Source organism: Pseudomonas sp. B21-019, assembly GCF_024749225.1.
In the GTDB taxonomy this organism is placed as follows: Bacteria; Pseudomonadota; Gammaproteobacteria; order Pseudomonadales; family Pseudomonadaceae; genus Aquipseudomonas.
This window is the reverse complement of the sequence record NZ_CP087193.1, coordinates 1,139,885-2,062,630: the sequence shown is the minus strand read 5'-3', so window position 1 is coordinate 2,062,630 and position 922,746 is coordinate 1,139,885. Positions and strand designations below refer to the sequence as shown.

Sequence of the window (922,746 nt, the reverse complement as noted above, 5' to 3'; positions counted from 1 at the left end):
GCGAGATCATTGACCGTCACCACCCGCTCAGCGGCGAACACCTGGCCGGCCGCGTGCTGGCCATTCCCAGCGGTCGCGGCTCGTGCACCGGCAGCAGCGTGTTGATGGAACTGATCAGCAACGGCCACGCACCGGCAGCACTGGTGCTGGCCGAACCCGATGAGATCCTGACCTTGGGCGTGCTGGTGGCGCAGACGATTTTCGAGCGTTCCCTGCCAGTGCTGTGCATCGGCCGGGAGGCCTTCGCCGCGTTGCGCGGCAAGGCCTTCGCTCGGGTCGACGGCGCCTCGGTAAGCGTGTTCGAACACCTGCCGGGCGATGCCTGGCAGGCACTCGACAGCACATTGCAAACGCAAGACCCAAGCGCCCCGATCGAACTCACCGAACACGATCGGGCGCTGCTCGACGGCCAGCATGGCAAGGCTGCACAAGTGGCCATGCAGATTGTTCTGCGCATGGCCGAGCTGCAAGGTGCCCGCCGCCTGGTGGATGTCACCCAGGCGCACATCGACGGCTGCATCTACACCGGACCTGCGAGCCTGCGCTTTGCCGAACAACTGGTGCAATGGGGCGCCAAAGTGCGGGTGCCCACCACCCTCAATTCAATTTCCGTGGACCAGCGTCGCTGGCGCGAATTGGGTATTGACCCGGCGCTCGGCGAACCGGCCAGTGCCTTGGGCGATGCCTATATGGCGATGGGCGCGCAACTCAGTTTCACCTGCGCGCCCTACCTGCTCGACAGCGCACCCAAGGCGGGCGAGCAGATCGTCTGGGCCGAATCCAACGCGGTGGTCTACGCCAACAGCGTGCTGGGGGCACGCACCCTGAAGTACCCGGACTATCTGGATATCTGCATCGCCCTGACCGGCCGCGCCCCGTTGATCGGCTGCCACCTGGACGCACAACGCAAGGCCCGACTGCAGGTCGAGGTGCCCACCCTGGGTGAACTGGATGATGCCTTCTACCCGCTGCTCGGTTACCACATCGGCGCGCTGGCGGGCAGCCGGATTCCACTGGTGTACGGGCTGGAAAACCGCAAGCCGAGCCTGGACGACCTCAAGGCGTTCGGCGCAGCGTTTGCCACCACGTCCGCCGCCCCCTTGTTCCATATCGCCGGGATCACCCCGGAGGCCATCGACCCGGCGCAGGTGCTGGCGGGAGATGTAGCCCTACCCGTGGAAACAATCCGCCTGAAGGATCTATTGGTCAGTTGGCGCGAACTCAACAGTGCCCGCGACAGCCGGGTAGATGTGGTCTCGCTGGGCAACCCGCATTTCTCCCTCAGCGAGTTCGCTCACCTGGCGCGACTGTGCCTCGGTCGGCACAAACACCCCGACGTGGTCCTCGCCATTACTTGCGGCCGCGCCGTGCTGGAGCAGGCTCGCGAAGCCGGGCATATCGCCGTGATCGAAGCCTTCGGCGCGACCCTGGTCACCGATACTTGCTGGTGCATGCTCGGCGAACCGGTGATCCCGCCGGGTGCAAAAACCTTGATGACCAACTCGGGCAAATACGCCCATTACGCACCCGGCCTGGTGGGCCGCAAGGTGCATTTCGCCAGCCTGGCTGAATGTGTCGATACCGCTTGCAGTGCCACGGCCAGCGGTCGTCTGCCGGCCTGGCTGCAAACCGCCGCCCCTCTGGAGACTCTCGCGCATGTTTGATTACACCTTCCAATGGCGCGCCACCCTGCGCGCCCTGCCGGACATGCTCGCTGGCGCCTGGGTCACCTTCGAGACCGCCGCGCTGTCGATGATCTTCGGCGTGCTGATCGCCCTGGCCCTGACGGTGATGCGCGAAAGCAAAACCCCGCTGCTGCGTGGTATCGGCAACGGCTGGGTATCGATCGCGCGCAACACCCCGTCGCTGTTCCAGATCTACGTCCTCTACTTCGGCCTCGGCTCGTTGGGCCTGCATGTCAGCTCGTGGTTCGCGCTGCTGGCCGGGATCACCTTCAACAATGCCGGGTATCTGGCGGAGAACTTTCGCGGCGGCCTCAAGGCCGTACCCGACACGCAAGTGCGCGCCGCGCGTTCGCTGGGCATGAGTGCCTTCCAGGCCTACCGCATGATCATCGTCCCGCAGCTGCTGCGGATCGTCTTCTACCCGCTGACCAATCAGATGGTCTGGGCGGTGCTGATGACGTCGCTGGGGGTGATCGTCGGGCTGAACAATGACCTGACCGGGGTGACCCAGGACTACAACGTCAAAACGTTCCGCACCTTCGAATACTTCGCTATCGCCGCCGCGCTGTATTACCTGATTGCCAAGGCGATCGTCGCGTCAGCCCGGCTGATGGCCTGGCGGTTGTTCCGTTACTGAGGGCTTGACCATGTTTTCCACCAGTTTTTCCTGGAATGACCTGCTGTTCCTGCTCGACGGCGCCTGGGTCACCCTGCAACTGACGTTCTGGTCGATCATCCTCGGCTCCTTCGCCGGGCTGTTGTTTGGCCTGCTGCGAGCGCTGTTGCCCCGCGCCAGCCTGCCCCTGGCCTGGGTGCTGGACGTGTTTCGCAGCGTGCCGCTGTTGATCCAGTTCGTGCTGTTCAACTCGCTCAAAAGCATCGTCGGCTTGAACATCAGTGCCTTCAGCGTCGGCTGCATTGTGCTGGGGGTCTACACCGCCGCGTACTTCACCGAGATCGTGCGCAGCGGCGTGCTGTCGGTGCCGTTCACCCTGCGGCGGGCCAGTCGTTCGCTGGGCCTGAGTTTTTTGCAGGACCTGCGCTGGATCGTCCTGCCAATGGCCACCCGCGTGGCCTTCCCCGGCTGGCTGAACCTGGTGCTCGGGGTGATGAAAGACACCGCGCTGGTGATGTGGATCGGCATCGTCGAACTGCTGCGCGCCTCGCAAACCATCGTCACCCGCATTCAGGAACCGTTGCTGGTGCTGTGCGTCGCGGGCCTTATCTATTACGTCATGAGCCTGGTGGTTGCACGCCTGGGCGCTCGTCTGGAAAGAAGGTGGCAAGAAAATGATTGAGATCGACAACGTACATAAATCCTTCGGCGATCTGGCCGTGGTCAAGGGTGTCAGCCTGACGGTGGACAAGGGCGAAGTGGTGTCGATCATCGGCGGCTCGGGCTCCGGCAAATCGACCCTGCTGATGTGCATCAACGGCCTGGAACCGATCCAGAAAGGCAACATCCGCGTCGACGGCGTCGAGGTTCATCACAGCGCCACCGACCTCAACCGCCTGCGGCAGAAAATCGGCATCGTGTTCCAGCAATGGAATGCCTTCCCGCACCTGACCGTGCTGGAAAACGTGATGCTGGCGCCGCGCAAGGTCTTGGGCAAAAGCAAGGCCGACGCCGAGGCGCTGGCGGTGCAGCAACTGACCCACGTGGGCCTTGGCGACAAGCTCAAGACCTTCCCCGGCAAGTTGTCCGGAGGCCAGCAGCAACGCATGGCCATCGCCCGCGCCCTGGCCATGTCACCGGACTACATGCTGTTCGACGAAGCCACCTCGGCCCTCGACCCGCAACTGGTCGGCGAGGTGCTGGACACCATGCGCATGCTCGCCGAAGACGGCATGACCATGGTGCTGGTGACCCACGAAATCCGCTTTGCCCGCGATGTGTCCGACCGTGTGGCGTTCTTTCGCAATGGCCTGGTGCACGAGATCGGCTCGCCGGATCAGGTGATTGGCAATCCGATACATGCGGAAACGGCGGCGTTTCTCAAATCAGTGAAATAACGACCGGCGATAAAAGGAGTCAGCCATGCGCTCATCGAAAGTCATTCATGTGGTCAGTTGCCACGCCGAAGGCGAAGTCGGCGATGTGATCGTCGGCGGTGTCGCCCCACCGCCCGGCGCCACCGTGTGGGAGCAATCGCGCTGGATCGCCAAGGATGAAACCCTGCGCAATTTCGTCCTCAACGAACCCCGTGGTGGCGTGTTCCGCCACGTCAACCTGCTGGTGCCGGCCAAGGACCCTCGGGCGCAAATGGCCTGGATCATCATGGAACCGGCCGACACGCCACCGATGTCCGGCTCCAACTCGCTGTGCGTCGCCACGGTGCTGCTCGACAGCGGCATCCTGCCGATGACCGAACCGCAAACCCGGCTGGTGCTCGAAGCGCCCGGTGGCTTGATCGAGGCCGTGGCCGACTGCCGTGACGGCAAGGTCGAACGGGTGGAAATCAAGAACGTGCCCTCCTTCGCTGATCGCCTCGACGCCTGGATCGAAGTCGAAGGCCTCGGCTCGTTGCAGGTCGACACTGCGTACGGCGGCGACAGTTTTGTCATCGCCGACGCCAAACGCCTGGGCTTTGCCATCCGCCCTGACGAGGCCGCTGAACTGGTCGAGGTCGGGTTGAAAATCACTCGCGCAGCCAACGAACAGCTGGGCTTCGTCCATCCGCTGAACCCCGAGTGGTCGCATATTTCCTTCTGCCAGATTGCCGCGCCCATCGTCGTTGAAAACGGCATCGCCACCGGGGCCAACGCAGTGGTAATTCAACCCGGCAAGATCGACCGCTCCCCCACCGGCACTGGTTGTTCGGCGCGTATGGCAGTGTTGCAGGCCAAGGGATTGATGCAGGTGGGCGAGCGCTTTATCGGCCGTTCGATCCTCGGTTCCGAATTCCATTGCCGCATCGATTCGATGACCGAAGTGGCCGGCCGCCCGGCGATCTACCCGTGCATTTCCGGCCGGGCCTGGATCACCGGCACCCACCAATTGCTGCTCGACCCCAGCGATCCCTGGCCACAGGGCTATCGCCTGTCAGACACCTGGCCCGGTGCCTGACACTGAACCGGAGCTTGTGTGGAGAGGAGAGTTTTTGTGGCTAAGCAGCTTTTGTGGCGAGGGAGCTTGCTCCCGCTGGGTTGCGCAGCAGCCCCAATGCTGTAATCGCGGTTTGTCTGAAACAATCGGTGGTCTGGTTTCACGACTGCTGCGCAGCCGAACGGGAGCAAGCTCCCTCGCCACAAAAGCTCCCTCGCCACAGGAATTTCACCAGTAGCAAAAAACCCTGATTGATTGAAAAAACCACTGGCCGAGTATCGGCATTTAAAATATCGTATACGAAATACAAAAACGAACCGGAGGCAACAATGAGCAAGCGCATTAACTGGAGTGGCGTCTTCCCCGCGGTGACCACTCAATTCAACGATGACTTCTCCATCAACCTGGAAAAAACCCACCAGGTGATTTCCAACGTGATCCGTGACGGCGTATCGGGCCTGGTGGTGTGTGGTTCGGTGGGGGAAAACACCTCATTGACCGCCGAAGAAAAAATCGCCGTGACCGAAGTTGCGGTCGACGCTTCCCGCGGCCGCGTGCCGGTGATTTGCGGTGTGGCCGAGTTCACCAGTGTGCAAGCGGCCAAGGTGGCCAACGCGGTGCGCAGGGTCGGTGTCGACGGCGTGATGCTGATGCCGGCGCTGGTCTACGGTTCCAAGCCGTTCGAGACCGCCGAGCATTACCGCTACGTGGCGAAGAACGCCGACGTACCGTTGATGGTTTACAACAACCCGCCGATCTACAAAAACGACGTCACCCCGGACATCCTGATTTCCCTGGCCGACTGCGACAACGTGGTGTGCTTCAAGGATTCCTCCGGCGATACCCGCCGTTTCATCGACGTGCGCAATGAAGTCGGTGACCGTTTCGTGCTGTTCGCAGGTCTCGATGACGTGGTGCTGGAAAGCATCGCGGTGGGCGCCGAAGGCTGGGTCTCGGGCATGTCGAACGTATTCCCGAAAGAAGGCGAGACCATCTTCCGCCTGGCCAAGGCCGGTCGCTTCGCCGAAGCCATGCCGATCTACGAATGGCTGATGCCGATCCTGCACCTCGATGCCCGTGCCGACCTGGTGCAGTGCATCAAACTCTGCGAAGCCATCGCCGGTCGCGGCAGCGCCCTGACCCGTCCGCCACGCCTGGCACTGCCGCAAGCTGATCGGGAGTTCGTCGAACAGATCATGGCCAAGGCCATGGCCAATCGTCCGGAGTTGCCGGACGTCGGTCTCTGAGTGATTGCCGGGCGGATCCTCGCGGGTCCGGCCCGGCTACCTGTTTTCGCGCCTCTACAGGAAACGTCAGCATGTCCAATCCTCACAGCACCTCCAGCGCAACCACACCCTCGGGACTCAAACGCGTGGTGGCCGCCGCCATGGCCGGCACTGTCGCCGAGTGGTATGAATTCTTTCTCTACGGCACCGCTTCGGCATTGGTCTTCGGCCAGCTGTTCTTCCGTCAGACCGACAGTCCGATCGACGGCATCATCGCCGCCTTCGCCCTGTACGCCGTCGGCTTCCTCGCCCGTCCGTTGGGCGGTCTGGTGTTCGGTCACTACGGTGACAAATTCGGCCGCAAGCGCCTGCTGCAACTGAGCCTGGTTGTGGTCGGCATCACCACGTTCCTGATGGGTTGCCTGCCCGGCTTCGACAGCATCGGCTATGCCGCGCCAGTGTTATTGGTGCTGCTGCGGCTGATTCAGGGCTTTGCCTTCGGGGGTGAATGGGGTGGCGCGATTCTGCTGGTGTCCGAGCACTGCCCGGACAATCGACGAGGCTTCTGGGCCAGTTGGCCGCAAGCCGGGGTGCCGGCCGGCAATCTGGTGGCGACCGTCGCCCTGCTGCTGTTGTCGTCAAACCTGTCGGAACAACAATTCCTCGCCTGGGGCTGGCGCGTGGCGTTCTGGTTCTCGGCGGTGGTGGTGCTGATCGGCTACTGGATTCGCACCAGCGTCGATGACGCGCCGATTTTCAAGGAGGCCCAGGCCCGGCAAGCGCAGACCAAGCAGCAACAACTGGGCGTGGTAGAAGTGCTGCGTCATCACTGGCGCTCGGTGCTGGTGGGGATCGGCGCGCGGTTTGCCGAGAACATCCTCTATTACACGGTGGTCACCTTTTCGATCACCTACCTGAAACTGGTGGTGCACAAGGACACTTCGGAAATTCTTTTGCTGATGTTCGGCGCGCACCTGCTGCACTTTTTCCTGATCCCGTTGATGGGCTATCTGTCGGATATCGTGGGGCGCAAACCGGTGTACCTGATCGGCGCGGTGCTCACTGCGTTCTGGGGCTTCATCGGCTTCCCGATGATGGACACCGGCAACAATTGGCTGATCATCAGCGCCATCACCCTGGGCCTGGCCATCGAGTCGATGACCTATGCGCCCTACTCGGCGCTGATGGCCGAAATGTTCCCGACCCATGTGCGCTACACCGCCCTTTCGCTGTGCTACCAGGTGGCGCCGATCTTCGCCGGATCCCTCGCGCCGCTGATCGCCATCACCCTGCTCAACAAGTACCACAGCTCGACACCGATCGCCTGGTACCTGGTGGGCGCCGCGCTGATCTCCATCGTGGCCGTCGGCCTGACCCGGGAAACCCGTGGCAAGTCGTTGCACCAGGTGGATGCCGAATCCGCTGCGCGCATTGCTGCTCTGGACAACACCGTGCCGGCCGCTGCGCGCCGGGGTGATTCGCTGGCTTGAACCTGACACACCCCACACCCTGTGGCGAGGGAGCTTGCTCCCGCTCGAGTGCGCAGCACTCGCAAAAGAGGCAACGGTTGCCACTATTTTGGGGCCGCTACGCAGCCCAACGCGAGCAAGCTCGCTCGCCACAAGACAGCGCACGACTCAGCACCTTGATTGACCTGCAAGGGTTCTGCCTCACCTTTTTCGACAGGAGTTTTTATGCCCGAGATCATCGGCCACAACTACATCGGCGGTGCCCGCAGCGCCGCTGGCAACATCGCGATGCAGAGCCATGACGCCAGCACCGGCGCAGCGCTGCCCTATTCGTTCATGCAAGCCACCGTCGAGGAAGTGCACGCCGCAGCCCAAGCCGCCGCTGCCGCTTACCCGACCTTTCGCAATCTGCCGGCGACGCGCCGTGCAGAATTTCTCGAGGCCATCGCCGCGCAACTGGATGCCCTGGATGACGAATTTGTCGCCCTGGTCACTCGCGAAACAGCTTTGCCGACTGGACGAATTCAAGGCGAACGCAGCCGTACCAGCGGCCAGATGCGTCTGTTCGCCCAGGTGCTGCGCCGGGGCGATTTCTATGGGGCGCGCATCGACCGCGCGTTGCCCGAACGTCAGCCTCTGCCACGGGGTGACCTGCGCCAATACCGAATCGGCGTCGGCCCGGTGGCCGTGTTCGGCGCCAGTAACTTCCCGCTGGCCTTTTCCACCGCTGGCGGGGACACCGCCGCCGCCCTGGCCGCCGGTTGCCCGGTGGTGTTCAAGGCCCACAGCGGACACATGGCGACCGCCGAGTGCGTGGCCGACGCAATCATCCGCGCCGCCGAGCAGACCGACATGCCTGAAGGCGTGTTCAACATGATCTACGGCGCGGGCGTCGGTGAAACGCTGGTCAAGCATCCGGCGATCCAGGCCGTTGGTTTCACCGGCTCGCTCAAAGGCGGTCGCGCCCTCTGTGACATGGCCGCCGCACGGCCACAACCGATTCCCGTATTCGCCGAAATGAGCAGCATCAACCCGGTGCTGGTATTGCCTGAAGCCCTGCGCGCACGGGGCGAGAAAATCGCCGGTGAACTGGTGGCGTCGGTGGTTCAGGGGTGCGGTCAGTTCTGTACCAATCCGGGGTTGGTGATCGGTATCCGCTCACCGCAGTTCAGCGCGTTCACCGCGCGGCTCAGCGCCTTGATGGCCGAACAACCGGCGCAAACCATGCTCAACGCCGGCACCCTCGCCAGCTACGAAAAAGGTGTGCAGGCGTTAGTCGACCATCCAGGGATAAGCCATCTGGCAGGCCAGGACCAGCACGGCAATCAAGCCCGGCCGCAACTGTTCAAGGCCGACGTCAGCCTGCTGCTCAAGGGTGATCCGCTGTTGCAGGAAGAAGTGTTCGGCCCGACCACCCTCGTCGTCGAAGTGGCCGACAAGGCGCAGCTGCAACAGGCACTGCACAGCCTGCACGGGCAACTCACCACCACCCTGATCGGCGAACCACAGGATCTGCACGAACACGCCGACCTGCTGGTGCTGCTGGAACAAAAGGCCGGCCGGGTGCTGTTCAATGGCTACCCGACCGGCGTTGAAGTGTGCGATGCGATGGTGCATGGCGGTCCTTACCCTGCGACCTCCGACGCCCGCGGCACGTCGGTCGGCAGCCTGGCCATCGAGCGTTTCCTGCGCCCGGTGTGCTACCAGAACTGCCCGGATGCCTTGCTGCCCGACGCCCTGAAAAACGCCAACCCGCTGGGCATTGCCCGCCTGGTTGATGGCGCCAGCCACCGCGAACCGGTCTGACAACACAACGCTCCTGTGTGGCGAGGGGGCTTACCCCCGTTCGGCTGCGTAGCAGTCGTAAAAACATTACATGCGGTGTACCTGACACAGCGCGATTGCTGGTTTTGGGGCCGCTTCGCAACCCAACGGGGGCAAGCCCCCTCACCACACAAGCCCCCTCGCCACACAGGCTCGCTTCCACAGGAGTTCGGATTATCAAGTCAGCAGCGCTTTCAGATCGTTGTACAGCGCCTCGGGAATCTGCACGCCCTCCACCAAACTGTGCGCCCGCGCCGTATAACGCCGCTGCGACGGCAAGCGCGCGCCCTGCCCTTCAATTCCTTGAAACAACACCTCGGCCCGGGCCAAGTGCTCTTCAGTGGCCGCTCCCAGAAAACGCCGCGGATCCAGCGCGATGATCAACTCGCCATGGTACGGCGACGACTTGCTGCCCGCGTCGTAAGCCAGCGACTCTGCACTGGTCAGGTCACCGATCAACGGCCCGGCAATCAACTCCACCATCGCCGCCAGCGCCGAACCCTTATGCCCACCGAACGTCAGCATCGCGCCGCTATCGAGCACCACGTTGGCATCGGTGCTCGGCCGCCCCTCGGCGTCCACGCCCCAGCCCTCGGGAATCGCCTTGCCGGCACGCCGATGCAACTCGATATCGCCACGGGCAATTGCACTGGTGGCGAAGTCGAACACAAACGGATCCTGCCCCGCACGCGGCCAGCCAAAGGCAATGGGATTGGTGCCGAACACCGGCACCCGTCCCCCGGCCGGCGCTACCCAGGCATGACTCGGATTACACGCCAGCGCCACCAGCCCGGCGGCGGTCAACTGCTCGATCTCCACCCACAGCGCCGAGAAATGCACGCAGCGATTGATCGCCAACGCCGCAACCCCGTTGGCCCGGGTTTTCTCCGCCAGTAGCGGCAAACCTGCCTGGAACGCCAACTGCGAAAAACCACCCCCGGCATCCACCCGCACAATCGACGGCGCCTGGTCGATCACCCGTGGCTCGGCATCCGCCGACACCTTGCCGGCCCGCAGGGAATTCACGCAGCCCAGAATCCGGTACAAACCGTGGGAGGCACAGCCATCGCGCTCGCCGGCGATCACCGTCGCCGCCACCGCTTGCGCATGGGCCAGGTTAAAACCGTTGTGCAGCAAGATCGATTCGGCCAATTCACGGGCTTCGATCAGGGTCAGTCGAATCATGGTCATCTCCTTGGACAGACCGTTCAGACTGGCCAAGTCCAAGGCTCACGGCTTGATCGCTTTAGTTCGGGTTGATGACGAATTCGGCATATCGCTGAAACGGCCGACCGCGTGTTGCCCGGCCACTCGTCGGGCGACGCAACCCGACTGATTGACAGCGATAGGTGCCTGCGCAATTATTATTACATCGCATGCGATACAAACGCATACGACACACAAATCACATCATTCGAAACACTGAGGATCCACCCCATGAGCAAGATCGAAAAAGTCCTGATGACCGGCAAGACTCACACCACCGCCAGCGCCGCTGGCAACACGTCGCGTGGTCATAACGGCAGCCTCGACATTACGCTGTCGTCGCCTGGAAGTGCGAAACCGGCGCACGTGTTCACCGCCATTCAGCCACACCCGACCGCCGAGCAACTGTTCGCCGGTGCATGGTCGGCCTGTTACACCGCCGCCGTCGGGCTGGTGGCCAATGACATGAACGTGGTGCTGCCGTCTGATCTCTCCGTCGACATCGAAGTCGATCTGGGCCAGACCGGTGCGGCCTACTTCCTTCAGGCTCGATTGACGCTCCGCGTGCCGGGGCTGACGCACGACGTTGCGACGACACTGGCGCACACCGCCGATCAGATTTGCCCGTACTCGAAGGCGACGCGCGGCAATATCGACGTTGCCCTGAACGTCCTCACGGTTTGACGCACAGCGATTGCATTTTTTCTCCAAATACATCGCATACGCTTTAAGCGCATGCGAATCACAAACCCATGCGTGCGGCCGGTCAGACGTTGCTGTCAGACCGGCCACCGTCAACAAATCAGAGCTGTTCCGACACAATCGTATACGAGGTATATTTTGCCTTTGCGAGCCTTCTACTTTGGCCAACGAGGAAGCACATGAAACGCACTGACAAGACCGTCCCCGCTGATCTGAAGCTCTCCGACTTCCTGTGTTTTGCGGTCTATTCCACGAACCTGGCCTTCGGCAAGGCCTACAAGCCGATACTCGAGCACTTGGGGCTCACCTATACGCAATACATCACCATCGTTGCGCTATGGGAGGAAGACCACCAAACCGTGGGCAGCCTGGGCGAGAAGCTGTTTCTCGAATCGAACACGCTCACACCGATCCTGAAGAAACTGGAAGCGATGGGCTATCTGCAGAGGCAACGTGATCCCGAGGACGAACGGCAGGTGCGGATCAGCCTGACGAAAAGCGGTCGCCAGCTACGCGAAGACCGCCCCGAGAAGGGCCTTTCCCACGCAACGGGTCTGGAACCGGAAGAGTTCGCACAGTTGCAGAACGCGATCGTGAAACTGCGCAACAACCTCATCAAATCGACGAAAGCCGAAGGATGAGCGGCTGCTTCCCCTGCGCCCTACTGACTCTTCAAGCCCAGGTCGCCAGACCTGGTTTTTACGCTGACCTTTTTTGACATTTTTTTGCCAATCTCACCCGTAGAGTGGCTTGTCTGGCCCTATAGGTAACTGTCAATGAAAGCCCCCAGCCCTTGCGAGATGGACGAAGAAATTCTCACTCAAGCCGCGCATTGGTGCATGCGTTTGCAGGATGATACCTGTACGACCGAAGAGCGTCTGGCCTTCCAGCACTGGATCCAGATCGATCCACGCCATGCATTTGAGTACGCCAAAATGCTTGAGATCTGGGAACTCAGTGATGGATCGCCGAACAATAAAAGCACGTCGAAAAAACTGCTGACCGACACGTCGCCCCTGCATGACGGCGTCCGCAAAATGTAACTTGAGGGCTGCAGCACCCGCACCATCGGCAATCGTTCCCTGATCCCGACAAAATGGGCTTGCCGGTCCCTATCGGCAAGCTCCTGGACATCGACGGATCATTAACGCGCGGGGTGCTCGTTGATCATGCTGGCTGCCTGGAACAGGATTTGCGCGACGAAATCGATTTCCTGTTCGGTGATGATCAGCGGCGGCAAAAAGCGCACGGTCGCGCCAAAGCGTCCACCCAGCTCGACGATCAGGCCGCGCTTCAAGCATGCCTGCTGGAAGGCTTTTGCCCGTGCGGTGTCCACCGGCGGATGCCCCTGTACGTCGAGAGCGCCCTGCGGGTCGACGATTTCCATGCCGAGCATCAGACCGCGACCACGTACATCGCCAATCCAGGTGAACTCGCTTTGCAGCATCTGCAACTGTTTGCGCAGGTGTGCGCCAGCGGTCTCGGCGTGGGCCACCAGGCCTTCATCGCGGATGAAGCGCAAGGTCGCGGTGCCGGCCGCCATCGCCAGCTGATTGCCACGGAAGGTGCCGGCGTGGGCACCCGGCTGCCAGACATCCAGCGAATCGTTATAGACCATGACCGACAGCGGCAGACCACCACCGATGGCTTTGGACAAGGTGATGACGTCAGGCGTGATGCCCGATTGCTCGAAGCCGAACATCCGGCCGCTGCGGGCGATGCCGCACTGGATCTCGTCGACGATCAGCGGAATGCCGTGAGCCTGGGTCAATCGGCGAAGTTCCTGAAGCCAGCGGTCCGGCGCGGCAATCACCCCGCCCTCCCCTTGAATCGGTTCCAGGATCATTGCCGCCGGCGCGGTGACGCCGCTTTCCGGATCGTTGAGCAAATGCTCGAGGTAACGCACATTCAGCGTTACCCCCTGATCGCCGGCCACACCGAACGGGCAACGGTAATCGTGGGGGAACGGCAAGCGTTGTACGCCTGGCATCAACGCACCGAGGGCATTTTTCGGCGACAGGTTGCCACTGATGGCCAACGTCCCCAGGGTCATCCCGTGGTAAGCCCCTTCAAACGCCAGCACCGAGTGCCGCCCGGTGGCTGTGCGGGTGAGTTTGAGCGCCGCTTCGACCGCGTCGGCACCGCTTGGGCCGCAAAACTGGATGCGCGCATTGCGAGCGAATTCGCTGGGCAGGCAAGCAAAAATCTCTTGTACGAAGGCGTCCTTCACCGGGGTCATGAGGTCCAGGGTATGCATCGGCACACCGGCCGCCATGACTTGGGTGATGGCTTCGATAATCACCGGATGGTTGTGGCCCAGCGCCAGGGTTCCGGCACCGGCCAGACAATCGACAAACACTTGCCCCCGACTGTCCTGCACATAAATGCCATGGGCTCGTTCGAGCACCAGTGGAATGCGTCGCGGGTAACTGCGGGCATTGGATTCCTGCTGTTGCTGGCGTTCCAGCAGCGGCGTGGAATCCAGGCAGTAAGAGCTCGACAGACCGGTATGCAACAGACGTAGCTGTTGCGCGCCACCCGCCGTGACATTCGAAAAAGCACTCATGATTTCCTCCATGGAGACTGGGTTTGGAAGGGAACGGGGCTGCCTGAATACGAACGTCTCAGGCAGCGACAACCTTGAAACCGAACGCGGGGAGCCTGCCTCCCCGCGCTTATGGGTTTACATGTCGTAGCGCAGAACCATACCCACCGTGCGCGGCGCGCCGACGTCGATGATGTCGCCGCTGCGGTTGTTGGTGACGTATTCCTTGTCGAAGGCGTTTTTCACGAAACCGGACACCGCGACGTTCTTGGTGACCTTGTATTCGGTGTTGAAGTTGACCAGCCAGTAGTTGTCGCTCTTGCGCTCGCCGGTGACCTTGCCGTCCGCGCCGAACTTGTATTCCGACGGGGTGGTGCTCTGGTAGGTGACGTCCGTGTTGAAGGTCAGGCGGTCGTCGAAGCGATAGGTGCCGCCCACCGACATCTTGTACTTGGGCGAATAGAGGAACGATTCGCCGCTCATGTCCCGGCCATCGCCCGTGACGAAGTCCTTGTACTTGCCATCGGTGATGGCGCCACCGGCGGTCAGCGTCAGCTGTTCAGTGAGGTCTTTTTCAACAAAGACTTCCAGACCCTTGATGTCGCTGCGGCCGGCGTTGAAGACGCGAGCGAACTGAGTGTCCGGGTCCTGCACACTGACCTGCTGGTCTTTCCAGTCGGTGTAGTACAGGTTGGCGCGGGTACGCAGGGTCTCGTCGAAGAATGAACCGCGGTACGACAGTTCGTAGTTGGTGGTGTATTCAGGGTCGTAGGCCTCGTGACCGCCTCCGGCGCGGACGTTGACGCCGCCGCCGCGATAGCCTTTCTGCACCATGAATCCAAGGTACTGCCCGGTCGCCAACTCGTAGTTAATACCGAGTTTCGGCAGCACGGCATCAAACGACTTGCTGACTTTCCCGGGACTGGAGAAGTCATCCTGATTGACGTCGGTATCGTTCGTCTCGTGGTCGTAGCGAAGACCGGTAATCAACGTCCAGCGCGGGGCGAAGGTCCAGTTGATTTCACCGAAAACCGCCTTGTTTTCAATCGTCGTGTCGCCCTTGACGGTCGCAAACAGTTCGTTATCGAACAACAACTTGTCGTGGAAGTTGTTGGTGTTGTGGCCATAGTAGGCACCGACAAAGCTCTTGACCGTGTCCGAGGCGTAATTCAGACGCAGCTCTTGACTGAACAGGTCGCCGTCCTGCTTGCGCAGAATGACTTCGTTGGCATCAGCGGTCTGGTCGAAGTCCAGACGATTGCTGTAGTCCGAACGGGTGTTGGCGGTAAGGCTGGTCAGGGACCATGCATCGTTCAGGCGATAGTCTACCTTGGCGCTGACGGTGTCTTGCTTGAGGTTATCGAAGGCCTTGGTGTTGGAAGCAACCTTGTAATAGCGGACCTTGTCGTTGACGCGCATCACCGAGTTGTCGCCCTGACGGTGTTCACTGTGGGCGTAGGTCAGCAATACATCAGTGTCGTCATTAGGCAGGATCAGCAATTTACCGCGGGCATTGCTCGTACGGTGCGGGTTGGCATCGTCTTGGGTGGTGACGTTATCGATGTAACCGTCGCCGTCCTGATAATCCACGGCGATACGCCCGGCGATCTTGTCGTCGACGATCGAACCGCCGCCCGCAACAGCTGCTCCGCGCTCACCATAGTTCCCCACATTGGTTTGCGCCGAGAAGCTCGGTTGGAAGGTTGGATTTTTGGTCTGGATCACCACCGCGCCAGCCAGAGAGTTACGTCCCTGAGTGGTCGACTGCGGGCCGAGGAACACTTCGACCTGTTCCGCATCCCACAGCGGGATCGGGCTGAGGGTCAGTGCGCGGTTCGGTTGCACGGCGCCGTCGACATACACCGAGACCGCACCGTTGAGAGTCGCCGGGCCCTGGTCATCGAAACCTGACACCGGCACACCACGAATACCCCAGTTCTCGTTACCGGCCTGGCTGTACACGCCCGGCGTGCGGGCGAACACATCGACCAGGCTGTGGTCGGCCTTCTCGCGTAATTGCTGTTCGGTGACGACCACGACGCTGGACTGGGTTTGCTCTAGGGTGCGGTTGATTTTTTCACCCGTCACGGTGATCGGAGCGATCTCCATTGTGTTCGACTGTTCAGCCGCCCATGCGCTGTTAATCAGGCATACCGCCGACCCCACAGCCAACGCAATCGTATTCTTTTTGAAATTCACGCCCCGCTCCCATGCGACAGATACTTGTTGTTTTTTCAACTGGCTGAATGCTGTTCGGCGCCAGCGGGGCGGAGTCTAATCGAAAAAAAAATTTAAAGGAATAAGATTGATAATCCATCTCATTTGTAACTAAGATGCCGCCGTGTATCTGAGCGAATACATTTCAGTCGAGCTCTGCGCCGGCGACCTCTGCCCTGTTTTCAAGGTCTGCCCAAGCCGCTCCGACTGGTCGAAAAAGATAAAAAGGATGTGTAAAGGATGACCTCAATCGAACACCTGAGCGGGCGTTCCGAGCCTTTTTCCATTGCTCCGGCGGATGGCAGCGAGCTGTCGTTACCCGTGCTGGTGCAGGCGGTGCCGGGACAGTCGATTCATGATCTCGACGCATCGATCCGCGACAGCCTGCCCCATGCACTGACCACCGTTGGCGGGGTGCTGTTTCGCGGGTTTACCGTCGCCACTCCCATCGACTTCAAGCGCTTCGCCGCCAGTTTCGGCGCACCGCTGGCCAGCTACGAATTCGGCTCCACGCCACGCAGCAAAGTCTTCGCCGGGGTGTATAGCTCCACCGAATACCCGGCCCATCAATTCATCCCCTTGCACAACGAGCAGGCCTATACCCGGCCATGGCCTTCGCGCATCTGGTTCCACTGCATCAAGGCCAGTGAAACCGGTGGCGAAACGCCGATTGCCGACAGCCGCCTGATCTACCAGCGCATGCCCGCCGAGATTCGCGAGTTGTTCGCCAGCCGCGAGCTTCTCTATGTGCGCAATTACAGCGGCGCCCTCGACCTGCCCTGGCAGAAAGTCTTCAACACTGAAGACCGTGCCCAGGTTGAACGCTACTGCCAGGACAACGACATCGAGTGGGAATGGAAAGCCGATGGCGACCTGCGCACCCGTCAGCGTTGCGCCGCCGTGCAGCAGCACCCCGATACCGGTGAGTGGGTCTGGTTCAATCAGGCGCACCTGTTTCACGTATCGGCCATCGAACCCAGCGTACGCGCCAGCCTGCTGGCGGCGGTGGGTGAAGAGAACCTGCCGCGCCACGTCTACTTCGGCGACGGCTCGGCCATTCCCGACGACGTGCTCGACACTGTGCGCGAGGTCTATCGCCAGACCGCCATCAGCTTCCCCTGGCAGCCCGGCGACATCCTGATGCTCGACAATCGACTGGTCGCACACGGCCGCAATCCTTACACCGGTGACCGCAAAGTCATCGTTGCCATGGCGTGAATTGCACATGTTTTCATTCAATCACTGGATCGAAGTGCTGGAGGCCAACGCGCTGCACTTCCCGCAGCGTGCTGCCCTGCACTTTTTGCCGGACGGCGTCGAGATCGGCGAAACCCTGACCTTTGCCCAGTTGCACGAGCAGTCCCGCTCCCTGGCGGCCGCCCTGCAATCGCGCTACGCGCCCGGCGATCGCGTGTTGTTGATGCTGCCCAGCAGCCTCGACTACGCCCGTGCGTTTTGTGCCTGTCTATATGCCGGCCTGATCGCCGTGCCGTTGTTTTCACCGCCGTCACGCAAGCCGCGCCACCTCGACCGCGTGCGCAATGTGGTGGTGGATGCCGAACCGGCACTGATCCTCGCACCGGCGGATCATTGCCAGGGCTTGCTGGAACTGGTGCAAGACCGGGCCGATGTGTTGACGGTCCAGGACCTCGGCACACCGCTGGCCAGTGAGTGGCAACGTCCGGATGTCGACGGTGCGACCGTGGCCTTCCTGCAATACACCTCGGGCTCCACCGGCACGCCAAAAGGCGTGGAAGTGCGTCAGCGCAACCTGATTGCCAACGTCGAACTGATGCGTCAGGCCTACGGTTTCAATGAGCATGGCGCCATGGTCAACTGGCTGCCGCTGTACCATGACATGGGGTTGATCGGCGGCATGCTGGCCCCGCTTTACAGCGGCATGCCCTGCTACCTGATGGCTTCGCAGACCTTCGTCAATGCGCCATCGACCTGGCTGCAGGCGTTGAGTCGTTATCGCGCCACCGCCAGTTTTGCCCCCAACTTCGCCTATGCCCTGTGCAACCGGGTGGTCAGCGACAACCTGATCGCGCAACTCGACTTGAGCGCCTGGCAACACGCAATCAACGGCGCCGAACCGATCCACCCCGGCACTCTCGACGCTTTCGCCAGACGCTTCGCCGCTTGTGGCCTCAATCCTTTGGCGATCAGCCCCGGTTATGGCCAGGCCGAAGCGACGCTGTGTGTCAGCGCCACGCCGGCCGACGCGCTGCCACTGGTGCTGAGCCTGGACAAGGCCGTACTGGAAACCGGGCGTGTGGCCCTGGCTACAACCGATGACGCCGCCGTGGAGTTCGTCGCCTGCGGCTATCCGCAAGCCTTGCACAGCATCGCCATCGTCGACCCGCAGAGCCATGAACGCTGCGCCGCCGATCGCATCGGCGAAGTCTGGCTGAGGGGCCCGAGCAACGCCGAAGCCTATTGGAAAAACCCCGAGGCCAGTCGCGAAGCCTTTGAGGCACGGATTGTCGGCGAAGCCGACAACTACCTGCGCTCCGGCGACCTGGGTTTCATGCACTATGGCCAGGTGGTGATCTGCGGACGGCTCAAGGATCTGCTGATTCTCAACGGGCGCAATCTGTACCCTCACGACATCGAATTCGCCATTACCGATGCCGAGCCGGGCATTCGCACCGGGCGCATTGCCGCGTTCTCGGAAATGGACCCGGCACTGGGTCGCGAGAAACTGGTGATCGTCGCCGAGCCGCAACGCAAATTCGTCGACCCGGCGCATCACCCGACGCTGTTTGCGTCGATGCAAAACGCCGTGCGCGAAGCCGCCGACTGCGGCATCGATCAGATTGTGCTGGTGGAAGCCGGCACCATCCCGATGACCACCAGCGGCAAGATCGCCCGTCAAGGCGCGCGCAAGCAACTGGCCGCGGGGACGTTAAGCATCATTGCCCAGAGCGGTGGGCAGATCGCGCCGAACAGCGAAACCATTGACCTCATTCAACTGAAGCACCGCGTAAGCAATGCGCCGCAACTCGCGCAAACCGCTTGCCGCCAATGGCTTGAGCAAACCCTGCGCGAGGTCAATCCGTATCTCGTGGCAGACTTCGAACTCAGCCTGATCGGCCTGGGCCTGGACTCCATCAGCGTGGCCGACTTCGCCGCTCGCCTGCACAAGGATCTGGGCTGGAGCCTCGACACCCAACGTCTGTTTGGTGAACAAACGCTGGCTGAATGGGCGCTGGCCTTGCAGGTGTTCTTGAGCGAGCCATCGCCGAAAACCAGCGCATCCACCGAACGCACAAGCGTCAGCCAAAGTCGTCAATCATTTGCGCAAAATCGCCTGTGGTTCTTGCGCCAATTGAACCCGGACGACACGCGGCACAACCTGGTGTTGCACCTGAGCCTGCAAGGCCCACTGGACATTGAAACCCTGGCGCTGCGGCTGAACAATCTGGTCATGCGCCACAGCGTATTGCGCACGGTGTATCGCGACAGTATCGATGGCCCTCGGCAACAGGTTTTGCCGGCCACGGACGTACCGCTGACCTGGCATGACCTGCGTGATCAGAGCGAGTCGCAGCAGCAACAAGCACTCAGCGACAGCCTGGCCAACGAACACGCCACACCGGTCGAACTCGAAACCGGACCGCTGCTGCGCGCGCAACTGCTCAGCCGCAATGACCAGCAGCATGACCTGCTGCTGACCCTGCACCACATCGCTTTCGACGGGCGCTCGGCGCAAGTGTTGCTGGCGGAGCTGGCAGGCGCCACCGACGCCAAACCGCCGGTGCAGTACCTGGATTTCGCCCAATGCGAAGCCGATCACTGGAGCGAACAGCGGATCGCCGCCGAACAAGGCTTCTGGCGAGAGCATCTGGCAAGCATGCCGCAAACCCTCGAACTGGGTGGCAGCGGGCAGACCCCGGGCGAGCACAGCCTGAACTTCACGGTGCCGCAAACCACTTGCGAACACCTTGCAACCGTGGCCCGCGAGCAAGGCATGACCCTGTTCATGCTGCTACTGGCCAGCTATCAACTGGTGCTCAAGCAACTCGGCGGGCAGCAACAGTTTCTGCTGGGCACCGATGTCAGTGGCCGGCCGTTGGCAGAACACAACGACGTCATCGGTTTTTTCGTCAATCAGCTGACCCTGCGCTGTGACCTGCACGGCGAACCGCCCCTGGCCGGCTTTCTCGAACGGGTTCGTGACGAAGCACGACTGGCCTACGCCCATCAGGGCCTGCCGTTCGATCTGGTGGTGTCGGCGCTGGCGCCGGAACGCCGTCCCGGTCACTCACCGCTGTTCCAGGTCAAGCTCAACTATCAACCGACCCGGGTCACACCGACCGCCATCGCCGGCGCGCGCATGACTGCGCTGGACGTGGCGCAGGCGCCGGGAGATTTCCATCTGGTGCTCGATCTGGTGCACGGCGCCGAAGGCATCGACGCCACCCTCAAGTACCGCGGCGAATATTTCGATCAGGACCGCGCCCTGCGCCTGCAACACCTGTGGACGCGCCTGCTGGACGAGACCCAAAACCTGCTGGACGAACCGCTGCCGGCACTGGCCGAACGGCTCGCCGCCTGGGACCAGACCTTCCAGCGTGAACGCCAACAGGCCCAGGCGCTGGCCGGTCGCAGCCAGATGATGCAAACCAAACGTCGCTCATTGACCCTTTAACCGAGTTGGATGCCTTTATGTCTATCGTGCCCCCATCGTCTCGCGCCCTCGGCGCCGTGCGCCGCAAAGCCATGAACGTCTCGGAACAGCAACTGGTCAGCGAGCGCCTGCTCAGCCCGGACCACGCCTTGCCACTGGTGATCGAGCCGGCGGTCAGCGGCGTCGACCTGGTCGCCTGGGCGGCCAGGGAACGCGAATCCCTGGAGCAGAAACTGCTGCAATACGGCGCCCTGCTGTTTCGCGGGTTCTCGGTGCTGTCCGTGGAGCAATTCGACCAGGTCATCGCCGCGCTCTCCCCCGGTGCACTGGAATACATGTTCCGCGCCTCGCCCCGCACCCGGGTCGGCGGCAACATCTACACCTCGACCGACTACCCAGCCGATCAGATGATTTTCCCGCACAACGAACATTCCTATTCGCCGCGCTTTCCACTGCGACTGTTCTTCTACTGCCACATTCCATCCGAGACCGGTGGCGAAACACCGATCGGTTCGACCCGCGCGGTGAAGGCCGGCATCAGCCCCGAAATCGAAGCACGGTTCCGTGAAAAAGGCGTGCTGTACGTGCGCAACTACGGCGATGGTTTCGGACTGCCGTGGCAGACCGTGTTCCAGTCCGAAGACCGCAGCGAAGTGGAAGCCTACTGCGCCAGTGTCGGCATCGAAGTGGAATGGAAAGACAACAACCGCCTGCGCACCCGCCAGCGCGGGCCGGCCGTGGTGCGCCACCCGCGTACCGGCGAAGAAGTCTGGTTCAACCATGCGACCTTCTTCCACATCAGCACCCTGCCCCCGGCGATCCGCGATTCGCTGCAAAGCAACTTCAACGACCTCGACCTGCCCACCAACACCTTTTACGGCGACGGCGAACCGATCGAGCCGCAGGTACTGGAGTCGCTACGCGCGGCCTACCTCGACTCGCTGGTGCGGTTCAGCTGGCAGCAGGGCGACGTGTTGTTCATCGACAACATGCTCGCGGTTCACGGGCGCGAACCCTTCACCGGCAAGCGCGCAATCATGACCGGCATGGCCGAAGCCCTGCTGTCGAGCGACGTCGCCGTCTGACCTTCAACGGGCGCAACCGCTGTTCGCAAGAGGCTTGACTGACACTCGGTCAGCGAGCCTCGGCGCCTGCGCCATGGCCCAGATTCACGCCCAATTTTTAGTCGAGTTGAACATGAACGGACTCCAAGGTTTTCGTATTTCGCCGCAACAGGCATCGGTGTACCCGCACCTCAACGGCGCGGCTGAACACCCGTTCAGTTGCCATTTGCAATGGTCATTGTCCCGATCGGTGGACGTTGAGGCGCTGAACAGTCGTCTACTGGCGCTGCTGGCCGACAGTGAAATCCTGCGCACACGCCTGATGCCGGTGCCGGGTTTGCGTCACCCGGTACAGGTGATCCACGAAACCTGCACCCTGCCCATGACGGTGCAGGACTTGCGTCAGCACAGCCTCGCCGATCAGGACGCCGCACTGGCCAACCTCGCCGCGCAGCCCCGTGACTGGACGAACCCACTGTCCGTGACCTTGGTGCGCCTGTCGGATGAACACTCGGTGCTGGACCTGGCCGCCGCCAGCAGCCACTTCGACCTCGCCAGCCTGAAACTGCTGGCCGGCGCGCTGCTGCAAGGCGTCACCCCGGACCTGTCCGAAGCACTGCAATACGCCGACTACGCCGAGTGGCGCTGGAGCCTGACAGAAGATGAGCCGGACCATCCGGGCGTGAACTTCTGGAGACCTTTGGCTGAGAGCGAGCAGCCGACGTTGCAACTATCGCTTGAATCGACCACCAGCAACGGGTTTGCACCAGCGCGGGTGGATCTGGCATTACCGGCCGACCTCGCCCGCCACCCGGCCCTGACTTCGAACCTGATGTTGACGGCGTGGGTCGTGGTACTCGGACGCCTGGCCGGCCAACAGCAAGTGCCGATCACCTTGATCCACGAAAGCCGTGGCCCGGAACTGGAAAATGCCCTGGGGCTGTTCGAACAGTGCCTGCCGGTGCGCATCGAACTGGATGCCCGCACGACCCTGCTGGAGCAAAGCACACACGTCGCCGCCATGATCGAACGGACGGTTGGCTGGCAGGACTATTACACCCAGGATCTCAACGGCGGTTACGCCTTTGCCTGGCGTTCGGGCGATGCCCAGGAACGTTATGCCGGCGCGGTGATGAACCCGGTGAAAGCCTGCCTGAACGTGCGCCAGTTGCCTGGCAGCTTGCAGGCCCACATGGTTTACGACCGCCATACGTTGAGCAGTGAAGCGGCGACCTGCCTCGCCGAGCAATGGCTGCAACTGCTGCTGGGCACACTGGCCGACCTGCGGCAAGCCTGGGCGCAACTGCCGTTGAGCGGGCCGCTTCAAGCCAACATGCTCGATGCCCGACCCGACCTGCCATTGATCGAACCGGTGACCCTGGTCGAGCTGATTGCCCGTCAGGTTCAGCAACAGCCGAACGCCATCGCCCTCAGCGACAAGGACAGCGACCTGAGCTACGCCCGCCTCGACGCCTGCGCGACCCATCTGGCCCATCAACTCGTGGCGGCCGGAATTGGTCCGGGGGTGCCCGTAGGCATTCTGTTCGCCCGCAGCAACGCCGCCATCGTCGCCATGCTCGCGGTGTTGAAGGCCGGTGGCGCTTATGTGCCGGTTGATCCGACCTACCCGGCGGATCGCCGCGCCTACATGCTCGCCGACAGCGCCATCGCGCACATCGTGGTCAGCGCCGAACTGGCCGACAGCGTGCCTGCCAGCCTGCAATGCTTCGTGCTTGACGGTCTGACAATTGAAAAAACCAGCGACTTGCCGCCACTGCCGTTGCCCGACGCAGACGACCTTGCGTATCTGATCTACACCTCTGGCTCCACTGGCGCGCCGAAAGCCGTGGAAATCAGCCACGGTGCACTGAGTTTCTCGACCCAGGTGCGCATGGCCGCTTATGAGGCGCCGGTGCGCGCCTACCTGCTGCTGTCATCGTTTGCCTTCGACAGCTCGGTCGCGGGGATTTTCTGGACCCTGGCCCAGGGCGGGCGTCTGGTGCTACCGGCCACCGGCGAAGAGCTGGAGATGTCCCGTCTGGCGCGGTTGATTGCCCAGCATCGGGTCAGCCACGGTCTGTCGCTGCCCTCGTTGTATCAGGCGTTGCTCGATCAATTACAGCGCACCGGTGGTGCTGACAGCCTAGAGTGCTGGATCGTCGCCGGCGAGGCGTGCCCGCCGTCGTTGATCGCACAGCACAGCAAGACCTTGCCGCAAGCTCGACTGGTCAATGAATACGGCCCCACCGAAGCCACGGTCTGGGCCACCTATGAAGTGCTGGACCCAAGCCGGGCGTTGACCATTGGCCGCCCAATCGCCGGCATGGACCTGCGCGTGCTGAACGAACACGGCCTTGCCAGCGGCATCGGCGAACCGGGGGAAATCGTCCTCGCCGGCCCGACCCTGGCCCGCGGTTACCGCAACAAAACCGAAGAAACCGCCAAAGCCTTCGTCACCCTGGCCGATGGCACCCGCGCCTACCGCACGGGCGACCTGGCCTGCTGGCTGGCGGACGGGCGCCTGGCGTTCCTCGGCCGCAAGGACCATCAGGTCAAGTTGCGCGGCTACCGCATCGAGCTCGGCGAAATCGAACGTCAACTGTGCAGCCACAGTGACGTGCGCGAAGCCGCGGTGATTGTGCAAGAACACGCCGCCGGCAAGCGTCTGCTGGCCTATATCCTGGCCGCTCACGGCTACGCGCCAGACTCGGAAGCGATCAAGCGCTTCCTCGGCGAACGCCTGCCGTCATACATGGTGCCGGCCCGGGTGCTGACCCTGGCGACCTTCCCGCGTACCCCTAACGGCAAACTCGATACCCGTCAGCTGCCCGACCCGGACCAGTTCGACGAAGGCGCCCATGTGGCACCGCGCAACGCGATGGAAACCACCCTGCAAGCGATCGTGGCCAAGGTCTTGAAGCTCTCGACCGTCAGCGTCACCGAGAACTTTTTCGCCATTGGCGGCGACTCGATCCTGAGCTTGCAAGTGGTGGCGCAGGCCCACGAGCAAGGTATTGCGCTCTCGGCCAAGCATGTCTTCGAACGCCAGACCATCGCGGGCATGGCCGAGGTCGCGCAACCGCTGGCCGCAGGCACTGTAGAGCCGCAAGCCGACAGCGCCGAGTTCAGCGCCTCGGGACTGTCCGACGACGAAATGCAAGCGCTGATGGCCGAACTGAACGAGGCCGACCTGTGACCGGTTTCCCTCGCCACCACGCCCTCACCGTTGCCCCATTTTTTGCAGGACGCTTTCAATGACCACCGAAAAAACCACCCGCAATCCGATCGAAGACATCTACCCGCTGTCGCCGCTGCAGCAGGGGATGCTGTTCCACTCCCTGCTGCACGAAGACTCCGGTGTGTACCTGATGCAGGATCGCTACCGCATCGGCGGTGCCATCGATGAAGTGGCGTTCCTTGAGTCCTGGCGCCAGGTGGTGGCGCTGCACCCTTCCCTGCGTGCCAGTTTTCAATGGAAAACCCAGAAGCAACCGGTGCAGGTGATCCATCGCGAAGTCAAAGTGCCGCTGGACACCCTTGACCTGCGCGGGCTCACCCCGCATGAGCAAGAAGTGCGGATCCGCACGCTGTTGGAGGATGAACAGAAAGTCGGTTTCAACCTGTCGAAGCCGCCGTTGATTCGCTTCCGGCTGGTGCGGCTGGCCGACGAGTCCTATGAGTTCATTCGCAGCTTTCACCACATCCTGATGGATGCCTGGTGCATTTCACTGGTGACCGTGGACTTCCTCAAAGTCTATGAAGCGCTGTGCAACGACCGCAAGCCGGAGCTCAAGAGCCCGCGCCCGTTCCGCGATTACATTCAGTGGCTGCAACGCCAGGACGCGGGCAAGGCCGAGCAGTTCTGGCGCGGCCAGTTGCAAGGGCTCAATGCCCCTACGCCGCTGACCGTGGACAACGGCGTGGCCCGCGACCGCTACACCGACGCGGTGCTGGTGGACGATCAACTGATTCACCTGACGGAGCAGGAAACCCAGGCGCTGGCGGCGTTCTGTCGTAGCCGCAGGATCACGCCAAACACGTTTTTCCAGGGTGTCTGGTCGTTGCTGCTGTCGCGCTACAGCGGTCAACGGGACGTACTGTTCGGCGTCACCGTGGCCGGTCGACCGGCAGAACTGACCGGCGTGGCGGAGATGATCGGCCTGTTCATCAACACCTTGCCGCTGCGAGTGTCGGTGGATCCCCAAGCGTCGTTGGGCAATTGGCTCAGTGCCCTGCAAGGGCTGAACGTCGACATGCGCGACTTTGAGCACACACCCTTGACCGACATTCAGGGCTGGAGTGACTTCCCACGGGGCGAAACCCTGTTCGACAGCATCCTGGTGTTCGAAAACGCCCCGATCGACGAACAGATCCTGGAAGGCGGCTTCCAGTTCAGCCTCGAAGGCATGGATCACAGCGTGCACACCCATTACGGCTTGACCGTGGTGATCCTGCCCGGCGAGCAACTGGGCATTCGGGTGTCCTATGACCGCGAACGTTTCGAGGCGCCGACCGTGCAACGCTTGCTCGGCCACATCGCCAGCCTGGTGCGCGGGATGCTCGCCGCGCCGGACGCACCGCTGGGCAGTTTCGAACTGCTGGCCGTTGATGAGCGCCAGCAACTGTTGGGCGAGTGGGCGGTCAACCCGCACGACTTCCCACTGGATCAAAGCTACGCCGAACTGTTCGCCGCGCAGGTCGCCCAACGTGGCGAGCAGATTGCGGCGATCTGCGACGGTGAGTCCCTGACCTACGCCGAACTGGATCAGCGAGCCACTCGCCTGGCGCACGTCTTGCGCGACGCCGGTATCGATAAAGATCAATTGGTCGCGCTGGTTGCGCCCCGGGGTCTGGCGTTGTTGACCATGATGATTGCCGTGTTCAAGGCTGGCGCGGCGATGCTGCCCCTTGAAGTCAATCATCCGCCCGAACGCCTGCGGGAAATCCTCAGCCTGTCCCGTGCACCGTTGCTGGTGGCCAGCGAAGACTGCAGTAGCCTGCTCGATCAGTTGCTCAGCGGCCTCGATCAGGCGCCCAAAGCGCTGTTCGCCGAAGCCTGCTGGACATCCGGCAACGATTCGCCGCTGCCGCTGCTCGGCGGCCCGGACAGCCTTGCCTACGTGCTGTTCACCTCGGGTTCGACCGGTACGCCCAAAGGCGTGATGATCGAACAACGGGGCATGCTCAATAACATTTTCGGCAAAGTGCCGGCCCTGGGGCTGAACGCCGAAGACCGGATTCCACAAACCGCTTCGGTGGCGTTCGACATTTCTGTGTGGCAATTCCTCGCCGCGCCGGTACTCGGCGCCACGGTGCAGATCCTGCCGGACGAAGTCGCGCACGACCCGCAACGCCTGCTGCAAGTGATCGCCAGCGACTGTCTGAGCGTGCTGGAAATTGTCCCGAGCCTGATGCGCACGCTGCTCGCGCTGTGCCCGTGCGACCTGCAATTACCAGGCCTGCGATGGGTGCTGCCCACCGGTGAAGCCCTGCCGCCAACCGTGGCGCGGGACTGGTTTGCGCGCTTCCCCGACATCGCCTTGATGAACGCCTATGGTCCGGCCGAATGCGCCGACGACGTGGCCTTCCAGCCAATCTTCGAAGCGCCGCACGCCAACGTCAGCCACATGCCGATCGGCCAGCCCACCGCCAACAACCGCTTGTACGTGCTGGACGAATCCCTGCGGCCAGTGCCGGTTGGCGTTGCCGGGGAAATCTGTGTCGGTGGCGTCGGCGTCGGTCGTGGCTACCTGCACGATCCGCAGCGCACCGCTGACGCGTTCATCGACCACCCGCAGCTTGAAGGTCGCGTGTACCGCACCGGTGACCTCGGACGCTGGCGTGACGATGGCGTGATCGAATACCTCGGCCGCCGCGACCAGCAGGTGAAATTGCGCGGACACCGGATCGAACTGACCGAAATCGAACACCGTCTGGCGCAGCACCCGAACGTGCGCGAAGCCGCCGTACTGCTGCGGCAAAACAGCGTGGGCGAAGCCTGGCTGGTGGCGTACTGGTCGGCCCATGACGACACACTGGGCAGCGACGGACTCAACGAACACCTGCGCGCGCAATTGCCGCCGTACATGGTGCCGGCTGCCTTCGTGTGCCTGGAGCGCTTGCCGCTGAACAACAACGGCAAGGTCGATCGCAAGACCCTGGCCGCCCAGGAACTGAACTGGCAGGCCGACACCCAGCAAAGCATCGCGCCGCGCAACGAGCTGGAAACCGCCGTGGCGACCATCTGGGCCGAGGTGCTGGGTCGCGACACTGTAGGGGTGGAAGACAACTTCTTCACCCTTGGCGGGCACTCGCTGCTGGCCACCCAGATCGTTGCGCGCCTGCGCACGCATTTCAAACTCGACCTGCCGTTGCGGGTGCTGTTCGAACAACCAACGGTGGCGCTGCTGGCCGTGGCCATCGCCGCTCGCCAGGCCGACGCCGCCGCACCGCAGGCCGCCACGATCAGCGCGCCGAAAGCCCAGGCGCGACCGGCGCTGCTGCCACTGTCGTTCTCGCAACAGCGCCTGTGGTTCATCGAACAACTGACGCCGGGCACGACGTTGTTCAACATCCCGTTCGCCCTGCACCTCAAAGGTGAACTCAACGTCGAAGCCTTGCACGCCAGCCTGAACGACCTGCTGGTGCGCCATGAAATCCTGCGCACTGGCATCCGCAGCACCGACGGCGTGCCCTGCCAGCACATCAGCGATTCGCTGAACATCGAACTGCCATTCGAAGACCTGTCGGACCTCGGCGCCACCGCTCGCGCCGGTGCACAATTCAACGCCCTGCAAGAAACCTTCGAGCAGCCGTTCGACCTGACCCAGCCGCCGTTGCTGCGTGCGCGCCTGCTGCGCCTGGCACCGGGTGAACACGTACTGGGCATCGCCTTGCATCACCTGGTCTCGGACGCCTGGTCTGCGACCATTGCCCTGCGGGAACTGGCCCTGGGGTATGAAGCCCGTTGCAACGGCGCCGCCGCCGAACTGCCGGCCCTGCCGGTGCAATACGCCGACTTCGCCCTGTGGCAACGCGAACACCTGCAAGGCGCCGAACTCAAGCGCCAACTCGACTATTGGACCACCACGCTGGATCGTCGCGACAGCGAAGGCAGTCCGCTGCTGGCGCTGCCCACCGACCATCCGCGGCCCTCGATGCAAACCTACCGCGCCGGGATCGTGCAGCGTGAACTCAGCGCCGACCTCAGTGCCCGTGTGCAAGCCTTCGCCAGCCGCCTGGGCACCACACCGTTCACCGTGTTGTTCGCCGGGTTCGCCGTGCTGATGCACCGTTTGAGCGGCGACGCCACGGTGCTGATCGGCACCCCGGTCACCCACCGTGAACAACCGGGCACCGAAGGCCTGCTCGGCATTCTGCTGAACAACCTGGCGATCCGCGCTGACTTCGATCAGCAAGCGGATTTCACTGCCCTGGTGAGCCAGGTGGCCAAACGACTGCGCGATGGCCTGCTGCATCAGGACCTGCCATTCGAGCAACTGGTGGACAGCCTGCAACTGCCGCGCAGCCTCAGTCATGCGCCGCTGTATCAAGTGATGGTCGCGCAGCAATTGGCCATGGAATCGCGGCTGCGCTTCCCGGGGCTGGAGTTTGAAGCCCTGGACACGCCGCTCAAGCACTCCGAATGCGATCTGGATTTGCATGTGCTGTGCCCGGCCAACGCGCCGATTCAACTGGAGCTGATGTTCGCGCTGGACCTGTTCGTCGCCGACAGCGCCCGTCAGACCCTCGCCCGCCTGGAGCACTTGCTCGAGCAAATGCTCGCCGAACCGCAACGCCCGGTAGCCGCCCTGCCGCTGCTGATGGCGGCGGAATGGCAGCGCACCGTGGTCGAGTGGAACCGCACCGAGATGGACGTGCCGCAGCACCTGACCTTCGCCCAGTTGTTTGAACAGCAGGCCGAGCGCACCCCGGATCGCGATGCGTTGTGCTTCGAAGGCCGCAGCCTGAGCTACGGCGAACTGAACCGTCGGGCCAACCAGGTGGCGCATTACCTGCGCAGCCGCGGCGTGATCGCCAATCGCCCGGTGGCGCTGTGCGTCGAGCGCTCGCTGGAGTTGTTGATCGGCCTGCTGGGCATTCTCAAGTCCGGCGGTGCCTATGTGCCGCTGGACCCGACCTACCCGGTGGATCGTCTGGCGTACATGCTTGAAGATTCGCAACCGGCGCTGTTCCTCGGCCAGCAGGGCTTGCTGGAGCAGTTGGGCGCCGAACTGCCGCGCCTGCGCCTGGACAGCGACGCCGCCCTGTTCGCCGATCAACCGGACTGCAACCTCACGCCACTCGCCGGTCCCGACGACCTCGCCTACATCATGTACACCTCCGGCTCGACCGGTAAGCCCAAGGGCACCCTGGTCACCAACGGCTCGGTGGTCAACCTGGCCTGGGCGCGGATCCATGGCCTGTATCGGCGCTACGCCGATCAGCCGATGCGCAGCAGTTTCAACTACTCGTTTGCCTTCGACAGTTCGGTGGCCGAACTCATCCTGCTGCTCGACGGCCACAGCTTGTACCTGACCCCGGAAGACGTGCGCTACGACCCCGACGCCCTGGCGCAGTTCTTCCGCGAAACCCGTCTGGAAGCCTTCGAGTGCACCCCGGCGCAGCTCAAAGCCCTGCTCGAAAGTGACGGCGTGCGTCGTGGCGAGGTGTACCTGCCGCGCTTCATCCTGTTCGGCGGCGATGCGGTGGACGCGCAACTCTGGCAGCGACTGCCGTCGATTGCCGGCAGCCGTTTCTTCAACACTTACGGCCCGACCGAATGCACCGTGGACGCTACAGGGTGTGCGGTCGACGACTTCCCGCAGCGCCCGATCATCGGGCGGCCGATCGCCAACGTGCGCACTTACGTGCTCGATGCTTTTCTCAATCCGATGCCGGTCGGCGTTCCAGGGGAACTGCACATCGGCGGTGCCGGCGTGACCCAGGGTTACCTCAACCGCGCCGAACAGACCGCCAAGGTATTCATCGACGATCCGTTCTCGCCGCTGGCCGGTGCGCGGATGTACAAGTCCGGCGACCTGGTGCGCTGGCTGCCCGACGGCCAGCTCGAATACCTGGGGCGCATGGATCATCAGGTAAAAATCCGTGGTTTCCGTGTCGAACTGGGGGAAATCGAAGCCTTGATCGGCGCCCAGCCGGGTGTGCGTCAGGCGGTGGTGCTGGCCCGTGAAGACGTGCCCGGCGACAAGCGCCTGGTGGCCTACGTCACCTGCGACCAGCAGGCCGATATCAACGCTTGGCGCAAAACCATCGGCGCCGCCCTGCCCGACTACATGGTGCCGTCGGCATTTGTGCTGCTCGATGAGTTGCCGCTGACCGACAACGGCAAACTCAACCGCAAGGCGTTGCCCGCGCCGGACATCCAGGCTGAACCGGACGCCCAGGACCCGCCGCGGACCATCGCCGAACAACAACTCGCCGCCCTGTGGTCCGAGCTGCTGAACGTGCCGCTGACGCAGATCGGTCGCGACAGTCACTTCTTCTACCTTGGTGGTCATTCGTTGCTGGCGGCTGTGCTGTTTGCCCGACTGCGCCAACAGTTCGCCACGGTTCCGCCGCTGCGCGCGGTGTTCGAACACCCAACCCTCGACGCCCTGGCCGCATTGCTCGGCGATCCCCTGCATACCCCGGCGGCGACCTTCGTCCCGACGGCACGCCCGGCGCGCCTGCCGTTGTCGTTTGAACAGCAACGCTTGTGGTTCCTTGAACAACTGAGTGTTGGCGGTGGTGAATACAACGTGGTCAGCGCCGTGCAGTTCGACGGTGAACTCAACACGCTGGCCTTGCAGTCCGCACTGAACAGCGTGGTTCAACGCCACGAAATCCTGCGCAGCCGCATCGTGCGCGATGGCGACGGCGAGTTGGCATTGGTCATCGAGCCACAGGTCAACATCACCTTGCCCGTGGCAGCACTGAACGCGACCACCGACGACATCTGGCAACAGCTGACCTTTGATGCCATCCACGCCGAAACCGGACACCGTTTCGACCTCGCCAGCCAAGTGCCGATCCGCGCCACGCTGATTCAACGCAACGGTTTCGCCCAGGCGTTGCTGTTGCTGACCGTGCACCACTGCGCCACTGACGATGCCTCCAGCCAGACCCTGCTGGATGAACTGGCACAGTTCTACACCGCTCAATGCCAAGGCACCGTCGCTGCATTGCCGGAGCTGGCCCTGCAATACCCGGATTACGCACTCTGGCAGCGCGAGCCCGGTCAACAAACTGTGTTCCGCAGCCAACTCGAATACTGGCGCGCCCAACTGGGAGACGGTAATTACCTGTTGGACCTGCCCACCGAGCAGGGTCGCCCAAGCCTGCTCGAACCGGGCGCCGGCGCGGTGCAACTGCAACTGCCACCAGAACTGGCGGGACGCTTGCGTCAGTTCGCCCAGCAACGCGGCGCCACCCTGTACATGCTGATGCTCAGCGCGGCGCAGTTGTTGCTGGGGCGCTATGCCAACCAGCGCGACGTGCGTTTCGGCAGCCCGGTGGCCCAGCGTCCGCTGGCCGAGCTGCAGCCGCTGATCGGTTGCTTCGTCAATACCCTGGTAATGCGTGCCGACCTCGATCCGGCGCTGGACTTCGAAGGCTTGTTGAGCCAGGTGCGCAACCGCGTGCTGGATGCCCAGCAGCACCAGGACGTGCCGTTCGATCAGGTCGTTGAACACCTGGCACCGGAACGCAACCTCGGCCAGACGCCGCTGTTCCAGGTGTTGTTCGTGATGCAGAACGCCGATTCGTCGGCCAGCCACTGGCCGCAATTGCAGGTGCGTGAACGGGCAGTGACCGCTCAGGCCACCAAGTACGACCTGAACTGGGAAGTGCATGACGGCGAGGTGTTGTCGGTGTTGCTGGAATACCGCGCCGCGCTGTTCAGTGAAACCACGGCCAAGCGTTGGCTGGCGCAATGGCAACAACTGCTCGAAGCCATGCTCGACGCACCACAGACCCGCCTCGGCGACTGGTCACCGTTGGCGGCGTCTGAGCGTCAACAGCAACTGGTCGAGTGGAACGCCACCGAACGCGACTACAGCGGCCCGACCAACCTGCACACCGCCCTGAGCCAACAGGCCGCGCTGAGCCCGAATGCCCCGGCGCTGGTGTTCGAAGGCCAGCGCCTGACCTACGCCGAACTGGATCAACGCGCGCAAACCGTCGCCCGGGCCTTGCGCGCTGCCGGTATCGGCAGCGGCGCCATCGTGCCGGTGTGCATGGAACGTTCCGTGGAGATGGTGGTGGCCTTGCTCGGCATCGTGCATGCCGGCGCCGCGTGGTTACCGCTGGACCCGGAACTGCCTGCCGCGCGCCTGGCCTTCCTCATCGAGGACGCCGACGCCCGGGTCACCCTGACTCAGCCGCAGTGGCTGGCGCGTCTGCCGGCCGGGCACACCGCCTGGACCCTCGACACCCTGCCGCAAGCGCCAGCGTTCGAGCCGATCAGCGTCCGCGCCAATGATTTGGCCTACGTGCTCTACACCTCCGGCTCCACCGGCCAACCGAAAGGCGTGATGAACGAACACGGCGCCTTGATGAACCGTCTGTACTGGATGCAGGACGCCTTCCCGATTGGCCCGAATGATCGTGTGCTGCAAAAAACCCCGTACAGCTTCGACGTGTCGGTGTGGGAGTTCTTCTGGCCTCTGATCACCGGCGCCACATTGGTGGTGGCGCGTCCGGACGGCCATCGCGACCCGGCCTATCTCAGCCAGTTGATCCAGCAGCAACAGGTCACCACCCTGCACTTCGTGCCGTCGATGCTGCGCGCCTTTGTCGAAGAACCGAGCCTGGCCGACTGCCGCAGCCTGCGTCAGGTGTTCGCCAGCGGCGAGGCGCTGCCGGTGGATCTGGTGCGGCGTTTCATGAGCCAACACCCGGCCGCCCTGGTCAACCTCTACGGCCCGACCGAAGCGGCGATCGACGTCTCGGTATGGCGTTGTTCGGTGAACGACGCGATCGTGCCGATCGGCAAACCGATCGCCAACCTGCGCCTGTACATCCTCGACGAAGCTCAACAACCGCTGCCGATCGGCAGCATCGGCGAGTTGTACATCGGCGGGGTCGGCGTTGCGCGTGGTTACCTGAAACGTCCGGACCTGACCGAGGAACGTTTCCTCGCCAGCCCGTTCATCGACGGTGATCGCCTGTACCGCACCGGCGACCGTTGCCGCTTCCTCGCCGATGGCAACATCGAGTACCTGGGGCGTCTTGACCATCAGGTGAAACTGCGTGGCCAGCGGATCGAACTGGGAGAAATCGACGCTCAATTGCTCGCGCAACCGGGCGTTCGCGATGCGACCACCTTGTTGCTCGATCAGCGTCTGGTGAGTTTCTGGTGCGGTGACGCCGATGAATCCGCAGTACGAAACGCATTGAGCGACGACCTGCCCTCGCACATGCTGCCAAGCCTTTTTGTGCAACTCGCCAGCCTGCCACTCAACAGCAACGGCAAGCTCGACCGCAAGGCGCTTGCCGCCACTGCATTGCCAGATGCCGGCGAAGGCCAACCTCATGTGGCGCCGCGCAATGCCACTGAAACAGTGCTCTGTGAGTTGTTCAGCGAAGTGCTGGAATGTTCCTCGGTAGGAATCGACGATCACTTCTTCCATCTCGGCGGCCACTCCTTGCTGGCCACCCGCCTGGTCGCTCGGGTCCGTGAGCGCCTGGGCGCCACCCTGCCGCTGGCACTGGTGTTCGCCCAACCGACGGTGGCGGCATTGGCCGGTCATCTGCGCGCGGCGATGCCGGGCGAGCTGATCACCGCGCAACCGCGTCCGGCACAATTACCGCTGGGCCTGGCTCAGCAACGGTTCTGGATGCTCAGCCGTCTGGTACCGGATTCACGCGAGTACCACATGCCGTTCGCTCTGACCTTGCGTGGCGACCTTCAGGTCCTGGCCTTGCGTGAGGCCTTCGAGCAGGTCAGCCAGCGCCATCTGGTGCTGCGCAGCCGCATTGTCGAAGTCCAGGGCGAGCCGCAGTTGCTGATCGACGATCATGGCCCGGTGCTCGCGGTTACTTCGGTCGCCGCTCAGGACTGGACAGCGTCTTGCGCCAGTGCCCGGACCGAGCTGATGACACCGTTCAATCTGGCCACCGCCGCACCTTGGCGTGCGCATCTGCTGCAACGTCAGGGCAGCGACGAAAGCCTGTTGCTGGTTTGCCTGCACCACAGCGCCACCGACGGCTGGGCGATGCAATTGTTGATCGACGAACTGGCCCAGGCCTACAGCGCCGGTCTGAAGGGGCAGTCACCCGCCTGGAAGGCGCTGGACGTCGACTATGTCGATTTCGCCCTGTGGCAACAGCACCCGGACACTCAAGCCCGACGCGCTGACAGTCTGGATTACTGGAAAAATCACCTCGGCCAAGACGACTACCAACTCGATCTGCCCATCGACCATCCACGCGCCGCCGAAGCGGATCCTCGTGCCCGGCAACTGACCGTGCGCCTCGGTGCCCAGCGGGCTGAAGCGATCCGCCAGTTCGCCCGTCAACGTGGCACCACCACGTATGTGGTGCTGGCCAGTGCCCTGAGTGCATTGCTTGCGCGTTACAGCGGTCAGCGGGACATTCGCCTCGGCACCCCGGCGGACCAACGCGACCAGCCGCAATCTCAAGCGCTGTTGGCCTGCCTGGTGAACACGCTGGTGATCCGCAGCGAAGTCGATCAACAGGCCCCGGCCGAGCAATTACTGGCCAGCCTTGAAGCTGATCTGCGCGCGGCCCAGGCCCATGCCGACCTGCCGTTTGCAACGCTGGTCGGCGCCATTGCCCAGCGCCGCGACCTGAATCGCACACCGCTGTTCCAGGTGATGTTCTCCCTCAACCACGGCCGCATGGACAGCAGCCAATGGCCGGGGCTGAACATCGAAGAGCAGACGCTGCCGGTAATCGACGCCAAGTTCGAACAGAGCTGGGAAGTCCAGGACGACGGCAGCGACATGACCCTCGCGCTGGAATACCAATCGGCGCTGTTTGACGAGTCGACGATGCAGCGCTGGAGCGCGCAATGGTGCGCGCTGCTGGATGCACTGGTGGCCACGCCGGAGCTAGCGCTGGTCGAGTTGTTCCCGCAACAACAGGACCAACAGCAACTGGACCTGTGGAACGCCACCGAACGTCACTACAGCGGCCCGACCAACCTGCATACCGCCCTGAGCCAACAAGCCGCGCTCAGTCCGAATGCCCCGGCGCTGGTGTTCGAAGGCCAGCGCCTGACCTACGCCGAACTGGATCAACGCGCGAAAACCGTCGCCCGGGCCTTGCGCGCTGCCGGTATCGGCAGCGGCGCCATCGTGCCGGTGTGCATGGAACGTTCCGTGGAGATGGTGGTGGCCTTGCTCGGCATCGTGCATTCCGGCGCCGCGTGGCTGCCGCTGGACCCGGAACTGCCTGCCGCGCGCCTGGCCTTCCTCATCGAGGACGCCGACGCCCGGGTCACCTTGACCCAAGCGCAGTGGCTGGCGCGTCTGCCGGTCGGGCACACCGCCTGGACCCTCGACGCCCTGCCGCAAGTTGAAATCGGTGAACCGATCAGCGTCAGTGCCAGCGATCTGGCCTACGTGCTCTACACCTCCGGCTCCACCGGCCAACCGAAAGGCGTGATGAACGAACACGGCGCCTTGATGAACCGTCTGTACTGGATGCAGGACGCCTTCCCGATTGGCCCGAATGATCGTGTGCTGCAAAAAACCCCGTACAGCTTCGACGTGTCGGTGTGGGAGTTCTTCTGGCCGCTGATCACCGGCGCCACATTGGTGGTGGCGCGTCCGGACGGCCATCGCGACCCGGCCTATCTCAGCCAGTTGATCCAGCAGCAACAGGTCACCACCCTGCACTTCGTGCCGTCGATGCTGCGCGCCTTTGTCGAAGAACCGAGCCTGGCCGACTGCCACAGCCTGCGTCAGGTGTTCGCCAGCGGTGAAGCGCTGCCGGTGGATCTGGTGCGGCGTTTCATGAGTCAACACCCGGCCGCCCTGGTCAACCTGTACGGCCCGACCGAAGCGGCGATCGACGTCTCGGTGTGGCGTTGTTCGGTGAACGACGCGATCGTGCCGATCGGCAAACCGATCGCCAACCTGCGCTTGTACATCCTCGACGAAGCCATGCAGCCGCTGCCAATCGGCAGTATCGGCGAGCTGTACATCGGCGGTGTCGGCGTGGCGCGCGGTTACCTGAAACGACCGGACCTGACGCAGGAACGTTTCCTCGCCAGCCCGTTCATCGACGGTGATCGCCTGTACCGCACCGGCGACCGTTGCCGCTTCCTCGCCGATGGCAACATCGAGTACCTGGGGCGTCTTGACCACCAGGTGAAACTGCGCGGGCAGCGGATCGAACTGGGGGAAATCGATGCCGCGCTGCTGAATCAACCTGCAATCACCGGTGCCTGCACCCTGGTGATCGACAACCGGTTGGTCGCGTTCTATAGCAGCAGTGCAGCGCAAGCGGGACTCGAAACCCTGCTCGCCGCCCAACTCAAAAACCAGCTGCCGGCGTACATGGTACCGGCGGTGTGGGTCGAAGTGCCGACCTTGCCGCTGACCAGCAATGGCAAGATCGACCGCAAGGCCTTGACCGCCCTGCCATTGCCGCAAACCCAGGAAGACTACGCCGCGCCGCGCAACGACCTGGAAACCCTGCTCTGCCAGTTGTTCGGCGAACTGCTCGGCGAGACTTTGACCGGTGGCCGCGAAGTCGGCACCTCGGACAGTTTCTTCGCGTTGGGCGGCGATTCGATTCTCGGTTTGAAGCTGATCTCCCGATTGCGCGAACAGGGCTACTCGCTCACGCCAAAAGACCTGTTCCGCTCGCCGACTCCGGCAGCACTGGCTCAGGTGGCCAGCCCATTGCTGACATTGGCCGAACAAGGGGAAATCACCGGCGTAATGCCATTGATGCCGTTGCATCAGTGGTTCTTCGACCAACAACAACCGCAAGCAGCGTACTGGAACCAGTCGGTGCTGGCCGACAGCGACCGTCGTCTGCAGCCGGCTATCATTCAGGCCGTGCTGGATCGGCTGGTCGCCCACCACGACGCCTTGCGTCTGCGTTTCACCGAGGTTGATGGGCAATGGCAAGCGCACTTTGCGCAGGCCGAGCCTGTGCAATTGACCTGCTGCGACCATCCGGAGCAACTGGCACACGTCGCGCAAAGCCTGGACCTGCAACACGGCCCGCTGTTCGCCGCTGCGTTGCTGGAAGGCGAACCGCAACGTCTGTATCTGGTCGCGCATCACCTGGTGATTGACGCGGTGTCGTGGACGCCGTTGCTGGAAGATTTCCAGCAGCTGTATCAAGGGCTGGAACGTGGCGAGAACCCGAGCCTGCCGGCGAAAACCACGTCCTATCGTCAGTGGGCCGAACACCTGCACGCCCATGCCGGCACGGTCAGCAACGAACACCGCTACTGGAGCACCCAGACAGTCGCGAGCGCCAGGCCGGTGGCCACGCTCGCCGAACGGCAAACGCTGTCAGCCCGCTGGGATGCCACCCGCACCCACCAATGGCTGACCGAGTCCCATGCCGCTTACCGCACACAACCGGAAGAACTGTTGATCACCGCCCTCGCCGCCACGCTGGCAGAAGCCGAAAGCCGCGCCGAGATCGTGGTGGACCTGGAACGCCACGGTCGCGATGCGCCGTTCGAAGGCCTGGATGTCAGCCGCACCGTCGGCTGGTTCACCACCCTGTACCCGCTACGCGTGAATTCCAGCGGAGCCCCCGGCGATCGGGTGCGCAACGCCAAGGAAGCCTTGCGCGCCGTACCGGGCCAGGGCCTTGGCCACGGTCTGCTGCGCCAGCGCGGCGAGTTGCCGCCGGGCCGTGGCGATGTGCTGTTCAACTACCTCGGGCATGAGCAATCGACCGGCGGATGGTTGCGCGCCAGCAGCCTGACCCCTCCGCCGGAAGTGGCGCTGGCCAACCGGGTCACCCATGGCCGCGAAGTGGTGGCCTGGCTGGAAGGCGGCGTACTGCGTGTCGAGTGGCACAGCGTCACGCCGAGCGCCGACAGCCGCTTGCCCGGCCGCCTGCTGGAGCATCTGCAAGCGCTGGTCGGGCATTGCCTCGACCCGCAAGCCGGAACGCTGATGCCGTCAGACTTCCCGCTGGCCAAAGGCATGAACCAGGCGACCCTCGACACCCTGCTCAAACGCCTGGGGCCGAAGAAGTGAGCCCCGGCATCGACCTGTTTTTGACTTCGGAGTGCGCCGTCCGCGGCGCACATGCCTCCTCGTTTTTCTGGATTGAACACTGCCGCCATGCATGACCAAATCGAAAACATCTATTCGCTGACGCCCCTGCAAAAAGGCCTGCTGTACCACGAGGCCTATGCGCCCGAGTCCCGGGTCTACTACCAGCAGATGAACATCGGGCTGGCCGGCGACCTCGACCTCAATGCTTTCCGCCAGGCCTGGCTGGCCTTGATGCAACGCCACGCGGTGTTGCGCACGGCCTTCCTCTGGGAAGAGCTGGACGACGCCTATCAGGTCATCCTCAAGGAAGTCGACTTGCCGCTGCGCGAAGTCGACTTGCGCGGCAACCCGCAAGGGCTGGCAACCCTGGCGGCTGAAGATCACGCACAGGCATTCGAACTCGGCGCCGCGCCGCTGATGCGCTTGACCCTGGCGCGTCTGGACGATGTGAACGGACAAGCGCAGTGGTCGCTGGTGTGGACGCACCATCACCTGTTGCTCGACGGCTGGAGCGTCGGTTCGTTGCTGGCGGACTGGCGCGATCTGTATCGCGCGGCCCGTCGCGGGCAAAACGCCGCGCTGGAGACCGTGCGTCCGTTCCAGGATTACGTGGCGTACCTCAGCGAACGGCCCTCGGCCGATCAATTCTGGCGCAACCGCCTGGCAGACTTCGCCCACACCACGCGCATACCCGAGTCGGACCCACGCGGTCTGCTCATCGACCACGTGGAAGCGCACCTGCCCTGCACCGAACATCAGTGTGTGCTGGATGCCGCCACCACCGCTCGCCTGTCCGGCTTCGCCCGCGATAACAACCTGACCATCAACACCTTGCTGCAAGCGGCTTACGCTTACCTGCTGGGCCGCCACAACGGCAGCGACGAAGCCCTGATCGGCGTCACCGTGGCCGGGCGTCCACAGCGCCTCAGCGGTGTCGAGCGGATGGTCGGTCTGTTCATCAACACCTTGCCGTTGCGGGTGCGTTGGAACGATGCGCCGACCGTTGGCCAATGGCTGGCGGGCATCCAGGACTGGAACGCCGAGATGCGCGAGCACGAACACACACCGCTGAGCAGTCTGCGGGCATTGACCGCGCTGCCGCCCGGTGGTGAGTTGTTCGAAGCGATCATGGTGTTCGAAAACTTCCCGTTCCCCCGCGAGCTGGACCAGATCGACGATGGCCTTGTCGGATTGCCGGAGACCGAACATACCGCGCCGTTGCGCCACACCGGTGGACGCAACAACTATCCGATGTCGCTGATCGCTTCGATGGAAGGTGAAAGGCTGCATCTGCACCTGGTGCATCAGCGCAAACGCTTGTCCGATGCCGCCGGTGCGCGTCTGCTGCAGCAATTGGTGACGCTGATCGAGGAACTGAGCCGCGACGCCCATCGACCACTGGCCGATGTGCCATTGTGCCCGCCGCAGGAACTGAGCCTGACTCGCACCTGGGGCAACGGTGCGCCCCTCGAATTGCCTGATGCTGCGCTGCATGAACTGATCGCCACCCAGGCCCGTCGCCACCCCGAGCGTGAAGCCGTGCGCGACGCCAACGGCGCCTTGAGTTACGACGAACTGCTTGAAGCCTCGACCGGACTGGCCAGCGCCTTGCGCCAGCGCGGTCTGCAACCGGGTGATCGCGTAGCGCTGGCCCTGCCCCGTTGCAACGATGCGGTGATCTCGCTGCTGGCCGTGATGCAGGCCGGCGGTTGCTTTCTGCCGCTGGACCTGGGCCAACCGGCCTCGCGCCTGAGTGCGCTGATGGCCAGTGCCGACGTGGATTTCATCATCGGTGCGCCGACCTTCGACACCGCCTCCGCACAAGTGATCGACGCCTCGGCCCGCGCCGCCGGCATCGACCTGCCGACGGTGGATCAACTGGCCTGCGCGTATGTGATCTACACCTCCGGCTCCACCGGTACGCCGAAAGGCGTACGCCTGTCCCATCGCGCCATCGTCGCCTATGTCATGGGCATTCTCGCTGAACTGGGTTGCGCCGAGGCTGAACAACCGTGGCGCCATGCGCTGCTCTCGACCCTGGCGGCGGACCTCGGTTACACCCAATTGTTCGGCGCGCTGGTCAGCGGTGGCAGCCTGTTGCTGGTGGACGACGACACCCGTGCCGACCCGAATGCCCTGGCGCAGTGCTTTGCCGAATTCGTCCCGGATCTGGTCAAACTCACCCCCAACCATCTGCACGGTTTGCTCGCCGCTCACCCTGACGCCGGCCTGCTGCCGCGCCGCGCGTTATTGCTCGGCGGCGAAGCACTGCAAGGTGCATTGCTGGACACGATCCGGGCGCTGCGCCCGGAGCTCGCGGTCTACAACCACTACGGCCCGACCGAAAGCGCCGTGGGCATTTGCCTGTCGCGCATCGACCAGCCATTGGCCGGTGTGCAACCGCTGGGCCATCCGCAACCGAACCGACAACTGCGGATCCTCGACAGCCACGGCCACGCCGTGCCGGTCGGCGTGCCGGGCGAACTGTGGGTGGGCGGCGAAGGCCTGGCCATCGACTACCTGGGCGATCCAACGCAAACCACCGCACGCTTCACCGCCGTCGCCGACCTGCCCCGCGCCTACCGCACCGGCGACCGTGTGCGTTGGCTGGAATCGGGTGAACTGGCGTTCCTCGGGCGCGTCGACAACCAGATCAAGCTGCGCGGCTATCGCATCGAACTGGGCGAAGTCGAAGCACAGATCAAACGCCTGTCGAGCAACCTCCAGCAAGTGCTGGTGCGCGTGGTGCAATCGGCCAACGAGGCGCCCCGCCTGGTCGCCTGGCTGGTGGCAAGCACCTCGATGTCCGTCGACAAACTGCGCCATGACCTGGCGCTGCGCGTGCCGGATTACATGGTGCCGTCGGATTTCATCGCGCTGGATGCGATCCCGCTGAACGCCAATGGCAAACCGGACATCGCACGCCTGCCATTGCCCGATGCCCCCGCCAGTCAGGACAACTACGAGGCCCCACGCGATGCGGTGGAAATCGCCTTCGCCGAGATCTGGCAGGATGTGTTGCGGGTCGAGCGCGTGGGCATTCACGACAATTTCTTTGCCTTGGGCGGCGACTCGATTCTCAACCTGCAGATCATTGCCCGCGCCCACCAGCGCGGTATGAAGCTGACGCCCAAGCAGTTGTTCGAAAACCGCACCATCGCTGAAATCTCCGCGGTGATCAGCCAAGGCGCGAACTACAGCCGCGACACCAGCAGCGCTGCGCGAAATGTAGCGCTGACCGCCGGTCAACACGCCCGTCTCGAAGCCGGGCCGTTGGCGGCGGACTGGCGCTGCGTGGCGCTGAATGCGCCGGTCAGCGTCGAGGTGTTGAACCGCGCGGTGCTGGCCCTGCAACAGCAACACCGTGCGCTGCAACTGGGCCTCATCCAGCAGGCTGACGGCACTTGGGTGCAAACCCTGCCCGCCGCGCCTAAACCGGTCAGTGCCAGCCGTCAGCCACTGAACATTGACGACTCGAACGCACTGAACGCTCTGGCCGAAACCACCCTGGCCACGCTGGATCACGCGGCGGGCGAAGGCTGGCACGCTTGTCTTTCGAAACAGGGTGACGCCGTGCTGCTGGTGAGCCATGCACTACGCCTGGATGCTGCCTCCTGGGCGTTGCTGATGACCGACCTGGCGCTGGCCGTGGCTCAAGCGCAATACGATCGTGCGATCGAACTGCCGCGTCACGGTGGGCACCTGGATGAATGGGCCGAGCATCAGAATAATTACGCCAGCGATGAAGACGGTCTGGAATCGGCCTGGGAATACTGGCTGCAATACGCCGGTGAAACCCTGCCATCGACCACGCCGCAAGACTCGGTGGTGACTGAATCCCGCGTGCAGATTTCGACGTCACTCAGCGCTCGCCTGAACCTGCTGCAACGGCGCAGCCATGCGCCCTGGGCCTCGTTGGTCGCCACGGCGGTCGCCGCGGAACTGGCGCAGCAAAGTGCCGGGCAAGACGTTTGGCTGAGCCTGGACCGCGGCCGCTGCGAACGCACACGCCTGCCGCTCACCAGCCCCCTGAGCCGCACCGATTTCAACCCGGCCACGGTGATCGGCGCCCTGAGCCACGCCGTTCCCCTGCGCCTGACCGTGACACAGACCGCCAGCGCTGCGCAGTTGCTCGCACAGATTGACGCGCAACTGGCCGCCGCACCGCACGCCGGTGACGATTACGGTGTGCTGCGTTACCTCGCCGACAACGACTACCTGCGTGAGCCACTGCTGAGCCTGCCGCAACCGACTGTGCATATCGTCATGGCTGGCGAATGGCAGGCATATGAAGGGCCGCTGAGCGAGGTCATCGCCGCCAGCGCGCCAATCGATGCCACCGGGCTGACCCTGTCTGTCAGCCTGCAACAAGGTCAATTGCAGATCGACTGCCGTGGCGCCAACGCCGAACACTGGGCCCAGGCGTTGGAGCAGCGCTTGAGCCTGCTCGCCGCCGACGCCGGGCAAGCCATTCCCGGTGCGCATGCTTTCCCGTTGTGCCGCGCCGCCGGCCACGACCTCACGGCCCTGGGCGCGAACTTCGACTGGGCCGGCATCGACGACTTGCTGCCCCTGTCGCCGATGCAGGAAGGCATGCTGCTGCACACTCTGCTGCGTCCCAACAGCGGCATTTATTTGATGCAGCAACGTTATCGCTGGGACGGCGAACTGGACCGTAGCGCCATCGAATACGCCTGGGCACAACAACTGGCCCGGCACCCGATGCTGCGCACCGGTTTCTGGTGGCAAGACGGTAAGGCTGCGCTGCAATGTGTCTACCACGACACCGACCCGGCATTCGCCTGGTACGACTGGCGCAACCTCGATGAAGCGACCCGCCAGCGCCAACTGGATGCCGTACTGGACGCCGAATGCCGTCAGGGTTTCGACATGCGCCGCCCGCCGCTGACGTTCCTGCGGGTGTTCCAGGTGGCCGATCAGGAATTCCTGATCGTGCGCAGTTTCCATCACATTCTGACCGATGCCTGGTGCTTCGGCCTATTGATGGCCGACCTGTTTGCCCACTACCAGGCTCGGGTGCTCGGCCAGCCGGCCGCCCGTCCATTGCTGCCATCGTTCAGCAACTACATCCATTGGCTGCAATGTCAGGACAGCTCTATCACCGAACAATTCTGGACCCGCGAACTGGCCGGGTTCAGCGCGCCGACGCCGTTGGTGGTGGATCGCCCGGTCGTGACCGAACAGGCGGTCGAAGTGGTGGCTAACCTGGATGTCACCCTGTCGATTGCCGACACCCGCGCATTGACCGCGTTGTGCCAACAGCACCAACTCACACCCAACACCTGGATTCAGGGCGCCTGGGCTTTGCTGCTGTCCCGTTACAGCGGCAGCGACGACGTGCTGTTCGGCGTCACGGTGTCGGGCCGGCCGACCGATTTGCCGGGTGTCGAGGACATTGTCGGGCTGTTCATCAACAGCCTGCCGCTGCGGGTGAAAGTTGACGACTCGCAAACCGTGGTGCCGTGGCTGCAAGCGCTGTTCGCGCACAACTTCGAGTTGCGTGCCTACGAACATGCACCGTTGGTGGACATTCAGCGCTGGAGTGAAATCGAGCACGGTCGTTCGCTGTTCGACAGCCTGGTGGTGTTTGAAAACGCGCCGTTCGACGCCGGCCTGTCGGATCGTCAGGTCGACTTCAACGTCGACATCTATGAAGACCGCGTGCACACCAACTACCCGATGACCGTGGTGCTTTACCCCGGCGATCGCCTGGGCATTCGCCTGACTTACGATGCCGCGCGTTTCGACGCCGATACCGTGCAGCGCATGCTCGGCCACCTGCGCCAGTTGCTGACGCAAATGGTCGCCCAGCCTGACGCACCACTGGCTTCACTGTCGCTGTTGACGCCGGATGAACGCCAGACCCTGCTGGTGGACTGGAACCGCAGTGAGCTCGACTTCCCGTTGGATCAAACCTACGCCGAGCTGTTCGCCCGACAGGTGGCGGAGCATCCGCAGCGCATCGCTGCCGTGTGTGGTGCCGACAGCCTGAGCTACGCCGAACTGGATCAGCGCTCGAACCGCCTGGCGCGAGCACTGATTGAAACGGGCGCCGGGCGCGACACCCTGGTGGCTTTGGCCGCCGAACGTGGCCTGCCGCTGCTGAGCATGATGATCGCCGTGCTCAAGGCCGGCGCGGCCTACCTGCCACTGGATATCAAGCATCCGCCGCAGCGCCTGAGCGAGATTCTCGAACTGTCCGGAGCAACGATTCTGTTGACCAGTGAAAGTGCCGACTCGGTGATCGAACCGGCGCTGGCCGCAAGCGCTGCGACACCGCAACGCCTGCGCACCGAAACCCTGTGGCTGGCAGGCGACGCAGCCCCCTTGGACGTCGCCGCCAGCCCTGACGATCTGGCCTACGTGATCTTCACCTCGGGTTCGACCGGCACGCCCAAAGGCGCGATGGTCGAACAACGGGGCATGCTCAACAACATCTTCGGCAAAGTACCGACGCTGGGCCTGTCGAGTGCGGACCGAATTGCCCAGACCGCCTCGCCGGCGTTCGACATTTCGGTCTGGCAATTCCTTGCCGCACCGATCCTCGGCGCCACCGTGCACATCCTGCCAGACGTGATCGCCCACGATCCCGAGCGCCTGCTGGAAGCACTGGAGAACCAACAATTGTCGGTCCTCGAAGCTGTACCGACGATGATCCGCGCCCTGCTCGACCTGGCCCGCACCGACACACAACTGTCGGCCCTGCGCTGGCTGCTGCCGACCGGCGAAGCCCTGCCGCCGGCATTGGCTCAAGCCTGGCTGAGTCGCTTTGCCCATGTGCCGCTGATGAATGCCTACGGCCCGGCGGAGTGCTCGGACGACGTGGCGTTCCATTCGCTGACCAGCGTGCCGAGCGAAGTCGGCAATGCCATGCCGATTGGCCGGCCGACCGCCAACAACCACCTGTATCTGGTGGATGCGGCACTGCGCCCGGTGCCGGTGGGCGTACCGGGAGAAATCTGCGTCGGTGGTGTCGGCGTCGGTCGTGGCTACCTCAACGATCCGCAGAAAACCCAAGCGGCGTTCGTGGCGCACCCGTTCGAACCCGGCGCGCGTTTCTACCGCACCGGTGACTTGGGGCGCTGGCGTGCGGACGGGGTGATCGAATTCCTCGGTCGCCGCGATCAGCAAGTAAAAATCCGTGGTCACCGGATCGAACTGGGTGAAATCGAAGATCACGTGGGCCGTCATCCCGCCGTGCAAGCGGTGGCCGTGATCGTCAACGCTGACCAGCGTGGCGACCTGCAACTGGTCGCCTACTGGACCGGCGGCGACACACCGGTGGCCGAACTGCGCGAATGGCTGAGCCAACGCCTACCGTCGTACATGGTGCCAACACATTGGCAACAGCTGGAGGCATTGCCGCAGAACGCCAACGGCAAGGTCGACCGCAAACTGCTGACTGCACGTGCGCTGGACCACAGCGACCTGAACCAGCAACGACCTCTGAGCAGCGACACCGAACAGCAGCTGGGCGCGATCTGGGCACAGATTCTCAACGTGACGGCGGTCGGCGCCGACGACAACTTCTTTGCCCTCGGCGGGCACTCGTTGCTGGCAACGCTGGTGGTCTCGCGGATTCGCAGCCAGCTCTCGGTGGACTTGCCACTGCGTGCGGTGTTCGATCACCCGGTACTGGAAAACCTGGCCCGCGCCATCGACAGCGCGCGCTTGCAGGCGGCGCCTCTGGCCCTGCCCGCGATCACCGCGACCGACCGTTCGCAACCGTTACCGTTGTCGTTTGCCCAACAGCGTTTATGGTTCATTGAGCAGTTGAACCCTGGCTCCAGCGGTTTCAATATTCCGTTCGCCCTGACCCTGACCGGAGCGCTGAATGTCGAAGCCCTGCGCCTGGCGTTCGAACAACTGATCGCCCGTCATGAAGTGCTGCGCAGCACCGTGCACAGCGATCATGGTGAACCCTGGCAGCGGATCGAAACAGCGCAGGCGTTTGCCTTGCCGGTCACCGATCTGCAACAGGTCCCGGCGCACGAACAGGAGCCGGCCATCCAGGTGCAATTGACCGATGTCTTTGGCCGGCCGTTCGACTTGACCCAAGCGCCGTTGATGCGTGCGCGGTTATTGCAGCTGGATGCGCAGACCCATGTGCTGGCCATTGCCATGCACCATATTGCCGTGGACGCTTGGTCCATTGCCCAACTGGTGGAGCAATTGGCCGCGGACTACGTCGGTTTCGGCACCGCGGCTGCCCGCATCGAAACCCCGGCCCTGCAATACGCCGACTTTGCCGTGTGGCAACGCACGCACCTGCCGGGCCCGGTCTGGCAGCAACAACTGGCCTACTGGCGCCAGCAGTTGCAAGCCAGTCCGGCGCCGCTGCTATTGCCGGGTGCGCAAACCCGCGAGCACGGCGGTTGTGCACGTCATCGCAGCCGCCTGCCCGCGTCGCTGGCCCGGGCCATCGGCGAGTTGGCGACGGCCCGCGAGGCTTCGCCGTTCATGGTGCTGCACAGTGCGCTGAACGTGTTGCTGCATCAGCAGACCGGGCGCGAAGACCTGCTGGTCGGCACCGACATCGCCAACCGGCATCAGCAACAGACCGAAGACATGATCGGCTTCTTCGTCAACCAATTGGTCCTGCGTTGCCGCGTGACGCCCGAGCAGACATTCGATGAGCTGCTGAGCGATGCCCGGCGCGTGGCGCTGGATGCCTTTGCCCATCAGGACTTGCCGTTCGACGCCCTGGTCGCCGACCTGCTGCCGCAGCGTGACGCACGGTATACGCCATTCTTCCAGGTCAAACTGGTGGTGCAGAACACCCGCCAACAGGACCTGCATTTGCCAGGCCTGGCAATCAGCGAGCGGGCGCTGGAGCCACAAGCTGCGGACGTGGACCTGCTGATCAACGTCGTGGATGACGGCGAGAGCCTGCTGGTGGTGTACGACTACGACACCGGGCGTTACGCCAGTGCCTACATCGAACTGCTCGACAGCCTGTTCGTCTGTCTGCTGGAGCAACTTGTGCTGAACGCCGACACCCGAGTCGCCCAGTTGCTGCTGCCACTCAATCAACTGCAACAGTCCCGCCGCGACCAGGCGCAAGCCGCGCTGCGTGAAGCCGGCAATGCGCGTCAAAGCACCCTGGGCCAGGCCCGTCGTCGCAGTGTCGTGAAGGAGGCCGAACAATGATGGTCATCGGCCAATCGCCCCGCTCGCTCATGTCCAACTTTTTTGTACAGGTCTCAGCATGACTCAGACTCACCAAGACACGCCGTTCGAAGGCTTCGAACTGTCGCCGCAACAGGCTCATCTGTGGCGCCTGCAACAAACCCGCCTGGCGCCGTCAGCCCAGCGGGCGACACTGCGCATTCGCAGTGAACAACCGCTGGACGGCGCACGACTGAAAAACAGTTTGCTGGCGCTGATGCAACGCCACGAAATTCTGCGCACCCGTTACCAGCAACTGCCGGGCCTGTCGCTGCCGATGCAGGTGATCGACGATTCGGCCACTGATTGGCAGGCGCTGGGAATTGAACTGCAGGTGGACGCCCAGTCAGCGACGCTGCACCTGCCGGCGTTGCATCTGGACAGCACCAGCCTGAGCTACCTCGGTGAAGAATGGGCGCTAGGCTACTTGCAAGCGGCGCCGCAAGACCCGCCCCTGCAATACGCCGACTACGCGGCCTGGCGCCTGGAGTCGGTAGACGACGCGGGTCGCCAGTTCTGGGAGCAGCAGTTCAACGCAGTGGTCACGGACGTGCCTTTGCCCTGGCAGCGCCAGAACCCGGCAACCTCCGGGCTGGTGGAGCCGGGCCGGGTACAACTGCCGCTCGACGACTCAACCCAGCAACGCCTCGATCAGCAAGCGACCCGCCTCGGTGTCAGCAGCGGCACTGTCGTGCTCGCCGCCTGGGTCACCTTGTGGCAACGCTACAGCGAAGCCGAGCGCCTGACGCTCGCCTACGAAAACCAGGCACGCCCGGACGTACTGGGCGATGCCCTCGGGCTGTTTTCCGAACCGTTGCCGCTGACCCTCGACACCGCGCCCGAGCTATCGTTTGCCGCGCTGTGCCAGCAACTGAGCGAGCGTGTCGGCCTGCTCAACGATGCGCGGGACAGCTACCCGAGCCACTTGAGCAATGTACCGCCATTGTCGGGCGTGGGTTTTCGAGAACTCTCGCTGGCGCCGCACAGTGCCCTGAACGATGCCGGTTGGCAGCTCGAACAGGCCGACAGTGTCAGCGCCGGTAGCGCATTGCTGTTGCAGTATCAGCCGCGCTCGGCCAGTGGTTTGTCGCTACATTTTGATGCCGCGCTTTACATGCCCGCCCATGTCGAGATCCTCGCCGAACAACTGCTGAGCGTGATCGAACACAGTTTGCACGAGCCGTCCGCCAGCCTGAGTCGCCTAGCGACTTGCAGCGCCGCCGAGCAACAACGGGTGACCGGCGTACTGGCCACTGCACCGACCCTGAACCCGGCGCAAGAACGCCTTTATGCAGCCACCTTCGCCCTGCCAAACCTGGCCGCCTGCTTCTCCAGGGGTTCGGCCCCCCATGCCGGACGCCCGGCGGTGACCGGCCCGAGCGGCACCTTGAGCCACGCCGAGCTTGATCAGCGTGTCAGTGCCCTCACCCAACAACTGCTCGCCCAAGACCTGGAACCCGGTACGCGGATCGCGCATTTCCTGCCGCGCGACATCGATGCGGTCGTGGCGCTGGTCGCCATTCTGCGCGCCGGTGCCTGCTACGTACCGATCGATCCGGCCTACCCCACCGAGCGCATCGAACATATTCTGCGCGACAGCCAGGCACGTCTGGTACTGACCCATCACGCTCGCGTGCAAGACCTGCCGGCGGACTGGCAGCCAAGTGCGCTGGCGATTGATCAAGCGATGCCGACAGTGCCGTTACAGGACGAACCGAACATCTCCCGAGACCAACCGGCCTATCTGATCTACACCTCCGGCAGTACCGGTCAGCCCAAGGGCGTGGTCATCAGCCATGCCAACGCTTTGCATTCGCTGGCGGCGCGGCTGGCGGGGTATCCGCAACCGGTGCAACGCTTTCTGCTGTTGTCATCGTTCGCCTTCGACAGCTCCATCGCCGGGCTGTTCTGGAGCCTCGCCCAGGGCGGGTGCCTGCACTTGGCCAGCGAAGCCGAACAAAAAGACCCGCTGCAACTGGCCCGGTTGATCCGCGGCCACGGCGTGTCGCACCTGCTGGCGCTGCCTTCGCTGTACGCGTTGTTGCTGGACGAATTGGGCGACAGCCCGAGCCCGCTGAACACCGCGATTGTCGCCGGTGAAAGCTGCCCGCCAGCGCTGGTCGACAGCCACTATCACCGCCAGCCCGACGCGCAGTTGTACAACGAATACGGACCGACGGAAGCCTCGGTGTGGAGCACCGTCGCGCTCTGCCGGCCGGATCAGCGCACAGCATCCGTACCCATCGGCCGCGCCATTGCCCACACTCGGGTGTATGTGCTCGACAGCGACGGCGCCCCCGTGGCCCGGGGGCTCAAGGGTGAAATCCATATAGCCGGGCCTGGCGTGTCCGAAGGTTATCTGGGCCTGCCGCAGATGACCGCCGAGAAATTCATCCAGGCCTGTCATCCCTCTCTCGACGGCCAACGGCTGTACCGCACCGGCGATTTCGCCTGGCAGGATCTGGACGGGCAACTGGTGTTCCTCGGGCGCACCGATTCGCAGATCAAACTGCGCGGTTACCGCATCGAGCTGGGCGAAATCGAAACCGCGCTGTGCAGCGTCAGCGGCGCCAGACTGGCCGTCGTCCTGCTGGACACCATCCAGGCCGAACCGAGCTTGCGTGCCTTCGTTGAATCGGCCTCTGAGCTTCAAGCCAACGCCGTGCGTGAGTCCCTGGCGACCCTATTGCCAGCGCACATGATTCCCGCGGACATCCAATGGCTGGCGCAACTGCCGCGCACCGCCAACGGCAAGATCGATCATCGTGCCTTGCTGGCCCGGGTGCCGAACCGCAGCCTGGCGGCTTACGCGGCGCCCGAAGGTCATGTCGAACAGGTACTCGCGGCGGTGTGGCAAGAACTGCTGGAGGCCAAGGTGATCGGTCGTCACGACGACTTTTTCGCCCTTGGTGGCCATTCGTTGCTGGTGGTGCGCATGACCGCAAGGCTGCGTGCCACGCTGGGCATCGAGGTGCCGGTCAACATCATCTTCCAGCACCCGACGCTGATGGGGCTCGCCGAGCAGATTACCCGGCCGCACGACCACGCGGCTGTCATCACCTTGCAGGCCGGCGAAGCAGGACAGACGCCGTTGTTCTGCCTGCACCAACCTGCGGGGGGAGTTCACCACTATTTACCGATGGTCGCCGGGTTACCGCAGGCGATGCCGGTGTACGGCATTGCATTGCCCGAGTCGCTGCGCAACCAGGACCTCGTCGCATTGGCCAGCGAATACTTGCCGCTGATCCAGCAGACTCAGACGCAAGGTCCGTATCGCCTGGGCGGTTGGTCCATGGGTGGATTACTCGCGCTGGAACTGACTCGACAACTGGAGGCGCTAGGGCAAACGGTTGAGTGGCTGGGCCTGTTCGACAGCACGTTCCACGCCGAGAACGAAACACTGGCGTGGGAGGCGTTGTACTCAGTCGTGCAGCAAGAATTGAGCAGCGACAGTCGCCAGCGACTGGCCACGCTCGACCCGGAGCGTTTGACCCAACTGCGTACAGCCACCGCTGAATTGGGCCGCATGGAGCAATTGCGTTTCGCCTTGCTGCAATGGACGAGCGCCAACGGCCTGGACCTCAATGCACCGCTGGCATACATCGAACAGACCTTGAATGTGATGGCCGACGCACGTCGTTGGGTCAGCGGCTACTCAGTGCCCGCCGTACGCGCCTCCCTGCATCTGTGGTGGGCCGAACAGACTCTTGTCGAGCGCCCGACCCTGCCTGCGCAGTGGGACGCGATCAGCCAGCGAACCTGTCATCATCAGGTCGCTGCCGATCACGACACGATCCTCGAGCAGCCTGTCTTCCATGAACAACTCAACAAGTCGCTGGCCGTGGCCTCGACGGAAGCCGTCGCATGAACCTGATTCTTTATCTCTACCGCCAATCGGCACGCCTGCTGGCACTGGCCTCGATCACCGGCGCACTGGGCGGGCTGGCCAGTGCGGGGCTGGTGATGCTGATCAACCGCGGGCTGGCCAACCCGCAGCAATTGCCGGAACTGGCCCTGGGGTTTTTCGGGCTGTGCGTCGGCATGCTGCTGAGCAAACTCTGCTCGGAACTGTCGCTGCTGCACCTGACCCAAAGCGCGATTTTCCAGATGCGCATCGACCTCTCGCGCAAACTGCTCGCCACCCCGCTCAAACGCCTGCAAGGCATGGGCAAACACCGTTTGCTGGTGATCCTTACCGAAGACGTGCACACCTTTACCGCGGCGTTCGAGTGGGTGCCGCTGTTGTTCGTCAACGCCGTGGTGACGTTGGCGTGCTTCGCCTACCTGGCGTGGTTGTCATGGTCGTTGCTGTTGATTCTGGCATTGTTCCTGCTGGTCGGCCTGATCGCGTTTCACCTGGCCGAACGCGGGCCGTTAAGCCATCTGGAGCGGGTACGCCAACAAAAGGATGTGCTTTATCAGCACTTTCGCAGCCTGATAGAAGGCAGCAAGGAATTGCAGCTGAGCAACGCCCGTGGCGAAGCCTTCGTCGAGCGGGTCATCCGTCCGGGCGCCGATGAATTTCGCGTGCGGTTCCTGCGCGGCATGGCCGGGTATTCGGTGGTGGCCAACCTCGGCACGCTGCTGTTCTACCTCAACCTTGGCGTGCTGCTGTTTGTCGTACCGTTCTGGCTGCCGCAATCGATTACCGTGCTGACCAGCTTCACCGTGACGTTGCTGTATCTGGTGCGACCGATTTCCGATCTGATGATCGCCCTGCCCTCGCTGCGGCAGGCCAGTATCGCCCTGAATCGCATTCGCCAACTGGACGCCGAACTGAGTGCTGAAGCCCAGGCGGCCGCGCCGGTCGGTAACGTGTTCGCCAGTAAAGGCCCGATGCGCCTGTTGCTCAACGGTGTGTGCCATCGCTATCCCGGCGAACATGAGGATCATCCCTTCATGCTCGGGCCGGTGGACCTGACGCTGGAACAGGGTGAACTGGTGTTTGTGGTCGGCGGTAACGGCAGTGGCAAGACCACGCTTTCCATGCTGCTGCTCGGGCTGTATGCGCCGGAAAGCGGCTGTATGGTGCTCAACGGTGTGGAGGTGGACGACGACAACCGTGAGCAATACCGTCAGCACTTTGCCGCCGTGTTCGCTGACTTCCATCTGTTCGAACATCTGCTGGGCGACGACGGACCGGGCGCAGAACAGCGCACCGCCGAGGCGACGCGCTATGTAAAAGCCTTGGGATTGGGGCACAAGGTCAGCATCGTCGACGATCGTTTTTCCACCGTGGATCTGTCCACGGGTCAACGCAAGCGGCTGGCGCTGGTGTCGGCGTATCTGGACGACAAGCCGTTTTATCTGTTCGACGAATGGGCCGCCGACCAGGACCCGACCTTCAAGCGAGTGTTCTATATGGAGTTGTTGCCGGAGTTAAAAGCCCGGGGCAAAACCGTGATTGTGATCACCCACGACGACGCCTATTTCCAACAAGCCGACCGAGTATTGAAAGTCGAAAATGGCCGCCTCACCCAGGTCGAGGCCCATGCGGCTTATGCCTGATAAGGCTGCGTGATGTCAGCGCCCGGCACCAGCGGACAGTTGTCGCAGTACGGGCGCGCATCACCCAACTGGTGGTGCAGGCAGCATACCTTGCGCATCAGCAACGGCACGCCACTCGGGCCGGGAGCCAGTTGCAGGAAGCCGTACAGTGGATTGCGCGTACCGTCGGCCCAGTGCCGCTCCCGGAACAGGTGATCGCGCCACTGTGACGCTTGCGGCATCTGGAAGTAGTCGAGCGCAACATCGATGGCGGCCGCCACGTTATTCCACAGCAAGCGCTGGGCCACACGCCCGGCACTGGCCAATGCCTGGACCAAATGCGCCATATCTTCAACCAGCAGTTGTTGCATGAAGGCCAGCGGGTCACTCAAGGGCACCACTTCGCCTGCTGCAAACAGCTGGGCCACGGGCATGCCTCCTTCCAGCACCACGTGAGGATCACGCACGGTGCAGCGCAGATTCTGCGCAGCGGCGGCCAGCGGCAAGGCCAGCGTCACGCAAATCAAATCCATCGACCATTGCGACACCAGCGCGGCACGCGGCGCGGCGGGATAGTAGTGGGCGTACAAACCCAACAGCTCAGTGCAGGTTTGCGGGTCGCGAAACTCAATCAATCCACGACCTTCGACCTGGTTGCTCATTCGGCACGTACTGCGCAAAAAGGCGCCCTCGAAACGAAACAACTGATCGAGCAGGGTTTCGTCGAGCATGCGGGCAGTGGTTTGAAGAGACGTCATGAGGTTTCGTAACTGAGTTTGAGAACTGTTAACCTACCACGTTTTTTGAATTCCGAAGACTCTACACGGCGGGTCATCCCCCGAGTTTGCCAGGCAGGACGCTCTGATGTTCATCCATGATATGAAATTGCTGGCCGCGCCTTACTGGTCGGCTGAAGGCCGCCGTCGCGCCTGGCTGACTCTCACCATGGCCATGCTGGCGGTGGCCGGCATTATTGCGATCCAGGTGCGCTGGAACGAGTGGAGCCTGGGTTTTTACAACTCGTTGCAAAGCCTGGATGCCGCCGCGTTCGGGTATCACGTCGTGGAACTACTGGTGCTGGACGTCGCCTTCATCGCCTGCACCATGGCCAAGTTCCAGGTGCAGCAGCGCTTGCTGATCAACTGGCGAGAAAAACTCACCCAGGCCTTTCTCGCCAAATGGCTCGACAGCCAGCGTTACTACCGCAGCCGCTTTCACAGCGTGACCTACGACAACCCCGACCAGCGCATAGCCGAAGACTGCAAAATCTTCGTCGAGCAGACCCTGGACCTGGGCCTGAACCTGCTGCAGGCGATCATTCTGGTGGTACTGTTCTGCCTTATCATGTGGCGCATTTCCGGCACGCTGGAGTTCGAAGTCGCCGGGCATGCCGTCGCCATCCCCGGCTACATGTTGTGGCTCGCCTTGATCTACGCCGTGATTGGCAGCGGCATTGCGCACTGGATCGGCAAACCTCTGATCGGGCTCAACTTCCTGCAACAACGCCGTGAGGCGGATTTCCGTTTCGGCCTGACGCGCTTGCGTGAAGACGCCGAAAACGTCGCCCTTTCCCGTGGCCACGGCTGGGAAAGCAAGCAGTTACTGGGGCAGTTGGGACTGCTGCTGAGCAATTACGCCAAGCTGGTTCGCTCGAAAAAACACCTGCTGGGCATTAACGCGGCCTATGAGCGGTTCGCTTTCACCCTCCCCTTGCTGCTGGTGTCGCCGCGCTTCTTCTCGCGGGAGATTCAATTGGGGCAACTGACCCAGATCGCTTCAGCGTTTGGCGAAATACAGGCGTCGCTGTCGTTTCTGATTCGCAGCTACCCGCAGATCGCCGAATGGCGCGCGACCAAGACGCGCTTGTGCAGTTTCTGGCGTGAACTCGAAGCGCTGCCCGCTCCGGTTGACCCCGTCACCGGTCGTACTGCCGGCTTGCGGCTACATGACTTTGCACCGCTGAACGAGCACGGTTTACCGCTGTTCGAACCGCTGACGCTGATATTGGCACCCGGCGAACGGCTGCTGCTGCGCGGTCCTTCGGGCGTGGGCAAGACCACCCTGCTGCGCTCACTGGCCGGATTGTGGCCACGGCACCAGGGCAGTGCCGAACTGGACCGGGAGGGCCTGCTCATTCTGCCTCAAAGGCCTTATCTGCCAAGCGGTTCGCTGCATGAGCTGCTGCATCGAACTGGCGAGGCCAGCGCTGTCGACATCGATGAAACGCGCCTGGAAGAGGTACTCAAACTGGCAGAGTTGCAGCACCTTCCGCTGCACAGCACCGATGACTGGAGCCGACGTCTGAGCCCCGGTGAGCAACAGCGCATGGCCATGGCCCGCGCCTTGCTGATACAGCCACCGTTGCTGTTTCTTGACGAAGCCACTTCGGGGCTGGACGACATTGCAGAACGACGTTTGTACAAGGCGCTGGCGGCCACCGACATTACGGTGGTCAGCATCGGCCATCGTGAAAGCCTCGGTGGCTACCACACCCGTGTGGTCGATGTGGTGCCAGCCGCGTCGCCATCCTTGCCCAAGCCAATCCCGTCCACCACGCTGGAATTCTGAGGGCAAGACGCTGGATAACGTCGAACCGGCTTTAGGGGCTTGCCCCGGTCGGGTCTAAGGCAGTCAACCTGAACGGGCGACTGCCTTTTTTCTTTCAATGTCGCCTTCACCCCGCAGCCAAACCTGTCTTGCAGCGGTTAGCTGCCGCCCCATTTTGATATGTTTATTTTCACACAGTTGATTTGTGAAATATTTTATGTCATTTATAGCCTCGTAAATCATCAGGACAGTCCACCTCGCCAGACCGGACGGCAGCCCCGTATCACCAACGCCCCATCCAAGGAGTCAACAATATGAACAAGACAGAACTTCTAGGTGCTCTGGCACTGTGCGCCGCAAGCTTGCTGGCGCACGCCGACGAGGACAGCCTGCGTATCGGCATCGAAGCCGCCTACCCGCCCTTCTCCTTCAAGACGCCGGAGGGCAATGTCAGTGGTTTCGATTACGACATCGGCAACGCGCTGTGCGCAGAGATGAAGGTCAAATGCGAGTGGGTCATCCAGGAATTCGACGGCATGATCCCGTCGCTCAAAGTGCGCAAGATCGACGCAGTGCTGTCGTCGATGTCGATCACTGAAGACCGGATGAAGTCGGTCGACTTCAGCAAAAAGTACTACCACACGCCGGGCAAGTTCGCGATGAAGAGCGGCAGCGTGATCAACGACCCGCTGGTCGATCTCAAAGGCAAGAAAGTCGGCGTGCAACGCGCCTCGACCTACGACCGTTTCGCCACCGAGCAGCTGGCGCAAGCCGGCGTCGAAGTGGTCCGCTACGGCTCACAAAATGAAGCCTTTCTCGATCTGGCATCAGGTCGCCTGGACGCCACCCTCGCCGACATCGTCAACACCGATGAGAGCTTCATCAAAACCCCCATAGGTAAAGGTTTCGCTCTGGTTGGGCCGGACATCAACGACCCGAAATACTTCGGCAGAGGCGCCGGGATCGCGGTGCGTAAAGGCGACAGTGCGAACGTTGCACGCCTGAGCGCAGCGATTGACGCCATCCGCGCCAATGGCAAGTACCAGCAAGTGATGGCCAAGTACTTCGCCTTCGATATCTACGGCGAATAAGCCGTTACCCGAAACCCTGGCGCCGGCGTTTGCGGGTGCCACTTCTGGCTTGTCTCGCGCGCCTCCCGGCGCTCGCTTGAGGAACTTCATCATGCTTCACGGCTACGGATCGAGCATTCTCGATGGCGCCTGGCTGACCATTAATCTGGCCCTGACCTCCATGACCATGGCGATTGCCCTGGGTCTGATCGGCGCCGCCTTTCGTTTGTCACCGTTCAAATGGCTGGCGATGCTGGGCGAAGGCTATACCACCCTGATTCGCGGTATTCCCGACCTGGTGTTGATCCTGCTGATTTTCTACGGCGGCCAGGACCTAGTGAACCGCATTGCCCTCGCGCTCGGTTACACCCGCTACATCGACATCAACCCCTTTATCGCCGGCGTCTGCACCATGGGCTTCATTTTCGGTGCCTATCTCTCGGAAACCTTTCGCGGCGCCTTTATGGCGATCCCCAAAGGCCAGGGCGAGGCCGGCGTGGCTTATGGCATGAGCGGCGCTCAGGTGTTCTGGCGGATTCTGGTGCCGCAGATGATTCGTTTCGCCATTCCGGGGTTCACCAACAACTGGTTGGTGCTGACCAAATCCACCGCGCTGATCTCGGTGATCGGGTTGCAGGACATGATGTTCAAAGCCAAAAACGCAGCGGACGCCACCCATGAGCCGTTCACGTTTTTCCTCGCGGTGGCCGCGCTCTACCTGATGCTGACCAGCGTGTCATTGCTGGTGCTGCGCTATCTGGAAAACCACTACTCGGTCGGCGTCAAAGCCGCCGAACTGTGACGGGGAGCACAGCCATGATTCTCGACTACAACCTGATCTGGGAAAACCTGCCGCTGTACCTCAATGGCGCCTTGTTGACCCTCAAAGTTCTGCTGATTTCCCTGGCCGTTGGCCTGGTGCTGGCGATTCCTTTAGCGCTGATGCGCGTCTCCCGATCGCCGTTGATCAGCTTCCCGGCCTGGCTCTACACCTATGTGATTCGCGGCACCCCGATGCTGGTGCAATTGTTCCTGATCTATTACGGCTTGGCGCAGTTCGAAGCGGTACGCCAAAGCGTGCTCTGGCCTTACCTGTCCAGCGCAACCTTTTGTGCCTGCCTGGCCTTCGCGATCAATACCAGTGCCTATAGCGCGGAACTGCTGGCCGGCAGTTTGAAGGCCACGGCCCACGGCGAGATCGAAGCCGCCAAGGCCATGGGCATGTCGCGCTTTACCTTGTACCGCCGCGTGCTCCTGCCGTCCGCCTTGCGCCGGGCACTGCCGCAATACAGCAACGAAGTGCTGATGATGCTGCAAACCACCAGCCTGGCGTCGATCGTCACCCTGGTCGACATCACCGGAGCCGCTCGTACGGTCAGTTCGCGGTTCTATCTGCCATTCGAGGCGTTCATCACCGCTGGCCTTATCTACCTGGCCCTGACCTTCATCCTGGTTCGTCTGTTCAAGCTGGCCGAGCGCCGCTGGCTGGCGTATCTGGCACCGCGCAAGCACTAAGGAGCTGTTATGGAGCACATTGAATACCTGTTGCCGTGGGGTGCCTCGGGCACAGAACGACGGCTGTCGCTGTTTCGTTTTGGCAGCGGGCCACGCAAGGCCTACATCCAGGCCTCCCTGCATGCCGACGAGCTGCCGGGGATGCGCGTGGCGGTTGAACTTAAGCAGCGTCTGCGTGTGCTGGAAGAACAAGGTCGCCTGAATGGGGTCGTCGAGTTGGTGCCGATGGCCAACCCGATTGGCATCGCCCAGATGTTCCAGGCCACCCATCAAGGCCGTTTCGAGTTCTCCAGCGGGAAGAACTTCAATCGTGATTTTCCAGAGCTGGCCGAAGCTGTGGCGGCGCTGGTGAAAGGTCAACTGGGCACCCACGCCGACGTCAACACCGGGCGGATCCGCCGCGCCATGGCCGATGTTCTCGCCGACATGCCACCGCCGACCTCGGAACTCGATGGCCTGCGCCGCCTGTTGCTTTCACATGCCTGTGACGCCGATGTGGTGCTGGACCTGCACTGCGATTTCGAGTCGATCATGCTGCTTTACGCCATGCCGCAACACTGGCCGCGCCTGCGCTCATTGGCCGCTCGACTGGGTGCCGGCGCCGCATTGTTGGCCGAGGATGCGGGCGGCAGTGCCTTTGATGAAGCCTGCGCGATTCCCTGGTTGCGTCTGGCCGAACTCTTCCCTGAAGCCGATATTTCTTTGGCCTGTGTGGCGACCACCATTGAACTGCGCGGCATGGCCGATACCGAACGCGAGCCCTGCATCGACAGCGCGCAGGCCATTCTCGGCTATCTCGCCGAGCAAGGCCTGATCAGCGGTGACTGGCCGGCCGCGCCACCGACCGAGTGTGAAGCGACACCCTTCGCCGGCGCGCAGTACGCCTATGCGCCGCACCCCGGCGTGGTGAGTTTTCTGCAACCGCTGGGTGCCCGGGTCAGGGTCGGCGACCCGCTGTTCGAAGTGATTGATCCGCTGACCGATCGCCACAGCATCGTGCGCGCCAGCACCGACGGCATCCTCTATGCCCGTGAACGTCTGCGCTTTGCCCAGCCCGGTTTGTGGCTGGCCAAAGTGGCCGGTACTCGCCCTATTCGCCAAGGCCGCTTGCTCAGCGACTGATTCCAGAGAGTTGAAACCATGTACAAACTTGAAATTCAGGATCTTCACAAAAGCTACGGCACCCACGAAGTGCTCAAGGGCGTGTCCCTGGAGGCGAAGGCCGGTGACGTGATCAGCATCATCGGCTCCAGCGGCTCCGGCAAAAGCACCTTCCTGCGTTGCATCAACCTGCTGGAGCAGCCCAACGCCGGCAACATCGTGCTCAATGGCGAACCGCTCAAGCTGGTGACCAACAAACTCGGCGGGCTCAAGGCTGCCGAGCCCAAACAGCTACAACGCATGCGTTCGCGACTGTCGATGGTGTTTCAGCACTTCAACCTCTGGTCGCACATGAGTGCCCTTGAAAACGTCATGGAGGCCCCGGTGCATGTGTTGGGCATCAACAAGAAAGAAGCACGGGAAAAGGCCGAGCATTACCTGAACAAAGTTGGCGTGGCGCACCGCATGGACGCCTGGCCGGCGCACATGTCGGGTGGTGAGCAGCAGCGGGTAGCGATTGCCCGGGCGCTGGCCATGGAGCCGGAAGTGATGCTGTTCGATGAACCGACTTCAGCCCTCGACCCCGAGCTGGTCGGCGAAGTGCTGAAAGTCATGCAGGACCTCGCACTCGAAGGCCGCACCATGGTAGTCGTGACCCACGAAATGGGCTTTGCCCGCGAGGTCTCGAACCAGCTGGTGTTCCTGCACAAGGGCCTGGTCGAGGAGCGCGGCAATCCGCGTGAAGTGCTGGTCAATCCACAGTCCGAGCGGCTTCGGCAGTTTCTGGCCGGCAGCTTGAAATAACCACCGGCTCGCTCACCGCTCCCTGGCTTGGCGATGCACAACGAGGTTTGGCATGCGATACACTCCAGCCAACCTCGAACCAAGCCTTCTCCAACCCTTCAGGAACTGTAGAGCCGGACATGCCGACCCCTTCGAAAGACACCACGGTCTATGCCGCGCCGGTGATGCGTAAACTGGCGGAAATCGTTTCCGATCTACAGCCGTCACTGCGCAAGGTGGCGGATTTTATCCTGCGTCACCCGCTAAGGGCCGCGACGCTGACCATCGAAGAAATGGCCCATGAAACCTCCACCTCGCCGGCCGCGGTCAATCGTCTGGCCAAGGCACTGAACCTGGGTGGCTACACCGGCATGAAGGCCGAGCTGGTCGCAACGTTGCAGCAGATGGTGTCGCCGGTCGACAAACTGCGCAACGAACTGGCGCATCGTCCCGGCGGTGCGTTTGGCCTGCATGAACAAATCCAGAGCGCCACCAGCAACCTCGCCACGGCAGCCACCAACAACCACGCCGACACCTTTGAAGCGTTCGTCACCCGCCTGATCGAAGCGCGCAAAATTTACATCCTGGGCTTTGGCAACAGCGTCTACTTCGCAGGCCTCGCCGCCTCGACCCTGATGCCCTTCTGTGCAGACGCCACCGCCATCAGCATGGAGGGCGGCAACGAAAACGCCGCTTACCGCCTGGCCGCCATCACCGATCAGGATGTGTTGCTGGCGATCTCCCTGCCGCGCTATTCCCTCGATACCCTGCAACTCGCCCGCTTCGCCAATGAGCGCGGCGCCTCGGTGCTGGCGATCACCGACTCACCCGCATCGCCGCTCACCAGCATTGCCGAACACGTGCTGTTTGCCCCCGCCGACCATCCGGTGATGACCAGCTCCAACATCGCCGTACTCGCCTTGATTGAAGGTTTGGTGGCGGGTGTGATGGCGCGCAATAAAGAAGCGGTCAAGCTGGCGACCGAGCTGACCGAGAGCGTGATGTCTTATTTGCATATTCCTGCCAGCAGCAAATCGTCGAAGAAGTGATATCTGACAGGGCTTGCCCCATGGGCAATCTGGAAACCCAAAACCGCCCGGCTTTCGTGGACCGGGCGGTCTTGGGGCTGTCTTGCGACAACTCGTTCAGGACTGTGCCTCAACCTCCCGGGTACAGCCATTGCGCAACTCTGACGCCAACGTCTGTTCGTCCAGCGCCCCTTCCCACTTGGCGATGAACAGCGTGGCGACACCGTTGCCGATGACGTTGATCAACGCCCCGCCTTCGGAAATAAACCGGTAGACCCCAAGCACCAACACCAACCCGGCCGCCGGAATCACATCCAGGCTGCCAAGGGTGGCCGCGAGGGTAATGAACGCACCGCCGGTGACGCTGGCCGCGCCCTTGGAGGTCAGCAACAGAATCAACAACAGGGTGACCTGGTGCCACAGGTCGAGCGGGATATCCAGCGCTTGGGCGATGAAAATCGCCAACACTGTCATGTTGATGCAGCTGCCATCGAGGTTAAAACAGTATCCCGAAGGCACCACCAATCCCACCACCGACTTCTCGCACCCCAGACGCTCGAGCTTGCCCATCAACCGAGGCAAGGCTGACTCCGAAGATGAGGTGCCCAACACCAGAAACAGCTCATCGCGGATGTACTTGAGAAACTGCCACAGGCTGAAACCGGCCAGGCGCGCGACCAGGTTGAGAATCACGAACACAAAAAACAGCGCCGTCACGTAATAGCAGATCAGCAAGTTGCCATACGCCCCCAGGGAGCCGACACCGTACTTGCCGATCGTAAAGGCCATGCCGCCGAAGGCCCCCAGCGGCGAGACATACATCACGATCTTGACCATGCGGAAGAACGCCTGGGCTACCAGATCGATCAGGCTCAGCAACGGCTTGCCGGCAGCACCGAGCATCTGCAAGGCGAAGGCAAACAGAATGGAAATGAACAACACCTGGAGAATATCGCCCTCAGCAAAGGCACCGAACACGGTACTGGGCACGATATGGGTGAGAAAGCCCACCACACTCTGTTCATGGGCCAACTTGCTGTAGCTGTCGATGGCATGGCCGTCGAGGGTCGCCGGGTTGATGTGCATGCCCGTACCAGGCTGCATCAGGTTGACCCCGATCAGCCCGATCACCAGCGCCAGGGTGGTCAGCACTTCAAAGTACAGCAACGACTTGAAGCCGACCCGGCCGATGCGCTTGAGGCTCTGCATGCTGGCAATGCCACTGACCACGGTGCAGAAGATGATCGGTGCAATCAGCATCTTGATCAGCTTGATGAACGTATCGCCCAGGGGCTTCATTTCTTCGCCGAGACTGGGATAGAAATGACCGAAGATGATGCCCAGCACAATCGCCAGCAGCACCTGCACATACAGGTGGCGGAACACTCGGCGCAGGCGTGAATGGCTCGGCTTTTTTTCGGCAATCGAGGGTGTAATTGTTGTTGTCATGATGGCTTCCTCGCAGGCGTGATGCATTTCCCCAGGTAGCCGACCGCCACATCGGTGCACGACCGATCGCCTGGGAAAGAGTGTTCGGGGGAATGATTACTTCTGGATGTACTCGGAAATCTCGATCAGGTTGAGATCGGGATCGCGCAGGTACACCGAGCGAATGGGCCCCCGGGCCCCGGTTCGGGTCACCGGACCTTCCACCAGCGGCCAGTTCACCGTTTTGAGGTGGGCGATGACTTCGTCCAGTGGCGCGCTGGCGATAAAGCACAGGTCCAGGGCCCCTGGCACGGGCACGTGGGCCTTGGGTTCGATTTCATGACCGCGCACGTGCATGTTGATTTTCTGGTTGCCGAACGTGAAAGCCACCCGGCCCTCGCCGAATTTCTCCAGGTGCATGCCCATCACCTCGGTGTAGAAATGAATGGTCGCTTGCGGGTCGGTGGCAGTCAGGACGATGTGGTCGACGTGGTCGATCATCCCAACCACCGGAGCACCTGGCGGCACGATGACGGCGGCCACGGCAGGCGTTACCTGCAGCAATGCGCCCAGGGACAGCGCGGCAATGAACAACGAGACAAACTGACGGACCGGTGTGATTGTTATTGTTTTCATGAGTGGACCTTCTTGTTGGGTGGTGGAGCCTTCACGACACGAGGTTGATCAGGTTCCCCGAGTGGTAGCCCAGCAGGTTGCCAAGGATGCCGTCGGCCAGCCGTTGCAGGCTGCTCTGGCTGGCCCAGGCCACGTGGGGCGTGACGATCAGGTTGGCGTGGCGGCTATTGAGCAAAAGGTGGTCGGCCGGTGGTGGCTCCTGGCAAAGCACATCGAGGGCCGCGCCACCGAGGCGGCCGCTGTCCAGCGCATCGAGCACCGCCGCTTCGTCCACCAGCGGTCCGCGAGCGGTATTGATCAGCAACGCGCCGGGTTTCATCTGCGCCAGTTCCAGGGCCCCGATCAGGTGTCGGGTACGCTCGGTCAATGGACAGTGCAGAGAAATCACGTCGCTTTGCGCCAGCACCGTTTCAAAGGACTGGTACCCCTTGCGCACCGGGACCACGCCACGGTGTTCGGCAAACAGCAACTGCATGCCCAGGGCGCTCGCCAGACGCGCCGTAGTCAAGCCGATACCACCTCGGCCGATGATGCCCAACACGCTGCCCTGAACATCGCGGATCGGCGCGCGATGGACGCAGAAATGCCGCGAATCCGGCCAGTCCCGCAGCGCCGCAGCCTGGTAAGCAAACAGCTGTCGACGCAGGGCGAAGATTGACGCGATCACCGACTCGGCGACGCTTTGTGCCGAGTAGGCCGGGACGTTACACACCGTCACGGCAAAATCACGGCAGGCCGCCAGATCAATGCAGTCGTAACCGGTGGCCGCGACGCAGATGAAGCGCAGGTTCGGCAGTTGCTCAAGTTCGGCCCGGCCGATGCGCACCTTGTTGGTGATCACTGCATCGGCACCCCGTGCAGCGTCCACCACCTGGTCCGGCGCCGTGTCGGGGCGGTCCTGCCAGTCGGTGACCCAGGCTGGGCGAGCGATACTTACGGGCAGGCTATCGCTATCAAGAAATACCACTTTCATGCTGCACGCTCCGGCTGGACGGGTTCGGAAATCTCGATCAGGTTCAAGTCCGGATCACGCACATATACCGAACGTATCGGCCCGGTGGCACCGGTACGCAACACCGGGCCTTCGATGATGGGCCAGTCGACACGGGCCAGGTGCGCAATCACTTGGTCCAGTGGGATCGAGGCGATAAAACACAGGTCCAGCGCTCCCGGCACCGGCAAATGCGCCTTGGGCTCGAACTCGTGGCCACGCACGTGCAGGTTGATTTTCTGCTGACCGAAAGCGAACGCCTTGCGCCCACCGGCAAAGGTTTGCACCTGCATGCCCATGACCCGCACGTAAAAATCCTCGGCAGCCACGGGGTCGATGGTGGTCAGCACTAGATGGTCGAGATGATCGATCATGAGTGCAGCTCCTGGGCTCGGGCCGACGGCACCTGTTTTTCCAGGCTGGCGACATGGGCGGGTATCGGGTGCAAGTCCAGGCGTTTGCCGGCCTTGAGGATCTGGCTGGGAATGTCGTGGCCGACCAGACCCGGCAACTGCGCGGCAACTGCCAGCACCCGGTCCAGATCAACCCCGGTGTTGAAGCCCATCAACTGCAGCATGTGCAACAGGTCTTCGGTGCACACATTGCCGCTGGCCCCCGGCGCATAAGGGCAACCGCCCAGGCCGCCAAGGGACGAATCGAAACGATCGACCCCGGCCTCGATGGCCGCCAGCGCATTGGCCAGGGCCATACCACGGGTATTGTGAAAATGCAGGGTCAGCTGCAGCGCCGGAAAACGCTCACGGACGGCCCGGGACAGCATCTCGACCTGACTCGGGTACGCCATGCCGGTGGTGTCACACAGGGTCACGCCGCGAGCTCCCAGCTCAGCGAAGCGCTCGACCCAGTGCAACACCTCCCCCACCGGAACATCGCCCTGCATCGGGCAGCCGAATACTGTCGACAACGACACGTTGATCGCCACCGGCCCCTGACCGATCACGCTGACCACTTCGCTGAGCTGGGCAAACGACTGCTCGCGGCTCATGCGCAGATTGGAACGGTTGTGCGGCTCGCTGACCGACATCACCAGGTTGGCTTCATCGATGTTGCACGCCAGGGCTCGTTCGGCACCGCGCACGTTAGGCACCAGCACGGTGTATTCCACCGCCGGGTTGCGGCGGATCCCCTGCATCACTGCCTCGGCGTCGCGCAGTGCGGTAATGGCCTTGGGCGAGGTGAACGAGGTGACCTCGATCTTGGCGAAACCACACTGGCTGAGGGCGTCGATCATGGCGATCTTGTCGACGGTTTCAATAAAGCGCGCTTCATTCTGGAAGCCGTCACGGGTCGCGACTTCCTGCAAGAAAAGACGTTGCATGTTGATTCTCCGGTTCAAATGATGCCGCGTTGGCGCCAGTCGGCTTGCTGCGCAGCGTCGATGCCGAGCTCGCCAAGAATCTCGGCGGTGTGCTGACCCAGGGTCGGCGCCGAGCGAGTCACGCTGCCAGGCGTGGTACCCAGCTTGGGGACGATGCCGGGCAAGGTCACCGGCGTGCCGTCGTCCAGCTGGCTGTCGAGCAACATGTCGCGCGCCCGGTAATGCGGGTCCTGGGCAATGTCGGCAGCGTTGTAAATCCGGCCGGCCGGGATGCGCGCCTCGGTCAGGATCGACAAGACTTCGTCGAGGCTGAGCCGCGCGGTCCATTCGGAGATGGCGGCATCGATGCGCTCAACCTGCAACACTCGGCCGTGGTTCTGCGCGAGCGCTGGATCAGCCCCCAGATCACGGCGACCAATCACCTCCATCAGGCGTTGATAGATGCTGTCGCCATTGCCGGCGATCAAGGCAAAACCACCGTCACGGCAGCGATAGGCATTGGTCGGCGCGATACCCGGCAAACTGCTGCCGGCGGGCTCACGAACGGCATTGAACACCGAGTACTCGGGCAACAGGCTTTCCATCATGTTGAACACCGACTCGTACAGCGCCACGTCGATCTGCTGGCCGTCACCGCCGTTCTGCTCGCGATGACGCAGGGCAAGCAGAATCCCGATCACCCCGTGCAAGGCCGACAACGAGTCGCCGATGGAAACGCCAACCCTGACCGGGGTCCGCCCGGGCTCGCCGGATAGATGCCGCAACCCGCCCATCGCTTCACCGATCACGCCAAAGCCGGGACGGTCACGGTAAGGCCCGGTCTGGCCGTAACCGGAGACCCGGAGCATGACGAGTTTCGGATTCAGCACATGCAGCGTGTCCCAACCCAGCCCCCAGTTTTCCAGAGTCCCTGGGCGAAAGTTCTCTATCAGTACATCCGCGTCGGCCAGCAACTGGCGCACCACCTGTTGGGCTTCAGCCTGGCGCAAATCAAGGGTCAGCGAGCGTTTGTTGCGCGATTGCGCGGCCCACCAGACGGAAGTACCGTCATGCAGCAAGCGCCATTTGCGCAATGGGTCACCGGTGACCGGAGGCTCGATCTTGATCACGTCGGCGCCAAATTCACCGAGCATTTTCGCCGCAAATGGCCCGGCAATCAGTTGACCGAGCTCCACGACCTTGACACCTTGCAGAGGTAACCTCATGACGTTTCCCGTTCTTGTTGAGTACTTGTGGCATGGATAATCGACACAAACCGGGCAGATGAAAATTTCATATTTCGCCACTACTCTTTCCAGAATGGAAAACCTTGGATCCTCTTGATGATCAATCCCCTGCATTTCGATCTGCTGTCATTGCGCCTGCTGATCTTCGCCGCCGAATCCGGCAACCTGACCCGTGCCGCCGAAAAGGCCAACATGACGGTCTCGGCGGCCAGCAAACGGTTAGCCGAGCTGGAGCGAACCACCCAGTGCCCACTGTTCGTGCGCCTGCCAAGGGGGCTCGAACTGACCGCCGCGGGACAAGGGATCGTTGAACATGCCAGAACGATTCTGGAAGGCGTGAACCGGATGGCGTGCGACGCCAGCGATTACGCGGTCGGGGTGCGCGGGCATGTGCGGCTGTTCGCCAACACTTCCGCCGTCGTCCAGTTTCTGCCGGACGACCTCGCGTCTTTCCTGCGCGCCAACCCGAACGTGCGTATCGGGCTGGAAGAAGCACTCAGCGAACCGATTATTCAAGCCGTGGAGAACGGGCGCGCCGACATCGGCATTTTTGCCGACAACGTACCGGCCGAGGGCCTGTACAAACTGCCCTATCGTGACGACCGACTCGTGCTCCTGGTGCCGGTCGGCCATGAACTGGCGAATGAGCGCAGCGTGTCCTTTGCCGACACGCTTGGCTTCGATTATGTCGCGCTCAACCAGGGCAGCTCGTTGCTGCGCAGAATCACCGATGCCGCCGTGAGTGCGGGCAAGATCCTCAAGGTCCGGATTCAGGTCAGCAGCTTCGACGGCATCTGTCGCATGATCGAAGCCGGCTTGGGCATCGGGATTTTACCGTTGTCATCCGTGCGTGCCGAATTGCTCGGCAGCCGTCTGATTGCTGTCGACTTGAGCGATGACTGGGCGCACCGCACGTTGTTCGTGGGGGTTGCGAGTCAGGCGCAACTGACCCCGGAAGCGGCCAAGTTGTTCGAGTATCTGAGCAGCGTGCATGGCTGACCTTGCCGCAGGGTCGGCACTGTTCTTTTCACACCAGCCGAATGAGCAGCAAGACCAACAGCACATTCAATACGGCCAACGAACTCAAGCCCGCAAGCACTCCGCCAGCGCCCCAGGTCTGCAACAGATAACCGCCCGCGAGGGGAGTCAAGGCTTGTCCAATGAGCGAAGGCCGAGCCATGCGCCCCATCAGCAAAACATAATGGGTGGGCGACATCAGGGTCAGTGGCAGCAGGCCTCGAACGATCGCCCGCAAACCATTACCCGCGCCGTAGATCACCAGGCCCACTGCGGTCATTGCCGGCGCCATGGTCACCAACAACAGGCCGATTGCCACGAATACCATGCAGATCAATGTCGTCCAGATAGGATGTCTCTTTCGCGAAAACACCTGTAGAACACGTGAACCCACCTGGCTTGGCCCCAGCAAGGCGCTCAGTCCGATGGCGGCTGCAAGTGAGTAGCCCTGCCCCTGCAACAATGAAATCAGCTGGACAGACATCGCCGTCATGATCACTGCACCCAACGCAAAAATCAGTGTGAGCAGCAAGTAGATCCGCCGGTCGATCGAGAGGCTTTCATCACTCATGGCATGGCTTTTTGCGAGTGGCCCCGCGCCCCGCGCCAGCACCCAGAGATAAAGCGGTGCCACGGCAATGACCAATAACGCCCCGTAAGCCAAGCACGTCGTGCGCCAGCCAACGTGCTCGATGACCAACGCAACCGCTGGCCATGACAGCGTTGTCGCAAACCCTGAAATAAGCGTGATCCCGGTAATCGCACTGCCCGCCCGCTCCCCGTACAGAGAACCTAAAGCGGCGAACAACGCTTCATACAGCCCCAGCGCCATACCGACGCCAATTACTGCCCAAGACAAAAGAAACATCGGCAACGAGGTCGAGCTCGCCATCAGAAACAACCCGATGGCGACGCCCAGGCCGCTACTGGCAAGGATGGGGCGGCCGCCGTAGCGGGCGATAAGCCGGCTGGTCAATGGCGCCAGCATTGCAGAAACCAGAATGCTCAGAGACAGCGCGCCATACACCCATTGGCTGGCCCAGCCGGTCTCTTTCATGATTGGATCAGCCATGACGGCCATCAAGAAGAACGAACCTCCCCAGACCAGAACTTGCAGCATCCCCAATATAAAAATGCCGAATACGCCAGGCAGTCGCGTTTGATGGTTCAAGACAGTGTCATCAGTGGTGAGAAAAAAGCAGAAGTCGTGAGCAGCTGCGCAACAACGGGTAGGGGCTAATAGATTGGCCGATGGCTCAAAGCATGTGCCCGGCCCAGATTTTGCGATTGACCAGATCGGCTGCAATTTCGATAAAGGCATCCCCGACAAATTTCGCGGCCGGGCTGACGCGCCTGTCCGCGGGAAAGACCAGGACCAATTTACGCATGGGAGCGGGGTCGACCAACGGTGCCGCACTGAGCACGCCCGCTTCGATTTGCGCGTAAATCGAGGCCAACGGCAAAGCGGTCAAACCGAAGCCATTGCGAACCAGGTCGATCATCGCGCCGAAGGAATCGGCTTCAACGCTGGTCTTGAGCTTGATCCCGACTTCACGCGCACAGTTATCCAGAATCACCCGAAGGCCATGTCGCGCGCTGGGCAATACCAACTGTTGCTCGGCCAGCGACGCGAACGACACCGGCGTATCAAGCCGCAGGTTGGCGTTGGCAGGGCCGACCAGCAGCAGGTTTTCCATCATCACCGGCACGATACGCAGCGTGTGCAGGGGTTGCGGATCGTAGGAAATCGCCAGTTCCAACTCGCCACGCTGAACCCAATCCAGCAGGTAGCCGCTGAAGGCCGAGGAAAACCTGATGCCGAGATTCGGATGCGCCTCTTTGATCTTGCGCACCAGAGGGACGGTGACGATTTCCGCGACCGTCGGCGTTGTCCCGATGACCACCGTTCCCCGAAAAGAGGTTTTTCCGCCCACCACTGAGCTTCGGATGGATTCCATTTCTTCCATGATTCGGGTGGCATGGGCCAGCACTTCGCGGCCGGCCTCGGTAATTTCCATGCCTCGCCCATGTCGGTCGAACAGGTAGGTGCCGAGTTCCTTTTCCAGTAACCGGATTTGCCGGCTCAGGGCCGGCTGCGCGATGTGAAGACGATCCGAGGCCTTGCTGAGACTGCCCAGCTCGGCCACATGAATCAGGGTCTTGAGTTGAACGACATCCATTACCAGGCCAGTCAGCATCGGGCTCGGCGCGATATGCGTCGAAAGTGTTGTGAGTGTAATCGCATTTGCGCACCTTGGAATGCCTCGCCAACCGTGTATCGCGAGGCCTCAAGACTTGCGAGTCGGCTGTATCCCCCAGCGCGCCGGGGCTGCATGCCAAGCTATAGAATTCAGGTATATCAGTTAGGCCTGCCTGACGGCTTATTAGCCTCCTGACTCTGCGGTAGCGTGCAATCAACGTCGGCGCCAAAGAGCGTCCGACTCACTACAAGAATAAGATTCGAGGGCTCGCGCCATGATGTTCAATGCTTCGTCTTACCTGACCTGTCCGGCTTCCCCGGGCCACGTACAGCTCGCCATGCTCGTGCATCCTCCCTCCCCTTTCTCTTCAGTAAACCCGGCCATGAACGGGTTCACGCCTCTTCGTTAAACCCGACAACCCATCGAGCCCGTCACGTCGGACACGCATCAGCGTGCTCCTCGTATCGCCTCGCCTTGAAGAAAGGGTGAACAGCATGTCCGCATCAAACACAGACGCCAAAGACCACGCTGGCGAAGCCGCTCCGATGAGAGCGCCGAACCGCGTCAAAGCCATCATGGGTGCCTGCTCGGGCAATCTGGTGGAGTGGTACGACTTTTTCATTTACGCCTACACCGCCATCTATTTTGCCGCTTCGTTTTTCCCCAAGGGGGACACCACCAGCCAGTTATTGTCGACTGCGGGTGTCTTCGCCGTCGGCTTTTTCATGCGCCCGCTCGGCGGCTGGATCTTCGGCTGGATTGCCGACACCCGTGGCCGCAAGGTGTCGATGATTATCTCGGTGTTCATGATGTGCGCCGGCTCACTGCTGATCGCCGTCATGCCCACCTACGCAACCATAGGCGTCGCGGCACCGATTCTGCTGGTGGTGGCCAGGCTGATTCAGGGCCTGTCCGTCGGCGCGGAGTACGGCACCGGCGCCACCTACATCAGCGAAATCGCGACACCGGGACGCCGCTGTTTCTATGGATCGTTTCAGTACTTCACCATCATTGCCGGGCAGCTGCTGGCCTTGATGACCGTGGTCATTCTCCAGCAAACCCTGACCGGCGAAGAGTTGCGCGAATGGGGCTGGAGGATTCCGTTCTTCATCGGCGCCGTGAGCTCGATCGTGGTGGTGTATCTGCGGCGGGCCATGCATGAAACCGCGACCAAAAAAGACATGAACCGCAAAGATGCCGGCTCTCTGCGCGGCATGTTCAAACACAAACGGGCGGTCGCCCTGGTAGTGGCGTTCACCATAGGTGGCTCGCTGTACTTCTATACCTTCACCACCTACATGCAGAAATTCCTGGTGATCTCCGCAGGCTTCAGCCCGGAAACGGTGAGCTTCATCATGACCGCCGCCCTGGTCGGCTTCATGCTCTGCCAACCGCTCTTTGGCCTGCTCGCTGACCGTATCGGGATCAAGGCGCACATGCTGATGTTTTCCGGGTTCGCCATGTTGCTGGTGATCCCCCTGCTCTATTCATTGCAGTCGGTCAGCAGTCCGTTCATGGCGTTTCTACTGGTGTTTGGCGGGCTGGCCATCGCATCGCTCTACACCCCGATCGCCGGGATCGTCAAAGCCGAACTGTTTCCACCTGCCGTACGCGCGTTGGGCGTGGGCTTTCCGTATGCCGTCGGCAATGCGGCATTCGGTGGCACTGCCGAGTACGTCGCCTTGTCGCTGCGATCCCAGGGGATCGAGGAGTATTTTTTCTTCTATGTCGCAGCGGTAGTGACCATCACCTTCATCGCCGCGATGTTGATGCCGAATCTGTCTCGCTACGGGTACATCAGCGGTTCGGGTGAAGTCGAAGAGCGCACCGGGCTCAAGGGTTATTCAAAACCGAGCGCTGCCGGGGTCTGACCAAGAAATTTGAGCGCCAAAAGTCCTGTGGGAGCGCGCGGTGCCGCGATCCCACAGGTTCTGCGCCCTGTTTTGTTATTGCGCAGTGCTCGCCTGGAAATCGGCGATCTGTTGCCACATCGCGATCGGGTTGGAATACATCGGGAAATGCCCACACTCGGGAATGGGCGCCAGCCGCACACCTTCAGCCTGGATGTGTGGCAAGTAGGACAATGACGCGTTCTGTTCGCCGTACATGAGCATGCGCGGGCACTTCAACCCGAGGAATTTGCCCATCAGGTCGGCGTTATCGGAGAGGTCGACCATCGACTGGAAAATGCCTCGCACCGCACCGGCACGCACCTTGTGCCGCAAGCTCGCGGAATAGAGTGCGCTGGCATACGCCGGAGCGTGTCGGGCACGCTCGATGAAAGCGGCGAAAAACGCCTCGGGATCGTCGCTCGGGTAGTCAACGATCTGCCGGCTGAGGAAGCAGTCTTCCGGGGCGATATTGCCCTCGATATCGACAAAGCTGAGCACCCGATCCGGGAACTGATGGGCCAGCATCAGCGCGGTCAGCCCGCCCATCGAGTGGCCGACCAGATGGAAGCGCTCGATACCGAAATGCGCCAGCACCTGCAGCGCCGTCTGCAACAAAAAGGGAATGGAAATCCTGGAAAGGTCACTGCACTGGCTTTCACCGCAACCCGGTGCGTCGTAAGCGATGAAAGGGTGACCGGCAAACGCGGGCTGATGCACGATATCGGCGTAGTCCTCCTTGGTCGAACCAAACCCATGCAGGAACACAATCGGCGCCAGCACGCCGTCGCGATGGATGGCGGCCACGTTCAGTTGGACACCCTCCACCGTCAGAGGGAGTTGCACGTGAGTGAACGTTTCTGGTGAGGGCACGATATTGGACTCCTTGAGCGAAAAGGTTGCGCCGAGCCTGGGTTGCCGGCGGCCAGGCTCGCAATTTCAAGGGAATCGGGTGTTCTGTAAAATCCTGATTGAGGAAGGCTTTCATAGGCCAATCCTATCAATCGGTGTTCACACACAATCCCTGGGCCAACTCACGCCTTGGCCCGGAACCGGGCAACGACGTCCTCCACCACCGGGTTGGGTCGATCGGCATTCCAGGCCACTGCGGTGGTCACGACATTGAGCTTCTGGCTCAGCGCTCGAAACACAACGTTGTCCGGCGCCAGTTTTTTCAGTGACGCCGGCACCAGTGCGATGCCTTGGCCATAGCTGACAAAGGCAATTTGCGAAGCGACGGAACGCACTTCATGCAGCACCCTAGGGGAAAACCCGCTGGCCCGGCAGGTTGCGATCAGATTGTCGAAGTACACCGGGCTGACCTTTCGGGAAAACATCACCAACGGCTCGTTGGACAGACTGGACAGACTGATGCGTGTGCGCGAAGCCAAGGGGTGATCACTGGGCAGCGCCACCACCAGGCGATCCTCCAACAGCGGCAGTGAATGGATCGAAGCGCCAAGATCACCGTCCAGCCGGGCGAAGGCCAAATCGATGTCGCCGGCCTCCAGCGCCGGGACGGCTTCGACGCTGTCGATTTCGCGCACGGACACGGTGAGGTGCGGGTAATCGTTCTTCAGCTGCTCGATCAGCCCCGGCAACACATCGAACATCGCCGTGGAAATTGCACCAATGGTCAACATCCCCGACTGCCCCGCCACCGCCTCCTCCACGGCGAGTTCCAGACGCTCCAGTTGGTCGGCGAACTTGCGCACCGCCGGCAGGATCGCGGCGCCAACAGGGGTCAGTTTCGCCCCGCGTCGCGAACGGTCGAACAGCTTGACCTTGAGCGCCTGCTCCAGCACCTGGATCTGCTCGCTCAGCGGTGGCTGGGACATGCCCAGCCGTTTGGCCGCGCGGCCGAAATTCTGTTCTTCGGCCACCGCGAGGAACAGCCAGAGATGACGAATCAGACGAAAATTGATCATGATTAATCCATAGGTTTAGCGTATCCAACGCTTCTGTGATTCGTAATATACCTATCAAATGCTCTCGCTGACACTGGGCGCCTCCGTCACCACTGGGGCTTTTCCAATGATTAACAAGAGCATGATCCACAAGAGTTTGCTGGATCGCTTGGCGGCGCTGGATACCAACACGGTTTCCGATGCGCTCGACTTCCTCGGCCTGCCGGGTGCCACCGTTGGGCTGCGCCCGTTGTGGAACTGCCCAAGGATCGTCGGCCGCGCCAGTACGGTGCTGCTGGCGCCAAAATCCGACAGTGCGCCCACAGTGCACCTGATTACCCCGGTGGTTGAACAGATCGACAGCGACGATCGCGTGCTGGTGATCGCCGGTGGTATCGAAGGCATCTCCTGCTGGGGTGACATCCTCGCCAACGCAGCGGCCGGCAAGAAAGTGCGCGGCACGGTGATCGACGGTTTCAGTCGTGACATCGACGGTAGCGAAGCCATCGGTTACCCGGTTTACGGCCGTGGCGTGACCATGATCAGCGCGCGCAATCGGGTGGTGCAGATCGATGCTGGCGTGACGATCAACGTCGCCGGCGTCGATGTCAGCGAGAACGACTATGTCATCGCCGATACCTGCGGCACGGTGTTCGTGCCCTCAACCCATATCGAGAAAGTGGTCGACCTTGGCGAGCGTATCGCCCACCGCCAGGACGGCATGGTCGAGGCGGTCCGCAGCGGTCGCTCGGTAGCCGAAGTGATGCATGACACCCAATTCGAAGCGATCCACGTGGAGCATGCCTGATGAATATCGAAGACAAAGAACTGGTCGCCTTGTTCGAAGGCCTGGACACCCCGGGCGTCTCCGATGCCCTGGACAAACTCGGCCTGCCCGGCCAATGCCTCGGTGTGGCGCCACTGGACAACTACAGCAAGGTCATCGTCGGTCCGGCGTTCACCGTGCAATACGTCTCGGCCAGCGTACCGCCTGGCACCGTGGGCGATTTCATCGAAGACGTGGCGCCCGGCGACGTGGTGGTCATCGACAACAGCGGTCGCACCGACTGCACCGTCTGGGGCGACATCATGACCCAGTACGCCGGCACCCGGCAGATCGCCGCCACCGTTATCGACGGTGTTTGCCGTGACGTGAACAAGGCGCTGGGCGATGGCTATCCGATCTTCAGCAAGGGCCGCTTCATGCGCACCGGCAAGGACCGCGTACAGGTGCAGTCGGTCAACCAGCCAGTGTCGATCGGCACGGTGCGGGTCTGTGCCCGTGACATCGTGGTCGCCGACGCCAACGGCGTGGTGATCGTGCCTCGCGCGCGTGCGGCGGAAGTGGCGGCGTGTGCCCGTCAGATCGAATCGGTTGAAGCCGACATTCGCGCCCTGATCGCTCAGGGCAAAACCCTTAAAGAAGCCCGGGCCGCCCTGGGTTACCACAGCCTGCAGAGGAAAGCCTGATGAGCACGCTCCCCTTCCCCACGGATTTTCACCAACGGGCAAAAGTACTGGGCAGTTCGACGCTGTATGAAGCGTCCCATCTGCCCTGCGCGGTCGACAGTGCGATCCGCCCGATCTGGGACGGCGCCTTCATCGCCGCCCCCGCCTACCCTCTGGAATGTTCGCCGGGCGACAACCTGGCCCTGCACCTGGCGATGGAACGAGTGCCCCGTGGCAGCGTACTGGTCGTGGGCACGGGTGGTTTCATCGCCGGTTATTGGGGCGAAGTGCTCACCGTGGCAGCCGAGGCGGCTGGCGTGGTCGGTCTGGTGATCGATGGCGGCGTACGCGATATCGCGGCCCTGAAGAAACGCCGGTTCCCGGTATTTGCCCGTGGCATCTCGGTCAAAGGCACGGTCAAGGCCAGCGCCCCTTCGGTGGGGCAACCGTTCAATTTCAACGGTGCCTTGGTGGCTCAGGGTGATCTGGTGGTGGCCGACGATGACGGCGTAATCATCATCCCCAAGGCGGATGCGGCACGTACCCTGGCCGAAGGCGAGGCGCGCGCGAACAAGGAAGCGCAGATGATGCAGGCGCTGACCGAAGGCCGCTCGACCCTGGAGCTGATGAACCTGACCGAGTGGAGAACCCGCGCATGAGCCTTGATATCCAACGACTGAACCAGCGCCTGGCCAGCGCGCAACCTTCCGCGACCTACCGGATCATGGACCGGGTGGCGGAACGCCGGGCACAAGGCGCGAAGATCATTTCGCTGTGCGCTGGCGAGCCCGACTTCGATACGCCCAAGCATGTGCGCGAAGCGGCCATTAATGCCATTGAACACGGCCATACCCGCTACACCCAGGTCGCCGGGGTCCGTTCACTGCGAGAAGCGGTGGCCGCCAAATTCCGCCGCGAGAATGGCCTGGACGTCACCTGGCAAGACACCCTCGTCTGCAACGGCGGCAAACAGGTGATTTACAACGCCCTGGCCGCGACCCTCAACGAGGGCGACCAGGTGATCGTGCCGGCGCCGTACTGGGTCAGTTACCCGGAGATGGTGCAACTGTGCGGCGGTGAAGCGCGGATCGTTACCTGCGATGCCGACACCGGTTTCAAACTGACGCCCGCGGCACTGGCCGCCGCGATCACCCCGCAAACCCGTTGGTTGATCCTCAATTCACCGTCCAATCCCACCGGCGCGGTGTACAGCGAGGCTGAACTTCACGCACTGGCGGCGGTGTTGCTCGATCATCCCCATGTACTGATCCTGGCCGATGACATCTATGAACACCTGATCTTCGACGATCAAGCGTTCCACACCCTGGCTCAGGTTGAACCACGGCTGGCTCCACGAACCCTGACCATGAACGGTGTCTCCAAGGCCTACGCCATGACCGGCTGGCGCATCGGTTTTGCCACCGGGCCGCGCTGGTTGCTGGAGGCCATGGAAAAACTGCAAGGGCAGCAAACCTCTGGCGCCAGTTCGATCTCGCAACAGGCGGCACTCTCAGCACTGGAGGGGCCTAAGGATTTCATCCACGAAAGCCGTGTCGTGTTCCAGCGCCGCCGAGATTTGATGGTGACGCTGCTAAACGACATTCCAGGACTCGAATGCGCGGCTCCAGCAGGTGCGTTCTATGCATTCGCCTCCTGCGCCGGACTGATTGGCCGAACATCCCCAGGCGGGCGAGTTCTGCACACCGATGAAGATGTCGCCCACGCGCTGCTCGACGAAGCGGATGTAGCCGTGGTGCATGGCAGCGCTTTTGGCCTTGGCCCCTATATTCGCATTGCCTATGCTCTGGATGACGCTTCATTGTGTCAGGCTTGCGAGGCCATCCGGGCGTTCTGTAGCGCCCTGCGTTAACCCGTAGGTGAAGAACGTGCAACATTTCGCACTCGATTACACTTGCAGCGATCGGCAGATTCCCGCTGAGAATGGCGGCTTCGAGGCTTCTAGATGAATATGATCGAGGCGATGGAGATATTCGTTGCTGTTGTTGAGCAACGTAGCTACACGCGCGCAGCGGAAGCTCTCCAGTTGCACCGCCCTGCACTCTCGAAGGCTATCCAGAACCTTGAGAGTGAGTTGAACGTCCAGCTGCTTCATAGAACCACTCGACGGGTCAACGTCACTCCGGAGGGTGAGGAGTTTTACAACCGATGTAAGCAATTGTTGGGCGATCTTGCAGATACCTTCGACTGGTTTTCGCCCACACGCCCACCGCGAGGCAAGCTACGGGTGGACGTTCCTGTCGTACTGGCAAAAGCGATCATCATTCCTGCGCTTCCCGGATTTCGAGACCTCTACCCACAAGTCGAACTGACGCTGGGATCGACTGATCATCAAATTGATCTCATTGCTGAGGGCATAGATTGCGCCGTCCGCCTGGGTGAGCTGGACGACTCGAGTTTGATAGCGCGCCGTATCGGGTTGGTGCCTATGGTGACCTGTGCCGCGCCTTCTTATCTTGAGCGATTCGGTACGCCTAAATCCCTGGATGAACTGGATAACCACCTGGCAGTCAACTTCCTCATTGAGCATCGACGAAAGATCATGCCGTGGAAATTTCAGGATGGAGATGGCGTCATTTCCGTCAAAGTCCAAAGCGGGATCGTGGTCGACGACTCCGAAGCTTTTCTCTCTTGCGGCCTGGCCGGGCTCGGATTGCTTCAAGGATTGCGGCCCTCGCTACAGAGGCATATCGACTCGGGAGAACTGATTGAAGTCCTTCCGCAACTGCGTACAGTCGCAAAGCCCGTATCAATGCTCCTGACCGACCGTCGTCACCTTTCACCAAAAGTTCGTGTGTTCATGGAGTGGTTGATGGAACTGTTCTCCGAGGCAGGTCTTAAGTGAGAGCGATTGGTAACGACACAGTACTAATCAAGTTCTAATCGGGCCGTTTATCCCCCATTCAGCAAGGCCTAAATTGCTCCTCGAATCAGGGCGAACACTCAGTTCGTCCCCACTGTATTTTTCAATCTGTCTATTCGAGGACTCGCCATGGATATGCAACTTGCTGGAAAAACTGCTTTGGTAACCGGTGCTAGCCAAGGGCTCGGACGAGCCATTGTCAAAAGCCTGGCCGCTGAAGGTGTGAAGGTATTTGCTACTGCGCGAAACGAAGAGCTGTTGGTCAGTTTGGCAGGCGAAATCACCGATGCGGGTGGTATAGCACCGATCACGTTCGTTCAGGATTTTGTCGCAGCTGACGGCCCAGAAAGAATTGCAAGTGCTGCTCTGGCCGCTATGGGTCACATCGACATCCTGGTCAACAACGCGGGCGGCAGCCGTCCGATGGACATTGATGCTCCTGAAGAACAATGGATCGAAGGCATGACGCTGAACTTTGACCGTCATCGTCAGCTGACCCAAAAACTGTTGCCAAACTTCCTTCAGCGTAAGTCCGGAGCAATCATCAGCCTCTCCGGCAATCTTGAGCCGGAAGTCGTCAACGCGGCAATGGTGGCTAAAGCCGGTATCGTCGTATGGTCAAAAGGTCTTTCTGAACAGCTTGGCCAGCACGGTATCACGGTGAACTGTGTACAGCCTGGGCTGATCGATACGGCTCAGATCCGCCGTATGTATCCGGGCGAAGAGCGTAAAAAATTCGCCGACCGAGAGATTGCACTGCGTGACTTTGGCCAGCCTGACGATGTGGCTAACGCAGTCACCTTCCTTGCTTCCCCTCGCGCAAGCTACATCACCGGCACCGTATTGCTGGTGGATGGCGGTATGCGTCGCTACTCGTTCTAACTCACCCGTCTCAGGGCTCGGGCCACCGCCACGATCGGATGGTTCCCTGCCCTTGAGCAGAGGGAGAAATGCAGATGAAAACGGCTCTTCACGTTGGCGCTCCCACAAATCGATCAACGCATTGCGACCTGCGTGTAATCCACGACCTGTGCGTAATGGCGCATTCGGGCCCTCCAGTGGTCCGTAAAAGGCGCTCTCGTGGATGGGAAAGCTCCCGGATAGCCCTCTAGTGGTGCAATCAATCCGAAGGTAAGCGCACCCGGTCGAAAAACTTTGGCCATTCGGCCACGCTTTTTCATCAATAAAAGTGATCTGTTGAGCGGAATATTTGTCGCTTTTTTTGCAGATTCACACTCATTACTTTGGCCGGACAACACCGACAAAAACAAGGTCCACCCCATGTCTATGCCTGAAGTCATAAAACCTGCTGTGCGCAGCAATTACCGCTGGGTGGTTGCGGCCCTGATTTTTCTGATTTACACCATCGCAGCCGCCGACCGGGCCAACCTGGGTGTCGCGCTGCCGTTTATTCGTAAAGAGTTTGAAATGAGCAATGCCGAGGCCGGTGGCTTGATGAGCCTGTTTCTGCTGGCCTATGCCCTGGCACAAATCCCTTCCGGGTTTGCCTTCGGCCGTTACGGCGTCAGCAGGATCCTGCCTGGCGCCATGGTGCTGACCTCATTGCTGACCGGCCTGGTGGGTACTGCCAGCTCACTGTTGGCATTGAAACTGTATCGCCTGGGACTTGGCGTCGCTGAAGGCCCACTGCCGATCAGCATGACCACGACCATCAACAACTGGTTTCCAGCGCGGGAAAAAGGCACCGCGTCAGGGATATTTCTGTCCGCCGTCAAGTTCGGGCCAGTGATCGTGCCACCGCTCTGTGCAGTGATCATTTCGGTATGGGGCTGGCGAGAGATCTTCTACTTTTTCGCCCTGCCCGGCATCGTACTGGCGGTGATCTGGTACTTCATGGTCACCGATCACCCTTCCCGGAGCCGGTTCGTCAACGCAGCCGAGCTCAACCACATCATCGAAGAAACCGGCAGTACTGAGGCTACTCAGCAAGCCCGCCCACGGAAGATTCCAGCCTGGGTGGGCAAACTTGATCGAGTCATACGTGCCCGCCATGAAACGCCCCTGGAAACCAACCGGCAGGTGTTCAAGTCCTGGAATATCTGGGGCTGCGCCACCAGTTATTGCTTCCAACTGGGCGTATCGAGCGTACTGCTGGCCTGGATTCCGACCTACCTGATGACGGTCAAACAGTTCTCGATCATGAACATGGGGCTGGTGTCGGCTGCGCCATGGGTGGGCGCCGTGCTCGGCAACCTGCTGGGTGGTTTCTGCTCGGACCGGCTAATGGGCGGGCGGCGCAAACCCGGCATGCTGCTGTCTGCGCTCGGCACGTCGCTGATGATGTATCTGCTGATCAATTCGCCCGCCGAACCCCTGCCCTATGGCTTGTTGCTGATGCTGACCGGCGTTGTGCTGAGCCTGGGCTTCTCCTCCTACATGGTTTACCCAATGGGGCTGACCACCAAAAAGACGTTCCCCATCTCCAACGCCATCGTGAACATGGTCGGTCAGTTGGGCGCCGCAGCGACGCCGTTCATTACTGGGCTGCTGCTGGACAACTATGGCTGGAACTATGTGTTCGCCTGGTTGGCAGTCGGCTCATTTATCAGCTTCATCCTCTTGCTGACCATTTCCGAGCCTCGGGCGAGATTGAACGCCCCGGTTTGAAGTGCATTGCGAACAAAGCCCAGCCGCTCATGTGAGCGGCTTTTGTCTGAACGATTCTGTCATCACTGCGAGGTGTTACACATGTCCCCCCAAGACAAAGAATTGGTTGCCCTGTTTGAAGGCCTGGATACGCCGGGTGTGTCCGATGCCCTGGATAAACTGGGCCTGCCTGGCCAGTGCCTGGGCATCATGCCACTGGATAACTATCGGCAAGTGGTGGTCGGGCCGGCCTTCACCGTGCGCTACGTCAGCGCCAGTTGCCCGCCGGGAACGGTCGGAGATTTCATCGACGATGTGGCCGAAGGCGACGTGGTGGTGATCGACAACGACGGACGCACCGATTGCACCGTCTGGGGCGACATCATGACCCAATATGCAGGGAGCCAACGGATTGCAGCGACCGTTATCGACGGTGTCTGCCGAGATGTCAGCAAGGCACTCGGTGATGGCTATCCACTGTTCAGCAAAGGCCGGTTCATGCGTACCGGGAAAGATCGGGTCGAAGTAGCGTCGGTCAATCAGCCGGTGTCCATCGGCCAGGCCCGCGTGTGCGCCAGAGACATTGTGGTCGCCGATGCCAACGGCGTGGTCATCGTGCCTCGGGAGCGTGCCAGTGAAGTGGCCGCCTGCGCCCGCTCGATCGAAGCAGTGGAAGCCCGTATCCGCGCCCTGATCGCTGAAGGCAAATCCCTCAGGGAAGCCAGGTCAGAGCTGGGTTATCACACCCTGCAACGCAAGTCCTGATCATGACAAAGGGCGAGCACCCACCTCTGTGAATGCTCCCCCTTTGATCTTGAAGATGCACCGATAACAGGTCAGACCGTCAGCGGTTTTTCTCCTGTATCACCCTGAACATCCAGCGCAGTTGCATGACGCTCGGCCTCATCCTCACTCACCAACTCGCCCTCCCATTTGGCCACCACCGCTGTTGCGATGGAATTGCCCACCGCGTTAGTCGCCGAGCGGCCCATGTCCAGAAAGGTATCGATCCCTAGAATCAGCAGCAGACCGGCTTCGGGGATATCGAACTGAGTCAGGGTCGCTGCAATGACCACCAGCGAAGCACGCGGCACGCCGGCCATGCCTTTGGAGGTCAGCATCAGCGTCAACAGCATGGTGATCTGCGTACCGATAGACATCTCGATGCCATACGCCTGAGCGATGAACAGCACGGCAAAGGTGCAGTACATCATCGAGCCATCCAGATTGAAGGAATAGCCCATGGGCATGACGAAACTGGAGATTCTGCGTTTGACTCCAAAACGATCCAGCGCGTGAAGAATCTTCGGGTAAGCCGACTCGGAACTGGCAGTGGCAAAAGACAGAAGGAACGCTTCTCTGATCAACACCACCAGTTTGAACACACGCCGTCCGAGGAACATCCAGCCGGCAAACACCAACATGCCCCAGAGCACGATCAGCCCGAGATAGAAGTCGCGCATGAACACGGCGAACTTGACCAGAATGGACAGGCCATTGATTGCAACGGTCGCTGCCATGGCCGCCATCACCGCCAGTGGTGCAAGCTTCATCACATAACCGGTGACCTTCAACATTGCGTGGGACAGGTCTTCGATGACATTCACCAGGCCGGCGGCTTTCTTGCCCAAGGAGGCCAACGCGACGCCGAAAAATATCGAGAACACCACGATTTGCAGAATTTCGTTGGTGGCCATGGCCTCCGCGAAGGATTTGGGCACCAGATGGGTCATGAAATCCTTGAGGGTGAATACCGACGTTTGCAAGTTGGTCGTACTGGTCACGTCTGGCAGCGGCAATCCCAGGTTGTGCCCGGGCTGCAACATGTTCGCCATGACCAACCCCACCGACAGCGAGATCAATGAGGCTGTCACGAACCAGCCCAGTGCCTTGCCGAATACCCGGCCGATAGCGCTTGCATCCCCCATATGAGCGATGCCCACCACCAGGGTCGAGAACACCAGAGGAGCGATGAGCATTTTGATCAGGCGTAGAAAAATGTCAGAGATGATCGAGATATAACCGGCGATCCTGGTTGCCATCGCTTTGTCCGGGAAGTTCAGGAAAATCATGTAACCGATAAGAACCCCCAATAGCATGGCGATCAGAATGCCTGCCGCAGCCGGTAGCCTGTTTTTCATTAGGTGTAACCCCTTCTTATTGTTGTTGCGTCGGTTACGCGCTGTAACCACGTAGCCGGAAAACTACCCTAGCCCCACCTCCTCAATAAGAGCGGATCACGCTCTAGCTGATATGCCCAAATGCTATGACCCGGCGCCCAGGCTCAGCACCTTTGCGCAAGGCTGCTGCTCGGCTTTGCCCTTCCCATAATGTGCGGTTATCGCCGTTCCCTGCTGCGCCACGCGTTCGCCGCCAAGCTATACAAAACAGGCATATCTCAAAGACAAAAACGGTAGTCGTCGGCAGCAATCAGCACTCCCAGAATGTGTGAAAACACAAAAGCAGCACTGCTTGGGAGACTGGCATGTCAACAGAAGCTGAACAAACCGTGGGACAGGATTGGCAGGAGGACGTGTTCCGCGTGCTCAAGGCCCACGACGTCAAACATGTGGTCTTCGTACCGGATGCAGGCCACTCGGCGGCCATCCGCATGTCGTATGCCGACCCGGACATCAAGGCCGTCGTCCTCACCACCGAAGAAGAAGGCATCGGCTACCTCGCCGGCGCCTGGCTGGGCGGTGAACGCGGTGCCCTGTTGATGCAGTCCAGCGGTGTCGGTAACTGCATCAACACCCTCGCGCTCCAAGTCTGCGCCGGTTTCCCACTGTTGATGGTGGTGACCATGCGCGGTGACTGGGCCGAATTCAACGCGTGGCAGAACCCGATGGGCCAGGCCACCGAAGCCTCCCTGAACCTGATGAAAGTCATGACCTGGCGCGCGGACGTTCCCGAAGACGTCGCCCCGCTGCTGCACGGTGCTGCGACCATGGCCTTCAACGGTGATTCGTCCACTGCCCTGCTGCTCGGCCAGCGCCTGATTGGAGAAAAGAAATGGGTCAAGTAAGCGCCAACCACACCCTGTGTCGCCGCGAAGTGGTCAAGGCCTTGCTGGCCGACCGTAAAGACGTACTGGTCGTGACCGGCCTGGGCTCAGCGTCCTATGACGTCATGGCCGCCGGCGACCATGATCTGAATTACTACCTCTGGGCTGCCATGGGCAGCGCCATCACGGTCGGCCTGGGCCTGGCGAATGCCCAGCCGGACAAGTCGGTGGTGGTGGTCACCGGCGACGGCGAATTGCTCATGGGCTTCGGCGCACTGGCCACCGTCGCGCTGCAAAAACCCGCCAACCTGACCATCGCCGTGCTGGATAACGGCCACTTTGGCGAAACCGGGATGCAAGTCAGCCACGCCGGTTTCGGTATTTCCCTGGACCAGGTGGCGAAGACCTGCAGCTTCAGCTGGACCGACGAAATCCGCGACATGCAAGGCGTGCATGACCTGCGCGAGCGCTTCGCCACCCGCGACGGCGTCAAGCTCGCAACGATCAAGATCAAAGCGGAAAACCCGCCACGGGTGCTGCCACCGCGTGATGGTCACTACATCAAGAATCGCTTTCGTGCTGCGCTGGGTTTCAACCCGATCTGATTGCGCCCTACCCGGACCGAGTCACGCCGGGCTGATGCCAGGCGTGGCACGTTGAGGAGAATAATAATGACTGATCGCAACGCTGAAGAACTCAATGCCATCCGCGAGGGCGTACGCGCTCTTTGCGCAGAATTCGATGCCGCTTACTGGCGCAAAATCGACGAAGAAAAAGGCTTTCCGGAAACCTTCGTAAAGGCCCTGACCGATGCCGGCTGGTTGGCCGCGATGATCCCGGTTGAATACGGCGGCTCCGGCCTGGGGCTGGCCGAGGCCTCGGTGATCCTCGAAGAGGTGAACCGCTGCGGCGGCAACTCCGGGACCGTGCACGGGCAGATGTACAACATGTTCACCCTGCTGCGACACGGCAGCGAGGCGCAGAAAAGTTACTACCTGCCGAAGCTGGCCAACGGTGAATTGCGCCTGCAATCGATGGGCGTGACCGAGCCCACCACCGGTACCGACACCACCAAGATCAAGACCACTGCCGTACGCAAAGGCGACAAGTACGTGATCAACGGGCAGAAGGTGTGGATCTCGCGGATCCAGCATTCCGACCTGATGATCCTGCTGGCGCGCACCACGCCGTTGGCCGACGTGAAGAAAAAGTCCGAAGGCATGTCGATCTTCCTCGTCGACCTGCGCGAGGCCATCGGCAATGGCATGACCGTGCAGCCCATCGCCAACATGGTCAACCACGAGACCAACGAGTTGTTCTTCGACAACCTGGAAATCCCCGCTGACAGCCTGATTGGCGAAGAAGGCAAAGGCTTCCGGTACATCCTCGACGGACTGAATGCCGAACGCACCCTGATCGCCGCCGAGTGCATCGGTGACGGTCGCTGGTTTATCAAAAAGGCCAGTGCCTATGCCCGCGACCGCGTGGTGTTCGGGCGCCCGATCGGGCAGAACCAGGGTGTGCAGTTCCCCATCGCCGAAGCCCACATCGAAATCGAAGCAGCCGACCTGATGCGCTGGCGTGCCTGCGAGGAATACGACAGCGGCCTCAACGCCGGAGCCAGCGCCAACATGGCCAAGTACCTGGCAGCGAAAGCCTCCTGGGAGGCAGCCAATGCTTGCCTGCAAACCCACGGCGGATTCGGCTTCGCCTGCGAATACGACGTCGAGCGCAAGTTCCGCGAAACCCGTCTGTATCAGGTCGCCCCCATCTCCACCAACCTGATCCTGTCGTACGTTGCCGAACACCTGCTCGAACTGCCGCGCTCTTTCTAATAACAAGAGAGATAAACATCATGAGCCAGCCCAAAGGCCTCCGCCCGCTCGATGGCCTTACCGTCGTCAGCCTTGAGCATGCCATTGCAGCGCCCTTCTGCACCCGCCAACTGGCCGACCTCGGCGCCCGGGTGATCAAGGTCGAACGTCCAGGCACAGGTGATTTCGCCCGGGGCTACGACCAACGCGTCAACGGCCTGGCTTCGCACTTCGTCTGGACCAACCGTTCGAAAGAAAGCCTGACCCTCGACCTGAAACAGGACTCGGCCACCGAGGTGCTGGACAGTTTGCTCGCCACTGCCGACGTGCTCGTGCAGAACCTGGCGCCCGGTGCCGCTGCGCGGATGGGATTGTCATTTGAGGCGTTGCACCAGCGCTTTCCGCGCCTGATTGTCTGTGACATTTCAGGCTATGGCGTCGGTGGTCCCTACGAGAAGAAGAAAGCCTACGACCTGTTGATCCAGAGTGAAGGCGGCTTTCTGTCGGTCACCGGCAGCCCGGGCGAGGACGAAATGGCCAAGGCCGGTTGCTCCATCGCCGACATCGCGGCCGGCATGTACGCCTACACCGGGATTCTGTCTGCCCTGCTGCTGCGCGAACGGACCGGCGAAGGCAGCCACCTCGATGTGTCGATGCTCGAAAGCCTGGTCGAGTGGATGAACTACCCGCTGTACTACGCCTACGACGGTGCGCCTCCACCCCCTCGCGCCGGTGCAGCGCACGCCACCATTTACCCCTATGGCCCCTTCCCCATCGGTGACGGCACCACCGTGATGCTGGGTTTGCAGAACGAGCGTGAATGGCAGCTGTTTTGCGAGAAGGTGCTGCTTGCCCCCGAGCTGGCAAAAGACCCGCGTTTCTCGGCCAACTTCAAACGCGTCGAGAACCGCAACGCCCTACGGGAACTGATCATCGAATCGTTCTCCACGCTCAACTTCGATGCGGTGATCGATCGCCTCGACCATGCGCAAATTGCCAACGCCCGGGTGAATGACATGCAAGGTGTCTGGGACCACCCGCAACTTCAGGCCCGTGACCGTTGGCGAGCCGTTGAAACCTCCGCCGGCCCCGTTCCAAGCCTGATCCCGCCCGGCAGCAACAGCGCATTCGAGCCACGCATGGATGCCGTACCGGGCCTTGGTCAACACACCGAACAGTTGCTCAGGGAACTGGGGCTGGGCGCGGAACGCATTGAAGAAATGCGCGCCGCCGGGGCCATCTGACTGCAACGATAAAAGATTTTCGAGAGAACACTGCCCAATGAAGATCCTCGTAGCTGTGAAACGCGTGGTCGATTACAACGTGAAAGTTCGTGTGAAAGCGGACCATTCCGGCGTCGACCTCGCTAACGTCAAGATGTCGATGAACCCGTTCTGCGAAATCGCCGTGGAAGAAGCGGTACGTCTGAAAGAGAGCGGTATTGCGACTGAAATCGTCGTTGTTTCCATCGGCCCGTCCACCGCTCAAGAGCAACTGCGCACCGCGCTGGCTCTGGGCGCCGACCGCGCCATCCTCGTCGAATCCGCTGAAGACCTGACTTCCCTGGCCGTGGCCAAGCTGCTCAAGGCCGTGGTCGACAAGGAGCAGCCACAGCTGGTGATCCTCGGCAAACAAGCCATCGACAGCGACAACAACCAGACTGGCCAGATGCTCGCGGCATTGAGCGGCTACGGTCAGGGCACGTTCGCATCCAAAGTCGAAGTCAGCGGAGCCAGCGTTGCCGTGACCCGCGAAATCGACGGCGGCGCGCAGACCGTTTCCCTGAAACTGCCGGCCATCGTCACTACCGACCTGCGTTTGAACGAGCCGCGCTACGCGTCCCTGCCAAACATCATGAAAGCCAAGAAGAAGCCTCTCGAAGTAGTGACTGCGGACGCTTTGGGCGTTTCCACCGCCTCCACCAACACAACCTTGAAAGTCGAAGCGCCAGCTGCACGCAGCGCGGGGATCAAGGTCAAGTCGGTGGCTGAGCTGGTGGAGAAATTGAAGAACGAAGCGAAGGTGATCTGAATGACGATCCTGGTAATTGCTGACTATTCAAATGACCAGCAGGACAACAACGTGCTGGCCCCGGCCACGCTGAACACCGTGGCGGCCGCCGCGAAAATCGGTGGCGACATCCACGTTCTGGTGGCCGGCGCAGGTGTTGGTGCCGTGGCTGAAGCCGCGGCGAAAATTGCCGGTGTGGCGAAAGTGTTGGTGGCCGACAACGCCGCCTACGCGCATCAACTGCCGGAAAACGTTGCCCCGTTAGTGGCAGGTCTGGTGATAGAGCAGCGCACGATTTACAGCCATGTGCTGGCCTCGGCCACTTCCAACGGCAAAAACACCCTGCCACGCGTAGCCGCTCAGCTGGACGTTGATCAGATTTCCGAGATCATCTCGGTCGAAAGCGCCGACACCTTCAAGCGCCCGATCTACGCCGGTAACGCCATCGCCACTGTGCAATCGAACGCTGCGGTCAAAGTAATCACCGTGCGGGCTACCGGTTTCGACCCGGTGGCGGCTGAAGGTGGTTCGGCGGTCGTCGAAGCGGTCGCCACCGTTTTCGACGAGGGGAAATCCAGCTTCGTCAGTGAAGAACTGGCCAAGTCCGATCGTCCGGAACTGACCGCCGCCAGGGTCGTCGTTTCCGGCGGGCGCGGCATGCAGAACGGCGACAACTTCAAACACCTGTACGCCCTGGCCGACAAGCTCGGTGCTGCTGTCGGTGCTTCGCGCGCCGCGGTCGACGCAGGTTTCGTACCCAACGACATGCAGGTCGGTCAGACCGGCAAGATCGTTGCGCCACAGCTGTACATCGCCGTCGGTATCTCCGGCGCGATCCAGCACCTGGCCGGCATGAAAGACTCCAAAGTGATCGTGGCGATCAACAAGGACGAAGAAGCGCCGATCTTCCAGGTGGCCGATTACGGCCTGGTGGCGGATTTGTTCGAAGCGATTCCAGAAATGGCCGCCCTGGCCTGATCACCGACCGACAGGAGCGACATGTATGAGCAATATCGATTTTTCAGCGTGGATCGGACGTCATCAGGAAAGCCAGGACCGGATCAGCTTCAACCTGGTCAAACGCATTGCCGCCACCTTGAGCGAAGTGGCGCCACTGCCTGGCGAAGCGCTGCCGCCGCTGTGGCACTGGGCGTTCTTTCAGGAGCCGGTTGCCGCCAGCGAACTGGGCCCGGACGGCCATACCGCGCTCGGCGGCTTCCTGCCACCAGCCCGCAACCGCAATCGCATGTGGGCCGGTAGCCGAATCGAGTTCTACCAGCCTCTGAAGGTAGAGGCGGATGTGACCTGCGTATCGACCATTCTCAACGTCGAAGAGAAGCACGGTCGCACCGGATCGTTGCTGTTCGTCACGGTACGCCATGAGTATTTCCAGGACGGCCAACGCGCCCTGCAAGATGAGCAGGACATCGTCTACCGGGAACCGACACCGCCCAAACTGAGCGGCACCGAAGCGCTCCCTGAAGGCCAATGGCAAGACCAGGTCGAACCCTCACCGACCCTGCTGTTCCGCTATTCCGCAGTCACCTTCAATGGCCACCGGATTCACTATGACTGGCCCTACGTCACAGAGACCGAAGGCTATCCGGGGTTGGTAGTGCATGGCCCTTTGATCGCCACCCTCAACTTGCGTGCCTTCACCAGAGCGCACCCGACCGCGCGCTTGAAGCGCTTCGCGTTCCGGGGTGTCAGGCCGCTGATTTCACCGCAACCCTTCGAAGTGGGCGGGCGTCTGATCGACAGCGGCAAGGCGCAGGTTTGGGCGGGCAATCAGGACGGCACCGCACAAATCGGTGAAGTCGAGTTCAGCGCGGGAGAAACCCCATGAATCCATCGATCGTTCGCACCGCCCTGTTTGTCCCGGCCACGCGTCCAGAGCGCATCCCCAAAGCCATCGCCACCGGCGCGGACCGGGTGATTGTCGACCTGGAAGATGCCGTACAGGAAAACCTCAAGGAACAGGCCAGGGATAATCTGCAGCGCTTCTTGAGTGACCACCCGGACGCCCGGATTCTGGTTCGCGTGAATGCCCCGGATCACTGGGCACACGCTGCAGACCTGGATCTTTGCCGACGCCATGCCGGTGTGACCGCCATTCTGCTGCCCAAGGCTGAAACCTGTGCGCAAGTGCACACTGCAGGCAGCACCGGCAAACCGGTCTGGCCGATCATCGAAAGCGCCAAAGGCTTGGCTGCACTTGGCTCGATTGCCATCGCCCAAGGTGTCGAGAGGCTGTCGTTCGGCAGTCTCGATCTGGGCCTGGACCTGAACCTGACCACCGGCAGCCGCGCCGCCGATGAAGTGCTCAGCCACGCCCGTTATGCCGTATTGCTCTGGACCCGGGTTGCCGGACTGGCGCCTGCGCTGGATGGTGTTTTTCCCTCGATCGAGGACACCACCGGCCTGCACGCCGCCGTTGAATTTGCCCGCGACATGGGCTTCGGCGGCGCACTGTGCATCCATCCGAGCCAAGTGGCGATCATCCATCAGGCATTACAACCCACCGCTGAAGAATTGCACTGGGCGCGACGCATCATCGATGCCGCCAGCTCCGGGGAAGGCGTGTTCGTGATGGATGGGCAAATGGTCGATGCACCGGTCATTGGTCGTGCCCAAGCCATTCTGGCGCGCGCGAACCAGCCATTTTGATTCTCACCCTGCAGGACGGTGTCATGACCCCAATTTCCAGTCTCACCCATGCCATTTCGATCAACCCCGCCACTGGCGAGCAGATCGGCCACTACCCTTTCGAATCCCCATCGACCCTGGACGCCGCATTGTCGCGCGCCGCTGCCGGCTTCCGCGTCTGGCGCAGCAAACCCGTTGATCAACGCTCGCAGTTGTTGATCACCCTGGCTCAGGTATTGCGCGACAACGCCGCCACGATGGCGAACATGATCACCCAGGAAATGGGCAAGCCCATCACTCAGGCACGCGGTGAAATCGAAAAGTGCGCGCAGCTTTGCCAGTGGTACGCCGAACACGGCCCTGCCATGCTGAGTGCCGAACCGACAATGGTCGAGGGTGGCAAGGCACGCATTGAATACCGCCCGCTCGGCCCGATTCTCGCCGTGATGCCGTGGAACTTCCCGATCTGGCAAGTCCTGCGCGGCGCCGTTCCAGCACTGATCGCCGGTAATACCTACGTCCTCAAACATGCCCCCAACGTGATGGGCTGCGCCTGGCTGTTGCGGGATGCCTTCAAGCACGCGGACTTTCCCGAAGGTGTTTTCGAAGTCATCAATGTCACGCCGGACGGCGTCTCCACGGCCATCGCCGACCCACGCATCGCCGCGGTGACGCTCACCGGCAGCGTACGGGCCGGCATTGCCATTGGCGCACAGGCCGGTGCGGCCTTGAAAAAGTGTGTGCTGGAACTGGGCGGCTCCGATCCGTTCATTGTGCTCAACGATGCCGACCTTGACGAGGCAGTCAAAGCCGCCGTCATTGGCCGCTATCAGAACACCGGACAAGTCTGCGCAGCCGCCAAGCGCCTGATCGTCGAGCAAGGCATTGCCCAGGCATTCACCCGCAAGTTCGTCGAAGCCACCCGCCAACTGGTCGTCGGCGATCCACTGGCCCCAGACACCTATATTGGCCCCATGGCCCGCTTCGACCTGCGTGATGAACTGGATCGCCAGGTTCGCAACACCCTGGAAGAAGGCGCGACATTGCTGATGGGCGGCAAGAAAGCTGAAGGCCCCGGCAACTTTTACGAGCCCACCGTCTTCGCTGACGTCACTGACCAAATGACCTCATTCAAACAGGAACTGTTCGGCCCGGTAGCCTCGATCATCACCGCACGCGACGCCGCCCATGCGCTGGAATTGGCCAACAACAGCGAATTCGGACTCGCCTCAACCATCTACACAGGCAATGCTCAGCTGGCGGAGCAGATGGCTGGTGAACTGGAAACTGGTGGTGTGTTCATCAATGGATATTGCGCGACGGACCCGCGTGTCACGTTTGGTGGTGTGAAGAAAAGCGGTTTTGGCCGGGAACTGTCGCATTTTGGGGTGCGAGAGTTTTGCAATGCGCAGACGGTTTGGTTGGATCGGCGCTGATTGCATCAATAGTAAAACTGAGACAAATAAAAAGGGTCGCGAGGTAAAATCTCGCGACCCTTTTTAATTAATTCTCGTCCTCCCTGGGTACTCATGTTGAAGAAGCAACCGGAAAGCAAAGCGGCGACTGCTGCTGAAATTGAGCGCTCCATCCAGGCCCTGAACAAAATGGCAGAACGCCTTTGGGGTGATGGCCGGGAAGCTGAGGCGAAAGCCCTCCTGGATGCGTTGGATGCACTAAACCGGGCGCTTGATCGGATCAGGATTGGAGAGAGTCGAAGGATTTCGACTCTGCATTAAGACGCATGAGTCAAACGGCGGTTGAGGTGAAGGCTGGGCGAATAACCCAGGTGCAAATTTTTTGGATGCTTTCCCCGTCCTCATAGCGCTATCAAAGTCATCTATCGAAGCCCTTTTGAACCCGAATGCCAACTATTTCAGCAAAGCTGGCCATTTTCCAGGTACCTGCTCTCGCTCCATACGGTTTGGATATTCATTACTTCACCGTCACATGGGATGAGCAATCGCTTAGCAACTTCCGCGTGCTCTGCCGCCATTGCTAGCGGGCCTTGCCCTTGGCTATGCAATTTGAGTTGACGAACGTGGCAGTGTGCTGCAATGACTGACGTATATCCGGCTTGGCTATTCCATGCCTGTTGGCAAATTGCTCGACCGCCGCTGTATCAAAACGAGTGGTCTGGATAAAGTCCAAGGCTTCAGGTTTTGTATTCAAAAACCGCGCGACGGGAGGAATACTCAGTAGCAACTTCAGCAATCGGAGCGAAATGTAATACTTGGGAGACTTTAAGCCAACGGGCTGTGCCACCTGTACCAGGAGTTCTCGCAAGTTGGGAGTTTGGTCATCAAGCGCCAGCAGTTCCTGGCCCACCATGGCAGGATCAAAAGCACAAACCGCCACCAGCTCAACCAGGTAATCCACGGTAACCAGTGGCAGCCAGTGCTCGGCAGTACCGGGCACTGCAGTCAGCTTTCCCTGCACAAGGTTGCGTATCAGCTCCACCAGCGGCTGACCGTCAAGGATATGCCCCGTGCGGCTGTGGCCACAAACCGTCGCGGGGTGGACAACGGTCATCTCCCCGCCCTTGGCGGACATGACCTCCAGGGTCGCAAAATGCGCCTCCAGCTTGCTCCCCTCGTAACCACCGACATGTCGGTAGACGGCAGGCCAATTCGTCAGCTCCGGATAACGAGGATCAATTCCGATGCGCTGCAGATGTTCATGATTTTTCAGCATGTAGCCGCCGATCATCACTAACCGGCTTTTTTGCTCAGCCGCCAACAGCGCCACGCGCTTTGCCCCTTCCACATTCACCGCACGAGAATGCTCCACTGAAAGCCCCCAAGCGAAATGGGCGCCCAGGTGGAATACGACTCTGGCGTGCCTTAGCACTTCTCGGTCAGCAAGACTCAACCCGAGGTTGTCCCGTTCCAGATCGCCAGCTACGGCAAATACCCGGGTTGCGTTCCCTCCCAAATTGTCGACTTGCTCGCGCAGTGCATCTAGTCGCTCCGGGCGACGCATCAACACCCGAATGGTGTGACCTTTTGCACTCAGGTACGCCACCAAATGTTGACCGATGAAGCCGGTCCCCCCCGTGACAAAGCACTCCACACTCATTTCCCTGCTCCTTGTTTAAGGTGAGAAATCAAGCGTAAACTATCGACCCAACTCTACAGTCAAGCGGTGTTTTCATGAAAATCGGCGAACTCGAAGCCCGCAGTGGCGCCAGCCGCCATACGCTGCGTTACTACGAGCAAATCGGCCTGATCTCATCGCTGCGGCAAACTAACAACTATCGCGTTTACACAGCGCAAACTCTGCAGGATCTGGACTTTATCCAGCGCGCGCAAAGCATGGGGTTTTCCCTGGGGGAAATAGGCGAGATTCTGGATGCGCAGCGGAACAAGCTGATCGACTGTGCTGACGGCGCTAAGCTAATTGAAAAGAAGATGGCAGAAATCAAACAGAAAATCGCCAACCTCCAAAGCATTTATCGGTATCTGGATGAAGAGCGTGCAAACCTCGAAGCCAGTGCTGCCAAGCAACTTGAGCTTCAGCAGCTGCACAACTCTTCCAACTGAACTGTCAGCATCTAGAAGACGGAAGCTGCAGCCTGCTTAGAGTTTCAAGCCCCCTAACGCACTTTCTAAAACCTTCTGGCCAGCCCTGGACAGTAAGCGTCCGCCCAACAGACCTTGCGTGGTTAAATGGCCGTCAAGCCGTGCCGACTGGTTCAAACTCATAATCGCAGCCGCACGTTAGCCGCTGCGTAACAAGCCCGCGAATAGGCTCTTCAAACACATATTCTCAAATGAAGTGGCTTTGACTTTGCAGCCTGGTACGAGCACATTCTGGTGCTACGTGAGGATGGATGCCTCGGTGAGGCTTAAGGAGAATGCCGTGTTTCCGATCAATATCTGGCTTGCCTATACTGCCGCGTGCTTGCTATTGGTGCTCGCACCAGGCCCGGACAATCTGCTGGCCGTAGGCCGAGGACTCAGCCAGGGCAAGATCGCCGCTATCGTGTCGGGGATGGCATCTGGGGCGGGAATTCTCTTTCATGTGGCAACCGCTTCGCTAGGACTGACTTTGCTGATGCAGACGTCCGCCGTTGCCTTCTGGGTCATCAAGCTTATCGGCGCCGGCTATTTGCTTTGGCTTGGCATAAAAGTCCTGCGCTCCCGTAGCCTGATCAGCTTCCAGCCAGCGACTCGGCAATCACTGCCGAGTATTTTCCTCACTGGATTACTCTCGGCGGCACTCAATCCGAAGCCTGGGTTTTTCGTCCTTGCGTTCATCCCGCAGTTCGTCGACCCACAACGCGGCTCAGTGAGCGTGCAGATGCTGGTGTACGGCATATGGTTCGCCGCACTTACGGCAGTGGGATTCGCACTTATGGGCGTATTTGCCACTGTACTGTCCCGATTTTTGCGTCAGAGCCCACGGCTGGTAAATGGCCTGAACGTAGGGGCAGGACTCACCTTCGTCGCTTCGGGAGTATCGATAGCGGCGCTCAGCCAAAAATAGGATCAATGTCTTGGCGCTGCGGGGCTGGAATTCCAGCCTCGCTGGGTTTCTGTGATTATGACGCTGACGACTTTAAGGCTTCGCGCCAGACTGCTTGAAATCGAGGCGCGGGGTGATCGGTTCTGGCCCGACAACCATCGATTGCATTGGACCTGCCTAGCTGGCTCTCTGTAGACTCGCCCACAAAAAATGAGGCAGCAATGAACGACTTCCTGCAATACATCATTCAGGTGTTTCAAGGCAACTCGAAGGAAGTGATGGTCGCAGTCATGATGACGGGTGGCGTTTGGTTATTTGAATGGTGCAGACCAGCTGTAACCGATTCGGGCCTAAGCGGTAGGTGGCACAACGTCAAAGTCTTCATTCTATTGCTAGTCGGCTTAGCCCTTGCCGCACCGCTATTGAATCGATGCGCGCAACTTTTACCCAGCATATCTCTGCTTGAACGCATCGTACCGGACTGGCAATCAAAAGGCATATTAGGTGGCATCCTTGCCACTCTTGTATATGCATTCATTTGGGACTTTTTCCAATACTGGACCCATCGACTTGAGCACAAGTATGTAGCTCTATGGGCATTCCATAGGGTGCATCACAGCGATACGCATATGAATGCCTCAACCTCTCTACGCCAGAGCGTAGGAGGTGCATTAATCGGCTTTTTTCTTGCCCACATACCGACCGCAATAATATGCGGAGGTAACATGGTTCCCTATCTAGGCTCATTGATACTGTTCAGTGGCTGGGGCTACTTCAATCACGCAAATGTCCGCTTCTCATTAGGACCCTTCACCCGAATAATATCGGGCCCACAATGGCACAGACTGCATCACGGGAAGGAAGCTCAATATCACAACTCAAACTATGCAGCGTTCTTTCCGATTTTAGACTTGGTGTTTGGCACACTACGACTGCCGAAAAAAGCAGAATGGGTGGAAACGGGCCTTCTCAATGATGTCTCGCCTCAGAAACCATTCAAGCAAGCATTTTTGTCTTGGCGCAATGACAGTGCATCTACCGCAAGCACACCTCGCGCACATACTGCTGCAGCGTCCTCAGAGCTGCTTGATCGGCAATAATCCCGGCGCGGATATCGAAAGCAGTTGATCCAGAAGCGGCAGAGAGTTCGATGGTTCCTGCATCGCCCAAGCGGGCGATGCTAGCGGTACCGGGCACCATACCCACCACTGGCACTTCCCTTATTGCACAGCCGGCGAGCAGAGTCAGCAGCATCGCGGCGAAGCTTTTCATTTTCGGTAAGGCCATCGGTCTTTTCCTTCTGGGCTTTCTGGTTGAGCTCGGTATCACTTTTCTCCGGTCAAAATAAACTCGCTCAATGGCGGGTATGCATGATTGCTTCAGCTCTATTTCAGGATGACTGCCACGTCAGGATTGCCCATCAGAAACGCATTCAGCGTGATGGCTTCCGGTGGTCGGCTGATAAATGCCATATACCGCTGAACATCGCGCTTCCGCGGATCATTCGGGTCTTGAACCTGTATGCCAGGAAGTGTCGGCAAACTTCGGTAGAGTTGGGGGGAATGCAGTGCCGGAGTCAGCTTGATAAAAGCCCTAGCTCGCTTGGAAAGTCACTGGGGCAGAAATAACAAAGCCACCAAAAGGTGGCTAAGTCATTGAAAAATATGGTCGGGACGGAGTGATTCGAACACTCGACCCCTAGCACCCCATGCTAGTGCGCTACCGGACTGCGCTACGCCCCGACTAGGCGTTGATTCTGTCCCTCATCTCGAGGAACGTTCAAGAATATATCGCAAGCTTTTGAAAACTGGAAGTATTTAAAAGCAGGAATTTATTTCTTGAGGACCACCAGAACATCTTCCAGCTCGGCGATCATCTGGCGGATCATTTGTTTGTATTGGGTGGTGTCGTCTTTGGCTTCATCGCCGGACAAACGCAAGCGTGCGCCGCCGATGGTGAACCCCTGATCGTAAAGAAGCGCGCGGATCTGCCGGATCATCAGCACGTCCTGGCGCTGATAATACCGGCGGTTTCCGCGGCGTTTGACGGGGTTGAGTTGAGGAAACTCCTGCTCCCAGTAGCGCAGCACGTGTGGTTTTACCGCACACAGCTCGCTGACTTCACCAATGGTGAAGTAGCGTTTGCCCGGGATGACGGGTAGTTCGTCGTTATGACTTGGTTCCAGCATAAGCCTCAACTCGGGCCTTCAACTTCTGCCCTGGACGAAAGGTGACCACACGGCGAGCCGTGATCGGGATTTCTTCTCCCGTTTTCGGATTGCGGCCAGGCCGCTGGCGTTTGTCCCGAAGGTCGAAATTGCCGAAACCGGACAATTTGACTTGTTCGTTGTCTTCGAGCGCGTGCCTGATTTCTTCGAAAAACAGTTCGACCAATTCCTTGGCCTCCCGCTTGTTCAGGCCCAGCTCTTCGTACAGACGTTCCGCCATCTCAGCTTTCGTCAAAGCCCCCATACGTCACTTCCTTAACGTGGCGTTCAACCTTTGTTCGAGCGAGGTGAGGATGTTTTGCGTTGCGGTATTCACCTCATCGTCATTAAGAGTGCGCGATGGATGCTGCCAGGTCAAGCCAACCGCAAGGCTTTTTCTATCAGGATCAATGCCTTTACCCTGATACACGTCAAATAGCCTGAGGTCCGTGAGCCATTCGCCTGCATTTTCACGGATTACATCCAGCACAGCACTTGCTGCCACGTCCGTGGCCGCAATCAATGCCAAGTCACGACGCACTTCAGGAAAGCGCGACAACTCGCTGAATTTTGGCATTTTGCCCGAAGCCACTTCGGCCAAAACCAGCTCGAAAACGAAGACCGGACGGTCGAGACCGAGGGTTTTCGACAATTCAGGGTGGATAGCACCGACATAGCCGACCAGGCGACCATCACGCTCGACGCGCGCGGTTTGACCCGGGTGCAACGCAGGGTGTTTACCCGGCACAAACGTGAACGCATCCAGTGCACCGGCGAAGCCCAGCACCGCTTCCACATCGGCTTTGACGTCGAAGAAATCCACGACATCGCGACCTTGCGCCCAGCCTTCCGGCAGACGGCTACCGCACACCACACCGGCCAGCATCGGCTCTTGCTTGAGGCCTTCCAGCTGACCGACAAAACGCAGACCGCTTTCGAACAGGCGGACACGATCCTGCTGGCGGTTCAGGTTGTGCTGAAGCGCCTTGACCAGGCCCGGCCACAGGGACGAACGCATGGCAGCCATGTCGTTGGAAATCGGGTTGGCCAGCAACAGCGGCTCGACACCCGGATTAAACAACTCGAACTGTTTCGGATCGATGAAGCTGTAGGTGATCGCTTCCTGATAACCACGGGCCACCAGCAGACGACGCAGCTCAGGCAGATCGCTGCGCGCTTCAGCCTTGGCTTGTGGTGCCAGACGGGCTTGCGGGTAGCGAACCGGCAGACGGTTGTAGCCGTACAGACGGGCCAGCTCTTCGATCAGGTCAACTTCCAGGCTGATATCGAAACGGAAGCTTGGCACTTCAACGCGCCACTGCCCTGCCCCATCGGCAGTAATGGTCAGGCCCAAAGCGCTGAGCAGACGCTCGACTTCGGCCGAATCCATTTCCATACCCAGCATCTGGGTGATGCGCTGGGCACGCAGGGTGATCGGCGCGATCGACGGCAAATGCTGTTCGCTGACGGTTTCAACAATCGGGCCGGCTTCGCCACCGGTGATGTCCAGCAGCAGGCCAGTGGCGCGCTCCATGGCTTCACGGGCCAGCTTCCAGTCCACGCCACGCTCGTAGCGGTGCGAAGCGTCGGTGTGCAGGCCGTAGGAACGCGCCTTGCCAGCGACGGCAATCTGGTCGAAGAACGCGCTTTCCAGGAAAATATCACGGGTGGTCGCGGTGTTGACGCCGCTGTGCTCGCCACCCATGACGCCGGCGATAGCCAAGGCGCGGGTGTGGTCGGCGATCACCAGCGTATCGCTACGCAGGCTGACTTCCTGGCCGTCGAGCAGCACCAGCTTCTCGCCATCTTTGGCCATGCGCACGCGGATGCCGCCATTGATTTCGGCGAGATCGAATGCGTGCAGCGGCTGGCCCAGTTCCAGCATCACGTAGTTGGTGATGTCGACGGCGGCGTCGATGCTGCGCACGTCGGCGCGACGCAGGCGCTCGACCATCCACAGTGGCGTAGGCTTGGACAGGTCAACGTTACGGATCACGCGACCCAGGTAACGCGGGCAAGCGTTCGGCGCCAGTACTTCGATCGAACGCACTTCGTCGTGCACGGCAGGAACGCTGGCAATGGCCGGGCGCACCACCGGGGCAGCATAAAGCGCACCGACTTCACGGGCCAGACCGGCCAGAGACAGGCAGTCACCGCGGTTCGGGGTCAGGTCGACCTCGATGCTGGCGTCTTCCAGGTTCAGGTATTCACGAATGTCCTGACCGACCGGCGCATCGGCCGGCAATTCCATCAGGCCGTCGTTGCCTTCGCCAATTTGCAGCTCAGCCTGGGAGCACAGCATGCCGTTGGATTCAACGCCACGCAGCTTGGCTTTCTTGATTTTAAAATCGCCTGGCAGTTCGGCACCGATCATGGCGAACGGGATCTTCAGGCCCGGGCGCACGTTTGGCGCACCGCACACAACCTGGAAGGTCTGCGCGCCACTGCTGACCTGGCAAACGCGCAGCTTGTCGGCGTCCGGGTGCTGCTCGGTGCTCAGCACCTCGCCCACTACCACACCACTGAATTCACCGGCGGCCGGCGTAACGCTATCGACCTCAAGACCGGCCATCGACAGACGAGCAACCAGCTCGTCGCGATTTACCTGCGGGCTTACCCAGCCACGCAGCCATTGTTCACTGAATTTCATCCTGCTCTCCTAAGAATTCGTTACGACTAGCGAAATTGCGCGAGGAACCGCAAGTCGTTGTCGAAGAACAGACGCAAGTCGTTCACGCCGTAACGCAGCATGGCCAGACGCTCAACGCCCATGCCGAAGGCAAAGCCCGAAAACTCTTCCGGGTCGATCCCGGACATACGCAGCACGTTCGGGTGAACCATGCCGCAGCCCATGACTTCCAGCCAGCCAGTCTGCTTGCAGACACGGCAGCCTTTACCGCTGCACATCACGCATTCCATGTCGACTTCGGCGGATGGCTCGGTGAACGGGAAGTACGAAGGACGGAAACGCACGGCCAGTTCTTTTTCGAAGAACACGCGCAGGAACTCTTCGATGGTCCCTTTCAGGTCGGCGAAGTTGATATCGCGGTCGACCAGCAGGCCTTCGACCTGGTGGAACATCGGCGAGTGGGTGATATCGGAGTCGCTACGGTACACACGGCCTGGGCAGACGATGCGGATCGGCGGCTGTTTCGATTCCATGGTGCGGACCTGTACCGGCGAGGTATGGGTGCGCAGCAACATGTTGGCATTGAAATAGAAGGTGTCATGCATCGACCGGGCCGGGTGATGGCCTGGGATGTTGAGCGCTTCGAAGTTGTGGTAATCGTCTTCGACCTCAGGGCCTTCGGCGATGCCGTAGCCGATGTGGGTAAAGAACTGCTCGATACGTTCCAGAGTCCGGGTAACCGGATGCAGACCGCCTGAGGTCTGGCCGCGGCCAGGCAGGGTCACGTCAATGGATTCGGCGGCGAGCTTGGCCGCAAGATCGGCCTCCTCGAACAACGCCTTGCGCGCATTGAGAACCTCTGTGACACGCTCCTTGGCAACGTTGATCAGCGCACCGACTTGCGGACGCTCTTCTGCCGGCAAATTCCCCAGGGTCTTCATCACCTGAGTCAATTCACCCTTTTTACCAAGGTAGTGAACCCGGATTTGCTCCAGGGCATTGATATCTTCAGCGCTTTGCACAGCCTCTAGTGCTTGAGAGACGAGCGCATCCAGGTTTTCCATGTACAGACTCCAGATACAAAATAGGGGAAGAGCTTGAAGGCTCTTCCCCTATTTATGACGTTTAACACCTGGCCCCACAGAGGTGAGGCCGGGTGACTGTCGGGGGTACTTAAGCCAAGGTGGCTTTAGCTTTCTCGACAATCGCAGCAAACGCCGCTTTTTCGTTCACTGCCAGATCAGCCAGAACCTTACGGTCGATCTCGATGGACGCTTTTTTCAGGCCGGCGATGAAACGGCTGTAGGACAGACCGTTGATACGTGCACCAGCGTTGATACGAGCGATCCACAGAGCGCGGAACTGACGTTTTTTCTGACGACGGTCACGGTAGGCGTATTGGCCTGCCTTGATTACCGCTTGCTTGGCAACACGGAATACGCGCGAGCGAGCGCCGTAGTAGCCTTTAGCAAGTTTCAGAATTTTTTTGTGACGTTTACGGGCAATGACGCCACGCTTTACACGAGCCATGAGTTACTTCCTCTATTCTTGACTAAAATTAACGAAGGCGCAGCATGCGCTCGACTTTTGCCACGTCAGACGGATGCAGCAAGCTGCTACCGCGCAGTTGACGCTTACGCTTGGTCGACATTTTAGTCAGGATGTGGCTCTTGAAAGCGTGCTTGTGCTTGATACCGTTAGCAGTTTTCAAAAACCGCTTAGCAGCACCACTTTTCGTTTTCATTTTTGGCATGTTCGGATACTCCGCATTCAGTTGATAAACATAATCAGAAGGCCTGCCGTGCCCTGTTGATTACTTCTTCTTTTTCGGGGCGATGACCATGATCAGCTGGCGTCCTTCCATCTTAGGATGCTGTTCGACCGAACCGTACTCGAGCAAGTCACCTTCAACTCGCTTGAGGAGTTCCATCCCCAGCTCCTGGTGGGCCATCTCACGGCCGCGGAATCGCAAGGATACCTTGGCCCTGTCCCCGTCACTCAGGAAACGTACCAGGTTGCGCAGTTTTACCTGGTAATCCCCTTCCTCCGTCCCTGGACGAAACTTGATTTCTTTAACCTGAATCTGCTTCTGGTTTTTCTTGGCCGCGGCAATCTGCTTCTTCTTTTCGAAGATCGATTTGCCGTAGTCCATCAGTTTGCAAACAGGGGGTACTGCATCGGCGGAAATTTCCACCAGATCCAGTTTGGCCTCTTCAGCCTTAAGAAGCGCGTCTTCAATTGACACAATCCCAAGCTGTTCACCTTCAGCCCCAATTAACCGAACCTCGCGTGCCGAGATATTCTCGTTGATCGGGGCTTTCGGTGCAGCTCGTTTATCTTGTCTCATTTCACGCTTAATAATAATTACTCCGAATCTGGGCGACCACGCCGGGAAACCGCTTGCGCGAGAAACTCAGCGAACTGGGCGACGGGCATCGAGCCCAGGTCAGCACCTTCACGAGTACGCACAGCGACAGTCTGCATCTCGACTTCCCGATCTCCGATAACCAAGAGATAGGGAACCTTGAGCAAAGTATGCTCGCGGATTTTAAAGCCGATCTTTTCATTTCTCAAGTCAGACTTGGCACGAAATCCGCTTTCGTTGAGAGTTTTTTCAACCTCGGCGGCAAAATCGGCTTGTTTATCAGTGATATTCATAATCACTGCCTGGGTCGGCGCCAGCCACGCAGGGAATGCACCCTCGTAGTGCTCGATCAGAATTCCGACGAAGCGCTCGAAGGAACCCAGGATCGCCCGGTGCAACATCACCGGGTGCTTGCGACTGTTGTCTTCAGAGACGTATTCGGCTCCCAGACGGACAGGCAGGTTAAAATCGAGCTGAAGGGTACCACACTGCCAGACGCGACCGAGGCAATCTTTCAGCGAGAACTCGATCTTCGGACCGTAGAACGCACCCTCGCCCGGCTGCAGATCGTACGGCAGGCCCGCGCTATCAAGGGCTGCGGCCAATGCCGCTTCGGCGCGATCCCACAACTCGTCGGAACCGACGCGTTTTTCCGGACGAGTGGACAGTTTCATTTCGACTTCTTTAAAGCCGAAGTCGGCATAGACGTCCATGGTCAGCTTGATGAACGCGGCGGATTCGGCCTGCATCTGCTCTTCAGTACAGAAGATGTGAGCATCGTCCTGAGTGAAGGCGCGAACGCGCATGATGCCGTGCAGCGCACCCGACGGCTCGTTACGGTGGCAGGCACCGAACTCGGCCAGACGCATTGGCAGCTCGCGGTAGCTTTTCAGGCCCTGATTGAACACCTGCACGTGGCACGGGCAGTTCATCGGCTTGATGGCGTAGTCGCGGTTTTCCGACTGAGTGGTAAACATGTTGTCGGCGTAGTTGGCCCAGTGCCCGGATTTCTCCCACAGGCTGCGGTCAACGACTTGTGGAGTCTTGATCTCCAGGTAACCGTTGTCGCGCTGAACCTTGCGCATGTACTGCTCGAGCACCTGGTACAGAGTCCAGCCGTTCGGGTGCCAGAACACCATGCCCGGCGACTCTTCCTGGGTGTGGAACAGGCCCAGACGCTTGCCGATCTTGCGGTGATCGCGCTTTTCAGCTTCTTCGATGCGCTGGATGTAAGCCGCCAGCTGCTTCTTGTCCGCCCATGCGGTGCCGTAAACGCGCTGCAATTGCTCGTTCTTGGCATCGCCACGCCAGTAGGCGCCGGACAGCTTGGTCAGCTTGAAGGATTTCAGGAAGCGCGTGTTCGGCACGTGCGGACCACGGCACATGTCAACGTATTCTTCGTGATAGTACAGGCCCATGGCCTGCTCGTTCGGCATGTCTTCGACCAGGCGCAGTTTGTAGTCTTCGCCGCGAGCCTTGAACACTTCGATCACTTCGGCGCGCGGAGTGACTTTCTTGATCACGTCGTAATCTTTTTCGATCAGCTGCTGCATGCGCTGTTCGATGGCGGCCAGGTCGTCGGGCGTGAAAGGACGCTCGAAGGCGATATCGTAATAGAAGCCTTCTTCGATGACCGGACCGATGACCATCTTGGCCGTCGGGTACAGCTGCTTGACCGCGTGGCCAACCAGGTGGGCGCAAGAGTGGCGAATGATCTCCAGCCCCTCTTCATCCTTTGGCGTAATGATTTGCAGCGAAGAGTCGCTGTCGATGATGTCGCTGGCGTCGACCAGCTTGCCATTGACCTTGCCGGCTACGGTGGCCTTGGCCAGGCCTGCACCGATGGATGCGGCGACCTCGGCTACGGAAACCGGGTGATCGAATGAACGTTGACTGCCGTCGGGAAGAGTAATAGTTGGCATGGCGCCTCCTCTCCTAGTGGTGACCCCTACCAAAGGTCACGTGGGTTGGGATGAGCCAGTACAAGATCCGATCCAGGCCATTCAATGACGAACGCCTGCCTTACAGCGGCAGGAGCCTTGCGGCCAACCGGAAAACCGAACCAGAGTGACTGGGATTCAAATCAGGGTTATTCGCGCATTTGCCGCTGCCGGGACGGAAGGTCATCCGGAGCCTGCAAACACCCGAGCCAGGCATGCTAGCACAGATGAACGGTCATCGATGCACTGAGGTTTTCTGCTGGGGCAAATCAGGCTTTTTTGTGCCAGAGTGCTGAACTTGAACCCCGTGTCACCCCTCAGATAAAAGACATTGACCCGAAAGGAGCATCTCAGCATGCGTCTGAATCGTTTATTCGCAGTAGTCGCACCCGTCGTCCTGTTGCTGCCGCTGGCGGCCCACGCCGACTGGCCAAAGGGTGAGCGCGAGAAGTACATGGCTCAGTGCACACAGGCGGCCTCCCCTCAGATTGGCGCTGCTGCGGCAAAATCCCACTGCGCTTGTGGCGCCGACGCGATCAAATCCTACCCGGCCAGCGATATCCAGTCGCTGATGGACAACAAGGCCACCCCGGAACTGCAACAGAAGGCACTGGGCGAGATCGCCAAATGCAAGGCCAATGCACCGGCGAAAAAGTGAGGAAAAAGTCCTTTTGACTCGGCCCAACGCTGATAAAAAGTGATGGATTTCAGCTTTTTCGTACGATTTATGCAGGTTTTACAGCTTTTTTTATTGTCTTTACTTTCGGCTGAAAGCCTTTTAAAACGGGGCTTTCAGCCATACAGAGCAACAAAGAGAACGCGACTGTAGGGCAAACAGCACGTCCGGGGGGCTCCCAAAGCGAACATTTCGACTATGATACTCCGGTGTGCCCAGTTGGCCTGAGCAGCACAGTACTACTGAAAATATATGTTTCTTGGAGATACACCATGTCTAATCGCCAAACCGGCACCGTTAAATGGTTCAACGATGAAAAAGGCTTCGGCTTCATCACTCCTCAAGGTGGCGGTGACGACCTGTTCGTACACTTCAAAGCTATCGAAAGCGACGGTTTCAAAAGCCTGAAAGAAGGCCAAACCGTTTCCTTCGTGGCTGAGAAAGGCCAAAAGGGTATGCAAGCTGCACAAGTTCGCCCAGAGTAATTTTCTGGCGCACTAAAAAAACCCCGTCCATGTGACGGGGTTTTTTATGGGTGAAACAAAAACCTGAAGCAATCAGCCGCAGTTGACGCGGGTAACCACCAGATTGCTGTCGGTGTTCAGGTTCAGGCGATCGGAGCGGTACTCCAGAGTCACCATGTCGTCAGGCTTGAGGAACCGGGCATTCTGCGCGCCTGCGCGGGTACGTGCCTGCTCCAGCAATTGGGGCGAAGCCTTTTTGCCAATGGTGAATTCGGCAGACTTTGCTTCACAACGGCTGTGGCCGGTATCGGTCGCCACAGGGTCCTTTGCCGACTCGGTGGACGTACTGCTGCAACCGGCCAGCAGAGTGGCGGCCAACAACGTACCCAATGACGCGAGCTTCCAAGGCATGACGCCTCCTTTTTTCAAAAATTAAGCAGAGATCGTGCGACCGCCATTTTGGCGTTTGGTTTCAAGGCGGGCGCTATCACCCTGCCCTCAGTCTGGACGAGTGGCGAGTTTGCCTGAGCATCGCCCTACCGTTCATCCCGCAATCGTGACTGAATATGAACAGCGTTCAATAGACGTCGATGTAATCGAACGGCGGATTCGGCCAGTTGTCTTTCAACGCGTTGAAGATCTGCATGACCCAGACCTCGTCGCTGGCTGCGACTAATCCGACATAGCCCGAGCCCTTGGCCCAGGTTTCCAGGCGAAACCGCAGCCCGTCGATATCAGTACCGCCCACGACACCCGACGAAATGTAGGCGATGCCGCCCTTGGTGACCCGCAACTGGGTGTGCTCATCGTCGCTGGCAGAGGCCAGTAGCTGACGCACTGCTTCGAGGGTCAAGCCGTCAGGAGTGTTCAAATCGATCTGCACAGCACAATCCTTGAAAATTCGTCAAAGACCAAGTGTCGCATAGCCCTCCCCTGATGCCTAAGTCGGAGTGCCAAACGTCCTGCAAAATGGTTAACTCGACACTCAGACTTTCCCGACTTCACGAGCGCCATCATGACCACCGTAAGCATCGACGCCAATATCACAATCAAGTGGCCACAGGGTCACAGCTCTTACAGCCCGGGCACTCCGGAAGAGCTGGCAATCATTGGTATCGATTTGCTGGTCAAGGAACTGGGGACGCAGGCCGCCCAGACCTTCATTACCCAGGTTCTCGAGAGATACCCTGCCGACTACATGGGCGTAACGGATACCGAGTAGCGGAAAAACCCGCAGGCTGGCACCTGCGGGTCTTTGGATTACTTCAAGCGAGCCAGGCGCTGGGTCAGCAGGTCGAAGAAGCCCTGGGCGTCGCCATTTTCAACCCAGAAGGCATTCTTCGGCGCCTTCAGGCCGTCATACCAGTCGACAATGGTCTGACCGAAGGTCGGCCCTTCACGACTGTCGACCACCACGTTTACCGAACGACCGGTAAACAGTTCCGGCTTGAGCAGATAAGCGATGACCGTGGCGTCATGCACCGGGCCACCCGGAATGCCGTAGTGCTCCATGTCGCCCTTGACGTACTCGTTGAGAATATCGCCCACCAGCTTGCTGGCATTGTTGTTCAGTGCAGCGATCTGCTTCAGGCGCGCTTCACTGGTGAGGATCTTGTGGGTCACGTCCAGCGGGAGATACGTCAGCTTGACGCCACTCTTCAGCACCACTTCCGCCGCCTGTGGGTCGGCGAACAGGTTGAACTCGGCCACCGGGGTGATGTTGCCGCCGTTGAAGTGCGCACCGCCCATGATCACCACTTCCTTGATGCCCTGAACGATTTCAGGTTCCTGGATCAGCGCCAGGGCCAGGTTGGTCTGCGGGCCGAGCATGGCGATGGTGATGCTGTGGGGCTTGGCGGCTTTCAGGGTATCGATCAGGTAGTTGACCGCATTGCCTTTGGCCAGGCCTTTCTTCGGCTCGTGCACGGTGACACCCGACAGACCTTCCTTGCCGTGGATGTTCTCGGCATAGATCGGCGTGCGCATCAGCGGTTTCGGTGCACCCGCGTAAACAGGCACTTCTTCGCGGCCCGCCCATTCGCGGGCCAGTCGCGCATTACGCGAGGTTTTGTCCAGACGCACGTTGCCAGCGACGGTGGTCAGCGCACGAATGTTCAGCTCTTCCGGCGAGGCCAGGGCAAACAGCAAGGCGACCACGTCATCGGCCCCCGGATCGGTGTCGATGATCAAGTCGATTTTTTCCGCCGCGTGGGCGCTTGTTGCGGTAATCAGGGACAAAAGCAGCAGACTCCGAAGCAGGTGATGCAGTTTCTGAGCATAGCGGTGCATAGCGCACTCCTTGTGCGTGGGAAGAACGGAAAGTTAGAACGTTACGCCAGCCACCAGAATGATGTTGCAGTACGGCTGACATTCGCCTGTACGAACAATCGCCCGTGCCTGTCGGCTGAGCGCTTTGAATTGGTCATGACTGAGCAGTTCGCGCCGACCAAGCGCACCGTCGGCATTCAGTTCATCCAGGGTGCTCAAGGCCGACGGCTTTTTGTCCAGAATCTCATGGGCCAGCACATGGCTTTCGACCTGCATTTCGCTGAGCACGACCTTCAAGGTACTGATGAAATCCGGAATGCCGTGGGTCAATGCCAGGTCAATCAACTCGACGCCAGGCGGTACCGGCAGGCCGGCATCGCCGATCACAACGGTGTCGCCATGACCCAGGGATGCGATCAGCCGCGATAACGCGACGTTGAGCAAAGGAGTCTTTTTCATGGTGCTTTAAACGCCTGTACGTCGGACAAGGTAGGAATCGAAGGTTGCGCGCCAGCCCGGGTGACCGACAGCGCAGCCGCGACCTGACCGAAACGAATCGCCTCGGCCTCGCTTTTGCCGGCCGCCAGCGCCGCAGCGAAACCACCGACAAACGTGTCGCCGGCCGCGGTGGTATCGACCGCCTTCACTGTCGGTGCCGGGAAATGCTCGAAGCGTGTGCCATTGGCGAACAGCGATCCCTGAGCACCAAGGGTGATGATCACCTTACCGGCGCCCATGGCGATCAAGCGGGTCGCGGCAGCTTCGGCAGTACTCAGGGAATCCACCGGCAAACCGCTCAAGGCCGAGGCTTCGCTTTCGTTGGGAATCAGGTAATCGATGGCCGCATACCAATCCGCCGGTAGCGGGCGACTGGCCGGTGCCGGATTGAGGATCACGGTCTTGCCCAGCTCACGACCGCGTTTCAAAGCATGGCCGACCGTGGCATCCGGCACTTCCAGCTGACAGATGATGACATCTGCCGTCTGCAATACATTGTCGAAACGGTCGACCACTTCGGGGGTCAACGCACCGTTGGCACCGGCAACAATCACGATCGCGTTCTGACTGTTGTCATCGACCACGATCAACGCCACGCCGCTGGAATCCTCGACCGTACTGACGGCCTGGCAATCGATCCGCTCGGCCAACAGCGCTCCACGCAGCGCTTCGCCATAAGCATCGCTGCCGACACAACCGACCATCGACACCTGCGCTCCCAGCCGCGCCGCGGCCACGGCCTGGTTCGCACCCTTGCCGCCGGAAACCGTGGCAAATGACTGGCCGATCAGCGTTTCACCACCACGGGGCAGCCGTGGCGCCCGGGTCACCAGGTCCATGTTCAGGCTGCCTATTACCACTACTTTTGCTGGCATACATCTTTACTCATCAATTCGATTTCAGCGGTGCTTTTTTGTTTAGCGGTGCTTTCGGCTCAGCGATATTGGGCAAACACACCGGCCAGCGGCGCTGGTCGATTCCCGCAGGACAATACTGGGCGTCACGATGCGCTGATCGGTCGCCAGATCCGGCGCGGCGATCCGGCGCAGCAACACCTCGGCCGCCATCTCGCCAAGTTGCAGGATTGACTGGCCCACGGTGGTCAGCGCCGGATAGACGTAACGGCTCATCTGGATATCGTCGAAACCGATCACCGACAGCTCGGTGGGCACACGAATATTGCGCTCGGCAGCGGCACGCAACACACCGATGCCGATCATGTCGTTGCCGGCGAAGATCGCGCTGGGCGGGTTCTTTTCCAGCAGGATCGCGGCGGCGTTGTAACCGCCGGTGCTGGTGAAGTCGCTTTCCAGCATGCGCTCGCGCGGCACCTCGACGCCCGCCTCTTTCAACGCCCGGCAATAACCGGCCAGACGCATCTGCGCCACGCTGGTACTTGCCGGGCCGCCAATCGTGGCGATGTCCCGATGCCCCAACTCCAGTAAGTGCCGGGTCGCCAGATAGGCGCCGTATTCGTGATCGATGCGCACCAGGTCCGCATCGACACCCTCCAGGTCACGGTCGACGATCACCATCGGCGTACGCACGCCCGTCAGGCCTTCGGCCAAGCTGCTGTCACCACCGGCAGAGGCTACAATCAAGCCGTCGATGCGTTTTTCCAGCAGCACGCGAAGGTAGCTGCGCTGCTTGTCCAGGTTGTCATCGGAATTGCAGAGAATGACGCAATAGCCATTGCGCTCGCAGTAATCCTCGATGCCACGGGCCAACTCGGCGAAGTACGGGTTGAGGCTGTTGGGCACCAGCAGCCCGATGGTCGCGGTGGTTTTCGCCTTCAACGAGCGAGCCACGGCGCTGGGCACGTAGTCGAGGCTTTTGATTGCCGCCTCGACCTTGATCCGCACTTCCTCACTGACTGGCCGCGTCTTGTTCACCACATGGGAAACCGTGGTGTAGGAAATGCCCGCGAGCGCCGCTACATCCTTGATCGTTGCCATGACTCAGGTCCGCCGGCTTGCGCGCTGACTGCGATAGGTATCGAGCACCACCGCCACCACGATAACCGCACCGGTAATGATGCGTTTGGTTGGCTCGGTCGCGCCGATCTGCGCCAGACCCGCCGCCAGTACCGAGATGATCAGTACGCCGAAGAAGGTGCTGATCACCGAACCGCGCCCGCCCATCAGGCTGGTGCCGCCGATCACCACCGCGGCGATCACTTGCAGCTCCAGACCGGAGCCGGCATTCGGGTCCGCCGCTTCCAGGCGAGAAATCTGAAACAACGCAGCGATACCGGCCAACAGCCCCATCAGGCTGAACACCAGAATCTTGTAGGGCTTCGGATTGATCCCCGCCAGACGTACCGCCTCCTCGTTGGTGCCGATGCCGATCAGGTAACGACCGAACACCGTGCGCGTCAGCACAGCCTGGGCGATGAAGATAATCAGCAAGGCAATGATGAACGACGGCGAGATGCCGAAAGCGATCGGGTTGGACAGCCAGGCGAAGGCATCACCGATATAAGCGGTGCGCGAACCGGTCATCTGGTATGCCAGACCCCGCGCCATTTCCAGCACACCGAGGGACACGATGAATGACGGAATCCGCCAGGCCACGGTAATCGAACCGGTGATGGTACCCGCCAGTGCCGCGGCGCCCATTCCCAGCAACGCCGCCGGAAGCACGCTCCAGCCCCAGCCGAGAATCGCCACGCTGACTGTCGACGCCGCCAGCGCCAGCACCGAACCCACCGACAAATCGATTCCGCCGATGATCAATACGAAGGTCATGCCGACCGCCAGCACCATCAGATCGGGAATCTGGTTGGCCAGGGTGCTGAAGGTGTCGTAAGACAGGAAATGGCTGCTCAACACAGAGAACAGCGCGACCATCGCCAGCAAGGCACCGGCCAGGCCCAGGTAAGTGCCGAGGCCGTAAAAATTGCCACTACGTTTGCCGACCAGAGTTGCAGTATTCATGGAAGATCCCTAGGCGCTGCTTCGTTGAGCAACGCATCACGTTTTTGATAGCCGGCGAACGCGGCGGCAAGCAAATCATCCTGGGTCCAGCTGTCACGCTCGAAGGTGTCGATCAGACGCCCTGCCGACAGCACGCCAATGCGGTCACAGATCAGCATCAGTTCGCGCAGGTCACTGGACACCACCACCAGTGCTTTGCCCTGACGGGTCAACTCACCGAGCAATGTATAGATGTCGAACTTGGCGCCGACGTCGATGCCTCGGGTCGGCTCGTCGAACAGCATTACCGTGCATTCGCGTTCGAGCCAACGGCCGATCACCACTTTCTGCTGATTGCCGCCGGACAATTCCGAGACCAATTGCGTCGGGCTGGAACTGCGAATGCGCATGGCGTCGATCTGACGCTGGGCCAGCGACATCTCGTCACCGTTGTTGACGAAGCCGCCGCTGGAAATCACCGGCATATTGCCCAGGGCAATATTGGCGCTGATCGATTGCGTCAACAGCAGGCCCTCGCCCTTGCGATCTTCGGTGATCAGCGCGATGCCATGACCGACTGCGTCGGCCGGTGAACGAATATCCACCACCTGAGCCGGCGAACCCAGCGCAACGGTGCCGCTGTCGGCTGTATCGGCACCGAAGATCAGGCGCAGCAATTCGGTGCGCCCTGCCCCGATCAAACCGGAGATCCCGAAGATCTCGCCGGCGCGCACTTCGAAGGACACATCGCGAACCTTGTCGGAACGGGTCAGCCCTTTGACCGTCAGCGCCGGGGCACCGATATTGCGCGGGCCCATGTCGATGTGCTCGCCCAGCTCACGGCCGACCATCAGGGTGACCAGTTGCTCGCTGTTGTAATTGGCCATCGGCTCGACACAGACCAGGTTGCCGTCGCGCAATACCGCGATGCGCTGGGCCACCCGTGCCAGTTCTTCGAGGCGGTGGGAAATGTAGATGATCGCCACGCCGCGCGCCTGCAGGCGAGTGATCTGCTCGAAGAGCATTTCAACTTCACGGGCCGTCAGCATCGCGGTCGGCTCGTCGAGGATCAGCACATGGCAATCGCCGATCAGGTTGCGGGCGATTTCCACCATTTGCTGGTGACCGATACCCAGCTCACCGACCAGGGTGTCCGGATCGATGGCGTCGAGGCCGACCTGAGCCATGGCCTCGATCGCCGCCCTGCGCAGTTGTTTGCGGCTGATCCAGCCACCGAGGCTGGGCAGGTTGTCGAGGAACAGGTTTTCCGCCACCGACAATGTCGGCAACAGATTGAGTTCTTGCATGACCATGCGCACGCCCAGCTTTTCGGCCTGGCTGCGGCTGCCGGGGCAGTAATCCTGACCCTGGAATCGCATCTGGCCGGTGGTCGGCGTGACCAGCCCGCCAATGATTTTCGACAGCGTACTTTTGCCGGCACCATTCTCGCCGGTCAGCGCCAGCACTTCGCCGCGCATCAGCGTCAGGTCGATGCTGGTCAGGACAGGTTGAGCGTAGGTCTTACCGATACCGCTGACCGAGAGGACAGCGTTCGGGGCGGAAACTGACATAAAAACTCTCCATGCGCCCGCCCCAAGGGGCGAGCACCGTTGTGTCGCCAGAAAGACTACTTGGTAACCAGCTCTACCGGAGTTTCGATGACGCCGTTGGCGCCGCTATCGACTTTCTCGCCTTTGATGATTTTCAGCGCGGTCTCGATGCCGAACACTGCTTGCCGGGCAGCAAACTGGTCGGCGGTGGCCAGGACGCGACCGTCCTTGAGCATTGGCTTGATCGCATTGATGTTGTCGTAACCGACCACTTGCACCTTGCCGGCCTTACCGGCGGCACGCACGGCAGAGACCGCGCCGACCGCCATGCTGTCGTTGCCGGCCAGCAGGGCCTTGATGTTCGGGTATTCGCTGAGCATCGACGAGGCCACTTTGCCGCCCTTGTCTATTTCCCAATCGCCGGACTGCAGGGACACGACTTTGATCTGCGCCGCTTCCATCGCATCCTTGAAGCCGGCAGTGCGCTGCTGGGCGTTGGTGGTGGTGGAAACGCCTTCGATGATGCCGACTTCGTCACCAGCCTTCAGTTGCTTGGCCAGGTATTCACCCACCAAACGCGCGCCTTTGCGGTTGTCCGGGCCTACGAATGGAACGGTGATGTTTTTGCTTTTGACGACAGCCGGGTCCAGCTGGTTATCGATGTTGATCACGGTGATACCGGCATCGACTGCCTTCTTGATGACCGGGACCATGGCCTTGGAGTCTGCCGGAGCGATGACCAGTGCGTTGACCTTGGACAGGATCATTTGTTCGACGATGCGCGTCTGGCCGGCCGTGTCCGTTTCGTCCTTGATGCCGTTGGAGATCAGCTCGAAGTCGCCGGAGTGGTCTTTCTGGTAGGCCTTGGCGCCGTCTTCCATGGTCAGGAAGAACTCGTTGGCCAGAGATTTCATGACCAGCGCGACTTTAGGTTTTTCAGGGGTTGCGGCGAATGCCGAAGAGACAGGCAACGCGGCGGATGCGGCAGCCAGCATAGCGACAGCGAGAAGACGTCCAGCGAATGGCAGCTTCATGGGTTCACTCCGATCTTATGATTATTCTTAGCAACGCTTGCGCTGGATCATCAATGGATCAACCCATCGACGGCGACCGCGCAAACGTTTGCGTAGACCGAACTATGCGAACCCTGCCGAGATTTGTCAACGCCCCGTTCCGCGTCTCGGTTGGCAAAAGCCAACCCGTTTTGCCTCACGCCGTGGTGTTGACCAGACCGCCGCCGCTGGAATCCTTGGCCAGCTCCTTGACCAGATTGCCGGTCACTTGCGCCAGCGCAGCGCTGGTATTGGCGATTTGCCCCTGGATTGTCATGACTGCGCTGGACTTGGCTTCCGGGGTCGAATAATTCGCCGCCTGAGCGGCCGCCAATTGTTGCTGCTGTTCGCGCAGTTGCTGCTGCAGTTCCTGCATGCGCTTGAGCAATATCTGCACCGCAATACTCTGACTGCTGGTTTTCTCGGATTTGCTTTCGCTCTGAGCCGCCGCGCCGCCACCGGTTCTGACCTGCTTGTCGTCGCCCTGCTCTTTGCCCAGCGCCTGGGTCGAGGCGTCGGATGTTGCTTCACTCAAGTCGTTGATGGTCGCCGGGGATTTACCCCCGATAGTGATTGCGCCTGCATTTGCAAAACCGACAGTAAACGACATGTGAACTCCTGAAAAAATAGATCCTTTAAAGGAGCATCGACCTGTGCGGGGTTTTCTTTAGCACCGATTTTCGATTATGCAAGGCGACCTTCTCAATGAAGGTCGGTGAGCCGAACATAAAAGCTGAACATATTCGGAAACCCGGACAGCCAGGCGCGAAGTATCGCCAGCCACGACAACAATATTGATAAAAATCATCAGGTTAAAAGATCACCTTCTCCAGCGTCCGACTGGTACAGATCCTGCTCTTCCTCTCCACCCCCGGCGTTCAGATCTGCTTGGGGCGCTTCTAGATGAACCTGCATCTGCACCGTCTCACTACTAGAGAAAACAATAATGAAATCTGCCTTCAACACTTTTATTCCGGGCGCCTTGGCCCTGCTTATGCTTCTGCCCACAGCCCTTCAAGCAAAAGAAGTCGAAACCCGACAGAAACTGGCGAACGTGGTGATCCTGGCCACCGGGGGCACCATTGCCGGCGCGGGCGCCAGCGCCGCCAACAGCGCCACCTACCAAGCGGCGAAAGTCGGCATCGAACAATTGATCGCAGGAGTTCCGGAACTGAGCCAATTGGCCAACGTTCGCGGCGAACAAGTCATGCAGATCGCATCCGAAAGCATCACCAACGACAACCTGCTGCAACTGGGACGTCGCGTGGCTGAACTGGCCGACAGCAAAGACGTCGATGGCATTGTCATCACCCACGGCACCGACACCCTGGAAGAAACCGCTTACTTCCTGAACCTGGTGGAGAAAACCGACAAGCCGATTATCGTCGTCGGCTCCATGCGCCCTGGCACCGCCATGTCGGCCGACGGCATGCTGAACCTGTACAACGCCGTCGCCGTGGCCAGTAGCAAGGACGCGCGTGGCAAAGGCGTGTTGGTGACCATGAACGATGAAATCCAGTCGGGTCGCGATGTCAGCAAAATGATCAACATCAAGACCGAGGCGTTCAAAAGTGCCTGGGGCCCGTTGGGCATGGTGGTCGAAGGCAAATCCTACTGGTTCCGTCTACCGGCCAAGCGCCACACCATGGACTCGGAATTCGACATCAAAACCATCAAGAGTCTGCCTGACGTCGAAATTGCCTACTCCTATGGCAACGTCAGTGACACCGCCTACAAAGCCCTGGCTCAATCGGGCGCCAAAGCCATCATCCACGCCGGCACCGGCAATGGCTCGGTGTCGTCCCGCGTGGTTCCCGCCCTGCAGGCTCTGCGCAAGGACGGCGTACAAATCATTCGCTCCTCCCACGTCAACGCTGGCGGTTTCGTTCTGCGTAACGCCGAACAACCTGACGACAAGTACGACTGGGTTGTGGCCAACGACCTGAACCCGCAAAAAGCCCGCATCCTGGCCATGGTCGCACTGACCAAGACCAACGACAGCAAAGAGCTGCAACGGATGTTCTGGGAGTACTGATACGCCCTCGCCCGACCCGTTCGCGGTCGGGCACCGCTGTCACCACTCGCCAGTCCTGGCGAGTGGTTCACGACCTCTTTCCGATAAAAAATCTCCCTTCGCCCTACACCAAACGGAAAAAACCACTGTCAGAGGATTTTCTTGAATTTTAAGCAGTTGCGAAAATGCCTACAGTTAAATACTGTATGCACGTACAGCTCAATAAGGATAACTCCGTGGCCACTACCTCCGCCTCTCCTGACGCTTACGAACGCCTGGGTATGCGCGTTCAGAAAATCATCAATTCCCCCACCGCCCAGAAAGCCAAAGCCGCACTGATCTTCCGTCTTCCGGACGAGCCCGTGAATGAGTGGGAGCGCTTGCTCGAAGAAATCGACGAGAACGACAACGTCACCCTCGCCCATCGCGACGATGGCGGCGTGCAGATTTTCTGGGTTGTGCCGAAGGAAGATTGAGTCAATGAGCGTCCGCTGGCTTGCTTTGCTGTTTCTGCTCATCACCCTTGGTGCCCAAGCTGGCGCCCCACGCACCTTCAACGAAGCCAAGAAAGTCGCCTGGAAGTTGTACGCTCCGCAATCCACCGAGTTTTATTGCGGCTGCAAATACACCGGCAACCGCGTGAACCTCGCCGCCTGTGGTTATATACCACGCAAAAACGCCAAGCGCGCCTCGCGCATCGAGTGGGAACACATTGTCCCGGCCTGGCAGATCGGCCATCAGCGTCAGTGCTGGCAACAGGGAGGTCGCAAGAACTGCACGCATTACGACCCAACCTATCAAAAAGCTGAGGCCGACCTGCACAATCTGGTGCCCAGCATCGGCGAAGTGAATGGCGATCGGAGCAATTTCAGTTTCGGCTGGCTACCCGTGCAATCGGGTCAATATGGCTCGTGCCTGACTCAGGTCGACTTCAAGGCGAAGAAGGTCATGCCCCGGCCTTCCATTCGCGGCATGATCGCCCGAACGTATTTCTACATGAGCAAACAGTACGGCTTGCGCCTGTCGAAACAGGATCGGCAATTGTACGAAGCCTGGAACAAGACCTACCCGGTTCAGGCCTGGGAACGTCAGCGCAATCAGAGCGTGGCGTGCGTGATGGGCCGCGGCAATGAGTTTGTCGGGCCAGTAGACATGAAGGCCTGCGGCTAACCGGCTGCCAGGACTTTCCCCGGCAGATTGCGCCCTCGCCGGTCGCCCAAACAAAAACGCCCCGACCGAAGTCGGGGCGTTTTCATGTGCGGCTAAGGCTTAGCGCGGGAATGCTGGCGGGTTTACACCGGCCATGTCTTCCATCACGCGAACTACCTGGCAGCTGTAACCGAACTCGTTGTCGTACCAAACGTACAGAACAACGCGGTTGTCGTTGCAGATGGTCGCTTCAGCGTCCACTACGCCTGCGTGGCGCGAGCCCACGAAGTCGGTGGAAACCACTTCCTGCGAGTTGACGAAGTCGATTTGCTTATGCAGATCGGAGTGCAGCGCCATGTAGCGCAGGTACTCGTTCATCTCTTCACGGGTGGTGGCTTTCTCAAGGTTCAGGTTGAGAATGGCCATCGACACGTTTGGCGTCGGAACGCGAATCGCGTTACCGGTCAGCTTGCCGGCCAGTTCAGGCAGCGCCTTGGCGGCAGCAGTGGCAGCACCGGTCTCGGTGATCACCATGTTCAACGCGGCGCTACGGCCACGACGATCGCCTTTGTGGAAGTTGTCGATCAGGTTCTGGTCGTTGGTGTACGAGTGAACCGTTTCAACGTGACCGTTGACGATGCCGAACTTGTCGTTGACAGCTTTCAGCACCGGCACGATGGCGTTGGTGGTGCAGGAAGCGGCGGAAACGATCTTGTCGTCAGCGGTGATTTCACCGTGGTTGATGCCGTGAACGATGTTCTTCAGCTTGCCTTTGCCAGGCGCGGTCAGAACAACGCGGTCGATACCCGGGCAGGCCAGGTGCTGGCCCAGGCCGTCGGCGTCACGCCATACACCGGTGTTGTCCACCAGCAGCGCGTTTTTGATGCCGTACTGGGTGTAGTCCACTTCAGTCGGGTTCTTCGCGTAGATAACCTGGATCAGGTTGCCGTTGGCGGTGATGGTGTTGCTGGCTTCATCAATGGTGATGGTGCCATTGAACGAACCGTGCACCGAGTCGCGACGCAGCAGGCTGGCACGTTTGACCAGATCGTTCTCGGCGCCCTTGCGGACAACGATGGCGCGCAGACGCAGGCCGTCGCCACCACCGGTTTTCTCGATCAGGATGCGCGCCAGCAGACGACCGATACGACCGAAGCCGTACAGCACAACGTCGGTGCCGGTACGACCGGAACCATTCTGCTTGCCGACCACATCAGCCAGTTCGTCACGGACGAACGCTTCGGCGGTACGGCCATTGCCTTCGGCTTTGAATTTGACAGCCAGCTTGCCCAGATCTACCGAAGCAGCGCCGAGCTTGAGCTCGCTCATTGCCTTGAGCAGCGGGAATGTTTCGTGGACGGACAATTCGCTGTCATCGGACTGGCGATGGCGAGCAAAGCGGTGAGCTTTGAGAATCGCGATGACAGACTGGTTGATCAGACTGCGGCCATAGATCGAGCTCACCACGTTGTTATTGCGGTAGAGCTGACCGATAAGCGGAATCATCGCTTCTGCGAGTGCTTCACGGTCGATCCATTCACCAAGACACTGGTCGGGCTTCTGAGTCACGGGAACCTTCCACATGTAGGGGCAGAAAAAAGGGGCTACATTATGCCGCCGAGAGCCTCCCGTAGCAATGCGCGCCTGTCGCACGAGCGGTAACAAAATTCCGTTCAAAAAAATCACGCCCCGCGCCAGCCCAGTAAATACGGGGCTTTCAGCACAGTCAATTTTTCGACGACAACGCCACAGTGTCCGTAACCCTCCGTAACACTGGGCGGTTTTGGCACTACATTTTCAGTATTAAATCGCCAGTTTTTGTCATTACCACTACATTTTGCTCAACCTGTGTATATAGACACAGTCTGCAACTGACAGCCGGCACTCGAGACCGTTACAATTACCGACTTTGTCGCAACGCTTGGAGCTCAACCTTCCGTGCCCGTTCTGCGTCTACCGCTTCTCCCTGCCGCGGCAGGTAAACAGCACTGGGGCAACCTGCCCGGTGCCGCCCTGAGCCTGGCCATCGCCGAGGCCGCCAGCGCTGCCAAGCGCTTTACCTTGCTACTGACCGCCGACAGCCAGAGTGCCGAACGGCTGGAACAGGAGCTGAGTTTCTTCGCCCCGGATTTGCCTGTCCTGCACTTCCCCGACTGGGAAACCCTGCCCTACGACCTGTTCTCGCCACACCAGGACATCATCTCGCAGCGTATCGCCAGCCTGTATCGGTTGCCGGAGCTGGTGCACGGCGTGCTGGTGGTGCCGATCACCACTGCCCTGCATCGCCTGGCGCCGACCAAATTCCTGCTCGGCAGCAGCCTGGTGCTGGATGTCGGCCAGAAACTCGATGTCGAGCAGATGCGCACCCGGCTTGAAGCCACCGGTTATCGCTACGTCGATACCGTGTACGAGCATGGCGAATTCACCGTGCGCGGCTCGCTGATCGACCTGTTCCCGATGGGCAGCAAGCTGCCTTATCGCATTGACCTGTTCGACGACGAAATCGAAACCCTGCGCACTTTCGACCCGGAAAACCAGCGTTCCATCGACAAGGTCGACTCGGTCAAGCTGTTACCGGCCAAGGAATTCCCGCTGCAGAAAGAAGCCGTGACCCGCTTCAAGGCGCGGTTTCGCGAGCGCTTCGATGTCGACTTCCGTCGCTGCCCGATTTTCCAGGATTTGAGCAGCGGGATTACGCCGGCGGGCATCGAGTACTACCTGCCGCTGTTCTTCGAGGAAACCTCCACCCTGTTCGATTACCTGCCCCAGGACACGCAAGTGTTTTCCCTGCCGGGCATCGAACAGGCCGCGGAGAATTTCTGGAACGATGTGCGCAACCGCTATGAAGAGCGCCGCGTCGATCCGTCCCGTCCTTTATTGCCACCGGCCGAGTTGTTCCTGCCGGTGGAAGACTGCTTTGCGCGCCTGAAGAGCTGGCCCCGTGTGGTGGCCAGTCAACAAGACGTCGAAACTGGTGTCGGCCGCGAGCGCTTCCCGGCTCAGCCTCTGCCGAACCTGGCCATCGAAGCCAAGGCCACTCAGCCGTTGGCGGCGCTGGCCAGTTTCCTCGACGAATTCCCCGGCCGCGTGCTGTTTACCGCCGAGTCCGCGGGCCGTCGTGAAGTGCTGCTGGAATTGCTCGAACGCTTGAAGCTGCGACCGAAAACCGTCGACAGCTGGCCGGACTTTGTCGCCAGCAAAGAGCGCTTGGCGATCACCATTGCACCACTCGACGAAGGCCTGTTGCTGGACGACCCAGCGCTGGCCCTGGTTGCCGAAAGCCCATTGTTCGGTCAGCGCGTAATGCAGCGCCGTCGCCGCGAGAAACGCGCCGACGCCAACAACGATGCGGTGATCAAAAACCTCACCGAGCTGCGCGAAGGTGCGCCGGTGGTGCACATCGATCATGGTGTCGGCCGCTATCTGGGGCTGACGATCCTGGAAATCGACAACCAGGCCGCCGAGTTCCTGACCCTCGAATACGCCGAAGGCGCCAAGCTGTATGTGCCGGTGGCCAACCTGCACCTGATCGCTCGCTACACCGGCAGTGACGACGCCCTCGCGCCGCTGCACCGCCTCGGCTCCGAGACCTGGCAGAAAGCCAAGCGCAAAGCCGCCGAACAGGTGCGCGATGTGGCCGCCGAGTTGCTCGACATCTATGCCCGCCGCGCCGCTCGCGAGGGTTATGCCTTCGCAGACCCGAAAGCCGATTACGCGACCTTCAGCGCCGGTTTCCCGTTCGAAGAAACCCCGGACCAGCAAACCACCATCGAAGCGGTGCGCGAAGACATGCTCGCGCCGAAACCGATGGATCGCCTGGTCTGCGGCGACGTCGGTTTCGGCAAGACCGAAGTGGCCATGCGTGCGGCGTTCATCGCGGTACACGGCGGTCGTCAGGTGGCGATTCTGGTGCCGACCACCCTGCTCGCCCAGCAACACTACAACAGCTTCCGCGACCGCTTTGCCGACTGGCCGGTGACCGTGGAAGTGATGAGCCGCTTCAAGTCGGCCAAGGAAGTGAACGCCGCGGTTGCGGACCTGGCCGAAGGCAAGATCGACATCGTCATCGGCACACACAAGCTGCTGCAAGATGACGTAAAAATCAAAAACCTGGGGCTGGTGATCATCGACGAAGAGCACCGTTTCGGTGTCCGTCAGAAAGAACAGCTCAAGGCACTGCGCAGTGAAGTCGACATCCTGACACTGACCGCAACGCCAATACCGCGCACGCTGAACATGGCGGTGTCGGGCATGCGCGACCTGTCGATCATCGCCACACCGCCGGCCCGTCGCTTGTCGGTGCGCACCTTCGTCATGGAACAGAACAAGAGCACGGTCAAAGAGGCCCTGCTGCGTGAGCTGCTGCGTGGCGGCCAGGTCTACTACCTGCACAACGACGTGAAGACCATCGAGAAATGCGCCGCAGACCTCGCTGAACTGGTGCCGGAAGCGCGGATCGGCATCGGCCACGGGCAGATGCGCGAACGTGAACTCGAACAGGTGATGAGCGACTTCTATCACAAGCGCTTCAACGTGCTGATCGCCTCGACCATCATCGAGACTGGCATCGACGTGCCGAGCGCCAACACCATCATCATCGAACGCGCGGACAAGTTCGGCCTGGCCCAGTTGCACCAGTTACGTGGCCGGGTCGGTCGCAGTCACCACCAGGCGTATGCTTACCTGCTGACACCACCGCGCCAGCAAATCACTCCCGATGCGGAAAAACGTCTGGAAGCGATCGCCAATACCCAGGACCTCGGCGCGGGCTTCGTGCTCGCCACCAACGACCTGGAAATCCGTGGCGCCGGCGAACTGCTGGGCGACGGCCAGAGCGGGCAGATCCAGGCCGTGGGTTTCACGCTGTACATGGAAATGCTCGAGCGTGCAGTGAAGTCGATCCGCAAGGGCGAACAGCCGAACCTCGATCAACCGCTGGGCGGCGGTCCGGAAGTCAATCTGCGTGTACCGGCGTTGATTCCCGAAGACTACCTGCCGGACGTTCATGCCCGACTGATTCTCTACAAACGCATTGCCTCGGCCACCGATGAGGAAGGCCTCAAGGACCTGCAAGTGGAGATGATCGACCGCTTCGGCCTGTTGCCGGAACCGACCAAGAACCTGGTGCGGATCACGGCGCTGAAATTGCAAGCCGAACAGCTGGGCATCAAGAAAGTCGACGGCGGCCCGCAAGGCGGTCGGATCGAGTTCGCGGCACAGACCCCGGTCGACCCGCTGACACTGATCAAACTGATTCAGAGCCAACCCAAACGCTACAAGTTCGAAGGCGCCACAATGTTCAAATTCCTCGTACCGATGGAACGCCCGGAAGAACGCTTTAATACTGTAGAGGCGCTATTCGAGCGCCTCATTCCGACCACTGCTTGAAGGACGCCGCATGCGCCTGTTTCGCTCACTGACCTTGTTGATGACGTTGTTGATGTCGCTGCTTGCCTCGACCGCGTTTGCCGATGATCTGTATCAGGTTGAAATGATTCTGGTACGGCAAAACGCCGTGCCTGCCATCGTCAGCCGCGCCGCGCCAGAAGACTGGGCTGCCGGTGCCCAACGCATCAGCCCCGACAGCTTTCGTACACCAAGCCTGAATGCCGAAGTGGAAAAGCTCACCGCCAGCAACGAGTACACGGTGTTGCTGCACAAGGCCTGGCAACAGAACCTGGGTGAAGAAGCCAGCAAAATCGCGATCAGCGAAGGCAAGGAACAGTTTGGCCAATTCCCTATCGAGGGCACGTTGAACCTGAAACTGGGGCGTTTCACTGACGTCGACGCCGACTTCTGGGTCAATCAGATTGACGCCAATGGCATGGTCACCGCCAGCGAACGCCTGAAGCAGGAAAGCCACACCAAGAACGGCCTGCTGAACTTCCTCGACAATGGCCACCTGGGCCTGCTGATCAAGATCACCTCGCTGACCGCCCCTGCGCCTCGGCCAGTCCCTGATGAAATTCCGGACTGATTGATGCCCTCGCCCCTGAGCAAACCCCTGGCAACATCCTGGGTCAGCCGATTCAAGGAACAGAGCCTGGAGAGGGGCCGCCGCTACGCACTGGAGAACCGCGTCAGGATCGTCGAAGTCGGCGACGCCACCATCACCGCCAGTTGCGAAGGCTCTGGCGGCAACGTTTACCGTCAGACCATTCGCCTGCGCGAGTCGGCCAAAGGCACCTTGCTGATGATCGACGCCACATGCACCTGCCCGGTTCACAGCAACTGTAAACATTGCGCGGCGGTGCTACTGCAAGTGCAGGAAACCCTCGCGTATCCGGCCGCCGCGAAAGACGCCGAACTGCTGGAAAAACTTCAGGCCGTATTGGAAAACCGTAACCCGAAAGCGCCGCCGCAAGTGCTGGTGGACAACGTGCAACCGGTGCCGCGCCTGTGGCTGGCGAGCATCGAATTCAGTGCCTTCGAACCGCGCAACGGCAAGATGCAGCGCTACATTCAGCATCGCGCGGCGCTGTCCTTCAGCTATCTGGACGAGTACGTCAGCGGACAGAAAAACGCTGACATCCTGATTCGTCAGGAAACACAGACGCTGCGGATAAAACGTCACCCGGAAGTCGAACAGACCTACAGGGAACAGCTGCGGATCCTCGGTTTCAAAGTCGCCACCCGACAAAGTAAAGCCTTGCCGGAAAGTGCCGGCGAACTCTACGAGATGGTCAACGACAGCGCCTGGCTGACCTTCACCCTCAATGAGCTGCCGAAGTTGCGCACCCAGGGTTGGGAGTTGCAGATCGACGAGGATTTCGGCTTCGACCTGACCGCCGTGGACGACTGGTACGCCACCGTCGAACAGACGCCGGAACGCGACTGGTTCGACCTGGAACTGGGGATCATCGTCAACGGCGAACGCCTGAGCCTGCTGCCGATCCTGTTGAACCTGATGCGCTCCCACACCGAAATCCTCAACCCGGAACGGCTCGCCCGACGTCGTGACGACGAACTGATCCTGGTGAACATTCCGCAACGCCGCAGCACCGACCAGGGCCCGCTGCAGGTCGCGCTGCCCTTCGGCCGCCTGAAACCGGTGCTGGCCACCCTCGGCGAGTTTTACCTGCAAGAGCCCGGCGAAACCAAGCTGCGCCTGAGCAAGGCCGACGCCACGCGACTGAACCCGCTGGAAGGCCTGCCACTGCTCTGGGAAGGTGGCGAGCAGATCCGCACCTTTGCCCAGCGCCTGCGCGACATCAAGGACCACACCGCCGCCGCGCCCGAAGGCCTGAATGCCACCTTGCGCCCGTATCAGCTGGAAGGCCTGAGCTGGATGCAGTCGCTGCGACAACTGGAAGTCGGCGGGATTCTCGCGGACGACATGGGCCTGGGCAAAACCCTACAAACCCTGGCGCACATTCTCAGCGAGAAGAATGCCGGGCGCCTCGATCGGCCGTGCATGGTGGTCATGCCCACCAGCCTGATTCCGAACTGGCTCGATGAAGCAGCGCACTTCACGCCACAGCTTAAAGTGCTGGCGTTGTACGGCATCAGCCGCAAAAAGCATTTCGACAATCTGGCTGATTACGACCTGATCCTGACCACTTATGCACTGCTGCCCAAAGACGTCGAACGCCTGGCCGCGCAGCCGTTGCACGTACTGGTGCTGGATGAAGCGCAGTACATCAAGAACCCCAACAGCAAGGCCGCCCATGCGGCCCGTGAGCTGAATGCTCGCCAGCGTTTGTGCCTGAGTGGCACGCCGCTGGAAAATCACTTGGGCGAGCTGTGGTCGCTGTTCCACTTCCTGCTGCCGGGCTGGCTCGGTGACGTGAAAAGCTTCAACCGCGATTACCGCGTGCCGATAGAAAAGCGTGCCAGTGAAGTACGACTTCAACACCTGAACGGTCGGATCAAACCGTTCCTGCTGCGCCGGACCAAGGAACAAGTAGCCACCGAACTGCCGCCGAAAACCGAGATCGTCCATTGGGTCGAACTCAACGAAGCCCAGCGCGACGTGTACGAAACCATGCGCCTGGCGATGGACAAAAAAGTCCGCGACGAGATCACCCGCAAAGGCGTGGCGCGCAGCCAGATCATCATTCTTGAGGCGCTGTTGAAGCTGCGTCAGGTGTGCTGTGATTTGCGCCTGGTCAACGATGCCGCCCTGCCCGCTCGCGGCAGCACCTCCGGCAAACTCGATAGCCTGATGGAAATGCTTGAAGAGCTGTTCGAGGAAGGGCGGCGGATTTTGCTGTTCTCGCAGTTCACTTCAATGCTGTCGCTGATCGAGGACGAACTGAACAAACGCGGCGTGGCGTATGCGATCCTGACCGGCCAGACCCGTGACCGACGCACGCCGGTGAAGGAGTTCCAGAGCGGCAAGCGCCAGATCTTTCTGATCAGTTTGAAGGCTGGCGGTGTGGGCCTGAACCTGACCGAAGCCGATACGGTGATTCACTACGACCCTTGGTGGAACCCTGCGACGGAAAATCAGGCGACGGATCGTGCGTATCGCATTGGTCAGGAGAAGCCGGTGTTCGTCTACAAGATGATTGCCAGGGGCACGGTGGAAGAGAAGATTCAGCATCTGCAGAAGGAAAAATCCGATCTGGCCGCAGGCGTGCTGGATGGACGCAAGACCGGGGACTGGAAGTTGCAGAGCGATGATATCGAGGCGTTGTTTGCGCCGTTGCCGGAAAAAATTGATAAGTAGCAGGGACAGTCAGATCGCCATTGCGAGCAAGCTTGCCCCCACAGGGTGAACATCCATCCTGCGGGAACTTGCTCGCGAAAGCGGCCTTCTGAAATCGGACATGTCCTCCTGCAGGAGCGAGGCTTGCCCGCGAAGGCTGTGTGTCAGTCAACGTCGATATTGAATGTGCTGACGCCTTCGCGGGACAGCAAAACAATGCTGTTGATGACAGAGTTTACGATAAGTAGGACTCGCGCTGGGATTCGATCAGGGTCAGAGCAGCCTCCCAGGCCAGGTCGATGATGTTGTCCTGTTCATCGCGGTCAAACTGTTCGGCGGTGTGCGCACAGACTTCCGGAGACGGGTAATGCAGCGCCGAACCACCGGCCAGCGCTTGAACCTGTGCCTGACAGGCACGCTCCAGGAAGTGAATTTCCTGAAATGCCTGGGCCACGCCGGAGCCACCGACCAGCAGTCCGTGATTACGTAGGATCATCGCCCGATGCGGCCCCAGATCGGCAATCAGACGCTCGCGCTCATCCAGCGAAAGGGCAATGCCTTCATAGGTGTGATACGCCAACTTGCCGTAAAACTTCAACGCATGCTGACTGATCGGCAACAAGCCGTGCTTCTGCGCGGCGACGGCCATGCCGGCGGCGGTGTGGGTATGGATCACACAATTCAGGTCAGGGCGAGCCATGTGGATTGCCGAGTGGATCACAAAGCCTGCTGCATTGACTCGATGACCTTCATAGGCCGGATCGACCACTCGCCCTTCCTGATCGATGCGCACCAGATCCGAGGCGCGCATGCGGTCGAAAATAACCCCGTAGCGGTTGATCAGAAAGTGATGCTCAGGCCCTGGAATCCGCAGGGTAATGTGGGTGTCGATCAGGTCGGTCATGCGAAAGTGCGCGACCAGGCGATACAGCGCGGCCAGTTCGCAACGGGCTTGCCATTCAACCGTGCCGATGTGTTCAGGTTTACTCACGAATACACCTCTTTAGCAGCGCACTCTGTGGCGCTTGTGGGCTTTATCGCTGCCATGACAGGATTAGTCAATTTTCATAATCTTATATTTACTATTAGTACTGCTACTACATGGAATCCTTATGCCCTCCACTTCGAACCCGTGGGTTGGTCGCCGCTTTCTGAATGACCGTCTCGACTGGAACCTGCTGCGCACTTATCTGGTGATCGGTCAGGAAGGCAGCATGAGTCGGGCTGCCGCGCGACTGCACATCACTCAGTCGGCGGTCAGCCAGGCTTTGAAGCGCCTGGAAGAGCAACTGGAATGTGTGTTGATCGCCCGCAGTGGGCGACGGTTCGATCTGACGGAAACCGGGGAAGAAGTCCTGCGCATCGCGACGGACATTTACGGCGATATTTCGCGCCTGGGAACTGTGCTGGAGAGTCGGCACGACGACGTGGTCGGCAAGATTCGCATCCTCACCGTCAGCGGCGTGCAAGCACGACACTACGATGAGTTCCTCGCCGATTTCCATGAAACCCACCCGAAAGTCGAGCTGGAAGTCGAGGTGATGGGCAGTTCGAACATCATCAGTTCGTTGCTGCAAAAGACCGCGACCATTGGCGTCGGATTGTGCCGTTTACCGCAACCGAGACTGGAACAGCGGGTATTGTTTCGCGAGCGCTATGCGTACTTTTGCGGGCAACGTCATCGACTTTTTGGACAAGAGAATCTGACCCTGGAACAGCTCGCTGCAGAGAATTTCGTCAGCTTCACCAGCGATCAGCTCGGCGGCAACCTTTCACCCCTGACCCTGTTTCGCGACCAGCAAGGTTTTACCGGCAAGATCGTTGCTTCATCCACCAGTTTCGAAGAGATTTACCGCTTGATCTGCGCAGGGTTTGGTATCGGGTGTTTGCCGACTCATCTGGTGCGCAGGGATGTCGAGCAAGGTTTGCTGTGGCGTTTGCCGCCGGAAGATGGCGTGGTGGATTTCGATATCCAGCTGTTGTGGAATCGCGAGCAGAAGATGAGTCAGGCCGAAACCGTGTTCCTGGAAAGCTTCCAGCACATGCTCAGCATTCGTGAGCCTGTGCTGTGAAGCCTTGATCCTTAAACGTGAGGGTCGCCCGGGGCTTTGCTCGGCGCGGCGTATTGCGGCTTCAGGTGGCCGCCCTGATCGAGTAGCCAGGCATCCATGATCTGCCGCACCACAGGGCCGGCGACGCGACCACCGGCCTCGCCGTTTTCGATCATCACCGAGATGACAATCTGCGGATGTTCAGCCGGGGCGAAACCGACGAACAAGGCGTTGTCGCGGTTGCGCTCAAGGGTTTTCGCCCGGTTGTAGCGCTCACCCTGCTTGATCGCCACCACTTGCGCGGTGCCACTTTTGCCGGCGATGCGGTACTGCGCGCCCTCCGCCGCCGCCCGGGCAATCCCGCGGGCGTCGTGCATCACCATCTGCATGCCGTGGTTGACCTGCTCCCAGTCACGCGGATCCTTGAGCAGGATGTTTGGCATCGGATGTTCGTCCACCGGCGCGACACCGTCCACGGTCTTGGCCAGGTGCGGCCGGTTCCATACACCTTTGTTGGCGATCAGCGCGGTGGCCTGTGCCAGCTGCAGAGGAGTGACCTGCATGTAGCCCTGGCCAATGCCGAGAATCACTGTCTCGCCGGGGAACCATGCCTGCCGACGCGTGGCGCGCTTCCAGGCCTGAGACGGCATCAGACCGGGAGACTCTTCGAACATGTCCAGCGAGACCTTCTCGCCAAGGCCGAACATCGCCATGTAGTCGTGCAGACGATCGATTCCCAGCTTGTGGGCCAGATCGTAGAAGTAGGTGTCGTTGGAGCGCATGATCGCCGTGTCCATGTTCACCCAGCCATCACCACTGTGATTCCAGTTACGGTATTTATGATCAAAATCCGGTAACTGGTAATAGCCCGGATCGAAGACGCGGGTCTGCGGGGTTACGACTCCGGCGTCAAGGCCGGCGATCGCCACTTCCGGCTTGATGGTCGAGCCAGGTGCGTAGAGCCCGCGCAGCACGCGGTTGAACAGCGGCCGGTCGATGGAGTCGTGCAGTGCCGCGTATTCCTTGTAGCTGATGCCCGTCACAAACAAGTTCGGGTCGAAGCTTGGCTTGCTGACCATGGCCAATACTTCGCCGGTCGACGGATCGAGAGCGACCACCGAGCCACGCCGATCGCCCAATGCCTCCTCGGCGGCTTCCTGAAGTTTGACGTCGAGGCTCAGGACGATGTTTTTGCCGGGGATCGGGTCGGTGTGCTTGAGCACTCGCAGCACGCGGCCCTGGGCATTGGTTTCGACTTCTTCGTAACCCACATGGCCGTGCAATTCTGATTCGTAGAATTTCTCGATACCGGTTTTGCCAATGGATTGGGTGCCACGGTATTCCACCGTGTCCAGGGCTTTGGATTCTTTTTCGTTAATGCGACCGACGTAGCCGATCGAATGCGCAAAGTGCGCGCCCATGGGGTAGTGGCGAACGAACTGCGGCTCTACATCGATTCCGGGCAGACGGAACTCGTTGACCGCGAGTACGGCTATCTGTTCTTCGCTGAGCTCATAGAACAGCGTGACCGGGACGAAGGGGTGCCTGGCCTGCTTCATCGCCTTGTCGAACAGCGTACGGTCCTCGGCCGGCAGGTGCAGGAGGTTGACCACTTCATCCAGCTCGCGTTTGACATCGGAAGCGCGTTCGCGGGTGATGGTCAGGTTGAAGCTGGGCCGGTTGTCTGCCAGGACCACACCATTGCGGTCGTAGATCAGCCCACGAGTTGGAGTGATCGGCAGGACATGGACGCGGTTGTTTTCGGAGATTGTCGAGTGATAGTCGAACTCGACAACCTGCAGGACGTACATGCGCACCACCAGCGCGCAAGTAATGGCGGCGACGAACAAGGCGCAGGCCATCAGTCTTTTGTTGACCAGGAGCGTCTCTTTCTCGTGGTCCTTGATTGGTATCGGTTCGGGCATTTCTGCAGCAACTCTTTGACTATAAACGGGAGTACCGATCCGTAGGCTTGCAGTCAGTCCGTTGAAACGAGCTGCACCATACCAAAAACGGCGTGGTTTTTAGCGCGCTCTGCCGAAGTTTCACGAACGATGCGACCGTTACCAGGGATGGCCATCCGCTAGCCCTCTACTGCCAAAGCACTTTCCTGCGGACAAAACAAAACCCCTACCTGCATACGCAGATAGGGGTTTCGGAATTTAATCTTGACGATGACCTACTCTCACATGGGGAAACCCCACACTACCATCGGCGATGCATCGTTTCACTGCTGAGTTCGGGATGGGATCAGGTGGTTCCAATGCTCTATGGTCGTCAAGAAATTCGGGTACCGAACCGTCTTTCGACGCTTCAGCAAATTGGGTATGCGATAGTTTGTGCGGCTTTTGTGAATGGTTGCGAACTTTCGGTTCATTGCGTCTTCACACACCGCAATCTGGCCTCTTTCGAGTTCACAAATTGCTTGGGTGTTATATGGTCAAGCCTCACGGGCAATTAGTATTGGTTAGCTCAACGCCTCACAGCGCTTACACACCCAACCTATCAACGTCGTAGTCTTCGACGGCCCTTCAGGGGACTCAAGGTCCCAGTGAGATCTCATCTTGAGGCTAGTTTCCCGCTTAGATGCTTTCAGCGGTTATCTATTCCGAACATAGCTACCCGGCAATGCCACTGGCGTGACAACCGGAACACCAGAGGTTCGTCCACTCCGGTCCTCTCGTACTAGGAGCAGCCCCTCTCAAATCTCAAACGTCCACGGCAGATAGGGACCGAACTGTCTCACGACGTTCTAAACCCAGCTCGCGTACCACTTTAAATGGCGAACAGCCATACCCTTGGGACCGGCTTCAGCCCCAGGATGTGATGAGCCGACATCGAGGTGCCAAACACCGCCGTCGATATGAACTCTTGGGCGGTATCAGCCTGTTATCCCCGGAGTACCTTTTATCCGTTGAGCGATGGCCCTTCCATACAGAACCACCGGATCACTAAGACCTACTTTCGTACCTGCTCGACGTGTCTGTCTCGCAGTCAAGCGCGCTTTTGCCTTTATACTCTACGACCGATTTCCGACCGGTCTGAGCGCACCTTCGTACTCCTCCGTTACTCTTTAGGAGGAGACCGCCCCAGTCAAACTACCCACCATACACTGTCCTCGATCCGGATAACGGACCTGAGTTAGAACCTCAAAGTTGCCAGGGTGGTATTTCAAGGATGGCTCCACGCGAACTGGCGTCCACGCTTCAAAGCCTCCCACCTATCCTACACAAGCAAATTCAAAGTCCAGTGCAAAGCTATAGTAAAGGTTCACGGGGTCTTTCCGTCTAGCCGCGGATACACTGCATCTTCACAGCGATTTCAATTTCACTGAGTCTCGGGTGGAGACAGCGCCGCCATCGTTACGCCATTCGTGCAGGTCGGAACTTACCCGACAAGGAATTTCGCTACCTTAGGACCGTTATAGTTACGGCCGCCGTTTACCGGGGCTTCGATCAAGAGCTTCGCGTTAGCTAACCCCATCAATTAACCTTCCGGCACCGGGCAGGCGTCACACCCTATACGTCCACTTTCGTGTTTGCAGAGTGCTGTGTTTTTAATAAACAGTCGCAGCGGCCTGGTATCTTCGACCGGCGTGGGCTTACGCAGCAAGTGCTTCACCCTCACCGGCGCACCTTCTCCCGAAGTTACGGTGCCATTTTGCCTAGTTCCTTCACCCGAGTTCTCTCAAGCGCCTTGGTATTCTCTACCCAACCACCTGTGTCGGTTTGGGGTACGGTTCCTGGTTACCTGAAGCTTAGAAGCTTTTCTTGGAAGCATGGCATCAACCACTTCGTGTTCTAAAAGAACACTCGTCATCAGCTCTCGGCCTTGAGATCCCGGATTTACCTAAGATCTCAGCCTACCACCTTAAACTTGGACAACCAACGCCAAGCTGGCCTAGCCTTCTCCGTCCCTCCATCGCAATAACCAGAAGTACAGGAATATTAACCTGTTTTCCATCGACTACGCTTTTCAGCCTCGCCTTAGGGACCGACTAACCCTGCGTCGATTAACGTTGCGCAGGAAACCTTGGTCTTTCGGCGTGGGTGTTTTTCACACCCATTGTCGTTACTCATGTCAGCATTCGCACTTCTGATACCTCCAGCAAGCTTCTCAACTCACCTTCACAGGCTTACAGAACGCTCCTCTACCGCATCACCTAAGTGATACCCGTAGCTTCGGTGTATGGTTTGAGCCCCGTTACATCTTCCGCGCAGGCCGACTCGACTAGTGAGCTATTACGCTTTCTTTAAAGGGTGGCTGCTTCTAAGCCAACCTCCTAGCTGTCTAAGCCTTCCCACATCGTTTCCCACTTAACCATAACTTTGGGACCTTAGCTGACGGTCTGGGTTGTTTCCCTTTTCACGACGGACGTTAGCACCCGCCGTGTGTCTCCCATGCTCGGCACTTGTAGGTATTCGGAGTTTGCATCGGTTTGGTAAGTCGGGATGACCCCCTAGCCGAAACAGTGCTCTACCCCCTACAGTGATACATGAGGCGCTACCTAAATAGCTTTCGAGGAGAACCAGCTATCTCCGAGCTTGATTAGCCTTTCACTCCGATCCACAGGTCATCCGCTAACTTTTCAACGGTAGTCGGTTCGGTCCTCCAGTCAGTGTTACCTAACCTTCAACCTGCCCATGGATAGATCGCCCGGTTTCGGGTCTATTCCCAGCGACTAGACGCCCTATTAAGACTCGCTTTCGCTACGCCTCCCCTATTCGGTTAAGCTCGCCACTGAAAATAAGTCGCTGACCCATTATACAAAAGGTACGCAGTCACCCAACAAAGTGGGCTCCCACTGCTTGTACGCATACGGTTTCAGGATCTATTTCACTCCCCTCTCCGGGGTTCTTTTCGCCTTTCCCTCACGGTACTAGTTCACTATCGGTCAGTCAGTAGTATTTAGCCTTGGAGGATGGTCCCCCCATATTCAGACAAAGTTTCTCGTGCTCCGTCCTACTCGATTTCATGACTAAGAGATTTTCGCGTACAGGGCTATCACCCACTATGGCCGCACTTTCCAGAGCGTTCCGCTAATCTCAAAGCCACTTAAGGGCTAGTCCCCGTTCGCTCGCCACTACTAAGGGAATCTCGGTTGATTTCTTTTCCTCAGGGTACTTAGATGTTTCAGTTCCCCTGGTTCGCCTCTTGCACCTATGTATTCAGTACAAGATAACCATCTTATGATGGCTGGGTTCCCCCATTCAGACATCTCCGGATCAAAGTCTGTTTGCCGACTCCCCGAAGCTTTTCGCAGGCTACCACGTCTTTCATCGCCTCTGACTGCCAAGGCATCCACCGTATGCGCTTCTTCACTTGACCATATAACCCCAAGCAATCTGGTTATACTGTGAAGACGACATTCGCCGAAAATTCGCATGCTCAATTAAGAGCAACTCACAAATTTTACCTTAGCCTGATCCGTTACCAGTGAAAGTAACGTTCAGTCTATCTTTCTATCACATACCCAAATTTTTAAAGAACGATCTAGCCAAAGACTAGAAATCAACATTCACCATCATCACGATGGAATGCTCATTTCTAAGCTTTCAACAACAGAAGCAGTAGTGGTGGAGCCAAACGGGATCGAACCGTTGACCTCCTGCGTGCAAGGCAGGCGCTCTCCCAGCTGAGCTATGGCCCCGTATTTCTACAGGTATTCCCACACAAAATTGGTGGGTCTGGGCAGATTCGAACTGCCGACCTCACCCTTATCAGGGGTGCGCTCTAACCAACTGAGCTACAGACCCAATTTCGAGCTACTAAGGCCGACCTCACCCTGCTCTTTACCACACAGCATGGGGTGCGCTCTAACCAACACAGCTACAACCTGATACAGGCTGCTTCATATCGTCTTCTTCAATGAATCAAGCAATTCGTGTGGGAACTTATGGAGCAGCTGATGTCGTCGATTAAGGAGGTGATCCAGCCGCAGGTTCCCCTACGGCTACCTTGTTACGACTTCACCCCAGTCATGAATCACACCGTGGTAACCGTCCCCCCGAAGGTTAGACTAGCTACTTCTGGTGCAACCCACTCCCATGGTGTGACGGGCGGTGTGTACAAGGCCCGGGAACGTATTCACCGCGACATTCTGATTCGCGATTACTAGCGATTCCGACTTCACGCAGTCGAGTTGCAGACTGCGATCCGGACTACGATCGGTTTTATGGGATTAGCTCCACCTCGCGGCTTGGCAACCCTCTGTACCGACCATTGTAGCACGTGTGTAGCCCAGGCCGTAAGGGCCATGATGACTTGACGTCATCCCCACCTTCCTCCGGTTTGTCACCGGCAGTCTCCTTAGAGTGCCCACCATTACGTGCTGGTAACTAAGGACAAGGGTTGCGCTCGTTACGGGACTTAACCCAACATCTCACGACACGAGCTGACGACAGCCATGCAGCACCTGTCTCAATGTTCCCGAAGGCACCAATCCATCTCTGGAAAGTTCATTGGATGTCAAGGCCTGGTAAGGTTCTTCGCGTTGCTTCGAATTAAACCACATGCTCCACCGCTTGTGCGGGCCCCCGTCAATTCATTTGAGTTTTAACCTTGCGGCCGTACTCCCCAGGCGGTCAACTTAATGCGTTAGCTGCGCCACTAAGAGCTCAAGGCTCCCAACGGCTAGTTGACATCGTTTACGGCGTGGACTACCAGGGTATCTAATCCTGTTTGCTCCCCACGCTTTCGCACCTCAGTGTCAGTATCAGTCCAGGTGGTCGCCTTCGCCACTGGTGTTCCTTCCTATATCTACGCATTTCACCGCTACACAGGAAATTCCACCACCCTCTACCATACTCTAGCTCGACAGTTTTGAATGCAGTTCCCAGGTTGAGCCCGGGGATTTCACATCCAACTTAACGAACCACCTACGCGCGCTTTACGCCCAGTAATTCCGATTAACGCTTGCACCCTCTGTATTACCGCGGCTGCTGGCACAGAGTTAGCCGGTGCTTATTCTGTCGGTAACGTCAAAACAATTACGTATTAGGCAACTGCCCTTCCTCCCAACTTAAAGTGCTTTACAATCCGAAGACCTTCTTCACACACGCGGCATGGCTGGATCAGGCTTTCGCCCATTGTCCAATATTCCCCACTGCTGCCTCCCGTAGGAGTCTGGACCGTGTCTCAGTTCCAGTGTGACTGATCATCCTCTCAGACCAGTTACGGATCGTCGCCTTGGTGAGCCATTACCTCACCAACTAGCTAATCCGACCTAGGCTCATCTGATAGCGCAAGGCCCGAAGGTCCCCTGCTTTCTCCCGTAGGACGTATGCGGTATTAGCGTTCGTTTCCGAACGTTATCCCCCACTACCAGGCAGATTCCTAGGCATTACTCACCCGTCCGCCGCTCGCCACCAGGTACAAGTACCCGTGCTGCCGCTCGACTTGCATGTGTTAGGCCTGCCGCCAGCGTTCAATCTGAGCCATGATCAAACTCTTCAGTTCAAACATCTTTGGGTTTTTAAGAAACCCTAAACTTGGCTCAGCAATCGTTGGTTACATCTTTGATTTCTCGCGGAGTAACTTGTGATGCTGATAATCTTGTTGACTATCAGTCTGACTCCACAAGCACCCACACGAATTGCTTGATTCAGTTGTTAAAGAGCGGTTGGTTAAGATCTTTCGTCTCAACCGAGGCGCGCATTCTACAGCAGCCTCTGTTGCTGTCAAGCGGTTATTTTCAGAAGTTTTCAAAGTTTCCTTTGCAACTTCAACCACTTGCGCTTCCGATCTCTCGTTAGCGGGAGGCGAATTCTACAGCGTTAGTCGCTGCTGTCAACACCTCTTTTTCTCCGCTTTCGACCGAGAAGATCGAATCGCTAATAAGGCGACAACACCCTGCCTTATCAACTCCTTCTGGCTTCGATGAACTGAAGCGTAACCGCTGTCGAAAACTGCATAACTCGTTGTTTACCAAGGAGTTTTCCGTTTCGACTGCGCCGGAAGTGGGGCGAATTATAGACGTCCAGAATCTGCCGTCAACCCCTGATTACGCTTTTCTATCAGGATGTTCAAAATCCCTGCTTATATATAGACGCAACCGTAACGAATGCGCAGTATATTGCCCAACACATAACACACTACTCTCGTTTCTCACCTCGGACGATGCCACGCAATGAATGACCACCCCCGCAGCCTTGCCTCGACCCTGTTCTCGGTAGGCCTGCTCTTGATAGCCATGGCATCGATCCAGTCCGGAGCCTCCCTGGCCAAAAGCATGTTCCCGGTCATCGGCGCTCAAGGGACCACCACCCTGCGGCTGATCTTCGCCAGCGTGATCATGCTGCTGCTATTACGCCCATGGCGCGCGAAGCTCACCGCAAAGTCCCTGCGCACGGTAATTGTCTATGGGATGGCGCTGGGCGGCATGAACTTCCTCTTCTATATGTCCTTGAACACTGTCCCTCTGGGTATCGCGGTAGCCCTGGAGTTCACTGGCCCATTAGCGGTCGCTATTTATGCCTCACGTCGGGCGATCGACTTTCTCTGGATCGCTCTGGCAGCCGTGGGTTTACTGCTGTTGATTCCGACTGGCGCCACGAGTGCAGGTATTGATCTGGTTGGCGCAGGTTATGCCCTTGGCGCCGGTGTCTGCTGGGCGTTGTACATTCTGTTCGGCCAGAAGGCCGGTGCCGACAATGGCGTGCAGACCGCCGCATTGGGCGTGATGATTGCTGCACTGTTCGTAGCCCCCATCGGTATCGTCCATGCTGGTGCTGCACTGCTGACCCCCTCGCTGATTCCCGTGGCCATCGGGGTCGCGATTCTGTCCACTGCCCTGCCCTACACCCTGGAGATGGTCGCCCTCACACGGATGCCGGCCCGGACCTTCGGCACATTGATGAGCATCGAACCCGCGTTCGGTGCGCTGTCCGGCCTGTTGTTCCTCCATGAATACCTTTCCCTGTCACAGTGGATGGCAATCCTGTGCATCATTCTGGCGTCCATCGGCGCAACCATGACCATGGGGAGCACCGCCAAGCCCGCAGTTGCGGCGGATTGATACGAGATTTGACGAAGGTCTGGTATTTACCGCTCAATTAGGCCATGTTTAGGTCACGTAACTCAGTGTCAGACATGGACTTTTTCAGATAGGGATATCAGAACGCTTCAAGCAAAAGCGAATGCAGGCAGACCCGGGCACAAAGATTCGGAGCCTCAATAAGGACAGCAATGAAACGAATTTTGATACTGATCGCCGTGCTTGCAGTTGCGGGCTGCGCGGCGACCTCGAAAACCCAGATCAAACACGGCAAGAAAGGGCTGCATATCAACTGTTCCGGGCTGTCGTCCTCCTGGGACCAGTGCTACACCAGCGCTGCCAACTCGTGCGCACCCAAGGGTTACAAGGTGATTGCCAAGTCAGGGGATGCGGTCGAAGAACCCGGGGATTATCCGTTTGGCCTTAACCCGGCCGGCTATACCAGCCGCAGTATGATCGTCATCTGCAAGTAATCCTCCAACCCTGTTGGGCTTGCATAGCCCGATAGGCGCCTCGCCCGGGATGCTGCTAACGTTCGTCAGTCACTGACCGTTCAGCAAAGGGCGACATCCATGACCACCGCTATCAATAACAAGAAAATCGTATTGGTCGTCGGCGCAGGCGATGCCACCGGCGGCGCCATCGCCAAGCGTTTTGCCCGGGAAGGCTACGTCGCCTGCGTCACACGTCGCAGCGCAGACAAACTTCAGCCACTGGTAGATGCCATCACGATCAGCGGCGGCGAGGCTCATGGCTTTGCCTGCGATGCGCGCAAAGAAGAGGACGTGATTGCGCTCATCGAGCAGATCGAAACCGAGATCGGCCCCATCGAAGCGTTCGTCTTCAATATCGGCGCCAATGTGCCGTGCAGTATTCTCGAAGAAACCGCTCGCAAGTATTTCAAGATCTGGGAAATGGCCTGTTTCTCAGGGTTTCTCAATGCTCGCGAAGTGGCCAAGCGCATGGTCACCCGCCAACGGGGCACGATCCTGTTCACCGGGGCCACCGCCGGCTTGCGCGGTGCCGCAGGGTTTGCAGCCTTCGCTGGCGCCAAGCACGGGATTCGCGCCCTGGCCCAAAGCATGGCCCGCGAACTGGGGCCGATGAACATCCACGTCGCCCATGTGGTGGTCGATGGTGCCATCGACACCGACTTTATCCGCGACAGATTTCCGGAAAAATACGCGACCAAGGATCAGGACGGCATCCTCAATCCCGAGCACATCGCCGAAAACTATTGGTACTTACACAGCCAGCCACGGGACGCCTGGACGTTCGAGCTGGATCTGCGCCCCTGGAACGAACGCTGGTAAGCCTTCCCCTACGACAAAAAGAAGAGCACATCGACCATGAGCAAAACCGTGGAGTTCTTTTTCGACCTCGGCAGCCCCGCCACCTACCTGGCCTACACCCAACTGCCGAAAATCTGCGCGCAGACCGATAGTCAGCTGATCTACAAACCGATGCTACTGGGCGGCGTCTTCAAAGCCACCGGCAACGCCTCCCCGGTGACCATTCCGGCCAAGGGTCGCTACATGTTTCAGGATCTGGACCGCTATGCCAAGCGTTACGGTGTGCCGCTGAAGTTCAACCCGCACTTCCCCATCAATACCCTGATGTTGATGCGCGCGGTCACGGGTATGCAATTACGTCATCCCGAACGCTTTCAGGCGTTTATCGATTGCCTGTTTCACGCCCTGTGGGTGGAAGGGTGCAGCCTCGATGATCCCGCGACCGTTGCCGCCGTGCTGACGCAAAACGGTTTCGACCCGAACGAGGTGCTGTCGCTAGCAGCAGATGAGAACGTCAAAGCCGCCCTCAAGAAAAACACCGAGGAAGCGGTACAACGCGGTGTATTCGGCGCACCGAGCATGTTTGTCGGGGATCAGCTGTTCTTTGGCCAGGATCGGCTGGACTTCGTCCTTGAAGCCCTGCGTGCGCAATAGCCGGACATAACTCAGGCGCTGGAAACAGCGCCTGAATTCAAGCCGATCAAATAGCCGCGGTCCGGGTGTTCAACCACTCAAGGGCCGCGCCATCGAGCAACGGGCTCAGGCGCTCGCGCACTTCGGCATGGTAGCCGTTGAACCACTGCTTTTCGTCTTCGGTCAGCAACGACGGTTCCAGGCAGCGGGTGTCGATCGGGCACAGGGTCAGGGTTTCGAACTTCAGGAATTCACCGAACTCGCTCTTGCCCGCCTCGCGGTTCAACACCAGGTTCTCGATCCGCACGCCCCAGCGGCCCGGACGGTAGGTGCCCGGTTCTATGGAAGTGATCATCCCTGGCTGCATTGCAGTTTGCGGCGCGGCTGCCGCCTGATAGGCGATCACTTGCGGGCCTTCGTGAACGTTGAGGAAGTAGCCGACGCCGTGACCGGTGCCATGACCGTAGTCGACACTTTCGGCCCAGATCGGTGCGCGGGCAATGGCGTCCAGCAACGGCGACAGAATTCCCCGCGGGAACTGCGCGCGGGAGAGCGCAATCACGCCTTTGAGTACGCGAGTGCAATCGCGCTTCTGCTCGTCAGTCGGCGTCCCCACCGGCACCATCCGCGTAATGTCGGTAGTGCCGCCCAGGTATTGGCCGCCGGAGTCGATCAGCAACAGGCCGTCACCCTCGATGACCGCATGCTCTTCTTCGGTGGCGTGGTAATGCGGCATCGCACCGTTGGCGTTAAACGCAGCAATGGTGTTGAAGCTCAGCGACACATAATCCGGGCGCCGGGTGCGGGCCGCGGTCAGGTGTTCGTCGATGGTCAGTTCGGTGATGCGCTCACGCCCCCATGCTGCCTCCAGCCAGGCGAAGAATTCGCACAGCGCCGCGCCATCCTGCTCCATGGCCCGACGGATGTGCTCGGCATCGGCCAGGCTTTTTTGTGACTTGGCCAGAGTGGTCGGGTTCAGGCCTTCGACCAGTTTCACATCACTGTTCAAGTTATCCAGCAGACCCGCCGTGACCCGCGCCGGATCGACTTGCAGGCTCGCGCCGCTTGGTATGGCGCGCAAGGCGGCGGCCACTTCGCTGTAATCGCGCAGGGTCACGCCGTCCTGTTCAAGGATGGCACGCAGCTCGGCGCTGACTTTACTCAGGGCGACGAACAAGGTGGCCTGTTGCTGGCTAATGAGCGCAAAGGACACAAACACCGGGTTGAACGAAACATCGCCGCCGCGCAAGTTGAACAGCCAGGCGATGTCATCGAGGGTGGCAATGAAATGCCAGTCGGCACCGCGCTCTTTCAACACGTCACGCAGCTGGGCGAGTTTTTCGCCACGGCTGACGGTCGCCTGAGGCGGTAAGTGTTGATAAATCGGCTCGTTCGGCAAGCTTGGGCGATCACTCCAGACTTCGCTCAGCAAATCGATGTCCGTGCGCAGACGTGCGCCGCGTTCTTGGAGTTTGCTGCTCAGGGTACGCGCCGACGCCACGGCCATCACCGCGCCATCGACTGCAACGACACCGCCTTCAGGCGTTTGCTCGGCCAGCCAATCAAGGGGGCCGGGTTGACCCGGTTGCAGCTTGACCAGCTCGATACCGCTGCCCTTGAGTTCCTTGCTCGCTTGTTCCCAATAGCGGCTGTCGGCCCAGACGCCGGCGAAATCCGGCGTGACGATCAGCGTGCCGACCGAGCCATGGAAACCCGACAGCCACTGCCGCCCCTGCCAATAGCCCGGCAGGTATTCCGACAGGTGCGGGTCGGCCGACGGCACCAGCAGAGCATGAATGCCCTCCCGGCTCATCAGCTCGCGGGTTTGCGCCAGGCGCCGGGGTACCAATCCATTGATCGAAGGCTGCGTACTCATCGTGTCTCCTGCTAACCACTTCATCATTATTGTTGGGTGCCGATCAGAGTCGGCGCTTAAGGACCTGTCGCCCAGAATGCCGGAGCACTGGCGGTGGCCGTTTTGATCAGGTGCGCAGCCTGGTCGATATCTTGCTCGGTGGTGAAACGCCCCAGGCTCAGGCGAATGGTGCGACTGGCCGAGCGCGCGTCATGCCCCAGCGCCAGCAGCACATGAGATGGCGCATTACTGGCGGAGTTGCAGGCCGACGTCGCGGAAAACGCGATCGAGGTGCTCAACGCCGCGGAATTGAACTCGCCTTCGTTGAAGGTCAGGCTCAGGGTATGGGGAATGCGTTGGGTCGGACTGCCATTGACGCGAATACCGGAAATGCTCAGCAGCTGATCGAGCAAGCGTTCACGCAGGCGCACGATGGTGGCTTTTTCTTCATCGAACAAAGCGGCCGCCAAGGCGAAAGCGGCGCCCATGGCTGCGATCTGGTGCGTCGCCAGAGTACCGGAACGCAACCCGCCCTCATGGCCGCCACCGTGGATCTGCGCCTGCAGGCGCTGTTGCGCACGAGGCCCGACGTACAGCGCGCCGATGCCTTTGGGGCCATAGACCTTGTGCGCCGAGAATGACATCAAATCCACCGGCCATTGGGCCAGGTCGATCGCCACTTTGCCCACGCCCTGAGCCGCATCGACGTGAAACAACGCATCGCGATCACGCACCACCTGGCCGATGGCAGGGATATCGTTGACGGTGCCCAGTTCGTTGTTGACCAGCATCAGCGACACCAGAAAGGTGTCTTCGCGCATCGCCTCGCTGACTGCTTGCGGGGTAATCAGGCCTTCGGCATCGGGCACCAGATACGTCACGGCAATGCCGGCATCCTGCAATTGTTTGGCGGTGTCGAGAATTGCCTTGTGTTCAATCTGGCTGGTGATTATATGGCCGCCGGACACACCGCGGGCCTGGGTAACGCCCTTGAGTGCCAGGTTGTTGGATTCGGTGGCGCCGGAGGTCCAGACGATCTGCTCGGCCTGGGCGCCCACCAGTTCGGCGACCTGGCGCCGTGCGTGCTCGACCGATTGCCGGGCCTGTTGACCGAAGGCATGGGAGCTGGACGCTGGATTGCCGAAGTTACCCGTGAAGCCCAGACACTCAACCATCACCTTGATGACCCGCTCATCCACCGGCGTGGTGGCGGCGTAGTCGAAATACAACGGACGTTTATTCATAGAAGACTCGCAGAGCGTGTTCCGGGATCAGGAAGCTCGTCACTGGAAATATCAAAGCGCCGCCTTATGAGCGGTGCCGAATTTGCAGAACGATAGCAATACCTGATCGGAGGCCGTTAAAGAAGAACAACTTCATTTAAAAGTGCGTAGGAACGCTCCTGAAGTCGAGCTTAACAGGCATCGGGTAACCGGTTGAAGCAATGCGTCAGCTAAAACTTTCAAGCAACAACGGATACATGGAAGCCACCAGCAACAAGGCCATGCCCCAGTTGAACAGGCGTAGCCAGCGGCGATCGCGCAGCACATTGCGCAACAGCGTGCCACAACCAGCCCACACACCGACGCTCGGCAGGTTGATCAGAGCGAAGACCGCGGCAATCACAATCACATTGGTGAAATAGCCCTGCATTGGCGTGTAGGTGCTGATGGCACCGATGGCCATGATCCAGGCCTTGGGGTTGACCCATTGAAACGCCGCCGCGCCCAAATAGCTGATCGGCTTGCCCTCGCCCTGCTCACCCTCGACGACCGGCCCGGAATGCGCAATCTTCCAGGCCAGGTACAGCAAATACGCCGCGCCGAGATAACGCAACACGGTGTAAAGCAATGGATAGGTTTGAAACACAGTGCCCAGGCCGAAACCGACGGCCACCACCAACACGAAGAAGCCGCAGGTAATGCCCAGCATGTGAGGGATGGTGCGGCTAAAGCCGAAATTCACGCCCGAGGCCAGCAACATGGTGTTGTTCGGGCCGGGGGTGATCGAGGTGACAAGGGCGAACAGGGCAAAGCCCAGCAGCAGGTCGAGCGAGAGCATGGGGGGCAGTCCATCAGAGTCAGTCAGGTGTTGACCCTATCGCACGCCTTGAGGGAAACCCATGGACAGTTGCGTGAAAGTTCGAGCAGTACAGTTGTCGCTCAACTTTGGCGACCGTGCAGCTGTACTGTGCGCTCGGCGTTCATCTCGCCCTGCTTGTCAAAACTGATCGATTTGGTCGGCTGGCCGAGCAATTCGGCTTTCTTCGCGTGGTACTCCTCGAAGGACAAGCCCCGACGATTCAAGGCTTCCAGCGCCAGTTCCCGGGTTTCTTCAGCGGTGTAGGGGCGTAGTTCCGGTGAAACATGACTGGCGCATCCGGCGAGGACGGAAACGGCGAGCAACAGGAAAGTGGCGAGTAGAGTTTTCATTTCGAGCGTCCGGATAGCTGGGTTCGGGGCAATGAACACAGGCTACCGACGCGCCCCAACGGGCAGAAATCAATGCTCTCGATAGTGGGTATCGGGAATTGGTGAACTGGCAGTGAACAAGCGTCGCGCCACAGAGAACCTGTCGATCCAGGTTCTTACCGCTGATGCACCAAAATTACAGTGCAGCGTGTTGTCGTGACTGCGGCTACTCGTCGGGCACTCGGTTGTAGCGAAGGGGCTGACCTATAGTTATCCGACCGGAAAACGGCGAAGGAACACCTTAACTCCACAACAATAAAGGGAGAACCGTCATGAGCGTCAAACCTATTCCAGAGGGTTATCACAGCATCACCCCTTATCTGGGCATTCAGAAAGCTGCCGAAGCCATCGACTTCTACAAGAAAGCCTTTGGCGCCACCGAAGTCATGCGCCTGGCCATGCCCGACGGCGGCATCGGGCACGCCGAACTGCGTATCGGCGATAGCCCGATCATGCTGGGCACACCCTGTGACCAGGGGCCCTTGAGCAACCCGGACAAATCGCCGTCCGTGGGCCTGCATTTGTATGTGAACGATGTGGACAAGTCCTATAAACAGGCCATCGATGCCGGTGCCACGGTGGTGTCCGAGGTCAAGGATCAGTTTTATGGCGACCGCACGGGGACCTTGAAGGATCCCTATGGGCATGTGTGGTTTCTGGCCACGCGCAAGGAGGATCTGACGCAGGAACAGATCGAACAGCGGGCGAAGGAGATGTTCAAGCAGGGTTGATAGCTTCGGTATGTGATCAGCCCCCATCGCGAGCAGGCTCGCGATGGGGGCATCACATTCAACATCAATATTGGCCGTTCCCACACAGCGCAGAAACACGAAACATTTACTTTCATATCCTCTTTCGGGATTTCCGATGCTCATACGTCTTATTTAGATGCAGCCGGTCGCGTAGGCAAAAGCCACGACCGGGCCTTTCATGGACCTCAACGCTGGGAAGCCCGCAGCAGAGGTCCTCTCATCGAAACAAGACCTTTAATCATGTCGAAGAAATCCCGCTCAAAACTCTGGTTTCTGGTCCATAGCTGGCTGGCCCTGCCCATCTGGTTCTTTGTATTGATCGTCTGTGTGACCGGCACATTGGCGGTGGTCAGTCAGGAAATCGTCTGGCTGGCCAACCCGCAAATGCGCGCCAGCCCGCCTTCGGACGACGCGCCGCTGCTCAGCTATGACCAGATCATCGCCGCCATCAAAAAGGCCGAGCCGCAAACGCTGGTCGAAAGTATCAACCGTCCCGACGAGTCGCATTTCGCCCTGGACGTGAAGGTCAGCTACCCGGATGGACGCTCGGTGACGGTCTATGTGAACCCCTACAGCGGGGCGATTCAGGGCACCGCTCCACCCTTCAACTTCCAGGCCTTCACTCGCGCGCTGCATGGCTGGTGGCTGGTGCCATTCACCAACGGCTACAGCTGGGGCTGGTATCTGGTGTCGTTCCTCGGCTTGCCGATGCTGGCGTCGTTGGTGACGGGGCTTGTGGTCTACAAACGGTTCTGGAAAGGCTTCTTGCGACCGACCCTGCGCATTCGTCATGGCGCGCGGATTTTCTGGGGCGACTTTCACCGGCTCAGCGGCATCTGGTCGATCTGGTTCATTGCGGTGATTTCCGTCACCAGTACCTGGTTCATGATTGAAGCGATCCTGTCCGATAACCATATTTCGATTTCCACCGCGCCGGTCGCCCCCGTCGTCCCGCGTGAGAGCGTGCCGCTCACCGCCGATGGCGCACCAGCGCCGATGATCAGCCTGGAAAGCGCGATCCACGAGGCCAAGGAGCGCATTCCCGGCCTGGAAGACAGCTCAGTCAGCCTGCCCGCCAATGCCTATAGCCACCTTTCGGTGAGCGGACGCAGCTGGTACCCGTTGATCTACCAGAGCGCCGAGGTCAACCCTTACACCGGTGACATTTCCACCACGCGCCTGCTGTCGGATCGTTCGGGTCTGGAGCTGGTGACCGAATCCATGCGTCCGCTGCACACCGGCGATTTCGGCGGTATCTGGATCAAGCTGATCTGGTTCTTCTTCGGCCTGATCCTGAGCATGATGGTCCTCAGCGGCCTGTTGATCTGGACCAAACGCACCGCCCTGGCCACGGCCAATGCGCTCAAGCGCAGCAACAAGCGTCCACGGGCTGCGCTGACCGGTCAGCCGGCCATGAGCCGCGAAGCCACGGAGGGCAGCCGATGAGCCAGGTCGCAGCAGAAAAACCGCGCTCGCCGCTAAGCCGCTTCTGGCACACATGGCGTTTCCACATCAATGTGCTGCTGTTGCTGGTGCCGCTGGGGTTCATGCCCAAATACTTCGCCGACGCCGCGCTGTTTCGCGGTGACACCGGCCTGGGTGAGCGTGAGGTCGGTGAAGTTCAGGTCGGCCCCTGGAGCCTGCGCCTGGCCGAATTGCGCGACGCAGCCCCGGTATCCGATGGGCCGGCCGGCTACTTGAAGCTCTTCAATGCTGCGCTCTGCGACAGCTGTCGCGATCAGGTCAAGGCGACTTACCTGCGCATTGGCAAACCACGCAGCCTGCGCGCGGCCGGGGTGATTTTCTTCGGCACGCCCTACCACATGGGCACCGCGCTGCCGGTACCTGAAAAGACCAAAAACGACGCCGAGCTGTGGATCACCATGGAAGGCTGGGACGGTGCCATGCATCAAGCCTCCATTCCCCTGAGCCAGGCATCCCCGGCCACCGTCGCATGGCTGAACAGACAAGGAGGCAAACCATGATCAGCGCTTTTCGCCCCGTTTTACTGGTGCTCTGCGCCGCCTTCAGCGCCAGCGCCCTGGCCCACAACCCGATGTGCGAATGCAAGGCCATCGACGCCGAACAGATCCGTTGCACTGGCGGTTTTTCCGACGGCAGCGGCGCACCGGGCGTGACCCTGGATGTGATCGGCTACGACGAAACCATTCTGGTGCCAGGCAAGCTCGGCGCCGATTCGACCCTGACGTTCAAGAAGCCCGGCGCCGAATTCTACGTGCTGTTCGACGCCGGTCCCGGCCACGTGGTCGAGATCGACCAAGCCGACATCGAGGCGCCCTGAGCATGACCACGCCAACCACCCAAGTGGTGCGCCCGGCCGGAGCCGGCCATGAAACCCTCTATGTGTTGCTGTTGTGCCTGATGATCCTGGCGGTGGCCGGCTCGGTAGTCGCCTGGCGCGGCGAGTCCCGGGAAGTGAGCAGCGTCGGCAGCCATCAACTGGATGCCCGCCGCGACCTGAGCGCATCCGAGCAAGGTATTTACGCAGACCTACGGGTCACGCTGGATGAAATCCATCTGTTGCGCGAGGAACAACAAGCACTGCCCACCCCCACTACCCTCGCCGATGAAGGTTTCGCGCCGTTTGCCCAGGACGCCAGCTCCGTCAGCCGCGGCGGTCATGCCTGGCAGTTGCTGGACGCCAAGGCGTACTTCGGCCAGAGCCAGACACCCACCGTGGCCGGCTCGTTCCTGATGCGTTTGACTGCTGACGACGATGCGCCAGACGTCTGGCTCAACCGCTCCAAAGCCCTCGCGCCCCCAGCTGATCTGACTGACGCCGCACTCGAAAGCGCCGGCTGGCAGCAGATCGTCGCGCAATTCGATGCCGGGGTCACCCGCCAGCATCGGCACTGAACCCTCGCCCTCACCCGAGAGAAGACCGCTTTCCATGCCTAGTTCATCTCAACGTCGTTTTTTGCGCCTGCTGTTGGTCGGCCTGCTTGCCTGTTTGTTGACGCCGCTGGCCAGTGCCGACGAAGCCAAGCGCCTGCGCATCGGCATCACCCTGCACCCTTATTACAGCTACGTGGCCAATATTGTCGGCGACAAGGCCGAAGTGGTGCCGCTGATCCCGGCCGGTTTCAACCCGCACGCCTACGAGCCTCGCGCCGAAGACATCAAGCGCATCAGCGGGCTCGACGTGATCGTGCTCAACGGCGTGGGCCATGACGACTTCGCCGACCGCATGATCGCCGCCAGCGAAACCCCGAATATCAAAGTAATCGAAGCCAACGAAAACGTGCCCCTGCTGGCCGCCACCGGCGTCGCCGCTCGCGGTGCCGGCAAAGTGGTGAACCCGCACACATTCCTTTCGATCAGCGCCTCGATTGCCCAGGTCAACAACATCGCCCGTGAGTTGGGCAAGCTCGACCCGGCCAACGCCAAGACCTACACCCAGAATGCCCGCGCCTACGGTAAGCGCCTGCGGCAGATGCGCGCCGATGCCCTGGCCAAACTGACCCAGGCGCCGAACGCCGAGCTGCGCGTGGCCACGGTCCATGCCGCCTACGACTATCTGCTGCGCGAGTTCGGCCTGGAAGTCACCGCCGTGGTCGAGCCGGCCCACGGCATCGAACCCAGCCCCAGCCAACTGAAAAAGACCATCGATCAACTGCGGGAGCTGGACGTGAAAGTGATCTTCTCGGAGATGGATTTCCCCTCCACCTACGTCGAGACCATCCAGCGTGAGTCCGGGGTGAAGCTGTATCCGCTGTCGCACATTTCCTATGGCGAATACACCGCCGACAAGTACGAAAAGGAAATGACCGGCAACCTCAACACCGTGGTTCGGGCGATTCAGGAGTCAGGCGCATGACCGCTCAAGAAACCCTGACCGTACAAAGCGCCGGCCCGACGCTGGATTTCGCCGAAGTCAGCCTGACACTGGGGCGCACGACAATCCTCGACAACGTGACCTTTCAGGTCCGGCCCGGCAGCGTGCATGCCCTGGTCGGCCCCAACGGTGGCGGCAAGAGTTCGCTGATCAAGACCCTGCTCGGGCAGATGCCGCATCAGGGCCGTTTGAGCCTGCAATGGCCCGGCGAACCAGGGACGATCGGCTACGTGCCGCAAGCGCTGGAGTTTGATCGCGGTTTGCCAATGACCGTCGACGACTTCATGGCGGCCATGTGTCAGCGGCGCCCGGCATTTCTCGGCTTGAGCAAGCATTACGCCGCAGCGATTGGCGAAGCGCTGGAACGGGTCGGCATGCAGGACAAACGTAATCGGCGCATGGGCGCGCTGTCCGGTGGCGAGCGCCAGCGGGTTTTGTTGGCGCAAGGGCTGATTCCGGCGCCACAGTTGCTGGTGCTCGATGAACCGATGTCGGCGCTTGATGAGGCCGGTATCCAAGTATTCGAACGGCTGCTGGGCGATTGGCGCCAGAGCGGCATCACCGTGCTGTGGGTCGAGCATGATCTTGAAGCCGTCGCACGTCTGGCAGACCGAGTCACCGGACTCAATCGCCGGGTGTTGTTCGATGCCACGCCGAAACAGGCGCTGACCCCGGAGCGACTGCTGACCCTGTTCTCGACCCATCCCCGGAGCGCTGCCTGATGAGTTACGAAGCCTTTCGTTTGATGGTCCAGGGTTGGGCCTCGTCGGGTTACCTGCCGGAAGCGCTGGCCTATGGATTTGTGGTCAACGCCCTGCTCGCCGGATTGCTGATCGGCCCGGTGCTGGGCGGCTTGGGCACGCTGGTGGTGGTCAAGCGTTTCGCGTTTTTTTCCGAAGCGGTGGGTCACGCGGCGTTGACTGGCGTGGCCATCGGCATTCTGCTCGGCGAACCTTACACCGGGCCTTATGGCAGCCTGTTCGGTTACTGCCTGCTGTTCGGGATCTTGCTGAACTACCTGCGCAACCGCACGGGTCTGGCACCGGATACGTTGATCGGCGTGTTTCTGTCGGTATCGTTGGCGCTGGGCGCGAGCCTGCTGTTGATTCTGGCGGGCAAGATCAACGTACACATTCTGGAAAACGTGCTGTTCGGCTCGGTACTGACGGTCAACGGCAACGACCTGCTGGTATTGGCCATCGTCGGTTCACTGGTCATGGCACTGGCCCTGCCGCTGTACAACCGCATCATGCTCGCCAGTTTCAACCCGCAACTGGCGGCGGTACGCGGTGTGGCGGTGAAAACCCTGGACTACCTGTTCGTGATCCTGGTGACGCTGATCACGGTGGCAGCGGTGAAAGTCATCGGCGCGATTCTGGTCGGCGCCCTGCTGGTGATTCCAGCGGCGGCCGCGCGGTTGCTCAGCCAGTCGTTGAAGGGTTTTTTCTGGTGTTCGGTGCTGATTGCCACGGTGAGCACCTTGTGCGGAATTCTCGCGCCGATTGTCTTTGACCTGCCCATCCCGTCCGGTGCCGCGATCATTCTGGTGGCCGGTATCGCCTTCGCTCTGGCCGCGATCGCTCGCGGCATCGTCCCAAGTCTGAAAGGGAACCTCGGATAAATGTGTTTTTCTCTGCGTCAACTGACCCTGGCATTGACCTTCACATTGCCCCTGTGCGGTCTGGCCAATACTTGCGCTGCGGCGGACAGCGCCAAACCGCTGCACGTGCTGGCGTCCTTGCCGATCACCTATGGTCTGGGCGAAGTGTTGCTCAAAGGCACCGAAATCAAACTGGAACGGGCCGCTCCAGACAATCTGCCCGGCAGCCGACAGACCGCCTATTTCACCGGTCGTGGCGCTCCGGCGCTGGCCAAGCTGGCGACCGACGCCGATGCCGTGATTGGTCTGCGTTCCCTGTGGGCGGATGATCCGCTGTACCCGATATCCCGGCGCAGCAATATTCGTATCGTCGAAGTCGACGCCGCCCGCCCGGTGGACGGCGCCCTTCCCGGCATCGCCGTGCAGCCCGGCAGCAAGGTCGACGGTTTGAACAGCCAGCCGTGGCTTTCCAGCAACAACATGGGGCGCATGGCAGACGTGATGGCGGCGGACCTGGTGCGCCTGGCGCCGGCGGCCAAACCGACCATCGAGGCCAATCTGGCAGCGCTCAAGCAGCGCCTGCTCAAGCTCAGTGCCGACAGCGAAGCGCGGCTGGCCAGTGCCGATAACCTGAGCGTGATGAGCCTGAGCGATCATTTCGGCTACCTGATCGGCGGCCTCAACCTGGAGCTGATCGGCCTCGATGCACGGCCGGATGCCGAGTGGACACCTGAAGCGTTGAAGCAGTTGAGTGTGACGCTCAAGGACCATGACGTGGCGGTGGTGTTGCATCATCGGCAGCCTTCGGAGGCGGTGAAAGCGGCGATCTCGCAGGCAGGCAGTCGGTTGGTGGTGTTGAGTGTCGATGCGGCGGATCCAGTGGCCGAGTTGGAGGAGAATGTGGATTTGGTGATCACCGAGTTGAGCGGTAAACCTGCCACCTAAGATCAAAAGATCGCAGCCTTCGGCAGCTCCTACAGAATTTGTGTCCAGCCGATGTTTCACGGTTGTACGCGATTCCCATGTAGGAGCTGCCGAAGGCTGCGATCTTTTGATGTTAAAAAACCCGCTGACTGTCACCAGTTCAGCGGGTTTCTTTTTGCGTGACTCAGTGAGCCACGGCCGCCTGCTCTTCCATTTTCTGACGCAGGCTCAATGGACGCATGTCGGTCCAGACCTCTTCGATGTAGGCCAGGCATTCCTTTTTCAGGCCGCTCTTGCCCACGGTGCGCCAGCCTTGTGGCACGGCTTTGTAGTCGGGCCAGATCGAGTATTGCTCTTCGTGGTTGACCACGACCTGAAAGAGGATGTCCTCGCGGTCGAATACTGACGTCATGCTGTCTCTCCATCGCTATAGGGTGAGCTGCGCGACGTGCGCAGCCGTTATGTAGAAAGAACGTTAAAGGCGCTGAAAAATTTAGAGGCTGGCGATGGCTGCGGCCATGGCCCGGCCGAAAATCTCAGCCACCCGATCGATTTCCGCGGCGGTGATCACCAGTGGCGGCAGGAAACGCACGACACCGCCGTGACGCCCGCCCAGTTCGAGGATCAATCCGCGCTTGAGGCATTCACGCTGCACCAGCGGCGCCAGACGACCGAAGATCGGTGGATGGCCTTGAGCGTCCAGTGCGCCAGTCGGGTCGACCAGTTCGACGCCCAGCATCAAGCCACGTCCGCGAATGTCGCCCAGCTGCGGGAAGTCCCGCTGCAGGATGTGCAGGTGTTCGCTCAAGCGCTCGCCCATGGTGGCGGCGTGCTCGCAAACCTTGTGTTCGGTCAGGTAGCGCATCACCGCAGAGCCTGCGGCCATGGCCATCTGATTGCCGCGGAAGGTTCCGGCATGGGCGCCCGGCAGCCAGGTGTCGAGCCAGTCGCGATAGACCACCACCGCCAGCGGCAGGCTGCCGCCGATGGCCTTGGACATCACCACCACGTCCGGAATGATTCCGGCGTGCTCGAAGGCGAACATCTTGCCGGTGCGGGCAAAGCCGCTCTGAATCTCATCGACGATCAGCGCCACGCCGGCCTGCTCGGTGATGCGCCGCAAACCGCGCAGCCAGTCGAGATCGGCCGGAATCACCCCGCCCTCGCCCTGCACCACTTCGACGATCACCGCAGCCGGCAATTGCACGCCAGCCTCTGGATCGTTCAGCAGGTTCTCCAGGTAATTCAGGTTGACCTGCACTCCCTGCACGCCACCGAGCCCGAACGGGCAACGGTAATCGTAGGGATACGGCATGAACTGCACGCCATTGCCGAGCAAGGCACCCAACGGCTTTTTCGGTCCCAGACTGCCCATCAGGCTCAATGCGCCCTGACTCATGCCGTGGTAACCGCCCTGGAACGACAAGACGGTGCTGCGCCCGGTGGCGGTGCGCACCAGCTTCAGCGCGGCTTCCACGGCATCGGTGCCGGTGGGGCCACAGAACTGAATCTTCGCTTCAGCGGCCAATGCCGGCGGCAGCAGGCCGAACAGGTCCTGGACAAACCGGTCCTTGACCGGCGTGGTCAGGTCGAGGGTGTGCAGCGGCAGTTCATCGCTCAGCACTTGCTGGATCGCTTCGATCACCACCGGATGGTTGTGCCCCAGGGCCAGGGTTCCGGCACCGGCCAGGCAATCGATGAAACAGCGGCCTTCGACGTCTTCGACATAAATGCCCTTGGCACGCTTGAGTGCCAGGGGTATGCGTCGCGGGTAGCTGCGGGCGTTCGATTCCTGTTGGCTCTGACGGGCCAACAGCGGCGATTCGTTGAACTGATAAAGCGTCTCGGCAGGCGTCGGGACAATCCTGGCCGGCTGATCTTCGATAAGGCTGGTAGCGACTGACATCTCTCGACCCCTGTTGATAGTGACCAAAACTGCACACCGGGCAGGTGCGCATTCCGTTCACCGGGCGCACTTGCAGGTTTTCCTGTTCTGGAAACGCACCAAGGGCTCGAGGATTTAGACCCTCGATCAGCTTTCTATGACGGTGGCGGCAGCGCCTTGTGCATGGGAATGGCGTGGAGCCCCGCCACCGTGAAAGCTTCGGCGCAAACCCGGTAACCCAAGTGGAGATAAAACGCTTCGCCGGTGCGCGTGCTGTTGAGACGTGCCTGGGGCAAACCCTGAGTGATCAACCACGTCTCCAGATCATGCACCAGCGCTTGTCCGGCGCCGCGTCGAAACCATTCCGGCTGCACGTAACAAAACGCAACCTTGCCGCTGATCGCCGCCATGGCGACGCCGACCGGTTTGTCTTGCAACAGAGCGATGTTCAGGTACAACCGCGGGTCGTTCAGCCAGGGCTGCACGTGTTCGATGGTTTTGTTGTGGGTCCAGGTGGCGACCGTTCGTGGATCATTGCGGTGGTCGAGCGCGCAGCCGACGCGAATGGAGCGCTCGACGATCCGGCTGATGATGCCGGCGTCGGCAGACGTTGCCTTGCAGATGTGTATCGATGCAGTCATGGCGCTGTTACCTCAATCCATTGAGTCAAAGCTGCCGAGGACGATAACGCCGTGAGGACCGGGAGGCCAACGGAGAGACGTTACATTTGGTGTGCGACGACATAGACACCCTGTGGGAGCGGTGTCTGTTAGACAGGTTGCAACGGCATCGTCAATTCAACCCGCAACCCATCCGCCCGGCTGTCGAAATGCAGGGTGCAACCGCAGCGCTGGACGATGGCCTGGACAATCGCCAGGCCGAGGCCGCAACCGGTGCTCTGGCCGTTACGCCAGAAGCGTTGGGTCAGGTATTGCAAGTCGTCTTCGGCAATTCCCGGGCCGTGGTCGCGAACCAAAAAGTGCACACGATTGCCATTGGTTTCCAGGCTCAGCTCCACCGCCCTATCGCCCGGCGTATGGCGCAGGGCGTTGTCGAGCAAGTTGCGCAATGCAGCAATCGACAGCACTGCGGGCATTTGCAGCGGCGCATCGGAGAATCTGGCCGGCACCTGAAACTTGATCCGCTGACGATCGCCGCTGGCGGCATCCTGAATCGCCAGTTTCGCCACCTGCTCAGCGCTGCACTGCACGCCATCATCGAACGACAAGCTGCCCTCGACACGCGCCAGCAGCAGCAATTGTTCAAGGGTACGGTGCAGGCGGTCGGCGCCCTCTTCAGCCCGGGCCAGGGACTGATCCCGCGCGGCACCGTCGGTCATGCGCGCCACTTGCAAGTGGGTTTTGATCGCAGTCAGCGGGCTACGCAATTCGTGCGCAGCATCACCGGTCAGGCGCCGCTCGCGCTCGATGGTCTTGCCGATGCGCTGGAACAACTGATTCTGGGTTTCCAGCAGCGGTTGCAATTCGCTGGGCAACGGCTGGATCTGCAATGGCTCCAGAGAATCGGCGCTACGCCGCATCAACGCATCGCGCATACGATTGAGCGGTGCCAGCCCCTGACCGATGCCGAGCCACAACAGGCACAGGCAGCCAAGCAGCGCCACGCCGACCGGCACCGAGGCCGCCAGCAGAATGGACATGTTCAGCGCTTCACGCTCGATCTGCCGGTCGGCGGTGGTGATGCGCACATCGCCCCGCGCCAGGGTGAAACTGCGCCATGGCGCGCCGTCGATAATCTGATCGTGGAAACCCATTTTCTCGGCTTCCAGCGCTTGCTCGGGGTTGCTGTGGCTGCGGGCCAGAATCTCGCCGCGCAACGAGCTGACCTGACAGGCCATGCCGCCGGGGATATTCAGTTGTTCAGCGCTGAAATGGGTACCCTCGCCCTTGCTCGGCAATGCCGGCAGTTGCTCCAGTAACCCGGCGACCATCCGCGCCGAGGCAACCAGCCGCTGGTCGAGGGAAAACATCATCTGGTTGCGCAGATCGCTGAGCATCCAGGCGGCGGCCAGGGCCCAGATCAGCGCAAATGCGGCGCCGAGGGTCAGGCTCAGACGCAAACGCAGGCTCATCACTTCGATTCTTCTCCGCCATCGGCCGGCCCCAGGCGATAGCCCAGGCCACGCACTGTCTCGACAATGCCATTGCCGAGTTTACGCCGCAGGTGATGGATATGGACGTTAAGGGCGTTGCTTTCCAGCTCATCGTTGAAACCGTAGACGCTGTCTTTCAGTTGCTCGGTTGAGAGTACGCGACCACGGTTGTGCAGCAAGGCTTGCAACAGCGATTGCTCGCGACGGGAAAGATCCACGGGCTGGCCGCCCAGCATGGTTTCGCGGCTGCTCGGATCGTAGGTCAAACGACCGTGCTCGATCAGGTTGACGCTGCGCCCCGCCACTCGTCGCAGCAAGGTGTGCAGGCGCGCTGCCAGTTCGCGCAGGTCAAAAGGCTTGAGCAAGTAATCGTCGGCCCCGGCCTGCAAACCGTCGACGCGATCGGTGACCGAATCCCGCGCCGTGAGAATCAACACCGGAATCTCCAGGCCACTGTGACGCAACTGCTGTAACAACTTCAGGCCATCCTCATCGGGAAGGCCAAGGTCGAGCACCATGACATCGAACTCAGCCACCTTGAGCATCGCCCGGGCAGCCGACGCGGTGGCGACGTGCTCGACGGTCAGGCCTTGCGCGGTCAGGCCGGCAACAATACCGCTGGCGATCAGCTCATCGTCTTCGCAAACCAGTACATGCATGGGAGCCCCCAGGACAAAAAAGCGAGTGAAGCAGCTGAGGATTAAGCCGCAATTATGGCAAGGCTCGCCGCTGACGAGAAGCAGCGCTTCCCACACAGGCGTCGCGACCGCTAATCGACGAAGTTGAAAGTGAAGTTCGCTGTTAATGCATGGCGGACGCCTGCGAGCATGTCGTTTCAAACCGAAACACATTCCATCCTGAAAACATGACAACAGCGTAAAACATCACGCTACCCTAGCACGGCTCCACTCCAGGCCAATAATTACCTGGAAGAAAGTCATTTAAGACCCGAACCATAATTAATTATCTGAAAGGAATCAGATCATGCCGACACTTAAAAATATCGTGACCGTCGATTGGCGTTCAGGAAAAGACAAGATCTACTTCATCTTCAAAGACACCGATACTTATTCCCGCTTTGATATTCCCGATAACAAGGTCTCTGATGGATACCCCTGGCCGATTAAAGGAAACTGGGGGACGCTGGAAAACCACATGCAAAACCTGCGGTTTGGATTTACGACCACGGGCATAACGCTTGATCGTCCCATGGACTTTTCTGACCTCGATATCCTTTGGCTTTTCTATTACGAGCGCACTACGCCGATGGTCTGCGCCTACAATCAGGATACCGATGCGGTGATGCAGACCCGCAAGGTTGAAGACACTAAATGGAAGCTGCTGTTGCCTTATTTCGACCGAATCATTACCGGCACATGGTGGCAGGTAAATCGCAGTTCATTATTTCGATTTATCTTGAACGACGGAAACTCTCTTTATCTGGACTGGGATGAGGTCCCCCAAAATCCGCAAATCGATTATGCCGACGACAAATATGACGACAACCTCTTTAACACGGTGGTGGCGCCCATCCAAACGATTAGACTCGAAGCCATCACAGAGACCACTTGGCCAGGCCTGACCGCCTACAAAGACAGAATTATCACCGGGGTGCAGAAAGATCGCACGTTTGCCGACAACTATTACTATATTTTTCTGACTGACAATCAATACCTGACATACAACATCCCGAAAAACCGTCTGGAGTCTGGTCCGCACTCGGTGAACAACGAGTCCTGGCCAGGGCTGTTGCGCAACTGAGGATTGAAGCTGATGACTGTCCATGAGCGACTTCGTAGACAGCCCGGCGGCGGTTAATCATCGGTTAATCGCCGCCACCCATTGTGCACCTCACTTGCACAGGGATAAGGCTTACCCATGCGTCGACTGTTTCTATTTTTCGTTCTCTTGATCTCGGGTGTAGCCCAGGCAGGGACTAATCCGTTCGAAACCAAACCTGATTTTCTGCCGGTGGAAAAGGCATTCGTCTTCACCTCCGAACGTCTTGATTCAGGTGAAACACAGCTCTATTGGCAGATTACCGACGGTTATTACCTCTATCAGAAGCGTCTGAAATTCGATGGCTTGCCTGGGGAGCAGCATCCTGTATTACCCGAAGGCGAAGTACACAGTGACGAGTTCTTCGGAGAACAACCGGTTTATCGTCAAGGTCTGGAGCTGAAGATTCCGGCCGGTGCCACCGGTCAGATCAAGGTAGGTTTCCAGGGTTGTGCCGATGCCGGCTTGTGTTATCCACCACAGACTCAGGTCGTGGACCTGGGCGGCAACGTTGCCACTGCTGTGGTCAACGAAGCACCGGATCAAGCCCTGGCCAGTGACCTGCAACAACGGGCGCTGGGCTGGAGCTTGCTGGTGTTCTTTGGCCTGGGCCTGTTGCTGGCCTTCACCCCTTGCTCGTTGCCGATGCTGCCGATTCTGGCAGGGTTAATCGTTGGCAGTGGCGCCACGCCCAAACGCGGTTTTGCCCTGGCCGGCAGTTATGTGATCAGCATGGCACTGGTGTATGCGGCGATGGGCGTTCTGGCTGCATCGCTCGGGGCGAACCTTCAAGCGCTGCTGCAGAATCCATGGCTGTTGGGCAGCTTTGCGGCGGTGTTCGTGCTGCTGGCCTTGCCGATGTTCGGTTTTTTTGAACTGCAATTGCCGGTGGCCATACGGGATCGGCTGGAACATGTTTCACGCAGCCAGCGCGGTGGCAACCTGATGGGCGCCGGTGTGCTGGGGGCCTTGTCCGGTCTGTTGGTGGGACCGTGCATGACTGCCCCATTGGCCGGCGCCCTGCTCTATATCGCCCAGAGCGGCAATGCGCTGCACGGCGGGTTGATTCTGTTCGCCCTGGGCATCGGCATCGGTGTGCCGCTGTTGCTGCTGGTGACCGTCGGCAATCGCTTCCTGCCTAAACCTGGCGCCTGGATGAACCTGCTCAAGGGTGTGTTCGGTTTCCTGTTTCTCGCCACGGCTTTGCTGATGCTGCGTCCGGTGCTGGATGAATCGCTGTGGCTCGGTTTGTGCGGTGGTTTGCTGCTGATCGCCGCCTACAGCGCCTGGAAGCAGTCCCAGGGGTTTGGCCGCGTTGCCCACCTGTTCGGCGCCAGTTCGCTGCTGTTGGGTTTATGGGGCAGCCTGCTGGTGGTCGGTGCGGCGGGCGGCAGCGACGATCCGTATCAGCCGTTGCAGGTGTACAGCGCCGGCCGTACCGGCGTTGTCGCGCCGAGCGCTCATGATGCATTCACTACGATCAAGGAGCCCGCCGCCCTGCAACGCGAACTCGACGCCGCCAAGGCCCAGGGCCAATGGGTGCTGCTGGACTACTACGCCGACTGGTGTGTGTCGTGCAAAGTCATGGAAAAACAGGTCTTCGGCAAACCCCAGGTACTGGATGCGCTGAGCGATGTGCGCTTGCTACGGCTGGACGTCACCGCCGACAATGCCGCCAGCCGCGAACTGCTCGGCCGTTATAAAGTGCCGGGGCCGCCGAGCCTGTTGTGGATCGGCACCGACGGCGAAGAGCGTCGCAGCCAGCGCATCACCGGCGAGGTCGATGCCGGCACTTTCCTGCAACGCTGGACCACCACCCGAGACGCTCGTTAATGCTGACCTTTACCCTCGGCACCTTTGCCATCGCGCTTAATCACCTGCTGCTGATCAGTGCCCTGGCGCTGGCGACCTTTGTCGGCTGGCGGGTGGCCAAGCGTGGCGGCGAGAACCCGGAATCGGTGCTGTTCAGCCTGTTCCTGCTGGGCATGCTGGCGGCCCGGGTCGGCTTCGTGATTGCCTACTGGGCACATTATCGCAACGACCCGTGGCAGATCATCGACCTGCGCGATGGTGGTTTTCTCGCCTGGCCAGGGGTGGTCGTGCTCTTGCTGGCGGCGTTGTACCGCGGCTGGCGTCAACCGGGCCTGCGTCGGCCGTTGGGCTTTGGCGTGGCCAGCGGCCTGGTGTTCTGGCTGCTGGCGAGTTTCTCCCTGAGTATTTACGAACAAGGCACGCGCCTGCCGCAGATCACCCTGCGCAATGCCGCTGGCCAGACCCTACAACTCAGCGACTACCAGGGCGGCCCGTTGGTCATCAACCTCTGGGCCACCTGGTGCCCGCCCTGCCGTCGGGAAATGCCGGTGCTGGAAAACGCCCAGCAACAGCGCCCGGACCTGACCTTCCTGTTCGTCAACCAGAGCGAAAGCATGCAGAGCGTCGCCACCTTCCTCGAAACCCAGGGCCTGAGCCTGACCAACGTGCTGTTCGATGGCAGCGGTCGATTGAGCCAGGCCGTGGGTTCCATGGCATTGCCGACTACGCTGTTCTATAGCCCCGACGGGTATCTGTTGGGCAGTCACCTGGGTGAGATGTCGGAAGCCAGCCTGGCCCGCGCCCTGGAACACTTTGACACCCCGAACCCGGCCACCCCGGCCACGCCTTCAAGGAAATTGCCATGCTCCGCCTCCGCCACCTGCTGACACTGACCCTGGGTGCCGCCCTGCTGCACCTGCCGTCGGTACAGGCCGAAGAACTGCCTGAAGCGATCAAGAAGATCGAAGCCAAGGGCGCCAAAATCGTCGGCACCTTCGACGCGCCCGACGGCCTGCGCGGTTATGCGGCGCAGTACCAGAACCGCGGCATGACGCTATACCTGACCCCGGACGGCAAACATGTGCTGCTCGGCAATCTGTACGACGCCGACGGCAATGACCTCAGCAGCGCACCGTTGCAGAAACTGGTCTACGCGCCGATGGCCAAGGAAGTCTGGGGCAAGATGGAAGCAAGCAGCTGGATCGGTGACGGCAATAAGGACGCACCACGGGTCGTCTACCTGTTCAGCGACCCGAACTGCCCGTACTGCAACATGTTCTGGGAACAGGCACGGCCGTGGGTCCAGGCCGGCAAGGTGCAGCTGCGGCACATCATGGTCGGCATCATTCGCGAAGACAGCCCCGGCAAATCCGCCGCACTGCTGGCCGCCAAGGACCCGCAGAAAGCCCTGGAAGAACACGAGAAATCCGGCAAGGGCAGCTCGCTCAAGGCCTTGAAGGACGTACCACCGGCGGTTCAGGCGAAACTGGCAGCGAACATGAAGTTGATGGAAGACCTGGAGTTGGCCGCCACCCCGGCGATTTTCTACATGGATGAAAAGGGCCAGTTGCAACAACAGCAAGGCGCGCCGTCGCCGGACAAGTTGCTGAAGATTCTCGGGCCTAAATAAGATCAAAAGATCGCAGCCTTCGGCAGTTCCTACATGAGACCGGTGTAGGAGCTGCCGAAGGCTGCGATCTTTTTTATCAAGCGCTACACGGATTTCTGCCAGCCAGAAACTTCAGCAGGGCCTCAGTGACGAACTCGGGGTTCTCCAGACTGGAAATATGCCCCGCCTCCGGCACCAGCACATACGGGCAACCGATCAACTCGGCCATCTCTTGGGTTTCCGATGGCGGCCGAGGTTTGTCCTGGTCGCCGCACATCAACAGCGTGGTTTCAGGGTTCAGCTGAGCCAGGCGCGGCAACAAATCATCACGACTAAACGTAATTCGCCCCATCGGCACGACGCTTTCACGCAGCCGGTTGACTGGCAACGCAGCCAGCCTGGCGCGGAAATCCTGATACAGCGCCGACTGCGGATCGATGCCCGGGCGGAAGAAGATCGGCACAATAATGTCGAGCAGTTGCGGCGCGATCTCACCGCTGTCTTCGATCTGTTTGAACAGCGAGAAGTAATACTGACGAGTCGGCTCCGGTTCGACACCAACGTAAGTATCCATCAGCACCAGCCCGTTGAGCCGCTGCGGCGCCGACAGTGCCAGGCGAACGCCCCACATGCCACCGACCGAAAGACCGACCAGCGTGACGCGATCGATGTCCAGATGATCGAGCAATGCCAGTGCCTGACGCGCCACGTCATCCAGCGACGTCATGCCCTCGGGCATCCGCCCGGACTCGCCATGGCCCCAGAGGTCCAGGGCAATGACCCGATAGTACTGCGACAGCGCCGCAATCTGCGGTGCCCACATGGCCTGGTCCCACAGGTAGCTCCCGGCCAGCAATACCGCCGGGCCCGTGCCTTGATCTATGTAGTGAAGCGCTTGTCCATCAACCGTTACGAAGGGCATCGACTGTCTCCCTGGTGACATAGGATCCATTTAAAAGAGCACGGGAAGACTGAGCCGCATGGGATCGACAGTCAACCCGGGTTGAAGATCAAAAGATCGCAGGCTTCGCCAGCTCCTACAGGGCTCGGCGTATACCCACACGAACCAAATAGGCCCGGCGTACACCTGTAGGAGCTGCCGCAGGCTGCGATCTTTTGACTTTAAAGGCCCTCCAGCTCCGCCATCAGGTCATTCAACCGATCCACCTTCTCCTCGGTGATGTCGCTCACCGCCAACCCGTCGATGTACTCGGCCAACTCCGCCACCGTGCTGCACTCGAACATCGCCCTTAGCGGCACGTTGCGTTGCAGGGCTTTTTGTACCCGCGAGGCGATCTGCGTGGCCAACAGCGAATGCCCGCCCAGTTCGAAGAAATTGTCACGCACACCGACCTTCTCGACCTTCAACACCTCGGCCCAGATATCCGCCAGGGTCTGCTCCAGCTCATTTCCCGGCGCCTGATAGTCCTGGCTCTGCAACTGGCCGATCTCCAGTGCCGGCAAGGCCTTGCGATCGAGTTTGCCGTTGGCGTTGAGCGGCAGCTTGTCGAGCCACAACCAGTGCAGCGGCACCATGTATTCCGGCAACTCGGCACGCAGGCGCTGCTTGATCCGCTCCAGTCGTTCGTTCGGATTGAGCGCCGAATCCGCTGCCACCAAATAGCCGACCAGATGCTTGCCGTTGACGCCCTCCTGCACCCCGACCGCCGCATCGCGGACTTCCGGCTGTTCATGCAGACGCGCTTCGATTTCACCCAGTTCTATGCGGTAACCGCGAATCTTCACCTGATGGTCGATACGTCCGACGTATTCCAGCACACCGTCACTGCGACGTCGGGCCAGGTCACCCGTGCGATACAAACGATCGCCCGGTGCGCCGAACGGGTTCGGCACAAACACCTGCGCGGTGCGCAACGGATCGCTCACATAACCGCGCCCCACCCCGGTGCCGGCCACGCACAACTCACCCACCGCCCCCAACGGCACCAGCTCCAGCGCGCCATCGAGCAGGTACAAACGGTTGTTGTCGGTCGGCGTACCAATCGGCAGATAACTGCCACGCGTCGAGGCCATGTCGACCCGGAAGAACGCCACATCGTCCGAGCATTCCGCCGGGCCATAAGCGTTCACCAGCCCCATCTGCGGGTAACGCAGCAACCATTGATGCGCCAGTTCCGGCGGCATCGCTTCACCGGTCGGCAACATCCAGCGCAGGCCATCGAGGCTCATGCAGTCCTGGGCGAGCATGCCTTGAATCAGCGACGGCACGCTTTCCAGCACGCTAATGCCCTGGCTCTGGACGTGAGCCAGCAAGCCTTGCGGATCATGGGCGATGCTGTTCGGCACGATGTCCACCCGAGCGCCGAACAACGGCGCCGCGAGGAACTGCCAGACCGAAATGTCGAAGCTTTGCGAGGCAGTCTGGGCGATCACATCGGCGTCACTCAGTTTCAGGTACGGCACCTTGCTCAACTGGTTATTGAGCATGCCGCGCTGCTCGACCATCACGCCCTTCGGCAGGCCGGTGGAGCCTGAGGTGTAAATCACGTAGGCGAGGTTGTCCGGACCGCTGTAAATACCCGGATTGGCCACCGAAACATCACTCGCCTGCACGTCTTCCCAGACCAGCAATCGAGGCCGGTTGGCACATCCGAATTCCTCCAGCAACACAACGGCTTGGTCACGGCACGCCTGAGTGCAGACCAGCAACGGCGTGCGGCTCAGGTCGATGATCCGGCTCAGACGCTGACTTGGCAGACCAGGGTCCAGCGGCAGGTAACCGGCACCGGCCTTGAAGCTGCCGACGATCATGCCCAGCAGATCGAGATTACGCTCGGCGAGCAGCGCCACCGGTTGATCGAGGCCGACGCCTGCAGCGATCAAGGCATGGCCGAGACGGTTGCTGCGCTGGTTCAGCTCAACATAGCTGTGTTGCTGATCGAGGCAACTGGCGGCGATCCGCTGCGGATGCCGGGCAACCTGCGCTTCGAACAATGAGACATAGCTCTGCTCCAGCGGATAGTCGTGTTCGCTCTGATTGCAGCCGTGGATCAGGAAGTCCTGTTCCTCTGCGCCCAACAGCGGCAGATCAGCCATGTCACCATGGAATCCTTCGACCAGCGCCAGCAACAGGCGCTTGAACTCACCGAGCATGCGCTCGACCGTGGATTCGTCGAAATAACGCTGGTCGTAGGAGAGGTGCAAACCCAGGTCATCCCCCGGATAGCAGACCGCCGTCAACGGAAAGTTGGTGTGGGTGCGGCCCGAATCCGAAGTGGCGTTGAGGCTCTGCGCACGGTCCAGCACCGAGACTTCCACCGGGGCGTTTTCGAACACGAACAGGCTGTCGAACAGCGGCTGGCCCTTCGGCAGTTCGCTGTTTTCCTGGATGCTCACCAGCGGCAGGTATTCGTACTCACGCAGTTGCATATTGCTGTCGAGCAGACCGCTGAGCCACTGACGAACGCTGCAACGCTGATCGTCCTCGGGCATTTTCACCCGCAGGGCGATGCTGTTGATGAACAGGCCGACCGTGCGTTGCATCTCTGGCATCTCCACCGGACGCCCGGCCACCGTGACACCGAACAGCACATCGCGATCGCCACTCAGGCGGCGCAATACCAACGCCCACGCCGCTTGGGCAAAGGTGTTGATAGTCAGCTGATGGGCCTGGGCCAGTTCGCGCAGTTGCGCGCCATCCCGGGCATCGAGCCTTGTGTAGCGGTCGCCGACGATCATGCCGCCGCTGTCGCCGGCATGTTCACGCAGGAACGGCCGGTCGCTCGGAATCGGCGTGGTGCGCTCGAAACCTTGCAGGTTCCGCCGCCACCACTGCCGCGCTTCAGCCAGGCTCTGGCGTTGCAGCCAGCCGATGTAATCGCGATAACGCGGCGGCATGGCCAGTTGCGCTTCGCGGCCTTCGCCGAGGGCGGTGTAGATTTCAAAGAAGTCGTTCATCAGCAGCGAACGGCACCAGGCATCGATGAGGATGTGGTGGTTGCTCATCATGAACCAGTAGCGAGCCGCGCCCACGCGGATCAAGCGCAGGTGGAACGGCGCCTGATTGAGCAGATCGAACCCGGCCTCGCGCTCGCTTTTCAGCAGCGCCTGCAGCTTCGGCTCTTGCTCGGCTTCGGCCACCGCGCTCCAGTCCAGATACTCGATCGGCGTGCTGCCCGGTTTATGGATCACTTGCAGCATGTCTTCGCCGACGTTCCAGCAGAACGACGCGCGCAGGGCTTCGTGACGGGCGATCACCGCTTGCCAGGCGTGGGCGAAGCGCTCGGGGTCGAGCTCGCTGTTGATGCGGTAGCGGTCCTGCATGTAATAGAGGCCGGTGCCCGGTTCGAGCAAGGTGTGCAGCAGCATGCCTTCCTGCATCGGGGTCAGCGGGTAGACGTCTTCGATCATCGCCGCCGGGACTGGCAGTGCGTCGAGTTGCGGCTGAGTCAGTCCGGCCAACGGGAAGTCCGACGGTGTCAGGCCGCCCGCGTTGTCGCTCAGGCAGTGCTGGATCAGGCTGTGCAATTCGCCCAGATACGCCTGCGCCAGGTCGGTAATGGTTTGCCGGTCGTGGCGTTCGGCGCTGAAAGTCCAGCGCAGCACCAGTTCACCGCCGTACACCTGACTGTCGACGCTCAGTTCGTTGGGCAGCGGCGCATACGGATCATGGGCAGCGCCGACCGGCTCATCGAGCGGACGGAACAGTGCATCGCTGCCGAAGCTCTGGTCGAACTGGCCAAGGTAGTTGAAGGTGATCGGCGCCACCGGCAGCGCGGCCATGGTCTGCCGGCACAGGCCATCGGCCAGGTAACGCAGCACGCCATACCCCAGACCTTTATGCGGCACCGCGCGCAGTTGCTCCTTGATTGCCTTGATCGACGCCCCCGGCTCATCCGCCGGTGTGAGGCGCAGCGGATACGCGCTGGTGAACCAGCCGACGGTGCGGGTCAGGTCGATCTCGTCGAACAGGGTTTCGCGGCCGTGACCTTCGAGTTGAACCAACGCTGACTCATGACCGCTCCAGCGGCACAACACACGGGCCAACGCAGTCAGCAGCAAGTCGTTGACCTGGGTGCGATAGGCCGTCGGTGCCTGTTGCAACAGTTGACGGGTCCGCTCGCTGTCGAGGCGCACGCTGACGGTTTGCGCGTGACGATTCTGCTGCCCGCCCTGAGGCCGATCACACGGCAACTCAGCGCTTGGGCCGGCCAGTTGCGACTGCCACCAGAGCAATTCTTCCCGCAAGGATTCGCTGCCGGCGTAAGCCTGCAATCGTGCGGCCCAGTCCCTGAAGGCACTGGTTTTCGCCGGCAGTTTTACTGACTGCTCTGCGTCCAGTTGACGATAAACCGTTTGCAGATCGTCCAGCAGCACCCGCCACGACACCCCATCCACCACCAAGTGGTGAATGGCAATGAACAGCCGTTGTTGTCCCTCGGGATCATCGACCAGCAGCGCCCGCAGCAGCGGCCCTTGCTCAAGGTCGAGGCTGCGCTGGGCCTCGGCGAACAGCGCCGCACATGTGTCCAGGCTCGGCACTTGCACCTGCCACAGTACGGCGGCGTCGCAAACCGCCTGATGCTCGGCCTGCCAACGGCCAGCGACCTTGGTGAAACGCAAACGCAAGGCGTCGTGCTGTTCGATCACCGCCAGCAGCGCTTGCTCCAGGCGATGCGGCTCCAGCGCCACGGTCGGCTCCAGCAGCAACGCCTGGTTCCAGTGTTGACGCTGCGGGATTTCAGTGTCGAAGAACCAGTGCTGAATCGGCGTCAAACGCGATTCCCCCGTGAGCAAACCTTGCTCGGCGGTGACCTGCTCGGTGCGGGTCGCCACCGCAGCCAGCGTCTGCACGGTCTGGTGCTGGAACAGGTCGCGCGGGCTGAAGTGAATGCCCTGCTGCCGCGCACGGCTGACCACCTGGATCGACAGAATTGAATCGCCGCCCAGTTCGAAGAAGTTGTCGTTGAGGCCAACCTGCTGCACGTTGAGCACTTCGCACCAGATGCCGGCCAGGGCCAGCTCAAGTTCGTTGCTCGGCGCCACATATTGCTGACGATTCAACTCCGGGTCCGGTGCCGGCAGTGCGCGACGGTCGAGTTTGCCGTTGGCGGTCAATGGCATGCTCGCCAGCAGGATCAGGTGCGTGGGCACCATGTAGTCCGGCAGCTGAGCCTTCAAGTAAGCCTTGAGGGCGTCGCGCAATTCGGTTTGTTGCGCTTCGTCCTGCTCGGCCACGTCAGTGACCAGATAACCCACCAGTTGTTTGCCGCTCGGTGCATCGAGCGCCAGCACGACCGCCTCACGGATCGATTCATGTTCCAGCAGACGGGTTTCGATCTCGCCCAGTTCGATGCGGAAACCACGGATCTTCACTTGATGGTCGATCCGGCCGAGATACTCCACCAGACCATCGGCGCGCTGACGGACAAGGTCGCCGGTGCGGTACAAGCGTCCGCCGTTCGCGGCAAAAGGATCAGCGACAAACCGTTCGGCGGTCATGCCCGGACGTTGGTGATAACCCTGCGCCAGACCGGCACCGCCAACATACAACTCCCCCGTCGCACCTTGCGGCACCAACGCCAGATCGGCGTCGAGAATGTACGCCACACGCGCGCCAATTACGCTGCCGATCGGCACGCTGCCCAGCCCTTCTTCCAATTGCTCGGGCGCCAGGCTGGCGAGCGGCATGACCACGGTTTCGGTCGGGCCGTACGCGTTGAAAAACAGGCTCGGCTTGAACGCCGCGCGAATCCGCTGCAAGTGTTCGCCAGTCAGGGCTTCGCCACCGGTGATGCACATGCGCACCGGCAGGGTTTCGCCCTGGGTCGCCAGCCATTGCGCCAACTGGCTGCCGTAGCTTGGGGTGAAGCCGAGGATGTTGATGTTGTGGCGACGAATCAGCCCGCAGATTTCCTGCGCATCCCACTGGCCTTGGGCGCGAAGGACCACCTGCGCACCGCTCAACAGCGGCACCAGCAGACGCTCGGTCGCGGCATCGAAGTTGATCGAATAGAAGTGCAACTCGCAATCATCGGGGCGCATGCCGAAACGCTCGATCACCGCGCGGCAATGCATGGCGATTTCACCGTGGGACACCACCACGCCTTTCGGTTTGCCGGTGGAGCCCGATGTGTAAATCAGATAGGCCTGATGTTGCGGCAAGCTGATGAACGGCAGCTCGCTGGCCGGGTAATTGGCCAGGTCCGCGGCATCGTCTTCCAGGCACCAGCGACCGACGCTGGCCGGCAATTCACCGAGCGCCGTGAACATCGCCGCATCGCTGAGCAGCAGACCGATGCCGCTGTCTTCGATCATGTAGTGCAGGCGATCCAGCGGGTATTCCGGGTCCAGCGGCACATAGGCGCCGCCCGCCTTGAGGATCGCCAGCAAGCCGACGACCATCTCCAGCGAACGTTCCAACGCCAAGCCGACCCGCACCTGCGGCCCAACACCGCGCTCACGGAGCATCCAGGCTAGACGATTGGCGCGGCTGTCGAGCTCGGCGTAGCTCAGGGTTTGCCCGGCGAACGTCAGGGCCGGCGCATCCTTGCGCACCAATGCCTGTTCGGCGAACAGCTGATGAATGCATTGATCGAGGCGATGTTCACCCGGCTCGATGCCGAGGCTGTCGAGCAGGTTTTGCTGTTCAGTGGCGTCGAGCAACGGTAGCTCACTCAAGCGTTGTTGCGGGTCGGCCAGCAACGCTTCCAGCAGATTGCGCCAGTGCCCGGCCATGCGCGCAATGCGCGGCTCATCGAACAGATCGGTGCTGTAAGTCAGGCAGCAACCGAGGCGATGGTCGAGGTCGGTGACTTCCAGGTTGAGGTCGAACTTGGTCGCTCGCGCATCGTTGGCCAGGTACTCGACGGTCATACCAGACAGGGTGCGGCTCTGCTGGAATTCCCAGCGCTGCACGTTGCACATCACCTGGAACAGCGGGTTGTACGCGGCGCTGCGCGGTGGCTGCAAGGCTTCGACCAAGTGATCGAACGGTAGGTCCTGATGGGACTGGCCTTCGATCACCGTGTGGCGAACCTGCTCGAACAACTCGCCGACGGACATCTGCCCGTCGAGCTGGCAACGCAGCACTTGGGTGTTGAGGAACGCGCCGATCAGCCCTTCGCTTTCCGGGCGGATGCGGTTGGCCACCGGCGCACCGATGCGCAGGTCGGTCTGGCCGCTGTAGCGGTAAAGCAGCACGGCCAGGGCGGCGGTCATGGTCATGAACAGGGTCAGACCGTTGTCTGCGTTGAAGGCACGAACCCGTGCGGCGAGGTCATCGCTGAGGTCGAAGCGGAACAGTTCGCCCTGATGACTTTGCACCGGCGGACGCGGACGATCGGCCGGCAATTCCAGCAGCGGATGTTCGCGGCCCAGTTGCGCGGTCCAGTAATCGAGCTGGCGCTGACGTTCGCCGGATTCCAGCCACTGACGCTGCCACACGCTGTAATCCAGGTACTGCACCGGCAAGGGTTGCAGCGGTGATTCGCGGTCATCGACGAATGCTTCATAGAGCGCGCTGAGTTCCCGGGCGAAGATGTCCATCGCCCAGCCTTCGGTGACGATGTGGTGCAGGGTCAGCACCAGGTAATGTTCCTGCTCGGCGGTCTTGACCAGGCAGGCGCGCAGCAACGGTCCGGTTTCCAGATCAAAAGGTTTATGCGCCTCGCTGTCGGCCAGTTGCTGGACACGCTGCTCACGGGTATCGACCGCCAGCGCGGAGAAATCCTTCCAGTCCATGCGCAGACCGGTGTCCGGATGCACCTGCTGCCGGGCCACGCCGTCGATGCTCGGGAACGTCGTGCGCAGGGTTTCGTGACGCATGATCAGCGCTTGCAACGCCGCCTCGAAACGCCCGACATCCAGCACGCCGCGCAACCGCGCCATGCCGCCGACGTTGTAGGCTGGGCTGTCCGGTTCCATCTGCCAGAGGAACCACATGCGTTGCTGGGAATAGGACAACGGCACCGGTTGGCGGCGGTCGACCTTCTCGATCGGTGGCTGCTGGTTGGTTCTGCCGCTGACCTGGATCAAGCGAACCTGTTCGGCAAACGCGCCCAGTTCACTGGCCTCGAACAGCGCCCGCAGCGGCAACTCGACGTCGCAGGCCTGACGGGTACGGGAGATGATTTGCGTGGCCAGCAAGGAATGACCGCCAAGGGCGAAGAAGTCGTCGCGCAGACCGATCTGCGCTTGGCCCAGCACTTCGCGCCAGATGCCGGCGATTTGTTGCTCAAGCGCCGTGACCGGTTCAACGTGTTCGCGGACTTGCCACTGCGGTTCCGGCAAGGCGCGGCGATCGAGTTTGCCGCTCGGGCTCAGGGGCATTTGGTCCAGACGCATCAGTTGCGCCGGGACCATGTATTCCGGCAACTCGGCGGCCAGCGCGGCTTTCAGGCGTAGGCTTTGAGCGTCGACATCTTCAGTGGAATCAGTGGCGGTGTAGTAACCGATCAACTGCCCGCCGGCCGATGTTTCACGCACCAGCACCACCGCTTGGGCGACGCCGGATTGTGCCAACAGCCGCGCTTCGATCTCTTGCGGCTCGACACGAAAACCACGCAGTTTGACCTGTTGATCGAGGCGACCGAGGTATTCGATCACGCCGTCGGTGGTCCAGCGCGCACGGTCGCCGGTGCGGTACAGACGCGCGCCCTGCTCGCCCAGTGGATCGACCACGAAACGTTCGGCGGTCAGCCCCGGACGGCCCAGATAACCTCGGGCCAAACCGATACCGCTGATGCACAGTTCACCCGGCACGCCGGCCGGAACCGGGTTGAGGTCACTGTCGAACACCCGGCACAGCACGTTGCCCAATGGCCGGCCAATCGGCGAGCGCTCGCCATCAGCCGTTGTGCAATGCCAGTGGGTGACGTTGATCGCGGTTTCGGTCGGGCCATAACGGTTGTGCAGTTGCACCGCCGGCAATTGCGCCAGCACGCGATTGCGCAGTTCGGCGGGCAAGGTTTCGCCGCCGGAGAATACTCGGCGCAGGCTGGTGCATTTGGCGGTCAGCGGTTCATCTATGAACAGCGAAAGCAGCGGCGGCACAAAGTGCAGCGTGGTCACGCCATACTGCTGAACCAGTTGTGCGATGCGGTGCGGATCACGATGTTCACCGGGGCCGGCGATCAGCAAGCGGCACCCGGTGATCAACGGCCAGAAACACTCCCACACCGACACGTCGAAGCTGATCGGCGCTTTTTGCATCAGCACGTCGGTTTCATTCAGGCGATAGGTGTTCTGCATCCATTGCAGCCGTTCAGCGAGCGCCGCGTGAGTGTTGCCAACGCCCTTGGGCTGGCCGGTGGAACCGGAGGTATAAATCACGTAGGCCAGGTTGTCGCCGTGCAGGTGCAGACCCGGCGCATGGCTTGGCCAGTTCTCCAGGTGCAGGGCGTCCATGGCGATCACGCAGACGCCATCAGTGGCCGGCAAGCGGTCGAGCAATTCGGTTTGGGTCAGCAACAACTCGACGCCACTGTCGCGGAGCATGTAGGCCAGGCGCTCGGCCGGGTAATCCGGGTCCAGCGGCACATAAGCGCCGCCGGCCTTGATGATCGCCAGCAAACCGATCAGCAACTGCGGCGAACGTTCGGCGGCGATCGCCACGCACACGTCCGGGCCGACGCCTTTGTCGCGCAGGTAATGCGCCAGGCGGTTGGCCTGGGTGTGCAGTTCGGCGAAGTCCAGGCTGCCGCCGTCCCACAGCAACGCGGTGCGCTCCGGGGTCTGGCGCACTTGTTCGTTGAGCAGTTCCGGCAACCACTGCTGTGCCGGGTTGCAGGGGGCAACGCTCCAGTCATTTTGCTGAGTGTGTTCGGCGGTAGTCAGTAGTTGCAGGTCACCGATCGCTTGTTGCGGACGTTCGCAGATGGCTCGCAGCAAATTGCTGAAATGCTCGGCCAGACGCTCGATGGTCGGCGCGTCAAACAGTTCGCTGGCGTAGTCGAACGACAGGCTCAAACGTCCGTTGCGGTCTTCCTCACTGTGCAGTTGCAAGTCGAACTTGGCTTCGCGGCTGTGCCACGGCAGCTCTTCGGCGAGCAGCCCCGGCAGACGACGCAGAGCGCTGAGATCCCGTTGCTGATGGTTGAACATGACCTGGAACAGACCTTGTTCGCGGGCCTGCGGGAAAGCTTCGAGCAGTTGTTCGAACGGCAGGTCCTGATGCGCTTGCGCACCCAAAGCGGCTTGACGGGTTTGCGCCAGCAACTCCACGAATGGCTGTCGCGAATCCACTTCGGCACGCAGCACCTGGGTGTTGATGAAGAAGCCGATCAGCCCTTGGGTTTCCAGGCGTGGACGGTTGGCATTCGGCACGCCGATGCGGATGTCGCGCTGGCCGCTGTAGCGATGCAACAGGCTCTGGAAGGCAGCGAGCAACAGCATGAACGGTGTCGACTCATGGGCCTGGGCGGTCTGGCGAATGGCGTTGCTCAGGCTCGCATCCAAACACAGCGTGTGACGTTCGGCGCAGTGCGTGTGTTGCGCCGAACGTGGGTGGTCGGTGGCCAGACTCAGGGTCGGATGTTCATCACCCAACTGCTCTTTCCAGTAAGCGAGTTGCCGTTCGCCCTCCCCTTGCGCCAGCCACTGGCGCTGCCAACTGCCGTAGTCGGCATATTGCGTCACCAAGGCTGGAAGGCTGACGGTCTGGCCTTGAGAGGCTGCCGCATACAGGCGCGAGAATTCGTCGATCACCACGTTCAGCGACCAGCCGTCGGCGATGATGTGGTGCATCGTCACCAGCAGTTGATGATCCTCATCATCGAGGCGCACCAGGGTCACCCACAGCAGCGGACCGTTCTCCAGGTCGAACCGGGTGCGGGCTTCGTCCTCGCGGATTTGTTGCGCGCGGGCTTCTCGCTCAGCGGCTGGCACGTCGCTAATGTCGATCACTTGAAGATTGAATTCAGCGGCAGCATCGACCCGTTGCAGGGCCACACCGTCGCGCTCGAAAAACCGTGTGCGCAGGGATTCGTGACGTTCGATCAGTTGCTGGAAACTGGCGCGCAAGGCGTCTTCGTCCAGTTCGCCGCGCAGGCGCAGGGCGCCGGGAATGTTGTAGGCGCTGCTCTGCGGGTCGAGCTGCCAGGTGATCCACAAACGGTTTTGCGCCAGGGATTGCGGCATGGCTTCACTGCGCGACAGCTGAGTGATTGCGCCTTGGGCGAGGCCGCCATCCTGTTGTTGCCGGGCGACTGCGGCGGCGAATGCGCCGAGGGTTGGCGCTTCGAACAACAGACGCAGATTCAGCTCCAGACCCAACGTTTCACGCAGGCGTGCAACCACTTGAGTGGCGGCGATGGAGTTGCCGCCGAGCAGGAAGAAATGGTCATCGGCGTTGACTTGCTTGACCTGCAACTGCTCGCACCAGATCTGGCCGATCAGGGTTTGCAGTTCGGAACCCGACTCGGTGCTGCCTTCACTTTCGTTCGCTGCCGACGGGAAAACCGCATAGCTGTCGAGGCTGCCATCGGCCAGGCGATTGCGGCAGGCCGAGCGTTGCAACTTGCCACTGGAGGTCTTGGGCAGCGCCCCCGGATTGAGTAACAGCACCACGCTCGGCGTTTCCTGATACGCCTCGGCCACTGCCTGGCGGATCGCTTTGATCAACGCCTCGGGTGGCAGGATTTTCTGCACGCTGCGGCTGATTTCCGCGGCAATGCCGATGCCTTCCTGCCCCTCGAGGTTGACCGCGAACGCGGCCACGCGACCTTTGCGCACCACCTCCACTTCGCGCTCGATGGTCTGCTCGATGTCCTGCGGATAGAGGTTGTGACCACGAACGATCAGCATGTCTTTCAGGCGCCCGGTGATGAACAGTTCACCGTCACGCAAAAAGCCCAGGTCGCCGGTGCGCAGCCAAGTGCGGCCCGCATGCTGGACGAAGGTCTTGGCCGTGGCCTCGGGGTTGCGCCAGTAGCCATGGGCGATGCTCGGCCCGGCGGCCCAGACTTCACCGACTGCGTTGTCGGCGAGTTCTTCAAGCGATACCGAATCGACAATCAGCACCGCATGATCCGGCTGGCTAATACCGCAACTCATGATCGGACTACCATCGCCCGGTTCGGCGCGGTTTTGCGCCAAGGCCTGATCGTCCACGCGCAACGCCGGAATACCCTGACCGCGCGGAGTGCCGGCAACGAACAGTGTCGCCTCCGCGAGGCCGTAAGAAGCCATGAAACTGTCCGACGTAAAACCACAGGCCGAGAACTTCTCGGCGAAGCGTTCCAGGGTGTCGAGGCGAATCGGTTCAGAACCGGAATACGCCACGCGCCAGCCGCTCAAATCAAGACGTTCCAGAGCCGATTCGCTGACGCGCTCGCTGCACAGTCGATAGGCGAAGTCCGGCCCGCCGCTGATGGTGCCGCCGTATTCGCTGATCGCTTCCAGCCAGCGCAACGGGCGGCCGAGGAAGTACGCCGGCGACATCAACACGCACGGCACGCCACTGAAAATCGGTTGCAGCAGGCCGCCGATCAGGCCCATGTCGTGATACAGCGGCAGCCAGCTGACGATCACGTCGTCAGGATTGAGATCGATGCCAAAGCCGTGACGAATCAATAGTTCGTTGGCCACCAGGTTGCCGTGGCTGACTTGCACACCTTTAGGCAACGCGGTGGAGCCGGAGGTGTATTGCAGGAAAGCGATGTGCGCGCCTTGCAGGTCCGGCGCAACCCAGCGTTCGGCCAGGGCGTTGTCGAGGGTGTCGACACACAGCAGCGGCGGCGCCCCGTTGATTTGCAGCAAGGCGTCACGCTGGTCGGCGCTGGTCAATAGCAGGCGCGGCTCGGCATCGCTAATGATCGACAGCAGGCGTTCCTGATGATGACGACGGGTCGACTCCGGCGGATAGGCCGGCACCGCAATCACCCCGGCGTACAGGCAGCCAAAGAACGCCGCAACGTAATCCGGGCCGCTGGGAAACAGCAGCACCGCGCGATCGCCGAACGACGCCTGGGCCTGCAACGCGCCGGCAATGGTTCGCGCCCGTTGGTCCAGCTCACGATAACTGAGCACCACAGCCTGATCCTGGGTTTCGGCAAGAAAACGCAAGGCCACCCGGTCCGGCGTCAGGGCCGCGCGGCGCTGGAGGGCTTGGACCAGTGTGCTGGGGAGTTCGAACGCGTCGGTCATGAGGTTTCCTGCCTGAATTCGGCTTGCAAGTGGAATCGGTTTTCGTACGTCACGCCCGTTCACGGGCATGCAGGACGCGGTCTTCGCCGACCGCGCAAGGCATTGGGAATGCTGTTCTGGCCGGGGGCTTGCGCCCGTAACCAGTCACCAATGAGAACGGATGAGGTCTTGAAATAATTAGTCGCCGGGCTTGAGCGCCGGCAGGCTTGCAGCCAGTGGGTGAGTCAGCGTGTCGCCGTTCTCACTGCGCACCCTCACGGAGCATTAATTCTCTTTCTCAATTGACAATCATTATCATTCAACATAATTTGTCGCTCGATATGTAGGACGGCTCCGACCCCCTTGTCGTCCCACAACCCTATTTGCAGCAAGGTGATTTCCAATGACGGAACAAGTATCCACAAGCAGGTGCGATTCACCGCTACTTCAGGCCTTCGTCGACAACCGACTGATTCTGGTCAAGATTGCCGCCCGTATTACCGGCTGCCGATCCCGCGCCGAAGACGTGGTGCAGGATGCGTTCTTCCGGTTGCAATCAGCGCCGCAGATCACCTCGTCCATCAAGGCGCAGCTCAGTTACCTGTTCCAGATCGTGCGCAACCTGGCGATCGATCACTACCGCAAGCAGGCGCTGGAGCAGAAGTATTCGGGCCCGGAAGAAGAAGGCCTGAACGTGGTGATCCAGGGCGCTTCGCCGGAAACCTCGCATATGAATTTCTCGACCCTGGAAAACATTGCCGATGCACTGACAGAGCTGCCCAGCCGCACCCGTTACGCCTTCGAGATGTACCGCCTGCACGGCGTGCCGCAAAAAGACATCGCCAAGGAACTTGGCGTCTCGCCCACCTTGGTGAACTTCATGATTCGTGATGCGCTGGTGCATTGCCGCAAAGTGTCGGGCAATCGTGCGGATAGCTTCGCTCGTCGTTAAGACGGCGTCTTGTCGATAAAAAAGATCGCAGCCTTCGGCAGCTCCTACATTGACCGTGTTTGCCGCGATATTTGCGGATGAACACGCACCCGTAGGAGCTGCCGAAGGCTGCGATCTTTTTTTCAGGCCAACGAACACCGATCAAAAAAACGCTCACGCCCCAGCATCATCAACGCCGCGCGCTTATGCGGGAAGTCGAACTCTTTTTCGCAGTGAAAACACTGATTGTGCAGATGCCCGATCATCTTCGCATTGTCGGCGCGAGGTTCGGCGACCACCCGTTGAGTGCGCGGATCATCGAGGAACAGGTAATGCACCAGCGCCGATAACCAGCTCGCCACCTTGTGCGGGCCACGGTGATCTTCCTCACCCACCAGCATGTGAATGCCACGGTCGTAATCGGCGGCGTCATAGAACGGCGCAATGCGATCTTCCTTGGCCCAGTAGGCTTCAAAGTAGGCAAACGGCTGATCATCGAAGCAACCGATCAGCGTCAAGGTGTGCGGGTCGGCTTCAAGCTTGCTCAGGTATTCCCGATGCTGCTCGAGGCTACCCTCCTCCTGCCAGAAACTCGCGACCCGTGGACTGTTCTGCCAGCGGTTGAAACGCGCTAGGTCATGCTCGATTTCTACCGTACGCAGTGAGACCCACGCACCGAGCCGCGCATCGAAGCGCCGATAGACCTCACCACGGGGTTTCACCGCTCGCAGGGGATGGCGCTTGCCGCCACTGACGACCATCTGCTGTGGATAACTGCCGGTCAACGACTCGCCCAGCCAAGGCTGAGGCAATTGCCAGAACAGCGTGCGTTCACAGCGATACTGACCGTTGACGTCGGTGGCGGTCAGCAACCCACTGAGCAAGGCTTCGGTAGGCGCTTCATCGAGGTGCCAGGTCAGACGCTGACACTCTGCATCACGGGCAAACAGCCAATAACAGGCCGCCCAAAATGCTTGACCGTCAGGACGGCCGAAACGCTCCTCCAACCGCAGATTCAGCTCGGGCTCGCGGGTCAGCCGCAGTTCGATCAGCGGCTGCCCTTCCAGGCTGAGGCTCAGGCGACTTGCGGTTTCATCGGCTACAAGACGGTTGCCTGACGGCAAGGCCAGGGCGGTCAGGTCATTCAGATTGGACATGGATCGGGCTCACGGTAATCGTCGACAGTTAACTGAGGTGACGTGAGCCGGGCATGGAAATTTAACGAAAAACACCGCGAACCTTAATCAGCATTCGCGGTGGCATGCACAGCCTGGATCAGTTCCAGGCCATTGACGTTACGCAGGTGCTAGATCGACCTGACCCAGATTTCGCGGAAGGCATAGTCATTGCCGTTTCCGGTGGCGACATGGTTAACGATCTGCAACTCCATCTGTGATGCACTCGCGGTAAACGTGCCTTTGAGCGGCACCCAGGCCATTGATGGAATTTCCGTCGCGGGGGCAATGACTTGCGCTCCGCTGTTGAGTGACAGCACTGGAACTGAATATTTGTCATTCCACCTGCGCACGGTCAGCCCGAACTCATAGGATCGACCCACTTCCAGCCCCTGAAAGGTCTTTTTCAGCACTATCCCAGCAGAGTTGTTGGTGTAGGTGTTGTCGAATAATACGTAGATATTCCCGTCTCTCGTGATGGTGAGATCCCGTGGATCAGCCGCAGCCTCCCCCCTCATCCAGCCATTCCAGTTATTGGTACCGTCTTTTTCCGAGAAGGTCGTTGTATTGTCAAAAGGCGCCTGAACCTCAAGACACAATGTCGGGAACAGCACCGGACTAGCACAACTGCCTCCATCCAGTGCCGCCTGAAAAACAAACGCGAGATGGCTCCCGTCTTTCAGATTTTGCAAAGACGCCCAGGCAATATTGCGACGCCAGCCCTCTTGGAACTCTTGTTGCGTGACGGGCTCGGCGTCGGCCACTCGCAGCATCACTGGCGAGCCGTCGGCTTGTTGACCGCAGACATGCAGCGTTGTCTTTTGATTGACCACCATGAACGGCCAACGCGCCACCTCGACCGTGACACCGGCCGAATCATCAGGTTTTTTCAGAGTGAGTACATGGTTGACGGCTTGTGGCACTACAGGAGAGGGTACACAGGAGAGAGAAACCGACGAAGGGTTTGTCATGACAGAAATCCTTTCTGAATGAGCGCCAACCCCTCCATGGGGTCGGACACAGGAAAGGAGCTAAGACCACGTTAAGCAAAGCGTCTACTGTCAATTCGAACATTCGAACAGCAGAACACAAATACTGGATGAATGGTCGTCCGCCCCCCCCTGCCCCCCGGAAACTCTATCTGTCAGTGCTTGCCCACCGGCACCAGGGCAATTTTGTAGGGATCGAAAATCTTCAGCATCTGGCCGTTGTTTCGCAGGCCTTGCAGCAATTTGCCGAAGGCTTCGCCCGTAATCGGCGCCTCTGGACGAATCAGCGCGTAATGGTGATAGACCTGATCGATGCGTTGCGACACCAGCAACTGCTCGCCAACTTTTGCGTTGCGCAGCAGGTAATCGCTCAGATAGGAGCGTGTCACCAGGGCAATGTCCGCTCGCCCGCGCAGCACCATCAGCAGGTTGCTGTCGTGGGAATAGGTCAGCGTGGCGTTGTAGGTGTCGGCCAAAAATTTGGGATCGGCATTGAAATTGGCAAACTCGTAGTGATAGCCGCTGTACAGCGCCAGGCGCTTGCCCGTCAGGTCCTTGAAGTAACTCTCATCGCGACCGGGTTGCTTCTGCGCGACAAAGATTTCTGCATCTTCCAGGTCCATGTCAACGAGGGTATGCGGGATGTCCTTCCAGCCCCAGTCCGGGTTCTCGAAAATCGCCATATCGACCCGGCCTTCCTTGAAGTCATTGAAACGCCGGGGAATCGAGGTGGGCACCAGCACAAACTGATAATCGGTTTGCAGCTGATTCAACGCTTCCACCAGTTGCGGCAGCAGACCGGTGTCGGCACCGGACTCCGGGCGCACGGTATAGGGGGGAAAATGGGCGGCCCCGACCCGCACCTGTTGCGCGGCCTGAGATGGCAACACCCAGCACACTACAAGCGCCGCCAGCAAAAGCCGCGACGCAATTCGAATTGGCGAAGACATCAAAACAGCACACTCCCCAAAAAAATTTTCATCAATGCATACAAACTAGGCGGTTTCGTCAACTTAGCCAGTTTCTTGCCGAGATAGACGGCTCTTACCGTTCTTCAAGCACCAAAATCAGCGCTTCATCGGCCAATTGATCGAGGTTCATACTGCCATCGGCGCGAAACCAGGTGGTGGTCCAGGAGAGCGCGCCCGTCAGGAAGCGGCGGGTGATGAACACGTCGCCACGGATAAAACCGGCGTCCTTGGCTTCTCCCAGCACCTGCAACCAGATGGCTTCATAAATATCGCGCAGCGCCAGAACCTGCGCCTGGCCTTCCTCAGACAGCGAACGCCACTCATACACCAGCACCGCCATGGCCTCGCCACTGCCGCCCATGATCGACTGCAATTCGCAGCGAATCAGCGCCAGCACCCGCTCGCGCACGCTGCCGGCCTCGGCCAGCGCTGCGCGCATCAACGCGGTGTTGTAGCGAATGGTCTCCTCCATCACTGCTCGCAGGATCTCGTCCTTGCTTTTGAAGTGATGAAAAATGCTGCCTGACTGAATGCCCACCGCACCGGCCAGATCGCGCACGGTGGTGCGTTCATAACCTTTGTTGCGAAACAGGTGAGCGGCCACCTGCAGCAGTTTGCCGCGGGCGCTGTCGGGATCGGTCAATTGGCCGCTGTCGACCAATTCGCGCATCACCCTCAGGGCTTTTTGCTCGTCCACCCGTTCTCTCCTACAGTCGATCAATCAAATGCGCCGCTGCCCGTTAAAACAGCAGGGTTGCGCGGGCAATTTAAGCTGGCGGGGGCGACCAAGCAAGCGCTCGGGAAGAAGATAATCAAGGCGTTTACAAACCAAGCGCTTGCTTGGTAGTCTCGAAGCACTTCTGTCGCAGGTGGCTATGGAGTTGACTGTGCCTAAAACAATTCGCATCGGTTGTGCCAGTGCATTCTGGGGCGACACCTCGACCGCCGCCGCGCAACTGGTGGAGGGCGGGCGACTGGACTATTTGGTGTTCGATTATCTGGCCGAAATAACAATGTCGATCATGGCCGGGGCGCGGATGAAAGATCCCGCCACCGGCTACGCCAGCGACTTCATCGAAGTCCTCAGCCCCCTCCTCGAGCAGCTCGCGAAACAACAGATCCGGGTGATCAGCAACGCCGGCGGGGTTAATCCACAGGCCTGCGCCGCTGCCCTGCAAGCCGCCTGCGACAAGGCCGGGGTGGCGCTGAAAATCGCCGTGCTGTCGGGTGACGACCTGCAACCGCAGTTCAAACACCTGAGCAACCTGGGTATCCATGAGATGTTCAGTGGCGCGCCCCTGCCGCCGATGTGCGTGTCGACCAATGCCTACCTCGGCGCACCGGGTATCGTCGAAGCCCTGCGCCTGGGCGCCGACATTGTGATTACCGGGCGCGTGGTCGACAGCGCCGTGGTCAGCGCCGCGCTGGTGCATGAGTTCGGCTGGTCGTGGCACGACTACGACAAACTCGCCCAAGCCGCATTGGCCGGGCATCTGATCGAATGCGGCGCCCAGTGCACCGGAGGCAATTTCACCGATTGGCATGACGTGCCCGATTACGAACACATCGGCTTTCCGATCGTCGAAGTCGGTGCCGACAGCCAGTTCATCGTCAGCAAATCCGACGGCTCCGGCGGCCTGGTCACACCGCTGACGGTTGGCGAGCAGATGCTCTATGAGATCGGCGACCCACAGGCCTATTTGCTGCCCGATGTAGTGTGCGATTTCAGCCAGGTCAAACTCGTGCAACAAGGCAAAAACGCGGTTCAGGTGCATGGCGCGAAAGGCTTGCCGCCGACCGCTCAGTACAAGGTCAGCGCAACGTACCCGGACGGTTTCCGCTGCACCGCCAGTTGCCTGATCGCCGGGATCGATGCCGTGGCCAAGGCCCGACGGGTCAGCCAGGCGATCATCAACAAGACCTCGGAAATGTTTAGCCAGCGCGGCTGGGCGCCCTACAGCGAAGTGAACATCGAACTGCTGGGCAGCGAAGCCACTTACGGCCCCCACGGCCAGCGCCAGGACAGCCGCGAAGTGGTGATCAAACTCGCCGTGCGCCATCCGGGCAAACAGGCCTTGATTCTGTTCTCCCGGGAAATCGCTCAGGCTGCCACCGCCATGACGCCTGGGCTGACGGGAATCGTCGGCGGGCGGCCGACGGTGTATCCGTTAATCCGGCTGTTTTCGTTCCTGATCGACAAAACCGCCTGCACCTTGGAGATCGACCTTGCCGGCGAGCGCCATCCGTGTGCCCTGCCCGCCCTCGATGCGCTCGACCCAGCTGACTTGCCGCTGCCGTTCGACCCACCCAAAACCACAGAGCGTGCCGACGCCAGCGTGGCCTTGATCAAACTCGCCGTGGCGCGCTCCGGCGATAAGGGTAACCACAGCAACATCGGCGTCATGGCCCGCCACCCCGACTACCTGCCGTGGATCGCCGAAGCACTGACACCCGAGGTGATGGTCGACTGGATGAGCCATGTCCTCGACCCGATCCACGGACGCGTCGAACGCTGGTATTTACCCGGCACTCAGAGCTTTAATTTTCTTCTGGAAAACGCACTCGGCGGCGGTGGCGTGGCCAGCCTGCGGATCGATCCGCAGGGCAAGGCGTTCGCCCAACAACTGTTGGAAATCCAGATTCCGGTGCCCCAGCGCATCGCCGATCAGTTCAACTAGAGGACTGTCGCCATGGCTTACGACTCGATTTTCAAACCCGACCTGTTCGCCGGCCAAACCATCATTGTCACCGGTGGCGGCAGCGGCATCGGTCGTTGCACCGCCCATGAGCTCGCGGCCCTCGGCGCGCAGGTGCTGCTGGTGGGGCGCAATGCCGACAAATTGAAAAAGGTCAGCGCCGAAATCACCGAAGACGGCGGTAAAGCCAGTTGGCAGGTCTGCGATATCCGCAACGAAGACGCCGTCACGCAACTGGTCAGCGAGCTGATCCGCGAACACGGGCCGATTCATGGGTTGGTCAACAATGCCGGCGGGCAGTACCCGTCGCCGCTGGCGTCGATCAATCAGAAAGGTTTCGAAACCATCCTGCGCACCAACCTGGTGGGTGGTTTTCTGATGGCCCGGGAGGTGTTCAATCAGTCCATGAGCAAGCACGGCGGCGCCATCGTCAACATGCTCGCCGACATGTGGGGCGGCATGCCCGGCATGGGCCATTCGGGCGCGGCGCGCTCGGGCATGGACAACTTTACCAAGACCGCCGCGTTCGAATGGGGCTACGCCGGCGTGCGGGTCAACGCCGTCGCGCCGGGCTGGGTCGCGTCCAGCGGCATGGACACCTACGAAGGCGCGTTCCGCGCGGTGATTCCGACGCTGTGCGAACACGTGCCGCTCAAGCGCATCGGCACCGAATCGGAAATCAGCGCGGCGATTGTGTTCCTGCTCAGCCCGGCAGCGGCGTTTGTCAGCGGCAGCACGTTGCGCATCGACGGTGCCGCCAGCCTCGGCGGGCGAGCCTGGCCAATGCACAAGGCGCAGAACAGTCACTCGTACAACGGTTTTCACCGCGCCTATTTACCTGAAGTACTCAGGCCGGACGCCTCCAAACCAGACGAACCGAAGGACAAGGAATAACCATGCCGGTCATCCAGTCCCAGATAGACCCGTTCAGCGAACCGTTCGCCCGCAACCGTGCGGCCATGCTGGCCGGCATTGAGCAGGTCCGCCAGCTCGAACAGAACCTGTTGAGTAAAGCCGCTGAAGCCAAACCGCGGTTCGACAAGCGCGGGCAATTGCTGCCCCGGGAGCGGCTGAACCTGCTGCTTGATCCCGGCGCGCCGTTCCTCGAACTGGCGAGCCTGGCCGGCTACAAGCTGCACGACGACAAGGACGGCAGCGCGGCCGGCGGCGGTTTGATCGCCGGGATCGGTTACGTATCCGGCGTGCGGGTGCTGGTGGTGGCGAACAACAGCGCGATCAAGGGCGGCACCATTTCCCCCAGCGGCCTGAAAAAGTCCCTGCGCCTGCAACAGATCGCCATGGAAAACAAACTGCCGGTGATCACCCTCGCCGAGAGCGGTGGCGCCAACCTCAATTATGCGGCGGAGATTTTCGTCGAAGGCGCGCGCAGCTTTGCCAATCAGGCGCGGATGTCAGCGATGGGCTTGCCGCAGATCACCGTGGTCCACGGCTCGGCCACGGCGGGCGGTGCTTACCAGCCAGGGTTGTCGGATTACGTGGTGGTGGTGCGCGGCAAGGCCAAGCTGTTTCTCGCCGGGCCGCCGTTGCTCAAAGCCGCCACCGGTGAAGTCGCCACCGACGAAGAACTGGGCGGCGCCGAGATGCACGCGCAAACCGCCGGCACCGCCGAATACCTGGCCGAGAACGATGCCGATGGCGTGCGCCAGGTGCGCGAGATTGTCAGTCTGTTGCCGTGGAACGATCAGTTGCCGTGGTTACCGGAACGTCGGTGGGAAGAGCCGCTCTACCCCATCGACGAACTGCTGGGGCTGATTCCGGATGACCCGAAAAAACCTTACGACGTGCGTGAAATCATCGCGCGGATTGCCGACGCGTCGAACTTCCTTGAATTCAAAAGCGAGTTCGATCAGCAGACGGTGTGCGGGCATTTGCAGATCCAGGGTCGAGCCTGCGGTTTCATCGGCAACAACGGCCCGATCACGCCCAAAGGCGCGAGCAAGGCCGCTCAATTCATTCAACTCTGCGACCAGAGCCAGACGCCGCTGCTGTTTTTCCACAACACCACCGGCTTCATGGTCGGCACCGAATCGGAACAGCAAGGCGTGATCAAGCACGGCGCGAAAATGATTCAAGCGGTGGCCAATGCCCGGGTGCCTAAACTGACAATCGTCGTCGGCGGTTCCTACGGTGCCGGCAATTACGCGATGTGCGGCCGCGGTCTCGACCCACGCTTCATCTTCGCCTGGCCCAACAGCCGCACCGCGGTGATGGGCGGCGCCCAGGCCGGCAAAGTGCTGCGGATCGTCACCGAAGCCAAACAGCTCAAGGACGGGTTGGTACCCGACCCGAAAATGCTCGACATGCTGGAACAGGTCACCGCACAGAAACTCGACAGCCAGTCCACCGCGCTGTATGGCAGCGCCAACCTGTGGGACGACGGGCTGATCGATCCACGGGATACCCGCACGTTGCTTGGATACTTGCTGGACATCTGCCATGAGGCCGAGGTTCGGGCGCTGCAACCCAACAGCTTTGGTGTAGCCCGCTTCTAAGGGCGATCAGGAGAACAATAAAAATGATCTTCACCCAGGAACACGAAGCACTGCGCCGCACCGTCCGCCAATTCGTCGATCATGAAATCAATCCCCACGTCGAGGAATGGGAAAAGGCCGGGCGCTTTCCGATCCATGAGATCTTCCGCAAGGCTGGCGACCTCGGTCTGTTGGGAATCTCCAAACCGGAAAAATTCGGCGGCATGGGCCTCGATTACAGTTACTCGATTGTGGCGGCCGAAGAGTTCGGCAGCATTCATTGCGGCGGCATTCCGATGTCCATCGGCGTGCAGACCGACATGTGCACCCCGGCCCTGGCGCGTTTCGGCTCCGATGAACTGCGCGAAGAATTCCTGCGGCCGGCGATCACCGGCGAGCAGGTCGGCTGCATCGGTGTTTCCGAAGTCGGCGCGGGCTCAGACGTCGCCGGGCTGAAAACCACGGCCCGCAAGGACGGCGACGACTACGTGATCAACGGCAGCAAGATGTGGATCACCAACTCGCCGAGCGCCGATTTCATTTGCCTGCTGGCCAACACCTCGGACGACAAACCGCACATCAACAAGTCGCTGATCATGGTGCCGATGAACAGCCCCGGGATCAGCCTCAGCTCGCACCTGGACAAGCTCGGCATGCGCAGCTCGGAAACTGCCCAGGTGTTTTTCGATAACGTGCGCGTGCCGCAACGCAACCGCATCGGCCACGAAGGCGCGGGGTTCATGATGCAGATGCTGCAATTCCAGGAAGAACGGCTGTTCGGCGCGGCGAACATGATCAAAGGCCTGGAGTACTGCGTCGACAGCACCATCGAGTACTGCAAGGAGCGCAAAACCTTCGGCAACGCGCTGATCGACAACCAGGTCATCCACTTTCGCCTGGCCGAATTGCAAACCGAAATCGAATGCCTGCGGGCGCTGGTCTACCAGGCCACCGAGCAATACATCAAAGGCCAGGACGTCACCCGTCTGGCCTCCATGGCCAAACTCAAGGCCGGGCGACTCGGTCGGGAGGTCAGCGACAGTTGCCTGCAATATTGGGGCGGCATGGGCTTCATGTGGGACAACCCGGTGGCCCGGGCTTACCGCGATGTGCGGCTGGTATCGATCGGCGGCGGTGCCGACGAAATCATGCTGGGGATCATCTGCAAACTCATGGGCATCCTGCCGGGGAAAAACAAATGAGCACCCTCCCCACCTGTCAAACCCTGCTGCTCGGCCTGCATGACAGCGTGCTGCACATCACCCTCAATCGTCCCGAAAGCCGTAATGCCATGAGCTTGCAGATGGTTGCCGAACTGCGTGCGGTGCTGGCGGCGGTACGCGATGACCGGCAGATTCGCGCGTTGGTGATCGGCGGTGCCGGCGGGCATTTTTGTGCCGGTGCCGACATCAAGGACATGGCCAACGCCCGCGCTCAAGGCCAGCCCGCCTACCGCGATCTGAACCGTGCGTTCGGTGCGCTACTGCAAGAGGTGCAACACGCGCCGCAAGTGGTGATTACGGTGCTGCAAGGTGCGGTGCTTGGCGGCGGCTTCGGCCTGGCTTGTGTCAGTGACATCGCGATGGCCGATCATCAGGCGCAGTTCGGCCTGCCGGAAACCAGCCTCGGCCTGTTGCCGGCGCAGATCGCGCCGTACGTGGTGCAGCGCATCGGCCTGACCCAGGCCCGCCGACTGGCCCTGACCGCCGCACGCTTCGATGGCACCCAGGCGCGGCGCATGGGGCTGGTGCATTTTGTCGAGCATGACCCACAAGCCTTGGCCGAACGCCTCGATGAGGTGCTGGCCCATGTGTTGTGTTGTGCGCCGGGGGCGAATGCGGCGACCAAAAAACTGTTGCTGGCGAGTGCCGGACACCCCTCGGATGATCTGCTGGATCAGGCAGCCGAGTGGTTCAGCGAAGCAGTGACCGGGGCTGAAGGGGTCGAGGGGACGATGGCTTTTGTGCAGAAGCGTAAACCAGGGTGGGCCGTTTAAAGAGCTTCGCGGGCAAGCGCGCGATGAGCCTTTACATTCACCGCAAAAACCAAGGAAATACCTCATGCCGGCCCTCAAGAAAATCCTGATCGCCAACCGCGGTGAAATCGCCTGCCGCGTCCAACGCACCGCGCAAAACCTGGGCTACCGCACCGTCACCGTATTCAGCGACGCCGACGCCAATGCGCTGCATGTGCAGACGGCCGACGAAGCCGTGAACATCGGCCCGGCCCCGGTGCAGCAGTCTTATCTGAACATCCCGGCCATCATCGATGCCGCCCGGCGCACCGGTGCCGATGCAATCCATCCCGGTTACGGCTTCCTCTCGGAAAACTCAGGCTTCGCCCTCGCTTGCCAACAGGCCGGCATCATCTTCATCGGTCCCAGCCCCGAAGCCATAGAGCTGATGGGCAGTAAACGGCTGTCGAAACTCGCCATGATCAACGCCGGCGTGCCTTGCATCAAAGGCTATCAGGGCAGCGAACAGGACGACGCCAGCCTGCGTCGCGAAGCCGAACGCATTGGCTACCCGCTGATGATCAAGGCCAGTGCCGGCGGTGGCGGTCGCGGCATGCGCCTGGTGCACAGCGCCGCCGAATTGCTGGAACAGCTCCGCACCGCACGCTCCGAAGCCCTGCACGGGTTTGGCAGTGACGAATTGATCCTCGAACAAGCCTTGATCGATCCGCGTCATGTCGAAGTTCAGGTGTTCGGCGACCAGCACGGCAACCTGATCTACCTCGGCGAGCGCGACTGTTCGATCCAGCGTCGCCACCAGAAAATCATCGAAGAAGCGCCCTGCCCGGTGATGACCGCCGAGTTGCGCCAGGCCATGGGCGAGGCGGCGCTCAAGGCGGGTCGCGCGGTGAATTACGTGGGGGCTGGCACCGTGGAATTCCTGCTGGATGCTCACGGCCGGTTTTACTTCCTGGAGATGAACACCCGGTTGCAAGTGGAACACCCGGTGACTGAACTGATCACCGGCCTCGATCTGGTGGCCTGGCAATTACACATCGCCGAAGGGCAACCGCTGCCGCTACGACAGGAACAAGTGCAGCTCAACGGGCATGCCATGGAGGTGCGCCTGTATGCCGAAGATCCGGCCCAGGGATTTCTGCCGCAAACCGGGCGAATTGTGGCTTGGGAGCCAGCGATCCAGGGCAGTGTACGGATCGACCATGGCCTGATCGAAGGCCAGTCTGTCAGCCCGTTCTATGACCCGCTGCTGGGCAAGCTCATCGCCCACGGTGCCACCCGTGAAGAAGCCCGGCGCAGGTTGCTGCGGGCGGTACAGGACAGTGTGCTGCTGGGCGTGCAGAGCAATCAGCGCTTGCTCGCCAATCTGCTGGAACACCCCCAGTTCATCAGTGGCGAGTTCAGCACCGGGTTCATCCCCACGAACTTCGCCGACCATCCCTGCCTGCACCCTCATGCGCCGAGCGCCGACGAGCTGGCCATCGCCGCGGTGCTTTTTTATCAAGCATCAGCGCAGGCTCACCCCGCCCCGCTGGCCGGTTGGCGCAACAACGCCAGCGTGCCTCTGCACTATCGGATCGGCCTGGAGGATCAGGCCTGGCCGGTCGAACTGCACGCTGAACCTGGCGAAACCTACCGCGTGCAGGTCGGCGCCCGAACCCTCGAACTGAAGGTCATCCAGTGCGACGGACGCTGGGCCACCCTGCAAATCGACGGCATCCGCCAACGCCATGCCTACCGCCTCGAAGCCGGGCAACTCTGGTTGTTCACGCGCCCCGGCAGCCTGCTGCTGGCCGACCGGACCCGGGCGCTGGTCAGCGGCCAGGCCAGTGTCAGCTCCGGCACGCTCAAGGCGCCGATGGACGGGGCGATCGTCGACGTATTGGTCAGTGAGGGCAGCCCGGTCAGCAAAGGGCAGCTGCTGGTGGTGCTTGAAGCGATGAAAATGGAGCATCCGCTCAAATCGGGTATCGACGGCGTGCTCAAGCGCTTGCAGGTCAGGGTCGGTGACCAGGTAAAAAATCGTCAGATTTTGTTGGAGGTCGAATAAGCCGCTAGGCGGATCCGCCGGGTTTGGCTACGCTCAAGCCCTATCAGGATGCGGATACCAGGAAACCTGCAATGCCTCACTGGCTGGTCATTGATCTGGAAGCCACCACCGATGAGGGCGGCTGGCCAGTAACAGAAATGGAAATCATCGAAATCGGTGCCACCCTCGTGGACCGTAAAGGCCGGGAACTGGATCACTTCCAGTGCTTCGTGCGCCCGTTGCGTCGGCCCCTGTTGACCCCGTTTTGCCGAGAACTGACCCACATCACCCAGGCCAATGTCGATGCTGCCCAGCCTCTGAGCGACGTCTGGGTTTCGTTCGAACACTGGCTCGACCAACATCTCTCGAATCTGGAAGGCTGGGCCAGTTGGGGTGATTACGACCGCAAACAGCTGCTTCAGGAATGGCAGCGGCTGCAACTCGACAGCGCCCTGAACCGGGTGCCGCACATGAATCTCAAGCAACGTTTCGCCAAGGCCTGTCGACTGGAGCGCCCGCTGGGGCTTAATGGCGCCCTGCAACTGGCGGGCCTGCAGTTCAACGGTCAGCAGCATCGGGCGCTGGAGGATGCGCGCAATACCGCGCGCCTGTTACCGCTGATTTTCCCGGCTAATCCTTGAGTGCAAGTGGTGACGCCTATCGACACCTTGTGCATACTGGCCGGCCCTTTTTAGCCCTTTTCGAGGAATCGCCCATGTTTAAAGTCAACGAGTACTTCGACGGCACCGTCAAGTCGATCGCCTTTGGCACCGCTGAAGGTCCGGCAACCATCGGCGTCATGGCACCGGGCGAATACGAATTCGGCACCAGCCAGCGTGAAATCATGCACGTAGTGTCCGGCGCCCTGACCGTCAAACTGCCTGACAGCAGCGACTGGCAAACCTTCGCCGCCGGCAGCCAGTTCAACGTGCCCGCCAACAGCAAGTTCCAGCTGAAAGTGGCCGTCGACACCGCTTACCTGTGCGAATATCGCGGCTAACCCCCTAGGGTTTCACAGCGAAAAAAAATGCCCGTGTCCAAGGACACGGGCATTTTTTATTGAGGGCTGCTATTCGAGGATCGTCACTGGCATACCGACTTCGAGCCGGCCATTACCGTCATTGACCAGGTTCTGCCCGAACATCGCGCCGTCCTCTTGAGCCCGATATTGCTGCAAGGTCGCCAGAGGTTCGCGGTCGTCGCTGCGTTCACCGGTCTGCGGGTCGATGGTGGTCAGAATACAACGTGAGCAGGACTTGACCACGCGGAACTCGACATCGCCAATGCGGATGCGCTTCCAGCCATCTTCGGCGAACGCCTCGCTGCCCTCGATCACCAGATTGGGCCGAAAGCGCAGCATCTCCAGCGGTCGCCCGACCCGTTGCGACAAGTCTTCCAGCGACGCCTGGCCAATCAGCAACAACGGGAAACCGTCGGCAAAAGCCACCTGATCGTCGTCCTTGCCGTAGCCGGCCTGGGTGGTCCGCGCACGATCGAGCGGCACATGCACCAGACGCGTCGGCTTGCCGATGAATTCACTGACCCAGGCAGCCGCAGCAATGCCGGCATCGGGCACGCGCAAGGTGTCGCGCCAGATGGTCACGCCACGCAACTCTGCATCGCTGGCGGGCAAGGCGATATCGATCGGTGAATAGCCTTGGGCACTGAGAGTCAAGCCACCGCTTGCGTTCCACAACGCCGACAGCTGACTCATTTTCGCCACCGCGCGCTGGGTCAGAAAACGCCCGCTGGCCTCGTCCACCAGCATCCAGCGTCGATCGCCGTCCAGCCCCAGTTTGTCCAGGCTGACCTGATTCAAGGTCTCGCCCTTGCCGGATTTCAACGGAAAACGATAAAGCGCGCTCAGATGCATGGCCACAGCTCCCTGGTGGGCAAAAACGCCACCCTATACGAGCTTGATCGCCGAATCAAAGACCCTGTGGCGAGGGGGCTTGCCCCCGTTGGGCTGCGCAGTAGCCCCAAACCCTGCCACCGCGCTTTTCCAGATCGTTATCAGGCCGGCACTTCGTCGAGCATCAGGCGCTGACGCACCACGTCGACGAGTTTGTCGGGCTGGAATTTGGAGAGGAAGTTGTCGCAGCCGACCTTCTTGACCATCGAGTCATTGAAACTACCCGACAGCGAGGTGTGCAAGACCACATAAAGGCCGCGCAAACGGGGGTCGTTGCGGATCTCGGTGGTCAGGCGATAGCCGTCCATCTCCGGCATTTCCGCATCGGTGAAGATCATCAACAGTTTGTCAGTCATGTTCACACCGGTATCAGCCCAGGCCTTGAGCATGTTCAGCGCCTTCAAGCCATCACTGGCGATATGCATTTTCACGCCCAACTGACCCAAGGTGTCGCGCAATTGCGACAGAGCCACGTTCGAGTCATCCACCAGCAGCACTTCACGGCCACGGGCGCGCTCCAGAACCGGATCGTCGAGTTTGTCGCGAGAGACCTTGGCGTTGTACGGCACGATTTCGGCCAGGACTTTTTCGACGTCGATGATTTCCACCAGTTGATCGTCGACTTTGCTGATGGCGGTCAGGTAATGCTGGCGACCGGCGCTGGTCGGCGGCGGCAGGATGGCTTCCCAGTTCATGTTGACGATGCGGTCCACGCCACCGACCAGGAACGCCTGCACCGAGCGGTTGTACTCAGTGACGATGATCGTACTGGTGGGGCTTGGCACCAGCGGACGCATGCCGATGGCCTGGGACAGGTCGATCACCGGCAGCGTCTGGCCACGCAGGTTGACCACGCCACAAACAAAGGGGTGGCGCTGCGGCATCAGGGTCAGCTTCGGCAGCTGCAGCACTTCCTGGACCTTGAAGACGTTGATCGCGAACAATTGCCGTCCGGCCAGCCGGAACATGAGAATTTCCAGGCGATTCTCACCCACCAGTTGCGTGCGTTGGTCTACCGTGTCGAGAATGCCGGCCATTAATGACTCCTGGGCTTGTTCTGATGAATTCACTAAAGAGAGTTATCGGCAGTTTTTGCCGAATCTTGACCCCCGGACAAAATGCCATGCCCAAGCATTGATGTCACATTAACATCATGCTTTACTGACCCCTTGATTCCATCTGCTTCATCCCTTGCGGCGCGACCTCGGTTTGCACGTTAGGTTCCCCTGTGTAAGGGATTCCCCTAGGCACAATCAGGCCCAACCTGATGTTCGCAATATCCAATAGCCATTAATGTGACGCCATTCTCATTGCATGAACGGAGTCAGGCTTTTGTGTGCGATCGCAGGTCAGTGGCCATCCACCCTCTCGAGTTCCCCAGTCGGTGCCCAAGCCTGCCAGAGCGCGATCTCACCAAGGCATGGCAGCGCCGGGACACGTAAGGTTCTCGTCGACACACACGACATTCCCTCATCTGACATGACGTTGTGGAGATAAGCATGGCGAACAACCCTAAAGAGTGGGCCCAGCGAATTCCGGAGTTTCTCGTCGAGGCTGAAACACTCCTGGCCAAGTCCGAGGAGTGCCTGAGTCATTTGCAGTTGATCAGCAATGACAAGGACGCCATCGATTGCATGCTCAGTACCCTTCTCAAGCTGGCAAGCAAGGCCGATGCCTTGGCACTGGCAACGGTTTCGGAATTCTCGCTGCACATTCATGGATTGCTGAGCCACGCCCAGAATCACATGGACCTGCACGATCAGGCCCTGGATGCGCTCAAGGATTGCTTCACGTTAATGGCCTGGCAACTCGAACTCATCGACCAGACCACCGGCCAACTCGGCCTCGATGACAGTGAACAGACGTCCCTGATCGAAGCGTTTGCATTTCAAGTGGGACAAAGTCAGTTTCAGCCGCCCAGCCACTCCAAGCAGTTCAGGCTCGTTTCGTTCTCTGAACGACAGGCTTGAATTCATCAACCCCGTGTTGCACATTTTTTATTGTAATGATGTCGCCCTGTTACTTGAGTGTGCGCATACCGCAATTGAATACTTCATACCCGTCGATGGCAGCTCGAAACAAATAGATACCCCGGCCCCGACTTCAGATAGTGCCTGCCAATAAAAACTAAACGCCTGGCACACTCGATATTTTTCGAAGATAAAAATCAAAAAGTTTTTCCATTGTGGAACTATCGTCCAAAAACGTTATTTCCTGAAGGTGCCTACCTATATGCCGAACGCGACCAACGGTATCTTAAGTGGTATTATGCCGCCCATTCGTTGACGTCAATTAATGACAGAGTGACCCTTGGCGCGAACAAGCTCATAACATTGAAGGCTTTATTTCGAGCATTGCACTGCCGTCATTAAAGGCGACTCATACAACCTATTTTCAAACAGAGACCCGTCAGCCCTTATGACCGGTCTGCCCGCAGCGAACATCCATTGGCTCCATCCGCTATGTACGCCAGCCTCAAGTCAATCGCCCTGTGGCCACCCTCCCGAAAAAGCGCGCGCCGGTTCACGCTTTTCGTGTGCACCTGCTCGGCGCTTGGCAGCCTGTTGGTCTACAGCTTGTCGATGCCTCTGCCGGTGAGTCTGCTGGTGCTCAATATTGCGGCGCTGACCTGCGTCTGGGTGGGGCATCGCCTCTCGCTCAAATCGATAAAGTTTCAGCCTCAAGAATTGGCCGACCGTCTGCTGGAAGTTCAGGAAAATGAACGTCACCGGCTCAGTCGGGAACTGCATGATGATATTGGCCAATTGCTGACCGCCGCAAAACTTCAGAGTGAATGGCTCAAACGTCGATTGCCTGAAGAACTGCAGGGTCAATGTTCGGTCCTCTGCGATACGCTGGACGAAACCCTGACCAAAGTTCGTGATGTATCAGCCATCCTGAACCCACGACAGTTGACCAGTCTCGGGCTGGAAGCCAGTCTGCGTGCGCATTTACTCAGAACCCTGGCCAATACGTCCGTGAACTGGAGCCTGGAATGCCATCAACGTTTGACTGGCATACCGGAAGAAATGGCGGTGGCGGCCTTTCGCATCACTCAAGAAGCGGTTACCAATATGCTGCGCCATGCCGAAGCCAGGAATCTGTTGGTCCGCCTGCAACGTCTGCCCCAAGGCCTGACGTTGTTAATCAGTGACGACGGCCTGGGGTTCGAGCCAGTGGCAGACCCTGCTCGCGAGGGGCAACGCGGAATGGCTGGAATGTCGGAACGGATCGATCAGTTGGGCGGTACGCTGACCGTGACCAGCGAGCCGGGCAAAGGCACTCAAATCGAAGCACTCTTCCCCTGGGCGCCCCGTGCGCTGGAACGGGCCAGTACGAATAAGGTTATGCGTTGACTTGTAACTTACTTCTGGTGGACGACCACTCGCTTATCAGGGCTGGCGTGCGCGCTCTGGTGCTGGATATTCCCGGCTATGCGGTCATTGGGGAGGCCAGTGACGGCTCGCAGTTACTCGAGATGGTCGAGCAACTGTCCCCGGACATCATCCTGCTGGATATCTCCATGAGGAAAACCGGTGGCCTTGAAGCCTTGCAGCGACTCAAACGAGTACGTCCGCAGTGCAAAGTGCTCATCCTGTCGATGCACACCGACCCGGCGCTCATCATGCAAGCACTCGAATCCGGGGCTCATGGCTACCTGCTCAAAGACACCACGGCCACCGAGCTCGAACATGCCCTGGATGCCTTGCGCAATAACGAACGCTACCTGAGCCCGGCCATTGCCCACACCGTCATCAACCAGGCGCTGACCCGAACCCAGAAAAATCAGGCGCCAACCCAGGACTCGCACAACCTGACGGCACGCCAGCTGGAAATCCTGCGATTGATTGTTCGCGGAAAATCCACCCGGGAAATTGCCAACGGCTTGGGCCTGAGCATCAAGACTGTCGAAACCCACCGCTCGCAGATCATGAAACGCTTGCAGATCTACGATGTGGCCGGCCTGGTGTTGTTCGCCGTACGCGAGCAAATCATCAGTCTGGACGATTAGCCGGATTCGAGCCGCTCAGCAGCGGCGAGCCCTCGGGCAAATGCACCGGCAATGCCGCCGGCCGTGCCGAAAAACGCAGGCTATCGCCCTCCAGAGGCTCACCATCAAGGTTGATATAAAGGCCCTCCGATACTTTGATCTCGACCCACGGCAAGCGGGCTCGCACAAACATGCTGTCGATTCCGAAACCATCGGTCAGCAGGTCTTTCAAGGTACCGACCACTTCCTGGGGCGCGGGCAAAATGCTGATATCCAGCAGACCATCGTCAGCCAGCGCCTGCGGGCACAACATATGACCACCACCAGCCTGTCGGCCATTGCCGATGCCTAATGCCAACAACTCACCGGCCCAGTGAAAATCCGGCCCCTGCAACTCGCCATAGGCGGCATGCAACTCACTGAAGCGCGATAAACCGGTGAAGAGATAAGCCGCGCCGCCAAGAATTTTTTTCAGATCCTCGGAAGTATTGGCCGTGACCTGACTGCCAAAACCGCCCGTGGCCATGTTCAGAAAAACCTGCCCGCCGACCTCCCCCAGATCAATGGCATGCGGGACGGCCTCCAAAAGCTCCAGCGCTTGAGCGGGCTCCAGGGGCACACCCGCGGCGCGTGCAAAATCGTTGGCGGTGCCCAAGGGCAAAAGCACCAGGCTGGCCTGCGTCGAATGCGCCGCCATGGCTTCGGCGATATCACGCAAGGTGCCATCGCCGCCGCCGGCAATCAGCTGCGTATAGCCCGCCGCCAATGCTTCCCCCACCAGCCGTTGCGCATCACCGGCCTCCCAGGTCAATCGAACAGCCAGTTCCCAGCCTTGTTGGCGCTTGCCTTCGACAGCTGAACGGACCTGCTCATTGAGTGCCTGCTTGCCATGCAGAATCAACAGCGCCTTGCGCTCGCTCATTTTGATCAGCCCCCTTTCCGAATCCGTATGGGAGATGTTGACCTCGCAGCCCCTCATAAAAGTCGCAAGGATTTCAATTATTTCCAGGGGAAGGACACTTGAGTCCTACAGAGCGGTATTTTTTCTTACAAAACCTGAGGAATCGGCTCAATTGACCCATCAGGGTAATTGGTACACCGTTGTGTCAGCGGTTATCAGTCATCACCAATAAATCACACAGGGACGTGCAAACAATGAATGGAACCTCTTTAAGGTCCTTAAAAATCGTAAGTAATAAAAGTATCGGCCACCTGAATGGTTTTAACGCAAGGAGCCAATTATTCCGTGCAAAGCCATGACCTCAGACTACCGGTAACTCCGGTCACGCCGTTCTCAGACAATCACGCCAATCAGCAGGCTGAATTCAAAAGCAGCGCAAAGCCCATCGGAGAAGTTGATATGGAACCTCGCGTCACTGAACTGGAGACACATCTCAAGTACATCCGCAGAGACCTGGATGAAGTCCGCGGCGACGTCAAATCCATCAAGCACAGGCTTGCCTATTCAGCTGGCGGAACAGCTGTGGTCCTGGGGCTTTTGAGCTGGATCTCCAACAGTCGCTTCGACCAGGTCGTGACCCTTCTGGCAAATTAAGGAACGGTCATGCACGCAAGCCCCAACGCTTTCGACCGGGCTTGCGTGGCAGAACCAGGACCTGCATCAGCCCAGGACTTCACTCAACGGGATGAAGCTCACACTATCACCCTCGATCAGCGTACGGTCCTCCAGCACTTCAACCAGACCATCCGCCCAGGCGGCACTGCGCAGTACGCCAGAGCTCTGATTCTTGTAGATGATTGCCCGGCCATTTTCCAGACGTCCGCGCAAGTACTCACGTCGGTTACCAGCCTTTGGCCAGACAAACCCTGCCGGTACCTGAAACTTCAGGGGTTCGATCTCTTTTACGCCTTGGCGGCGCAAGAGGTAGGGCCTCGCCAACAGAGCAAAAGTCACCAGCGTTGACGCCGGATTGCCGGGCAAACCAATGACAGGCACACCGCGAAAATGCCCGAACGTCAGCGGCTTGCCTGGCTTGATGGCAAGCTTCCACAGGGTCAACTCGCCCTCTTCCCGCAAGGCAATGCCCAGAAAGTCGGCTTCTCCCACCGATACGCCACCGGTGGAGAGAATCAGGTCGACATCCTTCAACTCGCCGAGACGGGCACGAGTGGTCGCTAAATCATCGGGAAGAATGCCAGCATCGATCACCTCACAGCCCAAGCGCTGCAACCAGCTGCAAAGCAACACTCGATTGCTGTTGTAGATCTGTCCCGGTCCAAGGGCCTGGCCCGGCTCAATCAGCTCATCCCCGGTAGACAAAACCGCAACACGAACCTTGCGAACCACATCCAGTTCAGCACATCCCAACGATGCCGCCAGCCCCTGCTCGATGGGCCCCAGGCGTGTACCGGCGGGCAAGATCAACTCACCGGCGGTGGTTTCCTGGCCTTGTGGACGGATGTTCTGTCCCGGGGTCATGGTCTCGGTGAAACGTACCCGCTCATCCGCCTGAACCTCGGCGTTCTCCTGCATCTCGACACAGTCGGCACCCGCGGGCACAGGCGCGCCGGTGAAGATCCGCGCACAGGTCCCAGGCTTCAAGGGCTCCGGAGCCTGACCCGCAAAAATCTTCTGGCTGACCGGCAACGGTTCTCCCGTCCAGTCGGCGACGCGCAAGGCATACCCATCCATGGCACTGTTGGGCCAAGGCGGCAGATCAAGTGTCGAGACCAGATCAGCAGCCAGTACACGCCCCTGAACCTGCGCCAACGGCAAGCGTTGGTGCTCATGAATTCTTGAGGCGTCGGCCATTTCCAGTAACCGCGCGAGCGCCACCTCGACGGCCATCAGGCTGCCAGTCTTGCCTGGCTTACCCGCGGGATTCACAGGGTGCCGCCTGTTTCAGATGGGTCACGAAATTGCACGGGCGGTGCCGGGAATCCAGTTGTTCGGCGAGAATGCCGTCCCAACCGGTGCGCACAGCATTGGTCGAACCCGGCAAGCAGCAAACCAGCGTGCCATTGGCCAGACCGGCCAAGGCCCGGGACTGAACCGTGGAAGTACCGATATCCGCCACCGATATCTGCCGGAACAGTTCACCAAAACCATCGACCTGCTTATCCAGCAAGCAACTCACCGCTTCGGGCGTGCTGTCACGACCGGTAAACCCGGTACCGCCAGTGATCAGCACCACTTGCACGACTTCATCGGCAATCCAGTTGGCCACTTGCGCACGAATTTTGTAGAGATCATCTTTGAGCAATACACGGGCCGCCAGGTTATGACCGGCAGCGCTCAAGCGGTCAACGAAGACCTGGCCTGAGGTATCGGTTTCCAGGGTACGGGTATCGCTGACAGTCAGCACCGCGATGTTGAGCGGTGCGAAAGGTACATCAGCCTTGGCTTTCATAGGCTCGTCCAGTTGTAGGAGAAACAGCCCGGTGTTATATCACAGCGCCTCATTTTTTCGCCGCCCCCATGGAGAAGTGCAATGACCTCGGATACACCTTTGGCGCCGTGCTCCATTTTGCTCCTGGCGGGCGGGCGTGGCCAACGCATGGGCGGTCGGGACAAAGGTTTGCTGGAATGGCACGGCGAGCCCCTGATCGCGCATCTGCACCGCAAGACCCGTCTGCTGAGCGATGATCTGATCATCTCCTGCAACAGAAACCTGGAGAAATATGCGCCTTATGCGGATCAACTGGTCCATGACGATGAAGGCGACTTTCCGGGGCCATTGGCGGGTATTCGCGCAGGCCTGAAGGCCGCCCGCCACACGCACCTGCTGGTATTGCCCTGCGATGTGCCACGCATCGATGCGGTGCTGCTCCAGAACATGCGTGAAACTGCCGCGCAGCATCCGGACAAACCGTTGATGCTGCGCCATGGAGAACACTGGGAACCTTTGCTATGCATGATTCCCGTCGTTCTTTCAGGGGCTTTCGAGACGGCCTGGAACGAAGGCGAGCGCAGCCCGGGCCGACTGATGCGCACATTGGGCGCCATGGCCCTGCAGTGCCCCGACAACGACCCTCGCCTGGCCAACCTCAATACGCCGGAACTGTTAAGCACGCATCACACTGTGTCAGACTGACGCTCGAAGGAACTTGCACGCGCTGCATACGTCTCAAGCTCAGTATTCAAAAGATTTTCCATTCGGAGACACACCCATGACCCAACGGACCCTCGCCACTTTCATGCTCGCACTGGGCCTTGCGACCCTCGCCGGTTGTGCATCGCCTTCAGTGATCACCTTGAATGACGGTCGAGAAATCCAGGCCGTCGACGCGCCTAAGTACGATCAAGAGTCGGGCTTTTACGAGTTCGAACAGCTGGATGGCAAACACATCCGTATCAACAAGGATCAGGTTCGTACCGTTAAAGAGTTGTAATCTTTGCGGCGACCATCGGATACAGAAAAGCCCGCTTTTAAAGCGGGCTTTTTCGTGGCTGAAGCAAAGCAGGTTTGCCTGTAATCACCACTCCAGGGTGATTGTGCTTTCGAACTCTCTTTCCTGCCCCGTAACCGGATCAACAAATCGCAATCCCTGGGCCAACAGCTTCAAGGGGTTGGCATAGTCGTCTTCTACGTCCTTGAGCACCCGCGGATAGAACGGGTCATTGCAGATGCCAGCCCCCAGGGCCGCCATGTGCACTCGCAACTGATGTTTCTTGCCCGTTACCGGGTAAAGCGCATAGCGCCAGAATTCACCGTTTTTTTCCCTGACCTCGACAGCCGTCTCGGTATTGCTGACGCCCGGACCTTCCTGCATGCGAAAGAACGGCTCGCCATCGATGAGTCGACTTTTATGAACCATCGGAAAGGTCAGTTCAGGCAATGCCCGGGCGATTGCTTCGTAGCGTTTTTCGATCTGGCGTGTAGGAAACAATGACTGATACGCTGACCGACTCTGAGGATTGGCTGAGAACAGCACCAGCCCTGCCGTATGCCGGTCAATACGATGCAAAGGCACCAGATGCGGGTTATCCAGTCGCCGGATCAGTCGTCGCAGCAATGTCTGCTCCACATACTCCCCAGCCGGCGTCACCGGCAGGAAGTGCGGTTTGTCCGCCACCACCAGATGCTCGTCGGCATAGAGGATCGACTCCACCACCGGGATCGGTTTTTCGTCCGGTACTTCACGAAAATAATGAATCCGCAGACCTTCCTTGTAAGGCAGATCCAGGGCAATCGGCATGCCTTGCCCATCGAGGACACGACCGCGAGCAATTCTGTCCAGCCATTGCTCACGACCGATGGCGCTGAAGTGTTCGCACAGGCAATCGAATACGGTCTGCCACGGACCAGGCGGCAGATAGAGCGTGCTGGCCTGGTTGTGCGCAGCAGAAAAAGATGAAGTGGACATACGAAAAGCTCTAACCCTCAATGCAGGGCAGCATTATCCAACAGTGGCCGGAACGAACCTAGAAGAGAATCCTCAGGCCGGTATCGACTGGGTTCGAGCGGCCGCTTCGGTGAACTCCTTGAGCCAGCGCAGCACATCGACCGCTTCCCAGCGACCCGGATCATAAAGCGCATACAACAACCCCTGATAGCCCACGACATCGAGCTGCCGGTGATAACCCGCACGCTGGAACAAGGCTTCGATTTCGGCGAAACAGGTATTGAAATGCAGTTTGTTGAAAGGCGTTTTTCCTTCCGTGACCAGACCATCCAGACGCAATTCGAGAACCGCCTCGCGCACCACGTCCGCCGACATCCGGTTCACGCTGTTCTTCAATTGTTCGACATTGACCACATTTCATCCCTCTGACGTCCGGGATCATCTGCCCAAACCCGAACAGGGAGAAGCATGGCAGGCAATCCGAATAACTGTATGCACATACAGTAACCGAATAACCAACCTTTCGCCAACGAATGAAACGAGGATCGCGACAGATGGGGGCATCGCCAGCAGTGTCAGGATTCGCGCAGGAACGCCACCACCTGCTCGGCACTAAACGGCCAGCCCAGTTCAGCGCCGGTATCGACCCGACGCAACACCGGAATACGCAGGCTGTAGGCTTCGAACCAGGTTTCATCGTCAGCGATATCCACCAGCTCCACCAACAGACCACGCTCGACAAACTCCATCAGCATGGCTTCGGCGACTTCACAAAGATGGCAACCAACGGTGCCGAACAGCTGACATTCAGGAGGCATGACGACAAGACCAAACGAGTAAGCGCTCATTCTAGGCCCACCATCAAACGCAGTCGAGCCGACGTCCGAGCAACGGTGATTTGAAGAGTTTTCGGCAAAATTCTGACGCAAATCATTTGCGTCGCCGGTCATTTGCGCGATGCTCGCGTCTTTTTTGCCTCTACGCTTGAGTAGCCATAACCCTCACCGGAGTTTTTTGTGTTTGCCAACTTGTTGATCATCCTCGCCTCCTCCCTGGTGGTGATTGCACTGTTCCAGCGCCTGCGTTTGCCACCGGTGTTGGGCTACTTGTGCGTAGGGCTGATGATCGGGCCGACAGCGTTCAACTGGGTGAATGAAAACGAAGACTTGCCCGATCTGGCTGAATTGGGCGTGGTGTTCCTGCTGTTCTCCCTGGGGCTTGAGTTTTCCCTGTCGAAGATGCTCGCACTGCGCCAGGTGGTGTTTGGCCTGGGCAGCCTGCAAGTGCTGGGGTCCGGGATCTTGCTGGGGGCATTGCTGATGCTGTTCGGCATGCCGATCACACCGGCCCTTTTACTCGGTGCTGGCCTGGCGCTGTCGTCTACCGCCATTGTCAGCAAGGAATTGAGCAGCCTCGGCGAAATATTCAGCCGTCACGGCCAGAATGCCATCGCCGTGCTGTTGTTCCAGGACGTGATTGCGGTGTTGCTGCTGACGCTTGTGCCGGTGTTCGCCGGCAGCAGCGACCAGGCCTGGTATTGGGCACTGCCGCTGACGCTGGCCAAGACCCTGGTGCTGTTCGTCGGTTTGCTGCTGGTCAGTCGCTGGTTTCTGCCACGGCTGTTCCATGAAGTCGCCGCGGCCCGGTCCGCGGAGCTGTTCGTGCTGTTGGCACTGGTGATTGTTCTGCTGACGGCCTGGCTGACTCACCTGCTCGGCCTCTCCCCTGCCCTGGGCGCCTTTCTCGCTGGCATGCTGCTGGGCGAAAGCCACTACCGACATCAGATCGAGGCCGACATCCGTCCATTCCGCGACATCCTGCTCGGAGTGTTCTTCGTCAGTATCGGCATGCTGATCGACTTGCGCCTGTTTGCCAGCCACGGCCTGTTGATTCTCGGTCTGACGTTGGGGTTGCTGCTGATCAAGGGCACCCTGGTCGCACTGCTGGTCAAATGGCGCGGCAGCGATGGCGAAACCGCCTGGCGCAGCGGCCTGGCATTGGCCCAAGGGGGTGAGTTCTGTTTTGCCCTGATGGCGCAGATGCAACAGAACAAATTGATGCCCGCCGACCTCGGCGGCCTGCTGCTGGCCGCCACGTTCTGCTCGATGCTGGTAACGCCTGTACTCCTGCGCGCCGCTCCCCGCATCGCCATGCGTCTGCACCGCAAACCCAACAAAGCAGCCGAACTCGAAGAAATCAGCGCGCTCAACGCCGGCCTGCACAATCACGTGGTGATCTGTGGCTACGGCCGCGTCGGTCAATCCATCGGGCGTTTCCTGCGTCATGTTCAGCAACCGTACATCGCGTTGGACACCGATCCGGTGCGGGTCCAGGAAGCCGTGGTCAATGAAAGCAGTGTGCACTACGGCGACTCACGCCGCGGCGAGCTGCTGATCGCGATAGGGCTGGAGCGCGCAAGACTGTTGGTGGTTGCCGTGGACAAGACGGACATCGCCCTGCTGATTCTCAAGGAAGCACGGCGGTTCAACCCGACCGTGCCGATCCTGGTGCGCACCCGGGATGACAGTCAGTTGGCCGAGTTGAAGGCGGCCGGCGCCAGCGAAGTCGTACCCGAGTTGCTGGAGTCCAGCCTGATGCTCGCCTCCCACGCGCTGATCATGCTAGGCATACCCGGCCAGCAGGTGCAGGACCGGGTCGACCAGGTACGGCATGACCGCTATCGCCTGCTGCACGACTTTTACCCCGGCGCCGACGATGAAGAACGCTGATTCAATCCTGGCTCACGGCGCCGATCTTGTGCACCGACAAGTCCGCGCCGTAATACTCTTCTTCCTGGCTCAGGCGCAGGCCATGGACCGCCTTGATCGCGCCATACACGGCAAAACCACCGGCCAGCGCCACGACTACCCCCAAAGAAGTGCCGATCAACTGACTGATCAGGCTCACGCCCCCCAAACCACCCAAAGCGATTTGCCCGAAGATGCCGCAAGCGATCCCGCCCCAGACACCACACAGCCCATGCAAAGGCCAGACACCCAGCACATCGTCGATACGCCATTTGCCTTGAGCTGCGGTAAAGCACCAGACAAACAGTGCTCCGGCGATGGCGCCGGTCACCAATGCGCCCACCGGGTGCATCAGATCCGAACCGGCGCAGATCGCCACCAATCCGGCCAACGGGCCGTTATGCAGGAAGCCCGGGTCATTGCGCCCGACGATCAACGCCGCCACCGTGCCGCCGACCATGGCCATCAACGAATTCACCGCCACCAGCCCGCTGACTCCTTGCAGGGTCTGGGCGCTCATCACGTTGAAACCGAACCAGCCGACGATCAGGATCCACGACCCCAACGCCAGGAAGGGAATGCTCGACGGCGCGAATGCCACCAGTCGCCCGTCGCGATAACGACCTTGCCTCGGCCCCAGCAGCAACACCGCCGCGAGTGCCAGCCAGCCGCCCATGGCGTGAACCACCACGGAGCCGGCGAAGTCATGGAAACTGGCGCCAAAACGTGCCAGCAACCAGGCTTGCAGACCGAAGTTGCCGTTCCAGACCACGCCCTCGAAGAAGGGGTAGATAAACGCCACGATCAGCGCCGTCGCGCACAACTGCGGGACGAACCGGGCGCGTTCGGCGATGCCTCCGGAAATAATCGCCGGTATCGCCGCGGCAAAGGTCAGCAGAAAGAAAAACTTCACCAGCCCATAGCCATGATCGGCGGTGATCACCGCCGCCGGTTGCATGAAACTGACCCCATAGGAAATCCAATAGCCTATAAAGAAGTAGGCCAGGGTCGAAATGGCGAAGTCGCTGAGGATCTTCGACAAGGCGTTGACCTGATTTTTTTGGCGAACCGTACCGACCTCAAGAAAGGCGAAACCGGCGTGCATGGCAAGAACCATGACCGCACCGATAAGTATGAACAACGTGTTGGAGCTATGGACCAGACTGTCCACAGCACTTTGCAGATTTTCCATGGATTGGCAGACCTGAAGGCTGAAAAAAAGCACCAAAGCAGTTCGCACAGATGGTCGACGCACCAAGTTGCAGCTCATCCAGACCGCAACGCTGATCCGGATGAACCGCTTTGGCGCACAAGACCGCCGCCTCTGCGCGAGTTTTGATTGTTTGAGTCAGGGGTTTCCTGAAATCATGCCCGGCAACAGCGCAATAGCGCCGGCTGACGCACCACGACGTAGCAAAAGATGTACCAGTCATTTGTACTGAACCTTCGCGCAAGGCTCATACTCGAACGCTTCAGAAGCCACTTACGGAGATCACCAATGGCACGCACCAAGGCAAAGACTGCTCAAGAAATTCTGATGGAAGATTTTCAGACACTGGTCAGCGACACCGAGCGGTTGCTGGAACACACCGCCTCCCTGGCCGGTGATCAGGCCGATGAGCTGCGCGAGCAGATTCGCGACAGCCTGCTGCGTGCCCGGGAAACCCTGAAGCTGACCGAAGACGCCCTGCACGAGCGCGGCAAAGCGGCTGTCGCCGCCACGGAAGATTACGTCCAGGCCAACCCATGGCAATCTGTCGGGATCGCAGCCGGCGTGGGTTTCCTGATTGGTCTGCTGGCCACTCGGCGCTGATATGGCGATCGATGAATCCGGCTCGTCCGCGACGGGCACCCGCTCTTCATCGCGGCGCCTGGGTGCCGCATTTCTTGGATTGCTGCACAGCCATGTCGAACTGTTCGGCATCGAGCTACAGGAGCAAAAAGCACGCACCGTAAGCCTGTTGCTGTTTGCCGGCCTGACGCTGGTCTTTGCCTTGTTGTTGCTGGTGGGGTTGTCGACGCTGGTGTTGATCCTGTTTTGGGACACCTATCGCCTGGCGGCAATCATCGGGCTCTGTGTGTTCTACACCCTCGCAGCGTTGTTCTGCGCAATGCGCTTGAGGGCGGCGATTTTCGATGAGTCCTCGCCCTTCCATGGCACTCTGGAAGAACTGGCCAACGATCGGGAGCGCCTGTTGCCATGAACCTGCCTGAACTTCCCCGTAACAGCTCGCGCACGGAAATGCGCAAGGCGCTGATCCGCCTGCGCATGGAAATGCATCGCCAGGAAATTCGCCACGAATCCCAACAACTGCTGCAGCCCCTGCAACGGGTGCGTGGCATGACGCAGAACTTGCAAGACGGTTTCGGCATCAAACACGCCCCGCTCTGGGGCATCGCGGCCGTGATCGGGTTGGGCTTTCTGACCGGCAAGGGTGCCAAGGGCGGAGGTATCGGCAGCCTGACCAAGCTGGTTAGCCTGGGCGCTGCATTGGGGCCACTGATCAAGTTGGTCATGCAGAGCGCTTCGCGCAAAAACTAATCAGTTTTGTCTGGCTGCATTCTTGCAATACCACCGGGATTAACCTCTTTATCGAGAGGTTGATCCTGCGTGCCTACCTGGCGACCAGGTTTTATCCAGAACAACACCTTACTAAGGAGGCCTCGTGATCGACGGGCAACCGCTCGCCTGTTTTCAGCCATTCATCGATACCGCCACAGGCCGTATCGCGGGTGTCGAAGCGCTGGGCCGACTGCGCCAGGCCGATGGTCAACTGACCTCGGTAGGTGCGCTGTTCGCCGATCCGCGAACCCCGGCCATCGCCCTGCGACGTCTCGATCGCCAGATTCGCGACAACGCCCTGAGCCGTCTGCATGAAGCGCCCGCGGACTGGTTTCTCAGCCTGAACATCTCACCCCGCTGGATCAGCCGCTTGCGCCGGGACCAGGCACTGCCTAGCCTCAAGCAACTGAGCAGGCATGGTGTCGACGCACAGCGAATCGTCTTCGAGATCACCGAACTGGGCGGCGACAGCCAGCGTCTGGCTGAAGTCGTGGCCCGCTACCGGCAAGCCGGGGCGCGGATCGCCATCGATGATTTCGGTGCCGGTTACTCTCAACTCGATCGCGTGCTGGCCCTGCAACCGGACATTCTCAAGCTCGACATGCGGCTGTTCCAGGCCGCCGCGTTGGGCGGTCCCAGCAGCGATGTGGTCAAGGCACTGGCGCAAATGGCGGAAAAAACCGGGTGCTGGATCATCGCCGAAGGCGTGGAAACCGAAGCGCAACTGAATTTTGCCCTGGAGTGCGGCTCACGCTACGTACAGGGCTTTCTGTTCGCCCGAGCGCAAGCGGATTTCTTCGCCACCGACGCCTTTGTCGAGCGCTTCGCGCAACTGCGCCAGCGTTACGTTCAGCAAAAGCTGACTGAACGCGCTCGCCTGATGATCATGCGCCAGCAACTCAGCGAACTAATGGCCATCCTGCAAGCCTGGGCTCAAGCCGGCGCGCCCCTAAGCGCCTTGCCGCAACTCCAGGCGTTTCCCTGGCTGCTGCGTTTTTATCAGTGCGACCGCCACGGCACGCAACTAACCCCCAACCTGGAATGGCGCAACAACGGCTGGGAAGCTGATAACCGCTACCTGGGCCATAACTGGTCATGGCGCCCCTATTTCTATCACTTGCTGGCTGAGGGTTGGGATGAGCGCCGTCTGACGCTTTCCAACACTTACCGCGACGCCACCAGCAATCAGTACTGCCTCACTGCGGGGCAGTTTTTCGATAACGGCGAACGGCTACTGCTCATCGATATCGACGCCGCGGGGTTGTAGTTCTCCTTGCAGGTACCGGCGCGAAACGGGAAGCTAGGGGTTCAGTCACCTGACGGAGAAACCAGCCTTGGATTGGCACACCCTGCTTACCCGCGAACGCCTCGGAAAACCTGTGCACAGCCCGGAAGAACTCGGCCGCAGTCCTTTCCATAAAGACCACGACCGGATCATTTTCTCGGGCGCGTTTCGCCGTCTCGGGCGCAAGACCCAGGTTCACCCGGTCTCCAGTAACGATCACATTCACACGCGCCTGACCCACTCGCTGGAAGTCAGCTGCGTCGGCCGTTCGCTGGGCATGCGCGTCGGTGAAACCATCCGCAGCGCCCTGCCCGACTGGTGCGAACCGAGCGACCTGGGGATGGTGGTGCAATCGGCTTGCCTGGCCCATGACATCGGCAATCCGCCCTTCGGCCACTCCGGCGAAGACGCGATCCGCCACTGGTTCCAGCAGGCCGCCGGCCGTGGCTGGCTGGATGCCATGAGCGAAGCCGAACGCAACGACTTCCTCAACTTCGAGGGCAATGCCCAAGGTTTCCGGGTGCTCACCCAGCTTGAATACCATCAGTTCGAAGGAGGCACCCGGCTGACCTATGCCACCCTGGGCACCTACCTGAAATACCCGTGGACGGCCCGGCACGCCGACTCACTGGGCTACAAGAAGCACAAGTTCGGCTGCTACCAGAGTGAACTGCCGCTGCTGGAACAGATCGCTCATAAACTCGGCCTGCCCCAACTGGAAGAACAGCGCTGGGCGCGCCATCCGCTGGTGTATCTGATGGAGGCCGCCGACGACATCTGCTACGCGCTGATCGATCTGGAAGATGGCTTGGAGATGGAGCTGCTGGAGTACGCCGAAGTCGAGTCCCTGCTGCTGGACCTGGTGGGCGACGATCTCCCGGAAACCTATCGCCAGCTCGGTCCACAGGATTCGCGGCGGCGCAAACTGGCGATTCTGCGGGGTAAAGCCATCGAACACCTGACCAACGCAGCAGCCCGAGCCTTTGTCGAGCAACAGGACGCACTGCTGGCCGGCACGCTGCCGGGCGACCTTGTCGAACACATGCATGGCCCGGCCAAACGCTGCGTCTTGAATGCCAAGGACATGGCACGCAAAAAAATCTTCCAGGACAAGCGCAAGACGCTCCACGAAATCGGCGCCTACACCACCCTGGAAATCCTGCTCAATGCTTTTTGCGGCGCAGCATTGGAGCAGCACAACGGTCGTACGCCCTCCTTCAAGAACCGGCGCATACTCGACCTGTTGGGCAACAATGCACCCGATCCCCATGGCCCGTTGCACACCTCGTTCTTGCGCATGATTGATTTCATCGCCGGCATGACCGACAGCTATGCCGGTGAAATGGCGCTGGAAATGACCGGTCGTTCAAGCCACGGATAACAGCGCATCGATCAGCCGCGTCAGCGACGTCTGAACGGCTGATCGAGTGTCTAGACATTCATCTGTATTTCAACATCGACAGAATCGCCCTACACCTTGTGCAGAGCTGACTGATCGATTGTTCGGCCATCTCGCGAAACAATTGCACACCCACTGCTCGACAGATGACGCATGAAAACTCCTACGTTCAAACACGATTGGCACATATTGCTGGTGGAAGATCATCCGTTTCAGCTGAGAGCGACTCAATACCTGCTCGAGAGTTACGGCTTCACCCAACTGACCACCACTGACAGTGCCGAAGGCGCCTTGCAACAAATGCTCAAGGCTGCGCAACCGTTCGATATTCTTCTGTGCGACCAATGCCTGCCCGACCTTCCCGGTCTTGATTTGATCGAGCTCGCCAGTCACCGGGGAATGATCAGACAGGCAATACTGCTGAGCAGCCTGACATCCGCCGAACTGGAAAAACTTAAAACAGTAGCCTACGAACACGGACTTCCCTTGCTGGGTTACTTGATCAAGCCATTGAAACAATCAGACTTTAGAAGCTTGTTGACCTTAGCCTCACAATAAAACAGGCCAATCCCCACACACTAAAACCACATCCAAAACACAGATTAAAACTTATAACCCAACGCTTTCACCCTCTTGACTACATCATCCAAACTTTACCCCTTCCTCATTCAAAACCTAGTTGGTACGTAGTCCGTTTCTTTTTCAATTGTAGGACTTTTCCTATATTGCTGCTATCGACTTGTCAGTCCATGCGCCCCCTCAACTACTGAGCTAAGGTGCGCGCTTTATTTGTGCACGTATGGGATTTGATTATGAACTCCGTTTTTATTGTCGACGATCACCCTGTCATCCGCCTTGCCGTTCGAATGCTGCTGGAACATGAAGGTTACAAAGTCGTCGGTGAAACTGACAATGGTGTCGATGCCATGCAGATGGTGCGCGAATGCATGCCCGATCTGATCATCCTCGACATCAGCATTCCCAAACTGGATGGGCTGGAAGTGCTCTCCCGTTTCAACGCAATGAGCACGCCATTAAAAACACTGGTGTTAACTGCACAATGCCCGAAACTTTTTGGTATTCGCTGCATGCAGTCAGGTGCATCAGGGTATGTATGCAAACAGGAAGAGCTCAGTGAACTGGTGAGTGCGATCAAAGCAGTATTATCAGGTTACAACTACTTCCCCAGCGAGGCCTTGAACCCGGTTCGTTGTGACGACGCACAGTGGGCGGACCTGGACTTGTTCAAATCCGTAAATGATCGAGAGTTGATGGTATTACAACTTTTTGCCCAAGGTCGCACCAACAAGGAAATTGCCAAGGGCATGTTCCTCAGCAACAAGACTGTCAGCACCTATAAAAAACGACTTATGCAGAAACTCAAAGCCAAATCTCTGGTTGAACTCATCGATATGGCAAAACGTAACGCGTTAGTGTGAGGAACAGGATGCCCAGTCGTTTGAAGGATTTTCCAAGACTCATGATCGCGGCTTTATGCCTGAGTACCCCGGTGCTCGCGGCGCAGACGCCCAGTGAAAACTACACACTGCTCAGTCGCTCAACGACCGGGCACATGGAAGTCCAGCTGGATACCTCACAACGACAATGGGTCAAAGACAAACGTGAATTGATCCTGGGCACGTCAGGCCCGGATTATCCGCCTTTCGACCTGACACTCAGCGGCCACGACTACGAAGGTTTCACCGCCGACTACGCCGGCATCCTCGGCAAGGTTACGGGGTTGCCCGTCAAGGTTCAGCGCTTCGCGTCCCGAGGGGCTGCGATCGAGGCGCTGGAAAAGGGTCAGGTCGACATACTCGGCACCGCCAATGGGTTCGAGGCCGACAATGCCGACATTGCGCTGTCCACACCTTACGCCGTGGATCAACCCGTGCTGGTGACACGGGAAGGAGAAACCAGGTCTCTGACCGATGGTCTTGCCGGCCTGCGGCTTAGCATGGTGTATCACTATCTGCCTCTGGACGAAGTCAGGGCGCTGTACCCCAAGGCAATCATCACCTCCTACCCGTCCTACCAAAATGCAATCAACGCGGTTGCCTTCGACCAGGCCGATGTTTTTCTCGGTGACACCATTTCAACTCATTACATGATCAACAAGGGGTATCTGAACAACATCCGCATGGCCAACTTCGGTAAACACGAAGCCCATGGTTTCAGCTTTGCCGTACAGAAGGGCAACCCGGACCTGCTCGGGATCATCAACGCGGTACTCAAGGCCATCCCCACCAGCGAACGGGAAAACATCGCCAAACGCTGGAGTGCCGGCAGCGACATTCTTCTCACCGATCAAAAACTGCAACTCACCCACCACGAAGAACGCTGGCTGGCGCAACATCCGGTTGTGCGGGTGGTGGTTAATGAAGCGTTTGCGCCGCTGACGTTTTTTGACAGCGACGGCAACTTTCGGGGTGTCACGGCTGACCTGCTCGAACTGATCAGATTGCGCACCGGTTTGCGCTTCGAGATCCAGCGCAGCCGAAGCGATGACGAGATGGTCGAGCAGATCGCTAACCAGCAGGCCGACCTGATCGCCGCCCTGCTCCCCAGCGCACAGCGTGAAACGATGTTGAACTTCAGCCGCCCGTATCTGGAAAACTCCTTTGTCCTGCTGACACGCAAAGCGGCCGACAGCCCGACCAACCTCAACCAGCTGCAGGACAAACGCCTGGCCATTGCCCAGGGCAATCCACTGGTGGATTACCTGCGCAGAGAGTTTCCGCGGATCAACCTGGTTGAAACTCCAGACACCTTCAGTGCCGTGGAGTTGCTCGCCGAGGGTAAGGCAGAAGGTGCGGTGAACTCATTGGTGATCGCCAACTACTTCATCTCATCGCGGATCTTCGAGCGGACACTTCAGATCACCACCACCATCGGCACCCAACAGGCGGCATTTTCCCTGGCGACCGGGCGCGACGCCAAAGAACTGAATGCCATCCTCGACAAGGCGCTGTTGAGCATCACACCGGAAGAGCTGGGCATCATCAACAACCGCTGGCGTGGCTATTCGGCGGCCTCGCAAAGTACCTGGCGCAACTATCACCGAGTGTTCTATCAGATCGTTACCGGCGCGGGTGTACTGCTGCTGATATCCGTTGCCTGGAATGCCTATATGAGACGCCAGATAAAACAGCGGCAGGCGGCGAAAGAACGTGCCGATGAAGCCAACCGGGCTAAAAGCACCTTTCTGGCAACCATGAGCCATGAGATCCGCACGCCGATGAACGCGATCATCGGCATGCTGGAGCTGACACTCAAACGTATTGATCCTGACCATCCGGATCGACCGGCCATCGACGTCGCGTATCACTCGGCAAAAGACCTGTTGGAACTGATCGGGGACATTCTCGACATTGCGCGCATCGAATCCGGACGTCTGAGCCTGAGCCCGGAGCGTGTCAATCTGGCTGAAACCGTAGCCTCGGTGATGCGGATCTTCGACGGGCTGGCCCGGCAAAAAAATCTCGGACTGCACCTGGCATTCAACCCTGCCAAACCTGCGACCGATGTCCTGTTGGACCCGATGCGTTTCAAACAGGTGCTGTCCAACCTGGTCAGCAATGCAATCAAGTTTACGCAACAGGGTCAGGTCAGGATCAGCCTCGAGTTGCAACCGACCGACGGACCCGACCGCGTGCAGCTGCAGTTGCTGGTTGAGGACAGTGGCGCCGGGATCAGCGAGCAGGATCAGCAGCGACTGTTCGAGCCTTTCGTCCAGGCCAATAACTCCAGCCAGTTAGCCAGGGGCGGTGCGGGGCTGGGCCTGGTGATCAGCCGCAATCTGTGCGAAATGATGGGCGGCAACCTGCAATTGAGCAGCCAGCCCGGGGTCGGCACTCAAGTTCGGGTTTCGCTGAATCTGGCAACCCTGCCGCCTGTACAGATGCCGGAAATTGCCGAGCCACCGATTCACCAGAGCGCAGCCCCCTTGAACGTTCTGGTGGTCGACGATCACCCGGCCAATCGCTTGCTCATGTGCCAGCAACTGGAGTTTCTGGGGCATCGGTTCAAGGTCGCAGCGGATGGCGAGGCGGGATTGCAGACGTGGAAAGATCAGCCATTCGACCTGGTGATTGCCGATTGCAACATGCCGATCATGAATGGATATGAGATGGCTCGTGCCATTCGCCAACATGAACAGCGCATGCAGCGCCCTGCCTGTACCGTTCTGGGTTTCACCGCTAATGCGCAACCGGAGGAAAGACAACGCTGCAAACAAGCCGGGATGGACGATTGCCTGTTCAAACCTCTCAGCCTGACAGCCTTGAGCCAATGGATCGAAGGCATTGCACCGACGGTCCGCGACCCGGCGTTCAGTCTGGAGGGGCTGCACCTGTTGACCGGTGGCAATCCGGCACTGAACCGGCGATTGTTGACCGAGCTGCTGAATAGCAACCACCTGGATCGGCAAACGCTGCTGACGTTGTCCCGGTCAAACGACCGGCAGTCACTCCTCGACATTGCCCACAAAATCAAGGGAGCGGCGCGAATCGTCCAGGCCTCCCGACTGATCGACAGTTGCGAGGCGCTCGAAAAGGCCTGCAATAACAGGCCCCACCACGATCAAGTGGCTGATTGCAGCAAGTCCATGGAGCGCGCCATGCTCGAACTGGATCAAGCGTTGCAACAACAGCTCGCACGACACGACAAACAGCAGAATGACGGAGCGTTAACTATGCTGGAAGGCTGAGCAGTGTGTTCATTGTCATGGAGAAAGCTGCAATGCCCAGCCCACTGCGCCCGGACCAGCGCCGGTTTCCCCTGCACATCCATATCAGCGTGATGTTCACGTTCCTGCTGTTGCTGACCGGGGTGGTGCTGGGCATTTTCAACTATCGGCAAACCACCCGGATCATTCTTTCCAGCAGTGAAAAGCTCTTCAACCGCATCGAGCAGGATGTCCGTCTGGACCTGCATCGCACCTATGAGCCGATTCGTCATCTGCTGAGCCTGCTGGCGGACAATCCGGCAACCCAGGCACCCGACCTTGAGCAACGCCTGGCGTTGCTCAAGCCCTTCAGTCAATCGCTCACGGACAACCCCGATCTGGCCTCGCTGTACCTGGGCTACAGCAATGGTGACTTCTTCATGGTTCGCCCCCTGCGCAGCGTCGCCCTGAAAACGCAGCTCAAGGCACCGGACACCGCGGCGTATCAGGTATGGAGCATCGAGCATCCAGGCGGCGGTCAGGTCCGCTCCCAATCCTTGTTTTTCGATCAGAAGCTGGCCCTCGTCAGCCGCCTGGACAACCCCGACGAAATCTACGATCCACGCACCCGCGCCTGGTTCTCCAGCGCCCGCAGCGACCGTGATCAGATCACCACCGAGCCCTACCTGTTTTTCTCCACCCACAATGTCGGCACAACCCTGGCGCGGCGCAGTGGTGAGCAAGCGGTGATGGGTGCCGACCTTACACTGGCGGAACTGTCGGCTACCCTGGCCAAACATGTGGTGACGCCCGGCACCGAAATTGTGCTGCTCGATGCCGAGGGCAATGCCGTCGCCTACCCCGACAGCAGCAAACTGATCGTCGACGACCAGACAGCCCGGCTGATCAAAGCCGCCGACCTGAGCCCCAGCCTCGCGGCCCTGCTCACCAGTCCCCCTGAGATCAATCGCCTGAACGCCGCGGGTCGTCAATGGATCGTGGCGCGCAGCAGCATGCAGGAGGGTGGGCCCCAGGGGCTGCAACTGGCGCTGCTGGTGCCAGAGGACGAATTGCTCGTCGATGCCTACCGCATGCGCTGGCAAGGCGCGCTGATTACCCTGGCAACGCTGCTGTTGTGCCTGCCCATGGGTTGGCTGACCTCGAGGGTCCTGGTCACCCCCCTGCGCGCGCTGGTGCGGGAAGCCGATGCGATTCGTAGTTTCGATTTCAATTTTCCGGCCAGCCGTCGCTCGCCGGTGCTGGAAGTCGACCAACTGAGCGTCTCGATGGCGCGCATGAAAGACACCCTGGCGAGTTTTTTCCGGATCACCGACAGCCTGAGCGCCGAAACCCGTTTCGCCCCCTTGCTGCAACGGGTGTTGTTTGAAACCGTGCAGATCGGCCAGGCCCAGGCCGGTCTGATCTACCTGCGCGAAGGTGATGAAAATCGCGTGGAGCCTCATGCGCTGGTCATCAACGGCAGTTCACAGGCCTTGCCGTCATTCGACATTCAAGGACACGTACCCCAGGATCCGCAGAGCCCTCAGTGGATGCAAACACTGTCGACCGCCGACAATGTCGTCACCTCCCTGGGCTTCGAACAGGCGGGGGATCTGCAGAAAGTCTTGCTCGCGCTGGAGTGCCCGCGGGTTCATCTGGTCGGTATTCGACTACACAATCGCCATAACGAAACCGTGGGGCTGCTGGTCCTGCTGCTGGCCGACAGCGGCACACAAGACGACCTGGAAAAACTGCGCCCGGATCGCATCGCGTTTCTCCAGGCGGTGTCTGGCGCGGCCGCCGTGAGTATCGAAAGTCAGCGCCTGCAAGCCAGGCAAAAACAGCTGCTGGACTCATTCATTCAGCTGCTGGCCGGCGCAATCGATGCCAAGAGTCCCTACACCGGCGGGCACTGCCAGCGAGTACCGGTACTGACGCTGATGCTGGCACAGGCGGCCGCTGCCAGTCAGGCCCCGGCCTTCCGTAGCTATCAGCCCAGCGAAGATGAATGGGAGGCGTTGCACATCGCCGCCTGGCTGCATGATTGCGGCAAGGTCACCACCCCTGAATACGTGGTCGACAAAGCCACGAAACTTGAGACCCTGTACGACCGCATCCACGAAATCCGCACCCGTTTCGAAGTCCTCAAGCGTGATACCTGGATCAATTATTGGCAGGCCATCGCCCTGGGGGGTGACGAGTCGCATCTGGCGCAATTGCGCAATGCGAGCCTGGCGGCGCTGGATGATGATTTCGCGTTCGTGGCGCGCTGCAACCTGGGCAGCGAGGCCATGGCCGAGGCCGATCTGCAGCGGCTGAACACCATCGCCCAACGTACCTGGAGCCGAACCCTGGATGATCGGCTTGGCGCTTCGTGGGAAGAGAACCGTCGCCAGGCCCGGACTCCGGCGCCGACCCTGCCGGTCAGCGAGCCGCTGTTGGCGGATAAACCCGAGCATCTGCTCGAGCGCGCCGACAGCGAACTGATCCCGGACGACAATCCCTGGGGATTCAAGCTCGACGTGCCGCGATACAAGTACAACCGGGGCGAACTTTACAACCTGAGCATCGTCCGAGGCACCCTGACCCGCGAGGAGCGTTACATCATCAATCACCACATGGTGCAGACGATCCTGATGCTCAGTCACCTGCCCTTCCCCGGTCACCTCAATAACGTCGCGGAAATCGCCGGCGGCCACCACGAAAAAATGGACGGCACCGGTTATCCCAAACGCTTGAAGCGCGAAGACATGAGTCTGCCGGCGCGGATGATGGCGATTGCCGACATTTTCGAAGCGCTGACCGCCGCCGATCGCCCCTACAAGAAAGCCAAGTCCTTGAGCGAAGCGCTGGGCATCATGGCCACCATGTGCCGTGACGCCCACATCGACGCTGAATTGTTCGGGCTGTTCATCAACGACGAAATCTACTTGCAGTACGCCAGCCAATTCCTGGAGCCACAACAGATCGATGCCGTTGACCCGACAAGCCTGCTGATCAAGGCCGGCTTGAAAGCCTGATCAGCAGTCGGTCAGACGCAGGAAAATCGCCGCCAGTTGCTCGATACCGGCCTGATCGTCAACGGTAAAACGCGCCAGTTTCGGACTGTCGAGGTCCAGCACGCCGATCAGTCGACCGTCCTTGACCAACGGCACGACGAGTTCACTGTTCGATGCGCTGTCGCAAGCGATGTGGCCGGGAAATGCGTGTACGTCTTCGACCCGCTGGGTCTGCAAGGTGGCGGCGGCAGCCCCGCACACGCCGCGACCGAATGGAATCCGTACGCAGGCGATCTGCCCCTGAAACGGGCCAAGCACCAGTTCTTCGTTGCGATTAAGGTAGAAACCGGCCCAGTTCAGGTCATCGAGCTGGTTGAACAGAAACGCGGAAAATTGCGCGGCGTTGGCGATAAAATCACGCTCGTCCGCCAGCAACGATTCCAGCTGTGCCCATAGCATGCCGTAGCCTTCAAGGCCCTGGCCGCTCTTTTGTAAATCGATCATGCCTTTTGCTCCAACAGCTTCAGCCCGACCCAATAGCGGGCAAATTGATACGCGCAACGTCCGTTGCGATTACCCCGGCCCGTGGCCCAGCGCACCGCGAGGATGTCCAACTCTTCGTCACGCTGCCACTTGAGACCGGCCTTGTCGGCCAATTGGCCGATCCAGTGCTCGACGACGTTGAGGAAATGTTCCTGAGTAAACGGATAGAACGACAGCCACAGGCCAAAACGGTCCGACAGTGCGATCTTGTCTTCCACCGCCTCATTGGGATGGAGCTCGCCATCGACCCTTTTCCAGTTTTCGTTATCGCTTTCCTTTTCCGGCACCAGATGGCGACGGTTGGAGGTGGCGTACAGCAGAACGTTGTCTGGCGCCTGCTCGAGAGAGCCATCGAGTACGCTCTTGAGCACGCGATAATCGCCCTCGCCCGACTCGAACGACAGGTCATCGCAGAACAGCACAAACCGTTGAGGCAGCTTGGCAATCTGCTCGACCACTCGCGGCAAGTCCGCCAGGTGATCGCGCTCGATCTCGATCAGCCGCAGGCCGTTCCTGGCGTGTTCGGCCAGCAAGGCGCGCACCAGCGACGATTTACCGGTGCCCCGCGAACCCCAGAGCAAGGCGTGATTGGCAGGCATGCCGTCGAGGAACTGTTGAGTATTGCGGCCCAATTGCTCAAGTTGCCGGTCAACGCCGATCAGGTCGGACAGGCGCATGTCGAGGCTGACTTGCAGCGGCAACAGAAAACCGTTGCGACCCTCGCGTTGCCAGCGTGCGGCCAGGCAATGTGTCCAGTCGACCGTTTGCCGAGGCGCCGGCAGCAGCGGTTCGATACGGGCCAGAACGGCATCGGCGCGTTCAAGAAAAGCATTCAATCGGGAATCCACGTCTTCTCCTCGGGCACGTTCACAGTGATGATGGCGGTACAGCGACGAAACACAGCATCCGATGCCCGGCCAACACCCCGTACAGGTGTTTTGCGAGAACATCGGTATCCATTGATGATCGACTATGCTTGAGCAGCGAAGGGAAACGGAAGTGGTTCAACATCCCATGGATATCAAGTTCAGCCAGCGGCTGTCGTACAAGCAAGCCAAGCTTACGGTGCTGGTCGGTTTCATTCTGGGCACGCTGCTCAGCCTTGTGCAAATAGGCATCGATTATGCCAGCGAAGACGCCTCCATCAACCGCGAAATCCTGTCGTTGCTGGAAATCAGCCATAACCCCGCGTCTCGCATCGCCTACAACATCGACGCCGAACTCGCCCAGGAACTGATCCTGGGCCTGCTGCGCTCCCCGGCGATCATCGGCGCGAAATTGACCGACAACAACAATACCGTGCTGGCCAGCGTCAAACGCCCGGGCCTGGAAAACAATTACCGGATGCTCAGCGACTTCCTGTTCGGCGCCAACCGACAGTTTGAAGACCGTCTTTACCTCGACCACTTGCCGGACGAGTCCCTCGGGACCTTGCACCTGGATGTCGATACCTACACCTTCGGCAGTCGTTTCCTGCGCCGGGCCGAAGTGACCCTGCTCAACGGCTTCGCGCGCAGCCTGATCCTCACGGGCATTCTGTTGGCGCTGTTTTACGTGATGCTGACCAAACCGCTGGTGCGGGTCATCCGCGAACTCAGTGGTCGGGATCCACGCAGCGCGGAGCCGACCTGGCTGGAGTATCCGGCGGGGCATGAAAACGATGAAATCGGCGTCCTGGTCAAGGTCGCCAATCAACAGTTCGATAACATTGCCACCGAGATCCAGCAGCGGCGCAATGCCGAAAACCGCCTGACCGACTACCTCTCGCAACTGGAAAATATCGTCTCGGCCCGTACGGCGGAACTCAAGGCCATCAACTCGCGGCTCAGCCTGTCCAACGAGGAACTGGAAGTCGCCCGCCGCACCGCCCTGGACATGGCCGAGGCACGCTCGGTGTTCCTGGCCAACATGAGCCATGAAATCCGCACGCCTCTCAACGGCCTGCTGGGGATGATCGCGCTCTCGCTGGACGGCCCGCTCAATGCCGAGCAGCAGCAACAGCTGTCCATCGCCCATGACTCGGGCAAAGTGCTGGTGGAACTGCTCAACGATATTCTCGACCTGTCGAAATTCGATGCCGGCCAGCTGGAACTCGAACACATTCCATTCGACCTCGGCTCGCTGATCGAAGACACCGCCAACCTGCTGTCCCAGAACGCCGCGCCGAGCGTCGAGCTGACGTGCCTGATCGACCCGCAATTTCCCGCGCTGGTACTCGGCGATCCGACCCGGGTCCGGCAGATCGTCAGCAACCTGTTGTCCAACGCCCTCAAGTTCACCCGCTTCGGGCGGGTCGATGTGCGTCTTTCAACGTTCGAAGACGGCGTGCGAATCGAGGTCTGTGACACTGGCATCGGTATCGCCCAGGATGCGCAGGTCAAAATCTTCCAGCCGTTTACCCAGGCTGGTGCCGGCATTACCCGGCAATTCGGCGGTACCGGGCTGGGCCTGGCGCTGACTTATAACCTCTGCGAAGCCATGCAGGGGCGCCTGACGATCAGCTCGGAAGCAGGCTTCGGCAGTCAGTTCTGCGCCGACCTGCCGCTGCCCTGCCACACTCGCGCCATCCCGCCAGCAGCTCTGCAAGGCAACATCGTCGCGATCACGGCCGCCAGCAGCGGACTGGCGGAACTGCTACAGAATCTGTTGCCCGAATGGGGGCTCGGCTATCAACAGCGTTCCATCGATGACCGATTGATCGGCCTGAAACCGGATGTGTTGATCACCGACTGCCCCGAATGCCTGTTTGGCCTGCGCCCTACTTTAACCGCACCGATTCTGTTGGTGACCGCTTACGGCAGTTTCCTGCCCAGCGAGCAAGCCAGCGCCCTGGCACCTTTGCAGCAACAGGCGCGACCGTTGGCACGCAATGCGCTTTACCAGACATTGCGACGGATCCTGCAGCCCGAACTCAACACGATCAACGGTGCCCGGGTCGAAGTCCTCTCACCCCAGCGACGCGGGCGCATCCTGCTGGTGGAGGACAACCCGGTCAATCAGTTGGTGGCCAAGGGCATGCTCGGCAAACTCGGCTGCGAAGTGAGCGTCGCGGCCCATGGCGCCGAAGCCCTGGATCAGCTCGAGCACAGCGAATTCGATCTGGTGCTGATGGACTGCAACATGCCGGTGATGGACGGCTATGAAGCCAGCCGGCAGATCCGTCGTAGCGGGCGCTGGCCACAACTGCCCATCGTCGCCCTGACCGCCAACGCCATGTCCGAAGAACGCGAGCGTTGCCGTGCGGCGGGCATGAGCGACTACCTGGCCAAACCCTTCCGCCGGGAAGAACTGGCGGCCCTGCTCGACTTGTGGATACCCACTACGACAGCAATTTGATGTGCCCCAACAGGTGATCGAGACCATCGCGCAGCTCATTCAGGCGATCCAGATCGACACCGCTATCGCACAACAGACGGGCCTTGAGTGGCCCGACCTGATCGCGCAAGGCCTTGCCGGTGGGCGATAGGCTCAAGTGCACCTCGCGCTCATCGCGCGCCGAACGCTGGCGCTGCACCAGTTGCAGTTGCTCAAGACGCTTGAGCAGCGGCGTCAGGGTCCCGGAATCCAGCGCCAGGCGCTCACCCAGCGCCTTGACCGTTGGCTGCTCCGGCGCCGCCTCCTGCCATTCCCACAGCACCAGCATCGCCAGGTATTGCGGGTAGGTCAGGCCCAGTTGATCGAGCATCGGCTTGTAGGCACGGATCACCGCCCGAGAAGCGGCGTACAGCTTGAAGCAGAGCTGACTGTCAAGCTTCAGCGAATCGACTGACAACGTGTTCATTTGAGCAGGGCTTCGATCTCGCGGCGCAGCGCTTGCGGCTTGGTGGCCGGAGCAAAGCGCTTGACCAGCTGACCGTCCTTGCCGATCAGGAACTTGGTGAAGTTCCATTTGATGCCCTGGGAACCCAATACGCCTGGCGCGCGTTTTTTCAGCTGAACGAACAGCGGATGAGCGCCGGCACCGTTGACTTCGATCTTCTTGAACAGCGGGAAACTCACCCCGTAATTCAACTCGCAGAACTCGGTAATCGCCCCTTCGTTGCCCGGCTCCTGTTGGCCGAACTGATTGCAGGGAAACCCGAGCACCACCAGGCCTTGATCCTTGTAGGTCTTCCACAGTTCTTCGAGGCCTTTGTACTGCGGGGTGAAACCGCATTTGCTGGCGGTGTTGACCACCAGCACCGCTTTACCGGCGAAATCGGCCAGGGTCTTTTGCTCCCCCTTGATGGTGGTGCAAGGGATGCTCAGCAGGTTGTCGCTCATGGCACGAACTCCGAATGAAGGAATATCAAACATAGCGAGCAATTGAATTGTGTGCAATTTAATAAATCAATAACCACCCCCACACGAACACCCCTGTAGGAGCTGCCGAAGGCTGCGATCTTTTGACTTTAGTTTTTAAAAGACAAGATCAAAAGATCGCAGCCTTCGGCAGCTCCTACGCACGCAAATTACATGCGCGACATCAGCAGATTATTCGCGGGGAACGAGGTCCAGGCACACCGAGTTGATGCAATAACGCAAACCGGTTGGCGGCGGACCGTCCGGGAACACATGCCCAAGGTGCGCATCGCATTTGGCGCAGACCACTTCGGTGCGGATCATGCCGTGGCTGATATCACGGATCTCGACCATCGCACTGTCGCCGATCGGCGCATAGAAGCTCGGCCAGCCGCAGCCGGAATCGAACTTGGTTTTGGAGTCGAACAGCGGTGCGTTGCAGCAGATGCAGTGGTAAACACCGTCGGTTTTGGTGCCGTTGTATTTACCGGAGAACGGCCGTTCGGTGCCCTTGAGGCGGCAAACGTTGTACTGCTCCGGATCAAGCATGGCCCGCCATTCTTCCAGGGTTTTTTCCAACTTTTCCATTGATACACCTCAGCAGCTGAAAAAGCCCGATCTGTACCTTTTCCACGGATCGGGCGGCACGTATGATTGCGCCTCGTCAAACGCCAGTCTGGCAGCCAGACCACGCGCATTCAAACGGATTTATGAGTGCCGCCACTCAAGGCGTCAGGCCTGTGTGAATACGCAGGATTCCCAGCACGGTCGTTCACACGCCGCCTGGATCGTTCATTTTCGGGAACACATCGCCATGCAGGTCAGCAAATCGAACAAGCTCGCCAACGTCTGCTACGACATTCGCGGCCCAGTGCTCAAGCACGCCAAACGCCTGGAAGAGGAAGGTCATCGCATCCTCAAGCTGAACATCGGCAACCCGGCGCCCTTTGGTTTCGAAGCGCCGGACGAAATCCTTCAGGACGTGATCCGCAACCTGCCGACCGCCCAAGGCTACAGCGACTCCAAAGGCCTGTTCAGCGCCCGTAAAGCCGTGATGCAGTACTACCAGCAAAAGCAGGTGGAAGGCGTCGGCATTGAAGACATCTATCTGGGCAACGGCGTTTCCGAGCTGATCGTGATGTCGATGCAGGCCCTGCTCAACAACGGCGACGAAGTGCTGGTGCCGGCCCCCGACTATCCACTGTGGACCGCCGCAGTGAGCCTGGCGGGCGGCAACCCGGTGCATTACCTGTGCGATGAGCAGGCCAACTGGTGGCCGGACCTGGCCGACATCAAGGCCAAGATCACCCCGAACACCAAGGCCCTGGTGATCATCAACCCGAACAACCCGACTGGCGCGGTGTATTCGAAAGAAGTCCTGCTGGGCATGTTGGAGCTGGCCCGTCAGCACAATCTGGTGGTGTTCTCCGACGAGATCTACGACAAGATCCTGTACGACGACGCCGTGCACATCTGCACCGCCTCGCTGGCACCGGACCTGCTGTGCCTGACCTTCAACGGCCTGTCCAAGTCCTATCGCGTGGCCGGCTTCCGCTCCGGCTGGATCGCCATTTCCGGCCCGAAACACCACGCCCAGAGCTACATCGAAGGCATCGACATGCTGGCTAATATGCGCCTGTGTGCCAACGTGCCGAGCCAGCACGCGATCCAGACCGCACTCGGTGGTTATCAGAGCATCAACGATCTGGTATTGCCCCAAGGGCGTCTGCTGGAACAGCGTAATCGTACCTGGGAACTGCTCAACGACATTCCGGGCGTGAGCTGCGTCAAGCCGATGGGTGCGCTGTATGCGTTCCCGCGGATCGATCCGAAAGTCTGCCCGATCCACAACGACGAGAAATTCGTGCTCGACCTGCTGCTCTCGGAAAAGCTGCTGGTGGTACAAGGCACGGCCTTCAACTGGCCATGGCCAGACCATTTCCGCGTGGTCACCCTGCCACGGCTCGACGACCTGGATCAGGCCATTGGCCGGATCGGCAACTTCCTCAAGTCCTATCGCCAGTAAATGGCCTGTCACCGTGCGACGCGGATAAAAGTCGCACGGTGATTAATTCAGCAACACTTCTGTGCGCCCTGCCCTGCCTCGTTGTTTCAAGCGCTGACTGACGACACGCTTCATGCCCACGCCCAATAACGGCGGGGGCCTGTGAAGCTAATCGGCTGACAACCGTTTCCCATGTCGACGTCGGAAATGCCCTTCAAGCAGCTAGACTGTTGCCGTAGGACACAGTTTGAAATAGTCACCCGGTTGAATAGCCCGGTGCAGCACCTTATATACCCCGCAGTACGCTACATCTTTAGCACGAGGAGATTTCTACAACCATGATGCGCATTTTGCTGTTTTTGGCCACTAACCTGGCGGTCGTGCTGATTGCCAGCATCACCCTGAGCCTTTTCGGCTTCAACGGGTTCATGGCGGCCAACGGGGTTGATCTCAACCTCAATCAGCTGCTGATTTTCTGTGCGGTCTTTGGTTTCGCCGGTTCCCTGTTCTCGCTGTTCATCTCCAAGTGGATGGCGAAAATGAGCACCAGCACCCAGATCATCAGCCAGCCGCGCACCCGGCATGAGCAATGGCTGCTGCAAACCGTCGAGCAACTGTCCCGCGAAGCCGGGATCAAGATGCCCGAAGTCGGGATTTTCCCGGCCTATGAAGCCAACGCCTTCGCCACCGGCTGGAACAAGAACGACGCACTGGTCGCGGTCAGCCAGGGCTTGCTCGAGCGTTTCTCGCCGGATGAAGTGAAAGCCGTTCTGGCCCACGAAATCGGTCACGTGGCCAATGGCGACATGGTCACGCTGGCGCTGATCCAGGGCGTGGTGAACACCTTCGTGATGTTCTTCGCCCGGATCATCGGCAACTTTGTCGACAAGGTGATCTTCAAGAACGAAGAAGGCCAGGGTATCGCCTACTACGTGGCGACCATCTTCGCTGAACTGGTCCTGGGCATCCTGGCCAGCGCCATCGTCATGTGGTTCTCGCGCAAGCGCGAATTCCGCGCCGACGACGCCGGCGCACGCCTGGCCGGTACCAGCGCAATGATCGGTGCCCTGCAGCGCCTGCGTGCGGAACAAGGGCTGCCGGTGCACATGCCGGATACCCTGAATGCCTTCGGCATCAACGGTGGTCTCAAACAAGGGTTCGCCCGCATGTTCATGAGCCACCCGCCGCTGGAAGAACGCATCGACGCACTGCGTCGCCGGGGCTGACAGGTTCCGCAGCACTAAAAGAAAAGGCCCGCAGTGTATGCGGGCCTTTTTTTGTCTGCGAAGTGGTGTGGTGCTCTTCAGGGCCTCATCGCGGGCAAGCCCGCGATGAGGCCAGCATAATCAGCAGCTTTTATCGGCTTGAAACCCGATACACACGCTCCTCAAGCCGCGTGACACCAGCCTCGAGAAACTTCCAGCTCTCACCCAGGACGTCCTGGTCTTCCAGGATCTTCAGCTCCCAAGACGCGCCCAGCAACCTTTGCACTTCGTCATCAAGCACCGCAAACGGCGGCCCGGCCATTTGTTCCTGGTCGTAATCCAGCGTGATCAGAAGCCCTAAAGAATCCTTCGGCAAAATTCGAATCAGATGAGCCGCGTATTGCTCACGCATCGCTGGCGGCAACGCGATCAGCGCCGCACGGTCGTAAAGCGCGCTGCAATCGGCAACATCGCCTGCCGTCAACTCGAAGAAATCGCCGCACCACAGCTCGATCGACCCGGCCCGATAGACGTTGAAAGGCCCCTGCTCGCTGATTGCCGGGTCCAGTTGATGCTCATTGAAAAAGTCCTCGATGGCCTTTTCCGACAGCTCGATACCCAGCACCTCATGACCGCAGTGCGCCAGCCACAACAGGTCCAGGCTCTTGCCACACAACGGCACCAGTACGCGAGAACCTTCATCAAGGCCCAGTTGCGGCCAGAACCGTTGCAGATAGGGATTTACTTCCGGCAGATGAAAGCCGATCTGATTCGACGCCCACCGTTTGTGCCAAAACTCCGGCTGCATAATTAACCCCGAAAAATTCGATCAAAAGACTCTAAAACTTATATTAGATTTAGATCAATGATCTGACTGAAGATGCTGCCATCTTACTCCCAGGAGCTCAATTATGTTCCCCAGCCTGTATATCTCTCATGGCTCCCCCATGCTGGCCCTGGAACCTGGCGCCAGTGGGCCGGCCCTCGCGAATCTGGCCGCGACAATGCCGAAGCCCAAGGCCATCGTGATCGTTTCCGCGCACTGGGAAAGCAGCGAATTGCTGGTCAGCGGCAACCCCCAACCCGAAACCTGGCACGACTTCGGCGGTTTTCCGCGGGCCTTGTTCGAGGTGCAGTACCCGGCACCCGGCAGCCCGCAGCTGGCGACAGAGGTTGTCGAGCTGCTGAAGGGCGATGGCCTGCCTGCGCGCATCGACACCAAGCGCCCCTTCGACCACGGCGTTTGGGTGCCCTTGTCGTTGATGTACCCGCAGGCCGATATCCCGGTGGTGCAGGTCTCGCTGCCCACCCGTGGCGGCCCGGCGCTGCAAACCCGCATCGGCCATGCCCTGGCCAGCCTGCGTGAACACGGCGTGCTGTTGATCGGCTCTGGCAGCATCACCCACAACCTGCGCGAGCTGGACTGGCACGCCGGCCCGGAAAGCGTCGAACCCTGGGCCAAGGCGTTCCGCGACTGGATGATCGAGAAGCTCGAAGCGAACGATGAAGCCGCGCTGCACGACTATCGCCAGCAAGCGCCGAACGCGGTGCGCAACCATCCGAGTGACGAACATCTGTTACCGCTGTACTTCGCCCGCTCGGCCGGGGGTGAGTTCAGCGTTGTGCACCAGGGATTCACCATGGGGGCGCTGGGCATGGATATTTATCGCTTCGGATAACGTCAGGATCAAAAGATCGTCCGAACGCGGCCCGAGCCTTCGGCAGCTCCTACATCGACCGCGTTCGACGAGACTACTGTAGGAGCTGTCGAGTGAAACGAGGCTGCGATCTTTTCTCAGGCAAAAAAAATCCCCGAACCAGTCGGGGATTTTTTATGTGCGATCAATCAGCCCGGGGGCGGATCAATCTTCGCGGTAGCGACGCAGCTTCAACTGCTTACCGGCAACGCGAGTGTCCTTCAGCTTGGTCAGCAGACGCTCCAGACCATCTTCCGGCAGCTCGACGAGGCTGAAGCTGTCACGCACCTGAATGCGACCGATGGCTTCACGCGCCAGACCACCTTCGTTGAGGATGGCGCCCAGCAGGTTCTTGGCAGCGATACCGTCACGCGCGCCCAGCGCGGTACGGCAACGAGCACGGCCTTCGGCCAGCGGGATCGGAGCACGACGCTCGCGGTCACCACGGTCCGGACGATCACCGGAACGCTCTGGACGATCGCCACGTGGTGCATTGTTCGGCACCAGTGGACGCTCTTTCTCGATTGCGGCCAGGGTCAGCGCTTGACCGTTGGTAGCCTTGCGCAGCAGGGCTGCGGCCAGGGCACGCGGGCTGCAACCGATGTCGGCAGTCAGACGATCCAGCAGATCACCGTGAGTCGACTCGGCATCACCTACCAGCGGCGACAGGCTGTTGGTCAGTTTCTTGATGCGGGCATCGAGAACAGCTTGAGCGTCCGGCAGGCGAACTTCGGCAACTTTCTGACCGGTAACACGCTCGATCACTTGCAGCATGCGGCGCTCACGAGGAGTGACCAGCAGCAGCGCGCGACCTTCGCGACCGGCACGGCCGGTACGGCCGATACGGTGAACGTAGGATTCCGGGTCGTACGGCATATCAACGTTGAACACGTGAGTGATACGCGGAACGTCCAGGCCACGAGCGGCAACGTCGGTCGCCACAACGATGTCCAGACGGCCATCCTTGAGGGATTCGATTACGCGCTCACGCTGGTTCTGAGCAATGTCACCGTTCAGCGCAGCAGCTTTGTAGCCTTTGGCTTCCAGGGCACTGGCCAGGTCCAGGGTCGCTTGCTTGGTGCGCACGAACATGATCAGGGCGTCGAAATCTTCCACTTCCAGCAAGCTGAGAACGGCAGAAGTCTTCTGGTCAGCGTGAACCAACAGGTGAGCCTGTTCGATCGCGGTAACGGTCTGAGTCTTGCTCTGGATCTTCACGTGCTTCGGATCGCGCAGGTGGCGTTCGGCGATGGCACGGATCGATTGCGGCAGGGTGGCCGAGAACAATACGGTCTGACGGGTTTCCGGCATGGCCTTGAAGATAACTTCCAGGTCGTCCATGAAGCCCAGTTTGAGCATTTCGTCCGCTTCGTCGAGAACCAGGTGGTTCACGGTAGTCAGGACTTTTTCGTCGCGACGCAGGTGGTCGCACAGACGACCCGGAGTGGCGACAACAATCTGTGCGCCATTACGGATTGCTTTCAATTGTGGGCCCATCGGCGCGCCGCCGTAGACAGCCACAACAGTTACGCCCGGCATTTGCTTGGCGTAGGTTTCGAAAGCGGTTGCAACTTGTAGCGCCAACTCACGAGTTGGGGCCAGGATCAGAGCTTGCGGCTCGCGCTTGGACGGATCAATGCGGTGCAGGATCGGCAGGGCAAAGGCAGCGGTTTTACCGGTACCGGTTTGCGCCTGGCCAATCATATCGTGACCGGCGAGAATGATCGGGATCGACTGCTGCTGAATGGCCGAAGGCTCTTCATAGCCGGTAGCGACTACTGCAGCGACAATATTAGGGTGAAGTTCAAGAGCGGCGAAGCCGCCGATTTCCTGGGTCATGGGTCTGCCTCTAAGTGCATCCGCAAAGACCCATGCTCCAAAGCTGCGCATGCCGTGTTGAGACTCAAGAGTCGCCCTGGCAGCTTTGTCGGCGGGGATTTGCGAAAACGAATGAATGAAAAGAATCGTCAAGGAAGAGTCCGCGGGGCGGACGTGCAGCCGAAGCTGGCTTCGGGGAATTGCGCTACCTAAACGCGGCCCGGTTAAAGGCCGGCGCGCACTATACCGGAATTCGGCAAAAAAGGGAGCTTTTTTTATCGGAAAAAACCGGCATACGCCGTTGTGTCACGGGCTTTGCGGATAATCGTACAACCGTCTATTTTGCAAAGGCCCGGCCCTGCTGACGATGGCGCTAAAACGGTTCACCCTTGCGACGCAGACCTTTGGTCTGACGCACCCTTCCCGCCCGAGGAAATGCTCCATGAATCAGCCCAGCCCCAGTCGTGTAACCCGTGAAAGACACGGTCATGTCCTGATGATCGGCCTGGATCGGGTGGCCAAGCGCAATGCCTTCGACCTCGACCTGCTCAACGCACTCAGCCTGGCCTATGGCGAATTCGAAGCCGACAGTGAGGCGCGGGTCGCGGTGGTGTTCGGCCATGGCGAGCATTTCACTGCCGGGCTCGACCTGGTCAGCGCCGGCGCAGCCCTGGCCGAAGGCTGGCAGGCACCGCCCGGCGGCTGCGATCCCTGGGGCGTGTTCGGCGGCCCCCGCGTCAGCAAACCGGTGATTGTCGCGGCGCAAGGCTACTGCCTGACCGCGGGCATCGAATTGATGCTGGCCGCCGACATCAACCTGTGCGCCAGCAATACCCGTTTTGCCCAAAAGGAAGTGCAGCGCGGACTCCTCCCGTTCGGCGGCGCCACCTTGCGCCTGCATCAGGTCGCCGGTTGGGGCAACGCCATGCGCTGGCTGCTCACCGGCGATGAATTCGATGCACATGACGCCTTGCATCTGGGCCTGGTGCAGGAAGTCATGGCCAGCGAGGACTTGCTGCCACGGGCGATCGAGTTGGCTGAGAGGATTGCGAGGCAGGCACCGCTGGGGGTTCAGGCGACGTTGATGTCTGCGCGACAGGCGCGCTACGAGGGTGAAATTGCTGCGGCCAAGGCATTGCCGGCGCTGGTGAAGAAACTGCTCAACAGCGAGGACGCCAAGGAGGGTGTGCGGTCGATGATCGAGAAGCGGCCGGGCGTCTTCAAAGGCTGCTGACAGATCGGCTTTTTGTGGCGAGGGAGCAAGCTCCCTTGCCACAGATGACCTCATCGCATTAAGTCGCTGGCCGAATATCCTTGATCAACGATTGCAACGAATACCCCAACCGCGGCGCCAAGCCTTCCGCGCGGGCGATCAGCCCTTCCATGTCCAGCTCCTGATCCAGCTCCGATGGCACGATCAGAATCACGTTGCCCTCCTTCACCGGCAGTTCCCAGTAATGCCGGTGATAGAGACCGCGCAACAACGCTGCGCCCAACGGCTTGCCGTCGTCGGTGGCCCACTGGTTGATCACCAGCCAGCCACCCGGATTCAAGCGTTTCTGACAGTTTTCCAGAAAGCTCCAGGCCAGATGCCCGACACCCGGCCCGACATCGGTATACAGGTCGACGAAAATCAGATCGGCCGGTTCAGCCGTATCGAGCAACTCCAGCGCATCGCCGACGCGGATGTACAGCCGCGGATCGTCATCCAGGCCCAGGTATTCGATAGCCAGGCGCGGTACGTCAGGGCGCAGCTCGATGGCTTCGACATCTTCCAGTGGCAGGAACTTCAAGCAAGCCTGGGTCAGTGTCCCGGCGCCAAGGCCGAGGAACAGCGCGCTTTCCGGCTGCTCGTGGCACAGCGCGCCAATCAGCATCGCGCGGGTGTAATCGTACTCGAGCCAGCTAGGGTCGGCGGTGAACACGCAGCTCTGTTCGATGGCGTCACCGAACTCCAGAAAACGGTAATCGGCCACTTCCAGCACGCGAATCACGCCGAACTCATCCTGCACCTCGGCGAGCAGATGCTCGACGCGCTCCTCAGTCATTTCGTCTCCTGATCGTTACCGGCCCCGGCAACACGATAAACCGCAACATAAAGCGGCAAAGGCGCGATTGTCCGCGAAGCGACGGGAGCAGGTCACGCACTAATTGCTGATAACATAACCGTCCGAGCGTAAAACACTAGAGACTGCGATGAGCCAACCCTGGAGCCCTGACAGCTGGCGCGCCCTGCCGATCCAGCAACAACCTCAATACCCCGACGCGACGCATTTGCTGCACGTCGAGCAAACCCTGGCGAGCTATCCGCCACTGGTGTTTGCCGGTGAAGCGCGGGAGTTGCGCCGTCAGTTTGCCGAAGTCACCCAGGGCCGGGCGTTTCTGTTGCAGGGCGGCGATTGCGCCGAAAGCTTCGCCGAATTCTCCGCCGCGAAAATTCGCGACACCTTTAAAGTGTTGCTGCAAATGGCGATCGTCATGACTTTCGCCGCCGGTTGCCCGGTAGTCAAAGTCGGACGCATGGCCGGTCAGTTCGCCAAACCCCGTTCGGCCAACGATGAAACCATCAATGGCGTGACGCTGCCGGCCTACCGTGGCGACATCGTCAACGGCATCGGTTTCGACGAAAAAAGCCGCGTGCCGGACCCGGATCGCCTGCTGCAGTCCTACCACCAGTCCACCGCGACCCTGAACCTGCTGCGCGCCTTTGCCCAGGGCGGCTTTGCCGACCTGCATCAGGTGCACAAATGGAACCTGGACTTCATCGCCAACTCGGCACTGGCCGAGAAATACAGCCACCTGGCCGATCGCATCGATGAAACCCTGGCCTTCATGCGCGCCTGCGGCATGGACAGCTCGCCGCAACTGCGCGAAACCAGCTTCTTCACCGCCCACGAAGCGCTGCTGCTGAACTACGAAGAAGCCTTCGTGCGTCGCGACAGCCTGACCAACGACTACTACGACTGCTCGGCCCACATGCTGTGGATCGGTGACCGTACCCGTCAACTGGACGGCGCTCACGTCGAATTCCTGCGTGGGGTGCATAACCCGATCGGGGTCAAGGTCGGCCCGAGCATGAACCCTGAAGACCTGATTCGCCTGATCGATGTGCTCAACCCAGACAACGACCCGGGTCGCCTGAACCTGATTGCGCGGATGGGCGCGAACAAAGTCGGCGATCACCTGCCACAGCTGATTCGCGCAGTGCAGCGCGAAGGCAAGCAAGTGCTTTGGAGCTCCGATCCGATGCACGGCAACACCATCAAGGCCAGCAGCGGCTACAAGACCCGCGACTTCGCACAGATCCTGGGCGAGGTGAAGCAGTTCTTCCAGGTTCACGAAGCGGAAGGCAGTTATGCCGGCGGCATCCACATCGAAATGACCGGGCAGAACGTCACCGAATGCATCGGCGGCGCGCGGCCGATTACCGAAGATGGGTTGTCGGATCGTTATCACACCCATTGCGACCCGCGGATGAATGCCGATCAGTCGCTGGAACTGGCGTTTTTGATTGCCGAGACCCTGAAACAGGTTCGGCGGTGAGTGCAGGAGCTGCCGCAGGCTGCGATCTTTTGATCTTGATCTTGTTTTGACTCAAGACCGCTAAAAGATCGCAGCCTGCGGCAGCTCCTACACGAAGGCGTCAGCTCAATCACCACCCATTTGAGCCAACGCCCCCCGCAACCTCGCCGCACTCGCCCGCGGGCAATTCAGCTGAAGCCGCTCAAGCCCCAACCAGCCCGCCATCCGCCGCAGATTGACCGCCAACGCCAGCATCCCTTCATCATCCAGCCCCGGCTCTTCCTCATGCACGGCATGCACCGCCAACCGGCCCGACGCTCGTTCGGCTCGCAAGTCGACCCGCGCAGCAATCCGCTCATTGTGCAAAAACGGCAAGACGTAATAGCCGTAGACGCGTTTGTGCTGCGGCGTATAAATCTCCAACCGATAACGGAAATCGAACAATCGCTCGGTACGGCTGCGTTCCCAGATCAGCGAATCGAATGGTGAAAGCAGCGCACTGGCCTCGACCTTGCGCGGCACCTTCGACTCAGCCAGGCAATAGGCCGGTTGCCGCCAGCCTTCAACCTCACAGACCAGCAGATCACCGCCCTCGACCAGTTCCGCCAGACGCGGCCGGCTGTCTGCCGGGTTCAAGCGAAAATAGTCCCGCAAGTCCTTTTCCGTGCCGACGCCCAACGCCGTGGCCGCATGCAGCAATAACCCGCGCTGGGCTTCGGCTTCACTGAGCAAGGGCTGCTGCAGAACCGTCGCAGGAAGCACCCGCTCCGGCAAATCATATAGCCGTTCGAACCCGCGCCGACTGGCCACGGTCACTTCACCGGCGGCGAACAACCATTCCAGCGCATGCTTTTCAGCGCTCCAGTCCCACCACGGCCCTGCCCGTTCCTGACGGGTCGACAGGCTGCCCGCCCCCAGCGCACCAAGCTCCTGGACCGACGCTAAAACACGGCGAATCGTGTCCTGCTGCTCACGACCGAAACGCGCCAGTTGCTGGTAGATATCTTCGCCACGGGCTGCGCGCTGCATGCGCCAGCGCATCAAGGGGTACATCGACAACGGTAATAACGAAGCTTCGTGGCCCCAATACTCGAATAACGTGCGCCGGCGGCCCTGACTCCAGGCAGCCTGATCGAGCAAGTCGGTTGAATAATTGCCAAGTCGGGAAAACACGGGAAGGTAGTGCGAACGCACCAATGCATTGACCGAATCGATCTGCAGAATGCCGAGCCGTTCGATCAGCCGGTTGAGCTGAACCGGTTTGATCGCCGCCGGCGGCTGGCGCCCGTTGAACCCTTGGGCAGCCAGCGCCAGACGCCGAGCCTGTTTGAGGGAAAAGGACAGTGTGGCGGGCATGAGCATCTCCTTGTCTGCTCGCAACCTACCTCACCCGAAAGTGGTTTGTGTAGCGATGGCATCATCATTTGTGCATCGGATCATCCCAGAACGGTCTTACTGCCTCATGCTCCACATCTGCGCGGCTCACGCCGATATCCTTCAGTGCTTCGTCGCTCAAGCTCGCCAGTAATTCACGTTCACGGTGAAGTTCGTACCAGCGACTAAACTTGTGCAGCAGATCGGATACCGCGTGGATTGAGAATTTTTGTTCCGTTACATGCTCGTTGTGACCTTTCATCGTGTAGCCCTCCTTTAGGGATGGATCCAGTCTCGCTGCAGCGCTAAGATCAATCCAACGAATGTTTCTGATGGCATACATCTCGGAGATTGATGAATGTCCGCCTACCCCAGTATCGACACCGATGTACTGCGCACCTTCGTCGCGATCGCCGATCAGGGCGGCTTTACCCGCGCAGGGGAAATGGTCAACCGCACCCAGTCGGCGGTGAGCATGCAGATGAAACGTCTGGAAGAGGACGTGTTGCAGCGCCAGCTGTTCGAACGCGACGGGCGCCAGGTCAAGCTGACCGCAGAAGGCCAGGTGTTGCTCGGCTATGCGCGGCGCATACTCAAACTCCACAGCGAAGTCTTCAATACCCTGCGCGAGCCGCACATGGTCGGCACGGTGCGCATCGGCACGCCCGACGATTACGTGATGCGCTTTCTGCCGGGCATCCTGTCGCGCTTCGCGCAGTTCTACCCGCTGATCCAGATCGAGGTTCATTGCGAATCGACCCGGCAACTGTTGCAGCGCCAGGACCTGGACCTGTCCATCGTCACCCGCGAGCCGGGTAACGAGATCGGCCAGTTGTTGCGCAAGGAGCGTTTTGTCTGGGCCGAAGCCCAATGCTTCAACGCCCACGAGCAGACGCCGCTGCCGCTGGCGATGTTCAACAGTGATTGTTTCTGCCGCGTCTGGGCGTGCAATGCGCTGGACGCCATGGGCCGCGATTACCGCATTGCCTACAACAGCTCCAGCCTGTCGGCATTGATGGCAGTGGTCAGCGCAGGGCTAGCGATCACCGCGCAACTGGAAAGCCTGATCACGCCGGACATGCGCATCCTCGGCGCCGACCAGGACCTGCCCCTGCTGCCGGAAGCCAGCATCATGCTGATCCGCAACCTGAACAACCCTTCACCGATCACCGAATGCCTGGCCGAACACATCATCGAAGGCTTCAAACTTTAAAGGCGAGCATCACCGCGCAGCACACCAGAAACCCACAGAACAGCCCGCGCAACAGCCGCTCCGGCAGTGCGTGGGCGATTCTCACGCCCCAACTGATGCTCATCAATCCACCGACCGCCAACGGTATACCGATCGCCCAGTGCACCTGATGGTGCACCGCATAAGTCGCCAACGTGACGCCCGTGCTCGGCAATGCCAGCGCCAGCGACAAGCCCTGGGCAACCACCTGGCTAGTACCGAACAGACTGGTCAACACCGGCGTGGCCACCACCGCCCCACCCACGCCAAACAACCCGCCCATGGTCCCGGAAGCCGCGCCGAGCACACCCAGCCACGGCCATGAATAATGCATCTGTGAAGACGCCGGCGCGGTGGCGGTGAACATTCGCATCAGGTTGTAGGCCGACAGCGCGACCAGGAACGCGACAAAACCCACGCGCATGGTTTGCGCATCGATGCCCACCGCCCAGATCGAACCGATCCAGGCGAAGCAGAATCCCATCGAAGCCAATGGCAGCGCATGACGCAATTCGATGCGATTGCGTTGGTGATAGCGCCATAGCGCCAGCATCACGTTCGGCACCACCATCACCAGCGCCGTGCCTTGGGCGACCTGCTGATCGAGACCGCACCACACGCCCAGCAGCGGAATCGCCACCAACCCGCCACCAATGCCGAATAGCCCGCCAAGGGTGCCCAGGGCAGCGCCAAAAACCAGGTACATCACGAACTCAATCACAGGCGGTATTCCTCTTGTCAGGCTGTTCATCCTACGCAGTCGGCTCTGGCGGGGAAACGCACAGCAACGCACAATGGCTATGCCAAATTCGCACAAGCGTTGACGAAGCCATGAACCCCAACCAATTGACCGAACAACTCGGACTGTTTCTGGATGTGCTGGAGACCGGCAGTTTTTCCGCTGCATCCCGCCGTCATCCCCTGACACCATCAGCCGTCGCGCGACGCATCGACAGCCTGGAAAGCGCCGTCGGCAGTCAGCTGTTCATTCGCAGCACCCACGCGGTGCGGGCTACCCCGGCAGGTTTGGCCTTTGCCGAGCGCGCGCGGCGGATCGTCGCGGAGCTGCGGCTGGCGCGGGCAGAAGCGGTGTCCCTGAGCAATGCGCCGGAAGGCTTGATTCGGGTCGATGCGCCGGCAGCGTTCGGACGACGCCATCTGGCGCCGGTGATTGCCGACTTCCTGACCCTTTACCCCGGCCTCGACGTGCAATTGCACCTGATCGACAGCTTTGTCGACATGCAGGGTTCGAACCTGGGCAAGGTCGACCTGGTGCTGCGTGCCGGGCAAATGGCCGATACCCGGCTGGTGGCCACGCCGCTGGCGAGCATGGTGCGCATCGCCTGCGCCAGCCCCGATTACCTGCAACGCCGTGGCGTGCCGACCGAGCCGGCGCAATTGGTCGACCACGACGGCCTGGATTGGGACGGCCTGGCTCCGCCGTTCGCCTGGCGCTTCGAGCGGGATGGGCAGATGCACTTGCACCGGCCTACGCGAATCCGCATGAGCGCCAACAACGCCGAGGCGCTGGTCTGCGGCGCACTGGCCGGGCTGGGTGTCGCGCATCTGCCGACCTGGCTGGCCAGTGAATATTTATTGCGCGGCGAACTGCTGCCGCTGTTCTGCGAAAAAGGTCTGCCAAAACCGGAAACCACCGGAATTTATGCGTTACGCCTGGAGCAGCAGCCCAGTTCGCGTAGCCGCTTGCTGCTGGAATACCTGAAGACCCGTTTCAGCCCCATCCCACCGTGGGATCTGGCGCTGCAAACCAACCTGGACCGCCACTAGTCCATAATTATCTGGCGCATTAAAGATTCGCCCGCTAGATTCATGACGATCACTGATCAAGGCGTTGAAATGAACACCGAGCGCGACACCCCGGACAACTGCGATAACCTGCTGCTGGATAATCAGGTCTGCTTCGCCCTGCATTCCACTTCATTGCTGATGACCAAGGTTTACAAGCCGCTGTTGCAAGCGCTGGGCCTGACGTATCCGCAGTACCTGGCAATGATGGTGTTGTGGGAAAAGGACGGGCTGACGGTCGGCGAAATCAGCAGCCGACTGCTGACCGATCCCGGCTCCCTCACCCCGCTGCTCAAACGCCTGGAAGCCGAAGGCCTGCTGAGCCGCACCCGCAGCCGCGAAGACGAACGGGTGGTGATTGTCGAACTCACCGAGCAAGGCCATGCGCTGCGAGACAAAGCGCGCGATATTCCGCAGTGCATCCTCGGCGCCAGCGGGCAGACGCTGGAGCAGTTGAAGAAGCTGCAAGCGGATCTCCAGGAGCTGCGCAGCCACCTGCAAGACAGCCTTTAGACCGCGTTATCGTTCTTCGCGGGCAAGTCGGATCGCCCGCGAAGGCGTCCTCCCCGTCGCAAAAAATTCACTTCGCATAAATCCCGCACGAAAGCCTCTATCTCAAGCATCTCCCGCCTGATCGAATCTCCAGGTGATGGGCAGGGTCAGTTTTTTTCAAAAATTTATATTGCGCGCTAAATATTAGCGAGCTACATTCACTTCGCACTTACTTAGCGCGCAAACATTTAGCGCGAAACACCCAATCCAAAGCGAGGCTCACACCATGCAAACTCTCTACACCGCAATCGCAACCTCCACCGGCGGCCGTGACGGTCGTTCGATCTCCAGCGACAACGTCCTCGACGTCAAACTCGCGACCCCGAAAGAACTCGGTGGCGCCGGCGGTGCGGCAACCAACCCTGAACAACTGTTCGCCGCCGGCTATTCCGCCTGCTTCATCGGCGCGCTGAAATTCGTCGCCAGCCAGACCAAACGCAAAATCCCCGACGACGCATCGATCACCGCCCATGTCGGCATCGGCCAGATCCCTGGCGGTTTCGGTCTGGACATCGACCTGCACATCAGCCTGCCGGGCCTTGAACAAGCCGATGCACAAAGCCTGGTCGACGCCGCCCACCAGGTATGTCCGTACTCCAACGCCACCCGTGGCAACGTCGATGTACGCCTGCACGTTGCCGTTTAATCACTGAGTAGAAGATCGCAGCCTCGTTTCACTCGACAGCTCCTACAGGGAATCAATCAAACCCTTGTAGGAGCTGTCGAGTGAAACGAGGCTGCGATCTGTTGATCTTGATCATTCGCCCACAAAAAAGCCCGACTCAATGGTCGGGCTTTTTCATTCCTCAAGCGGTGCTTATTTAGCACGGCCTTTGTAGGAACCGCCTTCGCGGGTATCGATCTCGATCATGTCGCCGATTTCGATGAAGTCAGCAACCGACAGCTCGGTACCGTTCTTCAGTTTGGCAGGCTTCATCACCTTGCCGGAAGTATCACCGCGAGCGGAGCCTTCGGTGTAGTCAACCTGACGCACGATAGTGGTCGGCAGTTCTACGGAAACCAGACGCTCTTCGAAGAAGATCGCTTCGCAAACATCGGTCATGCCTTCTTCAACGAAAGGCAGAACGGCTTCGATGTCTTCAGCGTTCAGCTCGTACATGGTGTAGTCAGTGGTGTCCATGAACGTGTAGGAGTCGCCGCTGATGAAGGACAGGGTCGCTTCTTTGCGGTCGAGGATCACGTCGTCCAGTTTGTCGTCGGCGCTGTAAACGGTTTCGGTCTTGTAACCGGTCAACAGGTTTTTCAGCTTGGTCTTCATGATCGCGCTGTTACGACCCGACTTGGTGAATTCAGCTTTCTGAACCAGCCAAGGATCGTTGTCGATACGGATCACCATACCGGGTTTCAGTTCTTTACCAGTTTTCATTGCGAATATCCGAATTTGGATGGGATTTACAAAAATCTAGGCCGCGTATCATATCCAATTTAGGTAAAACTGTACCAGCGCTGCGGCAAGATCTGCCTGCAAGGCTTGTTCCAGACACCACGCCTCGGCATGTTTTTCCAGTTCCGGCCAATGTTTGCGGGTTGATTTCCAGTACTCGCCCATTGTCTCACCTGCATTCCATGCCCGCCATAGACCGCTGATCGCCTCGCCAGCCGGTTTGGACAGGCCTTGGGTGTACAGGGTCAGGAAGGCGTCGAGCTTGTCCAGGTGGATATCTTCGTCCTGCCGATAGATGTGCCAGAGCAGTGGCCGGCCTGCCCATTGCGCGCGAACAAAGGAATCTTCGCCGCGCACGGCGTTGAAATCGCAGCTCCACAGCAACAGGTCATATTGATCCTGCCGGACGAACGGCAGCACTTGCACGGTCAGGGCATCGCGCACATGCACCGCGCCGGCCGTCAGCCCGTCCACTGCGAGCCAGCGTTCGACGTCGCCGAGAATCCGCCCCTCGGGCACCAACAGATGAGTGGGCGTCGAGTCGGCAGCCATGGCGTCGAGCCAACTGGCCAACCCGTTGTTCTCGTAGGCGAACAGCGAGATCAGCTGTGCATTCGGGGCGCGTTCAACCCCCAGGCCTTGCAGGAATTCTCGCTGAGCCTCGGGACTTTGCTGAAACTGCCGACGCCGCTCGAGCAATCCCCTCTCACGCAGCAAGCCACCGGTACCCTTGCGAAAACCCGGGAAGAAAAAGAACTTCTGCACGTTCTTGTACTTCACCGACGGCAAGCCGTGACAACCGACGACCCAGTCTTCGGCGCTCAGATAATCGAGGTTCATCCACAGCGGCGGCTTTTCCCGCTCGGCCATCGCCTCCATATAAGCACTCGGCAACTGGCAGGCGAACGCGGCGATAACGACATCCGCGGCTTCGGTGGGTTGCCAGTGCGCTGACCACTGCCGCACCTCGACACCCTGCTGCCACTGCTGCGTAGCGTGGATGTCGATTTCCGGACACAACCGCTCGAAGGCCCGCAGGTCATCGACCCACAAGCGCACCGTCACTGAATGTTCGGCCACCAGTTGGCGGGCCAGACGCCAGGTCACACCGATGTCGCCGAAATTGTCGACCACGGTGCAAAAAATATCCCAGCGGGTTTTCATTTCAGGCATTCCAGGTTCCCGTTGGCAAAAGCGCCGATTGTCCGCATAAATTACCCCGCGCAGAAGAGCCGACGACGATTAATCTTCGTGCGACAATCGCCACTCGCCCGCGACCACCCGCCAGGAGGCAGTCATGCCCTACCGTCCCCACCCGCGCCGCTCCATGCCGATCCAGCTCAATGCGCTGCAACTGACCGGCAGCATCGCCCTCGGTTTGTGGCTGGGATTTATCGCGATCGCACTGACTTGCTGGCTCGCCTGGCGCCTGTTGTTCAACGAGCAATTGGCACCCTTGGCCCAGGCGGTGGAGCAACTGGCCAAGCCGCCGGTGATTGAACAACCCGCTGCGCAAAACCCGATGTTCGAACAGTACGAGGAACACCTGCGCAGGAACGATCAGCAGCAAATGGTGGAACAGGCCAGAAGCAGCAAACACAATCTGGCCAATCCAAAATGTCAGTTCTGGCTGCAACAGGACCAGACCGCGCCGAGCGAAAAAAGCCGCGCCAACGTCCTGCAATTCTGTGATTGATCATGAAGCTCTCTATGCACAAGCCGACCGTCCACCAACTGATTATCGACAAGCTGCGGATTGATCTCGACATCGCCGAGCGTGCCGCGCAAACCGCTTACGAAACCGCGACCCACGAAGAAAACATAGCCGAAAACAAGTACGACACCCTGGGGCTGGAGGCGTCTTATCTGGCGGCCGGACAGGCCAGGCGGGTGGAGGAAATCAGGCTGTCATTGACCCTTTGCCAGAACCTGACACTGCGGCCTTATGACGAGCGGCGCGGCATCGAAGTCGGCGCCCTGCTCGGCCTGGAGGATGAAAAAGGTCGCGAACAATGGCTGTTCCTGGCCCCCGACGCAGCCGGGTTGAAGGTTGATCTGGTGGGGCAACTGATTACCGTCATCACCCCTCGCTCGCCGCTGGGCAAAAGCCTGCTGGGCAAGTTCGAAGGGGATGAAGTGGAGATTCTGGTGGCGGGCGCTCGGCAACAGTTTGCTGTCACCGAGGTGGTCTAGCGTCTGTTGACGCTTAATGGACCGGCAGTTCGACGCCGTCGAACAGCTCTTCCAGTTCCTGTTTGTTGTGGCACTGAATGGCCTTGGCCATCACTTCGCGGGTCAGGTGCGGAGCGAACTTCTCGATAAAGTCGCACATGAAGCCACGCAGGAAAGTGCCGCGACGGAAACCGATTTTGGTAATGCTGGATTCGAATAACTCGCTGGCATCGAGCACCACCAGGTCGCTATCGAGCTTGGTATCGACTGCCATTTTCGCCACGATACCCACGCCCAGCCCCAGGCGAACGTACGTCTTGATCACGTCGGCGTCAGCGGCGGTGAACACCACTTTCGGTGTCAGGCCACGGTGGCTGAAGGCTTCGTCGAGTTTCGAACGGCCGGTGAAACCGAATACGTACGTCACGATCGGGTATTCGGCCAGGGCTTCGAGGGTCAGCTTCGACAGCTTGGTCAACGGATGGCCTTGAGGTACGACCACGCAGCGGTTCCAGCGATAGCACGGCATCATCACCAGGTCACCGAACAGCTCCAGGGCTTCGGTGGCGATGGCAAAATCGACGGTGCCGTCCGCAGCCATCTCGGCGATCTGCATCGGCGAACCCTGGTGCATGTGCAGGGCAACGTCCGGGTATTGCTTGATGAAATTGCTGATCACCGGCGGCAATGCATAACGCGCCTGGGTGTGGGTGGTGGCGATCGACAGGGTGCCTTTTTTCTCGTTGGAGAATTCCTGGGCGATCTGTTTGATGCTTTCAACTTTGCGCAGGATCTCACCGGCGGTGGTGATGATGCGCTCGCCGGCCGGGGTAACGCGGGTCAGATGCTTGCCGCTGCGGGCGAAAACCTCGACCCCCAATTCGTCTTCCAGCAGACGAATCTGTTTGCTGATGCCCGGTTGCGAGGTGTAGAGGCTTTGGGCTGTAGCAGAAACGTTGAGGTCGTGGTGCGCCACTTCCCAGATGTAGCGCAGTTGTTGAAGCTTCATATGAATCCCTCAAAGCAGGTAGACGCCACGGGCATCAGCGACGGTATATAACTATATTAATGGTTAGACCAATAAATCTAGAACTTTTTTGTCAAAATGCCATTATTCGTGTTCTAGCGATCCTCTTTGCGGCGACGCTCTACCAGCGGCACCAAATAGACCGGTACCCTGGCCAGTTGCAACACGCGCGCAGCGGTTCGACCCAACGGCGTTTCCGCGCCAGCACCATGGCTGTGACTCCCTACGATCAGCAAATCGACAGAGAGTTTCTGCGCCTGGTCGAGAATCACCTGCGACGGATCGCCCTGCAGCACCCGCACAGCCTGAATCCGCTGCAAATCCTGCTCTCCTTCATCCCCCAGCTCTTCGCGAAAGTTGTCGAGCACCCGTTGCTGAATATTGGCGATCACATTGTTCAGACCCTGACTGTGAAATTCGTTCAAGGCCTTCTCGTCGAGATAGCTCTGCAACACGGATTCGGCAAACAGCCCCATGGGCTCTACCGCGTGCACCACATACAAGTCGGCATTGAATGTTCGAGCCAGTTCCAAGGCATGCTGCATCACCAATGGTGCGTACAGACCCAAGTCAGTGGCATACAGCATCGAACGAATCATATGACCTCCTCGAATGCCAACATGGCGGAGATTGATTCAGCTTAGCAGTGCCGTGGCGAGTGCGGCGTCCGGCGCAACGCATTGAACCGCCGGGTTTTAAACCGACGGCTCGTTACTGATGCCATGGGGCACATGCCCGGTGGCGACCACTTCACGGGCCAGCTCGCAATGGCCTGCCTGATCGTCGAAAAATACGTCGGCGGCAAAGGCTTCGAGAAAAGCCGATTTGGTCAGGCCGCCAAGAAACAGCGATTCATCCAGACGAATGTCCCATTCGCGCAAGGTGCGGATCACCCGTTCATGGGCCGGTGCCGATCGCGCGGTCACCAGAGCGGTGCGGATCGGACAGGCATCATCGGGGAACTCACGCTGCAACAGATTGAGCGCCGCGAGGAAGCCTTTGAACGGCCCGCCACGCAAAGGCTCGCGGGCCGCCTCACGCTCGCTGGCCTGAAACGCCGCCAGGCCTCCCGACTGATAGACCCGCTCCGACTCGTCGGAAAACAGCACCGCGTCACCGTCGAAAGCAATGCGCAATTCATCGCTGGCAGCGCGACTGGCACCGCCCGATAGAATAGTCGCTGCGGCGAATCCGGCCTCCAGCGCATTGCGCACATCTTCGGCATGGGTCGAAAGAAACAGGTCGCAACCAAAAGCCTTGAGGTACGGATAAGGACTGCGCCCGCCGACGAACGCCGCACGCGAGATCGACAGGCCATAGTGATGAATCGAGTTGAAAACCCGCAGGCCGGTGTCGGCGCTGTTGCGCGACACCAGGATCACCTCGACCCGGGCACGGCCGAGACGGGTATTCAGGTTCAGGAGTTTTTCCACCAACGGGAATGCATCGCCGGGCTCGAGAATTTCGTCTTCGTGTTCGATCTGGTACTGCCGATAAGCCTCGACGCCGCTCGACAGATAGACCTTGTGGCTCTCGCTCAAGTCGAACAGCGCTCGCGAAGAAATCGCCAGCACCAGTTTGTCGTCTATGACATTTGCCATGCCCTTCCCCCTTCTTGACCGACTCAGTGGTTACGTCGGTCGATAAAACTCAAGCTGCGATACAAGGCCTCGATTCGCGGCAACTCACATCCCGCCGCCTTCGCCGCTGCCAGTGGCCGAGTGTAGATGGCGTCCAGTTCCAGTGGCCGCTTGTGCAGAAAATCGTGATGCATGCTCGGCCAGTAGTCGGGCATTTTCTCGGTCATCATGAACAGATAATCGGCGTAACCCGGCGGCATGTCATGACCGCAGGCCTTGGCCCCCTGAACAACTTCGGCCATCAAGGCCTGAATCAGCGCGCGGCTGTCGGCATCTGCCATCAACGGTGTGGTGCTGGCCCCAAGCAGCACCGACAGGCCGTTGTAGGGAATATTCCAGACCAGCTTCTGCCAGCGCGCCTGTTGCAGATTCGGCATGGCCTGGGCGTCGATACCGGCCGTGCGGAACAATCCGGCGCCCTCCTCGACGATGTTCATGCGTGCCTGTGCATCGGCGGCGGGGCCACTGTGGTAGCCGACATTCACCGCCCCCAGCGCTTGATGGGTGATGACCCCGGGGCTGGCGCGATGGACGCAGATCAGACAAAGCCCGCCCAGCAGGTGCAGCGAACCGGGGAGCAACTCGCGCAGATGGTCTTCGACGTCCAGGCCATTTTGCAGCAACAGCACTTTGGCATCAGGTGCGGCTGCTTGAATAATGGCCGGTGCCAGGTCCGCGTTGCTGGTGGTCTTGGCGCCCACCAGCAGCCAGTCACAGGGCGGCATGTCGGCAGCCGACGAATAGGCCTGGACCGGGTTCAGGGTCAGCGGGCCCAACGACGCATGGTCAAGATGCAAGCCGCGTTCGGCCACCGCTGAAAACTCGCTGCGCAACAGAAAATGCACGTCGAAGCCGGCACGCGCCAGCATCAGCCCGTAGAAACCACCGATCGCGCCGGTCCCGATAATGCCGATTGTCGGCTTGGCCACAGTGCCTGTCATGGCAGCTCCTCTGCTGGTCGACTCAACGCCTGGTCCACAGCCTCGTTGAGCGCTGTGCGGGTCAGGCGCGACTGTAGCGCCCCGAAATACTCACCGTCGCGCACCACAAACAGTGCCGGCAAATGAAAGACCCGATAACGCTCGACCACCCCGCCATTGCTCCCGGCATCGATCCAGCACAGCCGATCGACCGCCAGTTCGAGGCTGGGCAACTGCTCGCGGGCAAAACGGCAACTGGCGCAGCCAACGCTGGTAAAAATCACCAGTGAAATGCCGCTCATCGCCAGCAACCGTTGGTCGGCGTCGAAATCGGTCAGTTCCGATTCGACCACTATACTGGGAGAAACAGTGTCAAGTGGCCGACACAGGGAGTCCGTGTTCATGAGACGTTATCTTCCTCATCCTGACGATGTGCCCGTCGAATTAACGTTGCTCAAACATGAGTGTATTTCGCGGCAAGAGCTGCACACTATCAGCCTCGGCGGCATGGCTTGCAATTACCACCGCGCGTGGCGCCACGGTACGGCGCTGGAAATACGCATGCCGACCCTGAACCCGGACTTGCGTTTCCTGGGTTATGTGGCGTGGTGCCTGCGACGAAAACGCGGCTATCTGGTGGGGATCGCCTTCGTTGACGAACAGACGCTGTTTTGCGCGCGGATGGGTGAGCAGATCTGCCAGATCGAACGTTACTGCCGTCAGCATGAACCCCAAAGCCAACAGCAGAGCAATGAGACCCTGGCCCTCGAATGGGTCCAGCAGCACGCCGACGAGTTCTCCCACGATACAGTCAGCAAGGCATTTGCGCAGCCAATGGCCGGTTAGGATGCATTCCCCATCAGTTTCCCCGCCACGGTGGGGGAAACTGATGGGGAATGCCCATTAAACCGGTGTCTGCCCATTGTCGAGCCACGGTGTAACGCGCTAAGGTTCTGCTCCCCGACGCGCTTAATTTGCTGTGCTCCGCCGCGCGGGTTCGCTGGCGGCCGGCACCCGTGACCTGACGAGTAAACGATGGCTGATTTACCGATCAACGACCTAAACGTCGCCTCCAACGAGACCCTGATCACTCCCGATCAGCTCAAGCGTGATATCCCTCTGAGCGACGCTGCCCTGCGCACCGTCACCAAGGGCCGCGAAGTCATTCGCAACATTCTTGATGGCACCGACCACCGCCTGTTCGTCGTGATCGGGCCGTGCTCGATCCATGACATCAAGGCTGCCCACGAATACGCCGAGCGCCTGAAAGTGCTCGCGGCCGAAGTGTCCGATACCCTGTATCTGGTCATGCGCGTGTATTTCGAGAAGCCACGCACCACCGTTGGCTGGAAAGGCTTGATCAACGATCCGTACCTGGACGACTCGTTCAAGATTCAGGATGGCCTGCACATCGGTCGTCAGTTGCTGCTGGACCTGGCCGAGATGGGCCTGCCGACCGCAACCGAAGCCCTCGACCCGATCTCCCCGCAATACTTGCAGGACCTGATCAGCTGGTCGGCGATCGGCGCACGCACCACCGAATCCCAGACGCACCGTGAAATGGCTTCCGGCCTGTCCTCGGCCGTCGGCTTCAAGAACGGCACCGATGGCGGCCTGACGGTAGCCATCAACGCCCTGCAATCGGTTTCCAGCCCGCACCGTTTCCTGGGCATCAACCAGGAAGGTGGCGTGTCGATCGTCACCACCAAGGGCAACGCCTACGGTCACGTGGTACTGCGCGGTGGCAACGGCAAGCCGAACTACGATTCGGTCAGCGTCGCGCTCTGCGAGCAAGCGCTGAAAAAGGCCAACATCAAGCCGAACATCATGGTCGATTGCAGCCACGCCAACTCCAACAAGGACCCGGCCCTGCAACCGCTGGTGATGGAGAACGTCGCCAACCAGATCCTCGAAGGCAACCAGTCAATCATCGGCCTGATGGTCGAAAGCCACCTGAACTGGGGCTGCCAGGCAATCCCGAAAGACCTCGCCGACCTGCAATACGGCGTGTCGATCACCGATGCCTGCATCGATTGGACTGCCACTGAAAACACCTTGCGCAGCATGCATGCCAAGCTCAAGGACGTGCTGCCTAAACGCAATCGCAGCTGATCGCCGTTTCGCGCATAAAAAAACGCCAGGTTTGAACCTGGCGTTTTTTTATGCGTTGGTTTTGCTCACAGCTTGGCGGCATGCCGCTGATGACGCTCCATGTAGCGCTCCACGTAGGAGCACGATGGAATCACCGTGTAGCCCATTTCATCAGCATATTGCAGCGCCTGCTCGGTCAAAGCCGCCGCGATGCCGCGGCCACGCAACGCGTTGGGCACAAAAGTGCGATAGATATCCAGGGTCTGTTTTCCCAGATCCATATAGGTCAGGTAGGCACGATAACCGTCCACAGTGGTCTCGAACTGATGACCAGCCTGGTCATGGTGGATGGACAACGCCTCGCTCATCACTACTCCTCGCGGGTCTTTAATTCTGACCCCTACCTTACCGATGTTTTTCCGGCGAAGGAACAACTACGCCACCCCGTGCCTGAATGGACACCGAGAGAGCCGCACCAATCTCGCGCAACCGAGCACGTATCAAATAGTAGGCACCATTGGCAAAAATGCTCAAGGGACGCTCGTCATTGTGCATCGGGTGGCGGGTGTTGCCGCGGATTACGCAGGAACGGCTCGACCGAACGGGTCAAAGCCTGAACATTGCCGGATATTGAGACTTAAGACGAGCGCCCTTTGTTTAAGTCACCTCAACATGGATAAAGATATGCGAGCGGCTGCGCAAAATTCGAACACAAGTGTAGACAAACCCATCTAGACGGACTTTGGGCAAGACCAAAAAACAGCTGCCGAGCCAGGGAACTTTTTCCCGACGGATCGCTCAGTTAGGGCCTCGTAGCTGGATATTTTTTATACAACGCAGTTAAAAGTTGCTCGAAAAAGAATCAACGCCTACAATTTTTTTTGCTTCTTGCGCTACGTCAGTTTACTTACTACAAGTAATGGGTAGTATGTACGCCGGCTATTTCCTCACTCTGAGGAGACAGCTACTTAATAGAAAGTCCTTGAAGGGGAACACGATGAACAACGTTCTGAAATTCTCTGCTCTGGCTCTGGCCGCAGTTCTGGCTACCGGTTGCAGCAGCGTATCGAAAGAAACTGAAGCACGTCTGACTGCTACTGAAGACGCAGCAGCTCGCTCCCAAGCTCGTGCAGACGAAGCTTACCGTAAAGCTGATGAAGCTCTGGCTGCTGCTCAAAAAGCACAACAGACTGCTGACGAAGCTAACGAGCGCGCTCTGCGCATGCTGGAAAAAGCTAGCCGCAAGTAATAATCCTTCGGGGTTGTTATCAAGCCGATCCATTTTTTGGGTCGGCTTTTTTATTGCCTGAGGTTTCTGCAGGCCATAAAAAACCCGCCGACGCGGCCTGCATCGGCGGGTTGCTTTAACGCGTTACTGCTGCAGATCGATCGGCGCACTCGAAACCATCGGTGCCGACGTATTCGGCACGGCGATTTCCACCGGCAGGCCATCCTCAGCGGCGACTACGTCGCGCACCACATCCCAGTTCATGCGCAAGTTGTTGGTGATGTCCTCACGCTTGAGCATCGCATTGATCACGGCGGTGTGCTTGTCGACCACCGAAGGGTTGCCCTTGTCATCCAGCGGCGTGTGCGCTTCCAGATAAACCTTGCCGCCACTGAGGCCGAACTTGTACGGATCGTTGAGGATGCGTACCGACGTCCCTACCGGCACCATGCCGGCCATTTCCAGCACGTTGTTGTTGAACATGCGGAAGCAACCGTGGCTGGTGCGCATGCCAATGCCGAACTTCTTGTTCGAACCGTGGATAAGGTACCCCGGAGTGCCCAGGGTGAATTTGAAAGGCCCCAGCGGGTTATCCGGGCCGGCCGGCACTACGTTCGGCAGTGGGTCGCCATCGGCGGCGTGCTCGGCCTTGATCGACGCTGGAGGGGTCCAGGTCGGGTTCGGCGTCTTGGCGACGATGCTGGTGTGGGCAATCGGCGAACCCCAGCCTTCACGGCCGATACCCAGCGGGAAGGTGTACACCACGTTCCGGCCTTTCGGGTAGTAGTAGAGGCGGTATTCAGCCAGGTTGATGACGATGCCTTCACGCGGGCCAGGCGGCAGGATGAAGCGCGTCGGCAGGACGACTTCGGTACCGGCGCCCGGCAGCCATGGATCGACGCCAGGGTTGGCCGCGACCATTTCCAGATAGCCCAGGTCGTAGGTGGTGCCAAGGTCGGCGAAGGTGTCTTCGTATTTGGCCTTGATCACTTGCACCTGGCCGACAATGTCTTCACCGGGTGGTGGCAGGGGCAACTCCAATGCTGCAACGGGACCCGCCACGCAGAGCGCAGCAAGAGACAGGCAGCGGGTGACGGCGGGAAAGCGCGGCAACATCCGGAAAATCCTTCGCATGATCGACAAGGGTATAAAAACCCGATTGTACACCGCCGCCCGTTATTTCGGGGAGATGCAAGACCTGTGGCGAGGGGGGATTGCCTGTGGTGGAAGCTTTCCTGTGGCGAGCCCCCTCGCCACGGGGCTATAGCTCGAACCGCAACTCAGGCCAGATCGGCGAGGTGCCGCGTTTTTGCGATTCCAGAATGGCCCGGCACAGCGAGCACAGGCGCTGGTCCTGGAACACCGTGCGATCGACGCTCGACCAGCGTGGTTGCGCCGGCAACAGGCTGCCGCACAAGGTTCGATCGGCCGAGCCGCCCAGCTCCAGCTGACGGGTCACCAGATGCACCCGCACTTCCTGGCAGGCGAACAGATCCAGCTGTTCGTCAGGCTCGATCAGTTGATAGGCAAAAAGGGACCAGGCGGGACGCGGCATCGGGGCCTCCAAATCGGGGGCGCCACCTTAGCCGAAACGCCGCCGCTAGAAAAGCGTCAAAGCAGCGGTTTCAGTGTCGGCCAGACATTTTCCAGCAACTTGCCCTGAGCCCCCGCCGCCGGGTGCAGGCCGTCGGATTGCATCAGGTCTGGATGACCGCCCACGCCGTCGAGAAAAAACGGCACCAGCGGGATTTTTTTCTCGTCGGCCACCTTGGTGAAGACCTCGGCGAATGCCTGGGTGTAACGCACGCCATAGTTGGGTGGCAATTGCATACCCAGCAACAGCACCTTGGCGCCACTGACGCGGGAGCTGTCGATCATTGACGCAAGATTTTGTTGCAATTGTGTTGGCGGCATTCCGCGCAAGCCGTCATTGCCTCCCAACTCGAGGATGACGAGCTCAGGCTTATGCTCTGCAAGCAGCGCCGGCAGGCGTGCCCGGCCTCCGGCACTGGTGTCGCCGCTGATGGACGCATTGACCACCTTATCGTCGAAACCTTCGCGCTTGAGCCGTTGCTCGAGCAACGACACCCACCCCATCCGGGTATCCAGGCCGAAACCGGCGCTGATACTATCGCCAACGATCAGGACTGTACCCGCCGCTGCGTTCTGGGCCATGCACATCAAGGCCAGGCCAGCACTCAAAAACCACACACGCATCGGATTCTCCATGGGCGCAAGCATTCTCACCGCGAAGAACCTCAGCAAAGTGGTTCCCAGCGCGGAAGGTGAACTGACTATCCTGCACGAACTCAGCCTGGAACTGAACAAGGGCGATAGCCTGGCCATTGTCGGCGCCTCCGGTTCCGGCAAATCCACCCTCCTCGGCCTGCTTGCCGGCCTCGACCTGCCGAGCAGCGGCGAAGTCACTCTCGCTGGCCAAGGCCTGAGCAATCTCGACGAAGACCAGCGCGCGCGCATTCGCGCCGAGCACGTGGGGTTTGTCTTCCAGTCCTTTCAACTGCTCGACAGCCTCAACGCCCTGGAAAACGTCATGCTGCCGCTGGAACTCGATGGCCGCAAAGACGCCCGTGAGCGCGCCACCGAGCTGTTGCAACGGGTCGGCCTGGGCCAACGCCTGACCCACTCGCCGCGCCAGCTTTCCGGTGGCGAACAGCAGCGCGTGGCGATTGCCCGCGCCTTCGCCGCCGAGCCCGACGTGCTGTTCGCCGATGAACCCACCGGCAACCTCGACAGCCACACCGGCGAGCGCATCAGCGATCTGCTATTCGAACTCAACAAGGAACGCGGCACCACCCTGGTGCTGGTAACTCATGACGAACGCCTGGCACATCGCTGCCGGCGCCTGATCCGCCTTGAAGCCGGCCTGCTGGTCGCCCCTCTGGAGCCTTGATGGCACGCCTGCCGCTGTTGCGCCTGTTCAGTCTCGCTATCCGTCAACTGCTGCGCGATGCCCGCGCCGGTGAGTTGCGTGTGTTGTTCTTCGCCTTGCTGGTGGCCGTGGCGGCGAGTACCGCCATCGGTTACTTCGGTGCCCGCCTGAACGGCGCCATGATGCTGCGCGCCACAGAGTTTCTCGGCGCCGACCTGTTGCTGGAAGGCAGTTCGCCGGCGCGGCCGGAACAGATCAACAGTGGCATCGAGCTGGGCCTTGAACATGCTCAGGTGGTGGAATTTTCCAGTGTCATTGCCACCGACAACGGCATTCAGCTGTCCAGCATCAAAGCCGCCGATGACGTCTACCCGTTGCGCGGCGAACTGAAAAGCGCCCCTGCGCCGTTCGCGCAAGAAGCACCCGGTGGCGGTCCGAAACCCGGCGAAGCCTGGGTTGAAGCGCGACTGCTGACTGCACTGGACTTGAAGATCGGCGACAGCATCGATGTCGGCATGAAAAACCTGAAACTGGCGCGGGTGCTGACCTACGAACCGGATCGCGCAGGTAACTTCTACAGCCTGACGCCACGGGTGCTGATCAATCTCAGCGACCTTGAGGCCACCGGCGTGGTGCAACCCGGCAGCCGGGTCAGTTACCGCGAACTCTGGCGCGGCAACGCCCAGGCGCTGGAAACCTATCGTCAATTGATCAAGCCAGGCCTGGCCGCCAACCAGCGCATCCAGGATGCCCGCGATGGCAATCGGCAGATCGGCGGTGCCTTGGGCAAGGCCGAACGTTACTTGAACATGGCCAGCCTGGTGGCGGTGCTGCTGTCCGGCGTGGCGGTGGCGTTGTCGGCGACACGCTTCGCCACCCGCCGATTCGATGCCAGTGCCTTGCTGCGCTGCCTGGGCCTGTCCCGCCGGGAAACCATGGTGCTGTTCAGTCTGCAACTGACGGTGCTCGGACTGCTCGCCAGCATCAGCGGCGCCCTGCTCGGCTGGCTGGCTCAGCTCGGGCTGTTCGCGCTGCTGCATGATTTACTGCCGACAGACGTTCCACCGGGAGGCCTGTTGCCGGCCATCGCCGGGATCGGTACCGGGCTGGTCGCGCTGGCCGGTTTCGCCCTGCCGCCATTGGCCGCGCTGGGTCGAGTCCCACCGCTGCGGGTATTGCGCCGGGACATGCTGCCGATTCCGTCCAGCACCTGGATGGTTTATGGCGCGGCATTGGGCGCCCTCGGCCTGATCATGTGGCGCCTGAGCCTCGACCTGGTGCTGACCTTCGCCCTGCTCGGCGGCGGTGTGATCGCGGCACTGGTGCTTGGCGGTTTGCTCTTGCTGCTGCTCAAGAGCCTGCGCCGGATGCTGGCGCGCGCCTCATTGCCATGGCGCCTGGGGTTGGGCCAACTGTTGCGCCATCCACTGGCGGCAGCGGGTCAATCCCTGGCCTTCGGCTTGATTCTGCTGTCCATGACGCTGATCGCTTTGCTGCGTGGCGAGTTGCTCGACACCTGGCAAAACCAGTTGCCAAAAAACGCCCCGAATTATTTCGCCCTGAACATTTTGCCGGCGGACAAACAGGCCTTTAGCGATCGGCTGATGGAGCTGTCGGCGCAATCGGCGCCGCTGTACCCGGTGGTGCCGGGACGGCTGATCAGCATTAATGGCGAACCGGTGCAGCAAATCGTCAGCAAGGATTCGGCCGGTGACCGAGCCATCCAACGCGACCTGAGCCTGACCTGGGCGGCAGACCTGCCGACGGGCAACAAGCTCACCGCCGGCAACTGGTGGGATCAGCAACCGGCGGATGAAGTACCCGGTGTTTCGGTGGAAGGTAAAGTCGCCGAAAGCCTCAAGCTCAAGCTCGGCGATCACATGGTGTTTAGCGTTGGGGGGGTCAATCGGGAGGCGAAAGTCACCAGCCTGCGGGAGATCAACTGGGACAACTTCCAGCCGAACTTTTTCATGATCTTCCAGCCCGGCACCCTGAAGGACTTACCGGCGACCTACCTGACCAGTTTCTATCTGGCGCCCGGTCACGATCAGCAGATCGTCGACCTGTCCCGCAGCTTTCCGGCAGTGACCATTCTGCAAGTCGAAGCCCTGCTGGAGCAGTTGCGCAGCATCCTCGCGCAAGTGACCCTGGCGGTCGAATACGTGCTGTTGTTCGTGTTGGCGGCGGGGATGGCGGTGTTGTTCTCCGGCTTGCAGGCAACCCTCGATGAACGTATTCGCCAAGGCGCGTTGCTGCGAGCGCTGGGCGCCGAACGGCAGTTGCTGGTCAGGGCGCGGCGGATCGAGTTCGGCTTGCTCGGCGCGGTCAGCGGGCTGTTGGCGGCATTGGGCTCGGAACTGGTGAGCCTGGTGCTCTACCGCTACGCCTTCGACCTGCCCTGGCATCCGCATCCATGGCTGCTGGTAATGCCGCTGATCGGCGCGCTGCTGATCGGCGGTGCCGGTGTATTCGGCACGCGCCGCGCCTTGAACGCCAGCCCGCTGACAGTCTTGCGCGAGGGTTGATAGCTCATCAAGTATTAGTCACCACGAGCCGTTATCGCCCTCCCCCGCAGGGCGATCGCTCGGAAAGCGCCGAGTACACCCTATGCCCCTACTTTCATACTATTTCGAGTATGTGATCTCGTTTATCCACCACAACATTTCTCCGCTCGGAGTCTGCACAATGACCTCATCCCCCACCTCTTTCTTCAAAAGCGCACGCGCCATCGGTGAATCGATGGAGATGTAATCGTTGCGTCCGTATATTTCGTCATACCCCACAACTCTGAACTTCTTGATTTCACCTGCCTCGTTTTCGATCTCGACCCAAGCCCCAAAAAAGACCCTGCCCTCCTGCTCAGGTGAGTACGCAACCACCCGGACATCTTCGAGGCGCTTGCGAAGGTACCGAACACGCCGGTCGATTTCCCGGAGCAGCTTCTTGTTGTATTGGTAATCCGCGTTTTCGCTACGGTCGCCAAGCGACGCCGCCCAAGTGACCTTGCGCGTGGTGTCAGGGCGCTTCTCCCGCCAAAGGTAGTCGAGCTCTTGCTTCAGAGCCTCATGACCTTCCTGTGTGATGATGTTCGTACTCAAGATGGATTTCTCATTAACGATTTATCTCCTCGAAGCGCACCCTTGCATCACTGAGAACCCGGTGAATTGCAGCCCCCGCAGACTTAGGGATTTTTAGTGTTCCGAGCACACGATCCCAGTCATCAAGCGCGGCGAGGGTTTGGTCGATGTATTCATCAGGCTTGAGGTATTTGTAATCCTTGCACATATCTCTGATGACCTTTCGTGTCGGCTTGCCATGACCTGAAAATGCAGTGGAGTGCTCGCCCATCCCATTGGAGAAAGTAAGGTCGTACGCTGGAGACAGCCTCCAGACTCCCTGCCCATTTTTGTCCTGAGGTTCGTGATACAGGAACGCAAAGTTTTTGGTGTGATCGTCGTAGTTGTGGAACACCGCATTGAAGATCATGAGTCTTGCCATTTTCTCAACCTCGGCAGCGCTTTTCGTCAGCGCGCTTGTCACCTTGAGTATCTGGCTGTAATCCATGGTCGGTGCCCGGAAGTCTGCGTAGACCAACGCTGAGAGGGAAATCATATGAATCCTGCGATCGCCATCACGGTCGAAACGTTGGGCTGCGAAAAATCGCTCAAGTCCGCCCTGACGCATCTGCACCTCCAGCAGTGCCGTATGCGCCATATTCACCCCGGCCTTTCTGGCCATCACCGCATACGCTTGCTCGATCCCGCCAGTCTCCAAAGGCTCATTCAGAGACCTGAACTTCACAATCCAGTGAGCGTATCCAGGTGGAAGCTGGCCAAAAGCTGAAGTCGCAGTCTCAAGATCGTGTGACAGTGCTGCGATTGCTTTGGGGCGGGCACCACCGGGGGAGCCACCCGCCAAGCGTAGCCCCTTGAGCACTTTGGAGGTGCCTCCTTGTTGTACCTCGACAGATGCCTCGAATAGGTGAGCAAGATTCACTGACTCTGCGGCGACCTTTTCTGTTTTGGGATGATACTCAAAGATTCCCATGGCTCGATCACCCATATAGGCCAGCCGATCCAGCGGACTGAGCGTCAGTGAGGTGCCTGCTCCGAAGGTCGCGTCGAAGAACCTATCCATCAGCAGAAGCCCCCAACGGTCCGGCAAGGAATCTGCAAACGGGCCATGCAGGCCTTTGAACAAACGACTGTCACGAGCGAGCTGTGGCTTGTCATCGAATGTCATTGTCAAGGGAGAAAGGTCGAACCCCTTGGCCAGCCATTCTTTGTCGTACACAAAGTAGATGCCTTTCCCCTCGACACGGTTCAATTCGCCCACCATTACGCCATTGGCGGTAACGCTGAGCGATTCGGTGGGTTTGAACCTGGGGATAGGCGAGCTCATTTGGTGCCTCGTTTACGCTTAAGATTTTTTAGCTCGTCGATTGAGCCTGGATGCGAGGGTTTGAAGAGACTCATCACCGGCGTCAGCTCATCGAGCGCCGTGGCCAGGAGAATCATGGACTCAAGGGTGATCGAGCCTGAGCGCTCGAACCGCTTGATGGAGGACTCAGACACTCCAGATTGCTCAGCCAGGGTTTTGCGAGAAAGGTTCTTGGACAAGCGCAACGATTCGGCATTTTTCCCCAGTTCGCGTGCGATTTCCGCTGGGCTGTACAAAAAATGCATAAGTGACATAGCTTACTCCGAGCGCACTATTGGTCATAACTGACCCATTGTTATCAATAATATCAAACAAATGGACTATTCTGACCAATTGTATCAATAACAGTGCATGTCATTTATTATATTAAATGGTCACATTTGACCAATTGATATAATAAAACACGAAGAAAAGGTCAGGTACGACCAATAGCATAAAAAACTGGCCAGTTAATACAGGCTTGAAAGATGAGTTGGACTTGCCAGCGCCCTGAGCCTCAGCAGCGGGCAATCAGCCCTTGGCGCGCAACGCGGGTCAGTTGCCTGATCACTTCAGGCGCGTCCTCGGCGCTGGGCGCCTGAATCACCGCCAGATCGAAACTGTCAGTCGCGAAGCGCTCCAGCGACTCGCCATCTTCGACAAACTGGATCAGGAATGCTGCCGGACCGCCGGTGCGACGTGGCCAGCCATCGAGGTAACGCAACAGCGTCGGCTGATGTTTACCGCCAAGCAGGATTTTTGGATTGCGCTGGGTGAGATGTGCCGTGATCGGCGCGGGGCGTACAACGGGGTTCAATGCATTCATTGTGTCGTGTCTCTGCCTCAAAAGTCTGCATGGCAGGTGAGAGGCAACACCGAACCAGCGCTTTAGCGGTATTTCGAAGCCTGTTTCAAGCTTCTATCGGCAACTGAATGAGTCACCTGGCGCCCCGCAAGTAGCTGTTTAAATCGGCGCATGAGCAGCATCCTAGAGAAGCTGACCGGACAGTGTCAAGAATCACCAGCAACAAAAAAAGGCCCGCACAGTGCATCACACTGTGCGGGCCTTTTCGTTGAGCCAGAGCGGTCAGTCGGCGATGGCGCGGTCGACCGAGAGCTTGCCTGCGCCTTCGATCAGCACTGCGAGGCTGCCACCGAGCAAGGCCAGGGCGAATTCATAACCGTTGTTGGCCATGAACAGACCGTTGCTGATGTGCACCGAGAAAATCGCAACCAGCGAGAGGAAGGTCAGCCCCAACGCCGCCGGGCGTGCCAGCAGGCCAATGATCAGCGCCAGACCGCCAAAGAACTCAGTACCACCGGCCAGGATCGCCATCAGGTGACCGGGCGCCAATCCAATGCTTTCCATGTACTGCGCGGTGCCGGCAATGCCGTAGCCGCCGAATGCCCCGAAGAGTTTCTGTGAGCCGTGGGCCGCGAAGATGATGCCGACGAAAATCCGCAGAATCGTCAGGCCGTAACCAGCGCGGGTAGACAGTACCTTGTTGATCAGTGTGCTCATGCTGTGTCATCCATTGTGAGAGTGTGTTGGTTGGTCGCCATATTAATCGGTTTATCTCATGTTAAAAGCGCAAAAAACGCACCATAACAATCAGATTAGTCGATCATTTACGTAAGGCAACTTTCTGCCCCTGAGGCTCCAACGATTCCCGCTCCCGATCGAACGCCAGGTAATACTTGTTCACGCTATTAACATAGCTGACAGCCCCCATTCCCACCTGCTCCATGGCGATGCGCTCAACCTGGAAAAACCACTGATTAGGATTCAGGCCGCGCCGCCGAGCCTCGGCCCGCATGCCCTGGACCCGCTCCGGCCCCATGTTGTAGGCCGCCAGCACGAACGCCATGCGCTCGCGCTCGTTGAGTTTGGGGCTGGCAAAGAATTTGCGGCGGATCATCGCCAGGTACTTGGCGCCGGCCTGCACATTGGCATCGAGATTCTGAATGTCACTGACGCCAACCCGTTGGGCGGCCGATGGTGTTATTTGCATCAGGCCGGTGGGGCCGCCTCCACTTCTGGCAGTGGGTTGCAGCGCCGATTCCTTGAACGCCAGCGCTGCCAGGTTCAGCCAGTCCATGTCCTGGGCTTGCGCGTGTTTTTGCAGCACCGGTCGAAGTTTTTCCAGACGCTGACGATCGGCTTTGGCCAAGGGATAGTGCACTTGATACAGGCGCCGGTAGATCCGCAGGAACGCCGCATCCTGGTCCGACGGTTGCTTGTAGGTGGTCAGGAAACGGTCGATGCTCGCCCGCAGCATCGAGGCGTCGCGACGCACGAACCAGTATTCCTCGCCCGGCTCATTGATGAGCACCTGCCGATCGAAGCGCAACTTGGGCAGGATCTTGCCCCAACGCTCGGCGATCGGTTGCTCGACGATGGTCAAATGGAAGATCCCGCCCTGGACCATTTCCAGCACGTCCTCGACGGCCAGGCTTGGGTCGACCCACTCGATCTTCACCGGGGGCAGTTTGTGCAGCGCGAGCTTCTGATTGATCTGGCTGACCGCATCCCCGGCAGCACTGCCGGTGGGCAGCGCGAGGGTTTTACCCGAGAGTTGTTCAAGGTGGGTGTAACGTCGTTCGCCTTTGATCCCCACCAGCAGCAACGGCACGTTGCTGGCAATCGGTTCACTGGTGCTGACCGCGTGCCCCGATTGCGGATCAAGCAATTCCCCCGGCGCGACCAGATCACCCTCCCCGCGCTGCAACGCGCCGAGCAGTTGATCCTTTGCTTTGGGAATGATCTTGAGGGTGATTTCCTGGCCGTCACGGGCGTGGCCATTAAGGTATTGCTCGAAAGCCCGCAGGCGGTGGTATTCGACGCCAATGGCCTGGCCCTGGACTTCGCCGGAGCTGTTGCGGCTCTGGTTGACCAGCACCCGCAGCACACGGCTGCTGCGAATCTCCGTCAGGTCGCGGACCTTGGCTGCCGGTACGGCTTGCAACGGCCCGGCCAGACGTGCAACCGCCGGCATCGGCAGCAGCAACGAACAACACAGCAGTAACAAAACCGAGGGACGTGTCATCCACTCTCCGGAAAGAATACTGGCCAACCTCATGAGTGATTTCATGACATCGGGCAACAGAAACAGAGCGCTTGAAGCGCTGATAAAGTGCGAGAGAGTGGCACAGTGATGGCAAATCTACCAACCCCGACCTGCCTCGCGGCCTCAACAGACAGCTTTAACTCGTTGTAGTTCTTGGTTTTTCTTATAAATCTACAGCTCTGATATGCTTTCCGGCCTTTGGTCCGAGGTAGCACCATGCAACTCATCGATATCGGCGTCAACCTGACCAACCCCAGTTTTGCCGACAAACACCAGGCTGTACTCGACCGTGCCTACGCTGCCGGGGTCTGCCAACTGGTGCTTACCGGGACCAGCGTCGAGGGCAGCGAACAGGCGCTGGAACTGTGCCGGCAACTGGACGAAAGCGCTCAAAGACTGTTCGCTACCGCCGGCATTCACCCGCATTCAGCCAGCGACTGGAACGCCGACAGCGCCCAGCGTCTGCGCAGTTTGCTCAAGGAGCCGAACGTAGTGGCCGTGGGTGAATGCGGCCTCGATTTCAATCGTGACTTCTCACCCCGCCCGCAGCAGGAAAAGGTCCTCGAAGAACATCTGGCAATGGCGGTCGAACTGCAACTACCGGTGTTCCTGCATGAACGTGACGCCAGCCAACGATTACTGGAGATCCTGCACGATTACCGCGATCAATTGCCGGCTGCTGTGGTGCACTGCTTCACTGGGGAAAAGAAGGCGCTGTTCAGCTATCTCGATCTGGACTTGCACATCGGCATCACTGGCTGGATCTGCGACGAACGCCGGGGCACGCACCTGCATCCGTTGGTCAAGGAGATTAAACGCGGGCGCTTGATGCTGGAGAGCGACGCGCCGTATCTGCTGCCCCGCAGCTTGCGCCCCAAGCCGAAGAACGGTCGCAACGAGCCGGCGTATCTGACTGAAGTGTTGCGTGAAGTGGCGTTGCATCGCGGGGAAAGCATGGAAGACCTCGCCGCCCACAGCACCGCCAGCGCCCGCGCGTTTTTCGGGTTGCCTGAGTTCGCGTGAAGCCTGAAAAGATCGCAGCCTTCGGCAGCTCCTACAGAGGACCGCGATCGGCGTAGGAGCTGCCGCAGGCTGCGATCTTTTTCATGCAGCAAAGAATCTGTTGACCCACATCAAATTCAGTCTCCCTGAGTAGCGGCACAATAATGGCACCTTGCCAAAACTGTTTCCGCTATCAGAGAAGACCTCCATGGGTGCCTGGCTTAGCAATATTTCGCTGAAATACAAATTCTGGGCGGTCAACGCAGTCGCCTTTGTCACCACCTTGTTGCTGGTGCTGTACGCCGTGCAGCTCGAACAACAGGCCCGCAGTCACGCCGCGCAAGTATCGGCCCAGGCCCAGGCACGATTGCTCAATGCCTGGCCTGTCGGGCAGCCGCTGCCCAAGGCCGACAACCTGCTGACCTTCAATCGTGGGCAGGCGCCTTTACTGAACGGGCAACCGCTGCTGGAACTGACCGATACCCTCGGTTGGGTCCAGATCAATGCCATGCCGCTGTTCGGGGAAAATCCGTTGATGGGTGCCGAGGTGTTCGCTCGTCCCGACGGTCAACAGGTCGCGGTCGTTGCCTACAGCCCGAGCCTGAGCCAGGTGTTCGGCGAGCGCTTCACTCACTACGCGGTAGCGGTGTTCATCCTGATGCTGGCGATGCTCGGCGCGTCGCAACTGTTGATCCGCTTCCTGCTCAGCCAGCTCAACACCTTGAAAGACGTGATGCTCCACGTCGAGAAAAGCGGCGACCTGTCGGCCCGTGTGCCACTGGCCTGCAAGGACGAAGTCGGGCAGATGGCCAATGCCTTCAATGCCATGCAGGCCGGCTACCAGCGGGTGGTCAACACTGTCGCCAGCACCGCCCGGCAACTGGACGTCGGTGCCGCGCAACTGGCCGCGAGCATGAACGAGGTGCGTCACGGCATGCTCGGCCAGCAAAGCGAAACCGATCAGGCCGCTACGGCGATCAACGAAATGACCGCCACGGTCCATCACATTGCCCAACACGCCGGCGCCACCCGCGACCTCTCGCAAACCGCCGACACCCTGGCTGGCAGCGGTCAGGAAGTGGTGACTCGGGTACAGAAATCGATTGGCGGATTGTCCACTGGCGTGCAGCAAACCGCCGAGATGATTCAGCGCCTGGCCGAGGACAGCCAGAAGATCAACGGCGTGGTCAACGTGATTCACAGCATCGCTGAACAAACCAACCTGCTGGCCCTGAACGCGGCCATCGAAGCGGCCCGGGCCGGTGAGATGGGACGCGGGTTTGCGGTGGTCGCCGATGAAGTGCGCAACCTGGCCAAACGGGTCCAGACGTCCACCGACGAGATCACCACCATGGTTTCCGCGCTGCAGGCCGGGACTCGGGACGCGGTGGATTTCATGCAGGAAAGTTCATACAAGGCGGACGACTGCATGCAACAGGCCCAGGAAGCCAGTGTGGCCCTGGCTGAAATCACCGGTGCGGTGGCGCAAATGCGTGAAAGCAATACGCAGATCGCGGTGGCGGCCGAGCAGCAGAGTCATGTGGCGGAGGAGATGAATCGGGCCGTGGTGAGCATTCGCGACGTGACCGAGAACACCGTGAAGCAGACCGTGAACTCGGCGATTACCAGCAATGAATTGGCGATGTTGGCCGGGGAATTGAGCAAGGCCATCGGGCAGCTCAAGCTTTAAGGGCCCGCGAAGGCAGTCAACATGAATATCGACCATGACCCCTATCGCGCCGATAGCCAGCCTTGATTCGCCGACGTCTTTCGCCCGACCTATTCTTTGTTCATGAGCCTCAACGAACCAAGGATAAGCATCATGGGCAAACGTCATCCCAACCTTCCCGCCTGGCAATGGCGCCTGTACCCGCACAATCACCAGCACCCGACCAATCTGGTGTTGCACCTGATTGCCGTGCCGCTGTTCATCGTGGCGTTTTTGCTGATGGTCTCGGGGGTGTTCAGCCTGGATCTGGCGAGCTTCGCAATTGGCGTCATCGGCCTGATTGCCGCCCTGGGCCTGCAGCGTCACGGTCATAGCCTGGAGGCGCAAGCCTCCGAGCCGTTCAGTGATCGCAAAGACGCGGTATCACGCTTGCTGGTCGAGCAGTTCCTGACCTTCCCCCGGTTTTTCTTCAGTGGCGGCTGGTGGCGCGCCTGGCGCGAACGCCACCGTCGCCATCGCTGATCAGGCGAAAATCGTGACGGTCTGCCGACTCATGGCGATCAGCTGACCGTCTTCGCTCCAGAGATTGGCGGCGGCGTGCCCATAGCCGTCAGCGGCATGTTCGATGTCCACCAGGTACTTGCACCAGTCCAGCGTACTCAACGCCAGCAACGGCTGGACGAATTCGATGGTCCAGGTGAGCGTGCTGCCTGCCGCCGGTTTCTTCAGATGCGACAACAAGGACGGCGGCCAGGCGTCGACCAGCGCCAGGATATGGGCTTCGCTGATCGACTCGCCCTCCCCATCCCCGCGCAAGCGTACCCAACCACCCATGTCCCGCGATTTGTTACCGGTGAACGGCATGCCACCGACACTCCAGCGCATGGCCAGGTAACGCATGAATTCCGGGGTCACGCCTTTGATGTACGGCAGTTCCTGACAGTCGTCCCAATGCTTCATCTCAGGAGCCGGGTTGGCCGCGACCACCACTTCGGAAGTTCGCGAAGCGCCGAAGCTGCCCTGGACCAATGTCACCACTTGCCCCTTCTGCATCGCCCGGCCCAGCACCTGGCTGACGGCTTTGCCTTCGCGCAATACGTCGACTTCAAAACTGACCGGTACATCGGGTTCGACCGGGCCGACAAAGGTGATTGCCAGCGAGCGTACCGGACGATCCGCCGGGACTTTTGCGCGCATGGCTTCGTATTGCAAGGCAGCGATCAGACCACCAAAACTCGCCCGCCCCTGGCCCCATTCAGGTGGAATAGACACTTCCTGCGGCTGGCTGCGAACAGCGTCGAGCAGATCGGAAAAGCGCATGGGAACCTCAGGGACTGGGAAATGGATGGAGCGATCTTAACCAGCTCGCAAGGCCGACACAGCGCTTATTCCGGCCAAAGAGCCCGACAGATAAGCCGGATAGCACCACCACCCCGTAGGAGCTGCCGAAGGCTGCGATCTTTTGATCTTTAGCGTCATCAATTACGCCGAAAGTCAAAAGATCGCAGCCTTCGGCAGCTCCTACGAGGACGGTGGTGGTTTCAGGATTTGAAGCAGGCTCTGCTGAGTTTGTCGAGAACACGGTCGGCGCGCTCTTCGGCCTGGGCCATGGTGGTTTTCCAGACTTCGACACACGGCTGCAAATCGGGCTCTTCCTTGGCGCGGGCCAGCCATTGCCAGCTGTCGTGCCAATCCCCCAAGGCAGCCTGAGCCGACTTCAGCCTGGGCATGGCCGCTTCCGGCAAACGATCCAGTTCGGGATAAGCTTCGATACCATAACGCGCACGCTTGATCAGCAGGCGCAGACGATGGCGGTCATGGGCGGGATCGTGCAGGGCCTGGTCGAGTTTCTTCCATTGTTTGGCCAGGCGTTTTTCGATGCGCTGGCGCAAGCCCTTGAGCAAACCCTGGCGCTGGGAGGCCCGCAGGAAACGCGGAAAGGCGTCGAGGATCATCAGCAACTGCGTCAGCTCCGGGCTCATCGCCACGGCTGGATAAGCCTCAGCCATCCGCGCCATGCGCCGGTGCGCGGCCTCGGGTTGATTGTGCTGGAGCAAGTACGCCGCCAGCACTTCACGATCACGCAACGGTGTGGTCAGTTGGCCGACCCGGGACGACGCTGCTTCCAGTTGTTCGACCCCGGGCAAACCGCGCAAGGGACGAAGCAGGCTGCGCAATCTGCGCACGGTGGTGCGCAGATCGTGCAGCGCTTCGGGATCGGTGCGGGCACTCAAGCGAGCCTGACAGGCCAGCAAACGGACTTCCAGGCCCAGTACTTGAGCCACCAACCGATCAACCACGGCAGACATCGCGTACTCCCTGAATCGAATTACCCTGAGTACGCTCCATCATGCCTCAACGGCCGGCGCGGGACTCACGAATGTAGAAACGTGCCTTCTCGGCCTTTCTGGTACAACCCTCGTACGCTTCGAATTGTTGCTGGGTCTTGGCACCGGTCAGCAACGACAGCGCCTTGGAGTAGCTGACAGTCCCGGCTAAACCCTCGGCCTTGGCCAGATCCAGTTCGTGCCAGGCGGCGTCGAGCTGGCTACCGCAGCTGTCACGGTAAGCGGTTTTACCGGCACAACCGGCAAGCGCCAACGCAATCAAAGGTACACAAATCCAGGCTTTCATTACTCACACCTCAAAGATAATAGACAGTCGTGCAGGTAAGACCGCTCTGGCGCGCGAAAAGTGCCTTGGACCCGCAGTGGAAACTATAGCGCTCGCGAGGATACCTACTCGCCTTCGTTGAGTGTCAAAAAACGACGCCCGCTCCCGTCGAACGACCATAGCGATTGAAGCGTGCCCCTCGATAGGTGCATTGTTGAACCTTGTCAGAGAGGTCGATTCATGAAAAAGCGTGTCGCACTGGTGTTGGGCTCGGGCGGTGCCCGGGGCTACGCCCATATCGGCGTCATTGAAGAGATCGAACGGCGTGGCTACGACATCGCCTGCATCGCCGGTTGCTCCATGGGCGCGGTGGTCGGCGGGATCTATGCCGCCGGCAAACTCGATGATTATCGCGACTGGATCGAGAGCCTGGATTACCTCGACGTGTTGCGCCTGGTGGATGTCAGCTTCCGCCTGGGCGCGATTCGTGGGGAGAAGGTCTTCGGGCAGATCCGCAAGATCGTCGGCGAGATCAATATCGAAGACCTGCGCATCCCCTACACAGCCGTGGCCACGGACCTCACAAACCAGCAGGAAATCTGGTTCCAGGAAGGCTGTCTGCACCAGGCCATGCGTGCGTCGGCGGCGATCCCCAGCCTGTTCACCCCCGTAATGCAGGGCAACCGCATGCTGGTGGACGGCGGCATCCTCAACCCGTTGCCGATCGTGCCGGTGGTGTCAAGCCATTGCGACCTGATCATCGCGGTCAACCTCAACTCCACCAACCAGCGTCACTATCAACTGCCGGTGATCCAGCGCCCGGCGGCATTCAAGACCCGCTTCGACAGCCTGATCAGCTCGCTGGGCTCGAAATTGCCTTTCCGCCGTAAACAGGCGGAGCAATTGCTGCTTCTCGAAAAGGAAGCGCTGATGGCAGAGGCGGCCGAAATCAACCCGTGGATCGAATCCGCCCAGCCCGAAGCCCAGCAACCGGCGGCGGCCCCGGAAAGCGACGGCGCACCGAAATCCGCCACCGGGTCGTTCATCATCGACAACGTCGGGCCGGCGTCTTTGCTGGACCTGATCAACCAGAGTTTCGAGGTGATGCAGACCTCATTGGCGCAGTACAAGATTGCCGGGTATCCACCGGATATCCTGATCAACGTACCCAAGCGGGTGTGCCGTTTTTTCGAGTTCTACAAGGCGCCGGAGTTGATCGCACTGGGGCGCGAGATTGCCCGCGATACGATGGATCGGTATGAGAACGATCGGAATGAGGATTGGCGGTAGAGCGTACCGATCAAAAGATCAAAAGATCAAAAGATCAAAAGATCGCAGCCTGCGGCAGCTCCTACAGAATTTGTGTCCGTCTGACATTTCACGGGTGTATGCGATTCCAATGTAGGAGCTGCCGAAGGCTGCGATCTTTTCAGCAGGCACCACCTAACTCAACGATTCAATCAACCGATACCCCACCCCCGCCTCGGTGACAATGAACCGCGGCTGAGTCGGATCATCCGCCAGTTTCTGCCGCAGGTGCCCGACCACGATCCGCAGATAGTGGCTGTCCTCGGTGTGGGTCGGGCCCCAGATGTCCTTGAGCAATTGCTGCTGGGTGATGACCCGCCCCGGATGCCGCGCCAGTTGCGCCAGCACCGCATACTCCTTGCGAGTCAGCGCCACTTCGGCGCCGTCCAACAGCACCCGGCGATAAGCCAGGTCGACAGTGAGCGGACCGAAATTGAGCGCCGCTTCCTGGGCCTCACCCGTTGGCGCCTGACGCAACAAGGCGCGCACCCTGGCGAGAAACTCCTGGATGCCGAACGGCTTGGTCACGTAGTCATTGGCGCCGCCATCCAGCGCCTGGACTTTCTGCCCTTCGCTGGCGCGCACCGAGAGCACCAGTACCGGCACCGTCGACCACTCGCGAAACTCGCGCAGCACCTGCTGGCCGTCCATGTCCGGCAGGCCGAGGTCGAGCACCAACAGGTCGGGTTTGTTCAATGCGGCCTGGGCCAGGCCTTCCGTGCCGGTGCCGGCCTCCAGCACTTTGTAGCCTTGGGAGGCGAGGCTGATGCGCAGGAACTTACGGATCTGCGGTTCGTCGTCAATGACCAAAATGGTCGCGGTCTGGCTCATGAATTCACATCAACACAAAGAGGTGGCAAGAGAGTAGCGCAGGCGAGATCAGGCTTCACTGTCCAATCCCGGCTGAGTCTGCAACGGCAAGTGCAGCGTGATGCAGGTGCCGCGCCCTTCGATGCCGTCGGCGACGCTGATCCGCCCGCCATGGGCACCGACCATACCCTGACAGATCGCCAGCCCCAACCCCGTACCCTGCCCACCGCGATCACCACGAGCGGCGGTGTAGAACATGTCGAAAATTTTCGCCCGATCCTCCTCCGGAATCCCCGGTCCCTCATCACTCACCGAAAAAAACAGCTCGATGTCAGTGGCGCCCGCGCGCAATTCAAGACGTCCGTGGGGCGGTGAGAAACGCGCGGCGTTTTCCAGCACATTGACCAGTGCTTGCTCGATCAACGCGGCATGCACATAGAGCAGCGGCAGTTCGGTCGGCACTTCGGTCACGACGTGCAACGACGCCAGCACCGCGCGCAGACGATTAAGTGCACTGCCGACGATGTCTGCCGGCGATACCCAGTCCCGCGCCAGCTTCAGGGCGCCGTGACCGAGGCGGGTCATGTCCAGCAGGTTCTGGATGTAGCGATCCAGCCGTTCGGCTTCATCGCGGGTGCCTTCGAGCAGTTCGCGACGGTCCGCAAGCGGAATCGCCTCGCCCAGCGCCAACAGGCTGTCGATGCTGCCGCGCATGGAGGTCAACGGCGTGCGCAAATCGTGGGACACCGACGCCAGCAGCGCGCTGCGCAACTGTTCGGTTTCGCCATGCAAGCGCGCGGCCTCAAGATCATCGGCCAGTTGCGCCCGGGCCAACGCCTGGGCCAACGGTTGGCTCAGCGCGGTCAGCAAGCGCCGACGCTGGCCGCTCAGGGTCTGGCCTTCTTTGGCACACACGCCGAGCAGTGCCAGCGGCCCGTCGTCCACCGACAACGGCCACCACCACCAGCGCCCGAACGGCAAGGTACCGGTGCCCGCGCCTGCCGGTTGATCGTGTTGCCAGGCCCAATCGGCGGCGGCGCGCTCGGCTTCAGAAAACTCCAGCGGCCCGCCGGTTTCGACTTTCCAGCCGCTCTGGCCATCGCGATTGAGCAGGCACAGTTTCAGGTCGTTCCAGCCGTTGAGATGCTGGGCGGCAGCGCTGACCACGGCCTGACGGTCGGTGGCGGCGGTGAGTTTGCGCGACAGGTCGAGCAACTCAGTGGTCTCTTCCTGAGTGTCGCGCAAGGCTTGCAATTGTCGTCGCTGCAGCGCTGCAAGGTTACCGGTCAGGGCCGCCATCAGCAGGAAGAACAGCAAGGTCAGCACGTCTTCTTCGCGCTGGATGGCAAATGAGAAATTCGGCGGAATGAACAGAAAGTCATAGGTAAGAAACGACAGCGCCGCACAAGCCAGCGCCGGGCCAAGACTGCTGCGCACCGCCACCAGCAACACCGCCGCAAGGAACACCAGCGAAATGTTGGGCAGCGGCAAGACACTCGACACCGCCCAGGCCAGGGCACTGGCGAGCACCGTCGCCACCAGCGCCAAGGCGTAGTCGAACCAGACCAGCGACTGCGCCGAACGCTGACGTGGCTGATGCTGTTCGTGATCGCTGTCGAGCACGTTGATTTCCAGCCCGCGAGCATCGCGCAGCAAACGCGACGCCAGACCGCCACCGAACAACCGTCGACGCAAACGCTGGCGTGACTGGCCCACCAGCACCAGGCTGGCACGACGTTCAGCGGCGTGCTGAATCAAGGTTTTCGCCACCTCACCGGCGCGCAGCAACACCACTTCACCGCCGAGGCGTTCGGCCAGTTGCTGGGCACTTTGCAGGCGCAGGCGCGACTGCTCGTCACGCACCCGGCCGTTGTCCACATGTACCAGGCTCCACGGCAGATGCCGCCGCTGGGCGACGCGACTGGCGTGACGCACCAGACGCTCGGCCTGCGCATCGCCATCGACGCCCACCAACAAACGACCACGCACCGCCGGCGCTGCTTGCCCCAACTGGCGATACCCCTGCGCCAGATCGTTATCGACTTGAGCGGCGGCGGTTTGCATCGCCAGTTCGCGCAGGGCGGTGAGGTTGGTCTGGGTGAAGAACGCATCGATGGCCGCCCGCGCCTGCTCCGGCACGTAGACTTTGCCGTCGCGCAGACGCTCCAGCAACTCACGCGGCGGCAGGTCGATCAGTAGCAGTTCGTAGGCTTCTTGCAACACCCAGTCCGGCAGGGTTTCACGCACCTGTACGCCGGTGATGCCGCGCACCTGATCGTTGAGGCTTTCCAGATGTTGGACGTTGACCGTGGTGAACACGTCGATGCCGGCGGCCAGCAATTCCTGGATGTCTTGCCAGCGTTTAGTGTGACGGCTGCCGGGGGCATTGCTGTGAGCCAGTTCGTCGACCAGCACCAGTTTCGGCTTGGCGGCGAGTAAGCCATCGAGGTCCATTTCTTCGAGCATTACGCCACGGTATTCCGAGCGCACCAATGGCTGCTGCGGTAAACCGGCGAGGAGTGCTTCGGTTTCGGCGCGGCCGTGGGTTTCGACCACCCCGGCCAGGACTTTCACGCCCTGGCGCAGTTGAGTGTGGGCGGCCTGGAGCATGGCGTAGGTCTTGCCGACCCCCGGAGCGGCGCCAAGGAACACCTTGAGCCGGCCGCGGCCATCGCGGGGCAGGTCTGCTAACAGCGCATCGGCGCGGCCGGAGTCACTCATCTGTCATTGCCTTGTTCGACTTGGGATTGGGGTGTTGCCATAAAAGATCGCAGCCTTCGGCAGCTCCTACAGAGGTCGCGGTGTCGACACGGTCAATGTAGGAGCTGGCGAAGCCTGCGATCTTTTGATCTACAGCTTCTGCAGTGCCAGGTTCAACTCAAGCACATTCACCACCGGCGGCCCCACCAGCGGCTGTTCGATGTGCGCATCCAGCAGTTGCTCAAGCGTAGACACCGGCAGGTTGCGCGCTGCCGCGACACGCGCCAGTTGATAGGCAATCGACGCTGGTGGCAAGTGCGGATCGAGGCCGCTGCCGGAGGTGGTCAGCATGGCCAACGGCACCGGTCCCTGCCCGGCCACCTGCAGCTTATTGGCCTCCTCGATCACCCGAGTGGCCAGCGCCGGATTACTCGGCGAAAGGTTGCTGGCGCTGCTCGACACAGTGGCAAAGGCACCGGCCGATGGCCGTGGGTGGAACCAGGCGTCGCCGACGAAATCCTGGGCAATCAGCGACGAGCCACGGACCTTGCCGTCGGCGTCGCGCACCAGGCTGCCATTGGCCTGGTCCGGGAAGGCAACCTGGGCAACGCCAGTCACCACCAAGGGATAAGCGACGCCGGTGATCAGGGTCATCAGCACCAGCAGGCTCAGGGCCGGACGTATCAGTGTGGACATTTCAAAATCCTCGATTCGATAAAAAACTCAGGTCTGGATGCAACTGCTCAGGCAATAGTGCTTCTTGTGGTGAGGGGGCTTGCCCCCGTTGGGTTGCGCAGCAGCCCCAATACGGCAACCGCGAGCTGTCTGGCCCAACGAGTTGGCTGGTTTCAGGACTGCTACGCAGTCCAACGGGGGCAAGCCCCCTCACCACAAAAGCCCCCTCACCACAAAAGCCCCCTCGCCACAAAAGCCCCTGCCTCAAACAACAACCGCTAAACCAGATGCAACGCCGTCAACAGCATGTCGATCGCCTTGATGCCCACGAACGGCACCAGAATCCCGCCCAGTCCATAGATCAGCAGATTGCGTCGCAACAACGCCGCCGCACTCGCCGCCTGCACCCGCACACCGCGCAGCGCCAGTGGAATCAGCACCACAATGATCAGGGCGTTGAACACGATCGCCGAGAGAATCGCGCTCTGCGGACTGCTCAGGTGCATGACGTTGAGCACACCCAATTGCGGGTAGATCGAGGCGAACAGCGCCGGCAGGATCGCGAAGTACTTGGCCACGTCGTTGGCGATGGAAAAGGTGGTCAGTGCACCACGGGTCACCAGCAATTCCTTGCCGATCTGCACCACGTCCAACAGCTTGGTCGGGTCGCTGTCGAGGTCGACCATGTTCGCCGCCTCGCGCGCGGCTTGCGTGCCGTCGTTCATCGCCATGCCCACGTCCGCCTGGGCCAGGGCCGGGGCGTCGTTGGCGCCGTCGCCGCACATGGCGACCAGCCGACCGTCGTTCTGCTCATGGCGAATGCGCGCCAGTTTCTTCTCCGGCGTGGCTTCGGCCAACACATCATCCACGCCCGCTTCGGCAGCAATCGCAGCAGCGGTCAACGGGTTGTCGCCGGTGACCATGACGGTGCGAATCCCCAGTTTGCGCAGCTCGGCGAAACGCTCGCGAATGCCGGGCTTGACCACGTCCTTGAGGTGGATGACACCGAGCAATTTGCCGTCGGCGCACACCAACAGAGGCGTACCACCGCTCTGGGCGATCTTGTCGATTTCCCGGGACAGGGCGGGAGCCAGATCAGCGCGTTTCAGACCAACGAAATTCAGCAGCGAATCCACCGCGCCCTTGCGATAGACCCGGCCCTGATAGTCGACACCGGACAGGCGGGTTTCAGCGCTGAACGGCACGGCGGTCAGTACTTCGGGGGACGGTTCGGGGTGCGAGTGAAGACCGCGCAGGTACTCGACGATGGATTTGCCTTCAGCGGTGTCATCGGCCAGAGAGGCGAACAACGCGCCTTCGGCCAGTTCCTTGGCGCTGACGCCTGGTGCGGCATAAACCGCGCTGCAGCGACGGTTGCCGAAGGTGATGGTGCCGGTCTTGTCCAGCAGCAGGACGTGCACGTCCCCCGCCGCTTCCACGGCACGACCGGATTTGGCGATCACGTTCAGGCGCACCAGACGGTCCATCCCGGCGATACCGATGGCCGACAGCAAGCCACCAATGGTGGTCGGAATCAGCGTGACCAACAGCGCCACGAGGAACACCAGCGGCAGGTTACCGTTGGCGAAGTGGGCGAACGGTTGCAGGGTCACCACCACCAGCAGGAAGATCAGGGTCAGGCCGATCAGCAGGATATCCAGCGCCACTTCGTTCGGGGTTTTCTGGCGTTTGGCGCCTTCGACCAGCGCAATCATGCGATCCAGAGTCGACTCGCCGGGGTTGGCGGTGATGCGCACCAGCAGCCAGTCCGACACCAGTCGAGTGTTGCCGGTGACGGCCGAACGGTCGCCGCCGGACTCGCGAATCACGGGCGCCGATTCACCGGTAATCGCCGCTTCGTTGACCGCCGCGATACCTTCGATCACCTCGCCGTCGCCGGGAATCATCTCCCCCGCTTCGACGCGCACCACGTCGCCCTTGCGCAGGCTACTGGCGGGCACTACCTGAAAGCTGCCATTGGCACTTTTGCGCCGGGCGCTCAAGCCAACACTGCCGGCCTTGAGACTGTCGGCGCGGGCCTTGCCGCGACCTTCGGCCAACGCTTCGGCGAAGTTGGCGAACAGTACGGTGAACCACAGCCACAACGCGATTTGCGCGGCAACGAAGGTTGGCACGGCGCTGTCGGGAATGAAGCACAGCACGGTGGTGAGGATGGCGGTCAGTTCCACCACCAGCATCACCGGCGCACGCTGCAATTGCCGTGGGTCGAGCTTGACGAACGATTGCACCAGCGCCGGGCGCCAGAGGGCCGAGATCGCGGTTTTCGGTTGTTCCGGCGCTTTGGCGGCGACGGTTTTGGTAACGGGCATATTCATCATTAGATCCTCAGAAGCCCATGCTCAGGTGTTCAGCGATAGGACCCAGCGCCAATGTCGGCAGGAAGGTCAAACCACCCACCAGCAAAATGGTCACGGTCAGCAAGGTCACGAACAGCGGGCCATGGGTGGGGAAGCTGTTCTGGCCAATCGGCGCGGTTTTCTTCATCGCCAGGCTGCCGGCCAGGGCCAGCACCGGAAGGATGTAACCGAAGCGCCCGATCAACATGCCCAGCCCCAGCATCAGGTTGTGGAACGCGGTGTTGGCACCAAAGCCGCCGAAGGCAGAACCGTTGTTGGCACTGGCCGAGGTGTAGGCGTAGAGCAACTGGCTGAAGCCGTGAGCGCCGGGGTTACTCACCGCCGCGACCGGGCCAGGCAGGCTGGCGGCAATCGCGCCGAGCACCAGCACGCCCACCGGCATCACCAGCAAGGTCACCACCAACAGCTGAACTTCCCGGGCTTGCAGTTTCTTGCCGAGGTATTCCGGCGTGCGGCCGATCATCAGCCCGGCGAGGAACACCGCAATCAACACGTTGAGCAACATGCCGTAGAGCCCGGCACCGACACCGCCGAAGATCACCTCGCCGACCATCATGTTGACCATCGCGACCATGCCGCTCAGCGGGTTGAGGCTGTCGTGCATGCCGTTGACCGAACCGTTCGACGCTGCGGTGGTGGTCACCGACCACAGCACGGTGGCGGTGGTGCCGAAGCGTGCTTCCTTGCCTTCCAGCGGCGCGGTCTGTTCGACGGCGACGTTGGCCAGGGTTGGATTGGGTTGGTATTCAGCCCACAGCGACGTCGCGCCGCCGATCAAAAACAGCGCCAGCATGCAGGCGATGATCGCGCGGCTCTGACGCAGGTCTTTCACGTAATGGCCGAAGGTGAACACCAACGCTACCGGGATCAGAATGATCGAGGCGACTTCGAACAGGTTGCTCCAGGCCGTCGGGTTCTCGAACGGATGCGCCGAGTTGACGCCGAAGAAGCCACCGCCGTTAGTGCCCAGTTGCTTGATCGCAATCTGGCTGGCGGCCGGGCCGAGCGGGATCACCTGATCGACGCCCTGCATCGTCACGGCATTCACATATTGCGCGAAGGTTTGCGGCACGCCCTGCCACACCAGGTACAGCGCCAGCAGCAAGCACAGAGGCAGCAGGCCGTAGAGGGTGGCGCGGGTCATGTCGACCCAGAAGTTGCCGAGGGTTTTGGTCGACTTGCGACCAATGCCGCGACACAGTGCAACCAGAACCGCCAGACCGGTGGCGGCGCTGACGAAGTTCTGCACGGTGAGGCCAACCATCTGGCTCAAGTAGCTCAGGGATGCTTCGCCACTGTAGGACTGCCAGTTGGTATTGGTCATGAAGCTGACAGCGGTATTGAACGCTTGCGTCCACTCCTGGCCTGGCAGGTTTTGCGGGTTCAGCGGCAAGTGATCCTGGAACAACAGGATCGCGAACAACAGCAAAAAGCCCGCGAGGTTGAAGGCGAGCAAGGCCAGGGTGTATTTCTGCCAGCTCTGTTCGGCCTGCGGATCGACGCCGGCCACCCGATAGCAGCCACGCTCCACCGGGCCGAGAATCGGCGAAAGCCAGGTACGCTGCCCTTCCATCACCTTGTAGTAGAAGCGCCCCAGAAACGGTGCCGGAATCAGCACCACGGCGAAGAAGGCGAGGATCAGCCAATAGTCATAACTGTGCATAGCCGCTCCTAGTTCCGGTCCGCGCGCAACAGCGCAACCAACAGATAAATGAACAGCCCCACTGCCAATAGCAGTGACACTCCGTCCAGAACGCTCATGGAAGTTCTCCGTGTTACGGCGTATTGCCGCGTGTGGAGTGATTGTCGGCAGGGAGGCTGTAAAGGAGCGAGATCGAGGGGTGCGGCGGGGCATAAAGAATGCGTAAAAAGTGGGGTTATGGCGTTGTTACGGTGGTGCCCGCGAAGGCGGCGGAACAGCCGACAACGCCCCCAACTGGCGCACAAATAGCGCCCATCCAGCGGCGAACATCCCCGATACGACACCTTTTGGCGCTTTACGACTGCCATCACAACACTGGCACGCCCGCTGCACACGCCCTCCCCCGAGCTTTCCAAACCGTTCAGGGGGCAACACATGAACACACAACTCAAACCCACGCTGGGCACGCTGCACCTGTGGGGAATCGCGGTCGGGCTGGTGATTTCCGGTGAGTACTTCGGCTGGAGTTACGGCTGGGGCGTGGCCGGTACGCTGGGCTTTCTGGTGACCTCATTCATGGTCGCCACGATGTACACCTGCTTCATCTTCAGTTTCACCGAGCTGACCACCGCGATTCCCCATGCCGGCGGTCCCTTTGCCTACAGCCGCCGTGCCTTTGGAGAGAAAGGCGGATTGATTGCCGGACTGGCAACCCTGATCGAATTCGTCTTCGCGCCACCGGCGATTGCCCTGGCGATCGGCGCCTATCTGAACGTGCAGTTTCCCGCGCTCGACCCGAAACACGCAGCAGTCGGGGCGTACATCGTGTTCATGGGCCTGAACATTCTCGGCGTGAAACTGGCCGCCACCTTCGAACTGGTGGTCTGCGTATTGGCGGTCGCCGAACTGCTGGTGTTCATGGGCGTGGTCGCCCCGGCGTTCAGTTTCAGCAACTTCGCCCTCAACGGCTGGGCCGGCTCTGATGTGTTCGGTGCACCGGCGATTGCCGGGATGTTCGCGGCGATCCCGTTTGCCATCTGGTTCTTCCTGGCCATCGAAGGCGCGGCCATGGCCGCCGAAGAAGCCAAAGACCCGAAGCGCACGATTCCCAAGGCCTACATCAGCGGCATCCTGACCCTGGTGCTGCTGGCGATGGGTGTGATGTTCTTTGCCGGGGGTGTCGGCGACTGGCGCACCCTGTCGAACATCAACGATCCGCTGCCGCAAGCGATGAAAGCCGTGGTCGGCGAAAGCTCCGGCTGGTTGCACATGCTGGTGTGGATTGGCCTGTTCGGCCTGGTGGCGAGTTTCCACGGGATCATCCTCGGCTACTCGCGGCAGTTCTTCGCCCTCGCCCGAGCCGGTTACTTGCCGGCATCGCTGGCCAAACTGTCGCGCTTCCAGACCCCGCACCGGGCAATCATCGCTGGTGGCGTGATCGGCATCGCGGCGATCTACAGCGACGGTTTGATCAACCTCGGCGGCATGACGCTGACGGCGGCGATGATCACCATGGCGGTATTCGGCGCGATCGTGATGTACATCATGAGCATGCTCAGCCTGTTCAAACTGCGCAAAACCGAACCGAACCTGGAACGCACTTTCCGCGCGCCTTGCTACCCGTTGCTGCCATTCATTGCGCTGGTGTTGGCGGTGGTTTGCCTGGTGGCGATGGCCTGGTTCAACACCTTGATCGGGTTGATCTTCCTCGGCTTCATGGCAGTGGGTTTCGTGTACTTCATGCTGACCGCGCAACTGCGTGCCGATGCGCCGGCGGATGCGATGTTGACCGGGCTCTAAACAGCCGCAGTGCTGCTGTCGGATCAGGCATAGAATGGAACCACTGCGAAATTCCATCGCTCAAAAGTGGTATGCAAGATCGGTTGGCGAAACCCTTGTCCACCGGTCTGCCCTTAAGGAGAACGCCTATGCCCTGGTATGCCTGGTTGATTCTGATCGTTGCCATCGGCTCGATCGTTGGCGGTTTGATGATGCTGCGCGACACCGCCAACAAGGTCGAATTGACTGAAGAGCAACGTAAGCGCGTCGCCGAACGCAATGCTGAAGCGGATGCCAAGGATGCGCAGGACCGCTAGATCAAAGATCAAAAGATCGCAGCCTTCGGCAGCTCCTACGCGGGATATGCGTTCCCCCTGTAGGAGCTGCCGAAGGCTGCGATCTTTTTGCTTTTGCCCTTACTTTTCCCAAGCCGCCTTGGCAATGTGTAAGCCATGCAACCCTTTGTAAGCCGCACGCTCCGGCGAGCTCCAGCCCTCAAGCAACGAATCCTCCAACCGATAAATCTCCACTCCCAGCGGGCGACAGACGCTCAACGGATCCTGCGCATCCGGCCCCCACATGGCCAGCGACAGATCGCCACCCGGGCAGGTCGATAGCGCACACAAAAGATCAATCTCGGCAAAGAACTCCAGATAGTCGCCCTTCTGCGCCGGGCAGGCTTTCATGAAATACAGGTCGTCGTGGTTCAGGCCGGTGCACTGGAAAATGTTCAACACGTCATGCACATCGAACTCGGTCAGGCCATGGGGCAATACGGCGCGAGTCAGGTTGGAGTGGCAGTGATGATGGAAGTCTTCGCCGGTAAGCATTTTGTTCACATAAGGATCGCAGCGCGTTCCCAGCAGATCGTGCAGACGCCCGCCGTGTTCGTCGATGCCATAACCGGCCAGGCTGTCGTCGGTAATGGTCACCAGCGGCCGTAAAAATGGCAGGTTCGACCAGAGCCGGTCATGGGTGCTGACATGGGCGCCTTGCAACTGCCGGGTTCGCGCCGCCCACAAGCGCTCGCGTGGATCGTGGGCATTCCAGACGTTGAAATCCCCGACTTGCGGGCCGACAGGGGTCGTGACCCTGAACACATGCCCGGCCGGCACATTCCAGGCGCGACCGGTGCGGATCGGCACTTCGAACTGCTCGATCAGCGTGCGCCCCTCTTTCTGGTCGCGGATCCGTTCATAGAAGGCTGTGTCCACCTGCAAGGCCGAGCCTTTGCTGACTTGATAGGCCGCCGGATAGTCTTTGTACATGGCACAAAATCCTCGATCAGTGATGGGAAGAAGGGGCAAGCATCTGCAACAGGAGGTGTTCGGAATCGTCGAGATAACGGCTCATGGCGTCGCCGGCCGCGCGTTTGTCGCCGTCGGCCAGCAACTCATGTATCTGCCGGTCACGCGCCAGCCAGGGCGCCTGAAAACGTGATTCATCGGGGGCGGTGCAAAACACCAGGCGCAGTTGCGCGACGACGTTGGTGAAGAACTCATCGAACAACGGACTGCGCAGCAATCCGACGATGTGTTGATGAAAGGCCAGGCTGTGGGTGCCGACGGCGCGCCAGTCCTCACGCTCCCGGGCCAGTTCGGTGGCCTCCAGGGCTTCGAGCATCCGGTCGGATTGATACTCACGCAATGGCTGGCTGGCGCTGATGGCTTGCAGTTCCAGGGTACGCCGAACCTTGAACAGATCGCGCACATCGTCGACACCCAGCCTGCGCACCATCACGCCCTTGTTGCGGACATAGCGGGTCAGCCCTTCTTGCCCCAGACGGTGCAACGCCTCGCGAATGGTGTTGCGCGAGGCGTTGTAAGCCGACACCAGATCGTTTTCCACCAGCGCCATGCCGGGCAGCAAACGACCGCCGATGATGTCAGCGCGCAATTCCAATGTGATGTGATCGGCCAGGGACAGTCCGCTGCTCATACTCAACGCCTCGTGATTGTTCAACAATCGTCAGCGAATGAGTAATCACTATTCGTGCCATCACCTGCCTGTCGTGAACTAATCCTCCCAGTATTTGAACAACACGCTGGCGTTCACCCCGCCAAATCCAAAGCCGTTGGACATCGCGTAGTCGATGGTCCATGGCCGTGCCTGGCCATGGACGATGTCCACGCCTTCGGTAGCCGGATCCGGGTTATCGAAGTTGAGCGTGGCCGGCACCACCTGATCGCGCAGTGCCAACAGGGTAAAGATCGCCTCGACTCCGCCTGCGGCGCCGAGCAGATGCCCGGTGGCGGACTTGGTCGACGTCACCGCGATCTTGTTGTCCGAGCCGAACAACGACTTGATGGCCGCCAACTCTCCCAAATCGCCAACCGGTGTCGAGGTGGCGTGCGCGTTCAGATGCTGCACCTGTGCCGGCGAAATGCCTGCCTGAGCCAACGCCAGCGACATTGCCCGACGCGCACCGCTGCCATCCTCCGGCCCCGCAGTCAGATGATAGGCATCGGCGCTGGTGCCGTAACCAACCAGCTCGGCCAATGGTTGAGCGCCGCGTGCCAGGGCATGTTCCAGGGATTCGATCACCAGCAGGCCCGAACCCTCGCCCATCACGAAGCCATCGCGACCACTGTCGAACGGCCGCGAGGCGCGCTCCGGGGTGTCGTTATAACCGCTGGACAAGGCCCGCGCCGCGGCGAACCCGGCGAGGCTGACGCGATCGATCGCCGCCTCCGCGCCGCCACACACCGCAATGTCCGCCTCACCGCAGCGAATCAGCCGCGCCGCGTCACCAATCGCCTGAACCCCGGCCGCGCACGCTGTTACCGGAGCCCCCAAAGGCCCCTTGAAACCGTGCTGGATCGACACATGGCCCGCGGCGAGGTTGACCAGAAACGAAGGAATGGTGAACGGCGACAACCGTCGCGGACCACGGCTGTCGGTGGTGCGCACCGCATCGGCAATCGCGCCGAAACCACCCACGCCCGAGCCGATAATAGTAGCCGTGCGCTCCTGGGCATTGGCGTCGAGCGCTTGCCAACCGGCCTGCTCCACTGCCTGACGCGCCGCCTCCATGGCGAACACAATGAAGCGGTCCATCTTCTTCTGCTCTTTGGGCGGCGTCGCCCGCTCCGGGTCAAAACCCGCCTCGGGATCTTCCGCCAAGGTCGGCACCGCGCCACCGACCGTGGTCGACAGACCGGCAACCACCTCATCCGGCAACGTCCGCAACCCGGAGCGCCCGGCCAACAAACGCGCCCAAACCGCTTCGACACCGCTACCCAACGGAGACACCAGGCCCATGCCCGTGACTACCACCCGACGATTACTCATAGCGCAAATACCTCAGTCGATTCATGGCGCCTCACTTGTAACGCGCGGCGGCAATGCTTCTGGACAGATTCGGCGCCATCGCATGACGCGCCGCCACAAAGGATTCCCACTCCGAGAGATTCGGCAAGGAAGGAATGGTGATGAGCTCACCCTGATCCAGACCCGACAACGCCGCGTCGACCATCTCTCCCGCGTCCATGATCATGTCCTCCGGAATCTGGGACGCATCAATACCTGAGCGCTCCAAAATCTCGGTGCGTGTCACTCCCGGCAATACCGCTTGCACCTGAACCCCGGTGCCTTGCAGCTCAGTACTCAACGACTGAGTCAGGCTCAATACATAAGCCTTGCTCGCGCTGTACGTCGCGTTGAACCGCTCAGGAAACAACGCCACCACCGACGCAATATTGATAATCGTCCCACGACCGGCCTTGATAAAACCGGCTGCCGCCGCCGAAGCCAACCGCGTCACCGTGGTGACGTTCAACTGAATCAAGCGCTCCATCTGATCCATGTCGGCGTTGGCCAACAAACCATCCGCCGCGATACCGGCGTTGTTCAACAATAGGCTGATGCTTGAATCGCTGCGCAGACGCTGCTCAATCTTCAAAACATCATCCTTTTGCGTCAGATCCGCCTTGAGCACCTCAACCTGAACACCATGCTCCGCGCGCAATTTGCTCGCGGCAGCCTCGAGTCGTTCCTGATCACGGGCGACCAGCAATAAATCAAAACCACGCGCCGCCAGCCGTTGCGCGTAAACCGCACCGATGCCGGAAGAAGCGCCGGTGACAAGGGCCGTACCTTGGGTCTGGACAGAATTCATGACAGTGCTCCTGGGTGGATGCTTAAGGGAAGACGAACGTTTCAGCGAACGACGGATTTATTATAGGCATAATTTTATCGCCATATGATAGCCGTAATTTTTTGCATCCCGATAAAAGGTGCCAGATAGCCCTCTGCAGCAATAAGCAAAAAAGGCCGGTCAATGACCGGCCTCCTGGTGTGGATTTACAAGCTTAGTTCACTTCCAGCTTCTCGCGATTCCTGTCCAGAATGGCTTTGCCGATACCCTTCACTTCCAGCAGTTCGTCTACCGACGAAAATGGCCCATTACTCTCACGATAAGCAACAATCGCCTTGGCCTTCGCCTCACCGATCCCGGACAACTCCCGTTGCAGGGTTGGCGCATCGGCCCCATTCAGATCGACCTTAGCGGTTTGAGGCTTGGCGGCAGCGTCCAGCATCAACGGTGCCTTGGCAGCCTCTGGCGCAGCCATCGGCGCAGCGATGGCCGCAATAGAGGCGCTGGTGAGCAGGGCAAAAACCAGAGAGTAGAAATAGCCAGTACGCATAAATGAAGCTCCATGACATCGATTGGAAGAAGCAGCTTTTCCGAAGCTGCCTCCCAAACTTAGGCGATGTGATGGAGCTGTCAAAAGTGTGTCCGTTACAGGATGTGAAACAATCAGGGCTCGAGGCGGCGTTGCTGGTGAATCCAGTCGACGATCTCGCCGTCGGGCGTGTAGCCGCTGACCGTTTCGCGTAGAAGTTGACGGACGCGGGAGTAATCATCCTGTTCGACGGCAAGCAGCAACTCGCTCAAACGCCCCTTGAGCACGTCCCAGGGCAAATGGTCTTCGTTGGCGGTCATGATCATCGGATGTGGCGTCGCGGCAACGTTATCGCCGATCAGCAACTCTTCGTAGAGCTTCTCCCCCGGACGCAGGCCCGTAAACTCGATCGAGATATCGCCCTGGGGATTTCGCTCGGAACGGATGCTCAAGCCGGACAAGTGAATCATCTTCTCCGCCAACTCGACGATTTTTACCGGTTCGCCCATGTCCAGCACGAACACATCGCCGCCCTGCCCCATGGAGCCGGCCTGAATCACCAATTGCGCGGCTTCGGGGATCGTCATGAAGTAGCGGGTGATTTTCGGGTGCGTGACGGTCAGCGGGCCGCCGGATTTGATCTGGCTGTGGAACAGCGGGATCACCGAACCGGAAGAGCCCAATACATTACCGAAGCGCACCATGGTGAAACGGGTCTTGTTAACGCGCGATACATTGGCTTTATCGCCGAACAGCACAGGGGCAATTTCACGGCTCAGGGCTTGAAGCGTCAACTCAGCCAAACGCTTGGTGCTGCCCATGATGTTGGTCGGACGTACGGCCTTGTCAGTGGAGATCAGCACGAAGTTGGCGACCCCCGACTGCAACGCAGCCTGAGCCGTATTCAGGGTTCCGATTACGTTATTCAGCACGCCCTCGGCAATGTTGTGCTCGACCATTGGCACATGCTTGTAGGCAGCGGCGTGATAGACGGTGTCCACCCCCCAGGTCTTCATCACATCGAGCAGTTTGTGCGGGTGACGGATGGAACCAAGGATCGGTAGCAATTTGACCGAGACCGACTCACGGCAGGCGCGCTGCTCCAATTCCGACAGGATGCTGTAAAGATTGAATTCACTGTGTTCAAAAAGCAGAAGCGTGGTCGGGCCGAGCGAGAAAATCTGTCGGCACAGCTCCGATCCGATCGAGCCACCGGCGCCCGTGACCATCACGGTCTTGCCTTTGATACAGCGCTCCAGCAAATCGGCCTGGGCTGGCACGGCATCACGGCCCAGCAAGTCAGCGATATCCACTTCCTGAATGTCTTCAACCTTGACCCGACCGCTGGCCAGATCGGTGAAGTTCGGGACGCTTCGCACATGGAGGGGGTAGGCTTCCAGCAGATTGAGAATTTCCCTGCGTCGTGCGCGGGTGGATGACGGTAGGGCCAGGAGAATTTCCTGCGCTCCTGTTTCATCGATCATCTGTTGAATGTGTTTGGGTTTGTAGACCTGGAGGCCGGCGATCGATCGATCCGCAATACTTGGGTCATCATCGATGAACGCCACGGGACGCATGACCCGGCCCATGCGAAGTGCGGCAACAAGCTGATTGCCGGCTACGCCGGCGCCGTAGATCGCGACTTTGGTGAGACCGTTATCGCGATTGGTAAACGGCACATGGTGAGCGCCAGCGAACCAGTCGCCCATGAAATATTGGCGCATACACAGGCGCAGGCCGCCTATGATCACGAGGCTGAGCCACCAGTAGTTGAAGACGATTGAGCGCGGTACTACTGTTTCGTGATTGCTGTACCAATACACAGCGACAGCGAGAATAAGCGATGAAAGGCTGACCGCCTTGATAATGGCGATAAGCGCGTCATTACCGAAATAACGCATGACGGCACGGTACATGCCGAAACGTATGAACAAGGGAATAGCGATGACGGGCGCGCAGACAAAAAGCCAAAAGTGGACCCGCAAGGGGTTGTACATATCGTCAAGGCCCAGACGCACGATAAATGCCAACCACAAGGCAATCCAGACCAGCAGGATGTCCGTAGCGACCTGTATCAACCTTTTTCGACGCCGGGGCAGCCCAACCAGGTACGCTCTGATTTTATCCATCAACCCTTCAAACACCTTAGTTTCCTCCTCTCAGCAGCCCCTTCACCGTGGTGAAACCTCAAAGGTGCGTCGCGATCACTCTAGACTCAAATGACAGAGTAGATACTGCTTAGTTCTATACCGCTGGATCTTCCAGATTTCCGGCGCGAAATTTCATTGCCAGCGCGATCAATGGCACATAAGCCAAAATGACTCCCAAAGCGCCATCCAGACCAAAACGTGTCACGCACAAGGCTATCGGCAACAGCCAGAACAAATTGATCACGCCAACAGCGATGGTTACCGGTAAATGCTTGCGAAAACGACGTGAGGCGAACTGGTAGGCGTGGCTGCGGTGGGCTTCATAGACTTTGTCTCCTCTTAACAGGCGGCGAAACAGAGTGAATGTTGCATCAACGATGAACACCCCTAGCAAAATGAGCCAAGCCCATAGCATCGGCGCACTCACCCATGCTGCCTGCAGAGACAGCCCACCCAGCACAATGCCGAGAAATCCACTGCCGGCATCGCCCATGAAAATCTTCGCGGGTGGGAAATTCCAATAAAGGAAACCTGCCACAGAAGCGGCGAGAAACAATGTTCCCCACATCAGACTTTCCAGACCTGCCAACCAATACAGCAGACAGGCCCCCAGGCAGGCACTAATGGCTTCTACGCTGGCAATGCCATCGATTCCGTCCATGAAATTGTAGAGATTGAGTAACCACACCAGATAAAAAGCGGCCAGCACATGACCTGCCCAGCCCATATCGACATGGGCGCCAAACAATTCGACGGGGGGTAGCCCCCCCATCCAGCCCAGCAGCCAGACTGCCGCTGCAAAATGCCCCAACAAACGCCAACGTGCGGCGATATGTCCGTGGTCGTCCATAAAGCCAATCAACGCTACCGAGAGCCCTGCCCCTGCACTCGCGACAAAGGCAGATGGTGTAATCAGTCCTGCGGCGTACAGAAACATCAACGACACAATGAAAGCGACGACAATTGCGACGCCACCACCACGCGGTGTTGCAACAACGTGAGAGCTACGGGCGTTCGGAACATCCATCAAACTTCGAGAAATCGCGTACTTGCGTAACGCCGCCGTCAGCAAAAAGGAAATACAGACAGCCACCGGAATAAACCACGCATAACTCATTTTTGGCGAGACTCCAGAAAATGCTGTGCCGTCAATTTCAATCCATCATCCAGACTTGCTGGTGGACACCAGCCCAGCAACTCCTTGTTTTTCTGGATATCAACCTGCAATGAGCCGAAAAGCCGTTGAGCCACCGCGCGCCGTCCCAATAAGCCAGCCAGGAACACCAACGCCCCTGAAGGAATGGGGACAAGCCAGGTTCTCGCCCCCAAACAGGTGACAAGGCGCCGCATCAGCTGGGTCGTCGAAACATCACTATCATCGCTTGCCAGAAAGACCTGATTCGCTGCGCGGGGATGATCGACACACGTATTGATCAGATCAACGACATTCTCCAGTGACACAAGGCTTCGGTGATTGTTCACTGCCCCGAATGGTAGTGGAATGCCTTTGATCAACCATCGCATCATTTGCTGAAAGTTCGCACCTACACCTGCACCGTAAATAAGTACTGGACGGATAATTACAACTTCAATGGCTCCTGCATTGGCCAGTTGCATGAGTTGTTGTTCTGCTTCGCACTTGGAAATCGCATAGGAATCCAAAGGCAATGGAATATCATCTGCCGAGAACGCACGTCCTGGCGCAGTACTTTCCCCATTAACCTTGATAGAACTGATAAAGATAAATCTTTTAACACCAGACTGTATGGCCTGGCGCGCCAGATTTAGTGTCCCTTCTACATTGATCGCACGAAACTTTTCCAGTGATTGTTCCGGGTCCTCATGCATCACGTGCACCCGGGCCGCCGAATGCACAACCACATCCACACCAGAGAGAGACTGAGCCCAGTTGGTGGCTCGATCTATATTCGATATATAAATTTTTTCTACTTCGTCAGGTAACTTGCTATTCAAATTTCTGAGCGGAGCCACAACCGATGTTTCCGGCAAAGTGCAGAAACGCCTCACCAGCGCGCCTCCCAGAAACCCTGTCGCACCGGTCACGAGTATTTTTTTTGACATTTCAAACCGATTCAAAAAATTGATAGCAATGGAATAATCTACCACGAAAATGCTTCATTTTGAGCGTTGAATTGGCGTGTTAGAGCCCTGCCCTCCTTCTGACCGCTTGGCCTCTGGTCCGTAGATGAGGAAATACAATCGGATTCAAGGCGAATTTCCATCACACAGGTTGGAGCAAACACCCGAGAGAGATAGAATCCCACCAATTTTGACCAAAAGCTCTATGAGTAGAGCCCGAGGCGCCTCGCCAAGATGAATGGCGTCAGCAAGCGATTCAAAATAAACACTAAATTCAACAGGCTAGGCCTCGAAGGGAGCACATCGATGCAGCAAATCAATAATCTCAGCGCGAAAATCGCCAAATACCGAGATCAGATCGATGCATCCATCCAACGCGTGGTGTCCAGCGGATGGGTTGTGCTGGGGCCCGAGGTCAAACGCTTTGAAGCGTCCTTTGCCCAATACCTGGGCGCCGACCACTGCATAACCGTCGCCAATGGCACCGATGCAATCGAATTGGCCCTCAAGGCTCTGGGTGTAGAAAAAGGTGACGTTGTCGCCACGGTTGCCAATGCCGGCATGTATACAACCACTTCTGTTCTGTCCATCGGTGCCGTACCCACCTTCATGGACGTCGATCTCGAAACCCAGGTCGTGACCCTCGCGGAAGTGAAACGCGCCGTGGAATCGGGAGCCAAAGCTGTCGTCGTGACGCATCTTTATGGCCTGGCCATCCCGGAGATCCAGGAGATTGCAGTTTTCTGTGCAAACAAAGGCATTGTGCTCCTGGAAGATTGCGCACAAGCACACGGTGCCAGCATGCATGGCAAACGCGTAGGTACATTCGGGGACGCCTCGAGCTTCAGTTTCTACCCGACAAAAAACCTCGGAGCCCTGGGCGACGGTGGCGCAGTCGTCACCAACTCGGCTGAGATTGCGCAACGAGTCGCACAGTTGCGTCAATACGGATGGTCCTCCAAATATTGCGTAGAGTTGGGCGGAGCCAGAAACAGTCGCCTGGACGAAATGCAAGCAGCCATTCTCTCCGAGTTTCTGCCCCATCTTGATCAGGGCAATGCGCGACGTCATGAGATTGCCGAACGTTATCGCAACGAAATCAATCAACCCGACATTGTTCATCCGCAAGGAACAAGTGATGCCTGGGTTGCTCACCTGTATGTCATCAAGAGCCAGAAACGTGATGCGCTGCAGCAACATCTGCGTAGCCTGGAAATCGCGTCTGAGGTTCACTACCCGATTCCTGACTACAAACAACCTGTATTCAAGAATGTGAACGCTGACTGCCACCTGGCCAACACCGAGCGTTTGGCAAAAGAGATTCTGACACTGCCATGCTACCCAGAAATGGAAGAGCATGAAGTCAGTGCCGTGATCACAGCCGTCAATGGATGGGCGGCATGACCTACTCGATCATCATCCCGGTTTACAAAAACGCAGAATCCATTCCACGCTTGATTCAGGCACTCAGTGAAATCAACGAGAGCCTGAACAACGAGGTAGAGGCGGTTTTTGTCGTCGATGGCAGCCCGGATGCATCGTTTGAGTTGATTCAAAAAGAACTGCCAAACCTGCCTTTTGCAGCGCAGCTATTGGCCCATTCGAGGAATTTCGGTTCATTCCCAGCGATTCGAACGGGCCTCATGGCAGCAACCGGAAAATACTTCGGTGTCATGGCTGCCGACCTTCAGGAACCACCGGAGTTGCTGATCAGCTTCTTTCACTCACTTTCAAATAATGAGTGTGACGTTGCCATCGGTACCCGCAACGCCCGTAAAGACCCGCTTTTTAGCCGAATGGCCTCTTCAATGTTCTGGGGGCTTTACAGAAAGCTGGTCGTCCACGATATGCCCAAGGGCGGCGTAGATATCTTTGGCTGCAATAACGCGTTCAAAGAGCAACTTCTGAAGCTTGAAGAATCTCGCTCGTCATTGATCGCATTAATATTCTGGCTCGGTTTCAGAAGAAAATTCGTCGACTACGATCGCCAGGTTCGCCAGGAAGGCAAGTCAGCCTGGACGTTCAAGAAGAAGCTCGAATACATGATGGACAGCGTCTTCGCTTTCACTGACTACCCTATTCGTTTATTGGTCAAAATGGGCGCGATAGGCTCATTAGTGTCAGCGGCAATAGGCCTGATGGTCATCATTGCAAAAATTCACGGCACCATCGCAGTACCAGGCTACGCCGCCACTATGGTCGTGGTCCTGCTGCTGGGCACCTTGAATCTTCTGGGTCTGGGTCTTGTAGGTACCTATGCCTGGCGAGCGTATGAGAACACCAAACAGCGACCGTTGGCAGTCGTGAGCATACAGTTGAACAACCGAGAGCAAATCCGTCATGTCTAACCCGACGATCCACCCTAGCGCAGATGTCAAAAGTAACAACATCGGCCAAAACACACGTGTTTGGCAGTATGTTGTAGTTTTTCCTGAAGCGGTGATCGGCACGGATGTGAACATCTGCTCTCACTGCCTGATTGAAAATGATGTTGTTATCGGCGACAGAACGACGATCAAGTCGGGTGTTTATCTTTGGGATGGCCTGAGGGTTGGTAATGATGTGTTCATTGGCCCAAACGTCACCTTCACCAATGACAAGTTTCCACGCTCCAAGGTCTACCCGGAAGCATTTCTGCCAACCGTGATACACGACAAGGCCTCGATCGGCGGCGGCGCCGTCATCCTCCCTGGCGTCACCATCGGTATGGGGGCAATGGTTGGAGCGGGCGCAGTGGTCACCAAATCCGTGCCTCCGTATGCGATCGTGACAGGGTCACCGGCGCGGATTACCGGATATGTAGAGAATTCAGCGGCAAGCGACAACAGCGAAAAACCGAAACTCGTTGAAAATGCAAAGTCGCAAGAAGGAATTACAAGAGTTGGTGTGGGCGACGTCACCATACACAACTTCAAATACGTTGCGGACATGCGGGGCGATTTGTCAGTAGGCGAATTCGAAAAGGAAATCCCTTTTATTCCGAAGCGCTATTTCCTGGTGTTCAATGTACCCAACCAAAAAACCCGCGGTGAGCATGCTCATCACAACTGCCATCAGTTCCTCATCTGCGTGAAAGGGAGTTGCGCCGTCGTGGTAGATGATGGTCAAAACCGCGCGGAAGTAATGCTCGACGCACCGAACAAAGGGATTTATTTGCCACCTTTGATCTGGGGCATTCAGTACAAATATTCCGAAGATGCAGTACTGCTGGTATTCACTTCAGACTACTACGATTCGGCCGACTACATTCGAGACTATTCTGATTTTGTTAAAATAACGGGCTCAAAAAACTAGTGAGCATTACCATCTCTAAAGAAAATATACGTCGATGGGTATCGTTCCTGGCAGGAGGTTGTTTGAACACCCTCCTGACCTATGGAATCTATTTACTACTGAACATGCATATAAGCTATCAAAAATCTTACGTCATCGCTTACATAACCGGGATCCTATTCTCGTACCTGTTTAACGCACACATTGTTTTCAATGTGAAAAAATCATGGAAAGGCTTGATGGCCTATCCAATTGTGTATTTGCTCCAGTATATGTTATCCGCCTTAATGCTTAGCCTTATGGTGGAAAGGCTAGGAATACCCAAAGAAATAGCACCGCTTTTGATAATTGTACTGCTTCTGCCTGTAACCTACTTGCTTAGCAAAACAATACTTAAAGCTACAGATCAGCCCAAGGCAGGAATGGATCAGTAAAGCAAATGACAAACCTGACAAAGCAAAGCTTATCCCAAAATTTTTCCCCGTCGCGCTCTTGTATCGGGATAAAGTCTTGGATGGCGCACATCTTACCAGTTGCTATTTTGGTCTTGGCGTTGTGGGTACCGTACGGATTTTCGCTGATCGGCTTGATAGAAGAGTGGGGATTGCTAGGGTCGTTTACAACTCATGGACTGTTCTTTGTAACTGACACTACCAGCCCACTGGCTGCACATGCGCTACGCCCACTAACGATTCTTCCTCAAGCCATCGCTTACTATTTAGACCCCTATTCTTTCAAGTATTGGAATGTGCTCCTTGCACTCTCACTCTGCGTAAAAGGCTCAAGCCTGAGTTACATAATAAGCCATATTACCGGCTCATTAAAATGGGGAGTGATTGCAGGCCTGCTGATCATAATTTATCCAGCCGACACTATGCAATTATCGTTCAGAGCGCTCCACATAAACTGGGCGCTTAGTTCGGTACTGCTTGGAACCTCGATATTCATAGCCGCTTTGCAAGCGACATCGAGAATCACATCGTATTTATTGAGTATCGCGTCAGCAATACTATTACTGGCTTCCTGCGCGATGTATGAAGCGTCACTATTACTGACTGCACTACCACTTTTAACAATATTCATAAAATCAGATTTAAAATCAGTTATCCTCCAAGTACGCCAACACATATGGAAGCATCTGATTTGGTTTGTGGGTGCATTTTCGTACATTGCTTACGCTATCCATACGGCACCACTCGTTAACAGTTATCAGAGTGGTATCGCTGGCAGCACCAGTATTATTACCACGATCAGGCATGCACTTCCAAACCTGTTCTCGATAGGCTTGCTGAGAACAACCCTGGGGGGATGGTATGATGCAACAAGAATAACTGCCGCGGAGTTCAGCTCCTACTGGTATGCCATAAGCATAGTGCTTATATTATTTATCGCGTCTTTTCTTTTACTTTCCAATTACAGAAAAAGCCAGCCCGCAGAAGCCGATATTTACTCGCCAGTCATTATCCGCATGTTAATTGCTGGCGTCACTTTGGTACTGCTAGGGTATGCCCCTTTTCTACTCTCGGTATCACATCAAGCGATAAGCCAACGTACGTTCTTGTTCGCGACACCAGGCGGTGTGTTTGTGACGCTCGCCATACTTATTGGCATTGGCAAAGCCAGCAAAAATCTGGCAGCACTTGGCGTAGCCCTATTCGTTTTTATCGGCCTCTCAAGCCAACTATATCAATTCCACCACTATGTAAAAATATCGGATAGACAGCGCAATATTCTAAAGAATATCGTCGAAAATTTTGACGGTGAAACCAACAACAAAACACTAGTAATCGTCGACAAAACAAACCAGCTCAATAACACCTGGATGTTTATAAACGAAAACTTACAGGCCACTCTTAATTATATTTACGGGCATCCATTTAATTCAATGGAGGTATGCCGCGAAAATGGCAATGAGTGGCAGCATACCGACAGTGTTGGCCGAAAGGGAACCTGTGAAGAAACCGCTAATGAATGGACTTTTCATTACCCAACACCTATAAGTGGTCCAGGTTTCGAACCCACCAAAAGTTTGGAAGACAAAAAGTTAGCCAAATCTCAAGCCGTTACAATCATTGTAAATCCAGATGAAAACTCCGAGGCCAATACAAACCGCGCGAAAATGTTACGCAGTGACCAAAGCCGCACTGGCGCGATCTATCGTGGATTTATCGACAAACCTGACTATCATAATCGCCTGATTGGTTTCACCGACCAGAAATCCGATGAGCATTACTTTTGGGGATTTGGTAACTGGTGGAGTATGGAACTGCCAATAGCGGGCTCTGGTTGGCGCGAAGCTGAATGGAGTGTTAACAAATTTCAGCATAACGCCTCAGCATGGAAAACAAATAAACAGGCATTCCTCGATTTTAAGTTTTCACCTTCATCAGACCGTTATCAGCTGCGCGGAATGTTCGATGTAATCGTCAACCCGGCAATAAAAAAGAGCATGAAAATTGAAGTGAATGGTATCAACATCCCCTTTGAATGGAAGGACGACAACAGCTTTCAGGCTGAACTCGTCAAGAGCCAAATTCGAGACGGAATGAATACAGTCACTTTCATTAGTGACGTTGATGACAATTACTATGGGTTTTCGGGAAGACTTGACTGGATTGAGATAAAAAAATAGCACTAGACCAATACACTTCAGCCTCCTGCCCATCGTAAGTGATGCGCAGGAAGCATCGCGCTGTATTAACGCGACTCTCCTGCAGTATCTGGCTCGCCATCAGCGAGGCACAAAACTTTGGACAAAAGTTTCACAGGAGTCCAGTCTTCACACAGCAGTGGATGCAGATAATCAATCACGCCGGCCAAGTTGCCGGCGTTTTTAGTTACGTGCTAAATGAACACCGCCCCACAAGGGTTCGTCGCATAGCGCCCCATACGCCCCGACCCTCACCTACCAGATCACCGGCAATCTGGAGGATGCTTACCTGGTAATGTCGGGGTAAGAAGCTGCTCACTCATTAGTGAACATGAACAGCTTCCTTTCAATGCGCGTGCATCGCCATAAATTATTCCGCAGTAGTCACGCTACTGCTACGGTCGATTTCTTTTTGCTAAACAATTGCTTGATCGACTTCTGAAGCGGTCTCTCAATAGACAAATGCAACCCAATAGAAATACATGTAACAATCAGCAGAAAAATTGCCAAATGCAGTACTTGATAAATAAGCGATCCCGAAGGATGCGCAGTATATAGTGGGCGCAAGATGGCATGTATTAGATAGAACGCAAATGATGACTCCCCCAACAGTATCATTCTTTTGCCAGAAAACGCCGCCGACACTTTAGATTTTTGATCTATCGCAACTCCCAGGATCACGATAGTGAACAGCGCCGCATAAGCTGCATCCCAGCTAAACGCGGACAAAAAGTTCTTGCTCCATCCCATAAGCACCAGTATCAATAACAATGACGCCGCAACCGCCCTGCTCCAGGTCCGTTGTACTTTGTTGGTCGCTACAAAATGACGCTTGTAATAGATGGCTGCGGCGATACCTAAACAGAAGTCAAATATCCTGGTAGCCGGCATGCGGTATAACCATCTGTGCGCGGAGTCAGGGTTTATTGACGTCAGCTCCGCTCGCCCCGGCATGGAGAAATAGGCTGCAAGACAAAGTTGAGCAGCAAAAGAAAACAGTGCAAAAATCAATAACCTGTTGCGCGACTTTATAACATTTAACTTACTCAGCACCGGTATAAGCAATGGAAATGTTAGATAGAGGAATACTTCAACACTAACACTCCATGCCGGCCCGTTGATCCCAAACGAAAAATAAACATCACTACTCCAGGCTTGCACCCCGACAAGATATGGGAGCAAAGGCGTTTCTAGTCCCGAGTTCATCCAGGGATAAATTATGCAGAGCGCATAAAGAGGATAAATCCGGGCAAACCTGGACACAATGTATTGGTAAGTATTTTTTATAGGATCCGATTCAAATCTATCAAGATAGTTATAAGCAATAATAAAACCAGAAAGTACAAAGAAAAACGTCACACCGCTATAACCTGAGCCTTGGACCCGTAAAGCCCATCCGTTAAGACCCGGAATATTATAGTGTGAAAAAAATACCATTAAGGCTGCAGCAAACCTAAGTCCGGTTAGGGCAGGTATCGCACCTGAACGGTCGGATGAAATCGGCATCATGCACTCCCAAATTTTGAAAAATCTCATCAGAAGTCTGGGCAACAGAATGTAATCGAGTTGCCCACTACTCCTTCCTCTTGCTTACCGTAGCCTCGCAGTTTCACTAGGAGAGCGGTTTTGTATACCGGCGCACTGAGCGACCACCTTAGTTAATAGCTCATCAGTCTTCCGAAAACCCCGACCACGCGTTAATTCAATCTGCTTTCGTTCAACGGCTCAGATGTTTTTGAAAAGGCTGTACGCAACGAAGAATCGCGGTACTTACTCAAGAATATTTTTCCTGCACGCAGCCCATACCGCTCCACACTTTTATGCATAGCGAAACAGACTAAAAACAATACAACCAAAATCTGGGCTTTTGCGGGAATAAAAACCAGACCTAAATAATCCACCAAGGAGGATATATAACCCCAAAGCCAATTATGAAATAAGTAAACCGCGAATGTCATGTTGGAAATCATACGTATCAAGGGCCCATCTTCAATTCTCAGTCGCAAGCTCCATCCTAATAGAAAAATCATGACAGCATAGAGCCCATAATTAAACTCTTTCCAGTTAGGTTGATACTTGGCGACCATAAAGAGGAAACAGCCAAACAAAACACAAAACGCACCGATGCATAGATTTTTTTTGGCGCTTCCGGTTTCCCAAAGATAAACACAAGCGCCCATAAACAGAAACGTTGAGTAAATCGTTTGGTAGGCCAAGGGAAGATTTGCGGCACTAGGAAAAGGCGGTAGTAAAACAATCGCAGCAACAAGAGCAATAAAAACAATAGGTAAATAGTTCTGGCGTCTGAACAGGCCTAATGCCTTGACGATGGCCATAACTATATAGAAAGCAATCTCTAGCCTGAGAGTCCACTCGACCCCGCCAAGAGCCAAAGGAGTTCCAAAAAAATCGCCGATCAAAAGAAGTCGTGGCACCCATACTGAAAAAGGGGGAAATGCGACGCCTCTAAGGTAGTGATCGAATAAACCCTCCATTAATACCGCTACGATAAAAAGCGGATAGATCCTGAAAAATCTTTTTAGCAAGAACTCAAGCGTCGATTCCGATTGCAGCACGTGAGTGATGATATATCCAGATGTCAGAAAAAAAACAACGACACCAGCACCACCGCCATAGCACAACGGAAGGATTGCCTGTGCGAAATACCGGACAGTTACATGCAACGCCTCATTAGTAGAAGCAAAAGCCAGTGAGTCATACATCTTGTGAGCAATAAGCACACTGATAAATGCAAATATTCGCATTACATCGAGAAAAACGATTCTATCGATGATTCTGTTAGCCATTTTTTGACCGCACATAAAGGAATTGAAGACCGATGACCGAGGGAGTCATTGCGACAACGGGCATTCTACAAGCCTTGATTGTCACTGTCAGGTTTCGTACACACCGATTTGAAAGAAACCACCAGCAATGGCACCTCGTTCATCGGCGACGATTTCGACAGCCTAAAAATCAATTGTCGATAGCTGATCATCCCCTTAAGATGCCTGCCTGATCGGGATCGGTTACGCCTGTACTTTGTCGCAGTCCCCGAAAAATGAGCTTGCTCAGGTCTTCTACCAACACTATGAAGCATGGACACCGAAGGGATTATATTTCCAGAATGTTACGCATCGATAAAAGCTCTTCAGTGAGTACATCACCCCCACAGAGTTATCATCCTGTCTACCGACCCGATATCGATGGCTTAAGAGCTTTTGCGATCCTCGCCGTAGTCATTTTCCATGCCTTCCCTACCCTTCTTACAGGTGGATTTGTTGGAGTCGACGTTTTTTTTGTAATTTCCGGCTATCTTATCTCAAGCATTATTTTCAAGAATCTGGAAAGCGGTACGTTCAGTTTTTATGACTTTTACAGACGTCGAGTACGCCGAATATTTCCTGCGTTGCTTCTAGTATTAGCTACGACATTCGCGTTTGGCTGGATAATACTGCTGGCAACTGAGTTCCAACAGCTAAACAAACATATAGCCGCCGGACTTGGTTTCGTCCAGAACATTATTTTATTTCAAGAGTCCGGCTATTTTGACGTCAGCTCTGAGCTAAAACCGCTCACGCACTTGTGGTCGCTTGGCGTAGAGGAACAGTTTTATCTAGCTTTTCCAATTATCTCGCTATTCATATGGCGCTGGAACCTAAACGCTCTGATAATTATTGCGCTGATGCTACTGGCATCTCTGTACTGCAATATCGTCGAAGTTACAACTAATTCCTCTGCCGCGTTTTTCTTACCGCAATACCGTTTCTGGGAACTGCTATGCGGCAGCGTGCTAGCCTACATCATTGTAGTAAGAAAGCCCGCCCCTTCATCTTTAATAATTCCTCATTTCACCTCGATTTCCGGCCTTGGGCTATTGATAGCATCCGTTGTATTAATTAATAAAGGCCTTCAGTTTCCAGGGTATTGGGCAATCCCTCCAGTGTTGGGATCTGTGCTAATCATCGCCTCAGGCCCTAAGGCCGTGATCAACAAGTATATTTTTAACAACCGAATTGCTGTTTGGATCGGCCTTATCAGTTACCCGCTATATCTGTGGCATTGGCCGCTGCTTACCTTCGCTAGAATTATCGAATCTGAAGTACCAAGTCCACAAACAAGAACAGTCGTTATTCTGGCAAGCGTAGGACTTGCATGGGCGACCTATCGATTCGTCGAAAAGCCGTTCAGAGCAAAATCCAACCCGAGAGTAGTTTTTAATGGACTAATAGTTACCGCAATTGCTTTCGCTTCTATTGCCACATTAACCGTTGTCAACGGTGGCTTTCCATTCCGACAAAAAGACCGCGAAGAATTTGCGCAATCATTCGCAAACACAGCCCCTGACTGGAATTACTTCACAAACAACGAGACGGCTGCCCGCTTCCGGATGGACTGCGACTTTTATGATACAAAGAGTTTTTTTAAAGGAAAAGCCACCAATATTCCCGCAAGTAGTATAGCCCCGAGTTGTTACACACCTACTGCGAACAAAAAAATTCTCTTATGGGGCGACTCACATGTTCAGCAACTTAACTATGGTCTTCAGCATACACTACCGGACAGCGTTTCGATTCTCCAGGTAGCCAGTTCAGGATGTTTCCCCAATCTTCCGGACAAGTTCCAAACTGAAGCCGAGTACTGCCGAGTATCCAACCAGACAGCACTCGACGTTATAAAGAGAGAAGCGCCCCAAGTAGTTATTATTGCGCAGATCACAGGGCATGATACCGTGAACGACTATACCGCGATGACAAAACTACTGAAAAGTTATGGCGTGTCCCACATTGTTATCGCAGGTCCGGTTCCCAAGTATCAGGCGAGCCTCTATCAGATCATTACAAGGAAGTATTGGTTGTACACTCCAAGGCGTATCATTGACGATGTGGACAGCTCCGTATTCGAAGTGGATGCATCCCTTAAAGCAAAGTACGGAAATGGTCAAGGTGGCTTTGAATACTTTTCAATGACTGATCTATTTTGCAATAAAGACGGATGCATCACCTATTTAGGAAACGATCGCAAGAGCGGATTGGTAACCTTCGATGCAACACACTTGACCTCAATTGCATCGGTCTACGTCGCTAAAACCGCGCTGACAGAGGTTATTCTTAAAGATCTCAAGATGAATCCATAAAGAAAATGTAACTTCGGCCAAATCCAGGCTGATAAATAAAAATGCTTTTGGAGCCGACATAACAAGATTAATCGGCTCCATAAGTAAAATCATTCACACTTCCCAAAAACCGGGTATCAGCAGTCAGGGCAACTCATATGAAATGCAAGCCATTGCTGCGCTTGTGATCCCCAGAGACACCGAAGAGAGAAACAGAAAGACCAACGAAAGGATCAGCCAATGCTGGCAGATTGTGGCTTTGAATGCTCCCCATTCGAACCGGGTAATAACCGCGCCAAACAACACCAGGTAAACCGGCATAAAGAATCGTGTCTCTACCGCTCCAGGCAAGATAGCCAACACCGGCAGAAGAATGGGGGCTAGGTAAGCCGCCTCAATCCATCGTTTTTCCTTACGCAACCAATAAATCAACACACAGAAAAACAACAGACAAAAGCAAAGAAACGATACAACACTTTTGTTTGTGGATGACTTCTCGGCATAAACAATGCCATCACGCACATCCAAACCATTAACAAGGTGCCGGCCATAAATACCTAAAAATTGCATCGGATGTCTTAGAACCATGGAAAGATAGCCGCGCATATTAGGCTCAGAGAACGATGACGCATCAAGATCCCGAAGGGCGACACCTGCAGGATCACGATAATAAAGACTCGGCGCTGGACTGTCTTTACCTGCATAGGTCTCATAACGCTGGACTACGACTCCCCAATAGAGCTGCTGGGCCATCAGTGGTTTTCCTTTCACCATGGCAATCACTAATGGTGTAGCAGTCCCATGTATACGCTTGTTAATCAACATCTGGGGCGTAGCAACGATTACTGCGCCGAATAAGAAAACAAGCATTCCAAAGACGCGCAAACGCCAAGGTTTACCTCGCATAAACACGAATAAAACAACGAAAAAAAGCGCCATTGCTGCGAACAAATAAATTGTCCGAACATTATAGGCTGCGCTGACAGCGGCTCCGGATAGAAATAACCAGCCTAACCAATATTTTGAGTTCGCGCGGCTCGCCAGTATCACACTAATGATGAGTATAAGTAGTGCGGGCAAATCAGACAATGGAAACAAGAATAAACCAGGAAACAGCAAGAATGTGAGCAATGCAAAGGCTGTCCGTCGCGCGAAGGACAGTTTACCGCCAAAGGTCTTCAAGAAAAAATCAGCAATAGGGCCTGTTAGCAAATAAGCATAAACAGCAGAAGATACGAACTGAAAAACCACTCTACCGTTATCACCGACCATATCAGCAAGTGCGTGAACCGGCATCAGTACAAGTGGATAAAAATATCCACGAGCCACTTCGGGAAAATTGACTATAACTGAAGGCGAACTAAGCCCCCAGTACAAACTCGAATCAAAAGGATAGAAGGAGATATCCATGACCCGATGAACTAAAAAAGTCAGCAAGAACACGGTAAAGCAAGAAAAGACCCGCTGCCGGCGCTGAAGCAACCCCAATAAATCCATAATATTCTCTACGCCTGGTTTTTAACGCGCTATTTTTGTCATTTTCCGAGCACAACATAGACGCTACGTTCTAAGTTATATCTCGGCTTTCAATATTCATTACTTCAAAAGCGAGTGATATATTTCACTGTAGGACTTAACCATATCATCGGCCTTGAAATACTCTTCATAACGTTTTAGAGCATTCTCTCCCATTTTGGCGGCCCCATAGGGGTCATCCCACAACTTCTTCATAGCGCTTGCGAGAGACACACTGTCTCCCGGGAGTGCCACACAGCCCGTTTGACCTTCGATATTGATGTACGTCGTACCTGTTCCGATTTCACAGGAAATCAGTGGTTTTCCATACATCGCTCCTTCGAGAAGGGTAATCCCGAAAGCTTCGGACCTGAGGTGAGAGGGAAATACCAACGCGAAACACAGACTCATCAATGCAGCCTTATCGCTGTCAGGTAAGGCACCGACAAAAAAGACATTCTCCAGCTTTGCATCTTTAGCCTTCTGTTTCAGTGCCGCTTCCATGGGACCTTTACCCATGATCACGACAGGCAGCTTTGTCTGCTGTGCCGCCTCCAGAAGAAAATCAAGGCCCTTGTAATAACGAAGCGCGCCTACGAAAAGGAAGAAGCGCTCACCCAACGCCTCACGCCAATGAGCCTTCGATGCATCAGTAACCTCAGGGTATGTATTGCGATCTATACCAATGGGGATGACCTTAACCTTATCTACATACTTCCCCAGCGTTTCGCTGCTTGCAACATAGTTAGGTGACGAAGCAACGATTACGTCCACATTTCGAAGAAACGCGTGCAGGAGCGGATTATAGAGTCGAAGCAACGACTGCTGTTTCACGATATCCGAGTGATAAGTGACAACGGTTGGCTTCTTGATTCTGGTTAGAAAGTGCACCATATCCATAAATGGCCACGGAAAGTGGTAGTGGATAATATCTGCCTGTTTTGCCAGCTCGAAGAAATCCTTGATCGCCCCGATTGAAAACCCGGTTGAGGCCACTTGAAAATTCTCATACGACCGGTGGGTCATATGATGTCCGAGCCGTTCATTGCGCATCGCGCCACGTGGACTAAGATAAAGGACTTCAGACTCGATACCGTGCTGTCTCCCCCTTCAGCGAGCTGAAAGATAACCTGCTCTACACCACCCATGGTATCGGGGTAGTAAGTCTTGAAAAAATGCAGGATTTTCAATGTTTGCGCCCCAGAAACTTCGCGGGAACTCCAACATAGGTACCGGCCTGCTCCAGATTACGATGAGCGCACGCACCGGCGCCCAGCATGACATCGTCTGTTATCTGCAGTCCATCGATCACCGTTGAGCCAGCCCCCAGGAAGCAGCGATCACCAACACGACTGCGACCCGCAACTACAGCACCGACGGAAATGTGGTTGTAGTCACCCACTGTGCAGTCATGCTCAACGATCGCGCCGGTGTTTATAATACAGCCGCGTCCCACCGATGCCATCGGTCCAACATGTGCGTGATGAGCAATAAAACTACCTTCACCGATTTGGGCCCCGACGCCTATCGTGGCCCTGGAGGAGATGAGTGTCGCTAACCGCCATCCTTGCTGAATGACCCATTCACACTGCTCTATTCTTTTTCTGTTGTCGCCTGCCGCCGGCATGACTGACCAATCTGCGGGCAGCTCAAAGTCCACTGACGCTTTCACTGGAAACGAACAAAACGATTCGCCTTGTTTAGCCTTAGCGTCGATAAAACACAATTGTGTTATTCCCGATGCAAGCGCGACGTCAGCCACACTCCGGGCATGACCACCGAACCCCAGAATCAGCATCCCTGTGATTGGACTCATTATTGGCCCTCCGAAGGGCTACCGCCGCCTTCAGAAATAGCTTCAAGAACGGTGATATGCTCATTCACCACATCTGTCCAGGTACGCTGAATCAGGCCCTGATAGATATTTTTCTGTAGTGTAAGAAGCTCTTCTCGATGAGAAAGAGCCCATTCAATACGATGAGCCATATCTTCCCAATCAAACGGGTCAAAAAATGTCGTATCTTGCAGTTCTGGCTGATCAAGTATCTCCTCGGTAACCGCGATTCGAGCCATAACCACAGGAGTGTCTACCGACAGCGCCTCGGTGAATGTGAACGGGCACCCACCTTCGCTAAGGCTAGGGTTTACTGCCAGATCCGCTAACTTGTAACAAGCCGCAAGTTCCTGCACCGTCAAACCGTGCAAGCATAGAACATCGTTCTCCAAACCGTGTTCGGCAATAAATTTTTTGACAGCTGGATACCGCTCGGGATCACCGGTCAGAACCAGTTTGTGGCTGACATATTTTTTTCTTAAAAGAAACTCGTACGTCCGCAACAACATCAACAGGTTTTTGTTCGGTCTAAACTGACTCGCATAAAATATGAACTTGAACGAAGTATTTGCAAAGCCTACCGTGTAATTCTTATTTGAGGATTTTCGCATCGCACTAGCGAGAAGTGTTTGAGAGTAATGAAGCGAGGTGGCTTCCAGATCTGCAAACCCACGGGTTGTCACCCACTGGTTTAGCATATTCGGCGCATGATGAATCACCGCTACATTAGAAGCGCGTATCGAATACTGATCGACCAATGTCTCCCACTTGATCGCGTTGCTATAGGTAACGTAATGCTGCCCTGTCTGGATCGATCTACGGACATCCTCATAGGTCTGCAAAAAGCGTTCGCCTCCCACATTTGAGAACCCGACAGGGAAGTCCGATAGCACCACATCCGGCACACACATCAAGCGTGGACGATTTATTTTGTTGAAGGCTGGCCAGAATGCAGTAGGACTGTACCAGGCTTTCACATCAGCCAGGTTATCAATCAAGCGAAGCATCCGCTCCGACTCAATCCGCTCCATTCGCTTATAAAGCCGGAATATGAAAGCGTCGTCTTTCGGCTCCCCTACAGCCCCTTGAGCACGTGATACATAACGCCGAAACGGTCGCATCAGTCGTTTAAAAACAAACTTGAATTTTATGAAAAAAAGAACGATTAACGCCAACACAATGATTGGACTAAACAGGAGCAGAAGGCTGGCAAGAAAAGCGCCCTCTATCAACAGCAATATCAGCCCTGAGTAAGAATCGGTCGTCACCAATTGATGCTCAACGTGGTCAATGGCAGCTCTTTTAATCGCGGCAAAACCATTGGAAATTCTTTTAAGTATTCCCGGCTTCCGCTTTCGTTTCTTTCTAGCGATGTAGGCTTCGTAGACGCGCAACACCATCGGCTTTTTCGAGGGTGAGACTAATTCGAAGCGCTCTTTAGAGACACCTTCGCTGTGAAATAGATCTTCAAGCCCCTCTTTTGACCAACTGGGGCATACAAGTACAAAACGGATATCTTCTCGGTCCCCTGCCCCTTTCAAGAAGGCAGCCAGGTATCTACCCAATCCTTCGTGACGAAGATCTAAACCTGGTGCGTACGCCAGGTAGATACCATATTTTTTTATAGACACTCTCGTATGACTCCCCAATATTGTGCCGCCAACTTCTCAACGCCTTGTTCTGCCAATACCTCAGGCGATGGAAGCAGGGCCTTCTTGGACAAGTAAGTCAATTCCATTTCTTTCAGCTTATGTGCCATCTCTTTATAATCGGCAGCATTCATCCACGACAACTGCAGTGAAAATTGAACATCCATCTCATGCATAGCTGGATAATTACTACTCAAAGCTGGCACGCCTAAGCTAGCCGCTTCAACAACACTGAAGGTGCCGTTATCAATTTTACCTGCATGCCATAAAAACGTAGCATTTGCCAAAGCACAGCGATACTCAAAGTCCGGGAGTTCGCCGAGCCATTTAACTTTTTCCTTTAACGCAGCGCTTGTACCAACGAGTGTAGACAGGGACTTAAGATGCGGCAAACCACGCTCTAGCAGATTCTCTGTATTCACACCCGTCACATGACAGAAAAACTGCCCACCCAGAGTTTCATAGTAAAACTTAAGAGCTTTCAATGCATTTTCATGATTTTTATGCGCACCAGCATTTGTTGTCCACAAGAAATACGGATGATCAGGTGTCGATACTATTTCTGGCTCAACTTTTGAAAAATCGGGAGCAAGCATAGGCACTTTGGCGATTCGATTTACTTCCACACCGGCATACTGAATGGCGTCCTGCTTTGTAAATTCAGTCGTAACAAGAACTTTCTGTGCCCTGCGCACGGCACTAATAAAGTTTTGATCGCCGTTTTTGGAAAGTACCTTTTCATATCGTTGAAGATAATCATAAACCATGAATATGCATGGTCGCAGAGGTACCAAGGGAGCCTGCACCCGATCAGAGACAACGATCCATGCATCACAATCCAAAAGCTGTTTGATACCATCATCCGGGACAATATATTTTACGCTGTCAGGTTCCCAGCCTTCGTGACCGGCATACCGCATAGCCCTACGTGCTGTTTGCGCATCGAGGGTTTTCCATTTAAATGTGCGCTGCTGAACCCTCTCATTCTTATCTGAAGGATCTTCCGACTGGTCGTCAGCAGACTTCAAATGCAAGAGCACTACGTCGACATCTTCTCCCCATTGCCTGCTCCCTTCATGCAAAGCTTCCGCCAATAACTTGGCTCCACGAAGGCTCCCCCCTCGATATTCGACAGGGACTACAACAGCAATTTTCTTACGTTTTATTGGCCGCTGGCTTTGTTCTAAACGGCTGACTTCCAACTCTTGCAGGATTTCTCTGAAACCGTTTATCCAAGCAGCTTCGCAGTTCTCTGCACGCATGGGCTCCAGCAACACTGCCTGGCTGCTGCGGACTTGCTCAATGAACGCTGAGTCATCATTCAAGATGCGACGGATTTTCTCTCTGGCTTCTTTGACAGACTCGCATCGGCCAGGAAGGGTCGCTCCCCCCATGCGATCGAGGATGCCACCACTCATGAAGATCAATGGCATACCGACACGAATAGCTTCGAAAGGATGATAATGAATATGGTTAGGCTCGCTTGAATGATAAAACATCACTCGCGACTCTCTCATATTACTTTCGTGCTCTTCGTTGGTGACAAACCCCAACACATTCGGATCATCCACTTCTATCGGTTGAGAGCCACCGATCTTGTATGGAAAACCTTGCATATCTGAGACAAATTTCTCATATACTTTTTTATAGTAGCTACTAAAACCAATATCCGGACATACAAAAAAAATGTGTTTCTGACTGCCATTCCAAACATCATTGATCCGGCAATCACTCAAACCCAGCGGTAAAAATGCCTTTCGTTTTTGCAGATACATGGACTCAGAATCTGCAAGATGCTCGTAGGCGATGCCTAACCAAAGGCGTCGCCCAAGTTTCTTTACTGACTGTGTACCCAAGGTCAGGATCTTGACGACTTCGGAGTAACTTAATGTTTTATCCAAACCATAAGCACGCCAGATTGCTGCACCACTGAATGATCGAGCAACCTCATTCATAAAGCCTTTTGAATGACAGATGAAAAAACACACATCAAAATATTTATTAGCGATTTCCCACGCCTCTTTCGAAGGTGAGACAAACCAATTTTGCGCGTTCAACACCGCCAGATCTTCGGCCGGAATAGTCAGATTGGCATCCTCTGAATAGTCTATGCTTGCCGAACGAAAACCGATTTCCTGTGGAAATGACTTAGGGAGAAAAAACTCTGTGACTCCCAAGGTTTTGAGCATCTGCAACTCGAAACGACGAGCCGCACCATGATTCAGCAACCACATGACACGAAACGGCTTAGTTTGCATCAGAAAGTCCATTTATCTTTTTGTATTCCGCTATAGCGTCTGTTATCTCACCATCGAACAACAACTCACCATGATGGAACACCAAACCCCGGGTGCAGATGGATTGCAAGGCACCAAAGTCATGAGAAGCCAGAACGAGTATTTCGGCCTTTTCGATCAAACTGGTAATACGTACTTTAGCCTTTGCCATAAAGTTGGCATCGCCAGCACCGATCACCTCATCCAGCAACAAAATGTCGCCACCAACCGTAGTAGAGATAGCAAAAGCCAGTCGTACCTGCATCCCGGCAGAGTACGTTTTAATCGGGTAATCAATAAACTCGCCCAGATCGGCAAACGCCACAATCTCGTCGATCTTCTCTCGCATGAACTTTGGCGACAAACCAAGCAGTAAACCACGGTAGAGAATGTTCTCACGCCCCGTGGCATCCGGTTCAAAGCCCAAGCTCAGATCAAACAGCGAACGAACCTGGCCTTGTACCACCAGTTCACCGCTGGAGATTGGATACAAGCCGGCGACCGTCTTGAGGAATGTGCTTTTGCCCGCGCCATTATGCCCAAGAAGCCCCACGCGTTCGCCGCTGACAATTTGAACATTTATGTTCTTGAGCGCATGAATATCAGCGACGTGATTGTTGGCATCTTTTTTTGAGAAGATATTGGCCAGCAAGGATTTTAATGAACGTTCCTTATAAGCCGCGGCCGCGTAATGAAGGTTGACGTTCTTTACATTGATCTGATTGATTCTATTCATTCTCATAGGTAAAAAATCACCTTCCGCTCTGCTTTGTAACCAACATACATTGCAATTAGCCCAAAGAACAAAGCAGTACCTAAACTAAATGTATAATTTGCAAGTGTTGGCCACTCCCCTTGCAGTAGCGGCGCCCTAAACAACTGTAGAATGTGATAAATCGGGTTGTAATCAACCAGCGCATGCAGCCCGCCGTTTTGAAACATTTTCGCTTCAAAGTACACCGGAGACACAAACCATAATGATTGCATCACAAGCCCAAGCGCATGGGGAACATCGCGAAAACGGGTGCTGATGTAGGATAGAAGTGTGGATACAGGCCACGCTATCAAGGCAACGACAGGGAATATCGTTAGCGTCGCCAACCAGCTCCATCCGAAATTCTGAGGCATCATGATTGCCACCCAGAGATAGAGCGAAACGCTGGCCAGCATGAGCACAATTGAACTACCGAGCACTGTTCGCAAGGTATAAATGGCCAAGGGATGATTACATTGTTTAATGTAGGCATCCGCCTGAACGAAAGACAATGACCCGCCAATTGTATTAGCGGAAATAAACTCCCAAACTACGATTCCTGATAGAACATAGGGTGCGTAGGTTAATACGTCCGTATTGAACAGCCGGCTGAACACCAGCGTCAGGAGTATCGTCATACCCAATGGCTGGATAATTGACCACGTTACGCCAAAAAAAGATCGGCGCCAGCGAGAACGCAAATCAGCTAGAGCAAGATGCACCCAAAAGTATCGAGCAGCCCACACGCGAGAAAAATACGAAAACATTACTTCCCCTGAATAATTAAATTCGAAAGCCTGGACATTATTCGTCCTCTTTGAATTTTATGAGAATTGAGACTGTTACCAGCCTCAATCCCAACGCAACATCAGCTGGCAAAGTAAGCCCGAATTTCATCTACTACTTGCTGCACCTGTTCACGGCTCAGCGTCGGATAACTTGGAAGGTTCACCCCTCGCAAGCTGAGGTCCTGCGCTACCGGGAAGGACTCATCCGTCTTGCAATGTGGCATATGGTGAGCAGGAGCGAACAGAGGACGTGTCTCAATGCCCTTGTTCTTCAGATGATCACGCAATGCCTGACGCTGACTCTGATCATCCAACAGTATCGAGCACATCCAGTAGGAGTGACGAGTACCTGGCTGCTCTGCGTGCATCTGCAGCGGAAGCCCTTCGAGCGCTTCGCGATACCAGTCTGCAACCTGACGCTTAAGAGCGATGATCTCGTCTGCACGCTCCAACTGGGCAAGGCCAATGGCTGCGCAGATGTTGGTCATCCGATAGTTGAATGCCAACTCATCGTGCCAATACTCGCGGGTCTTGGACACACCCTGGCTTTTAAGATGACAGGCTCTCTCGTGGATGTCCTTGTTCTTGGACACCACCATTCCACCCTCACCGGTGGTAATGGTCTTGTTGCCAAAAAAGCTGAACGTGGCGACATCGCCAAAAGTCCCTACGTGCTGACCTTTGTACAGAGAGCCGAAAGCTTCTGCACAGTCTTCGATCAGCAGCAGATTATGCTCTTTACACAGCGCGACGACTTCATCCATGTCACACGCCAGACCGTACAAGTGCACCACCATGACGGCTTTGGTTTTCGGCGTTATGCGGCTTCGGATGTCTGGAACGCTGACGTTCCAGGTATCAGCCAGGGACTCAGCGTACACGACGCTGGCCCCGGTTTGCATAATGGTGTTGACCGACGCCACGTAAGTGAGCGTTGGGACAATCACCTCATCGCCAGGCCCAAGCCCCAGAGCGGCCATTGCCAAGTGCAGGGCTACCGTGCCATTGCTCACCGTGGTCGCATGTTCGGCACCGATGTATCGGGCAAACTCGCTCTCAAAGCGGGAGATGAATTCTCCGCGAGAAGAAATCCAGGTCGAATCAAGACACTGGTTTACATATTCCTTTTCGCGGCCGCCCAGAAAGGGCTGATATACCGGTATCATCCCAGTCCCCTTATTCCTGACCCTTGAAGTATTTAAAGCCGTGTTCAGCGACCAGCTTGTCGCGTTTGGCTTCACTCAGATCTTCACGCATCATTTCTTCTACCAGCTCAGCGAAGGTAGTACGTGGTACCCAGCCCAGTTTGGCTTTGGCTTTGCTTGGGTCACCCAACAGCGTCTCAACTTCGGCAGGACGGAAATAACGTGGGTCGACGGCAACGATGCATTTGTTGGTTGCGACGTCGTAACCTTTCTCGTCTACACCCTGGCCTTCCCAACGAATCTTGATATCTGCTTCTTTCGCTGCAACTTCAACAAACTCCCGAACGGAATGCTGTTCACCGGTAGCGATCACAAAGTCGTCTGGTGTTTCTTGTTGCAGCATAAGCCATTGCATTTCCACGTAATCACGGGCATGACCCCAGTCACGCAGGGCGTCCATGTTACCGAGGTACAGGCAGTCTTGCAGACCGACCTTGATACGTGCCAAGGCGCGCGTGATCTTACGGGTTACGAAGGTTTCGCCGCGGATCGGAGATTCATGATTAAAGAGAATACCGTTGCAGGCATACATGCCGTAAGACTCACGGTAGTTCACGGTGATCCAATAGGCGTACATCTTGGCGACGGCATATGGGGAGCGGGGATAGAAAGGCGTGGTTTCTTTCTGAGGAATTTCCTGCACCAGACCATAAAGCTCGGAGGTGGATGCTTGATAGAACTTGGTTTTCTTCTCAAGACCGGCGATCCGGATTGCTTCAAGGATGCGCAGTGTACCCATGGCATCAGTGTCAGCTGTATATTCTGGTGATTCGAAGGAAACGGCTACGTGGCTTTGTGCCCCGAGATTGTAAACTTCATCTGGTTGTACTTCCTGCACGATGCGAATCAAGCTGCTCGAATCGGTCAGGTCGCCGTAGTGCAGTTTCAGATCATAGCCTTTCTTATGCGGGTCGTGGTAAAGATGGTCAATACGGTGAGTATTGAACAAGGAGGCACGGCGCTTGATACCGTGTACCGAATAACCTTTCTTGAGCAAGAACTCAGCAAGGTAAGCACCATCTTGACCAGTAATACCCGTAATCAACGCTACTTTCTTGTCGCTCATTTTTTCACCAATTTAAATTAATCAATCGAACAGTAAGTCTCTATCGGAGAGCCAACTTATCGCTGCCCCTCACCTTCCCTCTGGAAGTGAGAACCGTTTTTTCATTCCATATTTCTACTGTTCAGCAGTCCCTCAATTTCTTTAACTTTCAACGCCACCAGCGCTGGGTCTCCTTTACTTTCCACATTCAATCTCAACAGAGGTTCTGTATTTGAGCCTCGGAGATTAAATCGCCAGTCAGAAAATTCCAGACTGACTCCATCGGTTTGATCAAGGTGAGGCCCGTGAGGTAAATAATGTGCCAGGACCTCTTCCAGCGCCGCTGACACATCGTTCACTCGATAATTGATTTCACCACTGCATGGATAGGCGGCAATGCGCTCATCGACAAGCTGGGCCAGATTTTTTCCCGACGCAGACATTAATTCGGTCACCAATAACCAGGGAATCATGCCGCTGTCACAGTAGGCGAAATCCCGGAAATAATGGTGAGCACTCATCTCGCCGCCGTAGATCGCATTCTCCAGACGCATGCGCTCCTTGATAAAGGCATGCCCGGTTTTGCATTGTACTGAAACACCGCCCGCCAATCGAACCTGATCGATCGTGCTCCAGGTCAGTCTGGGATCATGGATGATTTTGGAGCCTGGGTTCTTCTTGAGCAGCATTTCCGCCAGCAGACCAACCAGGTAATAGCCCTCGACGAAGCGGCCATCCTGGTCGAAGAAGAAGCAGCGATCAAAGTCACCATCCCACGCAATTGCCAAGTCGCAGCCGTTTGCCAGCAACGATTGCCGTGTCAGCGTGCGGTTCTCTGGCAGAAGCGGATTGGGCACACCGTTGGGAAAGTTGCCATCGGGCTCGGCGTTGATGACCACCCATTCGAAGGGTAGCTTTTGGGCCAACTGCCGCAACACTGGCCCGGCAGCGCCATTGCCCGGATCGGCAAGTATTTTCAGCGGTTTGAGATTCGCAACGTTGACGTAACTGAGAAGGTGCTCAATGTAGGTCGTCTTATCCAGTTCGAATCGAACTTCGCCGGGGCTTGCAGCCAAGGCTCCCAAATCACCACTTTCCACACGGTCGCGTATGGCATTTAGCCCGGTGTCGCCACTGATAGGCCGAGATTCGGACTTCACAAGCTTCATCCCGTTGTAACCCTTGGGATTGTGACTTGCGGTGATCATCACTCCACCATCCGCCTTGAACGAGCTAGTGGCAAAGTAGACTTCTTCGGTGCCACACAAGCCGATATCGATGACGTTGGCACCTGCCTCGAGCAAACCACGTGTCATCGCCTCTGCCAGCATCGGGCTTTCGAGCCGCATGTCCCGCCCCAGCACAATGTTTTTGCCCTGTAGCTCGACAACCATGGCCCGGCCAATCCGGTAAGCAACCTCTTCATTGAGATCAGATGGCACTTGGCCGCGAATGTCATAGGCTTTGAAACACTGGGTTTTGATCGGGGTATTCATACCGCTCTCTTGCTGAGGTATGTGGAAGCGAAGCCGATTAACGGCTCTGCTTTCTCGTCAGGATGGAAATGCATCAGGACCAGCCCAGATGCAAAAAAGCCTGACCGGTGGAAATCCACCGATCCGGCTTGTAACTGCGACGGTACTCTTACTTATCGACGCGGCCGTAATTATCTTCAAAACGAACAATATCGTCCTCGCCGAGATAGTCACCACTTTGTACTTCAATCATCACCAGGTCTATGACCCCAGGATTCATCAAACGGTGCTGATGACCAGCACGAATAAACGTGGACTCGTTGGTGTTCAACATCAGCTCCTGCTGATCGTTGATGACCTTAGCCATCCCGCTGACAACGATCCAGTGTTCGCTTCTGTGATGGTGCATCTGCAAGGACAACGAAGCCTTGGGCTTCACCACAATGCGCTTGATCTTGAAGCGCTCGCCGTTTTCCAGGGTTGTGTAGGTCCCCCAAGGGCGATGAACGGTACGATGGAGCAAATGCACCGTGTGGCTGGCCGCCTTGAGCTGATTGACAATATGCTTTACGTCTTGGGCGTGATCTTTGTGGGCGATCATCACCGCGTCCGGGGTATCGATGACCAGCAGGTCCTCAACCCCGACCAGCGCAGTCAGTCGATCTTCACTGTTTACATAATTGTTACGGGAATTGTGGGACAACACCTCGCCTTCAAAACGATTGCCATCTTCATCAGGCTCGGTCAGTTCACTGACCGCGTTCCAGGAACCGATGTCACTCCAACCAATATCACAAGGGATGGTCGCTACCTTGGAGGAGCGCTCCATCAATGCGTAATCGATGGAGATGTCTGGAACCTCTGCGAATGCATCGGCATCGAGTGCCAGGCAACGATACTTGTCAGAGATGGTAAGGCGCGAGCTTTCAATGGTTTTACTGACAGCTTCCACCACGTCCGGGGCATGCTGACGAAGCTCTTCCAACACAGTGCCAACCCGGAAGCAGAACATCCCGGAGTTCCAATAGTAGTTGCCCGCGCTGACGTAGCCTTCAGCCGTTTCAAGATTGGGCTTTTCGACGAAGCGCGCAACTTTCAGACCACCCTTCAGGGGCGCATCTTTTTGAGCTTCAATGTACCCGAACCCTGTTTCAGGATAGGTCGGCTGAATACCAAAGGTGACCAGCCAGCCTTCGGAGGCAAGCGCAACTGCACTGGCTACCGCCGCCGCAAATGCTTTTTCGTCTTTGATCAGGTGGTCTGCCGCCAACACCAACATTTGGGCGTCGGGACCATGCGAAGCTTCCAGTTGAAGCGCCGCAGCAGCGACGGCGGCAGCTGTATTACGCCCGAAAGGCTCAAGGATGAAACCTTGCGAGTGCTTGTGCGTGTTGACCGCACCGTACTCGTCTTCGGTCTTGAACAGGAGCTCACGGTTGGTCACCGTAAGAACTTCCACAACACCTTCCAGACGCGAAGCACGAAGGAACGTTTTCTGGATTAGATTCTGGCCATCTGGCAGATCCATGAACGGCTTTGGATGGGCCTCCCGGGAAACAGGCCATAACCGGCTGCCTACTCCGCCAGACAAAATTACGGGAATCAGTTCCATGCTCTAAATCCTTAATCCCCTTCCGGCAGATTCATCCAGAAAGTGGGCTCAGTTATGTTTCTGGTCATCCTTGCATCGTATGCAATGCAAGTTTTTTGCTCGAGTCGACCGAGGGTGACAGCCAAGCATCAATCCAAACCGGTTGATTTTACACCGAGTACGCCTCCCCCTCACTCGCTAGCTCGACCACTTATCCGTATTCCCGCCTCAATTTTTTGAGGCGATCTCGATAAGTCGGAGCCAGGAGTGCGGGCCCAATAAGCCTGAGGCATGCAGCACTGAATGGGGTCAGATAGTTCTGCCGGCCATTCTACAGCTAGTACCGGGAATAAATAACTCATGCGAAGGGCAGATACGAAAATCATTTGAAAACAAACGATTTCTTCAAATCGACATCAAAATAATATCAATCGTCAGCCACGATCAATTCTCACTCAAGCCTCGACAATCCTGCGCCTTCAAAAGCTTTTCCAGATAGGAACCATAACCAGTCTTACTGAGACGCACTGCCTGAGCCGACAGCTCAGCGGCGGAAATCCAGCCACTGCTGTAAGCAATCTCCTCCAGACAGGCAACTTTCAAACCCTGCCGCTTCTCAATGGTATGCACGAAGTGGCTCGCCTCCAGCAACGAATCATGTGTACCGGTATCCAGCCAGGCAAAGCCGCGACCAAGCATTTCGACTTTGAGGGTCTTCTGCTCGAGGTACGCACGGTTGACATCAGTGATCTCCAACTCACCACGCGCGGATGGCTTGATATTCTTGGCGATCTCGACAACCTGGTTGTCGTAGAAGTACAGCCCCGTCACCGCATAGCTCGATTTTGGCTTCAGTGGCTTTTCTTCGATACTCAAAGCGTGGCCGGCAGCGTCGAACTCCACTACACCAAAACGCTCCGGGTCCGATACGTGATAGCCGAATACCGTCGCTCCATGCTCTTGAGCGCTGGCCGAACGCAGATTGTCCGAGAAGTGTTGACCGTAAAAGATGTTGTCGCCCAGGATCAGACAGCAAGGATCCTTGCCGATGAACTCTTCACCAATGATGAACGCCTGCGCCAGACCGTCCGGGCTTGGCTGCTCAGCGTAAGTCAGCTTGATGCCGTACAGACTGCCGTCACCCAGCAATTTACGGAAGCACGGCAGGTCTTCAGGGGTGGAGATAATCAGGATTTCGCGTATACCGGCGAGCATCAACACCGACAGCGGATAGAAGATCATCGGCTTGTCGTAGATCGGCAGCATCTGCTTGGACACGCCGAGGGTCAACGGGTGCAGACGAGTACCCGAGCCACCAGCGAGGATGATGCCTTTACGATTTGTCGTGGTCATTTGTTCAGGACTTCCATAAGCATTCGGGTGACACCACTTTGCCAATCCGGCAAGTGCAAAGAAAAATTGTCGCGCAGCTTCTGAGTATTCAATCGGGAATTCAGAGGGCGGCGCGCCGGTGTCGGGTAGGCGGTCGTTTCGATCGGATTGATCGCTGTGACAGCAAGCTCTTCACCGTTGGCCTTGGCAAAACCGATCACATGGCTGGCATAGCCGTGCCAGGACACTTCGCCGGCGGCCGCCAAGTGATAAAGACCCGCCAGCTCAGGACGCTGCAACACTTGCTGAATAGCCAGCGCCGTCACGTCAGCGATCAGGTCTGCGCCGGTAGGGGCGCCGATCTGGTCGGCGATGACGCTCAGGGTTTCGCGATCCTTGGCCAGGCGCAGCATGGTCTTGGCGAAGTTGTTACCGCGAGCACCATAGACCCAACTGGTGCGGAAGATCAGGTACTTGCATCCCGAGGCAATAATCGCCTGCTCGCCGGCCAGTTTGCTGGCACCGTAGTGATTCACCGGTGCGACGGCATTGGTTTCTTGCCACGGCGTCAGACCTTCACCGCTGAACACGTAGTCGGTCGAGTAGTGAATCAGCCAAGCCCCTAGAGATGCGGCTTCTTCAGCCATAACCTGACTCGCCTGACCGTTCACACGATCGGCCAGCTCAGTCTCGGATTCAGCTTTATCGACCGCAGTGTAGGCCGCTGCGTTGACGATGACGTCGGGTTTAACCTGACGGATCGTCGCGCGCAGTGCATTGAGGTCAGACAGGTCGCCGCTCAAACCATCGACCGGATGACGGTCCAGGGCGATCAGTTCGCCAAGAGGCGCAAGAGAGCGCTGCAGCTCCCAGCCGACCTGGCCGTTTTTTCCCAACAGGAGAATTTTCATGCTTTGTCCGAACGGTCCGTGTAGTTCTGGTCGATCCATTGCTGGTAGCTGCCGCTCTTCACGTGAGCCACCCACTCAGTGTTGTTCAGGTACCACTCGACAGTCTTGCGTATACCGGTTTCAAAGGTTTCTTCCGGTGTCCAACCCAGCTCGCGCTGGATTTTGCTGGCGTCGATCGCGTAACGCTGGTCGTGGCCCGGGCGATCCTGAACGTAGGTGATCAGGCTGGCGTGTGGACGATGAGCAGAGTCTGGACGCAGTTCATCAAGCAGTGCGCAAAGGGTATGCACCACTTCGATGTTTTGCTTCTCGTTATGGCCGCCGATGTTGTAGGTCTCGCCGATCACGCCTTCGGTCACGACTTTGTACAGTGCGCGGGCGTGGTCTTCGACGTAGAGCCAGTCACGAACCTGATTGCCTTTGCCGTAGACCGGCAGCGGCTTGCCTTCCAGTGCGTTGAGAATGATCAGCGGGATCAATTTCTCAGGGAAGTGGAACGGACCATAGTTGTTCGAACAGTTGGTAACCAGGGTCGGCAGGCCGTAGGTACGGCTCCAGGCGCGAACCAGGTGATCGGAACTGGCCTTGCTGGCCGAGTACGGCGAACTTGGCTGATAAGGCGTGGTTTCGGTGAAGAGGTCTTCCGGACCTTCAAGGTCTCCGTAGACTTCGTCGGTGGAAATATGGTGGAAGCGGAAGTTGGCTTTACGCGCATCGTCCAGTGCCGCCCAATAGTGGCGTGCAGCTTCCAGCAAGGTGTAAGTGCCGATGATGTTGGTCTGGATGAATTCAGACGGACCGGAGATCGAGCGATCAACGTGGGATTCTGCGGCCAGATGCATGATGGCATCCGGTTGATGTTCACGCAGGACACGATCCACCTGATCACGGTCGCAGATGTCGACGCGCTCGAACACGTAACGCGAGTTCTGGCTGACTTCGGCCAGCGACTCAAGGTTACCGGCATAAGTCAGTTTATCGACGTTAACGACAGAGTCGGCAGTGTTGGAGATGATATGACGAATGACTGCTGAACCGATGAACCCGGCGCCGCCAGTTACTAGAATTTTCACGCGAAACCATACCCTTGAGTTGCTGACAGGGCCGCCAACCGCGCACCGTCTAATCCATGAATGCAAAAGCCATCAAGTCAGCCATGGCTTCTGACAGAGTCAGTCTGAACCGATGCGGGAATCCCCCCTAATCGGCCAAGCGCAGCATTTTACAGCTTAATGAAGGTTTTACTAATGGATATGGACAAGCTGTGACGTCAACCCAACTCGCACGACGGGATTGTCACATCAGACAAGACGCTTGCGTGAGGCTCTGGACGCACGCCCCAGAAACCACCCCAGAATCGGTCCTATTATCATGCCGACCAGCAGCGCAATCACCATGATCAACGACACAGGTAACTGTGGGCCCGCCCAACCGAAGAACAGCAGGGACACGCGTTGCTGGTTCTCAAGAACGAACGCCAGGATCACCAGAACGAGCAACAGGACAAATACAGCGAGGAGTACGCGCTTGAGGTTACGCATCAGCGGCTCCTTGAAGTGCGGAAGCCGTCAAAGCCCTTCCTCCTCATCTTCGTTCACACGATCGCGCAGTTCCTTGCCTGGCTTGAAATGCGGAACAAACTTGCCGTCGAGGCTGACGGACTGACCTGTTTTTGGATTACGCCCCACGCGCGGCGCGCGATAGTGCAGTGAAAAGCTGCCAAAACCACGGATCTCGATTCGATCACCAGTGGCCAGACATTGGGACATTTGCTCAAGCATGGTCTTGATGGCCAGCTCTACATCTTTGGATGAGAGTAGCCCTTGATGGGTGACAATTCGTTCGATCAACTCCGACTTCGTCATATTTTTCCCTTCTTTTTCAAGCAGCTAGATCAGCGCTTCAAAGGTTTTAGCATGCCCCGAGTAATTTGAACAGCCCGAGTGTTGACATATTGTTCCTAGCAGCGAGATGCCCAATTTCAAGGCACCGGAACTCTGATTGAACCCACACACTCACCTGCAGATAACCAGCATGGTGCGTGTCAGATAGCCCGCGGGATTGAAACCGAAAGGGAATATATCTTCCTCCTTGGCGTCATCAGACCTCACAATGACTTTATAACCTGCCCCTTTACACTCCTTGGCCGCTCGCTTGTGACACCTCTCCCATCCTGAGCCCAATCCCGAACAATCGACCTCTATACCACTGACGCCGCGCACCACATGAGTCTTGGCGCTGGTGGTACAACCTGCCAATGTCATTACTGCTATCACGACAATGAGCTTGTTCATTCACTTCCTTATGCCGGATGCGCAACCCGGCGGTCGTTCACTTCAGACTAAGCCTAGCCTTGAATAGACGATTGACCTGTATGAAGTTACAGACAACTTATGTAGATCATTGGTTTCACGAAAGAAATATTGCAGCGTCAGCACGCTTGGGATTCACCAAATCGCAGACACAAAAAAGGGCGACCGAAGTCGCCCTTTTTCTATGGTCTGACAGAACTCAGTTCTGTTTTTCCATTTGTGCACGCAACAGGTCGCCCAGAGTGGTAGGACCAGCAGCGATGTCAGCAGCAGGCTTGTCTTTCAAGCTCTGGATTGCTTCTTTCTCTTCAGCATCATCTTTCGACTTGATGGAGAGCTGGATTACGCGGCTCTTGCGATCAACGCTGATGATCTTGGCTTCTACTTCCTGGCCTTCTTTCAGAACGTTGCGCGCGTCTTCAACGCGGTCACGGCTGATTTCGGAGGCTTTCAGAGTCGCTTCGATATCGTCGGCCAGAGTGATGATGGCGCCTTTAGCGTCAACTTCCTTCACGATGCCTTTAACGATGGCGCCTTTGTCGTTCTCTTGAACGTACTCGGAGAACGGATCGCTTTCCAGTTGCTTGATACCCAGGGAGATGCGCTCACGCTCTGGGTCAACCGACAGGATAACGGTGTCCAGCTCGTCGCCTTTCTTGAAGCGGCGTACGGCTTCTTCGCCCACTTCGTTCCAGGAGATGTCGGACAGGTGAACCAGACCGTCGATGCCGCCGTCCAGACCAATGAAGATACCGAAATCGGTGATCGACTTGATGGTGCCGGAGATCTTATCGCCCTTGTTGAACTGGCCAGAGAAATCTTCCCATGGGTTAGATTTGCACTGCTTGATGCCGAGGGAGATACGACGACGCTCTTCGTCGATGTCCAGAACCATAACTTCCACTTCGTCGCCGACTTGTACGACTTTCGAAGGGTGGATGTTCTTGTTGGTCCAGTCCATTTCGGAAACGTGTACCAGACCTTCAACGCCTTCTTCCAGCTCAGCGAAGCAGCCGTAGTCGGTCAGGTTGGTTACACGAGCGGTAACGCGAGTGCTTTCTGGGTAACGGGCTTTGATAGCAACCCATGGATCTTCGCCCAGTTGCTTGAGGCCCAGGGAAACACGATTGCGCTCGCGATCGTACTTCAGAACCTTGACATCGATCTCGTCGCCAACGTTGACGATTTCGGAAGGATGCTTGATACGCTTCCAAGCCATGTCGGTAATGTGCAGCAGGCCATCGACGCCACCCAGATCGACGAATGCGCCGTAATCGGTGAGGTTCTTGACGATACCTTTGACTTGTTGGCCTTCCTGCAGGGATTCCAGCAGAGCTTCACGCTCGGCGGAGTTCTCGGCTTCGAGGACGCTGCGACGGGAAACGACAACGTTGTTGCGTTTCTGGTCGAGTTTGATGACCTTGAATTCCAGCTCTTTGCCTTCCAGGTGCGTGGTGTCGCGCACTGGACGGACGTCAACCAGAGAACCTGGCAGGAACGCACGGATGCCGTTAACGTCGACAGTGAAGCCGCCTTTAACCTTACCGTTGATAACGCCCTTGACCACTTCTTCGGCTGCGAAGGCTGCTTCCAGAACAATCCAGCATTCAGCGCGCTTGGCTTTTTCACGGGACAGCTTGGTTTCACCAAAGCCGTCTTCAACCGAGTCCAGAGCAACGTGAACTTCGTCACCGACGTTGATGTTCAGTTCGCCAGCGTCGTTGTAGAACTGCTCAAGCGGGATGAGTGCTTCAGACTTCAGGCCAGCGTGAACGGTTACCCAGCGAGCTTGGTAATCGATATCAACGATAACACCGGTGATGATGGAGCCTGCCTGAAGGTTCAGGGTTTTTAGGCTTTCTTCAAAGAGTTCCGCAAAGCTTTCGCTCATTTTAATTCCTGTTGATAAGGGCGAAGAATACGCCCATCTCCACATCCCAGACGATGTGGGTTAGTTTCATTTAAAAGAAGCTCCGCAGGACTATGACTGGTCCCCTGCGGCCCTCTTGGTCACCCGGCGATATCGCGAATGGCGATCTCGCTCATGATGCGTTCCAGCACCTGATCGATGGATAATTCCGTGGAATCCAGCTGTATGGCGTCAGCCGCCGGTTTGAGCGGGGCTACCGCTCGCTGGGTGTCACGCTCATCGCGCGCACGTATCTCATCTAGCAGACTCGACAGACTAACACCATCGACTTTGCCCTTCAACTGCAAGTAACGTCGGCGCGCACGCTCTTCGGCACTGGCAGTGAGGAAAATCTTCAAGGGCGCGCCGGGAAATACCACCGTACCCATGTCGCGACCATCGGCCACCAGACCCGGCGCCTCCTGAAAAGCCCGCTGACGCTGCAGCAACGCCTCGCGAACCGCAGGCAAGGCGGCGACCTGCGAGGCACCCGAGCCGACACTCTCGGTACGGATCACATCGCTGACTTCATCGCCTTCCAGAATAATGCGCTGCAACTGACCGTCGGTCGCCGCAATGAACTGCACATCCAGATGAGCGGCGAGCTTCTTGAGCAATTCCTCATTGGTCAGGTCGACGCCATGGTTATGCGCGGCGAAAGCCAGCAATCGATAAAGTGCACCGGAATCCAGCAGGTTCCAGCCCAGGCGCTTGGCCAGAATCCCGGCGACAGTACCTTTGCCAGAGCCGCTTGGCCCATCAATAGTGATGACCGGTGCAATGCTGATCACGACTGAGCCTCTTGTGCAACACGGATACCGACCTGCGCGCACAGCGCGAGGAAGTTCGGGAACGAGGTCGCGACGTTGGCGCAATCATGGATGCGGATCGGCGCAGTGGCGCGCAGTGAAGCCACGCTGAAGGCCATGGCAATCCGGTGATCGCCGTGACCGTGCACTTCGCCGCCGCCGATCTGGCCGCCGTCGATGATGAGGCCGTCCGGAGTGGGCTCGCACTTGACGCCCAGCGCCAGCAGACCGTCCGCCATGACCTGGATCCGGTCCGATTCCTTCACGCGCAACTCTTCGGCACCACGCAGCACAGTGCGACCTTCGGCACATGCAGCCGCCACGAACAGCACCGGAAACTCGTCGATAGCCAGTGGAACCAGCGCTTCGGGAATCTCGATACCTTTGAGTTTAGCTGCCCGTACGCGCAGGTCGGCTACCGGCTCGCCACCGACTTCACGCTGGTTTTCCAGAGTGATGTCAGCGCCCATCAGACGCAGGATGTCGATTACGCCGGTACGGGTCGGATTGATACCGACGTGTTCGAGCACCAACTCCGAACCTTCGGCAATCGACGCCGCCACCAGGAAGAACGCCGACGACGAGATATCGCCCGGCACCTCAATGTGGGTCGCGGTCAGATTGTGGCCGGACTCGACCGAGGCCGTCGCCCCGTTAACGGTCACCGGGTAGCCGAAGCCACGCAGCATGCGTTCGGTGTGGTCGCGAGTCGGTGCCGGCTCGGTGACCGTGGTCTTGCCTTCGGCATACAGACCCGCCAGCAGCAGGCAGGATTTAACCTGGGCACTGGCCATCGGCATGGTGTAAGTCAGGCCCTTGAGCTTGTTGCCGCCACGAATGGTCATCGGTGGACGACCGTCAGCGGCGGTCTCGATCACGGCGCCCATTTCACGCAGCGGATTGGCCACGCGATTCATCGGACGCTTGGACAACGAAGCGTCGCCGGTCAAGGTGCTGTCGAAGTTCTGCGCAGCCAACAGGCCAGACAGCAGACGCATCGAAGTGCCGGAGTTACCCAGATAGATCGGGCCTGGCGCAGGCTTCAGGCCATGCAGGCCGACGCCGTGAATGGTCACACGACCATGGTGCGGACCTTCGATGACGACACCCATGTCGCGGAAAGCTTGCAGGGTCGCCAGGGCGTCTTCGCCCTCGAGGAAACCTTCCACTTCGGTGACGCCTTCAGCCAGGGAACCGAGCATGATCGAGCGGTGGGAAATCGATTTGTCGCCCGGTACACGAATCCGCCCAGTCAGGCGGCCACCAGGTTGTGCCAGGAAAATCAGATCGTTGGAATTCATAGCGTCCACATAGGCCCGGCGGGCCAGGATTTTACTGAAATGCTCGCGGGCAACCCGGGCGCGAGTGAACACGCCCAACAATTGGTGCCCATCCCCTGCATCGACCGCGTCGCGCAAGGCGTCGAGGTCGCTGCGAAATGTATCGAGTGTGCGCAGGACAGCTTCGCGGTTGGCGAGGAAGATGTCGTGCCACATGACCGGGTCGCTACCGGCGATTCTTGTGAAATCGCGGAAACCGCCCGCAGCGTAACGGAAGATCTCAAGATTTTCATTGCGTTTGGCCAATGAATCGACCAAACCGAACGCCAGCAAGTGCGGCAAATGGCTGGTTGCCGCCAACACTTCGTCATGACGCTCGACTTGCATGTGCTCGACGTCGGCGCCCAATTCGCGCCACAACCGATCGACCACTGCCAGCGCGGCCGGATCGGTCTGATCCAGCGGCGTCAGAATCACTTTATGGCGACGGAACAGGTCGGCATTGGAGGCCTCCACCCCGCTCTGCTCGGAACCGGCAATCGGATGCCCCGGCACGAAACGCGCCGGCATGCCGCCAAACGCCTCGGTCGCCGCACGCACCACATTGCCCTTGGCACTGCCGACGTCAGTCAGAATCGCCAGCCCCAGATCCATGCCCGCCAACAGCGCGAGCAGTTTCTCCATGGCCAGGATCGGCACCGCCAACTGAATCACGTCCGCGCCCTGGCAAGCCACCACCAGGTCTTCTTCGCAGCGATCCACCACACCCAACTCGACCGCCAGCTTGCGCGACTGCGGGTCGAGATCGACCCCGACCACTTCGCGACACAGACCGCTTTCACGCAGGCCTTTGGCAAACGAACCGCCGATCAACCCCAGACCGACCACCACCAGGCGACCGATCATAGGTTCAGCAGATTGCAGTGCAGTGACATCAACCACGAGCCATAACCTTGGTCAGCGCCTCGAGGAAGCGGCTGTTTTCCGCTGGCAAACCGATGGTGATGCGCAGGTGATTCGGCATGCCGTAGTTGGCCACCGGACGCACGATCACGCCTTCGCGCAGCAACCCCTGGAACACCGGGGCAGCAACGCGACCCAGATCGACACAGATGAAGTTGCCTTTGGATGGAATCCAGCTCAGCCCCAACTCACGGAAACCTGCCTCTAGCTGCTGCATGCCGGACTGGTTGAGGCGACGGCTTTCAGCCAGGTACTCGACGTCTTGCAGCGCAGCACAAGCGGCGGCCAGTGCGAGGCTGTTGACGTTGAACGGCTGACGCACGCGATTGAGCACATCGGCGACGATGGCCGAGGACAAACCGTAGCCGACCCGCAGCGACGCCAGGCCATAGGCCTTGGAGAAGGTGCGCGAGACCAGCAGGTTCGGATAGGCCGCCAGATAGTCCAGGCCATCCGGCAAGTCGCTGCCTTCGGCGTACTCGATGTAGGCCTCGTCCAGCACCACCAGTACATGGGCCGGAACGTCCTGCAGGAATTCATCCAGCGCCTCGGCGTCGAACCAGGTCCCGGTCGGGTTGTTCGGGTTGGCGATGAACACCACGCGGGTGTCGGCATCGATCGCGGCCAGCATGGCCGGCAGATCATGACCCCAATCTTTGGCCGGGATCACTTTTGCCTGGGCGCCAACGGCCTGGGTCACGATCGGATAGACCGCAAACGCATGCTCGCTGAACACCGCGTTCAGGCCCGGTGCCAGATAGGCACGCGCCACCAGCTCCAGAATGTCGTTGGAGCCGTTGCCCAGCGTCACTTGGTTCAGCTCGACGCGGCACTGGTCGGCCAACAGGGTTTTGAGCGCAAAACCATTGCCGTCCGGATAGCGGGTCAGCTCGGCCAGCGCTTCGCGAATCGCCGCCAGCGCCTTGGGACTGGCGCCCAGCGGGTTTTCGTTACTCGCCAGCTTGACGATGCTGGCCGGATCGAGGTTCAGCTCACGGGCCAGTTCGTCCACAGGCTTGCCCGGAACGTAAGGCGAAAGTTGTTGCACGCCCGGCTGTGCCAGAGCGAGGAAGTTGCCACTCATTTGCTACCGCCCTTAGAGAACTGCTTTCGGGTAGGAACCCAGCACTTTGAGTGCCACCGCTTCCTGACTGATCTTTTCCAGCACACCTTTGACCAGCGGGTCGCGGTGATGGCCGACGAAGTCGATGAAGAACACGTAGGTCCATTTACCGCTGCGCGACGGACGGGTCTCGATCCGTGTCAGATCGATGCCATTGTCGTGGAACGGCACCAGCAATTCGTGGAGCGCGCCGGGTTTGTTGCTCATGGAAACAATGATCGAGGTCTTGTCGTCGCCGGTCGGCGGCACTTCCTGGTTGCCGATCATCAGGAATCGCGTGGAGTTGTCCGGGCGATCCTCGATTTTCTCGGCCAGACGGGTCAACCCGTAGAGGCCGGCAGCCATGTCGCCGGCAATCGCCGCCGAGTTCCACTCACCCTTGACCCGCTTGGCCGCTTCGGCGTTGCTGGACACCGCCACGCGCTCGACATTCGGGTAATGGGCGTCCAGCCACTTGCGGCACTGGGCCAGGGATTGGGCATGGGAATAGATGCGGCTGATGCTGTCGGTCTTGGTGTTTTCGCCAACCAACAGGTGATGGTGAATGCGCAGCTCGACTTCGCCACAGATCACCATGTCGTGTTCGAGGAAGCTGTCGAGGGTGTGGTTGACCGCGCCTTCGGTGGAGTTTTCCACCGGGACCACGCCAAAGTTCACCGCACCGGCCGCCACTTCACGGAACACTTCGTCGATCGCCGCCATTGGCTTGCTGATCACCGCGTGACCGAAGTGCTTCATGGCCGCAGCCTGAGTAAAGGTACCTTCAGGGCCGAGGTAAGCCACTTTCAGCGGCTGCTCAAGGGCCAGGCACGAGGACATGATTTCGCGGAACAGCCGCGCCATCTCTTCGTTACCCAGCGGCCCCTGGTTACGCTCCATCACGCGCTTGAGCACCTGAGCTTCGCGCTCAGGACGATAGAACACCGGCACTTCGCCTTCGGCCAGCGAGGCCATCTTTACTCGCGCAACTTCCTGGGCGCAGCGTGCGCGCTCACTGATCAGTTCCAGGACCTTTTCGTCCAGAGCATCAATGCGCAGGCGCAGTGCCTTGAGTTCTTGCTCAGACATTAGCCGTGTTCCTTCTCGAACTCTGCCATGTACGAAACCAGTGCGTTGACCGCAACGATATCGACGGCGTTATAGATGGAGGCACGCATGCCGCCCACGGAACGGTGACCCTTGAGGTTCAGCAGGCCACGTTCGTCGGCACCGGCCAGGAACGGCTTGTCGAGACGATCGTCGGCCAGACGGAACGGCACGTTCATCCACGAGCGGTCAGGCTTGTTGATCGGGTTGCTGTACAAGCCGCTGGCGTCGATGAAGTCGTACAGCGTGCGCTGCTTCACTTCATTGAGCTTGCCGATGGCTTCGACGCCGCCCTGCTCTTTCAGCCACTCGAACACCAGACCGGACAAGTACCAGGCCAGGGTCGGCGGCGTGTTGTACATCGAGCCGTTGTCGGCCGCGACCTTGTAGTTGAGCATGGTCGGGCAGATGGAACGGGCGTTGCCCAGCAGGTCTTCGCGAACGATGTTCACGACGATGCCGCTCGGGCCGATGTTTTTCTGGGCGCCGGCGTAGATCATGCCGAAACGCGAGACATCCACCGGGCGCGAAAGAATGTCCGAGGACATGTCGGCGACCAGCGGCACATCACCGGTTTCCGGGATCCACTGGAATTCCAGGCCGCCAATGGTTTCGTTCGGCGCGTAGTGAACGTAGGCCGCATCTTTCGACAGGTTCCATTCGTTCTGACCAGGCACAGCGAAATAGTCGTAAGGCTTGGCGGTCGCGGCAACGTTGACGTGGCCGTAGCGCGAGGCTTCTTCGATCGCTTTCTGCGACCAGATACCGGTGTCGATATAGTCGGCGGTGCCGTTTTCCGGCAACAGGTTCAGCGGAATCTGAGCAAATTGCTGGCTCGCGCCACCTTGCAGAAACAGCACTTTATAGTTCGAGGGGATATTCAGCAGATCACGCAGATCCTGCTCGGCCTTGGTGGCAATGGACACGAACTCATCGCTGCGATGGCTCATTTCCATGACCGACAGGCCCTTGCCGTGCCAATCAAGGAGTTCAGCCTGGGCGCGCTTCAGGACAGCTTCGGGAAGCGCCGCAGGACCGGCACAGAAGTTATAGGCTCTCTTGCTCACATCCAATCTCGCTCTGATTTGGTGGTATCACGCAATAAATCTGTAGGAGCTGTCGAGCAGAGCGAGGCTGCGATCTTTTAGTGCTGAGCGAAAGCAAGAGCCAGATCAAGAGATCGCAGCCTCGCTTCGCTCGACAGCTCCTACATTAAAAACAATTCCACAGTTCCCTGAGGACAAACAACAAGGGGGCGAATCTTCATCCGCCCCCTGCTTGCCCGCTTACTCCTGCGGCTCTTCGTCGGCGGCGGCGTCGAGCTGCTGGTCGTCGGCAACATCGTCGATCACGACTTCACCGTCGAACACTGCACCCTCTTCACCTTCAAGCCCTTCGCCTTCCAGCTCTTCGCCTTCGACTTCCGACGGTTCCTGAACCCGCTCCAGGCCCACCAGCGTTTCATCGCTGGCCAGCTTGATCAGGGTCACGCCCTGGGTGTTACGACCCAGGCTGGACACTTCGTCGACGCGAGTACGAACCAATGTACCCTGGTCGGAAATCAGCATGATTTCCTCGCCATCAAGCACCTGGACCGCGCCGACCAGACGGCCGTTACGCTCGTTGCTGACCATCGCGATAACACCCTGACCGCCACGCTTGTACTCAGGGAACTCGGTGATCGCGGTGCGCTTGCCGAAACCACGCGCCGAAGCGGTAAGGATCTGGCTGCCTTCTTCCGGGATCAGCATGGAAATCAGCTTCTGGCCTTCCGGCAGACGCATGCCGCGGACACCACGAGCGGTACGGCCCATGGCGCGAACGTCGGTTTCCTTGAAGCGAGTCACCTTGCCGCCATCGGAGAACAGCATGACTTCGCGATCGCCATCGGTAATGGCCGCAGAGATCAGCACGTCGCCTTCATCCAGCTCCAGCGCGATCAGACCGACGCTGCGTTGACGACTGAAGGACTCCAGCGGGGTCTTCTTCACGGTGCCTTTGGCAGTGGCCATGAAGATGAAGTGACCTTCGGTGTATTCCTCGACCGGCAGCATGGTGGTGATGTATTCATCACTGTCCAGCGGCAGCAGGTTGACCAGCGGACGACCACGGGCAGCGCGGGACGCTTCCGGAATTTCATAGGTTTTCAGCCAGTACACTTTGCCTTTGCTGGAGAACAGCAGCAGCGTGGTGTGGCTGTTGGCGACCAGCAGGTGAGCGATGTAGTCCTCATCCTTCACGCCGGTAGCCGATTTACCTTTACCACCACGACGCTGAGCCTGGTACGCCGCCAGCGGCTGGGTCTTGGCGTAGCCACCGTGGGAAATGGTCACGACGCGCTCTTCTTCCGGGATCATGTCACCCAGGGTCAGGTCGAGACGGGCATCGAGAATCTCGGTGCGACGCACGTCGCCGTATTCGGCGCGGATCACTTCCAGCTCTTCGCGGATCACTTCCATCAGGCGCGTGGCGCTGTTGAGGATGCGGATCAGCTCGCCGATCTGGTTGAGGATCTCTTGATACTCGGCCAGCAGCTTCTCGTGTTCCAGACCGGTCAGGCGGTGCAGACGCAGTTCCAGAATGGCTTGCGCCTGTTCCGGTGACAGGAAGTACTTGCCATCGCGCAGACCGTATTGCGGATCGAGGTTTTCCGGACGGCACGAATCGGCACCGGCACGTTCGACCATCGCGACCACGGCGGAGGATTCCCAAGGCGTGCTGATCAGCGCTTCCTTGGCTTCCGACGGGGTCGGCGAAGCCTTGATCAGGGCGATGACCGGGTCGATGTTCGACAGGGCAACCGCCTGACCTTCCAGGATGTGGCCACGTTCGCGCGCTTTACGCAGCTCGAACACGGTACGACGGGTCACGACTTCGCGACGGTGACGAACGAAGGCTTCCAGCAGATCCTTGAGGTTGAGGATCCGCGGACGACCGTCGATCAGCGCGACGATGTTGATGCCGAACACGCTTTGCAGCTGAGTCTGGGCGTAGAGGTTGTTGAGGATCACCTCAGGCACTTCGCCGCGACGCAGCTCGATCACGACGCGCATACCGTCCTTGTCGGACTCGTCGCGCAGCTCGGTGATGCCTTCGAGCTTCTTCTCTTTGACCAGCTCGGCGATCTTCTCGATCAGACGGGCCTTGTTCAGCTGGTAAGGGAGTTCGGTGATGACGATCTGCTGACGGCCACCGACCTTGTCGATGTCTTCGATGATCGAGCGGGCACGCATGTAAATGCGCCCGCGACCGGTGCGGTAGGCTTCGATGATGCCGGCGCGACCGTTGATGATCGCGGCAGTCGGGAAGTCCGGACCGGGGATGTATTGCATCAACTCATCGACAGTCAGCTCCGGATTGTCGATGAGTGCCAGGCAACCGTCGATGACTTCACCGAGGTTGTGCGGCGGAATGTTGGTCGCCATGCCCACGGCGATACCGCTGGAGCCGTTGACCAGCAGGTTGGGGATCTTGGTCGGCATGACCGCGGGGATCATTTCGGTGCCGTCGTAGTTCGGCACCCAGTCCACGGTTTCTTTATGCAGGTCGGCCAGCAGCTCGTGCGCCAGTTTGGTCATGCGCACTTCGGTGTATCGCATGGCCGCGGCGTTGTCGCCGTCCACCGAACCGAAGTTGCCCTGGCCGTCCACCAGCAGGTAACGCAGCGAGAATGGCTGCGCCATCCGAACGATGGTGTCGTACACCGCGGTATCACCGTGCGGGTGATACTTACCGATCACGTCACCGACAACACGGGCAGATTTCTTGTACGGCTTGTTGAAGTCGTTGCCCAGCTCGCTCATCGCGAACAGCACACGCCGGTGCACGGGCTTCAAGCCATCGCGCGCATCCGGCAGTGCCCGCCCGACAATTACGCTCATCGCGTAGTCGAGGTAGGACTGCTTCAGCTCGTCTTCGATATTGACCGGGAGGATTTCTTTGGCCAGTTCGCCCATGAGAAGCCTGATTCCTTTTTCTGGTGAAACTTCGTCACATCCATATGGGACGAACGAAGCTCGCCGATGCAGACTGAGTGCCATGCACCGACTTACGACAAATCAACGAGTTATGCCATGGATCTGCGCAGTAAAGGCAGCCACATCAGGCTACCCTGGAAACCGCCGGATGTTATCACAAGAGCCGCCACGCACCTATCCCCCAGATGCGCATGGAGCATAGTTAGTTGACCGGTGACAGGCTTGAAGGAGACGAGAGGGGCTTAGAGGCGTGATCAACCGGCATTCAACCGTATTTTTCACTTGTAAACACCGATTTCGTACTGCCTGAATGATTTAATGCAGACGCTTGCGGCACATCAACTGGGCCATTTTCGCGGTGTCCGGGCGCTCGACGATGCCTTTTTCGGTGACGATCGCATCGATCAGGTCGGCCGGGGTCACGTCGAACACCGGGTTGAACGCTTCCACATCCGCCCCCACCCGCTTGCCGCCAACTTCCAGCAACTCGCGGCCATCACGCTCCTCGATAGGAATCTCGTCGCCACTGGCCAGGTTCATGTCGATGGTCGAACTCGGCGCCACCACCATGAAGCGCACGCCGTGGTGCATGGCGTTGACCGCTAACTGGTAGGTACCGATCTTGTTCGCCACATCGCCATTGGCGGTAATCCGGTCGGCGCCGACGATCACCCAGGTCACACCCTTGGTTTTCATGATGTGCGCGGCAGCGGAGTCGACATTGAGGGTCACGGGAATGCCTTCATTGGCCAATTCCCATGCAGTCAATCGCGAACCTTGCAACCATGGCCGGGTTTCGTCGGCGTAGACGCGCTCGACCATGCCTTCGATGAACGCCCCGCGAATCACCCCCAGCGCCGTGCCGAAACCACCGGTGGCCAGTGCACCGGTGTTGCAATGCGTGAGGATCGCCTGGGCGTTGCCTTGATGTTTGCGGATCAGGTCGACGCCCAACTGGGCCATGGTCAGGTTGGCTTCGCGATCACTTTCGTGGATGGCGATGGCTTCGGCTTCCAGCACCGACAGCGGATCGGCGTGCTCCTTCAGGCGCTCAAGCCGCTCACGCATGCGACCCAAGGCCCAGAACAGATTGACCGCGGTCGGACGGGAGTCAGCCAGCAGCGCAAAATCCTCTTCCAGCGCCGCTTGCCAGTCGCCCCCTTCGGCAAAACGGGTACGGGCCGCCAGCACCACGCCATAGGCCGCACTGATGCCAATAGCCGGCGCACCGCGCACCACCATCGAGCGAATGGCTTCGGCCACACCCGCAGCGCTGGTGTAGGCGATCCAGGTTTCCTCGAACGGCAAAATACGCTGATCCAGCAGGTACAGTGCGCCATCACGCCAATCGATGGCCTTCACCTTCTCCGCAGCCAACAGTCGATCGCGCATCCCACACCCCGCACTCATGAACAAAAGCCGCCGATTATAGCGATCCCCCCGCGAAGACGCTCGGGTATACTTCGCCATCCTTTACAAAAGCACTGGAACCGACTCTCGATGCCGACCCCCACCGCTGCGCTCGACCTATTATTGCTGCCGACCTGGCTGGTACCCGTCGAACCGGCTGGCGTGGTCCTTAAAGAGCATGCCTTGGGTATCCGCGACGGTCGTATCGTGTTTATCGGCCCACGCGCAGCAGCCTTGAAGCTTAACGCAAGCGAAGTGCGCGAATTGCCGGGCATGCTGCTCAGCCCCGGCCTGATCAATGCCCACGGGCACGCGGCAATGACGCTGTTCCGCGGCCTGGCCGACGATCTGCCGCTGATGACCTGGCTGGAAAAACACATCTGGCCGGCCGAAGCCAAATGGGTCGACGAGGCTTTCGTACGCGACGGCACGGACCTGGCCATCGCCGAGCAGATCAAAGGTGGCATCACCTGCTTCTCTGACATGTATTTCTTCCCGAAGGTCGCCAGCGAACGCGTACATAACAGCGGCATTCGCGCCCAGATCGCCATTCCGATCCTCGATTTCCCGATTCCAGGCGCCAGCACCGCGGATGAAGCCATTCGTCAGGGCGTCGAATTATTCGGCGATCTCAAGCATCACGAACGGATCAAAGTCACCTTCGGCCCCCATGCCCCGTACACCGTGGGCGACGAAAACCTGGAAAAAATCCGGGTGATCGCCGAAGAGCTGGACGCCTCGATTCACATGCATGTCCACGAAACCGCCTTCGAAGTGCAGCAGTCGGTGGAACAGCGCGGCGAACGCCCGCTGGCCCGCCTCGGCCGCCTGGGCCTACTCGGGCCGCGCTTCCAGGCCGTTCACATGACCCAAATCAGCGATGAAGACCTGGCGCTGCTGGTAGAAAGTAACACCAATGTGATTCATTGCCCCGAGTCGAACCTGAAGCTGGCCAGTGGCTTCTGCCCGGTCGAGCGCTTGTGGCTGGCCGGGGTGAATGTGGCGGTCGGCACCGATGGCGCGGCCAGTAATAATGACCTGGACCTGCTCGGTGAAACCCGCACCGCCGCTTTGCTGGCCAAGGCTGTCGCCGGCTCGGCCACCGCGCTGGACGCCCATCGCGCCCTGCGCATGGCCACGCTCAATGGCGCCCGTGCGCTGGGGATCGAAGCGCAAACCGGTTCGCTGGAAGTCGGCAAGGCGGCGGACATCGTCGCGTTCGACCTGTCGGGCCTGGCGCAGCAACCGGTCTACGACCCGGTTTCGCAACTTATATATGCCACTGGCCGCGACTGCGTGAAACACCTTTGGGTCGCCGGCAAGCAACTGCTTGACGACCGCCGCCTGACCCGCCTGGATGAAGCGCAACTGTGCGCCACCGCCAAGGCCTGGGGCCAGCGCATCAGCGGCCACACCGAATCATAAGCACCCTGGACCAAAACCGGGGCAACAGAATTTTTCAAGTTTTAGAGGACTGACACCATGAGCAACGTCGACCACGCCGAAATCGCCAAGTTCGAAGCCCTGGCCCATCGCTGGTGGGACCGCGAAAGCGAGTTCAAACCGCTGCACGACATCAACCCGCTGCGGGTCAACTGGATCGACGAGCGCGTCAATCTGGCCGGCAAGAAAGTCCTCGACGTCGGTTGTGGCGGCGGCATCCTCAGCGAAGCCATGGCTCAACGCGGCGCCACCGTCATGGGCATCGACATGGGCGAAGCGCCGCTGGCGGTCGCGCAATTGCATCAGCTGGAATCCGGCGTGAATGTCGAGTACCGGCAAATCACCGCCGAAGCGCTGGCTGAAGAAATGCCCGAGCAATTCGACGTGGTCACCTGCCTGGAAATGCTCGAACACGTGCCGGATCCGTCCTCGGTGATCCGCGCCTGCTTCCGCATGGTCAAACCTGGCGGCCAGGTGTTCTTCTCCACCATCAACCGCAACCCGAAGGCCTATCTGTTCGCCATCGTCGGCGCCGAATACATCATGAAGCTGCTGCCGCGTGGCACTCATGACTTCAAGAAATTCATCCGCCCTTCCGAGCTCGGCGCCTGGAGCCGCATGGCCGGCCTGACCGTCAAGGACATCATCGGCCTGACCTACAACCCGCTGACCAAGCACTACAAACTGGCAGCCGATGTCGACGTCAACTACATGATCCAGACCCTGCGCGAGGAGTAAGCCGATGCGTATCAGAGCAGTTCTTTTCGACATGGACGGCACTCTGCTCGACACCGCGCCGGACTTCATCGCCATCTGCCAGGCGATGCGTACTGACCGTGGTTTGCCGCCGATGAACGACAAGCACATCCGTGACGAGATCTCCGGCGGCGCCAGGGCGATGGTCGCGGTGACTTTCTCGATGGACCCGGAATCGCCGGGCTTCGAGGCGCTGCGCCTGGAGTTTCTGGAGCGCTATGTCAAAGGTTGCGCGGTGCACAGCAAGCTTTTCGACGGCATGGGCGAATTGCTGGCCGACATCGAGAAGGCCAACCTGATCTGGGGCGTGGTCACCAACAAACCGCTGCGCTTCGCCGAGCCGATCATGCAGCAATTGGGGCTGGCCGAGCGTTCGGCGCTGCTGATCTGCCCGGATCACGTGAAGAACAGCAAACCGGACCCGGAGCCGTTGATCCTGGCGTGCAAGATGCTCGACCTCGATCCGGCCAGCGTGCTGTTCGTCGGCGACGACCTGCGCGATATCGAGTCCGGCCGCGATGCCGGCACCAAGACAGCCGCCGTGACCTATGGCTATATTCACCCGGACGATAACCCGCGGCATTGGGGCGCGGATGTGGTGGTCGATCATCCGCTGGAGTTGCGTCAGGTGCTGGATAGCGCTTTGTGCAGTTGCTGATCTGACTGACAACAGGAAGCATTTGTGGCGAGGGGGCTTGCCCCCGTTCGGCTGCGAAGCAGTCGTAAATCCAGAGAACACGGTCTGGCTGAAGGTAGCGAATGGAGGGCCGCTTTGCGACCCAACGGGGGCAAGCCCCCTCGCCACAATAAGCGCTCTTGCCACAGATGCGATGCATGCCTACGTTGAATTGTTGTGAGGTTTTTTATGTTTGATTATTCCGCCCGTCCTGAATTGCTCAAGGACCGGGTCATCCTGGTCACCGGCGCTGGCCGAGGCATCGGTGCTGCCGCTGCGAAAACCTACGCCGCGCATGGCGCCACCGTATTGCTGTTGGGCAAGACCGAAGCCAACCTGACTCAGGTCTACGACGAAATCGAAGCGGCCGGGCATCCACAACCGGTAGTGATCCCGTTCAACCTGGAAACCGCCCTGCCCCACCAATACGATGAACTGGCGGCCATGATCGAAACCGAATTCGGCCACCTCGACGGTTTGCTGCATAACGCGTCGATCATCGGTCCACGCACACCGATCGAGCAGTTGTCCGGCGAGAACTTCATGCGCGTCATGCAGGTCAACGTCAACGCCATGTTCATGCTGACCAGCACCCTGCTGCCGCTGCTCAAGCTGTCGCAGGACGCCTCGGTGGTGTTCACCTCCAGCAGCGTCGGTCGCAAGGGTCGTGCGTATTGGGGCGCTTACGGCGTGTCCAAGTTCGCGACCGAAGGCCTGATGCAAACCCTGGCCGACGAAGTAGACACCGTCGCCCCCGTGCGCTCCAACAGCATCAACCCCGGCGCCACCCGTACCAGCATGCGCGCTCAGGCCTACCCTGGGGAAAATCCGCTGAACAACCCGACACCCGAGGAGATCATGCCGGTCTACCTTTACTTGATGGGGCCGGACAGTACCGGCATCAACGGTCAGGCGTTCGACGCTCAGTAATGCCCGTGCGTCGCTTTTGTGCCGCGACGACTTTCCGTCGCGGCACGCAAAGCCGGTGATAACTGCTGCTGTTTCAAGTCAAATAAATGCCAACATCCCCGACACCATCCTTCGCAACCTCCCAAACCTTGTTGATTTAGAACGCTTTTTAGCCGACTGAACCGAATGGCACGACTTTCGCTCTAATTTTGCTCAGACAACGCCGTGTGAAAGCAGACGGGGCAGAGCTTGAGTCGAGAGGTTACTAATCTTCGGCAAAGCGGACTAAACTCGTGCCAAATGTCCTACGGGACTGATGGACCAGTATGACGCGCAGCCCAAAGCCGCTCTCACCCAGCCTGTAAGACAGTCTTACTGTTTAGGGGCTCACGCCATATGAAATCACCTTCCCAGACCAACGCAATTGACTTCGACAGCGCCAAATTGCAACGCCTGGGCTTTGGTCAGCAGCCTCCCCTCCTGGAGCGGCCCGTCAGTCTTGCGCAGTTGCGTCAGGCGCTGGGCCTGCAACTGCAAACCAGTCTTGAGCCGCAACGCATTCTCGGACTTTTCTTCCGTGAAATTCAGCGCCTTGTGCCGCTGGATGCCTTGAATTATGAGCATCAGCCCAGCGACTTGCGCCTGCAGTTCGGCCAGCGAGGTCATCATTCGATCAGCTACAGCCTCAGTCATGAAGGCGAGCAATTGGGTGAACTGGTGTTCCGTCGCAATCAGCGTTTCAGCGATGAAGAGCAAGGCCATCTGGAGTCGCTGTTATCAGCGCTTCTCTATCCGATGCGCAATGCCCTGCTCTACCGTGCCGCCACCCAAAGCGCCTTGCGCGACCCGCTGACCGACACGGGCAATCGCATCGCGATGGATCAGACGCTGCAACGGGAAATCGAGATGTCGCGCCGACACTCACAGCCCCTGTCGCTGCTGATGCTGGACATCGATCACTTCAAACAGATCAACGACACCTACGGGCACAGCGCCGGCGATGAAGTGCTCAAGGCCGTCGCAGCTTCGATCAAAAGCCAGTTGCGTAACGTGGACATGGTGTTCCGGTTTGGAGGCGAAGAATTCATGATCCTGCTGTCCAACACCAGCCGGGAAGCCGCGGCCATGGTCGGCGAACGACTGCGGTTTGCTGCGCAAGCTCAGGACTATGTGGCCGAAGGCAAGACTATCGAACTGACGGTCAGCCTGGGTTGCTCGACCCTGCTGCCCGGCGAGTCTGCCGAGAGCCTGTTGCGACGAGCCGACAGTGCGCTGTATGTGGCCAAGCGCGAGGGGCGTAACCGGTTGGCGATGGCGGGCTGAGTCAGTTCCCGATAATCAAATGTGTGGCGAGGGGGCTTGTCCCCTCGCCACACAGGCTAGCTCCTACAGTTGTTTCGTGTAGTCTTCAGATCAGCTCTCGGCCAACGCCATCCGCTCACGGACTACCGGGGCTTTTGCTGCCAGTTCCAACTGCATGCATCGCTCCAGGAACAGGTACATGTAGTCGTAACTTTTGCAGACCGCCTGACGCAATTCCATTTGCAGGGATTTGCTCGGGTTCAGCCCCGCCAGGGTGCAGATGATTTCCAGCGCTTCCCAAGGATGGGCATCGTCGTACTGGGCGTGCATCTTCAACCATTTCATGGCCCGCTTGCGATCTTCCTCTGGGAACGATGCCGCGTAGACGCCACTGGAACAAACCAGCGCCGACCACTCTCCGGTTGCACCCTCGATCGCGTAGTTGGTGGCGGCGATAGCCACGATCAGCGAGTCCGACGAACTGGTGTGCCAGCACCAGTGACTCAAGGCGTGAAGCTCAGGCGCAACCTGTTGCGCCTGCAGATCTTCCAGGCTGATACCGTGAGCACGGCTCCAGTGCACCCAGTAATCGGCATGGTTCAGTTCGACGCGAATATTGCGCATCAGCCAGCGACGCGCCATGTCTTCGCCAGGGTGGCGTGCAAAACGGGTCTTGGCCAGGTTCTGTGCCATGTATAAGGCGAACTGTTCGACCACCGGCCAGCCACCAATGAGGTACTGACGCATGGTTTTTGCGCTGAGCTTGTTATCGCGCATCCGCTGGTACAGTTCATGTTCGACGACGCGGCGCTTGCTCTCACTGCAATCCTGAATCAATTGCTGAGCCCAGGCGGGGTAACTTGCAGCTTCCATGAGGGGTCCGGTTCTGTTGAATGTGTCGATCACTGTCGCGCTCCTTTTGATTGTGATTTCAAGATCGACAGGAGCTTTCAACGGAATGTGCCGGGCGCCTTGAATAACAAAGGCCGGGGTCTGGCAGGACGACTTTGTAAACTGTCGCAGGTAAACAGATGCGGGCGTTCAATCAGATACCCTTGAGCGTAATCCACCCCGATCTCCAGCAATGCCTGCTCGATCTGAGGTGTTTCAACGAACTCGGCAATCGTGCGCTTACCCATGACATGCCCGATGTGATTGATCACTTCGACCATGGCGCGGTTAATCGGGTCGTCCAGCATATCCTTTACGAAACTCCCGTCGATCTTCAGGAAGTCTACAGGTAAATGTTTCAGGTAAGCGAATGAGGACATACCGGCACAGAAGTCATCTAATGAGAAGTGGCAACCTAAGCCTTTGAGTTCATTAATAAATCTAATTGCGCTAGGCAAATTGGAAATCGCGCTGGTTTCTGTAATTTCAAAACAAATCATTTCAGGCGGAATTGAATATGCAACAAACTGTTCACGAAGGAAGTCCAGAAACGCCTCATCTCCGATAGTAATACCTGACAGATTTATCGCACACATGGCCAGCGGCTCTTCGCCCTCTTGGGCGATGGCCTGGGCAATGACCTTGAAAACGTTCTCCACCACCCAGCGGTCAAGCGACGTCATCAAACCATAACGTTCGGCGGCCGGAATGAAACTGTCCGGCAGAATCATGCGCCCGGCTTCGTCATGCAGGCGTAGCAGGATTTCGATATGTCCGCCGTCCCGCTCGCCAAGACCCAGAGGCGCGATTTCCTGGGAGTACAGGCAAAAGCGGTCCTCCTCCAACGCCATGTGCAGGCGCTGCACCCAGGCCATCTCGCCATAGCGCAGGGACAGCTCCGAATCGTCGGCGTGATAGACCTGAACCCGGTTGCGGCCCTTTTCCTTGGCCATGTAACAGGCCATATCAGCGGCTCGCAGCGAGGCCTCGAGGGTGGCCGGACTCTGAGTGACGTGCACCAGGCCAATGCTCACCGTGGTCACGAACGGCCGGCCTTTCCAGACAAAGTGCAGGTTCTGCACGGTCTGGCGCAGGACTTCGGCGATTTTCTCGGCGGCTTCCGGCGCACAGTTTTCCAACAGAATGCCGAACTCGTCGCCACCCAATCGGGCCAAGGTGTCGCCTTCGCGCAAACCTGACTGCAGCAACGCACAAATATGCCGCAACAGCTCATCGCCGGCAGCGTGACCGCAGGTGTCGTTGACCAGTTTGAATTGATCCAGATCGAGGAACATCAAGGCATGACGCCCCGCTTGTCGCGTCAGGCCGTGCAGGGCCTGTTCCAGGCGATATTCAAACTCGCGGCGGTTGGCCAGCCCGGTCAAGGCGTCATGGGTCGCCTGCCAGGACAGATTGGCGATGTACTGCCGCTCCTGGGTCATGTCATGCAGCACCAGCACGGTGCCACTGACCTTGCCCGCGTTGCGGATCGGCGCACCGACCAGGGTCACCGAAACCGTGCTGCCATCCAGTCGCTGGATCAGTTTGGAATGTTCGCTGCCGCCGCTGAGCTGGCCGCTCAAAATGTGCTCGATCAAGGTAAAACCGTCGGCCTGGGCGTTCTCGTCCAGCAGATTGAACAGCGCCGCCAATGGCAACCCCGTTGCCTGCTCGGCTTTCCAGTGAGTCAAGGCCTCGGCGGCCGGGTTCATGTAGGCAATCGCGCCCTCGACGTCGGTGGTGATCACCCCGTCGCCAATCGATTGCAGGGTGATCTGCGCCCGATCTTTCTCCAACTGCAAGGCATCGGCGAAGGCATGGCGCTGCTCGAGCAGCTTTTGGGTACGCAGCAAGGCCAGCACGATCAGGCCCAGCGCGGTCGCGAGGTTCGTCGCCAGCAGCAACCGGAGAATCATGCGCGAGCCCTCGCCCAAGGCATCGCTGAACGCTTTGGCAGGGGGCGTCACGCCATCGTTGATGGCCAAAATCTGCGCCTTCCAGCGCTTGATGTCGGCATCGGAGGCCTGGCTATCGACGATACCCTGATGCATTTCCTGCGCGACGTCATCGAGCCGCACCAGGTACGCGTCACCGATCGTCCAGAGCTCGATGGCTTTTTCCAGGTAACTGATGTGCCGGAAATTGAGGTACAGCCAAATCAGGCTGGGGACGTCGTCCGGGTGATTGCCGCCCTTGAGGATCGCGAGCCGCGCGGCCTCGATATTCGGTGGCTGATGATCCAGCGCCATACGCAACTCATGGCCGCCCTGAGGCACGGCAATCGCGGTCTGGTATTTGAGAAAAATCGTCTCGTCGCGACTGTCGGCGTAGAGATTAAGGTAATAGATGGCGTCTTTCTGGCCCTTGGACCACAGGCTCTCACCGCCGACGTAGCCACGAACCGCCGAAAGAACGTAAAGACTGACGCCGCCCAACAGTGCCTGAAACAACACAACGGCGATAAATGGCCAGACGATGCCCAACAGCCGTGGCGTTCCGAGAGTCCGCGCTTGATTCATGAGGTCCCTTGTTTTAGCACTGCCAGATCATCATCCAACGTGATCGCTACAGCTAGACTAGGGTGCGTTCTCGAAACCGGCAAGCAGAGGATCGACCTCAACGCCGTACACGTGCGCCCCATATAGATATATACCGCCAAGGCCAGTCTGGAGATCTGTTTACTGGGCACTTCGGGCTCCCCCTATCCGTTACGGGATCCCTTTCAAAGGAGTGCAACATGACAGAGACGTCTTCACCTTCACCTGATCAACCGGCCCTGTCACCGGCAGACGAAGAATTTCGCGCCAGACACGCTCTGGGGCTCGACGACGGCCCGGATATCGAAAACTTCAGCCTTCGCACCACCGCCCAGGATCGACGAGGGTTCAAGGCTATTCAACGCGCGGCCCCCAGCCTCGCGCAACACATGACCATCGACACTTACAAGGCAAAACGCAACGATGCTCAAATCACCGACATCGTGAAAGCTTTCCTGAACGGCAAGCGTTCGTTAATCGGTCATCTCGGCGCCTCTGTACTGGCTTCCGCCTCCATGGATCAACTGCGAGCGACGCCGTCTGTGTTCCTCCAGCGAATACTGAACACAGTCGAAGCAAAAGAGCTGGGGGACAGACTGCTCAGGATGCTCAGGTGGTATGGCGCAGGCCCTGGCGAACAAACTTCGGCGTCCGTGCGCCATCAGCTGGTATGCAAAGCCATATGCCTTTACTTGCGAGCCCCGTCAGCGGATGAGCCGCAGGAAGTCGCCGGATTCCGCTGGCAAGACACGGCTCACTGGGGCAAAAGCTACCAGGCCCTGCGCAGCGATTTTGAACTGCACTTGCTACGCACCAACCGGGTGACTGATGCAAAAGAGGCGGCCTTTCTCGCACGGGTGTTCGAGACCCGCCTCTCAAAGGACTTCGCTGTGCGCGATACTCCGCCCGACCTTCCTTACAAAAGTTCGGTGGTGTGGGTGAACTTCATGCACGGCGTGCTGCTGGCAGATGAATTTGGCCTTGATCGATTGCAACCGCTGTCCTTTCAACAACTCGTCGACTTGCCCCTGACCCGGAGCGCCGACGCCTCACCCGAGCAACTTGAGCAGATTACTCGACTGAGGATGGGGCCGGCACTGGAATGGGCGGTTTGCTGCGGCATCGTTCAATCACGAAGAAAATCCGATTACGACGAGGACGATATGAAGCGGGCGATGGCGGCTCTGGAAAGCCACAGCAAGAGCCTGAACAACGCCGTTATGACACTGGATTTGCCGCCCCCTGAAAGACTGAAGATGGCCAAACGGGTAAAGGATGATCTGTTTGGCCAGGCAATGTTCGAATCGGACGGGCGCAAGTTGCTGCGCGATGATCCACCGAGCGGCGGCCCCAGAGACACGCCCTCATTGAAACTGCCAGGCTATGCATTCCTGGATGTCTATGCCGACGGCCAATTCGATGACAAGAGAAAATGGTTTGTAACCCGGCCCGACGGGAAAACACGAACCAGCCAGTGGATCAAGATCGACGACAAGCGAACCCTGCGTCATGAGGAATTATTTCGCAAGGATCATGAGGGGAAAGAAAGGCGTGACTTCAATAGATACGAAGGCAAGACGTTGCCTGATATCAACACGCAGTTTGAAACAGACTTCACAAACTACCTCTCGAAAATCAGGACGGCCTATCAAACCCTGATTACCAGTCTGCTGACCTCACTGCCACTGACCGACCGCCAGGCCCTTGAACGGGGTGACGTCCGCTTGCTGAGCCTGCACCTGGACGAAAAACACATCAAGGCAAGGGGAGACATCCGGCCAAGAAAAGGTTTCGTTCTACAGGTGACCCACAATCATGAAATTACCTATTACGAACTGATCCCGAGTGCTGGCGTCATTCGTTGTCGACCCCATCTGAGAGTTTCAACAATCAACGGGGTTCGCACCATGTTTGCGTTGCACGCCTCGATCCCCGGACAAACATATACCGCTGAACTCAGCACTACGCTGCTTCTCGATTGGGCCGCTCACTTAAAGGGCACACAGCCTGCTGACAGAGAGTACTGCATAGCGATCCTCGGCGTGGTAGGTGACGTGCCCGCAGCTGTATCGCCGATCGCAGACGATAGCGATAGCGATAGCGATAGCGATAGCGATAGCGATAGCGATAGCGATAGCGATAGCGATAGCGATAGCAAAGTAACAGCGCCGGCATCCTCCCGTTTGAATGCAGTGGCCCACTCCATTGCAACGAATTTTCTGTACGTCGACGAACAGCAGTTGCGTACCCAGGCCCGCGGCATGACGGCATTCGACACCCTCAGGGCCAGAAGCGAACAACGGATCAATACGACCCTGGAAGTAGCCAAAGGGTTCGTGCCCTTCTGGGGAAGCATCGAGGACATTTTGTCGGGCAAAGTTGGCCAAATACTCATAGGCGTGGCCGGACTCGTGCTGGACCTGGCTTCATTCCTCACCCCTGTCGGGAAATTCATGTCGGGTTCAGTGCGGTTGATCAGGGCCGGGGCAACTGCCTCGCGAATGACCGTCAAAGCAAGTCTGCCTTCCTTTTCAACGTTGAGCCGAAAACTCCTGACCGCCTCCCTGAGCAACCTCAATCCGCTGGACAGGGTCCCGACACTGCTCAAGTCAATGAGAAGCGGTGCCTGGAAAGGACTGCACATGGCGGGACGCGTTAGTGTTAGCGGGTTCAGGAAACTGGCAGGACGCGCCGACAGCTACCGACTGGTGCACAACCTGCCCCAGACAACCGATCCGGGGCGCTGGAAGCCGCTGGCAAGCAGTGATCGACTGGCTACGGTCAATGGCGTCGATGACGTACTCGTGCGCAATACCAGCCCATCGGACCTGACCCGATTCCACCCCGTCGACCCGGTAACGTCCTTGCCCTATGGCCCCCGCCTGCACAATCACAGCAACAACCTCATACAGGGCCGGTCAACCTTCAAAACGTTATCTCCTGCCGAATCCCACGTCCTGGTAGAACTCCCGAAAGACGCCCATGTCCGTGAAGTACTTGAGGTCGATGGTCGAACTACGCTGTTCGTTGATGACGTTCCCTATCGTCTGGACGGCAACCAACTGCGGCGTGCCGACTTGATTGATGATCAGGCGATGTTCAAATCCTTGCCTTGCCGGGTACGACGTAGCCCGGGTGCCGATGTATGCACCACCACATTCGTCACCCGTGATCCGGCACCGACGCCGCCCGTCGGCAGTTTCGACGACAACAAAGGCTGGGCGCCGTGGTTCGGAGACAGTATCTATACACCGGCTACTGAGAACAGGGCGATGCTGCTTAAAACCCTGAAGAGTAAAAACCGGCTCCCGGCTACGATGGAGTTCCAAAAAGGGATTTGTGGGAGGATCAAGGTGAGTATTCCCTACGGGCCCCAGAATCAATTTGATACCTTCGAGGCGGGTGCCATCCTCATCCCGGCCATGGACGGTTCGAAGCACTATGTGTTCACCCGGCTGGATGCTGGAGCTTTTTACATCGCCGAACTGGCACAAGGCCAAAGCATAAGAGACACGCTCAATTTCAAGAAAGCCTCCACATTGCCGGAAGATCTCAAAACAGAATTGCTGAAGGTCTACACCGGATCGTTGAATGCCAACAACATGGCAAGGATTTACGGCACAGAAGCGGTGGAGCGTGCGTTGAAAACCATGGAGGAAATTGCCATTCCGATTGGCGGCCACGTGAACCCGCCCGATACGCTCAAATTGCTCAAGGTCGATACCAGTCCGGGAGAAGCGGTGCTGTTCGACCACTCGACCCGAATGATTGTCACCCGACTGCCAGACGGTGCGAAAAACTGGTCACGCAGCAAGGAGGCACCGGAAGTGCTCCGCCAGAGGACGATGGAAATTTTCAATACGTTATTTCTTGAACCGACCTTCAAACCGAAGAATGTCGACAGCGCCCTGCGGATCGACAGCGCGATGCAAAAGCTCCAGAACCTGATCCCTCGAAGCCAGCGCACTCGCAACCCGAGAAACATCGCGTACGCCGAAGTCACCACCGCGGCGGGAAAGCGAGAGGTTTACGTGAGCGTTTCAGGTGCACAGGGGACAACCGGACATCTGCCATTGTTCAAGCAAAACCTGGGGGCAGATCATGTGAAAGTCGGAGAAACGACGTACTTCAATATTGATCTCAATCCACCACTCCCCGGCATGTCTCTGAGCGTGACACCCGAGGGCAAACTGCTGGCCGTGCCGCACACCATAAAAAACATCGACACCTATACACCGCCATTGACCAGTGCACCGACCTCACTGGACAGCGAGAGCAAGCTGATTGGTGTAATCCGCGAGAAATACTCCGATCCCCAATCGATCAAATCAGTTGACGTTGCCACCACCATGCCGCCTTGTGACTCGTGCTCGGTAGTGATGAAGCAATTTGCTTACGACGGCGGGGAAAATGCCCTGAACGTTATGTGGCACTAATTTAGTGCTGCTGCAAATGCCCATAAAGCTTGGCGTACAAACCACCATCGGCAATCAATTGCTGATGGTCGCCATCCTCGGCAACCTGCCCGCCATCAAACACCAGCACCCGATCGGCCTGCTTCACGGCCGACAATCGGTGCGCAATGATCAACGTGGTACGGTGGCTCAAGAAGCGCGCCAGTGCCTGGTGCAGGTTGTACTCAGTGGCCGCGTCCAGTGCGGACGTGGCTTCGTCGAGGATCACCACTTTGGGCTCGGCCAACACCATTCGGGCAATCGCCAGGCGTTGACGCTGCCCGCCGGATAAACGCACGCCGGATCGCCCGACGATACTGTCCAGGCCATTGGGCAGTTCACGTACCGTGTGTTGCAGCTGAGCAATTTCCAGTGCCTGCCAGCAGGCCTCGTCACTGCGTTCGCGGCCCATGGTCAGGTTGGCGCGCACGGTGTCGTTGAACAGCGCGGGGTGTTGCAGGACCACCGCAACATTTTCCCGGACGGTTTCCAGGCCGATCTCTTGCTGAGTCGAACCACCGAAACGGATGGTCCCGGCCAGCGGCGTGTACAAACCCAGCAGCAACTGCACCAGGGTACTTTTGCCACCCCCGCTGGCACCGACAATCGCGACTTTTTCACCGGGGGCAATCGACAGGTTCATTTGGTTCAGCACCAACTCGTCGCCGTAGCCGAAACTCAGCCCCTGCACTTCGATGCCCACCGTGTCGCGCCCTTGGAACGGATCAACACTGCCGGTGTATTGCGGCTCGTCGGCACGGGCCAGCAACTCGTTGATCCGCGACAGCGCACCGCCGGCGGCGTAAAAGGCGTACTGCAAATTGAGCAGCTGTTCCACCGGACCGATCATGAACCACAGGTAACTGAACACCGCCAGCATCTGGCCGATGGACAGGTCGGAAAACAGCACGGTGAGCATGGCCGCGGCGCGGAAAATATCGATGCCGAACTGGAACAGCAAACCGCTGGCCCGGTTCGATGCATCGGTTTTCCACTGCGAGCTCACCGCGTAATCGCGCACTTCCCGCGCTCGCTGCCCCAACCGTCCGAGGAAAAACCCCTGACGATTACCGGCACGCACTTCCTGGATGGCGTCCAGGGTTTCGGTCAAGGCTTGGGTGAAGCGTGAGGTGCTGTCGTTCTCGAGCTTCTTCAGATGTTTGACCCGCTTGCCCAACTGCACCGTGGCGTAGATCACCAGCGGGTTGAACAGCAGAATCAGCAGCGCGAGTTTCCAGTGCATCCACATCAGGATCGATGCGGTGCCCACCAGTGTCAGCATCGCCACGAGGAAACGACTGAGGGTTTCGCCGACGAATTTGTCCAGCGTGTCCAGGTCGGTGACCAGGTGCGTGGTCACCGTGCCGCTGCCCAGGCTTTCGTATTCGCCCAGCGAGATGCGCTTGAGCCGGTCGATCAACCGCACCCGAATCCGATACACGATGTCCTTGGCCAGCGCCGCAAACAATTTCGCCTGCACCACGTTGAACAACAACGCGGCGCAACGCAGCGCCAGGGTCACCAGCAGCATCAGGCCGATATAACCCGCGGCTTTCTGCCAGACGTCGGGCAGCACGTGGTTCATGATTTTCAGCGCAACATCACCGTGGCCCAGCAGCACTTCATCCACCAGCAACGGCAACAGCAACGGGATCGGCACACTGCACAGCGTTGCCAATACCGCAACGCCGTTGGCGATCCACAGGGATTTTTTATGGTGAAGGGCCAGGCGGCGGATTTCCGCCCAGCTCAGCCGATCGACACGTTTGGGAGCCGCTGCATCATCGGGCAGATCATGCACAGGCAGCGCGCTCCAGCCAGCGGCCGAGCAACGGTGACAACTCGCTCAGGGGCTGATAGCCATTGGTCAGCAGCGCCAATTGACCATTGCGCTCTGCCAGCAAGGTCGGGAAACCGGCAATGCCCAAGTCCTGGACCCAAGTGAAATCGGCGGCGGTCGCAGCGTGCTGATCGGCACGGTCGAACGCTGCGGCAAATTCGATGCGCGGCAAACCGGCCTTCTCCGCCAGCTCCACCAACACGCTGGCACGGGTAACGTCACGACCTTCAGCATAGAACGCATGCTGGATCAGCCCGAGCAGTGTCCAGGCGCAATCCGGCGCCAGGCTGCGCGCGGTCACCAGCGCCCGACAGGCAGGCTCGGTGTCGTAGACAAACCCGTCGGGCAACGCGCCTTCAAATTTGAACGGCTGGCCGGTGGCCTCGTGAACCGCCTGCCAGTGCTCAAGGATGTAGCGCCGGGTGGTCGGCTCCAGCGCCGCGCCACTGCCGGTGCGCAAACCACCCACCACCAGATGCAACTCCACACCCGCCGCCTGCGCCTGCTCGACCAGCGCTTTGGCCACCGGAGCGAAGCCCCAGCACCAGGAACACATCGGATCCATCACATAGAGCAGGCGTGCAGACATGGTTCAAGCCTCGGAAGCGGATTGCTTGTAGTTGTAACCGATCGGGTGCGGCATGTTGCGCGCCTTGGCCAGTTCGATCTGCTTTTGCCGGTCGATGGCACTGCGACGGGTTTTCTCGCTCAGCTTATCCCAGCAATGCGGGCAACTGATGCCGGCCACATAGTGCTCGGATGCGCGGTCTTCAACACTGACGGGCGTCCGACAGGCATGACATTGATCGTAGTCGCCTTCGCTGAGATCGTGACGAACGGTCACGCGGTTATCGAACACGAAGCAGTCGCCCTGCCATTTGGTTTCTTCCTGCGGCACCTCTTCGAGGTACTTCAGGATGCCGCCCTTGAGGTGATAGACCTCGTCGAAACCCTGGCTGAGCATGTAGCTCGACGCCTTCTCGCAGCGAATGCCGCCGGTGCAGAACATCGCGACTTTCTTGTGCACGGCCGGGTCGAAGTTGGCTTTGATGTAGTCGGGGAATTCGCGAAAACTGGTGGTCTTCGGATCGATGGCGCCTTCGAAGGTGCCGATCGAGACTTCGTAGTCATTGCGGGTATCGATCAACAACACTTCCGGATCGCTGATCAGCGCGTTCCAGTTCTGCGGATCCACATAGGTGCCGACCTTTTTGTTCGGGTCCACGCCCTCAACGCCCAAGGTGACGATTTCTTTCTTGAGTTTGACTTTGGTGCGGTAGAACGGCTGTTCGTCGCAGTACGACTCTTTGTGGTCGATGTCGTCCATGCGCGGGTCGTTCTTGAGCCAGGCCATCAGCCCGTCAATGCCTTCGCGGCTGCCGGACACGGTGCCGTTGATGCCTTCTTCGGCGATCAGCAGCGTGCCTTTGATGCCGTTGTCGATCATCGCTTGCAGCAGTGGTTCGCGCAGGTCGACGTAATTTTCCAGGGTGACGAACTTATACAGTGCCGCCACGACAATCTGTTGTGTCATGGGTAATTCTCCAGGTGGCTACCCTCGTAAGGGGTGAACCGGATGCGAAAAAAAACGCGCCGGGTGAGCGGCGCGTTGCGGATTCTAGCAAAAACCGTATGGCTTTAGGACTGTGAGATACCTTTGTGGCGAGGGAGCTTGCTCCCGCTGGACCGCGAAGCGGTCCCAAAACCTGCAACGGTGTTCTGTTTGAAAGAGCTCAGTTGCCGGCATTACGACTGCTTCGCAGCCGAGCGGGAGCAAGCTCCCTCGCCACAACAGCCCCGGGCCATCAGATCAATGACTGCCGCCAGCACAGGTCGGCGAGGCCGGAGCCGCGTCGATCTGCACCCATTCCTCCGGCGTGTAGGTATGCAGCGCCAACGCATGGAACTCGCCCATCAGTTCGCCCAAAGTGCCGTACACCTTCTGGTGACGCTTGACGCGATTGAGCCCTTCGAACTGCCGGCTGACCACCACTGCCTTGAAGTGGGTCTGCAACCCACGGCTGTGCATGTGGCTTTCATCCAGCACTTGCAGGTGCTCGGGCTGTAGCAGCCCCAGCGTCGATTCGATGCGTTGTTGCATGGTCATCCTGAACTCCGCTTAAGGCTTTTTCTTGGCTGGAGCTGGAGCGGCCGCATCTTTCGGCGTCAGCTCGGCCGTCATGTCAGCCAGCAGTTTGTTGACCACAGGCACCGCGCTTTCCAGCTTGGCTTGAGTCATCTGGGCCGATTGCTGAGTCAGCTGCGGCATTTTTTCCAGGACTTTCTTGCCCAGTGGCGACTGGTAGAACGCCACCAGATCCTTGAGCTCGGATTCGCTGAAGTTGGTGGTGTAGAGCTTGACCATGTCCGGCTTCAGCTTGTTCCAGCCAATGGCTGCGTCCAGCGCTGCGTTGGCTTTGGCCTGGTAAGTTTCCAACAAGGCTTTTTTCGACTCAGGTGCTTTGGTCTGTTCAAAGCGCTGAGCGAACATTTGCTGCACTTGCATGTACACCGGAGTGCCCAGTTTGTCAGCGTGCGCCAGGGTCAGGAAAGCTTCGGCACTGGCGTTGTGGCTGGCGGTATCGGCAAAAACCTGGCCGCTGGCGCAAACCAGTGCAACCGCGGTACAGATGGCACGAAGACGAGTCATCGAGTTTCCTTTTCTAGCAGGCGAGGTATAACCCCAAGGGCGACCATTCTGCGCCTAAAAAAGTGTGTCGCTCAACCCCAAGCCTTGTCGCGACTGATTTAGAGGGGTTGAACGGTCAAATTCCAGACTGATGGAACCACGACCGGCGATCACAGCCTAAACTGCGCTATCAGACCTACAGGAGTGTGCATGATGAGCCGTATCGAAACCGACAGCCTGGGCCAGGTGGAAGTCCCGGATGACGCTTACTGGGGCGCTCAGACGCAACGCTCGCTGATTAATTTCGCCATTGGCAACGAACGCATGCCGCTGGCTGTGTTGCATGCCCTGGCCCTGATCAAGAAAGCCGCGGCACGCGTCAACGATCGTAATGGCGACCTGCCTGCCGACATCGCCCGCCTGATCGAACAAGCGGCCGACGAAGTGCTCGACGGCCAACATGACGACCAGTTCCCGCTGGTGGTCTGGCAGACCGGCAGCGGCACCCAGAGCAACATGAACGTCAACGAAGTGATCGCCGGTCGCGCCAACGAACTGGCCGGCAACCCGCGGGGCGGCAAGTCTCCGGTGCACCCCAACGATCACGTCAATCGCTCCCAGAGCTCCAACGACTGCTTCCCCACGGCCATGCACATCGCGACGGTTCAGGCGGTGCAACAGCATTTGCTGCCGGCGATCGCTGAGTTGTCCGGCGGCTTGGCGGAGCTGTCCGCGCGGCACATGAAACTGGTCAAGACCGGTCGTACCCACATGATGGACGCCACGCCGATTACCTTCGGTCAGGAACTCTCGGCGTTCATCGCACAACTGGATTACGCCGAACGGGCGATCCGCAACGCGTTGCCGGCGGTCTGTGAACTGGCCCAGGGCGGCACCGCGGTCGGCACCGGGTTGAACTCACCCCACGGTTTTGGCGAAGCGATCGCCGCCGAACTGGCCGCCCTCTCCGGCCTGCCGTTCGTCACCGCGCCGAACAAATTCGCCGCACTGGCCGGTCATGAGCCACTGACCACGCTGTCCGGCGCCCTGAAAACCCTCGCCGTGACCCTGATGAAAATCGCCAACGACCTGCGCGTGCTGGGCTCCGGACCACGAGCCGGATTTGCCGAGGTGAAACTGCCGGCCAACGAGCCGGGCAGCTCGATCATGCCCGGCAAGGTCAACCCGACCCAGTGCGAAGCGTTGTCGATGCTGGCCTGTCAGGTGTTGGGCAACGACGTCGCCATCGGTTTTGCCGCCAGTCAGGGGCACCTGCAATTGAACGTGTTCAAACCGGTGATCATCCACAACCTGCTGCAATCGATCCGCTTGCTGGGCGACGGCTGCAGCAACTTCCAGCAGCATTGCATCGCCGGCCTGGAACCGGATGCCGAGAAAATGGCCGAGCATCTGGAACGAGGCTTGATGCTGGTGACGGCGCTGAACCCGCACATCGGCTATGACAAATCAGCCGAGATTGCCAAGAAGGCCTACAGCGAGGGGCTGACACTGCGTGAGGCGGCGTTGAAGTTGGGGTATCTGACCAATGAAGAGTTCGATGCGTGGGTGCGGCCGGAGAATATGCTGGAGGCAGGTGCCAAGGGCTGAGTTCTCTAGCGCCCGACAGTCAGTCATCGCGGGCAAGCCACGCTCCCACAGGATTTGTGTCAATCACAACACCCGTGAGCGACCCAAAACCTGTGGGAGCGTGGCTTGCCCGCGATGAGCGATAACGCGGTCTAACTGGCTGCCATCCGCACCCGCCGAGCCCTGAGCCCGGCGATCAACGATGGCCCCAACGCCACCAGCGCCGACCCGAGCACCACCAGCACCGCCCCGCCATAACCCAGACCGTTGATCGTTTCGGCATGCACAAAATCAGGCCATAACCAGGCCGCCACGGCCACCGCGGCAAAGGTCACCAGCGGCGTGATCGCCAGCGTCGCGCTGACTCGCGAAGCTTCCCAATGGGCCAGGGCTTCGGCGAAGGCGCCATACGCGATCAGGGTGTTCAAGCAGCACGCCAGCAGCAGCCAGCCTTGCAGCGGGCTCAGTTGCAGTGCTTCCTGCGGATGCACCCAGGGCGTCAGCAACAGCGCGCAGAACAGGTAAATCACCATCATCACCTGCAACGAATTCCACACCGTGAGCAACTGCTTCTGGCCCAAGGCATAGAAGGTCCAGACCGTCGACGCCAACAGCACCATCAGCACACCCGCGGTGTAATCGGTCAGGGAGGTGAGCAACTCGCCCAGGCGCTGATTGAAGAACAGTGCAAAGCCGATCAGCAGCACCAGCAGGCCAATCCCCTGCCCCACGCTGAAACGCTCCTTGAACACGAACAGGCTGGCGATCAGCAACATGATCGGGCCCATCTGCACCACCAGTTGTGCGGTGCCGGCGCTGAGCAGGTTCAGGCCCATCAGGTACAGCACGTAGTTGCCGACCAGTCCGAGTACCGCCATCAACACCAACCAGCCACCGCGCGGGCCGAGGACTTTGCGACTCGGCAAGCGTCTGGTCGCCGCCAGATATATGAACAGGCACCCGCCAGACACCATCAGGCGAAACCAGGTCACTGTCACTGGGTCCATCACCAGCAGCACTTGCTTGAGTTTGATCGGCAGAATTCCCCACAACAACGCGGTCAGCAAGGCCAGGAATAAACCGTACACCCAGCGACCCGATGAAATATGCATGCTGACCCCGAAGCCCGTTGACGAGAACGGTCATTCTAGGCTCAGACCGGGGCGCGACACAGGGACAGTTGCCCACGGGCCGCAAATGAAACTGTGCAGGTCGTACCATGACATTGACGGGATGCCGTCGATCAGCTCGCCAGGCGTTGCAAAGGGTTCATGCATAAGCTCATTGAAACCGCCCTCTGCAGGAGATCACCCATGTACGGCATGCGCGCCCAGGACACCGCCCCCGCCACGCACTTTCGCTGTGACCGGTTGTGTCGTGTCAATGGGGAGTTGTATTTCACCACCCGGGAACAGACCCTGGAGGGGCCGTTCGATAATGCGGCGACGGCCGAGAAGGAGATTCAGGCTTATATCGAGCGGATGCAGGTTTTGAGCATGAACATGTCATCGAGGTGACAACACCCGCGAGCATAACTGCTCTCGCGGGGGTGTAAGCGCAACATACAAGGAGCGAGGCTTGCCCGCGAAGGCGACCTCACGGAATTACCGCACCGCCTCAAACAACCCCGTAGCCCCCATCCCGCCCCCCACGCACATGGTGACGATGCCGTAACGCAGGTTACGCCGCTGCAACTCGCGCACGATGTGCCCGACCTGACGCGAACCGGTCATGCCGAACGGGTGGCCGATGGAAATCGAGCCGCCATTGACGTTGTATTTGTCGTTGTCGATCTCCAGCCGGTCGCGGCTGTACAGGCATTGCGAGGCGAACGCTTCGTTGAGCTCCCACAAATCAATGTCGGCAATCTGCAACCCCTTGGCCTTGAGCAACTTCGGCACCGAGAACACCGGGCCGATGCCCATCTCGTCCGGCTGGCACCCGGCCACGGTGAAACCGCGAAAGAAGGCTTTGGGCTTGAGCCCCAGCGCCAGGGCTTTTTCCAGGCTCATCACCAGCGTCATCGAAGCACCGTCAGACAGCTGCGACGAGTTGCCGGCGGTCACCGAGCCGTCTTCGGCAAACACCGGTTTCAACCCGGCCAGGCTTTGCAGGGTGGTGTCGGGGCGGTTGCAGTCGTCGTGATCGACAATGCCGTCGAGGATCTGCACCTGGCCGGTGGCCTTGTCTTCAACGCGATACTTCACCGCCATCGGCACGATTTCATCGTTGAACAACCCGGCGGCCTGCGCCAGAGCGGTACGTTGCTGGCTTTGCAGCGCGTACAGATCCTGCTCCTCGCGGCTGACGCTGTAACGACGCGCGACGATCTCGGCGGTCTGGCCCATGGGGAAATAGATACCTGGCACCTGCTCTTTCAGCAGCGGGTTGATCAGGTTGTCGGTGTTGACGCTTTTCATGGTCAGGCTGATCGACTCGACACCACCGGCGACGATGATGTCGCTGCAACCGGAAGCGATCTGATTGGCGGCAATCGCGATGGCCTGCAAGCCCGACGAACAGAAGCGGTTAAGGGTCATGCCACCCGTGCCAATGCCCAAGTGCGACAGCACCGCGACGTTGCGACCGATGTTGTAGCCCTGGGCGCCTTCGTTGGAACCGGCGCCAACGATGCAATCCTCGACGCTGGCCGGGTCAACGTCATTGCGCGTGAGCAGCGCGTTGACACAGTGCGCCGCCATGTCGTCGGGACGGGTCATGTTGAACTTGCCGCGAAAGGATTTGGCCAGGCCGGTCCGCACGCTGTCGACGATCACCACTTCACGCATGGCATACACCTCATTGTTGTTGTCAGTCGGGAGTTGGACCGAGCATAAGTCCCACTCATGACTGACCGCGACAATCATTCACCCCGCGTATGCGTAACCATCGGTTCAGCGCTTGCGCTTTTGCAGTTTCTTCTCCCGTTTGTCGGACTTTTCGAATGCTGTTTCCAGCGCCTCATTGAGGGTGCGCAATACCTTGACCCGCGCCCAGCGCTTGTCGTTGGCTTCCACCAGGGTCCAGGGCGATACCTCGGTGCTGGTGCGGTCGACCATATCGCCGACCGCGGCGCGGTAATCGTCCCACTTGTCGCGGTTACGCCAGTCGTCTTCAGTGATCTTGAAACGCTTGAAGGGGATCTCTTCGCGCTCCTGGAAGCGCTCCATCTGAGTCTGTTTGTCGATGGTCAGCCAGAACTTGACCACGATCACCCCGGCATCGTCGAGCTGCTCTTCGAAGTCGTTGATCTCGCCGTAGGCACGCAACCAATCCGCCTCGCTGCAAAAACCCTCGATGCGCTCCACCAGCACCCGGCCATACCAGGAACGATCGAACACAGTGAATTTTCCTCGCGCCGGAATATGCCGCCAGAACCGCCAGAGATACGGCTGCGCCCGTTCTTCTTCGGTAGGCGCGGCGATCGGCACGATGTTGTACTGACGTGGGTCGAGTGCCGCGGCCACCCGACGGATCGCCCCGCCCTTGCCTGCCGCGTCGTTGCCCTCGAACACTGCGATCAGCGCGTGACGACGCATGCGTTTGTCGCGCATCAGCCCGGAAAACCGTGCCTGCTCGGTAATCAGTTGCTCTTCGTAATCGTCCTTGTCCAGGTTCAGGGTCAGGTCCAGGCTGTCGAGCAGATTCACCTGATCGACGCTGGGAGACAAGGGCGCGGCACTGACTTTGTGCGGGTGAATCCTGGGTCTCTTGAGCGCGCTCTGCAGGCCTTCGAGCAGAATCTTGCCGACCGCCAGGCTGCGATAACGAGCATCCAGGCCAGCAATCACGTGCCACGGCGCGTAGTCGCGGCTGGTGCGGCGTAGTACCCGTTCGCCGTACTTCACGAACTTGTCGTAGGTCGCGGATTGTTGCCAGTCCAGCGGGCTGATGCGCCAACTGTGCAGCGGGTCATCGGCCAGCGCCTTGAGCCGCGCTTTCATTTGCTTCTTGGAGAGGTGAAACCAGAACTTGAAGATCAGCGCGCCTTCGTCGCACAACATCTTCTCCAGCCGTTCGGCGCCGTTGATGGCTTGATCGAGTCGCGGATCCTTGAACAAACCATGAACCCGCCCTTGCAGCATCTGGCTGTACCAGTTACCGAAGAAAATCCCCATGCGCCCCTTGGCCGGGAGCATCCGCCAGTAGCGCCAGACGGGTGGTCGAGCCAGCTCTTCGTCGGTCTGCTGGTCGAAGGTGCGGACCTCGATCAGGCGCGGGTCCATCCACTCGTTGAGTAATTTGACCGTCTCGCCCTTGCCGGCCCCTTCGATGCCGTTGATCAAAATGATCACTGGAAAACGGTGTTGCTGCCGAAGTTCGAACTGCGCTTCGAGCAAGGCTTCACGCAGGGCCGGCACTTCGGCTTCATAGGTTTCTTTGTCAATGGCATGACCGATTTCGGCGGATTCGAACATGAGCGCGCTCCTTCCAGGATTGAGCAAGACTAGCGGAGTTTGAGGTGTGCGGTGATGCAAAAATGGCCAAAAGATCGCAGCCTTCGGCAGCTCCTACAGGTGTACGCCGAGCCCTTGTAGGAGCTGCCGAAGGCTGCGATCTTTTGTAGCGACCACCCTTTTGAGCAGCCGGGCTAGAATGGCCACCTTGCCGTTGCCGAGCCTGCCATGAAACCTGTATTGCCCCACGCCCAGCTCGACTGGGACGACCAAGGTCGCCCGCGCTCGCGGGTGTTCGATGATGTGTATTTTTCCGACCAGTCGGGCCTTGAAGAAACCCGTTACGTGTTTCTGGAGCAAAACGAATTGCGCGACCGCTTCGCCGCATTGCCGGCGGGCGGTCGACTGGTGATTGGCGAAACCGGTTTCGGTACCGGGCTGAATTTTCTCTGTGCCTGGCAGTTGTTCGAACAGCACGCAGTGGCCGGTGCGCGGCTGCATTTTGTCAGTGTCGAAAAGTACCCGCTGAGCACCGCCGATCTGCAACGGGCCCTGGCGTTATGGCCGGATCTCAAGCCGTTCGCCGATCAATTGCTGGCGCAATACGTGGCGATCCATCAGGGCTTTCAGCGGCTGGTGCTGGACAGTGGCCGCGTCACCCTGACCTTGCTGATCGGCGATGTGCTGGAGCAGTTGCCGCAACTGGACGCGCAGATCGACGCCTGGTTTCTCGACGGGTTTGCCCCGGCGAAAAACCCCGACATGTGGACTGCCGAGCTGTTTGCTGAACTGGCGCGTCTGGCGGCACCCGGCTCTACCATCAGCACGTTTACCAGCACCGGCTGGGTACGCCGCCTGTTGAACGCCGCAGGCTTCAAGATGAAACGCACGCCAGGCATCGGCCACAAATGGGAGATCCTGCGGGGCACCTTTCTTGGCTGGCCTGAAGAGACCGCACCACCTGCCGCGACTAAACCCTGGTTCGCTCGCCCAACCCCGCCGACCGGCGAGCGCCGCGCCCTGGTGATCGGTGCCGGGCTGGCCGGTTGCGCCAGCGCCGCCAGTCTCGCCGCGCGGGGTTGGCAAGTGAGCCTGTTGGAGCGCCACGAAGCACTGGCGCAGGAAGCCTCGGGCAACCCTCAGGGTGTGCTGTACCTCAAGCTTTCGGCCCACGGCACCGCGCTGTCGCAATTGATCGTCAGCGGTTTTGGTTACACCCGGCGCCTGCTGGAACAGTTGCAGCGCGGCGTCGACTGGGACGATTGCGGGGTCTTGCAACTGGCCTTCAATGCCAAGGAAGCCGAACGTCAGGCGCAATTGGCCGCGGCTTTTTCGCCAGGCTTGGTACACCTGCTCGATCAACCGCAAGCACAGGCCCGGGCCGGCATCGAACTGGAGCACGGCGGCCTGTTCTTCCCCGAAGGCGGCTGGGTTCATCCTCCTGCGTTGTGCCAGTGGCAGGCGTCTTCAACGAACATCCAGTGGCTGCCCCATCGCGAGGTGCTGGAACTGCGCAAGGTGGAGGATCAATGGCAGGCCTGGGACGGCGAGACACTGCTGGCCAGCGCGCCTGTGGTGATTCTGGCCGGCGCCGCCGAGATCAAGCGTTTTCCCCAGAGCGCCGAGCTGCCCCTCAAACGCATTCGCGGCCAGATCACCCGACTGGCGCAAACCCCTGAAAGCCAGAGCCTGGCGACCGTCGTCTGCGCCGAAGGCTATGTGGCACCGGCACGTCTGGGCGAACACACGCTTGGCGCCAGCTTCGACTTCAAGAGTGACGATCTGACCCCGACCGTCGCCGAGCACCTCGGCAACCTGGCGTTGCTCGAAGAAATCTCCACCGACCTGGTCACCCGCCTGCATGTTCAAGACCTGGACCCGCAGCAGCTTGAAGGGCGCGCGGCGTTCCGCTGCACCAGTCCCGATTACCTGCCGATCGTCGGACCACTGGCCGATCAGGCCAGCTTCGCCAATGCCTATGCCGCGCTGAGCAAAGATGCCCGACAAGTGCCCGATGTGCCCTGCCCGTGGCTTGATGGGTTTTACGTCAACAGCGGTCATGGCTCTCGCGGTTTGATCACCGCGCCATTGTCCGGCGAGCTGCTGGCGGCATGGCTTGAGAACGAGCCTTTGCCCTTGCCCAAAACCGTGGCCGAAGCCTGCCACCCCAACCGTTTTGCCTTGCGCCAGTTGATCCGCGGAAAAGTCTGACACGCAGACTTATAACTTATCGGTCTAAAACTCCAGGGATTCAGCCGGGTCAGTTTCCGGGTACCCGCCGTTTTTTGGCGGGTATCGATTGACCCTCCCCAACGGAAAAACCGGTAAGGACTTATGTGCGGATTAGCTGGAGAATTACGTTTCGACCATCAACCTGCGGACCTCGCAGCCATTGAACGAATCACCCATCACCTGGCCCCTCGCGGCCCTGATGCGTGGGGCTTCCACAGCCAAGGCCCGATTGCCCTGGGCCATCGGCGCCTGAAAATCATGGACCTGTCGGACGGCTCGGCGCAGCCGATGATCGATAACCAACTGGGCCTGTCCCTGGCCTTCAACGGCGCTATCTACAACTTCCCGGAACTACGCACCGAGCTGGAAAGCCTCGGTTATGCCTTCTACTCCGGTGGCGACACCGAAGTGCTGCTCAAGGGCTATCACGCCTGGGGTGAAGCGCTGTTGCCCAAGCTCAACGGCATGTTCGCCTTCGCCATTTGGGAACGTGACGCCCAGCGTCTGTTCCTCGCCCGCGACCGTCTCGGTGTAAAGCCGCTGTACCTGTCGCGCACCGGCCAGCGCCTGCGCTTTGCCTCGGCATTGCCGGCATTGCTCAAGGGCGGCGACATCAACCCGATCCTCGATCCGGTGGCGCTCAATCATTACCTGAACTTCCACGCGGTGGTCCCGGCCCCGCGCACCTTGCTGGCGGGCATCGAAAAACTGCCCCCGGCCAGCTGGATGCGTATCAAAGCCGATGGCACCACCGAGCAGAAAACCTGGTGGACCCTGCCCTACGGCCCACATGCCGACGAACTGAATCTGACCCTCGAAGACTGGCGCGATCGAGTGCTCGACAGCACCCGTGAAGCGGTGGCGATCCGTCAACGGGCGGCGGTGGATGTCGGTGTGCTGCTGTCAGGTGGCGTCGATTCGAGTCTGTTGGTGGGGCTGTTGCGCGAAGTCGGGGTCGAAGACTTGTCGACCTTTTCCATCGGTTTCCAGGATGCCGGCGGCGAGCGCGGTGATGAATTTCAGTATTCGGACCTGATCGCCAAACACTACGGCACCCGGCATCACCAACTGCGTATCGACGAACAAGAGATCATCGAGCAACTGCCGGCAGCGTTCCGCGCCATGAGCGAGCCGATGGTCAGCCATGACTGCATTGCCTTCTACCTGCTGTCCCGGGAAGTGGCCAAGCATTGCAAAGTGGTGCAGAGCGGCCAGGGCGCGGACGAGTTGTTCGCCGGGTATCACTGGTATCCGCAGGTGGACGGCGCGAGCGATCCGTATGCGGCGTATCGCGATGCGTTTTTCGACCGCAGCTACGCCGATTACGCCGCCACGGTGCAGCCGAAATGGCTGACAGCCAACGATGCCGCCGGCGACTTCGTGAAGGAACATTTCGCCCAACCCGGTGCCGACGCGGCGGTGGACAAAGCCCTGCGCCTGGACAGCACGGTGATGCTGGTGGACGACCCGGTCAAACGGGTCGACAACATGACCATGGCCTGGGGCCTGGAAGCACGCACGCCGTTTCTTGACTATCGCCTGGTGGAGTTGTCGGCGCGGGTGCCGGGCAAATTCAAACTGCCGGATGGCGGCAAGCAAGTCCTGAAGGAAGCGGCGCGGCTGGTCATTCCAAGCGAAGTGATCGACCGCAAAAAGGGTTACTTCCCGGTGCCCGGTCTCAAGCATTTGCAGGGCGACACGCTGAACTGGGTGCGGGAACTGCTGCTCGATCCGAGTCAGGATCGCGGCCTGTTCAACCCCGCCATGCTCGACCGCCTGCTGACCGATCCGCAAGGTCAACTGACCCCGTTGCGCGGCTCCAAGCTGTGGCAATTGGCGGCCCTGAACCTGTGGCTCAGTGAACAAGGAATCTGATCGATGAAACCCCACGCCACGGCTTACAGCCAACGCTTGTTGCGCGGTCAGGCACCCTCCTACGAACGCTTGCAGGCGCGCCTGGCCGAAGACCGCAGTGAATTGAGTGCCGCACCCATCGCCGTGCATTGCGGTTGGGGCCGGTTGCTGATCGGCCACACCTTTCCCGATGCGGCGAGCCTCGCCCAAGAGTTGCTCAATGAGCAGCCCGGTGAGCGGGACATCGCCTTGTACGTCGCCGCCCCCCAGCAAGTGCTGGGGCTGGAACCGGCGCAACTGTTTCTCGACCCGTCCGATACTTTGCGCCTGTGGTTCAGCGATTACCGTCAGGCCACCCGGGTGTTTCGCGGTTTTCGCATTCGTCGGGTGCAAAGCGAGGCGGACTGGCAGGCGATCAATCAGCTGTATCAGGCCCGCGGCATGCTGCCGATCGATGCAGGTTTACTGACGCCCCATCATCAGGGCGGCCCGGTTTACTGGCTGGCCGAAGACGAGGACAGCGGCGCGATCATCGGCAGCGTCATGGGCCTCAATCACCACAAGGCATTCAACGATCCGGAAAACGGCAGCAGCCTGTGGTGCCTGGCGGTGGATCCGCAATGTTCCCGCCCAGGTGTCGGTGAAGTGCTGGTGCGGCACTTGATCGAACACTTCATGAGCCGTGGGCTGAGTTACCTGGACCTGTCGGTGCTGCACAACAACCGTCAGGCGAAGAGTCTTTACGCCAAGCTCGGTTTTCGCAACTTGTCGACGTTTGCGATCAAGCGCAAGAACGGCATCAACCAGCCGTTGTTTCTCGGCCCCGGCCCCGAAGCCGAGTTCAATCCGTATGCGCGGATCATCGTCGAAGAGGCTCATCGGCGCGGCATTGAGGTGCAGGTGGATGACGCGCAAGCCGGTCTGTTCACCTTGATCCACGGCAGTCGCCGGGTGCGTTGCCGCGAATCCCTGAGCGATCTGACCAGCGCCATCAGCATGACCTTGTGCCAGGACAAAAGCCTGACCCACAAAGTGCTGAAAAACGCCGGCCTCAAACTGCCCGCCCAACAACTGGCGGGAAGCGCGGACGACAATCTGGCGTTTCTCGACGAGCACGAACGGGTGGTGGTCAAACCGCTGGACGGTGAACAGGGTCAAGGGGTGGCGGTGGATTTGCGCAGCATTGAGGAGGTCCAGCAAGCCATCGAAAACGCCCGTGCATTCGACAGTCGAGTGCTGCTGGAAAGTTTTCACGAAGGCCTCGATTTGCGGATTCTGGTGATCGGCTTCGAGGTGGTCGCGGCTGCCATTCGCCGGCCGGCGGAAGTGGTGGGCGATGGTCAGCATTCCATCGGTGCGCTGATCGAAGCCCAGAGTCGTCGCCGTCAGGCGGCAACCAGCGGCGAAAGCAAAATCCCGCTGGATCAGGAGACCCAACGCACCTTGCAGGCGGCGGGTTATGACTACGCCAGCATTCTGCCGGCCGGCGAGCACTTGTTCGTACGGCGCACGGCGAATCTTCATACCGGCGGCATCCTTGAAGACGTCACGGCGATTCTGCATCCAACCCTGGTGGATGCGGCGGTGCGCGCGGCGCGAGCGCTGGATATTCCGATGGTCGGGCTCGACCTGATGGTGCCTGCCGCCGACCAGCCGCAGTACGTGTTTATCGAAGCCAATGAACGCGCCGGCCTGGCCAACCATGAACCGCAGCCGACGGCCGAGCGGTTTGTGGATTTGTTGTTTGCGCATAGTCAGCCGGCAGTCCCTTAGTGATGTGTTGTTTGTACCAACACCATCAGGAGTTTCCATGACCAGCAAAATTCCCGAACCGGATCTCGATTACCTGCAAAAAGTCCTGCTGGAAATGCTCGCCATTCCCAGCCCCACCGGGTTCACCGACACCATCGTGCGGTACGTCGCCGAGCGCCTCGAAGAGCTGGGCATTCCCTTTGAAATGACCCGTCGAGGCACCATCCGCGCGACTCTTAAGGGCAAGAAGAACAGTCCGGACCGAGCAGTCTCCGCTCACCTGGATACCATTGGCGCGGCGGTTCGCGCGATCAAGGACAACGGGCGCCTGACCCTGGCGCCCGTCGGCTGCTGGTCCAGCCGTTTTGCCGAGGGCAGCCGCGTCAGCCTGTTCACCGACAACGGCGTGATCCGCGGCAGCGTGTTGCCGCTGATGGCTTCCGGACACGCGTTCAACACCGCCGTGGATGAAATGCCGATCAGCTGGGATCACATCGAATTGCGCCTGGACGCCTATTGCACCACCCGCGCCGATTGCGATTCGCTGGGGATCAGCGTCGGCGATTTCGTCGCCTTCGACCCGTTGCCGGAATTCACCGAAAGCGGCCACATCAGCGCCCGTCACCTCGATGACAAGGCCGGCGTTGCCGCACTGCTGGCGGCCCTGAAAGCAATTGTCGACAGCGGCGAAGAGTTGATGATCGACTGCCATCCGCTGTTCACCATCACCGAGGAAACCGGCAGTGGTGCGGCGGCTGCCCTGCCCTGGGATGTCAGCGAATTCGTCGGCATCGACATCGCGCCGGTCGCGCCCGGCCAGCACTCCAGTGAACACGCAGTGAGCGTGGCGATGCAGGATTCCGGCGGGCCGTATGACTATCATCTGTCGCGGCATCTGCTACGCCTGGCCGCTGACAACGAACTGCCGGCACGTCGGGACCTGTTCCGCTATTACTTCAGCGATGCTCACTCGGCCGTCACCGCCGGCCATGACATTCGCACCGCACTGCTGGCCTTCGGTTGCGACGCCACTCACGGCTACGAACGCACCCACATCGACAGCCTCGCCGCCCTCAGCCGTTTGCTCGGCGCCTACATCCTCAGCCCCCCGGTATTCGCCAGCGATGCACAACCAGCCACAGGATCGCTGGAGCGGTTCAGTCACCAGATCGAGCACGAGACGCAGATGGAAAGCGATACCCGGGTGCCATCGGTGGATAGCCTGCTGGGACAGCGCACAGAAAGCTGAGGCGAACACTGGTGATGTGTTCATATCCGCCGTAGCATCGCGCCAATGTTTAACCGAGGTGCCTTATGCTGATCCCCCACGACCAACTTGAAGTCGACACCCTGACCCGCCTGATCGAGGATTTCGTGACCCGTGACGGCACGGACAACGGCGATGACACGCCGCTGGAAACCCGTGTATTGCGTGTCCGTCAGGCATTGACCAAGGGCCAGGCGCTGATCGTCTTCGATCCGGAAAGCGAGCAATGCCAGTTGATGCTCAAGCACGACGTGCCCAAGCACCTGTTCGACTGAGTCAACGACCTTTGGCTTTTGCCTGTTTGATCTGGATGCGCTCGTAGACTTCGGCGCGGTGTACGTTGACCTGCTGTGGCGCTTCAACACCGAAGCGCACACTGCTTCCGTTGACGGCGAGCACCCGCACGGAAATGTTGTCACCAATGGATATCAATTCGCCCACAACGCGACTGAGTACAAGCATGGCATTCATCCTTCAGGGTTACCGGCCCCTGAAGATGCCCGGCGCAGAGCGGGTCTTCAATGCAACGACCGCAAAACAGTCCCGCCCTACAATGCAGGCTGCATCACCCTGACGGACGTGTCTGACAAACCGCTTGAATGAAGGACCGATCCGTCAGGAAGCGGTAAGGCGCGGGCCAAACAAAATGACACTCGCCCCGAGTACACACAGCGCCACGCCGATCCAGTCCGAGCCCAATGGTCGAATCCGCTCGACCACCGCCAGCCAACCAACCGACGCGATGATGTAGATGCCACCGTAGGCGGCATAGGCGCGACCGGCGTAGTTCGCTTCGACCCGGGTCAGCAGTAGCGCGAATAACGTCAGGCTGAGCAAGGCCGGGATGACCCACCACACGCTTTTACCCTGGCGCAGCCACATCCAGAAAGCGAAGCAGCCGGCGATTTCGAACAGCGCGGCGAGGAAAAACCACAGGTAATTGAGCATGCAAACGTCTCGTGAGGATGACCGATTGCGGCCACCCTAACGACGGTGTTGCGCACGGGCAAGTTCAGCCTGCGTTTTGTTTGGCCTTGGCGCGCATTTTGTCGGCCATCACAGTCATTTCGTTGTAGAGCAGTTGCGGGTCTTTCTGTTTGATTGCCCAGGCCATGCGCCCCTGTTCATGGGGCAGGATCAAGAATTCGCCGGCGGCGACCTGCTGATAGATGTAGTCGGCAATGTCGGCAGCGGTGATCGGCGAGCTTTCCAGCAATTTGCCGACCTGGGCTTTCATGGCCGGGGTCGGGCCACGGAAGGAGTCCAGTAGATTGGTCTGGAAGAACGACGGGCAAACTACATGCACGCTGACTTCCTCGTGGGCCAGTTCAATCAGCAAACTTTCGGACAACGCCACCACACCCGCCTTGGCCACGTTGTAGTTGCTCATGGCCGGGCCTTGCATCAGCGCCGCCATCGAGGCGATGTTGATGATCTTGCCTTTGCTTTTCTCCAGCAGCGGCAGGAAGGCCTTGCAGCCCTTGACCACGCCCATCAGGTTGATCGCGATTTGCCAGTCCCAGTCCTCAAGCGACAACTCACTGAAGAACCCGCCCGAAGCCACACCGGCGTTGTTGACGATGACATCGATGCCGCCGAGCTTCTCTTCGCAGGCCTGGGCGAAGGCGGTCAACTGACTGTAGTCACGCACATCGCAGCGCTGAATGAAGCCGTCACCGCCGGCTTCGCGCACCAACTTGAGGGTTTCCTGCAGACCGGGCTCACTGACATCCGACAAGGCCAGCTGCCAGCCTTCACGCGCCCAGCGCAGCGCGATTTCGCGACCCAGGCCTGAGCCCGCGCCAGTGATCATCATGCGATTTTGCATAGCAAACAGCCTTGTTGTTCCGGGGAAGATGCACCGAGTGTAGCGAAGGATAATGCGCGACCCACGCTCCATCAGAGTGCTGAATGGCCAGCGATGAACCACGGCGCGGTCCGGTTGTTTCAACTTCGAAACGCCGTCAAAGAAATAAGCGCCCCTTCCAAAAACATTAAAAAAACTTGGAATTATTTTTCATTGCCGCGAGTCGGATTTTGTAAGCAGCGCGGATTAATACAGTCCAGCTGAACGGCTGAAACGCCAAGTCAAATCCACAATGCTTCCAGCAAGGAAATAGACATGGGCACAATTCTTATCGTTATTCTTATCCTGTTGCTGATAGGTGGTTTGCCGGTCTTCCCGCACTCCAGAAGTTGGGGTTACGGCCCGTCCGGTATTATCGGCACGGTGTTGGTGGTGCTGTTGATCCTGCTGTTGCTTGGCAAGATATAAAGATTTTACCGGCAAAAAAAAGAGGCCCTGCGAAGGGCCTCTTTTCCATGTCCGGAAAACTTAGTCCGGTTTGCCGTCAACCACACCGGCGGTGTTGTCCAACAGGCTCTTGGTAGCCGTCTGGATGAACGACTCGAGCTTCTGCTTGAGCGCCGCTTCATCAGCCGATGCCGGGATCACTTCACCTTTCGGGTTAGCGCCCAGTTCGTATTGATACAACCTTGGCGGCATCTCTTTAGGCAGTACCAGCACGCGGTCCGCGGTGAGCAAGGCGACCGTCTGATCGCTGCCCGACGGCTTGATCATGCCGAAACCCTTGTCACCTTCCGGCAGGTTCAGCAAGTCACGCCCCCAGCATTGATGAACCACGTCGCCACCCACGCGACCCATGATGGTCGGCACGATGTCGATCTGGGTGCCCACAGTGTGGTCGACCTGACCGAATTTTTCCTGTATGCCCGGCCCGATCATCAGCATCGGCACGTTGAAGCGGCCCAGGTCCATTTCGGTGATCTGTTGTTCATTGCCAAAACCGTGGTCACCGACGATCACGAACAGGGTTTCCTTGAAGTACGGCTCTTTGCGAGCCTTTTCAAAGAACTGACCCAATGCCCAGTCGGAGTAGCGCATGGCGGTCAAGTGTTCGTTGAGGCTGCCACGATCGGTCACGCGCTCCACCGGCAATGGCGTCGGCAAGGCGTATGGCGTGTGGTTGGACAGGGTTTGCAGCAAGGCATAGAACGGTTTCTTGTCCTTGCCGTCGCGGGCTTTCAACTCTTCCAGGCCACGGTTGAACATGTCCTGGTCAGACACGCCCCAGGTCGGGTCGGAGAACACCGGGTTGACGAAGTCATTGCGCCCGATGAAGTTGGTCATGCCCTGGTTGCTGAAGAAGCCCGACTGGTTGTCCCAGGCGAAGTCGCCGTTATAAACATACACATCGTCGTAGCCACGAGTGCTGAGCAACTGTGGCAGGCCGGACAGTTTGTGGCTGCCTTCCGGGGTCTGCATCAGGTATTCGAAACCTGGCAGGTTCGGGAAGCAGGCCATGGTGGCGAACATACCCTGGTGGGTATGGGTGCCGTTGGAGAAGAAACGGTCGAACAACAGACCTTCTTTCGACAGTTTGTCGAAGGAAGGCGTGATCTGGCCCGGACGTCCCAGAGCGCCCACCGAGTGACCGGCGAAGCTTTCCATCAGGATCACCACAACGTTCTTGATCGGCAGTGTCTTGTTGGCGTCGGGGGTGTAGTTGCGGCGCACCGCGGCGCTCTCCGGGTTCACCAGTTTGTCGCTCGGAGTCAGCAGCATATCGCGCACGGTCTGCTGGGCCAGAGGTTGTTCCAGTGTGGCTTTCCAGATGTTGTCGCGCTCTTCGGACATCCGGCTCTTGGCCGCGGCGATCAGCGACAGCGTGCCGTTGAGGCCCAACTGGTTGGCGAAATTGGAGTCGGTGGTGTAAACGTCACCCCAACGCAGCGGCGGGCCTTGACGCAGAGTGCCCCGTGCCGCGACCACGCAGATCATCAGACAGACCACAAACACCACGCCGCGCACATACCACGGAGCGACCTGGCGCGTGCCGATGCTGCCACCACTGAACGGCCCGCGAGGACGTGTGGCGCGGTCGGCGCCCTTGAACGCGAGGGTCAGAATCAACGTGCCCACACCCCAGGCCAACAGGTAGCGAACTACCGGAAAACCGTACCAGAGCATGCTCATCACGGTTTTCGGGTCTTCTTTCACATACTGGAAGACCAGGCCGTTTAGGCGCTGGTGGAACTCGCGGTAAAAGTCCATCTCCATCAGGCCGAGGAACAACGCGATACTCGAGGCAATGGTCAACCAGAGCCGGAAGAACCCGCGGGCCGCCATGGCCCGGGCGCTGAACAGGGCCAGCAGCAGCGGAACGCTGAGGTAAACCACCAGGCGCAAGTCGAAACGCAGGCCATTGGCGAACGCTTCCAGGAAGGTCGAAGCCGGTGTGTCGAGGATCATCGAGCGGTTGTAGACCAGCAGCGCGACGCGCAGCAGGCTGAACATGACCATCATGATCAGGGCGCACAACAGTGTGTAGGCCAGATGCGATTTGACGGTCGGTTGCAGCAGGCGACTAGTAGCTCGCTGCTGATTCAGGGCGTCCGGGTTTGCCATGTCGTTTTAGGACCCATTGGAAGTTGAAGTTACAAAAATACAGTGGCGCCTTGCCCTCTGTTGGCCATCCTCGGCCCCGGGGCGTGCGCGGTGCGCAAATGTTGCACGATCAACAGCTGCATTGCCATTGATTACTGCCCGACAGCCCAACTGTCGCTTGTAGCGCTCTGGGACAAGAGGCGTGGCGCAAAGTTGCGGGGTTGACTCGTTGAGGCGAGAGCGAATTGTCTTGGAGACTTTGTGAAAATTTTGTTCAACGCATATCCGGAAACAAAATAAAGCCAGCCCTTGGTAAAAAACGCAAACGCCCCGATCAAGTCGGGGCGTTGTTCAACAGGTCGTATCAACTGGATACGCGGTTACTTCTCGGCGCGTTCTTTCAGGGCTTTGAGAGTATTGAATGGCGCATCGACCACGAACTTGTTGGCCAACCACGACGGCACGCTGCCACCTGGATCAGTGTGGACCTGATACGTCACTTCGACTTGATCGCCTTTGGGCACGAACTTCCAGAAACCCTTGACCTGGGCAACCCGTACAAAACCTTTTTCTTCCGGAAGGTACTTCGGCTGCCCTTCCAGCTCGCGGGTCAGGCTGCCATCGGCGCCGTCAACGGTGGTGACATGCAATACCGAATCGCGAGAAGTCACCGGCCACGGTGTATTGAACTGAGTGTAGGTCCAGCTCTGGTTGCCTTCATGCTTGAGCAGCTTCTGGACCTTGCACTCGTGAATCCAGGCGCAGGCTCCCGGAACATCTTCCTGCAGTGCACGCAGTTTGGCCATGGTGGTCTTCATGATCGTTACACCACGGTAAGCCTTGTATTGGGAACCGGCCACCTCACTCAAGGACACCTTGATGCCATCTTCGTCCTTGGCGGTTTTCCAGTCTTCGGCCTGGGCCGTGGAGGCCAGCAAAACCGTCAAACCACACAGCACAGCGATACGATGCAGCGAACCCATAGTCTTATTCCTTATTGTTGAAGTTCCGTTCGTTGAACACATCACGCGGCCGTCATTTGCTCCCACCAGCCCAGCAATTTGATCGCTTCGTCGCGGCTGCTTCCGCAAACCTCGACATCGGCCTCAAACGCCGAACACACCGCGGGACGTTCCGGCTTGCCGAAAATGCTGCACAGGTTATCGGCAGACAGTTGTACGCATCGTTCTCCGGCGGCTTTGCCATTGGGCATGCCGGGAATCGGCGAACTGATGGAAGGGGCAATGCAACAGGCGCCACAGCCTTCACGGCATCTCATGACGACAAGCTCCTCGCGACGAGCAATGTGTTAAAGGGACGTGGCACAGAGTAACGGCTAAAACAGTTGTTTTAAATTACCCGGGCCCGGGTTTTTACGCTCAAACGAACGTGACTGACCAGTCTCCGACAAAGCGTCTGTTTCGCGGGTCACGAACAGGGGGAAATTTACTGCTTGAACTCGAATTCCAGCGCCGCGCCTTCAACGTCCCGGCGCTCTTCATTGCGCCGTTGCAGCTGCATTTCGTTGCTGATCAGGCGACCGTTCAGCTGAAACGGACTGCTTTTGCCGCCGAACATTTGCGGCAACACCGCATCGTGTCGAGGCAACGGTACCGTGCCGACCGGTTTCAATTCATCGACCTTATCCTTGGGCAAGCTCAAGTCGAGATTGGCGGGAGGGAGTTTGGTCTTCAGCGCTTCACTGGCTGGTTTTGACTTGGAAGCAATGGGAGAACGCTTTTTGACCGGTGCAGCCTTCTTTGTGGCCGGAGTGGTTTTTATGACAGTCGCCGGTTTTTTCGCGGTTGCAGCGGCTGTCGGTTTTTCCTGGACGGAAGCCGCCATGACACCTTCCGCATGACAAGTCATCAACAGGCAGATCAATAACCAGGCAGAAGGAAAAATCGGCTTCATGGACCCAACGACGCGAACGGCAGAAGGTTATATGCTCGCCTGTTGGAGGCGACAAGACAAGCGGGCAGTTCATAACTGCCCGGCAGGTTAAAAACCGCTCGTCGTCTCTTGGCAAAGTTGCGTTGCCAGCAACCCCAGCGTCATCAATGCACGCTCGGCCTCGCGGTTCCAGGGGATGCCACAGTTCAGGCGAATGCAGTGATTGAACTGTTCGGTGTTACTGAAAATCAGCCCCGGCGCAATGCTGATGCCCTGCTGCAGCGCACGCACATGCAACTCTTGCGTATTGACCCGCCCCGGCAGACTGACCCACAGAATGAAACCGCCGGTAGGCCGGGTCATCTGTGTGCCTTCCGGAAAGTATTGCTGCACTGCCAGTTGGAAAGCGCTGAGGTTCTTGCGGTACTCCTGACGGATGTAACGCAAATGCCGGTCGTACCCGCCGTTCTCCAGATAGGCCGCAATGCCCATTTGCGTGACACTGCAGGCCGAATGCGTGCTGAAGGTCTGCAAGCGCTGGATTTCCGACTGGTACTTGCCGGCAATCATCCAGCCGATGCGCACGCCGGGCGACAGGGTTTTGGAGAAGCTGGAGCAATAAATCACCCGATCCAGCCGGTCATAGGCCTTGAGCGATTTGGTGCGGCCCTGCTCGAACATCAGCTCGCCGTAAATATCGTCTTCGACGATCTGGATATCGAAATCCGAAGCCAGGCGCAGCAGTTGTTTCTGCCGCTCTTCAGGCATGGTGCCGCCCAAGGGATTGCTCAGGCGCGTGGTCAGCACCAGTGCCTTGATCGACCACTGGTTGGCCGCCAATTGCAAGGCTTCGAGGCTCATGCCGGTGGCCGGATCGCTGGGGATCTCGATGACTTTCAGCCCCAGCAGGTCGGCCAGTTGCAGCAAACCGTAATAGGTCGGCGACTCGGCGGCGATCAGATCGCCCGGCCGGGTCAATACACGCAGAGACATCTGCAACGCATCGACGCAGCCGTGGGTGATTACCACTTCCGACGGATCAACCACCACGCCGGCATCGCGCATGCGGATCGCCACTTGCCGACGCAACGGCTCGAAACCAGGGCTGAACATGTAGCTGAACGCCCGCGGACTATGGAAACGGGTGACTTTGGCCAGTTGCTGATGCAGTGCCCGCACCGGCAGATAATCGACACTCGGTACAGCCGCGCCCAACGGGAACACGCCTTCGCGGCGGGATTCGACCAGGACTTGCTGAATGATGCTGCTGCGGGTGACCAGGCCTGGGCGCTCGACCCGGGCGATGTCCGGGGTCGGTGCCGTCAGGGCGGGCGTCTGGTGCACGTAGTAACCGGATTGCGGCCGGGCACGGATCAGCCCTTGATCTTCAAGGTTGGCGTAGGCCTGCAACACCGTCGCATGGCTGACGTTGAGCTGCGAGCTCATCTTGCGCACTGAAGGCACGCGCTCTCCCGGCTGATAGACGCCGCGGCGGATGTCTTCGGCCAGTTGCTGAGCAATACGTTGATAGAGCAAGAGATTGGTCATGACGCAGCACTCGATTTCACGGGCATTTTATTCTTGTGTGAAACAATACCGGAACAGTTTAGAAGTGTACTGGGACAGTTAATACAATAGTCGACCATACAGTGCGGTGTCAGCAAAAACTGTACTGTTTTAACGACGCATTTGACGGGCGCAAAAAAACCCGGCGCTGCTGAGCAGGCCGGGTCGTAGGAGCTGTCGAGTGAAACGAGGCTGCGATCTTTCCAGGCCCACTTGAGTCCCAAGCGAAAGATCAAAAGATCGCAGGCTTCGCCAGCTCCTACAGGATTTCTGGCAGTCCTTAACGAGCCGCGCCGAGCTGGCCTTTTTCGTCGGAGAACACAATTTCCACCCGACGGTTCTGTGCACGACCGCGCTCGGAAGCGTTGGCGTCCACCGGGTACTCATCGCCGTACCCTTCAACCTGGATGCGTTTGTCGTCGATGCCCAGGTCCGTCAATACGTCAGCCACCGACTGCGCCCGGTCGCGGGACAGCTTGAGGTTTTCCTGTTTACCGCCAGTGCTGTCGGTGTAGCCCTCGATCCGCACCACACGCCTGGGGTTGAGCTGCAGGAACTGGACGATCTTCAACACCACGCGGTTCGCCGAGCTCTTCAGCTCCGCCTCACCGGTATCGAACAGCACATCACCCAGGGTCATCACCAGACCACGGTCAGTCTGGGTGGTCGCCAGCGCCACGATCTGCTCTTCGAGCCACTTGCCCTGTTGCTGCACGCTGAGCAACTTGGACTCACGCAGCGCCAATTGCAGGCGCTGACGCTCGAGTTCGAGCTTCGCTGCGCGCTCTTCGTTGAGCACTTGATTGGTGTGTTCCCGGGCGATTTCGCTGTAGCGCTGGCTCAGGTAGGCGTAATGCGCCACGTCCGAACCGCTGCCCCAGTAGCTGGACAGTCGATCGGCGCGGGCCAGGGACTCGCCGGCACGGATCACGTCCTTGGGCGCGATACGCAACACGTTGGAGTCTTCCTTGACCTTCTGGAAGTCGGCACCGGCCTGCTGCAACGCAGCTTCGCTGTGTTGACCGGCGCAGCCATAAAGGCTTGCGCAGCCGGCCAGGATCAAGCCGCCGAGTGCTTTGGTCTTCAGGTTCATTGGGCATCTCCCAGTTGCTTGCGCAGGCGGGTGATGCGGGTATTGAGCACGTTCAACTGCTCCTCGCTCTTGTGGGTCAGGACCCGGGCTTCGGCCAGGCGCGCGTCCAGCTCGGCCTGCTCGGCCCGCATGCGCGCATTCTTGAAGGACTGGTCGGCCATGTTGCCCTTGGCACGGTTGAACTTGTCCTGGGCCAGTTTCAGCTCCGGCACTTCCTCGGCGGTAGCGCCCACGGCCTTGGCTTGTTCGAGGGCCTGTTCGGTCAGGCGTATTTGTTCATTCGGCGCCGGATCGGCTGCACAACCCGCCAGAGCCAGAACGGCCAGGGCAGCGAAAAGAGGTCGAATACTCACTAAAAATCCCTACTGTTTTGGGGTACTGACAGGTTGTGGCTGCGGTTGTGAGCCTTGCGCTTTCCAACGCTCGATATTGCGCAGCAACGCAGCTTCCGTCAGTCCGGACGCGGGCAATTCTGTCATCTTTTTGGCCAGCTGTCCGCGCAACCAAGGATCGTTACAGGCGGAGTTATGGGAAACCGCGAGGTACAGGCCGGGTTTGTCGATGGGTTGTGGGTGGGCCATCAAGTCATTGGCCATCCCCAGCGTTTGCACCATGGCCATGCCCGAGTAGCGACCGGCGAGGACAAACTCCACCTCGCCCAGCAGCAATTTCTGAAAGGCCTGAGTCAGATTGGGTGTGCGCACGAGGGTCAATTGCTGCTCGGCGAAAGTGCCGAATGAAGGGCTCACTCGAGCCTTTTCCGACAACGCGCCGGGATGACCGTGGAGGTCCTGCGCTTCGTTGTAAACCAATAACGAGTCGTTGCGAGTCCAGACCAGATAATCGTTTTCCAGCAGCGCAGGATGGATGTAATCCAGATTTTCCAGCTCTGTGACCATCAACGGCGCATCGGCCAACATGTCCATGCGCCCGCTACGCACTTCATCCAGGGCCTGGGAGCGTTTACCGGCATAGAGCAGCTCGACCTTGATGCCCAACTCCCCCGCCACTTGTTGCAATAAATCAGCACTGGCGCCAATCAGGTGCTTAGGGTTTTGCGGGTCTTGCCACAGGTACGGCGGCGCGTCGGGACTGCCGGTCACGATCAGGCGCTCGCACTTGCCCGCGGCAAACGACAGCCCTGGCAATAGCGATAATCCCAGCAAGCCCCATACAAGGCGCAGATCCATGGCCAAACACTCCTCTCAATCCCGGATATGCCAACAAAAGCACAAAAAAAGCCCGACCAAAAGGCCGGGCTCTTTATAAGTCAAGCCGCCGGATTAGACCAGCTTCTCGAACTCAGGGATGGCTTCGAACAGGTCTGCCACCAGGCCGTAATCGGCCACCTGGAAGATCGGCGCTTCTTCGTCCTTGTTGATCGCCACGATCACCTTGGAGTCTTTCATGCCGGCCAGGTGCTGGATCGCGCCGGAGATACCGACGGCGATGTACAGCTGTGGCGCAACGATCTTGCCGGTCTGACCGACCTGCATGTCGTTGGGTACGAAACCTGCGTCAACCGCAGCGCGCGAAGCACCAACGGCGGCGCCCAGCTTGTCGGCCAGGGCGTACAGGTGTTTGAAGTTGTCACCGTTCTGCATGCCACGACCACCGGAAACGACGATCTTGGCAGCGGTCAGTTCCGGACGATCGGACTTGGCCAGTTCTTCGTTGACGAAGCTGGAAGTGCCGGCGTTGTGAATAGCGGCAACAGCTTCAACAGCGGCCGAACCACCTTCGGCAGCCACCGGGTCGAAACCGGTAGCCCGCACGGTGATCACTTTCACTGCAGCATTCGATTGCACAGTAGCGATGGCGTTACCGGCGTAGATCGGACGCTTGAAGGTATCGGCGCTTTCTACCGAGATGATCTCGGAGATCTGGTCAACGTCCAGCTGGGCGGCGACGCGCGGCAGGATGTTTTTGCCGTTGGAAGTGGCGGCAGCCAGGATGTGGCTGTAGCCCTTGCCCAACTCGGCTACCAGTGGAGCAACATTTTCCGGCAGCTGATGCGCGTAAGCAGCATTGTCAGCGTTCAGGACTTTGCTCACGCCAGCGATTTTCGCAGCGGCTTCAACCACGGCGCCAGCGCCCTGGCCTGCAACCAGAACGTGGATGTCGCCACCGATCTTGGCGGCAGCAGCAACGGTGTTCAGCGTGGCCGGGGCCAGCACTTTGTTGTCGTGTTCGGCGATTACCAAGATAGTCATGATTAGATTACCTTCGCTTCGTTTTTCAGTTTCTCGACCAGTTCAGCCACCGACTTGACCTTGATACCCGCGCTGCGTGCAGCTGGCGCTTCGACTTTCAGGGTCTTGTTGGTGGAGGCGGTGGAAACGCCCAAAGCGTCCGGAGTCAGCACTTCGAGAGGCTTCTTCTTGGCTTTCATGATGTTTGGCAGGGACGCGTAGCGCGGCTCGTTCAAACGCAGGTCGGTGGTGACGATGGCCGGCAGTTTCAGGGAAACCGTCTGCGCGCCGCCGTCGATTTCGCGGGTCACGGCAACTGTATCGCCGGACACTTCGACTTTCGACGCGAACGTGCCCTGACCGTAGCCGCTCAATGCCGCGAGCATCTGGCCAGTCTGGTTGTTGTCGCTGTCGATGGCTTGTTTACCGAGGATCACCAGCTGTGGCTGCTCCTTGTCGACCACGGCCTTGAGCAGCTTGGCCACGGCCAGGGAAGTCAGATCTTCAGCGGATTCGACGAGGATGGCGCGGTCGGCACCCAGAGCCAGCGCGGTGCGCAGTTGCTCTTGAGCGGTGGATGGGCCGATGGAGACGACGACGATTTCAGTCGCCACGCCTTTCTCTTTCAGACGTACGGCTTCTTCCACTGCGATTTCGCAGAACGGGTTCATCGACATCTTGACGTTGGCGAGGTCGACGCCGGAATTGTCCGCCTTGACGCGAACCTTGACGTTGTAATCCACAACGCGTTTGACAGCTACAAGAACCTTCATGGATTCCTCGTTACTCTCCGGTGAAAAGAAAGTCGCCTAGGCGAACCTGGCGGTTGATGCTCATCGGCGCAAGGGCACCTCTAAAAACGCTGGCAGATGTATCGGGTGAACCTTGCTCACGAGGCTGATGACCGTTCGTCAGTGGTGACCGACAAGTCATTCATTACCGTGGCGTGTAAACTGCGCGCGATACCTGCGCGGCGCTTCACCTTGTACTGCCATCGCCCTGTCTTTAGAGGTGCTCTTGAAACCTGTATTCAGCCTACGGCGAGCGCAAAACCGCCCGTATCTTGACCGGAACACCTATTCCGGTCAATACGGCAAAATGGCCAGTCATAAGCCGCGTGACTTTGATTTATCTGGCTTTGAGCCGATTCAAACAAACGTTTGTATTGGACGCTAAGAGTGGTGTAGATATAATGCGCCACCCAAAGAGAAAGGTGGTTCATCGATTGTCCTCTGTGCCGCACTATGGGGAATTCATGAATGCGACACCCAACCTCCAATTAGAAAAAAAACTGTTGAGCCTTGAGTAGGAGATAGCCTGTGGAACGCGAATACATGGAATTCGACGTGGTCATCGTCGGTGCCGGCCCCGCTGGCCTGTCCGCCGCCTGCCGTTTGAAGCAGAAGGCCGCCGAAGCCGGTAAGGAAATCAGCGTCTGCGTGGTCGAAAAAGGCTCCGAAGTCGGCGCTCATATCCTGTCCGGTGCCGTGTTCGAACCACGGGCCCTGAATGAACTGTTCCCGGACTGGAAAGAGCTCGGCGCGCCGCTGAACACGCCAGTCACCCGCGATGACATCTTCGTTCTGAAAAACGCTGACAGCGCGCAGAAGATTCCAGACCTCTTTGTGCCCAAGACCATGCACAACGAAGGTAACTACATCATCTCCCTGGGCAACCTGTGCCGCTGGCTGGCCCAGCAGGCCGAGAACCTGGGCGTGGAAATCTACCCGGGCTTCGCCGCTCAGGAAGCGCTGTTCGACGAGAACGGCGTGGTTCGCGGGATCATCACCGGCGATCTGGGCGTTGACCGCGAAGGCAATCCGAAGGAAGGCCTGTACACCCCAGGCATGGAACTGCGCGCCAAGTACACGCTGTTCGCCGAAGGTTGCCGCGGCCACATCGGCAAGCAGCTGATCAAGCGTTTCAACCTCGACAGCGAAGCCGATGCCCAGCATTACGGCATCGGCCTGAAAGAAATCTGGGAAATCGACCCGGCCAAACACCAGCCAGGCCTGGTGGTCCACACCGCCGGCTGGCCGCTGGACATCATGGGCACCGAGAACACCGGTGGCTCGTTCCTCTATCACCTGGAAAACAACCAGGTGGTGGTCGGTCTGATCGTCGATCTTTCCTACAGCAACACCTTCCTGTCGCCGTTCGACGAGTTCCAGCGCCTCAAGCATCACCCGGTGCTCAAGCAATACCTGGAAGGCGGCAAGCGCGTCAGCTACGGCGCTCGCGCCATCTGCAAAGGCGGCCTGAACTCGCTGCCGAAAATGGTCTTCAAGGGCGGCGCTCTGATCGGTTGCGACCTCGGCACCCTGAACTTCGCCAAGATCAAGGGCAGCCACACGGCGATGAAGTCCGGCATGCTCGCCGCTGACGCCGTGGCCGATGCGCTGTTCGCTGATCTGGACGGCACGCAAGAGCTGACTACTTACGTCGACGCCTTCAAGAAGAGCTGGCTCTACGACGAACTGTTCGCCAGCCGCAACTTCGGCCCGGCGATCCACAAGTTCGGCGCCATTGTCGGCGGTGGTTTCAACTGGATCGACCAGAACATCTTCGGCGGCAAACTGCCGTTCACTTTGCACGACACCAAGCCGGATTATGCGTGCCTGAAACTGGCGGCCGACTGCAAGAAGATCGACTACCCGAAACCGGACGGCAAGCTCAGCTTCGACAAGCTCAGCTCGGTGTTCATCTCCGGTACCAACCACGAAGAAGAGCAGCCGTGCCACCTGAAGCTGGCCGACGCGAGCATCCCGATCAGCAAGAACCTGCCGCTGTACGATGAACCTGCCCAACGTTACTGCCCGGCCGGCGTGTACGAAGTGGTCACCCAGGAAGACGGCGAGAAGCGCTTCCAGATCAACGCCCAGAACTGTGTTCACTGCAAGACCTGCGACATCAAGGACCCTGCACAGAACATCACCTGGGTGGCACCGGAAGGCGCCGGCGGCCCGACTTACCCGAACATGTAAGTCGATCGCTTGAACAACAAGGCTCCCTGAACGGGGGCCTTTTTGTTGCCCGCAATTCAAACGTCACCACAAGAACCTGTGGATCAGGCAGCGCGCTCATCCCCCGGATTACGCTCGAAGTAGCGCTTGTACTCACGGCTGAACTGCGACGTGCTCTGATACCCCACCCGATGCGCCACCTGGGCCACGCCCAATCCTTCGCCCTGCAGCAAGCGCTGGGCCTTGAGCAAGCGCAAACGCTTCAGATACTGCACTGGCGACAACAAAGTGCAGCGTTTGAAATGCTCATGAAACGTCGACGCGCTCATGTTCGCGCAACTGGCCAGGGCGTCGACGTTCAGCGGCTCGGTGTAATGGGCATGCAGATGGCTCAGGGAGGCCGCGATCCGGGCGAACTGCCCCTGTTGCTCCACCAGCGCCCGCAATACATCGGCTTGCGGCCCACGCAAGGCGACGAACAACAACTCACGCAATCGCGCCTGTCCCATAACCTGGCTCTCCAGCGGGTCGTGCAGACAGCGCAACAGCCGTTCAACACAACCACGCATCGCATCATCGAGCACCGCCGAAGTCATGGACTCTGGCGTCTGCGCCGCGATACAGCGCCCCGACGCCAGCCCCATGGCCAGCACCAACTCACCGAGCAACACCCGGTCAATGGCGATGGAAATGCCCAGCATCGGGCCATCGGGCGCGGAAAACGTCTCGCACTCGAACGGCACCGGCAGCGCTTGAATCAAATAATGCCCGGCGCCGTACTCCAGAGTACGCGACCCCAGATACGCCAACTTGCTGCCCTGGGCGATGATGACCAGGCTTGGCTCGTAGATTTGCGGGCCACGGGCCAAATCACAACTGGCCCGCAAAATCTGCACGCCCGGCAACGCGGTAGGCGTGAAACCATCGCGGGTGGTCAGCGGCTGGATCAGCGAAACCAGCGTGGCATTGGCATCGAGATGACGGGTCAACAACATGGAGAGCTCTTCACAAAAAAGTCGCGAAAAAAGGGATGAAAACATCATCGCAGGTCTGAACGCCAATGCGGCCAATCAACGGCGCATACCGGAGGATTAGGCATGACACCCGGAGGAATCGCCATGGCCGGTCACCCGTGCGGTGCCCAGAATGGCTCGCCTCACCTGTCACTGCTTTTGCGAGGTTCACTATGTACACCGCCATCGGATACGCCGCTCAGTCGCCCACCACTCCCCTCGCCCCGATGAAATTCGAACGCCGCAGTCAACGGCCCGACGACGTCGCAATCGAGATTCTCTACTGCGGCGTCTGCCATTCCGACATCCACCAGGCGCGCAACGAGTGGGGCATTGCGGTTTACCCGCTGATGCCCGGCCATGAGATCGTCGGCAAAGTGACCGCCGTCGGCGCGAACGTTACTAAACACAAAGTCGGCGATCTGGTCGGCGTCGGTTGCATGGTCGACTCGTGCCGCCATTGCGAAGCCTGCCAGGCCGATCTGGAGCAATACTGCCTCGAAGGCCCGACCATGACGTACGCCACCCCGGACCGGGTCGATGGCAGCAACACGATGGGCGGTTACTCCGACAGCATCGTGGTCAGCGAGCACTTTGTCGTGCGCATCCCCGAGAAGCTCGACCTGGCCAGCGCCGCGCCGATTCTATGTGCCGGCATCACCACCTACTCGCCGCTCAAGCACTACGGCGTGAAGGCCGGTGACAAGGTCGGGATTCTTGGCATGGGCGGTCTCGGTCACATGGGGATCAAGTTCGCCAAGGCGATGGGCGCTGAGGTGACCTTGTTCACCCGCTCGGCGAGCAAAGCTGAAGAAGGTCGTCGCCAAGGTGCGGACCACGTGATCGTGTCCACCGATGCCGAACAGATGAAGGCCGCCGCCGGACAATTCGACTTCCTGCTGGACACCATTCCGGTGCAACACGACCTCAACCCCTACCTCGATACCCTGCGTTTCGACGGCGTGCACATTCTGGTGGGCTTGATCGAGCCGATCGATCCGCCGGTGCATGCTGCCAAACTGGTATTGGGTCGTCGCATACTGGCCGGCTCACTGATCGGCGGCATCGCCGAAACCCAGGAAGTACTGGACTTCTGCGCCGAGCACGGCATCTCCTGCGACATCGAAATGCTCGACATCCGTCAGATCAACGAGGCTTACACCCGCATGATCGCCGGTGACGTGAAATACCGCTTCGTGATCGACATGGCGACGCTGAAACTCTAAACCTTCAGGCCCAATTCCGCCGACAGCCGGGCTGTGACCCCTTTGATCAGGGGAATCAGCTCGGCCATTTTTTCCAGTGGCATGTACGGCACGGTGCTGGCGATGCTGATGCCGGCGACAATGCGCTTGCTGGCATCGCGGATCGGCGCCGCCACGCAGCGAATCGACGGTTCGTTGTCCTCCAGGTCGAAGGCGTAGCCGCCGGCCACGTACTCGATCATGCGCTGCTGAAACTGTTCCCAGGATTGCTCCGGGTGCTGCGGCCAGAACTGATTTTTCCCACCCACCGGCAAGCTGATTTCATACAGCCGTTGCCATTCTTCCTGCGAGTCATCAAGCATCAGCGCCTTACCGATCCCGGTACGCGCCAACGGCATGCGATGGCCGACCCGCGAACGCATTTCCGGGCCATTGCGCCCCGGATTCTTGAGCAGGTACAGCACCTCGTCGCCTTCACGAATCGCCAGGTGAATGGTGTCGCCGGTCAACGCCGACAACTCATCCAGATACGGCCCGGCCAACGTCACCAGCGGCAGCTCTTCGCGCGCCTGAAAACCCAGCTCGATCAGTTTCGGCCCCAACAGATAGCCGACCTGCGGCACTACCCGCAGATAACGCTCGTCCACCAGGCAACTGGCCAGACGATGGGTGGTGCTGCGCGTCGTGCCGATCAGTCGGGCGATTTCCTTGAGATCGCGGGCGCCACTGGCCACCGCCTGCACCACACCCAGGCCACGAAGCAGTGTCTGGGTGCCGGTCGGCGCGGCGTCCTTGGCGATTTTTGGGGCGTCTTCCTGCATATCCAGCCTTTACCGTTGAGCGAGGGAACGGGCGGCATTATGGTCGCCGGACAGCTGCGACTACAACTTGATACGCTCGACCTTGCCCACCAGCAACACGTAGGACAACGCACCCAGCAACGCCAGAACAGAGATATAGGTGATCGCCGGGGCAAACGAATCACCGGAGGCAAGGAAACCGATGACGATCGGCGTGGTAATCGCCGCCAGGTTGCCGATGAAATTGAACACCCCACCGGTCAGTCCGAGCAAGCGCGCCGGGGCCAGGGTCGACACCAGCGACCAGGTGATCGAGGCCAGACCGTTACCGAAGAAGGCCAGCGCGAGAAAGGCGATCACCAGCGGCGTCGACTCGACGAAGTTGGCGCCGATGATCGAGGTGGAAATCAGCAGTCCGCCAATGATCGGTAACTTGCGAGCAAAGCCTACGGTGTAGCCGCGACGGATCAAAAAGTCCGAGAAGAACCCCGAACACAGCACGCCGACAAACGCTGCGAGAAACGGCAGTGACGCCAGCAAGCCAGACTTGATGAAGTCCATGCCGCGATATTTCACCAGGTAAGTCGGGAACCATGTCAGGAAGAACCATAAAGTCGAATTGAGGCAGAACTGGCCGAGGTAAATGCCCCACAACTTGCGCTTGCTCAGGACAACTCCGAGGTCGATCCAGCTGAATTTCGCCTTGGCCCTGGCGGCTTCGGCCTGAATATCCACCAACCCGCCGCCCTCGCGGATCAGCTCGATTTCCGCGTCATTGGCGCCCTTGAAATCCCGTGGTTCGCGATACACCGCGTACCAGATCACTGCCCAAAGGATGCCCACCACACCGGTGCTGACAAACACCATGTGCCAGCCATATTGGTGTTGCAGCCAGGCAAGCACCGGCGTCAGGAACGCCAGGCCGACGAACTGCCCGGAGGTGTAGAAACCGATGGCCGTGGCGCGTTCGCGCTCGGGGAACCAGGTTGTCACCACGCGGCTGTTGATCGGGTACGCCGGCGCTTCCAGGGCACCGACCGCCATGCGCAAAACGAACAATGCAATGAAACTGGCGGCGAAGCCGAGCATCACCGTGGCCAGCGACCACAGCAGTAATGCGACGCTATAGAGAATGCGCGGCGGCACCCGGTCCACCAGCCAGCCACCTGGGATCTGCATGGCGGCGTAGGTCCAGCCAAACGCGGAAAAAATCAACCCGACGTGGATCGGATCGATGCCTAGGTCGCTGGTCAGCGCCGGGGCGGCAATCGACAGGTTGCTGCGGTCCAGGTAGTTGATCACCACCGTGATGAACAACAGGACCATGATGAAAAAGCGCTTGCGACTGGGCGTCACCAACGACGCCTGCCCGGTGAGGATTTGCGGTTGCATGGGGGTGCCTCTTCTTATGTTTATTGAGGTCATGGTGTTTGATCGCTCCTACGCCCTGCGTGGGAACGATCACCGCGTGAGTATCACCACTCGGCAAAACTGCCATCGGCATGGCGCCAGATCGGATTGCGCCAGCGGTGGCCGACGGCGGCGCGTTCGATCACGTATTCCTCGTTGATCTCGATGCCCAGGCCCGGCCCATTGGGGATCTTCACGAAGCCTTTGTCGTAGTCGAACACCCGCGGGTCTTTCACGTAATCGAGCAGGTCATTGCTCTCGTTGTAATGGATGCCCAGGCTCTGTTCCTGAATGAACGCGTTGTAGCAAACCGCGTCCAGTTGCAGGCACGCCGCCAGGGCAATCGGCCCCAATGGGCAATGCAGCGCCAGCGCCACGTCGTAGGCTTCGGCCATGTTGGCGATCTTGCGGGTTTCGGTGATACCGCCCGCGTGGGACGCATCGGGCTGGATGATGTCGACGTAACCTTCGCTGAGCACACGCTTGAAATCCCAGCGCGAGAACAACCGCTCGCCAAGGGCAATCGGCGTGCTGGTCAGCGGCGCCAGTTCTTTCAGCGCTTCGTAGTTCTCACTGAGCACCGGCTCTTCGATGAACATCAGTTTGTACGGGTCGAGTTCCTTCATCAGCACCTTGGCCATCGGCTTGTGCACCCGACCATGGAAGTCCACACCGATGCCGACATTCGGGCCGACCGCATCGCGCACGGCGGCAACGTTGGCCAGCGCCTGGTCGACTTTCTCGAAGGAATCGAGGAATTGCAGCTCTTCGGTGCCGTTCATTTTCACCGCGGTGAAACCACGGCTGACCGCTTCTTTCGCGGCGCGAGCAGTGTCCGCCGGGCGATCACCACCGATCCACGAATAAACCCGGATCTTGTCCCGCACCTGGCCGCCCAGCAAATCGCTGACCGACACCCCCAGTGCCTTGCCCTTGATGTCCCACAACGCCTGGTCGATACCGGCCAGCGCGCTCATGTGGATCGCCCCGCCCCGGTAGAAGCCGCCACGGTAGAGCACGGTCCAGATGTCTTCGATGTTGCGTGGATCTTTACCGATCAGGTAGTCGGACAACTCCTCGACCGCAGCAGCGACGGTGTGCGCGCGGCCTTCGACCACGGGCTCGCCCCAACCGGTCACGCCCTCGTCGGTCTCGACCTTGAGGAAGCACCAGCGCGGCGGAACGATGAAGGTGGTGAGTTTGGTGATTTTCATCTCTATTGTCTCTCTTGTAGATGCAGCGCTCACAGCGCCAGAAAGTCTTAACGCAGAGCGTTCCATGCAGCGACATATGCCTTGGCGCGCACCGCTACTTCGTCAGCCGTCATGCCCGGTTTGAACAACCCGGAGCCGAGACCGAAACCTTTGACGCCGGCCTCGACAAACACCTGCATGTTGTCTGGCGTAATCCCGCCCACCGGCACCAGCACCGTCCCCGCCGGCAACACCGCCAGCCAGGCTTTCACTACGGCTGGGCCCATCTGCTCGGCCGGGAACATCTTCAGCACATCCGCCCCTTCGGCCAGGGCTGCAAAGGCTTCGGTCGGCGTCGCCACGCCCGGCGACAGGAACAGCCCTGCTGCCTTCGCCGCGCGCAACACCTTGGCATCGCTGTGGGGCATGACGATCACCTGCCCGCCCGCCGCTTTCACTTGCTCGACCTGTTCCGGCGTCAGCACCGTGCCCGCGCCGATCAGGCAATCGGCGGGTAATGTGCTGCGCAGGATGCGGATACTTTCGTACGGCTCGGGGGAATTAAGCGGCACTTCGATGACGCGAAATCCGGCTGAATACAGGACTTCGCCGACCGCTGCCGCCTCTTGCGGACGCAGGCCACGCAAGATCGCGATCAGACCGTTTTGTGCCAATGCTTGCTTGAGCATGTCAGACCTCCAGTCAGGTTTAACGGGATGGGTTTGCAGTGACCAGTCCGGCGGCGACCGCCAACTGCCACAAGCCGCGTTCGGTGGCCTGCTCGGCCAGGGTCACCCGGGCAAAACCGCAGGCGTCGAGCGCCCGGCTGTAGCGAGCACAGAGTTGGGCGTTGCCGATAAGGATGATCGAGGGCAGGTGCACGCTGTTGCGTCGACGCCGCTGAACATTGGCCAGGGCCGACAGTTCATGGCCGATCAGCAGGCCGGACAGATAGTCCGGCTGAGCGCTGGCGCTCAGCTCGCCGGTCAGCCCCAGACTGCGGGCACTGAACAATGTCGACAGCGGCCCGATCTCGCCATCCGCCGACAGCGCCACTTGCACGCCACGGTCAAACGCCTCGCCATCAAAAGACCCGCCGCGCTGCTGAGTGCGCCCCAGAATGCTGTGTTCGCTGAGCACGGCGAAGACTTCGCCGGTCATGAAGGTATCGAAATGCACGATGCAGCCGTCGGCCACTTGCACCCATTTCGAATGACTGCCCGGCAGGCCGATCAACAGATCCCTACCCGCCTCGCCCGGCAGATTCTGCAATACGCCGAGGACCTGGGTTTCCTCGCCACGCATGACGTTGGGCAAGTGCGAACGCTGAATCACACCCGGCACGATGTGCACATCGACACCGCGAAGACTGCGAACGGTTTGTAGGGAAGTTCCGAGATTGGCGACGTTCGCCGGCGTGTCGCAGTAAGCCGCTTCGCACCAGCCCTGAGCACTGCCAACCATGCCACAGGCAATCACCGGCACATCGGGCTGCACGTCGAGCCAGTCACCGCAAGCCTCATCGAAGGCCAGTTCAAAGCCGTCGGCGCATGCCTGACCGGCGATGGTTCGCGGCGTCCTGGGCAGCTGCATGATCCCGGACGACAGCGCACGCTGTTCCAGCACCTGGCCACCGAAGCCGAGTTTGTAAGCACGTAATGAGGTTGTCCCCCAATCGAGCGCGATCAATTGCGCCAGCATCGCTTCACCTGTTTTGTTTTTTGGACAGTGAGTGAACTGGACTATAAACCTGGACGTAGAAAAATCTCAATATATAAATATCAATCCCATATTATGGGATTTACAAATATAACTAGATTTTCTTCGCCAAAGCTCTGCAACGCAGTCTCACCCACCGCGTGGGTGAGACCGCCGAGATTGCGGATTTCAATCAGGGGTATACGTACTGGAAATCGGCCTTCGATGAGGGAAAGGCCGGGGTTTTCAAGATCACCGTGAGGCAGGCACTTGATGGTTTGATGAGCGGTAACTGGGAAGCGAGTGTGCAATAAGGCTGCTTGCTTTCTGACAAGAAGCCTAACCGTTCGCTATTACTCTTTAGCAGCTGCCTTCAACAGATCTGCTGTCGGCACGCGCATAACATTTGAGAAGTATGTTTTGTAACGAGTGGTATGAACTCTGAACGTGCACAACATGAACTCACGCTTATCGAGAATCTCACGCAGTGCTTGACCGGTGAGAATAGTCTCTTTCCCTTGCAGTTCCTCAGCCTCGCGGAAGAGGATCATTGAAATATAATGCTCACCTGAAGAGTCTTTCACAAATTCGACAGTCCCTCTTCCAGAGCGTTTTATGTAATGCCCGACGGAAAAGTCAAGATCATCTTCCAGCGCACATACCAATCCCTCACCGATCTTGGACTTGAACAAACCCAAAAGCTCTGTATCACTGGTAAACCTTATCTGATAGGAATTACCACTCGGTGAAGTTTCCACCTTCTCGTAATGAAGCGTCGCGATGGGTCTTCCGTGATTTGAAGAGCACGAAGCACACAACGCCATAAAAAGACAAAAAACAAAATTGCGCATAGTTATTTCTCTTTAAAGTAGCTGAGTATGGACTCCGCCAACAACTGGCGAGCAGACTTTCCACCGTCTAACGGCTTCGCGAACATAATGTTCGCATCTGCATGATTGACATCCACCCTGCCACTTACATTCGGACCCGACGTAATCTCCCATTGCTCACCGAAGTCCGCAACAAAGTCAGACACGTTCCGGTCTTTTACTTTTGCAGCTCGGACATTGATCCAGAATTCTGCTTTGGGTTTAGGAGTCAACCTGTAAATATTGGAAATGCCGTAGACAATTTTCCCTTCGCCCACCGGGTCCAGAGTAATCAACATCCTTATTTTGTACCCCTTATCCGTCAACACACTGGAGAGGTGTGCACCGTTCCAGCCACCCAGACTGTGTCCAACAATATAAACCGCTGTGGAGGTGTCAGGAATTTCACTCAGAACATTTTTTGCCAAATCTTCATCAGTTATAAATTTATTGTAGGCCATTGCCCGTACAGGGCACCGACAGAGATAGTTCAGAGCATCAGCATCCGCCAACACGTCGTCACGAACATAACTGACGTTCCAGTTAGGACCACTCAAGTAGTAACTTTCCTGATCCCCAGCCCCACCGATAAAAAAGATAAATATTTTCTTTACCGTAATGGCAACCTGCTTCACCGAAGTGTCTTTTGGGTCTGTCAGTGGATGATCGCAAACCTGTCTTTTCGGCAACGCTTCCTTCACTGCCGCGTTTTCACCTGGCATCCCCAATTACTCCACAAACAATTTAATGGTTTCAGCCAAATGCGAACTGACAGTATGGGTAAACCCGGACGCATCCGTGATGCCATGCTCTTCGCTGCCGTCCCCACGCTGAATGGTGTAGGGGTGATAGGGAACCGGCTCTCCAGTTGCCTCATTGACCACTTGCAACCTGTCCGTGAAATGCACCGGCATCGGCAACAACCCACTGAACGTGGCGCCTCCCCCGCTTTGCCCAATAATGACGGTGCCGGAGCCGCCAACCACCACGTTGCCATGCCCGCCCGTACTATCGAGCGTTGCAGCGTTGAGGCCATTGATAAATACCGTGCTGGAGACCGCGCCGGTGATCGGGCTGCCGCAGGCGGATTTATCGGTCATTCGGGCAGCGCCGAGGCCGTCGAAGAACACGTCCGGGGAGCCGGACACGATCGGGTTGGTGCCATGGCCCGGCAACGGGCACGCGGTCGGGTCGGTGACGCGCGCAGCGGGTTTTCCACTCAAGTCAAAGCTCCTTGCTTCTGAGGTTCAGGGTGAGGCTGATAGACATCAATGTCGGCCGCGGCGAAGCGCCAGCGGTTATCGACCGGGTCGAATAGCGCGTGACAATCGTCATGGCTGTCGGGAGATGAAACGTTGTGAAGGGTTTGCCAGGCCTCGGCGACTTGCCATTCCATATCCGCATCCGAGACGCTGTCGAAGTCATTGAGCCAAGCGTTGTAGTCGCGCAAGCCGATCCGGTTATAGGACGTTTGCAGCAGGCTGGTCATCTGCGGGCCGAAGTCGATGTAATGCTCTGCGGTCCATTGACCGACGTCGGAATAGACATACCAGCCCATGGGCAACAATGTGCCATCGTTCAATAACGATTGATCCGCCAGGACAACGAAGCCACAGCAGACGTGCAGCGTCAGCCAGCCCTGATGATCCTGGATCAACTGATTTGGATCGAATGTGCGAAGCGGGACAACGCGGTACTCCTCAAGACCGCGACTGCGCGCCATCAACTCGGCATCCAGACGCGAGACGAACGCCCGGATCGCCTTACCGCCCGTGCGATTGAGGGTGCAAAGGATGTCCACCGGCTGGCGATGGCGGTCGTCCGTGGAGCCGAGTTTTTTCACCAGGCCATACAAACGCATCGTCGCCCGAAGTCCGCTCATCGCCAGTCACTCATTGACGCGGCGAAGGCTCCACGGGCGTGGAGAAAGGGTGCCAAAGGCATTGCAAGTGTCGTCCGTGAGCGCGCAAAAGGCGCACAGAATGCCGGACTAGGGCGGTGCGGACAACCGATCCGTGTCAGATTGCCATCAATCGATCAGCCGCCCTCGGCAAACTCGCGTAACACCGACCCATCCATCCGGTAGCGCACCCACTCTTCCTGCGGTTGTGCGCCGAGGGATTTGTAGAATTCAATCGCCGGTTTATTCCAGTCCAGCACGCTCCATTCGAAACGGCCGCAGTCGTTGGCACAGGCGATTTTTGCCAGGTGGCGCAGCAAGGTTTTACCGGCGCCGCCGCCCCGTTGTTCAGGGGTGATGTAGAGGTCTTCGAGGTACAGGCAATTACTGCCCAGCCAGGTGGAATAGCTGAAGAAGAACACCGCGAAGCCGATCGGCAGGCCATCGCGCAGGCAGATCAGGCCATGGGCGGTGGCGCCTTCGCTGAACAGGCTGCGCTCGATGTCGGCGACGCTGGCGATGACTTCGTGGCGGGCACGTTCGAAGTCGGCCAGTTCAGTGATGAACGCGAGGATTTGCGGAGCATCGCTGGGGGTTGCCGGGCGGATTTCGATCGTCATGGACGTGCCTTGTCAAAAGTTGAAAACGCCATACTAAGTCCGCGCGCGGCGCTCGTCACATTTGAAATGATGGAGGGGGCCTTTGTGGCTAATGTCGATTCGCTAAGTAATCTCAGCCGTAACACACTCTCCGTAGCAGCTGCCGAGCCTGCGAGGCTGCGTTCGGCTGCAAAGCAGTCGTCAAACCAGAACTTGCGGTGCGTCAGGCAGACCGCGTCAGCCGGATTCACGACTGCTGCGCAGCCGAACGCAGCCTCGCAGGCTCGGCAGCTGCTACGGATTGCATTTACGGTTTAACTTACTGGCATTGGAGCAAGCTCCCTCGCCACAAAAGCGTTTTCATACTTAGGACATTTATGAGCACCGCTGCTTTCGCACCTCTGCAGAGTCTGGCTTCTGAACTGCTGCCCCATGCGCTGGAACCTGGCGAGGATGGCGCCCACGATTTGTCGCACTTGCAACGGGTATGGCACAACGTGCGCACGCTTCATGCTGAAGAAAGCGGTGATCTTGAAGTGCTGCTGGCCGCCGTGCTGTTGCACGATTGCGTGGCGGTGGAGAAGAACTCGCCGCTGCGTTCCCAGGCGTCACGGCTGGCGGCGCAGAAAGCGTCGACAGTGCTGACAGCCATGGATTGGCCTGACGCAAAAATCACCGCGGTCGTCCATGCCATTGAGGCCCATAGCTTCAGCGCCAACATCACACCCACGACCCTCGAAGCCCGAATCATCCAGGACGCCGACCGCCTCGACTCCCTTGGCATGCTCGGCGTGGCGCGTACTTTCTACATTGCCGGGAGCATGGGCAGCGCGCTGTACGACCCTGTGGACCCGGAGGCAAACGAGCGGGACTACGATGACAAACGCTTTTGCCTCGATCATTTCCAGACCAAATTGCTGCACCTGGCGGACGGCTTCCAAACGACCACCGGCCAGCGTCTGGCACAGGTTCGCCATCAACGCTTGAAGGGATTCATGGAGCTGTTCAAGGAAGAAATCGGCGTCGGCTGAGGAGCCAGAGCCACACCGCTCGTCGTTCATCAGGCACCAATCCCGGTCGGGGACGGACCAATATCGAGTAAGGGCTCGCCAATGCGAGCGAGGAGCAACACTCGTCCATCCCAACCAAGAGGTCACCATGAACGTCGATAAAAACCTGGAAAAAGAAGTCCTGACCCGCCTGCTGCATGCCCATCCAAGTGGCTTGGGCAAGGAGGTTCTGGACAATTACCGGGGGGAGAAAGTCGTGGCCAGCACCCTTGCGACGCTGCAGGAGCGTGGGCTGATCCAGCACGGTCATGTGATCTGCAACGAAGCCGGCGAGCACTCGCTGAACCTGCCGATCAAACTCAGCGCCGCTGGGGTTGAGGCGGCGCGCAAACTGGATAACTAACCGAGCAGGAGCTGGCGAAGCCTGCGCCAGCTCCTATCGCCAGGAGAAATCCCATGCCTCGTGGAAGCAAAGACAAATACACCGCCGAGCAGAAACGCAAGGCCGAACACATCGAAGAAAGCTACGAACGCAAAGGCGTGTCGAAAGATGAAGCCGAGGCCCGCGCCTGGGCGACGGTAAACAAGCAGTCGGGTGGCGGTGAGCGCGCCGGCGGCTCGGGACGCAAGAAACCGGCCGCTGCCAAGTCTGCCGATCGCAAGGAATCAGCCCGCCGTGCAGTCGCCACCCGTGAGGGCAAACCGCGCAACAGCAAGGCGTCACGCGATACCCAGACGGTGGACAGCCTGATGAGGGAAGCCCGGGCGAAGAAGATTCCGGGGCGCTCGAGCATGCGCAAGCAAGAGTTGATCGAGGCGTTGCGCAAGGCGGGTTGAAAGTCAGGATTAAGGGTGAATTTGAGGGCCGATGGCGGCTGATCAGGCGCTGAAAGTTTCGCGGATCAACGCGTCCACCTCCACCGCCCCCGGCGAAGTCGCCGGCCCCCAACGAGTGACCGCCAACGCCGCTGCCGCGTTCGCCCGCCGTGCCGCTTCAGCCGCCGACAAGCCCTGCGCCAACCCGGCCACAAACACCCCGGCATGGGCATCCCCCGCACCGTTGCTGTCGACGGCCGAGACCTTGAATCCCGGCACCTGCTGACGGTCGCCATGCTGGCTGATCCAGCAACCCTGCGGCCCATCGCGAACCACCATCAGGGCGTCCGTCGGCAACTGATCCGCCAAAATATTCAACGCCTCGGCAGTGTCCGACGCCCCGGTAAACCGAAGCGCCTCGACACGGTTGCTGGTCCACAGATCGATGCGCGGCAGCAAGGCCTTCATCAGCGGTGCGTCCGGCGAATCCACCAACGGTCCCGGATCGAATACCACTTTGATCCCGTCCGGCAACTCCAGCACCCAATCCACCAGCACCTGAGCCTTGCCGGCATGCAGCAGGCTGTAGCCGCTGACATAGACAAAGTCGCCCGCCTCGGCCGGCACACTCGCCAGGTCTTCGGCGGTCAATTCGCCTTCGGCACCGATGTAGGAAATGAACGTGCGTTCGGCCGAGGCTTCAGTCAGTGCGACACACAACCCGGTGTCGCGCTCAGCACGGTGAGCGATGCCGATCCGAATGCCTTCTGCCGTCATCGCCTCCCGGGCCAGATCACCAAAACGGCCATTGCCATGGCGCCCGAGGTAGACCACCGACAAGCCGTTCCGTCGGGCCGCGGCCATCACATTGAAACCGCCGCCAGCCTCGAAACGGGCGGATTGCGCCAGCGCGTCACCGCCCGAATGAGGCAATTTGTCCACGGCCATGACCAGGTCGATGATGACCTGGCCGGTGTGCAGCAGCCTAGACATGCGCAGGCTCGAGCAACGCGGTACGACGGTCCTTGGCGCCGCCGAGCACCCAGTAAATCCCGCCAGCCACCACGAACGTCACGATCCAGCCCAAGCCGTTGTGGCCCAGCCATGAGTCGGACAGGAAGCCCCGGAACCAGACATCTTGTTCAGTGGTGCCAATGGTGGTGAAGCTGAAACCCAACACAATCGCCACCGCCCACGCACCGAATGCACGCCACTCGACGCCGCCGCGATACCAGTAGGCGCTGCTCGGGCTGACGTCCAGCAGGTCCTTGGGGCTGTAGTAATGACGATGGATCAGGTCGACCACGAAGATCCCGACCCACGCCGTGATGGGCACCGCCAGCAAGGAAATGAAGGTAATGAACGGACCGTAGAAGCTCTCGGCGATCAGCATGAAATAGATCGAGCCGGCGAAGATCGCCACGATATCGACCACCACCGCGTACACGCGCTTGACCTTCAGGCCGAGGGTCAAGGTGGTCAGCCCGGCGGAGTACACCGACAGGTTGTTCGACAGCAGTAGCCCGCCGAACGCGGTGATCAGGTACGGCACCGCCATCCAGCTCGGCAGCATGTCGCGGATCGCGACAATCGGGTCAGTGGCCGAGGCCAGATCGTTGTTACCCACCGACAGCAGACCGCCAAGGGTGATCAGCAGCACCAGCGGAATCCCCGCACCGAACGCCGCCGACGCCACCAGGCGCACCGCTTTGACGCTGCGGTGCTGGTAGCGCGACATGTCTGCGCCGGCGTTGGCCCAGCCGATCCCGGTGCCGGCGGCCATGGTGCCGATGCCGATGATCATCGCGCTCAGCGGTGCTGGCGTGGCATTGAATACGGCGCTCCAATCGATGGTCGCGCAGAGGAAACCGCCGACCAGGATGTTCAGCGCACCGAACACATAGGTTGCCCATTTCTGGATCACCAGCAATGTGGCGTGGCCGAGGCCGGACACCGACAACGTCAGCAGCACGAAAATCGCGATGAACACCAGGGTCAGCAGCGGCGCGCTTTTGGCTTCCACCGGCGAGCCGAACAGTATCGAGCACAGCGACAGCAAGACGAACGCGGCGGTGGTGGTGTTGACGGTTTCCCAGCCCAGACGCGACATCAGCGAGACCAGCGTCGGGCCGATATTGCCGCGTACGCCGAAGATCGCTCGCGACAGCGTCAGGCTCGGTGCGCGACCACGACGACCGGCAATGGAGATGATCCCGACCACCGCGAAAGAGCCGGCGGCACCAAGGATCGCGACGATGATCGCTTGCCAGATCGCCAGGCCGCGAAAGGCCACCAGCGTGGCACCCAACGGCAAGCCGAGAATGGAAATGTTGGCCGCAAACCAGACCCAGAACAGTTGCAGCGGATGACCGTTGCACTCCCCCTCCGGCACCGGTTCGATGCCACGGGTTTCCAGTTGTCCGGCACTTTGCCCGGCGCTCGATGAACTCATGAAAAATGCTCCTTGCAATTATTTTGGTTGCGGGCGACTACCTTGTAGGAGCTGCCGAAGGCTGCGATCTTTTGATCTTCAGCGGTCATCAAGTCGCCGCAGATCAAGATCAAAAGATCGCAGCCTTCGGCAGCTCCTACGGGGGTTGTGCGTTCCTCAGCGTAGCGTGAGGAGTCCTTGCACCAACGGTTCCAACTCCAACGAGTTAACCGCTTTAACCTGCTCGATCATCGCCACCGGCCAACTCTCAAGCCCCAGACAGGCCCCGAGCATCGCGCCGAGCATGGCCGCGATAGTGTCGGTGTCACCGCCCAGGCTCGCGGCCATGCACAGCGCTTCGAAGGCCGTCATCTCGCCGATTGCCACTTGCTGGGCCAGCGCAAAAGACACCACCACCGATTCCTGTGAGGCCACCGAAGTGCCGATCACGTCGTACAGCAAATCCGCCAGCAACGCCTTGTCGCTGTCGATGCTCCGCGCCCAACTGATGCGCGAGGCAATCCGCCCGCCGGCGACCCAGTGGCCGTGACTTTCTGCCTGCTGCGCGAACTGCTGGCCAAGGTTCAACGCCTCGCCCAGGTCCATGCCGTTGATCCCGGCGGAAACTACTGCCGCCACCGCCGCCGCACTGGCAATCCCCAGCGTGGTGTTGTGGGTCACCTGACAGGCCTGCACCACGGCACGGATGAAACGCTCGGGATCGGCGACATCGGCCGCAATCCCCACCGGGGTGATGCGCATCGCCGCGCCATTGGTGGTGCCGTAGCGCCCGGCCTCTTCCAGCGAGTGGCCGGCGAGGATCATTTCGATCGCGCGTTTGGTCGAAGGGCCAAGCAAGTCTTGCGAGCCCTTGGCCTGCATCCCGGCTTCCCATTCGATCAATCGTTGGGCCAGTACCGCCGGTTCGATCCGGCCCTCGCTCTCGATCAACAACCGAGCGACCAGAATCGCCTGCTCGGTATCGTCGGTGATCGAACCTTTGGGCAAGTTCGCGGCAATCGGTTGATCGGGGCCGGCGTCTTGCAGATCGGTGATTTCAACGAAACGCGCCTTGATTTCGGCGCGGCTCAGGGATTGGGTCGGCATGCCCAGCGCATCGCCCAGGGCCAGTCCATAGAACGCGCCGAGGGCACGGTTGAGCGCGGTCATTTTGGAGTTCCAAACTGCAAATGCAGACGAAAGTGCACCGGATCGAGCAGGCTTTCGACCTGCTCCATAAAACGGTTCTGACGGTCGTAGGTGGTGCGCAGGGCCTTGAGAAATACCGTGCCGACCGGGCGCCCGAGCAGTTCGGCGTCTTCGGCGTTCAAGGGTTCAGCACCGATCCACTGATCGCCGTGCTCGCCGACATAGCCGTAGGCAGCCAACGTGATGGTCAGGGAGTTATCGATCAGCCCCACTCGCGGCAGGCCTTCCAGGCCTCCGGTCGCGGGCATCAACGCGCGTTCCAGAGACACCAGCGTGCCGTCGGTGGCGCGCCGGCGGCGGTCGAGGGTAACAAATTGATCGGTGCCGAAACGCGACAGCAGGTCAGGCCGAGTCACCGCCTCCAGCCGCAGCACTTCGGTATTGATCAACGCCCCGCTGTCCGCCAGCGCCTGGGCCCAGCCGCTGCTCTGATCGAGCACTACGCCGTCGTAAGTAACGATGGAACCGACTCCGCTTTGCGTGGCGATGTAGTGACGCCGTTTCAGTTCGGCCAGGGCTTCACGCAGCGTGCCGCGGCTGACCTTGAATTCTTGAGCCAACTGATGTTCACCCGGCAATAGCAAGCCGTCCTCCATGAGGCCGCTTTCGATGCGCCGGACAAGCTCATCGACTATCTGTTGTTTCTTGTCAAATCGTACCGGTCTAATCATGTACACCTCGGGTGTACTGTCATAGCTGAAACGGGTTAAGACGAGCAAGGAATTTTTTGTGGGGCGCGAAGATCGTTCCCATGCTCCGCGTGGGAATGCCTCATTGGACGCTCTGCGTCCGCTTCTGGGACGCTGAGCGTCCCGGGCTGCGTTCCCACGCAGAGCGTAGGAACGATCGGTGAAGGGAGGGCGTCAGCGTTGTTTCAGTCGGTCGATCACAACCGCCAGCAACAGGATCGAACCGCGAATCACGTACTGGTAAAACGTATCGATGTTCTTCAGGTTCATCGCATTCTCGATGATCGCCAGAATCAGCACCCCGGCAATCACATGCCGAATCATCCCGATCCCGCCGCTCAGCGACACCCCGCCCAACACGCAGGCCGAGATCACTGTCAGCTCGAAACCCTGGCCAATCATCGGCTGACCCGAGGTCATGCGCGACGCCAGAATCACCCCGGCCAATGCACCAATCACCCCGTGCACGGCGAAGATAATGATCTTGGTCCGGTCAACGTTGACCCCGGCCAGCAACGCCGCTTCCTGATTGCCGCCGATGGCCATGGTGTTGCGCCCGTAGGTGGTGTAATTCAACAACCAGCCGAAAAACAGGAAGCAAACGATGGTGATCAGAATCGGCACCGGCACACCGAACAACTGGCCATTACCGAAGACGAAAAACGACTCCTGGGACACGCCCACCGCTTTGCCGTTGGCAAAAATGTAAGCCAGACCACGAACGATCTGCATGGTCGCCAGCGTGGTAATCAACGCATTGACCCGCAGCTTGGCGATCACGATCCCGTTGATCAGCCCGACAATCAGCCCCATCACCAGCGCCGCACTGACGCCGAGGAACACGCTGTTGGTGTCGCGCATCACCACCGCCGCGACCACGCCGGCGCAGGCAATCACCGAGCCCACCGACAAGTCGAAGTGCCCCGACGCCAGGCAATACAACATGGTGCAGGCGGCAATTCCGGTGGTGGAAATCGCCAGGCCCAGACCGCGCATGTTCAGCGGCGACAGGAAGTTGTCGATCAGCAAGGTGCAGAGCACGAAGATCCCGACGGCCGCCAGCAGCATTACCCAGTCATCGAGAAAGCGTCGCAGGTCCAGCGGTTTACGCGGGGTTGGCAGAGCATTGTTTTGGATGGTCATAGTCACCTCTCAGTTCGCCACGTCGGCAGCGCGTTGGCGTGGCAAAGCCAGTTGCAGCAGGTTGGATTCATTGGCTTGTTCGCGGGCCAGTTCGCCGCGCATCGTGCCTTCGCAGAGCACCAGGATGCGGTCGGAAATGCCCATGACTTCCATCAGGTCGCTGGACACCACTATCACCGCGATGCCGCTGGCGGCCAGGTTATGAATGATCTGGTAAATCTCGGCTTTGGCGCCGATGTCGATGCCGCGTGTAGGCTCATCGAGCAGCAGGATTTTCATCGGCATCGACAGCCAGCGACCGAGAATCGCCTTCTGCTGATTGCCGCCGGACAGGTACATGATTTTCTGCGCCGCGTTGGGCGTCTTCACCTTCAGCGCCTTGATCTGCTTGTCGGCGTTGCCCTTTTCCCACAGCCCGCGCAACAGGCAACCGAAGGTGGAATGAGCGCCGCGGGCGCTGATGTTGATGTTCTCGGCGACGCTTGCGAGCGGCAGGATGCCCTCCTTCTTGCGGTCCTCGGGGCACAGCAGAATCCCCGCCGCAATGGCATCGCGCGGTGAACGCAGTTTCAGTTCATGTCCACGCAACTCCAGGCGTCCGGCCGTGTTGCGGGTAAGTCCGCTGAGCATGCGAAACAGCTCGGTGCGGCCCGCGCCAACCAAGCCGAACAGACCCAGAATCTCGCCCTTGTGCACCTCGAAACTCACCGGTTCACGCAAACCCGGCCCCAGTAAACCGTCAACCTTGAGCGCCACCGCACCACGCGGGCGGCTGCGGTAATCGTAGATATCCTGAATGTCGCGACCGACCATGCACGTCACCAACTGGTCATGGGTCAGCGCGCTCATGTCCTCGAAGGTGCGCACGAAGCGACCGTCCTTGAACACCGTTACCGCGTTGCAGATGCGGAAGACCTCTTCCATTCGATGGGAGACGTAGAGCACCACTTTGCCTTCGTCGCGCAGACGACCGATGATCGCCATCAAGCGATCGATCTCCCGCGCCGACAGGCTGCTGGTGGGTTCGTCGAACGCAATCACATGCGCGCCACGGGACAACGCCTTGGCGATTTCCACCAATTGCCGCTGGCCGAGGGACAAGCGCCCGACTTTCTCTTGCGGATCGATTTCATCGGCCAGGCCTTTGAGGCAGGCCAGTGCCCGTTGCCGCAAAACGCCGCGATTGATCAGGCCGAAACTTGCCGGCAGATGCCCGAGAAACAGGTTCTCGGCCACGGTCATTTCCGGCACCAGGTGCAGCTCCTGATGGATCACCGCAACCCCGCTGCCAATGCTGTCGGCAGTGGACTTGAAGACCCTCGTCTGTTCGCCGATCCGCAGGTCGCCGCTGCTCGGCGTGTAAGCACCGCCGAGGATCTTCAGCAGCGTGGATTTACCGGCGCCGTTCTCGCCCATCAAGGCGTGAACCTGCCCCGGATGCGCGACGAAGCTGATGCCGTCCAGCGCCTTCACCCCGGGAAAGGTTTTGCCGATCCCGTTGAAGCGCAGGCTGCCGCCAATGCGCTGTTCATCTGTTTGTACGTGTGCGTGCATAACCCACCTCATCACACCGATCAGGCGGCCCCGTCGCCGGGGCCGCCAATGAAATCAACCGACCCTCAATTCCACAGGCCGATCTTTTCCAGTTCCTGCTTGAAGTTGTCGCGCGTGATCAGCGTCACGTCGTCCATGGCGGTGTATTTCGGCGGTTCTTTGCCGGTGGTGACCCACTCGTGCATCATGCTGGCGGTGTTGTAGCCCTCGATGTGCGGGCTCGGCAGCATCGAGCCGAAGAAGCCGCTGTTGGCTTTCTTCAATTCGCCGATGGCATCGGTGCCGTTGATGCCGATACCGATTACGTTGGCGGCGGCAAAACCGGCGCTTTCGGTGGCGCGCACGCCGCCCAGCACGGTGTTGTCGTTCATCCCGCCGATGATCAGGTTTTTCGCCCCGCTCGGGAGCTTCACCAACGCCGAGTTGGTGGCGTCCATGCTGCCAGGTACGTCGAGGGTTTTCAGGGCCGAGAACAGAATGTGGTCTTTCGGCATCCCGGCGTCTTCCAGGGCTTTAACCGAACCGTCGGTGCGTTTCTTGCCGGTGTCGAGTTCGTTGAAGGTGTTGATCACCGCATAGGTCTGTTTCCAGTCCCAGCCGCGCTTCTTCGCTTCGGCAGCCATCGCGGCGCCTTGCTTCTGGCCGACTTCGAAGGCCGCCATGCCGAGGTACGGCACGTCTTCCATGAACTTGCCACCGGCATCGACGAAACGGTCATCGACAGCGATCACTTTCAAACCGTTGAGCTTGGCCTTGGCCATGATCGCAGGGCCGAGGGAGACGTCCGGCGGGCAGATCACGAAGCCCTTGGCGCCGTTCGCCGCCAGGCTGTCGATGGCCGAAAGGGTTTTCTCGCCATCAGGCACAGCGATCTTGATGACGGTGAAGCCCTTGTCCTTGGCGGCCTTTTCAGCGAAGGCCCACTCGGTCTGGAACCAGGGCTCTTCGGCCTGCTTGACCAGAAAACCGATCTTCACTTCCTCAGCCGCCAGCAATGTACTGCTCAGGCTGACCGCGGTGACCGCCAAAGCGGCACAGCACAGGGAACGGATCCCACGACGACGTTTCATAAGCTGACTCCTTGTTATTTTTTTTGAGTGTTAGTTGAAAGCCAATACAGCAGTCGAAGCACGCAGCAAATAGTCATATCGTATGATGATTGGATTTCAGACGTAGTTTCGCGTCTGAAATCCGCATTACTCAGTCGTGGTACATGACCGAACGACCACCATCGATAGTGATGCACGAAGCGTTGATGAATGGCGCCTCATCACTGGCCAGGAACACGGCGGTCATCGCCACTTCAATCGGCTGACCGATGCGTCGCGGTGGATGCAGATCGAAGGCGCGCTGACGTTCGGCCTGGGGGTCGGCAAAACCGTTCCAGTAATCGACGTTCAGTTGGGTTTCGATGTAGCCCGGCGCGATAGCGTTGACCCGAATGCCCTTGGGGGCGTATTCGATGCCCAAGGCGCGGGTCAGCCCGAGCAAGCCATGCTTGGCCACCGGGTACGGGAAGCAGCCGGGAATGATGTGAGAGGAATGGGTCGAGGCGATGTTGATGATGCTGCCGATGCCCTGCTCGATCATCTGCGGCAATACGGCTTTGCAGCCATACCAGGCGCCGTCCAGGTCGATGGCAAAGCAACGATGCCAGTCGTCCTCGGTCATTTGCAGCGGATCGCGGAACACGTTGACCCCGGCGCAGTTGACCAGCACGTCGATGCGGCCGTGAAGCTCAATGGCCAACTTGGCCATGGCGTGCAGGTCTTGCTGGCGCGATACGTCGGCCTTGATCGCCACGACATCCGCGCCTTGTTCACGCCAGTGCGCCGCGACCTTTTCGACTTTCTCGGCCTGGATATCGCTGATGACCAGCTTGGCTTGCTGGGACGCAAAGGTCGCGACAATCGCTTCGCCGATCCCCTGAGCGGCGCCGGTCAACAGCACGACCTTGTTTTTCAGGCGCTCACCCTTGGGCGGTTCGGGCACCGGTGGCAAGGAAAGGGGCTCAGCCATGGATCAACACTCCTGTTTTAAAACACGACGAAAACCAGACATCTGTCGATGTCCGGTCAAAAGGCTTTTGGGAATAGGCAGGCAGGCGCGACAACGCCCGGGCGCCGGGGCGGCCTGAAGCACTGTCGCCCCAAGGGAGGACGGTGGAATATCGCTGCATCACTTCACCTGTTTTGTTTTTTTAAGTGTGAGTGCGTGTAACTGATGGGGCCGACTATAAACCTGGCCACCAACAAATCTCAATATATAATTTTACATCCCATATTTTGGGATTTAGCCCGCAAACCTCTGACAAGACTTTCCGGGCACATCAACTCGAACCGATAGCAACGCGCCGTCCAACGGGTGGTTGAGCGGACTCGCCGCACTGGTGATGTACAGGGTTTTGAAGTCTTCGCCACCAAACACGCAACTGGTGGGGCGACTGACAGGCAGTTCGATCACCCGATCGACATGACCGTCCGGGGTCAGCCTGAGCAGGCAACTGCCGTCCCAGCGGGCGTTCCAGATATAGCCCTCGGCATCCATCGCCGAGCCGTCGGGGCCACCCCGTTCGTGGGGGCCAAACCAGACGCAGGCGGTGTCGAGGTTGCCGTCGGTATGGATGAAATGTTGGTACAACGTGCCGTCGAGGCTGTCGGCGAAATACAGGGTCGTGCCGTCGTCGCTCCATAGCAATGTGTTGGGGATGCCGAGCCCTCGAAGCAGCGGCGTGACCCGAGCATCGCGGTCGATGCGAAACAGGCCACCGGAGCGGCGCACGATGGGCAAGTCTTCGCCCTGCTCGCCAATGTTGTTCTGCATGGTGCCCAGCCAGAGCCGGCCCAAGGCATCGCAGCGGGCTTCGTTGGCGCGATTACCGGGTTGCGGATCGGCCACACAGAGCAAGGTCAGCCGAGGTTCCAGGCCGGGAGAGTTCAAGTCCAGCCGATAAACCCCACTGCTCAATGTCACCAGGGCATCGCCGCTTTCGCAGGGGATGAACGCAGACACGTGTTCCGGCATCTGCCAGATTTCCACATTGGCGCCGATCAATCGCAGCGCCTGCTGGCCGGCGATATCGACCCAGTACAGCGCCTGGGTCGGTGCGTCCCAGAACGGACCTTCACCGAGTCGCGCCCGGTGCTCCGTAACCGCAGTCCACGTCATGAAACCTCCTTTTTTATTGCTTTTATCTGGGAGCGAGCCTGGTCAGCTTGCCTTCTTGTCGGCCATGACTTGGGGGTAAAACCGTTTGATCGCCAGGTCGGCGTTATCGATCAGGGTCATGCAGGCCCACACACCCCGCGCGGCATCCCGGGCGGCGATGGCGTCGGCCATGTCTTTGTGAATCGGCAAGGTACGGCGCAGTTCATCCGGGTCGGCGGCAGACACTTCGAAAGACACCGCCAGCAGCGCGCCTAGGGCCGGGACCATTTGTTCGATGAATTGATTGTGGCTGGCGGCGAGGATGCACTCGTGGAAGAACTGGTCGGCGCGGTTGTAATCGATGCCGCTGTCTACGGCTCGTTCCAGCGCGTTGTAGGCCTGAAGCACGGCTTGCACTTGTTCCACCGTCGCGCGCTCGCAAGCCCAACGCACCGCCATCGGTTCGATGGTGCGGCGCAGGTCAAGCAAGTCGTCGACGAAGTTTTCCGGCAAACCGCTGCGCGACAGCCAGCCGACGACTTGTGGATCGAAGAGGTTCCAGCGCCGTACCGGCAACACCCGCGTGCCGACCTTCGGCCCGACTTCGAGCATGCCTTTGGCCACCAGGGTTTTGATCGCTTCGCGGATGACCGTACGGCTGACCCCAAGCTGCTCGCCCAGGTCGGCTTCAACCTTGATGGTTTGACCGGGTTTCACCTGGCCGGCGGCAATCCAGCACCCTAGCCAATCAACTGTCGACGCGTGAAAACTGCTGGACATGGGTACCTCACCGCCCGGTGAAAAAAGCGAAACGATACGAAAGCCGTTCGTGATGGATGCACACGCTAATCATCATATGATTGGGTGTCAATTGGATTTTTCAGGTGTCCTTGAAAATAACGACTTGCCTGCCTTGATCGAAGGGATTTGAACCCTCCCGCTTTGTAAACTACGGTTAGCCCGCAACAGATCAGGCAGCTTCACCAAAATCCACTATCGACAGGTATGAACATGGACATGGATGCGTCTACGAAATACCCCATTGTGTTGGTTCACGGTCTTTTCGGCTTCGACAGAATCGCCGGTTATCCGTATTTCTTCGAAATCGAGGAAGCCCTGGAGCGCGCAGGTGCCCAGGTGTTTGCCGTGAATATTCCAACCGTTAACGGCAATGAAGAACGCGGCGAAAAACTGCTCGAACACGTCAACCGTATTTTGCGGGAAACGGGAGCCGCCAAGGTCAATCTGATCGGTCATAGCCAAGGCCCGCTGGCCGCACGCTACGTCGCGGCCCTGTACCCGGAAAAGGTTGCGTCGGTCACCTCGGTCAGTTGCCCTAACCACGGCTCCGAGATTGCCGACCAACTGCACAAGGCACTGACACCCGGAGAGTTGCCCGAAGCGTTGGTACTGGCTCTGCTGGGCGCAGTCGGCACCTTCATATCGTTGATCAGCGGCCACCCGGAAAATCCTGTCGACCCTCAAGCGGCGTTCGAATCGCTGACCAGCGCAGGCCTGGCCGCCTTCAACCGCAAATATCCGCAAGGGCTGCCAAAGGTTTGGGGTGGTGAAGGCAAAGAAATTGAAAACGGCGTGCATTACTACTCCTGGAGCGGGATCGTGCAGAACTTTCAAAGCCTGCAACTCCTCGACCCGACCCATTTGAACTGTAAAGTGCTGTCGCAGTTATTTTATAAAGAGAAGCACGCCAATGATGGGCTGGTCGGCCGCTACAGCTCTCATTTGGGCAAAGTGATCCGCTCGGATTACCCCATGGACCATTTCGACGCAGTCAATCAGATGGCCGGCATCAACAGCTGGAACGTGAGCCCGGTGATGCTCTACCTTGAACATGCCGCCCGGCTCAAGAGCAAGGGTTTGTAAGCCCATAAAAAAACGGCCCGTTGCAATAACGGGCCGTTTGGTTTCCAGCGCTCAGCCCGTTACGGCTCAAGTCCGATCGGGAAAAACTCGCCACCGCTCCAGACGCCGAGCCAGCTCTGCCCGTCAAGCTCACGGCTCACCGCCAACTCTACCAATTGGTAGAACACATTGCGGTGAATCAGCGCTTCAAGGTTGCTGCGCACATGCACGTACGGCGCGGGCTCCTGAGTCACCGGGTCGATCACCACACGCATGGGGTGCTCGACACCGGCATCGGTGGTTTCATCGACGTTGGTGGTAAAGCGCAAGACCTGAGCCTCACCCTCGCCTTCGACTTCCACGGCTATCGCCACGAACGGTGCGTCGTCGACCTTGATGCCGACCTTTTCGACTGGAGTAATCAGAAAGTAATCATCGCCGTCGCGGCGAATGATGGTGGAGAACAGCTTGACCATCGGCTTGCGCCCGATCGGCGTGCCCAGGTAATACCAGGTGCCGTCGCGGGCGATGCGCATGTCGATGTCGCCACAGAAGTCGGGGTTCCACAAGTGGACCGGTGGCAAGCCTTTGGTTTTGGGGATTTGTCCCAATAGGTCATTGGCTTTTTGCGGGCCACTCATGGCGTTCTCCTTTGAATTACTGGTCGCTGATCCCCAGCAGGCTACGAGCGTATTGCTCAAGCGGCGGGCCCAGCAGATCTTCTGGCTTGTTATCGTGGAACGTCAGTAAACCGCCACGACTCTTGATACGTGCAGTATCGATCAAATACTGGGTGCTGGTCTCGATCAACATGATCTGAATGACGCCACTGTCGATCCCGAGGCGATCCGAGCGTTCCTGATCGATCAATTCGTCCGTGTTGCCGATGCGGTCGTCGGCCTTGGCAAAACGTGTATAGAGCAGGTAGTGAGCACCGGCGGCACGGGCTTCGCCCATGGCGGCGTCGAGGCCTTCCGGCGCGCGGGCACGGCGGACCATCGGGAAATATTCGATAAAGCCGTTGAAGGCTTCTTCGGCCACCACGTTAGGTCGCGGATAAGCAGTACCCGGCGGCGCGAAGGCGCCCTGGGCGATGTAGATGAACGAATCTGGCTGAATGCGGATGTTATTCACGCGACGGCTGTCGCTGTGGTCCAGCAGCCCCGCGTCGCTCATGTGGTAGCGAGTTCCTTCGGCCATATCGCTGACATTCATGCAGCCACCAAGCGCCAAAACGGCCAGCAGCAAAACCAGGCTACGCATCCTATCCCTCCAGAAGCCGGTGACGGAAAACCGGCGAATGGCCATGGGATGCAGCTTCCGCGCCAGCTCAGGTCATGTGCATTTTCAGTCTGAACAGACCTGTGGCGAGGGAGCTTGCTCCCGTTCGGCTGCGCAGCAGTCGTAAGTTCCAGGGAATGCGGAGTGTTTGATAATTTTAGGGCCGCTTCGCGCCCCAGCGGGAGCAAGCTCCCTCGCCACAGCAGCGCCCTTCACCGCAAGGCCCGTTCAGCCGCCGATGATTTTCATGATGGTCGCGCCACCGGAGAACGCCACTTCCTGCTTGTCCCCCAGAGCCTTCACCAGCAGTCGCTGCAACGCCGGCAATGCCTGGTGACGAGGTTTGTCCAGCAGATCGCCGACATAGTGGCGATTGCTCGACGACAGGCAGCCATGCAGCCAGCCAGTGGACGACAAGCGCAGACGCGAGCAGGTACGGCAGAACGGGACGCTTTCGTTGGCGATCACACCGAAGTGGCCCTGCCCCGGGATCTCGTAGCGCACCGCCGTGGCATCGACCGGCGCGTCGGCCTGCAGGTATTCGTAGTGTTCGCCGATCAGGCTCAGCAATTGCTGAAGGCTGACGAACTGTTGCAGGAAGGCGTTGGAGTCGCTGGCCAGGTGGCCCATGCGCATCAACTCGATGAAGCGCAGCTCGTAGCCGCGTTCCAGGCAGTAATCGAGCAGTGGCATCACCTGATCGAGGTTTTGCCCACGCAGCGGCACCATATTGACCTTGATCTTCATGCCGGCTGCCGCGGCCTGGGCCATGCCGTCGAGCACGGTCGCCAGATCGCCGCCGCGGGCAATGCTGCGGAAAGCCCCGGCGTCCAGGGTATCGAGGGAAACGTTGATGCGCCGAATGCCGGCATCCACCAGCAGCGGCAGCTTCTTCGCCAACAACTGGCCATTGGTGGTCAGGCTGATGTCCGCCAGGCCCATCTGCCCGACGGCGGTCATGAAGGCTTCGAGTTTGGGGCTGACCAGTGGCTCGCCACCGGTAATGCGCAGGCGCTCGATGCCGGCTGCTTCGATCAGATAGGCCACGCCGCGTGCCATCGCCTCGGCCGACAACTCATCCTGCGCAGCCACCAGTCGCTTGCCGTTGGGCACGCAGTAGGTACAGGCGTAGTTGCAGGCGGAGGTCAGACTGATCCGCAAATTGCGAAAACGCCTGCCTTGACGGTCAACGATCATGGATCACTCCGGCGAAAGAAGATTCGAACGCGCAAAACTTGACTCACAAATCAAGTTTTAGCAAGCCCTATGCCTGAGTATATTCCTGCGGTACTGCGCCACGTAGCTAAATCATGGCTCATGGCGCAATTAGACAACTGGATGGCTCAGCTGCTCGGAGTGTCGGTATCGCGCTTGCGTTTGTTGCCCATGCGCACGCCGATGTCCATCAGGAACTGGAAGAAACCTTCCTGATCTTCCAGCACATTGCTCCAGAACGGCGAGTGATACAGCGCCACGGCGCCATGCACCAGCGCCCAGGCTGCGCAGTAATGGAAGTAAGGCGGCACGTCTTCGAGCTTGCCTTCGCTGATCCGGCCCTTGATCAGCAGGGTCAGGCGTTCGAAGTTCGAGGCGCGGATCTTATGCAGTTCCTCGACCATCTCCGGCACCTGGTTGCCCTTGACCACCTTTTCTTCCAGGCGATCGAACAACCGATAGCGTTGCGGATCGCGCATGCGGAATTCGAAGTAGGCCCGGGACAGGGCTTCCTTGTCCTTATCGACATCGGCGGAATGCAACAGCTCGTTCAAATCGCGCTCGTAATCGAGCATCAGACGCAGGTAGATCTCCGCCTTGGATTTGAAGTGCTTGTAGATCGTGCCTTTGCCGATACCTACGGCATCAGCAATCATCTCGACGGTGACACTGTCTTCACCTTGATCGAGGAACAGCTTGAGCGCGGTATCGAGAATTTCTTGCTCGCGGCGACGAAACTCACGGACCTTACGAGGTTCTTTATGCATAAGAAAAGGTCTGTAGGGGTCAAAATTCGAAGCCGCGTATTATGCCTAACTTGCGCCAAAATGCACGGATCATCCGACCATATATGTGTTTCTTGATGAATTCACGCGACCTCGCCGGTTGATGAGAACTCAACCGAAGCGCACGTATTCCAAATTTGTTTAAAAACCCGACCAACCAAACTGGACTCGGCGCGATACTGATCAATACTTCAACTGTCGGCGAGGCATCTCCCCCAAGTGTCGCGCCGATGAAGGTACCAAAGGATTGCGTGCCTTTGTTTTACTCCTAATGGTCTTAACCCGGATTCACCCCCCAGAACCCGGGTTTTTTTTGCCTGCGATTTGAGAGCAAAGCCCGCCACAGGTTGCGACTTTTTCCAACGTTACGCCGATGCCCTGACGTGCGCCAACGGAAATAACCGCTTGAAATTCTCGGTAGTCTGCTCGGCAAATCGCTCGTAGCGCTCGCCTCGCAACATTGCCAGAAATTCCGCTACCTCACGCACGTACTGCGGCAGGTTCGGTTTGCCGCGATACGGGATCGGCGCCAGGTACGGCGAGTCGGTTTCCACCAGCAAGCGGTCGGCCGGCACTTTGCTGGCCACATCGCGCAAGGCATCGGCATTGCGAAAAGTGACAATACCGGACAGGGAAATGTAATAACCCATATCCAGCGCAGCCTTGGCCATGTCCCAGTCTTCGGTGAAGCAATGCAGCACGCCTGCTTGGGGCAGCGCCGCCTCACGCAGCAGTTCGAGGGTGTCGGCCCGGGCGCCACGGGTGTGGATGATGACCGGTTTGCCGGTCTGTTGCGCCGCTTGCAGGTGCAGACGGAACGACTCCTGCTGCAACTCTGCCGCTTCCGGTTCGTAGTGGTAATCCAGGCCGGTTTCCCCGATCGCCACCACCCGCGGATGATTGAGTTCGCGCAACAGCCAATCCAGCGCCGGAGCGGCACCCGGCTGTACGTCCAGAGGATGCACGCCAACCGAACAATCGACATCGTCGTAGCGCTCGGCCAGGGCTTTGACGTCGGCGGCGTTGTCGACGCTGACGCCAATGCACAGAAAGTGCCCTACTCCCCTCTGACGGGCCGCGTCGAGCGCGGCATCCAGGGAGCCGTCGTGGGCGGTGAGGTCGAGGCGATCAAGGTGACAATGGGAATCTACAAGCATAAAAGGGCTGCAACTTACATCGTATGAGTGGGACGGTCGGACTTCAGGGCTCCGGCCAGATGGGTTTCGATTCGACTGCGCGCGGTGTCATCGCCTTCGTTGAATTGCACGCCGACTCCAGCGGCGCGGTTGCCTTGGGCACCTTTAGGGGTAATCCAGGTGACCTTGCCGGCGACCGGGATCTTTTCCGGTTCGTCCATCAGGTGCAGCAGCATGAAAACCTCATCACCCAACTTGTAGCTCTTGTTGGTCGGGATAAACAGGCCACCGTTCTTGATGAATGGCATGTAGGCCGCGTAGAGCACGGACCTGTCCTTGATGGTCAAGGACAAAATGCCATTGCGCGGCCCCGGACTGATGGGTTCGTTCATGCTGACCTCCACTGTCTGATGATCAGAGTCTAGTGTCCTGTCTCACAAATACGTTCCTTTTTTGACGAGTGTCTGTTGTCGTCAAGCAAGGCGCCGCGACGAGTCATAGCCCGCTATGGCGAGGAGCGGCAACGCAGCATGACGGCAACAGACGCCGTCAAAAAGGAACAGTATTTGCGAGACAGGATACTCAAAGTCACTTCTGGGTAGGCAAGGATACCCATTGCACCAACAGCGCCTCCAGCAACAGCGCCGGATTGAGGTTGGCCTTGCTCATCACTTTCTGGCGCTGGGCGAGAATCCAGTCCTGGATATTCAGGACTTTATCCTGAGCGGCTTTTTGCGCCAGGTATTGAATCACCTTGCGCATATCCGCCAGCCCTAGCCCTGCTTCATCCTGAGTCAACTGATACCGCAAGATCAGGCTCGACCAGTCGCAGAACCAGTCGAACAGCAGCAACATGGGAATGGTTTTCCATTCCTCGGCCAGTTGCGTCGGTGATTGCTGCTGCTTGAGCAACTTCTTCACGCCCTCGACCACCAGCGCCCGCTGCTCGCGCACGCCCTGGGCCTGCAATTTGACCGCGGCCAATGGCGAACCGGCAGCAAGGGTCAGCAGTTCAATGCGCTCGTCTTCCGAGCAGTCCGGCAACGTCTTGGCCAGCCACGCCAGGCTCATGGCTTCGCTCGGTAACGGACAAGCCTGCTGTACGCAACGGCTCTTGATAGTCGGCAGCAGACGACTGGTCTGGTGGCTGACCAGCAGCAGCACGGTGTCGCCGGACGGCTCTTCAAGGCTTTTGAGCAGGGCGTTGGCGGCGTTGATGTTCATCGACTCGACCGGCTCGATCAGCACCACTTTGCGACCGCCCATCTGCGAGGTCTGAACCACGAAGCTGACCAGGTCACGCACCTGATCGACCTTGATCGCCTTGTCCGCTTCTTCCGGCTCCAGAATGTAGTTGTCGGGATGACTACCGGCCTTCAGCAGCAAACAGGATTTGCACTCACCGCAGGCGCCCTGGGCGGTCGGACGCTGGCACAACAAACTGGCCATCAACCGCTCGGCCAGCGCCCGCTTGCCGATCCCGGCCGGGCCATGCAGCAGATAGGCGTGGGCGTGCTGGGCACGACCGGCCAATTGCTGCCAGAGACTGTCCTGCCACGGATAGGCTTCAGCCACGGGTCAACTCCAGCAGACGTGGCAGCAAGGCATCCAGAGACTGCTGAACCTGCGCCAGCGGTTGAGCGGCATCCACCAGGACATAACGCGCAGGATCCGCTTTGGCACGCTCAAGGAAGGCACTGCGCACGGCATCGAAGAACGTGCGGCCTTCAAGCTCGAAACGGTCCAGGCGACCGCGGGCGCTGGCGCGGGCCAGGCCCACTTCCACCGGCAGATCGAAGATCAGCGTCAAGTCCGGGCGCAGATCGCCCTGGACAAACGTTTCGAGGGTCGCGATGCGCTCCAGCGACAAACCGCGACCACCGCCCTGATAGGCATAGGTCGAATCGGTAAAACGATCACACAAAACCACCGCGCCACGGGCCAGCGCCGGGCGGATCACCTCGGCCAGGTGCTGGGCTCTCGCAGCGAACACCAACAGCAGCTCGGTGTCGGGGTTCATGACCTCATCGACCGGCGCCAACAGCACGTCGCGGATTCGCTCGGCCAGGGGCGTGCCGCCCGGCTCCCGGGTCAACACCACCTCGATCCCGGCGGCGCGCAGACGCTCGGCCAGGTATTCGCGATTGGTGCTCTTGCCGGCACCTTCCGGGCCTTCCAGGGTAATAAACAAGCCAGTCACAGGCAGTCCTTTAATCAGAGTCATTGCGGGCTTTGCGACGCGGGCGCTGGCGCTGGCGCTGGCGCAGACTCTTGTGCAGAGTCTTTCGGCGCAACTTGTGGCACGTCTTCGGCCGCCGTATCGGGTGAAGCCGCCGGGATTGGCGCCTGGGCATCTTCTGTCTGCGGCGCGGTAGTCGGTGCCGGGCTGGAACGGTAATCGGCACGGCGATTGAGCTGGAACTCCCGCACTGCATTGTTATGGGCGTCCAGATCATCGGAGAACACGTGGCTGCCATCACCGCGCGCAACAAAATACAGGCTGTTGCCGTCCGCCGGATTCAACGCCGCATGGATCGCCTCGCGGCCGACCATCGCAATCGGTGTCGGCGGCAGGCCAGCGATCAGGTAAGTGTTATACGGCGTCGGCTCCTTGAGGTGGGCGCGGGTCAACTTGCCGTTATAGCGATCGCCCAAACCGTAGATCACCGTCGGATCGGTCTGCAGCAACATGCCCATCTCCATGCGCCGCACGAACACGCCGGCGATTTGCCCGCGCTCCTGCGGCACACCGGTTTCCTTTTCCACCAGCGAGGCCATGATCAGCGCCTGATAGGGTTCGGTGTAGGGCACGTCGGCAGCACGCTGGCTCCACTCCTTGGCGAGGACTTCGTCGAGGCGGTCGTAAGCCTTCTTGAGCAGATCGACGTCGGTCATGCCACGCACGAAACGGTACGTGTCGGGGAAGAAGCGCCCTTCCGGGAAAATCCCGCCGTGCCCGAGCTTGTCCATCACCTGGCTGTCGCTCAAACCGTTGAGGGTTTGTTCAAGCTTTTCATCCTTGGCCAGGGCTGCGCGGACCTGATGGAAATTCCAGCCTTCGACCAGTGTCAGGCTGTACTGAACCATTTCCCCGCGCTTCCACAGGTCGATCAGCCCTTCGACTGTCATGCCGGGAACCATGCGGTATTCGCCGCTGTGCAGCGGTTGACCCGCCAGGTTGAAGCGCCAGTACACACGCAGCCAGAAAGCGTCCTTGATGACGCCATCGGCTTCAAGTCGAATGAAAGTGCGGTTCGGCGTAGTGCCTTTGGGCACTTCCAACAGCTGTTCCTGGGCGATGTTCAGCGGCTGTTCCAGCGCCGAATGGATTTTCCAGGCGCAAGCGCCCGCCAACAGCCCCGCCAGAACCAGTCCGGTTTCCAGCAGCAGCAATAATTTACGTCTCACGAATCAAGCATCCAGTAGCGCACGGGCAATGGTTTGGAGTTTACGGGTGAGCGGCCCAACCGGCCAGCTCAGTGCGGCATAGGCGCGCACCGGCCAAACCCCATAAACGCTGTTGCAGACAAAGACCTCATCAGCCCATTGCAGCTGTTCGAGGGTAATGTCGGTGATTTGTGTGGGGATCCCCAGTGTCTCGGCTTGAAACAATAATTCGGCACGCATCACGCCTGCCACGCCACAACGCTTGAGATCGGCGGTCACCAGCACGCCATCGCGCACCAGGAACAGATTACTGAACACACCTTCGATCACCCGCCCGACCTGATCCAGCATCAAGCCTTCGGCATGCTCGGTGTCCTGCCATTCGGAACGGGCGATAACCTGCTCCAGACGATTCAGGTGCTTGAGACCGGCGAGCAAGGGCTGTTTGGAAAGCCGTGTCGTACAAGGGAACAGACGAATGCCCTGCTTCGCATGCACGGCCGGATAGGCAGCGGGAGGATTGCCTTGCAGAATGCGCCGGGCCTGGGCCGAGGGATCGGGGGCGTAACCGCGCAGGCTGTCGCCGCGGGTGAGGATGAGCTTGAGCACGCCCTCGCCCAGTGCGGCGGCATAGGCCAGCAGCTCCGCGCGGATCAGCTCATGATCGGTGGTAATCGCCAGGCGCGAACAGCCTTCGGCCAGACGCGACAAATGTCGATCCAGCAACAACGGCTGCCCGCCCTTGACGGCGATGGTCTCGAACAGACCATCGCCGTAAGCCAGGCCGCGATCTTTCAGCGACAAAGCGTCAGCCGGTTGACCGTCGACCCAGCTGTCCATCAGTCAGCGAACCGGCGGAACACCAGCGAGCCATTGGTACCGCCAAATCCGAAGGAGTTGGACAGCACCACGTCGATATCCATGCCGCGCGCGGTGTGGGGTACGAAGTCGAGGTCGCAGCCTTCGTCCGGCTCATCGAGGTTGATGGTCGGCGGGGCTACTTGACTGTTGATGGCCAGCACGCTGAAGATCGCCTCGACCGCGCCTGCCGCACCCAGCAGGTGACCGGTCATGGACTTGGTCGAACTGACGGCCAGTTTGTAGGCGTGATCGCCGAACACCGATTTGATCGCACAGGCTTCGGCGAGGTCGCCAGCCGAGGTCGAAGTGCCATGGGCATTGATGTACTGCACCTGATCGCCATTGATCTTCGCATCGCGCAAGGCATTGGTGATGCAACGCGCAGCACCCGCGCCATCGGCCGGTGGCGAGGTCATGTGGTAGGCATCGCCACTGGTGCCGAAACCGATCAGCTCGGCGTAAATGGTCGCGCCACGGGCCTTGGCGTGCTCCAGCTCTTCGAGAACCAATGCGCCGGCACCGTCGGACAGCACGAAGCCATCACGACCCTTGTCCCATGGACGGCTGGCACGGGTCGGCTCGTCGTTGCGGGTCGACAGCGCGCGGGAGGCACCAAAGCCGCCCATGCCCAGACCACACGCGGCCATCTCGGCGCCACCGGCGATCATTACGTCGGCTTCGTCGTACATGATGTTACGTGCCGCCATGCCGATGCAGTGCGTACCGGTGGTACACGCCGTGGCGATGGCGTAGTTAGGTCCCTGTGCACCCAAGTGAATGGACAGGAAACCGGAAATCATATTGATGATCGAGCCAGGCACGAAAAACGGAGAAATCCGCCGTGGGCCGGAATCATGCAGTGTGCGGCTGGTGTCTTCGATATTGGTCAGACCGCCAATACCCGAACCCATGGCCACGCCGATACGCTCGCGATTGGCGTCGGTAACCTCAAGACCTGCGTTACGCACGGCTTGAAAACCTGCAGCCAGACCGTATTGAATGAACAGGTCGAGTTTGCGGGCTTCCTTGACCGACAAGTATTCCTCGACATTGAAGCCCTTTACCGAGCCGCCAAAACGGGTGGAATAGGCAGAAAGGTCGGTGTGTTCGATCAGACCAATGCCACTGCGGCCAGCCAGAATGCCCTGCCAGCTGCTCGGCACATCCGTGCCCAGTGGCGACAACATACCCATACCGGTGACTACGACGCGTCTACGCGACACAGCACTCTCCTTTTTTCAAATGACGACTTCGCACAAGGCCTAAAGAAAAAACCGCACGCCATGATGGCAGTGCGGTTTTTCCATGACAGCGAGCGACGACTAAAAACTATTACGCCTGATGGCTGGTAACGTAGTCGATTGCTGCTTGTACAGTAGTGATCTTTTCAGCTTCTTCGTCAGGGATTTCGGTCTCGAATTCCTCTTCCAGAGCCATCACCAGCTCAACGGTGTCAAGGGAGTCGGCACCCAGGTCTTCAACGAAGGAAGCGGTGTTGACCACTTCTTCTTCTTTAACGCCCAGTTGCTCAGCAACGATTTTCTTGACGCGCTCTTCGATGGTGCTCATACCTTGTTTTCACTCCTAATGGACAAATTCAGGCAGCTGGCCAGTGGGTAAGTGTATAGAAAGACTTTTCAGTTTTTCAACTGAAAGCTTCACTCCTCAAACCCTGCGGCCCTCTGCCGATAAAATAGATTGCAGCTTTATAACGGATTTTAGACAGCTCGTATGACATTTTTTTGAAGCAATCCGTCACATTTAACTCATGTACATCCCGCCGTTCACCGGGATTGTAGCCCCAGTAACGTAAGCCGCACCGTCGGACGCAAGAAAAGCGACCACAGACGCGATCTCTTGAGCTTGCCCCAGACGACCCAGCGGAATTTGCGTCTGCAAGGCTTCACGCTGCGCCTCGGGCAGTTCGCGGGTCATATCGGTGTCGATGAACCCTGGGGCCACCGAGTTTACCGTAATCGAACGCGAACCGACTTCACGCGCCAGCGCACGGCTGAAACCTTCCAGACCGGCCTTGGCGGCTGCGTAGTTTACTTGGCCTGCATTGCCCATGGCACCCACAACCGAGCCAATACTGATAATTCGCCCCCAACGGGCTTTGGTCATACCGCGCAAAACGCCCTTGGACAGGCGGAACAGACTGTTCAAGTTGGTATCGACAACGTCATGCCATTCGTCATCTTTCATGCGCATCATCAGGTTATCGCGGGTGATACCGGCATTATTGACCAGGATCGCCGGCGCACCGAACTGCTCCTGAATGCTCGCCAGCACGGCCGCTACGGACTCGTCGCTGGTGACATTGAGTTCCAGGCCGGTGCCCTGAATACCGTTTTCTTTCAGAGTGGCGGCAATACGCTCGGCACCCGATGCGGAGGTCGCAGTGCCGACAACGATGGCACCCTGACGACCCAGCTCCAGAGCGATAGCCTGGCCGATACCACGGCTGGCACCGGTGACCAGTGCAACTTTACCTTGCAGACTCATGCAAGCTTCTCCTTGATCAGACCAGCGCTGCACGGGCGGCAGCGAAAGCATCTGGGGTATTGAGGTTAGAGGTCGACACGCCTTCGGCGCAACGCTTGTTCAGACCGGCCAGGACCTTGCCCGGGCCGCACTCGACCAGTTGGGTCGCGCCCTTGGCAGCCAGCGCCTGGACCGATTCGACCCAGCGCACAGGCTTGTAAAGCTGTTCAAGCAGATCGCGCTTGAGGGTTTCCAGATCGGCCGGCACGTCGGCACTGACGTTCTGCACTACCGGAATCTGCGGCGCCTGCCAGTCGATTGCGGCGATCGACTCGGCGAATCGCTCGGCGGCCGGACGCATCAACTCGCAGTGGGACGGCACGCTGACCGGCAACGGCATGGCGCGCTTGGCACCACGCGCCTTGCAGCCTTCGATGGCGCGTTCGACCGCAGCCTTGGCGCCGGCAATCACTACCTGGCCCGGCGAGTTGAAGTTGACTGCGCTGACCACTTCACCTTGCGCCGCTTCGGCGCAGGCTGCCAGCACGTCAGCATCGTCCAGACCGAGGATAGCGGCCATGCCGCCCTGCCCGGCCGGAACGGCTTCCTGCATCAATTGACCGCGACGCTCTACCAGCTTCACCGCGGCGCCCAGGCTCAGGCTGCCCGCAGCCACCAGAGCGCTGTATTCACCCAGGCTGTGGCCGGCAACGTAAGCCGGACGCGCGCCGCCTTCAGCCAGCCACAGACGCCACAAGGCGATCGAGGCGGTCAGAATGGCCGGCTGGGTTTTATCGGTTTGATTGAGTTGCTCTTCCGGCCCTTGCTGGGTCAGCGCCCACAGGTCGTAACCCAGAGCATCGGAAGCTTCTTTGAATGTTTCAAGGACCACCGGGTGTTGCGCGCCCAACTCGGCCAGCATGCCGAGGGACTGCGAACCCTGTCCTGGAAAGACGAATGCGAGGGAAGCAGACATGTAACAAGCCCCTAATGATCTTGTCGTCGGAGAATTGACGTCCCGCCAGGGGAACGCAAGAAACTGACAGTTGGATGGCTCATTGAACTGAGCGGTCACATTTAAGCATTGTCTGACGAAAACGCCTAAGGCAACAAATCTTCCAGGCGCCCGTGAAGGCGTTCCGGCAAGTTTTCCTGGATCTCGATCAAGGCTCGCTGAATCGCACTCTGGAAGCCCTGAACCCCCGCCGAACCGTGACTTTTCACGACAATTCCCTGCAAACCGAGGAAACTTGCGCCGTTATGGCGTGCCGGCGCCAACTCGGCCTGCAAGCGCTTCATCAGCGGCAGCGCCAGTGCGCCTACCAGTTTCGACGCGAAATTTTTCTTGAACTGGGCTTCGATGCGCCCGGCAATCATGGTCGCCAGGCCTTCGCTGGACTTGAGCAGGATGTTACCGACAAAGCCGTCACACACCACCACATCCGCCTCGCCACGGTACAAACCGTCGCCCTCGACAAACCCGATATAGTTCAGGCCACGCGCATTTTGCAGCAGGGTCGCCGCCAGCTTGACCTGCTGATTGCCCTTGATGTCTTCGGTGCCGATATTCAGCAACGCGACCCGTGGACGAACGACACCCAAGGCTTGCGCCGCCACAGACCCCATCACCGCAAACTGCAACAGATGCTCGGCACTGCAATCGACATTGGCGCCCAGATCGAGCAACTGGCAGAAACCTTTCTCTGTCGGAATGGCGGCAACCATGGCCGGCCGATCGATCCCCGGCAAGGTTTTGAGCACAAACCGCGACAACGCCATCAGCGCACCGGTATTGCCGGCACTGACACACGCCTGGACCTTGCCATCACGCAACAACTCCAGCGCCACGCGCATCGACGAATCAGGCTTGCCACGCAGGGCCTGGGCAGGCTTTTCGTCCATGGTGATGACTTCGGACGCCGGCACAATCGACAGACGCGAGCGATCCACAGCCGATTGGCCAGCGATCAATTCTTCAAGTAGGGAGGGTTGACCGACAAGGGTCAGGTGCAGCGAGGGCGTAGCTGACAGACAAGCAAGGCTGGCCTGAACAATGCTGCGGGGACCGAAGTCCCCGCCCATTGCGTCAATCGCGATGACTTGAGCGGACAAGGATTACTCGTCAGCGCCCTTGTCGATCACTTTACGGCCACGGTATACGCCTTCTGGCGATACGTGGTGACGCAGGTGAACTTCACCGGTGGTTTTTTCTACAGACAGGGTGCTAGCCTCGAGAGCATCGTGCGAACGACGCATGTCACGGGCAGAGCGGGATTTTTTGTTCTGCTGAACAGCCATAATTGATTAACTCCTAAACGTTTGGGTCACGCTTTAACTGCGCCAATACACTGAACGGGTTGGACCGCGTTACCTCGTCCTCGCTCGGTTCGGGCTCATCTGCTCCCGCCGGCTGCTGGCATTCTTCCGGATGATGAGCAGGCACAATGGGCAAGGCGAGCAGAAGCTCCTCCTCGATCAGTGACTGCAGATCCAATGGATCTTCGCCCAGTTCCAGCACGTCATAACCTTTCGGCAACGACTGGGTATTCGCACCCTCCTTCACCACAGCATAACTGCATTCGCTATGGATCGGCAGGGTGACCAGCTCAAGACAACGCTGGCAAACCATTTTGACTTCGGTGTCGATAAAGCTGTGGATTACCACAGACTTACGTTCATCTCGTTCAAAAACGAATTTAGCCTGCACCGTACCGACATTGTCGGAAAGCGGGTCGCAGAGTCTCTCCAAATCGGCCAGCAGCATTTCACCTTGAAGGGTGGTGCCACGGTCAGCCAATTTGCGCGGGTCAACGTGAGGTGGAATCGGGTCATTCAACATAGGCGCAGCATTATAGGGATGCCCCCAGCCATGTCAAAGGAAATTCAGCCCTGTCCGCCACTTGAGCCTGCGTTAGAATCCGCCCCTTGCCCTTTGGAGATGCGCATGCTGCCTTTATTACTCGCTTCAAGCTCGGTTTATCGCCGGGAATTGCTGGCCCGCCTGCAGTTGCCGTTTACTTGCAGCTCGCCGGATATTGACGAAAGCCATCGCCCGAACGAGTCAGCCATCGAACTGGTAAAGCGCCTCGCCGAAGAAAAAGCCCGCGCACTTGCCGCCAGTCACCCCGCCCACCTGATCATCGGCTCGGACCAGGTCGCGGTACTGGGCCAGCGGATTATCGGCAAGCCACACAGCTTCGAAAAGGCCCGCGAACAACTGCTCGCATCGAGCGGTGCCAGCGTGACATTCCTCACCGGCCTGGCATTGCTCAACAGCCAGACCGGCCACTGCCAGGTCGACTGCGTGCCGTTTACCGTGCACATGCGCGAACTCGACGCAACACGCATCGAACGCTACCTGCACGCCGAACAGCCCTACGACTGCGCTGGCAGCTTCAAGGCTGAAGGGTTGGGGGTGAGCCTGTTTCAAAGCACCGAAGGCGCTGACGCCACCAGCCTGATCGGCCTGCCACTGATTCGCCTGGTCGACATGTTGCTGGCTGAAGGTGTGCAGATTCCCTAAAAATCAAAAGATCAAAAGATCGCAGCCTTCGGCAGCTCCTACATTGACCATGTGCACCCGCCATTCAACGGGCGCACGCAACCTCCGGAGCTGGCGAAGCCTGCGATCTTTTGATCTTAAAAAAACCGGCAGAAGCCGGTTTTTTTGCATTACAAGAGAATCAACGCAATGCCGGCCCCTGGAAGCCCATCCACATCGCCAAATGCTCAGCCACGCTGGCACCGAGCTTTTTCGAGAAGCGATCAAACGGCGACTCCTCGATAGTGAAGTCCACCATCTCTTTCTCGCCAATCACGTCACGCGCCACCGAACTAGCACTACCCAGACCATCAATCAAGCCCAGCGGCAGCGCCTGCTCACCTGACCAGACCAGCCCGGAGAACAGCTCCGGATGATCTTTGTCCTTGAGACGATCACCACGCCCCTTCTTGACGCTACTGATGAACTGCTGATGAGTGGTGTCGAGCACACCCTGCCAGAACTGAGTTTCTTCAGGCTTCTGCGGCTGGAACGGATCAAGGAATGATTTGTGCTCGCCAGAGGTGTAGGTACGACGCTCGACACCCAACTTTTCCATGGTGCCGACAAAACCGTAACCGGCCGCGGTCACACCAATGGAACCCACCAGGCTCGCCTTGTCGGCATAGATCTGATCTGCCGCACTGGCAATGTAATAGGCACCGGAAGCCCCCAGATCCGAGATCACCGCGTAAACCTTGGTATCCGGATGCAGGCCGCGCAAACGACGGATCTCGTCATAGACATAACCCGACTGCACCGGACTGCCGCCCGGACTGTTGATCCGCAGGATCACACCCTTGACCTTGTTGTCCTCGAAGGCTTTACGCAGGCTGCCGACGATATTATCTGCACTCGCCGGCTCTTTCTCGGCAATCATGCCGGTTATGTCGATCAGCGCCGTGTAACCGGAACCGCGAGTGGCGCTTTTTTCTACATCCATCAGCGGCGAGAACAAGAACAACGCAAGCAACAGATATGCAAAGGTCAGCAGCTTGAAGAAAATCCCCCAGCGGCGGGACCGGCGATGCTCCTGCACGTTGGCCAGCAAGGTCTTTTCCAGCAGCTTCCAGCTTTTCTCGTCACCGCTCTCTGCGCTCGCCTTGGCGGGTGCTTTCCATTCGTCGGTCATGACATTTACCCCTGCAAAAAACCGTTATGCCCGCTGACTCAGCCAGGCGCGCAATTCTGAAAAACGATCAATGGACAGTCGCGGCTCGAACTGCTGCAACGCCTCAATCGATTGAGCGCCATAGCTGACCGCCACCGAATCCATGCCAGCGTTGCGTGCCATCTGCAGATCGAAGGACGAATCCCCGACCATCAGCGCCTGCTCCGGGCGAACCTCGCAATGGGCGAGAATCTGCTCAAGCATCAACGGATGCGGCTTGCTGGCCGTTTCATCGGCTGCGCGAGTGACATCAAAATAATCTTCCCAGCCGTGAGCTTTGAGCACCCGGTCCAGCCCGCGCCGAGCCTTGCCGGTGGCAACCGCCAGGTGATAGCCGTCGGCACGAAACGCTTCCATCGACTCAAGCACACCCTCGAACAACGGCGAAGGAACAGCCTCCGCTGCGATGTAGTGCTCCGCATAATAGTCACGGAAAGCCATCATTTCGCCGTCGCCAATCTCGGGATACAAGGTGCGAATCGCTTCCGGCAACCCGAGACCGATAATGCCTTTGACCGCAAAATCATCGCGCAACGGAAAGCCGGAGCGCCTGGACGCCACGTGCATCGCCTCGACAATCCGACCAATGGAGTCTGCGAGCGTACCGTCCCAATCGAAAATCAGCAGCTTGTAATCAGATGGGCGCACTCAATCGCTCCACGGTTTTGGCCCACATTTCGTCGACCGGCGCCTGCAACTTCAGCTCGCCGCCATCAGGCAGCGGCACGGTCAGCATGTAGGCATGCAGGAATAGACGCTTGCCGCCCAGGTCACGAATTTCCTTGCTGAAATCTTCATCGCCGTACTTGGTGTCGCCGGCGATGCAATGCCCGGCATGCAAAGTATGGACGCGAATCTGGTGAGTGCGACCGGTGATCGGCTTGGCTTCGACCATGGTGGCAAAGTCACCGAAGCGGCGCAGCACCTTGAACACGGTCAGCGCCTCCTTGCCCTCTTCGTCGACTTCGACCATGCGTTCGCCGGAGCGCAGATTGCTCTTTTGCAGCGGCGCACGGACTTGCTTGATCGAGGTCGCCCAGTTGCCGCGCACCAGCGCCATATAGCGTTTGTCGACGCCATCACCGCGCAATGCGGCATGCAAGTGACGCAACATGCTGCGCTTTTTGGCGATCATCAGCAGGCCGGACGTGTCCCGGTCGAGGCGGTGAACCAACTCGAGCTCTTTTGCATCAGGACGTAACTGACGAAAGGCTTCGATGACGCCGTAATTCAAGCCGCTGCCGCCGTGAACCGCGATGCCAGCGGGCTTGTTGATCACGATCAGCGCCTTGTCTTCGTAGACAATCGAGGCCTCGAGGCGCTGGAGCAGCCCCTGAGCCAGCGGCACGGGCTCGTCGCGTTCGGGCACTCGCACCGGCGGCACGCGCACGATATCGCCCGCCTGCAGCTTGTATTCGGGCTTGATCCGACCTTTGTTCACCCGCACTTCGCCTTTACGCAAAATGCGGTAAATCAAGGTCTTGGGCACGCCTTTGAGCCGAGCGAGAAGGAAGTTATCAATACGTTGGCCGGCATATTCCGGCGAGACCTCAAGCAGTTGTACGCCTGGGGTCGAAGGGGCAGTAGTCGTCATGGTGCGGATGATAACAATTTTTTATGGAATTGAAGCACTTAATCATTGCTGCTATAGTCGCGAACGCCGCCAAAAGTGGCCTGGACAGCGGACTAACGGTCAAAAACCGGCCCTGACCAACGCAATTCACGAGGACGAGAGGCCGTCCTACGGGGCTTTCGCTACGTAACGGCAGAGTTTGCAGTTGTAACAAGCGCAGGTGACATAAGGCCTGAATCATGCCGCAAAGCAGAGTTTTCACTCGCCTTCCGAGCAAATATTCACGGCCAGTTCACAAAGTGCAGTCAGCTGCAAACGACCCCGAGCGAACGCTTCGGAAACAACGCCTAAATTAGCCATGATGCGTGACCTCCCCTTTCGGAGCTCACGGTAAATGCCAACCCGCTGCGGATTCTGCGCGCGGCAGCACCCGAATTATCAGGGATACGTGTAGGGTGGAGATGCACAACCGCTGGACTGTGTAGCAATAGGCTTTATCAAGACGCTTCATCTCGTCCACAGCCGCCGGTTGATTCCTCCTCCTGACTGAGTGCTTAAGTAGCCACAGCAAGCAGGACGCGTACGTCGCGATACCGGCCCAATTGGTCGGACATCGCTGGACACGGGAATGGCCAACCACTCCCGACGCACCTGACACCGACCGTGAGAAGTCGTGTGTGCCGAACGCCGTTTCCGGCAGCCCGGAAACCGACGGTACTACATGAAAAGAATGCTGATTAACGCGACTCAACCTGAAGAGTTGCGTGTTGCACTGGTAGATGGCCAACGCCTCTACGACCTGGACATCGAATCCGGTGCACGCGAGCAGAAGAAGGCCAACATCTATAAAGGCCGGATTACTCGCATCGAACCAAGCCTTGAGGCTGCCTTTGTCGATTTCGGCTCTGAGCGCCACGGCTTCCTGCCCCTCAAAGAAATCTCCCGCGAATACTTCAAGAAAACCCCTGAAGGCCGCGTCAACATCAAGGACGTCCTGAGCGAAGGCCAGGAAGTCATCGTTCAAGTCGAAAAAGAAGAACGTGGCAACAAGGGCGCCGCCCTGACCACCTTCATCAGCCTGGCCGGTCGTTACCTGGTTCTGATGCCGAACAACCCGCGTGCCGGCGGTATCTCCCGTCGCATCGAAGGTGAAGAGCGCAACGAACTGCGTGAAGCCCTCAACGGCCTGGTTGCACCGGCCGACATGGGTCTGATCGTTCGCACTGCAGGCCTTGGCCGCAGCAGCGAAGAAATGCAGTGGGACCTCGACTACCTGCTGCAACTCTGGACCGCCATCAAAGAAGCCTCGCTGGACCGCGCCGCGCCGTTCCTGATCTACCAGGAAAGCAACGTGATCATCCGCGCCATCCGCGATTACCTGCGCCAGGACATCGGCGAAGTGCTGATCGACAGCGTTGAAGCCCAGGACGAAGCCCTGACCTTCATTCGCCAGGTGATGCCGCAGTACGCCAGCAAGATCAAGCTGTACGAAGACAGCGTTCCGCTGTTCAACCGCTTCCAGATCGAAAGCCAGATCGAAACCGCCTTCCAGCGCGTCGTCGAACTGCCTTCCGGCGGCTCCATCGTCATCGATCCGACCGAAGCCCTGGTGTCCATCGACATCAACTCGGCGCGCGCCACCAAAGGCAGCGACATCGAAGAAACCGCTCTGCAGACCAACCTTGAAGCCGCCGAAGAAATCGCCCGTCAGTTGCGCTTGCGCGACATCGGCGGCCTGATCGTCATCGACTTCATCGACATGACCCCTGCCAAGAACCAGCGCGCCGTGGAAGAGAAAGTCCGCGAATGCCTGGAAGCCGACCGCGCCCGCGTGCAAGTCGGTCGCATCTCGCGCTTCGGCCTGCTGGAAATGTCCCGTCAGCGCCTGCGTCCATCACTGGGCGAAAGCAGCGGCATCGTTTGCCCGCGTTGCAACGGCACCGGCATCATCCGTGACGTTGAATCGCTGTCGCTGGCGATCCTGCGCCTGATCGAAGAAGAAGCCCTGAAAGACCGTACCGCCGAAGTTCGCGCCCAAGTGCCGATCCCGGTGGCGGCGTTCCTGCTCAACGAAAAACGCAACTCGATCACCAAGATCGAACTGCGCACCCGTGCCCGCATTGTCATTCTGCCGAACGATCACCTCGAAACGCCGCACTTCGAAGTTCAGCGTCTGCGCGATGACAGCCCGGAAGCCAGCATCAATCAGTCCAGCTATGAAATCGCTGCTGCCGCTGCCGAAGTCGAAGAAGTCCAGCCAGCCGCCGCGACCCGCACCCTGGTTCGCCAGGAAGCCGCGGTCAAGACTGCACCGGCCCGCGCCAACGCTCCGGTTCCGACCGAAGTCGTCGCCGCTCCAGTAGCTGCACCGGTCGCCGCGCCAGAGCCAAGCCTGTTCAAGGGCCTGGTGAAGTCGCTGATCAGCCTGTTCGCGACCAAGGAAGAGCCTGTTGCTCCGGTTGTGGTTGAAAAACCAGCGACCACCGAGCGCCCTGCCCGCAACGAAGAGCGTCGCAACGGTCGTCAGCAGAGCCGCAACCGTAACGGTCGCCGCGATGAAGAGCGCAAGCCTCGTGAGGAACGTGCACCGCGCGAAGAGCGCGCACCACGTGAGCCACGTGAAGCCCGCGAAGAAACGCCAGCAGTCGCCCGCGAAGAACGCGCTCCACGTGCCCCTCGTGAAGAACGTGCACCGCGCGCACCGCGTGAAGATCGCAAGCCACGTGGCGAGCGTGAAGAACGTCCGGTTCGTGAACTGCGCGAGCCTCTGGATGCCGCTCCGGCCGCCGCTGCCACCGCTGAAGAGCGTCCGGTCCGTCAGCCACGCGAAGAACGCGCTCCACGCCCACCGCGTGAAGAACGCCAGCCACGCACCGAGCAAGCTGCTGCCGCCGTAGCCGAAGAAGAGCTGCCAACCAACGAAGAGCAACTGCAGGAAGACGGTCAGGAAGTCGCCGAAGGCGATCGTCCACGCCGCCGCTCCCGCGGCCAGCGTCGTCGCAGCAACCGTCGTGAGCGTCAGCGCGATGCCAACGGCAACGTGATCGAAGGTTCGGAAGAATCCGAATCCGCTGAAAACGCCGAAGCGCCAAGCGCTGCCGATCTGGCCGCCGGCCTGGCTGTTACCGCAGCCGTTGCCAGCACCGTGATCAGCGCACCTGCTGAAGCACAAGCCAACGAGCAAGCCGAACGCGCCACTGCTGCCGTTCTGGAAACCGCTCCGGTTGAAGCGCCAGTGGTTGAAGCGACCACGCCGGTAGAAGTCATCGCCGCTCCGGAAATCGAAGTGGCACCGGTGCGTGAAGCACAGCCGGAAGTCGAAGCTGCCGCTGAACCAGTGGTTGCTGCAGAACCTGTAGTTGAAGCGCCAGTGGCTGAACCGGCACGTGAAGTTCGCGAAGTTCGTGAAGAACAAACCACGTTCAACTGGGTTGCCGAGCCGCCGGTTGCAGTCGAAGCTCCAGCGCCAGTCGCCGAGGCTCCAGTTGCTGAAGCCCCAGCGGCTGAAACCATGGCCTCCGAGCCAGTGGTTGCGGCTGCCGAGCCTGCTCCGCTGCTTGAAGCACCGGTGGTTGCCGAAGCTGCACCCGTGGTCGAAGCCGCTCCTGTCAGCGCTCTGACCCCAAGTGGCCGTGCACCGAACGACCCGCGTGAAGTGCGTCGTCGCAAGCGTGAAGCCGAGCGTCTGCAGAAGGAAGCCGAACTGGCTGCCGCTGCTGCCCCGGCCGCTGCCGAGCCAGCACCGGTTGTTGCTGAAGTCGTCGAGGCTGCCCCTGCCCCGGCCGCTGAAGTGCCTGCCGAGCCGGTTGAATCCGTGATCGACGAAGCACCGCGCTCCGTTCAAGAAGCGGTAGAGCAACACGAGCAAGCCCTGGAAAAAGAGCACGAGCCTAAACCCCTCGCCTGATTCCATCGGCCACTAAAAAGCCCCGCCTGGTGATCCCAGGCGGGGCTTTTTTATGTGCGTGTGTTTTGTGTGGCGAGAAAGATCAAAAGATCGCAGCCTTCGGCAGCTCCTACGCGCCTGTGGGCGCTGCCGAAGGCTGCGATCTTTTGGGATTACACAAACACCAATTTCTCTGGAACATCCACATCCCACAACACTCCGCGATCCTCCACCGCCACCTCGACCACCCTCGCCTGCGCAAACAGTGACTTGGCGCCGTGATCGCCGGTCAGCGCCATCAATCCCGGACCGAAGCTTCGCCCGAACCCCACCGGATGCCCATATTGCCCTTCATGCACCGGCACGCTGATAGCGTCATCCGCAATGGCCGCGACGACCTGTTCAATGCTCGACGGCAGGATAAACGGCATATCCCCCAGCATGATCAGCCAGCCATCGAGTTGCGAACATGACGCCACACCCGCCGCAATGCTGTCGCCCAGGCCGGTCGTCTCGATTCGCACAATCTCGCAACCATAGGCCTGCGCCATGCGAATCACTTGCGGGCGGTCCGCGGTGGTGACCAGCACACGCTTCTCGAGTGTGGCTGGCAGATTCACCAGCACCTGCTCGATCACTGAGTGCACGGTGATGCCATCACGGGCGGTGCAGTCCACCAGCAACTTGTCCTTATCGTCACCCGCTACCTGTCGAAACCGACTGCCCTGCCCGGCGGCTAGAACGATAACGCCAATGGAGTCACTCATACGCCCTCCTGCAACGGCCTCTTCTGCTTGAGCTCGATGCCGTTCTTGATCGCCACAATCTCGGCCAGCAGCGACAAGGCGATTTCCGCCGGAGTATGGCTGCCGATGTGCAAGCCGATCGGGCCGTGCAAGCGCTCGATGGCCTGTTGGGACAAGCCTAGCTGAGCCAGGTTGTCCCGGCGCTTCTGGCTGTTGACTCGCGAACCCAGCGCACCGACATAAAATGCCCTGGAGTCCAGGGCCGTGAGCAGCGCCATGTCATCCAGGCGCGGATCGTGGGTGAGCGCGACGATGGCAGTGCGTTCGTCGGTCTGGATGGTCAGCACTGCTTCGTCGGGCATGCCCGAAACGAAGCGACCGTGTTGTTCTTCCCAGCCGTAGACGAACTCGGTGCGCGGATCGCAAATCAGCACTTCGAAATCCAGCAGCCGCGCCATCTCGGCGACATACCGCGATAGCTGCCCCGCGCCGATCAACAACAATCGCCAACGCGGGCCATAAATGGCGCGCAGTGTGTTGCCATCAAAACTCAGCACATCGTGCTTGTTCGCCGGCTGCAGAACCACTTCACCGGTCGCTATATCCAACGAGCGCGCCACGATTTCATGTGCCTCGCAGCGCGCCAGCAACTGGGCGACCCACGCCGGATCGCCGACGCGCTCCTCGGTCAGGCGCAACGTGCCGCCGCAGGGCAAACCAAACCGCGCGGCCTCCTCACGAGTGACGCCATAAGTAATCAACTGCACCGGAGGCCCATCGGCCGGGATACGGCCATCGTGCAGCCGGGCAATCAGGTCATCCTCGACACAGCCACCGGACACCGAGCCAATCACTACGCCATCGCCACGCAAGGCGAGCATGGCGCCAGGTGCCCGGGGCGCGGTGCCCCAGGTCTGGACCACGCTGTACAACATCACCCGCTGACCGGCGCGGCGCCATTCCAGCACGCTGCGCAGGACGTTCAGATCGACGCTGTCCATCAGGCGTCAGCCTTCTGCCAGCCTTGCAGCTGATAGCGAACCGGCAAGCTGCGGATGCGCTTGCCGGTGGCCGCGAAGATCGCGTTGCACAGCGCTGGCGCAATCGGCGGCACGCCCGGCTCACCGACTCCGCCCAACGGCACATTGCCCGGTGGCGTGACCAGGTGCACGGCGACTTCCTTCGGTGCCAGGGACATGCGCGCCACCTCGTACATGTGGAAGTTATCCTGCTGGACCTTGCCGTCCTTGAAGCTGATTTCCCCCAGCACCGCGTTGCCCAAGCCCATGACGCAGGCGCCTTCGAACTGCGAGCGAATTCGCTCGGGGTTGATCTGTGGGCCGCAATCCACGGCGATGTCGGCTTTGTGCACGATCAGCGTGCCATCGTCTTTGACTTCGACTTCGATCACGGCTGCCACATAAGTGACAAAGCTGTAATGCACCGCCAGGCCCAAGCCACGCCCCTTGGGTAGCTTACGCCCCCATCCGGCGGCTTTGGCGGCGGTTTCCAGCACGGTGCGCATCCGCGCAGTATCGATCGGATAACGCTCAGGGGATTCGCCGTAGTTCCACTCTTCACTCAAGGTACGCGGATCGATCTGACGGTCCGGGCCAAGCAGCTTGATCTGGTATTTGAGCGGGTCCTGGCCGGCCTTATGCGCCAGTTCATCGACAAAGCTCTGAATCGCAAAGCCGTGGGGAATGTTCGATACAGAGCGATACCAGCCGACCCGCGTGTGGACCGCCGCTTCAGGGTTTTCCAGGCGCACGTTGGGGATCGCGTAAGCCATGTTGGTAAAGCCCATGCCCAGCTCGAAAGCCGCTTCATGGTTCATGCCCGGCGCGAACAGCGCGGTGATGCTCGGCGCCACCGTACGGTGCAACCAGCCCGACGGCAGGCCGTCTTTGTTCAGACTGGCCTTCAGGTACTCGGCGGACACGGTGTGGAAATATGAGTTGTGGATGTCGTCTTCACGGGTCCATTGCACCCGCACGGCCTTGCCCGGGAACTCCTTGGCCAGCAGCGCCGCTTCAACGACGAAGTCCGGCTTGGACTTGCGGCCGAAACCGCCGCCGAGCAAGGTGACGTTGAACGTGACGTTATCGAATGGAATGCCCAGGCGCTCGCCGATCCGTTCGCGGGTGACTTGCGGCGCCTGGCTTGGCGCCCAGGCTTCACACACACCGTCCTTGAAACGGGCGATGGCGACCATTGGCTCCATCGGCGATTGCGCCAGGTGCGGCAGATAGTAGGACGCTTCGAGGGTGCTGTCGGCAGCGCTCATGGCCTGGTCGATGTTGCCGGTATTGCGCACCACTTTGCCGGGTTTGAGCGACGCGGCTTCGAGTTCCTTGCGGTAGGCGATCGAGTCGTAACTGGCGTTGGGGCCGTCATCCCACTCGATCTTCAGCGCTTCGCGCCCCTTGATCGCCGCCCAGGTGTTGCTGGCCACCACGGCCACACCGCCAAGCGGCTGGAACTCGGAGGGCAATGGACGGTTTTCGATTTGCAAAACCTTGATCACCCCCGGGACTTTCATCGCGGCGCTGGCATCGAAGGATTTGACCTTGCCGCCGTAGACCGCCGGACGGGCGATGGTGGCGAAAAGCATGCCGTCGAAATGCACATCGGCGCCATAGACCGCACGACCGTTGACGATGTCCGCACCGTCGATGGCCTTGGTGCCCTCCTTGCCAATGTAGCGAAACTCCGACGGCTGTTTGAGCCGCAGGCTGTCTCGTGCCGGCACCGCCAGCGCACTGGCAGCCGCGGCCAACGCGCCGTAGCCCAGTTCACGACCGCTCGGCTTATGGATGACTTTGTGCAGTTGCGCATGGCACTCGCCGACCGGCACTTTCCACTGTTCGGCAGCAGCTTGCTCAAGCATGGTCCGCGCGGCAGCACCGCAACGGCGCATCGGTTCGTACCAGTGACGCATGCTGCGCGAACCGTCGGTGTCCTGATTGCCGAAACGTACTTCGTCGCCCGGCGCCTGTTGCACTTTGACCTGTGCCCAGTCGGCGTCCAGTTCATCGGCCACCACCATGGACAGACTGGTGCGCACGCCCTGGCCCATTTCCGAGCGGTTGCAGATCACGGTCACGCTGCCATCGGCGGCAATGCTGATGTAAACCTTCGGGTCATCGATCCAGCCGTTGGGCATGCCATCGGCGCCGAATTGTTTTTCTTTTTCCGCCGCCAATGCGTCTTGCCAGCCCCAACTGGCGGCCAGCACCAACGCACTGGTGGCGCCCACGCCCTTGAGGAAACCGCGGCGACTGAGGTTGCTCAGATTGCTCAGCGCAAAATCATTCGGTAGCTGGCTCATGCCTTGGCCTCCTTCAGATGAGTGGATGCCTGGCGGATGGCGGTCTTGATCCGGTTGTAGGTGCCGCACCGGCAAATGTTGCCGACCATCGCCTCCTCAATCTGCTCGTCACTGGGATTCGGGTTGGTTTTCAGCAGCGCGGTGGCCGACATGATCTGCCCGCCCTGACAGTAACCGCACTGAGCCACGGCGCTGTCGAGCCAGGCTTGCTGGACGACTTTGCCCACCGGGTCGGCGTGCAGGTTGTCGATGGTGCTGACGTTCTGGCCGATAACCGAGCCGATCGGCGTGATGCAACTGCGCGCTGGCGCGCCGTCGATATGAATGGTGCAGGCGCCACACAGGCCCATGCCGCAGCCGAATTTGGTGCCGTTGTAGCCAGCCACGTCACGGATCGCCCAGAGCAGCGGCATATCCTCGGTGACATCGAGTTGATGATCTTGACCATTGAGTTTCAGGGTAATCATGGGCACGCCCGCATAGTTATAGAGGTTATGGGGTCGAGCAATCTGCCGCTTGGGGTTCGCGGTTCACTACACGCAGATCGACTCAGGCTAATTGGCTCTCATATGTAGACGCGACGTCTGCACCGGGCCTTTGATGGAGCAAATGCTTGCATCGTTAGCTGGCTAAGTTAACTGAGCATTAACAAAAAAGCCCTGCACATTTGAAAATGTGCAGGGCTTTTTAATCAGCCTGAAAGCGTAGCCTCAATACTGGTTGGGTTCCATTTCCAGGTCGACCTTGAAACGCTCTGCAATGTCTTTCTGAATGCGCTGCGCCAGATTCAGCAATTGCAGGCCCGTTGCGCTGCCGTAGTTGACCAGCACCAGCGCCTGTAATTTATGCACACCGGCATCGCCGTCGCGAAAGCCTTTCCAGCCGGCGCGCTCGATCAGCCAGCCCGCCGCCAGCTTCATTTGCCCGTCGGGCTGCGCATACGCCACCAGATCCGGGTATTCACCCTTGAGTTGTGCCACGAGTGCGGCTGGCACCAACGGATTCTTGAAGAAGCTGCCGGCATTGCCGAGCACCGCCGGGTCCGGGAGTTTTTCGCTGCGGATGCTGCAAATGGCCTGGCTGACATCGGTCGGCGTCGGGTGATCAATACCCTGCTCGGTCAGGCGCTGACGCACCGGGCCGTATTCCAGGTGCAGGTGCGCGGTGCGCGTGAGGGTGAAACGCACCCGCAGGATCAACCATCGCCCCGGTTCCTGTTTGAACAGGCTGTCGCGGTAAGCGAAGTTGCACTCGGCCAGTGTGAAGTCCCGCAGCTCGCCGGTCTGGCGATCGAGGGCCGTCAGGCCGGCGAATACGTCTTTTATCTCGACGCCGTAAGCGCCGATGTTCTGCATGGGTGCCGCGCCGACAGTGCCGGGGATCAGGCTGAGGTTTTCCAGCCCCGACCATCCTTGCGCCAGGGTGTGTTGCACAAATGGATGCCACGGCTCGCCGGCCTCGGCTTCGATCACCACCTGGTTGCCGTCATCGCTCAGCAGGCGAATCCCTCGTGTGGCCATGCGCAGCACCAGTGCCGGCACATCGGCGGTCAGCAGCAAATTGCTGCCGCCACCAATCACCAGCACCGGCACTTCGTGTGCCGCCGCATAGGCCAGGGCTTCTCGCACGTCGGCATCGCTATGGGCTTCGGCAAACAGCCGCGCCTGAACGTCCACGCCAAAGCTGTTGAACGGTTTGAGCGAAACCCGGGGTTGAACCTGCAAACTCATAACCGTCCCTTCAATTCGATCACCAGCAGATCGCTGGCGCGCTCGATCAGGTCCAGAACCTGTTCGAAGCCTTGGTCGCCGTCGTAATAAGGATCCGGCACTTCATCGATTTCCGACTGGTAGCGACGCAGGAACAGATCCAGCTCGGCCTTGCCCTTGGCCGGTTGCATGGCCTTGAGGTGGCGCAGGTTGCTGTTGTCCATCGCCAGAATCAGGTCGTAAGTGGCGAAATCGGCGCGGGTCACTTGCTGGGCGCGCTGGGCGGACAGGTCGTAGCCGCGCAGTTTCGCCGCGGCCTGGCTGCGCTTGTCCGGGGCCTTGCCGACGTGCCAGTCGCCGGTGCCGGCGGAAGCCACTTCGACTTGATCGGCCAGCCCCGCCTCACGCAACTTGTGCCGCAATACGCCCTCAGCCGTGGGGGAACGGCAGATGTTGCCCAGGCAGACGAACAGGACCCGCATCAGGCCTCCAGCAGGCGACGAACGCGCTCGAGATCTTCAACGGTGTCGACGCCAGTGGGCGGTGCGATCAGCGCGTCGGCGACATGAATCCGCACGCCGTGCCACAGGGCACGCAGCTGTTCCAGAGACTCGGTGTTTTCCAGCCAGCACGGGCCCCAGGTGACGAAGTCCTGAAGGAAACCGGCACGGTAAGCATAAATGCCGATGTGACGGCGATATGGCACACCTTCCGGCAATTGCTCGCGGCTCTTGGCAAACGCGTCCCGAGCCCACGGCAAGGTGGCACGACTGAAGGTCAGCGCCAGGCCATTGAGGTCGCTGACCACTTTGACCACATTGGGGTTGAACAGGGTTTCGACGTCTTCGATCGGCTCGGCCAGGGTGGCCATGCGTGCTTCGGTGTGAGCGGCCAGGTTGGCGGCGACCTGATCGATCACGCTTGGCGGAATCAGCGGCTCGTCGCCCTGAACATTGACCACGATCGCGTCCGGGGCCAGGCCCAGTTTCGCTGCCACTTCGGCCAGACGGTCAGTGCCGGAATTGTGGTCTTCGCGGGTCAGCACCACTTCGGCGCCAAAGCCCTTGCAGGCCTCGACGATGCGCGCATCGTCAGTGGCAACCACCACGCGCTGGGCGCTGCTTTTGCTCGCCTGTTCCCAGACGTGCTGGATCATCGGCTTGCCGGCGATCAGCAGCAGCGGCTTGCCCGGCAAGCGGGTGGAGGCGTAACGCGATGGAATGACAACGGTAAAGGCTGTGGTCATTTATCCAGACGCTCATCGGTGGTCAGGGTGCGCGCTTCGCTTTCGAGCATCACCGGGATTCCGTCGCGAATCGGGTACGCGAGGCCGGCGCCCTTGCTGATCAGCTCGGTTTTGTCGGCGCTGAGCTTGAGCGGGCCTTTGCAGACCGGGCAAGCGAGGATATCGAGCAATTTGGTGTCCATGTACATTCCCTGGATAGAAACGGAGTTAAGGCAAAAGACGAGCCGGCAACAGGCGCATCAGCTGCGTATCGAACCAGGCCACGAAGGCCGGCGATGGCGCAGCATCGACCGCCAGGTACCACCAATCGGTGGCGGCGAAGGCACGGCACTTCACCGCGTCCTTTTCTGTCATCACCACTGGCAATGACGGTGTGAAATTCAAGGCCTGCACGCTGTACTCGGCGTGGTCGGCAAATGCATGGGGCACTGGCCGCCAGTGTAGCGTTTCGAGGGTTGTGAAGAAACGCCGGGGATTGCCGATCCCGGCCACGGCGTGCAGGGCCTGACCCGCGGGAAAGTGGTCCAGAGGACGCCGTTCACCGCTGCGCAGGTTGACCAGTTCGGTGGGTTGCAACTGGAAGGCAAAACCGTCTTCGCGATCATTGGCAGCGCCGTTGTACAGCACCGCATCGACGCTTTGCAGGCGCTCGACCGGTTCGCGCAACGGCCCGGCGGGCAGGCAACGCTTGTTGCCCAGCCCCCGGGCGGCGTCGATCAGCACCAGTTCCAGGTCACGAGCCAGCCGGTAATGCTGCATGCCATCGTCGGAAAGGATCAGGTCCAGCGGCTCACTCGCCAGCAAGGCTTTGACCGCACGACTGCGGTCCGGGTCGATCATCAGCGGCACGCCGGTGCGCTGGACGATCAACAGCGGTTCATCGCCCGCCACGTCCGCGCCTTGATCCGCCGCGACCCGCCACGGCAATTGCGGCGGTTTGGCGCCGTAACCACGGCTGACCACGCCGACCCGCAAACCGCTGCGCTGGCAGTGCTGGATCATCCACAGAATCAGCGGCGTCTTGCCCGTGCCGCCCACCGTGATGTTGCCGACCACGATCAGCGGCACCGGCGATTGGTAGATCTCGCCCTCGCCCGCCAAAAAGCGCTCGCGCTTGCCGGTGACCACGCGTCGATACAGCCACTCAAGCGGCTGCAACAGCTTCAACGCCGGATGACCTTCGTACCACGCGGCGAGCAATCGATCGGACATGGCCATCAGGACGCCGGCGCCGCCTCGACAGTGGTCATGCGCAAGTGGCTGAAACCGAGCTTGCCGGCAGCGTCCATCGCGGTGATGACGGACTGATGGGGGGTTTTGCCATCGGCGCTGATGGACAGCGGCAGATTGGTGTCGCCATTGGATTCTTTCTGCAGCGCTTCCATCAGGCTGGTGAGGTCGTTCTTCGGCAACAGCTGGTTGTTGACCGAATACGCCCCGTCGGCGCTGATGGCGATGTCCAGTTGCTTGAGCTGCTGGTCTTCGGCCGGGGAGCCGCTGACCGCTTCCGGCAGGTCGACGCGCAACTGGGTTTCACGGGTGAAGGTGGTAGTCACGACGAAAAACAGCAACAGGATAAACACCACGTCGATCAGCGACGCGAGGTTGATGTCTACCGTTTCCCGTGGTTTACGACGGAATTTCACGCTTTACCCTCGGCCAGGTCCACGTCGCGATCGCCCTGAATAACCTCGACCAGTTTGATCGCCTCTTGCTCCATGCCCACCACCAGCTCATCGATCCGGCGTTGCAGGAAGCGGTGGAAGAACACGGCCGGGATACCGACCATCAGGCCGGCGGCGGTGGTGATCAGTGCCTTGGAAATACCCCCGGCCAGCACCGCGGCGTTGGTGCCCATGCCCGTGCCCATGAACGCACTGAAAATATCGATCATGCCCAGCACCGTACCCAGCAGCCCCAGCAACGGAGCCATGGCGGCGATGGTGCCCAGGGCGTTGATGTAACGTTCGAGCTCATGAATCACCCGCGCGGCGGCCTCTTCGATGCACTCTTTCATGATCTCGCGACCATGCTTGGAGTTCGCCAGACCGGCGGCGAGGATCTCGCCCAGCGGAGAGTTGGCGCGCAGTTCCTTGAGTTTTTCTTTATTGAGTTGCTTGTCCTTGATCCAGACCCAGACCTGCCCGAGCAAGTGCTCCGGGGTCACGCGGCTGGCGCGCAGGGTCCAGAGACGCTCGGCGACGATCGCCATGGCCGCGATGGAACTCAGAATGATCGGCAGCATCATCCAGCCGCCGGATTTGACCAATTCCCACACAGTGACAGTCCCCTCGAAAAAGTGCGCCACTCTAACATAGGGGGTGGGCGCACCGAAGACCGCGATGTCGCATCCGGTCGGGCTTTAATGACGCGGGCTACTGGCGCAATACTGGCGGATCGCGCCAGAAACGCCGTTCCTGAAGCATCGTCCAAGGTGGTTTGAAGCGCCCCAGTTGTAGACGAATGGCACCCTGCTCGGCACTGTCGTAGATCGCCATGCCACGCTTTTGATAACGCGCCACGACTGTGGGATGGGGATGACCGAAAGAATTACCGTTGCCACGGGAAATCAGTACCGCTTTAGGCTGCAGAGCGCTGAGCAACGCCATCGAAGATGAACTGCGACTGCCGTGGTGCGGGGCCTGCAACCAGTCCGTCGACACCGCCAATGGACTGTCGAGCAGCGCCCGCTCGGCCGCCGTATCGATATCGCCAGTCAGCAGCAACCGCTCACCGTTGGCTTCGACCTGCAGCACGCAGGATTTCTGATTGCTGTCACTGGCCGACGGCCACTGCCAGAGCTGGAACCGCACGTCGTCCCAGGTCCACTGTTGACCGCTCTCACAGCCCTCGGCATGTAACTCGTCCGGCAGGGCCAGTGGATCGCCACTCAGTACCCGCGTCACCGGCACACCGCTGGCAATCGCTCGCGCACCGCCGGCGTGATCGGCGTCGGCGTGGCTGATCAGCATCAGATCGAGTCCGTTCACCCCCAGTTTGCGCAACGATGGCAACACCACCCGCGCCCCAAGGTCGATATCGCCGAAACGCGGCCCGGCGTCATACAACAGAGTGTGATGGCGGGTGCGCACCAGGATGGCCAACCCTTGGCCGACATCCAGTTGCCAGACCTCGGCGACGCCTTCAGGCAGCGTGTGCCGGGGCGCAAAAACCAGCAACAGCAACATCGGCCAGCCCAGCGGGCGCAACGGCACGCCCGGTGGCAGTAACAGCAGAAATGCGCCCAGCGCGCCGAACGCCCAAACCCACAGCGGAACCGCCACCGGCACCCACGCGGGCAATTGCCCGGCCACCAACGCCAGCCCCTTGAACAAAAGGTCGATCAGACCGCCAGCCAACCACAGCAACCCCTCGCCCACATAAGGAACGGGCAACAGCAGCGTTCCGAGCAAGGCCGGCGGCAAGACCAGCAGGCTGATCCAGGGCACCGCCAGCAGATTGGCCAGCGGCCCGCTGAGACTGATCGGCAACCCCAGCACCAACAGCAGTGGGCACAGACCGATTGCGATCAGCCATTGGGCACGGGTCCAGGTTTGCCACCAACGCCACGGGCCCAATCGCCCGCCAAAGGTGAAAATCAGCACCGCTACCGCCGCAAAAGACAACCAGAAACCCGGTTGCAGACTTGCCAGCGGGTCCAGCAGCAAAACACCGTCAAGCGCCAGCAACAGCGGCCACCAGGCGCCGAGGTGACGAAACCGTAGCCGCCACAACAACAGCAGACCGATCATCAGGCAGGCCCGACGCACCGGCACCTCGAAACCGGCCAGCAACCCATAACCGAGCGCTGCCGCGAACGCCAGCCCACACGCCCATGGCAGCCACGGCAAGCGCCTGGGCCATAAGCCATAGCGCGCCAGCCCGGCGATCAGCAGATACACCAGCCCCGCCAGCAAACCAATGTGCTGCCCGGAAATCACCAACAAATGCACGGTGCCGGTGTCTTGCAGCACCTGCCAGTCCTCACGGCTGAGCCCGGCGCCGTCCCCCAGCACCAACGCCGTCAGCGCCCCCGTTCGCCCCTGCGCATCCACGGCCTGCAAACGCTGACGAATGCCGTCGCGCCAGGCCCACTGCGCTTGCCCCAGTCGCTGACCGTCCTTGACGGTCCCGGTGGCGCCAATACGTTGGGCCAGCAACCAGGCGTCGTAATCAAAACCATGGGGGTTGAGCAGCCCGGCAGGACGCTTCAATTTGACTGCCAGCCGCCACCGCTCGCCACTGTTGACGGGCGGCCCACCATACCAAGCCAGACGCAGGTGCCGGGGCAGTTGGGTGCGACGCGACTGACTGTCTGTCAGTTCGAAACGCACTACACCCTCGGCCTGCTGCGGCAAACCGGTGACACGACCTTCGACCCAGCGAGTCTCGCCATCGAGCTTCAGCACCAGGCGATCATCCAGCGCCCACTGCGCATTCGCACACGCCCAACTGAAACCGAACAACCAAAATGCCAGTGGAAAGGTTCGAAACGGCAGCAACATCAAACCCACTACCGGCAACAACAGCCACAACCCCGCCGGCGGCAATGCCGGTAAAAAACGCAGGGCCAGCAGACCCAACGCCAGCGCCATCATCCCTGTGCGCATAAGCCCTTCCTTGAGAGTCCCCTCCCTAGGCTTAGCCGTCGCGCCGCACAGGCGTCGTTAACAATTGTCACAAAGTCTGAATGGGCGGTTCGTAGAATCCAGACATACTTGCCGCCTTAACCGACCGAGAAGCCTTATGCCCCGGCGCTTATTCAAACGTTACATGCCAGACCCGACCAGCATCAGGGAACACAAATCCTTACGCTTTCTTGGCACCCTGCTGCATGACCCGAACCTCTGGCACCTCAATCGTCATTCCGTTGCTCGGGCCATGGCCGTTGGCCTGTTCGCGGCATTCCTGCCCATCCCGTTGCAAATGCTGTTGGCGGCCATCCTCGCCATCGTGGTGCGCGGCAACATGCCGATAGCGGTCAGCCTGGTCTGGCTGACCAACCCGATCACCATGCCGGCGGTGTTCTTCTGCACTTACCAGACCGGCGCCTGGCTGATGGACGTCCCCGCCAGGAGCTTGCCGGACGAGTTGACCTGGGAATGGATCAGCGGCGAGCTCTCGACTTTGTGGCAACCGTTTTTACTGGGCTCGGTGGTAACGGGGCTGGTGCTTGGAGCGTTGGCTTATTGTCTGGTGATGATGTATTGGCGCTGGTGGGTGAGTCGGCAGTGGGCACGGCGTAAGCGCAGCCGGATGCAAGAATGAAAAACGGCCTCCGCGTGGGAGGCCTTTTTTATATCGATAGTTTGATTGGGGACATATCCATTGCTGCGGTAACGGCGACTTATGGTTTCGCTCTTACAGCGAGTCACTTTCGAAAAGCGCGAAAGTAACCAAAGCGCTTTTGCCCCGCCATTCGGTGCCTCGCCTAGGCTCGGCATACCCTCACTCCGGCATTGCTCCGGGGGCCCGCCGCCATCGGCCATCCATGGCCGGGGGCGGCTACCGCGGCATCCCTGCCGCGGTGCCCCCTACGCAATACCTGCGTTCGGCCTCTGGGAAAGGGGCGGCAGATCCAAAGCCAAAGCCAAAGCCAAAGCAGAAGCAGAAGCCACAGCAAGATCAAAAGATCGCAGCCTCGCTTCGCTCGACAGCTCCTACAGGGAAGTGCGTGCACATGAGATCAGGCCGGCCGGTAGGCCGCCTCGCTTTTGATTTTGACTCACCGCCCCCTCGAGAGGCTGAGTGGAGGTTCTGCGCAGTGGGCAACCCGGCATGGATGCCGGGTTAGCCGCCCCCGGCCATGGATGGCCGATGGCGGCGGGCCCACGGAGCAGGACCGGAGCGAGGTCACCCTGAGCCTAGGCGAAGGGCCGAACGAAAGGGGCAAGAGCCCTTTGGTTACTTTGGGGCTTTTCCAAAGTGACCCGCCGTAAGGGCGGAACCCTAAGTAGCCATTACCGCAGCAACGGATATGTACACCAACAACACGTAACCTGACCCGCAGTGGAGGCGTCAGGTACGCATCCCACGCCCACTCACCAGCAGCCGCGCACAACCGATGTACAGCACAACAGTCGCTACCAGCATGAAGGCGATCGCCACGCTGATCTTGATGTCCGACACACCGAGGATGCCGTAACGGAAGGCGTTGACCATGTGCAGCACCGGGTTGGCCAGCGACACGGTCTGCCAGAACGGCGGCAGCAGGCTGATCGAGTAGAACACCCCGCCCAGGTACGTCAGCGGTGTCAGCACGAAGGTCGGGATGATCGAGATGTCATCGAAGTTGCGCGCAAATACCGCGTTGATGAAACCCAGCAACGAGAAGATCGTCGCCGTCAGCAGCACCACCAGGACGGTCACGCCCAGGTGATGCACCTGTAGCGTGGTGAAGAACAGCGACAGCAGCGTCACGATGAGCCCGACCATCAACCCGCGCAGCACGCCGCCCAGGGTATAGCCAATCAGAATGGTATGCGGTGACACCGGCGACACCATCAGTTCTTCGATGGAGCGCTGGAACTTGCTGCCAAAGAAACTCGATACCACGTTGCCGTAGGAGTTGGTGATCACCGACATCATGATCAGCCCCGGCACGATGTACTCCATGTACGTGAAGCCACCCATGCCGCCGATCTGCCGACCGATCAGATTGCCGAAGATCACAAAGTACAGAACCATGGTGATGGCTGGCGGCAGCAAGGTCTGCGGCCAGATCCGGGTGAAGCGCTTGACCTCACGATAAACGATGGTATTGAGGGCGACGAGGTTGGGTTGCAGCTCGGAACTCATACCGCCACCTTCGACAGATTTTTCTCCACCAGGGACACGAACAACTCCTCGAGGCGATTGGTTTTGTTACGCAGGCTCAACACTTCGATGTTCTGCTGCGCCAACTGGGTGAACAGCGCGGTAATGCCCATGGCCTTGTCGACCTGGACTTCCAGGGTATGACTGTCGATCAGTTTGGACGGGTAACCAAGCAACTGCGGTGCCACTTGCAAGGTGTTCTTCAGGTCCAGCAGGAACGTCTCGACATGCAGTTGGCTGAGCAACTGCTTCATGCTGGTGTTCTCGACAATGGTGCCATGGTCGATGATGCCGATGTTGCGGCACAACTGTTCAGCCTCTTCCAGGTAGTGGGTGGTGAGGATGATGGTGATGCCTTTCTTGTTCAGTTCGGTGAGGAAGGTCCACATCGAGCGACGCAATTCGATGTCCACCCCTGCCGTCGGTTCGTCGAGGATCAGCAGGCGTGGCTCGTGAACCAGCGCCCGGGCGATCATCAGTCGGCGCTTCATGCCGCCGGACAGGGAGCGTGACGGCACATCGCGCTTGTCCCACAAACCCAGTTGAGTCAGGTACTGCTCGGCGCGTTCCTTGGCGATTTTCGCCGGGATGCCGTAGTAACCGGCCTGGGTCACGACGATGTCGAAGGTCTTTTCGAACTGGTTGAAGTTGAATTCCTGGGGCACCACGCCGATGGAGCGCTTGAGCTGCGCAGGATTCTTGTCCAGGTCGTGACCGAAGATATTCACCGTGCCGCTGGTCTTGTTCACCAGGGTCGAGAGAATGCCGATGGTCGTGGATTTGCCGGCGCCGTTCGGGCCGAGCAAGGCGAAAAAGTCACCTTCGGCGACGTCCAGATCGATACCACTCAAGGCCTGGAAACCGTTGCCGTAGGTTTTGGTTAGCTGCCGGATGGACAGAGCGGAACTCATATCGGATTTACGCACCAGGAAGGGAAGAAAGGAATAAATAAGGGCGGGCGGCGAGCAATGCAACCGCGGCGCATGAGCGCAATGGTGCTTGTCGCCGCCACACAAGTACAGTCACGCGTGTTGATAGTGAGTATTAAGTCAACGCGGTCATGACGGCTTTGCGATAGGCCGGACGCTGTTTCAACCGTGCGTACCAGGCTTCTAGATGTGGCAGCGGCGCGCGCTCGATCGGCATCTCGAACCAGGCATAAATGAAGCTGCCCAAGGGAATGTCGCCCATGCCGATCTCTTCGCCCGACAGGTATGGTTTAACCGCCAGCGCTTGATCGGCCATCGACAGCAGCTCGTCGCACTCCTTGATCGCAGCCTTGATGGCCGGCCAGTCCTGCTGCTCTGGCGGGGTGCGCAACACGCCCCAGAACACCGTGCGAAACGGCGCGGCAAAACTTGAGGTGGTCCAGTCCATCCACTTTTCCGCCGAGGCACGGGCTTGCAGGTCCGTCGGATACCAGGCAGTGCCGCTGGCATGGCGAGCCATCAGGTAACGCACGATGGCGTTGGATTCCCACAGCACGAAGCCGTCGTCTTCGATCACCGGCACGCGACCGTTGGGATTCATCGCCCGGTACTCAGGCGTGTCGACCACGCCAAAGGCACCGCCGGCATCGATGGCTTCATAGGCCAGGCCCAGCTCTTCGGCGGCCCACAACGGTTTTCTGACATTCGACGAATTTTTCCGACCCCAGATCTTCAGCATGACCGCCTCCTTGTTGGATAAATGCGCAGGCAGCATACGCCGGATCAGGCACGACTCAAATCGCTATGCATGTCACCCAGTTGCAGCGGCAGCCGCTCGCCGAACAAATGCGGATAGCACTTTTCCAGGTGCTCGAAAAAGAACGCTTCAGGCACATCGGTGAACTGGCCGTGATCGACCAGGTACTCCATCAGCTGCTCGCCGTCGCGATTGAAGGGATGGAACACGCTGTCATTGATCCCGTCGAATTCCAGCGGCGCGACATTGAACAGTTCGCAGAGTTGTTGATTGAAAGCCGGCGTGGCTTTAACCCAATGCTCGTTCAAATAAAGCTCGGTGTAGCCGTGCATGGCGAACACATCGCTCTTGAGCAGTTCGAGCAGGCGCGGCGTCGACAGGTGATTGCGCACATCCGCCAGACCGATACGCGCCGGGATCCCGCAATGCCGAGCGCAACCTGCCAACAGCGTGGCTTTGGGCACGCAATAACTCTCCCCGGCCGACAGCGCATAGCTGCCGCGCAAGGTCTGCGGATCACGGCTGAAGGTGTAGGGGTTGTAGCGCACGGCCTCGCGCACTGCGTAATAGAGATTGATCGCTTGCTCCAGCGGATCGCGCCCGGCGCCACGGTATTTTTCGGCGAACTCCACCACCGAGGGATGGTCACTGTCGATGAAGCGGCCGGGACTCAGATACGCATGCATGGGAGCAATCTCCTGGGGAAGCCACGAGTCTAGCGACACCTTCAGCACAGAGATAACGACGTTTCGGCCAAATATCAGCGCTTGCCCGCCCTGTTGACGAGTCCTCCATCGAAATAACTGACGAAGTCCGGCCGTTTCGTCCTACAAGCTCAACCCGATCGCTCCGACCACCCACTTTTATGGATGCCGTCTAAGCTCTGAGAGTGGTTTTGCCCCTGGCTTCAGGAGAATTAATTATGCTGCTGTTGTGGATACTGGTTCTGGTGGTCGGGATTGCCTGGCTGGCACATCGTCGCACCGCGCCTCTGCCCGCTTTGGGCATCATCGCTGTCTATCTGCTGGCGATGGGCATCTTCAGACATGCGAGCCATGCCCCCGTCTGGCTGCTGCTGATTTTCTGGGCGATGCTTGCGGCTGTAGCGGCCTTCCTGTTACTGCCGGACCTGCGACGAAAACTGTTCACGGCGCCCATTTTCAACTGGTTTCAAAAAAACCTGCCCCCCATGTCGCAAACCGAGCGTGAAGCCATTGAAGCCGGCACGGTCTGGTGGGATGGCGAGCTGTTCAGCGGTCGTCCGGACTGGAACAAGCTGCTGGCCTATCCAAAAGCGCAGCTGAGCGAAGAGGAACAGGCGTTTATCGATGGCCCGACCGAAGAGCTCTGCGCGATGGTCACCGATTGGCAGATCAGCCAGTTGATGGACCTGCCGCCAAAGGCCTGGGACCACATCAAGCAGCATGGCTTTTTTGCCCTGATCATCCCCAAGGAATACGGCGGTAAAGGCTTCTCGGCTTATGCGCACTCCCAGATCGCGATGAAACTGGCGACCCGCAGCGGTGACCTGGCCTCCACCGTCATGGTGCCCAACTCCCTTGGCCCGGCGGAACTGCTGCTGCATTACGGCACCGACGAACAACGCAATCATTACCTGCCACGCCTGGCCCGCGGCGACGATATCCCCTGCTTTGCCCTGACAGGCCCGATGGCGGGCTCCAACGTCGGGGGGATGACCGACACCGGGGTGATTTGCAAAGGTGAATGGGAAGGCCAGGAAACCCTCGGCCTGCGCCTGAACTGGGAAAAACGCTACATCACCCTCGGTCCGGTGGCGACCTTGATCGGCCTGGCCTTCAAGGCCTATGACCCGGATCATCTATTGGGTGACAAAGTCGACCTGGGGATCAGTCTCGCATTGATTCCAACCCAGACCCCCGGTGTAGAAATCGGCCGCCGTCACTTGCCGCTGGGCGCCGCCTTCATGAACGGCCCGAACGCTGGCAAGGATGTGTTCATACCGCTGGAATTCATCATCGGCGGTCAGGAGATGCTCGGCGAAGGCTGGATGATGCTGATGAACTGCTTGTCGGTCGGGCGTTCCATTTCGCTGCCTGCCATCGGTACCGCCGCGGGCAAGTTCAGCAGCCTGGTGACGGGCCAATATGCGCAGGTTCGCGAGCAATTCAACGCACCGCTGTCAGCCTTCGAAGGGATTCAGGAAGCACTGGCGCGGATCGGCGGCAGTACCTGGCTGATGGACAGCGCGCGGATGCTCACCGCCAACGCCGTCGACCTCGGCGAAAAGCCGTCGGTGCCCTCCGCCATCATCAAATACCACCTCTCCGAACGCGGTCGCGAGTGCATCAGTCACGCCATGGATGTTCACGGCGGCAAGGCCATCATCATGGGACCGAACAACTATCTCGCGCGTAGCTGGCAAGGTGCGCCCATTTCCGTCACGGTCGAAGGTGCGAACATCCTGACACGCAACCTGATGATCTTCGGCCAGGGCGCTATTCGCTGCCATCCGTTCGTGCTCAAGGAAATGGCCCTTGTCCACCGCGAAGACAAACAACAGGCGTTGATCGAATTCGACGCCCTGCTGCTCAAACACATTGGTTTTGCCGTGAGCAACGCCGCCAGCACCCTGGTGCTGAACCTTGGCTTCGGGCATTTCGAACACATGCCCGGAGACAAGCTCAGCCAACGCTACGTGCGCGCCCTCAACCGTCAGGCCGCGGCTTTTGCCATGCTTGCAGACCAATGCATGATGCTGCTGGGCGGCGAACTGAAACGCCGCGAACGCTTGTCCGCACGTCTGGGCGATGTGCTCAGCTACCTGTATCTGGCCTCCGCCGCGCTCAAGCGATATCACGATCTCGATTCGCCGGAGCATATGCGTCCGTTGTTCGCCTGGGCGATGGAAGAGAGCCTCGGCCAGTCCGAGCGTGCGCTGGACGAACTGCTGACCAACTTTCCGAACAAGGTACTCGGCTGCTTGCTGCGGGTACTGGTGTTCCCGTTCGGTCGCCGGCACAGAGGCCCGTCGGACAGACTGGCGGCCAAAGTCGCAGCAGTGCTCGGCCGCGCCAAGGGCGACCCGACCCTTGAGGAGTTATTGGCGGGCTGCTATCGCCCGCAATCGACAGAGGATCCGGTCGGCGCCCTGCAGCACGCCTGCGACTTGCTGAACGCCGCCAAACCGCTACAGAAAAAACTCAACACGGCGCTGAGAAGTCGCCAGGTCAAACCCACTGTCGGGGAGTCGGTCATCGATGCCGCACTGGAGGCTGGCGTCTTGCAACCGGTTGAAGCCGAGACCTTGCGTGAGGTGGAGGTGGCGCGGCGCAAGGTGATCGACGTCGATGATTTCGATAAAGAGGTGCTGGTGCTGGGCAAGGGCAAGGTCCGCTAATCCAGAGGACCGTGTGTCGCCTTACCATCATGGGGCGCTTTACCCTGTGAAAAAGGGGCGCGGGAGCTTTATACTCCTGCGCCCGTTTTGCTCTTGAGGACTTATCTCGTGTCCAATGTCGTTGCCGATCATCTCGTCTTGCTCGACCACCTGCGCAGTATCCTGGTCGCCGTAGGTGAGGCCGAACAGGTTCCCGAAGAAAGCCATGCCTTGTTCCTGGAGCGCTTCGACGAACTGCGTGCGTTGCTGCCGGTCGACCCGATCGAAAGCCAATACCTGGGCCAGGACATCCTGTGCCAGATCATCACCCGCTACCCACAAATCGCCCACCTGGTGCCGCGCGATCTGCTGTGGTACTTCGCCGGTGACTGCCTGCACTACATGCCCGATGATGAAATCGACCTGTACCAGGCGCTGGAAGAACGTCGCTTCGAAGCCGAACAGAACGATGAACCGTTCGACTGGAATCAGGAAAAACAGCTGCTGGCGATGTCGAACCAGGACAGCAAGCACTGATCTCCAATCAGTAACGCAAAAGGCCCGCATGGTTAATCATGCGGGCCTTTTTTGTTGGCCGGGTAAAGATCAAAACAACCCATCACTCTCCGGCAACTCATACGCTGCTGCGCCCTTGCCCATCGCGCTTGGCTTGCCCGGCTTGCTCAAGGTCGGCTCTTTTTCCAGGCATTCCACCAGATAGTCGATGAATACCCGTAACTTGGGCGGCAGATAGCGGGTGGGCGAATGCAGCAGCCAGGCGCCTCCGTGGTAGGACGCCAGAAAGGTCCAGTCCGGCAACACCTGCACAATCAGCCCCTGTTCCAGCGCATAACGGGCGGTGAAGTACGGCAGGCTACCGATCCCGATGTGTTGCAATACCGCGCCCAATCGCACGCCCGTGTGATTGGCGGCGTAACGTCCGCGCACGCCGACGGTCACCGCTTTGCTGCCTTTCTTGAACTTCCAGCGCGCATCGCTCGGGGTTTCGCCCAGATAGATGCAGCTGTGATTGAGCAAGTCGTGGGGATGAGTCGGTGTGCCGTGCTCGGCCAGGTACTGCGGCGTGGCGCAGAGCAAATGGTCGATGGTCAGCAATTGGCGCCCCACCAGCCCCGCAGGGGGCCGATCGGTAATACGGATGGCCAGGTCGACGTTGTCATCGATCAAATCCACCTGGCGGTCCTCGAGCAACAACTCCACATCCACTTTGGGATAACGCCGCAGAAACTCCGGCATATGCGGATGAATCACAAATCGCCCGACAGCCTTGGGCACGCTGACGCGCACCAGCCCTTCCGCTTCCTGGGTGAACTGACCGCTGATTTCCATCACCGACTTCGCCGCGCTGACCATCTCCTGGCAGCGCTTGAACACCTCTTCGCCTCCGTCGCTCAGGCGCAGCTTGCGCGTGGTTCGTTGCAACAAACGCGTGGCAAGCGCCTTCTCCAGCCGCGAAATGCTGCGACTCACCGCCGAGGGGGAAGACCCCAACTGACGCGCCGCTTCGGAGAAACTGCCGGTTTCGACAACCTTGACGAAAATCGCCATTTCACCGAGCAGCGGCAGGGGAAGATTTATGCTCACAGCGCAACAGTCCTTTGATGGTTGAACGGATTATCACGCAATTCCACGGTTCATATAATAAAAATAGAAACTTTAATAAGGGCATGGAATATGACGCTTCGCCTCTTTTTCCATAGTGATGACCTCAGGGCCAACGTGGAAGTCCTGGATTGCACGCCCTATGAGAACGAGTTCGCCGTGGTGCTGCGCGCCACTCTGTTTCATCCCCAGGGCGGCGGACAACCCTGTGATACCGGCTGGATCGGCGAAAGCCAGGTGCTGCGCGTGGTGCAGGAAACGGAGCGGATCATCCATTTCGTCGACCACCCGGTAAAACTCGGCATGATCCAGATTCGGGTCGACGAGCAACGCCGCCAGTTCAATACGCGCATGCATTCGGCGGGGCACCTGATCGGTCACTTTGTTCAGGCCATGGGCTGGATGCCGATCAAGGCTCATCACTGGCCGGATGAAGGACGTGTGCAATTCAAACCGGGCGATGGCGCACAGGAGGTTGATGCCCAGACGATTCAGCACGGCATCAAGCAATGGATCGCCCATGATCTGCCACGCTTGACGTCGTTGCGCGAAGGCGCCCGTGAAATCGGTTTCGGTGAGCTGCCCGCCTACGGCTGCGGCGGCACCCATGTACGTAGCCTGAAGGATTTGGGCAAGGTCACGATCGCTTCCCTTTCGCAGAAAAAGGGAACGCTGTCAGTCCACTACCACGTGGATTGAGCTTTTGGGCGATGTCGACCCCGTCATCGCCTGACGCCGGAGGAGCCTGCGTTCGCGGGCTCTGTTGACTATCTGATAGATGGACCTAAGACATGATGCTTGACGTCGAGCGTCTCGATGAGACGTGCATAAAAAAACTGGCCAACGAAGAAGTCCTCGCCATCCGCGTCAGAGGCTTGTTGCCTCGACCACTGGCGATCCAGATCGGCGACAAGATCCTCGCCCCCGGCTTCGAAGGCTACATCAACGCACCGAGCATCGGTCGCATCGGCATGGCGTTTTATGAAGCGGAAAACCAGCCACTGCTGATCGAAGACTATTTCGAGCGCGCCACCAGCAACATCGCCGAATTGCGCAGCCGTTGCGCGCCCTACTCCTCACCTGTCGACACCCTGCGCTGCATGCTCGATGAGTCCTGGCCGGCGGGGGCGCATCTGGAAAATCTCTATGGCCGCAAGATGTATGTGGGGCTATCGCGCGTGGTCAAACCCGGCGTGTGCTTCCTTGCCCATCACGACATTTTCGCCAAGGACGCCCCGGACAGCTTCCAGGCCAGAAGCCTGGAAGCGCAGTTCGCCTGCAATGTTTACCTGAACATGCCGACCGAGGGCGGCGCGTTGCAGATGTGGGACCACGACATTTCCCCTGACCAGTTCGACGAGATGCGTGGCGACAGTTACGGCATCGATCCGGCCTTGCTCGGCCCTCCGACCCTGGAGATTCGCCCTGAGCCGGGTGATTTCATCATGTTCAATTCACGCCGCATGCACTCGGTGACGCCGGGTGTGGACGATCCGCGATTGAGCCTTTCTTTCTTTGTCGGCTATCGCGGCAATGCTTCCCCCCTGACTTTCTGGAGTTGAGATGTTTTCGAATTACCTGGGCGAGTTTCTGGCGCTGGCTACCATCCATTTTCTGGCCGTGGTAGCTCCCGGGCCGGACTTCGCCGTGACCATCCGCCAAAGCGTGCGTTTCGGGCGCTTAGTGGGCATCTGCACGGCGCTGGGCATCGGCGCGGGCATTTCCGTGCATGTGCTGTACACCTTGCTCGGCGTCGGCGCATTGATGCACACCACGCCTTGGCTATTGACGGTGGCCAAGGTGATCGGGGGGGCCTACATTTTGTACCTCGGTGTGAGCCTGTTGCGCAGCAAACCCAAAGTGGCGATTGAAGGCGACAACGGCGCGGCAGCGTCAACTGAGCAACAGACGTTGTTCAAGGCTTTCAGCACCGGGTTTCTGACCAACGCCACCAACCCCAAGGCAACGCTGTTCTTCCTGGCGATTTTCACCACCATCATCAGCGCTACGACACCGCTGCAGATTCAAGCGCTATACGGGTTGTGGATGTGTTTCGTGAACGCCTTGTGGTTCGTGATCGTGGCCCTGTTCTTTTCCAGCGCCCGGGTGCGACTGCTGTTCATGCGCATGGGCCACTGGTTCGAAAGAACCATGGGGGTGATCCTCATTCTGTTCGCAGGACGCCTGATTTTGTCCATGTAAGTCCTGCCGCCTTGGTCGCCTCGTAGAACAGCATTTTTTGCGGCTCCAACGCCAGCAACACGGCTATCTCCACACTCTGCCCTTAAAGTTTTGTTTTAAATCATGGCGCTTTGCTTTGTTTGAACTACCTTCAAACAAGAAGAAGTCATAACGGTTTGAATTTTGACGTTTAGGTTCAGAGATCAGATAGCGAATTGGCAAAAGGAGTTACCTCACTATGATCCTGACAGGCGTTTTCCGGCGCAGAGCTGTGGTTGCCGGTTGCTTTTTAGGGGAGTCAGGTTGGCGGGAAGTGCCGCCTATAACCGCGATGGTTGTCGAGCCTGAGCCTGTTGCTCGGGTCGGCAGCCCAGGTATCTGGATCACTAAAAGCCGTTTTAGAAGGTCGCTCGCTGTTCATTCGGATCAGCGTATTGCACCTGCTTGCGTGTAGCACCAAGGAATATTGCCGGGGGCATTAATCGTTAGTGGTGAGTGCTCTGGCGAGGTTGAGGGTCGACTCAGGCCCCTTGTAGTGATCCGAGGCAACCCGTTTGCCTTGTAGATGGCCTATTCAGCGAGGATGCACTTAATGAGCTATCGTACCGTGCCCGCTTTCAAGCGAATTATCCATGGCCTGTTCTGGATGGGCCTCAGCGTGGACGCGGCTCAGGCCGCGGCGGCCAATTGTTCGCAGATGGACAGTATGCCGACAACGTTCGAGGTCGGTCAGGGGCTTCAGAGTGAACTGCGCACTCCGGTTCCGGTGACGCAACTGGCCGTGGGTGACCCGAAAATTGCCGATGTGCAACCCAGCGGCAACAACCCCAGCGCCTTCATACTCACCGGTCTGACACCGGGGGCCACCAGCCTGATGGTCTGGACTTCCTGTTCGAAAACACCACGCCAAAGCATGGTGTTCGTCAAGGGCCGGGCCACCTCGGCGCTGACCAGCGTGTCGACCGGACCTACCGAAGACCCGCTGCTGCCAAGCCAGGTGCAAACCGATATTCGCTTCGTTGAAGTCAGCCGGACCAAACTCAAGGAAGCCTCAGCGTCTATTTTCGGCACCCGCGGCAACTTCCTGTTCGGCTCGCCGAGAACCTTGCCCACCATTGGCGGCGTCGTCACGCCATCAGTGCCTGTGGACAACGGCATGTTCAACCTCAACTTTGCTACCGGCAATACCCTGGTGGCGATCAACGCGCTGGAAGGCAGCGGTTTCGCCTACACCCTGGCGCGGCCAAGCCTGGTGGCGCTCAGCGGGCAGAGTGCGAGCTTCCTGGCCGGCGGTGAAGTACCGATTCCGGTGCCCAGTTCGGGCAGCGATAACATCTCCATCGAGTACAAGGAGTTCGGTATCCGCCTGACCCTGACGCCAACCATCATCGAGAAAAACCGTATCGCCCTGAAGGTGGCGCCGGAAGTCAGTGAACTGGACTTCACCAACGCCGTCAGCATCGCCGGCACCATAGTTCCGGCGCTGACCATACGCCGTACCGACACCAGCATCTCCCTGGCCGACGGCGAAAGCTTCGTCATCAGCGGCCTGATCAGCACTCGCAACAATTCCCAGGTGAACAAATTCCCGGGGCTGGGCGATATCCCGATTCTGGGCGCGTTCTTCCGCGATAACTCTATCAACCGTGAAGAACGCGAACTGCTGATGATCGTCACCCCGCATCTGGTCCAGCCCCTGGCTGCCAATGCACAACTGCCGTCGTTGCCTGGCGAGCAGCTGCGCAATTACGACCCGAACTTCTACCGCATGTTCTTCCTCGAAAATGGTGATTTCGACAGCAAGACCGGGCTCTCGCAATGAACCGGAGCCAGACGCTGAACCGGGCTTTCGCCCTCACTCTTAACGGTGACCTTGAGCGCTTGGCGGGCCAGCTGTATTGCCATTGGCCAGGCGTTCAACGTGTTGTAGCCAGAGGACACTCGATGAAAGCAGTCATTGCAATAACGGCGACATTGATGCTCGCAGGTTGTGCCACCAACGGTATTGTTTCGCGACCGGGCAGTTGTGCCAAACCCGCTTCGGAGCAAGAGTTGGCCCTGAACCTTGCCGACAACATGGCCAACGAAGGCCGTTTGTACGCCAGCCTGGCGAACCTGGAAGGTTTGCCCGATGACCTGGTCCAGGTTCGCCTGCGCAAGGCGCGGGTGCTGCGCTTGATGGGGCGTAAAGATGCGGAGCCGTTGTATCAAAGCCTGCTCGGCACCTGTCTGGCCGCTGAAGGGGAACATGGCCTGGGCCAGTTGGCCGCGGCCAAAAATGATAACGCCAGCGCCACCACTCACCTTGAGCGTGCGGTGAAGATGGCCCCCACCGACGACAAGATGCGCAATGACCTGGGGGTCGTCTACCTCAATCAGCGACGGATCCCTGAAGCACGCTTCGAGTTCATGACGGCCATGGAACTCAAGCAGGCGGATTCACTGGCGGCACTCAACATGGTGACGCTGTTGATCTATCAGGATAACTGGAAGGCGGCTGCCGAACTCGCGAACCGCGCCAGCTTGAGTCCCCAGCAAGTTGCAGAGGCTCAAACACGAGCGGAAAAACTCAAGGCCTCTGCCAAAAAAGCGGTGGCTTCGGAGGGGAATCGCAAGGCTGAGGTAGCCGATGCCTCAGCCGGCGCTGCGATCAAGTAGAACGTACGAGGAGTCGAGATGAATACCAAAAGGCTGTTGATTGTGTGCATGGCTTGCCTGTCCACCAGTGCCTGGGCTATTGAGCCAGGTCCCTCCTCGGTACCGCAAAAAGGCACCGAACAGTGGATGCAGCTACAGATTCGTGGTGTGGTTGCCTCCCCTTTTCGACAAACTGCATCGGTCACTGAGCGTGACCTGTCCTTCCAGCGCTGGCTGAACAGCTTCACCTACCCGATCCCGATGTTCTTTGAGCAAAAGGCTGGGGGGAAAATGACCTCCAGCAGCAACTGAGGGACGTCAATGGATGATCAACCTCTGGCATCGTCCAGAGTAGCCTGGCTAAAACGCCAGGCTTAATCACGCCTGCAGGAAAGTATTGGCATCTACACATTTTCCAATGCTGGCAGAGTTTCCCCGCAGGAGCGTAATGCTGTTCACTTAAGCAATTTCAGCCGCGACGCATTCCTTGTAGCAGCTGCCGAAGGCTGCGTTCGGCTGCGCAGCAGTCGTAAAGTCAGGCACTGCGGTCCGTCAGGCACACCGTGCATTCAGGGTTTACGACTGCTTCGCAGCCGAACGCAGCCTCGCGAGCTCGGCAGCTGCTACAGATCGCATTACGGCTTAAGTGAACAACATTGCCCGGAGCGAAGCTTGCCCGCGAAGAGGCTGTCATATCCGCCTTCTATGCTGGCAGACAGATTGCTTTCGCGGGCAAGTCGGATCGCCGCACCGCTTACTCCTACGGGGGATGTGCAGATCTTGGGAGGGGAAGTACAGATCAGGTTCGGGTGGCAAGGCCATCTGATTCGACAGCCCCCCACCCGATTCTCTTACATATTTCCGAATGCTTTCATTACGCCAATCATGGCCGGGCCGATGGCGACCAGAAAGAAGCTTGGCCACAGGCAGAAAATCAGTGGGAATATCAGCTTGGTGCCGATTTTCGCCCCCGCCTCTTCGGCAGCCTGCGTACGCCGATCACGGAATTCATCGGCATAGATGCGCAGGGTGTCGGCCACGCTGGTACCAAAGCGAATACTCTGCGCCAACAGGCTGACCAACCCTTGCACATCCTCCAGACCGGTGCGTATGGCCAGTTGTTTGAGCGCCTCGGTACTGGTGATGCCCGCGCGGATCTGCGCATTGACCAGGGCCAGCTCTTCAGCCAGTTCAACATGACTGACCGACATCTCTTCAGCCACCCGTTCAATGGTCGTGGGCAGTGACAGGCCTGACTCCACGCAGACCACCATCAGATCCAGCGCATCTGGAAACGCGATACGCAGCCGGTTTTGACGCGCCTGCTTACGCTTGGCGACATACAGCGCTGGCAGCAACCATCCGATACCGGCCACCATGACCACCAACAACAGCCCCACAGCCAGGGAAACCTTGGGAATCAGCGGCAACAGCAACAACGCAAGGCCAACCATCAACAGCGGTAACATCAAGCGCACCGCCCAATACATCTGTACCGCCGAAGAGGAGCGGTACCCCGCATGAGTCAACAAAGTCTGGGTAACTGACGCCTGGGCCGACTCAGCCGAGGCAAAGCGCTGGCCGACCCGCTCCAGCAACAGCTGCAGATTACTCGGCGCCTCCTGACCAGCCGCATTGCCCAAATGACCACGCTTGATCAGCGCCAGACGACGCTGTACCGGGTCCTGGAGACCCAGCATCAGCAACATCAAGGCGACGACCGCAAGCACCGTACTCAAACCGATCGCGCCAAGGAACAACAGGCGCGCTACTTCCTCGTTCCCCGTGAACCGACTGAACAACCCGAGTAAAAAGTCCATGACCTGTACCTCCCGGTAGCGAATATCGCTTAAACCTGAATCCGGATGATTTTTCGTATCCAGAAAATCCCGATCAACATGGCGCAGAAAGCCCCGATGATCAGCTTGTGGCCTATGGGATCATTGAGCAGCACAGGCATGTAGCTGGGGCTTGTGAGCACGATCGCAATCGCCAGCACAAAGGGAATCGCCACCAGCACCCAGGCCGACATGCGCCCTTCCGCCGACAGGGTTTTGATCTTGCGCTGAAAGCGGAAACGCCCACGGATCAACCGACTCAGACGCTCCAGCACTTCGGTCAGATTACCGCCGGTCTCGCGGTGGATGAGGATCGAAGTCACCAGCATCATCACCGTCATGCTGGGCATGCGCTCCAGCAGGCCGAGCATGGCCCGGCGAACATCGTTGCCATAGTTGATGTCGGCAAAGGTCAGGCCGAACTCATGAGCGACCGGCCCCTTGTGCTCCTCGGCGACCAGACGCAGGGTTTCGTTGAACGGGTGCCCGGCGCGCAAGGCCCGGCACATGGCATCCAGCGCATCCGGCAGGCCTTCCTCAAACGCGTTGAAACGTTTGCTCCGGTCACGAGAAACTTTCAACAGCGGTAACCAGAACACCCCGAAACCCGCCAACAGCGCCATCCACCAGACTGTCGAGACCATCCAGATCGAGATGCCCGCACACACGCCCAGGAACAGCCCAAGCAAGATCACCCGGTAAGCACGATATTCATGGCCGGCCTGCTCGATCATCTGTGTCAGGCTCGCCATGAACGGCAACTGCTCGAGCATGGCCTCCAGTGGCGACAAACGCGTCAGGTATTTCTGCCGCAACACCGTCTGCATGTTGGGCAAATTGTTGGCTTTTTCCAGTACATGCAAACGGCCGCGGATGCGCTTGCGCATCTTGCCCGCTTCGCCGAACACCGGCACCACCACGCCCTGGGACAAGAGGAACACGGCGATAAACACCATGCCCAGGAACATCACAATGAATTCAGCAGGAATATGGCTCATGGCTGCCGTGCCTCCATCCATTCAGGCCTGAACATCGTCAGCGGCAACTCGATGCCGCGTTTGGCCAGCACATCGCGGAAGGCCGGGATCATGCCGCTGGGGCGATAATCGCCAAGCACTTCACCGTTTTCACCCATGCCCTGGCGCGCAAAGGAGAAAATTTCGGTCATGGTGATGATCTCGCCTTCCATGCCGTTGATCTCTTGCACGCTGACCAGCCGGCGCTTGCCGTCCTCCTGACGTTCCAGCTGGATCACCACATCGATGGCCGACGCGATCTGCTGACGCATGGCCTTGATCGGGAAGGTCGCCCCGCTCATCGACACCATGTTCTCGACTCGCCCCAACGCATCGCGCGCGGTGTTGGCGTGGATCGTGGTCAACGAACCGTCATGGCCGGTGTTCATGGCCGTCAGCATGTCCAGCGCCTCGGCGCCGCGCACTTCGCCGATCACAATGCGGTCCGGGCGCATCCGCAAACTGTTGCGCACCAACTCCCGTTGACTCACCTCGCCACGCCCCTCGATGTTCGAAGGCCTGGTTTCCAGACGCACCACGTGGGGCTGCTGCAATTGCAGTTCGGCCGAGTCTTCGATGGTGACGATCCGCTCGTTGTGCGGGATGAAACTGGACAGCACGTTGAGCATGGTGGTCTTGCCGCTACCGGTACCGCCGGAAATCAGCACGTTCAGGCGCCCGCGGACAATCGCCTTGAGCAGCAGCGCAATGGCCGGGGTCAACGTGCCCACCTGAATCAGGCTGTCGGTGTTGAGCAAGTCCACCGCAAAACGGCGAATCGACATGCTCGGGCCGTCGATGGCCAGCGGCGGGATAATCGCGTTGACCCGCGAACCGTCCTTGAGCCGGGCGTCCACCAATGGCGAGGACTCGTCGATACGCCGACCCAGGCTGGACACGATGCGATCGATGATGTTCAGCAAATGCTGATCATCGCGAAAGCGCACATCGGTCCTTTGCAGTTTGCCGAAGCGCTCGACATAGACCGAGGCGAAACCGTTGACCAGAATGTCGGACACGCTGTGATCGGCCAGCAACGGTTCCAGGGGCCCCAGGCCGAGCACTTCGTCGGTGATCTGCTTGATGATCAACTGGCGGCTCGTGGTACTCACCGGTGCCGAATGCTCGTCGAGCAGGCGCTGGCAAATATCACGGATCTGCCGTGAGGCCTCGGCCTGTTCAAGGGAGTCCAGCAACGACAGGTCCATGACCTTGAGCAATTGCTGGTAGATTTTTTCCCGCCATTCGGCTTCCACCGGAGTGACCTGGCTTCTGGTTTCGTAAAGAACGTCCGGTGTTGCACGCTCCCACGCCATTATTTCCTCTGCCGGATCCAGCAGGTCGTCGCCCTGAGCAGCTGACGATGCAGCGTTTTTACCGGACTGTTTGCGCAAGCGGTTACGAAAGTCGCTGATCATGGGTCATCCCCCGAAAAAACGGTTGAAGGCGCGTTTGAGTAAGCCTTTGTTCCCGGCCACCTGTTGACCGACCAGGTCCTCGGTCATGTCGCGCAGGGCGGTAGTAATCGCGGCCCTCGGCGCATGCAGCCCCAACGGCACGCCAGTGTTCTGACTCTGGCTGACCAGGTTGAAGTCGTTGGGTAATTTCGACAGATTGGTGCAGCGCAGTGCCTCGCCGATATCCTTGAGGCTGATCGCTGCGGCCTTGTCATAGCGGTTGACCACGATCTGCAACTGATCGCCGCGCACGCCCAGGTCGTCGCGAAGGATCCGCACCAGGGAGCTGGCATCGCGCAGATGACTGACGCTCTGCTGCACCACCACGTACACCCGATCCACCTGTTCCAGCACGGAGCCGGTGAGGTGGTCGATTTGCCGCGGCAGGTCGATCACCACCCAGTCGTAGCTGGCGCGGGCCAGTTGCAACAGGGTGTCAAGTTGCTCGGGTTGGGCATCCTGCGGCAGGCACAGCTCACCGGCCCGACCACCCAGCACATGCAAGGTGGGACTGAAGTGGCTGCAAAAACCGCGTAGCGCGACACTGTCCATGCCATCGATCTGATGCAACACCTCGAGATGGCTGTGCGTCTGCGCCACATCCAGGTAATGCGTCACGCTGCCGAATTGCAGGTCCATATCCAGCAGCAGGGTACTGCCGCCCTTGACGCTGAGCTGTTGAGCCAGATTGCAGGCCAGCAAGGTTCCGCCGGAGCCACCCTTGGCGCTCATCACGGCGATCAATTTGCCTTCAACCCCGCTGCCGGTTCGAACCTCCATGACCAGGCGATTCAAGGCTGCAACCAGTTCTGTCTCGGCGATAGGCTCCGGCAGCACGTCACGGGCGCCGGCCTGCATCGCCAGACGCATGCCTTCCTGCTCGCTCAGCAGGCCGCACACCAACATCGGTGGACGCTCATGGGCCGGACGCTGCAACAGCGCCGCCAATTCTTCGCGCCACAGATGGCTGACGCGTAGCAGCAACAGATCGGGCATGCGGTCCAGACCGTAGAGTGGGTCAACATGCCCATTGCTCACCAGGCGAGTGCTCACCTCCAGGCAGGGCATGCGCTGGCAGACGCTCTGCAGATCGCGCAACGAGGTGGCATCACGACTGCTGATCAGCAACCGCAGCCCGGTCTTGCCGGTCGAGCTGGAGAGCGGGGTGTCCTTTGTATTCAGCATGGTGTGATCTCCCCGGAATCGGAATGACGCCCGAGGCTTTCGCGTGGCAAGGTTGCCTTGAATGCAGGCAAGGTAATGGGCACGCCTAACCCGGGAATAAACAGATTGAAAACGAAGCCTTGCAGACTCAACTGGACATAGCGGATGGCACGAAAACCAGTGGCGCTGACCAGGTCGCCGGGATTGGCCACCACAGCACCGTTGACGTCCAGATAGGTCAGCGTCAGGTTGGTGGTGGCCAGGCTCGTGATCAGCTGGCTCGTGCCGGCGTCGGTCGAGGCGTTGAAGATCGCCCGCCGCAACACCACCGGATCGCTGATGTTGCACACCGCCGCCAGACGCGCACCACGCCGCGCGGCTTCATCCAGCGCACTGACCGTGAAGTACAGGCGGCCCATTTCCACCACGCCGAACAACAGGATGAACACCAGCATGCCGATGAAGGCGAACTCCACGACATAGGTGCCGTGCATGCGTTTTTTATTCATCACAGCACCCTCATGACAGTGGTGGCAACCAACGGAATGGCCAGCGCAAACTGCCCACCGATAAGACCAGGGAACGTGCCGACACAATTGCCACTGCCGATCACCGGGCAGAAGCTGTAGGTGATGGTGACTCGCACATGGTCGGTGCCCACCGCGGCGACCGCGACGTTCGCGGTCGTCAACCCTGACACCACAGCGCTGCCGGCAGCGCTGGGCACGCCATAGACCGCGACGTTTTTCGTCTGGGTCAGCAGCGTATTGCTCAGAGCGATAGCACCGAGCGTCGAGTCCCAGGCCTGGCTGGCGACAAAACGGTCAGCATCACGGCTGGCCTGCAGCAGGACGTTGTACTGATAGAGCATGCGGCCGAATTCGCCGAGGCTCAGTAACAACAGGAGCAACAACGGCAGGACGAGGGTGAATTCCACCAATGCCACGCCTTGCTGAGCCTGTGGTCGCTTGAATGAGTGAAGTCCCATGACGCCTCCTACGAGTCTGTGCTCGGAGTGCCAGTGCCGCTGCCAATATAGGTTTTGTAGAGTTGAATGATCTGCGGGCCGACATCGGTGGACGGCGAGGGGCCGGCTACGTTGTCGCCTGTACACTCCTTCACAAACTGGCCGAAGATCTGCGATTCCGTGCCGCCGTTGCTCATGGGCTGCACCACGAAATAGCAACCAAAACCCAGGACCGGCACCGAGGTTGTACCCCCCTGTTTACCGGTGCAGTCGCCCACCACGATTTTCAGCATCCGACGCTCGAACACCCCACCGCTCTGACAGCCGCTGCCGGTCCCGGCCACACACGCGGCAGTGCTCGCACGCCAGTCGTTGTAGTCCAGTATCGCGTTGGCGCCCGCCGTGAGATTGCCGCCGCTCGATGTGACGGTTTGCCCCTTGTACATCTTTTGTCCCGTTGCATCGTCGTATGTGATCGCGGGGGTGCTGGACGTGGTTACCAGGTCTGGCGGGTAGTCCGAGGCACTGACCGGGCCGTTGTAGATGCCGAAGCGCGTATTCAACCCCTGAGAGGTAGGACCGACCTTGTTGCCAGGGGCGGTCTGGACGTTTTGCCCGACGTTTCGGCAAACCGTACCACCTCCGGCCAGGTCATCCCTGACTGTACTGCCGCCCGAGCCAAAGTCGAGCAACTGAAAGTTGCCTGGGCCAATGGGAGATGAATTGCCGGCAGCCGTCTTCAACACCTGTAAATCACCAAACTGGAACCCCCAGAACACGCCCGCGGCCGGGTTGTATTTAGTCGGGTCACCACAGACCATCAATGGTGCAAGATCACAGGGGCTGGTAGGGCTGGGGCCGGCGGTGGCGATCGCCGCCACGGCCTTGTTCCCAAGGCCCGCAGTGCCTAACGTCTGAACGAAGCTCCAGAAAAAACCTGTCAGTTGATAGCTCGGTACCGATACCCGAACGTACTTGGCATTTGCCGGCCCGGGATAGGAGAACGGGCCATAGACGCTGCTGGAGAGTTCCACCGTCGCAAATGCGCCTGGGTTGCCGGCGACCGCCGTTGCCAATTCGGTGTTGCCCGTGGCATTGGCATTTTGCGTCAGCGTATTGAGCGCGGCAGTGCGTGTCGCGCTGGCCATGTTGGCAGCACCTGCCACCTCAAGCAGTGTTTTGGCGCCACTCAGGGCGGCGGCATCCACAGCGTTTTGCAGGCGCGTCTTGTTCAACATCATGTGCCCGCCGTCCAGAGCCAACGCCGCTATCATGGAAATCGCCGCCAAGGCGATCACCATCAGTACGCTCACCGCTCCTCCCTGGCGCCTTGGCGTCGCAGTGAACGGCCGCTGGATACGAAGATTCATCATCAAGCCCTCGTTTGCCGATACTGATCCGGATCGGCTCCGCCAATACCTTGGTGCACAGGCACCCCTACCGCTCTGTCAACGAACTTTCACTAAACTGGTCTGGATCCCGCGAATGATGGTGACAGCCCCGCCACCCTCGGCACGGTGCACCACGCGTTTTTGCACTGGGGCAGCGGCCACAACCATGGGGGCCTGTGCAGCAGGCGCGGCGGTCACGATTTTTTTCTCGGAGTTCAGCGGATTGCGCAGCGCCAGTTGCAGCTTGCCTTCCGTTTGCGCCGTGACCAGGGTTTCAGCCTCGGCGGCCGTCATCTCCAGCGTCACTGCGCGCACCACCACCGGTTGGGTCTTGTCGGTACCCGCCGTCTGGTCCACCGCCAACACCCGCAAGTTCTCGAGGATGGTCCTGGACACGGCGCTGTTGCTGCCGGCACTGGTGGTTTTGGTCGCCAGTACATCGACCCGGTTACCTGGCAGGAGGAATCCGCCCACACCCACCACGTCGTCCACGCGTACCGAAATGGCACGTTTGTCTGTGGCAATCAGAGAGGCCAGGGTACTGCCGCCCAGGTGTTCGCTCAGGCGTGCGCTGCGCATGACGTCGCCACGCAAGATGTCGAACGTTGCGATCTTACCCACGGCCTTGTCGCTGGAGTCGAGAGCATCGTCCGGGATCGTGTCCATCGGCATGCGTACGGTCGTGACCTGTTGGGCCTCGACCATCTGCCCGAATGGAATCTCTACCGTGGCAACCACCACGCTTCGAAGATGGTCATCCGGAGTGGCATTGAGCCGCGCGCTCAGCCAGGAGTCGGCCATCCATGCAGCCCCAAGGCCCATGACCAGGGAAACGCCTATCAGGGAAACAGTACGAGAGCTCATGTCAGTATCTCCGTATCAAAGAAAGTCGAGCTGGACGAAGTAGTTGTGCCAGGCCCATTCCAACTCTTGTGGCGACAAGGCTCCGGAACCGCCCATATAACGCTGACGATCGAGGGCCATGTTCAGGAGATCTCGGGGATGGCAAGGCACCAGGGGCATGCCTTCACTTGCATAAAGCCTTTGCAGTACATAACGCAGCAGCAGGGGGTCAAAAGGAATACCCATACGCTCACATTCCTGACGCCAGATCTTTTCGTACTCCTCGGGCTTCAGGTAACCGAACTGCAACTTGTAGCCAATCCGCCGCAGGAAGGCCTCATCAGCCAGTTCCAGGGGATTGAGGTTGGTGGAGAACACCAGAACCAGATCGAATGGCAGCTCGCAATGCCGACCACCGCCCAAATTGAGGAAGTCGCGCTTCTCCTCCATCGGGACGATCCAGCGATTGAACAGCTCAGCGGGTGCCATGCGCTGACGCCCCATGTCATCGATGATGAACAGGCCATTGCTGGCCTTGAGCTGCAAGGCGGCCTGGTACTGGCGGGTGAAGGGGTCATAGCGAACATCCAGCTGTTCCATGCTCAACTCACCGCCCGTAATGACGACCGGGCGTTTGCAGCACAGCAGTCGACGATCGATCCCTTCGTTGAGCATCAGATTGTTCTGTTGACCGTTGTCATCCAGCCGCTGATGCACCTGCGGGTCATAGATCTCGATCACCGACTCGTTGATCACGATGGCATGAGGTACCCAGATGGCCTCGGCGAACAGACGAATCAACCGACTGCTGACGTAGGTCTTGCCGGTACCCGCGGGGCCATAAATCATGATTGCGCGCCCGGAGTTCAGGGCCACACCCAGTTGATCGAGCATCCCCTCCGTGAGCACTACACCGGTGAGGGCCTTGTGCATATCGCTTGAGCTGATGCGACCATGGTGAATGGTCTGGATTTTGATCAGGGAACGGTAGGTACTCACCGGGAAGGGGGCCGCGCCGATATAGCCGCTGCGTGACAGCGCATCGCGGGCAGCACTGCGACCGCGTTCGGTCAGGCTATAACGCAGCTGCCCACCCGATTGCCCCACCTGACCCAGGACTTCGACACGACCGTCCTTGCGCAGAAACGCCAGGACTTCTTCAAGTACGGCGCCAGTCAGCGCCAGGCGCTCCACCAGTCGCGGCATGTCCAGCACGCCGGCGTCGTACAAATGCTTGCATACCAACTCACCGAGAAAACTGTCGGTCAGACCCGTCTCGCGGATTGTGCAAGGCTGAGGAGCCAGCCGTTGCACCGCTTCCCGATCGCTGGAGTAGGCATCACTATCGACAATGACGTGCATGACTAACCTCCCAATCCACCGGCAACCAGTTGCCAGTAGACGCTGTTTAAAGTGCCGATCAAGATTGCGATCGAATAAGGAAAAGGTTTGCCGGCGACTTCATCCGAAGTCGGCGCCAGATAGGCCTGCGCCCTGAGAATCAGCCAATAACGCCCCAGGGTCTGCAACAATTGCCCGCGAACCAGCACGATCAGGAAACCGCACACCCCACCAGCTATCAGGCTGAACATGGCTGCCCACAAGGCGAAATGGAACGGAAGAAAGCTGCCGACCATGGCCATCAACTTGACGTCGCCAGCAGCCATGCCTCCCAGGGCGTACATCGGCAGAAAGAACGCAAAACAGATCAGGATACCCAACAGGCTGTCACCCAATCCGCTGATACCACCTGAATAAGTCTGACCGGCCAATCCCAGGGCAATGCCCAACAGGACCAGCGTGTTGGGGATACGGTGGCGAAGCAGATCGCTCACCACCGCGACGCCCAGCAGTCCTAGCAGTAAAACAGTCGACACCAGCAATTCCATGGACATGGCGCGTCTCCCCTACCGGGATTATCGTTAGCAGGCAACGTTGCCGTTGACCGCCTGGCACAGCGCTCTGATCTTGGTATCTACAGCGCCGCCCAAAAGAACGAAGGCTGCAGCCACAGCTACCGTAATCAACCCACCTGCCACCGCGTATTCCACAATGGTCAGGCCATCTTCATCTTTGGCGAACTTGCTTATCGAAGTTCTGATTGTTTGCAGAGTCATTTTGTGTACCTCACTTCAGCGGTCATACGGCTCGGAAAGTACATTGGCGGGGACAGCCGCGAAGTCCATTGAGTTATCCGGTCGCTCTATCAGCAAAACAGCAACAACCGGTCATTCATGGACTTCGCCGCGTCCCGCCACCGTAAATTTCGTTATCAGCACGCAACGTTGCCGTTGACGGCCTGGCACAGCGCCCTGATTTTGGTATTCACGGCACCGCCCAAAAGCACGAACGCAGCGGCAACAGCTACCGTAATCAGCCCACCGGCCACGGCGTATTCCACGATGGTCAGGCCGTCTTCGTCTTTGGCGAACTTCACTACCGAAGCCTTGATTGTCTGCAGATTCATTTTGCCCACCTCACTCGAATGTTGTTTTTTCCGGAAGGCAGTACGTTCTGCACTGCCTGATGCAACCCTAGTCAGGGGCAAGGCATGGGCGTTAGGAAGATTTTGCACATCACTAGGACTTTTTTGCGGGTGCGGCCAAATACGGTTATTGGCCTTTGCAGAAGTAGCAGGAGGGGTAAAACAAGGGATGGCTCGCGAATACCACTGACTTCGATTTACAAGCGACGAGCGGCTGATACCTGGTTCATAGACGACACACCAACAGACTGTTGCCTGGGACTGATTTCCAGGCAACGCATAGAGCGGATAGAACTAAAATTCGTCTTTCTTATCAGTATTTAATCTGCAAAGTGATGGCACGTTAGCAATACTACTCAGCGAAGAGGGGCCCGTAGAACCGCAGAGTAGAGACATGACGTCCAACATGACCAGAAGGCCATCGCTGCTTTGGTTCGATCTGACTCACGATCGTTCCACGAAGGAACTCATCGCGCAGTTCGAGGAGACTTGCGACTGCAAACTGGCGAAAAATTCCGTGCTGCCCAGCGGGGAACAGGCAGACATGATCTGCATCCATTTCGATCGCCCCGACACCCCCGGCTTGAGGTTGTTGCTGGAGATCAAACGCACCACCCCTACCATCCCGATTACCATGTTCACCGTGCAGCACTCAGAAGAATTGGCCGTCTGGGCCATGCGCTCCAGTGTCTGGGAATACATGGTGCTCCCGCTCACCAACGCCGAGAGGAAGCGCTACCTGACGGCTCTGCTGCAGCTTTGCGAATTGCGCCGCAATGCCGGTCAGGACAAGACATTGCTGATCGACCACTCGCCCACTCTGCCAGATAGCATCCGCCTGACCTCCGGGCACCAAAAACACCAGGCGCTGAGCCATATCATGCTGTACATCGACCAGCACTTTCGGGACAGCATCGATCAGAGGGATTTGGCCAAGCGCTGCGGCATGACGACTTTTCGCTTCAGTCGCCTGTTCAAGGAAGCCAATGGCGTCGGTTTCACCGATTACATCCTGGACAAGCGCATGAGTTTTGCCAAACAGCTGCTCGACAACAGCCAGATGCCGATTACCAGCATCGGTTACGAGGCCGGCTTCAAGGATCCTTCCTACTTCGCCCGCGCCTTCAAGCAGTTCGTCAACTGCACGCCCAGCGAATACCGTTTGGCCAGCCAACTTAGAGCGGTAGCAGCGCAACCGCCACTGGAAGATACAACCATTGAAGCACTTGAAAGCCTGGTGCAGAGCCTTGGAAATTGAAGCAGGTTTTTTACGCGCATAAAAAAACGCCGCTCAAATGAGCGGCGTTTTTTTGAATTTGGAGCGGGAAACGAGACTCGAACTCGCGACCCCGACCTTGGCAAGGTCGTGCTCTACCAACTGAGCTATTCCCGCAAATGGCGTCCCCTAGGGGACTCGAACCCCTGTTACCGCCGTGAAAGGGCGGTGTCCTAGGCCACTAGACGAAGGGGACACGCTGCCCGGAACACATGGTGTGTGTTTCGGTGCCCAGACCCGCATCCGAAGATTTGGTTCTGGTTTCACTCAGCCTTGCCCGAAAGCAACGCTGTTTAAAATTGGAGCGGGAAACGAGACTCGAACTCGCGACCCCGACCTTGGCAAGGTCGTGCTCTACCAACTGAGCTATTCCCGCATTGGCGTCCCCTAGGGGACTCGAACCCCTGTTACCGCCGTGAAAGGGCGGTGTCCTAGGCCACTAGACGAAGGGGACACACGTACAACATTCACTCCCTACCGCGTTTCGCTGTGTGCTTTACGCTGTAAGTGGCGCGCATTCTATGGATGGATTGAGGGGTCGTCAACCCCCAGATATAAATTTATTTAAATCAATGACTTCGCCCTGCTTTTGGCAGCGATTCAGGCTTTTGTGTCGCCTGACCTTTGGCGCCTATATTCTGGCATCCACCAAGACGCTATAGTCCATGCCGAGATGATGGCAATGTGCACCTCGCACGCTATTTACTTATAGAAGCGGCATTGCGGCCGATATAAGAAGAGCTATAGCCGATTCACTCGTCGAGCAGCCCTATGCGCCCATATGCCAAGCCAACTACACTCGACTCGAACGCGAACCCCATAAAGAGGTCTTACCGGTGACACCACTCATGATCACCCTGCTAGTCGTAGCCGGGATCGCACTATTGATCGCCATTGGCTACATGAACCATGTGGTGGAAAACAATAAGCTGGAAAAAGCCCGCACCAAGGTTGAACTCAACGACCGCCTGCGTCGCTGCGGCGAAATCACCGAGACCTTTCCCGGTCAGTTCATGACACCCGCGCTCAAGCTGCTGTTGACCCGCCTGGAACTGAACGTCTGCCAGCGACTGCTCAACCTGGAAAAAACCAGCGCCACACTAAAGCCGCGGATTACCGAGCTGAGTGCCTTGGTTGCCCAAGGTGAATCGATCCCGGTCAACAACCCGCCGGCACCGATCCAGACCGAAGCCAAGGCCAAAGACGTGCGCTTCCTGCTGGAAGCCATTCATGGCCAGATCACCCGCGCCGCACAGGACGGTTACCTGCCAGCCAACGAAGCCAAGCGCTGGATCCGTGAAGTGCGCCACATCCTGGTCCTGCTGCACATCGAGTTCTTCAACAACCTCGGCCAGCATGCCCTGCAACAAAACCAGCCAGGCCAGGCCCGACTGGCCTTCGAACGCGGCGTGCAATACCTGCGCAAACAGCCGGAGCCCCAGGTCTACAGCGAACAACTCGAGTACCTGGAAAAACTCCTGGCCCGCGCCAACGACCAGGTCATGGACAAGATCGCCCCGGTTGAAGGCGAAGTGAACCAACTGACTGAAGGGCTCAAAGACGTCGAGGCTGATGCCGACTGGAAGAAGAAAGTGATCTACGACTGATCATGCAAATGCTGAAAAGCCACCGGGTCAGGTGGCTTTTTTTTGCGTTGGGATTGATGCCCGCCAGAGTCAATAGATCATCCGGACACAGCCCGAGCCTTCGGCAGCTGCTACAGCTTGAAATGCCCCACCATCCCCCTCAACTCACTCCCCAACTGCGCCAGTTCAATACTCGACGCCGCATTGCCCTGCATCGCCAATGAAGACTGATCCGCACTGGCGCGAATGCTCGTGACACTGCGATTGATCTCCTCGGCCACCGAGCTCTGCTCCTCCGCAGCCGCTGCTATCTGCTGGTTCATCTGCTGAATCAGCGACACCGCCGCCGCAATACTCCCCAATGCACTTTCGGTCTGCAACGCATCGCTCACCGCCAGCTTCACCAACTCGCCACTGCTCTGAATCTGCTGCACCGACGATTGCGCCGCCGAGCGCAAGGCACTGACCAGGCGTTCGATTTCCTCGGTCGATTGCTGGGTTCGCCTGGCCAGTGCCCGAACCTCATCGGCCACCACCGCAAAGCCCCTCCCCTGCTCGCCGGCACGCGCCGCCTCGATGGCCGCATTGAGCGCCAACAGGTTGGTCTGCTCGGCAACGCTTTTGATCACGCTGAGCACCGTGCCGATGTTCTGGATTTCTGCACTGAGGCTTTCGATGCTGGAGCTGGCCGAGGTGGCCGAGTCCGCCAGTTGCTCAATTCGCGCCATGCTCTGACGCACCACCTGCTGACCGCTTTCGACCTTGCCGTCGGCCGTCTGCGCCGCCTGGGCGGCCTCCTCCGCGTTACGTGCGACGTCGTGCACCGTGGCGGTCATCTGGTTCATCGCTGTGGCGACCTGCTCGGTTTCTTCTTTCTGGCTGCTGACTTCAAGGTTGGTCTGCTCGGTCACCGCCGACAGCGATTGCGCAGAGCTTGCCAGCTGTTCGATACCGGCCTGCAAACCACTGACGATGTTGCTGAGCCCCGCGCCCATTTGCTGCATGGCTTGCATCAACTGGCCGATCTCGTCACCGCGGGTCACGTCAATCGTAGTGCTCAAATCGCCCGCGGCGATCTGCTGGGCGACACGGATCACACTGCGCAACGGTGCGACGATCAATCGGGTAATCACCCACGCGGCAATCAGCCCGACCAGCAAGGCCAGCGCCGAGGAACCGATGATCAACAGCGAGTTCTTTTTCAGCTCTGCCTGCATCGACCGGTCTTCGGCAACGTAGGCCTGATCCACCCGCTCCACCACTTGCGCGGCGCGCTGGTGGAGTTGCTCGGAGACGGTCTTTTCCTGCGCCAACAGGCCGGTGTACTCGGCGAGTTTTTCAGTGAAACTGCCGATATGACCGGACACTTCATTGAGGACCGTCTGGTAACCCTCATCCTTTACGGTAGCTTTCAACTGTTCGGCCTGGGCCAGCGCCTGGTCGGCTTGCTCGATCTTGCCCTGCCCGGCACTGTCGTCGCCCTTGCGGCTCTGATCCAGGCGTACGTGCGCTTCGTTCATGGCCTGCAACATCAGTCGCGAGACCTGGCTGACCTGATTCGCCTGCTCGATGAATTGCGCACCGTCCTTGCCCTCGGACTCCTTCAAGGCATAGGCACCATCATCGCTAAGCCCGGACTGCAGCACATCCAGGTTATTGGCCACACTGGACACCGACCAACTGGCCATTTCCAGCGCCAGGTCCTTGGCCTGACTCAATGAAACGAACTCGTCAAAGGCCTTGCGATAAGCCCCCAGAGACTGTTCGACGTCATTCATGACCGGCACGTTGGCTGCGGACTGAGCCTTGAGCTCGGTCGCCAGCGCGATCAAAGCGTCCACCCCCGTGTGCAAGGCGTCCACGGTTTTCGGGTCGCCGCGCAAGGCGTACTCCTGCTCAAGCAGACGCACCTTGAGCAAACCGCTGTTGAGCGACGACATCTGCTTGAGCCCATCGAAGCGATGACTGATGGTTTGCAGGGACCATACGCCAATGGCCGCCACCAGGGCTGTCAACAGCAGCACCAGTACAAACCCGACACCCAGTTTTTTCGCCATACCGAGGTTGGCAAAACGTCCTTGCACGGCCGAAATCATTGCGCTTAGTCCCCTGCCATTGTCTGTTGATGCAGATTCGCAACGGGCTTGTGCCAACACAAGTCTCTGGCGTCGGAATAATGGCCAAAAGCTACGCCAGCGTCGTTTTCAGAACGTTTGAGGTCGATCCCGAGCGGTAGCCTGAAAAAATGCCCGCGCGCGGGGATCACAGGCATAGGCAACGTTGATGCGCTGCCAGTCATGGGCCTGGCCGGAGGGGCTGAATGCTGTTGCGCAAGACAGCAGGATGCCGAAGCGTCGCGCCTGAACCTGCACCTGAACGGCGTCGGACTTACGCGATCGCGCCCAGATGAACAGGCCACCTGCGGGTTTGCCGAAAACCTCCCATTCCGCGTCTTCAAGCACCTGCAAGGCCGCGTCTCTGTCGGTGCTTAAACGTTGGCGCTGACGCTGCACCAATTTGCGATAGGCACCACTGGCCAACAAAGAAGCCAGCACCGATTCGCAAAACCGTGAAGCGCCCATGCTGCTGATCATCTTGACCTCGGCCAGTCGCGAAATGACGTCGGCACCCGCCACGACAAAGCCGACCCGCAACGAACTGCTGAGGGTTTTGGAGTAGCTGCCGACGTAGATCACATTGTCATCGATACCCAGTGCCGCAAGACGCGTACCGGGACCGCTGTGCAAATCCGCATAGACATCGTCTTCGATCACCAGTACGCCATGGTTTTTGGCCAGTTGCAGAACCTGCCGAGCCACGCCCAAGGTCAAACTGCTGCCGGTGGGGTTGTGATAAAAGCTGTTGATGAACAAGCCACGGGGTTTGTACGTCAGCAACAGTGCCTGAAGTGCTTCGGTGTCGGGCCCGTGAGGCGTTCGTGGGACTTCGATCATGCTGACCCCGTGCAGCCTGAGCAAATCGAACAGCATCGAATAACCGGGATTCTCCACCACCACGCAATCGCCCGGTTTGAACAACGTGCGCACGATCAGGTCGAGCCCATGACTGGCACCTGCCGTGGTGAGGATTCGACTTTCATCCACCGCGATATCCAGCTGTTTCAGCCGCTTGAGGATCTGTTGGCGCAGGGCAAGCAGCCCCAGCGGTGTGCTGTAGCTGAACAAACCGGCCATATCGGTGCGGCTGACCTGGCGTATGGCATAGCTCAGGTCGTCAGTCTCGCGCCAGCTTTCGGGTAATCCGCCGCACCCCAGCTTCAGATCGCCCGCGACGCCACTCTGCTGCTCAACCCCCTCGAACCAGGAAAAATCCCGTTGCCCGTGAGCGGCAAGCTTCGTTGCCGCGACAAAGAAACCCGCCCCGCTACGCGTCGCCAGCACACCTTGAGCCACTAACCGTTCACAGGCCTCGACAACACTGGATTGGCTGAGCAGATTGATCCGCGCGATTTGCCGCACGGAAGGCAAACGCGTCCCCGGCGACACCTCGCCACGATGGAGCCAGTCGGCCATCGCGTCGACGATTTGCTGCACGACCGGCACCAATGCCTGTCGATCGATTCTCAACTCCATGAGCAAGCAAACTCCTGTCTGTTTTGCGCAAAACAGTTAATCACAGGAGCGCTCGACAAGATGTGCGACAAAACCGCCAAAACCGTCGGTTCTAACCATTTGAAACACAATGCCCGATGCTTTCACGGAACCGGAGCCGAACGAAAAAACTATGGGAGCGGGCTTCTGTGGCGAGGGGGCTTGCCCCCGTTCGGCTGCGAAGCAGTCGTAAATTCAGACAACTCGGTCTGTCTGGACGGGCGTCGGGGGCCGCTTCGCGCCCCAACGGGGGCAAGCCCCCTCACCACACAAGCCCGCTCCCACAACATCCACAGATTCCAAACCATCGCGGCCTGGAAAGAGTTAAAACGCCGTAACCCCACCATCCACCGCCAGCGAATGACCGGTGGTGAACGCCGCGCCGTCGCTGCACAGGTACAGCACCGCGCTGGCAATCTCCTCGACCTTGCCGATACGTCCGACCGGGTGCATGGCATTGGCGAACTCGCCCTTCTTCGGGTCCGCTTCATAGGCACGACGGAACATGTCGGTGTCGATCACCGCCGGGCACACCGCATTCACGCGAATCTTTTTCTTGGCGTATTCGATGGCCGCTGACTTGGTCAGGCCGATCACCGCATGTTTCGAGGCGGCGTAGATGCTCATCTTCGGCGCAGCCCCCAGGCCGGCGACCGAAGCGGTATTGACGATCGCGCCGCCGCCCTGGGCCAGCAGCAACGGCAACTGGTACTTCATGCACAGCCAGACGCCTTTGACGTTGACGCCCATGATCGCGTCAAACTCATCGACCGTGCCCTCGGCCAGTTTGCCTTTCTCGATTTCGATGCCGGCATTGTTGAAGGCATAGTCGAGACGGCCGTAGGCATTCACGACCTCGTCCATCAGATTTTTTACATCGCTTTCCACAGTGACATTGCAGCGCACGAAGGTCGCTTCACCACCGGCGGCGCGAATCAGCGCCACTGTGCCTTCACCACCGGCCGCGTCCAGATCGGCCACCACCACTTTCAAACCCTCGGCGGCAAACGCCAAAGCGGTTGCGCGGCCAATCCCATTGGCCGCGCCCGTCACAACGGCGACCTGGCCGGAAAACGTCATGCTCATTGTTATGTCCTCGAAGGCAAGAATGTGGGGATCGCGAGTTCCCAGTCTAGCCACAGGGGCCGATGCCACGGCAGCACTATCAGAAGGCCGGTTGGGCGCCCATGAGTGGCAGTGATGGAACCGCCGCCCTGACTATCACTGCACTGGATCGATGTGCATTCGCCGTGTCAGCCAACCTTGCAGCATCGTCAATGAAGGTCTATCAACAAGACTTCATTCACCTTGAGTGCCTGTCATGACTACCCAGACCAATCGCCAGTTCCTGCTCGCCAAACGTCCCGTGGGGCCAGCTACCCGCGAGACGTTCACCTATCAAGAAGTACCAGTCGGTGAGCCTGCGGCAGGTCAGATCCTGGTCAAAAACGAATACCTGTCCCTGGACCCGGCCATGCGCGGCTGGATGAACGAGGGCAAGTCCTACATCCCTCCGGTCGGCATTGGCGAAGTCATGCGCGCACTGGGCGTAGGCAAAGTCATCGCCTCGAACAATCCGGGCTTTGCTGTCGGGGACTACGTCAACGGCGCCTTGGGTGTGCAGGATTACTTCCTTGGCGAGCCGCGAGGTTTCTACAAGGTCGATCCGAAACTGGCGCCGCTGCCGCGTTATTTATCCGCGCTGGGCATGACCGGAATGACCGCCTACTTCGCCCTGCTTGATGTCGGCGCGCCGAAAGCCGGCGACACCGTGGTGTTGTCGGGCGCGGCCGGTGCGGTGGGCAGCATCGCCGGGCAAATCGCCAAGATCAAAGGTTGCCGGGTGGTCGGCATCGCTGGCGGCGCGGACAAGTGCAAGTTCCTGATCGATGAGCTGGGTTTTGACGGTGCCATCGACTACAAAAACGAAGACGTAACCGCCGGCCTCAAGCGTGAATGCCCGAAAGGCGTCGACGTGTATTTCGATAACGTCGGCGGCGATATTCTCGACGCCGTGCTGAGCCGCCTGAACATGAAGGCACGGGTGGTGATTTGCGGTGCCATCAGCCAGTACAACAACAAGGAAGCGGTCAAAGGCCCGGCCAACTACCTGGCCTTGCTGGTCAACCGCGCGCGGATGGAAGGCTTCGTGGTGATGGATTACGCCGCACAGTTCGCCGCAGCCGGGCAGGAAATGGCCGGCTGGATGGCCAAGGGGCAGCTCAAGAGCAAGGAAGACATCGTCGAGGGACTGGAGACCTTCCCGGAGACACTGATGAAGTTGTTCAGCGGCGAGAATTTCGGGAAGTTGGTGTTGAAGGTTTAACTCAATATCTGAAAAGAGCACAAAACCCTGTGGGAGCGGGCAAGCACGCTCCCACAGGGTCCGTGGCGCTTAAGCGATTTCTGCGACGACCGCCGCCAACGCCTTGGCCGGATCCGCCGCCTGGCTGATCGGACGGCCGATCACCAGGTAGTCGGAACCGGCATCCAGCGCCTGACGCGGAGTCAGAATGCGGCGCTGATCGTCCTGGGCGCTGCCCGCCGGACGAATCCCCGGGGTCACCAGTTGCAACGACGGGTGAGCGGCTTTCAGAGCCTGGGCTTCCTGGGCCGAGCAGACCAGACCATCCATCCCGGCTTTTTCCGCCAGCGCAGCCAGGCGCAGCACCTGCTCCTGCGGCTCGATGTCCAGGCCAATACCCGCCAGATCCTCACGCTCCATGCTGGTCAGCACGGTCACGCCGATCAACAGCGGTTTCGGGCCGCTGCGCTGATCGAGCACTTCGCGGCAGGCGGCCATCATGCGCAGGCCGCCGGAGCAGTGCACGTTTACCATCCACACGCCCATTTCTGCAGCCGCCTTGACGGCCATGGCGGTGGTGTTCGGAATGTCGTGGAACTTGAGGTCCAGGAACACTTCAAAGCCCTTGTCGCGCAAGGTGCCGACGATTTCCGAAGCGCAACTGGTAAACAGTTCTTTACCGACTTTGACCCGGCACAGTTTCGGGTCCAGTTGATCGGCCAGCTTCAGTGCGGCGTCACGGGTGGGGAAATCCAGGGCGACGATGATAGGCGTCTGGCAGGCGGACATGAGTGGGCTCTCAGGCAAGTCGAAATCGGCGCGCATTGTAGCGGAACCAGCGCCGCTGCGGGACCCGATGATCGGTAATTCGTCGTCGCGGCTCAGGCAAGCCTAGCTGCCGCGGCGATTGTGTCGAGCCCGATACACACACGACACGCCCACAACACCCTTCAACGCTACCCTCGTCAGCCGCAACAAGCCCTACAGCACTTCCCGCCTCACGGCCGGACGCCTATGCTGAAGCCACAACCTCGCAGCCTATCTTTGTGGTTGGCAGCCTACCTGGCAGATGAACGCACGCATGCACAACTCCCCAGCACCTCTGAACGACGATCAAAAAGCGCCGGCCGATGACAAACGCTGGAGCATTCGCGCCCTGATCGTCGACGATGACGTCCCGATCCGCGAATTGATGATCGACTACCTGGCCCGTTTCAATATCCACGCCAGCGGCGTCTCCGATGGCGCCGCCATGCGTCAGGCGCTGCAAGCCGAGCATTTCGATGTCGTGGTGCTCGATCTGATGCTGCCGGGCGAAGATGGTTTGTCACTGTGCCGCTGGTTGCGCGCCGAATCGGACATCCCGATCCTGATGCTCACTGCCCGCTGCGAACCCACCGACCGGATCATCGGCCTGGAACTGGGCGCCGACGACTACATGGCCAAGCCGTTCGAGCCGCGGGAACTGGTCGCGCGGATTCAGACCATTCTGCGTCGGGTACGTGATGACCGCACCGAACAACGGGCGAACATCCGTTTCGACAACTGGCGCCTGAACAGCGTGCTGCGCCAGTTGATCGCCGCTGATGGCCTGGTGGTGCCGCTGTCCAACGCCGAGTTCCGTTTACTCTGGGTGTTCATCGAACGTCCGCGCCGGGTACTCAGCCGCGAACAACTGCTGGACGCCGCTCGCGGTCGCTCGATCGAAGCGTTTGATCGCAGCATCGATCTGTTGGTATCGCGCCTGCGCCAGAAACTGGGCGACGACCCGAAAGCCCCGCAGTTGATCAAGACCGTTCGCGGTGAGGGTTATCTGTTCGACGCACGAGACATCAGCTGATGCGTGCGCGCTTCGATACGCTGTTCGGCCGCCTGTTCGGCGTGCTGTTGGTGGCGATCGTACTGGCGCATTTGCTGGCTTTTTTATGGTTCAAACATTACGGGCCGCCCCCTCCTCCCCCTCCGCCGCCGGGGTTTTCCGAGCGCTTCGATGGGCCTCCCCCACCGATGGACCCGCGTTTCGGCAATCGACCACCGCGGCCGTGGTTCGGCGGGCCGCTGGTGCCGCTGACCTTTCAGTTTGTCTCGCTGATCATCGCCGCCTGGTACGGCGCCAAGCTATTGACCCGCCCGATTCAGCGCCTGAGCGACGCCGCCGAGCGCCTGAGTGAAAATCTCGACAGTCCGCCGCTGGATGAGTCCGGCCCACGGGAAGCACGGCAAGCGGCGCACACTTTCAACCTGATGCAGAAACGCATTCTTGAACAAATACAGCAACGCTCGCGCATGCTCGGTGCGGTGTCCCATGACCTGCGCACACCGCTGTCGCGGCTCAAGCTGAGGCTGGAACAGATCGACAACGAGAAGCTGCAAGGTCAGATGCGTCAAGACCTGGACGACATGATCGGCATGCTCGATTCCACCCTCACCTACCTGCACGAACAGCGCACCAGCGAGGCGCCACAATGGATGGACGTGCAGGCGCTGGTGGAGTCCCTGAGCGAAAACGCCCAGGACCAGGGCGCCGACGTCCAGGCCCGCGGCCATTGCGCCCCGCTGCAGGTTCAACCGATGGCTTTGCGCTCGTGCATCAACAACCTGCTGGACAATGCCTTGCGTTATGCCGGGGACGCGCTGATCACGCTTGAGGACAGTCGCGAACAACTGGTGATCCGGGTCATCGACCATGGTCCGGGTATCGCGGCGGATAAACGTGAAGCGGTGTTTGAACCGTTCTTTCGCCTGGAAGGTTCGCGTAATCGCAACTCCGGCGGCGTCGGCCTGGGCATGACCATCGCCCGGGAAGCCGCGGAGCGTTTGGGCGGGCAGTTGAGCCTGGAAGAAACGCCCGGCGGCGGTCTGACAGCCGTCATCCGCCTGCCCCGCGTCTAAGCCCGCACCCACAGGATCCGGGTCTGACTGGATAAGTTGTGTGTACCCATCGGTACAAATCCCACATACCCACGACAACTTGCCCCTTGAGGCTGCATAAGCCGGTGCACCCACCGGTTTCCCATTCCAAGGAGTGAGCACAATGATCGGTAGTGTCAGCAGCTACACGAGCTATACCAGCACCAGCAGTACCGCCACCAACAGCGCCCGTAGCCAGCAATTCCAGAAAGAACTGCTCGCCAAACTCGACAACAACAGCGACGGTGCGGTGGATCAGGATGAGCTCAAGAGCGCCCTGTCGCAGAAAAACGACGATGGTCTGCTGGTCAGCCTGAGCAAGAACTTCAGCGACCTGGACAGCGACAAAAGCGGCAGCCTGAGCAGCGAAGAGATGGCCGCGATGGCCCCTCCGACGCCACCGCCGCACGATCAGGCACCGAACACCGAGCTGGCCGATGCGCTGATCAGCGCTTTGGACAAAGACGGCGACGGCGCCATCAACAGCGATGAGCTGAGCAATGGCCTGACCAGTGCCGGCAGCACGGCCGACAGCTCGAAAATCTTCTCGGCCCTGGACAAGAATGAAGACGGCACCGTCAGCCAGGACGAACTCGCCGCCAGCCTGACCCCGCCGCCACCTCCACCTCAGCAGATGTCCAGCGAAGAGCTGTTCAGCCAACTCGATACCGACAGCGATGGCAGTGTCACGGCCACGGAACTGAGCAGCGCGTTGCAGGCAAGCGACAGCACTTCGTCGACCTCCACCGACACCAGCGCCGCGTTGCTCAAAGTACTCGATAGCGACAGCAGCGGTGGCGTCAGCAGCGATGAACTGAAAGCCGTCCTGCAAGCCGGCCGCGAGCAGAACTCCGACAGCTCCACCCATCAGTTCAACGTGACCGAAGCCCTGAACAAAATGATCGCCAACCTGAGCAAGCAGTATTCGCTCGACAACGTGGCGACCGTGGGCAAACACCTGAACGTGGCCACCTGAGTCAAAAAACTTCGCGGCCCTAAGACCCAACAAAAAACTTAGGGCCGGCGATCTTCAACCCGAGCCTGGCTCTTGCTCCAATCGGTCAACAGGCTGTAAGCCACGGCCAACAACGTCGGGCCGATGAACAGGCCGATAAACCCGAACGCAATCAACCCGCCAAACACCCCAAGCAGCACAATCACCAACGGTAAATTCCCGCCCCGGCTGATCAGGTACGGCTTAAGCACGTTGTCGACCCCGCTGATAATGAACGTGCCCCAGATCCCGAGGAACACCGCCATTCCGTACTCACCCTTCCAGGCCAGCCACGCCGTGGCCGGAATCCACACCAATGGCGGCCCCATCGGAATCAGGCTCAGCAAGAACGTCACGATCCCCAGCACCAGCGCCCCAGGCACACCGGCAATCAGGAAGCCGATCAACGCCAGCACCGCCTGCGCCGCCGCTGTGCCGATCACCCCGTTGACCACCCGTTGCACGGTGCCCGCCACCAGTTCGATGTAATACCCGGCGCGATCGCCAATCAGCCGCTCCAGCAACCCATGGACAAACACCGCCAAACGCGGCCCGTCCCGGTAGAAAAAGAACACAAACACGATACTCAGCGTCAACTCGAGAATCCCGCCGCCAATCTGCGCACTGCGTGCCAGCAACCAGTTACCGACCTGACCCAGATAGGGCTTGATCGCCAGCATCATCGCCGCACCTTGCTGATCGATGCTGTTCCAGATCCCTACCAACCGCTCGCCGACCAAGGGAATACCGCCAACCCAGGCCGGCGCTTCAGGCAGACCATCGACCTGCACATCCTTGATGAACGCCGTGGCATCGCGCACGTGATCCGCCAGGTTGAATCCCAGCCACACCAGCGGCACCGCCACCAGCAGCATCCAGCCGAGCGTCAGCAACAACGCCGCCAGGGATTCACGACCATTGAGCCAACGGGTCAACAGACGCATCAACGGCCAACTGGCAAACGCCAGCACCGCCCCCCAGAACAGCGCCGACCAGAACGGCGCCATTACCCATAAACTCGCGCCAAACAGCACCAGCAGCAGGATCTGCACCAACAGCCGATCGTTATTGACCATGTAAGATCCCGAAAAAAGTCAGTCCGCAAAGAGTAGGCAAATGCGCAGAACGCATTCGCCAAATGAAGCTTATCGCAACAGTTCGAAGTGCAGGCCAGAGCCTTCGACGCTGCCGGTTTCCATCCGCGCCGTGCGCACGCCCTGGCCGATCAGCGCCTGGCGCCAGGCTTCGGCACTGGTTCCGGAAATGCTGACCCGCAGCGTGGTGTCCAGGTTCAGGCCGCGAGAAATCAAACGCAACCAGGTGTCGTCAGGGACGCCGTCGAGTTTGGGGAAATCGAGTTTCCCGGTGCTTTTGAGCTGGCGCAGCAACGTCGCGGACGTCGGCAGCAAATCACCCAGTGGCGCCGAGGCATTGAACTGTTCGACGTGCAGATAAGCCCTGCGATTACCGCGAGTGATGCTGTAAAGCGCCACCAGCGTGTTGTCTTGAGGGGCCGCCAGACGCAGCAGCAAATAAGCCTGCTGATTATCGGCGCCATAGAGCTTGGCGTTGCCGAAGACTTCATTGGCCCACAGGCTGCTTTCCCCACAATCCCGGGCCTGACACCAGAACAACAGCTCGGCGCCCTGCTTCTGCAAGGCTTCGCGGGCGGCGGTGAAGGCATCGGTGGAGGAATGCTCCGGTGGCAATTCGTAGGTGACCGAGGTGGTTTGACCGCGAGCGGTGACCTGGCCGTCGAAACGCAATTGGCCGCTGATCTTGCGGATCGAACCCAGCGGGTAAATCCGCTCGAGTTCCACCGTCGGGCGATAGTCGACGATCTGCGCATCGGTCATGCGCGGCACGATAGGCAGGTCCTGACTGCCAGGAATGTCAGCGGCCAATAACCAGGGACTGAAACTGCACAGCGCCAGCAGAGTGAGTGAACGCATGGACAGGCTCATCGGATCAACATGGCCTGGGCACCCTTGATGACGCTGGCATCATCGATGCGCTCCGGCACCCGCAAACCGCGCTGCACCGCAGGGCGCGCCTCGAGGGCGGCTATCCAGCGCTGCAAGGCCGGCAAGCCGTCCACCGAGACACCGGACCAGTCGTGGCCGCGGACCCACGGAAAGGTCGCGATGTCGGCAATGCTGTACTCGCCCGCCAGAAACTCCACGGCTTGCAGACGTGTGTCGAGCACTTCATACAAGCGTCGGGTTTCATGTTGATAGCGGTCGATGGCGCCCTGGAGTTTTTCCGGAAAATAGCGAAAAAACACGTTGGCCTGGCCCTGCATCGGGCCGATGCCGCCCATCTGGAACATCAACCACTGCAACACCAGCGAGCGTCCTTTCGGATCCTGGGGCAGCAGTTTGCCGGTCATCTCGGCGAGGTAAATCAGGATCGCGCCGGACTCGAACACGGCGAAATCGCCATTGGCGCGGTCGACAATCGCCGGAATCCGGCCATTGGGATTGATCTTGAGGAACTCCTCGGACTTCTGTTCCTTTTTGTCGAAACTCAAGGCATGCACCGTGTAGGGCAGGCCGAGTTCCTCGAGCACGATAGAGACCTTGTGGCCATTCGGGGTCGCAGCGGTGTACAGATCTATCATGGTTGTCTCCCATTTCAACCCGCCCAGCCTCGACAGTTGCCCGACGCAAGTCAAGGAACGGCGAAGAACCGATTGAAACAGTCTGCGACAAGACCGGCACCGGGTTCGTCATTGAGGTGCAAGTGATGGCCGCCAGGCAACTGTTCATGGCTAAAGGGTAGACGTTCCAGCAACTCGGGATGTTTGGCGAGCATGCCGTCAGCCGCGACCACCAGGTGTGCAGGACAACTGACGCGCTGGACGAAAGCCATCGCCTGCTCAGTGGTCAGACGCAGCGGCGACGGTAGCGTCAGGCGGTTGTCGGTGCGCCAGGTATAACCGCCCGGCACCGGCATCAAGCCGCGCTGGGCCAGCAGTTCGGCGGCTTCGCGACTGACCGCCACCAAGCCTTTCATGCGCGCTTCGATGGCCCGGTCGAGGGTGTTGTAGACCGGTTTGCGTTTTTCCCGCAGATCCAGCTGAGCTTGCAGGGCCATGCCCATGCGTTCGGCAGCGTTTTCGCCTTTGTCTGTAGGAGGAATGATGCCGTCGATCAACGCCAGGTGAGTCACCCGCTCCGGCAACGACCCGGCCAGCACGAGCGAGACGATCGCCCCCAGGGAATGCCCCAGCAGCGCAAACCGCTTCCATCCCAACTGCTCGGCCACTTGCAGCACGTCGTGGGCATAGTCCCACAGCGCGTAACCGGCGCCGTTCGGCCGATGCCCCGAGTGACCGTGCCCGGCCATGTCCAGCGCGATGATGCGCAAGCCGTTGAGCTTCGGCGCCAGCCGGGCAAAGCTGTTGGCATTGTCCAGCCAGCCGTGCAAGGCAATCACCGGCAAGCCGTCCTCGGGACCGAACAGGTGTGCCGCCAACTCGATGTGCGGCAGGCTCAGGCGAACTTCTTCGACGACACTGTTCATGCGCAATCCTGTTGGCGGCGACTGTCCCAACGACTGAACAGGTTCTTCAGCAGCGTGGCCGTGTCTTGTGGACGTTCGAGGGGAAACATGTGGCCACCGGGCAGGGTCAAGGACTCGCCCAGCGGCATGCGCCCGACGGATCGGGCGTGATGACGCATCACCACGCGGCTCTTGTGTCCGCGAACCACTGCCAGCGGCACTTTCAACTGCCGCGCGCGGCCAGGGCTGGTGTGCGGTACGCCGCGGTAGATGCTGATTTCCGTAGCCGGGTCGAAACGCAGACGCAGCTTGTCGCCGACCTTTTGCAAACCATGTTGAAGATAGGCTTCGAAGCATTCCGGGTCGAAGCCACGAAACAGGGTTTTACCGGCGAAATACAGACGGGCCGCCTCCAGATCGGCGAACTCTTCCCGTCGCCCCAACGTGCGACCGGCCGGGGTCAGGCGATCGATAAAACCGAAGCGTTTGGCGGCACGGATTACCCATTGATCGGTGCGGGTCAGCACTGGTGAATCGAGCATGACCACGCCGCGATACAACTCAGGGCAACGCAACGCGGCGTGCAGGTGCAGCACGCCGCCGAAAGAGTGGCCGACGCCCCAGACCGGTTCCGGCTGTTGCTTGAGGTGATGAATCAGCTCATCCACCAGATTGTTCCAGTTATCGTCCGCCGGGAAACGCGGGTCATGGGCGTGCTGCTCCAGATGCGCCACCCGGTACTCCGGCGCCAGCGCCGCGAACAACTTGCTGTAGGTCCCCGAAGGAAAGCCATTGGCGTGGGCGAAAAATATCTGTTGCGACATACCGGCAGATCCATGTGCAAAAAACAGAGGTTGATTGTCCGTAAGACCGTGTCCTACAGCAATGACCGTAACTGACAGGAATGATGACAGTCGGGTCAAAGCTATAGGGATGCAGAAGAATAGACCGCCTTGTAGCAGCTGCCGAAGGCTGCGTTCGGCTGCGCAGCAGTCGTTAGACCATTCACCGCGGTGTTTCAGGAAGATTGAGATGGCAGGATTTACGACTGCTGCGCAGCCGAACGCAGGCTTCGCCAGCTGCTACACAGAGCATGCCGAAACTCATCGCGCCGGCGGTTTCTCCCCCAACGGCACCACCGCCATGGTCAGGCGCGACACACAACTGGCCTTGCCCTCATCACTGGTCAAGCGAATATCCCAGACATGGGTGGTGCGCCCGATGTGAATCGCCTTGGCCACCGCCGTCACCCGCCCGCTGCGCAGACCGCGCAAATGGTTGGCATTGATTTCCAGGCCCACGCAATAAAACTTGCTGGCGTCTATGCACAGGAAACTGGCCATCGAGCCAACGGTTTCGGCCAGCACCACCGAAGCGCCGCCGTGCAGCAAGCCATAAGGCTGGTGCGTACGGTGGTCGATGACCATGCTCGCGGTCAGGGACTCGTCATCGAAAGCTTCGAAGCGAATATCCAGCACTTCGCCGATGGTGTTTTTCTGGATAGCGTTCAACTGCTCGACGTTGGGAGTGGTGCGCCACAGACTCATCGTTGCGTTCCTTTGTTGGAGTTGTTCGTGACTCAATCCTGCCACAGCACCGCCTCGCTGCGCGCGCTCCATTCTTCGAAGCGCGCACCGTAAGCTGCTTCAATCATGTTGCGCTTGATCTTCAGGGTCGGTGTCAGGAAGCCGTTTTCCACCGCCCAACTGTCCTTGACCACCACCAGCCGACGCAAGCGTTCATGCCTGTCGAGGACGCCGTTGACCTCCTCCAGCAGTTGTTCCAGGCTTGAATGCAAACCCGCCCTCGCCGTCCCGCTGGCGTCCTGCTGACCGACCGCCGACAACACGCACAACCCCAGTGGCGCGCTCAAGCCATCGCCGACCACGCACACTTGTTCGATCCGCGAATGCACCGCCAGACGATTCTCGATTGGCGCCGGGGCCACGTATTTGCCTTTGCTGGTCTTGAAAATTTCCTTCAGGCGCCCGGTCAGGCGCAGGTTGCCTTCGGCGTCTTCCTCACCCTTGTCACCGGTGCGCAGGAAACCGTCCTCGGTGAGGGTTTCGGCGGTTTTCCCCGGTTCCTTGAAATAGCCGAGCATGGTCGCGCCGCTGCGCACCAGCACTTCACCTGATGGCTCAACCCGTACTTCGACCTCCGGGCATGGCTTGCCGATCCAGCCGGGGTTGTTTTGACCGGGCAGACCGATGTGAGAGTAACCGCAACTTTCGGTCATGCCGTACACCTCCAGCACGTCCAGCCCCAGTTTTCGATACCAGCTCAACAAGGTCTGCGGCACTGGCGCCGCGCCGGACAAGGCGATGCGCAAAGCGTCCAGCCCCAGCCCGGCGAGGACTCTGTGCCCTACCCGTTTACCGATGAAAGGCAGGCCGAGCAGGAAGTCGAGGCGTTTTGCCGGGATCTTGCTGTACACGCCCATCTGGAATTTGGTCCAGATGCGTGGCACGCCGAACAGCGCGGTCGGTCGGGCACGCTGCAAATCGGTGAGGAAGGTGTCGAGGCTCTCGGCGAAAAACACCGTTTGCCCGGTGTAGATCGCTGCCAACTCGACGAACATCCGTTCGGCGACATGGCACAGCGGCAGGTAGGACAGCAGGCGATCCGACTCATTCAAGCCGAACAACCGGGTGCCATGGGTGGTGGCAAATCCCAGCGTGCCGAAACTGTGCATCACGCCTTTGGGCTGGCCCGTGGTGCCGGAGGTGTAAATGATGGTCGCCAGTTGATCGGCGGCGGGTTTGGGGTCGTCCTGAATCGGTGAGCTGCGTTGCAGGTCGGCCCAGCTGAAATCGAAGGTGCCGGCCGGGCACAGCGGCAGGCTGATGGTCGGCAGGTCAGGCCTAATCCCGACGGACATGCCCGGCCAGTCATCCAGCTTGCCGATGAACGCCAGTGCAGCTTCAGAATGATCAAGTACCTGAGCCACGGATTCGGCGGTCAGATTGGGGTACAGCGGCACCGAGACATGCCCGGCCATCCAGATCGCCAGGTCGGCGATGATCCAGTGGGCACAGTTTTTCGAGATCAATGCGATGTGGCTGCCTTGCGGCAATTCGCGAGCCCGCAGCCAGTGGGCGGCACAGCGCGCCTGGTGACCGACGTCGGCCCAGGTCAGCGTCTCGACCTGGCCGCCCCCTGTCGGCTGAACCAGAAAGCGCTGGCGCGGATGACGGGCTTCGCGCTCGTAGAAGACGTCCAGTGGCAAACGAAAAGCAGCAGACATGCGACTTGCTCCCTTTTTTGGTCTGGAGCAAGCGTAGTCAACCAAGCAAGTGCTTGGTTGACTATTTGCGGGTGGAGCGAAGATCAACAGATCGTCCGAACGCGGCCCGAACCTTCGGCAGCTCCTACGGAATATGTGTCCGTCCGATGTTTCACGGGTGTACGTGATTCCCCTGTAGGAGTTGCCGCAGGCTGCGATCTGTTGCTTTTATGGGGTTTTGATGCCGTTGAGCTTCATCGCCCCGACCAGCAGTTCTTCGCCCTCAAGCTCCGCCAGCCCGGCGGTGCCGACTCGCTCCGGGTCTTGCACGTGACCATGCTGCAAATAGCCCAGCAGGTTACCGACCAGCGGGTTGTGGCTGACCAGTAGCGCGTGATCCACGGAAACCAACTGCTCCGCCACCGCTTGCGGATTATTGTCGGGCGTCAGCCATTCGACGGTGCGAATCTCCGGTGCAAAACCCAGTTCCTTACGCACCAGCATTGCGGTCTCCTGTGCTCGCAGGTAAGGGCTGGCATAAATGGCAGTCAGGTGTTTGCCCTTCAATTTGGCCGCGATGCGCTTCACCTCTTTGCGCCCCTTATCGGTCAGGGCCCGCTCGGAGTCCGGGCGGGTACCGTGAGGTTCGGCTTCACCATGACGCAATACCCAGAGTTTCATAGTTTCGGTTCCTCATCTCGGGCCGGATGCGGCGCCGGCGCCACAACGTGCGGGGCTTCACCTTCCGGTGTACGCGGCGCTGGCCAGTCGGCGAACGGCCAGGGCTTCTGGTCGCTGTGAAAGCTGCCGAAACGACCGATCTGCGCCAGAAACTGGCTCAGGCTGTCGCCGAAATTCATCAGGCTGGCGCTCGGTGCGCCATATATCAAACGATAGATCAGCTGCACCAGCACCACCGCGCCGAGGATCAATTGCGCCACTTGCCAGACCAGCACATAGACAATCATCCACAGCACTCGAAGCAGGATGGATTCGTATTTGCCTTCTACTTTCGGATCGTTCATGTCTGTCTCGCTCCCTGCTCGTATCGGTTAAGTGCTTAGAAACCACTGGGGGAAATAAAGTCCACGTCGGTTTTCGGTTCGCCACGCATCAACAACCCAATCACCTGATCCAGCGTGCGCCCTTCGAACAGGATCGCGTGCAATCCGGCGACCAGCGGCATATACACGCCGACCTCCTGAGCCTTGGCCTTGAGCACCTTGAGGGTGTTCACGCCTTCGGCCACTTCGCCCAGACGCGTCACCGCATCCTCCAGGCTCAAGCCCTGGCCGAGGGCAAATCCGACCTGATAGTTGCGGCTTTTCGGCGACGAACAGGTGACGATCAAGTCGCCGACGCCCGCCAACCCCAGGAACGTCATCGGGTTCGCGCCCTGGTTCACCGCGAAGCGGGTCATTTCCGCCAGCGCCCGGGTGATCAGCATGCTCTTGGTGTTCTCGCCCATGCCCAACGCCACCGCCATGCCGGCGATGATGGCGTAGACGTTTTTCAGCGCCCCGCCCAGCTCCACGCCAAAGCGGTCGGCGCTGGCGTACACGCGAAAGGTCCGGCCATGCAGCGCGGCCTGGACCTGCTGGCAAAGGTCTTCGTCTTCGCTGGCGACCACCGTGGCGGTCAGCGCGTGTTCGGCGATTTCACGGGCCAGGTTCGGCCCCGACAGCACGCCGATGCGCGCTTGCGGGGCGATGTCTTCAAGAATCTGGCTCATCAGCTTGAACGTATGGGCTTCGATGCCTTTGGTCAGGCTCACCAGCATTTTGCCGCTCAAAAGCTGAGCGTAAGGCGCCAGCACCGAGCGCAGTGCGCTGGAGGGCAGCGCGACGAAGCACAGGTCGCAGGCCTCCAGCGTGGCTTGCAGGTCTGTGACCGCCTCCACCGCAGCAAGAATCTTGATGCCTTTGAGGTAACGCGGGTTCTCGCGATCGACCCGAATGGCCTCCGCCTGCTCGGGGTCACGCATCCACAGACGGACCTGATGCCCGTTCTCGGCCAGCAGATTAGCCACGGCGGTACCAAAACTTCCGCCTCCCAGGACCGCAATTGGGCGCTGTTCAGTCATATGCAATCCGTTAATCCATACCAGTGGCGATGCCCGCATTATACGGAGCGGCCCAGTGGCGGCCAGCCCCGACATCAATTACCGGCACTTGTAGGAAGAAGACCAAGAAAACCGAGGAAAATGCCCACAACGTGACTGGAAAAGTCATTGCGCTCGGTTAACATGCGCGCCAATTAATCGCTATCAAGGCCGTGCCGTGTCTTTTGGCTCTCCCTCTCCTCGCTCGCCACTGGTGCTGGCGCTGTTTTTCAGCTCGCCTTTGCTGGCCGACGACCTGTTCCTGGACAACGATCCGTTGCCGCAAGTGCTCACCGCGACGCGCCTGAAGCAGTCGCCGGCGGCCGTGCCGGGCAGCATGACGGTGATCGACAGCGAACTGATCAACGCCAGCGGCGCGCGGGACATCAGCGAGTTGCTGCGGCTGGTGCCGGGGATGATGGTCGGCAATATCAGCGGCAACCAGGCAGCGGTGAACTACCACGGCACCAACGCCAGCGAAGCGCGGCGCATGCAAGTGCTGATCGACGGCCGCTCGGTGTACCGCGCGGGCCTGGCCACGGTGGACTGGAGTGATATTCCGGTGGCCATGGAAGACATCGAGCGCATCGAGGTTTTCCGTGGCCCGAACACCGTCAGCTACGGCGCCAACGCGCTGATGGCGGTGGTCAATATCATCACCCGCAAACCGGCCGACAGCCACGGCACGCGGCTGAAAATCACCCGAGGCCAACGCGGCATCAACGATTTCTACGCCAGCCAGGGTATGGGCTGGGACAGCGGCGACTTGCGCCTGTCACTATCCGGCCAACAAGACGATGGGTTCGACTCGGACCGCACCGGCGCCGATTATCGCGACAACCGTCGCTTGAATCGCTTCAGCCTCGCCGTCAGCCAGACGCTCAATGAGAATCAGAGCATCGATTGGCAACTGAACGCCAAGGACGGGACCAACCAGCGGCCCTATACCTACCGCCCAGTGTTCTCAGGGATTACCGCCGCTGGGAACAATTCCGACGTCATCGCCAAGGACTACGCCGGCTCGCTGCGCTGGAACCTGGACATCAATCCTGATCACAGCCTTTATATTCAAGGCTCGGCGCAACACTGGGATCGTCAGCAGACTTGGCGTGCCTGCGATGCCGAAATCTCGTTCAGCCCGGAGCTGACCCAACTTTGGCAGCTCAATCCCAATTACACCGAACGCCTGGCGCGCAACATCGCTCGATTCACCGGCGCGCCCCCCGGTACAGCGGCAGAACAAGACCTGGCCAATCAGGTTCTGGCGCAATGGCGAAACGGCGCGAACAAAACGCTGTGCGGCGACATCGACCAGAGTGCCCGAGAGTCGCGCTACGACCTCGAACTGCAAGACACCCTCAGCCTGTCCGACACGCTGCGGCTGGTCAGCGGCATGAACTATCGTTACGACCGGGCCGATTCCGAGACCTACTTCAATGGCACGCTCGACGACACCACCTGGCGGGCGTTCGGCCAACTCGAGTGGCGCGCCACCGAGCACTGGTTGCTGCAGGGCGGGGCGATGTTCGAAGACACGCAATTGACTGGCAGCTCGCTGACCCCGCGGGTGGCGGTCAACTATCTGATCAACCCGCGCCACGGTTTGCGCGCGGTGTATTCAGAAGCCGTCCGCTCGCCGGACATGTTCGAGAACAGCGTCAACTGGAGTTACCAGGTGACCAACTTGCAACCTAGTGCCTATGGCCAGACCAGCGCCCGCTATTTCGTCAGGACCCGTGGCCCGGGTGACCTCGAACAGGAACGCATGCGCTCCCGGGAATTGGGCTACAACGGCTACTTCACAGACTGGGGACTGACGGTCGATGTGAAGCTGTTCTACGACGAAATCAACGGCATGATCAGCGAACCGCTGCGCAACAATCAGTACATTGCCAGCAACTCGAACAGCTCACGATTCTCGGGGACGGAAACCCAACTGGACTGGCGCGTCAGCAGCACCGATCGTCTGCGCCTGACGTACGCCTATGTCTATGCCGAGGCGAGCAACCCGCTGGATGCACAACAAACGGCGCGCAACAGCGGTTCCGCCGGTTGGCTGCGCAACTGGGGCCAGGGCTGGAACAGTGCGCTCTTCTACTATGGCGCCGACGCCCTCAACGGTTACCGCTTCGAACGGGTCGACACCCGCATCGCCAAACGCATCGGCCTGGGCAAGGCCAATCTGGAGCTGGCCGGGATCCTCCAGCAACGCCTCGACAATCAGCCCACCACTTTCGTCGACAACAACTACGACGAACGCCGAGTGCTCTACTTCAGCGCGGAGCTGGAGTTTTAAGATGCCGTATTGCCCGTCACGGAAGACGCCAACTCTTGGCCGCCTGCTGGCCGGATTGTGCCTGGTGTTTGCCGGGCTGCTGTGCACTCTGCCGGCCCGGGCCGCCGACATTCTGCTGACCGGCGCCGAAGACAGCCCAGGCGTGCAGTCTTTCGTCCAGGCCCTGAGCGAGTTGCGCCCCACAGACAGCGTGCGTTTCCAACCGGTCGCCAGCCTGCCGGCGCCAAATCAACTGCCCACCGGCACCCGCCTGATTCTGCTCGACTTGCAAAGCCTCGACTGGCGCCTGCAAGACGCCCAAGGCCCGGCAACGCTGGTGCTGCGCATCAGCCGTCTGCAAGCCCACCAACGCTTTGGCGATGTTTCGCCACCGCACCTGAGCCTGCTCTGGAGCGATCCGCCGCTGGATCGACAATTGCGCCTGACCCGACTCGTCCTGCCCGAGGCTCGACGGGTCGGCGTGCTTTTCGACAGCCACAGCGAATTCCTGCTGAAGGAACTGCATCAGGCTGCCCTGCCCCTGGGCCTTGAGGTGGTCACCGAGCGCTGGGACAACACCAATGACAGTCGCCCGTTGCAGGCCCTGCTGAAAAACAGCGATGTGCTGCTGGGCCTGGATGATCCTGATCTGTACAACCCCAAAACCGTGAAAAACCTGCTGCTCAGCAGCTATGCACGGCAGCTGCCGCTGATCGGCCCCAATGCCGCCTTCGTCAGGGCGGGCAGCCTCGCCAGCACCTACAGCGACCAGAGCGATTGGCTGAAGATTCTCGACGAACTGCTCGACCGCCCCTCCAGCACCTGGCCGCGCACCCTTTATCCGCAGCACTTCAAGGTCTTGAGCAACCCGCAAGTGGCTCGTTCATTAAGCATTGAACCGATGAATGAAGCCTCTGTCGCAACACAGCTGGCCGAAGGAGAACATCGCCCATGACCTTCCATAGCGGTTGGGACATCAATACCCGTACCCAGATCATCAGCCTCGGCCCGGCGCTGCTGCTGACGTTGCTGTTGATCAGTTTCTTCACCTTCGTGCGAATCCAGGACCTGCGCCAGGAACTCAACCACACTGGTCAACTGATCGCCAACCAACTGGCGCCGGCCACCGAATACGGGGTGATCTCGGGTAATAACGACGTGCTCGAGAGTTTGCTCAAAGCCACCCTGGCCACGCCCAATGTGCGTTTTCTGGAGGTTCAGGACAGCACCAACCGGGTTCTGGTGTACGTCGAACAACCGTCGGAAACCCACAATCGTTCGCACCAGGTCGAAGTGTTCCAGGCACCGGTGCGGCTGCAACGCATCGCGCTCAACAACGACTTCTTCCAGAACAGCCGCACCGCCCCCACGAAGCCGGGAGAGGATTACCTGGGCCGGGTGATCGTCGGTCTGTCCAATGACGCCTTCAACCAGCGCCAGCAGGAAATCCTGTTCAAGGCCGGGATCCTGGCCCTGTTCGCCCTGCTGTTTACCTTTCTGCTGGCTCGGCGTCTGGCCAGCAGCCTGTCGCAACCGATCCACGACATCGGCAATGCGGTCAAGGCGATCCAGAAAGGCGACTACAAAACGCCCCTGCCGATTGTCGATGACGCCGAACTGGGCGCCCTGTCGCAACACATCAACAACCTTGCCCAGGGCCTTGAACAAGCCAGCCGCGAACAGCATCAGGCCATGGCGCAATTGATCCAGACCCGAGAGGAAGCGGAAAAGGCCAACAACGCCAAATCCGATTTCCTGGCGATGATGAGCCATGAGCTGCGCACGCCGATGAATGGCGTGCTGGGCATGCTGCAACTGCTGGAAACCACCGCGATGACCGAGGAACAGATCGAGTACGCCGCGCTGGCTTCTGAATCGACTGAACACCTGCTCAAAGTGATCAACGACATTCTCGACTTCTCGCGCATCGAACGCTCGGAACTGGAGCTGGAGCACATTGCATTCAACCTCGCGGACCTGATCACCAGTTGCGCCCAGTCGTTCCAGCACAGCGCAGTGCAACGCGGGCTTGACCTGCAACTGCAGATCCCCGAGGACATGCGCGCCCTGCAGGTTCAGGGCGACCCGACGCGGATCCGGCAGATCCTGGTCAACCTGGTGGGCAATGCGCTGAAATTTACCGAACGGGGCCGCGTCACGATCGAACCGCAGTGGCAGTCGCTGGATCACGAATTGCTGTGGTTCACCTGCACCGTGCGCGACAGCGGGATCGGCATCCCGGCCGAAAGCCTGGAATTGATGTTCAACGCGTTCCAGCAGGCCGACAGTACTATTTCAAGACGTTACGGTGGCACCGGGCTGGGGTTGCCGATTGCCCGCACCCTGGCAGAACGAATGGGCGGCACCTTGCGTGCTCAGAGCGAAGAAGGCGTCGGCTCGGTGTTCACCCTGGAAATTCCTTTGGCGCTGTATAAGCAGTCGTTGCCGGTGCTGACGCCGCGAGTACATACCGGCAATGGCCACGGCGAAGGTCGCAATGTGTTGCTGGTGGAAGACAACCCGGTCAACCGCACCGTCGTCGAAGCAATGTTGCGCAGCCTGGGCTTTACTGTCAGCGTCGTCACCGATGGTGCACAAGCGGTGCGCAGCGCCGAGAGCCTGATTTTCGAAGCGATTCTGATGGATTGCCGACTGCCGGTCATTGACGGCTACGAGGCCACCCGACAGATTCGCCAACTGCCCGGCTGCGCTGACGTGCCGATCATTGCCCTGACGGCCAACGCCTTGCAGGGCGATCGTGAAGCCTGTTTGTCCGCGGGAATGAACGATTACCTGGCCAAGCCCTTTAAACGCACTGATCTGCAGCAAATTCTGCAGCGTTGGGTGCAGTAGTGCAGGCCTTTCGACGATCTGCGACTGGCGTGAAAGACGAAAGTGCGGCAGTCTTAGGCACCCGAACAGGCCCTAAAAGGGGCTTGAATAATAATTTCAGTGCACAAGTGTACATTCATGTCCTTGGTGCTGTGACTTTCACTACAACGCAATAGTCTATGAGTAGGCTGCTGACTCGAGGCATGAACGCTTCGATCGGCCGGGAAGATTCGCCCCCCTGCCGCATGGACTATTGAGGAGCTCGCATGACCAAACAAAACGCCTTTACTCGGGAAGACCTGCTGCGCTGCAGTCGTGGTGAGCTGTTCGGCCCGGGTAACGCGCAACTGCCCGCCCCGAACATGCTGATGGTCGATCGCATCACCCTGATCTCCGAAGAGGGTGGCAAGTACGGCAAAGGTGAATTGGTCGCCGAGCTGGATATCACTCCTGACCTGTGGTTCTTCGGCTGCCATTTCGAAGGTGATCCGGTGATGCCGGGCTGCCTGGGCCTCGATGCCATGTGGCAACTGGTCGGTTTCTTCCTCGGCTGGCAAGGCCTGCCGGGCCGCGGTCGCGCCCTGGGTTCGGGCGAAGTGAAATTCTTCGGTCAGGTACTGCCGACCGCCAAGAAAGTCACCTATAACATCCATATCAAACGCGTCCTCAAAGGCAAACTGAACATGGCCATCGCCGACGGTTCCGTGACTGTCGACGGCCGCGAAATCTATACCGCCGAAGGCCTTCGGGTCGGCGTTTTCACCTCCACTGACAACTTCTAAGGGTTATCCGCATGCGCCGCGTCGTTATCACTGGTCTGGGCATCGTTTCGTGCCTGGGCAATGACAAAGAGACCGTCTCCGCTAACCTGCGTGCAAGCCGCCCTGGCATCCGGTTCAACCCGGAATATGCCGAAATGGGTCTGCGTAGCCAGGTTTCCGGCTCCATTGACCTTCCCCTCGAAGAGCTGATCGATCGCAAGATCTATCGCTTCGTCGGCCACGCGGCGGCTTACGCCTACCTGGCCATGAAAGATGCCATCGCAGACTCCGGTCTGACCGAAGAGCAAGTTTCCAACCCGCGTACCGGCCTGATCGCCGGTTCCGGTGGCGCCTCCACGCTGAACCAGATGGAAGCGCTGGACATCCTGCGCGAGAAAGGCGTCAAGCGCGTCGGCCCATACCGCGTAACGCGGACCATGAGCAGCACAGTTTCCGCTTGCCTGGCCACCCCGTTCAAGATCAAGGGCCTGAACTACTCCATCGCTTCTGCCTGCGCCACCAGTGCTCACTGCATCGGTACCGCCATGGAACAGATCCAGATGGGCAAGCAGGACATCGTATTCGCCGGCGGCGGTGAAGAAGAGCACTGGAGCCAGTCGTTCCTGTTCGACGCCATGGGCGCCCTGTCCAGCCAGTACAACGAAACCCCGGATAAAGCTTCCCGTGCCTACGACGCCAAGCGTGACGGTTTCGTCATCGCCGGCGGTGGCGGCATGGTCGTGGTCGAAGAGCTGGAACACGCTCTGGCCCGCGGCGCGAAGATCTACGCGGAAATCGTTGGCTACGGCGCGACCTCCGACGGCTACGACATGGTCGCCCCAAGCGGCGAAGGCGCCATCCGCTGCATGCAGATGGCCATGTCCACCGTTGACGCACCGATCGACTACCTGAACACCCACGGCACCTCGACTCCGGTCGGCGACGTGATGGAAATGAAAGGTGTGCGTGAAGTGTTCGGCGACAAGGCTCCGGCCATCAGCTCCACCAAGAGCCTGTCGGGTCACTCCCTGGGCGCCGCCGGCGTTCACGAAGCGATCTACTGCATGCTGATGATGGAAGGCAACTTCATGGCGGGTTCCGCCAACATCGACGAACTGGACCCGGAAGTGGCAGACATGCCAATCCTGACCAAGACTCGCGAAGACGCCACCATCAACACCGTGATGAGCAACAGCTTCGGCTTCGGTGGCACCAACGCCACGCTGGTACTGAAGCGCTGGCAGGGTAAGTAATACCCCGCCTACGCCACACATAAAAACGCCCCGACTGGTTCGGGGCGTTTTTTTTGGCCAGGTTTTATGTACGGCCGAACGGCCCTGAAAGCATGAAACATTTGTCATGAAACTCAACAGCCTGCGACTGAATGTCGCGTATATCGCGGGCTGCAGCACTTTCTTCGATTTTGCAAAAGTCCGTTACCGATTTCAGTCGTTTACTTAGCCAGCTAACAAAACTTATAACAAAGGCCTGCACACGCCTTGCTGCAGATAACAGAGATTGGAGCTAGCAGATGACTGTAAAAGTAACTGAACGCGACGATTCACATATGTCCCATGAAGGCATCGCCGCCGGTATCCGCATCTGGGATGTACATCAACAAGACCTGCTGGTCGGGATGTTCCACTCCGAGACCGAAGCCCACCAGTACAAGGCCGAACTGGAATCACTGGAGCAGCAACGCGAAGCGCGTTCTGCATAACCACCGCATTGAAAATGACAAACCCCGCCATGAGCGGGGTTTGTCGTTGTTGCAGCTGCTAACGGCTTACCACATCAGATCGTCAGGAATCTGATAGGCCGCGTACGGATCGTCTTCGGTGCTGACTTCTTCTGTCTTCACATTCAGCTGCACGATGCGCTGTGGATCGCGCTCCTGGATCTTCAGGGCCGCTTCACGAGGGATCACTTCGTAACCGCCGGCGTGATGCACGATCGCCAGGGAACCGCTGCTGAGCTTGTTGCGCATCAGGGTGTTGACGGAGATACGCTTGACCTTCTTGTCGTCGACGAAGTTGTAGTAGTCCTCGGTGTTCAGCTTGGGCAGGCGCGAGACTTCGATCAATTGCTTGACCTGGGCGGCTCGGGCCTTCTGCTCGGCCTTCTCCTGCTGCTGACGGTTGAGCTCCTGGTCGCGCTTGACCTTCTCGGCCATGGCTTCCTGAGCCGCACGCTGCTGGGAGTCATCGAGTTCGATCTGGCCTTTGTGGGCCAGACGCTGTTGTTTCTGTTTTTCTTTGCCGACCTGTTTGGCCTGCTTTTGGTTGACCAGCCCTGCTTTGAGCAACTGGTCGCGAAGGGAAAGGCTCATGGTGCTTACTCACTTAGGCAACAGCTCAGCCGCAGCTGGGCAAATTCTTTTCCTGACGTTTGGCTTCGCCCCACAAGGCGTCCAACTCTTCGAGGGTGCAATCTTCTATGGGACGGTGGGTGTCGCGCAATGCCTGTTCGATAAATCGGAAGCGTCTTTCAAATTTTGTGTTCGCGCCACGCAGTGCAGTTTCCGGATCGACCTTGAGGTGACGCGCCAGATTGACCACGGAAAACAGCAAGTCGCCGACTTCATCGGCAATCGCCGCCGAGTCATTGTCCGCCATGGCTTCGAGCACTTCATCGAGCTCTTCGCGAACCTTGTCGAGCACCGGCAAGGCGTCCGGCCAATCGAAACCGACCTGCCCTGCGCGCTTCTGCAGTTTTGCCGAACGGGACAACGCCGGCAGTGCCGCGGGTACGTCATCGAGCAAGGACAACTGCTCCGGCGCCGAAGACTTCTCGGCGCGTTCTTCGCCCTTGATCTCTTCCCAGCGTTGCTTGACCTGCTCTTCATTCAGACGCGGGACGTCCAGCGGCGCGTACAGATCACCGGTGGGAAATACGTGAGGATGACGGCGGATCAACTTGCGCGTGATGCTGTCGACCACGCCAGCGAATTCGAAGCGCCCTTCTTCCCGAGCCAGTTGGCTGTAATAAACCACCTGGAACAACAAGTCGCCCAACTCACCCTGCAAGTGATCGAAATCGCCGCGCTCAATAGCATCGGCAACTTCGTAGGCTTCCTCCAGGGTGTGCGGGACGATGGTGGCGTAGGTTTGCTTGATGTCCCACGGACAGCCGTACTGCGGGTCGCGCAGACGGTTCATCAGGTGCAGCAGGTCTTCAAGTGAATACATCTTTTATCAATCTCTACACCATCAATTTCCGTGAAGGTTTCTCACGGTGTGCGGTTACGGCGGGTCTCGATGATGTTCGGCAACTGGGAGATCCGCCCCAGCAACCGCCCCAGCGCATCCAGCCCCGGAATCTCGATGGTCAGGGACATCAACGCAGTGTTGTCCTCTTTGTTCGAGCGGGTGTTGACCGCCAGCACGTTGATCCGCTCGTTGAGCAGCACCTGCGACACGTCACGCAGCAGACCGGAACGGTCGTAAGCGCGAATGATGATGTCCACCGGATAGGTGAGCACCGGCACCGGGCCCCAGCTGACCTGGATGATCCGCTCCGGCTCGCGCCCGGCCAGTTGCAGCACCGAGGCGCAGTCCTGACGGTGGATGCTCACGCCACGGCCCTGGGTGATGTAACCAACGATGGCGTCCCCCGGTAACGGCTGGCAGCAGCCGGCCATCTGGGTCATCAGGTTGCCGACACCCTGGATCTGGATATCGCCGCGCTTGCCCGGTTTATAGCCGGTGGCTTTGCGCGGGATCAGCTCCAACTGTTCGTTGCCGCGTTCCGGCTCGACCAGTTGCTGCGCCAGGTTCACCAGTTGCGCCAGGCGCAAATCGCCTGCGCCCAAGGCAGCGAACATGTCCTCGGCGGTTTTCATGTTGGCCTTTTCAGCCAGCTTGTCGAAATCCACCTGCGGCAGGCCGAGGCGATTGAGTTCGCGCTCGAGCAAGGTTTTACCGGCCGCAACGTTCTGATCGCGGGCTTGCAGCTTGAACCAGTGAACAATCTTCGCCCGCGCCCGCGACGTGGTGATGTAACCCAGGTTCGGGTTCAGCCAGTCGCGGCTCGGAGTGCCGTGCTTGCTGGTGATGATCTCAACCTGTTCACCGGTTTGCAGGCTGTAGTTGAGCGGCACGATGCGCCCGTTGATCTTGGCGCCGCGGCAGTTGTGACCGATTTCGGTGTGCACGCGGTAAGCGAAGTCCAGCGGTGTCGCGCCCTTCGGCAAGTCGATGGCATGACCGTCGGGAGTGAAGATATAAACCCGGTCCGGCTCGATATCGACCCGCAGCTGTTCGGCAAGGCCGCCGATATCGCCCAGCTCTTCGTGCCACTCGAGAACCTGACGCAGCCAGGAGATTTTCTCTTCGTAGTGGTTCGAGCCGGACTTGACGTCGGTGCCCTTGTATCGCCAGTGCGCGCAAACCCCCAGCTCGGCTTCTTCGTGCATGGCGTGGGTGCGGATCTGCACTTCCAGCACCTTGCCTTCAGGGCCGATTACCGCGGTGTGCAGCGAGCGGTAGCCATTCTCTTTCGGGTTGGCGATGTAGTCGTCGAATTCTTTCGGGATGTGCCGCCACAGGGTGTGGACGATGCCAAGCGCGGTGTAGCAGTCGCGCATTTCCGGCACCAGCACGCGAACGGCGCGCACGTCGTAGATCTGGCTGAACTCCAGACCCTTGCGCTGCATTTTGCGCCAGATCGAATAGATGTGTTTGGCCCGGCCGCTGATGTCGGCATCGACGCCGGTGGCCTGCAACTCGTTCTTGAGCTGGGTCATCACATCGCTGATGAAGCGCTCGCGATCCAGCCGTCGCTCGTGGAGCAACTTGGCGATCTGCTTGTACTGGTCGGGCTCCAGGTAACGGAAGGACAAGTCCTCCAGTTCCCACTTGATATGACCGATACCGAGGCGGTGAGCCAGCGGCGCATAGATGTCGAAGACTTCACGGGCGACGCGGTTACGCTTCTCGTCGTCGGCGGTTTTCACCGCGCGGATCGCGCAGGTGCGTTCGGCCAGTTTGATCAGCGCGACGCGCACGTCGTCGACCATGGCCACGAGCATCTTGCGCAGGTTTTCCACCTGGCCTTGGGTGCCCATCACCATGGATTTACGCGGACTCAGACTGTCACTGATCGCCGCCATGCGTTGCACGCCGTCAATCAGTTTGGCGACCACCGGGCCGAAGCGCTGGCTGACCGCCGGCAACTGGATCTGGCCTTCGCGCACGCCGCGGTACAAGACTGCCGCGACCAACGAATCCTGATCGAGTTTGAGGTCGGCGAGAATCTCGGCGATCTCAAGGCCGGTGCGGAAACTCGAGGTCCCTTCGGACCACAGGTTTTTCGCCGCATTGGCTTGTTGTTCGGCCTCGCGAGCGAACTCGCAGGCTTCTTTCAAGGCTTCGCGATCCAGTGCTGTATCGATACTGACCGCGTGATCGAGCCAAGCCTCGAGATTGATACTGCCGTCAGTGTTGATCGGCTGGTGTGCTCTCACCTGTACCATCTTGCTTTACCTTCCCTACGACGCAGATTCAATGCGTCAAATCGCTGACCTTCATTGTCCGGGCGCCCCGCCGGGCTGATGCGTGGCGGCACGGACGGTCAGTCGGACCAGACGAGCCATCCTAGCTCGCTTCAAATAACGCCATGGCCTCGACATGCGCCGTTTGAGGAAACATATCGAGAATCCCGGCACGTTTTAACCGGTAGCCCTGCTTGATCAATTCGACCGTGTCGCGCGCCAGAGTTGCAGGGTTGCACGACACATAAACCAATCGTTCGGCACCCAGGGATGCAAGCTTGCGCACCACCTCGAAAGCACCGTCGCGAGGTGGGTCCAAGAGTACCGCACAAAAGCCTTCGCTGGCCCATTCGGCATCAGCCAAAGGCTGGGATAAATCGGCCTGAAAAAATTTCGCGTTATGCAAATTATTACTAGCGGCGTTCGCGGCGGCCCGCTCGACCATGGCCTGCACACCTTCCACCGCCACCACTTCACGAACGGTCCTGGCCAGCGGCAAGGCAAAGTTGCCCAACCCGCAGAACAGGTCCAGAACCCGCTCATCGGCTTTCGGCGCCAACCATTCCAGCGCCTGAGCGATCATCGCTTCGTTGACCCCGGCATTGACCTGGATGAAATCTCCAGGCCGATACGCCAGGTTCAAGTCCCACTGTTCAAGGCGATAGCCCAGGGACTGATCGGCCTCGACCGGTTGCGGCTCGCCGTCGCCATGCAGCCACAACTGGGCCTCATGGAGCGCGCAGAATTCCTTGAGGATCGTCATGTCGGCTTCGGACAACGGCGCCATGTGCCGCAGCAATACCGCCAATGACGAACCGCTGAACAATTCCACATGCCCCAGTGCCTGAGGTTTGCTCAAGCGCCGCAGCATGTCCGGCAAGCGGGTCATGATCGGTTGCAAGGGCTGTACCAGCACCGGGCACTCGTTGATGGCGACGATGTCCTGGCTGCCGGCGGCGCGGAAACCGACTTCGAGTTTTTTCGCCTTCATGTCCCAACGCACCGCCACCCGGGCACGACGCCGATAGCCGAATTCCGGACCGCTCAATGGCGCAGCCCACTCTTCGGGTTCGACACCGGCGACCCGCGACAACTGCTCGGCGAGCATGCGCTGTTTCAGGGCGAGCTGTTCGTTGTGGGGCAGATGCTGCACGCTGCAACCACCGCAGCGACCGGCATGGGCGCACGGTGCCGGGCGGCGCAATTGGCTGGCCTGGAACACCCGCTCGGTACGCGCCTCGACCACTTTACCGTGGGCACCCAAGACCCGCGCCTCGACTTCTTCACCGGCCAAGGCGCCGATGACGAACCAGGTGCGACCTTCAAAAAACGCGATACCGCGACCGTCATTAGCCAGGCGCTCGATGGTCAAGCGCTGCTTTTTGCCGGTCGGGACTTGCGGGGCCTTGCTACCGCCCGTGGGCTGGAAGCGCAGGCCTCTCTCTTGCTTGGCCATCAGTTGGGTGCGTCGAAAATGCCGGTCGACAAGTAACGGTCGCCACGGTCACAGATGATCGCGACAATCACCGCGTTTTCAACTTCTTTGGACAGGCGCAGCATCGCCGCCACGGCACCGCCCGAAGACACGCCGCAGAAAATGCCTTCTTCGCGCGCCAGACGACGGGTCACGTCCTCGGCCTCGCTTTGCGCCATGTCGACGATCCGGTCCACGCGATCGGCCTGATAAATCTTTGGCAGGTATTCCTGCGGCCAGCGGCGGATGCCCGGAATTGCCGAGCCTTCCATGGGTTGCAGACCGATGATCTGCACGTTCTCGTTCTGTTCTTTCAGGTAGCGCGAGACACCCATGATGGTGCCGGTGGTGCCCATCGAGCTGACGAAATGCGTGATGGTGCCCTGGGTCTGACGCCAGATTTCCGGACCGGTGGTGGTGTAGTGCGCCTCGGGGTTGTCACCGTTGGCGAACTGATCGAGCACCTTGCCACGGCCTTCGGCTTCCATTCGCTGGGCGAGGTCGCGCGCGCCTTCCATGCCTTCTTCCTGGCTGACCAGAATCAGCTCGGCACCATAGGCCGTCATCGCGGCTTTACGCTCGGCGCTGGAGTTGTCCGGCATGATCAGGATCATCTTGTAACCCTTGATCGCGGCGGCCATGGCCAGGGCGATCCCGGTGTTGCCCGAGGTCGCTTCGATCAGCGTATCGCCGACGTGGATCTGCCCGCGCAATTCGGCGCGGGTGATCATCGACAGCGCCGGACGATCCTTGACCGAACCCGCCGGGTTGTTCCCTTCGAGCTTGAGCAAAAGCGTGTTGCTGGTGACGCCAGGCAGGCGCTGCAAACGGACCAGCGGAGTGTTGCCGACGCAATCGGCGATGGTTGGGTACTGCAAGGTCATGGCGTATTCGCAATCCGGACTGCGGGGGCGCCTATCATACCGGCAAACGTGCGCAGGCCATATCACGCAAAGTAAGGGGCTTATGGCTTATGGGAATAAGCAGCTGAATCAGTACTCTTCACCTTGCGTGACATTTACTCTGGCTGAAGATGATCAGGTTGTGCGACCAGGACAATTGTCGCACCAGTGGTGCGACTTTCTCTTCAGCGCGATAACTCTCATAGAACTGGCACATGCGAAACAAATTCGACGGGGTAAACCCGCGCAGCCTCAAGGCAACATACAAGGAGCAAGGCTTGCCCGCGATGGCGAGGACACGGTTAAAACGTCATGTGCTAACAACCGCATATTCAACCGCAACCCAGTATCAGTGTTCTCAGCCCACAAACTCCCGCCCTGCCGCTGCACCGCATTCCTCGCAATGCTCAACCCCAACCCGAACCCACCCTCCCCCGGCCGTGAACCGTCGAGCCGGATGAACGGCGAGAAGATCCGCTCAAGATCCTCGTCAGCCACCCCACCGCCCTCGTCCTCCAGCCACAGATGCCAGAAGTCGCCATCGCGCCTGCCATCGAGCGTCACGACAGCTCCCTTCGGTGAATGACGAATGGCATTGCGCAGAATATTTTCCAGCGCCAGGGCCAGGGTATTGAGATGGCCGCGCACCCAGCAGGAGGCATCCACCGCACAGTTCAATTGACTCGCCGGCCAGCCACTTTCATAACAGGCGTTTTCCGTGAGCATTTCCCACAAGGCCTGGACCTGGATCGCTTCATCGGGCAACGGCGTGCGCTCGGTGTCGAGCCAGGCCAGTTGCAGCGCATCCTCGACCAGGCGCTGCATGCCGTCGACTTCCCGGCCAATGCGTTCGCGCAACTGCTCCAGGTCCTGCTCACTTTCGCAGGCCACCCGCAATCGGCTGAGTGGCGTGCGCAATTCGTGGGACAGATCGCACAGCAGTTGCTGTTGCAGGGCCACCGTGCGGCCCGGTACGTCAGACCACGTCATCGGCTGCACTCAATACGTACCCCTTGCCCCAAACCGTGCGCACTTCGCGCTCGGTGTAACCGATGGCCTTGAGCTTGCGGCGAATCTGGCTGATGTGCATGTCGAGGCTGCGGTCATGGGGCGCATAACCGCGCTGCAATACCTGCTGATAAAGGAATGGCTTGCTCAACACTTCATCGCCGTTGCGGTTCAGCGTGTCCAGCAAGCGGTATTCGCTGCGGGTCAGGCCGGCCGCGTACTCGCCCCAAAAGACCTCGCCCAGTTCATCATCAAAACGCAGGCAGTCCATCGCCGGAGCAATCGGTGCCGGCACCGGTCGACGGTCGAGCGCCACCCGCCGCAGGATCGCTTCGATGCGCACCCGCAACTCGGCCATGCTGAAAGGCTTGGGCAGGTAATCGTCGGCCCCGAGGCGAAAACCACTGATGCGATCCGCCTCGGCACCCAGCGCCGACATCAGCACCACTGGCGTGGAATGGCTCTGGCGCAATTGAGTCAGCACCGCCAGGCCATCGAGCCCCGGCAACAGAATATCCATCAACACCACATCGAAGGCCTGCTGGCGCGCAATCGCCAGGCCTTCCTGCCCGTTCTGGCACCAGGTCACCTGAAAACCGCAGCGCCCCAGATGCTCATGAACATAGGCACCGAGCACTGGATCGTCTTCGATAGATAGGATGCGAGGATGGCCAATCGCGATGGGAGTCATGAGTATCTGCAAATAATTCTCAATTGCTGATTATTCAAGATTGCCTCTCCAGGGGCAACCCAAGGTTTGTCTCCCTGGACCAAAGCATTGAACTGACCGACGAATGACGACATCAATTTTACGAAGATTGCCCGCATGCAAATCGCTACACTGCGCAGGTGGCGCGTGCCGGACGCATGTGCAGGTCAATAAACAGCTGGATGCAGGAGAGATGCGTGCTCAAGAAACTGGGAATTAAAGGCCGCGTGCTGTTACTGACCCTGTTGCCGACCACCCTGATGGCGTTGGTTCTGGGCGGCTATTTCACCTGGATGCAGCAATCGGACCTGCAAGCCCAGCTCATGCAACGCGGCGAAATGATCGCCGAACAGCTGGCACCGTTGGTGGCCCCGGCCATGGGTCGCAAAGACAACGAGCTGCTGGAGCGCATCGCCACCCAGTCCCTGGAACAGACCGACGTGCGCGCGGTGACCTTCCTCGCCCCCGACCGCACGCCGCTGGCCCATGCCGGCCCGACCATGCTCAATCAGGCGCCCCTGGGCTACGGTTCACAGTTGCTGCGCCGCAGTGGCAATGACGCCACGCGTTACCTGCTGCCGGTGTTCGGTAAACACCGCAACCTGGCCGGCGACCTGATCCCCGATGAAGCCGACCGCCTGCTGGGCTGGGTCGAACTCGAACTGTCCCACAACGGCATGCTGCTGCGCGGTTACCGCAGCCTGTTCGCCAGCCTGCTGCTGATCGGCGGAGGCCTGGCCGGTGCGGCGCTGCTGGCATTACGCATGGGCCGAACCATCAACCGGCCATTGAGCCAGATCAAACAAGCCGTGGCGCAACTCAAGGACGGTCATCTGGAAACCCGCCTGCCGCCCCTCGGCAGCCAGGAACTGGATGAACTGGCGTCCGGCATCAACCGCATGGCCGGGACGCTGCAGAACGCTCAGGAAGAATTGCAAAACAGCGTCGACCAGGCCACCGAAGACGTGCGTCAGAACCTGGAAACCATCGAAATCCAGAACATCGAGCTGGACCTGGCGCGCAAGGAAGCCCTGGAGGCGAGCCGGATCAAGTCCGAGTTCCTGGCCAACATGAGCCATGAAATCCGCACGCCGCTCAACGGCATTCTCGGCTTCACGCACCTGCTGCAAAAAAGCGAACTGACGCCGCGCCAGCTCGATTACCTGGGCACCATCGAAAAGTCTGCCGACAGCCTGTTGGGGATCATCAACGAGATTCTCGATTTCTCGAAAATCGAGGCCGGCAAACTGGTGCTAGACCATATTCCGTTCAACCTGCGCGACCTGCTGCAAGACACCCTGAACATCCTCGCCCCGGCCGCCCACGCCAAAGAGCTTGAACTGGTGAGCCTGGTTTATCGCGATACGCCACTGTCGCTGGTGGGCGATCCGCTGCGACTCAAGCAGATCCTCACCAACCTTGTGAGCAATGCGATCAAGTTCACCCGCGAAGGCACCATCGTCGCCCGGGCGATGCTCGAAGAAGAGCATGAAGACAGCGTGCAGCTGCGCATCAGCATTCAGGACACCGGCATCGGTCTGTCGAACCAGGACGTGCGCGCCCTGTTCCAGGCCTTCAGCCAGGCCGATAACTCGTTGTCCCGACAACCCGGCGGCACCGGCCTCGGATTGGTGATTTCCAAACGGCTGATCGAACAAATGGGCGGTGAGATCGGCGTCGACAGCACGCCGGGCGAAGGCTCGGAGTTCTGGATCAGCCTGAGCCTGCCCAAAACCCGCGACGACGCCGAAGACCTGCCCGGCCCACCATTGCTCGGGCAGCGGGTGGCTGTCCTGGAAAACCATGAACTGGCCCGTCAGGCATTGCAGCATCAACTGGAAGACTGCGGCCTGAGCGTCACGCCGTTCAATACCCTGGAAAGCCTGGCCAATGGCGTGACCGGCGCCCACCAGACCGATCAGGCAATCGGCCTGGCGGTGCTCGGCATCACCAGCAACGACATGCCGCCGGAGCGCCTCAACCAGCACATCTGGGATCTTGAACACCTGGGCTGCAGAGTGCTGGTGCTGTGCCCGACCACCGAACTGACGCTGTTCCATCTCTCGGTGCCCAACCCCCACAGCCAGCTCCAGTCCAAACCCGCCTGCACCCGCAAGCTGCGTCGGGCCCTGTCTGATCTGGTCAACCCGCGCCAGCAGCGCAGCGACCCCGCCGAGCCGGTTTCCAGCCGCGCGCCGAAGGTCCTTTGCGTGGACGACAACCCGGCCAACCTGCTGCTGGTGCAAACCCTGCTCGAAGACATGGGCGCCAAGGTGCTCGCGGTAGAAAGCGGTTACGCCGCGGTCAAGGCCGTGCAGAACGAGACTTTCGATCTGGTGTTGATGGACGTGCAAATGCCCGGCATGGATGGGCGCCAAAGCACCGAAGCCATTCGCCAATGGGAAAGCGAGCGGCATTGCACGCCACTGCCGGTCGTGGCCCTCACCGCCCATGCGATGGCCAATGAAAAACGCGCATTGCTGCAAAGCGGCATGGACGACTACCTGACCAAACCCATCAGCGAACGGCAACTGGCGCAAGTGGTGTTGAAATGGACGGGCCTGGCGCTGCGCAATCAGGGTCCGGAGCGTAATAGCGATAACAACAGCGGTCATGAATTGCAGGTGCTCGACCACGAAGAAGGCCTGCGCCTGGCGGCCGGCAAGGCCGATCTGGCGGCGGACATGCTGGCCATGCTGCTGGCCTCCCTGGAAGCCGACCGCGAGGCCATCCGCGTGGCCCGTGAAGCCAACGACCAGAACGCCCTGATCGAGCGGGTCCATCGCCTGCACGGGGCAACCCGTTATTGCGGCGTCCCGCAACTGCGCGCCGCCTGCCAGCGCAGCGAAACCCTGCTCAAGCAACAGGACCCGAAAGCCCCCGTCGCGCTGGAAGAACTCGAACGCGCCATCAATCGCCTCGCGGCCCATGCGCGCATCAATGCCTGATGCAGCGCAATAACGTCGGCGGGCCTGAACGCTAAACTCAGCGCCTCTGTAGCAGCTGCCGAAGGCTGCGTCCGGCGGCGCAGCCGTCGTAAAACCTGCATCCGCGGTTTACCTGAAAGACCGCGGTGCCTGATTTCACGACGGCTGCGCCGCCGAACGCAGGCTTCGCCAGCTGCTACGGGGTTTGAGACTTCCAGAAGGACAGCATGCGCACGATTCTTTTCAGCAGCCAGACCTACGACCGCGACAGTTTTCTCGCCGCCGACCTGCCCGTCGGCATCGAACTGCATTTCCAGCCGGCGCGACTGAGCCTCGACACGGCGGCGCTGGCCGAGCATCACGAGGTGGTCTGCGCCTTCATCAACGATGACCTCAGCGCGCCGGTGCTTGAACGCCTGTCAGCAGGCGGCACACGCCTGATCGCCCTGCGCTCGGCCGGTTACAACCATGTCGACCTCGCGGCGGCGAAGCGCCTGGGGCTGACGGTTGTGCGAGTCCCAGCCTACTCGCCCCACGCCGTGGCCGAACATGCGGTGGCGTTGATCCTGGCGCTCAACCGCCGTCTGCACCGCGCCTACAACCGTACCCGCGAGGGCGATTTCAGTCTGCACGGGTTGACCGGTTTCGACCTGGTGAACAAGACCGTCGGCGTGGTCGGCACCGGGCAGATCGGCGCGACCTTCGCGAAAATCATGCACGGCTTCGGCTGCCAATTGCTGGCCTATGACCCCTATCCGAACCCACAGGTCGAAGCCCTCGGTGCGCGCTACCTGAGCTTGCCGCAACTGCTGGCCGAGTCGCAGATCATCAGCCTGCATTGCCCGCTCAACGAGCAGAGCAAACATTTGATCAACCGCGAGTCATTGGCGCACATGCGGCCCGGCGCGATGTTGATCAACACCGGGCGCGGCGGTCTGGTGGACACGCCGGCGCTGATTGATGCGTTGAAAGACGGTCAATTGGGGTATCTGGGGCTGGATGTCTATGAAGAGGAGGCGCAGTTGTTCTTCGAGGACCGCTCCGACCTGCCACTGCAAGACGATGTGCTGGCGCGCCTGCTGACCTTTCCGAACGTGATCATCACCGCACACCAGGCCTTTCTCACTCGCGAAGCCCTGGGCGCGATTGCCGCGACCACGTTGCAGAACATCGCGGCCTGGGCGGCCGGTTCGCCACAGAATCGGGTCGAGGGCTGAACGGCTCAGGCCTTGGACAAAAGGATCATCAGCGCCAGCCAGCCGAAACCGATCAAGCGCTGCCCCAGTGAATGCCCGCGACGCAGCAGGAACCAGACAAAAAACGGCGGCAGAAAGAAAATCATCAGTTTCAGCCAGAGTTCCACCGGACGCGGTCCATTGAGCACCGGTACCGGGACCTCAGCCTGGATTTCGGTTTTTCGTTTACGCCCGAAGGCGGCCGGGGTCACCCGAGGCACACTCTCGTTGCTCGGCAAACGCCCGAAAGAAAGCGGTGCTTCCACAGGCGCTGCCGTCGAAGTGGCCGCTTGCACCGTTGCCGCAGGCGCACCGCAATGAATGCAAGCAGGCGCCGTGGAGCTGATGCTTTGCTTGCACTCGTAACATTCGATCAACGCCATTTCTGTTCCTTAGAGATGCAAAAGTGGCAGTTTGCCATGGATTAGCAAGCAATTTGAACCTGATCGAAGGTCACATGCCCACGCCATGCTGCGCTGATGCCCGTGCTAGCATATCGCGCATATTTGGAGGACCCATGGTCGAACACGATTTCCGCTACAGCCTGATGAACCCACAACACACCCTCACTGAATGCCGCGCCCTGGTGCCGGGGCGTTATCAAGTCACCGGCAACGGCGGTTCGATTCGCAATAACGACGTGCTGGTAGTGACCCTCAAAGGCAGCAAGGACTTGTCCATGCGCCTGACTGTCGAAACGGTTCGCCACCTGATCAATCCGCCCGGCCAATGGGTCGCGGTGGCCAGTGGTCCGGTGTTCGGCGAACTGGCGATCCACACCTGGAAAGTCAACTGCGACAGCTGCGCCAAAGAGCTGAGCTTCGAGTTCGCGGTCGACGCCAAGCTGGGCAACAAGGCTGAAAAACCGGCCGCCACCGCACGGATTGCCGAACTGGGCTGGACCGCAGCCGGCGAAAAACACCTGTGCCCGAAGTGCCAGGAGCCTGCGTGATGAAACGCCTTGCTCTGACCACGATGGTCGGTGCCAGCCTGCTGGGCTGCGCCGCCGAGCCGGTAAAGTTGCAACAGAACCGCAGTTACATTCTGGAGTGGATCGGCGAACGTCCGCTGATGGACTATAGCCACCTGACCATCACGCTCGGTGACGACGGCCGGGCCTACGGTAACGGCGGCTGCAACCACTGGTTCGCGCCATATTCCCTGGAAGGTGAAAAGCTCAGCTTCGGCAAGATCGGCAGCACCCGCAAACTCTGCGCGCCGGCATTGATGGAGCAGGAAAAACGCTTCCTGCAGGCGCTGGAAAACGTTCAGCGCTGGGACGTCTCACCGATTGATCAGATGCGCTTCTGGCCGGCCGAAGGCAAGCCATTGCGTTGGTGGCTTGAAGAGGGTTGATGCCCCTCGGTTGTAGCCAAGTGACTTGTGGCGAGGGGGCTTGCCCCCGTTCGGCTGCGCAGCAGTCGCAAAACGTACACGCGCAATGTCTGATGAAACGAGGTTTCAGGGTTTAGGGCTGCTTCGCAGCCCAACGGGGGCAAGCCCCCTCGCCACAAAGCCCCCTCGCCACAAAGCTCCCTCGCCACAGGTCGGTGCTCGGTCAGTTGGTCGCCTGCAACGCCTCAAGCTTCGCCATCACCCCCGCCGCCGTCTGCTCGCCCATCAACTGTTCCCGCACCTTGCCCTTGTTATCAATGATGTAAGTCACTGGCAGCGCTTCACTGCGCGGCAATTCGAAAAGGTCGGCCGGATCCTGGGCCAGCACGGTGAACTTGATCCCCAGTTTCTCACTGGCGCCTTTGAGCTCTTCGCCCTGCACATTGTCGAAGTTGACCCCGAACACGCCGATCTTCTTGCCCTGGAGCTGCTCGGCCAACACATTCAGCTGTGGGATTTCGGTCCGGCACGGGCTGCACCACTCGGCCCAGTAATTGAGCACCAGCCATTGTTTGTCCAGACGCTCGGCGGCGACCTTGTGACCATTCTGGTCGATGCCATAGTCGTTGCCACAGCCCCCCAGCAATAACGCCCCCATGATCGCCAATGCTGCTGCCAGTCGCCTTGTCATGTCTCAATCCTTGTCAAAAATAGAATGCACCTGCGACCCATCGCCTCCCAAGGTTCTGGATTACGCGCCGCACAGTTAGAATAGCCGCCACTTTACGCAAGAAGCGACCCGCACATGACCGATCTGACGCTTTATCACAACCCGCGCTGCTCGAAATCCCGCGGTGCGCTCGAACTCATCGAAGCCCGTGGCCTGACGCCAACGGTCGTCCGCTACCTGGAAACACCGCTGGACGCCGCGCAAATCCAGAGCCTGCTGAGCAAACTCGGCATCAGCGCCCGGCAATTGCTGCGCACCGGCGAGGACGAGTACAAAACCCTCAACCTGGCCGATAGCAGTTTGAGCGAGGCGCAATTGATCGCCGCCATCGCCGCACACCCGAAACTCATGGAGCGGCCGATTCTCGAAGTCGGTGACAAAGCCATCATCGGCCGTCCGCCGGAGAATGTACTGGAGTTGCTGCCGTGAGCGCGCCGTACATTCTGGTGCTGTATTACAGCCGCAGCGGCTCGACCAATGAAATGGCCCGGCAGATTGCCCGTGGCGTCGAGCAGGCCGGCCTTGAAGCCAGGTTGCGCACGGTGCCGGCGATCTCCACTGAGTGCGAAGCCGTGGCGCCGGATATTCCCGATGAAGGCGCGCTGTACGCCAGCCTCGACGATTTGAAGAACTGCGCCGGCCTGGCCCTGGGCAGCCCGACCCGCTTCGGCAACATGGCGGCGCCGCTCAAGTACTTCCTCGACGGCACCAGCAACCTGTGGCTGACCGGCGCCCTGGTGGGAAAACCGGCCGGGGTCTTCACCTCGACCGCCAGCCTGCACGGCGGCCAGGAAACCACTCTGCTGTCGATGATGCTGCCGTTGCTGCACCACGGCATGTTGATCACCGGCCTGCCTTACAGTGAATCGGCGCTGCTGGAAACCCGTGGCGGCGGCACGCCTTACGGCGCCAGTCATCACGCCGGGGCCGATGGCAAAAGCGGTTTGAACGAACATGAAGTCGCTCTGTGCCGTGCCTTGGGCCTTCGCCTGGCGAAGACTGCGCAGAAACTGGAGAGCCATCGTGGCTAAGAAGCCTAAGGTCTTGCCTGCCATCGAATGGCTCGAACCGCGTGTACGAACGATGCGCGTCATCAGCCTGCTGTGCTTTTTCGGCCTGGCGGGACTGCTTTGCGCCTACTACCTGGTGTTCGCCGACCTGCATGGCGCGCGGCCGTGGGTGATTCTGCTGATCGAACTGGTGCCGCTGCTGTTGCTGGCGCCGGGGATGATCGTCGGCAGTGCCCGTGGGCATTCGTGGATGTGTTTTGTGGTGAACCTGTATTTCATCAAAGGCGCATTGGCCGCCTATGACCCGAACCGGCAGCTGTTCGGTTTGCTGGAGATGGGCGCGAGCCTGGCGGTGTTCTGCTCGGCGATGCTGTATGTGCGGTGGCGGTATCAGTTGAACCGCAAGTTGGCGGGGGAAGGCGAGATTTCCGTCGCCTGATCTGACGCCTTCGCGGGCAAGCCCGCGAAGGCCGCAACCCGGTCTCAATGATTGACGGTATACGCCAGCATCATCGAAATCTGGCTCATCGGCCGTCCACCACTCTCTTCGTGCCATTGGTTGAACGCATTCTGCACCGTGGCCAGGTCGCGGAAACTGCTCGGCACCTTGTCGATGATCTGCTGTGCATTCAGCGCTGCCACCACGTCGTAGCTCGGCACGAAGGTGTCCTTGCCGACCATCCGCAAGAATCGCGGTGCGGATAACCCGCCCAACTGATGGCCGTGTTTTTTCAGGTAGGTCCACAAGCCGACGATATCGGTTACCGGCCAGTCGGCGATCAACGCACCGAAACTACCCTTCTCATGGGCCACGTCCAGAATGAACTGCGCATTGCGCGGCACACTCTTGAGCTTGCCCAGGTGGCGGATAATTCGCGCGTCCTGCATCAAGCGCTCCAGATGTTCAGCGCTCATCAGCACGACTTTTTCCGGGTCGAACTTGAAGAACACTTCTTCGAACGCCGGCCACTTGGCATCCACCAGGCTGTGCTTGAGCCCGGCACGGAATACCCGCAACGCCATGGTCGAGAGGTAGCGGTCGTCGCTGATCTTGCGCAATTGCGCCGGGGTCTTGGGAACCGGCAGATGGGCTTCCAGTTCAGCCGCCGAACCGAAGCGGTTCAGACAGTATTCGTGCAGCCACTTGTAATCGCGCATGCCCTCTCCTATGGGATGAAACGGATCTATGGGAGCCCCGTGGTGAGGGGGCTTGCCCCCGTTTGAGTGCGTAGCACTCACAAAATCTTTGGTGCATCCGCAATTTGGGCCGCTTCGCAGCCTAACGGGGGGCAAGCCCCCTCACCACAGGCTCGCTCCCACAATTTTGTTCAGAGGTTCACTACGTTGACGAACCGCGATGCCGCGCTTTCGTCGATACGCAGGTTGGTGAAGTCGAACAGGTTGCGGTCCGCCAGTTGCGACGGGATCACGTTCTGCAGGCTGCGGAAAATGCTCTCGGTGCGGCCCGGGGTCTTGCGTTCCCACTCCTGCAGCATCTCTTTAACCACCTGGCGTTGCAGGTTTTCCTGGGAGCCGCAGAGGTTGCACGGGATGATCGGGAATTGCTTGAGGTCCGAGTAGGCCTGAATGTCTTTTTCGTTGCAGTAGGCCAGCGGGCGAATCACCACGTTGCGCCCGTCGTCGGCGCGCAGCTTTGGCGGCATGGCCTTGAGCGAGCCGTTGAAGAACATGTTCAGGAAGAACGTCTCGACGATGTCGTCGCGGTGGTGACCGAGGGCCATTTTGGTCGCGCCGATTTCATCGGCAAAGGTGTAGAGCGTGCCGCGACGCAGGCGCGAGCACAGCGAGCAAGTGGTCTTGCCTTCCGGGATCAGCTCCTTGACCACCGAGTAGGTGTCTTTCTCGACGATGTGGTACTCGATGCCCAGTTCTTTGAGGTAAGCCGGCAGCACGTGCTCGGGGAAGCCTGGTTGCTTCTGGTCCATGTTCACGGCGACGATCTCAAACTTGATCGGGGCGACTTTCTGCAAATGCATCAGCACATCGAGCATGGTGTAGCTGTCCTTGCCACCGGACAGGCAGACCATGACCTTGTCGCCGTCTTCAATCATGTTGAAATCGGCAACAGCCTCACCGGCCTGGCGGCGCAGGCGCTTTTGCAGTTTGTTCTGGTTGACCGTAAGAGTGCCCATGACGCGAAATCCGTGAGGTGTGACGAAAGGCCGGCATTTTACGCAAAAACCCTGACGGGGCGAAGCCTGCACTTATATGACTTGAGCATACCCCTGTGGCGAGGGAGCTTGCTCCCGCTCGGCTGCGCAGCAGTCGCAAAACCTGCCGCCGCGGTTTGCCTGACACAACAGGGTGGACTGTTTTGGGGCCGCTTCGCGCCCCAGCGGGAGCAAGCTCCCTCGCCACAGGTTCCATTCGGCACAGACCTTGCGGCGATTAACAAGATTGTTTACAGCGCGATTTGCTCTAAAGCCCTCGCACTATTGCAAGTAACTCCTTTCTATACTGCGACATAAGGTCGCACACGTATTCAGACCTGTTCTTACCTGGCCACTTTGGCCCGTAAGCGCTCCGCTGGGGGGCGATGGCAACAACAAGAGGAGTGACTGGCATGATCCATCACGTAGTGGGACTCTTTACCCACCCTGACCAGGAATGGAAAGAAATCCGTGGCGACGAGGAAGAAAGCATCAGCCACATGTACCTGACGCACACCCTGATTCTGGCGGCGATCCCTGCCATATCGGCGTTTATCGGCACCACACAAGTCGGCTGGGTCATCGGTAATCGAGCGCCAGTCATGCTGACTATGGAAAGCGCGCTATGGATGACCATCATGTCGTACCTGGCGATGCTTGGCGGTGTCGCAGTGATGGGCGCCTTCATTCACTGGATGGCCCGCACCTATGACGCCAACCCGAGCCTGGCTCGCTGTATCGCGTTCGCCACGTACACCGCGACCCCATTGTTCATCGGCGGCCTGGCGGCGCTGTACCCGCACTTGTGGCTGGGGATGATCGTCGGCACCGCGGCTGTCTGTTACACGGTGTACCTGCTGTATGTGGGGCTACCAACGTTCATGAACATTCCATCGGACGAGGGTTTCCTGTTCTCGAGCTCGGTGCTCGCCGTAGGACTGGTGGTGCTGGTGGCCATCATGGCGTTTACCGTGATTGTCTGGGGCCTGGGCGTGGGCCCCGTCTATACCAACTGACAACCCCACATAAAAACACGTTCCGCCACTACAGGCCGCCGCAAGGCGGCCTTCTAATGCGAGCAACGACCATTCGGCACCTGAGCGATTCGCAAGCCCTCGGGGTTGCGGCATACTCGACATCCTTGGAGACCCATCAAGCATGCCCGAGCAACTCAATACCCGCGTCGAAGACTGTTTCCTGCTAGCCGAATCCTTTTTCAAACGACCTTTCAAACGCCCCGTGGTGAGCCTCAAGCTGCGCGGGCAAAAAGCCGGTGTCGCGCATTTGCACGAGAACCTGCTGCGCTTCAACCCGCAGCTGTACCGGGAAAACACCGAAGACTTCCTCAAGCAGACCGTGGCGCATGAAGTCGCGCACCTGATCGCCCATCAACTGTTCGGCGACCGCATCCAGCCCCATGGCGAAGAATGGCAACTGATCATGCGCGGCGTCTACGAACTGCCGCCCAACCGCTGCCACACCTATGACGTCAAACGCCGCAGCGTGACCCGCTACATCTACAAATGCCCGTGCGCCGACAGCGATTTCCCGTTTTCGGCCCAGCGCCATAGCCTGGTACGCCAGGGGCGGCGGTATTTGTGCCGGCGCTGTCGCAGTACGTTGGTGTTCAGTGGGGAGATGCGAGTCGAATAAGTTGAATTTCGGCCGGGACAGACGCTAGATAACTACCTTGGCCCGCCGCAGCGCTTCAATCCGCTCAACACTAAACCCCAACTCCCCCAACACCTGATCCGTATGCTGCCCCCGCCGGGCGCCAATGTGCCGCGGCTCAGGCAACCCTGCTGAAAACTTCAACGGGCAGGCCATCTGCGCCTGGGTCGAGCCATCGCCCCGCGGCACCTCAGTCACCAGTTCCCGCGCCTGCAACTGCGGGTGCCCGACCGCTTCGCCCAGACTCAACACTGGCTCGACACACGCATCGGCCCCGGCAAACAGCTCACACAACCAGGCAAAGTCGTGTTTTTCGAATTCAATGTTCAGCGCGTCCTTTAGCGCCCGTTGCCGAGCGGGGTCGGACGACAGTCCCTCGGCCGCCAGTTCCGGACGGCCCAACGTCGTGCACAGTTGCTGCATGAACCCCGGTTCCAGACTGCCCACCGACAACCAGCGGCCATCGCGCGACCGGTAGTAATCGTAGAAGCTGCCGCCGTTGAGCATCTGGTCTTCCCTGCCCGGCTCAACGCCGCAGGCCAGGTAGCCGGCACCGGCCATGGCGTTCAGGCTGAAGGCGCAGTCAGTCATGCTCACATCCAGATGCTGTCCCTGCCCGGTCTGCTGCCGCGCGATCACCGCTGCCAGCAGCCCGATCACCCCATGCAACGAACCGCCCGCGACATCTGCCACCTGCATGCCCAACGGCAACGGGCCGCTGTCGGCGCGACCGGTGTAGCTCGAAAGGCCCGCCAGCGCCAGGTAGTTGATGTCGTGGCCGGCGCGGTCCTTGTAAGGGCCGGTCTGGCCGTAGCCGGTGATCGACACATAAATCAACCGTGGATTGATCGCCTTCAAGGCTTCATACCCCAGGCCCAGCCGTTCCATCACGCCAGGGCGGAACTGCTCCAGCACAATGTCGTAGTCCGCAAGCAATTGCTTGATCACCTCCAGCGCCTCGGGCTGCTTGAGGTCCAGCGCCAGGCTGCGCTTGTTGCGATTGAGATACGCGTGGCTGGCCGACACGCCTTGATCATGGGGCGGCAGCACCCGCAGCAAATCCATGCGGGTCGGCGATTCGATGCGCAGCACCTCGGCGCCCATGTCCGCCAGCAGCAACGAGGCAAACGGCCCCGGCAACAATGTCGAGAAATCCAGAACCTTGAGTGATGCCAGTGGACCGAGCATGAGCGTTCTCCAGTGCAATCCCCCAAGCCTAGGCAGCCCGGGACATTGCAGCAATCACCTTATGTGCCAGTGACGCTGACCGTTGCGCTCAAATCGCAGGCATGAAAAAACCCGCCGAAGCGGGTTTTTCATTACTACAGGGCTTACTTGGCGTTCGTCGGGGTTGCACCTTCGACGTGGCCCAAAACATCGTCTTTAGGCTCGTCGGCAATGCCGCGACCGCCCGAGGCCAGCTCGGATTGCAGCACGTCGGTGTCCAGTTCCTTGACCCACTTGGCCACAACAAGGGTGGCAACCGCGTTACCGATCAGGTTGGTCAGCGCACGGGCTTCGGACATGAAACGGTCGATACCGAGGATCAGCGCCAGGCCGGCAACCGGCAGGTGGCCAACAGCGGACAAGGTAGCAGCCAGTACGATGAAGCCACTACCGGTCACGCCAGCAGCGCCTTTGGAGGACAGCAGCAACACCACCAGCAGAGTGATCTGATGAGTGATGTCCATGTGGGTGTCGGTGGCCTGAGCAATGAACACTGCCGCCATGGTCAGGTAGATCGCAGTACCGTCGAGGTTGAACGAGTAACCGGTCGGGATCACCAGACCTACTACGGATTTCTGCGCGCCCAGACGCTCCATTTTGATCAGCATACGTGGCAGCACCGACTCCGAAGAGGAAGTACCCAGCACGATCAGCAGCTCTTCACGGATGTAACGAATCACTTTCAGCACGCTGAAGCCGTGAGCGCGAGCAATACCGCCCAGCACGACCAGAATGAACAGCAGGCAGGTGATGTAGAAGCAGGCCATCAGTTGACCCAGCTGCACCAGCGAGCCAACACCATAAGCACCGATGGTGAACGCCATGGCACCGAAGGCACCGAGCGGCGCGAGCTTCATGATCATGTTGATGATGTTGAACATCACGTGGGCGAAGCGATCGATGAAGTCCAGGATCGGCTTGCCGTAGGCACCCAGGCGATGCAGGGCGAAACCGAAGATCACCGAGAACATCAGCACTTGCAGGATATCGCCCGTGGCGAACGCACCGAAGATGGTGGTCGGGATCACGTTCAGCAAGAAGCCAACGACGCTTTGATCCGCACCCGCAGCCACGTAGGTTGCGATTTTGGAGGCATCCAACGTGGTGACATCGATGTGCATACCGTTACCCGGCTGCACGATGTTGACCACTACCAGACCGACCAGCAGGGCGATGGTCGAAACGATTTCGAAATACAGCAGCGCGTAACCGCCGGTCTTGCCGACCGACTTCATGTTCTGCATGCCCGCGATACCGCTGACGACGGTGCAGAAAATGATGGGAGCGATGATCATTTTGATCAGTTTGATGAACCCGTCACCCAACGGCTTGAGGGCTACACCGGTCTGCGGGTAGAAGTGACCGAGCAGGATGCCGATGGCGATGGCAACGATCACCTGGAAATACAGGGATTTGTACAGTGGCTGACGAGTCGTCATTGCAAAGTTCCTCAAGAGTGCCCGGTGACAACATCCATCTGTTGCCCAAGACACTTCAATTGCGAACCCTCCTGCACTGGAGGGATTTGTTTTGTCGAGCTGCGCAACGGCAGGCATCTGCTCGTTGTATCGCAAGGTGCGTGCCACATTCGCCAAAAAGCCTGCGAGCCTTTTGACATCAAGGGTTACAGGTTTCTTTTGGTCACCAACCGGTTACAACCATGTGGCGGATATCCGCCAACCCGCCTGACCTCGTCCTGCAATTTGGCGGATATCCGCCTTGTTCATCGTCGATGGGCACCGCTACCATCCATTGCTCAGTGGACGGACCTGCCCCCATGCGTGAACGCACCATCGCCAGCCATTTCGCCCGTGCCGCCCTCGGCGGCGCGCGCCGACGTGGCTACGACTATTCGAGCCTGCTGCAGCAACTGGGGATCAGCCCCGAGTTGCTTGAAGAACCGCGCGCCCGAATCGCGCCTGAACAGTTCACCCGGTTGATCCAGGGATTGTGGCTGGCCCTGGACGACGAATACCTGGGCTTCGGGCAGGCCCCGAGCAAACCCGGCAGCTTCGCGATGATGTGCCACGCGGTGATCCACTGCCGCACGCTGGAAAAAGCACTCAATCGCGGCCTGTTGTTTTACAGCCTGTTTCCCGGAGCGCCGCGTCTGACCCTGAGCCGCGAAGGCGAGATGATTCGCCTGAGCCTCGACGATTCGCCGCTGTGGGACCCGGACCACTTCCTCAGCGAAAGCCTGCTGGTGATCTGGCATCGGTTCGGCAGCTGGCTGATCGGCCAGCGCATTCGTCTGGAGCACGCCACATTCAGCTACCCGAGGCCCGAGCACGGGGCCGAATACGACTTGCTGTTTTCCTGCCCGCTAACGTTCGATACTACTCAGAGTAGCCTGCTGTTCCACGGCCGCTACCTGAACATGCCGCTGTTGCAGGACGAACGAACCCTCAAGCACTTTCTCGAACGCTCCCCCGCCGACCTGCTGTCACGCCCCGACGAAGGCGACAGCCTGAGCAGCCAGTTGCGGCGCTTGCTCAGCCGCGACAGCGCACGCTGGCCGGACCTGGAAGCGGTGGCGGCGCACCTGCACATCAGCCCGCAAACCTTGCGCCGGCATTTGCGTGAGGAAGGCACGAGTTTTCAGGAGTTGAAAGATCAGCTACGGCGGGACATCGCGATTTATCACCTGGGGCGGGCGGACCTGTCGTTGCAGCAGATTGCCGAGCAGTTGGGGTTTTCCGAACCTTCGGCGTTTCACCGGGCGTTCAAGAAGTGGACGGGGTTGACGCCGGGGGCCTATCGGGCTCAGGAGCTTTAAGATCAAAAGATCGCAGCCTGCGGCAGCTCCTACGGATTCGGTGTTCGCCGCCACATCGCGGTCGAACACAATCCCCTGTAGGAGCTGCCGAAGGCTGCGATCTTTTGATTTTGCTTTTGCTGCCTAGCCCTGCGGATCGAGGTTATCCAGCACTCGGTTAACGGCCAGCTCACCGAGCATGACCACCGATTGAATCCCCAACATCATGTTGCGATGTGGCATGTCCATCAACCCGGCGAACTCACTGAGCATCACGCTCGCCGATGCCAGGGATTCGCAGGCGTTGACCAGCAGGGTTTCGTTATCGACCTTCGCACCCACATGGTAAATGGTGCTGGGTTTGCGCTTGGTGTCTTTGGGAGTGGGCGGTTTGAGGTAATGATCGAGGGCGCGGTCGGCGGCTTCGTGGAGTTTTTTTGAATCGAGGGATTCGTACGGGGAGACGTCGTCGGGTGCTGGTGGATTAGGTGTTGGTTTGAACATGGATAAAGCCTCCTAGAGTCATGGAGCCGCCACTGTTCGCTGCGAGACGAAAGAAGGTGGCAGCTATACGCGGGTCGCAGACCGGGACTCTAGAACCGGCAGACCCGAAGGTCTCCCACGTACAGCCGCCATAATGTGAACGGAGGATGTTGTGCGTCTAGAGATACACGGGCTGCGAGACCCGATCGCTGATTCGTCAACGACAGGGAAACGATATAGCCCACGCCCCAGGCGCACTAGCCGGCGGATTCTGGCGTAGTCGTAGGCAGCGGCGCAAGGATGTGTAGGTTGGGTGAGTTTCTGGAAGTGTCGTTTAAACATCGCCGTTTAAGATCAAAAGATCGCAGCCTCGTTGCACTCGACAGCTTCTACAGGTGGACGCAAATCCCTGTAGGAGCTGTCGAGTGCAACGAGGCTGCGATCTTTTCGGCCAAGCCCCTACATCAAACCACCGGAAAATGAATCCGGAACGCCGCGCCGCCCATCGGCGAATCCCCCAGCGTCAGCTTGGCGCTGTAGCTTTCGATGATGTCCTTGACCACCGCCAGGCCAATTCCCTGCCCCGGATGCTGGCGGTCCAGGCGCTCGCCGCGTTCGAGAATTCGCGCGCGTTGGTCCGGAGGTACACCGGGGCCATCGTCTTCAATGCAAAGTTCAATGCCACTGAGGGTTTCGCGCACGCTGATGCGCACTTCGCTCAAACACAGGCGATAGGCGTTTTCCAGCAGGTTGCCCATCATTTCCAGCAAGGCGCCCTGCTCGATCGGCACGTAGCACTGATCCGGCAGATCGAAGGCGACCCGCACGCGTTTGTCGCGGTAGACCTTGTCCAGAGTGTCGCAGAGGCTTTGCAGCACCGGGCGCAAGCGTACCTGATGGCGCACCAGACCACTTTTGCGCAGGCTGGCCCGTTGCAGTTGATAGCTGATTTGCTGGCTCATGCGTTCGATCTGGGTTTGCAGCACCCAGGCCTGATCGCGCTCTTGCGGTTTTTGGGCCATGTCTTCGCTGACCCCTTGCAACACCGCCAGCGGGGTTTTCAGGCTGTGGGCCAGGTCGTCGAGGGAGTCGCGATAACGGCTGCGCTGTTCACGCTCGCTGTACAGCAAACGGTTGAGCGAGCCGGTCAGGCGCAGGAGTTCGCGCGGGTGCTGTTCGCTGAGGCTTTCGCGGGTGCCGCTTTCGATCTGGTCCAGCTCCTGGCTCAGCCGGCTCAACGCCTGCAAGCCCCAGGTCAGGCCGACCCAGAGCAAGACGAGCAGCACCAGCAACGCGGCACCGAAGCCCAGGTAGAGGTTTTCCCGCAGGCCTTCGAGGGTGACTTCGTATTCGCGCACCGGTTGCAGCGCGACGATGCTGAACGCCGCGCTTTTGCCGCCGAGCAGCTTGACCTCGACGTCATAGACGAAAAACTCTTCACCATTGGCCTCGCGAATCCTCGCGAACTCGTTACCGCGCCCGTCGTAACGCGGCTTGTAGTTGATGTTCTCTTCCTGGGTGGCCTTCGAGCGCCAGACCAGGTGACCTTCGCGGTCATAGATGTAGCCGAGCAAACGGCTGTCGGTGAGGTTGAAACGCTCATCGGGCAACTGCGCCGGCATCTGCAAGCGGTTGTTATCCACCCGGGCGGCGGAGATCAGCGTGGTGACGTCCGACGCCAGGCGCTGCTCGATGGAGTCCTGTAACGCCAGGCTGAACGCGCCCTGCATCGCCGGCAGTAACGCCAGCATGAACAACACCGCCAGGGTGGTGGCGGCGAGCATCAAGCGGACACGAAGGGAACGAATCAAGTGCAGCGCTCATTGAACAGGTAGCCGAGGCCGCGCACGGTATCGATCGGCTTGAACCCGGCCGGGCCTTCGAGTTTGCGGCGCAAGCGGCCGACCAGCACTTCGATAACATTCGGATCGCGCTCGTCGTCATCCGGGTAGAGCTGCTCCATCAAGCGGTCCTTGGCCACCACTTGCTGGTGATGCCGCATCAGGTATTCGAGGATCCGGTATTCGTAGGCGGTCAGCGCCAGCGGCTGGTCATCGAGGGACGCCTGTTTACGATTGAGGTCCAGCAGCAAGGGACCGGCGACGATGGTCGACTGGGTGAACCCGCTGGAGCGGCGCAGCAAGGCATTGAGCCGGGCGTCCAGCTCTTCGAACTGGAACGGCTTGACCACGTAGTCGTCGGCACCGGCGGCGAGGCCTTCGACCTTGTCTTGCCAGTTGCCGCGCGCGGTGAGGATCAGGATCGGAAACGTCTTGCCCTGGGAGCGCAGGTGACGAATCAGGTCGAGCCCGCCCATGCCCGGCAGACCGAGGTCGATCACCGCCAGGTCATGGTTGAACTGCTCGGCCTGATGCAACGCATCGATGGCGTTGGCCACGGCCTCGACCACGTGGCCGCTGTCCGTCAAACGGGTCTGCAGGTGATGACGCAACAGCGCTTCATCTTCGACAACCAGCAATTTCATAAGGCTCTCCGGGGCAAATCAACATCTCCAAAGGTCAGTCAAGCCCGCTCCCACAGGTTGCGAGGCTTAACTGACTGGCAACCAAACGCTGTTTAGAAAGCGTAGTTGGCGGACAGGTACGTCTGGGCGCTGCTGGTCAAGTCCAGCGAACCCTGTTTGCTACCGCCGCGCTCGCTCATCTCGGTGCTGGCGTTGCTACGCAGGTAACGGTAACCCAGCTCGACCGAGGTGTTTTGCGTAACTTGCTGCAACACGCCTAGCTGGCCGCCAATGGCGTAACCGATGTCGCTGTCGCGGCTGAAGCCTGGCGATTCCTGGGTCATTTTGGTCAAACCGGCCGTGGCACCGCCGAACAGTTTGGTGCTGCCACCCACTGGGTAAAACAGATCGTAGCTGCCCAGCAGGTTTTCCTGACGCAGTTTAATGCCATTATGCGAGCCCGACACGTTGTCATAAGTGGCGTAGTAGCGGCCCTGGCTGTCTTGCTGGCCCACACGCAAACCCCAGGTGTTGTCCTTGCCGATCACACCGTCGGCGTTCGGATGGTTGAGGTTGTCGTTCAGGGCACTGGATTTTTTAACCTTGTCGCTGGTCTGGCCAAAGGTCAGGCCGGCAAAATTGGTGGTGTCGGCGTGGGCGGCAACACTGGCGCCCATCACGGTGAAAGCCAGCAGCAGTTTTTTCAATGTAGTCATTGGGGAATTTCCTCATGCGCTATGTGCTTTTTGGGTACGGGGCAAGGTTACTGACCTCACCCTGTACAGCCCCTGAACGCACTCTGAACCTGGGCTGAATCAAATCGACTACGCTGTCTTGACGTTTGTTTATAAGGAGATTCAGCCATGCGTGTGTTGCTCGCCCTTGTATTACTGGCCATGAGCGGGGTCAGCCAGGCCGCCATCAAGACCCAGGAAATTCCCTATCAGAGTGCCGATGGCACCAAGCTGATTGGCTATTACGCCTACGACGACGCCATTAAAGGTCCGCGTCCGGGTGTGGTGGTGGTACATGAATGGTGGGGCCTCAACGACTACGCCAAGCGGCGCGCCCGCGATCTGGCCGGTCTGGGCTACAGCGCGCTGGCGATCGATATGTACGGCGACGGCAAGAATACCGAACACCCCAAGGACGCCATGGCGTTCATGCAAGCAGCGTCGAAGGACAGTGCAGCAGCCAGCGCGCGATTTCAGGCCGGGCTCGATTTGCTGAAGAAACAGCCACAGACCGATCCGGCCAAACTGGCGGCCATCGGCTATTGCTTCGGCGGCGCAGTGGTGCTGAATGCCGCACGTCAGGGCTTGCCGCTGGCGGGCGTGGTGAGTTTTCACGGTGCACTGGCGACCAATACGCCGGCGGCGCCTGGCAGTGTGAAAGCGAAAATCCTGGTGGAGCATGGCGCGCTGGACAGCATGGTCACGGCGGAAAACGTGACGGCGTTCAAAGCCGAAATGGACAAGGCCGGTGCCGACTATAAATTTGTCAGCCTCGAAGGCGCCAAGCATGGCTTCAGCAACCCTGATGCGGATCGTCTGAGCCACGGCGATCATGGCGGGCCGGACATTGGTTACAACAAGGCCGCCGATGAGAAATCGTGGGCGGATATGCAAGCGTTTTTCAAGAAGATCTTTGGCTGACACACCGACAGCATTGCTCCCTGTGGCGAGGGAGCTTGCTCCCGCTCGGCTGCGAAGCAGTCGTAAAGGCGGCAAACGCGTTGTACCTGACGAAATGCGGTTGCAGGTTTTGGGGCCGCTTCGCTACCCAGCGGGAGCAAGCTCCCTCGCCACAAAAGCCCTCAGCCACTACCCAGCCTCAAGGCAACCCGGCAAAATGCCCGTCATGAATCCCGTCCCCGCCCTACCCGCCTGCTGCACCCCGCTCGACGCCCATTGGCCGCTGCCGTTTGTGCTGCCCGATACGGTCCTGCTGGGCACTCACTTCGATACCAAGCAATTGGCCAGCGATGATTTCCAGCGCAGCGCCATCGAGCCGCCCGCGAGCATCCAGCGTTCGGTGGCCAAGCGTCAGGCCGAGTTTCTTGCCGGGCGGATTTGCGCTCGGGCCGCGTTGCAACAGCTGGAAGGGCTGAGCTTCATTCCAGCCATTGGCGAAGACCGCGCACCGGTGTGGCCCGCGCATATCAGCGGTTCGATCACCCACAGCACCGGCCGGGCCGCGGCGATTGTCGCGAACAAGGCCCATTGGCGCGGTTTGGGGATGGACCTGGAAAACCTGCTCGACGCAGAACGGGCCGAACGCCTGTCCGGGGAAATTCTCACCGGGCCTGAGTTGCAGCGCATGGCCGCCGGGGCTCGCGATCAGTTGGCGATGGTGGTGACGCTGACGTTTTCGGTGAAGGAAAGCCTGTTCAAGGCGCTCTACCCGATCGTCCAAAAGCGCTTCTATTTCGAACACGCCGAAGTGCTGGAGTGGAGCGAGGGCGGTGAAGTGCGGTTGCGGTTGCTGACCGACCTGTCCAGTGAATGGCATAGCGGCACTGAGCTGGATGCGCAGTTTGCGGTGATGGATGGGCAGTTGTTGAGCCTGGTCAGTATCAAGGCCTGAAGCCCCCCGGTCACGTACCCAACCTCAACGCCGTTCCTGATTCCTCGGCCAGCTCAAACTGAAACACGCCCCGCCCAGGCTTTTGCTCTTGCTGATCAGCGCTCGCCCGTCGTGCCAATGGATGATCCGCCGCACAATCGACAACCCCAGCCCATGCCCACCCGAGGCGCGGGTGCGGCTGTCGTCGAGGCGCAGGAACGGGGTGAAGATTTTCTCCCACGCGGTTTCCGGCACACCCGGCCCGTCATCCTCGACATCCACCCGACAGCGCTGCTGCCCCACCTGATAGCTGACGGTCACCCGTGAATGGGCATGGCGCATGGCGTTGCTCACCAGGTTCTGCAACGCCCGGTGCAGGTAACGCGGCTCGGCCTCAACCCAGGCGCCGTCGCAATCGGCGGCCGACAGGCACAAACCGCGTTGCACCGTGACCTCGGCGCGCAACGGCGCCAGTTCCTCGATCACCTGATTGACCAACGCATCCAGATCGATCCGCTGGAAATTCAGCGCCGGCGAGCCCTGCTCCAGCCGCGCATAGGTGAGCATCTCGTCGACCAGTCGGTCGAGGTCTTCGATGTCGTGGTCCATCCCTTCGCGGTATTTCTCCAGCGCCTCAGGCGTGGTGGCCGAGCCAATCATCTCCAGGCCAAAACGCAGGCGCGCCACCGGTGTGCGCAATTCATGGGACACGGCACGCACCAGTTCTCGCTGAATCGCCAACAATTGCTGCAAGTGCTCAGCCATGCCGTTGAACGCCGAGGCCAGGCGCCCTACCGAGTCCGCGCCGCGTGCCGGTACGCGGGTTTCCAGGCTGCCCTTGGCAATGCGTGTAGCGGCGGCTTCGAGACCGCGCAAACGGCGCTCCAGTTGCCGCACCAACAGATAGACAATCAAACCAATCAGGCTCAGGCCAAGGGCCGCGATCAGCACCAGCCACTCGGGCGGGTAAGGATTCATCTGATACAACGGGCCAATTTCCAGCACCCACGGCGTACCGACCATGCCGGCAAACACCCGGATCGAATCGCCGCCCTTGCCCAACGCCATCACTGTGTCGCCTTCAGACACGCGGCGGCTCTGGTCTTCGTCCATGTCGGCCTCATCAACCGTCACCAGCCGCAGATCGAAGCCGAAACCCTTATCTTCCTTTAACTGCTCCAGACGCTTGGGCTGCTCGGCCACCGGGTAGCGCACCAGTTCATCGGCCAGCAGGTAAATAGTCGCCCGCGCCAGTTGCTCGCTGATCTGCTGGACTTCACCGGTGAGCACCAGTTGTTCCTTGTCGCTGACCAGGCGATAAACCTTCGCCGCGTGCGGCCCGGTCTGCTCCACCAATGCCTGGCCGTGCAGCACGCGGGTACGCTGCGTCAGGTCGAGGTCGGTCTGGGGGAACGTCTTCAGCGCCAGCGGAATCCCGAGCAAGCGCTCCCACAACAGCAAGGCCCGGTGGCGCTCGGTTTCGTTCATCGGCTGCAGGTTATCGGCCATCAGCGAGAATGTGCCGTGAGCCAGGCGCTCGCGGTACTGCTCGCTGCGTACCTGATTAAGCAGGTGCAAGGCCAGCACACCGAGCACGGCCACCAGAATCAGCGCCGCGCACATGCCGCCATAAATACGCAGGAAGATCGAGTTCACAGGGTGCAGGCTTCCGGCACGAACAAATAGCCTTTGCTGCGGACCGTCTTGATCAGCCGCGGATGCTCCGGGTCATCGCCGATCTTGGGGCGGATGCGCGAGATGCGCACGTCGATGGAGCGGTCCTGGCCGTCATAACCGATACCGCGCAGCGCGGTGAATATTTCTTCGCGGGACAGAATACGCCCGGCATTGGCCACCAGCAGCCAGAGCAAATCGAACTCGGCGCTGGTCAATTCGATGCCTTTGTCATGCAGCCAGGCTTCGCGCAATGCATTGTCCACCACCAACGGGCCGAACTGCAGGCGCCGGAGTTTTTCCGGGGCCACCTCCGGGGCTTCGCTGCGGCGCAGCAGGGCTTGAATACGCGCGAGCAATAAACGTGGACGCACCGGTTTGCAGACGTAGTCGTCGGCGCCCAGGTCCAGGCCAAGAATCTGATCGGTGTCATCGGTGCGCGCGGTGAGCATCAGGATCGGCCCGTCATAGCGGTCGCGAATCTTGCGGCAAATGCTCAAGCCATCTTCGCCGGGGAGCATCAGGTCGAGAATCACCAGGTCCGGTTTCTCCTTGATGATGCGTGCTGCGGCCAGGGCGCCATTACCCTCGATCGATACTCGCAGGCCATTGGCTTCCAGGTAATCGCGGGTCAGTTCGGCCAGACGCTGGTCATCCTCGACAATCAATACCTGCCAGGCTTCTTGCTCCACGATGACCTCTGCTTGCCAACACCATCAATAAGGAAGGATCCACCCGTCTTTTTGTAATGATTGGGGAGGATAAGAATGCATCTGCATGGGCCGATTGTATAAACGCCGCACGTCTGGAACACAAGCCGGTAAATGCGTTCGGACACGACGGTTTTTTGTGATAGGGTTCGCGCCCTTAAAAATCCGGATGACTGTTTTCTGTCGCTGAAAATCAGTGAAAAATGATCGGCTCCAGCTAGGTCGCGGCCTACACGCCTGTTCCCTCTTTCACACACAATTTACGCACAGGTTTATCCACAGGTAGTACGTTGCAACACCCTCCAAAACGCATTATCTTGTACCTCGGCGCAAAAAAAACCCTACATGTAGGGTTTTACGCCAAAAACCAAACACAAACCGGACACCGATTTCAAGCGCTTTTATTGCCTCTTTCCGGTTGAACCAAACGTATTTTCGAAAGACCAAACCGCGTGTGCGGATGGCTACTGTTTTTAAGCCCGAAACGGCGATAACGGTACGGGTGTTGCAGTCATTTACTGCCACTCAAAACGGAATTCGGTTTCAGGCCCAAGGCGTGACACCAAAGACTTCGGCATGGAAGCGGCGCCCAATAGCCCCCTTCCTGATCTGTCCCGAAGTTGGTATGCCCGGCCCTCGCCGGTTGTAGTGCTTCAGGACAGAACGGTGGGCACCGTGATGGTGCCCAAACAAACATAGAGAATGTGGAGATACCCCCCCATGCAAACCGACACAACTCGCGAGAACCCGCAGGGCACCTTGCCGCAGGCCACCGATTCGAATTCGGATCTGTCCGCCACCGCGCCTGGCCAACTGCGCGTGATCAAGCGTAACGGCACTGTCGTCCCTTACACCGATGACAAGATCACCGTCGCCATCACCAAAGCGTTTCTCGCAGTTGAGGGCGGCACCGCTGCCGCTTCGTCGCGAATCCACGACACCGTTGCCCGCCTGACCGAACAAGTCACCGCGACTTTCAAGCGTCGCATGCCTTCGGGCGGCACCATCCACATCGAAGAAATCCAGGACCAGGTCGAACTGGCCCTGATGCGTGCCGGCGAGCAGAAAGTCGCCCGCGACTATGTGATCTACCGTGACTCCCGCGCCAAAGAGCGCGCAGCGCACTCCCCTGCCGAAGAAGCCGTCAACGCTCACCCATCGATCCGCATCACCCGCGCCGATGGCAGCCTCGCACCGCTGGACATGGGTCGTCTGAACACCATCGTTACCGAAGCGTGCGAAGGCCTGGAAGAAGTCGACGGCGAGCTGATCCAGCGCGAAACCCTGAAAAACCTGTACGACGGCGTGGCCCTGACCGACGTCAACACCGCCCTGGTGATGACCGCCCGTACGCTGGTCGAGCGTGAGCCGAACTACTCGTTCGTGACCGCCCGCCTGCTGATGGACACCCTGCGTGCCGAAGGCCTGGGCTTCCTCGGTGTCGCCGACAGCGCGACCCACCACGAAATGGTCGACCTGTATGCCAAGGCACTGCCTGCATACATCGCCAAAGGTATCGAATTCGAATTGCTGAACCCGGTTCTGGCGTCCTTCGACCTGGAAAAACTCGGCAAGGCGATCAACCACGAGCGCGATCAGCAGTTCACGTACCTGGGCCTGCAAACCCTGTACGACCGTTACTTCATCCACAAGGACGGTATCCGCTTCGAACTGCCACAGATTTTCTTCATGCGCGTGGCCATGGGCCTGGCGATCGAAGAGAAGCAGAAAGAAGACCGTGCGATCGAGTTCTACAACCTGTTGTCGTCCTTCGACTACATGTCCTCGACCCCGACCCTGTTCAACGCCGGCACCCTGCGTCCACAGCTGTCGAGCTGCTACCTGACCACCGTGCCGGATGACCTGTCGGGCATCTACCACGCGATCCACGACAACGCAATGTTGTCGAAATTCGCAGGCGGCCTGGGCAACGACTGGACTCCGGTTCGGGCGCTGGGTTCGTACATCAAGGGCACCAACGGCAAATCCCAGGGCGTCGTGCCGTTCCTGAAAGTGGTGAACGACACCGCCGTCGCCGTTAACCAGGGTGGCAAGCGCAAAGGCGCTGTCTGTGCCTACCTGGAAACCTGGCACATGGACATCGAAGAGTTCATCGAACTGCGCAAGAACACCGGTGATGACCGTCGTCGTACCCACGACATGAACACCGCCAACTGGATCCCTGACCTGTTCATGAAGCGTGTCTTCGATGACGGCAAGTGGACCCTGTTCTCGCCGTCCGAAGTACCGGACCTGCACGACCTGACCGGCAAGGCCTTCGAAGAGCGCTACGAGTACTACGAAGCCCTGACCGAGTACCCGGGCAAGGTCAAGCTGTTCAAGACCATCCAGGCCAAAGACCTGTGGCGCAAAATGCTGTCCATGCTGTTTGAAACCGGCCACCCATGGCTGACCTTCAAAGACCCGTGCAACCTGCGCAGCCCGCAGCAGCACGTGGGCGTGGTTCACAGCTCGAACCTGTGCACCGAGATCACCTTGAACACCAACAAGGACGAGATCGCTGTTTGCAACCTGGGCTCGATCAACCTGCCGAACCACATCGTCGACGGCAAGCTGGACACCGCCAAGCTGCAACGCACCGTGAACACCGCCGTGCGCATGCTCGATAACGTGATCGACATCAACTACTACTCGGTGCCGCAAGCGAAGAACTCCAACTTCAAGCACCGTCCGGTCGGTCTGGGCATCATGGGCTTCCAGGACGCTCTGTACCTGCAGCACATCCCTTACGGTTCCGACGCTGCCGTCGAGTTCGCCGACAAGTCGATGGAAGCGGTCAGCTACTACGCGATCCAGGCGTCCTGCGACCTGGCTGACGAGCGTGGCGCCTACGAGACGTTCCAGGGTTCGCTGTGGTCCAAAGGCATCCTGCCGCTGGATTCGCAACAGATCCTGATCGAGCAGCGTGGCCAGAAGTACATCGACGTTGACCTGAACGAAACCCTGGACTGGGCACCGGTTCGCGCCCGTGTACAGAAAGGCATTCGTAACTCCAACATCATGGCCATCGCACCGACCGCAACCATCGCCAACATCACTGGCGTGTCGCAGTCGATCGAACCGACCTACCAGAACCTCTATGTGAAATCGAACCTGTCGGGCGAATTCACCGTGATCAACCCGTACCTGGTTCGCGACCTGAAGGCTCGCGGTCTGTGGGACTCGGTCATGATCAACGACCTGAAGTACTACGACGGTTCGGTGCAGCAGATCGAGCGCATCCCGCAAGAACTCAAAGAGCTCTACGCGACGGCCTTCGAAGTGGACACCAAGTGGATCGTCGACGCGGCCAGCCGTCGTCAGAAGTGGATCGACCAGGCTCAGTCGCTGAACCTGTACATCGCCGGCGCTTCGGGCAAGAAACTGGACGTGACCTACCGCATGGCCTGGTACCGTGGTCTGAAAACCACTTACTACCTCCGTGCCCTGGCCGCGACCAGCACCGAGAAGTCGACCATCAACACCGGTAAGCTGAACGCTGTTTCCAGCGGCGGCAACCACGGTGACGACTCGGTCCTGGCAGCCCCAGCCGGTCCAGCTCCAGTGCCGAAGGCTTGTGCCATCGACGAGCCGGATTGCGAAGCTTGCCAATAAGCTGAGCCGGTAGGCGCTCCAGGGCGCTTACCTGAAACCCCCGATGAGCCTCTGGCTGGTCGGGGGTTTTCTTTTGCCTGCTTTTAAGGTCAGAAGATCGCAGCCTCGTTTCACTCGACAGCTCCTACAGGAAATCCCGCGCCCCTTGTAGGAGCTGTCGAGTGAAACGAGGCTGCGATCTCTTGATCTTGATTCTGCAAGACAAAAAAAACCCCTCGTGAGAGGGGTTCTTTATGCAGCGCTATACAGCATCAGGTCATCTGAATGATGGTCTGCATGATGGTGCTCTGGGTGGAGATGGTCTTGGCGTTCGCCTGGTAGTTGCTCTGCGCCTTGATCAAATCAACCAGCTCGTTGGTCAGGTTGACGTTGGACTCTTCCAGCGAGTTGGACACGACCGAACCCAGGGTACCGGTTTTCGGCGCATCGACACCGGCCACGCCGGAAGCGAAGGTTTCTTTCCAGCGCGTACCGCCAATTGGCTGCAAGCCTTGCTCGTTGGCGAAGCTCGCCACAGCCACCTGGCCGATGGCCTTGGTTTGCTGGTTGCTGAAGTTGGCGGTCATGACGCCGCTGGCGTCGATGGTCAGGCTGGAGATCTGGCCGGTGGCGTAGCCGTCCTGGTATTGGGCGGTACGGGCGGTTGGCGAGTTGTAAGAGGTGGTCAGCGCCATGTTGAACGCGATACCGCCAGTGGCCGCGACGGAACCGTTCGGGCCCCAGGTCGGCGGAATGGCAGCGGCATTGATCACAGCTCCTGGCACCCAACCAGTCATGGTCAGCGTGTTGCCGGTTTGGGTCCAGCCAGCGCCGGCTGTCAGCGTGTTGATGCTGCCGTCGGAGTTGAAAGTGATGTCAGCAGTGATCGCCACTGGAGGCGTGGTTGCAGGGTTGGCCGGGGAGCGACCGTCCATGTAGGTATAGACACGCCACGCGTTGGTACCCGTTTTCACGTAGTACTGGTCCATGGTGTGCTCGTTACCCTGGCTGTCGTAGACCTTGGTGGAGATGGTCTTGTTATAGCTGTTGGTATCGGTCGGGCTGAACGGGGCCACGGTCGGCGTGGTTTCCGCCGAGTTCAGGTTCATCGTCTGATCAACCTTGGTAGTCGGATTCGGCTTCAGGCTCGAGGTATCGATCTTCAAGTCAGTCAACACACCGTTGATGATCTTGCCATTGGAGTCGACGCCATAACCCTGCAAGCGGTTGCCGTTGTTATCGACCACATAGTTTTGAGCGTCGGTCTTGAACGCACCGGCACGGGTGTAGCTCAGGGAACCGTTGTCGCTGAGGATGAAGAAGCCGTTGCCCTGGATACCCATGTCCAGCACGTTGCCGGTGTTGTTCACATCACCCTGGCTGAACTGCTGGGAAACGTTGGCCAGGCGCACGCCGTTACCGATGGTCTTGCTGCCGGTACCCAGGCGAGTGGCCGAGTACACGTCTTCGAACTCTGCACGGGACGATTTGAAACCGGTGGTCGCAACGTTGGCGATGTTGTTGCCGGTCACGTCCAGTTGTTTGTTGGCCGCATAGAGACCGCTAAGGCCGATATTGAAAGACATATTCCACTCCTTTGTGCCGTGTTAGTCGGCTCTATAGACCAATGGTTTGCACTTTGGACAGGGCAACGCTGCCCAGGCCTGCCAGGTTCAGCATCAACTCACCGCCGGTCTGGCTGATGGTCACGCTGTTGACCGTTGCCGGCAGGTAAGTAATCAGTGAGGTGTTCTTGCCGTCGATGGTGCTGGTTGCGCCGAAGGTGTAAGTACCCGCCGGTGCCACCGCGCCCGAACTGTCCTTGCCGTCCCAAATGAAGCTGGCATTACCGGCGTTTTGACTACCCAGGTCGAGGGTGCGGATGACCGTGCCTGCCGAGTTGGTGATCTTGACGGTGGCTGCGGAAACCGATGTCGGCACCACGACGGTACCGTTGAGGCTCTTGGAGGTGTCGACCACGGCCTTGTCGGTCTGCGCGATGACCGAACGGCCCACCAGCGAAGAAGCCTGCAAGGCTTGCGACGAGTTGTAGTTGCCGGCAATGCCGCTGACGGTCTGGTTCAGCGTGGTGATGCCTTCCAGGCTACTGAACTGCGCCAACTGGGCTACGAACGCGCTGTTGTCCTGAGGATCGAGCGGGTTCTGGTTTTTCAGCTGGGTGACCAGCAGTTGCAGGAACGCATCCTTGCCTAATGCCTTGCTGCCAGTGGCACTGCTGGTTGCCGCGGAAAGACCATCACTGGTGGTCGTGGTCTTGACCGAAGAGTTGGCCAGGACATCCTTGAGACTTACGCCGCTGGTGGTATCGGTAACACTCATCGAAAGTCGCCCCTTATCACTGACCGAGGGTCAGGACCTTCTGCATCATGGTTTTGGCGGTGTTCATCATTTCGGCGTTGGTCTGGAACGAACGGCTCGCGGAAATCATGTCGGCCATCTCTTCGACGACGTTGACGTTCGGGTAGTAGACGTAGCCCTTGGCATCGGCGGCCGGATGATTCGGCTCGTAGCGCGCTTCAAGGTTGCTCTGGTCTTCGACCACACCCAGCACTTGCACGCCTTGACCGGCCGCGTCCTGGTTCTGGAACAGCGAATCGCTGCCGCCGCTCTGGCCACCCTGGAACATGGTGGCGAACACCGGGTGACGGGCGCGGTAGGTCTGGTCGATGCTCGACGAAACAGTCTCGGCGTTGGCGATGTTACTGGCGACGGTGTTCAAGCGAGTGGTCTGGGCACTCATGCCGCTACCGGCAATGTTGAAAACACTGGACAGGGACATGAATTACTCTCCGCGCAGGGCTGACACCAGCCCTTTGAATTTACTGTTGAGCAGGGTGAAGCTGGCCTGGAAGTTGACCGCGTTTTCCGCGTAGTTCGACTGTTCCAGTTGGGCGTCCACGGTGTTCTGGTCGATCGACGGTTGCATCGGCGTGCGATACATCAGCGACTCGTCGCCATTGCCCAGGCCTTCAGCTTCGATGTGACGGCTGTTGGTCATGCTCAAGGCGAACTTGCCGTTTTTGGTTTTCTCGTTTTGCTCGGCGAGCACTTTCGAGAAGTCCAGATCCCGAGCCTTGTAGTTCGGGGTGTCGGCGTTGGCGATGTTGTTGGCCAGGACTTCGGCACGCTGAGCGCGGAAGCCCAGGGCTTGTTCGTGGATACCGAGCGCTTTATCGAAGCTGATGCTCATGTCGGGAAACCTTCGGGTGACCTGATTTTTCGTAACGTGAACATAGCAAGCGGCGTGCCAATTCAAAAAAGCCCGTAAACCGGGGCTTTGCGAGCAGTGACGAGGCGGCAATGCCAGAAAAGCGGCAACCGATTTCCGCCGCCTGCCGCTTTTCTGCCGCTTTCCTACATTGCGACACGCCCCCTCGTAGGAGCTGCCGAAGGCTGCGATCTTTTGATCTTGAAAAGCAAAATCAAAAGATCGTCCGAACGCGGCCCGAGCCTTCGGCAGCTCCTACGTGATGCAAAAGCGCCAGGCATAAAAAAACGGGAGTCCCAATGGACTCCCGTTTTTTATGCCGTCAACGAATCACTTCGCCTTGTAAATGATCCCCGGGCTGCACTGGACCATCTGGTAATGGTCCGGCAAACCGTTCAGCGCTTCGGACGCGCCAAGGAACAGATAACCGCCCGGCTTGAGCGTGCTGTGAATGCGCAACAGGATGTCTTTCTTCACCTCGGCGGAGAAGTAGATCAGCACGTTGCGGCAGAACACGATGTCAAACTTGCCCAGGCTTGCGTAGCTGTCCAGCAAGTTGAACGAGCGAAACTCCACCCGACTCTTGATTGGTGCCTTGATGGCCCAGCGCCCCGGCCCCTTGGGGTCGAAGTAACGCTGAAGGCGCTCGGGCGACAGACCGCGACCGATGGCCAGGCTGTCGTATTCGCCGGTCTTGCAGTTGGTCAGCATGCTGCCGGACAGGTCGGTGGCAACGATCTGCACGCCCATCTTCAACTGGCCCATGTTGACCCGTTCGAACTCATCGATGGACATCGACAGCGAATACGGTTCCTGACCCGACGAACACGCCGCCGACCAGATCCGCAGGCGCTGACCGGGGCTGGCCTTGATCGCTTCAGGCAATACCTTGTTCTTCAAGACTTCAAACGGATAGGTGTCACGAAACCACAGGGTTTCGTTGGTGGTCATGGCATCCACCACCATCTCGCGCAAACCGCTACGCGGCTGGGTCTGGATGCGCTGAACCAGCTCACCCAACGATTTGATGCCCTGCTGTTCCATCAGTTTGTTGAGACGGCTCGAGACCAGATATTGCTTGTTTTCACCGAGCAAAATGCCACAGGCTTTTTCCAGGAATACCCGGAACTGTTCGAAATCCAAATTACCCGTAGACAAAGATACCGCCTCTTAAATCGTGTTGACCGCCAGGGGCAGAAGGCCTCTAGCTGTTATCTGCTGCTTTGATCCGGTCGACTACCCGGGATGCCAGGTCATCAGGACGGAACTTGGCCAGGAAGTCATCGGCACCGACCTTCTTGACCATCGCCTGATTGAACACACCCGACAACGAAGTATGCAGGATGATATGGAGCTTTTGCATGCGCGGGTCGTTGCGGATCTCGGCCGTCAGGGTGTACCCGTCCATCTCCGGCATCTCGATGTCGGAGATCATCATCAGGAACTCTTCTTCCGGCTTCTTGCCCTCGTCGACCAGCTTGCGCAGGTAATCCAGCGCTTGCCGACCATCGTTCAACGCCACCACTTCGACACCGATCGTTTGCAGGCAACGGGTCACCTGCTTGCGCGCCACCGACGAGTCGTCGACCGTCAATACGCGCAAGGAGAGCGCCTTGTGCTGGGTTTCAACATCGACCACGCCCACCGAAATCGCTTCCGGCGTCGGCGCCACTTCCGCCAGCACCTTTTCGACGTCGATGATTTCGACTAACTGGTTGTCGACCCGAGTCACAGCCGTCAGGTAGTGATCGCGCCCCGTGCCCTTGGGTGGCGGATGAATCTCCTCCCAGTTCATGTTGACGATGCGCTCCACCGACCGAACCAGGAAACCCTGGGTCTTGGTGTTGTACTCCGTGATGATCACAAAGGGATTGCTCTGGTCCAGCAACCGACCGGCACCGGTCGCCATCGCCAGATCCAGGATCGGAATGGTTGCCCCCCGAATATTCGCCACACCGCACACGACAGGACTGGACTTGGGCATCAGGGTCAGCTTGGGGCATTGCAGCACCTCGCGAACCTTGAACACGTTGATCCCATACAGCTGCTGGCCGTCGAGACGGAACAACAACAGCTCAAGGCGATTCTGCCCTACCAGTTGCGTGCGCTGGTTCACCGAATCCATTACACCAGCCATGCCCAGACTCCTACACCAACGCTAAGTGTGTTGCGACGCACATTCATCACGAAACGGCACGGCGCTTGCTTTTTAACTCTTATGAACACAGAACCGACATTTTTCCGACACCTGACATCAACCTGCCGCAGATTGCTCTGCGCGATGTCGGCCGCTTGCCTGTTCAACGCTGGCAGCCCTGCCCTTGCTGATACGGTTACCTTGCCTGACATGCTTATCGGCGTCACCCAAGGCTTTCTTGAATTCACCGTAGAGGACTATCTGGCCACCAGTCAAACGCAAGGTCGCTACGAAATCCAGGTCAACCAGCTCGATCCGCGCCTGCGCATGCCTATGTGCGACAAGGAATTGACAGCCACCCTCGAGAGCCCGGCAAGGCCTCTGGGACGGGTCACGGTCAAGGTTCGCTGCGATGGCGCCTCGCCCTGGACGGTCTTCGTGCCCGCTCAAGTGAAGCTGTTTCGCGACATTGTGACGACCACTCGTCCGCTCAAGCGCACAGGGATTATCGAACCTCAGGACGTAACCCTGCGCGAGCGTGATATCAGCCTGATAAATCAGGGGTTTCTGACTTCCGTCGATCAGGCGATCGGGCAAAAACTTACCCGACCAATGGTCGCCGATCAGATCATTACGCTGGTGCATCTCGAACAGGCGGAAGTGGTTCGCAAGGGCGACCAGGTGGTGATTACCGCCCGCAGCGGTACGCTCAGTGTGCGCATGCCGGGTGAAGCGCTGTCCAACGGCGGCCTGAGCGAGCAGATTCGCGTGAAGAACCTTAACTCCCAGCGGGTCATCAAGGCGCAAGTCACAGCGCCCGGCCAGGTGGAAGTGGCCATGTAAGGGCTCTGGGTGTGTGAAGTGATGGCGCACCGCCTGGCGGTTGCCTAAACTGTGCCGCATGCAGGGCATGCGCTGGCGCATGCAAGCTCATTGATAAATGGGCCTAAAGTTTTTCGGGGAATCGCCGAAAACATGGCAAGCGTCCAAATATCCAGAGGTTTATTGTCATGGTCATCGATTTCAGTCGTTTAAACAGCTCCTCGTCACTTACGGGCAGTACGCGTACCAGCACCGCCAAGGAAACCGCCGAAGCCGGCCAATCCGCGCCGCTGAATACCCCGGCCGAACAGGCCAGTACCACCAAAAGCGGGGAATCGGTACACCTCAGCAATGAGGCTCAACAGTTGCAGAAGGTCACTGACAAGCTGCGCGATCAGCCTGCCGTCGACAACGCCCGCGTGGCCGAGTTGAAAGCAGCGATTGCCGATGGCAGCTATAAAGTCGACAGCAACCGTGTAGCCAGCAAACTGCTCAACTTCGAAGCCCAGCGCTAGGCCACGGCCCGCGCCAGGCTTTTGGACGCTTAAAACCCAAGGCCAGCCATGCACGACACTCATTTACTGCAACTGATCATCGACGACTTTGCCCCGGCGCAACAACTGCTGGAGCTGCTGCAAACCGAGTCCCTCGCCTTGCACGGTCGCGACATGCCACTGCTCGAAGAAATCCTGGCGCATAAACAGGCATTGATCATTCTGCTCGAACAGCATGGCCGCAAGCGCAGTGAAATCCTCGCCAGCCTCAACCTGCCAACCAACCGCCAGGGCCTGGAGCAACTCGCCAGCCAGTCGAGCATTGGCGAACGGTTGCTGGGACAGAGCGACGTGCTGACCGACCTCCTGGCCCAGTGCCAGGCCGCCAATGCCAACAATGGCCAGTCGATTCTGGTGCAGCAGGCCGCCACGGCCAACCAGCTGAAAATCCTCACCGGCGGCGAGCCGCCAGCGCTCTACGATGCCCGCGGATCAACCTCCAAGCTCGCCAAGCCACGCCCGCTCAGTCAGGCTTGAGCCTTTCAATGAGCACGCCCTATCAAGACGCGAAACATGCTGGCAGAATGCCGGCCAGTAGTCATATTTGTCTGGAGATTGATACCTCGTGTCCAATGCCTTAAGCGCGGAAGATGCTCCGCAGCCACCCAAGGTGCTCACCACGCCCCTGGAAATCTCCGGCAACCTGCGTCAGCTGCAAGACAGCCATGACCCGCTGATCATCACGTTCCATGAGCGCAGCCAGCGCTTCCAGAGTTATCTGGTGGACGTCGACCGTGACAGCAAGATGATCGCCCTGGACGAAATGATCCCGCGCGACGGCGAACGCTTTCTGCTGGCCGGCGAACCGTTCAAGGTCGAAGGCTTCCACGACGGCGTGCGCATCGCCTGGGAAAGCAATGGCCCGCTGACCATCGACGAGTCCGGTGATGGCCGCTGCTACCGTGGCGCGCTGCCCGATGAGGTGGTTTACCACCAGCGCCGCAATGCTTTCCGCGCTGCGTTGAAGCTGGCACAACTGGTCAATGTCGAGCTGGGCGGTGAGAAACTCAAGTCGCCCCTCGGCGGCAAACTGTTGGACATCTCCGCCACCGGCTGCAAGTTGCGCTTCGAAGGCGACATCACCGCCAAGCTGCAATTGGGCCAGGTCTACGACCGCTTCATCGCCGCCCTGCCCTTCGGCAACATGACGGCACCGGTGGAGCTGCGTTACCTGCACTTTGAAGAAAAGATCAACACCACCTTCGCCGGCGTGCGTTTTCACAACATGAGCGGCCTGGTGCAACGGCAGGTCGAGCGGTTCGTCTATCAGCTTCAGCGTGAAGCGCGGCGCTTCGATAAAGACGATTTCTGATACGCCCCGCCAATAAAAAACGGGCAGTCCCTTGCGGGGACTGCCCGTTTTTTTATGCCTTGATCAAGGCCGCGCTTCGGTAAAACTTTGCTCGCGACCTGCGTCCGGGTCTTCTGAATCCGAAACTGGTTCAGGTTCTGGTTCGGACTCGGCATCCGGATTGACATCAGCCTCCGGGTTGACCGGGTTCTGCATCTGATCCTGCACCACCTGCTCATCGACACGCGGGTCAAGGCACGCCACCAGTGGCGAACTCGACATGCTGTCGGGCATGGCCACATGATGCAGCGGAGCATCGTCCACCTGATGCAGATTGGTCACCGCTTTCGGGCGGATTCGCCACACCAGCACCAGCGCGAAGAAGCTGAAAAAGGCATAGAGCATGTGACTGCCGAACAACTTCATCAGCACCCCGGCCACCAACGGTCCGACACTCGCGCCGACACCGTAGGTCACCAGCAACATGGCCGTCAGCGACACCCGGCGATCACCCTCGACGTGGTCGTTGGAGAACGCCACCGCCAGCGGGTACAGGCAGAACTGCACCAACGAACAGAGGAACCCGGCGATGAACAGCACCTCCAGCGGTACCTGCTGCATGATCGCCAGCGGCAGCGCGGCCAGCGCCAGGCTAAACGCAAAACTGCGGATCAATACCGCCCGGTCATAACGATCCGATAGCCATCCCAACGGCCACTGCACCACCAGGCCTGCAAAAATGCAGCTGCCCATGAACAGACCGACCTGCTCGGTGGACAATCCTTGCTGGGAGGCATACAGAGGCGCCAGGCCGTAGAACGAACCGACGATCAATCCCGCCCCCAACACCGTGCTCAGTGACTGCGGCACGCGTTTGATGAAGAAGCGCGGCTCCATCGGCGCCGGGTGCAAAGGTGCCGGGTGAATCCGCCGGGTCAGGGCCACTGGCACCAGACACAGGGCGAAACACAGTGCGACCAGCATCAGCAGTTCCAGGCCCAGGCCCGGGTGCATGACCAGAATCAGCTGACCCAACACCAGCCCCAGGTACGAAGCGATCATGTAGCCGCTGAACACCACGCCACGCTGCTTGGCTTCTGCCTGCTCATTGAGCCAGCTTTCGATCACCATGTACTGGCACATCATGCCCAGGCCAACAATCACCCGCAGGAACAGCCACGCGGGCAGCCAGTCCACCAGGCCGTGGCCCAGCACCGCCGCACCGACGATCCCGGCGCAGGCTGAATAAGCTCGAATATGCCCGACCCGGGCAATCAGTCGATGGCCGATCTTGCCGCCCAGCACCAGGCCGAAATAGTTGGCCGCCATCAACGCGCCGACCCACAGGCTGTCGACCTTATCGGCCGCCAGGCGCAGGGCAAGGTAAGTACTCAACAGGCCCGAGCCGATCAACATCATCAGCGAGGCGAAATAAAGTCCTCGAAAGGATTTCAGGATTTGGCGCATCGGCGTTCCGAGCGGCTCCTTGCAGTGAGTATCGGGCTATCGACAACGATAGCCCGATGGCGACGGGTCGTCAGGCCTGGGCTGCTAGAACACGCCGTTCCCAGGGAGTAATTTCATCGAGGAAGCTGGTCAACTCCAGGGTCTTCGAAGCGATGTAGCCTTCGATGAACTCCTTGCCGAACAGTTCCTTCGCCAATTGGCTACGTTTCAGACGTTCAAGAGCGGCATGCAAGGTACACGGCAACGCAAGATTATCCGGCACCACGAATTCGCCCCGGACCGCTTCGCTCGGCTCCAGTTTGTTTTCGATGCCATACAGCCCCGACGCCAGGCTCGCGGCGATCGCCAGATACGGGTTGGCGTCAGCCCCTGGCAGGCGGTTTTCGACCCGACGAGCGACCGGAGAACTGGCCGGAATGCGCAGGCCGGCCGCGCGGTTGTCATGGGACCAGCAAGCATTATTGGGCGATGCAAAAGGATGGCACAGGCGCTGATAAGAGTTCACGTTCGGCGCAAACAGCGCGGTGAAATCCGCCAGGCCAGCCTGTTGGCCACCGATGAAATGACGGAAGGTCGCGGTCGGCTCGCCGGCCTTGTCGCTGAACACGTTACGCCCGCTGTCGATCTCGACGACGCTCTGGTGAATATGCATCGAACTGCCCGGCGTGTGAGCCAACGGCTTGGCCATGCAGACCACGGTCAGGCCATGCTTGAGCGCCACTTCCTTGAGCAGATGCTTGAACAGCAAGGTCTGGTCGGCCAGCAGCAGCGGATCGCCGTGCAGCAGGTTGATCTCGAACTGACTGACGCCCATCTCGTGCATGAAGGTATCGCGCGGCAAGCCCAGCGCCGCCATGCCTGCGTAGACTTCAGTGAAGAACGGCCGCAAGCCGTTATTGGAGCTGATGCTGAATGCCGAATGACCGTCCTCGCGACGACCGTCCAGGCCCACTGGCGGCTGGAAGGGTTGCGTCGGGTCAGGGTTGGGCGCGAACACAAAGAATTCCAGCTCGGTCGCCACGACCGGCGCCAGACCGAGGGCGGCGTAGCGAGCGATCACTGCCTTGAGTTGGCCGCGAGTCGACAGGTGCGAGCTCTCGCCAGTCAGTTCCTGCGCATCGCATATGGCCAGTGCCCGAGGGGGCGAACTCCAGGGCAAGCGATGGATCTGCCCCGGATCAGGCACCAGCGCCAGATCGCCATCATCGCTGCCATAAAAGTGCGCGGGCGGATAGCCGCCCATGATGCATTGCAGCAGCACTCCCCGCGCCATCTGCAAACGCCGCCCCTCAAGAAATCCTTCAGCGGTCATTACCTTGCCGCGTGGTACGCCGTTCAGGTCCGGCGTGACACATTCAATCTCATCAATGCCCGTCAATCGCTGCGCGAGTGAGCGATGGCCATCGGTTGTCATGACGCAATCCTTGTTGTTGTACGAGCCGCGAACGGCGACCCGTACAAAATAGGCTCCGGCTGTTCGGAATATCAAGCAGCGTCAAACAAAAAGGCGCAATCGCACCGTAGGAGCTGCCGCAGGCTGCGATCTTTTGATCTTGCCTTTAAAAAACAAAGTCAAAAGATCGCAGGCTTCGCCAGCTCCTACGGGGAGTATTCCAGGTCAGAAACGGCGCTCTATGGGAGGTAGAGACTGAACACACCACCGCCCAACGGGCCGCCATTACTGATTTCGGTGCGTCCGCCCACACCATCACGCTGATGCAAGGCGGCAATCCGCCCGGCGAAGTACAAACCAAGGCCGGTGCTGCCACTGCTGTGGTTGATGCCCTGCACATAGTCGGCCTGACGCTCGATCATCTCGGGTGGATAACCCTCGCCATCGTCGTTGATGGTCAGCACCAATTGCCCGGCCTCATCGCTGACGCTGATCAACAAGGCATGCCGGGCGTAACGGATGGCGTTGTTGATGCTGTTGGCGAGCACCGAGGCAATCAGCTCCCGATCGAAGAAACCCAGCGGGCTTAACGGGTCCACTTCATAGGTCGCGATAATGCCGCGGCTGGCGAACACTTCCTGGTGAGCCGCCAGTTGCGCCTCGATGAAGTCATCCAGTTCATGGTAGGCCGGCTGCAACGGCATCTGGTTGACGCCCAGCTTGTACAGCCCCAGCAACTGCACCAGCATGCCATTGAGGTGGGCGAACTCGAAGTCGATCACGCCCTGCTCCGGGGTGTGCCGCTCAGGGTCGGGTAAGCGTGCCAGCCATTGGCTGTGCGCCTGCATCAGCATGGCCAGAGAGTTCTTCATGTCGTGCACGGTGGAGGCAATCACCGTGGAGAAGTCGAGTGACGGTTCGCTGTCGATCATTCGCCGAACGCCTTGATTTTCAGTTTCTGGTAGCGCGGATAACGCGCATCGGTATCGGGCATCAGGCCGACCGTTTTCAGGCAGGCCCGGCACTCTTCCAGCTCGGCCGACGGCACGCTGGTGTCGGTGCCATGCAGCAGCGACTGCGCCATGTTCAGGGCAATACTGATGTTCTTCGGTTGCAGCGCCAGGGCTTTGCGGAACACATCCCGGGCTTCCACCAGATTGCCGGTCTTGTACACCCGCACGCCCTGACGGTTGAGGTCGGCGGCGGCGTTGCCCGAGTTGAGGATGGTCGGGTCGTCGGTCAGCTTGGCGATGCCCTTCATCACGGTCGGATCGTCGCCGTAGATTTCCGCACAGTTTTTCAACATCGAAGCACCAGCACTCGCCTGCCCGAGCATTTGCAGCTGCTTGGCCACCAGCAGCGCCGCTTCGGCGCTCATGAACTGTTCCATGCCATCGAGGCGCATCATCGCTTGCTCGGTGAGCTTCTCGGCGGTCTCGGCATCGTTGAGCAACAGGCTGGTGGCCTTCATCAAACGCGCGCGAATCTGCAGGCCCGGGTCTGACGGGTTCTCCTTCGCCACCGCACTCAGCGTCGTGTTGATTTCCAGTCGGGTTCGAGTGTCCAGGCCCTTTTCCGAGCCTTTGCTGATCAAGGCATGGGCCAGGCCGAGGTTGCTTTCCGCATCCTTGAAACGTGACTGCGCCCCTTGGTTAACGGCCTGGCGATAGGCTTTGGAGGCAGTGTCAAAGTCTTCGTTGGCCATTGCCAACTTGCCTAGCAACGCTTGCCGACGCACCGCCAGCGGCGACAGGCGAATAGCCTCTTCCAATACTTTCTGCGCCGCTTTGGTGTCGCCTTCGGCGACCAGCACATCGGCCATGCCATCGTAGAGGGCCGGCATCATCGGGAAGACTTTCAAGGCTTTTTCGTAAATGCCCTTGGCCTGGCTGACCTGCCCGCGCTTGAACAGCAATTGGCCCAATCCGGCAAATGCCCAAGGCAAAGGCCGATCGGCAATGATGCTGTCGTAAAGACGCTCCAGCGCTTCGTTCTGATTCAAGTCGCGCAACGCATCGGCGCGGTAACGCAGGCACAGCGGCGAATAACGAATGTCCTGTTTGCACAGGGCGATGCAGGCATTGAGCACTTCAACCGGTTTGCCCCGGTCAAGCGCTTGCAGGATCGGCTTGAGCAAGGTCTTGCGCTGTTCCAGTCGCTCCAGGCGCTGGGCCAGACCGGAGCGGTTGAACGGTTTGGTCAGGTAAGCGTCGGGCTCATGCTCCAGCGCGCTGAGCACCATGGCCTGGCTGGTTTCGGCGGTGACCATGACAAACACACTTTCATGGCTGATCAGCTTCTCGATCATCAGGTCTTCGAGCACCTGCTGACCGTTCTTCTTGCCATCGCCCAGGTGGAAATCCTGCAGGATGAAGTCATAGGACTTCTGCGAGCACATGCGCAGCGCCTGCTCACCGGTATCGGCGGTGTCGACGTCCTTGACGCCCAACTCCCGCAGCATGGACCTGACGGAACTGCGGAAATCCGAGAAATCATCGACGATCAAAAAGCTTTTTTGGTGATACGACAGCATCGAAGATTTCCAGGCAATTTAAGGAAGAACAACCCAAAGGCAACCACACGGGCAAACTCAGCTTCGCGCCCTTTTTGGCGCGCAGATGATAGCGAGAGGCCATAGGCTATCAAGTCATTTCGCACAAGCCGTGATTGCCAGCCGCCAAAAGCGACGACCATCGAGGTTATCGGCCAGTAGTCGCGTTCCCTTGAAGCGGCGGGAGTGCAATCGCGCATTGGCTTGTCAAAAACTTATATAGCCGCACAAATGCGCGCTAAATAATTGAAGGTGTTATTGAAAAACGGGATTATCCTGTTTTAAGAAACCCGCGTTTTATACCCGCTCGCCCTCAATACGTTTTACATCGCCAGCAAAGGCAGAAGGAAATGACCACAGCCCCCAAGCACTCGGCCACGGCGCCCGAGCGAAAGGTATTGAGTCCCAGCACCCTGGACTTTCCCGTGGTGGGCATTGGCGCTTCGGCGGGCGGGCTGCAAGCCATTAAATTGTTCTTCGAGAACATGCCTCACGACAACGGCATGGCATTTGTGATCATTCTTCACCTGTCGCCCGACCACCAAAGCATCGCAGACCAGATCATCCAGGAATCGACCCGGATGCAGGTCCTGCAGGTCACCGAAACCGTGCCGATCGAGAAAAACCGGGTGTACGTCATCTCACCGGCGCAGCGGCTGACGATGAATGACGGCAACCTGGAGGTCAGTGACAACGATCCACACCTGGGGCGCCACGCCTCGATCGATCTGTTCTTTCGTGACTTGGCTGATGTCCATCAGGAGCGCGCCTTTTGCCTGGTGCTTTCCGGCAGCGGCTCCGATGGCGCGGTCGGTTTGTCACGCATCAAGGAACAGGGCGGTATCACCATGGCCCAGATGCCGGAAGACGCCGAGTTCGACGGCATGCCTCGGGCGGCCATCGAGACCGGCATGGTCGATCTGGTGTTGCCTGTGGTGGAAATGCCGCAAAAGCTGCTGGACCTGTGGCACAACTCCCGGGAAATCAGCTTGCCCGCCGCCAACGATCCGCAACTGCAAACCATTGCCTCGATATCCGAGCGCGAAGCAGCACTCGCCGAGCAAATGCTGCACGACATCCTGATTCTGTTGCGCACCGGCACCGGCCATGACTTCAAGCACTATAAACGCGCGACGGTATTGCGCCGAATCGAGCGCCGGATGCAAGTCACCGCCCAGCCAGAGCTGGGGGCTTATTACCGCTACCTGCAAGACAATCCCGAAGAAACCAAGGCGTTGCTGGCAGACATGCTGATCGGCGTGACCAACTTCTTCCGTGATCGCGAAGCCTTCGAAGCGCTGGAGCGCGATATCGTGCCGCAACTGGTCGGCGCCGCGGTGTCGGCCCAGCCTGAGAAAGAAGAAATCCGGATCTGGTCGGCTGGCTGCTCCACCGGCGAAGAAGCCTACAGCCTGGCGATGCTGGTCAACGATCAGCTGCAACTGGAGGCCAGCAACGCCTCGCTGCAAATTTTCGCCACCGACATCGACGAGCGCGCCATCAGCTTCGGTCGGGCCGGTCTCTACCCGCAAGCCATCGTGACGGATGTACCGCCAACGCGGCTGCGGCATTACTTCATCAAGGAAGATGAGCACTATCGGATTCGCAAGGAAATCCGCGAGAAGGTGCTGTTCGCCAAGCACAGCCTGCTGTCCGACCCACCCTTCTCGCAAATCGACCTGATCGTGTGCCGGAACCTGTTGATCTATCTGGATCGCGAAGTTCAACGCGAAATCCTGCAGATGTTCCACTTTGCATTACGGCCCGGTGGCTTTCTGTTCCTGGGCTCTTCCGAAAGCGCAGACGCTTGCCATGAGCTGTTCACGCCGGTGGACAAACGCAACCGGATCTTCCGTGCAAAAACCGGCACCGCGAGTAGCCGACGTACGCCGACCGTGCCGCGCGGTGGTTATGTGCGCTCCAATATTTCCCGGCAGGCGCCGCAAAACGTCGTGCAGCGCAAGCTGTCGTTCGCCGACATCCACCAGCGCGCCCTCGAACGCTACGCTCCGCCGAGCATGATCGTCGATACCAACGCCGACATCCTGCACATGAGCGAAGGTGCCGGGCGTTTCCTGCGACATGTGGGCGGAGAGCTGTCACGCAACCTGCTGACGCTGATCCTTCCGGAACTGCGCCTGGAAATCCGCACCACGCTGTTCCAGGTCCAGCAGAGCGGCCTGGCCGTGAAATCACGCGAGGTGCCGATCAAGCGCGAAGAGCGGCGTTACAAGGTCAGTCTGGAGGCGCAGCCTTACAAGGATGACGAGTCGGATGGCGAGTTCGTCCTGGTGATTTTCGAGGAAGTCGAAGTCGATCCTTCACAAGCGACGGCCACGACCCTGCTGCAAACCGAAAGCCAGGTGCTGTCCAACCTGGAACGTGAACTGCAGCGCACCAAGCTGCACTTGCAGGACACCATTGAACAATCGGAAATCTCCAGCGAAGAACTGAAAGCTTCCAACGAAGAAATGCAGGCGATCAACGAAGAACTGCGCTCGGCCACCGAAGAGCTGGAAACCAGCAAGGAAGAGCTGCAATCGATCAACGAAGAGCTGCTGACGGTCAACTACGAGCTGAAAACCAAAGTCGAAGAAACCGACAAGATCAACGACTACCTGACCAACCTGATCGCCTCCACCGACATTGCCACGGTGTTTGTCGACCGCAGCATGCGAATCAAGTGGTTCACCCCGCGCGCCACCGACATTTTCAGCATGTTGCCGGTGGATACCGGCCGCTCCCTGCTCGACATCACGCATCGCCTGCACTACGACGACCTGGCGAGTGACGCCGCACTGGTATTCGAATCACTGAACATGATCGAACGCGAAGTCAGCAGTACCGACAAGCACTGGTATATCGCCCGTCTGCTGCCCTACCGCTCCAGTGAAGACCATATCGACGGCACCGTGCTGACGTTCATCGACATCACCAAACGCCGCGAGGCCGAAGAAGAACTGCGCCTGGGCGAAGAACGCATGCGTCTGGTGGCCGAAAGCACCCGCGACTACGCGATCATCACCCTTGATGAACAAGGCGTGATCACCACCTGGAACAAAGGCGCCGAACTGATCTTCGGCTACAGCAAGGCCGAGGCCGAAGGCGCTTACTACGACTTCATTTTTTCCGCCGAAGACCGCGCCACCGGCGTGCCTGAAACCGAACTGCTGGGGGCTCGCACCCATGGCCGTTCCGAAGATGAACGCTGGCACCTGCGCAAGGACGGCAGCCGCTTCTATTGCAGCGGCGAAGTGACCTTGCTCAGCGGTGACAGCCTTCGCGGCTACGTGAAAATCGCCCGGGACCTTACCGGTCACAAACGCCAGCATGAGGAACAAAGCCAACAACTGGCCGAGACGCTGAACACCAATTACCTCAAGGATGAGTTCTTCGCGGTCATGTCCCACGAACTCAAGCATCCTCTGAACCTGATCCAGCTCAACGCCGAACTGTTGCGGCGCTTACCGGTGACCAAGTCGGTGGCGCCGGCCGCCAAAGCCGTCAACACCATCTGCGATGCTGTCAGCAGCCAGGCGCGGATCATCGACGACCTGCTGGATGTCGCCCGCGTGCGCACCGGCAAGCTCAAGCTCAAACCGATCGCCGTGGATCTGGCCAGTGTGCTGCGCGACATTTACACCGTCGTCCTCAACGATCAACACAGCACCACCGTCGAGCTGTATGTGCCTTCGGAGCCGTTGATGGTGCGCGCCGATCCGACGCGCCTGGAGCAGATCATCTGGAACCTGGTGAATAACGCACTGAAATTCACCCCGCCCGACGGCCGCGTGCAATTGATCGCCAGCCTGGCCGGAAACATGGCGCGGCTAGACGTCAAGGACAATGGCACCGGCATCGCGACCGAGAACCTCGAACACGTATTCGACCTGTTTGGCCAGGCTGAAACACAGCACGCCAACCACCAGCGCGAAGGGCTGGGCATCGGTTTGTCACTGGTGCGCCAATTGACCGAGGCCCAACATGGCACGGTTGAAGTGAATTCGCCGGGCGTTGGGGAAGGCTGTACCTTCACTGTCTATTTGCCGCTGGCCAGTAGTGAAGGCAAAACCCAAACCACAACGCCAACCGACGAGGTATCAGGAAAACTGAGCGGCCTGACGATTCTGCTGGTCGACGACTCCGCCGAGGTACTGGAAACCCTGAAAATGCTGCTGGAAATGGAGGACGCCGAAGTCGTTGCCTTCGATCGTCCATGGGATGCTCTGGATGCGGCAACCAACAGCCACTTCGACCTGATCATTTCGGATTTGGGCATGCCGGTCATGAACGGCCACGAACTGATGCAAGCATTACGTCAGTTGCCCCACGTCAAGGATGTGCCGGCCATTGCCCTGACTGGTTACGGCGCTATCAGCGATATTAAAAAGGCTCGTCAATCGGGCTTTGACCAGTACATTGGAAAACCGGTGTCCTACGATGACCTGATCGCGACCATCGAGACCCTGCGACAGCACCGGGCATCAGGTTCTGAATAGCTCAGCGTAAATAGGCGCGTTGTACACAGATGCGCCGGTCAATCGCCTGCTTCAGTCGCTCCTTGTGGTCCGCCCAGACCCTGGGATCGACTTTGGGCGCGCGCATGAGGTCAAGCATGGCCGCTTTGGCGGCCAGGTATTCCGACCACGCGTCTTCACAGCTGAGCTTGAAACGCTCACGTTCGTTCATTTCCATCCGTCGCAGCGCCAGTACCGACTCATCGGTGATGACCGTACCGAGCGTCAGTTGCACCCGATGAGGTGCAACGAACGCCTGCGTGCCCGCTACAATCTCCCCCGCTCGCAGCGCGCCCCACTTCAACGCCGCGCAGTAAGTCTCATCACTACCCCTGTCGTGAAACTCCTCACACAGCATGATCCCATGGTTATCGTAAACACCGATGAACACCTGGGTGATCCCCTCACGACTCAGTCGTGCCCGCACTTCCACTTGCGTCCCGTCACCGAGCACTTCTTCATGGATGTGGTGAGGTAATCGGGGGTCGGTCCATAACCAGAACTGTGCACCTCTGTGTCGCATTGCTTGGCTCCTTGAGTGGAGTCAGAAGTAATACACAGCAATGACTGACTTTCCACGTAAGTCGTCAGGTGGTTCGAGCAAGAAAAAAACCGCCAGAGGAATGCTCTGACGGGCTTTTCTAACCGCTGACGCTGCAATTTTAGAGTGTCCTTGCACTGGAATTACGCAGCCAGCCCTTGCCGCATAAGGGTTTCAGCTCATTTTAGGCGCACCACTATTGAGTGCCTGCGGGCACTTCGCCAAAAACAAATCGACATAATATTGACACCAAAACATCCACTTGTCGGAATATTGGCACATCGTACTGTTACCTGCGCTTAACACCTTTACAAAGCCTGACCCCACAACTAAACACCTATCAAACTGATATCAGGAAAGGCCGTCTCCCTGAGTCAGTGCTGTACCAAAACACGGCCTCACCTAGCCATTACTTCAGGAGTCCCTTTCATATGGGTGCTCTCAGATTACTGCGCGCCAAGCGCAGCGCAGCCCCAGGCTTGGGCCCACATTCGCCCGACCGCTCCTGCGATTCGCTCCTCAAGTGCGGCGAACTTTTTCACCTCCGCGACACCCGCGTCCCTCTGCCCGCAGCGCCTATTCCGTCGGGCCTGGAATGCCGACGATGTCCGGCGGCCGCCCCGTCCCGCTCCTGAACACTCTGAGCGGCGCAAGCACGGGACTTCGTCCTGTTAGCAGTCCCTGGCGATTCCAATAAAAAAAGCATTCTCGGGAGAAAGACATGGCTACCACCACCACGACCAGCGGCGGCACCGTTACTTCGTTTTCCAACACGCCGCAGGCGCAGGACGACATTTTCACTACAGGTGTCATTGGCACGAGCAGCGTGACCATCACTGAAGACCTGCAGGGTGTCGTGTACCTGGATGTCATGTCCAATGACCTGGGCGGTAACGCAAAGACGCTCTGGTCAGTTGATAACGCGACCAGCCTTTCTACTGCCACCAAGGTTTATGCCCCGGCCGATCTGCTGGTCCAGGACACGAGCAGAATTGAAGCGACGAGCACCGACACCAGCCTCAACGGGGCAAAAATCTGGATTACATCGGATGGCAAAGTCGGCTACGACGCCGCTACTTTATCGACTGCTTTCAAGGCGCAACTTCAGGAACTTGCTGCCGGAGCGTCCCTGGCAGACAGCTTTACGTATGCGATTCGTCTCGGCAATGGCACCCTCAGTTGGGCCACTGCGCAAGTGCAATTTGCCGGTATGAATGACAGTGTGACGATGAACATCGGCGTGCAGGCTGGCACGGTGACCGAAGATGCGCCCACAACGCCGAGCACTACCGATTCGCTGAGTACGACGGGCACGATTGCATTTAGCGATGTCGATCTGAGCGACACGCATACCGCTTCATTCGTGGCGGCGGGAGGCAATACCACAGCGCTGGGCAACTTCGCCCTTGCCTCTGTAATGGAAGCGGCCAATGCGGCCAACGGCACCGTCAACTGGACTTACACCGTGAACAATGCGGCAGCCCAGTACCTGGCCCAGGGTCAGACAGCTACCGAAACCTATGTGGTCACCGTCAGTGATGGGCATGGTTCGTCGACAACGCAAAATGTGATCATCACCATCACCGGCACCAACGACCAGGTGCACATCACCAGCGGCGTGCAGACCGGCGATGCCAAGGAAGACAGTGGCGACTACGCCGCCAACGGCAACATCACCTTCACCGACGCCGACCTGATCGACACCCACAGCGTCACCGTCACACCGGGCGCTTCCGGCTACCTGGGCAGCTTCACCACAGATCCACTGCACGACAGCACCGGCACCGGTAGCGGCTCACTGGGCTGGCACTTCGCGGTAGACAACGCCGCCGTGCAGTTCCTGGGCGAAGGCCAGACCCTCACCCAGACCTATAACGTGGCGATCGGCGACGGCACGGTACAGACCGTGACCATTACCATCACCGGCACCAACGACCGGCCGACGCTGACGATTGCCGACACCACCGGCGCCATGAGCGAAGGCAACGGTGCGGCCACACTGAGCGACAGCGGCGCACTGAGCTTTGCCGATGTGGACAACATCGACGTGGTGACTGTGTCGCACACCTCCAACGGCAACATCGCCTGGAGCGGCGGCACGCTCAATGCGGGCGTGGCTTCGGCGTTGGTTGCCGGGTTCTCGGTCGATCACAACAGCTGGGACTACAGCACCAGCCAGAACCTCGACTTCCTTGGCGCAGGTGAAACCATCACCTTCTCGTACACCGTGGTCGCCACCGACAACAGCGGCGCGGCTAACGCTGCTTCGGCGACGCAGACTGTGACCATCACCATTACTGGCAGCAATGACGCACCGGTGCTCAGCTTCGCGAGCGGCAACGATGCCGGCGCCGTGAAGGAAGACACCACCCTCAGTGTCAGTGGCCAGTTCAGCTCGACCGACATCGATCACGCGGCCACCGCCACCTGGAGCATTGCCGGGTCAAATACCGGCACCTATGGTTCGATCGCCGTGGACGGCAGCGGTAAGTGGACCTACACCCTGGCCAACGGCACCGATGGCGTTGCCAGTGCGGTGCAATCACTGAAGGTTGGCGAGAGTCACAACGAAGTGTTCAGTGTGCAGGTCAGCGATGGCCTCGGCGGCGTCGCCACCCATCTGGTGACCGTCACCGTCACCGGCAGCAACGACGCACCGGTGCTCAATTTCGCGTCGGGCAACGATGCCGGTGCGGTGCAGGAGGACAGCACCCTCAGTGTCAGTGGCCAGTTCAACTCGACCGACATCGATCACGCGGCCACCGCCACCTGGAGCATTGCCGGGTCAAATACCGGCACCTATGGTTCGATCGCCGTGGACGGCACCGGTAAGTGGACGTACACCCTGGCCAACGGCACCGATGGCGTTGCCAGTGCGGTGCAATCACTGAAGGTTGGTGAGAGTCACAACGAAGTGTTCAGCGTGCAGGTCAGCGATGGCCTCGGCGGCGTCGCCACCCATCTGGTGACCGTCACCGTCACCGGCAGCAACGACGCACCGGTGCTCAATTTCGCGTCGGGCAACGATGCCGGTGCGGTGCAGGAGGACAGCACGCTCAGCGTCAGTGGCCAATTCAGCTCGACCGACATCGATCACAATGCCACCGCCACCTGGAGCATTGCCGGGTCCAATACCGGCACTTACGGCTCGATCGCCGTCGACAGCACCGGCCAATGGACTTACACCCTGGCCAACGGCACCGATGGCGTCGCCAGTGCGGTGCAATCGCTGAAGGCCGGCGAGAGTCACAATGAAGTGTTCAGCGTGCAGGTCAGCGATGGCCTCGGTGGCGTCGCCACCCATCTGGTGACCGTCACCGTCACCGGCAGCAATGACGCGCCGGTGCTCAGCTTCGCCAGCGGCAACGATGTCGGCACCGTGCAGGAGGACACCACGCTCAGCGTCAGTGGCCAGTTCAGCTCGAGCGACATCGATCATGCAGCCACCGCCACCTGGTCGATCAATGGCTCGGCAACTGGAACCTACGGCTCGATCGCCGTCGACAGCAGCGGCCAATGGACGTACACCCTGGCCAACGGCAGCGATGGCGTTGCCAGTGCCGTGCAATCGCTGCAGGCCGGCGAGAGTCACGATGAAGTGTTCACCATCCAGGTCAGTGATGGCCTGGGTGGCGTCGACACCCAGCAAGTGACCGTCACTGTCACCGGCAGCAACGACGCCCCGGTGCTCAGCTTCGCGTCGGGCAACGATGCCGGCAACGTGCAGGAGGACACCACCCTCGGCGTCAGCGGCCAGTTCAGCTCAAGCGACATCGATCACAATGCCACCGCCACCTGGAGCATTGCCGGGTCCAATACCGGCACTTACGGCTCGATCGCCGTCGACATCACGGGCCAATGGACCTACACCCTGGCCAACGGCACCAATGGCGTCGCCAGTGCCGTGCAATCGTTGCAGGCCGGCGAGAGCCATAACGAAGTGTTCACCATCCAGGTCAGCGATGGCCTCGGCGGCGTCGACACCCAGCAAGTGACCGTCACCGTCACCGGCAGCAATGACGCGCCAGTGCTCAGCTTCGCGTCGGGCAACGATGCCGGCAACGTGCAGGAGGACACCACCCTCAGCGTCAGTGGCCAATTCAGCTCGACCGACATCGATCACAATGCCACCGCCACTTGGAGCATTGCCGGGTCCAATACCGGCACTTATGGCTCGATCGCCGTCGACAGCAGCGGCCAATGGACGTACACCCTGGCCAACGGCACCGATGGCGTTGCCAGTGCCGTGCAGTCGCTGCAGGCCGGCGAGACTCACAACGAAGTGTTCACCATCCAGGTCAGCGATGGCCTCGGCGGTGTCGACACCCAGCAGGTGACTGTCACCGTCACCGGCAGCAACGATGCGCCAGTACTCAGTTTCGCCAGCGGCAACGAGCTTGGCGCGGTGCAGGAAGACACCACCCTCAGCGTCAGCGGCCAGTTCAACTCGAGCGACATCGATCACAATGCCACCGCCACTTGGTCGATCAATGGCTCGGCCACTGGAACCTACGGCTCAATCGCCGTCGACAGCAGCGGTCAATGGACTTACACCCTGGCCAACGGCACCGATGGCGTCGCCAGTGCCGTGCAGTCGCTGCAGGCCGGCGAGACTCACAACGAAGTGTTCACCATCCAGGTCAGCGATGGCCTCGGCGGTGTCGACACCCAGCAGGTGACTGTCACCGTCACCGGCAGCAACGATGCGCCAGTACTCAGTTTCGCCAGCGGCAACGAGCTTGGCGCGGTGCAGGAAGACACCACCCTCAGCGTCAGCGGCCAGTTCAACTCGAGCGACATCGATCACAATGCCACCGCCACCTGGTCGATCAATGGCTCGGCAACTGGAACCTACGGCTCGATCGCCGTCGACAGCAGCGGTCAATGGACCTACACCCTGGCCAACGGCACCGATGGCGTCGCCAGTGCCGTGCAATCGTTGCAGGCCGGCGAGAGTCACAATGAAGTGTTCAGCGTGCAGGTCAGCGATGGCCTCGGCGGCGTCGCCACCCATCTGGTGACCGTCACCGTCACCGGCAGCAACGACGCGCCGGTGCTCAGCTTCGCCAGCGGCAACGATGTCGGCACCGTGCAGGAGGACACCACGCTCAGCGTCAGTGGCCAGTTCAGCTCGAGCGACATCGATCATGCAGCCACCGCCACCTGGTCCATCAATGGCTCGGCAACTGGAACCTACGGCTCGATCGCCGTCGACAGCACCGGTCAGTGGACTTACACCTTGGCCAACGGCACCAATGGCGTTGCCAGTGCGGTGCAATCGCTGCAGGCCGGCGAGAGTCACGATGAAGTGTTCACCATCCAGGTCAGTGATGGCCTGGGTGGCGTCGACACCCAGCAAGTGACCGTCACTGTCACCGGCAGCAACGACGCCCCGGTGCTCAGCTTCGCGTCGGGCAACGATGCCGGCAACGTGCAGGAGGACACCACCCTCAGCGTCAGTGGCCAATTCAGCTCGAGCGACATCGATCACAATGCCACCGCCACCTGGTCCATCAATGGCTCGGCAACTGGAACCTACGGCTCGATCGCCGTCGACAGCAGCGGTCAGTGGACTTACACCTTGGCCAACGGCACCAATGGCGTTGCCAGTGCGGTGCAATCGTTGCAGGCCGGCGAGACTCATAACGAAGTATTCACCATCCAGGTCAGCGATGGCCTCGGTGGCGTCGACACCCAGCAGGTGACCGTCACCGTCACCGGCAGCAACGACGCGCCGGTACTCAGCTTCGCGTCGGGCAACGATGCCGGTGCGGTGCAGGAGGACAGCACCCTCAGCGTCAGTGGCCAATTCAGCTCGACCGACATCGATCATGCAGCCACCGCCACCTGGTCCATCAATGGCTCGGCAACTGGAACCTACGGCTCGATCGCCGTCGACAGCAGCGGTCAATGGACCTACACCCTGACCAACGGCACCAATGGCGTCGCCAGCGCGGTGCAATCGTTGCAGGCCGGCGAGAGCCATAACGAAGTGTTCAGCGTGCAGGTCAGTGATGGCCTGGGCGGCGTCGACATCCAGCAGGTGACCGTCACTGTCACCGGCAGCAATGACGCACCCGTACTCAGTTTCGCCAGCGGCAACGATGCCGGCACCGTGCAGGAAGACACCACCCTCAGCGTCAGTGGCCAGTTCAGCTCGACCGACATCGACCACGCGGCCACCGCCACCTGGAGCATTGCCGGGTCAAATACCGGCACCTATGGTTCGATCGCCGTGGACGGCAGCGGTAAGTGGACCTACACCCTGGCCAACGGCACCGATGGCGTTGCCAGTGCCGTGCAATCGTTGCAGGCCGGCGAGAGCCATAACGAAGTGTTCAGTGTGCAGGTCAGCGATGGCCTCGGCGGCGTCGACACCCAGCAGGTGACCGTCACCGTCAGCGGCAGCAACGACGCCCCCGTGCTCAGTTTCGCCAGCGGCAACGATGCCGGCAACGTGCAGGAGGACACCACCCTCAGCGTCAGTGGCCAGTTCAGCTCGAACGACATCGACCACGCGGCCACCGCCACTTGGTCGATCAATGGCTCGGCCACTGGAACCTACGGCTCGATCGCCGTCGACAGCACGGGCCAATGGACTTACACCCTGGCCAACGGCACCGATGGCGTCGCCAGTGCGGTGCAATCACTGAAGGTTGGCGAGAGTCACAACGAAGTGTTCAGTGTGCAGGTCAGCGATGGCCTCGGCGGCGTCGACACCCAACTGGTGACCATCACCGTCACCGGCAGCAATGACGCGCCGGTACTCAGCTTCGCCAGCGGCAACGATGTCGGCGCGGTGCAGGAAGACACCACCCTCAGCGTCAGCGGCCAGTTCAGCTCGAGCGACATCGACCACGCGGCCACCGCCACCTGGTCGATCAATGGCTCGGCAACTGGAACCTATGGCTCGATCGCCGTCGACAGCAGCGGCCAATGGACGTACACCCTGGCCAACGGCAGCGATGGCGTTGCCAGTGCCGTGCAATCGCTGCAGGCCGGCGAGAGTCACGATGAAGTGTTCACCATCCAGGTCAGTGATGGCCTGGGTGGCGTCGACACCCAGCAAGTGACCGTCACTGTCACCGGCAGCAACGACGCCCCGGTGCTCAGCTTCGCGTCGGGCAACGATGCCGGCAACGTGCAGGAGGACACCACCCTCGGCGTCAGCGGCCAGTTCAGCTCAAGCGACATCGATCACAATGCCACCGCCACCTGGAGCATTGCCGGGTCCAATACCGGCACTTACGGCTCGATCGCCGTCGACATCACGGGCCAATGGACCTACACCCTGGCCAACGGCACCAATGGCGTCGCCAGTGCCGTGCAATCGTTGCAGGCCGGCGAGAGCCATAACGAAGTGTTCACCATCCAGGTCAGCGATGGCCTCGGCGGCGTCGACACCCAGCAAGTGACCGTCACCGTCACCGGCAGCAATGACGCGCCAGTGCTCAGCTTCGCGTCGGGCAACGATGCCGGCAACGTGCAGGAGGACACCACCCTCAGCGTCAGTGGCCAATTCAGCTCGACCGACATCGATCACAATGCCACCGCCACCTGGAGCATTGCCGGGTCCAATACCGGCACTTATGGCTCGATCGCCGTCGACAGCAGCGGCCAATGGACGTACACCCTGGCCAACGGCACCGATGGCGTTGCCAGTGCCGTGCAATCGCTGCAGGCCGGCGAGAGTCACAACGAAGTGTTCACCATCCAGGTCAGCGATGGCCTCGGCGGCGTCGACACCCAGCAGGTGACCGTCACCGTCACCGGCAGCAATGACGCGCCCGTACTCAGTTTCGCCAGCGGCAACGATGTCGGCACCGTGCAGGAAGACAGCACGCTCAGCGTCAGCGGCCAGTTCAGCTCAAGCGACATTGATCACAATGCCACCGCCACCTGGAGCATCGCCGGGTCCAATACCGGCACTTATGGCTCGATCGCCGTCGACAGCAGCGGTCAGTGGACCTACACCCTGGCCAACGGCACCGATGGCGTCGCCAGTGCCGTGCAGTCACTGAAGGCCGGCGAGACTCATAACGAAGTGTTCACCATCCAGGTCAGCGATGGCCTCGGCGGCGTCGACACCCAGCAGGTGACCGTCACCGTCACCGGCAGCAACGACGCACCCGTACTCAGCTTCGCGAGCGGCAACGATGCCGGCGCCGTGAAGGAAGACACCACCCTCAGCGTCAGTGGCCAGTTCAGCTCGGCCGACATCGATCATGCGGCCACCGCCACCTGGAGCATTGCCGGGTCCAATACCGGCACTTATGGCTCGATCGCCGTGGACGGCAGCGGTCAGTGGACTTACACCTTGGCCAACGGCACCAATGGCGTCGCCAGTGCCGTGCAATCGTTGCAGGCCGGCGAGAGTCACAACGAAGTGTTCAGCGTGCAGGTCAGCGATGGCCTCGGTGGCGTCGACACCCAGCAGGTGACCGTCACCGTCACCGGCAGCAACGACGCACCCGTACTCAGCTTCGCGAGCGGCAACGATGCCGGCGCCGTGAAGGAAGACACCACCCTCAGCGTCAGTGGCCAGTTCAGCTCGGCCGACATCGATCATGCGGCCACCGCCACCTGGAGCATTGCCGGGTCCAATACCGGCACTTATGGCTCGATCGCCGTCGACGGCAGCGGTCAGTGGACTTACACCCTGGCCAACGGCACCGATGGCGTTGCCAGTGCGGTGCAGTCACTGAAGGCCGGCGAGACTCATAACGAAGTATTCACCATCCAGGTCAGCGATGGCCTGGGCGGCGTCGACACCCAGCAGGTGACTGTCACCGTCACCGGCAGCAACGACGCCCCCGTGCTCAGCTTCGCGTCGGGCAACGATGCCGGTGCGGTGCAGGAAGACAGCACCCTCAGCGTCAGTGGCCAGTTCAGCTCGGCCGACATCGATCATGCGGCCACCGCCACCTGGAGCATTGCCGGGTCCAATACCGGCACTTATGGCTCGATCGCCGTCGACGGCAGCGGCCAATGGACTTACACCCTGGCCAACGGCACCGATGGCGTCGCCAGTGCCGTGCAATCGTTGCAGGCCGGCGAGAGCCATAACGAAGTGTTCAGCGTGCAGGTCAGCGATGGCCTCGGCGGCGTCGCCACCCAGCAGGTGACCGTCACTGTCACCGGCAGCAATGATGCACCCGTACTCAGTTTCGCCAGCGGCAACGAGCTTGGCGCGGTGCAGGAAGACACCAGCCTCAGCGTCAGTGGCCAATTCAGCTCAAGCGACATCGACCACGATGCCACCGCCACTTGGTCGATCAATGGCTCGGCCACCGGAACCTACGGCTCAATCGCCGTGGACAGCACGGGCCAATGGACTTACACCCTGGCCAACGGCACCAATGGCGTCGCCAGTGCCGTGCAATCGTTGCAGGCCGGCGAGACTCATAACGAAGTGTTCAGCGTCCAGGTCAGCGATGGCCTCGGCGGTGTCGACACCCAGCAGGTGACTGTCACCGTCACCGGCAGCAACGACGCCGCCGTGCTGTCCTCGGCCAATGTCACACTGACCGAAACCAATGCTCCGCTAACTACGGGTGGTAGCCTGACCGTCAGTGATATCGACAGCCCGGAAAGCTTCCACACGCAAACCAACACCGCTGGCAGCTACGGCCAGTTCTCCATCGCCACCGACGGAGCCTGGACCTACGTCGCCAATTCCGCGCACAACGAGTTCGCTGCCGGCACCACCTACACCGACACCTTCGCGGTGAGCAGTGCCGACGGCACCCTCACTTCGGTCACCGTGCACATCCTCGGTACCAACGATGCGGCCGTGCTGTCCGCTGGCACCGCCAACCTCACCGAGACCAATGCCGCCGTCGACATCTCCACCGCCGGCACCCTGACCATCAGCGACGTCGACAGTGCCGCAACCTTCGTCGCGCAAACCAACACCGCCGGCAGCTACGGCCAGTTCTCCATCGGCACCGGCGGTGCCTGGACCTACGTCGCCAATTCCGCGCACAACGAGTTCGCCGCCGGCACCACCTACACCGACACCTTCGCGGTGAGCAGTGCCGACGGCACCCTCACTTCGGTCACCGTGCACATCCTCGGTACCAACGATGCGGCCGTGCTGTCCGCTGGCACCGCCAACCTCACCGAGACCAATGCCGCCGTCGACATCTCCACCACCGGCACCCTGACCATCAGCGACGTCGACAGTGCCGCAACCTTCGTCGCACAAACCAACACCGCCGGCAGCTACGGCCAGTTCTCCATCGGCACCGGCGGTGCCTGGACCTACGTCGCCAATTCCGCGCACAACGAGTTCGCTGCCGGCACCACCTACACCGACACCTTCGCGGTGAGCAGTGCCGATGGCACCCTCACCTCAGTCACCGTTCATATCGCCGGCAGCAACGACTCACCGACAATCACCTCAAACGGTGGTGGTGCGACGGCTTCGATCAATGTGGTAGAGAACACCACGGCGGTCACAACGGTAACGGCGACTGATGTTGATCTGCCGGCACAAACGCTGACCTACAGCATCGTCGGCGGAGCGGATGCCGCGAAGTTCTCGATCGCTTCAGGCACAGGCGCGCTGAGCTTTATCTCTGCACCCAACTTTGAAGCACCGACTGATTCGGGAACGAACAACGTCTATGACGTGATTGTGCGGGCATCGGACGGCACGCTGTTCGACGACCAGGCGATCGCGGTAACCGTGACAGGCGTCAACGACAACTCCCCGGTGATCACCTCCAACGGCGGTGGTGCGACCGCTTCGGTCAACGTGGCGGAGAACACCACGGCGGTCACGACAGTGGCAGCGACCGATGCAGACCTGCCGGCACAAACGCTGACCTACAGCATCGTCGGCGGAGCGGATGCCGCGAAGTTCTCGATCGCTTCAGGCACAGGCGCGCTGAGCTTTATCTCTGCACCCAACTTTGAAGCACCGACTGATTCGGGAACGAACAACGTCTATGACGTGATTGTGCGGGCATCGGACGGCACGCTGTTCGACGACCAGGCGATCGCGGTAACCGTGACAGGCGTCAACGACAACTCCCCGGTGATCACCTCCAACGGCGGTGGTGCGACCGCTTCGGTCAACGTGGCGGAGAACACCACGGCGGTCACGACAGTGGCAGCGACCGATGCAGACCTGCCGGCACAAACGCTGACCTACAGCATCGTCGGCGGAGTGGATGCCGCGAAGTTCTCGATCGCTTCAGGCACAGGCGCGCTGAGCTTTATCTCTGCACCCAACTTTGAAGCACCGACTGATTCGGGAACGAACAACGTCTATGACGTGATTGTGCGGGCATCGGACGGCACGCTGTTCGACGACCAGGCGATCGCGGTAACCGTGACAGGCGTCAACGACAACTCCCCGGTGATCACCTCCAACGGCGGTGGTGCGACGGCTTCGGTCAGCGTGGCGGAGAACACCACGGCGGTCACGACAGTGGCAGCGACCGATGCAGACCTGCCGGCACAAACGCTGACCTACAGCATCGTCGGCGGAGCGGATGCCGCGAAGTTCTCGATCGCTTCAGGCACAGGCGCGCTGAGCTTCATCTCTGCACCCAACTTTGAAGCACCGACTGACTCGGGAACGAACAACGTCTATGACGTGATTGTGCGGGCATCGGACGGCACGCTGTTCGACGACCAGGCGATCGCGGTAACCGTGACGGGCGTCAACGACAATAGCCCGATTATCACCTCCAACGGTGGTGGTGCGACCGCTTCGGTCAGCGTGGCGGAGAACACCACGGCGGTCACGACAGTGGTGGCGACCGATGCCGATCTACCAGCGCAGACGCTGAGCTACTCGATCCTGAATACGGCCGGGACAGACTTCAGCAAATTCTCGATCAGTTCGAGCGGGGTGCTGACGTTCAATTCGGCGCCCGACTACGAGAATCCCCAGGATGTCGGTGGGACCGCCGGCGACAATGCCTATGTTGTGGACGTTCAGGTGGCCGACGGCAATGGCGGAGTCGACACGCAGACCATTACGGTAAACGTGCAGAACGTCGTTGAGACGCCAGTTGATACCGTGCCGCCGACGGTGGCAGTGACGGGGACGGCCTTAGGGAGTTCGGTCGGTTCAACGTCGACGGTCACATTCCAGTTCAGTGAGACGGTGAGCGGTTTCAGCCTTGCTGACGTCTCGGTGACGACCACGAGTGGAACGCCCCGCGGAACCTTCAGTAACTTTACCCAGGTTGACGGCGATACCTTCACAGCGACGCTGACCAGAACGCAGGGCGGTAGCATAAAAGTCGACGTTGCCGCGAACAGCTACACCGACCTGGCGGGTAATCCTGGTGCTGCCGGGAGCAGTGCAAACCTTCCGGCAGGCGTTGCCGGCGAACCCATCAACCTAGCCCTCTACGCTCCATTGGCAGATATTAGCGGCCCGGTGACGGTGGCCATCAGCGGTGTTCCTTCGGGATGGGTGTTCAATGCAGGAACCGACAATGGCGACGGCACCTGGACCGTACAGACCAGCGATCCCGGCGCATTAACCGTGACACCCCCAAGCGACTTCGTGGGAGCGTTGGTGCTTGATGTCAACATGAGCTGGAGCAACAGCGACGGCAGCACCGCAAGTGCCTACGTGTTCAACAACGTCGAAGTCTACGCCCCGGGTGCGCCGATCTTCGCCTTGTCCGCTAACGACAACCTGACCGGCTCGTCCGGTGCCGACACCTTCGTCTTCGCCCAACCGATCGGCAACAACCAGATCTTCAATTTCGATGCCGCGGCGGACAAGATCGACTTGGTCGGCTTCACGGGCATCAACGGCTTTGCAGACTTGAGTATCACTAACGACGCCAACGGCAATGCACTGGTCAGCATAAGCTCCGGCCAAACGGTCACTCTCAAAGGTGTCGATGCAGCGGACTTGAGCGAAGCGAACTTCCAGTTCGATGTCGACCCGCTTACCAACAACGCCGGTACCCTCACCATTGCCGACGGCGCGATCATGCCGTTCGGTGGCAGTATCCATAACAGCGGCACCATCGAGCTCGGCTCCGCCGGCAGCGCAACCAGCCTTGAGGTTCTGTTCCGTGGCGCGACCTTGACCGGTGGCGGCCAGGTGCTGCTATCCGACAACGCGCAAAACGTGATTTTCGGCGGCAGCGCCGACACCGTACTGAACAACGTCGACAACCGCATTTCCGGCGCCGGCCAGTTGGGTGCCGGGCAGATGGTGCTGATCAATTCGGGGCTGATCATGGCCAGCGGGCTGAACAGCCTGGTGCTCGACACCGGCACCCACACCATCACCAACAGCGGGGTGCTGGAGTCCACGGGCCCAGGCGGCATGACGGTGGCCAGCACGGTCGAAAACACCGGCCACCTGTGGGCCAATGGTGGTGACCTGCGCCTGCTGGCCGACGTGACCGGCGATGGCAGCGCGACCATCGACGGTAACGCGACCCTGACCTTCTCCGGTGCTGCACACGGGTCCGTCGCCTTCCACGGCGAAGGCGCGGGTACGCTGGTGATCGCACAGGCCGAAACAGCGGGCTCGCTGGCCGGCATCCTCGGCCTTGAGAGCAATGACATGCTGACGTTCGGCAATCTCACTTTCGGCGCCAACACCCAACTCAGCTACAACACCAACGCCTCTGGCGCCGGCGGCCTGCTGACAGTGGACGACGGCGTGCATCGGGCCGAGGTGAACCTGCTGGGGCATTACTCGGCGGAAGACTTCCAGGTCACCGACGGCGGCGCGGCCGGCACTCAAGTCAGTTACCACGGAGAATCCAGCGGCACGCTGGTGGGCACCATGCTCGCAGACACGATCAGTGGCGGCGACGGCAACGACATCATCGTGGGCCGTGGCGGTGCAGACACGCTCAGCGGTGGCGCGGGAGCCGACGTGTTTGCCTACTTCAACGTGAATGAAGGCGGCGACCATATCCTCGACTACAACTACGCCGAAGGGGACAAAATCGACCTCTCCGCACTGCTCAAGGCGAACTTTGTCGCCGGCACCAGCCAGGTGTCGGACTTTGTCCAAGTGGTGCAGACCGGCAACGACATCACCGTGAAGGTGGACCCTGATGGCGCAAGCAATGGCAAGAATTTCGTCGATGTGGCGGTGCTTGACCACACTGGTACGCCTGGACCCGATCTGGTGCGCACCTGGTTCGGGGATTCCGAGCATACGCTGACGGCTTGATCGTGGGCTGGGGTTGAGCAGTTGATGAGAATGGAGACCAGGGAAGGTCGAATATGAATTGCACGATACCAACGTGAAATCCAAGCATGACGCGCCCAGAGGGGGGTGTATGTTCCGATGGATGAGGGAACTTTGGGTGGGATCGGATCTGGTCGAGTTTGAGAGCTCGTTCGGACTGGCGGAATCTGTTGAGCGCCTGAAAGCAGCGACACGGCGCTGGTCTATGTTTGCCTTTTCGCGAGAAGCGGCCGTGGGAACGGTGACGGAGTCTCGCGTTTCGCTTCAACGTGTCATCCCGATGGTACGCAACTCATTCAAGCCACTTTTCGTCGGCCGATTCCAGGTGCGCCAAAACCAGGTCGTGCTAACCGGGCGTTTTGCGCTGCACTGGTCCGTTAAGCTCTTCATGGGCTTCTGGTTCGGGTTTTGTGCGTTCCATACAGCATTGGCATTATTTGCCGCCGTGCCTGCGCCCCACACCACACTCTTGCCGCTGGGGGGGCTTGCAATGATTGCCTGTGGGATTGGCGTGGTGCGGATCTGTATGTGGTTTTCCCGCAACGATCAGGCATGGCTGTCTGACGTCATTCGCACGGCGCTGAGTAATCAGGTCGCGATTGCATCAAAAGGTTTGCCGCCCGATGAGCTTCGGAGCTCCCCAAAGCGGCCACCCACTGTCATCGTGATTGTCACAGCGGTGCTCGCCTTCCAAGGGCTCATGTTCTGCGTTTCTGCCATAACGGATATCCAGCCTTCCCTTGGCGATCCAAGTGGTTCGGTCTTTACACACTATGCAGACGTCAGACTTCGCTATCTTTCCGTAATCTATGGCGCCGTTATGCTCCCGCTGGCTTTCGACGTTTACCGACAGCGCATGTTTGCGTGGCGAATGGGGTTCCTGGCGCTTTTTGGAGGGGCAGCCCTCCAGGCGCTTGGCTTGCTTGCCCGAGAGGATCTTGGCAATGCGCGTCAAACCATAATCTTCTGCGTCGCCTCCCTGGTGATCACCATCGTCTGGGGGTGTTGGTGGTACGCGCAGCGCGTCCATTTTCACGATTGATCGGGAGAGTCGATAGACCGCCTCTCACGCCCTCCTGTGGAGGACTGGCAGCTAAGCTTGATATGACACGACAGTTATGAAAAAGCCCCGCCAGATAACAATCTGAGCAGGGCTTTTCTTTGCTTAAAGCATACCTGTTGCACCCACCTAGCACCCATGAGGGTTAAGCAGAGAAACGAAGAAACGCTGTAGGCCTTGAATTATATGGTGTCCCAGGGCAGGTTCGAACTGCCAACCTTCCCCTTAGGAGGGTCAATTTAAACGCCGACCCGCCTGACAAAGCCCCGTAACTGCTGGGCTTTTCGTCCGGTTGCGTCCATAAAAACGGCCCCGTATAGTTCTTTTTGCTGCCACGGTGCTGTCACGGAGCTGTATTGCTTGAAAACGAAGATCACCCAAAAGCTCATCAACAGCCTGCCCATTGAGCCGAAGGCTTACCGCGTGCATGACACTGTACAGCCCGGCTTGTTCATCCGCGTGCTGCCGAGTGGGCATAAATCCTACATGGTGACCTGGGGTCGCAACAAGAATGCCACCCTCGGCCGCGTCGGAGTGGTGACGCTTGATCAGGCGCGCACCGAAGCCGCCCAGTATCTGGCCGATGCGCACGCCCACGGGGAGCCGCTAGCTGTCGCACAGGGACGGAAAGGTGCCGCCCTCCCCTCGTTGCGCCAGTTCATCGACGACACCTATATGCCCTGGTTCAAGGCGCACCACAAAGGGCATGAGAAAACCCTGCACACGCTCGATAACAACTTCGAGGCGATCATGCGCCAGCGTCTCGACTCAATCACTGGTCGGGATCTTGACCAGATCCGCACCGGTTGGATGCAGGCCGGCAACAAGCCATCGACGGTCAACCGCAAAATGGGCTCCATCAGCGGCGTCTTCAGTAGAGCTGTTGAGTGGGAGTACATCGACGCCCACCCGATGGAGAGGCTCAAAGCCCTCAAGGTCGACTCCATGGGGCTGGTCCGCTATCTGGATGCCGACGAGACCAAGCGACTGCGCGAAGCACTAGACGCGCGTCAAGACGAGGCGCGGGCCGAGCGCGAGACGGCGAACAAGTGGCGAGCAGACCGCGGCAAAGAGTTGATGCCGAGCTTGCTGAAATTGCCCTTCACCGACCACCTGAAGCCCATGGTGCTGGTGTCGCTGAATACCGGCATGAGGCGCGGCGAACTGTTCGACCTGAAATGGTCAGCGGTGAACTTCCAAACGAAGACGATCACCGCCGCCGGCGCCACCACCAAAACGAGCGACACACGGCATATCCCAATGAACAGGGAAACCTTCGGCGTACTGGAGGATTGGAAAAAGCAGGTAGGTAAGTCTCGGTACGTTTTCCCGAGTCAGGCCGGCGGCCGCCTAGAGGACGTTAAAAGCGCCTGGCTCAATCTACTGGAGCGCGCCAAGATCGAGGGCTTCCGATGGCACGATATGCGACACGACTTCGCGTCACGCCTGGTAATGGTCGGTGTACCGCTCAACACAGTGCGGGATTTGTTGGGGCACGCCGATATCAAGATGACGCTTCGATATGCTCACCTGGCCCCTGGCACGAAGGCTGCTGCTGTTGATTTACTTTAAAAGGGCGGCTCGAAAGGAACGATCGTCCTACTCTCTTTGTTATCTTCTACATGATCCAGAAGATTAGTCCACCAGCGCCGAAGATTCTGCCGATCAATCCGCCCCACCCCTGGAACTTCCCAGTAAGTTTCCATATCGCGAGAGTCAGCAACGACAAAGAACTTAGAGGCCTTGATGGTCTCCCAAATTCGCTGCTCCTCGTACGTGATCAACGATGGCAAATAATGACAAAGTTGAACAAACCGCTCGCTTTCGTCCGTTGACCATATTTCGCTCACCGCGCTGAGAAGCGACATAGGGTGTGCCTCGCCTCCAGATACAAACGGCGCGTCGAGATCGAAAGCTATCTCCTCAATCGCAGCTTCTACTACTCCGGTGATTGATTGGCGGCGAATGCGAGAGATCAGCTCAATCATTAGCTTAACCTTGGGATCGAGACGAAGTGTCAACGTCTCCGTCTTCCGTGCGCCTTGGCTGGGCTTGTTCTTCGCCATCTCTTAAGCCTCTGTCAATTTATGCGTAAATCGAATCGTACATATTGCGTCCGGATAAGTCCATGCGCTCACACCCATCCAGTGATTGCAGTTGACGTGCACGATTCACAGCAATAGGATTGCCGCAGACCTTGGCACCGGTGACCGGGGTATCGGAGATAAACCATGGAACAAGCTCAGCAACAAATGGCACCGCTGTCGGTGAGCGTCGAAGAATCCGCACGCATTTTGGGGATCTCGCGTTCAGCTACTTACGAGCTCATCGCTCAAGGCGAAATCAAGACGTTCAAGATTGGTCGGCGCCGCCTAGCGTTGGCATCCGAACTGAAGGCATTCATTGAGCGCGCAGCTAGGGAAGGCGCACGGTGAATCACAAAAATAATCAGGAGGAAGTATTGCGCAGGAATGCGCTAGAGATTGCCAAGGCGGTGCTCGAACACCGCCTTAGCGAGAACACACTGGCTAGCACCAACGTGAAGGGCAAACTATGACACGCCATTCTTCTACCGAGCAAGACCGCAAGATGATCGAGGCGCTGAGAAACGGCCCGGTATCGACCATTGAAGCTGCCAAAAATCTGGATATTGTCCAGCCACCAAACACGATCCGCCGCCTCAGGAAAAAGGGGCATGAGATCCGCACCTACTGGACGCATCAGTCCACTGAGCCAGGCCGGCCACCTCATCGCGTGGCCAAATACATCCTCATGCGCGAAGCGTCGTAATCCAAGATCGCGGAGATGCCCTCAATGCTGAGGGCGTTTCTGCGCCTGCCTGTGAGCGGCCGTATGGCGACAAAAAGAAAGGGGTTTAAACCCAAGGCCAAACCGTTTGCCATGATGCTGTGGCAGATGGGGCAGTCTGCCCCCTATCGTGCGCTGAGCTTCACCGCCAGGGGGGTTCTGATGGAGCTGCACATGCAGTACAACGGGAATAACAACGGTGACCTGTCAGCCACAAGAACAATGGCGAAAGAGTGGGGGGTGAGCTCTCCGAACATTTTGCAAAAGGCGCTGACTGATCTCTTGAATGGAGGGTGGATCATCCAAACCCGAAGCAGTGTTTTCTCCCGGCACGGCTCGCGGTGCGCGCTGTACGCGCTTTCCTGGTATTCGATTGACGATTGCCCAGGCAAAGAACTCGAAATATCCCCAACTAGCGCCCCGCCGAGAACGGTCCGAGATCTGACAAATTCGATTTGATCCGGTATCAAATCAATACACAGAGCGGTATCGAATCAATACACGTAGAAAAACCAACAGTACCGTTCCGTCCGGTTATGTTCAGAAATTAACCCATCGTGTATTGATTCAATACCACTAAATCAATTCTTCCTGTATCGAATCAATACACCCTTATAAATATCTACCATACCAGTCTGCCAAAACAGGCATTGCCCATCCGCGCCGGTGGGCCAAATGTAAGAAGGCACCACCCTGTTGTGGGGTAGTGCCCTGGTTACTACGGAGTTTTCGTGGTTGTCAGTCAGCGTCTGTGGGAGCGAACGGCTCGGCACCATCACGCAGTGCACGAAGCCCAATTACCGCCGCCCGGGCCACGCGATCAATGAATCCAGTTTCTAGGCTTGTGCACCGCCCACCCATTCCCACAATTGCGAATTGGATGGCGTGGAACGCTTCGGTTTCATCATGGGAGGCCAGCTCAAAGACTTCACCATCGAAACAGGCGATACCCTTTGCCCAGTCCGCCGGCGCTCCGCGGTTATACAGGGGCCAATTGATCAGCCGTCCTCCGTCGTCACGCTTCGTAAAGCTCAGGTCATCACGGCTTTTGATTTGCCCGATCATTTGGCCACCTCCGCGGTGTCCAGAGCGTCCTGCATCTTCTCGACTTCGCAGTCGACATAGTTCGCCCAGTCATAACCCAGGAAGCCGCCAAGGTTGGCCAGCTCCTCGATATCGTGCGACTTACCATGCTTCATGTCCTTGATGATGGAGTTGAACAACACCCGCATGTGATTGATGCGTTCGTGGGTGGCGCGCAGCAGGTCGAGCGCGTCGTCGGCGATGTTGGCAGGCGTCTGGCTCATTGCGCGCCCCCTACGAGAGTCGTGTTCCCTTGGCCTTTCAGTGTGTTACTGGTAATTTGGTAAAGTTGCATGACGTATACCTTCAAGTGGCGTCGTGTGGCAGCCAGGCCGCTGTTGACGCAGCGGCTTGGCACCTTTCCTAAATTGGCTGAATCCTCAGCCGATAAAAAGCACCCAAATCAAGGGTGTTTGCTTCGCCGGATATCGTCCACAAGTTCCGGATCCATGCTTTCTGTTTCGCTAATCCATCCTGCCGCCCAGCTTAGAGGGTGCATGGCACCCATGGGCTCACAAGGCTCACCATTGGCAGCTGCGCGCCTGCCCGCGTCCTCAGCTTCGGTATGAATCCACAACGTCCTCTGCGTGAACCCGGCCTCTCGCTGCCGCTCGCGGAACAGTCGCTGCCTTTCAGCTAGGCCTTTGGGTTTCTTCTCGTCAGTCATATTTCCTCCGGTAATCACAATGCGTTACCCGTAACGAATCAACACTATAAGAACCCGTTACGGGTAACGCAACAAGAGATTGCAAAAAAATGCGCATTCCTCTCGTTGACTGATGCCCCGAACGTGGCGGAAGCTGTCTCCTTGCACGAAAATAGATGCCTGTTCCAGCGGCAAAAGAAGCCTACTGAGCCTCTGCCGTTTTAATAATCAACTTTTGCGTATAGGGATATTGGGGAATTTATGTCTTTTCTAGGTGTTGACCAAAAGGTCTTTGACGCATTTCGATCAGAAGTTGAGAAAGGTTTCGACGCCCTTCGACAAGAAATAAAAACAAAGGCAACTGACTCGGAAGAAATTGCCAGCAACGCCGCAAAAAATGCCAAAGCGATTGAAGAAAAAATAATCGCGACAAAATCAAGTATCGACACCGCGTTAACAGAGCTCACCGCACTCAACGTCGACGCTAAGGCTGAGCTTGTCAAAATACGAATGATTAGAGACTCCGTAGAGCAAGACAAAGCACTAACTCAGTCAATCGTAACAGCCAGCCAAACAGCATATGCAGAGCTTTTAAAAGCTAAAGATCAGGCTGAAGCACAGGCCACCGACATTACATCAAACTACACGATAATAAAATCAGCACTGAGCGAAAGTGCACAACTTCCAGAACAAGTAGAGCTTATTAATAAACTTTTGGAAAACTCCAAAAGAATCAGCGAAAACATTGACAGCCTACTTACACACTCAATAAAGAGAAAAGCCGATATAGATGAATTACACGCAGAAATTCTTGGAGTAGAAATAAAAGCCGCCGACGGCACTGTAGAGCGAGTAGACGGACTAGTAGACGAGTTAAAGACTTCTTACGACGGAGTTGCAAACCAAGCAGTCGAGCTTAACGAAACAATCCAAAATCTAACATCAACTATAACTGACAAGCATGAAAAACAACTGAAGACCGAGAATGAAAAATTTGAAAAGTTGGTTTCAGAGTCAAAAGATAGAATTCTAGCGATCAACAATCAGCTGACCGGATTGCTGCCTGGCGCAATGGCCGAAGGTTTAAGTGCCGCGTATGAAAAAAAGAAAGAAGACGAGATAGTCTCTCAAGAAAAATACGAGAAAAGCTTTGCCATTGCAATCGGATTAATGGTAACAGTTTCATTGATCCCTTTCTTCGTTGATATTTACCTTCTTGGTTGGAGGGGCTCAGATCTCGTGCAGGTGATAAAGGACACGCCAAGCCTGATCATCTCCATTTTTCCTCTATACTTTCCCGTATTATGGCTTGCATACTCATCAAACAAGAAACTTAACTTATCCAAACGACTAATTGAAGAATATACACACAAGGCGGTCCTTGGAAAAACCTTTTCCGGCCTATCAAACCAAATTGAATCGCTACCTCGCGAGAGTTTGGTTCGAGATGAACTTAGAACAAGACTTCTCTTTAATCTGCTCCAAGTCAGCTCTGAGAATCCTGGAAAGCTCATTACTGACTACAACAAATCAGATCACCCTTTAATGGACGCACTTGAAAATAGCGCAAAGCTTTCTGACTCGATGGACGCCCTATCTAAAATTCCAGGTTTCTCGGCGATATCAAAAAAGCTAGCTGAAACTTCAGAACGGATTCTCAAGGCAGAAACTCAAAAGGTCGAAAACGGGCTTGCAGCGCAAGAAGCGATGGAATCTCCACAAACAAAGACAACTGCATAGAATGCGAGCGCAAGGGTCGGATCTCAAATCTGACCCTTCTGGACTTCAAATCCGAAAGCCTGATAGTCCAAAACTGGACCATCGTCGGTGTACTCAGATCTGAGCACACCTGGTGCACGGACGGGATGCGAGCAAAACTCCGTGCATCTGGCTAATGCACTCAGGTTTGAGGAGATCTCCGCGGTATCCCTTAATCAAGCAGATGGCACATCTACCAGAGGAAAACCCTGCAAAATCCAATTTCCGCAGTGGAATATCTCAAAGCTAGACGATTTGCTCTCAGTGAGACGGGCACGCGCGATCGGCTAAGTTCTCAACCGATTGGCCGGCACCTGCAGGTTGGAACAGGTTTGAATTCGAAGCCTTGGCGTTCGCAGCAAAGCGGGTAGGAGCTGCTACTCTCCCAGCTTCGCCAATCGCTAGGAGCAAGTAAATGGCACGCCCAACATTCAACTGGGACGCATACGCCGCGAAAGCAAAGTTTGATGAGTTGCGCGATCTCACGGTCGTTGATGGTCGACTTCCAACGATGTACAACCCTGATCGAACAGAGGTCTACCTCTCTTCGCAGGATATCTCCGTCAACGTGGATGATCTCGAGGAGATTCAGGCACTCCTGGAGGAGGTAAAGCGAAGCTTTTTCACCACGCTCAATCATCAAGAACACAGCTATAAAAAGCTCCATGAGCTCGAAACGGATTACGAGTTGCTTGCAAATCTATTAAGCAACCTTGAAAGCCCGCCAGAACACTACGGCATCCGCCTCCCCAACCAGCCACGAGATAAGTAATCGCTAGCTGCGACACGTTTTCAAAATTCGCAAAACGTGTCGCGCGCTCCACTTCTTAGCGGATCTTCCTTGCGTAGCCTTTCCTAACTACACGCGAGATGTAGCTATTTAGCCCTCTACCGGCTCTCGCCAATCGATGCATTTCCGAGATAGGTCCAGATCCTGCACTTTGATTTGTGTACAGGTATTGCGACCGGTCATTGAACTCAACCGTGATAGATCCGTTCCCTATCTCAAATGCGGCCACATTTGAGTCACCTCCCAGATTCCCATAGCGTTCCATCGTCGTTCCTTTGAGCAAGAAGTTCATCGGCAGGCCAACCATTTGTCCTGCACTCATGACGCTAGCCCAGGATCTCTGCATACCCAAATAATGGACTGAATAACGTCGACGCTTTCGTCGCAAACCATCCCTGCCACTCTTCGAGTTCACATGGAGGGATGCAATGAACAACACACTGATCGCCGGCTTACTCAATGCACAGACTCAAAACCAGATCGCTCTGGGTGCCGCAGTGGAGGAGCTCTCCAATTGGGTAGAGCAGCGCGGTTCCGCCGACGTAGCTGAAAACGTGCGCGGGGCGCTTTCGACGCTGATTAGAACCTTGACTTCATAAGGCAGGGAATTGCAGAGCTGACCGTTTCAGGCTGAACCGTCGACCCAGAACGGGCACACCAGAGTTCGCAGAGGTTTTCGACAAGCGCGCGAAAAGCCGGCAAGATGATGCCATATCAATAGCTACCCACTTGCCTTGTGGGTCACGTGCCTGGAGGGCATATGAAGGGACTCTTTCCGCAATACGATCATTCAAGTACCGTGAATTTTGAAGAAACGTGGAAAAATGCATTATTTGTGTTCGACACAAATGTTTTATTAAATCTATATCGATATCAAGAAAGCACTCGAGAAGAACTTCTAAATGTTATTGAAAAACTGGCAGACCGAGTATGGCTACCGCACCATGTAGCGCTGGAGTTTCAAAAAAATCGACTCACTGTAATCGCGGGTCAAGGCAGGCGCTTTACGGACATTCGGAAAGTAATTGAAAATGCGAAAGCAAATCTCTCAAAAGACATTCACAGTCTACAACTAAAACAGAGGCACGCTCTCATCAATCCAGAGCCATTGATCAGTGGTTTCGAAAAACTGACAGAAAGCTTCCTGAGAGAGCTCGAAGAACTACAGAAATCCCAACAAACTCTGACAGCCCGCGACCCCCTAAAAGAACGCATTGAGGAGTTATTCAATAAGAAAGTCGGCCCCGCCTATCTAGATCAAGAGGAAATCAACAAAAAAAACAAAGAAGCAGAAGAAAGATATAAAAATAAGTTTCCACCGGGCTACAAAGATGACGGCAAAGACAAAGATTCACCAGATGAATTTCTTCACAACGGGCTAATTTATAAAAGGAAATATGGAGACTATTTCGTATGGACTCAACTATTAGCAATGGCAGCTACATACCCGAACAAGAAAGTAATCTTCATCACAGATGACTCTAAAGAGGACTGGTGGACTCATGTGGAGCTAGATGGTACAAAAACCACTGGCCCACGAGTAGAACTCGTAGACGAAGCGCTCAGAATTGGAAAGCTAGAAACCTTTCTGATGTATAAGCCAGAAGGCTTTTTAAAGTATTCAAAAAAATTCCTTGCTGCCAGTGTATCGGAAGAGACACTGAGTGAAGTTCATGACGTTTCACAGGCCAATAGAAAACAAAGTTTAGGCGAGGCACTTCTAGCGTACAAAGCTATCACAAGCGCAATTCTTAATTTCGCTCTCACCAAGCATAATACTGCCTTTATTATCGACGACGGGTATGCTGACATTCTGGGCGTTGACGATAATTCGCTCCATGCCTATGACATAAAAATATTCCGTGCACCAAGAATCGACGCTTACGAACAAGCTTTAAATCGAGCAAAAAAAAACCTCCTCACACGCGACCTCAAATCATTCACACTGATATTTATTGTGGAAACTAAAGAAGCAGCCGAGAAGACATTAGAAATCCTCCGAACAATCAATATGCCTAATGCGCCAGACAACCTATTTATCTGTCTAGGGCAAACTATAAATATTGGCTCATCTGACACGTTCATCCCAATACGAGAGCTTCGATATAATGAGCTAAAAATCTAGCCACCCACCTGACAGCAGGCTAGAACAGGCGCATTCAATTGTGATCCTGGCTCACATTTGAGCCATCCGGACCGAAGTGGGACTTTCTCACTTTGCCTCGGTCAGCTCCGCGACACGTTTTCATAATTCACCAAACGTGTCGCGACACCTGCCCTACCGAAATGGGAGGCCAGGTTGTCGTCCAGAAATCGGAAATCAAGCCCACGTGCCCTAACCGACCTTTTACGATCGTTTCGTAACCTCCTACTTTGCCTACATCCTCAAATTGAAGAAGTGCTGAGCTGAAAACTCAGCCCTGTATCACTTTGCCTATTTTCGACTTACTGCAACAAAATACCCCTCCTCGACCCGCTGAAAACCAACTATTTCAGTCCCGTTTAATCCGGTTATGTGTAGCACCTTAGGTGCACTCAAAAAACACTGGATATAAGACCATATCATGCCTAATGTGGGTTTGAAGCCAATTCAAATCCACTCGAGGCCATCCCATGAACACAGCCAAGACCGCTCGAGGTCGACAACACAAACCGACTCGCTCAGAGGTAGCCGCTGCCTGGGGTCGCCTGCGCGACGCTGCCAGCGAAGGAAGCATCCAGGCATCCGCCCTCCTCATCGCGCTTGCGGAAAACAAACCGGTCATTGCCATGGAATCGCCCGCCGCATGACTGAGCGCGACAAGAGCGGGAAATGGAAGCCTGGGCAATCAGGCAACCCAGGCGGACGCTCTGGGCAAACACAGGAGCTTCGCGCTCGACTTGCCGAGGGTGCGGACACCGTTACAAAGAAGGTGCTCGCAGCTGCCAAGAAGGGCGATATGCAGGCCTGTCGATTGATCCTTGAGCGCCTTGTCCCGCCAATTAAACCGACCTCCGAGCCGGTGCAATTCGAACTCGACGACACGGACCTACCGAGTGCAGCCAAATCAATCATGCGTGCCGTCGCCGGCGGACAACTCGCGCCCGACCAGGGCAAGTCGCTCATCGAAGGCTTGGGCGCCGTCGCCCGGGTGATCGAGGTCGCCGAGCTTCAGAAGGCCGTCGAAGAACTCCGCACGCAAATGGAGGGAATGCAGCAATGAGCATCAAGTCATTGAAAGCAGAACTGCAAAGGATCGCCCAGAAGATCGGCGCCGCAGATGAAACGGTAGTGCTGATCGTGCTTGCGGTGATCCGAGCGAATACCAGAGAGATCCAAGCGGAAGAAGACTTTCCGAAAACCGCTGGGCACCAAGTCGACTATCGAATTCAGGGACAAAACGTATCGTTTTTCTTTCCCTTCGCAGAAATGGATAGCGACCAGGGTGAGCAAATGGCGAAGGCCATCATTCTCCATACCCGGCAGACAGAACGGGCCGGCCGGACACCTCAAGTCGGCGTACTCAATATGCGCGTCGCGCCCGAGGAAGGGGCTTGGATCGTTACGTGGCCTCCTGAAGGGGTCACGGTTGAGCAGCACGCTGCAGAGCAATACCAGCGGATCGTGGAGGCGCGCAATGAACATCCGTAACCAAATCGCCCGCCTAAAGCAGACCGCCGGCAACTCCCAATTTAGCAACGACGTTCGGCAGATCAGTGAGCTGATGGACGAGTTGAGCGCCGAAGCTGGCGGCAGTAGCACCGCTACTGGGGAGACGTCTCTCCTCGAAATTCTCAACGTCTCTACGTCCTCCGACCGCCCTACTCCAATCCCAAACAATCCGAAGGTAACGCAATGAAAATCGGCAAACGCTCAGTTCTCAAGGTCGGCCTGGCCAACCTCCATTACTCCGAATACAAGCACTCTCGTATTGAGGCTCACACCTTCTCTATCCAGCGTCCGGACGGAACCAAAGGTGTATGGCAAGCCGGCGGCTTGATGAAGTCCGCTCGTCAACTTCAAACACTCGCGCTGGAGACATTCAAAGACTTCGGTGAAGAGATCGTCTCGATCCGGGAAAACAAAGATTTCAACTCGTCCGCGATCGAGCGTTTGAGCAAAGAGAGAATCGCAGGTGTGACAGACACCCTCCTTCCCGCAATGCAGTCGGTCGCGAAGGATATGCTCACGCTGGCCGAGACCGTCACGCAAGGCTTCTCGCCTGTCGCACCGCGCGCCAGTAACGACATCGCGGGCTTTCTCGCAGACCAAGAGTTGAGAGCTCTTGTACGAGGCCTCAGCTCGGATGAGCGCCGCAACCTCATGTCCGAAGCTCGCCAAGGTGGTCACCCCGATATCGTCGAAGCAGTGTTGAGAGCAAACCCGATGCTCTCTGGCCTCAACTCTGAATCAGCAGCGAGTCTTTCCCGAGCGGGCATCGCCGCCTCCCGCGCAGATGACATTGAGGCTCTTCGTCAAATGCTGGCCGTCTATGACGATGTGCTTGCTACCACTTCGCAGGTCGGCGTATCGCTCAGTGGAATGGTTGCGAACTCAACTGGCTATGCAGGTCGATTCGAAAAATGGCGATCCGGCTGTGAAGGTTCGGAAGCTCTGCGCGCCTGGCTGGACAAGATCCCGGCCCGAGGAAAACCAAAAGCAGCAGCGGAAGAATCCGAAGCCGCGTGAGCGGTTCGGCTTGCGGCCGTCACAGTGCGGCCGCCAACTGGGAGCTAATACCTTGACCACCTACCAAGAGCGCTTCGCTGAGGCGTGCAAGACAAACTGCTTTGCGTCGTACCCACTCAAACAAGGTCCTGACTCCGGTTACGTAGTGTGGGATGTCCAGCACGTCCGCGACGGCCAGAAGGTGACCATTGACGGGCCGTTCTTCACCGAGGACGAAGCCCGGGTGTCAGCCGATCTTCTGCGCGGCACCTTCCGCGGTGCCAGGGCCTACCAGGGGATCTATGACCGGATTTGGAACTACGACCCACGCCACGAACAGGTGACCGTCGACCAGGCGCATATGTCGCGCTCGCTGCTCGCCATCCGACTGGGTGTTTCGGTACCCAACAACAGCGCCCAGGGCGCCAAGGAGTAGACCATGGCTATGGCCACCAACTACGGCGCCAAAACCCGAATCCTGCTGGGCGGCTCGGCCGGCAAGCTGTTTGGGCGCGAACACATTTACGAGCTTTCCACCGGCGACACGCGGGAGGCTGTGAAAGCGATCGACGTCAATCACCCTGGGTTTGCGAAGTACTTGGCTGACGCAAAAATGAAGGGACTGGAGTTCGCGGTGTTCCGCAACCGAAAGAACATCGGCGAACAGGAGCTGAAGATGGGCGGAGCAAAGGAGATCCGCATCGTGCCGGTGATCGCCGGCAGCAAGCGCGCCGGTCTGCTGCAAACAATCCTCGGTGTCGCCCTAATCGTCATGAGCCCCTTTACGAATGGTGCAACGTTGGCGCCGGGTATCGCCCTGGCAGCGGGCGGCGTGATCCAGATGCTCAGCCCACAGGCAACCGGCCTGAAGCAGAGCACCTCCCCCGAAAACGCCCCGTCGTATGCCTTCGGTAGCGCCAAGAACACCACGGCCAGCGGCAACCCGGTGCCGATCTGCATCGGCCATCGCCGGTGGGGTGGAATGATCATTTCGGCGTCGATCTACGCCGAAGACAAGATCTAATCCACCTAGTGTAAAGTCAGCGCTCCAAACATCGAGGACGCATCATGCACAGGATTTTGCCAGCTACTGCAGCCATTGCGCTGATTGCTGGGTGCTCAAGCACCCCCATGGATTCTGGATCCGCCAAGCGAGTACCAGCCGATCGCGTCTACGCCTATCAGACTCAGGTGCCAGGCAGTGCGACGCTTGTTGTCAGTCGTGACAATGGATTCTGGGCGTCTGGTGGATGCTTCGCTACCCTGCTCATTGATGGGAAGAGAGCGGCCCGCCTGGATACTGGAGAGGTGGCAAAATTCCACATCAAGCCAGGTCGACATATCGTCGGCATCAGCGGTGATGAGGACGGAAGCGGCCTGTGCGCGATGCAGATCGGCCAGCCGGTAAAAGAGACTGCAACCGAAGTTGTCGCCGGTGAAGTGCAGAAGTACCGGATATCTGGCACTCAGAACGGCACGGATATACGCCCAAGCTCGATTTAATCAGAAGCGATCAACCCTCGCCGTCGGCCGTAGATATCGTGAGTGCAGACGGATCCTCTCCAGCTACAGCCTTAAGAAACTCACGCACAGTCAGGCGCGCCAAAGCAAATTCTCCTTTGGCTTGGCCGGCGACCAAAGAACGGCAGGCAGCCATCGTCGCAAGATAGAAAACGGAGCGGCCATGATTTAGAAAAACATGCGCTCGAGATAGCTTCCATTTATCCAGCATCGTCCCTCGCATGAACCACTCCATCCGATAAAAGTCGCGCCCTCCGATCTCTACTCGGTTGGTCTCACTGAAGTTGAGGCACGACGCAAAGTTGAATGAAAGCGCCGAAGTCCTTCCCATGTTCAAAAGCCAGAACATTCTATTTTCCTTGGAATAGAACGCCTCTCTGGCTGATCGCTCCTCTTCTGAGATAGGAGAGTGTTGCAGCTCCAAGACAACCCCTGCCCCTTCGGGTCGCGGACATAGAACATCAGCCCTATGGATTTCCTTGGTCTCTGGGTCTCGCATGAACACTTCACAGAAGCGAGGGCTGAAGAAGCCTTTCCAACCCAGATGCCATTCTCCCTCAGGCTCGCTCCACGGATCGCAGTCACCATTGTCATGACGCCAATGCGCAGCCTTGAATTGCGGAATTACGGCCCTAAGCGTGCCGCCGCACCCGACGCAGATGGTTTGCTCTCCTTTTGCCTGCGGAGGCCTCTTTTCACCTTCGATCATCGCTGAAATCATTCCGCACTCCATGATGGCAAGTAGCGACCATGCTATGCCTCCTCTGATGCCACCTCAATGTGCTCTTTTCCGGTATGCCTATCCAGATACAGGCAGATTTTGCCTTTTTCAGCCTTTCCGCTTGATAAGTAACACCCAAAGTGCAACAGTATTAGTTGAACACCCTAACTGATACAGGCACCCCATCATGTTCATCCGCGCATACCTCAGAGCATCAACAGAAGAGCAAGACGCCGGCCGCGCCAGGGCTTCGCTTGAGCAGTTCGCCACCGACCACAACAAGGTAATTGCGAGCGAGTACCTGGAGAACGCCAGCGGCGCCACGGCGGACCGGCCTGAGCTGTTGCGCCTGCTCAAGGATGCGCGCAAGGGTGACGTGCTGCTGGTTGAGTCGATAGACCGCCTCTCACGCCTTCCTGTAGAGGATTGGCAAAAGCTCAAGGCTGCTATCGACTCCAAGGGGTTGCGCATCGTCGCGCTTGATCTGCCAACTAGCCACCAGGGGATGCAGGACACAAAGGGGGACGAATTCACCGGCCGGATGCTGGGAGCAATCAACTCGACGCTCGTGGAAATGATGGCGGCCATTGCGCGCAAGGACTACGAACAGCGTCGCGAGCGTCAAGCGCAAGGTATTGAGAAGGCTAAAGCTGCTGGCAAGTACCAAGGCCGACCAGTCGATGAGGATCTGCATAAGCGGGTGCGTGAGCTGCTGTCCGCCGGCCTGGGCATACGCGCTATCTCCAGGCACGCCGACTGCTCAACCACTACGGTGTTGCGGATCAAGAATTTGTCTGATCTGGCTTCCTAAGGTCCGACTGCGGAAGCCAGTCACCTTCGTAGTCTCTAATCTTTTGAGCGCAACGGTTTCGGACTGGCGGTGATTTGATTAGGGAGAGTTCAATCTCTGCGTGCCCAACTAGCTCTGCAGCTTCGGAGAGAAAATCTGAATATCTTTCGGATGCGGCCCAGCGAAGATAGGTTTCCGCTCGATCTGCGCGCCTTTGATCGCTGTCAGCTGTAATCAAAGAAATACTGCTCTTAAACCGGTATCGCCCCAGCTCGGTATAGCCCTGGCCGAACAAATACGATGCGAACCCCCGGCTATGTATCCCTCTGATGTAGTTGCTAGGTGATTTCTCAAAGCTGTTTTCCCAGTAGTGACAGGCCAACTCGTGATCACCTACCGTTCCCAATGCCTGCGCTACAAGGGAAAGCTCCGAATGCGAAACGTGGTCGGGAATTTGCTCTATCAAATACCTTGCCTGACCTACAAGGAATAACCTTTGGTCATTGTAGAAGCCAAACATCGCACGCTGATCAGGAGTCAACCGCTCTTTAGCGGTTTCGATCCGGTACTTTCTCGATTCAGCTGCTACGGCGTTTAGGCGGGCTAGAACGTCCGTGAGCTGTGACCTGATAGTGCGATTATTTTCCCCACTCTTCATCAGAAGCGTTATCAATGAAAGCACCAGACCTGCTACGCCTGCCGTTGCAGCGGCGATGACCGCGTAATCCCTAAGCTCCATAGACAGGTCCTTACTGGGCACATAGCCCTACCCAAGACATAAACGTAAAAAAAGCCCCGCCAGGCACTTGGAGGGGCTTTCATTTTTGCTTGCTGCTGCCACCCTGCTGTCACAGTCGTTTCTAGCGTAAGGTCATTTAGGCTGCAAGCACTGAATTATATGGTGTCCCAGGGCAGGTTCGAACTGCCAACCTTCCCCTTAGGAGGGGGATGCTCTATCCAATTGAGCTACTGAGACACAAGTCGCGTGCAAGAAATGCGCGGCGATGGACGGCGTGCATGTTAACGGGCAGGCCCGCTTTTGTCATGTCGTCCGTAGGGCTTTTTAAGTGTAGGCAGACGCCCCGCGGTAGCGTGGCTTTGTTTACCGTGCAAATTGCATCACCGCAAAATGCCATCATTGCAAAATGCAATGCCGGCCTTTGGTGAAAATATCTTAAATCGTTGTTTTTAAAGAATTTAATAGCCGTTAAACTTTTGGCATGCGGGCTGCTTCGACTGTTCTCAAAGAACAAAGGAGATCAGCCCCATGAACAGCGCTCTTTTAGTCGCGAATGCAGTCGCCCTGGCGGTTCTGTTGGGTTTTCAGTTCTTCCCCGAAAACGACGCTGCGATGGTTGCCCAACGCACGCCCCATTACCTGCAGCTGCAAAAAGCGCCTCAATGGGCAGTCACGAGCGATCAACGCAGTTTTGTCAGCCAAGAGGTGAGCCAGGAGAGTCTTCAACCGCGCACGCAGTCTTTTGAACGCTTGGTATTTTGAACCACCTCATCAGGAGCACAGCATGTCCAAATCAGCCGCAGGGTTTCTCATCCTCGCTCTACTGAGTGGCATCCTTCATCTGTCATTAGTCCAGGACACGATCGTCACCCTGCCCCTGATTGCCTGCGGCGTGTTCAGTGCGCTGTTCGTGCTGGCGCTGATCGCCGGGCGCAAGATCAAGTTCGATCCGGTTCTGCGTTGACGCTCAGCAACTCCAGAAGACTGGCAACGGTGACCGTAAGGTCGCCGGAGTTATCGAGTCGACGGATCTGCGTATCACCGATTGTATCGTCAGCCGTGAACAGCGCATTGCGGCGCAGTCTCGCTTCAATTTCTGCCGGGCTTTCACGCCCCCGCCGTAGCAGGCGCTCTCGCAGAACTTCATCCTTGACCGTCAACAGCACCGGTAACAGCGTGGGATAGCGCTGTTGCGCTTCTGTCAGGTGGCCGCGCGAAGCATTGATCAGCACATCGCGTCCTTCCTTGAGCCACTGGTCTATCCGCACAGGAATACCGTAATCGAGCCCATTGGCCTGCCACGAAAGCGCGAAATCCCCATTGTTTCTGCGTCGCTCGAACTCTTCGCGGGACACCTCAATGGCGTCTTCGCCGACGGACTCAGCCGAGCGCGTAATAACCCGCCGCACGACTTCACAATTGCGTACCCGCAACGGCCCGCGAGCGGCTTCAATGAGGCTGTCCTTGCCGGATCCCGAAGGCCCCATTAAATAAATCAGCCTGCCATCCATCCTGAAATCACCCCATACCGTCCGTCTGCCCTAGTAAATCGGCCATTTGCCACTATCCTGTTAAGGTAAGGAACAAGGATCGAATCCGCATAGCATGCACCTTCAGGCGTCTTCGGGCATCACCTGTCGGGCAAGAGGACGCGGTCAGCGATACGGACTCATGGAATGTTTTCAAACCAGTCCGCATTTCTGATAATAGGTGCTGGCATTAAGCCTTTACCCGGATCAATATTTGTCACAGAATTGACGCCAATGATCTGGCTAATTTGAGGCATGATGCGCGCCTCTATCAATTCAGGTTGAACATTTGGTCGGAGTGCTTGTCCTATCTGACATCCTGCGGCCTATCCCGAGAACCGCTCCCCTGAACTAACCGGTTAAATATATGCGCCCATTGAAACAGGCAATTTATTCCAGCCGTACGGCTGACAAGTTCGTCGTACGTCTGCCAGACGGAATGCGTGAACGCATTGCCGAGGTGGCTCGCAATCATCATCGCAGCATGAATTCTGAAATCATCGCGCGCCTTGAGCAGAGTCTTATTCAGGAAGGCGCGTTGGGCGAAGAATTGAGCATGCGCCTGGACAGCCCCGAGCTGTCATTGCACGAACGCGAACTGCTGCAACGCTTCCGCCAACTCTCCCACCGCCAGCAAAACGCTCTGGTTTCGCTGATCGCCCATGACGCCGAAATGGCTGCAGACGCTTCCTGATTCATCCCGAAAGCTCAAGCCAGCGTAATTGCTGGCTTTTTTTTTGCCTGAAATTCGGCCCCAAAAAAACCCGCCGATTGGGCGGGTTCTTTTGAGGCAGAACGTCAGAGCAGGAAAATCGTCGCCAGCCCAAGGAAGATGAAAAAGCCACCACTGTCGGTCATGGCAGTGATCATCACACTCGCGCCCATTGCCGGGTCGCGCCCAAGCCGCGCCAGGGTCATCGGAATCAACACACCCATCAATGCCGCAAGCAACAGGTTAAGCGTCATGGCGGCGGTCATCACCACGCCCAGGGACCAACTGCCATAAAGCAGGTAGGACACCACACCAATCACCCCACCCCAGACCACGCCATTGATCAAGGCGACCGCCAACTCCTTGCGCATCAACCTCGACGTATTGCCGGTACTGACCTGGTCCAGCGCCATTGCCCGAACGATCATGGTGATCGTCTGATTACCCGAGTTGCCGCCGATACCCGCCACGATCGGCATCAATGCCGCGAGCGCTACCAGCTTCTCGATAGAGCCCTCGAACAGGCCGATCACCCGTGATGCAACGAACGCGGTGATCAGGTTTATCGCCAGCCAGGCCCAACGGTTGCGCAGGGACTTCCAGACTGACGCAAAAATATCTTCTTCTTCGCGCAGACCCGCCATGTTGAGAACTTCGTTTTCGCTCTCTTCACGAATCAGGTCGACCATTTCATCGATGGTCAGACGACCGATCAGCTTGCCGTTCTTGTCGACCACCGGGGCCGAGATCAAGTCGTAACGCTCGAACGCCTGAGCGGCCTCGTAGGCGTCTTCGTCCGGATGAAAACTCACCGGATCGCTGGCCATCACTTCCGAGACCTGTTTATCCGGGTCGTTGACCAAAAGGCGCTTGATCGGCAACACGCCCTTGAGCACGCCGTCGTAATCAACCACGAACAGTTTGTCGGTATGGCTTGGCAACTCTTTGAGACGACGCAGGTAACGCAACACCACTTCAAGACTGACATCCTCACGGATGGTCACCATCTCGAAGTCCATCAGCGCACCGACCTGCTCCTCGTCATAGGACAACGCGGAGCGGACGCGCTCACGCTGTTGAGCATCGAGGGTTTCCATCAGCTCGTGGACGACGTCTCGCGGCAGCTCGGAGGCCAGGTCAGCAAGTTCGTCGGCATCCATGTCCTTGGCCGCCGCCAGGAGCTCGTGATCGTCCATGTCGGCGATCAGGGTTTCACGAACCGAATCGGATACTTCGAGAAGAATGTCGCCGTCGCGGTCGGCCTTGACCAATTGCCAGACGGTCAGACGATCGTCCAGTGGCAAGGCTTCAAGGATGTAGGCAACGTCGGCGGAGTGCAGATCATCGAGTTTGCGTTGCAACTCGACGAGGTTTTGCCGGTGAACCAGGTTCTCGACCCGATCGTGATGCGGACCTTCCTGGCGATGAGTCAGGTCTTCGACCACCCGCTGGCGCTGCAGCAGCTCAACGACTTGAGCAAGGCGGTCCTGCAAGCTTTCCTGCGTTTTCTTTACTTCAACTTCAGACATAGGCGAACTCCACTCCCAGCAGCGGGGCACGCCGGAAGGATCAATCAGTCAATTCATGATTGTAAAAACGGGGTACTGAGTAACTACTGGGTAAGTCCATGGAGGTATTCCACAAGCCCCGGCGGGGCTGACAGGCGCAATGATAACACCGCCTGACGGTTTTAAACGTGAAAAAATCGCGGCTGAAACAAGCGCTTGCGAGACAAACCTGAGCACTGTCCTGATCCATGGAACTGCGACGACTCATCCTGAAAAGAAAACACACCGCCGTCGAAAAATGTAACGGCTACCCTTGATAAGGACCGTCAAGGAGGACGTCGAATGCCATGGAATGCTGATTATTTTTTGCTTGCCGCCCTGCTCTGCCTGCCGCCCTGGGCGTTTGCTACGACCATCCACCGGTGTGAAGCCCCTGACGGACGCATCACCTTCACGACCTTGAGCTGTACGACCGGAGAAAGCCTTTCACTTCAGGAAGTGCGCACGTTTTTGCCCGGCAGCACCACAGCCCTGATGCCAGAAGCCAAGGCTCGCGAAACATCAAGTATGAAAAACCCAAGGAGAGAGCCGACGGTCGTTGGTCAGTCCGAGGACAAATGTGGAAATCAGCTCAGCGCGAAGGAACGCCGCATCGCGATCATCAATCAGAGAGTGGTTGCCGGCATGAGTCAGCAGGACGTCGAAAGCGCTCTCGGCAAGCCAGACAAAATCAGCACTCGCAATTCAGCCACGAGCTACCGCTACGACAACAAGCGAGGGCGCAGTGCTCACATCGAGTTCGATGAGAAAGGATGTACCAAAGGAAAAGCCAAATCGCAGACGGCAAAAAGCCCGCGTTAAACGCGGGCTTTTTGGTGTTTGGTGCACTCGACAGGATTCGAACCTGTGACCGCTCGGTTCGTAGCCGAGTACTCTATCCAGCTGAGCTACGAGTGCATTTGTGTTTTTATACCAGATCACAACTGGTTGAAGCCAAGTTACTCACATTGCTGCAAACAACTCTTAAATGGTGCACTCGACAGGATTCGAACCTGTGACCGCTCGGTTCGTAGCCGAGTACTCTATCCAGCTGAGCTACGAGTGCATTTGTTGCCGCGCATTATAGGCCGTTAAATCTTTTTGTAAAGCACTTTTTCTAGTAATTTCAACAACTTACCGAAGAAGCCAGATTACAACGTACTAAACAAATAATGGCGGAGAACGGGGGATTCGAACCCCCGACACCCTTTTGAGGTGTACTCCCTTAGCAGGGGAGCGCCTTCGGCCACTCGGCCAGCTCTCCGCAACACGGGGCGTATATTAACCAGCTTTATCCCCGTTTGCAAACATAAAAAACGATAAAAATTAATGGCTTGGTTCTTCGTCCTTCTCTTTCTTGATACGCAGGTAAATTTCCTCACGGTGCACAGCCACCTCTTTCGGGGCGTTGACACCAATACGCACTTGATTTCCTTTAACGCCGAGCACGGTCACGGTGATTTCGCCATCACCAATAATCAGGCTTTCTGCGCACCGACGAGTCAGAATCAGCATACCTTTCTCCTCACGCATTTCATTTCAGGGACAACAGTCTGCAAAAAAAAGGCATTCGACCTACAACCGAAAAGGTCGCAGCCCTACATGCCTGAGTATTGACTAGCGCGAGCAAAAGAACAGTTTTGGTACGCACCATTCAAAAAAACGAAGGGCGCGGTCAGACCGCGCCCTTCGGGGGGAACGCATTACTCGCCCTGTCGGGCCGGCGCGTCCAGTTCGAAAGCTGTGTGCAGGGCGCGCACAGCCAGTTCCAGGTACTTCTCTTCGATCACCACGGACACCTTGATTTCCGAAGTCGAGATCATCTGGATGTTGATGCTTTCTTTCGCCAGCGATTCGAACATGCGGCTGGCCACGCCTGCGTGGGAGCGCATGCCGACGCCAACGATCGATACCTTGGCAATCTTGGTGTCGCCAACGACTTCACGGGCACCGATCTCGCGAGCGGTGTTTTCCAGCACCGATTGCGCCGCCTGGTAGTCGTTGCGGTGCACGGTGAAGGTGAAGTCGGTGGTGTTATCGTGCGCAACGTTCTGCACGATCATGTCGACTTCGATGTTCGCGGCACTGATCGGGCCGAGAATCTTGAACGCCACGCCCGGGGTGTCTGGCACGCCACGGATGGTCAGCTTGGCTTCATCGCGGTTGAAAGCGATGCCGGAAATGATCGGCTGTTCCATGGTTTCCTCTTCATCAATAGTAATGAGGGTGCCCGGACCCTCCTTGAAGCTGTGCAGTACGCGCAGCGGAACGTTGTACTTGCCGGCGAACTCGACCGCACGGATCTGCAACACCTTGGAACCGAGGCTGGCCATTTCCAGCATCTCTTCGAAGGTGATCTTGTCCAGACGCTGAGCCACGGACACCACACGCGGGTCGGTGGTGTAGACGCCGTCGACGTCGGTGTAGATCTGGCATTCGTCAGCCTTCAGGGCTGCCGCCAGTGCCACGCCAGTGGTGTCGGAACCGCCACGACCGAGCGTGGTGATATTGCCGTGCTCGTCGACGCCCTGGAAACCGGCGACAACCACCACACGACCGGCCTTCAGGTCACCGCGAATCTTCTGGTCATCAATCTGCAAAATACGCGCTTTATTGTGCGCGCTATCCGTCAGAATCCGTACCTGGTTGCCGGTGTACGACACCGCTGGCACGCCGCGCTTGATCAGCGCCATGGCCAACAGTGCAATCGTCACCTGCTCACCGGTGGAAACGATCACATCCAGTTCGCGCGGAACCGGTTGGCCGTCGCCACTGATTTGCTTGGCCAGATCGATCAGACGGTTGGTTTCGCCGCTCATTGCAGACAGCACAACCACCAGGTCATCGCCCGCATCGCGGAATTTCTTAACCTTGTCGGCGACCTGCTCGATTCTCTCGACAGTGCCGACTGAGGTGCCTCCAAATTTCTGTACGATCAAAGCCATTTCAAAGCCGCCTCTGCCCATGAAGGGCGCCCAATAATCACTCAAACAGCGTTCTGGCCCGCCACTAGACCGCGGGCCAGGCACACTGCCTTATAAACCCTGCTCTACAAATGGAACAGTCAGGGCCAATGCAGTATCCAGTGCGCCAGCGTCAGTACCACCGCCCTGCGCCATGTCTGGACGACCGCCGCCCTTCCCGCCCACTGCCGCAGCAGCCTGCTTCATCAAATCACCGGCTTTGAGTTGGCCAGTCAGGTCTTTGGTCACGCCTGCAACCAGAACGACCTTTTCCTCATGGACACTGCCGAGCAGGATCACTGCGCGGCCGAGTTTGTTTTTCAGTTGATCGACCAGCGCCAGCAGCGCCTTGCCGTCCTGACCGTCCAGACGCACGGCCAGCACTTTCACGCCTTTGACGTCCAGGGCAGAGGCCGACAGATCGTCGCCCGCCGCGCTGGCCGCCTTGGCCTGCAACTGCTCGAGTTGCTTCTCCAGCAGACGGTTGCGCTCCAGCACAGCCGACAGCTTGTCGATCAGGTTATCGCGGCTGCCCTTGACCAGGTTGGCCGCTTCCTTGAGTTGTTCTTCAGCTGCGTTCAAGTAAGCCAGCGCTGCTGCGCCGGTCACTGCCTCAATACGACGCACACCAGAGGCAACACCGCCTTCGCTGATGATTTTCAGCAAACCGATGTCGCCGGTACGGGTGGCGTGAATACCGCCGCACAGCTCGACGGAGAAATCGCCCATGCTCAGCACGCGTACGCTGTCGCCGTACTTCTCGCCGAACAGCGCCATGGCGCCTTTCTGCTTGGCGGTTTCGATGTCGGTTTCTTCGGTTTCAACCTCGGAGTTCTTGCGAATCTCGGCGTTGACGATGTCTTCCAGCGCCTTCAACTGCTCAGGCTTGATTGCTTCGAAGTGGCTGAAGTCAAAGCGTAGGCGCTGACTGTCGACCAACGAACCTTTCTGCTGAACGTGCTCGCCCAGTACCTGGCGCAATGCGGCGTGCAGCAGGTGAGTCGCCGAGTGGTTCAGCGACGTCGCATGGCGCACTTCGGCATCGACATGAGTCTCCACCGGAGCACCTACGATCAGGCTGCCCGAATCCAGCACACCGTGGTGCAGGAACGCACCGCCGGTCTTGGTGGTGTCGCGCACGTCGAAACGCGCAGCGCCAGCCTGGAGGAAGCCGCAATCACCAATCTGACCACCGGATTCGGCATAGAACGGCGTTTGATCGAGAACGACCACGCCCTCTTCGCCTTCGCTCAGTACGTCAACCGATTGCCCTTCTTTATAGAGAGCAACGATTTTGGCGGAACCGCTGTGAGCGGTGTAACCGGTGAACTCGGTGGCCACATCAACCTTGACCAGGCTGTTGTAGTCCATGCCGAAGGAGCTGGCGGAGCGGGCACGCACGCGCTGGGCTTCCATTTCGCGCTCGAAGCCTGCTTCGTCGATGGTCAGGCTGCGCTCACGGGCGATGTCGCCGGTCAGGTCCATCGGGAAACCGTAGGTGTCGTAAAGCTTGAACACCACGTCGCCCGGCACCACATCGCCTTTGAGTTCAGCCAGATCCTGCTCGAGGATTTTCAGGCCCTGCTCCAGGGTCTTGGCGAATTGCTCTTCTTCGGCCTTCAGCACGCGCTCGATGTGCGCCTGCTGGGATTTCAGTTCTGGGAACGCTTCGCCCATCTCGGCGACCAGGGCCGCAACGATCTGGTAGAAGAAGCTGCCCTTGGCGCCCAGTTTGTTGCCGTGACGGCAAGCGCGACGAATGATCCGGCGCAACACATAACCGCGGCCTTCGTTGGACGGCAGCACGCCATCGGCAATCAGGAAGCCGCAGGAACGGATGTGGTCAGCCACGACTTTCAGGGAAGCCTGATTGTCGTTGGTGCAACCGATGGCCTTGGCCGATGCGCTCAGCAGGCTCTGGAACAGGTCGATTTCATAGTTCGAGTGAACGTGCTGCAGCACGGCACTGATCCGCTCAAGACCCATGCCGGTATCCACCGACGGGGCTGGCAACGGGTGCAACACGCCATCGGCGGTGCGGTTGAACTGCATGAACACGTTGTTCCAGATTTCGATGTAACGGTCGCCGTCTTCTTCCGGCGAGCCCGGTGGGCCACCCCAGATGTCGGCGCCGTGATCGTAGAAAATCTCGGTGCAAGGACCGCACGGGCCGGTATCGCCCATGGTCCAGAAGTTGTCGGAAGCGTACGGCGCGCCCTTGTTGTCGCCGATGCGAACCATGCGCTCGGCCGGTACACCGACTTCTTTGGTCCAGATGTCGTAGGCCTCGTCATCGCTGGCGTAGACGGTCACCCAGAGCTTTTCTTTCGGCAGGTTCAGCCATTTGTCGGAGGTCAGGAACGTCCAGGCAAAGGTAATGGCGTCACGCTTGAAATAATCACCGAAGCTGAAGTTACCCAGCATTTCGAAGAAGGTGTGGTGACGGGCGGTATAACCGACGTTTTCCAGGTCGTTGTGCTTGCCGCCGGCACGCACGCATTTCTGGCTGCTGACGGCGCGGGTGTACGCGCGCTTTTCCTGGCCCAGGAAGCAGTCCTTGAACTGGTTCATCCCCGCGTTAGTGAACAGCAGGGTTGGGTCGTTGCCCGGAATCAAAGAGCTGGAGGCTACACGGGTGTGGCCTTGCTCTTCGAAGAAGCGAAGGAAGGCTTCACGGATTTCTGCGCTTTTCATTAGGTTCTTCCACGGAGGCTGCGGCCAAAGGCCTGTGCGAAACGTCAACAGACGAAGCGACGGCAAAGGGCCGCATTATATCGGCCCTGCGCGCGGGGTACAGCGTGTTTATACGATAGAAACGGTCAATTGGACCGCTAACGCGATCAGATGCGGGAAAACTCGACGAATGTAGCGACGACCTGCTCGATTTGCGCACGGCTGACGTCCATGTGCGTGACCATTCGCAGACGAGCGGCAGCGCTGAGCTTGACCCCGCGTGTCGCGGCGAAGGCCTTGATCGCTTCGGCCTTGTCGCCCATTTTTACGTAAACCATATTGGTCTGCACCGGCTCGACCTCATAACCCGCCGCGCGCAGGCCTTCGGCCAGCAACTGTGCATTGGCATGGTCGTCAGCCAGGCGCTGAACATTATTATCCAGCGCATACAGCCCCGCCGCCGCGAGAATCCCGGCCTGGCGCATGCCGCCGCCGACCATCTTGCGCAAACGCCGAGCCTTGGCGATCAACTCGACCGAGCCGCACAACACCGAACCAATCGGCGCGCCCAGGCCTTTGGACAGACAAACCGAAACAGAATCGAAATGCTGAGTGATCTCCCGGGCATCGACACCCAGCTTGACCGCCGCGTTGTAGAGCCGCGCGCCATCCAGATGCAGCGCCAGGCCATGCTCACGAGTGAAGCGGCGAGCCTGGGCCAGATATTCCAGCGGCAGCACCTTGCCCTGCATGGTGTTTTCCAGTGCCAGCAAACGGGTGCGGGCGAAGTGGAAGTCGTCTGGTTTGATCGCGGCGGCGACTTGCGCCAGGTCCAGCGAACCATCGGCTTGCACTTCCAGCGGCTGCGGCTGGATTGAACCGAGCACCGCCGCGCCACCCCCTTCGTACTTATAGGTGTGGGCCTGCTGACCGACAATGTACTCGTCACCGCGCTCGCAGTGGGCCATCAAGCCCAGCAGGTTGCTCATGGTGCCCGTCGGAACAAACAGCGCCGCGGCAAAACCCAGTCGTGTTGCCAGCTCGGCCTCCAGACGATTGACCGTCGGATCTTCGCCATAAACGTCGTCACCGGTGGCCGCATTGGCCATCGCGTCGAGCATCCCTGCGGTCGGTTGAGTGACGGTGTCGCTGCGAAGATCGATAACGCTCATGAATCTGGCCTCGGTTAACAGGGGAAAAATCCGTTTCGGAAAGGAATTACTGCGGTCATGCCGACATTTAATCAAGCCTTGGACGAGGAAAAGGCGCTTTATGCCTTCGGAAAACCCGATAGCAATCATCAGAAAGCAGCCATGCACGCCCCGTAAATATGTGTTAAAAACGCTTCGCCGCCAAACAATCTGGCGGCAAAAACGTTCTCAGGGCGGGGTGTAACTCCCCACCGGCGGTAATTGCGCGCAATGCGCATAGCCCGCGAGCGCTTGGCGACAGGCACGGCAATAGCTGTGATGGCGACAAGGTCAGCAGACCCGGTGTGATCCCGGGGCCGACGGTCATAGTCCGGATGAAGAGAGAACGGGATTGACATCAGAGGGCCGTCCGCAGCTCGTGCGAGCGTGCGTACCCTTAAATCCCATTCGATTCATAACGCCCTGTTTTTCACACAAACAGGAGTCAGAACATGCAACCCACCGCAATCGATAGCAAAAGCAAAAACCATCAGGGCGAGCGCGTCGCGTTCATCCAGGCCTGCTGGCACAAGGAAATCGTCGATCAAAGCCATAAAGGCTTCGTCGCTGAAATGATTGCCCAGGGTTATCAGGAGTCGGACATCGATTTCTTCGAAGTCGGCGGCGCCTTTGAGATTCCGCTGCACGCCAAGTTGCTGGCCAAGTCCGGTCGTTATGCCGGCATCGTCGCCGCGGGCCTGGTGGTCGATGGCGGTATCTATCGCCACGAATTCGTCGCCCAGTCGGTGATCAGCGGCCTGATGCAGGTTCAGCTGGAAACCGAAGTGCCAGTGTTCTCGGTGGTTTTGACCCCGCACCACTTCCATGCCGGCGAAGAACATCAGAAGTTCTTCTTCGAGCATTTCGTGCATAAAGGTCAGGAAGCGGCGAAGACGTGTGCAGATACGCTGCACAAGACTCGCGCATTGCGCCGCAGCGAGCCTCGCGCGGTAGCTGTCTAAACACCGATAAAACCTGTGGGGGCGAGCTTGTGTGGCGAGGGGGCTTGCCCCCGTTGGGTCGCGAAGCGGCCCCCGGCTTGGGTTCAGACCTATCTGGATTTACGACTGCTTCGCAGCCGAACGGGGGCAAGCCCCCTCGCCACAGAGGCCCGCTCCCACATTTGACGGGTGTTGTGCCTAGACCAGGTTTTCGTCGGTGGTCGGTACGATCAGGATGCCGGCGCGCAGGCCGTTCTTGACCCTGGGGTTCGGGAAGATGATCCGGGCGCCCTGCTCTTCGACGATCCAGCGGGTATTGGCAATATCCTCGGCCAGCACATAACCCACTTTCAATTCCGAAAAGTTTTCGATGTCCGCCGGCAGGTTCAGGCGGAAGTTATCGCTGTGCTTGATGACTTCCCGCGACACGCTGAACAACTGCAAACCATCCAGCCCGTCGTCGGTCATTGGCGGCTCGGTGCCTTCGATAATCTGCTTCAGGCGGGTTTCCAGCAGGCTGACGTTGACCCCTTCGTTCTGCCCGAACGGCCGGGCCTTGCCCAGCTCCAGGGTGAAGGACTCGGCATCGAGCTTGTCGTAGGTGTAGGAACTGAAGACGATGGACGGTTTGTTCTGCAACAGCACCGCCTCCATGCCGGCGGCGCGCAGGCGAGCCAGTTCCAGGCGTGAATGCTGACGACCTTCTTTCCAGGGATACAAAGCGAACTGCTCGATTTTCGAGCCACGGATCGCCGTGTGCAGGTCGTAGTGCAGACGGTTACGGTCCGGCAGGCTGAAGAACGTCGCCGCCAGCCGCTCCAGCTCACAGGCGCGCAAGGCCTCGGAACCGCTGCTTTGTTCGTGACGGCCGTTGAACAGCCGATTGACGTCCTGCTCGATGAAACGCTCACCGCGGCGGATGGCCTCGGGATTGCCGAACAGAAACAGAATACGGGCACGCGGTTTCAAGTCACCGCGGGCAATGTCGTGCAACAGGCGATCGAGCAACTCGATCGGCGCTGTTTCATTGCCATGGATACCGGCCGAAAGCAGCAGATCCAGGCCATTGTCGCGAGCTTCAGGTGGCCGGACTTCCAGCGCACCTTCGCTCAACCAGCGCATCCGTACGCCTTCGACAGTCAGTTGAGTCTTCTCCGCCGGTTCGCGGCCGGCGAGGGTCAGTTCAAGCAGTTTGCCGAGGGCGAGCATAGAGCGGTTTCCTTAGTGGTCGTGATTGCAATCCGGGCCGTGCACGTGGTCCTCATCATCGCCGAGGTCGGCCGGTTCCATCTCCAGTTGCAGACTTACCAGATTAGTCGCCAATGGGCGCAGCAGCAGGTTGGCGTATTCAGCGTCACCCTCTTCGACGTCCACGCCGATCAGCAGCTGGCCACGGCCGTCCTGCTGGATCCACAGCTCTTTGCCTTGCCACATGACCGCGACGCGGGTGCAGGAAGTTTCCAGTTGCGTGCCGTCGGTGTCTTCAAGGATCAGCTGCAGGGTATCGCTCATGTATTTACGCTCTCGTCTGGAGATGTCAATTGATCTGGAATGGATAAACCGCGCCCAGTTTAAGGATTTGCGTCAGTTCATCCAGTGCCGTCCGGCACTCAAGCAACAATTGCGGGTCCGCCAGATCGTTTTCGGTCATGCGGTCGCGGTAGTGCTTTTCGACCCACTCGGTCAATGTGCCGTACAACGGAGCCGTCATGATAACCCCTTGGTTGACGGCCGCCAGTTCGGTTTCGTTGAGGGCGACGCGCAACCGCAGGCAAGCCGGGCCACCGCCGTTCTGCATGCTCTGCTTGAGATCGAAGACTTTCACTTCGCGGATCAGGCCGCCAGAGCTGGTCAGGCCTTGCAGGTACTGCCAGACACGTTCGTTGCCATGGCATTCTTCCGGCACGATCAACAACATGGAGCCGTCAGGACGCGACAGCAGTTGGCTATTGAACAGGTAGGAACGAACGGCGTCTTCCACGGTGACCGCGGAGCGCGGTACGCAGATCGACTGAAATTTCCCACCGACTTTTGCCAGTTTGCCTTGCAGCTCAGCGAGCATCTGGTCGGTGTCGAGGAAGGCGTCCTCGTGATAGAACAGCACCTCGCCGTTGCCCACGGCGATCACGTCGTTATGGAACACGCCCTGATCGATCACCGAAGGGTTCTGCTGGGCGTAGACCACGCCGTCATCGCTCAAGCCGTGCAGGCGAGCGACGGCCTGGGAGGCTTCGAGGGTCTGGCGCGCCGGGTACTTCTGCGGGGACGGATAACGGGTGTCGAACGCGCTACGACCGAACACGAAAAACTCGACGCCGGCTTCACCGTAGTCACGGCAGAAACGGGTGTGGTTGGCCGCGCCTTCGTCACCAAACTGCGCCACGGCCGGCAACGCGGCGTGATGAGCAAAGTGTTTCTGGTCAGCGAACATCGCGCCCAGCACGCGACTGGTGGTCGGGTGCTCGATGCTGCGGTGGTATTTGCAGTTCAGGTTAGCGGCGGTGAAATGCACACGACCGTCGGCGGTGTCGGCACTCGGGCTGACCGTGGCGGCGTTGGCCACCCACATGCTCGACGCCGAGCAACTGGCAACCAGCAGCGGCATCGCGTCTTTGGCGGCTTGCTCGATCACTTGCGCGTCGGTGCCACTGAAACCCAAGCGACGCAGGGCGGCCACGTCAGGGCGTTCCTGTGGTGCGAGCACGCCTTGCTGAAAGCCCATATCCATCAGCGCTTTCATTTTCGCCAGACCTTGCAGCGCCGCTTCCTTCGGGTTCGAGGATTGCTGGCTGTTGCTCTGGGAGGCGACGTTGCCGTAGGACAGGCCACCGTAGTTATGGGTCGGCCCCACTAGACCGTCAAAATTGACTTCAAAGGATTTCATCAGCGAGGCTCCACAAGAATCTGTTGTTATAGGCTGCTACTAGGGTCTGTCTTACGACATGCGCACGCCGGGCGTAAGGGCCGCTGGCAAGGTCAGGCTCGGGGTTTCCAGCGAGGCCACCGGGTACGCGCAGTAATCCGCCGCGTAGTAGGCGCTGGCGCGGTGGTTGCCCGAGGCGCCGACGCCGCCGAATGGCGCGCTGCTCGCCGCACCGGTCAGCTGCTTGTTCCAGTTGACGATACCGGCGCGGCTTTCCAGCCAGAACTGCTGATAACGCGCTTCGGAATCCGACAGCAGGCCAGCCGCCAGGCCATAAGCGGTGTCGTTGGCTTCAGCGATCGCCGCTTCAAAATCAGCGTAGCGGATCACTTGCAGCAGCGGGCCGAACAGCTCTTCGTCTGGGCGATCGGCAACCGCTGTCACGTCCAGAATGCCCGGGGTCAGCAACGCAGCCTGAGCCTGGGGCTGAGTCATTTCCAGCAGCGCCACGGCGCCGTTGGCCAGCAAATGCTCTTGCGCTTCCATCAGGGCTTTCGCAGCACCGAGGGAAATCACCGAGCCCATGAACGGTGCTGGTTGCTGATCGAACGCACCGACGTCAATGGTCGAGCTGACCGCCACCAGACGCGCCAGCAGCGTATCGCCCCAGGCGCCTTGCGGCACCAGCAAGCGACGGGCGCAGGTGCAACGCTGGCCGGCAGAAATGAACGCAGACTGAATGATGGTGTAAACGGCCGCATCGAGATCAGCGACCTGATCCACCACCAACGGGTTGTTACCGCCCATTTCCAGCGCGAGGATTTTGTCTGGACGACCGGAAAACTGCTTGTGCAGATGATTGCCGGTACGGCTGGAACCGGTGAAGAACAGACCGTCGATGCCCGGGTTCGCCGCCAGGGCGATACCGGTTTCGCGAGCACCTTGCAGCAGGTTCAGCACGCCCGCCGGCAGACCGGCTTCGATCCAGCACTTGACCGTCAGTTCGGCGACTTTCGGTGTCAGTTCGCTGGGCTTGAACAGCACACTGTTACCGGCCAGCAGCGCCGGCACGATGTGACCGTTCGGCAAGTGACCGGGGAAGTTGTAAGGACCGAACACCGCCACCACGCCGTGCGGCTTGTGACGCAATACGGCGGTGGCGTCGCCCAACGGGCCGCTCTTCTCGCCGGTCCGTTCACGGTAGCTCTGTACCGAGATGGCAATCTTGTTGACCATGCTGGTGACTTCAGTCGCCGCTTCCCACAGGGGTTTGCCGGTTTCTTCACCGATGGTGCGAGCCAGTTCGTCGGCGTGATTCTTCAGCGCGGCGGCAAAGGCTTCCAGCACGCTGATGCGCTCTTCCAGGGTTCGGCGGGCCCAGCCCGGGAACGCCTGACGCGCGGTTTGCACGGCCGACTCGACCTGAGCGGCAGTGGCGCCTTCGCCGGCCCACAGCACTTGCTGGGTCACCGGGTTCACCGATTGAAAGCTTTCACCCTGGCCAGCCAGCCATTCACCGGCGATGTATAGCGAATTCATTATTTCGACTCCCGAGCTGCAGACAACGGAACGGCGCGTACTTGATCGCCAGCGTTGAGTTGAAGACGTTTGGCGGTCAGCGGATCAACCACCAGCGTGCCAGCGGCGAAGCGTGCTGGCGCGGCAGTGATCCGGCAGTCTTCGCGCTTGCGGTTATGGATCAGGAACGGCGTGGCGTCATCACCCGGGGTGCCGATGGCCAGCACCAGCGCCTGGCTGTCGCGCACCGCGCGGATCTTGGCGGTTTCGCACTCCACCGCAGGGCCTGCGTCGAAGATGTCGACGTAGCCTTGGTAACTGAAACCTTCACTCTTGAGCATCGCCAGGGCCGGCTCGGTGTCCGGATGAACCTGGCCAATCACGTTGCGCGCGTCTGGCGACAGGAAGCAGGTGTACAGCGGGAATTTCGGCATCAGTTCGGCGATGAACGCCTTGTTGCCCACGCCAGTGAGGTAATCGGCCTGGCTGAATTCCATCTTGAAGAAATGCCGGCCCAGGCTTTCCCAGAACGGCGAACGCCCGGCTTCGTCGGACATGCCGCGCATTTCAGCGATGATCTTGTTGCCGAACAGTTGCGGGAACTCGGCGATGAACAGCAGCCGCGCCTTGGCCAGCATGCGACCGTTGAGGCCACTGCGGTAATCGGCGTGCAGGAACAGCGAGCACAGTTCAGAGTTGCCGGTCAGGTCGTTGGCCAGGAACAGCGTCGGAATTTCGCGGTAGATGTTCAGCTCTTGCGAGGCGCTGACCGTCAGGCCCACCCGGAAGTTGTACCAGGGCTCACGCAGGCCGACGGCGCCGGCAATCGCGGAAATACCCACCACGCGGCCATTGTCGTCTTCGAGTACGAACAGGTAGTCCGCATCGCCCCGCCCGGCGTCGCCGCGGAAGGTTTTTTCGGCCCAGCCAACCCGATGGGCCAGCCGCTCTTCGTTGGCCGGCAAAGTGGTCAGGCCGGTGCCGGTGCTGCGGGCCAGGTCGATCAGAGCGGGTAAATCGCTGCTGCGTACGGGACGAACGATCATGCTATCTCCTCAAACGGGCCGCTTGCGCCACCCGCGAAATTTCGCTGCTTTCCAGACATTTCTCTCCAGGAAGCAGGCGTCAAACCGCCACCAGGCGCACGCTGGCACCTTCACCGACGCCCAAGGCTTCGGCCGCTTCAAGATCCAGGGTCACCGGTTTGCCCGGCGCGTAATCGAGCTCGAGCAACACAGCGCGGTAATCCTGCAACTGGGCATTGGCCACCAGATACTGACGACCGGCACCTTTGACCGGCTCACCGATTTTCACCGGGACTACACGGCTCTGGGCGATCGAACGGATCCCCGAGACGCGGGCATGCAGAGTCGGGCCACCATCGAAAATATCGATGTAGTGATCGGTCTCGAAGCCTTCGCGCATCAGGATGTCGAAGGTGATTTGCGCCCGCGGGTGCACCTGGCCCATCGCCTCTTGAGCGGAGTCCGGCAGCAACGGCACGTAGATCGGGTAATGCGGCATCAGCTCGGCGAGGAACGTGCGGCTCTTCAAACCGCACAGACGCTCGGCTTCGGCGTAGTTGAGGTCGAAGAAGTTGCGACCGATGGCATCCCAGAACGGCGAATCGCCATTTTCGTCGCTGTAACCGACGATTTCGGTCACCACGGAATCGGCAAAGCGCTCCGGATGGCTGGCCACGAACAACAGACGGCCACGGGAGTTGAGCTCCGCCCAAGGCGTGCCCACCAACTCCCTCTGCACATAGAAACTGGTCAGCAAGCTGTTGCCGGTCAGGTCGTGGCACTGGGAGAGCACGTGGATCTTGTTGTGAATCTTCAGCTCGCGGGAGGCGTGCACGAACGTTTCGTTTCGAAAGCTGTAGAACGGCTCGGAATAACCGGCCGAGGCAACGATGGCCGAACAACCGACCAACTTGCCGGTGGCGGTGTCTTCGAGGACAAAGAAATAGCTCTCTTCACCGTTGAAGCTCACTTCGGCGGCGAACGAGGCTTCGCTTGCGGCGATCTTGTCGCTCAGGCGTTCAACGTCATCCGGCAAGGAAGTGACACCAATCGGGCTGTCCGCAGCCAGACGCTGTACCTCGCCCAGATCAGCCATTTGCGCGGGGCGCATCACCAGCATGGTGTCACTCCTTTCTTAACATCAGGTTGGCGAATTGCGCCAACTCGGGGAAAAAAATGCCGGGCAGGCCCGGCACAGGAAATAATCTCAACGCCTATCTATTACGATAGGCGCTGAGGAGCACTGTATGAATCAGGCTTGCGTCAGCTTGGCCACGGCGCGTTCGAAGCGGTCCAGACCGGCATCGATATCGGCGTCTTCAACCACCAGGCTTGGCGCGAAACGAATCACATCCGGGCCGGCTTGCAGAATCATCAGGCCTTCACGCTCGGCGGCGTTGAAGATGTCCTTGGCCTTGCCTTTCCAGGCGTCGCTCAGCACGCAACCAAGCAGCAGGCCCAGGCCACGGACCTGAGTGAAAAGGCCGTATTTCTCGCCGATCTGCTCAAGACGGGACTTGAACTTGTCGTGCTTGGTTTTGACACCGTTCAGCACTTCGGGCGTGTTGATCACATCGATCACTGCTTCAGCGACAGCACACGCCAGCGGGTTACCGCCGTAAGTGGTGCCATGGGTGCCGACAACCAGATGTTTAGCCAGGTCTTCAGTGGTCAGCATCGCTGCGATCGGGAAACCGCCGCCCAGGCTCTTGGCACTGGTCAGGATGTCCGGGGTCACGCCGTAATGCATGTAGGCGAACAGCTCACCGCTGCGGCCCATGCCGGTCTGGACTTCGTCGAAGACCAGCAGCGCGTTGTGCGCATCGCACAGTTCACGGGCGCCTTGCAGGTAAGACAGCTCGGCCGGCAGTACGCCGCCTTCGCCCTGGATCGGCTCCAGCACCACCGCGCAGGTCTTGTCGGAAACAGCGGCTTTCAGCGCGGCCAGATCGTTGTAAGGCACGTGGGTGATGCCGGTGATCTTCGGACCGAAACCGTCGGAATACTTCGACTGGCCACCAACGTTCACGGTGAACAGGGTACGGCCGTGGAAGCTGTTGAGCGCGGCAACGATTTCGTACTTCTCGGTACCGAAACGGTCATGGGCCACGCGACGGGCCAGCTTGAAAGCGGCCTCGTTGGCTTCGGCGCCGGAGTTGCAGAAGAACACACGATCGGCAAACGTGGCGTCGACCAGCTTATGGGCCAGGCGCAAGGCCGGCTCATTGGTGAACACGTTGGACACGTGCCACAGCTTGTTCGCCTGTTCGGTCAATGCAGCGACCAGCGCCGGGTGCGCATGGCCCAATACGTTAACGGCAATCCCGCCGGCGAAGTCGATCAGCTCGCGGCCAGACTGGTCCCAAACACGGGAACCGGCGCCACGCACAGGAATGAAAGCGGCAGGCGCATAGTTGGGAACCATTACCTGGTCAAAATCGGCGCGTTCTACCGCAGCGTGCTCAACGGACATCGGAGTCTCCTGATGAGGAACACTCGCCTGAAACTGGCGAGCGATGAGGGGATTGTAAGGACAGTTTTCAGCCCGGCCTTGCCGCCAAGCGACAACTTCTTATAGCGCAAACACCGGTTTTGCCCGGGTTTACGGCAATGCGACAAATACCGTCGCAAAGGCGCAGTTTAAACTGTCGACACAGGTTATAGGCAGGGTTGTCGGACAGTGCGGTAATTATGTACCGCACCAGACACATCATGATCTGTTTTGCTGGCGGCCAATCAAAACGCTAAGGGAATAGCGCATGAGCCGATACGAAAATGATCGCCCTTCCACTGTCGCCGTCAGTGAATCCACCACACAACCGGACGATCACTACCATCACCTGTTCAATAATCTGCCGAGCTGGGTATTAGAAGCCTCGCCTGGTACACGTAGCGCCCTCAAACAAGCCTCGCTTGCGGTGCCGGACTGGCATGGCACCGCGACGCCGTCGCAATATGAATCGCTGAAAAAACTCAGCCAGGAACACTGGACCCATCGAAATCGCCTGGATTCGATGCTGTCGAAGCTGCAAAACGCACGAGACTTTGCCGCCCCCCTTTTGAGCGCAGCCCTGAAAACCCGGTTTGACCTGGAACTGGATGTCAAAACCACTTTCCTGCGCCTCTACATGCCTCAAACAGTGCCCTTATTCGGGATCAAGACGGGCGCTGCGCGTACCTGGACCGTCTCGCTGCTCGATGCCTGCCTTCATAATTTTCAGGAATCGGAAACCGCAGCGGATGCTTATGAGTCCGCCTCGACGTTCATCACCGAACCGTCGCCCACAGGGCAGTTCGAGACACTGCCGATGGTCAAGCAGAAAATCACCGTCGCAGCCTTTGCCCTGTTGTGCCGGGAACTGGATATCGGCGCCCAGTACACCACTTACCTTGAAGACAATCTGGGGCTGACCAATCCGGTGGCCGCAGCGGTGTTGAAATCGAAGGTGATCGGTTCGCACAAAACCGCACTCAAGTCCGCACTGCAAATGGCGCACATCCGTCGCGACATTCCAGAGGACGCCCGTCTCTCGATCCTGCGCATTGTGGAAGGACGTCCGGGCGCGCGACTGGATGGTCAGCCGCTTTATTGTCACGACCTGACAATAATGTCCTCCTCACTGACCGGCATCGTCATGTTCACGCCGAAGCTTGACCGGGCACGCAAGGCAACGCGGGTCATCGCCTACATCCCGGACGATCCGGAGCATCCTCTCAAGCAATACCCAGACACACTGGCGTTCCTGAACGAGCTAACCCGCAAGCTGCGCGCTCCCGCTTACCAAACGTTCTTCAGTCGCTTCGTCGACCACAAAGAAAGGGGACATTTTTTTGCTGATCTCAATCGTCGCCTCCAGAGCGTAACCTGGCACCCACACCAGCATGGCGACCCAATGCCGAGTTGGCGCGAAACACCCATCGACAGGCCCAACCTCCGGTTTTCGATGACCCCGTTCAGAGCGGACCTGTGGAACCATCTCCATCAGCGGCAACTGAACAAGATCCTCAACGACGCCAGCACGCTCGCCGTCTCCACCGCCTCCGCCGACCGAAACGCACGGTGGGCATTGTGGGATGCCTTCAGCAAAGTGGCCTCGACACTCCTTGAAATCGCGACATTTGTTGCGTTGCCTTTTGTTCCGTTTCTTGGCGAATTGATGCTGGCCTATATGGCCTACCAGTTACTCGACGAGACCTTCGAAGGCATCGTGGACCTGGCCATAGGGCTGAAAACAGAAGCGCTGGGGCACTTGATGACGTTCGCCGAAACAGTGGTCCAGATAGGCACCTTCGCAGTGGGCGGCGCCATCGCTGCCGGCGCCTTCAGTCGCCTGCTTTCGCGCGAAGCTATCGGGCTTATCGCCCCATTCAAACCCATCACGACACCTGAGGGAAAAACCCGTTACTGGCAGCCGAATCTCACACCTTACGAACAAACACTCAGTTTGCCCGAAGGATCAAAACCCGATCAGCTTGGCCTCTATCGTCACGGGGGCAAGACACTGCTGCCACTGGAAGAAAAACTGTATGCCGTGAAACCTGATCACACGTCGGGTGCATTTCAAATTGAGCATCCGAACCGGGCCGATGCTTATCAACCGACTCTACTGCATAACAACCACGGCGCCTGGCACACAGAGCTGGAACAACCGTTGAACTGGGACCGGGAAAAGGTCATGCGTCGCCTCGGCCATAGTGTTGAATCGTTCAGCAGCGCCGAGCGCGAGCAAATCCTGCGGATCAGCGGTTACCACGACAACGTAGTGCGTGAAACGCATGTCGAGCGGTATCGCCCGCCTTCGCTGCTGACAGACACGATCAAGCGCTTCAGGATCAATCGGGACATTGAAACCTTTATCGAACAGATCGGCAGCGACCAACCCGAGGACTATCGAAAGGCCGATCCGGCCATGCAATATCAACTGCTGAGCCGATACGACTCATGGCCTGTCGATACTCCTGTGCCGGCACTGGAAACCCAAACGCAAACACTCCGACAGCAGACTGCGGATCTCGCCCTGAGGTACCGCAAATCGCTGTTCGAAATGCGCTACCGCGCAGAGGAAAAAACGGATAACCCGCAAGTTCAGCAACTGCTCGACGAGGTGCAGGGACTACCGACCGATATTGCACAAGAGCTGGTGAGCAATGCCACCGGCACCGAATTACGGCAGCTCCACAACAATCGCATGCCCCAACGCCTCAAGGACGCGGCACAAAAAGCCATGGAAGCCGTACGCGCAACCCGAGCCTGTGAAGGCCTTTATTCCGAAGCTCTGGAAACCACCGATACCCATCGGCTGGCCTTACATAGCCTGAACTCATTGCCCAACTGGCCTGCCGAGCTGCGTATCGAGGTGCGGGATTATTCCCATGAAGGGACCGTGCGCGACAGCATTGGTCAGCCCGATGCGCCGACACTTCAAACGCTGGTGCGTGCCGAAGACGGGACCTACCAGGCTCACCAGGACAGTGAATCAGTACCCGGTGATTTCTATCAGGCCCTCTTTCAGGCGCTGCCGGATGCACAACGCAATGCACTGAGCCCTTCACCTGGAGACGCCCGGACATTCAAACAACGCATCGCCGAGCACGCTCTGGAGCAACCGGCATTACGCGCATTGTTCGCAAAAAATCCCCATCGCAAACCCTACTATGACCCCACCACCATGCGCTTGCCCGGTGGCACGCAGGGCTATAGTCGAGCCAGCCGCGAGACACCTACGCTTAATGACCGGGTTCGAGATGTTTACCCCAACCTGTCTCAAGAGCAATTGCAGTCCATAGTCCAGGCATTGCAGAGTCACCCCGATGGCGCTCGCGTTGAACTCTCACGCCTGAATAGAGAGCTGGTCCGACTGCATCAGGACCTGGGCACCTGGATCAATGAGGCGCCCACTGTTCATCCTGAAACCGGACGCCCTCTCAGTGAGCTGGATCAACAAGCCGAGAGAAACAATCGCAAGTTGCTGGCTCAGGAAATCCAGCGCAGTTGGCGACGACAGACCGAACGGGACTTCGACACACCGGATGGCACTAGCCGGTATACGCTCAAGTTTGCAGAGCCGATAATCGGTGACTTGCCGTCAATAAATGCAGATTTTGCTCATGTGTCGCTGCTATCCCTGGAGGGCAACCATACCGTGCAGGGTATTCCAGCGTTTCTACAGCGATTCAGTGGATTGCGCCGCCTGGAGTTACGCCGTTTTTCCCTGACCACCCTCCCCGACGCTATCCCTCGAATGACAGACCTTCACGCCCTGGTTCTAAGCGATTGCGGCATCAGGATTGACGCGGCCACATGGTCGAAACTGACTTCATTGAAGAAGCTGGCCTCGCTGGATCTGTACAAGAATCCGTTTGAAACCGCACCCCACATCGACACAATGAGCGAACTGACTCACCTGGATCTGAGCGCTACCGACCTGTCCGAAATTCCGGCCGGCGCCCTGCAACACCCAAGGCTCGACACCCTTCTGCTGACGAACAACCGTATCAGCGAGTTGCCTGCCGGGTTGTTCGAGAGCTCGTTGTACAACAAGCGTGGCATACACCTCACGCACAATCCGGTTTCCAACAGAGCCCGAGAACTGATCAAGCGACACCACTTCGATACCGCTTACGACATGTCCGTCTATGCCCCCGAGGCGGACATTGATCGCGTCACTGCGCTATACCCCGGCATGGACGTCGAGCAAGCGAGTCAGTTTGTCTACGAATTGCCGGGCACGCTGGAGGAAGGCCGCACCTATCTGACACGCCTTGAAGAAGAACTTGCTCAATTGAGAAATGACTTGTCTGTCTGGGCCACCGACGTTCCGGACCTACACCCAGTTACGGGCGCCCTCTTCGATGCCAACCAACTGGCTGTCGAACAAGCCAACCGTGACCAATTCAAACAGCTTCTTGAGAGGTGCTGGCAGCATGAATCCGAACTGGATGATTTCAACGACGCCCTTGAGCCCACGTTCGAGCTCACGTTCCAATCCATCATCAACGGAGACCTGCCGAGCCTGAGAGCCGACTTCAACCATGTGTCGGCGCTGGAACTTCGGGGTGCCAACGGTGCGCCCCGTATCGGGCGCTTTCTGGATTCCTTCCCCAACCTCAAAAGCCTCAGGCTGCGCGAGTGCAACCTGGGCAACATTCCTGATGCGGTATTCAAGATGAGCCAACTGAGATCGTTGTCATTGCCCGACTGCTACATCAGTTTGTCACCGGAGTCGACAAACGCATTAGCGGGAATGGAACAACTTGAGTATCTCGATCTGGGCCACAACCCTCTGGGGCAAACACTGGATGTGAGCCAGATGCCGAGTCTGGCGACCGTCCTGCTAAATGACACCGGTCTCACCGAAATACCACATGGCCTGTTACAACTGACTGAACTGGATTGGGCAGACCTGAGCGAAAACGCAATCACCGAAGTCCCCAGTGACATTCTGGAAATGCCATTGGACATCGCGGAGAACATTAGCCTGAGAGGCAATCCGCTTTCCGAGGAGAGCCTGTTACGGCTGATCGACTACTTTGAAGGCACGGCTGCGGATTTCGGCGTGGAAGCAGTCATCAATCGAGGCGAAATGGAGATTTCATCCTCCGACAGCTCCGCGATGGACGAGTAACACAGCCTTTAGCTCCGAGCGTGGAGCACTTGTTCACCCGCGCTCGGACGGCACCGACGACAACTCGAACGGGCTGCTGCTGCGCCGCTGGTTGCGATCTTCCCTCGGCGTAGCGCCGAAGAAGTTGCGGTAGGCACTGGAGAAATGCGGCCCTGAAGAGAAGCCACACGACAGGCCGATCTGGATGATCGACTTGCTGGTTTGCATCAACATCTGCCGGGCCTTGTTCAGGCGCAGTTCCAGGTAATACTGGCTCGGCACGCGGTTGAGGTATTGCTTGAAGATCCGCTCCAGCTGCCGACGCGATACGCACACATGCTGAGCGATTTCGTCGGTGGTCAGCGGCTCTTCGATGTTGGCTTCCATCAGCAACACCGCCTGAGTGAGCTTCGGATGGCTGGAACCCAAGCGGTTCTGCAAAGGAATACGCTGGCGCTCGCCGCCCTCGCGAATGCGTTCGACCACCAATTCTTCCGACACCGCACCGGCCAGTTCGGCGCCGTGATCGCGGGCCAGCACCGCCAGCAACAGGTCGAGCACCGACATGCCGCCGCACGCGGTCAAGCGGTCACGATCCCAGTCGAACAGGTGACTGGTGGCAATCACCTTCGGGAAACGCTCGGCGAAATCGTCCTGCCAGCGCCAATGCACGGCAGCGCGATAACCATCGAGCAAACCCAGTTGCGCCAATGGGTAAACACCGGCGGACAATCCGCCGATCACACAACCGGCGCGCACCAGTTGTTTCAACGCACTGCTGAGCGGCGGCGCGAGAGAAGTCGGCGGCTCATCGGCGAGCAGGAACAGTTTCTGAAAGTTTTCGAGCTTGCCGGCCCATGGCTCACCGGGCAGTTGCCAGGCGCCGTCGGTCGGCGGTTCGGCCTGCAAAAACGACAATTCGTAAACAACGTCCGGGTGCACACGCTGGGCAACACGCAAGGCCTCCTCAGCCAGCGCAAGCGTCAGAGCTTTAGTGCTGGGCCAAATCAGGAAACCAATTCGATGGGCAGTCATGGGCAGGCGATCCGAAACGAAGAACAATGATGAAGGCATGGGCCAATGCTAGCCCGTAAATGAACACAAATCGCAAAACCAGCAAAGATCAAATGTAGGAGCTGGCTTGCCGCCCCCCTGTAGGAGCTGTCGAGTGAAACGAGGCTGCGATCTGTTGATCTTGAAAATCAAAAGTCAAAAGATCGCAGCCTCGTTTCACTCGACAGCTCCTACAGGGGATCGGGGCCAGCCTTCAGGCTGCGAAGCATGCACTATCCCGGTGCGCAACGGCAGTTCTGATTATTTCAAGCTGCCCGAGAGGAATTGTTGCAAGCGTTCCGACTGCGGATTGACCAGCACTTCGCGCGGGTTGCCGCTTTCTTCGACGACGCCTTTGTGCAGGAACACCAGCTGGTTCGACACTTCACGGGCAAAGCCCATTTCGTGCGTCACCACCACCATGGTCCGGCCTTCCTGCGCCAGGGCCTGCATGACTTTCAGCACGTCACCGACCAATTCGGGGTCGAGGGCCGAGGTCGGTTCGTCAAACAGCATCACTTCGGGTTCCATCGCCAGCGCACGGGCAATCGCCACACGTTGCTGCTCGCCACCGGACATGTGGCCCGGGTAGGCGTCCTTGCGATGAGCCACGCCGACCTTGTTCAGGTAGTGCTCGGCTTTCTCGCGGGCTTCGGCCTTGGACACACCGAGCACATGCACCGGCGCTTCCATGATGTTTTCCAGCGCGGTCATGTGCGACCACAGGTTGAAATGCTGGAACACCATCGACAGGCGCGAACGCATGCGTTGCAGCTGTTTCGGGTCGGCGGCTTTCAGCGCGCCGTCCTTGTTGGCGACCAGCTTCAGCTCTTCGTTGTTGAGCAGAATCTTGCCCGCGTGCGGCTGCTCGAGCAGGTTGATGCAACGCAGGAAAGTACTTTTGCCGGAGCCACTGGAGCCGATGATGCTGATCACATCGCCAGCCGCCGCTTTCAGGGACACGCCCTTGAGCACTTCGTGACTGCCATAGCGTTTATGCAGGTCTTGGACTTCAAGTTTGTACATGCGGTCGGTTCTCACAAAAACAGTCAGTCAGTCGTTGAGCAAGCGCCCGTGACGCAGCGCTTCGCGCCCCGCCACCTTGGCCAGCCAGAAACCGGGTTGGGCGTAACGCAGCCGTTCAATGGCAAACAGCACCCCGGACGTACCAGCACACACCGTGCTGACCCGATCCGCCAGCGGATCGATCACTTCAAAAATCTCGTCGCCTGCTTCAACCCATTCACCGGGTTTACGCAGAAAACTCAGCACGCCAGGATGCGGCGCGAACAGCAATTCGGTGCCTTCGAACGGCATGCCTTCGCACGCGTCTTGCGCAGGCTTCGGCCATTCACCGCCGATCAAGCCTTGCTCGGCGAGGAACGCCAGAATGCCTTCGGCGTGAGCCTGCGCTTCAGCGCGACCGGTATCGGCCTGACCACCCAGTTCAATGGTCGTCGCCAGGCAGGCCAGTGGAATCTGCGCATCCGGGAACAGACGCGACAAACGCAGCCATGGCAGCGAGCATGCTTCGTCAAAGGAACTGCCGCCGGAATCTTCCGCCAGCAGGCCGACCTTGACGTTCAAGTGCGCAGCCAGTGAACGCCAGTGCGACCAGTGTTGCGGCAAGGCGTACATGTGCAGCGCCGCTTCGCAATCGCAATGCAGATCCAGCACCACATCGGCGGTGCAGGCATGGCTGAGCAAGATGCGCTGCATGCCTTGCAACTGGCTGCTCGCCTCTGGCAAAGCCGCCAGGTGATCGCTCATGGCTTGGCGGATCACACGGATATTGGCGTGAGGATCATCACCCAGATGCCCATCGAGTTCGGCGGCCACCGGCGCGCTGAGTTCGACGAAATCCCGGTTGAAGTTCTTACCGCTGCCCGCTTCGAAACGCCCCTGATGGTTACCCTGCAGCAGTTGACCCAGGCCCAATGGATTGGCCACCGGCACCAGTTCGATCACACCGTTGAGCAAGCCTTGGGCTTCGAGTTCGGTCAGGCGCTTTTTCAGCTCCCAGGCCGTGCGCATCCCCGGCAATTCATCGGCGTGCAGGCTGGCCTGGATGTAGGCCTTGCGCTCGCCAGTACCGAAGCGGAACACCGAAATCCGGCGTTCGCTGCCCAGGTGGCTCCACGGCAAAGCATGATCGATACGTTCCATATCAATGCTTCCGCGGGGCCAGATAGCCCAGCCAGCGGTGTTCGGCCATTTTGAACAGGCGCACCAGAATGAACGTCAGGCACAGGTAGAACGCGCCGGCAGTGATGTAGGCTTCGAACGGCAAGTAGAACTGAGCGTTGACCGTGCGCGCGGCACCGGTGATGTCGATCAGGGTCACGATCGACGCCAGACTGGTGGTCTGCAGCATCATGATCACTTCGTTGCTGTACTGCGGCAGCGCCCGGCGCAGGGCCGATGGCAGCAGGATCCGCTTGTACATCTTGATTCGCGACATGCCCATGGCCTTGGCCGCTTCAATCTCGCCGTTCGGCGTGGCGCGCAGGCTGCCGGCGATGATTTCGGCGGTGTAGGCGCTGGTGTTGATCGCGAAGGCCAGGCACGCACAGAACGAGGCACTGGACAGCCATGGCCAGAGGAAGCTTTCACGTACTGTTTCGAATTGCGCCAGACCGTAGTAGATCAAGAACAGCTGCACCAGCATCGGCGTGCCGCGGATCACGTAGGTGAACAGCCAGGCACTCATGTTAACCAGCGGCTGCTTGGAGACGCGCATCAGCCCCAGCGGCAATGCCGCCAGCAAACCGAAGAACAGCGACAGCGCGAGCAGTTTGAGGGTGGTCACCAGCCCGCCGAAGTACAGCGGCAAGGCATCCCAAATGACGTTGTAGTCGAAGATCATAGCTCAGCCGCCCTTACGCCTACCGAGTAGCGCTTCTCAAGATGACGCAATGCCAGCAACGAGACGCTGGTGATCACCAGGTACATCGCCGCCACCGCGAGGAAGAAGGTGAAAGGCTCGCGGGTAGCGTCTGCCGCCTGCTTGGCCTTGAACATCATGTCTTGCAGACCCACCACCGAAATCAGCGCGGTAGCCTTGGTCAGTACCAGCCAGTTGTTGGTGAAACCCGGAATCGCCAGGCGAATCATCTGCGGCACCAACACCCGGAAGAACACCTGAAAACTGCTCATGCCGTACGCCATGCCGGCTTCTGCCTGACCCTTGGGGATCGCCATGAACGCGCCACGGAAGGTTTCCGACAGGTACGCACCGAAGATGAAGCCCAGGGTGCCGATACCGGCGGCCAACGGGTTCAGGTCGATGTAGTCGTCATAGCCGAGCATCGGCGCAACGCGGTTGAGCAGGTCCTGGCCGCCGTAGAAAATCAGCAGGATCAGCACCAGATCGGGAATACCGCGGATCACCGTGGAATACAGATCGCCCAGCCAGGCCAGCCAGCGCACCGGCGACAGACGCAGCGCAACGCCGATCAGCCCCAGGACGATGGCCAGGGCCATGGACGACAAGGCGAGCTGAAGCGTCAGCCATGCGCCATCGAGGATGACAGCCCCGTAGCCTTTCAACATGATTCAGGTCCTCGAAAGTTGGGATGAAAAAATGGCGCAAACCTCAGAGATCCTGTTGCTTGCGCCATTTCGGACTTGTTGCGGGGACGATTACTTGCCGTAGATATCGAAGGCGAAGTACTTGTCCTGGATTTGCTTGTACTTGCCGTTCTCGCGAATGGCCGCGATCGCGGTGTTGATCTTGTCTTTCAGCGCGTCGCCCTTGCGAACCGCGATCCCTACGCCGTCGCCGAAGTATTTGACGTCGGTGAAGGCAGGGCCAACGAAGGCGAAGCCCTTGCCGGCGTCGGTTTTCAGGAAGCCGTCATCCAGCAGGGTAGCGTCTGCCACGGTGCCGTCGAGGCGACCGGCGGCCACGTCAAGGTAGATTTCGTTCTGCGAACCGTAAGGCTTGATCTCGGCACCCAGCGGGGCCAGGACTTCGCGGGCGAAACGCTCGTGGATCGAACCACGTTGCACGCCGATGTTCTTGCCCTTCAGCTCAGTCAGGTTTTCGCTGACCTGAGTGCCGGCTTTCATGACCAGGCGGGCCGGGGTGTTGTAGTACTTGTTGGTGAAGTCCACGGACTTCTTGCGGTCTTCAGTGATCGACATGGACGACAGGATCGCGTCGATCTTGCGCACTTTGAGTGCCGGGATCAGGCCGTCGAACTCTTGCTCGACCCACTGGCACTTGACCTTCATCTCTTCGCACAGGGCGTTACCGATGTCGTAGTCGAAACCCACGATGCTGCCGTCCGGTGCTTTGGAGGCGAACGGAGGGTAAGCCGCTTCGATACCGATTTTCAGAGGTTTTTCATCGGCGAATGTCGGCAGGGACAGCACGGACAGTGCCAGGGCGCCAAGCAGCACGAGTTTCTTCATCTTGGGACTCCATCGGTAAAGGGCAAAAACGGCAGAGTGAGCGACAGCCCAATATGCGAATGGTTAAACCAAAAAGCGGTGCTGCGTCCTAGGAACCGTGCGCTGATTTCAACGCAGGCAACGACGAGCGAGTGATTGGCATTCTAACGACAGGCCCGAAGCCGATATTTCTTCAATGCGACAACAAATTACAGAAGCACCGAGAATGCCGTTTGGGCACGTTGACAGCTCTGCAATTTCATGCAAGAGCAAAAGACAGTGAACCGATCTATGTTGCAAATTGCGGGCCTATTATTGGCAAACCCTTCTAATCCGGCAAGCACAGCGTGGTGTCTAATTTTTTATGCAAGGTTCAGAGGCCCTGAAACGGGGCTTTGCGTTTCCCTATGCCTCGTTATCGGGCGAGCGGTTACACATTCAGTTACTTGAAGGGTGATGGGTAACAGTAGGAAATGGCCCACGGTGGAAGCCGATAATTATTGGTTGAAGATCAACAGCAAAGGATCGCAGCCTTCGGCAGCACCTACAGCTGGAATGCGATCTCTGTAGGAGCTGCCGAAGGCTGCGATCTTTTGATCTTCAACAACAAAAAGCCCCACCAGACTCAACACCTGGCAGGGCTTCGATGACTCCGAATGCTACTTACGCAACATTCATGGTCTTGTGCGTATCAATCAAATGCTGCACCACTCCCGGATCGGCCAGGGTGGAGATATCCCCCAACCCGTCGTATTCCGCCGTGGCGATCTTGCGCAGAATCCGGCGCATGATCTTGCCCGAGCGGGTTTTCGGCAGGCCCGGCGCCCATTGAATGACATCCGGCGAGGCAATCGGGCCGATCTCTTTACGCACCCAGTTCTTCAGCTCCAGGCGCAGTTGCTCGCTCGTCTCTTCGCCAGCATTCAACGTGACGTAGACATAGATGCCCTGCCCCTTGATGTCGTGCGGCACACCGACCACCGCCGCTTCGGCGACTTTCGGGTGAGCGACCATCGCGCTTTCGATCTCGGCGGTGCCCATGCGGTGGCCGGAAACGTTGAGCACGTCATCCACGCGACCGGTGATCCAGTAGTAACCGTCCGCATCACGACGCGCACCGTCACCGGTGAAGTACATGCCACGGAAAGTCTTGAAGTAGGTGTCGACGAAGCGGTCATGGTCGCCATACAGCGTGCGCGCCTGGCCTGGCCACGAGTCGAGAATCACCAGGTTGCCCTCGGCAACGCCTTCGATGATGTTGCCCAGGTTGTCCACCAGCGCCGGCACCACGCCGAAGAACGGCCGTGCTGCAGAGCCAGGTTTCAGCGCGTGAGCACCCGGCAATGGGCTCATCATGTTGCCGCCTGTTTCGGTCTGCCACCAGGTATCCACGATCGGGCAACGGGACTGGCCGACATTCTTGTAGTACCAATCCCACGCTTCCGGGTTAATCGGCTCACCGACCGACCCCAACAGACGCAGGCTGCTGCCATCGGCGCCTTCAACAGCGGCGGTGCCCGACGCCATCATCGCGCGGATCGCGGTCGGCGCGGTGTAGAGGATGTTGACCTTGTGCTTGTCGACAACCTTCGCCACCCGGGTGATGTCCGGATAGTTCGGCACGCCTTCGAACAGCAGCGTGGTAGCACCGTTGGCCAGCGGGCCGTAGACGATATAAGAATGGCCGGTGACCCAGCCGACGTCGGCGGTGCACCAGTAGATTTCGCCCGGGCGGTAGTCGAACACGCGCTCATGGGTCATTGCCGCGTACAGCAAATAACCGCCAGTGGTGTGCTGAACGCCCTTCGGCTTGCCGGTGGAACCGGAGGTATAAAGGATGAACAGCGCTTCTTCGGCGCCCATTTCTTTTGGCGCGCAGACGGTGCCCGCCACTTTCATCAGGTCTTCGTACCAGATGTCGCGATGCTGGTTCCACTTGATGTCGCCGCCGGTGCGCTTGCACACGATGACTTTCTGAATGCTGCTGGTTTCCGGGTTGGTCAGCGCGTCGTCGACGTTGGCCTTGAGCGAGATCTTCTTGCCGGCACGAATGCCTTCGTCGGCGGTGATCACCACTTTGGATTTGCAGTCGATGATGCGACCGGCCAGGGCTTCCGGCGAGAAACCACCGAACACCACCGAGTGAATCGCACCGATCCGGGCGCAGGCCAGCATGGCGACCACGGCTTCGGGGATCATCGGCATATAGATTGTCACCACGTCGCCGCGGTGCACATCCTGGCCGCGCAAGGCGTTGGCGAACTTGCAGACTTGTTCGTGCAGCTCGCGGTAGGTGATGTTGCGGCTTTCGGCAGGGTCATCCCCTTCCCAAATAATCGCGACTTGATCGCCACGCTCGGCCAGATGACGGTCGAGGCAGTTGTAGGAAACGTTCAGCGTGCCGTCAGCGAACCATTTGATGTCGACATGGTGATCGTCGAAGGACGTCTGCTTCACCGTGGTGAAAGGCTTGATCCAGTCGAGGCGCTTGGCTTGTTCGCGCCAGAAGCCGTCCGGGTTGACGACCGACTGCTGGTACATGGCCTTGTAAGTGGCCTCGTCAGTCAGCGTATTGGCTGCTACCTCGGGACGAACGGGATACAAAGAAGCCGCACTCATCTTTCTTACCTCGGTGGAATAGTTGTTTTTGTATGGCCCCAGTTGTAGCCGGGGCGGGCCTATAGAACCATTCGACGATGGTAGTAACAAGCCCCTACAAAATGTGGCTATACCGCAACGAAGCGCCCAAACCCACTGTTTTAGGGGGCTCGACGATTATTACCAAATCTGCCAAAGGTGTTTATCAAAAGCACAGCTATATGCCCGTCATGCCCAGGCCTAAAATCGGTCTCGCCAACACGGCAATGTGATTAACCCAGTTGCAGCCCCCACGAAGGCAGTTAATCCAAGACTCTTTATCAAAGCTCCACACGCAATCCCAAAAAGATTGCGTGACCCCATTCGACCTCAGAAAGGTAACTTTGAAATGAAAGCTTTATTGGTTCTGGCCCTCAGCAGTCTGTGCGCAACCGCCATGGCAGACGAGGCCCCGACTGATGTCGCACAGCAACAACCCGTCGTCGAGGAGTACACCTACTCCACCCATCTGGACATCGCCAAAGTTATCTCGATGAGCGAAATCCCGAACGTCTGCGAAGTAGTCCCGGCCAAAATGGTCTACGACGACTCCAAAGGCCAGCGACACATTCTGCGCTACAGCGTCATGGGTAACGGCTGCTCCAACGGCTGATCCGCCCCACTTTCATCTCCTGAGGCTCGACCCATCCTTTTTTTAGAGACCAGATGAAGCGCCGAGCCTTGTATCGATAAATACGATTGCTTTAAGCATATATTTGCACTTTTTAATCTAATTATCTGGCGTAGTATGAATTCCACACCAAGGCACACAACGCCAATGAACCTGGAGCCACTACCATGAAAACCAAACTGATCCTCGCCCTGACCCTTTCCGTCCTGGCCGCCAACACCTTCGCCGCCGATGGCTACGACCGCACTGGCTCGGCTGCTTTCAACGACGCGGCTGTCGCTTCTGACGGATACGACCACACCGGTTCTGCCTCTTTCGCGGCTGACGGTTTTGATCGTACGGGCGCTGCCAAAGTCGCTGCCGATGGCGCCGATCACATCGGTGCAGCCAAAGTTGCTGCTGATGGCTCTGACCGCGTGGGTGCCGCTCGTTTCAGCTGAAACCCGGCGCGACATCACAGCCCGACTTCGGTCGGGCTTAGTTGTGTCTGGAGTGGTTGAAAATCGACCAAAACCACAACATGTAGTGAAAAACAGGGGTTTTTGGTTGTTTTTTGAACAACGCTTTTCAAGACCCTTTGTAGCTCGGAATTGCACACAATCTCGTCCACAAAACCCCGTCTATTGCTCTGCAAGCCCCGCCCCATCTGGCTTGCGCCATAACAGCTGCCCGTAACGGTGCGAACACCCCGGCCTCACCGTCAAAAACCAGCCGAAACAGGCGAAAAAAAAACTTCCTCCGCCAAAGCCCTGTAAACCCTCGCTCCAACCTGAAAACGCCCCTCGCCGAGCCCTCCAGGTGCCATTTCGCCGCACCACGGGGCCGAAAATTTCCTTATAATGCGGACTTAAACGGGCCTGCAATATTCCCTTACAGGGGTGAAAAGCCAGTCTGAAGCCCACGCAGAGCGGTTCACATTCTCTGCGCCCATCAGCGGCTTCGGAACACCCGTACAAAATTCTGTTTATTGCCTGCGTTGTACTGCTGCAACAAACGATTTCCTTTAGATCCAACGCGGCCAGAACCGGCCGTGTGAAAAACCAACCTATCAGTTTTCACACGGGCAACTGGCCCTCACGCAGGAGACGACACGTCATGCTGAGCTGGGACGAATTCGACAAAGAAGATGACGGCGAAGTCGCTGTAAAAGGCGCCAATGCCGGCCACGCTTCTGAAGCCAACATGGACCGCCTCGACAGCGCCGGTGGTGCCGCCGCTCAAGAGGCCCGCGCCGTGACCGCGACGGACTCCGCCGCCATCGCCCGCGCCAAGGCTGCCCTGGATTCCCTCGACGTCGCCGAAGGCCTCGCCGAACTGGAAGGCGCCTCTGCCCGTGTAGCTGTCGATGAAAAGCGCATGATCAACTGCCGCGCCGACCTCAACCAGCTCGTGCCATTCAAATACGACTGGGCATGGCAGAAGTACCTGGACGGCTGCGCAAACCACTGGATGCCGCAAGAAGTCAACATGACCGCCGACATCGCCCTCTGGAAAAACCCGGAAGGCCTGACCGACGACGAGCGCCGCATCGTGATGCGCAACCTCGGCTTCTTCTCCACCGCCGACTCCCTGGTTGCCAACAACCTGGTCCTGGCCGTGTACCGCCTGATCACCAACCCGGAATGCCGCCAGTACATCCTGCGCCAGGCCTTCGAAGAGGCGATCCACACCCACGCCTACCAGTACTGCATCGAATCGTTGGCCATGGATGAAGGCGAGATCTTCAACATGTACCACGAGATCCCATCGGTCGCGAAAAAAGCCACCTGGGGCCTGAAATACACCCGTTCGATCTCCGATCCGAAGTTCGAAACCGGCACCGTCGAAACCGACAAAGAGCTGCTGCGCAACCTGATCGCCTACTACTGCGTTCTGGAAGGCATCTTCTTCTACTGCGGCTTCACCCAAATCCTCTCCATGGGCCGCCGCAACAAAATGACCGGCGTCGCCGAGCAGTTCCAGTACATCCTGCGCGACGAATCCATGCACCTGAACTTCGGCATCGACGTGATCAACCAGATCAAAATCGAAAACCCGCACCTGTGGGATGCCGAGATGAAGGAAGAAGCTTCGCAGATGATTCTGCAAGGTACTCAGCTGGAGATCGAATACGCACGTGACACCATGCCTCGCGGCGTACTGGGCATGAACGCGGCGATGATGGAGGACTACCTGAAGTTCATCGCTAACCGTCGTTTGAGCCAGATTGGTTTGAAGGAAGAGTATCCAGGGACGACTAACCCGTTCCCTTGGATGAGCGAGATCATGGACTTGAAGAAAGAGAAGAATTTCTTTGAGACTCGGGTTATTGAGTATCAAACCGGCGGTGCACTTAGCTGGGATTGATTCCTCAGCTAGCCGTGATTTAACGATGTAAATCGAAAAATCGAATTGCAAGAGGCCCCGATCTGATCGGGGCCTTTTTATTGGGTAAGAAAATTCTCACTAATTTCGACCTTCGCTACTAAAACTCCTACAACAATTCCAGCACCGTCCGCATTGATGTCGTTTCAGAGCATCTCTAAGCTCTATAGCAGGTGCCTAAGAAACGCCCAACGTAGAAGCTAACTTCCTTTCCTCAGTACGCGCGCTGATATCAGCGATATACGCGTAATCCTGTGAGTGGGAGAAACAGCCTGTTGGGATTTCTTAGATCCTCTACGTCGGGTTCCGGCCCTCTTCCACTCATACGTAGAGGTAATGGATATGCCTGCAGAAGCTCCACACCGATCGGTCATGCGTGATCCCTTTAGCCCGACGATCTTCACCCGCCACAACCTTCACCTCCATGCCCTTCTTCTTGAAAATCAACCATGGTTCTGCGCCCGCGATATCGGTCGCCTAATGGGCGTCCATCTGAGTGATCGTATGGTCAGCAAGCTGGATAAGGATCAGCGTCGCATTTTGTGGATTGAGTATTTCCGGCAACCAGAAAAACAGCTGATACTCAGCGAGTCAGGTGTATATGCGCTGTTGGTTTATCACTACGTTCCAGGGAATCGGTTACTGCGTGAGTGGTTGACCCATCAGGTGGTGCCGGCCTTGCGCGATGCAAAACCCTCGGAAAATTCGGATCGTCCGATGTTGAGTGTCTTGGATTGGCCGGAGATGTCGTTGAGTTTGCTTCATTGGCAGGATGATAGTTGGATTCGGCTTCGGGACATGCCGTACCTGTTGAGCGATCAATCGCAGCGGCGCGTGACGGTGGTTAGGCCTTGGTGGCGGAAGGTTACGCAGGTATTTCAGTCGTCGAAGCATTCGATGGGTTAGAAGACGTGTTTGTAGGATCTCTTGCGAGATCCATCGCTATTTTTTGTAGGAATTTTCGTAGACAGCCGTGATGGCCACTCAGTATCGTCCGAGGGTTTTCAACCCTCGGCGATTGTATGGATACTGGAAAGAGCAACAGCGATTGGAGTGACGCGGAGATTCAGGCTGCGGTCGATGCCTATCTCAGCATGTTGTCACGCGAGCAAAGCGGTCAGAAGGTCAATAAGGCTCATGAGAATCGCGTGCTGCGCGAGGGTGCCTTAGCGGGCCGCACCAAAGGTTCGGTTGAGTTTCGGATGCAAAACATCTCTACCGTGTTAGTCGAACTCGGAAGAGATCGCATTGAGGGGTACAAACCCGCCAAGAATGTCGGTGTAAATGTTGAACTCAGTATTCGTGAAGCACTTAACGCTCAAAGCACTTTGACGCCCGAAGATTTTGCTCCAACGGCTGATGAGGCAACACTGGAGCGCCGCGCCGTCAAACTTGAGAAACAGCTGTTCAAGGGTGAGCCGAAAGGGATTGTGAAACCAGAGCAAACTCAGACAAGCGGAAAATCCTATGTTCGCGATCCGGAGGTGAGAGCATGGGTCCGTCAAGAGGCCAAAGGTATCTGTGAGGGCTGCGGCCAACCAGCTCCGTTTGAAAAAGACGGCAGACCGTTTCTTGAGGTTCATCACGTTAAGCATTTGGCGCAGGAAGGTTCGGATCGTCCGAGCAATGCCGTGGCTCTATGTCCGAATTGTCATCGACGCTGTCACCATGCAAGTGATCGGGATGAATTCACAGCTTCGCTTTATATGAAGGTTGAGCGGTTGAAGCCTGAGTAATTGGGCTGAATAAAATTTGTGGCGAGGGAGCTTGCTCCCGTTCGACTGCGAAGAGTTCGCCAAGCAAACAACTTGATCTGTCTGATGTACCACGCTTGTCGAGTTTTGGGCTGCTGAGCAGCCCAGCGAAAGCAAATTCCCTCGCCACAGATGTATGCGTATGTAAAGGACGTCAGTTACTGATTATTTTTGAGACCCCCGAGCTTTTAGATTAAAGCGATCTATTACTTGGATTTAAGCTTTTCTAGCTCCTCCATAACACTATTAACAAAGTGCCCACCTGCCTCCCAATCTCCTGAAGCAGGAGCTAAGTGACCTAAAGGGCCATCAACCTTCAAGTAATTAACTATATCTTTATAGGGCAATTTAACTACAAAGCTCCCGCACACCCCAGGCGTAACCTCATACTCACTAAATACAAACTCAACATCATTTTCTTTAATAAAAAACCTAGGCACATAACTTGCTTTTTCAAAACGATCGTCAAATACACCATACTCACATATCGTACTCACCTCCCTAGATATCTTCTTCTTAAGCTCATTTAAAGCATCTCGCCTTGCATCAAAAACGTCGAAAAAATCAAAAAATCTCTCTGCAACAGGATCAAAATTAAGAGAAAACTCAGACTCGTTCCCGTTCATCGCGCCATCGTAATAATAGTATTGATAAACTTTCAAGCTAATTAGATTCTTCGTCAAAACACCCGTCTCATAGCGCACCCGATATTCCAACAAATTACTTTGAATCGCATCCAAAACATTACTTTCAATCTCCCGATTAATCTTATCAATAAAATCACTCGAAAGTATCGCACTCACGTATGGGTAAGAGACATCTATATTGCGATCCGAATGAAAGCTAGAAAAAACGTCCTTAAAATCATCTCCCACCATCACGACATCAACAATACCGATCTGACTTGACAAATACCTCTCCACCTTTACAGCAACATAAGACACCCCACCTATAACCATAGGCAACAGTGTCAAATAAAAACCCACCGCTGTTAACTTACTAGGCAGACTCCACCCAATCCATTGCTTTCTGCTTGGAAAAAAACGCACTTACATCTCCTTTCTTAATAAAGCATCCAACATCACCAAACTTAATAACCCAGCAACCAGAAGATTAAACCACAACAATAAATCGTGAAAAAGTACTTCCACCCTACCTATCCTATAAAAAGGAAAACGTGCACTCTAGCCTCTACCCCAACATCTAGGACCCGAGCCCACCATGAAATTCAACCTCGCCTACTGCCTCAGCCTCGACGACAAGCTGTCGATCTATGACGTGCGCGATTTGAATTTCGACGAAACCATGGCGTTCGATTCCGCCAAGGAGCACTTCCAGTGCCCCAACGATGCCTGCCGCTTAGCGTTCGATGCCGCCAACGTGTTGGGAACGTTCAACGCCAAGAATGTGAATTACGTGCGCACGCCGCATTTCAAGAACATGCCTAGCACCCGGCATGTGGCGGATTGTCCTTATGTCAGTCTCAAGGTATCGGCGTCAGGTGTGGACGCGGACGGGGCGGAGTCGGATGACGGTCGGGAGGAGCATTTTCCGTCGGAGTTGTTGCTGACTCGGCGTGAGTATGTGCGTAAGCCGTCGACCCCAGCGGTGGCGGCGGATGTGATGCGGGACGATCCGAAACCCTCTTCAGCGGCCAGTAACGTCGAGCAGCCGAGCCGGGAGTCGGCACCGGACAAGACCAGTGTCTTCGCCCATCCGGTGGAGTGTTTTGTGTCGAATTTCGAAGACAAGGATCTGCTCAAGCGCATGCCGCTGAAGATTGGCGAGCACACGGCGCCTTATGGGTCGTTCTTCAAGAAGATCGAGTACCTGCAGGACAACAAGGGGCTGATTTACTGGGGCAAGATCAAGGAGATCAAGGATTACACACAGAGCTTTCGCATCGATTTCGAACAGAAGGTCTGGTTCAAGCAAGCGGACGAGGCGAAGAAGAAGCCTTATTCGGTGAACGTTTATCTGAGCAAGAAGCTGATCGACAACTACCGCAAGCGCAAGGCGTTTCTGGAGGAGATCAAGCACGCCGTCGACAGTGATGCCGAGTTGTATTGCTTCTTTTATGGCGTGACGCCGGAGTTGAAGCAGGTGCCGAGCAAGAAACACCCCGAACAGACGTTCGGGGTGTTCAGTGCCAACATCGAGAACCTGGATCACTTCATCATTCGGGAAGCGTCGGGGTTGGCAGGTAAGTAATTCGAGCCACTGCGTTACTGCAGCAGCTGATCTTGCGTCGAGAGGGTGGCTTCCAGCGCCCATATTTGCCTTCTTACTTCCTCACGCCGATCACGTGCAGCCTGGATGCCGGCCTCGTCAAGGCCGCAGTACTGGCGTAACCAGTGGGCCATCATCTCCTCGTCCGGCAAGTAATAACCTTTGACACCATTGTTGCTTCTCACGGTGTCGTTCATCTGCGCGTCAAAGCGGCCAGCCATGATTTCGTCTGGCGGTAAACAACCCCACTCTGCGGCGTAATCTTCAAAGATCCAGGCAATTTCGTTGATGTGGCCTTGCGCACTGCGATGACCTCGCTTGTATAGCCTGTACTGGCGGCTTTCGTTAAATCGCTCCAGCATGGCGTCATGACCAACCCATTGCAGGACGTCATGGCGTAGCGCATCACGCATCAGTCCGTTGATCCATCGCTCGGAAAACCGTTGAACAAAACCTTCCACGTCAGCCTTTTTCGCGTCCGCGAAAATCATGCAATAACGGGTTTTCACATGGATGACGAACAACACGTGCTTGCGTTGCACGGTAATGGCGTGGACCAGCCACTGTTCGGCTGAGTCCCCCTGCTCGTCGTCCTCGATAACGGACGATGGAGGTTTCTCCACCGGGGTTATTTTCTTGCCCTTGTGGACGCGGCTGAAGAAGGTGCTGGCGGCTTCGGTGCAGTTGAAGATCAACATCCTGGGCTCTCGAGAGGTCTGTGCCGCTATTTAACGCATATGCCGAGCATCACTAAAAGCAGCAAACCAATATAAACCCGCGCATGCACCCGATCCGGTATCCGCCCGATCCACGGCGTGGCCAGCCGAATCCCCACCAGCGACCCGACCGTCAGCACCGCAAACGCCAGCACATCCACATAACCGACAAACCACGGCCCCAGATCAAACTCGGTAAACCCCGCCATCGCCATATAGGTCAGCGTCCCAGCCACCGCAACCGGAAGACTCAACGGATTAGCCATGGACGTCGCCTGGGACATGCTCAGCCCACAACGGCGCAATAACGGCACGGTCATGACGCTGCCGCCCACCCCAAGAAAAGTGGCAATAGCGCCAATTCCCACACCGCCGCCAGACACTTCTGCCCCGCCCAATCGCCGTGGGACTTCGATGTAGGACTGCGTAAGAAAACCGCGTCTGAACAAGCAGTCCAGAATGGTCACGCCCAGGTAAACGATGAAGACAGAACGGATCAGCTCACCACTCGCCCACATCGCGGCCGCAGCTCCGACGATCGCGCCCAAGCCGATGAACCCGCCCAACGGCCACAGGTAATGGCGAATGAGATTGCCGGCGCGGTGATGTTTTCTGGTGGCGATCAGTGCATTGACGATCATCACGCAGGTCGAGGTGGCTACGGCAATGTGCATCGCCGCTTGGCCGATGGGATCGTCGATGCCGTGGCTGGCCGTGAGCATGCGGTACAGCAAGGGCACGACGACAAATCCGCCGCCGAAGCCGAACAGCACGGCGGTGACGCCGGTCATGCAGCCGAAGAGTGCCAGCAAGAGGTAGAAGAACATCGCGCATCGTCCATGGGTTGAGAGTGGCCGACGATAGAGCGACGGGGCTTGGCCTGCTTCAGCAAGTCAGCCAATAATGTTTGCGTTTACGCCAACCGCTGGGTGCCGCTCGATGCGCAATGTTTCGATTGATCTGCTGGACGACACGCCACGGCCGGTGTTGGCCATCGGTACGGATTATCCCGACGGTCATCGGTTGCTGCGCCATACCCATCGACGGGCGCAGTTGTTGTATGGCGCCACCGGGGTGATGCAGGTGAGCACGCTCGACGGCAATTGGGTGGTGCCGCCGCAGCGGGCGGTGTGGATTCCGCCGGGGGTGGCGCATGAGGTGTTGATGCTGGGGGTGAGCACTCGCAGTGTGTATATCGAACCGGGGGCGGTTGATCTGGGCAAGCGCTGCCAGGTGATCAGTGTTTCGCCGTTGATGCGGCATTTGTTGATGGAGGCGGTGGAGGTTGCGCTGGAGTATGACGAGGCCGGGCGCGACGGAGCGCTGATCGACTTGTTGCTGCATGAACTGGCGCGCAGTGCTCACCTGCCGTTGCACATCCCGCTGCCGATGGATTCGCGGTTGCTCGGGTTGTGTCAGACGTTTCTCCGGCAACCGAACGCTCACCAATCGCCGCAACAATGGGCCGATCAGTTGCATATCAGCCTGCGTACGTTCAATCGTCTGTTCCGCCAACAGACCGGGCTGAGTTTCAGCCAATGGCGGCAGCGGGCCTGCGTGGTGCTGGCCTTGGCACGGTTGGCGGTGGACACGCCGGTGACGCGGATTGCCCTGGATTTTGGCTATGAAAGCCCGGCGGCGTTTTCGACCATGTTTCGTCGTGTGCTGGGGCAGGCACCGTCCGTTTGGCTGGAGGGGGCGAAATGACCCCGTAGGAGCGAGGCTTGCCCGCGAAGAATGCAACGCGGTATTTCAGGGATTACGCATCATCGTTCTTCGTGGGCAAGTCGGATCGCCGCACCGCTCGCGTCTACAGGTTCTGCACCAGGCGGATGATTGTCTTGACTGGCTTGTTCTGACAGCAATTCAAAACTCTGCTCCTTCACATCCTGGGAATCCAGGCCGATTTGCACCCGGAACTCGCCCGGTTCGGCGACGTACTCAAGTTGGGAGTTGAAGAATTTCAAGTCGTTCTCATCAATGCTGAAGTGGACTGCTTTCTCCTCGCCGGCCTTGAGCATGATTTTTTGAAAGTTCTTCAGTTCTTTGACCGGACGGGCGACAGAGGCAACGACATCGCGGATATACAGCTGAACCACCGTTTCGCCGTCACGCTGGCCGGTATTTTTCACCATGATGCTGGCGACGAGGTTGTCGGTCTTGTTCAGCGTGGTCGAAGACAGGGCCATGTCGGTCAGGCTGAAATCGGTATAGCTCAGCCCATAGCCGAAGGGGTAAAGCGGCCCATAGGATTGATCGAAATATTGCGACGTGTAGTTGCGAAGCGCACCCGGCAGGTACGGACGGCCGGTGTTCAGGTGGCTGTAGTAATTGGGGATCTGCCCCACGGAACGTGGAAAGGTGATGGGTAATTTGCCGGACGGGTTGTAGTCACCGAACAATACATCGGCAACGGCATTGCCTCCCTCGGAGCCGCTGTACCAGGTTTCCAGGATCGCATCGGCCTGTTTCTGCTCCTTGCCGATGGACAGCGGCCGACCGTTCATCAACACCAGCACCAGCGGCTTGCCGGTGGTTTTCAGGGCGGTGATCAATTCACTCTGGCGCCCAGGCAGATCGAGGCTGGTTCGACTGGCCGCTTCATGGGACATGCTGCGGGGCTCGCCCACCACGGCAATCACAACATCGGCTTGCTGTGCAGCCTTGACGGCTTCGTCAATCATTTCTGCTGCCGGACGGGGGTCGTTGGCGATTTCGGACACGCCCTGGTATTCCAGGTATTTAACAACCTCCTGATCCTCCTCGAGATTGGCACCTCGGGCATAGATCAGCGAGCCCTGGCTCATCGCGTTTTTCAGCCCGTCGTAGATCGTCACCGACTGCGCGGGCACACCGCTCGCGGACCAACTGCCCATGATGTCGACGGCACTTTTTGCCAACGGGCCGATGAGCGCGATCGTGCCTTGTTTTTTCAGCGGCAAGAGCCCGTTTTCATTCTTCAGCAGCACCAGTGTCTTGCGTGCCACTTCACGGGCCTGCGCTCTGTGCAGATGGTTTTCGGGGTTGTTATCAGCTGCGTTTTCACTGGCAGCGCCGAGGCGCCGGTAAGGGTCTTCGAACAGCCCCATGTCGTACTTGGCACCCAGGACTTCCCGCACCGCGTTATCAATATCGCTCTGGGAAATAGCGCCAGACTCAAGCAGCCCCGGCAACTCCGGGCCATAGGAGGAGTCGTTCATGCTCATATCAATGCCGGCCCTGATGGCGAGCCTGGCCGCGTCGCGAGGATTCCTCGCAACACCGTGCTGAACCAGATCGGTTACCCCGTTATGGTCGCTGATGACCAGTCCCTTGAAGCCCCACGCTTTGCGAAGCAGATCCTGCATCAACCATCTATTGGCCGCCGCCGGCACACCATTTATCGAGTTAAGCGCCGCCATGACGGCTCCCGCGCCACCCTCGATCGCCGAACGATAAGGTGGCAGGTAGTCCTGGTACATTCGGGCCAGGCCCATGTCGACGCTGTTGTAGTCGCGCCCTCCTTCGACAGCCCCATACAACGCAAAGTGCTTGGCGCTGGACATGATGCTGTCGGGCGCGTTCAAGCTCTGGCCCTGGTAGGCCTGGACCATCACTCTGGCAATGCGTGAAACCAGATAGGTGTCTTCACCGAAGCCTTCGGATGTGCGCCCCCAACGAGGATCACGGGCGACATCGATCATCGGTGCGAAGGTCATATCGATACCGTCCTCACTGGCTTCTTTCGCCGCCGTTCGACCGCTCAACTCGATGGCGTCCATATCCCAACTGGAGGCCAGGGCCAGGCCGATGGGGAAAATGGTTCGATGACCGTGTATCACGTCCCAACCGAAAAACATCGGTATCTTCAGGCGGCTCTGTTGAGCCGCGTCCTGCATGGGGCGGTTTACATAACGGCTCACAGAGCCATATGTCCCCCCGATTCGCCCGGCAGTGATCTCCTGGCAGATTTTTTCGGGCGTCATCTTTTCATCGATAGCGATCAGCCGCAGTTGGCCGACTTTTTCGTCGAGGGTCATCTGATTGATGAGGTTGGTGACAAAGGCATCTTTGTTTGGCGATGCCGTATCGGCCAGGACCGGCAGAGTTGTAAAGCTGATCAGGGCACATAGCAGACGTAGTCTTTTCATGATTCCCTTCCCCGCATAACGCTGTGGCGCACTGCTTTTGAAACGCCACCTTTCCTGCATTGAAGATCAGAAGGCTGACGTTCAATCATTTGGAGCTTTCAGGAAACCGCCTAGAGACAGCGTAGTCGGTCCAACGCCCCTGCCTGAGCGAAAAAAGACAATCGATCAAAAAATGAGTTTGATCCGGGCGCAGAACAACTGTACAAAAACACAGTACATTTTCGAATCGCCACGCTCGATCCCCGGAGAAAACCATGGCCTCTCTTGCAATGAAAATCACCCTGGAACGTATCGCCCTCTTCCAGTTCACCCCCGCCCACTGCGCCCAGGCCCGAGCGATGCTGGGTTGGAGTGTGGAAGAGTTGTCCGAGGAATCCGGGGTTTCCGTTGACGCCATCCAGCGATTCGAAGCAGAGCGTGAGGTGCTGGATGTCACCCGGCTGGCGTTGGCGTATCGGTTTGAATCGCAAGGCCTGGTGTTCTTCCCGGGGTTTGCACCGGGTCGAGGGATGAATGTGAAAGGGTCCACACCGAATCCGGTGGGGCGGGCAGATTATGGAATGGTTGAGTGAGTGAAGTTATCGATTGAGGCGCTTTGCAGGATCACACAAAAGGAATCAGGCAATGATTGAAATAGAAGAAAGCAGCGGGAACGCTTATGAAGATCTCGGAATGGATAACGCAATAGCGATGAGCACCAAATCAAAACTTGCCACCGAAATGGGTGAGGTCATCAAAGCTCGTCAGCTGACTCACGTTCAGGCGTCTGAAATTATGGGTCTGTCGCAAGCCACGCTTTCTGAGATGTTACGTGGAAGCTTTCGTGACATCGGTGAAACCAGGATGGTGGAATGTCTTTCCATGCTCAGGCGTGACATACCAGACCAGTGACACCACAAAACTCACTGGCCCGGTTACATCCCTTTACTGCTGTTTAAACGCCGGAGCCTGACGTTCTAACGAAGCCTGTTCATAGCTGTAAGCCAGGGCCAACAGTTTAGGTTCACTCCAGCGCGGGCCGTAAAAGAACACGGAGGTGGGCAGGCCATCGCCCTTCATGCCCGACGGCAGTGTGATGGCTGGGTAGCCGGCCACCGCGGCACTGAATTGCGAATAGCCGTCGGCATCGGCGATCAGGGCGTCCAGATTGTGCCCGGTCAGTTGCTCATCGATGGCTTCCTTGAAGCTGGCATTGAGTGCCGCGAACAGTTCGGATGCCTGTGCGTGGCTCATGTCCAGTTTGCTGATGTCTTTGAGCATCTGTTGACCGTAACCTTCAGGGCCAGGCTTGAGTTCGTTGAAGTCGATCAACCCTTGAAGCGTTTGGATCGGCAATCCGGAGCGGCTGGCCAGGTACTCCGGCAGCTCATGTTTCATGCCCGCCATGAGTACATTGAAGTAGCCCTCAATATTTGGCAGCCGGACTTTTAATGGCACCAGGGTAGCGCCTTGTTTTTCCAGGGTGGCCAATGCACTCAGAAACTCAGAACCGGGGCGCAACACCGAACCGTCCGGCCCCAGGTACTCGATTGGGTAACCGATTCGCTTGCCGTCCAAGGCATCCTTGGCGAGCAATGCGGTGTAATCGACACCTACCGGTGCGTCGCTGGTTGCGGCGTCCGAAGCATCGACACCTTGCAGGACGTTGAACATGAGCGCGGCGTCAAGAACGGTGCGCGTCATGGTCCCGGGGGTGTCTTGCAGACGTGTGATCGGAATGATGCCGGAACGGCTGAACAGCCCCAGCGTCGGCTTGATGCCCACCACGCCGTTGGCCGAGGCGGGGCAAGTGATCGAACCGTTGGTTTCGGTGGCAATGGCCAGCGGTGCGAACCCGGCGGCTACGCCTGCGGCCGAACCGGAACTGGAACCACACATTTCGCCGCCCAGTACGTGGGGATTTTTCCCTTGGCCACCTCGGCCGCTCCAACCGTGGGGCAAGCCCATTTGTCGAACGTAAGCCCATTCGCTCATGTTGGTTTTGCCGAGAATGACTGCGCCTGCGTCACGAAGCTGCTTGACGACAAATGCATCGTTTGCGGCTGGTTGGCCGACCATGGCCAGTGAGCCCGCGCTCGTTTGCAGGGTGTCTGCGGTATCGACGTTGTCTTTAAGTAGAACCGGAATCCCGTGGAGCGGACCACGAACCTTTCCGTCCTTGCGTTCCTTGTCCAGCGCCATTGCAATCTCGATGGCCTGGGGATTGAGCTCCATGACCGCGTTGATTGCCGGCCCCTGCTTGTCCAGTGCCTCGATACGCGCCTGCAAATGCTTCACCAGTGCTACGGAGGTGAGTTCGTTGCGCTCCATCTTTGCAGTGAGTTCGCTGACACTCTCGTATTCGAGCGCGTTGACCGCTGCAGATGCTGCAGCGGTGTCATCGGCGTAAGCGGAACCCGCGACGGAAAGCACAATGGCCTGCGCCAGCACCGTCATGCGGCTTTTGAAAATGTCCTTCATGTAAAACGTCCTTATTATGGCTAATCACGAGTGAGTCATTTCACTCGCCTCAAAGCCTACCGAAGCCGTAGGAAACGACTGTCAGCGACAAGGAACGAAGGCCGTACGAAAGTTCATCCAGACTTGTAGCCGCTACAAGCAATGTGTCCTTTTTCCTTCATCGTATTTTCCAGATCCAGCCACCACGCGCCACCACGCTGCGGATACATCACGTTGAACGCCTCGCCCATTTGCGGCGTGGTGATCGACACGTTCCGTTCCCAGGCCAGCGCCAGAATACGGTCGAAAGGTTCGTACCAGGCGTGCATCGACAGGTCGAAGGTGCCGTTGTGGATCGGCAGCAACCAGCGCCCTTTAAGGTCAATGTGCGCTTGCAGGGTTTGCTCGGGCTGCATGTGCACGTGAGGCCACTCGACGTTGTAGGCGCCGGTTTCCATAAGGGTCAGGTCGAATGGGCCGTACTGCTCGCCGATGCGTTTGAAGCCGTCGAAGTAGCCACTGTCGCCACTGAAGAAGATCCGCGTGTCGCCGTCGATCATCACCCACGACGCCCACAGGGTGCTGTTGCCGTCGAACAGGCCGCGACCGGAAAAGTGCTGCGAGGGTGTGGCGACGAATTGAAGGCCATCGACCTCGGTGCCCTGCCACCAATCCAGTTGCCGCACTTTGCTGGCGTCGATGCCCCACTTGATCAGGGTGTCACCCACGCCCAGGGGTGTGAGGAAGTAGCGGGTCTTGTCCGCCAGTTTGAGCACGGCCTGATGATCGAGGTGGTCGTAGTGATCGTGGGACAGGATCACCGCTTCAATCGGCGGCAGATCTTCGAGGCTGATCGGAGGCTGGTGGAAACGCTTGGGGCCGGCCCATTGCACGGGCGAGGCGCGTTCGGCGAAGACCGGGTCGGTGATCCAGAACTTGTCCTGCAATTTGAGCAGAAGCGTGGAATGGCCCAGGCGATAGACGCTGTGGTTAGGCGCGGCGATCAATGCCGCCTGGGTCAGGGTTTGCACCGGAACGGGGGCCGACGGCCGGGTGTCGTGCGGTTTGTTGAAGATGAAGTTCCAAAGGATGCGCAAGGTTTTGCGAAAGCCTTCGCGCTGCACCGGCACATGGTTTCGGTACTGCCCTTGAGCCTGTCGGGACGCTTCAGGCGTTGAAGCGTTGTTCGCTGGGGAAGTTGAAGTGGCCATGACTGAATGACTCCAGAAAAACCGCACAATTGACGATTTTCCGCTTGGGACGATTTATGGCCAAGGCATGCACGCATCAGCCGAGATTCTATTTCTCAATGTGCAGGATTAACACAACATTACACTGCACAGTGTAGTTTCTAGGTTGCATCAAAGCCGATCACAAGTAAACTACCAAGTGTAATTCTCCACTTCTTCCTGCCGAAGCGTACTTATGACAGCTCCACAGCGCCTCACCGACCGAAAACGCGAAGCCATCATCCAGGCGGCGATTACCGAATTCCGTACCAACGGTTTCGACATCACCAGCATGGACAAGATCGCCGCCACCGCCGGCGTGTCGAAGCGCACGGTGTACAACCACTTCCCGAGCAAGGAAGAGTTGTTTGCCGAAATCCTCAATCAGTTATGGACCCGAGTAACGGCCGAACAGGAAACGGCCTACCGCCACGACCTGCCCCTGCGCGATCAGCTGCGCCTGATGTTGCAGGCGAAATTGCAGATGCTGGCCGATGACAATTTTCTCGACCTGGCGCGGGTGGCGATCGCCGCCGCCATCCACTCTCCCGAGCGTGCGCAGAACATGGTTGCCCGAATGGGTGAGCGCGAAGAAAGTTTGACCGTGTGGATTCGTGCCGCCCAGGCCGATGGCCGCTTGAAACAGGTCGCGCCTGAGTTCGCTGCGCAACAGATCCACGGGTTGCTCAAGTCCTTTGCCTTCTGGCCGCAGATTTCCATGGGCCAAACGGGCCTGTCGCCCGAGATGCAGCACACAGTGGTGGAATCTGCGCTGGACATGTTCCTGGCGTGCTATGAGTGCTGAGCTGAGCTGCAAAAAATGACAACGTCCGCCGTTTTATCGCTGATTGGTCGCTCTGAATAAGAACTCGGTAATGTGTTTCTGAATGAGACTGACGCTGGAGCTATAGTGAGCCTCAGTCCCAGCCCCCTTCAGAGAGCATCATGAGCACTCCGACCCACGAAACCGAAACCGAAATCACCGGCCCTGTCGATCACCTGCGCTTCCATCGCCCTCACGCGCACCTGGCACCTACTTTCGGTACCGACCGTTTTGCCCTGCGCGCCGAGGCTTTTGCGCGGTTCTTCGGCACGCCGACCTTCCTTGGCGCCCAGACCTTGGTGGTGGTGATCTGGATTTGCCTGAACCTGTCCGGCGTAACCCAATTCGATGTGTACCCCTTCATCCTGCTCAACCTGGCGTTCAGCTTGCAAGCGGCCTACGCCGCGCCGCTGATTCTGCTGGCCCAGACGCGTCAGGCGGCGCGGGACAAAGCCCAGTCCGAAGCCGATGCGCGACATCGTGAAGCCTTGGCCATCGCCAACAGTGAACGTCAGGCCCAGGCCGCGCGGAACACTGCGCAACTGAAGGAGTTGCTGGAGCAAAATACCCGGCTCACCGAAATCACCAAGACCCTGACTGAGCGCATCGAAAGCCTGACCTCGGAAATGCATCAACACTTCATCAGCAAGGAGCCACCGAAGGTTTGATCCGGAGCGCCCGCCCCAACTCGTCGAACAACGTCACCACCGAGCGCAATGCGCGGCAGTCCGGGCGGGTCAGCAGCCACAGCGCGGTGTCGTAACCGTGCAGGGGCTCGGTCAACGGTTGCAGTTCTTCACCGATCAAAAAGTCCGGCAACGCCGCGATGCCCAGTCCGGCCCGCACCAACTCGGTCACCGACAACATGCTGTTGCAGCGATAACCGGGTGTTACGCCGGGCAACTGCTGACGCCGCCAGGCGACGGTGGGGTGATCGGGAAGAAAGTCGTCCGGGGCGATCCAGGTCAATGAGGCCAGGTCGTGGGATTCGACCGATTGCAGATAGGCCGCGCTGGCACAGACCCGGTAGGAAATGTCTGCCAATCGCCGGCCAACCAGATGCTCGGGCGGGGTGCGGGTCAGCCGCAAGGCGATGTCGGCGTCGCGGCGGCTGAGGTTGGCGAAGTCGTTGGAGGTGCAGAGTTCGATAGTCAGCGCCGGATAAGACGGCATGAACCGCGCCAGTGCCGGTAACAGCAGACTTTGCAGGACCGAATCGGTGCAGGTCAGGCGCACCGTGCCGCTGATGATTTCACCGCCCTGCTCCACGCCAATGCGCGCCGCCTCCAGCGCTTGTTCGGCGCGTTCAGCCTGCTCGGCCAGGGTCTGCGCCAGCGTCGTCGGCAGGTAACCAACGCGGCTTTTTTCGAACAGTTGCTGGCCTAGCGCGGCCTCCAGGCGGCGGACCGCGCGAAACACTGTCGAAACGTCGACCTTCAACAACACCGAAGCCCGGGCCAGAGAGCCGCCGCGCACCAGTGCGAGGATCAGGGACAGGTCGGGATAGTCCAGCTGATAGTGCGTCGATGCATTGATCACTTGGGATAACGCCAATATTGATTGCGTGAACGCCAATCTATAGTCGGTGCCAGAAATCAACAAGCGTCGAGATCACTCATGGAAACCAACGCCATCCGCATTGCCCTGATCGGTGACTACGATCCACAGGTCACCGCCCATCAAGCCATCCCCGTCGCCCTCGGCATGGCCGCCGAACACACCGGCATGAACCTGCAATTTGAATGGCTACCCACCGACCGCATCACCACCGATACGCCACTGGATGACTTCGATGGTTTCTGGTGCGTACCCGCCAGCCCTTATCGCGACATGGATGGCGCGCTACGGGCGATCCGCTTTGCCCGGGAACAACAACGGCCGTTCCTCGGCACGTGCGGCGGTTTTCAGCACGCGGTACTGGAGTTCGCCCGCAACGTATTGGGCTGGGAAGATGCCGAACACGGCGAGACTTCGCCCAACGCGACGCGGGCGTTACTCACGCCGCTGACCTGTGCGCTGGTGGAAGCCGTCGACAGCATTCATTTGGTTGAAGGCTCGTTGATCGCCAAGGCGTACGAAAATGCTGAAATTCGTGAAGGCTACCGTTGCCGTTACGGTGTGAATCCCGAGTTTGAACGGCAGCTACTGACGCGACAGTTGCACGCGGTTGGCCACGATTCGGCGGGGGATCTGCGGGCAGTGGAGCTGAAGGATCATCCATTCTTTGTCGCAACGCTGTTCCAACCGGAACGCGCCGCGCTCAAAGGCCTGCTGCCGCCGTTGGTCAAGGCATTGATCGAGGCCTGCGCGAGGCAAAAATCATGATCGCCCAGACACCTGCAGCACCTTACTACGCAGTGATTTTCACTTCGCTGCGCACCGAAGGCGATCACGGTTACGAACAGGCCGCCGAACGCATGGTGGAGCTGGCCCGTGAGCAACCCGGCTTCCTGGGCGTGGAATCGGCCCGGGGCGCGGATGGGCTCGGGATTACGGTGTCCTACTGGGCCAGCGAAGCGGCGATCCTGGCCTGGAAGCATCACCCCGAGCACAGCGCGATTCGTGAGCGTGGGCGATCGACCTGGTATTCGGCGTGTCATACGCGGGTGTGCAAGGTTGAGCGGGCCTATGCGTTCAAACAGTGAATGACCCGGTGATTCTGGAGGCCGTCTTCGCGGGCTTGCCCGCGAAGACGCCAGAACAGCCACCGCAAAACCCTCACCCCCGCACCAAACTCCTCACCGCCGTAATCTGCGGCAGGTCCTGTCGATTCATGTACACCCGCAGCGGCTCGGTGATGTTGATCCGGTCGTCGATGTTCTGGTCCAGCAGCAACTGAATCAGTTCGCGCTTGAGCGTCATGGTCTGCTCGGGGCCGGGTGCCCAGACGAATTCGCTGGCGGGGATGATGCCGTCGTCAGCCACGTCCATGCCGAAGGCGTCTTCGCTGAAGCGCACGATGTACTGGCCGGTTTTGCGATTGAGGCCGACGAAGCCTTTGAGTTGGTCGGCGGCCTGGCAAATGAGCTGGGAAGTGATGCGCATGGTAAACCTCACAAAAGGTCGCTAAGGACCGGTGATCGATGGTTTACACGCAGGCAAGTGAACGGGTTTCCCTCTGCCGGGGAAACTGCAGGTGTGAAGATTACTGCAAAGAGCCGCACAAAAGCGTCGAAGAAATCTTCTTTAAACACGTTTATGTCGGTCTGGTGATAGCACAAGCGGCGCTCAGTTGTTAAAAGATACGTCTTTGAAAACTCATCGCAAAAGGACTTCGACCATGCCTGTCTCCTTCACCAAAAGCGCGCTGCTGCTGAGCCTGATGCTCGGCCTCGGCCAGGCACAGGCCACCAGCGAGCCAAGCCCCAGCGCACTGGCAACCCGCCTGGGCATTCCGCACCCGGCGGTGATCGCCCACCGTGGCGCCTCTTTCGATGCACCGGAATCCACCGCCGCGGCCTACAAACTGGCTCGCGACCTGGGCGCCGACTACCTGGAAATGGACCTGCAACGCAGCAAGGATGGCGTGCTGTTCGCCCTGCACGACAACAACCTGCAACGCACCACCGACGTCGCCACCAAATTCCCTGAGCGCAAGGACAGCCCGGCCAACGAATTCACCATCGCCGAACTGAAAACCCTGGATGCCGGCAGCTGGTTCAACACGGCGTACCCGGATCGCGCGCGTCCTGGCTACGTGGGTCTGAAGATCCTGACCCTGGACGAAATCATCGACATCGCCCAAGGCAATCCACTGCACAAGCCTGGCCTGTACATCGAAACCAAGGAGCCAAAGCAGTTTCCCGGCATCGAACGCGATCTCAAGGATAAATTGCAGGACCGTGGTTGGCTGAGCCCGACGGGTTCCAAACTGGCAAAAAGTAATCTGGCGGTCGGCCAGGGGAAAGGCAAAGTCGTGCTGCAAACCTTCGAGAAGAGCAGCCTCGAACTGCTCGAGAAGGAGATGCCGCAAGTGCCGAAAATCCTGCTGTTGTGGGTCGGCGAAGGCAGCATCGAGCCGAAATCCAAAGTGGCGTTCGCTGAGTCCGGAGACAAGGACAAAGCGACTTACTACGCCAAACAGGAACCGAAAGACAAAGCCGAATTCCAGCAATGGGTCGAGTACGCCAAGTCCCAGGGCGCTATCGGCACCGGGCCTTCTGCCGCGCTGACCAAGGGCGGCGATCAGAGCTATTCAGACCTGGTGAAACCGTGGATGAACCAGTTCACCCACGATCAGGGCATGCTGGTGCACGTCTACACCATCGACGATGCCGTGGATTATCAGAAAGTGACGGATGCCGGTGTCGACGGCATCTTCACCAATCGCGCCAGCGAACTGCTGAAGTTCTATAAACGCCCGGCGGCGGCGAGTGTTGCGCAGTTGTTGCAGAACAACGGGTATTGATTCAAGACCGTGGCGCCTGTTTCGCGGGCGCCACGGTAATTAAGGGTGAATTAAGTTGCGCTGTTTAACCTGATCCCACTTAAACAGCTCCTCCAAGGAAAGAACTTGATGAAAACCTTAACTGCCCTGTTCACCGCTGCCGCCCTGACCCTCACCGCCGGCCTGGCCCAAGCTGACGTTCGCGTCGACCAGATCCCCGAGTTGGTCAAAAGCGGCAAGATCAAACCCCTGGAAGAAATGAACCAGGCCGCGCTGAAGTTGCATCCGGGCGCCACGATTACTGATACCGACCTGGATAACCACTTCAACGGTTACGAATATGAAGTTGAACTGCGTCTGGCTGACAACACCGAATGGGACGTGGACTTCGATGCCGCCACTGGCAAGGTCCTGAGCAACAAACAAGACAAGTGATTCAACTGCAAAAAGCCGCACGATCTTCGGGTCTTGCGGCTTTTTTGCGTTCGGCGTAAGGCAAATCGCTGAAGTGATGAACGAAGTCGCGCCCTTTTGCGCAAGCCCGCTAGAATCCCTCAACACCACTCAGCATGTTGAAGCAGAGAACCAGGGATATGGGGCAAACAGCGACAGCAGATATCGCCACGATCAGCCGGATCAGCGCGGTGCCGGTGGTTCTTCAGGTGATAGGTGAGTTGACCGGTTTGCGGTTCGCGGCGGTGGCCCGCGTCATCGACAACACCTGGATCGCCTGCGCGGTGCTCGATCGACTGGATTTCGGCGTGCAAGTGGGCGATGAACTGCAGCTGGTCTCCACGCTGAGCGAAGAAATTCGCCGGGGCCAGCAGTCAGTGGTCATCGACAAGGTCAGTGAAGACCCGCTCTGCCGCGACCATCCCTTCGAAAGCTACATTGCCGTGCCGGTATTTCGCACCGACGGGCGCTTCTTCGGCACCCTCTGCGCCCTCGATCCTGATCCCGCGCCGCTCAAGTCCAGCACGATCCAGAGCACCATGGAATCGTTCGCCCGGATGCTCGCGCTGCAAATCGAAGCCGACGAAAACCTGCAACGGACCGAAGCGGCGCCGATCAAGGAACGTAAAACCACCGAACTGCGCGAACAGTTCATCGCCGTGCTCGGTCATGATCTGCGTAACCCCTTGTTCGCCATCAGCGCCGGTGCCGAAATGCTCCTGCGCAAACTCAAAGACCCGGCGAATGAGCAACGGGCGCGGCATATCCTCACCAGCGCCCGGCGTGCGACCAAACTGGTCGACGATGTACTGGACTTCGCGCGGGGGTCATTGGGTCACGGCATCCCGGTGAATATCGAGCCGTGCCCTGATTTGGGAGATGTGCTGCGGCATGTGATTGCCGAGATCCGGAGCATTCACCCCAAGCGCATCATTCAGTCGTCGATTGGCGACCTGAGCGACATTCACTGCGATCGCGAACGGGTCGCGCAGTTGCTGTCCAACCTGCTGGCGAACGCCGTCGTCCACGGCGATCCCGACGGCCCGATCGAGGTCAGTGCGCAGGTCAACGAAGGGCAGTTCGTGTTGAGCGTGAAAAACCACGGGCTGATTGCCGAGGATGCACTGCCGCAGCTGTTCCAGCCCTACTCGCGACCGACCGGCGGAACACCGCAGGCTGGCCTCGGATTGGGTTTGTACATTGCCGATCAGATTGCGCAGGCCCATGGCGGCAAACTGGAGGTGGAATCGACCGAGCCGCAGGGCACGACGTTTACCTTCAGCTTGCAATGCGATCTGTAGCAGCTGTCGAGCTTGCGAGGCTGCGTTCGGCTGCGCAGCAGTCGTGAGTCCGGCTGACGCGGTCTGCCTGACACACCGCAATCACTGGTTTGACGACCGCTACGCAGCCGAACGCAGCCTTCGGCTGCTGATACAAGGAATGCGTGTACCACTCGGTAACCGATTCGGTACACAGCCCATTTCACTAGGCGCTCAACCGCGCCGTCACCTCATTCAATTGCCCTGACAGCCCATGCAGGTTATGGCTGGCCGCTTCGGTGCGCTGCACGTTGTCCAGGTTGGTACTGGCGATGCTGGTGATTTCGGTGAGGTTGCGCGAGATGTCTTCGGCCACTGAAGTCTGCTCTTCTGCGGCGGTGGCGATCTGGCGGTTCATGTCGCGAATGGCTTCCACGGCATGGGTGATACGCTCGAGCATGGCGCCGGCCTGGGTCACTTGCTCGACGCTTTGCTCGCTGCGCGACTGGCCACTTTCGATGGCCTGGGCCGCATCCACCGCACCGGTTTGCACGGTTTGAATGATCTGGTTGATCTCGATGATCGACGCCGCCGTGCGCTGGGCCAGGCTGCGCACTTCATCGGCGACCACCGCAAAACCACGCCCGGCTTCACCGGCACGGGCCGCTTCGATTGCCGCGTTGAGCGCCAGCAGGTTGGTTTGTTCGGCGATGCCGCGAATCACTTCCAGCACCTTGCCGATGCGCCCGCTGTCTTCTTCCAGGCGACGGATGACCGTGGCGGTGTTGGCGATTTCGCCACGCATTTGGGTGATGGTGTGAATGGTGCCCTGCATGACCTTCTCGCCTTGCTGGGCGGACTGATCGGCATCGTCGGCCGCACGTGCCGCTTCGGCGGCGTGGCGCGCGACTTCTTGCGCGGTGGCGGACATTTCGTTCATCGCCGTGGCCACCTGATCGGTGCGATTGAACTGCTCGTTGGTGCCGCTGGCCATGAGGCCGGCAATCGAGTTCAGCTCACCGCTGGCACTGTCCAGGTCCGACGCGCTGCGCTGCAAACGACTGAAGGTTTCGGCGAGGAAATCGCGCAAGGTGTTGGCGGCCCTGGCCAGGTTGCCCAACTCGTCCTGACGGGTGCTGGCCACGCGTTCGGCGAACCGGCCCTGGCTGAGTTGCGCCACGTAGTCGATCAGTTTGCGGATCGGCTCCACCAGATTGCGATTGACCAGCCACAGACTCAACAAACCAATCAGCAGACCCGACACCAGCATCACCGCGATCCCCAGCAACACGGTGCGATCGGCACTGGCACTGATCAATTTCGATTGTTCGAAACTCTGCTTGCGCAGTTCACTGACCAGTTCATTCATCTGCTCGCTGGCAGCGCGGTCCACGCCCTTGACCGCATTGTCGCCGGCCGATGGGTCGGCACCAGCGGCCACGTAGGCATCACGGCCCTTCTGATACGCCGCACCTAATACACGATGCTCCTCACGCAGGCGTTCGATGCGGGTCTTGAGTTGCGGCTCCATCCCCTTCTGCCCGGCCAGTTCACCGAGGATACCCTGCACATTGCGCTGCCCCTCCTCGAACTGCTTCCAGTATTTGTCCAGATCCGCGGGTTGCTTGCCGCGCAGCAGGACGTTTTTCCACTCCTGGACCTGCACCTTGAATTGCAGGTTGGCTTCATCAATCAATTGCGAAGTGTGCAACGGGCCTTCAATCAGATTCGCGTAGCTCTGAACGCCGTTGGACAGAAAGTGAAAGCAGGCCAAAGCGATCAACAACATCGCCAACAGGCTGCCACTCAACAGGGCGAGAATTTGTGCTCGAAGGGACTTTTGCAAAGACATCGGGAAGTACTCGAAACAGGAATGAGGCACGCTGATGAAGGCGTGAAAAGTATCCGGACATCCCTGTCTGTCACATTGGCCCTTGGCCGAAGGCGCGCAAACTTAACCCAAGCTTGATCGGCGTTCCAGAGCGGTTCTTGAGGAGAATCCGACCATCGGTATCGCAATCGTTTGCGTACACCTCGCCGTCACAAAACCGTCATGAGCGCTTGCAATGATGGGGCTCAAGTGAACCTGTAAAACCCGCGACAGGCGCCTCCTCGCAGCGAGACTTCATGAACCACAGCATTGACCAACGCCATCGCGACTCCGACTTGTTCGGCCTGCTTTACGGTTTCAGTTTTCGCCCCGGCGAGCGTGGCCGAGAGATCGATTCGGCCAAGGCGTTGCACTGTCTGCAACAGCCCCAGGACAGCGACGAGTTCCTTTGGCTGCACCTGAACCTGGCCCATGCCGCGTGCGAGCGCTGGATGAAAAGCCATCTGGAATTGCCCGACGAGTTTTTCGAAGCCTTGCATGAAGGGTCCCGTTCAACGCGCATCGAGCATGTCGATTCGGCGTTGCTGGCGGTGGTCAACGACGTGGTGTTCAACCTCAGCAGCATGGTTTCCTCGGATGTCTCGACGTTGTGGGTCTGCGCCCGCAGTCGGCTGATCATCAGCGCGCGCCTGCAACCGCTGCACTCGGTGGACAAGCTGCGCTCTTCGGTGAAGGCCGGTGAATGCTTTCGCTCTCCGCTGGAATTGCTGGTGCATTTGCTGCGTGATCAGGGCGAAGTGCTGACGCAGATCGTGCGCAAGACCAGCCTCAGTGTCGATCAGATCGAAGATGAATTGCTGTCGTCGCGCCTGTCCACCAACCGCGCCGAACTGGGCGCCAACCGCCGGGTATTGGTGCGCCTGCAACGGCTGCTGGCGTTGGAGCCGGGCTCGTTGCTACGCCTGCTCAATCGCCCTCCGCAATGGTTGCAGAAGGAGGACGTCAAGGAGCTGCGCAAATCCACCGAGGAGTTTGCGCTGATCATCAACGACCTCACCGCGCTCGGTGAGCGGATCAAGCTCTTGCAGGAAGAAATCGCCGCCAATCTCAACGAACAGAGCAACCGCACGCTGTTCACCCTGACCGTGGTCACGGTGCTGGCGCTGCCGATCAACATCATTGCCGGTTTCTTCGGCATGAACGTCGGCGGAGTGCCGCTTGCCGGTGATCCGGAGGGGTTCTGGATTCTGGTGGCACTGGTGGCGACGTTTACCCTGATTGCCGGGCGCTGGGCGTTTCGTAAGCGACGTGATTATTAAGCAAAGTACCAAGGCCTTATCCCAATCCTGTGGCGAGGGGGCTTGCCCCCGTTGGGCTGCGTAGCGGCCCTTATCGGGTTTATTCATTCAAACCGCATTCTCTGGTTTTACGACTGCTTCGCAGCCGAACGGGGGCAAGCCCCCTCGCCACAGATATTTGCCTGCATTAACTTCTAGCCCCACAAAAAAACCAAACACTGACCCAGCGCAGTCTCACTGTAATATTTAGCAACGATCATGGGCGACACTCCTTCTCTGCTCAGGATTGTCCGGCATGGCTACGCCTTCCTTCACCGCCGCCTCCCAGGCGCCCGCCAGCGGCGCCAGGCCGCAGTTCGATAAAAAACCCGGCCTGCTCACCTTCGTGATGTTCTTTGCCGTGCTGGGCAGCGGACTGCTGTTCACCGCCTACAGCCTGATGCACGACATGAGCGAACTCGGCACGGTGGTCACCACCTGGACGCCGTTTCTGCTGTTGGGCGTCGCGCTGCTGATTGCCTTGGGCTTTGAGTTCGTCAACGGTTTTCACGACACCGCCAACGCCGTGGCGACGGTGATTTACACCCATTCCTTGCCGCCGAATTTCGCCGTGGCCTGGTCCGGGTTCTTCAACTTCCTGGGGGTGTTGCTGTCGAGCGGCGCGGTGGCGTTCGGCATCATCGCCCTGCTGCCGGTGGAGCTGATTCTGCAGGTCGGCTCCTCCGCCGGTTTCGCGATGATCTTCGCCCTGTTGATCGCCGCCATCCTGTGGAACCTCGGCACCTGGTGGCTGGGCTTGCCGGCCTCTTCGTCGCACACCCTGATCGGTTCGATCATCGGTGTCGGCGTGGCCAACGCCTTGATGCACGGCCGCGACGGCACCAGTGGCGTGGACTGGGCCCAGGCGACCAAGGTCGGTTACGCGTTGCTGCTGTCGCCGCTGATCGGCTTCGCATTCGCCGCGTTGTTGCTACTGGCGTTGCGTGTCTTCGTCAAAAATCGCGCACTGTACAAGGCGCCGAAAGGCGACACCCCGCCACCGTGGTGGATTCGCGGCATGTTGATTCTGACCTGCACCGGCGTGTCCTTCGCCCACGGCTCCAACGACGGCCAGAAAGGCATGGGCCTGATCATGCTGATTCTGGTGGGCACGCTGCCGATGGCGTATGCGTTGAACCGCACCATGCCGGCGGATCAGGCCTTGCAATTCGCCGCGGTGGCCGAAGTCACCCAGCAAGCCCTGATGAGAAACACACCACTGCCGATGCCCACCGATCCACGCCCGGTGCTGACCGACTACATGCGCAACAAGGAAGCCACCCCGCAACTGATCCCCGCCCTCGCCGCGCTGGCGGGCCAGATCGGTAACGAAGTGAAGGGTTACGGCTCGCTGTCGAAAGTCCCGGCAGAAGCGATGGGCAACGTGCGCAACGACATGTACCTGACCAGCGAAACCATTCGCCTGATGGACAAGAACAAGGTCGGAAACTTCGACACCGACACCACCGGCAAGCTGCAACTGTTCAAACAACAGATCGACAACGCCACGCGGTTCATTCCGCTGTGGGTGAAGATCGCGGTGGCCATCGCCCTGGGGCTTGGCACCATGGTCGGCTGGAAACGCATCGTGGTGACGGTCGGCGAGAAAATCGGCAAGACGCACCTGACCTATGCGCAGGGTGCTTCGGCAGAAACCGTGGCGATGCTGACCATCGGCGCCGCCGACATGTTCGGCCTGCCGGTATCGACCACTCATGTGTTGTCTTCAGGCGTGGCCGGGACCATGGTCGCCAACGGTGGTGGCTTGCAGATGAAGACCATCCGCAACCTGCTGATGGCCTGGGTGCTGACCTTGCCGGCGGCGATTGTGCTGTCGGGCAGCTTGTACTGGTTGTTCACCAAGCTGTTCTGATCAACCTGAACACCCACCCCCTGTAGGAGCGAGGCTTGCCCGCGAAGAATGCACCGCGGTCTACCCGAATGACCGCGTTATCGTTCTTCGCGGGCAAGCCTCGCTCCTACAGGGATTTTTTTGCCCGGCGAAAGCATTTCGTCGCAAATTCATGGGATTAATCGTTTATTGATCCCTCTCCCGCCGGATAGCACTTCAGTTTGCTACCGTGTTGCCGACTATTAAAAGACTCGATGTATTCAGGAGGGGAACCGTGAATCTGTATATCAATCAGCTTCAGAAGAAAGCTGACTTCAAAGAAGCCATCTACGCAGGCGACATCTTCCTGAACACTCAGCTACGCACGGCCAAAGAATTGTGTGCGTTTGCCCAAGAAAGCATCACTGCCGCCTTCGACGGCGAGACCAATCACCAGGCCCTGCACACGTTGATGCCGGTGGAAGAATTCGTGGTCCTGGTCACTCGCCTCAAGAGCCAGTTCACTAACAGCCAACGCGCCAAGGACTTGATTCTGGGCTTCATCGATGAAATCGGTGTCGACCCTCGCGAGTACATATTCGACGTGCCACGGATCCGCGTAGTGCCTAACTTCGACTACCTGCATGCCGGCGTCAGCTATGCCTACAAACCCCATCGCGACACCTGGTACGGCGGCGTCGACTGTCAGATCAACACCTGGATGCCGGTGCATACCATCAGCCCTGACCAGACCATGATGATCAATGGCGGTTATTTCGATGTACCGGTGAAGAACACTTCAAAGGATTGGAGCCTGTCCGACTGGATCAACAACCAGCGTCATAGGGCCAAGGAGAACCTCAAGGAAGAAGTACGGGTACACCCGGTTCCGCTGGAAGAGATCAATACTTCTTCGGAAATCCGCGTGGCCGGCAACACGGGCGACATGCTGATTTTTTCCGGTTCTCACCTGCATGGTACGGTTCCCAACTACACGCAACAGACCCGCTTCAGCGTGGACTTCCGCCTGATGCACCTTGACGACCTCAAGCACAAGCGCGGCGCGATCAACGTCGACAGCGCCTGCCCGGACGTCGGTGCTGGGTTCAACGATTATTTCCACGCTCACGACTTTTCGAAATTCCAAGGAATCCAGCAATGACCAAGCGTCGCATTACGCCCGCCGAGGCTCAATACAACGAAACCCGTGCCAATGTCCTGAAACGGGTCGACGCCGAGTATGTGGCCGACGCGCCATTTGTCTTCGCCCACCGCATCGGCGTGACCGCTGCACTGTCGCGCATGGAGTTGTTCAAGAAAGTCGCCGAGATCCCTGGCGCGATCATTGAATGCGGCGTGTACAAGGGCAACTCGCTGATGCTCTACATGCACCTGTCGATGATTCTGGAACCCTACGCGATCAACCGGTCGATCGTCGGCTTCGACACCTTCGAAGGCTTCCAGAGTATCGACAAGAAAGAAGACCCGGCGGACGTCAACGAGACCATGTTCTCCGACACCGACCAGTCGCTGATCCAGGACATGATCGACGCCAACGACCTGTTGCGCCCGGTCAACCGTATCCCGCGCTGCGAGCTGGTCAAAGGCGACATCGTCAAGACTGTGCCAGAGTGGGTCCAGACGCGTCCGGACCTGGTGGTGGCGATGCTGATCCTCGACACCGACCTGTACGAGTCGACCAAAGTCGCTCTGGAAACCTTCCTGCCGTACATGCCAAAAGGCGCGATCGTAGTGCTCGACGAAGTCGCTTACCGCAACTTCCCCGGCGAAACCAAAGCCCTGCGCGAAGTGCTCGACCTGAACAAGATCGAACTCAAGCGCCTGCCGTTCGATTCGTGCGTGGGCTACTTCCACGTTTGATGCACAAGTTCCTGTAAACAAAGATCAAAAGATCGCAGCCGAAGGCTGCGATCTTTGCTTTTACCCTTCCAAAGCCCTGCGCACCATCAACCGCTCCCGCACCACGTCGTAACCCCAGTGGTACACGTAGGTGTACGGCAGGAAAAACAGCAGCACGCCGATATCCAGCAGGAACGCCTGCCACAGGCTGATCTTCAGCCACCAGGCAATCAACGGCACCCCAAACGCCACCAGCCCGCCTTCGAACAACAGCGCATGCACCACGCGCACCCAAGCGTTACGCACAATGGCGAAGCGCTTGAGCAAACGGTCGAACAGGCCGTTGAAGACCACGTTCCAGGCCAGGGCAAGGGCTGCAATCGCCATGGTTGCCACGCCCATTTCCAGCATGGGTTTATCCATGACCCAGGCCAGCAGTGGAGTACAGATCAATATCGCCAGCAGTTCGAAACCGATGGCCTGGAGAATTCGTTCAGTGATGGATTTATTGGCGTTCATGGCCAGACTCCCTGAGTGACTGTGGTTGCCATGATCTGCCATCACATCGATACTTCATAACCAATAACCATCGATCAAGGCGATAGTTCATGGCTTCCCACGAAGTGTTGCTGGCGTTTGTAGAGGCCGCGACCCAAGGCTCGTTTTCCGCCGCGGCGCGCAAGCTCGGGCGCAGTCAGTCGACCATCAGCGCCGCCGTGGCGAGCCTGGAAATCGACCTGAACCTTGTCCTCTTCGACCGCAGCAGTCGCAAGCCGAGCCTGACTCCGGCCGGGCACGTCATGCTGCAACGGGCCGAGGAGATTCTGGCCGCCACCAGCCGTCTGGAAATGACCGCCAGCCAACTGTCCCAAGGCATCGAGCCAAAGTTGACCGTGGCGATTTCCGACACTTACCAGTCCGACCGTTTCGAAGCGGCGCTCAGTGCTTTCGAGCAGCGTTACCCGGACCTCGAACTTGAATGCCTGATCGCCGAATGCGATGACCTGGTGGCACTGGTGCAACGCGGCCGCGCGCACGTCGCCTTCGCCGAGATGCAAGACAGCTACCCGCCGGACCTGGTCAGCTCGACGGTGGACGAGCGCACGGAAATCGCCCTGTTCGTGTCCCACGCGCACCCGTTGGCGACGCTGAACGACATCGATCAGGACGTGCTGCAACAGCACCGCGAACTGCGTCTGGCGACGATCGTCAATCCGTATGAAAGCCGCGCGAAGGGGCGGGTCTGGTCGGCACCGAGTTACCTGATGCTGCTGGAAATGGCCCAGGGAGGGTTCGGCTGGGCACCGTTGCCGCGATGGCTGGTGGGGCGATTTGGGGCTGGCTCGTTGGTGGAATTGAAAGTGCGCGGCTGGCCGAAACCGGTGTATGTCGATGCGCTGTGGTCGCGTTTGCACCCGCCGGGGCCAGCGGGGAGTTGGTTATTGAGCAAGATGCTGGAATGAAGGTCCTGCGGACCTTATCGCGGGCAAGCCACGCTCCCACAGGATTGAGGCGATCACACCTTTGCGATTCGACACAACCCTGTGGGAGCGAGGCTTGCCCGCGATGGGGCCAGTGAAATCACATCACTCCAACGCCCGGAGCCGCCCCTCGATAAACCGCCGTTCCGGCACCTGCTGCGTCAATTCCAGCGCCCGCTGATACGCCGCTCGCGCCTCTTCCACCCTTCCCAACTGCCGGCAAAACTCTGCCCGTGCCGAATGCGCCAGGTGGTAATCCAGCAACTCGCCCCGGGCCAGAATCCCTTCGATCAACGTCAGCCCGACCTGCGGGCCATCGCGCCTGGACAGCGCCGCCGCGCGGTTCAGTTCGATCACCGGCGACGGCACCGCCCGCAGCAGCACGTCGTACAGACCGACAATCTGCGCCCAGTCCGTCTCTGCCGCCGAGAGCGCTTCGGCATGCACCGCGGCAATCGCCGCTTGCAGGCAATAAGGTCCGAAGCGCCGTGTCGTCAGCGCCCGCTCGATCAAGGCGCAACCTTCGGCAATCAGCTCGGCGTTCCACAACGAGCGATCCTGTTCATCCAGCACAATCAGCTCACCGCTCGCGGAGGTCCTGGCGAGGCGCCGAGACTCATGCAACAGCATCAGCGCCAGCAGCCCCATCACCTCCGGTTCAGGCAACAACTCCATCAACAACCGACCGAGACGAATCGCTTCGCGCGTCAGCTCTTCACGGGTCAGCTCGCTGCCGACAGACGCCGAGTACCCTTCGTTGAACACCAGGTAAATCACCCGCAACACGCTGTCGAGTCGCTCGGGAAGTTCCGCCAGGGTGGGCACTTGGTAAGGGATTTTCGCGTCACGGATCTTGGCCTTCGCCCGCACGATGCGCTGGGCGATGGTCGCCGGCGCCGAGAGAAATGCCCGGGCGATTTCTTCCGTGGTCAGGTCGCAGACTTCACGCAGAGTCAGCGGCACTTGAGCGTCCGCCGCCAGTGCCGGGTGGCAACAGGTGAAGATCAGGCGCAGGCGATCGTCTTCCACGTCTTCGTCACTCCAGTCGGCCTGCTCCAGCGCCTCCAGTTGAGCGATCAACAACGGCCGGGACGCGTTAAAACGCGCGCGCCGACGCAACACATCAATGGCCTTGAAACGACCGGTGGACACCAGCCAGGTGCGCGGATTGTCCGGCACACCGTCGCGCTGCCAGCGCTCGACCGCGACGAAGAACGCCTCGTGCAGCGCCTCTTCGGCGAGGTCGAAATCGCCGAGCAAGCGGATCAGAGTCGCCAGGATCCGCCGCGACTCGTCGCGGTAAACCTGCTCGACTTGCGCCCGTACCGATTCGCCCGGCATCAGTCCGGCATGCCTGGGGCCATTTTTCGCTGGACGGTTCGCACACTCATAAAAGAACTCCTGTTGTGATAGTTATTCAGACATTCAACTGGCGAACGGGCCGCACCTCGACGCAGCCGACCCGGGCCGCCGGAATGTTACCGGCGACCTGGAGGGCTTCATTGAGGTCCTTGGCATCGATCAGGTAGAAGCCGGCCAACTGCTCCTTGGTTTCAGCGAACGGGCCGTCGGTGATCGACATTTTGCCGTTGCGCATGCGCACGGTGGTCGCGGTCTGCACCGACTCCAGCGCTTCGGCGGCGATCATCCGGCCGCTGCCCTGGATCGACTCGGCATAGGCCATGCACTCGGCGTCGTTGGGGCTTTCGGGCAGTGAGTGCAATTCGTGCTCGTTGCTGTAGACCAGGCATAAATACTTCATGGGACTCTCCATTTCAGGCGGCTTTGCCGTGACCGAACTGATCAACTATGGCTGTCGATTGGCGCTTTGACGCTGCTTTCCGATAAACCGCCCGACCATCAGGGTTCCAGGTTGAACAGAGCCGCGCCGCTGGTCATGTCGAACGGAGCAGACCAGTGTTCGTGGACAATCTGCCAGAGCCCCGCTTCCTGCCGATAGCACGCGGTGACGCGCATCCAGCAAGCCTGGGTTTCACCCTTTTCATTGGTGCCGCCACAATGCGCCAGCCAGTGAGCGAAAGCGACCTCCTGCGACGGCACAATGTTGATCTCGTGAAATTCGAAAATATGCGGGCCGGGGCACATCTCCAGGCATTCCTGCCAATGCGCACGGTAGGCCGCCTTGCCCTTGAATTGCAGGGCTTTGACGGCATCGAAGGAGACGATGTCGTCGGCGTACAGGGCCATGACTTTTTCCACATCCTTGGCGATGACCGCCTGACGGTAGTTCTCGATCAAGTTATGGATTTGTGTCTGAGCGTTCATGAGGGTTCTCCACGTTTTTTGTTGAAGACACCTTTAGTCGTCTGGCGAAAAGCCAAATCGACAACCGAAATAAAAATAATCCATGGAGGCAAACTCGCTAGAATCCGAGGCTCATTTGTGTTGGAAAAAGGACACTCCAGTGACAGCCCGACTCGTGCCTTACGAAAGCCTGAACGCCTTGCAGCGCCAACAGGTCGAGGCCATCGAAATCCACGCCGAACAAATCAGATTCTCCGGTGACATCCACGGTGCATTGCACACCTTGCTGTCCAAACCGGGCCCTGGCGTCAAAGGCTTTGCCCTGCTGGCCGAAGAGGTTCCGGTGGCCTTCCTGCTGCTCAAGCGCCCGCCGGTGCTGCCGGCCTGGGCCGACGAACACAGCGCCACCCTGCACGCCCTGCAAGTCGATCGTCGCGCCCAGGGCAAAGGTTACGGCAAGGCCTGCCTGCAAGCCCTGCCCGATGTTGCGCGCCAAGCCTGGCCGGAAATCAAAGGGCTGGAATTGTCGGTGGATGCGGACAATGAATCGGCCATCGCGCTGTATGCCAAATACGGTTTTGTCGACAGCGGCGAAGCGTACAAAGGCCGGATCGGTTACGAACGACGGATGGGGCTGGTTTTCTGATTCATGGAGGGATGAACGAATGTTGAATTCAATCGAAGCGCTGGAAGCGATCTACGGCCTGCCCCATGAGCGCGCGGTACGCAAGCAGATCCCCTTTCTGAACGAGGACTATCAGGCGATGGTCCGCGCCTCGCCGCTGGTGATTATCAGCTCGGTCGGCCCCGACGGCATGGACGGTTCGCCGCGCGGCGATTTGCCGGGTTTCGTGCGGATCATCGATGAGCGCACGCTGGCGATCCCGGATCGCCCCGGTAACAACCGCATCGACACGTTGCGCAATGTCGTGCTCGACTCGCGAGTATCGCTGCTGTTCATCATTCCGGGAATTGGCGAGACATTGCGGGTCAACGGCACGGCGCAGATCAGCGCCGAGCCCGCATTGCTGGAAAGTTTTGCCGTCAATGGCAAACCGGCGCGCACAGTAATGCTGGTGACGGTGGAAGCGGCGTATTTCCATTGTTCGAAAGCGATTGTTCGTTCGGATTTGTGGAACCCCGAGCGCTACCTCGACCGCTCTGCCCTGCCAACCGCTGGCGCGTTTCACAAACGGCTGAACGATGGGCAGTTCGATGCCGAGACGTATGACCGGGAAGCACCGGCCAGGGTGCGCGATAGTCTCTATTAGAGGATTGGTCGTTACCACGCTCTGCGTTGGAACGATCAATCAGAGGGTGAGCACCATCTCATGCCACGCCATCCCGCCATGGTCGGACGCCGAAGGCTTGATGTAGACAAACCCAAACCCGGCATACAGCGCAATGTGCCGCTCTTTGCACATCAAATGGATGCTGGCCTTGTTCAATGCGCGCATGCGCTGGATGAATTCATCCATCAAGCGTTTTGCCAGGCCTTGCCCCTGATAATCCGGATGCACCACCACCGACATGATCACCACATGCGGGCCGGCCGGGTCGTGGCCGATCAGTTCCTTGAACGCCTCGTCCGACATTTCCACCTCGAACGCCGCACCGGAATTGACGAAACCGGCTACAACGCCATCCACTTCGGCGACGATGAAGCCCTCGGGCCAAGTGGCGATGCGGGTGGCGATTTTCTCGCGGGTGGCGGCTTCGTCGCCTTCGTAGGCAACGGTTTCGATGGCGTAGCAACGGTCCAGGTCAGCGGGAATGACGTGGCGGATGACGGTGTTCATGGCAGCTCGGAATCGGCGGGGGAAAGGCTGGGATCATAAATTAATAAGGTGTTCATATCGATCACGACAAGTGCCGTAAAGCCTTCGTATAGGCACTTTCATTGCGCGTCGCCCGGGGCTATTTGTGTTGCCTGTCTCTAGTCACCATGAGGGGAACACACCATGAGCAGCGTCCAAATCGGTCTTCTTATGCTGTTGGGCATCAGCACGTTCGGCTTCGTTTCTTTGGCGATCGACCTGTTGCGGGCGCGACGGGTGAACAAGGGCAAATAGTGCCCGCAGGACATTCAGAGGCGGCCGGTTGAGCCGCCTCCGCAGATGTGATCAGGACTTGATCGGCAGCCAGATTTCCAGCACGCCGGTATTGAGCTTCGGGTTGAAGTCTTCGCTGTAGCGTTCGAACTCCGGGGCATCCGCTGCCTCGTGACCGGACTGCGGCAACCAGGTGTTCCAGATGTACTGAAAGGTCTGGGGCAAGGTATCCAGCGAGCCCTTGTGCTCGAACACCGCGTAATACTGGGGCTGAATCTCGACCCAGCGGTATTTCTCGGGCAGGTCGTCGAGCTTGCTGATCTCGACGCCGGCGATGTATTCAAAACCGCCCTTGCCGTCCGGGTTGCAGCAAACGCCGTAGGTCACTTCGCCCTTTTGCCCGGGAACATTGCCGATGTGGGGAACGAATTTATCCCAGAGCTCGGGAATCTTGCCGGCCGTCTCTTGGGTAAATCGCCCGCCAAGCCCCGCTATGAGCATGAAGTGCCCATTTTCGAAGCGTGGTTCTACCGGTTCGACGCGTATTTGCTCATCCATGACTCGACTCCTGGGAACGAAAAAAGTGGGTTCGGCTGGGAGTATAGAGGCCAAACCCGATTCGCCCAGTCAGAGCGCGGGAAGCTGCCCGGCGGTGGACGCTCCGACAAACTCGTTGTAACCCGATAGAATCACGTACACCGCGAAATAGCAGAAGATCGCCGCCGATGCCATGTAGGAATAGCGCAGCAGTTTGTCACCGAGCAACTTGCCACCATGGCTCGCCGCGAAGCACAGCGTGACGCACCAGAGAATTCCCGCACAGAGAAATCCACCGAGAAACAACGCCGAGCTGAGGGTACCGCCGCCACCGGAACGGGCAATCAGGGTGCCGCCCACCGCGGCGAACCAGAGAATCGCACTGGGCGACGACATGGCGAGGAAAATCCCCCGCAAGAACTCTTTGCGATGGGAGTTGTGGCCAACGTTGGCGGTCGCGGCCAACACGGCATCGTGGTAGATCGCCGAATGAATCATCTTCGCCGCGAAGTACAGCAGCAACGCCGACCCGCCGATCCACAACACCCAACGCACGGTTTCGTATTGCAGCAATACGGTCATGCCGGCCAGTGCCAGCACTGCGTAAATCAGATCGCCGACGCAAGTCCCCAGCCCCAAGGCAAAACCCTGGAAATAGCCGCGCTGCATCGCCAGCGTGATCATCGCGATATTGGCCACGCCGATGTCCAGGCACAGTGAAAGGCTGAGCAGGAAGCCGCTGGTAAATTCCATCAACCCGTTTCCTTCGGAAAAAATTGTTCACGTAGAGGCTGGACAGTTTGCCACACCTGCCCTTACATTCCGCCACAGGCCACCGCAGTGGCCAGCGTCGCTCGGACGGTTCCGGGCGCTTACGTTATTCGAGGCAACAATGGCCGAACAAGGTTCGCCGCGCCGCTTTGCGCGCATAGATCGACTCCCTCCTTACGTTTTCAACATCACTGCCGAGCTGAAGATGGCCGCCCGTCGTCGTGGCGAAGACATCATCGACTTGAGCATGGGCAACCCCGACGGCGCCACGCCGCCGCACATTGTCGAAAAACTGGTCACCGTCGCCCAGCGCGAAGACACCCACGGCTACTCCACGTCCAAAGGGATTCCGCGCCTGCGCCGGGCGATTTCCAATTGGTACAAGGATCGCTATCAGGTTGATATCGACCCGGAAAGCGAAGCCATCGTCACCATCGGTTCCAAGGAAGGCCTGGCACATTTGATGCTGGCCACCCTCGACCAGGGCGACACCGTGCTGGTGCCAAACCCGAGCTACCCGATTCACATCTACGGTGCGGTGATTGCCGGTGCCCAGGTGCGATCGGTGCCGCTGATCCCTGGCGTGGATTTCTTCGCCGAGCTGGAACGGGCGATTCGCGGTTCGATCCCGAAACCGAAAATGATGATCCTCGGCTTCCCGTCCAACCCCACTGCCCAGTGCGTGGAGCTGGACTTCTTCGAACGGGTGATCGCCCTCGCCAAACAGTACGACGTTCTGGTGGTGCACGACCTGGCCTACGCCGACATCGTCTACGACGGCTGGAAAGCCCCGTCTATCATGCAGGTGCCCGGCGCCAAGGACATCGCGGTGGAGTTTTTCACCCTGTCCAAGAGCTACAACATGGCGGGCTGGCGCATCGGCTTCATGGTCGGCAACCCGGAACTGGTCAACGCTCTGGCGCGGATCAAGAGTTACCACGACTACGGCACCTTCACTCCACTGCAGGTCGCGGCCATTGCGGCGCTGGAAGGCGATCAGCAATGCGTGCGCGACATTGCCGAACAGTATCGCCAGCGTCGCAACGTGCTGGTCAAAGGTCTGCATGAACTGGGCTGGATGGTCGAGAACCCGAAGGCGTCGATGTACGTCTGGGCCAAGATTCCCGAGGCGTATGCACACCTGGGCTCGCTGGAATTCGCCAAGAAACTGCTGGCCGAGGCCAAGGTCTGCGTCTCGCCGGGTGTCGGGTTTGGTGAGTACGGGGACGATCATGTGCGCTTCGCGCTGATCGAAAACCAGGACCGGATTCGTCAGGCTGTACGCGGGATTCGCGGGATGTTCCGGGCGGATGGGTTAGTCACCAAAACCAACGCCTGACACACAAAAACCTGTGAGAACAAACATCTGTGGCGAGGGAGCTTGCTCCCGCTGGGTCGCGAAGCGGCCCCAAAACCAATCACCATGTTTTTTCAGATAGAACACGGTGGACGGATTTACGACTGCTGCGCAGCCGAGCGGGAGCAAGCTCCCTCGCCACAAAAAGCTTGCTCGACATTGGGTTAGATCTCACCCACAAAAAAACCGCATCGCTGCGGTTTTTTTTGTGCCTGCCAAATGTGTTTAGACGAACAACGACAACAGCAGGATGAAGCCCAAACCCACCACGGACAGGATGGTTTCCATCGCGGTCCAGGTCTTGAAGGTTTCCGCCACGGTCATGTTGAAGTACTGCTTCACCAGCCAGAAACCGGCGTCGTTGACGTGGGACAGGATCAACGAACCGGCACCGGTGGCCAGCACCAGCAGCTCACGGTTCACACCCGGAATCATCCCCACTACCGGCACCACGATGCCGGCGCCAGTGATGGTCGCCACGGTTGCCGAACCGGTCGCGATACGAATCACCGCTGCCACCAGCCAGGCCAGCAGGATCGGCGAGATCTGAGCCGCCACCGCCATGTGACCGATCACATCACCTACACCGCTGGTCACCAGCATCTGCTTGAAGCCGCCACCGGCACCGATGATCAGGATGATCGCGGCGGTCGGCGCAAGGCTTGCGTCCAGCCATTTGAGCATCTGTTGCGAACCGATGCCCTGCTTGTAGCCGAAGGTGTACAGCGACAGCAGCAATGCCAGCAGCAGCGCCGAGATCGGGTGACCGATCAGGTCCATGAAGGTGCGGAAGAAGTTGCCGTCCGGCAGCGCCACATCGGCAAAGGTCTTGAGCAGCATCAGGAACACAGGCGACAGCACGGTAACCAAGGTAATGCCGAAGCTAGGCAGATCGCCTGCATCCTCATCGCGCACCAGTTGATCCACCAGCTCCTGGTTCGGATGACCGGGAATGTGCTTGGCAATGAACGTACCGAAGATCGGACCGGCGATGATGGCGGTCGGCAGCGCAACGATCAGGCCGTAGAGAATGGTTTTACCGATATCGGCACCGAACACGCCAATGGCCAGCAACGGCCCCGGGTGCGGAGGCACCAGACCGTGCACGGCGGACAGACCGGCCAGCAGCGGGATACCGATCTTGATGATCGATACGCCGGTACGACGGGCGACGATGAACACCAGCGGGATCAGCAGCACGAAGCCGATTTCGAAGAACAGCGGGATGCCGACCAGGAAGGCCGCGAACATCATGGCCCACTGCACCTTGTCCTTGCCGAAGGCTCGAATCAGGGTCTGGGCAATCTGATCCGCCCCGCCGGACTCGGCCATCATTTTGCCGAGCATGGTGCCCAGCGCCAGAATGATCCCGACGAAACCGAGAACGCCGCCGAATCCATCCTGGAATGCCTTGATGATGGTGCCGATCGGCATGCCGGAGGTCAGCCCGAGGAACGCGGCGGCGATGATCAATGCAATGAACGGGTGAAACTTGAATTTGGTGATCAGGAAAATCAAGCCGATCACCGTGACCACTGCATCGAGCAGCAGAAACGTCTCGTGGGACATGCCAAACATGGGGGGTGTCTCCTGTTTGTTGTTGTTATTAAAGCGATTAATCAGAAGCCGTCAGGACAGCGCTATCTCTTGGAGCAAAACTCAACTGGCGAGTTTCAAGCCGTGATCGAGCCACCAGCGGTGGGCCTGAGCGGCCAATTCGTCGACGCTGTGGCTCGAAGCGTCCAGAGCCAGGGTCAGGGGCTCACCAACGGGCGATTCAAGGGTGGCGAACTGGCTGTCGATCAGGGTCGACGGCATGAAGTGGCCCGGCCGATGGGAGACACGATCGGCGGCGACTTCAGGGGTCAGCTCAAGGAACACAAAGCCCAGGCCCGGCAAGGCACTGCGCAAGCGTTCGCGGTAACTGTGTTTGAGTGCCGAACAGGTCAGCACCGGGCGCTCGCCACGGGCGTCGACGCGGCGCAGTTCATCGCACAGGCTGTCGAGCCAGCCGGCACGGTCTTCGTCGTTCAGGGGGATACCCGCGCTCATCTTTTCGATATTGGCGGCAGGGTGGAAAGTGTCGCCTTCAATGGCGGTCGCGCCGCTGAGCTGGCACAGGGCCTGGCTGACGCACGTCTTGCCGCAACCGGCAACGCCCATGATGACCAGGGCGGTGATGGAATGATTCATGTAACACCTCAGCGCGCAGACAGCGCTACCTTTGCTACGTAAAACTCTAGTGCAAAAGCAGATGTTGCCGACGCCTTCTTGTCATTTTTGTGGGTTGCAGCATGTTCGTTCCCGATGCCGAAAAGCGAGGATCAGGCAAACCCCGCTCACGCATTTGCAGCTGCATCGAGACAGCGCTACCTTAGTGCCTTGAATTTTGTTTGGCAAGCCGTCCGATGAATACCCCTAAAAACGATAAAAATACACGAACCACTGGCCGTCCCACCCTCAACGAAGTCGCACGCCTGGCCGGTGTCAGCCCGATTACCGCCTCCCGCGCCCTGCGTGGCGTCAGCACGGTGGCCACCGAACTGGTGGAAAAAGTCCAGAAGGCTGCCCTCGAGTTGAACTACGTGGTCAACCCCGCCGCACGCGCGTTGGCCTCGGCCCAGAGCCATTCCGTCGTGGTGTTGGTACCGTCATTATCCAACCTGCTGTTCATCGACACGCTGGAAGCCATTCATCAGGTTTTGCGACCAAAGGGCTTCGAAGTGCTGATCGGTAACTACCACTACTCGCGCGATGAAGAAGAAAACCTGCTGCGCAACTACATGGCTTATCAGCCGCGCGGCTTGCTGCTGACCGGTTTCGACCGTACCGAAAGTTCGCGGCGGATGATCGAGGCCAGCAACATTCCCTGCGTCTACATGATGGAGCTGGACAGTGCGGCGGGACTCAATTGCGTCGGTTTTTCGCAACTGGCCGCCGGCGAAACGGCGGCCGAGCATTTGCTGTCACGCGGTCGCAAACGCCTGGCTTACATCGGTGCGCAACTGGACCAGCGCACGTTGCTGCGGGGCGAAGGTTTCCGCCGCGCGCTGCAAAAGGCCGGTTTGTATGATCCTGATCTGGAAGTGCTGACCCCGCGCCCCTCCTCCGTCGGTTTGGGCGGTGAGCTGTTTCTGCAACTGCTGGCCAGTCATCCGGACCTCGATGCGATCTTCTTCGGCAACGACGACCTGGCCCAGGGCGCATTGCTCGAAGCCTTGCGCTGTGGGATCAAGATCCCCGAACAGGTGGCGATCCTCGGCTTCAACGACCTGCCCATGTCCGAACACATGGTGCCGCGCCTAAGTAGCATCAATACGCCTCGAGAGGCCATTGGCCGTCGTTCGGCCGAGTTGATGCTGACCTTGATGGCCGGCAATTCGGTGGCCAAACCAGTGCAGGACATGGGGTTTGAATTGAAGGTGCGCGAGAGCACCTGATACGCAATCGTCCCTTTGCTCGTGCTAGATTCCCGGCACACCTGTAACAGCAAACGGAGAAGCTCAATGGGACATGCGCTGAAGATTTTGGGTCGGGCCTCGTCAATCAACGTCAGAAAGGTCCTGTGGGCCTGCGACGAACTGGGCGTTTCCTACGAACGGGAAGACTGGGGCAGCGGTTTTGCCTCGACCCAGAGTCCGGAATTTCTCCAGCTCAACCCTAACGCACAGGTGCCGGTGCTCATCGACGAAGCCGGCGTGCTGTGGGAGTCCAACACCATCTGCCGCTATCTGGCGGGCAAATACCAAAACACCGACCTGTTGCCCATCGAGCCGGCGGCGCGCGCTCGGGTGGAACAGTGGATGGATTGGCAAGCCACCGAACTCAATCCGTCCTGGGGCTACGCCTTTTTTGCGCTGGTGCGGCAATTGCCGAACTTCCAGGACTCGCAGCGGATCGCCGATGGCGTTCGCGGCTGGAACGCGAAAATGGGCATCCTCGAACAGCAACTCGCGTCGACCGGTGCGTATGTCGCCGGACCTCGGTTCACCCTGGCCGATATCCTCATCGGCTTGTCGGTCAACCGCTGGCGGATGACCCCGATGGAGCGCCCGGACTATCCCGCCGTCGACGCGTATTGCCAACGACTGGCGCTGCGACCGGGGTTCATGGAACACGCCTGCAACGGCGTGCCATAACGCCAAACCCGCTCCCTCTGCCCTTCCATAAAAAGAGAACCCCATGAACGGACTCAACGTACTGCTGACCGGCGCCTGCGGCAGAATCGGCAAAACCTTTTTTGAAGCTTCGCAGGACCGCTACACCTTCGTGCTGACGGATCGCATCGAGCCCGACTTCAATGTCGAAGCACCGCATCGCTTTGTACGCCTGGACCTGTCCGACCTCACCGCCATAAGCGAAGTGCTGAAAGGCATCGACGTCATTGTGCATCTGGCCGGCATCCCTCACGCCACCGCCTCTTTCGATGAGTTACTGCCCAACAATATTCTGGCCACCACTTACCTGTTCGAAGCCGCCGTGGCTGCGGGTTGTAAACGATTGGTGTTCGCCAGCAGCGCGCAGACCATCGAGGGCTATCCGGTGGACCGGCAGATCACACCGGGCATGCAGGTGATGCCGGCCAATCTGTATGGCGTCAGCAAGTGTTATGGCGAAGCCTTGTGTGCGTTCTACGCTGCCAAACACAACCTCTCGAGCATTGCCATACGCATCGGCGCTTTCGAGTTTGCGGACCGTCACGAATTGACCAACGCTCGCGACCTGAGTGCATGGCTCAGCCCTCGTGATGCAGTGCAGTTGCTGCAACTCTCTGTGGAGGTCGAAGGTGTGCAACACCTGATCGCCCACGGTATTTCCAATAACCGTTTCAAACGCCTGGACCTCAGTGAAACTACCCGGGTGTTGGGTTATAGGCCGGTGGACGATGCATTTCAGGAGTTCGACATTCCCATTGGGTTTCCTTGACGGTGCGTCTCCAGAATCCGGGCAACGTGGTTCTTGCGCTGTAGCCTGAGGTCGGTCGACCTCTGCCGCTCGGCGGCAAGGGTTGATCGCCCTCCTTTTCAGTTCCCGGACGAATCAGCCGATAACTGATGTTCTGCGAGCATCCTCAGCAGCGCCCGCACCGCCGCCGAAGGTTCTTTGTCGGGCGCGACCACCAAGGCAAACTCCCGGTCGATGCGCGGCGTCACCGGCACTATCCGCAAGCCTTGGCGATTAGTCGGCAGGGTCATTTCCGGTACCAGGGTCACGCCGATGTTTTCCCGCACCAGGGTGAACGCACTGCTCCACTCACGCACCTCGGCCCGCACATCCAGCAGTTGCAATCCGGCATCAGCCGCCAGGCTGCGCGCATTGGTCGAACACCCGCCCGTGGCCAGCACGAAGGGTTGCTCCACCAGTTCCGCCAGTGAGACGCCCTCTTCATTCGAGCGACGCGCCAGAGGATGGCCACCGGGCAGAACCGCCACCCAGGCATCACGCCCCAAACGCCCGACATTACGCGCGGGTGCCGGATTCAACGCCACACCGACATCCACCAGCCCGGCACTGAGCAACGTTTCCACTTCATCATCGCTGACCTCCAGCGCCACCACTTGAATGCCGGGATACAGCCGATTGAACTGGCGTAACAGTGACGGCAGGAACGTCGTCAGCACCAAAGGAAAACTGGCCAGACGAATCGTCCCGCGCTGAATGCCTTTAGCGGCATCGACGGTGCTGCGAATATTTTCCAGGGCACCAAGCATGGTTCGCGCCTGTTCGATCACCGGCAAGCCAATGGCGGTCGGCAAGGTCTGGCGATTTTCCCGGCTGAACAGCTGAACGCCCAGGGTTTCTTCGATCAAGGCCAGTGCCTGGCTGGCACCGGACTGAGTCATGCCGACCCGCTCAGCGGCGCGGGTAATGTTGCCGGTATCGGCCACCGCCACCACCATTCGCCAATGCATCAGGTTCATCATGACAGTAGCTTTCCTAATGGCAGTTTTCTGAAAGATTAATTTTACCGAGGGTGCCGCGCACTATGACACTGGCGCAAATCCGCAACCAGAGCACTGCCCATGAAGTTGTATTACGCCCCCCAAGCCTGCTCATTGGCGCCGCACATCGTGCTGCGCGAACTGGAGCTGCCGTTCGAGTTGGTCCGCGTCGACAACAGCAGCAAGAAAACCGTCACCGGCGATGACTTCCTCGCCATTAACCCCAAAGGCTACGTCGCGGCATTGCAACTGGATAACGGCGATGTGCTGACCGAAGGCCCGGCGATCCTGCAGTACCTGGCGGATCTGCACCCGGAGGCAAACCTGGCACCGACGAGCGGAACGTTCGAGCGGGTGCGGTTACAGGAATGGCTGAACTTCGTTTCGACCGAGATTCATGGCGGGCTGGGTTGGCTGTTCAATCCGCAGTTTGCGGACGAGGTGAAGGCGCTCATCAAAGAGAAGCTGTTCAAGCGCTTTGCCGTGTTGAGCCGGACGCTGGAGCGGCAGGATTACTTGATGCCCGGTGGGTTCAGCATTGCCGATGCGTATCTGTTTACGGTGTTGCGTTGGGCTCGGCTGTTTGCAATTGATCTGGATGATTGGCCGGCGTTGGCCCGGTTTCAGGCGCGGGTTGATCACCGGCCAAGCGTGAAAGCGGCGTTGGCGGCAGAGTTGGTGTAAGGCTTTAGATCGCTTCGCGGGCAAGCCCGCGATAGCTATCTATCAAACACCGCTGAACTACAAACTCGCACTCACTTTGCTCGCCACCTCACCCGGCACCCAGCCCTTCCACACTTGCGGCTGATCGCGCAAAAACGCTTCGGCGACCTGACGCGGTTGCTGGCGTTTTTCGCTCATCTGCCCCAGGGTCTGGTTCAGCAGATCGATCGGCAAATCGACCTTTTCGAAGAACGCCACCAGGTCCGGGTACTGCGCCTTGAACGGTGCCGACACGCCGATGGCCAGGCTGGCCGGCATCGAACGCGTGCCCTTGGGGTTCGGATTGTTGGCATCGGCCAGGGTTTTCCAGGCTTGCGCGTCGAACGGTGGCTCTTCGAGTTTCACCAGTTTGAAGCGACCCAACAGTGGCGTCGGCGACCAGTAGTAGAACAGCACCGGTTTACCCCGGCGGATCGATGAAGCGACCTCGGCATCCAGCGCCGCGCCGGAACCGGTGCGGAAGTTGACGTAGCTGGCGGTCAGGTCATAGGCCTTGAGTTTCTGGCTGTTGACGATCTCCGACGTCCAGCCGGTCGGGCTGTTGAGGAAACGTCCGCGGCTTGGGTCTTCGGGGTCGCGGAATACGTCCTTGTAGCGGGCCAGGTCGGCGACGGATTTCAGCTCCGGCGCCAAGGGCTTAATGCCGCGTTCCGGGTCGCCCTTGATCACGTATTCCGGCACCCACCAGCCTTCGGTGGCGCCTTTGACGGTATCGCCCAAACCAAACACTTTGCCCTCCGATGCCGCCTTGACCCAGGCCGGACTGCGCCCGGCCCACTCTTCGCCGATCACCTGAATGTCGTTCTTGGCCAACGCGGCTTCGAGGCTGACGGTGCTGCCGGGCAAGGTGTCGGTTGGATAGCCATAACCTTTCTCGACGATCAGCCGCAGGATCTCGGTGATCAGGCTGCCGCTTTCCCAGGTGATGTCGCCGAAATGGATGGGTGTGGTTTTTTCTGCGGCGGGAACGTGGCCAGCCACAAGGCTCAGGGCCAGCAGCGAACTGCCGAGCAAGGTTTTGATCGATCTCATGCGGACCTCCGGGTCTGGGGTGTTCGGTTCAAGGACATTCGGTTCAAGGGTTCGTTGGCGCTGTGCAGCGCGCACAGTGCCTGGGAACGGGTCATGTAGACGCTGACCGAGCGCTGGGAAATGCCCAGTTCGGCGGCGATTTGTGGGTAGGTCAGGCCATCGATTCTCGACAACAGAAACGTTGCCCTGACCTTGCCCGGCAGACGGTCGAGGGTTCGATCCAGGCGCTTCAGGGTCTGGGAGAACTGCGCCAGGTCTTCAGGCGATGGCCCGCCGAGCGGGTCAACTGGCTGTAACTGGTCGAGGTGTTGGCGTTCCAGGTCCCGGCGGCGCCACAGCTGATAAATCAATCGCTGGGCGATGGTGGTGAGCAAGGCGCGGGGTTCGCGAATCGGCGTCAGGCCTGGCGACTCGAGCAGTTGCACGAAGGTTTCGGCGGCAATGTCTTCGACACTGGGACTGGCTCCCAGATGTCGGCGCAGACGTGCGCATAGCCAGGTGTAGTGGGCGCGAAACAATCCGCCCACGTCGTTGCGATGGAAAAGGTCGGCGCCGGACATAGGGGCTCCTTGGGTTAGGGTCGCTGAATGTCCGGTGATCCGGTGGCGCGATCCTAGCAAGGAGCCTTATTCATTAAAAATACTAAAAATGAATTTTTATATTCCATAAATGAATTATGTAGATCGCCAAGATCGCAGCCTTCGGCAGCTCCTACATTTGGATGGCGTACACCCTGTAGGAGCTGCCGAAGGCTGCGATCTTTTTCCGAAGCTATCGCAACCTCCCATAGCCCAACGCCTCGGCCTCTTGCTGGTAGTCGAGCACGATCTGATAGTCGCTCTCGCTGGCGGGCAACACTTCTTGCAGGCCCAACGCCTCGGCGACCTCGGGCAGTTCCTTCAGTGCCTGGTTCATCACCTGTCGAAGCTGTTCAGCCTGTTCATCAGTGGTGCCGGCCGCCGCGATATACGGCAACGTCGGACTAAACGCGGTGCGCGCCAATACTCTCAAGCCAGCGACTTCTGCCTGGGCGTGCTGCGCCAGATAGGCGAAGGTCACGCTGTCGATGGCGGCCAGGTCCGCCAGGTCGTCACGCAGCCAACGCAGGCTTTCGCGGTGGCTGCCGCTGATGGCGACATTGGCAAAAAACTGCCCGTCGCGGTGCAACGGCGCCAGTCGGTGACGCAACAGGTTCATGCCACTGTTGGAGTCTTCGCCGTTGATCACACCGCGACTGCCGCGCAAGGCCGACAAGGTTCTTCGAGGATCATCGGCGCGAGTCAGCAACAGGCTGCAATGGTTGCCGCCGCTGCTGTCCGGCAGTTCATAACGAGGACGACCAATGACCCGGACGCGACCGCGCAAGGCTGTCATCAACGGGTAGCCGCAGGTTTGGGTCAGCAGCAGGTGCGGGGATAGCCAAAGGTCCATCAGCGACAGTTCTTCGGCATCAAGGCGGGTGCTGCCGAGCTGTTCGACGATATGCTGCAGCCAACGCTCGTTGGCCTGGCGGATTGGCTCGGGAGCGACATACATCAGTAACTCAGCGAGGTGTTGTGTCATCGAAATCTTCCCATACAACCAAAATCCCCTGTGGGAGAGCCTGTGTGGCGAGGGGGCTTGCCCCCGTTCGGCTGCGCAGCAGTCGTAAAACCATTGCATGCGGTGTACCTGATACACCGCGATTGCAGGTTTTGGGGCCGCTTCGCAGCCCAACGGGGGCAAGCCCCCTCGCCACAGGGGAGCTCATTCGCAATCAATGAAACGGATGCCGTGGACTATCGATCGCCCTCACCCCGTGCTGACGCACCAACTGGCCATAACCGTGCACCAGAAACCCGCCACTGCGCGTCAGCCATTGCTCGCGACGCGCGCGGTACACCCGTGGCAAGTCGTACCAGGGCAACCCCGGCAAGTCGTGGTGCACCAGGTGCAGATTGAGATTCAGGAACAGCCAGCGCCACGGCCACCCCGCTTCATTGATGACGGTGCGTTGCTCCGGTTGCGCATGCGGACGGTGTTCATAGTAGGAGCGAATCATTGCAATCGACAGCGCCGGCACGCTGATCAGCAACAGGTAATACCAAACCGGCAGCACGCTGTAGCGCGCGATGAACGCCAGCATCAGCAGCGTCAGCGCACCATGGCTCAGCCACATCAACCAGGCTTGGCGCTCACCCGTTTTCAGCCGTTGCAGCTCCTCCCGCGCCAGCGCCAGCAAGGCCAGTGGCGCACCGAGGGCCAAGCGCCCCAGCACGGTTTTGTTCAGCCAGTGCAGGCCCTGTTCGAACAGCGAACTGCGCTGCCACTGTTCAGCGCTCAGGTAACGGCTTTCCGGGTCGCTACCTGGGATGGTCAGGTCTTGGTCGCGGTGATGCAGCAAATGGCTGTCGCGGTACAAGGTGTAGGGATACCAGACCGCAAACGGCGCATAACCGAGGACTTTATTCAGCATTGGCCAACGGGTGGGATGACCGTGCAGCAATTCGTGCTGCACCGACAACCACAACACCAGCAGTGGAATCAGCAACAACGTGCTCCACCAGAGCCCCAACCGGGCACTGCCCAGCACAATACTGAACCAGCCGACGTAAACGCCGATCAGCAGCAACCAGGTCGGCCACTCGGTGCGAGCGGTGAAACGTTGGCGCAGGGTTTCGATTTCTTCACGGTGGGCAGCGTCGAAGTAATGGGACATGGCTTTGCTCAGAACGGGAACCAATCCCCCTCTGTGCAACGGCACCGGGATTTCTTGCAGATTGTTTGGTTATTTCGATAGACGTAAAAAATCGGAGCCCGAGGACTCGGGCTCCGTTGACGCGGGATCAGTGGCCGAACACATTCACCTTCTTGGCCTTCTTGTCCGCGCGTTTTTCAATCGCGGTTTTCGCCGGTTTTTTCTTTGCGGCTTTCTTTGATTCCATACCTTTGGACATGATGCATACTCCACTAACAGGGGATGTGAGATCAGGTATACACCTATCCCGGCGCGCGTGTTCTTTTATAATCTGTGCCCTGCCCACCGACTGTCCGAGCCCATGCCCAACACCCAGTACACCTTGCTCGACGAGCCATTATGGCCGTTGATGAACAAGTTTTACCGCGCCCACCAATCGTCGATGAAAGCGGTGCGAGACGCTCAATTGTGGGTCGCAAGACGTGAAGAGATCATCGCGGCGCTGTGTTTGCGGCCGGTGGCCGGCGGGCATTGGCTGACCGGGCTGTTTGTCGACCCGAGCTGTCGCGAACAAGGAATCGCCGCGACGTTGATCGCTCACGCCGTCAAGCACCTTGAAGAGCCGGTCTGGCTGTTCTGTCATCCGGATTTGCGTGGCTTTTATGAGCGTCGCGGCTTTACCTTCGACCCGCCCCTGCCCTACGCCCTGGCCGAACGGTTGAGCCGTTATGCGCGCAGCAAACCGATGATTGCCATGGGTTTGCAACCAGGTTCGGCATGAACAGCGATCCTTTAGCGATTCAATCGTCCGCCGCAGGATCAAGGTCCGGGAACATCACTTCGGTAAACCCGAACTTGCTGAAGTCTGTGATGCGCGAGGGGTATAACCGGCCGATCAGGTGATCGCATTCATGCTGCACCACCCGTGCATGAAATCCCGAGGCAATGCGCACGATCGGCTCGCCCTTGGGATCAAAGCCTTCATAGCGAATCTGCTGATATCGATCCACCGCCCCGCGCAGGCCCGGCACCGACAGGCAGCCTTCGAAACCCTCTTCGAGGGTCGGGCTCAAGGGCGTGATCAGCGGATTGATCAGAATCGTCTGCGGAACCGCTTCGGCGTCCGGATAGCGCTCGCTGTGCTCGAAACCGAAGATCACCAGTTGCAGGTCGACACCGATCTGCGGCGCGGCCAGGCCGACCCCGCCGACGCTTTCCATGGTCTGGAACATGTCATCGATCAGTTGCCACAATTCGGGGCTGTCGAACATTTCCGCCGGCACCGGCGGAGCGATGCGCAGCAGGCGTTCATCGCCCATTTTCAGAATTTCACGGATCATTTTATGACTTCGTCAGTGGTCGGCTGGATTGAGTGATCTCGCCCCAGTCCTGAGACATGCTGTTTGGGTTCTTCGTGCACCTTTTCACCGGGTTTCTTGCCTTCGGATGACATGTGCTCGATCACCGCGTTCATTTCCGCACCGAGCAGCAGCACCGCGGCGGAAATATAGAAGTACAGCAACAACACGATGATCGCGCCGATACTGCCATACATGGCGTTGTAGTTGGCGAAGGTTTTGACGTACAGACCGAAGCCCAGCGAAGCGACGATCCAGACCACCACGGACAACACCGCACCCGGGGTGATGAAGCGAAACTCTTGTTTGACGTCGGGCATGACGTAGTAAATCAGCGCCACTGCCATCATCAATAGAATCACGATCACCGGCCAGCGCGCGATGGTCCAGACGGTCACAATGAAATCTTCAAGGCCCACCTGCGAAGCGATCCAGGCCATCACCTGCGGCCCGAGCACCATCAGCGCAGCGGCGGCCAGCAGCATGCCGGCAATGCCGATGGTGTAGAAAATCGACAGCGGAAAACGCTTCCACACCGGACGGCCTTCAACCACGTCGTACGCGGCGTTCATCGCACTCATCATCAGCCGCACACCAGCGGACGCGGTCCACAGGGCGATCACGATACCCACCGAGAGCAAACCACCCTTGGATTGCTGGAGCTGGTCGATCACCGGGTTCACCTGCTCCAGCGCCTGGGGCGGCAGCACCAGTTCCGATTGCAGGCGCAGCCAGGAGAAGAAGTCCGGCAAGTGCAGGAAGCCGATCAGGGCAATCAGGAACAGGATGAAAGGAAACAGCGAGAACAGCATCTGATAGGCGAGCGCCGAGGCATAGGTCGACATCTCGTCGGCGACGAACTCGGTGACCGTGCGCATCATCACGCGATGCAGGGGCAGACCTTTCATGGTCGGGAAAAACATTAGCGTCTCGCCGCAAAAAAGTTGAAGTCATGGCGACTCAGGGGCCGTTTTCTACAACAAAGTAGCCTACTTGGCGACTTTGAAACAATTTCCTTGCTCAAGTTCAAGCTGACACAAAAACGGCCATCCGCGGATGGCCGTTTGTGTTACTCGTCAAAGGCCGGATCACGCCTTGTCGATACCTTTTTTAAGAGCATCCTTGACCTTACCGATGGCTTGCTGGGCTTCGCCTTTCTGTTCCTGCCTGACGCCTTCGGCGCGCATTTTGTCATTACCGGTGGCCTTGCCGACGCCTTGCTTGACGTTGCCGACCGCTTCGTTTGCCATGCCTTTAACTTTATCGCCAGTGCTGCTCATGGTATGTCTCCTGAGAACATTTCAACGGGGAAAGTCGTTACATAAGGGTGGACCGAAAGCCTTTGCGCGGAGTTTCATTTATTTCCCAACAGAACATTTCATCGCCCCAGGCAGGTTAGGCTTTATGTTTGCAGGCTTTGCCCCGAGAATGCGCAACGTATTCAGGCCATGGCGCTGAAGATCCAATCCCGTAGGAACGTTATGAAACTCGATAAAAAGCAGGCCATTGCCCGCAGAAACCAGGAACTTGGCGGTGCAGTGCTTGGCGTCAACAACTGCCATTTCACCGAATTGAACCGTAACCGCAACATTTTCTGGTTCGATATCCCGGTCGCGCGGCTGGCCATTGGTCAGTACGAATGGATTCACTTGCTGATGCACACCCCGGATACCGACGAACTGCTGCACCTGAAAGTGCCGACGGTGTTCCTGCGCGAGAAGCTCGAAGGCCTGGTGGTGCGCAACCAGGGTAAACGCAAGGCTGCATTGAGCCTGGAACTGAGCGCCGACAAGGACTCGTACCTGCAGGACATGCGTCCGGCGGGCACCAACGTCAATTTCGCGCAGTTCCGCCAGTAATCCTCTCAAGCCATCAAAGAGTCCCCTGTGGCGAGGGAGCTTGCTCCCGCTGGGGTGCGTAGCGCCCCTAAATCAGGCACCTCGATTCACCTGATCAGGCCGCTGGCTGCTTTTACGACTGCTGCGCAGCCGAGCGGGAGCAAGCTCCCTCGCCACAAAAGCGCAATTCATACTGCTTTAAACAAGAAGCCCCGCATCTGCGGGGCTTTTGGTTGATCAGGCGCTGACTTTCTTCACGCCCAGTTTCTTCAGCTCTTCGTCGCGCAACTCGCGGCGCAAGATCTTGCCGACGTTGGTGGTTGGCAGCGCGTCGCGGAACTCCACGGCTTTGGGCACCTTGTAGCCGGTGACGTTGGCGCGCATGTGCTCCATCACCTGTTCCTTGGTCAGGGTCACGCCCGGTTTGGCAACGATGAAGATCTTGATCGCCTCCCCCGACTTCTCGTCCGGCACGCCGATGGCCGCGCATTGCAGCACGCCCGGCAGGGTCGCCAGCACGTCTTCCAGTTCGTTGGGGTACACGTTGAAACCGGAGACCAGGATCATGTCTTTCTTGCGATCGACAATGCGCATGTAGCCATCGGGCTGAATCAGTGCGATATCACCGGTCTTCAACCAGCCTTCGCTGTCGAGTATTTCATCGGTGGCTTCCTGACGCTGCCAGTAGCCCTTCATGACTTGCGGACCTTTCACACACAGTTCACCGATGCCGCCCAACGGCTGCTCAACGCCGGCATCGTCGATGACTTTGCACCGGGTCGACGGCACCGGAATACCGATGGTGCCGATCTGGATGTTCTGGCTCGGGTTCACCGTGGCCACCGGGCTGGTTTCGGTCATGCCGTAACCTTCACAGATCGGGCAGCCGGTGACCGCTTTCCAGCGTTCAGCCGCGGCCAGTTGCAAGGCCATGCCGCCGGACAAGGTGATTTTCAGGTTCGAGAAATCCAGCTTGCGGAACGCTTCGTTGTTGCACAACGCAACGAACAGCGTGTTCAGGCCGACGAAACCGCTGAACTTCCACTTCGACAGTTCCTTGACCATCGCCGGCAGATCGCGCGGGTTGCTGATCAGGATGTTGTGGTTACCGATCAGCATCATCGCCATGCAATGAAAGGTGAAGGCATAGATGTGGTACAGCGGCAGCGGGGTAATCAGGATCTCGCAACCTTCGTTAAGGTTGGAGCCCATCAGCGCCTTGCACTGCAGCATGTTCGCCACCAGGTTGCGGTGGGTCAGCATCGCGCCCTTGGCCACGCCGGTGGTGCCGCCGGTGTATTGCAGCACCGCCACGTCGCTGCTGGCCGGGTTGGCTTCAACCACTGGCTGGCCATGGCCTTTGCTCAACACGTCGTTGAATTTGATGGCCTTGGGCAAGTGATACGCCGGGACCATCTTCTTCACGTACTTGATGACGCTGTTGATCAGCAGACGCTTGAGCGGCGGCAGCAGGTCGGCCACTTCAGTGACGATCACGTGCTTGACGCCGGTTTTCGGCACGACGGTCTGTGCCAGATGCGCCATGTTGGCCAGGCAAACCAGGGCTTTGGCACCGGAGTCGTTGAATTGGTGTTCCATTTCCCGCGCGGTGTACAGCGGGTTGGTGTTGACCACGATCAGCCCGGCGCGGATGGCACCGAAGACGGCGACCGGGTACTGCAACACGTTTGGCAATTGCACGGCGATTCGATCGCCCGGCTGCAAATCGGTATGCTGTTGCAGGTAAGCGGCAAAGGCACCGGACAATTCGTACAGCTCACCGTAGGTGATTGTCTTGCCCAGGTTGCTGAATGCCGGTTTGTCAGCGAAGCGTTGGCAGGATTGCTTCAACACTGCCTGAATATTCGGGTACTCGTCTGGATTGATCTCGGCAGCAATTCCAGCTGGGTACTTATCCTTCCAAAAGTCTTCGATCATGGAAGCCCACTCCTCAGCAACGCGAATTCAACACCGCATTTGATGCGATTATTATTGGTGTTTGTCTATTGGTGAATCTGGCTTTACATAGGCCGAGAAGTCACAAAGCGCGCCGAGAGTAGCAGCTTTGCCAAGGGCCGACTAGAGCCTAAATAGGCCCCTACAGTCACTTTGGTGACTCAAGAATGGCAAGCGGTCATTTTAGAGCAAAAATCCTATACCGCCCTGAAAGCCGCTGAATTCGCGGCTTTCAAAGCAAAAGATCGCAGCCTTCGGCAGCGCCTGCAGAGGAATGCGATCCCCGTAGGAGCTGCCGAAGGCTGCGATCTTTTGGCATCACCTCGGTCTACGACCGTTTATGCGATATCCCGCAACTCCCGCCGCAAAATCTTGCCCACCGGCGTCATCGGCAACGACTCACGCAACACGATGTGCTTGGGTACTTTGTACGCCGTGAAATTTTCCTTGCAGTAAGCCTTCAGCTCTTCAAGGCTGACCCCCGACTCACGGGCCACCACAAACAGTTTCACCGCCTCCCCCGAACGCTCGTCCGGCACGCCGATCACCGCACAGTTGGCGACTTTCGGGTGGGCCATCACCACGTCTTCGATCTCGTTCGGGTACACGTTGAAGCCCGAGACGATGATCATGTCTTTCTTGCGATCGACAATGCGCACGAAACCGTCCGGGTCGATCACCCCGATGTCGCCTGACTTGAACCAGCCGTCGGCATCCAGCACTTCGGCGGTGGCTTCGGGTTTCTGCCAGTAGCCCTTCATGATCTGCGGGCCTTTGATGCACAGTTCGCCGCGCTCGCCCAACGGCTGCTCGACGCCTTCGTCGTTGATCACTTTCAGGGTTGTGCCCGGCACCGGCAAGCCGACCGTGCCGATGCGCGATTTGTCGCCGTAAGGGTTGGTGCAGGCCACCGGCGAGGTTTCGGTCAGGCCGTAACCTTCGGTGATCCGGCAACCGGTGAGCTGTTCCCAGCGCTCGGCGGTGGCCTTGACCAGCGCCGTGCCGCCGGAGTTGGTGAGTTTGAGGCTGGAGCAATCCAGAGTCTTGAAATCGGGATGGTCCATCAGCGCGACGAACAGCGTGTTGAGCCCCAGCAGCGCCGAGAACCGCCAGTTCTTCAGTTCCTTGATGAAGCCCTTGATGTCCCGCGGATTGGTGATCAGCACGTTGTGGTTGCCGGTCACCATCATGCACATGCAGTTCGCCGTGAAGGCATAGATATGGTAAAGCGGCAGCGGCGCGATCATCACTTCCTGGCCTTCGCGCAGCAGCGGCTGACCGTCGGCACCCAACTGACTGAGGCATGCCCGCGCCTGCTGCATGTTCGCCACCAGGTTGCCGTGGGTCAGCATCGCGCCCTTGGCCAGCCCGGTGGTACCGCCGGTGTATTGCAACACGGCGATGTCGTCGAGACCGACGTTCAGCGGTTTGATGCCCAGGCCCCGGCCCAGACGTAGCGCGCTCTTGAAGGAGATGGCCTGGGGCAGTGAATAATCCGGGACCATTTTCTTGACCTTGGCGACCACGGTATTGATCAGCCAGCCCTTGGCGCTGGGCATCAGGTCGCCCATCTTCGCTTCGATCAGGTACTGGATGTCAGTGTCGGGCAACACTTCCTGGACCTTCTGTCCAAACACGTTCAGGTACACCAGCGCCCGGGCACCGGAGTCCTTGAACTGATGACGCATCTCCCGCGCGGTGTACAGCGGGTTGGTGTTGACCACGATCAGCCCGGCGCGCAAGGCGCCGAACACGGCGATCGGGTAATGCAGGACGTTGGGCATCTGCACCGCGATGCGATCCCCCGGCACCAGGTCGGTATGGGCTTGCAGGTAACCGGCGAACGCAGCGCTGTAACGTTCCAGTTCAGCGTAGGTCAGGGTCACGCCCATGTTGCTGAATGCCGGGCGGTCAGCAAATTTCTTGCAGGAACGCTCGAACACCTCGATCACCGACTTATAGGCCCCAAGGTCGATATCCAGGGGCACGCCGGCCGGGCGTTTGTCATTCCAGAAATCAGGTTGCATTGTTCTTGTCCTCATTACCTGAATCTATCCGGGGCCGCTTTTTCCATTACTTCTGAAAAGCGGTGCTTCCCGGACACTAGCAGCTATGGTGAATCAGGCAAATATGCGCACGGTCCTCATTGATCCCGTGAATCTTGCTGCCCCGGCGCGGCCTGATCAGACGGCGCGCGCGGGATGCGCTATACAATGCAACGACGCCCATGCCGCATACAGTCCCATGCAAAGGAATCGCCATGATCCATGACACTTTCTGGCTGACCGCGAGCGACCGCAGCCGCCTCTTCGTCAACCAGTGGCTGCCGGCTGCGCCGCTCAAAGCCGTGATCCTGCTGGCCCACGGCATGGCGGAACACAGCGGTCGCTACGCTCGCCTGGCAGAAAAGTTCTGTGAACAGGGCTACGGTGTTTACGCACCGGACCTGCGTGGACATGGCAAAACCGCTGAAAACGGCACGCTGGGCCACTTCGCCGACAGCGATGGCTGGGGCAAAGTGGTCGGTGACCTCGCCAGCCTCAACCAACATATCGGCCAACAGCATCCCGGCACGCCAATCGTGCTGTTGGGCCACAGCATGGGCAGCTACATCGCCCAGGCTTACTTGCTGCACCACAGCGCCAGCCTGCACGGGGCGATTCTCAGCGGCTCGAACTTCCAGCCTGTGGCGCTCTATCGCGCAGCGCGGCAGATTGCTCGTCTCGAACGCCTGCGCCAGGGCCCCAAGGGTCGCAGTGCATTGATCGAATGGCTGTCGTTCGGCTCGTTCAACAAGAAATTCAAACCGGCGCGCACCTCGTTCGACTGGCTGAGCCGCGACCCGGCCGAGGTCGACAAGTACGCCAACGACCCGCTCTGCGGCTTTCGCTGCACCAATCAGCTATGGATCGATTTGCTCGGCGGCTTGCAGCAAATCAGCAAAGCGTCCAATCTCGCCCAGATCGATCCGGGCCTGCCGCTGCTGGTAATTGGCGGCGAATGTGATCCGGTGAGCGAAGGCAAACGTCTGAAAGATCTGGCCCACGCCCTGCGCGACGCTGGCTGCCAGAGCCTGCACTTGAATATTTACCCGCAGGCCCGGCACGAACTGTTCAATGAGAGCAATCGCGATGAAGTGACTGCCGACGTGCTGAACTGGATCGCCCAGGCCTTGAGCAACCGCCGGCCACCCAGAGCCGAATAGTTTTTTGTGGATTCATTTAATTCGTCACAGGAATCGAGACAGATGACCCAGGTTACCAACACCCCTTACGAAGCCCTCGAAATCGGCCAGACCGCCAGCTACAGCAAAACCGTCGAAGAACGCGACATTCAGTTGTTCGCCGCGATGTCCGGCGACCACAACCCGGTGCACCTGGACGCCGAATTCGCCGCTGCCTCCATGTTCAAGGAGCGCATCGCCCACGGCATGTTCAGCGGCGCGTTGATTAGCGCGGCGGTGGCTTGCGAGTTGCCTGGGCCGGGGACTATTTATATCGGTCAGACGATGAGCTTTCAGAAGCCGGTGAAGATTGGCGACACGCTGACTGTGCGCCTGGAAATTCTCGAGAAAATGCCGAAGTTTCGTGTGCGGATCGCCACTCGCGTGTTCAACCAGCGTGATGAACTGGTAGTGGATGGCGAGGCGGAGATTCTGGCACCGCGTAAACAGCAGACCGTGACATTGCCGACCTTGCCGGCGATCAGCATCGGCTGATTCATCACTCATCCGTGGCCTGGATGGGCTTCTGTGGCGAGGGAGCTTGCTCCCGTTCGGCTGCGCAGCAGTCGTAAAAGCTGCTCCGCGCCGGAACAGGTGAATCGAGGTGCCCGATTGGGGGCGCTGCGCACCCCAGCGGGAGCAAGCTCCCTCGCCACAAAAAGCCCCCCTCGCCACGGTGAATGCAGCGTTTCGTTCTCCTACAATCTCGAACACAAAAAAACGCCAGACACGCTGGCGTTTTTGATGGGGAACGAACGCTTACGAGCGTGCGCGAGCCTGGTTACGCAGGGCTTTGACCTGATCGTGGTTGCGTTGCACGCCGTGGTACTGGCGTTCAACGGTGTCACGAATACTTACCAGGTTGTCTTCGTTGATTTTTTCCAGCGCTTTCTTGTAAGCCTTCTTCGCGTGGTCTTCACCACGCTCAGCTTCGTTCAGCACTGCCTCTTCATCCTTGCCGGTGAACATCGACTTCACATCCACCCAACGACGGTGCAGATCGCCGCTGACACTGGTGGAGGTTTCCGGATCGCCGCCCAGGGAACGCACCGTGGCCTGCAATTCGCCAGCGGCAGTGGCGCAGTCGGCGGAGCGCTGAATGAACAGATTTTTGAGTTCGGGATTCTTGATGTCTTCAGCGCAAGTCTTGAACCCTTCCTGACCATCTTTACAGGTTTCAATCAGGCCGTTGAGTACAGAGATCGCTTCTTTATTAATGTCGGTCATTTTTCAATTCCTTGCGGTTGATGAAAGATGCAGTAAGTCATTGCACCCTGCATGCCAGCTTCGAATTGATTTTTTTCTACTTAAATTTCAACAAGTTATATTTAAACGTGAGATCTGTATCCGCTTTTTTTGCATGATCTGTCAATTGGCCTGCATGCAGAATGCCTGTATTTTCCAGACTGTTTTGAATCAAGACGACTGACGATGAATCCCGAAAAGCTCGAACTGCTGATTACCCGCGAGATGCCCTTCGGCAAATACAAGGGCCGTATCATCGCCGACCTGCCCGGCCAGTACCTGAACTGGTTCGCTCGCGAAGGTTTCCCTCACGGGGAACTGGGCGGGTTGCTGGCCTTGATGCAGGAAATCGACCACAACGGTCTGTCGGAGCTGCTCGAACCCTTGCGTGTCAAACACGGCAAACCTGCCCCTCGTCACTGATCTGACCTATCGCACCGAGTCGCCCATGCCCGATAACACCCGCCGTGCCCGTGATGAAGCCTTTTGGCAGACCTTTACCGACCGCTATGCTGTCGAACCCGGCCCCCTGAACCTGGAGAACGGTTACTTCGGGCGCATGTCACGCACCGTGGTCGAGGAGTATCAGCGCAACATCGAGCTCATCAACCGCGGCAACTCGGTGCATGTGCGCCAGCGCTTCGAACAGGGCGAAAGCGTCAAGATTCGCGCGCAGCTGGCCGAGCTGATCGGTGCCCCGGCCGAAGCCGTCGCCTTCACCCGCAACGCCTCGGACGGCTTGCAGTCGCTGATCCGCAACTACAATCGCCTGGAACCGGGCGATCAGGTTCTGCTGTGCGATCTGGAGTACGACACAGTCAAGAGCGCAATGCGTTGGCTGGCCAGCTATCGAGGCGTGGAAGTGATCGAGATCGAGCACCGTCACCCCGCCAGTTTCGACAGCTTGCTGGCCACGTACCGCGAAGCTTTCACACGTTATCCGCGACTGAAGTTGATGGCCCTGACCCACGTCACCCATCGCACCGGTCTGGTGATGCCGGTGCAGGCGATTGCCGCTGCCGCCAGGGAACACGGCATCGATGTGATCCTCGACGGCGCCCATGCTCTGGGCCAGATCGAGTTCAACCTCGATGAGCTGGGCATCGCCTTTGCCGGCTACAACCTGCACAAATGGATCGGTGCCCCGCTGACCCTCGGCTTCATTTACATCGCGCCCGAGCGCCTGGCCGACATCGACCCGGACATGGGCGAGATGCATTTCCCGATCACCGACATTCGCGCCCGCACGCCATACAGCACCCCGAACATCCCGGCCCTGCTGACCCTGCCGCTGGTGTTCGAAGAGCATTGCGCCATGGGCGGTTCCGTCGCCAAGGGTGCACGGCTCAATTACCTGCGCAACCGCTGGGTCGATGCCGTTCGGGCGTTACCGGGGATCGAAGTCCTGACCCCGGATGACCCGCGCCTGTACTGCGGCATCACCTCGATGCGCTTTACCGGGCATGCCGACCAACAAGTGATGGTCGAGCGCCTGCTCAACGACTACAACCTGTTTACCGTGGCGCGCAGCGGCGCAGCATGTGGCCCGTGCATCCGCATCACGCCGGGGCTCACGACCATGGCAGCGGACATGGATGTACTGGCCCGGGCGTTGAACGAATTGCGCTGACGTCACACGGTGTATTTATCAAAGTCCTCGGGCTTGATTTGCGATGACACCGCAAACGTGTCGACACCGATGGTCGTGTGCCCGAAAAAGCCGTCCTCATTCGAGTCTCGACCGATGGTGTGAATGTTGAGGGTCGAGGCCTCGCCGCCCATGCGCTGATGAAACATATCCTGCGCATTGGTCAGCGGTGAAACGGCTCGACCGCTGTACTCACGGGCGTTGAGCACCGACCTTGATGCGACCTCGGGAAAGTAAAGCTGGCCGACCCAGGCGACATGCCGCTCTTCCAGATAGTTATTACCGGCCGTGATGCGTACCGCGACGTGAATGTGCAAAGCGCGGCCGGCATAGAACCCCGGATAAATCGTGGTAAACCGCACGATGCCCATTTTGTCGGTGAATTGCCCACCACGCAGGTAGGTGTCGTCGTCGGTGCGCGGGATCGACCCGATATCATCCACATCGACTTCCTTGTCCGGGTTGACCTTGCTCCAGCCCGAATACGCCCCGCGCGCATTGCAATGCCAGATATCGACCAATGCCCCGGTAACCGGTTGACCGGTCATGGCATCGATGATCGTGAGCCGCAGCACCAAGGGGACGCCGTCCATGCCTTCGCTGATGTTTCGTCTGATCAGTTTCGGGTTTCGAAAATACGGACCGGCGATCTGCTCGGGTGACAGTTGATAAACCGGTGAAGCGGATACAACTGCAGTGTTGTCGTCCATGACATTCTCTCTTCCATAAGATGAACGCAGGTTAACGCTGGACGTGCGACGAGATGCGGTAACTATGTATCGCGTGATGTCGATCCGTAGCAGCTGCCGAGCCTGCGAGGCTGCGTTCGGCTGCGCAGCAGTCGTAAAACCAGAGATTGCGGTATGTCAGACAGACCGCGTCAGCCGGATTCACGACTGCTTCGCAGCCGAACGCAGCCTCGCAGGCTCGACAGCTGCTACAACGAGCGTTTCGACGGCCACAGGAGTTTTCATCAGGCAAAAAAAAACGGTGCACCGACCAAGCGCACCGTAAAGCCGTAGAACACACAACGAAGTGTTTGGTAAATCCGGTAAATCAGATCAATCCAGCAGGGCCAACGCCTCGGCGGTGCACTCCTGGATGCGGGCCCAGTCGCCGTTCTTGATCCACTCGGGGTCAAGCATCCAGCTACCGCCCACGCACATCACGTTTTTCAACGCCATGTAGCTCTTGATGTTGGCCGGGCTGACGCCGCCGGTCGGGCAGAATTTAACTTCGCCGAACGGTCCGCCCAATGCCTTGATGGCTGCGACGCCGCCGCTGACTTCCGCCGGGAACAGCTTGAAGCGGCGATAACCCAGGCAATAGCCTTCCATGATGCCGGAGGCGTTGCTGATGCCCGGCAACAGCGGGATCGGGCTGGCGACACTGGCTTCGAGCAGGTCACGGGTGATGCCAGGCGTCACAATGAACTGCGAACCGGCGGCTTCGGCAGCGGCCAGCATGCTGCGATCAAGCACCGTACCGGCGCCGGTCACCAGTTCCGGACGCTTCTCGCGCAGGATCTGGATGGCCTTGAGGCCGAACTGCGAACGCAGGGTCACTTCCAGCGCCGTGAGGCCACCGGCGGCCAGGGCGTCGGCCAACGGCAGCACGTCCTGTTCGCGAGCGATGGTGATCACCGGCAGGATCCGCGCCTTGGCGCAGAGGCTGTCGATCAGGGCAACTTTGTCCGCCATGGAAACGGTCGGGGATGTGTTTGTCATAGCGGCTGATCCTTGGTTCATGGGCACCAGTAAATCTCTAACGTAGGTTGCAGAAACGCCCGAATCGGCATGGCGGCGACATCGTCACCGGCCAGTGCGGCGCTCAGGGTGGTCAACTTGGACTGACCGGAAATCGATAGAACGGTGTGCCTGGCCGAAGCCAGCAGCGCGCGACTCATGGTCAGGCGCTGGCGCGGCACGGTCGGCGCCAGCATCGGCCAGCAGCGACGGCTGCCGTCGACTTTCAAGGAGTCGGCCAGGTTCGGGCTGTTGGGGAACAGCGACGCGGTGTGACCGTCGTCGCCCATGCCCAGCACCAGCACATCGATCGCCGGTAATTCGGCGAGCAAGCGATCAGCCTGCTCGGCGGCCTGTTCCAGGTTGGCGGTGGCACTGTAGAGGCTCAGGAACTGGGCCTTGGCTGCCGGGCCTTGCAACAGGTAACGCTTGAGCAGACCGGCATTGCTGTCGGCATGCTCCACCGGCACCCAGCGCTCGTCAGCCAGGCTGACCACCACCTTCGACCAGTCCAGCGCCTGCTTGGCCAAGTGCTGGAAAAACGCCACCGGGCTGCGCCCACCGGACACCACCAGCGTCGCGTTGCCTTGTGCGGCAATCGCGTCGCTCAGTTGTTTGGCCACTGCCAATGCCAGGCCTTCGGCCAGCAGCACCGGGCTTTTGAACTCATGGGCGCTGACGCCCTGAGGCAGTTTCAATTTAGATATCGCCATACCACGACCTCCCGTCCCGCGTGATCAGTGCAATGGAGCTCATCGGCCCCCACGACCCGGCCGCGTACGGCTTGGGCGCATCACCGGACTTTTTCCACCCGGCAATCAACTGGTCACACCACTTCCACGCGGCTTCGATTTCATCTTTACGGACAAACAGGTTCTGATTGCCACGCATCACTTCCAGCAACAACCGCTCGTAAGCATCGGGAATCCGTGCGCTGCGCCAGGTGTCGGAAAAATTCAGCTGCAACGGACCGCTGCGCAACTGCATGCCCTTGTCCAGGCCTTGTTCTTTGGTCATCACGCGCAAGGAAATGCCTTCGTCCGGTTGCAGGCGGATGATCAGTTTGTTGCTGATCTGCAAGCGCTGCTCAGGGGCGAAGATGTAGTGCGACGGTTCCTTGAAGTGGATGACGATCTGCGACAGCTTCTGCGGCATGCGCTTGCCGGTGCGCAGGTAAAACGGCACGCCGGCCCAACGCCAGTTGCGAATGTCGGCACGCAGGGCAACGAAGGTTTCGGTGTCGCTCTGGGTATTGGAGTTAGGCTCCTCCAGATACCCGGGCACCGATTTGCCTTCGCTGTGACCGGCGATGTACTGGCCGCGCACCACTTGAGTGGTCAGGCCTTCCGGGCTGATCGGCGCCAGTGCCTTGAGGACTTTGACTTTCTCGTCGCGGATGCTGTCGGCGGACAGGTCGGCCGGCGGGTCCATGGCGATCAGGCACAGCAACTGCAGCAGGTGATTCTGGATCATGTCCCGCAGCTGGCCGGCCTTGTCGAAGTAACCCCAACGGCCTTCGATCCCGACCTGCTCGGCCACGGTGATTTCCACGTGGGAAATGTAATTCTGGTTCCACTGGGTTTCGAACAGGCTGTTGGCGAAACGCAGGGCGATCAGGTTTTGTACGGTCTCTTTGCCCAGGTAGTGGTCGATACGGTAGGTGCGGTTCTCCGGGAAGAACTGCGCCACGGCATCGTTGACCTTGCGCGAGGATTCCAGGTCAGAACCGATGGGTTTTTCCAGCACCACGCGGGTGTTTTCGGTCAGGCCGACCTTCGACAGGTTCTCGCAAATAGCACCGTAAACCGCCGCCGGCGTGGCGAAGTAGGCAATCACCCGCTGGGCACTGCCGGCCTGCTCGGCCAGGGCGACGTAATCGTCGGCCTTGAGGAAGTCGACATGCAGGTAACTCAACCGGGCCAGGAAGCGCTCGAGCACGGCTTCATCCAGCTCTTTGGCGCCCACGTAGCGACGCAACTCGGTGGCGATGAACGCCAGATGCTGCTGCTCGCTGCCGGGTTCACGGGCCAGTGCGATAATGCGCGTATCCTCATGAAGCAGGCCGGCACCATCGAGTTGATAAAGGGCAGGAAACAGCTTGCGCAAGGCTAGATCGCCGAGAGCGCCGAACAAGGCAAAGGTGCACGGTTCAACCGTAATCGAAGGCATGATGTTTGTTCTTTTATCAAGTTAAGCTACAAATACCTTTTTTCAAGGCATCACTCAAGGGAAAATGTAGTAATAACCACAACATTTTCGCAAAATATAGATTCCGAGTGGTGGTCGGTCGGAGCCATCAGTAGGATAGGCCACCGTTATGGGCCGTATCAAAGGCCCAATTTGCATAGCCGAGCGCTTGTTTGCGCAGGTGAATTTAGGAACCCATATGGACCGCGTGCGAAATTTACTGGAACAGATCCAGAGTCGCCTCGAAGACCTGAACAAGGCAGAACGCAAAGTCGCCGAAGTGATCCTGCTCAACCCACAGCAGGCGACCCGGTTCAGCATCGCCGCCCTCGCCCAGGCCGCGTCGGTCAGTGAGCCGACGGTCAACCGTTTCTGCCGCTCATTCGGTGTCAGCGGCTACCCTGAACTGAAACTGCAACTGGCACAGAGCCTGGCCAGCGGCGCGGCATATGTCAGCCGCGCGGTGGAAGCCGACGACAACCCCGAGGCTTACACCCAGAAGATCTTCGGCAGCGCCATCGCGTCCCTGGACAGCGCCTGCCAGGCACTGGATCCGAACCTGATCAGCCGCGCCGTCGACCTGTTGATCCAGGCCCGGCAGATCCACTTCTTCGGCCTCGGCGCCTCGGCCCCGGTGGCACTGGATGCGCAGCACAAGTTCTTCCGCTTCAACCTGGCAGTGACCGCCCATGCCGATGTGCTGATGCAACGCATGATTGCCTCGGTGGCCCACACCGGTGAGTTGTTCGTGATCATCTCCTACACCGGCCGTACCCGCGAATTGGTGGAAGTGGCACGCATCGCCCGGGAAAACGGCGCTTCGGTGCTGGGGCTGACGGCCGAAGGTTCGCCGCTGGCCAAGGCCAGTACCTTGAGCCTGAACATTCCGTTGCCGGAAGACACCGACATTTACATGCCGATGACCTCGCGGATCATTCAGCTGACCGTGCTCGATGTGCTCGCCACCGGCATGACCTTGCGCCGAGGCGTGGATTTCCAGCCGCATTTGCGCAAGATCAAGGAAAGCCTGAATGCCAGTCGGTATCCGATTGGGGATGAATTTAACTAGCGCTTAAAAGATCGCAGCCTCGCTTCGCTCGACAGCTCCTACAGGTGTACGCCAACCCTTTGTAGGAGCTGTCGAGCGAAGCGAGGCTGCGATCTGTTGATCTTTCTCACGCCCCAACCCGCGCCTGCAAACTCAAATGCGCCCGCTCCCCCGGCGCCAGGCACAGGCTGTCGGTGCCGCCGCTGGCCGCTTCCACACAGACGAACTCGGAAATCTCGTTCCAGCTCACGCCCAGCAATGGCCGCGAGCCGGGATGCCAGACCACCGTGTCTGCATGATCACCGGTGTCGATGCACAGTTCGCGCTGCCAGGCGTGGTCCTTGAGCTGCAATTCGCCGTCATGCTGGAACACGCGCTGACACCCACCGTCGACCCGCAACTCGCCTTCCTGTTGGCAAGCCTGGCGGTTCAACTGATCGTAACCTTGCGCTCCTTCGAGCCCAGACAGCGCTACCTCACCGACATCACCAATACGCCAATAGGCGTGCAACGCCTGACTCAACTGGCACGGCATGTCGTCCTGATGCTCGGTGCTCAAGTGCAAATCCATGCGTTCGCCCAGGTGCGCATGCAAGTCCACTTGCCAGTCGCACAGCTGTAACTGCCAGTGCAGGCGCACGCCATCGTCGTCACTGCTGCTGTCGAGCAATTTCCAGTCAAGCAGGCGCGCCCAGCCATGGGACGGCCAGGCGTTTTCGCTTGGGTGGCGGCCATACCACGGCCAGCACACCGGCACACCGCCGCGAATCGCACCGACGTGCGGCCATTTCGCCGCGCACCACAACCAGGGTTTCTGACCCTTTGGCTGGAAGTGCAGCAACTGCGCGCCCTGACGACTGAACACCGCCTGACACAGCGGATGGTCGATCACCAGCACGTCGCGCATCTGATAGCGCTCCCACGCAAACACCGGACGTTCGCGCAAGGATTTGAAGAAGCGTTGTAGCGGATGCTCAAGCATGTGCCACGGTCCTGAAAATCATCTGTCACCCGAGGGCGTGCCATCCCCCAAAAAAAAGCGGACAGCCATGGCCGTCCGCAAAAATGCGCACATTGAGAGGAGCTTATCGCAACAGCGTTAGAACACCGACTGAATTTTCAGGCCGGCGACCAGCGCGTTATCAACTTCATCCACACCACCCGGGTGAGTGATGTATTGCAAGTTAGGACGCACCGTCAGCCAGTTGGTAACGTGGAAACCGTAGTTGATCTCGTAGTTGTACTCGGTGCTGCGCAGTGGCGCGAACAGTGGATCGTTGTAGTCGGTGACACCATTGGCGGCGTTGACCAACTCGGAGTTTTTCTTCACGTCATCGTTGACATGGATACGGGAGAAACCGATCCCGACGTCGTCTTTTGGACGCGCATCGAACGGGCCCTTGTAAACAAACATCAGCGACTGGTAGTTGTCGACGAAGTTGGTGTCCTTGTCGTGGAAGGTGGCGTTGGCCGCGATGTTCAGACCGCGCGAAGCATCACCGTTATGGGTGGTCAGTTGTTGCTGCGCCACGAACCAGTAACCGTGCTTGCTGTCATGGCTGCGATAGGCGTTGCCGGTGGTCGCTGCATCGTTGCCGTTGTCGTCTTTACGGACGTCATTGGCGTCGGCCGTGCTCTTGTAGTAACCGACACGGTATTCGCCCGGCAGGTTGTTGACCTTCGGCGACCAGACCAATTCAACCGGCAAGACGGTGCCCTTGGTACCGCTGCCGCTGAGCTTGAAGCCGTTACCGTGCTCAAGTTGCGATGGGTTCTGGTTGTACGCGCCGATCTGCGCATAGAACTCAGGCGTGATGTTGTACTTCACGCGAATCGCTGCCTGCATGACCGGCCAGTTGTACCAGATACCGGTCGCCCAGTTACCCGCCTGGGAACCGCAGAATGCCAGGTTCTGGAACTCGCAAGGGAAGGTGTTGAAGTCTTCGCCCTCGCCGAAGTAACCGGCCTTGACGTCCAGTTTCCCGTCGAGGAACTGGTGCTTGATCCACAGCTGGGTCAGACGGACCATGTGGCCACGGCCGTAGACTTCCTGGGAGGAGCTCAAGGTGCCGGCACGCGGGTCGCCGACACGGTCATTGGAGATGTTCTGACCGTTACGGTTGGTGAGCTGGATCTTGGCCTGGGTGTTATCCCAGCCCCACAGTTTTTGCAGGTCCAGCGCCACGCCCAGACCAAACTGGTCCGCGTAACGCGCTGTCTTGTCGTCGTTGTAGCCGCCGTGCAGGTTGGCGCCCACTTCACCGACGTAGTCGGCCTTGATGTCGATACCTTGCTCGATCAGCTTGGTCCGCTCACCACCCCAGTCCCCCGTCATCCACTGGGAATCGGCACTGAACGCGTCAGCCGCGTGTGCGCTACCGGCCAGCATCATCGCCGCAACCGCTGTCAATTGGCAGATCAGCTGAGCGTTGTTCTTCTTCTTCATCCCTACATCCTCGTTTTATTGTTATTAACTGTTTTTATCTAACGCGGTTTACATCGATTGCGACGGATGTCTCCATCCGCCACTAATCCCCCCTGTGAGAGCGGGCTTGCTCGCTCCCACATTTGATCTTCAGCGGCCTTTGAACTGGGCCACGTTGGCGCTGTGAGCTTCGGTTTTTGGCAGGCCGGCAACGCCCAGACGCTCACCGGTCTTGGCATCGAACAGCAGCACTTTCGATGGATCGAATTGCAGCGTCAGGGTCTCGCCCGGGGCCGGTGCGACGTCCGGTGCCAGACGGCAGCAGACCTTGGTGTCGTTGAGATTGACGAATACCAGGGTGTCGGGACCGGTCGGTTCGGTGACCTGCACTTCGGCGCGGATGGTCGGCAGGCCGTTGGCTTCGCCGTTCGCGAGCACGATTTGCTCCGGGCGCATGCCGAGGATCACTTCGCGGTCTTCGAGCCCGGCGTCCTGCATGCCCAGCGGCAATTCGCAGCGCGCCTGACCACTGTCGAGCAACGCCAACAGACGGCCGTCCTTGCGCTGCAAACGCAGGGGAATGAAGTTCATCGGCGGCGAACCGATGAAGCTCGCCACGAACAAGTTGGCCGGGTTGTTGTAGATGTCTTTCGGCGTACCGAACTGCTGGATGATCCCGTCCTTCATCACCGCCACTTTGTCGCCCAGGGTCATCGCTTCGATCTGGTCGTGGGTCACGTAGACCGTGGTGGTTTTCAGGCGCTGGTGCATCAGTTTCATTTCGGTGCGCATCTCGACCCGCAGCTTGGCGTCGAGGTTGGACAGCGGTTCGTCGAACAGGTAGATCTTCGGCCGACGCGCCAACGCCCGGCCCATGGCCACGCGCTGTTGCTGACCACCGGAGAGCTGACCCGGCTTGCGGTTGAGCAGGTGTTCGATTTGCAGCAGCTTGGCCACGCGAGCGACTTCCGCGTCGATGTCGGCGGCGGGCATCTTGCGGATCTTCAAACCGAACGCGATGTTTTCGCGCACGCTCATGGTCGGGTACAGCGCGTAGGACTGGAACACCATGGCGATGTCGCGGTCTTTGGGGCTCATGCCGCTGACGTCCTGATCACCGATCATGATCGCGCCGCCGGTGATGGTCTCAAGGCCGGCGATGCAATTCATCAGGGTCGATTTACCGCAACCCGAAGGACCTACAAGAATCAGGAATTCACCGTCCTTGATCGACAGCTCAATGTTCTTGAGAGTGTCCGGCAGGCCGGGGCCATAGGTTTTGTTTACATTGCGAAGTTCGAGCGTAGCCATGATTACCCCTTGACTGCGCCGGCCGTCAGCCCGCGCACGAAATACTTACCTGCGACCACATAGACCAGCAGGGTCGGCAGCCCGGCGATCATTGCCGCCGCCATATCAACGTTGTATTCCTTGGCCCCGGTACTGGTGTTGACCAAGTTGTTCAACGCCACCGTAATGGGTTGCGAGTCACCGCTTGAGAACACCACGCCGAACAGGAAGTCGTTCCAGATCTGGGTGAACTGCCAGATCAGGCAGACCATGATGATCGGGGTGGACATCGGCAGGATGATCAAGCGGAAGATGGTGAAGAACCCCGCGCCATCGAGCCGCGCCGCCTTCACCAGCGCATCGGGAACGCTGACGTAGTAGTTACGGAAAAACAGCGTGGTGAACGCCAGGCCGTAGACCACGTGCACGAACACCAGGCCTGTCGTTGTGCTGGCCAGGCCCATCTTGCCGAGGGTGAACGAGGCCGGCAGCAGGACCGTCTGGAATGGCAGGAAGCAACCGAACAGCAGCAGGCCGAAGAACAACTGCGACCCGCGAAAGCGCCACATCGACAGCACATAGCCGTTCAACGCACCGATGGCCGTGGAGATCATTACCGCCGGAACGGTGATCTTGATCGAGTTCCAGAAGTACCCGTCAACCGTGCCCCAGGCCTTGATCCAGCCAATACCGCTGACCACGGTCGGCCAGCTCAGCAGGTTGCCGGAGTTGATGTCTTCCGGCGTCTTGAAACTGGTCAACAGCATGACCACCAGTGGTATCAGGTACAGCAATACCGCAAGGAGCAGCACGCCATAGATCGCGATGCGACTCAGGCTGATGGCAGGTTTGGCAGCGAAACTAGTCATGACGTTTGGCCCTCAGCTCGGAGTACAGGTAAGGCACGATGATCGCGAGAATCGCACCGAGCATCAGAATCGCACTGGCCGAGCCCATGCCCATCTGGCCGCGACTGAAGGTGAAGGAATACATGAACATCGCAGGCAGATCGGAGGAATAACCCGGGCCACCGGCGGTCATTGCCGCTACCAGGTCGAAACTCTTGATAGCGATGTGGGCCAGGATCATCACTGCGCTGAAGAACACCGGGCGCAGGCTCGGCAACACCACTTTCAGGTAAATGCGCGGCATGCTCGCGCCATCGATCTGGGCGGCACGGATGATCGATTGATCAACACCACGCAGACCGGCGAGGAACATCGCCATGATAAAGCCCGAGGCTTGCCATACCGCCGCGATCACCAGGCAATACACAACGCGATCCGGATCGATCAACCAGTCCAGGCGAAAGCCTTCCCAGCCCCAGTCACGCAGCAATTTGTCCAGGCCCATGCCCGGGTTGAGCAGCCATTTCCAGGCAGTACCGGTGACGATCATCGAAAGCGCCATCGGGTACAGGTAAATGGTGCGAATGAAACCTTCGCGACGAATGCGCTGATCAAGAAACACCGCCAGCAACACACCGATCACCAGGGTGATACCGATGAACATGCCGCCGAAAAGCGCCAGGTTCTTGCTCGCTACCCACCAACGATCGTTGTCGAACAACCGCTGGTACTGCGCCAGACCTGCCCATTTGTAAGTCGGCAGGAAGGTCGAAGTGGTGAACGACAGGACGAAGGTCCACAGGATATAGCCATAGAACCCCACCAAAACAATGAACATGCTCGGCGCCAACACCAGCTTGGGAAGCCAGCGCTGCAGTGCATCGAACGGCGAGGCCTTGCTGAACACAGCAACAGAACTCATGGGAAGATCCAGTACGAAGAGAAAGGATTACAAGCGCTTTCCCTTGTGGGAGCGGCCTTCTGTGGGAGCTGGCTTGCCTGCGATGGCATCACCTCGGTGCAACTGATAAACCGAGGTGTCTGCATCGCGGGCAAGCCCGGCTCCCACAAAATCCCTCCCACAGGGGGGCGCGGCTAACGGTTACTTGGCCGCTTTAATGGCAGTGCCGAGTTGCTTGGCGGCAGTGGCAGGATCGGCTTTCGGATCGTTGATGAAGTTGGTCACGACATCAAAGAAAGCACCCTGTACCGCCAGCGTGGTCGCCATGTTGTGCGCCATGCTCGGCTGCAAGCCACCGGTCTTGGCGTCCGCCAGGAAGTCTTTGGCAGCCGTCTGGGCGCAGGAGTCGAAACCGTACTTGCCCATGTCGCTCAGCATGTCGTTTCGAACCGGGATCGAGCCCTTGTTGATGCTGAAGACTTTCTGGAAGTTCTCACCCAGCACGACCTTGGCAATGTCCTGCTGAGCTGCAGCAGTGCCCTTGTCTTTCTGCTTGAACACGGCCAGCGAGTCGATGTTGTAGGTGAAGGCCTTGTCGGTGCCCGGGAAGGCTACGCACTCGTAATCCTTGCCGGCGACTTTCTTGGCCGCTGTCCACTCGCTCTTGGCCCAGTCACCCATGATCTGCATGCCGGCCTTGCCGTTGATGACCTTGGCCGCCTCCAGGTTCCAGTCCTGGCCTTTGCCGTCGGCGTCCATGTAGGTCGCGACTTTCTTCAGCTCGGTCAGCGCCTTGACCATGTCAGGACCGGTCAGCGCCGCGTTATCCAGATCGACCAGGGCTTTCTTGTAGCCATCGACGCCCATGACCGACAGGACCACCGCTTCGAACACGGTGCTGTCTTGCCAAGGCTGGCCACCGTGGGCAAGCGCAATGAAGCCCGCAGCCTTGAGCTTGTCACCGGCCGCGTAGAATTCCTGAAGGGTGGTTGGCGCTTTTTCGATGCCGGCTTTCTTGAAGACTTCCGGATTGATCCACAACCAGTTGACGCGGTGAATGTTCACCGGCACGGCCACATAGTTACCGTCGTACTTCACGGTATCGGAGACTTTCTTGTCGAGCAGGCTGTCCCACTTCTCAGCTTTGGCAGCGTCTTTCAAGACGTCGGTATCGAGCAGACCGGTAGACGCCCATTCCTGAATGTCCGGACCTTTGATCTGCGCTACGCCCGGCGGGTTACCGGCAACGGCGCGGCTTTTGAGTACGGTCATGGCAGTGGCACCGCCACCGCCGGCGACTGCGCCGTCTTTCCAGGTGAAACCGTCTTTTTCGACTTGAGCCTTGAGCACATCGACAGCCGCTTTTTCACCACCAGACGTCCACCAGTGAACGACTTCCACCGAACCTTTGGAATCGGCGGCAAGGGCACTGAGCGGGAATGCAGCAACGGGAAGCAGTGAAGCGAGAGAAATGACAGTAGCGAGGCGAGAAATCGCATTCATCTAGTAGTACCTTTCTTGTTGTTATGCATGCAAGTCTGGTGCTTGCGCTGCATAGGATTTTAAACAGGGGATAGCCCTTCGCAGGTAACGAAGGGACGCGCGAATGTCACCACATGGTTACACAGGAATGCTCTGGGACAACTGCCCCAGCGCGGTGGCCATGCTCGGTGCCAACGGCAGGCGCGGGATCAATACGGCTTGCCAGGCGTGATACAGGTCGGGTTTACCGGCCCAGATATCGGCGCTCGGGCGGTTCAGCGGATCGAGCTCGTGATGCCAGCTGCCATCGCAGCGGTCGATGAAATGACTGTCACAGAATTCCCAGAACAGTCGGTACCAGTGCTCGTATTGCTCATCACCGGTGCGTTTTAGCAGCGCACTGGCGGCGGCGCTGGCTTCGCAATGAGTCCAGTGCAAACGATGACGAACCACCGCGCGATTGTCCCAGTCGAGGGTGTAGACGATGCCCGGCGCACCGTCGACGTCCCAGCCGTGACGGCAATTGTGTTCGAAGAGTTTTTGCGCATCGGTGGCCAGCCAGCCCGGCGTGAGCATCCCGGCCTGTACCCGCGCGGCTTCGAGGTGCAGCAACAGCCGCGCCCATTCGAAACCATGACCCGGCGTGGTGCCGTAAGGGCGGAAACCGTCGGCCGGGTTGTCGTGGTTGTAGTCACGCAGCGGCTGCCAGTCGCGGTCGAAATGCTCGACCACCAGGTAATCGTTGGCGGCGGCGTGTTCGTGAATGACACGCTCGACGATGCGCTGCGCGCGAATCAGCCAGCGGTGGTCCTCGGTGACATCGGCCAGGGCGAGGAAAGCTTCGGTGGCGTGCATGTTGCTGTTGGCGCCGCGATAGGCTTCCTCGCAACTGAAGTCGCGGTTGAAGGATTCGCGCAGGGCACCCTCCTCCTCGCTCCAGAAATGGCTGTCGATGATGTGGATCGCATCGTCGAGCAAGGCTTGCGCACCGGGACGCTGGGCAACCACCGCAGAACTCGCGGCCAACGCCACGAAGGCATGCAGATAAGCGGCTTTGCCGGTATTGCCGTCGCGGTGTTCGGGCGTGGCGAACCAGCCACCGTGTTCGGCGTCACGCAGCGGCCCGCTGAGGGCTTTGATGCCGTGATCCACCAGCTCGGCGAACCCCGGCAAACCCTGGATGTGGGCCATGGCGAAGCTGTGGGTCATGCGCGCGGTGTTCATGGTTTCGGCTTGCGCGTTGACCGCCAGGCGTCCCTTTTCATCAAGGTTGCCGAAACCGTCGGGAAGCTTTGAAGCCCTGGCAAATGCCAACAGGCGCAGGCCTTCGGCGGCGAGCCATTGCTGATGGGCAGGCGCGTTCAGCCAACTGCTGAAGGCGGGTTGGAAGGTGTCCATGCGGTACCTTTTTTGTTGTTATGACTGGGACCAGTCTAAACAACGGTCGGTGGCGGGCAGGTAACGAAGGGGGCGGCTTTTGTCACCGAGCTGTGACATTCACCCTGATTTTGAAGTGAGTGGTTACTTGTGGCGAGGGAGCTTGCTCCCGTTGGGGCGCGGAGCGGCCCTGAAAGAGGGACTGCTGCGCAGTCCAACGGGAGCAAGCTCCCTCACCACAGGGGCAGTGTCAATCCATTGGTCGCGGCAACTGCAACGTCACGCGCAACCCGCCTTCACGCAGGTTTTGCAGGCTGACTTCACCGCCATGGCTATGGGCGATGTTGCGCGCAATCCCCAGCCCCAAGCCATAACCCTGTTGCTGCCCGGCCAGGCGGAAGTGCGGCTCGAACACTTGCTCCAGCCGCTGTTCGGGCACACCCGGACCTTCGTCGTCGACATGCAGGACGAACGCGCTCTCGTCGTCATCGATGTGCAGATGCGCGTTCTGCCCGTACTTCAAGGCATTGTCGATCAGGTTGCCGATGCAGCGCTTGAGCGCCAGTGGCTTGCCGGGATACGGCGCCAGCGCCCGCCCCTGCTGAGTCACGCGGCCGTTGCCGTTAGGCGCCAGATACGGTTCCACCAGGCAGTCGAGCACATGATTGAGGTCCACCGGCTCGATGTTTTCGTGGATGTCGGTGTCTTTCACGCATTGCAGCGCGCCTTTGACCAGCAACTCCAGCTCATCCAGATCACGTCCGAACTTGGCTTGCAGCTTTTCGTCTTCAAGCAATTCGACCCGCAGTCGCAGCCGAGTGATCGGTGTGCGCAAGTCATGGGAAATCGCGCTGAACAACTGGCTGCGCTCGGTCAGGTAACGGCTGATGCGTTCACGCATTGCATTGAACGCGCGACCGACTTCCACCACTTCACTGCCGCCGCCCTGAGCGACCGGTTCGACGTCAGCGCCCAAGGACATGTCCCGCGCCGCCCGCGCCAATCGCTTGAGCGGCCGGCTCTGCCAATGCACCAGCAGGCCGATGAACAGCAGCAAGAAGCCGCTGGTGAGTACGATGAACCAGACTTGCTGTGCCGGCAGGCCTTGCTCTTCAAGACTGGTGTAGGGTTCGGGCAACAACGAGGCGATGTACAGCCATTCCCCCGGCGCCATCTGGATTTGCGTGACCAGCACCGGTGGGTTCACTGGCTCCAGGGTCAACGCGTAGTGCGCCCAGGAGCGTGGCAACTCATCGAGTTTCAGCCCGCTATTGAAGATCCGCAGGTCTTCGGGGCTGACGAACGTCACCGAAATATCCGCGTCCTGGCCCAGCGACTGGCGCAGCACCTCGTCCACCGCTTTGAGCACCGCTTCTTTGCGCGGCGTGATCGGCAGCACTTCCATGCCCAAGGGTTTGTCGTTGAGGGTCACCACGAACCGGGTGCCGCCCATGCTGCGCAACTGGTCGAGTACCAGCGGCCTGAACGCCACCGGCAACGAGCGGAAATAACTGACACTGGCCGTCATCGAATGGGCCAGACTGCGGGCGCTGGTGACCAGCCCTTCAAGTTGCGTGGCGCGCAGTTGCGAAACCCAGATCACGCTCGACAGTGTCTGGGCAAACAGCACCGCCAACAGGGTCAGCAGCAACATGCGCCCGAGCAGCGAACGCGGCACCGGCACGCGCCCGGCGAGCTTGCGCAGGAACTCAGTGGCCATTGCCGGCAACCACGTTGGCCGCTAGTTGGTAGCCGCTGCCCCGCACGGTCCGAATCAGCCGCGGCGGTTTTTCGGTGTCGCGCAGGCGCTGGCGCAAACGGCTGACCGCCATGTCGACGATGCGATCGAGCGGCATCAGGTCACGGCCACGGGTGGCGTTGCCGATGGTGTCGCGGTCGAGGATTTCCTGGGGGTGATCGAGGAACAGTTTCAGCAGGGCGAAATCGGCGCCGGAGAGAATCACTTCCTCGCCGTCGGTGTGGAACAGCCGATGGCTGACCATGTCCAGCCGCCAGTCGTCGAAGGCCAGCACTTCACCGCCGGACCGCTCCTGACCGAACTGCGCACGACGCAACAGGGCTTTGATGCGCGCCTGCAATTCACGGGGGCTGAAGGGTTTGCCGAGGTAGTCGTCGGCGCCCAGTTCCAGGCCGATGACACGATCGGCCTCGTCGGAGCTGGCGGTGAGCATGATGATCGGCACGTGAGCCTGGCGCGGGTGCTGGCGGATCCAGCGGCAGAGGCTGAAACCGTCTTCGTCCGGCAGCATCACGTCGAGGATCACCAGATCGCTCGGCGCCTCGTTCAGCGCCTGACGAAAGCCTGCGCCATCGGGCGTGGTACGAACCTGGAAACCGGCACGGGTCAGGTAGGTGTCCAGCAACTCGCGTATCTCTTGATCGTCATCGACCAACAAAATCGACTTGTTGACTGAGCTCACGGCGGCATCCTTGTTGTTTGTGTTGGGGAGGATTATGCCTTACGGAAATCTGATGACGTGCGCGGATTTGTGGCGAGGGGGCTTGCCCCCGTTGGATCGCGTAGCGGTCCTTTTTTACGACTGCTTCGCAGCCGAACGGGGCGGTGCGGCGTTCCGACAAGCCCCCTCGCCACAGGTCTCAGGCCTGTTCCAGCGCCACACCCGCGCCCACCAGGCCGGAATACGGCGCTGTCACCAGCCACACCGGAATGCCTTTGAAGTAATCGCTCATGCAGCCCTTGTCGGCGAAGCACCGGGCGAAACCGCTTTCGATGAAGAAATCGGCAAACCGTGGAATCACCCCGCCAACGATGTACACGCCACCCCGTGCGCCTGTGGTCAGCACGTTGTTGCCGGCCACGCGACCGAGCCAGCAGCAGAACTGCTCGAGCACTTCCAGGGCAATCGGATCGCCCGCCAACCCGGCCGCCGTGATCGCCTCAGGCGTGTCGAGCACAGGCGTGTGGCCGTCCACGGCGCAAATCGCCCGGTAGACTCGCGGTAAACCACTACCGCTCAACGCCGTTTCAGCGCTGACATGGCCGATCTCGTTGTAGATGTGTTGCCACAGCTGGGTTTCCCGCGGGCTGCTCAGCGGCAGATCGACGTGACCACCCTCCCCCGGCAACGCGGCAAAACGGCCCTCGCCCAGATCGAGCAACGTGCCTACGCCCAAGCCTGTACCCGGACCGATTACCACTGCTGGCCGCAACGGTTCCGGCGTGCCTTCGCAGACCACCCGGAACTCGCCCGGCTGCAAGCGGGTCATGCCCAGGGCCATGGCCGAGAAATCGTTGACCAGCAGCAGTTGATCCACCTGCAAGGTCTTGCAGAAACCCTTGCGACTGAGCCGCCAGTGATTGTTGGTGAATTTGAATTCATCACCGCTCACAGGGCCCGCCACCGACAGACACACCGAACCGATCGAACCCGGCGCCAGGCCGAGCCCGTTCAGGTACAGCGCAATCGCTTCTTCCGGGGTGGCGTGGTCTGCCGTTGCCAGCACCTGGACTGATTCCAGTTGCTGGTTTTTCCACAACGCGAAACGTGCGTTGGTCCCACCGATGTCACCGACCAAAGCCAGTTTCAATTAAGCGTCTCCAGGGCAGAAGTAAAGGCGCTGGCGCCTTGCTCTGCGGAGCTGAAGGCCATGCGCATGAAACCAAACAGTTCGCGACCGGTGCCGATGTTGTTGCCCAACAGGCCTTTGGCCGGCTCGCGCGCTGCAAATTCTTCGGCGTCCACCTTAAGCTCCAGGGTGCCTTTGACGCCATCGACGCGGATGATATCGCCCTCACGCACCCGTGCCAAAGCGCCGCCCACATAAGCTTCGGGGCTGACATGGATCGCCGCCGGGATTTTCCCCGAGGCGCCGGACATGCGCCCGTCAGTCACCAACGCGACTTTGAAACCGCGGTCCTGCAACACGCCGAGGAACGGCGTCATTTTGTGCAGTTCCGGCATGCCGTTGGAGCGCGGGCCCTGGAAGCGCATTACCGCGACAAAATCCTTCTCCAGCAGACCGGCCTTGAACGCATCGGCCAGGTCCTGTTGATCCTGGAACACCATGGCCGGGGCTTCGACGACCTGGTTTTCCAGAGCAACCGCCGAGACCTTCATCACACCACGGCCGAGGTTGCCTTCCATCACGCGCAAACCGCCTTCTGGCGAGAATGCACGAGCCACTGGGCGCAGGATGTTTTCGTCGAGGCTTTCGATCGGGCCTTCGCGCCAGACCAGCTCGCCGTTTTCGAGGAACGGTTCCTGGGTGTAGCGGCTCAGGCCGTGGCCGAGCACGGTGTTGACGTTTTCGTGGAGCAGGCCGGCTTCCAGCAGTTCGCGGATCAGGAACGACATGCCGCCCGCTGCCTGGAAGTGGTTGATGTCAGCTTTGCCGTTCGGGTACACGTGGCTCAGGGTCGGCACCACCTCGGAGAGGTCGGCCATGTCCTGCCAGGTCAACTGAATGCCCGCGGCCATGGCGATGGCCGGCATGTGCAAGGTGTGGTTGGTCGAGCCGCCGGTGGCGTGCAGGGCCACGATGGAGTTGACCAGCGAACGCTCGTCGACGATTTCGCCGATCGGCAGGAAGTTGCCATTCTGCTTGGTCAGGCGAGTGACCTGATGCGCCGCTTCGCGGGTCAGCGCATCGCGCAACGGGGTGTTCGGGTTGACGAACGAGGCGCCCGGCAAGTGCAGGCCCATGACTTCCATCAGCAACTGGTTGGTGTTGGCGGTGCCGTAGAACGTGCAGGTGCCAGGGCTGTGGTAGGACTTCATCTCCGATTCCAGCAGCTCTTCGCGGGTCGCCTTGCCTTCGGCGTAGCGCTGACGCACATCGGCTTTCTGCTTGTTGGAGATGCCCGACACCATCGGCCCGCCCGGCACGAAAATCATCGGCAGATGACCGAAGCGCAACGCGCCCATCATCAGGCCCGGCACGATCTTGTCGCAGATGCCGAGCATCAGCGCGCCGTCGAACATGTTGTGAGACAGCGCCACGGCGGTGGACAACGCGATCACTTCACGGCTCGGCAGGCTCAGTTCCATGCCTGGCTCGCCCTGGGTCACGCCATCGCACATGGCCGGGGTGCCGCCGGCGAACTGGCCGACGGAGCCGATTTCGCGCAAGGCTTTTTTGATCTGTTCAGGAAAGACTTCGTACGGCTGGTGCGCCGAGAGCATGTCGTTATATGACGAAACAATTGCGATGTTGGCGGAGTTCATCATCCGCAAGCTGTGCTTGTCGTCGCTGCCACACCCGGCCACGCCGTGGGCAAAGTTGGCGCATTGCAGCTTGCCGCGCATCGGGCCGTCGCTGGCCGCGCCGCGGATCAATGCAAGGTAAGCCTCACGCGTGGCGCGGCTGCGGGCGATAAGCCGTTCGGTGACCTCAAGGACGCGGGGATGCATGTGTAGAACTCCAGGCTAACGGATGTGGCGACCTGATTGTCTATGCTGATCAATTGCCGGTGTGATCGGGATGACAGACGGCTTTGTTGACCATTCGGACCAGTTGATTCAGGTCACTCGTTGTAGATAAAACAAAATATTGCCACTAAAAAGGCTTGTTTTCTATTTTTTTGCGAATAATCTTGTAATTCCAACAACAAAACGACGGCGGCGCTGTAAATGACTCTTCGAATCGCAATCAATGGTTTTGGCCGTATTGGCCGTAATGTCCTGCGCGCACTGTATACCCAAGGCTATCGTCAGGATCTGCAGATCGTTGCGATCAACGACCTGGGTGACAGCTCGATGAATGCCCATCTGCTCAAGTACGACACCGTTCACGGCACATTCGATGCCGATGTCCAGCACGATCAGGAAAGCCTGACCGTCAACGGCGACCGTATTTCGGTCAGCGCCATTCGCAACCCGGCCGAACTGCCCTGGGCCGCGGAGAAGGTCGACGTCGTGTTCGAATGCACCGGTCTGTTCACCGACCGTGCCAAAGCCGCCGCCCATATTACGGCCGGCGCACGCAAAGTGATTATCTCGGCCCCGGCCAAAGGCGCCGACGCCACTGTGGTTTATGGGGTTAACCACGACATTCTGCGCCAGTCGCACCAGATCATCTCCAACGCCTCGTGCACCACCAACTGCCTGGCCCCGGTGGCCCAGGTGCTGCACCGCGAGCTGGGCATCGAAAGCGGTCTGATGACCACCATCCATGCCTACACCAACGACCAGAACCTGACCGACGTCTACCACACCGACCCGTACCGCGCCCGTTCCGCCACCCAGAACATGATCCCGAGCAAGACCGGCGCCGCTGAAGCAGTAGGCCTGGTACTGCCGGAGCTGGCGGGCAAACTGACCGGCATGGCGGTGCGTGTTCCAGTGATCAACGTGTCGCTGGTGGACCTGACCGTGCAGCTCAAGCGCGAAGCGTCGGCCGATGAAGTGAATGCGCTGCTCAAACAAGCCAGCCAGCACTCGAAGATTCTCGGCTACAACGCCCTGCCGCTGGTATCCAGCGACTTCAATCACAACCCGCTGTCGTCGATCTTCGACGCCAACCACACCAAGTCCAGCGGCAAGCTGCTCAAAGTGCTGGCCTGGTACGACAACGAGTGGGGCTTCTCCAACCGCATGCTCGATAACTGCCTGGCGCTCTGCAACGCTGAATAAGTGATGGGGCGCACGACGCCTCATTCTTTGTTGGACGCGGCCCTGTAGGAGCTGCCGAAGGCTGCGATCTTTTGACCTTGATTTTCATGGGCCTCACGGCCGCCAGGATCAAAAGATCGCAGCCTGCGGCAGCTCCTACGGGTATTTGCAACGCCGAAAAATGCGTCGTCGCCGGCGCATTCTCGTCTGGAGCAGCAAGCGATGATCGGTATCAGCTTTACGCAAAAGACCATGGCGGCGCGCAAGCGTATCGCCCTGGTCGCCCATGACCATTGCAAAGTGTTTTTGCTGGACTGGGCCGAGCGGCAGAAAGACAAACTCGCGCAGCATGAACTGGTCGCCACCGGTACCACGGGGTTGTTGTTGCAACAACGCCTCGGCCTGTCGGTGGAAAGCATGATCAGCGGTCCACTGGGCGGCGACCAGCAACTCGGCGCGCAAATCGCCGAGCAGCGGGTCGACATGCTGGTGTTCTTCTGGGACCCGTTCGAACCGCAACCCCACGACCCGGACATAAAGGCGCTGCTGCGGGTCGCGGCGGTGTGGAACATCCCGGTAGCCTGCAACGAATGCAGCGCCGACTACCTGCTCAGCAGCCCGTTGATGGATCAGGCTCACGAACACCGCATCCCGGATTACGCGACCTATCTGCTGGGGCGTGGGTAAAGCGCCCGGAATCACTCTGCACAAATCCCCTGTGGGAGATTCTATGGTTGAGGGGAAACCCTCAACTTGCTTTCATCTGGCCGCGCCGTTTTTTTGAACTATGCTCGGGCTCTCGTTCCGGAGGGCCTTCGATGACTGATTTACTCACGTCCATTCAAGCCGCACTCGGCTTGCCTCACACCCCAATCCCGTTCACCTCGAGCGGCGCCCTGCCCTCGGCATTTGCCGTGACCGATCTGGCCTGCGCCAGCATTGCTGCCGCCGGCCAGGCCGCCAGCGAACTGCTGCACCGGCAAACCGGTCGTTTGCCCAGCCTTGAAGTTGACCGCCGCCTGGCGTCGTTCTGGTTCGCCACCTCGATCCGCCCCGTGGGCTGGAGCGTCCCGCCGCTGTGGGATCCGGTCGCCGGTGACTACGCGACCAAGGACGGCTGGATCCGCCTGCACACCAACGCGCCCCATCACCGCGCCGCTGCTGAGTCAGTGCTCGGCGCCTGTGCCGACCGCGCAGCGATGGCGAGCAAAGTGGCTCAGTGGGCGAAAAACGATCTGGAACAAGCGGTGGTCGAGGCCGGTGGTTGCGCCGCCGAGATGCGCAGCTGGAAGCAATGGCAAGCTCACCCCCAAGGTCGGGCCGTGAACGCCGAGCCGTTGATTCAGTTCAGCGTCGATGGCAACCAAACCGCCAAACCGTGGCAAGGCTCGGTGGCGCAACCGCTGGCCGGAATCAAGGTACTGGACCTCACGCGAGTACTCGCCGGCCCGATCGCCAGCCGCTTCCTCGCCGGGCTCGGCGCCGACGTGCTGCGCATCGACCCACCGACCTGGAATGAACCGGGCGTGGTGCCGGAAGTCACCTTGGGCAAACGCTGTGCGCGCCTGAATCTGCACGACAAAGCCGATCGCGCGGTGTTCGAAAGCCTGCTCAAGGACGCCGACATTCTGCTCCACGGCTACCGCGCCGATGCCTTGGAACGCCTGGGTTACGGCATCGCCCAACGCCAGGCACTGGCCCCCGGCCTGATCGATGTTTGCCTCAACGCGTACGGCTGGAGCGGCCCTTGGCAGAACCGTCGCGGCTTCGACAGCCTGGTGCAGATGAGCAGCGGGATTGCCGACGCGGGCATGCACTGGAAGAAATCGGATAAACCGACACCGCTGCCGGTCCAGGCCCTTGATCACGCCACCGGGTATTTGATGGCGGCCAGTGCGATCAAGCTATTGGAGCACGGTGGCTCTGCGCGGTTGTCGCTGGCACGGACGGCGAAGTTGTTGATCGAACATGGCGCCGGAACCAACGAGCCGTTGCGCGCAGAGGATGACCACGATCAAGGGATGTTGATTGAGCAAACACCGTGGGGGCCGGCCCATCGGTTGCAGGTGCCGTTGAAGATCACCGGGACGCCACTGCAATGGGCGCTGCCGGCCGGGGAACTGGGCGCCCATCGCGCGCAGTGGTGGTGATCATCAGATAGCTTTCGCGGGCAACCCTCGCGCCTACAAATGGATACCGATCCAATGTGGGAGCGTGGCTTGCCCGCGATGAGGCCCGAACAGTCACCGCAAACATCGTCGCGTAGTTGTTTTTTAACTAAACAGATAAAACGAAATAACGTTTATTCATTAATTCCAGTACCGCGCACCTGATAAATCAAATCTGTCATATAAAACAGTTATCAGAAAATTGGCGAAACCGCAGTAACACACTAATTTCAAAGCCCAAGCAATACCGCTTACGCCCACCTGACTTGCCCCCCTCTGAACAGGGCTTCCCCGGCAATACCGCTATGCCCGAGAACGATACATAAGTCTTTCATTAACAATGGAATGTGCCCATGCACTGATCTATGTCAGCTGATTGAACAGCCTGCAGAACTACTCTGTTGTCTCTCTTCTCCTGCACTGGAGTCATGCCATGTCTGAATCCCCCGGAAAACTGAAACTCGGTGCGCTCGTTGCTTTAGTGGTCGGTTCAATGATTGGTGGCGGAATATTCTCTTTGCCCCAGAACATGGCTGCCAGTGCTGACGTTGGTGCTGTTCTTATTGGTTGGGCGATTACCGCGGTGGGCATGTTGACCCTCGCTTTCGTCTTCCAGACCCTGGCCAATCGCAAGCCTGATCTGGATGGCGGTGTTTATGCCTACGCCAAGGCCGGGTTCGGCGACTACATGGGTTTCTCGTCCGCCTGGGGATACTGGATCAGTGCCTGGCTGGGCAACGTGGGTTATTTCGTTCTGCTGTTCAGCACCCTCGGTTATTTCTTTCCGATCTTCGGCGAAGGCAACACCGTTGCCGCCGTCATCGGCGCCTCGCTGCTGCTCTGGGCGGTGCACTTTCTGGTGTTACGGGGAATCAAGGAAGCGGCGTTCATCAACTTGGTGACCACCGTCGCCAAGGTCGTGCCGCTGCTGCTGTTCGTATTGATCGCCGTGTTCGCCTTCAAACTGGATATCTTCACCGCTGACATCTGGGGCGTGAAAAACCCGGACCTGGGCAGCGTGATGAACCAAGTGCGCAAGATGATGCTGGTCACCGTCTGGGTGTTCATCGGCATCGAAGGCGCGAGCATTTTCTCAGCCCGTGCCGAAGTACGCAGCGACGTGGGTAAAGCCACCGTCATCGGCTTCATCACCGTGCTGTTGTTCCTGATGCTGGTGAACGTGTTGTCCCTGGGGATCATGACCCAACCTGCACTGGCGAAACTGCAGAACCCGTCGATGGCCGCGGTGCTGGAACATGTGGTCGGTCACTGGGGCGCGGTGCTGATCAGCGTCGGCCTGATCATTTCCTTGCTCGGGGCGTTGCTGTCATGGGTGTTGCTGTGCGCGGAGATCATGTTCGCTGCCGCCAAGGACCACACCATGCCGGCGTTTTTGCGCCGTGAAAACGCCAACCTTGTACCGGCCAACGCGCTGTGGCTGACCAACGCGATGGTGCAGCTGTTCCTGATCATCACACTGTTTTCGGCCAGCACTTACCTGTCGCTGATCTACCTCGCCACCTCAATGATTCTGGTGCCGTACCTGTGGTCGGCGGCCTATGCCGTGCTGCTGGCGGTGCGCGGCGAGAGCTATGAAAACGCTGCGGCCGAGCGCAGCAAAGACCTGCTCATCGGTGGCATCGCACTGATCTACGCGATCTGGCTGCTTTACGCCGGCGGCGTCAAATACCTGCTGCTCTCCGCCCTGCTGTATGCCCCCGGCGCGATCCTGTTCGCCAAAGCCAAGCTTGAAGTCGACAAACCGGTTTTCACCAACGTCGAGAAGCTGATTTTCGCCGCTGTCGTCGCGGGCGCCCTGGTGGCGGCCTATGGGCTGTATGCCGGCTTTCTGACCCTTTAGCACTGTTGTGAAAAGCAGCACCCGATTGTTTTCATCTGGAGGAACACGTAATGACCACGGAAAAAGTTAAGTACGGCGTCCATTCCGAAGCAGGCAAACTGCGCAAAGTCATGGTTTGCTCCCCCGGCCTGGCCCACCAGCGGCTGACCCCGAACAACTGCGACGAACTGCTGTTCGATGATGTGCTGTGGGTCGCCCAAGCCAAACGCGATCACTTCGACTTCGTCACCAAGATGCGCGAGCGTGGTGTCGACGTGCTGGAAATGCACAACCTGCTGACGGACATCGTCGCGATGCCTGAAGCGCTGGACTGGATTCTGGAACGCAAGATCACCGCCAATTCGGTCGGCCTCGGCCTGGTCCATGAAGTGGGAGCCTGGCTACGTAGCCTGGAACCACGCAAGATCGCCGAGTTCCTCATCGGCGGGGTTTCCGCCGATGACCTGCCAGACAGTTTCGGTGGCAAGACCATCCAGATGTTCCGCGACTTCCTCGGTCATTCCAGCTTCATTCTGCCGCCGCTACCCAACACCCAGTTCACCCGCGACACCACCTGTTGGATCTACGGCGGTGTGACCCTGAATCCGATGTACTGGCCGGCGCGCCGTCAGGAAACCCTGCTGGCCACCGCCATCTACACATTCCACCCGCAGTTCACCAACGCTGACTTCCAGATCTGGTACGGCGACCCGGACCAGGATCACGGCAGCGCCACCCTTGAGGGCGGTGACGTGATGCCGATCGGCAACGGTGTGGTGTTAATCGGCATGGGCGAGCGCTCGTCCCGCCAGGCCATCGGCCAATTGGCGGTCAACCTGTTCAAGAACAAAGCGGTGGAACGAGTCATCGTCGCCGGCCTGCCGAAATCCCGCGCAGCGATGCATCTGGACACCGTGTTCAGCTTCTGCGACCGCGACCTGGTGACGATTTTCCCGGAAGTGGTGAAGCAGATCGTCGCCTTCAGCCTGCACCCCGATGAAAGCAAACCGGGCGGCATCGACGTGCGCCGTGAAGAAGCCAGCTTCCTCGACACCGTGGCCAAGGCCCTCAACCTCAAGGCGCTGCGCGTCGTCGAAACCGGAGGTAACGCCTTTGCCGCCGAACGCGAGCAATGGGACGACGGCAACAACGTGGTGGCGGTGGAGCCAGGCGTGGTCATCGGCTACGACCGCAACACCTACACCAACACCCTGCTGCGCAAGGCCGGCGTCGAGGTCATCACCATCAGCGCCAGTGAGCTCGGGCGCGGGCGTGGCGGTGGCCACTGCATGACCTGCCCGATCATTCGCGACCCTATCGATTATTAACTTTCAAGCCTTGGCCGATGCTTATCCAGCACGGCCGAGGGGATAACCGAAACCCAAGGAGATCCAATCATGGCTTTCAACATGCGCAACCGCAGCCTGCTCTCGCTGATGCACCACACCACTCGCGAGCTGCACTACCTGCTGGACCTGTCCCGCGACCTCAAGCGCGCCAAATACACCGGCACCGAGCGTGCGCACCTGCAAGGCAAGAACATCGCGCTGATCTTCGAAAAAACCTCGACCCGCACCCGGTGCGCCTTCGAAGTCGCGGCCCATGACCAGGGCGCCCACGTCACCTACATCGACCCGGTGTCGTCGCAGATCGGCCACAAGGAAAGCATGAAGGACACCGCCCGCGTGCTGGGGCGGATGTTCGACGCCATCGAGTACCGTGGCTTCGAACAGGAAGTCGTCGAAGAGCTGGCCAAGTTCGCCGGCGTACCGGTGTTCAACGGTCTGACCGCTGAATTCCACCCGACGCAAATGATCGCCGACACCCTGACCATGCGCGAACACAGCGACAAACCGCTGCACGACATCAGCTACGCCTACCTGGGCGATGCGCGCTACAACATGGGTAATTCGTTGCTGATGATCGGCGCCAAACTCGGCATGGACGTGCGCATCGCCGCACCGAAAGCGCTGTGGCCACATCAGGACTTCATCGATCAGTGCAAAGCCTTCGCCGAAGAGAGCGGCGCGCGCATCACCATCACCGAAGACCCGAAAGCCGCGGTCAAGGGCGTGGACTTCATCCACACCGACATCTGGGTGTCGATGGGTGAGCCGGTGGAAGCGTGGGACGAGCGCATCGAGCAACTGCTGCCGTACCAGGTCAACGCCGACATGATGAAGGCCTCGGGCAACCCGCGCGTGAAATTCATGCACTGCCTGCCGGCGTTCCACAACAGCGAAACCAAGGTCGGCAAGGACATCGCCGCACGCTATCCGCACCTGGCCAACGGCGTCGAAGTGACTGAAGAAGTCTTCGAATCGCCGGCCAACATCGCCTTCGAGCAAGCGGAAAACCGTATGCACACCATCAAGGCTATTCTGGTGTCGGCGCTGGCGGATATCTGAGGCTGAACACTTGTTCATGACCTGACCCCGCCCCCCGTAGGAGCTGCCGAAGGCTGCGATCTTTTGATCTTGATGTTGATCTTCAATGGCTCGGCAAAGATCAAGATCAAAAGACCAGGATCAAAAGATCGCAGCCTTCGGCAGCTCCTACGGGGCTCACCGAATTCTGAAAGGATCTGCATTATGCGTATCGTCGTTGCTCTGGGCGGTAATGCCCTGCTCCGCCGGGGTGAACCCCTGACTGCGGACAACCAGCGCGCCAACATCCGGATCGCCACCGAACAGATCGCCAAGGTCTACCCCGGCAACCAACTGGTGATCGCCCACGGCAATGGTCCGCAGGTCGGCCTGCTGTCGCTGCAAGCGGCGGCCTACACCCAGGTTTCTCCTTACCCGCTGGACGTGCTCGGTGCCGAAACCGAAGGCATGATCGGCTACATCATCGAACAGGAACTGGGCAACCTGCTGGACTTCGAAGTCCCGTTCGCCACCCTGCTGACCCAGGTCGAAGTCGACGCCAATGACCCGGCCTTCCGGGCTCCCAGCAAACCCATCGGCCCGGTCTACTCCAAGGCCGACGCAGAGAAACTCGCCGCCGAAAAAGGCTGGGCCATCGCCCCGGACGGCGACAAATTCCGGCGCGTGGTCGCCAGCCCGAAACCCAAACGCATCTTCGAAATCCGCCCGATCAAATGGCTGCTGGAAAAAGGCAGCATCGTGATTTGCGCCGGCGGTGGCGGCATCCCGACGATGTACGGCGCCAGCGGCAAACTGCAAGGCGTGGAAGCGGTGATCGACAAAGACCTGTGCTCGGCGCTGCTGGCCGAACAGCTTGAAAGCGATCTGTTAGTGATCGCCACCGACGTCAGCGCGGCGTTCATCGATTTCGGCAAACCCACGCAGAAAGCCATTGCCCAGGCCCACCCCGATGAAATGGACAAACTCGGCTTCGCCGCCGGCTCAATGGGACCAAAGGTCCAGGCGGCCTGCGAGTTCGCCCGCCATACTGGGAAAGTCGCGGTAATCGGTTCACTCTCGGACATCGAAGCGATCGTCCAGGGCAAGGCCGGCACCCGTATCAGCACAGCGACGCCTGGCATCAGTTATCAATAGAAAGAAACGAATAGAAAGAAACGCAGGGAGGCAGGCGTGAGGTCTGCCCTGATTCAATGCCTTTGAAGGAGAGACGCCAATGGCCAAGTTTGAGCCCGGTCACCTGCACATCGAGCGCCACGCACTGAACAAGGGCGATGTCAGCTACAACGTGTGCATCGACTATGAAGTCACCCAGGATCCCAAGGAGGGCAAAGGGATGCAGTTCACGATGCACGGCAGCATCCAGGGCAAGGAACTGACGGAGTCATTTTTCCTGCCAAAGGATCAGGCCTATAACTTCGCCAGTAACGTCACCAGAATCGCCGAGAAGTACGGCATCCCCAAGACGCTGAGCAGCATCGGTTCAATTCACCAGTACTACGATGCAATGTTCGAAGACGTGCGGGCACAGCTCAACATGAAGTCGGGCGATCCGGTCAAACCCGAACACCTGGAATAACGACTGGAAGATCAACGGATCGCAGCCTTCGGCAGCTCCTACGCCGAACGTATTCTCCTGTAGGAGCTGCCGAAGGCTGCGATCTTTTCAAGCAATCCCCCATTGCCGATTTCACCTCCAACCCTCCTCCAAGGCATACTTGCCAACCTCCGCACTCCAGAACCAAACCGCCCCATGCGCATCCACGTCAGTTTCATCGACCGCGTCGGTATCACCCAGGAAGTCCTGGCCCTGCTCGGTGGGCGCAATCTCAATCTGGATGCGGTGGAAATGGTGCCACCCAACGTCTACATCGACGCCCCGACCTTGAGCCCGGCCGTGCTCGAAGAGCTGCGCGATGCGCTGTTCAACGTGCATGGCGTGCAAGCGGTGACGGTGGTCGACATCCTTCCCGGCCAGCGCCGTCACTTGCAGCTCGATGCGCTACTCGCCGCCATGACCGATCCGGTGCTGGCCCTGGACAGCGCCGGCAAGGTGCTGCTGGCCAACCCGGCACTGATTGCCCTGTACGGTCGCGAACCGGCGGGTGAAAGCATCAGCGAGCTGTTTGCCGACCCGGCGCTGCTCGACACATTGCTGGAAAACGGCTTCCGCCTGCCGCTGCGCGAGATCACCGTCAACGGTCAAACCCTGCTGCTGGATGCCACGCCGATCACCGACGCCGGCGCCCTGCTGACCCTGTATCAACCGAACCGCATCGGTGAACGCCTCTCGGCGCTGCACCACGATCACGCTGAAGGTTTCGATGCCCTGCTCGGCGAATCCCCTGCCATTCGTACGCTGAAGGCTCGCGCTCAACGCGTCGCAGCCCTTGATGCACCGTTGCTGATCCAGGGTGAAACCGGCACCGGCAAAGAACTGGTGGCCCGCGCCTGCCACGCCATCAGCGCCCGCCACAGTTCGCCGTTCCTGGCCTTGAACTGCGCGGCGCTGCCGGAAAATCTCGCCGAAAGCGAACTGTTCGGCTACGCCCCCGGCGCCTTCACCGGCGCGCAACGGGGTGGCAAGCCGGGGCTGATGGAACTGGCCAACCAGGGCACGGTATTTCTCGACGAGATCGGTGAAATGTCGCCGTATTTGCAGGCGAAACTGCTGCGTTTTCTCAACGACGGCAGCTTCCGTCGGGTTGGCGGCGATCGCGAAGTGAAGGTCAACGTACGGATCCTCAGCGCGACCCACCGCGACCTGGAAAAAATGGTCAGCGAAGGCACCTTCCGCGAAGACCTGTTCTATCGCCTCAACGTGCTGAATGTCGAAGTACCGCCCCTGCGCGAGCGCGGCCAGGACATTCTGCTGCTGGCGCGCTACTTCATGCAGCAGGCCTGCGCGCAGATCCAGCGCCCGGTCTGTCGCCTGGCCCCCGGCACCTACCCGGCGCTGCTGGGTAACCGTTGGCCAGGTAACGTGCGGCAATTGCAGAACGTGATCTTCCGCGCCGCGGCGATCTGCGAAAGCAGCCTGGTGGACATCGGCGACCTCGACATTGCCGGCACCTCTGTGGCACGCCAGAGCGATACCGAGGTCGACAGCCTCGAACAGGCCATGGAAGAGTTCGAGAAAGATCTGCTGGAAAAGCTCTACGTCAGCTACCCCTCGACCCGCCAACTGGCCAGCCGCCTGCAAACCTCCCACACCGCGATTGCCCATCGGTTGCGCAAGTACGGGATTCCCAATAAGCCGTGAGGCTTACTCGGTCGGATGTTGGAACACCGTCTTCAATCCGACACATCCCCCGTAGGAGCTGCCGAAGGCTGCGATCTTTTGACTTTCGCCTTGTAGTGCCTGGGACAAGATCGCAGCCTTCGGCAGCTCCTACGGGTCGGGTTCCAATTCAAGGGTTTCTAACCTGTTTAAAAGCGACCTCCATCTGTACTGAAAGCGCTACAGTGGAATGATATCGATACACCCCTTCCTGATCAGCGCTGTCCAAGGCTTTGATCCACCTAAGCTTTTTTCTTTGGTTCGAGCTGTAGCGATTTCGCTACAGCTACAGAAACACGACGGTCCATACAAAATCATAAGTCATTGTTTTTAAACAACAAAATAACATTGGCCGCGATTTTGCTAAGTAACCACTCATAAAGCAGGGCATTGCCCCTGCATTCCATCGCGTCCACCAGACGAGTCTGGCCCCCTTAGGAGTTTCCATGAGCGAGTTGCGTTTTACTGAAGATCACGAATGGCTGCGCACCGAAGCTGACGGCACCGTTACGGTCGGCATCACCGCTTTCGCACAGAACGCACTGGGCGACGTGGTTTTCGTACAACTGCCTGAGCTGCAGTCCTACGACAAAGGCGCAGAAGCCGCCACCGTGGAATCGGTAAAAGCTGCCAGCGGCGTGTACATGCCTCTGGACGGAGAAGTGGTCGAGACCAACCCGGCCCTCGATAGCAGCCCTGAACTGGTCAACGAAGATCCGCTGGGCGAAGGCTGGTTCTTCCGCTTCAAGCCAACCGACGCCTCGGCTGTCGGCCAACTGCTGGATCAAGACGCTTACGACCGTCTGATTGCCCAAGCCTGAGGAGCGCCTACATGACTCAAGTCAATCTGACGACCGCCAACGAATTCATCACCCGCCACATCGGCCCGCGTGCAGGCGACGAGCAAGCCATGCTCAACAGCCTCGGTTTCGACTCCCTGGAAGCCCTGAGCGCCAGCGTGATTCCCGACAGCATCAAAGGCACCAGCATCCTCGGCCTTGAAGACGGCCTGAGCGAAGCCGATGCCCTGGCGTTGATCAAATCCATCGCCGGTAAAAACCAGCTGTTCAAGACTTACATCGGTCAGGGCTACTACGGCACTCACACGCCGTCGCCGATCCTGCGCAACCTGCTGGAAAACCCGGCCTGGTACACCGCCTACACCCCGTACCAGCCAGAAATTTCCCAGGGCCGTCTCGAAGCGCTGTTGAACTTCCAGACCCTGATCAGCGACTTGACCGGCCTGCCGATCGCCAACGCCTCCCTACTGGACGAAGCCACTGCCGCTGCCGAAGCGATGACCTTCTGCAAACGCCTGAGCAAGAACAAGGGCAGCCACGCCTTCTTCGCCTCCGTTCATTGCCACCCGCAAACCCTCGACGTTTTGCGCACCCGTGCCGAGCCTTTGGGCATCGACGTGGTCGTTGGCGACGAGCGTGAACTGACCGACGTGACGCCGTTCTTCGGCGCCTTGTTGCAATACCCGGCCAGCAACGGTGACGTGTTCGACTACCGCGAACTGACCGAGCGCTTCCACGCCGCTAATGCACTGGTCGCGGTCGCTGCTGACTTGCTGGCCCTGACCGTGCTGACCCCACCGGGCGAGTTCGGCGCCGACGTGGCCATCGGCAGCGCACAACGCTTCGGCGTGCCGCTGGGCTTCGGTGGTCCGCACGCGGCGTACTTCTCCACCAAGGATGCATTCAAGCGCGACATGCCGGGCCGTCTGGTCGGCGTTTCCGTGGACCGTTTCGGCAAGCCGGCCCTGCGCCTGGCCATGCAGACCCGCGAGCAACACATCCGTCGCGAGAAAGCCACCAGCAACATCTGCACCGCCCAGGTTCTGTTGGCCAACATCGCCAGCATGTACGCCGTGTACCACGGCCCGAAAGGCCTGACGCAAATCGCCAATCGCATTCATCACCTGACCGCGATCCTCGCCAAAGGCTTGAGCGCATTGGGCCTGAGCGTCGAGCAAGCCAGCTTCTTCGACACGTTGACGATTAAAACCGGCGCACAAACGGCTGCCTTGCACGACAAGGCTCATGCGCAGAAGATCAACCTGCGCGTGGTCGATGCTGAGCGTCTGGGCCTGTCCCTCGACGAAACCAGCAGCCAGGCTGACGTCGAAACCCTGTGGAGCCTGCTGGCCGACGGCAAGGCACTGCCGGACTTCGCAGCATTGGCTGCGAACGTTGCAAGCACTATCCCGGCCGCGCTGGTTCGCCAATCGCCGATCCTCAGCCACCCGGTGTTCAACCGTTATCACTCCGAAACCGAGTTGATGCGCTACCTGCGCAAACTGGCGGACAAGGACCTGGCCCTGGATCGCACCATGATCCCGCTGGGCTCCTGCACCATGAAACTCAACGCCGCCAGCGAAATGATCCCGGTGACCTGGGCTGAATTCGGTGCCCTGCACCCGTTCGCCCCGGCCGAGCAAAGCGCCGGCTATCAGCAGCTGACCGATGAACTGGAAGCGATGCTCTGCGCCGCCACCGGTTACGACTCGATCTCCCTGCAACCGAACGCCGGTTCCCAGGGTGAATACGCTGGTCTGTTGGCGATCCGTGCCTACCACCAGAGCCGTGGCGAAGACCGTCGCGACATCTGCCTGATCCCGTCGTCCGCCCACGGCACCAACCCGGCCACTGCCAACATGGCCGGCATGCGCGTGGTTGTGACCGCGTGCGATGCCCGCGGCAACGTCGACATCGAAGACCTGCGCGCCAAGGCCATCGAGCACCGCGAACACCTCGCCGCGCTGATGATCACCTACCCGTCGACCCACGGTGTGTTCGAAGAAGGCATCCGCGAAATCTGCGGCATCATTCACGACAACGGCGGCCAGGTGTATATCGATGGCGCGAACATGAACGCCATGGTCGGCCTTTGCGCACCAGGCAAGTTCGGCGGCGACGTATCGCACCTGAACCTGCACAAAACCTTCTGCATCCCACACGGCGGTGGCGGCCCGGGCGTCGGCCCGATTGGCGTCAAGTCGCACCTGACGCCGTTCCTGCCGGGTCACGCCCAGATGGAACGCAAGGAAGGCGCGGTCTGCGCGGCACCGTTCGGCAGCGCGAGCATTCTGCCGATCACTTGGATGTACATTCGAATGATGGGTGGCGCCGGCCTCAAGCGCGCTTCGCAATTGGCGATCCTGAATGCCAACTACATTTCCCGTCGCCTCGAAGAGCACTATCCAGTGCTGTACACCGGCAGCAACGGTCTGGTGGCGCACGAATGCATCCTCGACCTGCGTCCGTTGAAAGACAGCAGCGGCATCAGCGTCGATGACGTGGCCAAGCGTCTGATCGACTTCGGCTTCCACGCCCCGACCATGTCGTTCCCGGTGGCCGGCACGTTGATGATCGAGCCGACCGAGAGCGAATCCAAGGAAGAACTGGACCGCTTCTGCGACGCCATGATCCGCATCCGCGAAGAAATCCGCGCAGTGGAAAACGGCACGCTGGACAAGGATGACAACCCACTGAAAAACGCCCCGCACACCGCTGCGGAAATCGTCGGCGAGTGGACTCACCCGTACAGCCGCGAGCAAGCTGTTTACCCGGTAGCGTCGCTGATCGAAGCCAAGTACTGGCCGCCGGTCGGTCGCGTCGACAACGTGTTTGGCGATCGCAACCTGGTCTGCGCCTGCCCGTCTATCGAAAGCTACGCTTGATCTATAGGGGGCGAGTTACTCGCCCCCTTCAACAACACCGCACTCCCCCTGTAGGAGCTGCCGCAGGCTGCGATCTTTTGATCTTTCTGTATCAAGAGCAAGATCAAAAGATCGCAGCCTGCGGCAGCTCCTACAGGGTGCATATCTCGTGATATTTCGCCTATAACAAGAAACCGGAGAACAACCATGTCGTTAAGCGTGTTCGACCTGTTCAAGATTGGTATCGGCCCCTCCAGCTCCCACACCGTCGGCCCGATGCGTGCCGCTGCGCGCTTCGCCGAAGGTCTGCGCCGTGAAGGGCTGCTGGCGGCAACCACCTGCGTCAAAGTCGAGCTCTACGGCTCACTCGGCGCCACCGGCAAAGGCCACGGCAGCGACAAGGCCGTATTGCTGGGCCTGGAAGGCGAACACCCGGACACCGTGGACACCGAAACCGTCACCGCCCGCCTGCAAGAGATTCGCAGCAGCGGTCGCTTGAACCTGCTCGGTGAACACAGCATCGCGTTCAACGAGAAAGAACACCTGGCAATGATTCGCAAACCGTTGGCCTATCACCCCAACGGCATGATCTTTCGCGCGTTCGACGCGGCCGGCCTGCAAGTGCGCAGCCGCGAGTATTACTCGGTCGGTGGCGGCTTCGTGGTCGATGAAGACGCTGCCGGTGCCGACCGCATCGTCGAAGACGCCACGCCACTGACCTTTCCGTTCAAAAGCGCCAAGGACCTGCTTGGTCACTGCAGCACCTACGGTTTATCGATCAGTCAGGTGATGCTGACCAACGAAAGCGCCTGGCGCCCGGAAGCGGAAACCCGCGCCGGCCTGCTGAAGATCTGGCAAGTGATGCAAGACTGCGTCGCCGCCGGTTGCCGCAACGAAGGCATCCTGCCCGGTGGGCTGAAGGTCAAACGTCGGGCCGCAGCGCTGCATCGGCAACTGTGCAAAAACCCGGAATCATCGCTGCGCGATCCGCTGTCGGTGCTGGACTGGGTCAACCTGTACGCCCTGGCGGTCAACGAAGAAAACGCCAATGGCGGACGCGTGGTCACTGCGCCCACCAATGGTGCAGCCGGCATTATCCCGGCCGTGTTGCATTACTACATGCGCTTCATCCCCGGTGCCAACGAAGACGGCGTGGTGCGTTTTCTACTGACGGCCGCTGCAATCGGCATTCTGTACAAGGAAAACGCCTCGATCTCCGGCGCCGAAGTCGGCTGTCAGGGCGAGGTTGGCGTTGCCTGTTCCATGGCGGCCGGCGCCTTGTGCGAAGTGCTCGGCGGTACGGTGCAGCAGGTGGAAAACGCGGCCGAAATCGGCATGGAACACAACCTCGGCCTGACCTGCGACCCGATTGGCGGACTGGTGCAAGTGCCTTGCATCGAGCGCAACGCCATGGGTTCGGTCAAGGCCATCAATGCAGTGCGCATGGCCCTGCGTGGCGACGGTCAGCACTTCGTCTCCCTCGACAAGGTCATCCGCACCATGCGCCAGACCGGCGCCGACATGAAAAGCAAATACAAGGAAACCGCCCGTGGCGGTTTGGCGGTCAACATTATCGAGTGCTGATGCTCACGCGCATCTGCACACTTTTTCAGGAGCTGTATATGTCCACCGAACAACTATTGAAGACCCCGTTGCACGCCCTGCACCTCGAACTCGGCGCCCGCATGGTGCCGTTCGCCGGTTATGACATGCCGGTGCAATACCCGTTGGGCGTGATGAAAGAACACCAGCACACCCGTGATCAGGCCGGGCTGTTCGATGTGTCGCACATGGGCCAGATCCGCCTGACCGGCGCCAATGCCGCCAAAGCCCTGGAAACCCTGGTGCCGGTGGACATCATCGACCTGCCGGTGGGCATGCAGCGCTACGCGATGTTCACCAACGAGGCCGGTGGCATCCTCGACGACCTGATGGTCGCCAACCTCGGTAATGACGAGCTGTTCCTGGTGGTCAACGCCGCTTGCAAAGACCAGGACCTGGCGCACCTGCGCAAGCACATCGGCGACCAGTGCAGCATCGAACCGCTGTTCGAAGAGCGCGCGCTGCTGGCGTTGCAAGGCCCGGCCGCCGTCACCGTGCTCGCACGCCTGGCACCGGAAGTTGCGAAGATGACCTTCATGCAGTTCACCCGCGTGAAACTGTTGGGAGTGGACTGCTTTGTCAGCCGTTCGGGCTACACCGGTGAAGACGGTTACGAAATCTCCGTACCGGCGGCCAACGCCGAAGCGCTGGCTCGCGCCCTGCTGGCCGAACCGGAAGTCGAGGCCATCGGCCTCGGCGCCCGCGATTCCCTGCGCCTGGAAGCCGGTCTGTGCCTGTACGGCCACGACATGAACACCGAAACCACGCCGATCGAAGCAAGCCTGCTATGGGCCATCTCCAAGCCTCGACGTGCCGATGGCGCGCGGGCCGGCGGTTTCCCTGGCGCCGAAACCGTGTTCGCCCAACAGCAAACCGGTGTCAGCCGCAAGCGCGTTGGCCTGCTGCCGCAGGAACGTACACCGGTGCGTGAAGGTGCAGAGATCGTCAACGATGCCGGCGAGATCATCGGCAGCGTCTGCAGCGGCGGCTTCGGTCCGACCTTGGGCGGCCCTTTGGCCATGGGTTACCTCGACAGCGCTTATACCGTTTTGGAAACACCAGTTTGGGCCATTGTGCGTGGGAAAAAGGTGCCTTTGCTTGTAAGCAAAATGCCATTTGTTCCACAACGCTACTATCGTGGCTGATTGACTGTTTCTATAAGTAACGCGGTTGCGTTAACAGTGCACTAATCTGTAACGCAACCGCCATAAAACAGTGCATACGTTTCGCTTATGAACGCTACTTATAACAATCGAAAAGCAATGAACAACGCGATCGAATAAGCCCGCACTAGTAGCCACTCTAATTGCCATCAACCTGAGGAAATCCGGGCCTTCGCGGGGCTTGTTTTTTCTCCCGTAGTTGGCGTAGAGTTTGTTCACTGTGTTTGCATGGGTCGCTTGGAAATCGTGACCTGGGCAGTAGCCTACAAGTTAGCTACATCCCGTTCGACGTCTTCTTACTCTCCTGCAACCAGCCCCAGTACTCTTTCACGAGAAGGAGACTGTCATTCATTTTTGCGTCAAAGGAAATAAGAAATGTCCCAACGTCAGAGCGGTACCGTCAAGTGGTTTAACGACGAGAAAGGTTTTGGTTTTATCACTCCAGAAAGCGGTCCGGATCTGTTCGTGCATTTCCGCGCTATTCAGGGCAACGGCTTCAAGAGCCTGAAAGAAGGCCAGAAAGTGACGTTCGTTGCTGTGCAAGGCCAGAAAGGCATGCAGGCTGACGAAGTACAAGCAGAAGGCTAATCTTCTGTTACGAAAAAGCCCCTGATGCTGACATCAGGGGCTTTTTTGTGCGCGTAAATCCGTAAAATGGCTTCTTTTTCCGTTCAGAGGCAGCCATGTCGAAACACCTGCTCAACCCCCAAGGCGACTTTCCCGCCGTCGGCCTGGGTCGTCGCCTGGCAGCGATGTTCTACGACTTCCTGCTGTGCACCGCGCTGCTGATCGTCACCAGCGGTATTTACAAGATGATCCAGATGGCGATCATCGGCGAAGACCGGATGCGCACCCTGACCGAGGCCGGCGCCCTGGACGGTGACCCACTGCTGTCGACGGTTCTGCTGTTTGTGCTGTTCGGCTTCTTCGCCAAGTTCTGGACCTGGTCGGGCCAGACCCTGGGCATGCAGGTGTGGTGCATCCGCGTACAAAACGCCGACGGCTCATCCATCAGCCTGTGGCAGGCGCTGCTGCGCTTTGTAGTGTCGATCGCGTCCTGGTTATGCCTCGGGCTGGGGTTCTTCTGGTCGCTGTTCGACAAGCAGAAGCGCAGCTGGCATGACATCTACTCCAACACCCAGCTCGTGCGCATTCCAAAGAAGACAAAATAATTCGCAAAAAAAGATCGCAGCCTTCGGCAGCTCCTACACGGTTCCATATACACCCGTAGGAGCTGCCGAAGGCTGCGATCTTTTGATCTTGCCTTTTAATCTTGCCCTTAAGCGTTGCCGGCCAACTTCATCCGCGCCGCCTGCGTGAAATCCAGCATCCGCTTCAACGGCCGAATCGCCTGCGGAATCAACGCCGGGTCAACGAAGATCTCGTTGGTCCCCTCCTTCAAGCTCTTCAGCGTGCGCTCAAGGGTGTTCATCGCCATCCACGGACAATGCGCGCAACTGCGGCAAGCAGCGCCGTTACCAGCCGTTGGCGCTTCGATAAAGACCTTGTCCGGGCACAGCTGCTGCATCTTGTAGAAAATGCCGCGGTCGGTGGCGACGATCAGGGTCTTGTTCGGCAGGCTTTGTGCGGCAGCGATCAGCTGACTGGTGGAGCCCACCGCGTCGGCCAATTCGATCACCGCGGTCGGCGACTCCGGGTGCACCAGAATGGCCGCATCCGGGTATAGCGCTTTCATGTCTTCGAGCTGCTTGGCCTTGAACTCTTCGTGAACGATGCAGGCACCGTCCCACAGCAGCATGTCGGCGCCAGTCTTGCGCTGGATGTAAGTGCCCAGGTGCTTGTCCGGGCCCCAGATAATGGTTTCGCCGTTATCCATCAGGCTTTCGACGATTTCCAGCGCGCAGCTGGACGTCACCACCCAATCCGCCCGGGCTTTGACTGCCGCCGAGGTGTTGGCATACACCACCACCGTGCGTTCCGGGTGCTGATCGCAGAACGTCGAGAACTCGTCCACCGGGCAACCCAGGTCCAGCGAGCAGGTCGCTTCCAGGGTCGGCATCAGCACACGTTTTTCAGGGTTGAGGATTTTCGCGGTTTCGCCCATGAATTTCACACCGGCAACCACTACGGTCTTGGCCGGATGGGCATTGCCGAAGCGAGCCATCTCCAGAGAGTCGGAGACGCAGCCACCGGTTTCTTCGGCCAGGGCCTGAATGACTGGATCGCAATAGAAGTGGGCAACCAGCACCGCGTCCTGAGCCTTGAGCTCGGCTGCGATGGCTGTGCGGTAATAAGCCTCTTCCTCGGCCGTCAGCGGCTTGGGCTGCTTGGCGTCGAGGTGGGCTTGAACCAGAAGGCGTTCGGAAATCTGCGTCATGTTCGCAAGACCTGCAGGCGCTTTCGCGCGAAAGTCGAGTATACACCCGGCTCCGGACCCTTCGGGGTACCGCCGGGAGAGTGAGTATTCATCAGGCATGGACAGCGTTGAAGCTGCGCAAGGCTACAGAATATCCGGCGGATGCAAAAGATGATTCTGACCTGCGTCACGCAGGGCGATCCCGGAGCGGGACAACCTTAAATCGCGGGCAAAAAAAAACCCGGAAATCCTCACTTACGTGGGCCTTCCAGATTTTTTAAAATGGTGGGTCGTGTGGGATTCGAACCTACGACCAATTGGTTAAAAGCCAACTGCTCTACCAACTGAGCTAACGACCCGCTGTGTGGTGGCGCGTATAATACTGATTTTTAAGGACTATTCAACACCTAATTTGAAATAAATCAAAAATAAGGTGTCGGGTCGCTGATTCCGGCCGCCGCAAAGCCTTCTGCACGCAGACGGCAGCTGTCGCATTTGCCGCAAGCACGGCCGTTATCGTCCGCCTGATAGCAGGAAACGGTCAGCCCGTAGTCGACGCCAAGCTTCACGCCTGCCTGAACGATCTGCGCCTTGCTCAGGTTCTGCAGGGGCGCCTGGATACGGAAGCCATTCCCTTCTACACCGGCCTTGGTCGCCAGATTAGCCATGCGCTCGAAGGCTTCGATGAACTCGGGACGGCAATCCGGGTAACCGGAATAATCCACCGCGTTTACACCGATAAAGATGTCACGTGCACCCAGCACTTCGGCCCAACCCAACGCCAGGGACAGAAACACCGTGTTGCGCGCCGGCACATAAGTCACCGGAATGCCTTCGCTCGGCGCCTCCGGTACGTCGATGGAACTGTCGGTCAGGGCCGAGCCGCCGATACCGTTCAGGTTCAGGCCGATCACCTTGTGCTCGACCACACCCAAGTCGCGGGCAACACGCTCGGCGGCTTGCAGTTCGGCACGGTGGCGCTGACCGTAATCGAAGCTCATGGTGTAGCAGCTATAGCCTTCGGCACGGGCCATGGCCACGACCGTCGCCGAGTCAAGGCCGCCGGACAGCAGGATGACCGCACGTTTTTCAGCAATGTTCAGTTGTTCAGTCATTTCAGCGCCCCGGCTCGTCATTCCAAAGATATTTATGCAGCTGCAATTGCAGACGCACAGGCAGATTGTCCGCCACCACCCAGTCCGCCAGATCACGTGCATTCAGATCATGGTGGCTCGGCGAGAACAGGACTTCGCCGGCACGCTCGTTCAAACCGTATTGAATCAGCTTGGACACGGCCCAGTCATAGTCTTCCCGCGAGCAGATGACAAACTTCACCTGATCGTTGGGCGTGAGCAGTTCAATGTTCTCGTAGCGGTTGCGGTGGGCTTCTTTCGAACCCGGGGTTTTCAGGTCGACGACGCGACTGACCCGTGGATCGACCGCCGAGATGTCCAGAGCACCACTGGTTTCCAGCGACACTTCGTAACCGGCGTCACACAACTGCTTGAGCAAGGGAATGGCATTGGGTTGCGCCAGGGGCTCACCGCCCGTGACACAGACGTAACGCGGGCGAAAACCGGCCACTTGCTCGAGGATGTCGTCGAGCGTGCGGAGGGTGCCGCCAGTGAACGCGTAGGCGCTGTCGCAGTATTGGCAACGCAATGGGCAACCGGTCAGGCGCACAAAAACAGTGGGCAGCCCGGCAGTCCGCGTTTCACCCTGCAACGAGTAGAAAACTTCGGTGATTCTCAATGTGTCTTGCATAGTCGCCACGGGCGTAACAGCTAAACAGGCTGTCCGCCTCCGTCAGGCACTTCAAGGAACCCCGCCAACGCGCAGATCCCAAAAAGCGTGTTTCATAAAAAGGGCATGAATTCTAACGAAAAAACCCGCGACAAGCGCGGGTTTCTTCAAAACGGGCTAAACAGGCTTACATGCGCTGCAAGTCCCGTTGCGCCAGCTGAGCGGCGGAAGTGCCCGGATATTGGGACACGACCTGTTGCAGAATGCCTTTGACCCGGTCGGTATGACCGAGACGACGCTCTACATCAGCGAGCTTGTATAGCGAATCAGGCACTTTGGGGTGCTTGGGGTACAACTGCGAAACCTTGGCAAATGCCTGACCTGCACCTTGCAGATCGCCTTTGGCCAGGTTCACTTCACCCAACCAGTACTGGGCATTGCCCGCGTATTGGCTGTTCGGGTATTTGCGCAGGAATGCGGCGAAAGCCTGGCTGGCCTTGTCGAAATCCTTGGCTTTGATCAGGTCGAAGGCTGCATCGTAATACAGTTTTTCCTTCGCCGGGTCAGCCGGTTCGCCACCCGCGGCCGGGGCTTGAGCGGCAGCCGCTCCCGCACCTGCACCGGCTGCTGCACCGGGGGCATTCAAATTGCCACCGGTGGAAGAATTATCAGGAGTCGCGGCTGGTGCAACGCCGGTTCCTATGCGCCGATCAAGATCCTGATATCGCTCCAGGTTCTCTTGCTTCATGCGCGCTACATCATTTTGCAGAACCTCGATGATGCCTTGTTGGCGCGAGATCTGCTCCTGCATCGATTGCAGTTGGTTGAACAGCTCGCCCTGTGCCGAGACAGGGGCCGAAACCCCTCCCCCGGCATAGGCGCCGTTCGTACCGTAACCCGCAGGCGGATAACTGCTCCCGCTATTGTTATAGCCGGAGTTGTCCTCGACCACAGGAACCGCAGCCCACACCGCAAGCGGTGCGAGACTGAGAGCCAAAACAGTTACAGCACGACGGCACGTTCGCATGACGAATTACTTACGCAGTTCGACGCGACGGTTTTGAGCCCAGGACTGCTCGTCGTTGCCGGTAGCAACTGGACGCTCTTCGCCGTAGGAAACCAGTTCCAGCTGAGCTGGGGAAACACCTTGCAGTACCAGGTAGCGCTGAACGGCTTTCGCACGACGCTCGCCCAGTGCCATGTTGTACTCACGAGTACCACGTTCGTCGGTGTTGCCTTCCAGAACAACGCGAGCGCCGTTTGCTTTCAGGTCTTTGGCGTGAACGTCCAGAGCGCGCATGGCTTCTGGCTTCAGGTCCGAGCTGTCGTATTCGAAGTAGAAGGTGGTGATTGCGCGCAGAGCAGCTTCTTCGCTCAGGGAGCCGTCAACTGCACCAGTGTTAGCGCCGTAACCAGCGTTTGGATCTACAGCGCCTTCACCGGCGTTGTCGCCGCCTTTGGACGAGCAACCTACAGCTACAGCCATGGCCAGAGCCAGCGCAGCAAATTTACCAAACTTCAGCATTTCCATCGTGAAACTCCTAATGAACCCCAGTGTGTTAAGTAAAACGTATAGCGCCGCGTCAGTTCAGGTAAGGGGACCAGGACGGTTCTCTGACTTCGCCTTGTGCGGTAGGAAGCGGGAGCCTCACGCGTCCATTAATGGACACGAGCATCAAGACTCCCCGGCCCTGCTGGCGGGTGGCGTAGATTACCATGGTGCCGTTGGGCGCAACAGTAGGAGACTCGTCCAGAGTGCTATCAGTGAGGATCTTTACACTACCGCGCTGCAAATCCTGGGCCGCCACCTTGAAGTTGGTGAAACCGTCCTGGCGGTGAATCATCACCAGGGTCTTTTCATCGGCCGACAGTTTAGGGTTGGCGTTGTAGTTACCGATGAAGGTCACACGCTCCGCACCACCACCGCCTGCGCTGGTTTTATAGATCTGAGGCTTGCCGCCACGGTCAGAGGTGAAGTAGATGGTCGAACCATCCTTACCCCAGAACGGTTCGGTGTTGATGCCAGGACCATTGGTGACACGGGTGATCTGACGCGAACCCAGGTTCATCACGTAGATGTCCGGGTTACCGTCTTTCGACAACACGAATGCCAGGCGATTGCCATCCGGCGACCAGGCTGGCGCGCCATTCAGGCCTTCGAAGTTGGTGATCTGCTCACGGCGACCAGTGTCGATGTTCTGCATGAAAATGCGCGGACGCTTCTGCTCGAACGACACGTAGGCAATGCGCTTGCCATCCGGTGCGAAACGCGGCGACAGGATTGGCTCGCGCGATTGCAGCAGCGTCACGGCACGGGCACCGTCGTAGTCCGAACGTTGCAGTGTGTAGCGAGTGTTCTTCTCGGAGAAACGCTCGGCCGTCACGTACAGCAGACGCGTCGAGAACGCACCTTTGATACCGGTGAGTTTTTCGAACGACTGGTCGGAGATGTAGTGCGCCATGTCGCGCAGTTGATCGACGCCGCCCGACACGCTGCCGGTCAGCACTTGCTGCTCGGTGGCGACGTTGAACAGTGCGTACTGCACCTGCAGGCGACCGCCCGCCGGAACAATGCTGCCGACCATGACGTACTGGGCACCCACCGCCTTGAAGTCACGGTAGATGATTTCGCTGGCCTGGCTTGGCTGGCTGATCATGTTCTGCTTTGGAATCGGCGCGTAGTAACCCGAATTGCGCAGGTCGTTACCGATAATCTCAGCCATGTCGTCCGGCAGCACGCTACCGCCCTGGAAGCCGAAAGGCACAACGGCAATTGGAGTTGCCTGGGAGCTGCCACTGCTGACCAGGATATTTTTTTCATCTGCCGTGGCCAGTCCTGCAAAGCAGAACATGACTACAAGCAGTCCTCGAAGAAGGTTTCTCACAAGGCTAGATCCTCAGGTGTGAATGTCATCTTGAATGAACGATAGGGTGCGAAATCAGCTGGCTTCAGACCCTGCATTTCGGTCAATCGACCAATATTTTTTACAGCCGCGACTGCAGAACTGTCGAACGGCGCGTCACCGCTGGAATGAGCAACCGAAACACCGGAGATCGTTCCGTCAGGGAGCATGTTGATTTGCAGAATCACCTTCATGCCCTTGCGGGCCGACGGTGGCTGCGCCCAACCTTCAGATGCTCGCGAACGAATCAGATCATCAAAGTTGCCCGCGGTTTCATCGCCTTGCTCATCCGCCAAAGCCTGCTGACGCTCGGTCTTATCGGACAGCAAGTCAGCCAGAGCCTGAGCCTTCTTGTCCTCTACCGATTTGCGAGCCGCATCCTGCGCTTTCTTCTTCGCAGCATCGGCAGTCGCTTTCTTCTTCGCGTCTTCGGCGATTTTCTTCTTCGCCTCTTCCGCTTCAGCTTTCTTCTTGGCGTCTTCCGCAGCTTTCTTCTTCGCGTCTTCGACGATCTTTTTCTTCGCTTCTTCAGCGGCCGCTTTCTTGGCCTCTTCTTCAGCAGCTTTTTTGGCTTCTTCTTCGGCTTTCTTCTTGGCTATATCAGCCAATTGTTTCTCTTCGGCCTTTTTGGCTTCGGCGGTCTTCTTCGCTTCGTCGGCTTTCTTGGCTTCATCAGCCTTTTTCGCCTCTTCCGCTTTCTTCGACTCGTCGGCCTTCTTGGCTTCCTCGGCCTTTTGAGCCGCTTCTTCTTTCTTTTGTTCCGCAGCCTTCACCGCTTCCTGCTCGACCTTCTTCTGTTCCATCTGCTCGACTTCGGTCTGACGCGCAGCAGATTTCTGCGCCTCACCCGCGATCTTCTGATTGGTCTGGGTGGTCGCCCGACTTTTCGATTTCAGCTGGTACAGGGTTGCCTGGACAATCGGCTTGGCCGGCGGCAGCTCCGGTGTGAAGGCGAAACTGACGAACAGCATGCCGAACACCAGCACGTGCAAGACAATCGCCCAGACACTAGGCCAGAAGTAGCTTTCCGAGGCGGACGGCTCTCGCAGTTGCTGCATCAGGGCGCCTCGGTAATCAAGCCAACATTACCGACCCCGGCCTTCTGCAACCCGCCCATGGCGCCCATGACGGAGCCATAATCGACGGTTTTGTCGCCACGAATGAACACCTGCGTGCGCTTGCCGTTACCGTTGCCAACGCGAATGATCTTGGTCACGGCGTCGGTCATTTGCGGCAAGGTCATGGCCTTGTCCTGCTGCTTTTCGGTGTCGACTTCGCTGCCAAGGTTCCAGTAGTAGGTCTTGTCAGCCTTGATCGAAATGGTCAGGACCTGAGTGTTGTTGTCCTGCGGCAAGGCTTCGCTGGAAACCTTGGGCAGATCAACTTTCACGCCCTGATTGAGCATCGGCGCGGTCACCATGAAGATGACCAGCAGTACCAGCATCACGTCGATGTAAGGCACCACGTTCATCTCGGCAACCGGCTTGCGCTTTTTGCGAGCTCGAGCGATTAAAGCCATTGGAAATTACCTGCTTATTCTTCGCTGGTGTGCACTTTGCGGTGCAGGATCGCCTGGAATTCGTCGGCGAAGGTGTAATAGCGGCCCAGCAGGGTTTCGCTGCGGGCAGCAAAACGGTTGTAGGCGATAACGGCCGGGATGGCGGCGAACAGACCGATCGCAGTAGCAACCAGTGCTTCGGCGATACCTGGAGCCACAGTGGCCAGGGTCGCTTGCTGGGCGGTCGCCAGACCACGGAAGGAGTTCATGATGCCCCAGACTGTACCGAACAGACCGATGTACGGGCTGACGGAACCGACGGTGGCGAGGAACGGCAGGCTCTGCTCGAGCTTCTCTTCCTCACGGGAGATGGCTACGCGCATGGCACGCGCCACGCCCTCCATGACCGCTTCCGGATCAACGCCCGACTGCTGGCGCAGACGGGAGAATTCCTTGAAGCCGGCACGGAAGATCTGCTCGACGCCGGAATCCGGATCAGGGTTGCTGCCGGCCTGACGGTAGAGTTTGGACAGGTCGATACCGGACCAGAAGCGCTCTTCAAAGCTCTCCAGGGCACGTCGACCGGCGCGCAGCAAGTTGCTGCGCTGAAAGATCATGATCCACGAGGTCACCGATGCGGCTACCAGGATCAGCATTACCAGTTGCACCACGACACTGGCATTGCTGACCAGGCTCCACATGGAGGAATGGTCGACGACGTTAGCTTCCACGCTTTATCTCCTGCTTTGAGTGTGTACCCGCGCCGCTCACGTCGGCAAAGGCCGCACGTAGAGCTTCGGGAATGGCCCGGGGTTTCAAACTGTTAGTGCGCACACAGGCCACCAGAAACTGCCCTTCGCAGAGCAGCACGTTATCCGTAGCCCGCCTGACCTGCTGTTTGAAGCGCAGGCTGACCCGGTTCAATTCAATTACTTCGGCGCTTACCAGCAGCTCGTCGTCCAGTCGCGCCGGCGCGTGGTAACGCGCTTCGCTGGAATGCACGACGAACAACAGGTCCTCCCCTGCCAGCGCCGACTGGGCAAAGCCCAGCTCTCGGAGCCGCTCGGTTCGAGCCCGTTCCATAAACTTGAGGTAATTGACGTAATACACGATGCCGCCGGCATCGGTGTCCTCGTAATAAACGCGACAACGATGTGCGAACGGCTCAAGCCCGTTTTGCGCGCGCATACTCTAGTGCTTACTCCTCAGGTTGCCAATCCGGCCAGGCAACTGTTTTTCATTGATTCGCGGCTTTCTGGCGAAAGTACCGTCCTGGGACAGCACAAACCCCGAATAAATCAGCGCGCAAAGGTGATTAATCGTCCACGGCATCGAGGAACTCGTCTACCACGGGCATCTCCCCCAATCGTGACGGAATGTTTAAGCCAAAGTGCAAATACGCATGCCGGGTCACTACCCGCCCCCGCGGCGTGCGCATGATATAGCCCTGCTGGATCAAGTACGGCTCCAGCACATCTTCAATGGTGTGGCGTTCTTCGCTGATCGCAGCGGCCAGACTGTCCACCCCCACCGGCCCACCGTCGAACTTCTCGATCATGGTCAACAGCAGGCGTCGGTCCTGATGGTCGAAGCCACGCTCATCGACATCCAGCAGGTTCAAGGCCAGGTCGGCGATCGGTTTGGTGATGTGGCCCTTGGCACGAACCTCGGCAAAATCCCGGACCCGGCGCAGCAAGCGGTTGGCGATTCGCGGTGTGCCACGGGCACGCCGGGCGATTTCAAAGGCGCCTTCCGGGTCCAGCGGCAAACCGAGAATGTTCGCCGAACGGCTGACAATCGTTGCCAGGTCGGCGGTGCTGTAGAACTCCAGGCGCTGGACGATCCCGAAACGGTCGCGCAACGGGTTGGTCAGCATACCGGCACGGGTCGTTGCGCCAACCAGGGTAAACGGTGGCAGATCGAGCTTGATCGAGCGCGCGGCCGGCCCTTCGCCGATCATGATGTCGAGCTGGAAATCTTCCATGGCCGGGTACAGCACTTCTTCGACGATCGGCGACAACCGATGGATCTCGTCGATGAACAGCACGTCATGGGGCTCAAGGTTGGTCAGCAATGCAGCCAGATCACCAGGACGCTCGAGGACCGGCCCCGAGGTGCTTTTGATCGACACGCCCATTTCCTGGGCAATGATGTTGGCCAGGGTGGTTTTACCCAGGCCCGGCGGGCCGAAAATCAGGGTGTGATCCAGCGATTCATTGCGCCCGCGCGCGGCCTGGATGAACAACTCCATTTGCTCGCGAACGGTCGGCTGGCCAATGTATTCGGCCAGGCTGACGGGACGAATCGCCCGGTCCTGGACTTCTTCGCGCTCACGGGGGCCACCCGTAGCGGCGATCAGACGATCAGCTTCAATCACTTAGATCATTCCCTTCAGGGCACGACGAATCATGTCTTCACTGCTCAAACCTTTCTCCTTGATCGCGGAAATCGCCTTGCTGGCTTCCTGCGGCTTGTAGCCCAGGGAAATCAGCGCGCTGACCGCGTCGTTTTCGGCGGTGGCCACCGGAGCCGGCGCGTCTGGCCCGCCTGGCTGGTTTGGCACCAGCGCGAACATCGCCGGCACGGTTTCCCAGGCCTTGAAGCGATCCTTGAGCTCCACCAGCAAACGCTCGGCAGTCTTCTTGCCGACGCCCGGCACCTTGGTCAGCGCCGAGGTGTCCTGGGACTGCACGCAACGGATCAACTCGTCGACTTCCAGACTCGACATCAGGGCCAGCGCCAGTTTCGGCCCTACCCCATTGAGACGGATCAGTTCGCGAAAAAAGTCTCGCTCACGCTTGCCGAAGAAGCCATAGAGTAACTGCGCGTCTTCGCGTACGACCAAATGGGTGTGCAAGGTCAGCGGTTCACCGACCGACGGCAAGCGATAAAGCGTGGTCATGGGCACTTCCAGCTCATACCCCAGACCGTTTACATCCAGAATCAGGTGCGGCGGCTGTTTCTCAGCCAAAGTGCCGCGCAAGCGTCCAATCACGTTTCAGATCCTTGAGCGTTGGCCAGATCAGTGCTGGCGACTGACAGAACAAGGGTTTTGCGCCGACAACACAGGCGCAAAACCCTCATCCCACAAAAAATGATTGCTGATGCTATCAGAGACGCAGGCGCCCGCCACGACTGCGTGCCGCGCCCAAGCCATGGGGCAACAGGCTGGAACGGGTGTGAGCGTGGCAAATCGCGATGGCCAGGGCATCCGAGGCATCGATTTGCGGCTTGCTGGTCAGTTTCAGCATGTGCATGACCATCATTTGCACTTGTTCTTTATTGGCGGCGCCGGTGCCGACCACGGCCTGCTTGACCTGGGTTGCGGTGTACTCGGCAATTTCCAGGCTCTCTTCGGCGCCGGCGACAATCGCCGCGCCACGGGCCTGCCCCAGTTTCAGCGCGGAGTCGGCATTGCGCGCCATGAACACCTTTTCGATGCCCATGGTGACCGGGCCATAAGTCTGAATGATTTCACGCACGCCGCGATAGACGATCTGCAGACGCTCATGCAACTCGCCAGCACCGGTGCGGATACAGCCCGATGCCACGTAAACACAACCACGGCCAGTATCGCGAACAATGCCGTAACCGGTGATACGCGAGCCGGGGTCGATACCAAGAATTAAAGTCATAACGCCTGCAGAAAGAGATCGCGGTTGGCTGAGGATAACTGTGTAGGAGCTGCCGAAGGCTGCGATCTTTTAATTAAAAAGCTGAAAATCAAAAGATCGCAGCCTTCGGCAGCTCCTACGGGTACAGCGTAGGGGCCGGGTGAAGGCTGCGATCTTTATCGATGCATCAACCGAGCTGCGCGGCCACCGCCTCTGGAATGTCCGCGTTGGAATACACGTTCTGCACGTCATCCAGGTCTTCGAGCATGTCGATCAGCTTGAGAACCTTCTCGGCGCCTTCCAGATCCAGCTCGGCACTGGTGGTCGGCAACATGACGATTTCCGCATCGCTGCCCTTGAAGCCTGCGGCCTCCAAGGCGTTACGCACGGAATAGAAGCCGGCGAACGAGGTGAACACGTCGATGGAGCCGTCTTCGTTGGTCACCACGTCATCGGCGTCGGCTTCCATGGCTGCTTCCATCAGCGCGTCTTCATCAACCCCTGGCGCGAAGGAAATCTGCCCTTTGCGTTCGAACAGATAAGCCACCGAACCGTCGGTACCGAGGTTACCGCCGCACTTGCTGAACGCGTGACGAACAGCGGCTGCGGTGCGGTTGCGGTTGTCGGTCATGCATTCGACCATCACTGCCACGCCGCCCGGGCCATAGCCTTCGTAGGTCAGCTCGACCATGTCATCGGTATCGGCAGCGCCGGCACCACGCGCCACCGCGCGGTCGATGATGTCACGGCTCATGTTCGCGCCCAGCGCCTTATCCAGCGCCAGACGCAGACGCGGGTTGGAGCCCGGATCAGCGCCGCCCTGACGGGCAGCGACCGTCAGTTCACGAATCCACTTGGTGAAAATCTTGCCCTTCTTGGCATCCTGACGTTCTTTGCGGTGCTTGATGTTCGCCCACTTGGAATGACCCGCCATAACTCGCTCCGAATTTCTCTTTGTAACATCGCCCGCCACACAGGGAGTGTCGGCCAGCAACAAAAAAATCTCGACCTAAAGAAAAGGCGCATCCCACAGGATGCGCCTTTGCGGTCAGCCTTACTCTGCCTTTGGCGTTTCGCGCAGACGAATGTGCAGTTCGCGCAACGCCTTGGCATCTACCACGCCCGGAGCCTGCGTCATCACGTCCGCAGCACTCTGGGTTTTCGGGAAGGCGATCACTTCACGGATCGACTGGGCGCCGGTCATCAGCATCACCAGACGGTCCAGACCGAAGGCCAGACCACCGTGCGGCGGCGCGCCGTATTTCAGGGCGTCGAGCAGGAAGCCGAATTTCTCTTCCTGTTCCGCTTCGTTGATACCCAGCAGACGGAAGACCGACTGTTGCATTTCCTTGCGGTGGATACGGATCGAACCGCCACCCAGCTCGGTGCCGTTCAGAACCATGTCGTAGGCACGGGACAAAGCGCCGGCCGGGTTGGCTTCCAGCTCTTCAGGAGTGCACTTCGGCGCGGTGAACGGGTGGTGCAAGGCGCTGAAGCTGCCGTCGTCGTTCTCTTCGAACATCGGGAAGTCGACGACCCACATTGGCGCCCACTTGCAGGTCAGCAGCTCGAGGTCATGGCCCAGCTTGATCCGCAGCGCGCCGAGGGCTTCGCTGACGATCTTGGCTTTGTCGGCACCGAAGAACACGATGTCGCCATCGACCGCACCGACGCGATCGAGGATCACGTTCAGGTTGGCTTCCGGGATGTTTTTCACGATCGGCGACTGCAGACCTTCAACACCGGCAGCACGCTCGTTGACCTTGATGTACGCCAGGCCCTTGGCACCGTAGATGCCGACGAACTTGGTGTAATCGTCGATCTGCTTGCGCGGCATGCTCGCCCCGCCTGGAACGCGCAAGGCGGCGATACGGCATTTCGGGTCATTGGCCGGGCCACTGAACACCTTGAAATCGACTTCCTTGAGCTGGTCGGCAACATCCACCAGTTCCAGCGGGTTACGCAGGTCTGGCTTGTCGGAACCGTAGCGGCGCATGGCTTCTTCGAAGGTCATGTGCGGGAATTCGCCGAATTCCAGGTCCAGCACTTCCTTGAACAGGTTGCGGATCATGCCTTCGGTCAGGCCCATGATGTCTTTTTCATCGAGGAAGCTGGTCTCGATGTCGATCTGGGTGAATTCCGGCTGGCGATCAGCCCGCAGGTCTTCGTCGCGGAAGCACTTGGCGATCTGGTAGTAGCGATCGAAGCCGGCCACCATCAGCAGTTGCTTGAACAGCTGCGGCGATTGCGGCAAGGCGAAGAACGAACCGGCGTGAGTACGGCTCGGCACCAGATAGTCACGCGCGCCTTCCGGCGTCGCACGGGTCAGGATCGGCGTCTCGACGTCGAGGAAACCGTTCTCGTCCAGATAGCGGCGGATGCTGGTCGTCATGCGCGAACGCAGACGCAGCTTCTCGGCCATTTCAGGGCGACGCAGGTCAAGGAAGCGATAACGCAGGCGGGTTTCTTCGCCAACGTCGGAGAACTCGTTCAGCGGGAACGGCGGGGTTTCCGATTCGTTCAGCACTTCCAGCTCGTAGCCCAGGACCTCGATCATGCCCGACGCCATGTTGGCGTTGGTTGCACCGGCCGGACGCAGGCGAACCTTGCCGGTGATCTTCACGACGTACTCGCTGCGCACGCGATCGGCGGCGGCGAAGCTCTCGGCACGGTCCGGATCGAACACCACCTGGGCCAGACCGTCACGATCACGGATATCGAGGAAAATCACCCCGCCATGGTCACGGCGACGGTGAACCCATCCGCAAAGGGTAATTTCCTGGCCTTCCAGGCTTTCGTTCAGTTGGCCGCAATAATGGCTGCGCATCATGGTAGTGGTTTCACTTCTCGTAATTCGAAATTCGGGTGGAGGTCTTGCCGCACCACCGCACTTGAATAAGGTGCCAGATGATGCAAGAGCTCGCGCGTGTCGTTCAACCCGGGCGCTAGACCCTAGTCAGCTTTGTCGCCACCGGCCAGATTTTTCTTGGAACCGGTCTTGAAGTCGGTTTCGTACCAGCCGGTGCCACTGAGGCGGAAACCGGGCATGGACAGCATCTTTTTAAGCTCTGGCGCCTGGCAGGCAGGGCAGTCGACCAGCGGTGCTGCGCTGATCTTTTGAATGGCTTCCAACTGATGACCACAGGAAGCACATTGGTAATCGTACATCGGCATGGGGGTTGTCTCGGCGATCAGATTGCTACCGCGCATGCAGGGCTTTGCGGCAAAGAGCGGGATTATATCCATTAAATGCAGCCTGTGCAGCCGTAAGACTGCACAGACCGACACTCGACTCATTCAGCTGCTCTCGCTAAGCCATGACGGGGCAACTGCCCTCCTTCAGGCTGTGCACGACGCAGACAACCCGCACCAACCCGGTGAAGTTTTTCACCCCGCCATGGCGCAAGTGCACTTCGCGGTCCACATGGGACAACAGCGCACTGACCGAACAGCAATTGACCTTGGCCATGTCGCCCAAAATATCCCAATAGACCTGTTCAAGCCGCAAACAGGTCGCAAAACCATTCAAACGCACCGACCGGGATAAGGGCTGGGCCAGCCCCATATCGAATTCGCCGACAAGTGAATCAATCCTTATATCCTTGAGTGGACCGTTCCTCCCCTCGCCTTGCCTGTCTTCATGAACCATACCGTTGACACTCCTTTGTCATCCTTGCTGCTTGTAAAGGCCATATTCCGTTTCCTTATAAAAGCGCAGGCGCTACGGTATATCCAGATGACTTTATGACCATCAACGTAGGATAAGCCAACAACGAAGGGGCGATCATGGAGCTCGTCCTAGGCCGGACGATTTCCTACGAAAACTGACGCAATATCACTCAACGAAAAGGCGAAAGATCCGAGAAACACAGCGCACGAATAACACTCAGCAGCGTCATCCGCGCGCCATGCCAATGGAAGCGCCGCCGGACCGCCTGATTTGAGTAGCCGCAGGCTTTGCTGTTAAATAGGCAGTGTGTCGCTACCACCTATTTTCCGGGGGCTGCGCATAGGCTGATATCAGGTACGTGCCCAACGCCTCTTATTGTTCTGAAGCGAACCGTGCTCTATCAGCTCTTCCTTGTGATCCGTCTTAACGTGAGTTAATCAAAATGTTGAAAATCGTCCACCTGCTAATGGGCGCAGCAGCCCTGCTGCTGTCCTTCATCCCTAGCCTGCGATCCGAAGCGGTACCTTACCTGCAACAACCCGATGCGCTTTACCTGGCCTTTTTCGGCCTACTCAACCTCACCCTTGCGCCTGTTATCCCTTACTGGAACAAAGGCCCGCGTCATCAATTGCAAAACCTGGTCAGCGCCTTGCTGGTTCTGGCTGTCGTACTGCAAACCCTGACGCTGATCGCCCCGATGCCTGTCATCGCCGGTCAACCTGCCGTTCTGTTCAGCCTGGTCGCTGCCCTGATCGCCGTATTCCTGCACCTGGCCATCAGCTTCTACAAATCTTCACCGGCCGCCGCCGCGCCAAGCTATGACATGAGCAACCGCGATACTGGCACCGTCAAATGGTTCAACACCTCCAAAGGCTTCGGCTTTATTTCCCGCGACTCCGGCGATGATATTTTCGTGCATTTCCGGGCGATTCGCGGTGAAGGCCACCGCGTTCTGGTGGAAGGCCAGCGCGTGGAGTTCTCTGTCATGAATCGTGACAAAGGCCTGCAAGCCGAAGATGTGATCGCCGCACTGCCGCGCCGCTGATTCAAGGCTAAAAAAAACCGCGAACAGTTCAGACTGTTCGCGGTTTTTTTATGCCCTGCATTTCAGTAATGCGGCGGTGGAGCCTCTTCTTCGAAGGACTCGAACTGGCCGACCATTTCCTCCTGCCGCTTGAGCATCGCTGTCATTTGCAGCTGCAGACGCTCGACCACACGCTGCTGCGCCACCAGCACATCATTCAATGCCTGGATGGTGTCATCCTGAAACGCCAGCCGGCTTTCCAGATCGGTAACGCGTTCGTCGAGGCTCATGATTCAGCCCTCCAGAAACTTGAAATCGTCGGTCAACACCAGACGCAGTCGCTCGCGAATCGTCGCGATCTGCTCTGAACTGTATGGCTTGGCCTCCTGTTTGCCCCAGATCGGAGCTGGCCAGGCGGCGTCCTCACGCTTGCGCACAATCACATGCATGTGCAACTGATTGACGACGTTACCCAGGGCCGCGACGTTCAACTTGTCCGCGTCGAACGAGTCCTTGAGGATTTCCGCCAGCTCAGTCGTTTCGCGCCACAGCTGCTGTTGATCTGCGCCATCCAGCTGAAATATTTCACTGATATCCTCACGGCGTGGCACGAGGATGAACCAGGGGTAATTCGAATCGTTGGACAGCAGTAACCGGCAGAGCGGGAAATCGCCGATTGGCAACGTGTCTTGTTGAAGTCGTGGATCTAAAGCGAACACAGCGCACACTCCCCTCTGGTCATCTTTTTTCAGCTTAGCGCCCCCACCGAAAGACGGCGCACCAAGCGACAGGACGGCAGCATACCTGCGAACGCCACACGCTTCACGACGAACTGCCGCCAGCACCGTCCTGCGGGCGCGTCGAGATGCGCCATTTTGATTCGGGACGCACCATGACGGAACCGGCCATCACGGAAAAAACGCCGACCCCCCCATAAACAACGCACCGTTCGAACCCACGGCAAAGCCACCATGTGTGAATTCAGTACAGGAAATAAAATTTTTTGCACCAAAACCGCACAACGCGTCTACGCTCAGTGCGTCAGCATCCGCCAATTACTCACTGGCGGGGTGAACCGGTAACGTTTTTGGTTGTCACCCCCGCAACGCCGATGTGGTAACCACGATGCAAAGCATGGCGTCAAGCCTAAGAAAAACGAGCTTGAACCCCCCGGTTTTATGAGGCTTTAACAGCAACAGGCAGGCTTTCAGAAAAAAACAGCAACAGAATTCTGGTTTGTGCACGCTTGTTGCATTAACACCCGTATCGTCTATAAGCGCTCCGCTGGAAGTGGAAGCCTGAAGACCAATAAAAACAGTGGCAGGGTTGCCCGATGGAGATTCAAGTGCAGGACCAAGGACTCTTTTTTACCGATGCTCAAGCCCTGGAAAACAGCGCTGAAGTTGTCAGTCCGATTGTGTCGGGATTGTGAATTTGCGACATTGATCAAGCCATTTGCGACAGGGTCGTAAAGAAGCTGAAAGGTTAGATGCGCAAGTATCGCCAATAGGGTCGGCGTGATATAAGTTTGCGCCGACACAAAAAGAAAGAGCCGCCCAGATAATAAAACAGGTGGGACGGCAGTACTCTTCTAAAAACCAAAGGAGCAAATCACGATGCGCGTGATGAAGTGGAGCATGATCGCACTGGCAGTTGCAGCAGCAGCCAGTACTCAATTGGCTACGGCCGCACCTTTCGTAAGTGACCAGGCTGACGCCAAAGGTTTTGTTGAAGATAGCAAGCTCGACTTGCTGGTTCGCAACTACTACTACAACCGTAACAAGAAAGACGGCGCCGTCGATGACAAAGACTGGACCCAGGGCATCCAGGGCATGTACAGCTCGGGCTACACCCAAGGTCTGATCGGTGTTGGCGTTGAAGCTTGGGGCCAACTGGCCATTAAGCTGGACGGTTCCGACAAGTATTCGGGTACCGGCAACATGCCCGTTGGCAATGATGGCGAGGTCGAAAACAACCAGGGCAAAGCCGGCGCTGCCGCCAAGTTCCGCATCTCCAAGACCGAGCTGAAAATCGGCGACATGCAGCCAAGCACCTCTCCGGTGTTCGCTGTAGGCGGTTCCCGCATTCTTCACCAAACTGCCAGCGGTCTCCAACTGCAGAGCAGCGAAGTCAAAGACCTTGACCTCGAAGCCGGTCACTTCTACTCGGCAACCAGCCAGGACCGAAATGCTCGTAATGGCGACCTGTGGGCAACCTACGCTGGCGTGCAAGCCAACTCCATCGACTACTTCGGCGGCAAGTACGGCATTACCCCAGACCTGAGCGTTTCGCTCTACGGTGCCAAGCTCGAAGACATCTGGAACCAGTACTACGCCAACGCGAACTACACCCTCGCATTGGGTGGCGATCAGTCGATCAACTTCGACGGTAACATCTACAACACCAGGGACACTGGTAGCGCTAAAGCAGGCGAAATCAATAACACCGCCTACTCCCTCGCTGCCGCTTTCTCGTTCCTGAAGGCACACACCATCACCCTGGGCTTCCAGAAAGTGAATGGCGATACTCCGTTCGACTATATCGGCGTGGGTAAAAACAACCGCGGTGGCGACTCGATCTTCCTCGCCAACTCCATCCAGTACTCCGACTTCAACGCCCCTGGCGAGAAATCGGTACAGGCCCGTTACGACCTGAAAATGGCTGAATACGGCGTACCTGGTCTGAGCTTCATGACCCGTTACGTGAAAGGTTGGGACATCGACGGCACCAACACTCCAGCAGGCAGCCCTTACGCTGGCCTGTACGGTGCAGACGGCAAACACCACGAAACCAACGTGGAAGTTAAATACGTAATTCAGTCCGGCCCAGCTAAAGATCTGTCGTTCCGCATCCGTCAAGCATGGCACACCGCCAACGCAGACGAAGGCGAAGGCGATATCTCTGAGTTCCGCCTGATCACCGACTACCCGCTCAACATTCTGTAATTGCAGAAAGTTAGTTTGCGGTAATCGAAAAAGGCCCATCTTCGGATGGGCCTTTTTTATTGGCTACAGCATTGTGTTTAGAGGATCGGGGCTTGCAAAATATTTGACCGAAAGGTCAGACATTAGTTGATCGACTGATCCTTACACCGCTGCTGATTCCTGCACCACGCGAATAACCCGCTGCGGAAATGGAATATCGATGCCGGCAGTCTTCAAGCGATCGCGCGAATGTTCATTAAACATGAACATCACACTCCAATAGTCAGCGGTTTTCACCCACACGCGCAGGGAAACAGTAATCGAACTGTCGCCCAATGTGGAAATCACCGCTTCCGGTGCCGGCTCAGCCAATACTCGCGGATCCTTGGCCAGCTCCAGCAACACTTCACGGGCCTTCTGCAAGTCCGCCTCGTAAGCCACACCCACATCAAATACTACTTTGCGGGTCGGTTGACGGTTGGTGTTGGTGATGATGCCGTTCGACAGATTACCGTTAGGCACGATGATGGTTTTGTTATCGCCAGTGCGCAGTACGGTGTGGAAGATCTGGATGCTGTCGACAGTACCGGCAACACCTTGGGCTTCGATCCAGTCACCGATACGGAACGGACGGAACAACAGGATCAGCACGCCGCCGGCAAAGTTCGCCAGGCTGCCCTGCAGGGCCAGACCGATGGCCAGGCCGGCCGCACCGATCGCCGCGACGAAGGAGGTGGTTTCCACACCGATCATCGACGCCACGCTGACGATCAACAGCACCTTGAGGATGATGTTCGCCAGGCTGCTGATGAAGCCTTGCAGCGCCAGGTCGGCGTTGCGCAACGCCAACAGGCCGCCCAGTTTTTGCGTGACTTTGTTGATCAGCCACCAGCCAATGGCCAGGGTGATCACCGCCAGCAACACGCGGCTGCCATATTCCATGATCATCGGAATCCAGGCTTGAGACGCCTTGACCAGGTTGTCCACTTCAGTATTCAAATCCATCAACTTTCTCCTGATTTCCGGCTACCCGGCACGCAAAAAATGAGCGGCAGAAAGACCGAACCCATAAGGCTCGGTCGTTTCTGCCGTTGCTTGGGCCTCGGACGTCGAAATCGCCGAGAGGTTCCCGCTTGAAAGATCAGTCGCGAAAGTTATTGAACTGCAGCGGCATGTCGAAAGTCTTGGCACGCAGGGCGGCGATGGCTTCCTGCAGATCGTCACGCTTTTTACCGGTGATGCGCACCTGCTCACCCTGAATGGCAGCCTGGACCTTGAGCTTGGCATCTTTGACGTGGGCGACAATTTTCTTCGCCAGCTCTTTGTCGATGCCTTCCTTGAGGACCGCTTCCTGCTTCATCAGCTTGCCCGACGCGTAGGCATCCTTGACTTCAAGGCATTGCACGTCGATCTTGCGCTTGACCAGGGCCAGCTTGAGGATCTCGATCATCGCTTCGAGCTGGAAATCGGCTTCAGCGGTCAGGTTGACGGTCAGGTCTTTTTCCTTGAACTCGAAGCTGCCCTTGCCTTTCAGGTCATAACGACGATCGAGTTCCTTGACGGCGTTCTCGACCGCGTTGGTGACTTCGTGTTTGTCCAGTTCGGATACCACGTCGAACGACGGCATGTAATTTCTCCAATAAAAAGGCGCGCTCGATAACGATGGAGCGCGCTTGGCTTGCGGTTAAAATCGGGCTCATTATAACGGGTCTTTTCCAACCGATACTGCGAGCCTCACATGCCAGCATCAAACCGAGCAAAAAGCTGATGTCGACCCCTTGGCACGTTCTGGGTGCCGGCAGCCTCGGCACGTTGTGGGCCACCCGTCTGGCACGGGCCTCAGTGCCGGTCAGGCTGATCGTACGGGACGCGGCACGCCTGCAGGCCTATCAGGCGGCGGGCGGGCTGACGCTGGTCGAGCACGGCGAAGCGCAGCTGTACCCGGTGCCCGGCGAAACAGCCGACAGCGACGGGCCGATCAGCCGTCTGCTGGTGGCCTGTAAAGCCTATGACGCCGTAACAGCCGTGGCCCAGCTCGCCCACCGCCTGACACCGGACGCCGAACTGATCCTGTTGCAAAACGGCCTTGGCAGCCAGGACGCCGTCGCCGCGCAAGTCCCACATGCCCGCTGCATCTTCGCTTCCAGTACCGAAGGCGCGTTTCGCGATGGCGACTGGCGCGTGGTGTTTGCCGGTCATGGTTACACCTGGCTGGGAGATGCCGGCCATCCGGTGGCACCGTTCTGGCTGGAGGACTTGAGCGACGCCGGCATTCCCCATGAGTGGAGCACCGACATTCTCACCAGGCTGTGGCGCAAGCTGGCGCTCAATTGTGCGATCAACCCGTTGACCGTATTGCACGAATGCCGCAACGGCGGTTTGCAGCAACATCAGTGCGAAGTGGCAACCCTGTGCGCCGAACTCACCGAACTGCTGGAGCGCTGCGGCCAGCCGGCGGCAGCCGAAAACCTCCGGGAGGAAGTCGAACGGGTGATCAAGGCGACCGCGACCAATTTCTCCTCGATGTACCAGGATGTCGCCAATCAGCGCCGCACCGAAATCAGCTACCTCTTGGGCTATGCCTGCAAAGTTGCGTCGCGGCATCAGTTGAACCTGCCCCACCTCAATCAATTGCAGCAGCGCTTGATCGCTCATCTGCACAGCCTTGGATTGCCCAGCGACTGAGCAGCGGCTACGCTGGCCACTTGTTCCTTTTCAGCGATGAACCTGATGCCATTGCGCCAGCGCCTTGAAAACCTTCCGGTCGGCCAAAAACTGCTGGCCGCCCTGCTGGTGCTGTTGACCACCGTGTTGCTGGTCGCCAACCTGACCTTTATCAGTGCCGCGTATTACATCTCCCAGGAAAGCATGGCCCCCCAGGCCCTGCAGACCATCGGCCGACTGGTGTCCAACCCGAGCCTGGTGTCCGACGCCCTGAAGTCGCCGCAAAACGCCGAACGCCTGCTCAACGAACTCAACAGTTATTCACCACTGCGTGCGGCAGCCCTTTACGACGGCACGGGTACGCGTCTGGCGCAGCTGCAACACGGCGACACGCTGAACCTGCCAGAACACTACCGACACCTCGAAGCCTGGCAAGCCACGGAGTTTCGCAGCAATCAAGTGATCACCCTGCCCCGCCCCGGCACCGCTCCCGGGCATTTGCTGCTGGTGGCCAGCAGCGAATTGCCGATGGCGTTCTACACCGGGACCCTGACCGCCAGCCTGGGGATTCTGATCTTCAGCGTGCTGTTGTGGCTGGTGATCGCCCGGCAGATCAAACGCCTGATTACCCGCCCCATCCATCAGCTCGAAGAGCTGTCCCGGCAAGTCACCCGGGAAGAGAACTACGCCCTGCGCGCCTCTCGCGGCAACCACGACGAAATCGGCAGCCTCGCCGAAGCGTTCAACACCATGCTCTCGCGCATCGAGGCCCGGGAGCAGCAGCTCAAGCGTGCCCGCGACGATTCCCAGGCGGCTTACGACCAGGCCCAGGGGCTGGCCGAAGAGACCCGTCACACCAACCGCAAGCTGGAACTGGAAGTTCAGGTGCGGAGCAAGATCGAGAAAAAACTCACCGGTTTCCAGAACTACCTCAACAGCATCATCGACTCCATGCCATCGGCGCTGATCGCCCTCGACGAGCAGCTTTACGTGACCCAGTGGAATCAGGAGGCCAGCGCACTGTCCGGCACGCGCCTGGACGAAGCCTTGAACCAGCCGATCTTTCTCGCCTTCAAACCCCTCAAGCCATTCCTGCCGCAGCTCAAGCAAACCGTCGAGCAGCATACGGTGGCCAAGATCGAACGCGTTACCTGGCCCAAGGACGACGAACCCCGGCATTACGCCCTGACGTTCTACCCGTTGATGGGCGGTGCCGGACGTGGCGTGGTCATCCGGATCGACGACATCACCCAGCGTCTGTCCCTGGAAGAGATGATGGTGCAGTCGGAAAAAATGCTCTCGGTCGGCGGCCTCGCCGCCGGTATGGCCCATGAGATCAACAACCCGCTGGGCGCGATCCTGCACAACGTGCAGAACATTCGTCGACGTCTGTCCCCCGACCTGCCGAAGAACCTCGAACAGGCCGAGCAAATGGGCATCGAACTGGAAACGGTGAATAAGTACCTGAAAGCGCGTGAAGTACCGCAGCTGCTCGACGGCATTCAGCAGGCTGGCGCGCGGGCGGCGAAGATCGTGACCCACATGCTCAGCTTCAGCCGCCGCAGCACTCGGCAAATGGCGCCATGCGACCTGCCGGCACTGATCGATCAAGCGGTGGAAATCGCCGGCAACGACTTCGACCTGGCCATCGGCTTCGACTTCAAGGGCCAGGCGATCATTCGCCAGTTCGATCCGGCGCTGGGCCCGGTACCCGGCACCGCCAACGAACTGGAACAGGTGCTGCTCAACCTGCTGAAAAACGCTGCGCAAGCCATTCACCAGCGTACAGACGACCGCGAACCGGGGCGGATCATTCTGCGCACAAAACTGAATCCGCCGTGGGCGGAAATCCAGGTCGAGGACAACGGCATCGGCATGAGCGAAAGCGTGCGCAAACGCACGTTCGAACCGTTCTTCACCACCAAGGAAATCGGTCAGGGCACCGGCCTTGGGCTCTCGGTCTCGTATTTCATCATCACCAACAACCATAAAGGCCAGATGGAAGTGCAATCGACGCTGGGCCAAGGCACCTGTTTCACCTTGCGCCTGCCTTTGTCGGGCACTGCGGTGAACTCTCAAGAACTCAATCAGCTGTCGAGGTAACCATGGGCTTTCGTTTGTCGAAGATTTACACCCGCACCGGCGACAAAGGCGAAACCGGGCTTGGCGACGGCCGCCGGGTGCCCAAGGACCATCCGCGAATCGAGGCCATTGGCGAGGTAGATACGCTAAACAGCCAGGTGGGCGTGCTGTTGGCCGGGTTGGCGGCGCAAAGTGGCGAGTTTCCCGGGCTTGGCGAAGTGATCGAGGTATTGGCGCCCTGCCAGCATCGGTTGTTCGACCTCGGTGGCGAACTGGCCATGCCGGTGTATCAGGCACTGAACACGGCAGAAATCGAACGACTGGAAGCGGCCATTGATGTGTGGAATGAAGAACTGGGGCCGCTGGAGAATTTCATTCTGCCCGGCGGTTCGGCGCTGATTGCCCAGGCCCACGTGTGCCGCAGCCTGGCGCGTAGTGCCGAACGCCGTTGTCAGCAGTTGAATGCGATCGAACCGTTGGCCGGGGTGGGCCTGGCGTATATCAATCGGTTGTCGGATTTGTTGTTTGTGGCGGCACGGCTGATTGCCAAGCGCCAGGGGATTGCCGAGATTCTTTGGCAGCCGGCGGCCAAACCCTCTAACTGATCGTTCCCACGCTCTGCGTGGGAATGCAGCCCGGGACGCTCTGCGTCCCATCAAGAGCCGAACGCGGAGCGTCCGTTGAGGCATTCCCACGCAGAGCGTGGGAACGATCGGGTACTAAGCCTGAGGCCAGAACGCCCGAATCCCCGCCACACCCTGCGCGCCCGCTTCCCAGGCTTTCTGCCGCTCTACCGGGCCAACACCACCCAACAAGAACACCGGTTTGCTGAAGCCTTCGATCAAAGTCGACGCCTGCTCCCAACCCAGCGGCTGAGCATCTGGGTGCGTCTGGGTCGGCTGCACCGGCGACAAGGTCACAAAGTCCACGCCCATCTGCTCGGCCAGCGCCAGTTCTTCAGCGTTGTGGCAGGACGCCGCCAACCAGCGCGACGCTGGTAGCGGTCGGCCGGACGCCGCGTACTTGCGCAACTGCGCGGCAGTGATGTGCCAACCGGCGGAGGGGAAGTCCCCCAGCCATTCAAACGGCCCCTTGATCATCAACTGCGCCTTGCCAGCACACAGTCCCGCCGCGTCCACCGCCAGATCGCGGTATTGCGGGTCATAGCCATTGGGCGCACGCAACTGAATCAGCTTGATGCCGCCCGCGATGGCTTTCTGGATACCGCGCAGCAAGGCCGGGGTTTCCAGACCGTCCGGGGTGATCAGGTATTCGCCGGGCAAGCGTGCAGCCGCGACGATCGGCTGGTTGGCGGCCGGAAACTCGTAGTCCAGCAGTTCCCGCGCAGTCACCCAGGCCAAAGGCTGGCCTTCGGCACCATGGGGTTCGCCGGTAAATGCCGAGACTTCCCAGACATCCAGCAACACCTGCTTGTCCGGGTAGTCGTGGCGAACCTTGATCAACGGTCGCGCGGTATTGACCACGATGCCCAACTCTTCGTGAAGCTCGCGGGCCAGGGCGATTTCGACGGATTCGTTATCCTCGACCTTGCCACCGGGGAACTCCCACAAGCCGCCCTGATGCTGGGTGTCGGCACGCCGAGCGATGAGGATCTTGCCGTTGCTATCGCGGATAACCGCCGCGGCCACGTGTACTCGTTTCACTGCCCGACCTCCTCCAGACCTGCCTTCTGCCAGGCCTTGAAAGCTGGCCATTGGTAAATGGTTTCGACATAGGCTGCATCGACCTCGGGCAGCTTCACTTGATAGGTGCGCAGGCGGACGGCGATCGGTGCGAAAAACGCATCGGCCAGGGTCGCGCCACCGAACAGGAACGGGCCGGCTTCAGTCGCGGCCACGCGACATTCAGCCCACAACGCCAGCATGCGCTCGATCTCGGCCTGAACGTCAGGCGGAGTCGGCAACAACGGCGCATTGTGGCTCAGGTCGAACGGCATGTTGCCGCGCATGGCGAAGAAACCGCTGTGCATCTGCGCGCAAGCCGAACGCGCCTGGGCTCGGGCGGCGGTGTCTTTGGGCCAGAGGCCGGCATCGGGGAATTGCTCGGCCAGGTACTCGGCAATCGCCAGCGAATCGGCGATGGTGCCATGTTCGCTTTTCAGCAGCGGGACTTTCCCGGTCGGCGAATGCTTGAGCACGCGTGCGCGGGTATCCGGCTGGTTCAGCTTGATCAGTTCTTCGGTGTAGGACGCGCCGGTCAGGTCGAGGGCCAGCGCGGCGCGCAGGGACCAGGAAGAATACAGTTTGTCGCCGATGATCAGGTGGAGGCTCATGTTCGGGCGCCTTTTGGTAAGAGTACAAGCCAGAATCTTTAGCGTCTGGTGGTTCGTCTTCGCGGGCGATCCGACTTGCCCGCGAAAGCGATCTTTCTTACGTGCGGTACTCGGCGTTGATCTTCACGTATTCGTGGGACAGGTCGGTGGTCCAGATGGTTTCGCTGCAATCGCCGCGACCCAGCTCGATGCGGATGGTGATTTCTTCCTGCTGCATCACCGCCGCGCCCTGGGCTTCGGTGTAGGTGGCAGCGCGCGCGCCACGGCTGGCGATGCACACCTCGCCAAGGAATACGTCGATCTTGCTCACGTCCAGGCTCGGTACACCGGCACGGCCTACAGCGGCCAGAATGCGGCCCCAGTTCGGATCGGAAGCGAACAGCGCAGTCTTGATCAGCGGCGAGTGGGCCACGGTGTAACCGACGTCCAGGCACTCCTGGTGATTGCCGCCGCCGTTGACTTCAACGGTGACGAACTTGGTCGCGCCTTCGCCGTCACGCACGATGGCCTGGGCCACGTCCATGCACACTTCGAATACCGCTTGTTTCAACTTGGCGAACAGCTCGCCTTCGGCACGGGTGATTTCCGGCAGTGCGGCCTTGCCGGTGGCGATCAGCATGCAGCAGTCGTTAGTCGAGGTGTCGCCGTCGATGGTGATGCGGTTGAACGACTTGTTGGCGCCGTCCAGCAGCAGGTTTTGCAGCACCTCGCGGGAGACTTTGGCGTCGGTGGCGATGTAACCGAGCATGGTCGCCATGTTCGGGCGAATCATGCCCGCGCCTTTGCTGATGCCGGTGACAGTGATGGTCACGCCGTCATGCTGGAACTGACGGCTGGCGCCCTTGGGCAGGGTGTCGGTGGTCATGATGCCGGTGGCGGCAGCTTCCCAGTTGTTTTCCGACAAGTCATCGAGGGCGGCTTGCAACGCGCCTTCGATTTTCTCGACCGGCAGCGGTTCGCCGATCACGCCGGTGGAATACGGCAGCACCAGGCTGGCATCGACACCGGTCAGCTCGGCCAGCTTGGCGCAGGTGCGCTCGGCGGCGGCCAGGCCTGGTTCGCCGGTGCCGGCGTTGGCATTGCCGGTGTTGGTCAGCAAGTAACGTACCGGGCCTTGCACGCGTTGCTTGGCCAGGATCACGGGAGCGGCGCAAAAGGCGTTCAGGGTGAACACGCCCGCCACGGTGGAACCTTCGGCACAGCGCATGACCACGACATCCTTGCGCCCCGGGCGCTTGATACCGGCCGAGGCGATACCGAGTTCAAAACCGGCAACCGGGTGCAACGTTGGCAAAGGACCAAGACCAACAGCCATGAATGCGCTCCTTAAAAAATGTTGTCTGCACCGTCATTGCGATAGACGGTGGTTTGAATGGCAAAACGCCGCGACGGCAGAAGCCGGTCGCGGCGCGGGTATTTCAGCGTTTGAAACGGGTTTTACTGGATCTGCCCGTGGCAATGCTTGAACTTCTTGCCCGAGCCGCAGTAGCACAGCTCGTTGCGGCCCAGCTTCTGCTCGTTGCGTACCGGTGCGGTGGCGAGAGCAACATCGATCTCTTCACCCAACACTTCCGGTTGCTCCAGGCCAGGCGCTTCGTCGTGCTGGAACTGCATGCGCGCAGCCAGCGCCTCGGCTTCCTGACGCAGACGTTGCTCTTCGGCTTCCGGATCTTCGCGGCGTACCTGAACGTGCGACAGCACACGAATCGAGTCGCGCTTGATCGAATCCAGCAGTTCGGAGAACAAGGTGAAGGACTCGCGCTTGTACTCTTGCTTCGGGTTCTTCTGCGCATAACCACGCAAGTGGATGCCGTGACGCAGGTGATCCATGGTCGACAGGTGGTCTTTCCACAGGTCGTCGAGCACGCGCAGTACGATTTGCTTCTCGAAGGAGCGCAGTGCTTCGGCACCGGCCTGGTCTTCTTTCTCGTTGTACGCGGCGATCAGTTCGTTGAGCAGCTTCTCGCGCAGGGTTTCTTCGTACAGGTGGTCGTCTTCGTCGAGCCATTGCTGGATCGGCAGCGCCACACCGAAGTCGCTCTGCAACGCCGCTTCCAGACCGGACACGTCCCACTGCTCAGGCAGCGATTGTGGCGGAATGTGTGCGCTGACGGTTGCGTTGAGCACGTCCTGACGGAAATCGGCAATGGTTTCGCCAATGTTGTCAGCGGCCAACAAACTGTTACGCATGTGATAGATCACTTTACGTTGTTCGTTGTTGACGTCGTCGAACTCAAGCAGTTGCTTACGGATATCGAAGTTGCGGCCTTCAACCTTGCGCTGAGCCTTCTCGATGGCGTTGGTCACCATGCGGTGTTCAATCGCTTCACCGGACTGCATGCCCAGCGCCTTCATGAAGTTCTTCACCCGGTCAGAGGCAAAGATGCGCATCAGGCTGTCTTCCAGCGACAGGTAGAAACGGCTGGAACCGGCGTCGCCCTGACGACCGGCACGACCGCGCAACTGGTTGTCGATACGGCGCGATTCGTGACGCTCGGAAGCGATCACCTGCAAGCCGCCCGACTCCAGCACTTGCTGGTGACGTTTCTGCCAGTCGGCCTTGATCTGGGCAATCTGCTCAGGGGTCGGGTCTTCCAGCGAAGCCACTTCCACTTCCCAGTTACCGCCCAACAGGATGTCGGTACCACGACCGGCCATGTTGGTGGCGATGGTCAGTGCACCCGGACGACCGGCCTGAGCGATGATTTCGGCTTCTTTTTCGTGGAACTTGGCGTTCAGAACCTTGTGTTCAATGCCTTCTTTCTGGAGCAGGCCGGACATGTGCTCGGACGTTTCGATGGTGGCGGTACCCACCAGCACCGGACGGCCCTGAGCCATGCACTCCTTGATGTCGCCGATGATCGCCGCGTATTTCTCTTCGGCGGTCAGGAACACCAGGTCGTTGTAGTCTTTACGCGCCAACGGCTTGTTCGGCGGGATGACCATGACCTGCAGGCCATAGATCTGATGGAATTCGAACGCTTCGGTGTCCGCGGTACCGGTCATGCCGGACAGCTTGTTGTACAGACGGAAGTAGTTCTGGAACGTGGTCGACGCCAGGGTCTGGCTCTCGGCCTGGATGTTCAGGTTTTCCTTGGCTTCGATGGCCTGGTGCAGACCTTCGGACAAACGGCGACCCGGCATGGTACGGCCGGTGTGTTCGTCGACCAGCACCACCTGACCGTCCTGCACGATGTACTCGACATTGCGATGGAACAGTTTGTGCGCACGCAGGCCGGCATAGACGTGAGTCAACAGGCCCAGGTTATGCGCCGAATACAGGCTCTCGCCTTCAGCCAGCAGGCCGACGCGGGTGAGCATTTCTTCGATGAACTGGTGACCGGCTTCGTTGAGTTCGACCTGACGGGTCTTCTCGTCGATGGTGTAATGGCCGGCCTTGGTGACTTCGCCTTCGACTTCCTCGATGTGCAATTCAAGCTGCGGGATCAGTTTGTTGATCTCGATGTACAGCTTGGAGCTGTCCTCGGCCTGACCGGAGATGATCAGCGGGGTACGGGCTTCGTCGATGAGGATGGAGTCGACTTCGTCGATCACGGCAAAATTGAGTTCGCGCTGGAATTTTTCTTCCATGCTGAACGCCATGTTGTCGCGCAGGTAGTCGAAACCGAATTCGTTGTTGGTGCCGTAGGTGATATCGGCGGCGTAAGCGGCGCGCTTCTCTTCCGGCGGCTGGAATGGCGTGACCACGCCGACCGTCATGCCGAGGAATTCGTAGAGCGGACGCATCCAGTTGGCGTCACGACGGGCCAGATAGTCGTTCACCGTCACAACGTGCACGCCCTTGCCGGACAGCGCGTTGAGGTAAACGCCCAGTGTTGCCACCAGGGTCTTGCCTTCACCGGTACGCATTTCCGCGATCATGCCTTCATGCAAGGTCATGCCGCCGATCAGCTGGACATCGAAGTGGCGCATACCCATGACGCGCTTACCGGCTTCGCGGGCGACCGCAAAGGCTTCTGGCAGCAGCTTGTCGAGGGTTTCCCCTTTGGCGAGGCGGGCCTTGAACTCGTTGGTCTTGGCACGCAATTGATCGTCCGAAAGGGCCACCATTTGCTCTTCGAAGGCATTGACGAGCTGCACCGTCTTGAGCATGCGTTTGACTTCACGCTCGTTCTTGCTTCCAAAAAGTTTCTTTAACAAAGGCGCAAACATATCGGCAGGATCTTCCACACTAAAGGGATGGAGGGCGGCCCCGTGAGTCGCCCGTGCAGCCCTCATGGCCGCATGCGAACGAGCATTCTACCCGGAAACGATGGTGAGGAAAGTGGCGTTATTCCACGATGCATGCACTGCGCTGTGACGGGGCTCACTTAAAATAAGGGCTTTTTACTGAACTTCAACCCATTGAGGGTACAAGTTACTCGTTGATTTAATGGGTAAAGCGCTCGTAAAGCAATGGGTCGGGACCAGCGGGTGCTTTCTGTTACCATGGCCGTTCTGTTACTTCAGGTGTTCGATCATGGCATTTCGCCCTCTCACGGCCAGAGCACCCGCCGTTCTGCTTCGCGAAGCCAAACCGCTGAAAGCCATCTTTGGCCACGCTCAACGCCTGGGTCATTTGCAACGTCTGGTGGAAAGCCAGCTGCAACCGGCCGCCCGCGAGCATTGCCATGTGGCGTCGTGGCGCGAAGGCAGTTTATTGCTGATTGTCACCGACGGTCACTGGGCCACCCGCCTGCGTTATCAACAAAAGCGTCTGCAACGCCAGTTACAGCTGTTCGACGAGTTCGCCAGCCTGACGCGGATCCTGTTCAAGGTGCAGCCACCGACCGTTCAGCAAGGAGCGGCTGGGCATACCATGGATTTGTCGACGGATGCCGCGGCGACCATTCAGGCGACGGCTGACGGGATTACCGACCCGAATCTAAGGGCGGCGCTGGAGCGGTTGGCGGCGCACGCCAAGCCCAAGGTTTAAAAGCAAGATCAAAGGATCGCAGCCTTCGGCAGCTCCTACGCGCCTGTAGGCGCCGCCGAAGGCTGCGATCTTTTGATTTTCAGCGGCGTTTGCTACCGCCGAGCAATGAGCCCATCAACCCGCGTACCAGCTGTCGGCCCAATTGATTGGCCGCCTGTCGCATCGCCGATTTAAGCGCCTGTCCTGCGGCCGTACCGAGGAATTCCCCGGCCTGTTCGGTGAAACTCGGCTCTTCGGGGGCAGGTTTGCCCGGCGCGGTTTCAGGCTCCGGCGCCAACCCCTTGCGCCCCATCAGCACTTCATAGGCCGATTCGCGATCAACCGGTTTGTCATATCGCCCTTTAAACGGCGAACCGGCAATCAGCACCGTGCGCTCAGTCTCGGTCAGTGGCCCGATCCGCGATTGCGGCGGTGCGACCAGTACACGCTGGACCATCTCCGGCGTACCCTTGTCCTGCAAGGTGCCGACCAACGCCTCGCCGATGCCCAGCTCAGTCAACACCGACAAGGCATCAAATGCCGGGTTCGGCCGGAAGCCCTCGGCCACTGCACGCAGGGATTTCTGCTCTTTGGCGGTGAACGCGCGCAAGCCATGCTGAACACGCAGGCCCAACTGAGCCAGTACATCATCCGGCAAGTCCCCCGGCGATTGGGTGACGAAATACACGCCCACGCCTTTCGAACGGATCAGCCGCACCACTTGTTCCAGACGATCCTGCAAGGCCTTGGGCGTACCGGCGAACAACAAGTGCGCCTCGTCGAAAAACAGCGCCAGCAGCGGTTTATCGGCATCGCCGCGTTCCGGCAGTTGCTCGAACAATTCAGCCAGCAACCACAGCAGGAACGTCGCGTAGACCTTCGGCGCTTCGTGCACCAGACGGCTGGCGTCGAGCAAATGGATGCGCCCGCGACCGTCCATCGCCGGCTGCAAAATATCTTCCAGTTGCAGTGCCGGTTCACCGAACAACGCTTCGGCGCCCTGCTGTTCCAGCGTCGCCAAACGGCGCAACAGTGCCTGGCTGGAACCGGTGGTCATCAGCGCCGCGTCATCGCCCAGTAATTCGGGTTTATCGCGCAGGTGATTGAGCAGCGCCTTCAAATCTTTCAAATCCAGCAGCAACAGCCCTTCGCGGTCGGCCACCTTGAACGCGGCATAAAGAGCCGACTGCTGACTGTCGGTCAGCTCCAGCAGGCTGCCGAGCAGCAACGGCCCCATTTCGCTCAAGGTGGTGCGCAATGGATGACCGGACTGACCGTGAATGTCCCACAGGGTTACCGGATACGCCTGAGGCTTATGGTTCAGCCAAGGCATGCCGGCGATCCGCTCCGCGACCTTGCCTTGAGGGTTACCGGCGGCGCCCAGGCCGCACAGGTCGCCCTTGATGTCCGCCGCGAACACCGCCACGCCTGCATCGCTGAACGCTTCGGCCAGGCGCTGCAACGTGACGGTTTTACCGGTCCCGGTAGCGCCCGCTACCAAACCGTGACGGTTCGCCAGGCGCATGGCCTGGGCGATTGGCTGGCCCGCGAGGTCAGCGCCGATAACGAGTTGCGATGAGTCAGGCATTTTGTCACCCCTGGTTAATCTTTGATCCTTCATGGCCGATAACAACCGAGAGACCAGACTGAAAATAGCGTCGGTAATTCCCTAAGGAGAGACGGAAATATCAGCTTACTTTCAACCCTGCCCATTTTGCGCGCCTTTATAAAAGCACGCCCTGGACAATAAGACCTTAGCGGACCCACAAGCCATGAATAAAAACCTGCGCTTCAGCCATAAAATACTGCTTGCCGCCGCCCTGATCGTTATCGCCGCATTCGCCTCCTTCACGCTGTATAACGACTATTTGCAGCGCAATGCGATACGCCGCGACCTGGACAACTACCTGCAAGAAATGGGTAACGTCACCGCCAAGAATATTCAGACCTGGCTGGCGGGTCGTAGCCTGTTGATCGAAAACCTCTCACAAACTGTTGCCCTGAACGCCGAGACGGATAACGTCGCCAAACTGCTGGAACAGAAGGCCGTCACATCGACCTTCATGGGTGCCTACCTGGGCAACAAGGACGGCACCTTCATTATCCGTCCGGACAGCAAGATGCCCGACGGCTATGACCCTCGCGCCCGCCCTTGGTACAAGAGCGCGCAAAGCACCAGTGGTTCTGCCTTGACCGAACCTTATATCGACCTGGCGTCTGGCCAGTTGGTGATTTCCATCGTCGACAGCGTCCTCAAGGACGGTCAGAACATCGGCGTGGTCGGTGGCGACCTGAGTCTGCAAGTGATCACCGACAGCCTCAACGCGCTGGACTTCAACGGCATGGGCTATGCGTTCCTGGTCAGCGCCGATGGCAAGATCCTGGTTCACCCGGACAAAGCGCTGGCGATGAAAAACCTCAAGGACGTCTACCCGCAAGACACGCCCGTCATCGGTAATCAGCCGAGCGAGATCAAAGTCGACGGCAAAACCCGCATCGTGACCTTCACCCCGATCAAGGGACTGTCCTCGGTCAACTGGTACATCGGCCTCTCTGTGGACAAGGACAAAGCCTTCTCCATGCTCAGCGAATTCCGCACCTCGGCGATCATCGCGACCCTGATTGCAGTGGCCATCATCATTGGCTTGCTGGGCATGCTGATCCGCCTGCTGATCCAGCCGCTGCATGTGATGACCCGCGCCATGGAAGACATCGCCGACGGTGAAGGCGACCTGACCAAACGCCTGACCATCCAGAATCAGGACGAATTCGGCATCCTTGGCACGGCGTTCAACCGTTTCGTGGAACGGATTCATACGTCGATCCGCGAAGTGTCCTCGGCCACCGGCCAGGTCAACGAAGTGGCCTTGCGGGTGGTGGCGGCCTCGAACTCGTCGATGTTCAATTCCGACCAGCAAGCCTCGCGTACCAGCAGCGTCGCCGCGGCCATCAACCAGCTCGGCGCCGCGGCTCAGGAAATCGCCCGTAACGCAGCGCAAGCGTCGAATCAGGCCAGCGATGCCCGCAGCCTGGCCGAAGACGGCCAGCAAGTGGTGGATCGCAGCATTGCCGCGATGAATCAGCTGTCGAGCATGCTCAGCGCTTCGAGCACCAACATCGAATCGCTGAACAGCAAAACCGTGAACATCGGGCAGATTCTCGAAGTGATCACCAGCATTTCCCAGCAAACCAACCTGCTGGCGCTCAACGCCGCCATCGAAGCGGCGCGGGCCGGTGAAGCCGGGCGCGGTTTTGCCGTGGTGGCCGACGAGGTGCGCAACCTGGCGCACCGCACGCAGGAGTCGGCGCAACAGGTGCAGACTATGATCGAGGAGCTGCAAGTCGGCGCCCGCGAATCCGTCAGCACCATGAGCGACAGCCAACGCCACAGCCAGGACAGCGTGGAAATCGCCAACCTGGCCGGCGAGCGCCTGAACAGCGTGACGTTGCGCATCGGCGAAATCGACGGCATGAACCAGTCGGTGGCCACGGCGACCGAGGAACAGACGGCGGTGGTGGAGTCGATCAACGTGGACATCACCGAGATCAACACGCTGAACCAGGAGGGCGTGGAAAACCTGCAATCGACCTTGCGGGCGTGCTCGGACCTTGAGCAACAGGCCTCGCGCTTGAAGCAATTGGTGGGCAGTTTCCGTATCTAACGTCTGATCACAGACACTGTGGCGAGGGAGCTTGCTCCCGCTGGGTCGCGAAGCGACCCCAAAATCGGGATCAAAGGTGTGCCAGATTGAACACACCGGCTGATTTACGACTGCTTCGCAGCCGAGCGGGACGGTGCGGCGTTCCGACAAGCTCCCTCGCCACACAACGGTCTAAAGCCCTTGGCTTCACCGCAAAACCCCAACCGAACATCTATCCTTCATATAGGTCAACCAAAGGGAGAACAACGGCCCGGAGGGATGTTCATCGTGCATATCGCTGACATAACCATGTTCTACGCCCCTGCCAGCGGTGGCGTGCGCACGTATCTGGATGCCAAGCACCGTCGCCTGGGCAGCAAATCGGGCATTTGTCACAGCCTGTTGATCCCCGGGGCTCATTTGAGTGAACAGGATGGCGTTTACACGGTTCCGGCCCCGGCCCTGCCTTTCGGCAAGGGTTATCGTTTCCCCCTCCGTCTCGCGCCGTGGCGCAATGTTCTACAGGATTTACAGCCTGACTTGATCGAAGTCGGCGACCCTTACCTGACTGCCTGGGCGGCTTTGGACGCCAAGCGACAGCTCGATGTGCCGGTAATCGGTTTTTATCACTCCGACCTGCCGTTGCTGGTCAGCAATCGCATGGGCAACTGGGTTACGCCCAATGTCGAAGCGTATGTCAGCAAGCTCTATGGCAACTTCGACCGGGTTCTGGCGCCAAGCCAGGTCATGGCCTCCAAACTGATCGGGTTGGGGGTGAAGAACGTTTTCGTACAGCCCCTGGGCGTCGACCTGCAAACGTTCAACCCCAGCGTTCGGGATCCAGGCCTGCGGGCTGAATTGGGCATCGATGAAAACACTCACCTGCTGATCTTCGCCGGCCGTGGCTCCAAGGAAAAAAACCTGCCGGTGCTGCTCAACTGCATGAAACGCCTGGGCCGTCGTTACCACCTGTTGTTGGTGGGCTCGTCGATGCCGACCCTGGTGCCGCGCAATGTCACCGTCCTCGATGAATTCTGCCCGGCAGCCAAAGTCGCACGCCTGATGGCCAGCGCCGACGCGCTGGTGCATGCCGGCGATCAGGAAACCTTTGGCCTGGTGGTTCTCGAAGCCATGGCCAGTGGCATTCCCGTGGTGGCCGTGGCGGCCGGGGCTTTTCAAGAGATTGTCACCGATCAGTGCGGCCTGCTCTGCGCGCCGAACAATCCAGTGGCGATGGCCAACACCGTTCGCGAACTGTTCAGCCAAGGCAGCACCGCGTTGGGCAAACAGGCCCGCCGACATGTCGAGCAACATTACGCCTGGGACACCGTGGTCCACAGTCTGCTGGGGCACTATCACGCCGTACTCGGCACGCAATGGCCGCTGATCGCCAATGGCTGAGCCCATGAACACACCCAGCCTGTTGTTGGTGTTACACGACGTTGCACCGCAGACCTGGCCCGATTACCAGGCCTTCGTCGAAGCCGTCGACGCATTGGGTACAGTGCCGATGACCTGGCTGGTGGTGCCGAACTTCCATAAACATAACGACCTGGACGCCTATCCGGCATTTCGACGTGTGCTGAGCAGTCGTGTCGCTCGCGGCGACGAACTGGCACTGCACGGTTACTTCCATTGCGATGAAGGGCCGATTCCCACCACTCCCCGAGACTGGTTCATGCGCCGGATCTATACCCACGAAGGCGAGTTCTACGACCTGCCTCTTGAAGCCGCCCTCGCCCGCCTGCGCGCCGGAATCGAGGTATTCCATCGTTACAACTGGCCGCTCGAAGGCTTCGTCGCCCCCGCCTGGCTGATGAGCGAAGGCACCCGTCAGGCCTTGCGCCAGTTACCGCTGCGCTACACCAGCGATTCGCAGCACCTGATTCGTCTGCCGGATTTCACTGCGATCGATGCCCCAGGCCTGGTCTGGAGCGCGCGCAGTGCCTGGCGCCGGGGTTTGTCCAGGCTGGTCAGCGAGCAGCGCGAACAACGCTGGCGCCAGGCGCCGGTGATTCGCCTCAGCCTGCACCCGGTGGACATGCGCCATGAATTCTCGCGTCATTATTGGCTGCAACTCCTCAAGCGTTTGCTCGACGAGGGCCGTGTGCCGATGACCAAGGCCAACTGGCTGGCACAGCAACGCGACCTCATTGGTCGCGCCGCATGAGCCGCGGGATTCTGCTGGTCGTCGCCCTGCTCGCTGCAGTGCTCATCCCGTCGTTGCTGGGCGGCGGCGAGACATGGTCGCGGCTGCAACGCTTCCCGCTGGAATGGCTGCTGATCATGTTCGGCATGATCCTGTTGTGCTGGCTGCTCAACACCCTGCGCTTGCGCCTGTTGCTGGGCGATCAGCGTGACAAGGTGAGCCGCCTCAAAAGCCTCGGGGTGGTGATGTCCGCCGAGTTCGCCTACTGCGCCACCCCCGGCGGCAGCGGCGGACCGCTGACCATCATGGCCCTGCTGGCGCGCCACGGTGTACGGCCGGCCAGGGGCAGCGCCGTGTTCGCCATGGACCAGTTGAGCGACTTGCTGTTTTTTCTCTGCGCGCTGTGCGGGATTCTGATTTATGCCCTGTTCCAGCACCTCAGTCAGCGCATGGAATGGCTGCTGACCGTCAGCGCCATCTCGATGTTCGGCGGGTTGTTCAGTTGCGCGGTGGTGGCTCGCTACCACCGTTCGCTGATTCGCCTGAGCGGTCGGTTGCTCGCCCGTCTCAATGTCAAAGAAGCGACTCGGCTTCGCTGGGCGCGAAAGCTCCTGCACTTCCTGGCGGCGTTCACCGACACACTGAAGTTACCCTTTCAAACATTGATCACGGTGTTTGCCCTGACCTGCCTGCATTGGGTCTTGCGGTATAGCGTGCTGTATCTGGCGTTACGCGGGCTGGGCGTGGACTTGCAATGGGCCTGGTGCTTTCTGATCCAGATGCTGTCATTGAGTGCGGGGCAATTCAGTCTGTTGCCGGGCGGTGCCGGGGCGGCGGAACTGACGTCGGCAGCGCTGCTGGCGCCCATGGTGGGGAAATCCACCGCGGCGGCGGCGATTCTGATCTGGCGGACCGTGACCTATTACTTCTATCTGGTGGTCGGTGGCCCGGTGTTTCTGCTGATGCTCGGGCGGCCATTGCTGAAGAAGTTGATGAAGTTCAAGCAAGCTTGAAAGATCTTTTCAGGCGCCCCCGGCTGTATCTTCAGAATCGTCCTGCAACTGCTCCCACAACTCGGCGGCGCCGGGAAACTCCGTGCCGTCTTCGGGGCTCAGGTCGTCCGGATCGTAGCGGCTCAAACAGCCCTCGCCCAATGTGGCGGGCGCCTTGGAAACAGCTTTATCCAGCGGATCGGCCATGGTCATGTCCTCAGTGTAGAAACGGCGAAGGGCCTGAAGCGATTGAACGCCCAGGCCCTTCGGATTTCAACCGTATGGCTGTCAGAACACGACGGTTTTGTTGCCGTGCACCAACACCCGGTCTTCCAGGTGATAACGCAGACCACGAGCCAGCACCATTTTCTCGACGTCACGACCGAAGCGCACCATGTCTTCAATACTGTCGCTGTGACTGACACGCACCACGTCCTGCTCGATGATCGGACCGGCGTCCAGCTCTTCGGTTACATAGTGGCAAGTGGCGCCGATCAACTTCACACCGCGCATCGAAGCCTGATGATACGGCTTGGCACCGACGAACGACGGCAGGAAGCTGTGGTGAATGTTGATGACTTTGTGGGCATATTCGCTGCACAAGTCGGGCGGCAGAATCTGCATGTAACGGGCGAGTACCACCACTTCGGCGTCGTGCTGTTTGACCAGGCGCGAGACTTCGGCGAAAGCCGGTTCCTTGTTCTGCGGGTTGACCGGTACATGGTAGTAAGGAATACCGTGCCACTCGACCATGCTGCGCAAATCGTCATGGTTGGAAATCACGCAGGCGATTTCACAGTCCAGTTCGTCGCTGTGCCAGCGGTGTAACAAATCGGCCAGGCAATGGGACTCACGGCTGGCCATCAACACCACGCGCTTCTTCTGCTCGGTGTCGGTGATGCGCCAGTCCATCGAGAACTCTTGGGCAATCGGTGCAAACGCTTCGCGAAAGGCTTCGATACCGAAAGGCAGCGAATCGGCACGAATTTCGTGACGCATGAAGAACCAGCCACTGAGATTGTCCGAGTGATGGCTCGCTTCAGTGATCCAGCCGTTATGTGACGCCAGAAAGTTACTGACTTTAGCAACGATGCCGACGCGGTCCGGGCAAGCAATCACCAGCCGAAAAGTGCGCATGAGGGGGAAACTCCAGAACTTCGCAAAGGCCGCCATTCTAGCGATTGCGCAGCAAAACTGCAGTATTGATGACGCGCGGCCGCGGATTGCGGTCATCGGCACAGGTTCCGGCGGTGCCATACGCCAGTGCATGGTGCTCTAGTGGCCAGTCTTCAAGAGGTCAACTGTGAATATTTGTGACGCTATTTAACTGTCTCTCCAATGAGTGTCCTATTCATCGCAACTAAATTAAGTAAAACTTCGGTTAAATGTTTACTTGATGAAACACCCTGACTATTATTGTCGCACTGTCACCCTGTCATCCAGCGCCAACATAAGGTAGTCCTCATGTCCTTGATCAACGAATATCGCGCCACCGAAGAAGCTATCAAAGAGCTGCAAGCCCGTTTGAAGAACCTGTCCCAAGACGACAAACTGCAAACCGAGCTGGAATTCGAAGGCAAATTGCGCACCCTGATGGGCGAATACTCCAAATCCCTGCGTGACATCATTGCCCTATTGGATCCAGAGTCCAAAACCAAGGCTCCACGTGGCGGCGCAGTAAAAACTACCGGCACCAAGCGTGCTCGCAAAGTTAAACAATACAAAAACCCGCACAACGGCGAAGTCATCGAAACCAAAGGTGGCAACCACAAAACTCTGAAAGAGTGGAAAGCCAAGTGGGGCGGTGATGTGGTTGAAGGCTGGGCTACCCTGCTGGGCTAAGCCGCAAGCGCGTCGCAGACTGATCCGCGACCAAAAGAACGCCAGCAAATGCTGGCGTTTTTTTATGCCCGGAATTCAAGCGCAAGTCATTTTCGTTTTCAAATATTCAAACGTTTGCGTAATGCCTGGACATGAATCTGCCATTCATCCAGAACCTCTTGCTGAAACGATGTAGGACTAATCGTCAATTGGGCGGCAGCTGTCAGAAAACTTTCCAGCGTATTGGGAGCGCCCCACTCCGGTGCGGACAAACGTTGCTGACAGAATATTCGCCAGCGCTCTTGCTCTTCCAGGCTCAACGTATCGGGAAAGTTGCGTGCGCGATAACGAAACAATAATTCGGGCAAGCGTTCATCATCGAAAGGCCACTGCTCTTGTGCTAATTGCGCAGGATCGGCCGCTCTGACTTGCTCACATAGACGCCGGTCCCGATCGCCGATAAAACCGTCGTATAACTGTTGCTCGGGGTCCAGGCTCGCGGCGAAATCCTCGCGGGCATAAACTCCCGAGACTTTATCTTGCCAAAGTTGTTGTGCGGCACTTAGCCGCAGCGCCCGTTCCTGATAGAGCGCCATGTCCAGCCCCAAGCGTTGCTGATCTTCGGGACGAAGTACCGATAACGGCGCCACGACCGGGCACTTGTTGATGTGGATGAGCTTGAGCGGCACCGGCAGTTCGCCTTCGGCCAGATCGTCACGGCGGGTATAAAGCCGCTGACGTAAGGTTTCGGTATCCAGATCGAGCAGCCCCTGAGGGTCCAGGTGCAGGTCACAGACAATCAACGCGTTGCGATTGCGTGGATGCCAGGCCAGTGGCAGTACCACGCCGACATAATGGCGGGCCGCCGAAAAGCGCCCGGAAATGTGCACCATCGGCTGCAACAGCCGAATCTGGTCCATCACCTTTTGTTTGCTGCGCAACTGAAACAGCCAGTCATACAACTTCGGCTGTTTTTCACGAATCAGGCGCGCCAGGGCGATGGTCGCGCGAACATCCGACAGTGCCTCGTGGGCATTCCCGTGATCGATGCCGTTGGCGGCGGTCAGGCGTTCGAGCTTGAGCGTCACCCGCCCTTCGTCATCCTTGGGCCAGACGAAGCCATCGGGACGCAACGCATAAGCCGCGCGCACAATGTCGATCAGGTCCCAGCGGCTGTTGCCGCCCTGCCACTCCCGCGCATAGGGGTCGAAAAAGTTTCGATACAGGCTATAACGGGTCATCTCGTCGTCGAAACGCAGCGTGTTGTACCCCGCGCCACAAGTGCCGGGCATAGCGAGCTGGGCATGCACCCGTGTCATGAAATCGGCTTCGCTCAAACCTTGCTCGGCCAGAAGGCCAGGCGTGATACCCGTGATCGCGCAGGCTGCCGGATGCGGCAGGATGTCGTCACTGGGCTGGCAGTAGAGATTGACCGGCTCGTCTATTTCATTGAGATCGAAGTCGGTGCGAATCCCCGCCACTTGCAACGGACGGTCGCAACGGGGGTTGATGCCAGTGGTTTCGTAGTCGTACCAGAAGATCGAGGTCACGGGTTGTTCCTGAACTGAAGACCGGCGAAGTCTAGGCGCACACAGGCTGCCTCGACCAGAAATGTTGTCATTCAATCACCTCTGGTCACGCACCGTGCAATACATAGTTATGTCGTTTTCCCCCGAGAGGCTGCTAGCATCGGACGTACCAGGCCCATCAAGGTTTCCCATGCTCGAGACCACAGCACTGCCACGGAAAGCAACGCTGGCCCCGCCACTGGACACGCGGTATCAGGTCGAAACGCCCGAAGGCATCGACTTGCCACTGCGCCCGGCCGGGTTGATGGTCCGTGCGCTGGCGTTCACCATCGACCTGGGCCTGCGCGGGTTGATCCTGGGCCTGCTGTTCATGGTGCTGGCGTTCCTCGGCAAACTCGGCGCCGGGCTTGGCTCGATTTTGCTGTTCGTGGTGAGCTGGTGGTACATGGTGCTGTTCGAGGTGCTCAATCAGGGGCGCTCGCCGGGCAAGCAATGGATGGGGTTGCGCGTGGTGCACGACGATGGCACCCCCATCGGCTGGTCCGCGTCCTTGCTGCGTAACCTGTTGCGATTTGTCGACATGTTGCCGTTCGGCTACTTCCTCGGGGCCATCAGTTGCCTGCAACATCCCACCTTCAAACGCCTCGGCGATCTGGCCGCCGGCACGCTGGTGATCTACCGCGAACAACCGCTCACCCGACCGCAGTTACCCGATGCCCCGCCGCGCCGTGCCGCTTTCGCGCTGACGCTGACCGAGCAACGCGCCATCCTCGGGTTTGCCGAGCGCCAGGGTGAACTCTCCGAGGCGCGGGCAAGCGAACTCGCCTCGATACTCGCGCAACCGCTGCACGTTTCAGCGCCGCAGGCCGTGGCCGAACTCAACGGCATCGCCCGCGGCCTGTTGGGCCCGACATGAAGCAAAGCCTATTCGAAAGCCGCCACAAGACCGAATGGGAGCAGTTTGCACTCATGCTCGAACGGCTGGAACGCGGCAAGGAAACCTCGCGAGTCACCAGCTTCCCCAGCGATTATCGACGGCTCTGCCAACACCTGGCCCTGGCTCAGGAGCGTGGTTACAGCAGCTTTTTGGTCGACTCGCTACAGCAACAGGTGCTGCGCGGGCATCAACAGCTTTATCGACATCGCAGTTGGCTGAGGGCCAACGTACTGAGCTTCATCCTTGCCGACTTCCCGCGACTGGTGCGCGAACAATGGCGCTTCGTGCTTGCCGCCTGCCTGATATTTTTTGGCAGCCTGATTGGAATCGGGCTGCTGGTGTATCTGTTCCCGGAACTGGTCTACAACCTGATCCCGGCCGAGCAGGTCAGTGAGATGCAAAGCATGTACGACCCCGTCGCCGGTCATCTGGGGCGCTTGGCAGAACGGGCGGCCAGTGAAGACTGGGAGATGTTCGGTTACTACATCATGCACAACATCGGCATCGCGTTTCAGACCTTCGCCAGCGGTTTGCTGTTTGGCCTGGGCAGCGCGTTTTTCCTGTTCTTCAACGGCTTGATGATCGGTGCGGTGGCCGGGCACCTGACGCACATCGGCTACGGGCAAACCTTCTGGTCATTCGTGATCGGTCACGGCGCCTTCGAACTGAGCGCCATTGCCCTGGCCGGTGCCGCCGGCCTGCAACTGGGCTGGGCGTTGATCGCGCCGGGACGTTTGCCCCGTGCCGAAGCCCTGCGAGTGGCGGCGAGCAAGAGTGTGTTGCTGATTTGCGGAGTCATGCTGCTTTTGTTGATTGCAGCGTTTATAGAAGCCTACTGGTCGTCGCGGACCGGAGTCACGCCGCTGACCAAATACCTGGTCGGCGCAGCGCTCTGGGTGTTGGTCGCGACTTATCTGCTGTTTGCCGGACGGACCCGCCATGCGCCTGAGTGACGCCAGTGCAGTGATTCGCCCACGCACAAACTGGGAAGCCATGGACCTGGGGGTGCTGCTGAGTCAGCGCCATCGACGCCTGTTGATGACCAGTTGGGCGATCGTGACCCTACCGATTTTTACCTTGCTCAGCCTCATGCTGTGGGAGTCGCCCTCCCTCGCCCTGTTCCTGTTCTGGTGGCTCAAACCGGCGTTCGACCGGCTACCGCTGTACATCCTGTCCAAAGCCATGTTCGGCGAAACACCCACACTGAAACAGGCCCTGCGCCAATGGCCGCGCCTGCTCCCGCCGCAACTGCTGGCCAGCCTGACCTGGCGCCGCCTGAGCCTGAGCCGCAGCTTTCTGATGCCGGTGGTGCAACTCGAAGGCCTGGAGGGCGAAGCACGACAACAGCGTTTACGCGTGCTGTTGCAGCGTAATGCCGGTGCCGCGCAATGGCTGACGATCATCGGCGTGCACCTGGAAACCGCGTTGTGGATCGGCCTGATGGTGCTGTTCTACATGCTCCTGCCACTGCAGGTCGAAATCGACTGGGGCTGGCAGACCTTGATTGCCGCCGCCACACAAGACTGGCGCTGGCTGGAACACCTGACCAATGCTTTTTACGCCCTGGTGCTGGTGGTCTGGGAACCGATTTATGTCGCCTGTGGTTTCAGCCTTTACCTGAACCGGCGCACACGGCTGGAAGCCTGGGACATCGAACTGGTGTTCCGCCGCTTGCGCCAACGCCTGAGCAGCACAGTCATCACGCTACTGCTGGCGGCGTTTGTGCTGGTGCCGACGGGGCAAAGCGTCTGGGCCGCCGAACCGGACATGTCACCGGACAGCCCGCGTCTGCTGGAGCAACCGCTGACCAGTCAGGCATCCCGAAACAGCATCAAGGCCATCCTCGATCAGCCACCGTTCAAGAACAAGGAAACGGTGACCCGCTATCGGTTCGGCGAAGACAAGCCCAACGACGACACTGCGCACGGTGGTCAAACACCCGCCTGGCTGAAAGCGCTGTTCAGTTTGCTCGACAGCCAACGTTTCGGCGCATTGGCCAACCTGATCGAAGTGTTGCTGTGGGGCGCGGTGATCGGCGCCCTCGGCCTGTTGATCTGGCGTTACCGCGACTGGTTGCAGGCGTTCGTCAGCCGCCGGCCGGCGTTGAACCATAAAGTGACGCGACCATTGCCGCAGCAGGCGTTCGGTCTGGACCTCAACCGCGAAACCCTGCCCGCCGATATCGCGGCCAGCGCCGAAAGCCTCTGGCAAACCAACCCGCGTGAAGCCCTTGGTTTGCTCTATCGCGCCTTGCTCAGCCACTTGCTGAACGACTTCAACATGACGCTCAAACCCGCCGACACCGAAGGCGAAGTGCTTCAGCGCGTTGAACAGTTGAAACAACCGGCGTTGCTGGCCTTCAGTAAAAACCTGACCGCACACTGGCAGAACATGGCCTACGGGCATCGCCTGCCACCGGCGCATTTGCAACAGGAACTGTGTGACGGCTGGCGTGCGTTGTTCGGCCCCGGAGCGGTCCGTTGAACCGCAGGGCATGGCTGGCGGTCGGCGTGTTCATCGTCGTGCTTCTGGGCGCGTTGGGTGTTTACCTGTATTTCAAGGCCACGCCCTATCAGGTACAAATCGAACACGGCCCGTCCCCTGAAGCCCAGGCCAATCCCTATCTGGCCGCCGAGCATTTTCTGCGCAAACAGGGCCTGACCGTCAGCCACGCCAACAGCCTCGACATCCTGCCGACCCTCGAACCACGTCAGCACAGCCTGTTGTTGCTCGGCGACCGGTCCAACATGTCGCCGCGCCAGGTGGATCAGGTGTTGAACTGGACCCGGGCCGGTGGGCGCCTGGTATTCGTCGCCGAAGCCCTGTGGGATGAAAAGACCGGCCAAAGCAATGACCTGCTGCTCGACCGGGTGCAGTTGCATCAGTTCCTGAGCAAAGACCTCAAGGACTCGCCACCTGATCTGCGCGATGACCCCTACCCCAAACTGACCAAGCTCTATCTGGAAAACGAAGAGGCGCCGGCCTACTTCAGCTTCGATACCGCGTTCCACCTCGATGACCCGAAAAACCTTGCCCAGGCCTGGGCCAACAGTGGCAAGGCCACGCACATGATGCAGCTGAGCCACGGGTTGGGTTCGATCACCGTGGTCACCGACGCCGACCTCTGGAAAACCCCGGCTATCGACCAGTACGACAACGCCTGGTTGCTGTGGTACCTGACGGCCGACACCGATGTGACCTTGCTATTCAATACCGAGCACGACAGTCTGCTGACATTGCTGTGGCGTTACTTTCCCCAAGCCCTGGTGGCCCTGATCGCCTTGATCGCTTTGGGTTTCTGGCACGTTGGCGTGCGCAGCGGCCCGTTGCTGGAGCCGGCCCCAAGGGCGCGTCGGCATCTTCAGGAACACCTGCGAGCCAGTGCCGATTTCATGCTGCGCCGCAGCGGTCAGCACAGCCTGTTGCACGCCTTGCAGCAAGACATCCTGCGTCGTGTCCGCCACCGTCATCCCGGTTTTGAACAACTCGGCGTCGCCGAACAATGGCTGGTGCTCGCACGCCTGACCGGCCAACCCACACGCGCCATCAGCCAGGCCATGAGCCCGCGACCGAAACAGCGGCTGTCCAGCGCTGAATTCAGCCGTCAGGTCGCCCACCTGCAAACCTTGAGGAACGCCTTATCATGAGTGAACAGATCGAGCCCGGCCCCCAGACCCACGCCGCCCAGCAGCGCCAGCGCGCCAGCCAGTTGGCCCAGGCGGTAAGGACGGAACTGCAAAAAGCGGTGATCGGCCAGAACACCGTGATCGACGATGTGCTCACTGCCCTGATCGCCGGCGGCCATGTGCTGCTCGAAGGCGTGCCGGGGTTGGGCAAGACGTTGCTGGTGCGCGCCCTCGCCCGTTGCTTCGGTGGCGAATACGCCCGCATCCAGTTCACCCCGGACCTGATGCCCAGCGACGTCACCGGGCACGCGGTGTACGACTTGCAGACCGAGCAATTCAAACTGCGCAAAGGCCCGTTGTTCACCAACCTGCTGCTGGCCGATGAAATCAACCGCGCACCGGCAAAAACCCAGGCCGCGTTGCTCGAAGCCATGCAGGAACGCCAGGTCACCCTCGAAGGCCGCGCCCTGCCCATCGCCCAACCGTTCATGGTGCTGGCCACGCAAAACCCGATCGAACAGGAAGGCACTTACCCGTTACCCGAAGCCGAACTCGACCGCTTCATGCTCAAGGTACGCATGGACTACCCCGAGGCCGATCAGGAATTGGACATGGTGCGTCAGGTCAGCCGCTCGACCCGCGCCGACATGCTCGATGTACAACCGCTGCGCACCGTGTTGCAAGCCAAGGACGTGCTGGCCTTGCAGCGCATTGCCAGCGATCTGCCGCTGGACGATCAGGTGCTCGATTACGCCGTGCGCCTGGCCCGCACCACCCGCACCTGGCCGGGCTTGACCCTCGGCGCCGGGCCTCGCGCCTCCATCGCCCTGGCACGTTGCGCCCGCGCCCGCGCCTTGTTGCGCGGGGGCGAGTTCGTGATTCCCGACGACATCAAAGGTTGCGCCCTGGCGGTACTGCGTCACCGTGTGCGGATTGCCCCGGAGCTAGACATCGAAGGGCTGGACGTCGATCAGGTGCTCAAGCAACTGCTCGACCAAGTGCCGGCGCCACGCCTGTGAACATGGCCATGCGGACCACCCCTGTGGCGAGGGAGCTTGCTCCCGCTGGGCTGCGAAGCGGCCCCAACATTTCTGATAGGGCGAAGAACTTGCCAGCGCTGCGCACTGGAGCGGGAGCAAGCTCCCTCGCCACAGGAACTGTGTGCCGATGAAACCATCCCGGCTTCTACTGGCCTGGCTTGCGGCCTTGCTGGCCATCAGCATCGTGCTGGGCGCCTTACGGGCGCTGGACATCGCCGTTCCATCAAGCCTTTTATCGATCAACTGGGGATTACTGCTGGCCCTGCTGGCCCTGGCGATACTCGACGCCATTCGCCTCAAGCGTTTGCCCTCACCGCGCCTCCAGCGACAAATGCCCGGCAGCCTGGCGCTCGGTCGATGGAGCGAAGTGCGACTGGAGGCCGAGCATAATTTTACCCAGCCACTGAACATTCAGATCTTCGACCACGTACCCGACGGCCTGAGCTTCGAAAACCTGCCCCTGTCGGTCGAACTGCAACCCGGCCAACAGAGCCAGATCAGCTACCGCCTGCGCCCACTCATGCGCGGCCATTTCAGCTTCGAACACTGCGAAATCAACCTGCCGAGCCCCATGGGTTTGTGGTCCGACAAACGCCTGCTCAACATACCCGACACCACCCGCGTCTACCCCGATTTCGCCCGCCTCTACGGCGGCCAGTTGCTGGCGGTGGACAATTGGCTCAGCCAACTCGGCGTACGCCAGCGCCAACGTCGCGGCCTGGGCCTGGAGTTCCATCAACTGCGCGAATTCCGCGAAGGCGACAGCCTGCGCCAGATCGACTGGAAAGCCACCGCCCGCCAACGCACCCCCATCGCCCGCGAGTACCAGGACGAGCGCGACCAGCAAATCATCTTCATGCTCGACTGCGGCCGCCGCATGCGCAGCCAGGACGGCGAGCTCGCCCATTTCGATCACGCCCTCAATGCCTGCCTGTTGCTCAGCTACATCGCGTTGCGCCAGGGCGACGCGGTGGGCTTGAGCACCTTCGCCAGCAACCATCCGCACTACCTTGCCCCGGTCAAGGGCACAGGCCAGCTCAACGTGTTGCTCAACACCGTCTACGACCTCGACAGCACCCAACGCCCGGCCGACTACCAGGCTGCCGTCACGCAACTACTGGCCCGACAGAAACGCCGGGCACTGGTGGTGCTGGTGACCAACTTGCGGGATGAAGACGATGAAGAACTGCTGACCGCCGTCAAGCGCCTGAGCAAACTGCATCGGGTGTTGGTGGCGAGCCTGCGTGAAGACTTGCTCGACAATCTACGGCACGCCCCGGTGCAGACCTTGCCAGAGGCGCTGGCCTATTGCGGGACGGTGGATTATTTGAATGACCGGGCGCAACTCCATGAGCGGTTGAGTGCTCATGGAGTGCCGGTGGTGGATGCTCGGCCTGGGGAGTTGGGGGGCGAGTTGGTGACGGCGTATTTGGGGTGGAAAAAAGCTGGGACGATGTAACGTCGAATCGTATATAAAATCGTCATATCACGATGTCTACATGAATATGACGTGCGAGCACGTACGACAGGCCTTCAATCCGGGTACTTACGAAAACCAATCCCCTGAAAGCTCTATCACAAGGAATCAATCATGGACGAGACAAACCTATTTGCTTCAGTGCTAACGCAGATCAATGAGAACCAACTGGCTTTGGGCGCCGCTATAGAAGAACTATCGAATTGGGTGGCGCAACGAGGGGGTACCGAAGTAGCGGATAACATCCGATGTGCAATGCAAACGATAGATCGAAACCAAGAATTCATCTCTTTAGCACTTATTTCTATCTCCACCGATTTTAAAGAATCACAGGTTCCAAAAAAGAATGACCCTAATGACTAGCTAACCATCAAGAGTCGCAATTCTCCTCGGTTGTTACCCGATGCCTCTCATCGGGTAACAACTGACGCTCATGGTCAGTAATCTGCTTGTTGTCCTCCTCCCGACTTCTCGAATAGCAGCGCTAACGGCTACAGAATGAAGCGCATCTGCCTACAAGTGTCAGCGACCCGGGCTGATTGTGGGTGCTGTCCGTCCCGACATAAGGTTCTCCTTCCCTCGCTGCCGTCCATTCGTCTACCTCCGAATCGGCGGTAGCTCCAACAAGGAGTTAACCGTGTTAATGCCTCGACCCAATCCACGCAATACCATCCCGCGTTCCCCCTACGGAACCCTCGACTCAAGAAAACTCCAAGAAGCTGCCAACAGGGCTCTAGATCACTATCTAAAACAGGAAAACACTGAGCCGTGTTTTGCCAACGAGCGCCCCACCGAGGAACGATCCATGAAAATGTTCACCGTTGTCCCCGATGCCAATCCCGAAGCCTTGAACATCGAGACCTACGAAACCTTTTCGACGGTCAGCATTCTGCTGCTCGACCTGGCTGAAAGCCTGGACGACAAGCCGCGACATCTGGCCATGGCGATTTATCGGATGAGTGAGTTGGGGTTGATGCTGGTGGAGCGATCGCTGGATAACGAGAAGGCGATTAAAACGACGTAACACCAAGATCAAAAGATCGCAGCCTTCGCCAGCTCCTACATCGACCTCGTTCACCGACATGATTTGCGGATGGACATGGGCCCTGCAGGAGCTGGCGAAGCCTGCGATCTTTTGCTTTTCAGGCAGAGGCTGGCAACGGTTGAAAGCTGAAATACTGCGTCAATGCCTCCATCAGTTGCCCATACTCCGGCGGTGCCCGTTGCAGACTGAACCCGGCGTCGTAATGGTGGGGCGTGGCGTCTTCATGGCACCACAGGCAACAGGCCACCAGGTCAATGACCTGCTGGCAGCCGTCGCTGGCGGGGATTTTTATTCGAAGGTCAAAATCGACGCCCACCATCATCGGCAACTGGCTGATGAGCATCAGCCCGTCGCTGGACAAGTTGCCCAGAAAGCCGATGGGTTTGTCGGTGACGCTGTTGAACACTCTCAGAAAATACGGCAGTTGATGCCGCTCGATCCGGCGGTCGGTGAACATGGGTCATTCGCCATGCAAGGCCCTTAAGCAGGGCCGCACTAATGCTTCGGAACGGGCCTGCTTCTATTGATAGAGGCATGGGCGCGCTCTCCCCGATCCTGGTGCGACAGTCCACCCTTCCGCTGCCGCTTACTGCTGCCGATCACAGGTGTAACCTCGATTAGAGGCAAGGCTCTAAATCGATCTATTCGACTATAGCTCACCACCGCCGGTCAGCCAGCCTTTGTAGGACAACCTCAATCAGAACCGGGTCGGGCGTACCTGCGTAGCGCTACGGGTCGGGTAATGCCCCAGGCTCTCCAGGGTTTCCAGCCGGGCACGGGCGCGGTAGGCATACTCGCTTTGCGGGTAGGCCGCGATGATGAACTGGTAAGTCTGGGCCGCATCGATAAACAGCTTCTGCCGTTCCAGGCACTGGCCGCGCATCATCGTCACTTCCGGCTGCACGTAACGACGGGAACGGCTTTCGCGATCGACCTTGGACAGTTCGAGCATCACCTGCTCGCAGTTGCCGCGTTCGTAGGCGCTGTAGGCATTATTCAAATGATGGTCCATCGACCAACGGGTGCAGCCCGTGACGCTGAGGACACTGAGGGCAAGGGCGGCAATGGGCACGAATCGCATGGGGGATCTCCTGTCTTGCGTTCTGTATCGACCCGTTGTCGGAAATCTTCAGAACCGTTTGCGCCGATTGTCGCGTTCAATAAAGAAAGCAAAAAGTAGTGCAAACGAACAATGACTACACCCCGGGACCATAGTAGCCTCTGCTAGCGCTTGAACTCAGGAGTCTTTGCATGTCCGTCCGTCGTACCAAAATCGTCGCTACCCTTGGCCCGGCCAGTAACTCGCCGGAAGTTCTTGAACAGTTGATTCTGGCTGGCCTGGACGTCGCCCGTCTGAACTTCTCCCACGGCACCCCCGACGAGCACAAGGCTCGCGCGAAGCTGGTGCGTGACCTCGCAGCCAAGCACGGCCGCTTCGTCGCCCTGCTGGGTGACCTGCAAGGCCCGAAAATTCGTATCGCCAAATTCGCCAACAAGCGGATCGAGCTGAAGATCGGTGATCAGTTCACCTTCTCCACCAGCCATCCGTTGACCGAAGGCAACCAGCAAGTGGTCGGCATCGACTACCCGGACCTGGTGAAAGACTGCGGCGTGGGCGACGAGCTGCTGCTCGACGACGGCCGCGTGGTGATGCGCGTCGATACCGCCACCGCCACCGAACTGAATTGCACCGTGACCATCGGCGGCCCGCTGTCCGACCATAAAGGCATCAACCGTCGCGGCGGTGGCCTGACGGCGCCGGCCCTGACCGAGAAAGACAAGGCCGACATCAAGCTCGCCGCCGAAATGGAAGTCGACTACCTCGCCGTGTCCTTCCCGCGTGACGCCGCCGACATGGAATACGCCCGTCAACTGCGCGACGAAGCCGGCGGCACTGCCTGGCTGGTGGCGAAGATCGAACGCGCCGAAGCCGTGGCCGACGACGAAACCCTCGACGGCCTGATCAAGGCCTCCGACGCGGTGATGGTTGCCCGTGGTGACCTGGGTGTGGAAATCGGCGACGCTGAGCTGGTGGGCATTCAGAAGAAAATCATTCTGCACGCACGTCGCCACAACAAGGCCGTGATCGTCGCGACCCAGATGATGGAGTCGATGATCCAGAACCCGATGCCGACCCGCGCCGAAGTATCCGACGTAGCCAACGCCGTGCTCGACTACACCGACGCCGTGATGCTCTCGGCGGAAAGTGCCGCCGGCCTGTACCCGCTGGAAGCGGTGCAAGCCATGGCACGCATCTGCATCGGCGCTGAAAAGCACCCGACCAGCAAGACCTCCAGCCACCGCATCGGCAAGACGTTCGAACGTTGCGACGAGAGCATCGCCCTGGCCACGATGTACACCGCCAACCACTTCCCGGGTGTGAAGGCGATCATCGCCCTGACCGAAAGTGGCTACACGCCGTTGATCATGTCGCGCATCCGTTCCTCGGTGCCGATCTACGCGTTCACCCCGCACCGCGAAGCCCAGGCCCGCGCGGCGATGTTCCGTGGCGTCTACACCGTACCGTTCGACCCGGCATCCTTGCCGGCCGAGCAAGTCAGCCAGGCCGCGATCGACGAGTTGCTCAAGCGCGGCGTCGTGCAGAAAGGCGACTGGGTCATCCTGACCAAAGGCGACAGCTACCACACCACCGGCGGCACCAACGGGATGAAAATCCTGCACGTTGGCGACCCGATGGTCTGAGTGACCGCTCGCTGAAAAACAAAAGCCCCGCCATGTGAATGGCGGGGCTTTTTTTCGTCTGTGGGAACGATCGGTTAGTGTTTGCTGATAAACGCTGACAACGCCGCAATAGCCTCCGGTGAACGCAGCCGTTGGGTAAATAACGCGCCCTCTTCTTCTATGGCCTGGCGCAACTGTTCCCGACCCGGTGCTTTCATCAGTTGTTTGCTGATGCGCACCGCCTCCGGCGGCAACGATTCGAAACGCAACGCCATCTCCCGCGCCTTGGCCAACGCCGCTTCGCCACTGCCCAAGGCCTCAGTCGCAATGCCCCACGCCGCAGCCTGTTCACCGCTGAACCCTTCACCCAACAGCAACAACTCCGCCGCTTTGGCCTGCCCAAGCAAGCGCGGCAGGATCAGGCTGGAGCCGAACTCCGGGCATAACCCCAGATTGACGAATGGCATGCGCAACCTCGCATCCGCACTGACATAAACCAGATCGCAATGTAGCAGCATCGTCGTGCCGATCCCCACCGCCGCGCCTGCGACCGCAGCGATCACTGGCTTGCGGCACTCAAGAAGGCCGAGCATGAAGTGAAACACCGGGCTATCGAGATTGCCCGGCGGTTGCTGGATGAAGTCGGCGATGTCGTTGCCAGCCGTGAAGCACTCGGCGCTGCCGATGATCAGCACGGCGTTGATGTCGGGATTGCTGTCGGCAAGCCGCAAGCCCTCCGCCAGTTGGCTGTACATGGCGCGGGTCAGGGCGTTTTTCTTTTCCGGGCAGTTGAGGCGCAGGGTCAGTAAACCGCGCTCACGTTCAAACTGGATGGCGTCGGGCATGGCGAGTCCTGATCTGAGAGGATCCACTGTGGCGAGGGAGCTTGCTCCCGTTCGGCTGCGAAGCAGTCGTAAAACCGGCACACTCGGTTTGTCTGATACACCGAGGTGGCGTCTGTTTTTAGGGGCCGCTTCGCAGCCCAACGGGGCGATGCGGCGTTCCGACAAGCCCCCTCGCCACAGCAAGCTCCCTCGCCACAAAAATCAGCGCTCAACCATGGGGGACAAAGACATCCGCCAGCAGTTGATTGCGCGGCAAACCCGCCAGGTACAGGCGCCGGGCAAAGGCGTCGACGCTGTCGGGTGCTCCGCAGACTAAGGCCAGGGTTTGCCGGGAAACAAGGCGCAGTTGCGCCAAAGCCGCGGGCAACTCGGCCGCCGTCCACAGCTCGACATTAAGGTTTTCACGGCCCTCGGCCATGGCTTGCAGGGGTTTGGCCAGATAATGCTCACTGGCATCATGGGCCAGGTGAATGACGCGGATGGCGCCCTGGTGATGCTGACGCAATGCTTCACGCAAGATGCCGAACAACGGCCCCAGACCGGTGCCGGCCGCCAGCAACCACAGCGGTCGGGTGTGCCAGTCCGGATCGTAATGCAGCGCCCCGCCGCGCAACTCGCCGAGGCGAATCGGATCGCCGATTTTCAAGCGACGCGCCGCGTCACTGAATTCCCCCGGTTGACGGCAATCGAGGTGGAATTCCAGAAAGCGGTCTTCTTCCGGCAGGCTGGCCAGGGAATATGGCCGCGCCACCTGCCCCGCCCACAACACCAGATGCTGCCCCGCCTGATAGCGCAACGGGCGCTCGCTGCTCAGGCGCAAGCGCAACACGCTGGAGCTCAGCCAATCGCTGGCGACCACTTGCGCGGCAAGACCATCGCGCAGCGGGTCAAAAGTTTCGACTTGCAGATCGTCAACCACCTGGCACTGACAGGCCAACCGCCAACCCTGCTGGCGCTGTTCATTGCTCAAGGCATCGGGACGGCTGTCGCTGGGCAGGCCCTCGACACATTTGACCAGGCACGCGTGGCAACTGCCGGCCCGGCAGCTATAGGGCACCGGCACGCCGTTTTGATTGAGGGCATCGAGCAGGTTACTGCCCGCCTCCACTGCCCATTGGCGTTCGCCGACCCGTAACTCAGGCATCGACATTCTCCCAGGCGGCCGCGCAACGGTTACGGCCGTCACGCTTGGCGCGGTACAGCGCCTGATCGGCGCGGTGCAAGGCGTGATCCAGATCGTCGCCCAGTTCCAATAAGGTCATGCCCGCCGACAGGCTGAGGTGGGCGACCTCCAGGCCGACCAATTCGACATCCATGAAGGCAATGCGCAAACGCTCGCAACACGCCGTCAGGCGCTCGGCATCGCAATCGGGCAACAGCACCACGAATTCTTCACCGCCATAACGGGCCAGAATATCGCCATCGCGCAGGCAGGCCGTGGCCACTCCGGCGAACGCTTGCAGCACCTGATCGCCGGCGGCGTGACCATGAACATCGTTGATACGTTTGAAGTGGTCGAGGTCGATCAGCGCCAGGCCATGCACCACACCGACTTCCATGGCGCTCAGCTCGCGGCAGGCCAGGCGCAGGAAATGCCGGCGGTTGAACAGCCCGGTGAGTTCGTCGGTCGCCACCAGGCCTTCGAGCTGGCGCATCATTCCGCGCAGGGTGTCCTGATGCGCCTGCAAGGCGAACCGCCGTTGACGCATACGCTGGCGCGACAACTGGACGTAGCGGGCGTAAAGCACCAGCCAGCCGAGTACCACAAACAGCACGCACACCTGCAACAGGGCCTGCGTCGGGTCGGGCAGATGGAAGTGGTAGAGCTCCCATAACGTGATGGCGCTGAAACTGAAAAACACCAGCAACGCGCAACGCACAAAAGCAATACGCGACAGATGAAACAGCCCGAACAACAGGATCAGCAGGTAAAACACCAGAAACGCACCGCGCGCCTCGTCCAGATGGGCGATCAGCCAGGATTGCCAACCCAGCCCCAGCAGTATTTGCACTTCGGTCAGGCTGGGGTCGGGACAGCGCAGGTTCGTGCCGCTGTAAAACACCGCGAACAACACGGCCTGGCTGAACACCGTCAACACGCTGCCGATCACCATGCCGGCAAGGGAGTCGTCGTAATGGCCGGTGAAAAACGCCAGCCACACCAGCAGCAAGGCCAGGGCATAGGTGCCGGCCGCGAGGGCAAAGCGTTTGAGCAAAAGCCGCTGGATGGCGTTATGGGTCAATCGTTGATTCACCGTGCGAAAGGAGGCTGATCGAGTGTCCTACTCTACAGGCCGGATGCCACTTTAGTGGCGAGTCTGATAAATGACCATTCAATTTTTGGGGCGAAAATCTGGCGTCAAACCCATGACTTTGGCTCCGGATAACCTGTGGCGAGGGAGCTTGCTCCCGCTGGGCTGCGCAGCGGCCCCCTGCATTCTTTCGATAGATCGCGATTGCAGGGTTTACGACTGCTTCGCCGCTGAACGGGACGGTGCGGCGATCCGACAAGCTCCCTCGCCACAGAAGCCCTTCTATCCATGTGTGGGCGGTATGCGACCAACGTTTGACTGTCAACGGATGTACCCGCCTTTGATGCGCGGTATACTGCCGCGCCTTTTTAGCGTCGCGCCAGCATGCCCGGCGTGCCTTGAAAGGTGTCTGCGACCGACCGATGCACCCAAGCCGCAGGCACCTTATTGAATGTTCCCGTCTTTTAGAGGAGCGCGACTCGATGACCGTGATCAAGCAAGACGACCTGATTCAGAGCGTTGCCGACGCCCTGCAATTCATTTCCTACTACCACCCCGTGGATTTCATCCAGGCGATGCACGAGGCCTACCTGCGTGAAGAATCGCCGGCAGCCCGCGATTCCATCGCGCAAATCCTGATCAACTCGCGCATGTGCGCCACCGGCCACCGCCCGATCTGCCAGGACACCGGCATCGTGACCGTGTTCGTGCGCGTGGGCATGGACGTACGTTGGGATGGCGCCACCATGGGCCTGGACGACATGATCAACGAAGGCGTGCGCCGGGCTTACAACCTGCCGGAAAACGTCCTGCGTGCCTCGATCCTCGCCGACCCGGCGGGTGCTCGTAAAAACACCAAGGACAACACCCCAGCCGTTATCCACTACTCCATCGTTCCGGGTAACACCGTGGAAGTGGACGTGGCGGCCAAGGGCGGCGGCTCCGAGAACAAGTCGAAAATGGCCATGCTCAACCCGTCCGACTCGATCGTCGACTGGGTTTTGAAAACCGTTCCGACCATGGGCGCCGGCTGGTGCCCACCGGGCATGCTCGGCATCGGCATCGGCGGCACCGCCGAGAAAGCTGCCGTGATGGCCAAGGAAGTGTTGATGGAATCCATCGACATTCACGAGCTCAAGGCACGTGGCCCGCAGAACCGTATCGAAGAGATGCGCCTGGAGCTGTTCGAGAAGGTCAACCAACTGGGCATCGGTGCCCAGGGCCTGGGCGGTCTGACCACCGTGCTCGACGTGAAGATCATGGATTACCCGACCCACGCCGCTTCGTTGCCGGTGTGCATGATCCCGAACTGCGCCGCCACCCGTCACGCGCACTTCGTGCTCGACGGTTCCGGCCCGGCCTCGCTGGAAGCGCCACCGTTGGACGCCTACCCGGAAATCGTCTGGGAAGCCGGCCCGTCGGCCCGCCGCGTCAACCTCGACACCCTGACGCCGGAAGAAGTGCAGAGCTGGAAGCCGGGCGAAACCGTCCTGCTCAACGGCAAGATGCTCACCGGTCGCGACGCTGCGCACAAGCGCATGGTCGAGATGCTGAACAAGGGTGAAACCCTGCCGGTGGACCTGAAAGGTCGCTTCATCTACTACGTCGGCCCGGTTGATCCGGTGCGCGAAGAAGTGGTTGGCCCGGCTGGCCCGACTACCGCCACGCGGATGGACAAGTTCACCCGTCAGATCCTCGAGCAAACCGGCCTGTTGGGCATGATCGGCAAATCCGAGCGCGGCCCGACCGCGATCGAAGCGATCAAGGACCACAAAGCCGTTTACCTGATGGCAGTCGGCGGCGCGGCTTACTTGGTGGCGCAAGCGATCAAGAAATCCCGCGTGGTGGCGTTCGCCGAACTAGGGATGGAAGCGATCTACGAGTTCGACGTGAAAGACATGCCGGTCACCGTTGCGGTGGACAGCAAGGGTGAGTCGGTACACATCACCGGCCCTGCGATCTGGCAGCAGAAGATCAGCGAAAGCCTGGCGGTAGAAGTGCAGTAAGCGCTTCAGTCTGCCCATACGGCCGGCTCATCGTTATGGATGACCCGGCCGTTTTTTTATCCAGTGTCCAAACCGTTCGCGATAGAAAAACCTGGTACTTTGGCAACTCTCAAGACTGTCAGTCGCCCGAACGATCGGTGAGTGCGCGAACAGGACGCCGAGCCGACCACCTGCATGGTATGGTGCCCGCCCGACCTACTCTCTGTTTGCGCCAGCATGCTGCCGACCTCCCGTACCCTGCGTCTGTCGTTGTACTCCCTGCTGATCGTCGCCGGTGCCGTCCTCGCCGCCTCCCTGGCCATCCGCCACGCCGAACGCCAGGCGCTGGAAGAAGACGCCACCCGCGCCAACCAGCAACTGGCGCTGTACGCCAATTCCCTGCATACCCTGATCGACCGCTACCGTGCCCTGCCCGCCGTGCTGGCGCTGGACCCGGAGTTGCGCGCCGCGCTCGATGGCCCGGTAACGCCTGAGCAACAGGACGCACTGAACCGCAAACTGGAAAAAATCAACGGTGCCGCGCAGTCCTCGACCCTGGAGCTGCTCGACCGCACCGGCCTGGCCGTGGCCGCCAGCAATTGGCGTTTGCCCAGCAGTTACGTCGGCCACAACTACGGTTTTCGCCCCTACTTCAGCCAGACCCGCACCCAGGGCGCCGGGCGCTTTTATGCGGTGGGGGTGACCAGTGGCATTCCCGGTTACTTTCTCTCCAGTGCGGTGACCCGCGACAGCGGCGAGTTCCTCGGCGCCATGGTGGTGAAACTGGAATTCCCGGAGCTGGAGCGCGAATGGCGTCAGGGCAGCGACACGTTGCTGGTCAGCGATGCGCGCGGGATCATCTTCATCGCCAACCAGCCGGGCTGGCGCTATCGCCAATTGAAACCGCTGAGCGACAGCGACCGCGCCGAGCTCAAAGCCACCCGGCAATACGACAAACAACCGCTAACCCCGCTTGAGTATCAAGCGGTGCGACGCTTCGACGACAACAGTGCGCTGACCCGAGTCGACGGCCCCGACGGAACGGCGGATTACCTCTGGGAATCGCTGCCGCTGGCCGCCGAAGGCTGGACGCTGCACCTGTTGCGTCGCCCGCAAATCGCCTTCGAAGACCGCCGCAACGCCGGGCTCGCCGCTGCCGGCGCCTGGTTGACGCTGGTATTTCTGTTGTTGTTCCTTAATCAACGTTGGCGGCTGGCGAAATTGCGTCAGCGCAGCCGTGAAGAACTCGAACAACTGGTAGAAGAACGCACCCGTGACCTGCGCACCGCTCAGGACGGACTGGTGCAATCGGCCAAACTCGCGGCGCTGGGGCAGATGTCCGCAGCGCTGGCCCATGAAATCAATCAGCCGCTGACCGCCCAGCGCATGCAACTTGCTACGCTGAGGTTGCTACTCGATCACGGCCGGGTCGACGACGCCTACAAGGCGCTCAAACCGGTGGACGACATGCTCACGCGCATGGCCGCCCTCACCGGCCACCTGAAAACCTTCGCGCGCAAAAGCCCCAGCGGTTTGCGCGAGCGGCTGGATCTGGCGGCGGTAGTGGATCAGGCCCTGCAATTGCTCGACGCGCGCCTGCGCGATGAGCAGGTCAGCCTGGTGCTGCATCTGACCCGCCCGGCGTGGGTGCGTGGCGATGCGATTCGTCTGGAGCAGGTGCTGATCAACCTGCTGCGCAACGCCCTGGACGCCATGCAGGGCAAAACCTGCAAGCGTCTGGAGATTCGCCTCGAAGCCGATGAACAGCTGTGGCGCCTGAGTGTCATCGACAATGGCGGTGGCATTGCCGAAGAACATTTGAGCCAGGTGTTCGATCCGTTTTTCACCACTAAACCAGTGGGTGATGGCCTGGGCCTGGGGCTGGCCGTGTCCTTTGCCATCGTCCACGAAGCGGGCGGACGCCTGAGCGCCGATAATGGCGAAAAAGGCGCGGTGTTCACCCTGACGTTGCCCATTGATCTGGAGGTAGCTGCCTGATGCTCAATTCGGTGATGGTGGTCGATGACGAAAGCAGCATCCGCAGCGCCGTCGAACAGTGGCTGAGCCTGTCGGGGTTCGAGGTGCAGCTGTTCAGCCGCGCCGATGAGTGCCTGGCGCAACTGCCGAAACACTTCCCCGGGGTGATCCTCAGCGATGTGCGCATGCCTGGCATGAGCGGGCTGGAGCTGCTGGCCGAAGTGCAGCGCCGCGACGCCGATTTGCCGGTGATCCTGCTGACCGGTCACGGTGATGTGCCAATGGCCGTCGAAGCGATGCGCGATGGCGCCTACGATTTCCTCGAAAAACCCTTCAGCCCGGAAACCCTGCTGAGCAGCCTGCGTCGGGCGCTGGACAAGCGCCGGCTGGTGCTGGAAAACCGTGCCCTGCACGAACAGGCCGACAATCGCGCCAAACTCGATGCCACCCTGCTGGGAGTGTCCCGTGGTTTGCAGACGCTGCGCCGGCAAGTGCTGGATCTGGCGACGCTGCCAGTCAATGTGTTGATCCGTGGCGAAACCGGCAGCGGCAAGGAACTGGTTGCCCGCTGCCTGCATGACTTCGGTCCCCGCGCCGACAAACCCTTCGTCGCCTTGAACTGCGCAGCGATTCCCGAGCAGTTGTTCGAGGCCGAAATGTTCGGCCATGAGAGCGGCGCGTTCACCGGCGCCCAGGGCAAGCGCATCGGCAAGCTCGAATACGCCGACGGCGGCACGCTGTTTCTCGATGAAATCGAAAGCATGCCGCTGGCGCAGCAAGTGAAACTGCTGCGGGTGTTGCAAGAACAAAAGCTTGAGCGCTTGGGCTCCAATCAGAGCATCCGCGTGGATTTGCGGATCATCGCCGCGACCAAACCCGACTTGCTGGATGAAGCCCGGGCCGGGCGTTTTCGCGAGGACCTGGCGTATCGCTTGAACGTCGCCGAGCTGCGTCTGCCGCCATTGCGCGATCGGCGTGAAGACATTCCGCTGTTGTTCGAGTTCTTCGCGCAGAGTGCCGCCGAACGTCTTGGCCGTACCTTTCCACCGTTGAGCGGGCCGCAATTGAGCCATCTGCTGAGCCACGACTGGCCGGGCAATGTGCGCGAACTGGCGAACGTCGCCGAACGCCAAGTGCTGGGTCTCGGCGAACCGGAGCCGGTGGGGATCGATCCCGGCCAGTCACTGGCGGCGCAGCAGGAAGCCTTCGAAGCGCATTGCTTGCGCGCGGCACTGACCCGGCACAAAGGCGATGTGAAAGCGGTGCTTGAAGAACTGCAACTGCCGCGCCGTACCTTCAATGAAAAGATGCAGCGGCATGGGTTGAGCCGGGAGATGTTTCTCGGCGAATGACCATTAAGATCAAAAGATCGCAGGCTTCGCCAGCTCCTACGGGTGTACGCCAATCCCATGTAGGAGCTGCCGAAGGCTGCGATCTTTTCGGCGGTTTCCCGCTCACCACCCTCCAATAGATAAGCGGATTTCCGCTCAACAAAACCCGCCATCCCCTCTAAACCGGCCCTCCTCCCCTTGGCACAGCTCCTGCTATAGCCCCTGCAGGCTGCGTTTACACGCGCTCCACAAAAACAATTAAACGAAGGATCCTTCAATGGATAACTCCAACGCCCTGCCCCTTGGGTCGGCTGCCGTGCCGGCTAAAGAAAGAAGCACCGCCAGCCGGATCAAATCGATCTTCAGCGGCTCTGTCGGCAATATGGTCGAGTGGTACGACTGGTACGTCTACGCCGCCTTTTCCCTGTACTTCGCCAAAGTCTTCTTCCCCAAAGGCGACACCACCGCCCAACTGCTCAACACCGCCGCAATCTTCGCCGTGGGCTTTTTGATGCGCCCGATCGGCGGTTGGCTGATGGGCCTCTACGCCGACAAGGCCGGCCGTAAAGCCGCGCTCATGGCGTCGGTCTACCTGATGTGCTTCGGCTCGCTGCTGATCGCCCTGAGCCCAGGCTATGAAACCATCGGTATCGGCGCGCCGATCCTGCTGGTGTTCGCCCGCCTGCTACAAGGTTTGTCGGTGGGTGGTGAGTACGGCACCTCGGCGACGTACCTCAGCGAGATGGCGACCAAGGAACGTCGCGGCTTCTACTCGAGTTTCCAGTACGTGACGCTGATCTCCGGCCAGCTCATCGCCCTGGGTGTGCTGATCGTGCTGCAAAATTTCCTTACCACCGAAGAGCTGTACGCCTGGGGCTGGCGCATTCCGTTCGCCATCGGCGCGCTGTGTGCCGTGGTCGCGTTGTACCTGCGTCGTGGCATGGAAGAAACCGAGTCGTTCACCAAGAAAGAGAAAGCCCGAGAAAGCGCGATGCGCACCTTGCTGCGCCATCCCAAGGAACTGATGACCGTGGTCGGCCTGACCATGGGCGGCACGCTGGCGTTCTACACCTACACCACGTACATGCAGAAATACCTGGTGAACACCGTCGGCATGAGCATTTCCGACTCCACCACGATTTCTGCGGCCACGCTGTTCCTGTTCATGTGCTTGCAACCGATCATTGGCGGGCTGTCGGATAAAGTCGGTCGGCGGCCGATCCTGATTGCCTTCGGTATTCTCGGGACGCTGTTCACCGTACCGATCCTGACCACCCTGCACACCATCCAGAGCTGGTGGGGCGCGTTCTTCCTGATCATGGCGGCGCTGATCATCGTCAGCGGCTACACCTCGATCAACGCGGTGGTCAAAGCCGAACTGTTCCCCACCGAAATCCGCGCCCTGGGCGTTGGCCTGCCGTACGCACTGACCGTGTCGATCTTCGGCGGCACCGCTGAATACATCGCCCTGTGGTTCAAGAGCATCGGCATGGAAACCGGTTACTACTGGTATGTCACGGCGTGCATCGCGGTGTCGTTGCTGGTGTACGTAACCATGAAAGACACCCGCAAGCATTCGCGGATCGAGACCGACTGACAGTTATATTGATAGAGGCTGTACCGTCCTCTTCGCAGGCAAGCCCGTGAAGAGGACGACTCAGTCTCAAGTCAACTCGGCCGCCGTCTGCTTCGCGTACTTGCCCTGCACGTAAGACGCCCCCGCAATCATCACCACCAGAATCCCCGCCAACACCAGCGACGAACCGATGGTGCCGAAATCCAGGCCGCCCTTTGCATGGGGTTTGGTCAGGAAGTCACCCAAGGTTGCGCCGAATGGCCGCGTCAGCACGAACGCCACCCAGAACAGCAGCACCGACGAAATCTTCGTGAAGTATTTCAACAGCACCACCAGCGCAATGGTCGAACCGATCAACAGTGCGCCACCGGTAAAACCCAGGCCCGAGTCGTCGGCCAGGTAATCGCCGAGTGCGGTGCCCAAGGTGTTGGAAAACAGAATCGCCATCCAATAGAACATCTCGCCACGGAAGGTCTGGACCTTGGTGACGTTCAGCGAATCGCCGCTCAAGCGCCAGGCCGCGAAAATCCCCAGCAGAATCGCAATCAGGATCATCGAACCGGTGGCGTAGCCCAATTCAAGGGTGCGGTCCATGAAGTCGGACATGGTGGTGCCAGCGGTGCTGGTCGACAGAATCACGATCCAGTACAGCACCGGCTTGTAGGTTTTGGACATCAACTGCGTGACCAGCGTCAGCACAAAGACGCTGATCAGGATCAGCGAGCTGATGGCGTAACCAACATTAAGGGTCATCGACAACAAATCCCCCGCGGTTTCCCCCAGGGTCGTCGCGCAGATTTTCATCACCCAGAACGCAAGGGTGATCTGAGGAAGCTTATTCATTCAAGGAGAACTCCAGTGTTCGTGACGGTCGTTTCTTCGGGTTATTGACCGGTGCGCAGACTGGCGGTGGAGCAGTGAAAAATAGGTAAGTGCAGGATGAAAATTCTGTCACTCAAGCAAAAGAGCGCGATTAATCGCTGGTTAATGCCCAGCACGCATCCTGCCCCCCGTCGATCAATTCATTGCAATGTGCAAACTGGAGTTACCCATGAAAACCAAACTGATGCTCGCCCTGACCCTCTCCGTGCTGGCGGCCAATACCTTCGCCGCCGATGGTTACGACCGCACCGGTTCCGCCGTCTTCACTGCGCAAAGCAACACCGCTGACGAGAGCCGCACCGACGCGGCCAAAGTCGCTACCGACAGCGTCGATCGCACCGACGCTGCCCGCACCAACTGATCGCTGAACGCACCACACAGCCCGGCTTTGGCCGCAATGCTGTTCACTTGAACGCACTCCCAGTCATGCCTACCTTTGTGGCGAGCGAGCTTGCTCGCGCTGGGCTGCGTAGCGGCCCCAAAAATCTGACAACCATTGCCGATTTTTGTGAGTGCTACGCACTCAAGCGGGAGCAAGCTCCCTCGCCACAGGTTTCTCTGACTCAAGACGCTCTTAAGTGAACGGTATTGCGGCTTTTGCCGGGCTTAGTCATTTCTGGGATCTATTTGCAGTAACAACATCCCGAGCTGGAATTTACCCGATACGGCCTGCACTATTTGCCATCCCGAACGCCCCAGGAATTCACTCCATGCCCGACGATATCCATTTCTACGAACCCGCCAACGGCCACGGCCTGCCCCATGACCCGTTCAACGCCATCGTCGGCCCGCGTCCCATCGGCTGGATTTCCTCCCAGGACGCCAACGGTCGCCTGAATCTAGCGCCCTACAGCTTCTTCAATGCCTTCAACTACATTCCGCCGATCATCGGGTTCTCCAGTGTCGGGCGCAAAGACAGCCTGAACAACATCGAGCAGACCGGCGAGTTCGCCTGGAACCTGGCGACGCGTCCGCTGGCCGAGCAGATGAACCAGAGCTGTGCCATGGTCGGGCCGGAGGTCAACGAGTTCGAACTGTCCGGACTGACCACCGCCGCGTCGAAAATCATTCAGGTGCCACGGGTCGCCGAAAGCCCGGTGTCCTTCGAGTGCAAGGTCACGCAGATCATTCAGTTGCAGCGCGCCAACAAGGAAGTGGTGCCGAGCTGGCTGATTCTCGGCGAAGTGGTCGCCGTGCATATCGCCAAATGGCTGTTGAAGGATGGGGTGTACGACACCGCCGCGGCAGAACCGATTCTGCGCGGCGGCGGGCCAGCGGATTATTTTCAGCTGGGGCCAGAGGCACTGTTCAAGATGTTCCGCCCGGGGGCGGTCAAGTGATTACCAGAGCAGGTCGGCGTCTTCTTTGACGTCTTTGAGGCGGGTCAGCTCTTTGGCCGCGGCCTCGTCGGCTTCATGAGCGGTCTTGAAAGTCTGGCCTTCCAGCACTTTGTGAAAAACCGGGGCACCGGAACCACCGAGGGCTTTGACGGCAATCGCGGCGTGGTAACCGCCCTCGCCCGGTACTACTGCTGAAACGGCTTCGAAGTGTTCAAAGGCTTTACGTGCCATGTCGCGGATCCTGGCTAATGGAGAGTTGCGCCATTAAACCCTCAACCGGCCAGTTTGTGTACCGCTGCCTGGGACTGGCCGAGGGCCTGGGTCGCCGAGACATCCTTGAAGGTATGGAAATCCAGGCTGTTGACCACCATATCCTGCACCAGCTCGGCAAAAATCTGCATCGCCGGGCTACCGAAGTAAGCAGTCATCGCCTGTTGGCTGGCCCAGAAACCGGACACCAGCCACAGCTCGGGATCACATTGCGAGTGCTGCAGGGCGAAGCTCAGGCAACCCGGCGCGTTGCGCGACGGTTCGATCAGGGCGCTCAGGCGCGCACCGAGTTCTGCCGAACGCCCGGCGCGGGCGCGAACGAAGGCCATATGACTGACGGGGATCTGCGTAGACATGTTCAACCCTCCCAGGGAGTCGAGTGGCAGCCGTGGGACGGGCTGCGACAGGATCCAAGATTAGGCGGCGCATCACCGTCACCGTTAGTCGATTTCTGCCGGCTTATTGCACAATCCTGCGCGACTGCAGCAAACGCCTGTAACAATCGGTAAAACCCGTCACGCCACTGTCACACGAGTTTTGTGTAGGAGCTGCCGAAGGCTGCGATCTTTTGACTTCTGTTTTTAAGATCTAGAGATCGCAGCCTTCGGCAGCTCCTACAGGGGGAGGTTTGCGTCAGCCGTTGTCCATCTGCGTCACGTCATGACGGGGCGGCACACGAAGCCCGTGCAGAATCAGGCAAGCTTTTGGCAGGATGTGTCTACCGCTGTCCCTTGCACAAATTTAAGCTCGGCCCATGACCAACACTTCACGGAGGATTCCCTGCATGTCGTCGCTCGATCACTTTCAGGCTCCGCTTCCCGCCGACATGGAGAAACAGCGCGCGGAACTGGCCGACCTGATCCGCCGCAACACGCTGGACGATGGCTCCTACGCCACCGCCGTCGGTTCGCTGTTCATGTCGCGTCACAGCAAATCCCATGATTTCGCCCCGGGGCTGGCCCAACCGGCCCTGTGCATCATGGCCCAGGGGCGCAAGGAAGTTCGGCTGGCGGACGAGCACTTCAATTACGACCCTCTGAATTACCTGGTGGTGTCAGTCTCGATGCCCTTGAGCGGACGGGTGGTGAATGCCTCGCCCGAAGAACCGATTCTCGCCGTTCGGCTGGACATCGACCCGGCGGAAATCACCGCGCTGATTGCTGACGCCGGCCCCATCGGCGTGCCCACACGGCCCACCGGTCGCGGCCTGTATGTCGAGCGGATCGACGCGGCCATGCTCGACGCCGTGCTGCGCCTGGTGCGTTTACTGGACACACCGAAAGACATCGCCATGCTGGCGCCGCTGATTCGCCGGGAGATTCTGTATCGGCTGTTGCGCAGCCAGCAGGGGCATCGGCTGTATGAGATTGCCATCGCCAACAGTCAGAGCCATCGCATCAGCCAGGCGATCAAATGGCTCAACGGCAATTATGAGCAACCGCTGCGCATCGATGATCTGGCGCGGGAAGTGAACCTGAGTGTGTCGACACTGCATCACCGCTTCAAGGCGATGACGGCAATGAGTCCGCTGCAGTATCAGAAACAGCTGCGCCTGCAAGAAGCACGACGGTTGATGCTGGCCGAAGGGCTGGAAGCGTCGGCGGCGGGGTATCGGGTGGGGTATGAAAGCCCTTCGCAGTTCAGCCGCGAGTACAGCCGATTGTTCGGGGCACCGCCGCTGCGGGATTTGGCGCGGTTGCGGTTGACCGTGTAATCAAATTCACACACACCCCGTAGGAGCTGCCGAAGGCTGCTCCTACGGGGTGATGGCGTTGTTTAGGCGCTCAGTACTCGGCACGCCTCAGCCGGCAAGGTCACCGACACCGGATTGCCAATGCTCAACCCAACGTCCTGGCACGGCGTGCTCAACGCGGTAAACGACACCCCGGAACATTCGACGGTGGTTTCAATCGTAGCGCCAATATCTCGCACAAACGTCACCTTGCCGAGCAAGCGATTCCCCGCCGTGGCCTGCGGTTGCGACAGTTGCAGGTCTTCGGGACGAATCAGCATTTTCACCTTCTCCCCCACCACAATGCTGCTGCAGATCGGCACTTGCAGCGCATCGCCACCCGGCAGGCTGACCTTGCCGTTGCCCAACGCCGTGGCCGGGAAAATATTGCCCGAACCGATAAAGTCCGCGACGAACTCATTGGCCGGATGCCGATAGATTTCAATCGGCGTGCCCACCTGCTGCACCCGATGCTCACCCAGCACCACCACGATGTCGGCCATGGTCATGGCTTCACGCTGATCGTGGGTGACCATGATGGTGGTGATGTTCAAACGCTGTTGCAGCTGACGGATTTCCACCTGCATCGACTCGCGCAGCTTGGCGTCCAGCGCCGACAGCGGTTCGTCGAGCAGGAGAATTTTCGGGTGGTTGGCAATCGCCCGGGCAATCGCCACTCGCTGACGCTGACCGCCGGAGAGTTTTGCCACCGGGCGATCGATCATTTCCTGCAGTTGAATCAGCTCAAGCAACTCCACCACCCGCGCCTGCTGGTCAGCCTTGCTGACCCCACGCAGTTTCAGCGGATAGGCAATGTTCTCCCCCACCGTCATGTGCGGAAACAGCGCCAGCGATTGAAACACCATGCCGAAATTACGCTGATGCGCAGGCGTATGGCCGATGTCTTCACCGTCCAGGCGAATCTCGCCGCCGGTCAGGGTTTCGAGCCCGGCGATCATCCGCAACAAAGTGGTTTTGCCGCAGCCCGACGGGCCGAGGAAACACACCAGTTTGCCCTCGGGCAAATGCAGGTTTACATCCTTTACCGCGCAGGCCGAGCCGTAATGTTTCTCGACGTTTTCCAGAATCAGACCAGTCATTTGAATCACCTCAAGAAATCAGAACGAAACGCCGCCTTCGCCAACCAACTTTTCCAGCGCCCAAATGAGCACGAAGTCGATCAGCACGATCAGCACGGCAAACGAGAAAACGGTAGGGTCGAGCGATGACACGGTGCGGCTGTACATCCAGATCGGCACGGTCATGACGTCGATGGTGTAGAGGAAATAGGTCACGGTGAATTCGTTGAACGAGACGATGAACGCCAGCAGCATGCCCGCCAGAATCCCCGACTTCATCAAGGGCACCACCACATCGACAATCGCCCGCAGCGGTGAAGCACCGAGCATTTGCGCGGCCTCTTCGACTTCGCTGCCGATGGAGAGCATCGCCGCGGTGCAGTTTTTCACCACGAATGGCAGCGCCAGAATCACGTGGGCAATCACCAGCCGCGAAGTGGTGATCTGGAACGGCAGGCTGTCGAACACCAACAGCAAGGCCAGGCCCAACACCACCATCGGAAACACCAGCGGCAGCGACATCAATTGCAGCGCCACGGCCTTGCCACGGAACTCGCAACGGGTCAGCGCGTAAGCCGCCGGCACCGCGATGATCGTGGCGAAGATCATGGTCAGGCAGGCCACCAGCAAACTGGTGCTCATGGCCTTGCCCAGGCTCAGCACGTCGCTGGCGTCCGGCGAGACGAAGGTGTGCCAGGCGGCCTTGTACCATTGCAGGCTGTAGCTGCTGGGCGGAAAGTCGAGGTTCGACGCGCCGCTGAACGACATGACGATCATGGTCAGGATCGGCAGTACCGCCAGCAGCAAAATGAAGCCCGAGAGGATGCCGGCGAACTTGCCGGTATCGCCCGGCAACAACGACTGACGCTTCTTGATCAAGGTGCTCATTGGGAAGCCTCCAGCATGCGCCGACGACGGCCAGTGATGTATTCGGACAAGGTCATGATTGCCAGGGTGGTGATGATCAACACCACGCCGGCGGCGGACGCGGCGGGCCAGTTCATCAGCGGGGCGATCTGGTCATGGACCATCACCGCCAGCATCGGCACGCGCCGACCGCCGAGCAGCAAAGGCACCACGAAGCTGCTGGCGTTGTAGGCGAACACCAGCGTCGCGCCGGTGATGATCCCCGGAAAGCTCATCGGCAACACCACTTGGCGAAACACCTGCAGGCGACTGGCGCCCAGGGTGGCAGCGGCTTCTTCGTAAGTGCGGGCGACACCGCGCATGGCGCTGGCAATCGGCAGCACGGCCAACGGGAACGCGGTTTGCACCAGGCCCATCAATACGCCGTTCTGGTTGTACAGCAGCATGATCGGCCGCTTGATCAGGCCCAGGCCCATCAGCGCCTGATTGAGCATCCCGCCCGGGCCGAGAATCACCAGCCAGCCGTAGCTTTGCAGTAACAGGTTGACCAGCAACGGCAGCAGCACCGCCGCAAGGAAAATCCGCCGCACAAACGGTGAGGTCAGCCGCGACATGGTGTAGGCCACCGGGATCGCCAGCAGCACCGCGATCACCGCACTGATCAGCGCCAGGCGCAAGGTCAGCAGCAAGGATTTGAGGTAGTACGGTTCCAGCAATTGCGCGTAACTGGCCAGGCTGAAGCCGGACCACTCCGCACCTTTGGTGCCCACGCTCATGCGCAGCACCAGGAGGCTGGCGGCAATCAGCACGCCGAGAAACAGCATCGACGGCGAGAGGAAAAACCACGCACGCACTGTCGGTGAGACACCCCGATTAGCGCGCGTGGGTGCGACGCTTACCGGATGGGTCAGAGGTTGGTGTTCCATAGCAAGGGTCTCGTCAATGGAAAGCAGCTGGCAAACACAGCCCTCAAGACCGCCGTGAATCCTGTGGGAGCGGGCTTTGTGGCGAGGGGGCTTGCCCCCGTTCGACTGCGAAGCAGTCGTAAACCATCTCATGCGGTACACCTGATGCACCGCGATGACAGGATTCAGGGCCGCTTCGCGCCCCAACGGGGGCAAGCCCCCTCGCCACAAAAGCCCGCTCCCACATTTGATTTGCGGTGCTCTCAGGGCTTGTGTTCGCCACTCGATCAGGAAGAAAAGATTTCCGTGTAACGACGAATCCATTGGTCATGCACGGTGGCCAGGAAGGCGTTGTCGTGCATGATCGCCTTCTCGGCAATCTGCTCCGGCGTAAGGATGTACGGGCTCTTGCGGGCTTCGGCGGAGATGATCGCCTTGGCGTTGACCGGGCCGTTGTAGATGTCTTCGGCCATCTTGCCCTGCACCAGCGGGTCCAGAGAGTGGTTGATGAAGGCGTAGGCCAGGTCGGTATCGCCCGGACGGTTTTTCGGCATCACCGAGAGCATCAGGTCGGTGTAGAAACCTTCCTTCATGCCGAACGTGGCGCCCAGACCGTAGGCCGGGTCGCGGATCTGTTTGGGGAAAAACGCCGGTGCGTACAAGCCGCCCATGTCCAGGGACCCGGTGCGGAACAGCTCGGCGATCTGGTTCGGGTTTTCACCCAGGGTCACCACGCGGCTCTTGAGCTCGGCGAGTTTCTTGAAGCCTGGCTCGATGTTGTGTTCGTCACCACCGGCCAGTTTGGCGGCGATGATGATCAGGTCCATGGCCTCGGTCCAGTTCGGCGGCGGCAGGAAAATGTTCGGCGCCAGGTCGGCGTCCCACATCGCGGCGTAGCTGTCCGGAGCTTCTTTCTGGGTACGGGTGCTGTAGACCAGGCTGTTGCACCACAGCAGGTAACCGATACCGTGGCCGTTGGCGCCGGTGCGGTATTTCTCCGGTACATCCACCAGGTTGGGGATGCGGTTGAGGTCGGGTTTTTCCAGCAGGTTGGCGGCGGCCAGACCCTCGGCGCCGACGCCGGCCAGGGTGATGATGTCGTACTGCGGACGATCACCGCCGGCCTTGAGTTTGGCGACCATTTCCGAGGTGCTGCCGGTGCGGTCAGCAATGACCTTGCAGCCGTACTTGTCTTCGAAGGTGGCCGCGATGTTGCGCAGTGCTGCCAGGCCAGTGTCATCGGACCAGGTCAGCAGGCGCAGGGTCTTTCCTGCAAAGCGCGTGTCGCTGGCGTTGGCCTTGATGAACGGCATGCTCATGGCTGCCGCGGCAACCGAGGCCACGCCCACGGTTTTGATGAATTGACGTCTGTTCAGATCGTGCTCGCCCATGAAGGACTCCCTTTGTTTTTTTAAGTATGAGGTTGGTCGCAACCGTTGCATCCGCGCGGCCAGTTCGGCTTGAAGTCCCCGGTTTCAAAGGACTTGAGCTTGACCGGCGGGTTCATCCTGAGGTCGTGCAAAACACCTGACTATCGATAAAAACTCATTGAAGCCATGACGCTGGCGCATGCCTCATCAAGAGGCATGCGCTCACTGTTTTCGTGCTGTCAGACGGCCCGAATCACGTGTTTGATTTCCTGAAACGCCTGCAAACCCCACGGCCCCAATTCGCGGCCGATGCTGCTCTGTTTGTAGCCACCCCAGGCGGTCTGCGGGAAGATCACTTGCGGTGCGTTGATCCACACAAGCCCCGCCTGCAAAGCGTTGGCGACCCGATCGGCGGCCTCGCTGTCGCGCGTGACCACACTGGCGACCAGACCGAACAGGCTGTCGTTGGCCAAGGCAATCGCCTCGGCTTCAGAGCTGAAACTGCGCACGCAGATCACCGGGCCGAAAATCTCTTCGCACCACAACGCACTGTCGAGGGGCGCGTCGATGAAAACGGTCGGCTGCAAAAAGTAGCCGCGCGACAGGTCTGCCGGACGATTGCCGCCGCAGATCAGCTTCGCGCCAGCGCTCAAACCGCGATCGATGTGGCCCAGCACTCGCTGGTATTGCGCCTGATTGACCAGTGCGCCCATCTCCACGTTCGGGTCGAACGGGTCGGCCACGCGGATGGCTTCGGCACGGGCCTTCAATCGCGCAACAAATTCATCCGCCAACTCATCGGCGACGAGCACGCGACTGGTCGCGGAACACATCTGCCCGGCGTTGAAGAAACCGCCGCCACAGGCCACTTCCACAGCCAGTTCGATGTCGGCATCGGCGAGCACCAGCAGCGAGGATTTACCGCCCAGCTCCAGGCTCACGCCTTTCACGGTTTCCGCTGCCCGCTGCATCACCTGCACGCCCACCGCGTTGCTGCCGGTGAAGGAAATCTTGGCGATGCGCGGGTCAGCCGACAGCGGTGCGCCAACGGCAAGGCCGGTGCCGCAGACCAAGTTGAACACACCGTTTGGCACACCGGCTTCGGCAATGATCGTCGCCAGTTCCAGCTCCGGCAGCGGCGTCACTTCAGACGGTTTGAGCACCACGCAGCAACCGGCGGCCAGGGCCGGGGCGAGTTTCCAGGCGGTGGTGACCATCGGGAAATTCCACGGCACGATCAGCCCCACCACACCGCACGGTTCGCGGCGCAAACGGGCGCTGAAATCGTCGCTCGGCAGTTCCACTTTGCTGTCTTGCCTGGCATCGAGCCCTTCGGCCAGCCCGGCGTAATACTCGAAGGTGGCGATCACGTCGTCGACGTCGATGGCCGCTTCGAACAGCGGTTTGCCGTTGTTGCTCGACTGCAACTTCATCAACTGTTCGCGCCCGGCCTGCACGCCCGCGGCGATTCTGCGCAGGATCGCCCCGCGCTCGGCACCGGTGGTTTTCGACCATTGCTTGAAAGCGTTGGCTGCAGCGGTGACGGCCTGATCGACAGCCTGTGCATCGCCGCCGTTAACGGTGGTCAGCAGGGCTTCGGTCGCCGGGTTGATCACACGCAGATGTTCGTTGCCAGCGGACCATTGGCCATCGATGAACAGGCCGTCGAGGGTCGTCGGAAAGGTCATGGGAGCACTCATTGCGACACCGCCTTCATCCACTGGGTCTGGTCGATTTCAATCAGGGTCGGGCCCTGACGATCGGTGGCCAGGCGCAACGCATCACGCAATCCGTCAACACTGCTGACCGCTTCAGCCGCGCAGCCCAGGGCCTTGGCCACACCGATGAAATCGGGGGTGTAGATGTCCACGCCCACCGGCTCGATGGCGCGGTTGACCATGTATTTCTTGATCTCTTCGTAGCCCTGGTTATTCCACAGCAACACGATCACCGGCGTACGCGCTTCCACCGCGCTGGCCAATTCCGGCAGGGTGAATTGCAGGCCGCCGTCGCCGATCAGGCACACCACCGGAGGGCGCGTGCCGCCTTCGACGCTGCCACCGAGCCAGGCGCCAATCGCCGCCGGCAAGGCGTAACCGAGGGTGCCGTAACCGGTGGACGAGTTGAACCAGCGACGCGGACGCTCCGGGTTGAAGGTCAGGTTGCCGGTGTACACCGGTTGGGTCGAATCGCCGACGAACACCGCGTTCGGTAATTCGTACAGCACGGTTTCCAGGAAGCGGGTCTGGGCCAAGGTCGGGGCGTCCCAGGTCGCGGCGAGCTCTTCTCGCAAGCGAGCGGCGCGCACCTGGCCCCAGTCGTTGCGGCGCTCGGCCAGCGACTTGTGGGACAGCGCACTCAGCAGGGCCTGGGCGGCATTGCGCGAGTCGGCCACCAACGCCACCTTCGGCGGGTAATTACGCACGGTCTGGTCTGGGTCGATGTCCACGCGCAGCAGCACGCCCGGGATTTCGAAGCCGCCGGCGAAGGTGATGTCGTAATCGGTTTCGGCCAGTTCGGTGCCGATGGCCAGCACCACGTCGGCCTCGGCCACCAGCGCACGGGTGGCCACCAGGCTTTGGGTCGAACCGATCAGCAGCGGATGGCTGGATTCGAGCATGCCTTTGGCATTGATGGTCAAGGCCACTGGCGCATCCAGCAGCTCGGCCAGTTCAGTCAGCTCGGCCGCCGCATCGATGGCGCCGCCACCCGCGAGAATCAATGGGCGTTTGGCACCGGCCAGCAGGTCGGTCATGCGGCTGATCACGCTGGGCGAGGCACCGGCACGATCGATGTTCACCGGCTCGCTGGCGAGCAAGTCATCGGCCTCTTCGACCAGCACGTCCAACGGGATTTCGATGTGCACCGGACGCGGGCGACCGGCTTGGAACAGCGCGAAGGCCCGCGCCAATACGCCTGGCAGTTCCGCCGCCGACATCAAGGTATGGGAGAACGCCGCCACGCCGCCGACCAGTGCGCTCTGGTTCGGCAGCTCATGCAGCTTGCCGCGCCCGCCGCCCAATTGGCTGCGCGATTGCACGCTGGAGATCACCAGCATCGGGATCGAGTCGGCGTAAGCCTGGCCCATGGCGGTGGTGATGTTGGTCATGCCGGGGCCGGTGATGATGAAGCACACACCCGGTTTGCCGCTGGTGCGGGCATAACCGTCGGCCATGAAACCGGCGCCCTGTTCGTGACGTGGAGTGACGTGGTTGATGCTCGAACGGGCCAGTCCGCGATACAGCTCCACGGTATGCACCCCGGGAATGCCGAACACCTGCTCGACCCCGTAATCTTCGAGTAACTTGACCAATACTTCGCCGCACGTCGCCATGTGTTTGCCCTTTTTGTTCGTTTGAGACGCCGGGCCTGCGCAGTGTTTATGATGGATTGGCAGGCCCGGGAATGGCCTCATTGGAACGGGCGACACATAGCCGCAACAATGGATAAAAAGTCATACTAGCCATGTCCTCACGTCATACCTTGGATCCCAATGAAACGACTGCCTCCCCTGCCGGCGCTGCACACTTTTCTGATCACCGCGCAGTGCTGCAACTTCACCCGGGCCGCCGAACAGCTGCACATCACCCAAGGCGCGGTGAGCCGGCAGATCGCCGGGCTGGAAGATCATCTGGGTTATGAACTGTTCATTCGCCAGGCGCGGGGCTTGAGCCTGACCGCCGAAGGACGTGAGTGGTTGCCACGGGTGCAGCAGATTTTCGGCCTGATCGACGAGGCGGTGGAGCAGATCGGCGAGAAGCGCGAAACCTTGCAACTCAAGGCGCCGACCTGTGTGATGCGCTGGCTGTTGCCGCGCCTGTTGCAGTGGCAAAAGGAACGCCCGGATGTGCCGGTGGAATTGACCACCACGGTGAAACACGGCGTGGATTTTCATCGCGAGCAATTCGATGCGGCGGTGATGTATGGCGCGCCGCCGGAGAGCTCACTGGCCTCCCATCATTTGTTCGATGAGCAACTGACGCCTGTGTGTTCCCGACCGATGCTTGAAGGGCCACAGGCCTTGCAGACACCGGCAGACCTGCAACAGCACTTGTTGCTGCATCCAACCCGGGATGAGCGGGACTGGAAAGCCTGGTTGAAAGCGGCGGATATTCATCTGAGCAATGTCGGCAAGGGCCAGCACTTCGAAACCCTGGACCTGGCGATGTCGATGGCGTCCCAGGGGACGGGCGTGGCGATTGGCGATTGGTCGTTGATCGGCGATGACCTGAGCGCCGGGCGGCTGGTCATGCCCTTTGATTTGAAGGTGAAAACCGGGTTGGCGTATTACCTGGTGTTCCCCGAGAAACCTGCGCCTTCGCCGAAGTTGCGCGAATTGATGGGGTGGTTGGTGGAGCAGGCGCAGGCACGCTGAACCGCAATCGCCCTGTAGCAGCTGGCGCAGCCTGCGTTCGGCTGCGCAGCAGTCGTAAACCCTGTATCCACGGTTATTCTGACACACCGCAGTGTATGGTTTTGCGACTGCTGCGCAGCCGAACGCAGGCTGCGCCAGCTGCTACAAGGGATGTGGTGTTGCGAAGTTAATACCCGACCGTAAACCGCTGGCGGGAATGCTTTGGTGTTTCCACTTCATCCAGCAACGCGATCGCGTAATCGGCAAAGGTAATCCAGCTGCGACCCTGCGCACTCACCAGCAAGTCATCCTTGCCGACTCGAAACGTGCCCGTACGCTCACCTTCGACAAACTCCGCCGACGGCGACAGGAAGGTCCAGTCCAGGTCCTTTTCCTGACGCAAGGTATTCAAGAACTCGGCACCGGCGCTGGCCTCGGCCTTGTACTCCGGCGGAAAACCTTCGCTGTCGATCACCCGGCTGCCGCCCGGCAACAACAACGAACCGGCACCGCCCACCACCAGCAGACGCTTGACCCCGGCCTGCTTCACCGGCTCGATGACGGCGCTGGCGGGGATGGTGGAGAAATGTGCAGCACTGATTACAGCATCATGGCCAGCGACGGCGGCTTGCAAAGCGGCAGCATCGAGCACGTCGACGTTTTTGCTGACGACTCCTGCACGCTGGCCGATTTTCGAGGTATCGCGGGCGATGGCGGTGACGCTGTGACCGCGACGCAGGGCTTCTTCCAACAGTTGGCTACCGGCACGACCGGTGGCACCGATGATTGCGATTTTGCTCATGACGTTCTCCAGTTGGCTTGGGTGAATCTGTACAGGTGTGACTCAGTTTTTTTGTGGCGAGGGGGCTTGCCCCCGTTCGGCTGCGAAGCAGTCGTAAAACCTGTGCATACGGTGCGGCTGAAAGAATGTAGGGGAGTGCTTCGCACTCCAACGGGGGCAAGCCCCCTCGCCACAAAAAGCCCCCCCTCGCCACAAAAGTTGTACTCAGCGGATTACCACTTCATCTCGCCCTTGGCGACTTTGGCGCTCAGCTCGAGCGAGCTTTCTTCGCCCAGGGTCGGGTAGCGTTTTTTCATCGCGCCGATCAGTTCGGCTGAATCTTTCGCCTTGGCGGTTTCTTCGTCGAAAGCCTTGATGTAATCGGCGGTGAACTGCACAGCCGCCAGAGAGCGAGCGCTCTCGCCCAGGTAGTGACCCGGCACGATGGTGTTCGGCTTCAAGGCTTCGATCGTGTGCAACGTCGTCAGCCAATCGGCATGGGACTGCGCAGTTTGGGTGTCAGCCATCCACACATGAATGTTTTCGGCGACAACCACGCCACCGACCACTGCCTTGATCGACGGAATCCACACAAAGCTGCGATCCGGCTGCTTGCCATCCAGGCCGAGCACCTGCAGTTTCTGCCCTTCCAGCATCAGGCTATCGCCCTTGAGCACGTGCGGCACGATGGTTTTGTTCGGCACATCGGCGCCCATTTTCGGACCCCAGAACGCCAGTTTGCCGTCGACAGTTTTCTTGATGTGATCAACGGTCGGTCGCGAGGCCAATACTTTGGCCTTCGGGAACGCTTGGGTGATGGTGTCGAGGCCGAAGTAGTAATCCGGGTCACCGTGGCTGATGTAGATGGTGGTCAGTTGTTTGCCGCTGGCGCGGATTTTTTCCACCACCTGTTCGGCCTGGGATTTGCCGAATTGCGCGTCCACCAGAATCGCTTCTTTCTCGCCGCTGACCAGTACCGAGGTCACCGGGAAAATCGCGTTGGTGCCAGGGTTGTAGACGTCCAGGGTCAGGGTCGACGCCGCAGCGGCGTGGGCCGCGAAGCCCAGTGTGGCGGTTGCCAGAAGAATGCGTTTGATTGAAGTGAAGCCGATCATCTGTTGCTCCGTTGTCCGAATGCCGTGCTTGGCGATAGGACAGAGCTTAGTTGCCTGGTTCGATACAAAAAATGCGATGCTTGAACATAGTTTGTTTCTGAAAGCGGGCAAATCATGGATCGTCTACAAGCAATGCGAGTGTTCGTTACGGTGGTGGATCTGGGCAGCCAATCGGCCGCCGCCGATCACCTTGACCTGTCGCGGCCGGTGGTTTCACGGTATCTGGCGGAGCTGGAAGATTGGGTCGGCGCACGTCTGATGCACCGCACCACGCGCAAATTGAGCCTGACCGCTGCCGGCAGTGAAATCCTGCCCCGGTGCCGGCAGATGCTCGATTTATCCAGCGACATGCAAGCCGCCGTCAGCGAGCCGGACGACGCACCGCGCGGCCTGCTGCGAATCAGCGTCAGCACCTCGTTCGGCCAGGCGCAACTGGCCGATGCCATGGCCGCCTACGTCAAACGTTACCCCGGTGTAAGTATCGATCTGCAAATGCTCGACCGCACGGTGAACCTGGTGGATGAGCGCATCGACCTGGCCATCCGCACCAGCAACGACCTGGACCCGAACCTGATCGCCCGGCGGCTGACGGTCTGCCGCTCGGTGATCTGCGCCTCCCCCGCTTACCTGCGCGAGCACCCGGCGCCGCAACGGGTCGAAGACCTGAGCCTGCACAATTGCCTGACTCACTCTTACTTTGGCAAAAGCCTCTGGCATTTCGAGCAGGATGGCGAACCGGTCTCGGTGCCGGTGCAGGGCAACATCAGCGCCAACGAAGCCAGCACGCTGTTGCGCGCGGCGATGGCCGGGGCCGGCGTGGCGATGCTGCCCAGTTACCAGGCCGGCGTGCATATCCACAGCGGCGAACTGATCCGCCTGCTGCCCCAGGCCGAGCCCCGGCAGATGAACATCTATGCGGTGTATGCCTCACGCAAGCACATGCCGGTGGCGTTGCGCAGCATGCTGGATTTTCTGGTGCTCAGATTCCCCGAAGAACCGGCGTGGGATGTGGGCCTTTAACCGGAGCGAATGTGGGGCGGTTTTGATGGCAACTCACCGGCGCTGACCTATGCTCAAAACAGTACCCAAGGGTATTCGTTCAGAGGTCAACGCCATGAACATCAAAACAAGAAGATACCTCGCTATTTTCATCACTTGCGCGGCGACGCTGGCGCTGTATGGCACGGCCGCCTGGCGTGTCGAACAGTTGCGAAAAGTGCCCCGTGACTTCGCGAGCTGCAACTTCGAGCGCTGCATCCCCCACAGCGCAAGCCTCAACGCCCTCCGCTGACGAACACCCTGTGGCGAGGGGGCTTGCCCCCGTTCGGCTGCGCAGCAGTCGTAATTCGGTGAATGCGGTGTTCTCATTGAAATGTTGGGGCCGCTTCGCGACCCAACGGGGGCAAGCCCCCTCGCCACAGGGTTCAGGCCTCGTTGTCCTGATCGGCCTTCAAACGGTCGCGGAAGGCCTTTGGCGAGATCCCCACCCGACGTCGGAACAAGCGTGTGAAGTTGGTCGGATCGGAAAACCCCAGCACATCGGACATTTCATAAATGGTCATGCTGGTGTAGGTCAGCAAGCGCTTGGCCTCCAGCAACTGACGCTCGTGCATGATCTGCAACGCCGGTTGCCCCGCCAGTTCACGGCACGTGCCGTTGAGGTGGGACACGGAAATCCCCAGCCGATGGGCCAGATCCTCGACCTTGACGTGCTGGCGATAGGTCTCCTCCACCAGCTGGATAAAACCGTTGAGGTATTCCCGGGCACGCTGCGGACGCTGATTGGCAGCACGGCGCTGGATCACCTGACGGCTGACCCACACCATGATCACGCTGACCAGCGAATGCATGAGCATTTCCCGCGCCGGTTGATGGCCGGTGTATTCGCTTTGCAGCGCTGAAAACAGGCTGTTGAGGTACTCGCTGTCCTTGCCCGCCGGGTAGCTTTCGGCTTGGGCCAGGGCATTTACCGAATTGCCCAACTGCGCCTGAAGATGGGCGACCAGCGGCGCGGCCAGGGTGACGACGAACCCTTCGACGTCCTCGGAAAACCGATAACCATGCACCGATAACGGCGGCAGAATGATGATTGCCGGCTCAGCCAATTGTGAGCGTTTCCCTTCGATCTCAAGCTCTGCCTGACCTTTGAAGACGAAGAGCAACTGACACAAATCAGCGTGGCGATGGGGTTTTATTTCCCATTGATGTTCGCGGCTGCGTTTTGAAATGGTTTCGCAGTGAAGCAAATCGGGGGTCGGCCAATCCAGGCTTTCACCGTAGAGTTTGAACACCGGAATCGATGGCAGGGCGGGCTTGTTCATCACTTCAATCCAGGCCTCGAAGGTAACGGGGCGATAATCGCACCGATTGGCAGAATGTACAGGTATCGGCTCAGTTTTCACCTTCAATTGACAGACCCGCAAGTGAAAAATGCAAGCACTCGATCCATAAAAATCATCCACCGGCCTTGGTCGCGCGGAGCTTGCGAGTCATAAAAACAATGAAAACATTAAAAACCCAAGTCGCCATCATCGGCGCCGGCCCCTCTGGTTTACTACTCGGCCAATTGCTGCATAACGCCGGCATCGACACCCTGATTCTCGAACGTCAGACCCCGGATTATGTGCTGGGGCGCATCCGTGCCGGTGTGCTCGAACAAGGCATGGTAGAGCTGTTGCGTCAGGCCGGGGTGGGCCAGCGCATGGACGCCGAAGGGCTGGTCCACACAGGCTTCGAACTGGCCCTTGACGGGCGCCGGGTGCACATCGATCTGCAGGCGCTCACTGGCGGCAATACCGTGATGGTGTATGGCCAGACCGAGGTCACTCGCGACCTGATGGCCGCTCGTCGGGACGCTGGCGCGCAGACCATTTATGCAGCCGGCAACGTCGTCCCCCACGGCATGAAAACCGCTGAACCCTTTGTCACCTTCGACAAGGACGGCGAAACGTATCGACTCGATTGTGACTACATCGCCGGTTGCGACGGTTTCCATGGCGTGGCGCGGCAGTCGATCCCTGCCGACTGCCTGAAGGTGTTCGAGCGGGTGTATCCGTTCGGCTGGCTGGGGATTCTCGCCGACACCCCGCCGGTTCACGAGGAGTTGGTCTACGCGCGGCATGAACGGGGCTTTGCGTTGTGCAGCATGCGTTCGCCGACGCGCACCCGTTATTACCTTCAGGTACCGGCCCAGGATCAGGTCGATGACTGGTCCGACCAACGCTTCTGGGACGAACTCAAATCCCGTCTGCCGGCCGCCCTCGCCGATGTGCTGGTGACCGGCCCGTCGATCGAGAAAAGCATTGCGCCGCTGCGCAGTTTCGTGGTCGAGCCGATGCAGTACGGGCGGATGTTCCTGGTCGGCGACGCCGCGCACATCGTCCCGCCCACCGGGGCCAAAGGCTTGAACCTGGCGGCCAGTGATGTCAGTACATTGTTCAATATTCTGCTGAAGGTTTACCGCGAAGGCCGTGTTGATTTGCTGGAGAAGTATTCCGAAATCTGCCTGCGGCGGGTGTGGAAAGCCGAACGGTTTTCCTGGTGGATGACCTCGATGTTGCATCGCTTCGACGAGCACGACGCGTTCAGTCAGCGCATCAGCGAATCGGAACTGGCCTATTTCGTTGACTCCGAGGCGGGCCGAAAAACCATCGCGGAAAACTACGTCGGCCTTCCATACGAGGCTATCGAATAGGCTCCTATCGACTTACACTGGCGAGCACTCCCGCTCGCCTTGCCTCTTGCGGGTCCATCACTGCCCGCAGGTTTTACCGTGACCAATCTCAACCGGCCTGAAACGCCCAAACCGGCCATTCGCAGCGTGCTGATCGCCCTGATGCTGGCGATCTTTCTGGGTGCGCTGGACCAGACCATCGTCGCTGTGTCGATGCCGGCGATTTCCGCGCAGTTCAAGGACGTCAGCCTGCTGGCCTGGGTCATTTCCGGCTACATGGTGGCGATGACCGTGGCGGTGCCGATCTACGGCAAGCTCGGCGATCTGTATGGCCGCCGCCGGTTGATGCTGTTCGGCATGGGCTTGTTCACCCTGGCTTCATTGTTCTGTGGCATGGCGCAAAGCATGGAGCAATTGGTACTGGCGCGGATCTTTCAAGGCATCGGCGCCGGCGGAATGATTTCGGTGAGCCAGGCGATCATCGGCGACATCGTTCCACCGCGCGAACGCGGTCGTTATCAGGGCTACTTCAGCAGCATGTACGCGGTGGCCAGCGTGGCCGGCCCGGTACTCGGTGGCTACATGACCGAATACCTGTCCTGGCGCTGGGTATTCCTGATCAACCTGCCGTTGGGCCTGGGAGCCTGGTGGGTGGCTTATCGCACGCTGGTAGGGCTGCCGGTACCGCAGCGCAAGCCGATCATCGACTACCTTGGTACGTTGCTGATGATCATTGGCCTGACAGCGTTGTTGCTGGGCATCACTCAGGTTGGCCAGGGGCATTCGTGGCGCAGTCCCGAAGTGGCGGGTTTGCTCGGTTGTGCGGTGGTGGCGCTGGCGGTGTTCGTCTGGCATGAACGGCGGGCGAGGGAACCGTTGCTGCCGATGCATTTGTTCGCCAACCGCAATGCGATCCTTTGCTGGTGTACGATTTTCTTCACCAGTTTCCAAGCGATTTCCCTGATCGTGCTGATGCCGCTGCGCTTCCAGAGCGTCACCGGCGCCGGGGCCGACAGTGCGGCACTGCACCTGTTGCCGCTGGCCATGGGCTTGCCGATAGGCGCCTATTTCGCCGGGCGCCGGACCTCGGTGACCGGTCGTTACAAACCGATGATTTTGACCGGTGCCCTGCTCATGCCATTCTCGATTCTGGGGATGGCATTCAGTGCGCCGCAGGCGTTTCTGCTCAGTAGCCTGTTCATGTTGCTCAGCGGCATCGCCAGCGGCATGCAGTTCCCGACGTCGTTGGTGGGCACGCAAAACTCGGTGGAGCAACGGGACATTGGCGTTGCCACCAGCACCACCAATCTGTTCCGCGCGCTGGGCGGTGCCGTGGGCGTGGCGTTGATGTCGGCGCTGTTGCTGGCGTTGTTGCAGGACTCCAGCTTCGCGCACCTGGCCGGCTCGTCGCTGATCGCCGAGGGCCGTTCGGGGAATGTCTTGCTCGATGGTTTGAACGCCGCGCCGGGGGATGCGCAAAACGCCTTGCGCGCCGAGTTGCTGCTGACCTTCAGGCATTTGCTGATAGTCAGCGCGACGGTGTCGCTGCTGGGGCTCGCGGCGGCGATTGCCATGCCGAACAGGGTGTTGCGCGGGCGGGAGGACAAGGTTCGGTAGAAAGACCGAGTCGCCTGCATTCGCGAGCAAACCCTGTGGCCAGTGTAGTGAGAGGGATTATCTGTGGTGGGCGGATTATCTGTGGCGAGGGGGCTTGCCCCCGTTCGGCTGCGCAGCAGTCGCAAATCAGGCACCACGGACTATCTGAAAAGCCGTGGTGAATGGATATGGGGCGGCTACGCCACCCAACGGGGGCAAGCCCCCTCGCCACAAGCAAGCTCCCTCGCCACAAAAGTCCCACTCCACAGGCCCACTCCACACAACATCACTGCATCGGGCTATTGAGTCCGGGCGTGCAGCTGTTGTTGCAGGTTCTGGATCTGCGCCTGCAAGGTGTTGATGTTGCGGGTGACCTGGCCGCGGAAGGCATCGAACTCGGCGGTATTGTTGCCACCTTGCGCTGCGGCCGGGCGGTTGTCCTGTTGGCTTTTGAGCACGATCATGTCTTGCTCCAGGCGCTCGACGGCGGCGCTCGGGTTACCTTGCCGCTTCAGCGCAGCGATGTCGGCGCCAAGGCTTTTGAGTTGGGCGTCGACCTTGCTGGTATCGGCCGGTGCGCTCTTCAACGCGGCCAGTTCGCCGCTCAAGGCTTTGACCTGGGCCTGCAACTGGGCATTGGCGGCTTGTTGTTCGCTGGCCTGCGTGGTCATTTGCGCCAGGCGCTTGTCCAGATCGGAGGTCTGGCCGAGCACGCCTTGCTGCTGTTTGCTCTGATCCTGGAGTTTGCTTTCCAGCTGTTTGCTCTGGTCCTGGAGCTTGCCTTCCAGTTGTTTTATTTGCAGCTTCAACGCTTCACTGCCGGTGTTGACCGTGGACTGGCTGGCCACGACCTTGCCGGAAATGTCCTGCAAGCGCCCCGCCGCTTCCTCACTGATGCGCGCGAAACTTTCCTGGGTCGCCACCAGTTGTTGTTCCATCAGCGAAATCTGCTGAAAACTCCACCAGGCAAGGCCGGCGAAGGCAAAGAACAACGCGCCGACCAACGCCCACAGCGGGCCGGTGCTCGGGCTTTTGACCTTGACTACCGGTGTGGTGCGCGAATGCACGGAAGTGCGCGCGGTGGTCGGAAAATCATCGTCGTCGAGGCTGTCGGCACGCAGGCTCGGTACATCGTCGAAGTCGTCGTTGGCATCGTTACGCATGGACATTGAGTCAACCTTTGTAAAACGCGGTGATGGCTTGATGCGGCGAAGTATAACCCTCGCTGCCGCACCGGTTGACCCTGAACCCCGAACTCGGTTCAGTAGGGGGCAGCCCTTATGTGTCAGCGAATGTCCTGAGCCTTCCACCAGGCGCAAAATTCATCGAGGGCGGTCCAGAGGCTGACTTTCGGATCGTAGTCCAGATAATGCCGGGCGCGACTGATGTCCAGGGTGAAATTTTTGTTCATTACCTGCATGCCCAGTCGCGACAGGGTCGGCTCCGGACGCCCCGGCCACAACTTGCAAACACCCTCGTTGAGCGCGGCAAGGCTGTAGGCCAAGCCGTAGGAACGGTAACGGGTCACCTGTGGGACATCCATTTTGCGCATCACGTAATTGACCACATCCCACAACGGCACCGGCGCTCCGTTGCTGATGTTGTAGGCCTTGCCCAAGGCCGAACCGCTGGCCAGCAAGCTGCTGAACAACGCCTCATTGAGATTTTGCACACTGGTGAAGTCAACCTTGTTCAGGCCATTGCCGATAATCGCCAACCGCCCTTTGCGCTGCATCTTCAGCAACCTGGGGAAAATGCTCATGTCGCCTGCGCCCGTCACGAAACGCGGGCGCAGGGCCAGGGTTTCGAGGCCGAACTCCTGCGCACCGAAAACTTTTTGCTCGGCCAGGTATTTGGTTGCGGCGTAAGGATGCTTGAAGCGCTTGGGCACCTGGTCTTCGGTCAACCCCAGATGATCGCGACCATCGAAGTAAATCGATGGCGACGACAAGTGCACCAGGCGCCGCACCCGTTGTTTCAGGCAGGCCTCGACCACGTTCTCGGTGACCTCGACGTTGCCTTGATGGAAGTCCTGATAGCGCCCCCACAAACCGACAGCGCCGGCGCAATGGACCACGGCTTCGACGTCGGAACACAGGTCGCGCGCCAGTTGCGGGTCGCTCAAGTCGCCCTGGATGAACTCGGCACCACGGCGCACCAAATGCTCGACGCTCTCGGCCCGGCGACCGTTGACCCGCACATCCAGGCCCTGCTCCAGGGCAAAACGCGCAAAGCGTCCGCCAATGAAGCCGCTTGCGCCGGTGACCAGAATCTTCATGTATTGCTCCGAATATTTCGTTTTGCGTTTTGCGTTTTGCATATTGCGTAGGGCGTGAGGTCTTGACGCCAGCCGTCAGTCCAACGGCACCAGCCATTGCTTCGACGAGCGCACCAATTGATCGGTGAGTAACCCCAACAGCTGACCGCCATTACGCCAATGATGCCAGTACAGCGGCACATCGATCGGCTTATCTGGCAAAAGCTCCACCAATTGGCCGCGCGCCAGTTGTTCGCGCACCTGCAATTCAGGCACCAGGCCCCAGCCAAGCCCTGCTTCCGTGAGACGAAGAAACCCTTCAGAAGACGGGCATAAATGGTGTTCGAAACCGCCATTCACGCCAACTGACGCAAGGTATCGATGCTGCAGGAAATCGTCCGGACCAAACACCAGGGCTGGCGTTTTGGCCAACTGATCGGCGCGCACGCCTTCAGGGAAATGCCGGGCAATGAATGCCGGGCTGGCCAACGCACGGTAGCGCATCGCCCCCAACAGCACGCTGCGCGCACCGGCCACCGGCCGCTCACTGGCGCACAGACACCCCGCCACTTCGCCTGCACGCATGCGTTTGAGGCCGACGGTCTGGTCTTCCACCACCAGGTCGAGCAACAGATGCTCCTGCGCGCAAAAATCCCCCACCGCCGCAGCCCACCAGGTGGCCAGGCTGTCAGCGTTCAGCGCGATACGCAGGCGTTCCGGCAGGCCTTCTTCGTCCAGCGCCGGCACCAGGCTTTGCAGATCGCGCTCCAGCAACCGCACCTGCTGCACATGGTTGAGCAATCGCCGGCCGATCTCCGTCGGGGCCGGAGGCGTGACCCGCACCAACACCGGTTGGCCGACCCGCGCCTCGAGCAGTTTGATGCGCTGGGAGATGGCCGATTGGGACAAGCCCAAGACCTGCGCGGCGCGTTCGAATCCGGCCTGCTCGATCACGGCGGCGAGCGCGGACAGTAATTTGTAGTCGAACATCAGTTTTCCTAATGAGCGATCAGCACTATTGGTTTTTCTTATACAACTTCCCACCGGAGAATGGCCAGCAAGAACTTTGAACAAGGATCACCGACATGGCTGGCGAAACCTCATTGGCAACCCTGTTGCGCAGCATGAGCCCGCAACTCAACGACGGCGAATACGTGTTCTGCACGTTGCCCGACGGCAAGCTGCCCGCAGGCCTTGAGATTGTCGGCAGCTTCCGCGAACAGGAAGGGCTGACAGTGATTCTGCAACGTTCCCACGCCGAGAAGGCCGGTTTCAGCTTCGACTACATCGCTGCCTGGATCACCTTGAACGTGCACTCAGCCCTTGAAGCCGTCGGCCTGACCGCCGCGTTCGCCACGGCACTGGGCCGGGTCGGCATCAGTTGCAACGTGATTGCCGGCTACTACCACGACCATTTGTTCGTCGGCCAGGCCGATGCCGAACGCGCCCTGCAGGTACTGCGGGATCTGGCGGCCAACGCGGAGTAAAAATCTTATGTGGCAAAGCTATGTGAACGGCCTGTTGGTGGCCGCCGGGCTGATCATGGCGATCGGCACTCAGAATGCGTTTGTGTTGGCGCAGAGCCTTCGACGTGAACATCACCTGCCGGTGGCGGCGCTCTGCGTAACCTGCGATGCGTTGCTGGTAGCCGCCGGGGTGTTCGGCCTGGCGACGTTGCTGGCGCAGAACCCGACTCTGTTGGCCATCGCTCGTTGGGGTGGCGCGGCGTTTCTGCTGTGGTATGGCAGCCTGGCGCTACGGCGGGCGTGCTCGAAACAGAGCCTGCAATACGGCGAGAACCAGACCGTGCGCTCATTGCGGGCGGTGCTGCTCAGCGCTTTGGCGGTGACCTTGCTCAACCCGCACGTCTACCTGGACACCGTGTTGCTGATCGGCTCCCTCGGCGCACAACAAACCGAGCCCGGTGCTTATGTCGTGGGTGCGGCCAGTGCATCGTTGCTGTGGTTTTTTACCCTGGCCCTCGGCGCAGCATGGTTGGCACCGTGGTTGGCACGCCCCAGTACCTGGCGAATCCTTGACCTGTTGGTCGCCGTGATGATGTTCACCGTAGCGATTCAACTGGTCATCGCCGGGTGATTTATTCCAAATGGCTCTGGAACCTCTATTCCACACAGTTGTTGCGTGGTTATGCCGCACCCCCGGTGCTATGATCCGATCCCTGCGCCGCAAAGAGTACAAACTCCCCGGCGCATGTCTGGCCGCCCGTGATCGGCCTTGCGCTCACCGCAACTGACCTGATTAGGAGAATTATCATGGCTTTCGAATTGCCGCCGCTGCCTTACGCGCACAATGCCCTGCAGCCGCACATTTCAGAGGAAACTCTGCAATACCACCACGACAAGCACCACAACACCTATGTCGTGAACCTGAACAACCTGGTGCCAGGCACCGAGTTCGAAGGCAAGACCCTGGAAGAAATCGTCAAGACTTCCTCGGGCGGTATCTTCAACAACGCCGCTCAGGTCTGGAACCACACTTTCTACTGGAACTGCCTGGCACCAAACGCCGGCGGTCAACCAACCGGCGCTCTGGCTGATGCCATCAACGCTGCTTTCGGTTCGTTCGACAAGTTCAAGGAAGAGTTCAGCAAAACGTCCATCGGCACCTTCGGTTCCGGTTGGGGCTGGCTGGTGAAAAAGGCTGACGGTTCCCTGGCCCTGGCCAGCACCATCGGCGCCGGCAACCCGCTGACCAGCGGCGACACCCCGCTGCTGACCTGCGACGTCTGGGAACACGCTTACTACATCGACTACCGCAACCTTCGTCCGAAGTACGTCGAAGCGTTCTGGAACCTGGTCAACTGGAAATTCGTGGCTGAGCAGTTCGAAGGCAAAACCTTCACCGCCTAAGCTTCGCGCCAGTCAAGAAACCCGGCTTTTATGCCGGGTTTTTTTATGCCATCGAAAATCCGTACATGGGTGGTGTGCTTTCCCACAACACGAGCCGCATTCGCCCTCTTGCCCCCACAGCACAGCGGTCTAACATCAACACAAGGAAAAATTGCCTCAACCTCCTCAAGTTGAAGGCCTCGACAACCGACACAGTGTTAATAGGGCAAATACTCCAAACAGCAGCATATCGGCCAAGCTACCGGCAATATCCCCCGGGCTGGATTGTCCCTTTGACTGCCATCACGGGATTGCCAATACTCATGGCAACTTGACGCTACCCGCACGGAACAAGGAATAACCCTTTGAAGCTGGAACTCAAGAACAGCTTGTCGGTGAAGTTACTCCGGGTCGTGCTCCTGTCGGCATTGATCGTCGGCGTGGTCTTGAGCTGCGCACAGATTGTTTTCGATGCCTATAAAACACGTCAGGCGGTTGCCAACGATGCCCAGCGCATCCTCGACATGTTCCGCGATCCCTCCACTCAGGCGGTCTACAGCCTGGATCGGGAAATGGGCATGCAGGTGATCGAAGGCCTGTTCCAGGATGACGCCGTGCGCATGGCCTCCATCGGCCACCCCCACGAAGCCATGCTCGCGCAAAAATCCCGCGAGCTTCAGCAGTCCCACAGCCGCTGGCTGACTGACCTGATCCTCGGCCAGGAACGCACGTTCACCACCCAACTGGTGGGTCGCGGTCCCTACAGCGAGTACTACGGCGACCTGAGCATTACCCTCGACACCGCCACCTACGGCCAGAGCTTCATCGTCAGTTCGGTGATCATCTTCATCTCTGGCGTCTTGCGCGCCCTGGCCATGAGCCTGGTGTTGTATCTGGTTTACCACTGGCTGCTGACCAAACCATTGTCGCGGATCATCGAACATCTGACTGAGATCAACCCGGACCGGCCCAGCGCCCACAAGATCCCACAGCTCAAGGGTCATGAAAGAAACGAGCTGGGGGTCTGGATCAATACCGCCAACCAACTGCTCGAATCCATCGAGCGCAACACTCACCTGCGCCATGAAGCGGAAAACAGCCTGCTGCGCATGGCCCAGTACGATTTTCTCACCGGTCTGCCGAACCGCCAGCAATTGCAGCAACAGCTGGACAAGATCCTTGTCGACGCCGGCAAATTGCAGCGTCGGGTCGCGGTGTTGTGTGTCGGGCTCGATGACTTCAAAGGCGTCAACGAACAGTTCAGCTACCAGACCGGCGACCAGCTGCTGCTGGCCCTGGCCGATCGCCTGCGGGCTCACAGCGGCCGCCTCGGCGCCCTCGCCCGCTTGGGTGGCGACCAGTTCGCGCTGGTCCAGGCCGACATCGAACAACCCTACGAAGCCGCCGAACTGGCCCAAAGCATTCTCGATGATCTGGAAGCGGCGTTCGCCCTCGATCATCAGGAAATCCGCCTGCGCGCCACCATCGGCATCACCCTGTTCCCCGAGGACGGTGACAGCACCGAGAAGCTGCTGCAAAAAGCCGAGCAGACCATGACCCTGGCCAAGACGCGCTCGCGCAACCGCTACCAGTTCTATATCGCCAGCGTCGACACGGAAATGCGTCGACGCCGCGAGCTGGAAAAAGACCTGCGTGACGCCTTGATCCGCGACCAGTTCTACCTCGTCTACCAGCCGCAGATCAGCTACCGCGATCATCGCGTGGTGGGTGTCGAGGCGTTGATTCGCTGGCAGCATCCCGAGCATGGGCTGGTGCCGCCGGACCTGTTCATCCCGCTGGCCGAGCAGAACGGCACCATCATCGCCATTGGCGAATGGGTGCTGGACCAGGCCTGCAAACAACTGCGCGAGTGGCACGATCAGGGCTTCGTCGACCTGCGCATGGCGGTGAACCTGTCCACTGTGCAATTGCACCACGCCGAGTTGCCGCGGGTGGTCAATAACCTGCTGCAGATCTACCGACTGCCACCGCGCAGCCTGGAGCTGGAAGTCACCGAAACCGGCCTGATGGAAGACATCAGCACCGCCGCCCAGCACTTGCTGAGCCTGCGTCGCTCCGGCGCGCTGATCGCCATCGACGACTTCGGCACCGGTTATTCGTCATTGAGTTATCTGAAAAGCCTGCCGCTGGACAAGATCAAGATCGACAAGAGCTTCGTTCAGGACCTGCTCGATGACGACGACGACGCGACCATCGTCCGGGCCATCATCCAGCTGGGCAAAAGCCTGGGCATGCAGGTGATTGCCGAAGGCGTGGAAACCGCCGAACAAGAGGCCTACATCATCTCCGAAGGCTGCCACGAAGGTCAGGGCTATCACTACAGCAAACCGCTGCCGGCGCGGGAATTGAGCGTCTACCTCAAGCAGGCCCAGCGCAGTAACGCGGCCATTTTGTAAAAAGATCGCAGCCTCGTTTCACTCGACAGCTCCTACAGTGAAACGAGGCTGCGATCTTTTGATGCGCCCCACATCTTTGCGTGAATAAGAAATATTTACAGGTACAACCCTTTACACAGAATGCGAAAGATTTGCATTATGTCGCACTTTTGCGCGCCGCCCGTGCGCGCCCACTCCATCACCGAAGCAGGATGTTCGCCATGATTCGTATGCCTCTGGCCACCGCCAGTCTGCTGGCCATCGCTATTTCCCTCGCTGGTTGCGGCGAAGGCAAAGACAAGGCTGCCGCTCCACAAGCGCCGACCCCGGCTGCCAGCACCACTGCCCCGGCTGCACCTGCTGCCACAGCTAAAGTCGACGAAGCCGCCGCCAAGGCTGTGGTCGCGCACTACGCCGACATGGTCTTTGCCGTTTACAGCGATGCCGAATCCACCGCGAAAACCCTGCAAACCGCCGTCGACGCGTTCCTCGCCAAGCCGGACGCCGACACCCTCAAAGCCGCCAGGGCTGCCTGGGTCGCGGCCCGCGTGCCTTACCTGCAGAGCGAAGTGTTCCGCTTCGGCAACACCATCATCGACGACTGGGAAGGCCAGGTGAACTCCTGGCCACTGGACGAAGGCCTGATCGACTACGTCGACAAATCCTACGAACACGCACTGGGTAACCCGGGCGCCACCGCCAACATCATCGCCAACACCCAGATTCAGATTGGCGAAGACAAGGTCGACGTGAAAGACATCACCCCGGAAAAACTCGCCAGCCTGAACGAGCTGGGCGGTTCCGAGGCCAACGTCGCCACCGGTTACCACGCCATCGAATTCCTGCTCTGGGGCCAGGACCTGAACGGCACCGGCCCTGGCGCCGGCAACCGTCCAGCCTCCGACTACCTGGAAGGCAAAGGCGCTACCGGCGGTCACAACGATCGTCGTCGCGCTTACCTGAAATCCGTGACTCAGCTGCTGGTCAACGACCTGGAAGAAATGGTCGGTAACTGGAAGCCGAACGTGGCCGACAACTACCGCGCCACCCTGGAAGCGGAACCGGCTGAATCCGGCCTGCGCAAAATGCTGTTCGGCATGGGCAGCCTGTCCTTGGGCGAACTGGCGGGCGAGCGCATGAAGGTTTCCCTGGAAGCCAACTCCCCGGAAGACGAACAGGATTGCTTCAGCGACAACACCCACAACTCGCACTTCTACGATGCCAAAGGCATTCGTAACGTGTACCTGGGCGAATACACCCGTGTCGACGGCACCAAAATGACCGGCGCCAGCCTGTCGTCCCTGGTGGCCAAGGCCGACCCGGCTGCCGATGCCGCGCTGAAAGCCGACCTGGCTGCGACCGAAGCCAAGATCCAGATCATGGTCGATCACGCCAACAAGGGTGAGCACTACGACCAACTGATCGCTGCCGGCAACACCGCTGGCAATCAGATCGTGCGCGACGCCATCGCCTCGCTGGTCAAGCAGACCGGTTCGATCGAAGCCGCTGCCGGCAAACTGGGCATCAGCGACCTGAACCCGGACAACGCTGATCACGAGTTCTGATCAACGCTGGCTGAGCGAATACAAAGGCGACTTTCGGGTCGCCTTTTTCATGCCTGTCTTTTGGGTGATGCTGATGGCCTCATCGCGGGCAAGCCACGCTCCCACGGGGTCAGCGCAAAACCCTGTGGGAGCGTGGCTTGCCCGCGATGGGGGCGACGCGGTCTGACGTCAAACCCTGCCTCACATCAAGCAAACGATAATTCCTCTTATTCAAACTCCCCTGCCCTGTTAGACTTTGCGCCCTTGTTTTGCTCGTCTTGCAGGATGTCCGATGCCCTCGCTGCCTCTTCGCTTGTCTGCACTGTTGCTGGCCCTGGGCCTGAGTGCCTGCGATGACGCCCCGCGTTTTACCCAGGCCGAACCCGGTGAAGCCCGGTCCGGTGGCAGCGCGACAGTACGCAAGACCGATCAGAACGCATTCTCCCTGCCCTCCGCCAATCTGCCGCCGTCACGGCGCGTCGACTTCAGCGTCGGTAATAGCTTCTTTCGCAGCCCCTGGGTGATCGCGCCGTCAACCACCACCGCCCGCGATGGCCTCGGCCCGCTGTTCAACACCAACGGCTGCCAGAACTGCCACATCAAGGACGGGCGCGGTCACCCACCGACGCCCGATGCGCCGAATGCGGTGTCGATGCTGGTACGCCTGTCGATTCCCAATGCGCCGGCCTACGCCAAAGTCATCGAGCAAATGGGCGTGGTGCCAGAGCCGGTCTACGGCGGCCAGTTCCAGGACATGTCGGTGCCCGGCGTTGCCCCGGAAGGCAAAGTGCGCGTCGATTACACGCCGGTCCCGGTACGCTTCAAGGACGGCAGCGAAATCGAGTTGCGCAAGCCGACCTTGCAGATGACCCAACTCGGCTACGGCCCGATGCACCCCGACACGCGTTTCTCGGCACGCATTGCACCGCCGATGATTGGCCTGGGCTTGCTTGAAGCGATTCCCGACGAAGCTATCCTGGCCAATGCCGAGGCCCAGGCCCGGGAGAAAAACGGCATCGCCGGGCGACCGAACCGGGTCTGGGACGACGCGCAGCAGAAGACTGTTCTCGGACGATTTGGCTGGAAAGCCGGGCAACCGAACCTCAATCAACAGAATGCTCACGCGTTCTCTGGTGACATGGGCCTCACGACCAGCCTGAAACCCGTTGATGACTGCACTGACGCACAAATCGCTTGCAAGCAGGCACCCAACGGCAATGGCCCCGATGGCGAGCCGGAAGTCAGCGACAACATTTTGCGCCTGGTGCTGTTCTACAGCCGTAACCTCGCCGTGCCGGCCCGTCGCGATGTTGGCGCACCTGAGGTGCTGGCCGGCAAGAATCTGTTTTTCCAGGCCGGATGCCAGTCCTGTCACACCCCTCAATACACCACCGCCGCCAACGCCGCGGAACCTGAATTGGCCAATCAAGTGATTCGCCCTTACAGCGATCTGCTGCTGCACGACATGGGCGACGGTCTGGCCGACAACCGTACCGAGTTCCAGGCCAGTGGCCGCGACTGGCGGACGCCGCCGTTGTGGGGCATCGGCCTGACGCAGACGGTCAGCGGCCACACCCAGTTCTTGCATGACGGCCGCGCCCGCAACCTGCTCGAAGCCGTGCTCTGGCATGGCGGCGAGGCAAAAGCGGCGCAGCAACAGGTTTTGTCTTTCAACGCCGAGCAGCGCGCGGCGTTGCTGGCGTTTTTGAATTCCCTTTAATACGTATTCCTTCAGCGGGAGCCCGACATGTTCCGTCCCAAATTGTTGTTCACCAGCCTTGCCGCCCTCGCCCTGGGCGCCTGTTCGCCCCAGGATCCGCAAGCGGTCACCTCGGCGGCCATCGCCAAGCAAGTGATCCTGCCGAGCTACAGTCGTTGGGTGGAAGCCGACCGGCAATTGGCGGTCAGCGCCCTGGCGTTCTGCCAAGGCAAGGAAACCCTGGACACCGCCCGCTCCGACTTCCTGCACGCGCAGAAAGCCTGGGCCGAGTTGCAACCGCTGTTGATCGGGCCGCTGGCCGAGGGCAACCGTTCGTGGCAGGTGCAGTTCTGGCCGGACAAGAAAAACCTCGTGGGTCGTCAGGTCGAGCAACTGGTCACTGCGCAGCCGCAGATCGATGCCGCCGCCCTGGCCAAGTCCAGTGTCGTGGTGCAAGGGCTGTCGGCCTATGAATACATCCTGTTCGACAGCAAGATCGACATGGCTGACAGCGCTCAGAAAGCCAAATACTGCCCGCTGCTGACCGCCATTGGCGAGCGTCAGAAGCAACTGGCCGAAGAGATCCTGTCGCGCTGGAACACCAACGACGGCATGCTCGCGCAGATGAGCAAATTCCCCAACCAGCGCTACGCCGACTCCCACGAAGCGATCGCCGATCTGCTGCGTGTGCAAGTGACTGCGCTGGACACCCTGAAGAAAAAACTCGGCACGCCGATGGGCCGTCAGAGCAAGGGTACGCCACAGCCATTCCAGGCCGATGCCTGGCGCAGCCAATCGTCGCTCAAAGGCATGGAAGCAAGCCTGACTGCTGCGCAAACCGTCTGGGTGGGTGTCGACAACAAAGGCCTGCGCGGTCTGTTGCCGAGCGAGCAAAAACCGTTGGCCGACAAGATCGACGCGGCCTACGCAGCATCTCTGAAACTGCTTGCCGGCAACCAGCGCTCGCTGACCGACATGCTCACCGACGATGCCGGTCGCCAGCAGCTCAACGACATCTATGACAGCCTCAACGTTGTCCACCGCTTGCACGAAGGCGAACTGGCCAAGGCGCTGGGCATCCAATTGGGCTTCAACGCCAACGACGGCGACTGATGAGGGCAAGTGCCATGCTGCGACGCCAGGCTCTGACGTTAGGGAGTTTGCTGCTGGGTGCGGTGACACTGGGCGGCTGGACGCTGTTCAAGCAAAAGGACAAAAGCCCGCTGCTGCTCTCGGCGCGGGACGATGGTGACGGCAAGCACTATGCCGTCGGTTATCGGCTGGACGGCACTCGGGTGTTTGCGACCCAGGTCGGTCAGCGCTGCCATGACATCATCAACCACCCGACATTGCCGATTGCGCTATTCGTCGCTCGGCGTCCGGGCACCGAGAGCTACCTGATCGACCTGCGCGACGGCACGCTATTGCAAACCGTGGTGTCGCAGCCGAATCGGCACTTCTACGGTCACGCAGTGATTCACCGGAGCGGCGACTGGTTGTACGCCACCGAAAACGACACCTCCGATCCGGGCCGAGGTCTGCTCGGTGTGTATAAATTCGAAGGTGAGCGACTGGTGCACAGCGGCGAAATTTCCACCCACGGCGTCGGCCCGCATCAGGTGTCGTGGATGCCCGATGGCGAGACGCTGGTGGTGGCCAACGGCGGCATTCGTACCGAGGCCGAAAGCCGGGTCGAGATGAACCTCAATGCCATGGAACCGAGCCTGGTGCTGATGAAGCGCGACGGCACACTGTTGAGCAAGGAAACACTGGCTCAACAGATGAACAGCGTGCGGCATTTGGGTATCGCCAGTGACGGCACCATCGTCGCCGGTCAGCAGTTCATGGGCGATGCTCACGAGTCCTCGGAGCTACTGGCGATCAAGCGTCCCGGCCAACCGTTCGTGGCGTTCCCGGTGCCCGAGCATCAGTTGCAGGCTATGGGGCATTACACCGCCAGCGTGGCCGTGCACAGCGAACTGCGCCTCGTCGCCCTGACCGCGCCGCGGGGCAACCGCTTTTTTATCTGGGACCTGGACAGCGGTGAAGTACGCCTGGATGCACCGCTTCCCGATTGCGCCGGTGTCGGGGCCGTGGCCGACGGTTTTGTCGTGACCTCGGGTCAAGGCCGTTGCCGGTTCTACGATTGCCGCCAGACAAACCTTGTTGCAAAACCTCTGGAATTGCCTGCGGGGCTCTGGGACAACCACCTTCACCTGATCTGAACACGCAACCTGTAGCAGCTGGCGCAGCCTGCGTTCGACTGCGCAGCAGTCGTGAAATCAGACACCGAGTTGTATCAGACAAACCGCGGTGTCTGGATTACGACTGCTGCGCAGCCGAACGCAGCCTTCGGCAGCTGCTACAGTTGGAATCCCCTTCGCAGTGGGAGTAATGTTTGCGCCTGTCTCACCTGATTTTCTCCAAGGAAATGGAAATATGCTGCGCCGCCGCATGCTGATCATGTTGGGTGTTGTCCTGCTAATCGTGCTGGTCTTGGCCGGTTACAAAGCCTTCTCCATCTATACGATGATGAAGGGCTTCTCTGTGCCGAAACCACCGATCAGTGTCGCCGTGGCCACCGCCACCGAACGTCCGTGGCAAAGCCGTTTGCCAACGGTCGGCACCGTTACGGCGCTGCAAGGGGTCGATCTGAGCCTGGAGGTCGACGGCACCGTCAAGGAAGTTCAGTTCGAGTCGGGACAGAAGGTCAAGGTCGGTCAGCCGCTGCTGCAACTCGACAGCGCCGTGGAAACCGCCCTGTTGGCAACCGCCCAGGCCGACCTGGGACTGGCGCAACTGGATTACGGTCGCGGTAGCCAACTGGTGGGCAGCCGGGCTATTTCCAAAGGCGAGTTCGACCGACTCTCGGCGGTATTGCAAAAGAGCCGGGCCACGGTCAATCAGCTCAAGGCGGCGCTGGAGAAAAAACGAATCCTCGCACCGTTCAGCGGGACCATCGGTATTCGTCGGGTAGACGTCGGCGACTACGTGGCCAGCGGCACGATGATCGCCACCCTGCAAGACCTCAGCAGCCTCTACGTTGACTTCTTTGTACCCGAGCAGGACGTGCCGAAGATCACCCTCGGCCAATCGGTACAGGTCATTGTCTCGGCCTACCCGACGGAGACTTTCCCCGGCACCGTCAGCGCCATCAACCCGAAGGTAGAAAGCAGCACCCGCAACGTGCTGGTGCGCGCGACCCTGGCCAACCCCGATGGCAAACTCCTGCCGGGGATGTTCGCCAGCCTGCAAGTAATGTTGCCCGACCCGCAGCCGCACATCGTCGTGCCTGAGAGCGCGATCACCTACACCCTTTATGGCAACTCGCTGTACGTCGTCGCGCAGAAAAAGGCCGAAGACGGCAGCCTCGAAAAAGACGACAAGGGCGAGCCGGTTCTGATCGCCGAACGACGCTTTGTCGAAACCGGCGAGCGCCGCGACGGGATGGTCATGATCATCAAAGGCTTGCAGAACGGCGAAAAAGTGGTCACCGGCGGCCAGATGAAACTGGACCACGGCGCGCACATCGCCATCAGCGACGACAAGACCCTAGCCGAGAAGAGCAGTCAGCCGCGCGCTGACTGATCAAGGAATCCCCATGGCTTTTACCGATCCGTTCATCCGCCGTCCGGTGCTCGCCACCGTGGTCAGCCTGTTGATTGTACTGCTGGGCTTCCAGGCCTGGAGCAAGTTGCCGCTGCGCCAATACCCGCAAATGGAAAACGCTCTGATCACGGTGACCACCGCTTATCCCGGGGCCAACGCCGAAACCATTCAGGGTTACATCACCCAACCGATGCAGCAGAGCCTGGCCAGCGCCGAGGGCATCGACTACATGACCTCGGTCAGTCGCCAGAACTTCTCGGTGATCTCGATCTACGCGCGCATTGGCTCCAACACCGACCGCCTGTTCACCGAACTGCTGGCCAAGGCCAACGAGGTCAAGAACCAGCTGCCCCAGGACGCCGAGGACCCGGTGCTGAGCAAGGAAGCCGCCGGCGCCTCGGCGCTGATGTACATCAGTTTCTTCAGCAACGAGCTGAGTAACCCGCAGATCACCGACTACCTGTCCCGGGTTATCCAGCCGAAACTGGCGACCCTGCCGGGCATGGCCGAAGCCGAGATTCTCGGCAACCAGGTGTTCGCCATGCGCCTGTGGCTGGACCCGGTGAAGCTCGCCGGTTTCGGCCTGAGCGCCAGCGATGTGACCAACGCCGTGCGCCAGTACAACTTCCTCTCCGCCGCCGGCGAAGTGAAAGGCGAGTACGTGGTCACCAGCATCAACGCCAACACCGAACTCAAATCCGCCGAGGCCTTTGGCGCGATCCCGCTCAAGGTCAGCGGCGACAGTCGTGTGCTGCTGCGGGACGTGGCACGGGTCGAGATGGGCGCGGAAAACTACAACTCCGTCAGTTCCTTCGGCGGCACGCCCTCGGTGTACATCGGCATCAAGGCCACACCTGGCGCCAACCCGCTGGACGTGATCAAGGAAGTGCGCAAGATCATGCCGGACCTGGAGGCCCAGCTGCCGCCGAACCTCAAAGGCGAAATCGCCTACGACGCCACGCTGTTCATCCAGGCCTCCATCGATGAAGTGTTGAAAACCCTGTTTGAAGCAGTGCTGATCGTGATCGTGGTGGTGTTCCTGTTCCTCGGCGCCCTGCGTTCGGTGGTGATCCCGGTGGTCACCATTCCGCTGTCGATGATCGGCGTGATGTTCTTCATGCAGATGATGGGCTACTCGATCAACCTGCTGACCTTGCTGGCGATGGTATTGGCCATCGGGCTGGTGGTGGACGACGCCATTGTGGTGGTGGAAAACATCCACCGCCACATCGAAGAAGGCAAGACGCCACTAGATGCGGCCATCGAGGGTGCCCGGGAAATCGCCATGCCGGTGGTGTCGATGACCATTACTCTGGCGGCGGTTTATGCGCCGATCGGTTTCCTGACCGGCCTGACGGGGGCGCTGTTCAAGGAGTTCGCCCTGACCCTGGCCGGGGCGGTAGTGATCTCCGGCATTGTCGCCCTGACCCTGTCGCCGATGATGTGCGCCTTGTTGCTGCGCCACGATGAAAACCCCAGCGGCCTGGCCCATCGCCTGGACGTGATCTTCGAAGGCCTCAAGCGCCGCTACCAGAGCGTGCTTCACGGCACCCTCAACACCCGGCCGGTAGTGCTGGTGTTTGCGGTGATCGTGCTGTGCCTGATTCCGGTGTTGCTCAAGTTCACCAAGTCGGAACTGGCGCCGGACGAAGACCAGGGCGTGATCTTCATGATGGCCAACTCCCCGCAGACGGCCAACCTCGACTACCTGAACGCCTACACAGACGAGTTCGTCGCGATATTCAAGGCGTTCCCCGAGTACTACTCCTCGTTCCAGATCAACGGCTTCAACGGCGTGCAATCAGGGATCGGCGGCTTCCTGCTCAAACCCTGGAACGAACGCCACCGGACCCAGATGCAGATCCTGCCCGAGGTCCAGAGCAAGCTGGAAAGCATTCCCGGGCTGCAAATCTTCGGCTTCAACCTGCCGTCCCTGCCGGGCACCGGCGAAGGCTTGCCGTTTCAATTCGTGATCAACTCGGCCAATACCTACGAATCGTTGTTGGAGGTGACGGACCGGGTGAAAAAAAGGGCGATGGAATCCGGCAAATTCGCTTTCGTCGACGTCGACCTGGCTTTCGACAAACCCGAAGTGGTGGTGGATATCGATCGCGCCAAGGCCGCGCAGATGGGTGTGTCCATGCAGGACCTGGGCGGGACGCTGGCGACGTTGCTGGGTGAGGCGGAAATCAACCGGTTCACCATCGAAGGTCGCAGCTACAAAGTCATCGCTCAGGTGGAACGGCCCTACCGCGATAACCCTGACTGGCTGAACCATTATTACGTCAGGAACACCAAGGGCGAACTGCTGCCCCTGTCGACCCTGATCACCGTGACCGACCGCGCGCGGCCGCGTCAGTTGAACCAGTTCCAGCAACTCAACTCGGCGATTCTTTCCGGGGTTCCGCTGGTCAGCATGGGGGAAGCCATCGACACCGTGCGCCAAATCGCCCGGGAAGAGGCACCGACGGGTTACGCCGTCGACTATGCCGGTGTCTCACGGCAATACGTTCAAGAAGGCAGCGCGCTGTGGGTCACCTTCGCCCTGGCCTTGGCTATCATCTTCCTGGTGCTGGCGGCCCAGTTCGAAAGCTTCCGCGATCCGCTGGTGATCCTGGTGACTGTGCCGCTGTCGATCTGTGGCGCATTGATCCCGTTGTTCCTCGGCTGGTCGAGCATGAACATCTATACCCAGGTGGGGCTGGTGACGTTGATCGGACTGATCAGCAAGCATGGGATCCTGATCGTCGAGTTCGCCAACCAGTTACGCAAGGAGAAAGGCCTGACACCTCGCGAAGCGGTGGAGGAAGCGGCGGCCATTCGCCTGCGCCCGGTATTGATGACCACGGCGGCAATGGTGTTCGGCATGGTGCCGTTGATCATCGCCACGGGCGCGGGGGCCGTCAGCCGGTTCGACATCGGCACGGTGATCGCAACGGGGATGTCGATCGGGACGCTGTTCACCTTGTTTGTGCTGCCGTGTATTTACACATTGCTGGCCAAACCCGATAAACCTTAACGTCAAAAAGCAAAAGGCCTCGCAACTGCGAGGCCTTTTATTTGGGCTTCAATCTGTTCAACTCTGTGGCCTCAGTCCCTGAGAAAGTCCGAACATGAACAGTAACAAGTCATGATCGGGTTGAGTGGCCACGGGTGCTTTGGCTACCCGGGGCAACGGACAATGTGCGTCGCCGTGCACGGAACTGAGGACCTGCGTGCGGGGCTGCTCCCAGGCAGCCACCGCCAAAGAAGCAACTGCCAAGGCTCCGGCTAAAAACAAACCTCGTGCAATTTCGAGTTTCATTGCAATAAGCCTTTGATAGCGCTGCCAAACGCCTTGTTATAAAAGTAGACGAGTTTTTTCCAGTCTGTATCGCTGAACGACGAGTGGCGACGCCCTTGCTTCAGGTCATGGGGCGCAGCTGCATAGTGCACTGTCATTCTGTTACCTCTTGCGTAATACATAGACCCGCCACATGGCATAGAGCGGTAAAAAATCCATTTGCCCCTGAATATGGAAACCCGCCTGCTCGAACTCCTTTTCAATCGTAGCAGCCGGTAACACAAATCGAGTCTGGTAACCTTCCTGCCCACGCAGCCTCTCGGCGCGCTTGCGTTTCCAGGCCTTGAAATTGCCGTCTACCCACAACGAAACAATCACGCTGTCGCGGGTGACACGCTCGAATTCACGCAGGATGGTCAGTCGTTGCTCGGCTTCACCGATGTGATGGAGCAGACGCATGCAGAAAATGCTGTCGACCGCGTTATCGGGCAAAGCAATGTCGAATGCAGACGTGTGCAAGGGTTGTACCCTTTTGACCACATCGGCGGGTTGCGTGCGCATGGCAGTCTTGAGCATGGACACCGAGTTGTCGGCCCCGATGATGACACGGTTGTGCTTTTCCGCGAGCAACGGCCAGAAACGCCCGGCACCGCAGGGCAAATCGAGGACCAGGCCAGGTTCACCGGCCAACGCCAGGGCCTTTCGCGCCAGGTGTTCATCGCGCCATTGGGACAGCCGGCGACCGAGCCCCACCTGGTGCTTGCGCACATTTTTCTGTGCGGGTTGATCGTCGTATTTTTCGGAGAAGCCGAGCTTTATCGGGCCAGCCATGACTGCAATCTCCTGAGCTTCTGATGACAACCACCTTAAGTTGCGGGGTGTCAGCGTCAGGTCATGCCTTGGTGAAAATTTCGTCAGGTAAAACCCGGAATCATTTCAGGGTTTTACGGAGCCGATTTATTTTTCAACCCATTCATCGCTTTCTCTGACTCAACTCCACCTGGAAGCGACAACCGTTGGGCTCCATGTTCGTCAGGCTGACACTCCAGCCCTGGTTCTCGCAGATCCGTTGCACCAGCGACAGCCCCAGCCCCAAGCCCTCGCCACGCTTTTCGCTGCCGCGCACGAAAGGCTCGAACATCGCCTCGCGTTTTTCTTCGGGAATGCCTACACCACTGTCCTCGACCACGAACCCCGTATCCGTCAGGGCCAGGCGGATAAACCCATGCTCGGTGTAATGCAGCGCATTGCGCAACAGGTTGCCCATCACCGCGTGCAGAAGCGTCGCGTTATAGCGAGTGTCCGGCGGGTTGCCCAACTCGACATTCAACGTCAGGCCCTTGGCTTCGATCGGTTCGCGCCATTGGCAAAGCAGCCCGTCGGCCACCTGACTGAGGCTTTGCTGGGGGCCCATGCTGGCGTCTTCATGCTGAGCGCGGGCCAGCATGAGGAAGGTCTGCACCAACTCGCGCATCTCTGCGCAAGCCCGGGCGATCCGCTCGACCTGGGCACGCCCGCGCTGATCGATGCCGGGGTTTTCCAGCAACAATTCACAGGAACTGGCCAACACCATCAATGGCGTGCGCAGTTCGTGGCTGACGTCACTGGTGAACAATCGCTCACGGGTCAACGCCTGACGCAAGCGCCCGAGGGTGGCGTCGAAGGCCACGGCCAGCTCGCCCACTTCATCGGCGGCATAATCCGGCGCCAGTGGCGGTGCCAGGCCCAACAGCTGATCGCGATGGCGCACCTGGCGGGCCAGTCGTACCACCGGCGCCATCACCTTGCGCGCCAGCACCCAGCCCAGAAATACCGCCAGCGCCAGGCTCAGCACGAACCCCACCAGCACTACGGCAAACAGCACCCGTTCACGCTCTTCGAAATCGCTCTGGTCCTGCAACAGCACGTAGCGCCGTCCGTCGACGATTTCGACCATGGCGTGATACGACAGATGGTCGCGAAAGACTTCATGAAAACCCGAGTCCAGGTGCCGCAAATCCTTGGGTAACTCAAAGTCGCCCGGCCCGCCGCTGAAATAGAACAACTGATCCGGCTCGGGGCGGTGGCTCCAGTCTGTCACGCTGTCCATCAGCAACAGGCGTTGCAAATCGCCACCCAGGCCTGACGAAATCAGTTTCTCCTCCACCAGGTGCACGGTCGCGATGATGCCTATCGCGAAGGCTCCCGCGACCAATGCGCTCATCAATGCAAAGGCGATGATGATCCGTTGCGAAAGGCTCTGCTTAAACTCCATCACGGCCCTCGGCCAAGCGATAACCGACGCCGTGCACCGTGTGCAGCAAGGGTTTGGCGAACGGCTTGTCGATCACCTGGCGCAATTGATGGACGTGGCTGCGCAGGCTGTCGCTGTCCGGGCAGTCGTCGCCCCACAGGGCCTCTTCGAGAATTTCCCGACGCAGCACGTGCGGGCTTTTCTGCATCAATACCGCCAGCAGCTTCAGGCCCACCGGGTTGAGTTTCAACAGACGGCCTTCGCGCGTCACCTCCAGGGTATCGAGGTCGTAGCTCAGATCGCCGACCTGCAAGGCACGGCGACCGCCACCCTGGGCACGGCGCATGACCGCCTCGATGCGCGCCGCCAGTTCTGACAGGGCAAAGGGTTTGATCAAGTAATCGTCGGCGCCGGATTTGAAGCCTTGCAGACGGTCGTCCAGTTGATCGCGCGCAGTGAGCATGATCACCGGCGTATCACGGCGGGCGTCTTCGCGCAGGCGTTTGCACAGGGTGTAGCCATCGATACCGGGCAGCATGATATCGAGTACGATCAAGTCGTAATGCTCGGTGGCCGCCAGGTGCAAGCCAGATAAACCGTCCTGCGCGCAATCCACGGTGTAACCTTTGAGCCCCAGATAATCGGCCAGGTTGGCCAGGATATCGCGGTTGTCTTCAACCAATAGAATTCGCATCGGCACCTCCTCCGTATACAGTAACGGCCGTCTTGGCCCGCGCAGCTTAAGGCCAAGTGTGACTCAGGGCTAGGGCGGCCGGTCGTAGAATCGATGCGCTCAACCAAATAATGGTGCTAACAAGTTTTTCACTGTCGGTTCACAACCCGACTACAGCGTTCAAGAGAAACTTTCGCGCGATTGATATAGGGAATGTAGATAATGGATTGTTTGAAGACGGCGCCAATGCGCTTTCTGCTACTGGTAACCGGTTCCTGGCTGGTCATTTTTCTCCTGACCCGAAGCGTTCTCCTCCTCACTCACCTGGATGAGGCAGGCAGCGGGCTCCTGTCCGTGTTTGGCATCGGCCTGCTTTATGACCTGGGTTTCATTGCCTACGCGGCGCTGCCCATGGGCCTCTATCTGCTGCTATGCCCGCCGGCCTTGTGGCGCCGCCGTGGCCATCGCTGGTTCCTTCAGGGCCTGCTGACCGTCAGCCTGTTCGCCATGCTGTTCACGTCGGCGGCCGAATGGCTGTTCTGGGATGAGTTCGGTGTGCGTTTCAACTTCATCGCCGTCGATTACCTGGTCTACTCCGATGAGGTGCTGAATAACCTGCTGGAGTCGTACCCGATCGGCAAGCTGCTGAGCCTGCTCGCGGTGCTGGCCGTAGTCCTGAGCTTTGCGCTGCGCAAATCCTTCAACGCTGCGCTGGATGCACCATTGCCTGCCATGCGCGGGCGTCTGCTGAATGCGCTCGGCCTGCTGATCGTCGCGGGCCTGAGCGCGCAACTGCTCAGCCAGGATGCGCCACGCGCTCAGGGCGGCAATGCCTATCAGAACGAACTGGCGAGCAATGGCCCGTACCAGTTCTTCGCCGCCTTTCGCAATAACGAACTGGATTACCCGCAGTTCTACAGCACCCTGCCGACCTCCGTCGTCGCGCAACAGATTCGCGCTGAACTGACCGAGCCCAATGCTCGCTTCATCGGCGAGGATCCACAGGACATCCGCCGGATGATCGATAATCCCGGCACCGAACGAAAACCCAACATTGTGCTGGTCACCATCGAAAGCTTCAGTGCCAAGTACATGGGCAGCAATGGCGACGATCGCAACCTGACACCAAACCTCGATGCCTTGCGCAAACAAAGCCTGTACTTCAGTAATTTCTACGCCACCGGCACCCGCACCGATCGCGGCCTGGAGGCCATCACCCTGGCCATTCCACCGACGCCGGGGCGCTCGATCGTCAAGCGCGTGGGTCGTGAAAGCGGTTTCGCCAGCCTCGGCCAGCAACTCAGCGCCGTGGGTTACGACAGCGTATTCGTGTATGGCGGGCGCGGTTACTTCGACAACATGAACGCGTTCTTCAGCGGCAACGGCTATCGCGTCGTCGACCAGAGCAGCGTCGATGAATCAGAGATTCACTTCAAGAACGCCTGGGGAATGGCTGACGAAGACCTCTATAACCAGACCCTGAAACTGGCCGACGCCGACTATGCCAAACAACAGCCGTTTCTGCTGCAGCTGATGACCACCTCCAACCATCGCCCCTATACCTACCCGGATAACCGGATCGATATCAAATCCGGTAACGGACGCGACGGTGCGGTGAAGTACACCGACTTCGCCATTGGTCAGTTCCTTGATCAGGCGCGCAAAAAACCCTGGTTCGATAATACAATCTTCGTCTTCGTTGCCGATCACACGGCTGGCAGCGCTGGCAAAGAAGACTTGCCGATCAGCAACTATCAGATTCCGCTGTTCATCTATGCACCGAAGCTGATCGACGCTCGGGAAACCGCACAGCTGGCCAGTCAGATCGACCTTGCGCCAACGTTGCTCGGGCTGCTGAACCTGGATTACCAGTCGACGTTCTTCGGTCGCAACCTGTTGCAGGACAATCCACTGCCGCCGCGAGTGGTGGTTGGCAACTATCAACATCTGGGCTTGTTCGACGGCAAGGATTTAGCGATCCTGAGCCCGCGTGAGGGTCTGCGTCGCCACGACGATGCACTGACCGACAGTCGCGAATCACGGGCCACCACCGTTGATCCGTTGATCACCCGCGCAATCACTTATTACCAAACTGCCAGTCATGGCTTCAAGCAACAGCTGCTCGGCTGGAAAGCGCCCACGGAGGGCAGCCGCCAAGTCAGCGACCGTTAACCGAATGGCCCCGGGCTGATGCCCCGGGGTTTTTCCATTCATCAGGATCCACCATGTCATCAACCGCTGTCCGTCCCATCTCCCGCCCGCTCAACTTCTGGCTGTATCTGGGAGTGCCCGCCATTGCGGCGATCACCCTGCTGCTGCTCGAATTGACGTCCCTGGACATGGACCTTGCCAAGCTGTTCTATGATCCGGTCGCCGGTGCATTCATCGGGCGCCACAGTTATTTCCTGGAAGACATCCTGCATGACCGGGCAAAGCAAGTGGTCATTGCCTTTTCGGTGTTCTCGATCCTGGGCTTTGTCGGCTCCTTTTTCATTGAAAGGCTCAAACCGTTCAAACGTGAAATGGGTTGCCTGGTGTTGTCTCTGGCGCTGTCAACCTCCTTTGTCACTCCGCTCAAAGCGGCAACGGCGGTGCAATGCCCATGGAGCCTGGAACAATTCGGCGGGCACGAAACCTACAGCGAACTGCTGAGCCCTCGCCCGCATACCGACAAGCCAGGCCGCTGCTGGCCAGGTGGTCATGCGGCGACCGGTTTCACCCTGTTTGCGTTGTTCTTTGTGTTGCGTGACCGACGCCCACGGCTGGCACGCTATGCGTTTATCTTCGCTTTCACGTTGGGCTCGGTGTTTTCCATCGGCCGGATGATGCAGGGCGCGCACTTCTTCTCGCACAACGTGTGGACGGCGGTTTTCTGCTGGCTGTTTTGCCTGGGGGCGTACTACTACATCCTGTACCGGCCAGCCTCCAAGATTGAACAGGCAAACGAGGCAAAACCGGTCAGCGCCTGAACCGACGCCATCGCGGGCAAGCCCCGCGCCCACAGGTTTACGCAATCCACTGTGGGATCGTGGCTTGCCCGCGATGGATGGCCGCGACGCGATCTGCGGACCTACCAAAATGAAGGCAATAAAAAGCCCCGCCTGCTCAACGCAGGCGGGGCTTTTTTATAGGGGTAAGGCTGGCTTACATCATGCCGCCCATGCCGCCCATACCGCCCATGTCTGGCATACCGCCGCCAGCTGCGCCGTCTTTCTTCGGTGCTTCGGCAACAGCGGCCTCGGTGGTCAGGATCAGACCGCCAATCGAGGATGCAGCTTGCAGAGCCGAACGGGTTACCTTGGTTGGGTCCAGGATGCCCATTTCGATCATGTCGCCGTATTCGCTGGTGGCAGCGTTGTAACCGAAGTTACCTGCACCCTGCTTGACCTTGTCGACAACCACGCTTGGCTCGTCGCCGGAGTTGGCAACGATCTGACGCAGTGGCGCTTCGACCGCACGACGCAGAACTGCGATACCGACGTCCTGATCGGCGTTGTCGCCTTTCAGTTCGCTGATGGCTTGCAGGGCACGGATCAGTGCCACGCCGCCGCCAGGTACCACGCCTTCTTCAACGGCTGCACGGGTAGCGTGCAGGGCGTCTTCAACGCGGGCTTTCTTCTCTTTCATTTCAACTTCGGAGCCAGCGCCAACCTTGATCACTGCAACGCCGCCGGACAGTTTGGCCAGGCGCTCTTGCAGTTTTTCACGGTCGTAGTCGGACGAAGTGTCGGCCACTTGTTGACGGATCTGGGTCACGCGAGCCTGGATGTCAGCCTCAACGCCGGCGCCGTCGATCACGGTGGTGTTTTCTTTGGACAGGATCACGCGCTTGGCATTACCCAGGTGTTCCAGGGTAGTGCTTTCCAGGCTCAGACCGATCTCTTCGGAGATCACGGTACCGCCGGTCAGAACAGCGATGTCCTGCAGCATGGCCTTGCGACGGTCGCCGAAGCCTGGAGCCTTGACGGCTGCGACTTTAACGATGCCACGCATGTTGTTCACAACCAGAGTCGCCAAGGCTTCGCCTTCAACGTCTTCGGCCACGATCAGCAGTGGACGGCCGGCTTTGGCAACGGCTTCCAGTACTGGCAGCATTTCGCGGATGTTCGAGATCTTTTTGTCGACCAGCAGGATCAGCGGACCGTCCAGCTCGGCAGTCATGGTCTCTGGCTTGTTGACGAAGTACGGGGACAGGTAGCCACGGTCGAACTGCATGCCTTCAACAACCGACAGTTCGTTTTCCAGGCCCGAGCCTTCTTCAACGGTGATCACGCCTTCTTTACCGACTTTTTCCATGGCTTCGGCAATGATGTCGCCGATGGAGTTGTCGGAGTTGGCCGAGATGGTACCTACCTGAGCGATTGCCTTGGTGTCAGCGCAAGGCTTGGACAGGTTCTTCAGCTCTTTGACGATAGCGATGGTCGCTTTGTCGATACCGCGCTTCAGGTCCATCGGGTTCATGCCGGCAGCGACGGCTTTCAGGCCTTCGTTGACGATCGACTGAGCCAGAACGGTAGCGGTGGTGGTGCCATCGCCTGCGTCATCGTTGGCACGGGAGGCAACGTCTTTGACCAGCTGCGCGCCCATGTTTTCGAAGCGGTCTTCGAGTTCGATTTCTTTGGCTACGGAAACGCCGTCCTTGGTGATGGTCGGAGCGCCGAAGCTCTTCTCGATGATCACGTTACGGCCTTTCGGGCCCAGGGTCGCTTTTACTGCGTCAGCCAGAACGTTGACACCGGTGAGCATCTTCTTGCGGGCGGAGTCGCCGAATTTAACTTCTTTAGCAGCCATGATCGATATTCCTTAAATACTTTGTAGTAGCGGGAAAATGAGCGGGGAATCAGCCTTCGACAACAGCGAGAATCTCGTTCTCAGCCATGATCACCAGGTCTTCGCCATCGACTTTCACTGTGTTGCTGCCGGAGTACGGGCCGAACACCACCTTGTCACCCACTTTCACGGACAGTGCACGCACTTCGCCGTTGTCCAGCACTTTGCCTGGGCCTACAGCTAGGACTTCACCCTGGTTTGGCTTCTCAGCAGCCGAACCTGGCAGGACGATACCGCCAGCGGTTTTCTTTTCTTCTTCGCTGCGACGGATAACGACGCGGTCATGCAGAGGACGAAGCTTCATTGTCGATCTCTCCTAATTGTGGTTTTCATCGGCCGGTGTAGTCCCGGCGGGTTTAACAAATCCGGCGGCGCCGGGTGCGGTTCGTCGAGCGAACCGCGGAAGTCTGTCTGGCGCAATTGCCAGAAACCTTGCGGTGACCGTTACATAAGGGCGCGCGAGCCTATTTCAAGGGCCGTGAGCGAAATTTTTACGTCGATACCCTGAAAATGAACACGGCACCCAAAGGTGCCGTGTCGATGGACATGTTACTTGGAGTCGCGGTGTTCGAACTCGCCTTCGATCACGTTAGGCTCACGGCCCAACGGCTGACGTGGGGCAGGACCGCCCCGCGGCTGAAGGTCATCGGCAAACGCACGCTGGCGCATCGCTTGTTCCTCGGCGCGCTGGCGCATTTTATTGGCCAGCAGTCGACGAGAGATCGGCAGCAACATAATCAGACCCAGCACGTCGGTGACGAAGCCCGGCAGAATCAACAGACCACCCGCCAGGGCCAGCATCAGGCCTTCGAGCATGGTCTGGGCCGGCAACTCGCCGCGGCTCAGGCTTTCACGAGCGCGCAGCGCAGTAGCCAGACCGGCGATACGCAGCACGAATACGCCGAGCATCGAGCCGAGAATGATCAGTAGCAGGGCCGGGAAAAACCCGATCGCCCCGCTGACCTTGACGAATACGAACAGCTCCAACACCGGAAACAGTACAAAGAGCAACAAAAAAGGGCGCATCAAATGGTTCCTCAACGCAAGTAAGCCTTGCCAGTGTTCCTTAGATGACGTCGCCGTTTCGTGAATTCAAGCATCGACCACTTGATTTTTCGGCCAATGCTCGGCGTGAGCCAGGAAAACCAAGGCTTCCCGGACTTGTGTCGGCGTATTACAAGGCGCTTGAAACGGCAGCCAGTGGAGCCCCTGGCCGATGCGCAAGTGCATGCCTTCGCTGTCGATGCCGACCAATTGCGCCGGCACGGTTTTCGGCAGGCCCGCCAAGTCGACATAGTGGGCGATGGCTTTGGCGTGATCGGCATTCATGTGCTCGACCATGCTCACTTCGGCCTTGCCGGCGAACGGGTTGGCGAGGGTCAGTTGGTCGACCCAGTGAATCGCGCCGAAGCCGCCGATGTAACGGTGGCGTACCGGTTTGAGCACCCAGAAATCGAAATCGTGGGCCTTGTGATAGTTCTGCGATTCCGGGAAATAGCGGTAGTAACGCTCGGCTGCCGCTTCGATGGCTGCGGTGTCCTCGAGTTTTTCCCCTTCGGCCAGGTAGGTCAGCCGACCAACGGCTTGCACGTCTTCGGCCTCGCGTTCACCCACCAGCAGCGAACATTTCGGATCCTTCAGCAGGTTGTGAGTGTGCTGAGCGATGCGGCTGATAAGGATCAGCGGCCGGCCCTGTTCGTCCAGACAGTACGGAACCACGGAGCCAAACGGGAAACCGGGCATCGCTTTGGAGTGCGTAGAGAGCACTCCACGGTATTCCTTGAGAAGCAACTCTCGGGCGTTCTTAGCAACTTTAATGCTCAATTTATGACTCCTTATGTAGAATCCGTCGAAAACGGACGGACAACTGGGCTAAAGTTCCCAGGACGCCATCGGGCAGTTCTCATGTGCGGCCGGCCCGCGCAAGAGAGGCCTACAAGAAATCCACTCTGACCAGCTAACGGGGGCATGCGAATGCAACTCACTGACAAAGTAATCATTATCACCGGCGGTTGCCAGGGTTTAGGCCGTTCCATGGCCGAGTATCTTGCAGGTCGTGGCGCGAAGCTGGCCCTGGTGGACCTGAACCAGGAAAAACTCGACGCCGCCGTCGCCGCTTGCAAGGCCAAGGGTGTCGAGGCCCGTGCCTACTTGTGCAACGTCGCCGATGAAGAGCAAGTGACCCACATGGTCAGCCAGGTGGCCGACGATTTCGGCGCGATCCATGGCCTGATCAACAACGCCGGCATTTTGCGCGACGGCCTGTTGCTGAAGGTCAAGGACGGCGAAATGACCAAGATGAGCCTGGCCCAATGGCAGGCGGTAATCGACGTCAACCTGACCGGCGTGTTCCTGTGCACCCGTGAAGTCGCGGCAAAAATGGTCGAGCTGAACAACAGCGGCGCGATCATCAATATCTCGTCGATCTCACGCGCCGGCAATATCGGCCAGACCAACTACTCCGCCGCCAAGGCCGGTGTCGCTGCGGCGACCGTGACCTGGGCCAAGGAACTGGCGCGCTACGGGATTCGCGTGGCGGGCATTGCGCCGGGCTTCATCGAAACTGAAATGACCCTGAGCATGAAACCTGAAGCGCTGGAAAAAATGACTTCCGGGATTCCGCTCAAGCGCATGGGCAAACCCGAAGAGATCGCCCAGTCGGCGGCCTACATTTTCGAGAATGACTACTACACCGGTCGGATTCTGGAGCTGGATGGCGGGTTGCGTATCTAAAGCAAGATCAAAAGATCGCAGCCTCGCTTCGCTCGACAGCTCCTACAAATGGATTGGCTTACACCTGTAGGAGCTGTCGAGCGAAGCGAGGCTGCGATCTCTTTTCAGCGATTTAATCGTCGCTGACGGTAATGTTCGGCATCGCCGGCGTCGCAGCTTCCTGCAACACAATCCGCGCGCCGACATGGCGGGCCAGTTCCTGGTAAACCATCGCAATCTGGCTGTCAGGCTCGGCGATCACCGTTGGCTTGCCGCCATCGGCCTGTTCGCGGATCAGCATCGACAGCGGCAACGAAGCCAACAGTTCGACGCCGTACTGGTTGGCCAGCTTCACACCCCCGCCCTCACCGAACAAATGCTCGGCATGCCCGCAGTTGGAGCAGATGTGCACGGCCATGTTTTCGACCACGCCCAGCACCGGGATGTTGACCTTGCGGAACATTTCCACGCCCTTGCGCGCATCCAGCAATGCCAGATCCTGCGGGGTGGTCACGATCACCGCACCGGCCACCGGGACTTTTTGCGCCAGGGTCAACTGGATGTCGCCGGTGCCTGGCGGCATGTCGATGACCAGGTAATCCAGGTCGCCCCAGGCCGTTTGCGTGACCAGTTGCAACAAGGCGCCGGACACCATCGGCCCACGCCAGACCATCGGCGTGTTGTCGTCGGTCAGGAAGGCCATGGACATCACTTCGACGCCATGGGACTCGATCGGAATGAACCATTTCTGATCCTTGACCTGAGGACGGGTGCCTTCAGGGATGCCGAACATGATGCCCTGGCTCGGACCGTAGATGTCCGCGTCGAGAATCCCCACTTTGGCACCTTCACGAGCCAACGCCAGCGCCAGGTTGGCGGCCGTGGTGGATTTGCCCACGCCTCCCTTTCCAGACGCCACGGCCACCACGTTTTTGACGTTGGCCAACCCCGGAATCTGTGCCTGGGCCTTGTGCGCGGCAATCACGCTGGTGATCTCGACACGGGCAGTGACCACGCCATCCAGGCCCTCGATGGCCATCTGCAACAACTGCGCCCAGCCACTCTTGAACAGACCGGCGGCGTAACCCAGCTCCAGCTGGACGCTGACGCGATCGCCCTGAATATCGATGCTGCGCACGCACCCGGCGCTGACCGGGTCCTGGTTCAGGTAAGGGTCGGTATATTGGCGAAGGACGGCTTCCACCGCTGCGCGATTGACGGCGCTCATGGGCAACTCCGATAGCAAGACTGGAAAATCAGGCGGGTATCCTACGCCGGACACACATTTGTGGCGAACAGAATACCGCAGCGAGATAGCTTACCTGTGGCGAGGGGGCTTGCCCCCGTTGGGGCGCGAAGCGGCCCTAAGTGTTTTTTGCCTGGAATACCATGCTGACTTGCTTTACGACGGCTGCGCCGCCGAACGGGGGCAAGCCCCCTCGCCACAGGTTATGGCAGTCGATGCATCCGGAAACAGGCCCGAAGGGTGAAAAATATGCGCCGGCGCTTTATAGTGGCCGACCTCCGTTTCATCAAGTAGCCGAGCCCCATGTCCGAGCCACGCAAGATCCTCGTCACCAGCGCCCTGCCCTATGCCAATGGTTCGATCCACCTCGGCCATATGCTGGAATACATCCAGACCGATATGTGGGTGCGCTTCCAGAAGCATCGCGGTAACCACTGCATTTATGTCTGCGCCGACGACGCCCACGGTTCGGCCATCATGCTGCGCGCAGAAAAGGAAGGCATCACCCCGGAACAACTGATCGCCAACGTCCAGGCTGAACACAGCGCCGACTTTGCCGAGTTCCTGGTGGACTTCGACAACTTCCACTCCACTCACGCCGAAGAAAACCGTGAGCTGTCGAGCCAGATCTACCTGAAGCTGCGCGACGCCGGGCACATCGCCACGCGCTCGATCACGCAGTACTTCGACCCGGAAAAGAAAATGTTCCTGGCCGACCGCTTCATCAAGGGCACCTGCCCGAAATGCGGCACCGAAGACCAGTACGGCGACAACTGCGAAAAATGCGGTGCAACCTACGCGCCGACCGACCTCAAGGATCCGAAGTCGGCAATCTCCGGCGCCACGCCGGTGCTCAAGGATTCCCAGCACTTCTTCTTCAAGCTGCCGGACTTCCAGGAAATGCTGCAAGCCTGGACCCGCAGCGGCACCTTGCAAGATGCCGTGGCCAACAAGATCGCCGAATGGCTGGACGCCGGCCTGCAACAGTGGGACATCTCCCGCGATGCGCCGTACTTCGGCTTCGAAATTCCCGATGAGCCGGGCAAGTACTTCTACGTGTGGCTGGACGCGCCGATCGGCTACATGGCCAGCTTCAAGAACCTGTGCAACCGTACGCCTGCACTTGATTTCGACGCGTTCTGGGGCAAGGACTCCACCGCCGAGCTGTACCACTTCATCGGCAAGGACATCGTCAACTTCCACGCCCTGTTCTGGCCAGCGATGCTCGAAGGTGCCGGTTTCCGTAAACCGACCGGCATCAACGTGCACGGCTACCTGACCGTCAACGGCCAGAAGATGTCCAAGTCCCGTGGCACCTTCATCAAGGCCCGAACCTATCTGGATCACCTGTCGCCGGAATACCTGCGCTACTACTATGCGGCCAAGCTGAGCCGTGGCGTCGATGACCTGGACCTGAACCTCGAAGACTTCGTGCAGAAGGTCAACTCCGACCTGGTCGGCAAAGTCGTCAACATCGCCAGCCGTTGCGCCGGTTTCATCAACAAAGGCAACGCTGGCGTGCTGGTGGCCGGCAACGCCGCACCGGAGCTGACCGAAGCGTTCCTGGCCGCAGCACCGAGCATCGCCGAAGCCTACGAGGCGCGTGACTTCGCCCGGGCCATGCGCGAAATCATGGGCCTGGCCGACCGTGCCAACGCCTGGATCGCCGACAAGGCACCGTGGTCGCTGAACAAACAGGAAGGCAAGCAGGATGAAGTCCAGGCCATTTGCGCCCTGGGCATCAACCTGTTCCGCCAACTGGTGATTTTCCTCAAGCCGGTGCTGCCACTGCTGGCCGCCGATGCCGAGGCGTTCCTGAACGTCGCACCGCTGACCTGGAACGACCACGCCACCTTGCTCAGCAACCATCAGCTGAACGAGTTCAAACCGTTGATGACCCGCATCGACCCGGTAAAAGTGCAAGCCATGACCGACGCCTCGAAAGAAGACCTGACCGCCAGCCAGACCGACACCGGCGAAGCTGCCGCACCTCAAGGTAACGGCGAACTGGCCAAGGATCCGCTGTCGCCGGAGATCGAATTCGATACCTTTGCCGCGGTCGACCTGCGCGTCGCCCTGATCCTCAAGGCCGAAGCCGTCGAAGGGGCCGACAAACTGCTGCGCCTGACCCTGGACATCGGTGACGAGCAACGCAACGTGCTCTCCGGCATCAAGAGCGCCTACCCGGACCCGGCCAAGCTTGAAGGTCGCCTGACCATGATGATTGCCAACCTCAAGCCGCGCAAAATGAAATTCGGGATCTCCGAAGGCATGGTGATGGCAGCCGGCCCTGGCGGTGAAGAAATCTACCTGCTGAGCCCCGACAGCGGCGCCAAGCCAGGTCAGCGCATCAAGTAAGGTCCTGCGCTAAACCGATCCCACAGTCGTGCCCGGCGCGACTGTGGGATTTTCATATCTGGCCCACCCTCCTTCCTTGCCGGATAATGCCTAATCTCTTTTTAGAGAGTTCTTTTTAGAGAGCCCTTTCTAGAGAGTCCCTTAAGAAAGCCCTGTTCTTGCCGGCACGATCATGACCGAACTGCTTCTTACGCTTATCAGCGCTGCCCTGATCAACAACCTCGTGTTGCACTGGCCGCTGGGCGTCGATCCGGTGCTGGACAGCGAGCGGCGACAGGTGCATGCATTGGGCATCGCGACGACGTGCCTGATGCTGATCGTCGGCACGCTCGGCCATGCGCTCTACTACTGGCTGCTGGTGCCGCTGGGGCTGACGTCGCTGCGACTGTTCGCATTCCTGCCGCTGAGCGTTCTGCTGATCGGCCCACTGCTGAAGCTGCTTCCACGGTTATTCGCCAAGCTTTCATTCGAGGGGCTCTGGCCCCTGCTGCTGGGCAATGCCGGCGTGCTTGGGCTGACCTTGCTCAACGCCCAGGATGACAAGGGACTTTTCCACGCCATAGCCTTGAGCCTCGGTGCCGGGCTGGGTTTCTGGCTGGTGCTGAGCCTGTTCAGCGACTTGCGCCAACGCACACTCGATAACGATATCCCCCTGCCCTTTCGCGGCCTGCCGATCGAATTGATCGGCGCCGGATTGATCGCAGTGGTTTTTCTCGGATTCAGCGGACTGATCAAAACATGAGTCTGATTCAACGCATCGATGCCCTCCTGCCGCAGACTCAATGCGGCAAGTGTGGCCACCCCGGATGCAAACCGTACGCCGAAGGCATCGCCAGCGGCGAGCCGATCAATAAGTGCCCACCGGGCGGCAGCGAAACCATCGCGGCCCTCGCCGAGCTGCTGAAAGTGCCGGTGCTGGAACTGGACGTCAGTCGCGGTTCGGCACCGGCGCAAATCGCGTACATCCGCGAAGCCGAATGCATCGGCTGCACCAAATGCATTCAGGCCTGCCCGGTCGACGCGATTGTCGGCGCGGCGAAATTCATGCACACGGTCATCGTCGACGAATGCACCGGTTGCGACCTCTGCGTGGCGCCCTGCCCGGTGGATTGCATCGAGATGCATCCGCTACCGCTGGCCACGCTGCCGATTGTCGGTGGCCTGGCGTTCAGCCTGGAGGAGCAACAGGCCCGGGCCGCCAAGCGCAACCGCGCGCGACGTCGGTTCGAACAGCGCAATGCCCGCTTACACCGCGAAGAGCAACAGAAACTCGCCGAACGCCAGGCCCGCGCCCAACGCGCCGTGCAGCACAGTGAAGTGACCCTCGACCCGGTTCAGGCCGCGCTGGAACGCGTGCGCGCACAGAAGGCCGCCAATGCCGATGCGGCACTGAAAAAGGCCAAGGTCGACCTGGCGATGAGTCGGGCGCAGTTGAACAAATCGCTCAAGGCCTTCGGGCATCCACCGACCTTCGAACAGCAGTCGCAACTGATCGTGCTGCAACAGCAATTCGAAGCTGCTGAACAGGCGCTGGCGCAGTTGGAACGCGGTGCGCCGCAAGTCGCGGCACCACCGGCTCCGGCGAACGATGCCGAGCTGAAACGGGCGAAAATCCAGTTGGCCATGCGCCGCGCCGAACTGAAGAAGGCTCAAACAAGCGAAGCGTCGGCCGAACAGATCGCAGCGTTGCAACATGCGCTCAGCGAAGCCGAGCGGCAGGTGGATGCCTATGCCGCCCCTTGAATCGGTGGACGAACGCCTTCAGCAGGCCATGAAGCTGGTGTTGCTGGCCACCCTGCCGGGAATGCTGATGTTGTTCTGGCTGTACGGTTGGGGCGTGTTGATCAACCTGATTCTGACGGCAGCTACCGCACTGGCCGTTGAAGCAGCGGTGTTGCAGCTGCGCAAGCAACCTGTAAAACCGACAGTGAGCGATGGCAGTGCGCTGGTCAGCGCGACCCTGTTGGCCCTGGCCTTGCCGCCTTATTGCCCGTGGTGGCTGACCGTCAGCGCGGCGGCATTCGGACTTTTTTTCGGTAAGCACCTGTACGGCGGCGTCGGCAGGAATCCGTTCAACCCGGCGATGCTCGGTTTCGCCCTGGCTTTAGTGACATTTCCCCAGCAAATGACCCATTGGCCGTCGTCCCATGGCATGGATTTGCTCGCAGGCCTGCAACAAGTGTTCGGCTTCAGCCTCGGCCAGACGCCAGACGCGTGGGCCCAGGCCACCGCGCTGGACAGCCTGCGAATCAACAAAAGCCTGACCATGGACGAACTGTTTGCCGGCAACCCGGCATTCGGCCATTTCGGCGGCCGGGGCGTGGAATGGGTCAACCTGGCCTTCCTGGCCGGCGGCGCGTTTCTGCTGCAACGGCGGGTGTTCAGCTGGCATGCGCCGGTCGGCATGCTCGCCAGCCTATTCGTCATCAGCCTGCTGTGCTGGAACGGTTCGGGCTCCGATTCCCATGGCTCGCCACTCTTCCATCTGCTCACCGGCGCGAGCATGCTGGGTGCCTTCTTCATCGTGACGGAACCGGTATCCGGCGCGAAAAACCCCACGGCCCGGTTGCTGTTCGGCGCCGGAGTGGGGCTGCTGACTTACCTGATCCGCACGTGGGGCGGCTATCCCGACGGGGTGGCCTTTGCCGTCCTGCTGATGAACCTCTGTGTACCGGCGCTGGAGCGGTTTGCCGCCTCCAGGCAAGCGCAGGTTAGCCCATGAACCGAGCGACAAGCGTTGTGGTCCTGGTATTACTGGCAGGCCTGGGGACAGGCGCGACTTACTTCGTGCAGCACACCAGCGCCGCACGCATTGCCGCCGAACAACGCCTGATCGACAGTCGCAATTTGCTGGACCTGCTAGCGCCCGACAGCTACGACAATCAGCCACTGGAACACCCCCTCAGCGTCGAAAACACTCGCCTGCCCAATAGCACGCTGCTGAATGGCTATCTGGCGTCCAAGGCCGGCCAACCGAGCGCCGTGTTGCTGCGCAGCCAGACACTGGGCTACGCCGGCGCCATCGATTTGCTGATCGCCATCGACCCCCATGGCACGTTGCTGGGGGTCAAAACCCTCAAGCAATCGGAAACCCCGGGGCTGGGCGGCAAGCTCGCCGACTGGCCCAATGCCTGGCTGCAAGTGTTTACCGGCAAGTCTCCAGGCGAACCAGGCGACACGGGCTGGGCCTTGAAAAAGGACCAAGGGCAATTCGATCAGATCGCCGGCGCGACCATCACCTCAAGAGCGGTGATCAATGCCACTCACGATGCATTGCGCTACTTCGATGAACACCGGCAACCGCTGATCGGGAGCAGCGCCCATGAATAAGTCATCGACCCTGCAGAACTCGCTGATGCTTGCTCCTCTGATCGGCGTCACTGATTCGTTGGTAACGGCCCTGGGCCTGTGGCTGACGTTCGCTCTGGTGCTCAGTGTTTATGACGTGAGCATGGGTATCTTGCGCTCACGACTGATTCCGGCAACCCATTTACTGGCCTGCCTCCTGCTGGCTGCCACACTGACCAGTTGTGTAGAACTCGCCACGCAAGCCTGGTCGCTTCAATGGCACCAGCATCTGGGGTTCTATACCGGATTGATCGCCTTGCAATGCGTGGTGCTGGAACATAACGGTTTTTTCCAGGGCACAAGGCGTGACCGCCTGCGCCTGTGCGGCCTGTTCGGCGCCTTGATGATTGGCCTGGGCCTGCTGCGCGAGCTCATCGGCAACGGGACACTGGGTAGCCATCTGCCTTGGCTGACCGGTGCCATGCAACCGGACTGGCAAGGTTGGGTGCTCACCGCTGACGGTGGCTTGCGCTTGGCCACGCTGGCCCCCGGCGGGTTTATTCTGCTGGGGCTGCTGATCGCCGCACGTCAGGCCTGGACCCGCCCCTCCCCCACATTGACCTCCTTCGAGGAAACGCATCGCCCATGAATGCCGCAAAACGTCTGGAAATTTTCCGCAGGTTTCACGAAGACAATCCTGAACCGAAGACCGAGCTGGCCTATTCCTCGCCGTTCGAACTGCTGATTGCCGTGATTCTCTCGGCGCAATCGACCGATGTCGGCGTCAACAAGGCCACCGCTAAACTGTTTCCGGTGGCCAATACGCCGGCGGCGATTCATGCCTTGGGCGTCGAAGGATTATCGGAGTACATCAAGACCATCGGCCTGTATAACAGCAAAGCAAAAAACGTGATCGAAACCTGTCGCTTGCTGGTAGAGCGCCATGGCGGTGAAGTACCGCAGACCCGCGAAGCGCTGGAAGCGTTGCCCGGCGTCGGCCGCAAGACCGCCAATGTGGTGCTCAATACCGCCTTTCGTCAGTTGACCATGGCCGTGGACACCCACATTTTCCGGGTCAGCAACCGTACCGGCATTGCTCCGGGCAAGAATGTGGTCGAGGTGGAGCAGAAACTGATGAAATTCGTGCCGAAGGAGTATCTGCTCGACGCCCATCACTGGCTGATTCTCCATGGACGCTACGTTTGCCTGTCCCGCAAGCCACGTTGTGGCAGCTGCCGGATCGAGGACTTATGCGAATACAAGCAAAAGACCTCGGACGATTGAGGCTCTATTAGTTTTCTTGATTAGCCGATTGAAAAAATCTTTTTTACCCGCCGGGAAATTGTCGATATAAGGAGCGCCAAAGGCAGTCTTAGCCTGGAGTTAACCTTATGAGCACTGGCAAAGAGCAATTGGACGTAGAAGACGACTTCACCCCCGTTGAGGCCGATGACGCAGAACCGGTGGTGGAAGTAGCGAAGACCAACCTGAGCAAACGCCGCACCATCGACAATCTGCTGGAGGAGCGCCGACTGCAAAAGCAATTGGCCGATTACGATTTTGACCTATGACACCTAAAAGCCTCCCGAAACGGAGGCTTTTTACTAAGTGCCCATCCCCGACAAACGCCCGCTCATCGCCCCTCGTCAAACGCTGGCGTACTCATACCAGGCCATTACGTTGAGCCAATTCAATAAGATCGACCAGTGAGCGAGCATTGAGCTTCAGCAACAGGCGAGTCTTGTAAGTACTGACGGTTTTATTGCTGAGGAACATTCCATCGGCGATTTCCTTGTTTGTCTTTCCTCGGGCCAACTGCTGCAGGACCATCATTTCCCGCCCGGACAACCGATCTACCATGTCGGCTTCACTGGCATTCCCAAGACTGGAGCGCACAGTATGCAGCGCCTGATTAGGAAAGTAGCTATAACCTGACAGTACGGCCTTTATTGCACTGAGCAACTCAGTAAGGTCCTGTTGTTTACAGACATATCCGGCGGCACCCGATTGCATACAACGCATGGAAAAATGCCCTGGAGCCTGGGACGTCAATATCAGCACTTTAAGAGGCATCGCCGCCGAGGTCAGGCGTGCGATAACTTCCAGCCCATCCAGTTTTGGTATTCCAATATCCAGGATGACAATATCCGGCATAAGTTCACGGGCAATTTGTAACGCATCCACGCCATTATCTGTTTCTGCAATGACTTCGTAGCCATGACGCTCCATTAGCATACGTACCGCAAGACGAATGACGGGGTGATCATCCACGATCAGCACTTTATTCATGGGCAAGTCCAATTTTCGCTGTTCGAATTTTTAGAGCCCGCACCATAGCCTAGTCGTTTCACCCATGGCATGCCGTCCCCCTCGACCACTCGCACCGAGAGACATCACCTACAAACAACACGGATTATTCCTACAAGAAATCATTGCACACGATGAGCCAGAGACTTTATTGGCCGAACACTGCTAAACGCTTCGACAGTTTCTTTGTAACAATTCACACCCAAAAAAACAGGGTTCAACGCCCTTGGCCCGACAGACCGCGACTATTAAGCTACCCTTAAAGGTAACGAGTATCTTGCAGAGTCTTACATAGCCCGATCCAAACTATTGGAAAAATCCTTACACACAGCAACACTTCACAAGCAAAACAAACCCACACAACTTAAAAACAAATAAACAGCCATACACAGCCCCAGAACAATGCAGTTACTATATCAATCTCAACCACACAACAGAAAGAAACTTAAAATAATAAAAACAAAAAAAACACTCATACATACACCAGCAAAACACGCTCTATAAACCAACAGAGAAAAAGATAATATCCAATGAGTAAAAAACATGATAAAACTCAAAAAAAGAATCACCAACCCCATGACAATAATTGCAATATTTGCAGCACTGTCCGAAACATCAGCCGCTGTATCACTACCCTTTCTTGACAACAAGGAGAGAGAGCTCTATGTCTGGTTTCTAATCAGCTTTCCCTTTTATTTGCTTTTTCTTTTCTTCGCCACACTTAACTTCAATTATCGGTCGCTTTACGCGCCCTCCGATTTCGAGAAGGGAAAGCATTTTATAAAAGTCCTGGACAACGCTGATCAGTCGGGAAACAGCACTTCCAGAGTATCGCCTGAACGCTCGGCCCAACACCATGTGCAGCTGCCCGCACCGCTAAAGGATCTGCACATCATTGATGCACGCTGGATAACCAAAAATATGGCGTTCAGCGCCCTGATGGAGAGTATCCAGCACGCTCCGGATAATCCTGCACAAGTGATCGTATTTCTCACATGCACCGATTCGGAGGTAGTGCTGAAGGACAGCGCCCCCAAACACTGGAAACAACTAAAGAAACGCAGCAACGCAACGTTCTGTATTTCTTACAATTTGAGCTCACATGACGTGACGATCATGGGCTAGGTTTTGACCCGTCGCACAGAGCAAGGCAGCCCTTGAAGTGAGATCAAAGGCAGGCAGCAGAAGGAACGGTTGGAAGAAACAAGCAGAAAGCGAAACGTAATATGCAGCAGCCCTTTTTCAGAACTGTGGCCTTGTCATCGACAAGGCCACAGCTCCATTACCGCATCAAAGGTCTCAGAACAGCTTGCGGCCTTTGTTCGCCGCGATACGCATGCGCAAGGCATTGAGCTTGATGAAGCCCGCCGCATCGGCCTGGTTGTAGGCGCCGCCATCTTCCTCGAAGGTCGCGATGTTGGCGTCGAACAACGACTCGTCGGACTTGCGTCCGGTGACGATCACGTTGCCCTTGTACAGTTTCAGGCGCACTACGCCGTTCACGTGGGCCTGGGAAGCATCGATCATCTGTTGCAGCATCAGACGCTCTGGGCTCCACCAGTAACCGGTGTAGATCAGGCTGGCGTATTTAGGCATCAGCTCGTCTTTGAGGTGAGCCACTTCGCGGTCCAGGGTGATCGATTCGATCGCACGGTGAGCGCGCAGCATGATGGTGCCGCCAGGCGTCTCGTAGCAGCCACGGGACTTCATGCCCACATAGCGGTTTTCGACGATGTCCAGACGGCCGATACCGTGTTCGCCACCGATACGGTTCAAGGTCGCCAGCACGGTGGCCGGGGTCATTTCGACGCCGTCCAGTGCAACGATGTCGCCGTTGCGGTAGGTCAGTTCCAGGTACTGCGGTTTGTCGGGAGCGTTCTCCGGGGAGACGGTCCAGCGCCACATGTCTTCTTCGTGCTCGGTCCAGGTGTCTTCCAGCACGCCGCCTTCATAGGAGATGTGCAGCAGGTTGGCATCCATCGAGTACGGGGATTTTTTCTTGCCGTGACGCTCGATCGGAATCGCGTGCTTCTCGGCGTAGTCCATCAGCTTCTCACGGGACAGCAGGTCCCATTCGCGCCATGGAGCGATCACTTTCACACCTGGCTTCAAGGCGTAGGCGCCCAGTTCGAAACGAACCTGGTCGTTGCCCTTGCCGGTCGCGCCGTGGGAAATGGCGTCAGCACCGGTTTCGTTGGCGATTTCGATCAGGCGTTTGGCGATCAACGGACGAGCGATGGAAGTACCCAGCAGGTACTCGCCTTCGTAAACGGTGTTGGCGCGGAACATCGGGAATACGAAATCACGCACGAATTCTTCGCGCAGATCGTCGATATAGATTTCTTTTACGCCCATGGCCTGTGCCTTGGCGCGGGCCGGTTCGACCTCTTCGCCCTGACCCAGGTCAGCGGTGAAGGTCACTACTTCACAGTTATATGTATCCTGCAGCCACTTGAGGATCACCGAAGTGTCCAGGCCGCCGGAATACGCCAGAACGACCTTGTTTACGTCCGCCATGCCATCACTCCACGGGGTTCTACGGAAAGCTGTCAAGTCTACCGCTCATGCAGGATAATTTACAGAGGCGCGACAGCTTATGACGACGAAGCGACAGATTATGTCGAGCGAGCGACGAATTCAGCAGGTTCAGGAGGTCGTCGCGCTGCTCGCGGCGGCGGTGGCTTGAGGCGCCGGTTTCTCGGTCGGTGCGACCCGTTCGAGGCGTACGGCAACCCGGCGATTCTTAGCCCGGTTGGCGGCATTGTTGTTGGGCGCCAGCGGATAGCGCTCACCGTGAAAACGCAGGGTGATCTGCGATTCCTGCACACCATTGGCCTTGAAGAAATCCATCACCGCCAGCGCCCGGCGTCGTGACAGTTCACGGTTGGTCAGGCGGTTGCCACTGTTGTCGGAATGGCCGTCGAGTTCAATGTGGTTGACCGTCGGATCGGCCTTCATGAACTCCAGCATGACCTGCAACTGGGCCTTGGCCCTGGCATCGAGATCGATACCCTCCCCCGGAAAGCCGACCTCGGATTGCTTCACTTGCTCGAAATTCTGTGGCAACAACTTGGCCACGCAGCCCTGATAGTCACCGTAGGCCTTGCTGAACTTGACCGGTAGCAGACGCACTTCAGACACCCGACCGTCGCCCGATGAGTGTCGAACGACCGGGCTGCGCCCCTCCATCAACCCGCTGATCAGGCGCCCGGCCTGCACTTGCGAGCTGTTGAACAGCACGTTGCCACTACCGATTCTCACCGACCCCAGGTTTATGTCGCCACGCCCCGGCTGCCATGGCGCGGCTGCCGCCAGCAATGTCGCAGAACCCCCACCAATCATTGAGTTGTAGGCCTTCAGACGAAATGTCGCCTGCTCTCCGGCGCGCCGCACAAACTCACCCGAACCGAAATCGGTGATCGGTTGAGTCAGGCGGCATTCGAATTTGTCACCTTCGACCGTCCACTCGATGCTCTCCAGGCGAGTCTGGAAAGTGAGCGCCATCGCGGGAAGGCTGGCAAACACACTGAGCAAGGCTAAATAACGCTGGCGCACGGGAGGCTCCACTGGCTTCTACGACAAAAAGACCGACACACATATTCACGGCCTGCCTGTTGGGTATCGGAAGCTTGTCGTAAAACTTGATAGCGAGTGCCTGGAAGAGTCTTTTCCGGTAGCATTCCCCTGAGTTTGACCCGCCTGGAATTCCCTCATGTCCGACCGCCTGACCCTGCTGCGTCCCGACGACTGGCACATTCATCTTCGCGATGGTGCCGTGTTGACCAATACCGTCGCGGATGTCGCGCGCACCTTTGGTCGCGCCATCATCATGCCCAACCTGGTACCTCCGGTGCGCAACGCTGTTGAAGCCGATGGCTATCGCCAGCGGATTCTCGCCGCACGTCCGGCCGGCAGCCGTTTCGAACCGCTGATGGTTCTGTACCTGACCGACCGCACCCAGCCCGAAGAAATTCGTGAGGCCAAGGCCAGCGGTTTCATTCACGCCGCCAAGCTGTACCCGGCCGGCGCGACCACCAACTCGGACTCTGGCGTCACCAGCATCGACAAGATTTTCCCTGCTCTGGAGGCCATGGCCGAAGTCGGGATGCCCTTGCTGGTTCACGGTGAAGTCACCCGTGGCGATGTCGACGTTTTCGATCGGGAAAAAATCTTCATCGATGAGCACATGCGTCGCGTGGTCGAGCGTTTCCCGACGCTCAAAGTGGTGTTCGAACACATCACTACCGCCGATGCCGTGCAGTTCGTCAACGCGGCTTCGGCCAACGTTGGCGCCACCATCACCGCGCATCACCTGCTGTACAACCGCAACCACATGCTGGTGGGCGGGATTCGGCCGCACTTCTACTGCCTGCCGATCCTCAAGCGCAATACCCACCAGGAAGCCCTGCTCGACGCCGCCACCAGCGGCAGCGACAAGTTCTTCCTCGGCACCGACTCGGCTCCCCATGCCCAGCACGCCAAAGAAGCGGCTTGCGGTTGTGCCGGTTGCTACACCGCTTATGCCGCGATCGAGATGTATGCCGAAGCCTTCGAACAGCGTAATGCGCAGGACAAGCTCGAAGCCTTCGCCAGCCTCAATGGCCCGCGTTTCTACGGTCTGCCGGCGAACACCGATCGCATCACCCTGGTCCGCGAAGAGTGGACCGCTCCAACCAGCCTGCCATTTGGCGAGCTGACCGTTATCCCGCTGCGCGCCGGTGAAAAACTGCGCTGGCGCCTGCTGGAGGAACACGCGTGAGTGAAGACCATTTCGACGACGAACAGGACGGTCAAGGCGGTGGAGGTGGTCCTCGTCATCCAATGGCTGCCAGATTCCGTGGTTACCTGCCGGTTGTCGTCGACGTAGAAACCGGTGGCTTCAACTCGGCCACCGACGCCCTGCTGGAAATTGCTGCAACCACCATCGCCATGGATGAAAAAGGGTTTGTGTACCCCGATCACACCTACTTCTTCCGGGTCGAGCCATTCGAAGGCGCCAACATCGAAGCAGCAGCCCTGGAGTTCACCGGGATCAAGCTCGATCACCCGTTGCGCATGGCAGTGAGTGAAGAAGCGGCGCTGACCGATATCTTCCGTGGCATTCGCAAGGCCCTGAAGGCCAACGGTTGCAAACGGGCGATTCTGGTCGGCCACAACAGCAGCTTCGACCTGGGTTTCCTCAACGCGGCAGTCGCGCGCCTGGACATGAAACGTAACCCGTTTCATCCGTTCTCCAGCTTCGACACCGCGACCCTTGCCGGTCTGGCCTATGGCCAAACCGTACTGGCCAAGGCCTGTCAGGCAGCGGACATCGACTTCGACGGTCGCGAGGCTCATTCGGCTCGCTACGACACCGAGAAGACCGCTGAGCTGTTCTGCGGCATCGTCAATCGCTGGAAACAGATGGGCGGCTGGGAAGACTACAACGACTGATGCTGGTCGCCGGCTTATCCCGCCCATAAAAAAACCGGCCTCAGTGAGGCCGGTTTTTTATTGCCGGACGCCTGGCTTACAGCGCAGCAGCGTGCTCGGTCAGGTAAGCCGCAACGCCTTCTGGCGAAGCGTTCATGCCTTTGTCGCCTTTTTTCCAGTTGGCAGGGCAAACTTCGCCGTGCTCTTCGTGGAATTGCAGAGCGTCAACCAGACGGATCAGCTCTTCCATGTTACGGCCCAGCGGCAGGTCGTTGATGATCTGCGAGCGGACAACGCCTTTGTCGTCGATCAGGAACGCACCACGGAAAGCCACGCCGTCAGCGGACTGAACGTCGTAAGCCTTCATGATTTCCTGCTTGATGTCAGCAGCCATGGTGTAACGAACCTGGCCGATACCGCCATTGTTCACCGGGGTGTTGCGCCACGCGTTGTGGGTGAAGTGCGAGTCGATCGAAACGGCGACCACTTCAACGTTGCGTGCCTTGAAGTCAGCCATGCGGTTGTCCAGAGCGATCAGCTCGGACGGGCAAACGAAGGTGAAGTCCAGTGGGTAGAAGAACACCAGGCCGTATTTGCCTTTGATGGCCGAGGACAGGGTGAAGCTGTCTACGATTTCGCCATTGCCGAGTACGGCCGGTACGGTGAAGTCAGGGGCTTGTTTGCCTACGAGTACGCTCATTGGATATCTCCTGGTGTAATAACGTTGAAGAACAGGGCTCATGCCAGCCTGTCACCCTCAGGCGACAGCCCTGTGACACGAACCTCCTTCGCAAAAGGCCGACCATCATACACCGCGTTTTTCGCCTGTCCTTAGCGGTTTTTTTCTGACGGGCAAAATGGCCGTTGCCAGATTTTTTCACACGACGTGAGAGGAAACCGTTCGTCAGTCACTGGCCCTTATGACGAAAAGCCTTCAGAAACCACTTTGACAATCATTCTCGTTAACATTAAGATCCATCGCAATTGAGTCACAACCAGCGACGGTTCTCACTTATGTATGTCTGCCTCTGCACTGGCGTCACCGACGGTCAAATCCGCGATGCAATCTATGAAGGTTGCTGCAGCTACAAAGAAGTCCGTCAAGCTACCGGCGTAGCCAGCCAATGCGGTAAATGCGCTTGCCTGGCCAAGGAAGTAGTGCGTGAAACACTGGGCAAACTGCAAACGGCCCAGGCGGCGATCCCCTACCCTGTAGAATTTACAGCCGCGTAACTACCGAATTTCGAAGAACCGGACTTGATGTCCGGTTTTTTTATGTCTGAAAATCAATCGCTTAGGGCCTAGACGCGGAACACAAACATTCTTATTCCGATTAATTTTCATTTAAGTTTCAATAACTTAGGTTTGACACTGTTAATTACGCGGCTCAAACTCTGCCTTATATACAGCTAATACAGGGCAGGACTCCCACCATGAAAGGCGACGTTACAGTCATCCAGCATCTCAACAAAATCCTTGCCAATGAACTGGTCGCGATCAATCAGTACTTCCTGCATGCGCGCATGTATGAAGATTGGGGCCTGAACAAGCTCGGCAAGCACGAGTACCACGAATCCATCGATGAGATGAAGCACGCTGACAAGCTGATCAAGCGCATCCTGTTTCTTGAAGGCCTGCCGAACGTCCAGGACCTGGGCAAGCTGCACATCGGCGAACACACCAAGGAAATGCTTGAGTGTGACTTGAAGATTGAGCGCGACGGCCATGCCGACCTGAAAGTCGCTATCGCTCATTGCGAAACTGTCGGCGACTTCGGCAGCCGTGAACTGCTCGAAGACATTCTTGAATCCGAAGAAGAACATATCGACTGGCTGGAAACCCAACTGGGCCTGATCGATAAAGTCGGTCTTGAGAACTATCTGCAATCGCAGATGGGCGAAGAGTAAGCTCTACGCCGCTAACCCCGACGCAATAAAAAGCCCCGCTCTCTTTATAGAGGCGGGGCTTTTTACATGCTGAAGATCAAAAGATCGCAGCCTGCGGCAGCTCCTGCGGGAACCGAATCAGGCTTCGGTCTTGGCAGCGGCGGCTTTGGCGGCGGCGTCTTTGATCAGTGCCTGCAACGAACCGTCGGCAGACATTTCAGTCATGATGTCGCTACCACCAACCAGCTCACCGGCAACCCACAGTTGTGGGAAGGTTGGCCAGTTGGCGTACTTTGGCAGGTTGGCGCGGATTTCCGGGTTCTGCAGGATATCCACATAGGCAAACTTTTCACCACAGGCCATGACGGCTTGGGCGGCTTTCGCGGAGAACCCACACTGCGGGGCATTCGGCGAGCCTTTCATGTAAAGCAGAATGGTGTTGTTGGCAATCTGCTCTTTAATCGTTTCGATGATATCCATGGAGCACCTCGGCTGAACTTTCCGACTCAGTGGTCGGCACGGTGGCGCATTGTAACGGAAACCCGAGCGCCATGCTCGGCCTCCCCGACAGACATGTTCACGCCGCCGCCACGGTCACCGGCACGCCGTTCAATGCCGCATTGCCCGACAACTCATCGAGCTGACATTCGTCAGTCAGGTCATTGGCGCTGGAACCTGGCTGGCCACTGGCAATCGTCATCTGCACGCCCGGTCGCGCATGGCCCCAACCGTGGGGCAGGCTGACCACTCCTTTCATCATATCGAGGCTGGCGACCACTTCAACCTCGATCACGCCGACCCGCGAACTGACGCGCACCCGCTGCCCATCGCTGAGCCCGCGGCTGGCCAGGTCGTCCGGGTGCATCAGCAGTTGATGGCGCGGCTTGCCCTTCACCAGGCGGTGATAGTTGTGCATCCACGAGTTGTTGCTGCGCACATGGCGGCGACCGATCATCAGCAACTCATCGGCGGCTGGTGCTTGCAACGCCGCAAAGCGCGCCAGATCGGCGAGGATCTCCACAGGCGCCGCCTGGACGCGCTGATTGGCCGTCTTCAGACGAGGCGTCAAATTGGGCTTGAGCGCGCCGAGATCGACACCGTGAGGGTGATCGAACAAGGTTGCCAGCGACAGTTTGTGCTCTGAAGCATCGCCATACAGGCCCATCCGCAGCCCTCGGTCGATCATCTGCGCCGGCGCAATGGTCGGTTTCAGCTCCTTGCCGGTCTTCACCGCAAAGGCCTTGGCCAGCCCCACGAAGATCTCCCAGTCATGCAGCGCGCCTTGCGGTTTGGCGAGAATCGCCCGGTTGAAACGGGTGACGTTGCGCACCGCGAACATATTGAACGTGGTGTCGTAATGATCGTTTTCCAGCGCCGAAGTCGACGGCAGGATCAGGTCGGCATAACGCGTGGTTTCATTGATGTACAGGTCGACGCTGACCATGAACTCCAGTCCGTCCAGCGCCTGCTCCAGCTGTCGGCCATTGGGCGTGGACAGCACCGGATTACCCGCCACGGTAATCAGCGCACGGACCTGCCCTTCCCCTTCGGTGAGCATCTCCTCGGCCAGCGCCGACACCGGCAACTCGCCGCCGTATTCAGGACGCCCGGACACGCGGCTTTGCCACAGATTGAAATGGCCGCCCGACGTGGACGCCACCAGGTCCACCGCCGGTTCGGTGCACAACGCACCGCCGACACGATCAAGGTTGCCGGTCACCAGATTGATCAATTGCACCAGCCAATGGCACAAGGTGCCGAAGGCCTGGGTCGAGACGCCCATGCGGCCATAGCAGACCGCCGTCGGGGCTGCCGCGAAGTCCCGCGCCAGTTGACGGATCTGTTCGGCGGGTACTGCGCACAGCGGGCTCATGGCCTCGGCAGTGAAACCTGCGATCGCCTTACGCACTTCATCCAGACCATCGACCGGCAAATGACTGTCGCGGGTCAGGCCTTCAGCGAATAACGTGTTGAGCAACCCGAACAGCAGCGCCGCATCGCCACCAGGGCGCACGAACAGATGCTGGTCGGCAATCGCCGCCGTTTCGCTGCGGCGCGGATCCACCACTACCACTTTGCCACCCCGGGCCTGGATCGCCTTGAGGCGCTTCTCCACATCCGGCACGGTCATGATGCTGCCGTTGGAGGCCAGCGGATTACCGCCCAGGATCAACATGAAATCGGTGTGATCGATGTCCGGGATCGGCAACAGCAAGCCGTGGCCGTACATCAAATGACTGGTCAGGTGATGGGGCAACTGATCGACCGACGTCGCGGAAAACCGGTTACGGGTTTTCAACAGACCGAGGAAGTAATTGCTGTGGGTCATCAACCCGTAGTTGTGCACGCTGGGGTTGCCCTGATAGACCGCCACCGCGTTCTGCCCATGACGCTCCTGAATCGCCGCCAGGCGTTCGGCTACAAGACCGAACGCATCTTCCCACTCGATAGGCTGCCACTCGCTACCCACTCGCTGCATCGGCTGACGCAGGCGATCCGGGTCGTTCTGAATGTCTTGCAGAGCCACCGCCTTGGGGCAGATATGCCCACGGCTGAAGCTGTCCTGAGGGTCGCCCTTGATCGAGGTGATCTGCACGCCGCTGCCTTCGACCTCGGTGGTTTCGATGGTCAGGCCGCAGATGGCTTCACACAGGTGGCACGCACGGTGATGGAGAGTCTTGGTCATGGCCAGTCTCTGTTTTGTTCTGGGCGGGCAATGTCGGCCGCGGGAACAAAACTATGGCGCGTGACTTGCCACCGCGCCAGCGACGTTCGTCTTGTGAATCGACGACCATCAGGCCGGCCGATGGTAGCAAGGGGATCAGTTCGGCGGCTGACTCGGCGGCGCCTGCAGCTGGATTTCCTCGATGGTTTCGATCTGCTCGTGGGCGACATGCACGCCGGTGAGCTCGCCGATCAGCCGCCAATGCTCGTCGAGCCCGGCACTGATGGTGGCCATGCGGTCGATCATGCGACGGCCAGCCGCCTTGGTAACTTCGTCTTCACTGCGTAACAACTCGAAAGACATCGAGGTCATGGAAGCAGTGAGGTGGGTCAGAGAGCGAGCCGTGAGGCCGAGTAGCTCCATCAATAACTGTTCTTTCGATTCCATTCCTGAGGCTTCCTGCGTCGCTCGTGCTTTAGTTATAACCCAGCACTTTGCATTAGCAAATGTTTCAGAGCAGACACATTGCCCGCCAAAGGCTCGAATGACAGGTCAAAAACCGACTGCCAATATGTCGCCCGCGCCCTGTCTGATTGCCAAGCCCGGCGAGCCCAGTGTACAAATGCTCAGCTGCTGTCAGGAAACAGGCTTCAAAAGCGCTACCTCAGTCACCCCGTAGCCTCTCTGAAATCCTCTAAACACCGTAGCCTATTGGAAAAACGCGACATTTAATGTCAATATCGCGCCTTCCCCTATTTCGTCGCCCCGTGCGGCTTACGCCGCAGGTCTCGCCCGTTTTTCAGTTAAACAAGGCTTTGAGTATCTGCGGTCTGTTGCAAAAAGGTAGTCAATGATGAGCGCAAGGCACTTTCTCTCCCTGATGGATTGCACGCCCGAAGAGCTGGTCAGCGTGATCCGTCGAGGCGTTGAGCTCAAGGACCTGCGTAACCGCGGCGTACTGTTCGAGCCTTTGAAAAACCGCGTCCTGGGGATGATTTTCGAGAAGTCCTCGACCCGTACCCGTATTTCGTTCGAAGCCGGCATGATTCAGCTCGGTGGCCAGGCGATCTTCCTGTCGCCGCGCGACACTCAGCTGGGCCGTGGCGAACCGATCGGCGACGCCGCCATTGTCATGTCGAGCATGCTCGATGCAGTGATGATCCGTACGTTTTCGCACAGCACCCTGACCGAATTCGCCGCCAATTCGCGAGTCCCGCTGATCAACGGCCTGTCCGATGATCTGCACCCGTGCCAGTTGCTGGCCGACATGCAAACCTTCCTCGAACACCGCGGTTCGATCCAAGGCAAGACCGTGGCCTGGATCGGCGACGGCAACAACATGTGCAACAGCTATATAGAAGCGGCGATCCAGTTCGACTTCCAGCTGCGCATCGCCTGCCCGGAGGGTTACGAACCCAACCCTGAATTCGTGGCCAAGGCCGGCGATCGGGTAAGCATCGTCCGCGATCCTCAGGAAGCCGTGCGCGGCGCGCATCTGGTGAGCACCGACGTCTGGACCTCCATGGGCCAGGAAGAGGAAACCGCCAAGCGCCTGAAGCTGTTCGCACCGTTCCAGGTCAACCGTGCCCTGCTCGACCTGGCCGCACCGGACGTGCTGTTCATGCATTGCCTGCCGGCCCACCGTGGCGAGGAAATCAGCCTCGACCTGCTCGACGACCCGCGCTCGGTGGCCTGGGATCAAGCCGAAAACCGTCTGCATGCACAAAAGGCCCTGCTCGAGTTTCTCGTCCCACCTTCGTACCATCACGCATGAGCCAGCCATTACTGCTGAACCTGCGCAATCTGGCCTGTGGTTATCAAAACCAGCGGGTTGTGCAGAACCTCAACCTGCATTTGAATGCCGGCGATATCGGTTGCCTGCTGGGCTCTTCGGGCTGCGGCAAAACCACCACTCTGCGGGCCATTGCCGGTTTCGAACCGGTGCACGAGGGTGAGATCCAGTTGGCGGGCGAGACCATCTCCAGCGCCGGTTTCACCCTCGCCCCGGAAAAACGCCGGATCGGCATGGTGTTCCAGGATTACGCGCTGTTTCCGCATTTGAGCGTGGCCGAGAACATCGCCTTCGGGATCCGCAAGCACCCGCAAAAGGATCGTGTCACCGAAGAATTGCTCGAACTGGTCAACCTGAAAAACCTCGGCAAGCGCTTTCCCCATGAGCTGTCCGGTGGCCAGCAGCAGCGGGTCGCACTGGCCCGCGCCCTGGCGCCGGAACCGCAACTGCTATTGCTCGACGAGCCCTTCTCCAACCTAGACGGCGAATTGCGACGCAAGCTCAGCCATGAAGTACGCGACATCCTCAAGGCTCGCGGCACCAGTGCGATTCTGGTGACCCACGACCAGGAAGAAGCCTTCGCGGTCAGCGACCATGTCGGCGTTTTCAAGGAAGGTCGCCTGGAACAATGGGATACCCCCTACAACCTCTATCACGAACCGCTGACACCGTATGTGGCCAGCTTCATTGGTCAGGGTTACTTCATTCGCGGTCAGTTGAGCAGCCCGGAGTCGGTGCAGACCGAGCTGGGTGAATTGCGCGGCAACCGTGCCTACACCTGGCCGATCGGTGGCGCCGTGGACGTATTGCTGCGTCCGGACGACATCGTCTATGCACCGTCCAGCCCACTGAGGGCGCGGATTGTCGGCAAGAGCTTCCAGGGTGCCTCAACGCTGTATCGCTTGCAGTTGCCTACGGGCGCACAGCTGGAGTCGATTTTCCCGAGCCATGCCGATCATCTGGTCGGTGCTGAAGTCGGCATTCGGGTAGCGGCGGAACATCTGGTGCTGTTCCAGGCCTCCGGCAGCACAGCGGCGCAGATTCCGATGATCGAGTCCGGTGTTCGGCGCTACAGCGCCGCCAGCTGAACAATACGGACATAGGTGGGAGCTCGCTCCCACCTATTGGATTTTCGTTTAACCCAGTATTAGCGTTCCGCTCGCGACCAGCGTCGCATTCCCGCCAATACTCACCCGATCCCCTTCCAGCTGACAAAACAACTCCCCTCCCCGCGCCGAGCACTGATAAGCCGTCAGACTCGACTTGCTCAAGCGTTTCGACCAGTACGGAATCAGGCTGCAATGGGTTGAACCGGTCACCGGGTCTTCGTTGATGCCGATCGCCGGGGCAAAGTAGCGCGACACAAAGTCATGCTTGTTGCCTTTGGCTGTGACGATGGCGCCCGGCCACGGCAGTTTCGCCAGGGCGATCATGTCCGGCTGACAATCGAGCACCGCCTGCTCGGACTCCAGCACCACGAACAATTCCTTCGAGCCCAGCACATCGACCGCCTCGACGCCCAAGGCGCGCTCGACATCCCGGGTCACGCCCACTTCCGACGGCACGACTGCCGGGAAATCCAGCCACAAGCGCCCACCCTCTCGGGTGACACTCAACGGGCCGGACTTGCAGATGAAGTCCAGTCGCTCGACCGGTTCTTTATAGAGTTCAAACAGTACGTAGGCGCTGGCCAGGGTCGCATGACCGCACAACGGGACTTCAGTGATCGGGGTAAACCAGCGGATGCGCCAGACAGAACCCTCACGCACCAGGAACGCGGTTTCGGCGAGGTTATGTTCGGCGGCGATTTTTTGCATCAACTCATCGTCAAGCCAGGCATCGAGCCGGTACACCATCGCCGGGTTGCCACTGAACGGCCGATCACTGAACGCATCGATCTGATGAAACTCAAGCTGCATGGCACTTCTCCCTTTCTTCAGGTCGCCGAGCATGAAGTCTGGCATAGCCCTTCACCAGTGACAGAACGAACCAATTTCCACCATACAGCGCCGGGTTGTAAGCCCGAGACCTTTTGCTCAGGCACGACCGATATCGGCGAACTTCGCCTGGGTGTGTTCGGCCAACACGGCAGGCGCCAGTTCGACTTCCAGACCGCGCCGCCCGGCGCTGACGAAGATGCTGGAAAACGGCTGGGCCGAATGATCGATAAACGTGCGCAGGCGCTTCTTCTGCCCGAGCGGGCTGATACCGCCCAACAGATACCCCGTCGAACGCTGCGCGGCGGCAGGATCGGCCATTTCAACTTTTTTCACGCCTGCAGCCTGCGCCAGCGCTTTTAAGTCCAGACTTCCGACGACCGGCACCACCGCTACCAATAACTCCCCCTTCTCGCTGGCCGCCAGCAACGTCTTGAACACCTGCGCGGGATCCAGGCCCAGTTTTTCCGCGGCCTCCAGACCATAGGACGCTGCCTTCGGATCATGTTCGTAACTGTGCACGCGATGTTCGGCACGAACTTTTTTCAACAAATCCAATGCGGGGGTCATGACAGCTCCAGACTTGGCGGCAGAAGAAAAATACTGCGCAGGATTCTAGGTCATTGATCGATAAAAGGCTCTATTGCGCTGCTATTTCCAAGGATTGGCCGGGCTTTCGGTCGTTCGTCCACACGCCTCTCGCCAGATGAACGATGCGATCATTCACAGGACTAATAGTTTAAATATGACTGATGGTTCACTTTCGACCTTTGACAGCAGTGCTTCTTGTCTATATTTTTTCGAATGCGAACACAGCACGAACGTCTCACCGCAGCACCCGGCAGTAAGCCGAGCACAGGATGGGGATCCTGCCTCGGTGAAAATCGCGCTTTGACCTCGATGGAAAAGCGCCAGACAACAACAAAAACGAGGTTTTCAATGACAACTGCTTTACAACAACCGTCGCTCTCGAGCCAATGCATGGCCGAGTTTCTGGGCACTGCACTGCTGATCTTTTTCGGTACCGGCTGCGTCGCCGCGCTCAAGGTCGCGGGTGCCAGCTTCGGACTGTGGGAAATCAGCATCATCTGGGGGGTTGGCGTCAGTATGGCGATCTACCTCACCGCCGGCGTTTCCGGTGCGCACCTCAACCCTGCCGTGAGTATCGCGCTGAGCATTTTCGCTGACTTCGAAAAGCGCAAACTGCCTTTTTATATTTTCTCCCAGGTTGCCGGCGCCTTCTGCGGGGCATTGTTGGTTTACACGCTGTACAGCAACCTGTTCTTCGATTTCGAACAAACTCACCAAATGGTTCGTGGTACCGAGGCCAGCCTTGAATTGGCCTCAGTGTTCTCCACCTTCCCGAACCCTGCCCTGTCCACGGGCCAGGCCTTTCTGGTTGAAGTGATCATCACCGCCATTCTGATGGGCGTGATCATGTCGCTTACCGACGACAACAATGGCCTGCCCAAAGGACCGCTGGCGCCGTTGTTGATCGGCCTGCTGATTGCCGTGATCGGCAGCTCGATGGGGCCGCTGACCGGTTTCGCGATGAACCCGGCCCGCGACTTCGGTCCTAAACTGATGACTTTCTTCGCAGGCTGGGGTGAAATTTCCTTCACTGGCGGACGCGATATCCCGTACTTCCTGATTCCGGTTTTCGCACCGATTGTTGGTGCCTGTCTCGGTGCTGCAGCTTATCGCGGGCTGATTGCCCGTCATCTGCCCAGCGCCATACCTGCTACAAAGGACGCAGCACTGGCCATTGACGGCAAACCAAGAACGTCTTGAAACCGTTGGCGCGTGATCCTGCCCATTTTGATCCCGCGCCTGACTTCACTTCCTTATTTCGTCCAAGGCAATCGACATGACCGACATTCAGAATAAGAACTACATCATTGCCCTCGATCAGGGTACGACCAGCTCCCGCGCGATCATTTTCGATCGCGACGCGAACGTGGTTTGCACCGCCCAGCGTGAATTCGCACAGCATTACCCGCAAGCCGGTTGGGTCGAACACGACCCGATGGAAATCTTCGCCACCCAGAGCGCCGTGATGGTCGAGGCCCTGGCTCAAGCCGGCCTGCATCACGACCAGGTCGCGGCCATCGGCATCACCAACCAGCGCGAAACCACCGTGGTCTGGGACAAGACCACTGGCCGCCCTATCTACAACGCGATCGTCTGGCAGTGCCGCCGCAGCACCGAAATCTGCCAGCAGCTCAAGCGCGATGGCCACGAGCAATACATCAGCGACACCACGGGCCTGGTTACCGACCCGTACTTCTCCGGCACCAAGCTCAAGTGGATCCTCGACAATGTCGAAGGCAGCCGTGAGCGGGCGCGCAAGGGTGAACTGCTGTTCGGCACCGTCGACAGCTGGCTGATCTGGAAATTTACCGGCGGCAAGGTGCACGTCACCGACTACACCAACGCCTCGCGCACCATGCTCTTCAACATCCACACGCTGGAGTGGGACGCGAAGATGCTGGACGTCCTCGACATCCCGCGCGAGATGCTGCCGGAAGTTAAGTCCTCGTCCGAAATCTACGGCCACACCAAAAGCGGCATCGCCATTGGCGGTATCGCCGGCGACCAACAGGCCGCCCTGTTCGGCCAAATGTGCGTCGAGCCAGGCCAGGCGAAAAACACCTACGGCACCGGTTGCTTCCTGTTGATGAACACCGGCGACAAAGCGGTGAAGTCCAAGCACGGCATGCTGACCACCATCGCGTGCGGTCCGCGTGGCGAAGTGGCCTATGCGCTGGAAGGCGCGGTGTTCAACGGTGGCTCCACCGTGCAGTGGCTGCGTGATGAACTGAAGATCATCAACGACGCCCACGACACCGAATACTTCGCCAACAAGGTCAAGGACAGCAACGGCGTGTACCTGGTGCCGGCCTTCACCGGCCTGGGCGCTCCGTACTGGGATCCGTATGCCCGTGGCGCGCTGTTCGGCCTGACCCGTGGCGTACGCGTGGATCACATCATTCGTGCAGCGCTTGAGTCGATTGCTTACCAGACCCGTGACGTTCTGGACGCCATGCAGCAGGATTCCGGCGAACGCCTGAAAGCCCTGCGCGTGGACGGCGGCGCAGTGGCGAACAACTTCCTGATGCAGTTCCAGGCCGACATCCTCGGCACTCAGGTCGAGCGTCCGAAAATGCGCGAAACCACCGCGTTGGGCGCCGCTTACCTGGCGGGTTTGGCCTGCGGCTTCTGGGGCAGCCTGGAGGAGTTGCGCGGCAAGGCGGTGATCGAGCGCGAGTTCGAACCGGCGCTGGACGAAACCGCGAAGGAAAAACTCTACGCTGGCTGGAAAAAAGCCGTCAGCCGCACTCGCGACTGGGAACCGCACGAAGGAGCTGAATAAGCCAGGGACCGGACTCGTATCCGGTTGTAACTGGTCGGGAGCGGATTCCTGCGGCATCATGGGCAAATTTTGCACGGCAGCCCAAAGGAAGCCCCATGAATCTGCCTCCCCGTCAGCAGCAAATCCTCGAACTGGTCCGCGAACGCGGCTATGTCAGCATCGAGGAAATGGCCCAGCTGTTCGTCGTTACACCGCAAACCATCCGCCGCGATATCAATCAACTGGCGGAAGTGAATCTGTTGCGTCGCTATCACGGCGGCGCAGCCTACGACTCCAGCGTCGAAAACACCGCCTACGCCATGCGCGCCGATCAGATGCGCGATGAAAAGCAGCGTATCGGCGAAGCCATTGCGGCGCAGATTCCCGATCACGCCTCACTGTTCATCAATATCGGCACCACCACCGAATCCATTGCTCGGGCGCTGCTCAACCACAGCCACCTGAAAATCATCACCAATAACCTGCATGTGGCCTCGATGCTCAGCGCCAAGGACGACTTCGACGTGCTGCTGACCGGTGGCAACGTACGGCGTGACGGTGGCGTGGTCGGTCAGGCCAGCGTCGACTTCATTAACCAGTTCAAGGTCGACTTCGCCCTGGTCGGCATCAGTGGTATCGATGAAGACGGCAGCTTGCTGGATTTCGACTATCAGGAAGTGCGGGTGTCCCAGGCGATCATCGCCAACGCCCGACAGGTGATTCTCGCGGCGGATTCCAGCAAATTCGGACGCAACGCCATGATTCGCCTGGGGCCGATCAGCCTGATCGATTGCCTGGTCACCGACCAGCCGCCTTCGCCGGCCCTGGCGCAGTTGTTGAGCCAGCACAAGATCCGGCTGGAGGTCGTGTAAGCACATCCCCCCTGTGGCGAGGGGGCTTGCCCCCGTTCGGCTGCACAGCAGACGCCAATCAGACAACATGTTCTTCCTGAGATACCGCGGTAGCCGGTTTTAGGGCCGCTTCGCAGCCCAGCGGGAGCAAGCTCCCTCGCCACAAAAAGCACTCTCCACCATCATTCAATGTTCGAAAATTTTCCTTTAACCGCCCTTCGATCAGTATTTTCAATCGAAGCTGGCTGGTCGTGGACGTCTTTATGGGCTAGTATTTTCGCAAATGAACATTAATGTTCGAATTCAAATATAGAAATCCAAAAAAACCGAGGCCAGCCGATGCCCACTTCTACCTTGCCTACGCCCCCTCTCGCCGAGGTCTACGATATCGCCGTCATTGGTGGTGGGATCAATGGCGTGGGGATCGCAGCGGATGCCGCCGGTCGCGGCCTTTCGGTGTTCCTTTGCGAAAAGGATGATCTGGCCAGCCACACCTCGTCGGCCAGCAGCAAGCTGATCCACGGTGGCCTGCGCTACCTGGAGCATTATGAATTCCGCCTGGTGCGCGAAGCCCTGGCCGAGCGCGAAGTGCTGCTGGCCAAGGCACCGCACATCGTCAAACAGATGCGCTTCGTGCTGCCGCACCGCCCGCACTTGCGTCCGGCCTGGATGATCCGCGCCGGCCTGTTCCTTTATGACCACCTCGGCAAACGGGAAAAACTCGAAGGCTCGAAAAGCCTGAAGTTCGGCCCGGACAGCCCGCTGAAAAGCGAAATCACCAAAGGCTTCGAATACTCCGATTGCTGGGTCGATGACGCACGCCTCGTGGTGCTGAATGCCATGGCTGCCCGCGAGAAAGGTGCCCACGTTCATACACAAACCCGTTGCGTCAGTGCCCGTCGCGCCAAGGGCCTGTGGCACATGAACCTGGAACGCGCCGATGGCAGCCTGTTTTCGATCCGCGCCAAGGCACTGGTGAATGCTGCTGGCCCATGGGTCGCCCAGTTCATTCGTGACGACCTGAAGATGGAATCGCCGTACGGCATCCGTCTGATCCAGGGCAGCCACCTGATCGTGCCGAAATTGTACGAAGGCGAACACGCGCACATTCTGCAAAACGAAGATCAGCGCATCGTCTTCACCATTCCGTACCTGAACCACTTCACCCTGATCGGCACCACCGACCGCGAGTACACCGGCGACCCGGCAAAAGTGGCGATCACTGAAGGCGAAACCGATTACCTGCTGAAAGTGGTCAATGCCCACTTCAAGAAACAACTCAGCCGCGCGGACATCCTGCACAGCTACTCCGGCGTTCGTCCGCTGTGCAACGACGAATCCGACAACCCGTCGGCTGTCACCCGCGACTACACCCTGGCGTTGTCGGGTTCTGGTGAAGACGCGCCGTTGCTGTCGGTGTTCGGCGGCAAGCTGACGACCTACCGCAAACTGGCCGAGTCGGCGCTGGCGCAACTGGCCCCGTACTTCACGCACATCAAGCCAAGCTGGACCGCCACCGCGCCCCTGCCCGGTGGCGAAGACATGACGACTCCGCAGGCGTTGAGTTCGCGGATCCGCGACAAGTTCGACTGGATCCCCACCGAAATCGCCCGTCGCTGGTCCACCACTTATGGCAACCGCACCTGGCGCATGCTCGAAGGCGTGGAAAACCTCGGTGACCTGGGTGAACACATCGGCGGCGGCCTCTACACCCGCGAAGTCGACTACCTGTGCAGCGAAGAATGGGCGACCACCGCCGATGACATCCTGTGGCGCCGCAGCAAGCTTGGGCTGTTCACCACTGCGGCGGAACAGCAGAAGCTCAAGGATTACCTGAACAAGCTCGAACAGAACCGCAGCAAGATCGAAGCGGCCTGATCGGATATCCGGTTAAACCAAAGCCCCTGAATCTCACGATTCAGGGGCTTTTTCATACCCCGTGATCCATTCGGTTTTCCGAACGCGACTTGTCGGTCGGTTCGGTAAACCGGATCGCCCGACAACAATTTCTATGCCATAAATATTTAATACCCTTAAAAATCAACAACTTGTTCCATATCGCCCGGTCTGGCACGAGTCATGCTCTACACTCTCGGACGAATGTTTGTTGTGCTACTCCTTCAAGAGCCGTCAGGCATTCGAAGCACCAAAAAGGGCCGATGAACTGGCTCCATATAAAAACAATGTCGAGGAAAATTTGATGCGCATCGTTCCCCATCTCCTGGGCGCAGCCATTGCTGCCGCTCTGATTAGCACTCCAGTTTTCGCCGCCGAACTCACCGGCACACTGAAGAAGATCAAAGAGTCCGGCACCATCACCCTCGGGCATCGTGACGCTTCCATTCCGTTTTCCTATATCGCGGACGCTTCCGGCAAACCGGTTGGCTACTCCCACGATATCCAGCTGAAAATCGTCGAAGCCATCAAGAAAGACCTGGACATGCCCAACCTCCAGGTCAAATACAACCTGGTGACCTCGCAAACCCGTATCCCGCTGGTGCAGAACGGCACCGTGGACGTCGAGTGCGGTTCCACCACCAACAACGTCGAGCGTCAGCAACAAGTTGACTTCTCCGTCGGCATCTTCGAAATCGGCACCAAGCTGCTGACCAAGAAAGACTCGCCTTACAAAGACTTCGCCGATCTGAAAGGCAAGAACGTCGTGACCACCGCCGGCACCACGTCCGAGCGCATCCTCAAGTCGATGAACGCCGACAAGCAGATGGGCATGAACGTGATCTCCGCCAAAGACCATGGCGAATCCTTCCAGATGCTGGAAACCGGCCGTGCCGTGGCCTTCATGATGGACGACGCCTTGCTGGCCGGTGAAATGGCCAAGGCCAAGAAGCCGGATGACTGGGCCGTGACCGGCACACCACAGTCCTTCGAAATCTACGGCTGCATGGTTCGCAAGGGCGACGCGCCATTCAAGAAAGCCGTCGACGACGCAATCATCGCGACCTACAAGTCGGGCGAGATCAACAAGATCTACGACAGATGGTTCCAGTCGCCGATTCCACCAAAAGGCCTGAATCTGATGTTCCCGATGAGCCCCGAGCTCAAGGCCCTGTTCGCCAATCCGACCGACAAAGCGGCTGACGAAAAGAAATCCTGATTTCTGACTAACCTTATCCCCTGAAAAGGCCTCTGCCCTTTCAGGGGTTGTCACTCCCTGCTGGCATTTTTGGAAACACTCGAACCGGTGGCTGTCGAGCCGTTCGCGTGTGCCTGTGCGTCATGCTCAGGCGGGAACGGAGCTTCCCCAGGCGGGCACTTGTACATCGATCGAATCCGAGGGGAGACCCTAATGAATTACAACTGGGACTGGGGCGTGTTCTTCAAGTCCACCGGCGTGGGTAGCGAAATTTATTTCGACTGGTACCTCTCCGGTTTGGGCTGGACCATCGCCATCGCCGTCGCCGCCTGGATCATCGCGCTGCTGCTGGGCTCGATCCTGGGCGTCATGCGCACGGTGCCGAATCGCATCGTATCGGGCATCGCGACCTGCTACGTCGAACTTTTCCGTAACGTGCCGCTGCTGGTTCAGCTGTTCATCTGGTACTTCCTGGTGCCCGACCTGCTGCCGCAAAACCTGCAGGACTGGTACAAGCAGGACCTGAACCCGACCACCTCGGCCTTCCTCAGCGTCGTCGTGTGCCTGGGCCTGTTCACCACGGCTCGCGTTTGTGAACAAGTGCGCACCGGTATCCAGGCGCTGCCCCGCGGCCAGGAATCCGCTGCCCGCGCCATGGGTTTCAAGCTGCCGCAGATCTACTGGAACGTGCTGCTGCCCCAGGCTTATCGCATCATCATTCCGCCGCTTACCTCGGAATTCCTGAACGTGTTCAAGAACTCCTCCGTCGCGTCGCTGATTGGCCTGATGGAGCTGCTCGCGCAGACCAAACAGACCGCCGAGTTCTCCGCCAACCTGTTCGAAGCCTTCACCCTGGCCACGCTGATCTACTTCACGCTGAACATGAGCCTGATGCTGCTGATGCGCGCGGTCGAGAAGAAAGTCGCCGTACCGGGCCTGATTTCCGTAGGGGGTAAATGATGGAATTCGACTTCTCGGGCATCATTCCGTCCCTGCCGGGCATGTGGAACGGCATGGTCATGACCCTCCAGCTGATGGCCCTGGGCGTGAGCGGCGGGATCATCCTCGGCACGATCCTCGCGTTGATGCGCCTGTCCCACAGCAAACTGCTGTCGAACATTGCCGGCGCCTACGTTAACTATTTCCGCTCGATTCCGCTGCTGCTGGTCATCACCTGGTTCTACCTGGCGGTGCCGTTCGTACTGCGCTGGATCACCGGAGAAGACACCCCGATCGGCGCGTTCGCCTCGTGCATCGTGGCGTTCATGATGTTCGAAGCCGCGTACTTCTGCGAAATCGTCCGGGCTGGTGTGCAGTCGATTCCCAAGGGCCAGATGGGCGCTGCCCAGGCCCTGGGCATGACGTATGGCCAGATGATGCGGTTGATCATCCTGCCGCAAGCGTTCCGCAAGATGACCCCGCTGCTGTTGCAACAGAGCATCATCCTGTTTCAGGACACCTCGCTGGTCTACGCGGTTGGCCTGGTGGACTTCCTCAATGCCTCGCGTGCCAGTGGTGACATCATCGGCCGCTCCAATGAGTTCCTGATCTTCGCAGGTCTCACGTACTTCATCATCAGCTTTGCCGCCTCGCAGCTGGTCAAGCGTCTGCAAAAAAGGTTCGCCGTATGATCTCTATCAAGAACGTCAACAAGTGGTATGGGGACTTCCAGGTACTGACTGATTGCAGCACCGAGGTCAAAAAAGGCGAAGTGATTGTGGTGTGCGGGCCGTCCGGTTCCGGCAAATCCACCCTGATCAAGTGCGTCAACGCCCTGGAACCGTTCCAGAAAGGTGACATCGTGGTCGACGGCACCTCCATCGCCGACCCGAAGACCAATCTGCCGAAACTGCGCTCGCGCGTGGGCATGGTGTTCCAGCATTTCGAACTGTTCCCGCACCTGACCATCACCGAAAACCTGACCATCGCGCAGATCAAGGTGTTGGGCCGCAGCAAGGAAGAAGCCACCAAGAAAGGCCTGCAACTGCTTGAGCGCGTCGGCCTGTCTGCCCATGCGCATAAGCATCCTGGCCAGCTTTCCGGTGGCCAGCAACAGCGTGTGGCGATTGCCCGTGCGCTGGCGATGGACCCGATCGTCATGCTGTTCGACGAACCGACCTCGGCGCTGGACCCGGAAATGGTCAACGAAGTACTCGACGTGATGGTGCAACTGGCCCACGAAGGCATGACCATGATGTGCGTGACCCACGAAATGGGCTTCGCCCGCAAGGTCGCGGACCGGGTGATCTTCATGGACGCCGGCAAGATTATCGAAGACTGCAAGAAAGAAGAATTCTTCGGTGATATCAACGCCCGCTCCGAGCGCGCGCAGCATTTCCTCGAGAAGATTCTGCAGCACTAAGAAGGAAGACACCGCTCCCCCTGTGGGAGCGGGCTTTTGTGGCGAGGGGGCTGCTGTGGCGAGGGTGCTTGCCCCCGTTGGACTGCGTAGCCGTCCCAATACCTGAATACTCGGATTGTCAGATACAACCCGAATCCAGATATTGGGGCCGCTTCGCGACCCAACGGGGGCAAGCCCCCTCGCCACAAAAGCCCCCTCGCCACACAGCAACTCCCACAGAACCCGTGGGGATATGGATATTTGTGTTGTGGTTGACCCAAGGCATCTGTGATGAAATGCGACTCCACTCTCTATCGCGCCGCGCCGCCATCACTCGCCGTGAAACCCCGTTTGATTCGCCATCTGTTCCTGCCGCCGCTGATCATCGCCCTGATGATCGGATTGGGTTACATCGGCTTCTGGGTCAGTGAACACTATGGCATTCGCAGCCTCAGCGAGAACGGCCAGCGTCAGCTGGAACTGCACGCGCGCGCCGTCGAAAGCGAGATCAGCAAATACACCTACCTGCCCAGCCTGCTGGAACTCGAATCGAGTGTTTCCAAGCTGCTGGCCGACCCGTCGCCGGAACACCGGCAGACGGTCAACGAATACCTCGAAGGCCTGAACCGGCGCAGCCGCAGTCGGGCCATTTATGTGATGGACACCACCGGCCGCGTACTGGCCACCAGCAACTGGCGCGATGTCGACAGTTATCTGGGCGAAGACCTGTCCTTCCGCGCCTACTTCCAGAACGCCGTGCGCGGCCAGCCGGGGCGGTTCTACGGCATCGGCAGCACCAGCGGCGAACCTGGCTATTACCTGGCTCATGGCCTGGAGGAACACGGCAAGATCACCGGCGTCGCGGTGGTCAAGGTGCGCCTTGAAGCCATGGAAGAACGCTGGCAGCGCGCGCGCCTGGAAGCGTTCGTCAGCGACGAGAACGGCATCATCATTCTCTCCAGCGATCCGGCGCGGCGGCTCAAGTCGGTGCTGCCGTTGAGTGACGACACCAAGGAACGCCTGGCCCGCAGCCTTCAGTACTACTGGTATCCGCTGAATGAACTGCAACCGCTGGCCCGAGAGAAACTGGCTGAAGGCGAGGAAAAACTGACCTTCCCCGCCAACAGCGAACTGGTGTCCGATGAAGAGAACATCAGCTACCTGTCGCAAACCCGGCCGCTGAGCGACACCCCGTGGAATTTCACCCTGCTCACGCCCCTGCAAGACCTGCGGCGTGAAGCGATCAATCAGGGGATTCTGGTGGCGGTGGCGTTTGCCCTGGTGGCCTTCCTGCTGATCGCCTGGAACGAGCGGCGCAAAGTGATCGCCACCCGCCTCGCGGCGCGGGAAGCCTTGCAGGAAGCCAACAATCAACTGGAGCGTCGGATTACCGAACGCACCACTGACCTGCGTGCCAGCAACGAACGGCTCAAGGGGCAGATTCGTGAGCGTCGACAGGCTGAAGAAACCTTGCGCCGCGCTCAGGATGAACTGGTCCAGGCCGGCAAACTGGCGGCCATCGGCCAGATGTCCACCAGCATCGCCCACGAATTGAACCAACCGCTGGCAGCCTTGCGGACCTTGTCCGGCAATACCGTGCGCTTTCTGGAGCGCGGTCAGCTGGATGTAGCCAGCACCAATCTCAAGACCATCAATGAACTGATCGACCGCATGGGCCGGATTACCGCCAGCCTGCGTTCTTTCGCCCGGCGTGGCGATGACCAAGGCCAGGCCAGCCTCGGCAAAGGCGTGGACGCCGCCCTGCAATTGCTGGGCAGCCGGATGGAGAACGTGCCGTTGCAATTGCATCGCGACTTTGCCGACGTGCAGGTGCAGATCGACCAGACCCGTCTGGAGCAGATCCTGGTCAACCTGATCGGCAACGCGCTCGATGCCATGCAGTCGCAGCCCCAACCGACGTTGTGGCTCGAAGGCGAGGAATACGACGGCAAGTATCGCCTGCGGGTGCGCGACAACGGCCACGGCATCGATGCCGAAGCACGCAAGCATCTGTTCGAACCGTTCTTCACCACCAAACCCGGCGAACAGGGCCTGGGCCTCGGCCTGACCCTGTCGGCGAGCCTGGCAGCCGCCACGGGCGGGCATCTGGGTGTCGAACACCCGGCCAGCGGTGGCACCACCTTCGTCCTCAGTTTACCGTTGGTAAGCCCCACTCCCGCCGAGCCAATATGAACAACGACCTTAGTGTGCTGATCGTCGAAGACGACCCCCATGTGCTGCTCGGTTGCCAACAGGCACTGACGCTCGAAGACATTCCCTGCATCGGCGTCGGCAGCGCCGAAGAAGCGCTGGAGCGGGTGGGCGATAACTTCGCCGGCATCGTCATCAGCGACATCCGCCTGCCGGGCATCGATGGCCTGGAACTGCTGACCCGGCTCAAGGCCCGTGATCGCAGCCTGCCGGTGGTGCTGATTACCGGCCACGGCGACATCTCGATGGCCGTCGGCGCGATGCAGAAAGGCGCCTACGACTTCATGGAGAAACCTTTCTCCCCCGAACGCCTGGTGGACGTCGCCCGCCGCGCGCTGGAGCAACGCAGCCTGGCGCGGGAAGTCACCTCGTTACGTCGACAACTGTTCGAGCGTGATTCCCTCGAAGGCCGGATCATCGGTCGCTCGCCGGCCATGCAAAACCTGCGGGAACTGATCGCCAACGTCGCCGATACGTCGGCCAACGTGCTGATCGAAGGCGAGACCGGCACCGGCAAGGAACTGGTTGCGCGCTGCCTGCACGACTTCAGCCGCCGGCACAGCAAACAGTTCGTCGCGCTGAACTGCGGTGGCCTGCCGGAGAATCTGTTCGAAAGCGAAATCTTCGGCCACGAGGCCAACGCTTTCACCGGTGCCGGCAAACGGCGGATCGGCAAGATCGAACACGCCGATGGTGGCACGCTGTTCCTCGACGAAGTGGAAAGCATGCCGCTGCCGTTGCAGATCAAACTGCTGCGGGTGCTGCAGGAACGCACCCTCGAACGCCTGGGTTCGAACCAGAGCGTGGCGGTGGATTGCCGGGTGATCGCCGCGACCAAGTCCGATCTGGATGAGTCGAGCAAGGCTGGCGAGTTTCGCAGCGACCTGTATTACCGCCTGAACGTGGTCACCCTGGAACTGCCACCGCTGCGCGAACGCCGCGAAGACATCCTGCAATTGTTCGAGCACTTTTTGCAGCAGTCATCCCTGCGCTTCGACCGCTCGCTGCCTGAACTGGACAACCAGACCGTGTCGATTCTGATGAGCCACGACTGGCCAGGCAACGTGCGCGAACTGCGCAACGTCGCCGAACGCTTCGCCCTCGGCCTGCCGGCCTTCAAGAAGACCGGCGCCAGCGGCAGCAATCAGGGCCTGGCCTTCGCCGAAGCGGTGGAAGCTTTCGAACGCAACCTGCTCAGCGATGCCTTGCAGCGCAGCGGCGGCAACCTGACCCAAGCCAGCCAGGAGCTGGGAATGGCCAAGACCACGCTGTTCGACAAAGTGAAGAAATACGGGCTGAGCCACTGATGGACCTGATTTTCAAAGCAACCCTGGGCGCGGCGGTAGTGGTGATCCTCGCCATGCTGGCCAAGACCAAAAACTATTACATCGCAGGCCTGGTGCCGCTGTTTCCGACCTTTGCGCTGATCGCTCACTACATTGTCGGCAAAGGACGTTCACTGGATGACCTGAAGACCACCATCGTGTTTGGCATGTGGTCGATCATTCCGTACTTCGTCTATCTGGCGACCTTGTATGTGATGGTCGACCGGATGCGGCTGGAGGCTTCGCTAGCGGTGGCGGCAGTGGCGTGGTTGATGGCGGCGACGGTGCTGGTCAGCGTGTGGGTGCGCCTGCACGGCTAACCCCCTTTCCTTGAAATCTGTGACTTGTGAACTGTGAACTGTGGCGAGGGAGCTTGCTCCCGCTCGGGTGCGCAGCAGCCGCAAAACCGGTGTACCTGGTATCTCTGACGGAAACAGTCGCTGTTATTGGGGCTGCTTCGCAGCCCAGCGGGAGCAAGCTCCCTCGCCACAAAAGCGCTCCGCGACCGCGATCAGTCCACGCGTCCACCTTTTTCTTCGCTCATGATCTGCCGTATCGCGCCAACAAACGCCTCCACCGGCTGCCCGCCAGTGACGGCGTACTGCCCGTTGAACACCACCGTCGGCACTGAACTCACGCCGCGCGACAACCACAACTGTTCTTCCTCGCGAACCTCTTTGGCGAATTCGTCCGAAGCCAGAATCGCCTCAGCCCGCTGCCGGTCCAGCCCGACGCTTTCGGCGATCTGTACCAATTGCCCGTGATCGGACGGATTGCCGCCCTCAGTGAAATACGCCTTGAACAACGCCTCTTTGAGGTTGAGCTGCAACCCTTCCAGCCCCGCCCAATGCAGCAAGCGATGAGCATCGAAGGTGTTGTAGATGCGGCTGTTGCCGTCCGTGCGAAAGGCAAACCCGACCTCGGCGCCGCGCGCGCGGATCATTTCGCGGTTCTTCTGCGACTGTTCAGGCGTCGAGCCGTATTTTTCGGTGATGTGTTCGGTGATGTTCTGCCCTTCGGGGCCCATCTTCGGGTTCAGTTCGAATGGCTGGAAACGGATCTCGGCCTGGACTTCGTCACCCAGCAAATCCAGGGCCCTGGTCAAGCCGTACAGGCCGACGACGCACCAGGGGCAGGACACGTCGCTGACGAAATCGATTTTCAGGGGGGTACTCATCGCTCACCTCGCAGACTTGAATCATGCCGCAAAATTCGAACGATACACCCGTAGGAGCTGCCGAAGGCTGCGATCTTTTGACCTTGATCCTGATCTTCTTCCAGATCGCTGAAGATCAAGATCAAAAGATCGCAGCCTTCGGCAGCTCCTACATGGGGGTATCAGGGACTCCACATTGGCTTCAAGTGTCAGAGAAGGTTGTGCTCAACCACCGGATCAATCTGTGCCCAGTGCGAAGTATCTTCGCGGTGGGCCTGCAAATACGGTAACACCGCCGCCAGCAATGGCGCCTTGAACGCCTCCTGAAATCGATGGGCCAGCCCCGGAATCAACTTCAACTGACTGCCACGAATGTGTGCCGCCAGGTGTACGCCATGCATCACCGGCAACAATGGATCGGCGGTGCCGTGAACCACCAGCGTCGGCACGCGAAGTTGGTTGAGCAGATCCACACGACTGCGCTCGGCAAGGATCGCCATGATCTGGCGCTTCACGCCCTCGGGGTTAAACGCCCGGTCATAAGACAGCGCCGCTTGATGCAGCAACGCTTGCCGATCATCAGTGACCGACGGACTGCCCAGCGCCGCCAGCAGATCAGCCTGTTGTTCCAGCGCCACTTCACGATTCGGCGCGCCGCGTCGCGCGAGCAACTGCACCAGCGCCGCACTCGGCGCCGGCAAGCCTTCGGCCCCCGAACTGGTCATCAACAGCGTCAGGCTCTCGACCCGCTGCGGCGCCATCGCTGCCATATGCTGGGCAATCATGCCACCCATACTCGCGCCCAAAACGTGGAATTGCTCGACGTGCAACGCGTCCATCAACCCCAGTGCATCATCGGCCATGTCCGTCAGCGTATAAGGTGCGGCCACCGGCAAACCGAGCTTGTAGCGCAGCACTTCGAACGTCAGGTTGGCCTCAACCGGCGCCTGGCGCCAAGTGGACAGGCCGACATCACGATTGTCATAACGAATCACCCGGAAACCCTGCTGACACAACGCGACCACCACTTCGTCCGGCCAGTGAATCAACTGCCCGCCCAGGCCCATCACCAGCAACAACGCAGGGTCGGACGCACGGCCGATGCTCTGGTACGCCAGACTCACCTGATCCAGATCGACCCGTTCGGTCGGAACATTGACATCGCAACGAGACGCCGCCAAAGACGGGAAATTGAACAACACAGCGATCAGAAAGACCGCTGTGGATAAAAATCGTGCACGCATGAAAAACACCGAAACGCAGAACCCCAGTAGAGCGCGAGTCTGATGAAGTTTGTTCAAGCGCGCTGCCACAGTTACGTGACAGTTTGATGAAGAGTGCCGAGCGGTCGTGGAGCATGAGAAATCTACCACTCATCGGAAAACACCCCGTACCTGTTATTTCTGACAGTAGCCAGCCTCCAGCTTAGAGACTTCAATCCTCTGACGCACCAATGCCGCAGCTGTTCAGGCACCATCTCAAAATCGGAGCATGCTATGAGCGTTTTTACAGCCGAACAGTTGGCCGCACTGCAAATAGAAAGCCCGCTGCAACCGGTCGATCTTTTCGCCGAGATAAAGTCAGAGGGGGTATTTACGCTGGATGGAATACTCAATCTGTTTCCTGCCCTGATTCCTGGCTGGCACAAGGTCGACTATCCCGTGGCATCGTACGGGGTCAACGCTGACGAAACGGCTGGCGCCGGAATTGGCTGGTGGATTCTCTTCATCTCCTACAAATTGATGGCGGCGCAAGACACGATACGGCTGTACATGGGCAAACGCCTTGAGCCGGGCCAGGTCCCGGATCCGACAGAGGAAGGAACCCTGATCAAGACAGTCGTGGTCCCTTCCGATCACGACAGCCAGGACATAGTCGGTTTCATTCCCAGAGCCGCCGTTGAAAGACCGGGCATCCACTGGATGTGGTACACCGTCGAGCGCACCAGTGGCAATGGTCCCGAACCCTCGGACGGAATCGTCGTATGGTTCAAGCCGACCTTCCCGGACAGCCTCGATCCGACGGGCAACTCCAGCGAACGAGTGCCTTTGCAAGCCCCTGAGTTCCCATCGATTATCGATCAGGCGATGGTAGAGGCTGGGATTAAAGTCATTGTTCCTGCCTGGCCAATCATGACCGTCGGTGACGTTATTACCCTGACGATCGGCAATCAAATCGTCGAATACACCCTCAAGAATGATGAGGTGGGCCAGAACGTTGTGATGTTCGTGTCGTCTGCCATCCTCAAGCGAATCGGTCCCGCTGACCCGTTGTTGGTGCGTTACAAAATCCGTGACCAGGTACACAACAGCAGCCTCACGTCCGAAACAGGTAAAGGAACGCTGATTCCGGAAGTTACCTATCTAGAAGCACCTTCAGTGCCTGGTTCAATAAAAGATGTTCTCCACCTCGACCACCTCGACCAGGCCTCCATGAAAGTCGAAATCTTCGTGGAACGCGCCGATGCCGTCGCTGGAGATAAAGTGGAATGCTTTCTCTACGACCCCACGACCGGAGTCACCCGATCCTATGGTCCGTTTGATTACAAAAGAGGCACCCTCGTGATCGAGGTACCTTACGAAACAGTGAAAAATCTGGCACCGGCAACTATAGAGCTCTACTACGAACGTATAAGAAAGGTGTCGGGTGTAGAGGAGCGCACCCCGTCCTTCTCCTATTTTCTGGAGCTGGTCGGCGAAAAATATCGCGGTCCCGCCCCTACAGCCCCTCAGGCCCATGGCGGCGAACTGTCGCCAGACCTTGCAGAGACGGTGGTGTATGTCGGCCCGGACATCAAGGGGCTGGAAATTGGCGATAAGGTAACGTTGACCTGTCTGAGTACGAGCGCAGGCGGCACCACTCGCCTGCAAACCTTTGAGCGATTTGTCACGCGATCGATGGTGATTCCAGGAGTGGGAACCGTCGTGCCGTTCGAGATCGATACGAGGCACTTTGACACGTACCGGAGTGGCACATTCCGGGTTACCTACACTGTAACCGGGGGAAATCACCTCGCCCCTCTGGAATCTCATGCGTTGCTTTTGCACATCGGCCCCGTCAAAAACACCTTGGGTGTCGTCGATGTCGGCAAGGATGTAAACGGTGTACTCGATCCCAAGGACATTCCTTTCGGCACGCCGGCCATTTGCCCGGCAAAGGCCCATACCCAGGTTGGCGACACGGTTTACCTCCAGGTGTGGACCGCTGATGACAGACTTGTCTGGGTCGACTCGCTACCGATTACCGCCGCTCACATCGGTAAAGACATTGAGTTCAGATTGGCATTCGAACTGATCGACTCGCTGAAACACCAGGTCATCCGTATCGACTGGCACATTGAACGCAACCGGGCACTGCCGCTGACGGCAACCGAACTGGTATTGCTCATTGGGAATGTGGCTCTGGGACTTGCCCCTCCGACACTTGTTGAAGTACCTGCTGGTAACCTAATCAATCCGCGGCACACCGAAAAAAGCACGACTGTCGAGATCGCCTACGAGGGCATGTCCACCGTCCATAAAGTCACGTTAATCGTCGCTGGGCGCTCGGGCTTTGGTAGCCCGGTCGTGCCAACGCAACAAGGGAATGCCAGCGGCACGCTGCGAATCAGCTTGCGACTGATGACCGTACCCGCCAACCTCCGCCACAGTATGAAGCTCTACTACCGTGTTTCGCAGCCTGGACTACCTGACCAATTCTCCGGCGTCACCACCTATGAAGTCACCGCGATACCCGATGAAGCCATCGTCTTTCCGAGCCTGAGCATTGCACAAGCGCCGGATCACAAGACGCTGGACCTCAGTACGTTTGAAGGCGATGCGCGCTGGAGTCTGGCGCCCTGGCTGTTTATCGCTGTCGGGACGCGAATGCGCGTAGCCTTGGGTGGAAGCAATGCGGCCGAGACTGATCACCTCATCATGTTGTTCGATGGCGTGATTACTGCGGATCATGTGAAAAGTGGGTTGAGCGGTGTCATTAACCGTCAACAACTGGAGCTGTTCAAGGATGGCTCCCAGGCGATGGGATTATCGATTGCAAACTTCAGCGATAAGGGTGGTGTCGACACGTTTTTCCCTGTTCGTGAATTAACCATCCTGAACAAGACACGGAGTCTGCTCATCAAGAAAGCGATCGATGCCAACACAGGCGCTCGGATTCTCAACGGCGGCAGCACCAAAACCAATCGTGTGACGTTGTCCGGCACGGGTAAACCGGGTAGCACACTTACACTGCTCCAAAACGATAATGTCCCGAAACCCATCGGCACATTCAAAGTGCCCGCCAACGGCAACTGGAGTTACACCTTCACCGTGACGGCCTCGTCGTTTCATCGGCTGACCGTTCAAGTGCAACCTGACGGGAAGCCCTCGAACCTATGGACGTTCAGTGTCCTGGCGCCTCAACCTCAGCCCATCACACCCCATATCTTGCTGGCACTTAATGCCAGAGGTCAGAACCTGTATGACAACGAGCGCACCACAACCTATGGCATCAGTATCAATGGCGTTGCCGCCCCCGGCACCCAGGTGCGGGTACTGCTTAATGGAGGGATCGTTCTAGACCGAATTTACGTAGGTGCAAATGGATTCTGGCAGTCGGGACTATTTGGAGTGGGTTCGGGCGTATACCAAATCAGTGTTCAAGGGATATACGGGAATTATCCAATCTCAAAAGTCTTCACTCAGTCGGTGACCTATGGCTAGACCGAAGTCTCACCAAAACAGTAGGGCCGTGCCCAGCGAATATCACTGCGCACGGCCCCGTTTAATGTTGGAGAGAGCCTGCTGCGTCCTTAAGCCAACTGACTCCGCAACTGCCGCGCCGCCGCCACCATGTTCACTAACGCCGCCTCGGTCTCCGGCCACGCCCGGGTCTTCAACCCGCAATCGGGGTTTACCCACAACCGCTCGGCCGGAATGCGCTTCACCGCTTTGCTTATCAACTTGACCATCTCGGCCGTGTCCGGCACCCGTGGCGAGTGGATGTCGTAGACGCCCGGGCCGATGTCGTTCGGGTAGTCGAAGGCTTCGAAGGCCTCCAGCAATTCCATGTCCGAGCGCGAAGTTTCGATGGTGATTACGTCGGCGTCCATGGCGGCGATGGACTCGATTACGTCGTTGAATTCGCTGTAGCACATGTGGGTGTGGATCTGGGTTTCGTCACGCACACCCGATGCACTCAGGCGGAACGCTTCCACCGCCCAGTCGAGGTATTCCTGCCATTGCGCCCGGCGTAGCGGCAGGCCTTCGCGGAACGCGGCTTCGTCGATCTGCACGATCTTGATGCCGGCAGCTTCCAGGTCGACCACTTCATCACGCAGGGCCAACGCCAACTGTTGCGCCTGGATTTTGCGCGAGACGTCTTCACGTGGGAATGACCACATCAGCATGGTCACGGGACCGGTGAGCATGCCTTTCATGACCTTGTCGGTCAGGCTCTGAGCATAGGTGATCCAGTCGACGGTCATGGCGTTTGGGCGGCTCAGGTCGCCGTAGATGATCGCCGGTTTGACGCAGCGCGAACCGTAGCTCTGGACCCAGCCGAACCGGGTGAAGGCATACCCCTCAAGCTGTTCGGCGAAGTACTCGACCATGTCGTTGCGTTCGGCTTCACCGTGCACCAGCACGTCCAGCCCCAGGCGTTCCTGGATTTGCACGGCGTGGCGGATTTCGCTGTGCATGGCATCGGTGTAATCGTTGGCCGAGAGTTTGCCTTGCTTGAAGGCCTGACGAGCCAGGCGGATCGAACCGGTTTGCGGGAACGAGCCGATGGTGGTCGTCGGGAATGCCGGCAGCTGCAAGCGCGCACGCTGCTGCTCGATCCGTTTGGCAAACGGCGAATGGCGTTGGCTGTCTGCCGCGCCGATGGCGTTGATGCGGGCCTGAACATCCGCCTTGTGGATACGCGGCGATTGGGCGCGGCTGGCCGCAATGGCACGGCTTTCAGCCAGGGCGGCTTGCACCTTGGGCGCTTGCGGATCGTTCAGGGCATCGCGCAGCACGGCGATCTCACCGCACTTCTGCACGGCAAACGCCAGCCAGCTTTTCAGTTCGGGGTCGAGTTTGTCTTCATGCGCAAGGTCCACAGGGCTGTGCAGCAGCGAGCAGGAACTGCTGACCCACAAGTTATCGCCGAAGCGCTCCTGGGCAAACTGCAGTTGTGCCAGGGCTTGCTCCAGTTCGCAGCGCCAGACGTTGCGGCCGTTGACCAGTCCCACCGAGAGAATCTTGTAGGTCGGCAGTCGATCCAAAACCTGGCCGAGCTGATCCGGCGAACGCACCGCGTCAATGTGCAAACCTTGTACAGGCAGGCCGACGGCCAGCCCGAGGTTGTCTTCCAGGCCACTGAAGTAGGTGGCCACGAGTTTTTTCAGCGGCGAGTATTGGAGGATGTGGTAAGCGCGTTCGAAGGCGTTTTTCCAGGACTGTGGCAGGTCGAGGGTCAGGATCGGCTCATCGATCTGCACCCACTCCACGCCTTGGGCGGCGAGGCGTCCGAGGATTTCACCGTAGATCGGCAGCAGGCGTTCCAGCAGGTCGAGCTTGTCGAAGTCGTTGCCTTTGGCTTTGCCCAGCCACAGGTAAGTCAGCGGGCCGATGATCACCGGTTTGACGTTGTGGCCGAGGGCCTTGGCTTCTTCGACTTCATCGAACAATTGTTCCCAGCTCAGTTTGAATGGTTGGTCTGCGCTGAATTCCGGGACCAGGTAGTGGTAGTTGGTGTCGAACCACTTGGTCAGTTCCTGGGCGTATTGCGCCTTGGCATGTTCGCCGCCGCAGCAGGTCGCGGTGGCACCACGCGCCATGGCGAACAAGGTGTCGAGGGTCGGCAGGCCGCGTTCATCCTTGGCGCTGTCGAAACGCTCGGGGATCACGCCGAAGGTCAACGAGTGAGTCAGCACCTGGTCGTACCAGGCGAAGTCGCCCACGGGCAGCAGGTCGATGCCAGCGTCTTTCTGCAATTGCCAGTGGGTGGCGCGCAATTGGCGGCCGACGCTTTTCAATGCGTCCTGGTCGAGGTCGCCCTTCCAGTAGGCTTCGAGGGCTTTTTTCAGTTCGCGGTCGGCACCGATGCGCGGAAAACCAAGTGTGTGGGCCAGGGCCATGGTGAATTTCTCTCTATAAAGGATGCTGTAAAACATGCTGCTATTGTCGACAGCTCAGCCAACATGAGACAAACTCAACCTTTTCGTGTTGATCACAAGTTTTCCTCATGGAGCCCTCGGTGCTTGAAATCCGTCACCTGAAAACCCTGCACGCCCTGCGCGAAGCCGACAGCCTGGTGGATGCGGCCGACCGCCTGCACCTGACCCAGTCGGCGCTGTCCCACCAGTTCAAGGAGCTGGAAGAACGCATGGGCATGCCACTGTTCGTGCGCAAGACCAAACCGGTGCGCTTCACCAGTGCCGGTTTGCGCCTGCTGCAACTGGCCGACGCCACCCTGCCGTTGCTGCGCAGTGCCGAGCGCGACATTGCACGGCTGGCCGGTGGCACGGCGGGGCGTCTGCACATGGCGATCGAGTGCCACAGTTGCTTCCAGTGGCTGATGCCGACCATCGACCAGTTCCGCGATGCCTGGCCGGAAGTCGAGCTGGACCTGGCCTCGGGTTTCTCCTTCGCCCCGCTGCCGGCGCTGGCCCGAGGCGACCTGGACCTGGTGGTGACCTCCGATCCGCTGGAACTGGTGGGCATCACTTACGTGCCGTTGTTCACCTACGAAGCCATGCTCGCGGTGGCGAACCAACACCGCTTGGCGAGCAAGCCGTACATCGTGCCCGAAGACCTGCTCACGGAAACCTTGATCACCTACCCGGTTGAACGCGATCGGCTGGACATCTTCACCCGCTTCCTGGAGCCGGCCGACATCGAACCGGCGCAGGTGCGCACCTCGGAACTGACGGTGATGATGATGCAACTGGTGGCCAGCGGTCGCGGTGTCTGCGGCATGCCCCATTGGGCGCTGCATGAGTACAGTTCACGGGGTTATGTGAAGGCCAAGCGACTGGGGGAGAAAGGATTGTTTGCGACGTTGTATGCCGGGATCCGCGCCGACATGCTGGATGCGCCGTACATGCGCGACTTTTTGCTGACGGCCAAGGACACGTCGTTTTCGACGCTGGATGGGGTTAGTGCCGTCCGATAGAACGATCAAGGCTCAGGGGTGAGCTCGCGCCACATGTGGATCTTGTCGAAGTAGTCTTCGCCGACCCGCACCGCCAACGGTTCCAGGCCAAATTGCACGAAGCCGCAGCGCTGATACAACCTGAAGGCGGCTTCGTTGCCGGCGGTGACGGTCAGCTGGATCAGCCTCAGGCCCTCATGGGCCTGCGCTTCAGCCAATGCGGCCTGTACCAGTTGATAACCGAGCCCGCGCTGGCGCACCTTGCCGGTCACGTACATGCCAAACAGCGTCGCCTTGTGCCGGGCCTTTTCCCGAGACTCGAAGGCCAGGCCGACGATGCCTGCCAGTTCCCCTTCCTCGAACGCCCCGAGCACCCGGTCCAGCTTGCTGGTCAGGCGCGACTCCCACCACCCCAGCGGCATCGTGGCGCGCTCGCGCACGCTGGAAGTGAACGCCTGGGGATGCGAGTCGTAGGCTTCGAGCATCAGCGCCCGATAATCCAGGGCATGACTGGCATCAAGCCGCTGAATCCACATGTTCAGGCCACTCGCCGCTGCTCAAACATCAACCGCACCGCCAGCCCGGACAGGACGAAGCCCATGAAATAGCGCTGCATCGCCAGCCAGTTCGGGTTGTTGACGAACCAGGAGGCGATGCCTGCGGCGAACAGCGCGATCAGCAGGTTGACGCTGAAGCTCACGCTGATCTGGGTCAGGCCGAGGATGATGCTCTGGTTGAACACCGAACCGTGCTCAGGGGAAATGAACTGTGGAAACACCGACAGATAAAACACCGCGATCTTCGGGTTCAGAGCACTGGTGAGAAAACCCATCGTGATCAATTTGCGTGACGAGTCCGCCGGCAACTGCTGCGCCTCGAACGGCGAACGCGCACCGGGCTTGACCGCCTGCCAGGCCAGCCACAGCAGGTACAACGCACCGGCCCACTTCAGCACCTCGTAAGCCACCGGCACGGCCATGAACACCGCGGTCAAACCCGCTGCGGCAGCGAACAGGTGCACTAGAAATCCCGCGACCACACCCAGCAATGACGTCACCCCGGCCTTGCGTCCCTGGCAGATGGAACGGGAGATCAGGTAGATCATGTTCGGCCCCGGCGTGAGTACCATCAGCAACGCCGCGGCGGCAAAAATCAGTAAGTCTTGAAGTGGAATCATGGGCATCCTGTCCTTGAAGTCAGACCGTCTGGGTAATCAGGCGGTTTCGATCAGTGAAGCTCGATAAAACGGCAAGATCAGGTCGCGTGTCAATGGCGCCAGGGTGAGATCGCCGTCGGTAGCCGGGTCGATCCAGCGCACCTCTTCGATTTCCGCCGCCGGGCAAACGTCAGAGTCGATAGTCAGCTGAAACAGTTCGGCCTGTACGACAAAACCCGGCTCGTTGGCGGCCGGTGCCGAGAATGGCCCCAGGTAGGTGGCGTGCGCCGGATCGATGACCAGTCCCAGCTCCTCCTCCAGCTCACGGGCGAGGGCGTGGACCGGTTGCTCATGAGCCTCGATCTTGCCCCCCGGCTGCATGAACGCCTGGGTGCCGCGCTTGCGCACCAGCAAGGTGCGACCGTCGGGGCCGATCAACAGGGCAGCGGCAATGTGGATGATGCGGGGCGAAGCGGTGGATGAAAGCGTCATGGATCAGGATTGGCCTTGGGTAAAAGGCGCAAGGATCACATGAGCGCCGGCTTTTCGTCACGCCAAAAAGCATTGTGGCGAGGGGGCTTGCCCCCGTTGGGCAGCGAAGCAGCCCCAAAGTCTCTGATGTATCAAAGATCTTGTGAGTGCTACGCACTCAAACGGGGGCAAGCCCCCTCGCCACAGGCCGCTCCCACTGTTGATCAGTGCTGAAAGCTCAACTCGTCTCGAGAATCGCCACTTCCTCCGGCACTTTCACAAAAATGCTGTACTTGGCACCTTCCATCGCCTCGAACGCGATCAGTTTCTCCACCAGCGGCCCGTTCAACACCTTGCCGGCATTGAGCAGCAGCATGCCGTTGTCGGCATTCAGGTTGCGCGCCAGGATCATGCCCGCCGCCAGGTCCCGGGTGGTCAGCACCTTGACCGTCGGATCGGCCAGCGTCACATCGCTCAGGTAAGCAGCACAGACCTTAATGAAATCCTCCACCAGTTCCGGGTCATAGAGCCGACCGGCGTACTGGCGGATATACACCAGGGCTTCATCGCTGTTCATCTGCCGTTCGAGGATCAGCCCGCGCTGCAACTCGATGAAATCCACCGCCAGTTTCAGCAACCGCGAACCGAGCGGAATGGCCTCGCCCTTGAGCCGATCGGGAAAACCGCTGCCGTCCCAACGCTCCTGGTGGTGCAGGATCAGCCGCGCGGCATCTTTCATCGGGTCGAGCGTCATCAGCAGCGACTCACTCTGCTTCGGATAACCCCGATAGCGCTCGCGGTCATTGTGATGCAGCAGATCCGAAGGCGTGCCCATCATGCTGTCGGTCCAGCTCAACTTACCGATGTTGTAGAGCGCCGCCGCCATGGTCAGATCACGACTGGTGCCTTCGTCCAGGTGATGGAGTTTGCAGTACACCCGCACCAGTTCGATGATCTGCCGGTTGGTCTGCTTGGCAGGTGGCAGGCGCAGGTTGGCCAGCAACGAAAACACTTCCGTGCCGGTGACATAGCTGCGTTTGAGCTCTTCGTAAGCCAGGTCCAGCATGTCAGCGGTCTGTTGCAGCTCGCTGGTACGGGCCGCGACGTGTTTTTCCAGGGTGGTGTTGAGCAGCTTCAGTTTTTCGTTCTGGTCCCACGTCTCCTGCACCAGACGCAACCGCTCACGCTCGGAATACTGATAGGCCAGCGATTGCCGCAGCGTCAGCAGCATTTCCTCATCGTGCCAGGGCTTGCTGATGTAACGATGGATCTGCCCTTCATTGATGGCTTTGATAATAGCCGAGGGGTCGGCATAACCGGTCAACATGATCCGGGTGGTGTCGGGGTAGCGCTGATGGACGTGGGCCAGCAGCGTGGCGCCGTCCATATTGGGCATTCGCGCGTCACTCATCACCAGATCGACCGACCGCTGCTCCATGATTTCCAGGGCCTGGGCACCGCTGGTGGCCAGCAGCACCTCGTAGGGCTGGCTGCGCAGCAGGCGGCGCAGGCTGTTGAGAATCGACTCCTCATCGTCGACCAGCAGTAACGTGGGTTTATCGGTCACAGTCGTGGGGAGCTGCTCTTCCATGGCGATACCTCAAGTGAAACCAGCCTCTTTATGTCAGGCGCGAAAAAACTTCCTCTGACTTTCCCGAGCCTGAGCTACAGGCTAGATGATTTTCCGACCGACTCCGCAAATGATTCGTTTCAGTCAACCGGGCGAATATCCGACCGGACGACTATGCTCAGGTCACTCGGATCCAAACGATGCCCGCTCCGTCCAGCACTCAGGGAAGGGATACCCTCTATGAGCTCATCGCACCAAACTGCTGTCGGTACAGGCGCATGTCAGTGAATACGCTGCTTGCGCGGACTAATCGTCGGATCCTCATCGTCGACGACACCGCGTCGATCCACGAGGATTTCGCCAAGATTCTCAGCCCGTCATCGATCGAAGACGACAGTCTGGCCAGCGCTGAAAACGCCCTGTTCGGCACCCCCGTGTCGGTATCGTCGCAAGGTTTTATCATCGAATCCGCGTTTCAGGGCCGTGAGGCGCTGGACAAGGTCGAGACCGCGCTGGCGAATGACTCGCCCTACGCGATGGCCTTCATCGACATGCGCATGCCGCCGGGCTGGGACGGCCTGGAAACCATCGAGCGCCTGTGGCAGGTCGATCCCAAGCTGCAAGTGGCGCTCTGCACCGCGTATTCCGACTATTCCTGGGAAGACATCGACGAGCGCCTGGATCTGGGCGATCGCCTGCTGATCCTGAAAAAACCGTTCGATGCCATCGAAATCCGCCAGATGGCCAGCGCATTGACCGCCAAGTGGCAAATGACCGAAGACGCGGCGCTGAAGATGTCCCTGCTGGAGCAAGCGGTCGAGGAGCGCACCCGGGAGCTGTCCGACGCCAACATCATTGTGCAGAACAGCCCGACCATTCTGTATCGGCTGCGGGGCGAACCGTCGTTTCCGTTGATGTATATCTCCCACAACATCACCAAATACGGCCACATCGCGGCGGCCCTGGTGGCTTCGTCCAACTGGGCTCAGGAGCTGATCCATCCCGACGATCAAGAGAAAGTCGACACCGCCATGGCGCGGGTGCTGGACCGCCATGCAGCCGGTGCTTCCATCGAATTCCGGATGCGCACCGGCGACGGTGACTGGCGCTGGGTCGAAAACCGCTACATCCCGGTGCGCGACGATGAAGGCCGCTTGCTGGAAGTCGAAGGCATCATCATCGACATCACCGAACGCAAACTGGCCGAGGAAAAGATTGCCCTGCTGGCCCGCACCGACGGGCTGACCGGGCTGGCCAACCGCGCGACGCTGATCGAGCGCCTGCATCAGGCGTTCGCCGCCGCCCGGCGAGGGGCCACCCCGTTCGCCATGTTTTACCTGGACCTGGATCACTTCAAGCGCATCAACGACACCTTGGGCCACCCGGTGGGTGACCTGTTGCTGCAGGAGGTCGCCCGACGGATCAAAACCTGCGTGCGGGAAAACGACGTGGTCGCCCGCCTGGGGGGCGACGAGTTCGCGATACTGCAACTGGACGTCGGCGATCCGACCCAGTCAGCGGCCCTGGCCGCCAAGGTCCGCGATGCGCTGGTGCTGCCCTACTCCCTGGCCGGCAACGACGTGCGGGTCTCGGTCAGTATCGGCATCAGCAGCTACACCCAGGTCAGCCTCAGCGCCGACAGCCTGTTGACCCAGGCCGATATGGCGCTGTATCGCTCCAAGGAAAAGGGCCGCAACCAGTACCACTTCCACTCCGAGGAAATCAATCAGGAAGTGGTCGAGCGCATGACCATCGCCAACGACTTGAAAACCGCCATCGAACGCGACGAGCTCGAACTGCGTTACTGGCCAGAAGTAGACCTGAGCAGTGGCAAGATCCTCGGCATGGAAGCGCAGGTCAGCTGGAATCACCCCATACGCGGTTTACTGGAAGCCCCGGCATTCCTGCCTGCGGCGGAAAAGACCGGCATCATCATCGCCCTCGGTCACTGGGTGCTGGAGCGCGCCTGTCGGCAAATGCACCAGTGGCGCGACGAAGGCATGGCACCACCGGTGGTGGCGATAAAACTGTCCCTGGCCCAGCTCAAGAGTGGTCCCGAGCTGATCTATGACGTGTTGCGCACCACTGCCCGCTGGGATCTGTGCCCGTGGGACCTGCGTTTCGACGTCACCGAAGCGACCCTGGCCCAGACCAAGTGGACGCACAACGATATCCTGCCGCGCCTGCATGAGCTGGGGGTGAAGATCGCCATCGATGACTTCGGCACCGAATACTCTTCGTTCGACTACCTCAAGACTTACCAGGTCAATCACCTGAAACTCGCTCAGGCGTTCATCGACACCGCCGCCCACGACGCGGCCAGCGCCACCACCTTGCGGGCCATTATCAATTTCGCCCGCGACGTCGGGATCGGCATCATCGCCGAAGGTGTCGAAACCCAGGAGCAACGTACTTCGCTGATGGCCACCGGTTCACCGATGAATGCCCAGGGCTACTACTTCAGCAAAGCGGTCAGCAGCCAGCAGGCCGCCGAACTGTTGAAGGCCGGGAGCATCGTGCACGCGAATCAAAATCCCGGAGCAATGCCGGGCGATTCGCAACGTGCCACGGAGGACAAGGAATGAAAACTTCGTTCATCCAGGCCAACCGGCGCATTCTGATCATCGATGACACGCCCTCGATCCATGAGGACTTCCGCAAGATTCTGGGCGCCGATACCGACGATGAACTCACCCTCGCCGGCACTGAAGCTGCGCTGTTCGACACCCCACAAACGACTCGGCTGGTCTTCCAGCTCGACTCCGCCTATCAAGGCCAGGAAGCACTCAAACTGGTCAAGCGAGCCCAGGCAGAAGGTCGCCCTTACGCCATGGCGTTCACCGACATGCGCATGCCGCCTGGCTGGGATGGCCTGGAAACCATCGAACGGCTCTGGAAAGCCGATCCTAACCTGCAAATCGCGCTGTGCACGGCGTTCTCCGACTACACCTGGGAAGCCATGGCCGAACGGCTGGAGTTCGGCGATCAATTGCTGGTGTTGAAAAAACCTTTCGACAGCCTGGAAATCCGCCAGATGGCCAGCGCCCTGACCTGGAAGTGGCAGATGGCGCAGGACGCGGCGATGAAAGTGCTGAGCCTGGAGCAAACCATCGAAGCACGGGTCCACGAACTGCTCAAGGTGTCTCATCTGTTGCAGTACGACGTGTTGACCGAGCTACCCAACAGCACCTTGCTGGGTGACCGGTTGAACCAGTCCCTGGCCTTGTCCAGGCGCCATGACAAACAACTGGCGGTGATGTTTCTGGGGCTCGACCGCTTCAAGCGCATCAACAATGCGTTGGGTCACCCGACCGGTGACGAGATGCTCAAGCGCGTCGGGCAAAGCCTGGTGGCCTGCGTGCGCGCCTCCGACTCGGTGTTTCGCTACGGCTCCGACGAATTTGTGGTGATCCTGGCCGACATCCACCACCCCCAACAGACCAAGGGCATCGCCGAAAAACTGTTGAACGCCATACGTGCGCCCCAGCACGTCGCCGGACATGACCTGAGCGTGACGGCCAGCCTGGGCATCAGCATCTATCCCGATGACGGTTTCGATGCCATCGCTCTGATCAAGAAAGCCGAAACCGCGATGCGCAACGTCAAGGAAAGCGGCCCCAACGATTTCAGCTTTTTCATCGATGAGATGAACCAGCGCGCCCGGGAACAGCAGACCATCGAGTCGGGGATTCGCCTGGCACTGGAGCGGAACGAGTTTGTCCTGCACTACCAACCGAAACTCGACCTGGGCAGCGGCAAGGTGGTCGGCGCCGAGGCGTTGATCCGCTGGCAAAAACCGGGGCAAGGCTGGATCTACCCGACAGACTTCATCGGTGTGGCCGAAGACAGCGGCTTGATCGTGCCATTGAGCAAATGGGTGCTGGCCCAGGCCTGTCGGCAAGCCCGTACCTGGCAGGCAAATGGCCTGCCGAATCTGTGCATGTCGGTGAACGTGTCGGCCATTGATTTCCGCCAGCGGGATTTTGTCGAAGGCATCGAACAGATACTCCAGCAAACCGGTATGGACCCCGCGTTGCTGGAGCTGGAGATCACCGAGGGCGTATTGATGCAGAACGTCGATGCCACGATGGTCGCGCTGAATCGGCTCAAGGCTTTGGGCGTACGGCTGGCCATCGATGACTTCGGCACCGGCTACTCCAGCCTGAGTTACTTGCAACGGTTTCCCATCGATGTACTGAAAATCGACCAATCATTCATTCGTGGCCTGGGCCGTGACAGCAACGACGCGGCCCTGGTCGGCGCCATCATCAGCCTGGGCAAAAGCCTCAATCTGACGGTCATTGCCGAAGGGGTGGAAACCCTCGAACAACTGAATTTTCTCAAGGCGCTCCATTGCGAGGAAGGCCAGGGCTACTACTTCAGCAAAGCCGTGGAGCCGGACGCCTTCGTGCAATACCTGACCTCCGTAAAGCCAATCTCCTGAACGATGTGCAACGACACACAGGCCCTGAGCCAAGGAATCACAAGATGTCACGTTCCTTCTGCTACTTGCTCCTTGCGCCTCTACTCGGTTGTTGTCTGATAGCCAGTGGCGCACCGCTGGACGAACCGCTCAAACCCTTGCCCGCAGTGCCCGAGCAGAATCCCTTGCAAGTCGAACTCGGTCGCCGGTTGTTCAACGAACCACGGCTGTCGGTCAACAACAGCCTGTCCTGCGCCAGTTGCCATCGTCTGGAAATCGGCGGCGCCGACGACAAGGCATTGTCCACTGGCTTCAAGGGCGATCCCTTGACGATCAATACCCCGAGCGTGTTCAACGCCAGCCTGAACTTCCGGCAATTCTGGAATGGCCGCGCCGATTCTCTGGAAACCCAAGCCCACGAAGTGGTGCAGAGCCCCAGTGAAATGGGCAGTCATTGGGAGCATGTGGTCCAGATGCTGTCCGCCGACCCGGATTACAAAAGCGCTTTCACCAAGGCCTACCCGGACGGCGTCACCATGAACAATGTGCAAAGTGCCCTGGCCACCTATGAGCGCACGCTGATCAGCGTCAACTCGCGTTTCGACCAATACCTGTCGGGCAATACCGACATTCTCACGACTGACGAGAAGTACGGTTACCAACGCTTCAAGGACTACGGCTGCATTGCCTGCCATCAGGGGGTGAACATCGGCGGCAACATGTTCCAGAAATTCGGGGTCATGGGTGATTACTTTCAGGCTCGTGGCAACCCCACCGAAGCCGATCTGGGCCGCTATCTGGTCACCAAGGCCGAAGAGGACCGCAACGTGTTCAAGGTGCCGAGCCTGCGCAATGTCGCGGTGACCGCGCCGTACTTTCACGACGGCTCGGCTAAAACCCTCGAAGAGGCGGTAGACGTGATGTTCAAGTTCCAGCTCGGCCGTGTGCCCTCCGACAAGGACAAGGACCTGATCATCAAATTCCTCAAGACCCTGACCGGTGAATGGGGAGGCAAACCTTTATGAAAACGTTCCCCCGCCGCAACCTGGCACTGCTCGGTGCCGTGGCCGTGCTGCTGGCCTCGACGCTGTTGTTCCTGTACCTCAAATCCAGTTCGAGCGAGACGTCGACCTACGCCGAGTCCCGGGACTTGATCGGCCGGATCAAACAGTTGAACGCGCAATGGGAAACCGAGATTCTCAAGGCCAGGATCGCCATCAGTCACAACTACGATCCACTGGTGACACCGTTGAGCGAGATGACGCGCCTGTGGCAGCGGTTCGAGAGCATGGAGTCCAGTCACGGCCGCAACGACACGCCGACCTGGCGTGCCAGTCATGAGGCATACCTTGCCGCCATCCAGGAAAAAACCCGCTTGGTGGAGCAGTTCAAATCCCACAACGCGGTGCTGCGCAACTCACTGGCGTTCCTGCCCACGGCCGAAGACGACATCCAGCAACCGCTTACCCGACTGCCCGATGAAGACAAACTGCAACTGCAGAACATTGCCACCGACACCTACGACTTGCTGCTCAGCAGCCTGGAGTTCGCCCAGGTCACCTCCGACGATAGAGCGGCGGATATTCTGCTGGGGCTGAACAAACTGGGGGTGAACAAGCAGCGATTGCCGGAGCAGTTTCACAGCCCGATCGATATTTTGAGCAACCACATCGCGCTGATCCTGCGTGAACAACCGGTGGTCAATCGGTTACTGGAAAACATCGAGGCCATTCCCGTGGCCGAACGACTGGACGACATTACCGGCCTGCTGAACAAAGACCAGCAGCAATCCGATGCCATCGACCAGCGCTACCACTTCTACATGTTGGTGTTTTCGACGCTGCTGGTGCTGGTGCTGGTGTACCTGGCAATTCGCCTGATGCGCAGCTTCGGGGAGACTCAGCGGGTCAACAAGGAACTGCAAAACGCCAACGAAGTCCTCGAACAACGGGTCGAAGAGCGCACCCGCGAACTCAAGGATACCCAGAGCGAATTGCTCGACACCGCGCGTCAGGCCGGCATGGCCGAAATCGCCACCAACGTGCTGCACAACGTCGGCAACGTGCTCAACAGCGTGAACATCTCGGCCGATCTGGTCAGCCGCCGGCTGCGTAGCAGCAAGGCCCAGGGGCTGGGCAAGGCGATGCAGCTGATCAACGAGCATCAAAGCGACCTCGGGACCTTTCTGACCCAGAACGAGAAAGGAAAATTACTGCCCGGCTATTTGAATCAACTGGTGGAGGCGATTGCCCTCGAACAGCAAGGCATGACCGAGGAACTCGCGCAGCTGAGCAAAAGCGTCGATCACATCAAAGACATCGTCGCCACCCAGCAGTCCTACGCGGGGGCCAACAACCTGGTGGAACCGCTGTACATCAGCGAACTACTCGAGGACGCCCTGCGCATGAACGCAGGCGCCTTGACCCGGCATCACGTCACAGTGGTCAAGGAGTACGGCGACGTACCGCAAGTGATGGGCGACAAGCACCGCTTGTTGCTGATCCTGATCAACCTGATCAGCAACGCCAAATACGCCATGTCCGACCTCAGCAACCGAGCCCGACAGATCACCCTTGGGGTAAAAGTCGTCGAGGACACGATCCTGCAAATCAGCGTCAAGGATGACGGCGAAGGCATTGCGCCGGAAAACATGACGCGGATCTTTGCCCACGGTTTCACCACCCGCAAGGAAGGCCACGGCTTCGGCCTGCACAGCTGCGCGCTGGCCGCGATCGAAATGAACGGCCATCTCACCGCCCACAGCGACGGACCGGGCAAGGGCGCCCTGTTCACCTTGCAGATCCCGTTGAAACCCGTCATGGAGGAAGCATGAGCGACCTTTCGAACCGCCGCATTCTGCTGATCGACGACACCCCGTCCATCCATGATGACTTTCGCAAGATCCTCACCCCGACATCGGCCAAACATGCGGAACTGGACGAAATGGAGGCCGCGCTGTTCGGCAGCGAAGTGAAATCCACCCAGCTTCTGTTCGAGCTGGATTCAGCCTATGGCGGTCAGGAGGGCCTGGGCAAACTCGTCCAGGCCTTACAGGAAAACCGCCCCTACGCCCTGGCCTTCGTCGACATGCGCATGCCCGAGGGCTGGGACGGTGCACAGACGATCGAACACCTGTGGCAGGAAGACCCGAGCCTGCAAGTGGTGGTGTGTACCGCCTATTCCGACTATTCGTGGGATGAACTGCTGGAGCGCCTGCACGCCCACGACCGCCTGCTGATTCTGAAAAAACCGTTCGACAACATTGAAGTCCAGCAGATGGCCAACACCCTGCTCACCAAATGGGACATGACCGAACGAGCGTCTATCCAGATGAGCCATCTGGAGCATCTGGTGGACCAGCGCACGGCCCAGTTCAAACAGGCCAGCGAAGCATTGCAGCGGGAAATCGACGAGCGCAAACAACTGGAAAGCCAACTGGTGCAGTCGGAAAAACTCGCCTCGCTGGGGCAACTGGCGGCGGGGGTCGCCCATGAAATCAATAACCCCATCGGTTTCATTTCCTCCAACCTCGGCACCCTCGATGGCTATTTCAAACAACTGCAGGCCATGCTTGATGCCTATCGGGAGGCGGAGGCGGCCATTACCTCAAGCGAGGTTCTCGAACGTCTCGGCCAGCTCCGTGAAAAGGTCGAGCTGGAGTTTCTGCGCGAAGACATTCCGCTGCTGATCAAGGAATCCAAGGACGGGATCAATCGGGTCGGGCAGATCGTCAAGGACCTGAAGGACTTCTCCCGCGTCGACTCCAATCAGGAATGGCAGTGGGCCAACCTGCAGCAGGGCATCGAGTCGACGCTGAACATCGTCGCCAATGAACTCAAGTACAAGGCCGATGTGGTGAAGGAGTATCAAACGCTGCCTGACATCGAATGCCTGCCGTCGCAGATCAATCAGGTGATCATGAACCTGATCGTCAACGCGTCTCAGGCCATGGGTCCGGAACGGGGCACCATCACCCTGCGTACCGGGCTTGAAGGTGAAACGGTGTCGATCGAAGTCGCGGACACCGGATCAGGCATCGAACCGGAATGCCTGCAGAAAATATTCGACCCGTTCTACACCACCAAACCGGTGGGCCAGGGAACAGGGCTCGGGTTGTCACTGTCCTATGGCATCGTGAAAAAACACCGGGGCGATATTTCGGTACGCAGCGAAGTCGGCGTGGGTACCACGTTTCGGGTCGAGCTGCCGATGCGCCAATCGAAAGCGGCTGTCTGACCAGCCGAACAAGGGATCAAATCTCAATCCAGGCTGTTTTCGTTTATTCTCCAGGCGCAGAATGCCTGACGCTCTGTGCTAACACAGGAGATCTCTGTGGCGAGGGAGCTTGCTCCCGCTGGATCGCGAAGCGATCCCAAAACAGGCAATGCGTTCAGTCAGACAAATCCCGTCAGCAGGTTTTGCGACTGCTGCGCAGCCGAGCGGGAGCAAGTTCCCTCGCCACAAAAGCCTGTATACCACGGTCCTATATGACCGAGTCCGAACCCAAGGAAACCGTATGAGCCTGTCACTCCTGAGCCGCTACGCCTTCTTTGCCGTCTGTGTGATATTCACCCTCGCCAGCCTGCCCTTCCTGGCATACGACTGGCTCTGGCCGATCGCCGCCGTCACCGGCGTCCTCAGCCTGGTGGGTCTGTTCGACCTGTTGCAAAGTCCTCATGCGGTGCGCCGCAACTACCCGATCCTGGGCAATATCCGTTATCTGGTGGAGGGCATTCGCCCGGAAATCCGCCAGTACCTGCTCGAATCCGACAGCGATGCCCTGCCCTTCTCCCGGGCTCAGCGTTCGCTGGTGTATTCGCGAGCCAAGAACGAGAGCGCCGACAAACCTTTCGGCACGCTGATCGACGTGTATCAGTCGGGTTTCGAATTCATCGGCCACTCGATGCGCCCGGCACCGTTGAGCGACCCGAGCAGTTTCCGGGTGATGGTCGGCGGCCCGCAGTGCACCCAGCCGTACTCGGCGTCGGTGTTCAACATCTCGGCCATGAGCTTCGGCTCCCTCAGCGCCAACGCCATTCGCGCGTTGAACCAGGGCGCCAAACTCGGCAACTTCGCCCATGACACCGGCGAAGGCAGCATCAGCCCCTATCACCGGGAAAACGGCGGCGACCTGACCTGGGAACTGGGCAGCGGCTACTTCGGCTGCCGCACCGCCGATGGCCGCTTCGACCCGGAACGCTTCGCCGCCCAGGCACAGAACCCGCAAGTGCGGATGATCGAAATCAAAATGAGCCAAGGCGCCAAACCCGGCCACGGCGGGATTCTGCCCAAGCACAAAGTCACCCAGGAAATCGCCGAAACCCGTGGCATCCCGATGGGCGAAGACTGCATTTCGCCGTCGCGCCACAGCGCGTTTTCCACGCCGATCGAAATGATGCACTTCATCGCACAACTGCGTGAACTGTCCGGCGGCAAACCGGTGGGCTTCAAGTTCTGCCTGGGTCACCCGTGGGAATTCATGGGCATCGCCAAGGCCATGCTGGAAACCGGCATCCTCCCGGACTTCATCGTGGTCGACGGCAAGGAAGGTGGCACCGGCGCCGCGCCCGTGGAATTCACCGACCACATCGGCGTACCGATGCGTGAAGGCCTGTTGTTCGTGCACAACACCCTGGTGGGCCTGAACCTGCGGGACAAGATCAAACTCGGCGCCAGCGGCAAAATCGTCAGCGCCTTCGACATCGCCAGCGTCCTGGCCATCGGCGCCGACTGGGCCAACTCGGCGCGCGGCTTCATGTTCGCCATCGGCTGCATCCAGTCGCAAAGCTGCCACACCAACAAATGCCCGACCGGCGTCGCCACCCAGGACACCCTGCGCCAGCGCGCCCTGGTGGTTCCGGACAAAGCCCAGCGCGTGTTCAATTTCCACCGCAATACGCTCAAAGCCCTGGCCGAAATGCTCGCCGCCGCGGGGCTCGATCATCCTTCACAGCTGTCGGCCAAGCATCTGGTGCGACGCATGTCGGCGACCGAGATCAAGCTGTTCTCGCAGTTGCATGTGTTCTTGAAACCGGGGGAATTGCTCACGGGTGAAGTGAACGGCGAGTTTTATTCGCGGATGTGGCAGATGGCACGGGCGGATAGTTTTGAGCCTAATGATGCGGCGGCTGCATAGGCATAGGCTGTGTTTGCGCGCCAATCTCAGGGATTGGCGCGTCCTCCACGATGAACAAACGAGCCTCACTGCCCCCTTCCCTTAGCGTCAGCACCTGCTTCCAATGTTTCGGAAACAAGGCGTCATGTTCAGGACGAGCCGTACCCGTTACCCACCAGACTCTCCTGGCATTGAGTTTCAGGGTCGAAAAGTCATTGAAGAAAATCGAGTGCAGGTGACGGGGAATGAGTGCCCAGCCACCGTATTCGGCGGTTCCCCACAGGGTGCCGGTCGCTGTTTTGAAGACGTATAGCCTCGGCTGAATGCCTGTCGAGTTGTAGTACATGAACGGCAAGTACCAATACAGGTTATCCACAACGATTTCGTCACCCGGATGCACTTCGCGGCCAAGATCTGCGACCACGGCGTCCAGCTTGGCGTCTCTGCGAATGCTGGTGCCGTTCATCTCATCCGTTTGTGCATAAATCGCCGACAGCCCGTGCACTTCCACCAACACAATAAAAACCATGGCGACAGCAGCAAGGACAGCGTGGCGTTGGCTCAATGCGTCCAGTGCGAGCGCAACGATAAGAGGCAACGCAGCGGCGGCGAATACCAGGTACCTGGCATTGAAAACCGGCACGATCAGCGACACCAGAAACACGGTCAGCGCCGGCACGAAGAAATAACTCACCAGCAAGACGCTGAAAGGTCGTTCATTACGTGCTTTGAGCAGTACCGCAGCGGCGCAAACAATGATCAAGACCAAGGGTGTCACGCGCCATAAGTCACTGGTCGAACCCTCCATCACCACCAGTTGCCAAACGAAGGTCAGCACCGTCGGCCAGGTGAGTGGCTGTATCCATTCGAGCCCGTCCATTCGCAACAATTGACTGATGAGAGGCGGTGCCCACGGCAGGTACAACACGACGATTGCACTGTTGGCCAGTATCCACGCACATACAGGTACCGTGCTTTGGACCTTGCGCACTCGCCACCAAAAAAGCCAATGCACCAACACGCACAATGCGGCGAAGTAGTGCGTGTAAAAAGCCGCCGTCATCAACAGCACGTAAACGACCGGGTAACGCTTCTGATCCGGCGCCTTGACCCAACACACCAGCGCCACGGTCGCCCCCATCAGCCAGAACCCCAACAAGGTGTACATTCGCACTTCCTGGCTGTAGCGCACCGATATCGGCAGCAACGCCAACAACAATGCTGCGATCCATGTCGCCCTTCGCGTCGCCAACAGGCTCATCAATTTAATGCCCAGCAACAGCGTGCCGACATCGGCCAGCGCGCTCAGGGACCGCGCGGACAACACGCCATGACCGAACAGCAACATCCAGTAATGCAGCAAGACATAGTAAAGCGGCGGATGAACATCCCGAGCCGTCGTGGCCCAGATATACGCAGGCGAACCCTCGGCCAGCAATATGCTGTAGGCCTCGTCATACCAGATGACCGGCACGGTGATGGCGTGAAACCTGGCGAACAGCGCGATCGCCAGCACCGCCAGCAGACCTGCCCCTCGGCCACTCTGGATGAAACGTTTTTGAGAGAGATCGAAGAGAAGCTCACCGATTTCACCACGCAAGCGCGGCGATCGGCGTCGGCTCTTTCATCACGATGAAACCGTAGTCACCCAACAGATAGAGGCTGTAGAACTTGTTATCCACCAGCGGTGGATAACCCTGATAACCCATCAGCGTCGCGTTGCGTCGCTCCCGCTCCGCTACCACGTTGGTGATGCCCGCTTTCGGCAGGTTTTCCGCCAGCATGTAGAAGTTGATGTTCAGCAGATAATGCAAAACCGGCATCTGCTTGAACGAGCCTGCAGCCTCCACCAGCCAGTGATCGGAATAACTCACCGACATGTATATGCGCTTGGCCTCGCGCAGTTGCCGATGGGATGCAATGTCATGCCCCAGGGAAAACAACGCGCTGGAAGCGAAGGTGTTCTGCACCGACAGTACGCGACCATAGGCGTAGGACATCGAAAGCATGGCCAGCAGCGGAACCACCAACAGCAGCGTCAGCCGCTCATGAATATGTGCCAGCGCCAGATGGCTCAAATAGAACAGCAGCACCAACAGCACTGCGAACCCCATCAAGGTTCTGGCGCCTTCATTGAAATCCCGGAAAAACAACACAGCCCCCGACACTAGAAAAATCACGACCGGCACGGTCAACACACACGCCAGGCCCATCAAGACTTTTCTCAACCCTGTGTCCTGGCGTGCCACTACGTTCCGGGCCAGCTGCACGCTGCCCGCGATGGCGCACAACAGCAGCACGGCGAACACCCAGGTGAATCCACCGTGAAACAGCAGCACGACTTTTTCCAGCACGCGACCAATGTTGATTTCCAGTTGCAGCCAGGGTGCTGCCGCCCAGTTCAGGAACAAAACACGGGTCTGATCCATGTATGGATAAGCGGTGACGCTGTAGATCAAGCCGCCGAGCACCACCTGCGCGAGTTTCCAGCCGATCAACTCGCACCATTGCGGCCAGGCCCATTTATCGTTCGCGCCCCTGAGCAGTTCGAGGCAACACAGGCCCAGAAACACATTAATACTCACCTGATAGAGCCCCAGCCCCAGGGCAATCAGGAAGGCCGGCACCAGCCATTGCAGGATGCGCGAAGGATGACGAAACGTGATCGCATAGATCACCGCCACCAGGCTCAAGGCATTGGTCGGTCCGTCGTATTGATACGACAGGTTCTGCAGGAAGAACGGGTTGTACCAGAGCGGCAACACCACCATGCAGCAGGATAGCGTCGGCTGCGGGTAGTAATGAAACGTCAGGCTGGTCAACGCAAAAGTCATGGCCAGGGAGGCTATCAACAGCGGCAACGGAAAGATGTTCGGCGCGGCATCGCTGAAGGTCAGCGCGTTGTAGAACAGCTCGGTGAACAACCGCCCCTGCCCCACCCAGTCCGTGCCGGCGGACAGCGAACGCCAGTTGTCATCGATGTAGGGATAGTCGGCGAGGATCAGCGGAATGACATAGATCAGCGTCGCGAGTTGAAAAAACAGCCAGACCCGACGACGGCCGATTTCGCCGCTAAAAAAATCGCTCAGTCTGCCCATGCTAAAGCCCGACCCGGTCTTTGCCACCGATGACGTCTTTGATCACATACCGGGGCCGATGCTTGGCTTCGATGTAGATGCGACCGACATACTCTCCAAGAATGCCGATGCCGATCAGTTGCACACCGCCCAGAAACAATATGGCCGTCATCAACGAAGGGTAACCGGGGACGCTGTTGCCGAAGAAAATCTTGTCCAGCACCATGTACACCGCATACAGCACCGCGAAGATTGAAATGCCGCCGCCGATGTAAGTCCACAACTGCAAGGGTACGGTGCTGAACGAGGTAATGCCTTCCAGCGCCAGGTTCCACAGCTTCCAGCCATTGAATTTGCTGCGTCCCGCCACCCGCTGGGCCCGCTCGTACTCCACCACCACGGTGGTGAAACCGGCCCACGACAGAACGCCTTTCATGAACAACTGATGCTCGGGGAGTGCGCGAATCACATTGACCACCTTGCGGTCCATGAGGCGGAAATCCCCGACATTCTCTTCGATACGGGTGTAGGAAATCCTGTTCAGCAGGTGGTAGAACATTGCCGCACTGTGGCGTTTCAAATAACTGTCGCTGGTACGATCCCGGCGTTTGGCGAGCACCACATCGGCACCCTTTTGCCACTCGGCAATCAACCGCGGGATGACGCTGATCGGGTCCTGCAGGTCCACGTCCATGGGGATCACCGCATCGCCGGTGGCGTACTCCAGCCCGGCAAACAACGCCGGCTCCTTGCCGAAGTTGCGCGAGAAATTGATCAGCAATACCTGTTCATCGACCTGGGCCAGCGCCTTGGCCTGCTCAGCCGTCTGGTCGGTACTGCCGTCGTTGATGAACACGATCTCGACTTCATAAGGGTCAAGTTTCAACTCACGACGCACCGCTTGGTGGAACAGACTGATCGCCTGCTCTTCGTTGAATACCGGAACAATCAGCGAAACCTTCACGTTTCACACTCCTGAGAACCGAAGTGTAGATGCTCGCCAGATGCCATCATGGGGAGTTCCGGTACGCGAACTGTCCGGCAGACCGACGGCCACGCCGCTCGATCCGTTCGCTATAAGCAGCTGAGACATTCGGTAATATCCAGCCTTTTGCAATTGCCTGTGAATAACGGCACCCTGCGCGCCGCCAATGTGCGGCGCCCCCTCTTTTGCGGCGCCGGCAACTCCTTATTCAACAGCCCGTTCAAGAGCCCGCCTTCATGACGTCTGGACGCGATCACCGAATCGACTTTTTCCGCGGCCTGGCCCTGATCTTTATCTTCTGGGACCACGTGCCGCAGAACCCGCTCGCGCAGTTCACGGTGCGTAACTTCGGCTTCAGCGATGCGGCGGAGATTTTCGTGTTCCTGGCCGGTTACGCGGCCGTGCTGGCCTACGGCAAGATCGCCCGGCGCGACGGGCTCATGGTCGCCACGGTGAAAATCCTGCGACGCGCCTGGGTGCTTTATGTAGTGCACATCTTTTTGCTGGCGCTGCTGATGGGCATCGTGTTTTTCGCCAACAGCCACGTGGAAACCCGCGATCTGGTGCAGGAAATGGGCTTGCAGTATTTCCTCAGCAATCCGCAGCAGGCGTTGATGGACGAGTTGCTGCTGCGCTTCAAGCCGAACCTGATGGACCCGTTGCCGCTGTACATTCTGTTGCTGCTCGGCCTGCCGCTGGTACTGCCGATACTGCTGCGCAAGGCGGAATACGTGGTGGGGCTGTCGGTGGTGTTGTACCTGCTGGCGCCATGGTTGCAGTGGAACCTGGCGGGCACCGACGGGGGCGTGTGGTTTTTCAATCCGATGGCCTGGCAGCTGCTGTTTATTCTCGGGGGCGCGGCGGCGATTCACCGGCAAAGGCCTCGGGCGCCGCAACCTCGACCGCTGACTCGACAGCCGGTTCTCATCGCGGCTCTGACCTATCTGGTAATGACCGGGATGATCGCGCTGTCGTGGAAATGGCCGACCGTGCATGACGCGTTCATGCCCCAATGGCTCGGCGAATGGCTCTATCCGATCAGCAAGACCAACCTCTCACCGGCGCGTCTGCTGCACTTCCTCGCCCTCGCCTACGTCACCGCCAGGTTGTTGCCGGACACGGGCTGGACGCAACACTGGCTGGCACGACAAAGCTGTCGCATGGGCCGATATTCTCTGGAGGTGTTCTGTTTTGGTGTGTTGCTGGCGCCGTTGGCGGACATGCTCAATGCCTTGGGTGGGAACGTATTGGCGATGCAGCTATTCAGCGCAATGCTGGGGGTCGGGTTGATGGCGTTGCTGGGGGCCTGGCTGGATTTCAATAAGCGGTTGAACATGCCGATACCCGTGGCAGCCGTTTAACATCAAAAGATCGCAGCCTTCGGCAGCTCCTACAAAAGCAGATCGCGCTTCACCCGTAGGAGCTGCCGAAGGCTGCGATCTTTTGATCTTCCAAATGCAAAAGCCCCGATCATTCTGACCGGGGCTTTTGTAAGGCTGGCGTTACAACTTACGAAGCCGAACGCACCGCGCCTTGCGTCACATTGGTCGGCTGCAACTTGAACATGTAGAACAACACCGTCAGCAGTACCAGGAACGCCGGGCCCACATACAGCGCCACTCGGGTGTCCGGGAAGTACGCCATCAGGCCGACCACCAGCACCAGGAAGGCCAGCGCCAGATACGAACTGATCGGGTACAGCCACATGCGGTATTTCAGGCCGGCACGTTCGCTGGCGCTCAGGCCTTTGCGGAACTTGAGCTGGGCCAGCAGGATCATCACCCAGGTCCAGATCGCGCCGAAGGTGGCTATCGCGGTAACCCAGACGAAAACCTTCTCAGGCACCATGTAGTTGAGCAGCACGCCCAGCAACAACGCGCCGATCGACAACAGCAACGCACGACGGGGCACACCGCCGTTCGAGGTTTTGGCGAAACCGGCCGGGGCCTGGCCATTTTGCGCCAGGCTGTAGAGCATGCGCCCGGTGCTGAAGATGCCGCCGTTGCAGGACGACAACGCCGCGGTGATCACCACGAAGTTGATGATGCCGGCGGCGGTCTTGATGCCCAGACGCTCGAAGGTCATCACGAACGGGCTGCCCTGGGTGCCGATGGCGTTCCATGGGTAGATCGACAGAATCACGAACAAGGCGCCGACGTAGAACAGCAGAATCCGCCAGAACACCGAGCCGATCGCATTGGGTATGGTCTTCTGCGGGTTCTTCGCTTCACCGGCGGTCAGGCCGATCATCTCGACGCCGAGGTAGGCGAACATCACCATTTGCAGGGACATCAACACGCCTTGCACGCCATTGGGCATGAAGCCGCCGTGGGCCCACAGATTGGAAATCCCCAGGGCGACGCCGTCGTTGCCGAAGCCGAACGCGATCACGCCGATACCGCCGACCACCATCGCAATGATGGTGACGATCTTGATCAGGGCGAACCAGAATTCGAACTCACCGAAGGCTTTCACCGCGATCAGGTTGATCGAGCCCATGCTGACCAACGCGGCAAGTGCCCAGATCCAGCGCGGCACGTCGGGGAACCAGACGCCCATGTACACCGCCACTGCGGTGATTTCCGCGACGCAGGTCACCAGCCACAGGAACCAGTAGTTCCAGCCGGTCAGAAAACCCGCCAAAGGCCCGAGGTAATCCTGGGCATAACGGCTGAACGAGCCGGCGACCGGATTATGCACGGCCATCTCGCCGAGGGCGCGCATGATCACCAGGATCGCCAGACCGCCGATGATGTAGGAGAGCATGATGGCCGGGCCGGCCATTTCGATGGCCTTGGCCGAACCCAGGAACAGGCCGACGCCGATACAGGCACCGAGTGCCATCAGGCGAATATGCCGTTCGCCGAGTTCGCGTTTAAGCGGGCCGCCCTGAGCGGTCTCGCCGTGAGGCAGGTGATTGCCGACTGGCATAGGGGTGCAACCTCGTCTTGTTATTGGATATGACCACCGAGTGTCGAAGCGCCGGCCGATAAGCCAGTGCCTGGTGAAACCGGGCCTGTCTTGTGGACAGACACGTCTTGTAGGACAAAACCTCCAAGATCAGCGGGGCGTGCAGTATAAAAAGCTAATGACAGGTGTTTTAACTATATAAAACACAATATTCAGCGATAACTAACGGGTAATTCGCGTAAAACGGAGTGGCATTACCTGGCTTATGCAGGTTTTTTCGCCACTGAAACCGCACGGAGTATTGCACAGCAATGGTGCATCGTCATGCCCCTACCTAGGCAGCATTTACCTCGCTGATGCGTCTAGCTCAACCCTTTCAGACGACCTCCCCCTTGTGGCGAGGGAGCTTGCTCCCGCTCGACTGCGCAGCAGTCGCAAACCCGGTGAATCGTATTTATCAGACAAGTCCGGAATTGGGGCCGCTTCGCAGCCCAGCGGGAGCAAGCTCCCTCGCCACAAAAGCGCTATTCCCAATTGGATCCTGCATGGTTCTCGGAAATTTCAGTCAAATGTTGCAGATTCAGGTTTGGAGATAGGGACTAGGGTCAAAGGGGAACTTCAAAAGGGCGCAAGGAATGCATCCACAACCAAATTCACATCTGCTACGCCATGGACGATGTTCAGAACAGGGTCGGGCCTATCTCATCACAGCAGTTGTGCACCAACGCCGCCGAATATTCACTGATTGGCGGTTGGGACGTCTGTTAGTTGCCGAACTCAAGCGGGCCCACGACCAGAAATGGGTCAACTCAATAGCGTGGGTCGTCATGCCAGATCACTTCCATTGGTTGGTACAACTCGAACAACACTCCCTGGCGCAACTCATGCAAGCCACCAAATCTCGCAGCACACTCTCCATCAACCGAGCGTCAAACAATGAAGGGGCTTTTTGGCAAAGCGGCTACCACGACCGGGCAATCCGCGATGGAGAAGGACTCCTGCCATTCGCTCGTTACATTGTTGCCAATCCATTGCGCGCAGGGTTGGTCAATAAAATTGGCGATTACCCACTATGGGATGCCTGTTGGCTATGAACCCAGCAGCACCATAACCCTGTGGCGAGGGAGCTTGCTCCCGCTCGGCTGCGCAGCAGTCGTGAATCCTGTACATGCGGTGTGTCTGAAAAAATCCGGTGTTGGTGGTTTTGGGGACTGCTGCGCAGTCCAACGGGAGCAAGCTCCCTCGCCACAGGCAAGCTCCCTGGCCACAACAGCCCTTCTCCACAGGTAATGATGCGCATCTGATATTTGGTTGTTCACAATTTTTTCACCAATGCCAACCACCGTCTAAGCTTCAAACAAGTCCGATCAATCTGCGTGAATGGATCAGTCGACTATGGGCGCTTTGTGGCAAACCGATTCGAGTGACACTGTGGTTCCGACTGAACGTGTGGATGAAGCGCCTTTACCTGAAAAACCCCGTCGCTCACGACACGGCTGGGGGGCGTTCTGGTTGCTGCTGCTGATTATCCTGATTGTCCTGGGCCTGGCCGCAGCCAAGGAAATGCGCACCTCCAAGTTCCAGGCCCGGGAAATCAGCAAATATGCCGCCTCGCTGAAATACGAACTGCAACCCGGCCCCAGCGACGCGATTCGCTACCCTGGCGAAGGTCCGTTCGATCAGCGTCTGGGCTACAGCTCCCTGGATGAATTTCTGCCGCGCCTGCTCAAGCGCGATTACGTGATAGCGGCGCAAACCCGCTTTTCGCCTGCGCTGATGAAGTACAGCGACAAGGGCTTTTTCATTCCCTATACCGAGAAAATCCAGGCCGGGCTGTCGATCACAGATTGCCGTGCGGCCCCGCTGTATCAGTTCAAGTATCCACAACAGCTCTATTCAAGCTTTGCCGCGATCCCGCCGGTGGTGGTCAACAGCTTGCTGTTCATCGAAAACCGCTTTCTGCTCGATCCGCACCAGCCCCTGGCCAACCCCGCCGTGGACTGGCCACGGTTCGGCATGGCGGCGTGGTCCCAGGTAGCCAAGCTGTTGCGCCTGCCCGGCCAATCGGCGGGCGGCAGTACACTGGCGACACAGCTTGAGAAATATCGACATTCGCCCGATGGCTTGACCGTGTCGGGCGCGGAAAAAATCCGCCAAATGATTTCCGCCAGCGTGCGGGCCTATCAGACGGGGCCGGAAACCCTTCAGGTACGGCAAAATGTGATTCGCGATTACCTCAACAGTGTTCCGCTGTCCGCGGTACCGGGCCACGGTGAAGTGCACGGCATGGCCGAAGGTTTGCGTGTGTGGTACGGCACCGACTTCAACAAGGCCAACGAACGGCTGGCCAGCACCGACACCGATCAGAAAAGCCTGGCGGAAAAAGGCCTGGCCCTGCGTGAAATGCTGTCGCTGATGATTGCTCAACGCCGCCCTTCGCACTACTTGACCAAGGGCCGCGATGAATTGGCCAGCCTGACCGACAGCCATATTCGCCTGCTGTCACAAAATGGGGTGATCGATGCGCCGCTCGCGGCGGCGGCACTGTCCAGCCAAGTGACCTACCGCGACTGGCAGACCCAGCCCACCATCCAACCGATCGAAACCAACAAAGGCATCAGTGTCGCGCGCAGTCGCCTGGGCAGTTTGCTCAACCGTCCGCTGTATGACCTCGACCGCCTCGACCTTTCCGCCACCAGCACCTTGCAAGGCGAGCTGCAAACCCAGGCCACCGCATACCTCAAGCATCTGGCCGACCCAGCCTATGCAGCGGAAATCGGCCTGATCGGCGAACGCCTGCTCACCCCCACCAGCACCACGCAGGTGCGCTACAGCTTCACCCTGTTCGAACTGACCCCGGACGGCTCGCGGGTGCGGGTGCAGACCGACAGCACCGACCAACCGTTCGACATCAATGAAGGCAGCAAGCTGGAACTGGGCTCCACCGCCAAAATGCGTGTGCTCACCACTTACCTGCAGATCATCTCCGAATTGCACGATCGCTACGCAGGCATGACCGTTGCCGAACTGAAGAAAACCGAAGTCGCCGAACAGGATCGCCTGAGCAGCTGGGCCGTCGATTACATGATTCAGAACACCGACCGCAGCCTGCCAAAAATGCTCGGCGCCGCACTGGATCGCAAATATTCCGCCAGCCCCGGCGAGGCGTTTTTCACCGGTGGCGGGTTGCACACGTTCGTTAACTTCCGCAAGGAAGACAACGGCCGCATGCCGACCCTGCGCGATGCCATTCGTGAGTCGATCAACCTGCCGTTCATCCGGCTGATGCGTGATTTGGTGCGCTACAGCACCTACGCAGGCCCCAACAGCAGCGCCGAATTGCTCAAGGACGACCGCGACCCGCGGCGTCAGGAATACCTGGCCCAGTTCGCCGACCGCGAAGGCACCGCATTCCTGTTGCGGTTCTGGAAGAAGTACCAGAACAAGGACACCCAGACCCGCCTCGAGACCTTCCTCGACAGCATGCACCCGACACCGATCCGCATGGCTGCCGTGCATCGCTACCTGTTCCCGCAGGCCGACCAGGAAAGCTTCAACACCTTCGTGCGCTCACACCTCAAGGGCGCCAAGCTCACGGAAAAACTCACCGACGAACGCCTCGAACGCCTGTACCTGAGTTACGGCCCGGGCAGCTACGACCTGCCGGACCAGGGCTTCATCGCCAAGGTCCACCCGCTGGATCTGTGGCTGATGGGCTACTTGCTGAACAACCCCGACGCCAAGTTCAGCCAGATCGTCAAAGCCAGCGAATTCGAACGCCAGGAGGTTTACAGCTGGCTGTTCAAAAGCAAACACAAGGGCGCCCGTGACAGCCGCATCCGCACGATGCTGGAGATCGAGGCGTTCCTCGACATTCATCAACGCTGGCAGAAAGTCGGCTACCCGTTCGATCACCTGGTGCCCTCGCTGGCCACCGCCATCGGCAGCTCCGGCGACCGCCCCGCCGCGCTGGCGGAGCTGATCGGCACCATCCTCAACGACGGTGTACGCCTGCCGACGCTGCGTATCGACAGCCTGCACTTCGCGGCCGGTACGCCCTATGAAACCCAACTGATGAACAATCCGGTCGTCGGCAAACGCGTGATGCCTTCCGAGGTGGCAACCGCCATGCGCGAGGCCTTGTCGCAAGTGGTGGATGCCGGCACGGCCAAACGCGTGGCAGGCAGTTTCAAACTGGCTAACGGCACCCCGTTGGCCATGGGCGGCAAAACCGGGACCGGCGACAACCGCATCGAAGCCATCGGTCCGGGAGGGCGGATTCTGAGTTCGAAATCGATCAACCGCACTGCAACGTTCGTGTTCTACATCGGCGATAGCCATTTCGGCACCTTGACCGCCTACGTGCCGGGGCGCTCGGCCGAAGCCTTCAAATTTACCTCGGCGTTGCCCGTGCAAGTGCTCAAGGGCATGGCGCCGATTCTGATGCCTTACCTGCAACCGGGGAGTCATACAGGATGCCTGCCTGTTGAAGTCGCCCGACACTGATCACGGGTGGTAATTAATTATTTTCGGCATTGATAATCTCAATGCGTCGGCAAGTATCCACACGTATTCAAGAACAGTAATTCAGACTTTTACTTTGAGCCTTGGGAGTTAGGCTGGTGACTCCTATAAACATTCAAGGCTTTATAAAAACATGTCTGAAATACAAGGAAGTATATTAGGTGGTTCATTACCGGAAACTGCCGATTTAAAAGGCCGCCATTACGATTTTATCCAGAACCGGATCCACCCCATCTTCAAAAACGCCTCTTTACAAAGGGTTCAGGGACTAACCCTCACTCAAACGGCAATCGGGACATGGATAAAGACCGCCACAGACATCGATCACACCCGGTTACAAGAATCCAACATTAAACTCTGGTCCGCTCAGAACAGAGTGGACCGCATTCTTGAAGAGTTACAAAACATTTATAAGTTCGCCGAGCCGCTGCTGACCGACGCGTTGTTGAAACAGTACGGTGTCGACGTTGATGTAAAGACAACCTGCTTGCATCTTTACTTACCCAAAGAGCGCCCTTGGTATGTCGTTGACCTCTCCGGCGGCGTGGTGACCCGTACGGTCTCACTGCTGGACGCCGCCCTGCACAACTTTGCGCTGACCGAAACCTGCGAATCGGGCTCGGACTTTATCAGTCAGCCCGATGCGCGCGGGCACTTCGACATTCAGCCGATCAAACGCAAAATGTCCATCGCACAGTTCCAGACCTTATGTCGCGAGTTGGACATCGGCGCCCGCTACACCCGATACCTCGAAGAACAGTTGCTGCCCAGTGACGGCCTTGCACAGGTCATGTTGAAACTCAACATCGTCAATTACGAGAAAACCGCGTTCAAAGCGGCTGCTCAACAGGCCGTGATGACCAATGACATTGACGCCGACGCCCGCGATTTGATCCTGAAGATGCTTGATGGTCAGCGCAATCTCACCCGTAAAGGCCGGGTGATGCACTTCGCTGAATTGTCCATCATGGACAGCCCGTTGACCGGGATCGTGCTGATTACGCCGGACCTGGAACGAACCCGCGATGTCGTACCGATATTTGCTTACGTCCCGCAAGACCCGGAGCATCCACTGAAAGAGTACCCGTCAACCGCCGCGTTCATGAATGAGCTGACTCGCCAGCTACGCGATAACAACACCCTATCGTCTACCGGAATGACCTATCGTCAGTACTTCAGCCGGTTCGTAAACCAACCCGAGCGCGGGCATTTTTTCGGCGGGTTGGAGCAACGCCTGTTCGAGGTTAAATGGCATCAAAAGGAACCGCTGGACCAACGCCCTAGTTGGCGGGAAGAACCGGTCGACAACCCCTACCTGTACTTCAACGCCACACCGATCAACGGTGAATTGTGGGAGTACCTCTATCAGCAAAAGCTGAACAAAATCCTCAATGATGCGCGAAACATCGCCGTGTCCACCGCCGATACCGATCGCAATGCCCGATGGGCCTGGTGGGAGAACTTCAAAAAAATTGTCTCGGACATCTTCAATGCCGCGCTGATGGTCGCCACCCCGTTCGTCCCGGGGCTGGGTGAATTGATGATGGCGTACACCGCTTACCAGATCACTACCGACGTAGTCGAATCCGCCGTGGACCTGGCGCTCGGCCTGTGGATTGAAGCCGCCGAACATATTGTCGGGGTCGTGACGGACGTCGTTCAGTTGGCCGCTTTCGCCGCCGGTGCGCAGATCGGCCAGCTCGCACGCCTCAAACTCTCACCACTGATCGAAGGCATGAAGCCGGTGGAACTGCCCAACGGCCAGCAACGCCTGTGGTATCCCGACCTCAAGCCCTACGAGCAGCCGAACGTCGGGTTACCGGCCGACTCCACGCCTGACGCATTGGGTTTGCATACCCACGAAGGTCAAAAGATTCTGCCGCTGGATGAAAAACAGTACGCCGTGCAGAAAGACCCGAAAACGGGCACCTATCGTGTCAAACACCCCCATCGTGGTGAGGCCTATTCACCTGAGCTGAAACACAACGGCTACGGCGCCTGGACACATGAAGCGGAAAACCCGCGAGACTGGGACAGCCCCAGGCTGATGCGGCGTCTCGGTCACTCCGTCGACGGTTTCAACGATGCGCAACTGGAACAAATTCGTATTGCCAGCGGCACCGAAGCGGGGGCGTTACGCCGAATGTACGTCGAAAACACCGCCCCGCCTCCGTTGCTCACCGATGGCCTTGAACGCGCAGGTATTCAGCAGCAAACCGAGCAGGCTATTCATGACATTCGCTCCGGACGGCCTCTCGATCCCGATTCTTACTGGTTCGAACCCTTGGCGACTTACCTTGAAGGCTGGCCCTCGGACAAGGCCCTGAGAGTTTACGAAAACACCGACCTGACAGGCCGGTTTCGCACTTACGGTAATGCCCAGGCGAGCGACGAACACACGCTCGGCACCAGCCTCACCCAACTCATGCAGGGGGATCTGCCCAAGCAGCTCGTCGAGTTCCTGAGCGAAGAAGAACTTCAAGTGCTGATCGGCCCAGGCGTCGCCAGGGGAGAACGGATCCAGGCTCTGCGCAATCAACTGGCTGACGAGGCAGACCGCCTCCGGCCCGATATCTTCAATCAGCGCTATCAGGCCACACAAGCGAGCGCCAACCCGCAGATTCAACAGCTACGCGACGTGGCTCCAGAGCTGCCGACCCGCGCGGCGACGGTACTGCTCAACAAGGCCGGCAGCGCTGAACTCGAACGCATGGCCCGGGACCAACGCCTGCCGCTGGACCTGAAAAACCAGGCCCGTGAAGCGGCCTTCGAAACCCGGGCCAACCACGCCTATGAAGGTTTCACCGATGCTGCCCGTTGGGTTCCAGAGACGGAGCGACTGGTGCTGAACGCACTCAGAATTCACACCGACGCGTTCGGCGATTTGCGTATCGACATTCGGCAGGGTTCCGACATCGGGCCCTTACGATGCAGCGTGGGTGCGGAAGACGCTTCGGTCATCCGGGTATTGATCAAGGATGACGGGGCACGGTACGAAGTGTGGGACGCCGACAACCACAAACTGCATGAAGCCGACGACTTTTACGAATCGGTGCTCAATGCCCTGCCGGCCAGTAAACGCACGCAACTGGGTTATCGTCCAGGCCAGGGAACCTGGTTCAGACAATGGGTGATGGTCAAAACCGAGGCCCCCGCCGAGCGTCGGATCGCACTGGCAGAACCGCCGATTCGCCTGATCGCCGACCCCGACACCCTGCTGCTGTTGCGTGGCCCGGGCTTTTCCATACAAAAGGCCACTTTGTCGGAACGGGTGCAGGACATTTACCCGCACTTGAACGAGCGCGAGGTCAGCACCTTTGTCCGATCGCTGGGCGAAGAACCTCAGGCACGCAAGACCCTCGATCGACTTGACCGCGAACTGGACGATCTTCAAGTCAAACTCAACAAATGGCGGTATCAGCAGCCTGAAGCCTGGGGCCCGGATCGTAACGGGTTCGTGAATGGCGGCGGGCTGCATATTTCCGAGCGGCTCATCGCCTGCTTTCAAAGAAAGTCGACGGCCTTTGGCGAGCGTAGCTTCACACTCGAAGGTGGGTATGTGCTGGACCTGTCAACAGATTTCAACACTCTGGATCTTGAACTATGGTGGCGTGAACTGCCTGACCTCAAGTACTACCTCGACCAAGTCAATACGCTCAATCTGGACCGTACCGGCTTTTCCAGCAGCGCCACGGGGTTGTTGAAGGACTTCCCTAATCTTCGGCAACTGAGTGCCCGAGGCTGCGGGTTGGAAAAGCTACCTGTCGCCATCGGCAACATGCATTTCCTGCGCACACTGCGCTTGATCAACAACCGGATCCGGTTGACCCGGTCGTCGGTCGAGCGATTGCGGCATTTGACGCATATGGAAACGCTCAGGCTCGATGACAACCCGCAGTTGGGTCTGCTGCCGAGCGTCGAACGGATGCCGAAACTGAAGATTCTGAGCTTGAGCAACACCGGCGCAACCGCCTGGCCTGAAGGCCTGTTCACAAGGCGCCGCCCACGCGGGTTTTATCTGGACCTGATGCAAAACCCGTTGCGCGACATCCCCCTGGTCGTTCCCGGTTCAGAGGACGCGCGCCTCGTGGCACGTACGCGACTGTTTCCGACAGACCTTTCTGACACCAACCTGATTGTCTACAAAGACTACCGACGATCAGTGGGCATCAGCCCTGAACATCCTTACTCCGCCCTTGCGGACCGGGCGATCAATCAGTGGCCCATGGCTGACGACTCGCGATGGTGGAGCGACAAGGCCGCAGGCGTGGGCATCTTCAGGGTAGAAGCCTGGCACGACCTGATGACCGAACCACACTCCCGAGGGTTCTTTAGCTTGATCCAGAAGCAGACCGAGTCTGCCGACTACCTCGCCGGTGGTGAGCGGCGCAAACAACTAAGTGACCGTGTATGGCGAATGATCGAAGCCATCGACCTGGACAAGGCATTGCGCAAGGAACTGTTCGAAATGGCGACCACACCGACCACGTGCGCTGACGCCGGCGCCCAGGTCTTCAACAACATGGGCATCAAAGTATTGGTCAGCGAGGCCTACGCCCAGTCGACATCAACCGCGATCCTTGAAAGCAAATTAGTGGCCCTGGCAAAAGGCGCCGCCCGTCTCGAACGGGTGGATGACATCGCCCGGGCCGATTTCGCCAGCCGGGAAGGTGATCCTGATGAAGTCGAAGTGTTCCTCGCTTACGAGACCGGCCTTGCCCAGCGTCTCGACTTACCCTGGCAGTCGCAGAGCATGCTCTACCGGCCGATTGCTGGCGTGAGTGCCAAAACCCTCGATACGGCGTTCGACACCGTGATGTCGATGGAAAACGGCGATGGACTGATCAACCACATGCTAGAACAGTCGTTCTGGGAGAAATACCTGCACGACACCTATCCCGCCGAATTCAGGCGTAATGCCCGCACGTACGAGCTCAGGACCGAGCTAGTGGAGGAATTGCGCGAAGCCCAACGCGCGTGGGCGAACTCCAAAGGACGGGTGATTGCACAGAGACAGGCGCTCAGACAACGACTGCTGGGGCTGGCCCGGCAACTGAACGTCCAGGAGAACCTTGTGCTCACCGATGAAGAAATGAGCGACGAGGTCTACGACGGATTGCTGAATGACCTTGGCTACGAGGAAAAACAACTGGGTAGGCGTCTGACCCGGCAGGCGTTGCAAAGCGTCGGGTAGTCACCAGTGCCCTGAAGGCAAACAACGCCTTCAGGGCACATCCCGCGCTTACCCGACTTCCGAATCCCAGATGACGGTCACGCTTCCTGAATACTGCCGTTGTCGCCCAGGCCGAATCATCGACTCCATACTCGATGATGGAATCTCGAAATGCAGGGTTCCCGGTTTTCGATCCACATAAAAACCGGGCACGATTGGTCCGATACCATCGCCCTGCAATAAGGGCATGCGATTGACAGGCTGTCCGCTGGCGGTCGTCAAGCCATGGGGAAGACTGATACTGACGTTCAACTCCGCGCCTTGACCAGACACAGGATCAACCACACCACAGCGTTTGTTATCCGGGGTGTGTTGGCATTCGACCTCCATTTTGAAGCGTGAACTGGAGGAAATGTTGAATGTCTGGTCACGAAACAACCGAGCGGGTCTACGCCCCTGCGACAGCCAGGCCTGCCAGCCGCCTTGCGGCACCAGTTCGATGCGGTTGCCTCCGGGCGGGACATCGACTTTCAATGTGTGCTCGACACTCAACGTAAAATTGAGGGTGATCAACTCGTCGTCGGGCAACATGATATCGCCCATGTCGAAATCGCCATGAGGCCCAACGGTATAATTCAGTACGCCCCGGTATGTACCTGTGATCATTTCCAGGGGGCTCGGCGTTTGCATTTCGTATGAAAAACTCAAACTTTGATACGCAAAGCCGTAGTTCTCCGTGATCGGCAGTTGAGCCTGCTTGGAACAAACACCACCCTTGAGCGGCACTTGCCAGAAAAAAGCGTAAAAAAACGGACTACCGTAACTGACTCCACCGCTGACACAGGGAGGATTTGGCCATCCCCAACTCGTTGTCCAGTGGCCACTAAGCAGGGGCTCCTTGATTGTGTAGGCGGCCCCCATACCGCTAATTCGCATTTTAACGATCGCGGAATCGCCGGTACTATCATTGATGACGGCCACTTCCTTCCAGGAGGACGGCAGCTGGAACATCGGCCCCTGACGCTGTTCATGCTTAGCCTCAATAGGCGCGGATGCCTTGAATCGTATCGGCACGCCAATACTGAAGACTCCGGGTGCGCAATAAGTCGGGTGATCTTTACAATGCCCCCCTTGCGGCGTGGTGTTCTCAAAAACGTTACGCATGGCGTTTGCCGGGTCTGGACGGAACACCGCGCTCATCTCCAGCGTTACTGCATTGACGGAATTCACGAGCGCTATCGAAAATAGCCCTGCCAACACCCAGCCAGTAATGGCGCCAAATTTCTTTATTGTATTCAAGACTCTTACACTCCGTATCACAGACTCAAGCTCCTAAACTTCCGAATCCCAGATCACCGTCACGCTCCCCTTGTATTGCCGCTGTACACCGGGGTGGATCATCTCGGCGACTTCACTCGCAGGAATCTCGAAATGCAAAGTGCCCGGCTTGCGATCTACATAAAACCCTGGCTGGAACAGTTCAGTGCCGCTGCCATCGCGCCGCAATGGCCGGCGATTGACCGATTGGCCTGCGGCGTCGGTCAATCCATGGGGCAGGCTGACGCTGACGTTCAGCGGTACAGCATGGCCAGACATCGCGTCGTGTAATGAGCACGTTTGGCTGTCCTGACTGTATTGGCACTCCATCTGCATTTTGAAACGCGAACTGGCGGAGATATTGAAGGTCTGGTCGCGGAACAGGCGCGTCGGTTTTCGCCCCTGCGTCAGCCACGATTGCCAGCCACCCTGGGGTATCAGTTCAATGCGATTGCCGCCCGGCGGTACATCGACTTTTAGCGTGTGTTGAACGTCCAGAACGAAGTTCAAGCCCAGGGTCGAACTGCTGGGCTGCATGATGTCGCCCATGTCGAAGTCCATCCCGGGGCCCAGGGTGTAGATCAGTTTTCCGGAGTACTTTCCCGAGGACATGTCCAGCGGGTTAGGGGTGACCAGTTCATAGGCAAAGTCAAGGTACTCATATTGCAGCCACGGGATATCAAACTTCGCCTGCCTTGAGCACACCCCATCCGTGGGCGTCTTCCAGAAAAAACCGTAGGCGTTTGGCCAGACTATCCCCACGCCGCTGTATGTACAGGGCGGCGGTGCGTTAACCCATGTGCCGTCCCACAACTTCCAATGCGCATCCCGGGGAGTAGCAGTAGGGCCAACCAACTTCATGATGTCTTCGGTCACATACTTCGAACCGAGTCCGGCAATCCGGACTTTCAGCGTTTCACTTTCACCGGTGCTCTCATGAAAAACCGTGAGGTCCCGCCATTGCGCCGGGACTTTGAACATGGCGCCCTGACGTTCAGATGGATGATTGGCCAGAATCGGTGTAATGGAGTCGAACCGAATCGGTACTCGCAAGCTGAACATTGCGTTGTCAATGCATTGCTGAGGGAAAGTGGCGCAATACCCGCTGGGCGGCGTATCGTTGTTGAAATTATTGCGTTGCGGATTCGCCGAATCCGGCTTGAACGAAGCCTGAATCGACACCTCCTCAGCCCAGGCGGATGACAACCACATCGACAGGAAAAAACCCGCACCTGCACATCGTTTGAACACCTGGAAACGGTTCATCCCTTCAACCTCGTAAAGTCGGTATCAAGCACCTGGCATCAACGCGTTGAAGATCATGTTGACGCTGCCAGAGTAATTGCCGGGCTTGTAAACCCCATCAACCGGCGGTACAGGCACGATCTCCAACGGCACCCGTTTACCCAGCGCCGCTTCGCTCATTGGCAGCACTTCGCGGTTATCCAGCTCGCTCAGCAGTACGCCGTTGAACAGCACGCGCAAGCCGATGTCATGGGCATCGGTACCGTTCGACAGATAAGGCCGCCCCTCAAGCCTGGCTTCAATCGAACCGGCTTCATTTTTCACATCAAAATGCTTGCGCAGGCTGCCCAGTGTCGACGCCGAGAGGTTCCACGGCAGGCGCTGCTCGCGATGAATCCAGCCAGGGTCGGCGGGAATCACATAGAACGCCTGGGTCGGAATCGTCACGTACACCTCAAACACGTGCGTTTCCTTGGCGGCATAAGCCCAAGGGCTGGCCAGCAGAGCCGCCACCCACAGGTGCATGACTGTCAGTTTCTTGAACATGGTCATCACCCGGGGTCAGCCCTTCACGTCGATTTTTTTGCTGCGCTCACCTTCGACCAAGGTGAAGCGGTACTCGCGACCGGCCTGCTTCTCAAACTGAAACGTGCGGCCGGCCAGAATGTGATGTTTGGTCGTCGGCTGGCAGTCCTGCTCGTTCTTGACCGCGCAATCCTTGAACTCGTCGATCACCACCACGGTGTTGCCTTTGTTACGGATCCGGTAGTTGCCCGACTCGTTCTCGATCGCACTATCGAAACGCGTTTCTTTAGGCCGCACGAAAAACACCGCGCCGTAACCCGCCAGCACCGTGACCCCTGCCGACAGGGACTTTTTGTAGTCTTCGCGGTCTTCGCTGGACACGGCGAATTCGTCTTCCTTCTCCGGTACGACCGGAACGAAACGCACCCGGAAATAGCGTTCCCTGTCACGCTCCCCCATGAACAGTAACCGGGTGCCCTGCATGCCGTTGGCCGGCACGATCAGCCGTGCGGGACTGGCCATCAAACCATCCCGGGCGTTGCCGTCTGCCTGTGTCTTGAGCGGCACTTCGCGCGAGGTACCATCGGCCTCATAGAGGATTTCAAGGATGTTGACCTTGACGAATGCCGTGCTGTCGCCGCCATTGAATACACGTTTCAAGAAGGTACTTTTGTCGCCGTCCAGATAGTCGTAAACGGTTCCGATATTGATGCTCGGCGCGGCGTGAGCCATCTGGGTAAAAAGATAAAAACCAAACAGTGCCAACAGGTGTTTCATCGTACTGAACCTCGTTGAATTGAATGCTGAAAAGTGCGACCTGCTAAACGTCTGAATCCCAGATCACCGTTACACTTCCGGAATACTGCCGTTGTCGCTCGGGGCGTATCATTTCTGCCACTTCGCTGGCGGGAATTTCGAAGTGCAGCGAGCCGGGCTTACGATCGACATACAAACCCGGCACGAACAATTCGCTACCACTGCCATCGCGTCGCAGCGGTTGCCGATGGACTGGCCGCCCCGTTGCGTCGGTAAGCCCCGTGGGCAGGGTGACGCTAACATTGAGCGGCACAACATGGCCGGACACTGGCTCTCGTAAAGAGCAGTTATCGCCGTCCTGGGTGTACTGGCACTCCAGGTGCATCTTGAAGCGACTCGACGAAGCGACAGTGAAGGTCTGATTACGGAACAGCCGTGACGGTTTGCGCCCTTGCGTCAGCCAAGCCTGCCAGCCACCCTCAGGCACCAACTCCACACGAGTACCACCGGGGGGATTTCGACCTTGAGCGTGTGCCGCACATCCAGAGAGAAATTGAGGGTCAGTTGGTTGTCGGCTGGAATCATCACATCGCCCATGTCGAAATCCTGATGGGGACCGACCGTGTAGTTGATGGCGCCGGTGTATTTGCCTGCCAGCATGTTCAGCGGGTCAGGTGTACGTAGCTCATACGCGAAAACGAAGTACTGATACTTGAAGGACATCGGAATATCGAAAAGCGCCTTCTTGCTGCACACGCCAGCGCCTGCCGGGACCCGCCAAAAGCTGTTATAGCCCACGCCGCTGGCAGTGCCCCTGCCGACGCCCTGACAAGGCGCAGGTGCATAAACCCAACGCCCGCCTTCCCACAATTCATCCCACCAACCGCCATTGGTTATTTCGGTGACAGGACGGGGAAGCAGCGATTCGTGACCAATACCTCCAATCCTGATGGAAAGTACTTTTGAATCACCCGATTCGTGAGTCACGCGCACCTCTCGCCATTCAGAGGGAACACGCGCCATCCCGCCCTGGCGCGGATCCGTATGGTTGGCCAGAATTGGCGCGTTGGCGACGAATGGAATCGGTGTGACCAGACTGAACAACCCAAAGGGTTCACAGGCCTGAGGGACCTGACGACAGAAACCCTCAGACGGCGTCTGATTGATGAATTCATTTTTCTGCGGCTTCGCCGAGTCGGGCTCGAACACTGCGTCAATGTCCATGACGACCGCGACGGCCTGCAAGCTTGGCACAACCAGACAGGCCCCTAAAAAAAATGCCCCTACCGTGCGCCATCGGATAGCAGTCGAAACACTCATCGTTTTGTGGACTCCAGAGATTGAGCAGCACACATCAACCGGCGCTCCGCACGGCATCGCCAACGTTTGCCAATGTGTCCGGCGTGCAACGCAAATCCCCGATCATCAGCACATTGTTTTCCGTTCTCCCCTGGCTCGGGTCCAGGCGGAACTGGCACAACAACTGATTGCCATGACGCACTTCCAGGGTCGGTGACCCAGCGTTCATTTCCATGGAGAAGAACCCGTCCACCTCGCTCACCCCGCGACTGGCGTGGTTGATGATGTGGTGGCCCTTGAGCGGGTTGCCCTGGGGATCGATCAGACGACCGAGTACGGTGAGGGTGCGCATCACGCGGATCTGGCGATAGTCCACGCCGCCCTTGTTCAGGTGATAGCTGGAACGGGATGGCTGAATGGTCGCGGCGGGGACGTCGGTGCCCTCAAAATCGAAACTGACCGAGCTGCTTTTGTAAGCCGTGATCGGCACAAAATTGCGCCCGGGTTTGAGCACCGCGCTGCCACCGCTCAAATCGTCGGCGCGCAAGGCGATACCGTCGATGTCCGATTCGACGTCGATGATCATGCCGGCACCATTGCGGTGGTATTGGCTGGTCACGACCATTTTTTGTCCGCCGACGGCCACGGTGCTGTCCAGGTTCAAACCGCCGGTCAAGTCGTTGTTGAACGATGAGCGCTGGATAAACCCGTCACCGTTGACCAGGTCCGATTGCATCGACGCCATCGCGTTCAAACCGATGCCATAGGTGTCGGTGATGGCCGTGGCCGAGACGTTTTGCAGCACGTGATCCTGCAAGGTTTTGCGGTAGGTGAGCGAGGCATTGTTATCGCGCCCGCCGTCGCGATCGGTGCGGGTGCCGATGCTGCCGGACCATTGCTCTCCCGGACCGCCCAGCGCGATGTTCACGCTCAGGTCGACACCACGATTGCGATCATTCCCCGAGCTGAAACTGCCCGGGCGGTCGAACAGCGACAGGCGCCAGTTGGCGTCGCTGCCGAACAGCTCAGTGCGTTGGGTCCATCCCAGATCGAGGCCGACGCCTTCTGTGTTGCCCTCGCTGTGGGACACCCGGGCATTGACCGAACTTCTGCCGGTGAGTCGATGATTCAACGATAAGGAAGAGTTGCTGGTCTGGCCGATAAATACGTTGCGCTGACGCACGCGCGTGCCGTCCGGCAAGGTGTCGTACAGCCGCGTGGTGTCGAGCCAGCTGCGGTTATGGCTGACGACGAGGCTGCCGCTGCCGTAGGAATAAAGTCCCTGCACATCGAGGCCGGTGCCGTAGTCTTCAGTTTTGTAGACGTTGGCAAAAAGGCTGGCGTTGTTGACGATCGCCCAGTCGATTGATGTGCCGTATTGCAGAGAGTCGCGCACCTGCCGCCCCGTCAGGCCGAGAATCACTCGCGGATGCAACAGAAAGTTGAGCGCCGCACCGGCGGCTATGTCGCCATCGGCCTGCTGTTCCCAGTTGCTGAGCAATTTGGATTCGCGGCCGGCGAACAGGTTGTAGCGCCAGCGCTCGTCATGATTACGCCAATTGTTGGGTTTGTAGACCAGCTCCAGCGTGCTGGAGGTGATTTGGCCGTCTTCGATCAGGCGCACTTCCACTTCATAAATCCCGCCGGGCAGCGGACGCGTATCGAGGGTCTGCAACCCTGCCGGAACGGCCTGAGTGTTGATCAGCAAACCGTCGCGGTAAATCTCCACCGAGCCTTGTCGATTGGCCGTGACGTAGATCGGATAAACCGCCGGTTTCGGATTGTTGATGGCCAGGCTGTCGGAGCTGCCATACATGACGCCCAACGCGGTGTCAGGCGTTGCGCCAAAATTACGCGGCTGACGGGTCAGGCCTTCGGATGTGGGTGTGAAATAGCCCAGGCGCAAAAAGTTGCCTTGTAATTCACGCTGGGTAAAAAGCTCATGCACGGCGTGATAGATCTGGTTGTCCACACCGCCCAGGCGGGACAGCTGCATATTGACCGCTTGGGTCCAGTTGCCCAGGCTGCTGCTGGCTTCCAGACCGTAACGACCACCGAGGTCCTGGTTCTGGCCGCCATTGAGGTTCAACTGGTTGCGCACGATCAGGCCGGTGCTGCCGCCTTCGGGCAGGTTGTAATACTGCTGCACCTGATCGTCCCGTTCGGCGTTTTCCGTGAGGATCGACACCAGCGAGTTTTCGAGGCTGTAGTGCACGGCCAGCAGTTGCTCAGGGCAACCGCTGTTGCACGTGCCCAGCGGCACACCTTGTTTCAGATAGTTCGACCAGGTTTCGCGCTCACTGGCTTTGATGGTGCTGTCGCCGACATCATTGAAGTCAACTAAGGTGATCCGATCGTCGCGGGTCAACACGACCATCGCCTCACCGAGAAACTGTTGATCAAGTTCCACGCGCACCGCCAGCGGTACATCAAAGAAGTGCTCTTCGAAGTCGCTCGGTAAACCCTTGGCTTGCGCAAGCAAACTCCGAGGTGTGTGGCCGTTGTCCGCTGGCGCGGCCAGGGCGGTTGCACAAAAACATAGGGCAAGCGCCGTCGCGATGGGAGTCATCGGGAACATGAACGGAATACTCTGAAGATAAGTGCGTTGAAACCCGATCGACAGGCAGTGATTACCCATCGACCGGTAAGTATTAACGAATAAGGCCGAGCCTTAAGTCATGGCTGACTTAGATGCGTGGAACGGCATCGAAGATCACGACTGGATTGGCCGTGTAAAGACCTGTCTGAGTGGTAATCGGCGGGGCGGCGGTAATCACCAGATCAGCCCGCATGCCCGCGTTGGATTCGGTATCGCCGACCACTTCTTTAGAAATACCGCCCAAGACTACGCCGTTGAAGGTGTAGGTCAGCGGGATGTTGTTGTTGCCGTTGAACAGGGGTTGCGGACCACCTTCCACATAAGCATTGACCGAACCGTTAGTGTGGCGGATATCGTAAGCCGCACGCAGTGGGCTCAAGGTCTCACTTATCACGTTGTAGGCCATTTTTTCATCTTTACCGAAGTCAGGATTCACCGGTTGGGCGTGGAAGACTTCGGTGGGGATATTAGCGCTGATGTTGATGGACGAACGCGCTTCTTCCGCAGCGAATGCCATCGAAGAGCTCAGGGCCAGGAGGGTCATCGGAACGGCGATTGCAAGCTTCTTGAACATTATTAAGTACCTGTCAATTTCAAAGGATTGGTCCGTGGAAAGCATGAGTCGCCCGTATTACCGTCTTGAATAGAGGCAATCTGGCTCAACTTTCGACGAAGAGAATGATCGGCCAATCCGCTGAAAAAGTAAGTACGTAACTTCCGAAGAACATGTAGTAACAACCGCCCGCGACCCAGTAGAAAAAAACCGCAAAATCAATAATTAAAACGTCCAACCGACAGAAACATACTACAAACAGTTTTAATAGAAAAAGCACACAGATTAATTAAATACATTCCCTGTAAGAGAAGGACTACTTAGGCGTAACTATTAAAAATCATTCGCTGTTAGTTACGCATGATTAGATCAATCACTCTAAAACCGCAAGCCACAAAACGGCATATCCCACGCCGCACTGAAACCCCGCCGCGATGCCCCTCGGGCAACGACCGTTGGTCCTGTTGGCTTGTCATTTCGATAAGATATATCTTAAGTTGTATCTAAACACGACGAGAGAAGACAAAAAATGAGAGACCATCATTCCCCCCACCGCGAACACGGCGACGGCCGCGACGGCTTCGAGAAACGCCCGGGCCCCGGCCGCGAGCGCGGTGGACGCGGCCCACGCGTATTCGCCCCTGGCGACCTGAAATTGCTGCTGCTGGCGCTGATCGCCGAGCAGCCGTGCCACGGCTATGACCTGATCCGCCAAATCGAAAGCATGTTCGACGGTGCCTACAGCCCCAGCCCTGGTGTGATCTACCCGACCCTGACCTTCCTTGAAGAAAGCGAAATGATCCTGGGCGACGCCGAGGGCGGAAAAAAACGCTACAGCATCACCGACGCCGGACGTCTGTCATTAAGCGAGCAGGCGATTGCCCTGGACGGCGTGCGCATGCGCATCGAAGTCAGCAAACGCTCATTGCGCGGCCAGGACCGCCCGGCCGAGATCCATGAAGCGGTGCACAACCTGCGTCACGCCTTGCAAATGCACCATGGTCGCTGGAGCCCGGAAGAAATCCTGCGGGTACGCGACCTGCTCAACAACACGGCCAAAGCCATCGTCGACGGCCCCGCCGTTCAACCTGTTTCGGAGAAAGTCGAATGATCGATGTGATCATGCCATCCCAAACCATTCACCGTGTCAGCCACGAGATCAAACGCCGTCGCCTGCAAGTGTTGCGGGTGGTCGACCTGACCCCGCGCATGCGCAGGATTACCCTCGGTGGTCCAGAACTCGCGGGCTTCGTCAGCCTCGGCACGGATGACCACGTCAAACTGCTGTTCCCGCAAGACGCTGCGGAACAAGCGGCGCTGGAAACCCTGGTACTGGGTGCCGGCAAGGACAACGGGCCGATGCCCGCGATGCGCGACTACACGCCACGGCGTTACGACCTGAACACGCTGGAGCTGGACATCGACTTCGTGCTGCACGGCGACGGCCCTGCCTCGACCTGGGCCGAGCAGGCCAAACCCGGCCAGTTCCTGCACATCGGCGGGCCACGGGGCTCGATGATCGTGCCGGACATCTTCGACAGCTACCTGCTGATCGGTGACGAAACTGCCCTGCCCGCCATCGCCCGCCGCCTCGAAGGCCTGGCCGCCAATCGGCGCGCACTGGTGATCGTGGAAGTGGAAAACGGCGCCGAACAACAACGCCTGGAAAGCGCCGCGCAAGTCGATGTGATCTGGGTGCTGCGCGAAGGAGGCAGAAACAACCTGCTGACCACCGTGCAACAGATCAAAGTGCCCGCTGGCAATCTGTATGCGTGGGTGGCGACCGAAACCAAAGTGTCGCGGCAGATCCGCCGGGCATTGCTCGATGAGCACGGGCTGGACGAGCAGTTTGTGAAGGCCGTTGGCTACTGGCGGCTGGAGGGCAGTGACGAGGAATAACCGCCACGCTGTGGCTGCATGCTTTTTGTGGCGAGGGAGCTTGCTCCCGTTCGGCTGCGAAGCAGTCGTTAACCGGACAACACGGTGTGTCAGAGGATACCTGGTTGCAGGTTCAGGGCTGCTTCGCAGCCCAGCGGGAGCAAGCTCCCTCGCCACAGTCAGTGTTCACTTGCGATCCGTGCGCCACCGATCCAACCCGATCACCAACAGTGAAACCAGCACAAACCCCGCCAACAATCCCCCTGCATTCACGAACACCTGTGGATAACCCAGTTTGTCGACGTCAATGAACGGATAGGGATAAACCGCCAGCAGATGCCCACGCCATAGCGAATAGCCGAAGTACACCAGCGGATAGATCACCCACAACGCAATGTGCCGCAGCCGCAACGTCCCCTTGGGTACACAGAACCACCAATAAACCAGGAACAGCAACGGCATGACGTCATGCATCAGCTCATCGGCCAGCCATTGCCAGCCTTCGGGATGCCATAAATGGCGCAACAACAGGCTGTACGCCAAACCGACCACGGCGATGCTCACCGCAATTGCGCTGCTGACCCACGGCTGCAAAAACCAGCGCCGCGCCGCTGACTCGCGGGACGTCAGTTCGCAGGTCAGCACCACCGCCACCAGCGTATTGGTCAGCACCGTGAAAAAGCTGAAAAAACTCACCAGCCCGCCCAGCAGACTGGCCGCGATACTCCAGCGGGCATAGAGAATCAGGTACATCTGAATGCTTAAACCCGCCCAGCCCAGAATCGCCGCCACGGCCACACAACGACGCCTCGCGGTCGAGGGTATGACCATGCTCAGACCGGGCGCTTGGTGCGCATCAGCTTCACGTACAGGCGTTCGACCTTCTCCCGCGCCCACGGGGTTTTGCGCAAAAAGGTCAGGCTCGACTTGATGCTCGGGTCGCTCTTGAAGCAGCGGATATCGATACGCTCGGCCAGCCCTGACCATTCGTAGTGCTCAACCAGGGCGTTGAGGATTTGCTCCAGCGTCACGCCGTGCAGGGGGTTGGTGTTCTGTTCGGTCATGCCGGGCCTTTGAGCGATGAAAGGATGAGAAGCCGCGCACCTTAGCGGAGGCTTTCGTCCGGTGGAAGGGCTCCGGCCGAAGGCATTCGTCAGAGGCTGAATTAACTGTAGGCGAGTTGGCCATCATCCGAGGGACAAACGTCAGGGGATAGCGCCTGGGCTCAGTAATAACGACGCGGGTCCGAATCGATCAGACTGGCCAGCTTGGTCAGGGCAAACCGCAATTCGTCCTGGCTGGTGGGCGACATCAACACCAGTCGCACGCAGCGCGTAATGCCGCTACGTTCGGCCTGGAACTGGGTGCCACTGAGAACCAGCACGCCGTTGGCACGGGCCAGCATGGTGAATTCGTCGCTGGTCCAGGGCTCGGGCAACGTTAACCAGACGTGGTAGGCATACGGCTGGGTCTTGAGCTCGAAATTGGCGAAGATTTCCTGAGCGATCGCCTGCCGTCCGGCGGCTTCGTTGCGCTGAATACGGATCAGCTTTTTATCCAGCCCCTCGGTGATCACATTGCTGGCCAACTGAGCGGTCAATGGCGACGGCATCCAGACGCTGCTGCGCACCATGGAGGTCAGGCGCGACAGCAGTTTCGGCGGGCTATAGAGATAGCCAATCCGCAAGGCCGGCATGACCGACTTCGACAGGCTGGTCAGGTACACCGAACGATCCGGGGCAAACGCCGACAGCGGTTTGATCGACGGGTCGGTGGCCAGAAAACCGTAAATGTCATCGTCCAGGATGATGAAGTCGAACTCCTCGGCCAATGCCGCGATTTGTGCCCGACGTTTTTGCGACATGATCGCCGCCGTCGGATTCTGACAGGTCGCCACACAGACCAGCATCGCCGGTTTCTCACGCTGGCACAGTTCGCGCAGCGCTTCGGGAATGATCCCTTCATCGTCCATTGGCACGCCACGCAGGCGTCGTTCCAGTCCATGGGCAAGGGAAATGATGCCGGGGTAGCAGAGCTCCTCGCAGAGCACCAGATCACCGGCGTTGGTCAACGCACTCATCGCGACCATCAAACCATGCTGGGCGCCGGCGGTGATCACCACTTGCTGCCATTGTGCATCGGGCAACGAATGGCGCAGCCATTGCGCGCCCGCCTCGCGATGAGCCGGATGACCGCCATCGGGTGCGTAATCGAGGGCATCGGCAAAATCCGTGCTTTTGGCCATGCCCACCAAGGCTCCGCGCAACCAGTATTCCAGGGTTTCGCTGTAAGGCTTGATGATCGAAAGGTCCAGTAACTCAGACTGCCCAAGATTCAGCGAGGCGGCACTGTTGCTGGCCGGCAATTCCAACTGCTTCTGGTTGAGCACATAAGTGCCGCGCCCTACTTCCCCCTGCACCAGACGCCGCCGATGGGCTTCGCTATAGGCACGGCTGATGGTACCGGGCGTGACATTCAGCGTGGTGGCCAGCTCCCGCAAGGTCGGCAGACGATCACCTTCGTTCAACACGCCGTTGCTGATATCGCGCGCCAACGCATCGGCAATCGACAAATACATCGGCTGGTTGAATTCGCTTAGCTGAGGAACCCACATGAATGACCGCTACCATCGTAGAAATGATGAATATCCGAGCATATCACAGGGTGGTCAGGCAACTAATAAATGGACTCAATCAATAAATTGAGTCGATTGATTCGGCGAATTAATCGAAAAGCATCTTTCACGTAAAATATTTTAAAACCAATAAATATGCTTATAAATCAATTAGTTATTTAAAAAAAATCTGACAAATACACCTTGATAACCAAAAAGCATCACGTAACAACCCATCCACCCATTGAATCAACTCAATTCATTCAAATACACTCATCTCGAATCAAAGCAATCGACTCAATCTCAATTCTGAATCACCGCGTGCCCGCCACGCCAAGTCGAGACATCATGGACACACTCAGAAAGGATCTATCCCTGTCAGCGATCATTGCAGGCTTCATCGCCGTGATCATTTCCTATGCCGGCCCGCTGATCATCGTGTTTCAGGCGGCCCGGGAAGCGCACCTGCCCAACGATCAAGTGTCGTCCTGGATCTGGGCTATTTCCATTGGCAGCGGCATTACCGGTCTGTTATTGAGCTGGCGTTTGCGGATTCCGGTGATTACGGCATGGTCGACACCGGGTGCGGCGTTGCTGGTGTCGATGCTGCCCACGGTTTCCCTGCCCGAGGCCATCGGCGCCTATGTGGTCGCTTCGGTGATTATCGCGGTGGTCGGCTTGTCCGGTGCGTTCGACAAACTGATGAATCGCCTGCCCAAAGCCATCGCCGCCGCCATGCTCGCCGGCATCCTGTTTCGTTTCGGCGCCGAACTCTTCACCTCGATCAAGCTGCAGCCGAGCCTGGTGCTGTCAATGATCGCGGCGTACCTGATCTTCAAACGCTTTTCACCGCGCTACGCCATCCTGTCGGTATTGATTGTCGGCTGCGCCGTGGCCGCCTCGTTCGGTGCACTCAACACCGGTTCGATCACCATTGATCTCGCTCACCCGATCTTCATCGCCCCGCAGTGGAGCTGGCACGCGATCATCAATATCGGCCTGCCGCTGGCCCTCGTCACCCTGACCGGGCAGTACGTGCCGGGCATGGCGGTGTTGCGCACCTCGGGCTATAACACGCCTGCGCGCTCGATCATTTCGGTCACGGCCATCGGCTCGATTTTGATGGCGCCATTCGGCTCCCATGGCTTAAACCTGGCGGCCATCACCGCCGCTATCTGCACCGGCCGCGAAGCCCATGAAGATCGCGACAAGCGCTACATCGCCGGGATCGCCTGCGGGGTGTTCTACATTCTGATGGGCATCTTCGGCGCGACCCTCGCTTCGGTGTTTTCTGCCTTGCCCAAAGAGCTGATCGCCTCCCTCGCCGGCCTGGCCCTGTTCGGGGCGATCAGCGCCGGGCTGACCGGCGCCATGGCTGAAGAGAAACAACGTGAAGCCGCGCTGATCACCTTCCTGGTCACCGCCTCGGGCATGAGCTTCCTGGGGCTGGCCGCTGCATTCTGGGGGCTGATCTTCGGGCTCGTGGCACATTTCGTACTGACCTACACCCGGGAAAGCAAAGCCGGCACCGTCGCCGAGGGCAGCCGACCATGACTGCGCGTGACGACTTCACGGGCAGCGGTCTGAAAGACACGTCCATTTTTCTTTCCGATACCAGCAAAAGCCAGTCACGGGTGTTGCCGCGTCACGCGCCAGCCCCCTTGGCTGAAGCACTTATTTAAAGGAATGCCCTCCATGAGCCTGCAGAATCTAGACCCCACCCTCGCTCGCCTGATCAGCCGCGAACGCAACCGCCAGGAAACCCACCTGGAGTTGATCGCCTCGGAAAACTACGTCAGCGAAGAAGTGCTGGAAGCCCAAGGTTCGGTGCTGACCAACAAGTACGCCGAAGGCTACCCAGGCAAGCGCTATTACGGTGGCTGCAAAGTGGTCGACGAGATTGAAAGCCTCGCCATCGAACGTGCCTGCAAACTGTTTGGCAGCGAATATGCCAACGTCCAGCCGCACTCCGGCTCCCAGGCCAACCAGGCCGTGTTTCTCGCGGTGCTCAACCCTGGCGACACGATTCTGGGAATGTCCCTGGCCGATGGCGGCCACTTGACCCATGGCGCCTCGGTAAACTTCTCCGGCAAGTTCTACACCGCCTATTCTTACGGCCTGGAAAAACACAGCGAAACCCTCGACTACGCCGAGATGGAAGCCCTGGCCCGGGAACACCGACCGAAAATGATCATTGCCGGTGCCTCGGCGTATTCCAGAACCATCGACTTCCAGCGTTTTCGCAACATCTGCGATGAAATCGGGGCGTACCTGATGGTCGACATGGCGCACTACGCCGGACTCATCGCCGCCGGCCTGTACCCCTCGCCGGTCGGCATTGCCGACTTCGTCACCTCGACCACTCATAAAACGCTGCGCGGCCCACGGGGCGGTCTGATCCTGGCCAAACGCGAACATGCGGCGTTGCTCGACAAGACGATATTCCCGGTCTATCAGGGTGGACCTCTGATGCACGTCATCGCCGCCAAGGCCGTAGCGCTCAACGAAGCCCTCGGTGATGAGTTCAAGCACTATCAGCAACGCGTCATCGACAACGCCAGGACCATGGCGAATATCCTTACTCGACGCGGCCTGCGGGTGGTGTCAGGGGGCACCGACTGCCACATGTTCCTGCTCGATCTGCGCGCGAAGAACATCACCGGAAAAGATGCCGAGGCGTTACTCGAGAGCGCCCACATCACCTTGAACAAGAACGCGATCCCCGACGATCCGCAAAAACCTGCGATCACCAGCGGCATTCGCATTGGCACACCCGCCCTGACCACGCGCGGCTTCGGCGAAGCTGAATGCGCCGAAGTGGCCAACCTGATTGCCGACCTGCTTGAGCAACCGACCAATGCGGCGCTGCTGGACAATGTCCGTCGACGGGTGATGCATTTGTGTGAATGTTTCCCGGTCTATCTGTTGAATTAACAGCACTGAAACATAAGAAGGCGGACGCTTCAGTCCGCCTTTTTTTGGCACCATCCGGCACTGCGGCGACCGGTCGCAGCCGACTGTTACCAAATCCGAAAGGATCCATGTCAGTAAAAGCCCTTTCTCAATGTGTTACAGAACATTATCCTTACGCCCGTCCTGCTGAAACGCTTCTCCCCTGCTGCATTCCTGCTGCGTTCAGCGCATCCCCTTTAGAAAAAGATCAAGAATTCCTTCTCTATGCCTGATTTTCAAACTCCGCGAGACAGCGCTGTCTCACCCGCTGTGTCCGGCCGGAAAGCCCTGAATCTGATCAGCGGGTTCACCGCACTGGGCCTTGCCACTTGCACCCAGGCCGCGCCAGCCTTCGATAGCGACTCGCCATGGATGCTCGGTGACTGGAACGGCACTCGCACCGAACTTTCGGAAAAAGGCTACGACTTCAAAGTCGATTACACCGGCGAAATGGGCAGCAACCTGCACGGTGGCTACGACCATGACCGTACCGCGCGCTACAGCGATCAGTTTGCCTTGGGTACTCACCTGGACTTGCAGAAGATTCTGGGTTGGGACGACGCTGAATTTCAGCTGACCATCACCGAACGCAACGGCAACAACATCAGCAACGACCGGATCAACGACCCGCGTGTCGGCGGTTTCACCTCGGCGCAGGAAGTCTGGGGCCGTGGCCAGACCTGGCGCCTGACGCAGATGTGGTATCAGCAGAAATTCTTCGACCAGAAGCTCGACATCAAGGTCGGCCGCTTTGGCGAGGGTGAAGACTTCAACAGCTTCCCCTGCGACTTCCAGAACCTGGCGTTCTGCGGCTCCCAGGTCGGTAACTGGGTCGGTGGCATCTGGTACAACTGGCCGGTCAGCCAGTGGGCCATGCGCGTCAAATATCACCTGACGCCCGAGCTCTACGCGCAAGTCGGGGCTTACGAGCAAAACCCGTCCAATCTGGATCGTGACAACGGTTTCAAGCTCAGCGGCAGCGGCACTCAGGGCGCAATCCTGCCGGTAGAACTGGTCTGGACCCCGAAGCTCAATGGCCTGCCGGGTGAATACCGCGCTGGTTACTACTACAGCAGCGCCAAGGCCAGCGACGTCTATAAGGACAGCCATGGCCAGCCGGCCGCCCTGAGCGGCGAGGCTTACCGCAGTGCATCGAGCAAGCATGGCGTATGGCTCGGTATTCAGCAGCAACTGACCAGCCGCGCCAGCGACAATTCACGCGGCCTGAGTGTGTTCGCCAACGCCACGATGCACGACAAGAAGACCAACGCCATCGACAACTATGTCCAGGCCGGCGTCGTCTACAAAGGCCTGTTCGATGCCCGCGCCAAGGACGATATCGGCTTCGCGCTGGCCCGTGTCCACGTCAACCCGGCCTACCGCAAGAACGCCGAGGCGACCAATCAGGCCCGCGCCGTCCAGGACTTCGACGATCCGTCGTTCCTGCCCCCGCAAGACACCGAATACAGCAGCGAGCTCTATTACGGCGTGCACGTCACTAACTGGCTGACCGTGCGCCCGAACCTGCAATACATCCGCCACCCCGGTGGCGTCGACAAGGTCGACGACGCGCTGATTGGCGGGATCAAGATCCAGTCATCGTTCTAATTAAACGCATAAAACCTGTGGGAGCGGGCAAGCCTGCTCCCACAGGGACCGCATCAACCAAACACTTTTTCGATGAACCATGCCCGCGCCAGATCGTCATCTACAGTGACTACTGCGCGGGACTACTTAAAACGTCACGGAGAACCACACTATGAGCACTGATGGTGCTTTGAGTCGAAGCCGTCTATTGCCGACCCTGCTCGGCATTCTGCTTCTACTAATGGGCCTGGCCTTGCTGGCCGGGGGGATCAAGCTGAGCATGCTCGGCGGCTCGCTGTATTACCTGCTGGCCGGTATCGGCCTGATGGTGGCCGGTGGGCTGCTGCTGGCCGACCGTTATGCGGCGCTGAGCGTGTACGCTGTGGTGCTGTTCGCCAGTACCGTCTGGGCACTGTGGGAAGTCGGTCTGGACTGGTGGCAACTGGTGCCGCGTCTGGCGCTGCTCTTTACCCTCGGCATCGTCATGCTGCTGCCATGGTTTCGTCGCCCGTTGCGTCGCGGCGACTTCAACCCGGTCGGCACCGGTGTGCTGAGTGCTGCCGTGGTCATCGCCGGTATCGCCGCGCTGGCCAGCCTGTTCACCAACCCCGGTGAAATCAAAGGCCAACTGGACCGTGACGCCGTGCCTGGCATGAGCAACACCGCCCCGGCCATGCCGGATGGCGACTGGAACTCCTACGGCCGCAGTGCCCATGGCGATCGCTACTCGCCACTGGCGCAAATCACCCCGCAGAACGTCAGCAAACTGGTTCCCGCCTGGACTTTCCGCACCGGTGACCTGCCTGGCCCGAACGACCCGGGCGAAACCACCGCCGAAAACACCCCGCTCAAAGCCAACGGCATGCTCTATGTCTGCACGCCGCACAGCCAGGTGATCGCACTGGACCCGGACACCGGCAAGGAAATCTGGCGTTTCGACCCGAAGCTCTCCACGCAGAACGCAGCGAACTTCAAGGGTTGGGCGCACATGACCTGCCGTGGCGTGACCTATCACGATGATGCCGCCTACGCGTCCGAGCAGAGCCCGACCGGCACTGCCAACCCGCCAGTGACCAGCGTCTGCCCGCGCCGTATTTTCCTGCCGACCGCCGACACCCGCCTGATCGCCCTGAACGCCGACACCGGCAAAATGTGCGAAGACTTCGGTAACGGTGGCCAGGTCGACCTGACCGCCAACATCGGCGGCTTCACCCCTGGTGGTTACTACTCCACTTCGCCACCGGCGGTCACCAAAGACCTGGTGGTGATTGGCGGCCACGTCACCGACAACGTTTCCACCGACGAGCCAAGCGGCGTCATCCGCGCGTTCGACGTGCACACCGGCAAACTGGTGTGGAACTGGGACAGCGGCAATCCGGACGACACCACGCCGATTGCCGAAGGCAAGGTCTACACCCGCAACTCGCCGAACATGTGGTCCATGTTCGCCGTCGACGAAAAACTCGGCATGCTCTACCTGCCGATGGGCAACCAGACCCCGGATCAGTTCGGTGGCGCGCGTACCCCTGAATCGGAACTGCACTCCGCCGGCCTGACCGCGCTGGACATCGCCACCGGCAAAGTGCGCTGGCACTTCCAGTTCACTCACCATGACCTGTGGGACATGGACGTCGGTGGCCAGCCAACCCTGATGGACCTGAAAACCGCAGACGGTGTGAAGCAGGCGGTGCTTGCGTCCACCAAGCAAGGCAGCATTTACGTGCTGGACCGCAGCAACGGCAAGGCCATCGTGCCGATCAACGAAGTGCCGGTGCCACAAGGCGCTGTCGAAGGTGATCACACCTCGCCGACCCAACCGAAATCCGACCTGAACCTGATGCCGCCGCCGCTGAAAGAGCGCGACATGTGGGGCGTCACCCCGTTCGACCAACTGATCTGCCGGATCAACTTCAAATCCCTGCGCTACGACGGCCCGTTCACGCCGCCATCGCTACAAGGTTCGATCGTTTATCCAGGCAACTTCGGTGTGTTCGACTGGGGTGGTATCTCGGTTGACCCGGTGCGTCAGATTGCTTTCATGAACCCGGACTACATGGCGTTCAAATCGAAACTGATCCCCGCCGCCGAAATCGCAGCCCAAGGCCCGCGTAAAAGCGAAACCGAAGGTGTGCAGCCGAACAAAGGCGCGCCATACGGCGTCATCCTCGAACCCCTGCTCTCGCCAATGGGCCTGCCGTGCCAGGCACCGGCCTGGGGTTACGTGACAGCGGTCGACCTGACCACCAGCAAAATCATCTGGAAACACAAAAACGGCACCGTGCGCGACAGCTCGCCGGTTCCGATCCCTCTGAGCATGGGCGTACCGAGCCTGGGCGGGACCTTCACCACTGCCGGTGGCGTAGCCTTCCTGAGCGGCACCCTCGACCAGTACCTGCGCGCCTACGACGTGAAAAACGGCAAGCAGCTGTGGGAAGGCCGCCTGCCAGCCGGCGCGCAAACCACACCGATGACCTACACCGGCAAGGACGGCAAGCAATACGTGCTCGTCGTTGCGGGCGGTCACGGATCGCTGGGCACCAAGCAAGGTGACTATGTGATTGCGTACAAACTGTCGGAATAAGCGGTAGCGGCAGTTAAAACAAAGGCGACGCCCTGTGAGGGGCGTCGCCTTTTTTTGTGGGCGCTGCAATCCCCGCCATCCCCAAAATCCCTGTAGGAGCGAGGCTTGCCCGCGAAGGCGATTTCACATTCAACATTGAAGTCGCCTGATACACCGCCTTCGCGGGCAAGCCTCGCTCCTACAGTAGGGCGGCGTGCATCTTTTGATCTGGCTTTTGACCTTGATCCACCCGCACCTGTCAAAACCCTGAACACACACTCTGAAATAGCCAGGCCCATTGAAACCACCCCCCACCTGCCCCATCTAAGATCCATACCCTATTGCGCAGGTGCCCCATGACCGACCAGCAAGAATTCCCCGAAGACCCGAGCGAATACGCCGAAACAGACAACAACGAACACCCTTCAACCGGCAAAGGCCTCACCCTGCCTGGCCAGAACCTGCCGGACAAGGTCTACATCATCCCGATCCACAACCGGCCTTTCTTCCCGGCGCAAGTGCTGCCGGTGATCGTCAACGAAGAGCCGTGGGCCGAGACTCTCGAACTGGTGAGCCAGTCCGACCACCATTCTCTGGCCCTGTTCTTCATGGACGCCCCCCAGGACAACCCGCGCCATTTCGACACCAAAGCCCTGCCGGAATACGGCACGCTGGTCAAAGTCCATCACGCCAGCCGCGAAAACGGCAAACTGCAATTCGTCGCCCAGGGCCTGACCCGGGTGCGCATCAAAACCTGGCTCAAGCACCATCGCCCACCGTACCTGGTGGAAGTCGAATACCCGCACCAGCCCACCGAGCCGACCGACGAGGTCAAGGCCTACGGCATGGCGCTGATCAATGCGATCAAAGAGCTGCTGCCGCTGAACCCGCTGTACAGCGAAGAGTTGAAAAACTACCTCAACCGCTTCAGCCCCAACGATCCGTCGCCCCTGACCGACTTCGCCGCCGCCCTGACCTCGGCCACGGGCAGCGAACTGCAAGAAGTGCTCGACTGCGTGCCGATGCTCAAGCGCATGGAAAAAGTCCTGCCGATGCTGCGCAAGGAAGTCGAAGTCGCGCGCTTGCAGAAAGAGATTTCCGCTGAAGTTAACCGCAAGATTGGCGAACATCAGCGCGAGTTTTTCCTCAAAGAACAACTCAAGGTCATCCAGCAAGAGCTGGGGCTGACCAAGGACGACCGTAGCGCCGACATCGAGCAGTTCGAGCAACGCCTGACGGGCAAGGTGTTGTCGCCCCAGGCGCAGAAACGCATCGTTGAGGAAATGAACAAACTGTCGATCCTCGAAACCGGATCGCCGGAATACGCGGTGACCCGCAACTACCTCGACTGGGCGACCTCAGTGCCGTGGGGCGTGTACGGCGAGGACAAACTCGACCTCAAGCACGCGCGCAAGGTGCTGGATAAACACCACGCCGGCCTCGACGACATCAAGGACCGCATCCTCGAATTCCTCGCGGTCGGTGCCTATAAAGGCGAGATCAGCGGCTCCATCGTCTTGCTGGTGGGCCCGCCGGGCGTGGGCAAGACCAGCGTCGGCAAATCCATCGCCGAATCCCTGGGGCGGCCGTTCTATCGCTTCAGCCTCGGCGGCATGCGCGACGAAGCCGAGATCAAGGGCCATCGCCGCACCTACATCGGCGCACAACCGGGCAAACTCGTCCAGGCGTTGAAAGACGTCGAAGTGATGAACCCGGTGATCATGCTCGACGAGATCGACAAGATGGGCCAGAGCTACCAGGGCGACCCGGCCTCGGCGCTGCTGGAAACCCTCGACCCGGAACAGAACGTCGAATTCCTCGACCATTACCTGGACTTGCGCCTGGACCTGTCGAAAGTGCTATTCGTCTGCACCGCCAACACCCTGGACTCTATCCCCGGCCCGTTGCTGGACCGGATGGAAGTGATTCGCCTGTCGGGTTACATCACCGAAGAAAAAGTCGCCATCGCCAAGCGTCACCTGTGGCCGAAACAGCTGGAAAAGGCCGGCGTCTCCAAAGGCAACTTGAGCATTAGCGACACTGCATTGAGGGCCTTGATCGACGGCTATGCCCGAGAGGCCGGAGTCCGTCAGCTGGAGAAAAACCTCGGCAAACTGGTGCGCAAAGCGGTGATGAAACTGCTCGACGAACCGAAAGCCGTCATCAAACTCGGCCCCAAAGACCTGGAAGCCTCACTCGGCCGTCCGGTGTTCCGCAACGAGCAAGTGCTGTCCGGCGTCGGCGTGATCACCGGACTGGCCTGGACCAGCATGGGCGGCGCGACCCTGCCGATCGAAGCCACGCGCATCCACACCCTCAACCGAGGCTTCAAACTCACCGGGCAGCTGGGGGACGTGATGAAAGAGTCGGCGGAAATCGCCTACAGCTACGTCAGCTCCCATCTGAAGCAATTCGGCGGTGACCCGACGTTCTTCGATGAAGCCTTCGTCCACCTCCACGTACCGGAAGGCGCAACGCCGAAAGACGGCCCGAGCGCCGGCGTGACCATGGCCAGCGCCCTGCTCTCCCTCGCCCGCAACCAACCGCCGAAAAAAGGCGTGGCCATGACCGGTGAACTGACGCTGACCGGGCATGTACTGCCGATTGGCGGTGTGCGCGAGAAAGTCATCGCGGCGCGTCGGCAGAAGATCAATGAACTGATTTTGCCGGAGCCGAACCGGGGTAACTTCGAGGAGTTGCCGGACTACCTGAAGGAAGGCATTACCGTGCACTTTGCCAAGCGCTTTGCGGATGTGGCGAAGATATTGTTCTGAGCCGTCACCTGATCGTTTCAATGGGTTGGGAATAATCAGACTCAGCAAAAAGCCCGCTGACCTTTTAAGGGGTCAGCGGGCTTTTCACTTATGTCACAAGTCAACAATGGCAGCTTGCCAGCGCCTATGGCACTCCGCGCAAGAAGAACACCCACTCCCTGCCCATTTTCCTCTTCTCGAACACGTTCAACCCAACCAACCCATTCAAGGTCGCCGACGCGGTGTTGTAAGAGCAGTCCAGATTCTCCTTCACATTGACCGCCGTAAATTCCTTGGCCATTCCACTCTTGGCCACTTGGTATACAGCTCGTTGCCTCTCGGTCAATTGATCGAAAAAACCGGATTCCAACAACCATCGATCAAAGTTCTCGGCATAAGCCAGACTTTTCCGATAGGCCTCAGTAAAACCACTGACAGCACGCAGAATCACCGAACACTGGAAATCGATGAAATATGTCAGGTCCAGCTCATCAGCTTCCGTATTCAGATACGAGCGGCCATATTTCACCGGCGCATTGCGCAGCAAAATGCTGATCGCTATATAACGAAAGGCCGAGAAGTCATTTTTGAACATGAACCAGTAAAACAGCGCCCGCGCGACCCGGCCGTTGCCGTCGCGAAAAGGATGCTCATAACCCAACGCAAAATGCAGGGCGATGCCTTTTATCAACGGATGAAGATAATCCACTTGATAGGGGTCGTTGTGGGACTGATTGATCCAGTTCGACAGCACCTGCAGCCGTGACACCAGCCCTGCTGCGGGCGGTGGTGTATGAACGGTATTGCCCTCGCCATCCTGCACCACCACATCATCGTTGGCCCTGAAAGCCCCGGGTGAATATTGAGTGTCATCGATGCCCTCGACGCCGACACGATGCATCGCCGTAATCAGCTCGACGCTCAAGGGTTCATAACGCTTTTCCCAGGCGAAGTTCATCATTTTGTAGTTGCCGATGACCATCCGCTCATCCGGCGTACGCGGCAGCCGCTTGCGCTTGAGCATATCTTTTGCCACTCGGGTAGTGGTCGCTGCACCTTCGAGTTGGCTGCTGCTGATTGCTTCATCTTCGATCAGATCGTTAAGCAGATAGCTGAAATGCGCATGCTCGCCGATCTGGCTGGTCATGTGTTCCAGCGCTGCCGTTGTCGCTTGCCGATCGACGGCAGAAACCGCTTTCTGCGCCAGCGGCGTGAGCACGAAGCGACCCCATTGGACAGGCTCGCCCAATGGCAGAAGGGTTGAGTACTGGGCGGTCCGGGCTTTTTTGACCAAGGCCCAGCACAGATTCGAGTCCAGCCCCGGCGCCCAGCGGTAGCGCAAGTCATCGAATGGAAGGTAACGCCCCTGATCGTCCAGAGGCTTGAGCAGTGCGAGGTAGTCCGAGAGGCGTTCCTTATTGGGCGATTGCCCCAACCGATCGAACACCGGGTCGGATCTGCCCTTCAGCATGGGCGGCTTTTTCATCATTGCTGTCTCAAAAACTCACGAAACCGAGTCTCGAGTACAACACCGCCCTTGCTCTGACTCAATATCAGACGGATCTGAAATACATGTAGGAGCTACCGCAGGATGCTCCTACAAGGGAAGGCGGCGAGCCAAACCACGAGGCCGAGGCCGCCAAGATCAAACGGGCTCTTTCCTGACCCTGAACCAAGCCGCATACAACGCCGGCAAGAACAGCAACGTCAACGCCGTCGCCACAATCAGCCCGCCCATGATCGCCACCGCCATCGGCCCGAAAAACACACTGCGCGATAATGGAATCATCGCCAGCACCGCCGCCAGCGCGGTCAACACAATCGGCCGGAAACGTCGCACCGTCGCCTCGATGATCGCCTGCCAGGGCTTGAGCCCGGCAGCGATGTCCTGCTCGATCTGGTCCACCAGAATCACCGAGTTACGCATGATCATCCCGGACAAGGCGATGGTCCCGAGCATGGCGACGAAACCGAACGGCTGACGGAACACCATCAGGAACAACGTCACCCCGATCAACCCCAGCGGCGCGGTCAGAAACACCATGGCAGTGCGTGAGAAACTGCGCAGTTGCAGCATCAGCAACGTCAGCACCACCACGATGAACAGCGGCACGCCGGCCTTCACCGAGTTCTGCCCACGGGCCGAGTCTTCCACCGTACCGCCGACTTCCAGCAGATAGCCGTCCGGCAGTTCGGCGCGGATCGGATCGAGGGTCGGCATGATTTGCTGCACCAGTGTCGCCGGTTGTTCCTTGCCGTAGATGTCGGCGCGAACCGTCACGTTGGGCAGGCGGTTACGGTGCCAGATGATGCCTTCTTCGAAGCCGTATTCCAGCGTGGCAATCTGCGACAACGCCACGCTGCGACCGTTGTCGGTCGGCACGGCCAGGCTCGGCAGCAACGCCAGCTCAGTGCGCTCATGCACCGTGCCGCGCAGCAGGATCTCGATCAATTCGTTGTCTTCGCGGTACTGACTGACACTGGAGCCGGTCAGCGAGCTTCGCAGGAACCCCGAGAGGTTCGCCGTGCTCACGCCCAGCGCCCGCGCGCGGTCCTGATCGACGTTCAGGTACACGACTTTGCTCGGCTCTTCCCAGTCCAGATGCACGTTGGCCACGTGTGGATTCTCGCGAACCTTGGCCGCGACTTTACGCGCCAGGGCGCGGACGTCCGCAATGTGTTCACCGGTGACCCGGAACTGCACCGGATAGCCAACCGGCGGGCCGTTTTCCAGACGCGTGACCCGCGAGCGCAGGGCCGGGAATTGTTCATTGAGGGTTTCGATCAGCCAAGTGCGCAGGGTTTCGCGGTCTTCGATGGTTTTGGCCAGGACAACAAATTGCGCGAAGCTTGCGGCCGGAAGTTGCTGGTCCAGCGGCAGGTAGAAACGCGGCGAACCGGTGCCGACATAAGCCACATAGTTGTCGATCCCGGCGTGATCCTTGAGCAGGCCTTCGAGACGCTTGACCTCCTCGGCGGTGTTGCTCAGGGAGGCACCTTCGGCGAGTTTCAGATCAACCATCAATTCCAGTCGCCCCGATGCCGGGAAGAACTGCTGCGGCACGAAACGGAACAACACCACGGACGCGACGAACATCACGATGGTCAGCACGATCACCGTTTTGCGCCGGCGTACGCACCACTCCACCAGCCGTCTGACGCGCTGATAGAACGGCGTGCCGTAAGGGTCGGGTTGGCCGTCGCCAGTGCCGTGTTTGGCGGCGTGAATTTTCGCCAGGTCCGGCAGAAGTTTCTCCCCCAGATAAGGCACAAAAACCACGGCGGCCACCCACGACGCCAACAGCGCGATGGTCACCACCTGGAAGATCGAGCGAGTGTATTCACCGGTGCCCGATTGCGCGGTGGCAATCGGCAGGAAACCGGCGGCGGTGATCAACGTACCGGTGAGCATCGGGAACGCGGTGCTGGTCCAGGCATAGCTGGCAGCCTTGATCCGGTCGAAGCCCTGCTCCATTTTGATCGCCATCATTTCCACGGCGATGATCGCGTCGTCCACCAGCAGGCCCAGCGCCAGCACCAGCGCGCCGAGGGAAATCTTGTGCAGGCCTATCCCTAAGTAATACATGCAGGCGAACGTCATCGCCAACACCAGCGGTATCGCCAGCGCTACGACCATGCCGGTGCGCACGCCAAGGGAGAAGAAGCTCACCAGCAACACAATCGCCAGGGCCTCCACCAGTACCTGAACGAACTCGCCCACACCGGTTTTCACCGCGGCGGGTTGATCGGAGACTTTGCGCAACTGCATGCCGGCCGGCAGGTTTTGCTGAATCCGGGCGAACTCGATTTCCAGCGCCTTGCCCAATACCAGAATATCGCCACCGTCCTTCATGGCCACCGCCAGACCGATGGCGTCTTCAGCCATGAAGCGCATGCGCGGCGCCGGTGGATCGTTGAAGCCACGACGAACGTCCGCCACATCACCGATGCGGAACGTGCGATCTGCGACGCGGATCGGGAAGTTCTTGATCTCGTCGACCGTCTGAAAATTCCCCGAGACCCGTAGCTGCAAACGCTCGCTGGTGGTTTCGAAGAAGCCGGCGGTGGACATCGCGTTCTGTTCTTCAAGTGCCTGCTGCACCGCCGCCAGCGGCACCCCGAGGGTGGCCAGTTTAACGTTGGAGAGTTCGATCCAGACCTTCTCGTCCTGCAACCCGAGCAGGTCGACCTTGCCCACATCCTTGACCCGTTGCAGCTGGATCTGGATGCGGTCGGCGTAATCCTTGAGCACTGCGTAATCAAAGCCCTCGCCGGTCAGGGCGTAGATGTTGCCGAACGTGGTGCCGAACTCATCGTTGAAAAACGGGCCCTGGATCCCCGGTGGCAGGGTCTGGCGAATATCGCTGATTTTCTTGCGGACCTGATACCAGAGGTCCGGGATATCCACCGAATGCATGGAATCGCGCGCCATGAACGTCACCTGGGACTCGCCCGGGCGGGAGAACGAGGTGATCCGTTCGTACTCCCCGGTTTCCATCAGTTTCTTTTCAATACGCTCGGTGACCTGGCGCGCCACTTCCTCGGCCGTGGCCCCCGGCCAGTTGGTACGAATTACCATGGCCTTGAAGGTGAACGGCGGGTCTTCGCTTTGGCCAAGCTTGGTGTAGGACAACGCCCCGACGACAGCCAGCAGGAGCATCAGGAACAGTACGATCTGGCGGTTACGCAGCGCCCATTCGGATAGATTGAAACCCATCGGGGATTACTCCTTGTGCGCCAGATTGACCACGCGGTTGGAGCGATCCACCGGGCGCACTTGCTGCCCGTCGTGAAGCACATGAACACCGGCCGCCACCACCCAGTCGCTGGCGTTCAGCCCCTCGAGCACCGGCACGGTTTTCTCGCCAAATGCACCGACCCGCACCGGGACTTTTTTCAAGGTATTGTTGGCGCCGACCACCCACACGTAGGTGGCGCCGTTTTCTGCGGTGAGGGCCGACAGCGGCACTGACAACGGCACCACTTCGGCAGTCTGGATGAACACCCGGGCACTCTGGCCGAGTTCGGCGGGAACCTTGCCGGCGGTAAATGCGACACGGGCGGCAAAAGTGCGGGATTTGGGATCGGCGGCAGGCGACAACTCACGGATCTGCCCAGGGAAACGCTGATCGGGTTGGGTCCAGAGCTCCACCGAGACCGGCTGACCGACCTTGAAGCGGCCGAAGCTCTGCTCCGGCAGGCTGATCAATACTTCGCGCTCGCCATCGGTGGCCAGGGTAAACACGGTTTGCCCGGCCGCCACCACTTGCCCGACTTCAACCGCGCGCTTGGCCACCACGCCATCCTGCGGCGCACGCAACACCGCGTAACTGGCCTGATTGGTCGAAACGTTGAATTCGGCTTTGATTTGCTTGAGGCGGGCCTCACCGGAGCGATAGAGGTTTTCCGCGTTGTCGTACTGCGAACGGCTGACCATCTGCCGCTCCATCAGGGTCTTGTAGCGATCACGCTCGGCGCGCACCAGGTTCAGATTGGCTTCGGCAGCCGCGACCTGGGCACGGGTGGCTTCCAGTTGCAGGCGCACGTCCTGAGGATCGAGTTCCGCCAGGGGTTGGTCAGCCTTGACCCGCTGCCCTTCTTCGACCAGTCGTCGGCTGACTTTGCCGCCAATCCGGAAGGCAAGGTCCGGCTCATAACGCGCGCGAACTTCGCCGGGATAGCTTTCCATTGCCTGGGCCGAGGGCTCTGGCTGCACCACCATGGCCGGGCGCACGCTGACCGGAGGGGCTTCTTCATGGCCACATGCCGACAATAAAAAAGCCAGACTGACCGGCAACGCGAGGGGCAAGGCAAAGCGCAGCATGGTGAACGACCTTTCGCTAATGGGGCTTGGAATAATTATACTGACCAGTATGTTATTAATAGCAAACTCACCAGTCCAGTATTAAAAGCGAAGAATGTCAGACAATCTTTCCACCCCCAGCGGTCCGGGCCGTCCCAAGGATCTGGCCAAGCGCCGGGCAATCCTCGACGCGGCGAAAATCCTGTTTTTGAGTAAGGGATACGCCAACACCAGCATGGATGCCGTAGCGACTGAGGCCGGCGTGTCGAAGCTGACGGTCTACAGCCATTTCAACGACAAGGAGACGCTGTTCTCTTCCGCTGTCGTGGCCAAATGCGAGGAGCAATTGCCTCCGCTGGCTTTTGAATTGCCGGACGGCGTCGCCGTGGAAACCGTGCTGCTGAACATCGCACACGGCTTTCATCAACTGATCAACAGCGACGAATCGGTGAACCTGCACCGGCTGATGATGACGCTGGGCAGCCAGGACCCGAAACTCGCACAGATCTTCTTCGAGGCCGGGCCGGAACGCGTACTGCACGGCATGGAGCGTTTGCTGAGCAAGATCGATCAGAGTGGCGTGTTGAGCATCGACAAACCGCGCAATGCCGCCGAGCACTTCTTCTGCCTGCTCAAGGGCGCGGGGAATTTCCGCTTGCTGTATGGCTGCGGCGAACCGGTAACCGGGGATGCGGCCGAAGCCCATGTGCAGGAAGTGGTGGGATTGTTTATGCGGGCGTATCGGCCCTGAACCCAGCGGAATAAGTGTTGCCTGCAAAAAGATCGCAGCCTTCGGCAGCTCCTACATCGGATGATGTAAACCCGATCCTGTAGGAGCTGCCGAAGGCTGCGATCTTTTTAGGGCTTGAGCGCTTTCTTCGGATAAATGTCATACCGGCTGGACTTGCCGTCCAGCGCATGGCTCGGCTTCGGCCCATCGATGCACGGCGCCTTGCGCGGGCGTTTGACCACCACCCTATGACTGGCCAGGGCCAACGCCGCTTCGAGCAAGGCCGGCGCATCCGGATCATCGCCGACCAGCGGCCGGAACAGACGCATTTCCTTCTTCACCAACGCGGTTTTCTCACGATGGGGAAACATCGGGTCGAGGTAGATCACCTGCGGCGGCTCGCCTTCCCAGTTGCGCATCACCTCGATCGAATTGCCCTTGAGCAAACGCATCCGCGCCACGATCGGCGCTACGTCGAAATCTTCCGCGCCGCGCGCCAGGCCATCTTCAAGCAAGGCGCCGATCAGCGGCTGGCGCTCGATCAGGCTCATCTCGCAGCCCAGGCTGGCCAGCACGAACGCGTCCTTGCCCAACCCGGCCGTGGCGTCCAGCACCCGTGGCCGCACGCCCTGGGCGATGCCGACCGCCTTGGCGATCATCTGACCGCTGCCGCCGCCGTACAACCGACGATGGGCCGCGCCACCCTCGACGAAGTCGACCCGCACCGGCCCCGGTGCGTCCGGCCCCAGTTGTTGCAGCTGCAACCCCTGCTCACCCACCTGCAAGGCAAACTCGCCGTCATCCACCTGCAGCGGCAAACCCAGGCGCTCGGCCCATTGCTCGGCCTGTGGCTGAAAAGTCGCGCCCAAGGCTTCGACATGGATGCGGCAGGCCGCAGGTTGCTCAATCATGGGAAAACACGCTCAAAAAATTAATGATCGGCAAAAACGGCCGATAACCAAACTATCGAGCATTTTGCCAGAGCTGAGCGTCGACCGAGAAAAATGTCAGGCATTCAACGCACATCGATAGGTTACATCTCGCCCCACGGCGATTTTGGCCTGCGAAACTCCCAAGCACTGAGCGGCGTCAGTCACCTGTGGCAAGATTTTTTTGCCCAGGCCCTGGCCGATCAGTCGGGCGATGTGGTGCCGGCGTCGCTCAACTTTCCGCCGGTCGATCTCGACAGCCCGGTCGAACCGACCGTCGGCAGCGAGCTGCTGGCGCACATCATTTCCCAGCGCGAATGTGATGTGAAAGAAACCGAAGTCCGTCCGCCGGAGCCATTGTTCCTGCCGATTGCCGAGTTCGAAATGGACCTGGCCGATAAACCGTTCCCACCGTTTCCGCCGGAAGAAATCGTCGCGCAACAGCAACAGCAGGATTTCGAAAGCGGCTGGGTTCGCCCGATCGTGCTCACTGCCGGTCAACCGCTGCCCGAGCCTGGTGCCACACCGCAACCGCGTCCGCTGCACTTGCCAATCGCCGAGTTCGAACTCGACCTGCTGGACAAGCCATTCCCGCCGTTCTCACCGCAAGAGTTGGTGGAACAGCAGAAACAACTCGATTTCGATAACGGCTGGGCGCGCCCGATCGTTCTGCAGAACCTGCGCATCGCTGCATAACCCCTCAGCGGCCCAGCCACCACGGCCCGACCTCGTCAGCCTTTGAAGAATTGATTGGCCTTCTGGAACGGCATCGACCGGGAAGTGAAGCCGAAGGTCCCGTGCTGCTGGATTTCCTCGGCCGCGCGCAAGAACTCGCCATACGCTGCCAAAGCCAGGGCCGAACCGACGCTGATACGCTTGACGCCCATTTCGCTCAATTGCGCCACTGTCAGCTTGAGCCCGCCGGACATCAACACATTCACCGGTTTCGGTGCCACGGCGCGAACCACCGCCAAGACCTCTTCGGCATTGCGCAGGCCTGGGGCGTAAAGCACGTCCGCGCCGGCGTCGGCGAATGCCCGCAAGCGGCGAATGGTGTCGTCGAGGTCGGGATTGCCGTGCAAATAGTTCTCGGCACGCGCCGTCAACGTGAAGGGGAAAGGCAAGCTGCGCGCTGCTGCGACGGCGGCTTCGATACGCGCCACCGCATGCTCGAAACAGTAGATCGGACCGTCCTCACGCCCTGTGGCATCTTCGATCGAACCGCCGACGGCACCGGCCTGGGCGGCCCGCAAAATACTTTGCGCGCACTCGGCGGGGTCATCAGCGAAACCGTTTTCCAGATCGACCGCGACTGGCAGGTCGGTCGCCGCGACAATCGCCCGAACGTTCGCCAGGGTATCGTCGAGCGTCAGCCCACCATCGGGGCGGCCCTGGGAAAAGGCATAACCGGCGCTGGTGGTTGCCAGTGCCTCGAAGCCAAGGCTGGCGAGCATTTTCGCCGAGCCGGCGTCCCAGGGATTGGGAATGACAAAAGCGCCCTCGCGTTCGTGCAGTGCTTTGAACGCCTGGGCTCGAAGGGTTTGCGCATCCATTGGCAGACTCCTGAAAAAGGGAAAACCCGCTTCAGAGCAAACCAAGTTGCTCGGCGGCGGGTTCTCTGTATAGCTCAGGCAGCGGCGGCAAGCCAGGCAAACGCTGCATCAGTTGTGCGTGAAAACGTTGTGCCAGTTTCGCCGCCAGCAGGTTATCGGCGGTGTGCAGGAAGATATACGGCGTGCGGCCCTCTTCGATCCAGACGGCGATTTTCTCGACCCATGGCACCAGGAACGGATCGTTGGCTTCAAGCTCCGGATGGCCGATGAAACGCACCTGTGGAAACTGAGTGAACGCCGCAGGGCGAGGCGGCACCCTAGGCTTTTTCGATTGGGCGTGAAGCACCGAAGGATTGGTCGAGGTGCAGCTGAACAGCGCGCGCGGATCGAGGCAGATGCGCTCGACGCCACGATCCAGCAGCAGGCGATTGAGCATTCGCTCGGCATCGCCCTTGGCAAAGAACTCGTCATGCCGTACTTCGACCGCCAACGGCCGGTCCACCGCATCAATAAAACCGGCCAGTTCCGACAGTCGTTGCGGGGTGAAGCTTTTGGACAATTGCAGCCACAATGGCGAAACCCGCGCCCCCAGAGGGCTGAGCAATTGCAGGAACGTTTCTGTGGCGGTCAATTGGTCGCGCAGGTCACCGCTGTGGCTGATGTCGCCGGGAAACTTGGCTGTGAAGCGAAAGTGTTCGGGCATGGTCTCGGCCCAGCGCTGCACGGTGGCGGCAGCCGGGCTCGCGTAGAAGGTCGTATTGCCTTCCACGGCGTTGAACACTTGAGAATAAAGATCAAGAAACTCGGCGGGCCTGGCGTCCTGTGGATACAAGTAGTCGCGCCAGGCGTTTTCGCTCCAGGACGGGCAGCCGAGGTAATAAGGCAGCATCAGATGTACAGGTCGAGACCCAGCACATCCGCATCCCAGTCGACAAAAGTGGCCGTGCTCAGGTAACTGGCCAGTGCCATCGCCACGCTTTTGCTCATGGCGCGGTGATAAATCATGTCTTGTTGACGCGCGGGAAGATTGCTCAGGCGTTGCGCGGAGGCTTTGGCGGCGCGGGCGGCCAATTGCTCTTCGGTAGGGAATTCCAGCTCGCCGTCGATATCGACGGAGTCATCCTCAGACACATGGCCTTTACGAGGCTTGCGCTTGATCGGGTAGGACTGGGAGGAAACGCCGTCTATACGCATAAGTGCATGCTCGGTATCGATGATGGCAGTTTAGTGGCGCATTACCCACTTCGCAAACCGCCGAGTGATAACTAGAACACAGAAAAGCGAAAAGGTTTAAAAGCGGCGGGCAGAAACTGATGATTAGCTGCGGTTGGAACACTTTGTGGCGAGGGAGCTTGCTCCCGCTGGGCTGCGAAGCTGCCCCCCACGCGCAGTCAGATACATCGCGCCGTCAGGTTCTACGGCTGCTCCGCAGCCGAACGGGAGCAAGCTCCCTCGCCACAGGACAACCGGGATCAACGCGCTTTCGGCGTCGCGACTTTATCGCGCAAATACACCGGCTGCGCCTGATCGGCCACGATCGCTTCACCGCGTTCCCAGGCGAAACGCGCCAGGGTCAGCAAATCTTCGGCGTGGGGCAGCATGCCCGCGTCCTTGCCGCTCAGGCTCACCGCAATACGCTCGGCATAACCCCAACCGGTGCCCGCGCCGAACCACTCGCCGCTGGCATCGACCGGCAACGCGGCGGCTTCCGGTGGCAATACCGCTTCGTTGCCCACCAGCCGCATCTCCCCCGCCGTTTCGCGGTAGCAGCCCCAATACACCTCATCCATACGCGCATCGATGGCTGCCGCGACCTGGCTGACGCCGTGTTCGCGATAAGCCCGCTGGGCGAGTACAGCGAGGTTGGAGACCGGCAACACCGGACGGTCCAGCGCAAACGCCAGCCCTTGCACCACGCCGATGGCGATCCGCACACCGGTAAACGCGCCCGGCCCACGACCGAACGCAATGGCGTCGACCGCTTGCAGCGTGGTCCCGGCATCGGCCAGCAGTTGCTGAATCATCGGCAGCAACTTCTGCGCATGCAGGCGCGGGATCACCTCGTAATGGCTCGTGACCTTGCCGTCATGCAGCAAGGCAACGGAGCAAGCTTCAGTCGCGGTGTCCAGGGCCAGCAAGGTGCTCATCGATGTATCCGTAAGAGAGGTCAGAAAAAGTGCGCCAGTATAAACAACTACGGCCCGCAAGCGGGCCGTAGAAGATGAAGCCGATCAGACTTTTCAGCTCAGTGCTTCAAGCACCTTGCCGGTAATCGTCTCAACCGAGCCGACACCCGGAATATGGCTGTACTTCGGCTTGCCCTGAGCAGCGGCCAGGCCTTGGTAGAACTCCACCAGAGGTTTGGTCTGGGAGTGGTAGACCGACAGGCGATGACGCACGGTTTCTTCGGTGTCGTCCTTGCGCTGCACCAGCTCTTCACCGGTGATGTCGTCTTTACCGGCAATTTTCGGCGGGTTGTAGACGGTGTGGTACACGCGGCCGCTGGCCTCGTGAACGCGACGACCGGCGATACGCTGAACGATCTCTTCGTCATCGACGGCGATTTCGACCACGTTGTCCAGTTCCACGCCAGCGTCTACCAACGCTTCAGCTTGCGGAATGGTGCGCGGGAAACCGTCGAACAGGAAACCGTTTGCACAGTCAGGCTGCGCAATACGGTCCTTGACCAAAGCGATGATCAGATCGTCGGAGACCAGACCACCGGCATCCATGATGCTTTTGGCTTTGATGCCCAGCTCGGTGCCGGCTTTTACAGCAGCACGCAGCATGTCACCGGTAGAGATTTGCGGAATGCCGAATTTTTCGGTGATGAACTTAGCCTGAGTACCTTTACCGGCCCCGGGAGCTCCCAGCAGAATGACGCGCATTAGATGTGCTCCTCAATTTTTTATTTAGAATTACTTAAACAAAACAAAGGATTCGCCTCGTAGGGCCAATCTCAAAAAATAGGGTCGTGACCGCCCAAACGGCCAAAGGCTGATCAAGATACACAGCAGACCCTGCCCACACAAGCCGCCGAAAGTCGGAGAAACCTGCGCAGGACGTGCCCTTTCGAAGGGGTACCCCAAGTCGCAACCCCGTCATTAACTGTCGCCTGACAGACCTTTTCGACCGCTCGCCGGCAGGCACTCGACGCTCGCGCCAGGTGCCTGTTCCCTATGACGAAAACCTTAGCCGGTATTTCGCAAACCGGCGGCAATCCCCGCCACAGACACCAGCAACGCCTGTTCTACCGGGCTGCCCTGCGCTTCATCCTGCTGCCGCGAACGGGCCAACAGTTCGGCCTGCAATAGATGCAGCGGGTCGAGGTAGGTGTTGCGCAGGCGGATGAATTCAAGGGTGTCTGGGCTATGTGCCAGTAGCTGGGACTGACCCGTCAGCCCCAGGACCACCGCACAGGCCTGCGACAATAGGTCGCGTAAATGCGCACCCAAAGGGAGCAGATCCGGCTCGACCAGGCGCTCGTCGTAAGACTGGGCGATATCGGCGTCGGCCTTGGCCAGCACCATTTCCAGCATATCGATGCGGGTGCGGAAGAACGGCCATTGCTCGCGCATCTGCCCCAGCAGCTCCCCTTCGCCGCGCTCCAGCGCCTTGCTCAGCGCCGTTTCCCAGCCGAGCCAGGCCGGCAACATCAGGCGCGTCTGGGTCCAGCCGAAAATCCACGGAATGGCGCGCAGGCTTTCGATGCCGCCGGCGCGGCGCTTGGCCGGGCGGCTGCCCAACGGCAAACGCCCCAACTCCTGCTCCGGGGTGGACTGGCGGAAATACTCGACGAACTGCGGATTTTCCCGCACCACGGCACGGTAAGCCTTGACCCCATCGGCGGCCAATTCGTCCATCAAGTGGCGCCAGGCAGGCGTAGGAGGTGGCGGTGGCAGCAAGGTCGCTTCCAGCACCGCCGCCAGGTACAGATTGAGGTTTTGCTCGGCGATGTCCGGCAGGCCGAATTTGAAACGAATCATTTCCCCCTGCTCGGTGGTGCGGAAACGCCCCGCCACCGACCCCGGCGGCTGCGACAGAATCGCCGCGTGCGCCGGGCCGCCACCACGGCCCACGGTACCGCCACGGCCGTGGAACAACAGCAGCTCCACTTGTTGCTCCCGGCAAATATCCACCAGACGCTCCTGCGCCCGATACTGCGCCCAGGCCGCCGCCGTAGTGCCGGCGTCCTTGGCCGAGTCGGAATAACCGATCATCACTTCCTGCGGCCCTTGCAGCCGCGAGCGATAACCCGGCAGCAACAACAGTTTTTCGATCACCGGGCCGGCGTTATCGAGGTCGGCGAGGGTTTCGAACAGCGGCACCACACGCATCGGCCGCAATACGCCGGATTCCTTGAGCAGCAACTGCACGGCCAGCACGTCGGAAGCAGCGCCAGCCATGGAAATCACATACGAGCCGAGGGAAGCCCCCGGAGCGGCAGCGATTTCCCGGCACGTCGCCAGCACTTCGGCGGTGTCGGCAGACGGCTTGAAGTAGGCCGGCAGCAACGGCCGGCGATTGTTCAGTTCACGCATCAGGAAGGCGATGCGCTCCTCTTCGCTCCAGTCCTCATAACGGCCCAGGCCGAGGTAATCGGTGATTTCAGTCATGGCCGCGGTGTGGCGTGAGGAGTCCTGGCGCACATCGAGGCGCACCAGAAACAGCCCGAACGTCACCGCGCGGCGCAGGCAGTCGAGCAACGGGCCATCGGCGATAACGCCCATGCCGCATTCATGCAGCGAGTGGTAACACAGCTCCAACGGGTCCAGCAGGTCGCGGTTGTTTTGCAGCACCTCGGCGGACGCCGGCGTGGTGGCCGTCAGGGAGGCCTGGGCCCAATTACGGGTTGCGCGCAGGCGCTCACGCAGCTGTTTGAGTACCGCGCGGTAAGGCTCGGCGCTGTCGCCAGCCTTGGCTTTCAGGGCGTCGCTGGCCTGTTGCATCGACAATTCGGCGGCGAGGTGATCGACATCGCGCACGTACAAATCGGCAGCCATCCAGCGAGCCAGCAACAATACTTCGCGGGTCACGGCGGCGGTGACGTTGGGGTTACCGTCGCGGTCGCCGCCCATCCACGAGGCGAAACGAATCGGTGCGGCCTCCAGCGGCAGGTGCAGGCCAGTGGCGGCATGCAGGGCCTGGTCGGCCTTGCGCAAATAGTTGGGAATCGCCTGCCACAGCGAATGCTCGATCACCGCAAAGCCCCACTTGGCTTCGTCTACAGGTGTCGGACGGGTGCGGCGGATTTCTTCGGTGTGCCAGGCTTCGGCGATCAGGCGCTGCAAGGTGGTCTTGATCTGCTCGCGCTCGGCGGTGGTCAGGTCGCGATGATCCAGGGCCGCCAGTTGCGCGGCGATCGCGTCGTATTTCTGGATCAGTGTGCGTCGCGCCACTTCGGTGGGATGCGCGGTCAACACCAACTCGATTTCCACCCGACCCAATTGCCGGGCCAGGGATTCGGCGTCATGGCCGGCAGTCAACAGGCGAGCGAGCAGCTCCGGCAATACCCGGGCCTCGAACGGCGCGGGTTGTGACTCTTCGCGGCGGTGAATCAGCTGATATTGCTCGGCGATATTGGCCAGGTTGAGGAACTGGTTGAACGCCCGCGCCACCGGCAGCAATTCGTCCTCGCTCAACTGGTTGAGGCTGGCGCTGAGTTCGGCATCCATCGAACCGCGACGGTCGGCCTTGGCGCCTTTGCGGATTTGCTCGATCTTGTCGATAAAGCCATCCCCGTACTGCTCACGAATGGTGTTGCCCAATAGCTCACCCAACAGGTGAACGTCCTCGCGCAAGCGTGCATCAATATCGGTCATCAGCAGTTCTCCAGCGAAAATCCGGGCGGCTATGCTTTAGATGTTAGAGGCTTTGAAATAGAAGCCTTGTCATTAGAGAGTGCCGTTGTAAAGCGGTTCTTACAAGCAGACGGCAAGGAGACGTCAAACTTCAAACCTTGCAGCTAGTCTCAACACAAGCCGTACAACGGCTTACCACCGGCCACCGCCGGACACTCACCCGGCCTGCCATGAGCAGGTGCGTAATGAGGTCATTATGAAAATCCGCGAGCTCGCCAAGCACTGGGAAGAAAACGCCAAGGGTCGCCTGACCGACTCTGGCTATACGATTCGTCTGGACGTGGAAGCCGCCGCACGGCTGGCGGCGATTATCGATATGTACCCCAAACGGCACCCTGAAGAACTGCTCGGAGAATTGATCGGCGCCGCCCTGGAAGAGCTCGAAGCGAGCTTTCCGTATGTGAAAGGGTCAACGGTGGTCGCCACCGATGAAGAAGGCGATCCGCTGTACGAAGACGTCGGTCCAACCCCGCGTTTTCTCGCCTTGTCCCGTCGTCATTTGCACGATTTGTCGACCGAAAACGACAAGCCAAAACACTGATTTGCGCGTCTTGCTCCCCTTCCAGAAATACGTATTTCCTGGCCCGTGCAGGGCCAGGAATACCCCTGCGCACGACTAAAGTTCCCGATTTAGAGCCTTGTCCGTCAGGTCAAAGTTTTTTCGGGCGAAAGGCCATATTCTCTGAACTTTTAAAAAAAACCTCGGGTCAACCCAGTAACCACGCCTGGGACGGCCGTTTCAAAATGCTCTGGAAATCGAAGGTTGCGGCTCCTTGCCCAGGATGGATTCAGATGTATTTCAGGAGTTATCCAACGGAGTTGAAAACCATGAAGACCAGCACTGCTTCATCCTCGTCCACCCACCTGCGCGGTCTCAAACTGGCGGCCCTGGCCATCGGCAGCAGCCTGGTTCTGGCCGGATGCGCCGGCAACCCGCCCACCGAGCAATACGCCGTGACCCAATCGGCCGTGAACAGTGCCGTCAGCGCCGGGGGCACCGAATTCGCCGCGGTGGAAATGAAATCCGCCCAGGACAAGCTCAAACAAGCCGAAATCGCCATGCACGACAAAAAGTATGACGAAGCCAAAATGCTCGCCGAACAGGCCGAGTGGGACGCCCGAGTGGCAGAACGCAAAGCCCAGGCGATGAAAGCCGAACAGGCTGTAAAGGACTCACAGAAAGGTGTTCAGGAACTGCGTCAGGAAAGTCAGCGCACCGTGCAGTGAGCGCGCATCCCGATTTTCAGGCCTGACACTTTTATCGATAGAAAGGACGAACCGCTATGCGCAAACAACTGATGATACCCGCCCTCCTGGCCGCAAGCATTGCACTGGCTGCCTGCGCCACACCGCCCAACACCAACCTGGAGCAAGCCCGCACCAACTACGCCGGCCTGCAAGCCAACCCGCAAGCCAGCAAAGTCGCGGCACTGGAAACCAAAGACGCCAGCGATTACCTGGACAAGGCCGACAAGGCTTATCAGGACAAGGAAGACCAGAACAAGGTCGACCAACTGGCTTACCTGACCAACCAGCGCGTTGAAGTGGCCAAGCAGACCATCGCCCTGCGCACTGCGGAAAACAACCTGAAAAACGCCGCGGCTCAACGAGCCCAAGCGCGTCTGGATGCCCGCGACCAGCAGATCAAACAATTGCAGGCCAGCCTCAACGCCAAACAGACCGATCGCGGCACGCTGGTAACGTTCGGTGACGTGCTGTTCGCCACCAACAAGGCCGACCTGAAACCCAGCGGTCTGATGAACATCAACAAACTGGCGCAGTTCCTTCAGGAAAACCCCGACCGTAAAGTGATTGTCGAAGGCTACACCGACAGCACCGGCGCGGCCTCGTACAACCAGTCGCTGTCCGAGCGCCGCGCGACCTCGGTGCAAGTGGCCCTGATCAAGATGGGTGTCGACCCGGCGCGCATCGTGGTCCAGGGTTATGGCAAGGAATACCCGGTGGCCGAAAACACCAGCGTCTCCGGCCGTGCGATGAACCGTCGGGTGGAAGTGACCATTTCCAACGACAACCAGCCGGTGATACCGCGTTCGGCTGTCAGCTCGAACTAAGTTTCACCTGCTGAAACACAAAAGCCCCGCCTGATCGGATCAGGCGGGGCTTCTTATTGATCGAACACTTGTCTTGGGGCCAAGCAACCCTGTGGCGAGGGGGCTTGCCCCCGTTCGGCTGCGAAGCAGTCGTGAAACCATCCCGCAAGGTGTACCTGACAAAACGCGAATGCAGGTTTTAGGGCCGCTTCGCGACCCAACGGGGGCAAGCCCCCTCGCCACAAGGGTTCATCATTGCCAATGGAGGTGGGATTTTACTGTTCGAGTTTTTGCGGGGTTTCCTGGCCCATGCAGCGCACGGCTTTTTTCTTGTTGTTGACCAGTACGCCGGTCAGGCCTTTCTGTTCGGTATCGAACATCACCAGCACGCCATCGATGCACTGCGCCACTTGCGCGGCCGGTTCCAGGGAGATTTTGTAGTCTTCGCCCGGCACGGTCTTGAGCATGGTGAAGTCGCTGAGCAGCAACGCATCCTCGGGCTTGGCGAAGTGCAGGTAGCCGTACCACCACAAGGCCCCGACGGTGCCGAGGATGCTGCAAATACCGGTGATGATCAGCGGGATGGCGTTACGTTCTTCACTCATTGCGGACTCTCTGGTGGTTCATCTTCAGAATTCGGGGGTGCCGGGTAATTCGGGACTTCACCCAGGCGGCGCAGGCCGTTGAAATGCTGCGGGTCTTCGAGGTAGCGCAGCATGACTTTGCGCCAGACCGGGTCGGCGAAGGTTTGCACATGACCGCCCCGGGTCAGTTGCAGCACTCGCGGTGGCGGCGCAGCTTGATACAGTCGGATGCCGTTGGAAAGGGGCACCAGCTGATCATCGATACTGTGATAGATCAGTTTCGGTACACCATTGAGCTGCGTCATGGAACGGATCGCGCTATCGCCATCCGGCACCAGCCAGGACAACGGCACCTGGAACGGCCAGGTCATCCAGGAGGTGCTGAGGGCGAAACGCCCGACATCGCGGTAGCTGGCAGGCACGCCATCGAGCACGAAAGCCTTGAGTTGCCGCTGGCGCTCGGGATGCTGGGCCAGGTAATGCACGGCCATCGAACCGCCAAGGCTCTGACCGAGAAGGATCAACGGCTTGCCCTTGACCTCCGACGCCTGGTCAAGCCATGCGAAGGCGGCGTCGATGTCCTGATAAATCTCCGGCAACGCCGGCTTGCCTTCGGACAATCCGTACCCGCGATAGTCCACCAGCAACACCTGATAGCCCTGCTTCGGCAACCACCAGCTCGCACCCAGATGCCACGCCAGGTTGCCGCCGTTACCGTGCAGATGCAGCACAGTGCCTTTGACTTCGACGCCTTTTTTCGCCGGCAGCCACCAGCCATGCAGCTTGAGGCCGTCGGCAGTGGTCAGGGTGACGTCGCGATAGTCGAGCTTGGCTTTTTCCGGGGTAAACGGCTGGCCGGGCTCGGGGTAGAACAGCAAAGAGCTGCAACCGCCGAGGGCCAGGAGCAGGCAGAAGATGCCGAGGATTCTCATCCGGTGAAGCCTCAATGTGGGTGATCGTTCCCATGCTCCGCGTGGGAACGATCCGAATCAAAGGATATTGGAGTAATCCGCTTCGATCCGGTCCAGGCTCAGGTGGTTGAGGAAGTTGGAGAAGCACATCCACGCCGACAACGCGTTCATGTCGCGGAACTGCTCGGGCAGGTACTTGGGCGGCACCACCAAGCCTTCGTCCACCAATTGGCGCAAGGTCCGCATGTCCTCCAGCGTAGTCTTGCCGCAGAACAACAGCGGTATCTGCTCCAGCTTGCCTTTGCGCACGGCCAGCTGAATGTAGTTGTAAATCATGATAAAGCCCTTGAGGTAGGACAAGTCTTTGGTAAATGGCAGACCATTCGGCACCGAGCCGCGGAACACCCGACTGGCATTGCCGTAGCTTTCGGCCATTTCAAAGCCCTGAGCCCGGAAGAACTCGAATATCTGCAAGAAGTCCGCGCCCTCCTCCACCATATGAATGGCGCGGGTGCGGTTGGTGAGTTTGCGCAAGCGGCTCGGGTAGGAGGCGAAGGTGATGATTTCCATCAGGATCGCCAGGCCCTCCTGAGTCACGGTGGACGACGGCGGGCCCTTGGACAGGAACGTACAGATCGGTTGATTCAGGCCGTTGAGGGTGGTGCCCACATGTACCAGCCCTTCGTGGACTTCCAGCGCGCGCACGTCGCGATTGTTGAACATCGCGTCGGTGCGGATCTTGATGTAGTCGGCGCCGGCTGCCGCGTCAGCGACGATCCCGTCGGACTCGAACACCCGGATGGTTTCCTCGTTTTCGCCAAACACCTTGTTCAACCGATGTTGCAGCAGGTCGACGGCTTCCTTGGCGGTGAGGACTTTCGGTTCGTCCTTGAGGTCGCCACGGCCGTCGATGTTGTTCAGGTAATCGGAGAGCATCAGCCCCAGGTCAGCCAGGGTCGGGTCGCCGGCGTGAAACGCATCGGACGCCGCGCCGTACAATTCCTGGGAAATCAGCCCGAAATCCTCGGTGCCGCGCGCTTCAAGCATGCGCACCACCATGCGGTATTCCTTGCACATGCGGCGCATGATCTGCCCGACCGGGTTGAACTGGCCGAGCTGGCGGGTGATATCGCGCTCGATGTTCTGGAATTCCAGCTTCACTTTGCTGGAGTCGAACGACAGCGGTCGATTGAGGTAGTAATCGCGGTCCACGGCCGGCATTTCCTTGCCCTTGCCCTTGAGGAACCCCTTGCGAATGCTGTCATCCCACTTGACCGCATCCAGAATGCGAATCGGCGTCTGCGCCAGCACTATGCGATCGGACAACATGCGTATCGTCTGCTGGTATTCGTCCACCCGAAACTCCTGTAGTAAAACCGTTACGTGCTGAGTCTATTTGGTTTTGGCCAGGCGCTGATAGCGCACCGCTTCGACGAAGACATCGGAATTGGCCGGGTCGTCGAGGTAGGCGAACACCTGATCCAGGTTGTTGTTGATCAACACCCCGTCGCCATCTTCAGTCTGAAAGCCTTCGCCACTGAGGGCTTCTTGCCCCATGGCCTGTCTGATCTGCTCAAGGTCGAGGTTGTAGACCACCAGTTCGTGCTTATCGTTGAGCTCGAAACCGGCGATAGTGAAATGCCCGCCGAACTGTGCCGGCACCTTCGCCGACAGGTACCAGCGATTGCCATGGCGCGACACCGTAAAAGGATAGGCTTCGCGCTCATGGGGTTTGGCCTTGAAGTAGCTCACCGCCTGGTAGTGATTGTCGCCGACGCGTGTCAGTTCCAGGTTCATCGGCTCGCCCCAGGCGTTGGTGCTGGCCCATTTGCCGAGCAGCCCTTTGGGCGCGGGCTCGCTGGCGGGCAGCGACTCCTTGAAAGTCACCAGGCAGCCACTGAGCAGCAGGAACGACAAGGCGATCACAACGACACGCCAGGCTTTCATTCAACACTCCCTATCGACACACAGCCCCGACCGCTCCTTAGTGGGAGCGAGTCTGTGGCGAGGGGGCTTGCCCCCGTTGGGCTGCGAAGCAGCCCTGATGTACCAAAATATCTTGTGAGTGCTACGCACTCAAACGGGGGCAAGCCCCCTCGCCACAGGCTATCTCCCACAGGGTTGCATTCCCATGAGGGGTTACACCGACGCCAGTACCAGGTGCATGTAGCGGGTCAGGATGCCGAGCATTTCCTCTTCGGCAACAGGCTCGGCATCGTTGAGCAGGCCCTGATATTCCATCCGTCCGACAATCGCCGTCAACACTTTGGCATCTTGTTGTGGCTCGCGGGAACCCAATACTTCGAAAAGCTGGCAGGTGCCCTGCAAGAGAATCTGCTGATGGGAACGCACCAACAACGCCAGACGCGGGTTGAGCAACGCTTCCTGGCGGAAGGCTTGCTCGGCCATCAAGTGCTCGCGGCGATTGATCAATTGCCGATGAACATAGTCAGCCATCAGCCGTGCGATATCGTCCGCCAGCTGTGAGCGGGACTCGGCGGTGCCATCACCGCTGACAACCATCTCGCGCAACAGGCCTTCGTTACTGGCCCACAACCGGGCCATGTATGCCGCGCTGCGTTCCACATATTGGGCAAAGGTATCGGTGAGCAGGTCATCGATGTCCTTGAAGTAGTAGGTGGTGGCCGACAGCGGCACACAGGCCTCGGCGGCTACCGCACGGTGCCGAACGGCCCGCACGCCATCGCGCACGACAATGCGCATCGCCGCGTCGAGAATGTCCTGTCGACGCTGTTCGCTGCCCTGTCGGCTGGCCTTGCGGCCCTGGTACTGAACACTTTCAGCGACCGCAGTGGCGATACCCGCTGCACCTTCTTGAGCAATTGCACGATTCACGACAGGTATTCCTCTCTAACGTCAAAAGTAACCAATTGATACGTTTGTACCAGACAGGCAATAAAAAGCCGCCTGTTTTAGGCGGCTTTTTAATTGAAACATTTACGCTTGCGGACGCATGTGCGGGAACAGGATCACGTCGCGGATCGACGGTGAGTTGGTCAGCAACATCACCAGACGGTCGATGCCGATCCCTTCACCGGCGGTCGGCGGCATGCCGTACTCCAGCGCACGAACGAAGTCGGCGTCGTAGTGCATGGCTTCATCGTCGCCAGCGTCCTTGTCGGCCACCTGTGCCATGAAGCGCTCGGCCTGGTCTTCCGCGTCGTTCAACTCGGAGTAGGCGTTGGCGATTTCACGGCCGCCGATGAACAGTTCGAAACGGTCGGTGACGTTCGGGTTCTCGTCGTTACGACGGGCCAGCGGCGACACTTCGAACGGGTACTGGGTAATGAAGTGCGGCTGTTCCAGCTTGTGCTCGACCAGTTCTTCGAAAATCATCACCTGCAGTTTGCCCAGGCCTTCGAAGCCGAGCACCTTGGCGCCGGCCTTCTTGGCGATGGCGCGGGCCTTGTCGATGTCCTGCAGGTCGGCAGCGGTCAGTTCCGGGTTGTACTTGAGGATCGAGTCGAACACCGACAGGCGCACGAACGGCTCGCCGAAGTGGAACACCTTGTCGCCGTAAGGCACGTCGGTGCTGCCCAGAACCAGCTGCGCCAGTTCGCGGAACAGTTCCTCGGTCAGGTCCATGTTGTCTTCGTAGTCAGCGTGGGCCTGGTAGAACTCGAGCATGGTGAACTCGGGGTTGTGCCGGGTCGAAACGCCTTCGTTACGGAAGTTGCGGTTGATTTCGAAGACTTTCTCGAAGCCACCGACAACCAGACGCTTGAGGTACAGCTCCGGCGCAATACGCAGGAACATCTGCATGTCCAGCGCGTTATGGTGAGTTTCGAACGGCTTGGCCGCCGCACCACCCGGAATGGTTTGCAGCATCGGCGTTTCCACTTCCAGGAAGTCACGCTTCATCAGGAAGCTGCGGATGTGCGCAATCACTTGCGAACGCACGCGGAAGGTCTGGCGCACGTCTTCGTTGACGATCAGGTCGACGTAACGCTGGCGGTAGCGCTGCTCGGTGTCGGACAGGCCGTGGTGCTTGTCCGGCAGCGGGCGCAGGGATTTGGTCAGCAGGCGCACGTTGGTCATTTCTACGTACAGGTCGCCCTTGCCGGAACGGGCCAGGGTGCCTTCGGCGGCAATGATGTCGCCCAGGTCCCAGGTTTTCACCGCGGCCAGGGTTTCTTCGGACAGGGTTTTACGGTTGACGTAAACCTGGATGCGCCCGGACATGTCCTGAATCACCATGAACGAGCCACGGTTGAGCATGAGACGACCGGCAACCTTGACCGGGATCGCAGCCTCTGCCAGCTCTTCCTTGGTCTTGTCCGCGTACTTCTTCTGCAAGTCTTCGCAGTAGGCGTCGCGGCGGAAGTCGTTGGGGAAGGCCTGGCCCTTGGCGCGCTCGGCAGCAAGCTTTTCCTTGCGCAGGGCGATCAGGGAGTTTTCTTCCTGTTGCAGGGCTTGCGGGTCGAGTTGTAGGTCGCTCATGTCTTTAAAAATTCCATCACAGATTCGTTGCCCCCAGCCTTCGGCTGGGGATCGCTGTAGGGCGTGCCTTACAGCCCTTGTTTCAGGCTCGCCACCAGGTATTCGTCGATGTCGCCGTCGAGCACCTTGTCGCAGTCGCTGCGTTCGATGTTGGTGCGCAGATCCTTGATCCGCGAGGCATCGAGCACGTACGAACGGATCTGGTGACCCCAGCCGATGTCCGACTTGGTGTCTTCCAGGGCCTGGGAGGCGGCGTTGCGTTTCTGCACTTCCTGCTCGTACAAGCGCGCCCGCAACATTTTCATCGCGGTGTCTTTGTTGGCGTGCTGGGAGCGTTCGTTCTGGCAGCTGACCACGGTGTTGGTCGGTACGTGAGTAATCCGTACGGCCGAGTCGGTGGTGTTTACGTGCTGACCACCGGCACCGGAGGAGCGGTAGGTGTCGATGCGCAGGTCCGACGGGTTAATGTCGATTTCGATGTTGTCATCGATTTCCGGCGACACGAACACGGCCGAGAACGAGGTGTGACGACGGTTGCCGGAGTCGAACGGGCTCTTGCGCACCAGACGGTGCACGCCGATTTCGGTACGCAGCCAGCCAAAGGCGTATTCGCCCTTGATGTGCACGGTCGCGCCTTTGATACCGGCGACTTCACCGGCCGACAATTCCATGATGGTCGCGTCGAAACCGCGTTTATCCGCCCAGCGCAGGTACATGCGCAGCAGGATGTTGGCCCAGTCCTGGGCCTCGGTACCGCCGGAGCCGGCCTGGATGTCCAGGTAGGCGTTGTTCTGGTCCATCTCACCGCTGAACATACGACGGAATTCGAGTTTCTCGAGGGCTTCGCGCAGGCGCTCCACTTCAAGGGCTACGTCGTCGACGGCGGCCTGGTCTTCTTCCTCGGCAGACATCAACAGCAGGTCCTTGGCATCGGCCAGACCGCTGGACATTTCATCGAGGGTTTCTACGATCTGGGCCAGCGCAGAGCGCTCGCGACCCAGGTTCTGAGCGTACTCAGGGTTGTTCCAGACACTCGGATCTTCAAGCTCGCGATTGACTTCGGTCAGACGCTCATGCTTTTGATCGTAGTCAAAGATACCCCCGAATAGTTTCGGAGCGCTCGGACAGGTCCTTGATACTGTTAAGGATCGGGTTGATTTCCATGGCGG

At 59.2% G+C, this 922,746-nt stretch carries 801 protein-coding genes, 12 tRNA genes, 3 rRNA genes, 8 pseudogenes and 1 riboswitch (1 of these 825 running past the window's edge); of the genes and pseudogenes, 361 read left to right on the top strand and 463 right to left on the bottom strand.

Features of this window, described 5'->3' with window-relative positions:
• From LOY36_RS09150 to LOY36_RS09115, 8 genes are all read left to right on the top strand, one after another.
• Window positions 1-1,664, top strand: the 3' portion of a protein-coding gene (locus LOY36_RS09150) for an aconitase family protein (RefSeq protein WP_258672989.1). 115 nt of this gene lie to the left of the window's left edge; 1,664 of the gene's 1,779 nt are visible here — the last part of the coding sequence; the start codon falls outside the window, past its left edge; its stop codon occupies window positions 1,662-1,664.
• Window positions 1,657-2,322, top strand: a complete 666-nt coding sequence (locus LOY36_RS09145; protein ID WP_018928302.1) for an amino acid ABC transporter permease — start codon at window positions 1,657-1,659, stop codon at window positions 2,320-2,322. Before LOY36_RS09150 ends, LOY36_RS09145 begins: the two co-directional genes overlap by 8 nt.
• A 10-nt stretch (window positions 2,323-2,332) precedes the next feature.
• The gene (locus tag LOY36_RS09140) at window positions 2,333-2,983 is read left to right on the top strand and encodes an amino acid ABC transporter permease (RefSeq protein ID WP_064616855.1); all 651 of its coding nucleotides are present in this window, start codon (window positions 2,333-2,335) and stop codon (window positions 2,981-2,983) included.
• Window positions 2,976-3,698: an amino acid ABC transporter ATP-binding protein gene (locus LOY36_RS09135; RefSeq protein WP_018928304.1), complete on the top strand. Its 723-nt coding sequence runs from the start codon at window positions 2,976-2,978 to the stop codon at window positions 3,696-3,698. The genes LOY36_RS09140 and LOY36_RS09135 overlap by 8 nt, the downstream gene beginning before the upstream one ends.
• Before the next feature lie 25 nt (window positions 3,699-3,723).
• Entirely contained in the window at window positions 3,724-4,752 is a 1,029-nt protein-coding gene (locus LOY36_RS09130; protein WP_105347774.1) for a trans-3-hydroxy-L-proline dehydratase, read from the top strand.
• Window positions 4,753-5,060: 308 nt separating this feature from the next.
• The gene (locus tag LOY36_RS09125; RefSeq protein WP_018928306.1) at window positions 5,061-5,978 is read left to right on the top strand and encodes a dihydrodipicolinate synthase family protein; all 918 of its coding nucleotides are present in this window, start codon (window positions 5,061-5,063) and stop codon (window positions 5,976-5,978) included.
• Between the two features lie 71 nt (window positions 5,979-6,049).
• On the top strand, window positions 6,050-7,447 hold the full coding sequence (gene abaF, locus LOY36_RS09120; protein WP_258672988.1) for a fosfomycin efflux MFS transporter AbaF: 1,398 nt from the start codon (window positions 6,050-6,052) through the stop codon (window positions 7,445-7,447).
• A 204-nt stretch (window positions 7,448-7,651) separates the two neighbouring features.
• Window positions 7,652-9,232, top strand: coding sequence for an aldehyde dehydrogenase (NADP(+)) (locus LOY36_RS09115; protein WP_258672987.1), 1,581 nt, complete (start codon window positions 7,652-7,654; stop codon window positions 9,230-9,232).
• A 195-nt stretch (window positions 9,233-9,427) separates the two neighbouring features.
• Here LOY36_RS09115 and LOY36_RS09110 read toward each other — a convergent pair whose 3' ends face one another.
• Window positions 9,428-10,435 carry an Ldh family oxidoreductase gene (locus LOY36_RS09110; RefSeq protein WP_258672986.1) on the bottom strand — a complete coding sequence of 336 codons (1,008 nt, stop codon included), beginning with the start codon at window positions 10,433-10,435 and terminating at the stop codon, window positions 9,428-9,430.
• Between the two features lie 252 nt (window positions 10,436-10,687).
• Between LOY36_RS09110 and LOY36_RS09105 the strand changes: the two genes are divergently transcribed.
• From LOY36_RS09105 to LOY36_RS09095, 3 genes are all read left to right on the top strand, one after another.
• Window positions 10,688-11,140, top strand: coding sequence for an Ohr family peroxiredoxin (locus LOY36_RS09105; RefSeq protein ID WP_019649553.1), 453 nt, complete (start codon window positions 10,688-10,690; stop codon window positions 11,138-11,140).
• Between the two features lie 197 nt (window positions 11,141-11,337).
• Complete coding sequence (locus LOY36_RS09100; RefSeq protein ID WP_192351466.1) at window positions 11,338-11,799, top strand: MarR family winged helix-turn-helix transcriptional regulator; 462 nt, start codon at window positions 11,338-11,340, stop codon at window positions 11,797-11,799.
• A 135-nt stretch (window positions 11,800-11,934) separates the two neighbouring features.
• Entirely contained in the window at window positions 11,935-12,201 is a 267-nt protein-coding gene (locus LOY36_RS09095; RefSeq protein WP_026345856.1) for a DUF4880 domain-containing protein, read from the top strand.
• Window positions 12,202-12,302: 101 nt separating this feature from the next.
• Here LOY36_RS09095 and LOY36_RS09090 read toward each other — a convergent pair whose 3' ends face one another.
• Window positions 12,303-13,724 carry a diaminobutyrate--2-oxoglutarate transaminase gene (locus LOY36_RS09090; RefSeq protein ID WP_258672985.1) on the bottom strand — a complete coding sequence of 474 codons (1,422 nt, stop codon included), beginning with the start codon at window positions 13,722-13,724 and terminating at the stop codon, window positions 12,303-12,305.
• 117 nt (window positions 13,725-13,841) lie between these two features.
• Window positions 13,842-15,902, bottom strand: a complete 2,061-nt coding sequence (locus tag LOY36_RS09085; RefSeq protein WP_019649557.1) for a TonB-dependent receptor — start codon at window positions 15,900-15,902, stop codon at window positions 13,842-13,844.
• A gap of 258 nt (window positions 15,903-16,160) precedes the next feature.
• Between LOY36_RS09085 and LOY36_RS09080 the strand changes: the two genes are divergently transcribed.
• The 8 genes from LOY36_RS09080 (at window position 16,161) to LOY36_RS09045 (ending at window position 53,536) form a co-directional block, all read left to right on the top strand.
• A complete protein-coding gene (locus LOY36_RS09080; protein WP_258672980.1) occupies window positions 16,161-17,138 on the top strand; it encodes a TauD/TfdA family dioxygenase in 978 nt (325 codons plus the stop codon).
• A 7-nt stretch (window positions 17,139-17,145) separates the two neighbouring features.
• Complete coding sequence (locus LOY36_RS09075) at window positions 17,146-20,574, top strand: condensation domain-containing protein (protein ID WP_258672979.1); 3,429 nt, start codon at window positions 17,146-17,148, stop codon at window positions 20,572-20,574.
• A gap of 17 nt (window positions 20,575-20,591) precedes the next feature.
• Entirely contained in the window at window positions 20,592-21,638 is a 1,047-nt protein-coding gene (locus tag LOY36_RS09070) for a TauD/TfdA family dioxygenase (protein ID WP_019649560.1), read from the top strand.
• A gap of 112 nt (window positions 21,639-21,750) precedes the next feature.
• A complete protein-coding gene (locus tag LOY36_RS09065; RefSeq protein ID WP_258672977.1) occupies window positions 21,751-24,813 on the top strand; it encodes an amino acid adenylation domain-containing protein in 3,063 nt (1,020 codons plus the stop codon).
• A 58-nt stretch (window positions 24,814-24,871) separates the two neighbouring features.
• Entirely contained in the window at window positions 24,872-38,818 is a 13,947-nt protein-coding gene (locus LOY36_RS09060; RefSeq protein WP_258672976.1) for a non-ribosomal peptide synthase/polyketide synthase, read from the top strand.
• 87 nt (window positions 38,819-38,905) lie between these two features.
• Window positions 38,906-48,010 carry a non-ribosomal peptide synthetase gene (locus LOY36_RS09055; RefSeq protein WP_258672975.1) on the top strand — a complete coding sequence of 3,035 codons (9,105 nt, stop codon included), beginning with the start codon at window positions 38,906-38,908 and terminating at the stop codon, window positions 48,008-48,010.
• Between the two features lie 58 nt (window positions 48,011-48,068).
• Complete coding sequence (locus tag LOY36_RS09050; protein ID WP_258672973.1) at window positions 48,069-51,896, top strand: amino acid adenylation domain-containing protein; 3,828 nt, start codon at window positions 48,069-48,071, stop codon at window positions 51,894-51,896.
• Window positions 51,893-53,536, top strand: coding sequence for a cyclic peptide export ABC transporter (locus LOY36_RS09045; protein WP_258672972.1), 1,644 nt, complete (start codon window positions 51,893-51,895; stop codon window positions 53,534-53,536). The genes LOY36_RS09050 and LOY36_RS09045 overlap by 4 nt, the downstream gene beginning before the upstream one ends.
• On the opposite strand, the gene fhuF is transcribed toward LOY36_RS09045, so the two are convergent.
• Entirely contained in the window at window positions 53,527-54,273 is a 747-nt protein-coding gene (gene fhuF / locus LOY36_RS09040) for a siderophore-iron reductase FhuF (RefSeq protein WP_258672971.1), read from the bottom strand. The two genes, LOY36_RS09045 and fhuF, sit on opposite strands and share 10 nt — an antisense overlap.
• A gap of 106 nt (window positions 54,274-54,379) precedes the next feature.
• Between fhuF and LOY36_RS09035 the strand changes: the two genes are divergently transcribed.
• The 7 genes from LOY36_RS09035 (at window position 54,380) to LOY36_RS09005 (ending at window position 61,580) form a co-directional block, all read left to right on the top strand.
• The gene (locus LOY36_RS09035) at window positions 54,380-56,083 is read left to right on the top strand and encodes an ABC transporter ATP-binding protein/permease (protein ID WP_258672970.1); all 1,704 of its coding nucleotides are present in this window, start codon (window positions 54,380-54,382) and stop codon (window positions 56,081-56,083) included.
• 293 nt (window positions 56,084-56,376) lie between these two features.
• Window positions 56,377-57,153 (top strand): ABC transporter substrate-binding protein, encoded by a 777-nt coding sequence (locus LOY36_RS09030; RefSeq protein ID WP_019581928.1) that lies wholly within the window; start codon window positions 56,377-56,379, stop codon window positions 57,151-57,153.
• 91 nt (window positions 57,154-57,244) lie between these two features.
• Entirely contained in the window at window positions 57,245-57,934 is a 690-nt protein-coding gene (locus LOY36_RS09025) for an ABC transporter permease (RefSeq protein ID WP_258672969.1), read from the top strand.
• A gap of 14 nt (window positions 57,935-57,948) precedes the next feature.
• Entirely contained in the window at window positions 57,949-58,647 is a 699-nt protein-coding gene (locus tag LOY36_RS09020) for an ABC transporter permease (RefSeq protein ID WP_018928327.1), read from the top strand.
• 9 nt (window positions 58,648-58,656) lie between these two features.
• Entirely contained in the window at window positions 58,657-59,769 is a 1,113-nt protein-coding gene (locus LOY36_RS09015) for a succinylglutamate desuccinylase/aspartoacylase family protein (RefSeq protein WP_258672968.1), read from the top strand.
• An 18-nt stretch (window positions 59,770-59,787) separates the two neighbouring features.
• Window positions 59,788-60,552, top strand: coding sequence for an ABC transporter ATP-binding protein (locus LOY36_RS09010; RefSeq protein ID WP_204124436.1), 765 nt, complete (start codon window positions 59,788-59,790; stop codon window positions 60,550-60,552).
• A gap of 119 nt (window positions 60,553-60,671) precedes the next feature.
• The gene (locus LOY36_RS09005) at window positions 60,672-61,580 is read left to right on the top strand and encodes a MurR/RpiR family transcriptional regulator (RefSeq protein ID WP_007940239.1); all 909 of its coding nucleotides are present in this window, start codon (window positions 60,672-60,674) and stop codon (window positions 61,578-61,580) included.
• A gap of 96 nt (window positions 61,581-61,676) precedes the next feature.
• On the opposite strand, the gene LOY36_RS09000 is transcribed toward LOY36_RS09005, so the two are convergent.
• From LOY36_RS09000 to LOY36_RS08975, 6 genes are all read right to left on the bottom strand, one after another.
• Window positions 61,677-63,008, bottom strand: a complete 1,332-nt coding sequence (locus tag LOY36_RS09000) for a dicarboxylate/amino acid:cation symporter (protein ID WP_258672967.1) — start codon at window positions 63,006-63,008, stop codon at window positions 61,677-61,679.
• A 96-nt stretch (window positions 63,009-63,104) separates the two neighbouring features.
• A complete protein-coding gene (locus LOY36_RS08995; protein WP_026345858.1) occupies window positions 63,105-63,488 on the bottom strand; it encodes a VOC family protein in 384 nt (127 codons plus the stop codon).
• Between the two features lie 166 nt (window positions 63,489-63,654).
• A complete protein-coding gene (locus tag LOY36_RS08990) occupies window positions 63,655-64,596 on the bottom strand; it encodes a D-2-hydroxyacid dehydrogenase (RefSeq protein WP_258672966.1) in 942 nt (313 codons plus the stop codon).
• Entirely contained in the window at window positions 64,593-64,988 is a 396-nt protein-coding gene (locus tag LOY36_RS08985) for a VOC family protein (protein WP_007995886.1), read from the bottom strand. The genes LOY36_RS08990 and LOY36_RS08985 overlap by 4 nt, the downstream gene beginning before the upstream one ends.
• Window positions 64,985-65,953, bottom strand: a complete 969-nt coding sequence (locus LOY36_RS08980) for a hydroxymethylglutaryl-CoA lyase (RefSeq protein ID WP_019649572.1) — start codon at window positions 65,951-65,953, stop codon at window positions 64,985-64,987. The genes LOY36_RS08985 and LOY36_RS08980 overlap by 4 nt, the downstream gene beginning before the upstream one ends.
• 14 nt (window positions 65,954-65,967) lie before the next feature.
• Window positions 65,968-67,158 (bottom strand): CaiB/BaiF CoA-transferase family protein, encoded by a 1,191-nt coding sequence (locus LOY36_RS08975; protein WP_258672965.1) that lies wholly within the window; start codon window positions 67,156-67,158, stop codon window positions 65,968-65,970.
• 117 nt (window positions 67,159-67,275) lie between these two features.
• Between LOY36_RS08975 and LOY36_RS08970 the strand changes: the two genes are divergently transcribed.
• A complete protein-coding gene (locus tag LOY36_RS08970; RefSeq protein WP_258672964.1) occupies window positions 67,276-68,178 on the top strand; it encodes a LysR family transcriptional regulator in 903 nt (300 codons plus the stop codon).
• 28 nt (window positions 68,179-68,206) lie between these two features.
• Here LOY36_RS08970 and LOY36_RS08965 read toward each other — a convergent pair whose 3' ends face one another.
• Together LOY36_RS08965 and LOY36_RS08960 are read right to left on the bottom strand one after the other, a co-directional pair.
• Complete coding sequence (locus LOY36_RS08965) at window positions 68,207-69,316, bottom strand: MFS transporter (RefSeq protein WP_258674157.1); 1,110 nt, start codon at window positions 69,314-69,316, stop codon at window positions 68,207-68,209.
• A 136-nt stretch (window positions 69,317-69,452) separates the two neighbouring features.
• A complete protein-coding gene (locus LOY36_RS08960) occupies window positions 69,453-70,394 on the bottom strand; it encodes a LysR substrate-binding domain-containing protein (protein ID WP_258672963.1) in 942 nt (313 codons plus the stop codon).
• Between the two features lie 497 nt (window positions 70,395-70,891).
• On the opposite strand from LOY36_RS08960, the gene LOY36_RS08955 reads away from it, so the two are divergent.
• Window positions 70,892-72,268, top strand: coding sequence for an MFS family transporter (locus LOY36_RS08955; RefSeq protein ID WP_309475236.1), 1,377 nt, complete (start codon window positions 70,892-70,894; stop codon window positions 72,266-72,268).
• Between the two features lie 75 nt (window positions 72,269-72,343).
• On the opposite strand, the gene LOY36_RS08950 is transcribed toward LOY36_RS08955, so the two are convergent.
• Together LOY36_RS08950 and LOY36_RS08945 are read right to left on the bottom strand one after the other, a co-directional pair.
• Complete coding sequence (locus tag LOY36_RS08950) at window positions 72,344-73,159, bottom strand: alpha/beta fold hydrolase (RefSeq protein WP_204124442.1); 816 nt, start codon at window positions 73,157-73,159, stop codon at window positions 72,344-72,346.
• A 161-nt stretch (window positions 73,160-73,320) separates the two neighbouring features.
• On the bottom strand, window positions 73,321-74,214 hold the full coding sequence (locus LOY36_RS08945) for a LysR family transcriptional regulator (RefSeq protein ID WP_258672962.1): 894 nt from the start codon (window positions 74,212-74,214) through the stop codon (window positions 73,321-73,323).
• 121 nt (window positions 74,215-74,335) lie between these two features.
• On the opposite strand from LOY36_RS08945, the gene LOY36_RS08940 reads away from it, so the two are divergent.
• From LOY36_RS08940 to LOY36_RS08905, 8 genes are all read left to right on the top strand, one after another.
• Entirely contained in the window at window positions 74,336-75,001 is a 666-nt protein-coding gene (locus tag LOY36_RS08940; protein ID WP_258674155.1) for an RraA family protein, read from the top strand.
• Window positions 75,001-75,663 carry an RraA family protein gene (locus tag LOY36_RS08935; protein ID WP_258672961.1) on the top strand — a complete coding sequence of 221 codons (663 nt, stop codon included), beginning with the start codon at window positions 75,001-75,003 and terminating at the stop codon, window positions 75,661-75,663. Before LOY36_RS08940 ends, LOY36_RS08935 begins: the two co-directional genes overlap by 1 nt.
• The gene (locus LOY36_RS08930; RefSeq protein WP_258672960.1) at window positions 75,663-76,301 is read left to right on the top strand and encodes an RraA family protein; all 639 of its coding nucleotides are present in this window, start codon (window positions 75,663-75,665) and stop codon (window positions 76,299-76,301) included. The genes LOY36_RS08935 and LOY36_RS08930 overlap by 1 nt, the downstream gene beginning before the upstream one ends.
• Entirely contained in the window at window positions 76,298-77,512 is a 1,215-nt protein-coding gene (locus LOY36_RS08925; protein WP_258672959.1) for a pyridoxal phosphate-dependent aminotransferase, read from the top strand. Before LOY36_RS08930 ends, LOY36_RS08925 begins: the two co-directional genes overlap by 4 nt.
• Before the next feature lie 93 nt (window positions 77,513-77,605).
• Window positions 77,606-78,505 (top strand): LysR family transcriptional regulator, encoded by a 900-nt coding sequence (locus tag LOY36_RS08920; RefSeq protein ID WP_018928353.1) that lies wholly within the window; start codon window positions 77,606-77,608, stop codon window positions 78,503-78,505.
• Between the two features lie 147 nt (window positions 78,506-78,652).
• A complete protein-coding gene (locus LOY36_RS08915) occupies window positions 78,653-79,405 on the top strand; it encodes an SDR family NAD(P)-dependent oxidoreductase (protein ID WP_258672958.1) in 753 nt (250 codons plus the stop codon).
• A 399-nt stretch (window positions 79,406-79,804) separates the two neighbouring features.
• A complete protein-coding gene (locus LOY36_RS08910) occupies window positions 79,805-81,151 on the top strand; it encodes an MFS transporter (protein WP_258672957.1) in 1,347 nt (448 codons plus the stop codon).
• 81 nt (window positions 81,152-81,232) lie between these two features.
• Window positions 81,233-81,895 (top strand): RraA family protein, encoded by a 663-nt coding sequence (locus LOY36_RS08905; RefSeq protein WP_018928358.1) that lies wholly within the window; start codon window positions 81,233-81,235, stop codon window positions 81,893-81,895.
• A gap of 71 nt (window positions 81,896-81,966) precedes the next feature.
• On the opposite strand, the gene LOY36_RS08900 is transcribed toward LOY36_RS08905, so the two are convergent.
• Window positions 81,967-83,271 (bottom strand): dicarboxylate/amino acid:cation symporter, encoded by a 1,305-nt coding sequence (locus LOY36_RS08900; RefSeq protein WP_258672956.1) that lies wholly within the window; start codon window positions 83,269-83,271, stop codon window positions 81,967-81,969.
• A 344-nt stretch (window positions 83,272-83,615) separates the two neighbouring features.
• Here LOY36_RS08900 and LOY36_RS08895 point away from each other — a divergent pair, with 344 nt between their 5' ends.
• The 10 genes from LOY36_RS08895 to LOY36_RS08850 all read left to right on the top strand — a co-directional run bounded on the left by LOY36_RS08895 (window position 83,616) and on the right by LOY36_RS08850 (window position 92,340).
• Complete coding sequence (locus LOY36_RS08895) at window positions 83,616-84,155, top strand: thiamine pyrophosphate-binding protein (RefSeq protein WP_018928360.1); 540 nt, start codon at window positions 83,616-83,618, stop codon at window positions 84,153-84,155.
• On the top strand, window positions 84,143-84,739 hold the full coding sequence (locus LOY36_RS08890; protein WP_258672955.1) for a thiamine pyrophosphate-dependent enzyme: 597 nt from the start codon (window positions 84,143-84,145) through the stop codon (window positions 84,737-84,739). The genes LOY36_RS08895 and LOY36_RS08890 overlap by 13 nt, the downstream gene beginning before the upstream one ends.
• Window positions 84,740-84,805: 66 nt before the next feature.
• Window positions 84,806-85,969: an acyl-CoA dehydrogenase family protein gene (locus LOY36_RS08885; protein ID WP_258672954.1), complete on the top strand. Its 1,164-nt coding sequence runs from the start codon at window positions 84,806-84,808 to the stop codon at window positions 85,967-85,969.
• Between the two features lie 20 nt (window positions 85,970-85,989).
• A complete protein-coding gene (locus tag LOY36_RS08880; protein ID WP_258672952.1) occupies window positions 85,990-87,192 on the top strand; it encodes a CaiB/BaiF CoA-transferase family protein in 1,203 nt (400 codons plus the stop codon).
• Window positions 87,193-87,229: 37 nt separating this feature from the next.
• Window positions 87,230-87,979 carry an electron transfer flavoprotein subunit beta/FixA family protein gene (locus LOY36_RS08875; RefSeq protein WP_258672951.1) on the top strand — a complete coding sequence of 250 codons (750 nt, stop codon included), beginning with the start codon at window positions 87,230-87,232 and terminating at the stop codon, window positions 87,977-87,979.
• Window positions 87,980-88,936, top strand: coding sequence for an electron transfer flavoprotein subunit alpha/FixB family protein (locus LOY36_RS08870; RefSeq protein WP_258672950.1), 957 nt, complete (start codon window positions 87,980-87,982; stop codon window positions 88,934-88,936).
• 25 nt (window positions 88,937-88,961) lie between these two features.
• The gene (locus LOY36_RS08865; protein ID WP_258672949.1) at window positions 88,962-89,804 is read left to right on the top strand and encodes a MaoC family dehydratase N-terminal domain-containing protein; all 843 of its coding nucleotides are present in this window, start codon (window positions 88,962-88,964) and stop codon (window positions 89,802-89,804) included.
• Window positions 89,801-90,625, top strand: a complete 825-nt coding sequence (locus tag LOY36_RS08860; protein WP_258672948.1) for a CoA ester lyase — start codon at window positions 89,801-89,803, stop codon at window positions 90,623-90,625. The genes LOY36_RS08865 and LOY36_RS08860 overlap by 4 nt, the downstream gene beginning before the upstream one ends.
• 23 nt (window positions 90,626-90,648) lie before the next feature.
• A complete protein-coding gene (locus LOY36_RS08855) occupies window positions 90,649-92,040 on the top strand; it encodes an aldehyde dehydrogenase family protein (RefSeq protein ID WP_258672947.1) in 1,392 nt (463 codons plus the stop codon).
• A gap of 93 nt (window positions 92,041-92,133) precedes the next feature.
• The gene (locus LOY36_RS08850) at window positions 92,134-92,340 is read left to right on the top strand and encodes a hypothetical protein (RefSeq protein ID WP_018930267.1); all 207 of its coding nucleotides are present in this window, start codon (window positions 92,134-92,136) and stop codon (window positions 92,338-92,340) included.
• Between the two features lie 259 nt (window positions 92,341-92,599).
• Here the strand turns inward: LOY36_RS08850 and LOY36_RS08845 are convergent, their stop codons facing one another.
• Window positions 92,600-93,679 (bottom strand): SDR family oxidoreductase, encoded by a 1,080-nt coding sequence (locus LOY36_RS08845; RefSeq protein ID WP_258672945.1) that lies wholly within the window; start codon window positions 93,677-93,679, stop codon window positions 92,600-92,602.
• 74 nt (window positions 93,680-93,753) lie between these two features.
• On the opposite strand from LOY36_RS08845, the gene LOY36_RS08840 reads away from it, so the two are divergent.
• The 3 genes from LOY36_RS08840 to LOY36_RS08830 all read left to right on the top strand — a co-directional run bounded on the left by LOY36_RS08840 (window position 93,754) and on the right by LOY36_RS08830 (window position 96,168).
• Entirely contained in the window at window positions 93,754-94,143 is a 390-nt protein-coding gene (locus LOY36_RS08840) for a MerR family transcriptional regulator (RefSeq protein ID WP_258672944.1), read from the top strand.
• 319 nt (window positions 94,144-94,462) lie between these two features.
• On the top strand, window positions 94,463-95,089 hold the full coding sequence (locus LOY36_RS08835; RefSeq protein ID WP_026345860.1) for a LysE family translocator: 627 nt from the start codon (window positions 94,463-94,465) through the stop codon (window positions 95,087-95,089).
• Between the two features lie 200 nt (window positions 95,090-95,289).
• Entirely contained in the window at window positions 95,290-96,168 is an 879-nt protein-coding gene (locus tag LOY36_RS08830) for a sterol desaturase family protein (protein WP_258672943.1), read from the top strand.
• Here LOY36_RS08830 and rz1 read toward each other — a convergent pair.
• The 10 genes and pseudogenes from rz1 to thrS all read right to left on the bottom strand — a co-directional run.
• Window positions 96,145-96,255 (bottom strand): annotated as a pseudogene (gene rz1 / locus LOY36_RS29110) (lysis system o-spanin lipoprotein Rz1); the annotation flags it as partial. The gene LOY36_RS08830 and the pseudogene rz1 sit on opposite strands and share 24 nt — an antisense overlap.
• A 478-nt stretch (window positions 96,256-96,733) precedes the next feature.
• A tRNA-Pro gene (locus tag LOY36_RS08825) sits at window positions 96,734-96,810 on the bottom strand.
• Window positions 96,811-96,899: 89 nt separating this feature from the next.
• On the bottom strand, window positions 96,900-97,256 hold the full coding sequence (locus LOY36_RS08820; protein ID WP_003179985.1) for a MerR family transcriptional regulator: 357 nt from the start codon (window positions 97,254-97,256) through the stop codon (window positions 96,900-96,902).
• The gene (ihfA, locus tag LOY36_RS08815) at window positions 97,237-97,539 is read right to left on the bottom strand and encodes an integration host factor subunit alpha (protein WP_002553164.1); all 303 of its coding nucleotides are present in this window, start codon (window positions 97,537-97,539) and stop codon (window positions 97,237-97,239) included. Before ihfA ends, LOY36_RS08820 begins: the two co-directional genes overlap by 20 nt.
• A gap of 3 nt (window positions 97,540-97,542) precedes the next feature.
• Entirely contained in the window at window positions 97,543-99,924 is a 2,382-nt protein-coding gene (gene pheT, locus LOY36_RS08810) for a phenylalanine--tRNA ligase subunit beta (protein ID WP_258672942.1), read from the bottom strand.
• A gap of 26 nt (window positions 99,925-99,950) precedes the next feature.
• Window positions 99,951-100,967, bottom strand: a complete 1,017-nt coding sequence (gene pheS / locus LOY36_RS08805) for a phenylalanine--tRNA ligase subunit alpha (RefSeq protein WP_007940232.1) — start codon at window positions 100,965-100,967, stop codon at window positions 99,951-99,953.
• A 109-nt stretch (window positions 100,968-101,076) separates the two neighbouring features.
• Window positions 101,077-101,433, bottom strand: a complete 357-nt coding sequence (gene rplT / locus LOY36_RS08800; protein WP_007905879.1) for a 50S ribosomal protein L20 — start codon at window positions 101,431-101,433, stop codon at window positions 101,077-101,079.
• A 28-nt stretch (window positions 101,434-101,461) separates the two neighbouring features.
• A complete protein-coding gene (gene rpmI, locus LOY36_RS08795; RefSeq protein WP_002553160.1) occupies window positions 101,462-101,656 on the bottom strand; it encodes a 50S ribosomal protein L35 in 195 nt (64 codons plus the stop codon).
• A 60-nt stretch (window positions 101,657-101,716) separates the two neighbouring features.
• Window positions 101,717-102,268 carry a translation initiation factor IF-3 gene (gene infC, locus LOY36_RS08790; protein WP_172435341.1) on the bottom strand — a complete coding sequence of 184 codons (552 nt, stop codon included), beginning with the start codon at window positions 102,266-102,268 and terminating at the stop codon, window positions 101,717-101,719.
• Window positions 102,268-104,190 (bottom strand): threonine--tRNA ligase, encoded by a 1,923-nt coding sequence (thrS, locus tag LOY36_RS08785; protein WP_007940231.1) that lies wholly within the window; start codon window positions 104,188-104,190, stop codon window positions 102,268-102,270. Before thrS ends, infC begins: the two co-directional genes overlap by 1 nt.
• A gap of 373 nt (window positions 104,191-104,563) precedes the next feature.
• On the opposite strand from thrS, the gene LOY36_RS08780 reads away from it, so the two are divergent.
• Together LOY36_RS08780 and LOY36_RS08775 are read left to right on the top strand one after the other, a co-directional pair.
• Window positions 104,564-104,866 (top strand): hypothetical protein, encoded by a 303-nt coding sequence (locus tag LOY36_RS08780; RefSeq protein WP_018930277.1) that lies wholly within the window; start codon window positions 104,564-104,566, stop codon window positions 104,864-104,866.
• A 290-nt stretch (window positions 104,867-105,156) separates the two neighbouring features.
• The gene (locus tag LOY36_RS08775; protein WP_003179963.1) at window positions 105,157-105,369 is read left to right on the top strand and encodes a cold-shock protein; all 213 of its coding nucleotides are present in this window, start codon (window positions 105,157-105,159) and stop codon (window positions 105,367-105,369) included.
• Window positions 105,370-105,441: 72 nt separating this feature from the next.
• On the opposite strand, the gene LOY36_RS08770 is transcribed toward LOY36_RS08775, so the two are convergent.
• Complete coding sequence (locus tag LOY36_RS08770; RefSeq protein WP_019582830.1) at window positions 105,442-105,759, bottom strand: I78 family peptidase inhibitor; 318 nt, start codon at window positions 105,757-105,759, stop codon at window positions 105,442-105,444.
• A 166-nt stretch (window positions 105,760-105,925) separates the two neighbouring features.
• Window positions 105,926-106,231: a hypothetical protein gene (locus tag LOY36_RS08765; protein WP_258672940.1), complete on the bottom strand. Its 306-nt coding sequence runs from the start codon at window positions 106,229-106,231 to the stop codon at window positions 105,926-105,928.
• Between the two features lie 132 nt (window positions 106,232-106,363).
• Here LOY36_RS08765 and LOY36_RS08760 point away from each other — a divergent pair, with 132 nt between their 5' ends.
• On the top strand, window positions 106,364-106,570 hold the full coding sequence (locus LOY36_RS08760) for a hypothetical protein (protein ID WP_019582831.1): 207 nt from the start codon (window positions 106,364-106,366) through the stop codon (window positions 106,568-106,570).
• 38 nt (window positions 106,571-106,608) lie between these two features.
• Here LOY36_RS08760 and LOY36_RS08755 read toward each other — a convergent pair whose 3' ends face one another.
• From LOY36_RS08755 to LOY36_RS08720, 8 genes and pseudogenes are all read right to left on the bottom strand, one after another.
• A complete protein-coding gene (locus tag LOY36_RS08755) occupies window positions 106,609-107,637 on the bottom strand; it encodes a nucleoside hydrolase (RefSeq protein WP_258672939.1) in 1,029 nt (342 codons plus the stop codon).
• Between the two features lie 33 nt (window positions 107,638-107,670).
• Window positions 107,671-108,075: a D-ribose pyranase gene (gene rbsD, locus LOY36_RS08750; RefSeq protein WP_019582833.1), complete on the bottom strand. Its 405-nt coding sequence runs from the start codon at window positions 108,073-108,075 to the stop codon at window positions 107,671-107,673.
• On the bottom strand, window positions 108,072-108,989 hold the full coding sequence (gene rbsK, locus LOY36_RS08745; RefSeq protein WP_258672938.1) for a ribokinase: 918 nt from the start codon (window positions 108,987-108,989) through the stop codon (window positions 108,072-108,074). Before rbsK ends, rbsD begins: the two co-directional genes overlap by 4 nt.
• A 59-nt stretch (window positions 108,990-109,048) precedes the next feature.
• Window positions 109,049-110,069 (bottom strand): annotated as a pseudogene (locus LOY36_RS08740) (LacI family DNA-binding transcriptional regulator).
• 3 nt (window positions 110,070-110,072) lie between these two features.
• Window positions 110,073-111,050 carry an ABC transporter permease gene (locus tag LOY36_RS08735; protein ID WP_007940220.1) on the bottom strand — a complete coding sequence of 326 codons (978 nt, stop codon included), beginning with the start codon at window positions 111,048-111,050 and terminating at the stop codon, window positions 110,073-110,075.
• Window positions 111,047-112,600, bottom strand: a complete 1,554-nt coding sequence (locus tag LOY36_RS08730) for a sugar ABC transporter ATP-binding protein (RefSeq protein ID WP_258672937.1) — start codon at window positions 112,598-112,600, stop codon at window positions 111,047-111,049. The genes LOY36_RS08735 and LOY36_RS08730 overlap by 4 nt, the downstream gene beginning before the upstream one ends.
• Before the next feature lie 56 nt (window positions 112,601-112,656).
• Window positions 112,657-113,613, bottom strand: coding sequence for a sugar ABC transporter substrate-binding protein (locus tag LOY36_RS08725; RefSeq protein WP_019582837.1), 957 nt, complete (start codon window positions 113,611-113,613; stop codon window positions 112,657-112,659).
• 175 nt (window positions 113,614-113,788) lie between these two features.
• Complete coding sequence (locus LOY36_RS08720; RefSeq protein ID WP_258672936.1) at window positions 113,789-114,241, bottom strand: hypothetical protein; 453 nt, start codon at window positions 114,239-114,241, stop codon at window positions 113,789-113,791.
• Window positions 114,242-114,577: 336 nt separating this feature from the next.
• On the opposite strand from LOY36_RS08720, the gene LOY36_RS08715 reads away from it, so the two are divergent.
• From LOY36_RS08715 to LOY36_RS08705, 3 genes are all read left to right on the top strand, one after another.
• Window positions 114,578-115,666 (top strand): asparaginase, encoded by a 1,089-nt coding sequence (locus LOY36_RS08715; RefSeq protein ID WP_019582839.1) that lies wholly within the window; start codon window positions 114,578-114,580, stop codon window positions 115,664-115,666.
• A 164-nt stretch (window positions 115,667-115,830) separates the two neighbouring features.
• Window positions 115,831-116,121: a DUF1654 domain-containing protein gene (locus tag LOY36_RS08710; protein ID WP_258672935.1), complete on the top strand. Its 291-nt coding sequence runs from the start codon at window positions 115,831-115,833 to the stop codon at window positions 116,119-116,121.
• 4 nt (window positions 116,122-116,125) lie between these two features.
• On the top strand, window positions 116,126-116,815 hold the full coding sequence (locus LOY36_RS08705; RefSeq protein WP_258672934.1) for an endonuclease I family protein: 690 nt from the start codon (window positions 116,126-116,128) through the stop codon (window positions 116,813-116,815).
• 99 nt (window positions 116,816-116,914) lie between these two features.
• Here the strand turns inward: LOY36_RS08705 and LOY36_RS08700 are convergent, their stop codons facing one another.
• Window positions 116,915-118,378: a glyceraldehyde-3-phosphate dehydrogenase gene (locus LOY36_RS08700; protein ID WP_026345862.1), complete on the bottom strand. Its 1,464-nt coding sequence runs from the start codon at window positions 118,376-118,378 to the stop codon at window positions 116,915-116,917.
• A gap of 354 nt (window positions 118,379-118,732) precedes the next feature.
• Here LOY36_RS08700 and mfd point away from each other — a divergent pair, with 354 nt between their 5' ends.
• Genes mfd through LOY36_RS08685 form a run of 3 tightly spaced genes read left to right on the top strand, consistent with a single transcriptional unit; the run spans window position 118,733 to window position 125,465 of the window.
• Window positions 118,733-122,182 (top strand): transcription-repair coupling factor, encoded by a 3,450-nt coding sequence (mfd, locus tag LOY36_RS08695; RefSeq protein WP_258672933.1) that lies wholly within the window; start codon window positions 118,733-118,735, stop codon window positions 122,180-122,182.
• A gap of 10 nt (window positions 122,183-122,192) precedes the next feature.
• Window positions 122,193-122,771: a CsiV family protein gene (locus tag LOY36_RS08690; RefSeq protein ID WP_019582841.1), complete on the top strand. Its 579-nt coding sequence runs from the start codon at window positions 122,193-122,195 to the stop codon at window positions 122,769-122,771.
• Window positions 122,772-122,774: 3 nt separating this feature from the next.
• Window positions 122,775-125,465, top strand: a complete 2,691-nt coding sequence (locus tag LOY36_RS08685) for a DEAD/DEAH box helicase (RefSeq protein WP_258672932.1) — start codon at window positions 122,775-122,777, stop codon at window positions 125,463-125,465.
• 214 nt (window positions 125,466-125,679) lie between these two features.
• Here LOY36_RS08685 and LOY36_RS08680 read toward each other — a convergent pair whose 3' ends face one another.
• A complete protein-coding gene (locus tag LOY36_RS08680) occupies window positions 125,680-126,435 on the bottom strand; it encodes a class II aldolase/adducin family protein (RefSeq protein ID WP_019649616.1) in 756 nt (251 codons plus the stop codon).
• Window positions 126,436-126,556: 121 nt separating this feature from the next.
• Between LOY36_RS08680 and LOY36_RS08675 the strand changes: the two genes are divergently transcribed.
• Complete coding sequence (locus LOY36_RS08675) at window positions 126,557-127,516, top strand: LysR family transcriptional regulator (RefSeq protein ID WP_258672931.1); 960 nt, start codon at window positions 126,557-126,559, stop codon at window positions 127,514-127,516.
• A gap of 11 nt (window positions 127,517-127,527) precedes the next feature.
• Here LOY36_RS08675 and mrdA read toward each other — a convergent pair whose 3' ends face one another.
• The 6 genes from mrdA to LOY36_RS08645 form a co-directional block, all read right to left on the bottom strand.
• Window positions 127,528-129,420 (bottom strand): penicillin-binding protein 2, encoded by a 1,893-nt coding sequence (gene mrdA, locus LOY36_RS08670; RefSeq protein WP_258672930.1) that lies wholly within the window; start codon window positions 129,418-129,420, stop codon window positions 127,528-127,530.
• A 241-nt stretch (window positions 129,421-129,661) separates the two neighbouring features.
• Window positions 129,662-129,777: ribosomal RNA gene (gene rrf, locus LOY36_RS08665) — 5S ribosomal RNA — on the bottom strand.
• A 154-nt stretch (window positions 129,778-129,931) separates the two neighbouring features.
• Window positions 129,932-132,823: ribosomal RNA gene (locus LOY36_RS08660) — 23S ribosomal RNA — on the bottom strand.
• A 246-nt stretch (window positions 132,824-133,069) separates the two neighbouring features.
• Window positions 133,070-133,145, bottom strand: a tRNA-Ala gene (locus tag LOY36_RS08655).
• 29 nt (window positions 133,146-133,174) lie between these two features.
• Window positions 133,175-133,251: transfer RNA gene (locus tag LOY36_RS08650), tRNA-Ile, on the bottom strand.
• 163 nt (window positions 133,252-133,414) lie between these two features.
• Window positions 133,415-134,953 (bottom strand): 16S ribosomal RNA (locus LOY36_RS08645).
• Together the 16S, 23S and 5S rRNA genes with 2 tRNA genes alongside form the textbook arrangement of a ribosomal RNA operon.
• A 670-nt stretch (window positions 134,954-135,623) precedes the next feature.
• On the opposite strand from LOY36_RS08645, the gene rhtA reads away from it, so the two are divergent.
• The 4 genes from rhtA (at window position 135,624) to LOY36_RS08625 (ending at window position 138,436) form a co-directional block, all read left to right on the top strand.
• A complete protein-coding gene (gene rhtA / locus LOY36_RS08640; protein ID WP_019650605.1) occupies window positions 135,624-136,511 on the top strand; it encodes a threonine/homoserine exporter RhtA in 888 nt (295 codons plus the stop codon).
• A gap of 170 nt (window positions 136,512-136,681) precedes the next feature.
• Entirely contained in the window at window positions 136,682-136,963 is a 282-nt protein-coding gene (locus LOY36_RS08635; protein WP_018929955.1) for a hypothetical protein, read from the top strand.
• Window positions 136,964-137,062: 99 nt separating this feature from the next.
• Window positions 137,063-137,803: an SDR family oxidoreductase gene (locus LOY36_RS08630; RefSeq protein WP_019582472.1), complete on the top strand. Its 741-nt coding sequence runs from the start codon at window positions 137,063-137,065 to the stop codon at window positions 137,801-137,803.
• A 36-nt stretch (window positions 137,804-137,839) separates the two neighbouring features.
• Window positions 137,840-138,436, top strand: a complete 597-nt coding sequence (locus tag LOY36_RS08625) for a 2-hydroxychromene-2-carboxylate isomerase (protein WP_258672929.1) — start codon at window positions 137,840-137,842, stop codon at window positions 138,434-138,436.
• A gap of 46 nt (window positions 138,437-138,482) precedes the next feature.
• Here LOY36_RS08625 and LOY36_RS08620 read toward each other — a convergent pair whose 3' ends face one another.
• From LOY36_RS08620 to LOY36_RS08605, 4 genes are all read right to left on the bottom strand, one after another.
• Window positions 138,483-140,291, bottom strand: a complete 1,809-nt coding sequence (locus tag LOY36_RS08620) for an aminopeptidase P family protein (RefSeq protein ID WP_192379613.1) — start codon at window positions 140,289-140,291, stop codon at window positions 138,483-138,485.
• Between the two features lie 56 nt (window positions 140,292-140,347).
• A complete protein-coding gene (locus tag LOY36_RS08615) occupies window positions 140,348-141,514 on the bottom strand; it encodes a cysteine desulfurase family protein (RefSeq protein WP_258672928.1) in 1,167 nt (388 codons plus the stop codon).
• 205 nt (window positions 141,515-141,719) lie between these two features.
• Entirely contained in the window at window positions 141,720-142,331 is a 612-nt protein-coding gene (locus LOY36_RS08610; protein WP_019650600.1) for a LysE family translocator, read from the bottom strand.
• A 101-nt stretch (window positions 142,332-142,432) separates the two neighbouring features.
• Window positions 142,433-142,702 carry a hypothetical protein gene (locus LOY36_RS08605; protein ID WP_028939039.1) on the bottom strand — a complete coding sequence of 90 codons (270 nt, stop codon included), beginning with the start codon at window positions 142,700-142,702 and terminating at the stop codon, window positions 142,433-142,435.
• A 311-nt stretch (window positions 142,703-143,013) separates the two neighbouring features.
• Between LOY36_RS08605 and LOY36_RS08600 the strand changes: the two genes are divergently transcribed.
• From LOY36_RS08600 to LOY36_RS08560, 9 genes are all read left to right on the top strand, one after another.
• Window positions 143,014-143,472: a VOC family protein gene (locus LOY36_RS08600; RefSeq protein WP_019582478.1), complete on the top strand. Its 459-nt coding sequence runs from the start codon at window positions 143,014-143,016 to the stop codon at window positions 143,470-143,472.
• A 261-nt stretch (window positions 143,473-143,733) separates the two neighbouring features.
• A complete protein-coding gene (locus tag LOY36_RS08595) occupies window positions 143,734-144,939 on the top strand; it encodes a PepSY domain-containing protein (RefSeq protein WP_258672927.1) in 1,206 nt (401 codons plus the stop codon).
• Window positions 144,936-145,478, top strand: a complete 543-nt coding sequence (locus tag LOY36_RS08590; protein ID WP_258672926.1) for a thiamine pyrophosphate-binding protein — start codon at window positions 144,936-144,938, stop codon at window positions 145,476-145,478. Before LOY36_RS08595 ends, LOY36_RS08590 begins: the two co-directional genes overlap by 4 nt.
• Complete coding sequence (locus tag LOY36_RS08585; RefSeq protein ID WP_258672925.1) at window positions 145,475-145,795, top strand: hypothetical protein; 321 nt, start codon at window positions 145,475-145,477, stop codon at window positions 145,793-145,795. Before LOY36_RS08590 ends, LOY36_RS08585 begins: the two co-directional genes overlap by 4 nt.
• A 2-nt stretch (window positions 145,796-145,797) precedes the next feature.
• Window positions 145,798-146,370, top strand: coding sequence for a DUF6162 family protein (locus tag LOY36_RS08580; RefSeq protein ID WP_258672924.1), 573 nt, complete (start codon window positions 145,798-145,800; stop codon window positions 146,368-146,370).
• Between the two features lie 34 nt (window positions 146,371-146,404).
• Complete coding sequence (locus tag LOY36_RS08575; RefSeq protein ID WP_019582483.1) at window positions 146,405-147,331, top strand: metal ABC transporter substrate-binding protein; 927 nt, start codon at window positions 146,405-146,407, stop codon at window positions 147,329-147,331.
• The gene (locus tag LOY36_RS08570; protein WP_258672923.1) at window positions 147,328-148,071 is read left to right on the top strand and encodes a metal ABC transporter ATP-binding protein; all 744 of its coding nucleotides are present in this window, start codon (window positions 147,328-147,330) and stop codon (window positions 148,069-148,071) included. Before LOY36_RS08575 ends, LOY36_RS08570 begins: the two co-directional genes overlap by 4 nt.
• A complete protein-coding gene (locus tag LOY36_RS08565; protein WP_007906536.1) occupies window positions 148,071-148,970 on the top strand; it encodes a metal ABC transporter permease in 900 nt (299 codons plus the stop codon). The genes LOY36_RS08570 and LOY36_RS08565 overlap by 1 nt, the downstream gene beginning before the upstream one ends.
• A complete protein-coding gene (locus LOY36_RS08560) occupies window positions 148,971-149,894 on the top strand; it encodes a metal ABC transporter solute-binding protein, Zn/Mn family (protein WP_258672922.1) in 924 nt (307 codons plus the stop codon).
• A 163-nt stretch (window positions 149,895-150,057) separates the two neighbouring features.
• Here the strand turns inward: LOY36_RS08560 and LOY36_RS08555 are convergent, their stop codons facing one another.
• The 5 genes from LOY36_RS08555 to LOY36_RS08535 form a co-directional block, all read right to left on the bottom strand.
• Complete coding sequence (locus LOY36_RS08555) at window positions 150,058-150,285, bottom strand: MbtH family protein (RefSeq protein WP_007934245.1); 228 nt, start codon at window positions 150,283-150,285, stop codon at window positions 150,058-150,060.
• 81 nt (window positions 150,286-150,366) lie between these two features.
• Window positions 150,367-151,779: an aspartate aminotransferase family protein gene (locus LOY36_RS08550; protein WP_258672921.1), complete on the bottom strand. Its 1,413-nt coding sequence runs from the start codon at window positions 151,777-151,779 to the stop codon at window positions 150,367-150,369.
• 134 nt (window positions 151,780-151,913) lie between these two features.
• Window positions 151,914-152,399: a GNAT family N-acetyltransferase gene (locus LOY36_RS08545; protein ID WP_019582487.1), complete on the bottom strand. Its 486-nt coding sequence runs from the start codon at window positions 152,397-152,399 to the stop codon at window positions 151,914-151,916.
• Window positions 152,400-152,527: 128 nt separating this feature from the next.
• Window positions 152,528-153,853, bottom strand: a complete 1,326-nt coding sequence (locus tag LOY36_RS08540) for an ATP-binding protein (protein ID WP_026345973.1) — start codon at window positions 153,851-153,853, stop codon at window positions 152,528-152,530.
• Window positions 153,850-154,530 (bottom strand): response regulator, encoded by a 681-nt coding sequence (locus LOY36_RS08535; RefSeq protein ID WP_018929974.1) that lies wholly within the window; start codon window positions 154,528-154,530, stop codon window positions 153,850-153,852. Before LOY36_RS08535 ends, LOY36_RS08540 begins: the two co-directional genes overlap by 4 nt.
• A 325-nt stretch (window positions 154,531-154,855) precedes the next feature.
• On the opposite strand from LOY36_RS08535, the gene LOY36_RS08530 reads away from it, so the two are divergent.
• The 4 genes from LOY36_RS08530 to dsbG all read left to right on the top strand — a co-directional run bounded on the left by LOY36_RS08530 (window position 154,856) and on the right by dsbG (window position 159,092).
• Window positions 154,856-155,632, top strand: a complete 777-nt coding sequence (locus LOY36_RS08530; RefSeq protein WP_019650590.1) for a hypothetical protein — start codon at window positions 154,856-154,858, stop codon at window positions 155,630-155,632.
• Window positions 155,633-155,749: 117 nt separating this feature from the next.
• On the top strand, window positions 155,750-157,483 hold the full coding sequence (dsbD, locus tag LOY36_RS08525) for a protein-disulfide reductase DsbD (protein WP_258672920.1): 1,734 nt from the start codon (window positions 155,750-155,752) through the stop codon (window positions 157,481-157,483).
• Window positions 157,483-158,349 (top strand): TlpA disulfide reductase family protein, encoded by an 867-nt coding sequence (locus tag LOY36_RS08520; RefSeq protein ID WP_019650588.1) that lies wholly within the window; start codon window positions 157,483-157,485, stop codon window positions 158,347-158,349. Before dsbD ends, LOY36_RS08520 begins: the two co-directional genes overlap by 1 nt.
• Complete coding sequence (dsbG, locus tag LOY36_RS08515) at window positions 158,325-159,092, top strand: thiol:disulfide interchange protein DsbG (protein ID WP_018929978.1); 768 nt, start codon at window positions 158,325-158,327, stop codon at window positions 159,090-159,092. The genes LOY36_RS08520 and dsbG overlap by 25 nt, the downstream gene beginning before the upstream one ends.
• Before the next feature lie 76 nt (window positions 159,093-159,168).
• Here the strand turns inward: dsbG and LOY36_RS08510 are convergent, their stop codons facing one another.
• Both LOY36_RS08510 and LOY36_RS08505 read right to left on the bottom strand, forming a co-directional pair.
• Entirely contained in the window at window positions 159,169-159,993 is an 825-nt protein-coding gene (locus tag LOY36_RS08510) for an alpha/beta fold hydrolase (RefSeq protein ID WP_258672919.1), read from the bottom strand.
• 200 nt (window positions 159,994-160,193) lie between these two features.
• Window positions 160,194-173,177 (bottom strand): non-ribosomal peptide synthetase, encoded by a 12,984-nt coding sequence (locus tag LOY36_RS08505; RefSeq protein WP_258672917.1) that lies wholly within the window; start codon window positions 173,175-173,177, stop codon window positions 160,194-160,196.
• 382 nt (window positions 173,178-173,559) lie between these two features.
• Between LOY36_RS08505 and LOY36_RS08500 the strand changes: the two genes are divergently transcribed.
• Window positions 173,560-174,108 carry an RNA polymerase factor sigma-70 gene (locus LOY36_RS08500; RefSeq protein WP_258672916.1) on the top strand — a complete coding sequence of 183 codons (549 nt, stop codon included), beginning with the start codon at window positions 173,560-173,562 and terminating at the stop codon, window positions 174,106-174,108.
• A 122-nt stretch (window positions 174,109-174,230) separates the two neighbouring features.
• On the opposite strand, the gene LOY36_RS08495 is transcribed toward LOY36_RS08500, so the two are convergent.
• From LOY36_RS08495 to LOY36_RS08480, 4 genes are all read right to left on the bottom strand, one after another.
• Window positions 174,231-175,244, bottom strand: a complete 1,014-nt coding sequence (locus tag LOY36_RS08495) for a GNAT family N-acetyltransferase (protein ID WP_258672915.1) — start codon at window positions 175,242-175,244, stop codon at window positions 174,231-174,233.
• A 149-nt stretch (window positions 175,245-175,393) separates the two neighbouring features.
• A complete protein-coding gene (locus tag LOY36_RS08490) occupies window positions 175,394-176,233 on the bottom strand; it encodes a sugar-binding protein (RefSeq protein WP_258672914.1) in 840 nt (279 codons plus the stop codon).
• A gap of 173 nt (window positions 176,234-176,406) precedes the next feature.
• Complete coding sequence (locus LOY36_RS08485) at window positions 176,407-177,201, bottom strand: ABC transporter substrate-binding protein (RefSeq protein WP_258672912.1); 795 nt, start codon at window positions 177,199-177,201, stop codon at window positions 176,407-176,409.
• A 94-nt stretch (window positions 177,202-177,295) separates the two neighbouring features.
• Window positions 177,296-177,919 carry a TetR/AcrR family transcriptional regulator gene (locus LOY36_RS08480; protein ID WP_138867054.1) on the bottom strand — a complete coding sequence of 208 codons (624 nt, stop codon included), beginning with the start codon at window positions 177,917-177,919 and terminating at the stop codon, window positions 177,296-177,298.
• A 190-nt stretch (window positions 177,920-178,109) separates the two neighbouring features.
• Here LOY36_RS08480 and LOY36_RS08475 point away from each other — a divergent pair, with 190 nt between their 5' ends.
• The 8 genes from LOY36_RS08475 to LOY36_RS08440 all read left to right on the top strand — a co-directional run bounded on the left by LOY36_RS08475 (window position 178,110) and on the right by LOY36_RS08440 (window position 187,411).
• Entirely contained in the window at window positions 178,110-179,900 is a 1,791-nt protein-coding gene (locus tag LOY36_RS08475; RefSeq protein WP_258672911.1) for an acyclic terpene utilization AtuA family protein, read from the top strand.
• Between the two features lie 12 nt (window positions 179,901-179,912).
• Entirely contained in the window at window positions 179,913-180,812 is a 900-nt protein-coding gene (locus tag LOY36_RS08470) for an SDR family oxidoreductase (protein WP_138867052.1), read from the top strand.
• Window positions 180,813-180,814: 2 nt separating this feature from the next.
• Window positions 180,815-182,431 (top strand): geranyl-CoA carboxylase subunit beta, encoded by a 1,617-nt coding sequence (gene atuC / locus LOY36_RS08465; RefSeq protein ID WP_258672910.1) that lies wholly within the window; start codon window positions 180,815-180,817, stop codon window positions 182,429-182,431.
• A gap of 23 nt (window positions 182,432-182,454) precedes the next feature.
• Window positions 182,455-183,612, top strand: a complete 1,158-nt coding sequence (gene atuD, locus LOY36_RS08460; RefSeq protein ID WP_258672909.1) for a citronellyl-CoA dehydrogenase — start codon at window positions 182,455-182,457, stop codon at window positions 183,610-183,612.
• On the top strand, window positions 183,609-184,406 hold the full coding sequence (locus LOY36_RS08455) for an enoyl-CoA hydratase/isomerase family protein (protein ID WP_258672908.1): 798 nt from the start codon (window positions 183,609-183,611) through the stop codon (window positions 184,404-184,406). The genes atuD and LOY36_RS08455 overlap by 4 nt, the downstream gene beginning before the upstream one ends.
• A 64-nt stretch (window positions 184,407-184,470) precedes the next feature.
• Window positions 184,471-186,432 carry an acetyl/propionyl/methylcrotonyl-CoA carboxylase subunit alpha gene (locus LOY36_RS08450; RefSeq protein ID WP_258672907.1) on the top strand — a complete coding sequence of 654 codons (1,962 nt, stop codon included), beginning with the start codon at window positions 184,471-184,473 and terminating at the stop codon, window positions 186,430-186,432.
• A gap of 71 nt (window positions 186,433-186,503) precedes the next feature.
• Complete coding sequence (locus LOY36_RS08445) at window positions 186,504-187,052, top strand: exonuclease domain-containing protein (RefSeq protein ID WP_086944671.1); 549 nt, start codon at window positions 186,504-186,506, stop codon at window positions 187,050-187,052.
• A 74-nt stretch (window positions 187,053-187,126) separates the two neighbouring features.
• Window positions 187,127-187,411, top strand: a complete 285-nt coding sequence (locus LOY36_RS08440; RefSeq protein ID WP_018929993.1) for a pyrimidine/purine nucleoside phosphorylase — start codon at window positions 187,127-187,129, stop codon at window positions 187,409-187,411.
• A 69-nt stretch (window positions 187,412-187,480) separates the two neighbouring features.
• On the opposite strand, the gene LOY36_RS08435 is transcribed toward LOY36_RS08440, so the two are convergent.
• Window positions 187,481-188,284, bottom strand: coding sequence for an MOSC domain-containing protein (locus tag LOY36_RS08435; RefSeq protein ID WP_019650576.1), 804 nt, complete (start codon window positions 188,282-188,284; stop codon window positions 187,481-187,483).
• 140 nt (window positions 188,285-188,424) lie between these two features.
• Complete coding sequence (locus LOY36_RS08430) at window positions 188,425-189,360, bottom strand: chemotaxis protein CheV (RefSeq protein ID WP_018929995.1); 936 nt, start codon at window positions 189,358-189,360, stop codon at window positions 188,425-188,427.
• Between the two features lie 462 nt (window positions 189,361-189,822).
• On the opposite strand from LOY36_RS08430, the gene LOY36_RS08425 reads away from it, so the two are divergent.
• The 3 genes from LOY36_RS08425 to LOY36_RS08415 all read left to right on the top strand — a co-directional run bounded on the left by LOY36_RS08425 (window position 189,823) and on the right by LOY36_RS08415 (window position 192,335).
• Complete coding sequence (locus LOY36_RS08425) at window positions 189,823-190,293, top strand: hypothetical protein (RefSeq protein ID WP_019582507.1); 471 nt, start codon at window positions 189,823-189,825, stop codon at window positions 190,291-190,293.
• A gap of 492 nt (window positions 190,294-190,785) precedes the next feature.
• Entirely contained in the window at window positions 190,786-191,679 is an 894-nt protein-coding gene (locus LOY36_RS08420) for a sensor histidine kinase (RefSeq protein ID WP_258674153.1), read from the top strand.
• Complete coding sequence (locus LOY36_RS08415; protein WP_019582509.1) at window positions 191,676-192,335, top strand: response regulator transcription factor; 660 nt, start codon at window positions 191,676-191,678, stop codon at window positions 192,333-192,335. Before LOY36_RS08420 ends, LOY36_RS08415 begins: the two co-directional genes overlap by 4 nt.
• On the opposite strand, the gene yegS is transcribed toward LOY36_RS08415, so the two are convergent.
• A complete protein-coding gene (gene yegS, locus LOY36_RS08410) occupies window positions 192,319-193,236 on the bottom strand; it encodes a lipid kinase YegS (RefSeq protein ID WP_258672906.1) in 918 nt (305 codons plus the stop codon). The genes LOY36_RS08415 and yegS overlap by 17 nt on opposite strands.
• Before the next feature lie 324 nt (window positions 193,237-193,560).
• Between yegS and LOY36_RS08405 the strand changes: the two genes are divergently transcribed.
• On the top strand, window positions 193,561-193,869 hold the full coding sequence (locus tag LOY36_RS08405) for a hypothetical protein (protein WP_019650572.1): 309 nt from the start codon (window positions 193,561-193,563) through the stop codon (window positions 193,867-193,869).
• Between the two features lie 66 nt (window positions 193,870-193,935).
• Here the strand turns inward: LOY36_RS08405 and glp are convergent, their stop codons facing one another.
• Both glp and moaB read right to left on the bottom strand, forming a co-directional pair.
• A complete protein-coding gene (glp, locus tag LOY36_RS08400; protein WP_028939025.1) occupies window positions 193,936-195,162 on the bottom strand; it encodes a gephyrin-like molybdotransferase Glp in 1,227 nt (408 codons plus the stop codon).
• Window positions 195,146-195,685: a molybdenum cofactor biosynthesis protein B gene (gene moaB, locus LOY36_RS08395; RefSeq protein ID WP_007940044.1), complete on the bottom strand. Its 540-nt coding sequence runs from the start codon at window positions 195,683-195,685 to the stop codon at window positions 195,146-195,148. The genes glp and moaB overlap by 17 nt, the downstream gene beginning before the upstream one ends.
• Window positions 195,686-195,766: 81 nt before the next feature.
• Here moaB and mobA point away from each other — a divergent pair, with 81 nt between their 5' ends.
• Window positions 195,767-196,369, top strand: a complete 603-nt coding sequence (gene mobA, locus LOY36_RS08390) for a molybdenum cofactor guanylyltransferase MobA (protein WP_258672905.1) — start codon at window positions 195,767-195,769, stop codon at window positions 196,367-196,369.
• Window positions 196,370-196,445: 76 nt separating this feature from the next.
• A complete protein-coding gene (locus tag LOY36_RS08385) occupies window positions 196,446-196,667 on the top strand; it encodes a YgdI/YgdR family lipoprotein (RefSeq protein WP_007940041.1) in 222 nt (73 codons plus the stop codon).
• Between the two features lie 84 nt (window positions 196,668-196,751).
• Here LOY36_RS08385 and LOY36_RS08380 read toward each other — a convergent pair whose 3' ends face one another.
• From LOY36_RS08380 to LOY36_RS08370, 3 genes are all read right to left on the bottom strand, one after another.
• The gene (locus LOY36_RS08380; RefSeq protein ID WP_258672904.1) at window positions 196,752-197,642 is read right to left on the bottom strand and encodes a pseudouridine synthase; all 891 of its coding nucleotides are present in this window, start codon (window positions 197,640-197,642) and stop codon (window positions 196,752-196,754) included.
• Window positions 197,643-197,714: 72 nt separating this feature from the next.
• Entirely contained in the window at window positions 197,715-198,035 is a 321-nt protein-coding gene (locus LOY36_RS08375; protein ID WP_007895054.1) for a hypothetical protein, read from the bottom strand.
• Window positions 198,036-198,196: 161 nt separating this feature from the next.
• On the bottom strand, window positions 198,197-198,439 hold the full coding sequence (locus LOY36_RS08370; RefSeq protein WP_019582515.1) for a glutaredoxin family protein: 243 nt from the start codon (window positions 198,437-198,439) through the stop codon (window positions 198,197-198,199).
• A gap of 198 nt (window positions 198,440-198,637) precedes the next feature.
• Between LOY36_RS08370 and LOY36_RS08365 the strand changes: the two genes are divergently transcribed.
• Window positions 198,638-200,350: a monovalent cation:proton antiporter-2 (CPA2) family protein gene (locus tag LOY36_RS08365; protein ID WP_258672903.1), complete on the top strand. Its 1,713-nt coding sequence runs from the start codon at window positions 198,638-198,640 to the stop codon at window positions 200,348-200,350.
• Between the two features lies 1 nt (window position 200,351).
• Here LOY36_RS08365 and LOY36_RS08360 read toward each other — a convergent pair whose 3' ends face one another.
• Window positions 200,352-201,560, bottom strand: a complete 1,209-nt coding sequence (locus LOY36_RS08360) for an ammonium transporter (RefSeq protein ID WP_230139274.1) — start codon at window positions 201,558-201,560, stop codon at window positions 200,352-200,354.
• Between the two features lie 306 nt (window positions 201,561-201,866).
• Between LOY36_RS08360 and LOY36_RS08355 the strand changes: the two genes are divergently transcribed.
• From LOY36_RS08355 to LOY36_RS08315, 9 genes are all read left to right on the top strand, one after another.
• Entirely contained in the window at window positions 201,867-202,181 is a 315-nt protein-coding gene (locus tag LOY36_RS08355; protein ID WP_258672902.1) for a YqjD family protein, read from the top strand.
• A gap of 1 nt (window position 202,182) precedes the next feature.
• A complete protein-coding gene (locus LOY36_RS08350) occupies window positions 202,183-202,572 on the top strand; it encodes a phage holin family protein (RefSeq protein WP_258672901.1) in 390 nt (129 codons plus the stop codon).
• Entirely contained in the window at window positions 202,569-202,910 is a 342-nt protein-coding gene (locus LOY36_RS08345) for a hypothetical protein (RefSeq protein ID WP_258672900.1), read from the top strand. The genes LOY36_RS08350 and LOY36_RS08345 overlap by 4 nt, the downstream gene beginning before the upstream one ends.
• 124 nt (window positions 202,911-203,034) lie before the next feature.
• A complete protein-coding gene (locus LOY36_RS08340; protein ID WP_258672899.1) occupies window positions 203,035-204,198 on the top strand; it encodes an EAL domain-containing protein in 1,164 nt (387 codons plus the stop codon).
• A 67-nt stretch (window positions 204,199-204,265) separates the two neighbouring features.
• Entirely contained in the window at window positions 204,266-205,597 is a 1,332-nt protein-coding gene (locus LOY36_RS08335) for a deoxyguanosinetriphosphate triphosphohydrolase (RefSeq protein ID WP_019650563.1), read from the top strand.
• Between the two features lie 171 nt (window positions 205,598-205,768).
• Window positions 205,769-206,173 (top strand): response regulator, encoded by a 405-nt coding sequence (locus LOY36_RS08330; RefSeq protein WP_019650562.1) that lies wholly within the window; start codon window positions 205,769-205,771, stop codon window positions 206,171-206,173.
• A gap of 254 nt (window positions 206,174-206,427) precedes the next feature.
• On the top strand, window positions 206,428-207,054 hold the full coding sequence (locus LOY36_RS08325) for a response regulator transcription factor (protein ID WP_007940027.1): 627 nt from the start codon (window positions 206,428-206,430) through the stop codon (window positions 207,052-207,054).
• An 8-nt stretch (window positions 207,055-207,062) separates the two neighbouring features.
• Complete coding sequence (locus tag LOY36_RS08320; protein ID WP_258672898.1) at window positions 207,063-210,323, top strand: transporter substrate-binding domain-containing protein; 3,261 nt, start codon at window positions 207,063-207,065, stop codon at window positions 210,321-210,323.
• A gap of 32 nt (window positions 210,324-210,355) precedes the next feature.
• The gene (locus LOY36_RS08315) at window positions 210,356-213,301 is read left to right on the top strand and encodes an HD domain-containing phosphohydrolase (protein WP_258672897.1); all 2,946 of its coding nucleotides are present in this window, start codon (window positions 210,356-210,358) and stop codon (window positions 213,299-213,301) included.
• Here LOY36_RS08315 and LOY36_RS08310 read toward each other — a convergent pair whose 3' ends face one another.
• Together LOY36_RS08310 and LOY36_RS08305 are read right to left on the bottom strand one after the other, a co-directional pair.
• Complete coding sequence (locus tag LOY36_RS08310) at window positions 213,302-213,784, bottom strand: GAF domain-containing protein (protein ID WP_258672896.1); 483 nt, start codon at window positions 213,782-213,784, stop codon at window positions 213,302-213,304. It abuts the gene before it with no gap.
• Window positions 213,781-214,671, bottom strand: a complete 891-nt coding sequence (locus tag LOY36_RS08305; RefSeq protein ID WP_019650558.1) for an ATP-binding protein — start codon at window positions 214,669-214,671, stop codon at window positions 213,781-213,783. Before LOY36_RS08305 ends, LOY36_RS08310 begins: the two co-directional genes overlap by 4 nt.
• A gap of 166 nt (window positions 214,672-214,837) precedes the next feature.
• On the opposite strand from LOY36_RS08305, the gene LOY36_RS08300 reads away from it, so the two are divergent.
• The gene (locus LOY36_RS08300; protein WP_258672895.1) at window positions 214,838-217,159 is read left to right on the top strand and encodes a response regulator; all 2,322 of its coding nucleotides are present in this window, start codon (window positions 214,838-214,840) and stop codon (window positions 217,157-217,159) included.
• Here LOY36_RS08300 and LOY36_RS08295 read toward each other — a convergent pair.
• The 3 genes from LOY36_RS08295 to msrB form a co-directional block, all read right to left on the bottom strand.
• Window positions 217,143-217,604, bottom strand: coding sequence for a MarR family winged helix-turn-helix transcriptional regulator (locus LOY36_RS08295; RefSeq protein ID WP_258672894.1), 462 nt, complete (start codon window positions 217,602-217,604; stop codon window positions 217,143-217,145). The genes LOY36_RS08300 and LOY36_RS08295 overlap by 17 nt on opposite strands.
• Window positions 217,601-218,086, bottom strand: coding sequence for a glutathione peroxidase (locus tag LOY36_RS08290; protein WP_258672893.1), 486 nt, complete (start codon window positions 218,084-218,086; stop codon window positions 217,601-217,603). Before LOY36_RS08290 ends, LOY36_RS08295 begins: the two co-directional genes overlap by 4 nt.
• Before the next feature lie 210 nt (window positions 218,087-218,296).
• Window positions 218,297-218,692, bottom strand: coding sequence for a peptide-methionine (R)-S-oxide reductase MsrB (gene msrB / locus LOY36_RS08285; protein WP_007940018.1), 396 nt, complete (start codon window positions 218,690-218,692; stop codon window positions 218,297-218,299).
• Window positions 218,693-218,918: 226 nt separating this feature from the next.
• On the opposite strand from msrB, the gene LOY36_RS08280 reads away from it, so the two are divergent.
• Together LOY36_RS08280 and htpX are read left to right on the top strand one after the other, a co-directional pair.
• Window positions 218,919-220,130: a pyridoxal phosphate-dependent aminotransferase gene (locus LOY36_RS08280; RefSeq protein WP_008009397.1), complete on the top strand. Its 1,212-nt coding sequence runs from the start codon at window positions 218,919-218,921 to the stop codon at window positions 220,128-220,130.
• Between the two features lie 317 nt (window positions 220,131-220,447).
• Window positions 220,448-221,335 carry a protease HtpX gene (gene htpX, locus LOY36_RS08275; RefSeq protein WP_008075669.1) on the top strand — a complete coding sequence of 296 codons (888 nt, stop codon included), beginning with the start codon at window positions 220,448-220,450 and terminating at the stop codon, window positions 221,333-221,335.
• A 130-nt stretch (window positions 221,336-221,465) separates the two neighbouring features.
• Here the strand turns inward: htpX and LOY36_RS08270 are convergent, their stop codons facing one another.
• On the bottom strand, window positions 221,466-222,122 hold the full coding sequence (locus tag LOY36_RS08270) for a thiopurine S-methyltransferase (RefSeq protein ID WP_258672892.1): 657 nt from the start codon (window positions 222,120-222,122) through the stop codon (window positions 221,466-221,468).
• Window positions 222,123-222,225: 103 nt separating this feature from the next.
• Between LOY36_RS08270 and LOY36_RS08265 the strand changes: the two genes are divergently transcribed.
• Window positions 222,226-222,993, top strand: coding sequence for a class III extradiol ring-cleavage dioxygenase (locus tag LOY36_RS08265; RefSeq protein WP_258672891.1), 768 nt, complete (start codon window positions 222,226-222,228; stop codon window positions 222,991-222,993).
• A 183-nt stretch (window positions 222,994-223,176) separates the two neighbouring features.
• Here the strand turns inward: LOY36_RS08265 and LOY36_RS08260 are convergent, their stop codons facing one another.
• Window positions 223,177-224,850 (bottom strand): DEAD/DEAH box helicase, encoded by a 1,674-nt coding sequence (locus LOY36_RS08260; RefSeq protein WP_007940012.1) that lies wholly within the window; start codon window positions 224,848-224,850, stop codon window positions 223,177-223,179.
• A 421-nt stretch (window positions 224,851-225,271) separates the two neighbouring features.
• Here LOY36_RS08260 and LOY36_RS08255 point away from each other — a divergent pair, with 421 nt between their 5' ends.
• Window positions 225,272-226,063 (top strand): crotonase/enoyl-CoA hydratase family protein, encoded by a 792-nt coding sequence (locus LOY36_RS08255; protein WP_258672890.1) that lies wholly within the window; start codon window positions 225,272-225,274, stop codon window positions 226,061-226,063.
• A gap of 58 nt (window positions 226,064-226,121) precedes the next feature.
• Here LOY36_RS08255 and LOY36_RS08250 read toward each other — a convergent pair whose 3' ends face one another.
• Entirely contained in the window at window positions 226,122-226,877 is a 756-nt protein-coding gene (locus tag LOY36_RS08250) for a spermidine synthase (protein WP_007940010.1), read from the bottom strand.
• Between the two features lie 148 nt (window positions 226,878-227,025).
• Here LOY36_RS08250 and LOY36_RS08245 point away from each other — a divergent pair, with 148 nt between their 5' ends.
• Window positions 227,026-228,372 (top strand): class II 3-deoxy-7-phosphoheptulonate synthase, encoded by a 1,347-nt coding sequence (locus LOY36_RS08245; RefSeq protein WP_258672889.1) that lies wholly within the window; start codon window positions 227,026-227,028, stop codon window positions 228,370-228,372.
• 105 nt (window positions 228,373-228,477) lie between these two features.
• On the opposite strand, the gene LOY36_RS08240 is transcribed toward LOY36_RS08245, so the two are convergent.
• Window positions 228,478-229,707 carry a winged helix-turn-helix domain-containing protein gene (locus LOY36_RS08240; RefSeq protein WP_258672888.1) on the bottom strand — a complete coding sequence of 410 codons (1,230 nt, stop codon included), beginning with the start codon at window positions 229,705-229,707 and terminating at the stop codon, window positions 228,478-228,480.
• Window positions 229,708-229,771: 64 nt separating this feature from the next.
• Window positions 229,772-229,987: a DUF1127 domain-containing protein gene (locus tag LOY36_RS08235; protein ID WP_018930023.1), complete on the bottom strand. Its 216-nt coding sequence runs from the start codon at window positions 229,985-229,987 to the stop codon at window positions 229,772-229,774.
• Between the two features lie 96 nt (window positions 229,988-230,083).
• Between LOY36_RS08235 and LOY36_RS08230 the strand changes: the two genes are divergently transcribed.
• Complete coding sequence (locus tag LOY36_RS08230) at window positions 230,084-230,938, top strand: LysR substrate-binding domain-containing protein (protein ID WP_019650550.1); 855 nt, start codon at window positions 230,084-230,086, stop codon at window positions 230,936-230,938.
• Here the strand turns inward: LOY36_RS08230 and LOY36_RS08225 are convergent.
• On the bottom strand, window positions 230,928-231,662 hold the full coding sequence (locus tag LOY36_RS08225; protein ID WP_258674152.1) for a sulfite exporter TauE/SafE family protein: 735 nt from the start codon (window positions 231,660-231,662) through the stop codon (window positions 230,928-230,930). The genes LOY36_RS08230 and LOY36_RS08225 overlap by 11 nt on opposite strands.
• A 125-nt stretch (window positions 231,663-231,787) precedes the next feature.
• Between LOY36_RS08225 and LOY36_RS08220 the strand changes: the two genes are divergently transcribed.
• From LOY36_RS08220 to LOY36_RS08210, 3 genes are all read left to right on the top strand, one after another.
• Entirely contained in the window at window positions 231,788-232,744 is a 957-nt protein-coding gene (locus LOY36_RS08220; protein WP_258672887.1) for a LysR family transcriptional regulator, read from the top strand.
• A 69-nt stretch (window positions 232,745-232,813) separates the two neighbouring features.
• Window positions 232,814-233,275 (top strand): MarR family winged helix-turn-helix transcriptional regulator, encoded by a 462-nt coding sequence (locus tag LOY36_RS08215; protein ID WP_026286713.1) that lies wholly within the window; start codon window positions 232,814-232,816, stop codon window positions 233,273-233,275.
• Between the two features lie 265 nt (window positions 233,276-233,540).
• Entirely contained in the window at window positions 233,541-233,960 is a 420-nt protein-coding gene (locus LOY36_RS08210) for an organic hydroperoxide resistance protein (protein WP_018930027.1), read from the top strand.
• Window positions 233,961-234,131: 171 nt separating this feature from the next.
• On the opposite strand, the gene LOY36_RS08205 is transcribed toward LOY36_RS08210, so the two are convergent.
• Window positions 234,132-234,701 (bottom strand): elongation factor P, encoded by a 570-nt coding sequence (locus tag LOY36_RS08205; protein WP_007940000.1) that lies wholly within the window; start codon window positions 234,699-234,701, stop codon window positions 234,132-234,134.
• Between the two features lie 48 nt (window positions 234,702-234,749).
• Window positions 234,750-235,892 (bottom strand): elongation factor P maturation arginine rhamnosyltransferase EarP, encoded by a 1,143-nt coding sequence (gene earP, locus LOY36_RS08200; RefSeq protein WP_111455031.1) that lies wholly within the window; start codon window positions 235,890-235,892, stop codon window positions 234,750-234,752.
• 124 nt (window positions 235,893-236,016) lie between these two features.
• Between earP and LOY36_RS08195 the strand changes: the two genes are divergently transcribed.
• Together LOY36_RS08195 and LOY36_RS08190 are read left to right on the top strand one after the other, a co-directional pair.
• Complete coding sequence (locus LOY36_RS08195; protein WP_007939998.1) at window positions 236,017-236,415, top strand: hypothetical protein; 399 nt, start codon at window positions 236,017-236,019, stop codon at window positions 236,413-236,415.
• A gap of 14 nt (window positions 236,416-236,429) precedes the next feature.
• Window positions 236,430-236,912 (top strand): GreA/GreB family elongation factor, encoded by a 483-nt coding sequence (locus LOY36_RS08190; RefSeq protein WP_033064117.1) that lies wholly within the window; start codon window positions 236,430-236,432, stop codon window positions 236,910-236,912.
• Between the two features lie 13 nt (window positions 236,913-236,925).
• Here LOY36_RS08190 and cysB read toward each other — a convergent pair whose 3' ends face one another.
• The 5 genes from cysB to LOY36_RS08165 all read right to left on the bottom strand — a co-directional run bounded on the left by cysB (window position 236,926) and on the right by LOY36_RS08165 (window position 240,882).
• Window positions 236,926-237,900, bottom strand: a complete 975-nt coding sequence (gene cysB, locus LOY36_RS08185) for an HTH-type transcriptional regulator CysB (protein ID WP_007899921.1) — start codon at window positions 237,898-237,900, stop codon at window positions 236,926-236,928.
• Window positions 237,901-238,013: 113 nt separating this feature from the next.
• A complete protein-coding gene (locus tag LOY36_RS08180) occupies window positions 238,014-238,517 on the bottom strand; it encodes a universal stress protein (RefSeq protein WP_007939995.1) in 504 nt (167 codons plus the stop codon).
• A gap of 96 nt (window positions 238,518-238,613) precedes the next feature.
• The gene (locus LOY36_RS08175; protein WP_018929795.1) at window positions 238,614-239,519 is read right to left on the bottom strand and encodes a 5'-nucleotidase; all 906 of its coding nucleotides are present in this window, start codon (window positions 239,517-239,519) and stop codon (window positions 238,614-238,616) included.
• Between the two features lie 23 nt (window positions 239,520-239,542).
• Window positions 239,543-240,499, bottom strand: coding sequence for a putative 2-dehydropantoate 2-reductase (locus LOY36_RS08170; protein WP_258672886.1), 957 nt, complete (start codon window positions 240,497-240,499; stop codon window positions 239,543-239,545).
• The gene (locus tag LOY36_RS08165) at window positions 240,496-240,882 is read right to left on the bottom strand and encodes a co-chaperone YbbN (RefSeq protein ID WP_258672885.1); all 387 of its coding nucleotides are present in this window, start codon (window positions 240,880-240,882) and stop codon (window positions 240,496-240,498) included. The genes LOY36_RS08170 and LOY36_RS08165 overlap by 4 nt, the downstream gene beginning before the upstream one ends.
• Here LOY36_RS08165 and LOY36_RS08160 point away from each other — a divergent pair.
• Window positions 240,881-241,324, top strand: coding sequence for a PilZ domain-containing protein (locus LOY36_RS08160; protein ID WP_081628265.1), 444 nt, complete (start codon window positions 240,881-240,883; stop codon window positions 241,322-241,324). The two genes, LOY36_RS08165 and LOY36_RS08160, sit on opposite strands and share 2 nt — an antisense overlap.
• 189 nt (window positions 241,325-241,513) lie before the next feature.
• Complete coding sequence (locus LOY36_RS08155; protein ID WP_018929799.1) at window positions 241,514-242,590, top strand: 3-deoxy-7-phosphoheptulonate synthase; 1,077 nt, start codon at window positions 241,514-241,516, stop codon at window positions 242,588-242,590.
• A 65-nt stretch (window positions 242,591-242,655) separates the two neighbouring features.
• Here the strand turns inward: LOY36_RS08155 and LOY36_RS08150 are convergent, their stop codons facing one another.
• Window positions 242,656-242,937 (bottom strand): GNAT family N-acetyltransferase, encoded by a 282-nt coding sequence (locus LOY36_RS08150; protein WP_007939987.1) that lies wholly within the window; start codon window positions 242,935-242,937, stop codon window positions 242,656-242,658.
• A gap of 629 nt (window positions 242,938-243,566) precedes the next feature.
• Here LOY36_RS08150 and oprI point away from each other — a divergent pair.
• Window positions 243,567-243,818 (top strand): outer membrane lipoprotei OprI, encoded by a 252-nt coding sequence (oprI, locus tag LOY36_RS08145; protein WP_003172710.1) that lies wholly within the window; start codon window positions 243,567-243,569, stop codon window positions 243,816-243,818.
• A 123-nt stretch (window positions 243,819-243,941) separates the two neighbouring features.
• Here the strand turns inward: oprI and LOY36_RS08140 are convergent, their stop codons facing one another.
• From LOY36_RS08140 to LOY36_RS08130, 3 genes are all read right to left on the bottom strand, one after another.
• Window positions 243,942-244,913, bottom strand: a complete 972-nt coding sequence (locus tag LOY36_RS08140) for a L,D-transpeptidase family protein (protein WP_019650542.1) — start codon at window positions 244,911-244,913, stop codon at window positions 243,942-243,944.
• Between the two features lie 145 nt (window positions 244,914-245,058).
• The gene (locus LOY36_RS08135) at window positions 245,059-245,352 is read right to left on the bottom strand and encodes a hypothetical protein (protein ID WP_007899882.1); all 294 of its coding nucleotides are present in this window, start codon (window positions 245,350-245,352) and stop codon (window positions 245,059-245,061) included.
• A 56-nt stretch (window positions 245,353-245,408) separates the two neighbouring features.
• Window positions 245,409-246,014: an arylesterase gene (locus LOY36_RS08130; protein ID WP_258672884.1), complete on the bottom strand. Its 606-nt coding sequence runs from the start codon at window positions 246,012-246,014 to the stop codon at window positions 245,409-245,411.
• Between the two features lie 10 nt (window positions 246,015-246,024).
• Between LOY36_RS08130 and LOY36_RS08125 the strand changes: the two genes are divergently transcribed.
• Both LOY36_RS08125 and LOY36_RS08120 read left to right on the top strand, forming a co-directional pair.
• Window positions 246,025-246,708 (top strand): ABC transporter ATP-binding protein, encoded by a 684-nt coding sequence (locus LOY36_RS08125; RefSeq protein ID WP_007939984.1) that lies wholly within the window; start codon window positions 246,025-246,027, stop codon window positions 246,706-246,708.
• A complete protein-coding gene (locus tag LOY36_RS08120; RefSeq protein ID WP_258672883.1) occupies window positions 246,708-249,212 on the top strand; it encodes an ABC transporter permease in 2,505 nt (834 codons plus the stop codon). The genes LOY36_RS08125 and LOY36_RS08120 overlap by 1 nt, the downstream gene beginning before the upstream one ends.
• 99 nt (window positions 249,213-249,311) lie before the next feature.
• Here the strand turns inward: LOY36_RS08120 and greB are convergent, their stop codons facing one another.
• The 6 genes from greB to LOY36_RS08090 form a co-directional block, all read right to left on the bottom strand.
• Entirely contained in the window at window positions 249,312-249,785 is a 474-nt protein-coding gene (greB, locus tag LOY36_RS08115; protein ID WP_258672882.1) for a transcription elongation factor GreB, read from the bottom strand.
• Window positions 249,786-249,798: 13 nt separating this feature from the next.
• Window positions 249,799-251,088, bottom strand: a complete 1,290-nt coding sequence (locus LOY36_RS08110) for a type II toxin-antitoxin system HipA family toxin (protein ID WP_258672881.1) — start codon at window positions 251,086-251,088, stop codon at window positions 249,799-249,801.
• Window positions 251,085-251,381 (bottom strand): helix-turn-helix domain-containing protein, encoded by a 297-nt coding sequence (locus LOY36_RS08105; RefSeq protein WP_019650537.1) that lies wholly within the window; start codon window positions 251,379-251,381, stop codon window positions 251,085-251,087. Before LOY36_RS08105 ends, LOY36_RS08110 begins: the two co-directional genes overlap by 4 nt.
• A gap of 242 nt (window positions 251,382-251,623) precedes the next feature.
• Entirely contained in the window at window positions 251,624-251,932 is a 309-nt protein-coding gene (locus LOY36_RS08100; protein ID WP_007939981.1) for a hypothetical protein, read from the bottom strand.
• Window positions 251,933-252,193: 261 nt separating this feature from the next.
• Window positions 252,194-252,628 carry a DoxX family protein gene (locus tag LOY36_RS08095; protein WP_018929804.1) on the bottom strand — a complete coding sequence of 145 codons (435 nt, stop codon included), beginning with the start codon at window positions 252,626-252,628 and terminating at the stop codon, window positions 252,194-252,196.
• Between the two features lie 103 nt (window positions 252,629-252,731).
• Window positions 252,732-254,153 carry a transglycosylase SLT domain-containing protein gene (locus LOY36_RS08090; RefSeq protein WP_258672880.1) on the bottom strand — a complete coding sequence of 474 codons (1,422 nt, stop codon included), beginning with the start codon at window positions 254,151-254,153 and terminating at the stop codon, window positions 252,732-252,734.
• Window positions 254,154-254,390: 237 nt separating this feature from the next.
• Here LOY36_RS08090 and LOY36_RS08085 point away from each other — a divergent pair, with 237 nt between their 5' ends.
• From LOY36_RS08085 to LOY36_RS08075, 3 genes are all read left to right on the top strand, one after another.
• A complete protein-coding gene (locus tag LOY36_RS08085; protein ID WP_258672879.1) occupies window positions 254,391-255,197 on the top strand; it encodes a TatD family hydrolase in 807 nt (268 codons plus the stop codon).
• Between the two features lie 187 nt (window positions 255,198-255,384).
• Window positions 255,385-256,866: a methyl-accepting chemotaxis protein gene (locus LOY36_RS08080; protein ID WP_019650535.1), complete on the top strand. Its 1,482-nt coding sequence runs from the start codon at window positions 255,385-255,387 to the stop codon at window positions 256,864-256,866.
• 132 nt (window positions 256,867-256,998) lie between these two features.
• A complete protein-coding gene (locus tag LOY36_RS08075) occupies window positions 256,999-257,367 on the top strand; it encodes an Mpo1-like protein (protein ID WP_019582554.1) in 369 nt (122 codons plus the stop codon).
• Here LOY36_RS08075 and LOY36_RS08070 read toward each other — a convergent pair whose 3' ends face one another.
• From LOY36_RS08070 to LOY36_RS08060, 3 genes are all read right to left on the bottom strand, one after another.
• The gene (locus LOY36_RS08070) at window positions 257,368-258,165 is read right to left on the bottom strand and encodes an acyl-CoA thioesterase II (RefSeq protein ID WP_258672877.1); all 798 of its coding nucleotides are present in this window, start codon (window positions 258,163-258,165) and stop codon (window positions 257,368-257,370) included. It lies immediately after the preceding gene.
• 221 nt (window positions 258,166-258,386) lie between these two features.
• Window positions 258,387-259,154, bottom strand: coding sequence for a CHAD domain-containing protein (locus LOY36_RS08065; protein ID WP_064616708.1), 768 nt, complete (start codon window positions 259,152-259,154; stop codon window positions 258,387-258,389).
• Window positions 259,155-259,200: 46 nt separating this feature from the next.
• The gene (locus LOY36_RS08060; RefSeq protein WP_018929811.1) at window positions 259,201-259,479 is read right to left on the bottom strand and encodes a hypothetical protein; all 279 of its coding nucleotides are present in this window, start codon (window positions 259,477-259,479) and stop codon (window positions 259,201-259,203) included.
• Window positions 259,480-259,698: 219 nt separating this feature from the next.
• On the opposite strand from LOY36_RS08060, the gene LOY36_RS08055 reads away from it, so the two are divergent.
• A complete protein-coding gene (locus tag LOY36_RS08055) occupies window positions 259,699-260,748 on the top strand; it encodes a patatin-like phospholipase family protein (RefSeq protein ID WP_019650533.1) in 1,050 nt (349 codons plus the stop codon).
• Between the two features lie 153 nt (window positions 260,749-260,901).
• On the opposite strand, the gene LOY36_RS08050 is transcribed toward LOY36_RS08055, so the two are convergent.
• The 6 genes from LOY36_RS08050 to kdpF form a co-directional block, all read right to left on the bottom strand.
• Entirely contained in the window at window positions 260,902-261,597 is a 696-nt protein-coding gene (locus tag LOY36_RS08050) for a response regulator (protein ID WP_019650532.1), read from the bottom strand.
• 48 nt (window positions 261,598-261,645) lie between these two features.
• Complete coding sequence (locus tag LOY36_RS08045) at window positions 261,646-264,297, bottom strand: sensor histidine kinase KdpD (RefSeq protein WP_258672876.1); 2,652 nt, start codon at window positions 264,295-264,297, stop codon at window positions 261,646-261,648.
• Between the two features lie 129 nt (window positions 264,298-264,426).
• Window positions 264,427-264,972 carry a potassium-transporting ATPase subunit KdpC gene (gene kdpC / locus LOY36_RS08040; RefSeq protein ID WP_258672875.1) on the bottom strand — a complete coding sequence of 182 codons (546 nt, stop codon included), beginning with the start codon at window positions 264,970-264,972 and terminating at the stop codon, window positions 264,427-264,429.
• A gap of 257 nt (window positions 264,973-265,229) precedes the next feature.
• Window positions 265,230-267,287 (bottom strand): potassium-transporting ATPase subunit KdpB, encoded by a 2,058-nt coding sequence (kdpB, locus tag LOY36_RS08035; protein WP_258672874.1) that lies wholly within the window; start codon window positions 267,285-267,287, stop codon window positions 265,230-265,232.
• A 10-nt stretch (window positions 267,288-267,297) separates the two neighbouring features.
• The gene (gene kdpA, locus LOY36_RS08030) at window positions 267,298-268,992 is read right to left on the bottom strand and encodes a potassium-transporting ATPase subunit KdpA (RefSeq protein ID WP_258672873.1); all 1,695 of its coding nucleotides are present in this window, start codon (window positions 268,990-268,992) and stop codon (window positions 267,298-267,300) included.
• Between the two features lie 8 nt (window positions 268,993-269,000).
• The gene (gene kdpF, locus LOY36_RS08025; protein ID WP_007899818.1) at window positions 269,001-269,090 is read right to left on the bottom strand and encodes a K(+)-transporting ATPase subunit F; all 90 of its coding nucleotides are present in this window, start codon (window positions 269,088-269,090) and stop codon (window positions 269,001-269,003) included.
• 316 nt (window positions 269,091-269,406) lie between these two features.
• Between kdpF and eat the strand changes: the two genes are divergently transcribed.
• Both eat and LOY36_RS08015 read left to right on the top strand, forming a co-directional pair.
• On the top strand, window positions 269,407-270,771 hold the full coding sequence (gene eat / locus LOY36_RS08020) for an ethanolamine permease (protein WP_258672872.1): 1,365 nt from the start codon (window positions 269,407-269,409) through the stop codon (window positions 270,769-270,771).
• 128 nt (window positions 270,772-270,899) lie between these two features.
• On the top strand, window positions 270,900-271,067 hold the full coding sequence (locus tag LOY36_RS08015) for a DUF2897 family protein (RefSeq protein WP_008006000.1): 168 nt from the start codon (window positions 270,900-270,902) through the stop codon (window positions 271,065-271,067).
• A 99-nt stretch (window positions 271,068-271,166) separates the two neighbouring features.
• Here the strand turns inward: LOY36_RS08015 and LOY36_RS08010 are convergent, their stop codons facing one another.
• The 8 genes from LOY36_RS08010 to LOY36_RS07975 all read right to left on the bottom strand — a co-directional run bounded on the left by LOY36_RS08010 (window position 271,167) and on the right by LOY36_RS07975 (window position 279,652).
• Window positions 271,167-272,018, bottom strand: coding sequence for a DUF1989 domain-containing protein (locus LOY36_RS08010; RefSeq protein WP_258672871.1), 852 nt, complete (start codon window positions 272,016-272,018; stop codon window positions 271,167-271,169).
• A 16-nt stretch (window positions 272,019-272,034) separates the two neighbouring features.
• Window positions 272,035-272,688 carry a GntR family transcriptional regulator gene (locus LOY36_RS08005; RefSeq protein ID WP_258672870.1) on the bottom strand — a complete coding sequence of 218 codons (654 nt, stop codon included), beginning with the start codon at window positions 272,686-272,688 and terminating at the stop codon, window positions 272,035-272,037.
• A 78-nt stretch (window positions 272,689-272,766) separates the two neighbouring features.
• Entirely contained in the window at window positions 272,767-274,041 is a 1,275-nt protein-coding gene (gene fabF / locus LOY36_RS08000) for a beta-ketoacyl-ACP synthase II (RefSeq protein ID WP_258672869.1), read from the bottom strand.
• A gap of 31 nt (window positions 274,042-274,072) precedes the next feature.
• Window positions 274,073-274,867 carry an SDR family oxidoreductase gene (locus tag LOY36_RS07995; protein ID WP_258672868.1) on the bottom strand — a complete coding sequence of 265 codons (795 nt, stop codon included), beginning with the start codon at window positions 274,865-274,867 and terminating at the stop codon, window positions 274,073-274,075.
• A gap of 193 nt (window positions 274,868-275,060) precedes the next feature.
• Window positions 275,061-275,396 carry a helix-hairpin-helix domain-containing protein gene (locus LOY36_RS07990; RefSeq protein WP_019650523.1) on the bottom strand — a complete coding sequence of 112 codons (336 nt, stop codon included), beginning with the start codon at window positions 275,394-275,396 and terminating at the stop codon, window positions 275,061-275,063.
• 113 nt (window positions 275,397-275,509) lie between these two features.
• Window positions 275,510-277,504: a nucleoside-diphosphate sugar epimerase/dehydratase gene (locus LOY36_RS07985; RefSeq protein WP_033047119.1), complete on the bottom strand. Its 1,995-nt coding sequence runs from the start codon at window positions 277,502-277,504 to the stop codon at window positions 275,510-275,512.
• A 115-nt stretch (window positions 277,505-277,619) separates the two neighbouring features.
• On the bottom strand, window positions 277,620-278,642 hold the full coding sequence (locus tag LOY36_RS07980; protein WP_019650521.1) for a glycosyltransferase family 4 protein: 1,023 nt from the start codon (window positions 278,640-278,642) through the stop codon (window positions 277,620-277,622).
• Window positions 278,639-279,652, bottom strand: coding sequence for an SDR family oxidoreductase (locus LOY36_RS07975; RefSeq protein WP_258672867.1), 1,014 nt, complete (start codon window positions 279,650-279,652; stop codon window positions 278,639-278,641). The genes LOY36_RS07980 and LOY36_RS07975 overlap by 4 nt, the downstream gene beginning before the upstream one ends.
• A gap of 279 nt (window positions 279,653-279,931) precedes the next feature.
• Here LOY36_RS07975 and LOY36_RS07970 point away from each other — a divergent pair, with 279 nt between their 5' ends.
• From LOY36_RS07970 to LOY36_RS07940, 5 genes are read left to right on the top strand one after another with little or no spacing between them, the layout of a single operon-like run.
• Entirely contained in the window at window positions 279,932-281,029 is a 1,098-nt protein-coding gene (locus LOY36_RS07970; RefSeq protein WP_258672866.1) for a DegT/DnrJ/EryC1/StrS aminotransferase family protein, read from the top strand.
• On the top strand, window positions 281,026-281,973 hold the full coding sequence (locus tag LOY36_RS07965; RefSeq protein WP_018929828.1) for a glycosyltransferase family 2 protein: 948 nt from the start codon (window positions 281,026-281,028) through the stop codon (window positions 281,971-281,973). Before LOY36_RS07970 ends, LOY36_RS07965 begins: the two co-directional genes overlap by 4 nt.
• Window positions 281,966-282,919, top strand: coding sequence for a WxcM-like domain-containing protein (locus tag LOY36_RS28975; RefSeq protein ID WP_309475232.1), 954 nt, complete (start codon window positions 281,966-281,968; stop codon window positions 282,917-282,919). Before LOY36_RS07965 ends, LOY36_RS28975 begins: the two co-directional genes overlap by 8 nt.
• Window positions 282,919-283,332, top strand: a complete 414-nt coding sequence (locus LOY36_RS07945; protein ID WP_258672865.1) for a GtrA family protein — start codon at window positions 282,919-282,921, stop codon at window positions 283,330-283,332. Before LOY36_RS28975 ends, LOY36_RS07945 begins: the two co-directional genes overlap by 1 nt.
• A 5-nt stretch (window positions 283,333-283,337) precedes the next feature.
• Window positions 283,338-285,530, top strand: a complete 2,193-nt coding sequence (locus LOY36_RS07940) for a glucosyltransferase domain-containing protein (protein WP_258672864.1) — start codon at window positions 283,338-283,340, stop codon at window positions 285,528-285,530.
• Between the two features lie 402 nt (window positions 285,531-285,932).
• Here the strand turns inward: LOY36_RS07940 and LOY36_RS07935 are convergent, their stop codons facing one another.
• Together LOY36_RS07935 and LOY36_RS07930 are read right to left on the bottom strand one after the other, a co-directional pair.
• Window positions 285,933-287,054: an acyltransferase gene (locus LOY36_RS07935; protein WP_258672863.1), complete on the bottom strand. Its 1,122-nt coding sequence runs from the start codon at window positions 287,052-287,054 to the stop codon at window positions 285,933-285,935.
• Window positions 287,055-287,245: 191 nt separating this feature from the next.
• Window positions 287,246-288,355 (bottom strand): acyltransferase, encoded by a 1,110-nt coding sequence (locus tag LOY36_RS07930; protein WP_258672861.1) that lies wholly within the window; start codon window positions 288,353-288,355, stop codon window positions 287,246-287,248.
• Window positions 288,356-288,675: 320 nt separating this feature from the next.
• Between LOY36_RS07930 and LOY36_RS07925 the strand changes: the two genes are divergently transcribed.
• Window positions 288,676-290,685: an acyltransferase family protein gene (locus tag LOY36_RS07925; RefSeq protein WP_258672860.1), complete on the top strand. Its 2,010-nt coding sequence runs from the start codon at window positions 288,676-288,678 to the stop codon at window positions 290,683-290,685.
• A gap of 123 nt (window positions 290,686-290,808) precedes the next feature.
• Here LOY36_RS07925 and LOY36_RS07920 read toward each other — a convergent pair whose 3' ends face one another.
• The 25 genes and pseudogenes from LOY36_RS07920 to mtnA all read right to left on the bottom strand — a co-directional run bounded on the left by LOY36_RS07920 (window position 290,809) and on the right by mtnA (window position 321,890).
• Window positions 290,809-292,161: a hypothetical protein gene (locus LOY36_RS07920; RefSeq protein ID WP_258672859.1), complete on the bottom strand. Its 1,353-nt coding sequence runs from the start codon at window positions 292,159-292,161 to the stop codon at window positions 290,809-290,811.
• A gap of 99 nt (window positions 292,162-292,260) precedes the next feature.
• Window positions 292,261-293,327, bottom strand: a pseudogene (locus LOY36_RS07915) (glycosyltransferase family 4 protein).
• A 38-nt stretch (window positions 293,328-293,365) separates the two neighbouring features.
• Window positions 293,366-293,995, bottom strand: a complete 630-nt coding sequence (locus tag LOY36_RS07910) for an acetyltransferase (protein ID WP_018929837.1) — start codon at window positions 293,993-293,995, stop codon at window positions 293,366-293,368.
• Window positions 293,995-295,644 carry a glycosyltransferase gene (locus LOY36_RS07905; RefSeq protein ID WP_258672858.1) on the bottom strand — a complete coding sequence of 550 codons (1,650 nt, stop codon included), beginning with the start codon at window positions 295,642-295,644 and terminating at the stop codon, window positions 293,995-293,997. The genes LOY36_RS07910 and LOY36_RS07905 overlap by 1 nt, the downstream gene beginning before the upstream one ends.
• The gene (locus LOY36_RS07900) at window positions 295,635-297,920 is read right to left on the bottom strand and encodes a glycosyltransferase (protein ID WP_019650506.1); all 2,286 of its coding nucleotides are present in this window, start codon (window positions 297,918-297,920) and stop codon (window positions 295,635-295,637) included. Before LOY36_RS07900 ends, LOY36_RS07905 begins: the two co-directional genes overlap by 10 nt.
• The gene (locus LOY36_RS07895) at window positions 297,910-298,680 is read right to left on the bottom strand and encodes an ABC transporter ATP-binding protein (RefSeq protein WP_018929840.1); all 771 of its coding nucleotides are present in this window, start codon (window positions 298,678-298,680) and stop codon (window positions 297,910-297,912) included. The genes LOY36_RS07900 and LOY36_RS07895 overlap by 11 nt, the downstream gene beginning before the upstream one ends.
• A complete protein-coding gene (locus LOY36_RS07890) occupies window positions 298,677-299,459 on the bottom strand; it encodes an ABC transporter permease (RefSeq protein WP_026286697.1) in 783 nt (260 codons plus the stop codon). Before LOY36_RS07890 ends, LOY36_RS07895 begins: the two co-directional genes overlap by 4 nt.
• 101 nt (window positions 299,460-299,560) lie before the next feature.
• Window positions 299,561-300,646, bottom strand: coding sequence for a DegT/DnrJ/EryC1/StrS aminotransferase family protein (locus LOY36_RS07885; RefSeq protein ID WP_019650505.1), 1,086 nt, complete (start codon window positions 300,644-300,646; stop codon window positions 299,561-299,563).
• Window positions 300,647-300,656: 10 nt separating this feature from the next.
• Window positions 300,657-301,751, bottom strand: a complete 1,095-nt coding sequence (gmd, locus tag LOY36_RS07880) for a GDP-mannose 4,6-dehydratase (RefSeq protein WP_018929843.1) — start codon at window positions 301,749-301,751, stop codon at window positions 300,657-300,659.
• Between the two features lie 101 nt (window positions 301,752-301,852).
• Window positions 301,853-303,226 carry a phosphomannomutase gene (locus tag LOY36_RS07875; RefSeq protein WP_258672857.1) on the bottom strand — a complete coding sequence of 458 codons (1,374 nt, stop codon included), beginning with the start codon at window positions 303,224-303,226 and terminating at the stop codon, window positions 301,853-301,855.
• A gap of 148 nt (window positions 303,227-303,374) precedes the next feature.
• Window positions 303,375-304,817: a mannose-1-phosphate guanylyltransferase/mannose-6-phosphate isomerase gene (locus LOY36_RS07870; protein WP_026345962.1), complete on the bottom strand. Its 1,443-nt coding sequence runs from the start codon at window positions 304,815-304,817 to the stop codon at window positions 303,375-303,377.
• A gap of 423 nt (window positions 304,818-305,240) precedes the next feature.
• The gene (gene rfbA / locus LOY36_RS07865) at window positions 305,241-306,149 is read right to left on the bottom strand and encodes a glucose-1-phosphate thymidylyltransferase RfbA (RefSeq protein WP_019650502.1); all 909 of its coding nucleotides are present in this window, start codon (window positions 306,147-306,149) and stop codon (window positions 305,241-305,243) included.
• On the bottom strand, window positions 306,146-307,039 hold the full coding sequence (gene rfbD, locus LOY36_RS07860; RefSeq protein ID WP_018929847.1) for a dTDP-4-dehydrorhamnose reductase: 894 nt from the start codon (window positions 307,037-307,039) through the stop codon (window positions 306,146-306,148). Before rfbD ends, rfbA begins: the two co-directional genes overlap by 4 nt.
• A complete protein-coding gene (gene rfbB / locus LOY36_RS07855; protein WP_019650500.1) occupies window positions 307,036-308,112 on the bottom strand; it encodes a dTDP-glucose 4,6-dehydratase in 1,077 nt (358 codons plus the stop codon). The genes rfbD and rfbB overlap by 4 nt, the downstream gene beginning before the upstream one ends.
• A gap of 228 nt (window positions 308,113-308,340) precedes the next feature.
• A complete protein-coding gene (locus LOY36_RS07850; RefSeq protein ID WP_019650499.1) occupies window positions 308,341-308,580 on the bottom strand; it encodes a LapA family protein in 240 nt (79 codons plus the stop codon).
• Window positions 308,581-308,607: 27 nt separating this feature from the next.
• Complete coding sequence (ihfB, locus tag LOY36_RS07845; RefSeq protein ID WP_003369729.1) at window positions 308,608-308,904, bottom strand: integration host factor subunit beta; 297 nt, start codon at window positions 308,902-308,904, stop codon at window positions 308,608-308,610.
• A gap of 150 nt (window positions 308,905-309,054) precedes the next feature.
• On the bottom strand, window positions 309,055-309,333 hold the full coding sequence (locus LOY36_RS07840; RefSeq protein WP_019650498.1) for a hypothetical protein: 279 nt from the start codon (window positions 309,331-309,333) through the stop codon (window positions 309,055-309,057).
• A gap of 217 nt (window positions 309,334-309,550) precedes the next feature.
• Entirely contained in the window at window positions 309,551-311,242 is a 1,692-nt protein-coding gene (gene rpsA / locus LOY36_RS07835) for a 30S ribosomal protein S1 (RefSeq protein WP_018929851.1), read from the bottom strand.
• Between the two features lie 119 nt (window positions 311,243-311,361).
• A complete protein-coding gene (gene cmk / locus LOY36_RS07830; RefSeq protein WP_258672856.1) occupies window positions 311,362-312,051 on the bottom strand; it encodes a (d)CMP kinase in 690 nt (229 codons plus the stop codon).
• Window positions 312,048-314,255 (bottom strand): bifunctional prephenate dehydrogenase/3-phosphoshikimate 1-carboxyvinyltransferase, encoded by a 2,208-nt coding sequence (locus LOY36_RS07825; RefSeq protein WP_258674150.1) that lies wholly within the window; start codon window positions 314,253-314,255, stop codon window positions 312,048-312,050. Before LOY36_RS07825 ends, cmk begins: the two co-directional genes overlap by 4 nt.
• Window positions 314,256-314,283: 28 nt before the next feature.
• Window positions 314,284-315,396, bottom strand: coding sequence for a histidinol-phosphate transaminase (gene hisC, locus LOY36_RS07820; RefSeq protein WP_230174513.1), 1,113 nt, complete (start codon window positions 315,394-315,396; stop codon window positions 314,284-314,286).
• A 12-nt stretch (window positions 315,397-315,408) separates the two neighbouring features.
• Window positions 315,409-316,503: a prephenate dehydratase gene (gene pheA / locus LOY36_RS07815; RefSeq protein WP_007939916.1), complete on the bottom strand. Its 1,095-nt coding sequence runs from the start codon at window positions 316,501-316,503 to the stop codon at window positions 315,409-315,411.
• Window positions 316,503-317,588 (bottom strand): 3-phosphoserine/phosphohydroxythreonine transaminase, encoded by a 1,086-nt coding sequence (serC, locus tag LOY36_RS07810; RefSeq protein WP_019650495.1) that lies wholly within the window; start codon window positions 317,586-317,588, stop codon window positions 316,503-316,505. The genes pheA and serC overlap by 1 nt, the downstream gene beginning before the upstream one ends.
• 219 nt (window positions 317,589-317,807) lie before the next feature.
• Complete coding sequence (gene gyrA, locus LOY36_RS07805) at window positions 317,808-320,477, bottom strand: DNA gyrase subunit A (protein ID WP_258672855.1); 2,670 nt, start codon at window positions 320,475-320,477, stop codon at window positions 317,808-317,810.
• A gap of 336 nt (window positions 320,478-320,813) precedes the next feature.
• Complete coding sequence (gene mtnA, locus LOY36_RS07800) at window positions 320,814-321,890, bottom strand: S-methyl-5-thioribose-1-phosphate isomerase (protein ID WP_258672854.1); 1,077 nt, start codon at window positions 321,888-321,890, stop codon at window positions 320,814-320,816.
• A 108-nt stretch (window positions 321,891-321,998) separates the two neighbouring features.
• Here mtnA and LOY36_RS07795 point away from each other — a divergent pair, with 108 nt between their 5' ends.
• From LOY36_RS07795 to LOY36_RS07775, 5 genes are all read left to right on the top strand, one after another.
• The gene (locus LOY36_RS07795) at window positions 321,999-323,333 is read left to right on the top strand and encodes a TRZ/ATZ family hydrolase (protein ID WP_258672853.1); all 1,335 of its coding nucleotides are present in this window, start codon (window positions 321,999-322,001) and stop codon (window positions 323,331-323,333) included.
• A gap of 57 nt (window positions 323,334-323,390) precedes the next feature.
• The gene (gene ubiG / locus LOY36_RS07790; protein ID WP_019650491.1) at window positions 323,391-324,089 is read left to right on the top strand and encodes a bifunctional 2-polyprenyl-6-hydroxyphenol methylase/3-demethylubiquinol 3-O-methyltransferase UbiG; all 699 of its coding nucleotides are present in this window, start codon (window positions 323,391-323,393) and stop codon (window positions 324,087-324,089) included.
• 4 nt (window positions 324,090-324,093) lie between these two features.
• The gene (gene mupP, locus LOY36_RS07785; protein WP_258672852.1) at window positions 324,094-324,765 is read left to right on the top strand and encodes an N-acetylmuramic acid 6-phosphate phosphatase MupP; all 672 of its coding nucleotides are present in this window, start codon (window positions 324,094-324,096) and stop codon (window positions 324,763-324,765) included.
• A gap of 207 nt (window positions 324,766-324,972) precedes the next feature.
• A complete protein-coding gene (locus tag LOY36_RS07780; RefSeq protein ID WP_007939907.1) occupies window positions 324,973-325,713 on the top strand; it encodes a YciK family oxidoreductase in 741 nt (246 codons plus the stop codon).
• A 375-nt stretch (window positions 325,714-326,088) separates the two neighbouring features.
• The gene (locus tag LOY36_RS07775) at window positions 326,089-327,015 is read left to right on the top strand and encodes a GGDEF domain-containing protein (protein ID WP_019650489.1); all 927 of its coding nucleotides are present in this window, start codon (window positions 326,089-326,091) and stop codon (window positions 327,013-327,015) included.
• Window positions 327,016-327,105: 90 nt separating this feature from the next.
• Here LOY36_RS07775 and LOY36_RS07770 read toward each other — a convergent pair whose 3' ends face one another.
• Both LOY36_RS07770 and LOY36_RS07765 read right to left on the bottom strand, forming a co-directional pair.
• On the bottom strand, window positions 327,106-327,867 hold the full coding sequence (locus LOY36_RS07770) for a TenA family transcriptional regulator (protein ID WP_218584820.1): 762 nt from the start codon (window positions 327,865-327,867) through the stop codon (window positions 327,106-327,108).
• A 77-nt stretch (window positions 327,868-327,944) separates the two neighbouring features.
• Window positions 327,945-330,404 carry an EAL domain-containing protein gene (locus tag LOY36_RS07765; RefSeq protein WP_258672851.1) on the bottom strand — a complete coding sequence of 820 codons (2,460 nt, stop codon included), beginning with the start codon at window positions 330,402-330,404 and terminating at the stop codon, window positions 327,945-327,947.
• 218 nt (window positions 330,405-330,622) lie between these two features.
• Between LOY36_RS07765 and LOY36_RS07760 the strand changes: the two genes are divergently transcribed.
• Complete coding sequence (locus LOY36_RS07760) at window positions 330,623-334,858, top strand: deaminase domain-containing protein (protein WP_258672850.1); 4,236 nt, start codon at window positions 330,623-330,625, stop codon at window positions 334,856-334,858.
• A gap of 1 nt (window position 334,859) precedes the next feature.
• Here the strand turns inward: LOY36_RS07760 and LOY36_RS07755 are convergent, their stop codons facing one another.
• From LOY36_RS07755 to LOY36_RS07735, 5 genes are all read right to left on the bottom strand, one after another.
• Complete coding sequence (locus LOY36_RS07755) at window positions 334,860-336,677, bottom strand: ABC transporter ATP-binding protein (RefSeq protein ID WP_258672849.1); 1,818 nt, start codon at window positions 336,675-336,677, stop codon at window positions 334,860-334,862.
• Entirely contained in the window at window positions 336,670-337,272 is a 603-nt protein-coding gene (locus LOY36_RS07750; RefSeq protein ID WP_258674149.1) for a DsbA family protein, read from the bottom strand. The genes LOY36_RS07755 and LOY36_RS07750 overlap by 8 nt, the downstream gene beginning before the upstream one ends.
• 36 nt (window positions 337,273-337,308) lie before the next feature.
• Window positions 337,309-338,250 (bottom strand): rhodanese-related sulfurtransferase, encoded by a 942-nt coding sequence (locus LOY36_RS07745; protein ID WP_018929865.1) that lies wholly within the window; start codon window positions 338,248-338,250, stop codon window positions 337,309-337,311.
• Window positions 338,251-338,526: 276 nt separating this feature from the next.
• Window positions 338,527-338,823, bottom strand: coding sequence for a BolA family transcriptional regulator (locus LOY36_RS07740; protein WP_258672848.1), 297 nt, complete (start codon window positions 338,821-338,823; stop codon window positions 338,527-338,529).
• A 12-nt stretch (window positions 338,824-338,835) separates the two neighbouring features.
• Entirely contained in the window at window positions 338,836-339,366 is a 531-nt protein-coding gene (locus tag LOY36_RS07735; RefSeq protein ID WP_019650483.1) for a DUF2059 domain-containing protein, read from the bottom strand.
• 192 nt (window positions 339,367-339,558) lie between these two features.
• On the opposite strand from LOY36_RS07735, the gene LOY36_RS07730 reads away from it, so the two are divergent.
• Entirely contained in the window at window positions 339,559-340,953 is a 1,395-nt protein-coding gene (locus LOY36_RS07730; RefSeq protein WP_019650482.1) for a class II fumarate hydratase, read from the top strand.
• Window positions 340,954-341,084: 131 nt separating this feature from the next.
• Here the strand turns inward: LOY36_RS07730 and LOY36_RS07725 are convergent, their stop codons facing one another.
• On the bottom strand, window positions 341,085-342,044 hold the full coding sequence (locus LOY36_RS07725) for a DMT family transporter (RefSeq protein WP_258672847.1): 960 nt from the start codon (window positions 342,042-342,044) through the stop codon (window positions 341,085-341,087).
• A gap of 201 nt (window positions 342,045-342,245) precedes the next feature.
• On the opposite strand from LOY36_RS07725, the gene LOY36_RS07720 reads away from it, so the two are divergent.
• Window positions 342,246-342,449, top strand: a complete 204-nt coding sequence (locus LOY36_RS07720) for a DUF6316 family protein (protein ID WP_258672846.1) — start codon at window positions 342,246-342,248, stop codon at window positions 342,447-342,449.
• Between the two features lie 87 nt (window positions 342,450-342,536).
• Here LOY36_RS07720 and LOY36_RS07715 read toward each other — a convergent pair whose 3' ends face one another.
• Together LOY36_RS07715 and pap are read right to left on the bottom strand one after the other, a co-directional pair.
• On the bottom strand, window positions 342,537-343,721 hold the full coding sequence (locus LOY36_RS07715; RefSeq protein ID WP_258672845.1) for a thiolase family protein: 1,185 nt from the start codon (window positions 343,719-343,721) through the stop codon (window positions 342,537-342,539).
• A gap of 105 nt (window positions 343,722-343,826) precedes the next feature.
• A complete protein-coding gene (gene pap / locus LOY36_RS07710; protein WP_258672844.1) occupies window positions 343,827-345,350 on the bottom strand; it encodes a polyphosphate:AMP phosphotransferase in 1,524 nt (507 codons plus the stop codon).
• A 207-nt stretch (window positions 345,351-345,557) separates the two neighbouring features.
• On the opposite strand from pap, the gene mnmC reads away from it, so the two are divergent.
• From mnmC to LOY36_RS07685, 5 genes are all read left to right on the top strand, one after another.
• Complete coding sequence (gene mnmC / locus LOY36_RS07705; RefSeq protein ID WP_258672843.1) at window positions 345,558-347,540, top strand: bifunctional tRNA (5-methylaminomethyl-2-thiouridine)(34)-methyltransferase MnmD/FAD-dependent 5-carboxymethylaminomethyl-2-thiouridine(34) oxidoreductase MnmC; 1,983 nt, start codon at window positions 345,558-345,560, stop codon at window positions 347,538-347,540.
• Window positions 347,541-347,663: 123 nt separating this feature from the next.
• Window positions 347,664-349,436 (top strand): N-acetylglutaminylglutamine amidotransferase, encoded by a 1,773-nt coding sequence (locus tag LOY36_RS07700; protein ID WP_258672842.1) that lies wholly within the window; start codon window positions 347,664-347,666, stop codon window positions 349,434-349,436.
• Window positions 349,437-349,439: 3 nt separating this feature from the next.
• Entirely contained in the window at window positions 349,440-351,188 is a 1,749-nt protein-coding gene (gene ngg / locus LOY36_RS07695; RefSeq protein ID WP_258672841.1) for an N-acetylglutaminylglutamine synthetase, read from the top strand.
• Window positions 351,189-351,225: 37 nt separating this feature from the next.
• Window positions 351,226-352,416 carry an osmoprotectant NAGGN system M42 family peptidase gene (locus LOY36_RS07690; RefSeq protein WP_258672840.1) on the top strand — a complete coding sequence of 397 codons (1,191 nt, stop codon included), beginning with the start codon at window positions 351,226-351,228 and terminating at the stop codon, window positions 352,414-352,416.
• A 65-nt stretch (window positions 352,417-352,481) separates the two neighbouring features.
• On the top strand, window positions 352,482-352,709 hold the full coding sequence (locus tag LOY36_RS07685) for a YheU family protein (RefSeq protein WP_003199186.1): 228 nt from the start codon (window positions 352,482-352,484) through the stop codon (window positions 352,707-352,709).
• A 1-nt stretch (window position 352,710) separates the two neighbouring features.
• On the opposite strand, the gene csrA (LOY36_RS07680) is transcribed toward LOY36_RS07685, so the two are convergent.
• The 3 genes from csrA (LOY36_RS07680) to LOY36_RS07670 form a co-directional block, all read right to left on the bottom strand.
• The gene (csrA, locus tag LOY36_RS07680; protein WP_019650474.1) at window positions 352,711-352,896 is read right to left on the bottom strand and encodes a carbon storage regulator CsrA; all 186 of its coding nucleotides are present in this window, start codon (window positions 352,894-352,896) and stop codon (window positions 352,711-352,713) included.
• Between the two features lie 153 nt (window positions 352,897-353,049).
• Complete coding sequence (locus LOY36_RS07675) at window positions 353,050-353,382, bottom strand: YnfA family protein (protein WP_258672839.1); 333 nt, start codon at window positions 353,380-353,382, stop codon at window positions 353,050-353,052.
• A gap of 64 nt (window positions 353,383-353,446) precedes the next feature.
• The gene (locus LOY36_RS07670) at window positions 353,447-354,262 is read right to left on the bottom strand and encodes an SDR family oxidoreductase (protein ID WP_018929879.1); all 816 of its coding nucleotides are present in this window, start codon (window positions 354,260-354,262) and stop codon (window positions 353,447-353,449) included.
• A gap of 288 nt (window positions 354,263-354,550) precedes the next feature.
• On the opposite strand from LOY36_RS07670, the gene LOY36_RS07665 reads away from it, so the two are divergent.
• Window positions 354,551-354,709, top strand: a complete 159-nt coding sequence (locus LOY36_RS07665) for a DUF3309 family protein (RefSeq protein WP_177324963.1) — start codon at window positions 354,551-354,553, stop codon at window positions 354,707-354,709.
• Window positions 354,710-354,769: 60 nt separating this feature from the next.
• Here LOY36_RS07665 and LOY36_RS07660 read toward each other — a convergent pair whose 3' ends face one another.
• The 10 genes from LOY36_RS07660 to LOY36_RS07615 form a co-directional block, all read right to left on the bottom strand.
• Window positions 354,770-356,863, bottom strand: a complete 2,094-nt coding sequence (locus LOY36_RS07660) for an LTA synthase family protein (RefSeq protein ID WP_019650472.1) — start codon at window positions 356,861-356,863, stop codon at window positions 354,770-354,772.
• Between the two features lie 359 nt (window positions 356,864-357,222).
• Entirely contained in the window at window positions 357,223-357,825 is a 603-nt protein-coding gene (locus LOY36_RS07655; RefSeq protein ID WP_019582606.1) for an START domain-containing protein, read from the bottom strand.
• 41 nt (window positions 357,826-357,866) lie between these two features.
• Entirely contained in the window at window positions 357,867-358,121 is a 255-nt protein-coding gene (locus tag LOY36_RS07650) for a YkgJ family cysteine cluster protein (protein ID WP_007942053.1), read from the bottom strand.
• Window positions 358,122-358,288: 167 nt separating this feature from the next.
• A complete protein-coding gene (locus tag LOY36_RS07645) occupies window positions 358,289-358,756 on the bottom strand; it encodes a hypothetical protein (protein WP_026345960.1) in 468 nt (155 codons plus the stop codon).
• An 87-nt stretch (window positions 358,757-358,843) separates the two neighbouring features.
• A complete protein-coding gene (locus LOY36_RS07640; RefSeq protein WP_258672838.1) occupies window positions 358,844-360,283 on the bottom strand; it encodes a PLP-dependent aminotransferase family protein in 1,440 nt (479 codons plus the stop codon).
• 298 nt (window positions 360,284-360,581) lie between these two features.
• Entirely contained in the window at window positions 360,582-361,394 is an 813-nt protein-coding gene (locus tag LOY36_RS07635; RefSeq protein ID WP_258672837.1) for an OmpA family protein, read from the bottom strand.
• Window positions 361,391-361,747: a DUF4398 domain-containing protein gene (locus LOY36_RS07630; RefSeq protein WP_018929885.1), complete on the bottom strand. Its 357-nt coding sequence runs from the start codon at window positions 361,745-361,747 to the stop codon at window positions 361,391-361,393. The genes LOY36_RS07635 and LOY36_RS07630 overlap by 4 nt, the downstream gene beginning before the upstream one ends.
• Window positions 361,748-361,756: 9 nt before the next feature.
• Window positions 361,757-362,584, bottom strand: a complete 828-nt coding sequence (locus LOY36_RS07625; RefSeq protein ID WP_258672836.1) for an ABC transporter substrate-binding protein — start codon at window positions 362,582-362,584, stop codon at window positions 361,757-361,759.
• Between the two features lie 93 nt (window positions 362,585-362,677).
• Window positions 362,678-363,607 carry an electron transfer flavoprotein subunit alpha/FixB family protein gene (locus LOY36_RS07620; RefSeq protein WP_019650467.1) on the bottom strand — a complete coding sequence of 310 codons (930 nt, stop codon included), beginning with the start codon at window positions 363,605-363,607 and terminating at the stop codon, window positions 362,678-362,680.
• 2 nt (window positions 363,608-363,609) lie between these two features.
• Window positions 363,610-364,359 (bottom strand): electron transfer flavoprotein subunit beta/FixA family protein, encoded by a 750-nt coding sequence (locus LOY36_RS07615; protein ID WP_007903904.1) that lies wholly within the window; start codon window positions 364,357-364,359, stop codon window positions 363,610-363,612.
• Window positions 364,360-364,905: 546 nt separating this feature from the next.
• On the opposite strand from LOY36_RS07615, the gene LOY36_RS07610 reads away from it, so the two are divergent.
• Entirely contained in the window at window positions 364,906-366,570 is a 1,665-nt protein-coding gene (locus LOY36_RS07610) for an electron transfer flavoprotein-ubiquinone oxidoreductase (protein WP_258672835.1), read from the top strand.
• Window positions 366,571-366,653: 83 nt separating this feature from the next.
• Here LOY36_RS07610 and LOY36_RS07605 read toward each other — a convergent pair whose 3' ends face one another.
• Window positions 366,654-367,544, bottom strand: coding sequence for an AraC family transcriptional regulator (locus LOY36_RS07605; protein WP_258672834.1), 891 nt, complete (start codon window positions 367,542-367,544; stop codon window positions 366,654-366,656).
• A gap of 191 nt (window positions 367,545-367,735) precedes the next feature.
• Between LOY36_RS07605 and LOY36_RS07600 the strand changes: the two genes are divergently transcribed.
• Entirely contained in the window at window positions 367,736-368,788 is a 1,053-nt protein-coding gene (locus tag LOY36_RS07600; protein ID WP_258672833.1) for an NAD(P)-dependent alcohol dehydrogenase, read from the top strand.
• Here the strand turns inward: LOY36_RS07600 and LOY36_RS07595 are convergent.
• From LOY36_RS07595 to LOY36_RS07550, 10 genes are all read right to left on the bottom strand, one after another.
• Window positions 368,785-369,588, bottom strand: a complete 804-nt coding sequence (locus tag LOY36_RS07595) for an IclR family transcriptional regulator (protein ID WP_018926186.1) — start codon at window positions 369,586-369,588, stop codon at window positions 368,785-368,787. The genes LOY36_RS07600 and LOY36_RS07595 overlap by 4 nt on opposite strands.
• A gap of 60 nt (window positions 369,589-369,648) precedes the next feature.
• The gene (locus LOY36_RS07590) at window positions 369,649-370,959 is read right to left on the bottom strand and encodes an MFS transporter (protein ID WP_258672832.1); all 1,311 of its coding nucleotides are present in this window, start codon (window positions 370,957-370,959) and stop codon (window positions 369,649-369,651) included.
• Between the two features lie 83 nt (window positions 370,960-371,042).
• Window positions 371,043-372,191 (bottom strand): galactonate dehydratase, encoded by a 1,149-nt coding sequence (gene dgoD / locus LOY36_RS07585; protein WP_018926188.1) that lies wholly within the window; start codon window positions 372,189-372,191, stop codon window positions 371,043-371,045.
• Between the two features lie 47 nt (window positions 372,192-372,238).
• The gene (locus tag LOY36_RS07580) at window positions 372,239-372,859 is read right to left on the bottom strand and encodes a 2-dehydro-3-deoxy-6-phosphogalactonate aldolase (RefSeq protein WP_018926189.1); all 621 of its coding nucleotides are present in this window, start codon (window positions 372,857-372,859) and stop codon (window positions 372,239-372,241) included.
• A gap of 19 nt (window positions 372,860-372,878) precedes the next feature.
• Window positions 372,879-373,871 carry a 2-dehydro-3-deoxygalactonokinase gene (locus LOY36_RS07575; RefSeq protein WP_258672831.1) on the bottom strand — a complete coding sequence of 331 codons (993 nt, stop codon included), beginning with the start codon at window positions 373,869-373,871 and terminating at the stop codon, window positions 372,879-372,881.
• Window positions 373,872-374,221: 350 nt separating this feature from the next.
• Window positions 374,222-374,719, bottom strand: coding sequence for a hypothetical protein (locus tag LOY36_RS07570; protein ID WP_258672830.1), 498 nt, complete (start codon window positions 374,717-374,719; stop codon window positions 374,222-374,224).
• Between the two features lie 2 nt (window positions 374,720-374,721).
• Entirely contained in the window at window positions 374,722-375,459 is a 738-nt protein-coding gene (locus tag LOY36_RS07565; protein WP_258672829.1) for an alpha/beta hydrolase, read from the bottom strand.
• A gap of 6 nt (window positions 375,460-375,465) precedes the next feature.
• Window positions 375,466-375,960, bottom strand: a complete 495-nt coding sequence (locus LOY36_RS07560) for a PAAR domain-containing protein (RefSeq protein ID WP_064616611.1) — start codon at window positions 375,958-375,960, stop codon at window positions 375,466-375,468.
• Complete coding sequence (locus tag LOY36_RS07555; RefSeq protein ID WP_258672828.1) at window positions 375,957-376,619, bottom strand: hypothetical protein; 663 nt, start codon at window positions 376,617-376,619, stop codon at window positions 375,957-375,959. The genes LOY36_RS07560 and LOY36_RS07555 overlap by 4 nt, the downstream gene beginning before the upstream one ends.
• A gap of 155 nt (window positions 376,620-376,774) precedes the next feature.
• Window positions 376,775-377,257 (bottom strand): GNAT family N-acetyltransferase, encoded by a 483-nt coding sequence (locus LOY36_RS07550; protein WP_019650456.1) that lies wholly within the window; start codon window positions 377,255-377,257, stop codon window positions 376,775-376,777.
• A 356-nt stretch (window positions 377,258-377,613) separates the two neighbouring features.
• On the opposite strand from LOY36_RS07550, the gene LOY36_RS07545 reads away from it, so the two are divergent.
• The 3 genes from LOY36_RS07545 (at window position 377,614) to LOY36_RS07535 (ending at window position 379,083) form a co-directional block, all read left to right on the top strand.
• Entirely contained in the window at window positions 377,614-378,267 is a 654-nt protein-coding gene (locus LOY36_RS07545; RefSeq protein ID WP_258672827.1) for an HD domain-containing protein, read from the top strand.
• Window positions 378,268-378,394: 127 nt separating this feature from the next.
• A complete protein-coding gene (locus tag LOY36_RS07540; protein ID WP_018926197.1) occupies window positions 378,395-378,649 on the top strand; it encodes a hypothetical protein in 255 nt (84 codons plus the stop codon).
• Between the two features lie 53 nt (window positions 378,650-378,702).
• Window positions 378,703-379,083: a Rho termination factor N-terminal domain-containing protein gene (locus LOY36_RS07535; RefSeq protein WP_018926198.1), complete on the top strand. Its 381-nt coding sequence runs from the start codon at window positions 378,703-378,705 to the stop codon at window positions 379,081-379,083.
• A 42-nt stretch (window positions 379,084-379,125) separates the two neighbouring features.
• Here LOY36_RS07535 and LOY36_RS07530 read toward each other — a convergent pair whose 3' ends face one another.
• From LOY36_RS07530 to LOY36_RS07485, 10 genes are all read right to left on the bottom strand, one after another.
• The gene (locus LOY36_RS07530) at window positions 379,126-380,055 is read right to left on the bottom strand and encodes a PfkB family carbohydrate kinase (RefSeq protein ID WP_258672826.1); all 930 of its coding nucleotides are present in this window, start codon (window positions 380,053-380,055) and stop codon (window positions 379,126-379,128) included.
• Entirely contained in the window at window positions 380,048-381,514 is a 1,467-nt protein-coding gene (locus LOY36_RS07525; protein ID WP_258672825.1) for a cytosine permease, read from the bottom strand. The genes LOY36_RS07530 and LOY36_RS07525 overlap by 8 nt, the downstream gene beginning before the upstream one ends.
• Before the next feature lie 156 nt (window positions 381,515-381,670).
• Window positions 381,671-382,663, bottom strand: a complete 993-nt coding sequence (locus LOY36_RS07520) for an ADP-ribosylglycohydrolase family protein (RefSeq protein WP_258672824.1) — start codon at window positions 382,661-382,663, stop codon at window positions 381,671-381,673.
• Entirely contained in the window at window positions 382,660-383,373 is a 714-nt protein-coding gene (locus tag LOY36_RS07515) for a GntR family transcriptional regulator (protein ID WP_026345957.1), read from the bottom strand. Before LOY36_RS07515 ends, LOY36_RS07520 begins: the two co-directional genes overlap by 4 nt.
• Before the next feature lie 192 nt (window positions 383,374-383,565).
• Window positions 383,566-384,534, bottom strand: a complete 969-nt coding sequence (gene araH / locus LOY36_RS07510) for an L-arabinose ABC transporter permease AraH (protein ID WP_018926203.1) — start codon at window positions 384,532-384,534, stop codon at window positions 383,566-383,568.
• A 9-nt stretch (window positions 384,535-384,543) separates the two neighbouring features.
• On the bottom strand, window positions 384,544-386,088 hold the full coding sequence (gene araG, locus LOY36_RS07505) for an L-arabinose ABC transporter ATP-binding protein AraG (RefSeq protein ID WP_258672823.1): 1,545 nt from the start codon (window positions 386,086-386,088) through the stop codon (window positions 384,544-384,546).
• Between the two features lie 65 nt (window positions 386,089-386,153).
• Window positions 386,154-387,158, bottom strand: a complete 1,005-nt coding sequence (locus tag LOY36_RS07500) for a substrate-binding domain-containing protein (protein ID WP_018926205.1) — start codon at window positions 387,156-387,158, stop codon at window positions 386,154-386,156.
• Between the two features lie 130 nt (window positions 387,159-387,288).
• Window positions 387,289-388,107 (bottom strand): SDR family oxidoreductase, encoded by an 819-nt coding sequence (locus tag LOY36_RS07495; protein WP_019650445.1) that lies wholly within the window; start codon window positions 388,105-388,107, stop codon window positions 387,289-387,291.
• A gap of 273 nt (window positions 388,108-388,380) precedes the next feature.
• Window positions 388,381-389,256, bottom strand: coding sequence for an SMP-30/gluconolactonase/LRE family protein (locus LOY36_RS07490; protein WP_258672822.1), 876 nt, complete (start codon window positions 389,254-389,256; stop codon window positions 388,381-388,383).
• A gap of 42 nt (window positions 389,257-389,298) precedes the next feature.
• Window positions 389,299-390,015 carry a FadR/GntR family transcriptional regulator gene (locus LOY36_RS07485; RefSeq protein WP_018926208.1) on the bottom strand — a complete coding sequence of 239 codons (717 nt, stop codon included), beginning with the start codon at window positions 390,013-390,015 and terminating at the stop codon, window positions 389,299-389,301.
• Window positions 390,016-390,246: 231 nt separating this feature from the next.
• Here LOY36_RS07485 and LOY36_RS07480 point away from each other — a divergent pair, with 231 nt between their 5' ends.
• Complete coding sequence (locus LOY36_RS07480; protein ID WP_258672821.1) at window positions 390,247-391,119, top strand: triacylglycerol lipase; 873 nt, start codon at window positions 390,247-390,249, stop codon at window positions 391,117-391,119.
• Between the two features lie 59 nt (window positions 391,120-391,178).
• On the opposite strand, the gene LOY36_RS07475 is transcribed toward LOY36_RS07480, so the two are convergent.
• From LOY36_RS07475 to LOY36_RS07395, 17 genes are all read right to left on the bottom strand, one after another.
• On the bottom strand, window positions 391,179-391,739 hold the full coding sequence (locus LOY36_RS07475; protein WP_258672820.1) for a DUF1285 domain-containing protein: 561 nt from the start codon (window positions 391,737-391,739) through the stop codon (window positions 391,179-391,181).
• Window positions 391,740-391,755: 16 nt separating this feature from the next.
• On the bottom strand, window positions 391,756-392,361 hold the full coding sequence (locus tag LOY36_RS07470; protein WP_019650440.1) for a DUF4823 domain-containing protein: 606 nt from the start codon (window positions 392,359-392,361) through the stop codon (window positions 391,756-391,758).
• A gap of 246 nt (window positions 392,362-392,607) precedes the next feature.
• Complete coding sequence (locus LOY36_RS07465) at window positions 392,608-393,576, bottom strand: GTP 3',8-cyclase MoaA (protein WP_018926212.1); 969 nt, start codon at window positions 393,574-393,576, stop codon at window positions 392,608-392,610.
• 146 nt (window positions 393,577-393,722) lie between these two features.
• Window positions 393,723-394,361: a TetR/AcrR family transcriptional regulator gene (locus tag LOY36_RS07460; RefSeq protein WP_186611511.1), complete on the bottom strand. Its 639-nt coding sequence runs from the start codon at window positions 394,359-394,361 to the stop codon at window positions 393,723-393,725.
• Window positions 394,362-394,744: 383 nt separating this feature from the next.
• On the bottom strand, window positions 394,745-395,536 hold the full coding sequence (locus LOY36_RS07455; protein ID WP_258672818.1) for a TatD family hydrolase: 792 nt from the start codon (window positions 395,534-395,536) through the stop codon (window positions 394,745-394,747).
• Window positions 395,537-395,550: 14 nt separating this feature from the next.
• Window positions 395,551-395,907: a PilZ domain-containing protein gene (locus LOY36_RS07450; protein ID WP_019650437.1), complete on the bottom strand. Its 357-nt coding sequence runs from the start codon at window positions 395,905-395,907 to the stop codon at window positions 395,551-395,553.
• A gap of 196 nt (window positions 395,908-396,103) precedes the next feature.
• Window positions 396,104-397,090, bottom strand: a complete 987-nt coding sequence (locus LOY36_RS07445) for a DNA polymerase III subunit delta' (protein ID WP_258672812.1) — start codon at window positions 397,088-397,090, stop codon at window positions 396,104-396,106.
• Window positions 397,083-397,715, bottom strand: coding sequence for a dTMP kinase (gene tmk, locus LOY36_RS07440; RefSeq protein ID WP_007942008.1), 633 nt, complete (start codon window positions 397,713-397,715; stop codon window positions 397,083-397,085). Before tmk ends, LOY36_RS07445 begins: the two co-directional genes overlap by 8 nt.
• 20 nt (window positions 397,716-397,735) lie before the next feature.
• Window positions 397,736-398,923, bottom strand: a complete 1,188-nt coding sequence (mltG, locus tag LOY36_RS07435; RefSeq protein ID WP_258672809.1) for an endolytic transglycosylase MltG — start codon at window positions 398,921-398,923, stop codon at window positions 397,736-397,738.
• Window positions 398,924-398,926: 3 nt separating this feature from the next.
• Window positions 398,927-399,742 carry an aminodeoxychorismate lyase gene (gene pabC / locus LOY36_RS07430; RefSeq protein ID WP_258672807.1) on the bottom strand — a complete coding sequence of 272 codons (816 nt, stop codon included), beginning with the start codon at window positions 399,740-399,742 and terminating at the stop codon, window positions 398,927-398,929.
• Window positions 399,742-400,986 (bottom strand): beta-ketoacyl-ACP synthase II, encoded by a 1,245-nt coding sequence (gene fabF, locus LOY36_RS07425; protein WP_007942005.1) that lies wholly within the window; start codon window positions 400,984-400,986, stop codon window positions 399,742-399,744. The genes pabC and fabF (LOY36_RS07425) overlap by 1 nt, the downstream gene beginning before the upstream one ends.
• 109 nt (window positions 400,987-401,095) lie before the next feature.
• A complete protein-coding gene (gene acpP, locus LOY36_RS07420; protein ID WP_003175607.1) occupies window positions 401,096-401,332 on the bottom strand; it encodes an acyl carrier protein in 237 nt (78 codons plus the stop codon).
• 192 nt (window positions 401,333-401,524) lie between these two features.
• Complete coding sequence (fabG, locus tag LOY36_RS07415; protein WP_007942004.1) at window positions 401,525-402,268, bottom strand: 3-oxoacyl-ACP reductase FabG; 744 nt, start codon at window positions 402,266-402,268, stop codon at window positions 401,525-401,527.
• 16 nt (window positions 402,269-402,284) lie between these two features.
• Complete coding sequence (gene fabD / locus LOY36_RS07410; protein WP_258672804.1) at window positions 402,285-403,223, bottom strand: ACP S-malonyltransferase; 939 nt, start codon at window positions 403,221-403,223, stop codon at window positions 402,285-402,287.
• A 125-nt stretch (window positions 403,224-403,348) separates the two neighbouring features.
• Window positions 403,349-404,359, bottom strand: a complete 1,011-nt coding sequence (gene plsX / locus LOY36_RS07405; protein ID WP_081625794.1) for a phosphate acyltransferase PlsX — start codon at window positions 404,357-404,359, stop codon at window positions 403,349-403,351.
• Between the two features lie 3 nt (window positions 404,360-404,362).
• Complete coding sequence (gene rpmF, locus LOY36_RS07400) at window positions 404,363-404,545, bottom strand: 50S ribosomal protein L32 (RefSeq protein ID WP_003179396.1); 183 nt, start codon at window positions 404,543-404,545, stop codon at window positions 404,363-404,365.
• A 13-nt stretch (window positions 404,546-404,558) separates the two neighbouring features.
• Window positions 404,559-405,086: a YceD family protein gene (locus LOY36_RS07395; protein ID WP_007942001.1), complete on the bottom strand. Its 528-nt coding sequence runs from the start codon at window positions 405,084-405,086 to the stop codon at window positions 404,559-404,561.
• Between the two features lie 105 nt (window positions 405,087-405,191).
• On the opposite strand from LOY36_RS07395, the gene LOY36_RS07390 reads away from it, so the two are divergent.
• Complete coding sequence (locus LOY36_RS07390; protein WP_019650431.1) at window positions 405,192-405,770, top strand: nucleoside triphosphate pyrophosphatase; 579 nt, start codon at window positions 405,192-405,194, stop codon at window positions 405,768-405,770.
• Window positions 405,771-405,930: 160 nt separating this feature from the next.
• Here the strand turns inward: LOY36_RS07390 and sppA are convergent, their stop codons facing one another.
• The 3 genes from sppA to rluC are packed head-to-tail and all read right to left on the bottom strand — an operon-like array spanning window position 405,931 to window position 408,553.
• Window positions 405,931-406,920 carry a signal peptide peptidase SppA gene (gene sppA, locus LOY36_RS07385; protein WP_258672802.1) on the bottom strand — a complete coding sequence of 330 codons (990 nt, stop codon included), beginning with the start codon at window positions 406,918-406,920 and terminating at the stop codon, window positions 405,931-405,933.
• Window positions 406,921-406,944: 24 nt separating this feature from the next.
• Window positions 406,945-407,607 carry an HAD-IA family hydrolase gene (locus LOY36_RS07380; RefSeq protein WP_019650429.1) on the bottom strand — a complete coding sequence of 221 codons (663 nt, stop codon included), beginning with the start codon at window positions 407,605-407,607 and terminating at the stop codon, window positions 406,945-406,947.
• On the bottom strand, window positions 407,594-408,553 hold the full coding sequence (gene rluC / locus LOY36_RS07375) for a 23S rRNA pseudouridine(955/2504/2580) synthase RluC (RefSeq protein ID WP_007941997.1): 960 nt from the start codon (window positions 408,551-408,553) through the stop codon (window positions 407,594-407,596). Before rluC ends, LOY36_RS07380 begins: the two co-directional genes overlap by 14 nt.
• A gap of 700 nt (window positions 408,554-409,253) precedes the next feature.
• Here rluC and rne point away from each other — a divergent pair.
• The gene (gene rne / locus LOY36_RS07370) at window positions 409,254-412,439 is read left to right on the top strand and encodes a ribonuclease E (RefSeq protein WP_026345953.1); all 3,186 of its coding nucleotides are present in this window, start codon (window positions 409,254-409,256) and stop codon (window positions 412,437-412,439) included.
• Between the two features lie 152 nt (window positions 412,440-412,591).
• Here the strand turns inward: rne and LOY36_RS07365 are convergent, their stop codons facing one another.
• The 12 genes from LOY36_RS07365 to LOY36_RS07310 form a co-directional block, all read right to left on the bottom strand.
• The gene (locus LOY36_RS07365; RefSeq protein WP_258672800.1) at window positions 412,592-413,185 is read right to left on the bottom strand and encodes an NTP transferase domain-containing protein; all 594 of its coding nucleotides are present in this window, start codon (window positions 413,183-413,185) and stop codon (window positions 412,592-412,594) included.
• Window positions 413,182-414,165, bottom strand: coding sequence for an XdhC family protein (locus tag LOY36_RS07360; protein ID WP_258672799.1), 984 nt, complete (start codon window positions 414,163-414,165; stop codon window positions 413,182-413,184). The genes LOY36_RS07365 and LOY36_RS07360 overlap by 4 nt, the downstream gene beginning before the upstream one ends.
• A complete protein-coding gene (locus tag LOY36_RS07355; protein WP_258672797.1) occupies window positions 414,165-416,495 on the bottom strand; it encodes a xanthine dehydrogenase family protein molybdopterin-binding subunit in 2,331 nt (776 codons plus the stop codon). The genes LOY36_RS07360 and LOY36_RS07355 overlap by 1 nt, the downstream gene beginning before the upstream one ends.
• The gene (locus tag LOY36_RS07350) at window positions 416,492-416,962 is read right to left on the bottom strand and encodes a (2Fe-2S)-binding protein (RefSeq protein ID WP_019650423.1); all 471 of its coding nucleotides are present in this window, start codon (window positions 416,960-416,962) and stop codon (window positions 416,492-416,494) included. The genes LOY36_RS07355 and LOY36_RS07350 overlap by 4 nt, the downstream gene beginning before the upstream one ends.
• Before the next feature lie 243 nt (window positions 416,963-417,205).
• On the bottom strand, window positions 417,206-418,225 hold the full coding sequence (murB, locus tag LOY36_RS07345; protein ID WP_258672796.1) for a UDP-N-acetylmuramate dehydrogenase: 1,020 nt from the start codon (window positions 418,223-418,225) through the stop codon (window positions 417,206-417,208).
• Window positions 418,222-418,686, bottom strand: a complete 465-nt coding sequence (locus tag LOY36_RS07340) for a low molecular weight protein-tyrosine-phosphatase (RefSeq protein ID WP_019650421.1) — start codon at window positions 418,684-418,686, stop codon at window positions 418,222-418,224. Before LOY36_RS07340 ends, murB begins: the two co-directional genes overlap by 4 nt.
• Window positions 418,686-419,450 carry a 3-deoxy-manno-octulosonate cytidylyltransferase gene (gene kdsB, locus LOY36_RS07335; RefSeq protein ID WP_018926233.1) on the bottom strand — a complete coding sequence of 255 codons (765 nt, stop codon included), beginning with the start codon at window positions 419,448-419,450 and terminating at the stop codon, window positions 418,686-418,688. Before kdsB ends, LOY36_RS07340 begins: the two co-directional genes overlap by 1 nt.
• The gene (locus LOY36_RS07330; RefSeq protein WP_003179363.1) at window positions 419,447-419,632 is read right to left on the bottom strand and encodes a Trm112 family protein; all 186 of its coding nucleotides are present in this window, start codon (window positions 419,630-419,632) and stop codon (window positions 419,447-419,449) included. Before LOY36_RS07330 ends, kdsB begins: the two co-directional genes overlap by 4 nt.
• 25 nt (window positions 419,633-419,657) lie before the next feature.
• A complete protein-coding gene (lpxK, locus tag LOY36_RS07325) occupies window positions 419,658-420,668 on the bottom strand; it encodes a tetraacyldisaccharide 4'-kinase (protein ID WP_019650420.1) in 1,011 nt (336 codons plus the stop codon).
• Complete coding sequence (locus LOY36_RS07320; protein WP_018926235.1) at window positions 420,668-421,096, bottom strand: biopolymer transporter ExbD; 429 nt, start codon at window positions 421,094-421,096, stop codon at window positions 420,668-420,670. The genes lpxK and LOY36_RS07320 overlap by 1 nt, the downstream gene beginning before the upstream one ends.
• Window positions 421,093-421,728, bottom strand: a complete 636-nt coding sequence (locus tag LOY36_RS07315; protein ID WP_007941964.1) for a MotA/TolQ/ExbB proton channel family protein — start codon at window positions 421,726-421,728, stop codon at window positions 421,093-421,095. The genes LOY36_RS07320 and LOY36_RS07315 overlap by 4 nt, the downstream gene beginning before the upstream one ends.
• A gap of 97 nt (window positions 421,729-421,825) precedes the next feature.
• On the bottom strand, window positions 421,826-424,060 hold the full coding sequence (locus tag LOY36_RS07310; RefSeq protein ID WP_258672793.1) for a DNA internalization-related competence protein ComEC/Rec2: 2,235 nt from the start codon (window positions 424,058-424,060) through the stop codon (window positions 421,826-421,828).
• 136 nt (window positions 424,061-424,196) lie between these two features.
• Here LOY36_RS07310 and LOY36_RS07305 point away from each other — a divergent pair, with 136 nt between their 5' ends.
• A complete protein-coding gene (locus tag LOY36_RS07305) occupies window positions 424,197-424,718 on the top strand; it encodes a DUF2062 domain-containing protein (protein ID WP_205889459.1) in 522 nt (173 codons plus the stop codon).
• A gap of 750 nt (window positions 424,719-425,468) precedes the next feature.
• Here the strand turns inward: LOY36_RS07305 and LOY36_RS07300 are convergent.
• From LOY36_RS07300 to LOY36_RS07285, 4 genes are all read right to left on the bottom strand, one after another.
• Window positions 425,469-426,248, bottom strand: a complete 780-nt coding sequence (locus tag LOY36_RS07300; protein ID WP_018926238.1) for an ABC transporter permease — start codon at window positions 426,246-426,248, stop codon at window positions 425,469-425,471.
• Window positions 426,245-427,177: an ABC transporter ATP-binding protein gene (locus LOY36_RS07295; RefSeq protein WP_019650417.1), complete on the bottom strand. Its 933-nt coding sequence runs from the start codon at window positions 427,175-427,177 to the stop codon at window positions 426,245-426,247. The genes LOY36_RS07300 and LOY36_RS07295 overlap by 4 nt, the downstream gene beginning before the upstream one ends.
• A gap of 133 nt (window positions 427,178-427,310) precedes the next feature.
• Window positions 427,311-427,934 carry a glutathione S-transferase family protein gene (locus LOY36_RS07290; protein ID WP_258672792.1) on the bottom strand — a complete coding sequence of 208 codons (624 nt, stop codon included), beginning with the start codon at window positions 427,932-427,934 and terminating at the stop codon, window positions 427,311-427,313.
• Window positions 427,935-427,978: 44 nt separating this feature from the next.
• Entirely contained in the window at window positions 427,979-428,638 is a 660-nt protein-coding gene (locus LOY36_RS07285) for a transglutaminase family protein (protein WP_258672790.1), read from the bottom strand.
• A 236-nt stretch (window positions 428,639-428,874) separates the two neighbouring features.
• Here LOY36_RS07285 and LOY36_RS07280 point away from each other — a divergent pair, with 236 nt between their 5' ends.
• Window positions 428,875-431,331, top strand: coding sequence for an acyl-CoA dehydrogenase (locus LOY36_RS07280; RefSeq protein ID WP_258672788.1), 2,457 nt, complete (start codon window positions 428,875-428,877; stop codon window positions 431,329-431,331).
• 108 nt (window positions 431,332-431,439) lie between these two features.
• Entirely contained in the window at window positions 431,440-431,847 is a 408-nt protein-coding gene (locus tag LOY36_RS07275) for a PA2817 family protein (protein ID WP_007938686.1), read from the top strand.
• A gap of 69 nt (window positions 431,848-431,916) precedes the next feature.
• Here the strand turns inward: LOY36_RS07275 and LOY36_RS07270 are convergent, their stop codons facing one another.
• Window positions 431,917-432,915 (bottom strand): LysR family transcriptional regulator, encoded by a 999-nt coding sequence (locus LOY36_RS07270; protein ID WP_258672784.1) that lies wholly within the window; start codon window positions 432,913-432,915, stop codon window positions 431,917-431,919.
• A gap of 90 nt (window positions 432,916-433,005) precedes the next feature.
• Here LOY36_RS07270 and LOY36_RS07265 point away from each other — a divergent pair, with 90 nt between their 5' ends.
• The 6 genes from LOY36_RS07265 (at window position 433,006) to LOY36_RS07240 (ending at window position 438,063) form a co-directional block, all read left to right on the top strand.
• Entirely contained in the window at window positions 433,006-433,632 is a 627-nt protein-coding gene (locus LOY36_RS07265; protein WP_018926244.1) for a hypothetical protein, read from the top strand.
• A gap of 92 nt (window positions 433,633-433,724) precedes the next feature.
• Window positions 433,725-434,495, top strand: a complete 771-nt coding sequence (locus LOY36_RS07260; RefSeq protein WP_192379515.1) for a 2OG-Fe(II) oxygenase — start codon at window positions 433,725-433,727, stop codon at window positions 434,493-434,495.
• Between the two features lies 1 nt (window position 434,496).
• On the top strand, window positions 434,497-435,135 hold the full coding sequence (locus tag LOY36_RS07255) for a LysE family translocator (RefSeq protein WP_192350879.1): 639 nt from the start codon (window positions 434,497-434,499) through the stop codon (window positions 435,133-435,135).
• Window positions 435,136-435,706: 571 nt separating this feature from the next.
• Entirely contained in the window at window positions 435,707-436,936 is a 1,230-nt protein-coding gene (locus LOY36_RS07250; protein WP_258672782.1) for a type II and III secretion system protein family protein, read from the top strand.
• Window positions 436,937-437,058: 122 nt separating this feature from the next.
• On the top strand, window positions 437,059-437,772 hold the full coding sequence (locus tag LOY36_RS07245; protein WP_258672780.1) for a tetratricopeptide repeat protein: 714 nt from the start codon (window positions 437,059-437,061) through the stop codon (window positions 437,770-437,772).
• 18 nt (window positions 437,773-437,790) lie between these two features.
• Window positions 437,791-438,063: a DUF3613 domain-containing protein gene (locus LOY36_RS07240; RefSeq protein WP_258672779.1), complete on the top strand. Its 273-nt coding sequence runs from the start codon at window positions 437,791-437,793 to the stop codon at window positions 438,061-438,063.
• Window positions 438,064-438,602: 539 nt separating this feature from the next.
• Here LOY36_RS07240 and LOY36_RS07235 read toward each other — a convergent pair.
• The 12 genes from LOY36_RS07235 to LOY36_RS07180 form a co-directional block, all read right to left on the bottom strand.
• The gene (locus LOY36_RS07235; protein WP_258672778.1) at window positions 438,603-439,571 is read right to left on the bottom strand and encodes a type II secretion system F family protein; all 969 of its coding nucleotides are present in this window, start codon (window positions 439,569-439,571) and stop codon (window positions 438,603-438,605) included.
• A 29-nt stretch (window positions 439,572-439,600) separates the two neighbouring features.
• Complete coding sequence (locus tag LOY36_RS07230) at window positions 439,601-440,587, bottom strand: type II secretion system F family protein (protein ID WP_258672777.1); 987 nt, start codon at window positions 440,585-440,587, stop codon at window positions 439,601-439,603.
• Window positions 440,584-442,023 (bottom strand): CpaF family protein, encoded by a 1,440-nt coding sequence (locus LOY36_RS07225; protein ID WP_258672776.1) that lies wholly within the window; start codon window positions 442,021-442,023, stop codon window positions 440,584-440,586. Before LOY36_RS07225 ends, LOY36_RS07230 begins: the two co-directional genes overlap by 4 nt.
• Before the next feature lie 3 nt (window positions 442,024-442,026).
• Window positions 442,027-443,247 (bottom strand): AAA family ATPase, encoded by a 1,221-nt coding sequence (locus LOY36_RS07220; protein ID WP_258672775.1) that lies wholly within the window; start codon window positions 443,245-443,247, stop codon window positions 442,027-442,029.
• A complete protein-coding gene (locus tag LOY36_RS07215) occupies window positions 443,241-443,735 on the bottom strand; it encodes a TadE family protein (RefSeq protein ID WP_111455152.1) in 495 nt (164 codons plus the stop codon). The genes LOY36_RS07220 and LOY36_RS07215 overlap by 7 nt, the downstream gene beginning before the upstream one ends.
• Entirely contained in the window at window positions 443,735-444,214 is a 480-nt protein-coding gene (locus LOY36_RS07210; RefSeq protein WP_258672774.1) for a TadE/TadG family type IV pilus assembly protein, read from the bottom strand. The genes LOY36_RS07215 and LOY36_RS07210 overlap by 1 nt, the downstream gene beginning before the upstream one ends.
• 8 nt (window positions 444,215-444,222) lie before the next feature.
• Window positions 444,223-445,566 carry a TadE/TadG family type IV pilus assembly protein gene (locus LOY36_RS07205; RefSeq protein WP_258672773.1) on the bottom strand — a complete coding sequence of 448 codons (1,344 nt, stop codon included), beginning with the start codon at window positions 445,564-445,566 and terminating at the stop codon, window positions 444,223-444,225.
• A gap of 75 nt (window positions 445,567-445,641) precedes the next feature.
• Complete coding sequence (gene cpaB / locus LOY36_RS07200) at window positions 445,642-446,448, bottom strand: Flp pilus assembly protein CpaB (protein ID WP_018926257.1); 807 nt, start codon at window positions 446,446-446,448, stop codon at window positions 445,642-445,644.
• A gap of 15 nt (window positions 446,449-446,463) precedes the next feature.
• A complete protein-coding gene (locus LOY36_RS07195; protein ID WP_018926258.1) occupies window positions 446,464-447,789 on the bottom strand; it encodes an ATPase AAA in 1,326 nt (441 codons plus the stop codon).
• A gap of 2 nt (window positions 447,790-447,791) precedes the next feature.
• Window positions 447,792-448,322: a prepilin peptidase gene (locus tag LOY36_RS07190; RefSeq protein WP_018926259.1), complete on the bottom strand. Its 531-nt coding sequence runs from the start codon at window positions 448,320-448,322 to the stop codon at window positions 447,792-447,794.
• 27 nt (window positions 448,323-448,349) lie between these two features.
• On the bottom strand, window positions 448,350-448,544 hold the full coding sequence (locus tag LOY36_RS07185) for a Flp family type IVb pilin (protein ID WP_018926260.1): 195 nt from the start codon (window positions 448,542-448,544) through the stop codon (window positions 448,350-448,352).
• Between the two features lie 155 nt (window positions 448,545-448,699).
• Complete coding sequence (locus LOY36_RS07180) at window positions 448,700-448,894, bottom strand: Flp family type IVb pilin (protein ID WP_018926261.1); 195 nt, start codon at window positions 448,892-448,894, stop codon at window positions 448,700-448,702.
• A gap of 412 nt (window positions 448,895-449,306) precedes the next feature.
• Between LOY36_RS07180 and LOY36_RS07175 the strand changes: the two genes are divergently transcribed.
• Window positions 449,307-450,170 carry a DNA-binding response regulator gene (locus LOY36_RS07175; protein ID WP_258672772.1) on the top strand — a complete coding sequence of 288 codons (864 nt, stop codon included), beginning with the start codon at window positions 449,307-449,309 and terminating at the stop codon, window positions 450,168-450,170.
• A 59-nt stretch (window positions 450,171-450,229) separates the two neighbouring features.
• Here the strand turns inward: LOY36_RS07175 and LOY36_RS07170 are convergent.
• The 4 genes from LOY36_RS07170 to LOY36_RS07155 all read right to left on the bottom strand — a co-directional run bounded on the left by LOY36_RS07170 (window position 450,230) and on the right by LOY36_RS07155 (window position 450,642).
• Window positions 450,230-450,305: transfer RNA gene (locus tag LOY36_RS07170), tRNA-Gly, on the bottom strand.
• 3 nt (window positions 450,306-450,308) lie between these two features.
• Window positions 450,309-450,384, bottom strand: a tRNA-Glu gene (locus LOY36_RS07165).
• A 104-nt stretch (window positions 450,385-450,488) separates the two neighbouring features.
• Window positions 450,489-450,564 (bottom strand) — tRNA-Gly (locus LOY36_RS07160).
• A gap of 2 nt (window positions 450,565-450,566) precedes the next feature.
• Window positions 450,567-450,642 (bottom strand) — tRNA-Glu (locus LOY36_RS07155).
• A gap of 394 nt (window positions 450,643-451,036) precedes the next feature.
• Between LOY36_RS07155 and LOY36_RS07150 the strand changes: the two genes are divergently transcribed.
• Window positions 451,037-451,795, top strand: coding sequence for a hypothetical protein (locus tag LOY36_RS07150; protein WP_258672770.1), 759 nt, complete (start codon window positions 451,037-451,039; stop codon window positions 451,793-451,795).
• Window positions 451,796-451,905: 110 nt separating this feature from the next.
• Here the strand turns inward: LOY36_RS07150 and LOY36_RS29105 are convergent, their stop codons facing one another.
• The 4 genes and pseudogenes from LOY36_RS29105 to LOY36_RS07135 all read right to left on the bottom strand — a co-directional run bounded on the left by LOY36_RS29105 (window position 451,906) and on the right by LOY36_RS07135 (window position 456,471).
• Complete coding sequence (locus LOY36_RS29105; RefSeq protein ID WP_408981117.1) at window positions 451,906-452,769, bottom strand: methyl-accepting chemotaxis protein; 864 nt, start codon at window positions 452,767-452,769, stop codon at window positions 451,906-451,908.
• Window positions 452,767-453,831, bottom strand: a pseudogene (locus LOY36_RS29100) (HAMP domain-containing protein); the annotation flags it as partial. The pseudogene LOY36_RS29100 and the gene LOY36_RS29105, both read right to left, overlap by 3 nt.
• Before the next feature lie 147 nt (window positions 453,832-453,978).
• Window positions 453,979-455,367, bottom strand: a complete 1,389-nt coding sequence (locus LOY36_RS07140; protein WP_258672767.1) for a PLP-dependent aminotransferase family protein — start codon at window positions 455,365-455,367, stop codon at window positions 453,979-453,981.
• 342 nt (window positions 455,368-455,709) lie between these two features.
• Window positions 455,710-456,471 carry an SDR family oxidoreductase gene (locus LOY36_RS07135; protein WP_258672766.1) on the bottom strand — a complete coding sequence of 254 codons (762 nt, stop codon included), beginning with the start codon at window positions 456,469-456,471 and terminating at the stop codon, window positions 455,710-455,712.
• A gap of 235 nt (window positions 456,472-456,706) precedes the next feature.
• Here LOY36_RS07135 and LOY36_RS07130 point away from each other — a divergent pair, with 235 nt between their 5' ends.
• Window positions 456,707-457,711: an NADP-dependent oxidoreductase gene (locus LOY36_RS07130; RefSeq protein WP_258672764.1), complete on the top strand. Its 1,005-nt coding sequence runs from the start codon at window positions 456,707-456,709 to the stop codon at window positions 457,709-457,711.
• Between the two features lie 69 nt (window positions 457,712-457,780).
• On the opposite strand, the gene pyrF is transcribed toward LOY36_RS07130, so the two are convergent.
• Window positions 457,781-458,479: an orotidine-5'-phosphate decarboxylase gene (gene pyrF, locus LOY36_RS07125; protein ID WP_007938741.1), complete on the bottom strand. Its 699-nt coding sequence runs from the start codon at window positions 458,477-458,479 to the stop codon at window positions 457,781-457,783.
• 292 nt (window positions 458,480-458,771) lie between these two features.
• Here pyrF and LOY36_RS07120 point away from each other — a divergent pair, with 292 nt between their 5' ends.
• From LOY36_RS07120 to xopAW, 3 genes are all read left to right on the top strand, one after another.
• Window positions 458,772-459,530 carry a response regulator gene (locus LOY36_RS07120; protein WP_019581208.1) on the top strand — a complete coding sequence of 253 codons (759 nt, stop codon included), beginning with the start codon at window positions 458,772-458,774 and terminating at the stop codon, window positions 459,528-459,530.
• Window positions 459,530-460,582 (top strand): HAMP domain-containing sensor histidine kinase, encoded by a 1,053-nt coding sequence (locus tag LOY36_RS07115; RefSeq protein WP_258672763.1) that lies wholly within the window; start codon window positions 459,530-459,532, stop codon window positions 460,580-460,582. The genes LOY36_RS07120 and LOY36_RS07115 overlap by 1 nt, the downstream gene beginning before the upstream one ends.
• Window positions 460,583-460,724: 142 nt before the next feature.
• Window positions 460,725-461,576 (top strand): EF-hand domain-containing protein, encoded by an 852-nt coding sequence (xopAW, locus tag LOY36_RS07110; RefSeq protein WP_258672761.1) that lies wholly within the window; start codon window positions 460,725-460,727, stop codon window positions 461,574-461,576.
• A 38-nt stretch (window positions 461,577-461,614) separates the two neighbouring features.
• Here xopAW and LOY36_RS07105 read toward each other — a convergent pair whose 3' ends face one another.
• The 10 genes from LOY36_RS07105 to LOY36_RS07060 all read right to left on the bottom strand — a co-directional run bounded on the left by LOY36_RS07105 (window position 461,615) and on the right by LOY36_RS07060 (window position 470,407).
• Window positions 461,615-462,670, bottom strand: coding sequence for an AI-2E family transporter (locus LOY36_RS07105; RefSeq protein ID WP_018926272.1), 1,056 nt, complete (start codon window positions 462,668-462,670; stop codon window positions 461,615-461,617).
• Window positions 462,671-462,739: 69 nt separating this feature from the next.
• The gene (locus LOY36_RS07100) at window positions 462,740-463,546 is read right to left on the bottom strand and encodes a DUF4892 domain-containing protein (protein WP_258672760.1); all 807 of its coding nucleotides are present in this window, start codon (window positions 463,544-463,546) and stop codon (window positions 462,740-462,742) included.
• 8 nt (window positions 463,547-463,554) lie between these two features.
• Window positions 463,555-464,214: a glutathione S-transferase family protein gene (locus LOY36_RS07095; RefSeq protein ID WP_258672759.1), complete on the bottom strand. Its 660-nt coding sequence runs from the start codon at window positions 464,212-464,214 to the stop codon at window positions 463,555-463,557.
• A 50-nt stretch (window positions 464,215-464,264) separates the two neighbouring features.
• Window positions 464,265-465,119: an alpha/beta hydrolase gene (locus tag LOY36_RS07090; RefSeq protein WP_230174672.1), complete on the bottom strand. Its 855-nt coding sequence runs from the start codon at window positions 465,117-465,119 to the stop codon at window positions 464,265-464,267.
• A complete protein-coding gene (locus tag LOY36_RS07085) occupies window positions 465,116-465,922 on the bottom strand; it encodes an alpha/beta fold hydrolase (RefSeq protein ID WP_258672757.1) in 807 nt (268 codons plus the stop codon). Before LOY36_RS07085 ends, LOY36_RS07090 begins: the two co-directional genes overlap by 4 nt.
• A 279-nt stretch (window positions 465,923-466,201) precedes the next feature.
• The gene (locus LOY36_RS07080; protein ID WP_258672754.1) at window positions 466,202-466,645 is read right to left on the bottom strand and encodes a hotdog fold thioesterase; all 444 of its coding nucleotides are present in this window, start codon (window positions 466,643-466,645) and stop codon (window positions 466,202-466,204) included.
• A 32-nt stretch (window positions 466,646-466,677) separates the two neighbouring features.
• Entirely contained in the window at window positions 466,678-468,345 is a 1,668-nt protein-coding gene (locus tag LOY36_RS07075) for an AMP-binding protein (RefSeq protein ID WP_258672752.1), read from the bottom strand.
• 207 nt (window positions 468,346-468,552) lie between these two features.
• Window positions 468,553-469,005, bottom strand: coding sequence for a phosphohistidine phosphatase SixA (gene sixA, locus LOY36_RS07070; protein WP_258672750.1), 453 nt, complete (start codon window positions 469,003-469,005; stop codon window positions 468,553-468,555).
• Entirely contained in the window at window positions 469,002-469,349 is a 348-nt protein-coding gene (locus tag LOY36_RS07065) for a DUF4389 domain-containing protein (protein WP_007937595.1), read from the bottom strand. Before LOY36_RS07065 ends, sixA begins: the two co-directional genes overlap by 4 nt.
• Before the next feature lie 35 nt (window positions 469,350-469,384).
• Window positions 469,385-470,407, bottom strand: a complete 1,023-nt coding sequence (locus LOY36_RS07060; protein WP_007937592.1) for an NAD(P)H-dependent glycerol-3-phosphate dehydrogenase — start codon at window positions 470,405-470,407, stop codon at window positions 469,385-469,387.
• Between the two features lie 196 nt (window positions 470,408-470,603).
• On the opposite strand from LOY36_RS07060, the gene LOY36_RS07055 reads away from it, so the two are divergent.
• The 6 genes from LOY36_RS07055 (at window position 470,604) to LOY36_RS07030 (ending at window position 478,013) form a co-directional block, all read left to right on the top strand.
• A complete protein-coding gene (locus tag LOY36_RS07055; RefSeq protein WP_258672748.1) occupies window positions 470,604-472,721 on the top strand; it encodes a TonB-dependent siderophore receptor in 2,118 nt (705 codons plus the stop codon).
• 1 nt (window position 472,722) lies between these two features.
• Window positions 472,723-473,655 carry an ABC transporter substrate-binding protein gene (locus LOY36_RS07050; protein WP_258672746.1) on the top strand — a complete coding sequence of 311 codons (933 nt, stop codon included), beginning with the start codon at window positions 472,723-472,725 and terminating at the stop codon, window positions 473,653-473,655.
• Complete coding sequence (locus LOY36_RS07045) at window positions 473,652-475,553, top strand: ATP-binding protein (RefSeq protein WP_258672745.1); 1,902 nt, start codon at window positions 473,652-473,654, stop codon at window positions 475,551-475,553. Before LOY36_RS07050 ends, LOY36_RS07045 begins: the two co-directional genes overlap by 4 nt.
• 245 nt (window positions 475,554-475,798) lie before the next feature.
• Complete coding sequence (gene fabA, locus LOY36_RS07040) at window positions 475,799-476,314, top strand: 3-hydroxyacyl-[acyl-carrier-protein] dehydratase FabA (protein WP_258672743.1); 516 nt, start codon at window positions 475,799-475,801, stop codon at window positions 476,312-476,314.
• 11 nt (window positions 476,315-476,325) lie between these two features.
• Window positions 476,326-477,546 (top strand): beta-ketoacyl-ACP synthase I, encoded by a 1,221-nt coding sequence (fabB, locus tag LOY36_RS07035; protein WP_019650386.1) that lies wholly within the window; start codon window positions 476,326-476,328, stop codon window positions 477,544-477,546.
• A gap of 278 nt (window positions 477,547-477,824) precedes the next feature.
• On the top strand, window positions 477,825-478,013 hold the full coding sequence (locus LOY36_RS07030; RefSeq protein ID WP_018926287.1) for a hypothetical protein: 189 nt from the start codon (window positions 477,825-477,827) through the stop codon (window positions 478,011-478,013).
• A gap of 66 nt (window positions 478,014-478,079) precedes the next feature.
• Here LOY36_RS07030 and LOY36_RS07025 read toward each other — a convergent pair whose 3' ends face one another.
• The 8 genes and pseudogenes from LOY36_RS07025 to LOY36_RS06990 form a co-directional block, all read right to left on the bottom strand.
• The gene (locus LOY36_RS07025; RefSeq protein ID WP_018926288.1) at window positions 478,080-478,622 is read right to left on the bottom strand and encodes a DUF2058 domain-containing protein; all 543 of its coding nucleotides are present in this window, start codon (window positions 478,620-478,622) and stop codon (window positions 478,080-478,082) included.
• A 25-nt stretch (window positions 478,623-478,647) separates the two neighbouring features.
• A complete protein-coding gene (gene mazG / locus LOY36_RS07020) occupies window positions 478,648-479,481 on the bottom strand; it encodes a nucleoside triphosphate pyrophosphohydrolase (RefSeq protein WP_019650384.1) in 834 nt (277 codons plus the stop codon).
• A gap of 41 nt (window positions 479,482-479,522) precedes the next feature.
• Window positions 479,523-481,766, bottom strand: a complete 2,244-nt coding sequence (gene relA, locus LOY36_RS07015; protein ID WP_019650383.1) for a GTP diphosphokinase — start codon at window positions 481,764-481,766, stop codon at window positions 479,523-479,525.
• Between the two features lie 121 nt (window positions 481,767-481,887).
• Window positions 481,888-483,240: a 23S rRNA (uracil(1939)-C(5))-methyltransferase RlmD gene (gene rlmD, locus LOY36_RS07010; RefSeq protein WP_258672741.1), complete on the bottom strand. Its 1,353-nt coding sequence runs from the start codon at window positions 483,238-483,240 to the stop codon at window positions 481,888-481,890.
• Window positions 483,240-484,142, bottom strand: coding sequence for a cysteine synthase CysM (gene cysM, locus LOY36_RS07005; protein ID WP_018926292.1), 903 nt, complete (start codon window positions 484,140-484,142; stop codon window positions 483,240-483,242). Before cysM ends, rlmD begins: the two co-directional genes overlap by 1 nt.
• A 133-nt stretch (window positions 484,143-484,275) precedes the next feature.
• Window positions 484,276-484,410: pseudogene (locus LOY36_RS07000) on the bottom strand (DUF1016 N-terminal domain-containing protein); the annotation flags it as partial.
• Between the two features lie 2 nt (window positions 484,411-484,412).
• Window positions 484,413-485,123, bottom strand: a pseudogene (locus LOY36_RS06995) (sensor histidine kinase); the annotation flags it as partial.
• A 13-nt stretch (window positions 485,124-485,136) separates the two neighbouring features.
• The gene (locus tag LOY36_RS06990) at window positions 485,137-485,859 is read right to left on the bottom strand and encodes a response regulator transcription factor (RefSeq protein WP_258672740.1); all 723 of its coding nucleotides are present in this window, start codon (window positions 485,857-485,859) and stop codon (window positions 485,137-485,139) included.
• A gap of 215 nt (window positions 485,860-486,074) precedes the next feature.
• Between LOY36_RS06990 and LOY36_RS06985 the strand changes: the two genes are divergently transcribed.
• Both LOY36_RS06985 and LOY36_RS06980 read left to right on the top strand, forming a co-directional pair.
• Window positions 486,075-488,825, top strand: a complete 2,751-nt coding sequence (locus LOY36_RS06985; protein ID WP_258672739.1) for a response regulator — start codon at window positions 486,075-486,077, stop codon at window positions 488,823-488,825.
• A 206-nt stretch (window positions 488,826-489,031) separates the two neighbouring features.
• Complete coding sequence (locus tag LOY36_RS06980; RefSeq protein ID WP_258672738.1) at window positions 489,032-490,021, top strand: 2-hydroxyacid dehydrogenase; 990 nt, start codon at window positions 489,032-489,034, stop codon at window positions 490,019-490,021.
• A gap of 5 nt (window positions 490,022-490,026) precedes the next feature.
• Here LOY36_RS06980 and LOY36_RS06975 read toward each other — a convergent pair whose 3' ends face one another.
• A complete protein-coding gene (locus LOY36_RS06975) occupies window positions 490,027-490,422 on the bottom strand; it encodes a hypothetical protein (protein ID WP_258672736.1) in 396 nt (131 codons plus the stop codon).
• A gap of 134 nt (window positions 490,423-490,556) precedes the next feature.
• Between LOY36_RS06975 and LOY36_RS06970 the strand changes: the two genes are divergently transcribed.
• Window positions 490,557-490,991, top strand: coding sequence for a hypothetical protein (locus tag LOY36_RS06970; protein ID WP_018926299.1), 435 nt, complete (start codon window positions 490,557-490,559; stop codon window positions 490,989-490,991).
• Window positions 490,991-491,395, top strand: coding sequence for an META domain-containing protein (locus LOY36_RS06965; RefSeq protein WP_007937547.1), 405 nt, complete (start codon window positions 490,991-490,993; stop codon window positions 491,393-491,395). Before LOY36_RS06970 ends, LOY36_RS06965 begins: the two co-directional genes overlap by 1 nt.
• 202 nt (window positions 491,396-491,597) lie before the next feature.
• Here LOY36_RS06965 and LOY36_RS06960 read toward each other — a convergent pair whose 3' ends face one another.
• Window positions 491,598-492,065 (bottom strand): TlpA disulfide reductase family protein, encoded by a 468-nt coding sequence (locus LOY36_RS06960; protein ID WP_018926300.1) that lies wholly within the window; start codon window positions 492,063-492,065, stop codon window positions 491,598-491,600.
• Window positions 492,066-492,179: 114 nt separating this feature from the next.
• Here LOY36_RS06960 and arsC point away from each other — a divergent pair, with 114 nt between their 5' ends.
• From arsC to LOY36_RS06945, 3 genes are read left to right on the top strand one after another with little or no spacing between them, the layout of a single operon-like run.
• Window positions 492,180-492,533: an arsenate reductase (glutaredoxin) gene (gene arsC, locus LOY36_RS06955; RefSeq protein ID WP_018926301.1), complete on the top strand. Its 354-nt coding sequence runs from the start codon at window positions 492,180-492,182 to the stop codon at window positions 492,531-492,533.
• Complete coding sequence (gene wrbA / locus LOY36_RS06950) at window positions 492,530-493,135, top strand: NAD(P)H:quinone oxidoreductase (RefSeq protein ID WP_018926302.1); 606 nt, start codon at window positions 492,530-492,532, stop codon at window positions 493,133-493,135. The genes arsC and wrbA overlap by 4 nt, the downstream gene beginning before the upstream one ends.
• Window positions 493,128-493,553 (top strand): DUF2069 domain-containing protein, encoded by a 426-nt coding sequence (locus LOY36_RS06945; RefSeq protein WP_019650376.1) that lies wholly within the window; start codon window positions 493,128-493,130, stop codon window positions 493,551-493,553. The genes wrbA and LOY36_RS06945 overlap by 8 nt, the downstream gene beginning before the upstream one ends.
• A 44-nt stretch (window positions 493,554-493,597) precedes the next feature.
• Here LOY36_RS06945 and LOY36_RS06940 read toward each other — a convergent pair whose 3' ends face one another.
• Entirely contained in the window at window positions 493,598-494,272 is a 675-nt protein-coding gene (locus tag LOY36_RS06940; protein WP_258672735.1) for a DNA-3-methyladenine glycosylase I, read from the bottom strand.
• A gap of 170 nt (window positions 494,273-494,442) precedes the next feature.
• Window positions 494,443-495,267, bottom strand: a complete 825-nt coding sequence (ttcA, locus tag LOY36_RS06935) for a tRNA 2-thiocytidine(32) synthetase TtcA (RefSeq protein ID WP_007937538.1) — start codon at window positions 495,265-495,267, stop codon at window positions 494,443-494,445.
• A gap of 431 nt (window positions 495,268-495,698) precedes the next feature.
• Between ttcA and LOY36_RS06930 the strand changes: the two genes are divergently transcribed.
• On the top strand, window positions 495,699-496,301 hold the full coding sequence (locus LOY36_RS06930; RefSeq protein WP_019581231.1) for a Yip1 family protein: 603 nt from the start codon (window positions 495,699-495,701) through the stop codon (window positions 496,299-496,301).
• Window positions 496,302-496,443: 142 nt separating this feature from the next.
• A complete protein-coding gene (locus LOY36_RS06925) occupies window positions 496,444-496,938 on the top strand; it encodes a SprT family zinc-dependent metalloprotease (RefSeq protein ID WP_258672732.1) in 495 nt (164 codons plus the stop codon).
• A gap of 24 nt (window positions 496,939-496,962) precedes the next feature.
• Here LOY36_RS06925 and LOY36_RS06920 read toward each other — a convergent pair whose 3' ends face one another.
• Window positions 496,963-498,144 (bottom strand): CaiB/BaiF CoA-transferase family protein, encoded by a 1,182-nt coding sequence (locus LOY36_RS06920; protein ID WP_258672730.1) that lies wholly within the window; start codon window positions 498,142-498,144, stop codon window positions 496,963-496,965.
• Window positions 498,145-498,287: 143 nt separating this feature from the next.
• On the bottom strand, window positions 498,288-499,622 hold the full coding sequence (locus LOY36_RS06915; RefSeq protein WP_019650372.1) for a dicarboxylate/amino acid:cation symporter: 1,335 nt from the start codon (window positions 499,620-499,622) through the stop codon (window positions 498,288-498,290).
• A 338-nt stretch (window positions 499,623-499,960) separates the two neighbouring features.
• Between LOY36_RS06915 and LOY36_RS06910 the strand changes: the two genes are divergently transcribed.
• Window positions 499,961-500,959 (top strand): AraC family transcriptional regulator, encoded by a 999-nt coding sequence (locus tag LOY36_RS06910; RefSeq protein ID WP_258672729.1) that lies wholly within the window; start codon window positions 499,961-499,963, stop codon window positions 500,957-500,959.
• 123 nt (window positions 500,960-501,082) lie between these two features.
• Here the strand turns inward: LOY36_RS06910 and LOY36_RS06905 are convergent, their stop codons facing one another.
• The 4 genes from LOY36_RS06905 to LOY36_RS06890 form a co-directional block, all read right to left on the bottom strand.
• Window positions 501,083-501,442: a DUF6124 family protein gene (locus LOY36_RS06905; protein WP_019581235.1), complete on the bottom strand. Its 360-nt coding sequence runs from the start codon at window positions 501,440-501,442 to the stop codon at window positions 501,083-501,085.
• 443 nt (window positions 501,443-501,885) lie between these two features.
• The gene (locus tag LOY36_RS06900; RefSeq protein ID WP_258672728.1) at window positions 501,886-503,232 is read right to left on the bottom strand and encodes an ATP-binding protein; all 1,347 of its coding nucleotides are present in this window, start codon (window positions 503,230-503,232) and stop codon (window positions 501,886-501,888) included.
• On the bottom strand, window positions 503,229-503,906 hold the full coding sequence (locus tag LOY36_RS06895) for a response regulator (protein ID WP_007937523.1): 678 nt from the start codon (window positions 503,904-503,906) through the stop codon (window positions 503,229-503,231). Before LOY36_RS06895 ends, LOY36_RS06900 begins: the two co-directional genes overlap by 4 nt.
• 92 nt (window positions 503,907-503,998) lie before the next feature.
• Window positions 503,999-504,601: a hypothetical protein gene (locus LOY36_RS06890; RefSeq protein WP_064616496.1), complete on the bottom strand. Its 603-nt coding sequence runs from the start codon at window positions 504,599-504,601 to the stop codon at window positions 503,999-504,001.
• A 147-nt stretch (window positions 504,602-504,748) separates the two neighbouring features.
• Here LOY36_RS06890 and LOY36_RS06885 point away from each other — a divergent pair, with 147 nt between their 5' ends.
• Both LOY36_RS06885 and LOY36_RS06880 read left to right on the top strand, forming a co-directional pair.
• A complete protein-coding gene (locus tag LOY36_RS06885; RefSeq protein WP_258672727.1) occupies window positions 504,749-505,540 on the top strand; it encodes a dienelactone hydrolase family protein in 792 nt (263 codons plus the stop codon).
• A gap of 205 nt (window positions 505,541-505,745) precedes the next feature.
• Window positions 505,746-506,471 carry a 4'-phosphopantetheinyl transferase gene (locus LOY36_RS06880; protein ID WP_258672726.1) on the top strand — a complete coding sequence of 242 codons (726 nt, stop codon included), beginning with the start codon at window positions 505,746-505,748 and terminating at the stop codon, window positions 506,469-506,471.
• A gap of 24 nt (window positions 506,472-506,495) precedes the next feature.
• On the opposite strand, the gene LOY36_RS06875 is transcribed toward LOY36_RS06880, so the two are convergent.
• Both LOY36_RS06875 and LOY36_RS06870 read right to left on the bottom strand, forming a co-directional pair.
• A complete protein-coding gene (locus LOY36_RS06875; protein WP_258672725.1) occupies window positions 506,496-508,106 on the bottom strand; it encodes an ATP-binding protein in 1,611 nt (536 codons plus the stop codon).
• Window positions 508,103-508,816, bottom strand: a complete 714-nt coding sequence (locus tag LOY36_RS06870; RefSeq protein ID WP_019650367.1) for a response regulator — start codon at window positions 508,814-508,816, stop codon at window positions 508,103-508,105. The genes LOY36_RS06875 and LOY36_RS06870 overlap by 4 nt, the downstream gene beginning before the upstream one ends.
• Window positions 508,817-509,554: 738 nt before the next feature.
• Here LOY36_RS06870 and LOY36_RS06865 point away from each other — a divergent pair.
• Window positions 509,555-512,449: a ribonucleoside-diphosphate reductase subunit alpha gene (locus LOY36_RS06865; RefSeq protein ID WP_028938897.1), complete on the top strand. Its 2,895-nt coding sequence runs from the start codon at window positions 509,555-509,557 to the stop codon at window positions 512,447-512,449.
• 251 nt (window positions 512,450-512,700) lie between these two features.
• Here LOY36_RS06865 and flgE read toward each other — a convergent pair whose 3' ends face one another.
• The 6 genes from flgE to LOY36_RS06835 all read right to left on the bottom strand — a co-directional run bounded on the left by flgE (window position 512,701) and on the right by LOY36_RS06835 (window position 517,794).
• A complete protein-coding gene (gene flgE, locus LOY36_RS06860; RefSeq protein ID WP_258672723.1) occupies window positions 512,701-514,014 on the bottom strand; it encodes a flagellar hook protein FlgE in 1,314 nt (437 codons plus the stop codon).
• 31 nt (window positions 514,015-514,045) lie between these two features.
• Window positions 514,046-514,768, bottom strand: a complete 723-nt coding sequence (gene flgD, locus LOY36_RS06855) for a flagellar hook assembly protein FlgD (protein ID WP_019650364.1) — start codon at window positions 514,766-514,768, stop codon at window positions 514,046-514,048.
• 16 nt (window positions 514,769-514,784) lie between these two features.
• The gene (gene flgC, locus LOY36_RS06850; RefSeq protein WP_007937507.1) at window positions 514,785-515,228 is read right to left on the bottom strand and encodes a flagellar basal body rod protein FlgC; all 444 of its coding nucleotides are present in this window, start codon (window positions 515,226-515,228) and stop codon (window positions 514,785-514,787) included.
• A gap of 3 nt (window positions 515,229-515,231) precedes the next feature.
• Window positions 515,232-515,639, bottom strand: coding sequence for a flagellar basal body rod protein FlgB (flgB, locus tag LOY36_RS06845; RefSeq protein WP_007937506.1), 408 nt, complete (start codon window positions 515,637-515,639; stop codon window positions 515,232-515,234).
• 348 nt (window positions 515,640-515,987) lie between these two features.
• A complete protein-coding gene (gene cheR / locus LOY36_RS06840) occupies window positions 515,988-516,815 on the bottom strand; it encodes a protein-glutamate O-methyltransferase CheR (protein ID WP_019582906.1) in 828 nt (275 codons plus the stop codon).
• A 46-nt stretch (window positions 516,816-516,861) separates the two neighbouring features.
• Window positions 516,862-517,794: a chemotaxis protein CheV gene (locus LOY36_RS06835; protein WP_019650363.1), complete on the bottom strand. Its 933-nt coding sequence runs from the start codon at window positions 517,792-517,794 to the stop codon at window positions 516,862-516,864.
• A gap of 81 nt (window positions 517,795-517,875) precedes the next feature.
• Between LOY36_RS06835 and flgA the strand changes: the two genes are divergently transcribed.
• From flgA to LOY36_RS06815, 4 genes are all read left to right on the top strand, one after another.
• Window positions 517,876-518,637 (top strand): flagellar basal body P-ring formation chaperone FlgA, encoded by a 762-nt coding sequence (flgA, locus tag LOY36_RS06830; RefSeq protein ID WP_019582904.1) that lies wholly within the window; start codon window positions 517,876-517,878, stop codon window positions 518,635-518,637.
• 167 nt (window positions 518,638-518,804) lie between these two features.
• Window positions 518,805-519,131, top strand: a complete 327-nt coding sequence (flgM, locus tag LOY36_RS06825; protein ID WP_007937499.1) for a flagellar biosynthesis anti-sigma factor FlgM — start codon at window positions 518,805-518,807, stop codon at window positions 519,129-519,131.
• A 48-nt stretch (window positions 519,132-519,179) separates the two neighbouring features.
• On the top strand, window positions 519,180-519,647 hold the full coding sequence (locus LOY36_RS06820) for a flagella synthesis protein FlgN (protein ID WP_018926324.1): 468 nt from the start codon (window positions 519,180-519,182) through the stop codon (window positions 519,645-519,647).
• A gap of 88 nt (window positions 519,648-519,735) precedes the next feature.
• Window positions 519,736-520,482, top strand: a complete 747-nt coding sequence (locus LOY36_RS06815) for a flagellar brake protein (RefSeq protein ID WP_258672721.1) — start codon at window positions 519,736-519,738, stop codon at window positions 520,480-520,482.
• 63 nt (window positions 520,483-520,545) lie between these two features.
• On the opposite strand, the gene LOY36_RS06810 is transcribed toward LOY36_RS06815, so the two are convergent.
• From LOY36_RS06810 to LOY36_RS06795, 4 genes are all read right to left on the bottom strand, one after another.
• Window positions 520,546-521,928, bottom strand: a complete 1,383-nt coding sequence (locus LOY36_RS06810; protein WP_258672720.1) for an MFS transporter — start codon at window positions 521,926-521,928, stop codon at window positions 520,546-520,548.
• A 70-nt stretch (window positions 521,929-521,998) separates the two neighbouring features.
• Complete coding sequence (locus LOY36_RS06805; RefSeq protein ID WP_258674148.1) at window positions 521,999-523,240, bottom strand: glutamine synthetase family protein; 1,242 nt, start codon at window positions 523,238-523,240, stop codon at window positions 521,999-522,001.
• 320 nt (window positions 523,241-523,560) lie between these two features.
• Window positions 523,561-524,253 (bottom strand): sensor histidine kinase KdpD, encoded by a 693-nt coding sequence (locus tag LOY36_RS06800; protein ID WP_019650360.1) that lies wholly within the window; start codon window positions 524,251-524,253, stop codon window positions 523,561-523,563.
• Window positions 524,250-525,854 (bottom strand): tetratricopeptide repeat-containing response regulator, encoded by a 1,605-nt coding sequence (locus LOY36_RS06795; RefSeq protein WP_138866960.1) that lies wholly within the window; start codon window positions 525,852-525,854, stop codon window positions 524,250-524,252. Before LOY36_RS06795 ends, LOY36_RS06800 begins: the two co-directional genes overlap by 4 nt.
• 368 nt (window positions 525,855-526,222) lie before the next feature.
• Between LOY36_RS06795 and LOY36_RS06790 the strand changes: the two genes are divergently transcribed.
• Window positions 526,223-530,371, top strand: coding sequence for a CheR family methyltransferase (locus LOY36_RS06790; RefSeq protein ID WP_258672719.1), 4,149 nt, complete (start codon window positions 526,223-526,225; stop codon window positions 530,369-530,371).
• A 1-nt stretch (window position 530,372) separates the two neighbouring features.
• Here LOY36_RS06790 and LOY36_RS06785 read toward each other — a convergent pair whose 3' ends face one another.
• The gene (locus tag LOY36_RS06785; protein ID WP_258672718.1) at window positions 530,373-530,912 is read right to left on the bottom strand and encodes a hypothetical protein; all 540 of its coding nucleotides are present in this window, start codon (window positions 530,910-530,912) and stop codon (window positions 530,373-530,375) included.
• A 739-nt stretch (window positions 530,913-531,651) separates the two neighbouring features.
• Here LOY36_RS06785 and LOY36_RS06780 point away from each other — a divergent pair.
• The 3 genes from LOY36_RS06780 (at window position 531,652) to LOY36_RS06770 (ending at window position 547,753) form a co-directional block, all read left to right on the top strand.
• On the top strand, window positions 531,652-545,103 hold the full coding sequence (locus LOY36_RS06780) for a VCBS domain-containing protein (protein ID WP_258672717.1): 13,452 nt from the start codon (window positions 531,652-531,654) through the stop codon (window positions 545,101-545,103).
• A gap of 136 nt (window positions 545,104-545,239) precedes the next feature.
• Window positions 545,240-546,163, top strand: a complete 924-nt coding sequence (locus LOY36_RS06775; protein ID WP_258672715.1) for a hypothetical protein — start codon at window positions 545,240-545,242, stop codon at window positions 546,161-546,163.
• 378 nt (window positions 546,164-546,541) lie between these two features.
• A complete protein-coding gene (locus tag LOY36_RS06770) occupies window positions 546,542-547,753 on the top strand; it encodes a site-specific integrase (RefSeq protein ID WP_258672714.1) in 1,212 nt (403 codons plus the stop codon).
• Here LOY36_RS06770 and LOY36_RS06765 read toward each other — a convergent pair.
• The gene (locus LOY36_RS06765; protein WP_258672712.1) at window positions 547,750-548,247 is read right to left on the bottom strand and encodes a hypothetical protein; all 498 of its coding nucleotides are present in this window, start codon (window positions 548,245-548,247) and stop codon (window positions 547,750-547,752) included. The two genes, LOY36_RS06770 and LOY36_RS06765, sit on opposite strands and share 4 nt — an antisense overlap.
• A gap of 165 nt (window positions 548,248-548,412) precedes the next feature.
• Here LOY36_RS06765 and LOY36_RS06760 point away from each other — a divergent pair, with 165 nt between their 5' ends.
• The 3 genes from LOY36_RS06760 to LOY36_RS06750 all read left to right on the top strand — a co-directional run bounded on the left by LOY36_RS06760 (window position 548,413) and on the right by LOY36_RS06750 (window position 549,448).
• Window positions 548,413-548,616, top strand: coding sequence for a helix-turn-helix domain-containing protein (locus LOY36_RS06760; protein ID WP_258672711.1), 204 nt, complete (start codon window positions 548,413-548,415; stop codon window positions 548,614-548,616).
• A gap of 118 nt (window positions 548,617-548,734) precedes the next feature.
• Complete coding sequence (locus LOY36_RS06755; protein ID WP_258672710.1) at window positions 548,735-548,971, top strand: helix-turn-helix domain-containing protein; 237 nt, start codon at window positions 548,735-548,737, stop codon at window positions 548,969-548,971.
• 15 nt (window positions 548,972-548,986) lie between these two features.
• Window positions 548,987-549,448, top strand: coding sequence for a hypothetical protein (locus LOY36_RS06750; protein WP_258672709.1), 462 nt, complete (start codon window positions 548,987-548,989; stop codon window positions 549,446-549,448).
• Window positions 549,449-549,727: 279 nt separating this feature from the next.
• Here LOY36_RS06750 and LOY36_RS06745 read toward each other — a convergent pair whose 3' ends face one another.
• Entirely contained in the window at window positions 549,728-550,054 is a 327-nt protein-coding gene (locus LOY36_RS06745) for a hypothetical protein (RefSeq protein ID WP_258672707.1), read from the bottom strand.
• Window positions 550,051-550,296 carry a hypothetical protein gene (locus tag LOY36_RS06740; RefSeq protein WP_258672706.1) on the bottom strand — a complete coding sequence of 82 codons (246 nt, stop codon included), beginning with the start codon at window positions 550,294-550,296 and terminating at the stop codon, window positions 550,051-550,053. Before LOY36_RS06740 ends, LOY36_RS06745 begins: the two co-directional genes overlap by 4 nt.
• 683 nt (window positions 550,297-550,979) lie before the next feature.
• On the opposite strand from LOY36_RS06740, the gene LOY36_RS06730 reads away from it, so the two are divergent.
• The 11 genes from LOY36_RS06730 (at window position 550,980) to LOY36_RS06680 (ending at window position 559,417) form a co-directional block, all read left to right on the top strand.
• Entirely contained in the window at window positions 550,980-552,458 is a 1,479-nt protein-coding gene (locus LOY36_RS06730; RefSeq protein ID WP_258672704.1) for a hypothetical protein, read from the top strand.
• A gap of 433 nt (window positions 552,459-552,891) precedes the next feature.
• Window positions 552,892-553,248, top strand: a complete 357-nt coding sequence (locus LOY36_RS06725) for a hypothetical protein (protein WP_258672703.1) — start codon at window positions 552,892-552,894, stop codon at window positions 553,246-553,248.
• A 446-nt stretch (window positions 553,249-553,694) separates the two neighbouring features.
• Window positions 553,695-553,865, top strand: a complete 171-nt coding sequence (locus tag LOY36_RS06720) for a hypothetical protein (protein ID WP_258672702.1) — start codon at window positions 553,695-553,697, stop codon at window positions 553,863-553,865.
• Between the two features lie 161 nt (window positions 553,866-554,026).
• On the top strand, window positions 554,027-555,391 hold the full coding sequence (locus LOY36_RS06715; protein ID WP_258672701.1) for a PIN-like domain-containing protein: 1,365 nt from the start codon (window positions 554,027-554,029) through the stop codon (window positions 555,389-555,391).
• 661 nt (window positions 555,392-556,052) lie between these two features.
• On the top strand, window positions 556,053-556,469 hold the full coding sequence (locus tag LOY36_RS06710; RefSeq protein WP_258672700.1) for a DUF5681 domain-containing protein: 417 nt from the start codon (window positions 556,053-556,055) through the stop codon (window positions 556,467-556,469).
• Entirely contained in the window at window positions 556,466-556,897 is a 432-nt protein-coding gene (locus LOY36_RS06705) for a hypothetical protein (RefSeq protein WP_258672698.1), read from the top strand. Before LOY36_RS06710 ends, LOY36_RS06705 begins: the two co-directional genes overlap by 4 nt.
• On the top strand, window positions 556,884-557,105 hold the full coding sequence (locus LOY36_RS06700; RefSeq protein ID WP_258672697.1) for a hypothetical protein: 222 nt from the start codon (window positions 556,884-556,886) through the stop codon (window positions 557,103-557,105). Before LOY36_RS06705 ends, LOY36_RS06700 begins: the two co-directional genes overlap by 14 nt.
• Window positions 557,102-557,935 (top strand): hypothetical protein, encoded by an 834-nt coding sequence (locus LOY36_RS06695; RefSeq protein WP_258672696.1) that lies wholly within the window; start codon window positions 557,102-557,104, stop codon window positions 557,933-557,935. The genes LOY36_RS06700 and LOY36_RS06695 overlap by 4 nt, the downstream gene beginning before the upstream one ends.
• Window positions 557,936-557,987: 52 nt before the next feature.
• Entirely contained in the window at window positions 557,988-558,350 is a 363-nt protein-coding gene (locus tag LOY36_RS06690; RefSeq protein ID WP_258672695.1) for a hypothetical protein, read from the top strand.
• A gap of 3 nt (window positions 558,351-558,353) precedes the next feature.
• The gene (locus tag LOY36_RS06685) at window positions 558,354-558,938 is read left to right on the top strand and encodes a tail assembly protein (RefSeq protein ID WP_258672694.1); all 585 of its coding nucleotides are present in this window, start codon (window positions 558,354-558,356) and stop codon (window positions 558,936-558,938) included.
• Between the two features lie 44 nt (window positions 558,939-558,982).
• A complete protein-coding gene (locus LOY36_RS06680) occupies window positions 558,983-559,417 on the top strand; it encodes a DUF2846 domain-containing protein (RefSeq protein WP_258672693.1) in 435 nt (144 codons plus the stop codon).
• Between the two features lie 10 nt (window positions 559,418-559,427).
• On the opposite strand, the gene LOY36_RS06675 is transcribed toward LOY36_RS06680, so the two are convergent.
• On the bottom strand, window positions 559,428-560,156 hold the full coding sequence (locus LOY36_RS06675) for a competence protein CoiA (RefSeq protein ID WP_258672691.1): 729 nt from the start codon (window positions 560,154-560,156) through the stop codon (window positions 559,428-559,430).
• Between the two features lie 187 nt (window positions 560,157-560,343).
• Between LOY36_RS06675 and LOY36_RS06670 the strand changes: the two genes are divergently transcribed.
• Window positions 560,344-560,967, top strand: a complete 624-nt coding sequence (locus LOY36_RS06670; protein ID WP_258672690.1) for a recombinase family protein — start codon at window positions 560,344-560,346, stop codon at window positions 560,965-560,967.
• On the opposite strand, the gene LOY36_RS06665 is transcribed toward LOY36_RS06670, so the two are convergent.
• Together LOY36_RS06665 and LOY36_RS06660 are read right to left on the bottom strand one after the other, a co-directional pair.
• Complete coding sequence (locus LOY36_RS06665) at window positions 560,939-561,685, bottom strand: hypothetical protein (RefSeq protein WP_258672689.1); 747 nt, start codon at window positions 561,683-561,685, stop codon at window positions 560,939-560,941. The genes LOY36_RS06670 and LOY36_RS06665 overlap by 29 nt on opposite strands.
• A 160-nt stretch (window positions 561,686-561,845) precedes the next feature.
• Window positions 561,846-561,922: transfer RNA gene (locus LOY36_RS06660), tRNA-Arg, on the bottom strand.
• 291 nt (window positions 561,923-562,213) lie between these two features.
• Here LOY36_RS06660 and LOY36_RS06655 point away from each other — a divergent pair.
• Together LOY36_RS06655 and LOY36_RS06650 are read left to right on the top strand one after the other, a co-directional pair.
• Entirely contained in the window at window positions 562,214-562,447 is a 234-nt protein-coding gene (locus tag LOY36_RS06655; protein WP_007934920.1) for a hypothetical protein, read from the top strand.
• 22 nt (window positions 562,448-562,469) lie between these two features.
• On the top strand, window positions 562,470-562,649 hold the full coding sequence (locus LOY36_RS06650) for a PA3371 family protein (RefSeq protein WP_018926378.1): 180 nt from the start codon (window positions 562,470-562,472) through the stop codon (window positions 562,647-562,649).
• On the opposite strand, the gene phnN is transcribed toward LOY36_RS06650, so the two are convergent.
• Entirely contained in the window at window positions 562,624-563,196 is a 573-nt protein-coding gene (gene phnN, locus LOY36_RS06645; protein WP_258672688.1) for a phosphonate metabolism protein/1,5-bisphosphokinase (PRPP-forming) PhnN, read from the bottom strand. The two genes, LOY36_RS06650 and phnN, sit on opposite strands and share 26 nt — an antisense overlap.
• Window positions 563,197-563,581: 385 nt before the next feature.
• Between phnN and LOY36_RS06640 the strand changes: the two genes are divergently transcribed.
• Entirely contained in the window at window positions 563,582-563,908 is a 327-nt protein-coding gene (locus LOY36_RS06640) for an Arc family DNA-binding protein (RefSeq protein WP_003178899.1), read from the top strand.
• A gap of 104 nt (window positions 563,909-564,012) precedes the next feature.
• Here LOY36_RS06640 and mgtE read toward each other — a convergent pair whose 3' ends face one another.
• Entirely contained in the window at window positions 564,013-565,455 is a 1,443-nt protein-coding gene (mgtE, locus tag LOY36_RS06635; protein WP_018926381.1) for a magnesium transporter, read from the bottom strand.
• Between the two features lie 321 nt (window positions 565,456-565,776).
• Here mgtE and LOY36_RS06630 point away from each other — a divergent pair, with 321 nt between their 5' ends.
• A complete protein-coding gene (locus LOY36_RS06630; protein ID WP_258672686.1) occupies window positions 565,777-566,295 on the top strand; it encodes a cell envelope protein SmpA in 519 nt (172 codons plus the stop codon).
• Between the two features lie 19 nt (window positions 566,296-566,314).
• Here LOY36_RS06630 and LOY36_RS06625 read toward each other — a convergent pair.
• The 7 genes from LOY36_RS06625 to ltaE all read right to left on the bottom strand — a co-directional run bounded on the left by LOY36_RS06625 (window position 566,315) and on the right by ltaE (window position 572,281).
• Window positions 566,315-566,391 (bottom strand) — tRNA-Arg (locus LOY36_RS06625).
• Between the two features lie 71 nt (window positions 566,392-566,462).
• Window positions 566,463-566,539: transfer RNA gene (locus tag LOY36_RS06620), tRNA-Arg, on the bottom strand.
• 107 nt (window positions 566,540-566,646) lie between these two features.
• Window positions 566,647-566,737, bottom strand: a tRNA-Ser gene (locus tag LOY36_RS06615).
• Window positions 566,738-566,799: 62 nt separating this feature from the next.
• Window positions 566,800-566,988: a carbon storage regulator CsrA gene (gene csrA / locus LOY36_RS06610; protein WP_002554426.1), complete on the bottom strand. Its 189-nt coding sequence runs from the start codon at window positions 566,986-566,988 to the stop codon at window positions 566,800-566,802.
• Window positions 566,989-567,176: 188 nt separating this feature from the next.
• Entirely contained in the window at window positions 567,177-568,418 is a 1,242-nt protein-coding gene (locus LOY36_RS06605) for an aspartate kinase (protein WP_007934911.1), read from the bottom strand.
• A gap of 90 nt (window positions 568,419-568,508) precedes the next feature.
• Window positions 568,509-571,130 (bottom strand): alanine--tRNA ligase, encoded by a 2,622-nt coding sequence (gene alaS, locus LOY36_RS06600; RefSeq protein ID WP_019582890.1) that lies wholly within the window; start codon window positions 571,128-571,130, stop codon window positions 568,509-568,511.
• A 146-nt stretch (window positions 571,131-571,276) separates the two neighbouring features.
• Window positions 571,277-572,281: a low-specificity L-threonine aldolase gene (gene ltaE / locus LOY36_RS06595; protein WP_258672684.1), complete on the bottom strand. Its 1,005-nt coding sequence runs from the start codon at window positions 572,279-572,281 to the stop codon at window positions 571,277-571,279.
• Between the two features lie 199 nt (window positions 572,282-572,480).
• Window positions 572,481-572,651, top strand: a riboswitch (FMN riboswitch).
• A gap of 100 nt (window positions 572,652-572,751) precedes the next feature.
• Between ltaE and LOY36_RS06590 the strand changes: the two genes are divergently transcribed.
• A complete protein-coding gene (locus LOY36_RS06590) occupies window positions 572,752-573,261 on the top strand; it encodes a 6,7-dimethyl-8-ribityllumazine synthase (RefSeq protein ID WP_258672682.1) in 510 nt (169 codons plus the stop codon).
• Between the two features lie 177 nt (window positions 573,262-573,438).
• Here LOY36_RS06590 and astE read toward each other — a convergent pair whose 3' ends face one another.
• From astE to LOY36_RS06555, 7 genes are all read right to left on the bottom strand, one after another.
• Complete coding sequence (astE, locus tag LOY36_RS06585) at window positions 573,439-574,449, bottom strand: succinylglutamate desuccinylase (protein ID WP_019651769.1); 1,011 nt, start codon at window positions 574,447-574,449, stop codon at window positions 573,439-573,441.
• Between the two features lie 12 nt (window positions 574,450-574,461).
• Entirely contained in the window at window positions 574,462-574,752 is a 291-nt protein-coding gene (locus tag LOY36_RS06580) for a hypothetical protein (RefSeq protein WP_018926388.1), read from the bottom strand.
• Between the two features lie 25 nt (window positions 574,753-574,777).
• On the bottom strand, window positions 574,778-576,124 hold the full coding sequence (astB, locus tag LOY36_RS06575) for an N-succinylarginine dihydrolase (RefSeq protein WP_064616458.1): 1,347 nt from the start codon (window positions 576,122-576,124) through the stop codon (window positions 574,778-574,780).
• Between the two features lie 51 nt (window positions 576,125-576,175).
• Window positions 576,176-577,645, bottom strand: coding sequence for a succinylglutamate-semialdehyde dehydrogenase (gene astD / locus LOY36_RS06570; RefSeq protein WP_258674147.1), 1,470 nt, complete (start codon window positions 577,643-577,645; stop codon window positions 576,176-576,178).
• Window positions 577,642-578,667, bottom strand: coding sequence for an arginine N-succinyltransferase (gene astA / locus LOY36_RS06565; protein ID WP_019651765.1), 1,026 nt, complete (start codon window positions 578,665-578,667; stop codon window positions 577,642-577,644). The genes astD and astA overlap by 4 nt, the downstream gene beginning before the upstream one ends.
• A gap of 79 nt (window positions 578,668-578,746) precedes the next feature.
• Complete coding sequence (gene aruF, locus LOY36_RS06560) at window positions 578,747-579,766, bottom strand: arginine/ornithine succinyltransferase subunit alpha (RefSeq protein ID WP_007934901.1); 1,020 nt, start codon at window positions 579,764-579,766, stop codon at window positions 578,747-578,749.
• Between the two features lie 132 nt (window positions 579,767-579,898).
• A complete protein-coding gene (locus LOY36_RS06555) occupies window positions 579,899-581,119 on the bottom strand; it encodes an aspartate aminotransferase family protein (RefSeq protein ID WP_019651764.1) in 1,221 nt (406 codons plus the stop codon).
• A 286-nt stretch (window positions 581,120-581,405) separates the two neighbouring features.
• Between LOY36_RS06555 and LOY36_RS06550 the strand changes: the two genes are divergently transcribed.
• Complete coding sequence (locus tag LOY36_RS06550) at window positions 581,406-586,271, top strand: dermonecrotic toxin domain-containing protein (RefSeq protein WP_258672679.1); 4,866 nt, start codon at window positions 581,406-581,408, stop codon at window positions 586,269-586,271.
• 33 nt (window positions 586,272-586,304) lie between these two features.
• Here LOY36_RS06550 and LOY36_RS06545 read toward each other — a convergent pair whose 3' ends face one another.
• From LOY36_RS06545 to acs, 7 genes are all read right to left on the bottom strand, one after another.
• The gene (locus tag LOY36_RS06545; protein WP_007934898.1) at window positions 586,305-587,285 is read right to left on the bottom strand and encodes a GlxA family transcriptional regulator; all 981 of its coding nucleotides are present in this window, start codon (window positions 587,283-587,285) and stop codon (window positions 586,305-586,307) included.
• A 279-nt stretch (window positions 587,286-587,564) separates the two neighbouring features.
• Complete coding sequence (locus tag LOY36_RS06540) at window positions 587,565-588,329, bottom strand: ABC transporter ATP-binding protein (protein ID WP_007971015.1); 765 nt, start codon at window positions 588,327-588,329, stop codon at window positions 587,565-587,567.
• A gap of 27 nt (window positions 588,330-588,356) precedes the next feature.
• On the bottom strand, window positions 588,357-589,469 hold the full coding sequence (locus LOY36_RS06535; RefSeq protein ID WP_258672677.1) for a succinylglutamate desuccinylase/aspartoacylase family protein: 1,113 nt from the start codon (window positions 589,467-589,469) through the stop codon (window positions 588,357-588,359).
• A gap of 1 nt (window position 589,470) precedes the next feature.
• Window positions 589,471-590,169 (bottom strand): ABC transporter permease, encoded by a 699-nt coding sequence (locus LOY36_RS06530; protein ID WP_018926395.1) that lies wholly within the window; start codon window positions 590,167-590,169, stop codon window positions 589,471-589,473.
• Window positions 590,166-590,855, bottom strand: coding sequence for an ABC transporter permease (locus LOY36_RS06525; protein ID WP_007934894.1), 690 nt, complete (start codon window positions 590,853-590,855; stop codon window positions 590,166-590,168). The genes LOY36_RS06530 and LOY36_RS06525 overlap by 4 nt, the downstream gene beginning before the upstream one ends.
• A gap of 90 nt (window positions 590,856-590,945) precedes the next feature.
• The gene (locus LOY36_RS06520; RefSeq protein ID WP_019651761.1) at window positions 590,946-591,719 is read right to left on the bottom strand and encodes an ABC transporter substrate-binding protein; all 774 of its coding nucleotides are present in this window, start codon (window positions 591,717-591,719) and stop codon (window positions 590,946-590,948) included.
• Between the two features lie 642 nt (window positions 591,720-592,361).
• Window positions 592,362-594,317 (bottom strand): acetate--CoA ligase, encoded by a 1,956-nt coding sequence (gene acs / locus LOY36_RS06515; protein ID WP_019582878.1) that lies wholly within the window; start codon window positions 594,315-594,317, stop codon window positions 592,362-592,364.
• A gap of 367 nt (window positions 594,318-594,684) precedes the next feature.
• Here acs and LOY36_RS06510 point away from each other — a divergent pair, with 367 nt between their 5' ends.
• From LOY36_RS06510 to LOY36_RS06490, 5 genes are all read left to right on the top strand, one after another.
• Window positions 594,685-594,948, top strand: a complete 264-nt coding sequence (locus LOY36_RS06510) for a DUF2790 domain-containing protein (RefSeq protein ID WP_258672676.1) — start codon at window positions 594,685-594,687, stop codon at window positions 594,946-594,948.
• Window positions 594,949-595,133: 185 nt separating this feature from the next.
• Window positions 595,134-595,406, top strand: a complete 273-nt coding sequence (locus LOY36_RS06505) for a hypothetical protein (RefSeq protein WP_028939372.1) — start codon at window positions 595,134-595,136, stop codon at window positions 595,404-595,406.
• Window positions 595,407-596,061: 655 nt separating this feature from the next.
• Window positions 596,062-597,312 carry a ribonucleotide-diphosphate reductase subunit beta gene (locus LOY36_RS06500; protein ID WP_007934889.1) on the top strand — a complete coding sequence of 417 codons (1,251 nt, stop codon included), beginning with the start codon at window positions 596,062-596,064 and terminating at the stop codon, window positions 597,310-597,312.
• A gap of 390 nt (window positions 597,313-597,702) precedes the next feature.
• Entirely contained in the window at window positions 597,703-598,236 is a 534-nt protein-coding gene (locus LOY36_RS06495; RefSeq protein WP_258672673.1) for a Bro-N domain-containing protein, read from the top strand.
• A 116-nt stretch (window positions 598,237-598,352) separates the two neighbouring features.
• On the top strand, window positions 598,353-599,066 hold the full coding sequence (locus LOY36_RS06490) for an HNH endonuclease signature motif containing protein (RefSeq protein WP_258672670.1): 714 nt from the start codon (window positions 598,353-598,355) through the stop codon (window positions 599,064-599,066).
• 224 nt (window positions 599,067-599,290) lie between these two features.
• On the opposite strand, the gene LOY36_RS06485 is transcribed toward LOY36_RS06490, so the two are convergent.
• Window positions 599,291-600,133: a DUF3298 and DUF4163 domain-containing protein gene (locus LOY36_RS06485; RefSeq protein WP_258672668.1), complete on the bottom strand. Its 843-nt coding sequence runs from the start codon at window positions 600,131-600,133 to the stop codon at window positions 599,291-599,293.
• Window positions 600,134-600,305: 172 nt separating this feature from the next.
• Between LOY36_RS06485 and LOY36_RS06480 the strand changes: the two genes are divergently transcribed.
• On the top strand, window positions 600,306-601,295 hold the full coding sequence (locus tag LOY36_RS06480) for a hypothetical protein (protein WP_258672667.1): 990 nt from the start codon (window positions 600,306-600,308) through the stop codon (window positions 601,293-601,295).
• A 14-nt stretch (window positions 601,296-601,309) separates the two neighbouring features.
• Here LOY36_RS06480 and LOY36_RS06475 read toward each other — a convergent pair whose 3' ends face one another.
• Window positions 601,310-602,011 carry a DUF6933 domain-containing protein gene (locus tag LOY36_RS06475; RefSeq protein WP_258672666.1) on the bottom strand — a complete coding sequence of 234 codons (702 nt, stop codon included), beginning with the start codon at window positions 602,009-602,011 and terminating at the stop codon, window positions 601,310-601,312.
• A gap of 26 nt (window positions 602,012-602,037) precedes the next feature.
• Entirely contained in the window at window positions 602,038-602,856 is an 819-nt protein-coding gene (locus LOY36_RS06470) for a sulfite exporter TauE/SafE family protein (protein WP_258672664.1), read from the bottom strand.
• 112 nt (window positions 602,857-602,968) lie between these two features.
• Here LOY36_RS06470 and LOY36_RS06465 point away from each other — a divergent pair, with 112 nt between their 5' ends.
• Window positions 602,969-603,736, top strand: coding sequence for a helix-turn-helix domain-containing protein (locus LOY36_RS06465; protein ID WP_258672662.1), 768 nt, complete (start codon window positions 602,969-602,971; stop codon window positions 603,734-603,736).
• 59 nt (window positions 603,737-603,795) lie between these two features.
• Here the strand turns inward: LOY36_RS06465 and bglX are convergent, their stop codons facing one another.
• Complete coding sequence (gene bglX / locus LOY36_RS06460; RefSeq protein ID WP_026346082.1) at window positions 603,796-606,159, bottom strand: beta-glucosidase BglX; 2,364 nt, start codon at window positions 606,157-606,159, stop codon at window positions 603,796-603,798.
• Between the two features lie 254 nt (window positions 606,160-606,413).
• On the opposite strand from bglX, the gene LOY36_RS06455 reads away from it, so the two are divergent.
• A complete protein-coding gene (locus LOY36_RS06455) occupies window positions 606,414-606,731 on the top strand; it encodes a helix-turn-helix transcriptional regulator (RefSeq protein WP_019651748.1) in 318 nt (105 codons plus the stop codon).
• A 52-nt stretch (window positions 606,732-606,783) separates the two neighbouring features.
• Window positions 606,784-607,050, top strand: coding sequence for a helix-turn-helix domain-containing protein (locus LOY36_RS06450; RefSeq protein WP_258672659.1), 267 nt, complete (start codon window positions 606,784-606,786; stop codon window positions 607,048-607,050).
• Between the two features lie 33 nt (window positions 607,051-607,083).
• On the opposite strand, the gene LOY36_RS06445 is transcribed toward LOY36_RS06450, so the two are convergent.
• Window positions 607,084-608,619 (bottom strand): amidase family protein, encoded by a 1,536-nt coding sequence (locus LOY36_RS06445; protein WP_019651746.1) that lies wholly within the window; start codon window positions 608,617-608,619, stop codon window positions 607,084-607,086.
• Between the two features lie 113 nt (window positions 608,620-608,732).
• A complete protein-coding gene (locus LOY36_RS06440) occupies window positions 608,733-609,809 on the bottom strand; it encodes an MBL fold metallo-hydrolase (protein WP_258672655.1) in 1,077 nt (358 codons plus the stop codon).
• A 214-nt stretch (window positions 609,810-610,023) separates the two neighbouring features.
• On the opposite strand from LOY36_RS06440, the gene LOY36_RS06435 reads away from it, so the two are divergent.
• A complete protein-coding gene (locus tag LOY36_RS06435) occupies window positions 610,024-610,632 on the top strand; it encodes a TetR/AcrR family transcriptional regulator (protein WP_258672652.1) in 609 nt (202 codons plus the stop codon).
• A gap of 140 nt (window positions 610,633-610,772) precedes the next feature.
• Window positions 610,773-611,318, top strand: a complete 546-nt coding sequence (locus LOY36_RS06430) for a DUF1003 domain-containing protein (RefSeq protein ID WP_018926412.1) — start codon at window positions 610,773-610,775, stop codon at window positions 611,316-611,318.
• Here the strand turns inward: LOY36_RS06430 and LOY36_RS06425 are convergent.
• Window positions 611,293-612,252 carry a LysR family transcriptional regulator gene (locus tag LOY36_RS06425; protein WP_258672646.1) on the bottom strand — a complete coding sequence of 320 codons (960 nt, stop codon included), beginning with the start codon at window positions 612,250-612,252 and terminating at the stop codon, window positions 611,293-611,295. The genes LOY36_RS06430 and LOY36_RS06425 overlap by 26 nt on opposite strands.
• A gap of 15 nt (window positions 612,253-612,267) precedes the next feature.
• On the opposite strand from LOY36_RS06425, the gene LOY36_RS06420 reads away from it, so the two are divergent.
• Window positions 612,268-612,975 (top strand): CTP synthase, encoded by a 708-nt coding sequence (locus LOY36_RS06420; protein ID WP_258672644.1) that lies wholly within the window; start codon window positions 612,268-612,270, stop codon window positions 612,973-612,975.
• On the top strand, window positions 612,972-613,295 hold the full coding sequence (locus tag LOY36_RS06415) for an antibiotic biosynthesis monooxygenase (RefSeq protein WP_019651741.1): 324 nt from the start codon (window positions 612,972-612,974) through the stop codon (window positions 613,293-613,295). Before LOY36_RS06420 ends, LOY36_RS06415 begins: the two co-directional genes overlap by 4 nt.
• Before the next feature lie 73 nt (window positions 613,296-613,368).
• Here LOY36_RS06415 and LOY36_RS06410 read toward each other — a convergent pair whose 3' ends face one another.
• Window positions 613,369-613,695: a DUF2025 family protein gene (locus LOY36_RS06410; protein WP_019651740.1), complete on the bottom strand. Its 327-nt coding sequence runs from the start codon at window positions 613,693-613,695 to the stop codon at window positions 613,369-613,371.
• A 235-nt stretch (window positions 613,696-613,930) separates the two neighbouring features.
• Here LOY36_RS06410 and LOY36_RS06405 point away from each other — a divergent pair, with 235 nt between their 5' ends.
• The 3 genes from LOY36_RS06405 (at window position 613,931) to LOY36_RS06395 (ending at window position 616,791) form a co-directional block, all read left to right on the top strand.
• A complete protein-coding gene (locus tag LOY36_RS06405) occupies window positions 613,931-615,058 on the top strand; it encodes a glycerophosphodiester phosphodiesterase (protein WP_258672643.1) in 1,128 nt (375 codons plus the stop codon).
• A 108-nt stretch (window positions 615,059-615,166) separates the two neighbouring features.
• On the top strand, window positions 615,167-615,472 hold the full coding sequence (locus tag LOY36_RS06400) for a PepSY domain-containing protein (protein WP_007934833.1): 306 nt from the start codon (window positions 615,167-615,169) through the stop codon (window positions 615,470-615,472).
• A 158-nt stretch (window positions 615,473-615,630) separates the two neighbouring features.
• Window positions 615,631-616,791, top strand: coding sequence for a GAF domain-containing sensor histidine kinase (locus LOY36_RS06395; RefSeq protein ID WP_258672642.1), 1,161 nt, complete (start codon window positions 615,631-615,633; stop codon window positions 616,789-616,791).
• A 184-nt stretch (window positions 616,792-616,975) separates the two neighbouring features.
• On the opposite strand, the gene LOY36_RS06390 is transcribed toward LOY36_RS06395, so the two are convergent.
• Window positions 616,976-618,601 carry a methyl-accepting chemotaxis protein gene (locus LOY36_RS06390; protein ID WP_258672641.1) on the bottom strand — a complete coding sequence of 542 codons (1,626 nt, stop codon included), beginning with the start codon at window positions 618,599-618,601 and terminating at the stop codon, window positions 616,976-616,978.
• 275 nt (window positions 618,602-618,876) lie between these two features.
• Between LOY36_RS06390 and LOY36_RS06385 the strand changes: the two genes are divergently transcribed.
• From LOY36_RS06385 to LOY36_RS06370, 4 genes are all read left to right on the top strand, one after another.
• Window positions 618,877-619,899 carry a transporter gene (locus tag LOY36_RS06385; protein ID WP_019651735.1) on the top strand — a complete coding sequence of 341 codons (1,023 nt, stop codon included), beginning with the start codon at window positions 618,877-618,879 and terminating at the stop codon, window positions 619,897-619,899.
• A 274-nt stretch (window positions 619,900-620,173) separates the two neighbouring features.
• Window positions 620,174-621,790: an inorganic phosphate transporter gene (locus LOY36_RS06380; RefSeq protein ID WP_019651734.1), complete on the top strand. Its 1,617-nt coding sequence runs from the start codon at window positions 620,174-620,176 to the stop codon at window positions 621,788-621,790.
• Between the two features lie 253 nt (window positions 621,791-622,043).
• Window positions 622,044-622,910: a hypothetical protein gene (locus LOY36_RS06375; protein ID WP_019651733.1), complete on the top strand. Its 867-nt coding sequence runs from the start codon at window positions 622,044-622,046 to the stop codon at window positions 622,908-622,910.
• Window positions 622,907-623,629, top strand: coding sequence for a TylF/MycF/NovP-related O-methyltransferase (locus LOY36_RS06370; RefSeq protein WP_019651732.1), 723 nt, complete (start codon window positions 622,907-622,909; stop codon window positions 623,627-623,629). Before LOY36_RS06375 ends, LOY36_RS06370 begins: the two co-directional genes overlap by 4 nt.
• A 60-nt stretch (window positions 623,630-623,689) precedes the next feature.
• Here LOY36_RS06370 and LOY36_RS06365 read toward each other — a convergent pair whose 3' ends face one another.
• Entirely contained in the window at window positions 623,690-624,127 is a 438-nt protein-coding gene (locus LOY36_RS06365; protein ID WP_258672639.1) for a multidrug/biocide efflux PACE transporter, read from the bottom strand.
• 89 nt (window positions 624,128-624,216) lie between these two features.
• Here LOY36_RS06365 and LOY36_RS06360 point away from each other — a divergent pair, with 89 nt between their 5' ends.
• Window positions 624,217-625,071: a LysR family transcriptional regulator gene (locus LOY36_RS06360; protein ID WP_019651730.1), complete on the top strand. Its 855-nt coding sequence runs from the start codon at window positions 624,217-624,219 to the stop codon at window positions 625,069-625,071.
• 123 nt (window positions 625,072-625,194) lie between these two features.
• On the opposite strand, the gene LOY36_RS06355 is transcribed toward LOY36_RS06360, so the two are convergent.
• The 3 genes from LOY36_RS06355 to LOY36_RS06345 form a co-directional block, all read right to left on the bottom strand.
• Window positions 625,195-626,430 carry an RNA polymerase sigma factor gene (locus LOY36_RS06355; protein WP_258672638.1) on the bottom strand — a complete coding sequence of 412 codons (1,236 nt, stop codon included), beginning with the start codon at window positions 626,428-626,430 and terminating at the stop codon, window positions 625,195-625,197.
• Between the two features lie 76 nt (window positions 626,431-626,506).
• Window positions 626,507-626,851: a YciI family protein gene (locus LOY36_RS06350; RefSeq protein ID WP_019651728.1), complete on the bottom strand. Its 345-nt coding sequence runs from the start codon at window positions 626,849-626,851 to the stop codon at window positions 626,507-626,509.
• A 98-nt stretch (window positions 626,852-626,949) separates the two neighbouring features.
• On the bottom strand, window positions 626,950-627,375 hold the full coding sequence (locus LOY36_RS06345) for a nuclear transport factor 2 family protein (RefSeq protein WP_258672637.1): 426 nt from the start codon (window positions 627,373-627,375) through the stop codon (window positions 626,950-626,952).
• 139 nt (window positions 627,376-627,514) lie between these two features.
• Here LOY36_RS06345 and LOY36_RS06340 point away from each other — a divergent pair, with 139 nt between their 5' ends.
• Window positions 627,515-628,000, top strand: coding sequence for an N-acetyltransferase (locus LOY36_RS06340; RefSeq protein WP_258672636.1), 486 nt, complete (start codon window positions 627,515-627,517; stop codon window positions 627,998-628,000).
• A 19-nt stretch (window positions 628,001-628,019) separates the two neighbouring features.
• The gene (locus LOY36_RS06335) at window positions 628,020-628,625 is read left to right on the top strand and encodes a pyridoxamine 5'-phosphate oxidase family protein (RefSeq protein ID WP_258672635.1); all 606 of its coding nucleotides are present in this window, start codon (window positions 628,020-628,022) and stop codon (window positions 628,623-628,625) included.
• A 39-nt stretch (window positions 628,626-628,664) separates the two neighbouring features.
• On the opposite strand, the gene LOY36_RS06330 is transcribed toward LOY36_RS06335, so the two are convergent.
• The 3 genes from LOY36_RS06330 to LOY36_RS06320 form a co-directional block, all read right to left on the bottom strand.
• Entirely contained in the window at window positions 628,665-629,153 is a 489-nt protein-coding gene (locus LOY36_RS06330) for a GNAT family N-acetyltransferase (protein WP_258672634.1), read from the bottom strand.
• A 324-nt stretch (window positions 629,154-629,477) separates the two neighbouring features.
• A complete protein-coding gene (locus LOY36_RS06325; protein ID WP_258672633.1) occupies window positions 629,478-629,963 on the bottom strand; it encodes a GyrI-like domain-containing protein in 486 nt (161 codons plus the stop codon).
• 69 nt (window positions 629,964-630,032) lie between these two features.
• Window positions 630,033-630,695 (bottom strand): LysE family translocator, encoded by a 663-nt coding sequence (locus LOY36_RS06320; protein ID WP_258672632.1) that lies wholly within the window; start codon window positions 630,693-630,695, stop codon window positions 630,033-630,035.
• A gap of 139 nt (window positions 630,696-630,834) precedes the next feature.
• Here LOY36_RS06320 and alaC point away from each other — a divergent pair, with 139 nt between their 5' ends.
• The gene (gene alaC / locus LOY36_RS06315; RefSeq protein ID WP_019651722.1) at window positions 630,835-632,052 is read left to right on the top strand and encodes an alanine transaminase; all 1,218 of its coding nucleotides are present in this window, start codon (window positions 630,835-630,837) and stop codon (window positions 632,050-632,052) included.
• Window positions 632,053-632,295: 243 nt separating this feature from the next.
• On the opposite strand, the gene LOY36_RS06310 is transcribed toward alaC, so the two are convergent.
• Window positions 632,296-633,648: a GntP family permease gene (locus LOY36_RS06310; RefSeq protein ID WP_019651721.1), complete on the bottom strand. Its 1,353-nt coding sequence runs from the start codon at window positions 633,646-633,648 to the stop codon at window positions 632,296-632,298.
• A gap of 81 nt (window positions 633,649-633,729) precedes the next feature.
• Complete coding sequence (locus LOY36_RS06305; RefSeq protein WP_019651720.1) at window positions 633,730-634,263, bottom strand: gluconokinase; 534 nt, start codon at window positions 634,261-634,263, stop codon at window positions 633,730-633,732.
• Window positions 634,264-634,478: 215 nt separating this feature from the next.
• Here LOY36_RS06305 and LOY36_RS06300 point away from each other — a divergent pair, with 215 nt between their 5' ends.
• The 3 genes from LOY36_RS06300 to LOY36_RS06290 all read left to right on the top strand — a co-directional run bounded on the left by LOY36_RS06300 (window position 634,479) and on the right by LOY36_RS06290 (window position 636,996).
• A complete protein-coding gene (locus LOY36_RS06300) occupies window positions 634,479-635,510 on the top strand; it encodes a LacI family DNA-binding transcriptional regulator (protein WP_258672629.1) in 1,032 nt (343 codons plus the stop codon).
• A 66-nt stretch (window positions 635,511-635,576) separates the two neighbouring features.
• A complete protein-coding gene (locus LOY36_RS06295; RefSeq protein WP_028939399.1) occupies window positions 635,577-636,209 on the top strand; it encodes a glutathione S-transferase family protein in 633 nt (210 codons plus the stop codon).
• A gap of 43 nt (window positions 636,210-636,252) precedes the next feature.
• On the top strand, window positions 636,253-636,996 hold the full coding sequence (locus LOY36_RS06290; protein WP_018926442.1) for an NAD(P)-dependent oxidoreductase: 744 nt from the start codon (window positions 636,253-636,255) through the stop codon (window positions 636,994-636,996).
• Window positions 636,997-637,094: 98 nt separating this feature from the next.
• On the opposite strand, the gene LOY36_RS06285 is transcribed toward LOY36_RS06290, so the two are convergent.
• Window positions 637,095-637,994 (bottom strand): LysR family transcriptional regulator, encoded by a 900-nt coding sequence (locus LOY36_RS06285; RefSeq protein WP_258672628.1) that lies wholly within the window; start codon window positions 637,992-637,994, stop codon window positions 637,095-637,097.
• A 99-nt stretch (window positions 637,995-638,093) separates the two neighbouring features.
• On the opposite strand from LOY36_RS06285, the gene gstA reads away from it, so the two are divergent.
• Window positions 638,094-638,696: a glutathione transferase GstA gene (gene gstA, locus LOY36_RS06280; RefSeq protein ID WP_258672627.1), complete on the top strand. Its 603-nt coding sequence runs from the start codon at window positions 638,094-638,096 to the stop codon at window positions 638,694-638,696.
• A gap of 57 nt (window positions 638,697-638,753) precedes the next feature.
• Here the strand turns inward: gstA and LOY36_RS06275 are convergent, their stop codons facing one another.
• From LOY36_RS06275 to LOY36_RS06260, 4 genes are all read right to left on the bottom strand, one after another.
• Window positions 638,754-639,767: an ABC transporter substrate-binding protein gene (locus LOY36_RS06275; protein WP_019651714.1), complete on the bottom strand. Its 1,014-nt coding sequence runs from the start codon at window positions 639,765-639,767 to the stop codon at window positions 638,754-638,756.
• Window positions 639,764-640,327 (bottom strand): sigma-70 family RNA polymerase sigma factor, encoded by a 564-nt coding sequence (locus tag LOY36_RS06270; protein ID WP_258672626.1) that lies wholly within the window; start codon window positions 640,325-640,327, stop codon window positions 639,764-639,766. The genes LOY36_RS06275 and LOY36_RS06270 overlap by 4 nt, the downstream gene beginning before the upstream one ends.
• Before the next feature lie 211 nt (window positions 640,328-640,538).
• On the bottom strand, window positions 640,539-641,330 hold the full coding sequence (locus LOY36_RS06265) for a phosphate/phosphite/phosphonate ABC transporter substrate-binding protein (RefSeq protein WP_258672623.1): 792 nt from the start codon (window positions 641,328-641,330) through the stop codon (window positions 640,539-640,541).
• Window positions 641,331-641,523: 193 nt separating this feature from the next.
• Window positions 641,524-642,465, bottom strand: coding sequence for a fatty acid desaturase (locus LOY36_RS06260; RefSeq protein ID WP_258672622.1), 942 nt, complete (start codon window positions 642,463-642,465; stop codon window positions 641,524-641,526).
• A gap of 340 nt (window positions 642,466-642,805) precedes the next feature.
• On the opposite strand from LOY36_RS06260, the gene LOY36_RS06255 reads away from it, so the two are divergent.
• The gene (locus tag LOY36_RS06255) at window positions 642,806-643,225 is read left to right on the top strand and encodes a GNAT family N-acetyltransferase (RefSeq protein WP_018926450.1); all 420 of its coding nucleotides are present in this window, start codon (window positions 642,806-642,808) and stop codon (window positions 643,223-643,225) included.
• 19 nt (window positions 643,226-643,244) lie between these two features.
• Here LOY36_RS06255 and def read toward each other — a convergent pair whose 3' ends face one another.
• The 3 genes from def to LOY36_RS06240 all read right to left on the bottom strand — a co-directional run bounded on the left by def (window position 643,245) and on the right by LOY36_RS06240 (window position 645,082).
• Complete coding sequence (gene def, locus LOY36_RS06250; protein WP_018926451.1) at window positions 643,245-643,784, bottom strand: peptide deformylase; 540 nt, start codon at window positions 643,782-643,784, stop codon at window positions 643,245-643,247.
• Entirely contained in the window at window positions 643,781-644,725 is a 945-nt protein-coding gene (locus tag LOY36_RS06245; RefSeq protein WP_018926452.1) for a YihY/virulence factor BrkB family protein, read from the bottom strand. The genes def and LOY36_RS06245 overlap by 4 nt, the downstream gene beginning before the upstream one ends.
• A gap of 165 nt (window positions 644,726-644,890) precedes the next feature.
• Complete coding sequence (locus LOY36_RS06240) at window positions 644,891-645,082, bottom strand: CsbD family protein (RefSeq protein WP_018926453.1); 192 nt, start codon at window positions 645,080-645,082, stop codon at window positions 644,891-644,893.
• A gap of 201 nt (window positions 645,083-645,283) precedes the next feature.
• Here LOY36_RS06240 and LOY36_RS06235 point away from each other — a divergent pair, with 201 nt between their 5' ends.
• Window positions 645,284-645,661, top strand: a complete 378-nt coding sequence (locus LOY36_RS06235) for a hypothetical protein (RefSeq protein WP_018926454.1) — start codon at window positions 645,284-645,286, stop codon at window positions 645,659-645,661.
• A gap of 216 nt (window positions 645,662-645,877) precedes the next feature.
• Here the strand turns inward: LOY36_RS06235 and fadD1 are convergent, their stop codons facing one another.
• Window positions 645,878-647,578, bottom strand: a complete 1,701-nt coding sequence (gene fadD1, locus LOY36_RS06230) for a long-chain-fatty-acid--CoA ligase FadD1 (protein WP_018926455.1) — start codon at window positions 647,576-647,578, stop codon at window positions 645,878-645,880.
• Window positions 647,579-647,934: 356 nt separating this feature from the next.
• A complete protein-coding gene (gene fadD2 / locus LOY36_RS06225; RefSeq protein ID WP_019651710.1) occupies window positions 647,935-649,623 on the bottom strand; it encodes a long-chain-fatty-acid--CoA ligase FadD2 in 1,689 nt (562 codons plus the stop codon).
• A 233-nt stretch (window positions 649,624-649,856) separates the two neighbouring features.
• Between fadD2 and LOY36_RS06220 the strand changes: the two genes are divergently transcribed.
• Both LOY36_RS06220 and LOY36_RS06215 read left to right on the top strand, forming a co-directional pair.
• Window positions 649,857-650,801 (top strand): alpha/beta hydrolase, encoded by a 945-nt coding sequence (locus tag LOY36_RS06220; protein WP_019651709.1) that lies wholly within the window; start codon window positions 649,857-649,859, stop codon window positions 650,799-650,801.
• A 42-nt stretch (window positions 650,802-650,843) separates the two neighbouring features.
• Window positions 650,844-651,314: a MaoC family dehydratase gene (locus LOY36_RS06215; RefSeq protein ID WP_019581456.1), complete on the top strand. Its 471-nt coding sequence runs from the start codon at window positions 650,844-650,846 to the stop codon at window positions 651,312-651,314.
• A gap of 264 nt (window positions 651,315-651,578) precedes the next feature.
• On the opposite strand, the gene LOY36_RS06210 is transcribed toward LOY36_RS06215, so the two are convergent.
• A complete protein-coding gene (locus tag LOY36_RS06210) occupies window positions 651,579-652,046 on the bottom strand; it encodes a PA2169 family four-helix-bundle protein (RefSeq protein WP_258672620.1) in 468 nt (155 codons plus the stop codon).
• 204 nt (window positions 652,047-652,250) lie between these two features.
• Between LOY36_RS06210 and LOY36_RS06205 the strand changes: the two genes are divergently transcribed.
• Complete coding sequence (locus LOY36_RS06205) at window positions 652,251-652,487, top strand: DUF3820 family protein (RefSeq protein ID WP_026346079.1); 237 nt, start codon at window positions 652,251-652,253, stop codon at window positions 652,485-652,487.
• Window positions 652,488-652,512: 25 nt separating this feature from the next.
• A complete protein-coding gene (locus LOY36_RS06200) occupies window positions 652,513-653,694 on the top strand; it encodes an aminotransferase class V-fold PLP-dependent enzyme (RefSeq protein WP_258672619.1) in 1,182 nt (393 codons plus the stop codon).
• A 2-nt stretch (window positions 653,695-653,696) separates the two neighbouring features.
• Here the strand turns inward: LOY36_RS06200 and LOY36_RS06195 are convergent, their stop codons facing one another.
• From LOY36_RS06195 to zwf, 4 genes are all read right to left on the bottom strand, one after another.
• Window positions 653,697-654,422: an intradiol ring-cleavage dioxygenase gene (locus LOY36_RS06195; protein ID WP_258672618.1), complete on the bottom strand. Its 726-nt coding sequence runs from the start codon at window positions 654,420-654,422 to the stop codon at window positions 653,697-653,699.
• Between the two features lie 351 nt (window positions 654,423-654,773).
• A complete protein-coding gene (locus tag LOY36_RS06190) occupies window positions 654,774-655,439 on the bottom strand; it encodes a bifunctional 4-hydroxy-2-oxoglutarate aldolase/2-dehydro-3-deoxy-phosphogluconate aldolase (RefSeq protein ID WP_018926462.1) in 666 nt (221 codons plus the stop codon).
• Window positions 655,440-655,456: 17 nt separating this feature from the next.
• Complete coding sequence (gene pgl, locus LOY36_RS06185; RefSeq protein WP_258672615.1) at window positions 655,457-656,170, bottom strand: 6-phosphogluconolactonase; 714 nt, start codon at window positions 656,168-656,170, stop codon at window positions 655,457-655,459.
• Entirely contained in the window at window positions 656,157-657,626 is a 1,470-nt protein-coding gene (gene zwf / locus LOY36_RS06180; RefSeq protein WP_018926464.1) for a glucose-6-phosphate dehydrogenase, read from the bottom strand. Before zwf ends, pgl begins: the two co-directional genes overlap by 14 nt.
• Before the next feature lie 226 nt (window positions 657,627-657,852).
• Between zwf and LOY36_RS06175 the strand changes: the two genes are divergently transcribed.
• Window positions 657,853-658,713: a MurR/RpiR family transcriptional regulator gene (locus LOY36_RS06175; RefSeq protein ID WP_172901244.1), complete on the top strand. Its 861-nt coding sequence runs from the start codon at window positions 657,853-657,855 to the stop codon at window positions 658,711-658,713.
• A 106-nt stretch (window positions 658,714-658,819) separates the two neighbouring features.
• Here the strand turns inward: LOY36_RS06175 and LOY36_RS06170 are convergent, their stop codons facing one another.
• The 11 genes from LOY36_RS06170 to edd all read right to left on the bottom strand — a co-directional run bounded on the left by LOY36_RS06170 (window position 658,820) and on the right by edd (window position 672,408).
• A complete protein-coding gene (locus LOY36_RS06170) occupies window positions 658,820-659,674 on the bottom strand; it encodes a D-hexose-6-phosphate mutarotase (protein ID WP_258672613.1) in 855 nt (284 codons plus the stop codon).
• Window positions 659,675-659,791: 117 nt separating this feature from the next.
• Entirely contained in the window at window positions 659,792-661,138 is a 1,347-nt protein-coding gene (locus tag LOY36_RS06165) for a carbohydrate porin (protein WP_019651703.1), read from the bottom strand.
• A 129-nt stretch (window positions 661,139-661,267) separates the two neighbouring features.
• Window positions 661,268-662,428: an ABC transporter ATP-binding protein gene (locus LOY36_RS06160; RefSeq protein WP_018926468.1), complete on the bottom strand. Its 1,161-nt coding sequence runs from the start codon at window positions 662,426-662,428 to the stop codon at window positions 661,268-661,270.
• Window positions 662,429-662,430: 2 nt separating this feature from the next.
• On the bottom strand, window positions 662,431-663,276 hold the full coding sequence (locus LOY36_RS06155; RefSeq protein WP_019581464.1) for a carbohydrate ABC transporter permease: 846 nt from the start codon (window positions 663,274-663,276) through the stop codon (window positions 662,431-662,433).
• Window positions 663,269-664,177 (bottom strand): carbohydrate ABC transporter permease, encoded by a 909-nt coding sequence (locus LOY36_RS06150; protein ID WP_018926470.1) that lies wholly within the window; start codon window positions 664,175-664,177, stop codon window positions 663,269-663,271. Before LOY36_RS06150 ends, LOY36_RS06155 begins: the two co-directional genes overlap by 8 nt.
• A 180-nt stretch (window positions 664,178-664,357) precedes the next feature.
• Window positions 664,358-665,659, bottom strand: coding sequence for an ABC transporter substrate-binding protein (locus LOY36_RS06145; RefSeq protein WP_018926471.1), 1,302 nt, complete (start codon window positions 665,657-665,659; stop codon window positions 664,358-664,360).
• 117 nt (window positions 665,660-665,776) lie between these two features.
• The gene (locus LOY36_RS06140; protein WP_258672611.1) at window positions 665,777-667,036 is read right to left on the bottom strand and encodes an AGE family epimerase/isomerase; all 1,260 of its coding nucleotides are present in this window, start codon (window positions 667,034-667,036) and stop codon (window positions 665,777-665,779) included.
• 229 nt (window positions 667,037-667,265) lie between these two features.
• Entirely contained in the window at window positions 667,266-668,735 is a 1,470-nt protein-coding gene (locus LOY36_RS06135; protein WP_258672610.1) for an ATP-binding protein, read from the bottom strand.
• Window positions 668,725-669,456: a response regulator gene (locus tag LOY36_RS06130; protein ID WP_007934711.1), complete on the bottom strand. Its 732-nt coding sequence runs from the start codon at window positions 669,454-669,456 to the stop codon at window positions 668,725-668,727. Before LOY36_RS06130 ends, LOY36_RS06135 begins: the two co-directional genes overlap by 11 nt.
• Window positions 669,457-669,634: 178 nt before the next feature.
• Window positions 669,635-670,585, bottom strand: a complete 951-nt coding sequence (locus LOY36_RS06125; RefSeq protein ID WP_258672608.1) for a glucokinase — start codon at window positions 670,583-670,585, stop codon at window positions 669,635-669,637.
• The gene (edd, locus tag LOY36_RS06120) at window positions 670,582-672,408 is read right to left on the bottom strand and encodes a phosphogluconate dehydratase (RefSeq protein ID WP_019651699.1); all 1,827 of its coding nucleotides are present in this window, start codon (window positions 672,406-672,408) and stop codon (window positions 670,582-670,584) included. Before edd ends, LOY36_RS06125 begins: the two co-directional genes overlap by 4 nt.
• A gap of 219 nt (window positions 672,409-672,627) precedes the next feature.
• Here edd and gap point away from each other — a divergent pair, with 219 nt between their 5' ends.
• The 15 genes from gap (at window position 672,628) to LOY36_RS06045 (ending at window position 690,881) form a co-directional block, all read left to right on the top strand.
• Window positions 672,628-673,629, top strand: coding sequence for a type I glyceraldehyde-3-phosphate dehydrogenase (gap, locus tag LOY36_RS06115; RefSeq protein WP_007934706.1), 1,002 nt, complete (start codon window positions 672,628-672,630; stop codon window positions 673,627-673,629).
• A 201-nt stretch (window positions 673,630-673,830) separates the two neighbouring features.
• The gene (locus LOY36_RS06110; RefSeq protein WP_007934704.1) at window positions 673,831-674,295 is read left to right on the top strand and encodes a methylglyoxal synthase; all 465 of its coding nucleotides are present in this window, start codon (window positions 673,831-673,833) and stop codon (window positions 674,293-674,295) included.
• Between the two features lie 131 nt (window positions 674,296-674,426).
• Window positions 674,427-675,758, top strand: coding sequence for a CoA transferase (locus LOY36_RS06105; protein WP_258672605.1), 1,332 nt, complete (start codon window positions 674,427-674,429; stop codon window positions 675,756-675,758).
• 451 nt (window positions 675,759-676,209) lie between these two features.
• Complete coding sequence (gene arcD / locus LOY36_RS06100) at window positions 676,210-677,637, top strand: arginine-ornithine antiporter (RefSeq protein ID WP_258672603.1); 1,428 nt, start codon at window positions 676,210-676,212, stop codon at window positions 677,635-677,637.
• A gap of 50 nt (window positions 677,638-677,687) precedes the next feature.
• Window positions 677,688-678,944, top strand: coding sequence for an arginine deiminase (gene arcA / locus LOY36_RS06095; protein ID WP_258672601.1), 1,257 nt, complete (start codon window positions 677,688-677,690; stop codon window positions 678,942-678,944).
• Between the two features lie 69 nt (window positions 678,945-679,013).
• Window positions 679,014-680,024: an ornithine carbamoyltransferase gene (locus tag LOY36_RS06090; protein WP_258672597.1), complete on the top strand. Its 1,011-nt coding sequence runs from the start codon at window positions 679,014-679,016 to the stop codon at window positions 680,022-680,024.
• Between the two features lie 183 nt (window positions 680,025-680,207).
• Window positions 680,208-681,137 (top strand): carbamate kinase, encoded by a 930-nt coding sequence (gene arcC / locus LOY36_RS06085; protein WP_258672594.1) that lies wholly within the window; start codon window positions 680,208-680,210, stop codon window positions 681,135-681,137.
• A 79-nt stretch (window positions 681,138-681,216) separates the two neighbouring features.
• Window positions 681,217-681,579, top strand: a complete 363-nt coding sequence (locus LOY36_RS06080) for a DUF5064 family protein (protein WP_258672593.1) — start codon at window positions 681,217-681,219, stop codon at window positions 681,577-681,579.
• A 174-nt stretch (window positions 681,580-681,753) separates the two neighbouring features.
• Window positions 681,754-683,262, top strand: a complete 1,509-nt coding sequence (locus LOY36_RS06075) for a sigma-54-dependent transcriptional regulator (RefSeq protein ID WP_258672591.1) — start codon at window positions 681,754-681,756, stop codon at window positions 683,260-683,262.
• A gap of 464 nt (window positions 683,263-683,726) precedes the next feature.
• Window positions 683,727-684,101 (top strand): glycine cleavage system protein GcvH, encoded by a 375-nt coding sequence (gene gcvH / locus LOY36_RS06070; protein ID WP_018926486.1) that lies wholly within the window; start codon window positions 683,727-683,729, stop codon window positions 684,099-684,101.
• 11 nt (window positions 684,102-684,112) lie between these two features.
• Window positions 684,113-686,965, top strand: coding sequence for an aminomethyl-transferring glycine dehydrogenase (gene gcvP, locus LOY36_RS06065; RefSeq protein ID WP_258672590.1), 2,853 nt, complete (start codon window positions 684,113-684,115; stop codon window positions 686,963-686,965).
• Window positions 686,966-687,151: 186 nt separating this feature from the next.
• Window positions 687,152-688,528: an L-serine ammonia-lyase gene (locus LOY36_RS06060; RefSeq protein ID WP_258672588.1), complete on the top strand. Its 1,377-nt coding sequence runs from the start codon at window positions 687,152-687,154 to the stop codon at window positions 688,526-688,528.
• Between the two features lie 38 nt (window positions 688,529-688,566).
• Window positions 688,567-689,691 carry a glycine cleavage system aminomethyltransferase GcvT gene (gene gcvT / locus LOY36_RS06055; protein WP_019651442.1) on the top strand — a complete coding sequence of 375 codons (1,125 nt, stop codon included), beginning with the start codon at window positions 688,567-688,569 and terminating at the stop codon, window positions 689,689-689,691.
• 393 nt (window positions 689,692-690,084) lie between these two features.
• The gene (locus LOY36_RS06050; protein WP_007934683.1) at window positions 690,085-690,297 is read left to right on the top strand and encodes a cold-shock protein; all 213 of its coding nucleotides are present in this window, start codon (window positions 690,085-690,087) and stop codon (window positions 690,295-690,297) included.
• Window positions 690,298-690,392: 95 nt separating this feature from the next.
• Window positions 690,393-690,881 (top strand): RDD family protein, encoded by a 489-nt coding sequence (locus tag LOY36_RS06045; protein ID WP_086944499.1) that lies wholly within the window; start codon window positions 690,393-690,395, stop codon window positions 690,879-690,881.
• A gap of 107 nt (window positions 690,882-690,988) precedes the next feature.
• Here LOY36_RS06045 and nadA read toward each other — a convergent pair whose 3' ends face one another.
• From nadA to LOY36_RS05955, 18 genes are all read right to left on the bottom strand, one after another.
• Window positions 690,989-692,047 carry a quinolinate synthase NadA gene (gene nadA / locus LOY36_RS06040; protein ID WP_258672587.1) on the bottom strand — a complete coding sequence of 353 codons (1,059 nt, stop codon included), beginning with the start codon at window positions 692,045-692,047 and terminating at the stop codon, window positions 690,989-690,991.
• A 262-nt stretch (window positions 692,048-692,309) separates the two neighbouring features.
• Window positions 692,310-692,385, bottom strand: a tRNA-Lys gene (locus tag LOY36_RS06035).
• Between the two features lie 63 nt (window positions 692,386-692,448).
• Window positions 692,449-693,123 (bottom strand): 7-cyano-7-deazaguanine synthase QueC, encoded by a 675-nt coding sequence (queC, locus tag LOY36_RS06030; RefSeq protein ID WP_258674145.1) that lies wholly within the window; start codon window positions 693,121-693,123, stop codon window positions 692,449-692,451.
• Window positions 693,124-693,142: 19 nt separating this feature from the next.
• A complete protein-coding gene (queE, locus tag LOY36_RS06025; RefSeq protein WP_018926493.1) occupies window positions 693,143-693,790 on the bottom strand; it encodes a 7-carboxy-7-deazaguanine synthase QueE in 648 nt (215 codons plus the stop codon).
• Window positions 693,791-693,956: 166 nt separating this feature from the next.
• The gene (ybgF, locus tag LOY36_RS06020) at window positions 693,957-694,796 is read right to left on the bottom strand and encodes a tol-pal system protein YbgF (protein ID WP_026331869.1); all 840 of its coding nucleotides are present in this window, start codon (window positions 694,794-694,796) and stop codon (window positions 693,957-693,959) included.
• A gap of 6 nt (window positions 694,797-694,802) precedes the next feature.
• A complete protein-coding gene (gene pal, locus LOY36_RS06015) occupies window positions 694,803-695,300 on the bottom strand; it encodes a peptidoglycan-associated lipoprotein Pal (RefSeq protein WP_003178634.1) in 498 nt (165 codons plus the stop codon).
• 52 nt (window positions 695,301-695,352) lie between these two features.
• The gene (gene tolB / locus LOY36_RS06010; protein ID WP_018926495.1) at window positions 695,353-696,621 is read right to left on the bottom strand and encodes a Tol-Pal system beta propeller repeat protein TolB; all 1,269 of its coding nucleotides are present in this window, start codon (window positions 696,619-696,621) and stop codon (window positions 695,353-695,355) included.
• Window positions 696,622-696,650: 29 nt separating this feature from the next.
• Complete coding sequence (tolA, locus tag LOY36_RS06005) at window positions 696,651-697,730, bottom strand: cell envelope integrity protein TolA (RefSeq protein WP_018926496.1); 1,080 nt, start codon at window positions 697,728-697,730, stop codon at window positions 696,651-696,653.
• The gene (gene tolR / locus LOY36_RS06000) at window positions 697,730-698,182 is read right to left on the bottom strand and encodes a protein TolR (RefSeq protein WP_167331185.1); all 453 of its coding nucleotides are present in this window, start codon (window positions 698,180-698,182) and stop codon (window positions 697,730-697,732) included. The genes tolA and tolR overlap by 1 nt, the downstream gene beginning before the upstream one ends.
• 23 nt (window positions 698,183-698,205) lie before the next feature.
• Window positions 698,206-698,901, bottom strand: a complete 696-nt coding sequence (gene tolQ, locus LOY36_RS05995; RefSeq protein WP_018926498.1) for a protein TolQ — start codon at window positions 698,899-698,901, stop codon at window positions 698,206-698,208.
• Window positions 698,891-699,358, bottom strand: coding sequence for a tol-pal system-associated acyl-CoA thioesterase (gene ybgC / locus LOY36_RS05990; RefSeq protein ID WP_007933231.1), 468 nt, complete (start codon window positions 699,356-699,358; stop codon window positions 698,891-698,893). Before ybgC ends, tolQ begins: the two co-directional genes overlap by 11 nt.
• Before the next feature lie 127 nt (window positions 699,359-699,485).
• Window positions 699,486-700,547 carry a Holliday junction branch migration DNA helicase RuvB gene (gene ruvB / locus LOY36_RS05985; protein ID WP_018926499.1) on the bottom strand — a complete coding sequence of 354 codons (1,062 nt, stop codon included), beginning with the start codon at window positions 700,545-700,547 and terminating at the stop codon, window positions 699,486-699,488.
• Entirely contained in the window at window positions 700,548-701,165 is a 618-nt protein-coding gene (ruvA, locus tag LOY36_RS05980; protein ID WP_019651438.1) for a Holliday junction branch migration protein RuvA, read from the bottom strand.
• 115 nt (window positions 701,166-701,280) lie between these two features.
• Window positions 701,281-701,805 (bottom strand): crossover junction endodeoxyribonuclease RuvC, encoded by a 525-nt coding sequence (ruvC, locus tag LOY36_RS05975; protein WP_018926500.1) that lies wholly within the window; start codon window positions 701,803-701,805, stop codon window positions 701,281-701,283.
• Window positions 701,806-701,971: 166 nt separating this feature from the next.
• The gene (locus tag LOY36_RS05970; protein WP_018926501.1) at window positions 701,972-702,718 is read right to left on the bottom strand and encodes a YebC/PmpR family DNA-binding transcriptional regulator; all 747 of its coding nucleotides are present in this window, start codon (window positions 702,716-702,718) and stop codon (window positions 701,972-701,974) included.
• 120 nt (window positions 702,719-702,838) lie between these two features.
• Window positions 702,839-704,614, bottom strand: coding sequence for an aspartate--tRNA ligase (aspS, locus tag LOY36_RS05965; RefSeq protein WP_019651436.1), 1,776 nt, complete (start codon window positions 704,612-704,614; stop codon window positions 702,839-702,841).
• 122 nt (window positions 704,615-704,736) lie between these two features.
• Window positions 704,737-704,958 (bottom strand): FmdB family zinc ribbon protein, encoded by a 222-nt coding sequence (locus tag LOY36_RS05960; protein ID WP_010457489.1) that lies wholly within the window; start codon window positions 704,956-704,958, stop codon window positions 704,737-704,739.
• Between the two features lie 136 nt (window positions 704,959-705,094).
• Entirely contained in the window at window positions 705,095-705,433 is a 339-nt protein-coding gene (locus LOY36_RS05955; protein WP_111454753.1) for a ribbon-helix-helix domain-containing protein, read from the bottom strand.
• 463 nt (window positions 705,434-705,896) lie between these two features.
• On the opposite strand from LOY36_RS05955, the gene LOY36_RS28970 reads away from it, so the two are divergent.
• The gene (locus LOY36_RS28970; RefSeq protein WP_019651434.1) at window positions 705,897-706,499 is read left to right on the top strand and encodes a cold-shock protein; all 603 of its coding nucleotides are present in this window, start codon (window positions 705,897-705,899) and stop codon (window positions 706,497-706,499) included.
• A gap of 62 nt (window positions 706,500-706,561) precedes the next feature.
• Here LOY36_RS28970 and LOY36_RS05945 read toward each other — a convergent pair whose 3' ends face one another.
• Complete coding sequence (locus LOY36_RS05945; RefSeq protein ID WP_019651433.1) at window positions 706,562-706,768, bottom strand: SlyX family protein; 207 nt, start codon at window positions 706,766-706,768, stop codon at window positions 706,562-706,564.
• A gap of 3 nt (window positions 706,769-706,771) precedes the next feature.
• Window positions 706,772-707,197 (bottom strand): HIT domain-containing protein, encoded by a 426-nt coding sequence (locus LOY36_RS05940; protein ID WP_007933275.1) that lies wholly within the window; start codon window positions 707,195-707,197, stop codon window positions 706,772-706,774.
• 897 nt (window positions 707,198-708,094) lie between these two features.
• Between LOY36_RS05940 and LOY36_RS05935 the strand changes: the two genes are divergently transcribed.
• Window positions 708,095-709,423, top strand: coding sequence for an OprD family porin (locus tag LOY36_RS05935; RefSeq protein WP_258672585.1), 1,329 nt, complete (start codon window positions 708,095-708,097; stop codon window positions 709,421-709,423).
• 141 nt (window positions 709,424-709,564) lie between these two features.
• On the opposite strand, the gene LOY36_RS05930 is transcribed toward LOY36_RS05935, so the two are convergent.
• Together LOY36_RS05930 and LOY36_RS05925 are read right to left on the bottom strand one after the other, a co-directional pair.
• A complete protein-coding gene (locus LOY36_RS05930; protein ID WP_258672584.1) occupies window positions 709,565-710,407 on the bottom strand; it encodes a mechanosensitive ion channel family protein in 843 nt (280 codons plus the stop codon).
• Between the two features lie 136 nt (window positions 710,408-710,543).
• On the bottom strand, window positions 710,544-711,029 hold the full coding sequence (locus LOY36_RS05925; RefSeq protein ID WP_018926510.1) for a YajQ family cyclic di-GMP-binding protein: 486 nt from the start codon (window positions 711,027-711,029) through the stop codon (window positions 710,544-710,546).
• A gap of 140 nt (window positions 711,030-711,169) precedes the next feature.
• On the opposite strand from LOY36_RS05925, the gene LOY36_RS05920 reads away from it, so the two are divergent.
• The 3 genes from LOY36_RS05920 to LOY36_RS05910 are packed head-to-tail and all read left to right on the top strand — an operon-like array spanning window position 711,170 to window position 714,753.
• On the top strand, window positions 711,170-712,087 hold the full coding sequence (locus tag LOY36_RS05920; RefSeq protein ID WP_258672583.1) for a putative 2-dehydropantoate 2-reductase: 918 nt from the start codon (window positions 711,170-711,172) through the stop codon (window positions 712,085-712,087).
• Window positions 712,088-712,132: 45 nt separating this feature from the next.
• Window positions 712,133-714,169, top strand: a complete 2,037-nt coding sequence (locus LOY36_RS05915) for an ATP-binding protein (RefSeq protein WP_026346057.1) — start codon at window positions 712,133-712,135, stop codon at window positions 714,167-714,169.
• 2 nt (window positions 714,170-714,171) lie between these two features.
• Window positions 714,172-714,753 (top strand): cob(I)yrinic acid a,c-diamide adenosyltransferase, encoded by a 582-nt coding sequence (locus tag LOY36_RS05910; RefSeq protein ID WP_019581489.1) that lies wholly within the window; start codon window positions 714,172-714,174, stop codon window positions 714,751-714,753.
• A 114-nt stretch (window positions 714,754-714,867) separates the two neighbouring features.
• On the opposite strand, the gene LOY36_RS05905 is transcribed toward LOY36_RS05910, so the two are convergent.
• The 4 genes from LOY36_RS05905 to secA all read right to left on the bottom strand — a co-directional run bounded on the left by LOY36_RS05905 (window position 714,868) and on the right by secA (window position 720,614).
• Window positions 714,868-715,812 carry a Nudix family hydrolase gene (locus LOY36_RS05905; protein WP_258672580.1) on the bottom strand — a complete coding sequence of 315 codons (945 nt, stop codon included), beginning with the start codon at window positions 715,810-715,812 and terminating at the stop codon, window positions 714,868-714,870.
• Window positions 715,809-716,441: a glutathione S-transferase family protein gene (locus LOY36_RS05900; protein ID WP_258672579.1), complete on the bottom strand. Its 633-nt coding sequence runs from the start codon at window positions 716,439-716,441 to the stop codon at window positions 715,809-715,811. The genes LOY36_RS05905 and LOY36_RS05900 overlap by 4 nt, the downstream gene beginning before the upstream one ends.
• Window positions 716,442-716,538: 97 nt before the next feature.
• A complete protein-coding gene (gene argJ / locus LOY36_RS05895) occupies window positions 716,539-717,756 on the bottom strand; it encodes a bifunctional glutamate N-acetyltransferase/amino-acid acetyltransferase ArgJ (protein ID WP_019651426.1) in 1,218 nt (405 codons plus the stop codon).
• A 122-nt stretch (window positions 717,757-717,878) separates the two neighbouring features.
• A complete protein-coding gene (gene secA / locus LOY36_RS05890) occupies window positions 717,879-720,614 on the bottom strand; it encodes a preprotein translocase subunit SecA (protein WP_019651425.1) in 2,736 nt (911 codons plus the stop codon).
• 307 nt (window positions 720,615-720,921) lie between these two features.
• Between secA and LOY36_RS05885 the strand changes: the two genes are divergently transcribed.
• Window positions 720,922-721,377: a DUF721 domain-containing protein gene (locus LOY36_RS05885; RefSeq protein ID WP_258672576.1), complete on the top strand. Its 456-nt coding sequence runs from the start codon at window positions 720,922-720,924 to the stop codon at window positions 721,375-721,377.
• A 79-nt stretch (window positions 721,378-721,456) separates the two neighbouring features.
• Here LOY36_RS05885 and LOY36_RS05880 read toward each other — a convergent pair whose 3' ends face one another.
• Window positions 721,457-722,944, bottom strand: coding sequence for a DUF853 domain-containing protein (locus tag LOY36_RS05880; RefSeq protein WP_258672575.1), 1,488 nt, complete (start codon window positions 722,942-722,944; stop codon window positions 721,457-721,459).
• 184 nt (window positions 722,945-723,128) lie between these two features.
• Here LOY36_RS05880 and LOY36_RS05875 point away from each other — a divergent pair, with 184 nt between their 5' ends.
• From LOY36_RS05875 to LOY36_RS05860, 4 genes are all read left to right on the top strand, one after another.
• Window positions 723,129-725,018 carry a methyl-accepting chemotaxis protein gene (locus tag LOY36_RS05875; protein ID WP_258672573.1) on the top strand — a complete coding sequence of 630 codons (1,890 nt, stop codon included), beginning with the start codon at window positions 723,129-723,131 and terminating at the stop codon, window positions 725,016-725,018.
• Window positions 725,019-725,276: 258 nt separating this feature from the next.
• On the top strand, window positions 725,277-726,398 hold the full coding sequence (locus LOY36_RS05870; RefSeq protein WP_258672572.1) for a glycosyltransferase family 1 protein: 1,122 nt from the start codon (window positions 725,277-725,279) through the stop codon (window positions 726,396-726,398).
• Entirely contained in the window at window positions 726,391-727,167 is a 777-nt protein-coding gene (locus LOY36_RS05865; protein WP_258672571.1) for a polysaccharide deacetylase family protein, read from the top strand. The genes LOY36_RS05870 and LOY36_RS05865 overlap by 8 nt, the downstream gene beginning before the upstream one ends.
• On the top strand, window positions 727,164-728,159 hold the full coding sequence (locus tag LOY36_RS05860; protein WP_258672570.1) for a lysylphosphatidylglycerol synthase transmembrane domain-containing protein: 996 nt from the start codon (window positions 727,164-727,166) through the stop codon (window positions 728,157-728,159). Before LOY36_RS05865 ends, LOY36_RS05860 begins: the two co-directional genes overlap by 4 nt.
• 9 nt (window positions 728,160-728,168) lie before the next feature.
• Here the strand turns inward: LOY36_RS05860 and LOY36_RS05855 are convergent, their stop codons facing one another.
• Window positions 728,169-728,345 carry a hypothetical protein gene (locus LOY36_RS05855; RefSeq protein ID WP_173861182.1) on the bottom strand — a complete coding sequence of 59 codons (177 nt, stop codon included), beginning with the start codon at window positions 728,343-728,345 and terminating at the stop codon, window positions 728,169-728,171.
• Window positions 728,346-728,426: 81 nt separating this feature from the next.
• Window positions 728,427-729,275 (bottom strand): formyltetrahydrofolate deformylase, encoded by an 849-nt coding sequence (gene purU, locus LOY36_RS05850; RefSeq protein WP_007933315.1) that lies wholly within the window; start codon window positions 729,273-729,275, stop codon window positions 728,427-728,429.
• Window positions 729,276-729,602: 327 nt separating this feature from the next.
• Here purU and mvaT point away from each other — a divergent pair, with 327 nt between their 5' ends.
• Window positions 729,603-729,980: a histone-like nucleoid-structuring protein MvaT gene (gene mvaT, locus LOY36_RS05845; RefSeq protein WP_007933316.1), complete on the top strand. Its 378-nt coding sequence runs from the start codon at window positions 729,603-729,605 to the stop codon at window positions 729,978-729,980.
• Window positions 729,981-730,078: 98 nt separating this feature from the next.
• Here mvaT and sbcB read toward each other — a convergent pair whose 3' ends face one another.
• Entirely contained in the window at window positions 730,079-731,509 is a 1,431-nt protein-coding gene (gene sbcB / locus LOY36_RS05840) for an exodeoxyribonuclease I (protein WP_019651416.1), read from the bottom strand.
• 169 nt (window positions 731,510-731,678) lie between these two features.
• Here sbcB and LOY36_RS05835 point away from each other — a divergent pair, with 169 nt between their 5' ends.
• The 8 genes from LOY36_RS05835 to LOY36_RS05800 all read left to right on the top strand — a co-directional run bounded on the left by LOY36_RS05835 (window position 731,679) and on the right by LOY36_RS05800 (window position 739,592).
• Complete coding sequence (locus tag LOY36_RS05835; protein WP_019651415.1) at window positions 731,679-732,404, top strand: RDD family protein; 726 nt, start codon at window positions 731,679-731,681, stop codon at window positions 732,402-732,404.
• Window positions 732,401-733,378 (top strand): stage II sporulation protein M, encoded by a 978-nt coding sequence (locus LOY36_RS05830; RefSeq protein ID WP_258672566.1) that lies wholly within the window; start codon window positions 732,401-732,403, stop codon window positions 733,376-733,378. Before LOY36_RS05835 ends, LOY36_RS05830 begins: the two co-directional genes overlap by 4 nt.
• Window positions 733,365-734,909 (top strand): DUF4129 domain-containing protein, encoded by a 1,545-nt coding sequence (locus LOY36_RS05825; RefSeq protein ID WP_019651413.1) that lies wholly within the window; start codon window positions 733,365-733,367, stop codon window positions 734,907-734,909. Before LOY36_RS05830 ends, LOY36_RS05825 begins: the two co-directional genes overlap by 14 nt.
• Window positions 734,906-736,072, top strand: coding sequence for a DUF4350 domain-containing protein (locus LOY36_RS05820; RefSeq protein ID WP_019651412.1), 1,167 nt, complete (start codon window positions 734,906-734,908; stop codon window positions 736,070-736,072). Before LOY36_RS05825 ends, LOY36_RS05820 begins: the two co-directional genes overlap by 4 nt.
• Complete coding sequence (locus tag LOY36_RS05815; protein WP_258672563.1) at window positions 736,069-737,070, top strand: MoxR family ATPase; 1,002 nt, start codon at window positions 736,069-736,071, stop codon at window positions 737,068-737,070. The genes LOY36_RS05820 and LOY36_RS05815 overlap by 4 nt, the downstream gene beginning before the upstream one ends.
• A gap of 148 nt (window positions 737,071-737,218) precedes the next feature.
• Entirely contained in the window at window positions 737,219-738,550 is a 1,332-nt protein-coding gene (locus tag LOY36_RS05810; RefSeq protein WP_258672562.1) for a DUF58 domain-containing protein, read from the top strand.
• Window positions 738,551-738,682: 132 nt separating this feature from the next.
• Entirely contained in the window at window positions 738,683-738,931 is a 249-nt protein-coding gene (locus tag LOY36_RS05805; RefSeq protein WP_019651409.1) for a hypothetical protein, read from the top strand.
• A 280-nt stretch (window positions 738,932-739,211) separates the two neighbouring features.
• The gene (locus LOY36_RS05800; protein ID WP_081628277.1) at window positions 739,212-739,592 is read left to right on the top strand and encodes a DUF6124 family protein; all 381 of its coding nucleotides are present in this window, start codon (window positions 739,212-739,214) and stop codon (window positions 739,590-739,592) included.
• Between the two features lie 118 nt (window positions 739,593-739,710).
• Here LOY36_RS05800 and LOY36_RS05795 read toward each other — a convergent pair whose 3' ends face one another.
• Both LOY36_RS05795 and LOY36_RS05790 read right to left on the bottom strand, forming a co-directional pair.
• A complete protein-coding gene (locus LOY36_RS05795; RefSeq protein WP_019651407.1) occupies window positions 739,711-740,070 on the bottom strand; it encodes a PilZ domain-containing protein in 360 nt (119 codons plus the stop codon).
• Window positions 740,071-740,310: 240 nt separating this feature from the next.
• Window positions 740,311-740,694: a tol-pal system YbgF family protein gene (locus tag LOY36_RS05790; RefSeq protein WP_019651406.1), complete on the bottom strand. Its 384-nt coding sequence runs from the start codon at window positions 740,692-740,694 to the stop codon at window positions 740,311-740,313.
• A 170-nt stretch (window positions 740,695-740,864) separates the two neighbouring features.
• On the opposite strand from LOY36_RS05790, the gene pyk reads away from it, so the two are divergent.
• Entirely contained in the window at window positions 740,865-742,316 is a 1,452-nt protein-coding gene (gene pyk, locus LOY36_RS05785) for a pyruvate kinase (RefSeq protein WP_019651405.1), read from the top strand.
• A 74-nt stretch (window positions 742,317-742,390) separates the two neighbouring features.
• Here the strand turns inward: pyk and LOY36_RS05780 are convergent, their stop codons facing one another.
• From LOY36_RS05780 to LOY36_RS05770, 3 genes are all read right to left on the bottom strand, one after another.
• The gene (locus LOY36_RS05780) at window positions 742,391-743,140 is read right to left on the bottom strand and encodes an enoyl-CoA hydratase-related protein (RefSeq protein WP_258672561.1); all 750 of its coding nucleotides are present in this window, start codon (window positions 743,138-743,140) and stop codon (window positions 742,391-742,393) included.
• A gap of 208 nt (window positions 743,141-743,348) precedes the next feature.
• A complete protein-coding gene (locus LOY36_RS05775; RefSeq protein ID WP_258672560.1) occupies window positions 743,349-744,284 on the bottom strand; it encodes an iron-sulfur-binding ferredoxin reductase in 936 nt (311 codons plus the stop codon).
• Window positions 744,277-745,383, bottom strand: coding sequence for a diguanylate cyclase (locus tag LOY36_RS05770; RefSeq protein WP_258672559.1), 1,107 nt, complete (start codon window positions 745,381-745,383; stop codon window positions 744,277-744,279). The genes LOY36_RS05775 and LOY36_RS05770 overlap by 8 nt, the downstream gene beginning before the upstream one ends.
• A gap of 491 nt (window positions 745,384-745,874) precedes the next feature.
• Here LOY36_RS05770 and LOY36_RS05765 point away from each other — a divergent pair, with 491 nt between their 5' ends.
• The 4 genes from LOY36_RS05765 to LOY36_RS05750 all read left to right on the top strand — a co-directional run bounded on the left by LOY36_RS05765 (window position 745,875) and on the right by LOY36_RS05750 (window position 752,282).
• Window positions 745,875-747,398, top strand: a complete 1,524-nt coding sequence (locus LOY36_RS05765) for a fumarate hydratase (protein WP_007938826.1) — start codon at window positions 745,875-745,877, stop codon at window positions 747,396-747,398.
• A gap of 216 nt (window positions 747,399-747,614) precedes the next feature.
• Window positions 747,615-749,375, top strand: a complete 1,761-nt coding sequence (locus LOY36_RS05760; RefSeq protein WP_019651401.1) for an ATP-binding protein — start codon at window positions 747,615-747,617, stop codon at window positions 749,373-749,375.
• Window positions 749,375-750,706 (top strand): sigma-54 dependent transcriptional regulator, encoded by a 1,332-nt coding sequence (locus LOY36_RS05755; RefSeq protein ID WP_019651400.1) that lies wholly within the window; start codon window positions 749,375-749,377, stop codon window positions 750,704-750,706. Before LOY36_RS05760 ends, LOY36_RS05755 begins: the two co-directional genes overlap by 1 nt.
• Window positions 750,707-750,962: 256 nt before the next feature.
• Complete coding sequence (locus LOY36_RS05750) at window positions 750,963-752,282, top strand: MFS transporter (RefSeq protein ID WP_018926549.1); 1,320 nt, start codon at window positions 750,963-750,965, stop codon at window positions 752,280-752,282.
• A 66-nt stretch (window positions 752,283-752,348) separates the two neighbouring features.
• Here LOY36_RS05750 and LOY36_RS05745 read toward each other — a convergent pair whose 3' ends face one another.
• Window positions 752,349-753,104 carry a hypothetical protein gene (locus LOY36_RS05745; protein ID WP_258672558.1) on the bottom strand — a complete coding sequence of 252 codons (756 nt, stop codon included), beginning with the start codon at window positions 753,102-753,104 and terminating at the stop codon, window positions 752,349-752,351.
• Window positions 753,105-753,312: 208 nt separating this feature from the next.
• Between LOY36_RS05745 and LOY36_RS05740 the strand changes: the two genes are divergently transcribed.
• The gene (locus tag LOY36_RS05740; RefSeq protein WP_258672557.1) at window positions 753,313-753,504 is read left to right on the top strand and encodes a hypothetical protein; all 192 of its coding nucleotides are present in this window, start codon (window positions 753,313-753,315) and stop codon (window positions 753,502-753,504) included.
• Between the two features lie 349 nt (window positions 753,505-753,853).
• Window positions 753,854-754,483, top strand: a complete 630-nt coding sequence (locus tag LOY36_RS05735; RefSeq protein WP_018926552.1) for a flavin reductase family protein — start codon at window positions 753,854-753,856, stop codon at window positions 754,481-754,483.
• Here the strand turns inward: LOY36_RS05735 and LOY36_RS05730 are convergent, their stop codons facing one another.
• Window positions 754,484-754,714: a hypothetical protein gene (locus LOY36_RS05730; RefSeq protein ID WP_007938844.1), complete on the bottom strand. Its 231-nt coding sequence runs from the start codon at window positions 754,712-754,714 to the stop codon at window positions 754,484-754,486.
• Window positions 754,715-754,755: 41 nt separating this feature from the next.
• Entirely contained in the window at window positions 754,756-755,109 is a 354-nt protein-coding gene (locus LOY36_RS05725) for a putative quinol monooxygenase (RefSeq protein WP_230174931.1), read from the bottom strand.
• 428 nt (window positions 755,110-755,537) lie between these two features.
• On the opposite strand from LOY36_RS05725, the gene LOY36_RS05720 reads away from it, so the two are divergent.
• On the top strand, window positions 755,538-756,467 hold the full coding sequence (locus LOY36_RS05720) for an AraC family transcriptional regulator (RefSeq protein ID WP_019651397.1): 930 nt from the start codon (window positions 755,538-755,540) through the stop codon (window positions 756,465-756,467).
• A 62-nt stretch (window positions 756,468-756,529) separates the two neighbouring features.
• On the opposite strand, the gene LOY36_RS05715 is transcribed toward LOY36_RS05720, so the two are convergent.
• The 6 genes from LOY36_RS05715 to LOY36_RS05690 all read right to left on the bottom strand — a co-directional run bounded on the left by LOY36_RS05715 (window position 756,530) and on the right by LOY36_RS05690 (window position 764,040).
• A complete protein-coding gene (locus tag LOY36_RS05715) occupies window positions 756,530-757,585 on the bottom strand; it encodes an ABC transporter ATP-binding protein (RefSeq protein WP_019651396.1) in 1,056 nt (351 codons plus the stop codon).
• A gap of 18 nt (window positions 757,586-757,603) precedes the next feature.
• Window positions 757,604-758,452 (bottom strand): ABC transporter permease, encoded by an 849-nt coding sequence (locus LOY36_RS05710; protein ID WP_019581521.1) that lies wholly within the window; start codon window positions 758,450-758,452, stop codon window positions 757,604-757,606.
• Window positions 758,449-759,357 (bottom strand): ABC transporter permease, encoded by a 909-nt coding sequence (locus tag LOY36_RS05705; protein ID WP_258672556.1) that lies wholly within the window; start codon window positions 759,355-759,357, stop codon window positions 758,449-758,451. Before LOY36_RS05705 ends, LOY36_RS05710 begins: the two co-directional genes overlap by 4 nt.
• A gap of 266 nt (window positions 759,358-759,623) precedes the next feature.
• Window positions 759,624-760,727 (bottom strand): extracellular solute-binding protein, encoded by a 1,104-nt coding sequence (locus tag LOY36_RS05700; protein ID WP_258672554.1) that lies wholly within the window; start codon window positions 760,725-760,727, stop codon window positions 759,624-759,626.
• 218 nt (window positions 760,728-760,945) lie between these two features.
• A complete protein-coding gene (locus tag LOY36_RS05695) occupies window positions 760,946-762,394 on the bottom strand; it encodes an aldehyde dehydrogenase family protein (RefSeq protein WP_258672552.1) in 1,449 nt (482 codons plus the stop codon).
• 8 nt (window positions 762,395-762,402) lie between these two features.
• Window positions 762,403-764,040: a 5-guanidino-2-oxopentanoate decarboxylase gene (locus LOY36_RS05690; protein ID WP_258672551.1), complete on the bottom strand. Its 1,638-nt coding sequence runs from the start codon at window positions 764,038-764,040 to the stop codon at window positions 762,403-762,405.
• A 159-nt stretch (window positions 764,041-764,199) separates the two neighbouring features.
• Between LOY36_RS05690 and LOY36_RS05685 the strand changes: the two genes are divergently transcribed.
• Window positions 764,200-765,081: a LysR substrate-binding domain-containing protein gene (locus LOY36_RS05685; protein WP_258672550.1), complete on the top strand. Its 882-nt coding sequence runs from the start codon at window positions 764,200-764,202 to the stop codon at window positions 765,079-765,081.
• 166 nt (window positions 765,082-765,247) lie between these two features.
• Here the strand turns inward: LOY36_RS05685 and LOY36_RS05680 are convergent, their stop codons facing one another.
• Complete coding sequence (locus LOY36_RS05680; protein WP_258672549.1) at window positions 765,248-765,862, bottom strand: NAD(P)-dependent oxidoreductase; 615 nt, start codon at window positions 765,860-765,862, stop codon at window positions 765,248-765,250.
• A gap of 212 nt (window positions 765,863-766,074) precedes the next feature.
• On the bottom strand, window positions 766,075-766,956 hold the full coding sequence (locus LOY36_RS05675) for an MBL fold metallo-hydrolase (RefSeq protein ID WP_258672548.1): 882 nt from the start codon (window positions 766,954-766,956) through the stop codon (window positions 766,075-766,077).
• Between the two features lie 114 nt (window positions 766,957-767,070).
• On the opposite strand from LOY36_RS05675, the gene LOY36_RS05670 reads away from it, so the two are divergent.
• Entirely contained in the window at window positions 767,071-767,976 is a 906-nt protein-coding gene (locus LOY36_RS05670; protein WP_258672547.1) for a LysR family transcriptional regulator, read from the top strand.
• Window positions 767,977-768,070: 94 nt separating this feature from the next.
• Complete coding sequence (locus LOY36_RS05665) at window positions 768,071-768,247, top strand: hypothetical protein (RefSeq protein WP_181150695.1); 177 nt, start codon at window positions 768,071-768,073, stop codon at window positions 768,245-768,247.
• 133 nt (window positions 768,248-768,380) lie between these two features.
• Here LOY36_RS05665 and LOY36_RS05660 read toward each other — a convergent pair whose 3' ends face one another.
• Entirely contained in the window at window positions 768,381-769,277 is an 897-nt protein-coding gene (locus tag LOY36_RS05660) for a helix-turn-helix domain-containing protein (RefSeq protein WP_019651387.1), read from the bottom strand.
• Window positions 769,278-769,456: 179 nt separating this feature from the next.
• Between LOY36_RS05660 and pobA the strand changes: the two genes are divergently transcribed.
• Both pobA and LOY36_RS05650 read left to right on the top strand, forming a co-directional pair.
• On the top strand, window positions 769,457-770,650 hold the full coding sequence (gene pobA, locus LOY36_RS05655) for a 4-hydroxybenzoate 3-monooxygenase (RefSeq protein ID WP_258672546.1): 1,194 nt from the start codon (window positions 769,457-769,459) through the stop codon (window positions 770,648-770,650).
• A gap of 78 nt (window positions 770,651-770,728) precedes the next feature.
• Window positions 770,729-772,246, top strand: coding sequence for an MDR family MFS transporter (locus LOY36_RS05650; RefSeq protein WP_258672545.1), 1,518 nt, complete (start codon window positions 770,729-770,731; stop codon window positions 772,244-772,246).
• A gap of 278 nt (window positions 772,247-772,524) precedes the next feature.
• Here the strand turns inward: LOY36_RS05650 and LOY36_RS05645 are convergent, their stop codons facing one another.
• From LOY36_RS05645 to LOY36_RS05635, 3 genes are all read right to left on the bottom strand, one after another.
• Entirely contained in the window at window positions 772,525-773,394 is an 870-nt protein-coding gene (locus LOY36_RS05645) for an ATPase (protein ID WP_258672544.1), read from the bottom strand.
• Window positions 773,395-773,510: 116 nt separating this feature from the next.
• Entirely contained in the window at window positions 773,511-774,503 is a 993-nt protein-coding gene (locus tag LOY36_RS05640; RefSeq protein WP_230174919.1) for an NAD(P)-dependent oxidoreductase, read from the bottom strand.
• A 75-nt stretch (window positions 774,504-774,578) separates the two neighbouring features.
• Window positions 774,579-775,472, bottom strand: coding sequence for a LysR family transcriptional regulator ArgP (locus tag LOY36_RS05635; protein ID WP_258672543.1), 894 nt, complete (start codon window positions 775,470-775,472; stop codon window positions 774,579-774,581).
• A gap of 95 nt (window positions 775,473-775,567) precedes the next feature.
• On the opposite strand from LOY36_RS05635, the gene LOY36_RS05630 reads away from it, so the two are divergent.
• The 10 genes from LOY36_RS05630 (at window position 775,568) to LOY36_RS05585 (ending at window position 789,598) form a co-directional block, all read left to right on the top strand.
• A complete protein-coding gene (locus tag LOY36_RS05630; RefSeq protein WP_258672542.1) occupies window positions 775,568-775,969 on the top strand; it encodes an ACT domain-containing protein in 402 nt (133 codons plus the stop codon).
• 7 nt (window positions 775,970-775,976) lie between these two features.
• Window positions 775,977-776,579 (top strand): LysE/ArgO family amino acid transporter, encoded by a 603-nt coding sequence (locus LOY36_RS05625; protein ID WP_258672541.1) that lies wholly within the window; start codon window positions 775,977-775,979, stop codon window positions 776,577-776,579.
• Window positions 776,580-776,755: 176 nt separating this feature from the next.
• The gene (locus LOY36_RS05620) at window positions 776,756-777,352 is read left to right on the top strand and encodes a superoxide dismutase (RefSeq protein WP_007938876.1); all 597 of its coding nucleotides are present in this window, start codon (window positions 776,756-776,758) and stop codon (window positions 777,350-777,352) included.
• A gap of 344 nt (window positions 777,353-777,696) precedes the next feature.
• Window positions 777,697-779,748, top strand: a complete 2,052-nt coding sequence (locus LOY36_RS05615; RefSeq protein ID WP_018926575.1) for a bifunctional diguanylate cyclase/phosphodiesterase — start codon at window positions 777,697-777,699, stop codon at window positions 779,746-779,748.
• Between the two features lie 200 nt (window positions 779,749-779,948).
• Window positions 779,949-781,292, top strand: a complete 1,344-nt coding sequence (locus LOY36_RS05610) for an imelysin family protein (RefSeq protein WP_019651382.1) — start codon at window positions 779,949-779,951, stop codon at window positions 781,290-781,292.
• Window positions 781,293-781,563: 271 nt separating this feature from the next.
• Window positions 781,564-782,991 (top strand): di-heme oxidoredictase family protein, encoded by a 1,428-nt coding sequence (locus tag LOY36_RS05605; RefSeq protein WP_258672539.1) that lies wholly within the window; start codon window positions 781,564-781,566, stop codon window positions 782,989-782,991.
• 27 nt (window positions 782,992-783,018) lie between these two features.
• Window positions 783,019-784,083, top strand: coding sequence for an imelysin family protein (locus LOY36_RS05600; RefSeq protein WP_258672538.1), 1,065 nt, complete (start codon window positions 783,019-783,021; stop codon window positions 784,081-784,083).
• Between the two features lie 14 nt (window positions 784,084-784,097).
• Window positions 784,098-785,195 (top strand): DUF1513 domain-containing protein, encoded by a 1,098-nt coding sequence (locus tag LOY36_RS05595; protein ID WP_258672535.1) that lies wholly within the window; start codon window positions 784,098-784,100, stop codon window positions 785,193-785,195.
• Between the two features lie 214 nt (window positions 785,196-785,409).
• Window positions 785,410-786,558 carry an efflux RND transporter periplasmic adaptor subunit gene (locus tag LOY36_RS05590; protein ID WP_258672534.1) on the top strand — a complete coding sequence of 383 codons (1,149 nt, stop codon included), beginning with the start codon at window positions 785,410-785,412 and terminating at the stop codon, window positions 786,556-786,558.
• Between the two features lie 13 nt (window positions 786,559-786,571).
• On the top strand, window positions 786,572-789,598 hold the full coding sequence (locus LOY36_RS05585; RefSeq protein ID WP_258672533.1) for a multidrug efflux RND transporter permease subunit: 3,027 nt from the start codon (window positions 786,572-786,574) through the stop codon (window positions 789,596-789,598).
• A gap of 57 nt (window positions 789,599-789,655) precedes the next feature.
• Here LOY36_RS05585 and LOY36_RS05580 read toward each other — a convergent pair whose 3' ends face one another.
• From LOY36_RS05580 to colR, 5 genes are all read right to left on the bottom strand, one after another.
• On the bottom strand, window positions 789,656-789,883 hold the full coding sequence (locus tag LOY36_RS05580; protein ID WP_026331876.1) for a hypothetical protein: 228 nt from the start codon (window positions 789,881-789,883) through the stop codon (window positions 789,656-789,658).
• Window positions 789,880-790,020 (bottom strand): hypothetical protein, encoded by a 141-nt coding sequence (locus tag LOY36_RS05575; protein ID WP_408981132.1) that lies wholly within the window; start codon window positions 790,018-790,020, stop codon window positions 789,880-789,882. Before LOY36_RS05575 ends, LOY36_RS05580 begins: the two co-directional genes overlap by 4 nt.
• Window positions 790,021-790,024: 4 nt before the next feature.
• Entirely contained in the window at window positions 790,025-790,693 is a 669-nt protein-coding gene (locus LOY36_RS05570) for a class I SAM-dependent methyltransferase (protein ID WP_018926583.1), read from the bottom strand.
• Between the two features lie 142 nt (window positions 790,694-790,835).
• A complete protein-coding gene (locus LOY36_RS05565) occupies window positions 790,836-792,116 on the bottom strand; it encodes a HAMP domain-containing sensor histidine kinase (RefSeq protein WP_019651374.1) in 1,281 nt (426 codons plus the stop codon).
• A complete protein-coding gene (gene colR / locus LOY36_RS05560; RefSeq protein WP_007938890.1) occupies window positions 792,106-792,789 on the bottom strand; it encodes a two-component system response regulator ColR in 684 nt (227 codons plus the stop codon). Before colR ends, LOY36_RS05565 begins: the two co-directional genes overlap by 11 nt.
• 201 nt (window positions 792,790-792,990) lie before the next feature.
• Between colR and LOY36_RS05555 the strand changes: the two genes are divergently transcribed.
• Both LOY36_RS05555 and LOY36_RS05550 read left to right on the top strand, forming a co-directional pair.
• Window positions 792,991-794,940: an LTA synthase family protein gene (locus tag LOY36_RS05555; RefSeq protein WP_258672531.1), complete on the top strand. Its 1,950-nt coding sequence runs from the start codon at window positions 792,991-792,993 to the stop codon at window positions 794,938-794,940.
• A 53-nt stretch (window positions 794,941-794,993) separates the two neighbouring features.
• Window positions 794,994-795,737 (top strand): phosphatase PAP2 family protein, encoded by a 744-nt coding sequence (locus tag LOY36_RS05550; RefSeq protein ID WP_019651372.1) that lies wholly within the window; start codon window positions 794,994-794,996, stop codon window positions 795,735-795,737.
• 175 nt (window positions 795,738-795,912) lie between these two features.
• Here the strand turns inward: LOY36_RS05550 and groL are convergent, their stop codons facing one another.
• From groL to LOY36_RS05530, 4 genes are all read right to left on the bottom strand, one after another.
• Window positions 795,913-797,559: a chaperonin GroEL gene (groL, locus tag LOY36_RS05545; RefSeq protein WP_019651371.1), complete on the bottom strand. Its 1,647-nt coding sequence runs from the start codon at window positions 797,557-797,559 to the stop codon at window positions 795,913-795,915.
• Window positions 797,560-797,608: 49 nt separating this feature from the next.
• Window positions 797,609-797,902 (bottom strand): co-chaperone GroES, encoded by a 294-nt coding sequence (locus LOY36_RS05540; protein WP_018926588.1) that lies wholly within the window; start codon window positions 797,900-797,902, stop codon window positions 797,609-797,611.
• Window positions 797,903-798,147: 245 nt separating this feature from the next.
• Entirely contained in the window at window positions 798,148-798,624 is a 477-nt protein-coding gene (locus LOY36_RS05535) for an FxsA family protein (protein ID WP_019651370.1), read from the bottom strand.
• Between the two features lie 66 nt (window positions 798,625-798,690).
• A complete protein-coding gene (locus LOY36_RS05530; RefSeq protein ID WP_258672526.1) occupies window positions 798,691-799,422 on the bottom strand; it encodes a HugZ family protein in 732 nt (243 codons plus the stop codon).
• 150 nt (window positions 799,423-799,572) lie between these two features.
• Between LOY36_RS05530 and LOY36_RS05525 the strand changes: the two genes are divergently transcribed.
• On the top strand, window positions 799,573-800,331 hold the full coding sequence (locus LOY36_RS05525; RefSeq protein ID WP_018926591.1) for an SDR family oxidoreductase: 759 nt from the start codon (window positions 799,573-799,575) through the stop codon (window positions 800,329-800,331).
• Between the two features lie 112 nt (window positions 800,332-800,443).
• On the opposite strand, the gene apbC is transcribed toward LOY36_RS05525, so the two are convergent.
• Window positions 800,444-801,538: an iron-sulfur cluster carrier protein ApbC gene (gene apbC / locus LOY36_RS05520; protein WP_018926592.1), complete on the bottom strand. Its 1,095-nt coding sequence runs from the start codon at window positions 801,536-801,538 to the stop codon at window positions 800,444-800,446.
• Window positions 801,539-801,859: 321 nt separating this feature from the next.
• Here apbC and metG point away from each other — a divergent pair, with 321 nt between their 5' ends.
• The 8 genes from metG to LOY36_RS05480 all read left to right on the top strand — a co-directional run bounded on the left by metG (window position 801,860) and on the right by LOY36_RS05480 (window position 808,773).
• Window positions 801,860-803,914 (top strand): methionine--tRNA ligase, encoded by a 2,055-nt coding sequence (gene metG / locus LOY36_RS05515; RefSeq protein ID WP_258672524.1) that lies wholly within the window; start codon window positions 801,860-801,862, stop codon window positions 803,912-803,914.
• 172 nt (window positions 803,915-804,086) lie between these two features.
• On the top strand, window positions 804,087-804,656 hold the full coding sequence (locus LOY36_RS05510; protein ID WP_258672523.1) for an Rnf-Nqr domain containing protein: 570 nt from the start codon (window positions 804,087-804,089) through the stop codon (window positions 804,654-804,656).
• Window positions 804,653-805,657, top strand: coding sequence for an electron transport complex subunit RsxB (rsxB, locus tag LOY36_RS05505; RefSeq protein ID WP_258672522.1), 1,005 nt, complete (start codon window positions 804,653-804,655; stop codon window positions 805,655-805,657). Before LOY36_RS05510 ends, rsxB begins: the two co-directional genes overlap by 4 nt.
• Entirely contained in the window at window positions 805,644-806,636 is a 993-nt protein-coding gene (locus LOY36_RS05500; RefSeq protein WP_258672521.1) for an RnfABCDGE type electron transport complex subunit D, read from the top strand. Before rsxB ends, LOY36_RS05500 begins: the two co-directional genes overlap by 14 nt.
• Window positions 806,633-807,244: an RnfABCDGE type electron transport complex subunit G gene (locus tag LOY36_RS05495; RefSeq protein ID WP_258672519.1), complete on the top strand. Its 612-nt coding sequence runs from the start codon at window positions 806,633-806,635 to the stop codon at window positions 807,242-807,244. The genes LOY36_RS05500 and LOY36_RS05495 overlap by 4 nt, the downstream gene beginning before the upstream one ends.
• Complete coding sequence (locus LOY36_RS05490) at window positions 807,237-807,851, top strand: Rnf-Nqr domain containing protein (RefSeq protein ID WP_258672518.1); 615 nt, start codon at window positions 807,237-807,239, stop codon at window positions 807,849-807,851. The genes LOY36_RS05495 and LOY36_RS05490 overlap by 8 nt, the downstream gene beginning before the upstream one ends.
• Window positions 807,848-808,486 carry an endonuclease III gene (nth, locus tag LOY36_RS05485; protein WP_258672517.1) on the top strand — a complete coding sequence of 213 codons (639 nt, stop codon included), beginning with the start codon at window positions 807,848-807,850 and terminating at the stop codon, window positions 808,484-808,486. The genes LOY36_RS05490 and nth overlap by 4 nt, the downstream gene beginning before the upstream one ends.
• Before the next feature lie 107 nt (window positions 808,487-808,593).
• The gene (locus LOY36_RS05480) at window positions 808,594-808,773 is read left to right on the top strand and encodes a PA3496 family putative envelope integrity protein (protein WP_007898493.1); all 180 of its coding nucleotides are present in this window, start codon (window positions 808,594-808,596) and stop codon (window positions 808,771-808,773) included.
• A gap of 91 nt (window positions 808,774-808,864) precedes the next feature.
• Here the strand turns inward: LOY36_RS05480 and LOY36_RS05475 are convergent, their stop codons facing one another.
• Complete coding sequence (locus tag LOY36_RS05475) at window positions 808,865-809,491, bottom strand: response regulator transcription factor (RefSeq protein ID WP_007938913.1); 627 nt, start codon at window positions 809,489-809,491, stop codon at window positions 808,865-808,867.
• A gap of 561 nt (window positions 809,492-810,052) precedes the next feature.
• On the opposite strand from LOY36_RS05475, the gene LOY36_RS05470 reads away from it, so the two are divergent.
• Window positions 810,053-810,634 carry a hypothetical protein gene (locus tag LOY36_RS05470; protein ID WP_258672515.1) on the top strand — a complete coding sequence of 194 codons (582 nt, stop codon included), beginning with the start codon at window positions 810,053-810,055 and terminating at the stop codon, window positions 810,632-810,634.
• A 174-nt stretch (window positions 810,635-810,808) separates the two neighbouring features.
• Here LOY36_RS05470 and LOY36_RS05465 read toward each other — a convergent pair whose 3' ends face one another.
• Window positions 810,809-812,026: an argininosuccinate synthase gene (locus LOY36_RS05465; RefSeq protein ID WP_007938916.1), complete on the bottom strand. Its 1,218-nt coding sequence runs from the start codon at window positions 812,024-812,026 to the stop codon at window positions 810,809-810,811.
• 129 nt (window positions 812,027-812,155) lie between these two features.
• Window positions 812,156-813,064 carry an OmpA family protein gene (locus tag LOY36_RS05460; protein ID WP_018926605.1) on the bottom strand — a complete coding sequence of 303 codons (909 nt, stop codon included), beginning with the start codon at window positions 813,062-813,064 and terminating at the stop codon, window positions 812,156-812,158.
• A 157-nt stretch (window positions 813,065-813,221) separates the two neighbouring features.
• Between LOY36_RS05460 and pyrC the strand changes: the two genes are divergently transcribed.
• Window positions 813,222-814,268 (top strand): dihydroorotase, encoded by a 1,047-nt coding sequence (gene pyrC / locus LOY36_RS05455; RefSeq protein ID WP_258672513.1) that lies wholly within the window; start codon window positions 813,222-813,224, stop codon window positions 814,266-814,268.
• Entirely contained in the window at window positions 814,265-814,942 is a 678-nt protein-coding gene (rnt, locus tag LOY36_RS05450; RefSeq protein ID WP_007938919.1) for a ribonuclease T, read from the top strand. The genes pyrC and rnt overlap by 4 nt, the downstream gene beginning before the upstream one ends.
• 76 nt (window positions 814,943-815,018) lie before the next feature.
• On the opposite strand, the gene LOY36_RS05445 is transcribed toward rnt, so the two are convergent.
• Window positions 815,019-815,621 carry a peroxiredoxin gene (locus LOY36_RS05445; protein WP_007938920.1) on the bottom strand — a complete coding sequence of 201 codons (603 nt, stop codon included), beginning with the start codon at window positions 815,619-815,621 and terminating at the stop codon, window positions 815,019-815,021.
• Window positions 815,622-815,935: 314 nt separating this feature from the next.
• Here LOY36_RS05445 and LOY36_RS05440 point away from each other — a divergent pair, with 314 nt between their 5' ends.
• Both LOY36_RS05440 and bfr read left to right on the top strand, forming a co-directional pair.
• Window positions 815,936-816,154 (top strand): bacterioferritin-associated ferredoxin, encoded by a 219-nt coding sequence (locus LOY36_RS05440; protein ID WP_007938921.1) that lies wholly within the window; start codon window positions 815,936-815,938, stop codon window positions 816,152-816,154.
• A gap of 200 nt (window positions 816,155-816,354) precedes the next feature.
• Window positions 816,355-816,828 (top strand): bacterioferritin, encoded by a 474-nt coding sequence (gene bfr / locus LOY36_RS05435; protein WP_007898512.1) that lies wholly within the window; start codon window positions 816,355-816,357, stop codon window positions 816,826-816,828.
• Window positions 816,829-816,945: 117 nt separating this feature from the next.
• Here the strand turns inward: bfr and grxD are convergent, their stop codons facing one another.
• The 3 genes from grxD to LOY36_RS05420 form a co-directional block, all read right to left on the bottom strand.
• On the bottom strand, window positions 816,946-817,287 hold the full coding sequence (gene grxD, locus LOY36_RS05430) for a Grx4 family monothiol glutaredoxin (RefSeq protein ID WP_007938922.1): 342 nt from the start codon (window positions 817,285-817,287) through the stop codon (window positions 816,946-816,948).
• A 97-nt stretch (window positions 817,288-817,384) separates the two neighbouring features.
• Window positions 817,385-819,493, bottom strand: a complete 2,109-nt coding sequence (locus LOY36_RS05425) for a molybdopterin oxidoreductase family protein (RefSeq protein ID WP_258672508.1) — start codon at window positions 819,491-819,493, stop codon at window positions 817,385-817,387.
• Window positions 819,494-819,628: 135 nt separating this feature from the next.
• Window positions 819,629-819,919, bottom strand: a complete 291-nt coding sequence (locus LOY36_RS05420; RefSeq protein WP_019651357.1) for a hypothetical protein — start codon at window positions 819,917-819,919, stop codon at window positions 819,629-819,631.
• Window positions 819,920-820,325: 406 nt separating this feature from the next.
• Between LOY36_RS05420 and argF the strand changes: the two genes are divergently transcribed.
• Together argF and LOY36_RS05410 are read left to right on the top strand one after the other, a co-directional pair.
• Window positions 820,326-821,246: an ornithine carbamoyltransferase gene (gene argF / locus LOY36_RS05415; RefSeq protein WP_019581556.1), complete on the top strand. Its 921-nt coding sequence runs from the start codon at window positions 820,326-820,328 to the stop codon at window positions 821,244-821,246.
• The gene (locus tag LOY36_RS05410) at window positions 821,243-822,352 is read left to right on the top strand and encodes an ABC transporter ATP-binding protein (protein WP_258672507.1); all 1,110 of its coding nucleotides are present in this window, start codon (window positions 821,243-821,245) and stop codon (window positions 822,350-822,352) included. Before argF ends, LOY36_RS05410 begins: the two co-directional genes overlap by 4 nt.
• A gap of 48 nt (window positions 822,353-822,400) precedes the next feature.
• Here LOY36_RS05410 and LOY36_RS05405 read toward each other — a convergent pair whose 3' ends face one another.
• Complete coding sequence (locus LOY36_RS05405; protein ID WP_258672506.1) at window positions 822,401-823,183, bottom strand: PhzF family phenazine biosynthesis protein; 783 nt, start codon at window positions 823,181-823,183, stop codon at window positions 822,401-822,403.
• Window positions 823,184-823,300: 117 nt separating this feature from the next.
• Window positions 823,301-823,771 (bottom strand): Cys-tRNA(Pro) deacylase, encoded by a 471-nt coding sequence (ybaK, locus tag LOY36_RS05400; RefSeq protein WP_007938929.1) that lies wholly within the window; start codon window positions 823,769-823,771, stop codon window positions 823,301-823,303.
• 369 nt (window positions 823,772-824,140) lie between these two features.
• Here ybaK and LOY36_RS05395 point away from each other — a divergent pair, with 369 nt between their 5' ends.
• From LOY36_RS05395 to LOY36_RS05345, 11 genes are all read left to right on the top strand, one after another.
• Window positions 824,141-824,992, top strand: a complete 852-nt coding sequence (locus tag LOY36_RS05395) for an MIP/aquaporin family protein (RefSeq protein ID WP_019581559.1) — start codon at window positions 824,141-824,143, stop codon at window positions 824,990-824,992.
• Window positions 824,993-825,068: 76 nt separating this feature from the next.
• Window positions 825,069-826,574 carry a glycerol kinase GlpK gene (glpK, locus tag LOY36_RS05390; protein WP_258672505.1) on the top strand — a complete coding sequence of 502 codons (1,506 nt, stop codon included), beginning with the start codon at window positions 825,069-825,071 and terminating at the stop codon, window positions 826,572-826,574.
• 95 nt (window positions 826,575-826,669) lie between these two features.
• Window positions 826,670-827,425 (top strand): DeoR/GlpR family transcriptional regulator, encoded by a 756-nt coding sequence (locus tag LOY36_RS05385; RefSeq protein ID WP_007938932.1) that lies wholly within the window; start codon window positions 826,670-826,672, stop codon window positions 827,423-827,425.
• Window positions 827,426-827,743: 318 nt separating this feature from the next.
• Complete coding sequence (gene glpD, locus LOY36_RS05380) at window positions 827,744-829,282, top strand: glycerol-3-phosphate dehydrogenase (RefSeq protein ID WP_019651352.1); 1,539 nt, start codon at window positions 827,744-827,746, stop codon at window positions 829,280-829,282.
• Between the two features lie 322 nt (window positions 829,283-829,604).
• On the top strand, window positions 829,605-830,519 hold the full coding sequence (locus tag LOY36_RS05375) for a glutamate/aspartate ABC transporter substrate-binding protein (RefSeq protein ID WP_258672504.1): 915 nt from the start codon (window positions 829,605-829,607) through the stop codon (window positions 830,517-830,519).
• Window positions 830,520-830,711: 192 nt separating this feature from the next.
• Complete coding sequence (locus tag LOY36_RS05370; protein ID WP_018926619.1) at window positions 830,712-831,458, top strand: amino acid ABC transporter permease; 747 nt, start codon at window positions 830,712-830,714, stop codon at window positions 831,456-831,458.
• On the top strand, window positions 831,458-832,129 hold the full coding sequence (locus tag LOY36_RS05365) for an amino acid ABC transporter permease (RefSeq protein ID WP_258672503.1): 672 nt from the start codon (window positions 831,458-831,460) through the stop codon (window positions 832,127-832,129). Before LOY36_RS05370 ends, LOY36_RS05365 begins: the two co-directional genes overlap by 1 nt.
• Complete coding sequence (locus LOY36_RS05360; RefSeq protein ID WP_007938941.1) at window positions 832,126-832,860, top strand: amino acid ABC transporter ATP-binding protein; 735 nt, start codon at window positions 832,126-832,128, stop codon at window positions 832,858-832,860. Before LOY36_RS05365 ends, LOY36_RS05360 begins: the two co-directional genes overlap by 4 nt.
• A gap of 270 nt (window positions 832,861-833,130) precedes the next feature.
• On the top strand, window positions 833,131-835,032 hold the full coding sequence (locus tag LOY36_RS05355; protein ID WP_258672501.1) for a sensor histidine kinase: 1,902 nt from the start codon (window positions 833,131-833,133) through the stop codon (window positions 835,030-835,032).
• The gene (locus LOY36_RS05350; protein WP_019651348.1) at window positions 835,029-836,357 is read left to right on the top strand and encodes a sigma-54 dependent transcriptional regulator; all 1,329 of its coding nucleotides are present in this window, start codon (window positions 835,029-835,031) and stop codon (window positions 836,355-836,357) included. Before LOY36_RS05355 ends, LOY36_RS05350 begins: the two co-directional genes overlap by 4 nt.
• Window positions 836,358-836,365: 8 nt before the next feature.
• Window positions 836,366-836,695: a GlpM family protein gene (locus LOY36_RS05345; RefSeq protein ID WP_176466865.1), complete on the top strand. Its 330-nt coding sequence runs from the start codon at window positions 836,366-836,368 to the stop codon at window positions 836,693-836,695.
• Window positions 836,696-836,886: 191 nt separating this feature from the next.
• Here LOY36_RS05345 and LOY36_RS05340 read toward each other — a convergent pair whose 3' ends face one another.
• Together LOY36_RS05340 and LOY36_RS05335 are read right to left on the bottom strand one after the other, a co-directional pair.
• On the bottom strand, window positions 836,887-837,552 hold the full coding sequence (locus tag LOY36_RS05340) for a DsbA family oxidoreductase (RefSeq protein WP_258672499.1): 666 nt from the start codon (window positions 837,550-837,552) through the stop codon (window positions 836,887-836,889).
• Between the two features lie 188 nt (window positions 837,553-837,740).
• Window positions 837,741-838,775, bottom strand: coding sequence for an alpha/beta fold hydrolase (locus LOY36_RS05335; protein WP_258672498.1), 1,035 nt, complete (start codon window positions 838,773-838,775; stop codon window positions 837,741-837,743).
• Between the two features lie 252 nt (window positions 838,776-839,027).
• On the opposite strand from LOY36_RS05335, the gene LOY36_RS05330 reads away from it, so the two are divergent.
• Window positions 839,028-842,234 (top strand): hypothetical protein, encoded by a 3,207-nt coding sequence (locus LOY36_RS05330; protein ID WP_258672497.1) that lies wholly within the window; start codon window positions 839,028-839,030, stop codon window positions 842,232-842,234.
• 89 nt (window positions 842,235-842,323) lie between these two features.
• Here LOY36_RS05330 and metE read toward each other — a convergent pair whose 3' ends face one another.
• A complete protein-coding gene (gene metE, locus LOY36_RS05325; RefSeq protein WP_258674144.1) occupies window positions 842,324-844,636 on the bottom strand; it encodes a 5-methyltetrahydropteroyltriglutamate--homocysteine S-methyltransferase in 2,313 nt (770 codons plus the stop codon).
• 119 nt (window positions 844,637-844,755) lie between these two features.
• On the opposite strand from metE, the gene metR reads away from it, so the two are divergent.
• Window positions 844,756-845,673: a transcriptional regulator MetR gene (gene metR / locus LOY36_RS05320; protein WP_018926627.1), complete on the top strand. Its 918-nt coding sequence runs from the start codon at window positions 844,756-844,758 to the stop codon at window positions 845,671-845,673.
• A gap of 5 nt (window positions 845,674-845,678) precedes the next feature.
• On the opposite strand, the gene LOY36_RS05315 is transcribed toward metR, so the two are convergent.
• The 4 genes from LOY36_RS05315 to LOY36_RS05300 all read right to left on the bottom strand — a co-directional run bounded on the left by LOY36_RS05315 (window position 845,679) and on the right by LOY36_RS05300 (window position 848,870).
• On the bottom strand, window positions 845,679-846,188 hold the full coding sequence (locus LOY36_RS05315; protein ID WP_258672496.1) for a GNAT family N-acetyltransferase: 510 nt from the start codon (window positions 846,186-846,188) through the stop codon (window positions 845,679-845,681).
• 2 nt (window positions 846,189-846,190) lie between these two features.
• A complete protein-coding gene (locus tag LOY36_RS05310; protein WP_019581569.1) occupies window positions 846,191-846,829 on the bottom strand; it encodes a LysE family translocator in 639 nt (212 codons plus the stop codon).
• Window positions 846,830-846,865: 36 nt separating this feature from the next.
• Window positions 846,866-847,300, bottom strand: coding sequence for an NUDIX domain-containing protein (locus tag LOY36_RS05305; protein ID WP_019581570.1), 435 nt, complete (start codon window positions 847,298-847,300; stop codon window positions 846,866-846,868).
• Window positions 847,301-847,517: 217 nt separating this feature from the next.
• Window positions 847,518-848,870, bottom strand: a complete 1,353-nt coding sequence (locus LOY36_RS05300; protein WP_258672494.1) for an HD domain-containing phosphohydrolase — start codon at window positions 848,868-848,870, stop codon at window positions 847,518-847,520.
• A 257-nt stretch (window positions 848,871-849,127) separates the two neighbouring features.
• On the opposite strand from LOY36_RS05300, the gene LOY36_RS05295 reads away from it, so the two are divergent.
• From LOY36_RS05295 to LOY36_RS05270, 6 genes are all read left to right on the top strand, one after another.
• Entirely contained in the window at window positions 849,128-851,434 is a 2,307-nt protein-coding gene (locus LOY36_RS05295; RefSeq protein WP_258672493.1) for an EAL domain-containing protein, read from the top strand.
• Window positions 851,431-853,293 carry a bifunctional diguanylate cyclase/phosphodiesterase gene (locus LOY36_RS05290; RefSeq protein ID WP_258672492.1) on the top strand — a complete coding sequence of 621 codons (1,863 nt, stop codon included), beginning with the start codon at window positions 851,431-851,433 and terminating at the stop codon, window positions 853,291-853,293. The genes LOY36_RS05295 and LOY36_RS05290 overlap by 4 nt, the downstream gene beginning before the upstream one ends.
• Before the next feature lie 44 nt (window positions 853,294-853,337).
• Window positions 853,338-854,297 carry a cytochrome-c peroxidase gene (locus LOY36_RS05285; RefSeq protein ID WP_258672491.1) on the top strand — a complete coding sequence of 320 codons (960 nt, stop codon included), beginning with the start codon at window positions 853,338-853,340 and terminating at the stop codon, window positions 854,295-854,297.
• Entirely contained in the window at window positions 854,294-856,105 is a 1,812-nt protein-coding gene (locus LOY36_RS05280; RefSeq protein ID WP_258672490.1) for a DAHL domain-containing protein, read from the top strand. Before LOY36_RS05285 ends, LOY36_RS05280 begins: the two co-directional genes overlap by 4 nt.
• Window positions 856,102-857,508 carry an ATP-binding protein gene (locus LOY36_RS05275; RefSeq protein WP_258672489.1) on the top strand — a complete coding sequence of 469 codons (1,407 nt, stop codon included), beginning with the start codon at window positions 856,102-856,104 and terminating at the stop codon, window positions 857,506-857,508. Before LOY36_RS05280 ends, LOY36_RS05275 begins: the two co-directional genes overlap by 4 nt.
• Before the next feature lie 280 nt (window positions 857,509-857,788).
• On the top strand, window positions 857,789-859,408 hold the full coding sequence (locus LOY36_RS05270; RefSeq protein ID WP_019651336.1) for an FMN-binding glutamate synthase family protein: 1,620 nt from the start codon (window positions 857,789-857,791) through the stop codon (window positions 859,406-859,408).
• Here LOY36_RS05270 and LOY36_RS05265 read toward each other — a convergent pair.
• The 3 genes and pseudogenes from LOY36_RS05265 to LOY36_RS05255 form a co-directional block, all read right to left on the bottom strand.
• Window positions 859,386-860,980, bottom strand: a pseudogene (locus tag LOY36_RS05265) (hypothetical protein). The gene LOY36_RS05270 and the pseudogene LOY36_RS05265 sit on opposite strands and share 23 nt — an antisense overlap.
• Window positions 860,977-862,485, bottom strand: a complete 1,509-nt coding sequence (locus LOY36_RS05260; protein ID WP_258672487.1) for a glucosyltransferase domain-containing protein — start codon at window positions 862,483-862,485, stop codon at window positions 860,977-860,979. Before LOY36_RS05260 ends, LOY36_RS05265 begins: the two are co-directional and overlap by 4 nt.
• A gap of 1 nt (window position 862,486) precedes the next feature.
• Entirely contained in the window at window positions 862,487-863,428 is a 942-nt protein-coding gene (locus LOY36_RS05255; protein WP_019651333.1) for a glycosyltransferase family 2 protein, read from the bottom strand.
• Window positions 863,429-863,685: 257 nt separating this feature from the next.
• Between LOY36_RS05255 and LOY36_RS05250 the strand changes: the two genes are divergently transcribed.
• Window positions 863,686-864,810 (top strand): OpgC family protein, encoded by a 1,125-nt coding sequence (locus LOY36_RS05250; RefSeq protein ID WP_018926641.1) that lies wholly within the window; start codon window positions 863,686-863,688, stop codon window positions 864,808-864,810.
• Window positions 864,811-864,958: 148 nt separating this feature from the next.
• On the opposite strand, the gene LOY36_RS05245 is transcribed toward LOY36_RS05250, so the two are convergent.
• Window positions 864,959-866,380, bottom strand: coding sequence for an amino acid permease (locus LOY36_RS05245; RefSeq protein WP_019581581.1), 1,422 nt, complete (start codon window positions 866,378-866,380; stop codon window positions 864,959-864,961).
• Between the two features lie 614 nt (window positions 866,381-866,994).
• Between LOY36_RS05245 and LOY36_RS05240 the strand changes: the two genes are divergently transcribed.
• The 3 genes from LOY36_RS05240 (at window position 866,995) to LOY36_RS05230 (ending at window position 876,077) form a co-directional block, all read left to right on the top strand.
• Window positions 866,995-867,453, top strand: a complete 459-nt coding sequence (locus tag LOY36_RS05240) for an REP-associated tyrosine transposase (RefSeq protein ID WP_258672486.1) — start codon at window positions 866,995-866,997, stop codon at window positions 867,451-867,453.
• Window positions 867,454-867,754: 301 nt separating this feature from the next.
• Window positions 867,755-870,865 carry a transglycosylase domain-containing protein gene (locus LOY36_RS05235; protein WP_258672485.1) on the top strand — a complete coding sequence of 1,037 codons (3,111 nt, stop codon included), beginning with the start codon at window positions 867,755-867,757 and terminating at the stop codon, window positions 870,863-870,865.
• Window positions 870,866-871,259: 394 nt separating this feature from the next.
• Entirely contained in the window at window positions 871,260-876,077 is a 4,818-nt protein-coding gene (locus tag LOY36_RS05230; protein WP_408981107.1) for an NEL-type E3 ubiquitin ligase domain-containing protein, read from the top strand.
• Between the two features lie 48 nt (window positions 876,078-876,125).
• Here LOY36_RS05230 and LOY36_RS05225 read toward each other — a convergent pair whose 3' ends face one another.
• The 7 genes and pseudogenes from LOY36_RS05225 to LOY36_RS05195 all read right to left on the bottom strand — a co-directional run bounded on the left by LOY36_RS05225 (window position 876,126) and on the right by LOY36_RS05195 (window position 884,371).
• The gene (locus tag LOY36_RS05225; RefSeq protein WP_258672483.1) at window positions 876,126-877,355 is read right to left on the bottom strand and encodes a hypothetical protein; all 1,230 of its coding nucleotides are present in this window, start codon (window positions 877,353-877,355) and stop codon (window positions 876,126-876,128) included.
• Between the two features lie 33 nt (window positions 877,356-877,388).
• Window positions 877,389-878,639: a hypothetical protein gene (locus LOY36_RS05220; RefSeq protein ID WP_258672481.1), complete on the bottom strand. Its 1,251-nt coding sequence runs from the start codon at window positions 878,637-878,639 to the stop codon at window positions 877,389-877,391.
• Window positions 878,640-878,663: 24 nt separating this feature from the next.
• Window positions 878,664-879,164, bottom strand: a complete 501-nt coding sequence (locus LOY36_RS05215) for a fimbrial protein (RefSeq protein ID WP_258672480.1) — start codon at window positions 879,162-879,164, stop codon at window positions 878,664-878,666.
• 15 nt (window positions 879,165-879,179) lie between these two features.
• Window positions 879,180-879,920 (bottom strand): molecular chaperone, encoded by a 741-nt coding sequence (locus tag LOY36_RS05210; RefSeq protein WP_258672479.1) that lies wholly within the window; start codon window positions 879,918-879,920, stop codon window positions 879,180-879,182.
• Window positions 879,921-879,963: 43 nt separating this feature from the next.
• A pseudogene (locus tag LOY36_RS05205) lies at window positions 879,964-881,219 on the bottom strand (hypothetical protein).
• 34 nt (window positions 881,220-881,253) lie between these two features.
• The gene (locus LOY36_RS05200; RefSeq protein ID WP_258672478.1) at window positions 881,254-883,776 is read right to left on the bottom strand and encodes a TcfC E-set like domain-containing protein; all 2,523 of its coding nucleotides are present in this window, start codon (window positions 883,774-883,776) and stop codon (window positions 881,254-881,256) included.
• Window positions 883,777-883,885: 109 nt separating this feature from the next.
• Window positions 883,886-884,371 (bottom strand): CS1 type fimbrial major subunit, encoded by a 486-nt coding sequence (locus LOY36_RS05195; RefSeq protein WP_019651323.1) that lies wholly within the window; start codon window positions 884,369-884,371, stop codon window positions 883,886-883,888.
• A gap of 508 nt (window positions 884,372-884,879) precedes the next feature.
• Here LOY36_RS05195 and LOY36_RS05190 point away from each other — a divergent pair.
• The gene (locus LOY36_RS05190; protein ID WP_019651322.1) at window positions 884,880-885,461 is read left to right on the top strand and encodes a PadR family transcriptional regulator; all 582 of its coding nucleotides are present in this window, start codon (window positions 884,880-884,882) and stop codon (window positions 885,459-885,461) included.
• Window positions 885,458-886,249, top strand: a complete 792-nt coding sequence (locus LOY36_RS05185) for a siderophore-interacting protein (RefSeq protein ID WP_258672477.1) — start codon at window positions 885,458-885,460, stop codon at window positions 886,247-886,249. The genes LOY36_RS05190 and LOY36_RS05185 overlap by 4 nt, the downstream gene beginning before the upstream one ends.
• Window positions 886,250-886,414: 165 nt before the next feature.
• Here the strand turns inward: LOY36_RS05185 and LOY36_RS05180 are convergent, their stop codons facing one another.
• The 3 genes from LOY36_RS05180 to LOY36_RS05170 form a co-directional block, all read right to left on the bottom strand.
• Window positions 886,415-887,059: a Pr6Pr family membrane protein gene (locus LOY36_RS05180; protein WP_258672476.1), complete on the bottom strand. Its 645-nt coding sequence runs from the start codon at window positions 887,057-887,059 to the stop codon at window positions 886,415-886,417.
• A gap of 2 nt (window positions 887,060-887,061) precedes the next feature.
• Window positions 887,062-887,292, bottom strand: coding sequence for a VF530 family DNA-binding protein (locus tag LOY36_RS05175; RefSeq protein WP_007941719.1), 231 nt, complete (start codon window positions 887,290-887,292; stop codon window positions 887,062-887,064).
• Window positions 887,293-887,453: 161 nt separating this feature from the next.
• Complete coding sequence (locus tag LOY36_RS05170) at window positions 887,454-888,842, bottom strand: PLP-dependent aminotransferase family protein (RefSeq protein ID WP_258672475.1); 1,389 nt, start codon at window positions 888,840-888,842, stop codon at window positions 887,454-887,456.
• Between the two features lie 348 nt (window positions 888,843-889,190).
• On the opposite strand from LOY36_RS05170, the gene LOY36_RS05165 reads away from it, so the two are divergent.
• The 6 genes from LOY36_RS05165 (at window position 889,191) to lon (ending at window position 898,715) form a co-directional block, all read left to right on the top strand.
• On the top strand, window positions 889,191-890,396 hold the full coding sequence (locus LOY36_RS05165; protein ID WP_258672473.1) for a benzoate/H(+) symporter BenE family transporter: 1,206 nt from the start codon (window positions 889,191-889,193) through the stop codon (window positions 890,394-890,396).
• Window positions 890,393-890,524, top strand: a complete 132-nt coding sequence (locus LOY36_RS05160; RefSeq protein ID WP_258672471.1) for a hypothetical protein — start codon at window positions 890,393-890,395, stop codon at window positions 890,522-890,524. Before LOY36_RS05165 ends, LOY36_RS05160 begins: the two co-directional genes overlap by 4 nt.
• Window positions 890,525-890,537: 13 nt before the next feature.
• Window positions 890,538-891,776, top strand: a complete 1,239-nt coding sequence (glyA, locus tag LOY36_RS05155) for a serine hydroxymethyltransferase (protein WP_258672470.1) — start codon at window positions 890,538-890,540, stop codon at window positions 891,774-891,776.
• A gap of 243 nt (window positions 891,777-892,019) precedes the next feature.
• The gene (locus LOY36_RS05150; protein WP_258672469.1) at window positions 892,020-893,402 is read left to right on the top strand and encodes a carbohydrate porin; all 1,383 of its coding nucleotides are present in this window, start codon (window positions 892,020-892,022) and stop codon (window positions 893,400-893,402) included.
• A gap of 151 nt (window positions 893,403-893,553) precedes the next feature.
• The gene (locus LOY36_RS05145) at window positions 893,554-895,962 is read left to right on the top strand and encodes a glucose/quinate/shikimate family membrane-bound PQQ-dependent dehydrogenase (protein WP_258672467.1); all 2,409 of its coding nucleotides are present in this window, start codon (window positions 893,554-893,556) and stop codon (window positions 895,960-895,962) included.
• Between the two features lie 335 nt (window positions 895,963-896,297).
• A complete protein-coding gene (gene lon, locus LOY36_RS05140; protein ID WP_019651314.1) occupies window positions 896,298-898,715 on the top strand; it encodes an endopeptidase La in 2,418 nt (805 codons plus the stop codon).
• A 124-nt stretch (window positions 898,716-898,839) separates the two neighbouring features.
• Here lon and LOY36_RS05135 read toward each other — a convergent pair whose 3' ends face one another.
• The 3 genes from LOY36_RS05135 to LOY36_RS05125 all read right to left on the bottom strand — a co-directional run bounded on the left by LOY36_RS05135 (window position 898,840) and on the right by LOY36_RS05125 (window position 904,518).
• Complete coding sequence (locus LOY36_RS05135) at window positions 898,840-900,180, bottom strand: Fic family protein (protein ID WP_258674143.1); 1,341 nt, start codon at window positions 900,178-900,180, stop codon at window positions 898,840-898,842.
• Window positions 900,181-900,339: 159 nt separating this feature from the next.
• Window positions 900,340-903,411: an efflux RND transporter permease subunit gene (locus tag LOY36_RS05130; protein ID WP_258672465.1), complete on the bottom strand. Its 3,072-nt coding sequence runs from the start codon at window positions 903,409-903,411 to the stop codon at window positions 900,340-900,342.
• A 6-nt stretch (window positions 903,412-903,417) separates the two neighbouring features.
• Entirely contained in the window at window positions 903,418-904,518 is a 1,101-nt protein-coding gene (locus LOY36_RS05125; RefSeq protein WP_258672462.1) for an efflux RND transporter periplasmic adaptor subunit, read from the bottom strand.
• Window positions 904,519-904,612: 94 nt separating this feature from the next.
• Here LOY36_RS05125 and LOY36_RS05120 point away from each other — a divergent pair, with 94 nt between their 5' ends.
• Entirely contained in the window at window positions 904,613-905,248 is a 636-nt protein-coding gene (locus tag LOY36_RS05120) for a TetR/AcrR family transcriptional regulator (RefSeq protein ID WP_258672461.1), read from the top strand.
• 107 nt (window positions 905,249-905,355) lie between these two features.
• Here LOY36_RS05120 and LOY36_RS05115 read toward each other — a convergent pair whose 3' ends face one another.
• Entirely contained in the window at window positions 905,356-906,138 is a 783-nt protein-coding gene (locus LOY36_RS05115) for a class I SAM-dependent methyltransferase (protein WP_018926668.1), read from the bottom strand.
• A gap of 93 nt (window positions 906,139-906,231) precedes the next feature.
• Here LOY36_RS05115 and LOY36_RS05110 point away from each other — a divergent pair, with 93 nt between their 5' ends.
• Window positions 906,232-906,852 carry an energy transducer TonB gene (locus LOY36_RS05110; RefSeq protein WP_258672460.1) on the top strand — a complete coding sequence of 207 codons (621 nt, stop codon included), beginning with the start codon at window positions 906,232-906,234 and terminating at the stop codon, window positions 906,850-906,852.
• A 35-nt stretch (window positions 906,853-906,887) separates the two neighbouring features.
• Here LOY36_RS05110 and LOY36_RS05105 read toward each other — a convergent pair whose 3' ends face one another.
• From LOY36_RS05105 to ppc, 6 genes are all read right to left on the bottom strand, one after another.
• On the bottom strand, window positions 906,888-907,709 hold the full coding sequence (locus LOY36_RS05105; RefSeq protein WP_258672459.1) for an oxaloacetate decarboxylase: 822 nt from the start codon (window positions 907,707-907,709) through the stop codon (window positions 906,888-906,890).
• A gap of 31 nt (window positions 907,710-907,740) precedes the next feature.
• On the bottom strand, window positions 907,741-908,601 hold the full coding sequence (locus tag LOY36_RS05100; RefSeq protein ID WP_258674141.1) for a DUF72 domain-containing protein: 861 nt from the start codon (window positions 908,599-908,601) through the stop codon (window positions 907,741-907,743).
• The gene (locus tag LOY36_RS05095; RefSeq protein ID WP_007940187.1) at window positions 908,598-908,903 is read right to left on the bottom strand and encodes a hypothetical protein; all 306 of its coding nucleotides are present in this window, start codon (window positions 908,901-908,903) and stop codon (window positions 908,598-908,600) included. The genes LOY36_RS05100 and LOY36_RS05095 overlap by 4 nt, the downstream gene beginning before the upstream one ends.
• Before the next feature lie 278 nt (window positions 908,904-909,181).
• Complete coding sequence (gene tsaB / locus LOY36_RS05090; protein WP_258672458.1) at window positions 909,182-909,856, bottom strand: tRNA (adenosine(37)-N6)-threonylcarbamoyltransferase complex dimerization subunit type 1 TsaB; 675 nt, start codon at window positions 909,854-909,856, stop codon at window positions 909,182-909,184.
• A gap of 93 nt (window positions 909,857-909,949) precedes the next feature.
• Complete coding sequence (adk, locus tag LOY36_RS05085) at window positions 909,950-910,597, bottom strand: adenylate kinase (RefSeq protein WP_019651821.1); 648 nt, start codon at window positions 910,595-910,597, stop codon at window positions 909,950-909,952.
• A gap of 303 nt (window positions 910,598-910,900) precedes the next feature.
• Window positions 910,901-913,531, bottom strand: coding sequence for a phosphoenolpyruvate carboxylase (ppc, locus tag LOY36_RS05080; protein ID WP_258672457.1), 2,631 nt, complete (start codon window positions 913,529-913,531; stop codon window positions 910,901-910,903).
• A 235-nt stretch (window positions 913,532-913,766) separates the two neighbouring features.
• Here ppc and LOY36_RS05075 point away from each other — a divergent pair, with 235 nt between their 5' ends.
• The 3 genes from LOY36_RS05075 to LOY36_RS05065 all read left to right on the top strand — a co-directional run bounded on the left by LOY36_RS05075 (window position 913,767) and on the right by LOY36_RS05065 (window position 915,642).
• On the top strand, window positions 913,767-914,111 hold the full coding sequence (locus tag LOY36_RS05075) for a hypothetical protein (RefSeq protein ID WP_064616254.1): 345 nt from the start codon (window positions 913,767-913,769) through the stop codon (window positions 914,109-914,111).
• 287 nt (window positions 914,112-914,398) lie between these two features.
• A complete protein-coding gene (locus LOY36_RS05070; RefSeq protein ID WP_258672456.1) occupies window positions 914,399-914,797 on the top strand; it encodes a DUF4398 domain-containing protein in 399 nt (132 codons plus the stop codon).
• A gap of 56 nt (window positions 914,798-914,853) precedes the next feature.
• Window positions 914,854-915,642 carry an OmpA family protein gene (locus LOY36_RS05065; protein ID WP_019581610.1) on the top strand — a complete coding sequence of 263 codons (789 nt, stop codon included), beginning with the start codon at window positions 914,854-914,856 and terminating at the stop codon, window positions 915,640-915,642.
• A 254-nt stretch (window positions 915,643-915,896) separates the two neighbouring features.
• Here the strand turns inward: LOY36_RS05065 and LOY36_RS05060 are convergent, their stop codons facing one another.
• The 7 genes from LOY36_RS05060 to prfB form a co-directional block, all read right to left on the bottom strand.
• A complete protein-coding gene (locus LOY36_RS05060) occupies window positions 915,897-916,226 on the bottom strand; it encodes a hypothetical protein (RefSeq protein ID WP_007940182.1) in 330 nt (109 codons plus the stop codon).
• Entirely contained in the window at window positions 916,223-917,137 is a 915-nt protein-coding gene (locus tag LOY36_RS05055) for an alpha/beta hydrolase (RefSeq protein ID WP_258672455.1), read from the bottom strand. Before LOY36_RS05055 ends, LOY36_RS05060 begins: the two co-directional genes overlap by 4 nt.
• 57 nt (window positions 917,138-917,194) lie before the next feature.
• A complete protein-coding gene (locus LOY36_RS05050; protein ID WP_172901247.1) occupies window positions 917,195-918,445 on the bottom strand; it encodes a flavohemoglobin expression-modulating QEGLA motif protein in 1,251 nt (416 codons plus the stop codon).
• A gap of 63 nt (window positions 918,446-918,508) precedes the next feature.
• Window positions 918,509-919,063, bottom strand: coding sequence for a hypothetical protein (locus tag LOY36_RS05045; RefSeq protein WP_258672454.1), 555 nt, complete (start codon window positions 919,061-919,063; stop codon window positions 918,509-918,511).
• Between the two features lie 192 nt (window positions 919,064-919,255).
• Window positions 919,256-919,972 (bottom strand): TetR/AcrR family transcriptional regulator, encoded by a 717-nt coding sequence (locus tag LOY36_RS05040; protein WP_019651827.1) that lies wholly within the window; start codon window positions 919,970-919,972, stop codon window positions 919,256-919,258.
• Window positions 919,973-920,074: 102 nt separating this feature from the next.
• On the bottom strand, window positions 920,075-921,577 hold the full coding sequence (gene lysS, locus LOY36_RS05035) for a lysine--tRNA ligase (protein ID WP_019651828.1): 1,503 nt from the start codon (window positions 921,575-921,577) through the stop codon (window positions 920,075-920,077).
• A 68-nt stretch (window positions 921,578-921,645) separates the two neighbouring features.
• Window positions 921,646-922,741, bottom strand: a protein-coding gene (prfB, locus tag LOY36_RS05030) for a peptide chain release factor 2 (protein WP_096481021.1) whose coding sequence is annotated in 2 segments (ribosomal slippage) — window positions 921,646-922,668 and window positions 922,670-922,741 — 1,095 coding nt in all. Because the reading frame shifts where the segments join, the coding sequence is not laid out codon by codon here.
• Between the last annotated feature and the right edge of the window lie 5 nt (window positions 922,742-922,746).

Coding starts and splice junctions, on each gene's coding strand:
- LOY36_RS09145 (WP_018928302.1), top strand. CDS start 1,657: ATGTTTGATTACACCTTCCAATGGCGCGCCACCCTGCGCGCCCTGCCG.
- LOY36_RS09140 (WP_064616855.1), top strand. CDS start 2,333: ATGTTTTCCACCAGTTTTTCCTGGAATGACCTGCTGTTCCTGCTCGAC.
- LOY36_RS09135 (WP_018928304.1), top strand. CDS start 2,976: ATGATTGAGATCGACAACGTACATAAATCCTTCGGCGATCTGGCCGTG.
- LOY36_RS09130 (WP_105347774.1), top strand. CDS start 3,724: ATGCGCTCATCGAAAGTCATTCATGTGGTCAGTTGCCACGCCGAAGGC.
- LOY36_RS09125 (WP_018928306.1), top strand. CDS start 5,061: ATGAGCAAGCGCATTAACTGGAGTGGCGTCTTCCCCGCGGTGACCACT.
- abaF (WP_258672988.1), top strand. CDS start 6,050: ATGTCCAATCCTCACAGCACCTCCAGCGCAACCACACCCTCGGGACTC.
- LOY36_RS09115 (WP_258672987.1), top strand. CDS start 7,652: ATGCCCGAGATCATCGGCCACAACTACATCGGCGGTGCCCGCAGCGCC.
- LOY36_RS09110 (WP_258672986.1), bottom strand. CDS start 10,435: ATGATTCGACTGACCCTGATCGAAGCCCGTGAATTGGCCGAATCGATC.
- LOY36_RS09105 (WP_019649553.1), top strand. CDS start 10,688: ATGAGCAAGATCGAAAAAGTCCTGATGACCGGCAAGACTCACACCACC.
- LOY36_RS09100 (WP_192351466.1), top strand. CDS start 11,338: ATGAAACGCACTGACAAGACCGTCCCCGCTGATCTGAAGCTCTCCGAC.
- LOY36_RS09095 (WP_026345856.1), top strand. CDS start 11,935: ATGAAAGCCCCCAGCCCTTGCGAGATGGACGAAGAAATTCTCACTCAA.
- LOY36_RS09090 (WP_258672985.1), bottom strand. CDS start 13,724: ATGAGTGCTTTTTCGAATGTCACGGCGGGTGGCGCGCAACAGCTACGT.
- LOY36_RS09080 (WP_258672980.1), top strand. CDS start 16,161: ATGACCTCAATCGAACACCTGAGCGGGCGTTCCGAGCCTTTTTCCATT.
- LOY36_RS09075 (WP_258672979.1), top strand. CDS start 17,146: ATGTTTTCATTCAATCACTGGATCGAAGTGCTGGAGGCCAACGCGCTG.
- LOY36_RS09070 (WP_019649560.1), top strand. CDS start 20,592: ATGTCTATCGTGCCCCCATCGTCTCGCGCCCTCGGCGCCGTGCGCCGC.
- LOY36_RS09065 (WP_258672977.1), top strand. CDS start 21,751: ATGAACGGACTCCAAGGTTTTCGTATTTCGCCGCAACAGGCATCGGTG.
- LOY36_RS09060 (WP_258672976.1), top strand. CDS start 24,872: ATGACCACCGAAAAAACCACCCGCAATCCGATCGAAGACATCTACCCG.
- LOY36_RS09055 (WP_258672975.1), top strand. CDS start 38,906: ATGCATGACCAAATCGAAAACATCTATTCGCTGACGCCCCTGCAAAAA.
- LOY36_RS09050 (WP_258672973.1), top strand. CDS start 48,069: ATGACTCAGACTCACCAAGACACGCCGTTCGAAGGCTTCGAACTGTCG.
- LOY36_RS09045 (WP_258672972.1), top strand. CDS start 51,893: ATGAACCTGATTCTTTATCTCTACCGCCAATCGGCACGCCTGCTGGCA.
- fhuF (WP_258672971.1), bottom strand. CDS start 54,273: ATGACGTCTCTTCAAACCACTGCCCGCATGCTCGACGAAACCCTGCTC.
- LOY36_RS09035 (WP_258672970.1), top strand. CDS start 54,380: ATGTTCATCCATGATATGAAATTGCTGGCCGCGCCTTACTGGTCGGCT.
- LOY36_RS09030 (WP_019581928.1), top strand. CDS start 56,377: ATGAACAAGACAGAACTTCTAGGTGCTCTGGCACTGTGCGCCGCAAGC.
- LOY36_RS09025 (WP_258672969.1), top strand. CDS start 57,245: ATGCTTCACGGCTACGGATCGAGCATTCTCGATGGCGCCTGGCTGACC.
- LOY36_RS09020 (WP_018928327.1), top strand. CDS start 57,949: ATGATTCTCGACTACAACCTGATCTGGGAAAACCTGCCGCTGTACCTC.
- LOY36_RS09015 (WP_258672968.1), top strand. CDS start 58,657: ATGGAGCACATTGAATACCTGTTGCCGTGGGGTGCCTCGGGCACAGAA.
- LOY36_RS09010 (WP_204124436.1), top strand. CDS start 59,788: ATGTACAAACTTGAAATTCAGGATCTTCACAAAAGCTACGGCACCCAC.
- LOY36_RS09005 (WP_007940239.1), top strand. CDS start 60,672: ATGCCGACCCCTTCGAAAGACACCACGGTCTATGCCGCGCCGGTGATG.
- LOY36_RS09000 (WP_258672967.1), bottom strand. CDS start 63,008: ATGACAACAACAATTACACCCTCGATTGCCGAAAAAAAGCCGAGCCAT.
- LOY36_RS08995 (WP_026345858.1), bottom strand. CDS start 63,488: ATGATCGACCACGTCGACCACATCGTCCTGACTGCCACCGACCCGCAA.
- LOY36_RS08990 (WP_258672966.1), bottom strand. CDS start 64,596: ATGAAAGTGGTATTTCTTGATAGCGATAGCCTGCCCGTAAGTATCGCT.
- LOY36_RS08985 (WP_007995886.1), bottom strand. CDS start 64,988: ATGATCGATCATCTCGACCATCTAGTGCTGACCACCATCGACCCCGTG.
- LOY36_RS08980 (WP_019649572.1), bottom strand. CDS start 65,953: ATGCAACGTCTTTTCTTGCAGGAAGTCGCGACCCGTGACGGCTTCCAG.
- LOY36_RS08975 (WP_258672965.1), bottom strand. CDS start 67,158: ATGAGGTTACCTCTGCAAGGTGTCAAGGTCGTGGAGCTCGGTCAACTG.
- LOY36_RS08970 (WP_258672964.1), top strand. CDS start 67,276: ATGATCAATCCCCTGCATTTCGATCTGCTGTCATTGCGCCTGCTGATC.
- LOY36_RS08965 (WP_258674157.1), bottom strand. CDS start 69,316: ATGCTGCAAGTTCTGGTCTGGGGAGGTTCGTTCTTCTTGATGGCCGTC.
- LOY36_RS08960 (WP_258672963.1), bottom strand. CDS start 70,394: ATGCTGACTGGCCTGGTAATGGATGTCGTTCAACTCAAGACCCTGATT.
- LOY36_RS08955 (WP_309475236.1), top strand. CDS start 70,892: ATGTCCGCATCAAACACAGACGCCAAAGACCACGCTGGCGAAGCCGCT.
- LOY36_RS08945 (WP_258672962.1), bottom strand. CDS start 74,214: ATGATCAATTTTCGTCTGATTCGTCATCTCTGGCTGTTCCTCGCGGTG.
- LOY36_RS08940 (WP_258674155.1), top strand. CDS start 74,336: ATGATCCACAAGAGTTTGCTGGATCGCTTGGCGGCGCTGGATACCAAC.
- LOY36_RS08935 (WP_258672961.1), top strand. CDS start 75,001: ATGAATATCGAAGACAAAGAACTGGTCGCCTTGTTCGAAGGCCTGGAC.
- LOY36_RS08930 (WP_258672960.1), top strand. CDS start 75,663: ATGAGCACGCTCCCCTTCCCCACGGATTTTCACCAACGGGCAAAAGTA.
- LOY36_RS08925 (WP_258672959.1), top strand. CDS start 76,298: ATGAGCCTTGATATCCAACGACTGAACCAGCGCCTGGCCAGCGCGCAA.
- LOY36_RS08920 (WP_018928353.1), top strand. CDS start 77,606: ATGAATATGATCGAGGCGATGGAGATATTCGTTGCTGTTGTTGAGCAA.
- LOY36_RS08915 (WP_258672958.1), top strand. CDS start 78,653: ATGGATATGCAACTTGCTGGAAAAACTGCTTTGGTAACCGGTGCTAGC.
- LOY36_RS08910 (WP_258672957.1), top strand. CDS start 79,805: ATGTCTATGCCTGAAGTCATAAAACCTGCTGTGCGCAGCAATTACCGC.
- LOY36_RS08905 (WP_018928358.1), top strand. CDS start 81,233: ATGTCCCCCCAAGACAAAGAATTGGTTGCCCTGTTTGAAGGCCTGGAT.
- LOY36_RS08900 (WP_258672956.1), bottom strand. CDS start 83,271: ATGAAAAACAGGCTACCGGCTGCGGCAGGCATTCTGATCGCCATGCTA.
- LOY36_RS08895 (WP_018928360.1), top strand. CDS start 83,616: ATGTCAACAGAAGCTGAACAAACCGTGGGACAGGATTGGCAGGAGGAC.
- LOY36_RS08890 (WP_258672955.1), top strand. CDS start 84,143: ATGGGTCAAGTAAGCGCCAACCACACCCTGTGTCGCCGCGAAGTGGTC.
- LOY36_RS08885 (WP_258672954.1), top strand. CDS start 84,806: ATGACTGATCGCAACGCTGAAGAACTCAATGCCATCCGCGAGGGCGTA.
- LOY36_RS08880 (WP_258672952.1), top strand. CDS start 85,990: ATGAGCCAGCCCAAAGGCCTCCGCCCGCTCGATGGCCTTACCGTCGTC.
- LOY36_RS08875 (WP_258672951.1), top strand. CDS start 87,230: ATGAAGATCCTCGTAGCTGTGAAACGCGTGGTCGATTACAACGTGAAA.
- LOY36_RS08870 (WP_258672950.1), top strand. CDS start 87,980: ATGACGATCCTGGTAATTGCTGACTATTCAAATGACCAGCAGGACAAC.
- LOY36_RS08865 (WP_258672949.1), top strand. CDS start 88,962: ATGAGCAATATCGATTTTTCAGCGTGGATCGGACGTCATCAGGAAAGC.
- LOY36_RS08860 (WP_258672948.1), top strand. CDS start 89,801: ATGAATCCATCGATCGTTCGCACCGCCCTGTTTGTCCCGGCCACGCGT.
- LOY36_RS08855 (WP_258672947.1), top strand. CDS start 90,649: ATGACCCCAATTTCCAGTCTCACCCATGCCATTTCGATCAACCCCGCC.
- LOY36_RS08850 (WP_018930267.1), top strand. CDS start 92,134: ATGTTGAAGAAGCAACCGGAAAGCAAAGCGGCGACTGCTGCTGAAATT.
- LOY36_RS08845 (WP_258672945.1), bottom strand. CDS start 93,679: ATGAGTGTGGAGTGCTTTGTCACGGGGGGGACCGGCTTCATCGGTCAA.
- LOY36_RS08840 (WP_258672944.1), top strand. CDS start 93,754: ATGAAAATCGGCGAACTCGAAGCCCGCAGTGGCGCCAGCCGCCATACG.
- LOY36_RS08830 (WP_258672943.1), top strand. CDS start 95,290: ATGAACGACTTCCTGCAATACATCATTCAGGTGTTTCAAGGCAACTCG.
- LOY36_RS08820 (WP_003179985.1), bottom strand. CDS start 97,256: ATGCTGGAACCAAGTCATAACGACGAACTACCCGTCATCCCGGGCAAA.
- ihfA (WP_002553164.1), bottom strand. CDS start 97,539: ATGGGGGCTTTGACGAAAGCTGAGATGGCGGAACGTCTGTACGAAGAG.
- pheT (WP_258672942.1), bottom strand. CDS start 99,924: ATGAAATTCAGTGAACAATGGCTGCGTGGCTGGGTAAGCCCGCAGGTA.
- pheS (WP_007940232.1), bottom strand. CDS start 100,967: ATGGAAAACCTGGATGCGCTCGTCTCTCAAGCACTAGAGGCTGTGCAA.
- rplT (WP_007905879.1), bottom strand. CDS start 101,433: ATGGCTCGTGTAAAGCGTGGCGTCATTGCCCGTAAACGTCACAAAAAA.
- rpmI (WP_002553160.1), bottom strand. CDS start 101,656: ATGCCAAAAATGAAAACGAAAAGTGGTGCTGCTAAGCGGTTTTTGAAA.
- thrS (WP_007940231.1), bottom strand. CDS start 104,190: ATGCCAACTATTACTCTTCCCGACGGCAGTCAACGTTCATTCGATCAC.
- LOY36_RS08780 (WP_018930277.1), top strand. CDS start 104,564: ATGCGTCTGAATCGTTTATTCGCAGTAGTCGCACCCGTCGTCCTGTTG.
- LOY36_RS08775 (WP_003179963.1), top strand. CDS start 105,157: ATGTCTAATCGCCAAACCGGCACCGTTAAATGGTTCAACGATGAAAAA.
- LOY36_RS08770 (WP_019582830.1), bottom strand. CDS start 105,759: ATGCCTTGGAAGCTCGCGTCATTGGGTACGTTGTTGGCCGCCACTCTG.
- LOY36_RS08760 (WP_019582831.1), top strand. CDS start 106,364: ATGACCACCGTAAGCATCGACGCCAATATCACAATCAAGTGGCCACAG.
- LOY36_RS08755 (WP_258672939.1), bottom strand. CDS start 107,637: ATGCACCGCTATGCTCAGAAACTGCATCACCTGCTTCGGAGTCTGCTG.
- rbsD (WP_019582833.1), bottom strand. CDS start 108,075: ATGAAAAAGACTCCTTTGCTCAACGTCGCGTTATCGCGGCTGATCGCA.
- rbsK (WP_258672938.1), bottom strand. CDS start 108,989: ATGCCAGCAAAAGTAGTGGTAATAGGCAGCCTGAACATGGACCTGGTG.
- LOY36_RS08735 (WP_007940220.1), bottom strand. CDS start 111,050: ATGAATACTGCAACTCTGGTCGGCAAACGTAGTGGCAATTTTTACGGC.
- LOY36_RS08730 (WP_258672937.1), bottom strand. CDS start 112,600: ATGTCAGTTTCCGCCCCGAACGCTGTCCTCTCGGTCAGCGGTATCGGT.
- LOY36_RS08725 (WP_019582837.1), bottom strand. CDS start 113,613: ATGAAGCTGCCATTCGCTGGACGTCTTCTCGCTGTCGCTATGCTGGCT.
- LOY36_RS08720 (WP_258672936.1), bottom strand. CDS start 114,241: ATGTCGTTTACTGTCGGTTTTGCAAATGCAGGCGCAATCACTATCGGG.
- LOY36_RS08715 (WP_019582839.1), top strand. CDS start 114,578: ATGAAATCTGCCTTCAACACTTTTATTCCGGGCGCCTTGGCCCTGCTT.
- LOY36_RS08710 (WP_258672935.1), top strand. CDS start 115,831: ATGCCTACAGTTAAATACTGTATGCACGTACAGCTCAATAAGGATAAC.
- LOY36_RS08705 (WP_258672934.1), top strand. CDS start 116,126: ATGAGCGTCCGCTGGCTTGCTTTGCTGTTTCTGCTCATCACCCTTGGT.
- LOY36_RS08700 (WP_026345862.1), bottom strand. CDS start 118,378: ATGTGGAAGGTTCCCGTGACTCAGAAGCCCGACCAGTGTCTTGGTGAA.
- LOY36_RS08690 (WP_019582841.1), top strand. CDS start 122,193: ATGCGCCTGTTTCGCTCACTGACCTTGTTGATGACGTTGTTGATGTCG.
- LOY36_RS08685 (WP_258672932.1), top strand. CDS start 122,775: ATGCCCTCGCCCCTGAGCAAACCCCTGGCAACATCCTGGGTCAGCCGA.
- LOY36_RS08675 (WP_258672931.1), top strand. CDS start 126,557: ATGCCCTCCACTTCGAACCCGTGGGTTGGTCGCCGCTTTCTGAATGAC.
- mrdA (WP_258672930.1), bottom strand. CDS start 129,420: ATGCCCGAACCGATACCAATCAAGGACCACGAGAAAGAGACGCTCCTG.
- rhtA (WP_019650605.1), top strand. CDS start 135,624: ATGAATGACCACCCCCGCAGCCTTGCCTCGACCCTGTTCTCGGTAGGC.
- LOY36_RS08635 (WP_018929955.1), top strand. CDS start 136,682: ATGAAACGAATTTTGATACTGATCGCCGTGCTTGCAGTTGCGGGCTGC.
- LOY36_RS08630 (WP_019582472.1), top strand. CDS start 137,063: ATGACCACCGCTATCAATAACAAGAAAATCGTATTGGTCGTCGGCGCA.
- LOY36_RS08625 (WP_258672929.1), top strand. CDS start 137,840: ATGAGCAAAACCGTGGAGTTCTTTTTCGACCTCGGCAGCCCCGCCACC.
- LOY36_RS08620 (WP_192379613.1), bottom strand. CDS start 140,291: ATGAGTACGCAGCCTTCGATCAATGGATTGGTACCCCGGCGCCTGGCG.
- LOY36_RS08615 (WP_258672928.1), bottom strand. CDS start 141,514: ATGAATAAACGTCCGTTGTATTTCGACTACGCCGCCACCACGCCGGTG.
- LOY36_RS08610 (WP_019650600.1), bottom strand. CDS start 142,331: ATGCTCTCGCTCGACCTGCTGCTGGGCTTTGCCCTGTTCGCCCTTGTC.
- LOY36_RS08605 (WP_028939039.1), bottom strand. CDS start 142,702: ATGAAAACTCTACTCGCCACTTTCCTGTTGCTCGCCGTTTCCGTCCTC.
- LOY36_RS08600 (WP_019582478.1), top strand. CDS start 143,014: ATGAGCGTCAAACCTATTCCAGAGGGTTATCACAGCATCACCCCTTAT.
- LOY36_RS08595 (WP_258672927.1), top strand. CDS start 143,734: ATGTCGAAGAAATCCCGCTCAAAACTCTGGTTTCTGGTCCATAGCTGG.
- LOY36_RS08590 (WP_258672926.1), top strand. CDS start 144,936: ATGAGCCAGGTCGCAGCAGAAAAACCGCGCTCGCCGCTAAGCCGCTTC.
- LOY36_RS08585 (WP_258672925.1), top strand. CDS start 145,475: ATGATCAGCGCTTTTCGCCCCGTTTTACTGGTGCTCTGCGCCGCCTTC.
- LOY36_RS08580 (WP_258672924.1), top strand. CDS start 145,798: ATGACCACGCCAACCACCCAAGTGGTGCGCCCGGCCGGAGCCGGCCAT.
- LOY36_RS08575 (WP_019582483.1), top strand. CDS start 146,405: ATGCCTAGTTCATCTCAACGTCGTTTTTTGCGCCTGCTGTTGGTCGGC.
- LOY36_RS08570 (WP_258672923.1), top strand. CDS start 147,328: ATGACCGCTCAAGAAACCCTGACCGTACAAAGCGCCGGCCCGACGCTG.
- LOY36_RS08565 (WP_007906536.1), top strand. CDS start 148,071: ATGAGTTACGAAGCCTTTCGTTTGATGGTCCAGGGTTGGGCCTCGTCG.
- LOY36_RS08560 (WP_258672922.1), top strand. CDS start 148,971: ATGTGTTTTTCTCTGCGTCAACTGACCCTGGCATTGACCTTCACATTG.
- LOY36_RS08555 (WP_007934245.1), bottom strand. CDS start 150,285: ATGACGTCAGTATTCGACCGCGAGGACATCCTCTTTCAGGTCGTGGTC.
- LOY36_RS08550 (WP_258672921.1), bottom strand. CDS start 151,779: ATGTCAGTCGCTACCAGCCTTATCGAAGATCAGCCGGCCAGGATTGTC.
- LOY36_RS08545 (WP_019582487.1), bottom strand. CDS start 152,399: ATGACTGCATCGATACACATCTGCAAGGCAACGTCTGCCGACGCCGGC.
- LOY36_RS08535 (WP_018929974.1), bottom strand. CDS start 154,530: ATGCATGTACTGGTTTGCGAAGACGATGAGCTGATCGCCAGCGGTATT.
- LOY36_RS08530 (WP_019650590.1), top strand. CDS start 154,856: ATGCCGACACTTAAAAATATCGTGACCGTCGATTGGCGTTCAGGAAAA.
- dsbD (WP_258672920.1), top strand. CDS start 155,750: ATGCGTCGACTGTTTCTATTTTTCGTTCTCTTGATCTCGGGTGTAGCC.
- LOY36_RS08520 (WP_019650588.1), top strand. CDS start 157,483: ATGCTGACCTTTACCCTCGGCACCTTTGCCATCGCGCTTAATCACCTG.
- dsbG (WP_018929978.1), top strand. CDS start 158,325: ATGCTCCGCCTCCGCCACCTGCTGACACTGACCCTGGGTGCCGCCCTG.
- LOY36_RS08510 (WP_258672919.1), bottom strand. CDS start 159,993: ATGCCCTTCGTAACGGTTGATGGACAAGCGCTTCACTACATAGATCAA.
- LOY36_RS08505 (WP_258672917.1), bottom strand. CDS start 173,177: ATGACCGACGCGTTCGAACTCCCCAGCACACTGGTCCAAGCCCTCCAG.
- LOY36_RS08500 (WP_258672916.1), top strand. CDS start 173,560: ATGACGGAACAAGTATCCACAAGCAGGTGCGATTCACCGCTACTTCAG.
- LOY36_RS08495 (WP_258672915.1), bottom strand. CDS start 175,244: ATGTCCAATCTGAATGACCTGACCGCCCTGGCCTTGCCGTCAGGCAAC.
- LOY36_RS08490 (WP_258672914.1), bottom strand. CDS start 176,233: ATGACAAACCCTTCGTCGGTTTCTCTCTCCTGTGTACCCTCTCCTGTA.
- LOY36_RS08485 (WP_258672912.1), bottom strand. CDS start 177,201: ATGTCTTCGCCAATTCGAATTGCGTCGCGGCTTTTGCTGGCGGCGCTT.
- LOY36_RS08470 (WP_138867052.1), top strand. CDS start 179,913: ATGGCTTACGACTCGATTTTCAAACCCGACCTGTTCGCCGGCCAAACC.
- atuC (WP_258672910.1), top strand. CDS start 180,815: ATGCCGGTCATCCAGTCCCAGATAGACCCGTTCAGCGAACCGTTCGCC.
- atuD (WP_258672909.1), top strand. CDS start 182,455: ATGATCTTCACCCAGGAACACGAAGCACTGCGCCGCACCGTCCGCCAA.
- LOY36_RS08455 (WP_258672908.1), top strand. CDS start 183,609: ATGAGCACCCTCCCCACCTGTCAAACCCTGCTGCTCGGCCTGCATGAC.
- LOY36_RS08450 (WP_258672907.1), top strand. CDS start 184,471: ATGCCGGCCCTCAAGAAAATCCTGATCGCCAACCGCGGTGAAATCGCC.
- LOY36_RS08445 (WP_086944671.1), top strand. CDS start 186,504: ATGCCTCACTGGCTGGTCATTGATCTGGAAGCCACCACCGATGAGGGC.
- LOY36_RS08440 (WP_018929993.1), top strand. CDS start 187,127: ATGTTTAAAGTCAACGAGTACTTCGACGGCACCGTCAAGTCGATCGCC.
- LOY36_RS08435 (WP_019650576.1), bottom strand. CDS start 188,284: ATGCATCTGAGCGCGCTTTATCGTTTTCCGTTGAAATCCGGCAAGGGC.
- LOY36_RS08430 (WP_018929995.1), bottom strand. CDS start 189,360: ATGGCCGGCATTCTCGACACGGTAGACCAACGCACGCAACTGGTGGGT.
- LOY36_RS08425 (WP_019582507.1), top strand. CDS start 189,823: ATGGCGAACAACCCTAAAGAGTGGGCCCAGCGAATTCCGGAGTTTCTC.
- LOY36_RS08420 (WP_258674153.1), top strand. CDS start 190,786: ATGTACGCCAGCCTCAAGTCAATCGCCCTGTGGCCACCCTCCCGAAAA.
- yegS (WP_258672906.1), bottom strand. CDS start 193,236: ATGAGCGAGCGCAAGGCGCTGTTGATTCTGCATGGCAAGCAGGCACTC.
- moaB (WP_007940044.1), bottom strand. CDS start 195,685: ATGAAAGCCAAGGCTGATGTACCTTTCGCACCGCTCAACATCGCGGTG.
- mobA (WP_258672905.1), top strand. CDS start 195,767: ATGACCTCGGATACACCTTTGGCGCCGTGCTCCATTTTGCTCCTGGCG.
- LOY36_RS08385 (WP_007940041.1), top strand. CDS start 196,446: ATGACCCAACGGACCCTCGCCACTTTCATGCTCGCACTGGGCCTTGCG.
- LOY36_RS08380 (WP_258672904.1), bottom strand. CDS start 197,642: ATGTCCACTTCATCTTTTTCTGCTGCGCACAACCAGGCCAGCACGCTC.
- LOY36_RS08370 (WP_019582515.1), bottom strand. CDS start 198,439: ATGCCTCCTGAATGTCAGCTGTTCGGCACCGTTGGTTGCCATCTTTGT.
- LOY36_RS08360 (WP_230139274.1), bottom strand. CDS start 201,560: ATGGAAAATCTGCAAAGTGCTGTGGACAGTCTGGTCCATAGCTCCAAC.
- LOY36_RS08355 (WP_258672902.1), top strand. CDS start 201,867: ATGGCACGCACCAAGGCAAAGACTGCTCAAGAAATTCTGATGGAAGAT.
- LOY36_RS08350 (WP_258672901.1), top strand. CDS start 202,183: ATGGCGATCGATGAATCCGGCTCGTCCGCGACGGGCACCCGCTCTTCA.
- LOY36_RS08345 (WP_258672900.1), top strand. CDS start 202,569: ATGAACCTGCCTGAACTTCCCCGTAACAGCTCGCGCACGGAAATGCGC.
- LOY36_RS08330 (WP_019650562.1), top strand. CDS start 205,769: ATGAAAACTCCTACGTTCAAACACGATTGGCACATATTGCTGGTGGAA.
- LOY36_RS08325 (WP_007940027.1), top strand. CDS start 206,428: ATGAACTCCGTTTTTATTGTCGACGATCACCCTGTCATCCGCCTTGCC.
- LOY36_RS08320 (WP_258672898.1), top strand. CDS start 207,063: ATGCCCAGTCGTTTGAAGGATTTTCCAAGACTCATGATCGCGGCTTTA.
- LOY36_RS08315 (WP_258672897.1), top strand. CDS start 210,356: ATGCCCAGCCCACTGCGCCCGGACCAGCGCCGGTTTCCCCTGCACATC.
- LOY36_RS08310 (WP_258672896.1), bottom strand. CDS start 213,784: ATGATCGATTTACAAAAGAGCGGCCAGGGCCTTGAAGGCTACGGCATG.
- LOY36_RS08300 (WP_258672895.1), top strand. CDS start 214,838: ATGGATATCAAGTTCAGCCAGCGGCTGTCGTACAAGCAAGCCAAGCTT.
- LOY36_RS08295 (WP_258672894.1), bottom strand. CDS start 217,604: ATGAACACGTTGTCAGTCGATTCGCTGAAGCTTGACAGTCAGCTCTGC.
- LOY36_RS08290 (WP_258672893.1), bottom strand. CDS start 218,086: ATGAGCGACAACCTGCTGAGCATCCCTTGCACCACCATCAAGGGGGAG.
- msrB (WP_007940018.1), bottom strand. CDS start 218,692: ATGGAAAAGTTGGAAAAAACCCTGGAAGAATGGCGGGCCATGCTTGAT.
- LOY36_RS08280 (WP_008009397.1), top strand. CDS start 218,919: ATGCAGGTCAGCAAATCGAACAAGCTCGCCAACGTCTGCTACGACATT.
- htpX (WP_008075669.1), top strand. CDS start 220,448: ATGATGCGCATTTTGCTGTTTTTGGCCACTAACCTGGCGGTCGTGCTG.
- LOY36_RS08270 (WP_258672892.1), bottom strand. CDS start 222,122: ATGCAGCCGGAGTTTTGGCACAAACGGTGGGCGTCGAATCAGATCGGC.
- LOY36_RS08265 (WP_258672891.1), top strand. CDS start 222,226: ATGTTCCCCAGCCTGTATATCTCTCATGGCTCCCCCATGCTGGCCCTG.
- LOY36_RS08260 (WP_007940012.1), bottom strand. CDS start 224,850: ATGACCCAGGAAATCGGCGGCTTCGCCGCTCTTGAACTTCACCCTAAT.
- LOY36_RS08255 (WP_258672890.1), top strand. CDS start 225,272: ATGAATCAGCCCAGCCCCAGTCGTGTAACCCGTGAAAGACACGGTCAT.
- LOY36_RS08250 (WP_007940010.1), bottom strand. CDS start 226,877: ATGACTGAGGAGCGCGTCGAGCATCTGCTCGCCGAGGTGCAGGATGAG.
- LOY36_RS08245 (WP_258672889.1), top strand. CDS start 227,026: ATGAGCCAACCCTGGAGCCCTGACAGCTGGCGCGCCCTGCCGATCCAG.
- LOY36_RS08240 (WP_258672888.1), bottom strand. CDS start 229,707: ATGCCCGCCACACTGTCCTTTTCCCTCAAACAGGCTCGGCGTCTGGCG.
- LOY36_RS08235 (WP_018930023.1), bottom strand. CDS start 229,987: ATGAAAGGTCACAACGAGCATGTAACGGAACAAAAATTCTCAATCCAC.
- LOY36_RS08230 (WP_019650550.1), top strand. CDS start 230,084: ATGTCCGCCTACCCCAGTATCGACACCGATGTACTGCGCACCTTCGTC.
- LOY36_RS08225 (WP_258674152.1), bottom strand. CDS start 231,662: ATGTACCTGGTTTTTGGCGCTGCCCTGGGCACCCTTGGCGGGCTATTC.
- LOY36_RS08220 (WP_258672887.1), top strand. CDS start 231,788: ATGAACCCCAACCAATTGACCGAACAACTCGGACTGTTTCTGGATGTG.
- LOY36_RS08215 (WP_026286713.1), top strand. CDS start 232,814: ATGAACACCGAGCGCGACACCCCGGACAACTGCGATAACCTGCTGCTG.
- LOY36_RS08210 (WP_018930027.1), top strand. CDS start 233,541: ATGCAAACTCTCTACACCGCAATCGCAACCTCCACCGGCGGCCGTGAC.
- LOY36_RS08205 (WP_007940000.1), bottom strand. CDS start 234,701: ATGAAAACTGGTAAAGAACTGAAACCCGGTATGGTGATCCGTATCGAC.
- earP (WP_111455031.1), bottom strand. CDS start 235,892: ATGCCTGAAATGAAAACCCGCTGGGATATTTTTTGCACCGTGGTCGAC.
- LOY36_RS08195 (WP_007939998.1), top strand. CDS start 236,017: ATGCCCTACCGTCCCCACCCGCGCCGCTCCATGCCGATCCAGCTCAAT.
- LOY36_RS08190 (WP_033064117.1), top strand. CDS start 236,430: ATGCACAAGCCGACCGTCCACCAACTGATTATCGACAAGCTGCGGATT.
- cysB (WP_007899921.1), bottom strand. CDS start 237,900: ATGAAGCTTCAACAACTGCGCTACATCTGGGAAGTGGCGCACCACGAC.
- LOY36_RS08180 (WP_007939995.1), bottom strand. CDS start 238,517: ATGATTCGTTCGATGCTGTATGCCACTGACTTGGGTCTGTACGCACCA.
- LOY36_RS08175 (WP_018929795.1), bottom strand. CDS start 239,519: ATGGCAAATGTCATAGACGACAAACTGGTGCTGGCGATTTCTTCGCGA.
- LOY36_RS08170 (WP_258672886.1), bottom strand. CDS start 240,499: ATGACAGGCACTGTGGCCAAGCCGACAATCGGCATTATCGGGACCGGC.
- LOY36_RS08160 (WP_081628265.1), top strand. CDS start 240,881: ATGAGACGTTATCTTCCTCATCCTGACGATGTGCCCGTCGAATTAACG.
- LOY36_RS08165 (WP_258672885.1), bottom strand. CDS start 240,882: ATGAACACGGACTCCCTGTGTCGGCCACTTGACACTGTTTCTCCCAGT.
- LOY36_RS08155 (WP_018929799.1), top strand. CDS start 241,514: ATGGCTGATTTACCGATCAACGACCTAAACGTCGCCTCCAACGAGACC.
- LOY36_RS08150 (WP_007939987.1), bottom strand. CDS start 242,937: ATGAGCGAGGCGTTGTCCATCCACCATGACCAGGCTGGTCATCAGTTC.
- oprI (WP_003172710.1), top strand. CDS start 243,567: ATGAACAACGTTCTGAAATTCTCTGCTCTGGCTCTGGCCGCAGTTCTG.
- LOY36_RS08140 (WP_019650542.1), bottom strand. CDS start 244,913: ATGTTGCCGCGCTTTCCCGCCGTCACCCGCTGCCTGTCTCTTGCTGCG.
- LOY36_RS08135 (WP_007899882.1), bottom strand. CDS start 245,352: ATGCCGCGTCCCGCCTGGTCCCTTTTTGCCTATCAACTGATCGAGCCT.
- LOY36_RS08130 (WP_258672884.1), bottom strand. CDS start 246,014: ATGCGTGTGTGGTTTTTGAGTGCTGGCCTGGCCTTGATGTGCATGGCC.
- LOY36_RS08125 (WP_007939984.1), top strand. CDS start 246,025: ATGGGCGCAAGCATTCTCACCGCGAAGAACCTCAGCAAAGTGGTTCCC.
- LOY36_RS08120 (WP_258672883.1), top strand. CDS start 246,708: ATGGCACGCCTGCCGCTGTTGCGCCTGTTCAGTCTCGCTATCCGTCAA.
- LOY36_RS08110 (WP_258672881.1), bottom strand. CDS start 251,088: ATGAGCTCGCCTATCCCCAGGTTCAAACCCACCGAATCGCTCAGCGTT.
- LOY36_RS08105 (WP_019650537.1), bottom strand. CDS start 251,381: ATGTCACTTATGCATTTTTTGTACAGCCCAGCGGAAATCGCACGCGAA.
- LOY36_RS08100 (WP_007939981.1), bottom strand. CDS start 251,932: ATGAATGCATTGAACCCCGTTGTACGCCCCGCGCCGATCACGGCACAT.
- LOY36_RS08095 (WP_018929804.1), bottom strand. CDS start 252,628: ATGAGCACACTGATCAACAAGGTACTGTCTACCCGCGCTGGTTACGGC.
- LOY36_RS08090 (WP_258672880.1), bottom strand. CDS start 254,153: ATGACACGTCCCTCGGTTTTGTTACTGCTGTGTTGTTCGTTGCTGCTG.
- LOY36_RS08085 (WP_258672879.1), top strand. CDS start 254,391: ATGCAACTCATCGATATCGGCGTCAACCTGACCAACCCCAGTTTTGCC.
- LOY36_RS08080 (WP_019650535.1), top strand. CDS start 255,385: ATGGGTGCCTGGCTTAGCAATATTTCGCTGAAATACAAATTCTGGGCG.
- LOY36_RS08075 (WP_019582554.1), top strand. CDS start 256,999: ATGGGCAAACGTCATCCCAACCTTCCCGCCTGGCAATGGCGCCTGTAC.
- LOY36_RS08070 (WP_258672877.1), bottom strand. CDS start 258,165: ATGCGCTTTTCCGATCTGCTCGACGCTGTTCGCAGCCAGCCGCAGGAA.
- LOY36_RS08065 (WP_064616708.1), bottom strand. CDS start 259,154: ATGTCTGCCGTGGTTGATCGGTTGGTGGCTCAAGTACTGGGCCTGGAA.
- LOY36_RS08060 (WP_018929811.1), bottom strand. CDS start 259,479: ATGAAAGCCTGGATTTGTGTACCTTTGATTGCGTTGGCGCTTGCCGGT.
- LOY36_RS08055 (WP_019650533.1), top strand. CDS start 259,699: ATGAAAAAGCGTGTCGCACTGGTGTTGGGCTCGGGCGGTGCCCGGGGC.
- LOY36_RS08050 (WP_019650532.1), bottom strand. CDS start 261,597: ATGAGCCAGACCGCGACCATTTTGGTCATTGACGACGAACCGCAGATC.
- LOY36_RS08045 (WP_258672876.1), bottom strand. CDS start 264,297: ATGAGTGACTCCGGCCGCGCCGATGCGCTGTTAGCAGACCTGCCCCGC.
- kdpC (WP_258672875.1), bottom strand. CDS start 264,972: ATGTCCACACTGATACGTCCGGCCCTGAGCCTGCTGGTGCTGATGACC.
- kdpB (WP_258672874.1), bottom strand. CDS start 267,287: ATGAATATGCCCGTTACCAAAACCGTCGCCGCCAAAGCGCCGGAACAA.
- kdpA (WP_258672873.1), bottom strand. CDS start 268,992: ATGCACAGTTATGACTATTGGCTGATCCTCGCCTTCTTCGCCGTGGTG.
- kdpF (WP_007899818.1), bottom strand. CDS start 269,090: ATGAGCGTTCTGGACGGAGTGTCACTGCTATTGGCAGTGGGGCTGTTC.
- eat (WP_258672872.1), top strand. CDS start 269,407: ATGAACACACAACTCAAACCCACGCTGGGCACGCTGCACCTGTGGGGA.
- LOY36_RS08015 (WP_008006000.1), top strand. CDS start 270,900: ATGCCCTGGTATGCCTGGTTGATTCTGATCGTTGCCATCGGCTCGATC.
- LOY36_RS08010 (WP_258672871.1), bottom strand. CDS start 272,018: ATGTACAAAGACTATCCGGCGGCCTATCAAGTCAGCAAAGGCTCGGCC.
- LOY36_RS08005 (WP_258672870.1), bottom strand. CDS start 272,688: ATGAGCAGCGGACTGTCCCTGGCCGATCACATCACATTGGAATTGCGC.
- fabF (WP_258672869.1), bottom strand. CDS start 274,041: ATGAGTAATCGTCGGGTGGTAGTCACGGGCATGGGCCTGGTGTCTCCG.
- LOY36_RS07995 (WP_258672868.1), bottom strand. CDS start 274,867: ATGAATTCTGTCCAGACCCAAGGTACGGCCCTTGTCACCGGCGCTTCT.
- LOY36_RS07990 (WP_019650523.1), bottom strand. CDS start 275,396: ATGCGTACTGGCTATTTCTACTCTCTGGTTTTTGCCCTGCTCACCAGC.
- LOY36_RS07985 (WP_033047119.1), bottom strand. CDS start 277,504: ATGGATAAAATCAGAGCGTACCTGGTTGGGCTGCCCCGGCGTCGAAAA.
- LOY36_RS07980 (WP_019650521.1), bottom strand. CDS start 278,642: ATGAGTTATGCGTGGTTTATTCCGGTGGCTGTCTGTATTTCCTTTTTG.
- LOY36_RS07970 (WP_258672866.1), top strand. CDS start 279,932: ATGCAGCAAATCAATAATCTCAGCGCGAAAATCGCCAAATACCGAGAT.
- LOY36_RS07965 (WP_018929828.1), top strand. CDS start 281,026: ATGACCTACTCGATCATCATCCCGGTTTACAAAAACGCAGAATCCATT.
- LOY36_RS28975 (WP_309475232.1), top strand. CDS start 281,966: ATGTCTAACCCGACGATCCACCCTAGCGCAGATGTCAAAAGTAACAAC.
- LOY36_RS07940 (WP_258672864.1), top strand. CDS start 283,338: ATGACAAACCTGACAAAGCAAAGCTTATCCCAAAATTTTTCCCCGTCG.
- LOY36_RS07935 (WP_258672863.1), bottom strand. CDS start 287,054: ATGCCGATTTCATCCGACCGTTCAGGTGCGATACCTGCCCTAACCGGA.
- LOY36_RS07930 (WP_258672861.1), bottom strand. CDS start 288,355: ATGGCTAACAGAATCATCGATAGAATCGTTTTTCTCGATGTAATGCGA.
- LOY36_RS07925 (WP_258672860.1), top strand. CDS start 288,676: ATGTTACGCATCGATAAAAGCTCTTCAGTGAGTACATCACCCCCACAG.
- LOY36_RS07920 (WP_258672859.1), bottom strand. CDS start 292,161: ATGGATTTATTGGGGTTGCTTCAGCGCCGGCAGCGGGTCTTTTCTTGC.
- LOY36_RS07910 (WP_018929837.1), bottom strand. CDS start 293,995: ATGAGTCCAATCACAGGGATGCTGATTCTGGGGTTCGGTGGTCATGCC.
- LOY36_RS07900 (WP_019650506.1), bottom strand. CDS start 297,920: ATGCAAACTAAGCCGTTTCGTGTCATGTGGTTGCTGAATCATGGTGCG.
- LOY36_RS07895 (WP_018929840.1), bottom strand. CDS start 298,680: ATGAGAATGAATAGAATCAATCAGATCAATGTAAAGAACGTCAACCTT.
- LOY36_RS07890 (WP_026286697.1), bottom strand. CDS start 299,459: ATGTTTTCGTATTTTTCTCGCGTGTGGGCTGCTCGATACTTTTGGGTG.
- LOY36_RS07885 (WP_019650505.1), bottom strand. CDS start 300,646: ATGATACCGGTATATCAGCCCTTTCTGGGCGGCCGCGAAAAGGAATAT.
- gmd (WP_018929843.1), bottom strand. CDS start 301,751: ATGAGCGACAAGAAAGTAGCGTTGATTACGGGTATTACTGGTCAAGAT.
- LOY36_RS07875 (WP_258672857.1), bottom strand. CDS start 303,226: ATGAATACCCCGATCAAAACCCAGTGTTTCAAAGCCTATGACATTCGC.
- LOY36_RS07870 (WP_026345962.1), bottom strand. CDS start 304,817: ATGGAACTGATTCCCGTAATTTTGTCTGGCGGAGTAGGCAGCCGGTTA.
- rfbA (WP_019650502.1), bottom strand. CDS start 306,149: ATGACCACGACAAATCGTAAAGGCATCATCCTCGCTGGTGGCTCGGGT.
- rfbD (WP_018929847.1), bottom strand. CDS start 307,039: ATGAAAATTCTCCTGTTGGGAAAAAACGGCCAGGTCGGCTGGGAGCTG.
- LOY36_RS07850 (WP_019650499.1), bottom strand. CDS start 308,580: ATGCGTAACCTCAAGCGCGTACTCCTCGCTGTATTTGTCCTGTTGCTC.
- ihfB (WP_003369729.1), bottom strand. CDS start 308,904: ATGACGAAGTCGGAGTTGATCGAACGAATTGTCACCCATCAAGGGCTA.
- LOY36_RS07840 (WP_019650498.1), bottom strand. CDS start 309,333: ATGAACAAGCTCATTGTCGTGATAGCAGTAATGACATTGGCAGGTTGT.
- rpsA (WP_018929851.1), bottom strand. CDS start 311,242: ATGAGCGAAAGCTTTGCGGAACTCTTTGAAGAAAGCCTAAAAACCCTG.
- LOY36_RS07825 (WP_258674150.1), bottom strand. CDS start 314,255: ATGATCGGTCGCCTGGTGGTGGTCGGTCTGGGGTTGATCGGCGGTTCG.
- hisC (WP_230174513.1), bottom strand. CDS start 315,396: ATGAGTGGCAACTTCCTCGCTCTGGCACAGCCGGGCGTGCAACAACTT.
- pheA (WP_007939916.1), bottom strand. CDS start 316,503: ATGTCTGAGCAAGAACTCAAGGCACTGCGCCTGCGCATTGATGCTCTG.
- gyrA (WP_258672855.1), bottom strand. CDS start 320,477: ATGGGCGAACTGGCCAAAGAAATCCTCCCGGTCAATATCGAAGACGAG.
- mtnA (WP_258672854.1), bottom strand. CDS start 321,890: ATGCGCGATCGACTGTTGGCTGCGGAGAAGGTGAAGGCCATCGATTGG.
- LOY36_RS07795 (WP_258672853.1), top strand. CDS start 321,999: ATGCCGACCCCCACCGCTGCGCTCGACCTATTATTGCTGCCGACCTGG.
- ubiG (WP_019650491.1), top strand. CDS start 323,391: ATGAGCAACGTCGACCACGCCGAAATCGCCAAGTTCGAAGCCCTGGCC.
- mupP (WP_258672852.1), top strand. CDS start 324,094: ATGCGTATCAGAGCAGTTCTTTTCGACATGGACGGCACTCTGCTCGAC.
- LOY36_RS07780 (WP_007939907.1), top strand. CDS start 324,973: ATGTTTGATTATTCCGCCCGTCCTGAATTGCTCAAGGACCGGGTCATC.
- LOY36_RS07775 (WP_019650489.1), top strand. CDS start 326,089: ATGAAATCACCTTCCCAGACCAACGCAATTGACTTCGACAGCGCCAAA.
- LOY36_RS07770 (WP_218584820.1), bottom strand. CDS start 327,867: ATGGAAGCTGCAAGTTACCCCGCCTGGGCTCAGCAATTGATTCAGGAT.
- LOY36_RS07765 (WP_258672851.1), bottom strand. CDS start 330,404: ATGAATCAAGCGCGGACTCTCGGAACGCCACGGCTGTTGGGCATCGTC.
- LOY36_RS07760 (WP_258672850.1), top strand. CDS start 330,623: ATGACAGAGACGTCTTCACCTTCACCTGATCAACCGGCCCTGTCACCG.
- LOY36_RS07750 (WP_258674149.1), bottom strand. CDS start 337,272: ATGTGTTCCTGGTGCTGGGGCTTCGCTCCGGTGGCCAAAGCGCTGGTC.
- LOY36_RS07745 (WP_018929865.1), bottom strand. CDS start 338,250: ATGACACAACAGATTGTCGTGGCGGCACTGTATAAGTTCGTCACCCTG.
- LOY36_RS07740 (WP_258672848.1), bottom strand. CDS start 338,823: ATGACCATGCAACAACGCATCGAATCGACGCTGGGGCTGCTACAGCCC.
- LOY36_RS07735 (WP_019650483.1), bottom strand. CDS start 339,366: ATGACTCGTCTTCGTGCCATCTGTACCGCGGTTGCACTGGTTTGCGCC.
- LOY36_RS07730 (WP_019650482.1), top strand. CDS start 339,559: ATGAGCCGTATCGAAACCGACAGCCTGGGCCAGGTGGAAGTCCCGGAT.
- LOY36_RS07725 (WP_258672847.1), bottom strand. CDS start 342,044: ATGCATATTTCATCGGGTCGCTGGGTGTACGGTTTATTCCTGGCCTTG.
- LOY36_RS07720 (WP_258672846.1), top strand. CDS start 342,246: ATGTACGGCATGCGCGCCCAGGACACCGCCCCCGCCACGCACTTTCGC.
- LOY36_RS07715 (WP_258672845.1), bottom strand. CDS start 343,721: ATGCGTGAAGTGGTGATCGTCGACAGCGTGCGGACCGGCCTGGCCAAA.
- pap (WP_258672844.1), bottom strand. CDS start 345,350: ATGTTCGAATCCGCCGAAATCGGTCATGCCATTGACAAAGAAACCTAT.
- mnmC (WP_258672843.1), top strand. CDS start 345,558: ATGAAACCTGTATTGCCCCACGCCCAGCTCGACTGGGACGACCAAGGT.
- LOY36_RS07700 (WP_258672842.1), top strand. CDS start 347,664: ATGTGCGGATTAGCTGGAGAATTACGTTTCGACCATCAACCTGCGGAC.
- ngg (WP_258672841.1), top strand. CDS start 349,440: ATGAAACCCCACGCCACGGCTTACAGCCAACGCTTGTTGCGCGGTCAG.
- LOY36_RS07690 (WP_258672840.1), top strand. CDS start 351,226: ATGACCAGCAAAATTCCCGAACCGGATCTCGATTACCTGCAAAAAGTC.
- LOY36_RS07685 (WP_003199186.1), top strand. CDS start 352,482: ATGCTGATCCCCCACGACCAACTTGAAGTCGACACCCTGACCCGCCTG.
- csrA (WP_019650474.1), bottom strand. CDS start 352,896: ATGCTTGTACTCAGTCGCGTTGTGGGCGAATTGATATCCATTGGTGAC.
- LOY36_RS07675 (WP_258672839.1), bottom strand. CDS start 353,382: ATGCTCAATTACCTGTGGTTTTTCCTCGCCGCGCTGTTCGAAATCGCC.
- LOY36_RS07670 (WP_018929879.1), bottom strand. CDS start 354,262: ATGCAAAATCGCATGATGATCACTGGCGCGGGCTCAGGCCTGGGTCGC.
- LOY36_RS07660 (WP_019650472.1), bottom strand. CDS start 356,863: ATGGCAAACCCGGACGCCCTGAATCAGCAGCGAGCTACTAGTCGCCTG.
- LOY36_RS07655 (WP_019582606.1), bottom strand. CDS start 357,825: ATGGGTTCGCTGCATCGTATCGCTGTGCTGTGTGGTTTGACGGTTTTG.
- LOY36_RS07650 (WP_007942053.1), bottom strand. CDS start 358,121: ATGAGATGCCGTGAAGGCTGTGGCGCCTGTTGCATTGCCCCTTCCATC.
- LOY36_RS07645 (WP_026345960.1), bottom strand. CDS start 358,756: ATGAAGCCGATTTTTCCTTCTGCCTGGTTATTGATCTGCCTGTTGATG.
- LOY36_RS07640 (WP_258672838.1), bottom strand. CDS start 360,283: ATGACCAATCTCTTGCTCTATCAACGTATTGCTCAGCAACTGGCCGAA.
- LOY36_RS07635 (WP_258672837.1), bottom strand. CDS start 361,394: ATGAACCTGAAGACCAAAGCACTCGGCGGCTTGATCCTGGCCGGCTGC.
- LOY36_RS07625 (WP_258672836.1), bottom strand. CDS start 362,584: ATGGATCTGCGCCTTGTATGGGGCTTGCTGGGATTATCGCTATTGCCA.
- LOY36_RS07620 (WP_019650467.1), bottom strand. CDS start 363,607: ATGACTATCTTGGTAATCGCCGAACACGACAACAAAGTGCTGGCCCCG.
- LOY36_RS07615 (WP_007903904.1), bottom strand. CDS start 364,359: ATGAAGGTTCTTGTAGCTGTCAAACGCGTTGTGGATTACAACGTCAAG.
- LOY36_RS07605 (WP_258672834.1), bottom strand. CDS start 367,544: ATGTTGTTGACCCGTCATCTCGATGCCAATGCCACGCTGGTTTCGCTG.
- LOY36_RS07600 (WP_258672833.1), top strand. CDS start 367,736: ATGTACACCGCCATCGGATACGCCGCTCAGTCGCCCACCACTCCCCTC.
- LOY36_RS07595 (WP_018926186.1), bottom strand. CDS start 369,588: ATGCAGGAAGACGCCCCAAAAATCGCCAAGGACGCCGCGCCGACCGGC.
- LOY36_RS07590 (WP_258672832.1), bottom strand. CDS start 370,959: ATGCAACCGCAAATCCTCACCGGGCAGGCGTCGTTGGTGACGCCCAGT.
- dgoD (WP_018926188.1), bottom strand. CDS start 372,191: ATGAAAATCACCAAACTCACCACCTTCATCGTTCCGCCGCGCTGGTGC.
- LOY36_RS07580 (WP_018926189.1), bottom strand. CDS start 372,859: ATGCTCAAGCAAGCATTGGCACAAAACGGTCTGATCGCGATCTTGCGT.
- LOY36_RS07575 (WP_258672831.1), bottom strand. CDS start 373,871: ATGCTGGCGCAATTGATCGCGCTCGATTGGGGGACAACCTCATTACGT.
- LOY36_RS07570 (WP_258672830.1), bottom strand. CDS start 374,719: ATGCGCAATTTTGTTTTTTGTCTTTTTATGGCGTTGTGTGCTTCGTGC.
- LOY36_RS07565 (WP_258672829.1), bottom strand. CDS start 375,459: ATGCCAGGTGAAAACGCGGCAGTGAAGGAAGCGTTGCCGAAAAGACAG.
- LOY36_RS07555 (WP_258672828.1), bottom strand. CDS start 376,619: ATGAGCGGACTTCGGGCGACGATGCGTTTGTATGGCCTGGTGAAAAAA.
- LOY36_RS07550 (WP_019650456.1), bottom strand. CDS start 377,257: ATGACGATCGAAATCCGCCCGGCAACCCCCAGCGATGCTCCGCAAATC.
- LOY36_RS07545 (WP_258672827.1), top strand. CDS start 377,614: ATGAGCACCGCTGCTTTCGCACCTCTGCAGAGTCTGGCTTCTGAACTG.
- LOY36_RS07540 (WP_018926197.1), top strand. CDS start 378,395: ATGAACGTCGATAAAAACCTGGAAAAAGAAGTCCTGACCCGCCTGCTG.
- LOY36_RS07535 (WP_018926198.1), top strand. CDS start 378,703: ATGCCTCGTGGAAGCAAAGACAAATACACCGCCGAGCAGAAACGCAAG.
- LOY36_RS07530 (WP_258672826.1), bottom strand. CDS start 380,055: ATGTCTAGGCTGCTGCACACCGGCCAGGTCATCATCGACCTGGTCATG.
- LOY36_RS07525 (WP_258672825.1), bottom strand. CDS start 381,514: ATGAGTTCATCGAGCGCCGGGCAAAGTGCCGGACAACTGGAAACCCGT.
- LOY36_RS07520 (WP_258672824.1), bottom strand. CDS start 382,663: ATGACCGCGCTCAACCGTGCCCTCGGCGCGTTCTATGGACTGGCCCTG.
- LOY36_RS07515 (WP_026345957.1), bottom strand. CDS start 383,373: ATGATTAGACCGGTACGATTTGACAAGAAACAACAGATAGTCGATGAG.
- araH (WP_018926203.1), bottom strand. CDS start 384,534: ATGACCATCCAAAACAATGCTCTGCCAACCCCGCGTAAACCGCTGGAC.
- araG (WP_258672823.1), bottom strand. CDS start 386,088: ATGCACGCACACGTACAAACAGATGAACAGCGCATTGGCGGCAGCCTG.
- LOY36_RS07500 (WP_018926205.1), bottom strand. CDS start 387,158: ATGAAACGTCGTCGTGGGATCCGTTCCCTGTGCTGTGCCGCTTTGGCG.
- LOY36_RS07495 (WP_019650445.1), bottom strand. CDS start 388,107: ATGGCTGAGCCCCTTTCCTTGCCACCGGTGCCCGAACCGCCCAAGGGT.
- LOY36_RS07490 (WP_258672822.1), bottom strand. CDS start 389,256: ATGACGTGGACTGCGGTTACGGAGCACCGGGCGCGACTCGGTGAAGGT.
- LOY36_RS07485 (WP_018926208.1), bottom strand. CDS start 390,015: ATGTCCAGCAGTTTTCACGCGTCGACAGTTGATTGGCTAGGGTGCTGG.
- LOY36_RS07480 (WP_258672821.1), top strand. CDS start 390,247: ATGGACATGGATGCGTCTACGAAATACCCCATTGTGTTGGTTCACGGT.
- LOY36_RS07475 (WP_258672820.1), bottom strand. CDS start 391,739: ATGAGTGGCCCGCAAAAAGCCAATGACCTATTGGGACAAATCCCCAAA.
- LOY36_RS07470 (WP_019650440.1), bottom strand. CDS start 392,361: ATGCGTAGCCTGGTTTTGCTGCTGGCCGTTTTGGCGCTTGGTGGCTGC.
- LOY36_RS07465 (WP_018926212.1), bottom strand. CDS start 393,576: ATGATCGTTGACCGTCAAGGCAGGCGTTTTCGCAATTTGCGGATCAGT.
- LOY36_RS07460 (WP_186611511.1), bottom strand. CDS start 394,361: ATGCATAAAGAACCTCGTAAGGTCCGTGAGTTTCGTCGCCGCGAGCAA.
- LOY36_RS07455 (WP_258672818.1), bottom strand. CDS start 395,536: ATGCTTGTAGATTCCCATTGTCACCTTGATCGCCTCGACCTCACCGCC.
- LOY36_RS07450 (WP_019650437.1), bottom strand. CDS start 395,907: ATGAACGAACCCATCAGTCCGGGGCCGCGCAATGGCATTTTGTCCTTG.
- pabC (WP_258672807.1), bottom strand. CDS start 399,742: ATGGACAGCTGGGTCGACGGTCAACCGGCTGACGCTTTGTCGCTGAAA.
- acpP (WP_003175607.1), bottom strand. CDS start 401,332: ATGAGCACCATCGAAGAGCGCGTCAAGAAAATCGTTGCTGAGCAACTG.
- fabG (WP_007942004.1), bottom strand. CDS start 402,268: ATGAGTCTGCAAGGTAAAGTTGCACTGGTCACCGGTGCCAGCCGTGGT.
- fabD (WP_258672804.1), bottom strand. CDS start 403,223: ATGTCTGCTTCCCTCGCATTCGTCTTTCCAGGACAGGGTTCGCAGTCC.
- rpmF (WP_003179396.1), bottom strand. CDS start 404,545: ATGGCTGTTCAGCAGAACAAAAAATCCCGCTCTGCCCGTGACATGCGT.
- LOY36_RS07395 (WP_007942001.1), bottom strand. CDS start 405,086: ATGTTGAATGACCCGATTCCACCTCACGTTGACCCGCGCAAATTGGCT.
- LOY36_RS07390 (WP_019650431.1), top strand. CDS start 405,192: ATGCTGCCTTTATTACTCGCTTCAAGCTCGGTTTATCGCCGGGAATTG.
- sppA (WP_258672802.1), bottom strand. CDS start 406,920: ATGACCGACGAATGGAAAGCACCCGCCAAGGCGAGCGCAGAGAGCGGT.
- rluC (WP_007941997.1), bottom strand. CDS start 408,553: ATGACGACTACTGCCCCTTCGACCCCAGGCGTACAACTGCTTGAGGTC.
- rne (WP_026345953.1), top strand. CDS start 409,254: ATGAAAAGAATGCTGATTAACGCGACTCAACCTGAAGAGTTGCGTGTT.
- LOY36_RS07365 (WP_258672800.1), bottom strand. CDS start 413,185: ATGAGTGACTCCATTGGCGTTATCGTTCTAGCCGCCGGGCAGGGCAGT.
- LOY36_RS07360 (WP_258672799.1), bottom strand. CDS start 414,165: ATGGACAGCGTCGATCTGAACGTCCTGCGCAGCGTGCTGGAATGGCGC.
- LOY36_RS07355 (WP_258672797.1), bottom strand. CDS start 416,495: ATGAGCCAGCTACCGAATGATTTTGCGCTGAGCAATCTGAGCAACCTC.
- LOY36_RS07350 (WP_019650423.1), bottom strand. CDS start 416,962: ATGATTACCCTGAAACTCAATGGTCAAGATCATCAACTCGATGTCACC.
- murB (WP_258672796.1), bottom strand. CDS start 418,225: ATGAGTTTGCAGGTTCAACCCCGGGTTTCGCTCAAACCGTTCAACAGC.
- LOY36_RS07340 (WP_019650421.1), bottom strand. CDS start 418,686: ATGCGGGTCCTGTTCGTCTGCCTGGGCAACATCTGCCGTTCCCCCACG.
- kdsB (WP_018926233.1), bottom strand. CDS start 419,450: ATGACCACAGCCTTTACCGTTGTCATTCCATCGCGTTACGCCTCCACC.
- LOY36_RS07330 (WP_003179363.1), bottom strand. CDS start 419,632: ATGGACACCAAATTGCTCGATATCCTCGCTTGCCCGGTCTGCAAAGGC.
- lpxK (WP_019650420.1), bottom strand. CDS start 420,668: ATGGCCATGTCCGATCGATTGCTCGCCGCGTGGTACGAAGGTCATCCG.
- LOY36_RS07310 (WP_258672793.1), bottom strand. CDS start 424,060: ATGCGCACAGGGATGATGGCGCTGGCGTTGGGTCTGCTGGCCCTGCGT.
- LOY36_RS07305 (WP_205889459.1), top strand. CDS start 424,197: ATGCCCCGGCGCTTATTCAAACGTTACATGCCAGACCCGACCAGCATC.
- LOY36_RS07300 (WP_018926238.1), bottom strand. CDS start 426,248: ATGAGTTCCGAGCTGCAACCCAACCTCGTCGCCCTCAATACCATCGTT.
- LOY36_RS07295 (WP_019650417.1), bottom strand. CDS start 427,177: ATGAGTTCCGCTCTGTCCATCCGGCAGCTAACCAAAACCTACGGCAAC.
- LOY36_RS07290 (WP_258672792.1), bottom strand. CDS start 427,934: ATGCTGAAGATCTGGGGTCGGAAAAATTCGTCGAATGTCAGAAAACCG.
- LOY36_RS07285 (WP_258672790.1), bottom strand. CDS start 428,638: ATGCATGCGTATCTGAGTCCCGGCCGCTTCATCGACAGTGACCATCCC.
- LOY36_RS07280 (WP_258672788.1), top strand. CDS start 428,875: ATGCTGCTGTTGTGGATACTGGTTCTGGTGGTCGGGATTGCCTGGCTG.
- LOY36_RS07265 (WP_018926244.1), top strand. CDS start 433,006: ATGACGCTTCGCCTCTTTTTCCATAGTGATGACCTCAGGGCCAACGTG.
- LOY36_RS07260 (WP_192379515.1), top strand. CDS start 433,725: ATGATGCTTGACGTCGAGCGTCTCGATGAGACGTGCATAAAAAAACTG.
- LOY36_RS07255 (WP_192350879.1), top strand. CDS start 434,497: ATGTTTTCGAATTACCTGGGCGAGTTTCTGGCGCTGGCTACCATCCAT.
- LOY36_RS07250 (WP_258672782.1), top strand. CDS start 435,707: ATGAGCTATCGTACCGTGCCCGCTTTCAAGCGAATTATCCATGGCCTG.
- LOY36_RS07245 (WP_258672780.1), top strand. CDS start 437,059: ATGAAAGCAGTCATTGCAATAACGGCGACATTGATGCTCGCAGGTTGT.
- LOY36_RS07240 (WP_258672779.1), top strand. CDS start 437,791: ATGAATACCAAAAGGCTGTTGATTGTGTGCATGGCTTGCCTGTCCACC.
- LOY36_RS07235 (WP_258672778.1), bottom strand. CDS start 439,571: ATGGACTTTTTACTCGGGTTGTTCAGTCGGTTCACGGGGAACGAGGAA.
- LOY36_RS07230 (WP_258672777.1), bottom strand. CDS start 440,587: ATGAGCCATATTCCTGCTGAATTCATTGTGATGTTCCTGGGCATGGTG.
- LOY36_RS07225 (WP_258672776.1), bottom strand. CDS start 442,023: ATGATCAGCGACTTTCGTAACCGCTTGCGCAAACAGTCCGGTAAAAAC.
- LOY36_RS07220 (WP_258672775.1), bottom strand. CDS start 443,247: ATGCTGAATACAAAGGACACCCCGCTCTCCAGCTCGACCGGCAAGACC.
- LOY36_RS07215 (WP_111455152.1), bottom strand. CDS start 443,735: ATGAATAAAAAACGCATGCACGGCACCTATGTCGTGGAGTTCGCCTTC.
- LOY36_RS07210 (WP_258672774.1), bottom strand. CDS start 444,214: ATGGGACTTCACTCATTCAAGCGACCACAGGCTCAGCAAGGCGTGGCA.
- LOY36_RS07205 (WP_258672773.1), bottom strand. CDS start 445,566: ATGATGAATCTTCGTATCCAGCGGCCGTTCACTGCGACGCCAAGGCGC.
- cpaB (WP_018926257.1), bottom strand. CDS start 446,448: ATGAGCTCTCGTACTGTTTCCCTGATAGGCGTTTCCCTGGTCATGGGC.
- LOY36_RS07195 (WP_018926258.1), bottom strand. CDS start 447,789: ATGCACGTCATTGTCGATAGTGATGCCTACTCCAGCGATCGGGAAGCG.
- LOY36_RS07190 (WP_018926259.1), bottom strand. CDS start 448,322: ATGTCCATGGAATTGCTGGTGTCGACTGTTTTACTGCTAGGACTGCTG.
- LOY36_RS07185 (WP_018926260.1), bottom strand. CDS start 448,544: ATGACTCTGCAAACAATCAGAACTTCGATAAGCAAGTTCGCCAAAGAT.
- LOY36_RS07180 (WP_018926261.1), bottom strand. CDS start 448,894: ATGAATCTGCAGACAATCAAGGCTTCGGTAGTGAAGTTCGCCAAAGAC.
- LOY36_RS07175 (WP_258672772.1), top strand. CDS start 449,307: ATGACGTCCAACATGACCAGAAGGCCATCGCTGCTTTGGTTCGATCTG.
- LOY36_RS07150 (WP_258672770.1), top strand. CDS start 451,037: ATGATCACCCTGCTAGTCGTAGCCGGGATCGCACTATTGATCGCCATT.
- LOY36_RS29105 (WP_408981117.1), bottom strand. CDS start 452,769: ATGGGCGCGGGGCTCAGCAACATCGTCAGTGGTTTGCAGGCCGGTATC.
- LOY36_RS07140 (WP_258672767.1), bottom strand. CDS start 455,367: ATGGAGTTGAGAATCGATCGACAGGCATTGGTGCCGGTCGTGCAGCAA.
- LOY36_RS07135 (WP_258672766.1), bottom strand. CDS start 456,471: ATGAGCATGACGTTTTCCGGCCAGGTCGCCGTTGTGACGGGCGCGGCC.
- LOY36_RS07130 (WP_258672764.1), top strand. CDS start 456,707: ATGACTACCCAGACCAATCGCCAGTTCCTGCTCGCCAAACGTCCCGTG.
- pyrF (WP_007938741.1), bottom strand. CDS start 458,479: ATGTCCGCCTGCCAGACGCCTATCATCGTCGCCCTGGATTTCCCCACC.
- LOY36_RS07120 (WP_019581208.1), top strand. CDS start 458,772: ATGCACAACTCCCCAGCACCTCTGAACGACGATCAAAAAGCGCCGGCC.
- LOY36_RS07115 (WP_258672763.1), top strand. CDS start 459,530: ATGCGTGCGCGCTTCGATACGCTGTTCGGCCGCCTGTTCGGCGTGCTG.
- xopAW (WP_258672761.1), top strand. CDS start 460,725: ATGATCGGTAGTGTCAGCAGCTACACGAGCTATACCAGCACCAGCAGT.
- LOY36_RS07105 (WP_018926272.1), bottom strand. CDS start 462,670: ATGGTCAATAACGATCGGCTGTTGGTGCAGATCCTGCTGCTGGTGCTG.
- LOY36_RS07100 (WP_258672760.1), bottom strand. CDS start 463,546: ATGCGTTCACTCACTCTGCTGGCGCTGTGCAGTTTCAGTCCCTGGTTA.
- LOY36_RS07095 (WP_258672759.1), bottom strand. CDS start 464,214: ATGATAGATCTGTACACCGCTGCGACCCCGAATGGCCACAAGGTCTCT.
- LOY36_RS07090 (WP_230174672.1), bottom strand. CDS start 465,119: ATGAACAGTGTCGTCGAAGAAGTTCGCCTGAGCCTGCCGCACATCGAG.
- LOY36_RS07085 (WP_258672757.1), bottom strand. CDS start 465,922: ATGTCGCAACAGATATTTTTCGCCCACGCCAATGGCTTTCCTTCGGGG.
- LOY36_RS07080 (WP_258672754.1), bottom strand. CDS start 466,645: ATGAGTCTGTGGCGCACCACTCCCAACGTCGAGCAGTTGAACGCTATC.
- LOY36_RS07075 (WP_258672752.1), bottom strand. CDS start 468,345: ATGTCTGCTGCTTTTCGTTTGCCACTGGACGTCTTCTACGAGCGCGAA.
- sixA (WP_258672750.1), bottom strand. CDS start 469,005: ATGAAACTCTGGGTATTGCGTCATGGTGAAGCCGAACCTCACGGTACC.
- LOY36_RS07065 (WP_007937595.1), bottom strand. CDS start 469,349: ATGAACGATCCGAAAGTAGAAGGCAAATACGAATCCATCCTGCTTCGA.
- LOY36_RS07060 (WP_007937592.1), bottom strand. CDS start 470,407: ATGACTGAACAGCGCCCAATTGCGGTCCTGGGAGGCGGAAGTTTTGGT.
- LOY36_RS07050 (WP_258672746.1), top strand. CDS start 472,723: ATGCCGTATTGCCCGTCACGGAAGACGCCAACTCTTGGCCGCCTGCTG.
- LOY36_RS07045 (WP_258672745.1), top strand. CDS start 473,652: ATGACCTTCCATAGCGGTTGGGACATCAATACCCGTACCCAGATCATC.
- fabA (WP_258672743.1), top strand. CDS start 475,799: ATGACCAAACAAAACGCCTTTACTCGGGAAGACCTGCTGCGCTGCAGT.
- fabB (WP_019650386.1), top strand. CDS start 476,326: ATGCGCCGCGTCGTTATCACTGGTCTGGGCATCGTTTCGTGCCTGGGC.
- LOY36_RS07030 (WP_018926287.1), top strand. CDS start 477,825: ATGACTGTAAAAGTAACTGAACGCGACGATTCACATATGTCCCATGAA.
- LOY36_RS07025 (WP_018926288.1), bottom strand. CDS start 478,622: ATGAGCCTTTCCCTTCGCGACCAGTTGCTCAAAGCAGGGCTGGTCAAC.
- mazG (WP_019650384.1), bottom strand. CDS start 479,481: ATGTATTCACTTGAAGACCTGCTGCACCTGATGAACCGTCTGCGCGAC.
- relA (WP_019650383.1), bottom strand. CDS start 481,766: ATGGTACAGGTGAGAGCACACCAGCCGATCAACACTGACGGCAGTATC.
- rlmD (WP_258672741.1), bottom strand. CDS start 483,240: ATGGCCAAGCAAGAGAGAGGCCTGCGCTTCCAGCCCACGGGCGGTAGC.
- cysM (WP_018926292.1), bottom strand. CDS start 484,142: ATGACCTTGCAGTACCCAACCATCGCCGATTGCGTCGGCAACACTCCG.
- LOY36_RS06990 (WP_258672740.1), bottom strand. CDS start 485,859: ATGACTCCCATCGCGATTGGCCATCCTCGCATCCTATCTATCGAAGAC.
- LOY36_RS06980 (WP_258672738.1), top strand. CDS start 489,032: ATGCGCACGATTCTTTTCAGCAGCCAGACCTACGACCGCGACAGTTTT.
- LOY36_RS06975 (WP_258672736.1), bottom strand. CDS start 490,422: ATGGCGTTGATCGAATGTTACGAGTGCAAGCAAAGCATCAGCTCCACG.
- LOY36_RS06970 (WP_018926299.1), top strand. CDS start 490,557: ATGGTCGAACACGATTTCCGCTACAGCCTGATGAACCCACAACACACC.
- LOY36_RS06965 (WP_007937547.1), top strand. CDS start 490,991: ATGAAACGCCTTGCTCTGACCACGATGGTCGGTGCCAGCCTGCTGGGC.
- LOY36_RS06960 (WP_018926300.1), bottom strand. CDS start 492,065: ATGACAAGGCGACTGGCAGCAGCATTGGCGATCATGGGGGCGTTATTG.
- arsC (WP_018926301.1), top strand. CDS start 492,180: ATGACCGATCTGACGCTTTATCACAACCCGCGCTGCTCGAAATCCCGC.
- LOY36_RS06940 (WP_258672735.1), bottom strand. CDS start 494,272: ATGCGCGATTACAAGTGGCTGCACGAATACTGTCTGAACCGCTTCGGT.
- ttcA (WP_007937538.1), bottom strand. CDS start 495,267: ATGGGCACTCTTACGGTCAACCAGAACAAACTGCAAAAGCGCCTGCGC.
- LOY36_RS06930 (WP_019581231.1), top strand. CDS start 495,699: ATGATCCATCACGTAGTGGGACTCTTTACCCACCCTGACCAGGAATGG.
- LOY36_RS06925 (WP_258672732.1), top strand. CDS start 496,444: ATGCCCGAGCAACTCAATACCCGCGTCGAAGACTGTTTCCTGCTAGCC.
- LOY36_RS06920 (WP_258672730.1), bottom strand. CDS start 498,144: ATGCTCGGTCCACTGGCATCACTCAAGGTTCTGGATTTCTCGACATTG.
- LOY36_RS06915 (WP_019650372.1), bottom strand. CDS start 499,622: ATGACGACTCGTCAGCCACTGTACAAATCCCTGTATTTCCAGGTGATC.
- LOY36_RS06910 (WP_258672729.1), top strand. CDS start 499,961: ATGCGTGAACGCACCATCGCCAGCCATTTCGCCCGTGCCGCCCTCGGC.
- LOY36_RS06905 (WP_019581235.1), bottom strand. CDS start 501,442: ATGTTCAAACCAACACCTAATCCACCAGCACCCGACGACGTCTCCCCG.
- LOY36_RS06895 (WP_007937523.1), bottom strand. CDS start 503,906: ATGAAATTGCTGGTTGTCGAAGATGAAGCGCTGTTGCGTCATCACCTG.
- LOY36_RS06890 (WP_064616496.1), bottom strand. CDS start 504,601: ATGACTACATTGAAAAAACTGCTGCTGGCTTTCACCGTGATGGGCGCC.
- LOY36_RS06885 (WP_258672727.1), top strand. CDS start 504,749: ATGCGTGTGTTGCTCGCCCTTGTATTACTGGCCATGAGCGGGGTCAGC.
- LOY36_RS06880 (WP_258672726.1), top strand. CDS start 505,746: ATGAATCCCGTCCCCGCCCTACCCGCCTGCTGCACCCCGCTCGACGCC.
- LOY36_RS06865 (WP_028938897.1), top strand. CDS start 509,555: ATGCAAACCGACACAACTCGCGAGAACCCGCAGGGCACCTTGCCGCAG.
- flgE (WP_258672723.1), bottom strand. CDS start 514,014: ATGTCTTTCAATATCGGCCTTAGCGGTCTCTATGCGGCCAACAAACAA.
- flgD (WP_019650364.1), bottom strand. CDS start 514,768: ATGAGTGTTACCGATACCACCAGCGGCGTAAGTCTCAAGGATGTCCTG.
- flgC (WP_007937507.1), bottom strand. CDS start 515,228: ATGTCCCTGTCCAGTGTTTTCAACATTGCCGGTAGCGGCATGAGTGCC.
- flgB (WP_007937506.1), bottom strand. CDS start 515,639: ATGAGCATCAGCTTCGATAAAGCGCTCGGTATCCACGAACAAGCCCTG.
- LOY36_RS06835 (WP_019650363.1), bottom strand. CDS start 517,794: ATGGCTGGTGTAATGGATTCGGTGAACCAGCGCACGCAACTGGTAGGG.
- flgA (WP_019582904.1), top strand. CDS start 517,876: ATGAACACAGAACCGACATTTTTCCGACACCTGACATCAACCTGCCGC.
- flgM (WP_007937499.1), top strand. CDS start 518,805: ATGGTCATCGATTTCAGTCGTTTAAACAGCTCCTCGTCACTTACGGGC.
- LOY36_RS06820 (WP_018926324.1), top strand. CDS start 519,180: ATGCACGACACTCATTTACTGCAACTGATCATCGACGACTTTGCCCCG.
- LOY36_RS06810 (WP_258672720.1), bottom strand. CDS start 521,928: ATGCGCCAAATCCTGAAATCCTTTCGAGGACTTTATTTCGCCTCGCTG.
- LOY36_RS06805 (WP_258674148.1), bottom strand. CDS start 523,240: ATGACCGCTGAAGGATTTCTTGAGGGGCGGCGTTTGCAGATGGCGCGG.
- LOY36_RS06800 (WP_019650360.1), bottom strand. CDS start 524,253: ATGATCGACAGCGAACCGTCACTCGACTTCTCCACGGTGATTGCCTCC.
- LOY36_RS06795 (WP_138866960.1), bottom strand. CDS start 525,854: ATGCTGTCGTATCACCAAAAAAGCTTTTTGATCGTCGATGATTTCTCG.
- LOY36_RS06790 (WP_258672719.1), top strand. CDS start 526,223: ATGACCACAGCCCCCAAGCACTCGGCCACGGCGCCCGAGCGAAAGGTA.
- LOY36_RS06785 (WP_258672718.1), bottom strand. CDS start 530,912: ATGCGACACAGAGGTGCACAGTTCTGGTTATGGACCGACCCCCGATTA.
- LOY36_RS06780 (WP_258672717.1), top strand. CDS start 531,652: ATGGCTACCACCACCACGACCAGCGGCGGCACCGTTACTTCGTTTTCC.
- LOY36_RS06765 (WP_258672712.1), bottom strand. CDS start 548,247: ATGGCGAAGAACAAGCCCAGCCAAGGCGCACGGAAGACGGAGACGTTG.
- LOY36_RS06760 (WP_258672711.1), top strand. CDS start 548,413: ATGGAACAAGCTCAGCAACAAATGGCACCGCTGTCGGTGAGCGTCGAA.
- LOY36_RS06755 (WP_258672710.1), top strand. CDS start 548,735: ATGACACGCCATTCTTCTACCGAGCAAGACCGCAAGATGATCGAGGCG.
- LOY36_RS06750 (WP_258672709.1), top strand. CDS start 548,987: ATGCCCTCAATGCTGAGGGCGTTTCTGCGCCTGCCTGTGAGCGGCCGT.
- LOY36_RS06745 (WP_258672707.1), bottom strand. CDS start 550,054: ATGATCGGGCAAATCAAAAGCCGTGATGACCTGAGCTTTACGAAGCGT.
- LOY36_RS06740 (WP_258672706.1), bottom strand. CDS start 550,296: ATGAGCCAGACGCCTGCCAACATCGCCGACGACGCGCTCGACCTGCTG.
- LOY36_RS06730 (WP_258672704.1), top strand. CDS start 550,980: ATGTCTTTTCTAGGTGTTGACCAAAAGGTCTTTGACGCATTTCGATCA.
- LOY36_RS06725 (WP_258672703.1), top strand. CDS start 552,892: ATGGCACGCCCAACATTCAACTGGGACGCATACGCCGCGAAAGCAAAG.
- LOY36_RS06720 (WP_258672702.1), top strand. CDS start 553,695: ATGAACAACACACTGATCGCCGGCTTACTCAATGCACAGACTCAAAAC.
- LOY36_RS06715 (WP_258672701.1), top strand. CDS start 554,027: ATGAAGGGACTCTTTCCGCAATACGATCATTCAAGTACCGTGAATTTT.
- LOY36_RS06710 (WP_258672700.1), top strand. CDS start 556,053: ATGACTGAGCGCGACAAGAGCGGGAAATGGAAGCCTGGGCAATCAGGC.
- LOY36_RS06705 (WP_258672698.1), top strand. CDS start 556,466: ATGAGCATCAAGTCATTGAAAGCAGAACTGCAAAGGATCGCCCAGAAG.
- LOY36_RS06700 (WP_258672697.1), top strand. CDS start 556,884: ATGAACATCCGTAACCAAATCGCCCGCCTAAAGCAGACCGCCGGCAAC.
- LOY36_RS06695 (WP_258672696.1), top strand. CDS start 557,102: ATGAAAATCGGCAAACGCTCAGTTCTCAAGGTCGGCCTGGCCAACCTC.
- LOY36_RS06685 (WP_258672694.1), top strand. CDS start 558,354: ATGGCTATGGCCACCAACTACGGCGCCAAAACCCGAATCCTGCTGGGC.
- LOY36_RS06680 (WP_258672693.1), top strand. CDS start 558,983: ATGCACAGGATTTTGCCAGCTACTGCAGCCATTGCGCTGATTGCTGGG.
- LOY36_RS06675 (WP_258672691.1), bottom strand. CDS start 560,156: ATGATTTCAGCGATGATCGAAGGTGAAAAGAGGCCTCCGCAGGCAAAA.
- LOY36_RS06670 (WP_258672690.1), top strand. CDS start 560,344: ATGTTCATCCGCGCATACCTCAGAGCATCAACAGAAGAGCAAGACGCC.
- LOY36_RS06665 (WP_258672689.1), bottom strand. CDS start 561,685: ATGGAGCTTAGGGATTACGCGGTCATCGCCGCTGCAACGGCAGGCGTA.
- LOY36_RS06655 (WP_007934920.1), top strand. CDS start 562,214: ATGAACAGCGCTCTTTTAGTCGCGAATGCAGTCGCCCTGGCGGTTCTG.
- LOY36_RS06650 (WP_018926378.1), top strand. CDS start 562,470: ATGTCCAAATCAGCCGCAGGGTTTCTCATCCTCGCTCTACTGAGTGGC.
- phnN (WP_258672688.1), bottom strand. CDS start 563,196: ATGGATGGCAGGCTGATTTATTTAATGGGGCCTTCGGGATCCGGCAAG.
- LOY36_RS06640 (WP_003178899.1), top strand. CDS start 563,582: ATGCGCCCATTGAAACAGGCAATTTATTCCAGCCGTACGGCTGACAAG.
- mgtE (WP_018926381.1), bottom strand. CDS start 565,455: ATGTCTGAAGTTGAAGTAAAGAAAACGCAGGAAAGCTTGCAGGACCGC.
- LOY36_RS06630 (WP_258672686.1), top strand. CDS start 565,777: ATGCCATGGAATGCTGATTATTTTTTGCTTGCCGCCCTGCTCTGCCTG.
- csrA (WP_002554426.1), bottom strand. CDS start 566,988: ATGCTGATTCTGACTCGTCGGTGCGCAGAAAGCCTGATTATTGGTGAT.
- LOY36_RS06605 (WP_007934911.1), bottom strand. CDS start 568,418: ATGGCTTTGATCGTACAGAAATTTGGAGGCACCTCAGTCGGCACTGTC.
- alaS (WP_019582890.1), bottom strand. CDS start 571,130: ATGAAAAGCGCAGAAATCCGTGAAGCCTTCCTTCGCTTCTTCGAAGAG.
- ltaE (WP_258672684.1), bottom strand. CDS start 572,281: ATGAGCGTTATCGATCTTCGCAGCGACACCGTCACTCAACCGACCGCA.
- LOY36_RS06590 (WP_258672682.1), top strand. CDS start 572,752: ATGCAACCCACCGCAATCGATAGCAAAAGCAAAAACCATCAGGGCGAG.
- astE (WP_019651769.1), bottom strand. CDS start 574,449: ATGCTCGCCCTCGGCAAACTGCTTGAACTGACCCTCGCCGGCCGCGAA.
- LOY36_RS06580 (WP_018926388.1), bottom strand. CDS start 574,752: ATGAGCGATACCCTGCAGCTGATCCTTGAAGACACCGACGGCACGCAA.
- astB (WP_064616458.1), bottom strand. CDS start 576,124: ATGAAATCCTTTGAAGTCAATTTTGACGGTCTAGTGGGGCCGACCCAT.
- astA (WP_019651765.1), bottom strand. CDS start 578,667: ATGATCGTTCGTCCCGTACGCAGCAGCGATTTACCCGCTCTGATCGAC.
- aruF (WP_007934901.1), bottom strand. CDS start 579,766: ATGCTGGTGATGCGCCCCGCGCAAATGGCTGATCTGGGCGAGGTACAG.
- LOY36_RS06555 (WP_019651764.1), bottom strand. CDS start 581,119: ATGTCCGTTGAGCACGCTGCGGTAGAACGCGCCGATTTTGACCAGGTA.
- LOY36_RS06550 (WP_258672679.1), top strand. CDS start 581,406: ATGAGCCGATACGAAAATGATCGCCCTTCCACTGTCGCCGTCAGTGAA.
- LOY36_RS06545 (WP_007934898.1), bottom strand. CDS start 587,285: ATGACTGCCCATCGAATTGGTTTCCTGATTTGGCCCAGCACTAAAGCT.
- LOY36_RS06540 (WP_007971015.1), bottom strand. CDS start 588,329: ATGTACAAACTTGAAGTCCAAGACCTGCATAAACGCTATGGCAGTCAC.
- LOY36_RS06535 (WP_258672677.1), bottom strand. CDS start 589,469: ATGGAACGTATCGATCATGCTTTGCCGTGGAGCCACCTGGGCAGCGAA.
- LOY36_RS06530 (WP_018926395.1), bottom strand. CDS start 590,169: ATGATCTTCGACTACAACGTCATTTGGGATGCCTTGCCGCTGTACTTC.
- LOY36_RS06525 (WP_007934894.1), bottom strand. CDS start 590,855: ATGTTGAAAGGCTACGGGGCTGTCATCCTCGATGGCGCATGGCTGACG.
- LOY36_RS06520 (WP_019651761.1), bottom strand. CDS start 591,719: ATGAAGAAACTCGTGCTGCTTGGCGCCCTGGCACTGTCCGTGCTGTCC.
- acs (WP_019582878.1), bottom strand. CDS start 594,317: ATGAGTGCGGCTTCTTTGTATCCCGTTCGTCCCGAGGTAGCAGCCAAT.
- LOY36_RS06510 (WP_258672676.1), top strand. CDS start 594,685: ATGAAAGCTTTATTGGTTCTGGCCCTCAGCAGTCTGTGCGCAACCGCC.
- LOY36_RS06505 (WP_028939372.1), top strand. CDS start 595,134: ATGAAAACCAAACTGATCCTCGCCCTGACCCTTTCCGTCCTGGCCGCC.
- LOY36_RS06500 (WP_007934889.1), top strand. CDS start 596,062: ATGCTGAGCTGGGACGAATTCGACAAAGAAGATGACGGCGAAGTCGCT.
- LOY36_RS06495 (WP_258672673.1), top strand. CDS start 597,703: ATGCGTGATCCCTTTAGCCCGACGATCTTCACCCGCCACAACCTTCAC.
- LOY36_RS06490 (WP_258672670.1), top strand. CDS start 598,353: ATGGATACTGGAAAGAGCAACAGCGATTGGAGTGACGCGGAGATTCAG.
- LOY36_RS06480 (WP_258672667.1), top strand. CDS start 600,306: ATGAAATTCAACCTCGCCTACTGCCTCAGCCTCGACGACAAGCTGTCG.
- LOY36_RS06475 (WP_258672666.1), bottom strand. CDS start 602,011: ATGTTGATCTTCAACTGCACCGAAGCCGCCAGCACCTTCTTCAGCCGC.
- LOY36_RS06470 (WP_258672664.1), bottom strand. CDS start 602,856: ATGTTCTTCTACCTCTTGCTGGCACTCTTCGGCTGCATGACCGGCGTC.
- LOY36_RS06465 (WP_258672662.1), top strand. CDS start 602,969: ATGCGCAATGTTTCGATTGATCTGCTGGACGACACGCCACGGCCGGTG.
- bglX (WP_026346082.1), bottom strand. CDS start 606,159: ATGAAAAGACTACGTCTGCTATGTGCCCTGATCAGCTTTACAACTCTG.
- LOY36_RS06455 (WP_019651748.1), top strand. CDS start 606,414: ATGGCCTCTCTTGCAATGAAAATCACCCTGGAACGTATCGCCCTCTTC.
- LOY36_RS06450 (WP_258672659.1), top strand. CDS start 606,784: ATGATTGAAATAGAAGAAAGCAGCGGGAACGCTTATGAAGATCTCGGA.
- LOY36_RS06445 (WP_019651746.1), bottom strand. CDS start 608,619: ATGAAGGACATTTTCAAAAGCCGCATGACGGTGCTGGCGCAGGCCATT.
- LOY36_RS06440 (WP_258672655.1), bottom strand. CDS start 609,809: ATGGCCACTTCAACTTCCCCAGCGAACAACGCTTCAACGCCTGAAGCG.
- LOY36_RS06435 (WP_258672652.1), top strand. CDS start 610,024: ATGACAGCTCCACAGCGCCTCACCGACCGAAAACGCGAAGCCATCATC.
- LOY36_RS06430 (WP_018926412.1), top strand. CDS start 610,773: ATGAGCACTCCGACCCACGAAACCGAAACCGAAATCACCGGCCCTGTC.
- LOY36_RS06420 (WP_258672644.1), top strand. CDS start 612,268: ATGGAAACCAACGCCATCCGCATTGCCCTGATCGGTGACTACGATCCA.
- LOY36_RS06415 (WP_019651741.1), top strand. CDS start 612,972: ATGATCGCCCAGACACCTGCAGCACCTTACTACGCAGTGATTTTCACT.
- LOY36_RS06410 (WP_019651740.1), bottom strand. CDS start 613,695: ATGCGCATCACTTCCCAGCTCATTTGCCAGGCCGCCGACCAACTCAAA.
- LOY36_RS06405 (WP_258672643.1), top strand. CDS start 613,931: ATGCCTGTCTCCTTCACCAAAAGCGCGCTGCTGCTGAGCCTGATGCTC.
- LOY36_RS06400 (WP_007934833.1), top strand. CDS start 615,167: ATGAAAACCTTAACTGCCCTGTTCACCGCTGCCGCCCTGACCCTCACC.
- LOY36_RS06395 (WP_258672642.1), top strand. CDS start 615,631: ATGGGGCAAACAGCGACAGCAGATATCGCCACGATCAGCCGGATCAGC.
- LOY36_RS06390 (WP_258672641.1), bottom strand. CDS start 618,601: ATGTCTTTGCAAAAGTCCCTTCGAGCACAAATTCTCGCCCTGTTGAGT.
- LOY36_RS06385 (WP_019651735.1), top strand. CDS start 618,877: ATGAACCACAGCATTGACCAACGCCATCGCGACTCCGACTTGTTCGGC.
- LOY36_RS06380 (WP_019651734.1), top strand. CDS start 620,174: ATGGCTACGCCTTCCTTCACCGCCGCCTCCCAGGCGCCCGCCAGCGGC.
- LOY36_RS06370 (WP_019651732.1), top strand. CDS start 622,907: ATGACCAAGCGTCGCATTACGCCCGCCGAGGCTCAATACAACGAAACC.
- LOY36_RS06365 (WP_258672639.1), bottom strand. CDS start 624,127: ATGAACGCCAATAAATCCATCACTGAACGAATTCTCCAGGCCATCGGT.
- LOY36_RS06360 (WP_019651730.1), top strand. CDS start 624,217: ATGGCTTCCCACGAAGTGTTGCTGGCGTTTGTAGAGGCCGCGACCCAA.
- LOY36_RS06355 (WP_258672638.1), bottom strand. CDS start 626,430: ATGCCGGGCGAATCGGTACGGGCGCAAGTCGAGCAGGTTTACCGCGAC.
- LOY36_RS06350 (WP_019651728.1), bottom strand. CDS start 626,851: ATGAAGTATTTATGCCTGGTCTACAGCAACGAGCACGAATTGCACTCA.
- LOY36_RS06345 (WP_258672637.1), bottom strand. CDS start 627,375: ATGAACGCTCAGACACAAATCCATAACTTGATCGAGAACTACCGTCAG.
- LOY36_RS06335 (WP_258672635.1), top strand. CDS start 628,020: ATGTTGAATTCAATCGAAGCGCTGGAAGCGATCTACGGCCTGCCCCAT.
- LOY36_RS06330 (WP_258672634.1), bottom strand. CDS start 629,153: ATGAACACCGTCATCCGCCACGTCATTCCCGCTGACCTGGACCGTTGC.
- LOY36_RS06325 (WP_258672633.1), bottom strand. CDS start 629,963: ATGGATGAGCAAATACGCGTCGAACCGGTAGAACCACGCTTCGAAAAT.
- LOY36_RS06320 (WP_258672632.1), bottom strand. CDS start 630,695: ATGGAATTTACCAGCGGCTTCCTGCTCAGCCTTTCACTGTGCCTGGAC.
- alaC (WP_019651722.1), top strand. CDS start 630,835: ATGGCCGAACAAGGTTCGCCGCGCCGCTTTGCGCGCATAGATCGACTC.
- LOY36_RS06310 (WP_019651721.1), bottom strand. CDS start 633,648: ATGTTTGGCATGTCCCACGAGACGTTTCTGCTGCTCGATGCAGTGGTC.
- LOY36_RS06305 (WP_019651720.1), bottom strand. CDS start 634,263: ATGAATCATTCCATCACCGCCCTGGTCATCATGGGCGTTGCCGGTTGC.
- LOY36_RS06300 (WP_258672629.1), top strand. CDS start 634,479: ATGAATACCCCTAAAAACGATAAAAATACACGAACCACTGGCCGTCCC.
- LOY36_RS06295 (WP_028939399.1), top strand. CDS start 635,577: ATGGGACATGCGCTGAAGATTTTGGGTCGGGCCTCGTCAATCAACGTC.
- LOY36_RS06290 (WP_018926442.1), top strand. CDS start 636,253: ATGAACGGACTCAACGTACTGCTGACCGGCGCCTGCGGCAGAATCGGC.
- LOY36_RS06285 (WP_258672628.1), bottom strand. CDS start 637,994: ATGATGAACCTGATGCATTGGCGAATGGTGGTGGCGGTGGCCGATACC.
- gstA (WP_258672627.1), top strand. CDS start 638,094: ATGAAGTTGTATTACGCCCCCCAAGCCTGCTCATTGGCGCCGCACATC.
- LOY36_RS06275 (WP_019651714.1), bottom strand. CDS start 639,767: ATGAGATCGATCAAAACCTTGCTCGGCAGTTCGCTGCTGGCCCTGAGC.
- LOY36_RS06270 (WP_258672626.1), bottom strand. CDS start 640,327: ATGTCCGGCGCCGACCTTTTCCATCGCAACGACGTGGGCGGATTGTTT.
- LOY36_RS06265 (WP_258672623.1), bottom strand. CDS start 641,330: ATGACACAACACCTCGCTGAGTTACTGATGTATGTCGCTCCCGAGCCA.
- LOY36_RS06260 (WP_258672622.1), bottom strand. CDS start 642,465: ATGTCCCATTACTTCGACGCTGCCCACCGTGAAGAAATCGAAACCCTG.
- LOY36_RS06255 (WP_018926450.1), top strand. CDS start 642,806: ATGCCCAACACCCAGTACACCTTGCTCGACGAGCCATTATGGCCGTTG.
- def (WP_018926451.1), bottom strand. CDS start 643,784: ATGATCCGTGAAATTCTGAAAATGGGCGATGAACGCCTGCTGCGCATC.
- LOY36_RS06245 (WP_018926452.1), bottom strand. CDS start 644,725: ATGTTTTTCCCGACCATGAAAGGTCTGCCCCTGCATCGCGTGATGATG.
- LOY36_RS06240 (WP_018926453.1), bottom strand. CDS start 645,082: ATGAGCAGCACTGGCGATAAAGTTAAAGGCATGGCAAACGAAGCGGTC.
- LOY36_RS06235 (WP_018926454.1), top strand. CDS start 645,284: ATGAAACTCGATAAAAAGCAGGCCATTGCCCGCAGAAACCAGGAACTT.
- fadD1 (WP_018926455.1), bottom strand. CDS start 647,578: ATGATCGAAGACTTTTGGAAGGATAAGTACCCAGCTGGAATTGCTGCC.
- fadD2 (WP_019651710.1), bottom strand. CDS start 649,623: ATGCAACCTGATTTCTGGAATGACAAACGCCCGGCCGGCGTGCCCCTG.
- LOY36_RS06220 (WP_019651709.1), top strand. CDS start 649,857: ATGATCCATGACACTTTCTGGCTGACCGCGAGCGACCGCAGCCGCCTC.
- LOY36_RS06215 (WP_019581456.1), top strand. CDS start 650,844: ATGACCCAGGTTACCAACACCCCTTACGAAGCCCTCGAAATCGGCCAG.
- LOY36_RS06210 (WP_258672620.1), bottom strand. CDS start 652,046: ATGACCGACATTAATAAAGAAGCGATCTCTGTACTCAACGGCCTGATT.
- LOY36_RS06205 (WP_026346079.1), top strand. CDS start 652,251: ATGAATCCCGAAAAGCTCGAACTGCTGATTACCCGCGAGATGCCCTTC.
- LOY36_RS06200 (WP_258672619.1), top strand. CDS start 652,513: ATGCCCGATAACACCCGCCGTGCCCGTGATGAAGCCTTTTGGCAGACC.
- LOY36_RS06195 (WP_258672618.1), bottom strand. CDS start 654,422: ATGGACGACAACACTGCAGTTGTATCCGCTTCACCGGTTTATCAACTG.
- LOY36_RS06190 (WP_018926462.1), bottom strand. CDS start 655,439: ATGACAAACACATCCCCGACCGTTTCCATGGCGGACAAAGTTGCCCTG.
- pgl (WP_258672615.1), bottom strand. CDS start 656,170: ATGGCGATATCTAAATTGAAACTGCCTCAGGGCGTCAGCGCCCATGAG.
- zwf (WP_018926464.1), bottom strand. CDS start 657,626: ATGCCTTCGATTACGGTTGAACCGTGCACCTTTGCCTTGTTCGGCGCT.
- LOY36_RS06170 (WP_258672613.1), bottom strand. CDS start 659,674: ATGCTTGAGCATCCGCTACAACGCTTCTTCAAATCCTTGCGCGAACGT.
- LOY36_RS06165 (WP_019651703.1), bottom strand. CDS start 661,138: ATGAAGAAGAAGAACAACGCTCAGCTGATCTGCCAATTGACAGCGGTT.
- LOY36_RS06160 (WP_018926468.1), bottom strand. CDS start 662,428: ATGGCTACGCTCGAACTTCGCAATGTAAACAAAACCTATGGCCCCGGC.
- LOY36_RS06155 (WP_019581464.1), bottom strand. CDS start 663,276: ATGACTAGTTTCGCTGCCAAACCTGCCATCAGCCTGAGTCGCATCGCG.
- LOY36_RS06150 (WP_018926470.1), bottom strand. CDS start 664,177: ATGAGTTCTGTTGCTGTGTTCAGCAAGGCCTCGCCGTTCGATGCACTG.
- LOY36_RS06145 (WP_018926471.1), bottom strand. CDS start 665,659: ATGAATGCGATTTCTCGCCTCGCTACTGTCATTTCTCTCGCTTCACTG.
- LOY36_RS06140 (WP_258672611.1), bottom strand. CDS start 667,036: ATGGACACCTTCCAACCCGCCTTCAGCAGTTGGCTGAACGCGCCTGCC.
- LOY36_RS06135 (WP_258672610.1), bottom strand. CDS start 668,735: ATGGCCACTGAGTTCCTGCGCAAGCTCGCCGGGCGCGTGCCGGTGCCG.
- edd (WP_019651699.1), bottom strand. CDS start 672,408: ATGCATCCCCGCGTCCTTGAGGTCACCGAACGGCTTATCGCCCGCAGC.
- gap (WP_007934706.1), top strand. CDS start 672,628: ATGACTCTTCGAATCGCAATCAATGGTTTTGGCCGTATTGGCCGTAAT.
- LOY36_RS06110 (WP_007934704.1), top strand. CDS start 673,831: ATGATCGGTATCAGCTTTACGCAAAAGACCATGGCGGCGCGCAAGCGT.
- LOY36_RS06105 (WP_258672605.1), top strand. CDS start 674,427: ATGACTGATTTACTCACGTCCATTCAAGCCGCACTCGGCTTGCCTCAC.
- arcD (WP_258672603.1), top strand. CDS start 676,210: ATGTCTGAATCCCCCGGAAAACTGAAACTCGGTGCGCTCGTTGCTTTA.
- arcA (WP_258672601.1), top strand. CDS start 677,688: ATGACCACGGAAAAAGTTAAGTACGGCGTCCATTCCGAAGCAGGCAAA.
- LOY36_RS06090 (WP_258672597.1), top strand. CDS start 679,014: ATGGCTTTCAACATGCGCAACCGCAGCCTGCTCTCGCTGATGCACCAC.
- arcC (WP_258672594.1), top strand. CDS start 680,208: ATGCGTATCGTCGTTGCTCTGGGCGGTAATGCCCTGCTCCGCCGGGGT.
- LOY36_RS06080 (WP_258672593.1), top strand. CDS start 681,217: ATGGCCAAGTTTGAGCCCGGTCACCTGCACATCGAGCGCCACGCACTG.
- LOY36_RS06075 (WP_258672591.1), top strand. CDS start 681,754: ATGCGCATCCACGTCAGTTTCATCGACCGCGTCGGTATCACCCAGGAA.
- gcvH (WP_018926486.1), top strand. CDS start 683,727: ATGAGCGAGTTGCGTTTTACTGAAGATCACGAATGGCTGCGCACCGAA.
- gcvP (WP_258672590.1), top strand. CDS start 684,113: ATGACTCAAGTCAATCTGACGACCGCCAACGAATTCATCACCCGCCAC.
- LOY36_RS06060 (WP_258672588.1), top strand. CDS start 687,152: ATGTCGTTAAGCGTGTTCGACCTGTTCAAGATTGGTATCGGCCCCTCC.
- gcvT (WP_019651442.1), top strand. CDS start 688,567: ATGTCCACCGAACAACTATTGAAGACCCCGTTGCACGCCCTGCACCTC.
- LOY36_RS06050 (WP_007934683.1), top strand. CDS start 690,085: ATGTCCCAACGTCAGAGCGGTACCGTCAAGTGGTTTAACGACGAGAAA.
- LOY36_RS06045 (WP_086944499.1), top strand. CDS start 690,393: ATGTCGAAACACCTGCTCAACCCCCAAGGCGACTTTCCCGCCGTCGGC.
- nadA (WP_258672587.1), bottom strand. CDS start 692,047: ATGACGCAGATTTCCGAACGCCTTCTGGTTCAAGCCCACCTCGACGCC.
- queE (WP_018926493.1), bottom strand. CDS start 693,790: ATGCAAGACACATTGAGAATCACCGAAGTTTTCTACTCGTTGCAGGGT.
- ybgF (WP_026331869.1), bottom strand. CDS start 694,796: ATGCGAACGTGCCGTCGTGCTGTAACTGTTTTGGCTCTCAGTCTCGCA.
- pal (WP_003178634.1), bottom strand. CDS start 695,300: ATGGAAATGCTGAAGTTTGGTAAATTTGCTGCGCTGGCTCTGGCCATG.
- tolB (WP_018926495.1), bottom strand. CDS start 696,621: ATGTTCTGCTTTGCAGGACTGGCCACGGCAGATGAAAAAAATATCCTG.
- tolA (WP_018926496.1), bottom strand. CDS start 697,730: ATGCAGCAACTGCGAGAGCCGTCCGCCTCGGAAAGCTACTTCTGGCCT.
- ybgC (WP_007933231.1), bottom strand. CDS start 699,358: ATGCGCGCGCAAAACGGGCTTGAGCCGTTCGCACATCGTTGTCGCGTT.
- ruvC (WP_018926500.1), bottom strand. CDS start 701,805: ATGACTTTAATTCTTGGTATCGACCCCGGCTCGCGTATCACCGGTTAC.
- LOY36_RS05970 (WP_018926501.1), bottom strand. CDS start 702,718: ATGGCGGGTCATTCCAAGTGGGCGAACATCAAGCACCGCAAAGAACGT.
- aspS (WP_019651436.1), bottom strand. CDS start 704,614: ATGATGCGCAGCCATTATTGCGGCCAACTGAACGAAAGCCTGGAAGGC.
- LOY36_RS05960 (WP_010457489.1), bottom strand. CDS start 704,958: ATGCCGATGTACGATTACCAATGTGCTTCCTGTGGTCATCAGTTGGAA.
- LOY36_RS05955 (WP_111454753.1), bottom strand. CDS start 705,433: ATGGTTCATGAAGACAGGCAAGGCGAGGGGAGGAACGGTCCACTCAAG.
- LOY36_RS28970 (WP_019651434.1), top strand. CDS start 705,897: ATGTTGAAAATCGTCCACCTGCTAATGGGCGCAGCAGCCCTGCTGCTG.
- LOY36_RS05945 (WP_019651433.1), bottom strand. CDS start 706,768: ATGAGCCTCGACGAACGCGTTACCGATCTGGAAAGCCGGCTGGCGTTT.
- LOY36_RS05935 (WP_258672585.1), top strand. CDS start 708,095: ATGCGCGTGATGAAGTGGAGCATGATCGCACTGGCAGTTGCAGCAGCA.
- LOY36_RS05930 (WP_258672584.1), bottom strand. CDS start 710,407: ATGGATTTGAATACTGAAGTGGACAACCTGGTCAAGGCGTCTCAAGCC.
- LOY36_RS05925 (WP_018926510.1), bottom strand. CDS start 711,029: ATGCCGTCGTTCGACGTGGTATCCGAACTGGACAAACACGAAGTCACC.
- LOY36_RS05920 (WP_258672583.1), top strand. CDS start 711,170: ATGTCGACCCCTTGGCACGTTCTGGGTGCCGGCAGCCTCGGCACGTTG.
- LOY36_RS05915 (WP_026346057.1), top strand. CDS start 712,133: ATGCCATTGCGCCAGCGCCTTGAAAACCTTCCGGTCGGCCAAAAACTG.
- LOY36_RS05910 (WP_019581489.1), top strand. CDS start 714,172: ATGGGCTTTCGTTTGTCGAAGATTTACACCCGCACCGGCGACAAAGGC.
- LOY36_RS05900 (WP_258672579.1), bottom strand. CDS start 716,441: ATGAGCCTCCACCTGATCATCGGCGACAAACTGTATTCTTCCTGGTCC.
- argJ (WP_019651426.1), bottom strand. CDS start 717,756: ATGGCTGTTGGTCTTGGTCCTTTGCCAACGTTGCACCCGGTTGCCGGT.
- secA (WP_019651425.1), bottom strand. CDS start 720,614: ATGTTTGCGCCTTTGTTAAAGAAACTTTTTGGAAGCAAGAACGAGCGT.
- LOY36_RS05885 (WP_258672576.1), top strand. CDS start 720,922: ATGGCATTTCGCCCTCTCACGGCCAGAGCACCCGCCGTTCTGCTTCGC.
- LOY36_RS05880 (WP_258672575.1), bottom strand. CDS start 722,944: ATGCCTGACTCATCGCAACTCGTTATCGGCGCTGACCTCGCGGGCCAG.
- LOY36_RS05875 (WP_258672573.1), top strand. CDS start 723,129: ATGAATAAAAACCTGCGCTTCAGCCATAAAATACTGCTTGCCGCCGCC.
- LOY36_RS05870 (WP_258672572.1), top strand. CDS start 725,277: ATGTTCATCGTGCATATCGCTGACATAACCATGTTCTACGCCCCTGCC.
- LOY36_RS05865 (WP_258672571.1), top strand. CDS start 726,391: ATGGCTGAGCCCATGAACACACCCAGCCTGTTGTTGGTGTTACACGAC.
- LOY36_RS05860 (WP_258672570.1), top strand. CDS start 727,164: ATGAGCCGCGGGATTCTGCTGGTCGTCGCCCTGCTCGCTGCAGTGCTC.
- LOY36_RS05855 (WP_173861182.1), bottom strand. CDS start 728,345: ATGGCCGATCCGCTGGATAAAGCTGTTTCCAAGGCGCCCGCCACATTG.
- purU (WP_007933315.1), bottom strand. CDS start 729,275: ATGCGCACTTTTCGGCTGGTGATTGCTTGCCCGGACCGCGTCGGCATC.
- mvaT (WP_007933316.1), top strand. CDS start 729,603: ATGTCCTTGATCAACGAATATCGCGCCACCGAAGAAGCTATCAAAGAG.
- LOY36_RS05835 (WP_019651415.1), top strand. CDS start 731,679: ATGCTCGAGACCACAGCACTGCCACGGAAAGCAACGCTGGCCCCGCCA.
- LOY36_RS05830 (WP_258672566.1), top strand. CDS start 732,401: ATGAAGCAAAGCCTATTCGAAAGCCGCCACAAGACCGAATGGGAGCAG.
- LOY36_RS05825 (WP_019651413.1), top strand. CDS start 733,365: ATGCGCCTGAGTGACGCCAGTGCAGTGATTCGCCCACGCACAAACTGG.
- LOY36_RS05815 (WP_258672563.1), top strand. CDS start 736,069: ATGAGTGAACAGATCGAGCCCGGCCCCCAGACCCACGCCGCCCAGCAG.
- LOY36_RS05810 (WP_258672562.1), top strand. CDS start 737,219: ATGAAACCATCCCGGCTTCTACTGGCCTGGCTTGCGGCCTTGCTGGCC.
- LOY36_RS05805 (WP_019651409.1), top strand. CDS start 738,683: ATGGACGAGACAAACCTATTTGCTTCAGTGCTAACGCAGATCAATGAG.
- LOY36_RS05800 (WP_081628277.1), top strand. CDS start 739,212: ATGCCTCGACCCAATCCACGCAATACCATCCCGCGTTCCCCCTACGGA.
- LOY36_RS05795 (WP_019651407.1), bottom strand. CDS start 740,070: ATGTTCACCGACCGCCGGATCGAGCGGCATCAACTGCCGTATTTTCTG.
- LOY36_RS05790 (WP_019651406.1), bottom strand. CDS start 740,694: ATGCGATTCGTGCCCATTGCCGCCCTTGCCCTCAGTGTCCTCAGCGTC.
- pyk (WP_019651405.1), top strand. CDS start 740,865: ATGTCCGTCCGTCGTACCAAAATCGTCGCTACCCTTGGCCCGGCCAGT.
- LOY36_RS05780 (WP_258672561.1), bottom strand. CDS start 743,140: ATGCCCGACGCCATCCAGTTTGAACGTGAGCGCGGTTTACTGACCCTG.
- LOY36_RS05775 (WP_258672560.1), bottom strand. CDS start 744,284: ATGCCTGAGTTACGGGTCGGCGAACGCCAATGGGCAGTGGAGGCGGGC.
- LOY36_RS05765 (WP_007938826.1), top strand. CDS start 745,875: ATGACCGTGATCAAGCAAGACGACCTGATTCAGAGCGTTGCCGACGCC.
- LOY36_RS05760 (WP_019651401.1), top strand. CDS start 747,615: ATGCTGCCGACCTCCCGTACCCTGCGTCTGTCGTTGTACTCCCTGCTG.
- LOY36_RS05755 (WP_019651400.1), top strand. CDS start 749,375: ATGCTCAATTCGGTGATGGTGGTCGATGACGAAAGCAGCATCCGCAGC.
- LOY36_RS05750 (WP_018926549.1), top strand. CDS start 750,963: ATGGATAACTCCAACGCCCTGCCCCTTGGGTCGGCTGCCGTGCCGGCT.
- LOY36_RS05745 (WP_258672558.1), bottom strand. CDS start 753,104: ATGAATAAGCTTCCTCAGATCACCCTTGCGTTCTGGGTGATGAAAATC.
- LOY36_RS05740 (WP_258672557.1), top strand. CDS start 753,313: ATGAAAACCAAACTGATGCTCGCCCTGACCCTCTCCGTGCTGGCGGCC.
- LOY36_RS05735 (WP_018926552.1), top strand. CDS start 753,854: ATGCCCGACGATATCCATTTCTACGAACCCGCCAACGGCCACGGCCTG.
- LOY36_RS05730 (WP_007938844.1), bottom strand. CDS start 754,714: ATGGCACGTAAAGCCTTTGAACACTTCGAAGCCGTTTCAGCAGTAGTA.
- LOY36_RS05725 (WP_230174931.1), bottom strand. CDS start 755,109: ATGTCTACGCAGATCCCCGTCAGTCATATGGCCTTCGTTCGCGCCCGC.
- LOY36_RS05720 (WP_019651397.1), top strand. CDS start 755,538: ATGTCGTCGCTCGATCACTTTCAGGCTCCGCTTCCCGCCGACATGGAG.
- LOY36_RS05715 (WP_019651396.1), bottom strand. CDS start 757,585: ATGACTGGTCTGATTCTGGAAAACGTCGAGAAACATTACGGCTCGGCC.
- LOY36_RS05710 (WP_019581521.1), bottom strand. CDS start 758,452: ATGAGCACCTTGATCAAGAAGCGTCAGTCGTTGTTGCCGGGCGATACC.
- LOY36_RS05705 (WP_258672556.1), bottom strand. CDS start 759,357: ATGGAACACCAACCTCTGACCCATCCGGTAAGCGTCGCACCCACGCGC.
- LOY36_RS05700 (WP_258672554.1), bottom strand. CDS start 760,727: ATGGGCGAGCACGATCTGAACAGACGTCAATTCATCAAAACCGTGGGC.
- LOY36_RS05695 (WP_258672552.1), bottom strand. CDS start 762,394: ATGACCTTTCCGACGACCCTCGACGGCCTGTTCATCGATGGCCAATGG.
- LOY36_RS05690 (WP_258672551.1), bottom strand. CDS start 764,040: ATGGCGACGTGCGGCGAAGTATTGGTCAAGTTACTCGAAGATTACGGG.
- LOY36_RS05685 (WP_258672550.1), top strand. CDS start 764,200: ATGAAACGACTGCCTCCCCTGCCGGCGCTGCACACTTTTCTGATCACC.
- LOY36_RS05680 (WP_258672549.1), bottom strand. CDS start 765,862: ATGAGCAAAATCGCAATCATCGGTGCCACCGGTCGTGCCGGTAGCCAA.
- LOY36_RS05675 (WP_258672548.1), bottom strand. CDS start 766,956: ATGATCGGCTTCACTTCAATCAAACGCATTCTTCTGGCAACCGCCACA.
- LOY36_RS05670 (WP_258672547.1), top strand. CDS start 767,071: ATGGATCGTCTACAAGCAATGCGAGTGTTCGTTACGGTGGTGGATCTG.
- LOY36_RS05665 (WP_181150695.1), top strand. CDS start 768,071: ATGAACATCAAAACAAGAAGATACCTCGCTATTTTCATCACTTGCGCG.
- LOY36_RS05660 (WP_019651387.1), bottom strand. CDS start 769,277: ATGAACAAGCCCGCCCTGCCATCGATTCCGGTGTTCAAACTCTACGGT.
- pobA (WP_258672546.1), top strand. CDS start 769,457: ATGAAAACATTAAAAACCCAAGTCGCCATCATCGGCGCCGGCCCCTCT.
- LOY36_RS05645 (WP_258672544.1), bottom strand. CDS start 773,394: ATGTCCATGCGTAACGATGCCAACGACGACTTCGACGATGTACCGAGC.
- LOY36_RS05640 (WP_230174919.1), bottom strand. CDS start 774,503: ATGAAGATTCTGGTCACCGGCGCAAGCGGCTTCATTGGCGGACGCTTT.
- LOY36_RS05635 (WP_258672543.1), bottom strand. CDS start 775,472: ATGTTCGACTACAAATTACTGTCCGCGCTCGCCGCCGTGATCGAGCAG.
- LOY36_RS05630 (WP_258672542.1), top strand. CDS start 775,568: ATGGCTGGCGAAACCTCATTGGCAACCCTGTTGCGCAGCATGAGCCCG.
- LOY36_RS05625 (WP_258672541.1), top strand. CDS start 775,977: ATGTGGCAAAGCTATGTGAACGGCCTGTTGGTGGCCGCCGGGCTGATC.
- LOY36_RS05620 (WP_007938876.1), top strand. CDS start 776,756: ATGGCTTTCGAATTGCCGCCGCTGCCTTACGCGCACAATGCCCTGCAG.
- LOY36_RS05610 (WP_019651382.1), top strand. CDS start 779,949: ATGATTCGTATGCCTCTGGCCACCGCCAGTCTGCTGGCCATCGCTATT.
- LOY36_RS05605 (WP_258672539.1), top strand. CDS start 781,564: ATGCCCTCGCTGCCTCTTCGCTTGTCTGCACTGTTGCTGGCCCTGGGC.
- LOY36_RS05600 (WP_258672538.1), top strand. CDS start 783,019: ATGTTCCGTCCCAAATTGTTGTTCACCAGCCTTGCCGCCCTCGCCCTG.
- LOY36_RS05595 (WP_258672535.1), top strand. CDS start 784,098: ATGCTGCGACGCCAGGCTCTGACGTTAGGGAGTTTGCTGCTGGGTGCG.
- LOY36_RS05590 (WP_258672534.1), top strand. CDS start 785,410: ATGCTGCGCCGCCGCATGCTGATCATGTTGGGTGTTGTCCTGCTAATC.
- LOY36_RS05585 (WP_258672533.1), top strand. CDS start 786,572: ATGGCTTTTACCGATCCGTTCATCCGCCGTCCGGTGCTCGCCACCGTG.
- LOY36_RS05580 (WP_026331876.1), bottom strand. CDS start 789,883: ATGAAACTCGAAATTGCACGAGGTTTGTTTTTAGCCGGAGCCTTGGCA.
- LOY36_RS05575 (WP_408981132.1), bottom strand. CDS start 790,020: ATGACAGTGCACTATGCAGCTGCGCCCCATGACCTGAAGCAAGGGCGT.
- LOY36_RS05570 (WP_018926583.1), bottom strand. CDS start 790,693: ATGGCTGGCCCGATAAAGCTCGGCTTCTCCGAAAAATACGACGATCAA.
- LOY36_RS05565 (WP_019651374.1), bottom strand. CDS start 792,116: ATGGAGTTTAAGCAGAGCCTTTCGCAACGGATCATCATCGCCTTTGCA.
- colR (WP_007938890.1), bottom strand. CDS start 792,789: ATGCGAATTCTATTGGTTGAAGACAACCGCGATATCCTGGCCAACCTG.
- LOY36_RS05555 (WP_258672531.1), top strand. CDS start 792,991: ATGGATTGTTTGAAGACGGCGCCAATGCGCTTTCTGCTACTGGTAACC.
- LOY36_RS05550 (WP_019651372.1), top strand. CDS start 794,994: ATGTCATCAACCGCTGTCCGTCCCATCTCCCGCCCGCTCAACTTCTGG.
- groL (WP_019651371.1), bottom strand. CDS start 797,559: ATGGCTGCTAAAGAAGTTAAATTCGGCGACTCCGCCCGCAAGAAGATG.
- LOY36_RS05540 (WP_018926588.1), bottom strand. CDS start 797,902: ATGAAGCTTCGTCCTCTGCATGACCGCGTCGTTATCCGTCGCAGCGAA.
- LOY36_RS05535 (WP_019651370.1), bottom strand. CDS start 798,624: ATGCGCCCTTTTTTGTTGCTCTTTGTACTGTTTCCGGTGTTGGAGCTG.
- LOY36_RS05525 (WP_018926591.1), top strand. CDS start 799,573: ATGCAACTCACTGACAAAGTAATCATTATCACCGGCGGTTGCCAGGGT.
- apbC (WP_018926592.1), bottom strand. CDS start 801,538: ATGAGCGCCGTCAATCGCGCAGCGGTGGAAGCCGTCCTTCGCCAATAT.
- metG (WP_258672524.1), top strand. CDS start 801,860: ATGTCCGAGCCACGCAAGATCCTCGTCACCAGCGCCCTGCCCTATGCC.
- LOY36_RS05510 (WP_258672523.1), top strand. CDS start 804,087: ATGACCGAACTGCTTCTTACGCTTATCAGCGCTGCCCTGATCAACAAC.
- rsxB (WP_258672522.1), top strand. CDS start 804,653: ATGAGTCTGATTCAACGCATCGATGCCCTCCTGCCGCAGACTCAATGC.
- LOY36_RS05500 (WP_258672521.1), top strand. CDS start 805,644: ATGCCGCCCCTTGAATCGGTGGACGAACGCCTTCAGCAGGCCATGAAG.
- LOY36_RS05495 (WP_258672519.1), top strand. CDS start 806,633: ATGAACCGAGCGACAAGCGTTGTGGTCCTGGTATTACTGGCAGGCCTG.
- LOY36_RS05490 (WP_258672518.1), top strand. CDS start 807,237: ATGAATAAGTCATCGACCCTGCAGAACTCGCTGATGCTTGCTCCTCTG.
- nth (WP_258672517.1), top strand. CDS start 807,848: ATGAATGCCGCAAAACGTCTGGAAATTTTCCGCAGGTTTCACGAAGAC.
- LOY36_RS05480 (WP_007898493.1), top strand. CDS start 808,594: ATGAGCACTGGCAAAGAGCAATTGGACGTAGAAGACGACTTCACCCCC.
- LOY36_RS05475 (WP_007938913.1), bottom strand. CDS start 809,491: ATGAATAAAGTGCTGATCGTGGATGATCACCCCGTCATTCGTCTTGCG.
- LOY36_RS05470 (WP_258672515.1), top strand. CDS start 810,053: ATGATAAAACTCAAAAAAAGAATCACCAACCCCATGACAATAATTGCA.
- LOY36_RS05465 (WP_007938916.1), bottom strand. CDS start 812,026: ATGGCGGACGTAAACAAGGTCGTTCTGGCGTATTCCGGCGGCCTGGAC.
- pyrC (WP_258672513.1), top strand. CDS start 813,222: ATGTCCGACCGCCTGACCCTGCTGCGTCCCGACGACTGGCACATTCAT.
- LOY36_RS05445 (WP_007938920.1), bottom strand. CDS start 815,621: ATGAGCGTACTCGTAGGCAAACAAGCCCCTGACTTCACCGTACCGGCC.
- LOY36_RS05440 (WP_007938921.1), top strand. CDS start 815,936: ATGTATGTCTGCCTCTGCACTGGCGTCACCGACGGTCAAATCCGCGAT.
- bfr (WP_007898512.1), top strand. CDS start 816,355: ATGAAAGGCGACGTTACAGTCATCCAGCATCTCAACAAAATCCTTGCC.
- grxD (WP_007938922.1), bottom strand. CDS start 817,287: ATGGATATCATCGAAACGATTAAAGAGCAGATTGCCAACAACACCATT.
- LOY36_RS05425 (WP_258672508.1), bottom strand. CDS start 819,493: ATGACCAAGACTCTCCATCACCGTGCGTGCCACCTGTGTGAAGCCATC.
- LOY36_RS05420 (WP_019651357.1), bottom strand. CDS start 819,919: ATGGAATCGAAAGAACAGTTATTGATGGAGCTACTCGGCCTCACGGCT.
- argF (WP_019581556.1), top strand. CDS start 820,326: ATGAGCGCAAGGCACTTTCTCTCCCTGATGGATTGCACGCCCGAAGAG.
- LOY36_RS05410 (WP_258672507.1), top strand. CDS start 821,243: ATGAGCCAGCCATTACTGCTGAACCTGCGCAATCTGGCCTGTGGTTAT.
- LOY36_RS05405 (WP_258672506.1), bottom strand. CDS start 823,183: ATGCAGCTTGAGTTTCATCAGATCGATGCGTTCAGTGATCGGCCGTTC.
- ybaK (WP_007938929.1), bottom strand. CDS start 823,771: ATGACCCCCGCATTGGATTTGTTGAAAAAAGTTCGTGCCGAACATCGC.
- LOY36_RS05395 (WP_019581559.1), top strand. CDS start 824,141: ATGACAACTGCTTTACAACAACCGTCGCTCTCGAGCCAATGCATGGCC.
- glpK (WP_258672505.1), top strand. CDS start 825,069: ATGACCGACATTCAGAATAAGAACTACATCATTGCCCTCGATCAGGGT.
- LOY36_RS05385 (WP_007938932.1), top strand. CDS start 826,670: ATGAATCTGCCTCCCCGTCAGCAGCAAATCCTCGAACTGGTCCGCGAA.
- glpD (WP_019651352.1), top strand. CDS start 827,744: ATGCCCACTTCTACCTTGCCTACGCCCCCTCTCGCCGAGGTCTACGAT.
- LOY36_RS05375 (WP_258672504.1), top strand. CDS start 829,605: ATGCGCATCGTTCCCCATCTCCTGGGCGCAGCCATTGCTGCCGCTCTG.
- LOY36_RS05370 (WP_018926619.1), top strand. CDS start 830,712: ATGAATTACAACTGGGACTGGGGCGTGTTCTTCAAGTCCACCGGCGTG.
- LOY36_RS05365 (WP_258672503.1), top strand. CDS start 831,458: ATGGAATTCGACTTCTCGGGCATCATTCCGTCCCTGCCGGGCATGTGG.
- LOY36_RS05360 (WP_007938941.1), top strand. CDS start 832,126: ATGATCTCTATCAAGAACGTCAACAAGTGGTATGGGGACTTCCAGGTA.
- LOY36_RS05355 (WP_258672501.1), top strand. CDS start 833,131: ATGAAATGCGACTCCACTCTCTATCGCGCCGCGCCGCCATCACTCGCC.
- LOY36_RS05350 (WP_019651348.1), top strand. CDS start 835,029: ATGAACAACGACCTTAGTGTGCTGATCGTCGAAGACGACCCCCATGTG.
- LOY36_RS05340 (WP_258672499.1), bottom strand. CDS start 837,552: ATGAGTACCCCCCTGAAAATCGATTTCGTCAGCGACGTGTCCTGCCCC.
- LOY36_RS05335 (WP_258672498.1), bottom strand. CDS start 838,775: ATGCGTGCACGATTTTTATCCACAGCGGTCTTTCTGATCGCTGTGTTG.
- LOY36_RS05330 (WP_258672497.1), top strand. CDS start 839,028: ATGAGCGTTTTTACAGCCGAACAGTTGGCCGCACTGCAAATAGAAAGC.
- metE (WP_258674144.1), bottom strand. CDS start 844,636: ATGGCCCTGGCCCACACACTTGGTTTTCCGCGCATCGGTGCCGACCGC.
- LOY36_RS05315 (WP_258672496.1), bottom strand. CDS start 846,188: ATGTGGATTCAGCGGCTTGATGCCAGTCATGCCCTGGATTATCGGGCG.
- LOY36_RS05310 (WP_019581569.1), bottom strand. CDS start 846,829: ATGATTCCACTTCAAGACTTACTGATTTTTGCCGCCGCGGCGTTGCTG.
- LOY36_RS05305 (WP_019581570.1), bottom strand. CDS start 847,300: ATGACGCTTTCATCCACCGCTTCGCCCCGCATCATCCACATTGCCGCT.
- LOY36_RS05300 (WP_258672494.1), bottom strand. CDS start 848,870: ATGGAAGAGCAGCTCCCCACGACTGTGACCGATAAACCCACGTTACTG.
- LOY36_RS05295 (WP_258672493.1), top strand. CDS start 849,128: ATGTCAGTGAATACGCTGCTTGCGCGGACTAATCGTCGGATCCTCATC.
- LOY36_RS05290 (WP_258672492.1), top strand. CDS start 851,431: ATGAAAACTTCGTTCATCCAGGCCAACCGGCGCATTCTGATCATCGAT.
- LOY36_RS05285 (WP_258672491.1), top strand. CDS start 853,338: ATGTCACGTTCCTTCTGCTACTTGCTCCTTGCGCCTCTACTCGGTTGT.
- LOY36_RS05280 (WP_258672490.1), top strand. CDS start 854,294: ATGAAAACGTTCCCCCGCCGCAACCTGGCACTGCTCGGTGCCGTGGCC.
- LOY36_RS05275 (WP_258672489.1), top strand. CDS start 856,102: ATGAGCGACCTTTCGAACCGCCGCATTCTGCTGATCGACGACACCCCG.
- LOY36_RS05270 (WP_019651336.1), top strand. CDS start 857,789: ATGAGCCTGTCACTCCTGAGCCGCTACGCCTTCTTTGCCGTCTGTGTG.
- LOY36_RS05260 (WP_258672487.1), bottom strand. CDS start 862,485: ATGGGCAGACTGAGCGATTTTTTTAGCGGCGAAATCGGCCGTCGTCGG.
- LOY36_RS05250 (WP_018926641.1), top strand. CDS start 863,686: ATGACGTCTGGACGCGATCACCGAATCGACTTTTTCCGCGGCCTGGCC.
- LOY36_RS05245 (WP_019581581.1), bottom strand. CDS start 866,380: ATGCCAGTCGGCAATCACCTGCCTCACGGCGAGACCGCTCAGGGCGGC.
- LOY36_RS05240 (WP_258672486.1), top strand. CDS start 866,995: ATGCATCCACAACCAAATTCACATCTGCTACGCCATGGACGATGTTCA.
- LOY36_RS05235 (WP_258672485.1), top strand. CDS start 867,755: ATGGGCGCTTTGTGGCAAACCGATTCGAGTGACACTGTGGTTCCGACT.
- LOY36_RS05220 (WP_258672481.1), bottom strand. CDS start 878,639: ATGAACCGTTTCCAGGTGTTCAAACGATGTGCAGGTGCGGGTTTTTTC.
- LOY36_RS05215 (WP_258672480.1), bottom strand. CDS start 879,164: ATGTTCAAGAAACTGACAGTCATGCACCTGTGGGTGGCGGCTCTGCTG.
- LOY36_RS05210 (WP_258672479.1), bottom strand. CDS start 879,920: ATGAAACACCTGTTGGCACTGTTTGGTTTTTATCTTTTTACCCAGATG.
- LOY36_RS05200 (WP_258672478.1), bottom strand. CDS start 883,776: ATGTTCCCGATGACTCCCATCGCGACGGCGCTTGCCCTATGTTTTTGT.
- LOY36_RS05195 (WP_019651323.1), bottom strand. CDS start 884,371: ATGTTCAAGAAGCTTGCAATCGCCGTTCCGATGACCCTCCTGGCCCTG.
- LOY36_RS05190 (WP_019651322.1), top strand. CDS start 884,880: ATGAGAGACCATCATTCCCCCCACCGCGAACACGGCGACGGCCGCGAC.
- LOY36_RS05185 (WP_258672477.1), top strand. CDS start 885,458: ATGATCGATGTGATCATGCCATCCCAAACCATTCACCGTGTCAGCCAC.
- LOY36_RS05180 (WP_258672476.1), bottom strand. CDS start 887,059: ATGGTCATACCCTCGACCGCGAGGCGTCGTTGTGTGGCCGTGGCGGCG.
- LOY36_RS05175 (WP_007941719.1), bottom strand. CDS start 887,292: ATGACCGAACAGAACACCAACCCCCTGCACGGCGTGACGCTGGAGCAA.
- LOY36_RS05170 (WP_258672475.1), bottom strand. CDS start 888,842: ATGTGGGTTCCTCAGCTAAGCGAATTCAACCAGCCGATGTATTTGTCG.
- LOY36_RS05165 (WP_258672473.1), top strand. CDS start 889,191: ATGGACACACTCAGAAAGGATCTATCCCTGTCAGCGATCATTGCAGGC.
- LOY36_RS05160 (WP_258672471.1), top strand. CDS start 890,393: ATGACTGCGCGTGACGACTTCACGGGCAGCGGTCTGAAAGACACGTCC.
- glyA (WP_258672470.1), top strand. CDS start 890,538: ATGAGCCTGCAGAATCTAGACCCCACCCTCGCTCGCCTGATCAGCCGC.
- LOY36_RS05150 (WP_258672469.1), top strand. CDS start 892,020: ATGCCTGATTTTCAAACTCCGCGAGACAGCGCTGTCTCACCCGCTGTG.
- LOY36_RS05145 (WP_258672467.1), top strand. CDS start 893,554: ATGAGCACTGATGGTGCTTTGAGTCGAAGCCGTCTATTGCCGACCCTG.
- lon (WP_019651314.1), top strand. CDS start 896,298: ATGACCGACCAGCAAGAATTCCCCGAAGACCCGAGCGAATACGCCGAA.
- LOY36_RS05135 (WP_258674143.1), bottom strand. CDS start 900,180: ATGAAAAAGCCGCCCATGCTGAAGGGCAGATCCGACCCGGTGTTCGAT.
- LOY36_RS05130 (WP_258672465.1), bottom strand. CDS start 903,411: ATGGGTTTCAATCTATCCGAATGGGCGCTGCGTAACCGCCAGATCGTA.
- LOY36_RS05125 (WP_258672462.1), bottom strand. CDS start 904,518: ATGCTGCGCTTTGCCTTGCCCCTCGCGTTGCCGGTCAGTCTGGCTTTT.
- LOY36_RS05120 (WP_258672461.1), top strand. CDS start 904,613: ATGTCAGACAATCTTTCCACCCCCAGCGGTCCGGGCCGTCCCAAGGAT.
- LOY36_RS05115 (WP_018926668.1), bottom strand. CDS start 906,138: ATGATTGAGCAACCTGCGGCCTGCCGCATCCATGTCGAAGCCTTGGGC.
- LOY36_RS05110 (WP_258672460.1), top strand. CDS start 906,232: ATGTCAGGCATTCAACGCACATCGATAGGTTACATCTCGCCCCACGGC.
- LOY36_RS05105 (WP_258672459.1), bottom strand. CDS start 907,709: ATGGATGCGCAAACCCTTCGAGCCCAGGCGTTCAAAGCACTGCACGAA.
- LOY36_RS05095 (WP_007940187.1), bottom strand. CDS start 908,903: ATGCGTATAGACGGCGTTTCCTCCCAGTCCTACCCGATCAAGCGCAAG.
- tsaB (WP_258672458.1), bottom strand. CDS start 909,856: ATGAGCACCTTGCTGGCCCTGGACACCGCGACTGAAGCTTGCTCCGTT.
- adk (WP_019651821.1), bottom strand. CDS start 910,597: ATGCGCGTCATTCTGCTGGGAGCTCCCGGGGCCGGTAAAGGTACTCAG.
- ppc (WP_258672457.1), bottom strand. CDS start 913,531: ATGACCGATATTGATGCACGCTTGCGCGAGGACGTTCACCTGTTGGGT.
- LOY36_RS05075 (WP_064616254.1), top strand. CDS start 913,767: ATGAAAATCCGCGAGCTCGCCAAGCACTGGGAAGAAAACGCCAAGGGT.
- LOY36_RS05070 (WP_258672456.1), top strand. CDS start 914,399: ATGAAGACCAGCACTGCTTCATCCTCGTCCACCCACCTGCGCGGTCTC.
- LOY36_RS05065 (WP_019581610.1), top strand. CDS start 914,854: ATGCGCAAACAACTGATGATACCCGCCCTCCTGGCCGCAAGCATTGCA.
- LOY36_RS05060 (WP_007940182.1), bottom strand. CDS start 916,226: ATGAGTGAAGAACGTAACGCCATCCCGCTGATCATCACCGGTATTTGC.
- LOY36_RS05055 (WP_258672455.1), bottom strand. CDS start 917,137: ATGAGAATCCTCGGCATCTTCTGCCTGCTCCTGGCCCTCGGCGGTTGC.
- LOY36_RS05050 (WP_172901247.1), bottom strand. CDS start 918,445: ATGTTGTCCGATCGCATAGTGCTGGCGCAGACGCCGATTCGCATTCTG.
- LOY36_RS05045 (WP_258672454.1), bottom strand. CDS start 919,063: ATGAAAGCCTGGCGTGTCGTTGTGATCGCCTTGTCGTTCCTGCTGCTC.
- lysS (WP_019651828.1), bottom strand. CDS start 921,577: ATGAGCGACCTACAACTCGACCCGCAAGCCCTGCAACAGGAAGAAAAC.